This is a genomic window from Micromonospora sp. KLBMP9576 (genome assembly GCF_050941805.1).
Taxonomy (GTDB): Bacteria; Actinomycetota; Actinomycetes; order Mycobacteriales; family Micromonosporaceae; genus Micromonospora.
Genome location: NZ_CP194567.1, coordinates 1,148,099 through 2,070,844, shown reverse-complemented (window position 1 = coordinate 2,070,844; position 922,746 = coordinate 1,148,099). Strand labels below are relative to the sequence as shown.

The 922,746-nt window shown below is 73.5% G+C and carries 761 protein-coding genes, 12 tRNA genes, 16 pseudogenes and 1 riboswitch (2 of these 790 only partly in view); of the genes and pseudogenes, 311 read left to right on the top strand and 478 right to left on the bottom strand.

Annotated features, from left to right (window positions below; all coding sequences use genetic code 11):
* The 4 genes in view from ACQ452_RS09320 to ACQ452_RS09305 are tightly spaced (at most 32 nt apart) and all read left to right on the top strand, a layout consistent with a single transcriptional unit that may run on beyond the window.
* Positions 1 to 864: the 3' portion of a type 2 lanthipeptide synthetase LanM family protein gene (locus ACQ452_RS09320; protein ID WP_433392270.1), read on the top strand. 2,151 nt of this gene lie to the left of the window's left edge; 864 of the gene's 3,015 nt are visible here — the last part of the coding sequence; the start codon falls outside the window, past its left edge; the stop codon is at positions 862 to 864.
* Between the two features lie 32 nt (positions 865 to 896).
* A complete protein-coding gene (locus ACQ452_RS09315) occupies positions 897 to 3,080 on the top strand; it encodes a peptidase domain-containing ABC transporter (RefSeq protein ID WP_433394063.1) in 2,184 nt (727 codons plus the stop codon).
* On the top strand, positions 3,077 to 3,667 hold the full coding sequence (locus tag ACQ452_RS09310; protein WP_433392267.1) for a flavoprotein: 591 nt from the start codon (positions 3,077 to 3,079) through the stop codon (positions 3,665 to 3,667). The genes ACQ452_RS09315 and ACQ452_RS09310 overlap by 4 nt, the downstream gene beginning before the upstream one ends.
* Positions 3,660 to 4,298 carry a DUF3105 domain-containing protein gene (locus ACQ452_RS09305; RefSeq protein ID WP_433392264.1) on the top strand — a complete coding sequence of 213 codons (639 nt, stop codon included), beginning with the start codon at positions 3,660 to 3,662 and terminating at the stop codon, positions 4,296 to 4,298. Before ACQ452_RS09310 ends, ACQ452_RS09305 begins: the two co-directional genes overlap by 8 nt.
* Before the next feature lie 28 nt (positions 4,299 to 4,326).
* Here the strand turns inward: ACQ452_RS09305 and ACQ452_RS09300 are convergent, their stop codons facing one another.
* The 4 genes from ACQ452_RS09300 to ACQ452_RS09285 all read right to left on the bottom strand — a co-directional run bounded on the left by ACQ452_RS09300 (position 4,327) and on the right by ACQ452_RS09285 (position 8,317).
* Positions 4,327 to 5,955 (bottom strand): acyl-CoA dehydrogenase family protein, encoded by a 1,629-nt coding sequence (locus ACQ452_RS09300; RefSeq protein ID WP_433392262.1) that lies wholly within the window; start codon positions 5,953 to 5,955, stop codon positions 4,327 to 4,329.
* A gap of 260 nt (positions 5,956 to 6,215) precedes the next feature.
* Positions 6,216 to 6,656 (bottom strand): hypothetical protein, encoded by a 441-nt coding sequence (locus ACQ452_RS09295; RefSeq protein WP_433392259.1) that lies wholly within the window; start codon positions 6,654 to 6,656, stop codon positions 6,216 to 6,218.
* Positions 6,657 to 6,992: 336 nt separating this feature from the next.
* Positions 6,993 to 7,793 (bottom strand): anti-sigma factor family protein, encoded by an 801-nt coding sequence (locus ACQ452_RS09290; RefSeq protein ID WP_433392256.1) that lies wholly within the window; start codon positions 7,791 to 7,793, stop codon positions 6,993 to 6,995.
* Entirely contained in the window at positions 7,790 to 8,317 is a 528-nt protein-coding gene (locus tag ACQ452_RS09285; protein WP_433392253.1) for an RNA polymerase sigma factor, read from the bottom strand. The genes ACQ452_RS09290 and ACQ452_RS09285 overlap by 4 nt, the downstream gene beginning before the upstream one ends.
* A gap of 270 nt (positions 8,318 to 8,587) precedes the next feature.
* Between ACQ452_RS09285 and ACQ452_RS09280 the strand changes: the two genes are divergently transcribed.
* From ACQ452_RS09280 to ACQ452_RS09270, 3 genes are read left to right on the top strand one after another with little or no spacing between them, the layout of a single operon-like run.
* Positions 8,588 to 9,391, top strand: a complete 804-nt coding sequence (locus tag ACQ452_RS09280) for an ABC transporter ATP-binding protein (RefSeq protein WP_433392251.1) — start codon at positions 8,588 to 8,590, stop codon at positions 9,389 to 9,391.
* Positions 9,388 to 10,755 (top strand): hypothetical protein, encoded by a 1,368-nt coding sequence (locus ACQ452_RS09275; RefSeq protein WP_433392249.1) that lies wholly within the window; start codon positions 9,388 to 9,390, stop codon positions 10,753 to 10,755. Before ACQ452_RS09280 ends, ACQ452_RS09275 begins: the two co-directional genes overlap by 4 nt.
* A complete protein-coding gene (locus ACQ452_RS09270; RefSeq protein WP_433392246.1) occupies positions 10,752 to 11,357 on the top strand; it encodes a hypothetical protein in 606 nt (201 codons plus the stop codon). The genes ACQ452_RS09275 and ACQ452_RS09270 overlap by 4 nt, the downstream gene beginning before the upstream one ends.
* Positions 11,358 to 11,378: 21 nt before the next feature.
* Here the strand turns inward: ACQ452_RS09270 and ACQ452_RS09265 are convergent, their stop codons facing one another.
* On the bottom strand, positions 11,379 to 11,951 hold the full coding sequence (locus tag ACQ452_RS09265; protein ID WP_433392244.1) for a TetR/AcrR family transcriptional regulator: 573 nt from the start codon (positions 11,949 to 11,951) through the stop codon (positions 11,379 to 11,381).
* A 106-nt stretch (positions 11,952 to 12,057) separates the two neighbouring features.
* Between ACQ452_RS09265 and ACQ452_RS09260 the strand changes: the two genes are divergently transcribed.
* Entirely contained in the window at positions 12,058 to 13,605 is a 1,548-nt protein-coding gene (locus ACQ452_RS09260) for an MFS transporter (protein ID WP_433392242.1), read from the top strand.
* Positions 13,606 to 13,742: 137 nt separating this feature from the next.
* Here ACQ452_RS09260 and ACQ452_RS09255 read toward each other — a convergent pair whose 3' ends face one another.
* The 6 genes from ACQ452_RS09255 to ACQ452_RS09230 all read right to left on the bottom strand — a co-directional run bounded on the left by ACQ452_RS09255 (position 13,743) and on the right by ACQ452_RS09230 (position 21,392).
* A complete protein-coding gene (locus tag ACQ452_RS09255; protein WP_433392239.1) occupies positions 13,743 to 15,620 on the bottom strand; it encodes an ABC transporter ATP-binding protein in 1,878 nt (625 codons plus the stop codon).
* Entirely contained in the window at positions 15,617 to 17,329 is a 1,713-nt protein-coding gene (locus ACQ452_RS09250) for an ABC transporter transmembrane domain-containing protein (protein ID WP_433392236.1), read from the bottom strand. Before ACQ452_RS09250 ends, ACQ452_RS09255 begins: the two co-directional genes overlap by 4 nt.
* A 118-nt stretch (positions 17,330 to 17,447) precedes the next feature.
* Positions 17,448 to 18,281, bottom strand: coding sequence for an ABC transporter ATP-binding protein (locus ACQ452_RS09245; RefSeq protein ID WP_433392233.1), 834 nt, complete (start codon positions 18,279 to 18,281; stop codon positions 17,448 to 17,450).
* Positions 18,278 to 19,312, bottom strand: a complete 1,035-nt coding sequence (locus ACQ452_RS09240) for a FecCD family ABC transporter permease (RefSeq protein WP_433392230.1) — start codon at positions 19,310 to 19,312, stop codon at positions 18,278 to 18,280. Before ACQ452_RS09240 ends, ACQ452_RS09245 begins: the two co-directional genes overlap by 4 nt.
* A complete protein-coding gene (locus ACQ452_RS09235; RefSeq protein ID WP_433392227.1) occupies positions 19,309 to 20,352 on the bottom strand; it encodes a FecCD family ABC transporter permease in 1,044 nt (347 codons plus the stop codon). Before ACQ452_RS09235 ends, ACQ452_RS09240 begins: the two co-directional genes overlap by 4 nt.
* Entirely contained in the window at positions 20,349 to 21,392 is a 1,044-nt protein-coding gene (locus tag ACQ452_RS09230) for an iron-siderophore ABC transporter substrate-binding protein (protein WP_433392225.1), read from the bottom strand. The genes ACQ452_RS09235 and ACQ452_RS09230 overlap by 4 nt, the downstream gene beginning before the upstream one ends.
* Before the next feature lie 203 nt (positions 21,393 to 21,595).
* On the opposite strand from ACQ452_RS09230, the gene ACQ452_RS09225 reads away from it, so the two are divergent.
* Positions 21,596 to 22,393 (top strand): siderophore-interacting protein, encoded by a 798-nt coding sequence (locus ACQ452_RS09225; RefSeq protein WP_433392222.1) that lies wholly within the window; start codon positions 21,596 to 21,598, stop codon positions 22,391 to 22,393.
* A 9-nt stretch (positions 22,394 to 22,402) separates the two neighbouring features.
* Here ACQ452_RS09225 and ACQ452_RS09220 read toward each other — a convergent pair whose 3' ends face one another.
* The 4 genes from ACQ452_RS09220 to ACQ452_RS09205 are packed head-to-tail and all read right to left on the bottom strand — an operon-like array spanning position 22,403 to position 26,358.
* Complete coding sequence (locus ACQ452_RS09220; RefSeq protein WP_433392220.1) at positions 22,403 to 23,713, bottom strand: aspartate aminotransferase family protein; 1,311 nt, start codon at positions 23,711 to 23,713, stop codon at positions 22,403 to 22,405.
* On the bottom strand, positions 23,714 to 24,739 hold the full coding sequence (locus tag ACQ452_RS09215; RefSeq protein ID WP_433392219.1) for a hypothetical protein: 1,026 nt from the start codon (positions 24,737 to 24,739) through the stop codon (positions 23,714 to 23,716).
* The gene (locus tag ACQ452_RS09210; RefSeq protein ID WP_433392217.1) at positions 24,736 to 25,050 is read right to left on the bottom strand and encodes an acyl carrier protein; all 315 of its coding nucleotides are present in this window, start codon (positions 25,048 to 25,050) and stop codon (positions 24,736 to 24,738) included. The genes ACQ452_RS09215 and ACQ452_RS09210 overlap by 4 nt, the downstream gene beginning before the upstream one ends.
* A 27-nt stretch (positions 25,051 to 25,077) precedes the next feature.
* On the bottom strand, positions 25,078 to 26,358 hold the full coding sequence (locus ACQ452_RS09205) for a glutamate-5-semialdehyde dehydrogenase (RefSeq protein WP_433392215.1): 1,281 nt from the start codon (positions 26,356 to 26,358) through the stop codon (positions 25,078 to 25,080).
* Positions 26,359 to 26,551: 193 nt separating this feature from the next.
* On the opposite strand from ACQ452_RS09205, the gene ACQ452_RS09200 reads away from it, so the two are divergent.
* From ACQ452_RS09200 to ACQ452_RS09125, 16 genes are read left to right on the top strand one after another with little or no spacing between them, the layout of a single operon-like run.
* Entirely contained in the window at positions 26,552 to 27,514 is a 963-nt protein-coding gene (locus tag ACQ452_RS09200) for a BtrH N-terminal domain-containing protein (protein WP_433392213.1), read from the top strand.
* 2 nt (positions 27,515 to 27,516) lie between these two features.
* Entirely contained in the window at positions 27,517 to 29,055 is a 1,539-nt protein-coding gene (locus tag ACQ452_RS09195) for an amino acid adenylation domain-containing protein (protein ID WP_433392211.1), read from the top strand.
* Positions 29,052 to 29,327, top strand: coding sequence for an acyl carrier protein (locus ACQ452_RS09190; protein WP_433392209.1), 276 nt, complete (start codon positions 29,052 to 29,054; stop codon positions 29,325 to 29,327). Before ACQ452_RS09195 ends, ACQ452_RS09190 begins: the two co-directional genes overlap by 4 nt.
* The gene (locus tag ACQ452_RS09185) at positions 29,324 to 30,814 is read left to right on the top strand and encodes a class I adenylate-forming enzyme family protein (protein ID WP_433392207.1); all 1,491 of its coding nucleotides are present in this window, start codon (positions 29,324 to 29,326) and stop codon (positions 30,812 to 30,814) included. Before ACQ452_RS09190 ends, ACQ452_RS09185 begins: the two co-directional genes overlap by 4 nt.
* On the top strand, positions 30,811 to 32,070 hold the full coding sequence (locus tag ACQ452_RS09180) for a type III PLP-dependent enzyme (RefSeq protein WP_433392204.1): 1,260 nt from the start codon (positions 30,811 to 30,813) through the stop codon (positions 32,068 to 32,070). The genes ACQ452_RS09185 and ACQ452_RS09180 overlap by 4 nt, the downstream gene beginning before the upstream one ends.
* 39 nt (positions 32,071 to 32,109) lie before the next feature.
* Positions 32,110 to 32,382, top strand: a complete 273-nt coding sequence (locus ACQ452_RS09175) for an acyl carrier protein (RefSeq protein WP_433392201.1) — start codon at positions 32,110 to 32,112, stop codon at positions 32,380 to 32,382.
* Complete coding sequence (locus ACQ452_RS09170; protein ID WP_433392199.1) at positions 32,379 to 33,563, top strand: acyl-CoA dehydrogenase family protein; 1,185 nt, start codon at positions 32,379 to 32,381, stop codon at positions 33,561 to 33,563. The genes ACQ452_RS09175 and ACQ452_RS09170 overlap by 4 nt, the downstream gene beginning before the upstream one ends.
* Positions 33,553 to 34,236, top strand: a complete 684-nt coding sequence (locus ACQ452_RS09165; protein WP_433392196.1) for a 4'-phosphopantetheinyl transferase family protein — start codon at positions 33,553 to 33,555, stop codon at positions 34,234 to 34,236. Before ACQ452_RS09170 ends, ACQ452_RS09165 begins: the two co-directional genes overlap by 11 nt.
* Positions 34,233 to 35,570 (top strand): TrpB-like pyridoxal phosphate-dependent enzyme, encoded by a 1,338-nt coding sequence (locus tag ACQ452_RS09160; RefSeq protein ID WP_433392195.1) that lies wholly within the window; start codon positions 34,233 to 34,235, stop codon positions 35,568 to 35,570. The genes ACQ452_RS09165 and ACQ452_RS09160 overlap by 4 nt, the downstream gene beginning before the upstream one ends.
* Before the next feature lie 34 nt (positions 35,571 to 35,604).
* Entirely contained in the window at positions 35,605 to 36,168 is a 564-nt protein-coding gene (locus ACQ452_RS09155; protein ID WP_433392193.1) for a flavin reductase family protein, read from the top strand.
* Positions 36,169 to 36,171: 3 nt separating this feature from the next.
* Positions 36,172 to 37,041, top strand: coding sequence for an enoyl-CoA hydratase-related protein (locus ACQ452_RS09150; protein WP_433392190.1), 870 nt, complete (start codon positions 36,172 to 36,174; stop codon positions 37,039 to 37,041).
* A 41-nt stretch (positions 37,042 to 37,082) separates the two neighbouring features.
* Positions 37,083 to 38,153 carry a DMT family transporter gene (locus ACQ452_RS09145; RefSeq protein WP_433392187.1) on the top strand — a complete coding sequence of 357 codons (1,071 nt, stop codon included), beginning with the start codon at positions 37,083 to 37,085 and terminating at the stop codon, positions 38,151 to 38,153.
* The gene (locus tag ACQ452_RS09140) at positions 38,150 to 38,917 is read left to right on the top strand and encodes a ParB N-terminal domain-containing protein (RefSeq protein ID WP_433392185.1); all 768 of its coding nucleotides are present in this window, start codon (positions 38,150 to 38,152) and stop codon (positions 38,915 to 38,917) included. Before ACQ452_RS09145 ends, ACQ452_RS09140 begins: the two co-directional genes overlap by 4 nt.
* Before the next feature lie 52 nt (positions 38,918 to 38,969).
* Positions 38,970 to 39,971 carry a LuxR C-terminal-related transcriptional regulator gene (locus ACQ452_RS09135; protein WP_433392182.1) on the top strand — a complete coding sequence of 334 codons (1,002 nt, stop codon included), beginning with the start codon at positions 38,970 to 38,972 and terminating at the stop codon, positions 39,969 to 39,971.
* Between the two features lie 24 nt (positions 39,972 to 39,995).
* Positions 39,996 to 41,048 carry a saccharopine dehydrogenase gene (locus ACQ452_RS09130; RefSeq protein ID WP_433392180.1) on the top strand — a complete coding sequence of 351 codons (1,053 nt, stop codon included), beginning with the start codon at positions 39,996 to 39,998 and terminating at the stop codon, positions 41,046 to 41,048.
* Positions 41,041 to 42,210 (top strand): saccharopine dehydrogenase family protein, encoded by a 1,170-nt coding sequence (locus tag ACQ452_RS09125; RefSeq protein WP_433392178.1) that lies wholly within the window; start codon positions 41,041 to 41,043, stop codon positions 42,208 to 42,210. Before ACQ452_RS09130 ends, ACQ452_RS09125 begins: the two co-directional genes overlap by 8 nt.
* Here the strand turns inward: ACQ452_RS09125 and ACQ452_RS09120 are convergent.
* Entirely contained in the window at positions 42,207 to 42,755 is a 549-nt protein-coding gene (locus ACQ452_RS09120) for a hypothetical protein (protein ID WP_433392175.1), read from the bottom strand. The two genes, ACQ452_RS09125 and ACQ452_RS09120, sit on opposite strands and share 4 nt — an antisense overlap.
* 268 nt (positions 42,756 to 43,023) lie before the next feature.
* Here ACQ452_RS09120 and ACQ452_RS09115 point away from each other — a divergent pair, with 268 nt between their 5' ends.
* The 13 genes from ACQ452_RS09115 to ACQ452_RS09055 all read left to right on the top strand — a co-directional run bounded on the left by ACQ452_RS09115 (position 43,024) and on the right by ACQ452_RS09055 (position 59,621).
* Positions 43,024 to 44,904 (top strand): Xaa-Pro dipeptidyl-peptidase, encoded by a 1,881-nt coding sequence (locus ACQ452_RS09115; RefSeq protein ID WP_433392172.1) that lies wholly within the window; start codon positions 43,024 to 43,026, stop codon positions 44,902 to 44,904.
* A 373-nt stretch (positions 44,905 to 45,277) separates the two neighbouring features.
* Positions 45,278 to 46,408, top strand: a complete 1,131-nt coding sequence (locus ACQ452_RS09110; protein WP_433392169.1) for a zinc-dependent alcohol dehydrogenase — start codon at positions 45,278 to 45,280, stop codon at positions 46,406 to 46,408.
* 58 nt (positions 46,409 to 46,466) lie between these two features.
* Positions 46,467 to 47,846: an ABC transporter substrate-binding protein gene (locus ACQ452_RS09105; protein ID WP_433392166.1), complete on the top strand. Its 1,380-nt coding sequence runs from the start codon at positions 46,467 to 46,469 to the stop codon at positions 47,844 to 47,846.
* A 14-nt stretch (positions 47,847 to 47,860) separates the two neighbouring features.
* Positions 47,861 to 48,829 carry a carbohydrate ABC transporter permease gene (locus tag ACQ452_RS09100; protein ID WP_433392163.1) on the top strand — a complete coding sequence of 323 codons (969 nt, stop codon included), beginning with the start codon at positions 47,861 to 47,863 and terminating at the stop codon, positions 48,827 to 48,829.
* Positions 48,823 to 49,695, top strand: coding sequence for a carbohydrate ABC transporter permease (locus ACQ452_RS09095; protein WP_433392160.1), 873 nt, complete (start codon positions 48,823 to 48,825; stop codon positions 49,693 to 49,695). The genes ACQ452_RS09100 and ACQ452_RS09095 overlap by 7 nt, the downstream gene beginning before the upstream one ends.
* Positions 49,696 to 49,728: 33 nt before the next feature.
* Entirely contained in the window at positions 49,729 to 50,892 is a 1,164-nt protein-coding gene (locus ACQ452_RS09090) for a mandelate racemase/muconate lactonizing enzyme family protein (protein WP_433392157.1), read from the top strand.
* Between the two features lie 10 nt (positions 50,893 to 50,902).
* Positions 50,903 to 51,595: a GntR family transcriptional regulator gene (locus ACQ452_RS09085; RefSeq protein WP_433392155.1), complete on the top strand. Its 693-nt coding sequence runs from the start codon at positions 50,903 to 50,905 to the stop codon at positions 51,593 to 51,595.
* Positions 51,592 to 53,043 (top strand): NAD-dependent succinate-semialdehyde dehydrogenase, encoded by a 1,452-nt coding sequence (locus ACQ452_RS09080; RefSeq protein ID WP_433392152.1) that lies wholly within the window; start codon positions 51,592 to 51,594, stop codon positions 53,041 to 53,043. Before ACQ452_RS09085 ends, ACQ452_RS09080 begins: the two co-directional genes overlap by 4 nt.
* Positions 53,036 to 54,070 carry a DUF2804 domain-containing protein gene (locus ACQ452_RS09075; protein ID WP_433392149.1) on the top strand — a complete coding sequence of 345 codons (1,035 nt, stop codon included), beginning with the start codon at positions 53,036 to 53,038 and terminating at the stop codon, positions 54,068 to 54,070. The genes ACQ452_RS09080 and ACQ452_RS09075 overlap by 8 nt, the downstream gene beginning before the upstream one ends.
* A gap of 52 nt (positions 54,071 to 54,122) precedes the next feature.
* Positions 54,123 to 55,778, top strand: coding sequence for a glycerol-3-phosphate dehydrogenase/oxidase (locus ACQ452_RS09070; protein WP_433392146.1), 1,656 nt, complete (start codon positions 54,123 to 54,125; stop codon positions 55,776 to 55,778).
* Positions 55,775 to 57,253, top strand: a complete 1,479-nt coding sequence (glpK, locus tag ACQ452_RS09065; RefSeq protein ID WP_433392142.1) for a glycerol kinase GlpK — start codon at positions 55,775 to 55,777, stop codon at positions 57,251 to 57,253. The genes ACQ452_RS09070 and glpK overlap by 4 nt, the downstream gene beginning before the upstream one ends.
* Positions 57,250 to 58,461, top strand: coding sequence for a CaiB/BaiF CoA transferase family protein (locus ACQ452_RS09060; protein ID WP_433392139.1), 1,212 nt, complete (start codon positions 57,250 to 57,252; stop codon positions 58,459 to 58,461). The genes glpK and ACQ452_RS09060 overlap by 4 nt, the downstream gene beginning before the upstream one ends.
* On the top strand, positions 58,458 to 59,621 hold the full coding sequence (locus ACQ452_RS09055) for an acyl-CoA dehydrogenase family protein (RefSeq protein ID WP_433392136.1): 1,164 nt from the start codon (positions 58,458 to 58,460) through the stop codon (positions 59,619 to 59,621). Before ACQ452_RS09060 ends, ACQ452_RS09055 begins: the two co-directional genes overlap by 4 nt.
* Before the next feature lie 301 nt (positions 59,622 to 59,922).
* Here the strand turns inward: ACQ452_RS09055 and ACQ452_RS09050 are convergent, their stop codons facing one another.
* The gene (locus ACQ452_RS09050; protein ID WP_433392133.1) at positions 59,923 to 60,840 is read right to left on the bottom strand and encodes an SDR family NAD(P)-dependent oxidoreductase; all 918 of its coding nucleotides are present in this window, start codon (positions 60,838 to 60,840) and stop codon (positions 59,923 to 59,925) included.
* A gap of 245 nt (positions 60,841 to 61,085) precedes the next feature.
* Here ACQ452_RS09050 and ACQ452_RS09045 point away from each other — a divergent pair, with 245 nt between their 5' ends.
* On the top strand, positions 61,086 to 61,667 hold the full coding sequence (locus ACQ452_RS09045; protein WP_433392130.1) for a TetR/AcrR family transcriptional regulator: 582 nt from the start codon (positions 61,086 to 61,088) through the stop codon (positions 61,665 to 61,667).
* 64 nt (positions 61,668 to 61,731) lie between these two features.
* On the opposite strand, the gene ACQ452_RS09040 is transcribed toward ACQ452_RS09045, so the two are convergent.
* Together ACQ452_RS09040 and ACQ452_RS09035 are read right to left on the bottom strand one after the other, a co-directional pair.
* Positions 61,732 to 61,935: a ferredoxin gene (locus ACQ452_RS09040; protein WP_433392127.1), complete on the bottom strand. Its 204-nt coding sequence runs from the start codon at positions 61,933 to 61,935 to the stop codon at positions 61,732 to 61,734.
* A gap of 11 nt (positions 61,936 to 61,946) precedes the next feature.
* Positions 61,947 to 63,176, bottom strand: a complete 1,230-nt coding sequence (locus ACQ452_RS09035; RefSeq protein ID WP_433392124.1) for a cytochrome P450 — start codon at positions 63,174 to 63,176, stop codon at positions 61,947 to 61,949.
* 212 nt (positions 63,177 to 63,388) lie between these two features.
* Here ACQ452_RS09035 and ACQ452_RS09030 point away from each other — a divergent pair, with 212 nt between their 5' ends.
* Entirely contained in the window at positions 63,389 to 64,024 is a 636-nt protein-coding gene (locus tag ACQ452_RS09030; protein ID WP_433392122.1) for a hypothetical protein, read from the top strand.
* A 62-nt stretch (positions 64,025 to 64,086) separates the two neighbouring features.
* On the opposite strand, the gene ACQ452_RS09025 is transcribed toward ACQ452_RS09030, so the two are convergent.
* Complete coding sequence (locus ACQ452_RS09025; RefSeq protein WP_433392119.1) at positions 64,087 to 64,752, bottom strand: DUF6928 family protein; 666 nt, start codon at positions 64,750 to 64,752, stop codon at positions 64,087 to 64,089.
* 125 nt (positions 64,753 to 64,877) lie between these two features.
* Positions 64,878 to 65,576, bottom strand: a complete 699-nt coding sequence (locus ACQ452_RS09020) for an HAD family hydrolase (protein ID WP_433392117.1) — start codon at positions 65,574 to 65,576, stop codon at positions 64,878 to 64,880.
* Positions 65,577 to 66,426: 850 nt separating this feature from the next.
* Between ACQ452_RS09020 and ACQ452_RS09015 the strand changes: the two genes are divergently transcribed.
* A complete protein-coding gene (locus tag ACQ452_RS09015) occupies positions 66,427 to 67,272 on the top strand; it encodes a DUF1963 domain-containing protein (RefSeq protein ID WP_433392114.1) in 846 nt (281 codons plus the stop codon).
* 374 nt (positions 67,273 to 67,646) lie between these two features.
* On the opposite strand, the gene ACQ452_RS09010 is transcribed toward ACQ452_RS09015, so the two are convergent.
* Both ACQ452_RS09010 and ACQ452_RS09005 read right to left on the bottom strand, forming a co-directional pair.
* Positions 67,647 to 67,718: transfer RNA gene (locus tag ACQ452_RS09010), tRNA-Val, on the bottom strand.
* Between the two features lie 85 nt (positions 67,719 to 67,803).
* Positions 67,804 to 68,349, bottom strand: coding sequence for a TIGR02611 family protein (locus ACQ452_RS09005; protein ID WP_433392111.1), 546 nt, complete (start codon positions 68,347 to 68,349; stop codon positions 67,804 to 67,806).
* Positions 68,350 to 68,653: 304 nt separating this feature from the next.
* Between ACQ452_RS09005 and ACQ452_RS09000 the strand changes: the two genes are divergently transcribed.
* Positions 68,654 to 69,085, top strand: coding sequence for an SsgA family sporulation/cell division regulator (locus ACQ452_RS09000; RefSeq protein WP_053653619.1), 432 nt, complete (start codon positions 68,654 to 68,656; stop codon positions 69,083 to 69,085).
* Between the two features lie 103 nt (positions 69,086 to 69,188).
* Here ACQ452_RS09000 and ACQ452_RS08995 read toward each other — a convergent pair whose 3' ends face one another.
* Entirely contained in the window at positions 69,189 to 69,965 is a 777-nt protein-coding gene (locus ACQ452_RS08995; RefSeq protein WP_433392108.1) for a glucose 1-dehydrogenase, read from the bottom strand.
* Positions 69,966 to 70,256: 291 nt separating this feature from the next.
* On the opposite strand from ACQ452_RS08995, the gene ACQ452_RS08990 reads away from it, so the two are divergent.
* The 4 genes from ACQ452_RS08990 to ACQ452_RS08975 are packed head-to-tail and all read left to right on the top strand — an operon-like array spanning position 70,257 to position 72,502.
* Positions 70,257 to 71,159, top strand: coding sequence for a helix-turn-helix transcriptional regulator (locus tag ACQ452_RS08990; RefSeq protein WP_433392105.1), 903 nt, complete (start codon positions 70,257 to 70,259; stop codon positions 71,157 to 71,159).
* Between the two features lie 7 nt (positions 71,160 to 71,166).
* Complete coding sequence (locus tag ACQ452_RS08985; RefSeq protein WP_433392102.1) at positions 71,167 to 71,622, top strand: RrF2 family transcriptional regulator; 456 nt, start codon at positions 71,167 to 71,169, stop codon at positions 71,620 to 71,622.
* Complete coding sequence (locus ACQ452_RS08980) at positions 71,622 to 72,332, top strand: GNAT family N-acetyltransferase (RefSeq protein ID WP_433392099.1); 711 nt, start codon at positions 71,622 to 71,624, stop codon at positions 72,330 to 72,332. Before ACQ452_RS08985 ends, ACQ452_RS08980 begins: the two co-directional genes overlap by 1 nt.
* Positions 72,323 to 72,502, top strand: a complete 180-nt coding sequence (locus ACQ452_RS08975) for a DUF4236 domain-containing protein (protein WP_088978182.1) — start codon at positions 72,323 to 72,325, stop codon at positions 72,500 to 72,502. Before ACQ452_RS08980 ends, ACQ452_RS08975 begins: the two co-directional genes overlap by 10 nt.
* 111 nt (positions 72,503 to 72,613) lie before the next feature.
* On the opposite strand, the gene ACQ452_RS08970 is transcribed toward ACQ452_RS08975, so the two are convergent.
* Together ACQ452_RS08970 and ACQ452_RS08965 are read right to left on the bottom strand one after the other, a co-directional pair.
* The gene (locus tag ACQ452_RS08970) at positions 72,614 to 73,495 is read right to left on the bottom strand and encodes a hypothetical protein (protein WP_433392096.1); all 882 of its coding nucleotides are present in this window, start codon (positions 73,493 to 73,495) and stop codon (positions 72,614 to 72,616) included.
* Positions 73,496 to 73,580: 85 nt separating this feature from the next.
* Positions 73,581 to 74,102, bottom strand: a complete 522-nt coding sequence (locus tag ACQ452_RS08965; RefSeq protein ID WP_433392093.1) for a VOC family protein — start codon at positions 74,100 to 74,102, stop codon at positions 73,581 to 73,583.
* 50 nt (positions 74,103 to 74,152) lie between these two features.
* On the opposite strand from ACQ452_RS08965, the gene ACQ452_RS08960 reads away from it, so the two are divergent.
* Both ACQ452_RS08960 and ACQ452_RS08955 read left to right on the top strand, forming a co-directional pair.
* Positions 74,153 to 74,614: a MarR family winged helix-turn-helix transcriptional regulator gene (locus ACQ452_RS08960; RefSeq protein WP_433392089.1), complete on the top strand. Its 462-nt coding sequence runs from the start codon at positions 74,153 to 74,155 to the stop codon at positions 74,612 to 74,614.
* Positions 74,615 to 74,671: 57 nt separating this feature from the next.
* A complete protein-coding gene (locus ACQ452_RS08955) occupies positions 74,672 to 76,285 on the top strand; it encodes a tetratricopeptide repeat protein (RefSeq protein WP_433392086.1) in 1,614 nt (537 codons plus the stop codon).
* Between the two features lie 33 nt (positions 76,286 to 76,318).
* Here the strand turns inward: ACQ452_RS08955 and ACQ452_RS08950 are convergent, their stop codons facing one another.
* Positions 76,319 to 77,782: a sensor histidine kinase gene (locus ACQ452_RS08950; RefSeq protein ID WP_433392083.1), complete on the bottom strand. Its 1,464-nt coding sequence runs from the start codon at positions 77,780 to 77,782 to the stop codon at positions 76,319 to 76,321.
* Positions 77,779 to 78,435 carry a response regulator transcription factor gene (locus tag ACQ452_RS08945; protein WP_433392081.1) on the bottom strand — a complete coding sequence of 219 codons (657 nt, stop codon included), beginning with the start codon at positions 78,433 to 78,435 and terminating at the stop codon, positions 77,779 to 77,781. The genes ACQ452_RS08950 and ACQ452_RS08945 overlap by 4 nt, the downstream gene beginning before the upstream one ends.
* A gap of 95 nt (positions 78,436 to 78,530) precedes the next feature.
* Here ACQ452_RS08945 and ACQ452_RS08940 point away from each other — a divergent pair, with 95 nt between their 5' ends.
* Together ACQ452_RS08940 and ACQ452_RS08935 are read left to right on the top strand one after the other, a co-directional pair.
* Complete coding sequence (locus tag ACQ452_RS08940) at positions 78,531 to 79,685, top strand: LolA family protein (RefSeq protein ID WP_433392078.1); 1,155 nt, start codon at positions 78,531 to 78,533, stop codon at positions 79,683 to 79,685.
* Positions 79,686 to 79,944: 259 nt separating this feature from the next.
* Entirely contained in the window at positions 79,945 to 82,170 is a 2,226-nt protein-coding gene (locus ACQ452_RS08935; RefSeq protein ID WP_433394061.1) for a HelD family protein, read from the top strand.
* 97 nt (positions 82,171 to 82,267) lie between these two features.
* Here ACQ452_RS08935 and ACQ452_RS08930 read toward each other — a convergent pair whose 3' ends face one another.
* Complete coding sequence (locus tag ACQ452_RS08930; RefSeq protein WP_433392075.1) at positions 82,268 to 82,675, bottom strand: hypothetical protein; 408 nt, start codon at positions 82,673 to 82,675, stop codon at positions 82,268 to 82,270.
* 292 nt (positions 82,676 to 82,967) lie between these two features.
* On the opposite strand from ACQ452_RS08930, the gene ACQ452_RS08925 reads away from it, so the two are divergent.
* Positions 82,968 to 83,372, top strand: a complete 405-nt coding sequence (locus tag ACQ452_RS08925; protein ID WP_433392072.1) for a hypothetical protein — start codon at positions 82,968 to 82,970, stop codon at positions 83,370 to 83,372.
* A gap of 64 nt (positions 83,373 to 83,436) precedes the next feature.
* Here ACQ452_RS08925 and ACQ452_RS08920 read toward each other — a convergent pair whose 3' ends face one another.
* The 3 genes from ACQ452_RS08920 to ACQ452_RS08910 form a co-directional block, all read right to left on the bottom strand.
* The gene (locus tag ACQ452_RS08920; protein WP_433392069.1) at positions 83,437 to 84,411 is read right to left on the bottom strand and encodes a sporulation protein; all 975 of its coding nucleotides are present in this window, start codon (positions 84,409 to 84,411) and stop codon (positions 83,437 to 83,439) included.
* A gap of 205 nt (positions 84,412 to 84,616) precedes the next feature.
* Entirely contained in the window at positions 84,617 to 85,606 is a 990-nt protein-coding gene (locus tag ACQ452_RS08915; RefSeq protein WP_433392066.1) for a hypothetical protein, read from the bottom strand.
* Positions 85,607 to 85,813: 207 nt separating this feature from the next.
* Positions 85,814 to 86,413 carry a TetR/AcrR family transcriptional regulator gene (locus ACQ452_RS08910; RefSeq protein ID WP_433392064.1) on the bottom strand — a complete coding sequence of 200 codons (600 nt, stop codon included), beginning with the start codon at positions 86,411 to 86,413 and terminating at the stop codon, positions 85,814 to 85,816.
* A gap of 98 nt (positions 86,414 to 86,511) precedes the next feature.
* Here ACQ452_RS08910 and ACQ452_RS08905 point away from each other — a divergent pair, with 98 nt between their 5' ends.
* Positions 86,512 to 87,678, top strand: a complete 1,167-nt coding sequence (locus tag ACQ452_RS08905; RefSeq protein ID WP_433392061.1) for an FAD-dependent oxidoreductase — start codon at positions 86,512 to 86,514, stop codon at positions 87,676 to 87,678.
* A 230-nt stretch (positions 87,679 to 87,908) separates the two neighbouring features.
* Here ACQ452_RS08905 and ACQ452_RS08900 read toward each other — a convergent pair whose 3' ends face one another.
* Both ACQ452_RS08900 and ACQ452_RS08895 read right to left on the bottom strand, forming a co-directional pair.
* Complete coding sequence (locus ACQ452_RS08900) at positions 87,909 to 88,130, bottom strand: DUF397 domain-containing protein (RefSeq protein WP_433392058.1); 222 nt, start codon at positions 88,128 to 88,130, stop codon at positions 87,909 to 87,911.
* Entirely contained in the window at positions 88,127 to 88,990 is an 864-nt protein-coding gene (locus ACQ452_RS08895) for a helix-turn-helix domain-containing protein (RefSeq protein WP_433392055.1), read from the bottom strand. Before ACQ452_RS08895 ends, ACQ452_RS08900 begins: the two co-directional genes overlap by 4 nt.
* Positions 88,991 to 89,426: 436 nt before the next feature.
* On the opposite strand from ACQ452_RS08895, the gene ACQ452_RS08890 reads away from it, so the two are divergent.
* Positions 89,427 to 89,681 (top strand): DivIVA domain-containing protein, encoded by a 255-nt coding sequence (locus tag ACQ452_RS08890; protein ID WP_433392052.1) that lies wholly within the window; start codon positions 89,427 to 89,429, stop codon positions 89,679 to 89,681.
* 39 nt (positions 89,682 to 89,720) lie between these two features.
* Here the strand turns inward: ACQ452_RS08890 and ACQ452_RS08885 are convergent, their stop codons facing one another.
* Positions 89,721 to 90,518: a DeoR/GlpR family DNA-binding transcription regulator gene (locus ACQ452_RS08885; protein WP_433392049.1), complete on the bottom strand. Its 798-nt coding sequence runs from the start codon at positions 90,516 to 90,518 to the stop codon at positions 89,721 to 89,723.
* A 22-nt stretch (positions 90,519 to 90,540) separates the two neighbouring features.
* Complete coding sequence (locus ACQ452_RS08880; protein WP_433392046.1) at positions 90,541 to 92,556, bottom strand: beta-galactosidase; 2,016 nt, start codon at positions 92,554 to 92,556, stop codon at positions 90,541 to 90,543.
* Between the two features lie 273 nt (positions 92,557 to 92,829).
* On the opposite strand from ACQ452_RS08880, the gene ACQ452_RS08875 reads away from it, so the two are divergent.
* Genes ACQ452_RS08875 through ACQ452_RS08860 form a run of 4 tightly spaced genes read left to right on the top strand, consistent with a single transcriptional unit; the run spans position 92,830 to position 98,241 of the window.
* The gene (locus ACQ452_RS08875) at positions 92,830 to 94,155 is read left to right on the top strand and encodes an ABC transporter substrate-binding protein (protein ID WP_433392043.1); all 1,326 of its coding nucleotides are present in this window, start codon (positions 92,830 to 92,832) and stop codon (positions 94,153 to 94,155) included.
* A gap of 20 nt (positions 94,156 to 94,175) precedes the next feature.
* The gene (locus ACQ452_RS08870) at positions 94,176 to 95,123 is read left to right on the top strand and encodes a carbohydrate ABC transporter permease (RefSeq protein WP_433392040.1); all 948 of its coding nucleotides are present in this window, start codon (positions 94,176 to 94,178) and stop codon (positions 95,121 to 95,123) included.
* Positions 95,120 to 96,031: a carbohydrate ABC transporter permease gene (locus tag ACQ452_RS08865; RefSeq protein ID WP_433392037.1), complete on the top strand. Its 912-nt coding sequence runs from the start codon at positions 95,120 to 95,122 to the stop codon at positions 96,029 to 96,031. The genes ACQ452_RS08870 and ACQ452_RS08865 overlap by 4 nt, the downstream gene beginning before the upstream one ends.
* Entirely contained in the window at positions 96,028 to 98,241 is a 2,214-nt protein-coding gene (locus tag ACQ452_RS08860; RefSeq protein WP_433392034.1) for an alpha-galactosidase, read from the top strand. The genes ACQ452_RS08865 and ACQ452_RS08860 overlap by 4 nt, the downstream gene beginning before the upstream one ends.
* Before the next feature lie 73 nt (positions 98,242 to 98,314).
* On the opposite strand, the gene ACQ452_RS08855 is transcribed toward ACQ452_RS08860, so the two are convergent.
* Positions 98,315 to 100,102: a trypsin-like serine protease gene (locus ACQ452_RS08855; protein WP_433392032.1), complete on the bottom strand. Its 1,788-nt coding sequence runs from the start codon at positions 100,100 to 100,102 to the stop codon at positions 98,315 to 98,317.
* Positions 100,103 to 100,524: 422 nt separating this feature from the next.
* Positions 100,525 to 101,898 carry a cellulase family glycosylhydrolase gene (locus ACQ452_RS08850; protein WP_433392030.1) on the bottom strand — a complete coding sequence of 458 codons (1,374 nt, stop codon included), beginning with the start codon at positions 101,896 to 101,898 and terminating at the stop codon, positions 100,525 to 100,527.
* Positions 101,899 to 102,129: 231 nt separating this feature from the next.
* On the opposite strand from ACQ452_RS08850, the gene ACQ452_RS08845 reads away from it, so the two are divergent.
* Together ACQ452_RS08845 and ACQ452_RS08840 are read left to right on the top strand one after the other, a co-directional pair.
* Positions 102,130 to 103,092 carry a TIGR03557 family F420-dependent LLM class oxidoreductase gene (locus tag ACQ452_RS08845; protein ID WP_433392027.1) on the top strand — a complete coding sequence of 321 codons (963 nt, stop codon included), beginning with the start codon at positions 102,130 to 102,132 and terminating at the stop codon, positions 103,090 to 103,092.
* Between the two features lie 68 nt (positions 103,093 to 103,160).
* The gene (locus ACQ452_RS08840) at positions 103,161 to 104,039 is read left to right on the top strand and encodes an alpha/beta fold hydrolase (RefSeq protein WP_433392026.1); all 879 of its coding nucleotides are present in this window, start codon (positions 103,161 to 103,163) and stop codon (positions 104,037 to 104,039) included.
* Positions 104,040 to 104,838: 799 nt separating this feature from the next.
* On the opposite strand, the gene ACQ452_RS08835 is transcribed toward ACQ452_RS08840, so the two are convergent.
* From ACQ452_RS08835 to ACQ452_RS08810, 6 genes are all read right to left on the bottom strand, one after another.
* Positions 104,839 to 105,744, bottom strand: coding sequence for an endonuclease/exonuclease/phosphatase family protein (locus ACQ452_RS08835; protein WP_433392023.1), 906 nt, complete (start codon positions 105,742 to 105,744; stop codon positions 104,839 to 104,841).
* Positions 105,745 to 105,764: 20 nt separating this feature from the next.
* On the bottom strand, positions 105,765 to 107,255 hold the full coding sequence (locus ACQ452_RS08830) for a phosphatase PAP2 family protein (RefSeq protein WP_433392020.1): 1,491 nt from the start codon (positions 107,253 to 107,255) through the stop codon (positions 105,765 to 105,767).
* A 77-nt stretch (positions 107,256 to 107,332) separates the two neighbouring features.
* Positions 107,333 to 108,334 carry a YihY/virulence factor BrkB family protein gene (locus tag ACQ452_RS08825; protein ID WP_433392018.1) on the bottom strand — a complete coding sequence of 334 codons (1,002 nt, stop codon included), beginning with the start codon at positions 108,332 to 108,334 and terminating at the stop codon, positions 107,333 to 107,335.
* A complete protein-coding gene (locus tag ACQ452_RS08820; protein ID WP_433392015.1) occupies positions 108,327 to 109,391 on the bottom strand; it encodes a diacylglycerol/lipid kinase family protein in 1,065 nt (354 codons plus the stop codon). The genes ACQ452_RS08825 and ACQ452_RS08820 overlap by 8 nt, the downstream gene beginning before the upstream one ends.
* A gap of 140 nt (positions 109,392 to 109,531) precedes the next feature.
* Positions 109,532 to 110,110, bottom strand: coding sequence for a Clp protease N-terminal domain-containing protein (locus ACQ452_RS08815; protein WP_433392013.1), 579 nt, complete (start codon positions 110,108 to 110,110; stop codon positions 109,532 to 109,534).
* Positions 110,110 to 110,346 carry an HTH domain-containing protein gene (locus tag ACQ452_RS08810; RefSeq protein WP_089001290.1) on the bottom strand — a complete coding sequence of 79 codons (237 nt, stop codon included), beginning with the start codon at positions 110,344 to 110,346 and terminating at the stop codon, positions 110,110 to 110,112. The genes ACQ452_RS08815 and ACQ452_RS08810 overlap by 1 nt, the downstream gene beginning before the upstream one ends.
* An 82-nt stretch (positions 110,347 to 110,428) precedes the next feature.
* Here ACQ452_RS08810 and ACQ452_RS08805 point away from each other — a divergent pair, with 82 nt between their 5' ends.
* Positions 110,429 to 111,229, top strand: a complete 801-nt coding sequence (locus ACQ452_RS08805) for a PP2C family protein-serine/threonine phosphatase (RefSeq protein WP_433392009.1) — start codon at positions 110,429 to 110,431, stop codon at positions 111,227 to 111,229.
* 107 nt (positions 111,230 to 111,336) lie between these two features.
* Here the strand turns inward: ACQ452_RS08805 and ACQ452_RS08800 are convergent, their stop codons facing one another.
* Positions 111,337 to 111,927, bottom strand: coding sequence for a hypothetical protein (locus ACQ452_RS08800; RefSeq protein WP_433392006.1), 591 nt, complete (start codon positions 111,925 to 111,927; stop codon positions 111,337 to 111,339).
* 582 nt (positions 111,928 to 112,509) lie between these two features.
* Between ACQ452_RS08800 and ACQ452_RS08795 the strand changes: the two genes are divergently transcribed.
* From ACQ452_RS08795 to ACQ452_RS08785, 3 genes are all read left to right on the top strand, one after another.
* Positions 112,510 to 113,361 (top strand): universal stress protein, encoded by an 852-nt coding sequence (locus tag ACQ452_RS08795; protein WP_433392003.1) that lies wholly within the window; start codon positions 112,510 to 112,512, stop codon positions 113,359 to 113,361.
* A 97-nt stretch (positions 113,362 to 113,458) separates the two neighbouring features.
* Positions 113,459 to 115,861: a phosphoketolase family protein gene (locus tag ACQ452_RS08790; RefSeq protein ID WP_433392000.1), complete on the top strand. Its 2,403-nt coding sequence runs from the start codon at positions 113,459 to 113,461 to the stop codon at positions 115,859 to 115,861.
* 85 nt (positions 115,862 to 115,946) lie between these two features.
* Complete coding sequence (locus tag ACQ452_RS08785; RefSeq protein ID WP_433391997.1) at positions 115,947 to 116,819, top strand: universal stress protein; 873 nt, start codon at positions 115,947 to 115,949, stop codon at positions 116,817 to 116,819.
* A gap of 46 nt (positions 116,820 to 116,865) precedes the next feature.
* Here ACQ452_RS08785 and ACQ452_RS08780 read toward each other — a convergent pair whose 3' ends face one another.
* A complete protein-coding gene (locus ACQ452_RS08780) occupies positions 116,866 to 119,208 on the bottom strand; it encodes a heavy metal translocating P-type ATPase (RefSeq protein ID WP_433391995.1) in 2,343 nt (780 codons plus the stop codon).
* 190 nt (positions 119,209 to 119,398) lie between these two features.
* Between ACQ452_RS08780 and ACQ452_RS08775 the strand changes: the two genes are divergently transcribed.
* Both ACQ452_RS08775 and ACQ452_RS08770 read left to right on the top strand, forming a co-directional pair.
* The gene (locus tag ACQ452_RS08775) at positions 119,399 to 120,409 is read left to right on the top strand and encodes an Acg family FMN-binding oxidoreductase (RefSeq protein ID WP_433391992.1); all 1,011 of its coding nucleotides are present in this window, start codon (positions 119,399 to 119,401) and stop codon (positions 120,407 to 120,409) included.
* 98 nt (positions 120,410 to 120,507) lie between these two features.
* Positions 120,508 to 122,184 carry a GAF domain-containing protein gene (locus ACQ452_RS08770; RefSeq protein ID WP_433394059.1) on the top strand — a complete coding sequence of 559 codons (1,677 nt, stop codon included), beginning with the start codon at positions 120,508 to 120,510 and terminating at the stop codon, positions 122,182 to 122,184.
* Positions 122,185 to 122,225: 41 nt separating this feature from the next.
* On the opposite strand, the gene ACQ452_RS08765 is transcribed toward ACQ452_RS08770, so the two are convergent.
* Positions 122,226 to 122,864: a response regulator gene (locus ACQ452_RS08765; protein ID WP_433391989.1), complete on the bottom strand. Its 639-nt coding sequence runs from the start codon at positions 122,862 to 122,864 to the stop codon at positions 122,226 to 122,228.
* Between the two features lie 199 nt (positions 122,865 to 123,063).
* Between ACQ452_RS08765 and ACQ452_RS08760 the strand changes: the two genes are divergently transcribed.
* Positions 123,064 to 124,041, top strand: coding sequence for an Acg family FMN-binding oxidoreductase (locus ACQ452_RS08760; RefSeq protein ID WP_433391986.1), 978 nt, complete (start codon positions 123,064 to 123,066; stop codon positions 124,039 to 124,041).
* A 667-nt stretch (positions 124,042 to 124,708) separates the two neighbouring features.
* Here the strand turns inward: ACQ452_RS08760 and ACQ452_RS08755 are convergent.
* The 6 genes from ACQ452_RS08755 to ACQ452_RS08730 form a co-directional block, all read right to left on the bottom strand.
* Positions 124,709 to 125,005: a hypothetical protein gene (locus tag ACQ452_RS08755; RefSeq protein WP_433391984.1), complete on the bottom strand. Its 297-nt coding sequence runs from the start codon at positions 125,003 to 125,005 to the stop codon at positions 124,709 to 124,711.
* Positions 125,002 to 131,934, bottom strand: coding sequence for a polymorphic toxin-type HINT domain-containing protein (locus ACQ452_RS08750; RefSeq protein WP_433391982.1), 6,933 nt, complete (start codon positions 131,932 to 131,934; stop codon positions 125,002 to 125,004). The genes ACQ452_RS08755 and ACQ452_RS08750 overlap by 4 nt, the downstream gene beginning before the upstream one ends.
* A gap of 61 nt (positions 131,935 to 131,995) precedes the next feature.
* Positions 131,996 to 135,718 carry a LamG domain-containing protein gene (locus tag ACQ452_RS08745; RefSeq protein WP_433391979.1) on the bottom strand — a complete coding sequence of 1,241 codons (3,723 nt, stop codon included), beginning with the start codon at positions 135,716 to 135,718 and terminating at the stop codon, positions 131,996 to 131,998.
* 207 nt (positions 135,719 to 135,925) lie between these two features.
* Positions 135,926 to 136,936 (bottom strand): NAD-dependent epimerase/dehydratase family protein, encoded by a 1,011-nt coding sequence (locus ACQ452_RS08740; RefSeq protein ID WP_433391976.1) that lies wholly within the window; start codon positions 136,934 to 136,936, stop codon positions 135,926 to 135,928.
* Positions 136,937 to 137,156: 220 nt separating this feature from the next.
* Positions 137,157 to 137,231: transfer RNA gene (locus ACQ452_RS08735), tRNA-Val, on the bottom strand.
* Positions 137,232 to 137,281: 50 nt separating this feature from the next.
* A tRNA-Gly gene (locus tag ACQ452_RS08730) sits at positions 137,282 to 137,354 on the bottom strand.
* Between ACQ452_RS08730 and ACQ452_RS08725 the strand changes: the two genes are divergently transcribed.
* Positions 137,328 to 137,825 (top strand): DUF6458 family protein, encoded by a 498-nt coding sequence (locus ACQ452_RS08725; protein WP_433394058.1) that lies wholly within the window; start codon positions 137,328 to 137,330, stop codon positions 137,823 to 137,825. The two genes, ACQ452_RS08730 and ACQ452_RS08725, sit on opposite strands and share 27 nt — an antisense overlap.
* Before the next feature lie 190 nt (positions 137,826 to 138,015).
* Here the strand turns inward: ACQ452_RS08725 and ACQ452_RS08720 are convergent.
* The 3 genes from ACQ452_RS08720 to ACQ452_RS08710 all read right to left on the bottom strand — a co-directional run bounded on the left by ACQ452_RS08720 (position 138,016) and on the right by ACQ452_RS08710 (position 138,281).
* Positions 138,016 to 138,090, bottom strand: a tRNA-Val gene (locus ACQ452_RS08720).
* Positions 138,091 to 138,103: 13 nt separating this feature from the next.
* Positions 138,104 to 138,174: transfer RNA gene (locus ACQ452_RS08715), tRNA-Cys, on the bottom strand.
* A gap of 34 nt (positions 138,175 to 138,208) precedes the next feature.
* Positions 138,209 to 138,281: transfer RNA gene (locus tag ACQ452_RS08710), tRNA-Gly, on the bottom strand.
* A gap of 567 nt (positions 138,282 to 138,848) precedes the next feature.
* On the opposite strand from ACQ452_RS08710, the gene ACQ452_RS08705 reads away from it, so the two are divergent.
* Both ACQ452_RS08705 and ACQ452_RS08700 read left to right on the top strand, forming a co-directional pair.
* On the top strand, positions 138,849 to 139,451 hold the full coding sequence (locus tag ACQ452_RS08705) for a TetR/AcrR family transcriptional regulator (protein ID WP_433391973.1): 603 nt from the start codon (positions 138,849 to 138,851) through the stop codon (positions 139,449 to 139,451).
* Positions 139,452 to 139,543: 92 nt separating this feature from the next.
* On the top strand, positions 139,544 to 140,119 hold the full coding sequence (locus ACQ452_RS08700) for a TIGR03086 family metal-binding protein (RefSeq protein ID WP_433391970.1): 576 nt from the start codon (positions 139,544 to 139,546) through the stop codon (positions 140,117 to 140,119).
* A 64-nt stretch (positions 140,120 to 140,183) separates the two neighbouring features.
* Here the strand turns inward: ACQ452_RS08700 and ACQ452_RS08695 are convergent, their stop codons facing one another.
* On the bottom strand, positions 140,184 to 141,362 hold the full coding sequence (locus ACQ452_RS08695) for an alkane 1-monooxygenase (protein WP_433391969.1): 1,179 nt from the start codon (positions 141,360 to 141,362) through the stop codon (positions 140,184 to 140,186).
* Positions 141,363 to 141,594: 232 nt separating this feature from the next.
* On the opposite strand from ACQ452_RS08695, the gene ACQ452_RS08690 reads away from it, so the two are divergent.
* The 5 genes from ACQ452_RS08690 (at position 141,595) to ACQ452_RS08670 (ending at position 148,799) form a co-directional block, all read left to right on the top strand.
* Positions 141,595 to 144,522, top strand: a complete 2,928-nt coding sequence (locus tag ACQ452_RS08690; RefSeq protein ID WP_433391966.1) for a M36 family metallopeptidase — start codon at positions 141,595 to 141,597, stop codon at positions 144,520 to 144,522.
* A gap of 164 nt (positions 144,523 to 144,686) precedes the next feature.
* Entirely contained in the window at positions 144,687 to 145,355 is a 669-nt protein-coding gene (locus tag ACQ452_RS08685; protein WP_433391963.1) for a class I SAM-dependent methyltransferase, read from the top strand.
* Positions 145,356 to 145,364: 9 nt separating this feature from the next.
* The gene (locus ACQ452_RS08680; RefSeq protein WP_433391961.1) at positions 145,365 to 146,528 is read left to right on the top strand and encodes a cytochrome P450; all 1,164 of its coding nucleotides are present in this window, start codon (positions 145,365 to 145,367) and stop codon (positions 146,526 to 146,528) included.
* 589 nt (positions 146,529 to 147,117) lie between these two features.
* Positions 147,118 to 148,050, top strand: a complete 933-nt coding sequence (locus tag ACQ452_RS08675; RefSeq protein ID WP_433391959.1) for an ABC transporter ATP-binding protein — start codon at positions 147,118 to 147,120, stop codon at positions 148,048 to 148,050.
* The gene (locus ACQ452_RS08670; RefSeq protein ID WP_433391957.1) at positions 148,047 to 148,799 is read left to right on the top strand and encodes an ABC transporter permease subunit; all 753 of its coding nucleotides are present in this window, start codon (positions 148,047 to 148,049) and stop codon (positions 148,797 to 148,799) included. The genes ACQ452_RS08675 and ACQ452_RS08670 overlap by 4 nt, the downstream gene beginning before the upstream one ends.
* Positions 148,800 to 148,834: 35 nt before the next feature.
* Here the strand turns inward: ACQ452_RS08670 and ACQ452_RS08665 are convergent, their stop codons facing one another.
* From ACQ452_RS08665 to ACQ452_RS08650, 4 genes are all read right to left on the bottom strand, one after another.
* Entirely contained in the window at positions 148,835 to 149,512 is a 678-nt protein-coding gene (locus tag ACQ452_RS08665; RefSeq protein ID WP_433391954.1) for a response regulator, read from the bottom strand.
* A complete protein-coding gene (locus ACQ452_RS08660; protein ID WP_433391952.1) occupies positions 149,509 to 151,119 on the bottom strand; it encodes a sensor histidine kinase in 1,611 nt (536 codons plus the stop codon). Before ACQ452_RS08660 ends, ACQ452_RS08665 begins: the two co-directional genes overlap by 4 nt.
* 54 nt (positions 151,120 to 151,173) lie before the next feature.
* On the bottom strand, positions 151,174 to 151,878 hold the full coding sequence (gene bioD / locus ACQ452_RS08655; RefSeq protein WP_433394057.1) for a dethiobiotin synthase: 705 nt from the start codon (positions 151,876 to 151,878) through the stop codon (positions 151,174 to 151,176).
* 199 nt (positions 151,879 to 152,077) lie between these two features.
* A complete protein-coding gene (locus ACQ452_RS08650) occupies positions 152,078 to 153,214 on the bottom strand; it encodes an 8-amino-7-oxononanoate synthase (protein ID WP_433394055.1) in 1,137 nt (378 codons plus the stop codon).
* Positions 153,215 to 153,369: 155 nt separating this feature from the next.
* On the opposite strand from ACQ452_RS08650, the gene bioB reads away from it, so the two are divergent.
* The 3 genes from bioB to ACQ452_RS08635 are packed head-to-tail and all read left to right on the top strand — an operon-like array spanning position 153,370 to position 155,107.
* Complete coding sequence (bioB, locus tag ACQ452_RS08645) at positions 153,370 to 154,365, top strand: biotin synthase BioB (protein WP_433391949.1); 996 nt, start codon at positions 153,370 to 153,372, stop codon at positions 154,363 to 154,365.
* 8 nt (positions 154,366 to 154,373) lie between these two features.
* Positions 154,374 to 154,595, top strand: a complete 222-nt coding sequence (locus ACQ452_RS08640; RefSeq protein WP_433391946.1) for a hypothetical protein — start codon at positions 154,374 to 154,376, stop codon at positions 154,593 to 154,595.
* Positions 154,596 to 154,600: 5 nt separating this feature from the next.
* The gene (locus ACQ452_RS08635; protein WP_433391944.1) at positions 154,601 to 155,107 is read left to right on the top strand and encodes a GNAT family N-acetyltransferase; all 507 of its coding nucleotides are present in this window, start codon (positions 154,601 to 154,603) and stop codon (positions 155,105 to 155,107) included.
* Between the two features lie 63 nt (positions 155,108 to 155,170).
* Here the strand turns inward: ACQ452_RS08635 and ptsP are convergent, their stop codons facing one another.
* The 10 genes from ptsP to ACQ452_RS08585 form a co-directional block, all read right to left on the bottom strand.
* Complete coding sequence (gene ptsP, locus ACQ452_RS08630; RefSeq protein ID WP_433391942.1) at positions 155,171 to 156,802, bottom strand: phosphoenolpyruvate--protein phosphotransferase; 1,632 nt, start codon at positions 156,800 to 156,802, stop codon at positions 155,171 to 155,173.
* Positions 156,795 to 157,070, bottom strand: coding sequence for an HPr family phosphocarrier protein (locus ACQ452_RS08625; RefSeq protein WP_433391940.1), 276 nt, complete (start codon positions 157,068 to 157,070; stop codon positions 156,795 to 156,797). The genes ptsP and ACQ452_RS08625 overlap by 8 nt, the downstream gene beginning before the upstream one ends.
* Positions 157,071 to 157,078: 8 nt before the next feature.
* Positions 157,079 to 158,119 carry a zinc-dependent dehydrogenase gene (locus tag ACQ452_RS08620; RefSeq protein ID WP_433391937.1) on the bottom strand — a complete coding sequence of 347 codons (1,041 nt, stop codon included), beginning with the start codon at positions 158,117 to 158,119 and terminating at the stop codon, positions 157,079 to 157,081.
* Positions 158,116 to 158,550, bottom strand: a complete 435-nt coding sequence (locus tag ACQ452_RS08615; protein ID WP_433391935.1) for a PTS sugar transporter subunit IIA — start codon at positions 158,548 to 158,550, stop codon at positions 158,116 to 158,118. The genes ACQ452_RS08620 and ACQ452_RS08615 overlap by 4 nt, the downstream gene beginning before the upstream one ends.
* Positions 158,543 to 158,851 carry a PTS lactose transporter subunit IIB gene (locus ACQ452_RS08610; RefSeq protein WP_433391932.1) on the bottom strand — a complete coding sequence of 103 codons (309 nt, stop codon included), beginning with the start codon at positions 158,849 to 158,851 and terminating at the stop codon, positions 158,543 to 158,545. Before ACQ452_RS08610 ends, ACQ452_RS08615 begins: the two co-directional genes overlap by 8 nt.
* Positions 158,852 to 158,856: 5 nt before the next feature.
* Positions 158,857 to 159,987, bottom strand: coding sequence for a mannitol-specific PTS transporter subunit IIC (mtlA, locus tag ACQ452_RS08605; RefSeq protein ID WP_433391929.1), 1,131 nt, complete (start codon positions 159,985 to 159,987; stop codon positions 158,857 to 158,859).
* A 14-nt stretch (positions 159,988 to 160,001) separates the two neighbouring features.
* On the bottom strand, positions 160,002 to 160,952 hold the full coding sequence (gene pfkB, locus ACQ452_RS08600) for a 1-phosphofructokinase (RefSeq protein WP_433394053.1): 951 nt from the start codon (positions 160,950 to 160,952) through the stop codon (positions 160,002 to 160,004).
* A gap of 14 nt (positions 160,953 to 160,966) precedes the next feature.
* On the bottom strand, positions 160,967 to 161,728 hold the full coding sequence (locus tag ACQ452_RS08595; RefSeq protein WP_433391926.1) for a DeoR/GlpR family DNA-binding transcription regulator: 762 nt from the start codon (positions 161,726 to 161,728) through the stop codon (positions 160,967 to 160,969).
* Between the two features lie 209 nt (positions 161,729 to 161,937).
* Positions 161,938 to 162,483 (bottom strand): DUF488 domain-containing protein, encoded by a 546-nt coding sequence (locus ACQ452_RS08590; RefSeq protein WP_433391924.1) that lies wholly within the window; start codon positions 162,481 to 162,483, stop codon positions 161,938 to 161,940.
* Between the two features lie 194 nt (positions 162,484 to 162,677).
* Positions 162,678 to 165,296, bottom strand: a complete 2,619-nt coding sequence (locus ACQ452_RS08585; protein ID WP_433391922.1) for a glycoside hydrolase family 9 protein — start codon at positions 165,294 to 165,296, stop codon at positions 162,678 to 162,680.
* Between the two features lie 329 nt (positions 165,297 to 165,625).
* Between ACQ452_RS08585 and ACQ452_RS08580 the strand changes: the two genes are divergently transcribed.
* Entirely contained in the window at positions 165,626 to 167,194 is a 1,569-nt protein-coding gene (locus ACQ452_RS08580) for an aldehyde dehydrogenase family protein (RefSeq protein ID WP_433391921.1), read from the top strand.
* A gap of 210 nt (positions 167,195 to 167,404) precedes the next feature.
* Positions 167,405 to 168,184, top strand: coding sequence for a M23 family metallopeptidase (locus ACQ452_RS08575; protein ID WP_433391919.1), 780 nt, complete (start codon positions 167,405 to 167,407; stop codon positions 168,182 to 168,184).
* A 63-nt stretch (positions 168,185 to 168,247) separates the two neighbouring features.
* On the opposite strand, the gene ACQ452_RS08570 is transcribed toward ACQ452_RS08575, so the two are convergent.
* Positions 168,248 to 169,312, bottom strand: a complete 1,065-nt coding sequence (locus tag ACQ452_RS08570; RefSeq protein ID WP_433391917.1) for a GNAT family N-acetyltransferase — start codon at positions 169,310 to 169,312, stop codon at positions 168,248 to 168,250.
* Between the two features lie 117 nt (positions 169,313 to 169,429).
* Complete coding sequence (locus ACQ452_RS08565) at positions 169,430 to 170,128, bottom strand: amino acid-binding protein (protein WP_433391915.1); 699 nt, start codon at positions 170,126 to 170,128, stop codon at positions 169,430 to 169,432.
* Between the two features lie 152 nt (positions 170,129 to 170,280).
* Here ACQ452_RS08565 and ACQ452_RS08560 point away from each other — a divergent pair, with 152 nt between their 5' ends.
* Both ACQ452_RS08560 and ACQ452_RS08555 read left to right on the top strand, forming a co-directional pair.
* Positions 170,281 to 171,363 carry a phosphotransferase family protein gene (locus tag ACQ452_RS08560; RefSeq protein WP_433391913.1) on the top strand — a complete coding sequence of 361 codons (1,083 nt, stop codon included), beginning with the start codon at positions 170,281 to 170,283 and terminating at the stop codon, positions 171,361 to 171,363.
* Positions 171,363 to 172,577, top strand: a complete 1,215-nt coding sequence (locus ACQ452_RS08555) for an acyl-CoA dehydrogenase family protein (protein WP_433391911.1) — start codon at positions 171,363 to 171,365, stop codon at positions 172,575 to 172,577. Before ACQ452_RS08560 ends, ACQ452_RS08555 begins: the two co-directional genes overlap by 1 nt.
* 455 nt (positions 172,578 to 173,032) lie before the next feature.
* Here the strand turns inward: ACQ452_RS08555 and ACQ452_RS08550 are convergent, their stop codons facing one another.
* The 5 genes from ACQ452_RS08550 to ACQ452_RS08530 all read right to left on the bottom strand — a co-directional run bounded on the left by ACQ452_RS08550 (position 173,033) and on the right by ACQ452_RS08530 (position 178,911).
* On the bottom strand, positions 173,033 to 174,079 hold the full coding sequence (locus tag ACQ452_RS08550) for a LacI family DNA-binding transcriptional regulator (RefSeq protein WP_433391909.1): 1,047 nt from the start codon (positions 174,077 to 174,079) through the stop codon (positions 173,033 to 173,035).
* Positions 174,080 to 174,165: 86 nt separating this feature from the next.
* Positions 174,166 to 175,599 (bottom strand): GH1 family beta-glucosidase, encoded by a 1,434-nt coding sequence (locus tag ACQ452_RS08545; RefSeq protein ID WP_433391906.1) that lies wholly within the window; start codon positions 175,597 to 175,599, stop codon positions 174,166 to 174,168.
* Positions 175,596 to 176,396, bottom strand: a complete 801-nt coding sequence (locus tag ACQ452_RS08540; RefSeq protein ID WP_433394051.1) for a carbohydrate ABC transporter permease — start codon at positions 176,394 to 176,396, stop codon at positions 175,596 to 175,598. Before ACQ452_RS08540 ends, ACQ452_RS08545 begins: the two co-directional genes overlap by 4 nt.
* Before the next feature lie 101 nt (positions 176,397 to 176,497).
* The gene (locus ACQ452_RS08535; protein WP_433391904.1) at positions 176,498 to 177,481 is read right to left on the bottom strand and encodes a carbohydrate ABC transporter permease; all 984 of its coding nucleotides are present in this window, start codon (positions 177,479 to 177,481) and stop codon (positions 176,498 to 176,500) included.
* A 122-nt stretch (positions 177,482 to 177,603) separates the two neighbouring features.
* Positions 177,604 to 178,911, bottom strand: a complete 1,308-nt coding sequence (locus ACQ452_RS08530; protein ID WP_433391901.1) for an extracellular solute-binding protein — start codon at positions 178,909 to 178,911, stop codon at positions 177,604 to 177,606.
* 430 nt (positions 178,912 to 179,341) lie between these two features.
* Here ACQ452_RS08530 and ACQ452_RS08525 point away from each other — a divergent pair, with 430 nt between their 5' ends.
* The 7 genes from ACQ452_RS08525 (at position 179,342) to ACQ452_RS08495 (ending at position 188,539) form a co-directional block, all read left to right on the top strand.
* Positions 179,342 to 180,088, top strand: a complete 747-nt coding sequence (locus tag ACQ452_RS08525) for a pyrimidine reductase family protein (RefSeq protein ID WP_433391898.1) — start codon at positions 179,342 to 179,344, stop codon at positions 180,086 to 180,088.
* 218 nt (positions 180,089 to 180,306) lie between these two features.
* A complete protein-coding gene (locus tag ACQ452_RS08520) occupies positions 180,307 to 182,061 on the top strand; it encodes an ATP-binding protein (RefSeq protein WP_433391896.1) in 1,755 nt (584 codons plus the stop codon).
* Between the two features lie 10 nt (positions 182,062 to 182,071).
* The gene (locus tag ACQ452_RS08515) at positions 182,072 to 183,220 is read left to right on the top strand and encodes an exonuclease SbcCD subunit D (RefSeq protein WP_433391894.1); all 1,149 of its coding nucleotides are present in this window, start codon (positions 182,072 to 182,074) and stop codon (positions 183,218 to 183,220) included.
* Complete coding sequence (locus ACQ452_RS08510; RefSeq protein WP_433391891.1) at positions 183,220 to 185,694, top strand: AAA family ATPase; 2,475 nt, start codon at positions 183,220 to 183,222, stop codon at positions 185,692 to 185,694. The genes ACQ452_RS08515 and ACQ452_RS08510 overlap by 1 nt, the downstream gene beginning before the upstream one ends.
* A 50-nt stretch (positions 185,695 to 185,744) precedes the next feature.
* Positions 185,745 to 186,704 (top strand): hypothetical protein, encoded by a 960-nt coding sequence (locus ACQ452_RS08505; RefSeq protein WP_433391889.1) that lies wholly within the window; start codon positions 185,745 to 185,747, stop codon positions 186,702 to 186,704.
* Complete coding sequence (locus ACQ452_RS08500; protein WP_433391887.1) at positions 186,704 to 187,561, top strand: spermidine synthase; 858 nt, start codon at positions 186,704 to 186,706, stop codon at positions 187,559 to 187,561. Before ACQ452_RS08505 ends, ACQ452_RS08500 begins: the two co-directional genes overlap by 1 nt.
* Before the next feature lie 57 nt (positions 187,562 to 187,618).
* The gene (locus ACQ452_RS08495) at positions 187,619 to 188,539 is read left to right on the top strand and encodes a DNA-3-methyladenine glycosylase family protein (protein WP_433391885.1); all 921 of its coding nucleotides are present in this window, start codon (positions 187,619 to 187,621) and stop codon (positions 188,537 to 188,539) included.
* A gap of 43 nt (positions 188,540 to 188,582) precedes the next feature.
* On the opposite strand, the gene ACQ452_RS08490 is transcribed toward ACQ452_RS08495, so the two are convergent.
* The gene (locus ACQ452_RS08490) at positions 188,583 to 189,086 is read right to left on the bottom strand and encodes a DUF1990 family protein (protein ID WP_433391882.1); all 504 of its coding nucleotides are present in this window, start codon (positions 189,084 to 189,086) and stop codon (positions 188,583 to 188,585) included.
* 75 nt (positions 189,087 to 189,161) lie between these two features.
* On the opposite strand from ACQ452_RS08490, the gene ACQ452_RS08485 reads away from it, so the two are divergent.
* A complete protein-coding gene (locus tag ACQ452_RS08485) occupies positions 189,162 to 189,653 on the top strand; it encodes a GNAT family N-acetyltransferase (protein WP_433391879.1) in 492 nt (163 codons plus the stop codon).
* On the opposite strand, the gene ACQ452_RS08480 is transcribed toward ACQ452_RS08485, so the two are convergent.
* Positions 189,628 to 190,050, bottom strand: coding sequence for an SRPBCC family protein (locus ACQ452_RS08480; protein ID WP_433391876.1), 423 nt, complete (start codon positions 190,048 to 190,050; stop codon positions 189,628 to 189,630). The two genes, ACQ452_RS08485 and ACQ452_RS08480, sit on opposite strands and share 26 nt — an antisense overlap.
* Positions 190,051 to 190,191: 141 nt before the next feature.
* The gene (locus ACQ452_RS08475) at positions 190,192 to 190,404 is read right to left on the bottom strand and encodes a hypothetical protein (RefSeq protein ID WP_433391874.1); all 213 of its coding nucleotides are present in this window, start codon (positions 190,402 to 190,404) and stop codon (positions 190,192 to 190,194) included.
* A 136-nt stretch (positions 190,405 to 190,540) separates the two neighbouring features.
* On the opposite strand from ACQ452_RS08475, the gene ACQ452_RS08470 reads away from it, so the two are divergent.
* Positions 190,541 to 191,653: an ATP-dependent DNA ligase gene (locus ACQ452_RS08470; protein ID WP_433391871.1), complete on the top strand. Its 1,113-nt coding sequence runs from the start codon at positions 190,541 to 190,543 to the stop codon at positions 191,651 to 191,653.
* 33 nt (positions 191,654 to 191,686) lie between these two features.
* Positions 191,687 to 193,270: an alpha/beta hydrolase gene (locus ACQ452_RS08465; protein WP_433391869.1), complete on the top strand. Its 1,584-nt coding sequence runs from the start codon at positions 191,687 to 191,689 to the stop codon at positions 193,268 to 193,270.
* On the opposite strand, the gene ACQ452_RS08460 is transcribed toward ACQ452_RS08465, so the two are convergent.
* Positions 193,197 to 193,709, bottom strand: a complete 513-nt coding sequence (locus ACQ452_RS08460) for a potassium channel family protein (RefSeq protein WP_433391866.1) — start codon at positions 193,707 to 193,709, stop codon at positions 193,197 to 193,199. The genes ACQ452_RS08465 and ACQ452_RS08460 overlap by 74 nt on opposite strands.
* A gap of 73 nt (positions 193,710 to 193,782) precedes the next feature.
* Here ACQ452_RS08460 and ACQ452_RS08455 point away from each other — a divergent pair, with 73 nt between their 5' ends.
* A complete protein-coding gene (locus ACQ452_RS08455; RefSeq protein WP_433391865.1) occupies positions 193,783 to 194,235 on the top strand; it encodes an N-acetyltransferase family protein in 453 nt (150 codons plus the stop codon).
* 37 nt (positions 194,236 to 194,272) lie between these two features.
* Here ACQ452_RS08455 and ACQ452_RS08450 read toward each other — a convergent pair whose 3' ends face one another.
* From ACQ452_RS08450 to ACQ452_RS08435, 4 genes are all read right to left on the bottom strand, one after another.
* Positions 194,273 to 194,938 carry an ABC transporter ATP-binding protein gene (locus tag ACQ452_RS08450; RefSeq protein WP_433394049.1) on the bottom strand — a complete coding sequence of 222 codons (666 nt, stop codon included), beginning with the start codon at positions 194,936 to 194,938 and terminating at the stop codon, positions 194,273 to 194,275.
* A 101-nt stretch (positions 194,939 to 195,039) separates the two neighbouring features.
* On the bottom strand, positions 195,040 to 196,038 hold the full coding sequence (locus tag ACQ452_RS08445; RefSeq protein WP_433391862.1) for an ABC transporter ATP-binding protein: 999 nt from the start codon (positions 196,036 to 196,038) through the stop codon (positions 195,040 to 195,042).
* 1 nt (position 196,039) lies between these two features.
* Positions 196,040 to 198,787 carry an FtsX-like permease family protein gene (locus tag ACQ452_RS08440; protein ID WP_433391859.1) on the bottom strand — a complete coding sequence of 916 codons (2,748 nt, stop codon included), beginning with the start codon at positions 198,785 to 198,787 and terminating at the stop codon, positions 196,040 to 196,042.
* A gap of 4 nt (positions 198,788 to 198,791) precedes the next feature.
* Positions 198,792 to 201,980, bottom strand: coding sequence for an FtsX-like permease family protein (locus ACQ452_RS08435; RefSeq protein WP_433391856.1), 3,189 nt, complete (start codon positions 201,978 to 201,980; stop codon positions 198,792 to 198,794).
* Between the two features lie 148 nt (positions 201,981 to 202,128).
* Between ACQ452_RS08435 and ACQ452_RS08430 the strand changes: the two genes are divergently transcribed.
* Positions 202,129 to 202,422, top strand: coding sequence for a hypothetical protein (locus ACQ452_RS08430; protein ID WP_433391854.1), 294 nt, complete (start codon positions 202,129 to 202,131; stop codon positions 202,420 to 202,422).
* A gap of 32 nt (positions 202,423 to 202,454) precedes the next feature.
* Here ACQ452_RS08430 and ligD read toward each other — a convergent pair whose 3' ends face one another.
* A complete protein-coding gene (gene ligD, locus ACQ452_RS08425; protein WP_433391851.1) occupies positions 202,455 to 203,480 on the bottom strand; it encodes a non-homologous end-joining DNA ligase in 1,026 nt (341 codons plus the stop codon).
* Positions 203,481 to 203,527: 47 nt separating this feature from the next.
* On the opposite strand from ligD, the gene msrB reads away from it, so the two are divergent.
* The gene (msrB, locus tag ACQ452_RS08420; protein WP_433391849.1) at positions 203,528 to 203,941 is read left to right on the top strand and encodes a peptide-methionine (R)-S-oxide reductase MsrB; all 414 of its coding nucleotides are present in this window, start codon (positions 203,528 to 203,530) and stop codon (positions 203,939 to 203,941) included.
* Between the two features lie 15 nt (positions 203,942 to 203,956).
* Here msrB and ACQ452_RS08415 read toward each other — a convergent pair whose 3' ends face one another.
* The 3 genes from ACQ452_RS08415 to ACQ452_RS08405 form a co-directional block, all read right to left on the bottom strand.
* The gene (locus ACQ452_RS08415) at positions 203,957 to 204,523 is read right to left on the bottom strand and encodes a DUF305 domain-containing protein (protein ID WP_433391847.1); all 567 of its coding nucleotides are present in this window, start codon (positions 204,521 to 204,523) and stop codon (positions 203,957 to 203,959) included.
* 67 nt (positions 204,524 to 204,590) lie between these two features.
* Positions 204,591 to 205,334: a lytic polysaccharide monooxygenase gene (locus ACQ452_RS08410; protein WP_433391845.1), complete on the bottom strand. Its 744-nt coding sequence runs from the start codon at positions 205,332 to 205,334 to the stop codon at positions 204,591 to 204,593.
* A 116-nt stretch (positions 205,335 to 205,450) separates the two neighbouring features.
* On the bottom strand, positions 205,451 to 205,726 hold the full coding sequence (locus ACQ452_RS08405; RefSeq protein ID WP_433391844.1) for an isoamylase early set domain-containing protein: 276 nt from the start codon (positions 205,724 to 205,726) through the stop codon (positions 205,451 to 205,453).
* 160 nt (positions 205,727 to 205,886) lie between these two features.
* On the opposite strand from ACQ452_RS08405, the gene ACQ452_RS08400 reads away from it, so the two are divergent.
* The 3 genes from ACQ452_RS08400 (at position 205,887) to ACQ452_RS08390 (ending at position 207,909) form a co-directional block, all read left to right on the top strand.
* On the top strand, positions 205,887 to 206,147 hold the full coding sequence (locus ACQ452_RS08400) for a Prokaryotic metallothionein (RefSeq protein WP_433391842.1): 261 nt from the start codon (positions 205,887 to 205,889) through the stop codon (positions 206,145 to 206,147).
* 104 nt (positions 206,148 to 206,251) lie between these two features.
* Positions 206,252 to 206,710, top strand: coding sequence for a GNAT family N-acetyltransferase (locus tag ACQ452_RS08395; protein ID WP_433391839.1), 459 nt, complete (start codon positions 206,252 to 206,254; stop codon positions 206,708 to 206,710).
* Positions 206,711 to 206,820: 110 nt separating this feature from the next.
* Positions 206,821 to 207,909, top strand: coding sequence for a lytic polysaccharide monooxygenase auxiliary activity family 9 protein (locus ACQ452_RS08390; protein WP_433391837.1), 1,089 nt, complete (start codon positions 206,821 to 206,823; stop codon positions 207,907 to 207,909).
* A 100-nt stretch (positions 207,910 to 208,009) separates the two neighbouring features.
* Here the strand turns inward: ACQ452_RS08390 and hemQ are convergent, their stop codons facing one another.
* From hemQ to hemE, 3 genes are read right to left on the bottom strand one after another with little or no spacing between them, the layout of a single operon-like run.
* The gene (hemQ, locus tag ACQ452_RS08385; RefSeq protein ID WP_433391836.1) at positions 208,010 to 208,711 is read right to left on the bottom strand and encodes a hydrogen peroxide-dependent heme synthase; all 702 of its coding nucleotides are present in this window, start codon (positions 208,709 to 208,711) and stop codon (positions 208,010 to 208,012) included.
* A complete protein-coding gene (gene hemG / locus ACQ452_RS08380; RefSeq protein ID WP_433391833.1) occupies positions 208,708 to 210,117 on the bottom strand; it encodes a protoporphyrinogen oxidase in 1,410 nt (469 codons plus the stop codon). The genes hemQ and hemG overlap by 4 nt, the downstream gene beginning before the upstream one ends.
* Positions 210,118 to 210,122: 5 nt before the next feature.
* Positions 210,123 to 211,220 (bottom strand): uroporphyrinogen decarboxylase, encoded by a 1,098-nt coding sequence (gene hemE / locus ACQ452_RS08375; protein WP_433391830.1) that lies wholly within the window; start codon positions 211,218 to 211,220, stop codon positions 210,123 to 210,125.
* 311 nt (positions 211,221 to 211,531) lie between these two features.
* Between hemE and ACQ452_RS08370 the strand changes: the two genes are divergently transcribed.
* Positions 211,532 to 212,104 (top strand): DUF3000 domain-containing protein, encoded by a 573-nt coding sequence (locus ACQ452_RS08370; RefSeq protein ID WP_433391828.1) that lies wholly within the window; start codon positions 211,532 to 211,534, stop codon positions 212,102 to 212,104.
* A 16-nt stretch (positions 212,105 to 212,120) separates the two neighbouring features.
* Here ACQ452_RS08370 and ACQ452_RS08365 read toward each other — a convergent pair whose 3' ends face one another.
* Positions 212,121 to 212,999, bottom strand: coding sequence for a hypothetical protein (locus ACQ452_RS08365; protein WP_433391826.1), 879 nt, complete (start codon positions 212,997 to 212,999; stop codon positions 212,121 to 212,123).
* Positions 213,000 to 213,074: 75 nt separating this feature from the next.
* Positions 213,075 to 214,280, bottom strand: a complete 1,206-nt coding sequence (locus ACQ452_RS08360) for a trypsin-like peptidase domain-containing protein (protein WP_433391824.1) — start codon at positions 214,278 to 214,280, stop codon at positions 213,075 to 213,077.
* Between the two features lie 202 nt (positions 214,281 to 214,482).
* Here ACQ452_RS08360 and ACQ452_RS08355 point away from each other — a divergent pair, with 202 nt between their 5' ends.
* The 4 genes from ACQ452_RS08355 (at position 214,483) to ACQ452_RS08340 (ending at position 220,376) form a co-directional block, all read left to right on the top strand.
* The gene (locus tag ACQ452_RS08355) at positions 214,483 to 215,814 is read left to right on the top strand and encodes a ribonuclease D (protein ID WP_433391822.1); all 1,332 of its coding nucleotides are present in this window, start codon (positions 214,483 to 214,485) and stop codon (positions 215,812 to 215,814) included.
* Between the two features lie 184 nt (positions 215,815 to 215,998).
* Positions 215,999 to 217,195: a thiolase family protein gene (locus ACQ452_RS08350; protein ID WP_433391819.1), complete on the top strand. Its 1,197-nt coding sequence runs from the start codon at positions 215,999 to 216,001 to the stop codon at positions 217,193 to 217,195.
* Positions 217,192 to 219,261 carry a 3-hydroxyacyl-CoA dehydrogenase NAD-binding domain-containing protein gene (locus ACQ452_RS08345; protein ID WP_433391816.1) on the top strand — a complete coding sequence of 690 codons (2,070 nt, stop codon included), beginning with the start codon at positions 217,192 to 217,194 and terminating at the stop codon, positions 219,259 to 219,261. Before ACQ452_RS08350 ends, ACQ452_RS08345 begins: the two co-directional genes overlap by 4 nt.
* A 158-nt stretch (positions 219,262 to 219,419) precedes the next feature.
* Complete coding sequence (locus tag ACQ452_RS08340) at positions 219,420 to 220,376, top strand: hypothetical protein (protein WP_433391814.1); 957 nt, start codon at positions 219,420 to 219,422, stop codon at positions 220,374 to 220,376.
* 104 nt (positions 220,377 to 220,480) lie between these two features.
* Here the strand turns inward: ACQ452_RS08340 and ACQ452_RS08335 are convergent, their stop codons facing one another.
* On the bottom strand, positions 220,481 to 221,725 hold the full coding sequence (locus ACQ452_RS08335; protein WP_433391811.1) for a sensor histidine kinase: 1,245 nt from the start codon (positions 221,723 to 221,725) through the stop codon (positions 220,481 to 220,483).
* A complete protein-coding gene (locus ACQ452_RS08330; RefSeq protein ID WP_433391809.1) occupies positions 221,722 to 222,390 on the bottom strand; it encodes a response regulator transcription factor in 669 nt (222 codons plus the stop codon). Before ACQ452_RS08330 ends, ACQ452_RS08335 begins: the two co-directional genes overlap by 4 nt.
* Before the next feature lie 152 nt (positions 222,391 to 222,542).
* Between ACQ452_RS08330 and ACQ452_RS08325 the strand changes: the two genes are divergently transcribed.
* Positions 222,543 to 223,805, top strand: a complete 1,263-nt coding sequence (locus ACQ452_RS08325) for a peptidase C39 family protein (protein WP_433391806.1) — start codon at positions 222,543 to 222,545, stop codon at positions 223,803 to 223,805.
* 102 nt (positions 223,806 to 223,907) lie between these two features.
* Here ACQ452_RS08325 and ACQ452_RS08320 read toward each other — a convergent pair whose 3' ends face one another.
* Both ACQ452_RS08320 and ACQ452_RS08315 read right to left on the bottom strand, forming a co-directional pair.
* A complete protein-coding gene (locus ACQ452_RS08320) occupies positions 223,908 to 225,194 on the bottom strand; it encodes a PQQ-binding-like beta-propeller repeat protein (protein ID WP_433391803.1) in 1,287 nt (428 codons plus the stop codon).
* Positions 225,195 to 225,207: 13 nt separating this feature from the next.
* Complete coding sequence (locus ACQ452_RS08315) at positions 225,208 to 225,525, bottom strand: hypothetical protein (protein WP_433391800.1); 318 nt, start codon at positions 225,523 to 225,525, stop codon at positions 225,208 to 225,210.
* A gap of 706 nt (positions 225,526 to 226,231) precedes the next feature.
* Between ACQ452_RS08315 and ACQ452_RS08310 the strand changes: the two genes are divergently transcribed.
* On the top strand, positions 226,232 to 228,085 hold the full coding sequence (locus tag ACQ452_RS08310) for a hypothetical protein (protein ID WP_433391797.1): 1,854 nt from the start codon (positions 226,232 to 226,234) through the stop codon (positions 228,083 to 228,085).
* A 4-nt stretch (positions 228,086 to 228,089) separates the two neighbouring features.
* Here ACQ452_RS08310 and ACQ452_RS08305 read toward each other — a convergent pair whose 3' ends face one another.
* Both ACQ452_RS08305 and ACQ452_RS08300 read right to left on the bottom strand, forming a co-directional pair.
* The gene (locus tag ACQ452_RS08305) at positions 228,090 to 229,880 is read right to left on the bottom strand and encodes a hypothetical protein (protein ID WP_433391794.1); all 1,791 of its coding nucleotides are present in this window, start codon (positions 229,878 to 229,880) and stop codon (positions 228,090 to 228,092) included.
* Positions 229,880 to 231,697 carry a hypothetical protein gene (locus ACQ452_RS08300; RefSeq protein ID WP_433394047.1) on the bottom strand — a complete coding sequence of 606 codons (1,818 nt, stop codon included), beginning with the start codon at positions 231,695 to 231,697 and terminating at the stop codon, positions 229,880 to 229,882. The genes ACQ452_RS08305 and ACQ452_RS08300 overlap by 1 nt, the downstream gene beginning before the upstream one ends.
* A gap of 261 nt (positions 231,698 to 231,958) precedes the next feature.
* Between ACQ452_RS08300 and ACQ452_RS08295 the strand changes: the two genes are divergently transcribed.
* Positions 231,959 to 233,152, top strand: a complete 1,194-nt coding sequence (locus tag ACQ452_RS08295) for a hypothetical protein (protein ID WP_433391791.1) — start codon at positions 231,959 to 231,961, stop codon at positions 233,150 to 233,152.
* A 470-nt stretch (positions 233,153 to 233,622) separates the two neighbouring features.
* Here ACQ452_RS08295 and dxs read toward each other — a convergent pair whose 3' ends face one another.
* From dxs to ACQ452_RS08275, 4 genes are all read right to left on the bottom strand, one after another.
* Positions 233,623 to 235,566 carry a 1-deoxy-D-xylulose-5-phosphate synthase gene (gene dxs / locus ACQ452_RS08290; protein WP_433391790.1) on the bottom strand — a complete coding sequence of 648 codons (1,944 nt, stop codon included), beginning with the start codon at positions 235,564 to 235,566 and terminating at the stop codon, positions 233,623 to 233,625.
* A gap of 161 nt (positions 235,567 to 235,727) precedes the next feature.
* The gene (locus ACQ452_RS08285) at positions 235,728 to 236,897 is read right to left on the bottom strand and encodes an anhydro-N-acetylmuramic acid kinase (protein WP_433391788.1); all 1,170 of its coding nucleotides are present in this window, start codon (positions 236,895 to 236,897) and stop codon (positions 235,728 to 235,730) included.
* Between the two features lie 21 nt (positions 236,898 to 236,918).
* Entirely contained in the window at positions 236,919 to 238,160 is a 1,242-nt protein-coding gene (locus ACQ452_RS08280; RefSeq protein WP_433391785.1) for a class I SAM-dependent RNA methyltransferase, read from the bottom strand.
* Positions 238,157 to 240,220: an APC family permease gene (locus tag ACQ452_RS08275; protein ID WP_433391783.1), complete on the bottom strand. Its 2,064-nt coding sequence runs from the start codon at positions 240,218 to 240,220 to the stop codon at positions 238,157 to 238,159. The genes ACQ452_RS08280 and ACQ452_RS08275 overlap by 4 nt, the downstream gene beginning before the upstream one ends.
* A 162-nt stretch (positions 240,221 to 240,382) precedes the next feature.
* On the opposite strand from ACQ452_RS08275, the gene ACQ452_RS08270 reads away from it, so the two are divergent.
* Both ACQ452_RS08270 and ACQ452_RS08265 read left to right on the top strand, forming a co-directional pair.
* Positions 240,383 to 241,048: a potassium channel family protein gene (locus tag ACQ452_RS08270; RefSeq protein WP_433391780.1), complete on the top strand. Its 666-nt coding sequence runs from the start codon at positions 240,383 to 240,385 to the stop codon at positions 241,046 to 241,048.
* Complete coding sequence (locus tag ACQ452_RS08265; protein WP_433391777.1) at positions 241,045 to 241,740, top strand: potassium channel family protein; 696 nt, start codon at positions 241,045 to 241,047, stop codon at positions 241,738 to 241,740. The genes ACQ452_RS08270 and ACQ452_RS08265 overlap by 4 nt, the downstream gene beginning before the upstream one ends.
* A gap of 16 nt (positions 241,741 to 241,756) precedes the next feature.
* Here ACQ452_RS08265 and ACQ452_RS08260 read toward each other — a convergent pair whose 3' ends face one another.
* The 4 genes from ACQ452_RS08260 to dut form a co-directional block, all read right to left on the bottom strand.
* Positions 241,757 to 242,440, bottom strand: a complete 684-nt coding sequence (locus tag ACQ452_RS08260; RefSeq protein WP_433391774.1) for a DUF3159 domain-containing protein — start codon at positions 242,438 to 242,440, stop codon at positions 241,757 to 241,759.
* Between the two features lie 31 nt (positions 242,441 to 242,471).
* A complete protein-coding gene (locus tag ACQ452_RS08255; protein ID WP_433391771.1) occupies positions 242,472 to 242,852 on the bottom strand; it encodes an OB-fold nucleic acid binding domain-containing protein in 381 nt (126 codons plus the stop codon).
* A 124-nt stretch (positions 242,853 to 242,976) separates the two neighbouring features.
* Complete coding sequence (locus ACQ452_RS08250; RefSeq protein WP_433391768.1) at positions 242,977 to 243,627, bottom strand: DUF3710 domain-containing protein; 651 nt, start codon at positions 243,625 to 243,627, stop codon at positions 242,977 to 242,979.
* A 66-nt stretch (positions 243,628 to 243,693) separates the two neighbouring features.
* Complete coding sequence (gene dut, locus ACQ452_RS08245; protein ID WP_433391765.1) at positions 243,694 to 244,209, bottom strand: dUTP diphosphatase; 516 nt, start codon at positions 244,207 to 244,209, stop codon at positions 243,694 to 243,696.
* 91 nt (positions 244,210 to 244,300) lie between these two features.
* Between dut and ACQ452_RS08240 the strand changes: the two genes are divergently transcribed.
* A complete protein-coding gene (locus ACQ452_RS08240) occupies positions 244,301 to 244,801 on the top strand; it encodes a DUF3093 domain-containing protein (protein ID WP_433394046.1) in 501 nt (166 codons plus the stop codon).
* A 45-nt stretch (positions 244,802 to 244,846) separates the two neighbouring features.
* Here the strand turns inward: ACQ452_RS08240 and ACQ452_RS08235 are convergent, their stop codons facing one another.
* Together ACQ452_RS08235 and ACQ452_RS08230 are read right to left on the bottom strand one after the other, a co-directional pair.
* The gene (locus ACQ452_RS08235) at positions 244,847 to 245,719 is read right to left on the bottom strand and encodes a hypothetical protein (protein WP_433391763.1); all 873 of its coding nucleotides are present in this window, start codon (positions 245,717 to 245,719) and stop codon (positions 244,847 to 244,849) included.
* A 138-nt stretch (positions 245,720 to 245,857) separates the two neighbouring features.
* Positions 245,858 to 246,154, bottom strand: coding sequence for a DUF4193 domain-containing protein (locus ACQ452_RS08230; RefSeq protein WP_013284790.1), 297 nt, complete (start codon positions 246,152 to 246,154; stop codon positions 245,858 to 245,860).
* Between the two features lie 433 nt (positions 246,155 to 246,587).
* Here ACQ452_RS08230 and ACQ452_RS08225 point away from each other — a divergent pair, with 433 nt between their 5' ends.
* The gene (locus ACQ452_RS08225) at positions 246,588 to 247,100 is read left to right on the top strand and encodes a LytR C-terminal domain-containing protein (RefSeq protein WP_433394045.1); all 513 of its coding nucleotides are present in this window, start codon (positions 246,588 to 246,590) and stop codon (positions 247,098 to 247,100) included.
* Positions 247,101 to 247,327: 227 nt separating this feature from the next.
* On the opposite strand, the gene ACQ452_RS08220 is transcribed toward ACQ452_RS08225, so the two are convergent.
* A complete protein-coding gene (locus ACQ452_RS08220; RefSeq protein WP_433391759.1) occupies positions 247,328 to 248,143 on the bottom strand; it encodes an inositol monophosphatase family protein in 816 nt (271 codons plus the stop codon).
* Between the two features lie 287 nt (positions 248,144 to 248,430).
* On the opposite strand from ACQ452_RS08220, the gene ACQ452_RS08215 reads away from it, so the two are divergent.
* Positions 248,431 to 250,008 (top strand): RNA polymerase sigma factor, encoded by a 1,578-nt coding sequence (locus ACQ452_RS08215; protein ID WP_433391756.1) that lies wholly within the window; start codon positions 248,431 to 248,433, stop codon positions 250,006 to 250,008.
* Between the two features lie 244 nt (positions 250,009 to 250,252).
* A complete protein-coding gene (locus ACQ452_RS08210; protein ID WP_433391753.1) occupies positions 250,253 to 250,486 on the top strand; it encodes a DUF7455 domain-containing protein in 234 nt (77 codons plus the stop codon).
* Between the two features lie 100 nt (positions 250,487 to 250,586).
* Here the strand turns inward: ACQ452_RS08210 and ACQ452_RS08205 are convergent, their stop codons facing one another.
* From ACQ452_RS08205 to ACQ452_RS08195, 3 genes are all read right to left on the bottom strand, one after another.
* On the bottom strand, positions 250,587 to 252,317 hold the full coding sequence (locus ACQ452_RS08205) for a DEAD/DEAH box helicase (RefSeq protein ID WP_433391751.1): 1,731 nt from the start codon (positions 252,315 to 252,317) through the stop codon (positions 250,587 to 250,589).
* A gap of 167 nt (positions 252,318 to 252,484) precedes the next feature.
* Complete coding sequence (locus ACQ452_RS08200; RefSeq protein WP_433391748.1) at positions 252,485 to 253,135, bottom strand: trimeric intracellular cation channel family protein; 651 nt, start codon at positions 253,133 to 253,135, stop codon at positions 252,485 to 252,487.
* Positions 253,136 to 253,175: 40 nt separating this feature from the next.
* Positions 253,176 to 253,394 carry a DUF3039 domain-containing protein gene (locus ACQ452_RS08195; RefSeq protein WP_433391746.1) on the bottom strand — a complete coding sequence of 73 codons (219 nt, stop codon included), beginning with the start codon at positions 253,392 to 253,394 and terminating at the stop codon, positions 253,176 to 253,178.
* An 88-nt stretch (positions 253,395 to 253,482) separates the two neighbouring features.
* Here ACQ452_RS08195 and ACQ452_RS08190 point away from each other — a divergent pair, with 88 nt between their 5' ends.
* Positions 253,483 to 254,430: a pseudouridine-5'-phosphate glycosidase gene (locus ACQ452_RS08190; protein WP_433391744.1), complete on the top strand. Its 948-nt coding sequence runs from the start codon at positions 253,483 to 253,485 to the stop codon at positions 254,428 to 254,430.
* The gene (locus tag ACQ452_RS08185; RefSeq protein ID WP_433391742.1) at positions 254,427 to 255,323 is read left to right on the top strand and encodes a carbohydrate kinase family protein; all 897 of its coding nucleotides are present in this window, start codon (positions 254,427 to 254,429) and stop codon (positions 255,321 to 255,323) included. The genes ACQ452_RS08190 and ACQ452_RS08185 overlap by 4 nt, the downstream gene beginning before the upstream one ends.
* A 26-nt stretch (positions 255,324 to 255,349) precedes the next feature.
* Here the strand turns inward: ACQ452_RS08185 and ACQ452_RS08180 are convergent, their stop codons facing one another.
* Complete coding sequence (locus tag ACQ452_RS08180; RefSeq protein ID WP_433391739.1) at positions 255,350 to 255,706, bottom strand: DUF3099 domain-containing protein; 357 nt, start codon at positions 255,704 to 255,706, stop codon at positions 255,350 to 255,352.
* A 107-nt stretch (positions 255,707 to 255,813) separates the two neighbouring features.
* Between ACQ452_RS08180 and ACQ452_RS08175 the strand changes: the two genes are divergently transcribed.
* Together ACQ452_RS08175 and ACQ452_RS08170 are read left to right on the top strand one after the other, a co-directional pair.
* Positions 255,814 to 256,101, top strand: a complete 288-nt coding sequence (locus tag ACQ452_RS08175; RefSeq protein WP_433391737.1) for a hypothetical protein — start codon at positions 255,814 to 255,816, stop codon at positions 256,099 to 256,101.
* A 13-nt stretch (positions 256,102 to 256,114) separates the two neighbouring features.
* The gene (locus ACQ452_RS08170; protein ID WP_433391734.1) at positions 256,115 to 256,426 is read left to right on the top strand and encodes a hypothetical protein; all 312 of its coding nucleotides are present in this window, start codon (positions 256,115 to 256,117) and stop codon (positions 256,424 to 256,426) included.
* Between the two features lie 50 nt (positions 256,427 to 256,476).
* Here the strand turns inward: ACQ452_RS08170 and ACQ452_RS08165 are convergent, their stop codons facing one another.
* Entirely contained in the window at positions 256,477 to 257,058 is a 582-nt protein-coding gene (locus ACQ452_RS08165) for an HhH-GPD-type base excision DNA repair protein (protein ID WP_433391732.1), read from the bottom strand.
* A 201-nt stretch (positions 257,059 to 257,259) separates the two neighbouring features.
* On the opposite strand from ACQ452_RS08165, the gene ACQ452_RS08160 reads away from it, so the two are divergent.
* Positions 257,260 to 258,744, top strand: a complete 1,485-nt coding sequence (locus tag ACQ452_RS08160) for a DUF7059 domain-containing protein (RefSeq protein WP_433391730.1) — start codon at positions 257,260 to 257,262, stop codon at positions 258,742 to 258,744.
* Positions 258,744 to 259,166, top strand: a complete 423-nt coding sequence (gene dtd / locus ACQ452_RS08155; RefSeq protein WP_433391729.1) for a D-aminoacyl-tRNA deacylase — start codon at positions 258,744 to 258,746, stop codon at positions 259,164 to 259,166. The genes ACQ452_RS08160 and dtd overlap by 1 nt, the downstream gene beginning before the upstream one ends.
* Before the next feature lie 33 nt (positions 259,167 to 259,199).
* On the opposite strand, the gene ACQ452_RS08150 is transcribed toward dtd, so the two are convergent.
* On the bottom strand, positions 259,200 to 259,988 hold the full coding sequence (locus ACQ452_RS08150; protein WP_433394043.1) for a sporulation protein: 789 nt from the start codon (positions 259,986 to 259,988) through the stop codon (positions 259,200 to 259,202).
* A 243-nt stretch (positions 259,989 to 260,231) separates the two neighbouring features.
* Here ACQ452_RS08150 and sigB point away from each other — a divergent pair, with 243 nt between their 5' ends.
* The 4 genes from sigB (at position 260,232) to ACQ452_RS08130 (ending at position 262,751) form a co-directional block, all read left to right on the top strand.
* Positions 260,232 to 261,248: an RNA polymerase sigma factor SigB gene (sigB, locus tag ACQ452_RS08145; RefSeq protein WP_433391726.1), complete on the top strand. Its 1,017-nt coding sequence runs from the start codon at positions 260,232 to 260,234 to the stop codon at positions 261,246 to 261,248.
* A gap of 113 nt (positions 261,249 to 261,361) precedes the next feature.
* Entirely contained in the window at positions 261,362 to 261,844 is a 483-nt protein-coding gene (locus tag ACQ452_RS08140) for an ArsR/SmtB family transcription factor (RefSeq protein ID WP_433394041.1), read from the top strand.
* Positions 261,841 to 262,347 carry an SRPBCC family protein gene (locus tag ACQ452_RS08135; RefSeq protein WP_433391723.1) on the top strand — a complete coding sequence of 169 codons (507 nt, stop codon included), beginning with the start codon at positions 261,841 to 261,843 and terminating at the stop codon, positions 262,345 to 262,347. The genes ACQ452_RS08140 and ACQ452_RS08135 overlap by 4 nt, the downstream gene beginning before the upstream one ends.
* Positions 262,344 to 262,751 (top strand): VOC family protein, encoded by a 408-nt coding sequence (locus tag ACQ452_RS08130; protein ID WP_433391720.1) that lies wholly within the window; start codon positions 262,344 to 262,346, stop codon positions 262,749 to 262,751. Before ACQ452_RS08135 ends, ACQ452_RS08130 begins: the two co-directional genes overlap by 4 nt.
* Positions 262,752 to 262,815: 64 nt before the next feature.
* On the opposite strand, the gene ACQ452_RS08125 is transcribed toward ACQ452_RS08130, so the two are convergent.
* From ACQ452_RS08125 to ACQ452_RS08115, 3 genes are read right to left on the bottom strand one after another with little or no spacing between them, the layout of a single operon-like run.
* Positions 262,816 to 265,371, bottom strand: a complete 2,556-nt coding sequence (locus ACQ452_RS08125) for a GNAT family N-acetyltransferase (protein ID WP_433391717.1) — start codon at positions 265,369 to 265,371, stop codon at positions 262,816 to 262,818.
* 22 nt (positions 265,372 to 265,393) lie between these two features.
* On the bottom strand, positions 265,394 to 266,575 hold the full coding sequence (locus tag ACQ452_RS08120) for an acetoin utilization protein AcuC (protein ID WP_433391714.1): 1,182 nt from the start codon (positions 266,573 to 266,575) through the stop codon (positions 265,394 to 265,396).
* A gap of 47 nt (positions 266,576 to 266,622) precedes the next feature.
* Positions 266,623 to 267,480: a sulfurtransferase gene (locus ACQ452_RS08115; RefSeq protein WP_433391711.1), complete on the bottom strand. Its 858-nt coding sequence runs from the start codon at positions 267,478 to 267,480 to the stop codon at positions 266,623 to 266,625.
* A gap of 128 nt (positions 267,481 to 267,608) precedes the next feature.
* Between ACQ452_RS08115 and ACQ452_RS08110 the strand changes: the two genes are divergently transcribed.
* Complete coding sequence (locus tag ACQ452_RS08110; protein ID WP_433394039.1) at positions 267,609 to 268,265, top strand: metal-dependent transcriptional regulator; 657 nt, start codon at positions 267,609 to 267,611, stop codon at positions 268,263 to 268,265.
* Between the two features lie 160 nt (positions 268,266 to 268,425).
* Here the strand turns inward: ACQ452_RS08110 and ACQ452_RS08105 are convergent, their stop codons facing one another.
* Complete coding sequence (locus ACQ452_RS08105) at positions 268,426 to 268,668, bottom strand: DUF5522 domain-containing protein (RefSeq protein ID WP_433391709.1); 243 nt, start codon at positions 268,666 to 268,668, stop codon at positions 268,426 to 268,428.
* A gap of 217 nt (positions 268,669 to 268,885) precedes the next feature.
* Here ACQ452_RS08105 and ACQ452_RS08100 point away from each other — a divergent pair, with 217 nt between their 5' ends.
* Together ACQ452_RS08100 and ACQ452_RS08095 are read left to right on the top strand one after the other, a co-directional pair.
* On the top strand, positions 268,886 to 269,317 hold the full coding sequence (locus ACQ452_RS08100; RefSeq protein ID WP_433391706.1) for a hypothetical protein: 432 nt from the start codon (positions 268,886 to 268,888) through the stop codon (positions 269,315 to 269,317).
* Positions 269,318 to 269,736: 419 nt separating this feature from the next.
* Positions 269,737 to 270,054, top strand: coding sequence for a TraR/DksA family transcriptional regulator (locus ACQ452_RS08095; protein WP_433391703.1), 318 nt, complete (start codon positions 269,737 to 269,739; stop codon positions 270,052 to 270,054).
* Positions 270,055 to 270,100: 46 nt separating this feature from the next.
* Here ACQ452_RS08095 and ACQ452_RS08090 read toward each other — a convergent pair whose 3' ends face one another.
* The 4 genes from ACQ452_RS08090 to ACQ452_RS08075 form a co-directional block, all read right to left on the bottom strand.
* Complete coding sequence (locus ACQ452_RS08090) at positions 270,101 to 271,036, bottom strand: DUF2332 domain-containing protein (RefSeq protein ID WP_433391700.1); 936 nt, start codon at positions 271,034 to 271,036, stop codon at positions 270,101 to 270,103.
* A 456-nt stretch (positions 271,037 to 271,492) separates the two neighbouring features.
* On the bottom strand, positions 271,493 to 273,064 hold the full coding sequence (locus tag ACQ452_RS08085) for an FG-GAP repeat domain-containing protein (RefSeq protein ID WP_433391697.1): 1,572 nt from the start codon (positions 273,062 to 273,064) through the stop codon (positions 271,493 to 271,495).
* Between the two features lie 45 nt (positions 273,065 to 273,109).
* Positions 273,110 to 273,370 carry a hypothetical protein gene (locus ACQ452_RS08080; protein WP_433391695.1) on the bottom strand — a complete coding sequence of 87 codons (261 nt, stop codon included), beginning with the start codon at positions 273,368 to 273,370 and terminating at the stop codon, positions 273,110 to 273,112.
* Positions 273,367 to 273,534, bottom strand: coding sequence for a hypothetical protein (locus tag ACQ452_RS08075; RefSeq protein ID WP_433391692.1), 168 nt, complete (start codon positions 273,532 to 273,534; stop codon positions 273,367 to 273,369). Before ACQ452_RS08075 ends, ACQ452_RS08080 begins: the two co-directional genes overlap by 4 nt.
* A 220-nt stretch (positions 273,535 to 273,754) precedes the next feature.
* Here ACQ452_RS08075 and ACQ452_RS08070 point away from each other — a divergent pair, with 220 nt between their 5' ends.
* Positions 273,755 to 274,717, top strand: coding sequence for a helix-turn-helix domain-containing protein (locus ACQ452_RS08070; RefSeq protein WP_433391690.1), 963 nt, complete (start codon positions 273,755 to 273,757; stop codon positions 274,715 to 274,717).
* Positions 274,718 to 275,586: 869 nt separating this feature from the next.
* Here the strand turns inward: ACQ452_RS08070 and ACQ452_RS08065 are convergent.
* Entirely contained in the window at positions 275,587 to 278,469 is a 2,883-nt protein-coding gene (locus ACQ452_RS08065) for a vitamin B12-dependent ribonucleotide reductase (RefSeq protein ID WP_433391689.1), read from the bottom strand.
* Between the two features lie 67 nt (positions 278,470 to 278,536).
* On the bottom strand, positions 278,537 to 279,037 hold the full coding sequence (nrdR, locus tag ACQ452_RS08060) for a transcriptional regulator NrdR (protein ID WP_350685385.1): 501 nt from the start codon (positions 279,035 to 279,037) through the stop codon (positions 278,537 to 278,539).
* A 555-nt stretch (positions 279,038 to 279,592) separates the two neighbouring features.
* Between nrdR and lexA the strand changes: the two genes are divergently transcribed.
* A complete protein-coding gene (lexA, locus tag ACQ452_RS08055; protein ID WP_433391685.1) occupies positions 279,593 to 280,375 on the top strand; it encodes a transcriptional repressor LexA in 783 nt (260 codons plus the stop codon).
* A 127-nt stretch (positions 280,376 to 280,502) separates the two neighbouring features.
* Here lexA and ACQ452_RS08050 read toward each other — a convergent pair whose 3' ends face one another.
* Both ACQ452_RS08050 and hflX read right to left on the bottom strand, forming a co-directional pair.
* Positions 280,503 to 282,281 (bottom strand): hypothetical protein, encoded by a 1,779-nt coding sequence (locus ACQ452_RS08050; protein WP_433391683.1) that lies wholly within the window; start codon positions 282,279 to 282,281, stop codon positions 280,503 to 280,505.
* A gap of 51 nt (positions 282,282 to 282,332) precedes the next feature.
* Positions 282,333 to 283,790, bottom strand: coding sequence for a GTPase HflX (hflX, locus tag ACQ452_RS08045; protein WP_433391680.1), 1,458 nt, complete (start codon positions 283,788 to 283,790; stop codon positions 282,333 to 282,335).
* Positions 283,791 to 283,965: 175 nt separating this feature from the next.
* Between hflX and ACQ452_RS08040 the strand changes: the two genes are divergently transcribed.
* Positions 283,966 to 285,432, top strand: a complete 1,467-nt coding sequence (locus tag ACQ452_RS08040; protein ID WP_433391677.1) for an NAD-dependent malic enzyme — start codon at positions 283,966 to 283,968, stop codon at positions 285,430 to 285,432.
* Between the two features lie 89 nt (positions 285,433 to 285,521).
* Here the strand turns inward: ACQ452_RS08040 and dapF are convergent, their stop codons facing one another.
* The 3 genes from dapF to ACQ452_RS08025 are packed head-to-tail and all read right to left on the bottom strand — an operon-like array spanning position 285,522 to position 288,014.
* Positions 285,522 to 286,364: a diaminopimelate epimerase gene (gene dapF, locus ACQ452_RS08035; RefSeq protein WP_433391675.1), complete on the bottom strand. Its 843-nt coding sequence runs from the start codon at positions 286,362 to 286,364 to the stop codon at positions 285,522 to 285,524.
* Positions 286,365 to 286,371: 7 nt separating this feature from the next.
* Positions 286,372 to 287,412, bottom strand: coding sequence for a tRNA (adenosine(37)-N6)-dimethylallyltransferase MiaA (gene miaA, locus ACQ452_RS08030; protein ID WP_433394037.1), 1,041 nt, complete (start codon positions 287,410 to 287,412; stop codon positions 286,372 to 286,374).
* Positions 287,295 to 288,014, bottom strand: coding sequence for a class III extradiol dioxygenase subunit B-like domain-containing protein (locus ACQ452_RS08025; protein WP_433391673.1), 720 nt, complete (start codon positions 288,012 to 288,014; stop codon positions 287,295 to 287,297). The genes miaA and ACQ452_RS08025 overlap by 118 nt, the downstream gene beginning before the upstream one ends.
* A 288-nt stretch (positions 288,015 to 288,302) precedes the next feature.
* On the opposite strand from ACQ452_RS08025, the gene ACQ452_RS08020 reads away from it, so the two are divergent.
* On the top strand, positions 288,303 to 289,511 hold the full coding sequence (locus ACQ452_RS08020; RefSeq protein WP_433391670.1) for a DUF349 domain-containing protein: 1,209 nt from the start codon (positions 288,303 to 288,305) through the stop codon (positions 289,509 to 289,511).
* Between the two features lie 57 nt (positions 289,512 to 289,568).
* On the opposite strand, the gene miaB is transcribed toward ACQ452_RS08020, so the two are convergent.
* Positions 289,569 to 291,095: a tRNA (N6-isopentenyl adenosine(37)-C2)-methylthiotransferase MiaB gene (gene miaB, locus ACQ452_RS08015; protein ID WP_433391668.1), complete on the bottom strand. Its 1,527-nt coding sequence runs from the start codon at positions 291,093 to 291,095 to the stop codon at positions 289,569 to 289,571.
* A 51-nt stretch (positions 291,096 to 291,146) separates the two neighbouring features.
* Here miaB and ACQ452_RS08010 point away from each other — a divergent pair, with 51 nt between their 5' ends.
* Entirely contained in the window at positions 291,147 to 291,377 is a 231-nt protein-coding gene (locus ACQ452_RS08010) for a DUF2277 family protein (protein ID WP_433391666.1), read from the top strand.
* Between the two features lie 18 nt (positions 291,378 to 291,395).
* Here ACQ452_RS08010 and ACQ452_RS08005 read toward each other — a convergent pair whose 3' ends face one another.
* Together ACQ452_RS08005 and selD are read right to left on the bottom strand one after the other, a co-directional pair.
* Entirely contained in the window at positions 291,396 to 291,875 is a 480-nt protein-coding gene (locus tag ACQ452_RS08005) for a hypothetical protein (RefSeq protein ID WP_433391663.1), read from the bottom strand.
* A 287-nt stretch (positions 291,876 to 292,162) separates the two neighbouring features.
* Entirely contained in the window at positions 292,163 to 293,152 is a 990-nt protein-coding gene (gene selD, locus ACQ452_RS08000) for a selenide, water dikinase SelD (protein ID WP_433391660.1), read from the bottom strand.
* A 189-nt stretch (positions 293,153 to 293,341) separates the two neighbouring features.
* Between selD and ACQ452_RS07995 the strand changes: the two genes are divergently transcribed.
* From ACQ452_RS07995 to ACQ452_RS07980, 4 genes are read left to right on the top strand one after another with little or no spacing between them, the layout of a single operon-like run.
* On the top strand, positions 293,342 to 294,097 hold the full coding sequence (locus tag ACQ452_RS07995; RefSeq protein WP_433391658.1) for an amino acid ABC transporter ATP-binding protein: 756 nt from the start codon (positions 293,342 to 293,344) through the stop codon (positions 294,095 to 294,097).
* Between the two features lie 58 nt (positions 294,098 to 294,155).
* Positions 294,156 to 295,034: a glutamate ABC transporter substrate-binding protein gene (locus ACQ452_RS07990; protein ID WP_433391656.1), complete on the top strand. Its 879-nt coding sequence runs from the start codon at positions 294,156 to 294,158 to the stop codon at positions 295,032 to 295,034.
* 39 nt (positions 295,035 to 295,073) lie between these two features.
* A complete protein-coding gene (locus tag ACQ452_RS07985) occupies positions 295,074 to 295,781 on the top strand; it encodes an amino acid ABC transporter permease (RefSeq protein ID WP_433391654.1) in 708 nt (235 codons plus the stop codon).
* Entirely contained in the window at positions 295,778 to 296,743 is a 966-nt protein-coding gene (locus tag ACQ452_RS07980; RefSeq protein ID WP_433391652.1) for an amino acid ABC transporter permease, read from the top strand. The genes ACQ452_RS07985 and ACQ452_RS07980 overlap by 4 nt, the downstream gene beginning before the upstream one ends.
* A 152-nt stretch (positions 296,744 to 296,895) precedes the next feature.
* Here the strand turns inward: ACQ452_RS07980 and rny are convergent, their stop codons facing one another.
* From rny to ACQ452_RS07930, 10 genes are all read right to left on the bottom strand, one after another.
* Positions 296,896 to 298,662 carry a ribonuclease Y gene (rny, locus tag ACQ452_RS07975; protein ID WP_433391649.1) on the bottom strand — a complete coding sequence of 589 codons (1,767 nt, stop codon included), beginning with the start codon at positions 298,660 to 298,662 and terminating at the stop codon, positions 296,896 to 296,898.
* Between the two features lie 778 nt (positions 298,663 to 299,440).
* The gene (locus ACQ452_RS07970) at positions 299,441 to 300,154 is read right to left on the bottom strand and encodes a 3-keto-5-aminohexanoate cleavage protein (RefSeq protein WP_433391646.1); all 714 of its coding nucleotides are present in this window, start codon (positions 300,152 to 300,154) and stop codon (positions 299,441 to 299,443) included.
* Between the two features lie 69 nt (positions 300,155 to 300,223).
* Positions 300,224 to 300,919, bottom strand: coding sequence for a regulatory protein RecX (locus tag ACQ452_RS07965; protein ID WP_433391643.1), 696 nt, complete (start codon positions 300,917 to 300,919; stop codon positions 300,224 to 300,226).
* Positions 300,920 to 300,933: 14 nt separating this feature from the next.
* Positions 300,934 to 301,980 (bottom strand): recombinase RecA, encoded by a 1,047-nt coding sequence (gene recA, locus ACQ452_RS07960; protein WP_433391640.1) that lies wholly within the window; start codon positions 301,978 to 301,980, stop codon positions 300,934 to 300,936.
* Between the two features lie 184 nt (positions 301,981 to 302,164).
* Positions 302,165 to 302,365, bottom strand: coding sequence for a DUF3046 domain-containing protein (locus ACQ452_RS07955; protein ID WP_433391637.1), 201 nt, complete (start codon positions 302,363 to 302,365; stop codon positions 302,165 to 302,167).
* A 4-nt stretch (positions 302,366 to 302,369) separates the two neighbouring features.
* Positions 302,370 to 303,680, bottom strand: a complete 1,311-nt coding sequence (locus tag ACQ452_RS07950; RefSeq protein ID WP_433391634.1) for an MFS transporter — start codon at positions 303,678 to 303,680, stop codon at positions 302,370 to 302,372.
* Between the two features lie 78 nt (positions 303,681 to 303,758).
* Positions 303,759 to 304,901, bottom strand: a complete 1,143-nt coding sequence (locus ACQ452_RS07945; RefSeq protein ID WP_433391631.1) for an acyl-CoA dehydrogenase family protein — start codon at positions 304,899 to 304,901, stop codon at positions 303,759 to 303,761.
* 20 nt (positions 304,902 to 304,921) lie between these two features.
* On the bottom strand, positions 304,922 to 305,440 hold the full coding sequence (locus ACQ452_RS07940; RefSeq protein WP_433391629.1) for a hypothetical protein: 519 nt from the start codon (positions 305,438 to 305,440) through the stop codon (positions 304,922 to 304,924).
* Positions 305,441 to 305,796: 356 nt separating this feature from the next.
* Complete coding sequence (locus tag ACQ452_RS07935) at positions 305,797 to 306,504, bottom strand: UdgX family uracil-DNA binding protein (protein WP_433391627.1); 708 nt, start codon at positions 306,502 to 306,504, stop codon at positions 305,797 to 305,799.
* Positions 306,505 to 306,548: 44 nt separating this feature from the next.
* The gene (locus tag ACQ452_RS07930) at positions 306,549 to 307,889 is read right to left on the bottom strand and encodes an aminotransferase class I/II-fold pyridoxal phosphate-dependent enzyme (RefSeq protein WP_433391625.1); all 1,341 of its coding nucleotides are present in this window, start codon (positions 307,887 to 307,889) and stop codon (positions 306,549 to 306,551) included.
* Positions 307,890 to 307,923: 34 nt separating this feature from the next.
* Here ACQ452_RS07930 and ACQ452_RS07925 point away from each other — a divergent pair, with 34 nt between their 5' ends.
* From ACQ452_RS07925 to ACQ452_RS07915, 3 genes are all read left to right on the top strand, one after another.
* Positions 307,924 to 309,168, top strand: coding sequence for a bifunctional pyridoxamine 5'-phosphate oxidase family protein/GNAT family N-acetyltransferase (locus tag ACQ452_RS07925; RefSeq protein ID WP_433391623.1), 1,245 nt, complete (start codon positions 307,924 to 307,926; stop codon positions 309,166 to 309,168).
* Complete coding sequence (leuE, locus tag ACQ452_RS07920; RefSeq protein ID WP_433391621.1) at positions 309,165 to 309,833, top strand: leucine efflux protein LeuE; 669 nt, start codon at positions 309,165 to 309,167, stop codon at positions 309,831 to 309,833. Before ACQ452_RS07925 ends, leuE begins: the two co-directional genes overlap by 4 nt.
* A gap of 94 nt (positions 309,834 to 309,927) precedes the next feature.
* Positions 309,928 to 310,764 carry an IS5 family transposase gene (locus ACQ452_RS07915; RefSeq protein ID WP_433389286.1) on the top strand — a complete coding sequence of 279 codons (837 nt, stop codon included), beginning with the start codon at positions 309,928 to 309,930 and terminating at the stop codon, positions 310,762 to 310,764.
* A 20-nt stretch (positions 310,765 to 310,784) separates the two neighbouring features.
* Here the strand turns inward: ACQ452_RS07915 and ACQ452_RS07910 are convergent, their stop codons facing one another.
* The 10 genes from ACQ452_RS07910 to ACQ452_RS07865 all read right to left on the bottom strand — a co-directional run bounded on the left by ACQ452_RS07910 (position 310,785) and on the right by ACQ452_RS07865 (position 321,216).
* Positions 310,785 to 311,711: a sporulation protein gene (locus ACQ452_RS07910; protein ID WP_433391618.1), complete on the bottom strand. Its 927-nt coding sequence runs from the start codon at positions 311,709 to 311,711 to the stop codon at positions 310,785 to 310,787.
* A gap of 215 nt (positions 311,712 to 311,926) precedes the next feature.
* A complete protein-coding gene (locus ACQ452_RS07905) occupies positions 311,927 to 312,991 on the bottom strand; it encodes a hemolysin family protein (protein ID WP_433391615.1) in 1,065 nt (354 codons plus the stop codon).
* Positions 312,988 to 314,337 carry a hemolysin family protein gene (locus ACQ452_RS07900; protein WP_433391612.1) on the bottom strand — a complete coding sequence of 450 codons (1,350 nt, stop codon included), beginning with the start codon at positions 314,335 to 314,337 and terminating at the stop codon, positions 312,988 to 312,990. The genes ACQ452_RS07905 and ACQ452_RS07900 overlap by 4 nt, the downstream gene beginning before the upstream one ends.
* A gap of 248 nt (positions 314,338 to 314,585) precedes the next feature.
* Entirely contained in the window at positions 314,586 to 314,918 is a 333-nt protein-coding gene (mnhG, locus tag ACQ452_RS07895; RefSeq protein WP_433391609.1) for a monovalent cation/H(+) antiporter subunit G, read from the bottom strand.
* Positions 314,918 to 315,187 (bottom strand): monovalent cation/H+ antiporter complex subunit F, encoded by a 270-nt coding sequence (locus ACQ452_RS07890; protein WP_433391606.1) that lies wholly within the window; start codon positions 315,185 to 315,187, stop codon positions 314,918 to 314,920. Before ACQ452_RS07890 ends, mnhG begins: the two co-directional genes overlap by 1 nt.
* A complete protein-coding gene (locus ACQ452_RS07885; protein WP_433391604.1) occupies positions 315,184 to 315,765 on the bottom strand; it encodes a Na+/H+ antiporter subunit E in 582 nt (193 codons plus the stop codon). Before ACQ452_RS07885 ends, ACQ452_RS07890 begins: the two co-directional genes overlap by 4 nt.
* Positions 315,762 to 317,267 carry a Na+/H+ antiporter subunit D gene (locus ACQ452_RS07880; protein ID WP_433391601.1) on the bottom strand — a complete coding sequence of 502 codons (1,506 nt, stop codon included), beginning with the start codon at positions 317,265 to 317,267 and terminating at the stop codon, positions 315,762 to 315,764. The genes ACQ452_RS07885 and ACQ452_RS07880 overlap by 4 nt, the downstream gene beginning before the upstream one ends.
* A 25-nt stretch (positions 317,268 to 317,292) precedes the next feature.
* The gene (locus ACQ452_RS07875) at positions 317,293 to 317,772 is read right to left on the bottom strand and encodes a Na(+)/H(+) antiporter subunit C (RefSeq protein ID WP_433391599.1); all 480 of its coding nucleotides are present in this window, start codon (positions 317,770 to 317,772) and stop codon (positions 317,293 to 317,295) included.
* Positions 317,769 to 320,603 (bottom strand): Na+/H+ antiporter subunit A, encoded by a 2,835-nt coding sequence (locus tag ACQ452_RS07870; protein ID WP_433391597.1) that lies wholly within the window; start codon positions 320,601 to 320,603, stop codon positions 317,769 to 317,771. Before ACQ452_RS07870 ends, ACQ452_RS07875 begins: the two co-directional genes overlap by 4 nt.
* 220 nt (positions 320,604 to 320,823) lie before the next feature.
* Positions 320,824 to 321,216, bottom strand: coding sequence for a hypothetical protein (locus ACQ452_RS07865; RefSeq protein ID WP_433391594.1), 393 nt, complete (start codon positions 321,214 to 321,216; stop codon positions 320,824 to 320,826).
* Between the two features lie 197 nt (positions 321,217 to 321,413).
* On the opposite strand from ACQ452_RS07865, the gene ACQ452_RS07860 reads away from it, so the two are divergent.
* Positions 321,414 to 325,991 carry an ATP-dependent helicase gene (locus ACQ452_RS07860; RefSeq protein ID WP_433394035.1) on the top strand — a complete coding sequence of 1,526 codons (4,578 nt, stop codon included), beginning with the start codon at positions 321,414 to 321,416 and terminating at the stop codon, positions 325,989 to 325,991.
* Between the two features lie 52 nt (positions 325,992 to 326,043).
* Here ACQ452_RS07860 and ACQ452_RS07855 read toward each other — a convergent pair whose 3' ends face one another.
* Together ACQ452_RS07855 and ACQ452_RS07850 are read right to left on the bottom strand one after the other, a co-directional pair.
* Positions 326,044 to 326,631, bottom strand: coding sequence for a hypothetical protein (locus ACQ452_RS07855; protein WP_433391592.1), 588 nt, complete (start codon positions 326,629 to 326,631; stop codon positions 326,044 to 326,046).
* Between the two features lie 167 nt (positions 326,632 to 326,798).
* Entirely contained in the window at positions 326,799 to 327,995 is a 1,197-nt protein-coding gene (locus tag ACQ452_RS07850; protein ID WP_433391589.1) for a hypothetical protein, read from the bottom strand.
* Between the two features lie 109 nt (positions 327,996 to 328,104).
* On the opposite strand from ACQ452_RS07850, the gene ACQ452_RS07845 reads away from it, so the two are divergent.
* A complete protein-coding gene (locus ACQ452_RS07845; RefSeq protein ID WP_433391587.1) occupies positions 328,105 to 328,977 on the top strand; it encodes a zinc finger domain-containing protein in 873 nt (290 codons plus the stop codon).
* Positions 328,978 to 329,263: 286 nt separating this feature from the next.
* Positions 329,264 to 332,908, top strand: coding sequence for a hypothetical protein (locus tag ACQ452_RS07840; protein WP_433391585.1), 3,645 nt, complete (start codon positions 329,264 to 329,266; stop codon positions 332,906 to 332,908).
* A 24-nt stretch (positions 332,909 to 332,932) separates the two neighbouring features.
* On the opposite strand, the gene pspM is transcribed toward ACQ452_RS07840, so the two are convergent.
* The 7 genes from pspM to ACQ452_RS07805 all read right to left on the bottom strand — a co-directional run bounded on the left by pspM (position 332,933) and on the right by ACQ452_RS07805 (position 339,302).
* Positions 332,933 to 333,712, bottom strand: coding sequence for a phage shock envelope stress response protein PspM (gene pspM / locus ACQ452_RS07835; RefSeq protein WP_433391582.1), 780 nt, complete (start codon positions 333,710 to 333,712; stop codon positions 332,933 to 332,935).
* A 23-nt stretch (positions 333,713 to 333,735) separates the two neighbouring features.
* Entirely contained in the window at positions 333,736 to 334,602 is an 867-nt protein-coding gene (locus ACQ452_RS07830; RefSeq protein ID WP_433391579.1) for a PspA/IM30 family protein, read from the bottom strand.
* A gap of 207 nt (positions 334,603 to 334,809) precedes the next feature.
* Positions 334,810 to 335,241 (bottom strand): helix-turn-helix domain-containing protein, encoded by a 432-nt coding sequence (locus ACQ452_RS07825; protein ID WP_433391576.1) that lies wholly within the window; start codon positions 335,239 to 335,241, stop codon positions 334,810 to 334,812.
* A 142-nt stretch (positions 335,242 to 335,383) separates the two neighbouring features.
* Complete coding sequence (locus tag ACQ452_RS07820) at positions 335,384 to 335,929, bottom strand: CinA family protein (RefSeq protein ID WP_433394033.1); 546 nt, start codon at positions 335,927 to 335,929, stop codon at positions 335,384 to 335,386.
* Positions 335,930 to 336,081: 152 nt separating this feature from the next.
* Positions 336,082 to 336,675 carry a CDP-diacylglycerol--glycerol-3-phosphate 3-phosphatidyltransferase gene (gene pgsA, locus ACQ452_RS07815; RefSeq protein ID WP_433391574.1) on the bottom strand — a complete coding sequence of 198 codons (594 nt, stop codon included), beginning with the start codon at positions 336,673 to 336,675 and terminating at the stop codon, positions 336,082 to 336,084.
* A gap of 77 nt (positions 336,676 to 336,752) precedes the next feature.
* Positions 336,753 to 338,309 (bottom strand): 30S ribosomal protein S12 methylthiotransferase RimO, encoded by a 1,557-nt coding sequence (gene rimO / locus ACQ452_RS07810; protein ID WP_433391571.1) that lies wholly within the window; start codon positions 338,307 to 338,309, stop codon positions 336,753 to 336,755.
* Positions 338,310 to 338,378: 69 nt separating this feature from the next.
* The gene (locus ACQ452_RS07805; protein WP_433391568.1) at positions 338,379 to 339,302 is read right to left on the bottom strand and encodes an ornithine cyclodeaminase family protein; all 924 of its coding nucleotides are present in this window, start codon (positions 339,300 to 339,302) and stop codon (positions 338,379 to 338,381) included.
* Positions 339,303 to 339,382: 80 nt separating this feature from the next.
* A riboswitch (guanidine-III (ykkC-III) riboswitch) is annotated at positions 339,383 to 339,446 on the top strand.
* Positions 339,447 to 339,502: 56 nt separating this feature from the next.
* Here ACQ452_RS07805 and ACQ452_RS07800 point away from each other — a divergent pair.
* A complete protein-coding gene (locus ACQ452_RS07800; RefSeq protein WP_433391565.1) occupies positions 339,503 to 339,817 on the top strand; it encodes a DMT family transporter in 315 nt (104 codons plus the stop codon).
* 87 nt (positions 339,818 to 339,904) lie between these two features.
* Positions 339,905 to 340,153, top strand: a complete 249-nt coding sequence (locus ACQ452_RS07795; protein WP_433391563.1) for a hypothetical protein — start codon at positions 339,905 to 339,907, stop codon at positions 340,151 to 340,153.
* Positions 340,154 to 340,310: 157 nt separating this feature from the next.
* Here the strand turns inward: ACQ452_RS07795 and ACQ452_RS07790 are convergent, their stop codons facing one another.
* Positions 340,311 to 342,758 carry a DNA translocase FtsK 4TM domain-containing protein gene (locus ACQ452_RS07790; RefSeq protein WP_433391562.1) on the bottom strand — a complete coding sequence of 816 codons (2,448 nt, stop codon included), beginning with the start codon at positions 342,756 to 342,758 and terminating at the stop codon, positions 340,311 to 340,313.
* Positions 342,759 to 342,872: 114 nt separating this feature from the next.
* On the opposite strand from ACQ452_RS07790, the gene ACQ452_RS07785 reads away from it, so the two are divergent.
* The 3 genes from ACQ452_RS07785 (at position 342,873) to ACQ452_RS07775 (ending at position 346,145) form a co-directional block, all read left to right on the top strand.
* On the top strand, positions 342,873 to 343,352 hold the full coding sequence (locus ACQ452_RS07785; RefSeq protein WP_433391560.1) for a YbjN domain-containing protein: 480 nt from the start codon (positions 342,873 to 342,875) through the stop codon (positions 343,350 to 343,352).
* Positions 343,349 to 344,998: a YbjN domain-containing protein gene (locus ACQ452_RS07780; protein ID WP_433391558.1), complete on the top strand. Its 1,650-nt coding sequence runs from the start codon at positions 343,349 to 343,351 to the stop codon at positions 344,996 to 344,998. Before ACQ452_RS07785 ends, ACQ452_RS07780 begins: the two co-directional genes overlap by 4 nt.
* A gap of 82 nt (positions 344,999 to 345,080) precedes the next feature.
* On the top strand, positions 345,081 to 346,145 hold the full coding sequence (locus ACQ452_RS07775; RefSeq protein WP_433391556.1) for a hypothetical protein: 1,065 nt from the start codon (positions 345,081 to 345,083) through the stop codon (positions 346,143 to 346,145).
* A gap of 146 nt (positions 346,146 to 346,291) precedes the next feature.
* Here ACQ452_RS07775 and ACQ452_RS07770 read toward each other — a convergent pair whose 3' ends face one another.
* The 5 genes from ACQ452_RS07770 to ACQ452_RS07750 form a co-directional block, all read right to left on the bottom strand.
* Complete coding sequence (locus tag ACQ452_RS07770; protein ID WP_433391553.1) at positions 346,292 to 347,980, bottom strand: ribonuclease J; 1,689 nt, start codon at positions 347,978 to 347,980, stop codon at positions 346,292 to 346,294.
* 52 nt (positions 347,981 to 348,032) lie between these two features.
* A complete protein-coding gene (gene dapA, locus ACQ452_RS07765; protein WP_433391551.1) occupies positions 348,033 to 348,959 on the bottom strand; it encodes a 4-hydroxy-tetrahydrodipicolinate synthase in 927 nt (308 codons plus the stop codon).
* Positions 348,960 to 349,012: 53 nt separating this feature from the next.
* Positions 349,013 to 349,750, bottom strand: a complete 738-nt coding sequence (thyX, locus tag ACQ452_RS07760) for an FAD-dependent thymidylate synthase (protein ID WP_433394031.1) — start codon at positions 349,748 to 349,750, stop codon at positions 349,013 to 349,015.
* 182 nt (positions 349,751 to 349,932) lie between these two features.
* Complete coding sequence (locus ACQ452_RS07755; RefSeq protein ID WP_433391548.1) at positions 349,933 to 350,571, bottom strand: DUF2752 domain-containing protein; 639 nt, start codon at positions 350,569 to 350,571, stop codon at positions 349,933 to 349,935.
* Positions 350,568 to 351,797 (bottom strand): winged helix-turn-helix domain-containing protein, encoded by a 1,230-nt coding sequence (locus ACQ452_RS07750; protein ID WP_433391545.1) that lies wholly within the window; start codon positions 351,795 to 351,797, stop codon positions 350,568 to 350,570. The genes ACQ452_RS07755 and ACQ452_RS07750 overlap by 4 nt, the downstream gene beginning before the upstream one ends.
* Before the next feature lie 77 nt (positions 351,798 to 351,874).
* Between ACQ452_RS07750 and ACQ452_RS07745 the strand changes: the two genes are divergently transcribed.
* Complete coding sequence (locus tag ACQ452_RS07745; RefSeq protein ID WP_433391542.1) at positions 351,875 to 352,426, top strand: N-acetyltransferase family protein; 552 nt, start codon at positions 351,875 to 351,877, stop codon at positions 352,424 to 352,426.
* Here ACQ452_RS07745 and ACQ452_RS07740 read toward each other — a convergent pair.
* Positions 352,348 to 353,655, bottom strand: a complete 1,308-nt coding sequence (locus ACQ452_RS07740) for a glycosyltransferase family 87 protein (protein WP_433394029.1) — start codon at positions 353,653 to 353,655, stop codon at positions 352,348 to 352,350. The genes ACQ452_RS07745 and ACQ452_RS07740 overlap by 79 nt on opposite strands.
* A 35-nt stretch (positions 353,656 to 353,690) precedes the next feature.
* Here ACQ452_RS07740 and ACQ452_RS07735 point away from each other — a divergent pair, with 35 nt between their 5' ends.
* Positions 353,691 to 354,338, top strand: a complete 648-nt coding sequence (locus ACQ452_RS07735) for an N-acetyltransferase family protein (protein ID WP_433391539.1) — start codon at positions 353,691 to 353,693, stop codon at positions 354,336 to 354,338.
* Between the two features lie 214 nt (positions 354,339 to 354,552).
* Positions 354,553 to 354,933 carry a VOC family protein gene (locus ACQ452_RS07730; protein ID WP_433391536.1) on the top strand — a complete coding sequence of 127 codons (381 nt, stop codon included), beginning with the start codon at positions 354,553 to 354,555 and terminating at the stop codon, positions 354,931 to 354,933.
* Positions 354,934 to 354,949: 16 nt separating this feature from the next.
* On the opposite strand, the gene ACQ452_RS07725 is transcribed toward ACQ452_RS07730, so the two are convergent.
* The 7 genes from ACQ452_RS07725 to truB all read right to left on the bottom strand — a co-directional run bounded on the left by ACQ452_RS07725 (position 354,950) and on the right by truB (position 362,815).
* Complete coding sequence (locus tag ACQ452_RS07725) at positions 354,950 to 355,432, bottom strand: GNAT family N-acetyltransferase (RefSeq protein WP_433391533.1); 483 nt, start codon at positions 355,430 to 355,432, stop codon at positions 354,950 to 354,952.
* 47 nt (positions 355,433 to 355,479) lie between these two features.
* Entirely contained in the window at positions 355,480 to 356,253 is a 774-nt protein-coding gene (dapB, locus tag ACQ452_RS07720) for a 4-hydroxy-tetrahydrodipicolinate reductase (RefSeq protein WP_433391531.1), read from the bottom strand.
* A 114-nt stretch (positions 356,254 to 356,367) separates the two neighbouring features.
* Positions 356,368 to 357,792: a M16 family metallopeptidase gene (locus ACQ452_RS07715; RefSeq protein ID WP_433391528.1), complete on the bottom strand. Its 1,425-nt coding sequence runs from the start codon at positions 357,790 to 357,792 to the stop codon at positions 356,368 to 356,370.
* Between the two features lie 49 nt (positions 357,793 to 357,841).
* A complete protein-coding gene (locus ACQ452_RS07710) occupies positions 357,842 to 360,241 on the bottom strand; it encodes a polyribonucleotide nucleotidyltransferase (protein ID WP_433391525.1) in 2,400 nt (799 codons plus the stop codon).
* Between the two features lie 225 nt (positions 360,242 to 360,466).
* Positions 360,467 to 360,736: a 30S ribosomal protein S15 gene (gene rpsO, locus ACQ452_RS07705; protein WP_091246098.1), complete on the bottom strand. Its 270-nt coding sequence runs from the start codon at positions 360,734 to 360,736 to the stop codon at positions 360,467 to 360,469.
* Between the two features lie 204 nt (positions 360,737 to 360,940).
* Positions 360,941 to 361,870 carry a bifunctional riboflavin kinase/FAD synthetase gene (locus ACQ452_RS07700; protein ID WP_433391523.1) on the bottom strand — a complete coding sequence of 310 codons (930 nt, stop codon included), beginning with the start codon at positions 361,868 to 361,870 and terminating at the stop codon, positions 360,941 to 360,943.
* A 60-nt stretch (positions 361,871 to 361,930) separates the two neighbouring features.
* Positions 361,931 to 362,815 carry a tRNA pseudouridine(55) synthase TruB gene (gene truB / locus ACQ452_RS07695; protein WP_433391520.1) on the bottom strand — a complete coding sequence of 295 codons (885 nt, stop codon included), beginning with the start codon at positions 362,813 to 362,815 and terminating at the stop codon, positions 361,931 to 361,933.
* Positions 362,816 to 362,990: 175 nt separating this feature from the next.
* Between truB and ACQ452_RS07690 the strand changes: the two genes are divergently transcribed.
* On the top strand, positions 362,991 to 363,371 hold the full coding sequence (locus tag ACQ452_RS07690; RefSeq protein ID WP_433391518.1) for a hypothetical protein: 381 nt from the start codon (positions 362,991 to 362,993) through the stop codon (positions 363,369 to 363,371).
* 10 nt (positions 363,372 to 363,381) lie between these two features.
* The gene (locus ACQ452_RS07685; RefSeq protein ID WP_433391516.1) at positions 363,382 to 364,410 is read left to right on the top strand and encodes a hypothetical protein; all 1,029 of its coding nucleotides are present in this window, start codon (positions 363,382 to 363,384) and stop codon (positions 364,408 to 364,410) included.
* A gap of 3 nt (positions 364,411 to 364,413) precedes the next feature.
* Here ACQ452_RS07685 and ACQ452_RS07680 read toward each other — a convergent pair whose 3' ends face one another.
* The 11 genes from ACQ452_RS07680 to rimP form a co-directional block, all read right to left on the bottom strand.
* Positions 364,414 to 365,739 (bottom strand): MATE family efflux transporter, encoded by a 1,326-nt coding sequence (locus ACQ452_RS07680; protein ID WP_433391514.1) that lies wholly within the window; start codon positions 365,737 to 365,739, stop codon positions 364,414 to 364,416.
* A gap of 50 nt (positions 365,740 to 365,789) precedes the next feature.
* Positions 365,790 to 366,725 carry a DMT family transporter gene (locus ACQ452_RS07675; protein ID WP_433391513.1) on the bottom strand — a complete coding sequence of 312 codons (936 nt, stop codon included), beginning with the start codon at positions 366,723 to 366,725 and terminating at the stop codon, positions 365,790 to 365,792.
* 1,528 nt (positions 366,726 to 368,253) lie between these two features.
* A complete protein-coding gene (locus ACQ452_RS07670) occupies positions 368,254 to 368,463 on the bottom strand; it encodes a DUF6186 family protein (protein WP_433394027.1) in 210 nt (69 codons plus the stop codon).
* Positions 368,463 to 368,870, bottom strand: coding sequence for a hypothetical protein (locus tag ACQ452_RS07665; RefSeq protein WP_433391510.1), 408 nt, complete (start codon positions 368,868 to 368,870; stop codon positions 368,463 to 368,465). The genes ACQ452_RS07670 and ACQ452_RS07665 overlap by 1 nt, the downstream gene beginning before the upstream one ends.
* Before the next feature lie 86 nt (positions 368,871 to 368,956).
* The gene (locus ACQ452_RS07660; protein WP_433391509.1) at positions 368,957 to 370,036 is read right to left on the bottom strand and encodes a DHH family phosphoesterase; all 1,080 of its coding nucleotides are present in this window, start codon (positions 370,034 to 370,036) and stop codon (positions 368,957 to 368,959) included.
* Positions 370,033 to 370,524 carry a 30S ribosome-binding factor RbfA gene (gene rbfA, locus ACQ452_RS07655; protein ID WP_433391507.1) on the bottom strand — a complete coding sequence of 164 codons (492 nt, stop codon included), beginning with the start codon at positions 370,522 to 370,524 and terminating at the stop codon, positions 370,033 to 370,035. Before rbfA ends, ACQ452_RS07660 begins: the two co-directional genes overlap by 4 nt.
* A 150-nt stretch (positions 370,525 to 370,674) precedes the next feature.
* Positions 370,675 to 370,968 (bottom strand): DUF503 domain-containing protein, encoded by a 294-nt coding sequence (locus tag ACQ452_RS07650; RefSeq protein ID WP_433391504.1) that lies wholly within the window; start codon positions 370,966 to 370,968, stop codon positions 370,675 to 370,677.
* An 87-nt stretch (positions 370,969 to 371,055) separates the two neighbouring features.
* Entirely contained in the window at positions 371,056 to 374,085 is a 3,030-nt protein-coding gene (gene infB, locus ACQ452_RS07645; RefSeq protein WP_433391501.1) for a translation initiation factor IF-2, read from the bottom strand.
* Positions 374,086 to 374,178: 93 nt separating this feature from the next.
* A complete protein-coding gene (locus tag ACQ452_RS07640; protein WP_433391499.1) occupies positions 374,179 to 374,511 on the bottom strand; it encodes a YlxR family protein in 333 nt (110 codons plus the stop codon).
* A gap of 16 nt (positions 374,512 to 374,527) precedes the next feature.
* Positions 374,528 to 375,571 carry a transcription termination factor NusA gene (gene nusA / locus ACQ452_RS07635; RefSeq protein WP_433391496.1) on the bottom strand — a complete coding sequence of 348 codons (1,044 nt, stop codon included), beginning with the start codon at positions 375,569 to 375,571 and terminating at the stop codon, positions 374,528 to 374,530.
* Complete coding sequence (gene rimP, locus ACQ452_RS07630) at positions 375,568 to 376,266, bottom strand: ribosome maturation factor RimP (RefSeq protein WP_433391493.1); 699 nt, start codon at positions 376,264 to 376,266, stop codon at positions 375,568 to 375,570. The genes nusA and rimP overlap by 4 nt, the downstream gene beginning before the upstream one ends.
* A gap of 228 nt (positions 376,267 to 376,494) precedes the next feature.
* Here rimP and ACQ452_RS07625 point away from each other — a divergent pair, with 228 nt between their 5' ends.
* From ACQ452_RS07625 to ACQ452_RS07600, 6 genes are read left to right on the top strand one after another with little or no spacing between them, the layout of a single operon-like run.
* A complete protein-coding gene (locus ACQ452_RS07625; protein ID WP_433394025.1) occupies positions 376,495 to 376,944 on the top strand; it encodes a hypothetical protein in 450 nt (149 codons plus the stop codon).
* Entirely contained in the window at positions 376,941 to 377,387 is a 447-nt protein-coding gene (locus ACQ452_RS07620) for a ferritin-like domain-containing protein (protein ID WP_433391490.1), read from the top strand. The genes ACQ452_RS07625 and ACQ452_RS07620 overlap by 4 nt, the downstream gene beginning before the upstream one ends.
* 55 nt (positions 377,388 to 377,442) lie before the next feature.
* A complete protein-coding gene (locus tag ACQ452_RS07615; protein WP_433391487.1) occupies positions 377,443 to 378,030 on the top strand; it encodes a PadR family transcriptional regulator in 588 nt (195 codons plus the stop codon).
* The gene (locus tag ACQ452_RS07610; protein WP_433391484.1) at positions 378,027 to 378,770 is read left to right on the top strand and encodes an ABC transporter ATP-binding protein; all 744 of its coding nucleotides are present in this window, start codon (positions 378,027 to 378,029) and stop codon (positions 378,768 to 378,770) included. Before ACQ452_RS07615 ends, ACQ452_RS07610 begins: the two co-directional genes overlap by 4 nt.
* The gene (locus ACQ452_RS07605) at positions 378,767 to 381,490 is read left to right on the top strand and encodes an FtsX-like permease family protein (protein ID WP_433391481.1); all 2,724 of its coding nucleotides are present in this window, start codon (positions 378,767 to 378,769) and stop codon (positions 381,488 to 381,490) included. Before ACQ452_RS07610 ends, ACQ452_RS07605 begins: the two co-directional genes overlap by 4 nt.
* Positions 381,491 to 381,518: 28 nt before the next feature.
* A complete protein-coding gene (locus ACQ452_RS07600; protein ID WP_433391479.1) occupies positions 381,519 to 382,022 on the top strand; it encodes a nitroreductase/quinone reductase family protein in 504 nt (167 codons plus the stop codon).
* Positions 382,023 to 382,086: 64 nt separating this feature from the next.
* On the opposite strand, the gene ACQ452_RS07595 is transcribed toward ACQ452_RS07600, so the two are convergent.
* Together ACQ452_RS07595 and map are read right to left on the bottom strand one after the other, a co-directional pair.
* Positions 382,087 to 382,803, bottom strand: a complete 717-nt coding sequence (locus ACQ452_RS07595) for a VIT1/CCC1 transporter family protein (RefSeq protein ID WP_433391476.1) — start codon at positions 382,801 to 382,803, stop codon at positions 382,087 to 382,089.
* On the bottom strand, positions 382,800 to 383,657 hold the full coding sequence (map, locus tag ACQ452_RS07590; RefSeq protein ID WP_433391473.1) for a type I methionyl aminopeptidase: 858 nt from the start codon (positions 383,655 to 383,657) through the stop codon (positions 382,800 to 382,802). Before map ends, ACQ452_RS07595 begins: the two co-directional genes overlap by 4 nt.
* 94 nt (positions 383,658 to 383,751) lie before the next feature.
* Between map and ACQ452_RS07585 the strand changes: the two genes are divergently transcribed.
* On the top strand, positions 383,752 to 384,069 hold the full coding sequence (locus ACQ452_RS07585) for an STAS domain-containing protein (RefSeq protein ID WP_433391470.1): 318 nt from the start codon (positions 383,752 to 383,754) through the stop codon (positions 384,067 to 384,069).
* Between the two features lie 142 nt (positions 384,070 to 384,211).
* Here the strand turns inward: ACQ452_RS07585 and ACQ452_RS07580 are convergent, their stop codons facing one another.
* The 8 genes from ACQ452_RS07580 to pcaF (ACQ452_RS07545) form a co-directional block, all read right to left on the bottom strand.
* Positions 384,212 to 387,901, bottom strand: coding sequence for a SpoIIE family protein phosphatase (locus ACQ452_RS07580; protein WP_433391467.1), 3,690 nt, complete (start codon positions 387,899 to 387,901; stop codon positions 384,212 to 384,214).
* A gap of 310 nt (positions 387,902 to 388,211) precedes the next feature.
* Positions 388,212 to 388,979, bottom strand: a complete 768-nt coding sequence (locus ACQ452_RS07575; protein WP_433391464.1) for a 3-oxoacyl-ACP reductase — start codon at positions 388,977 to 388,979, stop codon at positions 388,212 to 388,214.
* A 4-nt stretch (positions 388,980 to 388,983) separates the two neighbouring features.
* Positions 388,984 to 390,339 (bottom strand): aldehyde dehydrogenase family protein, encoded by a 1,356-nt coding sequence (locus ACQ452_RS07570; protein WP_433391461.1) that lies wholly within the window; start codon positions 390,337 to 390,339, stop codon positions 388,984 to 388,986.
* A 99-nt stretch (positions 390,340 to 390,438) separates the two neighbouring features.
* Positions 390,439 to 391,803, bottom strand: a complete 1,365-nt coding sequence (locus ACQ452_RS07565) for a glutamine synthetase family protein (RefSeq protein ID WP_433391458.1) — start codon at positions 391,801 to 391,803, stop codon at positions 390,439 to 390,441.
* Between the two features lie 398 nt (positions 391,804 to 392,201).
* Positions 392,202 to 392,702, bottom strand: coding sequence for a DUF456 domain-containing protein (locus ACQ452_RS07560; RefSeq protein ID WP_433391455.1), 501 nt, complete (start codon positions 392,700 to 392,702; stop codon positions 392,202 to 392,204).
* Entirely contained in the window at positions 392,699 to 394,864 is a 2,166-nt protein-coding gene (locus ACQ452_RS07555) for a putative bifunctional diguanylate cyclase/phosphodiesterase (protein ID WP_433391452.1), read from the bottom strand. Before ACQ452_RS07555 ends, ACQ452_RS07560 begins: the two co-directional genes overlap by 4 nt.
* Positions 394,865 to 394,868: 4 nt before the next feature.
* Positions 394,869 to 395,681, bottom strand: a complete 813-nt coding sequence (locus ACQ452_RS07550; protein WP_433391449.1) for an SAM-dependent methyltransferase — start codon at positions 395,679 to 395,681, stop codon at positions 394,869 to 394,871.
* Between the two features lie 277 nt (positions 395,682 to 395,958).
* The gene (pcaF, locus tag ACQ452_RS07545) at positions 395,959 to 397,161 is read right to left on the bottom strand and encodes a 3-oxoadipyl-CoA thiolase (protein ID WP_433391446.1); all 1,203 of its coding nucleotides are present in this window, start codon (positions 397,159 to 397,161) and stop codon (positions 395,959 to 395,961) included.
* A gap of 104 nt (positions 397,162 to 397,265) precedes the next feature.
* On the opposite strand from pcaF (ACQ452_RS07545), the gene ACQ452_RS07540 reads away from it, so the two are divergent.
* The 5 genes from ACQ452_RS07540 (at position 397,266) to ACQ452_RS07520 (ending at position 401,589) form a co-directional block, all read left to right on the top strand.
* Positions 397,266 to 398,231, top strand: coding sequence for a glutathione S-transferase family protein (locus tag ACQ452_RS07540; RefSeq protein ID WP_433391426.1), 966 nt, complete (start codon positions 397,266 to 397,268; stop codon positions 398,229 to 398,231).
* On the top strand, positions 398,224 to 398,865 hold the full coding sequence (locus ACQ452_RS07535) for a DUF998 domain-containing protein (protein WP_433391423.1): 642 nt from the start codon (positions 398,224 to 398,226) through the stop codon (positions 398,863 to 398,865). Before ACQ452_RS07540 ends, ACQ452_RS07535 begins: the two co-directional genes overlap by 8 nt.
* Before the next feature lie 260 nt (positions 398,866 to 399,125).
* Positions 399,126 to 400,436 carry a dicarboxylate/amino acid:cation symporter gene (locus tag ACQ452_RS07530; protein WP_433394023.1) on the top strand — a complete coding sequence of 437 codons (1,311 nt, stop codon included), beginning with the start codon at positions 399,126 to 399,128 and terminating at the stop codon, positions 400,434 to 400,436.
* An 83-nt stretch (positions 400,437 to 400,519) separates the two neighbouring features.
* On the top strand, positions 400,520 to 401,428 hold the full coding sequence (locus tag ACQ452_RS07525; RefSeq protein WP_433391444.1) for an oxidoreductase: 909 nt from the start codon (positions 400,520 to 400,522) through the stop codon (positions 401,426 to 401,428).
* Complete coding sequence (locus ACQ452_RS07520; protein WP_433391441.1) at positions 401,404 to 401,589, top strand: hypothetical protein; 186 nt, start codon at positions 401,404 to 401,406, stop codon at positions 401,587 to 401,589. Before ACQ452_RS07525 ends, ACQ452_RS07520 begins: the two co-directional genes overlap by 25 nt.
* A 57-nt stretch (positions 401,590 to 401,646) precedes the next feature.
* On the opposite strand, the gene ACQ452_RS07515 is transcribed toward ACQ452_RS07520, so the two are convergent.
* The 11 genes and pseudogenes from ACQ452_RS07515 to pcaF (ACQ452_RS07465) form a co-directional block, all read right to left on the bottom strand.
* The gene (locus ACQ452_RS07515) at positions 401,647 to 402,633 is read right to left on the bottom strand and encodes an ATP-binding cassette domain-containing protein (protein ID WP_433391438.1); all 987 of its coding nucleotides are present in this window, start codon (positions 402,631 to 402,633) and stop codon (positions 401,647 to 401,649) included.
* On the bottom strand, positions 402,558 to 405,335 hold the full coding sequence (locus ACQ452_RS07510; protein ID WP_433391435.1) for an ABC transporter ATP-binding protein: 2,778 nt from the start codon (positions 405,333 to 405,335) through the stop codon (positions 402,558 to 402,560). The genes ACQ452_RS07515 and ACQ452_RS07510 overlap by 76 nt, the downstream gene beginning before the upstream one ends.
* A 99-nt stretch (positions 405,336 to 405,434) precedes the next feature.
* Entirely contained in the window at positions 405,435 to 406,274 is an 840-nt protein-coding gene (locus tag ACQ452_RS07505; protein ID WP_433391418.1) for a GNAT family N-acetyltransferase, read from the bottom strand.
* Positions 406,275 to 406,387: 113 nt separating this feature from the next.
* Positions 406,388 to 407,563: a flavodoxin-dependent (E)-4-hydroxy-3-methylbut-2-enyl-diphosphate synthase gene (gene ispG / locus ACQ452_RS07500; RefSeq protein WP_433391415.1), complete on the bottom strand. Its 1,176-nt coding sequence runs from the start codon at positions 407,561 to 407,563 to the stop codon at positions 406,388 to 406,390.
* A gap of 9 nt (positions 407,564 to 407,572) precedes the next feature.
* A complete protein-coding gene (locus ACQ452_RS07495) occupies positions 407,573 to 408,823 on the bottom strand; it encodes a M50 family metallopeptidase (protein WP_433391412.1) in 1,251 nt (416 codons plus the stop codon).
* Positions 408,823 to 410,034 (bottom strand): 1-deoxy-D-xylulose-5-phosphate reductoisomerase, encoded by a 1,212-nt coding sequence (gene dxr / locus ACQ452_RS07490; RefSeq protein WP_433391432.1) that lies wholly within the window; start codon positions 410,032 to 410,034, stop codon positions 408,823 to 408,825. The genes ACQ452_RS07495 and dxr (ACQ452_RS07490) overlap by 1 nt, the downstream gene beginning before the upstream one ends.
* A gap of 42 nt (positions 410,035 to 410,076) precedes the next feature.
* Positions 410,077 to 410,775: a Uma2 family endonuclease gene (locus ACQ452_RS07485; RefSeq protein WP_433391429.1), complete on the bottom strand. Its 699-nt coding sequence runs from the start codon at positions 410,773 to 410,775 to the stop codon at positions 410,077 to 410,079.
* A gap of 168 nt (positions 410,776 to 410,943) precedes the next feature.
* Positions 410,944 to 412,088: pseudogene (locus ACQ452_RS07480) on the bottom strand (IS701 family transposase).
* Between the two features lie 287 nt (positions 412,089 to 412,375).
* Positions 412,376 to 412,573 (bottom strand): annotated as a pseudogene (locus tag ACQ452_RS07475) (hypothetical protein); the annotation flags it as partial.
* Between the two features lie 4 nt (positions 412,574 to 412,577).
* Positions 412,578 to 413,324 (bottom strand): annotated as a pseudogene (locus tag ACQ452_RS07470) (SAM-dependent methyltransferase).
* Positions 413,325 to 413,594: 270 nt separating this feature from the next.
* Positions 413,595 to 414,793 (bottom strand): annotated as a pseudogene (gene pcaF, locus ACQ452_RS07465) (3-oxoadipyl-CoA thiolase).
* 104 nt (positions 414,794 to 414,897) lie between these two features.
* On the opposite strand from pcaF (ACQ452_RS07465), the gene ACQ452_RS07460 reads away from it, so the two are divergent.
* The 4 genes from ACQ452_RS07460 to ACQ452_RS07445 all read left to right on the top strand — a co-directional run bounded on the left by ACQ452_RS07460 (position 414,898) and on the right by ACQ452_RS07445 (position 419,219).
* Positions 414,898 to 415,863 carry a glutathione S-transferase family protein gene (locus ACQ452_RS07460; protein ID WP_433391426.1) on the top strand — a complete coding sequence of 322 codons (966 nt, stop codon included), beginning with the start codon at positions 414,898 to 414,900 and terminating at the stop codon, positions 415,861 to 415,863.
* Positions 415,856 to 416,497 carry a DUF998 domain-containing protein gene (locus tag ACQ452_RS07455; protein ID WP_433391423.1) on the top strand — a complete coding sequence of 214 codons (642 nt, stop codon included), beginning with the start codon at positions 415,856 to 415,858 and terminating at the stop codon, positions 416,495 to 416,497. The genes ACQ452_RS07460 and ACQ452_RS07455 overlap by 8 nt, the downstream gene beginning before the upstream one ends.
* Positions 416,498 to 416,757: 260 nt before the next feature.
* Positions 416,758 to 418,068, top strand: coding sequence for a dicarboxylate/amino acid:cation symporter (locus ACQ452_RS07450; protein WP_433394023.1), 1,311 nt, complete (start codon positions 416,758 to 416,760; stop codon positions 418,066 to 418,068).
* 83 nt (positions 418,069 to 418,151) lie between these two features.
* Positions 418,152 to 419,219 carry an NADH:flavin oxidoreductase/NADH oxidase gene (locus tag ACQ452_RS07445; protein ID WP_433391421.1) on the top strand — a complete coding sequence of 356 codons (1,068 nt, stop codon included), beginning with the start codon at positions 418,152 to 418,154 and terminating at the stop codon, positions 419,217 to 419,219.
* A gap of 57 nt (positions 419,220 to 419,276) precedes the next feature.
* On the opposite strand, the pseudogene ACQ452_RS07440 reads toward ACQ452_RS07445, so the two are convergent.
* From ACQ452_RS07440 to ACQ452_RS07410, 7 genes and pseudogenes are all read right to left on the bottom strand, one after another.
* A pseudogene (locus ACQ452_RS07440) lies at positions 419,277 to 422,965 on the bottom strand (ATP-binding cassette domain-containing protein).
* A gap of 99 nt (positions 422,966 to 423,064) precedes the next feature.
* Positions 423,065 to 423,904 (bottom strand): GNAT family N-acetyltransferase, encoded by an 840-nt coding sequence (locus tag ACQ452_RS07435; protein ID WP_433391418.1) that lies wholly within the window; start codon positions 423,902 to 423,904, stop codon positions 423,065 to 423,067.
* 113 nt (positions 423,905 to 424,017) lie between these two features.
* Positions 424,018 to 425,193, bottom strand: coding sequence for a flavodoxin-dependent (E)-4-hydroxy-3-methylbut-2-enyl-diphosphate synthase (gene ispG / locus ACQ452_RS07430; RefSeq protein ID WP_433391415.1), 1,176 nt, complete (start codon positions 425,191 to 425,193; stop codon positions 424,018 to 424,020).
* Between the two features lie 9 nt (positions 425,194 to 425,202).
* On the bottom strand, positions 425,203 to 426,453 hold the full coding sequence (locus tag ACQ452_RS07425; RefSeq protein ID WP_433391412.1) for a M50 family metallopeptidase: 1,251 nt from the start codon (positions 426,451 to 426,453) through the stop codon (positions 425,203 to 425,205).
* Positions 426,453 to 427,666: pseudogene (gene dxr, locus ACQ452_RS07420) on the bottom strand (1-deoxy-D-xylulose-5-phosphate reductoisomerase). Before dxr (ACQ452_RS07420) ends, ACQ452_RS07425 begins: the two are co-directional and overlap by 1 nt.
* Positions 427,667 to 427,827: 161 nt before the next feature.
* Positions 427,828 to 428,406: a Uma2 family endonuclease gene (locus ACQ452_RS07415; protein ID WP_433391409.1), complete on the bottom strand. Its 579-nt coding sequence runs from the start codon at positions 428,404 to 428,406 to the stop codon at positions 427,828 to 427,830.
* Positions 428,407 to 428,574: 168 nt separating this feature from the next.
* Positions 428,575 to 429,738: an IS701 family transposase gene (locus ACQ452_RS07410; RefSeq protein ID WP_433394022.1), complete on the bottom strand. Its 1,164-nt coding sequence runs from the start codon at positions 429,736 to 429,738 to the stop codon at positions 428,575 to 428,577.
* A gap of 430 nt (positions 429,739 to 430,168) precedes the next feature.
* Between ACQ452_RS07410 and ACQ452_RS07405 the strand changes: the two are divergent.
* Positions 430,169 to 430,297, top strand: a pseudogene (locus ACQ452_RS07405) (IS701 family transposase); the annotation flags it as partial.
* A gap of 544 nt (positions 430,298 to 430,841) precedes the next feature.
* Here the strand turns inward: ACQ452_RS07405 and ACQ452_RS07400 are convergent.
* The 4 genes from ACQ452_RS07400 to ACQ452_RS07385 form a co-directional block, all read right to left on the bottom strand.
* Positions 430,842 to 431,465 (bottom strand): hypothetical protein, encoded by a 624-nt coding sequence (locus tag ACQ452_RS07400; RefSeq protein ID WP_433391406.1) that lies wholly within the window; start codon positions 431,463 to 431,465, stop codon positions 430,842 to 430,844.
* Positions 431,466 to 431,499: 34 nt separating this feature from the next.
* Positions 431,500 to 432,705: an urease accessory protein UreH domain-containing protein gene (locus ACQ452_RS07395; RefSeq protein ID WP_433391404.1), complete on the bottom strand. Its 1,206-nt coding sequence runs from the start codon at positions 432,703 to 432,705 to the stop codon at positions 431,500 to 431,502.
* 195 nt (positions 432,706 to 432,900) lie between these two features.
* A complete protein-coding gene (locus ACQ452_RS07390) occupies positions 432,901 to 433,869 on the bottom strand; it encodes an FG-GAP repeat domain-containing protein (RefSeq protein WP_433391401.1) in 969 nt (322 codons plus the stop codon).
* Complete coding sequence (locus ACQ452_RS07385; RefSeq protein WP_433391398.1) at positions 433,784 to 434,689, bottom strand: metallophosphoesterase; 906 nt, start codon at positions 434,687 to 434,689, stop codon at positions 433,784 to 433,786. Before ACQ452_RS07385 ends, ACQ452_RS07390 begins: the two co-directional genes overlap by 86 nt.
* Positions 434,690 to 435,342: 653 nt before the next feature.
* On the opposite strand from ACQ452_RS07385, the pseudogene ACQ452_RS07380 reads away from it, so the two are divergent.
* A pseudogene (locus ACQ452_RS07380) lies at positions 435,343 to 435,868 on the top strand (IS701 family transposase); the annotation flags it as partial.
* Between the two features lie 355 nt (positions 435,869 to 436,223).
* Here the strand turns inward: ACQ452_RS07380 and ACQ452_RS07375 are convergent.
* The 3 genes from ACQ452_RS07375 to ACQ452_RS07365 all read right to left on the bottom strand — a co-directional run bounded on the left by ACQ452_RS07375 (position 436,224) and on the right by ACQ452_RS07365 (position 444,655).
* On the bottom strand, positions 436,224 to 436,688 hold the full coding sequence (locus ACQ452_RS07375; RefSeq protein ID WP_433391397.1) for an SUKH-3 domain-containing protein: 465 nt from the start codon (positions 436,686 to 436,688) through the stop codon (positions 436,224 to 436,226).
* The gene (locus tag ACQ452_RS07370) at positions 436,685 to 443,077 is read right to left on the bottom strand and encodes a polymorphic toxin-type HINT domain-containing protein (protein ID WP_433391394.1); all 6,393 of its coding nucleotides are present in this window, start codon (positions 443,075 to 443,077) and stop codon (positions 436,685 to 436,687) included. The genes ACQ452_RS07375 and ACQ452_RS07370 overlap by 4 nt, the downstream gene beginning before the upstream one ends.
* A gap of 651 nt (positions 443,078 to 443,728) precedes the next feature.
* Complete coding sequence (locus ACQ452_RS07365; RefSeq protein ID WP_433391391.1) at positions 443,729 to 444,655, bottom strand: endonuclease/exonuclease/phosphatase family protein; 927 nt, start codon at positions 444,653 to 444,655, stop codon at positions 443,729 to 443,731.
* 172 nt (positions 444,656 to 444,827) lie between these two features.
* Between ACQ452_RS07365 and ACQ452_RS07360 the strand changes: the two genes are divergently transcribed.
* Positions 444,828 to 446,144 carry a family 43 glycosylhydrolase gene (locus tag ACQ452_RS07360; protein WP_433391389.1) on the top strand — a complete coding sequence of 439 codons (1,317 nt, stop codon included), beginning with the start codon at positions 444,828 to 444,830 and terminating at the stop codon, positions 446,142 to 446,144.
* Between the two features lie 144 nt (positions 446,145 to 446,288).
* Positions 446,289 to 446,708 carry a hypothetical protein gene (locus ACQ452_RS07355; protein ID WP_433391387.1) on the top strand — a complete coding sequence of 140 codons (420 nt, stop codon included), beginning with the start codon at positions 446,289 to 446,291 and terminating at the stop codon, positions 446,706 to 446,708.
* Positions 446,709 to 446,831: 123 nt separating this feature from the next.
* Here ACQ452_RS07355 and ACQ452_RS07350 read toward each other — a convergent pair whose 3' ends face one another.
* Positions 446,832 to 447,389 carry a GNAT family N-acetyltransferase gene (locus ACQ452_RS07350; RefSeq protein ID WP_433391384.1) on the bottom strand — a complete coding sequence of 186 codons (558 nt, stop codon included), beginning with the start codon at positions 447,387 to 447,389 and terminating at the stop codon, positions 446,832 to 446,834.
* A gap of 168 nt (positions 447,390 to 447,557) precedes the next feature.
* Between ACQ452_RS07350 and ACQ452_RS07345 the strand changes: the two genes are divergently transcribed.
* The 3 genes from ACQ452_RS07345 (at position 447,558) to ACQ452_RS07335 (ending at position 449,912) form a co-directional block, all read left to right on the top strand.
* Positions 447,558 to 447,761 carry a helix-hairpin-helix domain-containing protein gene (locus ACQ452_RS07345; protein ID WP_433394021.1) on the top strand — a complete coding sequence of 68 codons (204 nt, stop codon included), beginning with the start codon at positions 447,558 to 447,560 and terminating at the stop codon, positions 447,759 to 447,761.
* Between the two features lie 179 nt (positions 447,762 to 447,940).
* A complete protein-coding gene (locus ACQ452_RS07340) occupies positions 447,941 to 448,915 on the top strand; it encodes a peptidoglycan DD-metalloendopeptidase family protein (RefSeq protein WP_433391381.1) in 975 nt (324 codons plus the stop codon).
* Positions 448,916 to 449,066: 151 nt separating this feature from the next.
* Entirely contained in the window at positions 449,067 to 449,912 is an 846-nt protein-coding gene (locus ACQ452_RS07335) for a YhjD/YihY/BrkB family envelope integrity protein (RefSeq protein ID WP_433391379.1), read from the top strand.
* Between the two features lie 53 nt (positions 449,913 to 449,965).
* Here ACQ452_RS07335 and ACQ452_RS07330 read toward each other — a convergent pair whose 3' ends face one another.
* Complete coding sequence (locus ACQ452_RS07330) at positions 449,966 to 452,149, bottom strand: MMPL family transporter (RefSeq protein ID WP_433391376.1); 2,184 nt, start codon at positions 452,147 to 452,149, stop codon at positions 449,966 to 449,968.
* Positions 452,150 to 452,252: 103 nt separating this feature from the next.
* On the opposite strand from ACQ452_RS07330, the gene ACQ452_RS07325 reads away from it, so the two are divergent.
* Positions 452,253 to 452,978, top strand: a complete 726-nt coding sequence (locus ACQ452_RS07325; protein ID WP_433391374.1) for a TetR/AcrR family transcriptional regulator — start codon at positions 452,253 to 452,255, stop codon at positions 452,976 to 452,978.
* Positions 452,979 to 452,999: 21 nt separating this feature from the next.
* On the opposite strand, the gene ACQ452_RS07320 is transcribed toward ACQ452_RS07325, so the two are convergent.
* On the bottom strand, positions 453,000 to 453,653 hold the full coding sequence (locus ACQ452_RS07320) for a hypothetical protein (protein ID WP_433391372.1): 654 nt from the start codon (positions 453,651 to 453,653) through the stop codon (positions 453,000 to 453,002).
* A gap of 179 nt (positions 453,654 to 453,832) precedes the next feature.
* On the opposite strand from ACQ452_RS07320, the gene ACQ452_RS07315 reads away from it, so the two are divergent.
* Entirely contained in the window at positions 453,833 to 455,428 is a 1,596-nt protein-coding gene (locus tag ACQ452_RS07315; protein WP_433391370.1) for a phytoene desaturase family protein, read from the top strand.
* A gap of 34 nt (positions 455,429 to 455,462) precedes the next feature.
* On the opposite strand, the gene ACQ452_RS07310 is transcribed toward ACQ452_RS07315, so the two are convergent.
* Positions 455,463 to 457,052, bottom strand: coding sequence for a Rieske 2Fe-2S domain-containing protein (locus ACQ452_RS07310; protein ID WP_433391368.1), 1,590 nt, complete (start codon positions 457,050 to 457,052; stop codon positions 455,463 to 455,465).
* Positions 457,053 to 457,255: 203 nt separating this feature from the next.
* On the opposite strand from ACQ452_RS07310, the gene ACQ452_RS07305 reads away from it, so the two are divergent.
* Positions 457,256 to 457,477: a DUF2631 domain-containing protein gene (locus tag ACQ452_RS07305; protein ID WP_433391366.1), complete on the top strand. Its 222-nt coding sequence runs from the start codon at positions 457,256 to 457,258 to the stop codon at positions 457,475 to 457,477.
* A gap of 99 nt (positions 457,478 to 457,576) precedes the next feature.
* On the opposite strand, the gene ACQ452_RS07300 is transcribed toward ACQ452_RS07305, so the two are convergent.
* The 8 genes from ACQ452_RS07300 to ACQ452_RS07265 all read right to left on the bottom strand — a co-directional run bounded on the left by ACQ452_RS07300 (position 457,577) and on the right by ACQ452_RS07265 (position 466,707).
* The gene (locus ACQ452_RS07300) at positions 457,577 to 459,094 is read right to left on the bottom strand and encodes a DivIVA domain-containing protein (RefSeq protein WP_433391363.1); all 1,518 of its coding nucleotides are present in this window, start codon (positions 459,092 to 459,094) and stop codon (positions 457,577 to 457,579) included.
* A gap of 31 nt (positions 459,095 to 459,125) precedes the next feature.
* Positions 459,126 to 460,277, bottom strand: a complete 1,152-nt coding sequence (rlmN, locus tag ACQ452_RS07295; RefSeq protein WP_433391361.1) for a 23S rRNA (adenine(2503)-C(2))-methyltransferase RlmN — start codon at positions 460,275 to 460,277, stop codon at positions 459,126 to 459,128.
* Between the two features lie 104 nt (positions 460,278 to 460,381).
* Complete coding sequence (locus tag ACQ452_RS07290) at positions 460,382 to 461,569, bottom strand: phosphatidate cytidylyltransferase (RefSeq protein ID WP_433391358.1); 1,188 nt, start codon at positions 461,567 to 461,569, stop codon at positions 460,382 to 460,384.
* A 296-nt stretch (positions 461,570 to 461,865) separates the two neighbouring features.
* Positions 461,866 to 462,423 (bottom strand): ribosome recycling factor, encoded by a 558-nt coding sequence (gene frr, locus ACQ452_RS07285; protein ID WP_433391355.1) that lies wholly within the window; start codon positions 462,421 to 462,423, stop codon positions 461,866 to 461,868.
* Positions 462,424 to 462,501: 78 nt separating this feature from the next.
* Complete coding sequence (pyrH, locus tag ACQ452_RS07280) at positions 462,502 to 463,269, bottom strand: UMP kinase (RefSeq protein ID WP_433391352.1); 768 nt, start codon at positions 463,267 to 463,269, stop codon at positions 462,502 to 462,504.
* Between the two features lie 161 nt (positions 463,270 to 463,430).
* Positions 463,431 to 464,264: a translation elongation factor Ts gene (gene tsf, locus ACQ452_RS07275; RefSeq protein ID WP_433391349.1), complete on the bottom strand. Its 834-nt coding sequence runs from the start codon at positions 464,262 to 464,264 to the stop codon at positions 463,431 to 463,433.
* A 135-nt stretch (positions 464,265 to 464,399) separates the two neighbouring features.
* A complete protein-coding gene (gene rpsB, locus ACQ452_RS07270) occupies positions 464,400 to 465,365 on the bottom strand; it encodes a 30S ribosomal protein S2 (protein WP_433391346.1) in 966 nt (321 codons plus the stop codon).
* A 346-nt stretch (positions 465,366 to 465,711) separates the two neighbouring features.
* Positions 465,712 to 466,707 (bottom strand): hypothetical protein, encoded by a 996-nt coding sequence (locus ACQ452_RS07265; RefSeq protein ID WP_433394020.1) that lies wholly within the window; start codon positions 466,705 to 466,707, stop codon positions 465,712 to 465,714.
* 458 nt (positions 466,708 to 467,165) lie between these two features.
* Here ACQ452_RS07265 and ACQ452_RS07260 point away from each other — a divergent pair, with 458 nt between their 5' ends.
* The 5 genes from ACQ452_RS07260 to ACQ452_RS07240 all read left to right on the top strand — a co-directional run bounded on the left by ACQ452_RS07260 (position 467,166) and on the right by ACQ452_RS07240 (position 472,752).
* Positions 467,166 to 467,525 (top strand): YraN family protein, encoded by a 360-nt coding sequence (locus tag ACQ452_RS07260; protein ID WP_433391343.1) that lies wholly within the window; start codon positions 467,166 to 467,168, stop codon positions 467,523 to 467,525.
* 12 nt (positions 467,526 to 467,537) lie between these two features.
* Positions 467,538 to 469,058, top strand: coding sequence for a YifB family Mg chelatase-like AAA ATPase (locus tag ACQ452_RS07255; RefSeq protein WP_433391340.1), 1,521 nt, complete (start codon positions 467,538 to 467,540; stop codon positions 469,056 to 469,058).
* Positions 469,055 to 470,263, top strand: coding sequence for a DNA-processing protein DprA (locus ACQ452_RS07250; RefSeq protein ID WP_433391338.1), 1,209 nt, complete (start codon positions 469,055 to 469,057; stop codon positions 470,261 to 470,263). The genes ACQ452_RS07255 and ACQ452_RS07250 overlap by 4 nt, the downstream gene beginning before the upstream one ends.
* A 176-nt stretch (positions 470,264 to 470,439) precedes the next feature.
* Positions 470,440 to 471,483 (top strand): tyrosine recombinase XerC, encoded by a 1,044-nt coding sequence (locus tag ACQ452_RS07245; protein WP_433391336.1) that lies wholly within the window; start codon positions 470,440 to 470,442, stop codon positions 471,481 to 471,483.
* An 87-nt stretch (positions 471,484 to 471,570) separates the two neighbouring features.
* Positions 471,571 to 472,752, top strand: a complete 1,182-nt coding sequence (locus tag ACQ452_RS07240; protein WP_433391334.1) for an aminotransferase class V-fold PLP-dependent enzyme — start codon at positions 471,571 to 471,573, stop codon at positions 472,750 to 472,752.
* Here ACQ452_RS07240 and ACQ452_RS07235 read toward each other — a convergent pair.
* The 13 genes and pseudogenes from ACQ452_RS07235 to proS all read right to left on the bottom strand — a co-directional run bounded on the left by ACQ452_RS07235 (position 472,640) and on the right by proS (position 482,029).
* Positions 472,640 to 473,335 (bottom strand): peptidoglycan DD-metalloendopeptidase family protein, encoded by a 696-nt coding sequence (locus ACQ452_RS07235; protein ID WP_433391331.1) that lies wholly within the window; start codon positions 473,333 to 473,335, stop codon positions 472,640 to 472,642. The genes ACQ452_RS07240 and ACQ452_RS07235 overlap by 113 nt on opposite strands.
* Positions 473,336 to 473,598: 263 nt before the next feature.
* Complete coding sequence (locus ACQ452_RS07230; RefSeq protein WP_091620948.1) at positions 473,599 to 473,922, bottom strand: DUF2469 domain-containing protein; 324 nt, start codon at positions 473,920 to 473,922, stop codon at positions 473,599 to 473,601.
* Positions 473,919 to 474,731 carry a ribonuclease HII gene (locus ACQ452_RS07225; RefSeq protein WP_433391328.1) on the bottom strand — a complete coding sequence of 271 codons (813 nt, stop codon included), beginning with the start codon at positions 474,729 to 474,731 and terminating at the stop codon, positions 473,919 to 473,921. Before ACQ452_RS07225 ends, ACQ452_RS07230 begins: the two co-directional genes overlap by 4 nt.
* A complete protein-coding gene (locus tag ACQ452_RS07220; RefSeq protein WP_433391326.1) occupies positions 474,725 to 475,270 on the bottom strand; it encodes an NUDIX hydrolase in 546 nt (181 codons plus the stop codon). Before ACQ452_RS07220 ends, ACQ452_RS07225 begins: the two co-directional genes overlap by 7 nt.
* 42 nt (positions 475,271 to 475,312) lie before the next feature.
* Positions 475,313 to 475,933, bottom strand: coding sequence for a signal peptidase I (gene lepB, locus ACQ452_RS07215; protein WP_433391324.1), 621 nt, complete (start codon positions 475,931 to 475,933; stop codon positions 475,313 to 475,315).
* A gap of 9 nt (positions 475,934 to 475,942) precedes the next feature.
* A pseudogene (lepB, locus tag ACQ452_RS07210) lies at positions 475,943 to 476,817 on the bottom strand (signal peptidase I).
* 184 nt (positions 476,818 to 477,001) lie between these two features.
* Entirely contained in the window at positions 477,002 to 477,358 is a 357-nt protein-coding gene (gene rplS / locus ACQ452_RS07205; protein WP_433391321.1) for a 50S ribosomal protein L19, read from the bottom strand.
* A 142-nt stretch (positions 477,359 to 477,500) separates the two neighbouring features.
* Entirely contained in the window at positions 477,501 to 478,274 is a 774-nt protein-coding gene (trmD, locus tag ACQ452_RS07200) for a tRNA (guanosine(37)-N1)-methyltransferase TrmD (protein ID WP_433391319.1), read from the bottom strand.
* A gap of 20 nt (positions 478,275 to 478,294) precedes the next feature.
* Positions 478,295 to 478,876 carry a ribosome maturation factor RimM gene (gene rimM, locus ACQ452_RS07195; RefSeq protein WP_433391316.1) on the bottom strand — a complete coding sequence of 194 codons (582 nt, stop codon included), beginning with the start codon at positions 478,874 to 478,876 and terminating at the stop codon, positions 478,295 to 478,297.
* Complete coding sequence (locus ACQ452_RS07190; RefSeq protein ID WP_433394018.1) at positions 478,876 to 479,136, bottom strand: RNA-binding protein; 261 nt, start codon at positions 479,134 to 479,136, stop codon at positions 478,876 to 478,878. The genes rimM and ACQ452_RS07190 overlap by 1 nt, the downstream gene beginning before the upstream one ends.
* Complete coding sequence (gene rpsP / locus ACQ452_RS07185; protein WP_433391313.1) at positions 479,111 to 479,623, bottom strand: 30S ribosomal protein S16; 513 nt, start codon at positions 479,621 to 479,623, stop codon at positions 479,111 to 479,113. Before rpsP ends, ACQ452_RS07190 begins: the two co-directional genes overlap by 26 nt.
* A 251-nt stretch (positions 479,624 to 479,874) precedes the next feature.
* A complete protein-coding gene (locus ACQ452_RS07180) occupies positions 479,875 to 480,522 on the bottom strand; it encodes a DUF402 domain-containing protein (RefSeq protein WP_433391310.1) in 648 nt (215 codons plus the stop codon).
* Between the two features lie 100 nt (positions 480,523 to 480,622).
* Positions 480,623 to 482,029, bottom strand: a complete 1,407-nt coding sequence (gene proS, locus ACQ452_RS07175; protein WP_433391307.1) for a proline--tRNA ligase — start codon at positions 482,027 to 482,029, stop codon at positions 480,623 to 480,625.
* A 105-nt stretch (positions 482,030 to 482,134) separates the two neighbouring features.
* Here proS and ACQ452_RS07170 point away from each other — a divergent pair, with 105 nt between their 5' ends.
* The gene (locus ACQ452_RS07170; RefSeq protein ID WP_433391305.1) at positions 482,135 to 482,740 is read left to right on the top strand and encodes a TetR family transcriptional regulator; all 606 of its coding nucleotides are present in this window, start codon (positions 482,135 to 482,137) and stop codon (positions 482,738 to 482,740) included.
* Positions 482,741 to 482,800: 60 nt separating this feature from the next.
* Here ACQ452_RS07170 and ACQ452_RS07165 read toward each other — a convergent pair whose 3' ends face one another.
* The 7 genes from ACQ452_RS07165 to ftsY form a co-directional block, all read right to left on the bottom strand.
* Positions 482,801 to 483,880 carry an amidohydrolase family protein gene (locus tag ACQ452_RS07165; protein ID WP_433391302.1) on the bottom strand — a complete coding sequence of 360 codons (1,080 nt, stop codon included), beginning with the start codon at positions 483,878 to 483,880 and terminating at the stop codon, positions 482,801 to 482,803.
* Between the two features lie 175 nt (positions 483,881 to 484,055).
* The gene (gene ffh / locus ACQ452_RS07160) at positions 484,056 to 485,615 is read right to left on the bottom strand and encodes a signal recognition particle protein (protein ID WP_433391298.1); all 1,560 of its coding nucleotides are present in this window, start codon (positions 485,613 to 485,615) and stop codon (positions 484,056 to 484,058) included.
* Positions 485,616 to 485,786: 171 nt separating this feature from the next.
* Complete coding sequence (locus tag ACQ452_RS07155; protein WP_433391295.1) at positions 485,787 to 488,123, bottom strand: [protein-PII] uridylyltransferase; 2,337 nt, start codon at positions 488,121 to 488,123, stop codon at positions 485,787 to 485,789.
* Positions 488,124 to 488,136: 13 nt separating this feature from the next.
* A complete protein-coding gene (locus ACQ452_RS07150; RefSeq protein WP_358035936.1) occupies positions 488,137 to 488,475 on the bottom strand; it encodes a P-II family nitrogen regulator in 339 nt (112 codons plus the stop codon).
* A gap of 25 nt (positions 488,476 to 488,500) precedes the next feature.
* Positions 488,501 to 489,916: an ammonium transporter gene (locus ACQ452_RS07145; protein WP_433391292.1), complete on the bottom strand. Its 1,416-nt coding sequence runs from the start codon at positions 489,914 to 489,916 to the stop codon at positions 488,501 to 488,503.
* A gap of 186 nt (positions 489,917 to 490,102) precedes the next feature.
* The gene (locus ACQ452_RS07140; protein ID WP_433391290.1) at positions 490,103 to 490,966 is read right to left on the bottom strand and encodes a phosphotransferase; all 864 of its coding nucleotides are present in this window, start codon (positions 490,964 to 490,966) and stop codon (positions 490,103 to 490,105) included.
* Between the two features lie 7 nt (positions 490,967 to 490,973).
* Positions 490,974 to 492,164, bottom strand: coding sequence for a signal recognition particle-docking protein FtsY (gene ftsY, locus ACQ452_RS07135; protein WP_433391287.1), 1,191 nt, complete (start codon positions 492,162 to 492,164; stop codon positions 490,974 to 490,976).
* A 149-nt stretch (positions 492,165 to 492,313) separates the two neighbouring features.
* Here ftsY and ACQ452_RS07130 point away from each other — a divergent pair, with 149 nt between their 5' ends.
* From ACQ452_RS07130 to ACQ452_RS07110, 5 genes are all read left to right on the top strand, one after another.
* Positions 492,314 to 494,026, top strand: coding sequence for an alkaline phosphatase D family protein (locus ACQ452_RS07130; RefSeq protein ID WP_433391284.1), 1,713 nt, complete (start codon positions 492,314 to 492,316; stop codon positions 494,024 to 494,026).
* A gap of 424 nt (positions 494,027 to 494,450) precedes the next feature.
* A complete protein-coding gene (locus ACQ452_RS07125) occupies positions 494,451 to 494,633 on the top strand; it encodes a hypothetical protein (protein WP_433391282.1) in 183 nt (60 codons plus the stop codon).
* A complete protein-coding gene (locus tag ACQ452_RS07120; protein ID WP_433391279.1) occupies positions 494,633 to 495,826 on the top strand; it encodes an N-acetylmuramoyl-L-alanine amidase in 1,194 nt (397 codons plus the stop codon). The genes ACQ452_RS07125 and ACQ452_RS07120 overlap by 1 nt, the downstream gene beginning before the upstream one ends.
* Positions 495,827 to 496,048: 222 nt before the next feature.
* Positions 496,049 to 496,570, top strand: a complete 522-nt coding sequence (locus ACQ452_RS07115; protein WP_433391276.1) for a DinB family protein — start codon at positions 496,049 to 496,051, stop codon at positions 496,568 to 496,570.
* A 122-nt stretch (positions 496,571 to 496,692) separates the two neighbouring features.
* The gene (locus ACQ452_RS07110) at positions 496,693 to 496,923 is read left to right on the top strand and encodes a DUF2188 domain-containing protein (protein ID WP_433391273.1); all 231 of its coding nucleotides are present in this window, start codon (positions 496,693 to 496,695) and stop codon (positions 496,921 to 496,923) included.
* A 77-nt stretch (positions 496,924 to 497,000) separates the two neighbouring features.
* On the opposite strand, the gene ACQ452_RS07105 is transcribed toward ACQ452_RS07110, so the two are convergent.
* The 3 genes from ACQ452_RS07105 to ACQ452_RS07095 all read right to left on the bottom strand — a co-directional run bounded on the left by ACQ452_RS07105 (position 497,001) and on the right by ACQ452_RS07095 (position 501,787).
* Positions 497,001 to 497,627, bottom strand: coding sequence for an HAD family hydrolase (locus ACQ452_RS07105; protein WP_433391270.1), 627 nt, complete (start codon positions 497,625 to 497,627; stop codon positions 497,001 to 497,003).
* Positions 497,627 to 501,241 (bottom strand): chromosome segregation protein SMC, encoded by a 3,615-nt coding sequence (gene smc, locus ACQ452_RS07100; protein WP_433391267.1) that lies wholly within the window; start codon positions 501,239 to 501,241, stop codon positions 497,627 to 497,629. The genes ACQ452_RS07105 and smc overlap by 1 nt, the downstream gene beginning before the upstream one ends.
* 351 nt (positions 501,242 to 501,592) lie before the next feature.
* A complete protein-coding gene (locus ACQ452_RS07095; RefSeq protein WP_091096806.1) occupies positions 501,593 to 501,787 on the bottom strand; it encodes a hypothetical protein in 195 nt (64 codons plus the stop codon).
* Between the two features lie 373 nt (positions 501,788 to 502,160).
* On the opposite strand from ACQ452_RS07095, the gene ACQ452_RS07090 reads away from it, so the two are divergent.
* On the top strand, positions 502,161 to 503,276 hold the full coding sequence (locus tag ACQ452_RS07090) for a CAP domain-containing protein (protein ID WP_433391263.1): 1,116 nt from the start codon (positions 502,161 to 502,163) through the stop codon (positions 503,274 to 503,276).
* A 104-nt stretch (positions 503,277 to 503,380) separates the two neighbouring features.
* The gene (locus tag ACQ452_RS07085) at positions 503,381 to 504,223 is read left to right on the top strand and encodes an endo alpha-1,4 polygalactosaminidase (protein WP_433391260.1); all 843 of its coding nucleotides are present in this window, start codon (positions 503,381 to 503,383) and stop codon (positions 504,221 to 504,223) included.
* Positions 504,224 to 504,285: 62 nt separating this feature from the next.
* Here ACQ452_RS07085 and mutM read toward each other — a convergent pair whose 3' ends face one another.
* The 11 genes from mutM to ACQ452_RS07030 all read right to left on the bottom strand — a co-directional run bounded on the left by mutM (position 504,286) and on the right by ACQ452_RS07030 (position 514,560).
* Positions 504,286 to 505,143 (bottom strand): bifunctional DNA-formamidopyrimidine glycosylase/DNA-(apurinic or apyrimidinic site) lyase, encoded by an 858-nt coding sequence (gene mutM / locus ACQ452_RS07080; RefSeq protein ID WP_433391257.1) that lies wholly within the window; start codon positions 505,141 to 505,143, stop codon positions 504,286 to 504,288.
* Positions 505,136 to 505,924, bottom strand: a complete 789-nt coding sequence (gene rnc / locus ACQ452_RS07075) for a ribonuclease III (RefSeq protein WP_433391254.1) — start codon at positions 505,922 to 505,924, stop codon at positions 505,136 to 505,138. The genes mutM and rnc overlap by 8 nt, the downstream gene beginning before the upstream one ends.
* Positions 505,921 to 506,916 carry a phosphate acyltransferase PlsX gene (locus ACQ452_RS07070; protein WP_433391251.1) on the bottom strand — a complete coding sequence of 332 codons (996 nt, stop codon included), beginning with the start codon at positions 506,914 to 506,916 and terminating at the stop codon, positions 505,921 to 505,923. The genes rnc and ACQ452_RS07070 overlap by 4 nt, the downstream gene beginning before the upstream one ends.
* 114 nt (positions 506,917 to 507,030) lie before the next feature.
* Positions 507,031 to 507,204: a 50S ribosomal protein L32 gene (rpmF, locus tag ACQ452_RS07065; RefSeq protein ID WP_018786309.1), complete on the bottom strand. Its 174-nt coding sequence runs from the start codon at positions 507,202 to 507,204 to the stop codon at positions 507,031 to 507,033.
* A 5-nt stretch (positions 507,205 to 507,209) separates the two neighbouring features.
* The gene (locus ACQ452_RS07060; protein WP_433391248.1) at positions 507,210 to 507,773 is read right to left on the bottom strand and encodes a YceD family protein; all 564 of its coding nucleotides are present in this window, start codon (positions 507,771 to 507,773) and stop codon (positions 507,210 to 507,212) included.
* Positions 507,774 to 507,882: 109 nt separating this feature from the next.
* A complete protein-coding gene (locus ACQ452_RS07055; RefSeq protein ID WP_433391245.1) occupies positions 507,883 to 508,380 on the bottom strand; it encodes a hypothetical protein in 498 nt (165 codons plus the stop codon).
* A 187-nt stretch (positions 508,381 to 508,567) separates the two neighbouring features.
* A complete protein-coding gene (gene coaD / locus ACQ452_RS07050) occupies positions 508,568 to 509,056 on the bottom strand; it encodes a pantetheine-phosphate adenylyltransferase (RefSeq protein ID WP_433391242.1) in 489 nt (162 codons plus the stop codon).
* Entirely contained in the window at positions 509,053 to 509,616 is a 564-nt protein-coding gene (gene rsmD, locus ACQ452_RS07045) for a 16S rRNA (guanine(966)-N(2))-methyltransferase RsmD (RefSeq protein ID WP_433391239.1), read from the bottom strand. Before rsmD ends, coaD begins: the two co-directional genes overlap by 4 nt.
* A gap of 51 nt (positions 509,617 to 509,667) precedes the next feature.
* Entirely contained in the window at positions 509,668 to 510,600 is a 933-nt protein-coding gene (locus tag ACQ452_RS07040) for a serine hydrolase domain-containing protein (protein ID WP_433391236.1), read from the bottom strand.
* Between the two features lie 115 nt (positions 510,601 to 510,715).
* Positions 510,716 to 512,917 carry an ATP-dependent DNA helicase RecG gene (gene recG / locus ACQ452_RS07035; protein WP_433391234.1) on the bottom strand — a complete coding sequence of 734 codons (2,202 nt, stop codon included), beginning with the start codon at positions 512,915 to 512,917 and terminating at the stop codon, positions 510,716 to 510,718.
* Positions 512,914 to 514,560, bottom strand: a complete 1,647-nt coding sequence (locus tag ACQ452_RS07030) for a DAK2 domain-containing protein (RefSeq protein WP_433391231.1) — start codon at positions 514,558 to 514,560, stop codon at positions 512,914 to 512,916. Before ACQ452_RS07030 ends, recG begins: the two co-directional genes overlap by 4 nt.
* 264 nt (positions 514,561 to 514,824) lie before the next feature.
* Between ACQ452_RS07030 and rpmB the strand changes: the two genes are divergently transcribed.
* Positions 514,825 to 515,016, top strand: a complete 192-nt coding sequence (rpmB, locus tag ACQ452_RS07025) for a 50S ribosomal protein L28 (protein WP_007456456.1) — start codon at positions 514,825 to 514,827, stop codon at positions 515,014 to 515,016.
* A 116-nt stretch (positions 515,017 to 515,132) separates the two neighbouring features.
* Here the strand turns inward: rpmB and ACQ452_RS07020 are convergent, their stop codons facing one another.
* Together ACQ452_RS07020 and ACQ452_RS07015 are read right to left on the bottom strand one after the other, a co-directional pair.
* Positions 515,133 to 515,600, bottom strand: a complete 468-nt coding sequence (locus tag ACQ452_RS07020; protein ID WP_433391228.1) for a GNAT family N-acetyltransferase — start codon at positions 515,598 to 515,600, stop codon at positions 515,133 to 515,135.
* Positions 515,601 to 515,629: 29 nt separating this feature from the next.
* Entirely contained in the window at positions 515,630 to 516,568 is a 939-nt protein-coding gene (locus ACQ452_RS07015; RefSeq protein ID WP_433391225.1) for a thiamine-phosphate kinase, read from the bottom strand.
* Between the two features lie 123 nt (positions 516,569 to 516,691).
* Between ACQ452_RS07015 and ACQ452_RS07010 the strand changes: the two genes are divergently transcribed.
* The 5 genes from ACQ452_RS07010 (at position 516,692) to ACQ452_RS06990 (ending at position 520,409) form a co-directional block, all read left to right on the top strand.
* Entirely contained in the window at positions 516,692 to 516,925 is a 234-nt protein-coding gene (locus tag ACQ452_RS07010; protein ID WP_089001579.1) for an Lrp/AsnC ligand binding domain-containing protein, read from the top strand.
* Positions 516,926 to 517,567, top strand: a complete 642-nt coding sequence (locus ACQ452_RS07005; RefSeq protein ID WP_433391222.1) for a DUF3515 family protein — start codon at positions 516,926 to 516,928, stop codon at positions 517,565 to 517,567.
* 528 nt (positions 517,568 to 518,095) lie between these two features.
* On the top strand, positions 518,096 to 519,022 hold the full coding sequence (locus ACQ452_RS07000; protein WP_433391219.1) for an ATP-binding cassette domain-containing protein: 927 nt from the start codon (positions 518,096 to 518,098) through the stop codon (positions 519,020 to 519,022).
* A 35-nt stretch (positions 519,023 to 519,057) separates the two neighbouring features.
* A complete protein-coding gene (locus tag ACQ452_RS06995) occupies positions 519,058 to 519,855 on the top strand; it encodes an ABC transporter permease (protein ID WP_433391217.1) in 798 nt (265 codons plus the stop codon).
* Positions 519,852 to 520,409, top strand: coding sequence for a TetR/AcrR family transcriptional regulator (locus ACQ452_RS06990; RefSeq protein WP_433391214.1), 558 nt, complete (start codon positions 519,852 to 519,854; stop codon positions 520,407 to 520,409). The genes ACQ452_RS06995 and ACQ452_RS06990 overlap by 4 nt, the downstream gene beginning before the upstream one ends.
* A gap of 95 nt (positions 520,410 to 520,504) precedes the next feature.
* Here the strand turns inward: ACQ452_RS06990 and ACQ452_RS06985 are convergent, their stop codons facing one another.
* Entirely contained in the window at positions 520,505 to 521,611 is a 1,107-nt protein-coding gene (locus ACQ452_RS06985) for a D-alanine--D-alanine ligase family protein (RefSeq protein WP_433391212.1), read from the bottom strand.
* Positions 521,612 to 521,863: 252 nt separating this feature from the next.
* Between ACQ452_RS06985 and ACQ452_RS06980 the strand changes: the two genes are divergently transcribed.
* Positions 521,864 to 523,144, top strand: coding sequence for an ATP-binding protein (locus ACQ452_RS06980; protein WP_433391209.1), 1,281 nt, complete (start codon positions 521,864 to 521,866; stop codon positions 523,142 to 523,144).
* A gap of 58 nt (positions 523,145 to 523,202) precedes the next feature.
* Here ACQ452_RS06980 and ACQ452_RS06975 read toward each other — a convergent pair whose 3' ends face one another.
* A complete protein-coding gene (locus ACQ452_RS06975) occupies positions 523,203 to 523,421 on the bottom strand; it encodes a hypothetical protein (protein WP_433391206.1) in 219 nt (72 codons plus the stop codon).
* A gap of 278 nt (positions 523,422 to 523,699) precedes the next feature.
* Between ACQ452_RS06975 and ACQ452_RS06970 the strand changes: the two genes are divergently transcribed.
* Both ACQ452_RS06970 and ACQ452_RS06965 read left to right on the top strand, forming a co-directional pair.
* A complete protein-coding gene (locus ACQ452_RS06970) occupies positions 523,700 to 524,545 on the top strand; it encodes a helix-turn-helix domain-containing protein (protein ID WP_433391203.1) in 846 nt (281 codons plus the stop codon).
* Positions 524,546 to 524,549: 4 nt separating this feature from the next.
* Positions 524,550 to 524,750 carry a DUF397 domain-containing protein gene (locus tag ACQ452_RS06965; RefSeq protein ID WP_433391200.1) on the top strand — a complete coding sequence of 67 codons (201 nt, stop codon included), beginning with the start codon at positions 524,550 to 524,552 and terminating at the stop codon, positions 524,748 to 524,750.
* A 103-nt stretch (positions 524,751 to 524,853) separates the two neighbouring features.
* Here the strand turns inward: ACQ452_RS06965 and ACQ452_RS06960 are convergent, their stop codons facing one another.
* The 5 genes from ACQ452_RS06960 to ACQ452_RS06940 all read right to left on the bottom strand — a co-directional run bounded on the left by ACQ452_RS06960 (position 524,854) and on the right by ACQ452_RS06940 (position 529,691).
* The gene (locus ACQ452_RS06960; RefSeq protein WP_433391197.1) at positions 524,854 to 525,906 is read right to left on the bottom strand and encodes an ROK family protein; all 1,053 of its coding nucleotides are present in this window, start codon (positions 525,904 to 525,906) and stop codon (positions 524,854 to 524,856) included.
* A 94-nt stretch (positions 525,907 to 526,000) separates the two neighbouring features.
* On the bottom strand, positions 526,001 to 526,792 hold the full coding sequence (locus tag ACQ452_RS06955) for a putative protein N(5)-glutamine methyltransferase (protein WP_433391195.1): 792 nt from the start codon (positions 526,790 to 526,792) through the stop codon (positions 526,001 to 526,003).
* A gap of 45 nt (positions 526,793 to 526,837) precedes the next feature.
* The gene (locus tag ACQ452_RS06950; protein WP_433391192.1) at positions 526,838 to 527,956 is read right to left on the bottom strand and encodes a cystathionine gamma-lyase; all 1,119 of its coding nucleotides are present in this window, start codon (positions 527,954 to 527,956) and stop codon (positions 526,838 to 526,840) included.
* A 5-nt stretch (positions 527,957 to 527,961) separates the two neighbouring features.
* The gene (locus ACQ452_RS06945) at positions 527,962 to 528,960 is read right to left on the bottom strand and encodes an NAD(P)H-dependent glycerol-3-phosphate dehydrogenase (protein WP_433391190.1); all 999 of its coding nucleotides are present in this window, start codon (positions 528,958 to 528,960) and stop codon (positions 527,962 to 527,964) included.
* Positions 528,957 to 529,691, bottom strand: a complete 735-nt coding sequence (locus ACQ452_RS06940) for a lysophospholipid acyltransferase family protein (protein ID WP_433391187.1) — start codon at positions 529,689 to 529,691, stop codon at positions 528,957 to 528,959. Before ACQ452_RS06940 ends, ACQ452_RS06945 begins: the two co-directional genes overlap by 4 nt.
* A 127-nt stretch (positions 529,692 to 529,818) precedes the next feature.
* Between ACQ452_RS06940 and cofC the strand changes: the two are divergent.
* The 3 genes and pseudogenes from cofC to ACQ452_RS06925 all read left to right on the top strand — a co-directional run.
* Positions 529,819 to 530,460: pseudogene (cofC, locus tag ACQ452_RS06935) on the top strand (2-phospho-L-lactate guanylyltransferase); the annotation flags it as partial.
* Positions 530,461 to 530,725: 265 nt separating this feature from the next.
* The gene (locus ACQ452_RS06930; RefSeq protein WP_433391184.1) at positions 530,726 to 533,065 is read left to right on the top strand and encodes an RNA degradosome polyphosphate kinase; all 2,340 of its coding nucleotides are present in this window, start codon (positions 530,726 to 530,728) and stop codon (positions 533,063 to 533,065) included.
* Between the two features lie 23 nt (positions 533,066 to 533,088).
* Positions 533,089 to 534,054 (top strand): NUDIX hydrolase, encoded by a 966-nt coding sequence (locus ACQ452_RS06925; RefSeq protein ID WP_433391181.1) that lies wholly within the window; start codon positions 533,089 to 533,091, stop codon positions 534,052 to 534,054.
* Positions 534,055 to 534,103: 49 nt separating this feature from the next.
* Here the strand turns inward: ACQ452_RS06925 and ACQ452_RS06920 are convergent, their stop codons facing one another.
* The 4 genes from ACQ452_RS06920 to leuC form a co-directional block, all read right to left on the bottom strand.
* Positions 534,104 to 536,068 carry an endonuclease/exonuclease/phosphatase family protein gene (locus ACQ452_RS06920; RefSeq protein WP_433391178.1) on the bottom strand — a complete coding sequence of 655 codons (1,965 nt, stop codon included), beginning with the start codon at positions 536,066 to 536,068 and terminating at the stop codon, positions 534,104 to 534,106.
* Between the two features lie 201 nt (positions 536,069 to 536,269).
* Positions 536,270 to 537,007, bottom strand: a complete 738-nt coding sequence (locus ACQ452_RS06915; protein ID WP_433394017.1) for an HU family DNA-binding protein — start codon at positions 537,005 to 537,007, stop codon at positions 536,270 to 536,272.
* 172 nt (positions 537,008 to 537,179) lie between these two features.
* Positions 537,180 to 537,767 (bottom strand): 3-isopropylmalate dehydratase small subunit, encoded by a 588-nt coding sequence (gene leuD, locus ACQ452_RS06910; protein ID WP_433391175.1) that lies wholly within the window; start codon positions 537,765 to 537,767, stop codon positions 537,180 to 537,182.
* A 12-nt stretch (positions 537,768 to 537,779) separates the two neighbouring features.
* The gene (gene leuC / locus ACQ452_RS06905; protein ID WP_433391172.1) at positions 537,780 to 539,228 is read right to left on the bottom strand and encodes a 3-isopropylmalate dehydratase large subunit; all 1,449 of its coding nucleotides are present in this window, start codon (positions 539,226 to 539,228) and stop codon (positions 537,780 to 537,782) included.
* A gap of 49 nt (positions 539,229 to 539,277) precedes the next feature.
* Between leuC and ACQ452_RS06900 the strand changes: the two genes are divergently transcribed.
* A complete protein-coding gene (locus tag ACQ452_RS06900; RefSeq protein ID WP_433391169.1) occupies positions 539,278 to 539,964 on the top strand; it encodes an IclR family transcriptional regulator in 687 nt (228 codons plus the stop codon).
* Between the two features lie 176 nt (positions 539,965 to 540,140).
* On the opposite strand, the gene ACQ452_RS06895 is transcribed toward ACQ452_RS06900, so the two are convergent.
* The 4 genes from ACQ452_RS06895 to ACQ452_RS06880 form a co-directional block, all read right to left on the bottom strand.
* Positions 540,141 to 540,213, bottom strand: a tRNA-Glu gene (locus ACQ452_RS06895).
* 269 nt (positions 540,214 to 540,482) lie between these two features.
* Positions 540,483 to 540,555, bottom strand: a tRNA-Glu gene (locus tag ACQ452_RS06890).
* Positions 540,556 to 540,694: 139 nt separating this feature from the next.
* A tRNA-Gln gene (locus ACQ452_RS06885) sits at positions 540,695 to 540,766 on the bottom strand.
* A 107-nt stretch (positions 540,767 to 540,873) separates the two neighbouring features.
* On the bottom strand, positions 540,874 to 541,677 hold the full coding sequence (locus tag ACQ452_RS06880) for a fumarylacetoacetate hydrolase family protein (RefSeq protein WP_433391167.1): 804 nt from the start codon (positions 541,675 to 541,677) through the stop codon (positions 540,874 to 540,876).
* A 206-nt stretch (positions 541,678 to 541,883) separates the two neighbouring features.
* Here ACQ452_RS06880 and ACQ452_RS06875 point away from each other — a divergent pair, with 206 nt between their 5' ends.
* Both ACQ452_RS06875 and ACQ452_RS06870 read left to right on the top strand, forming a co-directional pair.
* A complete protein-coding gene (locus ACQ452_RS06875) occupies positions 541,884 to 543,161 on the top strand; it encodes a hypothetical protein (protein ID WP_433391165.1) in 1,278 nt (425 codons plus the stop codon).
* Positions 543,162 to 543,195: 34 nt separating this feature from the next.
* Positions 543,196 to 544,098, top strand: a complete 903-nt coding sequence (locus tag ACQ452_RS06870; protein ID WP_433391162.1) for a 3-methyladenine DNA glycosylase — start codon at positions 543,196 to 543,198, stop codon at positions 544,096 to 544,098.
* 49 nt (positions 544,099 to 544,147) lie between these two features.
* On the opposite strand, the gene arfB is transcribed toward ACQ452_RS06870, so the two are convergent.
* The 7 genes from arfB to ACQ452_RS06835 form a co-directional block, all read right to left on the bottom strand.
* Entirely contained in the window at positions 544,148 to 544,573 is a 426-nt protein-coding gene (gene arfB, locus ACQ452_RS06865; protein WP_433391159.1) for an alternative ribosome rescue aminoacyl-tRNA hydrolase ArfB, read from the bottom strand.
* A gap of 9 nt (positions 544,574 to 544,582) precedes the next feature.
* A complete protein-coding gene (locus ACQ452_RS06860; protein WP_433391156.1) occupies positions 544,583 to 544,885 on the bottom strand; it encodes a hypothetical protein in 303 nt (100 codons plus the stop codon).
* Between the two features lie 109 nt (positions 544,886 to 544,994).
* On the bottom strand, positions 544,995 to 545,855 hold the full coding sequence (locus tag ACQ452_RS06855; protein WP_433391153.1) for a S1C family serine protease: 861 nt from the start codon (positions 545,853 to 545,855) through the stop codon (positions 544,995 to 544,997).
* A gap of 44 nt (positions 545,856 to 545,899) precedes the next feature.
* Positions 545,900 to 546,859 (bottom strand): VWA domain-containing protein, encoded by a 960-nt coding sequence (locus ACQ452_RS06850; RefSeq protein ID WP_433391150.1) that lies wholly within the window; start codon positions 546,857 to 546,859, stop codon positions 545,900 to 545,902.
* On the bottom strand, positions 546,856 to 547,830 hold the full coding sequence (locus ACQ452_RS06845; protein ID WP_433394015.1) for a DUF58 domain-containing protein: 975 nt from the start codon (positions 547,828 to 547,830) through the stop codon (positions 546,856 to 546,858). Before ACQ452_RS06845 ends, ACQ452_RS06850 begins: the two co-directional genes overlap by 4 nt.
* A gap of 26 nt (positions 547,831 to 547,856) precedes the next feature.
* Positions 547,857 to 548,906, bottom strand: a complete 1,050-nt coding sequence (locus ACQ452_RS06840; RefSeq protein WP_433391147.1) for an AAA family ATPase — start codon at positions 548,904 to 548,906, stop codon at positions 547,857 to 547,859.
* A gap of 179 nt (positions 548,907 to 549,085) precedes the next feature.
* Positions 549,086 to 549,610 carry a hypothetical protein gene (locus ACQ452_RS06835; protein ID WP_433391144.1) on the bottom strand — a complete coding sequence of 175 codons (525 nt, stop codon included), beginning with the start codon at positions 549,608 to 549,610 and terminating at the stop codon, positions 549,086 to 549,088.
* Positions 549,611 to 549,983: 373 nt separating this feature from the next.
* Here ACQ452_RS06835 and ACQ452_RS06830 point away from each other — a divergent pair, with 373 nt between their 5' ends.
* On the top strand, positions 549,984 to 550,979 hold the full coding sequence (locus ACQ452_RS06830) for an endonuclease/exonuclease/phosphatase family protein (protein ID WP_433391141.1): 996 nt from the start codon (positions 549,984 to 549,986) through the stop codon (positions 550,977 to 550,979).
* A gap of 25 nt (positions 550,980 to 551,004) precedes the next feature.
* On the opposite strand, the gene cimA is transcribed toward ACQ452_RS06830, so the two are convergent.
* Complete coding sequence (cimA, locus tag ACQ452_RS06825; RefSeq protein ID WP_433391138.1) at positions 551,005 to 552,585, bottom strand: citramalate synthase; 1,581 nt, start codon at positions 552,583 to 552,585, stop codon at positions 551,005 to 551,007.
* A gap of 338 nt (positions 552,586 to 552,923) precedes the next feature.
* On the opposite strand from cimA, the gene ACQ452_RS06820 reads away from it, so the two are divergent.
* The 4 genes from ACQ452_RS06820 (at position 552,924) to ACQ452_RS06805 (ending at position 555,412) form a co-directional block, all read left to right on the top strand.
* On the top strand, positions 552,924 to 553,484 hold the full coding sequence (locus ACQ452_RS06820; RefSeq protein WP_433391135.1) for a peroxiredoxin: 561 nt from the start codon (positions 552,924 to 552,926) through the stop codon (positions 553,482 to 553,484).
* 2 nt (positions 553,485 to 553,486) lie between these two features.
* Positions 553,487 to 554,017 (top strand): carboxymuconolactone decarboxylase family protein, encoded by a 531-nt coding sequence (locus ACQ452_RS06815; RefSeq protein ID WP_433391132.1) that lies wholly within the window; start codon positions 553,487 to 553,489, stop codon positions 554,015 to 554,017.
* Positions 554,018 to 554,163: 146 nt separating this feature from the next.
* The gene (locus ACQ452_RS06810; protein ID WP_433391129.1) at positions 554,164 to 554,622 is read left to right on the top strand and encodes a PRC-barrel domain-containing protein; all 459 of its coding nucleotides are present in this window, start codon (positions 554,164 to 554,166) and stop codon (positions 554,620 to 554,622) included.
* Between the two features lie 94 nt (positions 554,623 to 554,716).
* Positions 554,717 to 555,412, top strand: a complete 696-nt coding sequence (locus ACQ452_RS06805; protein WP_433394013.1) for a tyrosine-protein phosphatase — start codon at positions 554,717 to 554,719, stop codon at positions 555,410 to 555,412.
* 79 nt (positions 555,413 to 555,491) lie between these two features.
* On the opposite strand, the gene ACQ452_RS06800 is transcribed toward ACQ452_RS06805, so the two are convergent.
* Positions 555,492 to 556,589 (bottom strand): branched-chain amino acid aminotransferase, encoded by a 1,098-nt coding sequence (locus ACQ452_RS06800; protein ID WP_433394012.1) that lies wholly within the window; start codon positions 556,587 to 556,589, stop codon positions 555,492 to 555,494.
* A 270-nt stretch (positions 556,590 to 556,859) separates the two neighbouring features.
* Positions 556,860 to 557,891: a 3-isopropylmalate dehydrogenase gene (locus ACQ452_RS06795; RefSeq protein ID WP_433391127.1), complete on the bottom strand. Its 1,032-nt coding sequence runs from the start codon at positions 557,889 to 557,891 to the stop codon at positions 556,860 to 556,862.
* A gap of 223 nt (positions 557,892 to 558,114) precedes the next feature.
* Here ACQ452_RS06795 and ACQ452_RS06790 point away from each other — a divergent pair, with 223 nt between their 5' ends.
* Positions 558,115 to 558,960 (top strand): FAD:protein FMN transferase, encoded by an 846-nt coding sequence (locus ACQ452_RS06790; protein WP_433391125.1) that lies wholly within the window; start codon positions 558,115 to 558,117, stop codon positions 558,958 to 558,960.
* Between the two features lie 347 nt (positions 558,961 to 559,307).
* Complete coding sequence (locus ACQ452_RS06785) at positions 559,308 to 559,664, top strand: hypothetical protein (protein ID WP_433391122.1); 357 nt, start codon at positions 559,308 to 559,310, stop codon at positions 559,662 to 559,664.
* A gap of 64 nt (positions 559,665 to 559,728) precedes the next feature.
* Here the strand turns inward: ACQ452_RS06785 and serA are convergent, their stop codons facing one another.
* The 5 genes from serA to ACQ452_RS06760 form a co-directional block, all read right to left on the bottom strand.
* Positions 559,729 to 561,327: a phosphoglycerate dehydrogenase gene (serA, locus tag ACQ452_RS06780; protein ID WP_433391119.1), complete on the bottom strand. Its 1,599-nt coding sequence runs from the start codon at positions 561,325 to 561,327 to the stop codon at positions 559,729 to 559,731.
* Positions 561,328 to 561,569: 242 nt separating this feature from the next.
* Positions 561,570 to 562,583, bottom strand: a complete 1,014-nt coding sequence (gene ilvC / locus ACQ452_RS06775) for a ketol-acid reductoisomerase (RefSeq protein WP_433391116.1) — start codon at positions 562,581 to 562,583, stop codon at positions 561,570 to 561,572.
* Between the two features lie 130 nt (positions 562,584 to 562,713).
* Positions 562,714 to 563,229 (bottom strand): acetolactate synthase small subunit, encoded by a 516-nt coding sequence (ilvN, locus tag ACQ452_RS06770; protein ID WP_433391113.1) that lies wholly within the window; start codon positions 563,227 to 563,229, stop codon positions 562,714 to 562,716.
* Positions 563,229 to 565,100, bottom strand: a complete 1,872-nt coding sequence (locus tag ACQ452_RS06765) for an acetolactate synthase large subunit (RefSeq protein ID WP_433391110.1) — start codon at positions 565,098 to 565,100, stop codon at positions 563,229 to 563,231. Before ACQ452_RS06765 ends, ilvN begins: the two co-directional genes overlap by 1 nt.
* A 250-nt stretch (positions 565,101 to 565,350) precedes the next feature.
* Positions 565,351 to 567,678, bottom strand: a complete 2,328-nt coding sequence (locus tag ACQ452_RS06760; RefSeq protein ID WP_433394011.1) for a putative bifunctional diguanylate cyclase/phosphodiesterase — start codon at positions 567,676 to 567,678, stop codon at positions 565,351 to 565,353.
* Positions 567,679 to 567,806: 128 nt separating this feature from the next.
* Between ACQ452_RS06760 and ilvD the strand changes: the two genes are divergently transcribed.
* The 5 genes from ilvD to ACQ452_RS06735 all read left to right on the top strand — a co-directional run bounded on the left by ilvD (position 567,807) and on the right by ACQ452_RS06735 (position 571,592).
* Positions 567,807 to 569,654 carry a dihydroxy-acid dehydratase gene (ilvD, locus tag ACQ452_RS06755; protein WP_433391107.1) on the top strand — a complete coding sequence of 616 codons (1,848 nt, stop codon included), beginning with the start codon at positions 567,807 to 567,809 and terminating at the stop codon, positions 569,652 to 569,654.
* A 345-nt stretch (positions 569,655 to 569,999) separates the two neighbouring features.
* Positions 570,000 to 570,263, top strand: a complete 264-nt coding sequence (locus tag ACQ452_RS06750; protein WP_433391105.1) for a hypothetical protein — start codon at positions 570,000 to 570,002, stop codon at positions 570,261 to 570,263.
* Positions 570,264 to 570,275: 12 nt separating this feature from the next.
* A complete protein-coding gene (locus ACQ452_RS06745) occupies positions 570,276 to 570,536 on the top strand; it encodes a hypothetical protein (protein ID WP_433391102.1) in 261 nt (86 codons plus the stop codon).
* Complete coding sequence (locus ACQ452_RS06740; protein WP_433391099.1) at positions 570,533 to 571,180, top strand: hypothetical protein; 648 nt, start codon at positions 570,533 to 570,535, stop codon at positions 571,178 to 571,180. Before ACQ452_RS06745 ends, ACQ452_RS06740 begins: the two co-directional genes overlap by 4 nt.
* Positions 571,167 to 571,592, top strand: a complete 426-nt coding sequence (locus ACQ452_RS06735) for a hypothetical protein (protein WP_433391097.1) — start codon at positions 571,167 to 571,169, stop codon at positions 571,590 to 571,592. Before ACQ452_RS06740 ends, ACQ452_RS06735 begins: the two co-directional genes overlap by 14 nt.
* A 121-nt stretch (positions 571,593 to 571,713) precedes the next feature.
* Here the strand turns inward: ACQ452_RS06735 and ACQ452_RS06730 are convergent, their stop codons facing one another.
* The 4 genes from ACQ452_RS06730 to ACQ452_RS06715 are packed head-to-tail and all read right to left on the bottom strand — an operon-like array spanning position 571,714 to position 581,733.
* On the bottom strand, positions 571,714 to 573,840 hold the full coding sequence (locus ACQ452_RS06730) for a DEAD/DEAH box helicase (protein WP_433391096.1): 2,127 nt from the start codon (positions 573,838 to 573,840) through the stop codon (positions 571,714 to 571,716).
* Positions 573,837 to 575,138 (bottom strand): BREX system ATP-binding protein BrxD, encoded by a 1,302-nt coding sequence (brxD, locus tag ACQ452_RS06725; RefSeq protein WP_433391093.1) that lies wholly within the window; start codon positions 575,136 to 575,138, stop codon positions 573,837 to 573,839. Before brxD ends, ACQ452_RS06730 begins: the two co-directional genes overlap by 4 nt.
* Entirely contained in the window at positions 575,135 to 577,876 is a 2,742-nt protein-coding gene (pglZ, locus tag ACQ452_RS06720) for a BREX-2 system phosphatase PglZ (RefSeq protein ID WP_433391091.1), read from the bottom strand. Before pglZ ends, brxD begins: the two co-directional genes overlap by 4 nt.
* Positions 577,873 to 581,733 carry a phage resistance protein gene (locus ACQ452_RS06715; RefSeq protein WP_433391088.1) on the bottom strand — a complete coding sequence of 1,287 codons (3,861 nt, stop codon included), beginning with the start codon at positions 581,731 to 581,733 and terminating at the stop codon, positions 577,873 to 577,875. The genes pglZ and ACQ452_RS06715 overlap by 4 nt, the downstream gene beginning before the upstream one ends.
* Before the next feature lie 305 nt (positions 581,734 to 582,038).
* Between ACQ452_RS06715 and ACQ452_RS06710 the strand changes: the two genes are divergently transcribed.
* Complete coding sequence (locus ACQ452_RS06710; RefSeq protein ID WP_433391085.1) at positions 582,039 to 582,821, top strand: hypothetical protein; 783 nt, start codon at positions 582,039 to 582,041, stop codon at positions 582,819 to 582,821.
* The gene (locus tag ACQ452_RS06705; RefSeq protein ID WP_433391082.1) at positions 582,818 to 584,122 is read left to right on the top strand and encodes a 7-cyano-7-deazaguanine synthase; all 1,305 of its coding nucleotides are present in this window, start codon (positions 582,818 to 582,820) and stop codon (positions 584,120 to 584,122) included. Before ACQ452_RS06710 ends, ACQ452_RS06705 begins: the two co-directional genes overlap by 4 nt.
* 22 nt (positions 584,123 to 584,144) lie before the next feature.
* Here the strand turns inward: ACQ452_RS06705 and ACQ452_RS06700 are convergent, their stop codons facing one another.
* From ACQ452_RS06700 to ACQ452_RS06680, 5 genes are all read right to left on the bottom strand, one after another.
* A complete protein-coding gene (locus ACQ452_RS06700) occupies positions 584,145 to 584,342 on the bottom strand; it encodes a hypothetical protein (RefSeq protein WP_433391079.1) in 198 nt (65 codons plus the stop codon).
* 127 nt (positions 584,343 to 584,469) lie between these two features.
* The gene (locus ACQ452_RS06695) at positions 584,470 to 584,697 is read right to left on the bottom strand and encodes a hypothetical protein (protein WP_433391076.1); all 228 of its coding nucleotides are present in this window, start codon (positions 584,695 to 584,697) and stop codon (positions 584,470 to 584,472) included.
* A gap of 178 nt (positions 584,698 to 584,875) precedes the next feature.
* The gene (locus ACQ452_RS06690; RefSeq protein WP_433391073.1) at positions 584,876 to 585,790 is read right to left on the bottom strand and encodes a DNA-processing protein DprA; all 915 of its coding nucleotides are present in this window, start codon (positions 585,788 to 585,790) and stop codon (positions 584,876 to 584,878) included.
* Between the two features lie 124 nt (positions 585,791 to 585,914).
* Complete coding sequence (locus ACQ452_RS06685; RefSeq protein ID WP_433391071.1) at positions 585,915 to 587,936, bottom strand: hypothetical protein; 2,022 nt, start codon at positions 587,934 to 587,936, stop codon at positions 585,915 to 585,917.
* Positions 587,933 to 588,190 carry a hypothetical protein gene (locus tag ACQ452_RS06680; RefSeq protein ID WP_433391068.1) on the bottom strand — a complete coding sequence of 86 codons (258 nt, stop codon included), beginning with the start codon at positions 588,188 to 588,190 and terminating at the stop codon, positions 587,933 to 587,935. Before ACQ452_RS06680 ends, ACQ452_RS06685 begins: the two co-directional genes overlap by 4 nt.
* Positions 588,191 to 588,442: 252 nt before the next feature.
* On the opposite strand from ACQ452_RS06680, the gene ACQ452_RS06675 reads away from it, so the two are divergent.
* The 4 genes from ACQ452_RS06675 (at position 588,443) to ACQ452_RS06660 (ending at position 592,067) form a co-directional block, all read left to right on the top strand.
* On the top strand, positions 588,443 to 589,327 hold the full coding sequence (locus tag ACQ452_RS06675) for a helix-turn-helix domain-containing protein (protein WP_433391065.1): 885 nt from the start codon (positions 588,443 to 588,445) through the stop codon (positions 589,325 to 589,327).
* Positions 589,320 to 589,508: a DUF397 domain-containing protein gene (locus ACQ452_RS06670; protein WP_433391062.1), complete on the top strand. Its 189-nt coding sequence runs from the start codon at positions 589,320 to 589,322 to the stop codon at positions 589,506 to 589,508. Before ACQ452_RS06675 ends, ACQ452_RS06670 begins: the two co-directional genes overlap by 8 nt.
* A gap of 662 nt (positions 589,509 to 590,170) precedes the next feature.
* The gene (locus ACQ452_RS06665; protein ID WP_433391059.1) at positions 590,171 to 591,502 is read left to right on the top strand and encodes an AAA family ATPase; all 1,332 of its coding nucleotides are present in this window, start codon (positions 590,171 to 590,173) and stop codon (positions 591,500 to 591,502) included.
* A 70-nt stretch (positions 591,503 to 591,572) separates the two neighbouring features.
* Entirely contained in the window at positions 591,573 to 592,067 is a 495-nt protein-coding gene (locus tag ACQ452_RS06660) for an RloB family protein (protein ID WP_433391056.1), read from the top strand.
* 3 nt (positions 592,068 to 592,070) lie between these two features.
* On the opposite strand, the gene ACQ452_RS06655 is transcribed toward ACQ452_RS06660, so the two are convergent.
* The 7 genes and pseudogenes from ACQ452_RS06655 to ACQ452_RS06625 all read right to left on the bottom strand — a co-directional run bounded on the left by ACQ452_RS06655 (position 592,071) and on the right by ACQ452_RS06625 (position 605,547).
* The gene (locus ACQ452_RS06655; protein WP_433391053.1) at positions 592,071 to 593,582 is read right to left on the bottom strand and encodes an HNH endonuclease; all 1,512 of its coding nucleotides are present in this window, start codon (positions 593,580 to 593,582) and stop codon (positions 592,071 to 592,073) included.
* 26 nt (positions 593,583 to 593,608) lie between these two features.
* Positions 593,609 to 594,874 carry a PIN-like domain-containing protein gene (locus ACQ452_RS06650; RefSeq protein ID WP_433391050.1) on the bottom strand — a complete coding sequence of 422 codons (1,266 nt, stop codon included), beginning with the start codon at positions 594,872 to 594,874 and terminating at the stop codon, positions 593,609 to 593,611.
* Positions 594,875 to 594,887: 13 nt separating this feature from the next.
* A complete protein-coding gene (gene pglX / locus ACQ452_RS06645; RefSeq protein ID WP_433391047.1) occupies positions 594,888 to 598,403 on the bottom strand; it encodes a BREX-2 system adenine-specific DNA-methyltransferase PglX in 3,516 nt (1,171 codons plus the stop codon).
* Positions 598,400 to 602,530: a BREX system serine/threonine kinase PglW gene (gene pglW, locus ACQ452_RS06640; protein WP_433391044.1), complete on the bottom strand. Its 4,131-nt coding sequence runs from the start codon at positions 602,528 to 602,530 to the stop codon at positions 598,400 to 598,402. The genes pglX and pglW overlap by 4 nt, the downstream gene beginning before the upstream one ends.
* A 201-nt stretch (positions 602,531 to 602,731) precedes the next feature.
* Positions 602,732 to 603,034 (bottom strand): DNA/RNA helicase domain-containing protein, encoded by a 303-nt coding sequence (locus ACQ452_RS06635; RefSeq protein WP_433391042.1) that lies wholly within the window; start codon positions 603,032 to 603,034, stop codon positions 602,732 to 602,734.
* Positions 603,031 to 604,025 (bottom strand): annotated as a pseudogene (locus tag ACQ452_RS06630) (DNA/RNA helicase domain-containing protein). Before ACQ452_RS06630 ends, ACQ452_RS06635 begins: the two are co-directional and overlap by 4 nt.
* A 985-nt stretch (positions 604,026 to 605,010) precedes the next feature.
* Positions 605,011 to 605,547: a hypothetical protein gene (locus tag ACQ452_RS06625; protein ID WP_433391040.1), complete on the bottom strand. Its 537-nt coding sequence runs from the start codon at positions 605,545 to 605,547 to the stop codon at positions 605,011 to 605,013.
* Between the two features lie 586 nt (positions 605,548 to 606,133).
* On the opposite strand from ACQ452_RS06625, the gene ACQ452_RS06620 reads away from it, so the two are divergent.
* A complete protein-coding gene (locus tag ACQ452_RS06620) occupies positions 606,134 to 607,159 on the top strand; it encodes a LacI family DNA-binding transcriptional regulator (protein WP_433391038.1) in 1,026 nt (341 codons plus the stop codon).
* Between the two features lie 136 nt (positions 607,160 to 607,295).
* On the opposite strand, the gene ACQ452_RS06615 is transcribed toward ACQ452_RS06620, so the two are convergent.
* The gene (locus ACQ452_RS06615) at positions 607,296 to 609,584 is read right to left on the bottom strand and encodes an EAL domain-containing protein (RefSeq protein WP_433391035.1); all 2,289 of its coding nucleotides are present in this window, start codon (positions 609,582 to 609,584) and stop codon (positions 607,296 to 607,298) included.
* Positions 609,585 to 609,833: 249 nt separating this feature from the next.
* On the opposite strand from ACQ452_RS06615, the gene ACQ452_RS06610 reads away from it, so the two are divergent.
* The gene (locus ACQ452_RS06610; protein WP_433391032.1) at positions 609,834 to 610,211 is read left to right on the top strand and encodes a PH domain-containing protein; all 378 of its coding nucleotides are present in this window, start codon (positions 609,834 to 609,836) and stop codon (positions 610,209 to 610,211) included.
* 22 nt (positions 610,212 to 610,233) lie between these two features.
* Here ACQ452_RS06610 and ACQ452_RS06605 read toward each other — a convergent pair whose 3' ends face one another.
* Positions 610,234 to 611,160: a 2-hydroxyacid dehydrogenase gene (locus ACQ452_RS06605; protein WP_433391029.1), complete on the bottom strand. Its 927-nt coding sequence runs from the start codon at positions 611,158 to 611,160 to the stop codon at positions 610,234 to 610,236.
* A 196-nt stretch (positions 611,161 to 611,356) separates the two neighbouring features.
* Here ACQ452_RS06605 and ACQ452_RS06600 point away from each other — a divergent pair, with 196 nt between their 5' ends.
* From ACQ452_RS06600 to ACQ452_RS06590, 3 genes are all read left to right on the top strand, one after another.
* A complete protein-coding gene (locus ACQ452_RS06600) occupies positions 611,357 to 613,171 on the top strand; it encodes a SpoIIE family protein phosphatase (protein WP_433391027.1) in 1,815 nt (604 codons plus the stop codon).
* 63 nt (positions 613,172 to 613,234) lie between these two features.
* Positions 613,235 to 614,410 carry a PQQ-dependent sugar dehydrogenase gene (locus ACQ452_RS06595; RefSeq protein WP_433391024.1) on the top strand — a complete coding sequence of 392 codons (1,176 nt, stop codon included), beginning with the start codon at positions 613,235 to 613,237 and terminating at the stop codon, positions 614,408 to 614,410.
* A gap of 57 nt (positions 614,411 to 614,467) precedes the next feature.
* Positions 614,468 to 616,060: a metallophosphoesterase gene (locus ACQ452_RS06590; RefSeq protein ID WP_433391021.1), complete on the top strand. Its 1,593-nt coding sequence runs from the start codon at positions 614,468 to 614,470 to the stop codon at positions 616,058 to 616,060.
* Positions 616,061 to 616,727: 667 nt separating this feature from the next.
* Here ACQ452_RS06590 and ACQ452_RS06585 read toward each other — a convergent pair.
* The 6 genes from ACQ452_RS06585 to ligA all read right to left on the bottom strand — a co-directional run bounded on the left by ACQ452_RS06585 (position 616,728) and on the right by ligA (position 627,681).
* Positions 616,728 to 619,085, bottom strand: coding sequence for a transketolase-like TK C-terminal-containing protein (locus ACQ452_RS06585; protein ID WP_433391018.1), 2,358 nt, complete (start codon positions 619,083 to 619,085; stop codon positions 616,728 to 616,730).
* 178 nt (positions 619,086 to 619,263) lie between these two features.
* A complete protein-coding gene (gene gatB / locus ACQ452_RS06580) occupies positions 619,264 to 620,757 on the bottom strand; it encodes an Asp-tRNA(Asn)/Glu-tRNA(Gln) amidotransferase subunit GatB (protein WP_433391015.1) in 1,494 nt (497 codons plus the stop codon).
* An 11-nt stretch (positions 620,758 to 620,768) separates the two neighbouring features.
* Positions 620,769 to 622,244 carry an Asp-tRNA(Asn)/Glu-tRNA(Gln) amidotransferase subunit GatA gene (gatA, locus tag ACQ452_RS06575; RefSeq protein WP_433391012.1) on the bottom strand — a complete coding sequence of 492 codons (1,476 nt, stop codon included), beginning with the start codon at positions 622,242 to 622,244 and terminating at the stop codon, positions 620,769 to 620,771.
* Positions 622,245 to 622,311: 67 nt separating this feature from the next.
* Complete coding sequence (gatC, locus tag ACQ452_RS06570) at positions 622,312 to 622,617, bottom strand: Asp-tRNA(Asn)/Glu-tRNA(Gln) amidotransferase subunit GatC (protein WP_091621275.1); 306 nt, start codon at positions 622,615 to 622,617, stop codon at positions 622,312 to 622,314.
* Between the two features lie 183 nt (positions 622,618 to 622,800).
* Positions 622,801 to 625,368 (bottom strand): putative bifunctional diguanylate cyclase/phosphodiesterase, encoded by a 2,568-nt coding sequence (locus ACQ452_RS06565; protein WP_433391009.1) that lies wholly within the window; start codon positions 625,366 to 625,368, stop codon positions 622,801 to 622,803.
* A gap of 177 nt (positions 625,369 to 625,545) precedes the next feature.
* Complete coding sequence (gene ligA / locus ACQ452_RS06560; RefSeq protein WP_433391007.1) at positions 625,546 to 627,681, bottom strand: NAD-dependent DNA ligase LigA; 2,136 nt, start codon at positions 627,679 to 627,681, stop codon at positions 625,546 to 625,548.
* Positions 627,682 to 627,878: 197 nt separating this feature from the next.
* Here ligA and ACQ452_RS06555 point away from each other — a divergent pair, with 197 nt between their 5' ends.
* Positions 627,879 to 628,409: a type II toxin-antitoxin system PemK/MazF family toxin gene (locus ACQ452_RS06555; RefSeq protein ID WP_433391004.1), complete on the top strand. Its 531-nt coding sequence runs from the start codon at positions 627,879 to 627,881 to the stop codon at positions 628,407 to 628,409.
* Between the two features lie 103 nt (positions 628,410 to 628,512).
* On the opposite strand, the gene ACQ452_RS06550 is transcribed toward ACQ452_RS06555, so the two are convergent.
* The 4 genes from ACQ452_RS06550 to mnmA form a co-directional block, all read right to left on the bottom strand.
* Entirely contained in the window at positions 628,513 to 629,523 is a 1,011-nt protein-coding gene (locus ACQ452_RS06550; protein ID WP_433391001.1) for an ADP-ribosylglycohydrolase family protein, read from the bottom strand.
* 141 nt (positions 629,524 to 629,664) lie between these two features.
* Positions 629,665 to 630,024: a VOC family protein gene (locus ACQ452_RS06545; protein ID WP_433390999.1), complete on the bottom strand. Its 360-nt coding sequence runs from the start codon at positions 630,022 to 630,024 to the stop codon at positions 629,665 to 629,667.
* Between the two features lie 36 nt (positions 630,025 to 630,060).
* Positions 630,061 to 631,065, bottom strand: coding sequence for a methionine synthase (locus ACQ452_RS06540; RefSeq protein ID WP_433390997.1), 1,005 nt, complete (start codon positions 631,063 to 631,065; stop codon positions 630,061 to 630,063).
* Positions 631,066 to 631,137: 72 nt separating this feature from the next.
* Positions 631,138 to 632,211, bottom strand: coding sequence for a tRNA 2-thiouridine(34) synthase MnmA (gene mnmA / locus ACQ452_RS06535; protein WP_433390994.1), 1,074 nt, complete (start codon positions 632,209 to 632,211; stop codon positions 631,138 to 631,140).
* Positions 632,212 to 632,520: 309 nt separating this feature from the next.
* Here mnmA and ACQ452_RS06530 point away from each other — a divergent pair, with 309 nt between their 5' ends.
* Positions 632,521 to 632,835 carry a polymorphic toxin type 44 domain-containing protein gene (locus ACQ452_RS06530; protein ID WP_433390991.1) on the top strand — a complete coding sequence of 105 codons (315 nt, stop codon included), beginning with the start codon at positions 632,521 to 632,523 and terminating at the stop codon, positions 632,833 to 632,835.
* A gap of 88 nt (positions 632,836 to 632,923) precedes the next feature.
* On the opposite strand, the gene ACQ452_RS06525 is transcribed toward ACQ452_RS06530, so the two are convergent.
* The 3 genes from ACQ452_RS06525 to ACQ452_RS06515 form a co-directional block, all read right to left on the bottom strand.
* Positions 632,924 to 634,099, bottom strand: a complete 1,176-nt coding sequence (locus tag ACQ452_RS06525; RefSeq protein WP_433390989.1) for a cysteine desulfurase family protein — start codon at positions 634,097 to 634,099, stop codon at positions 632,924 to 632,926.
* Between the two features lie 110 nt (positions 634,100 to 634,209).
* Positions 634,210 to 634,875, bottom strand: a complete 666-nt coding sequence (locus ACQ452_RS06520) for a class F sortase (RefSeq protein WP_433390986.1) — start codon at positions 634,873 to 634,875, stop codon at positions 634,210 to 634,212.
* Positions 634,872 to 635,702 (bottom strand): DUF4397 domain-containing protein, encoded by an 831-nt coding sequence (locus ACQ452_RS06515; protein WP_433390983.1) that lies wholly within the window; start codon positions 635,700 to 635,702, stop codon positions 634,872 to 634,874. The genes ACQ452_RS06520 and ACQ452_RS06515 overlap by 4 nt, the downstream gene beginning before the upstream one ends.
* A gap of 231 nt (positions 635,703 to 635,933) precedes the next feature.
* On the opposite strand from ACQ452_RS06515, the gene ACQ452_RS06510 reads away from it, so the two are divergent.
* Positions 635,934 to 636,536 (top strand): RNA polymerase sigma factor, encoded by a 603-nt coding sequence (locus ACQ452_RS06510; RefSeq protein WP_433390981.1) that lies wholly within the window; start codon positions 635,934 to 635,936, stop codon positions 636,534 to 636,536.
* Positions 636,490 to 637,389, top strand: coding sequence for an anti-sigma factor (locus tag ACQ452_RS06505; RefSeq protein ID WP_433390979.1), 900 nt, complete (start codon positions 636,490 to 636,492; stop codon positions 637,387 to 637,389). Before ACQ452_RS06510 ends, ACQ452_RS06505 begins: the two co-directional genes overlap by 47 nt.
* 62 nt (positions 637,390 to 637,451) lie before the next feature.
* Here ACQ452_RS06505 and ACQ452_RS06500 read toward each other — a convergent pair whose 3' ends face one another.
* From ACQ452_RS06500 to ACQ452_RS06480, 5 genes are all read right to left on the bottom strand, one after another.
* The gene (locus tag ACQ452_RS06500; protein WP_433390976.1) at positions 637,452 to 640,154 is read right to left on the bottom strand and encodes an HAD-IC family P-type ATPase; all 2,703 of its coding nucleotides are present in this window, start codon (positions 640,152 to 640,154) and stop codon (positions 637,452 to 637,454) included.
* A gap of 170 nt (positions 640,155 to 640,324) precedes the next feature.
* A complete protein-coding gene (locus ACQ452_RS06495; RefSeq protein ID WP_433390973.1) occupies positions 640,325 to 641,284 on the bottom strand; it encodes an electron transfer flavoprotein subunit alpha/FixB family protein in 960 nt (319 codons plus the stop codon).
* Positions 641,285 to 641,295: 11 nt separating this feature from the next.
* The gene (locus tag ACQ452_RS06490; protein WP_433390970.1) at positions 641,296 to 642,075 is read right to left on the bottom strand and encodes an electron transfer flavoprotein subunit beta/FixA family protein; all 780 of its coding nucleotides are present in this window, start codon (positions 642,073 to 642,075) and stop codon (positions 641,296 to 641,298) included.
* 187 nt (positions 642,076 to 642,262) lie between these two features.
* Positions 642,263 to 642,676, bottom strand: coding sequence for a hypothetical protein (locus ACQ452_RS06485; protein WP_433390967.1), 414 nt, complete (start codon positions 642,674 to 642,676; stop codon positions 642,263 to 642,265).
* Positions 642,673 to 643,470 carry a GNAT family N-acetyltransferase gene (locus tag ACQ452_RS06480; protein WP_433390964.1) on the bottom strand — a complete coding sequence of 266 codons (798 nt, stop codon included), beginning with the start codon at positions 643,468 to 643,470 and terminating at the stop codon, positions 642,673 to 642,675. Before ACQ452_RS06480 ends, ACQ452_RS06485 begins: the two co-directional genes overlap by 4 nt.
* 145 nt (positions 643,471 to 643,615) lie before the next feature.
* On the opposite strand from ACQ452_RS06480, the gene ACQ452_RS06475 reads away from it, so the two are divergent.
* Positions 643,616 to 644,050, top strand: a complete 435-nt coding sequence (locus tag ACQ452_RS06475; protein ID WP_433390961.1) for a PLD nuclease N-terminal domain-containing protein — start codon at positions 643,616 to 643,618, stop codon at positions 644,048 to 644,050.
* Positions 644,051 to 644,092: 42 nt separating this feature from the next.
* Here the strand turns inward: ACQ452_RS06475 and ACQ452_RS06470 are convergent, their stop codons facing one another.
* Together ACQ452_RS06470 and ACQ452_RS06465 are read right to left on the bottom strand one after the other, a co-directional pair.
* Positions 644,093 to 645,715: an acetolactate synthase gene (locus ACQ452_RS06470; RefSeq protein WP_433390958.1), complete on the bottom strand. Its 1,623-nt coding sequence runs from the start codon at positions 645,713 to 645,715 to the stop codon at positions 644,093 to 644,095.
* A gap of 93 nt (positions 645,716 to 645,808) precedes the next feature.
* Positions 645,809 to 646,582, bottom strand: coding sequence for an enoyl-CoA hydratase-related protein (locus ACQ452_RS06465; RefSeq protein WP_433390956.1), 774 nt, complete (start codon positions 646,580 to 646,582; stop codon positions 645,809 to 645,811).
* A 98-nt stretch (positions 646,583 to 646,680) separates the two neighbouring features.
* Between ACQ452_RS06465 and ACQ452_RS06460 the strand changes: the two genes are divergently transcribed.
* From ACQ452_RS06460 to ACQ452_RS06445, 4 genes are all read left to right on the top strand, one after another.
* Positions 646,681 to 647,157 carry a DUF6232 family protein gene (locus ACQ452_RS06460; RefSeq protein ID WP_433390953.1) on the top strand — a complete coding sequence of 159 codons (477 nt, stop codon included), beginning with the start codon at positions 646,681 to 646,683 and terminating at the stop codon, positions 647,155 to 647,157.
* Positions 647,158 to 647,570: 413 nt separating this feature from the next.
* On the top strand, positions 647,571 to 648,050 hold the full coding sequence (locus ACQ452_RS06455) for a DUF6232 family protein (protein WP_433390951.1): 480 nt from the start codon (positions 647,571 to 647,573) through the stop codon (positions 648,048 to 648,050).
* 118 nt (positions 648,051 to 648,168) lie between these two features.
* Entirely contained in the window at positions 648,169 to 649,110 is a 942-nt protein-coding gene (locus ACQ452_RS06450) for an alpha/beta hydrolase family protein (RefSeq protein WP_433390948.1), read from the top strand.
* Positions 649,111 to 649,186: 76 nt separating this feature from the next.
* Positions 649,187 to 649,915: a hypothetical protein gene (locus tag ACQ452_RS06445; RefSeq protein WP_433390945.1), complete on the top strand. Its 729-nt coding sequence runs from the start codon at positions 649,187 to 649,189 to the stop codon at positions 649,913 to 649,915.
* 7 nt (positions 649,916 to 649,922) lie between these two features.
* Here ACQ452_RS06445 and ACQ452_RS06440 read toward each other — a convergent pair whose 3' ends face one another.
* Both ACQ452_RS06440 and ACQ452_RS06435 read right to left on the bottom strand, forming a co-directional pair.
* Positions 649,923 to 650,819, bottom strand: coding sequence for a ribokinase (locus ACQ452_RS06440; protein WP_433390942.1), 897 nt, complete (start codon positions 650,817 to 650,819; stop codon positions 649,923 to 649,925).
* A 14-nt stretch (positions 650,820 to 650,833) separates the two neighbouring features.
* Positions 650,834 to 651,739: an ABC transporter ATP-binding protein gene (locus ACQ452_RS06435; RefSeq protein WP_433390940.1), complete on the bottom strand. Its 906-nt coding sequence runs from the start codon at positions 651,737 to 651,739 to the stop codon at positions 650,834 to 650,836.
* A 20-nt stretch (positions 651,740 to 651,759) separates the two neighbouring features.
* Between ACQ452_RS06435 and ACQ452_RS06430 the strand changes: the two genes are divergently transcribed.
* Together ACQ452_RS06430 and ACQ452_RS06425 are read left to right on the top strand one after the other, a co-directional pair.
* Complete coding sequence (locus ACQ452_RS06430; protein ID WP_433390937.1) at positions 651,760 to 652,770, top strand: ABC transporter ATP-binding protein; 1,011 nt, start codon at positions 651,760 to 651,762, stop codon at positions 652,768 to 652,770.
* Positions 652,767 to 653,786, top strand: coding sequence for an ABC transporter permease subunit (locus ACQ452_RS06425; RefSeq protein ID WP_433390935.1), 1,020 nt, complete (start codon positions 652,767 to 652,769; stop codon positions 653,784 to 653,786). The genes ACQ452_RS06430 and ACQ452_RS06425 overlap by 4 nt, the downstream gene beginning before the upstream one ends.
* 26 nt (positions 653,787 to 653,812) lie before the next feature.
* Here ACQ452_RS06425 and ACQ452_RS06420 read toward each other — a convergent pair whose 3' ends face one another.
* Complete coding sequence (locus ACQ452_RS06420) at positions 653,813 to 654,988, bottom strand: ROK family transcriptional regulator (RefSeq protein WP_433390932.1); 1,176 nt, start codon at positions 654,986 to 654,988, stop codon at positions 653,813 to 653,815.
* 167 nt (positions 654,989 to 655,155) lie between these two features.
* Between ACQ452_RS06420 and ACQ452_RS06415 the strand changes: the two genes are divergently transcribed.
* Positions 655,156 to 656,607, top strand: coding sequence for a glycoside hydrolase family 3 N-terminal domain-containing protein (locus ACQ452_RS06415; protein WP_433390929.1), 1,452 nt, complete (start codon positions 655,156 to 655,158; stop codon positions 656,605 to 656,607).
* Positions 656,608 to 656,685: 78 nt separating this feature from the next.
* Positions 656,686 to 657,888, top strand: a complete 1,203-nt coding sequence (locus ACQ452_RS06410; protein WP_433390926.1) for a PP2C family protein-serine/threonine phosphatase — start codon at positions 656,686 to 656,688, stop codon at positions 657,886 to 657,888.
* A 6-nt stretch (positions 657,889 to 657,894) separates the two neighbouring features.
* Here the strand turns inward: ACQ452_RS06410 and ACQ452_RS06405 are convergent, their stop codons facing one another.
* Entirely contained in the window at positions 657,895 to 658,251 is a 357-nt protein-coding gene (locus tag ACQ452_RS06405; protein ID WP_433390923.1) for an STAS domain-containing protein, read from the bottom strand.
* Between the two features lie 371 nt (positions 658,252 to 658,622).
* Complete coding sequence (locus tag ACQ452_RS06400) at positions 658,623 to 659,285, bottom strand: GNAT family N-acetyltransferase (RefSeq protein ID WP_433390920.1); 663 nt, start codon at positions 659,283 to 659,285, stop codon at positions 658,623 to 658,625.
* A 277-nt stretch (positions 659,286 to 659,562) separates the two neighbouring features.
* On the opposite strand from ACQ452_RS06400, the gene ACQ452_RS06395 reads away from it, so the two are divergent.
* Positions 659,563 to 659,751: a DNA repair protein gene (locus tag ACQ452_RS06395; protein ID WP_433390917.1), complete on the top strand. Its 189-nt coding sequence runs from the start codon at positions 659,563 to 659,565 to the stop codon at positions 659,749 to 659,751.
* A gap of 115 nt (positions 659,752 to 659,866) precedes the next feature.
* A complete protein-coding gene (locus ACQ452_RS06390) occupies positions 659,867 to 660,385 on the top strand; it encodes a hypothetical protein (protein WP_433390914.1) in 519 nt (172 codons plus the stop codon).
* Positions 660,386 to 660,390: 5 nt separating this feature from the next.
* Here ACQ452_RS06390 and ACQ452_RS06385 read toward each other — a convergent pair whose 3' ends face one another.
* From ACQ452_RS06385 to ACQ452_RS06350, 8 genes are all read right to left on the bottom strand, one after another.
* Positions 660,391 to 661,113: a Clp protease N-terminal domain-containing protein gene (locus ACQ452_RS06385; protein WP_433390911.1), complete on the bottom strand. Its 723-nt coding sequence runs from the start codon at positions 661,111 to 661,113 to the stop codon at positions 660,391 to 660,393.
* A 123-nt stretch (positions 661,114 to 661,236) separates the two neighbouring features.
* The gene (locus ACQ452_RS06380; RefSeq protein WP_433390908.1) at positions 661,237 to 661,842 is read right to left on the bottom strand and encodes a response regulator transcription factor; all 606 of its coding nucleotides are present in this window, start codon (positions 661,840 to 661,842) and stop codon (positions 661,237 to 661,239) included.
* The gene (locus ACQ452_RS06375; protein WP_433394009.1) at positions 661,839 to 662,987 is read right to left on the bottom strand and encodes a sensor histidine kinase; all 1,149 of its coding nucleotides are present in this window, start codon (positions 662,985 to 662,987) and stop codon (positions 661,839 to 661,841) included. The genes ACQ452_RS06380 and ACQ452_RS06375 overlap by 4 nt, the downstream gene beginning before the upstream one ends.
* A 38-nt stretch (positions 662,988 to 663,025) precedes the next feature.
* Positions 663,026 to 663,856: an ABC transporter permease gene (locus ACQ452_RS06370; RefSeq protein ID WP_433390905.1), complete on the bottom strand. Its 831-nt coding sequence runs from the start codon at positions 663,854 to 663,856 to the stop codon at positions 663,026 to 663,028.
* Positions 663,853 to 664,785: an ABC transporter ATP-binding protein gene (locus ACQ452_RS06365; protein WP_433390902.1), complete on the bottom strand. Its 933-nt coding sequence runs from the start codon at positions 664,783 to 664,785 to the stop codon at positions 663,853 to 663,855. The genes ACQ452_RS06370 and ACQ452_RS06365 overlap by 4 nt, the downstream gene beginning before the upstream one ends.
* A 203-nt stretch (positions 664,786 to 664,988) precedes the next feature.
* The gene (locus tag ACQ452_RS06360) at positions 664,989 to 666,311 is read right to left on the bottom strand and encodes a cytochrome P450 (protein ID WP_433390899.1); all 1,323 of its coding nucleotides are present in this window, start codon (positions 666,309 to 666,311) and stop codon (positions 664,989 to 664,991) included.
* Positions 666,308 to 667,804 (bottom strand): amidase, encoded by a 1,497-nt coding sequence (locus tag ACQ452_RS06355; RefSeq protein ID WP_433390896.1) that lies wholly within the window; start codon positions 667,802 to 667,804, stop codon positions 666,308 to 666,310. Before ACQ452_RS06355 ends, ACQ452_RS06360 begins: the two co-directional genes overlap by 4 nt.
* 1 nt (position 667,805) lies before the next feature.
* A complete protein-coding gene (locus ACQ452_RS06350; RefSeq protein WP_433390893.1) occupies positions 667,806 to 668,636 on the bottom strand; it encodes a hypothetical protein in 831 nt (276 codons plus the stop codon).
* Between the two features lie 284 nt (positions 668,637 to 668,920).
* Here ACQ452_RS06350 and ACQ452_RS06345 point away from each other — a divergent pair, with 284 nt between their 5' ends.
* From ACQ452_RS06345 to ACQ452_RS06320, 6 genes are all read left to right on the top strand, one after another.
* Positions 668,921 to 669,868 (top strand): ABC transporter ATP-binding protein, encoded by a 948-nt coding sequence (locus ACQ452_RS06345; protein ID WP_433390890.1) that lies wholly within the window; start codon positions 668,921 to 668,923, stop codon positions 669,866 to 669,868.
* Positions 669,865 to 670,602, top strand: coding sequence for an ABC transporter permease (locus ACQ452_RS06340; protein WP_433390887.1), 738 nt, complete (start codon positions 669,865 to 669,867; stop codon positions 670,600 to 670,602). The genes ACQ452_RS06345 and ACQ452_RS06340 overlap by 4 nt, the downstream gene beginning before the upstream one ends.
* Positions 670,603 to 670,672: 70 nt before the next feature.
* A complete protein-coding gene (locus tag ACQ452_RS06335) occupies positions 670,673 to 671,494 on the top strand; it encodes a hypothetical protein (RefSeq protein WP_433390884.1) in 822 nt (273 codons plus the stop codon).
* A 4-nt stretch (positions 671,495 to 671,498) separates the two neighbouring features.
* Entirely contained in the window at positions 671,499 to 673,295 is a 1,797-nt protein-coding gene (locus ACQ452_RS06330; RefSeq protein WP_433390881.1) for a non-ribosomal peptide synthetase, read from the top strand.
* Positions 673,292 to 676,267, top strand: a complete 2,976-nt coding sequence (locus ACQ452_RS06325) for a condensation domain-containing protein (RefSeq protein WP_433390878.1) — start codon at positions 673,292 to 673,294, stop codon at positions 676,265 to 676,267. The genes ACQ452_RS06330 and ACQ452_RS06325 overlap by 4 nt, the downstream gene beginning before the upstream one ends.
* Before the next feature lie 50 nt (positions 676,268 to 676,317).
* A complete protein-coding gene (locus ACQ452_RS06320) occupies positions 676,318 to 677,313 on the top strand; it encodes a TauD/TfdA family dioxygenase (protein ID WP_433390875.1) in 996 nt (331 codons plus the stop codon).
* Between the two features lie 113 nt (positions 677,314 to 677,426).
* Here the strand turns inward: ACQ452_RS06320 and ACQ452_RS06315 are convergent, their stop codons facing one another.
* From ACQ452_RS06315 to ACQ452_RS06280, 8 genes and pseudogenes are all read right to left on the bottom strand, one after another.
* Positions 677,427 to 678,623 carry an alpha-hydroxy acid oxidase gene (locus tag ACQ452_RS06315; protein ID WP_433390872.1) on the bottom strand — a complete coding sequence of 399 codons (1,197 nt, stop codon included), beginning with the start codon at positions 678,621 to 678,623 and terminating at the stop codon, positions 677,427 to 677,429.
* Positions 678,624 to 678,655: 32 nt separating this feature from the next.
* Positions 678,656 to 687,934: a type I polyketide synthase gene (locus ACQ452_RS06310; protein WP_433390869.1), complete on the bottom strand. Its 9,279-nt coding sequence runs from the start codon at positions 687,932 to 687,934 to the stop codon at positions 678,656 to 678,658.
* Positions 687,935 to 687,960: 26 nt separating this feature from the next.
* Positions 687,961 to 698,784: pseudogene (locus tag ACQ452_RS06305) on the bottom strand (type I polyketide synthase); the annotation flags it as partial.
* A 31-nt stretch (positions 698,785 to 698,815) separates the two neighbouring features.
* Positions 698,816 to 709,180: pseudogene (locus ACQ452_RS06300) on the bottom strand (SDR family NAD(P)-dependent oxidoreductase); the annotation flags it as partial.
* 19 nt (positions 709,181 to 709,199) lie between these two features.
* Positions 709,200 to 719,237: an SDR family NAD(P)-dependent oxidoreductase gene (locus ACQ452_RS06295; RefSeq protein ID WP_433390866.1), complete on the bottom strand. Its 10,038-nt coding sequence runs from the start codon at positions 719,235 to 719,237 to the stop codon at positions 709,200 to 709,202.
* 150 nt (positions 719,238 to 719,387) lie between these two features.
* Positions 719,388 to 720,956: a fatty acid--CoA ligase gene (locus ACQ452_RS06290; protein ID WP_433390863.1), complete on the bottom strand. Its 1,569-nt coding sequence runs from the start codon at positions 720,954 to 720,956 to the stop codon at positions 719,388 to 719,390.
* A gap of 35 nt (positions 720,957 to 720,991) precedes the next feature.
* Positions 720,992 to 721,561 carry an FcoT family thioesterase gene (locus ACQ452_RS06285; protein ID WP_433390860.1) on the bottom strand — a complete coding sequence of 190 codons (570 nt, stop codon included), beginning with the start codon at positions 721,559 to 721,561 and terminating at the stop codon, positions 720,992 to 720,994.
* Positions 721,562 to 721,616: 55 nt separating this feature from the next.
* Positions 721,617 to 722,645, bottom strand: a complete 1,029-nt coding sequence (locus ACQ452_RS06280) for an AfsR/SARP family transcriptional regulator (protein WP_433390858.1) — start codon at positions 722,643 to 722,645, stop codon at positions 721,617 to 721,619.
* 303 nt (positions 722,646 to 722,948) lie between these two features.
* Between ACQ452_RS06280 and ACQ452_RS06275 the strand changes: the two genes are divergently transcribed.
* The 3 genes from ACQ452_RS06275 to ACQ452_RS06265 all read left to right on the top strand — a co-directional run bounded on the left by ACQ452_RS06275 (position 722,949) and on the right by ACQ452_RS06265 (position 727,503).
* The gene (locus ACQ452_RS06275) at positions 722,949 to 725,255 is read left to right on the top strand and encodes a TOMM precursor leader peptide-binding protein (protein ID WP_433390856.1); all 2,307 of its coding nucleotides are present in this window, start codon (positions 722,949 to 722,951) and stop codon (positions 725,253 to 725,255) included.
* A gap of 47 nt (positions 725,256 to 725,302) precedes the next feature.
* Positions 725,303 to 726,769, top strand: a complete 1,467-nt coding sequence (locus tag ACQ452_RS06270; protein ID WP_433390853.1) for a SagB family peptide dehydrogenase — start codon at positions 725,303 to 725,305, stop codon at positions 726,767 to 726,769.
* A gap of 137 nt (positions 726,770 to 726,906) precedes the next feature.
* A complete protein-coding gene (locus ACQ452_RS06265) occupies positions 726,907 to 727,503 on the top strand; it encodes a response regulator transcription factor (protein ID WP_433394008.1) in 597 nt (198 codons plus the stop codon).
* Here ACQ452_RS06265 and ACQ452_RS06260 read toward each other — a convergent pair.
* From ACQ452_RS06260 to ACQ452_RS06170, 19 genes are all read right to left on the bottom strand, one after another.
* Positions 727,399 to 728,628, bottom strand: a complete 1,230-nt coding sequence (locus tag ACQ452_RS06260) for a histidine kinase (protein ID WP_433390852.1) — start codon at positions 728,626 to 728,628, stop codon at positions 727,399 to 727,401. The two genes, ACQ452_RS06265 and ACQ452_RS06260, sit on opposite strands and share 105 nt — an antisense overlap.
* A 520-nt stretch (positions 728,629 to 729,148) precedes the next feature.
* Positions 729,149 to 729,928, bottom strand: a complete 780-nt coding sequence (locus tag ACQ452_RS06255; RefSeq protein ID WP_433390849.1) for an ABC transporter ATP-binding protein — start codon at positions 729,926 to 729,928, stop codon at positions 729,149 to 729,151.
* Entirely contained in the window at positions 729,925 to 731,025 is a 1,101-nt protein-coding gene (locus tag ACQ452_RS06250) for a FecCD family ABC transporter permease (protein ID WP_433390848.1), read from the bottom strand. Before ACQ452_RS06250 ends, ACQ452_RS06255 begins: the two co-directional genes overlap by 4 nt.
* Positions 731,026 to 731,030: 5 nt before the next feature.
* Positions 731,031 to 732,059, bottom strand: coding sequence for an ABC transporter substrate-binding protein (locus tag ACQ452_RS06245; RefSeq protein WP_433390845.1), 1,029 nt, complete (start codon positions 732,057 to 732,059; stop codon positions 731,031 to 731,033).
* The gene (locus ACQ452_RS06240; protein WP_433390842.1) at positions 732,056 to 733,537 is read right to left on the bottom strand and encodes an MFS transporter; all 1,482 of its coding nucleotides are present in this window, start codon (positions 733,535 to 733,537) and stop codon (positions 732,056 to 732,058) included. Before ACQ452_RS06240 ends, ACQ452_RS06245 begins: the two co-directional genes overlap by 4 nt.
* Positions 733,534 to 737,361 (bottom strand): amino acid adenylation domain-containing protein, encoded by a 3,828-nt coding sequence (locus tag ACQ452_RS06235; RefSeq protein ID WP_433390840.1) that lies wholly within the window; start codon positions 737,359 to 737,361, stop codon positions 733,534 to 733,536. Before ACQ452_RS06235 ends, ACQ452_RS06240 begins: the two co-directional genes overlap by 4 nt.
* Positions 737,354 to 737,590: a phosphopantetheine-binding protein gene (locus ACQ452_RS06230; RefSeq protein ID WP_433390837.1), complete on the bottom strand. Its 237-nt coding sequence runs from the start codon at positions 737,588 to 737,590 to the stop codon at positions 737,354 to 737,356. The genes ACQ452_RS06235 and ACQ452_RS06230 overlap by 8 nt, the downstream gene beginning before the upstream one ends.
* A gap of 93 nt (positions 737,591 to 737,683) precedes the next feature.
* On the bottom strand, positions 737,684 to 738,559 hold the full coding sequence (scoE, locus tag ACQ452_RS06225; protein WP_433390834.1) for a (3R)-3-[(carboxymethyl)amino]fatty acid oxygenase/decarboxylase: 876 nt from the start codon (positions 738,557 to 738,559) through the stop codon (positions 737,684 to 737,686).
* A 105-nt stretch (positions 738,560 to 738,664) separates the two neighbouring features.
* On the bottom strand, positions 738,665 to 739,510 hold the full coding sequence (locus ACQ452_RS06220; RefSeq protein ID WP_433390831.1) for an alpha/beta fold hydrolase: 846 nt from the start codon (positions 739,508 to 739,510) through the stop codon (positions 738,665 to 738,667).
* A 49-nt stretch (positions 739,511 to 739,559) separates the two neighbouring features.
* The gene (locus ACQ452_RS06215) at positions 739,560 to 741,884 is read right to left on the bottom strand and encodes a heavy metal translocating P-type ATPase (protein WP_433390828.1); all 2,325 of its coding nucleotides are present in this window, start codon (positions 741,882 to 741,884) and stop codon (positions 739,560 to 739,562) included.
* Entirely contained in the window at positions 741,871 to 742,890 is a 1,020-nt protein-coding gene (locus tag ACQ452_RS06210) for a hypothetical protein (protein ID WP_433390825.1), read from the bottom strand. The genes ACQ452_RS06215 and ACQ452_RS06210 overlap by 14 nt, the downstream gene beginning before the upstream one ends.
* A gap of 70 nt (positions 742,891 to 742,960) precedes the next feature.
* Positions 742,961 to 743,977, bottom strand: a complete 1,017-nt coding sequence (locus tag ACQ452_RS06205) for a 3-oxoacyl-ACP synthase III family protein (RefSeq protein WP_433390822.1) — start codon at positions 743,975 to 743,977, stop codon at positions 742,961 to 742,963.
* A gap of 678 nt (positions 743,978 to 744,655) precedes the next feature.
* Positions 744,656 to 745,240, bottom strand: coding sequence for an isopentenyl-diphosphate Delta-isomerase (gene idi, locus ACQ452_RS06200; RefSeq protein ID WP_433390820.1), 585 nt, complete (start codon positions 745,238 to 745,240; stop codon positions 744,656 to 744,658).
* A gap of 21 nt (positions 745,241 to 745,261) precedes the next feature.
* Positions 745,262 to 746,227: a UbiA family prenyltransferase gene (locus ACQ452_RS06195; protein WP_433390818.1), complete on the bottom strand. Its 966-nt coding sequence runs from the start codon at positions 746,225 to 746,227 to the stop codon at positions 745,262 to 745,264.
* 46 nt (positions 746,228 to 746,273) lie between these two features.
* On the bottom strand, positions 746,274 to 747,080 hold the full coding sequence (locus ACQ452_RS06190) for a TauD/TfdA dioxygenase family protein (RefSeq protein ID WP_433390815.1): 807 nt from the start codon (positions 747,078 to 747,080) through the stop codon (positions 746,274 to 746,276).
* On the bottom strand, positions 747,077 to 748,063 hold the full coding sequence (locus tag ACQ452_RS06185; protein WP_433390812.1) for an L-tyrosine/L-tryptophan isonitrile synthase family protein: 987 nt from the start codon (positions 748,061 to 748,063) through the stop codon (positions 747,077 to 747,079). The genes ACQ452_RS06190 and ACQ452_RS06185 overlap by 4 nt, the downstream gene beginning before the upstream one ends.
* The gene (locus ACQ452_RS06180) at positions 748,060 to 750,816 is read right to left on the bottom strand and encodes a helix-turn-helix transcriptional regulator (RefSeq protein ID WP_433390809.1); all 2,757 of its coding nucleotides are present in this window, start codon (positions 750,814 to 750,816) and stop codon (positions 748,060 to 748,062) included. The genes ACQ452_RS06185 and ACQ452_RS06180 overlap by 4 nt, the downstream gene beginning before the upstream one ends.
* Positions 750,817 to 750,861: 45 nt before the next feature.
* Positions 750,862 to 751,653 (bottom strand): thioesterase II family protein, encoded by a 792-nt coding sequence (locus ACQ452_RS06175; protein ID WP_433390807.1) that lies wholly within the window; start codon positions 751,651 to 751,653, stop codon positions 750,862 to 750,864.
* A 55-nt stretch (positions 751,654 to 751,708) separates the two neighbouring features.
* Positions 751,709 to 751,882, bottom strand: coding sequence for a hypothetical protein (locus ACQ452_RS06170; RefSeq protein ID WP_433390804.1), 174 nt, complete (start codon positions 751,880 to 751,882; stop codon positions 751,709 to 751,711).
* Positions 751,883 to 752,458: 576 nt separating this feature from the next.
* On the opposite strand from ACQ452_RS06170, the gene ACQ452_RS06165 reads away from it, so the two are divergent.
* The 3 genes from ACQ452_RS06165 (at position 752,459) to ACQ452_RS06155 (ending at position 767,653) form a co-directional block, all read left to right on the top strand.
* Complete coding sequence (locus tag ACQ452_RS06165) at positions 752,459 to 753,238, top strand: AfsR/SARP family transcriptional regulator (RefSeq protein WP_433390801.1); 780 nt, start codon at positions 752,459 to 752,461, stop codon at positions 753,236 to 753,238.
* 145 nt (positions 753,239 to 753,383) lie between these two features.
* Entirely contained in the window at positions 753,384 to 754,595 is a 1,212-nt protein-coding gene (locus ACQ452_RS06160) for a cytochrome P450 family protein (protein ID WP_433390798.1), read from the top strand.
* A gap of 59 nt (positions 754,596 to 754,654) precedes the next feature.
* The gene (locus ACQ452_RS06155) at positions 754,655 to 767,653 is read left to right on the top strand and encodes an SDR family NAD(P)-dependent oxidoreductase (protein WP_433390795.1); all 12,999 of its coding nucleotides are present in this window, start codon (positions 754,655 to 754,657) and stop codon (positions 767,651 to 767,653) included.
* A gap of 119 nt (positions 767,654 to 767,772) precedes the next feature.
* Here ACQ452_RS06155 and ACQ452_RS06150 read toward each other — a convergent pair whose 3' ends face one another.
* A complete protein-coding gene (locus ACQ452_RS06150) occupies positions 767,773 to 769,005 on the bottom strand; it encodes a cytochrome P450 family protein (RefSeq protein WP_433390792.1) in 1,233 nt (410 codons plus the stop codon).
* A 239-nt stretch (positions 769,006 to 769,244) separates the two neighbouring features.
* On the opposite strand from ACQ452_RS06150, the gene ACQ452_RS06145 reads away from it, so the two are divergent.
* From ACQ452_RS06145 to ACQ452_RS06135, 3 genes are read left to right on the top strand one after another with little or no spacing between them, the layout of a single operon-like run.
* Complete coding sequence (locus ACQ452_RS06145; protein WP_433390789.1) at positions 769,245 to 770,108, top strand: 3-hydroxybutyryl-CoA dehydrogenase; 864 nt, start codon at positions 769,245 to 769,247, stop codon at positions 770,106 to 770,108.
* Positions 770,105 to 770,275, top strand: coding sequence for a hypothetical protein (locus ACQ452_RS06140; RefSeq protein ID WP_433390787.1), 171 nt, complete (start codon positions 770,105 to 770,107; stop codon positions 770,273 to 770,275). The genes ACQ452_RS06145 and ACQ452_RS06140 overlap by 4 nt, the downstream gene beginning before the upstream one ends.
* Positions 770,276 to 770,278: 3 nt before the next feature.
* Positions 770,279 to 770,764, top strand: a complete 486-nt coding sequence (locus ACQ452_RS06135) for a pyridoxamine 5'-phosphate oxidase family protein (RefSeq protein WP_433390784.1) — start codon at positions 770,279 to 770,281, stop codon at positions 770,762 to 770,764.
* A 28-nt stretch (positions 770,765 to 770,792) separates the two neighbouring features.
* Here the strand turns inward: ACQ452_RS06135 and ACQ452_RS06130 are convergent, their stop codons facing one another.
* The 7 genes from ACQ452_RS06130 to ACQ452_RS06100 all read right to left on the bottom strand — a co-directional run bounded on the left by ACQ452_RS06130 (position 770,793) and on the right by ACQ452_RS06100 (position 779,913).
* Positions 770,793 to 771,431: a hypothetical protein gene (locus ACQ452_RS06130; protein ID WP_433390781.1), complete on the bottom strand. Its 639-nt coding sequence runs from the start codon at positions 771,429 to 771,431 to the stop codon at positions 770,793 to 770,795.
* Positions 771,428 to 773,152 carry an acyl-CoA dehydrogenase family protein gene (locus ACQ452_RS06125; protein WP_433390779.1) on the bottom strand — a complete coding sequence of 575 codons (1,725 nt, stop codon included), beginning with the start codon at positions 773,150 to 773,152 and terminating at the stop codon, positions 771,428 to 771,430. The genes ACQ452_RS06130 and ACQ452_RS06125 overlap by 4 nt, the downstream gene beginning before the upstream one ends.
* Positions 773,153 to 773,239: 87 nt before the next feature.
* Complete coding sequence (locus tag ACQ452_RS06120) at positions 773,240 to 774,289, bottom strand: methyltransferase (RefSeq protein WP_433390776.1); 1,050 nt, start codon at positions 774,287 to 774,289, stop codon at positions 773,240 to 773,242.
* The gene (locus ACQ452_RS06115) at positions 774,286 to 775,029 is read right to left on the bottom strand and encodes an N-acetyltransferase (protein WP_433390773.1); all 744 of its coding nucleotides are present in this window, start codon (positions 775,027 to 775,029) and stop codon (positions 774,286 to 774,288) included. Before ACQ452_RS06115 ends, ACQ452_RS06120 begins: the two co-directional genes overlap by 4 nt.
* A gap of 18 nt (positions 775,030 to 775,047) precedes the next feature.
* Positions 775,048 to 775,806 (bottom strand): leucyl/phenylalanyl-tRNA--protein transferase, encoded by a 759-nt coding sequence (locus tag ACQ452_RS06110; RefSeq protein ID WP_433394006.1) that lies wholly within the window; start codon positions 775,804 to 775,806, stop codon positions 775,048 to 775,050.
* On the bottom strand, positions 775,806 to 778,820 hold the full coding sequence (locus ACQ452_RS06105; RefSeq protein ID WP_433390771.1) for an amino acid adenylation domain-containing protein: 3,015 nt from the start codon (positions 778,818 to 778,820) through the stop codon (positions 775,806 to 775,808). The genes ACQ452_RS06110 and ACQ452_RS06105 overlap by 1 nt, the downstream gene beginning before the upstream one ends.
* 232 nt (positions 778,821 to 779,052) lie before the next feature.
* Positions 779,053 to 779,913: a helix-turn-helix transcriptional regulator gene (locus ACQ452_RS06100; RefSeq protein ID WP_433390768.1), complete on the bottom strand. Its 861-nt coding sequence runs from the start codon at positions 779,911 to 779,913 to the stop codon at positions 779,053 to 779,055.
* Between the two features lie 165 nt (positions 779,914 to 780,078).
* Between ACQ452_RS06100 and ACQ452_RS06095 the strand changes: the two genes are divergently transcribed.
* Positions 780,079 to 781,017: an isopenicillin N synthase family dioxygenase gene (locus ACQ452_RS06095; RefSeq protein WP_433390765.1), complete on the top strand. Its 939-nt coding sequence runs from the start codon at positions 780,079 to 780,081 to the stop codon at positions 781,015 to 781,017.
* Positions 781,018 to 781,068: 51 nt separating this feature from the next.
* Here ACQ452_RS06095 and ispH read toward each other — a convergent pair whose 3' ends face one another.
* Both ispH and ACQ452_RS06085 read right to left on the bottom strand, forming a co-directional pair.
* Positions 781,069 to 782,013, bottom strand: coding sequence for a 4-hydroxy-3-methylbut-2-enyl diphosphate reductase (gene ispH, locus ACQ452_RS06090; RefSeq protein ID WP_433390762.1), 945 nt, complete (start codon positions 782,011 to 782,013; stop codon positions 781,069 to 781,071).
* A gap of 107 nt (positions 782,014 to 782,120) precedes the next feature.
* Positions 782,121 to 782,705, bottom strand: a complete 585-nt coding sequence (locus ACQ452_RS06085) for a TetR/AcrR family transcriptional regulator (protein WP_433390759.1) — start codon at positions 782,703 to 782,705, stop codon at positions 782,121 to 782,123.
* A gap of 93 nt (positions 782,706 to 782,798) precedes the next feature.
* Between ACQ452_RS06085 and ACQ452_RS06080 the strand changes: the two genes are divergently transcribed.
* Entirely contained in the window at positions 782,799 to 784,190 is a 1,392-nt protein-coding gene (locus ACQ452_RS06080; protein ID WP_433390757.1) for an MFS transporter, read from the top strand.
* A 211-nt stretch (positions 784,191 to 784,401) separates the two neighbouring features.
* On the opposite strand, the gene ACQ452_RS06075 is transcribed toward ACQ452_RS06080, so the two are convergent.
* The 6 genes from ACQ452_RS06075 to ACQ452_RS06050 are packed head-to-tail and all read right to left on the bottom strand — an operon-like array spanning position 784,402 to position 792,478.
* Complete coding sequence (locus tag ACQ452_RS06075) at positions 784,402 to 786,573, bottom strand: alpha-N-acetylglucosaminidase TIM-barrel domain-containing protein (RefSeq protein ID WP_433390754.1); 2,172 nt, start codon at positions 786,571 to 786,573, stop codon at positions 784,402 to 784,404.
* Between the two features lie 3 nt (positions 786,574 to 786,576).
* Complete coding sequence (locus tag ACQ452_RS06070) at positions 786,577 to 787,911, bottom strand: Gfo/Idh/MocA family protein (protein WP_433390751.1); 1,335 nt, start codon at positions 787,909 to 787,911, stop codon at positions 786,577 to 786,579.
* Positions 787,912 to 787,931: 20 nt separating this feature from the next.
* Positions 787,932 to 788,792 carry a carbohydrate ABC transporter permease gene (locus tag ACQ452_RS06065; RefSeq protein ID WP_433390749.1) on the bottom strand — a complete coding sequence of 287 codons (861 nt, stop codon included), beginning with the start codon at positions 788,790 to 788,792 and terminating at the stop codon, positions 787,932 to 787,934.
* Positions 788,789 to 789,745 carry a carbohydrate ABC transporter permease gene (locus ACQ452_RS06060; protein WP_433390746.1) on the bottom strand — a complete coding sequence of 319 codons (957 nt, stop codon included), beginning with the start codon at positions 789,743 to 789,745 and terminating at the stop codon, positions 788,789 to 788,791. Before ACQ452_RS06060 ends, ACQ452_RS06065 begins: the two co-directional genes overlap by 4 nt.
* Positions 789,742 to 791,115 carry an ABC transporter substrate-binding protein gene (locus tag ACQ452_RS06055; RefSeq protein WP_433390743.1) on the bottom strand — a complete coding sequence of 458 codons (1,374 nt, stop codon included), beginning with the start codon at positions 791,113 to 791,115 and terminating at the stop codon, positions 789,742 to 789,744. The genes ACQ452_RS06060 and ACQ452_RS06055 overlap by 4 nt, the downstream gene beginning before the upstream one ends.
* Before the next feature lie 34 nt (positions 791,116 to 791,149).
* Complete coding sequence (locus ACQ452_RS06050) at positions 791,150 to 792,478, bottom strand: alkaline phosphatase family protein (protein ID WP_433390740.1); 1,329 nt, start codon at positions 792,476 to 792,478, stop codon at positions 791,150 to 791,152.
* Between the two features lie 97 nt (positions 792,479 to 792,575).
* On the opposite strand from ACQ452_RS06050, the gene ACQ452_RS06045 reads away from it, so the two are divergent.
* Positions 792,576 to 793,619: an Lrp/AsnC family transcriptional regulator gene (locus tag ACQ452_RS06045; protein WP_433390738.1), complete on the top strand. Its 1,044-nt coding sequence runs from the start codon at positions 792,576 to 792,578 to the stop codon at positions 793,617 to 793,619.
* Between the two features lie 147 nt (positions 793,620 to 793,766).
* On the opposite strand, the gene ACQ452_RS06040 is transcribed toward ACQ452_RS06045, so the two are convergent.
* Positions 793,767 to 796,430, bottom strand: a complete 2,664-nt coding sequence (locus ACQ452_RS06040) for a DUF4132 domain-containing protein (RefSeq protein ID WP_433390735.1) — start codon at positions 796,428 to 796,430, stop codon at positions 793,767 to 793,769.
* Positions 796,430 to 796,738, bottom strand: a complete 309-nt coding sequence (locus ACQ452_RS06035) for a hypothetical protein (RefSeq protein WP_433390732.1) — start codon at positions 796,736 to 796,738, stop codon at positions 796,430 to 796,432. Before ACQ452_RS06035 ends, ACQ452_RS06040 begins: the two co-directional genes overlap by 1 nt.
* Before the next feature lie 109 nt (positions 796,739 to 796,847).
* On the opposite strand from ACQ452_RS06035, the gene ACQ452_RS06030 reads away from it, so the two are divergent.
* The 7 genes and pseudogenes from ACQ452_RS06030 to ACQ452_RS06000 all read left to right on the top strand — a co-directional run.
* On the top strand, positions 796,848 to 797,318 hold the full coding sequence (locus tag ACQ452_RS06030) for a TspO/MBR family protein (protein ID WP_433390729.1): 471 nt from the start codon (positions 796,848 to 796,850) through the stop codon (positions 797,316 to 797,318).
* A 390-nt stretch (positions 797,319 to 797,708) separates the two neighbouring features.
* Positions 797,709 to 798,134 (top strand): hypothetical protein, encoded by a 426-nt coding sequence (locus ACQ452_RS06025; RefSeq protein ID WP_433390726.1) that lies wholly within the window; start codon positions 797,709 to 797,711, stop codon positions 798,132 to 798,134.
* Entirely contained in the window at positions 798,131 to 798,505 is a 375-nt protein-coding gene (locus ACQ452_RS06020) for a winged helix-turn-helix domain-containing protein (RefSeq protein WP_433390723.1), read from the top strand. Before ACQ452_RS06025 ends, ACQ452_RS06020 begins: the two co-directional genes overlap by 4 nt.
* Before the next feature lie 134 nt (positions 798,506 to 798,639).
* Positions 798,640 to 799,143, top strand: a complete 504-nt coding sequence (locus ACQ452_RS06015) for a hypothetical protein (RefSeq protein ID WP_433390720.1) — start codon at positions 798,640 to 798,642, stop codon at positions 799,141 to 799,143.
* Positions 799,144 to 799,235: 92 nt separating this feature from the next.
* The gene (locus ACQ452_RS06010) at positions 799,236 to 799,733 is read left to right on the top strand and encodes an NUDIX domain-containing protein (protein WP_433390717.1); all 498 of its coding nucleotides are present in this window, start codon (positions 799,236 to 799,238) and stop codon (positions 799,731 to 799,733) included.
* Between the two features lie 370 nt (positions 799,734 to 800,103).
* Complete coding sequence (locus ACQ452_RS06005; protein ID WP_433390714.1) at positions 800,104 to 800,679, top strand: dihydrofolate reductase family protein; 576 nt, start codon at positions 800,104 to 800,106, stop codon at positions 800,677 to 800,679.
* Between the two features lie 166 nt (positions 800,680 to 800,845).
* Positions 800,846 to 800,950: pseudogene (locus ACQ452_RS06000) on the top strand (IS5 family transposase); the annotation flags it as partial.
* A gap of 340 nt (positions 800,951 to 801,290) precedes the next feature.
* On the opposite strand, the gene ACQ452_RS05995 reads toward ACQ452_RS06000, so the two are convergent.
* Both ACQ452_RS05995 and ACQ452_RS05990 read right to left on the bottom strand, forming a co-directional pair.
* Positions 801,291 to 802,489, bottom strand: a protein-coding gene (locus ACQ452_RS05995; RefSeq protein WP_433394005.1) for an IS3 family transposase whose coding sequence is annotated in 2 segments (ribosomal slippage) — positions 801,291 to 802,237 and positions 802,237 to 802,489 — 1,200 coding nt in all. Because the reading frame shifts where the segments join, the coding sequence is not laid out codon by codon here.
* Between the two features lie 125 nt (positions 802,490 to 802,614).
* Entirely contained in the window at positions 802,615 to 802,776 is a 162-nt protein-coding gene (locus ACQ452_RS05990) for a SitI3 family protein (RefSeq protein WP_433390711.1), read from the bottom strand.
* A 92-nt stretch (positions 802,777 to 802,868) separates the two neighbouring features.
* On the opposite strand from ACQ452_RS05990, the gene ACQ452_RS05985 reads away from it, so the two are divergent.
* Positions 802,869 to 804,155 carry an IS256 family transposase gene (locus tag ACQ452_RS05985; RefSeq protein WP_433390708.1) on the top strand — a complete coding sequence of 429 codons (1,287 nt, stop codon included), beginning with the start codon at positions 802,869 to 802,871 and terminating at the stop codon, positions 804,153 to 804,155.
* A 36-nt stretch (positions 804,156 to 804,191) separates the two neighbouring features.
* Here the strand turns inward: ACQ452_RS05985 and ACQ452_RS05980 are convergent.
* Positions 804,192 to 804,617 (bottom strand): annotated as a pseudogene (locus tag ACQ452_RS05980) (YdcF family protein); the annotation flags it as partial.
* A gap of 679 nt (positions 804,618 to 805,296) precedes the next feature.
* Here ACQ452_RS05980 and ACQ452_RS05975 point away from each other — a divergent pair.
* Positions 805,297 to 806,187, top strand: a complete 891-nt coding sequence (locus ACQ452_RS05975) for a hypothetical protein (protein WP_433390705.1) — start codon at positions 805,297 to 805,299, stop codon at positions 806,185 to 806,187.
* Here the strand turns inward: ACQ452_RS05975 and ACQ452_RS05970 are convergent.
* The 7 genes from ACQ452_RS05970 to amcA form a co-directional block, all read right to left on the bottom strand.
* Entirely contained in the window at positions 806,177 to 806,515 is a 339-nt protein-coding gene (locus tag ACQ452_RS05970; protein ID WP_433390702.1) for a DUF4326 domain-containing protein, read from the bottom strand. The genes ACQ452_RS05975 and ACQ452_RS05970 overlap by 11 nt on opposite strands.
* Entirely contained in the window at positions 806,512 to 806,964 is a 453-nt protein-coding gene (locus tag ACQ452_RS05965; protein ID WP_433390699.1) for a SitI3 family protein, read from the bottom strand. Before ACQ452_RS05965 ends, ACQ452_RS05970 begins: the two co-directional genes overlap by 4 nt.
* A 10-nt stretch (positions 806,965 to 806,974) precedes the next feature.
* Positions 806,975 to 807,373, bottom strand: a complete 399-nt coding sequence (locus ACQ452_RS05960; RefSeq protein ID WP_433390696.1) for a hypothetical protein — start codon at positions 807,371 to 807,373, stop codon at positions 806,975 to 806,977.
* Between the two features lie 158 nt (positions 807,374 to 807,531).
* A complete protein-coding gene (locus ACQ452_RS05955) occupies positions 807,532 to 808,059 on the bottom strand; it encodes a DUF6244 family protein (RefSeq protein WP_433394003.1) in 528 nt (175 codons plus the stop codon).
* 68 nt (positions 808,060 to 808,127) lie between these two features.
* The gene (locus ACQ452_RS05950) at positions 808,128 to 808,382 is read right to left on the bottom strand and encodes a CYTH domain-containing protein (RefSeq protein WP_433390693.1); all 255 of its coding nucleotides are present in this window, start codon (positions 808,380 to 808,382) and stop codon (positions 808,128 to 808,130) included.
* A 104-nt stretch (positions 808,383 to 808,486) separates the two neighbouring features.
* The gene (locus tag ACQ452_RS05945; protein WP_433390690.1) at positions 808,487 to 808,804 is read right to left on the bottom strand and encodes a hypothetical protein; all 318 of its coding nucleotides are present in this window, start codon (positions 808,802 to 808,804) and stop codon (positions 808,487 to 808,489) included.
* Positions 808,801 to 808,959, bottom strand: a complete 159-nt coding sequence (amcA, locus tag ACQ452_RS05940) for a multiple cyclophane-containing RiPP AmcA (protein WP_433390687.1) — start codon at positions 808,957 to 808,959, stop codon at positions 808,801 to 808,803. The genes ACQ452_RS05945 and amcA overlap by 4 nt, the downstream gene beginning before the upstream one ends.
* A 419-nt stretch (positions 808,960 to 809,378) precedes the next feature.
* On the opposite strand from amcA, the gene ACQ452_RS05935 reads away from it, so the two are divergent.
* A complete protein-coding gene (locus tag ACQ452_RS05935; protein ID WP_433390684.1) occupies positions 809,379 to 810,716 on the top strand; it encodes a hypothetical protein in 1,338 nt (445 codons plus the stop codon).
* Positions 810,713 to 811,288 (top strand): flavoprotein, encoded by a 576-nt coding sequence (locus ACQ452_RS05930; protein WP_433390681.1) that lies wholly within the window; start codon positions 810,713 to 810,715, stop codon positions 811,286 to 811,288. The genes ACQ452_RS05935 and ACQ452_RS05930 overlap by 4 nt, the downstream gene beginning before the upstream one ends.
* 23 nt (positions 811,289 to 811,311) lie before the next feature.
* Here the strand turns inward: ACQ452_RS05930 and ACQ452_RS05925 are convergent, their stop codons facing one another.
* The 3 genes from ACQ452_RS05925 to ACQ452_RS05915 all read right to left on the bottom strand — a co-directional run bounded on the left by ACQ452_RS05925 (position 811,312) and on the right by ACQ452_RS05915 (position 812,180).
* Positions 811,312 to 811,452, bottom strand: coding sequence for a hypothetical protein (locus ACQ452_RS05925; RefSeq protein ID WP_433390678.1), 141 nt, complete (start codon positions 811,450 to 811,452; stop codon positions 811,312 to 811,314).
* 66 nt (positions 811,453 to 811,518) lie between these two features.
* Positions 811,519 to 811,746, bottom strand: coding sequence for a hypothetical protein (locus ACQ452_RS05920; RefSeq protein WP_433390675.1), 228 nt, complete (start codon positions 811,744 to 811,746; stop codon positions 811,519 to 811,521).
* Between the two features lie 358 nt (positions 811,747 to 812,104).
* Positions 812,105 to 812,180, bottom strand: a tRNA-Lys gene (locus ACQ452_RS05915).
* 186 nt (positions 812,181 to 812,366) lie between these two features.
* Here ACQ452_RS05915 and ACQ452_RS05910 point away from each other — a divergent pair.
* Positions 812,367 to 813,659 carry an Ig-like domain-containing protein gene (locus tag ACQ452_RS05910; RefSeq protein ID WP_433390672.1) on the top strand — a complete coding sequence of 431 codons (1,293 nt, stop codon included), beginning with the start codon at positions 812,367 to 812,369 and terminating at the stop codon, positions 813,657 to 813,659.
* Positions 813,660 to 813,898: 239 nt separating this feature from the next.
* On the top strand, positions 813,899 to 815,194 hold the full coding sequence (locus tag ACQ452_RS05905; protein WP_433390669.1) for an Ig-like domain-containing protein: 1,296 nt from the start codon (positions 813,899 to 813,901) through the stop codon (positions 815,192 to 815,194).
* A 50-nt stretch (positions 815,195 to 815,244) separates the two neighbouring features.
* Here ACQ452_RS05905 and ACQ452_RS05900 read toward each other — a convergent pair.
* Both ACQ452_RS05900 and orn read right to left on the bottom strand, forming a co-directional pair.
* Positions 815,245 to 815,317 (bottom strand) — tRNA-His (locus ACQ452_RS05900).
* A 97-nt stretch (positions 815,318 to 815,414) separates the two neighbouring features.
* The gene (gene orn / locus ACQ452_RS05895) at positions 815,415 to 815,972 is read right to left on the bottom strand and encodes an oligoribonuclease (RefSeq protein WP_433394002.1); all 558 of its coding nucleotides are present in this window, start codon (positions 815,970 to 815,972) and stop codon (positions 815,415 to 815,417) included.
* A gap of 108 nt (positions 815,973 to 816,080) precedes the next feature.
* Between orn and ACQ452_RS05890 the strand changes: the two genes are divergently transcribed.
* Complete coding sequence (locus ACQ452_RS05890; RefSeq protein ID WP_433390666.1) at positions 816,081 to 817,364, top strand: glycosyltransferase 87 family protein; 1,284 nt, start codon at positions 816,081 to 816,083, stop codon at positions 817,362 to 817,364.
* Between the two features lie 471 nt (positions 817,365 to 817,835).
* Here the strand turns inward: ACQ452_RS05890 and ACQ452_RS05885 are convergent, their stop codons facing one another.
* From ACQ452_RS05885 to ACQ452_RS05870, 4 genes are all read right to left on the bottom strand, one after another.
* Positions 817,836 to 818,957, bottom strand: coding sequence for a hypothetical protein (locus tag ACQ452_RS05885; protein WP_433390663.1), 1,122 nt, complete (start codon positions 818,955 to 818,957; stop codon positions 817,836 to 817,838).
* A gap of 161 nt (positions 818,958 to 819,118) precedes the next feature.
* Positions 819,119 to 819,835 carry a YcnI family copper-binding membrane protein gene (locus ACQ452_RS05880; RefSeq protein ID WP_433390660.1) on the bottom strand — a complete coding sequence of 239 codons (717 nt, stop codon included), beginning with the start codon at positions 819,833 to 819,835 and terminating at the stop codon, positions 819,119 to 819,121.
* 16 nt (positions 819,836 to 819,851) lie between these two features.
* Positions 819,852 to 821,516 (bottom strand): copper resistance CopC/CopD family protein, encoded by a 1,665-nt coding sequence (locus tag ACQ452_RS05875; protein WP_433394000.1) that lies wholly within the window; start codon positions 821,514 to 821,516, stop codon positions 819,852 to 819,854.
* Positions 821,517 to 821,654: 138 nt separating this feature from the next.
* Positions 821,655 to 822,299, bottom strand: a complete 645-nt coding sequence (locus tag ACQ452_RS05870; protein ID WP_433390657.1) for a zf-HC2 domain-containing protein — start codon at positions 822,297 to 822,299, stop codon at positions 821,655 to 821,657.
* A 107-nt stretch (positions 822,300 to 822,406) separates the two neighbouring features.
* On the opposite strand from ACQ452_RS05870, the gene ACQ452_RS05865 reads away from it, so the two are divergent.
* From ACQ452_RS05865 to ACQ452_RS05850, 4 genes are read left to right on the top strand one after another with little or no spacing between them, the layout of a single operon-like run.
* Positions 822,407 to 823,000, top strand: coding sequence for a sigma-70 family RNA polymerase sigma factor (locus tag ACQ452_RS05865; RefSeq protein ID WP_433390654.1), 594 nt, complete (start codon positions 822,407 to 822,409; stop codon positions 822,998 to 823,000).
* Between the two features lie 31 nt (positions 823,001 to 823,031).
* Positions 823,032 to 823,556: a MauE/DoxX family redox-associated membrane protein gene (locus ACQ452_RS05860; RefSeq protein ID WP_433390651.1), complete on the top strand. Its 525-nt coding sequence runs from the start codon at positions 823,032 to 823,034 to the stop codon at positions 823,554 to 823,556.
* A complete protein-coding gene (locus ACQ452_RS05855; protein ID WP_433390648.1) occupies positions 823,549 to 824,265 on the top strand; it encodes a DsbA family protein in 717 nt (238 codons plus the stop codon). Before ACQ452_RS05860 ends, ACQ452_RS05855 begins: the two co-directional genes overlap by 8 nt.
* Positions 824,262 to 825,365 (top strand): hypothetical protein, encoded by a 1,104-nt coding sequence (locus ACQ452_RS05850; RefSeq protein WP_433390645.1) that lies wholly within the window; start codon positions 824,262 to 824,264, stop codon positions 825,363 to 825,365. The genes ACQ452_RS05855 and ACQ452_RS05850 overlap by 4 nt, the downstream gene beginning before the upstream one ends.
* Positions 825,366 to 825,374: 9 nt before the next feature.
* Here the strand turns inward: ACQ452_RS05850 and ACQ452_RS05845 are convergent, their stop codons facing one another.
* From ACQ452_RS05845 to ACQ452_RS05830, 4 genes are read right to left on the bottom strand one after another with little or no spacing between them, the layout of a single operon-like run.
* Positions 825,375 to 826,136: an energy-coupling factor ABC transporter ATP-binding protein gene (locus tag ACQ452_RS05845; protein ID WP_433390642.1), complete on the bottom strand. Its 762-nt coding sequence runs from the start codon at positions 826,134 to 826,136 to the stop codon at positions 825,375 to 825,377.
* Complete coding sequence (cbiQ, locus tag ACQ452_RS05840) at positions 826,133 to 826,903, bottom strand: cobalt ECF transporter T component CbiQ (protein WP_433390639.1); 771 nt, start codon at positions 826,901 to 826,903, stop codon at positions 826,133 to 826,135. Before cbiQ ends, ACQ452_RS05845 begins: the two co-directional genes overlap by 4 nt.
* A 6-nt stretch (positions 826,904 to 826,909) precedes the next feature.
* A complete protein-coding gene (locus ACQ452_RS05835) occupies positions 826,910 to 827,302 on the bottom strand; it encodes a PDGLE domain-containing protein (protein WP_433390636.1) in 393 nt (130 codons plus the stop codon).
* Positions 827,299 to 828,015, bottom strand: a complete 717-nt coding sequence (locus tag ACQ452_RS05830; RefSeq protein ID WP_433390633.1) for an energy-coupling factor ABC transporter permease — start codon at positions 828,013 to 828,015, stop codon at positions 827,299 to 827,301. Before ACQ452_RS05830 ends, ACQ452_RS05835 begins: the two co-directional genes overlap by 4 nt.
* Before the next feature lie 134 nt (positions 828,016 to 828,149).
* Between ACQ452_RS05830 and bcp the strand changes: the two genes are divergently transcribed.
* The 3 genes from bcp (at position 828,150) to ACQ452_RS05815 (ending at position 829,413) form a co-directional block, all read left to right on the top strand.
* Complete coding sequence (bcp, locus tag ACQ452_RS05825) at positions 828,150 to 828,626, top strand: thioredoxin-dependent thiol peroxidase (protein WP_433390630.1); 477 nt, start codon at positions 828,150 to 828,152, stop codon at positions 828,624 to 828,626.
* 91 nt (positions 828,627 to 828,717) lie between these two features.
* Positions 828,718 to 828,800, top strand: a tRNA-Leu gene (locus ACQ452_RS05820).
* Positions 828,801 to 828,867: 67 nt separating this feature from the next.
* A complete protein-coding gene (locus ACQ452_RS05815) occupies positions 828,868 to 829,413 on the top strand; it encodes an N-acetyltransferase family protein (protein WP_433390627.1) in 546 nt (181 codons plus the stop codon).
* A gap of 50 nt (positions 829,414 to 829,463) precedes the next feature.
* On the opposite strand, the gene ACQ452_RS05810 is transcribed toward ACQ452_RS05815, so the two are convergent.
* The 5 genes from ACQ452_RS05810 to ACQ452_RS05790 form a co-directional block, all read right to left on the bottom strand.
* The gene (locus tag ACQ452_RS05810; protein WP_433390624.1) at positions 829,464 to 830,291 is read right to left on the bottom strand and encodes an MOSC domain-containing protein; all 828 of its coding nucleotides are present in this window, start codon (positions 830,289 to 830,291) and stop codon (positions 829,464 to 829,466) included.
* Positions 830,292 to 830,410: 119 nt separating this feature from the next.
* The gene (locus ACQ452_RS05805; RefSeq protein ID WP_433390621.1) at positions 830,411 to 831,244 is read right to left on the bottom strand and encodes an O-methyltransferase; all 834 of its coding nucleotides are present in this window, start codon (positions 831,242 to 831,244) and stop codon (positions 830,411 to 830,413) included.
* Positions 831,245 to 831,381: 137 nt separating this feature from the next.
* On the bottom strand, positions 831,382 to 831,630 hold the full coding sequence (locus ACQ452_RS05800; RefSeq protein ID WP_433390618.1) for a hypothetical protein: 249 nt from the start codon (positions 831,628 to 831,630) through the stop codon (positions 831,382 to 831,384).
* Positions 831,631 to 835,569, bottom strand: coding sequence for a hypothetical protein (locus ACQ452_RS05795; RefSeq protein WP_433390616.1), 3,939 nt, complete (start codon positions 835,567 to 835,569; stop codon positions 831,631 to 831,633).
* Positions 835,570 to 835,777: 208 nt separating this feature from the next.
* On the bottom strand, positions 835,778 to 836,311 hold the full coding sequence (locus ACQ452_RS05790) for a hypothetical protein (protein ID WP_433390613.1): 534 nt from the start codon (positions 836,309 to 836,311) through the stop codon (positions 835,778 to 835,780).
* 381 nt (positions 836,312 to 836,692) lie between these two features.
* Here ACQ452_RS05790 and ACQ452_RS05785 point away from each other — a divergent pair, with 381 nt between their 5' ends.
* Entirely contained in the window at positions 836,693 to 837,745 is a 1,053-nt protein-coding gene (locus tag ACQ452_RS05785; protein WP_433390611.1) for an LCP family protein, read from the top strand.
* Positions 837,746 to 837,781: 36 nt separating this feature from the next.
* Here the strand turns inward: ACQ452_RS05785 and ACQ452_RS05780 are convergent, their stop codons facing one another.
* From ACQ452_RS05780 to ACQ452_RS05755, 6 genes are all read right to left on the bottom strand, one after another.
* Positions 837,782 to 839,245 (bottom strand): sugar transferase, encoded by a 1,464-nt coding sequence (locus tag ACQ452_RS05780; RefSeq protein ID WP_433393999.1) that lies wholly within the window; start codon positions 839,243 to 839,245, stop codon positions 837,782 to 837,784.
* Between the two features lie 175 nt (positions 839,246 to 839,420).
* The gene (locus ACQ452_RS05775; RefSeq protein ID WP_433390608.1) at positions 839,421 to 840,539 is read right to left on the bottom strand and encodes an endo-1,4-beta-xylanase; all 1,119 of its coding nucleotides are present in this window, start codon (positions 840,537 to 840,539) and stop codon (positions 839,421 to 839,423) included.
* A gap of 131 nt (positions 840,540 to 840,670) precedes the next feature.
* Entirely contained in the window at positions 840,671 to 841,849 is a 1,179-nt protein-coding gene (locus ACQ452_RS05770; RefSeq protein WP_433390606.1) for a polysaccharide pyruvyl transferase family protein, read from the bottom strand.
* A complete protein-coding gene (locus tag ACQ452_RS05765; RefSeq protein ID WP_433390603.1) occupies positions 841,839 to 843,137 on the bottom strand; it encodes a lipopolysaccharide biosynthesis protein in 1,299 nt (432 codons plus the stop codon). The genes ACQ452_RS05770 and ACQ452_RS05765 overlap by 11 nt, the downstream gene beginning before the upstream one ends.
* Positions 843,138 to 843,234: 97 nt before the next feature.
* Positions 843,235 to 844,038 (bottom strand): glycosyltransferase family 2 protein, encoded by an 804-nt coding sequence (locus tag ACQ452_RS05760; RefSeq protein ID WP_433390601.1) that lies wholly within the window; start codon positions 844,036 to 844,038, stop codon positions 843,235 to 843,237.
* A gap of 77 nt (positions 844,039 to 844,115) precedes the next feature.
* Positions 844,116 to 845,534, bottom strand: a complete 1,419-nt coding sequence (locus tag ACQ452_RS05755) for a hypothetical protein (protein ID WP_433390599.1) — start codon at positions 845,532 to 845,534, stop codon at positions 844,116 to 844,118.
* A 309-nt stretch (positions 845,535 to 845,843) separates the two neighbouring features.
* Here ACQ452_RS05755 and ACQ452_RS05750 point away from each other — a divergent pair, with 309 nt between their 5' ends.
* Complete coding sequence (locus ACQ452_RS05750) at positions 845,844 to 846,662, top strand: glycosyltransferase family 2 protein (RefSeq protein ID WP_433390596.1); 819 nt, start codon at positions 845,844 to 845,846, stop codon at positions 846,660 to 846,662.
* Between the two features lie 48 nt (positions 846,663 to 846,710).
* Here the strand turns inward: ACQ452_RS05750 and ACQ452_RS05745 are convergent, their stop codons facing one another.
* Positions 846,711 to 848,687, bottom strand: coding sequence for a trypsin-like peptidase domain-containing protein (locus ACQ452_RS05745; protein ID WP_433390593.1), 1,977 nt, complete (start codon positions 848,685 to 848,687; stop codon positions 846,711 to 846,713).
* Positions 848,688 to 848,896: 209 nt separating this feature from the next.
* Between ACQ452_RS05745 and ACQ452_RS05740 the strand changes: the two genes are divergently transcribed.
* The 6 genes from ACQ452_RS05740 to hutH all read left to right on the top strand — a co-directional run bounded on the left by ACQ452_RS05740 (position 848,897) and on the right by hutH (position 856,898).
* Positions 848,897 to 849,745, top strand: a complete 849-nt coding sequence (locus tag ACQ452_RS05740) for a MurR/RpiR family transcriptional regulator (RefSeq protein WP_433390591.1) — start codon at positions 848,897 to 848,899, stop codon at positions 849,743 to 849,745.
* Between the two features lie 16 nt (positions 849,746 to 849,761).
* Positions 849,762 to 851,450: a urocanate hydratase gene (gene hutU, locus ACQ452_RS05735; protein WP_433390588.1), complete on the top strand. Its 1,689-nt coding sequence runs from the start codon at positions 849,762 to 849,764 to the stop codon at positions 851,448 to 851,450.
* The gene (locus tag ACQ452_RS05730) at positions 851,447 to 852,646 is read left to right on the top strand and encodes an allantoate amidohydrolase (RefSeq protein ID WP_433390585.1); all 1,200 of its coding nucleotides are present in this window, start codon (positions 851,447 to 851,449) and stop codon (positions 852,644 to 852,646) included. Before hutU ends, ACQ452_RS05730 begins: the two co-directional genes overlap by 4 nt.
* 106 nt (positions 852,647 to 852,752) lie before the next feature.
* Positions 852,753 to 854,111, top strand: coding sequence for a formimidoylglutamate deiminase (locus ACQ452_RS05725; RefSeq protein ID WP_433390582.1), 1,359 nt, complete (start codon positions 852,753 to 852,755; stop codon positions 854,109 to 854,111).
* Positions 854,112 to 854,163: 52 nt separating this feature from the next.
* On the top strand, positions 854,164 to 855,366 hold the full coding sequence (hutI, locus tag ACQ452_RS05720) for an imidazolonepropionase (protein ID WP_433390580.1): 1,203 nt from the start codon (positions 854,164 to 854,166) through the stop codon (positions 855,364 to 855,366).
* Positions 855,363 to 856,898, top strand: a complete 1,536-nt coding sequence (gene hutH / locus ACQ452_RS05715; RefSeq protein ID WP_433390578.1) for a histidine ammonia-lyase — start codon at positions 855,363 to 855,365, stop codon at positions 856,896 to 856,898. The genes hutI and hutH overlap by 4 nt, the downstream gene beginning before the upstream one ends.
* A 78-nt stretch (positions 856,899 to 856,976) precedes the next feature.
* Here the strand turns inward: hutH and ACQ452_RS05710 are convergent, their stop codons facing one another.
* The 11 genes from ACQ452_RS05710 to ACQ452_RS05660 all read right to left on the bottom strand — a co-directional run bounded on the left by ACQ452_RS05710 (position 856,977) and on the right by ACQ452_RS05660 (position 865,587).
* Positions 856,977 to 857,900 (bottom strand): AEC family transporter, encoded by a 924-nt coding sequence (locus ACQ452_RS05710; RefSeq protein WP_433390575.1) that lies wholly within the window; start codon positions 857,898 to 857,900, stop codon positions 856,977 to 856,979.
* Between the two features lie 11 nt (positions 857,901 to 857,911).
* Positions 857,912 to 858,529, bottom strand: coding sequence for an RdgB/HAM1 family non-canonical purine NTP pyrophosphatase (gene rdgB / locus ACQ452_RS05705; protein WP_433390573.1), 618 nt, complete (start codon positions 858,527 to 858,529; stop codon positions 857,912 to 857,914).
* Positions 858,526 to 859,254, bottom strand: a complete 729-nt coding sequence (gene rph / locus ACQ452_RS05700) for a ribonuclease PH (RefSeq protein WP_433390572.1) — start codon at positions 859,252 to 859,254, stop codon at positions 858,526 to 858,528. Before rph ends, rdgB begins: the two co-directional genes overlap by 4 nt.
* 77 nt (positions 859,255 to 859,331) lie before the next feature.
* The gene (locus ACQ452_RS05695) at positions 859,332 to 860,057 is read right to left on the bottom strand and encodes a hypothetical protein (RefSeq protein ID WP_433390570.1); all 726 of its coding nucleotides are present in this window, start codon (positions 860,055 to 860,057) and stop codon (positions 859,332 to 859,334) included.
* A 66-nt stretch (positions 860,058 to 860,123) separates the two neighbouring features.
* A complete protein-coding gene (locus ACQ452_RS05690; RefSeq protein ID WP_433390567.1) occupies positions 860,124 to 860,870 on the bottom strand; it encodes an MBL fold metallo-hydrolase in 747 nt (248 codons plus the stop codon).
* Between the two features lie 288 nt (positions 860,871 to 861,158).
* Positions 861,159 to 862,124: a PLP-dependent cysteine synthase family protein gene (locus ACQ452_RS05685; protein WP_433390565.1), complete on the bottom strand. Its 966-nt coding sequence runs from the start codon at positions 862,122 to 862,124 to the stop codon at positions 861,159 to 861,161.
* Between the two features lie 14 nt (positions 862,125 to 862,138).
* Positions 862,139 to 862,492 (bottom strand): MoaD/ThiS family protein, encoded by a 354-nt coding sequence (locus tag ACQ452_RS05680; protein WP_433390563.1) that lies wholly within the window; start codon positions 862,490 to 862,492, stop codon positions 862,139 to 862,141.
* Positions 862,493 to 862,564: 72 nt separating this feature from the next.
* The gene (locus tag ACQ452_RS05675) at positions 862,565 to 863,053 is read right to left on the bottom strand and encodes a Mov34/MPN/PAD-1 family protein (RefSeq protein ID WP_433390560.1); all 489 of its coding nucleotides are present in this window, start codon (positions 863,051 to 863,053) and stop codon (positions 862,565 to 862,567) included.
* 53 nt (positions 863,054 to 863,106) lie between these two features.
* Positions 863,107 to 863,601, bottom strand: a complete 495-nt coding sequence (locus ACQ452_RS05670) for a DUF2017 domain-containing protein (RefSeq protein ID WP_433393997.1) — start codon at positions 863,599 to 863,601, stop codon at positions 863,107 to 863,109.
* Positions 863,602 to 863,603: 2 nt separating this feature from the next.
* Positions 863,604 to 863,894: an ATP-dependent Clp protease adapter ClpS gene (gene clpS, locus ACQ452_RS05665; RefSeq protein ID WP_433390559.1), complete on the bottom strand. Its 291-nt coding sequence runs from the start codon at positions 863,892 to 863,894 to the stop codon at positions 863,604 to 863,606.
* A gap of 148 nt (positions 863,895 to 864,042) precedes the next feature.
* On the bottom strand, positions 864,043 to 865,587 hold the full coding sequence (locus ACQ452_RS05660) for a hypothetical protein (RefSeq protein WP_433390556.1): 1,545 nt from the start codon (positions 865,585 to 865,587) through the stop codon (positions 864,043 to 864,045).
* Between the two features lie 199 nt (positions 865,588 to 865,786).
* On the opposite strand from ACQ452_RS05660, the gene ACQ452_RS05655 reads away from it, so the two are divergent.
* Genes ACQ452_RS05655 through ACQ452_RS05645 form a run of 3 tightly spaced genes read left to right on the top strand, consistent with a single transcriptional unit; the run spans position 865,787 to position 870,360 of the window.
* Entirely contained in the window at positions 865,787 to 868,462 is a 2,676-nt protein-coding gene (locus ACQ452_RS05655) for a LuxR C-terminal-related transcriptional regulator (RefSeq protein ID WP_433390554.1), read from the top strand.
* A 16-nt stretch (positions 868,463 to 868,478) separates the two neighbouring features.
* Positions 868,479 to 869,765 carry a nicotinate phosphoribosyltransferase gene (locus tag ACQ452_RS05650; protein ID WP_433390551.1) on the top strand — a complete coding sequence of 429 codons (1,287 nt, stop codon included), beginning with the start codon at positions 868,479 to 868,481 and terminating at the stop codon, positions 869,763 to 869,765.
* Between the two features lie 13 nt (positions 869,766 to 869,778).
* Complete coding sequence (locus tag ACQ452_RS05645; protein ID WP_433390549.1) at positions 869,779 to 870,360, top strand: isochorismatase family protein; 582 nt, start codon at positions 869,779 to 869,781, stop codon at positions 870,358 to 870,360.
* Positions 870,361 to 871,146: 786 nt separating this feature from the next.
* Here the strand turns inward: ACQ452_RS05645 and ctaD are convergent.
* Both ctaD and ACQ452_RS05635 read right to left on the bottom strand, forming a co-directional pair.
* Positions 871,147 to 872,907 (bottom strand): aa3-type cytochrome oxidase subunit I, encoded by a 1,761-nt coding sequence (ctaD, locus tag ACQ452_RS05640; RefSeq protein ID WP_433390546.1) that lies wholly within the window; start codon positions 872,905 to 872,907, stop codon positions 871,147 to 871,149.
* A 161-nt stretch (positions 872,908 to 873,068) separates the two neighbouring features.
* Positions 873,069 to 874,178, bottom strand: a complete 1,110-nt coding sequence (locus tag ACQ452_RS05635; RefSeq protein WP_433390544.1) for an FAD-dependent monooxygenase — start codon at positions 874,176 to 874,178, stop codon at positions 873,069 to 873,071.
* A gap of 299 nt (positions 874,179 to 874,477) precedes the next feature.
* On the opposite strand from ACQ452_RS05635, the gene ACQ452_RS05630 reads away from it, so the two are divergent.
* Entirely contained in the window at positions 874,478 to 875,614 is a 1,137-nt protein-coding gene (locus ACQ452_RS05630; RefSeq protein ID WP_433390542.1) for a GH12 family glycosyl hydrolase domain-containing protein, read from the top strand.
* A 219-nt stretch (positions 875,615 to 875,833) separates the two neighbouring features.
* Here the strand turns inward: ACQ452_RS05630 and ACQ452_RS05625 are convergent, their stop codons facing one another.
* Positions 875,834 to 876,433 carry a TetR/AcrR family transcriptional regulator gene (locus ACQ452_RS05625; protein WP_433390540.1) on the bottom strand — a complete coding sequence of 200 codons (600 nt, stop codon included), beginning with the start codon at positions 876,431 to 876,433 and terminating at the stop codon, positions 875,834 to 875,836.
* 130 nt (positions 876,434 to 876,563) lie between these two features.
* On the opposite strand from ACQ452_RS05625, the gene ACQ452_RS05620 reads away from it, so the two are divergent.
* Complete coding sequence (locus ACQ452_RS05620) at positions 876,564 to 878,006, top strand: amidase (protein ID WP_433390538.1); 1,443 nt, start codon at positions 876,564 to 876,566, stop codon at positions 878,004 to 878,006.
* Positions 878,007 to 878,224: 218 nt separating this feature from the next.
* Here the strand turns inward: ACQ452_RS05620 and ACQ452_RS05615 are convergent, their stop codons facing one another.
* The 3 genes from ACQ452_RS05615 to ACQ452_RS05605 form a co-directional block, all read right to left on the bottom strand.
* Positions 878,225 to 879,190 (bottom strand): N-acetylmuramoyl-L-alanine amidase, encoded by a 966-nt coding sequence (locus ACQ452_RS05615; protein ID WP_433390535.1) that lies wholly within the window; start codon positions 879,188 to 879,190, stop codon positions 878,225 to 878,227.
* A complete protein-coding gene (locus tag ACQ452_RS05610; RefSeq protein ID WP_433390534.1) occupies positions 879,190 to 879,354 on the bottom strand; it encodes a hypothetical protein in 165 nt (54 codons plus the stop codon). Before ACQ452_RS05610 ends, ACQ452_RS05615 begins: the two co-directional genes overlap by 1 nt.
* A 184-nt stretch (positions 879,355 to 879,538) precedes the next feature.
* Positions 879,539 to 880,324, bottom strand: a complete 786-nt coding sequence (locus ACQ452_RS05605; RefSeq protein ID WP_433390531.1) for an aldo/keto reductase — start codon at positions 880,322 to 880,324, stop codon at positions 879,539 to 879,541.
* Positions 880,325 to 880,416: 92 nt separating this feature from the next.
* Between ACQ452_RS05605 and ACQ452_RS05600 the strand changes: the two genes are divergently transcribed.
* Positions 880,417 to 881,478 carry a DNA polymerase ligase N-terminal domain-containing protein gene (locus tag ACQ452_RS05600; RefSeq protein WP_433390529.1) on the top strand — a complete coding sequence of 354 codons (1,062 nt, stop codon included), beginning with the start codon at positions 880,417 to 880,419 and terminating at the stop codon, positions 881,476 to 881,478.
* Between the two features lie 16 nt (positions 881,479 to 881,494).
* On the top strand, positions 881,495 to 882,697 hold the full coding sequence (locus ACQ452_RS05595; protein WP_433390526.1) for a threonine synthase: 1,203 nt from the start codon (positions 881,495 to 881,497) through the stop codon (positions 882,695 to 882,697).
* A 13-nt stretch (positions 882,698 to 882,710) separates the two neighbouring features.
* Here ACQ452_RS05595 and ACQ452_RS05590 read toward each other — a convergent pair whose 3' ends face one another.
* The 3 genes from ACQ452_RS05590 to ACQ452_RS05580 form a co-directional block, all read right to left on the bottom strand.
* Positions 882,711 to 884,507, bottom strand: a complete 1,797-nt coding sequence (locus ACQ452_RS05590) for a glycoside hydrolase family 15 protein (RefSeq protein ID WP_433390523.1) — start codon at positions 884,505 to 884,507, stop codon at positions 882,711 to 882,713.
* Between the two features lie 55 nt (positions 884,508 to 884,562).
* Positions 884,563 to 884,955: a cupin domain-containing protein gene (locus ACQ452_RS05585; RefSeq protein ID WP_433390521.1), complete on the bottom strand. Its 393-nt coding sequence runs from the start codon at positions 884,953 to 884,955 to the stop codon at positions 884,563 to 884,565.
* Between the two features lie 253 nt (positions 884,956 to 885,208).
* On the bottom strand, positions 885,209 to 885,658 hold the full coding sequence (locus ACQ452_RS05580) for a septum formation initiator (RefSeq protein ID WP_433390519.1): 450 nt from the start codon (positions 885,656 to 885,658) through the stop codon (positions 885,209 to 885,211).
* Positions 885,659 to 885,760: 102 nt separating this feature from the next.
* Here ACQ452_RS05580 and ACQ452_RS05575 point away from each other — a divergent pair, with 102 nt between their 5' ends.
* The gene (locus ACQ452_RS05575; protein WP_433390516.1) at positions 885,761 to 886,453 is read left to right on the top strand and encodes a response regulator transcription factor; all 693 of its coding nucleotides are present in this window, start codon (positions 885,761 to 885,763) and stop codon (positions 886,451 to 886,453) included.
* On the top strand, positions 886,450 to 887,724 hold the full coding sequence (locus tag ACQ452_RS05570) for an ATP-binding protein (protein WP_433390514.1): 1,275 nt from the start codon (positions 886,450 to 886,452) through the stop codon (positions 887,722 to 887,724). Before ACQ452_RS05575 ends, ACQ452_RS05570 begins: the two co-directional genes overlap by 4 nt.
* 40 nt (positions 887,725 to 887,764) lie before the next feature.
* Here ACQ452_RS05570 and ACQ452_RS05565 read toward each other — a convergent pair whose 3' ends face one another.
* Positions 887,765 to 888,385, bottom strand: a complete 621-nt coding sequence (locus ACQ452_RS05565; protein WP_433390511.1) for an MBL fold metallo-hydrolase — start codon at positions 888,383 to 888,385, stop codon at positions 887,765 to 887,767.
* Between the two features lie 226 nt (positions 888,386 to 888,611).
* On the opposite strand from ACQ452_RS05565, the gene ACQ452_RS05560 reads away from it, so the two are divergent.
* Positions 888,612 to 889,142: a PepSY domain-containing protein gene (locus tag ACQ452_RS05560; protein ID WP_433390508.1), complete on the top strand. Its 531-nt coding sequence runs from the start codon at positions 888,612 to 888,614 to the stop codon at positions 889,140 to 889,142.
* A 118-nt stretch (positions 889,143 to 889,260) separates the two neighbouring features.
* On the opposite strand, the gene ACQ452_RS05555 is transcribed toward ACQ452_RS05560, so the two are convergent.
* Complete coding sequence (locus ACQ452_RS05555; RefSeq protein ID WP_433390506.1) at positions 889,261 to 889,542, bottom strand: adhesin; 282 nt, start codon at positions 889,540 to 889,542, stop codon at positions 889,261 to 889,263.
* 182 nt (positions 889,543 to 889,724) lie between these two features.
* Entirely contained in the window at positions 889,725 to 890,789 is a 1,065-nt protein-coding gene (locus ACQ452_RS05550) for an NAD(P)-binding domain-containing protein (RefSeq protein WP_433390505.1), read from the bottom strand.
* Positions 890,790 to 890,933: 144 nt separating this feature from the next.
* Here ACQ452_RS05550 and dacB point away from each other — a divergent pair, with 144 nt between their 5' ends.
* The gene (dacB, locus tag ACQ452_RS05545; RefSeq protein WP_433390503.1) at positions 890,934 to 892,517 is read left to right on the top strand and encodes a D-alanyl-D-alanine carboxypeptidase/D-alanyl-D-alanine endopeptidase; all 1,584 of its coding nucleotides are present in this window, start codon (positions 890,934 to 890,936) and stop codon (positions 892,515 to 892,517) included.
* 38 nt (positions 892,518 to 892,555) lie between these two features.
* On the opposite strand, the gene ACQ452_RS05540 is transcribed toward dacB, so the two are convergent.
* The 3 genes from ACQ452_RS05540 to ACQ452_RS05530 all read right to left on the bottom strand — a co-directional run bounded on the left by ACQ452_RS05540 (position 892,556) and on the right by ACQ452_RS05530 (position 894,182).
* Complete coding sequence (locus ACQ452_RS05540) at positions 892,556 to 892,870, bottom strand: hypothetical protein (RefSeq protein ID WP_433390501.1); 315 nt, start codon at positions 892,868 to 892,870, stop codon at positions 892,556 to 892,558.
* Positions 892,871 to 893,028: 158 nt separating this feature from the next.
* Entirely contained in the window at positions 893,029 to 893,466 is a 438-nt protein-coding gene (locus tag ACQ452_RS05535; protein ID WP_433390500.1) for a nitroreductase family deazaflavin-dependent oxidoreductase, read from the bottom strand.
* 122 nt (positions 893,467 to 893,588) lie between these two features.
* Entirely contained in the window at positions 893,589 to 894,182 is a 594-nt protein-coding gene (locus tag ACQ452_RS05530; RefSeq protein ID WP_433390497.1) for a pentapeptide repeat-containing protein, read from the bottom strand.
* 67 nt (positions 894,183 to 894,249) lie between these two features.
* On the opposite strand from ACQ452_RS05530, the gene ACQ452_RS05525 reads away from it, so the two are divergent.
* Complete coding sequence (locus ACQ452_RS05525; RefSeq protein ID WP_433390495.1) at positions 894,250 to 895,482, top strand: serine hydrolase domain-containing protein; 1,233 nt, start codon at positions 894,250 to 894,252, stop codon at positions 895,480 to 895,482.
* Between the two features lie 2 nt (positions 895,483 to 895,484).
* On the opposite strand, the gene ACQ452_RS05520 is transcribed toward ACQ452_RS05525, so the two are convergent.
* Positions 895,485 to 896,369 (bottom strand): hypothetical protein, encoded by an 885-nt coding sequence (locus ACQ452_RS05520; protein ID WP_433390493.1) that lies wholly within the window; start codon positions 896,367 to 896,369, stop codon positions 895,485 to 895,487.
* Positions 896,370 to 896,539: 170 nt separating this feature from the next.
* Between ACQ452_RS05520 and ACQ452_RS05515 the strand changes: the two genes are divergently transcribed.
* Positions 896,540 to 897,181: an NAD(P)-dependent oxidoreductase gene (locus tag ACQ452_RS05515; RefSeq protein ID WP_433390491.1), complete on the top strand. Its 642-nt coding sequence runs from the start codon at positions 896,540 to 896,542 to the stop codon at positions 897,179 to 897,181.
* A 76-nt stretch (positions 897,182 to 897,257) separates the two neighbouring features.
* Here ACQ452_RS05515 and ACQ452_RS05510 read toward each other — a convergent pair whose 3' ends face one another.
* Positions 897,258 to 897,722: a PPOX class F420-dependent oxidoreductase gene (locus tag ACQ452_RS05510; RefSeq protein ID WP_433390488.1), complete on the bottom strand. Its 465-nt coding sequence runs from the start codon at positions 897,720 to 897,722 to the stop codon at positions 897,258 to 897,260.
* A gap of 56 nt (positions 897,723 to 897,778) precedes the next feature.
* Positions 897,779 to 898,420 carry a DUF6642 family protein gene (locus ACQ452_RS05505; protein ID WP_433390485.1) on the bottom strand — a complete coding sequence of 214 codons (642 nt, stop codon included), beginning with the start codon at positions 898,418 to 898,420 and terminating at the stop codon, positions 897,779 to 897,781.
* Positions 898,421 to 898,724: 304 nt separating this feature from the next.
* Here ACQ452_RS05505 and ACQ452_RS05500 point away from each other — a divergent pair, with 304 nt between their 5' ends.
* Complete coding sequence (locus tag ACQ452_RS05500) at positions 898,725 to 899,513, top strand: D-Ala-D-Ala carboxypeptidase family metallohydrolase (RefSeq protein ID WP_433390482.1); 789 nt, start codon at positions 898,725 to 898,727, stop codon at positions 899,511 to 899,513.
* 102 nt (positions 899,514 to 899,615) lie between these two features.
* Here the strand turns inward: ACQ452_RS05500 and ACQ452_RS05495 are convergent, their stop codons facing one another.
* Complete coding sequence (locus ACQ452_RS05495) at positions 899,616 to 900,356, bottom strand: response regulator (protein WP_433393995.1); 741 nt, start codon at positions 900,354 to 900,356, stop codon at positions 899,616 to 899,618.
* A complete protein-coding gene (locus ACQ452_RS05490; protein WP_433390480.1) occupies positions 900,335 to 901,588 on the bottom strand; it encodes a sensor histidine kinase in 1,254 nt (417 codons plus the stop codon). Before ACQ452_RS05490 ends, ACQ452_RS05495 begins: the two co-directional genes overlap by 22 nt.
* A gap of 132 nt (positions 901,589 to 901,720) precedes the next feature.
* Between ACQ452_RS05490 and ACQ452_RS05485 the strand changes: the two genes are divergently transcribed.
* From ACQ452_RS05485 to ACQ452_RS05465, 5 genes are all read left to right on the top strand, one after another.
* Positions 901,721 to 902,617 (top strand): ABC transporter ATP-binding protein, encoded by an 897-nt coding sequence (locus ACQ452_RS05485; RefSeq protein ID WP_433390477.1) that lies wholly within the window; start codon positions 901,721 to 901,723, stop codon positions 902,615 to 902,617.
* Complete coding sequence (locus tag ACQ452_RS05480) at positions 902,614 to 903,402, top strand: ABC transporter permease (protein WP_433390474.1); 789 nt, start codon at positions 902,614 to 902,616, stop codon at positions 903,400 to 903,402. The genes ACQ452_RS05485 and ACQ452_RS05480 overlap by 4 nt, the downstream gene beginning before the upstream one ends.
* 2 nt (positions 903,403 to 903,404) lie before the next feature.
* Positions 903,405 to 904,142: a YqeB family protein gene (locus ACQ452_RS05475; RefSeq protein ID WP_433390472.1), complete on the top strand. Its 738-nt coding sequence runs from the start codon at positions 903,405 to 903,407 to the stop codon at positions 904,140 to 904,142.
* Positions 904,143 to 904,180: 38 nt separating this feature from the next.
* Entirely contained in the window at positions 904,181 to 904,723 is a 543-nt protein-coding gene (locus ACQ452_RS05470) for an SOUL family heme-binding protein (RefSeq protein WP_433390471.1), read from the top strand.
* Between the two features lie 99 nt (positions 904,724 to 904,822).
* Positions 904,823 to 906,250, top strand: a complete 1,428-nt coding sequence (locus ACQ452_RS05465; protein WP_433390469.1) for an amino acid permease — start codon at positions 904,823 to 904,825, stop codon at positions 906,248 to 906,250.
* Positions 906,251 to 906,315: 65 nt separating this feature from the next.
* Here the strand turns inward: ACQ452_RS05465 and ACQ452_RS05460 are convergent, their stop codons facing one another.
* From ACQ452_RS05460 to ACQ452_RS05445, 4 genes are all read right to left on the bottom strand, one after another.
* Positions 906,316 to 907,785: a serine hydrolase domain-containing protein gene (locus ACQ452_RS05460; protein ID WP_433390467.1), complete on the bottom strand. Its 1,470-nt coding sequence runs from the start codon at positions 907,783 to 907,785 to the stop codon at positions 906,316 to 906,318.
* 61 nt (positions 907,786 to 907,846) lie between these two features.
* A complete protein-coding gene (locus ACQ452_RS05455) occupies positions 907,847 to 908,374 on the bottom strand; it encodes an ArsR/SmtB family transcription factor (RefSeq protein WP_433390465.1) in 528 nt (175 codons plus the stop codon).
* 112 nt (positions 908,375 to 908,486) lie between these two features.
* A complete protein-coding gene (locus ACQ452_RS05450; RefSeq protein WP_433390463.1) occupies positions 908,487 to 909,461 on the bottom strand; it encodes an MBL fold metallo-hydrolase in 975 nt (324 codons plus the stop codon).
* A gap of 155 nt (positions 909,462 to 909,616) precedes the next feature.
* The gene (locus ACQ452_RS05445; RefSeq protein ID WP_433390462.1) at positions 909,617 to 910,609 is read right to left on the bottom strand and encodes a serine hydrolase; all 993 of its coding nucleotides are present in this window, start codon (positions 910,607 to 910,609) and stop codon (positions 909,617 to 909,619) included.
* A 397-nt stretch (positions 910,610 to 911,006) separates the two neighbouring features.
* Here ACQ452_RS05445 and ACQ452_RS05440 point away from each other — a divergent pair.
* The 4 genes and pseudogenes from ACQ452_RS05440 to ACQ452_RS05425 all read left to right on the top strand — a co-directional run.
* Positions 911,007 to 911,819 (top strand): annotated as a pseudogene (locus ACQ452_RS05440) (LysR family transcriptional regulator); the annotation flags it as partial.
* A 249-nt stretch (positions 911,820 to 912,068) separates the two neighbouring features.
* Positions 912,069 to 912,920: an aldo/keto reductase gene (locus ACQ452_RS05435; protein ID WP_433393993.1), complete on the top strand. Its 852-nt coding sequence runs from the start codon at positions 912,069 to 912,071 to the stop codon at positions 912,918 to 912,920.
* A 317-nt stretch (positions 912,921 to 913,237) separates the two neighbouring features.
* Positions 913,238 to 914,248 (top strand): ATP-binding cassette domain-containing protein, encoded by a 1,011-nt coding sequence (locus tag ACQ452_RS05430; RefSeq protein WP_433390461.1) that lies wholly within the window; start codon positions 913,238 to 913,240, stop codon positions 914,246 to 914,248.
* Positions 914,245 to 915,102, top strand: coding sequence for an ABC transporter permease (locus ACQ452_RS05425; RefSeq protein WP_433390459.1), 858 nt, complete (start codon positions 914,245 to 914,247; stop codon positions 915,100 to 915,102). The genes ACQ452_RS05430 and ACQ452_RS05425 overlap by 4 nt, the downstream gene beginning before the upstream one ends.
* A gap of 59 nt (positions 915,103 to 915,161) precedes the next feature.
* Here the strand turns inward: ACQ452_RS05425 and ACQ452_RS05420 are convergent, their stop codons facing one another.
* The 9 genes from ACQ452_RS05420 to ACQ452_RS05380 form a co-directional block, all read right to left on the bottom strand.
* Positions 915,162 to 915,563, bottom strand: a complete 402-nt coding sequence (locus ACQ452_RS05420; protein WP_433390456.1) for a hypothetical protein — start codon at positions 915,561 to 915,563, stop codon at positions 915,162 to 915,164.
* Complete coding sequence (locus ACQ452_RS05415) at positions 915,560 to 915,820, bottom strand: hypothetical protein (RefSeq protein ID WP_433390455.1); 261 nt, start codon at positions 915,818 to 915,820, stop codon at positions 915,560 to 915,562. The genes ACQ452_RS05420 and ACQ452_RS05415 overlap by 4 nt, the downstream gene beginning before the upstream one ends.
* Positions 915,821 to 915,836: 16 nt before the next feature.
* Positions 915,837 to 916,541, bottom strand: a complete 705-nt coding sequence (locus ACQ452_RS05410) for a hypothetical protein (RefSeq protein WP_433390453.1) — start codon at positions 916,539 to 916,541, stop codon at positions 915,837 to 915,839.
* Between the two features lie 514 nt (positions 916,542 to 917,055).
* Positions 917,056 to 917,961, bottom strand: a complete 906-nt coding sequence (locus ACQ452_RS05405) for a hypothetical protein (protein ID WP_433390451.1) — start codon at positions 917,959 to 917,961, stop codon at positions 917,056 to 917,058.
* A gap of 175 nt (positions 917,962 to 918,136) precedes the next feature.
* The gene (locus ACQ452_RS05400) at positions 918,137 to 919,381 is read right to left on the bottom strand and encodes a M23 family metallopeptidase (protein ID WP_433390448.1); all 1,245 of its coding nucleotides are present in this window, start codon (positions 919,379 to 919,381) and stop codon (positions 918,137 to 918,139) included.
* 166 nt (positions 919,382 to 919,547) lie between these two features.
* The gene (locus ACQ452_RS05395) at positions 919,548 to 920,873 is read right to left on the bottom strand and encodes an AAA family ATPase (RefSeq protein ID WP_433390446.1); all 1,326 of its coding nucleotides are present in this window, start codon (positions 920,871 to 920,873) and stop codon (positions 919,548 to 919,550) included.
* A gap of 33 nt (positions 920,874 to 920,906) precedes the next feature.
* Positions 920,907 to 921,158, bottom strand: coding sequence for a hypothetical protein (locus ACQ452_RS05390; protein WP_433390443.1), 252 nt, complete (start codon positions 921,156 to 921,158; stop codon positions 920,907 to 920,909).
* A gap of 664 nt (positions 921,159 to 921,822) precedes the next feature.
* Positions 921,823 to 922,737 (bottom strand): IS3 family transposase, encoded by a 915-nt coding sequence (locus tag ACQ452_RS05385; RefSeq protein ID WP_433390440.1) that lies wholly within the window; start codon positions 922,735 to 922,737, stop codon positions 921,823 to 921,825.
* On the bottom strand, positions 922,734 to 922,746 hold the 3' portion of the coding sequence (locus tag ACQ452_RS05380) for a transposase (protein ID WP_433390437.1). 281 nt of this gene lie beyond the right edge of the window; 13 of the gene's 294 nt are visible here — the last part of the coding sequence; the start codon falls outside the window, past its right edge — the gene reads right to left on this strand; its stop codon occupies positions 922,734 to 922,736. Before ACQ452_RS05380 ends, ACQ452_RS05385 begins: the two co-directional genes overlap by 4 nt.

Below are 922,746 nucleotides of genomic sequence, written 5' to 3'. Positions count from 1 at the left end.
CCCACGGGCGCCGTCGGCGCGTTCAACGGCTGGGGCGGCCTGTGCTACGCGTACGGTCACCTGGCCGCCCTGTGGGGCGACGACCCGGTCGCGCGCGCCGGCCTGGAGCTGGCGCTCGACCGGCTGGCGGCCCTCGCCGACGACGCCGGCGACACGGACGTGGTCGACGGGCTGGCCGGCGCGGTGCTCGCCGTGCTGTCGTGCGGCGCGCGGCCGCAGCGCGCCACCGAACTGGCCGTCCGCCTCGGCGACCGCCTCCTCGCGGCGGGTCCCGCGCCCGCGCTGGGCGGGCTCTCCCACGGCGCCGCCGGAATGGCGGTGGCGCTGTTCGAGCTGTGGCGCGTCACCGGCGAGGACCGCTACGCCGAGGCGGGCCGGGCCGCGCTGGAGTTCGACCGTTCCCTGTTCGACCCGACCTCGGGCAACTGGGCGGACCTGCGCCGGCCCGGCCTGCTCAGCAACGCCTGGTGCCACGGCGCGCCGGGCATCGGACTGTCCCGGGTACGGATCCGGCAGGCGCTGGCCCGCCGCCCGCTGCCGGGCCTCGACGGGCTCGAAGCCGAGATCGGCGTGGCGCTGCGCACGACGTACGCGCACGGGTTCGGGCGCAACCACTCCCTGTGCCACGGCGACCTCGGCAACCTGGAGCTGCCGCTGCTGCTCGACGCCGACCCGGCGGCGCTCGGCGCGGTCCTCGACGGCGTGCTGCGCGACGTGGCCGCCTCCGGGTGGCGCTGCGCCAACCCGGCGGGGCTCGACTCGCCGGAGCTGATGACCGGGCTGGCCGGGATCGGCTACCAGCTCATGCGGCTGGCCCGGCCGCGGCGCGTGCCGTCGCTGCTGACCCTGGCGGGCACCCCGTGAGGCGGCGCGGCCGGGTGCCCGTCGTGCTCCAGATGACCGACGCCGACTGCGGCGCCGCCTGCCTGGCGATGGTCCTGCGTCACGCGGGCGTACGCGCCTCGCTGGCCGGGTGCCGCGAACACCTCGGCGTGGGCCGCGACGGGGTCAGCGCGCTGGCGCTGCTGGACGCGGCGCGCGAGCTGGGCCTGCGCGCCAGCGCCTACCGGGCGGGTCCGTCGGACCTGGCGGCGCTGCCGATGCCGCTGATCGCGCACTGGGAGGGTTCGCACTTCGTCGTGGTGGAGGGCCGCACCCGGCACGGGTTCTCGATGGTGGACCCCGCCCTGGGTCGCCGGACGGTCCCGTTCGCCGAGGCGGCCGAGTTCCTCACCGGCACCGTGCTGGTGTTCACCGGCCGTACGCCGGCAGCCGACCCGGCGGGACCGGCCCGCACGCCGTGGCTGCGCCGCGGCTACCGGCTGGCCCGTGCGTTCCTGCCCGCGCTGGGGACCGTCCTGTCCGTCTCCGTGATCCTGCAACTGCTCGGGCTCGCCCTGCCGCTGGCCATGTCGACAGCCCTCGACGCGATCCTGCCGGCGCGCGAGAGCGGGCTGCTGCCGTACCTCGGCCTGGCCGTGCTGGCGCTGGCCCTGACCCAGTTCGGCCTGGCGCACCTGCGCTCCATGCTGCTGGTGAACCTCCAGTCGCGGGTCGACCGCGAGCTGATGACCCGGCTGTTCGCGCACCTGATGAGCCTGCCGTTCCGCTTCTTCCAGCAGCGCTCCAGCGGTGACCTGATGCAGCGGCTGGCGAGCAGCGTGCTGCTGCGGGAGATCGTGACAACCCAGGTGCTGACCGCCGTGATCGACGGCGCGCTGGTGATCGGGTACTTCGCGGTGCTGCTCGCCGCCGACACCGGGTTCGCCACGGTGGCGCTGGGGGTCGGCCTGGTGCAGGTGTGCGCGGTCGCGGCGGTCAACCGCCGCCTGCTGCGCCTGAACCACCGCCAGCTCACCGTGCAGGCGGAGGCGGAGAGCGTGCTCATCGAGGCGCTGTCGGGCATCGCCACCATCAAGTCGATGGGCGCCGAGAAGCACGTCTACGACCACTGGCTGAGCCGCTACTCGGCGGCGCTGGCGGTGGACCGGGCGCGCGGCCGGCTCTCGTCGGTCGTCGACAACGTCGCGGCGACCGTACGCCTCGCCGGCCCGCTGACCCTGCTGTGGCTGGGCATGTACCGGATCTTCGCCGACGGCATGAGCCTCGGTGACGCGATGGGCCTGCAGATGCTGGCGCTGGCCGCGATCGCCCCGCTGGGCTCGCTGGTCGCCAGCGCCCAGGTGCTCCAGTCGGCCGCCGCGACCGTGCAGCGGCTGCGTGACGTGTTCGCCGCCCGCCCCGAGATCGAGGACGAGTCGCGGCTGCTGGCGCCGACGCTGCGCGGGAGGGTCGAGGTGCGGGGGCTCAGCTTCCGCTACGACGGCACGGGCCCGTACGTGCTGCGCGACGTCTCGTTCACCGTCGAGCCGGGCCGGACGGTGGCCGTCGTGGGCGCCTCCGGCAGCGGCAAGAGCACCCTGGCAATGCTGCTGACCGGGCTCTACCGGCCCACCGGCGGCCAGATCCACTTCGACGGGGTGCCGCTGGAGCGCATCGGACCGGACGCCCTGCGCCGCCAGTTCGGCGTGGTGTTCCAGGAGAGCTACCTGTTCCGGGACTCGATCCGGCGCAACATCGCCCTCGCCCGCCCCGACCTGCCCCTGGCGGACGTGCGGCGGGTCGCCCGGCTGGCCGCCATCGACGCCGACGTGGAGGCCATGCCGTTGCGCTACGACACCCGGGTCGCCGAGCGCGGCCAGGCGCTCTCGGGCGGGCAGCGGCAACGCCTGTCCATCGCGCGGGCGCTCGCCGGCGAGCCGGTCATCCTGCTGCTCGACGAGGCGACCAGTCACCTCGACGTCGCCACGGAACGCCGGGTGAGCCAGGCCGTCTCGGCGCTGCGCTGCACCCAGATCGTCATCGCGCACCGGCTGAGCACGGTGCGCGACGCGGACGAGATCCTCGTGCTCGACGGCGGCACGGTCGCCGAGCGCGGCAGCCACGACGAGCTGCTGGCGCGCGGCGGCAGGTACGCGGACATGGTCCACGCCCAGCTCGACACCCAGGCCGACGCGTCGCCGGGCACGCCGGCGAGCCACGAGCCGGCCGTCGCCACAGGAGAAGGTGGACACCGATGAGTGTCACGTTGCCGTTCGAGCGGGTCCTCGTCGCCGCGTGCGGATCCAGCGGCGCCATGTCGCTGCCGCAGTCGCTGCTGGCGATGAGGCACGCGCTCGGCCTGGAGGTGCGGGTGGTGATGACCGAGGCCGCCGCGACGTTCGTGACCCCCACGGCCCTCGCGGCGATCACCGGCCACCCGGTGACCGTCGAGGAGCCCCCGGGCCGGCCCGGTGTCCCCCACCTGGACCTGACCGCGTGGGCGCAGCTGGTACTCGTGCTGCCCGCCACCGCCAACACCCTGGCCAAGGCCGCGGCGGGCATGGCCGACAACCTGGTGACCGCGTGCGTGCTGGCCTCCGCCGTGCCCGTGGTGTTCGTACCCGCGATGAACGTGCGGATGTGGGAGAAGCCCGCCGTGCGGCGCAACGTCGCGCAGTTGCGCGCGGACGGGCACGGCGTCGTGCCGCCCTCCCGGGTCATCGCGCTCAGCTCCGGCACGGCCACGGGGATCGGGGTGCCCGGCATCGAGACGGTGCTGGAGTGGACGGTGGGCCACCTGTCGTCGCTGGCGTCCGACGCGGGCGGGGCGGTGCGCGGTGACTGACCCGATCGGGCGCGAGGCACGGGCCACCCGGTGGGTGGCGGGGCTGCTGGCGCTGCTGGGCGTCGGCCTGCTCGGCTGGGTGGTGGTGCCGATCGCGCGGCAGCGGCTCGCGCCGCCCGCGCCGATCGCGTCGTTCGGGGTGGCGCGGGAGCAGGCCGGTTGCGACCCGGAGCTGACCGACCCGGTGGCGGGCAAGGGGGTGCACGTCGGGCGGGGCACGCGCGTCGCCTACCTGACGGTGCCGCCGTCGTCCGGGCCGCACTACGAGCTGCCCGCGCCGATGCGCCGGTTCTACCTCGACGTCGACCGGCCACCGGTGGAGGTGCTGGTGCACAACCTGGAACACGGCTACACGGTGCTCTGGTACTCGGCCGACCTGCCGGCGTCCCAGGTGGAGGCCCTGCGCGGGCTGGCCGCGCGGCTCGGTGCCGACGAGCGGACCGCCAGGTTCGTCGCCGCGCCGTGGGACGCCTCCCATGGCCGGTTCCCGCCGGGGCGCCGCGTCGGCATCAGCCGCTGGGGCGCCACCGCCGGCTACCGCCTGCTGTGCGAGTCGGTCAGCGGCGCGGTCGTCGAGAGCTTCCTCGCCGCCCACCCGCCGCACGACTCGCCCGAGCCGGAGGGCGCGTGACGCCACCGCCCGGGGGCACTCGGCCCGCTCAGCCCACCTTCGGTACGGCGCGGGCGACGATCGCGGCCAGGTCGACGCCCCGGGGCAGCGTCCCGTACGCCTGGCCGTGGTCGCCGCCGAGCCGGGAGGCGCAGAAGGCGTCGGCGACTGCGGGATGGCCGTGGCGCACCAGCAGGGAGCCCTGGAGGACCAGGGCGAGCCGTTCGACGACGCGGCGGGCCCGCAGTTCGCGGTCGTCGGGGTCGGCCAGTTCGGCGCGCGCCCGGCGTACGGCGGCGTCGAGCCGGGCGTCGGCCCCGGCGGCGGCCGCGACCTCGGCCTCGAACGCCGCCATGACCTCGGGTTCCCTGGTGAGGGCGCGCAGCACGTCCAGCGCGGCGACGTTGCCGGAGCCCTCCCAGATCGAGTTCAGCGGTGACTCGCGGAACAGCCTCGGCATGCCGGACTCCTCGACGTAGCCGTTGCCGCCGAGGCATTCGAGGGCCTCGGCGGCGTGGCCCGGCCAGCGCTTGCAGACCCAGTACTTGCCGACGGCGAGGGCGAGGCGCTTGAACGCGGTTTCGCCGGCGTCGCCGCGCGCCGACCGGTCGGTCGCCCCGGCGAGGCGCATCATCAGGACGGTGGCGGCCTCCGACTCGACGGCGAGGTCGGCGAGCACGTTGCGCATGAGGGGCGCCTCGACGAGGTACCGGCCGAAGGCCCGCCGGTGGGTGGCGTGGTGGGCGGCGGTGGTGACGCCCTGGCGCATCCCGGCCGCCGCGCCGATGACGCAGTCGAGACGGGTCAGGTTGACCATGTCGAGGATGGTGCGCACGCCGCGGCCCTCGTCCCCGACCCGCCAGGCGACCGCGTGCTCGTACTCGATCTCGGCCGAGGCGTTGGACCGGTTGCCGAGCTTCTCCTTGAGTCGCATCAGCCGCATCGGGTTGCGCGTGCCGTCCGGCAGGACGCGCGGCACGAGGAAGCAGGTGAGCCCGCCCGGCGCCTGGGCGAGGGTCAGGAACAGATCGCACATCGGCGCCGAGGTGAACCACTTGTGCCCGTGCAGGCGGTAGGTGCCGTCCGGGTCGGGGCGGGCGGTGGTGGTGTTGGCGCGCACGTCCGAACCGCCCTGCTTCTCCGTCATCGACATGCCGGCCAGCAGGCCCCGCTTGGCCAGCGGCGGGCGCAGCCCGAAGTCGTACGCGGTGGCGGTGAGCAGCGGTTCGTAGCGCGCCGCCAACTCCGGGGCGTGCCGCAGGGCCGGGACGGCGGCGTAGGTCATCGAGATGGGGCAGCCGTGCCCGGCGTCGGGGCGCCAGGTGTGGAACTTGGCGGCGCGGGCCACGTGCGCGCCCGGCCGGTCGTCCGCCCACGGCGCGGCGTGCAGGCCGTGCGTGACCGCCACCCGCATCAGCTCGTGCCACGACGGGTGGAACTCGACCTCGTCGATGCGGTGCCCGTGCCGGTCGTGGGTGCGCAGCAGCGGCGGGTGCTCGTTGGCCAGTCGCCCGTGCTCGATCGCCGCCTCGCCGCCGGCGAGGCGGCCCAGCTCGTGCAGCTCGGCGGCGGCCCAGCCGGCGCCCTCCCGGTCGAGCCCGTCGAGCAGGGCCGGGTCGTCGGCCGTGTCGTGACCGACCAGCGGCGGAACCTGGTTGAGGACCTCGTGCGTCGTCACGGCGGACTCCCAGCGCGGTGGAGGAACGTGATCAGGTGGGATTGCACCACCGCTCGATCGATGGGGGCAAGAGCGCCCGCGCCGGGGTACGCGTCGTGATCAGGACCCCATGGACGTCTGCTCGCCGCGTCGACGTCCATGGGGTCCTGATCACCGTCGGGCTGGTGGCCCTGCGCCGTCCGGCGACACCCGGTCAGGCGGGGGCCGACCCGCGCGTCGTCACCCCGTGCGCGCCCGGGGTCCGATCGGGGTGGGCGTGGTCAGCAGCCCTGCCGCCGGCTGTAGATCTGGTGGCGCTGGCCACCCCAACCGATGTGGCCGAACGCCTCGACGCAGTAGTTCGCGGTGCCGGTGACGCCGACCGGGCCGGCCTGGTAGCTGAAGTCACCCGAGTCGGTGTCCGCGCTGCCCGAACGGGTGCAGTGCGCGCCCTCGCCCGACCGCTCGGCGCAGCGGTAGATCTGCACCAGGGTGGGCGCGGACTTTCCGTAGGCCGCGCCGCGATGGTAGAAGCAGGCGCTGTTGGTGCCCCCGCTGCTGCTGTTGTAGTAGATCACCAGCTCGCCGAGGCCCGACGACTGCACCTGGCTGTAGATGATCGTGCCCGAGCAGGAGCCGGCCGCCTGGGCGGCGGGTGCGCCGACCGTCATGACCGTCGCGGCGGTCGCCAGTGCCATCAACGTCGAGAACACTCTCTTCATGGTTACCCGATCTCCATCCACATTCGACTGTCGTGCCTTGTGGATCATGCTCCCACGATGCGCGTCCCATCACGCGACGTGGTGCCACCAGAGCCGTCCGACGGCGAGTTTCTCCAGCTCACGGACGGTGCCGGCAACCTGCCGCGCCGGGGCGCCCGGGCGTCGCGGGCCTGACGCGGGTCGATGACCGGCCGGCGCGGGGCGGCGCGGCCGACCGCCCGGAGAGAGTGATCAGCACCCTTCCTGAGCACGGCTCGCGAACACCGCGCCGCCCGCGTCGCTCACGGGCCAGTCTGGCGGCGAGCATGTCCCGGTGTCGACCGGATTACGGGCGGCTCACCGCCAGCCGTCGATCCGGCGGTACCGGTCGCGCACCACGGCGAGAGCGACCACGCAGACGGCGGTCACCGCCAGCCAGCCGGGCGTGCCCGCGGGAGTCAGCAGCACCGGCAGGCGCGCCACGACGAGCGCCGGCAGCAGCACCGCCAGCAGCCATCCGGTGCCGAGCACCAGGGCGGCGCGGGTGACGCCGATGCGCGCGCCGAGCAGCAGCGTCAGGGCGGTGAAGCCGAGACACGGCAACAGCCACCGCGCCGGTGACTGACCGGCCAGCCCGCCCACGACGAGCAGCACGGGAACCAGGCCGAGCAGGACGACGAGGGTGCGCCGCAACAGCAACGGCAGCCCCGCCCTCGGGGTCGTCGCGACGATCTCCCAGGCGGGGTCGCTGCGGCGGTTCCAGGCGCCGGCGATCGTCACCAGGGGCGCGACCGGTGCCACCAGCAGCACCAGCGAGGGCGCCTGCGGGAACTGGTACTGCATGAGGAACGCGGTGAGCAGGGCGGCGCTCGCCGTACCGAGCCAGGGCAGCCAGGCCCACCTGACCCAGCGTCGCGCCGACGCCAACCAGGGCCGGTGCCGGGCTGGCCGCCCGTGCCGGGCCACGTCGCCGGCGACGGCCGTGTGGACCTCGGCGAGCAGTTGCCTGGCGGGCTCGGTGATCAGGTCACGGAGCCGGGCCCGGCACGCCGGGCAGTCGTCCAGGTGTGACTCCACCGCCCACAGCGCCGGATCGTCGAGTGCGGCGTCGGGGTCGGCGTAGCGCGACAGCAGTGCCGTCGACGGATGCGTGGTCATGACAGCGCCTCCCGCAGGACGAGGCGGGCCCGGCGGGCCCGTGTCTTCACCGTGCCCTCGGGCACCCCGAGCAGGATCGAGGTCTCCCGCACGGAGAACCCGTCGAGGACCATCGCCTGGAGCACGGCGCGCAGCTCGGGTGCCAGGTCCCGCAGCGCGGTGCTCATCTCGTCGCCGAGGACGCCGTCGAGCGCCTCGTCCTCCGCCGCACGCGCGTGCGCGGGCGGCGGAGCGACGGGGACCGCCTGCTGCCGGGCCCGGCGACGAAACCCGTCGATGAGCCGTCGCCCGGCGATGCTCCACAACCAGCCGGCGCCGCTGCCGTCCCCGGCCACACCGGCGAACGAACCGGCGGCCCGCCACACCGCCAGGTAGGTGTCCTGCATCACCTCGGCGACGAGGTCCGGGTCGGCGCAGCGGCGCCGCAGGCGGGCGGCCAGCCACGGCGAGGTACGCCGGTACAGCTCGTCGAAGGCCGCCCGGTCCCCGCGCGCCACCCGGCGCAACAGTTGCTCGTCAGTCATGGCTGGGTCCACGTGGGGAAGGACGACGCGTCACCCGCATCCGGTTCTCCTCCCCCGCTCGCATCCGCCGTGGCGTCGGTCACCCCACGTCCGCGCGGCGCCGACGGCCGAGCATACGGGGCCGTCACGGCGCGGCCGGCGACCCGCTCGCGGCCCGGTCGCCGTCCCGGCCGAGAACCGAACCGCGCGGCGCGTCGTCTAGCGGGATGTCAGCGGTACCGCGTCCGGTGCGGCCGCGACCGACAGTAGGGAGAGGCTTGTGGTGCCACGATGACGCGCACGGTGGACGCCGCCGAGGTGGCGGCGACGACGTACGCCTGGCAGGTCGCGGCCGACGGGCTGTGCGTGCGGGCCGGACGCCGGATGGCGGTCCAGGAGCTCAGCCTCACACTCGGCGTCGGCGTGCACGGGCTGCTGGGGCCGAACGGGGCGGGCAAGACGACGCTGATCCGGGCGCTCGCCACTGTCGTGCCGCCCGCCACGGGGGAGCTGCGGCTGCTCGGCCGCTCGGCCGCCGGCCCGGGCGGGCTGCGTGAGGTGCGCCGCGCGCTCGGGTACCTGCCGCAGCACTTCGGCTACTACCCGCGCTTCACGGTGCGGGAGTTCGTGGAGTACATGGCCTGGCTGAAGGAGATGCCACGCCGGGAGGTTCCCGGTGCGGTGCAGCACGCCATCGACCGGGTCGGCCTGGCCGACCGGGCCGACGCCCGGCTCAAGACGCTCTCCGGCGGGATGCTGCGCCGGGCGGGCATCGCCCAGGCCATCGTCAACTCACCGGAGCTGCTGCTGCTCGACGAGCCGACGGTGGGCCTCGACCCGGAGCAGCGCGTCGCCTTCCGCGAGCTGCTGCGCGACCTCGGCGCGGACGCCTGCGTACTGGTCTCCACGCACCTCGTGGAGGACGTGGTGGCGGCCTGCGGCGCGGTCGTGCTGATCGACGACGGGCGGCTGGCCTGGCAGGGCACCCCGCAGCAGCTCATCGCCGAGGGCGGCGGTGACGAGGCCGGGGACAGTCCCGCCGAGCGGGGCTACACGGCGCTGCTGCGCCGGCGTCGCGGGGAGGCGGTCCGATGACCCGGATCCTGCGCATCGAGCTGCTGCGCTCGGCCGCACCGGGGGTCGGGCTGCTGCTGCTGGCCGTCGAGGCGGCGTACCTGGTGATGGCGAACACGTACTCGGGCCGCTGGACGGCCCTGGCCAGCGAGCACCGGCTCGGACTGGTGCTGCTGGTGCCGCTGGCGCTGGCCGGCGGCGCCTGGTACGGCCGGCGGGAACGCCGCTGGCGGATGGACGAGCTGCTCTCCACCACGCCCCGGCCCGGCGCGCAACGCAGACTCGTCGCGGCGTGCGCGCTGGGCGTCACGGCGCTGGCCGCGTACCTGCTGGCCTTCGCGGTGGGCGCGGTCCGGGTCGCCCCGTCCGCCACGCACCTGCCGCCCGGGCTGCCGCAGACGGTCGCGGTCGGCGCGGTGGCCCTGGTCGCCGCCGCCTGGCTGGGTCTGGCCCTCGGGCGGGCGCTGCCCCATCCCGTGGTCGCGCCCGCTGCCGCCGTCGTCGCCGCCGGGGCCATCGTCGCGACGCGCATGTTCGTCACCGGCGGCGTCGACGACCGGCTCCCCGGCGCCGCCCTGCTCGATCCGATCCTGGACGGCACCGACGACTTCTCCGTCATTCTCGGTCGCGTCCACGCCGGCCAGGCGTTGTGGCTGGTCGGCCTGACCCTGACCGCCGCCGGCCTGCTGGTCGTCGGGCGACCGCGCCAGGTCGCGTTCGCGGTGGTCCCGGCCCTGGTGGCGGGCGCCCTCGCCGTGCCGCTGCTGCCGGCGGGAGGATCCAGGGCCGCCTACACCCTCGACCACGGCGCCGCCGCCCTGGTCTGCGCCGACGGCGAGCCCCGCGTCTGCGTCACCCGGGTGCACGCCGCGACGCTGCCTGAGGTCGTCGGCCCGGCCCGGGCGAGCCTCGCGGCGCTGGCGAAGCTGCCCGACGCCCCCACCAGTGCGATCGAGCGCATCCACCGGATCGGGCCGGCGAGCGAGGAGCCGCCGGCGACACCACAACCCGCCGACACGCTGTTCTTCCCGCTCTTCCTCGACCCGTCCGGCGGGCTCTACGCCACCGGCGACGAACTGCTCACCGAGCTGCTGCACGGCGCCGGCACCTCGTTCTGCCCGTTCACCGGCGACGCCGACCCTGACGGATGGCTGCGCGACGGCGTCGCCCGCACGGTGGCCGGCGCCTGGCTGCGCGGCCAGCCGCCCGCCCGCTGGACCGAGTCGGGCATGGAGAAACGCGACGAACTGGAACAGCGGCTCTACCAGAACCTGACCGCGCTGCCGCAGGACGAGCAGGTCCGGCGCGTGGCCGCGCTGCGCCGCGCCGCGCTGGAGTGCCGGGGCGACCTGTATCCGGTCCTCGCCGGGGAGGCCCGGGCATGAGGTGGGCCTACCTGTACGCCCGTTCCCGGCGGCTGCCGGCGGCGGTCGCCATCGCCGTCGCCGTGCCCGTGACCACGTGGGCGCTGTGGCTCGCCTTCGGCTCGGACCGGATCATTCCGGACCGGCTCACCGCGCTCACCGCCCTGCTGATGGGCGTCGCGCTCACCCCGGCCCTCGCCGCGCCCGACGAGGGGCTGGAGACGACCGGCTCGGTCCGGTGGCCGCTGCGCCGCGCCGGCCACCTCCTGCTCGCCGCCGCGCTGGTCGTCGTGGTGCCGCTGGCCGCCTGGCCGACCGGGGCACGGTTCGCGCCCCTGTGGCTGGTCGCGCGCGACGGCGTCGGCCTGCTCGGACTCTGTGCCCTCGCCGCCGTGCTGTTCGGCGCCGCACGGGCCTGGATCCCGCCCCTGGTGTGGACGCTGGCGGCGGTGACGGTCGCCGAACCGAGCACCGAGCCGGCCCGGCAGGCGCTCGGCTGGATGATGCGACAGCCCAACGACGCGACGAGCACGGCGGTGGCGGTGGCCCTCGCCGTGGCCGGGCTCGCCGCGTACGCGGTCTTCGGTTGCCCCCGACGCGCGAGCCCGGAGCAGCAGGGCTGAGCCGCCCCCGGGCCCCTGCGGTCAGAGATCCAGCAGGGGCCCCTCGTGGCGGCTGAGGGCCAGTAGCAGCCGACGGGCGTGGCCGAGTTCCTCGGGGTGGCTGCCGCCCTCGTACAGGCCGGCGATGGCCGCGCCGTCCGCCGCCCGGGTGATGAGCAGGACCCGTTGGGGGTGCAGCCCGTCGGCGTCGAACGCCTCCTTCCAGCGCTGTTTGTCCCGTTGCAGCACCCGCGCGACCCCGGGCACCGCGGAGAGGGTGGCGGCCAGCACGGCCTGTTCGGGGACCCGGGCCTCGTCGAGCAGGTCGTCGAAGGTGGCGTTGACGTAGCCGCGCACCAGGCGGCCGGGGGCGTGGTCGCGGGGGTCGACCGCCGCGTACACCGAGGCGGCGAACTGTTCGGCCAGGTCCTCGGCCACCGCGAGCAGCAACTCGTCGCGGGAGCGGAAGTGGTGCAGCAGCCCACCCTTGGACACCCCGGCCTGCCGGGCTATCGCGTCCACGCTGGCGCCGGAGCCGTGTGTGCCGACCACCTTCGCGGCGGCGTCCAGCACGACCCGGCGGGTCCTCGCCGTGTCCCGTTCCCGACCTCGCACCCGTGCCTCCCGGCTTGTCCCCCGGCGGCATCCGCCCGCCGCCACTCGATCCTACGGCCGACCAAATGGTTTGCAGAGCCGACCATACAGTCGGTAACGTGGCGGCATGACGTCCGCGACACCCGCCCCGCCGGCCGGCCCCACGCCGACGCCCCCTCGGCCCGTCCGGGCCGGCGGCCGCCAGTGGGCCGCGTTGACGGCACTCACCCTGGCGGTGACCCTGCTGGCCGTCGACGGCACCGTGCTGGCGTTGGCCATGCCGGCGCTCACCGCCGACCTGGGGGCCACCGCGACCCAGGTGCTGTGGATCGGGGACGCCTACTCCTTCGCCCTGGCCGGCCTGCTGATCAGCATGGGCACCCTGGCCGATCGCATCGGCCGCAAGCGGCTGCTGCTGATCGGCGTCACCGGTTTCGGCGCCGCCTCGCTGCTGGCCGCGTTCGCGCCGACCGCCGGCTGGCTGATCGTCGCGCGGATCCTGCTGGGCGTGGCCGGGGCGACGCTGATGCCCTCGACCCTGTCGATCGTGCGCAACGTCTTCACCGACCCCGCCCAGCGCACCCGCGCCATCGCGGTGTGGTCGGCCGGCGCCTCCGGGGGCGCGGCACTGGGCCCGCTGGTCGGCGGGGCACTGCTCGAGCACTACTGGTGGGGATCGGTCTTCGTGATCAACCTGCCGATCATGCTGCTGGTGCTGGTCACCGTCGCGCTGCTGGTGCCCGAGTCGCGCAACCCCACGCCCGGGCGCTTCGACCTGCTCAGCGCCGTGCTGTCGGTGGCCGCGATCGTGCCCCTGGTGTGGGCGGTGAAGCACACCGCCAAGTCCGGTGTCGACCTGGTCGGCCTGCTCGCCGCCGCCCTGGCGGTGGGTGCCGCGGTGGTGTTCGTACGCCGCCAGCGCAACCTGCGCACGCCCCTGGTGGACATCACGCTCTTCGCCCGGCCGGCGTTCACCGGCACCGTCCTGGCCTCGCTGATCGCCATCTTCGCCTTCAGCGGGCTGCTGTTCTTCTTCTCCCAGTACCTGCAACTGGTCCGCGGCCACTCGCCCCTGCAGGCGGGGCTGCGGGAACTGCCCGCCACGCTGGCCTCCATCGCGGTGGTGCTCGTCGCCGTCCGGATCATCACCCGGCTCGGCGTGGGGCACGCCCTTGCCGCCGCGCTGCTGGTGGCCGCGGCGGGGCTCAGCGTGCTGGCGGTGGCCGAGGGCGCCCCCGGCTACACCGGCATGGCCGTGGGCCTGATCCTGACCGGGCTCGGGATCGGGATCGCGTTCACCGCGTCCACCGACGCGATCCTGAGCGCGGTGCCCCGCGAACGGGCCGGGGCCGCCTCGGCGATCTCCGAGATGTCCTACGAGCTGGGCGTCGCGCTGGGCATCGCCCTGCTGGGCACCCTGCACACCGTGCTCTACCGCGCCGGCCTGCCCGACCTGACCGGCCTGAGCGGCGCCAGCCGGCAGGCGGTCACCGATTCGCTGGCCGCCGGCACCCACGCCCTGGCCGGCAGCGACGGGCACGGCGCCCAGATCCTGGCCGCCGCCCGCGACGCCTTCGCCCACGGCATGCAGGTCACCTCGGCCATCGCCGCCGTCCTGCTGGTGGCGGCCGCGCTGGTCGCCTGGCGGATCATCCCCTCCGACCGGCGCCGGTGACGCGGTCGAAGGCCGGCGAGGGAGGCACCTCACAGCCCGCGCCGCGACGGCCCTGGCGCCCGGCCCCGGCGGATCAACCAGGTCTGCGCGGTCGCCTTCGTCGCCCTCGGCCTGCGCCTGGCGACCGCGTCGACGGCCTAGCTGTCCTGGCCCGCCGGCACGCCGCGCCGCCGGGGAGCGGGAAACTCCGCACCGCCCGGGCGGGCCACGGCCTCGGGCGCACTCCAGGACCGCCACAGCCGGCTGTAGCCGCCCCCCGCCGCCAGCAGCTCGTCGTGCGTGCCGTGCTCGACGACGCGCCCGTGTTCCAGGACGACGACGCGGTCGGCGGTGGCCGCCTGGCTGAGACGGTGGGCGACGACAAGCGTGGTGCGGCCCTCGGTGGCCGCCACGGCGGCGCGGTCGAGGTCGCGCGCGCCCGCGCTGCCGGCCTCGGCGGTGGCCTCGTCGAGGACCGCGACGGCGGGGTCGGCGAGGACGAGGCGGGCCAGGGCGAGCTGCTGGGCCTGGGCGGCGGTGAGGCGTCGACCGCCCTCCCCCACCCGCGTGTCGAGGCCGTCGGGCAGGGTGCGCAGCCAGCCGGTGACGCCGACGAGATCGCAGGCGGCCGTCAGCTCGGCGTCGGTCGCGTCCGGGTCGGCGAGACGCAGGTCGTCGCCGAGGGTCCCGGCGAAGACGTGCACCTCCTGGCTGACCAGCGCGATCTCGCGGCGCACGCGGTGCTCGCCCAGTTCGGCCAGGGCAGTGCCGCGCAGCCGCGCCGTGCCGTGTGTGGGGGCGACGATCCCGGCGGCGATGCCGGCCAGGGTGCTCTTGCCCGCCCCGCTGGCCCCGACGAGAGCGACGCGTTCGCCGGGGGCGAGCCGCAGGGCGACGTCCTTGAGCACCACGGGTCCGTCGTCGTAGCGGTGCTGGTCGACGACGACCTCCAGCGCTGCCGGTGCGGCCTCCGCCGGCGCCGGTTGCGCGCGGACGGGCGCGCGGCGGTCGGGGGCGGCGGTGTCGGGTAGGGAGGTGACGCCGACGAGGCGGGCGAGGCTCGCGCCGGCCTGCAGTACGGAGTCCGACTGCAGCAGCAGCAGCCCGATCGGGTTGAAGAGGCGATGGAAGTAGAGGGCGGCGGTGGTGGCCGCGCCGACGGTGGCCAGGTCGTCGCGGACCAGCAGGAACCCGGCGAGCAGCACGGCGGCGAGCCCCACGAACTCGGCCCGGTTGACCCGCAGCCCGAAGCGCGTGTGCAGCCCGAAGATCTCCAGCGACAGGTCACGGGCGGCGGCCGAGCGGTCGGCGATCCGGGCGACGTGGGCGTCTTCCATCCGGTAGGCGCGTACGGTCGCCGCGCCGTGCAGCGCCCCGGCCATGGCCTGGGAGCGCTCGCCGGTCGCCACCCGCTCGCGCGCGTAGTACGGCACCGACCGCTTCAGGTACCAGTAGAGCCCCAGCGCGTACGCGGGGGCGGCGGCCAGCCCGGCGAGGCCGAGGCGCCAGTCGAGGGCGAAGAGCCCCAACGCGGTCAGCACGATGGACAGCAGCGCGCCGAGGAAGGCCGGCCCGCTGGTGGCGATCACGTTCGTCACCACGGCCACGTCGTCGCCGGCGCGGGCCACCAGGTCCCCGGTGCCGGCGCGTTCGAGCGTGGCCGACGGCAGGTGCAGGGCGCGGTCGAGGACCCGTTCACGCAGCCGCGCCAGCACGGTCTCGCCGAGCCGGGCGGCGAGCGCGGCGCCGGCGGCGGTGAGCAGCCCCGCGAGCAGCGCGGCGCCGGCGATCACCCCCGCCCAGGCGACGATCCGTGGCGTGCCGGCGGCGGCGATGACGTCGTCGACGAGGCGGCCGAGGACCCAGGGGGCGACGAGCCCGGCCGCGGCGGCGGCGACCAGCAACGTCCCGGCGGCGGCGCTGAGCCCGGGCAGCCGGGCGAACTCGGCGCGCAGGGCGGCCCAGGTCTGCCGGGGGGTGGCCGTGGGCAGCAGTTGCCGGGCCGGTACGCCGGCCGTGTTCGGTTCGTCGGTCACCGCAGGACCTCTTCCCGGTAGCGGGCGTCGCTCGCGAGCAACTGTTCGTGCTGGCCCTCGGCGACGACCCGCCCGCCGTCGATGACGGCCACCCGGTGCGTGATGCGCAGCAGAGCGGGGCTGTTCGTGACCAGCAGCGTGCCGCGGGCCGCCACGGCGCGGGCCCCGGCCAGCCCTTCGGCGAGCTGCACCTCGGTCACCGCGTCGACGGCCGTGGTGGGGTTGTGCAGCACCAGCACCGGCGGGTCGGCGGCGAGCGCCCTGGCCAGCCCGATGCGTTGCCGCTGCCCGCCGGACAGGTTCGCGCCCCGCTCGGTGAGCTGGCGGTCGATGCCGTGCGGGTGCGCGGCGAGCACGTCCTCGGCCGCCGCGGCGCGCACCGCCGCCCGCAGGAGCGTCTCGTCGACGTCGGCGCCGGCGGCGAGGTTCTCGCGCAGCGTCCCCTCGAAGAGCGCCACGTCGTGCTGCTCGACCAGCAGGGTGCCGCGTACCGCGTCGATGTGCAGCTCTTCGGCGGGCACGCCGTCGACATAGAGCGTGCCCCGGTAGTCCTCCCGGGGTATCCGGCCGGAGAGCAGCGCGACCAGCGCCTCGGCCTCCCCCGGGTCGTAGGCGAGCACGCCCAGCACCTCGCCGGCGCCGACGCGCAGGCTGACGTCGTCGAGCCCGGCGTAGCCGACGGTGTCGAGAGCGAGCCGTGTCGGTGCCGGGGCGGGTGCCCCGGCGGTGCCCGGCCGGGTCAGCGGCGCGGCGCCGACCACCCGGGCGACCCGCCCCGCGGAGGCGCGGGCCATGGCGAACAACTGCACGCAGAACCCGAGCGTCTGCACGGGCTCCGCGATGAACTGGGCCAGCCCGACGACGGCGACCAGTTCCCCGATGGTGAGCCGGCCCTGCAGCGCGAGCCAGCCGGCGACGCCGGCCACCGCCGCCAGGAAGAGGCCGTTCACGGTGGTGGTGAGCCCCAGGTGCAGGCCCTTGGTGGTGGCGGCGCGCAGGGTCACGTCGAGGGCGTGGCGGCTGGCGGCGGCGTACCGGCGGGCGGCGTGGTCCTGCGCGCCGATGCCCCGCAGCACGCGCAGGCCGGTGACGAGGTCCACGGCGAGCGAGGTGGTGGCCGCGAGGGCCTCCTGCTGGGAGGCGCTGCGCCGGGTGAGCAGGGGCGCCATCCGCTGCAGGGCGACGACCACCAGGGGCACCCCGACGAGCACCCCGAGGCCGAGCGGGACGTCGACGACGAGGAGCGCGACGGCGGCGACCACGACGGCGGTGAGCGCGGCGGCGGCGAGCCCCGCGACCCGCACGACGAGCGCGGACAGCTCGGCGTCGGAGGCGGTGACGGAGAGCAGCTCGCCGTCGCGCATCCCGGAGCGGCGTCCGCGCGGGTCGAGGGCGCTGCCGGCGATCTCCACCCGCAGGGCGTACGCCTCCTGCTCCAGGGCGGCGTAGGACAGGCGGGCGCCGGAGCGGTAGGCGAAGGCGAGGACGGTGAAGAGGGCCGCGAGACCGGCGAGCGAGAACAGCAGCGCGCGCAGGTCTCCGGTGGCGACCGCGCGGTCGATGACCACGCCGATCGCCACCGGCACGAGGGCCTCGGTCGCCTGGTGGGTGCAGAGCAGCGCGACGCCCGCCACCAGACGGGCGCGGTGGCGGCGCAGGGCGCGACGCAGCACCGCCGCGCCGCTGGTCCCGTCGCCCGGCACCGTCATCGGAGCTCTGCGGGAACGAAGGATGATGTGTGCACGAGCCGCGCCCTCCCAGCGATCAGGGGACAGGTTAGCCTGCCCTAATTCCGCGCGGCGCCGGGGCCCGTACGGGCCGGTCGCGTCAGGCGCCGGCGGCGACGCCGGGTTTCGCGCCGGTCCCGACGTGGTGGCGGCCGATCGGCAGCATCAGCGGCTTCTGCGACGTCGGGTCGACGATGACCTGGCTCTCGAGGCCGAAGACGGCGCGTACGCACTCCTGCGTCAGCACCTGCGCCGGCTCGCCCGCGGCGTGCACCCGGCCGCCGGCGAGCGCCACGAGGTGGTCCGCGTAGCGGGCGGCGAGGTTGAGGTCGTGCAGCACCATGACGATCGTCGTGCCACGCGTCAGGTTGAGGTCGGTGAGCAGGTCCAGGACCTCGACCTGGTGGCTGACGTCGAGGAACGTCGTCGGTTCGTCGAGCAGCAACAGGTCCGTCTGCTGGGCCAGGGCCATCGCGATCCACACCCGCTGCCGCTGGCCGCCGGAGAGCTCGTCGACCGGGCGGTCGGCGAGCTCCGCGGTCTGCGTCGCGTCCAGGGCGGCCGCCACGGCGGCGTCGTCCTGCCTGCTCCACCGGGAGAACACGCGCTGGTGCGGGTTGCGGCCGCGACCGACGAGGTCGGCCACGGTGATCCCCTCGGGCGCCGTGGGCGCCTGGGGAAGCAGGCCGAGGGTACGGGCCAGTTGCCTGGCCGGCAGCCGGTGCACCTGCTTGCCGTCGAGCAGGACGTGGCCGGCGCGGGGCGCCAACAGCCGCGACATCGATCGCAGCAGCGTCGACTTGCCGCACGCGTTCGCGCCCACGATCGCCGTGATCTTCCCCGGGGGCACGACCAGGTCGAGCGAGGAGACGACGACGCGGTCGGCGTAGCCGAGCGTGAGGCTCTCGACCGCGAGCGTGTGGGTGGTGGTCACAGCGAGCCTCCCGCGCGGTTGGTACGGATGAGCAGGTAGATCAGGTAGGGCGCGCCGAGCACCCCGGTGACGACGCCCACGGGGTAGCGCGTGTCGAAGGCGTACTGGCCGATGAAGTCGGCGACGAGGACCAGCAGGGCGCCCACCAGCGCGGAGGGCAGCAGCAGCGATCCGGCCGGGCCGACGATCCGGGCGGCGATCGGCCCGGAGAGGAAGGCCACGAAGGCGATCGGCCCGGTCGCCGCGGTGGCGAAGGCGATCAGGCCCACCGCCGCGACGATGACCAGGATCCGGGTGCGTTCCAGGCGGACCCCGAGCGCCGCCGCGGTGTCGTCGCCGAGCTGCATCATGGAGAGGTTGCGGGCCTGGCCCAGCAGCACCGGCGTCAGGACGGCCACGGCGAGGGCCACCGGCACGGTCTCCCGCCAGGTGGCGCCGTTGAGGCTGCCGGTCAGCCAGCGCATGGCCTCCTGCAGGTCCCACTCGGCGGCCCGGGTCAGCACGTACGCGGTCACGCTGTCGAGCATGGCGGCCATTCCGATGCCGATCAGGACGAGGCGGGTGCCGGCGACCCCGTCCTTGAACGACAGGAGGTAGATGACCAGCGCCACCACCAGCGCGGCGACGATCGCGAAGGCGGAGACCCCCGCCTCGCCGAGGTGCAGCGTCACGATCGCGAAGGCCGCCGCGGCGCTCGCGCCGGAGCTGATGCCGATGACGTCGGGGCTGGCGAGCGGGTTGCGCAGCATCGTCTGGAAGGTGACGCCGCCGATCCCGAAGCAGGCCCCGGCCAGGACCGCGAGGGCCGCGCGCGGCAGGCGGAGCGTGCCCACCGTGAACGAGGCACCGGGGACGTCCTCGCCGGCGATCACCGCCAGGACGTCGGCCGGCGGGTAGAAGGTGCGTCCCGCCATCAGCGAGACGGCGAACGCGCCGACCACGAGGACGGCGAGCCCGACCAGCACGACGAGTCGCCGCCGCGTACGGCGGATCCGGCCGCGCGTGACGGCCTCGAGGGTCGTGGCACTCACAGCTCGCGCACCTTCTGCCGGCGGACGATGTAGATGAAGAACGGGGCGCCGATCAGCGCCGTGACGATGCCCACGTCGATCTCCGCCGGGCGGGCCACCACCCGGCCGACGACGTCCGCGGCGGTCAGCAACGACGCGCCGAGCAGCGCGGAGAACGGCAGCAGCCAGCGATGGTCCAGCCCGACGAGCAGGCGGCAGACGTGCGGGACGACCAGGCCGACGAACCCGATGGGTCCGGCGACGGCCGTCGCGGCGCCGCAGAGCAGCACGGAGCCGGACGCCGCGAGGCCGCGTACCACGGCGACCCGCTCGCCGAGCCCGGCCGCGAGTTCGTCGCCGAGCGCGAGCGAGTTCAGGGCGCGCGCCGACAGCAGGCAGATCGCGAATCCCACGGCGAGGAACGGCAGGGCCTGCCGGATGCCGTCGTAGCTGGCGCCGCCGACCCCGCCGACCTGCCACGAACGGAAGTTGCCGGCCACGTCGTTGCGGGGCAGCACGAAGGCGCTGATCAGCGACGCGAGGGCGGCGGACGTGGCGGCGCCGGCGAGCGCGAGCTTGAGGGGTGTGGCGCCGCCGCGCCCGAGGGAGCCGACGGCGTACACGAAGACGGCAGCGACCGCGGCGCCGAGGATCGCGACCCAGAGGTAGCTGGCCGCCGTGGAGAGGCCGAACACCACGATGCCGGTGACCACGGCGAGCGACGCGCCCATGTTCACACCCAGGATGCCGGGGTCGGCCAGCGGGTTGCGGGTCACCCCCTGCATCACCGCGCCGGCCAGGCCGAGCGCCGCGCCGACGGTCACGGCGAGCAGGGTCCGCGGGATCCGTTTCGTGACGGCGGCCTGTTCCATGGTCTCGTCCGCGCCCTGGAACGCGGCGAGGATGTCGGACCAGCCGACGTTGCGGGACCCCAGCGCGACCGACGCCACCATGAACGCCAGCAGCACGGCGACGGCGACGAGGAACCACAGCAGGCGTACCCGTGCCGGACGTCGCCGTGCGGCGACGTCCGGCACGGCGGGCGGGTCGAGCCGGGTCATGACACCTGGTCGGCGGCCTTGGCGAGCATCGCGACGTAGTCGTCCAGCACGAACGGGATGGCCAGCGGCGTGGGGTTGGCCGCGGTGCCCAGCGGCGTGGTGCCGGAGAGCATGACCACCGAGCCACGCTTGATCGCGGGGATCTTCGACAGCAGCGGGTCGGCCTGCGCGGCGGCGAGCAGCTTGTCGTCGCCGTACGCGACGATGATGTCCACGTCGTCGAAGACCTGGATCTGCTCGGCGCTCTGGGTCAGGGTGAACTTGTCGGTGCCGGCGGAGAGCGTGGCGATGCCGGCCGGGACCTTCATGCCGAGGTCGGTGAAGAACTGGGCCCGGGTGTCGTGCGTCGTGTAGAAGCCGATCTTGCTGAGGTCGGTCGGGTCGATGTGCGTCATGAACATCGTCGACTTCCCCGCGAGCTGCGGGTGCTTCGCGGCGGCGTCGGCCATCTGCTTCTCGAAGTCGGCGATCAGCGCGTCGCCCTCCTTCGCCAGGCCGAGGGCCTGGCTCTCCAGCTTGATGGTGTCGCGCCACGCGGTGGCCCAGGGCGCCTTGGGGTACGCGACGACCGGGGCGATCTTGCTGAGGGTGTCGTAGTCCTGCTGGGTCAGCCCGGAGTAGGCGGCGAGGATGACGTCGGGCTTGGTGTCCGCGACCGCCTCGAAGTTGATCCCGTCGTTCTCGTCGAACAGCACCGGCGCGGTGCCGCCCAGCGCCTTGAGCTTCTCGGTGACCCACGGCAGGACGCCGTCGTTGTCGTCGTCGCCGAAGTTGGCCTTCGCCATCCCCACGGGCACGATGCCGAGGGCCAGCGGAACCTCGTGGTTCGCCCAGGCCACGGTCGCCACCCGCTGCGGCTTCTCCTTGATCGTCGTGGTGCCGAGCGCATGCGTGATCGTGACGGGGAACGCTGCCGTGCTGTCGCCGGCGGCGGCGTCCTCGGCCTTCGACGACCCGCCACAGGCGGTGAGTGCCAGTGTGGCGGCCAGGGCGACGGCCCCGGCCAGGAAGCGATGTGAGCGCATGGGGCTGAACTCCATTGGTAAGGGGAGCCTAACCTAACACCCGCACCGGGCCCTCTCGATCGCGGGTACGCCCCGGCAGCCCGCCCACCAGCCAACCTCCGACCAACGCCCGCCACCGGATCGCTCAGCACCGCGGCTCGGAACCCGACTAAGGCAGGATAGGCTAGCCTAACTACGGCCGGCGCGGGCCGACCCACCGTCCACGAAGGAGCGAGACCATGACCGTCGGGACCATTCCGGTAGAGGCCGGGACGATCAGGCGGCCGATGCTCGCCGAGGTCGTCGCCAACCGGCCGCTCACGCCGCACCTGCGCCGCATCACCCTCACCGGCGCGGAGATCGACCGCTTCGGCTACGACGGGCCGGACCACCTGGCACGGATCTTCCTCGCCCCCGCCCCCGACGCCGGGCTGCACCTGCCGGACTCCGCCCAGTGGTGGCCCGCCCTACAGGCCATGCCGGAGGAGCAGCGGCCGGTGGTCCGCAACTACACCGTCCGGCGGCTGGACACCGAGCGGCGCGAGCTGGACATCGACTTCGTGCTCCACGGCGACGGCGGGCCGGGCTCCGCCTGGGCGCGCAACGCCGCCCCCGGCCACCGGATCGGCCTGCTCAGCGACGGCGCCGCCTACGCACCGCCCGCCGACACCGACTGGCAGCTACTGGTCGGCGACGAGACCGCAATGCCGGCGATCACCGCGGCCGTCGAGGCGATGCCGCCGTGGACCCGGGCGATCGCGCTGCTCGAGGTCGGGTCCGCGCAACACCGGATCGAGGTGGACACGCCCGCCGGGGTCACGCTGACCTGGCTGCACCGCGACGACGCACCGGCGGGCGGCAGTGCCACGATGATCCGCACGCTACGCGAGCTGGCCCTGCCGCCCGGCACGCCGTACGCCTTCGTCGCGGGCGAATCCACGATGGTCACCACCGTCCGCCGGCACCTGTGCACCGAACGCGGCTTCCCCAGGGAGCGCGTCTACTTCGGCGGCTACTGGAAGGCCACCGCGCACTGACCGGCGGAGTCAGGAGTGGGCGAGCAGCCGGCCCCCGACCTGCCCGGACGACTGCTCGACGGCCTCACGCAGGCCCCGCTCGAACAGCTCGACGAGGAGGTCGACCTCGCCATCGGTGATCACCAGCGGCGGCGTGAGGAGAACCAGGCTGCCGCAGAGCGACACCAGCAGGCCGTGCCGGAGGCAGGCCTGCTTGACCGCCGTCATGACCGCCGCGTCGAACGGCTCACCCGCGTCGTCGGCGAGGGTCACGGCGACCATCAGGCCCGGCCCGTGCACGGCGCGGACCGCCGGCAGCCGCCGGCCCAGCTCGCGCAGCGCGGCGGTCAGCTGGGCGCCGCGCTCGACCACGTTGCGCAGGACCGCGCCCTCGGCGAACTCGTCGAGGACGGCGTCGGCCGCCGCGAGCGCCAACGGATGCCCGTCGCTGGTCGAGCCGTGCGGGAAGACGACACCGGCGGCCAGCGCCGAGGACAGCACCGCGCCGGTGACGGCGATCGCCGCCAGCGGGGCGTACCCGGCCGTGATGCCCTTGCTCAGCAGCATCATGTCGGGGTCCACGCCGAGCCGCTCGGCGGCAGTGAGGCTGCCGGTGCGGCCGAAGCCGGTGGACACCTCGTCGAAGATGAGGTGGATACCGTGCCTGTCGCACAACTCCCGGGCGGCCCGCAGGTAGTCCGCGCACAGCTCGACGACGCCGGTGCCGAGCACCGGCTCCAGCAGGATCGCCGTGACCCGCTGCGGCCCGAGCGAGGCCACGGCGTCACGCAGCGCGTCCGCGTCGCCCGGAGGCACGTGCCGCACCCCCGTGGCGAGCGGCTCCTGCAACCGGTGCAGCGGCGCCTCCCCGGTCAGGCCGCTGGCGAGCCCGCCCACCCCGTGGTAGCCGTCCCACAGGGCGATCACCCCGGTCCGCTCCGGGTGACCCTCGTGCCGGCGGATGAACCGGGACAGCATCACCGCACCCTCGACGGCCTGGGCCCCGGTGGTGCAGAAACGCACGTGCGCCAGGTCGCCGGGCAGAGCCGCGACGAGCCGGCGCGCGTACGCCAGGGCCAGGGCCGTCGGCTGTTCGTGCCGGATGAGCTGGGCGACCGGCAGGGCGTCGAGCTGGCGATGGATCGCCGCCCGGACGCGGGCGTTGTCGTACCCGAGGGCCGCGTTCCACAGGGCGGACCGGGCGTCCAGGTACCGCCGTCCGGTGACGTCGCGGACGAAGCAGCCCTCGCCGGACTCCAGGGCCCGGTGGCGGTGCTCCTCGTCGGTGGCGCCGCTGAGGGCGCCGAACCACAGTGCCGGTCGGTGCTGGTCGGTGGTCATCTACGCAGCCCTCTTCTCGCGGGGTTCGGACCCGGCGAGCACGTCACCGAAGCGGTGCCAGCCGGATGCGGTCAGGACGGTCGTCAGGTCGTGCTCGGCCTGGCGCAGCGGAGCGAAGGTGGCCGCCACCAGGGACGGCCGGGGCCGCCCCCGGGCGGCGGAGTCGGCGGCGAACCGCAGCGCCATCGGCAGCCCCTCCCACGCGTCGCGGGCCGCGACGACCGCCCCGTGCTGCCGTGGGTCGAGCGCGACGTGCTCCAGCAGGTGGGCGCAGCGGTAGGTGTGGTGCTGCGCGGCGGCCCACAGGTCCTCCACGAACCGGGCCCGGCGGCCGGCGGCGTCGAGGCCGGCGAAGAAGTCGGCGAGCAGGTCCAGCACGGTGAGCGGGTCCGTGTGCCAACCGCCGGGGTCGACCTCAGGGGCGGGTGCGGCCGGGTCGGCGGCCAGCCACAGCGCCCGGCCGGGCGGTGGCGCGGTCGGCACGCCGAGGGCGTGCGCGGTCCGCAGGTGGTGTTCCGGGCCGAGCGTGGGCGGCGGCGTCATCGCCGCGAGCAGGGTGCGGGTGTCCACCCAGCCGGTGAACGGCTCCTGGCGGCCGGCCGGCAGCAGGGCCGCGAAGTCGTCGACGACCCGCCACCGGCCCCCCGCGTGCCCGGTGACCAGCAGGAAGTGCGGGGCACTGTCCTCGGCGGTCGCCGGCGACCACGGCAGCGCGCCGGTGTGCACGACCACGATCGCCTGCCCGGCGCGGGCCAGCTCGTCGGCCAGCCCGTCGACTGTCGCGCCCGGCGCGTGGCGCCAGGTCAGCCGGCTGCCGTCGCCCAGGTCGGCGAGGTCGTGGCGGTGGTGGGAGAAGGCGAGCAGGTCTCCGGGCAGGACGCGCACGGCCAGCCGCACGGACCGGGCGATCCGGCCCGCCGGATCCGCGTACGTCCGGCGCAGGTAGCGGGCGACGGCGGCGGAGTAGCAGCTCAGCCCCGCCGGCGCGGCGGTCGCCGACGGGGTGAGCAGCGCGTTCCGGCTCACGCCGGGCCGCCCGGCGTCAGCGCGCGCTCCGCCCGGGGCGGGCAGGCCGAGGCGACGAGCGCCGCGAGGTCGGCGACGGTGTGCACCTGCCGGCCGGTGAACAGGTCGTCCGGCAGCGTCACGTCCAGTTCGTCCTCGAGACGGATCAGCATGCCGAGCAGGCCGAGCGAGGTCACGCGGAGCAGCGGGCCGTCCAGGGGCTCGTCGTCGGCGACCCGCTCGGCGGCGATGGCGAGGCGGGATTCGCGCACGACCATGCGCTTGACGGCGGCACGCACGTTCTCGGGGACGGGATCGACATCGTGGGACACGGGATTTCCTTCCTGCCGGTCGGGGGGTCAGGGGGTCCGGAAACGGACGGCGCCGTTGCCCTCGACCCGCCAGCTAGAGGTGGTCAGGTCGCTGAGGGTGACCGGGCCACGTACGTGCAGCCGGCCGGTGCTGATGGCGATCTCGGTGCCGATACCGAGGCTCGGGCCGTCGTGCAGCCGCACGGAGCCGTTCACCACGACCGCCGCCGCGTCGACCCGGCGGCAGTACTCGTCGGCGACGCGCGGTGAGCCCGTGACGATCCCCTCCGTGTGGCCGGTGCCGTAACGGGCGACGTGTTCCACGGCGGCGTCGAGTCCCGCGACGGCCCGCACCGCGAGGGTCGGGCCGAGGAACTCCCGCCCGTCGTCGGCCTCGGTCAGCGGCTCCACCGTCAGTGCCTCGGTGAGTTCGGGCGGTACGCGCCCGGCGATCGCGTCGTCCACCCGCAGGGTCAGGGCACGCACGTCCGGCGCGTCGGCGTGCTTGGCGAGGGTCCGCAGGAACCGGTCGGCGACGGCGTCGTGCAGCAGGGCCATCTCCAGGGCCGTGCAACCCTCCGGTTCGGGCAGTTTGCCGTCGAGCACCAGCCGCACGGCCAGGTCGGGATCGGCGTCGGCGTGCACGTACTGGTGGTTGACGCCGCCACCGCCGACGATCATCGGGATCCGGGAGGTGGCCCGGCACCAGTCGACGAGGCTCGGGCCACCGCGCGGCAGGAGCACGTCGACGGCGTCGTCGCGGCGCAGCAGCTCCCGCAGGCCGGCCCGGTCGACGCCGGCCAGCACCTGGGCCAGCGCGCCGGGCAGGCCCGCCTCGGTCAGCGCCCGGGTGAGCAGTTCCCCGAGGACGGCGTTGGTCTCGGCGATCTCGGTGCCGCCCCGCAGCAGCACCGCGTTGCCGGCACAGATGGGCAGCACCGCCCCGTCGAGCGTCACCGTCGGCCGGGCCTCGTAGATCATCAGCAGCACGCCGAGGGGACGCCGGACCCGGCGGGCCAGGGCGCCGCCGATGCCCTCGTACTCCCGGCCGGCCGGCAGGCCCCGGTCGAGTTCGTCGGCGACGGCGGTGGTCAGCGCGGTGACCCGGGGGCGCTGCGCGGCGGTGAAGTGGATCCGCCGCAGCAGGGGCTCGGGAAGGCCCCGTCGCCGGCCGGCGGCGACGTCGCGGGCGTTGGCCTCCTCGATCCGGTCCCAGTTGCCCTCGACGACCTCGCCGAGCGTGCCGACGAAACGCCGGTAGGCGGGATCACCCACGGGCGGGGCCTGGTCGGTGGCGGCGCGGGCCGCGCGGAGTACGTCATCGAGCATGGTCGGTCCAATCGCGTCAGCTCGGCACCCTCCCCCGAACGGTGGAGGGACCCTCCCACCGAATGACACGTCGTGACCCGCTGACAACCGGTTGTCCACTTGCTGCCTCAAACATGGTTGGCAGCAACAGAGCAATGGGTTGTCGGCCGATCGACGCGGCGTCCAGGGTCGAGTCGGAAGGAGTGATGCTCCCGTGACCGATCTGCTGCGAACCGACGTCGCCGTACCGTGCGGACGCTTCCTGTCCCAGGTGGACGGTGCCCGCCTGGACTGCGTCTCCGACGCCCTGGCGGTGCTGCTCGCCGCGCGGGGCGTGCCGGACGTGCGGGACCCGTTCGCCCGGGACTGGCGCTTCGACCTGCGGGCCGGGCCGGCGCCGGCCCGGGTCGCCCTCCCCGCGCCCGACCAGGACGACCTGCTGGCCCGGCGGACCGGGTGGCGGCCCCGCTGGAGCGCCACCGAGCCGGGCACGGCGGCGGACTCCTGGCGGGCCGCGCTGCGCGAGGGCGCCCCGGTCGCGGTGGTCGGCGACGCCTACCACCTGCCCTGGCTGCCCTACCACGGCCACGAGCACATGGAACACGGCTTCGTGGTGGACGGGCTGGACGCGGACGGCACCGTCCACGTCGTCGACCCGTACGAGAACGCGACCGAATGGGGTCGCGCCGTGCCGACGGCCACCCGCGTCGGCCTGGACACGCTGGCCCCGGCGCTACCCGGCGGGCGGTGGGCGGTGCTGGTGGCCGCCACGACCGCCCCCGAGGCGCCGGACCCCCGCGCCCAGGTCGCCGCGAACGTGGCGGCCGTGCGGGCCGCGGCGGACAGCGGGGCGTACGAGCGGTTCGTGGCCGCGCACGCCCCCGCCGGCCGGGACGAGCTGGAGAACCTGACCCTGCAGACGTGGCTGCTGGCCCGGGACCGTGGCCTGCACGCACGCTGGCTCGCCGACCTTCCCGCCGAGGCGGTGGACCCCGGGTTCGTCGCGCGCTTCGCCGACGTCGAGCGCGGCTGGCGGCGGGCCACGGAGACCGCCTACCTCGCGTTGCGCCGGGTCCGCGGCGGCCGGCGCGCACCCGGCGCCGCGCTCGACGCGCTGCGCACCGTCACCGCCGCCGAGGTCGATCTCGCCCGCACGCCGGGCAGCGAACAGGAGTGACCATGATGCTGATCAATGACGCCGTGGCGGCCGCGGCCCGCGCCCACCCCGACGTGCCGGCCCTGGTCGACGAAGCCGGAGCCGCCCTCACCTACCGGGACCTGGACCGGGCGGTCGCGGGGCTGACCGCGATGCTCCGCGAGCACACGAACCTGGGCGGCCGGGTGGCGGTGACGACGAGGAAGACCCCGGCCACCATCGTGGCGATGCTGGCCGTGCTGAGCGCCGGCCGTTGTCACGTGCCGGTCGATCCGGGGGCACCGCGTGAGCGGCGGGACTTCATCCTCGAACAGGCCGCCTGCGAGCTGCTCCTCGCCGACTGCCGCACCGACGACGTCGCGGGCGTCACCCTGCCGGTGCACGACCTGCCGAGCGCGGTACGCCGGGCGCTGTCGACCCACACCCCGGCCGGCGAGCCGGTGCGGGTGTGCCCCGACGACGAGGCGTACGTGCTCTACACCTCCGGGTCCACGGGCACGCCGAAGGGTGTGGTGATCACCCACCGCAACGCCTCGGCGTTCGTCCGCTGGGCGTCGGTCGCCTTCCCGCTGGGTCCCGGCGACCAGGTGGCGGTGCACGCCCCGCTGCACTTCGACCTGCCCGTCTACGACGTCTACGTCGGGCTCGCCGCCGGCGCGACGCTGCATCCGGTGCCGGAACGCACCGCCCTGTTCCCGCAGGCCCTGTACCGGTTCCTCCACGAGCGCGCGATCACCCACCTGTACGCGGTGCCCTCCGCGCTGACCGCGCTGCTGCACCGCTCGGCCCTGCGCGCCGAGGGGCTGCCGGCGCTGCGCCAGCTCCTGTACGCCGGCGAGGAGTTCCGGGCCGAGCCGCTGGCCGCCCTCATGCGCGCCGTGCCGCAGGCCAGAGTCAGCAACCTGTACGGCCCGATCGAGACCAACGTGGTCACCCGCTGGACGCTGACGGGGCCACCGCCGGACGGCACCCGCGTGCCGCTGGGACACCCGATCGACGGCGTCGTCCTGGCGTTACTGCACGACGGCGAGGCCCGTGAGCGCGGCGCGGCCGAGGGCGAGATCGTCGTCGCGGGTGACTGCGTCACCCCCGGCTACCTGGCCCGGCCGGACCTCACCGAACGCACCAAGATCGAGCTGACCACGGAGACCGGCCGGCGCCGCTTCTACCGCACCGGCGACTTCGCCCGCCGCGACGAGGACGGGGTCCTGCACCTGCTCGGCCGCCGCGACGGCCTGGTGAAGACCCGCGGTTACCGCGTCGAGATCGGCGAGATCGAGGCGGCCATCGCCGCCCAGCCGGGGGTCGCCGAGGTGGCGGTCGTCGCCGAGCCCGACCCGGAGCTGACCAACCGGCTGCACGCGCTTGTCGTACCGGCCCGGGAGGCGCCCGACGACGACCTCGCCGGTCAGGTCGTGGCGGAATGCCGGCGGCGGCTGCCGCACTACATGGTGCCGGGGACGGTCCACCTGGTGCCGACCCTGCCGTACACCAGCACCGGCAAGGTCGCCCGCGCCCGACTGCTCGACCTGGTCGGCACGGCGGCGGGAGGCCGGCGGTGAGCGCCACCGGGGACCGCGTCGTGGCGGCGGTCGCGGACGTGCTCGGCGTGCCGGCCGCCGAGGTGCGGACGGCGGCGACCCTGTTCGACCTGCCGGGCTTCGACTCGATCGCCGTGGTGGGCGTGCTCGAACGGCTGGAGTCCGACCTCGGCGTCGAGGTGCCGCCCGAGCGGATCGTGCCGGAGGCGTTCGCCACCGTCGACGACGTGGCCCGGCTGGTCGACGACGCGACCGCCCTCGTGCCTGGCCGACCGATGGGAGACCCCCGATGAACCCCACCCTGCTGCACGACCTGCTCGACGACCGGGCCGCCCGCACGCCGGAGGCCGCCGCCCTGCACCGGCACGACCGGGCCTGGTCGTACCGGGACGTCGCCGAGCGCTCGTCCGCCGCGGCGGGCTGGCTGCACGACCTCGGCGTACGCCGGGGCGACCGGGTGGTGCTGCTGGCGCGCAACGACGCCGAAGTGGCTCCGCTGATCTTCGGCATCTCCCGGCTCGGGGCGGTCTTCGTGCTGCTCAGCGACCAGCTCCGCCCCTTCCACCTGGAGCACATCCTGGCCGACTGCGCGCCCCGCGTGGTGCTCGGTTCCGCCGCCGCCCTGCAGCGGGCCCGGCCCCTGGTCCAGGCCACCCTGCGCCGGTTCGACGAGGTGCCGTCGACGGGGGCGGCCCCCGGCACAGCCGCGCCGTGCCTCTCCGTCGACCCGGTGTGCCTGATCTACACCTCCGGCAGCACCGCCCTGCCCAAGGCGGTGGTCTCCACGCACCGCCAGGTGCTGTTCGCCGTCGACGCGATCGGGCAGCGGCTCGGCTACCGGTCGGACGACGTCGTCTTCTGCTGCCTGCCGCTCTCCTTCGACTACGGCCTCTACCAGCTCTTCCTCGCCACCGCGGCGGGCGCCCGGCTGGCCCTCGGCGACGACGACGACGCGGGACCGGCACTGCTGCGCCGGCTGGCCGCCACCGGGGCCACCGTCGTGCCGCTGGTGCCCAGCCTCGCGGCGGTGCTGTGCCGGCTGCTGGACCGGGCCGGGCACGCCCCGCCCGCCCTGCGGATGGTGACCAACACCGGTGCGGAGCTGACGACGTCGACCGCCGCCCGGCTGCGGGCCCACCTGCCGGCGCTGGACGTGGTGGCGATGTTCGGGCTGACCGAGTGCAAACGGATCTCGATCGCCGAACCGAACCTCGACCTGCGCAGGCCCGGCTCGGTGGGCCGGCCGCTGCCCGACACCGAGGCGTACGTGGTCGACGACGAGGGCCGGCCCGTGCCGCCCGGGACAATCGGCGAGCTGGTGGTGCGCGGCGCGCACGTGATGGCGGGCTACTGGAACCGGCCGGAGCTGACCGCGCAGCGGTTCCGCCGCGACGCGCTCGGGCAGCCGGTCCTGCACACCGGCGACCGGTGCCGGGCCGACGCCGACGGCTACCTCTACTTCGTCGGCCGCGACGACGACGTCTACAAGCAGCGGGGCTTCCGGGTCAGCACCACCGAGATCGAGGCCGCCGCGATGGACGTGCCCGGTGTCGAGTTCGCGGCCGCCCTGCCACCGGACGACCGACACGGCGCCCGTCTCGCGGTGCGCGGCGACATCACGGCGGACCGGCTCGTGAAGGAACTGCTGGACCGGATCGAGGAGCAGAAGATCCCCGCCGAGTGCCGGGTGCTGGAGACGCTCCCGCTCGGCGTCAACGGCAAGATCGACCGCCGGGCGCTGGCCGCCGGGTGGGACGACACGGACGGAGCCGCCCGATGAACCTCGACAAGCTGGCCGAACGGTACGGCACGCCCACGTACGTGTACGACCTGGCGGCGGTCCGCGCCGCGTACGCCGACCTGCGCGCGGCCCTGCCGGAGCCGACCCTGCTCTACTACTCGCTCAAGGCCAACCCGCATCCCACCCTGGTCGCCGAGCTGGCCGCCCTCGGCTGCCGGGCCGAGGTCTCGTCCACCGGCGAGGTCGACGCGGCACTGGCCGCCGGCGTCGACCCGGCCGCCGTCCTGCTCACCGGGCCGGGCAAGACCACGGCCACCGTCTCGCACGCGCTGCGCCGGGGCGTCCGCCGGTTCTCCGTGGACTCCCCCACCGACCTGGCGCGGGTGGGCGCGGCGGCGGCCGGGCACGGGACACGCGCCGAGTGCCTGCTGCGCGTCAACGCCGACGAGCCGGTGGCCGGCATGGGGTTGGCGATGACGGGCACGGCCTCCCAGTTCGGCGCCGACGCCTCCTGGGTGCTGCGCCGCCCCGGGGACTTCCGGGGCACCGCCGAGGCCCCGGTCACCGGGCTGCACCTCTACATGGGCAGCAACCTCACCGACGAGGCGACGCTGCTGCGCCAGTTCGAGGTGGCGGTGGCGATCGCCGTACGGCTCCGGGACGTCCTGGGCGACCTCACCGAGATCGACCTCGGCGGCGGCTTCGGCACCCCGTACGCCCGCGCGGGTGTGAGGCCCACCCTTCCCGGCCTCGCCGGCCCCCTGGCCCGGCTGCTCGACGACCGGCTGCCCGACTGGCGGCGGGGCGGGCCACGGATCTCCTTCGAGTCGGGCCGCTACCTGGTCGGCGACTGCGGCACCCTGCTCTGCCGGGTCGTGGACGTCAAGAGTTCCAAGGGGCAGCTCTTCACCGTCCTCGACACCGGCGTACACCATCTCGGCGGGATGGCGGGCCTGCGCCGGTTGCCGCCCATCCTGCCCTCCGTACGCCCGGCCGGGGGGCACGACGACGCGCCGGCCGAGATCGTCACGACCGGTCTGGTGGGTCCCCTGTGCACCCCGCTGGACACCTTCAGCCGCACCGCCGAGCTGCCGGCGCCCCGACCCGGGGCCCTGCTCACCGTCCCCAACGTCGGCGCGTACGGGCTGACCGCCAGCCTGTTGGCGTTCCTCGGCCACCCGGCCCCCGCCGAGGTGGTCGTCGACGGCGACACCCCGGTCAGCGCCTCCCGGTTGTGCCTGGACCGGGTCGACCTCCCCGTCGACCAGCCCGCCACCGTGCCGTCCGGCCGGTAGCGGCGCCCCCTCCATCCCCTCGCCGAAAGGAAACCCACCATGCCCTCAACCGCTCTCGACCCGACCTTCGAGGCCGTCCTGCGTCGGCACCTCAGGCACCTCGACGCCGGCAGCCCGATCCCGCCGGACGTCGCGCTCAAGGACCTCGGCCTGGATTCGATGCAGGCGGTGGAGCTGGTCTTCGATCTGGAGGACGAGCTGGACGTGGCGCTGCCGGACGAGGCCATGACGGCGGAGACGTTCGCCACGGCCGGCCGGCTGTGGCAGGCGGTCGACGCGGCCCGGACGCAGGTGACGGCGGCCGGGTCGTGACCGCCACCCTGCCCCGGCCGGCCGCCGACGAGGGCCTACGTGACCGGGTGGCGGCGGTCCTGCCGGTGATCCGGGACGAGGCCGCGACGATCGACGACCGGGCGGTGTTTCCCGCCGCCGGCCTGGCCGCCCTGCGGCGCAGCGGGCTGATGGGCCTGCTGGTGCCCACCAGCCACGGCGGGCTCGGCGGCGACCTGAGCGACCTGGTCGACGTCGCGGTGGCGCTGGCCGGGGAGTGCATGTCCACCGCGATGATCTGGGCGATGCACGGCCAGCAGGTCGCCGCGCTGGTCGCCCACGGCAGCGAGCGGCTGCGCGCGGAGCTGTTGCCGCGCATCGCCCGCGGCGAGGTCTACGTGGCGTCGGTGACCAGCGAGAAGGGCAAGGGTGGGCACCTGCTCACCGCGCAGGCCGCGCTGCGCCGCCACGACGGCGTGCTGCACCTGGAGCGCGACGCCCCGATCGTCACCGGCGGCGAGCACGCCGACGGCTTCCTCATCACCATGCGGGACGCCCCGGACGCCCCGCCCGACGCGGTCTCCGCCGTGTACGCCGACCGCGCGCAGTTGGAGCTGAGCGCCAGCGGCTCGTGGAACCCGCTGGGCATGCGCGGCACCCACAGCGGGGCCCTGCGGATCAGTGGCCGGGTCGGCGGGCACCAGCTGGTCGGCGCGCCCGGGCAGTTCCGGGCGGTGGCGGTGCGGACGTTCGCCCCGGCCGGGCACGTGGCCTGGGCGGCGTGCTGGCTCGGCGCCGCCCGGGGCGCGCTGCGCGACGTCCTCGCCCTGCTGCGCTCACCGGCCGGGCGCCGCCAGTTCGACCTGGGCTCCGAGCTGCTGCGGGCCCGCCTGGCCCGGGTGCGGATGGAGCTGGACAGCATGGCGGCGCTGCTCGCCCAGTGCCTGCGGGACCTGGCCGGCGACACCGACCCGGAGGCGGTGCCGGTGCAACTGCGCCTCAACGCGCTGAAGGTCTTCACCGCGGAGCGCAGCTTCGCCGCCGTCGACCTGCTCGTCGAGCTGGTCGGGCTGCGGCACGGTTACCTGCGCGACGCGCCGCTCGCCCTGGAGCGACGCTTCCGCGACCTCCGCTCGGCCAGCCTGAACTATGCCAACGATCGGCTACTGTTCGCCAACGGCACCCTGGCCCTGCTCGACCGGGGGGTCAGCCTTGCCTGGTGACACGCGCGGGGCCGGGCTGCCGATGATCACCGTGCCGACCGGCGGGGGTCGGCCCGACGTGCTGGTCTGCGTGCGCCGGGCGGAGCCGCCGGACGCCGGCGTAGCGGCCGTGCTCAGCGCCGCCGAGCGGCGCCGGCACCGGTCGATGGCGCCCGCGCGGGCCGCCGAGTTCGCCCGCGGACGCACGCTGGTGCGGTGCCTCGTCGGCGCCGCGCTGGGCCTGCCCCCGCAGCGGGTCCCGCTGCGCCGCCGGCCCGGCGGCGCGCTGGCTCTGGCCGGTACGCCGGGCGGGGTGTCCCTGTCGCACAGCCGGCGGCACACGGCGGCGGCGTACTGGCCGGCGGGGCGGGTCGGCGTGGACGTGGAGGAGCCGCCCCGCCGGCTCGACCCGGCGCTGGTGCGCCGCTGCTGCGGGGAGCGGTCGGCGCTCGTCGAACGGCAGCCCGCCCCGCGCCGGGCCGCCCTGTTCGCCCGGGTGTGGACGGTGCAGGAGGCCTGCGTCAAGGCCACGGGCGTCGGCCTCGCCGGGGCGCCGTGGCGCATCCCGGTGGATCCCGCCGCCGCCAGCGGCCGGTGGGAGGACCTGCGCTGGTACGCGCTCGACAACGTGACACCCGTTGGCCTGGCCGTCGCCGTGCAGGCGCCGGCCCCCAGCCCGGAGGAGGGCCCATGAGCATCCCGACCGCCTGGTACAACATCCTCGCCGACCTGGACTTCACGCTGCCGCCCGACGTTCCGGCGGAGGGTGCCGCCGGTTCGGGCCTCAACCCGCAGGTGCCGTTGAGCCTGGCCCGGCAGGAGCACTCCACCCGGCCCTGGTTGCCGATCCCGCAGGAGGTCCGCGACCGGTACGCGCAGTGGCGGCCGACGCCGCTGCGCCGGGCCACCGCCCTGGAGCGGGCCCTGGGCACCGGTGCCCGGATCTACTTCAAGTACGAGGGCGGCAACCTCACCGGCAGCCACAAGCTGAACACCGCCATCGCCCAGGCGTACTACTACCGGGCGGCCGGTGCGACCCGGCTGGCCGTCGCCACGGGGGCCGGGCAGTGGGGCACCGCCGTGGCCGCCGCCTGCCAGATGTTCGGCCTGGACTGCCACATCTTCATGGTGCGGTCCAGCCTGGAGGGCAAGCCGCACCGGCGCACGCTGATGGAGCTGCTGGGCGCGAGCGTGAGCGCCAGCCCCAGCGACCTCACCGAGACGGGTCGCCGCTACCTGGCCGAGGGCGAGCGTGGCGGCACCCTGTCCATCGCGCTCGCCGAGGCGGTGGAGGAGACCCGGGACCCGGGTACGCGCTTCTGCGCCGGCAGCGGCGAGACGTACTCGCTGCTGCACCAGACCGTCATCGGCCTGGAGGCCGAGGAGCAGCTGGCCGGCCTCGGCGAGCGGCCCGACGTGGTGATCGCCGGGTTGGGCGCCGGGAGCAACTTCGGTGGGATCGCGTTTCCGTTCCTGCGGGGCCGGCTGACCGGCGACGACCGGGTCCGCTGCCTGTCGGTGGAGCCGGCGGCCTGCCCGAAGCTGACCCGCGGCCGGTACGCGTACGACTACACCGACAGCTCGGAGCAGACGCCCCTGCAGAAGATGTACACCCTCGGCTACCGGTTCGCCCCGCCGGCGATGCACGCGGGCGGCCTGCGCTACCACGCCACGGCGAAGATCATCAGCGCGCTCTACGACCGTGGCCTGATCGAGGCGGAGGCGTACCAGCAGCGGGAGATCTTCTCCTCGGCGGCCCTCTTCGCACGCTGCGAGGGCATCGTGCCGGCACCGGAGAGCGCCCACGCGGTGCACGGCGCGGTGGTGGAGGCCGCCCGCGCCGACGCGCGGGGCGACCGCCCGACGATCCTCTTCTCGCTCAGCGGCCACGGCATGTTCGACATGGCGGCCTACCGGTCCTGGCTGGACGGTGGCATGGACGACGAGGTGGTCCCCGACGAGGCGATCGCCCGGTCGCTGGCCCAGCTACCCCGGCAACCGCGATGGGACACCGTTCCCGTCGCGTGACACCGCCCCGAGAATCCACGGAAGGAGAACCCCCATGGTGCAGCTCCAGGCCGTCGAGGGACGGCCCGACCAGCCGCCGCCGGCACGGAACGCGCCCGAACTCGGCACGCCCCCCGGGGCCGAGGAGTTCCGGCAGTTCATGAGCAACTGGCCGACCGGCGTCAGCGTCGTCACCAGCCGGCACGGGCGGACCCCGGTCGGCTGCACGGTCAACGCGATGATGTCCGTGTCGCTGTCGCCCCCGCTGCTGGTCATCTCGCTGGGCCGCGACAGCGGCACGCTCGCGGCGATCCGGAGCACCGGCGCGTTCGCGCTCAACGTCCTCTGCACCGACCAGCGGGAACTGTGCCGGCGCTTCGCCCGTGGCGCGCAGTCCGAACGGTTCCGGGGCGTGCCCGTGCAGTACCACCGGGGCCTGCCGGTCCTCTCCGACGCCCTCGCGGCGACGCTGTGCACGGTCCGCGAGACGGCCGACTGCGGCGACCACGTCCTGGTCGTCGGGATGCCGGGGTGGCAGCGGTCGCGGCCCGACATCGGCCCGCCGCTGGTCTTCCACCGGCACCACCTGCTCGGCCTGGCCGACCCGGGCGAGGGCTGAGCGGTGGGGTCGCCGCCGGTCACCGCCGTCGACGCGTTCCGGCTCGACGTGGACACCGGGTCGGGGGTGGCCGTCGTCGAGATGACCGGCACCGGCACCGGCAACGCGATGGGCGCCACGGTGTGGCGCCGGCTGCCCGAACTGGTCGCCGAACTGGAGGACGACGAGCGGATCAGGGCCGTGGTGCTGCGGGGTGCCGGCGACCGTTTCACGGTCGGGCTGGACCTGCGCTGGTACCTGACCCACTACCGGCGGCTGGTGCGGCACGGCACGGGTCACCCGGAGGTCCGGGAACGGCTGCTCGCCGAGGCCGCCGCGATGCAGCGGGCCCTCGACGCGGTCGCCGCCAGCCGGCTGCCGTTCCTGGCCGCCGTGCACGGCGGGTGCGTCGGGGCTGGCCTGGACCTCGCCGCCGCCTGCGACATCCGGTTCGCCAGCGCCGACGCGTTCTTCTCCCTGCGCGAGGTCACGATCGGGGTGGTCGCCGACCTGGGCTCGCTGCAACGGCTGCCCCGGCTGATCGGTGCGGGGCCGACCCGGGAGATGGCGCTGACCGGCCGCGACGTGCCCGCCGGGGAGGCCGCCGGGCTCGGCCTCGTCAGCCGGGTCCTGGACACCCCGCGGGAGTTGTTCGCGCACGCGCGCGCCGTGGCCGAGGGCATCGCGCGGCACCCGGTCCGGGTGGTCGCCGGGATCAAGGACGTCCTGGCGCAGACCCAGGATCTGCCGCTGGCGGCGGGACTGCGCTACACCGCCGTGTGGAACGCCGCGTTCCTGCCCGCCCCCGACCTGCCGGATCTGCTGGCCGACGCGCTACGCGCACCGGTGGCGGGCGATCAGGCCCGCCCGGCCGGCCGTCGACCAGGTGCGTGAGTCCGGGACATGGATTAGCGTTGCCCACGGAGGGAAGTCGCATGACCACTCATCGTCCGGGCCCGGTTCTCGGTGGTTACGGCGCCGGAACGGCGGCCGGGCTGATCTGGGGCCTCGCCTTCCTCATCCCGGTGCTGCTGCACGGGTGGGGAGCGGTGACGGTGACGGCTGGGCGCTACCTCGCGTACGGCGCGCTCTCCCTGGTCCTGTTCGCCCTCGGCGGCGCCGCCCTGCGGCGCATCGCCCGGGTGCACTGGCGCCCCGCCGTGCTGTTCGCCGTCACCGGCAACGTCGGCTACTACCTGCTGCTCGTGCTCGGCATCGAGCTCGCGGGCGCGCCGGTCACCAACATCGTCATCGGCTGCATCCCGGTGAGCATGGCGGTGGTCGGCAACCTGCTGCGTCCCAGCTACCCGTGGCGCCGGCTGGCCCTGCCGATCGTCCTGGTGACGGTGGGCATGCTGGTGGTCAACGTCCTGGAGTTGACCGGCTCCGCCCCGACGCACACCGGCTCGCTCACCACCAAGGCCCTCGGGCTGCTGGCCGCCCTCGCGGCGGTGGTCCTCTGGACCTGGTACGGGCTGGCCAACGCGACCTTCCTGGCGGAGCATCCCGAGCTGCCGCTCGCCGGCTGGTCGACGGTGGTCGGGCTGGCGACGGGCGCGGTCACCCTGGCGGCGCTGCCCCTCGCGGCGGCGACGCACCAGCTCGACGGGCCGGCCGGCTCCGGCAGCCTGCCGGCCCTGGTCGTCGCGTCGCTCGTGCTGGGGATCCTGGTCTCGTGGGGCGCCACCGCCCTGTGGAACGTCGCCTCCGCCCGGTTGACCCCGACCGCCGCCGGGATGCTGATCAATTTCGAGACCCTCGCCGGGTTCGCCTACATATACGCCGCGCTCGCCGACTGGCCGCCGGTCGGCCAGTTGCTCGGCTTCGCTCTCATCCTCGCCGGTGTCGTCCTCATCGTCCGGCTGCCCACCGCCACCCCCACCGCGCCGCCCTCCGGCGACCAGCCGCACCCTCCCCTCACGCTGGCCGCCCCGCCCGCCGCCGTACCGCCGCCCGGATCGGAGCGATCCGATCGTGCGGTGACCGGAAAGGACTCCCGCCCATGACCGCCGCGACCGTCGCCGATCCGGTCCTGCGCCGCCTCCTGCCCGTCCCCCTCTCCGACCTCGTCCTCCACGAGGACGTCGAACCCGCCCGGCTGCGAGACGTCGTCGCCGGTCTGCGCTCCGCCGGCGTGCAGCGCAACCCGATCCTCGTCACCCCGTTCGGGGGCCGTTGGCTGGTCATCGACGGCGCCCACCGCACCAGCGCGCTGCGCCACCTCGGCGCGACCCACGCCCTGGTCCAGTCGTTCGCCCCCCGCGAATACCAGCTCGACGCCTGGCACCACCTGCTCGACGGGACGCTCAGCGGCGTGCTGCGCGGCGGGACCACCTCGCGCTGCCCGGCCTGCGGCGGGGGTGCCGGCACCTGCCTCGCGACCGTGCTCACGGGCGGGGCGGTGCGCCACCTGTGGTGCCCCACCACCGAGGTCACCGCGGCGGCCCGGCTGATGGCGGGCCTGGTGCGCCGGTACGCGCACGGCGCGGGCCTGCGCCGGGTGCCGGCCCGGGATCCGGGCGGCGGGGTGGGGAAGGTCCGCGTCGCGTGGCGCCCGTGGAGCGTCGACCGGCTCCGGCAGGTGGTCAGCGCCGGCTCCGTGCTGCCGACCGGGGTGACCCGCTTCATCGTGCCGGGCCGGGTGCTCAACGTGGGCCTGCCGCTGTCGCTGCTCACCGCCCCCGGGCCGGACGGCGCCGAGGGCATCGGCGCCCACCTCACGCGTCGGCGCTACCGCTACTACGCCGAACCGGTCTTCCTCGCCGAGTAGGAACGCTCGGCGTCCCGCCCCTCCACCGCCAGCTTGAAACGGGGAGCCGTCAATGTGGGACCTCCTGGGTCTCGATCATCGAGATGAATCGATCTATCGCCACCACGTCGTCCACCCCGACTCGACCCTGTCGCAGACCGCCACCGCCACCGGACTGCCACCGGACTTCATCACCGCGAGCCTCGACCGGCTCCTGTCCTGCGGGCTCCTGCGCCGCGAGGCGTCGGGGCAGATCGCGGCAACCCCCACCGGGCCGACGATCGTGGGCGAACGGCTCCGGGGGGAGCTGGACGCCCAGCACGCCCGCCGGCGCAGCCAGCTCGCCCTGTTCCAGAGTGAGATGACGCGCATGGTCAACGACCACCTGCTGAGCACGGCGTACGCCCCGGTGCCGCAGGTGGACCGGCTGCCCAGCGCCGACGCCGCCGACCTGCGGATCACCGAGCTGGTCTGCAACGCCCGCGCCGAGGTCCACCAGGTCGACACGGAGACCGACCCGATCCGGGCCGGTGGCGGCTCCGCCGCGCACGCGGCGCTCAAGGCCCACCAGCGCGGCGTCGAGGTGCGCGCCATCTATCCCCCCGCCGACCTCGCCCGGCCCGAGCTGCGGCGCACCGCCGCCAGCCAACTGCGCGCCGGCATCCAGGTCCGCACCACGGTCACCACCGGGACCCAGTTCTTCCTGGTCGACCGGTCGGTCGCCATCCTCAGCGGGCGTCGGGCCGGCACACCGACCCAGGCCGTCCTGGTCCGGGAGGGGCTGCTGGTGGAGATGTTGTCCCTGCTCTTCGACCTGTGGTGGCGCGAGTCGGGCGACGCGACGAGCTCGTACACCGGTGACCAGCACGGGCCGGCCGGCGAGGGCGAGATCAGCGAGGACGAGCGCATGGTGCTGCAACTGCTCGGCGAGGGACTGAAGGACGAGACCCTCGCCAAGAAGCTCGGCATCTCCGTACGCACCGTCCGGCGCAAGATATCCGACCTGCAACGCCGGCTACCCGCGGAGAGCCGGTTCCAGGCCGGTGTCCTGGCCAACCGGCGCGGCTGGCTGTGACCGAGCGGGACAGAGGAGGACGCGATGCACGGCAGACCGCACATCTGGCTCCGGCAGGAGGCCCGGCCGGACGAGCGTCGAGCACCGCTCGTACCGGACGACGCGCGGCGACTCGTCGCCACCGGTGCGACGGTGACCGTCGAGGACTCCCCCACCAGGGTGTTCCCGCTCGCCGACTACGTGGCCGCCGGTTGCCGGCCCGCCGAACCCGGCGCCTGGGTGGACGCCGCGCGCGACACCTGGGTCCTGGGCCTCAAGGAGCTGCCGGCACGGCCGGAGGCGCTGGTGCACCGGCACGTCCTCTTCGGCCACGCGTACAAGGGGCAGCGCGGCGCGGGGGTGCTGCTGCGCCGCTTCCGCGCGGGCGGCGGTGAGCTCTACGACCTGGAGCAGCTCACCGACGACACCGGTCGCCGGCTGGCGGCCTTCGGCTACTGGGCCGGCTACGTCGGGGCCGCGCTCGGGGTGCTGCGCCGCGCCGGCGAACTCGACTCCCCCCTGGGCCACACCGACGAGACCGAACTGCTCCGGCGGCTGCGCCGGTGCGACCCGCCCGGGCGGGCGCTGGTCGTCGGTGCCGACGGCCGGGCGGGTCGCGGGGCGCTCGCGGCGCTCGAGGCGGCCGGGGCCGCCGTCACCCGCTGGGACGTCGCCGAGACCCGCGACCTGGACCGGCCCGCCCTGCGCCGCCACCACCTGCTGGTCAACACGGTGCTCAGCACCGTGCCCGGTCCACAGTTGCTGACCACCGTCGACCTCGACCGACCGGACCGGCTGCTGGACACCGTCGTCGACGTCAGCTGCGACGTCGACTCCCCCTGCAACGTGTTGCCGATCTACGACCGCTGCACGACCTGGTCGCAGCCGGCGCGCCGGCTGCACGCGGGGCCCCCGCCACTCGACCTGATCGCCATCGACAACCTCCCCTCGCTGGTGCCCGCCGAGGCGAGCCGTTCCTTCTCGGCCGACCTGCTCCCGCTCCTGGTCGAGCTCCGGCCCGACCACCCGGCCTGGCGGCGCTGCCGGCAGGCCTTCCACGACGCCCTCGCCCGCACGAAGGAGACGACCCGTGCCTGACCCGATCCCCGCCAGCGGCACCGTGCACTGGCTCGGCGCCGGCCTCTCCACCGGCAGTGGTCTGGCCCTGCTCGCCGACCGCGCCGAGCGGGTGCTGTCGTGGGCCCGTACCCCCGAGCGGGCCACCGCCCGGCTGGCGCGGCTCGGCCTCGCCGACCGCGTACCGGTGCGGCCGCTCACCCCGGACGCCCTCGACGCGGCGGTCGGGCCGGGGGACGTCGTGGTGTCCATGCTGCCGGCCGGCAGACACCCGGAGCTCGTGCGGCTCTGCCGTCGTCGCGACGCCCACTTCGCCTGCTCCAGCTACGTCTCCCCGGAGATCGAGGCGGCGGCGGCCGGCGCCCGCACGGTGGTGCTGACGGAGGCGGGCCTGGATCCGGGCATCGACCACCTGCTGGCCCACGTCCTGGTGGCGCAGGGCCGCGAAGCCGTCAGCGGGCCGGCGGTCGCCCACTTCACCTCGTACTGCGGCGGCCTGCCCGCCGTGCCCAACAGCTTCCGGTACCGCTTCAGTTGGGCACCCGCCGGTGTGCTCACCGCACTGCTCAGCCCCGCCCGCCACCTCACCGACGGGCTCGTCCGGACCGCGCCCCGACCGTGGGAGGAGACCCGGGCGCAGCGGCTCGGCGCGGAGACCTTCGAGGTGTACCCGAACCGCGACAGCCTGCCCTTCCTCGACCAGTACCACTTCCCCCCGCAGTGGCGCACCGAGACCTTCGTCCGCGGCACGGCGCGGCTGCCCGGCTGGCACGACGCCTGGCAGCCGGTGTTCGCGGAGCTGCTCGGCGGCGACCGGGACCGGATCGGGGCCCTCGCCCAGGACCTGGCCGACCGCCACCCGATGACCGACGACGACCGGGACCGGGTCGTGCTGTCGGTGGAGCTGAGCCTGACCGGCCGCGACGGTCGCACCTGGCACGGTGGGCGCCTGCTCGACCTGGTCGGCACCGAACGCGAGAGCGCCATGGCCCGGTGCGTGTCGCTGCCGTTGGCGATCGGCGTGACCGACATCCTGGACGGACGCCTCGAGCCCGGCCTGCGTCGCGCGGCCGAGAACGCCCACGACGCGCGACGCTGGCTGCGGGCCCTGGAGGGGTACGGCGTCCGCTGCGTGCCGACAGACCGCCAGCCGGCCGGGTGCTCGGGCCCCGCTCAGGACTAGCCGGCGGGTGCCTCGGGCGGTGGCAGCGGCAGCTCGACGGCGGCCACCGCCCCGCCCGGCACCGCTGAGTGCGCCGGCGGCAGCCTCTCCGCCCGCGGCACGCGACTGTGCAGCCGGCCCCGGCCGGTCGGGTCCGGCCGCCCGCTCACCTCGCAGGTCACCATCCGGATCGGTGCGGGCGGCGCGGTCATCCGGCCGGCACCCCAGCGCAACCAGAGCGCGGCCCGCCCCGCGTCGGCTTCGGCGAGCAACTTCTCCCAGGTGCGGCGGCGCGTACCGTGATCGACCTCGACGACGACCGGCGGGCCGTCGGGGCGGGCGCAGGCCACGTCGAGCACCGACTGCTGCGCGGACATCGGTGGCGGCAGCGGCAGCACGCTGGGTGCCCGCCGGTAGACCCGCCAGCCCCGCTCCCGGGCCCAGTCGACGACCTCGCCGATCAGTCGGGCGGTCACCTGGTCGGTGGTCAGGTCGGTGAAGGTGACCGCGTCGAGCCTGCCGGCCAGCGACGCCGCCAGCAGCTCCCCGTCCGCGTCGACCGCCACCGCCGCAGGGTAACCGCGTGACCGGCCGTTCCCGCCGCCGGGGCGGCCCGGCAGTAGACGCCGCCGGGGCGGCCCGGCACGCGGCACCGCCGGGGCGGCCCGGCAGGCGGCGGGAACGGCCGGTCGCGCACCGGCGGACCCGCGAGCCGTGCGTGCCGAGGCGCGCACCGCATCGACGGGGATCCCGGTCGGCCCTAGCATCACGGTGAACAGACCTCGGCTTTCCCGGCCGACTCCGGTCACCCGCCCCACCCGAAGGAGAGGCCCCGTGCGTCGACCCCCCTGTCTGGCACTGCTCGGCGTCGGCGTGTCCGGCGCGCTCGTCCTGGCGGCGGCCCCGGCGCCGGCCACGGCCACGCCCGCCACCACGGCGCCGGGCATCGTGGTCAGTGACGGCATGACCCAACCGGTGTTCTCGCTCGCCGACGCGATCGTCGAGCGGGTGTACGTGCAGACCACGGTGGACACCGACCACGACGGCCGCCCCGACCGGGTGGCCATCGACATCTCCCGGCCCCGGGAGACCGCGACCGAGGGCTTCAAGGTGCCCGTCATCTTCGAGCACAGCCCGTACCGCAAGGGCACCTGGGGCGACGTGCCGTACCCGAGCGTGCTCGTCGACGACCTGCCGCAGAACGGCGCCGCCGGCCGTGCCGGGCTGCGGGCGTACGACGAGGGGGCCCGGCGCGCGGTCGCGAAGGCCAACCTGCCCGGCGCGCTGGACGACTACTACGTGCCGCGCGGGTACGCGGTGGTGCTCGGCCAGAGCGTCGGCACAGGCGACTCGGACGGCTGCCCGACCAGTGGCGACCGGGCCGAGACGCTCGGCACGAAGGCGGTGGTCGACTGGCTGAACGGGCGGGCGAGGGGATACGACGCCGACGGTGCCACGGTCACCGCCGGGTGGAGCACCGGGGCGGTCGGCATGACGGGTGCCTCCTACAACGGCACGCTGCCCAACCAGGTGGCCACCACCGGGGTCGCGGGGCTCAAGACCATCGTGCCGGTCGCCGCGATCAGCAGCTGGTACGACTACTACCGGGCCAACGGTCTGGTCGTCGCGCCCGGGCGGTACCAGGGCGAGGACGCGGACGTCCTGGCCCGGTTCACCGCCGGCCAGGCGCGGTCCGAGGGGCCGTGCGCCGACGAGTTCGCGAAGCTCACCGAGGAGCAGGACCGGGTCACGGGCGACTACTCGGCGTTCTGGCGGGACCGCGACCACCTCGACGCCCGCAACGTACGGGCGAGCGTCTTCGTGGTGCACGGCCTGAACGACTGGAACGTGAAGACCGAGCACTTCGCCGGCTGGTGGGACGAGCTCGCCGAGCATCGCGTCCCGCGCAAGATCTGGCTGCACCAGGGCGGGCACGGCGGCCCGGGCAACACCGCCTCGGTGACCCTGCCGGACGGGCGGAGCTGGACCTACAAGCAGACCGAGAACCGCTGGTTCGACTTCTGGCTGTGGAACGTCCGTAACGGGATCATGGACGAGCCGACCGCCGTGCTGCAGCGCGAGAACCGGGCCTACACCACGTACGCCGACTGGCCCGATGCCGGCGCCCGGGAAACCGCGCTGAGGCTGGCCGCGACGGACCCGACCGCCCCGGGCACGCTGAGCGCCGGCAGGCCGCCGAAGGGCAAGGTCGTGCAGGGCTTCGTCGACGAGGGTCGCCGTATCCACCCGGACGCCCTGGTGGCCGACCCGGACGCCGCCAACCCGAACCGACTCGTCTACCGCTCGCCCGCGCTCACCCGGGACGTGCGCGTCTCCGGGCGCCCGGAGATGCGGCTGCGGATGGCGATCGACAACAGGCCGGGCGCGAACCTCACCGCGTACCTGGTGGACTACGGCCCGGTCGGCTCGGCCGCCGCGCCGACAGTGGTGACCCGGGGCTGGATGGACCCGCAGAACCGTAGGGACCTGTCGCGGGGCGGGGCCGTGAGACAGGGCAAGCTGTACGACTACCGGTGGACCCTTCAGCCGAAGGACTACGTCTTCGCGGCGGGCCACCGGATCGGCGTGGTCGTCTTCTCCAGCGACCAGGACTACACCCTGCTGCCGCTCGGCGGCACCGAGCTGCGGGTCGCGCCGAAGGAGAGCGAGCTGCGCCTGCCGGTGGTCGGAGGGCGGGCCGCTCTCGGCTTCTGAACCGCCCCGCGCCGCCTGTCGAGCCTGCCGTACCGTCCCGCCGGTACGGCAGGCTCGATGTCGTCGTAGCCGATCCCGTTCGTCGGCGGGCGGGCGGCGAGGCCCCGCGCCGCCCGCACACCTGGGGCCCGCGCACCCCCGCGCCGGCACCGGCGCGGCAAGGGCCGGCACGATAGCGCTACGCACAGTCACGATTGCAGTTCTGTCACGCCGCCCGTCGCGCCTCGGCCGCGCCACGCGTAACCGCGCTGAACAGCCTCGATACCTGCAAACTGGGCTGGATCCAGCTCTGGACAGGACATTGCCAACGCGTTACGGTCCCCTACATTCTATGGAATCCAGAAAGTGGAGCAGCAGTGCTAGGGAGGCGAGGGTGACGGCAATCTCGCGCGCGGCGGTCGTCACCGGGCCCGGCGGCCCGGTCGAGATCCGCGAGTACCCGGTGCCCGACCCCGGGCCCGGCGAGGCGGTGATCCGGGTCGAGCTGTGCGGCATCTGCGGCACCGACGCGCACGTCTTCCACGGACGCCTGCCGACCATCACCTTTCCGGCGCTGCTCGGTCATGAGATCGTCGGCACCGTCACCGCGCTCGGCGACGGCCTGGACACCGACTCCGCCGACCGGCCCGTCGCCGTCGGCGACCGGATCGGGGTCTTCCCGGCGGCGAACTGCGGCACCTGCCACGCCTGCGTGGTGCTGCGCCGGCCCGGCCAGTGCCGGCGACGCCCGCCGTCCTACGGTTTCAAGTCACCGGTGGACTCTGGGTCCCCGCTGACCGGCGGGTTCGCCGACCACCTGCACCTGGTCAACCCGGGCACGGTCTTCTACCGCACCGACCTGCCCCCTGAGGTCGCGGTGCTGGCGGAGCCGATGTCGGTCGCCCTGCACGGCATCCGCCGCGCCGGCGTCGGGCTCGGAGCCACCGTGGTGGTCCAGGGCGTCGGGGCGATCGGCCTCATGGTGGTGGCCGCCGCGCGGGCGGCGGGCGCCGCCCGCGTGATCGCCGTGGACGGCAGCACCGGCCGGCTCGCGCTCGCCACCGAACTCGGGGCGGACACCGCCGTGGACATCACCACGCTGCCCGCCGGGGCGGCACGGCACGCGGCGGTGCGCGACACGCTCGGGGGCAGCGGCGCCACGGCCGTGTTCGGTTGCAGCGGTTCGCCGCAGGGCTTCGCCGAGGCGATCGGGTACGTCGCCGACGGCGGCACCCTCGCGGAGCTGGGCAACTTCACCGACCGCGGCGCCATCGACCTCAACCCCTACACGGACCTGCTCCGACGCGACCTCACCATCACCGGCGTGTACGGCGCCGGGCCCGACATGCGGGCGCACTACCTGCGCGCACTGGAGATCCTCGAACGGGGCGGGCAGCCCTTCACCCGGGTGGTCTCACACCGTGTCCCGCTGCGGGACACGGAACAGGCACTGCGCGCACTCAGTACGGGCTACCAGCTCGACGGGACGGACGTCATAAAGATAGCGATCGATCCATCCCGATAGTCGTTGCTCGCAGCACCGTCCATCCCCCCACCGAACACACCCATGAAAGGGGTTACCTGTGCGTAGCCTCCCCCCGTTCCCGCGCGGCGCGACCCGCCGTGCGGTCCTGGCCGGCGGCCTCGCTGCCGTCCTCGCCGCCTCGCTGACGGCCTGTGGCTCGTCCGACGACGGGGTCACCGGCGGCGGCGTCGGGACCGCCGAGCAGCCCGTCTCGATCCGGATGATCGCCAACGACGCTTTCGCGCGTCAGTGGCAGGACCAGATGGTGCCGGAGTTCAACAAGAAGTTCCCGCACATCAAGGTCACCATCGACGGGGTGCCCTACGGCGACCTGCTCGCCAAGGAGATGCTGGAGCTGACCGCCCCGGACCCGACGTACGACATCGTGGTCGCCGACGACCCGTGGATCCCCCAGCTGGCCAAGACCGGCGGCCTGGCGGACCTCAAGGGCGACCTCGGCAAGTTCACGCAGTCCGACTACGACTGGGACGACTTCAACGCCGGCCCGCTGGCCGCCGGTGAGTGGGACGGCAAGCAGTACGGCGTGCCGCTGCGCTCCAACGTGCTGCTGATGTTCTACAACAAGACCCTCTACTCCAAGGCGGGCCTGGCGGAGCCCACACCGGCGCTGACCTGGCAGCAGTACCTGGAGCAGGCCCCGAAGCTCGTCCAGGACACCAACGGCGACGGCAAGCCCGACGCCTGGGCGGTGGGCACCTACTTCACCAAGGACCCGCTGACCCCGACCATCTGGCAGACCATCCTCAACAGCAACGGTGGCCAGCTGCTCGACGAGAACAACAAGCCGGCGTTCAACACCCCGGAGGGCGTCGCCGCCCTGCAGACCCACATCGACCTGCTGAAGTTCGCCCCGCCCGGCGCCGCCACCTACCAGTTCAACGAGCCGCTGGAGGCGTTCCGCCAGGGCAAGACGGCCACCATGTTCATGTGGGGCAGCGTCTACAAGGGCACGGTCGTCGACCCGAAGACCACGACCCTCAAGCCGGAGCAGGTCGGCATCCAGGTCATGCCCGTCGGTTCGAGCAGCGCCGGCGCGCACCGGGGCATGTGGACCGGGGCCGTGGCGAAGAAGAGCAAGCAGGCCGAGGCGGCCTGGACCCTGTTGCAGTGGCTCTCCTCCAAGGAGGGCGAGAAGTGGCACGCCAACAACCTCGGTGTCTTCCCGGCCCGTAAGTCGACGCTCGCCTCCACCCCGGAGCAGGCGTGGCTGGCCCCGGTCTTCAAGGCCATCGCCGACGGCTACCAGGCCATCGACGCCGGCAAGATGTGGCGGCCGAAGCTGCCCGAGTCCGACGCCATCCAGCAGATCCTGGCGACCCAGCACAGCCTGGCCCTATCCGGTCAGGTGACCCCGGCCGAGGCGTTGAAGAACGCTGAGGACGAGGTCAACAAGTTGCTGAAGTCCAAGGGCTACTGAGCGCGGAGCAACAGTTGTCTACCAAGACCCAGAAGGAGGCGGTGGGGAGCGCGGGAGCGCCCCCCACCGCCCCGGCGGACATGTCCCCCCGGCGTCGGCCGATCGGTGACCGCCTGAAGGACCTCGGCGGACGGTGGCTGTTCCTCGCCCCGGCGCTGGTCATCCTCGTGGCGGTGCTGGCCTACCCGCTCTTCTACACGATCCAGATCAGCTTCTCGGAGCTGGACCTGTCCACGTTCACCCCGGGCCGCAACGTCGGCTGGCTGAACTACCGGACGGTCCTGGAGGACCCCGGCTTCCTCAACTCGCTCAAGGTCACCGGCATCTACCTGGCGCTGGCGCTGCCGTTGCAGATGGTGCTGGGCTTCGGCATCGCGTTCCTGCTCAACGTCGAGTGGCGGGGACGCGGCGTCCTGCGCGCGCTGTTCCTCATCCCGATGGTGGTCGCGCCGGTGGTCGCCGGCGGCGTGTGGAAGATGCTACTCGACCCGATGTGGGGCTTCGTCAACTACGTGCTCGGGCTGGTCGGCGTCGGGCCGATCAACTGGCTGGCCGACCCCACCCTGGCGATGGTGAGCCTGGTGCTCATCGACACCTGGCGGTGGACGCCCTTCGTGGTCCTCATCGCCTCCGCCGGCATCATGTCCCTGCCCGGTGACGTCTTCGAGGCGGCGCGGGTCGACGGCGCGGGCTGGTGGGCGACGCTGCGCAAGGTCACCCTGCCGCTGCTCGCCCCGGTCATCCTCGCCGCGTTCATCGTGCGCTGGCTCGGCGCGGTGAAGATGTTCGACATCGCGCTGGCCGCCACCCGGGGCGGTCCCGGCCAGGCGACCGACGTGGTGAACCTCTACATCTACGAGAAGGCGTTCCGTGGCCTGGAGTTCGGTACGGCGTCCTCGATGGCGACGCTGGTCCTCGCCATCACCATGCTGTTGACCTTCCTCTTCCTGCGGCTCAACCGTTATCTGGAGAACCGATGGTGACCACGACGGTGCCCGCGACGGCCCCCCGCCGCCCGGCCCGGCGTTCCCGGGCCGGACGCCACCTGCGCATCGCCGGCTCGATCGCCGCGACGCTGCTGTTCCTCTTCCCGGTGCTGTGGATGATCAGCACCTCGCTGAAGCTGCCCCGGGACATCTTCACCAGCCCACCGCGCTGGTTGAGCACCGTGACGCTGGAGAACTACACCAGCTACTTCGCGCAGGCCGACATCGGCCCGCGGATGCTCAACACGGTCATCGTGGCGACCGGCGCGGGCCTGCTGTCGCTCGTCGCCGGGGCGATGGCCGGGTACGCGCTGGCCCGGCTGCCGATCCGCGGCGCCGGCCTGATCGGCGCGTTGATCCTGGCCTCGCGGGGGGTGCCGCCGATCGCCCTGGCCGTGCCGATGTTCCTGGTGGCCCGCCGGTTCAACCTCACCGACCTGCACATCACGCTGATCCTGGCGTACTGCACGTTCCTGATCCCGTACGTGATGTGGCTGATGCGCTCCTTCTTCATGGCCCTGCCCAGGGAGCTGGAGGAGTCGGCCATGCTCGACGGCGCGTCCCGGCTCGGCGCGTTCTTCCGGATCATCGTTCCGTGCAGCCTGCCCGGTCTGATCTCGACGCTGATCTTCAGCGTCATCCTGGCCTGGGAGGAGCTGCTGTTCGCGCTGGTGCTGACCAACCGGGAGGCGGCGACCATCCCGGTCGCCATCGCCGGCATGGCGGCGGACACGGAGCAGGGCGCGATGTGGGGACCGCTCACCGCGATCGGCACGCTCACCGTCATCCCGGTGGTCGTGTTCGCGCTGTTCGTGCAGAAGTGGCTGATCAAGGGCCTGGCGGAGGGCGCGACCAAGGGCTGACGCCCACGGTCGCAGAGGAAGGTGTCGGAGAGCATGAGGATTCGGGACGTGCGCGCCTCGCTGATCGAGATCCCGTACCCGAGGCCGTTCGTGCCGTCCTGGGCACCCGAGGGCGCGCACCGGTCGATGGCGGCGGTGGTGGTCGAGGTGGAGACCGACGCCGGTGTGGTCGGGGTGTCCGGCGGCGACATGGGCCACGGGTCCGGACCGCTGCTGCTGACGACCATCCGGGACGTCATCCGGCCGCTGCTGGTCGGGCAGGACCTGTTCGCCACCGAACACATCGCCAACCGGCTGCGGTACGTGGCGCAGTACTTCTTCCCGCGCCCGTGGGTGGTCGGCGTCGCCGTGTGGGACGCGGTCGGCAAGGCCTGTGGCCGCCCGCTGTACCAGCTCTGGGGCGGCTGCACGAACGAGGTCCGCGCGTACGCCAGTTTCGGCGAGGTGCGCGACCCCGCCCAGCGGGTCGACGACGCGCTGGCGGCGGTGGCCGCCGGATTCCGCGGCATCAAGCTGCGGGTCCACTCGGCCACGGTGGCGGAGGACGTCCGCCAGGTCGCGGCGGTCCGTGCCGCGGTCGGCCCGGACGTCACGTTGATGGTGGACGCCAACCAGGGCGCGGCCCGGTGGCGGTACTCCCCCGACGGCAGCCGGCTGATCTGGTCTCCACAGCGGGCACTGACCACCGCCCGGGAGCTGGCGGACCTGGGCGTGGCCTGGCTGGAGGAGCCGCTGCCCCGGCACGACTACCGGGCACAGCGGACGCTGACCGCCGCCTCGCCGGTGCCGATCGCCGGGGGCGAACACAACCGGGGCATCGCGGAACTGACCCGGATGCTGGAGGATGACTGCTTCGACATCTATCAGCCCGACGCCAACGAGAGCGAGGAGATCTACGCCTTGCGGCAGTTCGGCGCGATGGTCGCCGCGCGGCACCGGCGGATCATCCCGCACGCGTGGGCCACCGGGCTGGGCGTCGCGGGCAACCTCCAGCTCTGCGCCTCGCTGGATGCCTGCGAGTGGCTGGAGTTCCCGTACGACCCGCCGGTCATCGTCCCGGAGGTTTTCCAGGTGATGCTGGCCGAGCCCCTGCTGCCGGACCCGGCCACCGGTACGGTGCGGCTGCCGGCGGGCCCCGGCCTCGGTGTCACCCTGGATCGGGCGGCGATCGACGAGCTGACCGTGCAGAGAGTGTGAGGGGCGACCGGTGATCACCGATACCTTCCAGATGAAGTCGGACATCGCGATCAGCCACATCAAGCGGATGATCATGTCGGGCGAGGCGCCGCCGGGCAGCCGGATCATCGCCCGGGTGGTGGCCGAGGCGCTGCGTATCAGCGAGACACCGGTCCGCGAGGCGATCAAGTCGCTGGTCGCCGACGAGTGGTTGGTGCTGCGCCCGCACGTGGGCGCGGTGGTGGCGAGCGTCGGGATCGACAACATCCAGGAGTTCTACGGGATCCGGGCCAGCCTCGGCGCGCTCGCCGTCGAGCTGGCCGGCCCGCACTACACGGGGCAGCGGATCGCCGAGATCGACGCGGTGCTGCGGGAGTGCCCGCCGGTGATCGCCGAACGCGACGTGGACGGTTTCTCCGTCCTGAACCGACGGTTCCACGCGTTGCTGTCGGACACCCCGCACACCATGGTGATCCACCGGATGCTCAGCTCGCTCTGGTCGCGTACGGAGAGCGCCAAGCGCGGTTTCCGGTTCGCCGCCTGGCGGCTGCCCGAGTCGCACGCCGAGCACGTGGCGATCCGGGACGCGGTGGTGGCCCACGACTTCGACCTCGCCGCGCGGCTCGTGCGAGAACACGAGCACGCGGCGTTGGAAGCCCTGCTTCAGGGACTGCGACACCAGGACGACCAGCGGCCGAAGGCCGTCGACAGGAGAATCCAGTGAGTGAGACAGGACGCGCGTACATCGACGGCATCTGGTGCCCGTCGGCGGACGGCGCGCTGTTCGAGGTGCTAGACCCGGCCACCGGCGCGGTGTTCGGCACCGTCGCCGACGCCGGCCCGGCCGAGGCGCGGGCGGCGGTCGACGCGGCCGCGCGGGCGCTGCCGGGCTGGCGGGGGCTGCCCGCGCCGCAGCGCGCCGAGAAGCTGCGGCTGGTCGCCGAGACGCTGACCCGGCGGGCCGACGAGATCGCCGAGACGATGACCCGGGAGCAGGGCAAGCCACTGGCCGAGGCCCGTGCGGAGGTGCTCGCCGGCGCGGAGCAGATGCGCTGGGCCGCCGAGGAGACCCGCCGGCTGTACGGCGAGACGGTGCCCGCGAGCACCGCCGGTTCGCGGATCTGGCTGCTGCCCGAGCCGGTGGGGGTGGTCGCCGCGATCACGCCGTGGAACTTCCCGCTCTCCATGGTCACCCGCAAGATCGGTCCGGCGCTGGCGGCGGGCTGCACGGTCGTGCTCAAGCCCTCCGAGCTGACCCCGTTCAGCGCGCTGGCGGTCGCCGAGGCGTGCGCCGAGGCCGGGCTGCCCGCCGGTGTGGTCAACATCGTGCCGACCACCCGGCCCGCCGAGGTGACCGCCGTCTTCATGGCCGCGCCGCAGGTGCGCAAGGTCTCCTTCACCGGTTCCACCCGGGTCGGCAAGCTGCTCATCGCGGCCAGCGCCGACGACGTCAAGCGGATGTCCGTGGAGCTGGGCGGGCACGCCCCGGTGCTGGTCTTCCCGGACGCCGACCTGGCGAAGGCGGCGGCGGGGGTGGCCCGGGCGAAGTTCTACAACGCCGGGCAGGCCTGCACCTCACCGAACCGGATCTACGCGCACGCCTCCGTGGCCGAGGAGTTCACCGAGCTGCTGGCGGCCCGCACCGCGGAGCTGCCGGTCGGCAACGGCCTCGCCGACGGCACCCGGGTCGGGCCGCTGATCACCGGCGCGTCCGTCGACAAGGTCGCCGCCCACGTGGCCGACGCACTGGACCGGGGTGCGAAGGTACGCACCGGCGGTGACCGGCCGGCCGGCCGTGGCTACGCCGAGGGCAGCTTCCACAGCCCGACGGTGCTCGCCGGGGTGACCGACGAGATGGTGATCAGCCGCGACGAGACCTTCGGACCGGTCGCGCCGGTGCTCACCTTCGAGTCCGACGAGGAGGTGCTGACGCGGGCCAACGCCACCTCGTACGGGCTGGCCGCGTACCTGTGGAGTCGCGATCTGGGCCGGGTGATCCGCACGGCCGAGGGCCTGGAGTTCGGGATGGTCTCGGTCAACGGCGGCACGTTCGCCCCGCCGCAGGGCCCGTTCGGCGGGATCAAGGGCAGCGGGTACGGCCGCGAGGGCGGCCACCACGGCGTGGAGCACTACCTCGACTACAAGTACCTGGCGGTGGAACTCGATGGCTGACCGGCCGAACGACGCTGAGCTGACGGGTGTCGAGCTGACCCACGAACGCGAGATCACCAGCCGGGTCGACCTCTGCCTGCCCGACGGTCGGCTCAACCCGGACGCGGTGGGCTGGACCCGGCAGCCGCTGCACCGGGCCAACCTGCGCGGTTGGGGGCGCAACAAGCGGTTCGAGTACTGGTGTGTGACGACCCCGACGCACCTGGTCGCGGTGAACGTCTCGCACGCCGACTACCGGGCCACCTACGCGGCGTTCTTCCTGGACTTCGCTACGGACCGGACGGTGCAGATCGCCGAGCGTTCGCTGCTGCCGCTCGGCACCCCGATGCCGGCGACCTCCGGGGAGAGCGGGGTCCGGGCCCGTGGGCGTTCCATCGCGCTGGGGTTCGACGAGACTCCGCAGGGCACCCGGCTGCGGGCCCGCTCGGCCCGGCTCTCGGTCGACCTGCTGGTGGACCGGCCGGCGGGGCACGAGTCGCTCGGCGTGGTGGTGCCGTGGAACGACCGGCTGTTCCAGTACACCCGCAAGGACAACTGCCTGCGGGCCCAGGGGCGGGTGGTGGCCGACGGTCAGGCGTACGAGTTCGACCCGGACACCGCGTACGCCACGCTGGACCACGGTCGGGGCCGTTGGCCGTACTCGATCGTCTGGAACTGGGGGGCGGCCAGCGGCCGGTGCGGGGGCCGGGAGATCGGCCTGCAGTTCGGTGGCAGGTGGACGGTCGGCACCGGGATGACCGAGAACGCGATCCGGGTGGACGGGCGGCTGCACAAGATCGGCGAGGAGTTGCGCTGGTACTACGACGCGCACGACTGGCTGGCCCCGTGGCGGGTCGTCGGCTCCCGGGTCGACCTGACCTTCACCCCGTTCCACGACCGGGCGGCGTACAGCAGTTGGTTGGTGGTGGAGAGCGACGAGCACCAGGTCTTCGGGCGCTACTCCGGGCACGTGGTGACCGACGAGGGCGAGCGGGTGCCGGTGGACGGCCTGCTCGGCTGGGCCGAGGAGGTGCGGCGCCGATGGTGACCCCGCGCTTCGCCGGTCGACAGATTCTATATAATGCGGAAAGGACTGCCACGTGGACAGCGGAATGATCGACGCCACCCGACGGGCCGCCACGCTGACGGCGCTGGACGGCGAGACCTTCGACCTGCTCGTCGTCGGCGGCGGGATCACCGGCACCGGCGCGGCCCTGGACGCCGCGTCCCGGGGCCTGCGGGTCGCCCTCATCGAGGCCGGTGACCTCGGCGGCGGCACCTCCAGCCGGTCCAGCCGGCTGCTGCACGGCGGCGTGCGCTACCTGGAACAGCTCGAGTTCGGGCTGGTCCGCGAGGCCCTGCGGGAGCGGGCCCTGCTCGGCGGCCGGCTCGCCCCGCACCTGGTCCGCCGGCTGCCCTTCATCTACCCGCTGCGCCACCGGGTCTGGGAGCGCGCCTACGTCGGCGCCGGCCTCAGCCTCTACGACGGCATGGGCCAACTGCCCAGCGGCAAGGCCGACCGGGTCTTCCGCCTGCACCGCCACCTCACCCGCCGGGGCCTGGCCCGCGCCATGCCCGCGCTGCGCGCCGAGATGACCGTCGGCGCGCTCGAGTACGACGACGGCCAGGTCGACGACGCGCGCCTGACCCTCGCCGTGGCCCGCACCGCCGCCCGGGAGGGCGCGGTCATCGCCACCCGGGTCCGGGCCGTCGGCTACGCCGCCGGCCCCGGCGCGGCCGAGGTCACCGTCCGCGACGAGCTGACCGGCGCCGAGAGCACCGTGCGGGCCCGCCAGGTGCTCGCCGCCTCCGGCGTCTGGACCGACGAGGTGCAGCGCCTCGTCGGCCGCGAGGTGCTGCGGGTACGCGCCTCCAAGGGCGTGCACCTGGTGGTGCCGAAGGCGGCGCTGCGGGTGGACCGGGCCCTGATCACACGCACCGAACGCAGCGTGCTCTTCGTCATCCCCGTCGGCGCGACGGTGCTGGTCGGCACCACCGACACCCCGTACACGGGCGACCCGGGCGACGTGGCCGCCGACGGTGACGACATCGCGTTCCTGCTGCACCAGGTGAACCCCTGGCTGCGCCGGCCGCTGGAACGGGCCGACGTGGTCGGCGTCTACGCCGGGCTGCGTCCGCTGGTCGACCGGGCCGGCACCGCCGACACCGCCAAGCTGAGCCGGGAACACGTCGTCGCGAAGATCGACGACCAGTGCCTGGCCATCGCGGGCGGCAAGCTCACCACCTATCGGGTGATGGCCCGCGACGCGGTCGACGCCGTGGTGCAACGCCTCGGCGGCGGCTACCCGCCCTCCTGCACCGACCGGCTGCCGCTGGTCGGCGCCGACGGTTTCCAGGCCACCTGGAACCGCCGCAGCACCCTGGCCCGCGAACACGGGCTGCCCACCGGCATCGTCGAAGGGCTGCTGCTGCGCCACGGCGCGGCGGTGACCGAACTGCTCGCCGGAGCCGACCCCGCCGACCTGCGGCCCGTCGCCCACGCCGGTGGTCTGCTGCGCGCCGAGGTCGGTCACGCCGTCCGGCACGAGGGCGCCCTCGCCGTCGAGGACGTGCTGCTGCGCCGCAGCCACGCCGGCCTGGAGACCATCGACGGCGCCGCCGGGGCCGCCGAGGAGATCGCCGCCCTGATGGCCGCGCCACTGCGCCGCGACCACACCTGGGTCGAGCGGGAGGCGGCCCGGTACCGGGCGCTGACCGGCTCCAACCGGGCCGGCCTGGTCGGGGCTGCCGGATGACCGTGCTCGCCATCGACGCCGGCACGACCGGCGTCACCGCGATCCTCATCGACGCCGATGGTCAGGTCGCGGCCCGGGGATACCGGGAGTTCCCGCAGCTCTTCCCCCGCTCGGGCTGGGTCGAGCACGATCCGGAGCGGATCTGGGACGCGGTCCTGGCGGCGTGCGCCGAGGCGCTCGCCGCCGGGCCCCGGCCCACCTGCGTCGGCATCACCAACCAGCGCGAGACAGTGGTGCTGTGGGACCGGCGGACCCTCGCCGCCCCCCGGCCGGCGATCGTCTGGCAGGACCGCCGCTCGGCGGACCTCTGCGAACGGTTGCGCTCCGCCGGGCACGAGGCGGAGATCACCGCCCGGACGGGGCTGCGCCTGGACCCGTACTTCTCCGCGACCAAGATGGCCTGGTTGGCCGCCGAGGAGCCGCAGACCTGGGCCGGGGTACGCGCCGGGCGGACCGCGATCGGCACCGTCGACAGCTACCTCGCCGCCCGGCTCACCGGCGGGCGGGTCCACGTCACCGACCCCTCCAACGCCTCCCGCACCCTGCTCTACGACCTGGCCACCGGGGACTGGGCGGACGACCTGTGCGCGCTGTTCGACGTGCCACGGGCCGCGCTGCCGGAGATCGTCGCGACCAACGCGGTGATCGGCCGGACCGACCCGGACGCCTTCCTCGGCCTCGACCTGCCGGTCGCCGCGCTCGTCGGCGACCAGCAGTCCGCCCTGTTCGGGCAGACCTGCTTCACCCCCGGCAGCTCCAAGTGCACCTACGGCACCGGGTCGTTCGTCCTGGCCAACGCCGGTACGACGGCGCCGCCGCCGGAGGCGGGACTGATCACCACGGTCGGCTGGCGGCTCGACGGGCAGCCCACCACGTACGCCCTCGAAGGGTCGATCTTCGTCACCGGCGCCGCCGTGCAGTGGCTGCGCGACGGGCTCGGCGTCATCCCCGCCGCCGCCGAGATCGAGCCGCTGGCCGCCAGCGTGCCCGACTCCGGCGGCGTCCTCTTCGTGCCGGCGCTGACCGGGCTGGGCGCGCCCGACTGGGACCCGTACGCCCGGGGGGCGGTCTTCGGCCTCACCCGGGGCAGCACCCGCGCGCACCTGGCCCGGGCCACCCTGGACGCGATCGCGTTCCAGGTCCGCGACGTCACCGACGCGATGACCCGCTGCACCGGCCGGCCGCTGACCAGCCTCACCGTCGACGGTGGCGCCGCCGTCAACGACCTGCTCTGCCAGCTCCAGGCCGACCAGCTCGACCGGCCGGTGCGCCGGCCCACCATCACCGACACCACCGCCCTCGGCGCGGCCTACCTGGCCGGCCTCGCCACCGGCGTCTGGGCCGACCTCGACGAGATCACCGACCGGTGGCACCTGGACCGGGAGTTCACCCCGACCGGCGTCGACGGCGATCGCGACGTCACCCACCGTCGCTGGCGGCGGGCGGTCACGGCCGTCAAGGAGTGGGCGGCGTGAGCGGGGCGCTGGACGGCATCCTGATCGCCGACTTCAGCCGGGTCCTCGCCGGGCCGTACGCCACCATGCTCCTGGCCGACCTCGGCGCGGACGTGGTCAAGGTGGAACGGCCCGGCCGGGGCGACGACACCCGGTCCTGGGGGCCGCCGTACGACGCGGACGGGACGGCGACCTACTACCTGGCGGTCAACCGCAACAAGCGCTCCGTGGCGCTCGACCTGAGCGACCCCGACGACCTGGCCGCCGCCCGGGAACTGGCCCGCCGCGCGGACGTCGTGGTGCAGAACTTCCGGCCCGGCACGATGGAGCGCTACGGCCTCGGCCACGCCGACGTCGCCGCCGTCAACCCGGACGTCGTCTACTGCTCGATCACCGGGTTCGGTGCCGGGGCGGGTGCCGACCGGCCCGGATACGACCTGCTCGTGCAGGCCATGGGCGGGCTGATGAGCGTCACCGGTGCGCGCCCCGGCGAGCCGGTCAAGACCGGCGTCGCGATGGTCGACGTGGTCACGGGGCTGCACGCCACCATCGGCATCCTGGCCGCGTTGCGCCACCGCGACGCCACGGGCAACGGGCAGCACATCGAGGTCAACCTGCTCTCGTCGCTGCTCTCCGCGCTGGTCAACCAGGCGTCCGGGTACGTCGCGGCGGGGGTGGTGCCGGGCATCCTGGGCAACGCCCACCCGAGCGTGGTGCCGTACCAGCTCCTGCCCACTGTCGACCGGCCGCTGGCGGTGGCGGTCGGCACCGACGGGCAGTTCACCGCGCTGTGCCGGGTGCTCGGCATCCCGGGCACCGCCGAGGACCCCCGCTACACCAGCAACGCCGGCCGGGTCCGCGACAAGGAGTCGCTGATCGCGACCCTGAGCGAACGGAGCGCGCGGCGCGGCGCCGACGAACTGGCCACCGCGCTGCGCGCCGTCGGCGTGCCGTGCGGGCCGATCAACGACCTGGCCGGGGCGTTCGACCTCGCCACCGACCTGGGGCTGGCCCCGGTCGTGGAGGTCGAGCGGCCGGACCGGGGGTGGCCCGACCGACAGGTGGCCAACCCGATCGGGCTGGCCGACACCCCGCCCGCCTACCATCGACCGGCGCCCCGGTTGGGCGAGCACACCGAGCAGGTGCTGGCCTGGCTCGGCAACCCGCAGGAGCCGGTCGCCCCGGCGTCGCGGCCCACCACCCCCACCGACTCCGAGGAGCACCGATGACCGATCCGCTGGAGCTCGCCGCGTTCGACACCCTGCTCACCGACGAGGAGCGCGACGTGCGGGACACCGTGCGCCGCTTCGCCGCCGAGCGGATCCGCCCGCACATCGCCCAGTGGTACGCCGACGGCGACCTGCCGGTCCGCGAACTGGCCCGGGAGTGCGGCCGGCTGGGCCTGCTCGGGATGCACCTCGACGGCTACGGGTGTGCCGGCGTCGGCACGGTCGCCTACGGCATGGCCTGCTTCGAGCTGGAGTCGGCCGACTCCGGCATCCGCAGCCTCGTGTCGGTGCAGGGCTCCCTGGCGATGTACGCCATCCGCGCCTTCGGCAGCGAGGAGCAGCGCCAGCAGTGGCTGCCCCGGATGGCCGCCGGTGAGGCGATCGGCTGCTTCGGGCTGACCGAGCCGGACGCCGGTTCCGACCCGGCGGCGATGCGCACCACCGCCCGCCGCGACGGCGGCGACTGGATCCTCGACGGCGAGAAGATGTGGATCACCAACGCCGGGGTGGCCGACGTGGCGGTGGTCTGGGCCCGCACCGACGAGGGCATCCGTGGCTTCGTGGTACCGATGGACACCCCCGGGGTCAGCACCCTGCCGGTGGGACACAAGCTCTCGCTGCGCGCCTCGGTGACCTCCGCGCTGGTGTTGCAGGGCGTACGCCTGCCGGCCACCGCGCAACTGCCCGAGGCCACCGGCCTGCGCGCGCCGCTGAAGTGCCTCGGCGAGGCCCGCCTCGGCATCGCCTTCGGTGCGCTCGGCGCCGGCTACGACTGCCTGCGCACGGCGCTGGAGTACAGCGGCAGCCGGGAGGCGTTCGGCCGGCCGATCGCCGGGTTCCAGCTCACCCAGGACAAGCTGGCCGAGATGACCCGGGGGCTGGTCAACGGCCTGCTGCTCGCGGTGCACGTCGGGCGCCTGCGCGACACCGGTCAGGCCACGGCGGTCCAGGTCAGCCTGGCCAAGCTGAACAGCTGCGAGACCGCCATCGAGATCGCCCGTACCGCCCGGACCATCCTCGGCGCCAACGGGGTGACCCTGGAGTACCCGGTGCTGCGGCACGCCAACAACCTGGAGGCGGTGCTCACCTACGAGGGCACCAGCGAGGTGCACAAGCTGGTGGTCGGTCAGGCACTGACCGGCATCGGCGCGTTCCGCTGACGTCGGCACCCGCACCCCGGGCGCGGGTGCCCGCCACCGTCCGGAGGTTCGTACGGGGGGCGGGGCGGTGCCGCGCGGAGGTCGGCGTTGGCCCCGCCGATGGTGATCAGGACCCCACGGACCCTGCAACGACGGGTTGACGTCCATGGCGTCCTGATCACCGGGGCGGTCGTCACGCTCGGGGCCCACCGGGCCGCAGCACGGTGACCTGGCTGCCCCACGCCTCGCTGACCTGCCCTGCTGCGGTCCCGGCCCGTCCGGTCGCCGGGAGGGCAGGGCCGGCGCACCGGTCCGGCCGTACTCAGGCGGTGCTGCCGCCGTCGGCCAGCAGGGTGCTGCCCGTCATGAAGCTCGCCAGGTCGGAGGCGGCGAACAGCGCCACGCGGGCGATGTCGTCCGCGGTGCCGATCCGGCCGATCGGGCTGTTGAACATCAGCGGCGTCGGTGGCAGCTCACCCGCCGGCAGCTCGACGGTGGCAGCCGCCAGCATGTTTCCTTCCGTCGGCACGTAGCTCGGCGCGACACCGAGCACGCGGATGCCCAGTGGGGCGAGTTCGATCGCCAGCTCGCGGGTGACACCGCGAACGGCGTGCTTCGAACCGACGTACGCGGCAAGACCCGGCGCGCTCGCCCGGAACCCGGCCGTCGACACGATGTTCACGATGACGCCGCCGGTGGCGGCCATGCGCCGGGCGGCCTCGCGGGCGCCCACGAACACGCCGCGCGCGTTGACGTCGAACACCCGGTCCCAGTCCTCGTCGGTCATCTCCAGCAGCGGGATGCTCGGGAAGATGCCGGCGTTGTTGACCCAGATCTCCAGGCCACCGAGTTCGGCGACCGCGCGGTCCGCGGCCGCGACGACGGTCGCCGTGTCCGTGACGTCCATGGCAACGCCGAGGGCCCGCACACCGTGGCGCTGCGAGATGTCCTCGGCGGCGGCGACGGCGAGGCTTTCGTCGATGTCACCGATCACCAGCTCGGCTCCCGCCTCGGCGAGGCGCAGGGCGATCGCCTTGCCGAGGCCGCGGCCTCCCCCGGTCACGACCGCACGGCGGCCCGCCAGGGAGACGATCTCGGACAGGGACCTGGTCGATACATCTGCGGTGGACACGATGGTCTCCCCCTTTGTCTGTCGCCTGCGGTCGTGCGCACCGGGCGAGCCGGCAAGGGTGCGGCAGACGCAGGTGAGGTGGCGCGGCGGGTCGGTCGATCGCGGCACGGCCCGGCTTCGGGTGTGCCGTGACCCGAACGCTATGCCGGAACAGCGGGATTGGCAACAATCTGTCGCCATTAACCGGTCTCGGGGTTTCGCGTGGCTGCGTACCCCGGCTGACCGCCGGTGTCCGCCCCGGCCGCCGTGTGCACCACGGGCCCCCGTGCGCACCACCGGCCCCCGTGCGCACCACCGGCCCCCGTGCGCACCACGGGCCGCCGTGACGCGGCGTCCCGCTAGAGTCGGGGCTGATGACCGAGTCGACGCGGCGGACCCGCGGTGTGCAGCGAGGACCCCGCAGCGCCCAGGTGGTGCAGAGCGTGCGCGCCGCCGTGCTGGCGGAACTGGCGCGGGTCGGGTTCGTCAGCCTCACCATCGAAGGCGTGGCCAGGGCCGCACAGGTCAACCGGACCACGATCTATCGACGCTGGCCGTCGAAGACGGCGCTGCTCGAGGCGGTGGTGGAACCGCTTCTCGAACGCTACGACATCGACCCCGACACCGGTTCGGTGCACGCCGACCTGACCGCCGTGATGAGGACGATCAGGGACAACTACGCCCTACCGGAAGGGCGGGCGCTGATCGCGGCGATCACGTCGGGCACCGGGGAGCTGCGGGAGCTGACGGAGGCCGCCACCGCGCGTACGCTCGCGCCGTTCGGCCGCGCGTTGGACCGTGCCGTGTCCCGGGGCGAACTGGGCGCCGGAGACGACGTACGGATCATCGCGTACCTCGCGTTCCAGGGTGTCGTCATGTGGGAGCAGGCCCATGACGGCCCACCATCCGACGAGGATCTCGACCGGATCCTGCGTACCCTGCTGCGGCCCTCCTGACGTGATCAGCCCGGGCGCGTCGCGCCCCTTGGGCGCACAGCGCGCGGAAGCCTCCGTCGCTCCTTCACCGCTCCACCAGGCGGATCGCGGCGGCGGGACACACCTCCGCCGCCTCACGCACCTGGTCGTGGTGCTCCGGCCCCGGCGTCTGGTCGAGCACGATCGCGACGCCGTCGTCGTCGCGCTGGTCGAAGACCTCCGGGGCGACCATCGCGCACTGCCCGGCCGCCACGCACTTCGGCTCGTCGAACTCCACCCGCATCGTCATCGTCGACTCCTTCACCAGATGACCGGTAGTGACCGGAGACCGTACGCGACGCCCTCCATCGCGAACTCGACCTGCTCGAACGGCACCGCCAGGGCCAGGGTGGGGATCCGCCGGTAGAGGGTCCCGTAGACCACCTGCAGTTCCACCCGGGCCAGCGACTGGCCCAGGCACTGGTGGGCGCCGTAACCGAAGGCGTGATGCTGGCGGGCCGGCCGGCGCAGGTCGAGCTTCTCCGGCTCGGGGAACTCCTCGGCGTCGTAGTTCGCACCGCCCAGTTCGAAGATGACGCCGTCACCGGCCTGGACGACCCTGCCGCGAAGCTCGACGTCCTCGTTGGCGATGCGCCGGATCCCGCTGTGCACGATCGTGAGGTAGCGCAGCAGTTCCTCGGCCGCGTTGGCGACGAACCCCGGGTCGTCGCTCTTCTCGCGCAGCAGCGCGAGCTGGTCGGGGTTCCGCAGCAGGGCGAGGGTACCCAGCGAGATCATGCTGGCGCTGGTCTCGTGCCCGGCGATCAGGATGGCGCTGGCCATGGTGACGGCCTCCGGCGCGGTCATCTCGCCCGCCCGCACCTTGGCGGCCAGCTCGGAGATCACGTCGTCGCCGGGGTCGGCCATCCGCCGCGCGAAGAGATCACCGAGGTAGCCGGTCAGCGCCCCGGCCGCCGCCTCGGCCTGCTCAGGCGTCGACTCGTGGCTGATCAGCGTGTGGCTGGTGGTCTGGAACAGCAGGCGATCCTCGTACGGGGCGCCGAGGATCTCGGTGATGACCATGGTGGGGACCGGCAGGCCGATCGCCTGCACCAGGTCGGCCGGCCGCGGGCCGGCGAGCATGTCGTCGATCAGGCCGTCCAGGACCTTCTGGATGCGCGGACGCAGCGCCTCGACCCGCTTGACCATGAACGGCGCGTTGACGGTGCGCCGCAGCCGGGTGTGCTCCGGCGGGTCCGTGTTGGTGATCAGTGCGGGGTGGTGCGGCGCCGAGGCGGCGCGGCTGCGGGTCATGTGCGGATAGCCGGGACGCTTCTCGTCGATGCTCAGCCGCGGATCGTTGAGCAGCGCCCGCTGGTCGGCGTGCCGGGTCACGAACCACGGCGTGCTGCCGTCCCAGATCCGCACCTTGCCCACCGGGTCCTCGCGGGTCATCTCGCGCACCCTCGCCGCGGGAGCGAAGGGACACGCCGGTTCGCGGGTCATCGGGTAGGACGGAAACTCGTCGCTGCTCGGCGGAGTCTCGGACATGAATCTCCTCAAGGGGATCAGCGGTGCACGCGTCGGCGCAAGACTGAGAAATCCGCCCCCGTTGGTCACCACCCTGCCGCAGTACGTGACGCCGATCAATCCTTTCGCCTGCTCGACGTGGCGACCACGCGCACGACGATCAACCTTCCGCAGGTTCCCGCGATGCGCGGTGCGGGACAGCGGGGCGGGCGACCTCGTGGAAGGCTCCTGGTGTGACCGCCGATTCGCGGAAGGCCGCGCGCATCACCGTGACCGTGTTCGTCGCGATGCTCGTCGGCGCCTGCGGCACAGGCCAGCGGGACACGGCGGCCCCGTCTCCGCAGGCGGCGACGGCCGAGCCCGCACCAGACACGACGACTCCGGCTCAGCCGGGCCTCGCCGACGCGCGCATCGCCGTCCCGGATTCCTACCTCGGCGCGGGAGAACGGATCCACGACGTCGACCCGGACGCCGCCCGCATCACCAGCACGCGGGGCGTGGCGGGGATCTGCCTCGACCGGCCCGGTCGGGTCACCATCAACGAGATCCGACCCGAGATGTCCACGGGCAGCATGCGGGTCGAGGCGTTCGCCCTCATACCGCCGGGCCCGTCGGGCGACGACAGCCAGCTACCCCCGCTGTCCCGCGAGCCGGTCGCCCTCGAGGGCGCCACCGCGTGCGCGCAGGGGCCGGACACGCACGCGCTGCGACTGCGGGTACGCAAGCTCGGCCCCCGGACGGCCGTCGCTGAGCGGCTTGTCCTGCACTACACCTCCGGCGGGCGCCCCTACGAGTTCCCGCTGCGCTGGAGCGTCGCCCTGTGCGCGCCATACGACGTCACCACCAGGCAATGTGAGCCCGTCGGCTGACCGGCGCCGCACCGCGCGAGCGCCACACGTCGACGCGGCACCGTGAGCCGCCGTGATGACCGCTACCGGCGGGCGGCCCGCTCCCCACCCGGCGGCTCGGTCAGGCGAAAGCCGTGCAGGTGAACAGCCTCGGCGTCGATGTCCTCGGGGGAAGGCAGGCCCTCGATGACGAAGCCGAAGAAGGCACGCAACGCCTCCTCGCCCAGGTCGAGGGGATGAAACGGCAGCGGATACGGGTCCTGGTTGTGCCAGCCGGGTACGGGCTCGACGGGACGCTCACCGGCCCAGTACGGCAGTTCGAAGTCGTACGGCTTGCCGATGTTCTCCCGGATGCCGCCGTCGGGCGACAGGCTCAGCGATCTGATCAGCACGCCGTCCTCCCACACCGCGAAGCCGAGCCAGTCCACGACCGAGTGCATCCCGTGCATGATGATTCGTCTGCCCGCTCCGGCTCGGCGCAGGTGCGCCGGCAGCTCAGACGGGCGGTCAAACATGAGCCGTCGGTCGCAGCACAGCTCTGCCCCGGCCAGCGCGGTGACGTAGGTGAGACCATCCGGCGGGTAGGTGCCGTCGAGCAACGTGTTCTCGCCGGCTGGTTCGACCACGTAGCCGGGATGGATCCGACGTGCCAACGCCTCGGCCCCGGCTCGCTCCGACCGCGTCGCGTCCCGCAGCGCCGGGCGGATGTCGCCGTCGGTGAACGCCAGTAGGGCCGTCTTCGCGCCCACGTCACTCCTTCCAGTCCAGCGGCGGCTACCTCCCGGCGCGCCCGCTTCTCCGCGACGATGGCCATCCACTCACAGGTCCCCGGCCCGCTGGTTGACCTTGTGCCTCTCCTTGTCCGCCGGAGTGGTCAGCGGTGCTGGCCGGCGCCCGGCCGAGCCCGCAGCGCATGAGGTAGGAGCATGGCGGGCAGGTCGCCCAGGGTAGCGAAGGCCGGCCCGCACCAGCCGGGGTCGGTGTCGTTGTGCTCCGTGCTCCGGAAGACGGTCATACCGACCGCTGCCGCCCCGGCCAGCTCACCGTCTGCACCGTCGCCAACAAAGACGCACTCCGCCGGCCCAACGCCCAGGCGCTCAGCGGCAAGGCGATAGATCGCCGGGTCTGGCTTGGATAGCCCGACATCGCAGGAGAAAACTGTGACGTCGAACCGGTGGGCGAGCGGGTTCTGCGGCCATGCCTCGGCAGTGTCCGAGGTGGCGTTGCTGATGAGGGCCAACAGATGCCCGTCTTCGCGTATCGCGTCGAGCACGTCCAGGGTGTCGGCCGAGACACTGTGCAGCACCCGACGCACAAAGGCCCGCCGATGCTCACCGGCCCGTCTCACCTGGTCGTTGGTTGGTGTGCCGCCGAGGCGTCCGGCGAGGATGCGGATGGTCTCCTCCACGTCCCACCGGACCAGCCGGTCCCGCCAGCTGGCGTGGTATGCGGCGACCAGGGCGTCCGGAGCCACCCCGACCATGACCGCCATCTCGCCGACTACCCGGTCACGCTCCTCGTCGGCCCCCTGAATCAGGGTATGGAAGAGGTCGAAGATCACCGGCCGAGGCATTTGAGCATCCTACTGAGATCCGACATCACCGCTGTCACCATGCATGCCATCCGGTCTGCCGTCGACCCACCTCCTGGAAAGCGGGCCGCCGCCCGGTCCGCCCCGTCAAGCGCGGCCTTAACGCACGTACGGACGCTGGCGGAACAGCCTGAGTCGGCTCTCCCGCCGGCTGAGCGTTTTGACCTGCCCCTAAGCGGCTGTGGAGCTGGCTCCTGGACGACCGGCATGCCTTAGCGCGGCCATCGCCCCCGAGCTTGGAACTTGCCGTGAACCGCGTGGCCGAGCCATTGGCGGTCATGGCGGTAGCGGGCCTGATCAACGTCAGCCGAGGCGATAGCCAGACTCCGCTTGCCGCCCGTCGTTTCCATCCCGTACGGCAGCAGCACGACCATCTCACCGCCGTCAACGCTCTCGGCCTTCCCCTCGATCCACCCGGGAAAGTCGTTGCAGTGCGAAGAAGTACCCCGACGAGCTACGCGATCGCGATCTGCGCGACCGGCCGCTTACGCACCGGCGCCAGGGCCAGCAGGAACTGAGAGTGGGCGATGCTGGTATCGAACCAGCGACCTCTTCGGTGTGAAACAGGACGCCGTACCGACTCTGACCTGCGGGAAGATGGAGCCGCAGGCAGGGGGCTCACGCTGGGCCGCTGACCGCCGGCCGATCGTGAGCTGCCGCCCAGTACCTGGATCGGCACCAGCGCTGGCTCCCGCAGCGGCATCGATCGATCGGGGAGCACGCCCCTTGTCGGGCGTGCTTCAGGCCTCTGTCGCGCCCTGTGGACGACATGGCAGTGATCCGCAGCCACCCTCACCCTGGTCTGTCGGGGCTCATCTCTACACTGCCGCGCATGAGTTCCACGTACTCGCAAGAGTTCATCGATCCGTTCCGCGCCAAGGCGGCCGAGCAGAGCATTCCGCCCGCCGATGTAGAACGATGGATTAGCGACCTCCGCCCGTTTGCGACGCTCCTCCCCTACGGAGACGGGCCGGTGGCGGGCAGGTGGGGTGGCAACCCGTGGCTTCCGGCCGACGTTCCCCACCCACCGTTCACTCTTGTCGCCTCGATCGATTGCGCGGCCCTGCCTGCCGAGGCGACAGACCTGCCCCTGCCCTCCGACGGTCAGCTGCTGTTGTTCTCCGACGACGACGGCGACGGGTGTTGCGATTTCGGCGGCACGGTGCTGTATGTCCCCGCCGGAGCAGCCGTCGCCGAGCGGCCCTGGAGAGATGAAGACGAAGACGAGAACGAAGACGATGAAGACGGAGACGGCCCGTGGCCCGTGGAGAGTCTGCGTCTGACGATCGTCCCCTATCGCCCTTTCCACCCTGCCGACGACAGCAACACCCCCGAGCATCCGCGCGGCAAGGACCTGGCCAGGGCGTGGGAAGAATCGCAGGAATACCCGCTCGGCGAAAGAGGGGTGCAGTTGGGCGGCTGTCCCATCGAGCTCAGCAACGGTCCCATTGACGCAGCCTTACGGGCCGCCGATCCGACGGCTTCGATCTGCGGCGCACGGCCGCCGGTCCCCGGCACGGAACCACTGAAGGACGAGGACTTGGTTCTGCTGGCCTCGGCGGATGGCACCGACATGGTCAACGGCGGGGAGCAAGACCTCATCAGCTGGGTGATCCCGCGCCAGGATCTGGCCGAACTGCGCTTCGACCGGGTCTACGTCCACCTGGACGGAGCGTGATCCGATGCGGCAGGCGGCCCACGTCACGCTGACGCTCGCCGAAATCTGAACGACGACTGAGACGAACGGACCGCCTTCGGCCTGCTGCCCACCCGCGCCACCCAGTGCCCTGACCACAAACGTTTTCCGGGTTGGTTACGCCGCTTTCGTTGGCGGGTCGCCCCAGCGGTGTTGTCGTGCGCTGCGGGCGCGAACGCGTTCGCGGCGTTGAGCGGCCGAAAGTTCCTGGGCAGGCTTGCCAGCCTGCTCCTCGACCCAACCGCTCAAGAGTTGCCTGGCCCTGAACCGGCCTGCTCCCAATGTAAGCAGCACATACGGCAAAGCCCGTTACCGATGACTCCGGCAACGGGCTTCTTACCTGCACAGACTGAGAGTGGGCGATGCTGGTATCGAACCAGCGACCTCTTCGGTGTGAACGAAGCGCTCTCCCACTGAGCTAATCGCCCTCAGCGCCGTTGACTCTACCCGATCGAGGAGCCGGACCGGAAATCCGGGGTCCGACCGCCGCCGGGGCAGGCGGTCGGACCCGGGTCAGTGCGTCGCGAGGTAGTGCAGCGCCTCGGCGACCACGTCGATGCCGAAGCTGTACTTCAGCGACAGCCAGACCACCGAGCCGACGAAGACCAGGCCGACGGAGCCGAGCAGGCAGCGCACGAGCAGTGAACGGTCCTTCACCCACTGCGTCCAGTTGTGCACGTGCCGCCGGGTGAAGCCGAGCAGCCGTCGGGCCCAGTGGAACTCGACGGCCCAGATGCCGAGGCCCGCGATCACCAGCAGCCAGCCGGGACCGGGCAGCGGGATGAGGGCGATGCCGAGGGTGACGACGAGTGCGCCGGCGATGGAGATGAAGATCCTCAGGGTCACCCGCCCGGTGGGGTTGGCCCGGATCAGGTCGAGGGTCGTGCTCAGCCGCTGCCGCCAGCGCGGTCGTTGCCGCCGCTCGGCCAGCGCCGTGCCGCCGGCGCCACCCCCGTCGGACGCCGGCCGGCCGGGCCGGTCGTGCTGCTCCGTGGGCACCCCGTACCCCCGCCTTTCGGCTGCCCTGGACGCGACTTTCGGCGAGCCCGGAGCTGCCATCGGATCCAATGAGGATCGTTTCGTGGCCATATTCCTCCCCCAGTGTGACTCGCGCCCGTCACTGGAACGGACGACTGGACGTTACCGGAGTAAGTCGACGACTGAACCACCCGACGCCGGGCGGGATCACGCACTGGGCAGAACCGGAAATCTTACATGAATTTTCACATTTCATGCGCCTTTCCGACCCCCTTCCCACCACTGGGTGAAGTCAGCGTATGGCGGAGCGTAGCCACGAGTAGCACCTGAGTATGGGAAAAGCGGGACACGCGCGTTCCGCAGCGGTGCCGGGGGGAGATCGTCCATGAGTGTCATCCGACCGACGACCGTAGAGGTCGAGACGTCGCTAAGGCTCGTCGCACCTGACGCCACCGCCTTGCCGGTGCGTGCCAGTCTGCGTTACGACCCTGCTGATCCGTACGCCGTCCATGTCCTGTTTCACGCCGAATCCGCCGGCGGCGAGGCGGTCAGCTGGTCGTTCGCCCGGGAACTGCTGGTCACCGGCCTCGACGAGCCGGCCGGCATCGGCGACGTGCGGGTCTGGCCCTGGGCCACCCCGCGCGGCGACTTCGTCGCGCTGGCGCTGTCGTCGCCCGACGGCAACGCCCTGTTCGAGGTGCCGCGCAGCGTCCTGGTGCGCTTCCTTCGACGGACCTACGTCGTCGTCCCGCGTGGCCGCGAGGCCGAGCACCTGGACGTCGACACCGCGGTGACCCGGCTGCTCGCCGGCCGCTGAACCACCGCCGACACCGGCCGTCCGGGGCCGCGCGGATCTGCCGAGTCCGCGCGGTTCCGGCCCACCGGGAGGTACGCGCACCGCCTCCCGCCCCACGCCGGGCTCAGCCGTGCGTGGTGATGCCGCCGTCGACCGGGATCACCGCACCGGTGAGGTACGCCCCCGCGCGCGACGACAGGTAGATCGCGGTACCGGCCATGTCCTCCGGCCGGCCGATGCGCCCCAGCGGCACCTGCTCCTCGATGGCGGCCCGGGACGCGGGATCGTCCAGCGCGAACGCCATCATCTTGCTCTCGAAGGGCCCCGGCGCGATCGCGTTGACGGTGATCCGCTCGTCGGCGAGCTGGTGGGCCAGGCTTCGGGTGAGCATGTGCACGGCGGCCTTCGTGGCCGAGTACGCGTACACCTCCATCGTCGGCACCCGGAGACCGTCGATCGAGCCGATGTTGATCACGCGGGCCGGGTCGTCGGCGCTGGCGGCCGCGCGCAGCGCGGGCAGCAGCGCGGTGGTGAGCCGGAAGACGGCCTTGACGTTGACCGCCCAGAGCTTGTCGAACGCGCCCTCCGGGTACGACTCGAGCGGGGCGCCCCAGGTCGCGCCCGCGTTGTTGACCAGCACGTCGAGGCGGTCGACGCGCTGGCGGACGGCGGCAGCCAGGCTCTCGGCGCCGGCGTCGTCGCCGAGGTCGGCGGGGATGGCCTCGCAGCGCCCCTCGGCGGAGAGTTCCTTGGCCACGGCCTCGCAGACGTCCGCCTTGCGGGACGAGATGATCACGTGCGCGCCGGCCCGGACGAAGCCCTGGGCGATCATCAGGCCGATCCCCCGCGAACCGCCGGTGACCAGGACCGTCTTGCCTTCGACCGAGAACAGATCCGTCATGCCCCATCCCATCGTGTCGGTCGGGGCCGCCGGTGCGGGGCGGGGCGACCCGACCGGCGCGGACCCCGGCTCCGGCCGTGCCACGACCGGACGGCGCTACCGTTCGGTAACGTAGCCCGCCCCGCCGACCCCGGACAACCCCCCGCCGACCCCGGACAACCCGCGCCGGCCGGGCACCGGCGAAGCGCCGGGAGCGCCGGCGGCCGGTCCGGCGTGCGGCGGGCGCTGGCCCGTAGGACCGGCCGCAGCTCGGGATGCGTTGATCGTCGCGTCGGGCTACCGTCGCAGGCGATGGTCTCTTCCGGTCAGCTCTCCCCCGCTCCGTCCGGCCACCCGGCGACCGCCCCCGCCGAGATCGAGACGGTCGCCCTCGGTGACCTCGCCTCCGACCCGCGCTGGCGGCGTCCGGTGCTGCTGGAACAGGACCTGCTCGTGCTGACCACGGGCGGACACGGCACCGCGGAGCTGGACTTCCGGGCGCTCTCCTGCCGGCCCGGCACGCTGCTGCGGGTACGCGCCGGTCAGGTGCTGCGCTGCTCCGGCGCGCACCTCGACGCGACTGTGGTGCGCTGGGACCCGGCGGCGCTGCGCGGGCTCGACGTCGACCCCGACGCCGTCCCGGCCTGGCTCCAGCTCGCCGGCGAGGACGAGGACGCGGTGATCAACGAGGTGAGTCAGCTGGCGGTGGACTGCCAGCGGCATCGGGGGGTGGCCGCCGCGCGGGGCCTGCTGCGCCACCAGCTCGCCGTGCTGCTGCTGCGGCTGTCGCTGCTGCCCCGGCGTGCCCACCCGGCGACCCGGGCCGAGACCGTCACCTTCCATCGGCTCTGCCGCGAGGTCGAACGCGGCTACCAGCACACCCGCCGGGTCGAGGACTACGCCGCCCGGCTGGACTGCTCGGTGCGTACGCTCACCCGCGCCTGCCTGGCGGTGACCGGCCGCAGCGCCAAGCAGGTGGTCGACGAGCGGGTGGCCCTGCAGGCGAGCCGGTTGCTGGCCGCCACGGACGAGCCGATCTCCCGTATCGGCCGGCGGTTGGGTTTCTCCGAGCCGACGAACTTCGGCCGGTTCTTCACCCGCGAGGCCGGGGTCAGTCCGGGCGCGTTCCGCGCGGCCCGCGAGCGGCCGGCACCCGGGCCGGTGGTGCGGCCCCGCTCGCCCGCCGACGTGAGCAGCCACCCGTGCGGGGCATGATGACGGGGTGCAGATCTCCGCGCGCGGCGACTACGCGGTAAGGGCGGCCCTGAGCCTCGCCACCGCGTACCCCCGGCTGATGTCCACCCAGGCCATCGCCGCGGAGCAGGACATGCCGCGCAAGTTCCTGGAGGCGGTCCTGGCCGACCTGCGGCGGGCCGGCGTCGTCCGGGCGCAGCGCGGCGCCGAGGGCGGCTACACGCTGGCGCGGCCGCCGCGCGAGGTGACCGTCGGCGCGGTGCTGCGCGCCGTGGACGGCCCACTGGCCGGGGTACGCGGGCTGCGCCCGGAGGAGACCAGCTACGAGGGCGCGGCGGAGAACCTGCCCCGCCTCTGGGTCGCCGTGCGGGCCGCCGTGCGACGGGTCGTCGACGAGGTGAGCCTCGCGGAGATAATCAGTGGTCGGCTGCCCGCCCACGTCCGTAGGTTGACGGCCCTGCCCGACGCCTGGGAGCCGCGCTGATGCCCACCCCCGTCCTGCACACCGAACGCCTGCTGCTTCGGCCCTACCGGCCGGACGACGCCGAGGACTCGATAGCCCTGCTCACCGACCCCGACGTGGGCCGGTTCATGGGTGACGGCCCGCTGAGCGCCGAGGAGGCCAGCGCCGTCTTCGGGCGGGTGTTCACGAAGGTCTACGCGAACGACCTCTTCGACGTCTGGGCGGTCCACCGCGACGGCCGGTACGTCGGGCACGCCGAGATCAAGCGGACGGAGCAGGTCGACGGCCACGAGATCATCTACGCGCTGGCGAAGCCGGCCTGGGGCGAGGGCCTCGGCACCGAGCTGGCCGGGGCCCTGGTCCGCTACGGCTTCGACACCCTCGGCCTGCCCCGCGTGTACGCGACGGTCGCCGACGCCAACCACGCCTCGCTGGCGCTGCTGGGCAGGCTCGGCTTCGTCCACGAACGCGACATCGCCGAGGACGACGGCAGCGTCTCCCGCGTGCTCGTCGTCGACCGCGCCCCGCCTGACACCGCCAGCCGGGTCGGCGGCGACGGGACCGACCGCCGAGGCACGACGGTGGTCGGCGGGCCCGCCGGACGCGCCGGGCCTCACCCCGTCGGACCGTCCACGTCGGACGGGACGGGGTTTCGCGATTCGGCGATCCGGGCATGTTCCGTCTCGACAGGGCAGGGTAGGGAATCGAAGGGAGCAAGACGATGGGTCTGATGTTCCGCAAGCGCAAGAAGTACGGCCCGATCATCCTGAACTTCACCGAGAACGGCTTTTCGTCCTGGAGCATCAAGATCGGTCGTTGGTCCTGGAACTCCCGGGCCAAGGCGCACCGGGTCGACCTGCCGGGCCCGCTGTCCTGGAAGCAGGACAAGACCCGGGCGTGAGGTCCCGAGGTCGAGCGGGGTGCCGGTGATTCACCGGCACCCCGCTCGGCGTTCGGGCCCCTGCGGCCGCCCGGCCCGGCACCCGCGCCCGCAGGCCCCGGCCCGCCCGGGTCAGGCGCCCGGCCCGGCGTCCCGGACGGTGATGAGCACGTCGCCGCCGAGCCGGCCGTCGCGCGGGTCGCGGGTGACCTCCCCGGCATCGAGCAGCCCGGTCAGCACCCGCAGGGCGTCGGCCGACCGGTAGGCGGTCTCCGTGAGGGCGTGCCGGCGCAGCTCGGTGACCGTGCGCGGGCCGCCGCGCGCCAGCTCGGCCAGCAGCTCGTGGCGCAGTGGGCCCGGCTCCGGGTCCGGCACACCGTCGAGCAGCCGCCCGGTGTGGTCCCGGTAGCGCACGCCGTCGAGCGCCCAGAGCGCCTCCTTGTAGGCCGCCAGGTTCTTGTCCGATCCGGTCCCGTACGCGAACAGCCGTCCGGGGGCGCCGTCGGCGGGCACCGACTCCACCTCGGTCGTCAGCGGGAACCCGGCGTCGGCGAGGGCGGCGCGCGCGGGGGTGCCGGGGGCGGTGGCGAGCAGCACGTCCGCCGGCCGGCCGACCGCCGCGGCGGTCAGCACCGCCGGGTCGAGGGTGTCGTCGGCCACGACGCAGAGCAGGGGCGCGCCGGCCGCACCGGCCGCCTTCACCGCCACCGCCAGCCGGGCCGGGCCGCCCGGCACGAGGTGCACGGCGACGCCCGCCGGCAGGCCGGCCTCCGCGGCGCCGAGCCGGGCCGGCAGTTCCTCGGTGCCGGCGGCGAGCACCAGCACGGTGAGTTGGTGACCCCGCAGCCGGTCGCGGTGCCCGGCGACCACCCGCAGGGCGGCCTCCGCGGCCCCGGCGTCACCTCCGGCGTACGCCAGGGCGAGGGTGGCCCGGCGGGCGCGGTGCAGGGCCCCCGGCAGCCAGGTCTCCAGGTGTCGGACGAGCAGCTCGCGCAGGACGGCGTCGGTCGGCATGCTGCCGTTCTACCGCACGCCCACCCCGGCCGGGTCCGCAGGGACCCGCGCGACCCGGTCGGGGCGCGCGGGCAGCCTCGCGGGGTCAGACCGGGACGGAGATGCCCACGCCGCCGCGGGTCTGGCCGCCGTAGCGCCGCCGCTCGGCGTCCAGGTCGAGCCGGCCGATCCGCTTGCGCGCGGCCAGGGCCGCGTCGTCGATCCGGTCGGCGGGCACCAGCCAGACGATCTCGAACTCCAGCCCGTCGGGGTCCCGGCCGTAGAGGCTCTTGGTGGTGCCGTGGTCGGACGCACCGACCAGGGCGTCGGCGGCGGCGAGCCGCTGGGCGGTGGCCGCCAGCTCGTCGAGGGTGTCGAGCTCCCAGGCCAGGTGGTAGAGCCCGACGGTGCCGCGGCCGGCGGTGGAGGGGCCGGCGCCCGCGCCGACCTCGAACAGGCCGAGGTCGTGGTCGTTGGTGGAGTCGGGCGCCTGGAGGAAGGCGGCACCCCGGAAGCCGTCGGGGGTCATCGGGATCGGCCGGAAGCCCAGCACGTCGCGGTAGAAGGCGACGCTGCGGGCCAGCTCGCTGACGTAGAGCACGGCGTGGTTGAGGCGGTGGATTCCCATGCCCCCGACGCTAGCGCGATTTCGTTGAACGTTCAACTAAGTGACGTATGATGGGCGCCATGACCCCCTGGCTGGAGCCCGACGAGCAGCGCACCTGGCGCGCCTACCTGACCGCCTCCCGGGCGCTGATGGAGACGCTGGACCGGGAGCTGCAACGCGACGCCGGGATGCCGCACGCCTACTACGAGATCCTGGTCCGGCTCTCCGAGGCCCCCCGGCGGCGGCTGCGGATGAGCGAGCTCGCCGAGGCGAGCGGCTCCTCGCGCAGCCGGCTCTCGCACGCCGTCGCCCGGTTGGAGGCGGCCGGCTGGGTGCGCCGCGAGGAGTGCCCCACCGACCGGCGCGGGCAGATCGCGGTCCTCACCGACGAGGGGTTCGCCACCCTCGCCGCCGCCGCGCCCGGCCACGTCGAGGGGGTACGCCGGCACCTGTTCGACGCCCTGAGCCCGGCCCAGGCCGACCAGTTGCGCCGGATCAGCGAGACAATCGCCGAACACCTGACCGGTTCCTGACCAATCCACCCCGGTTCGGGTCTTGTACTTACCGTCGTCGGGTGAGCACGATGGGGCGTGCCCTCCGGCTTCGGTGAACTGACTGACCAGGCGCACCACCTGGTCTCCGCCGGCGACCTCGCCGGTGCCCAGCGGCTGCTCGCCGACGCGCTGACCGACGCCGACTCCAGTCCGGCGAACGCCACGCCCGAGCTGGCCGAGGCGGCCAGCCTCCAGGCCCGCGTGCTCGTCGCCCTCGGCGAACCGCACTCCGCCCGGGGCTGGGCCGCGTTCGCGTACGCGGCCACGACCCGGCTGCACGGGCGCTCCGACCAGCGCACGGTGGCCGCCGCGGCCACCCTCGCGGCGGTGCTGCACCGGGTCGGTAGCTGGTCGCGCGCCGGCCGGCTCTACCAGGAAGTGATCATCGAGCTGACCGCCCTGGACGGTCCCGAGTCGCTACGGGTGCTCGCCGCCCACGCCGACCTGGCCACCGTGGAATACGCGCGCGGCCAGTGCCAGGTGGCCCGCGACCGGTTGCAGGACGCCTGGGAGCTGCACCGCGAGGTCTACGGCGACGGGCACCCCAGCGGCATCAAGATGCTGGCCCGGCTCGGGGCGATGCAACGCGACTGCGGGCAGTTCGCCGAGGCGCACGACAACCTGGCGCTGGCCCGGGAGCTGTGCCGGCAACACCTGCCGGCGGACGACCAACTGGCCGCGCAGGTGGCCGCCCTGGCCCGCGCGGCGGCCAACCCGGACCACGCCTGCACCGACACGGCACCCGTCGACCGGGACGGCCCGTTCGTGCCGGCCGCGCGCACCCCGCCCCTCGGCGACGGGCCGCCGACGGCGTACCACCCCTCGCAGCCCGGCTACCGCCCGAGCGGGCCCGACCCGTACGCCGGGCCACCGCCGGGCCCGTACGCCGAGCCGGCAGCGGACCCGTACGCCGGGGCACCGCCGCACGCGGTGCCGACCCCCCGGCAGCCGGCGGAGGACCCGCCGCCCGGCTGGTGGCCCCCCGACGCCGGGGACCAGCCGGCCGGCGACGCCGTGCCCCCGGCGGTGGTCCCCCTGGCCGGCGGCGCCGCCGGGGAGGCCGACGGGGTGCACCGGGTTCGCCCGCACGACGCGCCCGAGGAGCCCTACCAGCCGTCGCGGCTGCTGCCGGTGCCGGTGCACCGCGCGCCGCCGCGGCGCAACGACCGGCTGCTGCCGTTCGTCGTCGGCGGCGTCGCGGTCGTGCTGCTGGGCACGGCGGCGGTCATCGCCGGGGTGGCCGGGGTGGACGGCGACTCCGCGCCGCCCCCGGCCGCGAGCGGCACGGGCACGCCGACCGCCACGGTCCCGGCGGCGGGGCCGGCCGGCACGGGCACGCCGTCCGCCGCCGGCCCGACGGCCGCCGCCGCGGCCTCGCCCGGCAGCCCGCCGGGCGCGGTGACGCTGCGCGACAGCCTCGACAGCGTGGCGCTGCGCTGGGCATACCCGACCGGCGGGGAGGGCCCGGTGGTCATCTCGGGCGGCCGGGTCGGTCAGGCCCAGACGGCCTTCGCCAACCTGCCCGCCGGCACCAGCACCTTCGTCGTCTACGGCCTGAACCGCAGCACCGACTACTGCTTCACGGTCGCGGTCGTGTGGTCCACCGACACGATCGCCCGGGCCCAGCAGGTCTGCACCCGCCGCAACTGACGCCGCGGCGGGCGCGGGTTCCCGGCCGGGCCCTCACCCGTCGGGGACGTCGCGGGTCGGCAGGGCCGGCAGCAGCAGCCGCACCCGCAGCCCCGGCCCGCCGGGTCGGGCGTCGGCCAGGTCGACGTCGCCGCCGGCCCGGCGCACCAGCTCGCGCACGATGGCCAGGCCGAGGCCGGCGCCACCGTCGTCGCGGGCCCGGGCGTCGTCCAGCCGGGTGAACCGACCGAAGACCCGCCGCCGGTCCGCGGCCGGGATCCCCGGCCCGTCGTCCGTCACCGTCACCAGGTGGTACGCCGCCGGGCCGGCGGCACCGCCGTCCCGTCCGGCGGCCGGCGCGGCACCGGTGGTCCCGCCGTCGCCCGGGGGCCGGTCGGTGGGCGGACCGGCGGCGAGCACCACCTCGGCGTGCGCGTGCCGGACCGCGTTGTCGACCAGGTTCGTCAGGATCCGGCGCAGCTCGTCGGGGTCACCCTCGGTCCACAGCGGCGCCGCCGGCGCGTCGACGCGCACCGGCGGCGACGGGTACCGGGCGGCCACCGCCGCCAGCAGGGCCCCCAGCTCGACCGGGCCCGTGGCCCGCGGCGGCGGCCCCTCGTCGAGGCGGGCCAACAGCAGCAGGTCGTCGACGAGCCGGCCGAGCCGCTCCGTGTCGGCGAGCAGGTTCGCCGAGACCTCCGTCCAGTCCGTCCGGTCGGCCAGCCGCCGGGACACCTCCAGCTCGGTACGGATGTTCGTCAGCGGGCTGCGCAGCTCGTGCGCGGCGTCGGCGAGGAAGGCCCGCTGCCGGTCCCGGGCGGACTCCAGCCGGTCCAACATTCCGTTGAGGGTGACCGCCAGCCGGTGGATCTCGTCCCGTGACGCCGGTACGGGCAGCCGCCCGCCCCCGTCCCGCCCGGTGATCTCCTCCGCGCCCCGGCGCAGCGCCTCGACCGGGCGCAGGGTCGCGCCGACCACCCGCCAGGCCACGGCGGCGAGCACCGCCACCAGCGGCGGGAAACTCACCAACAGGATGGTCCGCATGACATGCGCGCTGTGCCGCACGTCCGCCAGCGACCGGGCCACCAGGACCGTGCGCGGCTCGGCGGCGGTCCCCGCCGGTACGGCCACCAGCCGCACCGGGCCGGCCAGGCCGACCCGCTCCCCCGGCACCGTCAGCCGCTGCCGCACGCCGGCGTCGATCCGTTCCGGCGACACCATCGGCACCAACCGGTCGGCGTCGATCGAGGCGGCCCGCACCCGCCCGGCGGCGTCGATCACCTGCACCCGGACCTGTCCGCCGGCCACCGGCAGCGGGTCGGGCAGCACCTCCTCGGCGGCGAGCAGCGCGACCGCGTCGGCGGTGCGGAACGCCTCGGTGTCGACGGCCCGTTGCAGCGCCCAGCCCAGCACGCCGAGCAGGACGAGGCCCCCGACGGCCAGTCCCACCGAGACGCCGAGCACCCCGACCGCGACCAGCCGGGCACGCAACCCGAGGGTGACCCGTGTTCCCGTCACGGGGCGAGCCGGTAGCCGGCGCCACGGACCGTCTCCAGGCGCTCCCGGCCGACCTTGCGGCGCAGGTATCCCACATAGACCTCGACCGCGTTGGGTGCGGTCTCGACGCTGGCGTCCCAGACATGGTCCAGCAGCTCGGTCTTGGAGACCACCTCGCCGGGACGCCGCATCAGGTAGTCCAGCAACGCGAACTCGCGGCTGGTCAGCGCGACCTCGGCGTCGGCCCGGGTCACCCGCCGCCGCGCCGGGTCGAGCCGCAGGTCGCCGACCGCGAGCACCGTGGGGCGCTCGGGGGCGCCGCGGCGCAGCAGGGCCCGCAACCGGGCCAGCAGCACGACGTACGAGAAGGGCTTCGTCAGGTAGTCGTCGGCCCCGCAGTCCAGCCCGTCGGCCTGGTCGTACTCGCCGTCCTTGGCCGAGAGCATGAGCACCGGCAGCCAGTGCTCCTCGGCGCGCAGCCGGCGGACCAGCTCGTAGCCGGAGAGCCCGGGCAGCATCACGTCGAGGATCATCGCGTCGTAGCCGCCGTGCCGGGCCGCGTCCAGCCCGCGCGGGCCCGTCGCCGCCACGTCCACGGCGACGCCCTCGGCCTGCAAACCCCGTTGCAGGGCGGACGCCAGCCGCGCCTCGTCCTCCACCACCAGCAGTCGCACAGCCCAAGGGTGCCACCCGTCGGCCCGGGCCCGTGGCGCCGTACTCAGCACGCTCACAGCGTCGACCGGGCAGGATGTCCGGCAGGAGGTGTCACATGTCCGTTTTGAAGAGCCGGCCCGTCCTGCGCTGGCTGGTCCCGGTGACCGCCGTCGCCACCGTCATCGGCGGGGGAGCCGCACTCGGCACGTTCGCCGCGCAGGCTGAGCCGAGCCTGCCGCCCCGTACCGCCGCCCAACTCCTCGTCGACCTGCAGACCTCCCGGCTGGAAGGGCTCTCCGGCACGGTCGTGCAGCGCGCCGACCTGGGCCTGCCGCCGCTGGCCGGCCTCGTCGCCGGCGACGGCCTGACCGGCCTGCTGACCGGCACGCACACGCTGCGGGTCTGGCACTCCGGGCCCGACCGGCAGCGCGTCGCCCTGATGGACACGCGCGGTCAGAGCGACATCATCCGCAACGGGCGCGACGTGTGGGTCTGGAACAGCCGCGGCAACACCGCCACGCACCGCACCCTGCCCGAGCACGCGGCCACGCAGCGGGCGGCCGAGCTGCCGGCCACCCCGGGCGAGGCGGCCGACCGGGCGCTGGCGGCGATCGACCCGAGCACCGAGGTGAGCGTCGGCCGGTCCGCCACGGTCGCCGGCCGCGACGCGTACGAGCTGGTGCTCGCCCCGCGCGACGCCGCCTCCCTCGTGCACCAGGTACGCATCGCCATCGACGCGCGCGAGCACGTGCCGCTGCGCTTCGAGGTCTTCGCCGAGGGCAGCGACAAGCCGGCCTTCGAGTTGGCCTTCACCCAGGTCTCGTACGCCCGGCCCGACGCCGACCAGTTCAGCTTCAACCCGCCGCCCGGCGTGAGGGTGACCGAGGAGACCGCCGGGAAGCACTCCACCGCCGCGCCCGGCGAGCGGCCCGCGAAGGGCAGGCAACACGCCGACGGCAAGCGGCCCGGGGACGGCGAGCGGCCGGACGTGCGTACCGTCGGCGAGAGCTGGGCCACGGTGGTGGTCGCGCGGATCGACGGCGCCGGGGCGCCCGAGCGGGCCGCCAAGGAGGCGACCGGCGACCGGGCCGCGAAGGGCGCGACCGGCGACCCGGCGGCGCTGCTCGGCGCGCTGCCGGCGGTGAGCGGCGACTGGGGCAGCGGCCGGCTGCTGACCGGGAAACTGTTCAGCGCGCTACTGACCGACGACGGCCGGCTGATCGTCGGCGCGGTGACGCCGGAGCGGCTCTACGAGGTGGCCAGGGGCTGAGAAACGCCGCAGAGCGGGGCCCACCACCCGGTGGGCCCCGCTCTGCGCGTGCGGTGGCCTGCGGCGGGGCCGGGCGCGCTTGGTGGGGACGGCCGGCGCACGGTATCTTTCTCAGTTCAGGCAACAAAAAAGAACGGCTGTCGAAGCCGCTCTGAGTAGAGAAGCTAGCAAATTGGGAGACGGCTTGTCAAGGCACTTCGCCGATTCCGCCGAATCGCAGTCCGATGACGAGGTCGGCCGCGAACAGGAATACGTCTCGATGCTCTACCGCCGGCTGGACGACCTGCGTGCGCAGGCGGGGCACCGGCTGACCGACGAACTGCGCGCGACCGGCGGCACCCTGCAGGCCCGTTCTCAGCGCGAGAGCGCGGTACGGATGTACGCCGACCAGGTCGAGCAGTTCTCCGCCGTGGAGAGCGGCCTCTGCTTCGGCCGGCTCGACACCGACGACGACGGCGACGCGCCCCGCTACGTCGGCCGGATCGGGATCTTCGACACCGACGGCGACTACGAGCCGCTGCTGATGGACTGGCGCGCCCCGGCGGCCCGCCCCTTCTACCTCGCCACCGCCGCCAACCCCCAGGGGGTGCGGCGCCGCCGGCACCTGCGCACCCGGGCACGCAAGGTGGTCGCCCTCAACGACGAGGTGCTGGACCTGAGCACCGCCTCCCCCACCGCCCACGAGGAGCTGACCGGCGAGGCGTCGCTGCTCGCCGCGCTCACCGCCGGGCGCACCGGGCGGATGCGCGACATCGTCGAGACCATCCAGGCCGAGCAGGACCGGATCATCCGCGCCGACCTGCCGGGCGTGCTGGTGGTGCAGGGCGGCCCCGGCACCGGCAAGACGGCGGTGGCGCTGCACCGCGCGGCGTACCTGCTCTACACCCACCGGGAGCAGCTCTCCACCCGCGGCGTACTCATGGTCGGCCCGAACGCCACCTTCCTGCGCTACATCTCCCAGGTGCTGCCGGCGCTGGCCGAGACGGGCGTGCTGCTGCGCACCCAGGGCGACCTCTTCCCGGGGGTCAGTGCCCGCCGCGGCGAGCCCGCCGGCACCGCCGCGCTGAAGGGTCGCGCCGTGATGGTCGAGGTGCTGGCCGCCGCCGTGCGGAACCGGCAGTGGGTGCCCGACGAGCCGCTGCGGATCGAGCTGCCGCAGCAGGAGACGCTGCGGCTCGACCCGGAGACCGTCCGCGCCGCCCGGGAACGGGCCCGCCGGTCCGACCGGCCGCACAACCTGGCCCGGGCACTCTTCGACGTCGAGATCGTCCACGCCCTCGCGGCCCAGGTCGCCGAGCGCATCGGCGCGGACCCGCTGGGCGGCGAGAACCTCCTCGACGAGGCCGACGTGGCGGAGATCCGCCGCGAGCTGCGCGAGGAGCCCGAGGTGCGGGCCGTACTGGACCAGCTCTGGCCGATCCTCACCCCCCAGCGGCTGCTCGCCGACCTGTACGCCGACACCGACCGGCTCGCCGTCGCCGCCGACATGCTCACCGACGCCGAGCGGGCCCTCCTGCACCGCGAGCCGGGCGGTTGGACGCCGGCCGACGTGCCGCTGCTCGACGAGGCGGCCGAGCTGCTCGGCGAGGACGAACGGGCCGCCGCCGCCCGCCGGGAACGCATCCGCGACCTGCAACGGGAGTACGCCGAGGGCGTGCTGGAGATCGCCCGGGGCTCCCGCTCCATCGACGTGGAGGACGAGGCCGAGGGCGGTGAGATCCTCGGCGTCACCGACCTGATCGACGCCGACCGGCTGCTGGAACGGCAGGAGGAGGCCGACCGGCTGACCACCGCCCAGCGGGCCGCCGCCGACCGTGGCTGGGCGTTCGGGCACGTGATCGTCGACGAGGCGCAGGAGCTTTCGCCGATGGCCTGGCGGCTGCTGATGCGCCGCTGCCCGAGCCGGTCGATGACGATCGTCGGCGACGTGGCCCAGACCGGGGCGCTGGCCGGCACGCCGAGCTGGGCGGACGCGCTGGAGCCGTACGTGGCGCGGCGGTGGCGGCTGGAGGAGCTGACCGTCAGCTACCGCACCCCGGCCGAGATCATGGCGGTCGCCGCCGAGGTGCTCGCCGAGATCGACCCGGCGCTGCGCCCACCCCGCTCCGTACGCTCCAGCGGGGTGCCGCCGTGGGACCGCGCGGTGGCAGTGCGGCGGCTGGCGGCGGAACTCGTGGAAGCCACCACCCGGGAGGCCGCCGGCCTGGCCGACGGCCGGCTCGGCGTGATCGTGCCCGCCGGCCGGGTCGACGAGCTGGGCGCCGCGCTCACCGCGGCCCTGCCCGAGGCCGCCGTCGGCGAGGACCCGGAACTGGAGAGCCGGGTGGTGGTGCTCACCGTGGGGCAGGCCAAGGGCCTCGAGTTCGACTCGGTGCTGCTGGTCGACCCCGACCGCATCGTGGCGGAGTCACCGCGCGGTCGCAGCGACCTCTACGTCGCCCTCACCCGCGCCACCCAGCGCCTGGGCATCCTCCGCCCCACCTGACCACCGCCCGGCGGGCCGGCCACGGATCCCGGGCGGTTCCCGTTCTCTCGTAACGGGAACCGCCCAGGATTCCGAGCGGCAGCCGCCAGGCGCGCGTTCACTCGTCGGTGAAGTTGCCGACCTGGCTGGCGGCGCTCGACTGGTCGCTGGTGGAGGCCCCGGCGGGGGTGCTCAGGCCGCCGGTGGTGGCGTCGCCGGTGGTCGTCGGGGCCACCGTCCCCCGGTGCTGCTCCGGCTGCCGCGCCAACCGGCGCACGCTGGCCGGCCCGGCGGTGCCGCCGGTCGTGGTGACCGCGCCCTGCCCCCGGGTGGGACCGCCGTCACGCAGCACCTCCGGGTCGATGGGCACGTGGGCCGGGTCGTCGGGATCCTCGTCCTGGATGATCCGCTGCACGTCGGTACGGGGCAGCGTGACCTCGTCCAGGACGCCCTCGCCGTACACACCGCCGGCGATCCGGTCCTCGGCCCGCCGGGCGGCGTCCTGTGGCATGTCGTCCTCGCGCACGTCATCACCTCACACAGAGAGTCGGTACCGATGCGTGCCCCACGACCCGGGCGACAAACCCCGCCGGGCGGGCCGACCGGGGGCGGCGTACCCCGCACGGGCCACCGCACCGGCGATGCCGGGCCCGGCCGCGACGCACCGGTATTTCCGGCCGGCGGTGGGGTTACTGCCCCCGGCGGCTCGGGTAGACGGCGGGTGCCCCCGCCGAGCACGCGAAACCGTGCCGTGGCCGACACGCGGTAGCGGGGCGAGGGAACGCAGGTACGACTCATCGCATCCTGAGGAGGACAAGATGAGCACGCAGGCTGCTTCCACCAGGCCGATGAACCGGCCCACGCAGGACGCGCCCAACCGGGCCGTGAACGACCGCACCATGCAGGACCGGGGCATGCAGGAAACGCCCACCCGGGCCATGCCGATGGTGCAGGACCGGCACCGGGAGGCCGTGCAGGCGCCCGGCACGGAAACCAAGCCGGCGCTGCGTACGACCGAATTCTGGGTCTTCATCGCGGCCGTGATCGGCGTGCTGGCCGCCTCGCAGCTCGTCGGACGGAACTCGGCCGGGGTGGACATCTTCCGGGCCGACAACGCCTGGTTCATGATCACGCTGCTGACCCTCGGTTACCTGGGCAGCCGCGGTCTGGCCAAGGCCGGCAGCGCATGGCGCAGCGGCGAGGAGCGCAACGCCCGACACTGACCGGGCGTAGGAACGAGGGTGGCCTCCGGGACTGTCGTCCCGGAGGCCACCGTCGTGTGTGGTCCTACTCCTCGAAGCCGCCGAAGTCGTCGCCGCCGTCGCCCTCGAAGGCGTCCCCGATCATGTCACCGACGATCATGCCGCCGACGGCTCCCATCGCGGCACCCGCGACGACACCGCCCATGCCGACGCCCCGACCGCCGTGGCCGTGCCCGCCGTAGCCGTGGCCCTGGCCGCCGAAGCCGCGGGCGCCGCGCAGGCTGCCGTAGCGGGACGTCGTCTCCCGCAGCCAGCCGTCGACCACCTGGACCCAGTCCGTGGTGTCGGCGTCGGCGTGCGCGACCCGGTAGTGGCCGAAGGCGTCGTGCCCGGGGGTGAGGAACCCGCCGCGCTTGTCGCACTCCAGGATGACCTCGGCCCCGTGCGGGCCGGTGACGAAGGTCAGCTCGACCTCGTTGATGGTGCCCGCGTACTGCGGCGAGGCGAAGAACTCGATCTCCTGGTAGAACGGCAGCGACTGCTGGGTGCCGCGGATGTGGCCGCGCTCCAGGTCGGCGTGCTTGAACCGGAAACCGAGGCGCTGGAACGCCTCCAGGATCCGCTCGTGCACCGGCAGCGGGTGCACGTTGACCTGGTCCAGGTCACCCTTGTCGACCGCCCGGGCGATGGCCAGCTCGGTGCGCAGGCCCATCGTCATGCCGCGCAGCCGCTGACCGTAGACGTCGGTGATCGGGGTCTCCCACGGCATCGGGAGCTGGAACGGGATCGCGAGCTGCTGCTTCGCGGCGAGCTGGAGCGGGCCGCTGACCGGCAGCCGGTGGAACTCCATGACGCCCGCGTACTCCGCGTCGTGGCCCTCGATCTCGACCCGCGTGACCAGGCCGACGACGACCCGCTCGATGTTGGCCGGCGCGTCGCCGCCGAGCAGGTTCACCTGCCCCTCGAGGGTCAGGCCGGGCCGGGTGTTCGGGTTGGTCAGGACGGTGTCGACGCTCGGCCCGCCCACTCCGAACGCGCTCAACATCTTCTTGAAGACCATCGGAACTCCCGTGCAAAGACACCGCGCTCCACCCTGGAGCCGGTCACTGACGATCCGGACCCTATCCGGAGGGACTGTGAAGTGCCTGTGAGGGCACGCAACAGGTCCCCAGGTGGACGGCTTCCGTCGGGGGGTCAGCGTGGAACGCCCCGGCCCGCCAGACGGCGGGCCGGGGCGGCGGTGCGGGTCACGTGCTGGGCGAAGCTCAGTAGTGGATGCGGGCGCGGATCGCGCGGTGGGTGGAGTAGCGCTGCTTGCCGGCCTCGTTGTAGGAGATGGTGTGTTCGGCGCTCATGGGGGCCTTGCCGGCGGGCCGCTTGGCGAACAGGTAGTCGATACGACTCTCGCCGCCGCCGTGGGTCCAGTGGTGCTTCAGGGTGCAGTTCAAGGTGGTGCCGGGCTCGCCCGCGCACCTCTCGACTGCGGCGTCGGCGTACCCGTGGACATTGCGCATCTTCTTGTGCCAACCGCGGAAGCCCTCGCCGTCGCGGTCCCGCTGGTTGAAGTCACCGCCGGCGATGTAGAGCTTCGCGCCGGTGAATGCCTTCATCTTGCTGGCGGTCAGGTCCGCGTTCTGCTGCGGGCACGAGGTCGGGCTGGTGCCCCTGCCGTGCCACGGCCAGTGGATGGAGGCGACCGCGACGTCCTTTCCAGTGACCTTGTCGCGCAGGCGCTGGGCGACGTTTATGGAACGGGACAGCTCTGCCGGGGCGCCACAGGAGCCTGGCCTGCGGGACTGCCAGACCGACTTGGCGCCCTTCAGCTCGAACCGGCCCACCCGGTAGATGATCACGTTGGTCTGGTAGGCCTTCTCCTGCCCGCAATCGTTGTCAGGCACGTGCTTGACGGGACTGGGCACAGCCACCACCGCTTTGAACCCGCCGGCGAGCTGCTTGTTCATGTGGTCCAGCAGGCGGGGCAGCTCACCCCGCGGGTTGATCTGCTGCACCAGGAAGAGATCCGGGCTGTAGGGCTGGCTCTTCATGTACTTGATGAGGTTCCGCCAGTCGCCGGCGCACCTTTCGCCGGGGGACAGCAGATTCTCCACGTTGTTGACGTAGACCTGGATGAACTTCGGGTTCTTGTTGACCGCCGCCGCCGAGGCGGGCGCGGGGTTGACGACGGCACCGGTGACGACGGTCAGCAACGCGACCGCTGCCGCCGACCACCGTCGACGGGCAGTGAAGATTCGCAAGGCGCTCCTTTCGCACGTGCTCCCGATCGGTGGCACGCGCTTTCGACGATCATTCCCGGAGTAAGGACCGAGCCCCAGCAGGGCCGCACACACGAGCACCCGCAATCGGGTCACGCTAAATGCGCGAGTCAAAGCCCATCAGGGGTGTTGATCGTGGCCAATTAGACGAGTGCCACTGTATCGATCCCGTCAAGCGCGGGAGCGGGCTCAGGGGGCGGCAATGGTGGTAGCGCCGCCGGTCAGCGCGGCCACCGCCCGCTGGATCCGGCGTTGCGCCGCCGAACCGGCGCCGCCCGTGAGGGCTATGTGGTGCAGCACGCCGACCACCGCCAGGGCCAGCGCCTCCGTGTCGGTGCCGGCGGGCACGCGGCCGAGTTGCCGCTCGGCGGCCAGGTAGCCGGCGACGGCGTGCTCCACCGCCTGCAGGCCGGCTGTCCCGCCGCCGAGCACCGTCTCGACCTTCGCCACCAGGTCGGGCCGGAAGGCCATCAGCCGGGTGAACGCCAGCAGCGTCTCCATCGGCATTGCCAGGACGCACTGGTTCAGGGTTGCGGCGACAGTGCCACGACCGGCGCGCTCAGGAAGGCCGGCCACCTCGGCGGAGACGTGGAAGGCGCGGTCGATCCAGTACCCGACCAGGAAGTCGTCGAAGTTGGCGAAGTGCGCGTAGAGCAGCCCGGTGGCGACGCCGGCCTCGCGCGTCACGGCCCTGCCGGTGAGCCGGCTCGGCCCGTCTCGCACGATCAGCCGCTCGACGGCGGCGAAGAGCTGCTGCCGGATCTCGGGGATGGCTACTCCGCGCGGCATGCCAGCAGTCTAGCGGGGGCGCCGCACCTCGTTGCGCCAGAATGAACAGCCGCTCATACTGGTTTGAGCGAACGCTCATTCTGACTCGGGAGTGCTGGATGAAACGTGCAGTGATCGTGGGAGCGGGCATAGCCGGGCTGGCCACCGCGCTGCGACTCGGACGCGACGGCTGGCACACGATCGTGGTGGAACGCGCCCCCGCCCGACGCAGCAGCGGCTACATGGTCAACCTGATCGGCCCGGGCTACGACGCCGCCGAGCGCCTCGGCCTGCGCACCGCGCTGTCCGCGTACGACCTGGGTCTGTTCACCACCGTGCTCGTCCGCGCCGACGGACGGCCCAAGTTCACCGTGCCGTCCAGCCTCGCCGAGGCCGCCCTCGGCAACCGGGCCCTGTCGGTGTTCCGGGGCGAGCTGGAGTCGACGCTGTACGAGGCGGTGCGCGAGCACAGCGACATCCGCTTCGGCACCACCGTCACCTCCCTGGAGCAGGACACCGAGGAGGTACGGGTGACCCTGAGCGACGGCGACACGGAGCACGCCGACCTGGTCGTCGGTGCCGACGGGGTGCACTCCGCCACCCGGACGGCCACGTTCGGTCCCGGCTTCCAGGTCGACCTGCCGTACGTCGTGGGCGCCTTTCCGCTGGCCCACCCCGTGGCGGGCGTGCCGGAGTCGTCCGCCACCACGTTCATCGGCCCGGGACGCACCGCGGCTCTCGTCAACCTGGGCCCGCGCCGGTCGTCGGCGTTCTTCACGTACCGGAGCGCGGACCCGGCCGCCGACCTGCGGCGCGGGGCGGTGGACGCGCTCGACGCGACGTTCGGGGATCTCGGCGGGGGCGTCCCCGACGCGATCCGCCACCTCGGCGAGGATCCGGCCGGCGCCTACTTCGACGCGGTCAGCCAGGTGGTGATGCCGCGCTGGAGCAGCGGCCGGGTCGTGCTGCTCGGAGACGCGGCCTGGTGCGTCACCCTCTTCGCCGGGCACGGGGCGACCCTCGCGCTCGCCGGAGCGGACCAGCTCGGCGCCGCCCTGCGACGGCACGACGACGTGCAGGTGGCACTGACCGAGTGGGAGGCAGCGCTGCGCCCGGAGGCCACCAGGCGGCAGGCCCTCGCCCGCCGCGGCATGCTCCAGTACGCGCCGCCGAGTCAGTTCCACGTGTGGATGAGCGACCTGACCATCCGGGCGATGACCCTCCCGGGCGTGCGTGGTCTCGTCCAGCGCGGCATCCGGCGCGCGAACCGTGAGGCCGGTGGGTGACCGGACGAATGGCAGCGGCGTCGCGAGTTCCGCCGCCGTCATCGATCGAGACGTCCCGCCATCGGAGAACCCAGCCGGCCGCCGAGACCCACCGAACGGGAGATCCTGGCGCGAAACGGTCCCTCCAGGGGCACTTTCGCGCCAAGATCTCCCGTCATCCCGGGCAGCGGAACGGGTTCCCGCAGGATGGGCGAGCGTCGGGCGGGACCGGCGGCGTGCGGGGGCGGTGGTCAGCCGGCGGTGAAGTCGAACTCGCCGTCCTTGACGCCGCCGAGGAAGGCGGTCCACTCGTCCGACGTGTAGATGATCGTGGCGGCGTCGCGCGCCTTGCTGTGCCGCACGGCCACCCGGCCGGAGCCGTCGAGCACCGGCCCCGCCTCGACACAGCTCCCACCGTTGCTGTCGCTCCTGGTGCTGATGTGCCAAGCGACAGGGGGCAGGTTCTCGCTCATGACAGCTCCTTCGCGATGGTCTCGATCATCGTCGCCGACTCGCGGTCGCCGAGCGCGGCCCTCCACAGCCGATCATAGGCAAGCACGAATCTTTCGGCCTTCGGCGACTCCAGATAGAGCCGGCCGCCGAGTGACTCGACATATGCCACGGCAGGATACGGATCTGGCAGGCAGAAGATCCAGAACGTGCCGTCAAGTCCCTGATGGAGAGCGACCGAGGCGGGTAACACCCTGATGTGCACGCCGGACAGCCGTCGCATCTCCCCGAGGTGCTCAAGCTGACGCCGCAGGATTTCAGCCCCGCCGACCTGCCGACGCAAGACCGCCTCGTCGAGCACCACGGAGATCTTGATGGGCCGGTTCTTCTTCAGGACCTCCTGCCGAGACATGCGAAGTTCCACCCAGCGACCGATGGTCGCCTCCGGGACATCTGGCTCTGCCGCATTGCGGATCACAGCTTCGGCATATTCACGTGTCTGGAGCAGGCCCGGAACAAGAGTGAGGTGAAAACAGCAGACCTTCTCGGCGCGGCCCTCCAGCCAGGGATATTCGATGAAGGAGGCGTCGACGACGTCGCCGTAGTCCTCGTCCCAGCGGTCGGTGCGCCAGACCTCCTCGGCCAGCGCCAGCAGTCGAGCCCGCTCGGCCGCGTGGTGAAAGCCGTACAGGTCGAGCAGCGCGGTGACGTCGCCCTTACGGATCGGCCAGTCGGCCCGCTCGTAGCGGCCCAGCGCCGACATGTCGCGTTGCAGGTGCTCCGAGACCAGCTTCAGCGTCATTCCACGCTGCTCCCGCAGCGCCCGCAACTGCTGGCCGAGCCACTGCGCCCGCAGCGTCCGGACGAACGGCTTGTGCGGCATGATCCACCTCTCGAAAAAGTCGACGGGGCCCGCGAAGGAACCATTGCTCCAGTTCGAGCCCACTGGAAATGTGGCCTTCGGGTGAGGGTGATCACCGGCCCCCGGGAACGCCCGGTGCAAGCGCGACAACCGCGGCTGTGCCAACAGCCGAGAAGGTGACGAGAGACGACCTCGCGTGTGGCAGACGCCTATCGGCTCTCGTCGGGTCTCAACGGGAGCGCCGGGACATCACGATTCCGGCGCTCCGACCGACTTGACGAATACCTATCACGGAAAGGCGCGACCCCGCGACCCTGACCGGCCCGACGAACAGCATCACCACCGGCAGCCCGGTGGCCGTACCCGCCGAGTGAGGCTGCGGTCGCCGGGCGGGGCGGCCCTGCCCGGAAATCCCCCTCCGGCGGGGCCGCCCCTTCCACCAAGCAGGAGGCGACCGATGATCCGAGGCACCGTCTACGGCAGCCCACCACCGCCCCGGCTGCACCCACGGCACGTCCGCGACCGGCAGTTCGCCGCCGCCGGTTTCGGCCGCCGGGGCCTGGACCCCAAGGAGGTACGGCACTTCCTGCACCGGGTCGCGCTCGAACTGGCCGCCCTCAACCAGGACGTGAACCGGCTCAGCGAGGAGAACGCCCGGGTCAAGCGGGTGCTGCGCGACTACCGGAGCGCCCAGGCCCGGCGTACGCCATGAGCGTGCCGACCCGCGACGGCGCCGCGCCGCCCGGCGGGATCAGGCGTTGCCGCGCGGGTCCGCGCCGACCCCGACGACGATCAGCTCGCCCACCTGGGCGGCGAGCTGGTCGCGCGCCGGCTGGGGCAGCCCGGTGTCGGTGACCAGCACGTCGGCCTCGGACAGCGGGGCGATCGTGGCCGTCCCGATCGTCTCCCACTTGGTGTGGTCGGCGAGCACCACCAGGCGTCGGGCCGCGTCGACCAGGCACCGGTTCGTCCCGGCCTCCAGCAGGTTCGGCGTGGTGAAGCCGGTGCGTGGGCTCATGCCGTGCACGCCGAGGAAGAGCACGTCGACGTTGAGGGAGCTGATCGTCGCCTCGGCCACCGGCCCGGTGAGGGCGTCCGACGGGGTACGGGTGCCGCCGGTCAGCACGACCGTCTGGTCGGCGCGCGAATTCTGGTGCAGGGCGTCGGCGGCCGGGATCGAGTTGGTCACCACGGTCAGCCCGCGTACGTCGGCCAGCAGGGTGGCCAGCGCGGCGGTAGTGGTGCCGGCGGAGAGCGCGACGGCCATGCCGGGCTCGACCAGGGCGGCGGCCCGCTCGGCGATGGCCCGCTTCTCGGCCCGCTGCCGCAGCGACTTCGCGGCGAAGCCGGGCTCGTCACCGGGATCGGCCCCGGCCAGGGTCGCCCCACCGTGGACCCTGTCGACGAGCCCCCGCTCGGCGAGCACCTCCAGGTCGCGGCGGATCGTCATGTCCGACACGCCGAACCGGCTCACCAACTGGCTGACCCGTACGCCGCCACGCTGCCGGATCATCTCCAGGATCGCGGCCTGCCGCTGTCGGGCCAGCATCCGGGCGACCTCCTTCGGGGCCTCACCGTCGGGGTGTGGGAGCCGCGCCGGCGGCCGGAGCCTCGCGGACCACGGCCACCTCACCGGCCGGCACCACCAGGTCGCCGGCGCAGGGCGCGCCGGTCAGCAACTCGACGCCGGTGGCCTCGAGGCGGGTGGCGGCGTCGGTGTGGTTGACGACGAAGAGCCAGCTACGCCCGCCCGCGCGCCGCCGGACCACCTCCACCTCGGCAGGGACCCGTGCCGCCGGGCGCACTCCCGCCTCGGCGACCAGCCGGGCCACCAGCCGGTCGGTCGCCGCCGCGTCCAGCCGGGTGCCGACGTACCAGGCCGCGCCCGCGCCGACCGGGTGCCGGGTCAGCGCCGGCACGCCCGGCAGCGGACCGTCGGCGTACGCGGCCAGCACCTGCGCGCCCTCGGGGTGCAGGTGCTCCGTCCACACGTCGGCGACGCCGCCGTCGTCGAGGGTCACCCGCTCCCCCGCCCGCAGCGGGCAGAACTCCTCGACGCGCACACCCAGCAGTTCCCGAAACGCCCCCGGGTAGCCGCCGAGGCGGATGTGGTCGTGCTCGTCGACGATGCCGCTGAAGTAGGTGACCAGCGCCGTCCCACCCGCCCCGACGTACGCGCGCAGCGCCGCGGCGTGCGCGTCGCGTACCAGGTAGAGGGTGGGCACCAGCACCAGCCGGTAGTGGGACAGGTCGGTTGCGGGGTGCACGACGTCGGCGGTGATCCCGGCGCGCCACAGCGCGTCGTGCAGCGCGCCCAGGCGGTCGGCGTAGGTGACGTCGACGGTGGGGTGTGAGTCCAGCTCGACGCCCCACCACGCCTCGTAGTCGAACAGGATCGCCACCTCCGCGTCGACCCGGCTGCCGCACACCTCGGCCAGGGCGTCGAGGTCCGCGCCGAGCCGGCACACCTCGCGGAACACCCTGCTCTCGGCGCCGGCGTGCGGGACGAGCGCGGAGTGGAACTTCTCCGCCCCGGCGCGGGAGGCCCGCCACTGGAAGAACAGCACCCCGTCGGCGCCGCGCGCCACGTGCGCCAGGCTGTTGCGGCGCAGTTGCCCGGGGGTCTTGGCGACGTTGCGCGGCTGCCAGTTGACGGCGCTGGTGGAGTGTTCCATCAGCAGCCACGGGTCGCCGCCGGCCACGCCCCGGGTGTGGTCGGCCGCCAACGCCAGCCCGACGTGGGCGCGCGGGTCGGCGGCGGTGAGGTAGTGGTCGTTGGCGACGACGTCCACGTCCGGCGCCCAGGAGTGGTAGTCGAGGTGTCGGGCGGTGCCGATCATGAAGTTCGTGGTGACCGGTTGCCGGACCAGGCGGGCCAGCACCCGACGCTCGGCGCGCAGTTGCGCGCGCTGCTCGTCGGAGGAGAAGCGCAGGAAGTCCAACTGCTGGGTGGGGTTGGCGAAGGTCGGCGCCGTACGCGGCGGGTTGATCTCGGCCCAGTCGCCGTAGCGCTGGCTCCAGAAGGCGGTGCCCCAGGCGTCGTTGAGCGCGTCCAGGTCGCCGTAGCGCCCGCGCAGCCAGCGGCGGAACGCCTGCGCGCTGACGTCGCAGTAGCAGTGCACGTTGTGGCAGCCCAGCTCGTTGGAGACGTGCCACATGACCACCGCGGGGTGCGCGGCGTAGCGGGTGGCGAGGGCCTCGACCAGGGCCAGCGACCGTTCGCGGAACACCGGGGAGCTGGGGCAGTACGCCTGCCGGCCGCCGGGCCACAGGATCGCGCCGTCGGCGCGGCGGGGCAGCGTCTCCGGGTGCCGGTGGGCCAGCCACGGTGGCGGGCTGGCGGTCGCCGTCGCCAGGTCGACGGAGATCCCGCCGCCGTGCAGCACGTCGATCGCCCGGTCCAGCCAGCCGAACTCGTACGCGCCGGGGGCGGGCTCCAGCAGCGCCCAGGAGAAGATGCCCACCGACACCAGGTTGACCCCGGCCCGACGCATCAGCTCGACGTCCTCGGGCCAGGTCGACTCGGGCCACTGCTCCGGGTTGTAGTCGGCGCCGAACCACATCCGCTCGCCCTGCCATCGCCGCATGGATGCAGAGCGTGCCCGGCCGCGACTGCCGAGTCAACACTTTCCGACATCGAGCACCGTCATCGTCGATGATCCCGCGTCCGCCGCGCCACCACCGGATTGTCGGGCGGCCGGCACCCCTTGACAGCGCCCGGGGGACGAGTAGCTTGAGGCGCCAATGGCAATTCGTGTTCGCCAATGTGGATTCATGACGGATCCGATCGGCTGATCACGGTTGTCCGGCACCGGTCACCGACGGCCCTCGGGCACACCTCTTCATCCGCAGGAGGCACCATGTCCCGTCCCCGCACCCGCGCCGAATACCTCGCCCGGCTCGTACCCCCCTCCGTGGCCGGCATCGGCCGTCGGTCGCTGCTGGCCGGCGCCGCCGGCACCACCGCGCTGCTCGGCACGGGCCTGCTCGCCGGCTGCGGCTCCGACTCCGGCGGTGCCGACGCCACGACGGTGTCGCTGGGCTCCAACCAGTCCGACCCGAAGCCCAAGGAGGTGGTCGCGAAGGTCGTGGACGGGTTCCAGGCCTCCTCCGGCATCCAGGTCGCCGTCAACACGGTCGACCACAACACGTTCCAGGAGAACATCAACAACTACCTGCAGGGCAGGCCGGACGACGTGTTCATGTGGTTCGCCGGTTACCGGATGCGGTTCTTCGCCGCCCGGGGCCTCGCCGGCGACCTCAGCGACGTGTGGGGCCGGCTCTCCGGGATGTCCGACGCGTTCCGCAAGGCCTCGACCGGGGACGACGGCAAGCAGTACTTCGTGCCGTCGTCGTACTACCCGTGGGCCGTCTTCTACCGCAGGTCCGTCTGGCAGCGGAACGGCTACCAGGTGCCGAGGACCCTCGACGACCTCACCGCCCTCGCCGGGCAGATGAAGAAGGACGGCCTCACCCCGATCGCCTTCGCCGACAAGGACGGCTGGCCGGCGATGGGCACCTTCGACATCCTCAACCTGCGGATCAACGGCTACCAGTTCCACATCGACCTGATGGCCGGCAAGGAGCCCTGGACGTCCGAGAAGGTGAAGAAGGTCTTCGACACCTGGCGCGGCCTGCTGCCCCTGCACCAGCCCGACAGCCTCGGCCGGACCTGGCAGGAGGCCGCCCAGTCGTTGCAGCAGAAGAAGAGCGGGATGTACCTGCTCGGCCTCTTCGTCGGCCAGCAGTTCGACGGCGCCGACCTGGCCGACCTCGACTTCTTCACCTTCCCCGAGATCGACCCGGCCATCGGGGCCACGGCGCTGGACGCGCCCATCGACGGCTACATGCTGGCCCGCAAGCCGAAGCAGGAGGCCAACGCCAGGAAGCTGCTGGAGTACGTCGGCTCGAAGGCCGCGGCCGACATCACCGTCAAGAACGACCCGAGCACCCTGGTCGCCAACACCGAGGCCGACACCGGCGCCTACAGCGCCCTGCAACGCAAGGCCGCCGAGCTGGTCGGCTCGGCCACCGAGATCGCCCAGTTCCTGGACCGCGACACCCGCCCCGACTTCGCCTCCACGGTGATCATCCCGGCGCTCCAGCAGTTCATCAAGGACCCGAAGGACATCGACGGGCTGACGTCCAGCATCGAGAACCAGAAAAAGTCGATCTTCACCGACTGACGGTGAGAGGTGAGGGCACCGTGTCCGACCTGCCCCTGATCGAAGCGGACCGCGCCGTGCCGCCGTCAACCCCCACGGATGGCCGCCGTCGGCGCGTACGGCTGCTGACCCGCACCGACCGCGTGGTCATCGCGCTCATGGTGACCGTACCGCTGCTGCTCGTCGTCGGCCTGGTCTGGCTGCCGGCGGGGGCCACCGTGCTGCTCTCCGGCACCGACTGGGACGGCATCGGCCCGGTCGGCGACATCGAGTGGGTCGGCGGGCGCAACTACGCCGACGTCGTCGGAAACTACCCGCCGTTCGTGCCGGCCGTGCAGAACAACCTGCTCTGGCTGGCGGCGCTGTTCGTCGTGGCCACCCCCTTCGGCATGTTCCTGGCCGTCCTGCTCGACAAGGAGCTGCGCGGCACCCGGTTCTACCAGACGGCGCTCTACCTGCCGGTGGTGCTCTCCCTGGCGCTGATCGGCTTCGTCTGGCAACTGCTCTACTCCCGCGACCAGGGGCTGCTCAACGCCGTTCTCGGCACCGACGTGGACTGGTACGGCGACCCGGGCGTCAACATCTGGGCCGTGCTGGTGGCCGCCGGCTGGCGGCACGTCGGCTACATCATGCTGCTCTACCTGGCCGGGCTGAAGGGCGTCGACCCGTCGCTGCGGGAGGCCGCCGCCGTGGACGGCGCGTCGGAGGGCCGGACGTTCTTCCAGGTGGTCTTCCCCGTCCTGCGGCCCATCAACATCATCGTGCTGGTGGTGACGGTGATCGAGTCGCTGCGCGCGTTCGACCTGGTCTGGGTCATCAACAAGGGCCGCAACGGCCTGGAGCTGCTCTCGGCGCTCGTCACCCAGAACGTGGTGGGCGAGGCCAGCCGGATCGGCTTCGGCTCCGCGCTGGCCACGATCATGCTGGTCGTCTCGCTGGTCTTCATCACCGTCTACCTGGTGACCGTGCTGCGGGAGGAACGCCGATGAGCACCGCGACCGTGACCCCGGAACCCGGGACCACCCCCGAGGGCGGGCGTCGCCCGCCGCTGCGCCCGGCCCGGGTGGTGCTGCACGTGTTCCTCGCGGCGGTGGCGATCGGTTGGCTCTTCCCGATCCTCTGGGCCGTGCTGACCTCGTTGCGCTCCTACGAGTACACGGCCGTCAACGGCTACGTCTCGCTCGGCGGCTGGACCCTCGACAACTACGTGACCGCCTGGCGGACCGGCGACTTCGGCAGGCACTTCCTCAACTCCGTCTACATCACCGTGCCGGCGGTGCTGCTGACGCTCCTCCTCGCCTCCTGCGTGGCGTTCGTCATCGCCCGGTTCACCTGGAAGACCAACATCGTCCTGCTCGGCCTCTTCACCGCGGCGAACCTGCTGCCCCAGCAGGCCCTGCTGATCCCGCTGTTCCGGCTCTTCACGCAGGTGCCGCTACCGGCGTTCCTGAGCGACTCGGAGCTGCTCTACGACAGCTACTGGGGGCTGATCCTGGTCAACGTCGCCTTCCAGTGCGGCTTCTGCGTCTTCGTGCTCAGCAACTACATGAAGGCGCTGCCGCGCGACCTCTACGAGGCGGCGATGGTCGACGGGGCCAGCGTCTGGCGGCAGTACTGGCAGGTGACCATGCCGCTGTGCCGGCCGGCCCTGGCCGCCCTGGCCACCCTGGAGGTCACCTGGATCTACAACGAGTTCTTCTGGGCCACCGTGCTCATGCGCACCGGCGACAAGTTCCCCGTGACCAGCTCGCTGAACAACCTGCGCGGCGAGTTCTTCACCGACAACAACCTCGTCTCGGCCGGCTCGGTGCTGGTCGCCATCCCGACCCTGGTGATCTTCTTCCTGTTGCAGAGGCAGTTCGTCCGGGGCCTGACCCTGGGGGCTTCCAAAGGATGACCATCGTCCACCTGCGCCGCGCCCGCACCAGCCTGCTGCTCGACGCGCGCGGCCCGGGGCTGCCCCGCGTCGCGCACTGGGGCGCCGACCTCGGCCCGGTCCCCGACGACGACCTGCCCGCCCTGCTCGACGCCACAGTCGCCCCGGTCGTACCGAGCAGCTTCGACGAGCCGACGGTGCTGTCGCTGCTGCCGGAGGCATCCGCCGGCTGGGGCGGCCGGCCGGGGCTGGCCGGGCACCGCGACCGCCGGGACTTCTCCACCGCCTTCCGGCTCGACGCCGTCGAGGTCGCCGACGACACCGGGCCCGCCCCGGGTCGCGTGGCCGGCGGCGGGGAGTCGGCGCGCGTACCGGTGCGGGCGCGGGACCGCGACGCGGCCGGCGCGGCGCGGGTGAGCGTGCGGGCCTCGGACGCCGCCGCCGGGCTGTCACTGACCGTCGAGATCACGCTCGACCCGACCGGGCTGGTGCTGCTGCGGCACCGGCTGCGCAACAGCGGCGACCGCCCGTACGAGCTGCGGGAGCTGACGCCGGTCCTGCCGGTGCCGGCGGTCGCCACCGAGCTGCTCGACCTGACCGGCCGGTGGTGCCGGGAACGGTCCCCGCAACGGCACCCGTGGCCGATGGGCGCCTGGGTACGCGAGGGCCGGCACGGCCGCACCGGGCACGACGCGACCCTGCTGCTGGTCGCCGGCACGGCCGGGTTCGGCTTCGGCCACGGCGAGGTGTGGGCGATACACACCGCGTGGAGCGGCGACCACGTGACCTTCGCCGAGCGGCGGCCGACGGGCGAGTCGGTCCTCGGCGGCGGTGAACTGCTCGCCCCCGGCGAGGTGGTGCTCGCCCCCGGCGAGGAGTACGCCACCCCCCTGCTCCACGCGGTCTTCTCCGCCGCCGGGCTCGACGGGCTCAGCGACGTTCTGCACACCCACCTGCGCGCCCGTCCGCAGCACCCGGCAACGCCCCGCCCGGTCACCCTCAACGTGTGGGAGGCGGTCTACTTCGACCACGACCTGGAGCGGCTGCGGGCGCTGGCCGACCACGCCGCCGAGGTCGGGGTGGAACGGTTCGTGCTCGACGACGGCTGGTTCCGGGGCCGCCGGCACGACCGCGCCGGCCTCGGCGACTGGTACGTCGACGAGACCGTCTGGCCGGACGGCCTGACCCCGCTCGTCGAACACGTACGCGGTCGCGGGATGCGGTTCGGGCTCTGGGTCGAACCGGAGATGGTCAACCCCGACTCCGAGGTGTTCCGGGCCCACCCCGGGTGGGTGCTGTCGGTGCCCGGCCGGCTGCCGCCGCAGTGGCGTCACCAGCAGGTCCTCGACCTGGCCCACCCGCCGGTGTACGAGTACCTGCTGGGTCGGCTCGACGCGCTGCTCGTCGCGCATCCCGGCATCGACTACCTCAAGTGGGACCACAACCGGGACCTGACCGAGGCGGGCCACCACGGCCGCCCCGGCGTGCACGGGCAGACCCTCGCGGTCTACCGGCTCCTCGACGAGCTGCGCCGCCGCCACCCGGGCGTGGAGATCGAGAGCTGCGCGTCCGGCGGCGCGCGGGTGGACCTGGAGATCCTGCGGCGCACCGACCGGGTCTGGGCCAGCGACTGCAACGACGCCCTGGAACGGCTGGCCATCCAACGCTGGACGGGGCTGCTGCTCCCGCCCGAGCTGGTCGGCACCCACATCGGGCCCGAACGGTCGCACACCACAGGTCGCGTGCACGACCTCGGCTTCCGGGCGGCGACCGCGCTCTTCGGTCACCACGGCATCGAGTGGGACATCGGCGCGATCGGCTTCGTGCAGCGCCGCGAGCTGGCCGCCTGGGTCGCGCTGCACAAGCGGCTGCGCCCGCTGCTGCACACCGGCCGGGTGGTCCGGGCCGACCACCCCGACCCGGCCGTCTGGGTGCACGGCGTCGTCGCCCACGACGGTTCCCGCGCCGTGTACGCCGTGGCGCGGCTGGCCACCTCGGTGACCCAGACGCCCGGCCCGGTCCGGCTGCCCGGCCTCGATTCCCGCCGGCGGTACGCGGTGCGCCCCGTCGCGGGCGTGCCGGAGCCCGCGACCCTCGGGTGGAGCGAACCGGGCTGGCTGGCCGGCGGCGGGGTGACCCTCGGCGGTGCGGTGCTGGCGACCGTCGGGCTCCAGATGCCCGCGTTGCATCCCGAGCAGACCCTGCTGCTGGAGGTGACCGCCGCCGGCTGAGCGGCGGCCCCGTCACCCGAACGGCTGGTGTCCCCTGCGCCCTGGGCGCAGGGGACACCTCAGGCGGACGGGGTCACTGGCCGTGCAACCGCATGCTCGGCCACCAGCCGTAGGTGCCCGACTGCACGGTCCACGACTGGAAGGGTTCGTTGAACCCGCCGTCGGCCTTCGCCGTGAACGTGTGCAACCCGATGTCGTCGTCGGCGTACTGGTAGAGGATGGCGAGGTCGTCGCGCCTGTCGCCGTTGTAGTCGCCCGCGACCAGCTTCGTCCTGGCGAACTGGCCGAAGATGGTCGACGTCCAGGAGGCCAGCGGGGCGTTGAAGTTTCCGTCCGCCCTGGCCGTCCAGGTGAACAGCCGCAGGCCGTTGTCGTTGAGCAGCACGGCGACGTCGTCGCGGCCGTCCCCGTTGAAGTCGCCGTCCACGACCTTCATCGAGGTGAGCGAGAGGAACGGCTTGGCGGTCTGGGTCGACCAGGAGGTGTAGCCGGTGCCGAACGTGCCGTCGGCCTTGCCCGGCCACGTGATCAGGGCCATGGCCTCGCTGTTGGCGTACCTGTAGAAGAGGCTGGCGTCGTCCCGACCGTCGCCGTTGACGTCACCGGCGAAGACCGAACTGTTGGTCCAACTGCCGAAGTCGGGTGCCTTCCAGACCTCGACCGGCTCCTCGAAGCCGCCGTCCGGCCGCGCGAGCCAGTTGAACCATGCCTCGTCGCCGTTGCCGTACCCGTAGAAGGCCGTCAGGTCCGCCCGGCCGTCGCCGTTGAAGTCGCCGGAGGCCATCTTCATGTTTTCCAGGTTGCCGAAGTCGTTGTCCGTCCACGACCTGATCGGCGCGCTGTGCTTGCCGTCCGGGCGGGTGATGAACGTGTCGAGGACGAAGTTGCCGCCGGCGCGCTTCGACATCACCGCGACGTCCTTGACGCCGTCTCCGTCGAAGTCGTCGTTGAGCACCTTCACCTGTTCCTTGTAGGCGGCGTTGCCGCCCGCCCACTCACCGAGCGGGTGGGTGAACCCACCGGTGGAGGTCGCGGGAAAGGTCTGCGGCGCGCCGTCGCCGGTGGCGTAGACGTAGAGGAAGTTGATGTCCTCGTACCGGTCGAGCGCCGGGCCCTGCGGGATGTTCGCGGTCAGCCAGGTGCCCAGGTCGTCGACGCGGGTCTCCACCGCGTCGCGGCGCGTCTCGGTCTCCGCCAGGCATCCGCCCTGCCACGAGGTGTGGTGCAGGGCCACGAGCTGCGGCTTGCCGGCGACCAACCGGACGGTCGGCCCGCCCAGGTCGCCCCGGCAGATGGCGGCCTGCCCGCTGCCCAGGATCCCCAGCGTGCCGGCGTTCACGGCCTGCACGGCGAAGGTGCCGGTGTGCAACTGGTCCGGCACCCACGTGGTGGCGGTGCGACCGAAGCCGGCGACCGTGAGCTGCTCGCCCACGCTGGCGGCGGCGCCCAGCGGCACCGGGGCCACCTCCACCCGCGCGGCGAGCCGGACGAGCACCACGTCGCGGTTCGGGTGGGGAACGATCCGGAAGACGGGAACGACCGCGCCGGTCGACGTGGTGAGGTCGGGTCGCCCGACCGTCACGGTGGCCGGCTGCGCGGGCTTCCCGGCGACGACCGGCTGCCCGTCGACGCTGAAGCAACTCTTGGCGGTCAGCACCCACCAGGGGTCGACCAGCGCGCCGCTACAGGCACGCGAGCCGGGTCCCACCTCGATCTTGGCGGCGAAGGCGAAGGCGCCGTCGCTGACGGCGACACCTCCGGAGACGGCCTGGGCCGGCGGAACGCCGAGGATCCCGACCAGCAGAGTGGTGGCGAGCAGGCCGACAGCTCGGGCTGCTCGCCGACGGTACGACGATGGCACGGACGATCCCTTCTGGATCTGCTGGCAGGGGCCATCCGTGCGGCGTCGGAGCGCGATTACGGCGCAGCGTGTCGCGCGCCCTCGTGACCGGACACGGTCGATCGAGCGCGGCAACTACCTCGGTGTCCCCCGTGGACTCGCGACCACCAGGAGCGCGGCCGCAGCCTCACGGTAGGCATTCGCGCCGCCGCCCGCCGCCCGGTTCGCGGTGACCCATGCCACATCGTCGATGTCTTGCGCCCGCTCGCCGCCCCGCCCACACGACCGCCGAGCCGTAGCTCCCGCCGGACGGTGGTGACAGTTTCCGACCAGTCCGCGACCTGGTGGGTCCGTGATCAGTTGATCTCTCACCGGTGCGACGAGCCCGCACAGCCCGGCTTTCCGTCACCTGATCACGCAGCCAGACCGCCGGCACGGGGATCTCAGCTCGCCGTGCAGGTCACCGTGGGCACGGGGTTTGTGCCGTTCCAACTCGCGATGAAACCGAAGGTGGTGCTGGCCCCGGCGCCGAGCCGGCCGTTCCAGTCGGCGTTGCCCGCCGTGACGGTCGACCCGTTGCTGCTCAGCACCGTGCTCCAGGACTGACTGACGCTCTGGCCGCCCGCGAACGTCCACCTCGTCGTCCAGCCGGTGATCGCCGCCGGGCCGGCCGTCACCTTCACCTCACCCTGGAAACCGCCCTGCCACTGGTTGGCCACCGTGTACGTCGCCGTGCAGCCTCCCGGCGGAGGCGTCGTGGGTGGGGGCGTCGTGGGTGGTGGGGTCGTCGGCGGGGGCGTCGTGGGCGGCGGGGTGGTCGGCGGCGGGGTGCTGCGGAAGACCGTCGCCTCCCGCGCGGTCGCCTTGATGCCGTTCGCACCGTTGAAGAGGCGCTGACCCCAGGTGGTCAGGGCCGCCGGGTTGAAGTTGGTGACCAGGTCCAGATATTCGACGCCGCCGCCGTTGCCGCTCCACGACCAGCCCAGGTAACCGATCCCGTTGGCCTGGCTGTAGGAGAGGATGGCGTCCTCGTCGGGGTTGCCGTCGGAGTGGTCGAAGCCGAACTCACCCACCACGATCGGCAGCTTGGCGGCGCGGAACCGGCCGAGGTAGTCGCTGATCTCGGCGGCGGTGTCGAAGACGCCGTACATGTGGATGGAGAAGACGGTGTTCTGCTGCGGGTCGGCCGCGAACACCGAGGCGGCGTTGTCGCGCATGGTGAACGTCCAGTCCTGACCCCAGTTCGGGGCGTCGACCATGATGGTGTGCGTCAGGCCGCCCGTGCGCAGCCGCTTGATCGCGTTGGCGGTGTCGGTCGCCCAGGTGCCGTAACCCTGGTTGCCGTACGGCTCGTTGCCGATGTTGACGATGACGTATCTCTCCTGGCCGGCGAGGGCGCCGGCGACGCTGAGCCAGTAGTCGACCGCCTGGTCCAGCGTGGCCGCCCCGCTCTGCTCGCCGTAGCCGGTGGTGTCGTGCACCTCCAGCACGCAGATCAACCGGTTGGCCTTGCACAGCGAGATGACGTTGGCGACGTCGGCGGTGTCGTTCTTGGCCCACCGCTGGCCGCTGGCCAGCACCACCCGCACCGTGTTCGCCCCGAGCGCCTTGATGTTGGCGAAGGAACTGGTCTGCTGCGGGTACCAGGTGTGCGCGTGGTTGACGCCACGCATGACGAACTCGCTGCCGTTGGCGTCGTACAGCTTGCCGTCGGCGACGGTGAAGCCGGTCGCGGCCCGCGCGGGCTGGCCGAACGCCAGCACGGCGACCAGCAGCGCGAGCAGGGCCGCACCGGCGGCGGAGAGTCTCTTCTTCATGGCCTTCCTCAAGGGAGGACCCCCGCTGCCCAGGTGGGGGTGGGTCGTCACAGAGATGGCGGTCGCAGCCCGACGACCGCCGCCCGGCTCCCGGCGGCGCAGGGATCAGCGTAGGCCCGTCGGGCCGGTCACGCAATGAACCGGTTAAGCAACCGCGGGGGCGAGGGTTGACCCGACCCGTCCGGGGTATCCGGAGGCGATCCGCCCGGATCGGAAACAAGGAGACATCCCATGGTCAGCGTCGGGTACACCCTGATGTGCGAGCAGGCCGGTCCCAAGCACCTGGTCGACTACGCGGTACGGGCGGAGGCGGCCGGCTTCGACCAGCTCGTCATCTCCGACCACTACTACCCCTGGCTGGAGTCCCAGGGCCACTCCCCGTACGCCTGGTCGGTGCTCGGCGCGGTCGCGCACGCCACCAGCCGCGCGGAGCTGATGTCCTTCGTCACCTGCCCGATCCGCCGCTACCACCCGGCGGTCGTCGCCCAGAAGGCCAGCACGATCGGGGTGCTCTCGGACGGCCGGTTCACCCTGGGCCTGGGCGCGGGCGAAAACCTCAACGAGCACGTCGTCGGCGGCTGGCCGCACGTGCAGCAGCGCCACGAGATGTTCGAGGAGGCGCTGCAGATCATCCGGCCGCTGCTCAACGGGGAGACGCTGACCTTCTCCGGCAACCACTACGACGTCCCCGACGCCTACGTGTGGGACCGCCCGGCCCGGCCCGTGCCGATGGCCGTGGCCGCCTCCGGCCGCCAGTCGGTCACCCTCGCCGCCGAGTACGGCAACGGCCTCGTCGCCACCGAGCCCGACCCGCACATCATCGACATGTACGACGAGGCCGGCGGCGCCGGTCAACCCCGCTACGGCCAGGTGGCCATCTGCTACGGGCCGGACGAGGCCGAATGCCGCAAGATCGTGCACGACCAGTTCCGCTGGTTCGGCATGGGCTGGAAGGTCAACGCGGACCTGCCCGGCCCGGACTCGTTCGCCGCCGCCACCCAGTTCGTCCGGGAGGAGGACGTGGCCGAGGGAATCTCCTGCGGACCCGACGTCGACCAGCACGTCGAGGCGTTCCGCAAGTTCGTCGACGCCGGCTTCACCCACGTGGCGATCGTCCAGGTGGGCGGCGAGACGCAGCCGATGTTCCTGGACTGGGCGCAGGAGCAGCTCCTGCCGAGGCTGCGCGAGCTGTGAGGGCCGAGCCATCGCCCGGTGTCGGAGCCGGGCCATCGCCCGGTGACGGAGCCGAGGCCGCGCGAGCGGTGGGGGCCGGGGCGGCCCGAACCCGGACGACCCCGGCCCGGCGGCCCCGGGTCACCCCGCCCGGGCGGTTCGGCCCCGCCGAGCTGCGCCTCGCGCTGGCCGCCCCCCGGCCGGTCGCCGGCCTGACCAGCGAATGGCGGCTGGTCGACGGGCTGCGGACGCACACCCGCCGCGCCGGCGACCCCGGCACCGCCGCCATCCCCGTCGTGCTGGTGCACGGGCTGGCGGTGTCGCACCGCTACCTGACCCCGCTCGCCCTGACGCTGGCCGACACCCACCCGGTGTACGCGCCCGACCTGCCCGGCTTCGGGCTGACCGAGCGCCCCACCCACGCGTACGACGTGCCCCGGCACGCCGCGCACCTGGCCGCCTGGCTGGCCGCGTACCGGATGCCGCCCGTGTGCCTGCTCGGGCACTCCTTCGGCGCGGAGGTCGTCGCGGCGCTCGCCGCCCGGCATCCCGATGCGGTCCGGGCCGTGGTGCTCGCCGGCCCGACCAGCGACCCGGCCGCCCGGTCCCGACGCGGCCAGTTCGGACGCTGGCTCGTCGACACCCTTCGGGAAGCCCCGCTGCAGGCACCGATCCTGCTGCGGGACGTCGTGGACGCCCGCCCCTGGCGGGTGCACGCGACGCTGTCCCACTCGGTACGCAACGACATCGAGGCGGACCTGGTCGGCATCGCCGCGCCCACCCTCGTGGTCACCGGCTCCAGGGACCCCGTCGTGCCACCGGCCTGGCGTACACAGGTGAGCCGGCTGGTGCCGCACTCCCGTACGGTCACCGTCCCGGGTGCCGCCCACAACGTCGTCACCACCGCACCGGCGCAGGTCGCCGACGCGGTACGCGCTCTCCTCACCCCGCAGCCGACGAACAGGTGATCACATGCGCTTCGGTAACACGGAGATCCGGCCCGCCGGCGGCGGCCTCGGTTGCCTCCTGATGATCCTCTTCTCGATCGTCGCCTCGGTCGTCCTGACCGTCCTACTCAACCTGTTCCTCTGACGGCCAGCCAGGCACCCGGCGCCGGTCGGTCTGCCCTGGGCAGGCACCGGTCTGCCCTGGGCAGGCGCTGGGCCGAGTGCTGGGCCGAAGCGCCGGACCGAAGCGCTGGGGGCTGAGCGCGACCGGGCGGTGAGGATGGCCGGGGCGGTGAGGCGCGGCCGGGGCGCTGGGCGAGACCGGACGGTGAGCGTGGCCGGACGGTGAGCGTGGCCGGGTGCTGGGCTGGGCTTCGAGATCTTGGAGAAATTCGGCTCCGATAGGGGCACTTTCGCGCCAAGATTTCCCCCAGCGGCAGCGCGCCGCGCCGACGGCACCGCGCCCGCGGCACCGCGCCCGCGCCAACGGCACCGCGCCCGCGCCCGCGCCAACGGCAGCACGCCGCGGCCGACAGCAGCGCGGAGGGCGTCAGTCGCGGGCGCGTCAGTCGCGGCGACGCGGACTGCCACTGCCCACGCCCAGCCGAATGGTGATCAGGACTCCATGGACCTTAAAGCGGCCAGATAACGTCCATGGGGTCCTGATCACGATGCGTACCTTGCCGCAGGCACTCTGCGGGTGGGGTGGCTCGGGGGCAGGCGGGTGGGCAGAAGACAGCTCCCGGGTCGGCTGACGGGGCGGTCAGTGGCGCAGCGTGGCGAGCCCCGCCGGCGGTGGCTGCCCGCGGCAGGAGCGGATTCAGGCGGGGCCGGAGGGCGGGGCCGGGTCGAGGTCCAGGTCGACGACGACCGGGTAGTGGTCGGAGGCGTACTCGCTCTCGCCGCCCCGCCGCACCCGGCAGTCGCGTACCCGGTTGGCCAGCGCCGCCGTGCCGAACAGGTAGTCCAGCCGCATCCCCGAGAACTCAGCCCCGCCGCCGTGTCGAGTGGGCGCGGTCAGCCCGTCGTCGGCCGGCCCGGCCGCCGCGCCACCGCTCAGCCGATAGCGCACCGCACCATCACTCGGGTCAGCGACCAGCACACCAGCGCCCCCCGGGCCGCCGATCGGGTGGTTGGCCGCCGCGTACAGGTCGACCAGGCCGGCGGCGAGCAGCCGGGCCACCGCGCGGGTCTCCACCGTCCGCCCGTCGCGGCGCAGGTGCCGGCGACGGTACGCGGGCGGCAGCCGGGCGATGCGGTCGGTGTGTTCGGCGACCGGGTCGAGAGTGTTGAGGTCCCCGGCGAGCAGCCCCAACTCCCCCGGGGCGCGGCGTAGCGCGGCGGCGGCCCAGCCGGCCTCGATGCGCCGCCGCAGCCCCGAGTACGGGTCGAGGTGCACGCTCAGCACGGTCAGCGGGCCGGCGGTGGTGGCCACGGTGACGCGCTGCGCGGCGTGGTGGAACGGCCGGCGTACCCGGGTCGCGGCCAGCGCCCGCAGCGGCGGCCGGAGCAGCACCGCCACGGGCTGGCCGAAGCAGGACCGGGCCAGGTGGGGACGCATCCCCACCCGGCCCGCGAAGTCCGCCAGCACGGCACCGGAGTCGAAGTCCCGCAGCTCCTGCAGAGCCAGCACGTCCGGCCGTTCGGCGACGACGACCCGGGCCAGCAGGTCCCGGCGGTCGGCGCCGCCGGAGTCCCGGCCGCCGGTCCGGATGTTCCAGGTCATCACCCGCAGCATCGGCGGCGTCAGTCCGCCCGGCCGGCCCTGACCAGCTCGTCGTCGAGGGTGTGCACGTCCTCGGATTCGATGCTCGGCTGGTTGCCCTGGCGCACGTCCTCGTTGGGGCGGACCACCCAGTAGAGCAGCCCGATCCAGAGGGTGGTGAGGATGATCGCGCCCATGAAGTCGGTGGGGTGGTGCATCCCCCGGTACATCCGGCTGATCGCCACACCGGCCGGCATGACGACCGCCAGCGCCACGAAGATCCACCGCCACCACCGGTCGGTACGCGGGAAGACGATGACCGCGATCGCCACCCAGACGCAGAGCGTGGCGGCGATGTGGCCGGACGGGAAGGACGAGGTCGGCATCGGCCCGTCGAGGTTGCCGACGGGCGGTCGGGGCCGGTCGACGGCGGCGGCGGAGGCCAGGAAGAGGGTCAGTTCGCCGAACATGGTCAGGGCCACGAACAGCACCGGCCGCCAGCGCCGCCACACGGCGAGCACGAGCGGGCAGAAGACCAGCGAGATCAGCAGGATGGCGTGGGTGTCGCCGACCTTGCTCCAGAGGTGGCTGAAGTCGTCGCGGCCGGGGGTGCGGTGCTCGGCGAACCAGCGCGGCACGTCCGTGTCCAGGGTCGCGAAGAAGGTGCCGCCGGCGTGGTAGCTGACGAACATGCCGAAGCCGTAGAGCGCGCCGAGGATCAGCACCCAGCCGACGATCAGCTCGAACACGGCGGCCCGGGGGTGCGGCAGCAGGTGCGCCTCGTCGGGGGCGGGTGCCACGTCGTGCGCGGCCTCCGGCTCCAGCCCGTCGGTCAGCGCCGGGACCGGACGGCCACGTTCCAGCCGCCACAGCCGGAAGGCGTACGCGGTGACGCCGAGCCAGGCGGCGCCGAGCAGCCAGGCCCCCAGCACGTCCGAGACGAAGTGCACGCCCAACGCGATGCGGGTCAGGCCGATGAGGAACACGACGACGGCGACCAGGGCGATCGCCGGCTTGCGCCAGCGCCGCGACATGGCCGGCAGGAAGACCAGCAGCAGCGCCCCGTACGCGACCATCGAGCCGAGCGCGTGGCCGCTGGGGAAGCTGTCCCCCGCGTACGTGCCGATGGGCACCTCCACCTCGGGGCGCAGCCGGTCGACAAGCGTCTTGAGCGCCGGGTCGAGCACGAGCGCGCCGACGCCGGTGACGATCAGGAAGACCGCGAGCCGGCCCTGCTTGCGGATCAGCAGGCCGACCACGGCGACCGACACCAGCCAGACGATGACCGCCCGCCCGCCGAGGTCGGTGAGCGCGTTGAGCACCGTCACCAGCGGCCCGTGCGGGGCGACCAGGTCGTTGAGCCAGGCGGCCACCCCGTGGTCGACGTCGTAGAGCGGGGACCAGCGGGTCCTCACCAGGACGAGGAGCACCCCGAAACCGACCCCGGCACCGAGCACGATCGCCAGGCCGGCGAGCGTACGTTCGGTGAAATGACCCAGGGGTCGTCGCAACGCTTCTTTGACCGCGCCCACGGCAGCCTCCCTCTCGCTTCTGGCGAGCCGGGTACCCGATCGGCGCTCCGCGTACACCGGGGGTGTCCGATGTGGGGTCAGAGCGAGGTCATCTCGCCGGTGTCGTGGGACTCCTCGCGGGTGGCCTCGGGCTCCCACAGGTCGGGCTTGGCGGGCTCGCGTGCCCCGATGCGCAGCGCCTCGAGCTGGGCGGCGAAGGACAGCCCGCCGAAGAGCGCCATGCCGGTCAGGTTGGCCCAGAGCAGCAGCGCCATCATCCCGGTCAGCGCACCGTAGGTCTGGCCGAACCCGCCACTGAACCGCACGTACGCGGCGAGCAGCAGGCTGGCCAGCCACCACAGCGCGGTGGCGATGCCGGCGCCGAAGAAGAGCCAGGACAGGCCGGGCTGTTTGCGGCGAGGCGCGTGCCGGAAGATCACCGCGACGGCGAGGACGGTCAGGCCGAGGCTCAGCGGCCAGCGCACCACGTCCCAGACGCCGTCGGCGAGCTCGCCCCAGGCGTAGTGGCGCTGCACCGAGTCGCCCATGGGGCCACCGCCGACGAGGATCAGGAACCCGGTGAGCGCCGGCACGCCGGCGGCAAGGGCGAGGACGGTGGCGCGGACGTACTTCCACAGCGCGGGCCGGTCCCGCTCCACGCCGTAGATCCGGTTGGCGCCGCGCTCGATCTGGGCCATGGTGCTGGTCAACGCCACCAGGCCGGTGACCAGGCCGAGGCCGAGCGCCAGTTCCCCGGCGCGTTCGGTGCGGTCGCCCTCACCGAGCAGCTCCGCCACCATCGGTTCGCTCGCCCCGGGGGTGAGCGCGAGCACCGTGTCGGCGACGACCTTGCCGCCCTCCTGCACGCCGAGTTCGCTGATCAGGCCGGTCAGCGCGATCAGGAACGGCACCACGGCGAGGCAGAGTTGGAACGCGAAGGCGCGGGCGTGGCTGAACCCGTCGCCGTAGCGGAACCTGATGAACGCGTCCCGCAGCAGGTGCCAGCCGCCCTGGCGGCGCAGGGTGTGCCAGGCGTCGTCGGCGTTGAGTTCCTCGTCCGACATCAGCCGGGTCTCCGGCACGATGCGGGTGCTACTCACGACGCGCCTCCTCGACGAGCCGCTCACCACGCTCGGCGGCTGCCCGCGCGTCCTCGGCCAGGTCGGGACCCTGCTCCGGCTGTGGTACGCAGAGCCACAGCGCCCGCCGCCGGATCTCGGCCTTCAGGGTGCGGCCCGGCTCGATGAGGTCGCCGTCGAGTTCCCGGGGCTGGGCCCGGTTGCTGGCGATCTCCACGCGTCGGGCCCGGAAGACCTCCATCCGGGGCACGCTGTCCTGCTTGCGCACGACCGCCCAGCCGAGCGCGAGCCAGTGCCGCAGCGTACGCGGGGTGAGCACCGCGACGTCGAGGTAGCCGTCGTCCGGCTCGGCCTCGGTGAGCAGGCGTACCCCACCCTGGAGGCGGCCCACGTTGGCCACGAGGACCGAGCGGGCCCGGCGGCGGATCGGCTGCTGGTCGTCGATGCGGATGGAGACCCGCATCGGTCGGTCCCGCAGGTGCCGGGCGGCCCCCACGACGTACGCCGGCCAGCCGATCCGCTTCTTGGTGGTCTCCGAGGTGTCGGCGAGCATCTGGGCGTCGAAGCCCATGCCGGCCATCACCGTGAAGTAGTGGTCCTCGACCGCGCCGACGTCGAGCAGTCGGCGACCCCGTTCGACGGCGACCTCCAGCCCGGCGGCCAGGTCGCCCGAGAGGCCCAGGTTGGCCGCGAGCAGGTTGCCGGTGCCCTGGGGCAGCACGGCGAGCGCCACCTCGGTGCCGACCAGGCCGCTGACGCAGGCCATCACGGTGCCGTCGCCGCCGCAGGCGAAGACGACCTCCACGCCGGCCTCGACCGCCTCCTGCGTCTGGCCGCGCCCCGGGTCCTCGACGGTGGTCTCGAACCACAGCGGCTCGGGCCAGCCGGCCGCGCCGAGGGCGGCGTGGACCGTCTGGCGCAGCTCGTCGAGGTCGGCCACCTTCGAGGGGTTGACCACCACGGCGGAGCGCAGCCCACCGTGCGTCGTGCGTCGCTTGCCCTGTCGAGGATCCACGGCGTCAGTGTGGCGCAGATCCGCCCCGTCAGCGACCCGGCACCGAGCTGACGTGACAAGCATTCAATCCAGGTTTGGATCCCACCCCGCCCAGCCCTTCCGCGCCCGCCTCCGCCCGCCCCCTGTTGATCATGAAGGCGATGTCGGCGACTGCCGCCGACTTCATGGTCAACGCGACGGGGCGGGCGGAGGAGGTGGCGGGGTCAGGCGGGGGTACGCAGGGCGGTTTCCACGCGGCGGCGCAGGTCACCCAGGTCGGCGCCGGCCTCGGTCAGCACCCTCGCGCCCAGGCCGTGGCCCTCGCGGAGCACGCCGAGCAGGAGGTGCTCGGTGCCGATGTGACGGTGACGAAGCCGCATCGCCTCCCGCAGCGCCAGCTCCAGCACCTTCTTCGCGCGGGGCGAGAAGGGGCCGCCCGCGTACCGTCGGCGACCCCAGCGGCGCCGCTGTGCGGGGGCGGCCTCGCGCAGCGCGTCCGGGCCGAAGGACTCCTCGATCCGGGTCACGATGGCGGCCAGGTCGATGCCGATCTCGCGCAGGGCGGCGGCGTCGGCGTCGGCGAGGCCGGTGGCTCCCCGGTCGGTGTGCCGGCGGATGCCGGCCCGTAGGTCGTCGGCGCGCAGGCCGGCCTCGGCGAGCACCCGCGCGGCCAGGCTGTCGCCGTCGGCGAGCAGGGCCAGCAGCAGGTGTTCCGTGCCGACCGGCCGTTGCCCCTCGGCCCTGGCCTCGTCCCGGGCGTCCCGCACGACCGTGCGGGCCCGGCTGGTGAACCGTTCGAACATCACGCCTCCCAGGAAGATCCGACCGCCGGACGCCCGGCGTGCTTCTTGTGGACCGCCTGCCGGCTGACCTCGAGCTCGTCGGCGATCTCCTGCCAGGACCAGCCCTGTCGACGGGCGTTGTCCACCTGGACCACCTCGAGCCGTTCGAGCAACCGGCGCAGCGCGCGCACGGCGCGCAGCCCGACCCGGGGGTCGGTGCTGCCGGCTGCCGCCGCGAGTTCCGTCGCCTGACTCATGTCGTCAACTTACGTTGACATGGGCGCGCTGTCAACCCGCATTGACATCCGCGGCGGCCCCGCCCGGTGCTACCGTCCGTCGATGCCGCACCTGCCCGATCGCCGCGCCGAGGCCACCGTGCCCGTCGAGCCACGCGGCCTCCCCCTCCCCGAGATCGCGCTGGAGGTCGCCAGCGGCACCGAGACCGGCCACCGCTACCCGGCCAACTTCGACGTGCTGCACGTCGACCCGACCCTGCCGTTCGTGGCGGTGGCCGACGGGATGGGCGCCGGCGAGGGCAGCCGCCGGGCCGGTACGACCGCGATGGGCGCCCTGGTCACCCAGGTCCGGGCCGCCTGGCCGGAGGTCGGCCCCCGACAGTTGCGCACCGCGGTGGCCACCCTCCAGGCGCGCGTACGCGCCGCCGGCGCCGAACTGGCGGAGCTGACCGGCTGCACCCTGACCGCGCTGGTCGTGGAGCCCGACGGCGGCCAGGGCTGGCTGGTCCAACTCGGCGACTCCCGCGCGTACCGGCTGCGCGACGGCCTGCTGGAGCTGATGACCGTCGACCACACCGCTGCCTGGCTGGGCCTGCTGAACGGCTGGTACCCGGCCGACTCCCCCGCCGCCACCCGCGCCCGGTACCAGCTCACCCGCTACGCCGGTCACCCGGGCGAACCGGAGGCCGACCTGCTCGCCGTGTCGCTACGCCCCGGCGACGTCTGGCTGCTCTGCACCGACGGGATCAGCGACCAGGTCGACTACCACCTGATGCGGGAACTCCTGGCGGCGCCGCGCCCCCATGAGGCGGTGCGGGACCTGCTCGACGGCAGCCTGGAAGCCGGCGGCGACGACAACGCCAGCGCCGTGGTCGTCCGGGTCCACGCCGCCGCGCCCCGCTGACCGGGCGCTGTCGAACACACGGACTGAAGGGTCCGCCGACACAGACGCCGCTGGCCGGCACCCCACCCGGGGTGCCGGCCAGCGGCGTTTGGCTCGACTGCTCGTGGTCAGCTGTTCCAGTGCTCGGCGACGAGGTCGGCGGCGAGCTGCTCCCACTGCGCGTAGTGATCCGGATACGCCGACACCTGCACCGTCTGCGCGGCCTCCGTCAGCGGCATGTCCCGCCACCCGTCAACCTGCTTCAGACCCTTCAGAAACGCCGTCGTCGCGTACTGCGCGTCAGTGATCTGCTCCACCGTGCCCCAACCCGACGACGGGCGCTGCTGGAACAGACCCTGCGAATCATGGTCGTTGCGGTCACCCAGGTGACCCAGGTTCTCCAACTTCGACTCCTGCAACGCCGTCGCGATCGACACCACCGCGGCCCGCTCATCCATACCGGCCCTCTTCGTCGCCGCGATGATCGACTTGGTGTTCGCGACCTGCTCGTCCGACAGGTCGATACGCGACTGCTCACCCTGCACACCATGCGGGACCAGCTTGCCCATGTCCGGCTTGTCGGCCCGCACCGCCACGGCCACCGCCCTGGTGTCCACACCCGCCGTGGCGGCGGTGTCGCTCATCGGACCGGCGGCCACACCACCGGCGAACGCCAGACCAGCCAGACCATGCACGCCGTTACGAATGATCGTGTTCATGAGATGTGCTCCATTCGGGGGTCGGCACCACACACACCCGAGGGGGATCGGGATCAACCGTGCGGATGCAAGCACCGTCAGGCGCTCAAATGAACCAAGGGGGGAATCTCTCCGACGCCTCGCCGAAGGAAGAATCAGCGACCAAACACCGCCGAACCCCGGAGGGGGGATCCGCACGTCAGCCGGACCATGTGTAACGACCCGCCACCCACCGTCATTCCCCGGGGGCCGGACCCGCCAGCCCACCGGCGCGGCTCCTGCGGTCGTACCCATGGTGTAACGACCCCCGGCCCGCCACGATTCCGCCCCCACGATGCCCCCGGTCACACCCCGAACCCCGACAGCCGCCACCGGTCGACGTCAGGTCACCCAGACCGGACCGAACAAACCTCGCAACCGGAGCATTTAGCGTGGGACGGACTATCGTCACCGAACCGCGAAAGACCCCAGGTCGGGTCATTCACCCCAGAATCGTGAAGCAGGACGCGGACGGCCCGAACGCCGGCGATCCCACCCCGCCGCCGTACGGGCGGTACTAGCCTCGACAGCAGGGCCCGCGCGACGCCTGCGGAGGTGATTCGGATGGCCGCAGCCAGCGGCGCGGCGGTGCTGGTCGGGCTCGCCACGGAACGCAACCTGCCGGTGGTCAGGCTGGCCGCGCGGGAGGCCGCCACGCATGGGCGTCCGCTGCTTCTGCTGCACGCGTTCAACTGGACGGCTGCGCTGCGGGCCCCGTCGATCGCGGGTCCGCGCGTGGAGGCGGAGGAGCTGATCGCCCGCGCCACCGAGGTAGCCGGTGAGGTCGAGCCGGCGTTGCCGGTCAGCGGCGAGATCGTCGAGGGCGCTCCCGTGGACACCCTGATCCGCCGGTCGGAGTCGGCGTTCCTGCTCGCCGTCGGCGACGGCGGCATGGCGAGCTGCGACGACTGCGCGCCGGCCGACGCGCCGGCGGTGCAGCTCGCCGCCCGGGCCGGTTGCCCCGTGCTGGTGGCCCGCCGGGAGCCGCCGCCGCAGGGTCCGGTGCTGGTGGGCGTGGACGGTTCCGACAGCTCGCGGGCCGCCCTGCGGTGGGCGTTCGAGTGCGCGGCCCGGCGGGAGGCGCGGCTGCTCGCGGTCCGCGTCGTGGACTCACCGGACGGTGACGACGACCCGGGTGCACTCGTCGAGATGGTGGCGCAGTCGTCGCGCCGGTTCCCGTCGGTCGCCACGGAGTGCCACACCATCCGCGGCGATCCCGGCACGGTCCTGGTGGAGCAGTCCCGTTCGGCGCAGCTGGCGCTGGTCGCCGCCCGGGGCGACGAGCCGTGGCGCGGCATGCTCGGCGCGGTGAGCCAGGCGCTGCTCTACCACTGCCCCGCGCCGCTGATCGTGGTGCGCGGGCTGGCCGGGTCGCCCGGGCACGACGCCCGTCCCGACCGGGACCAACGGCCCTGATCGACACCGGCGGCGACCGGGGAGACTGAGACCGGCCCGGACGTGATCCTCGCCCCGAGGATGCAGGATCGCCCTACCCGCGAGAGGCTCACGCAGTATGGACACTGCTCTCGACCTGCACGGCCCCCTGACCGACGACGAGCTGCGCCGCCTCGACGCGTACTGGCGGGCGGCGAACTATCTGACCGTCGGGCAGATCTACCTGCTGGACAATCCGCTGCTGCGCGAGCCGCTGACCGCCGAGCACGTCAAGCCGCGCCTGCTGGGGCACTGGGGCACGAGTCCCGGCCTGAACCTGCTCTACGCCCACCTCAACCGGGCCATCGTCGCCCGTGACCTGTCGGCCATGTTCATCACCGGCCCCGGGCACGGCGGTCCGGCGATCGTCGCCAACACCTGGCTGGAGGGCACCTGGAGCGAGGTGTACCACCACATCGACCGCGACGAGGCCGGCATGGCCCGGCTGTTCCGCCAGTTCTCCTTCCCCGGCGGCATCCCCAGCCATGTGGCGGCGGAGGTGCCGGGTTCGATCCACGAGGGCGGCGAGCTGGGGTACGCGCTCAGCCACGCCTACGGCGCGGCGTTCGACAACCCCGACCTGCTGGTGGCCTGCGTCATCGGTGACGGCGAGGCGGAGACGGGCCCGCTGGCCGGAAGCTGGCTCTCCAACGTCTTCCTCAACCCGGCGCGCGACGGCGCGGTGCTGCCCATCCTGCACCTCAACGGCTACAAGATCGCCAACCCGACGGTGCTGGACCGGATCAGCGAGGACGACCTGCTGGCCATGATGCGCGGCTTCGGCTACGAGCCGTACGTGGTCGCCGGCGACGATCCGGCCACGGTGCACCAGGCGCTCGCCGGCACGCTCGACCGGGCGCTGGACGAGATCGCCGCCATCCAGCGGCGGGCCCGCTCGGGCGGCCCCGTCGAGCGCCCCCGCTGGCCGATGATCGTCCTGCGTACGCCGAAGGGTTGGACCGGGCCGCGCGACGTCGACGGCAAGCGGGTGGAGGGCACCTACCGCGCGCACCAGGTGCCGCTGTCCGAGGTGCGTAAGAACCCGGAGCACCTGGCCGAGCTGGAGCGCTGGCTGCGCAGCTACCGCCCGGAGGAGCTCTTCGACGCCTCCGGCGCGCCGGTGGCGGAGCTGACCGCGCTGCCGCCGAAGGGCACCCGGCGGATGAGCGCCAACCCGGTCACCAACGGCGGGCTGGTGCTGCGTGACCTGGCCCTGCCTGACTTCCGCGACTACGCCGTCGACGTGCAGCAGCCCGGCGCGACCGTCGCGGGCGCGACCGGCGCCCTCGGCCCGTGGGTACGCGACGTGATCGCCGCCAATCCGCAGACGTTCCGCCTCTTCGGCCCGGACGAGGTCGCCTCGAACCGGCTCGGCGCGGCGTTCGAGGTCACCGACCGGGCCTGGATGGCCGCTACCGTTCCCGGCGACGAGCACCTCTCCCCCGACGGTCGGGTGATGGAGGTCCTCTCCGAGCACCTCTGCCAGGGCTGGCTGGAGGGCTACCTGCTGACCGGCCGGCACGGCATCTTCACCAGCTACGAGGCGTTCATCCACATCGTCGACTCGATGGTCAACCAGCACGCCAAGTGGCTGAAGGTGACCCGGGACATCCCGTGGCGGGCGCCGGTGCCGTCGCTGAACTACCTGCTCTCCAGCCACGTGTGGCGGCAGGACCACAACGGCTTCTCCCACCAGGATCCGGGCTTCATCGACCACGTGATGAACAAGAAGGCCGAGGTGGTGCGGATCTACCTGCCGCCGGACGCCAACACCCTGCTCTCCACGATGGACCACTGCCTGCGCAGCCGCGACTACATCAACGTGGTGGTGGCCGGCAAGCAGCCCGCCCCGAACTGGCTGTCGATGGACGAGGCGGTCCAACACTGCCGCCGTGGCCTCGGCATCTGGGACTGGGCCAGCACGGACGCCGGCAGCGAGCCGGACGTGGTGCTCGCCTGCGCCGGTGACGTGCCGACGCTGGAGACGCTGGCCGCCGCGGACCTGCTGCACCGGCACCTGCCGGAGCTGAAGGTGCGGGTCGTCAACGTGGTCGACCTGATGCGCCTGCAACCGCCGACTGAGCATCCGCACGGCCTGTCGGACAAGGAGTTCGACACGATCTTCACGCGGGACCGGCCGGTCATCTTCGCGTACCACGGCTATCCGTGGCTGATCCACCGGCTCACCTACCGCCGGACCAACCACCAGAACCTGCACGTACGCGGCTACAAGGAGGAGGGCACCACCACCACGCCGTTCGACATGGTGATGCTCAACGACCTGGACCGCTTCCACCTGGTCATCGACGTGATCGACCGGGTGCCGGGGCTCGCCGACCGGGCCGCGCACCTGCGCCAGGACATGGTCGACGCCCGCCAGTCCTGCCGGGACCACACCCGCCGCCACGGCGAGGACGACCCCCGGGTCGCGGAGTGGCGCTGGGTCCGCGAAACGGACCCGGAACTGCGGGGTGACCAGTGAGCCCGCGCGCCCCGCAGCCGCGAAACGAAAGGCCGGCACCCGTGAGTGCCCACGATCCCACAACCCCCGACGAGAGGTGGACCCGATGAGCGGCAACGAGATCCTGGTCGGCTACGACGGCTCCGCCGACGCCGCCGCCGCGCTCGAGTGGGCGCTGGAGGAGGCCACCCGCCGTGGCCGGCCGGTGCGGGTGGCGTACGTCTTCGAGTGGTTGACCGTGACGGGTTGGATCGGCCCCGGTATCGCCCCGGGCATCTGGCCGGACGAGACGGCCCGCCGGCAGGTCGAGGAACTGGTGGGCAAGGCGGCGGCGGACGCGGCCGCCGCGTACCCGCAGCTGACCGTCACCGGTGAGGTGTTCGACGGGCCGCCCGCGCTGGTGTTGCAGGAGCGCTCGGCGCAGGCCGACCTGCTGGTGCTGGGCACCCGGGGGCACGGCGGCTTCGGCGGCCTGCTCGTCGGCTCCACCGCGGTCACGGTGACGGCCCACGCGCACTGCCCGGTCGTGGTCGTGCGCGGCGAGGCCGCCGCCGGCGGGCGCACCGGTCACGTGACGGTCGGCGTGGACGGCTCCGAGTGTTCGCTGCTGGCGCTGGGTTTCGCGTTCGAGCAGGCCGCGGCCCGGCGGGTGCCGCTGCACGTGGTACGCGCCTGGCACGCGCCCACCGGCCAGCGCCCGCCCTCGGGCCCCGACGCGCGGGAGGCGACGGCCGCCGACCGGGCGGAGCTGGACGAGCCGCTGGCCCGCTGGGGCGCGACGTTCCCCGACGTGCCGGTCACCGTGGAGATGGCACAGGGCAACCCGGCGTCCCTGCTTGTCGACGCCAGCCGCAACGCGGCCCTGGTGGTGGTCGGCACCCGGGGCCGGGGCGGCTTGGCGGGGATGCTGCTCGGCTCGGTCAGCCAGCAGCTCATCCAGCACGCGCACTGCCCGGTGGCGGTCGTCCGCGAACGGTGAGGGCGTCAGGAAGGGCCCGTGCGATCGCACGGGCCCTTCCTGACACCTATCGGCCGCCGGTCGGGTCCGCTGGGCTGAGCGAGAAGTAGTCCTCCTCCTCCTGGGCGAGGTGCAGCCGCAGCACCGCCGCCAGGCCGTAGAGGGCGGCGAGCAGGTCGGTGAGCTGGTCTCGGCGCAGCGGGCCGCCGCCGGCCTGCGCCAGGTGCGCGCCGATGCGGTCCACCAGCCGCCGGATCTCCACGTGGGCGCGGCTCATGGTGGAGGTCGCCTCGGCGCTGCCCAGCGGATCGGCCAGCGCCGGGTAGAGCTGCCGTTCCTCGGCCTCCTCGTGCGGCAACACCTCCCCGGTCAGCCGGCGGTGCGTCTCGCGCAGCGCCGGCAGGCACCGCGGCGCGTCCGGCCGGGTGGCGACCAGGTCGGCGGTGTCGCGCAGGGCGGCGAGCACGTCGCGGATCCGGCCGTGTTCGTCGGCGTACCGGCCGAGCAGCTCCCGGGTACGCGGCGGCACCGCACGCCGGCGCAGCCCACCCCCGAGGGCACGCAGCGCGTTGAGGATCACCAGCACGTCGATGCCCTCCTGGAGGAACGCCCCGGCGACCGGGGGCAACCGGCCGACGGCGGCCGCCAGCATCGCCAGCACCGCGAGGCCCATCCCGACGGTGGCGCTCTGCACCGCGATCCGGCGGGCGTACCGGGCGATCTCCACGGCGTCGGCGAGGCGGTCCAGCCGGTCGACGGTGAGCACCGCGTCGGCGACGTCGGCGGAGGCGGTCGCCCCGGTGGCCCCCATGGCCACGCCGACGTGCGCCTCGGCGAGGGCGGGGGCGTCGTTCACCCCGTCGCCGACCATGACGGTGACCGCCCGGTGGGCCTCCGCACGTACGCGGGCCGCCTTCTCCCCCGGCGAGCACCGGGCCACCACGTCGTCCACGCCCACCGCCCGGGCCACCTGGGTGGCGACGTCGGGTCGGTCCCCGGTGACCATCACGATGCGTCGCAGCCCCGCTTCGCGCAGCCGGCGTACGGTGCGGCGGGCGTCGGGGCGCACCGGGTCCTCCAGCAGGATCGCGCCGAACGGGCCCCGCTCGCCGCTGACCCAGACCACCGACTGGCTCGCCAGCTCGGCCCGCGACCGGGTGCGCGCCGCCCAGTCGGGCAGGTCGCCGTCGAGCTGACCGACCCGCACCTGTCGCCCGTCGACGCTCCCGCGTACGCCCCGGCCCGGCTCCTCGGTCACCCCCGCCGGCTCGGACAGCGCGAGGCCCCGCCCGCGCGCCTGCGCCACCAGCGCGCGGCCCAGCACGTGCGACGAGAGCTGCTCGACCGACGCGGCGAGGCGCAGCACCTCGTCGCGGTCGCCGTCGGGGGCGGCCACGACCTCGGCGGCCCGGGGGCGGCCGGCGGTCAGCGTGCCGGTCTTGTCGACCAGCAGGGTGCGGGCCCGGCCCAGCAGTTCCAGCGAACCACCGTCGCGGACCAGCACCCCGCGCCGGGCCGTGCGGGACAGACCGGACACGATCGCGATCGGGGTGGCCAGCAGCAGCGGGCACGGGGTGGCGACCACCAGCACGGCCACCGCCCGCACGAACTCGCCGGACAGCAACCAGCCCAACCCCGCCAGGACCAGCGTGAACGGCACGAACGCGGCGGCGTACCGATCGGCGAGGCGGACCATCGGCGCCTGGCGGGCGGTCGCCTCCTCGGCGAGCCGCACGATCCCCGCGTACGTGCTGCCCGCCGCGTCGCGGGTCGCACGCATCGGAAAGCCGGCTCCGGCGTTGACCACGCCGCTGGCGACCTGCTCGCCGGCCGCGCGCCGCACCAGCCGGGACTCGCCGGTCACCACCGACTCGTCGAGCGTGACCGGTTCGTCGACCTGCCCGTCGACCGGCACCACGTCGCCGGGGCCGATCAGCAGCCGGTCCCCCGCCGCCACCCGGTCCGACGGCACCACCTCGATGGTGCCGTCGGCCGCGCGCCGCCGGGTGGTGCGGGGGGCGCGGGCGAGCAGCTCACGCAGGTCGCGGGTCGCCCGCCCCTGGGCGTACGCCTCCAGCGCCCGCCCGGTGGCCAGCATCACGGCGATCACCGCCCCGGCCAGGTACTCCCGCACGACCAGCGCGCCGAGCAGGGCCAGCACGGCGATGACGTCCACCCCGAACTGCCGGCGCCACAGCTGCCGCAGCACCGACCAGGCGGCGGGTGCCAGGGCGGCCACCGTCGCGGAGGCCCACACCAGATCGGCGGCGTCCCGGCGGCCGGTGAGTCGCAGCGCCGCCCCGGTGAGCACCAGCACCGTCACCCCGGCCAGCGGCGCCCACCGCAGCCGACGCGAGGGTTCCCGCCGTACCGGCTGCTCCGGCACGCACTCCTGCGGCGGCGTTCCCACCTACGGATCGTCCCAGCGCCCACCCTGGCGCGCAGGGCGTCCGGGCGAACCGGCGGGGGCGAGGTGCCCGGCCGCGCCGGGACCTGCGTACCGTGCGTCGGCACGGGGAATGGCGCAGGATGGAGCGGCATCCCCGCCCGGGGCACCACCGGGCTGGGGCACGATGGGGAGAAACGGAAAGGTCGTGACGATGAGCCACGAGACGCCGGCGACGCAGCGTCCGCTGAGCACCGCACTCGCGGAGGCCGCCGCGACGGCCGGGTACGCCCCGTCGGTGCACAACAGCCAGCCGTGGCGGTGGCGGGTGCTGCCCGACGCGTTGGAGCTGCGGGTGGTCCGCGATCCCCGGCTGGCGGCGACGGACCCGGAGGGCCGGCTCGTGGCGTACAGCTGCGGGGCTGCGCTGCACCACGCGCGGGTGGCGCTGACGGCGGAGGGCTGGACGGCCGTGGTGGAGCGGATGCCCGATCCGGGCGACGCCGACCTGCTGGCCCGGCTGACCGGGCTGACCCACACGGGGGGCGACCCGGATGCCATGCGCCTGGTGCAGTGCATGCAGGTGCGCCACACCGACCGTCGTCCGGTCAGCGAGGAGCCGGTGCCGACCGCCGCCCTCGGGGAGATCGCCTCGGCCGTCGCGGCCGAGGGCTGTCAGCTCCAGTTCCTCGACCGCGACAACCTGCTGGAGTTGGCGGCCGTCGCCAGCCACGCCGCGTCCGTCGAGGCGGAGGATCCGCAGCTACGCGAGGAGTTGGAGTACTGGACCAGCCGGGCCGACACCGGCACCGGCCTGCCGCCGGAGGTGCTGCCCGCGCAGGCCCCGCAGACCACCGTGCCGGCCCGCGACTTCGGCCGTCCCGGCACCCTGCCGGTGGGTCCCGGCCACGACCGGGCCGCCGTCTACGGGCTGCTCTACGGCGACGAGGACGAGCCGGACAGCTGGCTGCGCGCCGGCGAGGCCCTCTCGGCGGCCTGGCTGACCGCGACCCGGCTCGGGGTCTCCGTGGTGCCGCTGAGCGGGGTGGTGGAGGTGGCGGGCACCCGGCAGAAGCTGCGGGGGCTGCTGGCCGGCCTCGGCTACCCGTACCTGGTGATCCGGTTGGGGCTCGCGGACCCGGCGCACGCCGGCCCGCCGCACACCCCGCGCCTCGCCGCCGCGCAGGTGGTGGACACCTCGGCGGTACGCTCCGCCGACGCTTAGGGGCAGCTCGGCTCCCGGCCACCGGGGGATACCATCGCCCGGTGGCCGCCAGCACCTCGTCTCCCCGTCCCGAAGCACACGTGTCTCCTTCGCTGGGGTTGAGTCCGCTCTCCCGGGTGCGGCTCGACGAGTTGCTCAAGGAGATGCTGGACCGGGTCGGCGAGGTCGTGGCGAGCCGGGAGCGGCTGCGTGCCCTGCTCGACGCGGTGGTCGGCATCGGCAGCGACCTGGATCTGCGCAGCACCCTGCAACGGATCGTGGAGGCGGCCTGCGAGTTGGTCGGTGCCCGCTACGGCGCTCTCGGCGTGCTCGGCAACGACCGCCTGCTGCACGACTTCATCACCCACGGCATCGACCCTGAGCTGCACGCCCGCATCGGTGATCTGCCCCACGGCCGGGGCGTGCTCGGCCTGCTCATCGACGACCCGCGACCGCTGCGGATGCCCGACATCACCCAGCACCCCAGGTCCTACGGTTTCCCGGCGCACCACCCACCGATGCACAGCTTCCTCGGCGTGCCCGTGCGCATCCGCGACCAGGTGTTCGGCAACCTCTACCTGGCCGAGAAGCAGGGTGGCGCGGAGTTCACCGAGGACGACGAGGAGATCGTCGTCGCGCTCGCCGCGGCGGCCGGCGTGGCGATCGAGAACGCCCGCCTCTACGCGCTGGCCCACCGCCGGGAGCTCTGGCTCGCGGCCACCGCCGAGATCACCGGTGTGCTGCTGGGCGAGGTGCGCCGCACCGACGCCCTGGCCCTGGTGGCGCGGCGGGCCCGGGAGGTCGCCGAGGCGGAGGTCGCGCTGGTGCTGCTCTACGACCCCGACGCCGACACGTTCACCGTCGAGGTGGTCGACGGGGCCGACGAGCAGGCCGCGGCCCTCGTCGGCACGGCGCTGCCGGCTGCCGAGACGAGCTTCGCGACCGCCGTCGCCGAGGGCCGCCACGACCAGGTGGCGGACCTCGCGCACGCCGCGCCCTGGCCGGCGCTGCTGCGGACCGGCCCGGCGGTGGTCGCGCCGCTGAGCACCGCCGACACCCTGCACGGGGCGCTGGTGATCGCGCACCGGCCCGACCGGGTGCCCGTCGCCAGCGACGACGACACGGCCCTGCTAAGCAGCTTCGCCGGGCAGGCGGCGTTGGCCATGGAGCGGGCCCGGGGGCAGGAGGAGCGGGAGTTGCTGGTGGTCCTGGAGGACCGCGAGCGCATCGCCCGGGACCTGCACGACGTGGTCATCCAGCGGCTCTTCGCCACCGGTCTGCAGTTGCAGAGTGCCGCCCCGATGACGACGAAGCCGGAGGTCGCCCGCCGGATCAACGCGGCGGTCGACGACCTGGACGCCACGATCAAGGACATCCGCCGCACCATCTTCGAACTACGCACCCCGATGAGCGCGGCGCTGCGCACCGAGATCCGCGAGGCGATCGAGGTGGCCGCCGAGGCGCTCGGCCACCGGCCCCGTCTGGAGCTGACGGGCCCCGTCGACAGCGCCGTGCCCGACGCGGTCCGCCCCGACCTCACCGCCGTGCTGCGCGAGGCGCTCTCCAACGCCGTACGGCACGCGCGCGCCGGTCGGGTGGCGGTGGCGGTGCGGGTCGACGGAGGCCGGGTGAGCGTGACCGTCACCGACGACGGGGTGGGCTGCGACCCGGCCGCCGCCAAGGGCGGCCTGGTCAACCTGCGCGAGCGCGCCGAGCGCCACGGCGGGGAGTTCGAGGTACGCCGGGTCGACCCGCGCGGCACCGAGCTGCGCTGGTCCGTCCCGTTGCGCGACTGACCCGCCGCCCCGGAGCCGGTCGTCCGGTGTGCCGGTGACGGTCAGTGGGGCTTGCCGAGCAGCCGGGTGGCCAGGACGGCGGCCTGGGTGCGGCGTTCCAGGCCCAGCTTCGCCAGCACGCTGGAAACGTAGTTCTTCACCGTCTTCTCCGCCAGGAACATCTTTCCGGCGATCTCCCGGTTGGTGAGGCCCTCGGCCACGTACTCCAGGATCCGCCGCTCCTGGTCGGTGAGCGACTTCAGCTCGCGCGGCTGCTCGACGCCGCTGCGGATGCGCTCCAGCACCCGGGTGGTGATCGCCGGGTCGAGCAGCGACTGCCCGGCCGCCACCCGGCGGACCGCGTCGACCAGGTCGGTGCCGCGGATCTGCTTGAGCACGTAGCCGGCCGCACCCGCCATGATCGCCGCGAAGAGCGCCTCGTCGTCCTCGTAAGAGGTGAGGATCAGCCCCTTGATCGAGGAGTCCACGGCCCGGATGTCGCGGCACACGTCGATGCCGTTGCCGTCGGGCAGCCGCGCGTCGAGGATCGCCACGTCCGGGCGCAGGGCCGGGATGATCCGGGCCGCCTCCTGGGCGAGGCCGGACTCGCCGACCACCTCGATGTCACCGCTGCTCTGCAGCAGGTCGGCCAGGCCACGACGGACGACCTCGTGGTCGTCGAGCAGAAACACGCGGATCATCCCCCATTTGTACCCCCCGCCCGCCGGTTTCCGCACGGGTCGAAGGTCCCGAACGGGCCACATCCGCGCGGCCGGAGCGCCCTGGCGGGCCACGGGCCCGGCGGGACGGGCCGTCCGGCCCTGCCCGGGCCGCGCCGCGGTGACGCACCGTGGATACGTGCCACCGCCACGCACGACCGCCACGGAGGGGAGAACGACGATGGAAACCGGCTTCACCGTCGCGCAGCTACGGGCCGCAGCCACCGACGCCGTACGCGCGCCGTCGTTGCACAACACCCAGCCGTGGCGCTTCCGACTGCACGACGGCGGCATCGAGGTGCTGGTCGACCCCAACCGGCGGCTGCCAGCCACCGACCCGAACGGCTGGGGCGTCCGGATCGCCTGCGGGGCGGCGTTGTTCAACCTGCGGCTCGCCCTGGCCGTGGCGGGCACCCCGCCGACGGTCCGGCTGCGCCCCTACCCGGACCAGCCTGACGTGGTGGCCCGGCTGGTCCCGGACGTGCCGCGCCGCCCCACCCCCGCCGAGCAGGCGCTGCACGCGGCCATCCCCCGCCGGTTCAGCAACCGGGCGCCGTTCTGGCCCGATCCGGTGCCCGCCAACGCCCGCTGGCGTCTCGCCGAGGCGGCCCGCGCCGAGCAGTGCTGGCTGGAACTGCTGGTCGGCGTGAGCGCGGTGAACGCGTTCGCCGAGATCGCCCACAGCGCCCACCGGGTGCTGGAGCGCAGCCCGGAATACCGGGCCGAGCGCCAGGAGTGGGTGCGGCGCACACCCGCCCCGGACGGGGTCCCGGCCGCCTCCGGCGGCCCCCGGGGCGAGCCGCAGGACCTGTTGCCGTCGCGGGGCTTCGGCGGCCTCGACCGGGCCCCCGGGCGGGACTTCGAGCCGGAGCCGCTGGTCGCCGTGCTCGGCTCGCCCGGCGGCACGGCCGTCGACCAGGTCGTCGCCGGGCAGGCGTTGCAGCGGGTGCTGCTGACCGCGACGGAGGCGGGGCTCGGGGTGTCGATGCTGTCCCAACCGATCGAGGTGCCTTCGGCGCGGGAACAGTTGCGGCTCGCCCTGGGCCGGTACGGCACGCCGCAGATGGTCATGCGCATCGGGTACGGGCAACCGGGCTGGCCGACCCCGCGCCGCGAGGTGGACAAGGTGCTCGAGTTGCCCGTCACTCAACCCGGATGAGGAGATGTAACGGAACCACAAGAGACACCCGACTTTTTAGCAGCAATATGACACAAGATGCGCGGCAGAAGCAGCCAGCTCGGCGGAAAGTAGATTAAGCGATTTGAAATTGGCCTCGCCAGCCTAAGGGCCTTCGCCTCCGCCGACAGCTCAGGCCGCTTATTAGTCCTGTCTGGTCATTCAGTGTCGCCGTCATCACGGCACCCTCCTCACCAGGCACACCGCCCGCAGGTCAGGCCGGAATCACCTTCAGATCCCACAGACCCGCCCCTCAGTACCCGTTCCAGCACCAGCTTCCAATGGTGGAGTGTCCAGAATCATTGGCGGAGCACCGTCGTTCCTGGAATTCCGTAGTACCTGCGCCTGCCCAACGATCGGCGTCCCCCTGCGGCACCCCAGCCTCAGCTACTTAGGGGACGCCGAGCGGCACGTATACGTCCCCAAACAGCTCCACCCTCAATGGCGCGACCTGCTCCCGCGCCTCAGAAAGTGCCGACACGTTGCAGGGGTGCGGCCGAAAGGCCACACCCCTGCAACGTGTCGGTGCAAATTCCAGCCCATCACCGTCGAAGACGTCGAGGACGGATCAGCTGCCGGTCATGCCGTAACACAACCCAAATCAACCTCCGTGGACATTATCCAAACAGGCGCACACTCTCGCAATGTTCTAGACATCAGACGAACCTTCAGAGCTGAAATGCCGGTAACCTCTTTCGCCAATCCTATCCGCCGCCTCTTCACCCAACTCAGCTTCGAGCGCATCGAAGATCACCGCACGCACTCTTGCCAACCTGGCCTTGACGTCTCGGTCCAGGAAGTATTGAAGAAGAAGATCTGACCCCGCGCCATCGAAGGCGATTCGCGATAATATCTGGTCGAAAGTGGTTACAAATTCATTGACATCCTCGGCCATGCCGATCATATCGGCAAGGCCGATACGCCATTCAGGACTGTTCTCCGTCACCGCACCACCCGCACGTTAGACACTGGGAGGTCGCCGTCCGCAACCCACTCAACAATACCCATCGTCGGGTTTTTTCGACTGTATACGCGGCTGGCCGGAGCATCAAACTCGAGCACCTTGCGGCCACGTCCGGGACGGATCCCGAGAGTTGACTCGGCATCTCGCGGGCTCATGGGACGCCCCCTGGCAGGAACCAGGAACACCTTGTTCTGATCACTCGCCTTGATCACGCCAGAATCCACGATTGCAGCGGCACCCTTAGAATTCGTGTAGTGGCGCATCCGAATCATCTGCTCGGCTGCGGAACCCCCTACATCTGTCGGGCAGTTGTGTACGAGTACCGACATGTCGCCAGCGAGCACGTAGTACGTGTGGATGTCGGCCACGGTCAGGTCGTGCATGACCTTGGTGCCGGTGTACGAGCGGGAGGCCCGCAGGGTCACCGTCGAGCCGTCGAGCGACCTCAGCCGCTCCCCCACCCGCAGATCCTCAGCGTCGACCCACTCACGGCGGCCCTCGCTCCAGAACGGGTGGTGCCGGGTGGTCTCGATGTTGGCCTGTTCACCATCCGCGAGGGCGACCCGCAGGTCGGTCAGATCCGTGTCCTCGTGACGGTGGGTCCGGGTGACCTCCCGGTCCTCGGTCCGGCCGGTCTCCGGGTCGGTGGCGACGACCTCGTCGCCTTCCTTCAGCTCCCCGATCTGTTTCAGGCCGCCGCCGGCCATCACCACCCTGGTGGTCGGTGAGAAGCTGTGCCGGTTGCCGGGGACCGTGCAGGCCTTGAGGACGTCGTCGGCCCACTTGGACTCCTCGCGCCACTTCATCACGGCCTTGCCCGTCTTACCGAGGAGCTTGACCATGTCTCCGCCCTTGCGGAGGAACTGGAGCGCCTTTCCGACCGGCAGCATGCTGGACAGCGACCAGGCGCATGCCTTCAGGTCGCCGTCGATGCACTTCATGATGTCGTCGATGCCGAAGAACTGAATCAGCAGCTCGCCGCCGGCCTTGAGGATGATGTCGATGGCGCGCTGCTTCTTCACCTCCTTGGCGCGCTTGATCTCCTCGTCGGTAGGGCCGCCGTTCTTGCCGCCACCCTTACCGCCGCCCTTGCCGCCGTTGTTGCCGCCACCGGCCTCGTGCGCGGCGCGGGCGGCGGCCCAGTCGTCGTCGCCGCACTTGCCGTTGCAGCCGTCGTTCGGGCCGGCCACCTCGACGTAGTCGCCGTACATGTCCTCGTAGTCCGCGCCACCACGACAGGCGTCGTCGGAGCAGGACTTGAGGCCGGTCGGGTCGGCGAAGGTGATCGGGCTGTTGTTGCCGTAGGCGTAGGCGTTCCACTGCTGCGGGTCGGTCAGGTCCTGGATCGGGTCGACCGAGATGAACCGGCCCAGCCCGGCGTCGTACTGCCTGGCCCCGATGTTGGTCAGGCCCGTCGGGTCCTTGTCGCCGCCGACGAAGCCCTTGCTGTTGGTCCACTGCGGTTGGCTGCCGCGCGGATCGCCGTACGGGGTCTGCCGGCGGACGCTGACCGCCTGGGTGCCGGCGTTGATCGCGGTCTGCTGGGTGCCCTGGTGGTCGGTGTAGAGCCAGGTCAGGCCGGTCGGGGTCCGGTTGCCGACGGTCTTGCCGGCGAAGCTGTAGTAGCGGGTGCCGGTGACGATCGAGGTGTTCTCACGCCGGATCTCCTGGCCCGGCAGGTAGAGGGTGGTGCCGGTCGCGTCGCGGCGGATCAGCCGCACCCCGTCGGCGTCGTAGATGTTGGTCTCGACGGTCTGGCCGCCCACGTGCACCGAGGCGAGCTTGCCCTCGGAGTTCCAGTTGAGCGTCTGGGAGTTCGTCCCGGTGTCGCAACTGTTCGCGGCCGTGCCGACGGGGCGGCAGGTCATGTTGCCGGTGGCGTCGTAGGCGTACCTCGTGGTGACCGCCGACTGGCCCGGCGCCTGGGTGACGACCTGCGTGACGGCGTGCGGGCGTACGACGTCCTTGCCGCTGGCGGGCGTCGTGTAGGTGCGGGTGGTGTCGCCGGCGGCGGTGTGCACCTTCTCGGTGCTGCGGTTGCCGACGGCGTCGGCGGTCCACTCGTGCCAGTAGGGCGCCGGACCGCCCAGGTTGGGCAGGCTCGGGTCGGCCGCGCACTGGGTCCCCGAGTTCGGGGTCCACGCGTTGGTCATCCGCTGGAGCTCGTCGTAACGGAAGCACTGGGTGTCCGCCGCGCCGACCTGCGGGGTGTCCGCGAGCGACAGGATGTTGCCGGCCGCGTCCCGCGTGAAGCGGGTGTCCACCACCGTGCCGGTGGCCGTCTCCGGCTTGACCTTGACCTGGTCGACCCGGCGGGTGGTCAGGTCGTAGTAGGTGCTGTCCTCCACGTACACCCCGCCGTCGACCTTGCGGGTCGTCAGCGTCGGCTCACCGTACTGGGTGTAGGTCTGGCCGATGACGTAGCGGCCGACGTTGATCAGGTTGGTGGCCAGTTCCTTCGGCAGGCCGGTGACGGCGTCGTACTTCGTCTCGACGTTCTCGGTGGTCAGGCCCCCACCGGCCGGGTAGGTGATGGCGGCCGGGCTGCCGTCGTACGGCGAGTATCCGTAGGCGTAGATCCACGTGCCCGCCAGGCCGGTGCCCTCGTTGGCGGGGATGACGTAGTTCGCGCCGGTCGGCTGGTAGCGGGTGTTGAAGCCCCGCGCCTGCCACTTGTAGGCGTTGGCGGAACCCGCCGACTCGTACCGGATGCTCTGGGTGAGCTGGCCGCGGACCGTCTGGCCGCTGTGGAGCGTGTCGTACCTCCACTCGGCGAGCTTGTTCGCCGCCGCGATGCTGCCCTGGTAGAGGCCGGTGCGTCGCCCCAGTGAGTCGTACTCGTTGACGAGCACCCGACCGTTGTCGTCGGTGGTCGTCGCCATCTGGTCGTACGCGGTGTAGGTGGTGGTGGTCGTGCCCTTGTCCGGGTCCTTCGCGGTGATCTGCCGGCCCTTGACGTCGTAGGTGTTGACCCACTCGTTGCCGCCGGTGTCCTTGACCAGCGCCAGCTGGCCCTTGCGGTTGTAGGTGTAGGTGGTGACGTGGTCCGGCTTGACCCCGGTCGCGTCGACCCGCTGGCGCAGCTCGACCGTGCGGCCCTCGAGGTCGGACTTCGTCGTGGTGACGGTGCCGCCCGGCGGCGGGGTCACCGTGGTGGTGTCACCCAGGTAGCGGGTGGTGCTGCGCCACTTCTCGACGAGGTTGGTGACCCCGTCGGTGCCGTAGAAGATCTCGTCGGTGGGCCGGGAGGCGTTGTCGTGGACGGTCTTCGCCAGCGCCGGCACGGACCACTCCGGCTCCCACCAGAGCGCGCCCGAGGGCGTGCCCGGCTCGGCGTGCGCCTGGTAGGTCGTCACGGCCCGGCCGGTCGCGTCGTACAGGGTGTCGGTGACCACCCGGTCGCCGCCCACACCGGCGGTCTGCGTCTGCCGAGGCCGCAGGAAGGCGTCCTTGATCTCGTACGCCGTCAGGTAGCCGCCCCCGGCGTGCAGGGTCCGGCTCCGCGTGTACGGGTACGCGTTCTTGTCCGGCGCGTACGAGTAGGAGTACTCGACCGACGGGCTGTTCGGGTTGTCCGCCTTCGACCAGCCGATCTTCCAGCCCCGGGCGAGCCGACCCATCGGGTCGTACTCCATGTCGGTGACCCGGCCGTTGTAGTCGGTGCTCCGGATCGGCTGACCCCAGTACGGGCGGGTCTCGATCGTGGTGGTCCAGTCGGTGGTGCTGCCGTTCGGGTCGGGCGTCTTCGTGACGATCTTGGTGACGGGCCCGCCCGTGGCCGGGGTGTACTCCGTCGTCACCGTCCGGCCGCGGGTGTCCGTGGCGGTCTTCGGCCGCCCGTACGCGTCGAAGGTGGCCTGGCTGACGGTGTGCCAGACGGTGCCGGCGGCGGCCGACCAGTCCTTCAACCGGTCGACGCGGGTGACCACGCCCGCCGTGGGCTGCGCGTCGACGCTGGTGGCACCGTCGTAGAACTTCCGCTCGTCGGCCAGGATGTCGTCCTGGCTGGCGGGCGCGGTCGCGCAGGGCACCGCCTTGACGGTGGTCTGCCTGACCGTCTGCGTGATGTTCGCGCCGGTGTTGCGGTTGTAGAGGTAGGTGGTGCACTTCTCGTCGCCGGTCTTGGCGATGTCGCCGTCGAACTGCGTGGAGTCGGTCGTGCCGTAGGTGTCGTTGAAGCTCGACACCGTCCGCGACGTGCGCCAGCCCGACGCGCCGTCGACGCCGAGCGCCACGGCGCTGTAGGCGATCCGGGTGTCGGTCCAGCGGGCGGTGACCTCGTCGCCGTTGATGGTGCGGGTCGCCAGCGCCGGCGACCGCCACGGCACGTTGACGTTCTTGCTGACCGGCTTCGTGTCGACGCCGTTGTAGACGACCTGTTCGCGCACCATGCCGGCGAACTGGTCCTCGTCGTACACCGTCTCGGTGCCCAGCGAGGCCGCCACGGTGACGGTACGGGTGCCGCCGGACTTGTTCAGCCGGTCGCCGTGCATCCCCCGCAGGAAGGTGGTGCGGGTCAGGGTCTGTGCCGGGGCGTCGCCCTTGCGGACCTCGACCTGGGCGAAGCCGCGGAACTGGTTCCACGTCTTGCGCTTGGGCGGCACCAGACCGTTGTCGTCGGCGTAGTGCCAGGCCGGGTTGCCGAGGAACGTGTAGTGCGTGTTCTGCACCGGCTGGCCGTGGTCCGTGCCGTCGACCACGACCTTGAGGTCGGACTCGGACACCCTGTTGACCACGTACTTGTGCCAGTACTCGGTGAGCTGCCTGTCCGAGTCGTACGGGTCCGGGCCGACCACGGGATAGCAGAGCCGGGTGTTGGTCTCCGGCGCCGCCGGCAGGCTGCTCGAGGTGCAGTCGGGCAGCCTGTAGGTGACCTGGATCTTGCCGCCGGTCTCGGTGAGGATGTTGCCGATCCGCATCCGGTTGTTGCTGGTGTTGTTCTTGGTGAGCACCCGGTTGGGCATCGACACCGGCTCGAAGACCACCGGCGGCATCGTCTCGGTGCCACCGACGAGGCCCCGGTACTGCACCGAGCTGAGCCACATGCCCGCGTGGTCGCTGCCGTCACCGACCGCCGGGTAGGTGTGGCCGAGCGTCCACGAGTCGACGGGCTGCCAGGCCGCGGTGGCCTTGGTGGTGTCCCAGACCCGGGTGGTGACCGACGCCAACCGCTTGGTGCTCCAGAACGTCGGGCCGTAGTTCTCCTTGCAGTCCGCCGCCGCCGCCGTGCACTCCTGGTCCCACGGCACGTCCTTCCAGTGCGCCGCGTCCTTGACGTGGCAGTCGCTGGCGCACCGGTTGGTGGCTTCCAGGACGACCTGGGCCAGCGGGGTAACCGACCGGCTGCCGGCGCGGTCCCAGGTGCCGTAGTCGATGCGCGTGAGCACGCCGCCCCGGTCGTACTCCGCCTTGTTGGTCGACGTGGCGAGCTTGCCGTAGTGGTTGGTCTCCTTCTCGTACCAGTACGACAGGGTGTTGCCGCGCGGGTCGACGACGTAGTCGAGGTTCCAGCGCCAGGTCTGCTTGCAGAACGACGACGCGAACGACGAGGCGTTGCACGGCTCGTTGGCGTGGTTGCCGGCGACGGGGACGCTCCACGCCGAGTTCGTCGCGCTGCCCTGCCCCGGCAGGTCGTCGAGGCCGAAGAAGTACTGCACGCCGTCGGACGTGGTGACCTTCCAGTGCTCACCGTTGTCGTCACCGTTGGTGGCGCCGGTCAGCTTCTCGATCTTCGAGCCGTCCTCGTTGCGGGTGTGCCACCCCTTGCCGGTCTCGAAGATCAGTTCACCGCCGCGCCCGTTGAGCGACAGGGTGGCATTGTCGGATCGCCAGCACTGGTCGCCGGTGCGGTTGGTGCTGTTGTTGCCGTTCTTCATGTCGTCGGCGCACGGCACGTAGCTGCGCTCGATGTAGCCCGACCAGAGGTCGAAGCCCTCGCCGGCCCACGACGGCTGGCTGTTCGACGCCTCCGACTGGCCGTCGACCTTGTCGGAGGTGTAGGACAGGCCGAGGGTCGGCGCCGGGCCACCGATCGCCGGCGGCATCCGCATCGGGTACGACCAGGAGAACCCGCCCGTCGACGTGCCCGCCGACCAGGTCGCGCTCGCCGACATCGGGGAGGCGGAGAAGTCGCCCTCCGCCCCGACGGCGCCGGCCGCCAGCGCCACCAGCGTGGCGGTGGACCCGGCGGCCGCCGGGACCGGCACCTCGGCGCTGACCCAGTCGCCGTCGTTGTGGGACCTCAGCGGCGTGGCCGCGCACCCGGCCCTGCCGGGGGTACGCAGCCCGCACTCCGGCACCTGCCAGAGCGTCAGCCGCGACGACCAGTTGCCGCCGAAGGCGTGCCTGAAGCCGCGGTAGTCCACCGAGACGGTGGCGGCCCCCGGCTCCACCTCGTCGACGCCGGGCGCGGCGCCCGCCCCGGTCGCCGGCGCGTCGGCGGCGACACGCAGCAGCAGGCCGTCGCGCCAGCGCGCCGGCACGACCGCCCGGTCCAGCACCTCCACCGACACCGCCGACGCGCGCTCGCCCGCCGCGCCGGAGGCCCGGCTCACCGACACCGGCAGCGCGCCGGCGCGCACCGCCGCCGCGCCGGCCCGCCGCTCGCCGGCCCCCGCGGCGGGCAGGGTGACGGACGCCCTGCCCGGCTCCGGCCACACCGGGGCGGCGAGCTTCGCGCTCTCCGCCTGCTTCACGGCGTTCGCCCGCCCCTGGGCCGTGGCGCCGTGCTTGTCGAGCTTCTCGCGCTGGCCGGTGAGTCTCGTGGGGTCGGGCGCCGCCTGGGCCGGCACCGCCAGGCCCGAGATCACGAGGGTGCCGGTGAGCGCCGCCGCGACGGCGGCACGGAACCGGTTTGGCCGCTTGACGGGCTTTCGCGGTGGTTCGAGGGGGGTTTTCGGGACGCGCTTCACTGTGCCTCCACAGGCTCAGTCAAAGGGATGCGGATCTGAGGACTCGTAGCTGCGACAGGCGTTACTCGTCGGCGGGCGGCTCGACGACATCGGGCGACTGGGAGTCGGACAGGGTCTTGACGGCGACGCCGCTCATCGCGCCCTGGTAGAGGCCCACATCGTCGATGTCGCCCAGCCAGTGGTCGACCCACTTCACGGGCTCGCCCGGCGGGCTGTAGCGGCCGGCGCCGACGACGAGCGGACCGGTCGCGTCGAACACGCCGGTGAAGCTGCCGCCGCCGTAGGGCTTGACGGCCTCGAGTTGGCCGTTGACGTAGAGCCGGACCTCGTGGCGCGCGGTGTCGTAGACCCCGACGAGATGCGTCCACCGCAGCCGGTCGTCCTCCGTGATGGTGCTCGACGTCATCGCGGCGTCGATTGTCCGCGACTGGACGTTGTCGTCGTCGATCCCGTAGAGAGTGAAGCTCCACCGGTACGCGGTGGCACCGTCGACCGAGAAGCCCCGCTGGCCGAGGTAGAAGGCCGACTGTTGGGTGCCGATCTGGCTGACCGCGGTGCGGTTGCCCTCCGCCAGCACGTCGGGGCGCACCCAGGCGGAGACGGTGAAGGACTGTTCGGTACGCAGCACCCGCCCGTCCTGCCAGGCGGGGTTCTGCGGGTCGGCGACGTTGTCCTGCGACCGGCCGAACTCCGACGTCACCTCCGCGGGATCCTCCACGCCCTGCCTGTCGAGGGCCAGGAACTGCCCCCGGGCGTCGTCGCCGACGTTGACGCCCTGGGTGAGAGCCAGCCGGCGGCCGAACTGGCCGGCCTCGGGGGCGCCGCACAGCGACGGATCGACCGACTCCACATAGCAGGGTTGCGCGCCGGAGAAGGTCCAGTCGCCGACCTTGATCGCGGTGAGCATGCCCGGCTCGTCGTAGCCGCCCGAGTTCGGGCTCCCGGCGAGCTGACCGGTGAAGTCGTGGTCGACGACGATCCGGTTGTAGACCTGGAAGTCGGCCAGGTTGCCCTTGAACCAGTTGCTCGCCGCGCCGGAACTCCAGCCGCGTCCCACGGCGAACCGGCCGTTCGCGCTCCACGCCGCGGCGGTCCGGTCGACCTCGCCGGCGAGGGCGCCGTTGACGTAGAGCCGCACCTTGCCGGCGGTCTTGTCGTAGACGCCCGCCAGGTGCGTCCACCGGCCCACCTCCGCCGAGGTCAACGGCGTGCTGGCGAAGGCGGCCCGCGTGACGCCGGCCTGTGCGTCGGTGTCCTTCATGAGGAACGACCAGCGGGGTGTGGCCGGTGAGCCCTCCAGCCGCGTGCCGAGCTGGAACCCGACTGTGTTCACGCCCTCCTGCGAGGCCACGGCCATGTCCGTCGTCGTCGGCAGCGAGTGCAGCCGCACCCAGCCGGCGACGCTGAACGAACCGGTGGTGTCGACGACCTTCGTCGTGGTCGTCAACGCCGAGGAGGTGCCGTTGAACGACGCCGTCTCCCCCCGGACCAACCGGAGGTCACCGGTCCACGAGACGCTGCCCCCGGTGAAGGAGTTGTCGCCGGCCAGCGCCGGCTGGCTGTCCACCATCGGTCCCGGGTCGACACCCGGGTAGTTCTCCAGCCCCCACCGGGCGACGGCGGGCGTCGGCCGGGCGGCGATGAACTCGTACGAGCCGTAGCCGATGTTGCCGGCGCCGTCGACGGCGGAGACGGAGACCGTGTTCTGGCCGTACGCCGGCACCACGAGCGACACGCTGGCCTGCTTGCCGGTGACCATGGCGCCCGCCGCGTCGGTCCAGGTCCCGCTCGTCGCCGCGACCTCCCTGGTGGGCGGGCTGACCCAGCCGTAGCGGAACTTCGTCACCGTCGTGTCGGTGGAGCGGACGGCGAAGGTCGCCAGCGTGCCCGGCACGGGCGTAGCGGAGGTGAGCGTCGCGGTCACCGGGGGGACCCTGGTGTCGGCGACGAACCTGCACCAGTCGGACCAGACGCTGGTCCGGCTGTAGGGGGCGGGATCCGTGGCCTTGGCGCGGAACGCGTACGTGACCGCCTCGGAGACGGTCACCGCCGCGGTCCTGGAACGACCGCCGGCCGGCACGGACGCCCCCGCCGGTGGCGTACGACGGGCCGTGGAGGCGTCGATGACCCCGTTGGCGGGCACCTGCACCCACTCGTACGCGGTGGCCAGCGCCTGGGTGGTGTCGGCGTCGGGGAAGATCGCCGAGAACGTCGGATTCAGGGTGCCGATGACCAGTGTGGTGTTGACCGGGCAGGCCACCCCGGCCGCCTGGAGGCTGTGCGGCTTGCCGGGGATGTTGTCGAAGTCGACGACCAGCTTGGCGTTGTTCGGAAAGAACTTCTTGTAGCGGTCGGTGGTCGACTCGCCCGAGCCGCTGGTGGCGCTGCACGCGCAGAACGCGAACGTGATGTTCGTGGCGTTGCTGGTCGCGTGCGACTGGATGACGCTGGTGACCGCCGAGCCGGTGAAGTTGACCGTCATGTCCGGCTGCGGGGAGTCCGAGCAGCCCGATCCCTCGTTGGCGTGCGAGTTGGCCGACGACTTGAGGCTGTTCAGCTTCGGCGACCAGCCCGTACGGGGCGTGGAGGCGATGCCCCCCGAGTGGTACATGTACGTCGGCGTGTTGTCGCAGGACCAGGAGTGGTCGAGCTTCATCTGCACGTACGCCGACTCGATGTGCTTGCCCCGCATCGCGGTGAGCGGGAAGTCGAAGTACGACCGGTAGAGCTTGCCGGAGTCCGGATCCCTGCCGACCCGGGCGACGCTCGTGTCGGTGTTGTTGGAGTTGTTGTTGGTCGCGTACGCCCACCGGGACTTGCCGGTCGACCACGCCGGGTCGATGTAGACGGGGAAGGCCGCGTCGGCGGCGAGCAGCCTCGCGTCCGGCCGCAGCACCAGGTCGCCACCGGCCACCTCGACGCCCACCGGGGCGGTCTTCGCCGCGTCGCCCGGCGCCGCCGACGACGACCGCGACGGCAGGCCGCCGCCGGCTGCGGACGAGCCACCCACCGGCGCGCGGTCCGCCGCGGCCGACGGGGTGTCGCCCGAGTCCCACATGACGGCGGGTTCCGCCGAGGCGAGCACCTCGTCTCCCGCGAAGGCCGACAGGCGTCCGCCCGCGTCCCGCACCACCCGGGCGTCGCCACCGAGGTCGAACCGCAGCTCACGCAGCTTCGGTTCCGCCGCCGCCCGCGCCGACTTCACCACGAACACGTGCGTGAAGCCCGACCGTGTGGCCCGCAACACCAGGTCGACGCCCGGCAGCACCTCCGCGTACGTCGCCGCGTCCCCCGACACCGTGGGCTTCCGCAACCCGCCCGGCCACGACAACGACAACGACTTCCCGCGCCGGGTCAGCGTCACCGCCGCACCCGCACCACCATCGGAGAAGCGCACGTCCGCCACCGAGGCCACCGGGCGCCAACCGTCCGCACCGCGCCGCAACGACAGATCCACGTCCGACCACGACCCGTCGGTCCGCCGCACCCGCTGCGGCACCACCGCCGACTCCACGGTGAACCCGCCCGACGGGTTCGCGAACACCTGCGACAGCTCCGTCCGGGCCGACGCCACCTCCACCCGCTGACCCGACCGCTTCGCCACCGCCGCCGCCGACCCGGCGTCCGGCGCCACCGAGGCACCCGCACCCGGATCCGCGGGGACGGCCCGGCCCGCCGCCGGCAAGCCCAGGACGGCCGCCGCCAGCGAGGCGGACACCGCCGCCGCCAGCAGCCGGGCACCTCTCGACCTGCGCGCAGGCGGAAGCCAGCGTCCAGTAGTCATCGCAATTCCCCCGTGAAGATGAGAACCAGTCGGGCGAACTGTAGGGGTGCCCTCAGCGCTTGTCTATATTGACCACGATGCGTGACCCGGAAAGGGACACCGCAGCCCACTTGGCGTCCGGGAGCCACCCACGGTGAAGGCCGCCCGGGCGCTACGCCCGCGGTCGCCCGCCGGCACGGCCGCCGCGGTGCTGGCTCCACCCGCCGGTCAGGGGCGTGCGGCTCGCGTCGAGGCCAGCAGCGCCGCTTCCCGCTCCGGGTCCAGCCCGACCGGTGCGCGCTGTGGGCGTCCGGCCCGCGGCGGGACCGTGCCGACGTGCCGCAGCCACGCCCAGGTGTCCACGACGGTCCCGGTCACCGGGCGGCACGTCAGCCCCGCCGCGTACGCCCGCTCGACGCCGCGCTCCTGCAACCAGCGGTACTCGTGCCCGGCCGGGATCCAGATCGGCAGGTCGTTCCACGGCACCACCCCGGCGGCCAGGATCGGCTCCGGGTCGGTCCAGCGCAGTCGGGCGTCGGCGCCGGTGGCCACGACGCAGGCGTCGAGCAGTTCCCCCATCGTCGTGTGTCCGGGGCGGCTCACCACGTTGAACGTCCCGCCGGACCGCGCCGCGCCCCGGTCCAGCATCCAGCCCGCCAGGTCCCGCACGTCGACGTACTGCACCGGCAGCTCCGCCGGGCCGGGCGCCAGCACGTCCCCGCCCCGGGCGATCCGGGTGAGCCACCACGGCAGCCGGCCGATGTCCTCTCCCGGGCCGAGGATCAGCCCGGCGCGGGCGATCAGCGCCCGCTCGCCGAACGCCTCCCGCACCGCCCGCTCGCCGCCCGCCTTGTTGGACGCGTAGTCACCGTCGTCGGCGCCCGGATCGGCGGCCACCACCGGGGCGTCCTCGCCCACGCCGTTGGCGGGGGTCGGCGCGTAGACCGAGCCGCTGGAGACGTAGACGTACCTGTCGACCCGGTCCACCAGCGCGCGGGCGGCATCCCGCGCCGCCCGGGGCGCGCCGTCCCAGGTGTCGACCACCAGGTCCCACTCGCCGTCCGCGAGCGCCGACAGGCCCTCGGGCGCGGTCCGGTCGCCCCGCAACCGGCGTACGCCCTCCGGCGTCGCGCCGTGCAGCCCCCGGTTGAAGACGGTCACCGTCCACCCGCGACGGACCCCCTCGGTGACCGTCGCGCCGCCCACGAAACCCGTTCCGCCCAGCACCAGTAGTCTCATGGGCTCCACTGTGCCGGTTGCCGGCGCTGCTCCGGCCCCGCGTTCACGGTCAGCGGATCTGCCCACGGCAGAAGGCGACGCCTCGCTGCGATTTCCTGTTGCCGGCCGACCGGTCCGGCGGGCTGTTCCCGCCGTGGGCGGCCCGCCGGCGCAGGGACCGGCCGGTGAGCCGCACCGACCATGTCGGCCGGGCCTGGCGTGCTGAATGTTGCGGATAAGCTGGTGGGCGATACTGGGTTTGAACCAGTGACCTCTTCCGTGTCAGGGAAGCGCGCTCCCACTGCGCCAATCGCCCGGGGATGATCGCCCGATCCGGCAGGGCCGGATCATGAGGGGCGGATCGCGAGCGGACGACGGGATTCGAACCCGCGACCCTCACCTTGGCAAGGTGATGCGCTACCAGCTGCGCTACGTCCGCGTGTCGCCGGTGTTCGTCGGCGACGAGGGAAACTCTACCCGACGGCAAGATCGCCTGGCGCGGCACCCCGCCGCCGCCGTCGGCATCGATCGCGTCGGCCAGGTCGAGGGTGGCGCGCGCCCCGGGTGCCGGCACGCGACCGGGCCCGACCAGGCGATGGTTGCACTGGTCAACCACGGGGTACTGACCTCCATCGACAGCACACCACATCCCCTGACCAAGGAGGCTGTCGTGGGTATCGGCACCAGCATCTTCCTGATCGCGCTCGGCGCGATCCTCACCTTCGCGCTCGACGCGAATCTCGGCGGCATCGACCTCGACGTCGTCGGCTGGATCCTGATGGCGGCCGGTGTGCTCGGCCTCATCATGACCACGCTCATCTGGGGGCGCCGCCGCCAGGTGGTCAGCACGGCCGCGCCGGTCGAGTACCAGCGGGTCGAGGAGCGGCGGGACGTCGCCCCTCCGCTCTGACGCCCGACCACACGGCCCAGGCGCCTGCCCGTTCCGGTGGATCACCGCTGCGGCGGCGATCGGCTCGACCCGAGCGGAACGATCGCCGACGCGGGTCGAGCCCGCCCACGGACGTCATCGTGGGCGGGCTCGATCCGCGTCGGGCGCATACGACGAAGGCCCGTCACCGGATGGTGACGGGCCTTCGTGTTGGTGGGCGATACTGGGTTTGAACCAGTGACCTCTTCCGTGTCAAGGAAGCGCGCTCCCACTGCGCCAATCGCCCGCGTTTGTTACCGAGGTGGGGACGGGATTTGAACCCGCGTACACGGCTTTGCAGGCCGTTGCCTCGCCTCTCGGCCACCCCACCGAGGTTGCCCCCGTCATGCGTGGCGGCAGCTCCGAGCGGACGACGGGATTCGAACCCGCGACCCTCACCTTGGCAAGGTGATGCGCTACCAGCTGCGCTACGTCCGCTTGTCTTCGGCGTTAACCGGTGACGGATGAGAACTTTAGCCGAGCTGGCGAGCGGTTGCCAAATCGGGGTGACCACCGGGCGCGCCAGGCGTGCCCGGTCCCGGTGAACGACGTCGGCCCCTGGCCTCGTCAACCACCGTCGACGCCGACGCCGCCCCTGGTCGGGGCGGTACGGGGCCCTTTGCGGTCCCGGCGGGCACAGGCCCCGGCGGGACCGGATCCCGCTCGCGCCCCGGTGGCCGGGAGCACCGGCCGGGCGGTGGCGGCAGGCGACGAAGCGGGCGGCCGGGCGACGGGTGATCGGGAGCCGGGCGACGGGGTGTCGGCGATCCCGCCCGGTAGGCTTCCTAGGAGGATGGGCTGGAAGGGTTCCTGTAGCCCCCACGCCGGTCGCCGCCGGGCTCGCGGAGTGCCGGCGCTCGCGGCTGCGGCAACCTCCCGCCCGCGCGGGCCACGCGGACGACGGGAAGACGCGCCGGGCGACTGTCCGGCTTCCGACTCGCGCCGGGCCCGACGGACCGTGATCCGTAACTGCCCGTGTTCGGCCGGATGGGCTACGGTAACGGCGTGACGAGACGTGCGGCCGAAATCCGCCTGGATGCCCTGCTGCGCACGGCCTGTGACGTGATCGTGGAGCGCGGCCTGGCCAACACCCGGACGGCCGACGTGGCGCAGGCCGCCGGGGTCAGTCAGGCCCTGGTGTTCTACCACTTCGCCACCAAGGATCGGCTGCTCGCGCAGGCGTTCGCGTACGCGGTGGAGCAGGACCTGGCCCGGCTGGACGCGGTGATGCGCTCCACCGCCCCGCCCCTGACCAAGCTCCGCCGGATCGTGCGGCTCTACACGCCGGCGGGCCGCGCGGCGTCCTGGCCCATGTGGATCGACGGCTGGTCGGAGTCGCTGCGTACCCCGGAGTTGGAGAAGGTGTCCCGCCGCCTGGACCTGCGCTGGCGGGAGGACCTGGCGACGGTGATCTCGGACGGCGTGCGCGACGGCACCTTCGAGTGTGCCGACGCGGCCGGCGCGGCGTGGCGGATCAGCGCCGTGGTGGACGGGCTGGGGGTGCAGCTCGCGGTCCACGAGCGGGTGATCTCCCGCCGGCAGTTCACCGAGTGGGTCCGCGTGCTCACCGCCCGGGAACTCGGGTTGGACCCGGCGCAGCTCGACTGATTCGGCCTACCCCCGGGTACGGCCGGCGGCCGGCCGCCCACGAAGCCGGCAAAACGGCTCGGGTCGCCGGGGCAGCCGGAACAATCGTCGGCATGGACCCGCTGGAGACCTACCGCCGCAGCCTCACCGAGTTCACCGACCGGGTGGACCAGGTCGGCCCCGACCAGTGGTCGGACCCGACCCCGTGCCCCGACTGGAACGTCCGCGCGCTCGTCAACCACGTCGTGGGCGAGGACTGGTGGAGCGTGGCGCTGCTGGCGGGACGGACGATCGACGAGGTCGGCGACCGCTACGACGGCGACCTGCTCGGCGCGGACCCGGCCGCCGCGGCCCGGGAGGCGGCGGCGCAGGCGGAGCTGGCCTTCGCCCACCCCGGGGCGCTGGAGCGCACCGTCGCGCTCTCCGCCGGCCCGACACCCGCCGACGAGTACCTGCACCAGTTGCTCGCGGAGCACCTGATCCACGGCTGGGACCTGGCCGTGGCGATCGGCGTGGACCCCCGGCTGGACCCGGCCGTGGTCGCCGAGTGCGCCCGGTGGTTCGACGGGCACATCGGCGACTACCAGCGGGACCGGCTGGTCAGTCCGCAGGTCGACGTCGAGGCGCGGGCGGACGGGCAGGACCGGCTCGTCGCCGCCTTCGGCCGCGACCCCGACTGGGCGCCGTGACGTGGCCCGCCGGGTGGCGGCCGTGACGCCGCCCCCAGGCGGTCGGGGCGCCCCGGTGTCGTCGTCAGTCGGCCGCGGGGGCCTGGGGCCAGCGTCGCCGCAGCCGGCGCCGGGCCGGCGGGTGGACGTTGGCCAGGGCGAGGTCCCCGCCGTAGTGGGCGAGCACGCGGTGGTCCATCAACCGGCGCCACACCGGCGGCACCAGCGCGGCGATCACCATCGTGGCGTAGCCGGCGGGTAGCTGCGGGGAGGACTCGAAGGTGCGCAGCGTCTGGTAGCGGCGCAGCGGGTTGGCGTGGTGGTCGCTGTGCCGCTGGAGCTGGAAGAGGAAGATGTTGGTGACGCTGCGGTCGCTGTTCCAGCTGTGCCGGGGGTCGACCTTCTCGTAGCGCCCCGCGGGGGTGCGCTGCCGGGCCAGCCCGTAGTGCTCCAGGTAGTTGACCACCTCCAGCAGGGAGAAGCCGACCACCGCCTGGAGGGCCAGGAACGGCAGCACGCCCGGGCCGAAGGCCACGGTGAGCGCCGCGTAGAGCGCGAGGGTCATCGCGTACGCGTTGAGGATCTCGTTGCGCCAGGTCCACGGGCTGCGCCCCCGGACGCGGAACCGACCGCTCTCCAGCCGCCACGCCGAACGCAGGCTGCCGGAGACGGTACGCGGCCAGAACGCCCAGAAGCTCTCCCCCAGCCGGGAACTGGCCGGGTCCTCCGGCGTGGCGACGCGGGTGTGGTGACCCCGGTTGTGCTCGACGTAGAAGTGCCCGTACGCGGCCGGGGCGAGGGCGACCTTGGACAGCCAGCGTTCGACGGTCTCCCGCTTGTGGCCGAGCTCGTGGGCGGTGTTGATGGCGATGCCGTTCACCACCCCGATCGAGACGATCAGGCCGGCCGCGGCGGGCACGGTCAGGTCGTCGCGGGCCCAGACCGCGCAGCAGAGCACCAGGGCCGCGTACTGGGTGGGTAGGTAGAGGTAGGTCAGCCAGCGGTAGTAGCCGTCGGCGGCCAGCCGCGGCACCGCCTCGTCTGGCGGGTTGCTCCGGTCCTCGCCGAAGAGCACGTCGACCACGGGGATCAGCACGAACACGGCGGCCGGGGTGAGCCACCAGGCCCACGCGTCGCCGGTGGCCTGCCAGGCGGCCCAGCCGGTGAACGGCAGCGTCGGGACGAGCAGCGCCAACGGCCACCACGGCCGCCGGGTGTCCCGCCACCCGGCGGCGGTGCCAGTCGCTGCGGAGTCCACGGCCATGATCGACCTCCGATCTGTCGCGATCCCCCTCCCCACTGTGACATCGGTCAATATCCTCTACAAGGGGCCGCTTTTGTCGAACCCGTCGCGGCGTCGGGCACGCGCCGCGGAGCGCCGCCGGCGGGCACGTCCCCCCGCCCGCCGGGATGGCCTAATATCCACGAATGCGCATGCATGACCGCAGGCGCGGGCCGGCGGAGAGCCGGCCACCCCGCTCCCACGAGGAGGTCCCGTGGCACAACCGGAGTGGACACCACGGATGAGCCGGCGCCGTCGCCGGCTCATCCCCGTCCTGGCGGCCTCCGCGGTCGCGGTCGCGCTGCTGCCCACCGGCCCCACCGCCGCCGCCGGAACCGGTGGCGCCGCCGAGCGGCGCTCCGGCCCGTTCGCCGAGGGGCAGCACCAGCAGGCCGACGTCGACAACCGCCCCGGCACCGCAGCTCCCGACGCGCGGCAGCGCGGCCTGGCGCGCAAGGCCGACCCGGACGCCCGCTGGAACCGGTTGGGCACCCCGCACGCGCTCGGCCCCGGCAGCACGCCCCTCGCCACCGGCCTGCCCGCCGAGCCGGAGGCGGCCGCCCGCGCGTACCTCACCGGCCACCACGACCTCTTCGGCCTGGACGCCACGGCGGTCGACGCCATGGACCGGGTCCTGGTCCGCCCGATCGGCGCCGGCGCGGTCGTCACCCTCCGGCAGCGCTTCGGCGACCTGCCGGCCGGGCACGACGGGCTGGTCACCGTCGCGGTCGCCGGCGGCAAGGTCCTCGCCGTCAGCTCCTCGCTGTCCCGGCAGACCGCGGCGCCCGCGCCGGCCACCCTCACCGACGAGCAGGCGTACGCGGCGGCGCGCGCCGACGCCGGCCTGTCCGCCGACGCGGTACGCAGCCACAGCGTGCGCGCCGTGGCCGTGCCCACCCCGCTCGACGGGCCCCGGGCCGCCTACGAGGTGACCCTGATCGGCGCCGACGACGAGCACCCGGCGGCGTTCACCACCTACGTCGACGGGATCACCGGGCAGGTGCTGGTCCGCGAGGACCTCGTCGACTTCGACTCCGACAACCCGAGCTGGGCGGTCTTCCCGGCCACCCCGCCACGCGACCTCGCCCCCGGGCGGGACCCGCGGGTGCGCTGGTGCGGCGACCCGGGGCCCGGCTGCCGGGCCGCGTTCCGCGACCCGGCCACCGGCCAGCCCTGGGACGTCGACGCGGCCACCGGCACGCCGACCCACACCGCCCGGGGCAACTCCGCCAACACCGTGCTCTCCTGGGGCGGCGGCACACCGGCCGTGCCGGGCACGCCCAGCCCGCAGCGCCGCTACGAATATCCGTTCACCGACCAGTGGCACCAGTCCCGCTGCAACCCGGAGGTGTTCACCTCGGCGCAGCGCAACGACGGCGACGCCGCGATCAGCAATCTCTTCGCCATGCACAACCGGATGCACGACTGGGCCTGGCACCTGGGCTTCACCGAGGCGACCTGGAACCTCCAGGCGGTCAACCTGACCCCGCAGGGCCTGGGCGGCGACGCCGAGCAGGGCCGCGCCCAGCAGGGCGCGCTCAGCGGCAACCGGAACAACGCCAACCAGGGCACGCCGCGCGACGGACTGCCGCCGACCACCAACATGTACCTGTGGCAGCCGCAGGCCGGCGGGCCGTACCCGCCGTGCGTCGACGGCGACTACGACATGACGGTGATCGGGCACGAATACACCCACGCCATCACCAACCGCATGATCGCCGGCCCGGACAGCGGCATCGGCGGGCACCAGGGCGGTTCGATGGGCGAGTCGTGGAGCGACCTGCTCGCCGCCGAGTACCTCTTCCAGCACGGGCTGCGCGCCCCCGGCGAGACGCCCTTCGTCACCGGTGGCTACGTCACCGGAAACCTGGTCAGCGGCATCCGCAACCACGACCTCAGCCGCAGCCCGCTGAACTACTCCGACGTGGGCTACAACACCGGCGGGCCCGCCGTGCACGCCGACGGCGAGATCTGGGGCGCCACCAACTTCCGGGTCCGCGCCGCGTTCGTGCAGCGCTACGGGGCCGGCACCCCGAAGCGGCAGCTCGACTGCGCGCAGGGCAGGGTCGCGGTGGAGCAGTGCCCGGGCAACCGGCGCTGGTCGCAGCTCGTCTTCGACTCGTTCCTGCTGCAGGCCGCCAGCCAGGTGAGCATGCTCGACATGCGGGACAACATGCTCACCGCCGACCTGCTGCGCTTCGGCGGCGCCAACCAGGACCTGATCTGGGCCGAGTTCGCCCGCTCCGGAATGGGCCGCGACGCCGCCACCAACGGCGCCGGCGACACCGACCCGACGCCGAGCTTCGCCGCCCCCGACGCCGACAACGCGGTGCTCACCCTCCGCCCGAAGGGCGACAGCGCCGACGCGCCCATCCGGGTGTACGTCGGGGCGTACGAGGCGCGGGCGGTGCCGGTCGCCGACACGGACCCGACGACCGCGCTGCCGGACCGCATCGAGCTGGTGCCCGGCCGGTACCAGTTGCTCGCCGTCGCGCCCGGCTTCGGCCACCAGCGCCTCGACGTGGTCGCCGGGGCCGGCAAGAAGCGGCACGTCGACCTGCGGATGAGCCGCAACCTGGCGTCCACGGCGTCCGGCGCGACGATCACCGGTGACGGGGTCAACCTGGACCGCATCGGCGACGACACCGAGGCCACCAACTGGGCCTCCCTGGACGGGGTGGCCGGTCGGCAGGTCACCGTGGCGCTGCCCGGGGACGCGCCGCAGATCGTGAAGCGGGTGAACGTCAGCGCCATGCTGCGCCCGGCGATCACCGGCGACGCCGACCCGGGCAGCCAGAACGCGCTCAGCGCGCTGCGCTCGTTCGCGGTGTCGGCGTGCAACGCGAAGAAGGCCGACTGCGCGGACCCGGCGAACTGGCGGCGGATCCACACCAGCGCGGCGGACGCGTTCCCGGGCGGGGCGTACCGGGCGTACGTGCCGGACATCAACCTGCGCGGGTTCCGGGTGCCGACCACGCTGGCCACCCACCTGCGGCTGGAGGTGCTGGCGAGCCAGTGCACCGGCGGCCCGGCCTACGCCGGCGAGCAGGACGACGACCCGGCGACCACCACCGACTGCGCGACGGCCAGCCCGGCGCGTACCCAGGTGCGCATCGCCGAGTTCCAGGCGTTCTCGAAGTGATCGCCCGTCGGGGCCGGCCGGCATGCCGGCCGGCCCCGACGGTTTCGCCGCCGCCGGCATGACCGGTCGCGGGCCCCGGCATGACCGGTCGCCGCGCCCCGCCGGTCGCCGCCGCCGGGGTGGCGCCGGGCGCCCGGTGCGGGCGGCGGGAGACAATCGCTGGCGTGTCCGAGCTTTCCGCCGCCTTCGTCCGGCTGCACGCCAGCCTCGCCCCGGTCGCCTTCGTCCCCGAGGTGCGGTTGCACCAGGCCGACGACGCCGTCGGGCTCTGGGAGCTGACCGAGGGCGAGTTCCGCAGCGCGCAGCCGCCGCCGTTCTGGGCCTTCGCCTGGGCCGGCGGGCAGGCGTTGGCCCGCTATGTCACCGACCACCCGGAGCTGGTCGCCGGCCGCCGGGTGCTCGACCTGGCCGCCGGCTCCGGCCTGGTCGCCATCGCCGCCGCGCGGGCCGGCGCCGCCGCCGTGCGCGCCGTGGAGATCGACGAGCTGGCCGTCGCGGCCGTCGCGGTCAACGCCGAGGCCAATGGGGTACGCGTCGACGCGGAGTTCGGCGACATCCTCGACGGTGACGCCGCCGGAGCCGAGGTGGTGCTCGCCGGAGACGTCTTCTACAGCGAGGCGATGGCCAACCGGGTGTTGCGTTTCCTGCTCCGGGCCACCCGCGCCGGGGCCCTCGTGCTGGTCGGCGACCCCGACCGGGCCTTCCTGCCCCACGACCGCTTCGACGAGCTGGCCGCCTACGACGTGCCGGTGCCCGAGACGCTGGAGAGCGTACGGGTGAAGCGCACCACGGTGTGGCGGTTGCGCGCCGGCCGGCCGAGGGCGGGCCGCTAGCGTGTCGGCGTGCTGTTCCGCAGCTGGGCGCAGACCGCCGACGCGTACTGGCCGGACGTGGCCCGGGTGCCCGACCAGGCGGGTGTCGCGCACCTGCTCGTGACCCGGCACGCCCTGGTCCGCCAGGTGCTCACCGACCCGGTGACCTACCGGCCGGACAACGCGCTGGACGCCGTGACCCCGATGCCGGTGTCCGCGCTGCGGGTGCTGGCCGGGCACCGGTTCCGGCTGCCGCCGACCCTGGCCAACAACGGTGGCGCCAGCCATCCGGCGATCCGGGCGATCGTCGCCGACGCCCTGCACCCGGCGCGGGTCGCCGCGCAGCGGCCCTGGCTGACGCGGCTGGTGCGGGAGCGCGTCGGCGGGATCGGCGCCGCCCTGGCCGCCGGCGGTCCGGTGGACCTGCACGCCGAACTCGCCGCCGACCTGCCGCTGCTGGTGCTGGCCCGGCTGGTCGAGCTGCCGGACGCGCCGGTGCGCGCGGTGAAGGAGTTCGCCCGCGCGGCGCTGGAGCTGTTCTGGGCACCGCTGGACGCCGAACGGCAACGGGCCCTCGCCGCCGAGGTGGGTCGCTTCCACGGGACGCTGCGGGAGTTCGCGGCGGCCGGGGGCGGCTTGGCCGCTTCGCTGCGGGCCGCCGGGCACCCGCCCGACGTGGTGGTCGGCGCCCTGTTCTTCCTGCTGGTGGCCGGCCAGGAGACCACCGCACAGTTCCTCACCCTGCTGCTGCACCGGCTGACCGGCGAACCGACCGTGCTGGCCGGCCTGCGCGACGGCACCGTCGCGGTCGCCGACGTGGTCGAGGAGGGGCTGCGGCTGGAGCCGCCGATCGTCACCTGGCGGCGGGTGGCGGCGGTGGACACCACGCTGGGCGCGACGGCGGTGCCGGCGGGCACCGGCATCGTGCTCTGGCTGGCCCGCGCGGGCCGGGATCCGTCCGTCGTGGACGCCCCGGACGGGTTCCGGCCCGGCCAGCGCGGCTCCCGCCGGCACCTGGCCTTCGGCGCGGGCGCGCACCGTTGCCTCGGCGACCAGCTCGCCCGCATGGAGGCCGCGGTGGTGGTCGCGGAGACCGCCCCGTTGCTGCACGGGGTCACCGTGGTACGCGAGCCGTGGTGCCCGGACAACCTGACCTTCCGGATGCCCGACGCCTTCGTCGTCCGCAGGCGCTGATCCGGCACACCCGCCGCGGTGCGCGCGCCTCGGCAACCCGCCATGGCGTGTTGTCGCCGTGGTGCGCGCGCCCGTGGTGCACGCCCGTGGTGCGCGCGCCTCGGGCGGACGCCACCGCCGACCACCGGGAACACCACCCACCACCGGGCCACCCACCCCGCTGGGTGAAGCCGCAGCTGTCGATAGCGCGACGATCCACCGGCTCAGCACGGTACGGCGCGAATCGGGGCAGTCCGCAAAGCCGGCGCCCCACCGCCAGCACACGCCTCCCGGTTGTCAGGTCCACCCGCGCGGACGGGATTGGACGCGGCCCAGGGGAAGACCGAGGCAGGCCAAGAACACCGGCCCAACCAGCGGTGATCAGGACGCCAGGTACCTGAAAACCGCCCGGTAACGTCCATGGCGTCCTGATCACCGACATTGTTGCCTGCGACCAGGCGGCGGCGGGGCACTCGGAGCGGAGCGGGTCGCCCGGCGGAAGAAGTCGCCCGGCGGAAGGGGTGGCGGTGCAGGGACCCGACGAAAGTCAGTGGACGGTGGTGCCGTTCGGGCGCGGTCGGGGCGGGGGTGCCGGACCTAGCGTCAGCGCATGATCACATTACGTGGGTTGACCAAGCGGTTCGGGGACACGACCGCCGTCGACGCCCTGACCGTCGACATCGGGCCCGGCCGGGTCACCGGATTCCTCGGCCCGAACGGCGCGGGCAAGTCCACCACCATGCGGATGGTCCTCGGGCTGGACCGGCCCACCGCCGGGCAGGCGCTCGTGAACGGGCGGGCGTACCGGGAGCTGCGGCACCCGCTGCGCGAGGTCGGGGCGCTGCTCGACGCCCGAGCCGTCCACCCCGCCCGGTCGGGCCGGGCACACCTGCTGGCGATGGCCCGCAGCAACGGGATACCCGACCGCCGGGTGGACGAGGCGCTCGCCATGGTGGGGCTGGACGCCCGCGCGGCGGCCAAGCCGGGTCGCACCCTCTCGCTCGGCATGGGCCAGCGGCTCGGCATCGCCGGCGCGCTGCTCGGCGACCCGCCGGTGCTGATGTTCGACGAACCGGTCAACGGGCTCGACCCGGACGGGGTGCGCTGGGTCCGGCAGCTGATGCGGTCCCTGGCCACCGAGGGCCGGACGGTCTTCGTCTCCAGCCACCTGATGACCGAGATGCAGCTCACCGCCGACCGGCTCGTGGTGATCGGCCGGGGGCGGCTGCTCGCCGACGCCCCGGTCGACGAGGTGATCGCCGGCAGCGCGGTGGCCGTGCGGGTACGCAGCCCACAGCCGGCCGGCCTCGCCGCGCTCACCGGGCGGCTCACCGCCGCCGGGGCCGCCGTCGAACCGGCCGGCCCGGACGAGCTGACCGTCACCGGGGCCACCGTCGAGCGGATCGGCGACGTGGCGTACGAGCTGGGGGTGCGGTTGCACGAGCTGAGCCCGCACGGTGCGTCCCTGGAACAGGCCTTCATGGAACTGACCGCCGACAGCGTCGAGTACGCCGGCACCCCGGCCCGGAACGAGGCACGATGAACACGATCTCCGCCGAGTGGACCAAGGTGTGGTCCGTGCGGTCCACCTGGTGGTCGCTGCTGGCCGGGGTGCTGCTGATGGCCGCGACCGCCGGTCAGCTCGCCATCTACGCCGCCAACGCGAACACCAACGACGACCCGGCCGACGACCCCGGGATCGTCACCGTCGGCAGCGTCGTGATCGGCTCGGTCGAGCTGACCCAGTACGCCGTGCTGGCGCTGGGCCTACTCGTGATCACCAGCGAGTTCACCAGCGGCACGATCCGAACCACCCTGCAGTGCACGCCGTCGCGTGGCCGCGTACTGCTGGCCAAGGCCGCCGTGACGGGGACGGTGACGTTCGCGCTCGGGCTGCTCCTCGGCGTGGTCGGCTCGGTGGTGGCCGGGCCGGTGCTCGGCCGCTGGGGCACCGCGCCGGCGGGCGGCACCGTCGGCGACGTCCTCGCGGTGGCGACCTACCTGGCGCTGGTCGGGGTGCTGGCCCTCGGGCTCGGCGCGGCCCTGCGCAGCGCGGTGCTCACCCTGACCGTGCTCGTCGCCACCCTGATGATCGTTCCGCTGTCGTTGCAGGAGCCGGACATCGCCGTGCTGAACCGGATCGCCGACGCCTTCCCGGGGGTCGCCGGCGGGCACTTCCTGGCCGGGGACACCGACCCCTATCCGGCGCCGGTCGGGTTGCTGCTGCTCGCCGGGTGGGCCGGCGCGGCGCTGCTGCTGGGCCGCGCGGTGTTGCGCCGCCGGGACGCGTGAGACGCCCGAACGGGTGAGGCGCGGGGCGGGGCGGGTCAGCCGGTCGGCTCGACCAGCCCCGCCTCGTACGCGAGGATCGCCGCCTGCACCCGGTTGCGCACCTCCAGCCGGGTGAAGACGCTCGTCAGGTAGCTCTTCACGGTCCCCTCGACCAGATGCAGCCGGCGGGCGATCTCGGCGTTCGACAGCCCGGCCCCCACCAGCGCGAGCACCTCCCGCTCCCGCTCGGTCAGCCCGGCCAGCCGGTCCCGGGCCGCCGGCCGGCGGGCCATCCGGTCACCGCCCAGCTCGATCACCCGGCGGGCCACCCGCGGCGACAGGTACGCGCCACCCTCGGCCACGGCGTGCACCCCGGCGATCAGCTCGCGCGGGTCGCCGGCCTTGAGCAGGAACCCGCTGGCCCCGTGCCCGAGCGCCCGGACGACGTGGTCGTCCTCGCCGAACGTGGTCAGCATGACCGTCGCCGTCCCCGGCACGAGCCGGCGGATCTCGGCGGCGGCGGCGAGCCCGTCCAGCCTCGGCATCCGGATGTCCAGCAGCGCCACCCGGGGCCGGTGTGCCCGGACGAGTTCCACCGCGGCCCGGCCGTCACCGGCCTCGGCCACCACCTCGATGTGCGCATCGGTGGCCAGGATGGCCCGGACGCCGGCCCGGATCATCGCCTCGTCGTCGGCGAGGACGACCCGCACCGGGCCGGCCGTTTCGGTGTTCATCCGTCGATCCGTTCCTTGCTGGCCAGTCGGCCCTCGACGAAGCAGAGCCGCCACGTCGGCTGGGCCAGGGGGAAGTTGCCGTCGGTGTAGTGCTCGCAGCCGGGGCGTGCCGTCCCGGCCGGCGGGTCGAGCTGCCGCCGGGGCAGCCCGGTCAGCTCGGCACGGGCCGCGCCGACGGGCATCCGCGCGAAGGCCCCGTCATGCAGGACCGTCCCGGCGGTGGCGACCGGGTAGTAGACCAGCGCGAGGACCAGTGCGAACCCCGCCGGGGCGCCGAGCGCCGTCAACAGGCTGCGCCGGACCCGCCGGCGGGCGTCGCGCAGCCGCCGCTCGGCCTCGCCCGGCCCCTCCCCCGGCCGGTCACCGGCCGCCGGCCACCGGTCCGGTGCCAGCAGGAGGTCGCTCTCGGGCGGCGGGAGGGCATCGGCTTCCGGCCGGCCGGCCACCGGCAGCCGGGCGCGGACGGCGAAGCCGCCGCCGTCCCGGTGACCGGCCGCCAGGGCGCCACCGGCGAGTCGTACCCGCTCGGTGAGGGCGAGCAGGCCGGACCCGGTGGACGGTGGGCCGGGCAGCGGGCCGGCCGGCGGTGGCGTGTTGACGACGGCCACCTCGACCTGGTCGCCGTCCCGGGCCAGCACGACGGTGACCGCCGCGCCGGGGGCGTACCGGGCGGCGTTGGTCAGCGCCTCCCGGACCACCCGGTGCGCGGCGTGCGCGGCCAGCGGTGGCAGCTGTGCCAGGGCGTCCACGCCGTCCAGGCGCACCGCCACGCCCGCTTCCCGGGCCCCGTCGACCAGCTCGGCGACGCTCTCGTCGGCCGGCCGGGTGCTCGCCGCGCCGGCCGGCTCCCGGAGCACCCCGATGATCCCGTGCAGCCGCTCGGTGGCGGCGGCGACGCTGGCCCGCAGCTCGCCGGCGGCGGCCCGGTGCCGGGGGGCGAGGTCGCCGGCGACCTCCAGGGCGGCGGCGCGCAGGGCGATCAGGCTCAGGTCGTGCCCGAGCGAGTCGTGCATCTCCTGGGCGATGCGGGCCCGCTCCCGCAGCCGGATCCGCTCGGCGGCGCCCCGCCGCTCCCGGTCCCGCGCCTCGGCGTGCCGGCGGCCGGCGTCGGCCAGCACGGCCTGCTGGCGCCGGTACCGCCCGACGAGCCACGGGAACACCCCGGCGAAGAGCAGCACCGAGGCGAGCAGGAACCAGGTGGCCGCGCCGGTGCCGAACAGACCCAGGTTCAGTACGGTGCCACCGGCCGCGAGCACGCCGAAGGCGACGGCGGCCGGGACGGCGGTGGGGCTGCGGCGGCCGGTCAGGTAGCTGAACACCGGGATCGCGAAGAGGAAGTTGCCGTCGAGCAGCGACCCGAGCACCGCCACGACCAGGGCGGCCACCGGCCATCTCCGGCTGACCGCCACCGCCACGGCGAGCAGCAGCAGTGCGCCGACCGTCCGGGCGGTGGCGTGCCCCGAGTACGGCGGGGTGACGCCGGCGTACCCGATCGGCGCGGCGGTGGTCACCCACAGGAGCAGGTCCGCGGTCCACCGCCGGACGGCCGGCCGGGACCAGGACCACCGACCGCCGTCGCCGCCGAGAACGGACCACCAGCTTTCCACGGCGGCCAGGCTACCCACGCCCGACCTGCGGCGGCACCGACGAAGGTCAGGTGCTCAGCCGATCTCCTCGGCCCACGCGCGCCAGTCGTCCAGCACCCCGTGCAACACGGGGGTGAGCCAGCCCGGCGCGGACCGGCGGAACACCCCCGGGTCCATCGCCCCGGTACCGGCCGGCAGGGCACCCAGCAGGTTCGGCACCAGGTCGGGCAGGTTCGCCCAGTGCACCAGCTCCGGCGTGACCGGCCAGGCCCCGATCACCACGCCGGCCGGAACCGCCCGCCGGTCCAGCGCCTCCAGCGTCAGCGCGGTGTGGTTCAGGGTGCCCAGGCCGGCCCGGGCCACCACCACCGCCGGGCAGCCCAGCTCCACCGCCAGGTCGGCCACCGTCCACGACCGCCCCGAGGGCAGAAGCCCCATCGGTACGAGCAGGCCGCCCGCGCCCTCGACGAGCACCAGGTCGTGCTTCTCGGCCTCCTCGCGGACCGCCTCGACGACGGCGTGCAGCGCCAACGGCTCCAGTTCGGCGATCCGGGCCGCGGCCAGCGGGGCGAGCGGATCGGGAAAACTGGCCAGGGTCCGGCCGGTCAGCGGGGCGGCGAGCCGCTTCACCGCGTCGACGTCGCCGGGCGCGCCGCCGTCCGTACCCGTCTGGGCGGGTTTGACCACGGCGACCCGCAGACCGTCCGCCTGCGCGGCGGCGGCGACGGCCGCGGTGACCACCGTCTTGCCGACGTCGGTGTCGGTGCCGGTCACCAGCACCGGCCCGCGCCACGGCCCGCTCACGGTGCCCACCCGGCTCGCGACTGCGGGGCTCGCAAACCCGGCTCACTCCTCACGCTCACGGTGCCAACCTCGGCTCGCGACTGCGGGGCTCGCAAACCCGGCTCACTCCTCACGCTCACGGTGCCAACCTCGGCTCGCGACTGCGGGGCTCGCAAACCCGGCTCACTCCTCACGCTCACGGTGCGCACTCCACGATGGTCTCCAGGGCCCGCTCGAAGTCCGCCCGGGGGACGCCGGCGCCGATGGTGAGCCGCAGCCGGGAGCGGCTGTCCGGGGTGGACGGGGGCCGGAAGCAGCCGACCGCCACCCCCCGGTCACGGCAGTCGGCCGCCCAGGTGGTGGCCGCCTCGGGGCCGGGGGCGGTGACCGAGACGACCGCGCCGTCGGGCACGGAGACCGCCAGCCCTGCGGCGCCCAGCCGGCGCGCGGCCAGGGCGGCCCGGTCGGCCAGTTCCGCACGCAGGTGCCCGCCCGCGCGGGCCAGCCCGACGGCGGCGAGGACCCCGGCGGCGACGGCCGGGGGCAGCGCGGTGTCGAAGATGAAGGTCCGGCCCGTCTCGATGACGTGCCGGACGAGCTGCGCCGGACCGGCGAGCACCCCGCCCGCGCCGCCGAGGGCCTTGGAGAGAGTGGCGGTGACGACCACGTCGGGCTGGCCGGCGAGGCCGGCGGCGGCGACCCCGCCGGCGCCGGACGGGCCCGTCACCCCGAGCGCGTGCGCGTCGTCGACCAGCAGCAGCGCGCCGTGCTCCCGGGCGACGGCGTGCAGCCGGGCCAGCGGGGCGAGGTCGCCGTCGACGGAGAAGACCGACTCGGTGACGACCACCGCCGGTCGGCCCGGCGCGGCGGCCAGCGCGGCGGCGACCGCCGCGACGTCGGCGTGCGGGGTCACGACGGTCTCCGCGCCGGAGATCCGGCACCCGTCGATCAGCGACGCGTGGTTGTGGGCGTCGGAGACGAGCAGCGTACGGGGCCGCACCAGCGCCCGGACCGCCGCGAGGTTGGCCAGGTAGCCGGAGGAGAAGACGAGTGCCCGGTCGGTGCCGAGCCAGTCGGCGAGGGCGTCCTCGAGCGCGTGGTGGGCGTCGGTGGAGCCGCGTACCAGCCGCGACCCGGTGGCCCCCAGCCCGTACGCCGACAGGGCCCGCGCCGCAGCGGCGGTGACCTCGGGGTGGGTGGCCAGGCCGAGATAGTCGTTGCCGGCCAGGTCGACCACGGCGTCGCCGGCTGCCCGGGGTCGCAGCCGGCGGGTCAGCCCCGCCTTCGCGCGCAGGTCGGCGCGGCGGTCGAGCGCCGCCAGCCAGTCCGCCACCGTCACCCCCACGCCGCCTGCGCCGACAGTCGTCGGCCGCTTTCCGCCGGGGGAAATTACCATCCGCCGGCGACCGCCCGGCGTGTCCACCCCGCCCGGCGGCCCCGACACGCGGACCGTTTCTCCCGGCCGGGGGGCCTTGTAGGGTACGAGCCATGCCAGAGATCCTCGACCAGGCCCGAACCCAGGTGCTGGAGAACGGCGTCGGTCTCGACGAGGCCGGTGTCCTCGCCGTGCTGCGCCTGCCCGACGAGCACCTGCCCGCCGCCCTCCAGCTCGCCCACGAGGTGCGGATGCGCTGGTGCGGCCCGGAGGTGGAGGTCGAGGGCATCGTCTCGCTGAAGACGGGCGGCTGCCCGGAGGACTGCCACTTCTGCTCGCAGTCCGGCCTGTTCACCTCCCCGGTGCGCGCGGTCTGGCTGGACATCCCCTCCCTGGTCGAGGCGGCGCGGCAGACGGCGGCGACGGGGGCGACGGAGTTCTGCATCGTGGCCGCCGTACGCGGCCCCGACGCCCGGCTGATGAAGCAGCTACGCGAGGGCGTCGCCGCGATCAAGGCCGAGGTCGACATCCAGGTGGCCGCGTCGCTGGGCATGCTCAGCCAGGAGCAGGTCGACGAGCTGGTCGACATGGGTGTGCACCGCTACAACCACAACCTGGAGACCTGCCGCTCCCACTTCCCCAACGTGGTCACCACGCACTCCTGGGAGGAGCGCTGGGAGACCCTGCGGATGGTCCGCGAGTCCGGCATGGAGGTCTGCTGCGGCGGCATCCTCGGCCTGGGCGAGACGGTGGAGCAGCGGGCCGAGTTCGCCGCGCAGCTCGCCGAGCTGGACCCGCACGAGGTTCCGCTCAACTTCCTCAACCCGCGCCCCGGCACCCCGCTGGGCGACCAGCCGGTCGTGGAGGGCAGGGACGCGCTGCGCGCCATCGCCGCCTTCCGGCTGGCCATGCCGCGCACCATCCTGCGGTACGCGGGCGGCCGGGAACTCACCCTCGGCGACCTCGGCACCCGCGAGGGCCTGCTCGGCGGCATCAACGCGGTCATCGTCGGCAACTACCTGACCACGTTGGGTCGACCGGCGACGGCCGATCTCGAACTGCTCGATGACCTGAAGATGCCCGTCAAGGCGCTCTCCGCGACGCTGTGAGCAGACCGGTGACGACGGGTGACGCGGCGACGGCGGCCGGCGGGACGTCGGCCGCCTGGTGCGACCGCTGCGGCGAGGCCGTGGCCGCCGGCCCGCACGACGGGTGCGCGGCGGCCCGGGTGCTGGAGCCGCCGCGCTTCTGCACGCACTGCCGCCGCCGGATGAAGGTGCAGGTGCTGCCGGTCGGCTGGGCGGCGGTCTGCGTCGAGCACGGCGAGATCCGGGGCTGACGGCGATGCTGCGCGGGCGGGCGGTGACCCTGCGGCCGGCGACGACCGGGGACGTGGCGGCGCTCGCCGCCATCCGGGCCGCTCCGGAGGTCCGCCGCTGGTGGCGCGGCGGCGACGACCTCGACTCGGCCGTGCGGGCCGACCTGGCCGACGACACCCTGTCGGTGTACGCGATCGAGCACGACGGCCGGGTCGTCGGCGCGATCCAGTGGTACGCCGAGGACGACCCGGACTACCGGCACGCCAGCATGGACGTCTTCCTCGACCCGGCGGTACGCGGTGCCGGGCTGGCCGGGGACGCCATCCGCACCCTGGCCCGGCACCTGATCGACGAGCACGGCCACCACCGGTTCACCATCGACCCGGCGGCGGCGAACACGGCGGCCGTGCGCGCGTACGCGAAGGTCGGTTTCCGCCCCGTCGGGGTGCTGCGTCACTACGAGCGCGGCGAGGACGGCCGGTGGCACGACGGGCTGCTGATGGACCTGCTCGCCGACGAACTGGCCGACTGACAGTCGTCGCCGCGCACCGGCGCGCTGCCCGCCCGCGGGGGGCGCGCCGGTGCTCCGGGTGCGTCAGCGGCGTACCGCCGCCCGGGCGGCCTGCGGGGTGTCGGCGGCCAGGGCCGCCGCCGCGAACCGCCGGCACTCGTCGAGGGTGTGCGCGGCCAGGGACTCACGCACCGCCGGGATGCTGCGCGGCGCCATCGACAGGCTGCTGACGCCGAGCCCCGCCAGAACCAGTGCGAAGTCCGGATCCGCGGCGGACTCTCCGCACACGCCGACCGGCTTGCCCGCCGCGACGCCGGCCGCCGCGCAGGAGGCGAGCAGGCCGATCAGCGCGGGCTGCCACGGGTCGAGCAGTTCGGCGAGGTCACCGCACATCCGGTCGGCGGCGAACGTGTACTGGCTGAGGTCGTTGGTGCCGATGCTGAGGAAGTCGACCTCCCGCAGCACAGTCCCGGCGCGCAGCGCCGCCGCCGGCACCTCGATCATCACCCCGGTGGTCGGCAGGCCGTGCTCGCGGCAGGAGGCGGCGAACGCGGACGCCTCCGCCGCCGTGGCGACCATCGGCGTCATCACCCATACCTCGGCGTCCGTGGCCGCGGCGGCCGTCGCGATGGCGCCCAGCTGGGTGGTGAGCACGGAGGGTGTCTGCCGGGCGACACGCAGGCCACGGATGCCGAGTGCCGGGTTGGGCTCGACGGCCAGGCGCAGGAACGGCAGCGGCTTGTCGGCGCCGGCGTCGAGGGTACGCACGACGACCTTGCGGCCGGGCAGCGCAGCGAAGACCTCCTGGTACGCGCGCACCTGTTCCTCGTGCGTCGGCGCTTCGGTGCGGTCCAGGTAGAGCAGTTCCGTGCGGAACAGTCCGACGCCCTCGACCTCGCCGGTGAGGTCGAGGGCGGAGCCGATGTTGGCCAGCAGCGCGACGCGGTGGCCGTCCGCCGTCCGCCCGGGGCCGTGGGAGCGGGCCCGGCGTTCGGCCTCGGCGAGCCGGGCGGCGTTGACCTCGGTCGCCGTCTCGGCGGAGACGTCGACCGTCACGACGCCGGCCGATCCGTCGAGGCTGGCCAGCGTGCCGTCGGCCACGTCCAGGATGCCGGCGCAGCGGACCACGGCCGGTATGCCGAGGGTCCGGGCCAGGATGGCGGTGTGGCTGGTGGGCCCGCCCTCGGCCGTGACCAGGCCCAGCACCAGGGCCGGGTCGAGCCCGGCGGTGTCGGCGGGCGCCAGGTCGCGGGCGGCGAGCAGGAACGGGTGACCCGGGTCCGGTACGCCGGGCATCGGCAACCCCAGGCACGCCGCGACGAGCCGGTCCCGCAGGTCGTCGAGGTCGCTGACCCGTTCGGCGAGGTACCCACCGGCGGCCTCGAAGGCGGCCCGGTGCACGGCGAGCGCGTCGGCGACCGCGTGCGGCGCGTCCGTGCCCCCGTCGATGCCGTCGTCGGCCGCGTCGACGAGCGTCTCGTCCTGCGCCATCAGGACCTGCGCCCGCAGCACCTCGGCGGCGGTGGTGTCGCGGGCGGCGTCGGCGCGTCGGGTCAGGTCGGCCGCGACGGTAGCGACCGCGGCCCGCAGCACCGCCTTCTCGGCCGCGGGATCCACACCTGCCGGTGCGGGCGGCAGGGCGGGCGGCGGGGCCAGCCGGTACACCGGCCCCGCCGCACCGCCGGGGCTGGCCCCGATCCCCCGTAGTTCACGCATCCGGGGCGTCCAGGTCGCGGGCGAGGAGGTCCGCCAGGGTGTCGACGGCGGCCTGCGCGCCGTCGCCGTCGGCCTCCAGGGTGACCTCGGTGCCCTTCTTGGCGCCGAGCGACAGCACGGCGAGCATGCTGCGGGCCGGCAGGGGTTTCCGGTCGCCGGTGCGGATGGTGACCTGCACCGGCTGCTTCGCGGCTTCGGCGACGAACAGCGCCGCCGGGCGGGCGTGCAGCCCGCTGGCGGAGCCGACGACGACTGTCCTGGTGGGCACGGATCCTCCTACGGTTCGATCGTCACCTTGATCGCTTCACCGCGGGCCACGATGCCGAAGGCGTCGATGGCGCGGTCGAGCGGCAGGCGGTGGGTGATGAGGTCGGCGACCGGCACGAGGCCGTCGGCGATGAGCCGCAGCGCCTCCTTGTTGTGCTCGGGGCTGGAGCCGTTGGCGCCGACGATGGTCAGCTCGCGGTAGTGCACGAGGTTGGAGTCCAGGGAGATCAGCGGCTTGTCCTTCGGCAGGCCGCCGAAGAAGCTGATCCGGCCCTGTCGGGCGGTCATCCGCACCGCCTGCTCCTGCGCGGCGCCGGCGGCCGTGGCGGTGATGACGACGTCGGCGCCGCGACCGTCGGTGAGCTTGAGCACCGCGTCGACGACGTCGGTGTCGGCGCCGCAGATCGCGGCGTCCGGCTGGACCAGGCCGGCGGCCAGGTCGAGCCGTTCGCGGTTGAGGTCGACGAGGAACACCCGGGCCGCGCCGCGGGCGCGGGCCAGGCGGACGTGCAGGCAGCCGATCGGCCCGGAGCCGATCACGACCACGTCGTCACCGGCCCCGACCTGGGCGAGGGACTGGCCGTTGAGGACGCAGGCGAGGGGTTCGGCGACGGACGCCTCGGCGTAGCTGAGCCCGTCGGGGATGCGGTTGAGCCCGTCGACGGCGAGGACGTTGCGCGGTACGACCATGTACTCGGCGAACCCGCCGTCGAAGTGGTATCCCATGGACACCTGGTGGGGGCACACCGTCATCCGGCCGTGCCGGCACTCGGCGCACTCGCCGCACGGGATGGCGGCGATGACCTGGACCCGGTCGCCCGGCTGCCAGCCGGTGACCTCGCCGCCGACCTCGACGATCTCGCCGGCGATCTCGTGACCCATGACGCGCGGCGGCGCGATGTGGTGGTGGCCGAAGCGGGAGATCTTCACGTCGGTGCCGCAGGTGGAGCAGGCGCGGACGCGGATCTTCACGTCGGTGGGGCCCGGCGTGGGTTCGGGGGCGTCCTCGATGCGGACGTCACCGGGTGCGTGGAAACGGACAACCTTCACGATGGTTCCTCTTCAAGGATGGTGATCACTTCATCGACATTCGTCGAGTTCCGGAGTCGCTGCGCCTGCGCCGGGTCCATCAGTACCGCGGCGAGCCGGGCGAGGATGTCCACGTGGCCGTCGCCGACCGCGGCGATGGCGACGCAGACCCGCACGTCGAAGCCGTCCCAGTCGACGCCGTCGGGGAAGCGCAGCACCGCGAGGGCGTCGCGGCGGACCGACTCCTTGCCGTGCAGCGTGCCGTGCGGGATGGCGACGCCCTCCCCGATGTACGTGGAGACGCTCTCCTCGCGGGCGAGCATCGCGTCCACGTACGCGGGGGCGACCGCGCCGACCTCGACGAGCACCGCGCCGCAGCGGCGGATCGCCTCGTCGCGCGAGCCGGCCCGCTCGTGCAGCCGGATCGCGTCGCGGGCCAGCAGGTCAGCCACTCAGCTCACCGCCGCGCTGCACCGCGTTGACGACCCGGGTGACGGCCGGGTCGCCGATGAACACCTGGATCGGCACGATCACCGTGTCGGGCGCGCTGACCCGGGCGCGGGCGGCGAGCCCCTGGTGGCAGACGACCACGTCGGCGTCCGCCGGGATCGAGTTGACCGGCGTGTGCTCGACGGTGACCGCGTTCTTCGCCAGCTGCCGGCGCAGTTGGCTGGCCAGCATGACGCTGCTGCCCATGCCGGCGTCGCAGGCGACGACGACCTTCTTGATCTCGGAACCGTTGATTGTGGGCATGATGCTCAGGCCTCCAGCTTCGCCGACTTGTTGTCGGCCTCGTCCGGGTCGACGATCGTCTCCTCGTCGGGGCCGACGGGGTCCTCGGCGGGCTCGCCGCGGCCGAAGCCGAGCAGGGCCGAGGCCACGGCGAAGCTGACGGCGGCGGCGATCAGGATGCCGAGGAGCACCCCGAAGTAGCCGCCCCTGGGGGTGACCGCCAGGTAGGCGAAGATGCTGCCCGGCGACGGGGTGGCGACCAGGCCCGCCCCCGTGATCATGAAGGTGCCGATGCCGGCGGCGCCGCCGGCGATCATGGCGAGGATCAGCTTCGGCTTCATCAGCACGTACGGGAAGTAGATCTCGTGGATGCCGCCGAGGAACTGCACGATGATCGCGGCCGGGGTGCTGGGGCGCAGCGCGCGGGGGCCGAAGAACATGAAGGCGAGCAGCAGCCCGAGGCCGGGGCCGGGGTTCGACTCGATCATGAACAGGATCGACTTGCCCGTGTCGGCCGCCTCGGCGATGCCCAGCGGGCCGAACACGCCGTGGTTGATGGCGTTGTTGAGGAAGAGCACCTTGGCGGGTTCGACGAGCACCGAGGTCAGCGGCAGCAGGTCGGCGTCGACGAGCCAGTCGACGCCCGAGCCGGCCTGCTTGGTGAGCCACTCGACCACCGGGCCGATGCCGAAGACGCCGCCGATGGCCATCGCGGCGCCGATGATGCCGGCGCTGAAGTTGTCGACAAGCATCTCGAAGCCGGGACGGATCCGGTTCTCGACCAGGCCGTCGAAGAGCTTGAGGAGGTAGGCGGCGAGCGGACCGATGATCATCGCGCCGAGGATCATCGGCACGTCGGCGCCGACCACGAGACCCATGGTCGCCACCGCGCCGACGACGGCGCCGCGCTGGCCGTGTACCAGCCGCCCGCCGGTGTAGCCGACGAGCACCGGAAGCAGGATCTTGATGATCGGGTCGACGAGCTCGGCGAGGGTCGCGTTGGGGATCCAGCCGGTCGGGATGAACAGCGCCGTGATCAGGCCCCAGGCGATGAACGCGCCGATGTTGGGCATGACCATCGCGGCCAGGTAGCCGCCGAGGCGCTGCACCGAGGCTCGGAAGCCCTGGCCTTGCACCTGGGGTGTGTAGGAGGTCACGGGGGGTATCTCCTTTAGCAGGGTCCGGACGGCGGCAGGGGAAGCCGCCCCTCCGGTCGGGGGTGGATGGTGACGTCGTGGCGGAACAGGTCCGCGGGGCCGGGCATCCGGCTGCCGGGCAGGCTCACCGCGGCGGCCCCCCAGGCCAGGCCCTCGGCCAGGGCGGCGGCACCGCGCGCGCCCGCGGCGAGGAAACCGGCGAGCAGCGCGTCGCCGGCGCCGACGGTGCTGCGGGGCCTCTCGACCGGGCAGCTGCCGGTGACGACCCCGTCGGCGTCGACGAGGACGGCGCCGTCGGGGCCGAGGCTGGCCACCACGGTGCCGGCCCCCCATTCCCGCAGCCGCTGGGCGGCGGCGACCACGTCGCCGAGGTCGGCCAGGGGGGCGCCGACCACCTCGGCCAGCTCCTCACGGTTGGGCTTGAGCAGGGTCGCCCCGGCCAGGGCGGCCTCGCGCAGGGCGGGGCCGCTGGTGTCGACGGCGACCCGGACGCCGGCGGCCCGTAGCTGGCGGCAGAGCCGGGCGTACGTGTCGGCGGGCAGGCCGGGGGGAACGCTGCCACACAGCACGACCCAGTCGGCCTTCCCGGCGCGGTCGAGCACCCCGTCGGTGATCTCGTCGAGCTCGGCCCCGCACATCACCGGGCCGGGCTCGTTGACCTTGGTGACCGTGCCGTCGGGCTCGGCGAGGGTGATGTTGGAACGGGTCCGTCCGGAGATCGGCACCGCGAGGACCTTCACCCCCTCCGCCTCGAGCAGGCGGATGAGCTGGTTGCCCTCGTCGCCGCCGGAGGGCAGCACCGCCACCGACGGCACCCCGTTGGCCAGCAGGGCCCGGGACACGTTGACGCCCTTGCCACCCGGGTCGAGGTGCGCCGTGGCGGCCCGGATGACCTCGCCGCGGGTGAGGGAGTCGACCTCGACCGCCCGGTCGAGGCTGGGGTTGAGGGTGACGGTGACGATCATGCTCGGCCCGGCCCTCATGCCCGCACCACACGCAGGTCCGCGGCCTCCAGCTCGCCGACCAGCTCGAGGTCGGCACGGTTGTCGGTGATGAGCAGGTCCAGGTCCGCCAGCTCGGCGAAGCGGGCCAGGTAGTCGTTGCCGATCTTGGTGTGGTCGGCGACCACCACCGTGCGGCGGGCCGCCCTGACCATGGCCCGCTTCACCGCCGCCTCGGCCGGGTCCGGGGTGGTCAGGCCGCGCTCGACCGAGATGCCGTTGGTCCCGACGAACGCGACGTCGACGTAGAGCTCCGCCAGCAGACGCAGGGACCAGTCGTCGACCGTCGCGAGGGTCTTGCCGCGCACCCGGCCGCCCAGCAGCAGGACGTTGAGATTGGCGTACGTGCCGAGGGTGGTGGCGATGACCGGTGAGTTGACCACTACGGTCAGCTCCCGGTCGACCGGGAGCAACTGTGCCAGCCGGGCGGTGGTGGTGCCGGCGTCGAGGATGATGGCGCCCTGCTCGGGCACCTCGTTGAGGGCGAGCTTGGCGATGCGCTCCTTCTCCTCGATGAGCACCGCGTCGCGTGCCGCCAGCGCGGGCTCGAAGCCGAGCCGCTCGACCGGGATCGCGCCGCCGTGCACCCGACGCAGCACCCCGGCCCGCTCCAGCTGGGTGAGGTCGCGCCGGATGGTCTCCGACGTGACGTTGAGCCCGTCGGCCAGGCCCGTCACCTCGACCCGGCCCACCTCGCGTGCGATGCGGAGGATCTCCTGCTGACGCTCTTCGGCGTACACGATGTTGTTTCACCGCCGTTTCTTTTTGCTTGTGCTTTGTTTACGCCCGATTGAGTGACAAGTCAAGAGTCGGCGGCGCCTGCGTACCGACCGGGCGCCCCACTGTGGAGACACCACCGGCGAGGCGGTCGCCGGGCTGAAGGGCTGAGCCACCCCCGACGCCGATCCGCACCGACGGGACGTGCGTCCCGCCCCACGCCGCCCGCGCGTCACCCCTCGCCGGAGAGGGCTCGACCGTCCCAGACGAGGTCCCCGTCGGGCAGGCGGCGGGCACCCTCGGCCGGCGGGTGTGCGGCGAGCCGGCCGTCGGGCATCAGGTGCCGCACCGGCGCGCCGCGTCCCAGCACGGCCACGTCGGCGATCAACCGCCGGTGGCAGCGCCACCAGACGCTCTCGCTGCACATCACCGCCGTGCTGCGGACCGCCGCGTCGGCCAGCACCGCGTCCAGCGCCGCCCGGAAGTCGGCGGTACGGGTGTACGCCGCGTACGCCCGGAAGGCGGCCACGGTCCACCAGCCGTCCGGCTCGGCGCCGCCGGCCGGGAGGTGCCGCCGGCCGCCGAGGCGCTGCTCCCAGCGGTAGTCCACGCCGGCCGCCGGCAGCCAGCGGGCCAGTTCCTCCCGGCGTACGTCGGGGTTGGTCCGACTCGCCGGGAAGCGCCGCACGTCCACGACGAGCGCGACCCCGGCACCGGTCAGCAGCTCGCCCAGCCGCTCCCGGTCCGCCGCCCCGTGCCCCACCGTCAGCAGTGTCACGCCGGGGGGAATGCCCCGAATCGCGGGCGGCTACCGCCGGCGCGAGGCGGAGGACGCCCAGGGTCTCCGCGCGGGGCGGCGGGAGGCGGGCCGGCGGCGAGAGTGGGACCGGTGCACCCCGACCCCCCGGCCGACGAGGACAGTTGCCGTCCTCGGGGAACGGCAACTGTCCGGGGTCTCAGGCGGATTGCGCGTCAGGAGACGGTGCAGGGGGTGCCGTTGAGGGTGAAGGCGGTGGGTAACGGGTTCGTACCGGTGTGGGTGCCGTTGAAGCCGAAGCTCGTCGACGCCCCCGCCGCGAGCCTGCCGTTGTAGGAGACGTTGGTCGCGGTGACCGCGGTGCCGGTCTGGGTCCACGTCGCCGACCAGCCCTGGCCGACCCGCTGACCGGCGGCGGGGAAGCCGAAGGCCAGCGTCCAGCCGTCGATGGTGGTCGCGGCGGTGTTGGTGACGGTGACGTTCGCGGTGAAGCCGGTGTCCCAACCGCTGGTCGTCCAGGCCACCGCGCAGCCGCCGGACGCGGGCGGGTCGGCGGTGGTGACCGCGACCGGCGCGGACGCCGCCGAGGCGTTGCCGGCCGCGTCCACCGCCACCACGTGGAACTGGTACGCGGTGGCGGCGGTCAGCCCGGTCACCGCCAGCGTGGTGCCGGTGGGCGAGCCGACCAGCACGTCGGTCGCGCCTGCCTCGCGGTAGACCCGGTACCCGGTGACGCCGACGTCGTCGGTCGACGCGGGCCAGGTCAGGGTCAGCCCGGTGGCCGTGACCGCCGAGGCGACGGGGGTGCCGGGGGCGGTCGGCGCGGTGGTGTCCGGGGTGGCCGGCGCGGGCTCGTCACCCCAGATCCGGGTGGCGCCGGAGTGGAGCGTGACCTTCCGGTTCGGCCCCGCCACCGGCTGGTACGACGGGTCGTTCGTCGGGTCCCAGGTGCCGCCCTCCGGCACACCGATCTTGAACTGCACCTCCATCCGGTGCTGCGACTGCCCGGCGGGCGCGATGGTGTGCCCGGTGCAGTCCACCTCGACGTACCAGATGTCGCCGCTGTGCTGGCGGGCCGTGGACGGCGACGGGCAGCCCTGGGTGTAGCCGGGGGTGACCGTGACCGGGCCGGGGCCGTCGGGGCGGAAGTAGTAGCGGAACCTGCCGTCGGTCAGGGCGCGGGCCGGAAACGCCGACCTGTTGTAGACGATGGCCTTGAGGCCGGTGGCGCGCGGCTCGGCCTGCATCACGGTGGTCTCCACGGTCAGCTCGTCGATGTCGGGCGTCTCGGCGCGGGGGAAGCCGGCGAGCGGGGTGCCGCCGTACTCCTGGGTGAGCCGGGCCAGCGCGGAGCTGAAGCCGGCGTTGTAGTCGGTGGCGACCTCGTTCATCACGTAGTCCGACCGGTTGTCGGTGTACGCGTCGTTCGCCGCCGACGGGCCGCCGACCAACGCGCCGTAGAGGGTGTGCCGGGTCTCGACGGGCACCGTCTGGCTGTCCCACCAGGAGCCGTGCGCCGTGCGGTGGTGCGGGTTGCGCGGCGGGTTGGCCCCGAAGCCGATGACGTAGCTGGAGGCGCGCGGGTTGTCGCCGAGCGCGTAGTTGATCTGCCGGACCGCGAAGTCGTGGTAGCGGGCCTTGCGGGCGGCGTCGGTGGTCCTGTCGCTGTAGACCAGGGCGGCGAAGGAGGTGTTCGCGGCGTAGCGCAGGGCCCCCCACGAGTCGAGCACGGCCATCCCGCCCGGCGAGTACGGCACCCGCTGCCCGTTGACGCCGACGGTCCAGTAGTCGAGCCAGCGGTTGGCGTCATCGACGTACTTCTGCCTGCCGGTCAGGTTGGCCAGCAGCACGTACGCGCCGAACTGCTTGTTGTCCCAGGCGATGGTCCACTTGTAGGACCGCGTGGTGGACTGGTTCTCGGTACCGAGCTTGTCGTACTCGCTCTCGGCCTTGGCGAGGTAGGCGGCCTCGCCGGTGGCCCGGTACAGCCAGATCGCCGACCAGACCAGCTCGTCCTGCCAGCCGCTCCAGGAGCGGTAGAAGCTGGTCGCGTCCGTGATGCACTCGTGGTAGCTCCGGCGCACCGTGTCGGCGAAGGTGTGCAGCTGCTTCGCGTGCCCGAGCAGCCGGTCGGCGTAGGCGGCGTCGGTGGGCCGGAAGACCATCGACGACGCGGCCATCGCCGCCGCCGTCTCACCGGCCAGGTCCGCGCCGCCGCAACTGGCGTCGATCCGGTACGCGGGCCGCGCCATCGGCAGCACCTCGGCCGGGCCCCACCACTTGTGGTCGTCGTCGCCCTTGCCGACCTGGCCGTAGAGGACGTCGGGGGCCGGGTGCGCCCGGATGAAGTAGTCGTTGACGAAGCGCAGGTTGTCGAGCAGGTGCGGCAACTGCCCGGAGGCCGTGTAGCCGCCGCGGTACTCCACCGCGCCCCACGCCAGCATGGTGGTGCTGAACGCCATCGGGAAGCCGAACTTGACGTGGTCGCCGGCGTCGTACCAGCCGCCGGTGAGGTCCAGCCCGACGTCGGCGCCGTCGGTGCGCGCGGAGTCGCCGCGCCAGGAGACCCGGTTCCAGTCCGGCAGCTCCCCGGACTGCTGCGCCTCGTAGAAGTAGAGCGACTTCTGCAACGCCTCGGCGTAGTTGAAGGCCGGCGCGGCGGACGCGCCGGGCGGGGGTCCGGCGGACGCGGACCCCGACGACGGCGCGGCGACGGCGAGGGGCAGCCCGGCCAGCAGGGCGACGCCGGCGGCCAGCAGCCGCCGCGGCCGGGGCTGGCCGGCTAGCGGGGATCTGCCGGGGCGGCCGCGGAACGGCCAGGTCAGGTGGCGCATGGCGGGCTCCTGTCGGGGGCGCCGCCGGTGGCCGCAGCGACGCGGGACGGCGTCGGGCGGCACGGCCACCGGCGACTGCGTGGGGTGGCGGCGTGACCAGGGACAGCGCCGTGGAAGCGCTCCCATGTATCGCCAATGTAATGTGACGGCCGTCGATTGGGAAGCACCACGACGTCCACCCCCGACGTGGACCAACCCACGGGCTGGCCCGGTCGCGTCCTGCTCTACGGACGTACGGTTGCCGCCGCGACACGCGACGCGGGACAGTACGCCACACCAGCGGCGCCATCGACGTTGCCGCTCCCCCGGTCGACCCCGAGGAGATCACGATGGCGCTACGACTCGCTGACGGCACCGCCTGGTCCGACACCCTGACCCGGGCGGTCGCCGCCGCCCCGGAGGCGTTCGGCCCGCCGACCGACGGCATCGTCACCCTGCACAACCTGGCCATGGGCGACTGGCGCGCGCTCGGGACACCCGTCCCCGTGCGCACCCCGGTCGACAACACCGTCCTGGTCAACCTGCCCCGACTCGACGCGGACGGCGCCCGCGCGGCCGTCGCGCACGCCGCCGCCGCGCACCGGGAGTGGGCCGACACGCCGCTGGCGCAGCGCAAGGCGCGGGTCACCGACGCCCTGGACGCGCTCACCGCGCACCGCGACCTGCTGGCCATGCTGCTGGTCTGGGAGATCGGCAAGCCGTGGCGGCTGGCCTGCGCCGACGTCGACCGGGCACTGGACGGCGTCCGGTGGTACGCGGGCGAGATCGACCGGATGCTCGCCGACGGCCGCGAGCCGCTGGCCGGCCCGGTCAGCAACATCGCGTCGTGGAACTACCCGATGAGTGTGCTCGTGCACGCCGAGCTGGTGCAGCTCCTCGCCGGCAACGCGGTGATCGCCAAGACGCCGTCGCAGGGCGGGGCGGTCTGCCTGACCGTCGCGCACGCGTTGATGCACCGCGCCGGGCTGCCCGCCACCCTGCTCTCCGGCAGCGGTGAGGAACTCTCCGAGGTGCTGGTCCGCGCCCCGGAGATCGGCGCGGTGGCCTTCGTCGGCGGTCGCTCCAACGGCGGCAAGGTCGCCGCCGCGCTACTCGACAGCGACAAGCGGCACTTCATCGAGCAGGAGGGGCTCAACGCCTGGGGCGTCTGGAACTTCTCCCAGTGGGACCTGCTCGCCGGGCACCTGAAGAAGGGCTTCGAGTACGGCAAGCAGCGCTGCACCGCGTACCCCCGGTTCGTGGTGCAGCGCGACCTCGTCGACGAGTTCCTCGACGTGTACCTGCCGGTGGTGCGCTCCGTCCGGTTCGGGCATCCGCTTGCCGTCGGCGACGACTGGACCGCCGGCGACCCGCTGCCGGAGCTGGACTTCGGCCCGCTGATCAGCGCCGCCAAGGCCGACGAGCTGCGCCGCAAGGTCGACGAGGCGGTACGCGGCGGCGCGGTGCCGCTGCACCGGGGCAAGCTGCACGGCGCACCGTTCCTCGACGGGCAGGACACGTCCGCGTACGTGGCGCCGTCGGTGCTGCTGGCCCCGCCCGGCCGGTCCCGGCTGATGCACGCCGAGCCGTTCGGCCCCGTCGACACCATCGTCGTGGTGGACACCACCGACGAACTGCTGGCCGCCATGAACGCCTCCAACGGCGCGCTGGTCGCCTCGCTCGCCTGCGACGACGAGGAGTTGGCCGGCAAGCTCGCGGTCGACCTCCAGGCGTTCAAGGTGGGCATCAACAAGCCGCGCTCCCGGGGCGACCGGGACGAGCCGTTCGGCGGCCGGGGTGCTTCCTGGAAGGGCGCCTTCGTCGGCGGCGACCTGCTGGTGCGGGCGGTCACCCAGGGCGGCGACGGCCGCCTCTACGGCAACTTCCCCGACTGGACGGCGCTGCCGCCGAACGTCTAGCCGCCCGCGCGCCCGCCCCGGATTCCGTTGGCAGGGAACCCGGGGCGGCCCGCCACGCCTGCGGGCGTCTTGACAGCACACGGATCGATTCCCATAAGATCCACATCACTGAGCTCGAACATCGTCGCTCACGCCCGTTCCTTGCGGAGCGTCGGGCGTTCGTGACGCGACATGATCGAGGAGCGCATGCGGCAGACCGAAGGATCAGCGGTGGACGTCGGGCACTCGCCGCACCGCGTCAAGCGTCGCCACCTGCTCGGGATGATCACTGCCGCGCTCGCCGGCGGCATGATCCCGGAGGCCTGGCTCGCGGAAGCCGCGTACGGCGCCACCCCCCGGTGGAACCGCCCGTTCGACAAGTGGGTCCCGATCACGTCGTCGTTCGGGTCGCGGACCGACCCGATCACCGGCGAGACCAGGTATCACGCCGGCACCGACTACAGCTACTCCGGGATCCTCGGCTATCCCGTCCGGTCGATCGCGGCCGGCACGGTAAGCGTCGGTTACAACGCGAGTGGTTATGGCAACTATGCGGTCGTCACCCATGCCGACGGCTGGCAGAGCCTCTACGGACACCTGCGGGACACTCCCGTGGTCCGCACGGGCGCGCAGGTCGCCGCCGGGCAGCAGATCGGCGTCGTCGGCACGACCGGCCGCTCGACCGGGCCGCACCTGCACCTTGAGGTATTCCGTCCCAACGGCGCACTGGTCGACCCGGAGTCGATCCTCGCGGGCGCACCCTACGCCGGGGCACCCGGATCTCCCCCCGAAGTTCTCACCAAGGACGGCTTGATGTATCTCATCTGGAGCACCGCCGGCACCGGTTTCCTGGTCACCCCCAACCGCGTGATCGGGTTCCGGACGATCGCCCACTACAACCTGTTCAAACGGATCATCAACTCCAACCAGGCCGCCGCCCAGCCGGACACCTTCAACCTGGCGGAGATCGACATCATCAACGCGTACCTGAACGGGACCGTGCCGGCCTGACCCTCGGCGGCGGCCCGCGTCGGGGGTGGACGGGCGCCGGCCGCCCGTCCGGAAGGGACCCTCCTACCACGGGGGCGTGCACAAGGGGGCCTTCCGCTCACCGCGGCTGCCGACGGCGAGCGGGAGGGTCAGGGTCACCAGCGTGCCGTCGCGTTCGGCCGGGGTGGCCCGGCCGAGTCGGCGTACGGTGCGCAGCATCGGGGCGTTGCCCGCGTGCACGTGCAGCGTCAGGGCCGCGTAACCGGCCCGCTCGGCGTGCCCGACCAGCCGGCGCAGCAGGGCTGAGCCGAGGCCCCGCCGCTGCCAGTCGTCGCGGACCAGCAGCGCCACCTCGGCCTCGTCGCCCTCGGCGAGCAGGTTCGCCATCGCCACCACCGAATCCGGGTCGCCGGCCGTGGCGAGCAGGGTCACGCCCCGGGCCGGCTCCAGCAGCCGGCGCAGCCGGGCCGGCGGGGGCATCGCCGCCCCGCCCAGGTAACGGTGGTGCCGGCTGCGCGCCGAGCAGCCCTCGTGCAACTCGACCACGCCGGGCAGGTCGTCGGCGGTCGCCGGGCGTACGGCTGCCTCGGCCCCGTCGGGCAGCACCAGGGCGACCTGCTCGGCGGCCCGGCGCGCGACGGCGGCCGACAACTCGACCAGGGCCTGGGCCCGGGCGTACTCGGCGGGGATGAAGCCCGGCACCGCGCGGCGCAGCGCGAACGAGCCGCCGGCCGGGTCGTCCAGCAGCATGGTGGTGTCGGTGAGCCCACCGCCGGCGCCGGCCGGGGCGGGCCGCCAGGTGACGTCGTCCGCGCCGAGCAGCGCGCGCAGCGCCTCCCCCGTCGAGTCGGGCTCCCGCACCAGGCGGGTGGCCAGGCCGAGCGCCCGGGTGGGCTGGTCGGCGAGCCCGCGCGCCTCGCTGCGCGCGACCCAGCAGTCCCGGCCCCGGCCGCGTTCCACGGCGGCGACGAGGCCGACCTCGTCGAGGGTGTCCGGCGCGTCGACCAGGAAGTCGTCGACGGCACCCCGTTCGGTGGTGTGCACCTGCACGGTGAGGATGTTGACCCCTCGCAAGGCCAGGCTCGCCGCCAGCACCGACAGGTAGCCCGGCCGGTCGTCCACGGTCGCCCGGATCCGCCACAGCGTCATGATTCGCTCCCTTCCTCCTCCGGATGAGGCTCGCCGGTGGGTGTTGCGGGCCGGTTGCCCCCGGGTGACGGCTCCGGTCGGGCCGCGAGACCTGCGTCACCACGGCGCCGGGTCGACTCAGGGGTTCGCGGCCACCGGCGCTGGCCCGACCAGGTCGAGGCGGTCACCGAGGATCACCGCGGCGGCCCGCACGAGCTGCGCCAGCCGGTCCACCTCCGTGGCGTGGAACGCCGCCGCGGTCGGCGTACCGGCGCATTCGCGTGCCACCACCAGCACCAGGCCGGCGCGGCCGAACGGCGCGACCGCGACGTGCGCGCCGCCGGGCGTGCTGATCGCCCGGGCACGCAGCGGGGTCACCTCCGGCAACGGCGGCGGTACGGGCGTACGCCAGCTCGCGTGCCCGACGGCCGCCGCGGTGCCGCTGCGGGCGGCCCAGTCCACCGGCACCACCGCGGCGACCGCCCAGTCGGCGGCGAGCAGCCCCGGTGCGGCGTCGACCAGGGTGGCGACGCCGTCGGCCGGGTTGGCCGCGACCTGGGCGAGCAGTTCGGCGTCCTGTCCGGAGGTGGTGGGTGCGCCGATGGCCCGCCACACCCCGTCCACCCGCACCCCGGGGATCGCCGCCAGCCCGGCGAGCAGCCGCTCGACGCGCGCCGCGCCCGGCCAGACCACCGTGAAGTCGTCCACCGCCCGCCCACCCAACCGTTCGAGGACGACGACCTGGACGATGTCCGCGCCGGAGACGCCCATGGTGCGCGCCACCTGGCCGAGTGTCCCCGGACGGTCGGGCAGGGTGATCCGAACTCGCAGCAACATGGCTGAACCCTCCGCTCAGCGGGGCCGGCTCCGCTGGCCGACAGGCTGGATCCCAGCCTGTCCGGTGGCCGTTTCGTCCCTGTTGCGGTGACGGGTCCCGGAAGTCAAATCCCGACCTTGACAACCCGGCGGAGCTGCCATCAACTATTCGGATGACCGAGCCGGCCGTTGACGCGTACGGGTCGGGCGACGCCCCCGCCGCCTCCCCCCGTGGGCTGGATCTCGACCGGCTCGCCGCCCACCTCACCCGACACCGGCCCGAGCTGGCCGACGGCCCGCTGCGGGCCCGGCTGATCGCCGGCGGCAAGTCCAACCTGACCTACCTGCTGACCGCCGGCGAGCGGGAGGTGGTGTTGCGCCGGCCGCCGCTCGGACACGTGCTGGCCACCGCCCACGACATGGCCCGGGAATACCGGGTGATCTCCGCGCTGGCGCCGACCGACGTGCCGGTACCCGGTGCGCTGCTGCTCTGCGAGGACGCCGAGGTGATCGGCGCGCCCTTCTACCTGATGGAACGGGTCCACGGCGAGGTGTTGCGCAGCCGCGCCCAGACCGATCCACTCACCGCAGAGCAGCGCCGCGAGCTGGCGCTGGCGATGATGGACACCCTCGCGGCGCTGCACGCGGTCGAGCCCGCGTCGGTCGGGCTGGCCGACTTCGGGCGGCCGGCGGGCTACCTCGCGCGGCAGGTCCGCCGCTGGGCCGGCCAGCTCGACCGGTCCCGCAGCCGGCCGCTGCCCGGCATCGAGGAGCTGCGCGACCTGCTGGCCGGCACCGCGCCGGAGGGCGCGAACGCCGGCCGGATCGTGCACGGCGACTACCGGCTCGACAATCTCCTCACCACCGTCGACCCGGTGGCGGTGCGGGCCGTGCTCGACTGGGAGATGGCCACCCTCGGCGACCCGCTGGCCGACCTCGGGCTGCTGCTGACCTACTGGGACGTGCTCGGCGACAGCGACTCCGCCGCCGGCAATCCGGTTGCCGACGGGCTCGGCCCGCGCGCCGGCTTCCCCACCGGCCGGGAACTCATCGAGCGCTACGCCGGGCGCGGCGACGTGGACGTGGGGCCGCTGCACTGGCACGTCGCGCTCGGTTGCTTCAAACTCGCGGTGATCTGCGAGGGCATCCACTACCGGCACACGCTCGGGCAGACGCTCGGCGAGGGCTTCGACCGGATCGGCGACATGGTGGCACCGCTGGTCGCACACGGGCTGACCGCCGCCAGGGAGCGTTGATGGACTTCGCCTACGACACCCGCACCGAGCAGCTGCGGGCCGAGCTGACCGCGTTCCTGGACGAGCACGTGTACCCGGCCGAGCAGGTGGCCGCCGCGCAGGTGGCCGCCGCCGGCGACCCGTGGGCCCGTCCCCCGGTGATGGCCGAGCTGAAGGCCGAGGCGCGCAGGCGGGGCCTGTGGAACGTCTTCCTGCCGGATCCGCGGCACGGCGCCGGCCTGACCAACCTCCAGTACGCCCCGCTGGCCGAGCTGACCGGGCGCAGCCCGCACCTGGCCCCGGAGGCGCTCAACTGTGCCGCGCCAGACACGGGCAACATGGAGCTGCTGGCCGAATTCGGCTCGCCGCAGCAGCAGGAGCGCTGGCTACGGCCCCTGCTGGAGGGCGAGATCCGCTCGGCGTTCTGCATGACCGAGCCGGACGTGGCGTCCTCGGACGCGACCAACATCGCCACCCGGATCACCCGCGACGGCGACCACTACGTGCTCAACGGGCGCAAGTGGTGGTCGTCGGGGGCGATGGACCCGCGCTGCGAGATCTTCGTCGTGATGGGCAAGACCGACCCGGAGGCCGACCGGCACCGGCAGCAGAGCATGGTCCTGGTCCCCCGGGAGACCCCCGGCGTCGCCGTACGCCGGGGCATGACGGTCTTCGGCTACAGCGACGCCGCCCACGGCGGCCACGCCGAGATCGACTTCACCGACGTGCGCGTACCGGTGGAGAACCTGGTCGGGGCGGAGGGCTCGGGTTTCGCGATCGCCCAGGCCCGGCTCGGCCCCGGCCGGATCCACCACTGCATGCGGCTGGTCGGGATGGCGGAACGGGCCCTGGAACTGCTCTGCCGGCGGGCGCTCGAACGGGTCGCGTTCGGTCGGCCGCTCGCCGAGCAGGGCGTGGTGCGCGAGTGGATCGCCGAGTCGCGGGTACGCATCGAACAGGCCCGACTGCTGGTCCTCAAGACCGCCTGGCTGATGGACACGGTCGGCAACAAGGGCGCACACACCGAGATCCAGGCCATCAAGATCGCCACTCCCGCCATGGCGGAGTGGGTGATCGACAAGGCCATCCAGGGGTACGGCGGGGCCGGCGTCAGCCAGGACACCCCGCTGGCCGCTCTCTGGGCCCAGTCCCGCACGCTGCGGCTGGCCGACGGCCCGGACGAGGTCCACCGCTCCTCGCTGGCCAAGCGCGAACTACGCCGCTGGTCGGCCTGACCGGGCTGCGCCCGACCCGCGCCGCCCGTCCCCGGACGCCAGGCCCGACGGAGACCGCCGCCCGGCAGCCGGCCGGCCTCACACCCGCGGCTCACCGGCCGCACCCTGGACGACGTGGGCGGGCATGTTGCCGTGTCGGCCCTTTGGAGCTGATGTCGCAAACGACTCAGCTCCGAAAGAACGTCGACAAGGCACCACCCCCGGAGCGGAAGAGCGCCGGCTGATGTCACAAACGACTCAGCTCCAAAGGAACGTCGACAAGACACCACCCCCGGAGCGGAAGAGCGCCAGAAGGCCGATGGTCGCCGACGGGGACCGGGCGGAAGGGCCCGTGGCAGGAGGCCTGGTTTGCCGGGGGCCGGATCGACCTGTCTACGTCGGTGGTCGCCCCTGGGGCGGCGGACCGGCGGGGTGGCAGAGCCGGCGGGCGGCGGGGTGGCGGGGTCGGCGCCGGGTCAGGAGGAGGCGCGCTCGATGAGTTGGGTGTCGAGCAGGATGTGGGGGGACGGGAGGTCGTCGCCGCGGATGCGGGAGAGCAGCAGGCGGGCCATCTGCCGGCCCATCTCCTCCACCGGCTGGAAGACCGTGCTCAGCGGCGGCTCGGACTGCCGGGCGATCGGCGCGTCGTCGAAGCCGACCACCGCGACGTCCTCCGGCACCCGGCGGCCCGCCTCGCGCAGCGCGCGTAGCGCCCCGAACGCCATCAGGTCGGAGGCGACGAAGACGGCGTCCAGGTCGGGGCAGACCTCCAGCAGCCGGCGCATCCCGGCGGCCCCGCTGCCCTCGCTGAAGTCCCCGTACGCGATCAGGTCCGGGTTGACTCCGCCACCGGCGGCCTTGACGGCCTGCCGGTAGCCGGTCAGCCGGCCCAGGCCGGCACCCATGTCCTGGGGGCCGGCGATGGTCGCGATGCGCCGCCGCCCCCGGCCGGCCAGGTGTTCCACCGCCCGCCGGGCGCCGCCGACGTTGTCCACGTCGACGTAGTAGGCCGGCTGCGCGCCCGGTTGCAGCATCCGGGCCGGTCGCCCGCCCAGCACGGTGGGCAGGCCACGCTCCTCGAGCAGGGTGGGCAGCGGGTCGGCGTCGTGCAGCGACAGCAGCAGCACCCCGTCGACGTGCTGGTTGGTCAGGTGGTACTCCACCCGTTCCCGCTCGATCGGCGACTGGACCATGGCGAGCCAGAGCTGCAACGAGGTCTCCAGCAGCCCCGAGCTGACGCCCCGGACGATGCCGGCGAAGAACGGCTCGGTGAAGACCCGGTCGCCGGACTCCGAGACCACCAGTGCGATGGAGTCGGTGCGCTGGGTGACCAGGGCGCGGGCGGCCCGGTTCGGCACGTACCCCAGCTCGGCGATGGCCTGCTGCACCGCGGCGCGCGCCTCGGGACTCACCTGCGGCGAGCCGTTGACCACCCGGGAGACCGTCCCGCGACCGACGCCGGCGCGGGCGGCGACGGCGTCGAGGGTCGGGCGCCCGAGCGACCGGGTGCGCTGCGTTGTCATTGTCTGCTCCTCCGACGGCGGGCCGGCCCCGGCGCCGCCCCCGCCGGGGGTGACGCCGGGGCCGCCCGTTGATGGCTGGCCCTGGCCTATTGTGCGGCCAGACCGTTGCGTCGGATCACCTCGGCGTACCACCTGGCGCTGGACTTGGGGATACGCGCCTGACTGTCGTAGTCGACGTGGATCATCCCGAACCGCTTGGTGTAGCCCCAGGCCCACTCGAAATTATCCATCAGCGACCAGGCGAAGTATCCGCGCAGGGGCACCCCGGCCTCGATCGCCTCGTGCGCGGCGCGCAGGTGGGCGTCGAAGTATGCCAGCCGGTCGGCGTCGTCGACCCGCCCGTCGATGACCTCGTCGACGAAGGCCGAGCCGTTCTCGGTGACGTAGAGCGGCAGGTCCGTGTACTCCTCGTGGACCCGGCGCAGCGTCTCCGCCAGGCCGGGGGCGTCGATCTCCCAGTTCATGTCGGTGACCGGGACGCCCCGGGTGACGAACCGGACGTCCTCGCTGCCGGGCCAGCACGACGGTGCCCGCCAGTAGGGCTCCGGCGCGGCGCCGGGCACCGGGGCGGCCACGACGTGGCGGCTGTAGTAGTTGACGCCGACCACGTCCAGCGGGGTGGAGATGGTCGCCAGGTCGCCGTCGCGTACGTGGTCGAAGTCGGTGACCCCGGCCAGGTCGGCCATCAGGTCCGCCGGGTAGGACCCGCGCAGCAGCGGGTCCAGGAAGAACCGGTTGGCCAGCGCGTCGATGCGCCGCGCGGCGTCGACGTCGGCGGGGGCCTCGCTGGCCGGGGTGACCGGGTAGAGGTTTACCGTCACCCCGACCTCGGCGGTCGGCCGGGCCGCGCGCAGCGCCTGCACCGCGCGGCCGTGGCCGAGCATCAGGTGGTGCCCGGCCCGCACGGCGTCCGCGCCGTCGGAGCGGCCCGGCGCGTGCGCGCCGGAACCGTAGCCGAGGAACGCCGAGCACCACGGCTCGTTGAGCGTCGTCCAGTAGCGCACCCGGTCGCCGAGCGCGTCGGCGACCAGGGCGGTGTAGTCGGCGAAGCGCGCGGCCGTGTCCCGGGCCGGCCAGCCGCCGGCGTCCTCCAGCGGCTGCGGCAGGTCCCAGTGGTAGAGGGTCAGCCACGGCTCGATGCCGTGCGCCAGCAGCTCGTCGACGAGCCGGCGGTAGAAGTCGAGTCCCTCGGCGTTGGCCGGGCCGGTGCCGCCGGGCTGCACCCGGGGCCAGGAGACCGAGAAACGGTACGACCTGAGCCCCAGCTCGGCCATGAGCGCGACGTCGGCCTCGATGCGGTGGTAGTGGTCGCAGGCCACGTCGCCGGTGTGCCCGGCGACGACCCGGCCGGGGGTGTGGCTGAAGGTGTCCCAGATGGACGGGGTGCGGCCGCCCTCGGCCGCCGCGCCCTCGATCTGGTACGCGGCGGTCGCCGCGCCCCAGAGGAAGCCGGGCGGGAAGGTCAGCGGCGGGCGGTCGGCGACGACGCCGACGGCGGGCGGGCTGGTGGGGTTGCTCACGACTTGACGGCGCCTTCCATGATCCCGCCGATGATCTGGCGGCCGAAGATGGTGAACACGATCAGCAACGGTAGGGTCGCCAGCGCGGTGCCGGCGAAGAGCGCGGTGTAGTCCGTCTGGTACAGGCCGGACGATAGGATCTTGAGAGAGTACTGCACCGTCGGGGTGTCCGGAGTGAGCACGACGAACGGCCAGAGGAACTCGTTCCAGGTCTGCATGAAGGTCAGCAGCCCGAGCACCGCCGCCGCCGGGCGCAACCCGGGCAGCACCACGTTCCAGTAGATCCGCCAGGTCGAGCAGCCGTCGAGGCGGGCGGCCTCGATCAGCTCGTCGCTGATCGCGGACATCGCGTACTGGCGCATCATGAACACCCCGAAGCCCTGCACCAGGAACGGCACGATGACCGCCTGCAGGGTGCCGGTCCACTCCAGCTCGACCATCATCAGATAGAGCGGGATGATGCCGAGCTGGGTCGGCACCATCATGGTCAGGATGATCACCAGGAGCAGGCCGTTGCGGCCCCGGAACCTCAGCTTGGCGAACGCGAAGCCGGCAAGCGTGGAGAAGAAGATCACCGAGATGGTGACGACGCTGGAGACCACGGCCGAGTTGGCGAGCCCGTAGAGGAACGCGGCGTCCTCGTTGGCGAGCATCCGGCCGACGTTGTCGAAGAGCATCCCGCCCGGGACGGGTGGCATCTCGTAGACGGCGCTGTTGTCGCGCGAGGCGATGATGAACGACCAGATGATCGGGAAGACCGAGAGTATGCAGCCGACGATCAACGCGAAGTAGGTCATCGGGCTGGCCTGCCAGAGCGCGGCTCCGGGCAGCCGGCGGGGCCGACGCGCCGGGGTCGGGGGCGGCGGGGTCACGGACCGGGGCAGGGCCTGGGTGGTGGTCACTTCTGCTCCCCCTTCACCGAGCGCCGCACGAGCGCGAAGTTGGCCAGCGCGAAGACGATGATCATCAGGAAGAGCAGCCAGGACATCGCCGCGCCGTAGCCGTACTCCGCGTTGCCGGTGAAGGTCTGCTCGTAGATGTACATGGCCAGGGTCTGGAACTCGTGCTCCGCGCCGCCGCGGATCATCCCGTGGCCGTACATCAGGGGCTCGGTGAAGATCTGGAAGCCACCGATGGTGGAGATGATGACCGTGAACACGATGGTCGGCCGGATCAGCGGCACGGTGATCTGCCAGAACTGCCGCCACGCGGAGGCGCCGTCCAGCGAGGCCGACTCGTACAGGTCCTTGGGGATGGCCTGCATGGCGCCGAGGTAGATCAGCGCGTTGTAGCCGGTCCAACGCCAGTCGACCATGAAGGCGATCGCGAACCAGGAGGCGTAGCGGTTGTCCCGCCAGGCCACCGGGTCGAGGCCGACGGTGCCGAGCAGCCAGTTCACCAGGCCGTAGCGGTCGGCGAAGATCAGCGCGAAGATGATGCCGACCGCCGCGACCGAGGTGATGTTCGGTACGAGGATGCCCATGCGCAGCAGGGTGCGACCGCGCATCTGACGGTTCATCAGGTTGGCGAGCAGGAGCGCCACGATGATCTGCGGCACCGTGCTGAGCAGGAAGATGCCGACGGTGTTGTAGGCGGCGTTCCAGAACTGGGCGTCCCCCAGCAGGGTGCGGTAGTTCTCCAGGCCCGCGAACTCCCGGGTGCCGCTGAGCAGTTCGTAGTCGAAGAGCGAGACGTAGACGGTGTAGAGCAGCGGGAAGAGGCCGAACACCCCGAAGAGGACGAAGAAGGGCGCGATGTACAGGTACGGCGAGTACCTGATGTCCCAACGGCCGAGCCGGTAGGAGGGACGGCGGGGCGCTGGTCGGGGGCGGACTGGCGTGGCGGCCCGCCCTGGCGGTGCCGCGCCGACAGTGGAACTCATGACAGGTCCTTCCGGGGAGAGGGGCGCAGGCCTCGCGGCGGCGCCCACCCCCGCACCGGGACGTGGGCGCCGCCGCCGGCGCACGGCACCTCGTGCCGTGTGCCGGACAGGTGACCGGCGGTTCAGCCGACCGCCTTCTTGGCCTCGCCCATCGCCTTTGCCCACGCGGCGTCCGACTTGAGCTTGCCGCGCTCGGCGGCCTGCATCTGCGGCTCGACGATGGTCTCCCAGACCTGCTGGTGCTTCGCGCCGAGGAAGACCGGCTTCATGTTCTTGACGCTGTCACCGAAGATCTGGCCGATCGGGGCGCCGCTGAAGTACTCGCTCGTCTTGCCCTTGAACGCCGGGTCCTCGATGCCGGGGATGCTGGAGGGCATGGCGCCCGCCTCGCTGAACGCCGCCAGGTGGCCCTCCTTGCCGGTCAGGTACTTGGCCAGCAGGTAGGCCTCCTTCGGGTGCTTGGTCTGGGCCGGGACGGCGAGGTAGGAGCCGCCCCAGTTGCCGCCGCCCCCCGGGATCTTGGCGATGTCCCACTTGCCGGAGTTTCCCGGGCCCGAGCGCTGCGCGATGATTCCCTCGGTCATCCACGCCGGGCAGGGGATGGTGGCGAAGGCGTTGTTCTTGAACGCGGCGTCCCAGTCGGCGCTCCAGCGCTGGGCCTTCGCGGTCAGCCCCTCGGCGGCCATCTGCAGGCCCGTGTCCCACGCCTTGCGGACGACGGGGTTGGTGTCGCCGATGAACTTGTTCTCCTTGTCGAAGAAGAAGGTCTCGGAGTTCTGCATGACGTACGGCTGCATCAGGCTGGTGGCGCTGTCCAGCCACGCCGCCTTGACCTTGCCGCTGGCCTTGAACTGGCGCCCGAGCGCGATGTAGTCGTCCCAGGTGCCCATGCGCTGGGAGACGGCCTCCCGGTCGCTCGGCAGACCTGCCTGCTGGAGCAGGTCCTTGCGGTAGCACATGGCCAGACCGCCGACGTCGGTGCCGAGACCGATCAGCTTCTTGCCGTCGGGCGTCATCGCGTTGTTCCACTTCCACTCGGGGAAGTTGGCCTTCAGCTCGCTGGCGCCCAGGTCGAGCAGGTTGGCGAACTTGTCGTGGTTCTGCACGTACTGCAGCACCACGCCCTCCTCCAGGCCGACGACGTCACCGGCGCCGCTGCCCGCCGCGAGCCACTGCACCAGCTTGGGCTGGAAGTCGCGCAGCTCACCCATCTTCTGGTGTTCGACCTTGATATTCGGGTTGGCCGCCTCGAAGTCCTTGATGGCCTTCTCGTAGCCGAAGTTCGAGAAGGTCTGCAGGACCAGCTTGACCTGCCCGCCCTCGCCCGCCTCGTCGTCGTTGTTCTTGCTGCACGCCGCGCTGCCGAGGGCGACGCCCACGGCCAGCGCGGCGGCTGCGACAGTGCGGAGCCGGCGCCTGATGACGCTCATCCCTGACCCCTCTCAGGTGGGTAACTCGTGTGGTGGTTCGGTGTGCCGCAGGACGCGCGGTGCTGCGAACGCTCCCTGCGGTGGTCGTCGTCCGGTAGCCGCCGGGGACGGCCGGCAGGCGCTCCCGACGGCCATCGGGAGCGCTCCCATGAGATTGCTGGCACGCCACAAAGGTGTCAATGGGTCGATGGGAGCGTTCCCAGATTGTTACCCGCGCCCCCCGTCCCCCGGCCGGCATCCCGGCGGGGCGGCCCGCGGCCCCAGGATCGGACACGCACCGGCGCCCACCCTCCCGCCGGGCCTAGGCTGGGGGCATGATCTGCCGAGCGTGCCGGGCGAGACGGCATGACGACTGCCCGGGACGCACCTGGTGCGACTGCCAGCACCGCGCTCCCCGGCCGACGCCCCCGGTCACCGGCCCGGCCGGCGAATGAGCGCCGGGATCCCGATCGACCGGATCTGGCCCGCGCCCCCCTCGTCGCCCCTCGACGACGCCGCGCTGACCGCGCTCTACGGCCGGCCGGACCGGCCGGGCCTGCGCATGAACTTCGTGACGAGCCTCGACGGCGCGGTGAGCGTGGACGGCTACTCGGCCGGGCTCTCGGGCCAGCCGGACAAGCGGGTCTTCGGCCTGCTCCGGATGCTCTGCGACGCGCTGGTGGTGGCCGCCGGCACGCTGCGGCACGAGGGCTACGGTGCGGTGCGGCTGGACGCGCGCCGGCGGGCCTGGCGGCGCGAGCACGGCCTGCCCGAGTTCCCGACGCTGGTGGTCGTCTCCGGCTCGCTCGACCTCGACCCGGCACAGGCCGCCTTCGCGGACGCGCCGGTACGCCCCGTGGTGCTCACCCGCGCCGACGCCCCCGCCCCGGCCGGGCTGGCCGAGGTCGCCGAGGTGGTGCGCTGCGGCACCGGCCGGGTGGACCTCACCGCCGGGCTGGCGGAACTACGCCGGCGCGGCCTCGCGCACCTGCTCTGCGAGGGAGGCCCGCAGCTCTTCGGCACGCTCGCCGCGGCCGACCTGGTCGACGAGCTCTGCCTCACCGTGGCCCCGCTGCTGGCCGGCGCGGGGCCGGGCCGGATCGTCGCGGGTGAGCCCAGCCCGCCCCGGCGGCTCCCCCTGCGGCACGTGCTCGCCGCCGGGGACGGAACGCTGCTGCTGCGCTACGCGCGCGACTGACGGCGGCGGGAGCGCCGCCACGCCGGGCCGGCGCACATCCGGCGACGGCCCGCCCGGCAGCCGCGCCCCCGCGATGTCGCACGCTGCGTACCGCCGGCGTGACGCCGCGCCACGGTCGGCGTGGCGTCCGACGCGTCACGTGGCAACCTGTCGTACTCCTCGGGCAGGATGCAGGGCGTGTGCCCCGACCGCGACGACCAGCCGAGCGGAGTTGCCAGATGACTGACGACGGTTCAGACGGCCCGGGCGAGGTGGTCGGCCGGGTGCTGGGCACCGCCGACGCCACCCCCCTGCAGTTCTGGACCGCGGTCTCCCCCGGCAGCTACCTGCAGCTCGACGACGTCGTGGTGACCCGCCGCGAGCTGCCCGACCGTGAGCCGGTGACGATCGCCGGGGTGGTCACCCACGTGCGCGCCCGGCACGAGGGCGCCCAGTTCGACTCCGACGTCTTCGCCATCGCAGACGGCACACTGCCCGCCCAGGTGCAGGAGGCCGCCGAGATCACCACGACCCGGGTCGACCCGGAGCTCTACGTGCCACCGTCGCCGGGTGCGGTGGTGCACCGCGCCGAGGGCGACGCCCGCGCCCGGGCGCTGCACTTCGACCGGATGGAACGGCGCATCCCGATGGGCATGGGCCGTGACGGGGTCCCGGTCTACCTCAACGCCGACTTCCTCGACGGCAGCCGGGGCGCGCACGTGTCGATCTCCGGCATCTCCGGGGTCGCCACGAAGACGAGCTTCGCCACCTTCCTGCTCTACTCGGTCTTCCGCTCCGGCGTGCTGGGCGGCGACGCGGTCAACGCCAAGGCGCTCATCTTCAACGTCAAGGGCGAGGACCTGCTCTTCCTCGACCACCCCAACACCCGGCTGGACGACCCCACCCGCGCCGCGTACGCCAAGCTCGGCCTCGTCGCCGGCGCGTTCCCCGACGTGCGCGTCTACGCCCCGCCGAGGGTCGGCGACTCCTCCGGCACCCCCGACGTGAGCAGCCGACTCACCGGGGTGGACAGCTTCTACTGGACGCTCAGCGAGTTCTGCGCCGACCGCCTGCTGCCCTACGTGTTCGCCGACGCCGACGACGAGCGCCAGCAGTACACGATGGTGGTCCACTCGGTCGCGGCGCACCTGGCCCGCTACGCCCAGCCCGCCGACGGCGGGGTGAGCATCGACGGCGTGCGGCTCGGCTCGTACGCCGACCTGGTCGACCACGTCGTCGACCAGCTCAACGACGACGAGACCCGCTCCGACTGGGCCGGCAGCGCGGTCGGGCTCGGCACGGTCAACGCGTTCGCCCGCCGGCTGATCGGCAGCAAGAAGGACCTGTCCCGGCTGATCCGGGGCGACCTGGCCACCCGCCGCCCGCACTCGATCAACACCGCCGAGAGCGCCCAGGTCACCGTGGTCGACCTGCACAACCTGCCGGACCGGGCGCAGCGGTTCGTGGTCGGCGTGACGCTCAAGAGCGAGTTCGAGCGCAAGGAGAAGTCCGGCACCGCCAAGCCGCTGCTCTTCGTGGTGCTCGACGAGCTCAACAAGTACGCCCCCCGCGAGGGCTCCTCCCCCATCAAGGAGGTGCTGCTCGACATCGCCGAGCGGGGCCGCTCGCTCGGGGTGATCCTGGTCGGCGCCCAGCAGACCGCGAGCGAGGTGGAGCGGCGGATCGTCACCAACTCGGCGATCCGGGTGGTCGGCCGGCTCGACCCGGCCGAGGCGTCCCGGCCCGAATACGGCTTCCTGCCGCCCGCGCAACGCCAGCGCGCGCTGCTGGCCAAGCCGGGCACGATGTTCGTCAACCAGCCCGACATCCCGGTGCCGCTCTGCCTGGAGTTCCCGTTCCCGGCCTGGGCCACCCGGGTCTCCGAGGCGGGCCGTGCCCCGTCCGAGACGCTCCGGTCGATCACCGGTTCCGCCGACCCGTTCGCGGTGGTCGGCTCCGGTGGCGGCAGCTCCGACGACGACATCCCGTTCTGAGGTCGGCACCGTGAAGATCCTGCACACCTCCGACTGGCACGTCGGCAAGATCCTCAAGGGACAGTCGCGGGCCGAGGAGCACACCCGGGTGCTGGCCGGCGTGATCGACATCGCCCGCGCCGAGGCGCCCGACCTGGTCATCGTCGCCGGCGACCTCTACGACACGGCCGCCCCGACGCCCGAGGCCACCCGGCTCGTCACCCGGGCCCTGACCGCGCTGCGCCGCACGGGCGCCGACGTGGTGGCCATCGGCGGCAACCACGACAACGGCCAGGCCCTCGACGCGCTGCGGCCCTGGGCCGAGGCCGCCGGCATCACCCTGCGCGGCGGGGTCCGGGACAGCCCGGACGAGCACGTCATCGACGGCACCACCGCCGGCGGTGAGCGCTGGCGGCTGGCCGCGCTGCCGTTCCTCTCCCAGCGCTACGCCGTCCGGGCGGTGGAGATGTACGACCTGACCGCCGCCGAGACCACCCAGACGTACGCCGACCACCTGGCCCGGGTGCTGGGCCGGCTGACCGAGAGCTTCACCGAGGCGGGCCGGGTGCACCTGGTCACCGCCCACCTGACGGTGGTCGGGGCGAGCACCGGCGGCGGGGAGCGCGACGCACACACCGTGCTGGGCTACGCGGTGCCGTCGACCGTCTTCCCGGGCACGGCGCACTACGTGGCGCTGGGTCACCTGCACCGCGCGCAGCGGGTCCAGGGCCCCTGCCCGATCCGCTACAGCGGCAGCCCGCTGGCGGTCGACTTCGGCGAGGAGGAGAACGTGCCGTCGGTGACCGTCGTGGAGGTCACGGCGAGCACGGCGGCGCAGGTCCGCGAGGTGCCGGTGACCGCCGCCACCGCGCTGCGCACGGTCCGGGGCACCCTGGCGCAGCTCGCCGAGGCGCAGGTGCCCGACGCCTGGCTGCGGGTCTTCGTGCGGGAGCAGCCGCGCGCCGGGCTGCGCGAGGAGGTGCAGGAGCTGCTGCCCCGGGCGCTGGAGATCCGCATCGATCCGGAGCTGGTGCCCACCCCGGGCAGCGGCGCACGGGTGGCGCAGCGGGCGGGCCGCTCGCCCCGGCAGCTCTTCGGCGACTATCTGGACAGCCGCGGGCAGAGCGACGACGGGGTGCGGGAGCTCTTCGACGAGCTCTTCGAGGAGGTCGAGCACTGATGCGCCCGATGCGGCTGGACATGGCCGGTTTCACCGTCTTCCGGGACGAGACGACAATCGACTTCACCGATGCCGACTTCTTCGCGCTGGTGGGGCCGACCGGCTCCGGCAAGTCGACGGTGCTGGACGCCCTCTGCTTCGTCCTCTACGGCACGGTGCCGCGCTGGGGCGGGGCGCGCGGCCTGGCCAACGCCCTGGCCCCGTCGACCACCGAGGCGCGGGTCCGGCTGGTCTTCGAGTCCGCCGGCGACCGCTACGTGGCGACCCGGGTGGTCCGCCGGGACGGCCGGGGCAACGTCAAGACGGCAAACGCCGGGTTGCAGCTGATGCCGGCCGGTTTCGACGTGACCAAGCTGGACACCGGGCTCAGCCCGGACGACCTCGGCGAGGTGCTGGCCGGCACCCCCGCCGAGATGGAGCAGGCGGTGCTGGCGGCGGTCGGGCTGCCGTACGAGCAGTTCACGAGCTGCGTGGTGCTGCCGCAGGGGCAGTTCGCCGACTTCCTGCACGCCAAGCCGGCCACCCGGCAGCAGATCCTGGTCAACCTGCTCGGCCTCGGGGTCTACGAGGACGTGCAGAAGAGGGCGACCGCGCGGGCGGTGCGGGCCGAGGCGAAGCTGGAGGCGGTCGACCGGGCGCTCGCCGGGCTCGCCGACGTCGACGCCGACGCCCTGGCGGTGGCGGCCGGGCAGGTCGACCGGATGCGGGAGCTGGCCGGAGTGGTGACGCTCGCCGTACCGGAGCTGGCGGCGGCCCGGGAGGCGGCGCGGGAGGCCGGCGCGGCCCTGGCCGCCCTCGACGCCGACCTGGCGGTGCTGGCCGCCGTGCGCGCGCCGGACCAGGTGGCGCAGGTGGCCCACGCGGTGGCGTCGGCGCGGGCCGGCGCGGACGAGGCGGCGACGGCGGTGTCGCTGGCCGAGGAGCGGGAGGAGAAGCTGCGCGGGGAGCTGGCGGCTGCCGGCGACGAGAGCGCCCTGCGGCTGCTGCTGCGGGCGTACGCAGACCGGGAGAAGCTGGCCGGCGAGGCGGAGGCGGTCCGTGCGGCGGTGACCGGGGCGCAGGCCGAGCACGCCGCGGCGGTGGCGGCACTGGCCGAGGCGCGGGCGGCGGCCGGGCGGGCGGAGGCGCAACTCGAGGCGGCCTTCCGCGCCCACGAGGAGGCGAAGGCGACCGACCAGGCGGTGGCGCTGCGGGCGCTGCTGCACGACGGGGCGCTCTGCCCGGTCTGCGAGCAGCCGGTGCCGGCCGTGCCGGCGGTGCCGGCCGATTCGGCGGTGGCCGCCGCCACGGCGGCGGGGCGGGCGGCGCGGGCGGCCAGCAAGGCCGCCGAGTCCCTGGTGCGCGAGCGGGACGACGCGGCCCGGGAGCTGGAGCGGGTGCTGCTGCGCGCGCGGGCCCGGCAGGACCAGGTGCAGGCCCGGCTGGCCGAGCTGGACGGCCAGCTGGCCGACGCGGGCGAGCCGGCGGTGCTGCGCCGGGAGCTGGACGAGCACGCGCGGCTGCGCCGGGCGCTGGAGGAGTCGGCGGCGGCGGTGCGCTCCGGCCGGGATGCCGCCCGGCGGGCCCGGGCGGCGGTGGACGCCGCCGAGGAGCGGCTGCGGGCGACGTGGCGCGCGTTCGACGCGACCCGCGACGGGCTGGCCCGGTTCGGGCCGCCCACGGCGGACCGGGAGGACCTGGGCGCCGCCTGGGCCGCCCTGACGGGGTGGGCCGACGAGGAGGCGCGGCGCCGCCGCGCGGCGCGGGCCGGGCGGGCCGCGGCGGTGGCGGAGGCCGAGGCGGTGGCCGCCGGCGTCGGCGAACGCATCGCGGCCGTCCTCGCCGCCGCCGGGCTGCCGGCCAGCGACGATCCGCTGCGCGTCGCCGACCGCGCCCTGGAGCGGGCCGAGGCCGACCTGCGCGAGTTGGAGCGGCGTCGCGAGCAGGCCGGCGGGCTGCGCGAGCAACGCTCCTCCTACGAGCGTGAGGCGCAGGTCGCCCGGGCGCTGGCGGGGCACCTGCGGGCCAACAACTTCGAGCGGTGGCTGCTGGCCGAGGCGTTGGACCTGTTGGTCGACGGCGCCTCGGGCATCCTGCGTGAGCTGTCGGCCGGGCAGTACGACCTGATGCACGACAAGGGCGAGTTCTTCGTGGTGGACCACCACGACGCCGGGCTGCGCCGGGGGGTGCGCACCCTCTCCGGTGGCGAGACCTTCCAGGCGTCGCTGGCGTTGGCGCTGGCGTTGTCGGAGCAGCTCGCCGGGATGTCCACCACGGCGGCGAGCCTGGAGTCGATCGTGCTGGACGAGGGCTTCGGCACGCTCGACGTGGCCACCCTCGACACGGTGGCCGCCACGCTGGAGAACCTGGCCGCCCGCGGCGACCGGATGGTCGGGGTGGTCACCCACGTGCCGGCCCTGGCCGAACGCATCCCCGTCCGCTTCGAGGTCAGCAAGGACGCCCGGTCGGCCCGCGTCGAGCGGACCGGCCGGTGAACGGGGCCCCGCCGGGGCGCCCCGGCGTGCGCGACGGAAGGTTCGCTGCGGTGACCGATCCACGGTTCTTCGTCGACGCGTGGGACCCGGCGTACGGGGCCTCGTTCGAGGCGTCCGCCGGTGGCCCCGCCGCACCCAGCAGCGCCCAGGTGGACGCGGACGCCGAGCTGCCGGCCGTGGACTGGCGGGCCATCGGGCCGCGTCCGGGCGTGCGCGCCCCCGACGTGGTGCTCCTCGTCGACGGGGTACGCCGGATCGACGCGAGCGTCTGGACGGCGGAGGAGGACGGGGTGTCCTTTCCGGGCCTGGCCGCGTCGTACGCCGCCGGGGTGGTCCGGTGCGACCTGGAGCGCGGCGCGGCGCAACTGGTCGGCGCGCGCGTCGGTCGGGGGTTGTTCACGGCCAGCCCGTCGGCGGCGGACGTGGTGGCCGGCAGCGTCCGTTACCCGGTGCACCGGGTCAGCGGCACCGGCGAGCTGAACAAGCTCCCCGCCGCCGTGCAGGGGCCGCTGACCGCGCTGGAGGTGGAGGTCTCGGGGGCGGCCCGCACCGACGGTGACCTGCTGGTGGTCGACGGGCCGCTGCGCAGCCGGCGGCAGCTTCCGCGCACGCTCGGCTACATCAAGACGCAGCACAGCCAATACCTGGACGCCCGGCTGACCGCCGTGGTCACCGGGTTGGCGGCCGGCGAGCGGTCCCCGGTGTTCAAGCTCGGCACGGCCTGGGGCGGTTGGTCGTGGTACCTGCGGCTGCCGGTGGCGCTCGGCGCGCCGTGGGCGGGCATCGTCCGGCTGGAGTGCTCCGCCGAGCTGAGCGTCGACGAGGCGGTGGGCCTGGCCGACCTGTCGCTGGTCACGCTGCCCCGGTTCGCCTCCACCCCCTACAAGGACCCGCGGGCGCCGCAGAACCTGATCCCGATCGCCGGCCTGGAGCGCCGGCTGCGCTCGCTGCTGGGCGACGCGCGGCTGCTGCACCGGGTGCTCACCGCCGCCGCCCGGGCCCGGCGCTGATGGGCCGCAAACGGGCGGTCGACACCGTGGCCGCGCGGGTGGACACCGGCCAGGCCGAGCTGGTGCCCGATGCGGACCGGCCGGGGTCGTGGACGCTGCTGCTCGACGGCGCCCCGCAGTCGCACGTGGATCTGGCCGATCCCACGCACCTGGAGTTCGAGTACGTCCGCCGCCTCGCCGCCGCGATCGACCTGGTGGCCCCGCCCGGCGTGCCGCTGCGGGTGCTGCACCTCGGCGGCGGCGCGCTGACCCTGCCCCGCTACGTGTCGGCCACCCGGCCCGGCTCCACGCAGCGGGTGGTCGAGGTCGACGGCGCGCTGGTGGAACTGGTCCGCAGCGCCCTGCCGTGGCCGCCGGACCCCCGGCTCAAGGTGCGGGTGGCGGACGCCCGCGCGGTGCTCGCCACCAGCCGCGACGCCAGCTACGACGTGGTGGTCGCGGACGTCTTCGCCGGCGCCCGCACCCCGGCGCACCTCACCTCGGCGGAGTTCGCCGCCGAGGTGGCCCGGGTGCTGCGGCCCGCCGGTTCCTATCTGGCGAACGTCGCCGACGGCCCCCCGCTGCGCCACGCCCGTGGGCAGGTCGCCACGGTCCGGTCGGTGCTGCCCCGGGCCTGCCTGGTCGGCGACGCGGCGGTGCTGCGGGGGCGACGCTACGGCAACCTGGTGCTGGTGGCCGGCCGGGTCGAGCCGCCGGTGGCAGAGCTGACCCGGCGTGCCGCCGGGGACTGGTTCCCCGGCCGGGTGCTGGCCGGCGCGGACCTCGACCGGTTCGCGGGCGGCGCCGGTGTGGTGCGCGACGTCGACGCCACCGACTCGACCCCGCCGCCGCCCGGGATCTTCTCCGTGCGCCGCTGAGCCGCGCCGGTCGACGGTGTCGCCGGTCACGGCGGCGGGGCGTGACAGCATGTGCGGGTGACCGGGACCGAACCCACCGCGCGTCGGGAGCTGCGCCCGCCCGCCGGGTACCGGCTGGCCGCGTCGGTCCGGGCACTGACCTTCAGCCCGTACGACCCGTGCGCCCGGGTCGCGGCCGGCACCTTCTGGTGGGCCGCCCGCACCCCGGACGGGCCGGCCACCCTCGCCCTGCGTCCGGTCGGCGGCACCCTGCTCGCCGAGGGTTACGGCCCGGGCGGTGACCGGGTCGTGGAGCGGGCGGACGCGATCGCCGGGTTGCGTGACGACGTCGCCGGGTTCGCGGCGCTGGCCGACGCCCACCCGGTGGTGGCGCGGCTCGCGGTCCAGCATCGGGGGCTGCGGATGCCGGCCACGGGTCAGGTCTTCCCCCGCCTGCTGCGGGCGGTCTTCGAGCAGAAGGTGACCGGCACGGAGGCGTACCGGGCGTACGCGGCGACGGTGCGGCACTTCGGCGAGGCGGCACCGGGGCCGGTGCAGCCGCTGCTGCTGCCGCCGGAGCCGGCGGCGGTGGCGGCCACCCCGTACTGGGTGTTCCACCCGTTCGGCGTGGAGCAGCGGAGGGCCGAGACGCTGCGCCGGGCGGCGGCCGTCGCCGACCGGTTGGAGCGCTGTGTCGACTCCGCCGAGGCGACCCGCCGGCTCACCGCCATCGCCGGCGTCGGGGTGTGGACCGCCGCCGAGGTGGTGCGCGTCGCGTACGGGGACCCGGACGCGGTAAGCGTCGGCGACTTCCACGTGCCGAACACGGTGGCGTGGGCCCTGGCGGGCGAGCCGCGCGGCGACGACGAGCGGATGTTGGCCCTGCTGGAGCCGTTCCGGGGGCACCGGGGGCGGGTCTGCGTGCTGCTGGCGGCCGGTGGCGTGCAGGCGCCGAAGTACGGCCCGCGCATGCCGATCCGCTCCTTCGCCCGGTTCTGACCGGCCGCCCGGCCCGTCGGGTGCCGTCGCGCGCCGGCCGGGATCAGGTGCGGGCGCAGAGGCGGCGCAGGGTGCGCCCGAGCCACCAGGCGTACGCGCGCTGGAAGGCACGGCCGGCCGGTCCCGCCACGCGCATGACCCAGCGGTCGGGCCGGCTGAACGCGACCACCTCGAAGAAGACGTGACCGGTGGCGTCGCGGCTGACCACGAACGCCTCCTCGCCGCGCGCCGGGTGCCCGGGCAGCGTGCCGTACCCGAAGCCGGCCCGCCGCCCGTCGTCGACGGCCCAGACCACCTGGCAGGGCGCGGGCAGCCGCAGCGGGCCGACGCCCAGCCGGGAGACCACCCGCACCCCCGGGGCGGCCCGGTCGGCGTCGGCGTCCATCCGGATGCCGGCCGCGCGGTGCAGTCGCCAGCCGAGCACCGCCGACCCGGCCGCCGCGAAGCAGCCGTCGGGCAACCGGACCCGGTGCCGCACGTGCCGCCAGCCGGGCGGCAGCTCGCCGCGCTCGGTGGCCCCGACGTGCGGGTAGGTCAGTGTGGGCACGGGGGACCCCTTCGCCGGTTCGACGGGACACCGCCAGCGTACGGGCGGCCGGGCGGCCTGTGGTTGGCTGTGTGGGTGATCATCGAGCCACGCATCGCCCCCGCCGACGTCGCGGACGCGGGCGAGATCCTCACCGTGCAGCGCGCCGCGTACCTCGTCGAGGCGCAGCGCTACGCCGACCCGTTCCTGCCACCGCTGACCGAGACCCTGGACGAGGTGCGGGCCGAGCTTTCCGGGCCGGCGACGGTGCTCGCCGCCCGCGCCGGCGGGCGGCTGGTGGGTTCGGTGCGGGCCCGCGTCGACGGCGACACCGCGCGCATCGGCCGGCTCGCCGTCGCCCCCGACCAGCAGGGCCGTGGCGTCGGCGGATCGCTGCTGCGCGCGGTGGAGGCGCTCTTCGTCGCACGGGTACGCCGTTTCGCGCTCTTCACCGGTGCGGAGAGCGAGCAGAACCTGCGGTGGTACGACCGGCACGGTTACCGGGTCGTCGGGCACCGGACGGGCCACGACGGCATCCGGCTCGCCCGGCTGGAGAAGCTGGTCAGCCCCGCTCGCAGCGACGCCTGAGCCCGTCGGCCTCCATCCGCAGGTAGCGGCGCAGCAGGTCGCCGTAGAGCCAGCCGACGGGCCCGGCCAGCGGCCCGGACTGGGTGAGCGCCAACTCGAACCGGCTGTGCCCGTCGGGCAGCGGCAGCACCCGGTGCTCGCCGACGGTGCGGACCCCGGCGCTGCGCGACTCCCAGGTGAACGACAGTCCCCGCGTCAGCTCCGTGACCCGCCACACCGCCGGGCGCAGCCTCGGCTGCTCCAGCAGGGCGGTGGCCCCCACCGCGAGCGGGCCCGGCTCCCGCCGGGCCGCCCGGCGCACGGAGGGCGTCCACTGCGGCCACCCTTCGACGTCGACGAGCACCGCCCAGACCTGTTCGGCCCCGGCGGCCACCTGCGTACCGGCCTCGAACCGCATCGCGTCTCCTCCCGCGGCGGCGCCCCCGTGGCACCGCCACCCCGTTGGGACGACGCTGCCGCATCGACCGGGGTCGCGGCATCCCCCGGCCGGTCCGGCATTGGCCGCCCGCCGGTGCCGCCGCGGGGGCCGCTGCCGGGGTCAGGCGGCTTCCCGCAGGTCGGCCAGCCCGAGGGGGGTACGCCGGCGCAGCAGTTCCTCCAGTTCCGCCACCGAGGCGACCTCGCCGAGCACGTCCTTGCCGCCGCCGAAGCGGCGGGGGTAGCGGCGCACCAGCCGGTACCGGTGGCGGCCCCGGATCAGCTCGACGCTCACCCGCCACCGACCGCAGCACCCGCAGACCCACTCCGACACTCCGCGAAACTAGCTCTGACCTGCGCTTTCCTGATCCGCCCGAGGTGGCACGAGGCGCGCGCGGCCGGACACGCCGCCCGTTCGCCAACCGTGATCCGCCCCACTACTGTCGGTGCCGTCTGGTTGACTGGGCGCCGTGAAGCTGCCGATCAGTCCGCCGGTCGAGCCGATGCTGGCCAAGAGCGTCCCGCAGGTCCCCACCGCGCCGGGCATGACCTACGAGCCGAAGTGGGACGGCTTCCGGTGCATCGTGTTCCGCGACGGCGACGAGGTGGAGCTCGCCAGCCGCGGCGGCAAGTCGATGACCCGTTACTTCCCGGAGGTGGTCGAGCAGGCCCGCCGGCAGCTTCCCGCGCGGTGCGCGGTCGACGGCGAGCTGATCGTGATCCGGCGCGACGGCCCGGGCGGGCAGCCCCGGCTCGACTTCGAGTTGCTGGCGCAGCGCATCCATCCGGCCGCGTCCCGGGTGACGCTGCTGGCCGAGACCACGCCGGCCGACTTCGTCGCCTTCGACCTGCTCGCCCTCGACGACGACAGCCTGCTCGACGAGCCCTATCCCCGGCGACGTGCCCGGTTGGAGTCGGCGCTGGCCGGGGTCCGGGCGCCGGTGCACGTCACGCAGGTCACCACCGACGTCGACACCGCCCGCCGCTGGTTCGACGTCTTCGAGGGCGCGGGCCTGGACGGCCTGATCGCCAAGCCTGCCGACCTGCCCTACGAGCCGGGCAAGCGGCTCATGTTCAAGGTCAAGCACGCCCGCACGGCCGACGTGGTGGTGGCCGGCTTCCGGTGGCACAAGTCCGGCCCGGTGGTCGGCTCGCTCCTGCTCGGTCTCTACGACGACGACGGCGTCCTGCACCACGTCGGGGTGAGCGCGTCGTTCACCATGGCCCGCCGCGCGGAGCTGCTGCAGGAGCTGGAGCCCTACCGCGAGGTCGGCGCGGAGCACCCGTGGGTGCACGGCGACCACGAGCGCGGCCAGCGCCTGCCCGGCGGGGTGAGCCGCTGGACGGGCAGCCGCAACCTCGAGTGGGAGCCGCTGCGCCCCGAGCTGGTGGTCGAGGTCGGCTACGACGCGATGGAGGGCGAGCGGTTCCGGCACACGGCCCGCTTCGTCCGCTGGCGGCCCGACCGCGATCCTCGTTCCTGCCGCTACGACCAGCTCGACCGGCCCGTACGGTTCGACGTGGACCAGGTGCTGCGCGGCGACCCGACGGTGACCGTGGGGTCGCCCACCGGCCCGGCGTAGCCTGGCCGTCGACTCGATCACGGAGGCCCGCTCGTGACCCGCACGCCCGACCGGATCCGCCGGTTCCGGCTCGCCCTCGCCGGGCTGGCCGCCGCCGCGCTGATCGCCGCCGGTTGCACCCTGCCGGCGGTCGCCCCCAGGACGGACACCGGCGAGGCCGCCGCCACCGGCACGGCGCCCACCTGGCGGGCCTGCCCGGAGGTGGCCGACGAGCTGGTCGGGCGCGGGGCGCCCAACGTCCGCTACGAGTGCGCCCGGATCAAGGTGCCGCGTAACTGGGGCACGGGCGGCGGGGCCACCACCGGCCCGGGTGCCAACGAGACCTTCGAGATCGCGCTGCTGCGGGCCCGATCGACCAAGCAGCGCGACCGGATCGGCTCGCTGGTCGTCAACCCGGGCGGCCCGGGCGGCTCCGGCGTGGACACGGCCGTCTACCTCTCCTTCGGCCCGGCGTTCGGCGGCCTGCCCACCTCCGTCACCGACCGGTTCGACATCGTCGGTTTCGACCCGCGCGGGGTGTCGCGGTCCAGCCCGGTCAAGTGCATCCCCGACGCCGACCTGGACGCCAGCTTCGGCTACGACCCCGACCCGCGCAGCCAGGAGTCCTTCGACGGGTTCGTCGCGCTGAGTCAGCGCATCGGGCGCGGCTGCGGTGACCGCTACGGTGACCAGTTGCCGCTCTACGGCACCGAGCAGGCCGCCCGCGACATGGACGCGGTCCGTGCCGCCGTCGGTGACGACAAGCTGACCTACCTGGGCTACTCCTACGGCACCCTGCTCGGCGCCACCTACGCCCAGCTCTACCCGCGGCGGGTGCGGGCGTTGGTGCTCGACGGCGCGGTCGATCCGTGGCAGGACCCGATCGCCGGTTCGGAGGGCCAGGCCAAGGGCTTCGAGCTGGCCTTCGGCAACTTCTCCGCCTGGTGCGCGGCGAACGCCGGGCAGCGCTGCCCGATCGCCCCGGACGCGCGGGCCGCGGTCACCTCGGCGGTCGACAAGGCCCGGGTGTCCCCGGTACGCGGCGACGACGGCCGGGAGGCCACCGCGGGCTGGGTCTTCTACGCGATCGTCTCGTCGCTCTACACCGAGTCGGGGTGGCAGGAGCTGGCCGGGGCCATCGACAAGCTGGCGGGCGGCGACCCGCGGGAGATCTTCCGTCTCGCCGACGCGTACGCCGACCGGGAGCCCGACGGGCACTACTCGAACATGTTCGACGCCAACCTGACGGTCAACTGCACCGACCAGGACGAGAAGCCGAGCGTGGCGCGCATCCGCCAGCTCCAGTCGCAGTGGCGGGTGAAGTACCCGCTGTTCGGGCCGCCCCTGGCCGTCGGTCTGCTCTCCTGCACCGAGTGGCCGGGTGGGCGCGACCCGTATCCGACGGGCCGGGCCGACGGCGCGCCGCCGATCCTGGTGGTGGGCACCACGGGCGACCCGGCGACGCCGTACGAGCAGACCGGGAAGCTGGCTTCGATGCTGGGCGTGGGCCGGGTGCTCACCTGGGAGGGCGAGGGGCACACCGCGTACCCGCAGACGTCCTGCGTCACCGAGGCCGTCGACGCCTATCTGCTCGACCTGACCGTACCCAGAGCGGGGCTGCGCTGCCCGGCTCGCTGACCGCTCGCCGCGCCGGCAGGTCGGGCAGGTCGATGCCCTGCCGGGCGGCGAGTTCCTCCAGCAGTGCCAGCATCCGGCGCACGTCGGCCTTGAGCTGTTCCTGCTCCTCGTGTTCGAAGGCGTCGTCGTCGACGATGAGCTGGCTGGCGAAGTGCGCGGTGATCAACGGGATGACCAGCAGCACCATGGTCGAGATGAGTAGCGCGGCCAGGGTGCGGCCCTGCCAGCTCACGGGGGAGATGTCGCCGTAGCCGACGGTGGACGCGGTCACCACCGCCCACCAGACGGCGTCGGCCGCGCTGCGGTTCTCCACCTGGCCGTAGATGACGCCGGCCACCACGATCATCAGCAGGTACGAGATGATCAGCGTCCGGGGCGAGTTGGCGAACCAGACCAAACCCCGATAGATCGACCTGAAGGGCCGTAACAGTACGTCCATGGACGGTCATGGTGCCCGGTGCGCGCCAATGCCGCCCGCCGCGGGCCCGCCGCGTCGTGCCACCCTGTGCGGTATGCGTGACGTGATCTTCCGAGAGGCCGTCCGGGCCGATCTGCCGGCCGTGCTCGCCCTGCTCGCCGACGACCCGATCGGCAGGACCCGCGACCACACTCGGGTCGACGCCGTGTACGAGAGGGCGTTCGCGGACATCGACGCCGACCCGCGCAACCAGCTGATCGTGGCCGACCTCGGCGGCGAGCTGCTCGCCTGCATGCAGCTCACCTACATTCCCGGCCTCAGCCGGCACGGCGCCGAGCGTCAGCTCATCGAGTCGGTCCGGGTCCGCTCCGACCTGCGCGGGCGGGGGCTCGGCCGGCAGCTCATCACCTGGGCGGTCGACCAGGCGCGGCGGCGCGGCTGCGCCCTGGTCCAGCTCACCACACACAAGACCCGCCAGGATGCCCACCGCTTCTACCTGGGCCTGGGCTTCCAGTCCACGCACGAGGGCATGAAGCTGCCCCTCTGACGCCCCCAGGTCAGCGCCGCCGGCGCCCGGGCCACGGTCACGGCACGAGGCGACCGTCGCGGAGGGTGAGGACGCGGTCGGCGAGGTCGATGAGCGCCGGATCGTGGGTGGCGACCAGGGCGGTCATGCCGCGGGCGTGCACGACGGCCCGCAGCAGGTCCATGATGGAGCGCCCGGTCTCGGAGTCGAGCTGGCCGGTGGGCTCGTCGGCGATCAGCAGCTTCGGCTCGTTGGCGAGGGCCCGCGCCACCGCCACCCGCTGCTGCTGGCCGCCCGAGAGCTCGTACGGCCGCTGGCCCGCGTGCCCGCCGAGGCCGACCAGTTCCAGCAGCACCGCCACCCGCTGCTCCCGTTCGGCCGCCCCGACCCGGGCCAGTCGCAGCGGCACGCCGACGTTCTCCGCGGCGGAGAGGATCGGCACCAGCCCGAAGGTCTGGAACACGAAACCGATGGTGCTGCGGCGCAGCTCCAGCAGTTGCCGCTCGTTGGCGCCGGTCACCTCGTGCCCGGCCACCACCACCCGGCCCGAGTCGGGCCGGTCCAGGCCGCCGACCAGGTTCAGCAGGGTCGTCTTGCCCGCACCGGAGCGCCCGCGCACCGCGACCAGCTCGCCCCGCCCCGCCGAGAACGACACGTCCCGCACGGCGTGCACGGCGTGCTCGCCGCGGCCGAAGGTGCGGTCGAGCCCCGTCACCCGCACCACCTCGTCGGCGACCGTGGCGAGCGCCGCCGGAGCACCGCCACCCGGGCGGCCCACCGCGCCGTCGCCGGTTGCGGCCCCCGCCGTCGACACGTCCCGCCCCGTCACGCCGTCGCCTCCCGCTCGTCCTGGCTCCGGTCGCCCGGCCGGACCTGCACGTGGTCCGGTTCCAGGTCCAGCCGCACCCGGTCGCGCAGCGAGAGCGCGTCCACGAACGGCGCCGGTAGCTGCATCCGGCCGCTACGGTCCAGCACGGCGTACTCCTCGCTGACGAGTTCGGTGCCGCCGTCCGCGCCGACGCGCGCGGTCCGGCGTACCTCGGAGGCGGTCCGGCCGTCGCGGATCGCGACGGTCCGGCGGACCTGGGTGGCCACGGCCTGGTCGTGGGTGACCACCACGATGGTGACGCCGAGTTCGGCGTTGATGGTGCGCAACGCCCCGAAGACCTCGGCGCCGGTCGCCTCGTCCAGCTCGCCCGTCGGTTCGTCGGCGAAGAGCACCTCGGGGTCGTTCGCCACCGCAACGGCGACCGCGCAGCGCTGCTGCTCGCCGCCGCTGAGCTGCGTGGGCCGCCGGTCGGCGCAGTGCCCCACCCCGACCAGGTCGAGCAGTTCCCGGGCCCGTTCGCGGTGGGCCCGCCGGCCGCCCCGCCGCCCCGCGAGGCGCATCGGCAGCTCGACGTTCTCCAACGCGCTCAGGTACGACAGCAGGTTGCGGCCGGTCTGCTGCCAGACGAACCCGACCATCGCGCGCCGGTAGCTCAGCCGCCGCCGCGCGGAGAGGTTCAGCAGGTCGTACTCGCCCACCCGGGCGATGCCGGCGGTCGGCGTGTCCAGCCCCGAGAGGATGTTCAGCAGCGTCGACTTGCCGGAGCCGGAGGCGCCGACGATCGCCACCAGCTCACCCCGGTCGATGACCAGGTCGAGCCCCTGCAACGCGACGACCTCCACCCCCTCGGTCTTGAAGATCCGCACCAGCCCGTCGCAGACGAGGTGCCCCCGCAGCCGGTCCCGGCCGCCGGCCCGCTCCGCCGCCCGCTCGGCGGCCCGCTGTTGCAGGGCGGCCAGATCCGGCGCGGCTGTGGATTGCGCGGTAGCGGTCATGTCAGCTCTCCTCTCCGAGCCGGAGCACCTCGCCGAGGCGCATCCGGCGGTTGTTCAGTGTCTCGACGGCGATCGCGAAGCCGAGGGCGAGCGCCCCGAGCGCGACGACCCCGACCGCCAGACCGGGCTCGAACGCCACCCGGACCTCGACGCCGCCGGTGAAGGCGGACAGGTCGAGCACCGGGGTCAGCAGCAGTGGCAGCGCCGTACCGACCAGCGCACCGGTCACCACCGAGACGCCCACCAGCGGGGCCAGTTCCACCAGCAGCAGCCCCCGCCACTGGCGGCGGGACAGGCCGAGGGTGCGCAACCGGGACAGCACCTGGCCGCGCTCCCGGGCGCCGGCGAGCACCGTGAAGGCGATCGCGAGCAGGCCGAGCGCCGTCCCGCCGGCCGCGCCGGCGACGAAGCCGAAAGCGAGCACCCCGTTGGCGCCGCCCTCGCTGACCAGCCGGCGGGTGTCCGCGTGGGTCAGCACCTGCACGCCGCGCGCGCTCTCCCGACCGGTGACCGACCCCTCGGTCCGGTAGCGGGACGCTCCCGCTTCGCCGGCCCCGCGCAGCGCCTCGACGTCCAGGTCCTTTCCCACGACGAGGAAACCGGTCGGCACCGCGGCCTGCTGCCCCTGCGGCAACGACTGCCAGGGCAGCAGGACGAACCGGCGGCTGCGCGGGTCGAGCAGCGGGAAGCTCTCCGCCCGCCCGGCGACCCGGAACTCGTACCGCTGTCCCTGGGCGCTGACGAAGGCCGAGCCGTCCAGGCCGGCGGCGGCCAGCTCGGCGGCGACCGTCGGGGAGACCACCGCGGACAGCGGGCCGCCTCCTCCGGCGGGGGCGCGCAGCGCCGCGGGCACCGGCACGTCGATGCCGGCCTGCCGGGCCATCCGGGCCAGGGCGGGGCCGTCGACCATGAGCACGGTCACCTCGTCGAGCCGGGTGTCGGTGCCGGCGACGTCCTTCGCCAGGCGCTGCCCCGCCTGGTGCAGCACCGGGCTCGCGGCGCGCACCCCCGGCAGCCGCTCCAGTTCGGCACCCGTGTCCGAGGCGATCCGCTCCCCCAGGATCAGGGCGTCGGCGGGGACCACCCGGCTGGCGGCCCGGTCCCGGCTCGCCTCGATCCCGACGTTCGTCACCGCGCAGAACGCCGCCGTCGCGACGGCCAGCACCACCACCACAAGCGGCATGGCGACGACCGACCGGCCGGCCCGGGCGGTGCCCAGAAAGCCGACGCTGCCCCGGCTCCGGGCCGTGAGCCGGCCGAGCAGCCGCAGCGGCCACGGGTACAGCCGCATCGCCGCCACCGCCGCGGCGACGGCCAGCAGCACCGGCACCGATACCAGCAGTGGATCGATCTCGCCGGGGGTGAGGCCGCGGCGGCGCAGCAGCACGACCGCGAGACCCGCGAGGACCAGCAGCCCCGCCTCCACCGTGAGGCGGCGTGCTGACGGGCGCGAGCGGACCAGGTCGCGCCGCCCGGTGCCGCCGGTGGACGCGACGAGGGTGGCCACCGGCAGCGCCGCCGCCACCAGGGCGGTCGCGACGACGACGAACCAGACGGTCTGCCCGGGCGCCCCCGGGGCGAGGTTGCCGGCCAGCCAGCCGAGCGCGGCGGCCGGCGGCACCACCAGCAGCGTCTCTGCCAGGCTGCGGCCGGCGCCGGCGCGGCCCGCCCCGCCCCGGGCACGCAGCAGGATGAACTCCGCTCGGCGCCGACGGGCCAGCAGCCCGGCGGCCAGCAGCACGAGCCCCGCCAGCGAGGCCAGTACGCCCGCGGCGATCACGGCGAGCACCGTCCGGGCGCCGTCCACCTCGGCGGCGAACGCCCGCAGCGGGATGTCCACCGCCTGCACGACGTTGCGACCGCCCGCCTGCCGGGTGAGCTGCTGGAGCCCGGCGATCACCTGGTCCACTTCGCGGGCGTCGATGCCGTCGGCGCCCAACCGGTAGCGCCAGCTGAAGGTCAGCGGCCGGCCGGCGACGGCCTGGCGGTTCAGCGCGGCGGCGTCGACGACCCCGACGGCGACGAAGGGTTGGCCGTCGCCCACCGGCTCGATGACCCGCAGCAGTTGCGGCAGGCCGTCCCAGAACCCGTCGGCCGCGTCGCGGGGCTGGAAGAGCCCGACCACGGTGAACTGGGCGGGGGGCGGGGAGTCGGGCGTGAGCGGCCACGGCGGGGAGAGGGTCAGCCGGCTGCCGAGCCGCAGGTTGAGCTTGCCGGCGACGTCCGCCGCGAGCGCCACCTGCACCGGGTCGTCCTTCGGCGCGTCGGCCGGCCAGCGCCCCTCGACCAGGGTGCCGGCCTGCTCGACGCCGGTCGCGGCGCGCAGTCCCAGCTCGACCAGGAGGTTCTTCGCCGTCAGGTCGGGGCCGCCGACCCGGCTGGCGCTGGTCTCCGCGGCGAACCAGCGCTGTTCGACCATCCGGCGGACGACCGGCGGCATCCCGGCCTCCAGCGTCATCAGGTCGTTGTGGTGCGCGGCCAGCACGGAGGTGTGGTTGTTCGTCGCGTCGACCTGACCCGACGAGTACGTGACGTCCCGCTGCTGCGGCGCCACGGCGTCGAGGTCGGCCCGCAGGCCCTGCTGGACGCGGTCGTTGACGATCCTGGGCACCCCGCTGGTCAGCAGCGCGGCCACCAGCATCAGCGCCGCGAGAAGCAGGAACTGCCCGCCGTACGCCCGCACCCGGCGGGCGACCGCCCCGATGCTCAGCACGCCCGGTCTCCGCTCCTGGTCGTCGCCACGCTCCACCCGGTCACCGGTCTCCCCCGATCCGCAACTGCGCCCCCACGACCCGTTGCCGGATGCCGAGGGCGATGAACGCGCTGAAGGCGAGTGCCGCCAGCAGCAGGCCGAACGCGGTCAGCCCGATGGGCAGCCAGGGCAGCACGAAGGCGGCCTCCGGCACCGGCCGGCCGGCGGACGGCGTGAGCACGACCAGCGGGGCCATGGTCGCGCCGACCACGGCGCCCAGCAGCAGCCCGACGCCGACGCCGATGCCGGCCAGGAAGGTCTGCTCGGCCAGCAGCGCCCGGGCCAACAGCCGGGGGGTCGCACCGAGCGTGTGCAGCACGGCGAACTCCCCCAGCCGGTGCCGGGCGGTCGCCCAGACGTCGACGATCAGGCCGACGAGGGCCAGCAGCACCGAGCCGAGCGCGGCGGCGAGCAGCCCGGTGCGGGTCCCCTGCCAGTACGGGTCGTCGGCGGCCCGCCCGGCCATCTCCCGCCGGTCGAGCAGCGTGACGCCGGTCAGCGCCGCGGCGGCACGGGCCGCCTCGGTGTGACCGCCCTCGTCGGTGCTCAGCCACCACTCCGCGACCGGTCGGACGGCACCCCCGTCCCGGATCAACCAGTCCACGGCCGCCGGCAGGTCCAGCAGCACGCCCGCGCCGACCGTGGCGGGCACCGCGTCCAGCTCGCCGACCAGCGTGACGGGCACCGTCGCCCCGGAGAGCGCCAGGTCGACCGTCTCACCGATCCGCAGGCTCAGCGCGTCGCGTACCGCCGGGGTCATCAGGGCGGGCACCGGCCGTTTCTCGCCGGCCGGTACCACGGCGAAGCGGCTCGCCGGATGGTACGCGTACCGCCCGCCCGCCTGGAAGTCGACCTTCCGCTCGGCGGTCAGGCCGGTGGCCGTGGCGGCCGCGGGGGTCGGTCCGCCGTCGCCGGTCACGACCGCCCAGTTGCCGCCCAGCGCCACCGGCCGGGCCACGCCGTCGGCGCCGACCTGCCGCAGGTCCGACACCTCCAGGCGGTACACCTGCCCGCGCGCGTCCCCGGCGTCGAGCTCGAACCCGGACAGCCGCGCGCCGTCCATGCCGTCGGGAAGGGCGACGGTGAACCGTGCCGGCCGCCCGTCGCTGCCGCCGCTGCCCGCCGCCAGCCGCAGGGCCAGCCCGTCCGCCCGTGTCAGCATCAGCCAGAGACCGACCTGGTGCGGCGCGGAGGCCTCCCACACCGGCGTGCGCACGGTGCCGGTGAGCGAGCGGGTCCCGGCGGGCAGCTCGGTGCCCGCCGGTGCGCCGCGCGTGCGGGTCAGCCGGTCCAGCAGCGCCGGTGCCGGCTCGTCGGTCAGCCGCTCGTTGAGCCGCGCCACGTCCGTCGCGCCGGCGGCGTCGAGGCTCAGCACGGTGATCGGCAGCTCGGCGCGGCCGACGCGGGTCTCGTCCCGCCAGGCCGGCAGCGCCGCGACGACGCCGGGCAGCGCGCCGAGTTGCCCGGCCCGGCCGTCGGGCGCCAGGCCGGTGCGCTCGACGACCCGCAGGTCGGCGCCGACGGCGTGGTCGGCCTGGTCGGCCTGCGACCGCTCCCCCGTGGTCACCAGCGACCAGGCCAGGGTGCTGCCGCCGACGGCGAGGGCGAGCAGCAGCACCGGGCCGGCGTGCGGTCGCCGCCCCGCCTGCCACATGCCGAACATGGTCGCGGTCCACGGTCTGCGGTCGACGAACCGCTCGGCGAACCGGGTGGCGGGGGGCAGCAGCCGCAGCGCGACGACCGCGCCGGCCAGCACCCCAAGCGTCGGCGCGGCGACGAGCAGCGGGTCGACCCCGAGCTGGCCGGCCACCCCGGTGACCGGCGACGAGTACTGGCGCAGCTGGACCCAGGCCAGCACCGCGAAGCCGACCAGCACCAGGTCGAGGCTGACGCGTTGGACGCTCGCGGCGCGGGTCGGGCGGGACCGGGCCGCCAGGTCCGCGACGTACGTGCCGGCTACACGCAGCGTCGGGGCGACCATCGCGACCAGGCAGCCGGCGGCCGTGGCGGCGGCGACCGCCCAGATCAGCGCGGGGCTGCCCGCGGCGAGCGTCAGCGGGGCCGTGCCGCCGACGCCCACGTGCCGCAGCGCCGCGCCGGCGGCCAGCGGCCCCAGCACGGCGGCGGGCAGGACGACCAGGGCCGCCTCCCGGGCCGCCAGGCCGGCCAGTTGTCGTCGTGCCGCTCCCCGGGCCCGCAGCAGGGCGCTCTGGCCGCGCCGGTCCTCGTGCAGCAGGGCGGCGACCAGCACGAGCGCGTACCCGCCCAGCACCATGATCAGCAGCAGTGGGGTGGCCAGCGAGGAGCGGCCCACCAGGTCGGCCCGGGTGACGCGGTCGAGGAGCCGGTCGATCGCCGTGACGGTCTGACCCGAGGAACCGAGCCCGGCCGCCTCGGGCACCTCGACGAGGGTGGCGGTGAGCGCCCGCCGCATGTCGGGCAGCCGGCCCGCGCCGGCCGCCGCCGCGAAGTCCGGCACGACCACCCAGGACGCCGACACCGAGCCCGGGTAGGTGGCCGCGAAGTCCGCCGGGTCCAGCACGAAGGGCCCGTACGAGGTCCCGGTGTCGGCGACACCGCCGGCTCCGGGCGCCAACCGCCAGTACGGGTCGGTCGGGTCGCGCGGTCGCCAGGTTCCGGCGAGCACCACCGTGCCGCGGGTGTCGGACTGGCGGTCCAGCATCGGCACCTGGTCGCCGACGGCCAGCCCGAGCGCGCCGGCGACCTTCTCGGGCAGGGTGACCCGCAGTGGCGAGGTGCCCGGGGTGGGCCAGGCCCCGCCGGTCAGCTCGGCGTGGCGGGGCAGGTCGGCGAGGGTCGCCAGGTTGGCGAAGACCGGGTCGTCGTCGGCGCGGACCACGGGACCGAGGTCACCGGTCAGCTCGCGGCCCGCGCCGTAGCGGGCCACGTCGACGCGCACCGACGCACCGTCGAGGCCGGCGGCGAAGCCGTCGCGGATCGCCTGGTCCCGGGTGGCGAACTCGGTCGCGTCCCGGCCGGCCGTGCCGCTCACCAGGACGCTGCGTTCCTCGAAGGACGCCCCGGCGAGCAGGGCCCGCTGTCCCGCCTCGACGGCCCGACGGTTGTAGTCGGAGAGCCCGCTGACCAACGCGACCGCCACCAGGGCCGCGACCAACGCGGCGAGCAGCAGCCCACGCGCCTCGCCCGCCCGTCTCCACACCAGCTTCATCCGATGTCCTCCCCGGCCCCCGGTGGGGCGACGACCAGGGAGAGCGGCCACGGGCGGCAAAAGGTTCGCGCCCGTTACTTGATCGTTATCTACCGATGTCGGGTCGGCGCCGGCGGACCGGACGGCACGGATGTGCTTCGATCACCGCATGGAAATCGCCCTCACCGTCCTGTTGGTGGCTGCCGTCGCGCTGCTCAGCGCCCAACTGCCAGGCCGGGGCGAGCAGGCCCGCACCGCGTACCGGCTCGCCGAGATCGAACGTCGGGTCCAGTTGGTGATGGACCACCTGGGCGTGGTGGACGCGGCCCCGGTGCCGCCGGGGGTGCGGGAGCACCTGGCCCGGGGCGACAAGATCAAGGCGATCGCCGCGTACCGGAAGGCGACCGGCGCGGACCTGCGCTCGGCCAAGGAGGCCGTGGAGGCGTACACCGAACCCCGCTGACGCCAACCCGGGCACGGCGGCGGGTGGGGCGGTCAGCGAGGGCGGTCGCGGTCCTTGGAGGGCTGCACGCGCTTCGGCTCGCCGGGCATCTTCGGATGGTCCGGCGGGTAGGGCATGTCGCCCTGGCCCGCGGCGGCGTCCCGGTCGGCCCACTCCAGCAGCGGGGTGATGTCCCACGCGGTGTCGTCGATGGCGGCGTGCGGGTCGCCGCGCTCGGCCAGCCGGGCCGGCACGGTACGCAGGTCGAAGTCGTCGGGGTCGACGTCGGGCAGCTCGGCCCAGGTGACCGGCGTGGACACGGTGGCCCGGGCGTTGGCCCGCAGCGAGTACGCGCAGGCGATGGTGCGGTCACGGGCCATCTGGTTGTAGTCGACGAAGACGCGCTCGCCCCGCTGCTCCTTCCACCAGGCGGTGGTCACCAGCTCCGGGCGGCGCCGCTCCAGCTCGCGGGCCAGGGCGATGGTGGCCCGGCGCACCTCGGTGAACGTCCAGCGCGGCGCGATCCGCAAATAGACGTGCACGCCACGGCCGCCGGAGGTCTTCGGCCAGCCGGTGACGCCCAGCTCGTCGAGGAGCCCGCGCAACTCCCGGGCGGCGGAGGCCGCGTCGGCGAAGTCGGTGCCGGGCTGCGGGTCGAGGTCGACGCGCAGCTCGTCGGGGCGGTCGACGTCGGCGGCGCGCACCGGCCACGGGTGGAACACGACGGTGCCCATCTGGGCGGCCCACGCCACGTGGGCCAGGTCGGCCGGGCAGAGCTCGGCCGCGCTGCGACCGCTCGGGAAGCTGATGGTGGCCGTCTGCACCCACGGCGGCACGCCCCGCGCGGGCACCCGCTTCTGGAAGAACGCCTCGCCCTCGATGCCCTCGGGGAAGCGCTGCAACGTGGTGGGGCGCCCGCGCAGGGCGCGCATGATGCCGTCACCCACCGCGAGGTAGTAGTGGAAGACGTCGGACTTGGTGAAGCCGCGCCGCGGGAAGATCACCCGGTCGGGGCTGCTCAGCCGGACGTCGCGCCCGGTCACCTCGATCTGCTCGGCCGCGGCCCTCGTGCCACCCATGGCGCGACCATATGCCACACCCCCGACGTCCGACGTACCGTTAGGGGGTGAGTCCTGACCAGAACGACCTGCCCCGTACCGAGGAAGAGTGGCGCGTCCGGCTCAGCCCGGAGGAGTTCCGGGTGCTGCGGGAGGCCGGCACCGAGCGCCCGTGGACCGGAGAGTACGTCGACACGAAGACACCGGGGACCTACCGTTGCCGGGGTTGCGGCGCGGAGCTCTACCCGAGCGACACGAAGTTCGACTCGCACTGCGGCTGGCCCAGCTTCGACGACGCCGTCCCGGGCGCGGTGAAGGAGATCGAGGACCGCAGCCTCGGCATGGCCCGCACCGAGATCCGCTGCGCCCGCTGCGACAGCCATCTCGGGCACGTCTTCCGGGGCGAGGGCTTCACCCCGAAGGACACCCGGCACTGCGTCAACTCCGTCTCGGTGCGGCTGGAGCCGCGCGCCGAGGCCTGAGCCGGCCGGGCGGCGTCACCGCCGGGCCGGCGCGAGCCCGGCCATCAGCGAGACCTGGGCCGTACGCGACCGCTCGACGCGTGCGGCGAGTTCGCGTACGCGCGGGTCGGTGCCGACCGCCAGGTGTGCCCGGGCCAGGTCGGCCGCCGCGCCCTGGTGGGCGCCGAGCACGTCGATCAGGACCCGGTCGACCTCGCCGGCGGGGGCGGCGCGCAGCCGCGCCAGGTCCTCGGCGGCGGTGCCGTGGGTGTGCCGGTGGGCGGCCCCGGCGGCCGGCCCGGCCTCCCGCAGCCAGCCGCGCATGGTGGCGAGCTCGTCGGTCTCGGTGGCCTCGATGGCGCCGACCAGGGTGCGCAGTTCCCGGCCGGCGACCCGGGGCCGACCGAGCCGGGCCAGTTCCAGGGTCTGCTCGGTGTGCGCCGCCAGGGTGGTCAGGAAGACCACGTCCAGGCCGCTCAGGGCGGTCCCGGTGGCCGTCGCCGGTGTCGGCGCGGGGGCGGGCTGCGCCGGGGCGGCTGCCGGCGCGCAGCCGGGGGCCAGCAGCAGTGCGGCGAGCAGGGCGAGCGTGGGCAGCCGTCGCATGGGGCACTCCGATCCGATCCGCCGCGGGAGAGGGGACGGGTGCGGCCACCCCGCCGCACCCGTCCGGTCAGACCTGGCTCCAGAGCGCCGGCACGTTCGGCGGCTCCCAGCCGGGGATCGCGGTGTGCGCCTGCCGGCAGCGGTACGTCTGCCCGCCGTAGGTGACCTGGTCACCCGCCCCGTAGGCCCGACCCGCCGTCCAGCTGCCACCCGGCGCGGGCGGGGTCGTCGGGGCGGCAGTGGGGGTCGGGGTGGGCGACGGGGTCGGCGTCGGCCGGGGGGTGGGCGACGGGCCCCCGCCCCCACCGACCTGCAGGTCGACGCAGGAGTAGAACGCGTTGGCCGTGTCCGCGATGTTCCACACCGCCAGGACCTTCTGCCGTCCGGGGTGGGCCGCCAGGTCCAGGGTGTGCGAGACGGTGGCCCCGGGTTGCTGCCCGCCGCCGCTGAAGACCGCGACGCGGGTGCCGCCGATGAAGTACTCCCAGTTGCTGGTGGCGTGCCGGGCGGTGTTGGTCCAGGTGAGGGTGACGGAGCTGCCGACCGAGGTGGCGGGCCAACCCCGGCCGTCGTCGTTCAGGACGGCGAACTGGGCGATGCCCGCGTGGCAGCTCCGCAGCCCCTTCGGTCCCTCGACGCTCTGCGGCTCGTATTTGATCTGCCCGCAGTCCGGGACCCGGCCCTGGGCGCAGAGCGCCTGGCGGCTCGGCGGCCCGGACACGTAGCCGTGGGCCTGTGCGGGGGCCGCGACCGTCAGTGTGGAGACGATGGCACCGGTGGCCACGAGCGGGATGGCGATCCTTCGACGCATGGCGGCAGCTCCTTCGGGACTTTGGCCTGAGGTGCCACCAAAAATATATTAAACCTTCTTAACAGTAAAGACTCCTATCAATAAATCATCCACCGGCCCTCACCCGCGGTGACCGCTCAGAGCAGCAGCAGGCTGCCCCGCTCGTCGACCCGGTCGGCGCAGTCGTCGTCGAGCCACACGCCGCCGCTCGCCAGGTAGCGGAAGCGGTGCTCGCCCGGCCCTAGCCGCACGGTCACCGTACGGGTGCCGTCACGGCGCGGGACCAGCTCGTGCCGCCCCGGCTCCCAGCCGTTGAAGCAGCCGACGACGCTGACCGTGCCGGGCGGGGCGTCCCGGGGCAGGCTGAAGGTGACCCGGGTCTGGTTGCCGAAGAGGCGGTTGCGCTTGATCATGGGAGTCCTCCGGGGTCGCACGCGAATCACCAGGTACAACGCCCGACACGCCGGGAGCGACACGCCGCCGCACCCCGCCGGCTGCGCCGATTCGTCCGCTCGACGCGACCCCGTGCCGCAGGCTTGGGCGAAACGTGTCCTGCTCCCGGGAGGTCCTGTCGTGGCGACGTGCGAGGTCTGCGGTAACGACTACTGGATGGCGTTCGAGGTGCGCACCGTCAGCGGCGACGTGCACACCTTCGACTCCTTCGAGTGCGCCGCGCACAGGTTGGCGCCGATCTGCGAGCACTGCCAGGTCAAGGTCCTCGGGCACGGGGTGGAGGTGTCCGGCCGGTTCTTCTGCTGCGGGCACTGCGCCCGCGCGCAGGCGGGCAGCCAGGGCGCCGAGATCCGCGACGCCGTCGGCGCCCGCCCCGCCTGACGGCCGGGCGAGCGGCCGGGGTCACCGCCCGGCTGCGGCGACGCCGAACGGCCGGGGACCCACCGGTGGCCGGCGGGCCGGCGGGCGCGCCTACCATCGCGGGGGTGCCGCAGACTCCCGTGCCGAGGACCGCCTCGTTCGCCGAACTCGACGCCCGCACCTTCCACGACCTGCTCCGGCTCCGGATCGACGTGTTCGTGGTCGAGCAGGCGTGCCCCTACCCGGAACTCGACGGGCGCGACGTCGAGCCCGACACCCGGCACCTGTGGCTCGACGGCGGCGACGCGCCGCTGGCGTACCTGCGGATCCTCGCCGACCCCGGCGGCGTGGCGCGCATCGGGCGGGTGGTGGTGGCGGCGCGGGCGCGGGGCGGCGGACATGCCGGCCGGCTGCTCACCGCCGCGCTGGAACTGGTCGGCGACCGCGTCTGCGTACTGGAGGCCCAGTCCCACCTCGTCGGCCTCTACGCCCGGCACGGCTTCGCCGTCAGCGGCCCGGAATACGTCGAGGACGGCATCGACCACACCCCGATGCGCCGCGACGGCATTGACCGGAGACGATAGCTGTGACAGCCTCCGGGTAGAGCCGTCGCGTGAGCCACGCAACGCGCGCGGGAGGGGCAACTCCCGGGCCGTCCGGGCGTCGTCGTCCGACCTCTCCCCCCGGGGGCTCCATGTCCACTCATCTTCGCTCATCCCGCCTGGTGTGGCTGCTCGCCGTCGCGGCGACCGCCGTGCTGCTGCTGGCCACGGCCCTGGCCAACCCGGCCTCCGCGCACGGCTCCGTGGTGGACCCGGCGTCACGCAACTACGGCTGCTGGCAACGCTGGGGCAGCGACTTCCAGAATCCCCGGATGGCCACCGAGGACCCGATGTGCTGGCAGGCCTGGCAGGCCAACCCGAACGCCATGTGGAACTGGAACGGTCTGTTCCGCGAGGGCGTCGCCGGCAACCACCAGGCGGCCATCCCGAACGGGCAGCTCTGCTCCGGCGGCCGCACCGAGGGCGGTCGCTACAACGCCCTCGACACGGCCGGCGCCTGGAAGACCTCGCCGGTCTCCAGCAACTTCCGGGTCCGCCTGTACGACCAGGCCAGTCACGGCGCCGACTACATCCGGGTGTACGCGACGAAGCAGGGCTACGACGCGCTCACCGAGCCGCTGGGCTGGGACGACCTGGAACTGGTCGGCCAGATCGGCAACACCCCGGCGTCCGGGTGGAACCCGGAGCCCACCGGCGTCTCCATCGAGATCCCGGCGAACGCGCCGGGCCGCACCGGGCGGCACGTCGTCTACACCATCTGGCAGGCCAGCCACACGGACCAGTCGTACTACCTGTGCAGCGACGTCGACTTCTCCGGCGGGCCGACCAGCCCGCCACCGACGACGCCGCCACCCACCACGCCGCCGCCGACGACTCCCCCGCCCACCACGCCGCCGCCCACGACTCCCCCGCCGGGCGGGGCCTGCACGGCGACGTACCGGGTGACCGGGCAGTGGAACGGCGGGTTCCAGGGCGAGGTGCAGGTGAGCGCCGGTGGCGCGGCGATCAGGGGCTGGTCCGTGACCTGGACCTACGCCGACGGCCAGCAGATCACCTCGGCGTGGAACGCGACGGTAACCACCAGCGGCACACGGGTCACCGCGGGCAACGCCGCCTACAACGGCGCACTCGGCGCCGGGGCGAGCACCACGTTCGGCTTCGTCGGCTCGTCCACCGGCGGCAACACCACGCCGGTGCCCACCTGCACCGCGGTCGCCTGACCCACTCCGGACCCCGGCCGGGGTCGCGTCCCACTCCCTCCGGAACGCGGCCCCGGCCGGCCGGGGCACCCGTCGGGCCCGACCGGGACCGGGCAGCGGATCAGACCAGGCAGTTGACGATGTCGGCGACCGAGCGGCGGCGGCCGGTGTAGAACGGGATCTCCTCCCGGACGTGCCGGCGGGCCCCGGAGCCCCGCAGGTCGCGCATCAGGTCGACGATGCGGTGCAACTCGTCGGCCTCGAACGCGAGCATCCACTCGTAGTCGCCGAGCGCGAACGAGGCGACCGTGTTGGCCCGCACGTCCGGGTAGCCGCGGGCCATCTTCCCGTGCTCCGTGAGCAGCTCACGCCGCTCGGCGTCCGGCAGCAGGTACCACTCGTAGGAGCGGACGAACGGGTAGACGCACAGGTAGGGGCGCGCCTCCTCGCCGGCGAGGAACGCCGGGATGTGGCTCTTGTTGAACTCCGCCGGCCGGTGCAGCGCCATCTGCGACCAGACCGGCGTGAGCGCGCGGCCCAGCGTGGTCCGGCGAAACCGCAGGTACGCGTCCTGGAGGTCGTCGCTGGAGGCGGAGTGCCACCAGATCATCAGGTCGGCGTCGGCCCGCAGGCCCGAGACGTCGTACGTGCCGCGCACGACCACGTCCTTGCCGGCCAGTTCGGCGAAGAGGGCCTCGACCTCGCCGGTGATGTTCTCGCGCAGCGCGGGGAGCGGGCTGGTGGCCCGGTACACCGACCACATCGTGTAGCGGATGCTGTCGTTGAGTTCCCGCAGCCGGGCCGCGTTGGTCTGCTCGGTCATGTCCCCGGTCCTCCCAGTGCTGTGATGATCTCCTCGGCCGCCGTCTCGCCGGAGCGGACGCAGACTCCGATGCCGACCCCGTCGTACCCGGCGCCGGCCAGGGCCAGCGTCGGGTGGCTCGCCCGCAGGACCGACCGCGCGGCGGCCACCCGGTCGGCGTGCCCCGGGGTGTACTGCGGCAGCGACCCGCCCCAGCGCTGCACGTGGCCGGCCACCGGTGCGGGCAGCGGCACGCCGAGCACGGCCGACACCTCCCGGTGCACGGTGGCGGCCAGGTCCTCGTCGGTGCGCTGCACCTGCCGTTCCTCGCCGTAGCGGCCCACCGAGGCGCGCAGCAGCGCCAGCCCGTCGGTCCGGCGCAGGTGGCCCCACTTCGTGGTGAAGAAGGTCGCCGCCTTGATCAGCAGGCCCTCGGTGCTGGGCACCAGGAAGCCGGACAGCTCCGGCAGTTCCGGCTCGGGCAGCGCCAGGGTGACCAGCGCGACGCTCGCGTAGTCCAGGCCGCCGACGCCCTCGGCCACCTGCGGGGCCGGGCCGCCCAGCAGCCGCGCCGCCGGCCGGGCCGGCACGGCCAGCACCACGGCGTCCACGTCCACGGACTCCGGGTCGCGGGTGGGACCGACCGTGAGCCGCCAGCCCGCCCCGGTCGGCGTCAGCTCGCGTACCGCCGCGTCCCGCCGGATCGTCGCCCCGCTGGCCGTCGCAGCGGCCTCGACCAGGGTGCTGAGCCCGCCGGCCAGCGTGCCGAAGACCGGCACCCCCGGCGCGCGGGGGGCCGCGGCCTGCGCGGCGCGCACCGCACCCACCAGGGTGTGCTCCACCCGGGCCGCCGCGGCCAGCGCGGGCATGGTGGTCGTCAGGGAAAGGTCGTCGGCCCGGCCGGCGTAGACGCCACCGAGCATCGGGTCGACCAGCCGGTCGACCACCTCGTCGCCGAAGCGGGCCCGCACCAGCGCGCCGACGGAGACGTCGGCCCCCGCGCCGAGCAGCGGCCGGCCGCCGTCGACGTCGGCGTCCGGCGTCGGGCGCGCGACCGTGGCCACCCGCTGAAGATCCCCGGGTACGCCGACCAGCGTGCCGCCCGGGATCGGGCGCAGCCCACCGTCGACGACGAGCGCGGCCTGCCCGACGGTGGGGTGCACGATCCGCTCGCCCAGGCCGAGCCGGCGGACCAGGGCCACGGCGGCGGACTCGCCCCCGGCCGGGTCGCGCATCAGGAACGACTCGGCGCCGAACTCCACCGCCGAGCCGGCCAGTTCGCCGGTGCGCAGCTTGCCGCCGAGCGTGCCGGACTGCTCGTACACGGTGATCTCGGTGTCGGCCGGTGCGTGCTCGCGCAACCGGACCGCGGCGGCCAGCCCGGCGATCCCGCCGCCGACCACCGCCACGCGCCACGGCCTGCCCACGGCGTTCAGCCCCGCTCGGCCGGCTCGGCGGACAGCTCGTGCACCAGGGCGACCACCCGGGTCAGCACCTCCGGGTCGGTCTCCGGCAGCACCCCGTGCCCGAGGTTGAACACGTGCCCGGGAGCGGCCCGGCCCTGCTCCAGGATCCGCCGCACCTCGCCCTCGACCACCGGCCACGGCGCGAACAGCACACACGGGTCGAGGTTGCCCTGCACCGCCCGGTCCGGCCCGATCCGCCGGGTCGCCACGTCCAGCGGCGTACGCCAGTCGACGCCGACCACGTCGGCGCCGGCCTCGCCCATCGCGCCGAGCAGTTCGCCGGTGCCCACCCCGAAGTGGATGCGGGGCACCCCCGCGTCGGCCAGCCCGGCCAGCACGCCCGCCGAGTGCGGCAGCACGAAGCGGCGGTAGTCGGCCTCCGACAGCGTGCCGGCCCACGAGTCGAAGAGCTGCACCGCGGAGACCCCGGCGGCCACCTGGACCCGCAGGAACGCAAGCGTCACCTCGGCCAGCCGGGCGCAGAGCGCGTGCCACAGCTCCGGCTGGCCGTACATGAGGGCCTTGGTCTTGGCGTGGGTACGCGACGGGCCGCCCTCGACCAGGTAGCTGGCCAGGGTGAACGGCGCACCGGCGAAGCCGATCAGCGGGGTGTCGCCCAGTTCGGCGACGAGCAGCCGCACCGCCTCGTCCACGTAGGAGACGTCGTCGACGGTGATCGGCCGGATCCGCTCCACGTCACCGAGGGTGCGTACGGGCTCGGCGACCACCGGGCCGGTGCCCGGCACGATGTCCAGGTCCACCCCGGCGGCGGCGACCGGCACCACGATGTCGCTGAACAGGATGGCGGCGTCCACCCCGTGCCGGCGTACCGGCTGGAGGGTGATCTCGGTGACCAGGTCGGGACGGCGGCAGGATTCCAGCATCGCCACGTTGGCCCTGATCGCGCGGTATTCCGGCAGCGATCGGCCGGCCTGGCGCATGAACCAGACGGGGGTGTGGGGGCCGGGCTGACGCCGGCAGGCCCTGACGAAGGGCGAGTCGGCCGGGCCGCCGGGGCGGGGGTCTTCGTCTCGGGCGTCGGCGCCCGTCGTGGTGGTGGTCATCGCGGCCATCGTGCCACGCGGGACGTGCCCGGCAACGGGCAGCGCCGCCTTTTGTGACCCCCGTCGACCGGCGGGAAAGGCCACGCGCCCGTGACCCCGCCGGCCCGGCGGGCACGGTCGCCCGCCGTGACCCCCGCCGGCCCGGGCGGCGGGACGGCCACGGCGTGGGCGGGGGACGGCCACGGCGTGGGCGGGGGACGGCCACGGCGTGGGCGGGGGACGGCCACGGCGTGGGCGGGGGACGGCCACGGCGTGGGCGGTGTCGGCGCGCCTGGCGGGCGGGCGGCCGACCGCCGGCATAGGCTGCCGGCATGGCCGTCCCGATCGCGCTCCCGGAGACCTTCGCCCGCGCGGTCGCCGGGCTACGGTCCGCGACGCCGCGGCCGGAGATCGTGCTCGAGGAGGTCGGCGCCCCGCAGCGACTCGCCCCCCACGCCTTCGCGCTCTCCGCCGCCGTCCTGCGCGACGGCGACGAGGTGGCCTCGGGGCGGCTGATCCTGCTGCACGACCCGGCCGGTCACGAGGCGTGGCGGGGCACCCTGCGGCTGGTCACCTACGTGACCGCGGAGCTGGAGGTCGACCTGGCCGCCGACCCGCTGCTGCCGGGGGTCGGCTGGACGTGGCTGACCGACGCGCTGGAGGCGCAGGACGCGGGCCACCGGGCGATCGGCGGCACGATCACCCAGACCATGTCGACCCGCTTCGGCGAGCTGGCCGGGCCGCCCGCGGCCGGCGACGTCGAGATCCGTGCCTCCTGGACGCCGGTCGACGACGACCTCGGCCCGCACCTGCTGGCCTGGTGCGCGCTGCTGGCCTCCACGGCCGGGCTGCCCCCGCCCGGGGTGACCGCGCTGCCGGAGCGTCGCCCCGCCGGCGCGGCCTGACCCCGCGACGGTCACCTCACAGATATCGCTCGGCCTCGTTGCAGACCTTGTCCATGCCCTGGATGGCCTTGTCGTAGGCCGCCTTGTTGCCGTTCGCCGCCGCGGCGAGCGCGGTGGTGAGCTTGTCGAGACAGTTGGCGATGACCTTCTTCTGCCGGGCCTGCTCGTCCCGGTCGTTACGGGTGCCGGTGAGATCCTGCTCGGTGTCGCCGAGCTTGTCCCGGACCGTCTGGAGATCGGCCTTGAGCTTCTCGATCTCCTTGCCGTTCGCCGCGATGGTGCCGTCGCGCTGGCTGACCTCGCTGGCCATCTTCTTCTCGGTGCGGCCCAGCTCGTTGTTGGTCGTCACGAACAGGCCGGTCATCACCCCGCCCAGCACGAAGAGCAGCCCGGCGACGAGGGCCAGGATCAGCACCTTGTGACTCTTGCCGGCACCACCCGCCGGGGGGCCGAAGGGCGGGGCGGAACCGGGCGGGGCAGACATCGGTTGCCCGTACGCCGGCTGCCCGTACGCCGGCCCCGAGGCCGGCGGCACGGACATCGGCTGCCCGAAGGCCGACCCGCCGGGGGTCTGCCCGGCGTGGGGCGCGGCGCCCGACGACGCGGCACCGGGGCCGTAGCCGGGCGACCCGCCGGGGCCGTAGCCGGACGCCGCCGGCGGGGCGGACTGCGGATACCCGGCCGGCGGGGCGGACTGCGGGTATCCGGGGGACGGGGCCGGGTTGTACTGCTGCGGCGCCGGGGAGTACTGCTGGCCGGCGTCGTGCTGCTCCGGCGAGTACTGGCGGGGGCTGCCGTAGGTGGTGCCGTGCCCGACACCGCCCGACGGCGGCTGACCGGGCGCGGCCGGGGGGTAGGGCGGATAGCCCTCCGGCCCGGTCGGTGGCTGAGACATCTCGTTGCTTCCTTCACGTGTGCTGGTCCGGACGGCAGGGGCCGCCGGGCCGGGGGTGTGGGGGCGCTGACCGGGTCAGCAGATCTTGAAACCGTCGCAGGCGACCTTGATCGGCACGGCGAGACCGATCCCCTCGGCGTCCCGGGCCTTGGCGGTCGCGATGCCGACGACCTGCTTGCTGCCGTTGATCACCGGGCCGCCCGAGTTGCCGGGGTTGATCGGGGCGTCGAACTGGATGATCGGGCCCTCCCCGCGGCCGGCCTCACGGAAGGCGCTCACCACACCGGTGGTGACACTGTCCTCCAGGCCGAGCGGGGCGCCGACGACCACGATCTGCTGACCGGACTTCACCGCGGCGGGCGCGGCGACCAGGCCGGTGAACTTGCCGTTGGCCCGCAGGTGCGCGACGTCGTTCGCCTGGTCGACCCGCACGATGGTCGCGGGGAAGCGCTGGTCGGTGCGCTCCAGGAAGACCTCCCGCTCGCCGGCCGTCCAGAGCGCGTCCACCACGTGGAAGTTGGTGAACAGGTTCGTGCCACCGCCGGCGGCCGGCTTGCCGATCGCGAACGCGGTGCCGGTGGAGTTGCCGGCCCGCACCCGGAACACGCTGGGCAGCACGGCGCTGGCGACGGCCTCCGGGTTGAACGCGGCGCCGGCCTGCTTCTCCAGCGCCCCCGCCCGGGACTCCAGGCCCTCGAGCCGGGCGCCGTCGGCCGCCTGTGCCGCCTGCAACCGGCCGTCGGTGTCGCCGAGCCGGTCCGACAGCCGGTTGAGCTGGAACGCCTGCACGCCCGTCACCACGGCCAGCAGGCCGGCGAGCACGAGCGCGGTGACGGTGAGGCCCCGCCCCCGCGCCGTCGGCGTGGGGGCCACGGGGTATGGCTGCCCCGGCCCGGGGACCTGGGGCTGGTGTGCGGGTGGCCGAGCGGCCCCGTCCGGCGACGCCGACCCGGACGCGGGGGGCCAACCGGGCCCCGGGGTCGCACCGGGCGGCGTCGACGTGGCCGGAGCGGCGGACGGGACGCCACCGTGCCCCCAACCGGGGGCGGGCGGAGCGGCCGGCGGGGCCGGGGCGGCGGCACCCCACTGGCCGGGCTGTGCCGGCGGCGACCAGGCGACGCGGCCGGACGGGGGCTGCCCCGGGGTGCCCGGCGGCGCGTACCCGGTGGCGGCCGGCTCGATCCGGGGCGGCAGGGGCCCGGGACGTGCTCTTCCCGGTGGGAAGCCGCCGTCGCCCGGTACCGCCGGGCCCGTGTCCGCCGACCCGTAGCCAGCAGTCATGATCGCCTTGCCTCCCCGTAGCCGCCCCGCTGCGTCGCGGGACCGATGATGCCGTACCCGCGCAACGGCTCTGGACCGTACCTGCGCCAACGGGCTTTGTCTTCCCCTATGTCCGCTGCCCGCGCGGCCCATCGGTCGTCCGGGCCGACACACACCGGACCGGCTTCACCCACCGCGTCGCGTCGCGCACTAGGGTTGTCAGGTGACCGACGAACCACCCCTGCGCCGTCGGCCCGCCGAAAGCCGTACGGGAAACGATGCGCACCGCCCGTCGTCGGCCCGTCCGGCGCCGGAGGCCGCGGGAGCCGAACCGACCGCGGACGGGCCCGTTCCGCTGACCGCCCCGCGCGAGGGCACACCCCAGCCAGCGGCCACACCCGCCGAGTTGGCCGAGGTCGTGGCCCGCTTCGCCGCGGGCACCGGCCCCGTCGCCCTGGACGCCGAGCGCGCCTCGGGCTACCGCTACAGCCAGCGCGCCTATCTCGTGCAGTTGCGCCGGGCCGGTTCCGGCACGGCCCTGATCGACCCGTTGCCGCTGCCCGACCTGAGCACCCTCGACGCGGTGCTCAGCGAGGCCGAGTGGGTGCTGCACGCGGCCAGCCAGGACCTGCCCTGCCTGGCCGAGGTGGGGCTGCGTCCGCGCCGGCTGTTCGACACCGAACTGGCCGCCCGGTTGGCCGGATTCGAGCGGGTCGGCCTGGCCGCGCTGACCGAGCAGCTACTCGGGTTCAGCCTCGAGAAGCACCACTCGGCGGCCGACTGGTCGAGCCGGCCGCTGCCGGAGTCGTGGCTGACCTACGCGGCGCTCGACGTGGAGATGCTCGTCGACCTGCGCGACGCGCTCGACGAGGAGTTGACCCGGCAGGGCAAGTCCGCGTGGGCGGCGGAGGAGTTCGCCGCGCTGGTACGCACCGGCGCCCGCCCGCCGCGCGTACGCGCCGAGCCGTGGCGCCGCACGTCGGGCATCCACCGGGTACGCGGGGCGCGGGCGCAGGCCCGCGTCCGGTCCCTCTGGTACGCCCGCGACGAGATCGCGGCGCGACGCGACGCCGCACCGGGGCGGGTGCTGCCGGACTCGGCCATCGTCGCGGCGGCGGAGCTGGACCCGAGGGACGAGAAGACCCTACTCACCCTGCCCGGCTTCGGTGGTCGGTCGGTACGGCGGCTGGCCCGCACCTGGTTGGCCGCGCTGGACGACGCGCGGCAGCTGTCCGACGAGGCGCTGCCGGCCGCTCCGACGGTCGAGGGCCCCCCGCCACCGCACCGCTGGGCCGAGCGCGACCCGGTGGCGGCGGCCCGGCTGGCCCGGTGCCGGGAGGTGGTGGTCCGGATCGCCGGCGCGCACCACCTGCCGCCGGAGAACCTGATCGCCCCCGACTCGATCCGCCGGCTGGCCTGGGTGCCACCGGAGGAGGTCACGGAGGCGGCGGTCGCGCAGGCCCTCCGGGGCCTCAACGCCCGCGAGTGGCAGATCGCCCTCCTGCTCCCCGCCCTAACCCAGGCCCTCCCCGACCCCCCACCCTCCGCCCCCTGACCGCCACGCCGTTGATCATGAAGTTGTTGTCACGACACGCCGCGCCGGATGACAACAACTTCATGATCGACGCGCCAGGGGGGTGTGGGGCGGGTGTGGGGTGGGACACAGGGGGGTGGGTTTCAAGGGTGGTTACTGGCGAGTAGCATCCGGAGAACATGCCCGTGCCGGCAAGGAGGCTCAAGTGCCCCGTGAAGTTCGGGATGTCGTCTTCGTCGACGGCGTCCGTACCCCGTTCGGCAAGGCGGGTGGCATGTACGCCAACACCCGCGCCGACGACCTGGTGATCCGCTGCATCCGCGAGCTGCTGCGTCGTAACCCCCAGCTGCCGCCGGAGCGGGTCGAGGAGGTCGCGATCGCCGCCACCACCCAGATCGGCGACCAGGGCCTGACCATCGGCCGGACCGCCGCCCTGCTGGCGGGCCTGCCCAAGACCGTTCCCGGCTTCGCGATCGACCGGATGTGCGCCGGCGCCATGACCGCGGTGACCACCGTCGCCAGCGGCATCGCCATCGGCGCCTACGACATCGCCATCGCCGGCGGCGTCGAGCACATGGGCCGCCACCCGATGGGCGAGGGCGTCGACCCGAACCCGCGGATCGTGGCCGAGAAACTGGTCGACCCGTCCGCGCTGGTCATGGGCGCGACCGCGGAGAACCTGCACGACCGGGTCCCGCACGTCAGCAAGCAGCGCACCGACGCGTTCGCGCTGGCCTCGCAGCAGAAGACCGCCAAGGCGTACGCCAACGGCAAGCTCCAGGACGACCTGGTGTCGGTGGCGATCCGCGACGAGGAGAACGGCTGGGGCCTGGCCACGGTCGACGAGGCCCCCCGGGACACCTCCCTGGAGAAGCTCGCCACCCTGAAGACCCCGTTCCGCCCGCACGGCAAGGTGACCGCGGGCAACGCGGCCGGCCTGAACGACGGCGCCACGGCGAGCCTGCTCGCCGACGAGGCCACGGCCCGCGAGCTGGGTCTGCCGGTCGCGATGCGGCTGGTGTCGTTCGGCTTCGTCGGCGTGGAGCCCGAGGTGATGGGCGTCGGCCCGATCCCGTCGACCGAGAAGGCGCTGCGCATCGCGGGCCTGACCATCGACGACATCGGCCTGTTCGAGCTGAACGAGGCGTTCGCCGTGCAGGTACTCGCCTTCCTCGACCACTTCGGCATCGCCGACAACGACCCGCGGGTCAACCCGTGGGGCGGCGCCATCGCCATCGGCCACCCGTTGGCCTCCTCGGGCGTGCGGCTGATGACCCAGTTGGCCCGGCAGTTCGCCGAGCACCCCGAGGTCCGCTACGGCGTCACCGCCATGTGCATCGGCATCGGCATGGGCGGCACCGTGATCTGGGAGAACCCGCACTGGGAGGGTGGCAACAAATGAGCGCGCTCGCCGCACCTGACGAGGTCGTCACCAGGGCGCTGCTGCGCCAGGTGAACGTGCCGGGGCTGGACCGCCCGGCCGCCCTGATCACCCTCGACAACGGCTTCGACCACACCAAGCCGAACAGCTTCGGCCCGGGCGGCCTGACCAGCCTGGACGAGGCGATCACCACCGCCCTGGCGGCCCAGCCGGCGTTCATCGCGGTCACCGGCAAGCCGTACATCTTCTGCGTGGGCGCGGACCTCACCAGCCTTCCGCAGCTCGCCGACCGCGAGCAGGCGCTGGAGATCGGCCGGCTCGGCCACCGGGTCTTCGCCCGGCTCAAGGACAGCGCCGTGCCCACCTTCGCCTTCGTCAACGGCGCGGCGATGGGTGGCGGCCTGGAGCTGGCGTTGCACTGCCACTACCGGACGCTCTCCGGTGGCGCCGGGGCGCTGGCCCTGCCCGAGGTCTCCCTCGGACTGGTCCCCGGCTGGGGCGGCACGCAGCTGCTGCCGAACCTGATCGGCATCCCGGCGGCGACCCAGGTGATCCTGCAGAACCCGCTGATGCAGAACCGGATGCTCAAGCCGAAGCAGGCCGCCGAGATGGGCATCGCGGACGTCCTGCTGGAGCCCGCCGACTTCCTGGAGCGGTCCCTGGAGTGGGCCGCCGCCGTCGTGCGGGGCGAGGTCAGCGTGACCCGGCCCGAGGTCGACAAGGACATGTGGGCGGGTGTGCTCTACTTCGCCCGGCAGACCCTCGACGCGCGGCTGCACGGCGCGGTCCCGGCCGCGTACCGGGCGCTGGACCTGCTGGAGACGGCGAAGGACGCCGACTTCGCCACCGGCACCGCCGCCGAGGACGAGGCCCTCGCGGACCTGGTCTTCTCCGAGGAGCTGCGCAGCGGCCTCTACTCGTTCGACCTGGTGCAGCGGCGGGCCAAGCGGCCGGCCGGCGCCCCGGACAAGGGCCTGGCCCGGCCCGTGACCAAGGTGGGCATCGTCGGCGCCGGCCTGATGGCCAGCCAGCTCGCCCTGCTCTTCGCCCGCCGCCTCCAGGTGCCGGTCGTCCTGACCGACCTGGACCAGGCCCGCGTCGACAAGGGCGTGGCCTACGTGCACACCCAGATCGAGAAGGCCGTCAGCAAGGGCCGGATGGACAAGGGCACCGCCGCCAAGCTGTACGGCCTGGTCAGCGGCTCGGTCGACAAGGGCGTCTTCGCCGACGCCGACTTCGTCATCGAGGCCGTCTTCGAGGACCTGTCGGTGAAGAAGCAGGTCTGGGCCGAGCTGGAGAAGATCGTCAAGCCGGAGGCGGTGCTGGCCACCAACACCTCCAGCCTGTCGATCACGGCGATGGCCGAGGAACTGGCGCACCCCGAGCGGGTGGTCGGCTTCCACTTCTTCAACCCGGTCGCGGTGCTGCCGCTGCTGGAGATCGTCCGGGGCGGGCGGACGGACGACGCGACGCTGGCCACCGCCTTCGCCGTCGGCAAGCAGCTCAAGAAGTCCTCCGTGCTCGTCTCCGACGCCCCGGCGTTCGTGGTCAACCGGCTGCTCACCCGCTTCCTCGGCACCGTCTTCGCGGCCGTCGACGCGGGCACCCCGCTGGACGTGGCGAACGCCGCGCTGGACCCGCTGGGCCTGCCGATGCGCCCGCTGGCCCTGCTCCAACTCGTCGGGCCGGCCGTCGCGTACCACGTGGGCGGCACCCTGCACGCGGCGTTCCCGGACCGTTTCGGCGTCAGCGAGAACCTCAAGCGGATCGCCGACTCCGGTCAGCCGATCGTCGTCGACGACCAGATCAACGACGAGGTGGCCAAGCTGCTCGTGGTCGGCGACGAGCCGCTCACCGCCGAGCAGGTACGCCAGAACGCGCTCGACGCGCTGGCGCAGGAGATCCGGCTGATGCTCGACGAGGGCGTCGTCGCCGAGGCGCAGGACATCGACCTGTGCATGATCCTCGGCGCGGGCTGGCCGTTCCACCTGGGCGGCGTCACGCCGTACCTGGACCGGACCGGCACCTCCGAGCGGGTCACCGGCCGGCGGTTCCTGCCGCACGGGGTGGCGAGCCTGCCCGCCTGATCCGCACCGCCCCGCGATCGCGGTGGTCGCCGCGTCCGATCTGGACGCCGGCGGCCACCGCGATCGTCGTTGCGGCCGATGTGGTCGGGTGTCGCGGGGGCGGTACCGTGCGGTGGCTGGCTACGATCACCCGTTCGCCCCCTCGCCTGGAGCTGATCATGTCCTCACCGCCGGTCGATCCCTGGTCCGGGCAGCCGGAGCACGAGCCGCACGACGACTTCCACCCGCCACCACCGGAGGGCTATCCGCTCCCGCCCGCCGCCGGCTGGGCGGCCCCGTCGGCCGGGCAGCCGCCGTACCCGGGCGCCGGCTGGCCCGGCGGGCCACAGCCCACTCCCCCGCCGGCCCCGCCGTATCCCACCCAGCCGTACGGCGGATATCCCGTGACGCCGCAGGCCGGGTTCCCCACCAGCCCGTACGCCGGCTACCCGCCGCCGGTCGTCGAACGACGCCCGGCGGGACCACACCGGCTGGTCCTGACCCTGGGTCTCGTCGGGCTGCTGGTCCTCTGCCTCGGTGGGGGTGGCGTCGGCTACCTCGCCTACGACGGCAGGCAGCGCACCGACCCCACGCCCAGCCCGACGGCGGCGGCGGGCGTCACGTCGGGCCCCGCGCCGCCGTCCGTGGCCGCCCCGTCCCCGGGGCCCACCGCCGCCCCGCAGATCCGGGTCGTCGCCCCGAAGGCCCTCGGGGGCCGCGCGAAGAGCACCGAGCCCGCGCTGCTGAAGGCCGCCGGGGACATGGTCGACCAGCTTCGGTCCTCGGCGGTCGGCGCGACCGCCGTCGCCGGCGCCTTCTACGGCAGCGCCGACGAACGCGACATGGTCATGGTGGTCGCGGCCTCCGCCTTCGTGCTCAACCCCGAACGGGAGCTCGACGACGCGGTCAAGGGCATGTCGAAGGACCTCGCCGTCAGGAAGATGACAGTCATCGCCCCCGGACCGCAGGGCGGCCTGGCCAAGTGCGGCGACGGCGAGTCCAACGGCGTGCCGCTGGGCGTCTGCGCGTGGGCCGACCACGGCAGCGTCGGGATCATCGTGATGTTCTTCTCCTCCTCGGCCGCCGCCGCGGCCGAGTTCGTCGGCCTCCGCGGTGAGATCGAGCAGAAGTCCTGACCCGGACGGCACCACGGGCCCGGCCACGCGGGTGGCCGGGCCCGTGCACGTCAGCCAGGGATACCCCGGTGCGGGAGCCCTACTTCACGACCCGTGGTGACCGGTCAGCGCCGGGCGGCCGGCTGCGCGCCGACCGCCGGGGCGGCCTCCACCGCCGGCAGGGTCACCGTGACCTCCAGCCCACCGCCGGGCTGGGCGACCACCTTCACGGTGCCGCCGTGCGCGTCGCAGACCGCCCGGACGATGGAGAGCCCGAGACCGGAGCCGCGTGCGCCGGTACGCTCCCGGCCGCCGCGCCGGAACGGCTCGAACAGGCCCGGCACGTCGGCCTGGTCCACCTCGAAGCCGGTGTTGCCCACCACCAGCCAGGACCGGCACCCGTCCGACCCGGTACGCACCCACAGCCGGCCGTGCAGGTGGTTGTAGCGGATCGCGTTCTCGATCAGGTTGCCGGCCAGCCGGTCGAGCAGCCCGGGGTCGCCGACCACCGGCGCGGGCTCCAGCGACGTCTGCACGTGCAGCTTGATCCGTTCCACCTCCCGCCGTACCGCCGACAGGGCGTTGGCGGTGCCGGCGGCGAGGTCGCACTCGGTGCGGCGGCCGAGCCGGCGGCCCGCCTGGGCCTCGCTGCGGGCGAGCACCAGCAGGGCGTCGACCAGCCCGTTGGCCCGCTCCGAGGCGTCCCGGACGATGGTGGCCATCCGGCGGTACTCGGCGGCGTCCGCCTCGTCGTCGCTCAGCGTCACGTCGATCTCGGTACGCATCACCGCGAGGGGCGTCCGCAGCTCGTGCGAGGCGTTGGCCACGAACCGCTTCTGCGCCTCGAACGCGGCGGCGATCCGGTCCAGCATCTCGTCGAAGGTCGCCGCCAGCTCCGCCACCTCGTCGTCGGCGCCCGAGTAGCCGATCCGCTGGTCCAGCGTGGTCTCGCCGAGCCGGCGGGCGGTCGCGGTGACCTGGTGCAGCGGGCGCAGCGCCCGACCCGCGACCGCGTACGCGCCAGCCACGCCGACCACGCTGATCGCCAGCAACGCCACCAGGCCCTTGGCCAGCAGCTCCCCGCTGGCGGCGTCGACCAGTTGGCGCTGCCACTGCCCCGCGTCCAGCGACCGGCCGTCGGCCAGCACCACAGTGGTGCCGGGCAGCAGCTCGTCGGTCGGCCGCAGCGCGTCGTTCACCAGCAGCCAGGCCAGCAGGACCAGGATCGCGCCCGCGCCGACCAGCAACACCCCGTTGAGCAGGGTCAGCCGCAGCCGCAGCGTCGGCCGCAGCCGGACCCGCCGGCTCCCGGCGTCGCCCTTCGCCCCCGACCGCGGGGCTCGCAGACCCGGCTCACTCCTCGCGCTCATGCCGGCGGCTCCGCCGTGCGGTATCCCGCGCCGACCACCGTCTCGATCAGCGGCGGGTCGCCGATCTTCTTGCGCAGCGTCATCACGGTGACCCGGACGATCGTGGTGAACGGGTCGGTGTTGGCGTCCCAGACCCGCTCCAGCAGCTCCTCGCTGGAGACCACCGCGCCGCGCGCCTTGAGCAGCTCGGCGAGCACGCCGAACTCCTTGTTGGTCAGGTCGACCGGCGCTCCGCCCCGGGTCGCCACCCGGCGGGCCGGGTCGAGGACCAGGTCGGCGAGTTCGAGCACCGGCGGCGCGGCCGGGGTGGCCCGGCGGCCGAGCGCCTGCACCCGGGCGACCAGTTCGTCGAAGGCGAACGGCTTCGGCAGGTAGTCGTCGGCGCCGAGCTGCAACCCCTCCACCCGGTCCGCGACGGTGCCGCTGGCGGTCAGCATCAGCACCCGGGTCAGGGTGCCGGAGGCGGCCAGCTCGGCGCAGATCTGGTCACCGTGCACGCCGGGCAGGTCCCGGTCCAGCACCACCACGTCGTACCGGGTGACGAACGCCATCTCGTGGCCGTTGTCGCCGTCGTAGGCGACGTCCACCGCCATGCCCCGCTTGCGCAACCCTCGCGCGATCGCGTCGGCGAGGTTGCGCTCGTCCTCGACCACCAGTACCCGCATCCCGGCCTCCTCGCGCCCCTGAGCACCCACAACCTAGTGCCGGCGGCCAAACCGGGCCGCACCCGCCGTCCCGGGCCGCGCCCGTTGCAGAAAAGCTTCGTCGTACGCGATGCTTTCGGCGGCAACCTTCGCGCGATCGGACGGGGAGAAGCATGACGGACGCGGGACCCACGACCCGGCCCGACGTCGCCTACCGGGGCTTCCGCCTCCCCGCCGACGCCGGGCTGGGCGACCTGTCCGGGCTGCGCGCGGGCGGGCGGGGCCTCGAACTGGCCGACCCGACGGACCGGCTCGACCACACCGACGCCGACGGCCAGACCCGCCGGTACGCCGCCGGCTGCTGGACGTCCCCGCCGGTGCCGGCCGGCTTCGCCGTACGCGACGTGGTGCCCTCGTGGACCGGCGACACCCCCGACGGCTGCTGGTTGCGGGTGGAGCTGCGGGGCTGCCACGACGGCTCCCCGACCACCCGGTGGTACGTCCTCGCCGACTGGGCGGCCGACGACCACGCGTTGCGCCGGACGTCCGTGCCCGGGCAGCGCGACGCCGACGCCCGGGTGGACACGGACACCCTCGTGGTGCTGGACGCGCCGGTCACCGGCTGGCAGGCGCGGGTGACCCTGCTGCGGCCGGAGGGCTCCGACGCGACCCCGGTGCTGCGCGCGGTCGGGGCGGTGGCCGCCGGTCCGCGCCCCGCGGCGGCGACCGCAGCGGCCGGGCCGGATTCCGCCGCGACGACGCCGGCCGGCGGGACCGCCACGACCACCCCGGCCGGCGGGACCGCCACGACGACCCCGGCCGGCTGGGGCACCGTCCTGGACGTGCCGCGCTACTCGCAGCGGCTGCACGCGGGCGTCCACCCCCAGTGGGGCGGCGGCGGGGACTCCTGGTGCAGCCCCACCTGCACCTCCATGGTGCTGGCCTTCTGGGACGCCGCCCCGGCCCCGGACCGGTACGCGTGGGTGGCCCCGCCCGGCCCCCGCCCGGTGGTGGTGCACGCCGCGCGCAACTGCTACGACCACGCCTACGCCGGGGCCGGGAACTGGCCGTTCAACACGGCGTACGCCGGGCTGCACGGCGTCGACGCCTTCGTCACCCGGCTCCGCTCGCTGGCCGAGGCGGAGGCGTTCGTGGCCGCCGGCATCCCGCTGATCGTCTCCGCCGCGTTCCGTCGCGGCGAGGTCCCCGGCCTGGACTACGACACCGCCGGACACCTGATGGTGCTGGTCGGCTTCACCGACGCCGGCGCACCGGTGCTCAACGACCCGTACGCCCCGGACGACGACGCGGTGCGCCGGACGGTCGACCGGGACCGGTTCGAGACCGCCTGGCAGGGCGGCAGCGGCGGGGTGACGTACGTCCTGCGGCCACCCGGCGTGCCGCTGCCCCCGGCGCCGGAGCAGCCCAACTGGTGACCCCGGCGGCCGTGCCGGGCACCTGTCGCGGCGTGCGACGGCCGACAGGCCGGGCGCCGCACGCGGGCGTCCCCGCTCACTGAGTCGCCGTGGCGCGCCGGCTCAGCCGCCGTACCGCCAGACGCCGAACCCACCGGTACGCAGCCGGCACAGCACCCTGGCCCCGCTGCCCCGGCAGTCCGAGGTGGCATGCGGGAGCACGTCGCGCGCCCGGGCCCGCCCGGCGACCACGTCCAGTTCGGCGACCACCACCCCGCGGCCGTCGCCGGCCCCTCGCAGGGCGAGGAGCCGGTCGTCGTCCTGCCAGGGCATCAACTGCCAGACGCCCAGGTCGGCGACCTGCCGACCGGTCGCCCCGTCGAGTACGCCGAACCGGTCACCGGACCCGAACGCCAGCAGCCGGCCGCCCCGGGCGGACAGCACGCCCGCCCATCCCCGGACGGTCCACCGGACTACGCCGGTGGCCGGATCGAGTGCGACGATTCCGCCCGTCGCCCAGCCGACACAGAGCAGATTGCCGCATTCGCCGACATTGTCCACCGGCGGCAGGCGCACCTCCCACCGCTGCCGCAGCCCGTCCAGCCCGTGAGCGGCCAGCGCGCCCACCTCCGGCCGGTTGACCAGCAGCAGGTCGCGGACCACCACCGCGTGCCCGAGCCCGCGCAGCTCGCCCAGAGGCAGATCCGCCGTGTGCAGCAGCGCGCCGGAGCGGGGATCGCGCGCCTCGATGCGCCCCTGCGCGGTGGCCAGCACGATCCGCTCGATCAGCCCGGCACGGACGCTGTACGACGCGCCCTCGCGCCTGGTCGGCACCGACCAGCGGGCCCGCCCGGACGGCGGATCCACCGCGCGCAGGCTGCCGCCCTCCTCCCCGCCGCTCTGCATCAGCAGGATCCCGGTCGCGTCCCACCACGGATGGCCGGGCTGCCGCCAGCGTTCCTGGCCCGTCCCGGCGTCGAGGGCGATCGTCCGCTCGCCTTCCTGCTGCCCGGTGACCGAGAACAGCACCACCCCCGGCCCGGCCTGGACCTGCCAGAGCCGGCCCGCCGCCGGTATCCGGGTACGCCACACGGGGGCGGGCGTCGGGTCGTCGGCGGGCCTGCGCGCCGGTAGCGCGTACGAGGTCAGCTCGACGGTCCCCTCGGGCTCCCTCTCGATCTGCTCGACGACGTAGAGCCGATCGCCGTCGAGGAACGCCTCCGCCTCGGGGCCGGCCGGCACCACGATCCGGGTCCGGTCCGGCACCGGTGCCGCCGCCGCCATTGTGGACACGAGCAACGCGAGCGCCAGCGCGACCCGCAGCGGTCGGTCCACGGTGCGGGGCGGGCGGGTCGGCGCGACGGCGCGACCCGGCTCGTCGCGCAGCTCGCCGAGGTCGATCAGCGCCATGGCGTGCCTCCGATCACCGGTCGTCCGGCAGGTCCCAGACGCCGAGCGCGCCATCCTCGCGGCGGCAGAGGACGAACGAGCCCTGGGCGGCGCAGCTGCCCACCACGCCGGGCAGCGCCGCGAGCACCCGCAGGCCGTCCCCGCCTGCGCCGATCCGGGCGACCAGGACCCGCCCGTCGCGCTGCCGACGGGTCACGGTCGTCACGTCGTTCCAGAGCATCCCGCCGCCACCGCGCTGCCAACGGCCCAGATTGCGCACCGGACGGCCGGTCACCGCGTCGAGCAGCACGTGCTCCGGTGGGATGCCGGAGCCCTCCCGGACGGCGAGCATCCGGTTGCAGGTGCCCCTCGGCCCGACAGCGCACCGCGCCGTCGGCGGCGGAGAGCCCGACGACCTGGCTCGGCGTCCGCGCCCCCGCCATGACCACGAGCGCCACCAGCTCGCCGATGCGTCGCGCCTCGAAGGCCCGCCCCGGGCCGGGCAGCGGCACCCGCCAGAGCGGCCGGCCCGTGGGTAGCCGGTAGGCGGCCAGGCCCGGCGCCGGGCCCGCGCCGGGCACCGGCCCGACCTCCGGGTCGTCGGCCACCAGGAGCACGTCACCGACGGGCAGGACCTGCGCATCCGTGGCGGCCGGAACCGTGGCGCCCGGTGACCGCGCGGGCCACGGCGCGGCGGCGGCGGGCGCCAGCAGGCAGAGCAGGGCCACCAGCGGCGCAGCCCACCGACGGACGAACCGGCCCGGTCGGGGTACGGTCGGCGCCGGCAGGTCCCGGCGCTCACCGAGGTCGATGACCGTCACGCGCCGTCCTCCCGTCACGCCGTGGCCGCCCGCCCGGCCGGATCACGCGCCGGCGGCGTCGCCACCGCGAACCCGCCGCGCCGTCGCCGGCCGCCCACCGGCCGATCTGGCCGACCACCCACCGACAACCTGCTCGACCACTTGCCGACAGACCATGCCGGCCGCCCACCGGCGCGTCGGCCGCTGGCCGAACCGGCCCGACGGAGCGACGTCGCAGCGCCTGTACGATGGCCCGTCGTGGCTGTGCCGGTGGTAGACCCCTCGCTGAACTCCGTCTCCGAGCCCGTCGCGGCCCAACCGACAGGGCGGCCCCGGCGTCGGCCGTCGCGCGCCGACGTGCTGGCCATCGGAGCCTATGTCCTGCTCGGCGTCTTCGTGTGCCTGAACTACTGGGTGGACGTGCAGAACCGGGTGTCGTCGCACCTGCCGACCGACCACAGCTGGTTCGAATGGCTCTTCTCGCACGGCGCGTACTCGGTGCGGCACCTGGAGAACCCGCTGTTCACCGAGCGGCAGAACGCCCCGGACGGGGTGAACATGATGGCGAACACCTCGCTGCTCGGGGTGACGCTGCCGCTGGCGCCGCTGACCATGCTCCTCGGCCCGCAGGTCATGTACGCGCTCTACCTGGGCGGCGCGCTGGCCGCGACCGCCGGCACCTCGTACTGGATGCTGTCGCGGCACCTGGTGCGCTCCCGCGCGGCGGCCTTCGTCGGCGGCGCGTTCCTCGGCTTCGCGCCCGGCATCGTGCACCACGCCAACGGCCAACCCAACTTCGTCTCGAACTTCCTGCTGCCGCTGATCGTGGTGCGGGTGCTCCGGCTCGGCGAGCCGGGCCGGTGGCGGCGCAACGGGATCGTGCTCGGCCTGCTGGTGGCGTACCAGATCTTCGTCAACGAGGAGATGCTGCTGCTCACCGCGCTGGCCTGCCTGGTCGTCGTGCTCGCGTACGCGGTCATGCGGCCGGCGCGCACGCGGGCGGTGGCGGGCACCTTCGCCGCCGCGCTCGGCGTGGGCGGCGGGTTGGCGCTGCTGCTGACGGCGTACCCCATCTGGTTCCAGTTCAACGGCCCGCAGGCCTACCGGGGGTTGCAGGGCGGGGTGTTCCACAACTGGGGCGAGGACCTGGCCGCCTTCGTGACCTTCGCCCGCGACACCGTGGCCGGCGACGAGGCGGTGGAGAAGACCATCGGGCTGACCGAGCAGAACACCTGGTTCGGCTGGCCGCTGGTGCTGCTGTCGCTGGTGGCGCTGGTGCTGCTGGTCCGCCGCTCGTTCACCGCCCGGATCCTCGCCGTGCTGGTGGTGGTCTTCACGGTGGCCTCGATCGGCCCGAAGGTGCGCCTCAACGGGGTGGAGACGCAGACCGACGGCCCGTGGGCGTACATCTCCGACGACCTGCCGCTCGTCGAGATGATGATGCCGACCCGGATGGCCCTGGTCGTGGCGGCGGCGCTCGGCGTGCTGCTCGCCCTGGCCTGGGACACGGTCGCCGGCCGGGGCCGCCCGCCGGTCCCGGCCCCCCGGTCCGGCGACGACGACACCGGTGCCGCCGCGCCGCGCCGCCGCTGGCTGCGGCCGGTCGGGTACGCGGCGATCGCGCTCGCGGTGCTGCCGCTGTTCCCGCGCCCGCTGCCCGCGCAGCCCGTGGAGCCGCCGCCGCACTTCATCACCGCGGGCGGCTGGCGCCCGTACGTGCCGGCGGGCCGGACCCTGGTGCCGGTGCCGATCCCGAGCAACGTGCACGGCCTGCCCACGCTGCGCTGGAGCGCGCTGACGCAGCACGCGTTCCCCGTCCCCGGCGGCTACTTCATCGGCCCGAACGAGCTGGGCGAGGGCGTCTTCGGCGCGCCGAACCGGCCCACCAGCACGCTCGTCTACACCACGATGGACAAGGACGCCGTGCCCGCGCTCACCGAGGAGCACCGCCGCCAGGCGGTCGAGGACCTGCGCTTCTGGCGGGCGTCAGTGGTGGTGCTCGGCGCGCATCCGCGCGAGGCGGCCCTGCGCGAGCTGATGACGGCGCTGATCGGCCCGCCGCAGCGCGTCGACGACGTGTGGCTCTGGGACGTCCGGCCGCTCGTCGGCTGAGCCGTCACCCCACCAGCGGGCGGACGTCCCAGACGTGGGCGCCGGCCACCTCCCGGCCGGGGCCGAGCAGCGCCTCGACCGTCCGGCGCACCGGGTCGCCGTGGTGCAGTCCGCCCTGCACCACCACGGCGGCCCGCCAGTGGCGCAGGTCCTCGACCGCCTGGCGGCGGTGCGCGTCGGTGACCACCGGCGCCTCGCCGGTCTCGGCCACCCGGCGCAGCAGGGCGGCGGTGGGGCGGTCCGGCGCCCCCCACCGGGCGGTCGGATCGTCGGCGGCGCGGGGGCCGATGAAGTAGCCACCGGGCGCGGGAAAGGCCAGCCCGGTGCGGGCCGACCAGAGCATCGCCGGGCTGAGTCCGGCGCCGGTCACCGGCGGCACCGGCACCAGGGTCCGCCCCGGCGGGAGATCCGCCCGCCAGCCGCCCTCCGCCACGAACGGCGGCACCGGCCAGGCCGGCACGGTCCGGATCGGGGTGGGGGTCAGCGGCAGCAGCGCGGCGGCCACCGCCCCGCCCCAGAGCAGCCGCACCGGCGTGCCGGCCGACCCGGCTCCGGTCGCCGGGTCGGGGCGGAGCCGGTCCAGGGACAACGCCAGCAGGACGCCCAGCACCGGTACGCAGACCAGCGGGAAGCGCGCCGGCACCGCGTGGTCGAGCAGCGGCAGTTCGGCGATCAGCCGGTACGGGCCGGGGATGCCGGTGGCCGTGCCGCCCAGGCGGATCTGCCCGCCGAGCGAGAGCAGCGCGAAGAACAGGCCGCAGACGGCCAGCGCGCGCACCAGCGGCCGGCGCCACAGCCAGATCGCGATCACCACGGCGAGCACCAGCAGCCCGGGCCCGAAGAAGGAGTTCTCCTCCGTGGGGTTCGGCGCCAGCAGGCCGGGCAGGTGGTCGTCGCCGAGCACGGTCTGCCGGGCCGAGGCGGTGAACGACGCGGCGTCCAGCTGGTAGCCGTACGCGTGGAAGGGCATCCCCCGGTAGTGGCCCGGCCCGAAGAACTGGAACCACAGCGGGTACGCCAGCAGCGGCAGGGCGACCGCCACCCCGATCCCCAGGCGGCCCAGCAGCGCGGGCGCCAGCCGGCGGGCCGCCGACCGGTCCGCCGCCGCGTACGCCAGGGCGAACGTCCCGGCCGCGAGGACCAGGAAGACGAGCACCTCCTCGCCGAGGAAGACCTGGTACGCCACCAGCAGCCCGAGCAGCGCCCCGGTCCGCCGCACCCGGCGCGGGTCCGGGTGGAACACCAGCGCCAGGATCACCGGCACCAGGAACTGCGCCGCCATGTGCAGGTGCGCCCCGGCCTGCGCGACCATGCCGGGGGCGAAGCCGCAGCACAGCCCGCCGACGGCCGCCGCCGCCCGGGAGTCGACCAGTCGGCGACGCAGCAGCACGTACCAGGCGGTCGCGGTGCCGGCGAGGCAGCAGACCACGGCCACCAGGAAGGCGACCTGCGAGCCGAAGAGCAGGGTGACAGGCGTCAACGGCACGCCCAGGCCCAGCACCGAGGTGTTGGCCATCAGGTTCACCCCGTCCGGGGCGTTGAGCTGCGAGCTGTGCAGCGGGTTCTCCAGGCCCGTCACCGCCCGGGCCGCGTGGGCGAGCATCCACTCGAAGAGGACCTGGTCGCCCGCCTGGTGGAACAGCCGTCCCGGGCGACCCCACTGGCCGAGGGTCAGCAGCATCGCCAGGGCGAGGTAGCCGGCGACGACCAGCGCGTCCGGGGCGCGTACCGGCAGAGCACGAAACCGCCGGCGGGGCGCCGCGTCGACGGTGTCGGGCACCGCCGGGGCGGCCATCAGCTCGGCTGGTCGGTCAGCGCCCGGACGTCCCAGACCCAGACGTCCAGGTCCCGGCGGCCGGGGCCGACCAGTTGCTCGACGGTGCGCCGTAGCTGCTCGGCGTGGTGTTGACCGACCGGCAGCACCAGGATGGCCGCCCGCCAGTGCCGCAGCTCGTCCAGGGAGCGGCGGCGCTGCCGGTCGTCGAGCTTCGGGATGCGCCCGGTCGAGGCGACCTCCTCCAGCAGTTGCCCGACGCCGCTGGGCCGGCCGCCGAAGCGGCCGGGATCGCCGGTGTTGCCGTTGCGCGGCGCGAGGAAGTAGCCGCCGGGGATCTTGAAGTCGAGGTTGGTGGTGGCGGCCCAGCGCATCCCGTGGGTGTGGCCCATGTTCGGCACCGGGATCGGCACCAGGGTCTGCTCCGGGCCGACGTAGCCGCGCCACCGGTCGGCGGTGATGAACTCCGGCACCGGTGGGCGGGAGGTCACCTTCAGCGGCATCGGCGCGATCGGCAGCAGCGCGAGCACGAGCCCGGCCGCGGTGAGCGTACGCAGCGTCCGCGGCTCGACGGGCAGCGTCCGGGAACGCTCGACGGCGAGCGCCAGCAGGACGCCGATCACCACGGTGGTGATCAGGCCGAACCGGGTGGGCACCACCGCGTCGAGCAGCGGCAGCCGGACCAGCCACTCCCAGGGACCGGTGATCAGCTCGCGGTGCCACCAGGACACCCGCTCGCCGAGGGAGAGCACGGCGAAGAACAGCCCGGTCGCGGCGAGCGCCCGCACGAGCAGCTCCCGCCGCAGCCAGGCGACGATGCCGACGGCGATCAGGGAGAGGCTCCAGCCGAAGAAGGCGTTCTCCTCCGAGTAGTTCGGGGCGAGGTTGACGTTCGCGCCCTCGTCGCCGCCGATCGTCGGTGAGCCGGGCGCGAAGAAGGCCGCGATGTCGTTGCCGTAGTCGCGGACCGCGTCGCTGAGGCCGTGGTAGGCCATCGGCCCGGCGAACTGGATGTAGAGCGGGTACGCCAGCAGCGCCCCGGCGAGCACGGCACAGATCGCGAGGGCCTTGGCCAGTGGCCGCCAGGCCGCCGACCAGAGCCCGGGCCGCTGGGCCAGCACGGCGAGCAGGAACACCCCGCAGGCGAGCGCGGTGAAGAGCAGGATCTCCTCGTTGATGAACGCCTGCGCGGTGACCATCAGGGCGAGCAGCACGCCGTCGCGCCACGGCCGCCGGGACCGGGTGATGGCCAGCACCCGCCAGACGATGAACGGCAGGAGGAACTGCGAGATGATGTTGGGGTGCCAGTTGGCGTGCGACAGCATCGCCGGCGAGAACCCGCAGAACCAGCCGCCGACGGCCGCCGCCAGCGGGCTGCGCACGACGTGCCGGGAGAGCACGAAGTACCACGCCGAGGCGGTGCCCGCGAGGGCCAGCGTGACCAGCACCACGAAGGTCACGGCCGGGCCGAAGAGCAGCGTCACCGGCACCATCGGGATGCCCAGCGCGAGGATGGCCGTGTTGGCCATCAGGTTGACCCCGTCGGGGTAGTTCAGCTGCTCGGTGAAGAACGGGAACTCGCCGTGCAGCACCACGCGTACCGAGTGGGCGAGGAAGAACTGCACCTGGGCCGGGTCGCTGCTGTAGAGCGACGCGACCCGACCGGCCGGGTCCACCCAGATCTGGCTGGTCACCCACACCGCGGCCAGCAGGAACAGGCCGAAGACCGTGAGGTCCTGCCGCCGCCGGCCCCACCGTCGGGGCCGCGCCGCGAGGTCCGCCCCGGTGGGGGCGACCCCGTCCGGCGTACGGTCGCCGCCGCCGGCGGGCCGCGCCACGGGTTCGGACGCGGGGGCCGCGGGGGCGTCGGATTCCGACCAGGATTCGGCGCGGGTCTCGGCAGGCGTCACAGTCGGCGGAGTCTACCCGAGCGGACATTCACCCTGAAACCGCGGCAACGTCCTTTGTGGTCGGTGTCGTCCCTGGCCCGTGACCTGCGCACGGGCGCCGGGCGAGGTGGCGCGTCCCGGCGATCCGACGTCTCGTACTATGGCGCTTTCCGTGCACGACGGCTCAGGCGATCCGGGAGGGGCGTACAGGTGGCTCCAGTCCGCCGGCGCGGCAGCACCGCCACCGCACTGCTGGCCCTGCTGCTCACCGCGACCGCCTGCGGCCCGGTGGCCGACCGGCAGCCGGCCGAGCTGCGGGTCGGTTACGACAGCTTGGACGGCGACCTGACGGTGTGGCCGCCGCGCGGCCCCCTGGCGGGCGACGACGCCGTGCGCTCGGCCGTGACGGCGACGGTACGCGACTGGCGGTCACCGGCCGATGACCGGGCGCACCTGCCCACGTCCGGGATCCTCTGGTCCGGTGAGGTCGACGGCGCGCCGCTCGCCCTGGTCGCCGCGGACGTGCCCGGCGAGAGCGCCTCCTGGCTGCTCCAGGTCACCGCCGAGGGCGGCCGGTACGCGGTCACCCGCGCCGTCGAATACACCGACCCCGGCTATCTCGTCTACTCCGACGTGCTGCCCGTGCACAGCGCCGACGGGCGGCGCTACCTCACGTCCGACCGGGTGCAGCGGCTGCTCGGGCCGGACGGCCGCGCCCTGCGCGACACCGACGGCCTGACCGAGCCGGTGGACGTCCCCGCCTGCCGGGCCGTGCCGGTGACCGCCACCCTCAAGGCCACCGAGGCGCTGCCCCGGGGCCGGGCCGCCGACCGGCTGCTGGACCTCGGCACCGGCACCACCGACCCGCGCTACCCCCTGGTACGCGACGAGAGCGGCTCCGGCAGGCGGGCCCTCGCCGGCCTGGACACCTGCGCGCTCGGCGGCGAGGAGGGCCCGTTCGGCAGCGTCCCGCGGCGGATCGGCGACCGGGACGCGCCGCGCTCGGTGCCGTCCTCCTGGCCGATGACCAAGCTGACCGTACGCACCCTGGGCGAGGTCGCCCTCGGCGGTGGCGAGCCGGCGGAGCTGACGCAGCTGAGCTGGGAGACGGCCGACGGCACGATGACCGCCGTCGTCTACCGCCCCGCCGACGGGGGCTCGCCGGTGGTCTCCCCCGCCGACCGGTCCAACCCGTTGCAGACGTACGAGCTGCCGGTGCCGGGGCAGCCGCTGGCCGTGCTGAGCTGGCGGCCGACGGCCGACAGCTCACTGTCGACGCCGCCGGACACGCCCCGGCTGGTGGACCGGCCGGGGCTCGTCGTGGTGCCGATGCCGACCCGCTCGCAGACGTTCAGCCTGGCCGAGGCGGAGAAGACGCACTACCGCACGATCGGCGCCCGCTGACCCTGCTCCGCCCCGCCCCTGTTCCGCCCCTGTTCCGCCCCTGTTCCGCCCCGCCCCGGCCCGGCCCGACGCGGCGGTCTTGCATTTCCTGCCCGCGCACAGGTGGCCAGAAGCACGGAACAGGGGCCGGGACCGCAAGATCGACGCGCCGATCCGACGCGGTGGAGCCGACGGGTGAAGCCGACGCGGGTCGAGCACGGGTGGGATGACCTCGCTCCACCCGCTTTGCTCTGCAGCCATGGGGGCACCAGACACGCTGCGTAAGCGGTGCGCCCGTGGCTGCAGAGCAAAGCGGGCGCGGAGGTTTGGGGAAGGGTCACGGCTGCCGGCACGAAACCCCTGCTCAGGAAGCTCCAGCAGCGAAGGTCGCGCTACCCGGTCCGACGCAGGAGGGACCCGGTCACGCAGGGTGAACAACGCCGTGGCGGGTGGCCCGGGTCCCGGGCCACCCGCCGACGGCGGTCAGATTCTCAGTTCTGGGCGGTGGCGTCGTCGACGGTGATAACCGGCTCGACGTCCAGCCGGGAGATCCAACCGGTGACGTCGCGGGCCACGTCCTGCGCGGTCAGGCCGAGATCGGCGAGGATCTGCGCGCGGGTGCCGTGCGGGTGCCAGTCGGCCGGCACCCCCAGGTCCTTCAACGGCACCTGGACGTCGGCGTCGCGCATCGCCTGGGCGAGGGCGTCGCCGACGCCACCGACCCGGACGCCGTCCTCGACGCTGACCACGAGCCGGTGCCCGGCGGCCAGCTCGACCAGCTCGGCCGGGACCGGACGCACCCAGCGCGGGTCGACCACCGTGACCCCGTAGCCCTGCTCGGCCAGCCGGGTGCCGACCTCCATCCCGAGGTGGCCGAAGGAGCCGACCGCGACCAGCAGCACGTCCTTGCGCACCGCCTCGGCCAGCACGTCGACGGTCCCGACCCGGCGCACGGCCGGCAGGTCGGCGGCGACGGTGCCGGTCGGGAAGCGGACGATGGTGGGACCGTCGTCGACGGCCACCGCCTCGCGCAGCTCCTCGCGCAGCGTGGCGGCGTCGCGGGGCGCGGCGATCCGCAGGCCCGGCACGACCCCGAAGATCGACATGTCCCACATGCCGTAGTGGCTGGGCCCGTCGGGGCCGGTGATCCCGGCCCGGTCCAGCACGAAGGTCACCGGCAGGCGGTGCATCGCCACGTCCAGCAGGACCTGGTCGAACGCCCGGTTGAGGAACGTCGCGTAGACCGCCACGACGGGGTGCAGCCCGCCGAGGGCCAGGCCGGCGGCCGAGGTGGCCGCGTGCTGCTCGGCGATGCCCACGTCGTAGACCCGGTCCGGGTGCTTGCGGGCCAGCTTGGCGATGCCGGTCGGCTCGGCCATCGCGGCGGTGATGCCCACCACGTCGGGCCGCTCGTCGGCGATCGCGACCAGCTCGTCGGCGAAGACGTGGGTCCACTTCACCGACGGGGCGGCGACCAGCTTGCCGGTCTCGATGTCGAAGGCGCTGCCCGGGCCGTGCAGGCAGTCGGCCTCGTCCTCCTCCGCCGGGCGGTAGCCGTAACCCTTGCGGGTCACGGCGTGCACGATCACCGGGCCGCCGAAGTTCTTCGCCGCCCGCAGCGCCGACTCGACCGCGGTCACGTCGTGCCCGTCGACCGGGCCGACGTACTTGATGCCGAGATCCTCGAACATCGCCTGCGGGGCGACCGCGTCCTTGATGCCCCGCTTGACCGCGTGCAGCACCTCGTACATCGGCTTGCCGACCAGCGGCGTCGAGCCGAGCGCCTCCTTGACGGTGTCGAGCACCCGCTCGTAGCCGGGGTTGAGCCGCAGCGAGGAGAGGTGGTCGGCCAGGCCGCCGATCGTCGGCGCGTACGACCGGCCGTTGTCGTTGACCACGATCACCAGCGGGTTGCCGGCGGTGGCGATGTTGTTCAGTGCCTCCCAGCACATGCCGCCGGTCAGCGCGCCGTCGCCGACCACCGCCACCACGCTGCGCTGCTCGCCGCGCAACGCGTACGCCTTGGCCAGGCCGTCGGCGTAGGACAGGGCGGTGGAGGCGTGCGAGTTCTCGACCAGGTCGTGCTCGCTCTCGGCCTGGCTCGGGTAACCGGAGAGGCCACCGCGCTGGCGCAGCCGGTCGAAGCCGGCCTGCCGGCCGGTGAGGATCTTGTGCACGTACGCCTGGTGGCCGGTGTCGAACAGCAGCCGGTCGCGCGGGGAGTCGAAGACCCGGTGCATGGCCAGCGTCAGCTCGACCACGCCCAGGTTCGGACCGACGTGCCCGCCGGTGCGCGAGACCTTGGCGATCAGGAAGTCACGGATCTCGGCGGCGAGGACGGCCAACTCCTCGACGGACATCCGCTTGACGTCCTGCGGACCCCGGACGGTGGCCAACAGCCCGGGGTGGTGGACCGTGCCCTCTTCAACGCTCATGGCACAAGAGTCTATCGGCCGCGCCGCGTCGCGCAGCCTGGCCCGGACGCCCACCCGTCGGTCGCGCGGGCTGAGCGCCTGGTCAGGGCGCGGATCAGCGGTCGACCGGCACCGGCGGATCGGGGCGACCGGCACGGGCCGACCGGGCCGACCGGCGGGCGTCAGGCCGCGACCCGCAGCCGCCGGGGCGCCGCGACGGCCGAAACACCCCGGTACGCCGGCCCGGCCGGCGTCCAGGAGCCCAGCACGGCGGCCCGGGCCGCACCGGTCACCGAGGGCAGCGCGCCGGGCAGCCCGTGCCAGGAGAGCCAGCCCAGCAGCGCGAACGCGTACGCCTCCTTGGCCTGCGCGGGGATGCCCAGCTCGTCGGTGGTGCGCAGCCGCCAGCTTCCCGCGCCGAGGGCGGCCAGCCGGGCGGTGAGGGTGCGGTTGCGCACCCCGCCGCCGGCCGCGACCACCTCCGCCACCCCGTGCCGGTCGCACTCGGCGGCCACCACCCGGGCGGTCAGCTCGGTCAGGGTGGCGAGCACGTCGTCGGCGGCCACCGGCTCGCCGAGGGCGGCCAGCCGCGCGTCCAGGTAGCCGGCGTGGAACAGCTCCTTGCCGGTCGACTTGGGTGGCGGCGCCGCGTAGTACGGCTCGGTGAGCAGCGCGGCGAGCAGGCCGGGGTGCACCCGACCGGCCGCCGCGCGGGCCCCGTCGAGGTCGAACGGCCGGCCCAGCAGGCGGTGGGCCGCCGCGTCGAGCAGCGCGTTGGCCGGCCCGACGTCGTACCCGAGCACCGGTGCGCCCGGCGCGAGCACCGTGAGGTTGGCGATGCCGCCCAGGTTGAGCGCGGCGCGCGGGGCCGCGCCGTGGGCCGGGTCGAGCAGCAGCGCGTCGAACGCCGGGACCAGGGGCGCGCCCTGCCCGCCGGCGGCGACGTCCGCCGACCGCAGGTCGCTCAGCACGGGTACGCCCACCCGGGCGGCCACCCGGGCCACCGCCCCCAGTTGCAGGGTCCCCCGGGCGTGCCCGTCGGCGACCCAGTGGAAGACCGTCTGCCCGGGCGAGACCACCGCGTCGACCCCGCCACCGGCCAGCTCGACGCCGCGCGCCGCCGCCTCGGCGAACACCTCACCGAGCCGGTTGTCCAGGCGGCAGACCGCCTCGACCGTGGTGGCCCGCGGCGGCAGCAGCGCCGCGATCTCGGCGCGCAGCTCGTCGCCGTGGCCGAGCCCGAGGTGGCCCAGCGGGCGCAGCACGAGGGTGTCCCCGTCGAGGGTGAACTCGGCGGCCGCCACGTCCACCCCGTCGCAGGAGGTCCCCGACATCAGCCCGACGATCTTCATCACGTCAGGCTAGCGGGCGGCTCAGTCGGGCGGCAGGAGCAGACCGACCAGCTCGACGTGCTGGGTCATCGGAAACAGGTCGAAGCCGCGCAGCGCGTCCAGCCGCCAGCCCAGCTGCGCGAAGGTGCGCACGTCGCGGGCGAAGGCGGCCGGGTCGCAGGCCACGTACGCCACCGCACGGGGACCGGCGGTCACCACGTCGCGCACCACCCGGGCTCCGGCGCCCGAGCGCGGCGGGTCCAGCACCACCACGTCGACCGGTCCGGTGATCCGGCGGCGGGCCAGCGCGGCCTCGACCCGGGCCGACACGATCTCGACGTGGGGCAGGTCGCGCAGGTTCTCACGGGCGGCGGCGACGCCCGAGGCGGCCGACTCCACCAGGGTGACCCGGCCCGCGTCGCCGACCCGGCCGGCCAGCGCGGCGGCGAAGAGTCCCGCCCCGCCGTAGAGGTCCCAGGCCCGTTCCCCGGGACGCGGGTCGGCCAGCTCCAGCACCGCGTGGATGAGGGTGTCGGCGGCGGCCGGGTGGACCTGCCAGAACGACGACGCCGGCAACGTCCACCGCCGGCCGGCCGCCACCTCCCGGACCCGCTCCGGGCCGCTCACCGTGCGGGGTGTCCCGTCGGCGACGGCGGTCACTGTCACGTCCCCGCCGGTGGAGGCGACCGTCTCGACCGCGTCCGCGTCGGGCCACCGCGTCCCGGTGGGGGTCAGCACGGGCAGTTCCTGGATCGCCGGGTGGGCGATCAGGCAGCGGTCGATCGGGACGACCTCGTGCGAGCGGTGCTTGAGCAGCCCGGCCCGGCCCGCCGCGTCGACGGCGTAGCGGACCCGGGACCGCCAGCCGAGCGGGCCACCCGGCAGCGCCTCGACCCGGACGCCGAGCGTGTCCAGCTCGGCGTCGGTGAGCCCGCCGAGGCGGGTGAGCTGTTCGCGCACCACGGCCGCCTTCCAGTCGAGCTGGGCGGCCGGGGCGACGTGCTGCAGGTCGCAGCCGCCGCAGCGACCCGGCTTCGCGTACGGGCAGGGCTGCTCGACCCGCTCCGGCGCGGCCTCGAGCACGCTCACCGCGTCGGCCCGGACGAAACCCTTGTGCACCTCGGTCACCTCGGCGACGACCCGTTCGCCGGGCAGCGCGTGCCGGACGAAGACCACCTGGCCGTCCACCCGCGCGACGCAGTGCCCGCCCGGGGCGACCGCCCCGACGGTCAGCTCCACCCGCTCGGCCTCCGCCAGCCCCCGGTCGTCGTCGTACGCGTTCACCGCTCACCTCCGTTACTCGGGCCGCTCTCGGCGGGCGGCGCGGACATCACCGGTGGGAGGCTCGGCGGCGGGGCGCCGCGCGGGCCGCGGGCCGGCCCCCGGGTCAGGGTGGCGTCGAGCCGGTCCAGGTCCTTGCCGGCTGTCGAGGCGAGCTGCCACGGCACGCTCGTCACCATCACTCCCGGCTCGAAGAGCAGCCGGCCCTTGAGGCGCAGCGCGCTCTGGTTGTGCAGCAGGTTCTCCCACCAGCGTCCCACCACGTACTCGGGGATGAAGACCGTGACCACGTCGCGCGGCGACTCCCGGCGGACGCCGGCCACGAAGTCCAGGATCGGGCGGGTGATCTCCCGGTACGGCGAGTCGACGACGGTCAGCGCGACGGGCAGGTCCCGTCGCTCCCACTCCGCCTGCAACTCCCGGGTGTCCTTCTCGTCGACGTTGACGGTGACCGCGGTCAGCGTGTCGGGCCGGGTGGCGCGGGCGTACGCGATGGCCCGCAGCGTCGGCTTGTGCAGCTTGCTGACCAGCACGACGGCGTGGTTGCGGGCGGGCAGCACGGCACGCCCCTCGTCCGGCGGGGTGAGTTCCTCCGCGACCCGGTCGTAGTGCCGGCGGATGGCCAGCATCAGCACGTAGATCATCGCCATCGCGGCGATGGCGATCCACGCGCCGAGCAGGAACTTGGTGACGAGCACGATGACCAGCACCGTGCCGGTCATCGCCATGCCGAAGGTGTTGATCGCGCGGGAACGGATCATCCGCCGGCGGGCCTGCGGGTCCCGGGTGGTGCGCAGGTGCCGGTTCCAGTGCCGGATCATGCCGGCCTGGGAGAGCGTGAACGACACGAACACGCCGACGATGTAGAGCTGGATGAGCCGGGTCACCTCGGCCTGGAACCCGACGATCAGCACGATCGCCGCGACGGCCAGGAAGACGATGCCGTTGGAGAACGCCAGCCGGTCGCCGCGGGTGTGCAGTTGCCGGGGCAGGTAGCGGTCCTGGGCGAGGATCGAGCCGAGCACCGGGAAGCCGTTGAACGCCGTGTTCGCGGCCAGGAACAGGATCAGCGCGGTGATCCCACCCACCACGTAGAGCAGCACCGAGCCGGAGCCGAAGATCGTCTCTCCGAGCTGGGTGGTGACGGTCTTCTGCACGTACCCCTCGGGGCCGGAGATGATCTGCAGGGCCGGGTCCTCGACGAACTGCAGGCCGGTGAGCCGCGACAGCCAGATGATGCCGACCAGCATGGCCACCGAGATGGTGCCGAGCAGCAGCAGCGTGGTGGCCGCGTTACGGCTCTTCGGGGCCTTGAACGCCGGCACCCCGTTGGAGATGGCCTCCACGCCCGTCAGGGCGGCGCAGCCCGAGGAGAAGGTACGCAGCAGCAGGAACACCAGGGCGAAACCGGTCACGCTGTGCTCGGCCTGGATCTCCAGGCCGGCGCTGGGGGCGCGCAGGTCGTCGCCGAGCACGAAGACCCGCACCAACCCGGTGAGCAGCATCCCGACCATCACGATGATGAAGCCGTAGGTGGGGATCGCGAAGGCGGTGCCCGATTCGCGCAGGCCGCGCAGGTTCACTGCCGTGAGCAGCACCACCGCGACGACCGCGATCAGCACCTTGTGGGTGGCCACGAACGGCACCACCGAGCCCAGGTTGGCCACCCCGGAGGAAACGGAGACGGCGACCGTCAGCACGTAGTCGACCAGGAGCGCGCTGGCCACCGCGACCCCCGCCCGGGGGCCCAGGTTGACCGTGGCCACCTCGTAGTCCCCGCCGCCGGAGGGGTAGGCGTGCACGTTCTGGCGGTAGCTCGCCACGACGGTGAGCATCACCACGATCACGGCCAGGGCGATCCACGGCGAGAAGAGGAACGCCGAAGCGCCCGCGATGGAGAGGGTCAGCAGGATCTCGTCGGGCGCGTACGCGACGCTGGAGAGCGCGTCGGACGCGAACACGGGCAGCGCGATGCGCTTGGGCAGCAACGTGTGCTTGAGCCGGTCGGACCGGAACGGTCGACCGAGCAGCAGCCGCTTCATCAGCGAGGTGGGTCTGGCCACGACCGCCAAGCGTACGACCATCCGGCCCCGCGCCGTGGGGTGGGCGATCCCGGCGGGGTGCGGCGACGGAGTACCGTCAGTCCGCGCTCGGGCCGGGAACGTGGCAGGCTCCGCAGGGGACGCGCTCACCGGCGGGCGTCGGGCACGTTGAGGAGGGACGCGGTGCATGTCGTGATCATGGGCTGTGGGCGCGTCGGATCGACGCTCGCCTACAGCCTGGAATCCCGGGGGCACTCGGTCGCGGTCATCGACCAGGACGCGGACGCCTTCCGCCGGCTCGGTCCCGAGTTCGCCGGGACCACCGTCACCGGCGCCGGCTTCGACCGCGAGGTGCTCTGCCAGGCCGGCATCGAGCGGGCGGACGCCTTCGCGGCCGTCTCCAGCGGCGACAACTCCAACATCATCTCCGCCCGGCTCGCCCGGGAGACGTTCGGCGTGTCCCGGGTGGCGGCACGGATCTACGACCAGCGCCGGGCGCAGGTCTACGAGCGGCTGGGCATCCCCACCGTGGCCACCGTCCGGTGGACCGCCGACCGGATGCTGCGGCACCTGGTGCCCGAGGGAAACGTGGAGATCTTCCGGGACCCGACGAGCACGGTGTCGATCGTCGAGGTGCCGGTGCACAAGGACTGGGTCGGCCGGTCGGTGCGCACCCTGGAGCAGGCGACCGGGGCCCGGCTGGCGTACCTGATCCGCTTCGGCATCGGCACGCTGCCGACGCCGTCCAGCGTCGTCCAGGAGGGCGACCAGCTCTTCATGCTGGTGACCGACGACATCGCGACGACGGTCACGTCGGTGGCGGCCGCGCCGCCGGAAGGAGGGCTGTGATCGTGCGTATCGCCATCGCCGGCGCGGGCAACGTGGGTCGCTCGATCGCCCAGGAGCTGATCGACAACGGCCACCAGGTGATGCTCATCGAGCGCCAGCCCCGGATGCTGCGGCCCGAGCGCGTGCCGGCCGCCGACTGGGTGCTGGCCGACGCGTGCGAGCTGGCCAGCCTGGAGGAGGCCGATCTCGCCGGCTGTGACGTGGTGGTCGCGGCCACCGGCGACGACAAGGCCAACCTGGTCGTCTCGCTGCTGGCCAAGACCGAGTTCGCGGTGCCCCGGGTGGTGGCCCGGGTCAACCGGGCCGAGAACGAGTGGCTCTTCACCGAGCAGTGGGGCGTCGACGTCGCGGTGAGCAAGCCACGGGTGATGGCGGCCCTGGTCGAGGAGGCGGTCACCGTCGGCGACCTGGTCCGGCTGATGACCTTCCGGCAGGGCGAGGCGAACCTGGTGGAGATCACCCTCCCGCCGACCGCACCGCACGTGGGGGAGCCGCTGCGCGCGATCCCGCTGCCCCGCGACTCCGCGCTGGTGGCGATCCTGCGCGGCAAGCGGGTGCTGGTGCCGACCCCGGACGACCCGGTCGAGGCCGGCGACGAACTGATCTTCGTGTGCACGGCGGAGGTCGAGGACGCCGTCCGCGCGGTGGTGCTCGGCGAGGACAGCGTGGAGCGCACCCGCGGGCAGCGCTGAGCCCGGCCGGGGCGGCTCAGCCGCCGGGCAGCGCCTCGGGCTCCGGCTCCCTGGTCGCCCGCCGGACCGTCCACACCGTGATCAGCAGCAGCAGCACGTACGGCGGGTAGCCCAGCGCCAGCCGCGCCACGCCGAGCGCCGTGTCCTGGTGGGCGAGATAGAGCCCGGCCTGCACGCCCACCTTGGCCAGCCACACCACGCCCCAGAGCACCGTGAGCCAGGTGAAGGTCCGCACCAGGCGGGGGTCGTGACGCCACTCCGCGCGGCCCTTGGCCACCAGCACGGACCAGATCCACCCCACGAGGGGCTGCCGGACCGCCGCCGACACCAGCAGGGCCAGGCCGTAGCCGATGCCGTAGAGGATGCCGGGGAGGTAGAAGTCACGCTCGTCGCCGGTGCGCCAGGCGATCGCGGCGCCGACACCGATGCCGAACAGCCCGTTGACGGCGTGGCGGACCGGGCGGCGCTGCGCCAGCCGCAGGCCGGCGATCACGAGCCCCACCGCCACCGAGGCGATCACGGCGGGCCGCAGCTCGCCCAGGATGTTGGCCAGCACGAAGACGACCACCGGGATGCTGGACTCGACCAGCCCCCGCCAGCCGCCGAGCTGGTCGGCCATCTGCTCGGCGAGGCTGGGCAGCGGTTCCTCGTCCTGTGGACCGCTCGCCGGCTGCGCCGCCCGGTCTTGTCCCGTGGTCATCGCTCGCCTTCCGTCCGTCGCGGCCACCGGGTCACTTCGGCGGTTCCAGCTCATAGTGCGGGTTGTAGATCACCTTGCGGTCGTCGCGCACGGCCACCCGGCCGCGCGCGGTCAGGTGCCGGCCCGGCTCGATGCCGGCGATGTGCCGCCGCCCCAGCCAGACCAGGGTGATCACGTCGCTGCCGTCGTAGAGGTCCGCCTCCAGGGTGGGCAGGTTGGTCCGCGGGGTGTAGACCACCGTGCGGAGCCGACCGGCCACCGAGACCACCTGCCCCCGCGTGCACTGCCCGGCCGGGACACCGCCGTGCTCAGCGCTCTCCCGGCGCAGCTCCTGCGCCTCGATCTCCGCCTCGCTCGCGGTGAGTCGTCGCAGCATGCGCCGCAACGGGCCCCGGCCCTCGTCGGTCGACATGACCTCCGCGTCACCTCTCCACGCTGGCCGACACGACGCCGGCACCGGGCCGGCCCCGACGACGCCGGAACCGTTCCGTCAGCGTACGCCGACGGGCCCGGTCCCGGCGCGTCGTGCCGGGCGCTCAGGCCTCGCGGACCGCGGGCGCGGGGTCGCCCTCGCCCGCCTGGTCGGCATCCCGGGGCAGCCGCAGCGGCAGCGGCTCGCGCACCGGCTTGGCCTCCTGGCCCCGGTCGACCACCAGGCCGTCGAGGCACTCGGCGAGGGGGCCGGCGGCGGCCGGATCGGTGGCCGCCGCGCCCTGGTAGACGCCGCGGACCATCCAGCGCGGGCCGTCGATGCCGATGAACCGCAGGTCGGTCAGCCCGTCGGGGGTACGCACCCGGGCGTGCAGCTCGGTGCCGTACTCGCCCTGGGCCTCCTGGGCCGCCGCGCCGTCGTTGAACAGCGACTGGCGGATCTCCTCGCGCACCTCGTCCCAGATGCCCTCGGACCGGGGCGCGGCGAATACGCCGAGCTGGAGCGCGTTCGGGCCGTGCACGAGCACGACCTGCTGGATCACGCCCTCCGGGTCGGCCTGCACCCGCACCTCGACGTCGCGCACCGCCGGGATGTGCAGGCTGCCCAGGTCGAGCCGCTGCACCCCCGCGGGCGCCTCGGAGACGTCGTACGGGCCGCGGGTCGGGGTGGGCTCCTCGTGGGAGTCCGGAGCCTCGGTGGCCCGCTCGTCACTGGCGTGCCGTCCGGCACCGTCCCGCTTACGGGAGAAGATCACTGCGCCAACCCTCCGCTGTTCGTGCTCACCCTGCCACCTCTTCCGTCCGTCCGCCTGCCGGCGCTCTCACCGCCGCGTGTCCGGTGCCTCCGGGATCGTGCCCTGCCCGGTGCCCGCCGGCGACGGCGTCAGCCGGGCGTGGCCGCCCGTCGAGCCGTGCCCGCCGCTCCCGCGCCGGGACTCCGGCAGCTCGACCGCCGGCCGGAAGTCCGCCCGCGCCACCCGCTGCACGACGAGCTGCGCGATCCGGTCGCCGCGGGAGATCTTCGCCGGTGTCTCCCGATCATGGTTGATCAGGTTGACGAGGATCTCACCCCGGTAGCCGGCGTCGACCGTACCGGGCGCGTTGAGCACCGTCACGCCGAGTCTGGCCGCGAGCCCCGAACGGGGGTGGACGAGGCCCACGTACCCCTCGGGCAACGCGATCGCCACGCCGGTCGGGACCAGCGCCCGGCCGCCGGGTGGCAGCTCGACGTCCGTCGCCGCCACCAGGTCTGCCCCGGCATCGCCGGGATGGGCGTACGCCGGCAGCGGCAGCTCGGGGTCGAGCTGCCGTACGGGCACGGTCACCACGTCGGTCACGGTTACCCTCCTCCGTCCGTTTTCCTGGGCTGACCCTGCCATCCTGCCGGTTCCGCCGACCGTCGTGCGCCGTACCCTGGCAGGAGTGAGCCTGTCGCCATCCTCGCCATCCCCGGCGTCGCCCGCCGCGGCGCCCCCGCAGCACCTCGAGCGGCTCGGCCTGCCCTGGTGGCTGTGGCTGAGCTCGCTGGGCGTGGCGGGGCTGCTCGCCGTGGAGGTCTGGATGGGCGCGCCCGGCATCCGGGCCTGGCTGCCGTTCGTGGTGCTGCTGCCGGGGACCGTCGCCGGCCTGGCCTGGCTCGGCCGGATCCGGATCGCGGTACGCGACGGCGAGTTGCGGGTGGACGACGCCCGGCTGCCGGTCCGGTTCGTCGCCGACGTCGTCCCGCTGGACGTCGCCGGCCGGCGTGAGGTGCTCGGGGTCGGCGCCGACCCGCTGGCGTTCGTGGTGCAGCGGCCGTGGATCCCCGGCGCCGTCCAGGTGCTCCTCGACGACCCGGCCGATCCCACCCCGTTCTGGGTGGTCAGCACCCGCCACCCGGTCGAGCTGGCCGAGGCGCTGCTCGCCGCCCGCGACGCCGCCCGTCCCTGAGCCGCCCGGCGCTGCCGGCCGACGCCCCGTCCCGCTCCCGGCGGCTCAGCGGGGGCCGGGTAGCGCCGGCGGGGCGCCCGGTAGGGCCTCGGCCCGGCGGCGCAGGTCGCCGCGGAGCTGGTCCGCCATCGTCCGGGTGGCCCTGCGGTTGAGGTAGCTGGCGACCGCCGCCCCGGTGAGGAAGGGGCCGAGGGTGGTCAGGTTGCGGCCGAAGCGCTTGAGCAGCGTGTCGCGCAGTTCCTTGCGCGCGGCCGTGCCCAGCACGGCGCTCACCCCGACGCCGGGCACCATCGGATTGATCCCGCGCTGGCCGGCCCAGGACTGCACCAACGCGACCGCCCGGGGGCTGCCGCCGGCCGGCAGCGTGACGCCGTAGACCTCGTGCAGCTCGCCGATCAGCTTCAGCTCGACGGCCACCACGGCAACCGTCTCGGCGGCCAGCAGCACCGGCGCGGAGAGCAGGGTCGGCGCGACCGTCCACTCGACGGCCGCCACTCCCCCGCCCGCGGCACCGATCCCGGCCGTCGTGCGCGCGGCGTTGCGCACCAGCCGCTCGGCCAACGCCTCGCCGTCGAGGCCGTCGAAGTGCCGACGCAGGGTCGCCAGGTCGCGTACGGGCACGTGCGGGGCGACCTCGGTGACCGTGTCGACCATCCAGCGCACGGCGCTCTTCGGCTTGAACAGGTCGGTCAGCCCGCGCGCCCGCGCCTGCCCGACGAGCCGGCCGAGCAGTTGCCGGCGGCGGGCCGGCGCGATGTCGTCGGCGGTCAGCGCCGCCACTGTGGTGCCCAGCTCGTCGTCCGCACCGGGCGCGGGCCGGGGCGCGACGGGCCCGGACCGGGGGTCCGTCTCGCCGACGCCGTCGGCCCGGACCGGTTCGGCGCCGCGCGTGCCGCCGGACTCGTTCCGCTCGCTCATCGCCCGCCCCTCCGATGGACCGCCATCGACATGACGGTCACCCGTCAACGAGTCAAGCAGGTCCCCCGCAATCCCGCACGGCGGCTCGGGCAGCGGCGGCCCCGACGAGGGAGCCGCCGCTGGTGGGGACGCACGGTGTCAGACGCACTCGCGGCAAATGAGGTCGCCGTTACGCTCGACCGCCAACTGGCTCCGGTGATGCACCAGAAAACAGCGGGCGCAGCGGAACTCGTCCTGCTGCATGGGCAGCACCTTGACGGTGAGTTCCTCGTCGGCCAGGTCAGCGCCGGGCAGCTCGAAGCTCTCGGCCACCTCGGCCTCGTCGACGTCCACGGCGCCCGATTGTGAGTCGACGCGGCGGGCCTTGAGCTCTTCCAGGCTGTCCTCGCCGAGGTCGACCTCGTCGCGACGCGGGGCGTCGTAGTCGGTGGCCATCGGTTTCACTCTCCCATATCGATGTTGTCGCTTCCGGTTGTAACGCCGGACGACGCTGTTTCGGTTCCGCTGGCCGGCCACCACTTGTGTCGGTCACCCGACCCGAAGACAGCACGGACGGAGACGTCCCGAGGAACAGCCGGCGAGCGCGGAACGATACCCCCCCGTCGGGCGAGGCATGTATACCGCCCTTGTGGCTGAGATGTACGCCCCCGCACGCGAAGTTGTTCCCGGTGTGACTCAGGCGACACGAAGATAGGGGTAGTACTACCTCGTTCCCGGATGGCGCGCCGGCATGTCCGGCTGTTTCCACGCGACGGCCGGACAACCGTTAACCTCAGCGGCGTACTCGACGGCCGGCGGGGCGGCCCGACCACCGCCGGCCGCCGCCACCCACCACTGTCCGGGGAGCACCCTGATGAGCTTTGCGCGAGTGCGAGCACTCGTTGTCGTCGGCCTGCTGGCGGTGCTGGCCCTCGTCTTCGTGGTCGTCGCGCTGGTCCGCGACACCCAGAGCAGCGCCGGCCTCGCCGGCGGTTGTCCCGAGGGCTGGCCGCTGGCCGACGTGGCCCTGCGGGAACAGAAGGACGTCAAGATCAACGTATTGAACGGCACGGACCGGATCGGCCTGGCCCGCAGCATCGGCGACGACTTCACCAACCGGAAGTTCCAGGTGAAGAAGATCGGCGAGGAGAAGAAGCAGATCGACGACGTCGCGTTGCTGCGCTACGGGCCGAAGGGCGTCGGCTCGGCGCACCTGCTGCGGGCGTACTTCCTCGACAACGCCGAGTACGAGTACGACGCCACGCGCACCGACGACGTCGTCGACGTGGTGCTCGGCAGCAGCTTCCAGCAGCTCGCCACCACCACCGAGGTCAACCAGTCCCTGGGTGACCTCGGCCCACCGGTCCTGCCGACGGGCGCCTGCCCGATGCCCCAGGACTGACGACCGCGCCGCGCCCCCGGGTCCGCCCGGGGGCGCGACCGTACCCGTCCCGGGCGGTCGCGCGCCGGCCCGGGACCCGGGGACGCGGTCCCGCCGGCCGGGGACGCGGGCCCACCGGCCGGGGACGCGGGCCCACCGGCCGGGGACGCGGGCCCACCGGCCGGGGACGCGGGCCCACCGGCCGGGAGGCGCTGGTCCCCCGCGCAGCGGGGCGCGGCACCGCCGGGTCAGGGGCCGCCCGAGGCGTCCAGGTCGGCGAGGCGCTCGTGCAGCGGCCCGAACAGCGCCGCCGGTGCGGCGATCACCAGGTCCGGGCCGGCCGGCAGCCCACCCAGCCCGGCGACCCGCAGCCCGGCCTCGGTGGCCACCAGGGCGCCGGCGGCCTGGTCCCAGGCGGCGAGCCCCTTCTCGTAGTAGGCGTCCACCCGCCCCTCCGCCGCCAGGCAGAGGTCCAGCGCGGCGGCGCCGAAGCGGCGGATGTCCCGGATGTGCGGAATCAGCGCGGCGAGCACCCGGGCCTGGTGCGCCCGGCGCCCCGCGTCGTAGCCGAAGCCCGTGGCGACCAGCGCCTGACCCAGGTCGGTCTCCGTGGAGCAGCGCAGCCGCTCTCCGTCGCGCCAGGCACCGCCACCGAGGGTGGCCGTCCACTCCTCGCCGGTGCTGACGTTGCGCACGACCCCGGCGACCACCTCGCCGTCGACCTCGGCGGCGAGCGACACCGCGCAGTGCGGGATCCCGTAGAGGTAGTTGACGGTGCCGTCGATCGGGTCCACGATCCAGCGGACGCCGCCGGGGGCGACCGGGCCGCCCTCCCCCGCGCCGTACTCCTCGCCGAGCACGGCGTCGCCCGGACGCAGCCGGCGCAGCGCGTCGACCACCTGCCGCTCGACCGCCCGGTCGGCGGCGGTGACCACGTCGGTGGCCGTGGTCTTGGTGGCGGCCACCGACACGCCCTCGGCCCGCATCCGGTACGCGGTCGCGGCCGCCTCCCGGGCCACGTCGACCGCGATTTCCAGCAGTTCCGACGGCGCCGTGCGATCCATGGTTCGTCCCCTTCCCGCACGGCCGGGGTGTTCCGGGTCACGCGCGGTACCATCCTTACAAAGTCCACATCTGCGCCGAATCGGCGGTCCCTTCCGCCGCACCGCCGTGCGGAGGCGGATGATCGCCGCGGACGGCGTTACAATTCACCCCTGCCCACGCTGCGACGGACCGCCACGACCGGACGGACCGGGACACGGGGGTGCCTCAACCACATCGCCCGGCAAGGTGCCCCACTCTTCGTCGGACTACCCGGCCGTGCTCGCTCTTCGCCTCCGGAAGGTCATTCGTGACAGAACCCCGCCAGACCGGCGCCGACGTTCGCTCGCTCACCGACACTCTGATCGCCCACGCGCAGAGCGCTGGTGGCCAGCTCACGTCGGCCCAGCTCGCGCGCACCGTCGAGTCCGCCGAGGTGACTCCGGCCCAGGCCAAGAAGATCCTGCGGGCGCTCTCCGAGGCGGGAGTGACCGTGGTGGTGGACGGCTCGGCGAGCACCCGCCGCCGCGTCGCCGCCGCCCGATCGGCCACTCCCGCGTCCCGGGCCACCACCGCCAAGACCACCAAGAAGGCCGTCGCGCCGGCGCCGAAGCAGGCGCCCTCGGCGGACGACTCCCCGGCGCCCGCCCCCCGCAAGGCCGCCGCCCGTAAGACCGCCGAGGCGGCCGTCGCACCCGCGAAGGCCACCAAGGCGACCCGGGCCACCAAGGCGACCGTCGCGGCCGGCGCCGCGCCGGCCAAGGGCGCGGGGAAGGCCAAGGGCGAGGGCGACCTCGACCCGGAGGCGCTCGCCGCCGAGATCGAGGACGTGGTCGTCGAGGAGCCGGTCGAGCTGACCCGGGCCGCCGAGACCGACGCCGCCGCCTCGGCCAGCGACAACGACTTCGAGTGGGACGACGAGGAGTCGGAGGCGCTCAAGCAGGCGCGCCGCGACGCGGAGCTGACCGCCTCCGCCGACTCCGTGCGGGCCTACCTCAAGCAGATCGGCAAGGTCCCGCTGCTCAACGCGGAGCAGGAGGTGGAGCTGGCCAAGCGGATCGAGGCCGGGCTCTACGCCGCGGAGCGGCTGCGGGGGTCCGAGGAGGGCGAGGAGAAGCTCACCCGCGACATGCAGCGGGACCTGGGCTGGATCTCGCGCGACGGCGAGCGCGCCAAGAACCACCTGCTGGAGGCCAACCTCCGGCTGGTCGTCTCGCTGGCCAAGCGCTACACGGGTCGCGGCATGGCGTTCCTCGACCTGATCCAGGAGGGCAACCTCGGCCTGATCCGCGCCGTCGAGAAGTTCGACTACACCAAGGGCTACAAGTTCTCCACGTACGCCACCTGGTGGATCCGCCAGGCCATCACCCGCGCCATGGCCGACCAGGCCCGCACCATCCGCATCCCGGTGCACATGGTCGAGGTCATCAACAAGCTCGGCCGCATCCAGCGCGAGCTGCTCCAGGACCTGGGCCGCGAGCCCACGCCGGAGGAGCTCGCCAAGGAGATGGACATCACACCCGAGAAGGTGCTGGAGATCCAGCAGTACGCCCGGGAGCCCATCTCGCTGGACCAGACCATCGGCGACGAGGGTGACAGCCAGCTCGGCGACTTCATCGAGGACTCCGAGGCCGTGGTCGCGGTCGACGCCGTGTCGTTCTCGCTCCTGCAGGACCAGCTTCAGCAGGTGCTGCAGACGTTGTCCGAGCGTGAGGCGGGCGTGGTACGGCTGCGCTTCGGGCTGACCGACGGTCAGCCGCGCACGCTGGACGAGATCGGCCAGGTCTACGGGGTGACCCGGGAGCGCATTCGGCAGATCGAGTCCAAGACGATGTCCAAGCTGCGCCACCCGTCACGTTCGCAGGTGCTGCGGGATTACCTGGACTGATCGCGATCGTCAACCGAACGTGTCGTTTTGACCACCTGGCGTCCAACGTCGCTAGGTGATCGTCCGGTTGCGCGATTGTGATCGTTGGCGTGGCACCCTTGGTGCACGGCACACTGTCCCTGCCATGTGTGACCTCGGTCCCGCGCGGGCACACAGGGAAGGCAGCGCCCGGACGGGGTGTTGCACGATAGGTGAGCAACGACCGAAGAGAGTGTTCATCGGTGACGACCAGAGGAGGAAGGCGATGACCCCGACCCTCACGCCGCCGCCCGAGACGGTGGCTCCCCCAGCCGCCGATGAACGGTGCGACCGCTGCAATGCTGCCGGCAAGCTCCGGATCACTCTGGCGGGTGGGAGTGAGCTGGTGTTCTGTGGGCACCACGCGAACAAGTACGCGGAGGATCTCGTGAAGATCACCGTGCGGTTCGCGACGGACCCGGAGTTCAGCTGGCGTGGCGCCGATCAGATGGCGAACTGAGAAGAGATCCGCAGAGCCACGACATAACCGGCCGGAGGCCCCCCGAGGGGGCCTCCGGCCGGTTTCGTGTGTCCGCCGGGACGGGGCGGGCGCCGCGACGTCAGAGGGTCTGGACCGTGGCGATGCGCTCCTCGAGCTGCTCGATGGTCGCCTGGGCGCTCGGCGGGCCGCCGCAGAGGCGGCGCAGCTCCGCGTGGATCTTTCCGTGCGGCTGCCCCGTGCGGTGGTGCCGGGCAGCCACGAGGGCGTTCAGCTGGCGACGTAGGGCGACCCGACGCTGGGCGGCACTCATCGGTGCCGGCGGCGCGGCGGGGGCCTCAGCGGCCGTCTCAGCCGGGCTGACGGCCCGACGACGCTGGGCCGCGAGCTGCGCCTGCTGCCGCTTGGTCAGCAGCAGGGAGACCTGGTCGGCGGTGAGCAGCCCCGGCAGGCCCAGATATTCCTCCTCCTCGGGGGTGCCGGCCTGGGCGGCGGTGCCGAACGAGGCGCCGTCGAAGATCACCTGGTCCAGTTCGGCCGTCGCGGAGAGCGCGGCGAACCGCTTCTCCAGCTCGCCGCTGGCCTGGTCGTCGCGCTGGGCGCGCTCCAGCAGGTCGTCGTCGAACCCCTCGCGGTCCTTGGGTTTGCCGAGCACGTGGTCCCGCTCGGCCTCCATCTCGCTGGCCAGCCCGAGCAGGTGCGGCACGCTGGGCAGGAAGACCGAGGCGGTCTCGCCGGGGCGGCGGGCGCGGACGAACCGGCCGATGGCCTGCGCGAAGTAGAGCGGGGTGCTGGCGCTGGTCGCGTACACGCCGACGGCCAGCCGGGGGATGTCGACGCCCTCGGAGACCATCCGGACCGCCACCATCCAGCGCTGCGCGGACGCCGCGAACGTCGCGATCCGCGCCGAGGCGCCCACGTCGTCGGAGAGCACCACCGTGGCGCGCTCGCCGGTCACCTGCTCGATGAGTTTCGCGTACGAGCGGGCGGTCTGCTGGTCGCTGGCGATGATCAGCCCGCCGGCGTCGGGCATCCCCGCGTTGCGCAGCACGGTCAGCCGCGCGTCGGCGGCACGCAGCACCTGCGGCATCCAGTCGCCCGCCGGGTCCAGCGCGGTACGCCACGCCTGCGCGACGAGGTCCTGGGTCATGGGCTCACCGAGCCGCGCCGCCAACTCCTCCCCCGCGTTGGTGCGCCACCGGGTCTCCCCCGAGTACGCCAGGAAGAGCACCGGCCGCACGACGCTGTCGCGCAGCGCCTCGGCGTAGCCGTAGACCGAGTCGGCGCGCGAGCGCAGCAGCCCGTCGCCGCCCCGCTCGTACTCGACGAACGGGATCGGGTTGTCGTCGGAGCGGAACGGGGTCCCGGTGAGCATCAGCCGGCGCTCGGCGCCCTCGAAGGCCGCCTTCACCCCGTCGCCCCAGGTGCGGCTGTCCCCCGCGTGGTGGATCTCGTCGAGGACGACCAGGGTGCGCCGCGTGAGGGTGCGCCGCTTGTGCACGTGGGGCGCCATGCCCACCTGCGCGTACGTCACGACCGCCCCGTGGAAGTCGGCGGAGGAGTGCAGGTCGGCGTTGCGGAACGCGGCGTCGAGCTGGATGCCGACCCGGGCCGCCGCCTCCGCCCACTGGGTCTTCAGGTGCTCGGTCGGCGCCACCACGGTGACCGCCTCGACGGTGCCGTCGGCGAGCAGCTCGGCGGCGATCCGCAGGGCGAAGGTGGTCTTTCCGGCGCCCGGGGTGGCGACCGCGGTGAAGTCGGGGTCCCGCCGACGCAGGTACTCCACGAGTGCCTTGCGCTGCCACGCGCGCAGTGCCGGAAACGTCTCGATCGCCGGCAACCGGGCCGCCACGGGAAGCTCCTCTCCGACCGCCTGTTGGCGGACCCCGGGCGAGGGCCACGGGTGCCGCCGCCCATGAAAACGCCTCCGCGCAGATGGTGCCGCGAAGGCCGGCTCAGCATAACCAGCGCGGGCCGCCCGACCCAGCCGACGCCACGCTGGTCACATCCGCCGCCGGATCAGGGGCGGGCGCCGGGGGCGCCCGTGGGCGGGGAGCGCAGGGCGGGCACCGGCGCCGACCAGCGCCGCCGCAGCGCCACCAGGCGGAGCAGGAAGACCGCCACGGCCGCCACCGTCAGCCAGCCGGCCTCGGCGTGCCCGAGGGCGTCCAGCAGCGCCACGAGGATCGAGCCGGTGAGCGCGGCCACGGCGTATATCTCCCGCCGCAGCACCACCGGGATCTCGGCGGTGAGCAGGTCGCGGCCGAGGCCGCCACCGATCGCGGTGAGCATGCCGATCACGCAGGCTCCCACCGCCGGCACCTGGGCGTCGAGCGCCTTGACCGTGCCCGTGACGGTGAACAGCCCCAGCCCGGCCGCGTCCAGCACCAGGACGCTGGTGCGTAGCCGGGCGAACTGGGGGTGCAGCCAGAAGACGGCGGCGGCCGTGACGGCGGCCGTCGCCGCGTACCGCCAGTCGCCGAAGGCCAACGGCGGCGCCTCACCGATCGCCAGGTCCCGGAAGATCCCGCCGCCCAGCGCGGCCACGAAGCCGACGAAGACGACCCCGAAGAGGTCGAGCCGTTTCGCCACCGCCGCGGAGGCCCCGGAGGCGGCGAAGACCGCCACCCCCGTGAGGTCGGCGAAGAGCAGTGGGGTGGAGGTGGTCACCGGCGAAGGTTACGCGCGCGGCCGGGCGGGCCGCCCCCGCTCAGTCGCCCCAGGAGTCGTAGATCTCCTTGCACTTGGGGCAGACCGGCGAGCCGGGCTTGGCGGCCTTGGTGACCGGGAACTTCTCCCCGCACAGGGCGATGACGAAGGTGCCCATGACGGCACTCTCCGCGATCTTCTCCTTGCGCACGTAGTGGAACATCTCAGGACCGGTGTCGGCGTCCTTCAGCTCCGGACGCTCGAGAACCTCTGTGCTCACTTCTGCACCTCCGACCCTCAAGTCTGGCAGGTCGCCCCCGGTCCGGTCCACTTCAGGTCCCCGCAACCCGGAGCCGTACGGTGGTGACGTGACCAACTTTCACATCCGTCCCGACTTTCACGTCCGTCACGGCAGCGAGGTGGCCGACGCCCTGCGCGACGGCCGTCCCGTCGTCGCCCTGGAGAGCACCATCGTCTCGCACGGCCTGCCCCGGCCGGACAACCTGCGGGTGGCCCGCGAGATCGAGCAGGCCGTCCGCGACGCGGGCGCGGTACCGGCCACCATCGGCATGGTCGGCGGCCAGCTCGTGGTGGGCCTCGACGACGCGGAGCTGACCCGGCTCGCCACCGTCGACGGGGTCGCCAAGCTCTCCGTACGCGATCTCGCCCTCGCCGCCGCGACCGGCGCGGACGGCGCCACGACCGTGGCCGCGACCAGCGCGGTGGCCGCCGCCGCCGGCATCGGGGTGTTCGCCACCGGCGGCCTCGGCGGGGTGCACCGGGAGGCCGCGCAGACCTTCGACGAATCCGCCGACCTGGTCACCCTGGCCCGGACGCCGATCGCCGTGGTCTGCGCCGGGGTCAAGTCGATCCTGGACGTGGGCGCGACCCTGGAGCGGCTGGAGACCCTCGGCGTCGGGGTGGTCGGCTTCCGGACCCGCCGCTTCCCCGGCTTCTTCATCACCGACGGCGGCTTCGACCTGGACTGGTCGCTGGACTCGGCCGAGCAGGTCGCTGACGTGCTGGCGGCCCGGGAGCAGCACGACGTGCACCACGGCGGCCTGATCGTGGCCAACCCGCTGCCCACCGACGAGCAGCTCGACCCGGCGCTGCACGACCGCACCCTCGCCGACGGGCTGGCGCTGTTGCAGCGCGACGGGGTGACCGGCAAGGCCGTGACGCCCTACCTGCTCGCGCACTTCCACTCGGCGACCGAGGGGGCGAGCCTCGCGGTGAACGTCCGGATCATCCTGCGCAACGCCGACCTCGCCGCCCGGATCGCCGTCGCCGCGGCCGCCCGCCGCGCCGGGGCATGAGCGCAGGCCGCGTCCTCGTCGTCGGTGACCTGATCACCGACGTGGTGGCGGTGCTGGCCGGGCCGGTGGCCACCGGGTCGGACACCGCGGCGACGATCCGGTTCAGCGGCGGCGGCCAGGCCGCCAACACCGCGTCCTGGCTGGCCGCGCAGGGGGTACCGGTCACGCTGGTGGGCGCCGTCGGCGACGACGCCGCCGGGCGGGACCGGGTGGCCGAGCTGGCGCGCGCGGGGATCGACTGCGCGACGACCGTGTGCCCCGACCGCGCCACCGGCACCGTCATCGTGCTGGCCACGGCCGGTGAGCGGACGATGATCACGGAGCGGGGCGCCAACCTGCGGCTGGCCCCGGGGCACGTCGACGCGGCGCTGGCCGCGACGCCGGACGCGCGGCACCTGCACCTGTCCGGGTACACCCTGCTGGATGCCGAGAGCCGGCCGGCGGGGCTGCGGGCGCTGGCCGCCGCCCGCGAGCGCGGGCTCACCACCAGCGTCGACGCGGCCTCCGCCGCCCCCCTGCGGCGCGTCGGCGCGGCGGCCTTCCTGTCCTGGGTACGCGGGGTCGACCTGCTCCTGGTCAACGCCGACGAGGCGACGGTGCTGGCCGGCGGGCTGGACCCGGCGGCGCAGGGGCGGGTGCTGTCGGCGTCGGCCCGGCGGATCGTCGTCAAGCAGGGCGCGGCCGGGGCGGTCTGGGTGGACCGGGACGACTCGACAGCCGTCGCGCCGGCCCGCCGGGTCGCGGTGGTCGACGTCACGGGGGCCGGGGACGCGTTCGCGGCCGGGCTACTGGCCGCCTGGCTCGACGGCGCGGAGCCGGCGGTGGCGCTGCGCCGGGCCGGCGACCTCGGCGCACTGGCCGTCTCCCAGGTGGGGGCGCGCCCGGCCGCCTGAGCCCCGCCCGCCACCCGGGCGGGGGCTCAGGGCTCGACGTCGATGATCTTGTGGGGGCGCTCCTCGGCGGCGAGGCTCATCGGCGGGGTGTCGTCCCGGCGCCGCGGCTGGAACCGGTTGGCCAGCCGGTGCTGCTCCTTGGGCGGCCGGTCGTTGGCCAGCAGGACCGCCAGCCACGGGATGAGCACCATGCCGAGGGCCACCACCGGCAGCCAGACCCAGAGCAGTGGAGCCTGCACGCCGACCAGGACGGCACCGACGATCACGCAGGCCACCCGGACACCCATCATCAGCACGTAGCGCTTCTGACGGCTGGTGAGCTGGTCGTCCTGGCTGCGCGAGGCGTCGGTGATCAGGATCGGCTGGTACGCCTGACGCTTCACCACGGACCTCCTCGAGGGGGTTACGCCCCATCCTGTCACCCGCGGCGCGTGATCAGCGAAAATCGCGGTACCCCGTCGACGTGTTACGTCGGTGGTACGCTCGCGCCGTGGGCAGCAGGTACGGCTTCACCGACGAGGCGTTGGCCAACCTGAGGGTCTACGACGTCACGCCGGGGGAAGTCTGGGAGGCGTTGCACAGCACCCGCCGGGTGATCCGGCACCTCGGTGACGACGTCATGGTGGTCTACGCCACCGCCCGCCGGGGCCGCCGGCTGGCCGTGCTGCTCGCCGAGGCCGACGGTGCCGACAACGACTGGGACATTCTCTCCGCCCGCCAACTGAGCGACGTCGAGGCCAAGCGCTACGACGAGGCCGTGCGGAGACCTCGCCGATGAGGAGGCGGTGACGATGAACCGTGACGACGCGACCAGGCAGTTCCACAGCGGCGGTGACCGGCTCGCGGAGCTGATCGACGCGAACCCGCCGGCGGACCTGCCCGCCCCCGACACCGACTCCCCCATGGTCAGCCGCTCCGTGCGCCTGCCCCTGGAGACGTACGAGCGGGTCCGGGCCGTGGCCGACGCGCGCGGCATCGGGGTCACCACGCTGATGCGGCAGTGGATCGAGGCCGGCCTGGCCGACCTGGACGACTCGGCCACTGTCTCCCTCGCCGACGTGCGGCGGGCGCTGGCCGCCCTCTCCCGGCCGACCGCCGCCTGACCGGCCGCCCACCCGCCTCCCCGGTCGCGGCCGAGGGTGCCGCCGGCAGGTCAGCCCCCGGCGGTCCCCGCCTTCGCCGCCGCCTTCAACTGCTGCTTGTACTCGCGCACCCGCCGCAGCGAGTCCGCGTCGGTGACGTCGGCCACCGACCGGTACGCGTCCGGGTCGCCGTAACCGCCGGCCGCCTCCCGCCAGCCCGCCGGTGTCACCCCGCACCGCTTGCCGAGCAGCGCGAGGAAGATCTGCGCCTTCTGCGCGCCGAAGCCGGGCAGCTCCCCGACGCGGCGCAGCAACTCGCGGCCGTCCGCGGCGTCGGACCAGAGCCGGGCGGCGTCGCCGTCGTACCGGTCGACGAGGACCCGGCACACCTCCTGCACCCGGGCCGCCATCGCCTTCGGGAACCGGTGCAGCGCCGGCGACTGGGCGAAGAGGGCGACCAGCGCCTGCGGGTCGTGGTCGGCCAGCTCCCGGGCGTCCAGGTCGCGCCCGAGGCGCTGCGCCAGCACGTACGGCGAGGAGAATGCCTTCTCCATCGGCACCTGCTGGTCCAGCACCATGCCGAGAAGCAGCGCCAGCGGATCCCGGTGGAGAAGTGCGTTCGCCTCGGGATCGATCGGCAACGACAACGTCATGCCTGCATCCTGCCCTGACAGCGGGACGATCAGCCCCAGGACATACCCGGGACCTGCGCGCCCGCCGGGCGCCATGGCGACGGCCACCACGAGCGCCGCGCGGTGCCCGGGCATCCCCCCGCGCGGGCGGGTCGGCCGGTGACCCCCGCAGGTTCGCCGGGTGCCCGTGTGCCGGCCCCGGGCACCAGGCAGGATGGCGGCGTGGACGGACACGACATGCTGCTCTCCCCCGCCGGTGTCGAGGCGCTGCGGACCGCGCTGACCCGGGCCGGCTTCACCTCGAACGGCATCGCCAACCGGCTCGGCCCGCAGGCCACCGGCGGGGTGGCCCGCAACGACTTCCGGGCCGCGCTGCGCGCCACCGAGGACCGCGACCCGCTCGGCACCCTGATCCGGGTGTTCATCTGCGAGCAGACGGAGCCGGAGGCCGCGGTGGCCGCCGCGCTGGCGCCGCTGTCGCTGGCGGAGGCGCTCGCGGGGGGCCTGGTCGAGCGGTACGGCGACGGGCTGCGGATGGGCGTGGACCTGGAGCCGTACGGCGACGACTGGTGGGTGCTCGCCGACGTGCCCGCCAGCGCCCGGCCCGGCCACCCGCTGCACGCCGAGCACGTCCTCGGCATCGGCGGGGCGACGCAGACGCTGATCGGCGCGACCGTGCGCCGGCCCGTCGAGACCGCGCTGGACCTGGGCACCGGCTCCGGCGTGCAGGCGCTGCACCTGGGCACCCACGCGCGGCGGGTCACCGCCACCGACCTCTCGGCGCGGGCGCTGCGCTTCGCCGCCACCACCGCCGCGCTCAACGGCCAGGACTGGGAGCTGCTCCGCGGCGACCTGGTCGCCCCCGTCGCCGGGCGGCGCTTCGACCTGGTGGTCAGCAACCCGCCGTTCGTGGTCGGGCCGGGCACCACCACGCACGTCTACCGCGACTCGGGGCGCGTCGGCGACGCGATCGGCGCGGAACTGGCCGCCGCCGCGCCCGGCCTGCTCACCGAGGGCGGCACCATGCAGTACCTCGCCAACTGGGTGCATGTCGCCGGGGAGGACTGGGCCGAACGGGTGACCGGCTGGTTCGCCGGCACGGGGCTGGACGCCTGGGTCATCCAGCGCGAGGTGGCCGACCCGATGGCGTACGTCAACCTGTGGCTCACCGACGTCGGCGAGGCGGCCGACCCGCGGCGGATGGCCGACTGGCTGGACTGGTTCGACGCGCACAAGGTGGAGGCGGTCGGCTTCGGCATCGTCTCGCTGCGCCGCAGCGGCCACGACGACCCGGTCGTCCGGGTGGAGGATCTGCGCCAGCGGGTGCAGCCGCCCCTCGGTGACCAGGTCGACGCGTGGTTCGAGCGCCACGACTGGCTCCGGGGCCGCGACACCGACGGGCTGCTCGCCGCCCGTTACCGGGCCGCCGACGGGCTCCAACTGCGGCAGGAGGCCACCATGGGCGACGAGGGCTGGGCGGTGGACCGGCAGGTGCTGGCCATGCCGGACGGCCTGCGGTGGACCGAGGAGATCGACCCGCTCGTGCTCGCCCTGGTCGGCGGGGCCGACGGGCGGCTGGCCCTGCGCGACCAGCTCGCCCTGCTCGCCGCCGCCCACGACGTCACCCCCGGGGAGTTGGCCGAGGCCGCCGGGCCGATCGTCGCGCACCTCGTCGAGCGCGGCTTCATCGCACCGGTCACCGGCTGATGCGGGCCGTGGTGCAGACCGTCGGCCGGGCCGCCGTGACGGTCGACGGCGAGGTGGTCGGCGCGATCGACGACGGGCTGCTGGTGCTGCTCGGGGTCACCCACACCGACACCGCCGAGACCGCCCGCACGATGGCCCGCAAGGTGCACGAGCTGCGGATCCTCGACGAGGAGCGGTCCGCGGCGGACGCCGGCGCACCGATCCTGGTGGTCAGCCAGTTCACCCTCTACGGTGACGCCCGCAGGGGCCGCCGTCCGAGTTGGACGGCGGCCGCCCCGGCGGAGGTCGCGGAGCCCCTGGTGACGGCGGTCGTGGCGGAGCTGCGCGCCCGGGGCGCGAAGGTCGAGACCGGTCGCTTCCGCGCCCACATGCTGGTCGAGAGCGTCAACGTCGGCCCGCGCACGCTGCTGCTCGACCTCTGACGCGGGCCGGGCCGCCGCGCCCCGGCGCGCGGATCAGCCGAACAGGCCGCGCCGCTGCAACGACTGCCGGATCCAGGCGTCGAGCTGCGCGGCGAAGTCGGTGCGCTCGGCGGTGGCGTGGTCGACGGTGAAGCGGCCGAAGGCGTCCCGGCCCTCGGTGAACAGGCCGCCGCGCTTGTCGAGTTCCAACACCACCTGGATCTGCTGCGGGTCGGTGACGAGGGTGAGTTCCAGCTGGTTGACCGCCCCGGCGTACTGCGGGGCCGGGTAGAACTCGATCTCCTGGTAGAAGGGCAGGCTCTGCCGTACGCCGTAGATGTGGCCCCGCTCCACGTCGGCGCGGGCGAACCGGAAGCCCAACCGCAGGAACGCCTCCAGGATCTTCTGCTGCGACGGCAGCGGGTGCACCGCCACCGCGTCCAGGTCGCCCTTGTCCACCGAGCGGGCCACCTCCAGCTCCGTACGCAGGCCCATCGTCATCCCGTGCAGGTGCTGCCCGTACAGCTCGGTGAGCGGCGTCTCCCACGGCACCGCGAAGCGGAACGGGATGTCGTGGCGCCGTCCCGCCTCCAACCGGAACGCGCCCGTCGCGGCCTGCCGGTGGAACTCCTGCGTGGTCTCGTAGTCGTTGTCACCGCTCTCCACCTCGACCCGGGTGACCAGGCCCAGCGCCACATAGGACACGTCGACGGGGTGGTCGCCGCCGACGACGTGGACGACGCCCTCCAGTTGGCCGCCGGGGCGGCAGTGCGGGTTCGCCAGCACCGTCTCCACCGACGGACCGCCCACGCCCATCGCCTGCATGAACCGTTTGAAGACCACGAGACCCCCCACCACCTGTTCCGATACGCCGGCGCGTGCCGGCCGACCGCTGGCACGGTAACCGCCGGCGGCAAGCAACACCCGGTGACGAGCCGGCCACGCCGAACGGGCGTCCGGCGGAATTCGTGTCGGGTCCCCGATCGCCTCACTCCCGTTTCACGCCCCGCCCGCCAAGCTGTGTGTCACACCGGCACCACTGGGCCGGAGCGAACGGCACAGACGTGGACACGGGGAGAAACCGAGATGGCCCTGCAGATGATGGAGCACCGGACGCGCCCGGCCGGCACGACCGAGGCCGCGAACGCCACCGACAACCTGACCGACCTCGACGCCACCGACGAGCGCGGCGTCTCCACGGACCTGGTCCGGGCATACCTGAACGGGATCGGGCGCACGAAGCTGCTGACCGCCGCCCAGGAGGTCGACCTGTCCAAGCGGATCGAGGCCGGGCTGTTCGCCGAGGAGAAGCTGGCGACCTGCACCCCGGTCTCCGCGCAGCTGCGGGCCGACCTGAAGCTGATCGCCGTGCAGGGTCGCGCGGCGAAGAACCACCTGCTGGAGGCGAACCTGCGCCTCGTGGTGAGCATCGCCAAGCGCTACACGGGTCGCGGCATGGCGTTCCTCGACCTGATCCAGGAGGGCAACCTCGGCCTGATCCGCGCCGTCGAGAAGTTCGACTACACCAAGGGCTACAAGTTCTCCACGTACGCCACCTGGTGGATCCGCCAGGCCATCACCCGCGCCATGGCCGACCAGGCCCGCACCATCCGCATCCCGGTGCACATGGTCGAGCAGGTCAACCGCATGGTCCGGGCCCGCCGCGAGCTCTCCGTCTCGCTGGGCCGCGAGCCCACAGTCGTCGAGGTCGCCGGCGCCATGGGCATCCCGGAGTTCCAGGTCATCGAGCTGATCTCGTACGACCGGGAGCCGGTGAGCCTCGACCAGGCCGTCGGTGAGGACGGCGAGAGCGCCCTCGGCGACTTCGTCGCCGCCGTCGACCCGAGCGCCGAGCCGGGCGACGCCGCCGCGCAGGGCGAGTTGCGCAACGAGGTGAGCATCGTGCTCTCCACCCTGTCGCAGCGGGAGCAGGCCGTGATCCGGCTCCGGTTCGGTCTCGACGACGGCCGGCAGCGCACCCTCGACGAGGTCGGCCGGGAGTTCGGCCTGTCCCGGGAGCGGATCCGGCAGATCGAGAAGGTGACCCTGCTCAAGCTGCGCGACCCGGAGCGGGCCCAGCGCCTGGAGGCGTACGCCTGCTGACGTCCCTGGACACGTGAGGCCCCGGCGGTTCGCCGGGGCCTCACGTCCGTCCGGCACGCCGAGGGAGGGGTGCTTGCCCCGACAGCGCCGACGCGATATAAAACCATCTGGTTATTGAACCGGGAGGTTATCGAATCGTGGACGGTGAAGCGCTGGACGCGACCTTCGCGGCCCTGGCCGACCCCACCCGGCGGGCCATCCTCGCCCGCCTGGCGGACGGCGAGGCCACGGTGACCGAGCTGGCGGTGCCCTTCGCGATGAGCCAGCCGGCCATCTCCAAGCACCTGAAGGTCCTGGAGCGCGCCGGGCTGGTCAGCCGGGGCCGCGACGGCCAACGACGGCCGTGCCACCTGCAGGCCGGCCCGCTGCGGGAGGCCACCGCCTGGCTGGCCGACTACCGGGACTACTGGGCGGAGAGCTACCAGCGCCTCGATGCCCTGCTCGGTGACCTCCAGGACACCGGCCGGGACGCCGAAGGTCCCGACGCCAGCGCGCGGGGTGCCGCCCGGGCCGGCGGGCGGGGGGCTGCCCGGGACAGCGGGCGCGGCACCGCCCGGGTCGCCGGGCACGTCGCCGCCCCGGACGCCGGACGGTGACCCGCGACGACGACCCGCTGGTGGTCTACGCGCCCGGTCACCGCGAGATCGTGCTGAGCCGGCTGTTCGACGCGCCCACCCACCTCGTCTTCGCCGCCTTCACCCGCCCGGACCTGCTCGTGCGCTGGTACGGCGCGCGCGGCTGGCGGCTCATCGAGTGCGAGGTGGACCTGCGGGTGGGCGGGCGGTGGCGCTTCGTCTCGCAGGGCCCGGGCGGGGAGCTGATGGGCCAGGGCGGGACGTACCGGCAGATCGATCCGCCCCGGCGGCTGGTCTTCACCGAGCTCTTCGACGACCAGTCCTATCCGGGCGAAACCCTGATCAACCACGAGTTCACCGAACTCGTCGGGCGTACCACGGTGACCAGCACGCTGCGCTACGCCACCAGTCAGGGGCGCGACACGGTGTTGCGCTACCCGATGGCCCGGGGCGTCGGCGAGAGCTTCACCCGCCTCGCCGCACTGCTGGGCCAGCCATCGACGACAGGAGGAGAAAGACCATGAACTGGACCCTGGAAGTGGTGATCGTGCCGGTCTCGGACCTGGACCGGGCCAAGGAGTTCTATGCCGGCCAGCTCGGCTTCACCGTCGACCACGACCTGGTGGTCAGCGACGACGCGCGCCTCGTGCAGCTCACCCCGCCCGGTTCGGGTTGCTCGATCGTGATCGGCAGGGGGATGGTGCCGCACATGCCGCCCGGCTCGCTCAAGGGCCTCCAGTTGGTCGTGCCCGACCTGCGCCGGGCGCACAGGGAGCTGGTCGAGCGCGGCGTCGAGGTCAGCGAGATCCAGGTGATTGGCGAGAATCCGCACCCCGTGCCGGATCCGCTGGACAACGTCGGTTTCGTCTACTTCACCGACCCCGACGGCAACGCCTGGTCCGTGCAGCAGATCTCCGCCCGGGCCTGACCACCCCGCCCGGGCGTCGGGAAGGGCCCCCTTCCGCTGCGGCACACGGCAGCAGGCGCCTTCCTCACAACCGGCGGGGGCCGGTGTCGGGGCGGGGCACGGCGGAGCCGACCCGGACGGTGGCGTGCAGCACCGAGATGCCGTCGGGGCGGGCGAGCACCGGGTTGAGGGTCAGCGCGCGGACCCGTGGCTGCTCGTCGGCGAGGCGGCCGACCCGCAGCAGCAGGTCGGCCAGGGCGGCGCGGTCCACCGGCGTCGCCCCCCGGTGCCCGCGCAGCAGCGGTGCCGCCCGGGGCTCGTCGACGAGTTCGGCGGCGTCCAGGTCGGTCAGCGGCACCGCCCGCCAGGCCCGGTCGCCGAGCAGGTCGGTGGCGACGCCGCCGAGCCCGAAGCCGACCACCGGGCCGAACGCCGGGTCCTCCACCAGCTCGACCACGCACGCCACGCCCGGCGGCACCATCGGCTGCACCAGGACCTCCGCGCCGAAGAGCGCCGACATCTCCGCGTACGCGCGGCGCAAGGTGACGTCGTCGGGCAGGTCGAGCCGCACCGCGCCGAGATCGAGCCGGTGCCGCAGGCGGGGGGCGGCGGCCTTGAGAGCCACCGGGAAACCCAGCCGGGCCGCCGCCTCGGCCGCCTCCCCGGCGGAGCGCGCCGGCACCGACTCGACCACGTCGATGCCGTACGCGGCGAGCAGGCCCGCCGGATCCAGCGCCTCGGGGCGCAGGGCGGTGTGCGCCGCCACCCGGTCGATGCGGGGCAGCTCCGGCGGCACCCCGGCGGGCCGGCGCAGCCAGTCGGCGTACGCGGCGACGCGGGCGAGGGCGCGGACGGCCTCCTCCACGCTCGGATAGGCGGGCACCCCGGCGGGCGCCCGGCCGACGAGGAGCGTCGCCACGGCCGGTTTCCCGGCGGCGAACGCGCTGGGCAGCGCGGCGGCGAAGTCGGCCTCGGTGTCGGTGAGCTGGCCGGGCAGCGGCGGGGCGAACATCACCACCAGCGCGTCCACCTCGTCGTCGGCGCCCGTCTCGGCGAGCGCGGCGGCGAACTCGGCCGCGCCGGCGCGGGGGCCGACGTCACGCGGATAACCACGCGCGACGGTGAGCCCCTGCGCGGCGCAGGCGGTCGCCGCCAGCCCCGTCAGGGCCGAGGAGTTGCCGACCACACCGACGCGCGGGCCGGCGGGCAGCGGCTGGTGGGCCAGCAGCACCCCGACGTCGAGCAGCTCGGCGACGGTGTCCACCCGGATCACCCCGGAGTGGGCGAACAACGCGCCCACCGCCACCTCGTCGGGCCCGGCGGAGTCGCCGACGCCGGGCGGGCGGGCCGGCGAGGCGAGCGCCACGACCGGCTTCTCCCGCCCGATGCGGCGGGCCAGCCGGGCGAACTTGCGCGGGTTGCCGAAGGTCTCCAGATACAACATGATCACGTCGGTGCCGGGGTCGTCCTGCCAGTATTGGAGCAGGTCGTTGCCGGAGACGTCCGCCCGGTTGCCGGCCGAGACGAAGCTGGACAGGCCCAGCCCGCGCCGGTCCGCCTCGGCCAGCAGCGCCACCCCGAACGCGCCGGACTGGCTGAAGATGCCCACCCGGCCAGGCACCGGCAGCCGGGGGGCGAGGGTGGCGTTGAGGCGTACCGCCGGGTCGGTGTTGGCCACCCCCAGGCAGTTCGGGCCGACCACGCGCATGCCCGCCGCGTGCGCCGCGCGGACCAGCGCACGCTGCGCGGCGGCGCCGTCCCCGCCGGCCTCGGCAAAACCGGCGGAGATGACCACCAGGCCGTGCGCGCCGGCGGCGGCCGCGTCGGCGACCACCTCCGTCGCCGCCTCCGGCGGCACCGCCACCACGGCCAGGTCGACCGGCACGCCCGCCTCGGCCGCCGAGGGGTACGCGGGCAGCCCGCCGACCGTCGCCGCGCCCGGGTGCACCGGGACCACCACGCCCCGGTAGCCGCCGTCGCGCAGATGCCCGAGGACCGCCGCGCCGACGCCCTGCCCGGTGGCGCTGGCGCCGTAGACGGCGACGCCACGCGGGGCGAGCAGCCGGGCCACGGAGCGGGCCTCGGTGCGGTGCTCCCGGCCGCGCTGCACCTCGAGCGTCGCGTCGGTCGGGGCGATCGGGAAGGTCAGGTGCACCACGCCGTCGGCGAACTGCCGCTGCACCTGGTAGCCGAAGTCGGAGAAGACCCGCAGCATCGCGCCGTTGGCCGGCAGCACCTCGGCCACGAAGTTGGCGATGTCGTTGCGCCCCGCCGCGTCGGCCAGGTGTTCCAGCAGCACCGAGCCGATGCCCCGCCCCTGGTAGGCGTCCTCGACCACCAACGCCACCTCGGCCTCGGGGGCCTGCGGGCCGAGCCGCTCGTAACGGCCGACGGCGACGATCCGGTCGCCGACCAGCACCACGAACGCCTCCCGGTCGCGGTGGTCGACGTTGACGAAACGCCGCAGGTCACGATCGGGAATGCGCGGGTACGGCGAGAAGTACCGCAGGTAGCGGGTGCGCTCCGAGAAGCGCGAGTGCATCGCCACGATGCCCGGCCCGTCCGACGGGCGGATCGGCCGCAGCTGCACTGTGGTGCCGTCGCTGAGCAGCACGTCCACCGGCTGGTCCACCGTGATCACCGTTCGGCCCTCCCCGGCCGGCTCAGTCGCGCGGATCGTGCGGATCGAGCCCGAACAGCGGGAAGCTCGTCTTGCGGGCCGCCGCGATCGCCCGGTCCACCGCGTTCGGCTCGCCCGTCGGCTGCCACGGCTCGTACGACGGGTCGATGTCGTCGGTCATCCGCAGCGGCACCGGCTGCCCCGGGCCGCGCGCGGCGGCCAGCTCCCGCCAGGCGGGCGGGGTCGGCGTCGCCGGGGCGACCGGTTCCCCGGCGGCCACGGCGAGCAGGTGCGTCCAGGCCCGCGGCACCACCTCGACCAGCGCGTACCCGCCGCCACCGGTGGCCACCCAGCGGCCCTCGCAGAGCTCGTCGGCGAGCGCCCGCAGGGCCAGGTAGGTGGCGCGCTGCCCGTCGACCGAGAGGTTGAAATCGGCGAGCGGGTCGAGCCGGTGCCCGTCGGCGCCGCACTGGGTCACCAGCACCTGCGGGGAGAACGCGCGCAGCACCGACGGCACCACCGCGTGGAAGGCGCGCTGCCAGCCGACGTCGTCGACCCCGGGCGGCAGCGGCAGGTTGACGGCGCTGCCCTGCGCCTGCGGGCCGCCGGTCTCGTCGGGGAAGCCGGTGCCCGGGAAGAGCGCCAGGGGCGTCTCGTGCACGCTGACCGTCAGCACCCGCGGGTCGTTCCAGAAGACCTGCTGCACCCCGTCGCCGTGGTGCACGTCCACGTCCACGTAGGCGATCCGCTCCGCGCCCAGGTCGAGCAGGCGGGCGATGGCCACGGCCGGGTCGTTGTAGACGCAGAACCCGGCGGCGCGCGCCGGCATCGCGTGGTGCAGCCCGCCGGCCACGTTGACGGCCCGCCGCGCCTCGCCCCGCCAGACCGCCTCGGCCGCCGCCACCGTCGCACCGGCGATCAGGGCGCTGGACTCGTGCATCCCGTCGAAGACCGGATTGTCCGAGGTGCCCAGCCCGAAGCCGGCGAAGAGCGGATCGCGGGGGGCGGCCCGCACCGCAGCGAGGTAGCGCGGATCGTGCACCCGGGCCAGCAGCGCGTCGTCGGCGGGCTCCGGCTTCACCAACCGCACCCCGGGACGCGCCAGGACGCCCAGCTCGCGGGCGAGCGCCATCGTCAACTCCACCCGTACCGGGTCGAGGGGATGATCCCCCATGTCGTAGGCGAGCAGCGACTCGTCCCACACCACCACCGTGTCGTCGGACATGTCCTCATCGTCGCACGAGGACCTGACCGTCCCGAGGTACGCGCCGCTCAGCCGCCCGGGGTCGCGCCCGTGGCCACCGGGCGGGACGGGTCGGCGACCCAGTTGCTCCACGACCCGACGTAGAGCGCGGCGTCCGCCCGGCCCGCCAGGTGCAGCGCCAACACGGCCTGCGCGGCGGTCACCCCGGACCCGCAGTACGCCCCGACCGGCCGGTCGTCGCCCACCCCGGCGGCGGCGAAGCGCCGACGCAGGACCTCGGCGGCCGGGAACCGGCCGTCGGCGACGTACCCGCCGGCCGGCAGGTTCGCCGCGCCGGGGACGTGCCCGGCGACCGGGTCGACCGGCTCGGTCTCGCCCCGGTAGCGCGGGGCGGCGCGCACGTCGAGCAGAACGCCCTCGCCGGACGCGGCCAGCCGGGCGGCCTGCGCCGCGTCGAGCACCGGCAGCGCGCCGGGGCGCACCTCGACGTCGCCCCCCGCCGGGGTCGGCACCGCCGTGTCGACGGGCAACCCGGCGGCCCGCCACGCCGGGAATCCGCCGTGCAGCAGCCGTACGCGGCGGTGGCCCGCCCAGCGCAGGGTCCACCAGGCGCGGGCGGCGGCCATGCCGTCGCCGCCGTCGTACACCACCACGGGGTGGCCGGCGCGCACGCCGGCGGCCCGCAGCGCGACCTGGAGCGCGGCGGGGTCGGGCAGCGGGTGGCGGCCGGCCGGACCCGGCGGCCCGCAGAGCGCCGTGTCCAGGTCGACGAAGACCGCGCCGGGCAGGTGACCGGCGGCATAGTCGTCGCGGCCGGGCGGGCCGGCGAGCCGCCAGCGGACGTCGAGCAGCGCGGGTGGGTCGGCGTGGCCGAGTTCGACCGCGAGCCGGTCGGCCTCCACCAGAAGATCCTCAGTTGCGGACACGGCGCCCAGTCAACACCATCCCCGGCACGGACCTGGCGGTTCGCCGGGGGTCGTTCGGCGAACCGCCAGGTAGCATCGTGGGTCGGAGGTCCGCTGACGTGAAGCATGATCTGGTCGACACGACCGAGATGTACCTCAAGACCATCCTCGAGCTGGAGGAGGAGGGGGTCCCGCCCCTGCGCGCCCGCATCGCCGAGCGGCTGGGGCAGAGCGGACCGACCGTCAGCCAGACGGTCGCCCGGATGGAACGCGACGGCCTGCTGACCGTCGAGGGCGACCGGCACCTCACGCTCACCGCGCACGGCCGCAGCAACGCGGTCTCCGTGATGCGCAAGCACCGGCTCGCCGAGCTGCTGCTGGTAAACGTGATCGGGATGCCCTACGAGGAGGCCCACGAGGAGGCCTGCCGGTGGGAGCACGTGATGAGCGACGCCGTCGAGAAGCGGGTCTACGACCTGCTCAACCGGCCGACCCGCTCCCCCTACGGCAACCCGATCCCCGGGCTGGAGGAACTCGGCAGGCCGGAGCAGCCGACCGCCGCCGCGGCCGAGGGTGAGCGCAACCTGGCGTTCCCCGGCCTGTCCGGGTCGGTCGTGGTCCGGCGCATCTGCGAGAGCGTGCAGACCGACGCTGACGTGCTGCGGCAACTGCACGCCGCCGGCGTCGACCCGGGGGCCACGGTGACGGTGGCGCAGGAGCGCGACGGGGTGTCGATCGACCGCTCGGGCGACCGCATCCGGCTGCCCCGCGAGATCGCCTCCCGCGTCTTCGTAGCCGCCCACTGACCCACTCCCCCGCCCGCCCTCGCCTCGTCAGGACGATGCTGTCGGGACCGCCGTCGACCGTGCCGCCGACGCGGTGATCTCGCCCCGCTGATCATGAAGTTATTGCCGACGGAAAGCGCTCTCCAGGGCAATAACTTCATGATCAGCAAAAGAAGGGGGGTCAGCGGTCCGTGTATGGGCAGTGGCGGCAGCCTCTCGTGCAGCAGGTGCCGCGGTGGGCCAGGAAGGCCGCGGTGAGCACGAAGAGGCCGGTGCCCGGGTCGGCGTAGCCGGCCTCACCGGCGGCCAGGGCCGCGGCGTGCGCCGCGAGGATCCGCTGCCGGTCGGGGTGCTCCGGCGGCAGCCGGGAGGGGTGCGGCTCGGTCAGCGGCCGGTCCGCCAGCGGTCGTCGCTCTCCGGTCACCGGCGCAGTCTAGGCCGACCCGGTCGGCCGGCCCGATGACCGGGGGCGGCGATCCGGGCGGAGGGCCACAGGCTCGCCCGACGCACCATCGCCCGACGCGCGGGGCTTCGGGGGGCAATCCGTCGGACGCCGACGGGACGCAGCAGGCGCCAGGCCCATCGGACGGGCCGTCCGAGTCCGCGAGGTCTACCAGGACTGCGTCCGCAAAGACCCGACGGTGCTCGCCCACGCTCAGCGGATGGGCGCGCTCGGCAGCCAGTCCCGGACAGTCCCGTCGCTGCCGATGTGTCTGGTCATCGTCGACCGGCGCATCGCGCTGACGCCCATCGACCCGGCTGAGCCCCGGCTGGGCGCGCTGGAGCTGCGTAATCCCGGGCTCGTTGCCGGGCTGATGGCGCTCTTCGACCAGGTCTGGCACCACGGCCGGCCCTTCGGCGACGCCCAGGCCCCCTCGGACGAGGGGCTCGCACCTCAGGACCGGGCCCTGCTGCGCCTGTTCAGCGACGGGCACACCGACGCCTCGGCGGCCCGGCAGTTGGGCGTGTCCGCGCGCAGCGTCCAGCGGCTGATGAACGCCCTGACCGACCGGCTCCAGGCGAACAGCAGGTTCCAGGCCGGGGTCGAGGCGGTACGCCGCGGCTGGATCTGACGCGGGGGCATAGGTCACCGCCGCCTTCGCGCCACGATCGGACTCGCAGGAGCCCGGGGCCCGCCCGGCGGCTCGGCACCACCGGCCGGGCCGCCACCGCACGCAAGCACGTTGGCTTTCCGATCCGCCCGGCCTATGGTGGCTGCATGTGGTCGACCGGTCAGCAGAAGAGCACCGCCGTCGTGATGACGGCGGCGCCCGCCGCTGCCTGTCGGTGTGCCCTGCGGGTGACCGTGGCGACCCGGGTGGTGCGATCCGCGGTCGCGCCGTCGCACGTCGGCTCGGTCGTCTCCGGCCAGCCGATCCCCGCGGGACGTGGCCCTCCAGTGGACCGGTTGCAACTTCTGCGAACCGCCACCAGGGCGAAGCCACATCCGGCTTCGGCCCTTTTTCTTTTTCTTCTCCGAGGGAGCCACGCCATGACCACGCCCACCCGGTCCGCCGAGCAGAAGTGGCTCGACGACCTGCGTACGACACTGACCAACGACTTCGAGGCGCAGAGCGTACGGCTGACGCAGTTGACGGCCGACACCGGCGACCCGGGCGAGGCGCACACCCGCAGCGCCCTGATCGCCGCCACCCGGCAGAGCATCGAGCAGATCAGCGGCGCCCTGCGGCGCCTGGCCGACGGCCGCTACGGCGCCTGCGAGAAGTGCGCCGCCCCGATCCCCCGGGAGCGTCTGGAGGTGCTGCCGCACGCCCGCTTCTGCGTGCCCTGCCAGCAGAAGCAGCACTGACCCAGGGCGGCTGCCGCGCCGTACGCCGGCGCGGCAGCCCACCGGGTCACCCGAACCAGGTCATCGCCTGGCCGTGCGGCCGGGCCCAGGCCAGGGGTCGCCCGTCCAGCGCGAGCACGTTGTGCAGCGCCTCGTCCGGCGGCTGCGGCAGCGCGTCGTGCGGCAGCACGTCCAGGGACTCGTTGGAGATCCAGTGGCCAGGCAGGCGGCGTACCACGTCGGCGAACGCCACCCGGCGCGGCACCGGCACCTGGTAGAGCACGGAGGTGTGGAACACGACAAGCGTCGCGCCCGCCGGTGCCCGCGCGGCCAGCGCGGGCAGGTCGTCCACCAGGTCGCCGCGCACGAGCAGCGGCGGGTCGGACGCCGCGACGGTGCCGGCGGCCCGCAGCCGGGCGCGGCGGTGCGCGTGCTCCGGCCAGATGAGGGCGTCGAGCCAGGCGACGTCCGCCGGTTCGGTCACGCGCAGCGGGTTCAGGTCCAGGCCGGCGCGCCACACCACCTCCGGTAGCCGGTCCGGCGGCGTCAGGCCGGTGGCCGCGCAGTCGAGGACCGGTTCGCCGGCACCGATCGCGTGGTCGCCGTAGCGGTAGGCGTACCGGTCGGGATAGAGGCAGAGCCCGGCGGACGCGCCGACCTCGAGCAGGGCCAACGGCTGTGGCAACGCGGCGAGCACCGGCAGCAGTACGGCACAGCGCCCGGGCTCGTTCGTCTGGGTCGCTCGGGTGCGCAGTCCCGCCTCGACCGCCGGCCAGTTCGCCATCGTGAAGTCGCGGAACGCCGCCGGGTCGTCGACCGACCCACCGAGCAGCCGTACGACGCCGAACAGCAGGTTCGGCTGCCGCCTGGCCGGCGGGAGCGCAGCGAGCAGGGCGAGCAACTCTTCGTCGCGGGAGACGGCGAGGGACAGCCGCTCGTACGTCGGGGAAACGCCGCGCGCCTCCCGGATGCCGAACTCGACGTAGCTCTCGGCGGTCGTCATAAACCGATGATCGTCGACGACGTCTCACGTTGTCTCTAAGGTTTCTGCACGCTGAGATCTGGTCAGGCGCTGACAGGGGACCAACGGCACCGGGGCCGGCGAACTCGACACGCAGTTCCCCGCGCCATTTCCCGTGCGGTCACGGGCCTCGCAGCCGCCGTGACCATCTCATCGATCAACACAAGCGCGGCAGCCTGCCCGCCCTGCGGTCGACCACAACAGACAGACAGTGCGACCACGCAACCCACCCACCCACTGAACAGCATCGGCATCCGCACCTATATGGCAGGCTCAACTACGCCGCCGATCATGCCGGTGAGCTGCCGAAACTACACGCCGTACGGCTGCGGCTGGAGTACTAGCGCTGCGGTCGACGGACGCCGAACCGGGCCGCCGCTCTCGCGACGGCCCGGTTCCTTCTGGCCTCTCAGCCACCCACTGGCGCTCGACCCGGCGTCACAGCCAGGACCCGAGCAGCAGCCGGTCGCCCACCGGACCGAGGTTGAACCCGCCCGACCGGTAGAAGTCCACCGGCGCAATGGTGCCGCTCTGGAAGACCTTGTAGCTGAACGTCCCATCTGTGTTCTGGTAGGCCATGACGGTGTCGTCCTTGCCGTCACCGTGAACGTCCCCGGCGGCCATCCGGCCGCCCACGTTGTCCAGGTCGGTGGAGTAATGGGTAGCCGTGCTCAGGCTGCCGAACGCCGCGCCGGTGGAGTACCAGCGGTACAGGATCGTCGTGGTGCCGCTGTCGTAGGCAAGGATCGGCTCGGCCTTACCGTCGCCGTTGAAGTCACCCACCACCAGCCGGTCCCCGACCGGGCCCAGGTTGAACGGACCCGAGGTGAACCACGTCACCGGAGCCATGGTGCCGCTTGGGAAAACCTTGTAGGCGAAGGTGCCATCGGTGTTCTGGTAGGCCATGACGGTGTCGTCCTTGCCGTCACCGGTGACATCCCCGGCGGCCATCCGGCCGCCCACGTTGTCCAGGTCGGTGGAGTAATGGGTAGCCGTGCTCAGGCTGCCGAACGCCGCGCCGGTGGAGTACCAGCGGTACAGGATCGTCGTGGTGCCGCTGTCGTAGGCAAGGATCGGCTCGGCCTTACCGTCGCCGTTGAAGTCACCCACCACCAGCCGGTCCCCGACCGGACCCAGGTTGAACGGACCCGAGGTGAACCACGTCACCGGAGCGGCCGTCCCGTTCAGGAGGACCTTGAAACTGAACGTGCCATCCGCGTTCTGGTGGGCCATCACCGTGTCGTCCCGGCCATCGCCGTTGACGTCACCGGACGCCACCCGAGCGCCCACGTTGTCCAGGTCGTTCGAGTAGTGCGTCGCGGTAGAGAGACCGCTGAACGAGATGCCGTTCGACCCCCACCGGTACATCACCGTCGTCGTTCCATCGTCATAGCCGAGAATCGGGCTGGCCTTGGCGGCGGAGCTGCCCCCGGCCCACCAGCTCGTCAACTTCTCCGCTCCCGCCCAGCTGAAGCTGAAGTGGATATGGTCAGTGTGCGGACTCGCGCCGCTGTAGGGCTGCCAGCCGGAGGACGCCTCGTACGCGTTCCAGATCCTGTTATTCCAGATTATGTACATCATGCCCAGACGCCGGGCCATCGCATGCTTGTTGCCATGCCGATCAGTCGCGAGCAGCCAGTTGAGCAGATCGTCAGCATCCGCTCGCTGTGCGCTGTCGTAGTAGTTGAAGTGGTAGTCGAGAGCCCGGCCCTCCTTGTGTTCGCTCCTGTCTCCCACGCCGCAGTCTCGACCGATGCCCCAGGTGTGTGATCCGTAGGTGGCATTCAGCAGGTCCTTGAAGCCGGCCACACCGCTCTTGGGCGTGGGGTCGCATGTGGACTGACCGTCGTATGAGGCATATTCATCGATGGCCGAGCTGAAGGAGGGGGTGGGGGGCGCGGCGAGGGCACCGGTGGGCGCGATGGCCACGGTGGCCGCAACGACGGCGCCCAGAGAGGCAACGACGGCGCGTCCGACGATGCTACGCACGCTCTTCATCAACATCAGCATGCCCTTTCGGGGGATTATTCGACCCTCCAGCTTGGAAAGTCGCTTTCAGATGACACGCCACAGGCGGAGTCGTGGATCATCGGCAATCCCCTGCTCCATGAGCCTGCGGAGAACCAAATACGCGATCGAATGTTCCTGAGCGGCAACGAATGCAATGGCGCTGACTCCGTGCGGCCCGGCCCGAATTCGGATGTGGTTCACCCGACTGTCCTTCTCGGCGAGCTGCCGAACCTTCCTTTGCCATTCGGCCTCCTCGTAGACACGGCTACCGTCAAGTGACGCGATGCGGACCAGGACGGCGATCACGACTGGCCCGGATCTGATAGCTCCAACGCGACCCAGCCGAAGCCCTCCCCCAGCATGCTCGTGCCGGCCTCACCACCGAGGGCAGCCGCCAGCACGGTGGCAGCCGCAAACAGTAGAGCGGCGGGCCGCCATAGGGAATTCGAAAGGTTCCAGAGCTCGGACATGCCACTCCTCATTCGATCGCGCAGAAAGTCGGACCCGATCCGGCCCCAATTCGGTAAGGTTCACCGCCTTGAGACAAGGGTGCCGGAGCCGCTGGCAACTGTCACCAAGTTGGCGGCGGCTGAACCTCGCCTGGCGGGAAGTAGCAACGGCGCCACCAAGGGGTCACAACAATGTCGCTCTCCCGCTTAGGATCACCGAAACAAGACAGCGGGGGGATCCATGCTGGAAGCGCTGGGGTTGTCGCAGGTGAATGAACTGGTCTATCGGGTGATGCTCGCGAACCCGACGTTGGACGCAAGTCAACTAGCCGCCCACCTGGGGTTCGACCGGTCGCAGGTGCACGAGGCGCTGGACGTCCTGTCGGACATGGCGCTCGTCCGTCTCGACGGTCCTGACGGAGCGGTGCGAGCGGTCCGCCCGCAGACCGGCCTGGGCGCGCTGCTAGCGAGGGTGGAGGCTGACATCGCGGCCCGTCAGCATCAGATCGAGGCCGTCCGGGCGACGATCGCCAACCTCGCCAGCACCCACGAGCAGCACGAGGTTGCGGTGCGTATCGAAGGCATTGAGGCCGTGCGTGACCGGCTCGCCGAGCTCGCGAGCATCGCCACCGTGGAGTGTCTGTCCTTCACGCCGGGCGGGGCGCAGCCGGCGGACACCCGGCAGGCGGAGGCGCCCCTCAACGCCGCAGCGCTTGAGCGGTCGGTGCGGATCCGGAACGTCTACCAGGACAGCTTCCGCAAGGACCCGGCGACGCTGGCGCATGCCCGCCAGATGGCGGCGCTGGGCAGCGAATCACGGACCGTGCCGACGGTTCCGATGCGTATGGTCATCGTCGACCGGACCACGGCGTTAACGCCGATCGACCCGGCGGAGCCTCACCTCGGCGCCCTGGAGATCCGCAGCTCGGGCATCGTCACCGGCCTTTTGGCCCTCTTCGAGCAGGTTTGGCAGCAGGGTGCCCCGCTGGGTGACCCTCCCGCCAGACCGTCGGGCGCACCCACCGCTCAGGAAAAGGCCCTGCTGCTGCTGTTCGCCGACGGGCACACGGACGAGTCCGCCGCTCGACAGCTCGGTCTCTCCCCCCGGAGTATCCAAAGGCTCATGAACGTCCTGACCGAGCGGCTCCAGGCCAGCAGCCGCTTTCAGGCTGGCGTTGAGGCGGCCCGGCGCGGCTGGATCTGACCTGCGGTACGCGACCCTGGGTTCCCACAGGGCCTGCCGCGAACGGACTGTCCGAGCGCGGGTGGTGGCGGCGGGCGTCTCCACCACCCGCGGGAGTGGAGCCGGTCGCTTCAGGCTGCGCCTGCTCCGGCGAGTCATCGTCGTCACCGAACGCGAGCCCGACACAGACGACGATGACCAGCCCTCACCCCCGTGGCTGACAGCCCGGTCAGACACTGGGCCTCTTGACCAGCGACGGCCGCTCGTCGGGTGGTTCGGTCTCGGTGCGACGATCGCCGTTGCAGTTCAAGGGCAGTCACCGGGAAGGTCCCCGGGGCGATAAGCCTCCTTCATGTTACCCCTTTCCTGTCGTGCAAGGAGGCATTCCCTTCCGAGCGGTTGACGCTGTCCGGGCAAGCTCTCCGCACCGTCAACCCGCCCGGGTCGGTCTTCCGGTTCAGCTACGGCGAACGACCCCGCTTCCCCGCCGCACCCTGGCACGGCCTCCTGCGCCCAGACGGTCGTGTCATACCCTCGAGCGACGCTCTCCTGGACCTCGTTCGCGCATCCGATCCGACCATGCCCTGCGCCTGCTGCTCGAGAAGGTCATCGAATATGACCCTTCCGACCACCCGCAGGCAACCCGCGACGAGCTCATGGCATATCTCGGCGAGATGAAGCGTCTAGTCGTTACGGACGGGCGCTGCGCGTCTACAACAGCCATCTGTCCCGGGTCGAGGTGGTCACCTATAAACAGGTGGCGGATCGCCGAAAGCAGGTGCCTCCCATCCGAATTCGGATGGGAGGCACCTGCTATGGAGCTTTACCAGGGCGATGTCACACGGATTCCTCAGAGGTTGGAGACAGCAGCCATACCAACCTTCTCGGTCTCAGCTGCAGCCGCTGGTGGAGCCGCAGCCCTCGCAGACGTAGCAGCTACCGGCCGGGCGCATCTTCGTACCGCAGGTGAAGCAGAGCGGCGCGTCGGCGGCCTTGCCGATCACGGCCTCCAGCAGTTCGGTGCTGGAACCCACGGCCGGTGCCGGCTTGGCGGCGGCCACGTCGGCCATCTCCTGCACCGGCTGCGCAACCGGGCCGATCTTCGGCTCCTCCGGCCTCGTCTCGACCGGGGCGGAGGCGGCCATCGCGGTGAGGTCCGTACCGCTCGCCTCCGCCTCCGCCTCGGCCCGGAGCTGGGCGGCCCGCTCGCTGGCGGTGAAGATGCCCAGTTCCGCGCGGCGCTCGTACGGCAGGAAGTCCAGCGCCAGGCGACGGAAGATGTAGTCCATCACCGAGGCGGCCATCCGCACGTCCGGGTCGTCGGTCATGCCGGCCGGCTCGAAGCGCATGTTGGTGAACTTGCTGACGTACGTCTCCAGCGGGACGCCGTACTGGAGACCGATGGAGATCGCGACCGAGAAGGCGTCCATCACCCCGGCGAGGGTGGAGCCCTGCTTGGACATCTTGAGGAAGACCTCGCCGAGGCCGTCGTCCGGGTAGGACGACGCGGTGAGGTAGCCCTCGGCGCCGCCGACGGAGAAGCTGACCGTCTCGGACGGGCGCTTCTTCGGCAGCCGCTTGCGCACCGGGCGGTACTCGACGACCTTCTCGACGACCTTCTCCACCTCGGCCGCGGCCGGCGTGCTGGCGACGGTCTTGTTGGACTTGGCCACCGAGAGCGGCTGGCCGACCTTGCAGTTGTCCCGGTAGATCGCCAGCGCCTTCAGGCCGAGCTTCCAGCCCTCGAAGTAGATCTTCTCGACGTCCTCGACGGTGGCCGCCTCCGGCATGTTGACCGTCTTGGAGATGGCCCCCGAGACGAACGGCTGGATCGCCGCCATCATCCGCACGTGGCCCATCGGGGCGATGGTGCGCTCGCCCATGGCGCAGTCGAAGACCGGGTAGTGCTCCGGCTTGAGGCCCGGGGCGTCCACCACGTGGCCGTGGTCGGCGATGTGCTCGATGATCGCCTCGACCTGCTCCTCGGGGTAGCCGAGGCTGCGCAGCGCGCGCGGCACGGTCTGGTTGACGATCTGCATCGAGCCGCCGCCGACCAGCTTCTTGAACTTGACGAGCGCCAGGTCCGGCTCCACGCCGGTCGTGTCGCAGTCCATCATGAAGCCGATGGTGCCGGTCGGCGCGAGGACGCTGGCCTGCGAGTTGCGCCAGCCGAACTTGTCGCCGATCTTGTTGCCCTGGGTCCACTGCTTCGTCGCCTCGCGGACGATCGCGGTGGCCACCGTGCTGGTCGGCTTGATCTCGTCGTTGGCGGCGGCGTGCTTGCGCATGACCCGCTTGTGCGGCTCCGCGTTGCGGGCGTAGCCGTCGTACGGGCCGACGACCCCGGCCAGCTCGGCCGATCGGCGGTAGGCCGTGCCGGTCATCAGCGAGGTGATCGCCGCGGCGACCGAGCGGCCCTGCTCCGAGTCGTAGGGCAGGCCGGAGGCCATCAGCAGCGCGCCGAGGTTGGCATAGCCGATGCCGAGCTGCCGGTATGCCCGGCTGGTCTCGCCGATCTTCTCGGTGGGGAAGTCGGCGAAGCAGATCGAGATGTCCATCGCGGTGATGACGAACTCGACCGACCTGACGAACTTCTCCACGTCGAAGCCGCCGTCGGCGCGGAGGAACTTCATCAGGTTCAGCGAGGCCAGGTTGCACGAGGAGTTGTCCAGGTGCAGGTATTCCGAGCACGGGTTCGACGCGGTGATCCGCCCGGTCTCCGGGCAGGTGTGCCAGTCGTTGATGGTGTCGTCGTACTGCAGGCCGGGGTCGGCGCACTCCCAGGCGGCCTGGGAGATCGTGCGGAACAGCTTCGCGGCGTCGATGGTCTCGATCACCGCGCCGTCGAGCCGGCCGCGCAGGTCGAAGCCGCCGCCGTTCTGCACCGCCGTCATGAACTCGTCGGAGACCCGCACCGAGTTGTTGGCGTTCTGGTACTGCACGCTGACGATGTCGTTGCCGCCGAGGTCCATGTCGAAGCCGGCGTCGCGCAGCGCGCGGATCTTGTCCTCCTCGCGCGCCTTGGTGGTCACGAACTCCTCGATGTTCGGGTGGTCGACGTCGAGGATGACCATCTTGGCCGCCCGCCGGGTGGCCCCACCGGACTTGATGGTCCCGGCGCTCGCGTCGGCGCCGCGCATGAAGCTGACGGGGCCGGAGGCGGTGCCGCCGGAGGAGAGCAGCTCACGCGACGAGCGGATCCGCGACAGGTTCACGCCGGAGCCGGAGCCGCCCTTGAAGATCAGCCCCTCCTCCTTGTACCAGTCGAGGATGGAGTCCATCGAGTCGTCGACGGCGAGGATGAAGCACGCCGAGACCTGCTGCGGCGACGGCGTGCCGACGTTGAACCAGACCGGCGAGTTGAAGCTGAACACCTGGTTCAGCAGCATCCAGGTCAGCTCGTGAGCAAAGACCTCGGCGTCGGCCGGGCTGGCGAAGTAGCCGTACTCCTCACCGGCGGTGCGGTAGGTGGTGACCACCCGGTCGATCAGCTGCCGCAGCGACCACTCCCGCTCCGGGGTGCCCACGGCGCCCCGGAAGTACTTGGTGGTCACGATGTTCGCCGCGTTGACGCTCCAGGTCTGCGGGTACTCGACGCCGCGCTGCTCGAAGTTGATCGAGCCGTCCCGCCAGTTCGTCATCACGACGTCGCGGCGCTCCCACGCGACCTCGTCGTAGGGGTGCACCCCCTCGGTCGTCCACACCCGCTCGATCTTCAGCCCCGCGCCGGCCTTGTTCCGCGACCTGCTCGTTGTCACACCGTCCCCCGACATCTCATCCGCCCCCTCGCCCGCGCGGCGAGCCGCCGCGCGATCCGACTGTCATCAACTGCGAAAACGCTCAACTGGTACGGCCGGCGGCCTCGACCGCGTCGGCCCCGGCGCCCTCCCGGGCGCGCGCGGCGGCCCGCAACGTCTCGATCTCCCGCTCGAAGTCGGCGAGCGAGTCGAACGACCGGTAGACGCTGGCGAACCGCATGTAGGCGACCTCGTCCAGGTCCTGCAGCGGTCCCAGGATGGCCAACCCCACCTCGTGGCTGGGAATCTCGGCGGCCCCCTTGGCCCGGACGGTCTCCTCGACCTTCTGCGCGAGCAGCGCGATCGAGTCGTCGTCCACGGGCCGGCCCTGGCACGCCTTGCGCACCCCGCCGATGATCTTCGTACGGCTGAACGGCTCGGTTACCCCGCTGCGCTTGACGACCGCGAGGACGGCCTCCTCGACAGTGGTGAACCGTTTGCCGCACTCGGGGCAGGACCGCCGCCGGCGGATCAACTGACCGTCGTCGGCCTCCCGCGAGTCGACCACCCGGGAGTCGGCGTGCCGGCAGTACGGACACCGCATAGCACCCGACCTCCTTCATCGATCGCGGGTCCGCCGGGCCGCTCTCCGGGCACGGGTCGGCGCGCCGAAGCCATCTGTCGATGGTCCTCGCCGGGTCGACGCTGCGGGAGTGCGGTCGGTAGTCAAACCCAACCTGTAGGCGACTTGCGCCTCATGACTACTACATCTAGGGGTTGACCGTAGGCCGCTGCGGATCGGAGGTCAAGTTGGCGGCGTGTCCGGCGCGTCACGGAATTTCCGCGCCGATCCCACCGCAGGACCAACCGCCCGACGCCCTCGCGGGTTACCGGGTCGCGCTCGGCCAAAACCGTTCGGACGGCCCGGGCAAGTCGAACACCAGTTCGATCCGACGTACCATTTAGCAGAACGCGAGCCCGGACGGGCCCGTTTTCGCCCCGACACGCCGAGCCAGGTCGTACAGATGTTTGAAAAGGACCGATCTCACCTATACGGTCTTGAACAACCGGGACGGAATCTTCCGTCCGCCGGTCACCTCGCACCACCGCACGCACCACGAGCCGCCAAGGCACCCAGCGCCGACCAGGGAGGACGGACGTGACCGAGGATCGGGCCAGCCGGCCGAAGAGCCCGCAGCAGATCACCGAGGCGGGCCCGCCGGCCACCCGACGCCGGGGCGCCGCGCGCAGCCGGACCGGGCAGCCCACCGTGCGCCCGGTCACCCCGGTGGTCAGCACCTTCCCCGACCCCGCGACGGTGGATCTCACCGCCCGGCAGCGGCGGATCCTGGAGTTCATCCGCGCCTGGGTGGAGCGGCACGGCTATCCGCCGAGCGTGCGCGAGATCGGCGAGGCCGTCGGTCTGGTGTCGCCGTCCAGCGTCGCCTACCAGCTCAAGGAGCTGGAGAAGAAGGGCTTTCTGCGCCGCGACCCCAACCGGCCGCGCGCCGTCGACGTCCGGGCGCCCGCCGACGTCGACGACGAACTGGCCCGCTCGCAGCGGCCCACCCCCGCCTACGTGCCGATGCTGGGCAGGATCGCGGCCGGCGGTCCGATCCTGGCCGAGCAGTCCGTGGAGGACATCTTCCCCCTCCCCCGCGAGCTGGTGGGCGAGGGCGAGGTCTTCATGCTCCAGGTCAAGGGCGACTCGATGCTCGACGCGGCCATCTGCGACGGCGACTGGGTCGTGGTGCGGCAGCAGCCGACCGCCGAGGCCGGTGACATCGTCGCCGCCATGCTCGACGGCGAGGCGACGGTGAAGACCTACCGCCGCCGCGACGGGCACGTCTGGCTCATGCCGCAGAACCCGGCATTCGACCCGATCCCCGGCGACGACGCCACAATCATGGGCCGCGTCGTCGCGGTGCTACGCCGCATCTGATCCACCACGACGCCGGGTGGCCGCCGCTGGCGGCCGTCCGGCCCGTCGCGCATCGGACGGGCGTCCGGCCGGTCGCGCATCCGACCGGCGTGGAGCGCCGGCCCGGCGCGACGCCGGCAGGCGGGGATCAGTAGCGGTCGCCCCGGTAGCCCCGACCGCCACCGGGCACGTGGCCGCGGCCACGGCCGTCCTCGGGACCGTGGCCGGGGCCGTCGTCGCGCCGCCGGACCGGCCGCTGACCCCGAGGGTCCGGTTCGCCGCCCCGCCGCGGCGGCTCCGCCCGGCCACCGCCGTAGACGTCGCCGCCCGGCTGCCCCTCACCGCCGTAGAAGCCGCCGCCGGGGCGACCGCCACCCTGACGTCCACCGCCACCGCCCTGGCGGCCACCGCCACCGCCACCCTGACGCCCGCCCCCGCCCTGGCGACCACCGCCAGCGGGCGGCCGGGCACCGGCGGGCGGCGGAGCGCCGACGGGGGGCGGGCCACCAGCGGGCGGACGGGCGCCACCGTAGACACCGCCACCGCCACCGCCACCGCCACCGCCGGGCGGGCGGGCACCGCCGTAGACACCGCCGCCGGCCGGGCGGGCGGCACCCGGGGAGCCCGCGCCGGGCGGCGCGGGGGCGCCCCGTCCACCGCCCTGGCCGCCGTACACCCCGGCGGCGGGCGCACCGCCGTAGACAGCGCCCCGGCCCCGGTCGCCCGGCGGCGCGACGGCGTTGCCCGCCGGCCCACGCCGGTCGTCGGCGAGCACGTCGTCGCCATCGGCATCGCCCTTGCCGCGGGAGGGTGCGGGCCGGCGGCGGGACCGCATGATGCCGAAGACGCCTGCCGCCACCATCAGCGCGCCCACCACCCCCACGGCCACGATCAGGTACGTGATGTCGCTCAGGGTGAGGTTGTCGATCCAGGACTGCTCGGCCTTCTTCGGCGCGTCGTCCGCACCGGCCACCGGCTTCGCGCCCTCCGTGGAGGGCGTGTAGGCGAGGATGTCGATGGGGGTGTCCTGCTCGAGCTGGCCCCCGTCGGAGACGGTGAGGAAGGTCTTGCCGTCGGGGGTGTAGGCGATCGCCTCCCCGAACGGGTCGGCGAGCGCCGTCACCCGGGGCTTCCCGCCGGTCAGGGCCCCCACGACGTCGCCGCCGGTCACGTCGTACTCGAAGGCGTCGGCGTAGGTGCGCAGCACCACCCGGGAGCCGTCCGGGGACCGCGCCGCACCGGTGATCGCCACCCGGCCAGGGGCGCCGAGGAGATTCTCCGTGTCGGTCTTCGGCAGGCTGATCTCGCCGACCTTCTTCATCGGCACGGCCGGGGTGTCCCCGCTCCTGAGCTTCTCGCCGGGCGTGAAGATCTGGGCCTTGCCGGACATCACCTTGGTGATGATCAGAGGGGTGCCGTCGTCACCGATCAGCAGCGCCTCGGCGTCGTGCGGCTTGCCCTCGGGGTAGGAGAGCCGGTGCAGCACGGGTCGCTTGGCCCCGCCGACCGGCATGCTCCACAACGCCACCCGCTCGCGACGCTGGCGGCTGGTGACGTTGTCGCCGGTGTCGGCGATCCAGAGCGTCGCCCCGTCCGGGGAGAGCGCCAGATCCTCCGTGTCGAACGGCCCCTGCCCCGAATAGCGCACCGGCTCCTTCGCGATGCCGCACTTGGCGTCGAGGAAGAAGACCCGCTTGCGGTTCTCCGTCTCGGTGCCGTCGTTGATCACGACGTAGCCGCTCCTCGTGGCGACCAGGCCCGACAGCTCCCGCAGTCGTTCGTCGGCGACCGTGCACCGCTTCTTGCCCGGGGCGGCCGCGAGCGGGGACGAGGCCGAGGCGGGCGCCGCCAGGGCGACTCCGATAGACGCCACGGTCGCCCCCAGCAAGCCGAGGGCGACCGTGACCGAAGAAACAGGGCGGCGCATTGAATCAGTGTCGCATGCCGGACGTTTCCGCCGAGTGACGCAGGGAGGCCGTCATCGCGTGCCCGCGACCGACTGGCCCTCGTCCGATCGGAACGGCGCCAACTCGGCGGCGAGCGCCTCGCCGACCCGGACGTGCACCAGGGTGCCCTCCGGCAGGTGGGAGGTGCTCAGCACCTCGCCCTGGCGGTGCACCCGGGCCACCAGGTCGCCCCGGTCGTACGGCAGCACCGCGCGGATCTCCACCGCCGGGCGGGGCAACCGCTCCTCGACCGACTCGCGCAGCCCGTCGAGCCCGCGACCCGTGTGCGCGGAGACGAAGACCGCCTCCGGCCAGAGCCGCTTGAGCCGCAGCAGGGTCTCCTCGTCGGCGGCGTCGGTCTTGTTGACCACCAGCAGCTCGGGCAGCCGGTCCGCGCCCACCTCGGCGAGCACCTCGTGCACCGCCCGGACCTGCTCCTCCGGATCCGGGTGGGTGCCGTCGACGACGTGCACCACCAGGTCGGCCTCGGCCACCTCCTCCAGCGTCGAGCGGAACGCCTCGACGATCTGGTGCGGCAGGTGCCGGACGAACCCGACCGTGTCCGAGAGGGTGTAGAGCCGCCCGTCGGCCGTGGTGGCCTTGCGGGTGGTCGGGTCGAGGGTGGCGAATAGCGCGTTCTCGACCAGCACGCCCGCACCGGTCATCCGGTTGAGCAGGCTCGACTTGCCGGCGTTCGTGTAGCCGGCGATGGCCACCGCTGGCACGGCGTTGCGGGAGCGTCGGGCGCGCTTGGTCTGGCGTACCGTCCGCATGGCCTTGATCTCCCGGCGCAACCGCGAGATGCGGTGGCGGATCCGGCGCCGGTCGGTCTCCAGCTTGGTCTCACCGGGACCGCGCAGACCCACGCCGCCGCCGGCGCCGCCGCCGCGACCGCTACCACCGGTCTGCCGCGACAGGCTCTCGCCCCAACCGCGCAGGCGCGGCAGCAGGTATTCGAGCTGGGCCAGCTCGACCTGCGCCTTGCCCTCCTTGCTCTTGGCGTGCTGGGCGAAGATGTCGAGGATCAGCGCGGTGCGGTCGACCACCTTGACCTTGGTGCGCTGCTCCAGGTTGCGTAGCTGCGACGGCGACAGCTCGCCGTCGCAGATCACCGTGTCGGCGCCGCTGGAGAGCACCACCGCGCCGAGGTCGTCGACCTTGCCCCGGCCGATGTAGGTGGCCGGGTCGGGGCGGCTGCGCCGCTGGATCAGCCCGTCGAGCACCTGCGAGCCGGCGGTCTCCGCCAGCGCGGCCAGCTCGGTGAGCGAGTTCTCGGCGTCGTCCTGCGTGCCCTCGGTCCAGACGCCGACGAGGACGACGCGCTCCAGGCGCAGTTGGCGGTATTCGACCTCGGTGACGTCCGTGAGCTCGGTGGAGAGGCCGGGGACCCGCCGCAGCGCCTGCCGCTCCGACAACTCGAGCCCACCGGTGCCGGTGGCGTCGTCGAGCTCGTCGTCCTCGTAGGGAAGTAGGGTCTCCTGGTTGTGCAAGCCGGTCTCCTGTCCGTTCTGTCACGTACCGAGCAATCCTGACATGTGCCAACGCGGAACGCACCCGCTATATGCCCACGGGAACACGCCACAAAAGTGGGGGCGGATGCCGCCGGTGCAGGCAGGGGCGAGTAGAAATGCGGGGCGAGCCGTTCAGCGTCGACGGAGGGACCCCGTGGCCATCACCCGCCTGCCCAGTGCCGGATTCTCGATCACGATACGGATCGCCGTACCGGCGGACGCGTCGTCGATCGGCCGGTTGACCACCTCCGTGGGGGAGGCCGGGGCGATCGTCACCGCGCTCGACGTGGTGGACTCCGACCCCACGCACGTGCTCGTCGACCTGACCTGCGACACCGCCGACGCCAGCCACGCCGACCAGGTGGTTGACGCGCTGACCGCGCTGGACGGCGTGGACGTGCGCAAGGTCTCCGACCGCACCTTCCTGCTGCACCTCGGCGGGAAGATCGAGGTCAGTTCGAAGGTGGCGCTGCGCAACCGGGACGAGCTGTCGCGGGCGTACACCCCCGGGGTGGCACGGGTCTGCATGGCGATCGCGGAGAACCCGGCCGACGCCCGCCGGCTGACCATCAAGCGCAACACCGTGGCCGTGGTCAGCGACGGCTCCGCCGTGCTGGGTCTGGGCAACCTCGGGCCGGCGGCGTCGCTGCCGGTGATGGAGGGCAAGGCGGCGCTGTTCAAGCGCTTCGGCGGCGTGGACGCCTGGCCCGTGGTGCTCGACACCCAGGACACCGACGAGATCGTGCAGATCGTCAAGGCGATCGCCCCGGCGTACGGCGGGATCAACCTGGAGGACATCGCGGCGCCGCGCTGCTTCGAGATCGAGGCGCGGCTGCGCGAGGCGCTGGACATCCCGGTCTTCCACGACGACCAGCACGGCACCGCGATCTGTGTGCTGGCCGCCCTGACCAACGCGCTGCGCGTCGTCGGCAAGCAGCTCAGGGACGTGCGGATCGTCGTCTCCGGCGCGGGCGCGGCCGGCACCGCGATCATGAAGCTGCTGCTGCGCCAGGGCGTCGGCGACATCGTCGCGTACGACCGCGAGGGCGCCCTGCACCGCGGGATGACCGGGCTCAACCCGGCCTGGCAGTGGCTGGCCGAGCACACCAACAAGGACAACTACTCCGGCGACCTGCCCGGGGCGCTGCGCGGCGCGGACGTCTTCATCGGCGTGAGCGCGCCGAACCTGCTCTCCGGCGACGACGTCGCCGCGATGGCCAAGGACTCGATCGTCTTCGCGCTGGCCAACCCCGACCCGGAGGTCGACCCGCGGGAGGCGCGCAAGCACGCCGCCGTGGTCGCCACCGGCCGCTCCGACCAGCCCAACCAGATCAACAACGTGCTCGCCTTCCCGGGCGTGTTCCGGGGCATGCTGGACGCCCACGCCGAGGAGTTCACCGAGGAGATGGCGCTCGCGGCGGCCCGGGCCATCGCGGACGTGGTCGGCGAGGACAAGATCAACCCGACGGTCATCGTGCCCAGCGTCTTCGACTCCCGGGTCGCCCCGGCCGTCGCCGCGGCGGTCCGCGCCGCCGCCCAGAACCCGGCCCCCGCCCCGGCGGCCGACCCGGGCCCGGCCGACCTCCCGGAGATCGCCGCGGAGGCCAGCGCCCACCCCTGACCCGAAGCGCGGGTCGATCATGAAGTTATTGCCAGGGAGAGCGATTTCCGGGGGCGATAACTTCATGATCAACCCAGCGGCGGGTGGGGTCAGGTGAGGGTGGCGGGGTCCAGGGTGCCCGTCGCGACGAGCACCGCCGGGCCGGCCAGCCAGCAGGAATCCTCGGTCAACGTGACCGACAGGCGCCCGCCGGGCACGTCCACCGCCAGCACGCCGGTGTCCCGGCCCGCGTCGCGCAGCGCCACCGCCGCCACCGCGCAGGCGCCCGTGCCGCAGGACAGCGTCTCGGCGGAGCCGCGCTCGTAGACCCGCATCAGCACGTGCCCGTCGGTGCCGTCGACCGGTTCGCCCGGGGCGGTGAACTCCACGTTCACTCCCGCCGGGAAGAGCGCCGGGTCGACGTCGGGGGCCCGGGTCAGGTCCAGCGCGGTCAGCGCCAACCCCGCCGGCAGCGCACAGACCAGGTGCGGATTGCCCACGTCCACCGCCGTGCCCGGCAGGGTCAGCGCGCCGAGGGTGGCGGTGCCCGCGTCGTACAGCCGGGGGCGGCGCATCTCGACGGCGATGTCGTCGGCCGTGACCAGCGCGCGCACGACGCCGGCCCGGGTGGCCACCGGCAACGCCCCGTCCGCCGGCTCGGCCAGCCCGGATGCCACCAGGTAGCGGACGAAGACCCGGGCGCCGTTGCCGCACATCTCCGCGAACGAACCGTCGGCGTTCCAGTAGTCCATGAACCACTCGGCCTCGCCGGCCAGGCCGGCGCCCTCCGGGTGTCCCGCCGCCCGGACCACCCGCAGCACGCCGTCGCCGCCGAGCCCGCGTCGCCGGTCGCAGAGAGCCGCGACCAGCCCGGGTGTCAGGTCGAGCCGGCCGTCCGGATCGGGGAGGATGACGAAGTCGTTGCCGGTGCCGTGACCCTTGATGAACTGCACGCCCCCATCATCGCGCAGCCTCGGCGAGCCGGCGCAGGGCGGCCTGGATCAGCTCCGGCGTCGCCGAGTCCAGCCAGTGGATCCGCGGATCGCGACGGAACCAGGACCGCTGCCGGCGGACGAAACGCCGGGTGGCGCGGACGGTCTCGTCGTGCGCCTCGGCCTCCGTCAGCTCGCCGGCGAGGAAACGCAGCACCTGCTGGTAGCCGAGCGCACGGCTGGCCGTACGACCCTCGGGCAGGCCGCGCCCCACGAGGTCCCGCGTCTCGGCCACCAGGCCGGCGGCCCACATCCGGTCCACCCGCAGGGCGATCCGCTCGTCGAGCAGCGCGGTGTCCAGGTCCACGCCGAGCTGCACGCTGGGGTAGTACGGGGTCGGCTCCGGCAGCGAGGCGGTGAACGGCGCCCCCGTCAGCTCGATGACCTCCAGGGCGCGCACGATCCGCCGGCCGTTGCCGGGCAGGATCCCCGCAGCCGCGGCCGGGTCGGCGTCACGCAGCCGGGCGTACAGGGGTGCGGGGCCGGCCTCGGCCAGTTCCCGTTCCAGCCGCCCGCGCACCACCGCGTCCGTGCCGGGGAACTCGAAACGCTCCAGCACCGCCCGCACGTAGAGCCCCGAGCCGCCGACCAGCAGCGGCACGCGGCCCCGGGCCAGAACGTCGTCGACCGCCGCGCGGGCCAACCGCTGATATTGCGCGACGCTCGCCGGCTCGGTGACGTCCCAGATGTCCAGCAGGTGGTGCGGCACCCCCTCGCGCTCGGCGGGGGTCAGCTTCGCGGTGCCGACGTCCAGCCCCCGGTAGAGCTGCATCGAGTCGGCGTTCACCACCTCGCCGTCGAGGATGTGCGCGAGGGCGATGCTCAGCGCCGACTTGCCGGCCGCCGTCGGCCCGAGAACGGCCACCACCGTCCCGGCCGGCGGGCGGCCCGTCACGCCGGCGTCCAGGACGAGACGAAGTAGGCGACGCCGTAGGGCGCCGAGTGGTGGCGCAGCTCGCCGCGCCAGTCGCCGCCCGCCGCGCGCACCGCGCCGGCCAGCACCTGCCAGGGCGCCCGGCCGGCCGCCTTGAGCTGCGCCGACAGGACCGGGTCCAGGTCGAGCAGGGCCCCGGTGTCCGCGTCGGCCAGGGCCCGGGCGACCCCCTCGTCGTACGCCTCGGCGCGCGGGTCGTCGTAGCCGGGCGAGGCGGGCCCCCGGCAGGCCGACCCGTCCCCCGTCACCAGCAGCGCGACGCGCGGCTCGGTCGCCGCCGCGAACTCCGCCCCCAGTTCGGCGCAGTGCGCCGGGGCCGCGTCGGCCGCGACGGACCGGGCCAGCCGGGGCAGCGCGGTGCGGGAGCGTTGCAGCAGCCACGCGCCGACGGTGAGGCTCAGCGGCAGCCGGTCGCCCCCGGCGCAGTTCACCTTCCACAACCGCACGTGCCGGTCGAGGCCGTACGGCCGCAGCGAGCCGTGCTCGGCCGCGTTGAACCGGACGGTCTCCGGCCCGCCGCCGACCAGGAAGATCACCTCGGGTCCGGCGGCGATCAGCCCCGCCACGGCGGCGTCACAGGCGGCGCGCAGCTCATCCAGCTCCGGCGCGGCGGCACCGGCCAGCTCGGGGACGATGAGCGGCGGGTGGGGGCAGACGGCGGCGGCGACCAGGGGCACCAGGCAACGGTATCGGCACCACCGTGCCCGGTGCCGCGCACCCGCTCCCGCCGCCCGCTCAGCCCGGCGACCGGGCCCCGACGACCCGGTTCGTCCGGCGTGCGCCGGATTCCGACACTCGCCCCGGCGAGGCTGTCCGCAGCCGGTAGGACACCGTATGGTCACGGTCGGCGATAGGCGCTCGACGGCAACGGGGGCGCACCTGTGACAATGCCTGGGGAAACTTTGCTGCGCCGTGGCGGCGATCGTGGGGCTCGCTCCCCGACGCCGGGGAACGAGGATGGGCACATGAGCGACTGGACTGCCTTCGGACGGGTGGACGCGGACGGCACCGTGTACGTCAAGACGGCCGACGGTGAGCGGGTGGTCGGATCCTGGCAGGCGGGGGCACCCGAGGAGGGCCTGGCCCACTTCGCCCGCCGCTTCGACGACCTCGTGACCGAGGTCAACCTGACGGAGGCCCGGCTCAACTCGGGCGCCGCCGACGCCGGCCACTCGTTGACCACGATCCGGCGGATCCGTGCCTCGCTGGCCGAGGCGCACGTCGTCGGCGACATCGACGCGCTGGCCGCGCGGCTCGACCGGCTGGCCACGGTCGCCGAGGTGAAGGCCGGCGAGGCCAAGGCCGCCCGGGACGCCGCCCGTGCCGAGGCGCTGGCGCGTAAGCAGGTCCTGGTGGAGGAGGCGGAGAAGCTGGCCGCCGAGTCGACCGGCTGGAAGACCGCCGGGGACCGGCTCAAGGAGATCCTCGACGAGTGGAAGAGCATCCGCGGGGTCGACAAGAAGACCGACGGTGAGCTGTGGAAGCGGTTCGCCGCTGCGCGGGACGGTTTCACCCGCCGCCGCGGCGCCCACTTCGCCTCCCTCGACTCGCAGCGCAAGCAGGCGCAGACGGTCAAGGAAGAGCTGGTCGCCGAGGCCGAGAAGCTCAAGGACTCCACCGACTGGGCGGCGACCGCCAACCAGCTCAAGGAGCTGATGAACCAGTGGAAGGCCGCCCCGCGGGCCTCCAAGGAGGCCGAGCAGAAGCTCTGGGAACGCTTCCGCGGCGCGCAGGACGACTTCTTCACCCGCCGCAGCGAGGTCTTCTCCGCCCGCGACAACGAGCAGCGCGGCAACCTGGAGCGCAAGCAGGCGCTGCTGGCCGAGGCCGAGGCGCTGGACATCGACGGCGACCCGAAGGGCGCGCAGGCCAAGCTGCGGGAGATCCAGGCGCAGTGGCACGAGGCCGGGCGGGTGCCCCGCGAGGCGGCGGCCGGGCTGGACCGCCGGCTGCGCACGATCGACGAGAAGGTCCGCGAGGTGATGGACTCCGCGTGGCGGCGGACCACCAAGGACGACAACCCCCTGCTCGCCCAGATGCGTACGCAGGTCGCCGAGGCCGAGGAGCGGTTGGCCCGGGCCCAGGCGGCCGGGGACGCGCGCCGGGTCAAGGAGGCCGAGCAGGCGCTGGCCTCGAAGCGGCAGTTCCTCCAGCTCGCCGAGCAGGCCGGCTGACCGAACGGACGCCCCGACGGCCGGTGCCCGCGCGTGCGGGCACCGGCCGTCGGCGTGTCAGTGCGCGGCGCAGCCGGTCGTCGGCGCGGGCGGCGCGGCCGGTGCCCCGATCGTGGGCAGGCCGAGCAGCACCCCCGGCGTACGCGGGACACGCCCCGCCTCGGCCGCGTCGCCGGCCCGGGTGCGCCGGTGCGACAGGGGCTCCCCGTCGGCGTTGAGGTGGTGCGGGGCCGCGTACGTGATGGCGGTGTGCACGATGTCGCCGGGGCGGATGTGCCCGGCCGGTGGGCCGGCGTCGCCGGGCCGGCCGCCCGCGCCGGTGGCGAAGTGGACCAGGCGGCCGTCGCGGGCGCGGCCGGACATCCGGCCGGTGCGCTCGTCCTTGCGCCCCTCGCCGACGGCGACCAGCACCTCGACGGTCTCCCCCACGAGCTTGCGGTTCTCCGCCCAGCTCGTCTCCTCCACGCAGGCGATCAGCCGCTCGTAGCGCTCCTGCACGACCTGCTTCGGGAGCTGACCGTCCATCGTGGCGGCGGGCGTGCCGGGCCGCTTCGAGTATTGGAAGGTGAACGCGGAGGAGAAGCGGGCCTCGCGGGCCACGTCGAGGGTGCGTTCGAAGTCGGCCTCGGTCTCGCCGGGGAAGCCGACGATGATGTCGGTGGTGATCGCCGCGTCCGGCATGGCCGCCCGGACCTTGTCGATGATGCCCAGGTAGCGCTCGGCACGGTAGGAGCGGCGCATGGCCCGCAGCACGTCGTCGGAGCCGGACTGCAGCGGCATGTGCAGCGAGTGGCAGACATTGGGAGTCTCGGCCATCGCGGCGATCACGTCGTCGGTGAAGTCCTTCGGGTGCGGGCTGGTGAACCGGACCCGCTCCAGCCCCTCGATGTCGCCGCACGCGCGCAGCAGCTTGCCGAAGGCGAGCCGGTCACCGAACTCGACGCCGTAGGAGTTGACGTTCTGCCCGAGCAGGGTCACCTCCAGCACACCCTCGTCGACGAGCGCGCGCACCTCGGAGAGGATGTCGCCGGGGCGGCGGTCCTTCTCCTTGCCCCGCAGAGAGGGCACGATGCAGAACGTGCAGGTGTTGTTGCAGCCGACGGAGATCGACACCCAGCCGGCGTACGTGGACTCGCGCCGGGTGGGCAGCGTCGAGGGGAAGACGTCGAGGGATTCGAGGATCTCCACCTCGGCCGCCGCGTTGTGCCGGGCCCGCTCCAGCAGCACCGGCAGCGACCCGATGTTGTGCGTGCCGAACACCACGTCGACCCAGGGCGCCCGGCGGACGATGTCGCCCCGGTCCTTCTGGGCCAGGCAGCCGCCCACGGCGATCTGCATCCCCGGGTGCCTGGCCTTGACGGGGCGCAGGTGACCGAGGTTGCCGTAGAGCCGGTTGTCGGCGTTTTCCCGGACCGCGCAGGTGTTGAACACCATCACGTCCGGGTTGTCGTCGGCTTCGGCGGCGCGCACGTAGCCCGCCCGCTCCAGCAGGCCGGAGATGCGCTCGGAGTCGTGCACGTTCATCTGGCAGCCGTAGGTGCGCACCTGATAGGTGCGTGGGCCGCTCGCCGCTGCGGTAGTCATGACCCGGACAGCGTATCCGCCGCCACCGACGGACCCGAACGAGGAGGAGCCATGTGCCGGAGCATCAAGACCCTGCGTGAGCCGTACGTCGCCGAGGTGACCACGGCCGACGTCGACGCCGCGGCGTTGCAGTACGTCCGCAAGATCTCGGGTTTCCGCAAGCCGGCGGCCCACAACGCCGCGGCCTTCGACGCGGCGGTCGCCACGGTCGCCGCCGCCACCGCCACCCTGCTGGAGCAGCTGGAGGTACGCGGCGGCCACGCCGCCCGGCCGGCGGACTGACCTCCGGCGGGCCGGGGGTCAGGCCGCGGCCAGTGCCGGGAGCACCGAGTCGGGGGCCCAGCGTGAGCGGTGGCACTGCGACCAGCCACGGCAACGTGGATCGGCCTCGGTGCAGAGGCGCTGGTTGGCCAGCAGTTCGCCGTCGTCGGTCTCCCGGACGTCGAAGTGCACCGGCCGGATGGTGCCGTCGGGCGCGGCGAGCAGGTGCCGCCCGGCGTCGAGGGTGTCGTCGCGCAACAGGCAGTCGCGCCGCAGCAGCCGCGCCAGGGCGGCGATGCTGGCATGCTCCGGGAGCCGCTCGGGCACCCCGTAACAGTCGACGATCGTGGCGAACTCCCCCGGCGCCTGCCAGACGTCGCAGATCACCGCGTACGTCGGCAGCCGGGCGGGGTCCGCCGCCGCCAGGGGCATCACCACCCGGCCGAGCGCCTCGGCCAGTGCCGGGTAGACCTCCACCGGCCGCGCCCGATCGATTCTCCAGTTCCACAGCTCGGTCATGCCGCCTCCTCGCTGTGCTCGTCCCACCGGCCTCCGGATCGGGCCTTAATGACGATGGTGGGGGGCATATGACCTCAGCCGGGGGCAAGTTACCGGTCTGTGACCATTCCGGGCAAAATTTCCCGAGCACCGCTGCTCGGTGTAGCGGAAAGATGACAGTTTATCGGCTACGGTGGCCCGCCCCGGGCGCCACACGCCGGCCCGTGGCCCCCGCCGGGTGCCGCTGTGGCGGCTGTGACCAGGTGGGGCCGCCGGGGCGGCCCGGGCGGTGACCCGGGCCGCCGCCCTCAGCGCACGATCACCCGGTGCGCGCCGGGTGGCAGCAGCTCGCCGATCACTGTGGCGCCCGGCAGCTCACCGGCGACCAGCAGGCCGCCCGAGGTCTGCGCGTCGGCCAGCAGCAGCCGCTCGTCCTCGCCGGTCGCGCCGAAGTCGGTCCACGGGGTCACCCACTCCAGGTTGCGCCGGCTACCGCCGCTGACGTGCCCGTCGCGCACCGCCGCGCGCGCACCGGCCAGGTAGGGCACCCGGGCCGCGTCGATAGCCACCGTCAACCCGCTCGCCCGGGCCAGCTTGGACGCGTGCCCGAGCAGACCGAAGCCGGTCACGTCGGTGCCGCAGCGGACCCCGGCGGCCACCGCGGCCCGCGCCGCGTCCCGGTTGAGGGTGGTCATCGCGGCGACCGCCTCGGGGAAGCTCTCGCCCGTGTTCTTGTGCCGGGTGTTGAGCACCCCGACACCGAGCGGCTTGGTCAACGACAGCGGCAGGCCGGCCCGGCCCGCGTCCAGGGTGATCAGCTCCTGCGGCCGGACCACCCCCGTGACGGCCAGCCCGTACTTGGGGCCCTCGTCGTCCACGCTGTGCCCGCCGGCGAGATGACAGCCGGCCTCGCGCGCCACGTCCTGCCCGCCACGCAGCACCTCCCGGGCCAGCTCGAGCGGCAGCACGTCGCGCGGCCAGCAGAGCAGGTTGAGCGCGACGAGGGGGGTGCCGCCCATCGCGTACACGTCGGAGAGGGCGTTGGTCGCCGCGATGCGCCCCCAGTCGTAGGCATCGTCGACGACCGGGGTGAAGAAGTCCGCGGTGGCCACCAGGCCGGTGCGCTCGTCGAGCCGGACCACGGCGGCGTCGTCGCCGTGGTCGAGCCCGACGAGCAGCTCGGCGGTGCCGGTGGCCGGGCCCAACCCGGCGACCATGGTCTCCAGCTCCCCCGGGGGGATCTTGCACGCGCAGCCGCCCCCGCGGGCGTACCGGGTCAGCCGTACCGGTTCGGTCATCGCCACATGATCTCGGAGTGGCCGCACCGCCGCCACCGAGCCGGGCCGGATCGCGGTCAAAATCGGACTCTTGACCACGATCGGAACTGGTGTTATCGCTCCGTGACCAACTGAGTTGCGTACCGCCACATCCCCCCGCCTACAGTTGCCCAACCGGGGGTCAACCGACCCCGCGCGACGACAGGGACGGTGAACGACGTGACGACGGGCGAACCGCTCATCGTGCTGGACTCGGTCAACAAGTGGTTCGGGCCGCTGCACGTGCTGGACGACGTCTCACTGTCGGTCGGGCGCGGCGAGGTGGTCGTGGTGATCGGCCCGTCGGGCTCCGGCAAGTCGACGCTGTGCCGCGCCATCAACCGCCTGGAACCGATCAGCTCCGGCACGATCACCTTCGACGGGCAGCCGCTGCCGGCCGAGGGCAAGGCGCTGGCGAAGCTGCGCAGCGAGGTCGGCATGGTCTTCCAGTCGTTCAACCTCTTCGCGCACAAGACGATCCTCGAGAACGTCACCCTCGGGCCGGTCAAGGTCCGCAAGGAGAAGCCGGCGGCGGCGCGCGAGCGCGGCCTGGCCCTGCTGGACCGGGTGGGCATCGCCAACCAGGCCGACAAGTTCCCGGCCCAGCTCTCCGGCGGCCAGCAGCAGCGCGTCGCGATCGCCCGGGCGCTGGCCATGCAGCCCAAGGCGATGCTCTTCGACGAGCCGACCAGCGCGCTCGACCCGGAGATGGTCGGCGAGGTGCTGGACGTGATGACGTCGCTGGCCCGCGAGGGCATGACCATGGTCGTGGTCACCCACGAGATGGGCTTCGCCCGGCACGCGGCGAACCGCGTCATCTTCATGGCCGACGGGCAGTTGGTCGAGGACGCGCCGCCGGCCGAGTTCTTCGCCAACCCGCGCAGCGAGCGGGCCAGAGACTTCCTCTCCAAGATCCTCACGCACTAGGCGTCCGTACCTGGAGCGCGCCGTCCCCCGGCGGTTCCGTCGAAGCAAGGAGATGAACATGCGTATCACGCGCGTAGCGGCACTCGCCGCGGCCGCCACCCTGGCGCTCGGCATGACCGCCTGCGGTGGCGACGACGCCGACGAGGACACCGGCGCCGGCAGCAAGACCTTCGCCGCCGGCAGCACGATGGAGCGCCTCAACAAGGCCCAGGCCATCAAGATCGGCACGAAGTTCGACCAGCCCGGCTTCGGCCAGAAGGGCCTGTCCGGCAAGCCGGAGGGCTTCGACGTCGAGGTCGCGAAGATCATCGTCAAGGAGCTCGGCATCCCCGAGGACAAGATCGAGTGGGTCGAGGCCCCCTCGAAGGTCCGCGAGGACGTGATCGTGAACGGCACCGTCGACCTGGTCGCCGCCACCTACACGATCAACGACAAGCGCAAGGAGCGCATCGCGTTCGCCGGGCCGTACTACGAGGCCGGCCAGAACATCATGGTGAAGAAGGACGACACCACCATCACCGGGCCGGACTCCTTCAAGGACGGCACCAAGAAGGTCTGCTCGGTCACCGGCTCCACCCCGGCCGAGGAGATCAAGAAGTACGTCAAGGACGTCGCCACCCAGGTGGTGCTCTTCGACACCTACGACAAGTGCCGCGACGCCGTCAAGGGCGGCCAGGTCGACGCCCTGACCACGGACAACGTGATCCTGCTCGGCTACATCGCCAAGGATGAGGCGTCGTTCAAGCTGGCCGGCGAGAACTTCACCAAGGAGCCGTACGGCCTCGGGGTGAAGAAGGAGGACACCGACTTCCGCAACTTCGTCAACGACACGCTGGAGAAGGCGTTCGCCGACGGCAGCTGGAAGAAGGCCTGGGACGGCACCGCCGGCAAGTTCGGCGCCGAGCTGGGCGCCGCGCCGACCGTCAACCGTTACTGAGCTGATTCCTGATCTGGAGGGTGGGAGGAAGACCGTCCCGTGAGTGTGCTCATCGACAAGTTCGACGTCTTCGCGGGTGGTTTCTGGCTCACCCTCCAGATCTGCGTACTCGCCGCGGTCGGCGCCCTGATCCTGGGCGCCGTCCTGGCGGTGCTGCGGATCTCCCCGGTGCCGCCGCTGCGGGCGGTCGGCACCGGCTACGTCAACGTCTTCCGCAACATGCCGCTGACCGTGGTGATGTTCTTCGCCGCGTTCGGCCTGCCGGCGCTCGGCTCCAACGCCGACTTCCTGCGCGTCCCCGGCCTCGACGCGGTGTTCAGCCGGCTCGACACGGATCTGCCATACTTCCGCCTCGCGCTGATCGCGCTGGTGCTCTACACGGCGGCGTTCGTCTGCGAGGCGCTGCGCTCCGGCGTGAACGCCGTGCCCGCCGGCCAGGCCGAGGCCGCCCGGTCGCTGGGCCTGACCTTCGGCCAGAACCTGCGCCACGTGGTGCTGCCGCAGTCCTGGAAGGCCTCCGTGGTGCCGCTCGGCTCGGTCATCATCGCGATGATCAAGAACTCGGCCCTGGTCGGCTTCTTCGGCGTCGTCGGCGACCTTTCGCAGACCGCCGACCAGCTCACCTCCGCCGAGGGCTACGCCTTCATTCCGGTCGCCATCGGCATCTCGATCGGATACCTCATCATGACCGTTCCCCTCGGCGCCTTCCTCGACCGCGTCGAGAAGCGACAGGCGGTGGCCCGGTGAGCCAGCAGAGCGTCCTCTACGACGTACCCGGTCCCCGGCAGCGCCGGCTCACCCTGATCGGCAGCCTCGTCGCCACCGTCGCGCTGCTCGCCGGCGCGTACTTCCTGATCTACCAGCCGCTGGACGACAAGGGCCAGTTCTCGATGGAGCTCTGGGGGCCGCTGATCGACCCCTCCAACGAGAACTTCTCGCTGGTGTGGGACCGGCTCGCCGTCGGCTTCAAGAACACCCTGATGGCCGCCGCCCTGGCGATCGTCAGCTCGCTGCTGGTCGGCACCCTGCTCGCGGTGCTGCGGATCCAGCTCAAGAGCCTGACCCGCCGCCGGTTCACCGGGCTCGCCGCGCCGCTGGCGTACCTGCTGCGCGGGCTGAGCCTGTTCCTGTCGGCGCTCACCCGGGTCTGCGTCGAGGTGTTCCGGGGCCTGCCCGTGGTCCTCACGATCTTCTTCGTGGCCCGCGGCTTCCCGGAGTTCGGCATCTCGTTCGACACCCTCTGGTATCTGGTCATCGGCCTGACCATCTACAACTCGGTGGTGATCGCCGAGATCCTCCGCTCCGGCATGGAGGGCCTGCCCGGCGGGCAGGCCGAGGCGGCGTCCGCGATCGGGCTGTCCCCGATGCAGACCACCCGGATGATCCTGCTGCCGCAGGCATTCCGGATCATGCTGCCGGCGCTGATCAGCCAGCTCGTCGTCGTGCTCAAGGACACCTCGCTGGGCTTCATCATCAGCTACGAGGAGACCCTGAACATCGGCAAGCAGATCATCGGCGTACTGGACAACCCGATCCAGGTCTACGTCGTGATCGCGGTGCTGTTCATCCTGGTCAACTACTCGCTGTCGAAGCTGGCCCAGTACATCCAGCGGCGGCTCTCCCGCGGTCGTAAGACCGCCGGCACCCCCGCCCAGAACCCGCCCCCGGCGGCGCTCACCGCGCAGGCGGAGGGCACCGGCGGCGCCTGATCCCCGCTGACGAAGGGCCGGCCCGATCATCGGGCCGGCCCTTCGCGTAACACCGATGACGCCCTCGGCTCCTGGTGAGGTTCTCGCCAGGCAGCGGTGCTCACCGGCCGGGCCGCCCGTCAGCGAAAAACCCCAGGCGCCGGCCGGGTCCCTCAGCGGGCGATCTCGGTGACGCGGGACTCGCGGACCACGGTCACCCGGATCTGGCCCGGGTAGGTCAGCTCCTCCTCGATCTGCTTGGCCACGTCCCGGGCCAGCACGGCGGCGCCGATGTCGTCCACGTCGTCCGGCTTGACCATCACCCGGATCTCCCGGCCGGCCTGCATGGCGAAGACCTTCTCCACGCCGAGCTTGCCCGCCGCGATCTCCTCGATGCGCTCCAGCCGCTTGACGTACGCCTCCAGGCTCTCCCGCCGGGCCCCGGGCCGCCCGCCCGAGCAGGCGTCGGACGCCTGGGTGAGGACGGCCTCGATGGTCTGCGGCGGCACCTCGTTGTGGTGCGCCTCGATGGCGTGCACCACGTCCTCGTGCTCGCCGTACCGGCGGGCCACGTCGGCGCCGATGATGGCGTGGCTGCCCTCCACCTCGTGGGTGAGCGCCTTGCCGATGTCGTGCAGGAACGCCGAGCGCTTGATGATCGGCACGTCCAGCCGCAGCTCGGCGGCCATGATCCCGGCGATGTGCGCGGTCTCCACCAGGTGCTTGAGCACGTTCTGCCCGTACGACGTCCGGTAGCGCAGCCGACCCAGCAGGGTGACCAGCTCCGGGTGGATCTCGGTGATGCCGACCTCGACCAGGGCGTCCTCGGCCGCCCGCTGGCAGAGCTCCGCCACCTCGTGGCGGGCCGAGTCGTAAACCTCCTCGATGCGGTGCGGGTGGATCCGCCCGTCCAGGATCAGCTTCTCCAGCGTCAGCCGGCCCACCTCGCGGCGGACCGGGTCGAAGCAGGAGAGCAGCACCGCCTCGGGGGTGTCGTCGATGATCAGGTTGACGCCGGTGACCGATTCGAAGGCGCGGATGTTGCGGCCCTCCCGGCCGATGATCCGCCCCTTCATCTCGTCCCCGGGCAGGTGCAGGACGCTGACCACGCTCTCGGCGGTCTGCTCGCTGGCGACGCGCTGGATGGCGTCGACGACGATGTGCCGGGCCCGCTGCTCGGCGGTGCCGCGGGCCTCGGACTCGATGTCCCGCACCAGCAGCGCGGCCTCCCGCTTGGCCTGCGTCTCGATCGCGTCGACCAGCTCCGTCCGGGCCGCGTCGGCGGTGAGCCCGGCGACCCGCTCCAGTTCGCGGCGCTGCCGCTCCTCCGCCTCGGCCAGCTCGGCCTCGCGTCGGGCGAGCGCGGCCTCGCGGGCCGACAGGGCCGCGCCGGCGGCGGTGAGCTGCCGCTCCCGTTCGGCGAGCCGCTCCACCTCCTCGGTGTGCAGCCGCTCGCGCTCGTCCATCCGGGCCGCCCGCCGCTCCACCTCGGCGGCCTGCTCCCGCGTGGTGGCGGCGAGCACCGCGACCTCCCGCTCACCGCTGCGCCGGGCGGTGGCCCGCAGCTGATCCGCGTCGGCCTCGGCCTGCTTGTGGGCCCGTTCCAGGACGGTGTCGGCCTCCGCCCGGGCGTCGTCGAGCACCCGGCGGGCCTCGGCGCGGGCCGCCTTCGCCTCGGCCTTCGCGGCGGCGGCCTCGGCGCGGGCGGCCGAGGCGGCGGACTTTGCCACGTCGATAGTGCTGTTGGCCTCGTCGGCGGCGGTGCGCAGGGCCGCCAGGGACTGCTCCTGGCGGTCCTTCTCGGCGATGAAGGCGGGATCCTCGGGTGCGGGCGCCGCGCCGAAGCGGCGCAGCGCCCGCACGCCGAGCAGCACGGCCCCGAGCACGACCACGGTCAGGACCAGCACCACGGCCAGGATCAGCACGTCGAAGCCGCTCATACCGGCGCCCCGTGCCGGCCGACGACCACCGGGTGCGGCCCAGGGGTCGGCCCGCTCATGTCGGCACCCCGGTGCAACTGCGCCACCTCGCCATGGCCGCCTCCCCTGAACGTCGGGACCGCAGCGACCGTGCCGATGGGCACGCACCCTGCGGCTGTGGACGCCCGACCGGAGCGACTGGCCGTGGGGTAGCTTCCGCCGGCGGTGCCCACGCGGGAGCATCGCCGACGGCGGGGTGCAGTTGTCGCGACAGCCCCGGACCGGCCAGTCCGCGGCTGTCGCCAGTGGCCGATCAGATCGGCCAAAGTGATGCTGTTCTGTTACGCGATCTATGTTGTGCGCTTAGCCTGCGCTTGGTCGGGCAATGTGAGCCTGTATGGCGAGGCTAGGTCTCGCGGGGCACTCCGGTCAAGAACGGATGATCAAACCCCCCGAACGGAGAGAAGTCACCGCGTCACCCAGCGCCACGGCGCGGCCGGACACCAGTGGACAAAACGGCGGCGGACCGGACCGTGCCGCGCATCGGCCCTGCTCAACCGGGCCCACCCGCGTGGGCAGCCCGACACCGCCGCCCTACCACCTGTGACGCACATATCCGCCCAGCACCCCGCCGGCACCCACCTGGCCACACCCTCCCCCGTGATCGCCTGTCGCCCAGCCGGTGTCTCGGGGCACCCCGGACCGGGCCCTCGTCAACCGATCATCCAAGGACGGCCCTGCCAGCGCACGACGACCCTGCCAGCGCACGACGGCCGCCGTCGTCGGGGTGGCGGACGGGTCAGCGGGCGCCGGCCGCGACGGCGGCCGTCACCAGCGCGGCGTTGCCGGGCGCGGTCGAGCCGTCCGGCAACCGGAGCGTGTCCTCCAGCCCGATGCGACCGTCCAGGCCCCGGCGTACCGCCTCGGTCAGCAACGACCAGGTCGCCGGGCCCTCGGCGTGCAACAGCACCGGCACGCCGCCGGCCGCCGCATACGGCAGCGCCGAGAGCATCCCGGCGGCATCGGCCAACGCCACCGCCCGGTCCTGCGCCATGCACTCGATCAGGAGCCGCCCGGCCGGCACCCGCCACCGCGAGTACGCCTCGACGGCGTCGACCGTCCAGAGCCCCGCCTCGACCATGACGCCCCGCTCGTGCAGGGCCGCCGCCACCTCCTCCGCGCCCGACTCGTGCGCGTTGACCGAGGCGGAGTCGGGCAGCACCGTCCAGGACCGGACGGCCGCCACCCGCGCGGCCGGCTCCGGCTCGATCCAGGCCCCGGTGCTCACCCCGACCGGCAGCCCGGGCAGGGCCGCCCGGATCGCGTCCAGCGCGGCGGCGATCACCTCCGGGTGCAGCGACTCCCGGCCGGCCGCGTCCCGGGGGTGCACGTGCACCGCGCCGGCACCGAGCCGCACGCAGCGGACCGCGTCGGCCGCCAGCTCGGCCGGGGTGAGCGGCACGGCCGGGTGCTCGTCACGACCACGGGACCCGTTGAGGCACGCGTTCAACATCGGCGTCTCCCTCCGCCCAGCCGGCGGGAGCGTGGCCGAGCACCCGCACGGATGCGCGTCCCACCCTGCTCACCCGGTGGCACGGCCGTCCCGGTCGGGCTCCCCCTCGGCCTCGGCGAGCGCGTCGGCGTCGATCTGCTCCGCGAACTCGGCCGCCTCGGCGCTCTGCGCGGCCAGCGCGTCCTTCACCGCCCGGATCGCCACGCCCGGCGGGTAGCCCTTGCGGGCCAGCATGCCCACCAGCCGCCGGAAGACCGCGTCCGGCTCGCCCCGGGCGGTGCGCAGCTTCCGCTCGACCAGGGTGCGGGCGGTCTCGGACTCGGTCTCCTCGTCCAGCTCGCCGAGCGCCTCGCTCGCCACCTCGCCGTCCACCCCGCGCTGGCGAAGCTCGTTGGCGAGCGCCCGACGGGCCAGGCCCCGGCCGGAGTGACGGCTGGCCACCCAGGCCCGGGCGAAAGCGGCGTCGTCGATGATGCCGACCTCGTCGTAGCGGTCGAGCACCTGCGCCGAGACCTCCTCGGAGATGCCCCGCCTGGCCAGCGCCCCGGCCAGCTCGGCCCGGGTGCGGGGCCGCACGGAGAGCTGGCGCAGGCAGATCTCCCGCGCGACCTCCGCCTCGTCGCGCGGTGGGCCCGAGGGCGCCTCGGGGTCGGTGTCGCCCGCCCGGCCGCGCCGGGCGCGAGGGGGACGGGGCGTGCTGTCGTCACCTGCGCGGGCGGGGCTGGCATCCCAGCCCCGCCCGGTGCGGGCGCGTCGTCCTGCCATGGGTCAGGGACCGGTCAGAAGTCGACCGGCGGCAGCTCCGGGCCACCGGCGGCATCGCCCGCGCCGACCCCGACGCCGAGCTTCTCCAGGATCTTCTTCTCGACCTCGGCGGCGACGTCCGGGTTTTCCCGCAGGAACTCGCGGGCCTTCTCCTTGCCCTGGCCGAGCTGGTCGCCGTCGTAGGTGTACCAGGCGCCGGACTTGCGGATGATCGCCTGCTCGACGCCGACGTCGATCAGGGAGCCCTCGCGGGAGATGCCCTTGCCGTACATGATGTCGAACTCGGCCTGCTTGAACGGCGCGGCGACCTTGTTCTTCACGACCTTGACCCGGGTGCGGTTACCGACCACGTCGGTGCCGTCCTTGAGGCTCTCGATGCGGCGCACGTCGAGCCGGACCGAGGCGTAGAACTTCAGGGCCCGGCCGCCCGTGGTGGTCTCGGGGCTGCCGAACATCACGCCGATCTTCTCGCGGAGCTGGTTGATGAAGATCGCCGTGGTGCCGGTGTTGTTGAGCACACCGGTGATCTTCCGCAGCGCCTGGCTCATCAGCCGGGCCTGGAGGCCGACGTGGCTGTCGCCCATCTCGCCCTCGATCTCGGCGCGCGGCACCAGGGCCGCCACCGAGTCGATCACGATGATGTCGATCGCGCCGGAGCGGACCAGCATGTCCACGATCTCCAGCGCCTGCTCGCCGGTGTCCGGCTGGGAGACCAGCAGGGCGTCGGTGTCGACGCCGAGAGCCTTGGCGTAGTCCGGGTCGAGGGCGTGCTCGGCGTCGATGAAGGCGGCGATGCCGCCGGCCCGCTGGGCGTTGGCCACCGCGTGCAGGGCCACAGTCGTCTTACCGCTGGACTCCGGACCGTAGACCTCGACGACCCGGCCCCGGGGCAGACCGCCCACGCCGAGCGCCACGTCGAGCGCGATCGAGCCCGTGGGGATCACCGAGGTCTGGACGACCGGCCGCTCCCCCAGTCGCATCACCGAGCCCTTGCCGAACTGCTTGTCGATCTGAGCGAGAGCAAGGTCGAGTGCCTTCTCCCGATCGGGCCCTGCGGCCATGTTTGCCACCCCTGCCTTCGCCGGCGTCTTTCCTGAGCTTCGCGTCACGCGGACACGCTAGGCGCTGGGTCCGACAGAAAACCAGCCGACCGGCCGTGAGCTGTGGACGAGCACCCCGCTGTGGACAATAGCCGAACAGGTGTACGAGTCGGCAAGCGACACGCGGAAGCGACGAAACGGCTGCTCAGCGTAGTCGCGCGGGCACCCGGTCGGGATACGCGGCGCAGACCGCCCGCCACACCACGTGGGCCTGCTCACCCGATGCCAGGGCCTGCTCGATGGTGCGCCCGTCGAGCTGCGAGAGCACCTGGTCGCGGGCGATGCTGGCCGCGTAGCCGGGGCCGAACGCCTCTGCCAGCCTCGTCCAGAAGTCGGTCAGCCGCACGTGATCACTCCTCCTCGTCCGGTGCCCCCACCGGCACCGGCCGCAACGCTAGCGTCACCAGGGGCACCACCGCGACCGCCGCGAACATGGCCAGCACCGGATAACCGGCCGCCTCCACGACAAACCCGCTGACCGTTCCGCCGACGGCTCCGGCCAGCCCCATGGTCAGGTCGCAGAGCCCCTGCACGCTCGGGCGGATCCCCGCCGGCACCGACTCCGACAGCAGCGTCGAGCCCGCGACCATGGTCCCCGACCAGCCCAGGCCGAGCAGGAACAACCCGGTCGAGAGCCGGGCCGTGTGGTGCCCGGCCGTGCCGGCGACCGCGCACGCCGCGAGCAGCAGCCCGACGCCGCCGAGGATCACCGCCCGGCGGCCGATCCGGTCGGTGAGCCAACCCGCCACGGGGGCCAGGGCGTACATGCCGGCGATGTGCAGGCTCAGCACGAGACCGACCACCCGCAGCAGGTCGGCGTCGGAGTGCCACTCGTGCAGGCGTACCGGGGTCATCACCATCACGGCGACCATGACCAGGTGGCCGACCGCCACCGCGACGATGCCGAGCCGGGCGGGGGGCCGCGCGCGTACCGCCGACCAGGCGGCCCGCATGCCCGCACCGCGCCGGGTGGTCGGCGCCGACGCGACGCCGGCGGGGGTCGCCGGGCTGCCGGCCGCCGCCAGCCGGCGCGCGGTGAGCAACGGGTCCGGCCGCAGCAGCCCCAGGATCGTCCCGGCGGCCAGCACGAACGCGACGGCGCTGAACGCGAACGGACCGGCCAACGTGGGCAGCCCCCAGCCGCTGGTGACGCCGTCGGCGAGTGAGGCGAAGTTCGGCGCGGCCACGGCGCCGATGGTGGTGGCCCAGACGATCAGCGAGAGCTGGCGACCCCGACGCGCCGGGGTCGCCAGGTCCACCGCGGCGTAACGGGCCTGGAGGTTGGCCGCGCTGCCGCCGCCGAACAGGAGCATGCCGAGGCAGAGCAGCGGAACCCAGCGGGTGACCGCGGCGAGGACCACCAGGGTGCCGCCGGCCGCGCCGGTCAGGTACGCCACGACCAGGCCGGGTCGCCGGCCGTGCGTGGTCATGATCCGGGTGACCGGCACGGCGAGCAGCGCCCCGCCCACCACGGCGGCGCTGCTGACCAGGCCCGCGACGGCGGTCCCGGCGATGTCGGCGGCGAGCAGCGCCCCGACGGCGACGCCGATGGTCACCCCGATCCCGCCGATGATCTGCGTGCCGAAGAGCAGCCGCAGGGTACGCCGCTGGATGGGCACGACGTCGGGCGCGGCGAGCGGCGCGGCGAGGTCGGTGGCCATGGCGGCTCCTTCGAGGTAAGGGGCGAGGTGCCGTCTCATCCTTGCGCACCCGCCCCGCCACCCGGCGGTCGGCTGACGCTACAGTCCGAGGCCCCGACCGATGATCTCCTTCATGATCTCGGTGGTGCCGCCGTAGATCGTCTGCACCCGCCCGTCCAGCCAGGCCTTCGCCACCGGGTACTCCAGCATGTAGCCGTAGCCGCCGTGCAGTTGCACGCAGCGGTCAGCCACCCGGTTCTGCAGTTCCGTGGTCCACCACTTCGCCTTGGCCGCGTCGGTGACCGAGAGCCGGCCGGCGTCGTGCTCCGCGACGCAGTGGTTGACGAAGGTGCGGGCGATGGTGACCTCGGTGTCCAGCTCGGCCAGCAGGAAACGGTTGTGCTGGAACGTGCCGACCGGCCGCCCGAAGGCCTGCCGGGACCGGGCGTAGTCCAGGGTGACGGCGAGCAGTCGCTCCGCGGCGGCCACCGCGGTGACCGCGATGCTGAGCCGCTCCCGGGGCAGGTTCGCCATCAGGTGGTAGAAGCCCTGGTTCTCGGCGCCGATCAGGTTCTCCGCCGGCACCCGGCAGTCGTCGAAGAACAGCTCGGCGGTGTCGTTGGCCCTGAGCCCCACCTTGGCCAGCCGCCGACCCCGGGTGAAGCCGGGCGTGCCGCGCTCCACCGCGAGCAGGCTCAGCCCGTGCGCGCCCCGATCCGGCGCGGTACGCGCGACCACCACCACCAGGTCGGCCAGTTCCCCGTTGGTGATGAAGGTCTTCTGGCCGTCGAGCACCCAGCTGTCGCCGTCGCGCACCGCGCCCGTGCGGATCCCGGCCAGGTCGGAGCCGGCGCCGGGCTCGCTCATCGCGATGGCGGTGACCAGGTCGCCGCTGCAGAATCCGGGCAGCCAGCGCGTGCGCTGCTCGGGGGTGCCCAACCCGGTCAGGTATGGGGCCACCACGTCGTTGTGCAGGCCGAAACCGAGCCCGGTGCAGCCGGCGGCGACGATCTCCTCGTCCAGCACGGCGTTGAACCGGAAGTCGCGCTGCCCGCCGCCGCCGTACTCCGCGTCGACGTCCGTGCCCAGCAGGCCGGCGGCCCCGGCACGGCGCCACACCTCGCGGTCGACGATCCCGTCGGCCTCCCAGCGCTCGTGGTGGGGCACCGCCTCCCGGGCGAGGAACTCGCGGCACAGCTCGCGGAACTCCTCGTGGTCGCGCTCGTATAGATGCTGCTGCATGGCGGCAAGTGTGGCACCCCTCACCCGCCCTGCCCAGGGCCGCCGAGCGAGCGCTCCAGCCGGCGCACCCTGGCCAGGGTCAGGGCGGCGACGCCGAGCACGACGGCGAGAACGGTGCCGAGCAGACCGGCGGTCAACGGCCGGTCGAGCGCCACCGCGAGCGCGACCAGCCCGCCGAAGAGCGCGCCGCCGCCCGCCAGGCCGAGCACCGCCCCTCGCCGGACCGCGGGCAGGTGGTCCACCGTGGCCGCCCGGTCCTGCTCGTCGGCGGGGAACCGGCCCCGACGCAGCGCCCGGCGGGCCGCCTCCCACGCCGGATCGCGGTCGGCCCGCACGACCCAGCCGAGGACCAACGGGAACAGCCCCCAGGGCACGCCACCCACCCCCGCGCCGAGCAGGGCCTCCGCCGGGGAACGACCGGAGCCGTCGAGCAACCGCGCCACGAACCAGGCGGCGGTGGCGAGCGCGGCGGCCAGCACGTACGGGCCGGGCGCGCCCAGGCGGATCAGTGGCGGACGGCGGGTGTGGCGGGGGGACATGACCGCAGCGGTACCCGGTGACCCCGGTGGACACTCCTCCGCGTTCCCCCGACCGCGCATCGACGCCTGCCGACGTGGCCGAGCGGCCAGCCGCTGGGCGTGGGACGCGGGACGCGAGGCGCGGGCTTCAGCGGGCGAAGATGCCGACCGGGGTGGCCGGGCGCTTCCTTTGGAGCTGATGTCGCAAACGCATCACGCCCCACCGGACGCGCTGATGTCGTAAACGACTCAGCTCGAAAGGATCGGCGCGGCAACCCCTGCCCGGACCAGCGGTTCTCGGCGCCACCGCCGTCGAGCTGGGCCCGGACCTCGCATCGCCTGCGGCCCACGCCACCCAACGCCTGGTCGGGGCCCCGCTACCGGCCGTCGAGGGCGCGGGCGGCCACCGTGAGGTCGGCGACCAGCCCCTCGTACGCCTTGTCCTGGTCGTCCGCGCGCAGCACGGCGGACGGGTGGATGGTGGCCAGCAGCCGGGCCGGCGGGGCGTCCGCGAGGGCGCCCGTGGAATCCACCGGCACCCGCCGGAAGTCCTCCGGGTGCTGGGCCGAATCCGGCCAGGGCAGCAGCTCGCCGCGCTGGCGGGTGACCCGGAACGCCGGGCCGAGCAGGGCCTTGGCGGCGGTGGCGCCGAGCACCACCACGATCTCCGGGCGCAGCCGGGCGAACTCGGCCACCAGCCAGGGCCGGCAGGCGGTGATGTGCACCCGGTCCGGGGTCTGGTGGATGCGCCGCTTGCCACGCTGCTCGAAGCGGAAGTGCTTCACCGCGTTGGTGAGGTAGATGTGGCCGGGGTCGAGCCGCGCGTCGTCGACCGCCCGGCGCAGCAGCCGGCCGGCCGGGCCGACGAACGGCAGGCCCTTCTGGTCCTCCATGTCGCCGGGCTGCTCGCCGACGAAGACCACCCGCGCACCGGCGTCGCCGCGGCCGAAGACCGTCTGCGACGCGTCCCGGTAGAGCTCGCAGCCCCGGCAGCCGGCGGCGGCGGCACGCAGGTCGTCGAGGGTGTCGGCCCGCGACGGGATGAACTTCTGCGCGCCCGGCGCGGTCTCGGTCTGCTCGGCCATGACGACTGTTCTGCCCGGTGCGGGAGGGGACACGCACTCCGCCCTCACGCCGTGAAGCCGGCCGGCGGGGCGGGGCGGACGGCGCGGGCCACCGCCCCGGCCAGGTCCGGGATCTCCGTCTCGTCCAGCGAGCTGACGGTGATCCGGATCGCGGGCGGGCCGACGATCCGGTGCAGCGCGCCGGGCGCGACCGCCCAGCCGGCGTCGCGCAGCGCGGTCAGCACGCTGGTCTCGTCGTCGACCGGCAGCCAGACGTTGATGCCGCTGCGGCCGTGGGCGACCAGGCCGTGCCCGGCGAGCGCGTCGATCAGCGCCACGCGCCGCCGCTCGTAGCTGGTGGCGGCCCGGTCCACCAGCGCGGTCACGGCCGGATCGCGCCAGAGGGCCAGGACCAGTCGTTGCAGGACGGTGGAGACCCAGCCGGCGCCGACCCGGGCCCGGCCGACGACCCGGGCCACGGTGGTCTCGTCGCCGACCAGCACGGCCAGCCGCAGGTCCGGGCCGAACGGCTTGCTCACCGAGCGGACGAAGGCCCACGCCGGGGTCGCCCCGGCGAGCGGGTGCAGCGGTACGCGGGCCAGCTCGGCGGCGTGGTCGTCCTCGATCAGCAGCAGGTCGGACCGGCCGGCGAGCAGGGCGCGCAGCTCCCGGGCCCGGTCGGCGGAGATCGTCGCGCCGGTGGGATTCTGGGCGCGGCTGGTCACGATCAGCGCCCGCGCGCCGGCGGCGAGGGCGGCGGCGACCCCGGCGGCGAGCGGGCCGTCGTCGTCGACGGGCACGCCGATCGGGCGCAGCCCGAGCGCGGCGACCAGGTCGAGCAGGTTGGCCCAGCCCGGGTCCTCGACCGCGACCGCGTCCCCGGGGCGCAGGTGCGCGCCCAGCAGCCGCTCGATGCCGTCCAGCGTGCCACTGGTTACGGTCAGCTCCGCCGCCGGCACCCCGTCGGCGAGCAGCCGCTCGCGGGCCGCCTCGGCCAGTTCGGGCAGCACCCCGGCCGTGGGGTAGCCGACCGACGGCCCCGCGGCCGCGGCGAGGCCGGCCAGGTGTTCCCCGAGCGGGGGCAGCAGCCGCACGTCCGGCTCGCCCGCGGAGAGGTCGCGCAGGCCGGGGGCGGCCGGCGGGCGCATCGCGGAGCGGCGGGCCGCCACCGGCGGGCGGGGCCGGACCCGGGTGCCGTGCCGCCCGGCGGTGGCCACCAGGCCCCGCTGGCGCAGCTCCTGATAGGCCCGGGCAGCGGTGGCCGGGCTCACCGCGAGTCGGGCGGCGAGCTCCCGGACCGGCGGCAGCGCGTCGCCGGGGACGAGGGCGGCGCAGCGGATGCCCGATTCGATGCTGGCTGAAATCTCGGCGGCCGTCGTACCGACGACCTGATAGCGTGCTGACACAAATCACAGATTGTACTAGAACAAAGGTCGAGCCATGTACGCACCCACCGACCGCACCACCGCCAGCCGCTCCCGGGAACGGATGAGCTACGACGAGGCCGCCGCGCACGCCGTCCTCGACGAGGCGTACGACTGCGCGCTCGGGTTCACCGTCGACGGCGCGCCCCGGGTCCTGCCCACCCTGCACGTCCGCGTCGGCGGCACCCTCTACCTGCACGGCTCCACCGGCAGCCGGCCGATGCTCGCCGCCCGGGGCGACGGGCTGCCGGTCTGCGTCGCCGTCACCCTGCTCGACGGCCTCGTCTACGCCCGCTCGCAGTTCCACCACAGCGCCAACTACCGCTCGGTGGTAGCGCACGGCACCGCGCGACTGGTCACCGACGACGGGGAGAAGGCCCGGGTGCTGACCGCCCTGGTGGAGAAGGTCGCGACGGGGCGCAACGCCGACAGCCGCCCCCCGTCGCGCCGGGAACTGGCCGAGACGGCGGTGCTGGCCCTGCCGCTGCGCGAGGTGTCGGTACGCACCCGCACCGGCGGCGTACGCGAGGAGGAGACCGATCTCGCCCTGCCGCACTGGGCCGGGGTGGTGCCGTTGCGGCTGACCGCCGGGCTGCCCGAACCCGACGCCGGGGTGAGCGTGCCGGTGCCGGCGTACCTGCGGCCGGAGACGTCGCCGTGGCTCGACCCGGCGGTGCTGCGCGGCGAGCACGTGCTGCTGGAGCCGCTCGACCTCGCGCACGCCGGCGAGTTGCACGCCGCGACCGCCGACCCGGAGGTCTGGCGGCACCTGGGCGGCCCGCAGCCGGCCGACCCCGCCGGCACCGCCGCCGGGATCGCCACCGCGCTGGCCGCGCACCGGCGGGGCGAGCGCGTGCCCTGGGTGCAGCGCTGCGCGGTGACCGGCGCGGTGGTCGGCACCACCTCCTTCTACGAGGTGGACCCGGAACGCCGGGCGGTGGCGATCGGCTACACCTGGCTGGGCCGGCCCTGGTGGCGCACCGGGATCAACACGGAGGCGAAGCTGCTGCTGCTCACCCGCGCCTTCGAGGAGCTGGACGCGGTGCGGGTCGTCTGGCACACCGACATCCGCAACGAGCGCTCCCAGCGGGCGATCGAGCGCCTCGGCGCGTCCCGCGAGGGGGTGCTGCGCCGGCACCGGCAGCGTCCGGACGGCTCCTGGCGGGACACCGTGCAGTATTCGATGACCGCCGACGAGTGGCCCAACGCACAGGCCACGCTCCGGGAAAGGCTTCGCCGGGCGGCGCCCGTGGCCCCATGATGGCGGGCGTGCTGGGCATCACCGACCTCTGGACGTACGTGTTGGGCACCGCGGCGATCGTTCTGCTGCCCGGGCCCAACTCCCTCTTCGTGCTCTCCACCGCCGCGCAGCGGGGCGTGGCGGCCGGCTACCGGGCGGCCGGCGGGGTCTTCGTCGGCGACTGGGTGCTGATGGTCCTCTCCGCCGCCGGCGTGGCGTCGCTGGTCCAGGCGTACCCGCCGCTCTTCCTGGTGATCAAGTACGCCGGTGCCGCGTACCTCGGCTATGTGGGGTTGACGATGCTGCGCGGCGCCTGGCGGCGCTGGCGGACCCGCAACGACCCGGCCACCCCGCGGCTCATCGACGCCGCCCAGCCGGCGGCGATGCGCAGCCCGTTCCGCAAGGCGCTGGTGATCAGCCTGCTCAACCCGAAGGCGATCCTCTTCTTCGTCTCGTTCTTCATCCAGTTCGTGGACCCGGGCTACGCCTGGCCGGCGCTGTCGTTCCTGCTGCTCGGGCTGATCGCCCAGGTCACCAGCGCGCTCTACCTGACCGCGCTGATCTTCACGGGCACGTTCCTGGCGGCCCAGTTCCGTCGCCGGCACCGCCTGGCCGTTGGCGCCACCACCGGCGTCGCCGCGCTCTTCCTCGGCTTCAGCCTGAAACTGGCCACCGCCACCGCCTGACCCCGCACCCTCAGAGCGCGTTTGGTTTGTGGGTCGGCCGGGCGTGTCGCACAGTGGGTCCGGTCGATGGACGTAGCTCGGTCGGTAGACAGGCATGGATCGAGTGCGGCGGTACCCGTCTGACCTGACCGACGCCGAGTGGGAGATCATCGAGCCGATGCTGCCGTCCCCGCAGTGGATGGGCAGACCAGAAAAACATCCCCGCCGGGCCATCATCGACGCCATCTTGTACGTGGTGCGCACCGGCTGCGCGTGGCGGTACCTGCCGGTCGACTTCCCGCCGTGGCAGACCGTGTACGCGCACTTCAACCGGCTGAACAACCGGGGTGTGACCGAGCGGATCCTGACCGAACTACGCGAGCAGATCCGGGTGGCTCACGGCCGCAAGCCCGAACCGACGGCCGGGATCATCGACTCCCAGAGCGTGAAAGGCGCCGACACTGTGCCCCGCGACTCCCGCGGCTACGACGCCGGGAAGAAGATCAACGGCCGGAAGCGGTTCATCGTCACCGACACCCTCGGCTTGCTGGTCACTGTCTGGGTCCTGGCCGCGTCCTGGCAGGACCGCGACGGCGCCAAAGGCGCCCTGCTCGCCACCTACGCAGCGACCCCGATCCGGCACGTATTCGCCGACTCCGGCTTCGCCGGCCGCCTCGTCGACTGGGCCCGCGACCTGCTACGCACCACCGTCGAGATCGTCCGCAAACCCGCCGACCAGAAAGGGTTCGTCGTGCACCCCCGCCGCTGGGTCGTGGAGCGGACCCTGGCCTGGATCACCGCCCACCGCCGCCTAGCCCGCGACTACGAAACCCACCGCGCAACGTCCGAGGCCATGATCCGATGGGCCGCCCTCGGCGGCATGCTCCGCCGCCTCACCCGAGGCGAAGCCGCCACCCGCCAACAACGCCGTACCTTCAACACGCCCGACTGACAGCAATGTGAAACGCGCTCTCAGGTGCCGTCACCGCCGCCGGAGCCGCCCACGCCGGCTCCGCCGGCGGTGCCGCCCAGCCCGAAGCCGGGGTGGATCGGCTCGTCCGGCGGGCGGCTGACGTGCGCCGACTCGGAGATGGTCGCGGACCAGTCGGCGTGTGCCGCGGCGGCGGCGTGGCGGTTGATCGCGGCGCGCAGCCAGGCGTCCACCGTCGCCACCCAGTCCCGCCGCTCGGCGCCGGTGTGCCAGACCCGGAACCGGCTGATGCTCTGGTGGGTGATCCCGGCCAGGGCCAGCCGCCGGTCCATCCAGAGGATCACCTCGAGGCTCGCCGGGTCCGCGATGAAGATCAGCTCCAGCTCGGTGATCGGCCCGGCGTAGAGCGGCGCCACCCAGAAACCCCACCGTTGGTGCAGCGGCAGGGTCTGCGCCACCCCCGGCAGGCGCCCGTCGACCAGGCTGGCCTGGCGCAGGCTGAAACCGAGCGTGTCGAGGGCCACCAGGACGTGCGCCTGGGTGGGCAGCGGATGCACGAAGACCGGCACCATCGCGCCCTGCTCGAGTCGGGGCTCGACCGTCACCTCCGTACGCAGACCCGTGCGGAGGCTGAGCAGGGGCACCCCGCCGGAGACGGTCACCGGCGTCTCCCACGGCAGGGGGAACTCGAACGGGATCGACCGGCCCCGACCGGCCCGCAACACGAAACCCTCGGCCACCGTCGCCTGGTGGAACTGCACCAGGCGACGGGGCGCCTCCGGGTCGTCGGGCTCGGCCGTGCTGACCAGCCCGAGCCGCACGCGCAGGACGGGCACGTCGGTGCCGCCCGCGACGACGACGACCCGCCCCGGCAACCGCAACCCCGGGCGGGTGCTCGGATTGGCCAGGACCGTGCGCACCGACAGGCCGGTCCAGCCGGACTCGGGTGACACCCCCGTCAACCGCACCGCGCTCCCCCGTCCGCCACGGACCGGGAACTGCGTCCCCGCCCGCGGGGCCCCGCGCGACGACCCCGGACCCGCCTCGGCGCGACCACGGCGGTCGGCACGGCCCCCGACGCGACCACGGGGCCGTTGACACGGCCCCGTGGTCAATCGTCGCGGACCCCCGGGGGTGGCCGCCGGCGTTTCGGCGAAGAACGGCCACCTCCGGCGGTGTCATCTCACCGCAGGCGCCGCCCGCGCGGCACCGGGTCGGTCTCGTCGTCGAACTCGCCGATGACCTCCTCCAGCAGGTCCTCCAGCGCGACGAACCCCACCGGGCGGGTCGGCCCGCCGCCGTTGCGCACCAGCGCGAGCTGGGACTGCCGGGCCCGCATCGCCGCCACCGCCTCGGTCACCGAGGCCGCCGCGGGCAGGGTGAAGGCGTTGGTCATCAGGTCGCCGGCCGTGAGCATCCGCCCCGTGGTGGTGGCCCGCACCGCCTCCCGCACGTGGACCAGGCCGCAGACGTCGCCGTTGGCGTCCAGCACGGCCAGCCGCGACCGGCCGCTGTCGCGGCTGACCTGCTCGATCCGGTCGGCGCCCTCGTCGCGGCGCACCGTCACCATCTGGTCGAACGGCTCCATCACCTGCGCCACTGTGGTGCCCTGCAACTCCAGCATGCTGGTCAGCATCTGGTGCTGCTCCGCGCCGAGCAGGCCGTGCTCGCGGGACTGCTCCAGCAGCATCCGCAGCTCGTCCGGGCCGTGCACCTGGGCGAGCTGGTCCTGCGGGTTGACCTTGACCAGCCGTAGTATCGCGTTGGCCAGGGCGTTCATCACCGACAGCACCGGCCGGGCGACCCGCGCGAAGGCGCGGAACGGCAGGGCCAGCAGCACCGCCGAGCGCTCCGGGTGGGTGATGGCCCAGGACTTCGGCGCCATCTCGCCGACCACCAGGTGCAGGAAGGTCACGACGCTGAGCGCGAAGATCAGCGCGATCACGTGGCTCGCGGCGTCCGGCAGCCCGACCGCGTGCAGCAGCGGGCTCAGCAGGTGCTCGATCGCCGGTTCGGCGAGCGCGCCGAGACCCAGCGTGCAGAGGGTGATGCCGAGCTGGGCGCCGGCGAGCATCAGCGACAGCTCGCGTACGCCGTCGAGCGCGGCCTTGGCGGCCCGTCCGCCACCGGCGGCGGCGTGCTCAAGCCGGTAACGCTTGCTGGCCACCAGGGCGAACTCGGCGGCCACGAAGAAGGCGTTCAACGCCAGCAGGATCACCGACGTGAAGAGCGCGACACCGGGGCTCATGCGGACACCTCCCCCGGCTCGGCGATCCGCAGCCGCACGGAATCGGCCACGTGCCGGTCGACGGCCAGCACCTCGACCAGGGCCCGCGGCCCGACCGCGCCACCCTCGCCGTCGGCCGGCAGGATGATCTCCAGCCGGTCGCCGACCTCGGGCACCCGCCCCAGCTCACGCATGACCAGGCCGGAGAGCGTGTCGTACTCCGGGGCCTCGGGCAGCGCGATGCCGGTGCTGTCGGCGACCTCGTCGATGCGCCAGCGCGCCGGCACCACCCACGAGCCGTCCGCCTGCCGGGCCGGGGCCCGCTCCGGCGGATCGTCCTCGTCCCGGATCGGGCCGACGAGTTCCTCGGCGATGTCCTCCAGCGTGATCACGCCGGCGAAGCCGCCGTACTCGTCGACCACGCAGGCGAGCTGCCGGTGCCCGGAACGCAGCCGGTCCAGCACCGTCGGCAGCGGCAGCGTCTCCGGCACCAGCAGCGGGGGGCCGGCGACGGCGCTGACCGGGGTGCTCGCGCGCTGCTCCGGGGGTACGCCGAGCACGTCGGCGATGCCGATGACGCCGACCAGGTCGTCGACGCCCTCGGTGCCGCGCACCGGGAAGCGGGACTTGCCCGTGTCCAGCAGCTCGACCACCCGGCTGACCGGCTCGTGCGCCCGTACGGTGTGCACGTCGACGCGGGGCACCATGGCCTCACCCGCGGTCAGCCCGCGGAAGTCGAGCCCCCGGTCGAGCAGCGTGGACATCTCGGCGGTCAGGTGCCCCTCCTGGCGGGACTCGGCGATGATCTGTTCCAGGTCCTGCGGGGTGGCGCCGCTGGGCAGCTCCTCGATCGGCTCGATGCCGATCCGGCGCAGCAGCCGGACCGCTGCGCGGTCGAAGAGCTTGATCAGCGGCCCGGCGATCCTGAGGTAGATCAGGGTGGAGCGGCTCAGTGCCCGCGCGAGCTGCTCGGGCCGGGCGATGGCGAGGTTCTTCGGAGCGAGCTCGCCGAGCACCATCTGCACCACGGTGGCGAGGGTCAGGGCGAGCACGACCGAGAGCGGCAGGCTGATCGCCGTGGAGACGCCGACCACCCCGAAGAGGTCGGCCAGTCCCGCGCCGAGGAACGGTTCGGCGACGTAGCCGACCAGCAGGGCGGTGACGGTGATGCCGAGCTGGGCGCCGGACAACATGAACGACAGCCGCCCGGTCACCTCCAGCGCGCGGACGGCCGCCGGGTCGCCGTCGTCGGCGAGCTGCTTGAGCCGCCCCCGGTCCACGGCCACGTAGCCGAACTCCTGGGCCACGAAGTAACCCGTGGCGACGGTGAGGACGATGATGAGTAGTAGGCCAACGACGATCAACACGGGTCGCTCAGGGCTCCCGGGGACGTCGGGGTCGGGATATGCCGGGCAGGACCCGGCTGGCTACTGCTGCCCTCCTGGGCAGAAGAGTCGGTCATGTGGGCCATTTTATCGGGACCGGCTGGATGTCTGCTGAGGGTACGCCACCTCCGTGCGGGGCCCGCGATCCGCGCGATCCGGTGCCGCGCCCCGTGCGCTCCGGTGCGCGCCGCCCGAGGTGCCCGCGCCGGCCGCCCGCACCGCCACGGCGGTCAGCGGTCGGCGAGTTCGTCGGCGTCGAGCAGGGTCGGGTCGACCCGGCCGGTGCGGTAGGCGGCCCGGCCGATCATCTGTGCCGCCACCGGGGCGGTGGCCAGTTGGAAGACCCCGATCAGCGCCACCATGCCCAGGTCGGCCGGGGTGCGCAGCCGCAGCGCCAGGCCGAGCAGCAGGAGCAGCACCCCGAGCACCTGCGGCTTGGTCGCGGCGTGCATCCGGTCCAGCGTGCCGGGCAGGCGCAGCACCCCGATCCCGGCGGCGAGGCTCAACAGGGCGCCGGCCACCAGAGCGCCGCCGCCCAGCCAGTCGGCCACCGTGCCCCACATCACGCCTCCTCGTCCGTGCGCACGGCGAAGCGGACCATCGACACCGTGCCGACGAAACCGAGCATGGAGAGCGCCACCAGCACCGGCAGGGTGGTGGCGTGGTGGTTCACGGCGGCCTCGGCGCCGACCGCGCCCACCATGGTGGCGAGCAGCATGTCGGCGGCGACCACCCGGTCGATCAGCGACGGCCCCCGGTAGAGCCGGATCAGGGCCAGCAGCGCGGTCACCGAGAACAGGGTGACGAGGGCGACGGCGAGGAACGTGGTCACGGGTCGGGTTCCCTCTCGACGGGGTCGGTGCTCACCTGGCGGACCTCCGCGCCGGAGCCGACCGCCCGGACGATGCGCCGCTCGACGGCGAGGATGCGCCGCCGGCTGCCGGTCAGGTCCTGCGGGCCGTGGGTGTCGAACACGTGCACGTAGAGCACGCCGGCGTCGCGGTCCACCTCGATGATCAGCGTGCCCGGCACCAGCGAGATGGCCTCGGCGGTCAGCGCCAGGTTCAGGTCGGTGCGCACCCGCAGCCGCACCGCGATGATGGCGCCGCGCGGCCGGTAGCCGAACCGCACGGCGACGCGGGCCACGTGCACGCTGGCGCTGACCAGTTCGCCGACGAAGCGCACCGCGAAGGCCAGCAGCGGCCCGGCGCGGAGCCGGCCGCCGAAGTTGACCGGCGGCAGCGGGAAGAACAGCAGCACGGCGCCGGCCACCAGCATCCCGCCCGCGAGGTTGCCCCAGGAGAAGTCGCCCCAGAACAGGCTCCAGACCAGCACCAGCCAACCGAACGCGATCAGCCGGTCCCGCCGCCGGCCCCGCCAGCGCGCCGACGCTTCCGAGCGTGGGGTCACGGGGCGCCGCCCGGCAGCACGGAACGGATGTACGGGGTGCGCTCGCGCAGGTCGGCCGCCGCGTCGGCGGTGACGTCGAACAGCGGTCCGGCGACGACGGTCAGCGCCAGACCCAGCCCGACGAGCGCGACCGTCGCGCCGACCATCAGCGCGGGCAGGCGCACGACCGGCTCGGTGGTGGCCAGCCGTGGCGCCCGCCAGAAGGCGATGTTCCACACCCGCGAGGCCACGTAGAGGGTGAGCAGGCTCGTCACCGTGCCCGCCGCGACCAGCACGCCGGGCAGCGGCTCGCCGGCCGCGACGCCGGCCTGCAACAGGCCGAGCTTGCCGAGAAAACCGGAGAAGGGCGGAATGCCGGCGAGGTTCATGGCCGGGACGAAGAAGAGGATGCCGAGCAGCGGGGCCACCCGGGCCAGCCCGCCGAGGCGGCGCAGGTCGGTGCTGCCGGCCCGCTCCTCGACCAGCCCGGCGACCAGGAACAGCGTGGTCTGGATGGTGATGTGGTGCACCACGTAGAAGATCGCGCCGGAGAGCCCGGCCACGGTACTCAACCCCACCCCGAAGATCATGTAGCCGATGTGGCTGACCAGGGTGAACGAGAAGAGCCGCTTCATGTCCGACTGGGCCACCGCGCCGAGGATGCCGACCACCATGGTCAGCCCGGCCACCACCATCAGCAGCCCGGAGAGCTGGCCGTCGGGGAAGAGCAGCGTCTCGGTGCGGATGATCGCGTACACGCCGACCTTGGTGAGCAGGCCGGCGAAGACCGCCGTGACGGGGGCCGGCGCCGTCGGGTAGCTGTCCGGCAGCCACGCCGAGAGCGGGAAGACCGCCGCCTTGACCCCGAAGGCGAGCAGCAGCATGAGCTGCAGGGTCATCCGTACGCCGTCGGGCAGCGCGTCCAGCCGGTGCGCCAGCTGGGCCATGTTCAGGGTGCCGGTGGCCGCGTACACCAGACCCACCGAGGCAAGGAAGATCATCGAGGAGAGGATGCTGACCACCACGTACGTCGAGCCGGTGCGGATCCGGGTCTCGGTGCCGCCGAGGGTGATCAACACGAAGCTCGCGGCCAGCAGGATCTCGAAGCCGACGAAGAGGTTGAACAGGTCGCCGGCGAGGAACGCGTTCGTCACGCCGGCGGTCAGCACCAGGTAGGTGGGGTGGTAGATGGTCACCGGGACGGTCTCGCCGAAGTCCCCCTGCCCCTGGCCGACGGAGTAGAGCAGCACGCACAGCGTCACCGCCGAGGAGACCACCAGCATCAGCGCGGCGAGCTGGTCGGCGACCAGCACGATGCCGACCGGGGCCGGCCAACCGCCGACCTGCACCACCACCGGCCCGTGCCGGTACGCCTGCACCAGCAGCACCACCGCCACCGCCACGGTGACGGCCAGGCAGCCGACGCTGACGACCCGTTGCAGCCCGGGCCACCGGGCCAACAGCAGGGTCAGCGCCGCACCGAGCAGCGGCAGCACCACGGGCAGGGGCACGAGCCGGTTCATCGGTCGCCCCGTCGCGCGTACCCGGTCATGTGGGACCTTCCCCGCCGCCCAGCCGGCGCGGCGGCTCGGGATCGACCTGCTCGGGGTCGCCGTCCGGCCCCTCGCCGCCACGGTCGACGGCGGCCAGGCCGTTGCGCTCGGCCGCCTGCCTGATCTGCCGGTCCTCGATGTCGTCGGGGACCTCGTCGTCGCCCGTGAGGTACCAGCTCCGGTAGCTGACGGCCAGCAGGAACGCGGTCAGCCCGAAGGTGATCACGATGGCGGTGAGGATCATGGCCTGCGGCAGCGCGTCGCTCAGCCTGCCGCCGGGCGCCGCGCCGACCACCGGGGCGGCCCCCGCACGCCCGCCCACCAGGATCAGCAGGTTGACCCCGTTGCCGAGCATGATGACGCCGAGCAGGATCCGGCTCAGGCTGCGTTCCAGCAGCAGGGTGACCCCGCAGCCGACCAGCACCCCGACGGCGACGACCAGCACCAGGGTGGGTCCCGCGACGCCGGCGCTCACCTGGACTCCCCGCCCCGGTCGACCCGCAGCCCGCCGCCGGACTCACCGGCCGCCTCGATGTGCCGGTCCACCTCGGCGCCGAGGCTGCGCAGGATGTCCAGCACCAGCCCGACCACGACCAGGTAGACGCCGACGTCGAAGAAGAGGGACGTGATCAGGTGGAATTCGCCGATCAGCGGCAGCCACAGGTCGAGCTGGGCGCTCTCGAGCACCGACCCGCCCGCGAGCAGGGCCACTGCCCCGGTGCCGATCGAGACGAGGAGACCGGCGCCGAGGACCGTGCCGGCGGCGACCGGGGCGGCTTCGGCCAACTCGTAACGGCCGCCGGCCAGGTAGCGCACGGCCAGGGCCAGGCCCGCCACCAGGCCGCCGGCGAAGCCGCCGCCCGGCGCGTTGTGCCCGGAGAAGAGCAGGAACAGGGAGAAGACCACCACCGTGTGGAAGAGCAGCCGGGTCACCACCTCCAGCACGATCGAACGCTGCCGCTTGTGCAGGGTCGCCCCGCCCCGCAACCAGACCCGGTGTCCCGGCCGCTGCACCCGGTTCGGCGGCTGCGGGCGGCGCGGGCGGGGCCCGGTCCGGGACTGCTCGAAGACCAGGCTGGCCACGCCCGTCGCGGCCACCACCAGCACCGACAGCTCACCCATCGTGTCCCAGGCCCGGATGTCGACCAGGGTCACGTTGACCACGTTGCGCCCGTAGCCGTGGTTGACGGCGAGGTCCGGGAACGCGTCGGAGATGGTCGGTGCCCGCCGGGCGGCGGCGGCCGTCAGGGCCAGCCCGGCGACCACCACGCCGGCGGCCAGCCCGATCGTCCGGCGCACCCAGCGCCGGCCCCTCGGGCGGGCCGAGAACCGCTCCGGCAGCCGGCGCAGCACGAGCACGAACACCGCGATGGTGGCGGTCTCGACGAGGAACTGGGTCAACGCCAGGTCGGGCGCGCCGTAGGCCACGAAGAGCATCGCGGTGCCGTAGCCCGTCACGCCGACCAGCAGCATCGCCGTCAGCCGGCGGCGGGCACCCACCGCGAGCACCGCCGCGACGGCGACCACCGCCACCACCACGACCTGCAGCGGGTTGTCCCAGAGGGCGACCCGGTCCGGCCAGGGTCGGGTGGCCAGCATCGCCCCGCCGGGCACCACGGTGAGCACGAGCAGGATGATGCCGAGGTACTGCGGCAGCGAACCGCGCTGGGTGGCGCCGGTGACCTCGATGGACAGCCGGTCGAAGCGGCGGGTGACCCACTCGTAGCCCTCGTTGCCGCCGACGGGCACGCGCAGCCGGCGCAGCGCCGGGGCGAGCGGGCCGCGCAGCGCGTGCAGCACCACGCCGGCGGCCACGGCGAGCGCGGAGAGGCCGAGCGCGGGGGTCAGGCCGTGCCACAGCGCCAGGTGTTCGTCGACGGCGCCGAACAGTTCGGCGTACGGCCGGAGCAGCCCGTCGAGGAGCCCCGCGGCCGGGCCGGCGGCCAGCCCGACGGCGGCCAGCAGGGCCGGCGGGGCGAACATCGCCGCGGGGATCCGCCCGACACCGGTCGGTGGCACGCCCGGTCGGGTGGCGAAGGCGCCCCAGACGAACCGGACGCTGTAGGCGACGGTGAGCGCGGTGCCGGCCACCAGCACGGCGACGACGGCTGGGCGGTCGGTGAAGGCGGCCAGCACGGCCTCCTTGGCGACGAAGCCGACGAGTGGCGGCAGCCCCGCCATCGAGGCGGCGGCGAGCACCGTCACGGCGACGAGCAGCGGGGCCCGGCGCCCCAACCCGGACAGTTCCCGCAGGTCGCGGGTGCCGGCACCGTGGTCGATGATGCCGATGACGAGGAAGAGCGGCGCCTTGAACAGGGCGTGCGCCAGCAGCATCGCCGCCCCGGCCAGCGCGGTGTCCGGGGTGCCCGCCCCGACCGCCACCGTGAGCAGCCCCAACTGGCTGACCGTGCCGTACGCCAGCAGCAGCTTCAGGTCGGTCTGGCGCAGCGCCGCCCAGCCCCCGGCCAGCATGGTGGCCAGGCCGGCGACCACGACCACCGGCCGCCACGGGCCGACGCCGGCCAGCACCGGACCGAGCAGCCCGATCAGGTAGACGCCGGCCTTCACCATCGCGGCGGCGTGCAGGTACGCGCTCACCGGTGTGGGTGCCGCCATCGCCACCGGCAGCCAGGAGCTGAACGGCAGCACCGCCGACTTGGACAGCGCCCCGGCGAGGATCAGCACGACCACCGTGGCGAGGTACGCCCCACCGGGCAGCGGGCCGTCGACGATCTCCGACCAGCGGTAGCTGCCCGCGTGCTCGCCGAGCATGATGAACCCGACCAGCATGGCCAGCCCGCCGAGCGTGGTGACGGTCAGCGCCTGCGCCGCCGCCCACCGGCTGGAGCGCCGCTCGGTGCTGTGCCCGATCAGCAGGTACGAGAAGATCGTGGTGAGTTCCCAGCACACGTAGAGCAGCAGCAGGTCGTCGGCGAGGACCAGGCCGAGCATCGCCCCCGCGAAGGCCACCAGCACGGCCGCGAACCGGGCCATGCCGAGGGACTCCGGGCCGAAGTAGCGGGCGCTGTAGACCAGCACCAGCGCGCCGACGCCGCCGACGAGCAGGGTCATCAGCCAGGACAGGGTGGTCAGTCGCAGCGCCAGGTCGAGGCCCAGCTGGGGGATCCACGGGTACGTCTCGACCACCGCGCCGCCGTCGCGTACGGCGCCGGTGTGCGCCAGCGCCCACCCGAACGCCGCCGCCGGCGCCAGCGCCAGCGGGTAGCAGGCGCGCGGACCCCACCACCGGACGAGCAGCGGCGCGACGAGGGCCGCCGCGAGGTGGATGATCAGCAGTACGAGCACCCGCGCTCCCGGTCGAGGTGGCTGTGCCGCGCGCCGAAGGTAGGACGGCGCACCTAGCTGCGATCACACGCCAGTTCGTCGCCCGCCGGGCCATTTTGCGCGAATTAACCCCGGATGCCGGTTGATCGGCCGGCCGTCCGGTTCCGCCGGGCCGGCCACCCGTTCGACCGCTGCCGCGCGGGTGCGGGATGAGATCGAGCCGGGTCGGCGCGCCGGACCGTCAGCCGACGGTGACGTCCGTGCCGGGCGCCGGGGCGGGGGCGGGCTCCCGGGCCGGGCGCTCGCGGCGCGGCTCGACCAGCAGGTCGGGGCGGCCGAGCTGGAGCACCACCCGGTTGACCATCCGCTGGGCGGCAGCGAGGGTCCGCACGGGCAGGAGCCGGCCCCGCTCCCGGGGCAGCACGAAGTAGTGGACCGCGGCGCGCACCTGCCCCCGGTCGGCCGCGCTGGCCTGCGCGGTGGAGGCGACCAGCTCCCGCAGCGCGGCGGCGAGCCGCTCCGCCAGCTCGAGTTCCGGCCCGGCCAGGCCGGTGCGGACGGCGGCGAGGCGACTGTCGACCTTGCGGATGAGCACATCGGTGCCGGGCTCGAAGTTCCGCTGCTCGACAGTCAATCCGATCCCCTCCGCTCCCCCGGGCGACGCCCCGAGTGAAGTTACTTTATGTTGTGGTCTACAAGCAAGCAGTTAAGTAAGACTTAACGGAATAAGGCCCCTCAAACAGCACGCATGACTCGCTGCGGGACAGTCCGCTCCCGGCTGCGGCCCGGATGTCACCGCCCCGGGGCAGGATGGAGGGCGTGACGGTTGCGATGGCGGGTTTCGGCGCGGCCACCCGGGAATGGTTCAGCGCCGCCTTCGCCGCGCCCACCCCCGCCCAGGTCGGCGCCTGGGGTTCCGTCTCCGCCGGGCGCAACGCGCTGGTGGTGGCGCCCACCGGCTCGGGCAAGACGCTGGCCGCGTTCCTCTGGTCGCTCGACCGGCTGGCCCGCGAGCCGGTCCCGACGGACGCCCGGCGCCGGTGCCGGGTGCTCTACGTCAGCCCGCTGAAAGCGCTCGCGGTCGACGTCGAGCGCAACCTGCGCACCCCCCTCACGGGCATCCGGCAGGCCGCCACCCGGCTCGGCGTCGCCCCGCCGGAGATCACCGTGGGGATGCGCACCGGCGACACCCCCGCCGACGAGCGACGGGCCTTCGCCCGCACCCCGCCGGACATCCTCATCACCACACCCGAGTCGCTGTTCCTGCTGCTCACCTCCGCCGCCCGGGACTCCCTGCGTGGCGTCGAGACGGTCATCGTCGACGAGGTGCACGCGGTCGCCGGCACCAAGCGCGGCGCCCACCTCGCGCTCTCCCTGGAACGCCTCGACGAGCTGCTGCCCGCCCCGGCACAGCGGATCGGCCTGTCCGCCACCGTCCGGCCGCTCGACGGGTGCGCCCGTTTCCTCGGCGGCGCCCGACCCGTGGACGTGGTCGCGCCCCCCACCACCAAGGTGATCGAGGTCAGCGTCCAGGTCCCGGTGCAGGACATGACCCGCCTCGACGAGCACGAGCCGCCGCCGGACGACCTCGGCGGTCCCGGCGCGCGGCGGGCATCCATCTGGCCCGCCGTCGAGGAACGCGTCTTCTCCCTGGTCAGGTCGCATCGCTCGACCATCGTCTTCACCAACTCGCGGCGCTCGGCCGAGCGCCTCTGCGCCCGGCTCAACGAGCTGGCCGCCGAGGAGCGCGGCGACGTCCCGGCGGCCGGCGACGGGGCACCGCCGCGCGGGGCCGCCCCCACGGGCGGCGACCGGGCCGGGGCGCGGCAGCCCGCCGAACTGATGGCGCAGGCCGGCACCGCCACCGGCGCCGCCACGGTTGTCGCCCGCGCCCACCACGGCAGCGTCTCCCGGGAGGAACGCAAGCAGATCGAGGAGGCGCTCAAGTCCGGCCGGCTGCCCGCCGTGGTGGCCACCTCCAGCCTGGAGCTGGGCATCGACATGGGCGCCGTCGACCTGGTGGTGCAGATCGAGGCGCCGCCCAGCGTGGCCGCCGGGCTGCAACGGGTGGGTCGGGCCGGGCACCAGGTCGGCGCGGTCTCCCGTGGGGTGGTCTTCCCCAAGCACCGCGGCGACCTGCTCTCGTGCGCGGTGGTGGCCGAGCGGATGGCCGACGGGGCCATCGAGGAGCTGCACCACCCGCGCAACCCGCTCGACGTGCTGGCCCAGCAGATCGTCGCCATGGTGGCGCTGGAGCCGTGGCGGGTCGGCGACCTGGCCGTGCTGGTCCGCCGGGCGGCGCCCTTCGCCGAGCTGCCCGACTCGGCGCTGCACGCCGTGCTCGACATGCTCTCCGGCCGCTACCCGTCCACCGCGTTCGCCGAGCTGCGGCCCCGGCTGGTCTGGGACCGCGCCACCGACACGCTCACCGGCCGCCCCGGCGCGCAGCGGCTCGCCGTGACCAGCGGGGGCACGATCCCCGACCGGGGCCTCTTCGGCGTCTTCCTGGCCGGGGCCGAACGGGCCGCCCGGGTCGGCGAGCTGGACGAGGAGATGGTCTACGAGTCGCGGGTCGGCGACGTCTTCCTGCTCGGCTCGTCGTCGTGGCGGATCGAGGAGATCACCCCCGACCGGGTGCTGGTCTCGCCGGCCCCGGGGCAGGCGGCGAAGATGCCGTTCTGGAAGGGCGACCAGCTCGGCCGCCCCGTCGAGCTGGGCCGGGCCATCGGCGCCCGGGTGCGGGCCCTGCTGCGGCAGGACGACGCGACGGCGGTCGCCGCGCTGCGGGCCGGCGGGCTGGACGACTGGGCGGCGGGCAACCTGATGGCCTACCTGCGCGAGCAGCGCGCCGCCACCCGGTCCCTGCCGGACGACCGCACGGTCGTGGTCGAACGGTTCCGCGACGAGCTGGGCGACTGGCGGCTGGCCGTGCACAGCGTGCTCGGCGCCCGGGTCAACGGGCCGTGGGCGCTGGCCATCGGCCGCCGGCTCGCCGAGCGCTACGGGGTGGACGCCCAGGTGATGCCGGCCGACGACGGCATCGTCATCCGCCTGCCGGACACGGCGGACGAGCCGCCCGGCGCCGACGTGGTGGTCTTCGAGCCCGACGAGATCGCCCAGCTCGTGGAGGAGTCCGTCGGCACCTCCGCGCTCTTCGCGGCCCGCTTCCGCGAGTGCGCCGCCCGGTCGCTGCTGCTGCCCCGGCGCGACCCGCGCCGCCGCCAGCCGCTGTGGCAGCAGCGGCAACGCGCCGCCCAGCTGCTCGACGTCGCCCGCGAGTACGCCGACTTCCCGGTCACCCTGGAGGCCGCCCGGGAGTGCCTCCAGGACGTCTTCGACCAGCCCGCGCTGGCCGAGCTGATGCGCGACCTGGCGACCCGCAAGGTGCGCCTGGTCGAGGTCGAGACCGCCCAGCCGTCGCCGTTCGCCCGGTCGCTGCTCTTCGGCTATGTCGGAGCCTTCCTCTACGAGGGCGACGCCCCGCTGGCCGAGCGCCGGGCCGCCGCGTTGGCACTGGACTCGACCCTGCTCGGCGAGCTGCTCGGCCGGGTCGACCTGCGGGAGCTGCTCGACCCCGCGGTGCTGGCCGAGACCGGGCGGCAGTTGCGCTGGCTGACCGAGCAGCGCCGCCCGCGCGACGCGGAGGACGTGGTCGAACTGCTCCGCGTCCTCGGCGACCTCTCCGCGGCGGAGCTGGCCGAACGGGGCGCCGCCCCGGGGTGGCTGACCGAGCTGGCGGCGGCCCGCCGGGTGCTGCGGGTGCGGGTGGCCGGCGAGGAACGCTGGGTGGGCGTCGAGGACGCGGCCCGGCTGCGCGACGCCCTCGGCGTGGCCCTGCCCGTCGGGGTGGCCGAGGCGTACCTCGCCCCGGTGGCCGATCCGCTGGGCGACCTGGTCGCCCGCTACGCGCGTACGCACCCGCCGTTCACCGCCGCCACCTGCGCGGCCCGCTTCGGGCTGGGCGTCTTCGTGGTCGAGCAGGCGCTGCGCCGCCTCGCCGCCACCGGGCGGGTGGTCGCCGGGGAGTTCACCCCCGACACCGTCGGCAGCCAGTGGTGCGACGCGGAGGTGCTGCGGCTGCTGCGCCGCCGGTCCCTTGCCGCGCTGCGCCGGGAGATCGAACCGGTGTCGCCCCGCGCGCTGGCCGCGTTCCTGCCCCGGTGGCAGCAGGTGGGCTCGACCGCGCGGGGGGTGGAGGCGCTGGCCGCCGCCGTGGAGCAGTTGCAGGGCGCGGCGGTGCCGGCGTCGGCGCTGGAACGGCTGGTGCTGCCCGGCCGGGTCGCCGACTACTCCCCCGCCCAGCTCGACGAGCTCTGTGCCAGCGGCGAGGTGCTCTGGGCCGGCTCCGGGGCGATCTCCGGCGGCGACGGTTGGGTCACCCTCGCGTACGCCGACGTCGCGCCGCTGCTGCTGCCCCCGGCCGGCGAGGCGCTCACCCGCACCCCGCTGCACGACGCGGTCCTCGACGCGCTCGGCGACGGGCAGGCGCTGTTCTTCCGCTCCCTGTCCGACCGGGTCGGCTCGACCGACGACGCCGCGCTGACCGCCGTCGTCTGGGACCTGGTGTGGGCCGGTCACCTCACCAACGACACCCTCGCGCCGTTGCGGGCGGCGCTCGGCGGCGGCGGGGCGCACCGGTCCCGGCCCGCCGCGCCGCGTACCCGTTACCGGCGCCCCGGGCGGGTGGCCCTGCCGGCGCGCGGCGGCCCGCCGACCGTCGCCGGCCGCTGGTCCCGCCTGCCGGAACGCGACACCGACCCGACCCGCCGCGCCGCCGCGCTGGCCGACGTGCTGCTGGAGCGGCACGGCGTGGTGACCCGGGGCGCGGTCATGGCCGAGCAGGTGACGGGCGGCTTCGCCGCCGTCTACCCGGTGCTCTCCGCCATGGAGGAGCGCGGCGCGGCCCGGCGGGGCTACTTCGTCGAGGGGCTGGGCGCGGCACAGTTCGCGGTGCCGGGCGCGGTGGACCGGATCCGGGCGCTGGCGGAGCCCACCGACGGCGGTCGGGGGCGCGGCGGGCCCACCCTGCTGCTCGCCGCGACGGACCCGGCCAACCCGTACGGTGCGGCCCTGCCCTGGCCGGAGCGGGTGGTCGACTCGGGCGACGGTGCCGCCCCGGCGACCGGGCACCGGGCGGGCCGCAAGGCCGGCGCCGTGGTGGCGATGGTCGCCGGCCAGCTGGTGCTCTACGTCGAGCGTGGCGGGCGCACCATCCTCTCCTTCACGGACGACGCTGACATGCTGGCGGCGGCCGGGAAGGCGCTCGCCGACGCGGTGCACTCCGGGGCGCTGGGCGCGATGTCGGTGGAGCGGGCCGACGGCGAGGCGGTGCGCTCCTCGCCGCTGCGCGACGCCCTCACCGCCGCCGGTTTCCGCGCCACCCCGCGCGGCCTGCGCCTGCGCGGCTGACCCCCGCGCCGCAGCGCCCGCCGGGGCGTGCCGGGTGGGGGCCGTCCGGCGGTCAGCGCAGGCTCGTGAGGACCTTCTCGTACCGGGCGCGGTCGGCGGCGGGGGTCTTCGCCTCCAGGTAGTTGAGCACCACCGTGCCCCGCCGGAACGACTGGCCGCCCCACGTCTCGGCGATGTCGCCGGCGCTGGTCTCGTCGGGGAAGACGTAGACGGTGACGGCGTCGGTGGCGACCAGCTCGGAGCAGCCCAGGCCGAGCCCGTCCGGCCCGCAGTCCGTCGACCGGTCCCGGACGTTGGGCACCTTCAGGCCGGCGGCCTTGAACGCGTCCACGACCTGCCGTGCCCCGGGCGTACCGGTCGGCCGGGCCGGCAGCTTGACGGGCGGCGGGCTGGCGGGACGGCGCTGCGTCGGCCCGCCGGCGCTCGGCACCGCCGGACCCGCCCCGGTCGGCGTGGCGGCGGGCGGGGCGACCGGCGTCTCCGGCGCACCCGCCGGGTCGGACGACGGCACGTCGGCCGGGGTCGACGCCGGGGCGGCGGGGGGTGCGGCGCGCCGGTCCGGCGCGTCGTCGCCGCAGGCGGCGGTGAGGGCGGCGGCGATCACGAGCACGGCGACGGCGGGCAGACTGCGGTTGGTCACCCCTGGCAGTCTGCCCAACCGGATCCCGTCCCGGCAGTGGCCGGTCGGTCAGTGCCGTTGTCCCATTTCCGCCAAACCGCCCCGGTCGGCCGGCCGGGTGGACGCGACGCCCGACCGGCCGGGTGCCGGGGCACCCGGCCGGGGCCGTGGGGGTGTCCGGTCGGGGATCAGCAGGGCGGCACCGTGCCGCCGTAGACCGCCGAGACGTACGCGTGGCTGACGTACTGGCTGCTGGCGAGGCGGTTCCACCGGTTGGTGGTCCGGTACGGGCCGACGACGGTCTGCCCGACGACGTAGCACTGGATCGGCACGTTGGCGTACCGGGCCGCCAGGCCGCGCGTCGCGTAGCCCGTGCCCGCGCCGGTGCGGATGTTGAGCGGACCGTCGCCGACGACGCCGCGCGGGCCGCTGCCGGTCCACAGGTACGCCACGTCCACCCAGGCGTTGGTGGTCAGTTGCAACCCGTCGTAGAAGGTGCCGTCGGCGAGGTCGACGCCGGCCGGGTTCAACACGACCCGGCCGAACTGGTCCCGCCCGCCGTTGTAGCCGTTCTGGTAGGCCGCCTGCGCCTGCGGCCGACCCCGCGGGAGGTCCTTCCAGTTCTCCCGGACGGCGCTGAGGTTCCAGTAGTCGTCCCGGGTGTTCCACGGGCCGACGTCCCAGACGGGGGCGTACTCGCAGCGGCTGCCGGTGGTGGTGCAGACCCGCAGGGTGTAGTCGCCGGTGCCGCGCGGGGCCAGGCCGCGCCGCGACGGCAGGGCGACGAAGTGGTCCCGGGCCACGATGGTGTGCCCGTTGGCGGTGACCTCGCCGACCAGCCCGATGCGGGTCGCGTACACCCGGTAGGTGAGGCCGGGCGTGGCGGCCGTGACGGTGGCGACGGTGTCGGCGGTGAGCCGCACGGCGCGTACCTCGGCGGTGGCGCCGGACCTGCTCGCGGTGAGCACCACCCGGGCCTGCACGCGGGTGACCGGCCGGTCGAAGACCGCCCCGTCGGTGGCGTCCCGCCACTCGGTCCAGCCCGCCGCCCGCCAGCCCCGCACCTGGGTCTCCGCCGTGGTGCCGGCGACCGCGCGGGCGTCGACGACGGCGCGGACCCGGGTGGCGGGCCGGGCCAGGGTGCGCGGCGCCGCGAGGAAGGTCCCCTCGGCGACCGTGCCCCGGGCGGAACCGGGTCGGGGATCGGCCAGGCGGAGCCCGACGCGGGTGTGCCGGACGTTGACGTCGTCGGCGTCGACGCGGGAGAGGTCGGTGGTCCACCGCTCGCCGGCGGCGGCGTGCGCGGGACCCGGGACGGGCAGGAGGGCGAGGCAGAGGACGACGGTCAGGGCGGCGGTACGGGTACGACGTTGGGGCAGAATCATGGCATTCTCCTCAGAACCCCCTGATCGTCCCCTTGTCGGTAGATCGATAGGAACCTCGATACAAATAGCGACACATGCGAATTCGGCTCGGACGGGGCAGAATGGTCGGGTGCCCGAAGGCGACACCGTCTGGAACACCGCCCGCGTGCTGCACCGCGCCCTGGCCGGCGCCCGCCTCACCGGCAGTGACCTTCGGGTGCCGCAACTCGCCGCGACCGACCTGACCGGCTGGGTCGTGCGGGAGTCGGCCAGCCGGGGCAAGCACCTGCTGCTCCGCCTCGCGGCTCCCCCGCACGCCGCCGCCCCGCCGCCCGCCACGTCCCCGCCGCCGGACGCCGCCGGGGCCGCCGACACCGACGACGACGGCGGGACGCGTTGGACGCTGCACTCGCACCTGCGGATGGACGGCGCCTGGCGGGCGTACGCGCCGGGGGAACGCTGGGCGGCCCGGCCCGCGCACCTGATCCGGGTCGTGCTGCACAGCGCGGGGGCGGTCGCCGTCGGATACCACCTGCACGAGCTGGCGCTGGTGCCGACCGCCGAGGAGGGCTCCCTCGTCGGGCACCTCGGCCCCGACCCGCTCGGCACGGACTGGGACCAGGCCGAGGCGGTGCGCCGGCTGGCCGAGCATCCCGACGCCACCATCGGCGAGGCCCTGCTGGACCAGCGCAACCTGGCCGGCGTCGGCAACCTCTACAAGTGCGAGGTGCTCTTCCTGCGCGGCGTCTCGCCGTGGACGCCGGTGCGGGCCGTGCCGGACCTCCCCGGCACCGTGGCCCTGGCGCGCAGGCTGCTCGCCGCGAACCGGGGCCGCTGGACGCAGAGCACCACCGGGTCGCTGCGCCGTGGGCAGACCAGCTACGTCTACGGCCGCCAAGCCCAGCCGTGCCGCCGGTGCGGCACCGCCATCCGCAGGGAGGAGCTGGGCGACCGGGTCACCTACTGGTGTCCGCGCTGCCAACCGGAGCGCCCCGCCGGCTGACCGGGCCGACACCGGGGCCAGTCCCGGCCGGGCCAGCGCGCGGTCGGCGGGCGGCCTGGCCGCCCGCCGGATCGGCCGCCCGGGCGATCGACGTGGCGGCGTGTCGGGCGGGACACCCCGGCGGCAGGGCGGCGAGTCGCCCGCCCGCCACAGATAGGGACGATTGGGTACTTCCTAACCACCCGGTCGAGGTCGCATGCTGCGGTTGACTCCTCACGCACCGTCAGCGACGCGCGGTAGTCCCGGCACGCCACCCGGGCACCGCGCCCGGATACCGGGGAGAGCCATGGACCTGTTCCGCAGAATCCGGATCCCCTGGGGGCCACGCGGGACGCTGCACGCCGCGCACGGCACCACCGAGGCGCCCCCCACTACGTCCGTCCCGGCGGCCCGGCGCGCGGCGCAGCCGGTCGTCGCGGCGGGCAGCCTCGACCCGGCCGCCGTCCCGCGCCAATTCGGTCCGGTGCCGAACCACGCGCGCAGCCCGCTGCCGGTCGAGGACGACGGCGCCGTGCTGCCCGGCACCGGCATCCGCAAGTTCGTCGACGCGCTGCCCCGGCCCGGCCCGTCCGGCCGCACCGAGCTGGGCGGCCACCTGCCGGTCGCGGTGCCGGACACCATCAGCTACCCGGGCTGCGACTACTACGAGATCGGCCTGGAGCAGTACGCGCAGCGGCTGCACCGGGACCTGCCGGCGACCCGGCTGCGCGGCTACCGGCAGCTCAACCTCGGCACGGACGCCCACGGGCACAACACGGTCCTGCCGGCGGGACGTCCCTGGCACCTCGGCCCGCTCGTCCTGGCCCGACGGGGCCGGCCGGTCCGGATCAAGTTCGTCAACCAGCTCCCCACCGGTCGCCGGGGTGAGCTCTTCCTGCCGGTCGACCCGACCGTCGACGGCGCCGGGAGCGGTCCGCTCGACGGGCCGGCACCCTACCCGCAGAACCGGGCCGTGCTGCGGCTGGCGGGCGCGCACACCGGCTGGATCAGCGCCGGCAACCCCTGGCAGTGGGTAACCCCGGCCGGCGAGATCACCCCGTACCCGACGGGGCCGGGCCTGGCCCACGTGCCGGACATGCCGCCGCCGGGCGCGGGCGCCACGACTCTCTACTACCCCAACGAGCAGAGCGGCCGGTTGTGCTGGTTCCACGACAACACGGTCGGCCTGGCCCGGCTCACCGTCTACTCCGGGCAGCTCGCGCTCTACCTGCTCGCCGACGCGGCCGAGGAGCGGCTCGTCGCCGACGGGGTGCTGCCCGCCGACCAGCTACCCCTGGTGATCGAGGACAAGACCTTCGTGCCGGATGACACCCAGCTCGCCGGGGAGGACCCGACGTGGGACCGGGACCGCTGGGGGTCCCGGGGCAGCCTGTGGCACCCCCACGTCTACCAGCCCCGGCAGAACCCGTACCGCGCCGACGGGATGAACCCGACCGGCCGGTGGGACTACGGCCCGTGGTCGCGTACGGCCGACGACACCGGGCCGCCGGCGCACGGCACGACGTCCGACCGGGCGGGGCCGGTGCCGAACCCCCACCACGATCCCGTCGCCGCGCCCGACGAACCGCCGCTCGCGCCCGGCGTCGGGCATCCCTCGGCGGTGCCCGACGCGTTCGGCGACACCATGCTGGTCAACGGGATCGCCTACCCGTACCTGGAGGTCGAGCCCCGGACGTACCGGTTCCGGATCCTCAACGCCTGCCTGGACCGCGCCCTGAACCTGCAGCTCTACCGGGCCGGCTCGGACGGCCCGATGTGGGGACCGGACGGTGGGCTGGCCGACGCCGACGCCGGCGAGGTGCCGATGGTGCCGGCGGTACGCGCGCCGGGCCGGCCGGCCGGCTGGCCGACGGACGGGCGCGACGGCGGGGTCCCCGACCCGCGCGCCGCCGGCCCGCACATCATCCAGCTCGGCAACGAGTGTGGCCTGCTCCCCGCGCCGGCGGTGGTGCCGAGCCAGCCGGTGAGCTACCGGTACGACCGCCGCGACCCGAGCGTGCTCAACGTCGACGCGCACGCGCTGCTGCTCGCTCCCGGGGAGGCGGCCGACGTGCTGGTCGACTTCTCGACCGTCCCGCCCGGCGGCACCCTGATCCTCTACAACGACTGCCCGGCCCCGCTGCCCGGCTTCGACCCGCGCGCCGACCACCACACCGGCGGCCCGGACCGCCGCGCCGAGGGCGGTGCGCCGCCCACCCGCCCCGGGTACGGGCCGAACACCCGCACCCTGCTCCAGTTCCGGGTCGCCGGCACCCCGGCGCCCCCGTACGACCTGGCCCGGCTGCGCGAGCGCCTGCCCGGCGCGTACGCGGCCAGCCAGCGCCCGCCGATCGTGCCGCAGCCGGCGTACGACGCGGCGTTCGGCACCCGGACCCCGCGCGACCCGATGGTCCCGGCGCACGCCGACACGGTCAGTTTCGTGCCGGCCGGCGCGGCCGGCCCGGTGTCCCTGCCGCTCGAGGTGAAGGCGGTGCGGCAGGTCTTCGAGCCGGAGCACGGCCGGCTCGTCGGTCGACTCGGCGTCGGGCATCCGCAACCCGGGCCGTTCTCCCCCACCGTCCTGCCGCTCGGGCCGACCGACCCGGCCACCGAGGTGCTGCGCGTCAGCGACCCCGCCGGCCCGGTCGGCGGGCCCGGTGACGGCACCCAGCTCTGGCGGATCCGGGGCGACAGCCGGCAGACCCAACCGGTGCGGTTCTCCGGCTGCGACGTGCAACTGGTGAACCGGGTCGGCTGGGACGGCGCCATCCGGGCACCGCAGCCGGCGGAGCGGGGCTGGCGCCAGGTCGTCCGGGTCAACCCGCGCGAGGACGTGATCGTCGCGCTGCGACCGCTCGCGCCGCCGCTGCCGTTCAAGATCGGCGACAGCGTGCGGTTGCTCGATCCGGCCCGGCCGGTTGGCGTCCGGACCGGTTCCACCCCGGTCAGCCCGGTGGACGGGCGGCCCGCGGTGGTGGTGAACCAGCTCGTCAACCTGGGGTGGGAGCACCACTGGCACAGCCAGCTCGGCGGCCACCGGGACCAGGGCATGGTCAGGCCGCTGGTGCTGCGGGTGTCGCCCCGGGCACCGACGGGGCTGACCGCGACCCCGGTGCCCGGCTCGGCGACCGCGCTGCCGGCGATCGCGCTGGCCTGGACGGGCAACGGCAGCCACCCACCGGCCACCAGCCACCTGTTGCAGCGGGCCACCGACGCCGCGTTCTCGCAGGAGCTGACGGCGATCACAGTGGCGGCCACGGCGATCCGCTACACCGATGCCACCGTCACCCCCGGCGTGACCTACCACTACCGGATCCGGGCGGAGAACGCGGTGAGCTGCTCCACGTGGTCCAACGGGGCACCGGCGTCGGTGCGGCTCACCGCGCCGACGGGACTGACCGCGGCGATCCCGCCGGCCGCGCCGCTACGGATCGCGCTGCACTGGGCCAACCGTTCCTTCGCCACCGGGATCGACGTGCAGCGGGCCACCAACGCGACGTTCAGCAGCGGGCCGGGCACCACCGCGATCGGCGTCGACGACAACCACCTGGACGCGGCGGTCGCCCCGGACACCACGTACTACTACCGGGTGCGCACGACCTATCTCGGTGCGGCGTCGGCGTGGTCGACGGTGGCCCGGGCGATCACCCCGGCGGCACCGGAGCCACCCACGCAGGTGACCGCCATCGCGACGGCCGCCGGGCCGGACACGGCGACGGTGAACCTCGGCTGGGCGGCGGGTGCCCCGGCCGCGCCGGGCACCGGGTTCATCGTGCAGCGGGCGCTGGATCCGGCGTTCAGCCGCCAGCTGGCGACCTTCACCGTCACCGGTCGGGGCTTCACCAACACCGGCCTGGCGCGCGGCGTCACCTACCACTACCGGCTGCGGTCGTTCAACGTCGTCGGCAGCTCCCCGTTCACCGGCCCGGCACCGGTGACGACGCCACCGTGACCGTCGGCGCGTACGCGCCGACGGTCAGGGCGCGCGCAGCGGTGCGCCGACGCCGCGCAGCTCGGTCAGCGCCGAGGCGACGCCGTGCAGCAGGTCGGTGGCCTCGGTGAGCCGGGAGGCGGCCGGGTGCGCGGCGTCGGGGTGGGCGTCCCCGGCGACGTAGCCGGCGGCGGCCACGACGAGTCGCTCGTACGCGGCGACACCCAGCTCCAACTGCTCGGTCAGGGCCCGGTGCGCCTCGGCGAGCGCCGGGCGGGACTCGGCCGGGGCGAGCCGCAGCGCGCGCTCGACGCTGGCCACCCGGCCGGCCAGGTCCCGCAGCGACCGGTCGGCCTCGGCGGCCTCGAGCAGGGCCGGCTCGGCGAGCCCCGTCAGCCGGCCGGTCATCCCCGCGAGGGTGAGGGCGGCCCGGTCCAGCCGCGCCCACGGCTCGGCGGCGCTGGTGCCGCGCAGCGTCACCCGGGAACGCACCCGGCGGGCCTCGGCCAGCAGGCCGGGGCCGACGGGGAGCCGCTCCACGGCGGCGACCAGCCGGGCGCGGGAGCGTGCGGCGGTCTCGGCGGGATCGAGGGCCGGCGGTGCCGGCCGGGCGGCCAGCGCCCGCAGGTCGACCCAGCGCCACGCGGCGAGCGCCAGCGCGCCGCCCGCCCCGGCGGCCCAGGCCGCGTCGGGCAGACCCAGCCCGGCGTACGGGGTCAGCACGGCGGCGGCGCCGCCGAGGCCACCGGCCGTGACGCTCCACCGACGCGCGGACCGCCGCAACCGGCTCAGCCGCCGGAAGTACCGCGTGCGCTCGTCTGCCACCCCTGCCTCCTCGACTCGTCCGCTCAGCCGGCGGCGGTGGTGTCGCCGCGTTCGCGGCCCATGCTGGCCCGCAGCTCGTCCAGCCGGGCGGCGGCGGCCGGGTCGGCGGCCGGCGCGGCGGGGCGGGTCTGCCCGGCGGCCGGTTGTCCCTGCTTGTCGCCCAGCTGCTCGCCCGCCATGCTCGACCGGATCTGCTCCAGCCGCGAGGAGCCGGCGGAGTCGAGGCTCGACTTCTGGATCTCCAGCATGCGGCCCTCGACGGAGTTGCCGGCCAGCTCGGCGCGGCCCATCGCCGTGGCGTACCGCTGCTCGATGCGGTCGCGCACCTCGTCGAGCGCCGGCGTGTTGGCGGGGGCGGTCAGCGCCGACATCGACTCCAGGGAACGGGCCACGCTCTCCTGCATCTTGGCCTGCTCGAGCTGGCTGAGCAGCTTGGTGCGCTCGGCGAGCTTCTGCTGGAGGATCATCGAGTTGTTCTCGACCGCCCGGCGGGCCTGGGCGGCGGCGGCGAGCGCCTGGTCGTGCAGGGTCTTGAGGTCCTCCGTGGCCTGCTCGGCCGAGACGAGCTGGGTGGCCAGCATCTGCGCGGACTGCTCGTAGCGGCCGGCCTCGGCCTCGTCGCCGCGGGCGCGGGCCTGGTCGGAGAGCACCAGCGCCTGGCGGGCGTTCGCCTGCAACCGCTCGACCTCGGTCATCTGGCGGGACAGCTTCATCTCCAGCTGCCGCTGGTTGCCGATCACGGCGGCGGCCTGCTGGACCAGCGCCTGGTGCTGACGCTGGGCCTCCTCGATGGCCTGCTGGATCTGCACCTTCGGATCGGCGTGCTCGTCGATCCTGGCGCCGAAGAGCGCCATCAGGTACTTCCACCCCTTGACGAACGGGTTCGCCATCTCTGCGTTGCCCCCTTGAGTAGCGTCGCTCCGCCTGGACCGCGCCGGGTTCTCCGGCCGACGCGCTTCGGCGCGGCATTGGCTTCATCGTCCCAGCCGCACGCCACCGGGGCGTCCGGACCGGCGAGCAAAGCGGCCGCCGACGCCGTCCGCGATCAAGCGTACGCGGCGTGGTCGAGGCCGGCCACGGGGCGCGTCAGGGGTGGATCAGGCGGCGCAGACCACGTCGCGCTCGCTGCCGCGGACCCGGGAGCTGCGCAGGGTGGCCTTGAGCGGGGAGTCCTGACGGACCTGGACGGCGACCGTGCCGTCCGCGCTGACCTGGTGGACGCCGCGACCCGTGCTCCTGCGTACGGCGACGGGGGTCGGCTCGTCCTGCACCCGCACCAGCACGCCCGGCATCTGCTCGGCGAGGGCGACGGTGTCGCTGACCTCGCGCAGCAGCTCGGACAGGCGCGCGCCGAGGGCGTCGCAGATCGCCGCCAGCAGCTCGCTGGACGGCTCCTTCTGGCCGCGTTCGATCTCGGAGAGGTAGCCCAGGCTGACGTTGGCGGCGGAGGAGACCTCGCGCAGGGTGCGATGCTGCCCCTGCCGGCGCGCCCGCAGTGCGTCACCGATCACACGGCGTAGCAGGACCATTCGCACCTCCCCCTGAGGGACACTCACCCGCGCGGCCGTCCGGCACCCCCGTGCCGGCTCGTCCGCCGGAGCCTTCCCGCAACCGTACCCGTTGCCGGCTCCCACGACATCCCACCCCGCCCCTGCGAATCTGCGGGAACGCTCACCGTGGGCGTGCGGCGGCCCGCCCGTCGCCCCCGGTCGCGTCGGTCGAGTGGATCCGTTCGGTGAGCAGCCGCAGGGCCTCGATGACGGCGGCGGAGCGGATGTGGTCCCGGCCGCCGTCCAGGTCGAGCTGCCGCACGTCGGTGCCGTCGGGCCCGGCCACCGCCACGTAGACCAACCCGACCGGCTTACCGTCCTGCGGTTCCGGGCCGGCGACCCCCGTCGTGGCGAGGCCCCAGTCGGCTCCGCAGCGGCGCCGCCCGCCCTGCGCGAGGGCCACCGCCACGTCCGGGTCGACCGGCCCCCGTTCGGCCAGCAGGTCCTCGGGCACGCCGGCCAGCAGCGACTTCAGCTCGGTGGCGTAGACCACCAGGCCACCCAGGAAGATGCCGCTCACCCCGGCGATCTCCACGATCGAGGCGGCCAGCAGGCCGCCCGTGAGCGACTCGACGGTGGCCAGGGTCTCGTGGCGCTCCGAAAGGCTGTGCACCACCCCGGCCGCCGGGTTGCCCACCGGTCGCGCTCCGTCAGCGTCGCTGCCCATGTCCATGTCCGGGATCCTTTCCCCGCTCCGCCCGCCGTACTCATCCTCGCCGACCGACCGACCGACCGGATCGGACGCGGATCGGACGCCGACCGGCGGGGGCCCGGCCGGGGTGCCCCGCGCCGGCCGCCGCGCGGCGTCGCGGGCACGCCTCAGGTGGCCCGGCGGCGCAGCCGGAGGGCCTGGGCGACGTAGTCGAAGCCGGTGAGCACCGTGACGCCGACCGCCACGGCCATGATCCACGGACCGACGGCGGCGAGCGCGGCCGGCATCGGCCACAGGTACCAGGTGATGGCCAGGATCTGCACCGTAGTCTTGATCTTGCCGCCGCGGCTGGCCGCGATCACGCCGTGCCGCATCACCCAGAAACGCAGCGCGGTGATGCCCAGCTCGCGCACGAGGATCACGGCGGTCACCCACCAGGGCAGCCGGTCGTACCAGGAGAGCAGCAGCAGGGCCGCCCCGGTGAGGGCCTTGTCGGCGATCGGATCGGCGACCTTGCCCACCGAGGTGACCAGGGCGAACCGCCGGGCGATCCACCCGTCCACCAGGTCCGTCGCGGAGGCGACGGCGAAGACCAGGCAGGCCACCATCTGCCAGCCGGCGTGGGTCATCGCCGAGAAGACCACGGACACCGCGAAGACCGGCACCAGGGCCAGCCGCAGCGCGGTGAGCGCGTTCGCCGCGTTCAGCACGGGCACCCGGGCCACCACCGGCGCGGGCGTCGAGTCCGTCGCCCCGGTCACCGTCGCGCCCAGCCGTGGCCCGGACGGCGTACCTGGCACAGCGCCACGCGCCTCCCCCGCTTCCTCCGGGCCCGCCGTCACCGTGTTGCGCCGGGCGCAGCCGAGATCATCTCATCCGGGACCGCGACGAGGTCCACCCCTTCCGTGCCGGTGACCGTCGCCCGGACCAGGTCGCCCGGGCGCAGCGCCGCCAGGTCCACCCCGCCGCCCGACGGGGCGACGAGGGTGGTCGAACCGTCGACCTCGGGTGCCTGGTGGGCCGCCCGCCCCTCGACCACGCCGTCGTCGACCGAGTCGACGAGCACCTCCACCGTGGCGCCCAGCCGTTCCTCGGCGCGCTGCGAACAGAGTTCGTCGGCGAGCGCGCTCAGCCGGTCGTAGCGGCGCTTCACCGTGGCGGCGGAAACCTTGCCGGGCAGCCCGGCGGCCTCGGTGCCGTCCTCGTCGCTGTAGTCGAACACCCCGACCGCGTCGAGGCGCGCCTCGGTCAGGAAACGCACCAGCTCCTGGTAGTCGGCGCGGGTCTCGCCCGGGAAGCCGACGATGAAGTTGCTCCGCGCGCCCGCGTCCGGGGCCAGCGCGCGGGCGCCCGCCAGCAGCTCCAGGAACCGCTCGGTGGAACCGAAACGACGCATCCGGCGCAGCACCGGCTCGCTCGAGTGCTGGAACGACAGGTCGAAGTAGGGGGCCACGCCGGGCGTGGTGGCGATCGCCTCGACCAGACCCGGCCGGGTCTCGGCCGGCTGGAGGTAGCTCGCCCGCACCCGCACGATGCCGTCGATCGCGGCGAGCTGGGGCAGCAGCTTCTCCAGCGCCCGGGGGTCGCCCAGGTCCTTGCCGTAGGAGGTCGAATTCTCGCTGACCAGCACCAACTCGCGTACGCCGGTCCTGGCCAGCCACTCCGCCTCGGCGAGCAGCTCGTCGGGCGTACGGGAGACGAAGGCCCCACGGAAGGCGGGGATGGCGCAGAACGCGCAGCGCCGGTCGCAGCCGCTGGCGAGCTTGAGCGACGCGACCGGGCCGGTGTCGAGCCGGCGGCGCAGCACCTGGCGCAGGTGCGCCGGGGTGTGCTCGTCGGTCTCGGGCACGCCCCGCACCGGGGTGCCGTGGCCGGGCAGCGACACCGCGCTCGCTTGCCGGGCGACCGGGGTCAGCGGCAGCAGTTCGCGCCGGTCGCGGGGGGTGTGGGCGTCGAACCGTTCGCCGGCGGCGACCGCGTCCAGCCGGGCGGCGATGTCCGGGTAGTCGTCGAAGCTCAGCACCGCCTGCGCCTCGGGGAGGCTCTCGGCCAGCTCACGGCCGTACCGCTCGGCCATGCAGCCGGCCGCGACCACCTTCGCACCCGTGCCGGCGGCGGCCAGCAGGGTCTGAATGGAGTCCTGCTTCGCCTTCTCCACGAAGCCGCACGTGTTGACGACCACCACGTCGGCGCCCTCGCCGTCGGTGCTGACCTGCCAGCCCCCGGCGTGCAGCCGGGCGGCCAACTCCTCCGAGTCGACCTCGTTACGGGCACAGCCCAGGGTCAGCAGGGCGACGCGGCGACCGTCGGGGGCGGAGGACGACGACTCCAGGTCGCGGCGCGGCGCCGGACGGGCCGAACTGGAGTTGTCGGAGTGGGAGGTGGCAGACACCATCCGAGGGTACCGGGCCGGTGGGCGTCGGCCGTCAACGGCGGGCCGCCACGCGCCCCGCGCCGCCACGGCTCAGCGTACCGCCGCGCCGACGCCGACCAGCCGGTCGAGCAGGAAGACCTCCGTGCCGGCCAGGCCGGTGACGCAGAACACCGAGACCTGCGCCGCGCCCCTCCGGCCGGGAACCGCGCCGGCCAGCACCGCGCCCAGGTCACGCAACCGTCCCGCGTACGCGGGCAGCGTCGCCAGCATCGGCGGGTCGTACGCGGCCGCCTGCGCGGGCGAGTCGGTGACCAGCAGGTCCGCGGCGTCCAGCAGGTCGGTGCCGAACTCGTGCCGGTCGAGCTGCTTGAAGCCCACCGTGTTGACGTGGGTGCCGGGGGCCAGGTCGGCGGCGTCGAGCACCGGGGTCACGGCGGTGGTGGCGAGCACCACGACGTCGCGGTCCCGCACGGCGTCCCGCGCCGAGGACACCGCCCGCGCCGGCACGCCCAGCTCGGCGCGGACCCGGGCGGCGAACGCCTCCCGCCGGGCGGCGGAGCGGCTGTGCACGGTGACCTCGCGTAACGGGCGGACGGCGGCGGCGGCCCAGACCTGCGTCCACGCCTGCCCACCCGAGCCGATCACGCCCAGGGTGGCGGCGTCCGGCCGGGCCAGGGCGTCCACGGCCACCCCGCCGAGCCCGCCGGTACGCCGTGAGCCCAGCTCCGCCCCCACCGCCAGCGCCCGGACCGCGCCGGTGCGCCCGTCGTGCAGCACCACCACCTGCTCGCTCTCCGGGTGCCCGAACGTGTCGTACGAGCGGAAGCCGTACCACTCGCCCGTGAGGTGGCCGGCGGTGAGCACCATCCGCCCCCCGCCCAGCGGCGCGGCGGCCCGGGGTGGGGCCACCAGCCGGCCGGCGTGCGCGGCGAGCAGGGCGTCGCGCATCGCGGCCACGGTGGTGGGGCCGTCCAGCGCGGCGGCGACCTCGGCGTCGGAGAAGAGCAGCGGCATGATTCGATAGTGCAAGCTCAAGTGAGGTTCACGTCAACCGGAGGTGGCCCGGTTCACGCCGGACGGTGCTAACGTCGGTCGCGACGGCCCGCGGGTCGTCCCGGACGAGTGCGGGCGTACCCGGTCAGGCCAAGACGCCCCGTGACATGCCGACTCGTCCCGGCCCCGGCGGACCGGGCACACCGCAGAGGTGATCTCTCATGGCCTGGATCGTGCTGGTGATCTCCGGACTCCTCGAGACCGCGTGGGCGGTCGCCCTCGACCGCAGCGCCGGCTTCACCCGGCTCGTCCCGTCGCTGGTCTTCGTGGTGACCCTCGTGCTCAGTATGGCCGGCCTGGCGTACGCGCTGCGCGAGATCCCGGTCGGCACCGGCTACGTCGTCTGGGTCGGCATCGGGGCGGTCGGCACCGCCCTGGTCGGCATGCTCGCGCTGAACGAGCCGGCCAGCCTGCCCCGGATCGCCGCCCTGCTGCTGGTGGTCGCCGGCGTCGTCGGGCTGAAGGTCTTCCACTGATCGGCGCCGCCGGGCCAGGCTTGCCGGGCGGACGCAGTGGGTAGAGCTGTGCCTGGCACCGAGAGGCTCTCACCCACGGAGGCAGACATGGTCAACCCGAACCCGACCGCCCGCCGCAACAACACCAACGCCGCCCGGATCTGCACGATCGTGGCCTTCGTCTTCGCGGTCCTCGCGCTCCTGCTGAATCCGCTCATCTTCGGCATCATCGGACTGGTGCTGGGCATCGTCGGCGCCGTGCTGGGTGACAAGCCCCTCGGCTGGTACGCCGCCGCCGCCAACGTGGCGGCCATCGTCATCAGCCTGCTGATCGTCAGCGCGATCGTCAACAACTGACCTCCGCTGCTCGCGGAGAACGGGCCCGCCGGCGTGCCGGCGGGCCCGTCGCGTGCGCGCCCCGCGTCACCGCCACCCGACAGCCCAGCCGCACCGCCGACGGGCGGCCCAGCCCGCACCGCCACCCGACGGCCCAGCCGCACCGCCGACGTGCGGCCTAGCCCGCACCGCCGTGCAGGCCGGCCAGGACCTCCGCCAGCTCGTCCGGCTTGACCAGCACGTCGCGCGCCTTGGAACCCTCCGACGGGCCGACCACTCCCCGGGTCTCCATGAGGTCCATCAGCCGTCCCGCCTTGGCGAAGCCGACCCGCAGCTTGCGTTGCAGCATCGAGGTCGAGCCGAACTGCGAGGTGACCACCAGCTCAACCGCCTGCACCAGCAGGTCCAGGTCGTCGCCGATGTCCTCGTCGATCTTCTTCCGGGCGCTCTCCGGCGCGGCCAGCACGTCCGGGCGGAACTCCGGCTCCCGCTGGTCCTTGCAGAACTTCACCACGTCGGCGATCTCGCGCTCGGTCACCCAGGCGCCCTGGATCCGGACCGGCTTCGAGGCGCCCATCGGCAGGAACAGGCCGTCGCCGCGGCCCAGCAGCTTCTCCGCGCCCGGCTGGTCGAGGATGACCCGGGAGTCGGCCAGCGAGGACGTGGCGAACGCCAGCCGGGACGGCACGTTCGCCTTGATCAGGCCGGTGACCACGTCGACCGAGGGGCGCTGGGTGGCCAGCACCAGGTGGATGCCGGCCGCCCGGGCGAGCTGGGTGATCCGGACGACCGAGTCCTCCACGTCGCGCGGGGCGACCATCATCAGGTCGGCCAGCTCGTCCACGATCACCAGCAGGTACGGGTACGGGCGCATCTCCCGCTCGCTGCCCGGCGGCGCCTTGATCTCGCCGTTGCGCACCTTGCGGTTGAAGTCGTCGATGTGCCGGACCCCGTTCGCGGCGAGGTCGTCGTAGCGCATGTCCATCTCGCGCACGACCCACTCCAGCGAGTCGGCCGCCTTCTTGGCGTTGGTCACGATGGGGGTGACCAGATGCGGGATGCCCTCGTAGCCGGTCATCTCGACCCGCTTCGGGTCGATCAGCAACAGCCGCACCTCGTCCGGCGTGGCCCGGGTCAGGATGGACACCAGCAGCGAGTTGAGGCATGAGGACTTGCCCGCGCCCGTCGCGCCGGCGATCAGGATGTGCGGCATCTTGGCGAGGTTCGCCACCACGAAGCCGCCCTCGATGTCCTTGCCGAGCGCCACCACCATCGGGTGGTGGTCGCCGGTGGCGGCCCGCGACCGCAGCACGTCGCCGAGCGCGACGTTCTCCGGGTCGGTGTTGGGGATCTCCACCCCGACCGCGCTCTTGCCCGGGATGGGGCTGAGGATGCGCACGTCGGGCGACTTCACCGCGTACGCGATGTTGCGGGAGAGCTGGGTGATCCGCTCGACCTTGACGCCCGGGCCCAACTCCACCTCGTAGCGGGTGACGGTCGGCCCCCGGGTGAAGCCGGTGACGGCGGCGTCCACGCCGAACTGGTCGAAGACGCCGGTGAGCGCGACGATCACCTCGTCGTTGGCCTTGCTCCGTGACTTCGGGGCGGCGCCGCCGCCGAGGATGTTCGCCGGCGGCAGCGTGTAGTCGCCGGCCAGCCCGGTCAGCGCGAGCTGCTCGGCACGGGTCGGGGCCGGCGAGTGCTCCGGTGGTTCCGCCGGCCGGCGGCTGGCCGGGACCCGGCCGGGCGGCTTGCGGGGCAGCACCAGGGTCTCCTGGAGGTCCACCCCGTCGAGGTCGTCGTCGAACTCGGCCGGGTCGAGCGGCGGCGGGGCCGCCCGCTTCGCGGAGCGCCGGCGGGGCGCCGGCTGCACCACCACCTCGTCCGCCTCCTCGACCTCCGGCGGGGCGATGCGGGTGCCGAACAGCAGGCCGAGCCGCTCCGGGACCTTGTTGATCGGGGTGGCGGTGACCACCAGCAGGCCGAACACCAGCAGCAGGATCAGCAGCGGCACCGCCACCCAGGCGGTGACCGCCCGTTCCATCAGGCTGCCGATGCCGGCGCCGACCAGGCCGCCGGCGAAGTCGCGTTCGCCCGCGGTCGCCGGGGCCTGCCCGATGTGCAGCATCGCGGCGGTGGCGACCAGCATGGCCGACCAGCCGACCAGCCCCCGGCCCCGGTGCTCCGGATCGACCGGCTCGCGCATCAGCCGCCAGGCCCCGATCATCAGCAGCACCGGCACCACCACGGAGATCGCCCCGAGGAAGAGCCGGACGGTGTCGGCCAGCCGCGCACCGACCGGGCCGGCGCCGGAGAACCAGAGGGCCACCGCGCTGAGCAGGGCGAGACCGAAGACGAGTAGGCCCGCGCCGTCGCGGCGCTGCTCCGGGTCGAGCCCCCGGGCCGAGCCGGCCTGCCGGAACGTCCAGCCGACGCCGTGCGCCATCCCCATCCACAGCGCGCGGGCCGCCTGCCCGACGATCAACCTCGGGCCCTGGCGGGCCGCCGGTCGCCGCCGGGGCGCCGCCCGGGTGGTCTTCTTCGCCGGCTGACGGGCACGACTGTTAGTGGTGCCACGCGGCGACGCGCCGCGCCGCCGGCTCGCCTGAGAGGTACGGCCCGCCATAGCATCAACCTAATGGCGGGACCCGGCAGATCGCCGCCTTTCCGGGTCGTGTCCGCGTGTCGCAGCGCGGGCCCCGCCGCGTCGCGTGATATCTGCCTCAGAAGGGATGCCCCCATGGCGTCGCCCGGATTCGAGGACGGTCGGGACGGCCCGCCGACGGGACACCCGGGGGCGCTGGAACCGCTGACCGGCGAGCTGGTCGCCGCCGTGCTGCGCAGCCGGGGCTACCGCGTCGAGGCCGACGCCGACGGCGACCTGGTCGGCCGCTGGGACGACAGCCTCATCTGGTTCCTACGTCCCGGCGCCGCCGGGGAGTTGCTCCAGGTCCGCACCCTGACCGCGCCGACGTTCCCGATCGAGTACGTGCCGGCGCTGCACGCCTTCTGCAACGCGTGGAACCACGACCGGCTCTGGCCGAAGGCGTTCGTGCACGTCGAGGACGACGGGCAGGCCCGGATCTGCGGCGAGGTGATCACCGACCTGGAACGCGGCGTCACCGCACACCAACTCGACCAGCTGCTGGACTGCGGCATCGCCACCGGCTGCCAGCTCGCCACCGAGGTGGGCCGGCTGCCCGGCGCGGTGGTGGCGTGACGGGCACCGGCGGAGACGTGGCCGGTCGCGGGCTCGACCCGTTCGGGCTGCCCGGCTGGTGGGGCGGGCTGCGGCGCGGTGGCCGCCAGCCCGACCCCGCGCTGGCCGCGGCGCTCGCCGACGCCCGCGACACCCCCGACGACGACGCCCGCAGCACCGAACTGGAACGCATCGCCGCGCACGCCGACGCCACCGGCGACGACCCGACGGCGGTCGCGGCCCGGTTCGCGCTGATCGAGGCGTACCTGTCGCACGGGCAGCGGTGGCGGCTGGTCGAGCCCGTACGCCGCTGCCTCGCCGCCGCGCAACGCCGCCCCGACCTGCCGGCGACCGCACAGGTGGAGCCGCTGCGGCGCTACCAGCGCTACGCGGTGGAGGCCCTGCTCGGCTCACCCCGCGTCGGGCTGGACCAGGCCCGCGCCATGCTGGACGATCTCGCCGCGTGCGTCCCCGGCGACCCGGCAGCGATCGCCGAGCTGCGCTGCCGCGTCGCCGACCACCTCGGCGACGAGCCCGCCGCCCGCAGGTGGTACGACCGCTGGTCGGCGGCCGGCCCGGGGCCGGTGGGCGGCTGTCCGGACTGCGCGTCGGCCCGGCGGGCGGAACTGCTCGGCGGCTGGGGCGAGCACTCCGCCGCGCTGGCCGCCCTCGGGGACACCCCGGACCACCCGGCCGGCTGCACGGAGCAACCCGAGCGGACGCTCGCCGCCGGGCTGCTGTCCTGGCTGCGGCTCGGCGAGCCGCAGCGGGCGGCCGAGGCACACGTGCGGGCCTACCGGCGGCACCGGCGGGAACACGCCGCGTTCCCGCTGCTCGCCGCGCACCTGCGGTTCTGCGCGCTGGCCGGGCACCCCGGCCGGGGCCTCGACGTCCTCGCCGAGCAACTGCCCCGGCTGGACCGCCCGCACGACGACCTCTGCGCGATGGAGTTCGCCGCCGCCGGGGCGCTGGTCTGCGCCCTCGCCGTCGAGGCGGGGCTCGGCGGGCGGACCCTGCACCGCCCGGCGTACGGGGTGCGGCCCGCCGCCGAGCTGGACGTGGCCACGCTCGGCGCGACCCTGCTCGGGGTGGCCACCGCGCTCGCCGGCAGCTTCGACGCCCGCAACGGCACCGGCCACCAGTCGGGCCGGATCGCGTCCTGGCTGGCCGAACGGCCGACCGCCGCGCCGGTGCCCCTGCCGCCCGACGAGGTCGACGCCGACGCCGACGATCCGCCCGACGAGGACCCGCCGGCGGACGGGGAACCGCGCCCGCTGACCCTCGGGATGATCACGACCGCCCTGGACCGGCGCGGAGACCCGTACGACGTGGACGCCCGGGGCGCCGTGACGGGGCGGTGGGGCGAGGTGCTCATCCAGTTCCGGCGCACCGGCGAGCGTGGCGAGGTCCTCCAGGCCCGCTCCGCGGCGGGCCGCCGGCTGCCCGTCGGGCGGCGGGTCGAGGCGTACGCCTTCTGCAACGCCTGGAACCACGACCGGCTGCTGCCGAAGGCCTACGTGCACGAGCAGGGCGACGAGCTGGTGCTGGCCGGTGACGTCACCACCGACCTGGCCCACGGGGTGGCGCCCGCCCAACTCGCCGTCCTGCTCGACGCGGCCGTGTCGACCGCCGTCGCGTACGCCGAGGCGGTCGCCGCGCTGCCCTGACCGAATACCGACAGTGCGGCAACCCGGTGTCCCGCTCAGGTGTGGTCTTCACATCACCCACACCCGATCCCGGGAGTTCACGATGAGATACCCGTTCCGCCTCGGCATTCTGGCCACCACCACCCTGCTGGCGCTGCCCGGCAGCACCCCGCCTGCGGTGGCGTACGCCGCCGCACCGGCACCGACCGCCCAGTCGACCATCTCCGCCCGGGCCGATCCGGTTTTCCTCACCGGCGACCCGTGGCGCCCGTCGGCGCCCCTGGAGGTCGCCGTCAGCAACGGCGGGAACTCCGCGGCGAAGGGCTTCTTCATCCTTCGCCTGCCGCCCTGGCTGACGCTGACGGGTGGCGACTGCCGCCCAGAGGCCGCCGAGAGCTGGATCTGCGGCGGTGCGGAACTGCCGGCCGGGGGCCGGCGGACCTACAGGATGACGCTGACCTCGACGGTCCCCGAAGCGGTCTTCGACATCCAGCAGTGGGGCTCCGTCGCAGGCCGGGACGCCTCCGGTGGCACGGATCAGCCCACTGACTTCCGCGTCAGCTGGCCGAACCGAACGGCACTGCGACTGCGGGCCACCGCCAGCCCCGTCACCGACGGGTCGATGGGGGTCACGGCCCGGGTGCGCAACAGCGGCACCTTCGCCATCAGCCGTTACGCGCTGAACGTCATCACCCCGAAGGGAGTGCGGGTGATCTGGCCGTTGTGCTCGGACAGCGGTCGGATGGCCGGCGCGGGCTGCGAGATCCTGCGGTCCGGCGTACTGAAGGCCGGTGCCACGGACACCGTGCAGATCCGCCTCGCGGTCAGCGCGGAGGCAGAGAGCTTCCGGCTGTATCTCGGGCCCACCAACCGGTACACCAACAAGGACACCTCGGTCACCTTGAAGGTGCCGGGCGGTGCCGGGGGCGGCGACCCGACCACCTCGCCGTCGGCGCAGCCGAGCGCCACGTCGACCCCGAGCACCACGTCGACCCCGAGCACCACGTCGACCCCGAGCGCCACCTCAGCTCCGACGAGGCCCGCCGGGGACGGGGACGATCTGCCCCGCACCGGTCCGGCTGTCACCACGTACGTCCTGTTCGGTGTGGCGCTGCTGGCCTTCGGGGCCAGCCTGCTCCTGCTGCTGCGCCGCCGCTTCCGCAGCTGAGTCGGCCGGCGGGTTCCGGTTGGTCGCCGACGTGCACGGGGACGTCGGCGACCCGCCCGGTCGCGGTGCCGGGTCGGTGTTGCCCCCGCACAGGAACGACGACGCCCGCCGGCACCTGGGTGCCGGCGGGCGTCGTCGCGTTCGGGTCAGACCTCGACGACCGTCGGGACGATCATGGGCCGACGACGGTACTTGTCGTTCACCCACCGTCCCACGGTGCGCCGGACGATCTGCTGAAGCTGGTGCGGGTCGGTGATGCCGTCGGAGGCGGCCCGGGTCAACGCCTCGGTAACGAGCGGAATCACCGGACTGAACGCCTCCGGGTCCTCCGAGAAGCCCTTCGCCGACAGCGTCGGGCCGGCCACCACCTTGCCGGTCACCGAGTCGACCACCACGGTGGTGGCGATGAACCCGCCGTCGCCGAGGATCCGGCGCTCGGTGAGCAGCGACTCGCTGACGTCGCCGACGGCGAGACCGTCGACGTAGACGTAGCGGCTCTTGACGTGCCCGACCACGCTGGCCCGGCCCTCGACGAGGTCGACGACGTCGCCGTCCTCGCAGAGCACCACCCGGTCGGGGGCGACGCCGGACTCGATGCCGAGGCGGGCGTGCGCGCGCAGGTGCCGCCACTCGCCGTGCACCGGCATCAGGTTGCTGGGACGCACCACGTTGAGCAGGTAGAGCAGCTCGCCGGCGGGGGCGTGACCGGAGACGTGCACCTTGGCCACGTCCTTGTGCACCACCACGGCGCCGGCACGGGCCAGCCGGTTGATCACCCGGTAGACCGAGGTCTCGTTGCCGGGCACCAGCGACGAGGCGAGCACCACCGTGTCGCCGGGGGCGATGGTGATGTGCCGGTGGTCGCCGCTGGCCATCCGGCCCAGGGCGCTCATCGGCTCACCCTGCGACCCGGTGGACATCAGCAGGATCTGCTCGGGCGGCATGGTCGTCGCCTCGTCCAGGCTGACCACCAGCCCGGCCGGAATGTTGAGCAGCCCCAGGTCGCGGGCGATGCCCATGTTGCGCACCATGGAGCGGCCGATCAGGGCGACCTTGCGGCCGTGTTCGGCGGCGGAGTCGAAGACCTGCTGCACCCGGTGCACGTGCGAGGCGAACGACGCGACGATGATCCGCCCCTTCGCCTTCGCGAAGATCGAGTCGAGCACCGGCCCGATGTCCCGCTCGGGCGTCACGAAGCCGGGGATCTCCGCGTTGGTGGAGTCCGACAGCAGCAGGTCCACGCCCTCGGCGCCGAGCCGGGCGAACCCGGCCAGGTCGGTGATCCGGCCGTCGAGCGGGAGCTGGTCCATCTTGAAGTCGCCGGTGTGCAGCACCAGGCCGGCCGGGGTGCGGATGGCCACGGCGAGCGCGTCGGGGATCGAGTGGTTGACCGCGAAGAACTCGCACTCGAACGGGCCGAGCCGCTCCCGGCCGCCCTCCCGCACCGTCAGCGTGTACGGCTGGATGCGCCGCTCGGCGAGCTTCGCCTCGACCAGGGCAAGGGTGAACTGGGAGCCGACCAGCGGGATGTCGGGCTTGTGTGCGAGCAGGTACGGCACCGCGCCGATGTGGTCCTCGTGGCCGTGGGTGAGCACGATCGCCTGCACGTCGGCCAGCCGGTCCAGGATCGGGGCGAAGTCCGGCAGGATCAGGTCCACCCCGGGTTGCTCCACGTCGGGGAAGAGCACCCCGCAGTCGACAACCAGCAACTTGCCGTCGTACTCGAAGACGGTCATGTTGCGGCCGATGGCGCCGAGTCCGCCGAGCGGGATGATCCGCAGCCCGCCTTCCGGCAGGGGCGGTGGCTGTTCCGTCTCGTTGTGCGCCTCGGTCACGCGTCCACCTCATTCTGCGACGCCGTCACTCGGCGTCCATCGTGTCGTTCGGTCATTTGGGCAGTTCCACGCCCGCCGCCGCGCTGTCCGCGCGGAGCTGGGCGATCTCGTCGTCGGTCGCGTCGACCAGCGGCGCACGCACCGGGCCGGCTGGCTGCCCCACGGCGGCCAGGCCCGCCTTCACCAGGATCACGCCCTGGGTACGGAAGATGCCCGTGAACAGCGGCATCAGCCGCCGGTGCAGGTTCAGCGCGGTCGCGGTGTCCCCCGCGTCGTACGCCTCGATCATCTGCTTGGTGAGGGCGCCGGTGAAGTGGGTCGAGGTGCCGACCACGCCGACGCCGCCCACGGCCAGCGAGGGCAGGGTGAGCGAGTCATCGCCGCTGTAGAAGGCGAGGTTGGTGCGGGCGGTGACCCAACTGGTGGCGGTCAGGTCGCCCTTGGCGTCCTTCACCGCGACGATGCGGCCGTGTTCGGCCAGCCGCACCATCGTCTCGGTGTCGATCGCCACACCCGCCCGGTGCGGGATGTCGTAGAGCATCACCGGCAGGCCGGTGGCGTCCGCGACCGCGGTGAAGTGTCGCAGCAGGCCGTTCTGCGGCGGCTTGCTGTAGTAGGGGGTGACCACGAGCAGGCCGTGCGCGCCGGCCTTCTCGGCGGCGGCGGACAGCTCCAGGGTGTGCCGGGTGTCGCTGGTGCCGACCCCGGCCACGACCTTGGCGCGGTCCCCGACGGCCTCCACCACGGCCCGGATCAGCTGTGCCTTCTCCGCGTCGGTGGTGGTCGGCGACTCGCCGGTGGTGCCGTTGACCACCAGGGCGTCGTTGCCCTGCTCGTCGACCAGGTGGCTGGCGAGCCGGGCGGCGCCGTCGAGGTCGAGCGAGCCCTCGGCGGTGAACGGGGTCACCATGGCCGTGAGCACTCGCCCGAAGGGACGGGACACCGCCCGGGCGGGCGGGGCAGGGTGGTCGTGCGTCATGCCACCAACCTAGCGGACGACCACTGACGCCCCGCCGGGGAAGGCCTCAGGACTCACTCCCCGTGCGGGCTGGCGGCGACCTCGGTGCCGTCGGGCAGGGTCGAGATGACGAAATCGGCGAAGACGTTCGGGGCCACGCCCTGGAGCTGGCGCAGGCACTGCACCGCCAGCTCGCGGATCTCCACGTCGGCGTGCTCGGTGGCGCGCATGGCGATGAAGTGCCGCCAGGCCCGGTAGTTGCCGGTGACCAGGATGCGGGTCTCGGTGGCGTTGGGCAGCACCGCGCGGGCCGCCTGGCGGGCCTGCTTGCGCCGCAGTGTGGCGTTCTCCACATCGGCGAAGCGCCGCTCCAACCCCTCCAGCAGCTCGTTGTAGGCGCGCACGCTGGCCTCGGCCGCCGCCACGAACTTCTTGTGCAGCTCCGGGTCGTCGGCGATCACCGAGGGCTCGACCATGGCGGCGTCGCGCTCCGGCACGTACCGCTGGGAGAGCTGGGAGTACGAGAAGTGCCGGTGCCGGATCAGCTCGTGGGTGAAGGAGCGCGACACCCCGCTGAAGTAGAAGCTGACCGAGCCGTGCTCCAGCACGCTCAGGTGGCCGACCTCCAGGATGTGCGCGAGGTAGCCGGCGTTGGTGGCGGTCGCCGGGTTCGGCTTCTTCCAGCTCTGGTAGCAGGCCCGCCCGGCGAACTCCGCGAGCGCCTGGCCGCCCTCGGCGTCCGTCGACCACGGCACCTCGTCGGGCGCCTCGAAGTGGGTCCACGCGACGAGCTTGACCTGGGGCTGCACCATTTCCGGCATTCCTGGGACTGTAGTGGCGGCGACCCGCGACGCCCAAGTCAGGCTCGCCGGGTGCAATGTCGATCACCCGGAGCGCCGCCCGAGCACGCGGGACGCGCCGCCAGCCGCCCGGCCGCCGCCGAAGCTGGCCGCCGCCACACCACCTGCCCCCTCAGCAGAGCGTCGCCGCCCGGTCAGACGTAGAGGGAGGTGAACGGGGCCCAGGGGAGGTTGCGCAGCACGGAGAAGGCCAGCCACGCAGCCAGGAAGACGCCGATCGCGCGGGAGCTGATCCGCAGCTCCGGCAGGCGCCAGCCGAAGGCCTGCCGGCCCGCCCAGGCCACGAAGAGATAGGCCAGGAAGGGCAGCACGAAGACGAAGAGGAAGTGGTGCCGGGCCGCGGCCGGCAGGTCGGCGTGCAGCACGTACCAGAGCGCGCGGGTGCCGCCGCAGCCCGGGCAGTCCAGCCCCGTGGTCAGCTTGAGCAGACAGGTCGGCGCGGCGTCCGGCGCAGAGCGGGTCGGATCGCTGAGCAGCGCGTAGCCGATCCCGGCCCCGACACAGCCCAGCGCCGCCAGCGGCACCGCCCAGCGCGGGGAACGCTCGTAGAGGCCGACGACGAAGCGGGTCAGCCGATCCGGTTCGGCCACCGGATAGGGCGGCGGCGGGTAGGGCGGCACCTGACCCGCCGGCCAGCCCTCGCCCGCCGGGCCCGGGTGGGCCGCCGGTCCCGCATCGGTCGCCGCCGGCCACTGCTGGGGCGGTGCCTCGACCCCGCCGGCCTGCGGATGCGGCTGGGGGGCCGGTCCGTCAACGCTCGTCACGCCGCTCACCGTACACCGGCCAGGCCCACCAACGCGGCGGCCAGCGGGACGGCCAGGTCGCCACCGGCGGGCGGGGCCACCGCGTCCAGGCCCAGCCAGCCGGCGAGGCGGTGCAGCTCGGCGGCGAGCGCCAGCGCGGTCTCACCCCGGTCGATGTCCGGCTCGGCCCAGGCGGCCGGTATCAGCAGTACGCCGGCCTTCCGGTCGGCCTTCAGGTCAACCCGGGCGGTGAACCGCTCCCCCTGCAGGAAGGGCAGCACGTAGTAGCCGTGCACCCGCTGCGGGGCCGGCACGTAGATCTCGATGCGGTAGCTGAAGTCGAAGAGCCGCTCCGCGCGCGCCCGCTCCCAGACCACCGGGTCGAACGGGCTGACCAGGGTGTTGGCGCGGACCCGACGAGGCAGCCTCGCCCCCGCGTGCAGCCAGGCCGGCTGCCGCCAGCCCTGCACCGCGACCGGCAGCAGCTCCCCCGCCTCCACCAGCTCGGCGATGGCCTGCCGGGCGCCGGGCAGCGGCAGCCGGAAGTAGTCGCGCAGCTCCGGCTCGGCGGCCACTCCGAGCGACCGGGCGGCGATGCCCACCAGCGAGCGGTATGCCTGCGCGTCGCTCGGCGTGGGCGCGTCCAGCACCGCGGCCGGCAGCACCCGCTCGGGCAGGTCGTAGCGGCGGACGAACGACGTGGTGCGATCGGCGGCGGCCACCTCTCCCGCCCAGAACAGGAACTCCAGCGCCTGCTTCACCGCCGACCAGTTCCATCCCCAGTTGCCGGTCTCCCGGGGCGCGTCGTGCTCGATCTGAGCGGCCGTGAGCGGCCCCCGGGCGGCCACCTCGTCGCGTACCCAGGCGACCAGGCCGGGCTGCTCCTGGGCGATGCGCCGCATGCCGCCCCAGGCCTGCGACCGGGCCCGGGCCATCCGCCAGCGCAGCGTCGGGTGCAGCCCGACGGGCACCAGCGACGCCTCGTGGCCCCAGTATTCGAACAGCTCCCGGGGGCGGCGGTAGGCGGCGGCGTCGAGCAGCGAGGTCGGGTAGGGCCCGAGCCGGCTGTAGAGCGGCAGGTAGTGCGCCCGTTGCAGCACGTTCACGGAATCCATCTGGAACAGCCCGACCCGGTCGAGCACCCGGCGCAGGTGCCGGCGGGTGGGCGTGCCGGCGGGTGCGGGGTCGGCGAAGCCCTGCGCGGCGAGCGCCACGCGACGCGCCTGGGCGAGTGAGAGCGATTCCGGTGCGGCCATCGTCGGCACCCTAATCCAGCGGTACGACACCGGTGCGGACACTGGACCGATCGCCCGTGGGGGCATAGAACGGACGCATGCTCACGATCCGCCGCGAGGAGCCCGACGACGCCGAGGCGCTCGCCCGGGTGCACATCCACGGCTGGCAGGCCGGCTACGCCGGGATCATGCCCGAGGAGGTGCTACGCCGGCTCAACGTCGCGGCGTGGGCGCAGCGCCGCCGGGACCTGGGCACCGCCGACCCGGAGCACCCGTTCACCACCCTGCTCGCCGAGGCCGACGGGACGCCGGTCGGGTTCACCACGTTCGGTCCGTACCGCAACAACCAGGACCGCGACGACCTCGACCCCGCCCACGGGGAGGTGGTGGCGCTGTACGTCGAGCCGGCGCGCTGGGGCGACGGCACCGCCCGGGCGTTGCTGGCCGCGGCCCGCGCCGGACTCGTCGCGCGGGGCTGCTCCGACCACCGGATCTGGGTGCTGGAGGAGAATCACCGGGCCCGCCGGTTCTACGAACGGGCCGGGCTGTCACCCGACGGCGAGCGCTCGACCTATCCGGTGCCGCTGGCCGGGGGACGACCGCCGGTCGGGCTCGTCGAGCTGCGGTACGCCGGTCGGCTGGACGCCTGATCCGGCCGACCCGGCGACGGCTGGACCGGCCCGCGCCGCCGGTCGGCGGCTGGACCTGCCGGCGTCGCCAGACGCCGGACAGGCAGGAACGCCAGCAGCGCCAGGCTGATCCAGACGTAGGTGTTGCTGCCGAGGAAGCCGTCGAGCCCGGTGAAGTCCTTCTCCCAGGCCCAGACGATCCGGCTGATCAGGAAGCCGTACCCGACGATCGCGGCGCCCAGCAGGACGCGGCGCCGTCGGCTGGCCGCCGGCGCGGCCATGGCATTGTCCACCAGCAGGATCAGCCCGGGCAGCAACCAGACCAGGTGGTGCACCCAGGTGACGGGGCTGACCAGGCACATCACCGCGCCCGTCAGCGCCAGGCCGGTCGCCTCGTCGCCGGCCGCGACGGCGGCGCGGGAGCGCCACGCCCACAGCACCAGGGTGGCGAGCACCAGCGCCAGCCAGGCCAGGGTGCTCGGATGTTCCGGGTTCAGCCGGGCCACCACGCCGCGCAGCGACTGGTTGGAGACGAACGCCAGCTCACCCACCCGGCCGGTGTTCCACAACGCCTCCGTCCAGAACTCCCGCGAGGCGTCGGGAAAGAGCGCGGCGGCCAGCAGTGTCGCGGCGGCCGCGGCGACCATCGAGGTGATCGCGGCCCGCCAGCGGCGGGTGACCAGCAGGTAGACGATGAAGATGCCCGGGGTCAGCTTGATCGCGGTGGCCAGGCCGATGCCCACGCCGGCCCACCGGTTGCCGCCCGGCAGCAGTCGGAGCAGGTCGACCGCGACCAGGAAGAGCAGCAGCATGTTGACCTGGCCGAAGTTGATCGTCTCGCGCATCGGCTCGTACGCGGCGGCCAGGCAGAGCGCCGCCGCGAGGGCGAACCAGCGGGTCCAGCCGGCCCGGCGGGACACGGGGTCGATCAACCACCAGAACAGCACGGCGGTGACCACCACGCTGGCGGCCACGCTGACCACGATCGCCGCCGACCACGGCAGGTACGCCATCGGAAGCATGACCAGGGCGGCGAAGGGCGGGTACGTGAAGCCGTACTGGGTGCCGGGCTTGAGGAAGTCGTAGATCTCCCCGCCGTCGTGCACCCACCAGGTCAGCGCGCCGTAGTAGACCTTGAGGTCGAAGAAGCCGTGCCGCACGGCCGCGACGGACAGGAAGGCGGCCACCGCGACGGCGAGCGCGACGATGCCGACGACCTGTCGGATCGTCCGTCGGGGACCCTGCGCCACCATCGCCTCCATCGCCCTGCGTAGGCTTCCGTCCCATGGCTCTCGGGTACGTCCGCCCGGCGCGTCCCGAAGACGCCGGCGAGATCGCACGCATCCAACTCGCGACCTGGCGGGTCGCCTATCGCCGGATTCTGCCCCGGCATGTGCTCGACAACCTGGACGAGGCGTGGCTCGCCCGGCGGTGGAGCGCGGCCGTGCAGGAGCCGCCCTCCCGCGCCCACCGGGTGCTGGTCGCCGTCGAGCAGGCCGAGCAATCCTATCTGGTGGGGTTTGCCGCCTCCGGTCCGGCCGACGCCGAGGCGCTCGCCCCGGACGAGCCGGCGCAGGCCCTCGGGCCGGGCGTCGCCGCGGTGACGGACCTGCTGGTGGAGCCGCGCTGGGGTCGGCGGGGCCACGGCAGCCGGCTGCTCGCCGCGACCGTCGACCTGTGGCGCTCCGACGGCTTCACCCGGGCGCTGGCCTGGGCCTTCGACGACGACGAGGCGACCCGGAAGTTCCTCACCAGCACCGGTTGGGAGCTCGACGGCGCGGCCCGCGCGCTGGACGTGGAGGACATGCTCGTACCGCAGGTGCGCCTGCACGTGGCGGTGCCCACGGAGGCGGAGGCGGACGCGACGCCCGCCGAGGCGACCCTGCCGGACCTGCCCCCCGGCGAACCGGCACCGACGACACCCGGAGACTGACGGCCCCCGCCGCAAGCCCCGGGGCCCGCACACGCCCAGCGCCCGCACGTTCCACGGGCCGGCGCACCGGCCCGCGCGTCCCGCGGTCCGCACGGTCCGGGACGCACCGCGCTCGCGGGCGCGGCGTCCGGCGGTTCGCCGGGGAGTGTCGGGGGCGTCGCCTACGGTGACCCCATGGTCGCGACGAGGCGACCGCGACCGGAGGGAAGCCAGCATGTTCGCGGACACGAGGGCGTTGAGCAGTTTCTCGGTGGACGACACCGGCCGGGCGGAGCGGTTCTACACCGACACGCTGGGCCTGCGGGTGTCTCGGGACGACGCCATGGGCGGCCTGCTGACCCTGCATCTCGCCGGGGGCGGGGACGTCATGGTCTACCCGAAGCAGGACCACACCCCGGCGGCCTACACGGTGCTCAACTTCCCCGTCGACGACGTCGACCGGGCCGTCGACGCGCTGACCGCGCGCGGGGTGAGCTTCGCGCACTACCCGGGGATGCCCCAGGACGAGAAGGGCGTCATGCGCGGCAACGGGCCGACGATCGCGTGGTTCACCGACCCGGCCGGCAACATCATGGCGGTGCTGGAAGAGGGCTGACCCCCCGGCGGGCGGGTCAGGGGCGCGTGGGCCCGGTCAGCTCGGCGACCAGTTCGTCGTCCTCCACCGCCCCGGTGGGCACGAAGCCGAGGCTCGTGTAGAGCCGGGCGGCCCCGGCGTTGTCGGGGTGGTAGGAGAGCCGGACGGGGTGGCCGGCGCCCTGATCGGCCAGCCAGCCGGCCAGGGTGCGCACGGCCGCCCGGCCGACGCCCCGGCCCTGCTCGGGGGCGTCGATCACCATGCCGCCGATCCAGCGGGACCCGTCGTCGTCGGTGCCCCACATGACGTGCCCGACCACGGTCCCGTCCGCGTACACCGCGAGCGAGGTCCACACGTCGGAGCGCATGCTCAGCAGCAGGTAGCGCGCCGCCAGCGCCGCCACCCACGCGCGCTGGTCGTCGCGCGGGGCCACGTCGGCCACCGCCCGCCAGTTGTCGTCACCGACCGGGCGCAGGGTGACGCGACGCCCCGCCCGGTCGGCGAGTGCGAAATCGATCATCGGGGGATGATAGAGGCCGCCCGGTGTCCCGGCGACGGGTTTACCCTTCAGCCGAGCAGGGCGTCCAGGCCGACGGTAAGCCCGGGCCGGTCGCGCACCGCGCGCACGGCCAGCAGCACACCCGGCATGAACGAGACCCGGTCGTACGAGTCGTGCCGGATCGTCAGCGTCTCCCCCACGGTGCCGAAGAGCACCTCCTGGTGGGCGACGAGGCCGGTGGCGCGCACGGCGTGCACGCGTACCCCGTCGACGTCGGCGCCCCGGGCGCCCGGCACCTCGTCGGAGGTGGCATCCGGCACCGGGCCGAGCCCGGCCTCGGCGCGGGCCGCCGCGATCAGCCGGGCGGTGTGCGTGGCGGTGCCGCTGGGGGCGTCCAGCTTGCGCGGGTGGTGCTGCTCGACGATCTCGACCGACTCGAAGTGTCGGGCGGCGCGGGCCGCGAACTGCATCATCAGCACCGCGCCGATGCCGAAGTTGGGGGCGATGACCACGCCCACCCCGGGCTTGCGCGCCAGCCAGCCACGCACCCGCTCCAGCCGCTGCTCGGTGAAGCCGGTGGTGCCGACGACCGCGTTGATGCCCTGGTCGACACACCACTGCAGATGGTCCATGACGACGTCGGGGGTGGTGAAGTCCACGACCACCTCGGCCCCGGCGTCGGACGCGGCGAACAGGCCGTCGCCCTCGTCCACCATGGCCACCAGTTCCAGGTCGGCGGCGGCGTCCACGGCCCGGCACACCTCGACGCCCATCCGGCCCCGGGCGCCCAGCACGCCCACCCGGATCGGCTCGTCCGCGCTCTTCTCCTGCTCGTCAGTCACAGGGCACAACCTATCCCAATCGGGACACCCGCCACCGGGCGGACCGACGCCGCACGGCCACCAGCGCCGCCCTGCCGGGTCGGCGGGAGCGCGGTTGCGCGGTTGCGCGACGGGTCAGCGGGCGGAGAAGTCGTGCTCGCCGAACGGGCCGACCACGGCCAGCGACATCGGCCGGCTCAGCAGCTCGGCGGCCAGGGTGTTCACGTCGGCCACGGTGACCGCGTCGACCCGGGCGAGCAGCTCGTCGACCGGCATCAGGTCGCCGTAGAGCAGCTCCCCCTTCGCCAGTCGGCTCATCCGCGAGCCGGTGTCCTCCAGGCCCAGCACGAACGAGCCCTTGCTCATCCCCTTGCCCCGGGCCACCTCGGCCTCGGACAGGCCGTCGGCGGCCACCCGGGCGAACTCGGCCCGGGTCAGCTCCAGCACCTCGTCGACCTTGCCCGGGGCGCAGCCGGCGTAGACGGCGAAGAGGCCGCTGTCGGCGTACTGGCTGGCGTAGGAGTAGACCGAGTAGGCGAGGCCACGCCGCTCGCGGATCTCCTGGAACAGCCGGCTGGACATGCCGCCGCCGAGGATGTTGTTGAGCACGCCGAGGGCGAAGCGCCGCTCGTCGAGCCGGTCGATGCCCGGGCAGCCGAGCAGGACGTGCGCCTGCTCGGTCTCCTTCGGCTCCACCAGCGTGGTGGCGGCCTTCGTGCGTACGGCGGGGGTCCGCGGCCGGTACGGCGCGGGTGTCGCCGGGTCGGTGTCCAGCGGGGTGCCGCGCAGCGCCTGCCGGACCAGCTTGACCACGGTGGCGTGGTCCAGGTTGCCGGCGGCGGCGACGACGATCTGCGGCGCGGTGTAGCGGCGGCGGTAGAAGCCCTGGATCTGCCGCCGGGTCATCGGGGTGACGGTCTCCTCGGTGCCGGAGATCAGCCGGCCCAGCGGGTGGTCGCCGTAGACGGCCCGGGCGAAGAGGTCGTGCACCTCGTCACCGGGCTCGTCGTCGTGCATGGCGATCTCCTCGAGGATCACGCCCCGCTCGGTCTCCACGTCGGCCGGTTCCAGCACCGAGTCGGCGACCAGGTCGCACATCACGTCGATGGCAAGCGGCAGGTCCTCGTCCAGCACCCGGGCGTAGTAGCAGGTGTATTCCTTGGTGGTGAAGGCGTTGGTCTCGCCGCCCACCGCCTCGATCTCGGCGGAGATGTCCAGCGCGCTGCGCTTGTTGGTGCCCTTGAAGAGCAGGTGCTCCAGGAAGTGCGCCGCGCCGGCCTGCGGGCCGGTCTCGTCTCGGGAGCCGACCGCCACCCAGACGCCGAACGAGACGCTGCGCATCGCCGGGATCGCCTCGGTGAGCACGCGCAGACCGCTGGGCAGCACGGTACGTCGTACCGTGCCGCCCAGCGGGTCGTCGCTGATGGTGCGGGTCACCGCCCGCGAGGCACCACCGGAGCGGGACGCCCCGGTGCCCCGGGGGGATGCCCCGGCGTGCCCCGGAGAGGACGCCACCCCCCGTCGATCCGGCGGAAACGGCGCGGAGGCGGCCCGACTCACGTGTTGCTCCCAGATCGACGAGGGGTGGGTGTGGCGATGGTGCGGTGGGTCAGCTGTGCCGGGTGCGGCGGCGCGGACGCTCCTCGCCACCCTCACCGCCACCCTGGCCACCCTCGGTGCCGCCCTGGCCGCGCTCGCCGCCACCCGGGCCACGACCGCCCCGGTCGCCGCCGCGCTCGCGGTCACCACGGTCGCGCGGGCCCCGGTCGCCCCGGTCGCGGCCGGCCGGCCGCTCGCCCTCGGCGGCCTCGCCGGCGGCCGGTGCCTCGGCACCCTCCGGGCGGACCTTGTCCAGGTAGATCTTGCCGCGGGCGTCGATGTCCGCGATCTCGACCTCGACCCGGTCGCCGACGTTGAGGAAGTCCTCGACCTTGTCGACCCGCTTGCCGTCGCCCACCTTGGAGATGTGCAGCAGGCCGTCGCGGCCCGGCAGCAGCGAGATGAACGCGCCGAACGCGGCGGTCTTGACCACCGTGCCGAGGAACCGCTCCCCGGCCTTCGGCAGGGTCGGGTTCGCGATGCCGTTGATCCGGTCCACCGCCGCCTGGGCGGACGGGCCGTTGGTGGCGCCGACGTAGATGGTGCCGTCGTCCTCGATGGAGATCTCGGCGCCGGTCTCGTCCTGGATGGCGTTGATGGTCTGCCCCTTCGGGCCGATCACCATGCCGATCTTGTCGACCGGGATCTTGACGGTGGTGACCCGCGGCGCGTACTCCGACATCTCGGCCGGGGCCTCGATCGCCGCCTGCATCACGGCGAGGATGGTCTGCCGTGCCTCGTTCGCCTGCTGCAGCGCGGCGGCCAGCACGTCCGACGGGATGCCGTTGAGCTTGGTGTCGAGCTGGAGCGCGGTGACGAACTCCGGCGTGCCAGCGACCTTGAAGTCCATGTCACCGAACGCGTCCTCGGCACCGAGGATGTCGGTCAGCGTCACGTACTGGGTCTTGCCGTCCACCTCGTCGGAGATGAGCCCCATCGCGATGCCGGCGACCGGCGCCTTCAGCGGCACACCGGCGCTGAGCAGGCCCAGCGTCGAGGCGCAGACCGAGCCCATCGAGGTGGAACCGTTGGAGCCGAGCGCCTCGGAGACCTGCCGGATGGCGTACGGGAACTCCTCGCGCGACGGCAGCACCGGGATCAGCGCCCGCTCGGCGAGCGCGCCGTGGCCGATCTCGCGCCGCTTCGGCGAACCGACCCGGCCGGTCTCACCGGTCGAGTACGGCGGGAAGTTGTAGTTGTGCATGTAGCGCTTGCGGTTCTCGGGGGACAGCGTGTCCACCATCTGCTCCATGCGGAGCATGTTCAGCGTGGTGACGCCCAGGATCTGGGTCTCGCCCCGCTCGAACAGCGCCGAACCGTGCACCCGGGGCAGCACGCCGACCTCGGCGGTAAGCGCCCGGATGTCACGCGGGCCGCGCCCGTCCATGCGGACCTGCTCGCGCAGCACACGGTTGCGCATCTCGGACTTGGTCAGCGACCGGAAGGCGGCGCTGAGCTCCTTCTCGCGGCCCTCGAAGCGACCGCCGAGCGTCTCGGCGACCCGGGTCTTGACCCGGTCCAGGGCCTCCTCGCGGTCCGCCTTGCCGGCGATGGTGATCGCCTCGGCCACGTCGCCGCGGGCCAGCTCGGCCACCGCGTCGTACACGTCGTCGGAGTATTCGAGGAACACCGGGAACTCGGTGACCGGCTTGGCGGCGACCTCGGCCAGCTCGCTCTGCGCGCGGCACAGCTCGCGGATGGCGGGCTTGGCGGCCTCCAGGCCGCTGGCCACGACCTCCTCGGTCGGCGCGGTGGCGCCGCCCGCGATCAGGGCGACAGCGTTCGGCGTGGCCTCGGCCTCGACCATCATGATCGCGACGTCGCCGTCGGCGAGCGTGCGGCCGGCCACGACCATGTCGAAGGTGGCGCGAGCCAGCTCCTCCAGGGTCGGGAAGGCGACCCACTGGCCGTCGATGTGCGCGACCCGGGTCGCGCCGATCGGGCCGGAGAACGGCAGGCCGGAGAGCTTGGTCGACATCGAGGCGGCGTTGATGGCCACGACGTCGTAGGGGTGCTGCGGGTCGAGCGCGAGGATGGTCTCGACGACCTGGACCTCGTTGCGCAGGCCCTTGACGAACGACGGGCGCAACGGCCGGTCGATCAGCCGGCAGGTGAGGATCGCGTCCTCGCTGGGGCGGCCCTCGCGGCGGAAGAACGAGCCGGGAATGCGGCCCGCGGCGTACATCCGCTCCTCGACGTCGACGGTCAGCGGGAAGAAGTCGAACTGCTCCTTCGGGTGCTTGCCGGCGGTCGTGGCGGAGAGGACGACGGTCTCGCCGAGCTGCGCGACGACCGAGCCGGCGGCCTGACGGGCCAGCCGGCCGGTGGAGAAGGTGATCTCACGGGTGCCGAAGGACCCGTTGTCGATCACGGCGGTGCGGGATTCGGTGCCGAGGTTGGTCTCGGTCATGGTGCTGTCGTGCTCCTTCGCATCGGGGGCCCACGACGCGGGGAACTGCTCAGACGGCCGGTCTTCGATCGAAGCGCCCGGGTGGCCGGCGAGTGCCGGAGTGTCCGGGGGCCACTACCGGAGACCGGTACGCTGACCGGCTCCCGTTACGGGTGGTCGCGCGGCCCGGTTTTCGGGTGGTGGCGAAGCGGGGGAGCGGCCCGGTCGGGCCACTCCCCCGTCACGTCACCGGCGCAGGCCGAGCCGCTCGATGAGCGACCGGTAGCGGCTGATGTCCTTCTTCTGCACGTAGTTGAGCAGCCGACGGCGGCGGCCGACCAGCAGCAGCAGCCCACGGCGGCTGTGGTGGTCGTGCTTGTGCACCTTCAGGTGCTCGGTGAGCTCGGCGATCCGCTTGGTGAGGACCGCGACCTGCACCTCCGGCGAACCGGTGTCACCCTCGGCGGTCGCGTACTCCGTGCGGATCTTTGCCTTGGCTTCCTGGTCGAGCGCCATGTTCTCCCTGTTTCGTGGGTTCTCGTGAATGTCGTCCGTCGGATCGGTCAGTGGACCGGATACGGACCGGTACCTCGCACCCGCGGCGTCGTGCAGGCACGCGAGGCCCCACGTCGGTCAGCCGACGTCCCCGCCAGCCTACCAGCCCACCCGGATGACGGCCGGTCAAGGGCCGCGAGGCCGCCGGTCAGGGCCGCGAGGCCGTCAGCCGAGGGCCCGCCGGGTCCGCTCGACGTCCTGCCCCATCTGGGCGATCAGCGGCTCGACCGCGTCGTAGCGGATCTGCCCGCGCAGGTGCGCCACGAAGTCCAGCGCCAGCCGTTCGCCGTAGAGGTCGCCGGTGAAGTCGAGCACGTACGCCTCGACGCGCCGCTCCCGGCCGGAGAAGGTCGGGTTGGTGCCGACCGACACGGCCGCCGACAGGTGCTCGGGGTGGCCCCGGCGCACCAGCCGGGCGGCGTAGACCCCGTCGGCGGGCACCGCCGCGTACCGGTGGCAGAGCAGGTTGGCGGTGGGGAAGCCCAACTCGCGTCCGCGCTGGTCGCCGCGGACCACCACGCCCTCGACGCGGTGCGGGCGGCCGAGCGCGGCAGCCGCCGCCGTCACGTCCCCCGCGTCGACGCAGGAGCGGATGTAGGTGGAGGAGAAGACCGTGCCCGCCTCCGCGACCAGTGGGGCGCCCTGCACGGCGAAACCGAAGGTGCCTCCGAGCCGCTCCAGCAGCGCCACGTCACCGGCGGCCTTGTGGCCGAAGCGGAAGTTGTCCCCCACCACGACCAGCGCGGCGTGCAGCTGCTCGACCAGGATGTCGTGCACGAACGCCTCGGCGGGCAGCCGGGAGAACTCCGGGGTGAACGGCACCACGCAGAGCACGTCCACGCCGAGCGCCTCGATCAGCTCGGCCTTGCGGGCGGTCTCGGTGAGCACGGCCGGGTGCGTGCCGGGGCGTACCACCTCCGCCGGGTGCGGGTCGAAGGTGACCACCACCGACTTCACGCCCAGCTCGCGGGCCCGGGACACGGCGTGCCCGATGGTCGCCTGGTGCCCCTTGTGCACGCCGTCGAAGACGCCGATGGTGACGACCGACCGCCCCCAGCCGCCGGGCGCCGCGTCGTACCCCCGCCACCGCTGCATGCCGCTGCTCCCCTGTTCTCCGCGGCGGCCCGCACGGCCGCCGGATTCTCGTTGCCCGCGTCAGGCGGGGGCGAGCACGATCTCCGCGCGGGCCCGCCCGTCCCGCTCGCTGACGATAGCGATGACCTCGCCGGCGGGGCCGAAGACCGCGTAGGGGCCGGCGATACCGACCGGGTCGAGCGGCCCGCCGTGGGCGAGCACCTTCGCCTCGTCGGCGCCGGCGTCGCGGCGCGGGAAGCACCTGTCGGCCGCCGCGGCCAGGGGCAGGTTGACCACCTCGGGGGCCCGCTGCGCCAGCTCGTCGAGGGTGGCGGCCTCCGCGAGGGAGAAGCCGCCGACGGCGGTACGCCGCAGCGCACTCAGGTGCCCGCCCACCCCGAGCGCCAGGCCCGCGTCCCGCGCGATGGCCCGGATGTACGTCCCGGAGGAGCAGGTCACGTCGATGTCCACGTCCACCACGTCCGGGGAGTTCCGGCGTACCGCCAGCAGCTCCAGCCGGGAGACGGTGACCCGGCGGGCGGGCAGCTCGACGGTCTCCCCCTCGCGCACCCGCTTGTAGGCCCGCTGTCCATTGATCTTGATGGCGCTGACCGCGCTCGGCACCTGGTCGATCTCGCCCCTCTGGGCCGCCAGCGCCACCCGGACCGCCTCGTCGGTGACGTGTCCGGCCGGCGTGGTGGCGATCACGTCGCCCTCGGCGTCGTCGGTGACGGTGGCCTGGCCCAGCCGGACGGTGGCGGTGTAGCTCTTGTGCGCACCGATCACGTACGTGAGCAGCCGGGTGGCCCGGCCGACCCCGATCACCAGCACGCCGGTCGCCATCGGGTCGAGGGTGCCGCCGTGCCCGACCCGGCGCGTGCGCGCGAACCGGCGGATCCGCGCCACCACGTCGTGCGACGTCATGCCGCCGGGCTTGTCGACCACGATCAGACCGTCTGTGCTCACGACACCCAAGCCTGCCAGATCGCGCCGGGCGCCCCACCGCCGCCGTGCGCGGATCGGATCGTCGAGGCCCGCCGATCGGGCAGAGTTGCCGGCCCCGGAGCCGAACGGGACCGCGCCGGCGCGGACCGGATGCGAAGATCATGCGCCCCTGCCGCGTCCCCACCCCTGGATGGCCATGAGCACCACCCCTGACCGCCCCGACCAGGCGATCCGGCCGCCGCGTGAGCCGAAGGAAACGCTGGTCGGAGCGGGCCCCGGGCCCACCGCGCCGCCGCCCGCCCACGACCACCGCGCCCGCGTCGACCTGCCCGAGTGGATGCGCAACCCCACGCCGCCGCGACGGACCCCGGGCCGCCTCGCCTCGGAACTCCTCGATCGGCTGCCGGTGCTGGGCACCGCCCGGCGGTCGCTGTGGCGGTGGCGCGACCGCACCCCGGACGCCCAGTCGCGCCCCGTGGTCGCGGTGGTCGTGTTCCTCGCCACCACGGCGTTGACGATCGCCCTGGTCGGCTGGTTCTTCTACTGGCTGTACCTGTCCCTGAACGACATGGCCTGACGGGGGCACGATGTGCAGCGATCCGCCCGCCGGCCCCGCCGAGTTCGCAGGCCAGGCGCCGCCCGCCGATGGAGCCGAGGGCCCGCGTGAGGTCCGGTTCGCCCAGGTGGAGCCGACGCACCTGCCCGACTGGATGCAGTCGCCGGTGGTGGAGCGCCGCCCGACCGGGCTGGACCGGCCGCGGTTCTTCTGGGCCCGGCACAACGGCCCGCTGACAGTCGGCCTCGGGTTCGCGCTGGCCCTGCTGATGGTGGCGGGGGGCGCGTGGTGGGTCGACCGGGTCGCCGACGGATACCGTGCGGCGACGACCGCACCGACGGCGAGTGCGGCACCCGAGCCGAGCAGCGCGGTCGGCATGCCACGGGATCTCTTCGCCGGCACCCCGGCCGCCGCCTTCGCCGTCGGCGCGGAGGCGATCGTCCTGCCGGCGGCCACCGCCGAGGGCCCGTTCAGCAAGGCCCAGGTGGGTGCCGCGCTCAACTCGGTCCGCAGGGCGCTGAACGAGAGTCGCCTGGAGACCGGGATGCTGGTCGGTGACACCGCGCCGTTCCTCGGCCTGCTGGCGCCGGACTCCCGCGCCCAGATGCGTCCGCACTTCGACAACTCCCGGTTCCTGCACGTCGCCACGAGGATCGGAACCCATACGAACTGGGCGTACGACACCCGCGCGCGGGGGCGGATCAGCTACCGGGCGACGAAGGTGAACGGGGTGCGCCTGCTGGAGGTGACCACCGAGTTCGTCTGGGTGTACTCGTTCGACGTGGTGCGCCGGGCACCGGCCGGCGCCGGCCTGGTCGCGGTCCGCGACCAGCTGCTCTGGCAGGTGCCGCACCCCGCCGACGTGCCGGCCTCCGCGCGGGGACTCTGGCTGGCCTCCGCGAAGGCCGTCACCTGGAACGCCGACTGCGCCCTGCTGCGCGACGGCTGGCTGGACGTGACCCCGTGGCTGCCGGACGTGCACGGCGACCGCGCGCCGGCTGGCGACCCCGGCGCCTACTTCGACCCGGCCGCCCCCATGCCGACGCGCATGAGGTGCTGAGGCTCAGCGCACCGCGCCCACCACGGCCCAGTGCCCGGAGCGCAGCCGCAGCAGCAGGCCGACCAGGCGGAGCACCACGAAGAGCGTGAGCCCCGCCCAGATCCCGCCGAGCCCGAGTTCGAGCCCGTACGCCAGCCAGATCGCCGGCAGGAAGCCGCCAAGCGCGGCCACGATCGTGAGGTTGCGCAGGTAGCGCACGTCACCGGCGCCGATCAGCACCCCGTCGAGGGCGAACACGACGCCGGCCAGCGGCAGCATCCCCACGAACCACGGCCAGGCGAGCATGGCCTGCTCACGTACCTGCGGATCGGCACTGAACCAGCCGGGGACCACGCCGGCGCCGGCGGCGATGAGCACGGCGAACGCCACGCCACAGGCGCCACCGAGCAGCCCGATGCGGCGCGCGAGGGCCCGGGCGGTGGCATCGTCGCCGGCCCCGAGCGCCGCGCCGACCAGGGACTGGGCGGCGATGGCGAGCGCGTCGAGCACCAGGGCGGTGAAGAACCACAGTTGCAGGGCGATCTGGTGGGCGCCGACGGCGGTGGTCCCGAAACGCGCGGCGACGGCGGTGGCGGAGAGGAAGCTGGCCTGGAACGCGACGCCCCGGATCAGCAGGTCCCGGCTGAGCGCCAACTGCTGCCGGATCAGCCTCGGCCGGGGCCGCAGCGAGACCCGCTCGGCGACCAGCGCCCCGGCGAAGAGCGCACCGCCGAGGCTCTGGGCGACCACGTTGGCCACCGCGGAGCCGACCAGCCCCAGCCCCGCCGGATAGACCAGCACGGGGCAGAGCACGGCGGAGAGCAGGTTGGGGCCGAGCACGAACAGCAGCGGGCGGCGCATGTCCTGCACGCCGCGCAGCCAGCCGTTGCCGGCGGCGGCGAGCAGCAGCCCGGGGGCGCCGAGCGCCGCGACCCGCAGCCACTGCGCGGCGGCGTCGGCCACCTCGCCGGGGCCCCCGACGAGGGTACGCGCCAGCGCACCGCCGCCGATCTGCATGCCGAGCGCCACCAGCACCCCGACCCCGAGGGCGAGCCAGGATGCCTGGACGCCCTCGGCGACGGCGGCGGCCCGGTCGCCGGCCCCGAACCGGCGGGCCGACCGCCCCGTGGTGCCGTACGCGACCACGGTGCCGAGCCACGCGATGAGCGTCAGCACCGTCCCGCCGACGGCCAGTGCGGCCAGCGGCACCCGGCCGAGGTGGCCCACCACCGCCGTGTCCACGAGGACGTAGATGGGCTCGGCGGCCAGCACCACCAACGCCGGCAGCGCCAGCGCGGCGATCCGGCGGGGGGTGACGGCCGGCGGACCGGCGGCGACGGAGTGACTCATCGCCGCCGATCCTGGCACGGCCAGGTAAGGAGCGCAATGTGCGCCATCACTTACTTCTGGCCGGCCTGCCGGGGGGCCAGGTGCACGACGCCGACGGCGCCGAGCAGGAGCACTCCCCCGACGAGCACCGGCACGGGCAGTGACTCGCCGAGGAGCCAACCCGCGAGCAGCACCGCGGTGAGCGGCTCGACCAGGGTGGAGAGCGCGGCGGCACTGCCGCTGGTGGTGCGCAGTCCCGCATAGAACAGGGCGTACGCCACGGCCGTGGTGACCACCCCGAGGTGCACCAGCAGGGCGACGGGCGCGAGCCGGGCCGGTACACCTATCCCCTCGGCCAGCGCGATCGGGGCCAGCGCCAACGCGCCCACCACGGCGGAGACGGTGGTGAGCGTCATCGACGCGACGCGCTGCGCGGCGTGCCGGCTCAGCACGGTGCTGGCGGCGTAGCCGACACCGGAGCCGAACGCCGCCAGCAGGCCGAGCAGCGGGCGCGGGGCCGTCGCGCCCGGCTGCCCGACCGACACCGTGATGAGCACGAGGCCGACAAGCCCGGCCACCAGAGCGCCCAGCATGGTCCTGCCGGGCAGCCGCCGCGCGCGCACCGACTCCCACCCGAAGATGAGCACGGGGGCGAGCCCGAGGCTGACCACGGTGGCCACCCCGACACCCCCCGCCGCGACGGCGACGAAGTACAGCGCCTGGTAGCCCCCGAGACCGACCCCGATCAGGACGAGGGCCACCGGCTCCGCCCGCAGCGCCACGAGCACCGGGCCCAGCCGGTGCGCCACCAGGGCCACCAGCACCACCGCGCCGATGGCGAGGCGGTAGAAACCGACGCCCGTCGGGGTGAGGGTCGTAGCTTCGCGGACGAGGTGCACGGCGACACCGGTGGTGCCCCACAGCACGCCGGCGGCGGTGACGTACAGCAGACCCCGGCGCGCCCCACCGGCGGACGCGGGACGCGGACGGGGGCTGCCAGGCGACATGGACGAGAAAGACAGCGACGATCGGGACACGGGTGCGCTCCAGGGCAGGATCGAGCCATTGACAGGGTCGACGTCTGTCGGAGCGCACGCACGAACACGCAGTGGGCGTTGCCACCCGAATCCCGCCCCGGGGGCCGCCGTTCAGGAAGGCCCGCCGTGGGAAGACCGGCCACCGTCCAACGGAACGGGACGCGGCCGGTGGTGTGGCGCTCCGCTCAGGAGCGCGGCGGGGGCAGCACGCCCCGGAACAACCTCATAACCGACCCTAACCCGCCACGCCGCCCACCGTCCCGCCGGTTTCCCGCCCCCCTGTCGCGCCGGTTTCTCTCTCCCCGTCGCGCTGGTGTGTCGCGCCCACCCGCGCCGCCGGCGTTGCGCCCACCGCAATGCTGGTCTCCCGCCTATCGTGCCCACACCACTGCCCGACGGCGGCTGCGCGCCATCCCCGACCCACCGGATCCGGTGCTGACGCGCGGGCTCCCCGGTGATCAGGACGCCATGGACGTTAACCGACCGTTTTAAGGTCCATGGCGTCCTGATCACCGCTGATAGGCCGGCGCCGTTGCACTGCGTCGACCAAGGCAGAGTCGACCACTAGGCAGACGGGTACGCCGCTCAGTCTTGGCCTCGGCCCGCAAGCGGCAAGCGGCAGACGGCAGACGGCAGACGGGATATCTAGCAAGCGACGCGCCCTGGCGTGCCTCGGCACCGGATGACCGCGCGGGCAGGGCGTTCTTCGCGGGCAGGCACGTCCACGCCGGAAGCCCTCGTCACGGGCGTGCGTCCTGTGGCCGACAGGCGGGCGTCGGCGGAGGCCGCCACGTCCGTGACGGGCACGAACATCCGCCGTGGACAGCCGCACAGCCGCGCGAGGGCAATCTCGCCCGTGGCGGGCACAAGCGCCACCACCAACAGGCAGACCGCCACGCGGGGGCCAGCCACGCGGGGGCCAGCCACGCGGGGGGCTAACGGGCAGCCACGCGCAGGGGGCCCATCCCGTGGCGGGCACGAGCGTCTGTCGCGGACAGGCAACCGCCGGGACCGCTAGGGACGAGCAGGAAAGCAAGGGCGGGCGGGTGGAGGCGGGTTGGGCTCAGAGCCGGGTGGGCGGTGACGCCGTCGGCGTCACCGCCGGTCGGCCTCGGTCACTGACGGGTGTCCATGGAGGTCTGCAGCGCGCGGCGCAGCTGCTCGCGGGCCTCGTCGGTGGTCTGCGGCTTTGGCTTGCTCGGCATGGTGGTCCCCTTCCAGGGCGCGGGTCGCCGACGGCGGCGGCCCTCACGGGCGGTCGTGCTGAGCGCCCGGCAGCGGTCCGGGGTCACCGGAGCGGCTGGTGGGCAGCGTGAGCCCGGGTCGATCGACCCTGCCTGGAGGTGCCGCGGGGTGTGGTGGCACCTCCACGACCAGCGCCGCCACACGACGCCGGCCAGTTCCCAAGCTATCGTTCAGTTCCACATACTGCCCGATGTTCCCGCGATCTGGACTCGCGTTTCGGCTCGCGCGAGGCGGCGGGGCTGAGGACGGGCGGTCACCGGGCCAGGAAGTGCCAGCCCAGCCACCACCAGAAGCCGAACACGCCGATCCGGCCCACCGGCACCGGGCCCACCTCGTAGCGCATCACATAGGCACAGACCTCGCCGAGCGTCGGGATCCGCGACCCCTCACGGCGGGCCGCCCACTCGACGGCGGCGAAGAGCACCAGGGAGACCAGGAAGCCGCCGATGGCCAGGATCCGCATCATCGCCGCACCAGCCCCCAGAACGCCGACAACCAGCCCAGCCAGACCACCGAGCGGACCAGATGGTCCTCCAGCAACGGATCGGCCAGCCGGGAGAACGTGGGGAACTCGTCCCCCGCCGCGAGCACGAAGGTGGTCCCCTCGAAGACCCCGAAGACCACCACCGGCAGCGCCCACCAGGCCGCGGGGGCGCCCAACCGGCGCGGCGCCGGCCGCCGGGGCACCCTGTTGCTCAGGCCCAGCCAGATCAGCACCCCGCCGGTGCCGAGGGTCCAGAGATTGGCCTCGGTCGAGAAGGACGCGAACCGGCCGCCGACCAGCGAGAGGCAGACGAGCACCGGCATGGTGACGGCGGGACGGTCCCAGGCGCGGGGCGCCTCGACGGTGAGGTCGTGGGGCTGCTCCATTTCGCGATTCTCCCCGTACTCGTCGCAACCGGGAAGACGGACACTCCCCGGGGTCACCCCGATCTTCGCGGACGAGGCCCTGCGGGTCAGTGGCGACCGGCGCCGGTCAGCGCGCCGTCGAGCTGCCCGCGGATCCGGTCGACGACATCGTCGACAGTCCCCGAACCGGTGAAGCCGGCGGCGAAGCGGTGCCCGCCGCCGCCCAGCGCGACCGCCACCAGGCTGACGTCCACCGCGCCCTTGCTGCGCATCGACACCGCCCAGTCGCCGGCCGTCGTCTGCTTGACCACGCAGCTCACGTCGGCCTCGGCGGTGCACCGGACCGAGTCGATCAGCGCCTCCAGCACGTACGGCCGCTGGTCGTGGCGGGCCAGGTCGTCCTGCGTCGCGTACGTCCACACCAGCCCGTGCCCGGCGGCTGCGGCGGGCTCCAGGCGGGCCCGGCCGAGCACCTCGCCGAAGAGCCGGACGGCGCCGTACGGCCGGGTGTCGAAGATCCGCCGGGAGATGTCACCGGGGCGGATGCCGGTCTCCAGCAGGCGGGCCGCCATCCGGTGCACCGCCGGGGTGGTCGCCTCGAACCGGAACGAGCCGGTGTCGGTGCTCAGCGCGACGTAGAGGCACTCCGCGATCGCGGCGTCCAGCGTGACGCCGAGCCGGGCCAGCAACTCCTCGGCGACCACCGAGGTGGCCGCCGCGTGCGGGTCCACGAGGTTGACCCGACCGAAGCGGGTGTTCGACGCATGATGGTCGAGCACCAGCGCCGCGCCGGCGGTCTCCAGCCGGTCGACCAGCTCACCGAGCCGCGACTCGCTGGCCGCGTCGAAGCAGATGACCAGGTCGGGGTCGCGGTCCGCCTCGGTGGCCGGCACCAGCAACTCCAGCCCGGGCAGCGCCCGGAACGGCTCCGGCACCTCCGGCGGGCCGGGGAACGTCGCCTGCATCCGCCGTACGCCCAGCTGCCGCAGCCCGAGCGCGAAGCCGAGCATGCTGCCCAGCGCGTCCCCGTCCGGGTTGACGTGGCAGATCAGCAGCACCCGCCCGCCCGGCGGCAGGGCCCGCACGACCGCGACGGCGGCGGTCCAGTCCGCCTCGCTCGGGCCGGAGTCGGCCGGCGGCGCCTCGGCGAGCGCACCACCGGCCGGGCCGCCGGAGGGCCGTGTCACCGCGTGTCCCCGCCCCGGGGCGGAGTCTCGTCGTCGTCGCGCGCCTCGGCGTCGCCGTCCTCTTCGCCGTCCTCGTCGAGCCGGTACGGCTGGGCCTCGCCCGCGTAGTCGGCCCGGGCGGCGATCCGCTGCACCTCGGCGTCGGCGGTGCGGGCCTGCACGAGCAGGTCGTCGATGTGCTTGACCTGGTCCTGCACGTCGTCCAGGACGAAGGTCAGCGTCGGCGAGTGCCGCAGCCCCAGCGCCTTGCCGACCGTGCTGCGCAACATGCCCTTCGCGCTCTCCAGCGCTGCCGCCGTGCCCGCCTGGGCCGCCGCGTCGCCGAGCACCGTGTAGAAGACGGTCGCGTCGCGCAGGTCGCCGGTGATCCGGGCGTCGGTGATAGTGATCATGCCAAGCCGGGGATCCTTGATCTGGCTACGCACCACCGACGCGACCAGTTCACGCACCCGCTCCGCGTGCCTGCGTACCTTGGCCGGATCCGACATTTCGCCACCTCCACGGTGTCCCGCTGCCGGCCGCCCACCGGCGGCGCGGAGCGCCGCGGAGCCGACCGACCCAACAACTCGAAACACTACCCGCGCGCCCGCCCGCGTCGCGCGGGGCCGGCACGGCTGCCGGCGGCCCCGCTGGCGGGGTCAGTCCTCGGCGCCGTGCAGCCGCCGACGCACCGAGAGCAGCTCGGTCTCCGGCCGACCGGCCACCAGGCGCTCGCACGAGTCCAGCACTTCACGGACGTGCGACGCCTCGGCGGCCACCACGGCCACGGCAATCTCGGCCCGACCGTGCAGATCGAGCGCCCCCACCTCGGCGGCCGAGACCTCGAAGCGACGCAGCGCCGCCACGATCGGCCGTACGTATGATCTCTTGGCCTTGAGCGACCGGGAGTCGCCCGGCAGCAGCAGGTCGAAGACCGCGGTTCCGGTAAACATCGCCCCGGACGATACCCGCAGGACCCCCCACATGATCAAGGGGTTTACGCCCTTCGGCGTAAACCCCTCGATCAGTGGATCAGCGGATCAGGCGCGAACCTTCTCCCGCATCTCGAAGGTCTCGATGACGTCGCCGACCTGGACGTTGTTGTAACCACCCAGGGTCAGACCACACTCGAAGCCCTCGCGCACCTCCGTGGCGTCGTCCTTGAACCGCTTGAGCGAGCTGATGGTGAGGTTGTCCGCCACCACAGACCCGTCCCGCAGCACGCGCGCCTTGGCGTTGCGCCGGATGACACCCGACCGGACGATGCAGCCGGAGATGTTGCCGATCTTGGACGAGCGGAAGACGTCGCGGATCTCCGCGCTGCCCAGCTCGACCTCCTCGAACTCCGGCTTGAGCAGGCCCTTGAGCGCCGCCTCGATCTCCTCGATGGCCTGGTAGATCACCGTGTAGTACCGGATCTCCACGCCCTCGCGGTCGGCGATCTCGCGGACCTTGTTGGCGGCCCGCACGTTGAAGCCGATGATCGTGACCGGCTCGGAGGACGCACTCGCGAGCATGACATCGCTCTCGGTGATCGCGCCCACGCCCCGGTGGATGATCCTGAGCTGGACCTCCTCCGGGATGTCGAGGTTGAACAGCGCGTCCTCGAGCGCCTCCACGGAACCGGAGACGTCGCCCTTGAGCACCAGGTTGAGCGAGGTCTTCTCGCCCTCCTTGAGCTGCTCCATGAGCGTCTCGAGGGTGGCCCGGCCGCGCGAGTTGGCGAACGAGGCCGCCCGCCGCCGTGCCTGCCGCTGCTCGGCGATCTGACGCACCGTGCGGTCGTCCTCGGCCGCCAGGAACGTGTCGCCGGCACCGGGCACCGCGGTCAGACCGAGCACCAGGACCGGACGGGCCGGACCGGCCTCGGCGACCTGGTTGCCGTTCTCGTCGAGCATCGCCCGGACCCGGCCGTGCGCCCCACCGGCGACGATGGAGTCGCCCGCCCGCAGGGTGCCCTTCTGCACCAGCACCGTCGCCACCGCACCGCGGCCCTTGTCCAGGTGGGCCTCGATGGCCACACCCTGCGCCGGCCCGTCGATCGGAGCGGTCAGCTCCAGCGACGCGTCGGCGGTCAGCAGGACGGCCTCGAGCAGCTCGTCGATGCCGATGCCCGGCTTGGCCGCCACGTTGACGAACATGGTGTCGCCGCCGTACTCCTCGGCGACCAGGCCGTACTCGGTCAGCTGCTGGCGGACCTTGTCCGGGTTGGCCTCCGGCTTGTCGACCTTGTTGACCGCCACCACGATCGGCACGTCGGCCGCCTTGGCGTGGTTCAACGCCTCGATCGTCTGCGGCATGACGCCGTCGTCGGCCGCGACGACCAGCACCACGATGTCCGTGACCTGGGCGCCACGGGCACGCATGGCGGTGAACGCCTCGTGGCCCGGGGTGTCGATGAAGGTCACCGCGCGGTCCACGCCGTCGTGCGGCACGTGGACCTGGTAGGCACCGATGTGCTGGGTGATGCCACCCGCCTCACCGGCCACGACGTTCGCCTTACGGATCGCGTCGAGCAGCTTGGTCTTACCGTGGTCGACGTGACCCATGACGGTCACCACCGGCGCACGACTGACCAGGCGGTCCTGGGCGACCTCGGCGTCGAGGTCGATGTTGAACTGCGCGAGCAGCTCGCGGTCCTCGTCCTCCGGGCTGACGATCTGCACCTCGAAGCCGAGGTGCTCACCCAGCAGCAGCAGGGTCTCGTCGGAGCACGACTGGGTCGCCGTGACCATCTCGCCCAGGTTGAACATCTCCTGGACCAGCGAACCCGGGTTGGCGTTGATCCGGTCGGCGAAGTCCGACAGCGAGGCGCCACGGGAGAGCCGCACGACCTGACCCTGACCCCGGGGGGCACCCGAACTCATGGTCGGAGCCGACAGGTTGTCGAACTCCTGTCTGCGCTGCTTCTTGGACTTGCGACCGCGCGTCGGCCGACCACCCGGACGCCCGAAGGCACCCGCGGCGCCGCCGCCACGGCCACGACCGCCGCCACCGGGACGACCGCCGCCACCAGCCGGCGCGCCCGGACGGAAACCGCCACCGGGTGCACCGCCACCGCCGCCGGGACCGCCACGGTAACCGCCGCCACCGGCACCGGCACCACCGCCGGGACCGCCACGGTAACCGCCGCCACCGGCACCGGCACCACCGCCGGGACCGCCACGGAAGCCACCGCCGCCACCACCGGGACGACCCGCGCCGCCACCACCGGGGCGACCCGCGCCACCGGGGCCGGGGCGACCGGTAGCGGGACGCTGGCTCGGCATGGAGGCCGGGCTCGGACGGGGCGGCATGGAAGCCGGGCTGGGCCGCGGCGGCATGCCGGACGGGTTGGGCCGGGGACCGCCCGCACCGGCGGCCGGAGGCCGCTGCTGCTGCTGGCTGCCCTGGATGCCGAACGGGTTGTTACCGGCGCCGCGCGCCGGCGGACGTCCGCCCGGACGGGCACCCGGGCCCGGAGCCGGCGTGCCGGGACGACCGGCTGCCGGGGAACCCGGACGGGGCGGCATGGCACCCGGACCCGGTCGGGGACCGGGACGGTTACCGCCGTCCGCCGGGGGCTCCCGGCGGACGTTGTCACGCTGCTGCTGGCGAGCGGCCTGGGCGGCCTTGACCGCCGCCTCCTGCTCGGCCTTCAGCGCGGCGGCACGTGCCTCAGCGGCCGCCACCTCGATGTCGTGCGCACTCGCCGGCTGCGCGACCGGGGCCGCGGGCTGCGGCGGACCGGGCAGCGGACCCTTGGGCTTCGCTGGGCCGGGCGTCGGCGCGGTCGGCCGCCGAGGCGGCATCGGCCGGGCCGAGACCCGGGGGCCACCGGGGGCCGGGGAGGGCGTCGTGGTCGGGGTCGGGGTCGAGGTCGGCGCCGGGGCAGCCGTCGGCGGAGCCGCCGGCGACGGAGATCCGGCGGACGCGACGAACGCGGTACGCAGTCGTCGGGCGACGGGCGCCTCGACGGTGCTGGACGCGGACTTCACGAACTCGCCCATCTCCTTGAGCTTGGCGAGAACGGTCTTGCTTTCGACCCCGAGCTCTTTTGCAAGCTCGTGTACGCGGGCCTTACCTGCCACTGCACTCCTCACTCCGAGGTCGTGCGGGCAGCACCCGCAGCGACCTCACTCCTGCACTTGAAGCCTGGTCATTTCAGGGACTTCATCGTGTGCTCATGTCGGTCGTCCTACCCTGCTAGCGACCCTCGCCCGGTCGGGCTGACCGGACGTAGTGGTTGGCGCATCGACGTGCTCCGCAAGCTCACCGTGGTCAGGGACCCCGGTGATGCGCAGCGCCCGCCCGAAAGCGCGTCGCCGCACCGCTTGCGCGAAGCAGGCCGGATCCGGGTGCATGTTCGCTCCCCGACCCGGCAGCCTGCGGGCCGGATCGGGCCGGAGGCTGTGACCAGCCTCGTCACCGATCGCGACGATCCGCAGCAATTCGCTGGCCGGCGCACGCCGACGGCAACCCACACAGGTGCGCTCCGGCAGCGCGTGTCGTACCACTGGAGAAAGTCTACCCCTAGGCGCCCGAGATCGCGCCGCCCGGCTCCGGGACGTGATCAGCCCCGCCCCGGCCGGCGGCCCCAGCCTGCTCGGCGTCGGACCGGATGTCGATCCGCCAACCGGTCAGTCGCGCGGCGAGGCGGGCGTTCTGCCCCTCCCGCCCGATGGCGAGGGAGAGCTGGAAGTCCGGGACGGTGACCCGCGCGGTGCGGCTGGCCAGGTCGACCACCTCGACGCGCAGGGCCTTGGCCGGCGACAGGGCGTTGCCGACGAAGGTCGCCGGGTCGTCCGACCAGTCGATGATGTCGATCTTCTCGCCGTGCAGCTCGCTCATGACCGCGCGGACCCGCTGCCCCATCGGCCCGATGCAGGCGCCCTTGGGGTTGACGCCCTGGGTGGTGGAGCGGACCGCGATCTTCGTGCGGTGACCTGCCTCACGTGCGATCGCGCCGATCTCGACCGTGCCGTCGGCGATCTCCGGCACCTCGAGCGCGAAGAGCTTCTTGACCAGGGCGGGGTGGGACCGCGAGAGGGTGATCTGCGGCCCGCGCATCCCCTTGGCGACGTGCACCACCACGCAACGGATCCGCTCGCCGTGCGCGTAGCGCTCGCCCGGCACCTGCTCCGACTGGGGCAGGACGCCCTCGAGCTTGCCGAGGTCGACGCTGACGATGCCCTTCTCGCTGCGCGCCTCGTGCGCCTGCACCACCCCGGTGACCAGGTCACCGTCGCGGCCCACGTACTCGCCGAAGTGCACCTCGTCGGTGGCCTCCCGCAGCCGCTGGAGGATCACCTGCTTGGCGGTCATCGCGGCGATCCGGCCGAAGTCGTGCGGGGTGTCGTCCCACTCCCGCACCACGGTGCCGTCGTCGTCCAGTTCCTGCGCGTAGACCAGGGCCCCGCCGGTCTTACGGTCGATCTCCACCCGGGAGTGCGACTCCGCACCCTCGGTGTGCCGGTAGGCGGTCAGCAACGCGGTCTCGATCGCCGCGAGGATCGTGTCGAACGGGATCTCCCGCTCGCGCTCGAGTGCGCGCAGCGCCGCGAGGTCGATGTTCACCTCTCCTCGTCCTCCACATCATCTTCGTCGTCGAAGTCGTCGGTGTCGTCCATGTCGTCCGTGTCGTCGAGTTCGTCCGTCTCCTCGATCTCGTCGAGGCGGTGGAACTCGATCTGCACCCGGCCGGGGCCGAGCTCGGCGTACGTCCACGCGGTGCGGCCGGTGTCGGCCTCCAGCACCACGCGCTCGTCGTCGGCCTCGACCACCCGGCCGGTGACCTGCCGGTCGCCGGCGGGCTGCCCGGTGGGGGCGCCCGCGCCGCGGGCGGTCACCTTGACGAGCCGCCCGACGTTGCGTCGCCAGTGTCGGGGCAGGGTGAGCGGCCGGTCCACACCGGGGGAGCTGATCTCCAGCTGGTACTCCCCGGCGACGAGGTCGCCCCCGGCCTCCTCGGCCGCGTCGAGAGCCGCGGAGACGGCCCGGGAGACCTCGGCGACGGCATCCAGCCGGATCCCGCCGTCGGCGTCCACGATCACCCGCACCACGTGTCGCCGGCCGGCCCGGGAGACGGAGAGGTCCTCCAGGTCGTAGCCGGCGGCGGTGACCACCGGCTCGATCACCGCACGCAGCCGGGCCCGCCGGGCGGCGAGGTCGCCGCGCGGGCCGACGGCCCGCTCCCCGCCCCGTGGGGCGTCGGCGCGCCGGGGCCTCCCCGCCGGACCCGTCGGCCTCGTGGCACGGCCACGCTGCGTCATCTCCGCACCCTCCTGCTGATCGACGGCACCGGTCGGCCGCCATGTCGGGACGCCACCGGAGCTGACGCCCCGGTGGTTGCGCAGAGCGTAACGCGCCTGCCGGGCGCCGGACCGGGCGGCGCACCGACGCCGGTGCCCCCCGCACACCCGGTGATGGTGTTGACTTGTCCGGTGGCGACGGGCAGACCCAGACAACAGGGCGAGACAACCGGGCATTCCCGGCGAAAGCTGCTGCGCGCCGGGGCGCTCCTCGCGCTCGGCGGGGTGGCGGCCCCCCTGACCGGCTGCGGCCTGCTCGACCGCGACACCGGCCCCGCCCCCGGGCCGGACCCGCTCACGCCGCTGCTCGACGAGTCGCTCCGGCTCGCCGCCGGGCACCGGGACGCCGCTGCCGCGCACCCCGCGCTCGCCGGCCTGCTCACCCCGATCGCCGAGGCGCACCAGGCCCACGCGGCCGAGCTGGCCCGGGTCCTCGGCGTGCCGCTGCCGTCGGCGTCCGCCGCGGCCACCCCCGCCGCCGCCGGCGACCCGAAGGCGACGCGGGCCGCGCTGCGCGAGGGCGAACGCGCCGGCCGGGAGGCCGCGACCAGGGCCTGCGCGGCGGCGCCGGCCGAACGGGCCGCCCTGCTCGCCTCGATCGCCGCCGCCCGGGCCACGCACCTGGAGGTGCTGCGGTGACCACGCCGACACCATCCGGGCCGACCAGGGCGCTCGGCGCGGCGCTGGCCGCCGAATACGCCGCGATCTGGGCGTACGGGCCCATCGGGGTACGCCTCGACGGCGCGGCCCGGACCGCCGCGAGGGAGGCGGAGGCCGCCCACCGGCGCCGCCGCGACGCCCTGATCATGCAGCTGAGCGCCGGCGGCGGAAGCGTCCCGCCGGACCGGGCCGGCTACACGCTGCCGTTCCCGGTCACCGACCGGGCGAGCGCGTTGCGCCTGGCCGTCGAGGTGGAGGAGCGCACGGCCGCGTTCTGGCGGGCGGCGGTGCCCGCCACCACCGGCGCCGACCGGGACGTCGCCCTGGCCGCCCTGGTGGAGTACGCCCTGCGGGCCACCCGGTGGCGCCGGACGGCCGGGATCACCCCCCTGACGGTGCCGTTCCCGGGCCGGCCCACCTGACCCGCCGCGCCGCCCCGGTTGCGGGTCACATACCAGGTATGCATACTCCGTTTCCATGTCCATCCGTCACGGGCTGCTCGCCCTGCTCGAGCGCGGCCAGATGTACGGCTACCAGCTGCGCGCCGCGTTCGAGCAGTCGACCGGCTCGACCTGGCCGCTGAACATCGGGCAGGTCTACACCACCCTGTCCCGGCTGGAACGGGACGGGCTGGTCCGGTCACTGCCCGAGAGCGAGGCCGGGCAGCGGCCGTACGAGATCACCGACGCCGGGCGGGCGGACCTGGCCCTCTGGTTCGCCACCCCGATCAGCCGCACCGACCGCCCCCGCGACGAGTTGGCGATCAAGCTGGCCCTCGCGCTGACCACCCCCGGGGTCGACGTGCGGTCGGTCGTGCAGACCCAGCGCAGCGCGACCATGCGGACGTTGCAGGAGTTGACCCGGCTGAAGTACGCCAGCGACCGCCCGGAGGACCTGCCGTGGCGGCTGGTGCTGGACGCCATGGTCTTCCAGGCCGAGGCCGAGGTGCGCTGGCTGGACCACTGTGAGGCCAGCCTCGTGCGCTACCGGCCGGCCGCGCCCGGTCACGCCCCGGCGCCCCCCGCCGAGGCGGTGCACCGGGCCGACGAGGAGGTACGCCGGTGAACACAGGCGACGACCCGGCCACGCCCGTGCTCGACGTCCGCGACGTGCACCGCACCCACGGCACCGGACCGGCGGCGGTGCACGCGCTGCGCGGGGTGAGCCTCACTGTGCGCTGCGGGGAACTCGTCGCCGTCATGGGGGCGTCCGGCTCGGGAAAGTCGACACTGCTCGCCCTGGCCGGCGGGCTGGACGGCCCGACCGCCGGCGAGGTGTACGTGCAGGGCGAGCCGCTCGCCGGCCTCAACCGCCGCCGGCTGGCCCGGCTACGGCGCCGCCGGATCGGCTACGTCTTCCAGGACCTCAACCTGCTCGGCAGCCTCAGCGCCGTGGAGAACGTCGCCCTGCCCCTCGAACTCGACGGGACGGGCGTGCGACGGGCCCGGCGGCTGGCCCTGGCCGCGCTGGCCGAGGTGGGCCTGCCCGAGCTGGGCGACCGGTTCCCCGACCAGCTCTCGGGCGGCCAGCAGCAGCGGGTGGCGATCGCCCGCGCGCTCGTCGGCGATCGCCGGCTGGTGCTGGCCGACGAGCCGACCGGCGCGCTGGACTCGCAGACCGGCGAGGCGGTGCTGCACCTGCTGCGGTGCCGGGTCGACGCCGGCGCCGCCGCCGTGCTGGTCACCCACGAGGCGCGGCACGCCGCCTGGGCCGACCGGGTGGTCTTCCTGCGCGACGGGGTGCTGGTCGACTCGACGGCCCCGCTCGGCAGCGTGGAGCAGCTGCTGAGCGGCAGCGGTCGGTGAGCGCCGGCGGGGCCGGCCGGCTCGCGCGCACCACCGGCTCCTGGCGGGCCGCACTGCGGATCGCCCGGCGGGAGGCCCGGCGGGCGCGCGGGCGTACGGCGCTGGTGCTCACGATGATCACCATTCCGGTGCTGGCGCTGACCTTCACCGCCGTGAGCTGGCGGATGTCCGAGCTGACTCCCGGCGAGCAGATGGACCGCCAGCTCGGCAGTGCCGACGCGGAACTGCTCTGGGTGTCGCCGCACCCCATCACCCAGAGCGCCTGGGGCGACGGCTGGCACACCGGCGGCCAAGAGTCGCACGGCAGCGTGGGTGCCACCGCCGAGCAGGTGAGCGCCCTGCTGCCGGCGGGCAGCCGGGTGGTGCCGCTGTGCCGGTGGGCGCCGTTCGACGCCCGGGTCGGCGCGCGGATCGAGGACACCACCAGGGCACGCGCCGTGGACCTCGCCGACCCGCTCGGCCGCGGGATGGCCCGGCTCCACTCCGGACGCGCGCCGGCCGGCCCGGCCGAGATCGCGGTCAGCCCCGCGGCGCTGCGCCGCCTCGACGTCCGTCCCGGTGGGACCGTCACCTCCGCCGACGGCACCCGCTCCTGGCGGGTGGTCGGGGTCGCCGAGTACCCCGACGACCTGGGCGCGGTGGTGACCCTGCACCCGACGGCGGTGGGGACCGAACAGGACAGGAGCTGGTTGGTCGACCTGCCCGGCGGCATCGACGAGGAACTGTTCCGGCGGCTCAACGCGCAGGGCGTCCTCGTCCGGGCCCGCACCCCCGCCCCGTCGTCGGGCACCGTCGGGGCCCCGACCGACGGGGTCTCCTCGATGGACGTGGAGGGGATGAGCATCTCGGTGCTCGTCGGCGGGCTGGGGCTGCTGGAGGTGGTGCTGCTCGTCGGGCCGGCCTTCGCGGTCGGCGTACGGCGCCGCCGCCGGGACCTCGCGCTGGTGGCGGTGGCCGGCGGGGACGACGCCCACCTGCGTCGCATCGTGCTGGCCGACGGTGTGGTGCTGGGCGCCCTCGGGGCCGCCGTCGGGGTCGCGCTCGGCGTCGCCGCCGCGTTCGCCGGTCGCCCGCTGGTGGAGCAGCACGTCTACGGCGCGCGTTTCGGCGCGTACCGCTGCTGGCCCGAGGCCCTCGCCGCGATCGCGGCCGTCGCGGTGCTGGCCGGGGTGCTGGCCGCGTTGGCGCCGGCCTGGACGGCCGCCCGGCAGGACGTGGTGGCGGGGTTGGCCGGCCGGCGCACCGCGCCCGCGCACCGGCGGCGCTGGTTGACGGCGGGGCTGGCGCTGACCGTGGGTGGGGCGGCGGTGGCCGCGTTCGGGGCGGCCCGGACGGCACCGGCGGTGGTCCTCGCCGGCATCGTCCTCGGCGAGTTGGGGCTGGTCTTCGCCACCCCGACGCTGGTCGGCCTGCTCGCCCGCCTCGGGCGGTCGCTGCCGCTGGCCCCCCGCATCGCGCTGCGCGACGCCAGCCGCAACCGGTCGTCGACCGCGCCGGCGATCTCGGCCGTGATGGCGGCGGTCGCCGGCAGCGTCGCCATCGGCGTGTACCTGGCCAGCGACGAGGCCCGGACGGCCGAGTCGTACCGGCCCGCCCTGCCGGTCGGCAGCGTGCTGGTGACCGGCCCCGGCCCGGCCGGACCGCCGGCGCTGCCCCGTCTCGCCGAGGCGGCCCGCGCCCACCTGGGCGCCGGGCCGGCGGTGCCCCTCGCCGCCGCCGGTTGCCGCCCGGACCCGGAACTGTGCGTGGTCTCCGCCGTGCTACCGGCCGAGCGCGCGTGCCCGTGGACGCCGGACCACCGGCTCAGCCCGGCACAGCAGCGACGGGCCCGCGCCGACGCCCGCTGTAACACGGGCCCGCAGGGCCCCTTCGGCGGCTACTTCGAGGTGACGGTGGACGACGGCCGGGCGCTGCCGGTGCTCACCGGCGCCGCGCCCGTCGACGTCGCCGCCGCCACCGCCGTGCTGCGGGCCGGCGGCGTCGTGGTGACCGATCCGCGCTACGTGGTCGACGGGCGGGCCGAGCTGCGGGTGACCCGCACCGGGCCGGACCGGCCCACCGTCGCGGTCACCAGCACCGTCGCCGCGTACCCGCTGCCCACCGGGCTGGACCAGGACCGGCTGCTGCTCTCCCGGCCGGCGGCCGAACGGCTCGGACTGACCGTGCGCCCGCTCGGCTGGGCGTTCACCACCGACGGCGTTTCCGCCGGGGACCGGCAGGACCGCTCCGCTGAGGACCGGCAGGACCGGTTCGTCGCCGCCGTGCGCCCGCTCGGCGCCCAGGTGGAGTTCGAGCGGGGTGACCGTAACGCCCCGCAGCGGCCCCTGCTGCTCCTGCTGGCCGCCGCGGCCGGGGTGATCACCGTGGGCGCCGCCGGCGCCGCCACCGGCCTGGCCGCGGCCGAGGGACGGGCCGACCTGTCCACCCTCGCGGCGGTCGGCGCCGGCCCGGGGCTGCGCCGCCTGTTGTCGCTCTGCCAGTCGGGGGTGATCGCGGTGCTGGGCTCGGCGCTCGGCATCGTCGCCGGCCTGGGCTCCGCGTCGATCATCCTGAACGCCCTCAACCGCCGCTACGCCGGCCTGTGGCCGGTCGTGGAGCCGTACCCGTTCCTCGTCCCGTGGGCCACGCTCGGCGTCCTGGTGGTGGTGCCGCTGGTCGCGATGCTCGGCGCGGGACTGTTCACCCGGTCCCGGCTGCCGGTCGAGCGACGTCTCGACTGACGGGCCGGCAGCGGGCACACTGGTTGCCGTGCCCGTACTCGGAACCCTCACCCGGCGTGTCGGTCACCACCGCTGGTTCGGCGCCGCCGTCCGCCTGCTCGTGCCCGCCGACCGCGTGGTCGGGCGACTGACCGGGGGGCGGGTGGTCGCGCTCGGGCTCATTCCGTCGCTGGTCATCACCACCACCGGCCGCCGCTCCGGCAAGCCGCGCAGCAACCCGCTGCTCTACGTGCCCGACGGCGACGCCTACGTGGTGGTGGGCTCCAACTTCGGCCAGTCCCACCAGCCCGGCTGGGCCATGAACCTGCGCGCCGACCCGGCCGCCGAGGTGGCCGTCAAGGGCCGCCGCGTGCCGGTGCGCGCGCAGGTCGCCACCGGCGCCGAACGGGACCGGCTCTGGACGCTGCTGGTCACCGAGTGGCCCGCCTACCGGACGTACGCGCAGCGCGCCGGCGGCCGGGAGATCCTCGTCTTCCGGCTGGTGCCGGGCGGCCCCGGCGTGTCGGCCGCCCGCGACCAGGGCGACGCGTAGCCGCCGGGGCGGGCGCGGGCACCCGCACCGCCCGAACCACGCCACCGCCGACCCGGCGGAGCACTCAGCCGATTCCGCCCTGCACGCCGACGAGGGTGCCGATGAGGTAGGTCGCGCCGGCCGCCGCCGCGCCGAGCAGGAGCTGGCGCAGACCGCCGGACCACCAGGGCCGGGCGGTGAACCGGGCGACGACCACACCGGCCACGAAAAGCCCGAGCCCGCCGACCGCGAGCGCCAGCCACAGGCTCGTCGCACCGAACAGGTAGGTCAGCAGCGGCACCAGCGCCCCGACCGAGAAGCACAGGAACGACGAGATCGCCGCCGCCCAGGGGCTGGGATGCGCGTACGGGTCGACGCCGAGTTCCTCCTGCACGTGCACCCGCAGCGCCTCCTCCGGGTTGCGCCGCACCGCCTGGGCGACCTCCGTGGCGAGTTCACGCGACAGCCCGCGCGCCACCCAGGCGTCGGCCAGCTCGCGCGCCTCGGCCTCGGGGTGCCGCTCCAACTCGCGGCGTTCCTTGGCGACCTCGGCCGCGACCTGTTCGTTTGCCGACCGGACGCTGGTGTATTCCCCCAGCCCCATCGAGATGGCGCCCGCGACCAGGCCGGCCACGCCGGTCAGCACGACGTTGCGGGGCGACACCCCGCCGCCGGCCACCCCGGCGATCAGGGCGATGTTGGTGACCAGCCCGTCCATCGCCCCGAACACGGCCGGGCGCAGCCAGCCGCCGGAGACGTCCGCGTGGTGCGCCTCCCGCAGCGCCGCCGGGGTGTCCGTCACGGCAGGGTGAGGATCTCGTGACCGTCCTCGGTCACCACGATGGTGTGCTCGAACTGGGCCGTCCACCGGCGGTCCTTCGTCACCACGGTCCAGCCGTCGTCCCACATGTCGTACTCGTAGGTGCCGAGGGTGATCATCGGCTCGATGGTGAAGGTCATCCCCGGCTCCATCACGTCCGTGGGGCGGGGGCTGTCGTAGTGCGGCACGTAGAGCCCGCTGTGGAATGCCTCGCCGATGCCGTGGCCGGTGAAGTCACGCACGACGCCGTAGCCGAACCGCTTCGCGTACGACTCGATGACCCGGCCGATCACGTTGATCTGGCGGCCCGGGGCGACCGCGCGGATGCCGCGCATCGTCGCCTCGTGGGTGCGCTCGACCAGCAGCCGCGCCTCCTCGCCGACCTCGCCGACGCAGAAGGTGGCGTCCGTGTCGCCGTGCACCCCGTCGAGGTACGCGGTCACGTCGACGTTGACGATGTCGCCGTCGGCGAGCACGGTGGAGTCGGGGATGCCGTGGCAGATCACCTCGTTGAGGCTGGTGCAGCACGACTTCGGGAAGCCCCGGTAGCCCAGCGTGGACGGGTAGGCGCCGTGGTCGCAGAGGAACTCGTGCACGACCCGGTCGATCTCGTCGGTGGTCACGCCGGGCTTGCAGTGCTCGCCGGCGAGCTGGGTGGCCTGCGCCGCGAGTCGACCGGCGACCCGCATCTTCTCGATGGTCTCCGGCGTCTGCACGTGCGAACCGCGCCACTCCTGCGGACGCTTCTTGCCCACGTACTCCGGGCGGACGATGTGGGCGGGCACTGGCCGCAACGGGGAGAGGGTGCCGGGGGTCAGCGGCGCACGGACGGTCATGACGCGAGTTTATCGCCGCGCCCGTCGTGACCCCCGCCACCGCCCGCCCCCGGCGGTTGTTGCCGTGCCTGGCCCGCTGTGCCATTGTGGCTGCGTGGATCAAGGGGATGGCTCGTCTTCCGTCTTCTCCGCAAGCGCGGAGATCGACGATGGCCACCTTCGTGTCCTGGTCACCGGCGAGGTCGACATGGCCACCGCCGATGTCATGTTCCAGACCGCGCTGCGCGAGCCGGCCGAACGCGTGACACTCGACCTGCGGGCGGTCACCTTCTTCGATTCCGCGGCGATCCACGCCGTCGTCCGGCTGGCCCAGCAGTTCCCCGACGCGCTCACCGTGCTGCCGTCGCGGCAGGTGCACCGGGTGCTGGACATCTCCGGCCTGGCCGGCCAGGTCTGGCTCCGCCCCGCCTGAGCCCCGCGCCGCCTGAGCCCCGCGCCGCCGGACCGCACCCGCCCGCACCCGGCTGGCGCCGCCGGCCACCCGGGCGTCGCCGCCGGACCCACCGCCCGCACCCCGTGGCGCCGCCGGACCGCGCCGGCCGTCGGAACCGTGCTCAGTCCGCCAGCCGCCGGCGCAGCGTCACCGCGGTCCCGGTGTCGGTACGGGTCACCGACAACTCGCCCAGGGCCTCGATGAGGGACAGCCCCCGCCCCCGGAAGCCCGATCCGGTGGACTCCCGCCACCGGCCGGCGTCACGCACCGTGGCGACCACCGTGCGGTCGACGATGGTCACCTCGACGCTGATCGTCGGCTCGACCGGGTCGACCGGGTGCTCGATGGCGTTGGCGGCGGCCTCGGAGACGGCGACGGTCAGGTCGAACAGGTCCGTCTCGGTGACCCGGTGCGCCACGAGGAAGTCCTCCAGCCGCTTGCGCAGCATGCTGAGGCGGGCGGGATCGGCCGGCAGCCGCAACGCGAACCGGTGGGGCTCCGCCGCCTCCAGGGCGAGCACCGCGACGTCGTCGCGCAGGGGCCGCCCGGCGACCCGTTCCACGACGGCGTCGATCAGGTCGGTGACGTGCTCGCCGGGCGCTGCCGCGTCCTTGCGAAGCCGGGTCAGCGCGGCGTCGATGTCGAGCTGCCGGTCCTCGATCAGCCCGTCGGTGTAGAGCAGCAGCCGGTTCCCGGGGGCCAGCTCCTCCTCGACCGTGCGGTAGACCGTGCCGGGGATCGCCCCGACCGGCGGCCCCAGCGCCCGGTCGTGCAGGAACTCGACGTCGTCCCCCCGGATCAGCAGCGGTGACGGGTGACCGGCGCTGGCGTAGCGCAACCGGCCGGTGCGGGGGCTGAACCAGAGGCAGAACACGGTCGCGAAGGAGCGGCCCTCGGTCGTGTCGACGAGCCGGTTGAGCCGGGTCAGCGACGCACCGGGGTCGAAGCCCTCCAGCACGTACGCCCGCAGCGCGTTGCGGAGCTGGCCCATCGCCGCCGCCGCCCGAACGCCCTTGCCGACCACGTCGCCGATCGCCAGCACGAGCTCGTCGTCGCGCAGGGCGATCACGTCGTACCAGTCCCCGCCGACCTCCACGTCCGCGCTGCCCGGCAGGTAGCGGCTGGCGACCACGGCGCCCGGCAGTTGCGGCAGCGACCGGGGCAGCAGGCTGTGCTGGAGGGTGGTGGCGATACGGTGTTCGGCCTCGTAGAGCTGTGCGTTCTCCAGCCGCACCCCGACCAGCCGGGCGAGCTGGGTGAGCGCGGCCTCGTCGGTGCGGGTCCCGTCGCCGTCCGGGCGCCAGACCCGCAGCTCACCGAGCCGTTCGCCGGCGGTGCCGGTCAGCGGCAGCACGAAGGAGGGCTCGACCGAGGCCAGCACGCCACCGTCGGCCTCGAAGCGCATCCCGGTGGCCGAGACCACCACCCGGGCCGCCTCGGCGAGGCTCAGGGCGTGGCGCGCGGCCACCTGGAGCACCTCGGCGGTGGAGCGGGCGGTGTTGACCGCGACCGCCGCGTCGGCCAGCGCCCGCAGCCCACGGATGATCTGGCCACGGAGCTGGCCCAGCTCGACGTTGGCCCGCACCCGGGCGGTCAGCTCCTGGCCGGAGAAGGGCTTGGTGAGGTAGTCGTCGGCCCCGACCGCCAGCCCCGCGACCTCCTCGGCGGAGCCGGCGCGGGCGGAGAGCAGCACGATCGGCACGTGCCGGGTACGCGGATCCGCCCGCAACGCGGCGACCAGGCCGAACCCGTCCAGCCCGGGCATCATCACGTCGGTCAGCACCAGGTCGAACGCGCCGTCGATGGCGCGCCGCAGCGCCTCCACGCCGTCGGCCACCGCGACCACCTCCCAGGAGGGAGCCAGCAGCCGGGTGACGTGCTCGCGCAGGTCGGCGTTGTCGTCGGCGACCAGGATCCGGCCGGCGGCGCCGCTGCGCCGGGCCGACTCGACACCCTCGGCCGGGCCGGGGGCGGCCGTCCAGAGCGCCGTCTCCGCGACGTAGAGGTCGGCCTGGGCCAGCTCGGCCGGCACCGGGGGGCCGGCGTCGACGACCCGGTCGGCCGGCAGGTGCCCGGTGCCGAACGGAACGGTCACCGTGAACGTGCTGCCCGCGCCCACGCGACTACGCACGGCCACCTCGCCGCCGTGCATCTCGACCAGCTCGCGGACCAGCGCCAGGCCGATCCCGGTGCCCTCGTGGCTACGCGAGCGGACGCCGGGCACCCGGTGGAAGCGCTCGAAGACCTGCGGCAGTTCCTCGGGCACGATGCCGACGCCGGTGTCGGCGACCTCCAGCCGGGCGACCCCGTCGACGGCGCGGATCCGCACCCGGATCTCGCCGTCGAAGGTGAACTTCACCGCGTTCGAGACCAGGTTGAGAACGACCTTCTCCCACATGTCCCGGTCCACGAAGACCGGTGCCGGCAGCGGCGGGCAGTCCACCACCAGGCGCAGCCCGGCCCGATCGATGGCGGAGCGGAACGTGCTGGCCAGGCGGGAGGTGTAGTCGGCGAGGTCGGTGGACTGGTAGCGGGCGGCCAGCCGCCCGGACTCCAGCCGGGAGAAGTCGAGCACCGTGTTGACCAGCTTGAGCAACCGCAGCGCGTTGCGGTGCATGCTGGTGAGCCGCTCGGTGTACGCCTCGGGCAGTGCCGGATCGGCCAGCAGGTCCTCCAGCGGGCCGAGCACCAGCGTCAGCGGGGTGCGGAACTCGTGGCTGACGTTGGCGAAGAAGTTGGTCTTGGCCCGGTCGAGGGCGGCCAGTTCGGCGGCGCGGGCGCGTTCCCGCTCGTACGCCCGCTGCCGGTCGACGGCCCGGGAGATCTGCGCGGCGACCAGGTCGAAGAGGTCGCGGTACTCGTCGGTGAGCGGCTGCCGGCGGGCGACGCCGACCGCCAGCGTGCCGACCGTCTCGGTTCCGGCGGTGACCGGCAGCACCAGCGCCTGCCCGGTCGCCTCGGCCGGCGCCTCGACGAGCAGTTCCGTCACCGCCACGGTGGCGGTACCGGCGGCGGCCGTGCCGACGCTGGTGGTGGCGACCAGCTCGGCGAGCGGTGCCGGTGCCGGCGTGACGACCGTGCCGGGGTCGACACCGGCGCACCCGGCCAGCACCAGGTTGCCCGCCTCGTCGAGCAGGTGCACCAGCGCGAACGGCACGTCCGAGCGGTGTCTGTCGAGCACCGCCGCGGCGGCCCGGCCGAGTTCGGCCCTGCCGTCCACCTCGACCAGCTCGCTGCCCAGCTCCGCCAGCAGCCGCAGCCGGCGTTCCCCGACCACCCGGCCGGTGGTCTCGTTGACGATGCAGAAGATCCCGTCGACGGTGCCGTCGGCGCCCAGGATCGGGTCGTAGGAGACGTCGAAGTAGGTGTCCTCCAGGAAGCCGTGCCGGTCGAGCAGGAAGGGATGGTCCGCCGCGCGGTACGACCGGCCGTCGCGCCGGACGCCCGCCAGCAGCGGCCCGAGCACGCTCCAGGTCTCCGCCCAGTGCTCGCGGGCCGGCCGGCCCAGCACGTCCGGGTGCTTGCCGCCGATGGTGGGACGGTAGGCGTCGTTGTAGAAGGCGAGCTCGTCCTCGCCCCAGAACATGACGATCTGGGCGCTGGAGGCGAGCATCATGCCGATGGCCGAGCAGAGCGCCGCCGGCCAGCGGTCGGGGGTGCCGAGCGGGTGGGTGGACCAGTCGACCCGGCGCATCAGCTCGCCCATCTCACCGCCGCCGGCGAAGGCGGCGGCCAGCAGCGGGGGGAACCGCGCGTTCGGGATCCCCTCGGACGGGCAGCCCCCGTCCGCGCCCCCCTGGGCCGAGCTCATAGTTCCTCCCGCTCCGGCCATCACCGCCTCGGCCCGGTGGTCCGCCCGGCCGTGCCCCGCTTGGTACCCCGACGGACGAGGAACGTAACGCATAGCACCGGTCAGGCGCTGCTTACGCCCGCCCATCCGGGCGCCGGGCGTGCGGCAGCGGCGTGCCGTGCTCGTCCGCGCGCGCGACGACAGCTCGCCCGACACCGGGCCAGCGCGCGTTTCGGGCCCCGGTGTCGGCTGCCACACCGCCCCGACCAGGAACTACCGGCCGACCACTGTGACGTTCGACACCGTCGCCGCACGGCCCGTCAGGGCCGGCTCACAGCGGGGTGACGTACGCGCCGGTGATGCCGCCGTCCACGACGAACTGCGCGGCGGTCATGAAGGACGAGTCGTCGCTGGCCAGGAACGCCACCGCGGCGGCGATCTCCTCCGGCCTGCCGAAGCGCCCCATCGGCACGTGCACCAGCCGGCGGGCGGCCCGCTCCGGGTCGGCGGCGAAGAGTTCGAGCAGCAGCGGCGTGGCGACCGGGCCGGGGCAGAGCGCGTTGACCCGGATGCCGTCGCGGGCGAACTGCACGCCCAGCTCCCGGGTCATCGCCAGCACCCCGCCCTTGCTCGCCGTGTACGCGATCTGCGAGGTCGCCGCCCCCATCAGCGCCACGAACGACGCCGTGTTGATGATCGAGCCCCGGCCCTGCCGGCGCATGTGCGGGATGACGTACTTGCAGCAGAGGTAGACGCTCGTGGTGTTGACCCGCAGCACGCGTTCCCAGGCGTCCAGCCCGGTGGTCAGGATCGAGTCGTCCTCCGGCGGGGAGATGCCCGCGTTGTTGAACGCGACGTCGACGCGCCCGTGCCGCTCGGCCACCCCGTCGAAGAGGTCCCGCACGGCCGCCTCGTCGGCCACGTCCGTGGCGACGAACTCGCCGCCGACCTCCTCGGCGGCCCGCCCACCCGCCTGCGGGTCGACATCCACGCAGACCACCCGGGCGCCCTCGGCGGCGAAGCGCCGCACGGTGGCCAGGCCGATCCCGCTGCCCGCCCCGGTGACCACGGCCACCCGGCCCTCAAGACGACCACTCACCTGCTCACTCCTCCGTCGCGATGAAGACGTTCTTGACGTCGGTGAAGGCGTGCAGGGCGTCCGGGCCCAGCTCGCGGCCCAGCCCGGAGCGCTTCATCCCGCCGAACGGCGTCCAGTAGCGCACCGAGGAGTGCGAGTTGACGCTGAGGTTGCCCGCCTCCACGGCCCGCGCCATCCGCAGCGCCCGGCCCACGTCCCGCGTCCAGATCGAGCCGGACAGCCCGTACTCGGTGTCGTTGGCGAGCCGGACCGCGTCGGCCTCGTCGTCGAACGGGAGCACCGAGACGACCGGGCCGAAGATCTCCTCGCGCCAGTGCCGGTCCGCCACCGAGTCGGCGAGCAGCACCGTCGGGGCGTGCCAGAAGCCGGGGCCGTCGGGGCGGGAGCCGGCGAAGGCGACGTTCGCCCCGTCGACGTACCGCGCCACCCGGTCCCGCTGGGCGGCGGAGATCAGCGGACCCATCTCGGCGCCCTCCCGGGCCGGGTCCTCCACCCGCAGCGCCCGCACCGCCGGTTCGAGCAGCTCCAGGAACCGGTCGTACACCGGCCGCTGCACCAGGATCCGGGACCGGGCGCAGCAGTCCTGCCCGGCGTTGTCGAAGACGGCGTACGGCGCGGTGGCCGCCGCCCGTTCCAGGTCGGCGTCGGCGAAGACGAGGTTGGCGCTCTTGCCGCCCAGCTCCAGGGTCAGCCGCTTCACCTGCGCGGCGCAGCCGGCCATGATCCGGGTGCCGACCTCGGTGGAACCGGTGAAGCAGATCTTGCGGACGGCGGGGTGGGTGACGAACCGCTCCCCCACCACCGACCCGGCCCCCGGCAGCACGGTGAACACGTCGTCGGGCACGCCCGCCTCACGCGCCAACTCGGCCAGGCGCAGCGCGGTCAGCGGGGTCAGCTCGGCGGGCTTGAGCAGCACGGTGTTGCCGGCTGCGAGCGCCGGCGCGAAGCCCCAGGCGGCGATCGGCATCGGGAAGTTCCACGGCACGATCACCCCGACCACGCCGAGCGGCTCGTGGAACGTCACGTCCAGCCCGCCCGGCACCGGGATCTGCCGCCCGGTGAGTCGCTCCGGCGCGCCCGCGTAGTAGTCGAGGACGTCGCGGACGTTGCCCGCCTCCCACCGCGCGTTGCCGATCGGGTGCCCGCTGTTGCGCACCTCCAGGCGCGCCAGCTCCTCCAGGTGCGCATCGACGACCGCCGCGAAGCGCCGCAACACCCGGGCCCGCTCGCCGGGGGCCACCGCCCGCCACCGCCGGAAGGCCGCATCCGCCCGCCCGACCGCCGCGTCGACCTGCGCGAGCGACGACGCCGGCACGAAGCCCACGACCTCTCCCGTCGCCGGGTTCAGCACCTCGCTCACGCACCCCACCCCTCTCGACGGGTGATCGCGGGGCCGGCACCGCGACGGAAGCCGCCCACGCCCCCGGCCGCGGGCCCGGGGTGCCCGGTCGCCGGGCGGTCAGAGACGCTCGAAGCCACGGAAGAGCTCCCAGTCCGTGACGGCCGCGTCGTAGGCCGAAAGCTCGACCCGCGCCTGGTTGGCGTAGTGGGCGGCCACCTCCTCGCCGAACGCCCCGGCGGCCACCGGCGAGCCCTCCCAGAGGACCAGGGCGTCACGCAGCGTGGCGGGCACCCGGTCGGCGCCCGGATCGTCGTACGCGTTCCCGGTGCACTCCTCGCCCAACTCCAGCTCCTGCTCGATGCCGTGCACCGCGCCGGCCACCAGGGCCGCGATGGCCAGGTACGGATTCACGTCCGCCCCCGGCACCCGGTTCTCCACCCGCATGCCCTGCCCGTGCCCGACGAGCCGCAGCGCGCAGGTGCGGTTGTCGGTGCCCCAGCGCAGCGCGGTGGGCGCGAACGACCCCGGCTGGTAACGCTTGTACGAGTTGATGTTCGGGGCGAAGAGCAGGCTGAACTCGCGCATGGTGGCCAGCAGCCCGGCCAGCACCCGCTGCCCCGTCACCGACAGGTGCGCCGGCCCGTCGCCGAGCATCGCCGAGCGGCCCTCGGCGTCGCGCAGCGAGAAGTGGATGTGGCAGGAGTTGCCCTCCCGCGCGTTCGGCTTGGCCATGAAGGTGATCGACATGCCCTCCTGGGCGGCGATCTCCTTCGCCCCGTTCTTGTAGATCACGTGGTGGTCGGCGCAGGCCACCGCCTCGTCGTAGCGGAAGGCGATCTCGTGCTGGCCGAGGTTGCACTCCCCCTTCGCGCTCTCCGGGGTGAGCCCCGCCCCGGCCATCTCCCGCCGGATGCGGCGCAGCAGGGGCTCCACCCGGGCGGTGCCGAGCAACGAGTAGTCCACGTTGTACTGGTTGGCCGGGGTGAGGTCGCGGTAGCCGCGTCGCCAGGCGTCCTCGTACGAGTCGCGGAACAGCACGAACTCCAGCTCCGTGCCCGCGTACGCGGTCAGCCCGTGCGCGGCCAGCCGGTCGAGCTGCCGGCGCAGGATCTGCCGGGGCGAGGCGAGAACCGGAGCGGCCCCGTCCGGCCAGGCCAGGTCGGCCAGGAGCAGCGCGCTGCCCGGCTGCCAGGGCACCCGGCGCAGCGTGTCCAGGTCCGGCACCATGGCGATGTCGCCGTACCCGCGTTCCCAGCTCGACATCGCGTACCCGTCGACGGTGTTCATGTCGACGTCGACCGCCAGCAGGTAGTCGCACCCCTCGCTGCCGTGCGCGACCACCTGGTCGAGGAAGAAGGGGGCGTGGAACCGCTTGCCCTGCAACCGGCCCTGCATGTCGACCAGGGCCAGCACCACGGTGTCGATCTCGCCCTCGGCCACGGCGACCCGAAGCTGTTCCAACGTGAGCGGAGCTTTCCTCATCGGCGGGCCTCCATCACCAAGGTCTACTGGTTGGACCTGAGCACCGTCAATGCCCCACGCGGGGTCGCGCCAACCGTCGGGGCCCCGCCGCACCTGTGGCGCCCGCCCCGGCGCCGGCCCGGGTCCGCTAATTGCGTTGCCGCCCCGGTAGGTCCGACGCATGCTTGAGCCCGTGGCCAGGCCCGATCGCGACGGGTCACCGCCGGGCGCTCGGACCGCCCGGCACACCGCGGCGGCGCGGGGCACGTCACCTCTCTCTCACCGCACGGCGCTGCGCCGTGTCCGACGCCCGCCCCGCGTCGCCGCACCCCCCCTCGACCCCGCCGGCGGCTCCACCACCCGACCGGCGCCCGCACCGACGGCGACGACGACGACGGCGGCGACGACAACGGCGGCGGTCAGGCGAGCAGCAGGCCCGCCGCCCAGAGCGCCGCCACGAGCAGGCCGGCGAGGAACTCGACGAGCATGGACAGGCCGGCCGCCGCCACCGCCTGCCTGGTCGCCGGCCAGGCCAGCCGGGAGTCGCCCAGCCGCAGCCGCTCCGCCGCCCAGACCCCGCCGACGAAGCCCAGCACCAGCCCGACCACCGGGATCACGAAGAAGCCGACAAGCCCCAGCAGGCCGCCGGCGAGCAGCGACGAGGTGGGCACGCCGGTGCGTTTCAGGTTGCGCCCCGGCCAGGCGTACTTGACGACGGTGCCACCGACGGCGACGACGGTGGCGGCGGCCAGCACCGCCCAGCGGCCGGGCCCGGCGCCGCCGAGGAGCGCCCAGAGCAGCACCCCGCCCCAGCACAGCGGCAGCGCCGGCAGACCGGGCACCACCACGCCCGCGAGCCCGGCGAGGATCGCCAACCCGGCGAGCACGGCGACCGCCGCCTCGCTGTCCGTCAGGCTCATGCCGTCGCCCCCCGCTCGTCGCCGCGCAGCCGGGCGGTGATCTCGGCCGCCGGGGCGGGCGGGCCGAAGAAGAGGCCCTGCCCGGTGTCGCAGCGCAGCGCGCGCAGCCGCTCGGCCTGCACCGCGGTCTCCACCGCCTCGGCGGTCACCCACAGCTCCAGCGCGTGCGCCAGCCGGACCAGCGCGTCCACGATCCGCTCGTCCCGGTGGTCGGTCGTCGCCTCGCCGCGGATGCCCTCGACGAACGGCCCGGCCAGCTTCAGGCAGTGCACCGGCAGCCGCCGCAGGTACGCCAGGTTTGAGTAGCCGGTGCCGAAGTCGTCGACAGCCAGCCGTACGCCCAGCGCGGCCAGCCGGTGCAGCGACCGCAACGGCTCCCCGGCGGTGCCCATCACCGCGCTCTCGGTCAGCTCCAGTTGCAGCAGCTCCGCCGGCAGCCCGGAGCGGGCCAGGGCGTCCGCGACGGTGGCCACGATGCCCGGGTCGTCGGCCTGCCGGGCGGCCAGGTTGACGCTCACCACGAGGCGGGCCTGCGGGAACTCGCGCCGCCACGCCTCCGCGTCCCGGCAGGCCTGCCGCAGCACCCACTCGCCGAGCCGGACGATCAGACCGGTCTCCTCGGCCAGGCCGATGAACCGGTCCGGCCCGATCAGCCCCAGCTCCGGGTGCTGCCACCGCACCAGCGCCTCCACGGCCAGCATCGAGCCCTCCAGCAGGGACACGATCGGTTGGTAGCGCACCACGAACTCGCCCCGGTCCAGGGCCGCCGGCAGGCTGGCGGCCAGAGCGGAGCGGGCGAGGTCCCGGGCACCGCGTTCCGGGTCGTAGACCGCCCACCGGCCCCGGCCCTCCGCCTTCGCCCAGTAGAGCGTGGAGTCGGCGGCCTTCATCAGCTCCGACGCGCTGGTGGCGCCGACCGGGCAGTCGACGACGCCCACGCTCGCCGTCACCGCGAGCTGGTGCTCGCCGATGTGGATCGGGGCGCGGACCGACGCGAGGGCCACCTCGGCGACCTCCACCGCCTCGTCGAGCCCGGCGCCGTCGTCGACCAGGATGACGAACTCGTCCCCGCCCATCCGGGCGACGAGGTGGCCCCGGCCCGCGACGCACTCGGCCAGCCGCCGGGCGATCACCACGAGCAGCCGGTCGCCGAGATCGTGGCCGAGGCTGTCGTTGATCGCCTTGAAGCCGTCCAGGTCGAGGAAGCAGATCCCGACCCGGTGGGCGGCGTCGGGGGCGTCGAAGACGCGGCCCAGCGTCTCGAAGAACAGGGTCCGGTTGGGCAGGCCGGTCAGCGGGTCGTGCAGCGCCTGGAAGCGCAGCCGCTGCTGGAGCTCGTACCGCTCGGTGATGTCCTCGATCATCGCGGCGGTGAACCGGGGCCGGCCGTCGTCGTGGCGGATCAGGGAGACGGACAGGTTGGTCCAGACCACGCTGCCGTCCTTGCGGTAGTAGCGCTTCTCGACCCGGGCGCTCTCGTGTTTGCCCTCGATCAGCTCCTGGTAGAGCTCCCACATGCCGGCCGCGTCGTCGGGGTGGAACAGCGAGGCCACGTTGGCCCGCCGCAGCTCCTCGATGGAGTAGCCGAGCATGTCCGCGAACGCCTGGTTGACGTCGATGATCTGACCGTCGACGCCGGCGATGCCGATCCCCGTGGCCGCGCCCACGAAGACCGCCCGGAAGCGGGCCTCGCTGTCGCGCAGTGCCTGTTCCACCTCGTCGCGGGCCTGCCAGGCCGACCGGGCGATCCGCTCCTGCTGCGCGAAGGTCCGCTCGCGCAGGGCCCGCGCGAAACCGGCCGCGAGTGCGCCCTGCAACGCCGCGACCCGCTCCGCCGTCCCGGGCCGGTGGGCCGGACCCGGCAGTACGTGCGCGGGAAGCCGCTCGCCGAGGGCGCGCACCGACCAGTCGAGCATCCGGGGCTCGGTCAGGTGCTCCCCGACCAGCGCCCGCCCGACCTCCTCGCCCGGCAGGGGCGAGAACGGCTCGGCGAGCAGGGCCCGGGCCAGCCGGACGGTGTGCAGGTGCAGCAGCCGCTCGGTCTCGGCCGCGCTCAGCGGCACGAAACCGAGCCGGCGCACCGCCCGGGCCCACTCGGCCGCGTACCGCTGGGCGCCCGACCGGTTGAGGTCGTCGCCGCCGCGTTCCGGGACGGCGGCCATCGGATCAGGCGGTGGGCTCGTCGTGCCGGGCGACGCCGCCGAAGGCGCCGAACCGCTCCGGGTGCTCGTCCACGTCCGAGGGCGAGTCGGGACGCCACAACGGCATGTGCACCACCCCCGGCTCCAGGATCGTCCAGTCGCCGAAGAAGCTGGTCACCTCAGCCCGGGAGCGCAGCGTGATCTCGGTGTCGGTGCGCTTCGACAGGCGCTGCGCGTCGAGCATCTCCTGCGGCTGGTCCTCGAACGTGGAGTGGGAGATGACCAGGTGGCTGCCCGGGGCCGCGGCGGCCCGGAGCGTGGCGAGGACGTCACCGGGGCGGTCGGCGTCCCCGACGAAGTGCACCACCCCGGCGAGCAGGATGCCCAGCGGCCGGCCGAAGTCGAGCAGCCCGAGGCCGGCGGCCTCGGCGAGGATCCGCTCCGGCTCGCGCAGGTCGGCGTGGATCACCCCGGTCAGTTCGTCGCGGGCGAGCAACTCCCGGCTGTGCGCCACCGCCACCGGGTCGATGTCGACGTAGACCACCCGGGCCTTCGGGTTGGCCGCCTGGGCGACCTCGTGCACGTTGCCGACGGTGGGGATGCCGGAGCCGATGTCGAGGAACTGGTCGATGCCGGCGTCGAGCAGCGCCCGCACGGCGCGACGCAGGAACTCCCGGCCGGCCCGCATGGTCGCCGGCAGGTGGGGGGTCATGGCGGCGATCTGCTCGGCGAGCTGCCGGTCGATCTCGAAGTTGTGCGCCCCGCCGAGGAAGTAGTCGTACACGCGGGCCGCGCTCGGCCGGGAGAGGTCGATCTCGGCGGGAAGTCCGTCCGGCATCTGCACTGCTGCACCCCAAGTCGTCGCCGCGGTGCGGGAGGGAACCGGTGTCGGGGCGCGTGCGGGCACGCGGAGGCACACCGGCCGACCCGCGGATCGTGTGGTGCTCACCACTCTAGGCCGCGTGGTCCCGGCTCCGGGAGGTCCCGCGACCCCACTTCGCCGGCAACCCGGCGCCCGTGCCGACCCAGGCACTGTGCGTGACCGCCGCCTGGCGACGGGACCGGGGCGCCTATCCTCGGCGCCCGGTCGGGGCGCCGGGGTGCGTCCGCTTCGGTCAGGCGGCTTCGAGCAGCAGCGAGATGCCCTGCCCGACGCCGACGCACATCGTGGCCAGTGCCCGTCGCCCGCCCCGGCGGCGCAGCTCCAGCGCGGCCGTCAACGCCAGCCGGGCGCCGCTGGCGCCGAGCGGGTGCCCGAGCGCGATCGCCCCGCCGTTCGGGTTGACGTGCTCGGCGTCGGCCGGCAGGCCCAGCTCGCGCAGCACCGCGACGGACTGCGCGGCGAACGCCTCGTTCAGCTCGATCACGTCGAGCGCGGCGAGGCCGAGGCCGAGGCGGTCGAGCAGCTTGCGGGTGGCCGGCACCGGCCCGACCCCCATCACCCGCGGTGGCACGCCGGCCGAGGCGGCCCCGGCGACCCGGGCCAGCGGGGTGAGGCCGTAGCGGGCCACGGCCGCCTCGGAGGCGACCAGCAGCGCCACCGCGCCGTCGTTGACGCCCGAGGAGTTGCCGGCGGTCACCGTGCCGCCCGCACGGAACGGGGTGGGCAGCGCGGCGAGCTTCTCCAGCGAGGTCTCCCGGGGGTGCTCGTCGACCTCGACGAGCTTCGTCTCCCGCCGGCCCGCCGGCACGGTCACGCCCACGATCTCCTCGGCGAACCGGCCGTCGGCCTGCGCCCGCGCGGCCCGCCGCTGCGATCGGTACGCGAACTCGTCCTGCTCGGCGCGGCCGACGCCGTACTCGGCGGCGACGTTCTCCGCCGTCTCCGGCATGGAGTCGATGCCCCACTGCTTCTTCATCGCCGGGTTGACCAGTCGCCAGCCGATGGTGGTGTCGTGGACCTCGGCGGTGCGGGCGAACGGGGTGGTCGCCTTCGGCAGCACGAACGGTGCGCGGCTCATGCTCTCCACCCCGCCGGCCACCACGAGGTCGGCCTCGCCGGCCACGATGGAGCGGGCGGCGATGGCGAGGGCGTCCAGGCCGGAGCCGCAGAGCCGGTTGACCGTGCTGCCGGGCACCTGCTCGGGCAGCCCGCCGAGCAGTGCCGCCATCCGGGCCACGTTGCGGTTGTCCTCGCCGGCCTGGTTGGCGCAGCCCAGGACGACATCGTCCACCCGGGCCCAGTCCACGGACGGGTGTCGGGCGGCCAGTTCCCGGATCACGTGCGCGGCCAGGTCGTCGGGGCGGACGCCGGCGAGGGCGCCGGCGTACCGGCCGATCGGGGTGCGGACACCGGCCACCAGGTATGCCACGGTCATCGGTGCGGTCCTTCGGGGTGGGAAGGGGCGGGAGGCGGACGCCCCCGGACCCGGCGACGCCCGCCGCCAGAGTATCCGCGGAGCGCGGCGGATAGGTTGGTGGCATGGCCCGGGCCCAGTTCAGCGCAGAGACCAGTGGTGGCGGCGAGTTCGTCCGCCAGCCCAACCGGTTCACCGGCCGGGTCACGCCGGACTCCGACTCGCCGCCCGGCGGCGGGCCGGACGCGCAGGACCGGTGGCCGCTGGAGCCGGGCCGCTACCGGCTGATCTGGTGCCGGGCCTGCCCGTGGGCACACCGGGCCCGGATCGTGCGCGACCTGCTCGGCCTGCAGGACGTGATCTCCCTCGGCACGGTCGACCCGGTCCGCGACGAGCGGGGCTGGCGGTTCAGCCTCGACCCGGACGGCTTCGACCCGGTGCTCGGCGTCGGTTTCCTCTCCGAGGCCTACCTCGCCACCGATCCCGACTACACCGGGCGGGTCACCGTGCCGGCGCTCGTCGACACGCGCACCGGCCGGGTGGTCACGAACGACTATCCGCAGCTCACCCTGGATCTGTCCACCCAGTGGCGCAGCCTGCACGGGCCCGGGGCGCCCGACCTCTACCCCGAGGCGCTGCGGCCGGAGCTGGACGCCCTGATGGCGGAGATCCACCGGGACGTCAACAACGGGGTCTACCGGTGCGGCTTCGCCACCTCCCAGGCCGCGTACGACGAGGCGTTCACGGCGCTGTTCGCCCGCCTCGACGCGCTGTCGCAGCGGCTGGCGGGCCGGCGCTACCTGATGGGCGACGCGATCACCGAGGCCGACGTGCGGCTCTTCACCACCCTGGTCCGCTTCGACGTGGCCTATCACGGGCACTTCAAGTGCAACCGGCACAAGCTCACCGAGTTGCCAGTGCTCTGGGCGTACGCGCGGGACCTGTTCCAGACCCCGGGCTTCGGCGAGACGGTCGACTTCGACCACATCAAGCGGCACTACTACGGCACGCACGCGGCGATCAACCCGACGGGGATCGTCCCGCTGGGCCCCGACACCTCCGGCTGGACCACGCCGCACGGGCGTGCCTGAGCCGCACCGGCCCGACCCGGGCAGTGCCGGTCGGGCCGCCGCCGCGCGCCGGGCCGCCGCGTGGGCCTGCCTCGCCTGCCTCGTCGCGGGCGCGGTCGCGGTGACCGTCGCCGTGGTGGCCGGTCCCGGTCCGGGTCCGACCGGGTACGTCAGTGAGGCGGGCGTCACCGACAGCCCGTACGCCCCGGCGTACCGCGGCGGGGTCCTCGCCCTGGCGGCCGGGGTGCTGCTGCTCGCCGGGGCGCTGCCCCCGGCGCTGCGGGCCGCGACCGCGCTGCTCGCGGCCGGGAGCGTCTTCGCGCTGGTCTCGGGGGTGGTGACGTGCAGCGCGGGCTGCCCGCTGCCGCCGTTCGAGCGGGCCACCACGGCGGACCTGGTGCACGGCGGGGCGAGCATCCTCGCGGTGGCCGCGGTGGTGTTCGCGATGCTGGCCACCGCGCTCGCCCGGGCGGCCCGGCCGGCGCTGCGCCGGCTGGCCTGGGTGGCCCTCGCGGTGGCCCTGCCGCTGGCGGGCGCGACCGCCGTGGCCCTGGTCACCGTCGGGCGGGGCAGCCTGCTCGCGGTCCTGGAGCGGTTGCTGCTGCTGGTCGCGCTCCTCTGGGGCGCGGCCACCGCCACCGCCCTGCGCCGGTAGGCGGGGGCACCTTTCGGCCCCCTCGTGCCGGGAGGGTTTATTCCGGCGCCCCGGGTAAGGAGCGTCACGGCGGCGGGTCCTTCCGCCGCATCGACGCTCGCGGCTAACCTCGGCGGGCGATGACCAACGTCTGGCACCTGACCGTACGCCTGTATGTCGACCTCCGACTGCAGGCCAGCGGCGTCTGTCCGGCGCAGCCGCTCTCCTGACGCTGCCCCGTTCCGACCTCCAGACCCTGGGACCCCCTGATGGCTTCCGCCCTGCGCAAGATCCCCTTCTCCGTGCAGATCCTGCTCGGTCTCGTCCTCGGCGTGGCGCTCGGCTTCCTCGCCCGCGCCAACGACCTGAGCTGGCTCACCAGCACCCTCGACACCGTCGGCGGCCTCTTCGTCCAACTGCTCAAGCTGGCCGTGCCGCCGCTGGTCTTCACCGCCATCGTGGTCAGCGTGGTCAGCCTGCGGGGTGTGACCAACGCCGCCCGGCTGGCCGTGAAGACCCTGCTCTGGTTCGGCGCCACCGCGCTGATCGCGGTGGGTGTCGGCATCGGGCTCGGCCTGCTGACCAACCCGGGCCGCGGCGTCGACCTCGACACCGCCGGCGCCACGGCACCCACGAAGACCGGCTCGTGGACCGACTTCCTCGCCGGCATCGTGCCGACCAACCCGGTCGGCGCGTTCGTCGACGGCAACGTGCTCCAGATCGTCTTCCTGGCCCTCGTCGTCGGCGCGGCGGCGCTGCTGGTCGGGGAGGCCGCCGAGCCGTTCGTGGCGATCAACCGCGCGCTGCTGGCGATCGTGCAGAAGGCGCTGTGGTGGGTCATCCGGCTCGCCCCCATCGGCACCCTCGGCCTGATCGGTCACGCCGTCGCCTCGTACGGCTGGGACCTGCTGGCCCCGCTCGCGACGTTCACCACCGCCGTCTACGTCGGCTGCGCGATCGTGCTGTTCGGGGTCTACCCGCTGCTGCTGGTGACCGCCGGCCGGCTCAACCCGCTGCGCTTCTTCGCGGGCGCCTGGCCGGCGATCGAGCTGGCCTTCGTCTCCCGTTCCTCGGTGGGCACGATGCCGGTGACCCAGCGCTCGGTCGAGCGCCTCGGCGTCCCCCGCGAGTACGCCTCGTTCGCGGTGCCGTTCGGCGCCACCACGAAGATGGACGGCTGCGCCGCGGTCTACCCGGCGCTGGCGGCGATCTTCGTGGCCCAGGTCTTCGGGGTGGACCTGGGGGTCACCGACTACCTGCTGATCGCCTTCGTCTCGGTGGTCGGTTCGGCCGCCACCGCCGGCCTGACCGGCGCGATCGTGATGCTCACCCTGACGCTGAGCACGCTGGGCCTGCCGCTGGCCGGCGCCGGCCTGCTGCTGGCGATCGACCCGATCATCGACATGATCCGCACCGCCACGAACGTCGCCGGTCAGGCGCTGGTGCCGACGATCGTCGCCGCCCGCGAGGGCACCCTGGACCGGGCCGCGTACGACTCGGCCGGCCGGCGCTCGCTGCTCGACCCGGCGGACGCCGACGCCGACGCCGGCCCACCGCGCCGGTCCGAGGACCTCAGCCCCGTACCGGCCTGACCCGTGCGCGGCGGGACCCGGTTGCGGGTCCCGCCGCGATCCGCCGAACCGGAAGATTCCCCGTCGCTGAATAGGATGACCGCATGAGTGCCCTGTTCACCCCGCTGACCCTGCGCAGGGTGACCCTGCCCAACCGGATCGCGCTGGCGCCGATGTGCCAGTACACCGCCGGCCCGGACGGCCTGCCCACCGACTGGCACCTGGTGCACCTGGGCGCCCGCGCGGTCGGCGGCACCGGCCTGGTGCTGACCGAGGCCACCGCCGTGCTGCCCGAGGGGCGGATCAGCCCGCAGGACACCGGGCTGTGGTCCGCCGCGCACGTGGACGCCTGGCGGCCGGTGACCGCGTTCGTCGCCGCGCACGGCGCGGTGCCGGCCGTGCAGCTCGCGCACGCCGGGTTCAAGGCGTCGACGTACCGGCCGTGGGCGCCCCGACGGGGCGGGGTGCCCGACGCGGAGGGCGGCTGGACACCGGTCGGCCCGGGGTCCGCCCCGTTCGTGCCCGACTACCGGGTGCCGGCCGCGCTGGACGAGGCGGGCATCGCCGGCGTCGTCGAGGCGTTCGCGGTTGCGGCCGGCCGGGCGGTCGACGCGGGATTCGCGGCGGTGGAGATCCACGCCGCGCACGGCTACCTGCTGCACGAGTTCCTCTCCCCGCTGACGAACCACCGCGACGACGGCTGGGGCGGCGACCGGGCCGGCCGGATGCGGCTCACCCTGGCGGTGGCGCGGGCGGTCCGGGCGACCGTCGGCGAGGACGTGCCCGTGCTGGCCCGGATCTCCGCCACCGACTGGGAGCCGGCGGGCTGGACGGTCGAGGACAGCGTGGTGCTCGCGGCCGCGAGCTGGCCGCCGCCGGGGTGGACCTGGTCGACTGCTCCTCGGGCGGGGCGTCCGCCACCGCGAAGATCCCCGTCGGCCCGGGCTACCAGGTGCCGCTGGCCGCCCGGGTGCGCCGGGAGGCGGGGGTGCCCAGCGGCGCGGTCGGGCTGATCGTCGAACCGGAGCAGGCCGAGGCGATCGTCGCGGCCGGCGACGCCGACCTGGTCCTGCTCGGGCGCGAGCTGCTGCGGGACCCGTACTGGCCGCACCGGGCCGCCGCCAAGCTCGGCGCCGTCCCCACCTGGCCGGCCCAGTACGCCCGCGCCACCTGACCCACCCGCCGTGGTCGGTGGCCGCCGACCCGTCGCCCCGGGGGGCGAGGGTGTGGGTCAGCCGGCCAGGTGGGACCAGTCGGGTTCCAGGTCGACCCAGGGCCCCTGGGCGGCGACCGTGCCCGACAGCAGGACCACGACGTGGTCGGCCCGGACCAGGGCCGCCCGCTTCGAGGTGGAGCCCACCACGGTCACCCCGTGCTCGCGCAGGGCCTGCCACAACGCCAGCTCGGTGGTCACGTCGAGCGCCGAGGAGACGTCGTCGGCCACCAGCAGCTCGGTACGCGGGGCGAGCGCCCGGGCCAGCGCGAGGCGCTGCAACTGCCCGCCCGAGAGCCGGGTGCCCTTGTGTCCGATCAGGAGCCCGAGGCCGCCCCCGGCCGCCGCCAGGTCGTGGTCGAGCTGGGCCGTGGACACCGCCGAGGCGGCGTCCACCTGGTGGCCGAGGGTGATGTTCTCCGCCACCGTGCCGGAGAGCACCCGGGGTAGCTGGCCGACGTAGCCCACCTGGTGCGGGCGCAGGAACAGCTCCGGCTCGGTGACGGGGTCGCCGTTCCAGGTGAGCCGGCCGGTGTGCGGCGCGATGCCGGCCAGCGCCCGCAGCAGCGACGACTTGCCCGCGCCGACCGGGCCGACGACCAGCACGAGCTGCCCCCGGGTCACCGTCAGGTCGACGTCACGCACGGCCACGGTGCCGTCGGTGTGCCGGACGCCGAAGCCGGTCAGCTCCAGCCGGCGCAGCGGGTGCCGGGGCGGTACGACGGGCGCCGGGGCGACTCCCGCGCCGAGGTCCACCTCCGGCACCCCCGCCGAATACGCCGCCACCCCGGTCATCGCCACCGTCCGCGCCGTCCACACCCGCGCCGACGGGATCTGCGAGATCAGCGACGCCGTCGTCCAGGAGAACCAGCGGGCGGCGGACAGGGTCGCGACCGCGACCAGGGTGGCGCCCGCCGAGAGCTGCCCGGTCAGGAACAGCGCCCACGCGCCGATCGGCAACAGGCCACTGACCAGCGACGGCGTCGAGCGGGACCAGACCTGCACGGCGATCTCCCGGCGTTGCCGGTCGCTGCGGACCACGTCGAGGTCGGCCAGGTGGCGTAGCACCGGGCGGGTGGCCCCGGCGAGTTTGACCGTACGGGCGGCCGACAGCGCGGAGACCAGCGCGGTGGCGAACGCGGCCGGGCCGCGACGGTGGCCCGCGCGGACCGTTCCAGTTTGGGGCCGAACAGCGTCGCCGCCAGCCCGGAGACCACCATCGTGCCCGCGAAGAAGAACCCCGGTACCAGGCTGCCGGTGACGACTGTCATCGCGACCAGCAGCAGCACCGAGATCGCCTGGTCCATCAGGTTGTCGGCGAGCTGCACCACCCGCTCGGTGTCGCCGCCCTGGGCCACCACCTCGGCCGGCGTGTGCCGGCTGACGCGACGCGGCCCGGTCTGGCCGTGCACCAGGCGCAGGCTGATCCGCAGCATCTGCCGGACCCACCACTGTGGGAACCGCAGGTTGGTGAAGTACGGCAGCGGCAGGGTCACCAGCAGGCCGGCGATGATCCCCAGCGCCGGTTTCCACGGGCTGCCGGCGCCGTCGACCAGGTCGGCCCAGAGCCAGGGCAGCACCGGTCCCTCCAGCCAGATCAGCACGAGCACCAGGAACAGCAGCAGCGAGGTCAGCCCGTAGCGCGCGTCGTTGACGCACAGCCGCAGGATCTCCCGCAGGCCGCGCAGTCCGCGCGGCCCGTCCCCGGTCGTCGGTTCCGGTTCCCGGGTCTCTGCGGGCCGAGCAGCGCCGGCCCGGCCGTCGACCGTCCGCCCGCCGCCGGCCCGGTCGCCGCCGGCCCGGTCGCCGCCGGTCTGGTCGCCGCCCGCCCGGTCGCCGCCGGTCTGGTCGCCGCCGGTCTGGTCGCCGGCCGTCCGCCGCCGGCCCGGTTCGTCCGGCGGGCCGGGCGGCGACGGGACCGGCGGGTCGGCCTCCCCCGGCCCGGTGGGCCACCGGTCGGACGGCCCGGTCAGCAGCTCCACCCCGCCGGAGCGGCCGGCCGACGCCGCACCGCCCGCCGGCGCCGCGAGGGCGTACGCGGCGGCGTGGCTGGTGGCGAGCAGCTCGGCGAAGCGGTGCGAGGAGCGCAGCGGCCCGGCCTCCAGCACCGCGCCGTCGGCCATCACCACCACCTCGTCGCAGCGGTGCACGGAGGAGAGGCGGTGCGCGATGACGATGCCGATCCGGTCGCGCAGCAGCCGCTCCGTGGCCCGCTGCACCCGCGCCTCGGTGACCGGGTCGAGGCGGGCGGTGGCCTCGTCGAGGATCACCACGTGCGGTTGCCGGACCAGGATCCGGGCGAAGGCGACGAGCTGCTCCTGGCCGGCCGAGAGCACGTGCCCGCCCTCGCCGAGGCGGGTGTCCAGGCCGTGGGGCAGCTCGGTGATCCAACCGTCCAGCCCCAGCTCGCTCAGCGCCCGAACGGCGGCGTCGAGCAGGTCCGGGTCGAACAGCGCGACGTTCTCGGCGAGGGTGCCGGCGAGGATCTCGGTGCGCTGGGGCACCACGGCGATCCACCGGCGCAGCGCCTCGACGTCGAGGTCGCACAGGTCGTCGCCGGCCAGGAAGACCGTCCCGGGCGGCACGTCGACGGCCCGGGTCAGCACCTTGGCCAGCGTCGACTTGCCGGAGCCGGTGCGGCCGACGAGGGCGTACGAGCGGCCCCGCACGAAGGTGAGGTCGACGTCGCGCAGCGCGGGTCCGCGCCCGTCGTCGGCGCCCGCGTAGCGGAAGGTGAGGCCCCGCAGGGCCAGGTCCCCGTCGGTCGGCGCGGCCCCGCCCACGGGCTCCTGCGGGGAGTCCGCCAGCAACTGCACCCGGCCCCACGCGCCGAGGGCGTACTGGAGTTCGGGGACCATCCGGCTGATGTGCTCGACGGTCATCCCGAAGCCGATGGCGAGCAGCCAGACCGCGGTGAGCCGGGCACCGTCGACCCGGCCGGTGGTCAGCGCCCACGCGCCGCCGAGCACCACGGCCGCGATCCCCACCCGGATGGTGCTCGCGGCCACCGTGATGACCTCGGCGGACATCCGCCACACCCGGCGACCCCGGGTCAGCACCTCGGCGGCCCGGCGGGCGTAGAGGCGCAGCACGTACGGGCGGGCCAGGCTGGTGCGGACGTCGTCCTGGCCGTGGATGGATTCCTCCATCACCGCCGCGAGGTCGGACCAGGCCTCCTCCTCGGCCATCCGGGCCGGCCCGATCCGGGCGGCCGGCCCGCGCAGGCCGATCACCAGCAGCACGGTGAGCAGCAGCATCCCGACGCCCGCCGGCCACCACACCGCGAGGGCGACGACCGTCGACAGCACGCCGGCGGCCAACCCCTGCGCGATCCGTACGCCCTGCCCCCGCACCGCGGCGGCGACCTGGTAGACGTCGCCGTCGATGCGGTCGAGCAGCTCGCCGACCGGCGTGGTCTCCAGGCTCGGCAGGTCCTGGCCGAGCGCGACCCGACACAGCCGACGGCGCACGTCGGCGGACCAGTCGGCGGTCAGCCCCGCCATCAGCAGGCTCACCACGAGTTCGGTGATGACGGCGGCGACCAGCGCCACGACGAGCAGTGCGAAGAACCCGACGGCGCGGTGCACCAGCACCGGGCCGGCCAGCGCGGCGGCGGCGGCCTGACCGACCCCGCCGAGCACGACCAGGCAGGTCACGACCGCCATTCGGCGGGGCGAGGTCGCCCACAGGTCCCGGAGCAGACGCATGAGGAGTCCCTTCGCGAAGACCTGGGCGGAGCATCCAGCCTGCGCGGTCCGGCGGGCCGACTCAACGTATTTATCGGACGCGTCGGACAGCCGCAGGGATCAGAACAGCACGGTGGCGAGGGTGCCGACGGGACGGAAGCCGCAGCGCTCGTAGACCCGGCGGGCCGGCAGGTTGAAGTCGTTGACGTAGAGGCTGACCGTCGGGGCGACCCGCAGCAGGGCGTCGCGCACCACCGCCGCCATCGCCGCCGACGCCAGGCCACGGCCCCGCCAGTCGGGGGCCACCCAGACGCCCTGCACCTGGGCGGTCCGGCGGGTCACCACCGCCAGTTCGGCCTTGAACACCACCCGACCGTCGACGAACCGGGCGTACGCGCGGCCGGCCCGGACCAGGTCGGTGACGCGGCGTCGGTAGCCGCGCCCGCCGTCGTCGGCGAGCGGCGAGACGCCCACCTCCTCCGCGTACATCGCCACCGCCGCCGGGAAGAGCCGGTCGATCTCGTGGGCGCGCACCAACCGCACGTCCGGGTCCGCCCGCAGCGCCGGCAGCGCGTCGGTGGCCAGCAGCGGCTGGTTGGGGCGTACGTCGCGGGCCGGTCCCCAGACGTCGCAGAGCCGGTCCCAGAGGCCGAGCACCGCGTCGGCGCGGCCCACGATCGACGAGCAGAGGCGTTCCTCGCCGGCGAGGAGGTCGGCGTAGGCGGCGACGGCCGGCCCGGTGGCCAGCACGGGGGTGAGGTTGCCGCCCAGCCAGCAGATCGACTCCAGGTTGCGGCGGCCGCCGTAGCCCAGCACCCGGCCCTCGGACCGCCACCAGGCCAGGCCCCGCGCGGTGATCCGCTCGGCGACCTGCGCCCCCGCGAACGGGTCGAGGTCGAGCAGCCGCTCGACCGCGCGGCGCTCCGACTCCCCGAGTTGCCGTACCGGCACCGTCAGCACGGCTACCAGCCTGCCAGATCCGCCCCCCGTCGCGCGGGTCGAGTGGCGAGTCAGGACGCGACCGGCCCCGAGGCCGGGTGGCGCTCGGGGCCGGTCGACGACGGCGCGACGGATCAGTGCACGGTGACGGTGGCGCCGCCCGGCACCAGGCCGCGCAGTTCCTCGGGCAGCTCGGCGCCCATCTCGTCGGCGATGCGCAACGCCTCCTCGATCAGCGTCTCCACGATCTGCGCCTCGGGCACTGTCTTGACGACCTTGCCCTTGACGAAGATCTGGCCCTTGCCGTTGCCGGAGGCCACCCCGAGGTCGGCCTCGCGGGCCTCGCCGGGGCCGTTCACGACACAGCCCATGACGGCGACCCGCAGCGGCACCGGCAGCCCCTCCAGGCCGGCGGTGACCTCCTCGGCGAGCTTGTAGACGTCGACCTGGGCCCGTCCGCAGGACGGGCAGGAGACGATCTCCAGGCCCCGCTCGCGCAGGCCGAGCGACTCCAGGATCTGGTTGCCGACCTTGATCTCCTCGACCGGCGGGGCCGACAGGGAGACCCGGATCGTGTCGCCGATCCCCTCGGCCAGCAGCGCGCCGAAGGCGACCGCCGACTTGATGGTGCCCTGGAAGGCCGGGCCGGCCTCCGTGACGCCCAGGTGCAGCGGGTAGTCGCACTTCTCGGCGAGCTGGCGGTAGGCCCGGATCATCACCACCGGGTCGTTGTGCTTGACCGAGATCTTGATGTCGCGGAAGCCGTGCTCCTCGAACAGCGAGCACTCCCACAGCGCCGACTCGACCAGCGCCTCGGCGGTGGCCTTGCCGTACTTGGCGAGCAGCCGCTTGTCGAGTGAGCCGGCGTTGACGCCGATCCGGATCGGCACGCCCGCGTCGCCGGCCGCCCTGGCGATCTCCTTGACCTTGTCGTCGAACTGGCGGATGTTGCCGGGGTTGACCCGCACGGCCGCGCAGCCGGCGTCGATCGCGGCGAAGACGTACTTCGGCTGGAAGTGGATGTCGGCGATGACCGGGAGCTGCGACTTCCTGGCGATGGCCGGCAGCGCCTCCACGTCGTCCTGGCTGGGCACGGCGACCCGGACGATCTGACAGCCGGACGCGGTCAGCTCGGCGATCTGCTGGAGGGTGGCGTTGACGTCGGAGGTGAGGGTGGTGGTCATCGACTGCACCGACACCGGCGCGCCCCCACCGACCGGCACCGAGCCGACCATGATCTGGCGGCTGATCCGGCGCGGGGCGAGCGGCGGGGGCGGCACGGCGGGGATACCGAGACTGACAGCTGTCACTTCAGGCACTCACCTTGAGAAGAGCGTGATGGGGTTGACGACGTCCGCGGTGATGGTCAGCAGCGTGAACACGCCACCGACGAGGATCACCGCGTACGTGAGGGGCATGAGCTTGAGGTAGTCCACGCGCCCGGGGTCGGCGCGGCCGATGCGGGCGTACAGCCAGGAGCGGGCGCGCTCGAACCAGGCGATGGCGATGTGCCCGCCGTCCAGGGGCAGCAGCGGCAGCAGGTTGAACACGCCGATGAAGAAGTTCAGCGAGACGAAGAGCATGAAGAAGAGCAGCCAGGCGTTGTTCTCCACCGCCTCGCCGCCGAGCCGGCTGGCGCCGACCACGCTGATCGGGGTGTCGATGTCCCGCTCTTCACCGGTGATCGCCGCCCAGAGGGCCGGGACCTTCTCCGGGATGCGCTTCATCGCCTCGTAGGTGTTGACCGCCATGTCGCCGGTGAAGTCGGCGGTCGCGCCGAACGCGCCGACCGGCCCGTACGTGACCCGGGTCGGGGTGCTGGGCACGAGGCCGACGCCGAGCGCGGCGACCGCGGCGACCTGACCCTTCGGGTCGTCCAGCGGGGGCCGCTGGGTCTGCGCGAGCACGGTGCTGGTCGTGGCCGGCTGGCCGTCGCGCTCGTACGCGATCTGCGCCGTCTCGCCCGGCTTGAGGCCGCGCAGGGTGGTGAGGAGCTGGCCGTAGTCGTTGATCGGCGTGCCGTTGATCGCGGTGATCCGGTCGCCGTCGCGAAGCTGCGCCTGGGCGGCGGGGCTGGCGGGGTCGGCGGCGGTGCACTCGCGCAGGGTGTTCTCCGGCACCACGCACTTCGACAGCGTGATGACCGCCGGCTCCTTGCGGATCTCGGCCTCGGTGCTCGGGAACTCCGGGTTGGGCAGGCCGGCGCTGACCGCGATGATCCAGAGGGCGACCACGGCGAGGGCGAAGTGGGTGATGGAACCGGCGGACATCACGATCGTCCGCTTCCACACCGGGTACCGCCACATCGCGCGCGGCTCGTCGGCCGGGTCGACGTCGTCGTCCTGGGCGGTCATCCCGACGATCTTGCAGAAGCCGCCGAGCGGGATGCCCTTGACGCCGTACTCCGTCTCGCCCCGCTTGACGGACCAGAGGGTGGGACCGAATCCGACGAAGTATTTGGTGACCTTCATGCCGAACGCCTTGGCGGTGAGCATGTGGCCCGCCTCGTGCAGGCTCACCGAGATGAGGATCGCGAGGGCGAAGAGCACCACCCCGAGCAGGTACGCCATCAACTTCCTTCCACCGACGCCTCGATGATCTCCTGCGCATGCGCGCGCGCCCACGACTCCGCCGCGAGTACGTCCTCGACCGTACCCGGTTCGTCGAAGTCGGGGGCGTCCTCCAACACCCGCTGGAGGGTGTCGACGATGCCGAGGAACGGCAACCGGCCGGCCACGAACGCGGCCACGCACTCCTCGTTCGCCGCGTTGTAGATCGCCGGCCGGCAGCGCCCGGCCTCCCCGGCGGCCTTGGCCAGCGCCACGGCCGGGAACGCCTCGTCGTCCAGCGGCGCGAACTCCCAGGTGTGGGCCGCCGTCCAGTCGACGGCGGCAGCGGCGCCGGGCACCCGGTCGGGCCAGCCGAGGCCCAGCGCGATCGGCAGCCGCATGTCGGGCGGGCTGGCCTGGGCGAGCGTCGAGCCGTCGGTGAACTCGACCATCGAGTGGATCACCGACTGCGGGTGCACCATCACGGCGATGTCGGCGTACGGCACCTCGAACAGCTCGTGCGCCTCGATCACCTCCAGCGCCTTGTTGACCATCGTGGCGGAGTTGATCGTGACGACCGGCCCCATGTTCCAGGTGGGGTGGGCGAGCGCCTGCTCGGGTGTAACCTGCGTCAGTTCGTCGCGCCGCCTGCCCCGGAACGGGCCGCCGCTGGCGGTGACGACCAGCCGCCGCACCTCGCCGCGGGTGCCGCCGCGCAGGCACTGCGCCAACGCCGAGTGCTCCGAGTCGACAGGCACGATCTGCTCCGGCCGCGTCACGGCGGCCCTGACGAGCGAGCCGCCGGCCACGAGGGACTCCTTGTTGGCCAGCGCGAGCGTACGCCCGGCGCGCAGCGCGGCCAGGGTCGGCGCGAGCCCGAGCGAGCCGACGACGGCGTTGAGCACCACGTCGCAGGGCCACTGCGCCAGCTCGGTCATGGCGTCCGGACCCGCGAAGATCTTCGGAAGCTTGAAGTCGCCGGTGGCCCAGCCGCGCCGGCTCGCCTCGGCGTAGAAGGCGAGCTGGAGATCCTGCGCGGCGGACGCCTTGGCCACGCCGACCGCGTCGACGCGCAGTTCGAGGGCCTGGGCGGCGAGCAACTCGACGTTGCCGCCCCCCGCGCCGAGCGCGACCACCCGGAAGCGTTCGGGGTTGCGCCGCACGATGTCGATGGCCTGGGTGCCGACCGAACCGGTGGAGCCGAGCAGGACCAGTTCCCGGGGCGAAGTCACGGGGTCATTCTGCCCCGACGTCCTGAACGCCCGCCGGGAGCCTCAGCCCTCGGCGTCGGCCTGCTCCTCCTCGCCCTCCTCGGGCGCCTCCCCACCCTCCTCCGGTGCCTCTTCGCCGAGCAGGTCGGCCGGGTCGATGGAAAACTCGAACGGCTGCCGCATCACGAACCGGGTGCCGGCGGCAGCGGCGGCAACGGGCCGGTACTCCCCCTCGGCAAGCTCGAACAACGCGATGGTGGGTACCCGGTTACGCAGGTCGACGCGGAGGAAGAACGGCACGCCGACGGCGGCGTACTCCCGGGGCCGGTCGATGATGTCCTTGCGCCGGTTGCCCGGCGAGACGATCTCACCGAGCAGCACGGCGTGCCTGATGTCCATCGTCGTCCGTCCCCCACCCGGAACGTCGAGGATGACGATGTCCGGAATGAAGAGGTCGTCGCCCGAGACGACGTTGGCCTCGAGGTAGAGCCACAGTTTGGCGCGGCGGGCCGCCTGCTTGAGCAGGTACGCGAGATCCAACTCCGCGTCCTGGTGGTCGTATCCGGCGTGTGGGGTCACGATCACGCTTCCGCTCAGGACCTCAACCTTGGGGCCGTTGGTTTCCGGCAACAGGTCGAGGGCGAGCTGGGCGTTCCACGGCTCGTCGCGCCATCCGAGCACGTCGAACGACGGCCCGGTGGGCTGCGGCGCGGGCTCGGGTCGCTGCGGCGCCGGCTCGGGCGCGAAAGCTGCCTGGGCCATCCGGGCTCACCCCCTCAGCGGACATTCTGCTCAGCTCAGCCTAGTACTCCAGCCGTACCTGGTGGAGTCGGAGTCTTCGCTGGTAGTGAGCTGTTCTGGCGCGGTATTGGTGTCGGCGTCGCCATCGTGACCATCGATGGATGTGGTCGAAGGGTCGGATGGTGGTGATCAGGTGTGCCAGCAGACGGCGGACCTCGCCGAGGGTGAGGGGAATGAGGCCGTCGTGGTCGGATGCGGCGCCCCCTTTTTGGCCTGGGCGGCGGTGACGGCGAGGTAGGCGTGGGCGCACAGAACGAGAGTTATGTGCCGGTACCAGGCGTCGTACCGCCGCACCTGGTAGTGGTCCAGGCCGACTTCGGTTTTGGCGGTCTGGAAGCACTCCTCGACCGCCCACCGGGTCCCGGCGATGCGGATCAGGTCCTCGTCGAGCGTCTCGGCGGGGCCGAAGCACAGGTAGTAGGCCAGGTCCGTGGGGTCGGTGATGCTGCGGCGGATCAGCAGCCAGTGGCCGTAGTCGTCGTCAACGCCGGGCAGGGAGGCCACGGCCCAGTCGTAGAGCCGTGGCCCTTTGGCGCCGTCGCCGCAGCTGCGGCGCTTCCACGCCAGCCTTGGCGCGGCGGCGGCGAGAACGTCCGGGCGGGAGTTTCCCACCATGGTCGGGACCCGCTGGTTGCGGGGAACGGCCAGGACGTAGCCGATTCGCTGCTGCTTGCTGCAACCACGTCCGGAACTTCGAGTCCTGCCCGTAGGCCTCGTCCGCGGTTACCCATCTCGCTGGCAGGCCGGCGACGATGGCGCGTTCGACCATCCGCAGCCCCAGCGCAGGCTTCGTGGCGAACTCGACGTTCGCGGCGATGCCGGCCTCAGCGCGGCGGGCGGGGTCGTCGCACCAGCCGCGGGGTAGATACAACTCACGGTCGATCAGCGTGCGCCCGGCCGGGCTGGCGTAGGCGAGGAACACCCCGAGCTGGCAATTCTCCGTCCGCCCGGCCGTGCCCGAGTACTGGCGCTGCACCCCCGGCCGACTTGATCCCCTTCTTCAGGAACCCGGTCTCGTCGACGATCAGCACCCCGTCGTCGTGGCCGAGGTGCTCGGTCACGTAGACGAACAGGTCGTCACGAACAGCGTCCGGGTCCCACGCGGACCTGTTGAGCAGCCGTTGCATCCGGTCCGGCGTGGTGTCGCCGGCGGCCTCTGCCAAGGTCCAGCCGTTCTTACTGGCCAGCGGCGACAGCAACCCGACCAGATAGGTCAGCGCCTGCCGGCGCGGCTCCGCCCAAATATAAAAAAAAAAATAATTATAATATAAAATAAAAAAAAAAGGAAAAAAAAAAAAAAAAAATATAATTAATAAAAAAAAAAAAGCCCGAACCGGTGCGCGAACCGCGCCAGCAGATCGTCCAACCCTGCCCGCCAGCCCACGATCTCATCGATCAACACAAGCACGGGAGCCTGCCCGCCCTCCGACGGACCACAACAGACAGACGGTGCGACCACGCCACCCATACGCCGAATAGCATCGACATCCGCAGCTGCACGGCCGGCATGACTCAGACGCCGATCATGCCTATGAGCTGCTGAAACTTCAGATCAGGCAAGTGCGGCTGGAGTAGAGAACGGCTCGGCGAGCAGGGCCCGGGCCAGCCGGACGGTGTGCAGGTGCAGCAGCCGCTCGGTCTCGGCCGCGCTCAGCGGCACGAAACCGAGCCGGCGCACCGCCCGGGCCCACTCGGCCGCGTACCGCTGGGCGCCCGACCGGTTGAGGTCGTCGCCGCCGCGTTCCGGGACGGCGGCCATCGGATCAGGCGGTGGGCTCGTCGTGCCGGGCGACGCCGCCGAAGGCGCCGAACCGCTCCGGGTGCTCGTCCACGTCCGAGGGCGAGTCGGGACGCCACAACGGCATGTGCACCACCCCCGGCTCCAGGATCGTCCAGTCGCCGAAGAAGCTGGTCACCTCAGCCGGGAGCGCAGCGTGATCTCGGTGTCGGTGCGCTTCGACAGGCGCTGCGCGTCGAGCATCTCCTGCGGCTGGTCCTCGAACGTGGAGTGGGAGATGACCAGGTGGCTGCCCGGGGCCGCGGCGGCCCGGAGCGTGGCGAGGACGTCACCGGGCCGAGGCCGGCGGCCTCGGCGAGGATCCGCTCCGGCTCGCGCAGGTCGGCGTGGATCACCCCGGTCAGTTCGTCGCGGGCGAGCAACTACCCGGCTGTGCGCCACCGCCACCGGTCGATGTCGACGTAGACCACCCGGGCCTTCGGGTTGGCCGCCTGGGCGACCTCGTGCACGTTGCCGACGGTGGGGATGCCGGAGCCCGATGTCGAGGAACTGGTCGATGCCGGCGTCGAGCAGCGCCCCGCACGGCGCGACGCAGGAACTCCCGGCCGGCCCGCATGGTCGCCGGCAGGTGGGGGGTCATGGCGGCGATCTGCTCGGCGAGCTGCCGGTCGATCTCGAAGTTGTGCGCCCCGCCGAGGAAGTAGTCGTAACACGCGGGCCGCGCTCGCCGGGAGAGGTCGATCTCGGCGGGAAGTCCGTCCGGCATCTGCACTGCTGCACCCCAAGTCGTCGCCGCGGTGCGGGAGGGAACCGGTGTCGGGGCGCGTGCGGGCACGCGGAGGCACACCGGCCGACCCGCGGATCGTGTGGTGCTCACCACTCTAGGCCGCGTGGTCCCGGCTCCGGGAGGTCCCGCGACCCCACTTCGCCGGCAACCCGGCGCCCGTGCCGACCCAGGCACTGTGCGTGACCGCCGCCTGGCGACGGGACCGGGCGCCTATCCTCGGCGCCCGGTCGGGGCGCCGGGGTGCGTCCGCTTCGGTCAGGCGGCTTCGAGCAGCAGCGAGATGCCCTGCCCGACGCCGACGCACATCGTGGCCAGTGCCCGTCGCCCGCCCCGGCGGCGCAGCTCCAGCGCGGCCGTCAACGCCAGCCGGGCGCCGCTGGCGCCGAGCGGGTGCCCGAGCGCGATCGCCCCGCCGTTCGGGTTGACGTGCTCGGCGTCGGCCGGCAGGCCCAGCTCGCGCAGCACCGCGACGGACTGCGCGGCGAACGCCTCGTTCAGCTCGATCACGTCGAGCGCGGCGAGGCCGAGGCCGAGGCGGTCGAGCAGCTTGCGGGTGGCCGGCACCGGCCCGACCCCCATCACCCGCGGTGGCACGCCGGCCGAGGCGGCCCCGGCGACCCGGGCCAGCGGGGTGAGGCCGTAGCGGGCCACGGCCGCCTCGGAGGCGACCAGCAGCGCCACCGCGCCGTCGTTGACGCCCGAGGAGTTGCCGGCGGTCACCGTGCCGCCCGCACGGAACGGGGTGGGCAGCGCGGCGAGCTTCTCCAGCGAGGTCTCCCGGGGGTTCGTCGACCTCGACGAGCTTCGTCTCCCGCCGGCCCGCCGGCACGGTCACGCCCACGATCTCCTCGGCGAACCGGCCGTCGGCCTGCGCCCGCGCGGCCCGCCGCTGCGATCGGTACGCGAACTCGTCCTGCTCGCGCGGCCGACGCCGTACTCGGCGGCGACGTTCTCCGCCGTCTCCGGCATGGAGTCGATGCCCCACTGCTTCTTCATCGCCGGGTTGACCAGTCGCCAGCCGATGGTGGTGTCGTGGACCTCGGCGGTGCGGGCGAACGGGGTGGTCGCCTTCGGCAGCACGAACGGTGCGCGGCTCATGCTCTCCACCCCGCCGGCCACCACGAGGTCGGCCTCGCCGGCCACGATGGAGCGGGCGGCGATGGCGAGGGCGTCCAGGCCGGAGCCGCAGAGCCGTTGACCGTGCTGCCGGGCACCTGCTCGGGCAGCCCGCCGAGCAGTGCCGCCATCCGGGCCACGTTGCGGTTGTCCTCGCCGGCCTGGTTGGCGCAGCCCAGGACGACATCGTCCACCCGGGCCCAGTCCACGGACGGGTGTCGGGCGGCCAGTTCCCGGATCACGTGCGCGGCCAGGTCGTCGGGGCGGACGCCGGCGAGGGCGCCGGCGTACCGGCCGATCGGGGTGCGGACACCGGCCACCAGGTATGCCACGGTCATCGGTGCGGTCCTTCGGGGTGGGAAGGGGCGGGAGGCGGACGCCCCCGGACCCGGCGACGCCCGCCGCCAGAGTATCCGCGGAGCGCGGCGGATAGGTTGGTGGCATGGCCCGGGCCCAGTTCAGCGCAGAGACCAGTGGTGGCGGCGAGTTCGTCCGCCAGCCCAACCGGTTCACCGGCCGGGTCACGCCGGACTCCGACTCGCCGCCCGGCGGCGGGCCGGACGCGCAGGACCGGTGGCCGCTGGAGCCGGGCCGCTACCGGCTGATCTGGTGCCGGGCCTGCCCGTGGGCACACCGGGCCCGGATCGTGCGCGACCTGCTCGGCCTGCAGGACGTGATCTCCCTCGGCACGGTCGACCCGGTCCGCGACGAGCGGGGCTGGCGGTTCAGCCTCGACCCGGACGGCTTCGACCCGGTGCTCGGCGTCGGTTTCCTCTCCGAGGCCTACCTCGCCACCGATCCCGACTACACCGGGCGGGTCACCGTGCCGGCGCTCGTCGACACGCGCACCGGCCGGGTGGTCACGAACGACTATCCGCAGCTCACCCTGGATCTGTCCACCCAGTGGCGCAGCCTGCACGGGCCCGGGGCGCCCGACCTCTACCCCGAGGCGCTGCGGCCGGAGCTGGACGCCCTGATGGCGGAGATCCACCGGGACGTCAACAACGGGGTCTACCGGTGCGGCTTCGCCACCTCCCAGGCCGCGTACGACGAGGCGTTCACGGCGCTGTTCGCCCGCCTCGACGCGCTGTCGCAGCGGCTGGCGGGCCGGCGCTACCTGATGGGCGACGCGATCACCGAGGCCGACGTGCGGCTCTTCACCACCCTGGTCCGCTTCGACGTGGCCTATCACGGGCACTTCAAGTGCAACCGGCACAAGCTCACCGAGTTGCCAGTGCTCTGGGCGTACGCGCGGGACCTGTTCCAGACCCCGGGCTTCGGCGAGACGGTCGACTTCGACCACATCAAGCGGCACTACTACGGCACGCACGCGGCGATCAACCCGACGGGGATCGTCCCGCTGGGCCCCGACACCTCCGGCTGGACCACGCCGCACGGGCGTGCCTGAGCCGCACCGGCCCGACCCGGGCAGTGCCGGTCGGGCCGCCGCCGCGCGCCGGGCCGCCGCGTGGGCCTGCCTCGCCTGCCTCGTCGCGGGCGCGGTCGCGGTGACCGTCGCCGTGGTGGCCGGTCCCGGTCCGGGTCCGACCGGGTACGTCAGTGAGGCGGGCGTCACCGACAGCCCGTACGCCCCGGCGTACCGCGGCGGGGTCCTCGCCCTGGCGGCCGGGGTGCTGCTGCTCGCCGGGGCGCTGCCCCCGGCGCTGCGGGCCGCGACCGCGCTGCTCGCGGCCGGGAGCGTCTTCGCGCTGGTCTCGGGGGTGGTGACGTGCAGCGCGGGCTGCCCGCTGCCGCCGTTCGAGCGGGCCACCACGGCGGACCTGGTGCACGGCGGGGCGAGCATCCTCGCGGTGGCCGCGGTGGTGTTCGCGATGCTGGCCACCGCGCTCGCCCGGGCGGCCCGGCCGGCGCTGCGCCGGCTGGCCTGGGTGGCCCTCGCGGTGGCCCTGCCGCTGGCGGGCGCGACCGCCGTGGCCCTGGTCACCGTCGGGCGGGGCAGCCTGCTCGCGGTCCTGGAGCGGTTGCTGCTGCTGGTCGCGCTCCTCTGGGGCGCGGCCACCGCCACCGCCCTGCGCCGGTAGGCGGGGGCACCTTTCGGCCCCCTCGTGCCGGGAGGGTTTATTCCGGCGCCCCGGGTAAGGAGCGTCACGGCGGCGGGTCCTTCCGCCGCATCGACGCTCGCGGCTAACCTCGGCGGGCGATGACCAACGTCTGGCACCTGACCGTACGCCTGTATGTCGACCTCCGACTGCAGGCCAGCGGCGTCTGTCCGGCGCAGCCGCTCTCCTGACGCTGCCCCGTTCCGACCTCCAGACCCTGGGACCCCCTGATGGCTTCCGCCCTGCGCAAGATCCCCTTCTCCGTGCAGATCCTGCTCGGTCTCGTCCTCGGCGTGGCGCTCGGCTTCCTCGCCCGCGCCAACGACCTGAGCTGGCTCACCAGCACCCTCGACACCGTCGGCGGCCTCTTCGTCCAACTGCTCAAGCTGGCCGTGCCGCCGCTGGTCTTCACCGCCATCGTGGTCAGCGTGGTCAGCCTGCGGGGTGTGACCAACGCCGCCCGGCTGGCCGTGAAGACCCTGCTCTGGTTCGGCGCCACCGCGCTGATCGCGGTGGGTGTCGGCATCGGGCTCGGCCTGCTGACCAACCCGGGCCGCGGCGTCGACCTCGACACCGCCGGCGCCACGGCACCCACGAAGACCGGCTCGTGGACCGACTTCCTCGCCGGCATCGTGCCGACCAACCCGGTCGGCGCGTTCGTCGACGGCAACGTGCTCCAGATCGTCTTCCTGGCCCTCGTCGTCGGCGCGGCGGCGCTGCTGGTCGGGGAGGCCGCCGAGCCGTTCGTGGCGATCAACCGCGCGCTGCTGGCGATCGTGCAGAAGGCGCTGTGGTGGGTCATCCGGCTCGCCCCCATCGGCACCCTCGGCCTGATCGGTCACGCCGTCGCCTCGTACGGCTGGGACCTGCTGGCCCCGCTCGCGACGTTCACCACCGCCGTCTACGTCGGCTGCGCGATCGTGCTGTTCGGGGTCTACCCGCTGCTGCTGGTGACCGCCGGCCGGCTCAACCCGCTGCGCTTCTTCGCGGGCGCCTGGCCGGCGATCGAGCTGGCCTTCGTCTCCCGTTCCTCGGTGGGCACGATGCCGGTGACCCAGCGCTCGGTCGAGCGCCTCGGCGTCCCCCGCGAGTACGCCTCGTTCGCGGTGCCGTTCGGCGCCACCACGAAGATGGACGGCTGCGCCGCGGTCTACCCGGCGCTGGCGGCGATCTTCGTGGCCCAGGTCTTCGGGGTGGACCTGGGGGTCACCGACTACCTGCTGATCGCCTTCGTCTCGGTGGTCGGTTCGGCCGCCACCGCCGGCCTGACCGGCGCGATCGTGATGCTCACCCTGACGCTGAGCACGCTGGGCCTGCCGCTGGCCGGCGCCGGCCTGCTGCTGGCGATCGACCCGATCATCGACATGATCCGCACCGCCACGAACGTCGCCGGTCAGGCGCTGGTGCCGACGATCGTCGCCGCCCGCGAGGGCACCCTGGACCGGGCCGCGTACGACTCGGCCGGCCGGCGCTCGCTGCTCGACCCGGCGGACGCCGACGCCGACGCCGGCCCACCGCGCCGGTCCGAGGACCTCAGCCCCGTACCGGCCTGACCCGTGCGCGGCGGGACCCGGTTGCGGGTCCCGCCGCGATCCGCCGAACCGGAAGATTCCCCGTCGCTGAATAGGATGACCGCATGAGTGCCCTGTTCACCCCGCTGACCCTGCGCAGGGTGACCCTGCCCAACCGGATCGCGCTGGCGCCGATGTGCCAGTACACCGCCGGCCCGGACGGCCTGCCCACCGACTGGCACCTGGTGCACCTGGGCGCCCGCGCGGTCGGCGGCACCGGCCTGGTGCTGACCGAGGCCACCGCCGTGCTGCCCGAGGGGCGGATCAGCCCGCAGGACACCGGGCTGTGGTCCGCCGCGCACGTGGACGCCTGGCGGCCGGTGACCGCGTTCGTCGCCGCGCACGGCGCGGTGCCGGCCGTGCAGCTCGCGCACGCCGGGTTCAAGGCGTCGACGTACCGGCCGTGGGCGCCCCGACGGGGCGGGGTGCCCGACGCGGAGGGCGGCTGGACACCGGTCGGCCCGGGGTCCGCCCCGTTCGTGCCCGACTACCGGGTGCCGGCCGCGCTGGACGAGGCGGGCATCGCCGGCGTCGTCGAGGCGTTCGCGGTTGCGGCCGGCCGGGCGGTCGACGCGGGATTCGCGGCGGTGGAGATCCACGCCGCGCACGGCTACCTGCTGCACGAGTTCCTCTCCCCGCTGACGAACCACCGCGACGACGGCTGGGGCGGCGACCGGGCCGGCCGGATGCGGCTCACCCTGGCGGTGGCGCGGGCGGTCCGGGCGACCGTCGGCGAGGACGTGCCCGTGCTGGCCCGGATCTCCGCCACCGACTGGGAGCCGGCGGGCTGGACGGTCGAGGACAGCGTGGTGCTCGCCGGCGAGCTGGCCGCCGCCGGGGTGGACCTGGTCGACTGCTCCTCGGGCGGGGCGTCCGCCACCGCGAAGATCCCCGTCGGCCCGGGCTACCAGGTGCCGCTGGCCGCCCGGGTGCGCCGGGAGGCGGGGGTGCCCAGCGGCGCGGTCGGGCTGATCGTCGAACCGGAGCAGGCCGAGGCGATCGTCGCGGCCGGCGACGCCGACCTGGTCCTGCTCGGGCGCGAGCTGCTGCGGGACCCGTACTGGCCGCACCGGGCCGCCGCCAAGCTCGGCGCCGTCCCCACCTGGCCGGCCCAGTACGCCCGCGCCACCTGACCCACCCGCCGTGGTCGGTGGCCGCCGACCCGTCGCCCCGGGGGGCGAGGGTGTGGGTCAGCCGGCCAGGTGGGACCAGTCGGGTTCCAGGTCGACCCAGGGCCCCTGGGCGGCGACCGTGCCCGACAGCAGGACCACGACGTGGTCGGCCCGGACCAGGGCCGCCCGCTTCGAGGTGGAGCCCACCACGGTCACCCCGTGCTCGCGCAGGGCCTGCCACAACGCCAGCTCGGTGGTCACGTCGAGCGCCGAGGAGACGTCGTCGGCCACCAGCAGCTCGGTACGCGGGGCGAGCGCCCGGGCCAGCGCGAGGCGCTGCAACTGCCCGCCCGAGAGCCGGGTGCCCTTGTGTCCGATCAGGAGCCCGAGGCCGCCCCCGGCCGCCGCCAGGTCGTGGTCGAGCTGGGCCGTGGACACCGCCGAGGCGGCGTCCACCTGGTGGCCGAGGGTGATGTTCTCCGCCACCGTGCCGGAGAGCACCCGGGGTAGCTGGCCGACGTAGCCCACCTGGTGCGGGCGCAGGAACAGCTCCGGCTCGGTGACGGGGTCGCCGTTCCAGGTGAGCCGGCCGGTGTGCGGCGCGATGCCGGCCAGCGCCCGCAGCAGCGACGACTTGCCCGCGCCGACCGGGCCGACGACCAGCACGAGCTGCCCCCGGGTCACCGTCAGGTCGACGTCACGCACGGCCACGGTGCCGTCGGTGTGCCGGACGCCGAAGCCGGTCAGCTCCAGCCGGCGCAGCGGGTGCCGGGGCGGTACGACGGGCGCCGGGGCGACTCCCGCGCCGAGGTCCACCTCCGGCACCCCCGCCGAATACGCCGCCACCCCGGTCATCGCCACCGTCCGCGCCGTCCACACCCGCGCCGACGGGATCTGCGAGATCAGCGACGCCGTCGTCCAGGAGAACCAGCGGGCGGCGGACAGGGTCGCGACCGCGACCAGGGTGGCGCCCGCCGAGAGCTGCCCGGTCAGGAACAGCGCCCACGCGCCGATCGGCAACAGGCCACTGACCAGCGACGGCGTCGAGCGGGACCAGACCTGCACGGCGATCTCCCGGCGTTGCCGGTCGCTGCGGACCACGTCGAGGTCGGCCAGGTGGCGTAGCACCGGGCGGGTGGCCCCGGCGAGTTTGACCGTACGGGCGGCCGACAGCGCGGAGACCAGCGCGGTGGCGAACGCGGCCCGGGCCGCGACGGTGGCCCGCGCGGACCGTTCCAGTTTGGGGCCGAACAGCGTCGCCGCCAGCCCGGAGACCACCATCGTGCCCGCGAAGAAGAACCCCGGTACCAGGCTGCCGGTGACGACTGTCATCGCGACCAGCAGCAGCACCGAGATCGCCTGGTCCATCAGGTTGTCGGCGAGCTGCACCACCCGCTCGGTGTCGCCGCCCTGGGCCACCACCTCGGCCGGCGTGTGCCGGCTGACGCGACGCGGCCCGGTCTGGCCGTGCACCAGGCGCAGGCTGATCCGCAGCATCTGCCGGACCCACCACTGTGGGAACCGCAGGTTGGTGAAGTACGGCAGCGGCAGGGTCACCAGCAGGCCGGCGATGATCCCCAGCGCCGGTTTCCACGGGCTGCCGGCGCCGTCGACCAGGTCGGCCCAGAGCCAGGGCAGCACCGGTCCCTCCAGCCAGATCAGCACGAGCACCAGGAACACAGCAGCGAGGTCAGCCCGTAGCGCGCGTCGTTGACGCACAGCCGCAGGATCTCCCGCAGGCCGCGCAGTCCGCGCGGCCCGTCCCCGGTCGTCGGTTCCGGTTCCCGGGTCTCTGCGGGCCGAGCAGCGCCGGCCCGGCCGTCGACCGTCCGCCCGCCGCCGGCCCGGTCGCCGCCGGCCCGGTCGCCGCCGGTCTGGTCGCCGCCCGCCCGGTCGCCGCCGGTCTGGTCGCCGCCGGTCTGGTCGCCGGCCGTCCGCCGCCGGCCCGGTTCGTCCGGCGGGCCGGGCGGCGACGGGACCGGCGGGTCGGCCTCCCCCGGCCCGGTGGGCCACCGGTCGGACGGCCCGGTCAGCAGCTCCACCCCGCCGGAGCGGCCGGCCGACGCCGCACCGCCCGCCGGCGCCGCGAGGGCGTACGCGGCGGCGTGGCTGGTGGCGAGCAGCTCGGCGAAGCGGTGCGAGGAGCGCAGCGGCCCGGCCTCCAGCACCGCGCCGTCGGCCATCACCACCACCTCGTCGCAGCGGTGCACGGAGGAGAGGCGGTGCGCGATGACGATGCCGATCCGGTCGCGCAGCAGCCGCTCCGTGGCCCGCTGCACCCGCGCCTCGGTGACCGGGTCGAGGCGGGCGGTGGCCTCGTCGAGGATCACCACGTGCGGTTGCCGGACCAGGATCCGGGCGAAGGCGACGAGCTGCTCCTGGCCGGCCGAGAGCACGTGCCCGCCCTCGCCGAGGCGGGTGTCCAGGCCGTGGGGCAGCTCGGTGATCCAACCGTCCAGCCCCAGCTCGCTCAGCGCCCGAACGGCGGCGTCGAGCAGGTCCGGGTCGAACAGCGCGACGTTCTCGGCGAGGGTGCCGGCGAGGATCTCGGTGCGCTGGGGCACCACGGCGATCCACCGGCGCAGCGCCTCGACGTCGAGGTCGCACAGGTCGTCGCCGGCCAGGAAGACCGTCCCGGGCGGCACGTCGACGGCCCGGGTCAGCACCTTGGCCAGCGTCGACTTGCCGGAGCCGGTGCGGCCGACGAGGGCGTACGAGCGGCCCCGCACGAAGGTGAGGTCGACGTCGCGCAGCGCGGGTCCGCGCCCGTCGTCGGCGCCCGCGTAGCGGAAGGTGAGGCCCCGCAGGGCCAGGTCCCCGTCGGTCGGCGCGGCCCCGCCCACGGGCTCCTGCGGGGAGTCCGCCAGCAACTGCACCCGGCCCCACGCGCCGAGGGCGTACTGGAGTTCGGGGACCATCCGGCTGATGTGCTCGACGGTCATCCCGAAGCCGATGGCGAGCAGCCAGACCGCGGTGAGCCGGGCACCGTCGACCCGGCCGGTGGTCAGCGCCCACGCGCCGCCGAGCACCACGGCCGCGATCCCCACCCGGATGGTGCTCGCGGCCACCGTGATGACCTCGGCGGACATCCGCCACACCCGGCGACCCCGGGTCAGCACCTCGGCGGCCCGGCGGGCGTAGAGGCGCAGCACGTACGGGCGGGCCAGGCTGGTGCGGACGTCGTCCTGGCCGTGGATGGATTCCTCCATCACCGCCGCGAGGTCGGACCAGGCCTCCTCCTCGGCCATCCGGGCCGGCCCGATCCGGGCGGCCGGCCCGCGCAGGCCGATCACCAGCAGCACGGTGAGCAGCAGCATCCCGACGCCCGCCGGCCACCACACCGCGAGGGCGACGACCGTCGACAGCACGCCGGCGGCCAACCCCTGCGCGATCCGTACGCCCTGCCCCCGCACCGCGGCGGCGACCTGGTAGACGTCGCCGTCGATGCGGTCGAGCAGCTCGCCGACCGGCGTGGTCTCCAGGCTCGGCAGGTCCTGGCCGAGCGCGACCCGACACAGCCGACGGCGCACGTCGGCGGACCAGTCGGCGGTCAGCCCCGCCATCAGCAGGCTCACCACGAGTTCGGTGATGACGGCGGCGACCAGCGCCACGACGAGCAGTGCGAAGAACCCGACGGCGCGGTGCACCAGCACCGGGCCGGCCAGCGCGGCGGCGGCGGCCTGACCGACCCCGCCGAGCACGACCAGGCAGGTCACGACCGCCATTCGGCGGGGCGAGGTCGCCCACAGGTCCCGGAGCAGACGCATGAGGAGTCCCTTCGCGAAGACCTGGGCGGAGCATCCAGCCTGCGCGGTCCGGCGGGCCGACTCAACGTATTTATCGGACGCGTCGGACAGCCGCAGGGATCAGAACAGCACGGTGGCGAGGGTGCCGACGGGACGGAAGCCGCAGCGCTCGTAGACCCGGCGGGCCGGCAGGTTGAAGTCGTTGACGTAGAGGCTGACCGTCGGGGCGACCCGCAGCAGGGCGTCGCGCACCACCGCCGCCATCGCCGCCGACGCCAGGCCACGGCCCCGCCAGTCGGGGGCCACCCAGACGCCCTGCACCTGGGCGGTCCGGCGGGTCACCACCGCCAGTTCGGCCTTGAACACCACCCGACCGTCGACGAACCGGGCGTACGCGCGGCCGGCCCGGACCAGGTCGGTGACGCGGCGTCGGTAGCCGCGCCCGCCGTCGTCGGCGAGCGGCGAGACGCCCACCTCCTCCGCGTACATCGCCACCGCCGCCGGGAAGAGCCGGTCGATCTCGTGGGCGCGCACCAACCGCACGTCCGGGTCCGCCCGCAGCGCCGGCAGCGCGTCGGTGGCCAGCAGCGGCTGGTTGGGGCGTACGTCGCGGGCCGGTCCCCAGACGTCGCAGAGCCGGTCCCAGAGGCCGAGCACCGCGTCGGCGCGGCCCACGATCGACGAGCAGAGGCGTTCCTCGCCGGCGAGGAGGTCGGCGTAGGCGGCGACGGCCGGCCCGGTGGCCAGCACGGGGGTGAGGTTGCCGCCCAGCCAGCAGATCGACTCCAGGTTGCGGCGGCCGCCGTAGCCCAGCACCCGGCCCTCGGACCGCCACCAGGCCAGGCCCCGCGCGGTGATCCGCTCGGCGACCTGCGCCCCCGCGAACGGGTCGAGGTCGAGCAGCCGCTCGACCGCGCGGCGCTCCGACTCCCCGAGTTGCCGTACCGGCACCGTCAGCACGGCTACCAGCCTGCCAGATCCGCCCCCCGTCGCGCGGGTCGAGTGGCGAGTCAGGACGCGACCGGCCCCGAGGCCGGGTGGCGCTCGGGGCCGGTCGACGACGGCGCGACGGATCAGTGCACGGTGACGGTGGCGCCGCCCGGCACCAGGCCGCGCAGTTCCTCGGGCAGCTCGGCGCCCATCTCGTCGGCGATGCGCAACGCCTCCTCGATCAGCGTCTCCACGATCTGCGCCTCGGGCACTGTCTTGACGACCTTGCCCTTGACGAAGATCTGGCCCTTGCCGTTGCCGGAGGCCACCCCGAGGTCGGCCTCGCGGGCCTCGCCGGGGCCGTTCACGACACAGCCCATGACGGCGACCCGCAGCGGCACCGGCAGCCCCTCCAGGCCGGCGGTGACCTCCTCGGCGAGCTTGTAGACGTCGACCTGGGCCCGTCCGCAGGACGGGCAGGAGACGATCTCCAGGCCCCGCTCGCGCAGGCCGAGCGACTCCAGGATCTGGTTGCCGACCTTGATCTCCTCGACCGGCGGGGCCGACAGGGAGACCCGGATCGTGTCGCCGATCCCCTCGGCCAGCAGCGCGCCGAAGGCGACCGCCGACTTGATGGTGCCCTGGAAGGCCGGGCCGGCCTCCGTGACGCCCAGGTGCAGCGGGTAGTCGCACTTCTCGGCGAGCTGGCGGTAGGCCCGGATCATCACCACCGGGTCGTTGTGCTTGACCGAGATCTTGATGTCGCGGAAGCCGTGCTCCTCGAACAGCGAGCACTCCCACAGCGCCGACTCGACCAGCGCCTCGGCGGTGGCCTTGCCGTACTTGGCGAGCAGCCGCTTGTCGAGTGAGCCGGCGTTGACGCCGATCCGGATCGGCACGCCCGCGTCGCCGGCCGCCCTGGCGATCTCCTTGACCTTGTCGTCGAACTGGCGGATGTTGCCGGGGTTGACCCGCACGGCCGCGCAGCCGGCGTCGATCGCGGCGAAGACGTACTTCGGCTGGAAGTGGATGTCGGCGATGACCGGGAGCTGCGACTTCCTGGCGATGGCCGGCAGCGCCTCCACGTCGTCCTGGCTGGGCACGGCGACCCGGACGATCTGACAGCCGGACGCGGTCAGCTCGGCGATCTGCTGGAGGGTGGCGTTGACGTCGGAGGTGAGGGTGGTGGTCATCGACTGCACCGACACCGGCGCGCCCCCACCGACCGGCACCGAGCCGACCATGATCTGGCGGCTGATCCGGCGCGGGGCGAGCGGCGGGGGCGGCACGGCGGGGATACCGAGACTGACAGCTGTCACTTCAGGCACTCACCTTGAGAAGAGCGTGATGGGGTTGACGACGTCCGCGGTGATGGTCAGCAGCGTGAACACGCCACCGACGAGGATCACCGCGTACGTGAGGGGCATGAGCTTGAGGTAGTCCACGCGCCCGGGGTCGGCGCGGCCGATGCGGGCGTACAGCCAGGAGCGGGCGCGCTCGAACCAGGCGATGGCGATGTGCCCGCCGTCCAGGGGCAGCAGCGGCAGCAGGTTGAACACGCCGATGAAGAAGTTCAGCGAGACGAAGAGCATGAAGAAGAGCAGCCAGGCGTTGTTCTCCACCGCCTCGCCGCCGAGCCGGCTGGCGCCGACCACGCTGATCGGGGTGTCGATGTCCCGCTCTTCACCGGTGATCGCCGCCCAGAGGGCCGGGACCTTCTCCGGGATGCGCTTCATCGCCTCGTAGGTGTTGACCGCCATGTCGCCGGTGAAGTCGGCGGTCGCGCCGAACGCGCCGACCGGCCCGTACGTGACCCGGGTCGGGGTGCTGGGCACGAGGCCGACGCCGAGCGCGGCGACCGCGGCGACCTGACCCTTCGGGTCGTCCAGCGGGGGCCGCTGGGTCTGCGCGAGCACGGTGCTGGTCGTGGCCGGCTGGCCGTCGCGCTCGTACGCGATCTGCGCCGTCTCGCCCGGCTTGAGGCCGCGCAGGGTGGTGAGGAGCTGGCCGTAGTCGTTGATCGGCGTGCCGTTGATCGCGGTGATCCGGTCGCCGTCGCGAAGCTGCGCCTGGGCGGCGGGGCTGGCGGGGTCGGCGGCGGTGCACTCGCGCAGGGTGTTCTCCGGCACCACGCACTTCGACAGCGTGATGACCGCCGGCTCCTTGCGGATCTCGGCCTCGGTGCTCGGGAACTCCGGGTTGGGCAGGCCGGCGCTGACCGCGATGATCCAGAGGGCGACCACGGCGAGGGCGAAGTGGGTGATGGAACCGGCGGACATCACGATCGTCCGCTTCCACACCGGGTACCGCCACATCGCGCGCGGCTCGTCGGCCGGGTCGACGTCGTCGTCCTGGGCGGTCATCCCGACGATCTTGCAGAAGCCGCCGAGCGGGATGCCCTTGACGCCGTACTCCGTCTCGCCCCGCTTGACGGACCAGAGGGTGGGACCGAATCCGACGAAGTATTTGGTGACCTTCATGCCGAACGCCTTGGCGGTGAGCATGTGGCCCGCCTCGTGCAGGCTCACCGAGATGAGGATCGCGAGGGCGAAGAGCACCACCCCGAGCAGGTACGCCATCAACTTCCTTCCACCGACGCCTCGATGATCTCCTGCGCATGCGCGCGCGCCCACGACTCCGCCGCGAGTACGTCCTCGACCGTACCCGGTTCGTCGAAGTCGGGGGCGTCCTCCAACACCCGCTGGAGGGTGTCGACGATGCCGAGGAACGGCAACCGGCCGGCCACGAACGCGGCCACGCACTCCTCGTTCGCCGCGTTGTAGATCGCCGGCCGGCAGCGCCCGGCCTCCCCGGCGGCCTTGGCCAGCGCCACGGCCGGGAACGCCTCGTCGTCCAGCGGCGCGAACTCCCAGGTGTGGGCCGCCGTCCAGTCGACGGCGGCAGCGGCGCCGGGCACCCGGTCGGGCCAGCCGAGGCCCAGCGCGATCGGCAGCCGCATGTCGGGCGGGCTGGCCTGGGCGAGCGTCGAGCCGTCGGTGAACTCGACCATCGAGTGGATCACCGACTGCGGGTGCACCATCACGGCGATGTCGGCGTACGGCACCTCGAACAGCTCGTGCGCCTCGATCACCTCCAGCGCCTTGTTGACCATCGTGGCGGAGTTGATCGTGACGACCGGCCCCATGTTCCAGGTGGGGTGGGCGAGCGCCTGCTCGGGTGTAACCTGCGTCAGTTCGTCGCGCCGCCTGCCCCGGAACGGGCCGCCGCTGGCGGTGACGACCAGCCGCCGCACCTCGCCGCGGGTGCCGCCGCGCAGGCACTGCGCCAACGCCGAGTGCTCCGAGTCGACAGGCACGATCTGCTCCGGCCGCGTCACGGCGGCCCTGACGAGCGAGCCGCCGGCCACGAGGGACTCCTTGTTGGCCAGCGCGAGCGTACGCCCGGCGCGCAGCGCGGCCAGGGTCGGCGCGAGCCCGAGCGAGCCGACGACGGCGTTGAGCACCACGTCGCAGGGCCACTGCGCCAGCTCGGTCATGGCGTCCGGACCCCCGCGAAGATCTTCGGAAGCTTGAAGTCGCCGGTGGCCCAGCCGCGCCGGCTCGCCTCGGCGTAGAAGGCGAGCTGGAGATCCTGCGCGGCGGACGCCTTGGCCACGCCGACCGCGTCGACGCGCAGTTCGAGGGCCTGGGCGGCGAGCAACTCGACGTTGCCGCCCCCCGCGCCGAGCGCGACCACCCGGAAGCGTTCGGGGTTGCGCCGCACGATGTCGATGGCCTGGGTGCCGACCGAACCGGTGGAGCCGAGCAGGACCAGTTCCCGGGGCGAAGTCACGGGGTCATTCTGCCCCGACGTCCTGAACGCCCGCCGGGAGCCTCAGCCCTCGGCGTCGGCCTGCTCCTCCTCGCCCTCCTCGGGCGCCTCCCCACCCTCCTCCGGTGCCTCTTCGCCGAGCAGGTCGGCCGGGTCGATGGAAAACTCGAACGGCTGCCGCATCACGAACCGGGTGCCGGCGGCAGCGGCGGCAACGGGCCGGTACTCCCCCTCGCAAGCTCGAACAACGCGATGGTGGGTACCCGGTTACGCAGGTCGACGCGGAGGAAGAACGGCACGCCGACGGCGGCGTACTCCCGGGGCCGGTCGATGATGTCCTTGCGCCGGTTGCCCGGCGAGACGATCTCACCGAGCAGCACGGCGTGCCTGATGTCCATCGTCGTCCGTCCCCCACCCGGAACGTCGAGGATGACGATGTCCGGAATGAAGAGGTCGTCGCCCGAGACGACGTTGGCCTCGAGGTAGAGCCACAGTTTGGCGCGGCGGGCCGCCTGCTTGAGCAGGTACGCGAGATCCAACTCCGCGTCCTGGTGGTCGTATCCGGCGTGTGGGGTCACGATCACGCTTCCGCTCAGGACCTCAACCTTGGGGCCGTTGGTTTCCGGCAACAGGTCGAGGGCGAGCTGGGCGTTCCACGGCTCGTCGCGCCATCCGAGCACGTCGAACGACGGCCCGGTGGGCTGCGGCGCGGGCTCGGGTCGCTGCGGCGCCGGCTCGGGCGCGAAAGCTGCCTGGGCCATCCGGGCTCACCCCCTCAGCGGACATTCTGCTCAGCTCAGCCTAGTACTCCAGCCGTACCTGGTGGAGTCGGAGTCTTCGCTGGTAGTGAGCTGTTCTGGCGCGGTATTGGTGTCGGCGTCGCCATCGTGACCATCGATGGATGTGGTCGAAGGGTCGGATGGTGGTGATCAGGTGTGCCAGCAGACGGCGGACCTCGCCGAGGGTGAGGGGAATGAGGCCGTCGTGGTCGGATGCGGCGCCCCCTTTTTGGCCTGGGCGGCGGTGACGGCGAGGTAGGCGTGGGCGCACAGAACGAGAGTTATGTGCCGGTACCAGGCGTCGTACCGCCGCACCTGGTAGTGGTCCAGGCCGACTTCGGTTTTGGCGGTCTGGAAGCACTCCTCGACCGCCCACCGGGTCCCGGCGATGCGGATCAGGTCCTCGTCGAGCGTCTCGGCGGGGCCGAAGCACAGGTAGTAGGCCAGGTCCGTGGGGTCGGTGATGCTGCGGCGGATCAGCAGCCAGTGGCCGTAGTCGTCGTCAACGCCGGGCAGGGAGGCCACGGCCCAGTCGTAGAGCCGTGGCCCTTTGGCGCCGTCGCCGCAGCTGCGGCGCTTCCACGCCAGCCTTGGCGCGGCGGCGGCGAGAACGTCCGGGCGGGAGTTTCCCACCATGGTCGGGACCCGCTGGTTGCGGGGAACGGCCAGGACGTAGCCGATTCGCTGCTGCTGCAACCACGTCCGGAACTTCGAGTCCTGCCCGTAGGCCTCGTCCGCGGTTACCCATCTCGCTGGCAGGCCGGCGACGATGGCGCGTTCGACCATCCGCAGCCCCAGCGCAGGCTTCGTGGCGAACTCGACGTTCGCGGCGATGCCGGCCTCAGCGCGGCGGGCGGGGTCGTCGCACCAGCCGCGGGGTAGATACAACTCACGGTCGATCAGCGTGCGCCCGGCCGGGCTGGCGTAGGCGAGGAACACCCCGAGCTGGCAATTCTCCGTCCGCCCGGCCGTGCCCGAGTACTGGCGCTGCACCCCGGCCGACTTGATCCCCTTCTTCAGGAACCCGGTCTCGTCGACGATCAGCACCCCGTCGTCGTGGCCGAGGTGCTCGGTCACGTAGACGAACAGGTCGTCACGAACAGCGTCCGGGTCCCACGCGGACCTGTTGAGCAGCCGTTGCATCCGGTCCGGCGTGGTGTCGCCGGCGGCCTCTGCCAAGGTCCAGCCGTTCTTACTGGCCAGCGGCGACAGCAACCCGACCAGATAGGTCAGCGCCTGCCGGCGCGGCTCCGCCCGCCCGAACCGGTGCGCGAACCGCGCCAGCAGATCGTCCAACCCTGCCCGCCAGCCCACGATCTCATCGATCAACACAAGCACGGGAGCCTGCCCGCCCTCCGACGGACCACAACAGACAGACGGTGCGACCACGCCACCCATACGCCGAATAGCATCGACATCCGCAGCTGCACGGCCGGCATGACTCAGACGCCGATCATGCCTATGAGCTGCTGAAACTTCAGATCAGGCAAGTGCGGCTGGAGTACTAGTACTCCAACGTCACTTGGCTTCGGCGTTGGGCGTGGCGCGGGCATGAAGACGGCCACCACGTTGATCATCGATGGTTGTGAGGACAACCGAGGATTGCGCGATGGCCGTGGGCCACAGCTTAAAACCCCGCTAGGTGACGGGTCATCCTCGACGAGGCGGTCACGCGTGTCGCTGACCGGTTCGTGCGGGCGAAGCCCCGTCGGACGGCCGGGCAGTTCATGGAAGGGCTGCTGATGAGTGGCAGCACCGCAGCTGCGGACCCGGGGCGAAAGGACCCCGCGACTACCTGTGGGCGTGGATCACTATCGCCACCAGCCCCGTCGAGTATCGGTGGCTGCTGATCCGCCGCAATCGCACCACTGGCGCCACCATCCAGTCCACCAACGCAGGTGCGCTCGCCTGTGTCAAGCCCTGGGTTTGGTGGAGAGTTGGTTATCTGGGTTTTCAGGGGTGTCGTGACCGGGTGGGTCATCGCGTGCTGCTCCCGGAAGGAGTCGACGAACTCGACCTTCACCGCGACGGACGGTCCAACTCCGCCGCGAAGAAAGACGCCTCGGACTTCAAAATCTGGTTCGCCCGCCGCAGCTCACGATTCTCCGTTCCAGCGCGGCGATACGTTCCGCGTCGCTGCTGGTCGTGCCCGGCCGCTGCCCGGCGTCGGTCTCGGCTTGCTACACCCACGTCCGCAACGCCTCCGGATGAACGCCGAGCTGCCCGGCGATTCGTCGGATCGCGCCGGTCGCGGACGCCGAGTCCCGGCGCGCCTCGACCGCCAACTGGGTCGCACGCTCACGCAGCTCATCGGGTACTTCTTCGGTGCGAGCATCGCTGGTGTTCTTCCCAGGTTTCGATGTCTCCATCAAACCCGGTGCGGGACACGGCTCGTTCGTTCCGGTGCTACGAGTTCGTCACGAGCAGGCGGACAGTAGGGCCTGCTCGGCGGCTCTCAGCTCGGGTAGGGCGATGACGCCGGAGAGTTCGGCCTGGTCGCCGCTGGCCCCTTCGACGAGGACGATGGCCTGCTCCACCGACAGCTGGTAGGCGAGGATCACCTTTTTGAGCTTCGGGTCGTCGGCGCGTTCGGCACTGGTGGCGACGTCAACGTGTGCTGCGCCGAAGATGATCAGCAGATCGTTGGTGGCCTTGGCGATGTCGCCGGCCGGGAGGTTCTTCTGGGCAAGGGTGGCCGCCACTGGGGCGAGGGCATCGAGGGTCGTCCTGCGGGCGGCCTTCACCGCGGCGCACACGCTCTCGTTGTCGCCCCGCGTGGGGTAGACGCCCGGCGTGGGGTAGACGCCCGGCGTGGGGTAGACGCCCGGCGTGGGGTAGACGCCCGGCGTGTTGGTGCCGCCCGGCGTGTTGGTGCCGCCCGGCGTGTTGGTGCCGCCCGGCGTGTTGGTGCCGCCCGGCGTGTTGGTGGCCGGGGCGGAGTGGACGGTCGGGCCCCGGGACACTTCGCGTGCCGTGGCGCACCCGGCAGTTCCAGCCAGTACCAGAGCCGCCAGGGCGGTGGCGAGCGAACGTCCTGTCATGGATCCCACGATGCTCATCGTCCTTTCAGCGGGTTCAGAAAGCGAATGTGGCTCGGGCCGCCAGCCCGAATCCCAGCGCGATGATGACAGAGCCGGTGACTTCGGCCGGCACGGTGAGGCGACCGAGCCAGTTCCAGCGGTCACGGATGCGCAGTAGCAGCAGCCCGGCAGCGGTCAACGTCGCGGCCATGCCGAGACCGTAGAGGAAGATCAGGATGATGCCGAGCCAGAGCCGGCCCAGCGCCGCCGCGCCGAGCAGCACCACGAGGGCGGTGGGGCTGGGCACCAGGCCCCCGGCGATACCAAGGAGGGTGAGGCTCTTCGTGTCGTGCTGGTGGTGATGGTGATGGTGATGGCCGTGATGGTCGTGGCGATGGGCGCGCCGATGGCGCAAAGCATTGATTAGCATCCCTATGCCAACCACGGCGACCAGGGCGCCGCTGGCCATGCCTAGCCATTTGAGCACAGACTCCGCCGCCAGACCGGCCAGCGCGGTGGTGGCGATGCCCAGGATCAGCACACCGGAGGTGTGCGTGAGCGTGACTGTCCCGCCGACGATGACCGCGTCACGGCGCCTGCCCTGGCGACCGGCAAGGTAGAGGGCCATCACGGTCTTGCCGTGCCCGGGGAGGGCCGCGTGGGCGGCGCCGAGCAGCATGGCCATGAGAACGGCGAGCACGAGGACGAGAGGGTTCGGATCACCGAGGGCGCGGGCGAGCCAGTCCTCGCCACGCTGCAACCAACCGCGGTCGGGCGCGGAGCTGGGAGCAGACCGGGACGCATCAGTGCCGGACTGCACGGACACCTCGGCCGAACGCTCGTACCCCGGCATGTTGGCTGGCAGGGCAACGCCCTTGCCCACCAGTACCACCTGGTTGGCGCCAACGCGATCGGGCAGGTAGTTGTTCACGGCCGAGACTGTTGCTGACGTGCTCAGCTCGGCCGGAGCAGAAAGTTGGCAGGTGAGCCGACTGGTCTCGACACCCGGTGCTCCCAGCCGCTCCAACCGTTGTGACTGAACGGTCCATCGCAGGGCGTGGCCGTCGACTCGGGTGTCCAGATGCGAGGCGAAAGCGGTGCAGTCAGGGGTGATCTGCTTGGTCGGTACTTCCCCGATGTCGAGTACGGCAGAGACGTCGACGCGATCCTTGTGCAGCGTCAGCTCAACAATCTGGTCGACCGAGAACGGCGTCAAGGGGTGAGCGGCGAGCGCCGCGCCGAGCAGGACCGTGGTGATCACAACGCACTCTCTCTCGCGGTGGCAAGAACAGTCGGGCCCTGTGGAGGTACGGCATACCCAGCCGTACCTCCACAACGTCACCTGTAGCGACATGCCGTCATCTGAACGTTTTCACGTGGAGACGCCGCACCTTGCCCGGCACGATCGCCCTGCCGCACTCGCCGGTGTTGCCGGATTCCGGAGACGGCGCCACTCTTACTGGGACACCTCACCGAAGCGCAGCATGCCTAGTGGGACTGTCGAATCGAGGAGATTGATCCAGCTGGTTTGGCCTGCGCTGGAATACATCCACTGGGTACCGTCGACGGCGAATACGTCGGTGCGGCCGTCGCCGTTGAAGTCGCCGAAGCGCAGGTGCTCGAGTCCGACGGTGGAGGCGGCGAGGCCGATCCAGTTTGTTTGGCCTGCGTCGGAGTATCTCCATGTGGTGCCGTTGGCGTTGAACACGTCGGTGCGGCCGTCGCCGTTGAAGTCGCCGAAGCGCAGGTGCTCGAGTCCGACGGTCGAGTCGGAGAGCTTGATCCAGTTTGTTTGGCCTGCGTCGGAGTATCTCCACTGGGTGCCGTTGGCGTTGAACACGTCGGTGCGGCCGTCGCCGTTGAAGTCGCCGAAGCGCAGGTGCTCGAGTCCGACGGTCGAGTCGGAGAGCTTGATCCAGTTTGTTTGGCCTGCGTCGGAGTATCTCCATGTGGTGCCGTTGGCGTTGAACACGTCGGTGCGGCCGTCGCCGTTGAAGTCGCCGAAGCGCAGGTGCTCGAGTCCGACGGTCGAGTCGGAGAGCTTGATCCAGCCTGTTTGGCCTGCGTCGGAGTATCTCCACTGGGTGCCGTCGGCGTTGAACACGTCGGTGCGGCCGTCGCCGTTGAAGTCGCCGAAGCGCAGGTGCTCGAGTCCGACTGTGGAGGCGGCCAGGTCGACCCAGCTGGATTGAGCCGCGCTGGAATACGCCCACTTGCTGCCGTTGGCGGTGAATATGTCGGTACGGTGATCATTGTTGAAATCGAGCTGGCGACCAGTGATGAACTCGCCCTGATGCGAACGGACAGGATTGATGTTACTGATAGTGAACTGATCTCTCTCATCCGTCATATTGCGGTTGAGAAATGGTGAGTAGGTCTTGACGTCCAGGCTGCCGGCGGCCGCGTTGTAGGTGAGGACCCGCATGTAGCTGTTGGGTTTCGCGCTCGGTGCCGTTCTGGTAGTCGGCCTGGATCTGGTGGACCGTGTTGCCGTGGATACCCTGCTGGCTGATCTTACCCGAGTTGCGGTAATGGCCCGAGAACGTGAACCGGAAGTTGGCGTGCTTGCTCACCAGGTTGTTCCACAGCCGGTTGCCGTTGCTGTCCCTCGTGTTGCCGTTCTGGTAGGCGTGTGTGACCAGAATGGCGTTGTGCCGGGGGTGCGCCGAAACCACCTGGTTCGCCCAGTTGATCTCGGCATCGCTTGGCGCGTACTTCAGTGCCAGCACCAGCCAGTCCACGCCGCCCGCCCTGAACGTGTGGTAGGCGTTGTCATTCTTGGCGGTCGGGTAAGTGTCGCCAAATGACGGCAGGGCCGTAAAGGTGCTTCGCGGATAGTGGGTGTTGTATTGCACTGTGGTGCGGGTCGTCGAAGCGGTACCCGCGTCGAGGTCGTGGTTGCCTACACCGATGATGTAAGGAACGTCATCGGTGGGCAGGCCCATCGCGCTCTTGCTGTTTCTCCACTGGAACAACTCGTTGGACTTGTTGACGACGTCGCCGACATGCATCACGTACTTGATGTTCCGCGCGCTCTGCTGGTTGTCCACCCACTGCATCTGCGCGCGGAACAGCTCGGGCCATGTCTCGGCAGACATCTGGGTGTCAGGTAACACCACCAACGTGAAGTTCTCCGCGGCCTGCGCCTGCGCCTGCGCCTGCGGTACCTGGGTGTATGGCGCGACTGCCACGAGAGTGGCCGAAACGACCATCGCGAGAACGCGAGTGCTCTTGCTGATCCTCATCCTGCACTTCCATCCAGAGTCGGTCGAGCTGAGCTGCGGCAGTCCACGCACCCTGATCCGCGGCTGCGTGACTGGGTGGCGCCCGAGGGTGAGGCACAGCTCGCATTCCAATGCCGCTATCGTCGGATAGTTTCAAGGTCGAGGAACCCAGGTGCAAGATAATTACATAGGAAGATATCGATTCGTTATAACCCTGGTTCAGTCGCAGACGTACATGGCGGCGCGGACGCACCCGGTCGGCTACATCAGCAGCCGGTTCCACCTCAACCCGTGGGTCGGCGACCGGGAGGTGGACGTGGGCGCCCGGCAAGCCGAGACCGGCCTACCGGAGAGAGGCGGCCGCACTGGACGCCCTGGCGGGACGCTGCGGCGGATTCGAGGGCAACGCGCAGACCCTGCGGGTGCCCACCCGCCTAGTACTCCAACGTCACTTGGCTTCGGCGTTGCGCGTGGCGCGGGCATGAAGACGGCCACCACGTTGATCATCGATGATTGTGAGGACAACCGAGGATTGCGCGATGGCCGTGGGCCACAGCTTAAAACCCCGCTAGGTGGCGGGTCATCCTCGACGAGGCGGTCACGCGTGTCGCTGACCGGTTCGTGCGGGCGAAGCCCCGTCGGACGGCCGGGCAGTTCATGGAAGGGCTGCTGATGAGTGGCAGCACCGCAGCTGCGGACCCGGGGCGAAAGGACCCCGCGACTACCTGTGGGCGTGGATCACTATCGCCACCAGCCCCGTCGAGTATCGGTGGCTGCTGATCCGCCGCAATCGCACCACTGGCGAGCTGGTGTTCTGCCTGTGCTGGTCACCCCGCCCAGTGCCGCTGCACACCCTCGTGACCGTCGCCGGCTCCCGATGGAGCATCGAAGAGCTGTTCCAGACCGGCAAAGGCCAGATCGGCCTGGACCACTACCAGGTCCGCGGCTGGAACCGGCTGGCACCGATTCATCACCCTGGCCATGCTCGCCCTGGCCGTCCTGACCATCCTCGCCGCGCAGCAGCCCGACACCGACCCGGAGATCATCACGTTGACCGCCGCCGAGATCCGCCGACTCCTCAACGCCTTCGTCCTCGCCGTGACGCTCCCACCAGAACACACCCTGCACTGGTCGATCTGGCGACGAACATCCCAAGCCCGAGCCCGCCGATCCCACTACCAGCGCAGACAGGCCAAGTGACGTTGGAGCACTAACCAACAGCAGGTCGCCGATCGCATGGGCGTCACCACAGGAGCTGCCCCCGACCGAAGCCGGGGGCCGGGTGCACGTGCTACAGGCCCACGCCCCCGCGACACGGAGCAAACTCCGGCACCAAGAGCTGCTGGTCAATCGGATTCGCCTCGGATCACCATGCCCTGACTGGCCACGAAACACTCCGACGCCTATCCGGGCGACGGCACGACCGGCCTGTTCGCCCGCACGCCCGACGGCGGCTTCTGGCTCTACCCCGGCGACGGGCCTGAACAGTCACCTGTTCAGGCCCGTCGCCGGTTTCGCACCGGTTCGAAGGACCGACGCCAGTCGTAGATGCGTGTTACGCCATTGGCAGCCGGACGGGGCTCACCTGATGAAAGATCCTCCAGATGGCCGCCTTGCCATCCTCGCCATAGAGCGCCAGGAAGTCGTCGTATCCGCCGAAGACCTGGCCGGACGGGGCAACCATCAACACAACATGGTTTGACGCGGCCAGTCCCACCGGCGCGAGCCGTTGACCAACGCGGCGCTCGTAATCATGCACCCTGGAAGGGTTGGCTGCGCCGGTGGCGCGGACCGCGTCGAGCACACATTCATGGGATCCGCCCACGGCGACGTGTCGTGGATATTCGAAGGTCATTCCATCGAACTGGTTGACAAAATCAACTGCCGCAGCTGATGGCGCGTGCCCCCGGGCAGTCCACACCGATATGACCGGTTCGAGATCCACCTGCCGATCAGGGCTCCAGCCCAACCCGGTCAGAAGCCCGACGAGCGACGCGTCGCTGGCCTTACCCCCAGTCATCCCGGCGTCCTCTCGGTCGCACCGCCACCAACCAGGATCAGGCGACACCAGCCACAGGATGGGAACGGAGTGAGGTCGTCCATTCTGACGGTCCCGAACTCGATCTCGTCAAGACGGGCACCCACGTCATTCATCACGTTGTTGCACGCGTGGAATTCAGCACAGGTCCCGGGATCCCATTCCTCGACATGGTGCCCGCTTGCTTGCATGTCCTGCGCCTGCCGTAGGCCAGGCGACAATCCCGGGTTGACTCTCGCTGGGACTGCGCCGCTCTCGCCCGTTCTGACCTCACCCGTGTAGCCATCCCGCGCAGCCGCGACAGCGGTGTTGTTGGTATTGCTGCCTCCGGCGGCCTGCCTTGCGATACCGCACAGGTCGTCGTTGTTGTTGTGGACCAGGACCGGCGCGTTGCCGGCGAGCACATAGTACGCGTGGATGTCGTCGACGGTGAGGTCATACGTGACGTGTTCGTCGTGGTACTTCCGGACCGCTCCGACCTGCACGTATGTGCCGGACGAGGTCCGCAGCAGCTCGCCCGGCTTCAGGTCGCCCGCGTCGACCCAGCTCTCCCGGGTGACGGACCAGAACTTGTGGTGGTCGGTCGTGGTGAGCGTGTCGCCGTCGACCGTGACGTCGACGTACTCCTTGTCGCTGTCGGTGCGGATCGTGTGGGTGACCTGGCGGGCTTCGGTGCGGCCCGAGCCCGGGTCGGTCGCGAGCACGGTGTCACCCGGCTCGACCTCTTCGATCGCCTTGCGTGTGCCGTCGGCGAGCAGGACCCCGGTGCCGGCGACGAAGCTGTTCTTGCACTTGCCACCGCCGCCGGTGGGCTTGGCGTCGGCGTCGGCCTTGGGCTTGGTCTTGGCCTTCGCCTTTGCCGCAAGTGCCTTGGCGCGCGCCGCCGCAGCCGCAGCCGCCTTCCTGGCCGCCGCCTCCGCTGCCGCCTTCACCGCGGCGGCCTTCTGGGCCGCTTCCCTGGCCGCCGCCGCTGCCGCCGCCTTCGCCGCCTCGGCGGCCCGTTCGGCGTTGCGGAGGATGGCCCGGGCCCAGTCGAGTTCCTTGAGGAACGTGACGACGGCCTTGCCGGCCCGGAAGATCGATTCGGCGATCTTCTTCGCCTTGAAGATCTTGCCCCAGGGCAGCGCACCGATGATCATCGAGACGCAGGCGCCCAGGTCGCCCTTGAGGCAGTTGATGATGTCGTTGATCCCGAGGAACTCCATCAGGATCTGGCCGCCGGCCTCCAGGACCACGTCCAGCACCGTCTTGCTCTGGATCTGCTGGGCCCTGGCGACGTCCTCCGGGTTCGACTGCGGGGCACCCGTCGCCGCCGCCGGCTCCGGGGTCGCCCCCGTCGGGTCGGTGTACGACGTCGGGTTGTTGTCGGCGTACGTGTACGGCGAGGTCGCCGCGCCGCCCATCGGCATCGGGTCGGTGGTGGTGAACCGACCGGTGCCCGGGTTGTAGTTGCGGGCCCGCAGATAGTAGTTGCCGCTGCCGGTGGTCGAGTCCTGGTACGCCCCGCCGTACTGCAACGGGTTCTCCGGCGCGCCGGCCTGGCCCTCCGCTCCGCCGCCGCCCAGGGTGGGCCCGGCGCGCGGGTTGCCGAACGGGTCGTAGTCGTAGCCGACCGACGGCGCCCCGGTCGGGGTGAGCATGTTCGCCACGCCGCCGAGCCAGTCGTGGGTGTACGAGTGTGCCCCGGTCGCCGGGTCCAGCAGCGCCAGCGGCTCGTCGTCCGGCCCGTACGTGAAGCCGCGCTTCTCGGCCGTCTGCCCGTTGGCGTCGGTCACGGTGTCGACGGCGATCTGCGGCAGGGTGCCGGAGACGTCCCAGGACCAGCGCTGGGTGGCCTGTTCCGCCTTGCCCGGGTCGGTGGTGGCGGTCAGCCGCAGCCCGTCGGCGCCGTAGGCGAAGACCGCCTCCCGGCCGGCGACCTTCGCCCTGGCGAGGGTGCTGTCGAGGTGGTACTCGAAGCGGTCCGTGCCCGCCCGGGTCTGGTTGCCGTTGACGTCGTAGTCGTAGACCTTGGTGGTGATGTGCAGCGGCTCGAGGAGGATCTCCTTGGTGAGCTGGTTGGCGGGGTCGTAGTGGTAGGTGGTGGTGTCGTTGCCGGCGCTGCCCGTGCGCTTCTGGCTGAGCCGGTTGCCCATCAGGTCGTAGCGGTAGTCGATCCGCCCGGTGGGCCTGCTCTTCTCGTCACAGGAGGTGGCGGCGTAGCAGGCCGAGGTGAGCCGGTCGGCCTTGTCGTAGGCGTACGCCACCGACTCGGAGGTGCCGCCCCGGGTGGTGACCACCCGGCTGGGGTTGCCGACCTCGTCGAGGTCGAGCTGGAACTTCGAGACCGGGTCCTGCGGCACCGCGATCGGGGCGACCGGGGCCGACGGATCCGACGCGTCCCCCGCCCCGTCGGCGTCGTGGGCGGCGACCGTGAAGGTGTACGCCGTGCCGGCGTCCAGCCCGTGCACCACCGCGCTCGTCGCGTTCGCGCCGACGGTGGTCTTCTTGCCGCCCGGTGAGGCGGTCACCGTGTAACCGGCGATGTCGTTGTCCCTGGGCGCCTTCCAGGCGACCACGGCCAGGCCGGCGCCCGGCTGGGCGGTCACGTTTGTCGGCGCGTCGGGGCGGTCACCGAAGGCGAGCAGCCCGCCGTCCGGCAGCTTGACCTGCGCCGCCTCGGATGCCCGTTCCGTGCCGATGCCGGTCAGCCGGCCGGCGTCGTCGTACGCGCGCCGCTCGATCAGCCCGGTCGCGGCCGGCAGCCGGGTGACCTCCCGCCGGCCCGCCACGTCGTAGTCGAATCCCCAGGTCGCCGGGGTGGCGCCGACGGATCCGCCCGCGGCGGTAAGCGTCTTCATCTGGCTGTCCGCGTCGTACGTCGCGGAGACCTTCGTGCCGTCCGGGTACTCGCGCAGCGTGATGTTGCCGCGTGCGTCGTACTCGTAGCGGAACTTCTCCTCCAGGCTCGCCTCGACGCGGGTGACGGACTGGATCTGGTCCTCGTCGTCGTAGGTGACCGTCCGGTGGCCGGTCGGGTCGACGTACGCGGTGGTCCGGTCCTTGGCGTCGTAGCGCCAGGAGTAGCGCGGCCCCCCGCTGCCGAGGGTGCGGGTGTCGCGGCGGTTGACGATGTCGTAGCTGTCGACGATGGTGCGCTTGGCCCGCTCGGTGGGGGAGATCAGCTCCAGGGCCCCGCGGGTCAGCGTCGAGACGCGGTTGCCCTCGACGTCGTAGCCGTACTCGGTGATGCGACCCAGCGGGTCGGTCTCCTTGGTCAACCGGCCGCCGTCGTCGTACGACATCCAGGTGCGGTAGCCGTTCGGGTCGCGTACGGAGGCGACCAGGCCGTCGTCGAAGTAGTCGTAGACGGTCGTGTGGCGGGTCGGGTCGAGCAGGTCGCGCGGGGCGTCCGGGGTGCGCACGGTGCGCGGCAGGTTGTCGTCGCGGTAGGTGTAGTGCGTGGTGCGGTTCTTGGCGTCGGTGACCGAGGTCAGCCGGTTGTTCGCGTCGTAGGAGTAGGTCGTGGTGTGGTCGAGCGGGTCGACGATCCGCGACGGGTTGCCGGCCGGGTCGTACTCGTGGTGGGTGGTGAAGCGCTCCTTGTCGGCACCCGGGAGGTTGCCCCGGGGCTCGGTGGCGCTGGCCAGCATGCCGTCGTCGTCGTAGACGAAGCTGCTGATGCCGCCGGTCGCCCGCTTCGTCTTGACCTTGTTGCCCGCCTCGTCGTACTCGTACTCGACGACGCCCTGCTCAGGGTCCTTGATGCGGGTCTGCTGGCCGTTGTCGTCGTACCCCATCTCGGTGCGGCGTTGCAGGTTGTCCTCGGCGGCGGTGACGTTGCCGACGTTGTCCCGCTGGAACGTCGACTGCTTGTTGTGCTCGTCCGTCTTGGACGTCGTCCGGTCCAGTTCGTCGACGCCGATGTCGCGCTTGACGGTGATGCCGCCCGGATAGGGGCGCTCCATGCGCAGCGGGTTGTCGTTCGCGTCGTAGAAGTAGGTGGTGGTGAAGTCGGCCGGGTTCGCGCCGGAGAGGTTGCCGCGCGGCGAGGTGACCTTGTGCAGCAGGCCCTTGGCGTTGTAGGCGTAGGTCGTTGTCGGGTCGGGCTGGTCGTCAAGCTCCATCCGGGCCGAGGCGCGCCGGCCCGCGTCGGTGTAGGTGTAGGACATCGTCCGGCGCGGATCCTCGACGGCTTTGAGCAGGCCGTTGTCGAAGTACCGGTATTCGGTGCGGGCACCCAGCGGCGTCGTCTGGGCGGCCGTCCGGCCGAGGTCGTCGTAGCTGGTCCGCCACGGGTGGAGCTTGCCCGGCTCGCGGACGGCGACGGTGCGGTCCTGGGCGTCGAACTCGTAGCGGGTGGTGTAGTCGCCACGGTCGGCGTTCGGCACCGTGCCGCGCGGGTCGGTCATGGCGACCTGCCGGCCGACCTTGTCGTACGTCAACTCGACCCGGCGACCCAGCGGCGAGGTGACCGCCCTCGGCAGGCCGCTGTTCGGGTCACCGGCCGGCAGGTACTCGTACCGGGTGACCTTCTTGCGCTGGTCGGTCTGGGTGACCAGCAGCCCGCGCTCGTCGTAGGCGTAGGTGATGGTGTTCTTCTTCGCGTCGGTGCTCTTGACCAGCTCGTCGAACTCGTTGTATTCGTCCTCCCACACCTTGCCGTTGCCGTCGGTGTGCCGGGTCGGGTTGTTGCGGGCGTCGTAGGTGGTCTTCTCGTCGAAGTTCAGCGACTGCGGCGCCCGACGGCGCGTCCGGTTGCCCCGGTCGTCGAACTCCGACTCGTGCTGGCTGTGCTTGCCGTTGACGACCAGGCCCCGGTTGAGCGCGCCGTCATAGCGGTGGTGCTCCGAGTCGCCGTTGCCGCGCTGGGTGTAGACCAGCACGTTGCCCCGGTAGCCGTCGTAAACCCGCACCCCGTCGGCGTCGGTCGTCAGCGACTCCTGCCGGTCGGCGCTCCACTCGAACGTGGTCGCCTTGCCCAGCGCGTCGAGCTGCCGCACCACCCGGCCGTCCGCGTCGTACTCGGTGCGGACCTCGACGACCCCGTCCGGGTTGGTGACGTTCGCGAGCAGGCCGTTGGGGCCGTACCCGTACTTCCAGAGCTTGCCGCGCGCGTCCAGGTGCCCGGTGAGCACCGTGCCGGTGTAGAAGAACCTCACCTTGCGCTGGTCGGGCAGGCCGATCTCCCGGATCAGGCCAGCCTCGACGGCCACCTTCGCCGCCCGCCCCGAGGCGTCCGTGACGGTGATGCCGGTTTCGGTGTACGCCAACCGCACGCCCATCCCGCGCGGGTTGGTGACCGAGATCAGCCGTCCCCGGGCGTCGAAGGTGTGCGCGATGTTGCGCGGGGTGGTCAGCTCCCAGCCGTCCCCCGCCCTGCGCAGGTTCGACCGCACGCCGGGCGGGCGGCGGTAGCTCTCCCCGTCCAGCCGGTAGGTCGCCTCGGCGCCGTCCTCGGCCCGGACGATCGCGCCGCCGTCGGTCGCGGTCACCGTCATGCCGTACGACCAGGCCCAGCCGGGGCCGAACGGCCCGACGCCGTTGGCCGACGAGTAGGTGCGCGAGGAGGCGAACGGCACCCCGAACGACGCCATCGACAGGTCCTGCTCGGACTGGACGAACGCCCCGATCGCGGTGTTGACGCCGTTGGCCCGGATCGCCTGGCCGGCGCTGGTCAGTGCGAGCGCGTTGCCGCAGCCGCAGCCGGCCGCCTGACCGCGCGGGATCGCGGGCGGCTCGATGGTGGTCCGGGGCTGCGCCTCGGCCGGCGCGGAGACGATCTCGCGGCTGTCGTCCAGGATCGCCGTGACGGTGACCTCGTAGGTCCGGCCGGCGTCCAGCACCCAGCCCTGGTCCTTGCCGAACGAGCGGCAGTAGTCGCGCTGGCCGGAGCAGGCCGACCGGGCGATCTCGTCGCGGGTGAGGGTGGTCGAGGCCTGCTCGGTCTGCGTCTGCTTGTCGTAGGCGGTGACCCGCCAGGTCGACCACGCGGGCGCGTCGGCGTCGACGTTGAAGTAGAGGCTCAGCGAGGTGTCCCCGAGCAGGAAGCCGGGGCGCAGCAGCACGTCGGTGAAGACGCGGTCCTCGGGGGCGACCCGGGCATCGGTACGCCGGGCCCAGTCGGCCCGGGCCAGCGCCCGGGGCGTGCCGTCGGCGCGCACCTGCGGGGGGACCACGGGCGGTCGCTTGTCGGGCGGGAAGGCCGTGTCGGGGCGTACGCCCTTCGGCATCGGTCTGTCGACGGGCCCCTGCCCGGCCGAGGGGGGCGCCGGGGCCTGCGCCACCGCCGCCCGGCTGCTCTTGGCTGGCGGCGCCAGCGTGACGATCAGGATCAGCGTGCAGGCGCTCGCCAACCAACGTGTTCGGCTCAGCGCGGTACGACTGGACAAGGTCGATTCCTCCCCCGTGGGCGGAGATGCCTGTGGATCCCAGTTGATCCGTAGACGAGCATAGGCGCTGATCTATTGACTGAATTAGTCGCCTTCTTTACAGAAGTTCACTTCGGGAATCGCGAGCGAGACTCCGCGGATTGTCGATGCCGACAATTTCTCGATCATTACGGCTTCGCGGGCGCGGCCGACGCGGGAGGCCACCGGACCCGAAGCCACCCGCCTCGGGAGCGGCCCCCAGCAGCCAGGATCCCGCCGCCCGCTGCCGCGCCGCCGGGGGTGGGCACCGACGACGCCCGCGCGGGTGGGCGCTCCGCTGGTCAGCGCAATTCGCATCCGTACGCCGAATGCGTCGGGACGCACGCCCCCGCCCGCGCCTGACCGAGTTCGACAGAAATCGCACCGCAGCAACCGGTGATCAGGACGACATGGACGTTATCCGGCCGCTTTAAGGTGCATGGCGTCCTGATCACCACTGATTGGCCGGACGCCGGCACCAACGCCTGATGTCACAAACGACTCAGTTCGAAAGCGGTCGCACGGGCCCACCACTCCCGCACCGCCATCGCACCACGGCACACGGACCACAGGCGCGAGGCCGCACGACGAGGCACCCGCCGGGGTCACGTGCGGCCCCGGCGGGGCCGTCGGTCAGTCGACGGAGACCGTCACCGTGCCGGTCACCACGCGATGATCCGAGCAGGCGCCGATGGTGCAGGTGGTCGGGATGGCCAGCGAGTCGGCGGTGTAGCCACCGGCGAGCCGGTTCTCCCGTACGAAGATCAGGTCGATCTTGCTGCCGAGGCCGCACGGCCCGCCGGTGTTGCCGGCCGACACGGTGGTCTCGCCGTAGCCGACGCAGCGGGAGTCCAGATCGTCCAGTTCCCGGTAGAAGCCGGTGTTGCCGGCGTTGTTGGCCACGTCGAGACTCGGCGCGTACCAGTTGTCCAGCCGGCCGTAGTGGGGCTGGGCGTTGAAGTCCCCGGCGGTGAGCACGGTGTCACCGTTCGCCGCGAAGGTCTCCAGCCGGCTGCGCACCGAGTTCAACTGCTGCACGTTGATCGCCGTGCCGTTGACGACCGTGTTCGACGGCGTGATGTGCGTGGCGCAGAACCGCAGCCGCGGCTTGGCGGACAGCGGGGCGCAGAGCAGGGTCCGCCGCTCGGCGCTGCCGTCCGACGGCAGCGTGTAGCGGTTCGCCGCGCCCAGTGGTGCCTTACTGAAGATGGCGTTGCCGAACGCCTGCCCGTTGCAGACCGTGTCCCGCGACGACTCGAAGCGGGCGAAGTTGGTGGAGTCCTGCGGCCAGCCGGAGGCCCTCAGGTCGGCGACGATCGCCTGGTACTGCTGGTAGCAGAGCTCGTTGAGGGCGACGAAGTCAGCGCCGCGGCTGCGGATCGAGCCGGTCAGGGCCGGAATGAGGCCGTCGGTGGCCGAGGCCCGGTGCATGGTCCAGCCCGCGACGTTCCAGACCCAGAGGTCGTACGTCGCCGTGGTGGCCGCCGAGGCCGGGGCCGCCGAGGTGAGGGCGAGGACGAACGCGCCGAGGACGGCGACACCGAGCCTGACCAACCGCATGCGTCTCCCCGATCAATCTGATCTCCGCCGATTCAGCGGAGATGATGACACGGGCAGCGCGGTCGGACGGTCCCCGAAACAGGGCACCCGTCACCCCGACAACGAGGTGCACCACCGGCGACCCCCACGCAAGAAACTTTCATCGCATCGACGATTGTGCTTGACTCCAGTCATGCGAAGAGGTCTCGTCTGGCTGGCGGTCGCACTCGCCTTCAGTTCACTGCTCGTCCACCCGGGCGCGGCCACGGCCGCCACCGTCGCACCGTCGCTGGTCATCGCCAGCGACTTCCCCGACCCCGACGTCGTCAAGTTCGGCGGGACCTACTACGCGTACTCCACCAACAACGGCCACGGCAACGTCCCGGTCGCCACGGCCAGCTCGCTGACGGGGGCGTGGACCAGGCGGGCCGACGCGATGCCGACCCTCGGCGCCTGGGCCAACGGCGGCCTGACCTGGGCACCGGACGTGTCCCAGCGGGCCGACGGGCGATACCTGCTCTACTACACCGCCCGCAGCCGCGCCACCGGCCGGCAGTGCCTCGGCGCGGCGCTGGCCGCCTCGCCGCTCGGGCCGTTCGCCAGCGTCGGCACCGGACCGCTGATCTGCAACGCCGGCGAGGGCGGCGACATCGACGCGGCGAGCTTCACCGACAGCACCGGGCTGCGTTACCTGCTCTACAAGGACGACGGCAACGCCATCGGCCAGCCGACGAGCCTCTGGCTGCAACGGGTCGCGGCCGACGGCGTGACGCTCCAGGGCACCCGGGTCGAGCTGCTGCGCAGCGGTCGCGCCGAGGAGGGCGGCATCATCGAGGCGCCGGTGCTGACCAAGGTCGGCGCGCAGTACGTGCTCTTCTACTCGCTCGGGGGCTACGGCGGCGACGGCTACCAGACCAGCTACGCCACGTCGACGTCGCTGACCGGCCCGTACACCAAGGCGTACCGCTCGTTGCTTACCACCGCGTCGATGGACTCGACGGTACGCGGGCCGGGCGGCGCGGACGTGGTGCGCGAGGCGGGCGGCGACCACATCGTCTTCCACGGTTGGATCAACAACTACTCCGCCCGGGGGATGTACGTGGCGGCGCTCGGCTGGACCGGCGGGTACCCCGTGGTGCGGGGCAGTCGCGTGCGCTACGAGGCCGAACGCGGCGGGCTCAACCACTGCGCGGTGCGCGCCGCCCCGAACACGTCACAGGGCCAGGTCGTGGCGTACATGGACTATGCGGACAGTTGGGTCGACGTCACCGTCTTCGCGCCCCGGGCCGGCGGCTACCGCGCCCACGTCGCCTACGCGGCGGGCTACGGCGACGCCCAGCACACACTGACCGTCAACGGGACAAACCCGAAGATCGTCAGCTACCCCAACACCGGCTGGGACGTCTGGCGGCAGGTCGGCGTCGACGTCACGCTCAACGCGGGCTACAACACGCTGCGGTTCACCCACCTGAGCCGCTGGGCGGAAGTCGACTTCATCGAGGTGGCGTAACCCGGCGGGCTGGGCTGCTCAGGCGCGGGGGTCGAACCGACCCGCCCGGGTGGCCCGCACGAAGCCCGTCCAGGCCGCCGCGTCGAAGCTCAGCGCCGCCCCGGCCGGCCCTTGCTGTCCGAGGTCGACGGCTTCGGATATGACGTGGGGTTGTCGCCATCCGAGATCCGGGAACGGCTCCGCGCCGGGGTGGTCTACCGGGTCGGGATGGAACTACCCGGGTTGGGTCCGGTCGCCGTGACGTACGACGGCACCCCGCGTGCCCCTGTGCCGGCCATCGAGCACCCGGTTCTGCTGGTACTGGAGGCCAACGAGTTCGGCATCCCCCGCGAGGTGTGGTCAGCAGCCGACAGCACGGCCGCCGGCCAGCGTCAACAGCGAGTCATGCGGCTCATGGAGGCGCTGTGCGACATGCTCGACCCTGCGTACGCGGTCCTCGGGGCCTGGCGCAACGGCGTCTTCTATTCCGGCTGGTTCCTCGGGCCGGCACGGGACCAGGCGGGGTTCCGAGCCGGGTGGCACGCCTCGTCGCGTCTCGTGGGAGAGGCGTTGGCGACACGCTGAGCTGCCGTGCCTGCCCTTCGGGGCAGGCACGGCACACACCAGCCTCGGGGATGGCCCGCCGCCATCCGCGGCGGTTCCGCTCCGCGGGGCCGGTCCGGGCAGGACGTCGCGCCCGGCGGTTCCTCACCCGGGTGCGACCAGCCCGTCGGTCAACACGAAGGTCTCCAGGGACTCGCCGCCGTACCAGTCCGTGCGACGGCCCACGTGGGTCATGCCGAGCCGGCGGGCCACCGCCATCGACGCCTCGTTGCCGGGCGCCACCACCGCGTAGACCTCCCGGGTGCCGGTGGCCAGCTCCCGCGCCGCCACGGCCCGGGCCGCCTCGGTGGCGTACCCGTGGCCCCAGGATTCGGGGTGCAGGTGCCAGCCCACCTCGATGTCGTCGGTCGGCACGCTCTCGTCCCGCCCGGGCAGCGGTTTGAGCAGCACGGTGCCGGCCACGACGCCGGTGTCGCGGACCTCGATCGCCCAGGTCCCGTACCGGTCGCCGTGCCCCGCGTGCCGTTCCCGCCAGCTCGCGAGCCGCTCGGCGGCCTGCGCGGGGTCGGTCATCGGCAGGCCGGGCGCGTTAAGCCAGCGGGCGATCTCCGGCCGGGAGTAGATGTCGAAGATCCGGGCCAGGTCGGCCGGCTCGGCGGTCCAGTCCCGCAGGACCAGGCGTTCCGTGGCGAGGATTCCCATGGCCGCCGATCCTAGTGCTCCACTGTCACGCGACCATCGCGTCGGGCTGTGGCGGGCACGAGGACCGCCATCGCGGGCCTGACACGACTGATGCCGCCTGGGAGGCGTGTCCGGCCGATCGCGGCGTGCCACCGGGGAACAGCGCAGCCAGGGGCCGGACGCGGCATGATGAAGGGCGTGGATTCCTCCCTCGACACGCTACCGAAGATCGGTGCACCAGCGACGCGGGCCCTGAACAACGCCGGTTACCCGAGCCTGCGTGATCTCGCAGGGGTGCCGCGGGCCGAGTTGGCCAAGCTGCACGGCATGGGACCGAAAGCGCTCGAAACCATCCAGAGCGCGCTCGCTCAACGCAACCTGAGCCTGGGCTAGCGACTCACGGTCCAGCCAGGACACCAGCCACGTCACCGGCGCGGGGACGCGCCGGCGGGGACCGGGAGCCGCAGGGCGCACCATGTTGATCTATGTATACTTCTTACGATCATCGATCCTTGTTGGTTGAATACCTTCAACCGCCCGCCCTCGTACCCCTGCCCCCCGGAGGCTCCTTCGTGAAACTCGCCACCGCCACGCGCACCGCCGTCGCCGGCCTGGCCGCGACGGCCATGGTGCTGCTCGGCCCGGCCGGATCCGCGTCCGCGGCGACCACCACCGTGGACAACGCGACCGCCGGACGCTTCACCGCCAGCACGAACTGGGGCACGTCGGCCTGGGCCGGTCAGAAGTACGGCGCCGACTACCGCTTCGCGACGCCCTACACCGGGGGCAGCGACGCCGCCTGGTTCACCGCGTCGATCCCGGCGGCCGGCGCGCACCTCGTCGAGGTGTGGTACCCGGCCGACGCCGGATACAACAGCGCCACCCCGTTCATCGTCGCGACCAGCAGCGGCAACCAGACCGTGGTCGTGGACCAGCGCGCCAACGGGGGCCGCTGGGTCAGCCTCGGCACCTTCACGCTCGCCGCCGGCGACCGTCCCGTCGTCGGCGTCAGCCGGTGGTCCACCGCCACGGGTTACGTCGTCGCGGACGCCGTCCGGGTGACCTCCACGACCGCCGGCAACCCCACCTCCGCCCTGCCGCTGGCGAAGAGCGTGCTGCCGCGCAGCGAGTACGACGACCCGCACCACGACTACCCCGCCATCGACCTGCCGGTCAACACCGGCACCAGGGCGTACGCCGTGCGCGCCGGCACCGTGACCATCATCAACGACAGCTCCTGCGGCCAGGGCGTCAACCTCACCGGCACCGACGGGGCGGTCTACACCTACTGCCACTTCTCGGCGTGGTCGGTCAGCAACGGCGCGACGGTCGCCGCCGGGCAGCAGGTCGGCCTCACCGGCAACACCGGCAACTCCACCGGCCCGCACCTGCACTTCGGCGTCCGCACCGGCAGCACCCGGCGGTGCCCGCAGAACCTCCTGCTCGCGCTCTACGACGGGGTGACCCCGCCGGCGGCGACGAGCCTGCCCACCTCCGGCTGCTCCTACGCCACCTTCGGCACTGCCCGGGTCGCCCCGCTGGGCTGAGCACCGTCACTCCCCGCGCGCCGGGGCCACCGGACGATCCCGCCCGGTGGCCCCGGCGTTCGTCTCCGGCCGGGTTGCGCCGCCGGGCCGCGTACCGGGGCGGGTTGCGATCTCGTGAGTGACGAGGGCCCGTACGGGGAAAGGAACGCCGATGGGCAGCGGATGGCAGCGGGCGAAGCGGATCACCAGCGCGGCGTTCCGTCCGCTGCGGGGCCGGGACCTGTCCCTGCACGCCGCCGCCATCACCTTCTACGGAGCGGTCGCCGTGGTGCCGGTGGCCCTGCTGGCGATCTGGCTGACGTCGCTGCTGGCCGGGGCCGACCGGGTACGCCGGCTCACCTCGTACGCCGTGGAGACGCTGCCGGACGCGATCGACGCCCCCCGGGCGGTGCAGGCGCTGGTCGAGGCCGGGGTGGGGCTGACCCCGCTGCTGGCGTTGGCGTCGCTGCTGCCGGCGTCGCTCTACGGCGAGGGGCTGCGCCGCGCCTTCGTCTCGGTCGCCGCGCCGCGCAGCGAGGAGTCGCTGGTGGGCTGGCGGGGCCGCCTGCTGCTGCTGCCCCTGCTGGCGCCGGCCCCGGCCCTGCTGCTGTCGATCCTGCTGGCGCTGCCGACGACCACCGGGCTGGTCCGGCAGGGCGGGTGGTCCGGTGTGCTGGGGGTGGTGCTGTCGTTCCTGGCGGTCTGGCTGGTGCTCACCCCGGTGCTGCTCTGGGTGTTCCGGGTGGTCGGCCCGGCGTCGCCCGACTGGCTCTCCGCGCTGGGCGTCGGGTCGTTCACCGCGGCCAACCTCTCCGGATTCCTGCACGGCTTCGTGCTCTTCGCCTCGCTCCCGATCGACCTGGGCGTGCCGTTCGGGGGCTTCGACGAGATCGGCGCGGGGGTGGCCGTGCTGCTCTGGCTCTACCTCTTCCACGTGATCGTGCTGGCCGGCTACTCCGCCACCCTCGCCCTCTCCCGCTGGCGCGTCCGCCGCGCCGCCGCCGGCGTCGACGCCTGAGGTGGGCGGGCCGCCGGGCGCTGCCCCCGACCCGCCGACCACGCGGCGGAGCGCTACCGCCGCGCGGTGTGGGCGGGGGTCGGGGCGGGGGCGCGGTCCGGTTCCGTCGTCTCGTGCAGGCCGAAGCGGCGGTGGACGCGGGCGAGCGGGCCGGGCGCCCACCAGTTCCAGCGGCCCAACAGCCGCATCGTGGCCGGCACCAGCAGCGCCCGGACCAGCGTCGCGTCCACCACGATCGCCACGATCATGCCGATCCCGATGAGCTTGATGTACGCCATCTCGCCGGTGGCGAAGCCGGCCACCACGATGATCAGCAACAGCGCGGCGGCGGTGATGATCCGCCCGGTGTGCTGGAGCGCGGTGGCCACCGAGGCGGTGTTGTCGCCCGTGCGTTCCCACTCCTCGCGCACCCGGGAGAGCAGGAACACCTCGTAGTCGGTCGCCAACCCGAAGAGCACGGCGAGCATGAGGATCGGGTTGCTCGGTTCGATGAACCCCGTCGGGGTGAAGCCGATCAGGTCGGCGAAGTGCCCGTCCTGGAAGATCCAGACCACCACGCCGAACGACGCACCGATCGACACCAGGTTCATCAGCACCGCCTTGACCGGCAGCACCACCGAGCCGAAGGCGAGGAACAGCAGGACCAGGATCGCGGCGGCCATCAGCAGGGCCATCCAGGGCAGCCGGTCGGCGAGGCCGTCGATCAGGTCGAGGTCGACGCCGGGCCGGCCGCCGACGAGCACCTCGGCACCGGCCGGCGCGGGCAGGTCGCGCAGCGCCCGGACCACGTCGTGCGCGGCGTCGCCGGTCGGCTCGCCCGGGTAGGTCACCGTCAGCAGCGTCGACGCGCCCCGGTTGGCCGCCACCTGCACCCCGGTCACACCGGGCGCGGCGGCCACCCGGTCGGTGAAGGGCCGCACCTGCTCCGGGGAGGCCCCGGAGACCAGCACGTCGATCGGCGCGATCGTGCCGCCGGAGAACTCCGTGGCGATCCGCTCGGAGACCACCCGGGGTTCGGCGCTCGCCGGCAGCACCCGGTCGTCGAACCCGCCGAACTCCATCCGCAGGGTCGGCGCGGCCAGCAGCAGGAGCAGCGCGGTCACCCCGACCAGGTAGCGCACGGGGCGGCGCATCACGCTGTGCGCGATCCGGGCCCAGACGCCACCCGTCGCACCCGCCGCCGGCCGCCCCCGGCGCGCGCCACGCCGCCACGGCAGCGGTACGCGCAGCGCGTCGATCCGGGGGCCGAGCACCGCGAGCAGGGCCGGCAGCACGGTCAACGACGCCAGCATGGCGACCAGCACGGCGGCCATCCCGCCGAGCCCCATGGAGCGCAGGAACGCCTGGGGGAAGATCAGCAGGCTGGCCATGGCGGTCGCGATGGTGAGCCCGGAGACGAGCACCGTCCGCCCGGCAGTGGCCATGGTGCGACGGATCGCGGCGGGGGTGTCGTGGCCGGCGGCCAACTCCTCGCGGAACCGGCTCACCACGAACAGGGCGTAGTCGACCGCCATGCCCAGGCCGATCAGGGTGATCACGTTGATCGCGAAGACGGACACGTCGGTGACCATGTTGAGCAGCCGGACCGCGACGAACGCGCCGAGGATGGCCAGCCCGCCGATCAGCAGGGGCATGGACGCCGCCACCAGCCCACCGAAGATCAGCACGAGCAGCACCAGCAGCACCGGCAGGGAGAGCAGTTCCGCGCGGGTGATGTCCTCGGTGGTCTGCACGTTCGACTCGTGCAGGGCCGCCGTCGCGCCGCCGACCTCGGTCCGTACGCCGGGTGCCGCTAGGGCGGGCCGCAGTCGCTCGTACGCGGCGGCCTTGTCGTCCTTGTCGGCGGCCCGCAACTGCACGAGCGCATAGGTGGCCCGGCGGTCGGTGGAGAGCAGCGCGGGGGCCGGGGTGTCGTACCAGGTGGTGACGGTGGTGATCTCGGGTCGTGCGCGCAGCCCGGCGACCGTGGCGGCGACCGGGTCGCGGAAGGCCGGCTGGTCGACTGTCGACGCGTCGCTTGACCAGAGCACCACCAGGTCCGCGCCCTGCGGCCCCAGCTCCCGGGTGATCCGCTCGGCGGCCCGGCTGGACTCGCTTGCCGGGTCGTCGAACCCGCCGCCGGTGAGCTGGCCGAAGACTCCCACCCCCCAGGTGGAGCCGACCGCGACCAGTGCCAGGGCGGCGGCCAGCACCACCCAGCGCGACCGCACCACCAGGCGTCCCCACCAGGCGAACATTCGACTCCCCCTCCGCCGACCGCTAACCTGTGACCATCACTCACTTGAGTGAACGCCGTTAACTATCGCAACGGCGGTCGATTCGGTCAAGGGAGTCAGCCGGATGGACGCACCGAGCCGACGGGAACGCCTACGCTCGGCGACGGTTGCCGAGATCAAGGACGGGGCGCGGCGGCTGCTGGTGACGGGCGGGGTGGAAGCCATCTCCCTGCGCGCCATCGCCCGCGAGATGGGCATGACCGCGCCGGCCATCTACCGCTACTTCCCCAGCCTGGAGGCGCTGGTCGCGGCGCTCGCCGGCGACCTCTACGACGAGCTGCGGCTGCGGGTGGCGGTGGCCCGGGACGACGCCGGGGCCGAGCCGGTCGACCAGTTGCTGGCCATGTCCCGGGCGTTTCGCACCTGGTCGGTGACGCACCCCGCCGAGTTCGGGCTGATCTTCGGCGCCCCGGGCCCCGGACGCCACACCCTGGCCGGTGACCGCGGCGGCCCGGAGCATCCCGGGGCCCGCTTCGGTGCGGTCTTCATCCAGCCGATCCTCGCCCGCTGGCAGCGCTCCCCCTTCGCCACCCCGCCCCCCGAGTTGCTCCGGCGGCGCCTGGGCGGGCGGCTGGAGCCGCTACGGCTCAGCCACGGCGACGTGCCGGTCGAGGTCGCGTACGCCTTCCTCTCCGGCTGGACCCGGCTCTACGGCCTCGTCGCCATGGAGGTCTTCCACCAGTTCGCCTGGGCGGTCACCGACGCCGAGGCGCTGTTCGAGCTGGAGCTGGAGATGCTCACCGCCCAACTGCTGGCCGACCCGCCGACGGGCGGTGACACGCCCTGCTGAGGGAGACGCCGGCCCGACCGGCTACCGCCCCCGCGCCCGGGTCCGCTCCCGGTGCCCGGCGCGGTCGGGCCGGCCGATGTGGCTGCCCTCGCGCCAGGACTCACCGAGCCAGAGGCGCGGCGCGTGGTGGCGGACCGCCCCCACCGCCACGGGCACGTCGGCGGGTTCGACACGCAGCCGGTGACGCAGGCGGGGCAGCCCGGGACGGAACGGCTCCCCCTCGCGCACCAGCGTCCACAGCACCGGGTCGTCGCGGTCGACGGGACCCGTCGGGTACAGCTCCAGGGAGTGGAAACGGGCCTTGTGCCCGTGGCTCGAGAAGAGACCGACTCCGGCGAGGGTGCGCCACGGGATGACGTTGCGCCGATCTCCCGTGTCGAACCACACGCCGGCGTGGTCGATGAGGATCCTCGTCCGCCGTTGCCGCCAGAACACCACGAGGAGCAGGCCGCCCGGCACACCGAGGGCCGCCAGGACGCCCGCCCCGACGAGCCCCGCGACGGCTGAGCGTGGCTGGTGGCTGCCGCCGATGACCGCGACGGCCGCGACGAGTCCGCCGACCCCGGCCAGGACGAGGAGCAGGGCGAGGGCCAGCCCGATCCGGGCGCGACGTCGCCCGGTGGGTATCACCGTGGCGTTCGGGGCGGGGGCGGGCGCGGTGACGGGTGCTGCCATGACGGGCAAGCCTAACGGGGCCGAACTGCCCTTCCGTCCGCCCCTTCCGGACGATCCGCACTGCGGCACGCTCACCCTCGGGGCCACCGGGTTCGCCGGTGCGAGGGCCGCCGGACGAGAGGCCGGCAGGCCGCGTACGGGCTGACCGGCGACGCCTACGGGCAGTAGGCTCCCCCGGCATGGGTGACGAGCTGCCGTCCCGCGCCGACGTGGTGATCGTCGGGGCCGGGCACAACGGTCTGGTGTCCGCGATCCTGCTCGCCCGCGCCGGGCTCGACGTGCTCGTGCTGGAGGCGGCGGACGTGATCGGCGGGGCCACCCGCACCGAGGCGCCGTTTCCAAAGGTGCCGGGGCTGCGCCACTCCACCGGTTCCTACCTGCTCGGGCTGATGCCGCCGGAGCTGCTCGCCACGCTGGACGTGCGCCTCCCCGTGCTGCGCCGCGACCCGCACTACTTCCTGCCCACCCCCGGTGGCCCCGGCTCACCGCACCTGCTCTTCGGCAGCGACCCGGCGGCCACCCGCGCGCAGCTCGCCGAGTTCTTCTCCCCGGCCGACGTGGCCGCCGACGAGGCCCTCCAGGCCGAGCTGGCCGCGCTGCGCGCCGACCTCGCCCCCGCCTGGCTGGCCGAGCCGCTGCCCGTCGAGGAGACCGCCGAACGGCACGTCCGCCCCGGCCTGCGGCAGGTCTTCGTCGACCTCGTGCGCGGCTCCGTCGCCGACCACCTGGCCCGCTTCGACTTCCGCTCCGAGCTGCTGACGAGCATGTACGCGGTCACCGACGGCCTGTCCGGGCTGAATGCCGGCCCCGACGACCCCGGCACCGGGCACAACTTCCTCGTGCACAACATGTGCCGGCTGCCCGGCTCCGACGGCACCTGGATGATCGCCCGGGGCGGAATGGGCACCGTGTCGGGCACCTTCGCCGACGCCGCCCGCGCCGCCGGCGCGACGATCCGCACCGGCACGCCGGTCGACGCCATCACCCTGGACGGCGGAGCGGCCAGCGGGGTGGTCCTCGCCGACGGGCGGGAGGTCGCCGCGCGGGTGGTGCTCGGCGCCTGCGACCCGTACCGGCTGATGAAGCTGCTGCCCGACGGCGCGCTACCGGCGCCGCTGGCCGACCGGATGGCGGCCGTCCGCCGCCCCGGCACCACGCTCAAGCTCAACCTGGCGCTCACCGGCCTGCCCCGCTTCTCCTGCCTGCCCCCCGACGCGCCGAGCCCGTTCGGCTCGACGATCCACCTGCTGCCCGGTTCGGACTCGCTGACCGGCGGGGGCGGCGGGTCGCCGATGGCGGCGCTGCGGGCCATGTGGGCGGACGTGCGGGCCGGGCGGCTGCCCGACGAGCCGACCATCGAGTGGTACCTGCACACCACAGTCGATCCGTCGCTGTCCGACGGCAGGGGGCACCACTCGTCGGCGCTCTTCGTGCAGTCGGTGCCGTACGAGCCGGCCGGCACCACCTGGGACGAGTCGCTGCCCGGCTACGTCGAACGGCTCGTCGCCATCTGCGAACGCTACGCCCCCGGCACCGCCGACCTGATCGCCGACGCGGTGCCGCTGCCGCCGCCCGGCATCGAAGCGCACTTCGGCATCACCGGCGGGCACATCCACCACGTCGACAACACCGTCTCGTTCACCGACCGGATGCCGTACGCCACAGGTGTCGACGGCGTCTACGCGGGCAGCGCCGGCTGCCACCCGGCCGGCAGCGTCATCGGCGCCGCCGGCCACAACGCCGCCCGCCGCATCCTCGCCGATTTGACCCCCTGACGGCCGCCCACGGCGGGGCCAGGGGGCGCGCGGGTCAGATCGTGGACTCGCCGGCGGGCGCGGGGGCCTCGGCGTCGACCCGGTGCGCGCGGACCTTGTGCCCCACGCTGGTCAGGCAGCGACCGCTGGGCAGGTCGAACCGCCAACCGTGCAACTGGCAGGTGAGCTGGTCGCCGTCGACGATGCCGAACCGCGTCAGGTCCGCCTTCAGGTGCGGGCAGCGCCGCTGCACCACCCAGTCGCCGAGGGTGACGTCCTCGGCGTCGGTGGAGCGCTCGTGCTCGTCGTACCAGCCCTCGGCGTACTGGAGCCGCTCCGTGGAGAGGCACTTGAAGAAGGCGTAGACGAACTCGTTGTACTGCCCGATGCGGGCCGCCGAGAAGCGGCAGGAGAGGAAGAGGGAGTTGACCCAGTCCACCTCGCCGATGAAGAGCAGATGCTCGATCAGCGCCCGTTCCGTACGGAACCGGTAGCGGACCTTCTCGTCCGCGTACGGCCGGACCTGCTTGCCCGGGAAGTCCACCACGATGGATTCGATGGTCTCGCCGCCCGAGCTGTCGGTGCCCACCAGGTCGAAGCGGACCGGGCCGCCGACCCCCTTGGCCAGGTAGATCGACTCGTCCAGCAGGGGCTCGATCCGGCGCTGAAGCTCCTTGAGCACGTCCACCTCGGGGTGCCGCCAGGACGCCTTCTCCGCCTCGATGACGCCGCGCTTGCGCTCGCGCATCTCCTCCAGGTGGGCGACCTTGTTGGCGAAGAACTCCTCGACCGGCACGGGGTGGCTGGTCTCGGCGCCGGTGGCGGTGACCTCACTGACGCTGCCGGGCAGCAGCACGATGCCGTTGGTGCCGCCGACCTTCGCGTACTCGCTGAGGAAGACCGACTGGTCGGGGAAGATGTTGCCCTCGTCGCCGTGGATGTCGTTGAACTGCCACAGCTCGTCGTCGAGGAAGCAGGGCGGGCCGGCGATCGGGAAGACGTGGTCGGCCTTCAGGTCGTCGATGTAGCGCCAGGTGCGGTCGAACTGCCGCTCCCGCTTCTGCTTGCCGAACGCGGTCTTCGCCGCCTGCGGCAGCTCGTAGACCATCGGGTACCAGATCGCGCCGGAGAACTGGAGCATGTGCGCGTGCACGTGACCCAGCTCGGTGAAGATGCTCAGGTCGGTGGGGCGGGCGTCGTTCTGGTTGAGCAGCCGGACGCCGTCGTACTCCACCCACAGCGAGGAGTCGCCGATCGGGCCGTCGGTCGGGCTGGTCAGCGCCTGGATCATGACCTTCAGGCCGCCGTCCAGCTCCACGACCTGCTCGTTCGGCGCCTTCAGGAACTTGGTGAAGCCCAGCTCCCGCAGCTCGTCCTCCATCTCGGAGGTGGGGAACGCGGGCAGCAGCACGGTGGCCGACTTCGACACGAAACGCTTCAGGTGCGCCGCGTCGAAGTGGTCCCGGTGCAGGTGCGAGACGTAGAGGTAGTCGACGTCGCCGAGCGTCTCCCAGTCGAGCAGGGAGTTGTCCGGGAACGGAAACCACGAGGCGAAATAGGCCGGGTTGACCCACGGGTCGCACAGGATGCTGCCCGCTGCCGTGTCGATCCGCATGCTGGCGTGCCCCGTACCGGTCACTCGCACCGCAGTCCCCCTCACAAACGACAAACAAGGTGTACGCCGGAAACGCTACCGGAGGGAGTCTGGTCGCCTACCCGCGACGCCGGTAGTGCCGTTACGCCCGGGCGAAGCCGGGACCTTGGTCCCCATCCGTCGGACCCAGCGCCGGGCCCGGTCCGGGGCGTGCCAGACTAGCCGGAGATCCGATCGCGAGGGAAGGACCGACAGTGGCAGGAAGCGAGCCGGTAACGTCGCCAGACCAGCACAAGCCGGGGCACCGCAAGTCCGGGCGGATCGGCGCGGTGGTCTCCGCGCTGGCCCTGCTGGCGATGATCTGCGGCAACCACGAGGGCAGGGTCGAGGACTTCTGGCTGGTCGGCCTGGCCGTGCTGCTGCTGGCCATCGTCATCGGCGACACTCTGCTGCGGCGCAACGGCCTGCGTTCCTGACCGCGCCCGCACCAGCCGGGTCGCAGCGGCCCGCGCGCCGGAGGTGACACGCACGAGGGCCCGCCCCCGACCGGGGAGCGGGCCCTCGCCGTACGCGGATCAGTGGCCGAACAGGATGTCCTGCACGTCCTTGAGCGCGGCGTCGACCTCGGCCTCGAAGTAGCCGCCGGGCACCAGCCCGAAGCGCAGCGTGTCCAGCTCCTTCGGGTTCACCGGCATCGGGTTGCGGCCCTGCATGCCGCCGAGCAGGCTGCCGAAGAACCGGTCGACCTGGTCCGGGTCGTACCCGCTGCCGAACCGGCGTACCTGGAAGCTGCGACGGATCTGGTCCACGCGGTAGAGGTCGCTGCCGGGCGGACCGGCCATCGGCGGGCCCACCATCGCGGGCGGGCCGCCCATCGGCGGGCCGGCGACCGGCGGGCCTCCCATGGGCGGGCCGGCGACCGGCGGGCCGGTCATCGGCGGCCCGGCGACCGGTGGGCCGCCGAAGCCCTGCGGCGCTGGCGGCCCGGCAGGGCCTCGGCCGCGCAGGTCGCGTAGCTCCCGCTCGGACATCTGGATCTCGGCGGTCATGTCGGCGCGAGCGCGCCGGCCGGCCTCGAACCCGTCGAACCGCGGCTCGTCGCCGCCGGGGCCGTCGCCGTAGCCACCCGGACGGGCACCGGGGCCCTCGCCGTAACCACCCGGGCGAGAGGGGCCGTCGTCGTAACCGCCGGGACGGGCACCGGGGCCCTCGCCGTAACCACCCGGACGACCGGGACCGTCGTCGTAGCCGCCCGGACGAGCACCGGGGGCGTCACGGTAACCACCGCCGGGGCCGTCGCCGTAACCGCCCGGCCGACCGGGACCGTCACCGTAACCACCGGGGCCGTCGCCGAAGTTGCCCGGACGAGCACCGGGGGCGTCGCCGTAGGCGCTGGGGCCGGCGGGCAGGCCGCGCGGCGGCGGGGCGCTGGGGCCGGCGGGCAGGCCGCGCGGCGGGGCGCCGTGGCCCATCGGGCTGACCGGTCCCCCGGGACCCGGGCCGCGAGGCGGCTCGTAGCCGCCCCGGGAAGCATCGTAACCACCGGCGAAGGCACCGGTGGGCTCGTCGTAGCGGCCGTAGCGGTCGTCGGGCGGGCCGGCCTGCGCCGGCATCGCCCGGGGCGGCAGCGGCTGCGGGACCGGCGAGACGCCCCGGTCGTCGCGCATCGGCGGCCCCATCGGGTCGGGCCGCCCCATGCGATCCGGCGGACCCATCCGATCCGGCGGACCCATGCGGTCGGGGGGACCCATCCGATCCGGGGGACCCATGCGGTCGGGCGGGCCCATCCGGTCCAGCGGGCCTGGGCGGTCGACGTTCCGCAGGTCGCCGCCCCGGCCGACGCCGCCGCTGCGCTCCTCAAGCTCGGCCAGTTGCCGCTCGACCCGGTCGAGGTGCAGGTCGACCTGCCACTCGTCGTAACCGTTGAAGCGGACCCGGAAGACGACGTCGTGGACCTCCTGGGAGGCGACGGCGGCGCCTACCGGCTGGCCGTCGAGCGTCGCCTCGACGCGATCCAGGAAGGCGTCGACCTCGTCGACCTTGTATCCCCGGCGGAGCGCCTTGCGCCGGAAACGCTGACCCTGACTCGCCACTATGTCTCCTGGTCTCGTTCGCTACACGCGGTCACGCCTTCTCCCCGGGCCGGTCGGTGTCCATGTCGGTGTCCCCGGCCGCGGCGAGCTGCCCACACGCTCCGTCGATCTCGCGGCCCCGGGTGTCCCGCACCGTCGTCGACACCCCGGCCTCGCGCAACCGCCGGACGAACTCCCGCTCGACCGGCTTCGGGCTGGCGTCCCAACGGCTGCCCGGAGTCGGATTCAGCGGAATGAGGTTCACGTGGGTCAGCTTTCCGGCCAACAGCCGCCCGAGCAGGTCGGCCCTCCACGGCTGGTCGTTCACGTCCCTGATCATCGCGTACTCGATCGACACGCGACGCCCCGTACGGGCCGCATAGTCCCACGCGGCGTCCAGCACCTCCGAAACCTTCCAGCGCTGGTTGACCGGCACGAGTTCGTCGCGAAGCTCATCATCGGGGGCGTGCAGCGACAACGCAAGGGTCACCGACAGGTCTTCGCTGGCCAGCCGGCGCATCGCCGGGACCAGCCCCACCGTGGAGACCGTGATGTGGCGCTGCGACAGCCCCAGGCCCTCGGGCGCCGGGGTGACCAGCCGGCGGATCGCCGCGACCACCCGGGAGTAGTTGGCCAACGGCTCACCCATGCCCATGAAGACCACGTGGGACAGCCTCGGCGGCGAACCCGCCACCGCGCCGGAGGCGGCCACCCCGGCCAGGTACACCGCCTGGTCGACGATCTCCGCGGTGGAGAGGTTACGGGTGAGCCCGGCCTGGCCGGTGGCGCAGAACGGGCAGGCCATGCCGCAGCCGGCCTGGCTGGAGATGCAGACGGTGACGCGGTCCGGATAGCCCATCAGCACGCTCTCCACCAGCGAGCCATCGTGCAGCCGCCAGAGCGCCTTGCGGGTGGCGCCGTCGTCGCAGGCCAGCTCCCGCACGGGGGTGAGCAGTCGGGGCAGGAGCCGCTCGGCGAGCTTCTCGCGGGTGGCCGCCGGCAGGTCGGTCATCTGACCCGGGTCGCGCACCAGGCGACCGAAGTAGTGGGTGGAGACCTGCTTGGCGCGGAACGCCGGCTCACCCAGCTCGGTGACCAGGGCCTGGCGACCGGCGAGGTCGAGATCGGCGAGGTGGCGGGGAGGCATCGCGGGCCGGCGCCCGGGGGCGTCGGGGTCTGCGGGAATCAGGGGCAGGCTCGTCATGGCGTGTCCAGTCTGTCACGCCGAACGGTCGACACACCCGGCCGGAGGTGCCGAATCGCCCCCCGCCACCGGGGCGGGACCGCCCACGCCCGGTGATTCACGACTCACTCCAGCACCGGCACGAAGACCGCCAGGAGCAGGTAGGCGGTCGGCAGCGCGAAGAGGATCGAATCCAACCGGTCCATCAGGCCGCCGTGCCCGGGAAGCAGGTTGCTCATGTCCTTGACGCCGAGATCCCGCTTGATCATGGATTCGGCGAGGTCGCCGAGGACGGCGGCGCAGGAGATCGCCAGCCCGAAGAGCGCGCCCCACCACGGGGCCACGTCGAGCAGCAGCCAGAGCAGCAGGGCGCTGCCCAGCGCGGCGGCGGTGACCGAGCCGGCGAAGCCCTCCCAGGACTTCTTCGGGCTCACCGAGGGGGCCATCGGGTGCTTGCCGAAGTGGACGCCGGCCGCGTACCCGCCGGTGTCGGAGAGGACCACCGCCGCGAGGGTCACCAGCACCCGCCACCGGCCGTCTCCCGGCGCCGCCGCCAGCAACGCGGCGAACCCGGCGAGGAACGGCACGTACACGGCGATGAGGGTGGCGGCGGTCAGGTCCCGCCGGAAGCCGCTTGGCCCGTCGCCGAGCCGCCAGAGCATCGTGCCCAGCACCGTGACCAGCAGGCCGAGGCTGAGCGCGTCGGGACCGGAGAACCAGGCCAACCCGATCGTGAGCGCCCCGCCGGCGATCAGCGGCACCAGCGGCGGATGGGCGCCGCTGCGGCGTACCGCCCGGGCCATCTCCCAGCTACCGATGGCGACCGCCCCGGCCACCACCACCATGAAGGCGGGCGGGTAGAGGAACAGCGGGACCAGGATCAGGGCGCCGAGGGCCAGGCCGACGGCGATGGCCGCCGGCAGGTTGCGCCCGGCCCGGCTCGGGACGGACGGCTCGGTCGGGGGCCGGTCGATGCCGGCGCGGCGCCGGCCACGCCGCCGGCCCGCCGCCCGCGGAGGCTCCGGCGCGACGTCGCGGACCGCCTCGAACTGGCTGGTCGGGTGTTCGGAGTCGTCGGGGTGCTCGCGGTGACCGCTCATCGCCAGCGGGTCCTCGTCCGCCGGCACGTCAGCGGACCCGCCGCCGCGCGACGGCGAGCCGACGTAGGCGTCGGGGAGGACTGCGGATCGCCGATGCCACTGACCGGGCTCGATCTCCGGCTCCGGCCAGGGCAGGGCGGGCGCCGGTGCGGGGGCGTCGGGGCGGTCCCAGCCGCGAGGCTCGGCGCTGCCGTGGGGATCAAGGTGGGACATCACGCACCGAGCGGGAACGGCACGAGATCCACCAGTTGACGTACGAACACACCATTCCCCTACCCGCGCGACTGTTCCGTCCGGTTGACCCGCCCGACGGCCGGCCGATCCCCTTCGTGCCCCGCAGGGTGGCCGGGAATCCTGCCGAGCCTACTGCACCCACCGGTTCCGTACGTCCGACCGGCCCCGCGCCCGCCCCCGCACGACTGTGGCACCGGGCCGCGTCGCCCGGGAAGCGGGCGGTGCGTCGCCGGTGCCACGATGCCGTCGTACGCCGGTGGAGCCCGGCGTGCGGCTCACACCTCGAGCAGCTCGTTTTCCTTGTGCTTGACCAGGTCGTCGATGGAGGCGACGAAGCGCTGGGTGAGGTCGTCGAGTTCCTTCTCGGCGCGGCGGCCGTCGTCCTCGCCGACCTCGCCGTCCTTGACGAGCCGGTCCAGCTCCTCCTTGCCCTTGCGGCGCAGGTTGCGGATGGCCACCTTGGCCTCCTCGCCCTTGTGCCGGGCAACCTTGATCATTTCCCGGCGCCGCTCCTCGGTCATCTGCGGGAGCAGGATGCGGAGCTGGTTGCCCTCGTTGTTCGGGTTCGCGCCGAGATCGGAGTCGCGGATCGCCTTCTCCATGGCGTTGATCTGCGAGTTGTCGTACGGCTTGATGATCACCATGCGCGGCTCGGGAACCCCGATGGACGCCATCTGCGGCAGCGGGGTGGGGCTACCGTAGTAGTCGATGATGATCTTGGAGAACATGGCGGCGTTGGCGCGACCGGTGCGGATCGCGCCGAACTCCTCCTTGGCGTGCTCGATGGCACGCTCCATCTTTTCCTCGGCCTCGAGGAGGGTGTCGTCGATCACCGGTCTCCTCGCCTCCTTCTGTGCTCGTCGTGGGCTGGTGGTGTGGCCAGGGACCGCTGAAGTCGGCGTCGCGCCCGCTCAGGCGGTGATCAGGGTGCCGATCGTCTCGCCACCCACGGCCTGGATGATGGTGTCGTCGCCCTGCGCGCCGAAGACCAGCATCGGCAGGCCGTTCTCCATGCACAGGCTGAACGCCGCGGCGTCGGCGACCCGCAGGTTACGCCGCAGCACCTCGGAGAAGGTGATCGAGTCGAACTTGCTGGCGGACGGGTCGACCCGCGGGTCCGCGCTGTAGACGCCGTCCACGCCGTTCTTGCTCATCAGCACCACGTCGGCGCGGATCTCGAGGGCGCGCTGGGCGGCCACCGTGTCGGTGGAGAAGTACGGCATCCCGGCGCCCGCGCCGAAGATCACGACGCGGCCCTTCTCCAGGTGCCGGATGGCGCGCAGCGGAATGTACGGCTCCGCGACCTGGGCCATCGTGATCGCGCTCTGCACGCGCGTCTCGATGCCCTCCTTCTCCAGGAAGTCCTGCAACGCGAGGCAGTTCATCACCGTGCCGAGCATGCCCATGTAGTCGGCCCGCGCCCGGTCCATGCCGCGCTTCTGCAGCTCGGCGCCCCGGAAGAAGTTGCCGCCGCCGACGACCACCGAGACCTGCACGCCGCGACGGACCACGGTGGCGATCTGCCGGGCGATGGCCTGCACGACGTCCGGGTCCACGCCGATCGCGCCGCCGCCGAACACCTCACCGGAGAGCTTCAGCACCACCCGGCGGGCCCGACCGGGAGGTGGTGCCGTCGGATCGTCCGCTGCCAGACTCCGGTCACTCACAACCTGCGTCATCCGCCCCGCCCTTCCCCATGCGCACGTCGAGTACGCCCCGTACCGCGAAACTGCCGTAGCCGACCCTATGTGACGAGGAGGCCGCGGTGCCTGTCACGTACACCGGCGGCCTCCTCGTCGACGTTTCTCCTGCCCGGGCGCGCGGGACGCCCGGTGGCGGCTCAGGCCTGGCCGACCTCGAACCGCACGAAGCGGGTGACCTCGATGCCGGCCTCGGCCAGCAGCTGCTTCACCGTCTTCTTGGTGTCGGCGACCGACGGCTGCTCGACCAGGACGTAGTCCTTGAAGAACGCGTTCACCCGACCGTCGATGATCTTCGGCAGGGCCGCCTCGGGCTTGTTCTCCTCGCGGGCGGTCTGCTCGGCGATGCGCCGCTCGGACTCGATGACCTCCGCCGGAACCTCGTCCCGGCTGAGGTACTTCGGCCGCATCGCGGCGATCTGCATGGCGACGCCCCGGGCGTCCGACTGGGACGCCTCGTCGTCGGCGGCCTTGGCCGTGTACTGCACGAGCACGCCGACCGCCGGGGGCAGGTCCTGGCTCTTGCGGTGCAGGTAGACGGAGGTGGTGCCCTCGAGCTTGGCGAACCGGTTGAGGACGAGCTTCTCACCGATCTTGGCGGACTGCTCCTGCACCAGGTCGGCGACGACCTTGCCGTCCAGCTCGGTGGCGAGCAGTTCCTCGGCGGTGCCGGCCCCGCTGCGCTCGCCGTGCTCGACCAGCCGCTGGGCCAGCTCGATGAAGGCATCCGTCTTGGCGACGAAGTCGGTCTCGCAGTTGAGTTCGAGCAGCGCCTTGCCGGAGTGGGCGACCAGACCGTTGGCGGCCGTGCGGCCCGCCCGCTTGCCGACGTCCTTGGCGCCCTTGACGCGCAGGATCTCGACGGCCTTGTCGAAGTCGGCCTCGGCCTCGGTCAGCGCCTTCTTGCAGTCCATCATGCCGGCGCCGGTGAGGTCGCGGAGCTTCTTGACGTCCGCGGCGGTGAAGTTGGACATGGCTCTCTCTTCGGTGTTGAGACTGCGGGTGGGTTGGTCCTGATGCCGGTTACCCGGATGCGGGCGCGACGTGCCCGGCGGATCCGCCGCTCCCCGCCGCCCGAGAACACGGGCGGCGGGGAGGCGACGGTACGGTCACTCCGCGGCGGCGGTCGCCGGCTGGGCCTGCGCGGTCGGCTGGGCCTGCTCGGTCGGCTGGGCCTGCTCGGTCGGCTGGGCCTGCTCGGTCGGCTGAGCCGGCTCGGCCTGCTCGGCCGCCGGAGCCTGCTCGGCCTGCGGGGCCGGCTGGGCCTGCGGGGTCTGCCCGTCGGCCCGCTTCGGGTCCTCGAGCAGCTCGCGCTCCCACTCGGTCAGCGGCTCACCGGAGGCCACACCCGGCTCCGGCTTCTCGTCGGTGCCCCGACGACGGCCGGAACGGGCGATGAGGCCGTCGGCGACGGCGGCGGCCACGACCCGGGTCAGCAGCTCGGCCGAGCGGATCGCGTCGTCGTTGCCCGGGATCGGGAAGTCGACCTCGTCCGGGTCGCAGTTGGTGTCGAGCACCGCGATCACCGGGATGCCCAGCTTGCGGGCCTCGTCGACGGCGATGTGCTCCTTCTTGGTGTCGACCACCCAGATCGCGGCCGGAAGCTTCTGCATGTCCCGCAGACCGCCGAGGGTGCGGGTCAGCTTGATCTTCTCGCGGGAGAGCTGCAGGGTCTCCTTCTTGGTGTACCCGGCGGTGGTGCCACTCAGGTCACCCAGGGCCTCCAGCTCCTTCATCCGCTGGAGCCGCTTGTAGACCGTCTGGAAGTTGGTCAGCATGCCGCCGAGCCAGCGGTGGTTGACGTACGGCTGACCGACCCGGGTCGCCTGCTCGGCAATGGCCTCCTGGGCCTGCTTCTTCGTGCCGACGAAGAGGATGCTGCCACCCTCGGCGACGGTCCCGCGCACGAACTCGAAGGCCTTCTCGATGTAGTCGAGGGTCTGGCGCAGGTCGATGATGTAGATGCCGTTGCGCTCCGTCATGATGAATCGCTTCATCTTCGGGTTCCAGCGCCGGGTCTGGTGCCCGAAGTGGACACCGCTTTCCAGCAGCTGACGCATGGTCACGACGGCCATGGGGGTACTCCTCAAGATCCCTGGTTGTCACGCCTGGCCGGTGGCCGGGCGTCCTGGCGCCTGGTCGCCGACCCATGGTGGGCCCGATCGGGATCGGGACCAGGGAGGTCGTCGCCCCACGACGATTCGTGGAGAGGGCGCGCGAGGTCGACCGCGCGAGGCGGTCGCCAGTCGACCAGTGTACGCGCTCTCCCCGCCCTCGACGCCTCGGGTGCAGGCAAGGGCCATAACGCCCATTTCGGCACGCCACGCCCGGCTCGGCGCTCAGGCCCCGGGGCCGGCCCCGGCGGACGGTCGGGGCCGGCCCCGGCGGACGGGCTTCCGGCCGGCCCCGGCCGACCGGACCTCAGCGCACCGCGAGGGCGGCGGCGACGAAGAGCACCAGGCCGACGGTCAGGTACGCCGTCGGCGGACGCAGCCAGCCCCGGCTCCCCTCCGCCAGCGACAACCCGCCGGTGCGCAGCCCGTACAGGCCGATCGCGAAGATCGGCAGGCCGCAGACCAGGAAGATCCCCACCACCACGTCGGCGGTCGACGCCGGGTCACCTGTCACGCCACCGAACAGCACCCGCAGCGCGGGGACCTCGAAGACCAGGACCAGCAGCGTGAAGAGCGCCGCCAGGGCCGGCCGCCGGGTCCGGTAGACGCCGTCGCCCGGCGGCGGCCCGGGGTGCGGGGCGACCACCGGGGGGTACGCGGCCAACTCCCCCGCCGGCAGGTCGGCACGGGGTGCGATCGGCGGCATCGGCCCGGTCGGCATCTCCAGCGGACCCGGGGGATCGACCGGCCGGGCGGCGTCGGCGACCGGGGACTCCACCGGGCCCGTCGGCTCCGCCGCCCTGGTCGGCGCGACGATCGGGTACCCGCCCAGCGGGGCCGGCCGCGTCGGCTCGACCCCCCGCTCGACGGGGCCCGCACCGGCCAGGGCGTCGACACCCGACGTGGACACCGCGTCCCGGGGGTCCCTCGACTCCCGCGCCGCCCGCCGGCCCGGACGGTCGGCGGGCAGTTCCCCGGAGGCGTCCGGATCCACCTCGGCCCGGCGCGACCGGCTCGTCCGGTATCCCTCGCTCTCCGGCCGGCCGTCCCCGAGCGGCGGCACCGCCCCGAAGCGCCCCGACTCGCCCTCGCCGAACCTCGCCGGCTCCGACCCGGTCGCCGCGAACCGACCCGAGTCCTCCGGGCTGGTCAGCGCGAATCGACCCGACTCCTCCGGCCCGGTCGCCGCGAACCGACCCGACTCCTCCGGCCCGGTCAGCGCGAACCGACCGGAGTCCTCCGGGCCGCCGTAGCGGCCCCGGTCGGCATCGACGGCCCCGAAGCGCCCGGAGTCGGGCTCCACGGCCCCGAAGCGCCCCGAGTCGGGTTCCGTCGACGCGCCGAACCGTCCCGCGTCGACGCGCCGGGCGCCCGTGGAGTCGCCGTAGCGGCCGTCGTCCGCGGCCCGGCGCGGCTCGGGGGCGCTCAGGTCGTCATCGCGGTACCGGGTCTCGGCCGGGCTGCGCCAGTCCGCTTCCCCGTAGCCACGTTCGCGGTCACCATCCCGATCGCGGTCGCGGTCGGCGGGATACCAGCGCGACTCCTGATCTTCGACAAAGTCTCGTCGTCCGTCCACGTCCGGCACCGTATGCGAACGGCCGCACGGGCGCCATTCGCCCCCCGGGCGGCCCCGAACACCGGGTCACCGCCGCGTAGCACACCGACACCATGATCGTCCGTTCGTCCACAGCCCGGCCGTCGTCCACAGCTCGCCCGGCACGGGGCGGCGGCGCCCCGCACCCGGGCGGCACCGTGCCGGACATGACGAAGCGGAACCAGGCGGTCGGCGCGTACGGCGAGCGATGTGCCGTCCGGCACCTCATCGAGGCGGGGCTGCGCCCCGTCGCCCGGAACTGGCGCTGCCGGGCCGGGGAGATCGACATCATCGCCTGGGACGGGCCGGTGCTCGCCATCTGCGAGGTGAAGACCCGCCGCACGGGCGAGTACGGCAGCCCGGCCGAGGCGGTCGTACCGGCCAAGGCCCGCCGGCTGCGCGGCCTGGCCGCCCGGTGGCTGGCCGAGACCGGCACCGTCGCCGACGAGGTGCGCTTCGACGTGCTCTCGGTACGGCTGCCCGACGCCGGCCCGGCCCGGGTCGAGCACCTCAAGAACGCCTTCTGAGCGGGGATCGCGATGAGCTACGCCAAGGTGCTCTGCGTCGGCCTGGTCGGGGTGACCGGGCACCTCGTGGAGGTGGAGGCCGACCTGGCCCGGGGGCTGCCGGCGGTCGCGATCTCGGGGCTGCCCGACACCGCCCTGCACGAGGCCCGCGACCGGGTACGCGCCGCCATCGTCAACTCCGGCCAGCGGTGGCCGAACCGACGGATCACCCTCAACCTGCTGCCCGCCACCCTGCCGAAGTTCGGCTCCGCCTTCGACCTGGCGATCGCGGCGGCGGTGCTCGGCGGCTCCGGCGAGTTGCCGCTGCTGCCGCTGGAGAAGGTGGTGGTCCTCGGGGAGCTAGGCCTCGACGGGGCGGTCCGGCCGGTGCGCGGGGTGCTGCCGATGGTCGCGGCGGCGGCGCGGGCCGGAATCGACCGGGTGATCGTTCCCGTCGACAACGCCGTGGAGGCGGCGGTCATCCCCGGGCTACGGGTCCGCGCCGTGGACACGTTGCACCGGCTGGTCGCCTTCGTCCGCGACGGCGCCCCGTTGATCGATCCGCCCGCCGCCGCGCCGCCGGTCGCCCCGCGCGGGCCGGATCTCGCCGACGTGGCGGGGCAGGAGCTGGGCCGGCGGGCGCTGGAGATCGCGGCGGCCGGTGGGCACCACGTGGCGCTGCTCGGGCCGCCGGGAGCGGGCAAGACCATGCTCGCCGAGCGGCTGCCGTCGATCCTGCCGGAGCTGGACGACGAGGCCGCGTTGGAGGTCACCGCCCTGCACTCGATCGCCGGGTTACTCGCACCGGGTGCCCGCCTCGTACGCCGTCCGCCGTTCCAGGCGCCGCACCACACCGCCACCGTGCCGTCCCTGGTCGGCGGCGGTTCGGGGCTGGCCCGACCGGGTGCGATCTCCCTGGCACACCGGGGAGTGCTCTTCCTCGACGAGGCGCCGGAGTTCAGCAAGGCGGCGTTGGAGTCGCTGCGCCAGCCGCTGGAACACGGCCGGGTCCAGCTCGCCCGCAGCCGGGGCGGCGCCGAGTACCCGGCCCGGACGCAACTGGTGCTCGCCGCCAACCCGTGTCCCTGCGCCAAGCCCGCCGGCGATTCCCACTGCGAGTGCACCCCGCTGGCCCGCCGCCGCTACCTCGGTCGGCTCTCCGGGCCGCTGCTGGACCGCATCGACGTACAGGTGCGGTTGATGCCGGTGCGCGCGGCGGACCTGATGGAGACGGCGGAGCCGGGCGAGTCGTCGGTGGCGGTCGCCGCCCGGGTGTCGGCGGCCCGACGGGCGGCCGAGGCCCGCTGGGCGGGCACGGGACACCGGCTCAACGCCGAGATCCCCGGTCCGCACCTGCGCCGCCCGCCGTGGCGGCTGCCCGGCCGGGACACCGCCGAGCTGCGCGGACGGCTGGACTCCGGCGCGCTCTCCGCGCGCGGCTTCGACCGCATCATCCGAATGGCCTGGACCATCGCCGACCTCGACGGGCGGCACCGCCCGCACCGCGAGGACGTCCTGGAGGCCATCCAACTCAGGACGGGAGAGGGGACATGAGCACCAGGCAGGAGCGGCTGCTCGCGCGGGTGGCGTTGACCTGGCTCGCCGAACCGGGCACCTGGTCGGTATACCGGCTGGTGCGGCGGCTCGGCCCGATCGCCGCGCTGGAGCTGCTGCTCGACGGTGGGGCACCGGAGGAGAAGCTCCGGGCCACCGTGGCGGCGCGGCGCGCCGGCGGCGACGCCCGTGCCGTGGCGTCCGACGCGCTGGCCCGGGCCGACCGGCTCGGCGCCCGGATCGTCTGCCCCGAGGACGAGGAGTGGCCGCACCAGCTCGCCGACCTGCACCGGCTCAGGCTGCCCGAGGCCAGCCGGCGGGTGGACACGGAGACCGCCCCACCCCTGTGCTTCTGGGTACGCGGGCAGGCACGTCTGGACGAGGCGTTGGACCGCTCGGTGGCGGTGGTCGGCGCCCGGGCCGCGACCCCGTACGGCCTGCATGTCGCCACCGAACTCGGCTACGGCCTGGCCGACCGGAACTGGACGGTGGTCTCCGGCGGGGCGTTCGGCATCGACGCGGCGGCGCACCGGGGCGCACTCAGCGGCGGCGGCCTGACGGTGGGGGTGCTCGCCTGCGGGGTGGACCGCCCCTATCCGATGGGCAACGCCGCGCTCTTCGACCGGATCGCCGAGACCGGGTTGCTGCTCAGCGAGTGGCCACCGGGGGCGGACCCGCTGCGCCCGCGGTTCCTCATCCGCAACCGGGTGATCGCCGCCGGCACCGCCGGCACGGTGCTGGTGGAGGCGTCCGCCCGCAGCGGAGCGACCCAGACGATGAACCGGGCGATCGCCATCGGCCGACGGGCGATGGTGGTGCCGGGGCCGGTCACCTCGGCGATGTCGGTCGGCGCCCACGAGGTGCTGCGCGAGCAGCCGGACGCCCGGCTCGTCACCGGCGTCGCCCACGTCCTGGAGGAGGTGGGTCGGATCGGCGCCGACCTCGCGCCGGCGGCGCGTGGCCCGGAGCGGCCGGCCGACCTGCTCGACGACGAGGCGACGCTGGTCCTGGAGGCGTTTCCCCGCCGGGGCGTGATCGGGGTGGAGCCCCTGGCGAGTCGGGCGGGGGTCGACGTCCGCACGGCGCTGCGCAAGCTGTCCATGCTGGAGCAGCTGACCCTGGTGCTCCGCCGCGACGGCGGGTACGCGCTGGCTCCGCCGCCGAAGCCGGGCAGCCCGGCCGCACGGGGACGACCTGACGGGTGAGCCGGTCCACGGCCTGCGGTCCGTGGGTCATGCGCCGCTTTCGAGCTGAGCCGTCCACAACATCAGGTGGGAACCGCCACCGCCCGCACCAGGGCGGACCCCGACCAGGTCGCCGTCTGCCCGTAGGCTGGCACCGTCCCTGACACTGGATCACCGCCCGCAGCGACGAGGTGTGCATGAGCGGGTACGGCCACGGCACCCGAGCCACCCACGAGGCGCTGCCCGCCGCGATGCGCCAGGCCGTCGATGACTTCGCCGGGCACCTGGCCGACGTGCGTAACCGGTCCACCCACACCGTCCGGGCGTACGTCGCCGACGTGGTCTCGCTGCTGGAACACGCCACGCGGATGGGCTGCACCGTCCCGGCGGAGCTGGACCTGACCGTGCTGCGTAGCTGGCTGGCGAAGCAGCGGACGACCGGGGCGGCCCGCACGTCGTTGGCCCGCCGGGCCGCGTCGGCGCGCACGTTCAGCGTCTGGGCCCACCGCACGGGCCTGCTGCCCAGCGACGTGGCCGCCCCGCTCGCCAGCCCCCGGGGGCACCGCGAGCTGCCCACAGTGCTCCGCGCTGACCAGGCGGCCGCGCTCGTCGAGGCGCCCGGCCGGAGCGCGACGCCGGCCGACGGCCAGAGCGGGACGGCCGACGGCCAGAGCGCGACGACGGCCGACGGCCGGACGGGCAACGCCGTGGCCGGTACGCCGGATCCGGCCACGGAGGCGGTGCTGCTGCGCGACCGGGTGCTGCTGGAGCTGTTGTACGGCACCGGCGTACGGATCAGCGAGGCGTGCGGCCTGGACGTCGGCGACGTCGACCACGCTCGTCGGGTGGTCCGGGTGCTCGGCAAGGGCGGGCGGGAACGCGCGGTGCCCTACGGCGTGCCGGCGCAGCGGGCGCTGGACGCCTGGCTGAGCCGGGGCCGGCCGGCCCTGACCGGTCCCGGCTCCGGTGCCGCGCTGCTGCTCGGGGCGCGCGGCGGCCGGCTCAACCCGACCACCGCCCGGCGGATCGTCGGCGGGTACGCCGAAGCCGCCGGCCTGCCCCGGACCAGCCCGCACGGCCTGCGCCACTCCGCCGCCACCCATCTGCTGGAGGGCGGTGCGGACCTGCGGGCGGTGCAGGAGTTGCTGGGGCACTCGTCGCTGGCGAGCACCCAGATCTACACCCACGTGTCCGTGGAGCGCCTCCGCGCCGCCTACCGGCAGGCCCATCCCCGTGCCTGAACGCTGCCGCTGGCCGCGCCGAGCACGGCCGTTGCGGCCCGCCGGCACAGCGGCGGTGGGGGATCGACCGATGGCTACGATCGTCAGGTGAGCATTCCGCAGCCGCCCGAGCCGTTCGCGGCAGCCCGCCTGCTCTTCTCGCTGGACCCGTCGGTCAGCCACCTCAACCACGGTTCGTTCGGCGCGGTGCCGATCGCCGTGCAGCGAACCCAGCAGCGGCTGCGCGACGAGATGGAGGCCAACCCGCTGCGCTTCTTCACGCAGGGCCTCGTCGAGCGGATCACCCACGCCCGCCGGCACCTGGCGGGCTTCCTGGGCGCCGACCCGGCGGGCACCGCACTGGTCCCGAACGCCACGACCGGCGTGGCGGTGGTGCTCCAGTCGCTCGACCTGCACTCCGGCGACGAGGTGCTCACCACCGACCACGGCTACGGCGCGGTCGGCTTCTCCGTCGCCCGGCAGTGCCGGCGTACGGGGGCGGTCGCCCGCGCGTTGCCGATTCCGCTTACCGCCTCGCACGAGGAGATCGTCGAGATCGTCCGCGCCGGGTTGCGCCCGGGGCGGACCCGCCTGCTCGTCGTGGACCAGCTCACCTCGGCCACCGCCCGGCTCTTCCCCGTCGCCGCGATCGTCGGCGTCGCCCGGGAGCACGGGATACCGGTCCTCGTCGACGCCGCACACGCCCCCGGGATGCTGCCGACGCCGGTGGACGACATCGGCGCCGACTTCTGGGTGGGCAACCTGCACAAGTGGGCGTACGCGCCGCGCGGCACCGCCGCGCTGGTGGTCGCCCCGCCGTGGCGGGAGCGGATCGAACCGCTGGTCGTCTCCTGGGAGCAGGAGTCGGGGTTCCCGGGCCGGGTCGAGTGGGCCGCGACGCAGGACTACACGGGTTGGCTGGCCGCGCCGGCGGGCCTGTTCACGCTGCGGGCCCTCGGCGTGGACCGGGTACGCGCGCACAACGCCGCGCTGGCGGCGTACGGCCAGCGGGTCCTGGGGGACGCCCTCGGGGTGGCCCCCGCCGACCTGCCGGACCCGGGTGGGCCCGGGGTGGCCATGCGGATCGTCCCCCTGCCGACGGGCCTGGCCGGCACGCTCGACACGGCGCGGGCGCTGCGGGAACGGATCGCCGGGCGGCTCGCCACCGAGGTCGCCGTCATGACCTGGAACGGGCGGGGCTGGCTGCGGCTCTGCGCCCAGGTCTACAACACCCCCGACGAGTACGAGCGGCTCGCGGTGCGGCTCCCCCCGCTGCTCGCCCAGCGCTGAGGGCGGGTTCGGCGCCGTCGAGCGGCAGCAGCCGCACCGGGCCGAGGCCGAGCAGCGCCAGCGGATCCAGGTAGTCGGCACCGCGCCGCAGCCCCCAGTGCAGGCAGGCGGGTGCGGGGCAGCCCGGGTGACCCGCCAGCAGGGTGCCCAGCGCTGCCCCGGCGGCCAGCGACGCCCCCGGGCGGACCGCCGGCGACACCGGCTCGTGAGTGGTGCGCAGCCCGTCGGCGTGCCCGACGGTGACGACGGGACGACCGGCGACCAGGCCGGCGAAGAGCACCGTGCCGGCACCGGCGGCCCGCACGGTCGCGCCCGGCGCGGCGGCCAGGTCGACGCCCCGGTGCCCGGGCAGCCATGGCCGGGGCGGCGGGTCGAACCGGCGCACCGGGCGCGGCACGCCGTCGAGTGGCCACCGGAAGCGCGCGTCCCCGGCCGGCGCGGTCCGCGGGAGCACGGCCTGAGACGGTGCCGCCGCGAGGAAGGGCCCGACCGTCGCCGAGACCGGGCGGGCGGCGGGCGCGGTGGGTCCGAGTAGGAGCAGCGCGGCGCAGAGCGCGAGGGCGGTACGGGCGGCAGGTCGCATGGGCGCAGCCTGCTCGCCGCCCACCCGCCATCGCCACCCCCGGCACCCTCGCCTGTGGACGACGGCCGTCCTGTGGACGGGCACCCGTGAGGCCGGACGATCTGCTAGGCGGACGTCGCTGGCGGCCGTCCCGGGAGCACGATGACGGGGGACCGACACGCCTGGCACGGGGAGCACGACGAGGCGGGGCCGGCGCTGCCCCGGCGGCGCGCGGAGGTGCGACTACGGATGCGGAAGGCGGCGCGGGTCGGGAAGCGGCGGGGTCAGCCGCCGAAGCCGGAGTCGGCGGGCAGCGAGATGTCGGGCTTCTCCAGCTCCTCGACGTTGACGTCCTTGAAGGTCATCACCCGGACGTTCTTGACGAACCGCGCCGGACGGTACATGTCCCACACCCAGGCGTCGTGCATCTCGACCTCGAAGTAGACCTCGCCGTCGGAGTTACGCACGTGCATGTCGACCTGGTTGGCCAGGTAGAAGCGACGTTCGGTCTCCACCACGTAGGAGAACTGGCGGACGATGTCGCGGTACTCCCGGTAGAGCTGCAGCTCCATCTCGGTCTCGTACTTCTCGAGGTCTTCCGCGCTCATCGCACTCCGCCTTCCATGACCACATCTTCCCCCACCGACGCCGGAGGCCAAGGCTGCTCGCCCAACGCCACGCCGACGGTACCCCCTGGCGGGCTGGAGTGCTCCATCGGCTCGTCCCGCCTCGCGTCCGCCGGCCGCCGGGCCCGGGGCGGGGCGCCGTCCCGGCCGGACACGGTGGCCACGTTGACGTACGAGAACCGGTGCTCCCGGCACGGCCCCCGGTCCCGCAGCGCCGCGGTGTGTTCCGCGGTGATGTAACCCTTGTGCACGGCGAACCCGTAGCCGGGGTACGTCCCGTCCAGCTCGACCATGATCCGGTCCCGGGTGACCTTGGCGAGCACGCTCGCCGCCGCGACGCAGGCGGCCACCCGGTCGCCCTTCCACACCGCCAGCCCCGGCACGTCGAGGCCGTCCACCCCGAAACCGTCGGTCAACACGTAGTCGGGGCGGGTCGTCAGCGAGGCCAGCGCGCGGCGCATCGCGGCCAGGTTGCACACGTGCAGGCCCCGCTCGTCGACCTCCTGCGCCGGGATGACCACCACGGCGTACGCCAGCGCGCGGGCCACGACGTCGTCGTGGATCCGCTCCCGGCTGGCGGGGGTGAGCAGCTTGGAGTCGGCCAGCCCGTCGATCTCGCCACGGCGCCCCTCGGGCAGGATCGCGGCGGCGGCGACCAGCGGCCCCGCGCAGGCGCCGCGACCCGCCTCGTCGGCCCCGGCGACGTGTCGGAACCCGCGCCGCTGCAACGCGCGCTCCAGCGCGTAGAGCCCGCCCTCGCGGCGCACCACCGTGCGCGGCGGCGTCAGCATGGTGCGCTCCCGTCGGCCGTCGGCGCCGTCGGGGCGGCCGACCGCGTCGGCGCCGTCGGGGCGGTTGGGGCCGTCGGGGCGGCCGGGGCCGTCGCCCGGGCCAGCACCGCCGGCAGATCGGGTGGGTAGTACAGCTCGCCGCTGGCGGCGAGCTGCTCCGGCGGCCACCAGCGGTGCCCGGCGACGCTGGCCCGCTCGATATCGCTGAAGCCGGCGGTGTCGACCTCGTGACCCGTCACCCGCACCAGGAAGAACTCCTGCTCCTGTCGGTACCACACGCCGTCGAAGGGGAACTCCGTCACGTCGCGGTGCACGGGTGCGCCGAATGCCGGGGCCGGCAGCCGCAGCCCGGTCTCCTCGGCCAGCTCCCGGGCGGCGCACTCGGGGTAGGTCTCCCCCGGGTCCAGACCGCCGCCGGGGGTGAACCACCAGCGGCCGTGCTCGGGGTGGGCGGGATCGGAGCCGTGGAAGAGCAGCACCCGACCCGCCTCGTCAACGAGCAGGACGCGCGCCGCACGCCGGGGGGTGTAGACCGTCACCGCACCAGCCTGCCAGACGCCACCGACAACGCCCGGCGGCCCCTACGGTTCGGGGATGGCCTCGTACCCCTTCGGGACGCTCAGCCAGGTGGCCCGGCCCACGGGCCAGAAGACGGTGAAGGCCCGCCCGACGACCTCGCTCTCGGGGATGGTGGCGAGGGTGATGTCCTGACCGGTCTGCTGCCAGTGCTCCAGCGAGTCGCCGGACGCCTCGCGGTGGTCGCCCATCACCCAGAGCCGGCCCTTGGGGACGGTGATGTCGAACTCCTCGGCGGTCTTGTCCCCGGGGAAGATGTAGGGCTCGTCCAGCGGCTGGCCGTTGATCACCAGCCGGTCCTGCGGGTCGCAGCAGACCACGTGGTCGCCGCCGACGGCGATGACGCGCTTGATGAAGTCCTCGCCGTCGGGGTTGGCGCTCCACTCGATGGGGGCCTTGAAGACGATCACCTCGCCGCGGTGCGGGGAGCGGAAGTCGTAGACCAACTTGTTGACCAGCACCCGGTCGTCGATCTGGAGGGTGTTCTCCATGGACGGGGAGGGGATGAAGAAGGTCTGCAGCACGAAGGCACGCACCAGCACCGCGACCAGGATCGCCACACCCAGGAGGATGGGCAGCTCCTTCCAGAAGGAGCTGCGCGGCTTGTCGGTCTGCTCGTCAATCACGGGGTGAGCCTACGTTGCCCGGCCGGACGCCACCGTCCAGAACGCGCGAGAACGGCGAGGGCGGCCGCGACCGGGACGAACAGCACGAGCCCGCCGGTGGGCGTGGGGCGGACCGGGGGCGGGGCGCCGGTGGAGGCGGCCGGCGGATCGGCGACGCCGTCGAAGGTGGCGGGGACGGACAGGGCGTTCCAGCGCGACGACGGCCAGACCACCGTGAAGGCCCGGCCCACCACGTTCTCGATCGGCACCGGCCCCTGGCAGCGGGCGTCCTGGGAGACCAGCCGGTGGTCGCCCATCACGAAGATCTCCCCGGGCGGGACCACGACCGCCTCGAAGCGCCGGGAGCGGCACTCGCGGGGGTTGGGCGGGATGTCGAGCGGCGAGTCCCGCAGGACGTACGACGACTCGTCGAGCGGCGTGCCGTTGACGAGCACCCGCCCCTCGGCGTCGCAGCACTCCACCCGGTCGCCGGGCAGGCCGATGACCCGCTTGATGAAGTCCTTCTCGCCGGGGCGGCTGACGCCGACCAGGTCGCCGGCGGTCCGGCTGATCCGGCCCGCCAGGCCCGGTGCCGGCTCGTCGTCGACCTGGGGGGCCCACCGCTCGGTGCCCCGGAAGACGACCACCTCGCCCCGCACCGGGTCGCGCATGTCGTAGACGACCTTGTTGACCAGGACCCGGTCGCCGACGAGGAGGGTGTCCTCCATCGAGCCGGAGGGGATGAAGAACGCCTGGAGCAGGAAGGTGCGGATCAGTACCGCGAGGCAGAACGCGACCACCAGCAGCAGCGGCAGTTCCTGCCAGAGCGGCATCTGGCGGCGGGGCCGGCGGGCCCGGCGGCGCCAGGGTTTGACGGCGCCGTCCTCGTCAAGTGTCTGCACCACGCCACTCTCCGGTCAGCAGAAATGACACTACCGCCCGGGAGCCTCGTCGAGGCTCCCCGGGCGGTAGTGGACGTCGTTCCGCCGTGCTGGCGGGACGTCGCCCGGCTGCGCCCGTGTCGACCAGCGTAGTGCGGTCCGGTCGATACGACATACGCGCAGCTCGGGCGGCGTGGCGAGCGCGAGGTCAGCTCGGCAGCTTCTCGCGCTTCTCCTTGATCTTGGCCTTCTTGCCGCGCAGCTCGCGCAGGAAGTAGAGCTTGGCGCGGCGCACGTCACCGCGGACCATGATCTCGATCCGGTCGATGCCCGGGCTGTTGATCGGGTAGGTGCGCTCGACACCGACACCGAAGCTGATCTTGCGGACCGAGAAGGTCTCGCGCAGACCGTCACCCTGGCGGCGGATGACGACGCCCTGGAAGATCTGCACACGGGACCGGTTGCCCTCGACGACGCGGGCGTGCACCTTGACGGTGTCACCGGCCCGGAAGTCGGGGAGGTCGGTCCGCTTCGACTGGGCGTCAAGGGCGTCCAGGATGTTCATCGCTGCGTCCTCGTGAGGCTCACGGCACACCGTCAATCGGCGTGCGGGTGGGTGATTCTGATCCCCGGGTGGCGGTCGGTGACCCGGCCCCGGTCGGGGATCCTCGCAGTCGGCCGCGGCGCGGCCGGTTGCGGCAACCCCTCTACTTTGCCACATCCCCCGGCGGCGGCTGAAATCCGGCCCGCTCCAACGCGGCGACGTCACGCTTGTCGAGCCGGTCCGGATCCAGCGCGGCGAGCATGTCGGGCCGGCGCGACGCGGTGCGGGTCAGCGCCTCGTCCCGCCGCCAGCGGGCGATCCTGCCGTGGTCACCGGAGCGGAGCACCTCCGGCACCTCCAGCCCCCGCCAGGCGGCCGGCTTCGTGTACATGGGGGCCTCCAGCAGCCCGTGGGCGTGCGACTCCTCGGCCAGCGAGCCCGCGTTGCCGAGCACCCCGGGCAGCAGGCGGGTGACCGCCTCCAGGATCACCAGCACGGCCACCTCCCCGCCGAAGAGGACGTAGTCGCCGAGGGAGACCTCGGTCACCGGCATCCGGGTGGCGGCGTGGTCGAGCACCCGCTGGTCGATGCCCTCGTACCGGCCGCAGGCGAAGAGCAGGTGCGCCTCGGCGGCAAGCTCGTGCGCCATCGCCTGGGTGAAGGGGGCGCCGGTCGGGGCCGGCACCACGAGCCGGGGCGGGGTCGCCTCCGCCGGGGCGAGGGCGTCGAGTGCCTCGCCCCACGGCTCCGGCCGCATCACCATGCCGGGCCCGCCGCCGTACGGCGTGTCGTCGACCGTGCGGTGCACGTCGTGCGTCCAGAACCGCAGATCGTGTACGGCCAGCCGCAGCGTGCCGTTCGTCCGCGCCCTGCCGATCAGCGACAGGTCCAGCGGGGCGAGGTACTCCGGGAAGATCGACACGATGTCGACGCGCATGCGGGGGTGCTCCAGCCGTTCTACAGATCGAGCAGGCCGGCCGGCGGGTCGACGACGACACGACCGCCGGCGAGGTCTACCTCGAGGACGATCGCCTTCACGAACGGAATGAGCGCGGTGCGGCCCTCGGGACGGCGCACCACGAGCAGGTCGGAGGCGGGGGCGTGGTCGATGCGCGCCACCTCGCCCAGCCGGTCGCCGTCGGGACCGACCACGGCCAGCCCGACGAGCTGGTGGTCGTGGAACTCCTCCGGGTCCCCGGGCGGGGCGACGTCGGCGCTGTCCACCGCGACCAGCGTGCCGCGCAGCACCTCGGCGACGTTGCGGTCCCCGATGCCCTCGAACACGACAAGCATCCGCTCCTGGTGCCAGCGGGCGGACTCCACGACCAGCTCCGCGGGCACGCGGAAGGGCTCGCCGCCCTCGGGCGCCGTCGCCCCCGGTGCCCGGTCGCCGGGCGGGGCCGGGGGCGTCACCCCCGGCACGGTGCGCAGCACCATGCCGGGGGCGAAGCGCGCCTCGGGTTCGTCGGTGCGTACCTCCACGGTGACCTCACCGCGGATGCCGTGCGGCTTGCCGATCCTGCCGACGATGAGCTGCATCAGTACGAGTCGACGATGTCGACGCGTACACCGCGCCCGCCGATGGAGCCGATCACCTGGCGCAGCGCCTTGGCGGTCCGACCGGACCGCCCGATCACCGTGCCGAGGTCCTCCGGATGCACGCGGACTTCCAGCCGCTTGCCCCGACGGGAGTCGACCAACCGGACGCGTACGTCATCGGGGTGGTCGACGATGCCCTTGACGAGGTGCTCCAACGCCGGACGCAGAGGCATCTCAGGCCTGCTCACCGGCGTCGGCAGCAGCGGCCGGAGACTCGGTCTTCGGCGTCTCCGCCGCAGCCTCGGTCTTCGGCGTCTCCGCCGCAGCCTCGGTCTTCGGCGTCTCGGCCGGAGCCTCAGCCGCCTTGGCCTTCTTGGCCGGCTTGGCGGCCGGCGCCTCGGCCAGCCCGGCCGCGGCCTTCGCCTCGGCCTCGTACGCCGCGGTGCGGTCGACCCGCTCCGCAGCGACCTTCAGCGGCGGCGGGGCCGGCAGGCCCTTGAACTTCTGCCAGTCGCCGGTCAGCTCCAGCAGCCGCTGCACGGCCTCGCTCGGCTGGGCGCCGACGGAGAGCCAGTACTGGACCCGCTCCGACTTGACCTCGATGATCGAGGGGTCTTCCTTCGGCTGGTAGATGCCGACGAACTCGATCGCCCGGCCGTCACGCTTGGTGCGCGAGTCGGCGATGACGATGCGGTACTGCGGGTTGCGGATCTTGCCCATCCGCAGGAGCCGGATCTTTACGGCCACGGTTGTTTCGCTCCTGTTGCGATCTCACCTACCCGTTTACGGGCGGTGCACGGGTGAGTGTCCACCGACGCCGTGGGGTTGGGCCGGAGACTGCTCGGGTGGACTGGCGACGTGCCCGGGTTAGAGGGCGCCGAACACGCACCGGATACCAGCACGCCATTCTGCCAGACCCGGCCCGGATCTCTCACACCGGAGTACCGCGGGTCACCCCGCCGACCGCCAAGGTGACCGAGCACACACCGCAGGACGGTTCAGCGCACCGGGGGCCGGTCCCAGCCGGGCGGCAGCTCGTCGGGGGTGGTCCAGTCCGGCGGCGGGGTGAAGTCGCACCAGGTGCCGTCGAACGGGAACTCCCCCGCCTCGGCCGACGCGATCACCCGCTTGCCCTCGGCCCGCACCGCGTCCGCGTCGGCCACCCAGTAGTGCTCGGGGAAGGCCAGCCGCTCGGCGAACTCCTCCTCGTCCTTCCACTCCCAGTCGCGGTCGGGCCGGACGATCACGTCGAGGTCCTGGTCCACCATGTCGACGCCGGCGAGGCTCCCGTCGTCCCAGCGCACCCCGGGCTCCTCCAGGTTGACGTACCAGGCGCTGAAGCGGTCGTACGCGTCGCGGAACCACCACACCGAGTGGGCCGCCCCGGTGGGTAGGAACGCCAGCAGCGGCGGGCCGTTCCACCGGCCCGGGGCCAGCCGGTACGACGAGGTGATCCACTCGGCGAACGGGACCGCCCGCATGCCCCGCCCGGCCTCGGTGACCTCGCTCGCCGTGGGGGCGTCGCGGGCCACCCAGAGCAGCAGGCCCCGCTCGTCGTCGCTGACCACCCGGGCGGCGCGCGCCCAGCCGATCCGGCCCCGCCGCACGTTGCGGTGCACGACCAGCCGCCCCGGTTCGAATCTCACGCCCCGACCCTACCGGCGCCGGCCCGACCCACCCGCTGCGGCGCGGGCGAGGGCCCCTTCCACCGCCCCGGGCATGGACGAAGGGGCCCCCGCCCCGCGCTCAGTACGCGCGGGCCAGGATGGCGATCAGGTCGGGCTCGTCCTCGTTGTCGGGCACCGAGCCGTCGGCGCGCAGCAGGCAGCGCACCGTGACGCCCTGCCCGTTGGCCTCCGCCTCGCCCTGCGCCCCGACCGCCGACCACGGCACCCGGGCCCAGCCGGTGGCCGACGCCTCGATCGCCTCGGCCAGGGTCGACACCTCGACGGTGTGGGACTCGCGGTGGGCGAGCGCCTGGTCGTGCAGGGTCCGTTGGTCGGCTTCGAGGGCGGCCAGCACGGCGGCGACCACGTCGGCCACGGGCGTCGGGGACTTCGAGCCGTCCGTACGCCGGACCACGACCGCGTTGCCGGCCGCCAGGTCGCGGGGGCCGACCTCGACGCGTACCGGGTAGCCCCGCAGCTCGGCGTCGACGGCCCGGCGGCCGAACGGGGTGTCGGTGCGGTCGTCGAGCGCGACCCGGACCCCGGCGTCGCGCAGGCCGTCGCGCAGCTTGGCCGCCGCCTCACCGACGCCCTCGCCGGCCTTGACCACCATGACGTACGCCTGCACGGGCGCCAGCTTCGGCGGCACCCGCAGGCCGTTGTCGTCGCCGTGGCACATGATGAGGCCGCCGAGCAACCGGGTGGAGGTGCCCCAGGAGGTCGTCCACGCGTGCTCCCGGCCGCCCTCGGCCGAGGAGTAGCTGATGTCGAACGCCTTGGCGAAGTTCTGCCCCAGCTCGTGGCTGGTGCCGAGCTGGAGGGCCTTGCCGTCACCCATCATGCCTTCGCAGGTGAAGGTGGCGGTCGCGCCGGCGAAGCGCTCGCGGGCCGTCTTGAGGCCGACGACCACCGGGATGCCGAGCACGTTGACCATCAGGTCCTCGTACGCCTCGTGCAGGATGCGCCGGGCGTAGGCCTGCGCGTCGGAGCGGGTGGCGTGCGCGGTGTGCCCCTCCTGCCAGAGGAACTCGCTGGTGCGCAGGAAGATCCGGGGGCGCAGCTCCCAGCGGACCACGTTGGCCCACTGGTTGAGCAGCAGCGGCAGGTCGCGGTAGGAGTCGATCCACTTGGCCATGAACTCGCCGATGACGGTCTCGCTGGTGGGGCGCACCACGATCGGCTCGGCGAGCTGTTTGCCGCCGCCGTGGGTGACCACCGCGAGTTCCGGCGAGAAACCCTCGACGTGTTCGGCCTCGCGCTTGAGGTAGCTCTCCGGGATGAAGAGCGGGAAGTACGCGTTCTCCGCGCCCGCCGCCTTGATCCGGGCGTCCATCTCGGCCTGCACCCGTTCCCAGATGGCGTAGCCGGCCGGGCGGATGACCATGGTCCCCCGGACCGGGCCGTTGTCGGCCAGCTTCGCCTTGGCGATCAGGTCCTGGTACCAGCGGGGAAAGTCCTCCGCACGGGGAGTGAGCACGCGTGCCATGACCGCAGATCCTATGCGGCGGCCGGCGGGCCGCCGTCATCGGGCGCGAGATCGCGACGTTGCGCCGTGACAGTCGGTGCGGAGGGTCATTAGGATTCGACCACCATGAGCGAGGCGAGGGACGGCATCCGTTCGCGGGAGGCGATCGTCGAGGCCGCCCGGGCCCTGACCGTCGCGACCGGCTGGGACGGCGTCCGGATGGGTGCCGTCGCGCGCACGGCGGGTGTGAGCCGCCAGACGGTCTACAACGAGTTCGGCAGCAAGGCGGGGCTGGCGGAGGCGCTCGCCCGGCGGGAGATCGACAGGTTCGTCGAGGACGTGCGCACCCTGCTGGCCGCCCATCGCGACGACGTCCGGGCCGCCGCGCACGCCACCATCTCGCACACCCTCAGGGCGGCGGTCGGCGACCCGCTGATCAAGGCCGTCCTGACCAGCAACCGGGGCAGCTCGGACGAGCTGCTGCCCTATCTCACCACCCGCTCGGAGCTGGTGCTGACCGCGGCCACCGACGTGCTGCTGGAGTGGGCCGACGGCGTGCTGCCGGGTGCCGACCGGGCCGCGGTCGCCGCCGCCACGGACTCGGTGGTGCGGCTGATCATCAGCCACATCGTCCTGCCCGGCGCCCCGGTCGAGCAGACCGCCGCCGCCCTCGCCGATCTGGCGGTCTACCTCCTGCTGCACGCGGTCACCCAGGCGTCCGGCGCCGACTGACGACCCCGCCCGGCGGCACCGCGACACCGGCGGAGGCACCGGTCCACCGCCCGGCACGGCTCAGCGGACGACGCGACCGCGCAGCACGATGCGGGCGGGGTCGCGCACGGCGCGCAGGTCGGCGCGCGGGTCCTCGGCATAGACGACGAGGTCCGCCAGGCCGCCCTCGACCAGCCCGGGGAAGCCGAGCCACTCGCGGGCCCGCCAGGAGGCGGCGGCGAGCACGTCCGTGGTCGTCATGCCGGCCTGCTCGTGCAGCAGCAGCATCTCGTCCGCGGCGAGGCCGTGGTCGATGCCGCCGCCCGCGTCCGTCCCCACGTAGATCGGCACCCCGGCCTCGTACGCGGAGCGCACCACCTCGGGGAAGCGGTCGCGCAGGGCGAGCATGTGCTCGGCGTAGCCGGGGAACTTCGCCCGGGCCTGCTCGGCGATCCCGCCGAAGGTCCGAATGTTGATCATCGTGGGGACGAGGGCGGTGCCCCGCCGGGCCATCTCGTCGACCAGGTCCAGGCTGAGGCCGGTGCCGTGCTCCACCGAGTCCACCCCGGCGCGCACCATGATCTCGACGGCCGACTCGGAGAAGGTGTGCACGGCCGCGCGTACCCCGGCGGCGTGCGCGGCCCGGACGGCGGCCGTCATGGTGTCGGCGTCCCAGGCCGGGGCGAGGTCGCCGACGCCCCGGTCGATCCAGTCGCCGACCAGCTTCACCCAGCCGTTGCCGGCGCGCGCCTGCGCGGTGACGGTCGCGGCGACCTCCGCCGCGCCGACCTCGATCCCGATGTCGCGCAGGTAGCGCTTCGGCGGCGCGACGTGCCGACCCGCGCGGGCCAGCCGCGGCAGGTCGGGCTCGTCGTCGAGTTCCGGATACGGGTACGGCGACCCGGCGTCGCGGATCGCGAGGACTCCCGCGTCCCGGTCGGTGCGGGCCAGCGCGCGGGCCTGGTCGAGCGACGTGATCGGGGCGCCGCCCCGGGCGATGCCGAGGTGGCAGTGCGCGTCGATCAGGCCGGGCAGCACGAAGCCGCCGTCGGCGATGGTCTGCGCGCCGGCGACGGGGGTGAAGGTCACCCGGTCGCCGACCAGCCACAGGTCGCGGACCTCGTCGTCGGGCAGCACCACGCCGCGTACGTGCCAGGCCATGCGTCCTCCGTCCGCCCGCGAAGCCGGTTCGCCGTCATTCTCCCCGTTGGACGCCGGCCGGCGCGGATCGGGGCGGGCGGGCAACCGCCGGACGACGTGCCGGTGGGCCGCCGTGCCGGTGGGCGGTCAGGTCGACCACCCGGTACGCGACGTCACCCACCGCCAGCGACCCGCCTCAGCGGGGTCGGCCGTCGCCGCCCTTGCCGAGCTTGTTGAAGTCGATCTTCGGCAGCTTGAAGCCCGGGGGCAGGCCCTGGCCGCCGGCCAGGTCGTTCGGGTCCATCCCCGGGGGGAGCTGCGGCATCCCGCCCGGGAAGCCGCCCGGCAGCTGGGCGCCCGCCCCGGCGCGCGGCCGGTTGCCGCCCTTGGTGCCCTTGCGCTTGTTCTTCGGCGACTTGGTCGCCTTGCGCCGGCCGCCGCCGGGCAGGCCCATCATGCCGCCCATCTGCTTCATCATCTTCTGCGCCTCGACGAAGCGGTTGAGCAGCTGGTTGACGTCCATCACCGTCACGCCGGAGCCGTTGGCGATGCGGGCCCGCCGGGAACCATTGATGATCTTGGGAGTGGTGCGCTCGGCGGGGGTCATCGACCGGATGATCGCGGTGACCCGGTCGAAGTGCTTGTCGTCCAGCTCGGAGAGCTGGTCCTTCATCTGCCCCATGCCCGGCATCATGGCCAGCACGTTGGCGATCGGGCCCATCCGCCGGACCGCGATGAGCTGGTCGAGGAAGTCCTCCAGGGTGAACTGCTCACCGCCCATCAGCTTGGCGGTCATCTTGTCCTTCTGATCGGTGTCGAAGGCCTGCTCGGCCTGCTCGATCAGAGTGAGGACGTCGCCCATGCCGAGGATCCGGCTGGCCATCCGGTCGGGGTGGAAGACGTCGAAGTCCTCCAGCTTCTCGCCGGTGGAGGCGAAGAGGATCGGCTGCCCGGTGACGTGCCGGACCGACAGCGCGGCGCCGCCGCGGGCGTCGCCGTCGAGCTTCGAGAGGACCACGCCGGTGATGCCCACGCCGTCGCGGAACGCCTCGGCGGTGCGTACCGCGTCCTGACCGACCATGGCGTCGATGACGAAGATGACCTCGTCCGGGTCGACCGCGTCGCGGATGTCGGCGGCCTGCCGCATCATCTCGGCGTCGATGCCGAGCCGGCCGGCGGTGTCGACGATGACGATGTCGCGGGCGGCCCGCTTCGCGTGCTCGATCGAGGCGCGCGCCACCTGCACCGGGTCGCCGGTGCCGTTGCCGGGCTCGGGGGCGTACACCTCCACGCCGGCGCGGCCACCGAGCACCTGGAGCTGCCCGACGGCGTTGGGACGCTGGAGGTCGGCGGCGACCAGCAGCGGCTGGTGGCCCTGCGCCTTGAGCCAGCGGGCCAGCTTGCCGGCGAGGGTGGTCTTACCGGAACCCTGCAGGCCGGCGAGCATGATCACCGTGGGCGGCTGCTTGGCGAACTGGAGCCGGCGCCCCTCGCCGCCGAGGATGTTGATCAGTTCCTCGTTGACGATCTTGATGATCTGCTGCGCCGGGTTGAGCGCCTGGGAGACCTCGGCGCCGCGCGCCCGCTCCTTGACGTTGGCGATGAAGCCCTTGACTACCGGCAGCGCGACGTCCGCCTCCAGCAGCGCGAGACGGATCTCGCGCGCGGTGGCGTCGATGTCGGCGTCGGTGAGCCGGCCCTTGCCGCGGAGCTTGGTGAAGATCCCGGACAGGCGGTCACTCAAGGTGTCAAACACGCGAACATCCCGTTTGTCAGTGTTCCGGCGGGCACATCGGCGACCGGGCGAGGTGTCCGGTCACCGCTAGGGTAGCCGGCCCGACCGCACGACCGCTCCGGGCCGGGCACAGCCGGCGGCCGGCGCCGACCACCAGGCGGTGGGACCCGTGCCCGGCCGGGGCACGCCCCCTCACACCGCGGCCAGCACGGCCGACTCCAGGCGGGCCCGGGTGTCCTCGGCCGGCCAGCCGCCGACGAGATAGAAGACGTCCACCACGTCACCGCCGAGGGTGCAGATGCGGGCCGCCCGCACCTGGGCGCCGGCCTCGTCGAGGGCGCGGGTCACCCGGTAGAGCAGGCCGGTAGCGTCCGCCGCACGCAGTTCCAGCAGCACGGCGTCGGTGGCCGCCTCCCGGTGCCACACCACCCTCGGCGCCGCCCCGTCGGCCCGCGCCGCCAGGGTCCGGCCGCTCAGCCGCCGGACGACCGAGACGTCGCCACGCACCGCGCGGCGCAGGTCGGCGCCGAGGGCGACGGGGTCGGGCGCGAGGCCGTAGCGGGGCTGCACCCGGCACTCGACCAGGGCGCGGCCGTCGACCGTGGTGGCGTCGGCGGAGACCACCTCCAGCCGGTGCAGGGCCAGGCAGCCCGCCACCGTCGCGAGCAGGCCGCGCCGGTCCGCCGCGGCCACCGCCACCCGGTCCCCCGCCAGCCGTACGACCGGCAGGGCCCCCGCCAGCAGCGCCGGATCCGGGGCGGGCGGGCCGGGTGGCACTCCCGTGTCCCACGTGGTGCGCACCCGGGCGACCAGCTCGGCGACCAGCCGGCCCTTCCAGGGCGACCAGGCGGCCGGCCCGGTGGCGGCGGCGTCGGCGCGGACCAGGGCGTGCAGCAGGTCCAGCGTGGTCGCCTCGCCGACCCGCTCGGCCACCCCGGCGATGGTCACCGGGTCGGCGAGGTCCCGCCGGGTCGCCACGTCGGGCAGGAGCAGGTGCAGCCGGACCAGCGTGCCGATCAGCGCCACCTCCGGGGCGGGCAGGCCGATCCGGGCGGCCACCGCCTCGGCCAGCGGCGCCCCGACGGTGCTGTGGTCTCCCGGCAGCCCCTTGCCGACGTCGTGCAGCAGGGCGCCGAGCAGCAGCAGGTCGGGGCGGTCCACCTCCCGGGTGTACCGGCTGGCCTCCGACGCGGTCTGCACGAGGTGCCGGTCGAGGGTGAACCGGTGCACCGGGTTGTGCTGCGGGAGGCTGCGCAGCCGGGTCCACTCGGGCAGCCAGCCCTCGATCAGCCCGTACCGGTCGCAGGTCTCCCAGGCCGGCACCAGGCCGGGGCCGGCGCCGAGCAGGGTGACCAGCGCGGCCCGGGCCTCGGCCGGCCACGGCGCCGGCAGCGGCGGGCAGTACGCGGCCAGCCACTCGCAGGTGGCCCGGGCGATCGGCAGCCGGGTGACGGCCGCGGCGGCGGCGACCCGCAGCGACAGGCTCGGCTCGGGTCGCGCCCCGATGGCGGTGCGGGCCAGCACCAGCTCGCCGTCGTGCTCGACGACGTCCCGGGCGACCGGTCGGCGCGGTGCACGCCCGTCGGCGCCCCGGCGACGGCCGGCGCGCAGCCGGTCGGCGGCGCGGAAGGCGTCGTCGAGGGCGTGGCTGACGGTCCGGGCGTCCCCGGCGACGCGGCGCAGCAGCGCGTCGCCGTCACCGTCGCTTGCGGCCTCCCGCCCGCCGACCGACACCGGCCGGGTGGTGTCGGTCGCACCGGGTGGGGGTCGGCGCAGTCCGAGCAGCGCGGCGACGCCGTCGCGTTCCTGGGCGACGAGCCGGTCGACCCGGCGGCCGACCTGCCGGTGCAGCGCGTCGCGGGTGTCCAGCAGCCGCAGGTGGGCGGCGCGGACGGCGGGGCGCAGCGCGTCGGTGATCTGCGCGATGGCGATCGCCCGCAGGATGCCCACGTCACGCAACCCGCCGGCCGCCTCCTTCAGGTCGCCCTCCAGCAGGAACGCCAGTTCGCCGTGGGCCGCCCAACGGGCGGCGGTGATCTCCCGCAGCGCCGGGAGCTGCCGCACGGCGTTACGCCGCCACTGGTCGGTGGCGGTGCCGACGAGCGTCCCCGCGAGGGCGGCGTCCCCGGCGACGAATCGCGCGTCGAGCAGCCCGAGGGCCACCTTCACGTCGTCCCGGGCGACGGCGAGCGCCTCGGCGACGGTGCGCACGGAGTGGTCCAGCCGCAGCCCGGCGTCCCACACCGGATACCAGAGCGAGGCGGCCAGTTCGTCCACGCCGGGCACCCCGGCGTGCAGCAGGACGAGGTCGAGGTCGCCGTGCGGGGCGCACTGCCGGCGGCCCAGCCCGCCGACGGCGAGCAGCGCCACCCCGGGCCGCGGCGGCAACAGCCCGCGCAGCCACCTGTCGTACGCGTCGGCCCGCGCCGCCCGCGCCGCCTCCCCGACGCCGCCGACCTCGCCGACCGGGGGGGCCGGCACCCCGTTCCCGGTGTGTTCCGACGCGCTCTCCCTGGTCGACGAGGTCATGTTCGGCTGCCGGTCAGAGCGCGTCGAGGCCGCGCTCGCCGGTGCGGACCCGGACGACCTCCTCGACGCCGGTCACCCAGACCTTCCCGTCGCCGATCTTGCCGGTCCGGGCGGCGCCGACGACGGCGTCCACGATCTTGTCGACGTCGATCTCGTCGGTGAGCACCTCCACCCGGATCTTGGGCAGGAACTCGACCGTGTACTCGGCACCCCGGTAGACCTCGGTGTGCCCCTTCTGCCGGCCGTAGCCCTGAACCTCGCTGACGGTCAGGCCGGCCACGCCGAGGGCGTGCAGGGCCTCCTTCACCGCGTCCAGTTGGTACGGCTTGATGACCGCGGTCACCAGCTTCATGTCCAACCCCTCCATCCCAGGAACGTTAACCGGCGATCTTCTCGTCGACGGGTGCGGCGGCCTTCTCGTCGGCCACCTCGGCCGGCTCCGTCACCGGCCTGGTGCCGGCCAGCCCGGCCATGGCGAACGCGCCGGCACCGCCGCTGCCGGCGGACGGCGACAGGTCGTAGCCACTCTCGGCGTGCTCGGCGATGTCGATGCCGTCGACCTCGGCCTCGGCCCGGACCCGGAAGCCGATCGTCTTCTCGATGCCGAAGGCGAGCACCCAGGCCACCGCGAAGGACCAGGCGGTGACGATCAGGCCGGCCAGCGCCTGTCGACCGAGCTGGGTCAGCCCGCCACCGTAGAAGAGCCCGTCGGAGGCTCCGATGACGTCGGTGATCGCGCCGTTGACCGAGTTGGTGGCGAACAGGCCGAGCCAGAGCGAGCCGATCCAGCCGCCCACGAAGTGCACGCCGACCACGTCGAGCGAGTCGTCGTAGCCGAGCCGGTACTTGAGGCTGATCGCCAGCGCGCAGACGGCCCCGGCCACGAGACCGAGCAGCACCGCCGCCCAGGGCGCGACGAAGCCGCAGGCCGGCGTGATGGCGACCAAGCCGGCGACGGCACCGGACGAGGCGCCGACCAGCGTCGGCTTCCGATCCTTGATCCACTCGACGACGATCCAGCCGAGCACCGCCGCGGCCGTGGCGAGCTGGGTGTTGATGAACGCCAGGCCGGCGACCGAGTCGACGGTCAGCTCGGAACCGGCGTTGAAGCCGAACCAACCGAACCAGAGCAGCCCGGCGCCGAGCGCGACGAGCGGGATGTTGTGCGGCTTCATGCCCTCCCGGGGCCAGCCGAGCCGCTTGCCCAGCACCAGCGCCAGGGCCAGGGCCGCGGCACCGGCGTTGATGTGCACGGCGGTGCCGCCGGCGAAGTCGAGCGCGTGCAGGTCGCCGCCGATGATGCCGCCGCCCCACACCCAGTGCGCGACCGGGAAGTAGACGAGCGTCGCCCAGCCGAAGGCGAACAGCAGCCACCCGGCGAACTTCGCCCGGTCGGAGACCGCGCCGCTGATCAGCGCGACGGTGATCACCGCGAACATCATCTGGAAGGCCATGAAGACGTAGAGCGGCACGCCGATGCCGCTCGGGTTCTCCGCCGTCGCGCCCCAGAGGTCGGTCTCGGCGAGGAACGTCCTGGTGCCGAGGTAGGCGCCCGGGTCGCCCCAGAGGCCGTTGACATCGCTGCCGAACGCGATGCTGAAACCGTAGAACCACCACAAGACAGAAATGAGCCCGATCGCGGAGAAGCTCATCATCATCATGTTCAATACGCCCTTGGCCCGGTTCAGGCCGCCGTAGAACAGCGCCAATCCGGGCGTCATGAGCAGCACGAGCGCCGTCGACACCAGCAACCACACGGTGTTGCCGGAGTCGATCGTGGGTGCCTCAGGCACGCTGGCCTCCTAAAGGTGAAGTCCCTCCTTCCCGGCTTCCGGGGCAGCGTCGCCCGTACGCCGGATGGGCGGAAGCCTGCTGGCTTCCTGTTTCCCCCAGCGTCACCCGTCGATTTCCGGACGATGACGGGTTGTTTCGGACGTGTGAAGAGAACCTCACCGCCGGGGCACGGCGGCACGGACCGGTCAGCGCAGCGCGTACTCGAGGGCGTTGCGTTCGTAGTCGAGCAGCCGCAGGTCCCGCATCGGCCGGCGCAGGTGCCCCTTGTGCACGATCCGGACGAAGGCCGGCTCACCGGCGGCGGCCATCCGGCGGATGCCCTCCACGTGGTCCACGATCCGCTTGCGGATGGTGCGGATCAGCCGGTGCCGGTCCCGGGGGATCAGCCCGTACGCGTCGGCGAAGAGGCGCAGCCGGCGCGGCCGGTCGGGGTGCTTCCAGCCGAGCGTGATCGAGTCCCGGTCGGCGAAGATCGGCACCCAGGTCCAGGCCGCGTACGCCACGTCGTAGATCCGGGCGCCCGGCGAGGCGAGGTCGAAGTCGATCAGCCCGAGGGTGCCGTCGGGCCGCCAGATGACGTTGTGCGGGGCGGCGTCGTGGTGGCACACGACCTCGGTGTCCGGCGGCGGGGGGCCGAACGAGCGCCACACCGCGCCGGGCGGCGGGACGAAGCCGTACTGGGCGTCGTGGAACATCCGGAGCATGGTGGCGACGGTCACCAGCGCCTCGTCGGTGACCCAGTGCGGGGCCAGCGGGTATTCTCCGCACTCCCCCTCCAGGTACGACAGGACCTCCCGGTTGCGCTCGTCCATGCCCAGCGCGCGGGGAGCGCCGGTGAACCCGACGTACTCCAGGTGGCGCAGGAGGGCGTGCACGGAGGGCGTCCACGGCCCGGCGTTGCGCCGGACCGTGTCGCCGACGCGGACCACGGTGCTGACGTTCCCGCCGTGCAGCGGGATCTCCTGTGAAGTCACGTACGGTCTCCCGAGGCGCGGCGACGGGTGGCTGGGGTCGCGCCACCCGGCGTAGGCGCGATCGTCGGTCGTCACTGCGAGGTTACGCGTCCCGGGCGAGCGGCTCGGTGCCGAGCAGCGCGTCGACGAACTGCGCGGGGTCGAACGGGGCCAGGTCGTCCTTGCCCTCGCCGAGCCCGACCAGCTTCACCGGGATGCCCAGCTTGCGCTGCACGGCGATCACGATGCCGCCCTTGGCGGTGCCGTCGAGCTTGGTGAGCACGACGCCGGTCACGTTCACCACCTCGGTGAAGACCCGGGCCTGCTCCAGCCCGTTCTGGCCGGTGGTGGCGTCGAGGATCAGCAGCGTCTCGTCGATGGGGCCGTGCTTCTCGACCACCCGCTTGACCTTGCCCAGCTCGTCCATCAGGCCGATCTTGTTCTGCAACCGGCCGGCGGTGTCGATCAACACGGTGTCGACGCCCGTGTCGATGCCCCGCCGGACGGCGTCGAAGGCCACGCTGGCCGGGTCGGCCGCCTCCGGGCCGCGGACGGTCTCCGCGCCGACCCGCCCGCCCCAGGTCTCGAGCTGGTCCGCGGCGGCGGCCCGGAAGGTGTCGGCGGCGCCGAGCAGCACGCTGCGGCCGTCGGCGACGAGCACCCGGGCGATCTTGCCGCAGGTGGTGGTCTTGCCCGCGCCGTTGACGCCCACCACCAGCAGCACGGCGGGCACGCCCTCCTTGGGCGCGGTCCGCAGCGACCGGTCGAGGGTGGGGTCGAGCGCGTTGACCAGTTCGGCGGCGAGCAGGGCGTGCAGCTCGCCGGCGGAACGGGTGCCGAGGACCCGGGTCCGCTCGCGCAGCCGGTCGACGATCTCGCGGGTGGCGTCGATGCCGACGTCGGCGGTGATGAGGCTGTCCTCGATCTCCTCCCAGGCGTCCTCGTCGAGGTGGTCGCGGCCGAGCAGGCCGAGCAGGCTCTTGCCGAAGACGTTCTGCGAGCGCGACAGCCGCGAGCGCAGCCGGACCAGCCGCCCGGCGGTCGGCTCGGGGACCTCCACCGCCGGGGCCGGGGCCGGGGCCTGCACCGGCGGTTCCACCAGGACCCCGGTGGACAGTTCCGCCTCCGGCGCCTCCACCGGCGGGCCGGCGAGGTCCTCCTCGGCCCGGGTCTCGACCTCCGTCTCGGGCAGCGGTGGTTCCGGTCGCCGCCGCAGCCGCGGCACGACCAGCCCGATGCCGCCAAGGATCAGCACGCCCAGCAGGGCGAGCGCGATGAGGAGGTATTCGGTCATGCCGGAATCCTGTCAGATGCCGGCGGGACTGTCCCAGCCACCGCTCCCGGCCGGTCCGCGCGGGGCGACAGTACGCTCGGTCACAGCCAGCAGTGGTGCGACCGCCGGCCGGGTAGTAAAGATGAAGTCCGCTCACCTGGAGGTCGACCATGCCCGCGGCACAATTGCTCATCGGCCCGCTGCTGCGCAGGGTCGTCGGCACGCGGGCAACCGTCTGGGTCGAGACCAGCGCGCCCGCCGTGGTGACCGTCCGCACCGCCGACGGCGCCGGCGGCACCGCGCCCACCTTCTCGGCGTACGAGCACCACTACGCCCTCGTCGTGGTGGAGGGGCTCAGCCCGGACAGCGTCACCAGCTACGAGGTGCTCGTCGACGACGAGATCGCCTGGCCGGTGTCGAAGAGCACGTTCCCGCCCAGCGTGATCCGCACCCGGGCGGCCGACGACCTCGACCAGCCCGTCCGGTTGGTCTTCGGCTCCTGCCGGGAGACCACCCAGCACGCGACCACCCGGCGGCTGCCCCCGGACGCGCTCGACGCGTACGCCCGGCGGCTGATGGCCGAGCCGGACGGCGCCGACCTGCCGGACCTGCTGGTGCTGCTCGGCGACCAGGTCTACGCCGACGTGACCTCCCCCACCGTGCGGCGGCTGCTGAAGCGACGCCGGCGGCGCCCCAAGGGCGCGCCGAGCGACCAGGTGGTCAGCTTCGACGAGTACACGAAGCTCTACCTGGAGTCGTGGCGGGACCCGGAGATCCGTTGGCTGTTCTCCACCGTCCCCAGCGTGATGATCTTCGACGACCACGAGGTCATCGACGACTGGAACACCTCCGCCTCCTGGCGGTCCGACATGCGCGAGGAGCCCTGGTGGGCGGAGCGCATCGCCAGCGGCCTCGCCTCGTACTGGGTCTACCAGCACCTGGGCAACCTCTCCCCCGACGAGATCGCCGCCGACCCGGTCTACGCCAAGGTCAGCGCCGCCGAGGACGCCACCGGTGTGCTGCGCGAGTTCGGGCAGCGGGTCGACACCGAGGCCGACCTCGCGCACGACACCGAGCGGTGGCGTGCCGTGCAGTACCAGTGGAGCTACGCGCTGGACCTGGGCCGCACCCGGCTGGTCATGCTGGACAACCGGTGCAGCCGGGTGCTGGAGCCCGGCCAGCGGGCCATGTTGCCCCCGGGCGAGTGGTCGTGGTTCCTCGACCGGGCCCACGGCGTCTACGACCACCTGGTGGTCGGCGCGTCCCTGCCCTGGCTGCTGCCACCGGGCATCCACCACGTGGAGGCGTGGAACGAGAAGCTGGCCGACTCGCGGCGACCGTGGGTGGCCCGGCTGGCCGAAAACCTGCGCCGCGGGCTGGACCTGGAGCACTGGGCGGCGTTCCGCCGCTCCTTCGACGCGCTCGGCGCGCTCTTCGCCCGCCTCGGCAGCGGCACCCCCGGCACCCCCGGCGAGCGGGTCGGGGCCGGCCCGGCGTACGCGCCACCGGCGTCGATCAGCGTGCTCTCCGGCGACGTGCACCACTCGTACGTGGCACGGGCCCGCTTCGACGACCCGGACGTGGTCACCCCCGTGCACCAGCTCACCTGCTCGCCCATCCACAACCAGGTGCCCGCCGGGCTGCGCCCGCTGATGAAGCTGGGCTGGTCGCCCGGGCCCTCCGGGGCCACCCGCGCCCTCGCCCGCACCGCCGGGGTACGCCGCCCGCCGTTGCGGTGGAAGCGGCTGGCCGGGCCGTACTTCGGCAACGCGGTCGCCACGCTGGTGCACGCCGGGCGGGCGGCCGAGGTGACCATCGAGGGCACCACCAGCGACGGCCACCTGCGCGAGGTGATGCGGCAACGCCTCACCCCCGGCGGCTGATCCCGCGCCGAGGGCGGACGCGGGCGTCTCGCCGGTCGGCCCCGCCGCGGCGACGAGGACGACGCCGCCGCGGCGGGCGAACGGTGGGGGTTCCAAGCCATTGACCCGCGACTTTTCCCTTTCCCCACGCTTTGGCGTGCGGGAATCCGCTACCAACCGAACGGTCGATGCCGAAACGAGGCATTCGACCGCGATCATTCATTCATGTTTCACCGGAACGGGGCTTTCACGTCGCCGACCACCTGCGGGCCGGGGGCGTCGCCGTCGTCACCTGAGGGGAAGTTTTCCCAGGTAGAGCCATCGCCAGCGCCCTCGGCTCCCGCACCGGCGCCGGCGCGTCTGCAACCGAACCGGCATACACATTTCATTGACCCCCGCCATGTCCGGCGGGGGTCACATTTGTATTGAAGGGATGGTTTGCATCGTGGCAATCACCAAGACCCACGAGACGGATCGGGTATCGCCCCGCGGCCTGCTACGGACCGTCAGTCGACGTGGCCTGATCGCCGCCGTACCCGCCGTCGTGGTGGGGCAGGCGTTGGTCGCCGGGCCGGCGCTCGCGCAACCCCGCGCCGTCGAGTGCCTCGCCGACCTCGGGGCCGCGTGATGGGGATCCCCTGGCTCGCCGACGTCCTGCGGGCGGCCGGCGTCGCGGTCGTGGAGGAGGGCAACTGGCGTGCCCGTGGCGTCAGCGGCGCGTTCGCCCCGATCGGGGTGCTGTGGCACCACACCGCCGCGACGTCGAGCCCGAGCCGGCCCGCGCCGGCGTTGGGCGTCTGCATCAACGGCCGGTCCGACCTGCCCGGTCCGCTGTGCCACGCGCTCGTGGACTACCACGGGGTGTTCCACCTGATCTCCGCCAACCGCGCCAACCACGCCGGCAACAGCCGGGGCAGCGGACCCATCCCGGCGGGCAGCGGCAACACGATGCTGATCGGGTGGGAGATCGACTACAACGGTGTCAACCAGGCGATGACCCAGGCTCAGTACAACGCGTCCGTCGCGGCCACCGCCGCGGTGCTGCGCACGCTGGGCCGCGACGCCAGCTACGCCAGAGGCCACCGCGAGACCAGCACCACCGGAAAGATCGACCCTTCCTTCATCGACCTCGACGCGATGCGCCGCGACGTCGCCGCCGCCATGGCGGGCGGCCCGGGCGGCGGCTCGGGCGCCGGCCCCATCTTCCACCAGGTCCGCAACCCCAACCGCAGCTGGAGCGGCTTCCAACCCATCAGCGGCTACAACACCACCACCCCCGCCGCCGGCAAGGACATCGCCATCACCGCCATGCCCGACGGCTCCGCCCAGATGCTCATGATCGGCGCCGACAACGGCGTCTACCACAAGATCCGCCACCCCAACGGCACCTGGGACGCCCTCCAGCCCCTCACCGGCGTCGGCACCCCCACCACAGCCGCCGGCAACCGCGTCAGCATCGCCGGCATGCCCGACGGCTCCGCCCAGGTCCTCATCGTCGGCGCGAACAACGGCATCTTCCACCAGGTCCGCAACCCCAACCGCACCTGGAGCGGCTTCCAACCCATCAGCGGCTACAACACCACCACCCCCGCCGCCGGCAAGGACATCGCCATCACCGCCATGCCCGACGGCTCCGCCCAGATGCTCATGATCGGCGCCGACAACGGCGTCTACCACAAGATCCGCCACCCCAACGGCACCTGGGACGCCCTCCAGCCCCTCACCGGCGTCGGCACCCCCACCACAGCCGCCGGCAGCAACGTCAGCATCGCCGGCATGCCCGACGGCTCCGCCCAGGTCCTCATCGTCGGCAGAGGTTGACGAGACGCTCCCGGGCTGAGGGCTGACCGCCCGCGACCCGGAGCGCCACCCGCGTCGGGGTACGGCCACGCACGGCCGTACCCCGGCCCACCCGCACACCGCCCCCGCGCCGCCGGCGCCGGGCCGGTCGGCCGCACGCCGCTTCGGCCGCACGCCGCTTCGGCCGCACGCCGCTCGGAAACCAGTCGTGCCTTCGGGGATCACCGGGCGAGGATGACCGGCATGACCTGGCGAGCACCGGAGATCACCCGGACCCACGAGCCCTACGTCGGCGACGAGCGCACCATGCTGGAGGGCTGGCTGGACTACCACCGGCAGACGCTGTTGCTCAAGTGCGCCGGGCTGACCGACGCGCAGTTGCGGACGCCGAGCGTCGAGCCCTCCGGGCTCACCCTGCTCGGCCTGGTCCGGCACATGGCCGAGGTGGAGGCCTGGTGGTTCCGGGACCGCTTCGCCGGTGAGCGGGTCGACTACCCCTACTTCACGCCGGAGCACCCGGACGCCGACCACGACGTCAGCGCCGCCGACGCCGAGGCCGACTTCGCCACGTACCACCGGGAGGTCGCGCTGGCCCGCGCCGCCACCGTCGGCCGGTCGCTCGACGAGACCTTCACCGAGGCCGGCCCGAAGCGCCGGACGTTCAACCTGCGCTGGGTCTACGTGCACCTGATCGAGGAGTACGCCCGACACAACGGCCACGCCGACCTGATCCGCGAGCGCATCGACGGCCGCACCGGCGAGTAGCCGCCACGTCGCCGTCGACCCCGGGCGCGGCGGGGCGGTTGTTTGGCGCCGGCCGATCCCGGCAAGTAGGTAGCGGAGACGCTCGACACGCGCAAGCAGAGTTCGAGGCAGGAGGGGTTGGCATGACCAAGGGCGACATCGACACCTACCACGAGGACGGCCAGTGGAAGAACCGCGCGGAGGGCAACCAGCAGGCCAGCAGCACCCATGACGCCAAGGACGAGGCGCAGGCCCGGGGCCGCGAGATGGCGGCCGACCGCGGCGTCGAGCACGTGATCAAGAAGCAGGACGGCACGATCGGGGAGAAGAACACCTACCCCCGCAGCCGGGACCCGCGCGACATCCCGGGCTGAGCGCGACACCGCATTGCCACGCACCGCGAGGGGCCGGCCAGGTGGCCGGCCCCTCGCGGTGCGGTACGCCAACCGGGTCAGGCGGCCGTCGCCAACGCCGCCCGCAGGTAACGCAGCTCGCCCGGCCCGGTCCACCGCAGCGCCGACAGACCGGCGGCGCGGGCACCCCGGATCGCCCAGTCCTCGTCGTCGACGAAGAGCACCCGGGCCGGCGGGGTGTCCAGGGCCGCGCACGCCGCCTGGAAGTACTCCTTCGACGGCTTGTTCACCCCGATCTCGGACGAGTTGACCACCGCGTCGAACTCGCCGAGCAGGCCGAGCGCGGCGAGGTCGGCGTCGAGCAGGTCCGTGGCGTTCGTGCCGAGCCCGACCCGGATGCCGCCCGCCCGCGCCTCACGGACGAAGGCGAGCACCTCCGGGTCCACCTCACCTCGGTAGCGCTGCCACTGCTCCACGGCGGCCCGGGCCCGCTCGGGGCTGCCCACCGATTGGGTCAGCGCGTCGGCGACGCTGGTCATCCAGTCGGCGTGGCTCACCCGGCCGGTCAGCACCGGCTGGAGCCGCCCCCACTGCATGGCGATCTCGGTGAGCACACCTTCGGCCAGGCCGTACTCCCGCTCCACCCCGGCCGCCACCGCCGGATCCCACCGGCGCAGCACGCCGTCGAAATCCACCAGGAGCGCCGTCGCCCGTTCCCGACCCACTACTCGTTCTCCTCGCCGCGGCCACGCCGCTCGTCGTCGGTGCCGGCCCGGTTGAGCCGTTGGCTGATCACCTGGGTCACCCCGTTGCGCATCGTCACGCCGTACAGGGCGTCGGCGACCTCCATCGTCCGCTTCTGGTGCGTGATGACGATGAGCTGGCTCTTCTCCCGCAACTGGGCCAGCAGCGTGATCAGCCGGCCCAGGTTCACGTCGTCGAGCGCCGCCTCCACCTCGTCCATGATGTAGAACGGGCTGGGCCGGGCGCGGAAGATGGCCACCAGCATCGCCACCGCGGTCAGCGAACGCTCGCCGCCGGAGAGCAGCGACAGCCGCTTGATCTTCTTGCCCGGCGGGCGGGCCTCCACCTCGACGCCGGTGGCGAGCAGGTCGTCGGGGTCGGTGAGGATGAGCCGTCCCTCGCCGCCGGGGAAGAGCACGGTGAAGACCTGCTGGAACTCCCGCGCGGTGTCGGCGAACGCGCTGGCGAAGACCGCCAGGATCCGGTCGTCGACGTCCCGGACCACGGTGAGCAGGTCGCGGCGGGTGGCCTTGAGGTCCTCGAGCTGCTCCGACAGGAACTTGTAGCGCTCCTCCAGCGCGGCGAACTCCTCCAACGCCAACGGGTTGACCTTGCCGAGCAGGGTCAGCTCCCGTTCCGCCTTCGCGGCCCGCTTCTCCTGCACCGGGCGCTCGTAGCGGACCGGCTCGGGCACCGGCAGGCCGTCGCGTTCCGCCGCCGCGACGTCGGCCTGGGTGGGCGGGACGGGCTGGGTCGGGCCGTACTCGGCGACGAGGGTCTGCACGTCCAGCCCGAAGTCCTCGGCGGCCTTCGCCTCCAACTGCTCGATGCGCAGCCGCTGCTCGGCGCGCGCCACCTCGTCCCGGTGCACCTGGCCGGTCAGCCGTTCCAGTTCCGCGCCGAACCGCTTGGCCGCGCCGCGTACCTCCTGGAGTTCGGCCTCGCGGGCGGCGCGTTCGCGCGCCACGGCGTCGCGGTGCTCCTCGGCCGCCGCGATGGAGGTGACCAACCGGGCCAGGGCCGCCCGGGCGCCGCCCGCCACGGCCCGGGCGATCCCCGCGCCCCGGGTGCGCGCCGCCCGCCGCGCCGCCGCGCGTTCCCGCGCGGCCCGCTCGGCGACGGCCTGCCGGCGCAGCGAGTCCGCGCGGCCGGCGATCGAGGAGACCCGCTCCTCGGCGGTACGCACCGCGAGCCGGACCTCCATCTCGTTCTGCCGCGCCTGCGGCACCATCGCGGCGAGTTGGTCGCGTTCCTCGGTGGAGGGTTCCGCGTCCACCGGGGTCACCTCGGCCAGCCGCAGCCGCTCCGCCAGCTCGGCCAGGGTGAGCAGGTCCCGTTCCCGGGCGGCCTCCGCGCGGGACCGGGACTCGCCGAGCCGGTCGGTCTCCGCCTTCGCGGAGCGGGCCGCGGCCCCCAGCTCGGCCAGCCGCCGGGCGGCGGCGTTGCGGTGGCTCTCCGCCTCCCGCTTGGCGGCGGTGGCGTGCTGCACCGTCTCCTTGGCGGCGCTCACCTCGGCGCGGGCGTCGACAAGTTGCTCGCGCAGTTCCGCGCCGGCCTGCTCGGCGGCGAGCCGGTTCGACCGGGCCTCCTCGACGGCGGCCTGCACCTCGATGAAGCTGGGCGCCCTGGCCGACCCGCCGGCCGCCGCGTACGCGCCGACCACGTCCCCGTCGGGGGTGACGGCGCGCAGCTCCGGGTTGCCGGCGACCACCTCGGCCGCCGCCGCGAGGTCGTCGACCAGCACCACGTCACGCAGCGCCCGGTGCACCGCCGGGCGGAGCTGCGCCGAGCACTCCACCAGGTCGGGCGCCCAGCGGGCGCCGTCGGGCAGCTTCGGCCGCAACGCGTCGACCGGGGCGTCCATGCCCGGCCCGGCGGGGCTGCCCACCAGCAGGCCGGCGCGGCCCGCGTCGGAGATCTTCAGCATCCGCATCGCCTCGACGGCCTCGTCGACGCCGCTGACGGCGACGGCGTCGGCGAGACCACCGAGCGCGGCGGCCAGCGCGGTCTCCTGACCGGGGGCGACGGTGAGCAGCCCGGCCAGGCTGCCGAGCAGGCCGGAAACCTCGTCGGCGCGGGCCAGCAGCGCCCCGGCCCCGTCCTTGCGGCGCAGGCCGAGGGCGAGCGCCTCCTCCCGGGCCTTGCAGGTGGCGGCGTCCTTCTCCGTCGCCCGTTCCGCGTCGGTCAGCGACCGCACGGTGGCCTGCGCCCGTTCCTGCGCGGCGACCGCCTCGGCGTGCCGGGCGTCGAGGTCGGCGTTGTCCCGGTCCGCCTCGGTGGACTGCTCGGCGACCGCGTCGAGATCGGCCTGCGCCTGCTCGGCGCGGGCCAGCGCGTCGGCGTGCGCGGCGGCGAGCCGTTCGATCTCCTCGCCGGCGCTGGTGGTCCGCGCGCGAGCGGAGTTGACCTGCCCGGTCAGCCGGGCCAACCCCTCCCGCCGGTCGGCGATCGCCTTGGCCGCGGCCACCAGCTCGCGTTCGGCGGCGGCGAGCTGGCGTTCCAGGTCCTGGCGGTGCTCGACGGCCTCCGCCAGCCGGATCTGGTCGTCGGTGAGCGCGGCGCGCAGCTCCTCCTCCTGCTCGCGGACGTGCTCGGCCTCGGCCTCCAACTGGTCGGGGTCGCGACCGGGGCGCTCGTCGTCTCCGCTGGCGCTGAGGTGCCGCAGCCGTTCCCGGGCGAGCTGTTCGATGGAGCGGAACCGCTCGGCGAGGGCGGAGAGCTTGTACCAGGTGTCCTGCGCGGCGGCCAGCAGCGGCGCGTCCTCGGCGAGCGCCGCCTCCAGCTCGCCCAGCCGCGCCTGCACCTCGGTGTGCTCGGCCTCGACCTGCACACGCCGCTGGCGCACCGCGGTCTCGTCGGCGATCTCCCGGTCGAGCGTGGCGCGCAGGGTGGCCAGGTCGTCGGCGAGCAGCCGCAGCCGGGCGTCGCGCAGGTTGGCCTGGATGGCGGCGGCGCGGCGGGCCACCTCCGCCTGCCGGCCCAGCGGCTTGAGCTGGCGGCGCAGCTCGGCCGTGAGGTCGGTCAAGCGGTTGAGATTTGTCTGCATCGCGTCGAGCTTCCGCAGCGCCTTCTCCTTGCGCTTGCGGTGCTTGAGGACGCCGGCCGCCTCCTCGATGAACGCCCGCCGGTCCTCCGGCTTGGCGTGCAGCATCCCGTCGAGCCGCCCCTGGCCGACGATGATGTGCATCTCCCGGCCGATGCCGGAGTCCGACAGCAGCTCCTGGATGTCGAGCAGCCGGCAGGTGTCGCCGTTGATCTCGTACTCGCTCTCGCCGGAGCGGAACATCCGGCGGGTGATCGACACCTCGGTGTACTCGATCGGCAGCGCACCGTCGGTGTTGTCGATCGTGAGGGTCACCTCGGCCCGGCCCAGCGGGGCCCGCCCGGCGGTGCCGGCGAAGATGACGTCCTCCATCTTGCCGCCACGCAGGGCCTTGGCGCCCTGCTCGCCGAGCACCCAGGCGATGGCGTCGACGACGTTGGACTTGCCGGAGCCGTTCGGGCCGACCACGCAGGTGATGCCCGGTTCCAGCTTCAGCGTCGTCGCGGAGGCGAAGGACTTGAAGCCCTTCACCGTCAGGCTCTTGAGATGCACCTTCTCGATCCTCGTCCGGTGGCCGCCGTACCGTCGCCGGCTGCGCGGACCTGGGTGAACCCGCAGACTAACCCGCGACCGGCGGCCACCCGGCACGCGACCCGCCCGCCGGCCGCCGGGGCCCACCGGGCGGCGCGGAGTCGATCGACCGGCGCGAACGCGCCCGCCCGACCTTCCCCCGGCCGCAGCGGACCTCGGACCGAAGCCGAAAAGAATTCTTCGGGCCGAATCGCACAAGATCGCGAATTGACGCCACGGAAAAGGACGCGGACAGTACTGCGCGCCGGCACAGAAGTGTCGGCGCGCTCTTTCTGCGTGATGCGATTCAGTTTTTCCGATCCGATCCGGAGATCAGGTCAGCGCGGGCTCGGCCAGACGGAGCAGATCATCCGCCTCCGCCGCAGCCGCCGCGAGCCGATCATTCTCGGCACGCAGCCGCGTGATCTCGAACTCCAGAGCCCGAACCGTGGCACGCAGTCGGGTGACCTCGTCGAGCAGGCGCCGGTCGGGCGCCGCGCCTACGTGGCCGTACAGGGCCTTAGCCATCGTGACTCCTTGATATGCGCTGCCGGAAGGGCCGGCCAACGCGCGCCCATTGTGTCCGCGACTGTCACCCCAGGCGATTCTGGGCATGACCGGGCGCGACTGGCGACACCTACATATTGAGCCGACATCCCCTCCTTCGTCAAGTTGTCGCAGGCCGTAGATCATTTCTACGTCGACCTGTCCACTTGTCGGGGGGCTGCCACAAGGCGCGGACACACTCTGTCCGGACGTCCTGACTCTACGCCCCGAAACCGGGAACCCCGCATCCTCCCGTCCGACTTCCCCTTAACTCTTCCTTAGCCACGTTGCCGCTATTCACACCCGCCACGTAGCGTCACCCCGGCCCACGAGCGAACCCCTTGGAGGCACAGGCGTGTACGGCTGGACCGACCCGAACGACCCGGACGGCACCCCCCGGCGCCCCGAGCAGCCCTCGGACCCGAGGCCGCCGACCTGGCCCTCCCGCCGCCCGGAGCCCCGGTCCGCCTACCTGTTCGGCGACGACCCGGAGCAGCCCGCCGAGGGGTGGCACCGCGACCGGCCGGCCGCGTCGGGCGACCAGTGGCCGACCGACTCCGGCAGGCTGGGCGGCGAGCCCCACCGGGCGGAGCCCCACCGGGCCGCCGACTGGCCCGCCGGCGCGTGGCCGGGCGGCGAACCGACCGCCCCCATCGACGTCACCGCGCTGCGGGCCGCCCCGACCGGGACGCCGCGGGTCACGGACGACAGCCGGCACCGTTCCCGCCGGCGCTTCTCCCCGCCGATCCTTATCGGGGGCGCCGCCGCAGCCGCCACGCTGGTGGTGAGCCTCGGGGTGGGCGCGATCGCGCTGAACGGCGAGGACTCTCGGACCGAGCCGACCTCCGCCGCCCCGGTCGCCGCCGCCCCGGTGCCGCCGGGCGTCGAGCCGGCACCCGGCGACGCGCTGGCCCCGCCCTCCGCGAGCGCCACCCCGAGCGCCACCCCGAGCACCGCCCGACCCACCCCGTCGGCCACGAAGACCACCCGGCCCGCGCCGTCGCGTACCAGCGCGCCCTCGCGGCAGAGCACCCAGCGGAGCACGGCACCGGCTGCCACCGCCACCAAGAACACGGTCGGCAGCGGAGTCAGCAGCCAGGCCCGCGAGGTGGTCAGGCTGGTCAACGCCGAGCGCACCAAGGCGGGCTGCGGCGCGGTCGGCATCGACGACAAGCTGACGACCGCCGCCCAGCGGCACAGCAAGGACCAGGCCGACCACCGGAACATGTCGCACACCGGCAGCGACGGCAGCAACGTCGGAACCCGGCTGGGCCGGGTCGGCTACGCCTGGCGCACCTACGGCGAGAACGTCGCCTGGAACCAGCAGACGCCGGCCGCCGTCATGCAGGCCTGGATGAACAGCCCCGGCCACCGGAAGAACATCCTGAACTGCGCCTTCACCGAGATCGGCGTCGGCGTCGCCAACAGCAACGGGCCGTACTGGACGCAGGTCTTCGCCGCGCCACGCTGAACGCGAGTCGTGACCGGGTCCGCGCTCGTTTGACGGGGTGAGGTACGCCGACGGCGTACCCGCCTCGGGCGGTGTGCGGCCGCCCGCGACCTGCGGAGCTGCCGATGCGGATCCGGCCGCGTACGCGCACCGCCCGGCGGGTTCCGCCCGGGATCCTGCCGGCCTGCGTCGCGCTCGCGCTGCTGAGCGTGGTCGCCGCCTGCCGGGTGGACCTCACCCCGACCGGCGCCCCGATCACCTGGCCGGCGGCGTCGGCCGACCGCTGGCGGTGGCAGTGGCAGCTCAGCGGTGTGCTGGACCCGACCGTCGAGGCCGACGTGTTCCTGCTCGACCCGGTCACCACCACCGCCGCGCAGACCGCCGAGCTGCGCTCCCGGGACCGCCGGCTGGTCTGCCAGGTGCCCGTCGGCTCCGTCCTGCCGACCGACCCGGACGCGGACCGCTTCCCGGCCGTCGTGCGGGGCGCGGCGGCACCCCGGCCGCAGAGCCGCTGGCTCGACGTACGGCAGTGGGACGCGCTGCGTCCGGTGCTGGCCGACCGGTTCCGGCTCTGCCGCGGCAAGGGCTTCGGGGCGGTCGCGCTGGCCGACGCCGACGGGTACGCCAGCCGCTCCGGCTTTCCGCTCACCTTCGACGACCAACTGCGGTTCAACCGCCGGCTGGCCGAGCTGGCCCGTTCGCTGGGCCTCTCCCCCGGCCTGGTCAACGACCTGGAGCAGGTGGCCGCCCTGGCCCCGGACTTCGACTTCGCCGTCAACGAGGAGTGCGTCCGGCTCGACCGGTGCGCCCGACTGCTGCCGTTCGTCGAGGCGGGCAAGCCGGTGTTCCACGTGGAGTACGCCGGCTCGACGACGGACTTCTGCGTCACCACGATGGGCTACGGCTTCTCCTCGATCCGCAAGCAACGCGCGCTCGACGCGTGGCGGATCCCCTGCCCGGCGCCGTGAGCGCCACGTGCCGGCGGCCCCTGCCGTGGGGCCGGACGCGAGGCGACGCAGGCCGCCCGCACTCACCCCCGAGGGGCCGCCCGGGGGCGGGGCTGACAGCGCGGGCAGCTGTACGAGGAGCGGTTCATGAACGCCTCGCGCCGGACGGGCGCACCGCACCGGGCGCAGGGCAACCCCTCCCGGCCGTAGACGTTCAGCGCCCGGTCGAAGTAGCCGCTCTCCCCGTTGACGTTGACGTAGAGGGCGTCGAAGCTGGTGCCCCCGGACCTGATCGCCTCGCCGAGGACGTCCCGGACGTGGCCCAGCAGCCGCAGCGCGGCCGGTGCGGTCAGCGCGTCGGTGGGCCGGGCACCGTGCAGCCGCGCCCGCCACAGCGCCTCGTCGGCGTAGATGTTGCCGACGCCGGAGATCAGTGTCTGGTCCAGCAGCGCCCGCTTGACCTCGGTACGCCGCCGGCGCAGGGCGGCGACGAACGCCGCGTCGGAGAACTGCGGGTCCATCGGGTCCCGGGCGATGTGCGCGATCTCCGCCGGCAGCTCCGCGCCCCCGGCGGAGACCGACAGGCCGCCGAAGGTGCGCTGGTCGACGAAGCGCAGCTCGGGGCCGTCGTCGGTGAACCGGAAGCGGACCCGCAGGTGCGTCTCGTCGGGCGCGTCGGCCGGCTGCACCAGCAGCTGCCCCGACATGCCCAGGTGCCCGATCACGGCGTCGCCGCTGTCCAGCGGCAGCCACAGGTACTTGCCGCGGCGGCGTACGTCCAGCACCGTCCGGTCGGCCAGCACGTCGGCGAAGTGCCCGCCGCCGGGGGTGTGCCGGCGTACCGCGCGGGGGTGGCGCACCTCGACCGAGGAGATCCGCCGGCCGGTGACCCACCGGGCCAGGCCCTGCCGGACCGTCTCGACCTCCGGCAGCTCAGGCACGGCCCAGGCCCACCTCGGCCGCCTCCACGCTCTCGTCCCCGGCGACCGGGACGGTCTCGGCCCGCTCCTGCTCCGCCTGCTCGGTGAGCGTCCGCCAGGCAGCCTCGGCGGCCCGCTGCTCGGCCTCCTTCTTGCTCCGCCCGTCGGCCCCGCCGTAGCGGTTGCCGGCGACCACCACCCAGGCGGTGAACGTCTTGAGGTGATCCGGTCCGGCGCCCTCGATGCGGTACTCGGGCACGCCGAGCCCGAGCGCGGCGGTCAACTCCTGCAGGCTCGTCTTCCAGTCCAGGGCGGCGCCCCGGCCCGCCGACTCCGCCATCAGCGGGTCGAACAGCCGGTGGATGACGATCGCCGCCGTGTCCAGCCCGTACTGGAGGTAGATCGCGCCGAGCAGCGCCTCCAGGGTGTCGGCGAGGATGCTCGCCTTGTCCCGGCCGCCGGTGGTCTCCTCGCCCTTGCCGAGCAGGAGGTACGCGCCGAGCCCGTCCGGGCCGAGGCCCCGGGCCACGTCGGCGAGGGCCCGCATGTTCACCACACTGGCCCGCAGCTTGGCCAGTTGCCCCTCCGGCAGGTCGGGGTGGTTGTGGAACAGCGCGGTGGTGATCACCACGCCGAGCACCGAGTCGCCCAGGAACTCCAACCGTTCGTTGGTGGGCAGTCCGCCGTTCTCGTACGCGTACGAGCGGTGGGTCAGCGCGCGGCCGAGCAGTTCCGGATCCAGGCTGATGCCGAAGGCGGCTTCGAGGTGGCCGACGGACGCCCGCCGCTTGTCGTTACTCATGATGTGGGTACCTCGGTGTCGGTGGTGCGATCGGTGCTTTCTTCGCGGTCGCCCGCCTCGGCGGCGTCGAGCAGCGCGCGGACCTGGTCGACGGCGCGGCGCCGCCAGAGATGGGCGGCCAGCGCGATGCCCGCGGCGACGTCCTCGGCCCGGGCCGCGCCGTGGCAGACGACCACCGTCCCGGCGACCCCGAGCAGGGCCGCCGCGCGGGGGGCGCCGCCGCCGGACGGGGGCCCGCCGGCCATCGCGTACGCGCCCTCGATCGCCTTGAGCAGCACGTTACCGGTGAACCCGTCGGTGACCACCACATCGGCGCGCGCGCCGAGGGAGACGTCGTAGCCCTCGACGAGACCGACGTAGCGACCGCCGCGGGGCAGCGGCTCGACGGCGAGGACGGGATCGGCGAGCCGGCGGGCGCGGTCGCCCTTGCCGGCCTCGGTGCCCACCGACAGCAACCCCACGCGGGGCGCGGTGACGGCGTGCGCCACTGCCGCGTAGGCGGCACCGAGCACGGCGTGGCGGGCCAGGGTGGCCGGGCGCGGCTCCAGTGAGCCGCCGACGTCCAGCAGGATCACCGGGCCGGCGACGGCGGGCAGGGTGGCGACCAGCGCGGGACGACGTACGTCGGACCAGCGGCCCAGCCCGAGCGCCACGGCGGTGACGGTGGCGCCGGTCGACCCGGCGGAGACGAGCGCGTCGGCCACGCCGTCGCGGACGGCGTGCACCGCGGCCCGGACGGTGCTGTCGGCGCGGGCGGCCACCGGGTGTTCGGCCATGCCGACGGCGGCGCGGACCGGCCGGATGGTGACCCGGGCACGCTGTGCCGGGTCGAGGGCGCGGACCAGCTCGTCGGCGGCCTCGGCCGGGCCGACGAGCAACAGGTGCAGATCCGGGTCGGCGCGCACGGCCCGCAGAGCGCCGTCAACCACGACGGCGGGAGCGTCGTCCCCGCCGAGGAGGTCAACGGCGATCCGCGCGGTGCCCGGCTCCACCGGTACGCCGGCCGGAACAGACCGGCTGGCGACGGCGGAGGCCGGGGCACCGGGCGAATGCCAGGGTGCGTGTGCCGCCCGAGAAGGTGTCGGGGGCGTCACTCGGCGACCGGGTCAGACCTCGAGAACCTGGCGGCCGTTGTAGGTGCCGCAGACGGAGCAGGCGGCGTGCGGCAGCTTCGCCGACTTGCACTGGGGGCAGGCCACGGTCGCGACCACGGTCGCCTTCCAGTTCGCCCGGCGGGCGCGGGTGTTACTGCGCGACATCTTGCGCTTGGGGACGGCCACGGTTCCTACTCCTCTTTACGGTTCAGTTGCGACAGGCCCGCCCAACGCGGGTCGATCTGCTCGTGACTGTGGTCGGCCGGCAGATCGTCCCAGTGCACCCCACACTCGGGGCACAGGCCTGGGCAGTCCTCCCGGCAGAGCGGGTTGGTCGGCAGCGCGAGCACCACCGCGTCCCGCAGTACCGGCTCCAGGTCGATCAGATCGCCCTGCATCCGGCCCACCTCGTCCTCGTCGGTCGTGAGGTCCGTGGTGCTGTCCTCGTACGCGTACAGCTCCTGGACCCGCACTGCCAACGAGTCGTCGATCTCCCGCAGGCAGCGACCGCACTCGCCCCGGACGGGACCGGTCACGGTCCCTGAGACGAACACGCCCTCGGACACCGACTCCAACTTCAGGTCGAGGTCGAGGTCCGCGCCTTCCGGCACGTTGATCATCTCTCCGCCGAGGTCCGCCGGTGCCGGCACCACCCGCTTGACCGTACGCAACGCACCAGGCCGGCGCGGCAGCTCCCTCGCGTCGAGGACCAGCGGCGACCTGGGGTTGAGTGTGGAAGGCGTGTGTTTGGGCATAGTCAGACTCCGGCCGGTGAGAGGCCGACAAAAAAGGTTACCTGGACGACCACCGGAGCGTCGAACCGGGGGCGACGTCCTACCCGTCTGCCGGCTGGTGAGGTGCCGATCAGAAGGGTAGCGGGCGTTCCGCCTCTTCCCCACCGAAGGTGCCGATCTCACGGAGCGCGTGCATCTTGTCGCGGCCCCGCTCTATCGAGGCCAGCGCCCGGGTGAGGAACTGCTCGAAGTTGGCCAGCGCCGTGTCGACGTAGTCGTCGACCTCCTCGCGCAGGCGCTGCGCCTCGGCCCGGGCCTCCGCGATGATCCGCGCGCCCTCGTGCTCGGCGGAGACCGTGATCTCGTTCATCGAGACCAGGCGGGCGTGTTCCGCCTCACCCTCGTTGATGATCCGGTCGGCCTCGCGCTTGCCGGCCTCCATGATCTTGTCGCGTTCGTCGAGCAGCGCGGCCGCCCGGCGCAGGTCGGCGGGAAGCTCGGCGCGCAGCTCGTCGAGGGCCGCGATGAACTCCCCCCGGTCGACCATGCAGTTGTTACGCGACATCGGGACGGAGCGGGCCTGCTCCACCATGGCGATCAGGTCGTCGATGCGGTCGAGCGGGTCCACCGGTACCTCACTCCTGTCGTTCGTCGGGCCGACCTACATGATGCGCGCTGCGGCCGGTTTCCCGCTGAACACATCATGTCGCGCCCCGGCCACCCCGCGCCGCTCCCCCCGCCCCGGCGCGCCGGGGCGGCCCCCGACCCGGCGGGTCGGCGGCGAGGCGGCGGGGCCGCGAGCCGGTCGCGGGAGGTCAGTCGCGGGGTGGCGGGGCGAGGCGCGCCCTGAGCTCCGCACCGACCCGGTCGGGCACGTGGGCGGAGATGTCGCCGCCCCACTTGGCCACGTCCTTGATCAGACTGGACGAGAGGAACGAGTAGAGCGGGTTGGTCGGCATGAACAGGGTCTCGACACCGGCCAGGCCGATGTTCATCTGCGCCATCTGCAACTCGTAGTCGAAGTCGCTGACCGCCCGCAGGCCCTTGATCAACACGCTCGCCCGCTGCGCCCGGCAGAAGTCGACAAGCAACCCACGGAACGACTCGACCCGCACGTTGCCGTAGGAGGCGGTCACCTCGCGGAGCATGTCGATGCGCTCCTCGACGGTGAACAGGCCGCTCTTCGACTGGTTGACCAGCACACCCACGATCACCTCGTCGAACAGCCGGCTCGCCCGGCCGACGATGTCGAGGTGCCCGTTGGTGACCGGATCGAACGAGCCGGGACACACCGCACGTCTCATGATCGGCGACCGTACCAAAGAGTGGTCTCCCCGTAACGCCGGCTGCGTTCGCCGGTGATGCCCTGCACCCACTCCACCGGGCCGCCGCGACTCGCCCGCTCCAGGACCACCAGCGCGTCCGGGGCCAGCCAGCCGCCGTCGACCAGCGCGGTGAGCATCGCGGCGATCTCCGCGTCCGGCACCGCATAGGGCGGGTCGGCGAAGACCACGTCGTACGGGCCGCCGTCCGGGCCGCCGGCCAGCACCGTGGCGACCTTGCCGGCGACCAGCCGGGCGGCCGGGGCGGCGTGCAGCGTCGCCACGTTCTCCCGGATCACGCGGGCCGCCCGGGGGTCGGACTCCACCAGCAGCACGTGTGCCGCGCCCCGGGAGAGCGCCTCCAGGCCGATCGCGCCGGACCCGGCGTAGAGGTCCGCGAAGCGGGCACCGGTCAGTTCGACATCCGCCTGCACGGCGCTGAACAGCGCCTCGCGGACCCGGTCCGACGTGGGCCGGGTGCCCGCTCCGGGGGGCGCGGCGATCCGCCGCCCGCCGAGGGTGCCGGCCACGATCCGGGTCACCGTCTCCTCCTGCGCATGGCCCCGACGCTACGCGACGGCCGGCGCGCGCGGTCAGTCGGCGGCGAGCGCCGTGTCGATCAGCGAAAGGTCGAGCCCCTCCTCGTTGCTCAACACCACCAGCCGCCGGTCGGACCCCGGCAGCCAGGCGGCGAAGCCCCGGAAGCCGGCATTCTCGCCGGAGTGGTGGATCGCGTGTTCCCCCGCCAACGGACCCACGAAGCAGCCGTAGCCGTACCCGCCGTCGGCGGTGCCGGTCGAGGCGTGCGGGGTGGTCATCCGGGAGACCGAGGCGGACCTCAGGAGTCGCCCGCGACGCGGCACGTCGAGCCAGGTGAGCAGGTCGTCGGCGGAGCACCACACGTCCCCGGCGCCCACGTTCACGATGTCCAGCTCCCAGGACGGGACCGGCGCACCGGCGCGGTGCCCGACGGCCACGTCGTCCCGGTCGCCCGGGGCGCCGGCGAAGCTGCCGGCCATGCCGAGCGGCGCGAAGATCTCCGCGGCGAGGAATTCGGCGTACGGCCGGTCGGCGGCCCGCTCGACGGCGCGGGCCAGCAGGACGTACCCGGGGCTGCTGTAGTGCCAGCGGGACCCGGGGGTGAACAGCGGCGGGACCCTGCGGAACCGCTCCAGCAGGCCGTCCGGATCGAGCGGGCCGGACAGGTCGATCATCGGATAGTCCGACCAGTGGCCCAGGCCGGAGGTGTGGGTCAACAGGTGGTGCAGGGTGATCGAACGCCACTGCGGCGGACAGCCCGGCACCCAGCGGTCGACCGGATCGGCCACGTCGAGCGCCCCGTGCTCGGCGAGGAGCAGGACGGCCGCCGCGGTCATCTGCTTGCTGATCGACGCGAGCTGGAACCGGGTCGTACGCGAGCACGGTGTCTCGGCGACGTCGCCCGCCGATCCGGTGGCCAGTTCCATGACCAGCTCGTCACCCTGGACCAGCAGGAGCACTCCACGCGCGAGGGGAAGGGTCGACATCAGCCAATGTTAGGGACGTCCCGCCGGCCGGTGGGGGCGGCCCGTCCCCCGGGGGCAGCTCGCCCGGCGGGGCACAGCCCGCCGACGGGTCAGCTCGGGTCAGCGCGCCCCGGGGTCAGCCCTTCTCCAGGTATTCCGCGCGGTCCTCGTCGACCAGGGCGGCCACCGAGGCGGCCAGCGCCGGGTGCCGGGCCAGCTCCGGATCCTGCTCCACCAGGGCGATCGCCTCGGCCCGGGCCTCACGGATCAGGTCGGCGTCGCGCAGCAGCGAGAGCAGCCGAAGGTGCGAGCGATGCCCCGACTGGGTGGCGCCCAGCACGTCGCCCTCGCGACGCTGCTCCAGATCCAGCTCGGCGAGCTTGAACCCGTCGGTGGTGGAGGCCACCGCGTCGAGCCGTTCCCGGGCGGCGGTCCCCTCCAGCGCCTCCGTGACCAGCAGACACAGCCCGGGGGCGGTGCCCCGGCCGACCCGGCCGCGCAGCTGGTGCAACTGGGAGACCCCGAACCGGTCGGCGTCGAGCACCACCATCACCGTCGCGTTCGGCACGTTGACGCCCACCTCGATCACGGTCGTGGCGACCAGCACGTCGAGCTCTCCGGCGGCGAAGGAGCGCATCACCGCGTCCTTCTCGTCGGCCGGCAACCGGCCGTGCAGCACACCGATGCGCAGGCCGTGCAGCGGCCCCTCGGCGAGCAGCGGCGCCACCTCGGTGACCGCCATCGGGGGCCGCCGGCCGTTGTCGTCCTCCGCCGGCGGCTCCTCCTCCGACGCCGGGCCCTCCCCGATGCGCGGGCAGACCACGTACGCCTGGTGGCCGGCGGCCGCCTCCTCGCGGATCCGGCGCCATGCCCGGTCCAGGAAGGCCGGCTTCTCGGCGGCCGGCACCACGTGCGAGGCGATCGGCGAGCGGCCCTGCGGAAGCTGGGACAGGGTGGAGGTCTCCAGGTCGCCGTAGACGGTCATCGCCACCGTGCGTGGGATCGGGGTGGCCGTCATCACCAGCACGTGCGGCGGCTGCGCGGCCTTGGCGCGCAGCGCGTCGCGCTGCTCCACGCCGAAGCGGTGCTGCTCGTCGACGACGACCAGCCCCAGGTCGGCGAAGTCGACACCCTCGTAGAGCAGGGCGTGGGTGCCGAGCACGATGCCGGCGGCGCCGCCGGCGACCTCGGCCAGCGCGCGCCGGCGAGCCGCCGCGCCCAGTGAGCCGGTGACCAGCTCGACCCGGGTGGCGTCGTCGGCCGCGCCCAGCTCGCCGGCCCGGCCGAGCGGCCCGAGCAGGTCGAGGATGCCCCGGTGGTGCTGCGCGGCGAGCACCTCGGTCGGGGCCAGCAGCGCGGCCTGCCCACCCGCGTCGACCACCTGGAGCATCGCGCGCAGCGCGACCACCGTCTTGCCGGAGCCGACCTCGCCCTGCAACAGCCGGTGCATGGGGTGGGCCGTGGCCAGGTCCGCCGCGATCTCCACCCCCACGTCGCGCTGGCCGGGCGTCAGCTCGTAGGGCAACCGGGCGTCGAACGCGTCGAGCAGACCGCCGGGCTTCGCCGGGCGGGGGCGGGCCGGCGAAGCGGCGGCGCGGTGCTTGCGCTGCACCAGGGTGAGCTGCACGGCGAACGCCTCGTCCCACTTGAGCCGGTGCCGGGCCCGGTAGAGCGCCTCCTTGCTCGACGGCCGGTGGATCTCGCGCAGCGCCACGTCGATGCCGCCCAGCTTGCGGCTCGCCCGCATGGTGGCCGGCAGGGGGTCCTCCGGCGCGGCGAAGGTGTCCAGCACCACCCGGACGCAGCGGGCGATGACCCAGGTGGGCACCGCCGCGGCGGCCGGATAGACCGGGATCAGCGCGCCGGCGAACTCCTCGATCTCCTCGTTGGCCGCCGCCTCGCCGTCGCCGCCCTCACCGAGCAGGACGTACTCCGGGCCGTTGAGCTGCCGCCGCCCCCGGAACTCGGTGACCTTGCCGGCGAAGAGCCCCCACCGGCCGGGGCGCAGCTCGCGCTCGCGCCAGGCCTGGTTGCCGAAGAACGTCAGGGTGAGGGTGCCGCCCGACCCGTCGCCGACCGTCACCTCCAGCAGGTTGCCGCGACGCTGGCGCATCGGGCGTACGGCGGTGCGTTGCACCTGGGCCAGCACGGTGACCTGCTCGCCGACGTCGAGCGAACGGATGTCGGTGTGCTCCCCGCGCTCGTCGTAGCGGCGCGGGAAGTGGTAGATCAGGTCGCCGGCGGTGTGCAGGTCGAGATGGCCGGCGAGGGCCTTCGCGGTCTTGTCGCCGACCAGCTTCTTCAGCGGCGTGTCCATCGTGGACGGCTCGGACGTCATTCGACCCCCACCAGGAGCGGATAGTGCGGCTGACCGCCCCGGTACGCGTGCACCTCGACGAACGGCCAGCGCCGCTCGACGTGCTCGCGGACCGCGTCGGTCAGCCCGTCGGGGGCATCCGCCCCCGAGAGCAGTGTCACCAGCTCGCCGCCGCCGCCGAGCATCCGGTCGACGACGGCGGTGCAGGTGTCGGTCAGATCGGACCCGATCAGGTGCACCTCCCCCTCGACCAGCGCCAGCACGTCGCCGGGGCGGCAGGGGCCGGCGACGGTGAGCGCCTCCCGGCGGGCGTGGCAGACCTCGGCGTAGCGGCAGGCGCCGGCCGCCTCGGCCATCGCGATCACGTCGTCGGCGAACCGCCGCCCCGGGTCGCGCACCGCGAGGGCGGCCAGCGCCTGCACCGGCGAGCGGGTCGGCACCACGCTGACCCTGATGCCCAGGGCGTGCGCCTCCCGGGCGGCGGCGTTCGCCACCGCCTGCGTCTCGGGGTCGTTGGGCAGCAGCACCACGCGGGCCGCCCCGGTGCCGCGGATCGCGGCCAGCAGCTCGCCGATCGACGGGTTGCCCGGCACCACCGTCGCGCCCTCGCCGGCGAACAGCTCGGCGATGCCCGCGCCGGTGGCCACCACCACGGCCGCCCGACCGGCCGCCGCCACGGCGGGCGACACCGGCGCGGCCTGGTCGGCGAAGCGGGTCACCGAGATGCGGTACGGCCGGCCGGCCGCCACCCCCGCCTCGATGGCCGCGCCCACGTCGTCGACGTGCACGTGCACGTTCCAGGTGCCCGGGCCGGCGCTGCCGTCGCCGACGATCACCAGCGAGTCGCCCAGCGGCTCCAGCTCGGCGCGCAGCCGGGCCACGGCCTCCGGCCCGGCGTCGAGCAGGAACTGCACCTCGTAGGCGTACTGGGCGGAGCCGGTCTCGCGGACGGCGGTCTCCGGCGGGCGGGGCACGGGCGGCGCGGGCACGGGCGGCGCGGACACGGGCGGCGCGGACACGGGCGGCGCGGGGCTCTCGCCCGTGACGACCTCGACCAGCGCGTCGAGCAGCAGGCACAGGCCCCGGCCGCCGGCGTCCACCACGCCGGCCCGGGCCAACGCCGGGAGCTGCCCGGGGGTGCGCGCCAACGCGTGCGTCGCGCCGAGCGCCGCGGCCCGGGCCACGGTGCGCAGGTCGTCGCTGTCGGCCCGCTCGGCGGCGTGCGCCGCCGCGGCGACGACGCTGAGCAACGTGCCCTCGACCGGGCGGGCGACCGCGGCGTAGGCGGCGGCGGCGCCCTCGCGCAGGGCGGCGGCGAGCTGGCGCCCACGCACGGCCGGCACGGCGGCGACGGCGTCGGCGAAGCCGCGCAGGATCTGCGACAGGATCACCCCCGAGTTGCCCCGCGCGCCCAGCAGCGCGCCCCGGGCCATCAGGCGCAGCACGTGCCCGTGCGCGGTGGCCCCGTCCTCGGGGAGGGTGTCGAGATCCATCGCGAGCGCCTGCTGGGCGGAGGTGAGGGTGAGCACCATGTTGGTGCCGGTGTCGCCGTCGGGCACCGGGTAGACGTTGAGCTCGTCGATCTCACCCTGGTGGCGCTTCAGCACGAGCAGCCCACCCGCGCACCAACGGCGGACCGCGTCGGCGTCGAGGGTGTCCAGCACGGCGAGAAGCCTACTGGCGCGCGCCGACACCCGCCGGGGCCGACCGCGTCCGCGGCGGCGTGTCCGGCACCGGTGGGCACCCGCTATCCTCGTGATCGGCCGCCTCAGCGCGGTGGTCGCCGGCCGCCAGCACGCCGGGCGGGCCCACGTGGGCCCCCTCCGGGGCCGGTTCGCCGGGGCCTCGGCTCATCGGGTAACCTGACCAGGTTGCCCGGGCAGCGCCAGGCGGCGACCTCATGAACGTATCAATCTCAGGAGTATCCCGTGGCTAGCGTGTGCGACGTCTGTGGCAAGGGACCGGGCTTCGGCCACAACGTGTCCCACTCGCACCGGCGGACCAACCGCCGCTGGAACCCGAACATCCAGTCGGTGCGTACCCCGGCCGGTGGCGGCAACACCAAGAAGTTGCAGGTCTGCACCTCCTGCATCAAGGCTGGCAAGGTCACCCGCGCCTGACGCGGTAGGCGCCACCCGCACACTCGTCATTGCCGGCGGGCCGTCACGGCCCGCCGGTTCTGTCGTGTCCGCCCGAAGCGTGCCGGGGCCCGTCCGGGCCCCGGCGGGGGGCCGGGTCAGAGGATGCGGCCGAACGAGATGCACCCCGGGGCGTCGCGGTAGTGGCCGAAGTTCGGAATCCGCTCGTAGCCGGCCGTCGTGTACATGCCGATGGCCTCGGGCTGCTTGTCGCCGCACTCCAGGACCATCCGCTTGCGCCCGTGCTCCCGGGCCGAGCGCTCCACCGCCGCCAGGACGGCGCGGGCCACGCCCCGGCCCCGGGCCGCCGGCGCCGTGTACATGCGCTTCAGCTCGGCGGTGTCGCCCTCGTCGCCGTGGCTGCGCCAACCGCCGCAGCCCACCGGCTCGCCGCCCAGGTGGGCGACGAGGAAGGCACCCACCGGCGGCACGAACTCGCCCGGCTCGACCGGGGTCTCGTCGCCGCTGCCGCCGTAGCGGGCGCCGAGGTCGGCCAGGGCGGCGCGGATCAGCCGCTGCGCCACCGGCGAGTCGAAGGGCTCGACGCGAATCTCGATCTCACTCACGCGGTAAAGGCTACGACCCCGATCGGCCCTTACCGAAAGTGGTCCCAGCCAGCGGGTCCGTCGAAAGGTCGGCCGTCGACCGTGACGCCCGCGCCCTCCGCCACCCGGCCGATCGGCCGCCAGTCGGGCGGCAACGCCACCGCCGACGGGAAGGTCGCGGCCAGCGCGTGGTCGTCGCCACCGGCCAGCAACCAGGAGTACGGGTCGACGCCGAGCGCCTGGGCGGCGTCGGCCATCTGCCGGGGCACCTCGAAGGCGTCCCGGCGGATGTCCACGGCGACCCCGCTGGCCTTCGCCACGTGCCCGACGTCGGCGAGCAGCCCGTCCGACACGTCGATCATGGCGGTGGCGCCGAGCCGGGCGGCGTGCGGGCCCGCCGCGTAGGGCACCTCGGGCCGCCGGCACGCCTCCACCAGCAGCCGGGGCGTGCGGAAACCACGGGAGAGCACCGTCAGCCCGGCCGCCGCGTACCCGATGCGGCCGGCCAGGGCCAGCACGTCACCCGGCCGCGCGCCGCCGCGCGTCACCGGCGGCCGGCCGCCGAGGTCACCGAGGGCGGTGACCGCGATCGTCAGCGTCGGGCTGGCCGACATGTCCCCGCCCACCACGCTCGCCCCGACCTTCGCCGCCTCGGCGGCCAGCCCGTCGGCGAGTTCCTCGGCCCACCCGGTCTCCAGCTCCGGGGGCATGCAGAGCGCCACCAGCAGCGCCGTCGGCTGCGCCCCCATCGCCGCGATGTCGGCGAGGTTCGCCGCCGCCGCCCGGTGGCCGACGTCACGCGCCCCGGACCAGTCCCGCCGGAAGTGCCGTCCCTCCACGAGCACGTCGGTCGAGGCCACCACCCGGGCGTCCGGGGCGGCCACCACCGCCGCGTCGTCCCCGGGACCCAGCAGCACGGTCGATCCGTACGACAACCGGGCGGTAACCCGATCGATCAGGCCGAACTCGCCGACCCCCGCGACACTCATGTCGCCCCTCCGCCGCGCTCGCTCACCGCTTCTCCTTGACCACCGATAGGGATCAGACCTGGTCCGTAAGGTACTTTCTCCCTTCGGGCCGCCCCGCAGGCGGCGACGGACGGAGGTCGAGTCGTGGTCCAGGCGTACATCCTCATCCAGACCGAGGTCGGGCGGGCACGTGACGTGGCCGGTCTCATCTCGGATCTTGCTGGCGTCGTCCGCGTCGACGCCGTCACCGGGCCGTACGACGTGGTCGTGCTCACCGAGGCGAACACCGTCGACGAGCTCGGCAAGCTCATCGTCAGCAAGGTGCAGATGGTGCCGGGCATCACCCGCACCCTCACGTGCTCCGTGGTGCGCCTGTAAGTGGCCGAGAACACCGACTCCCCCGTGACCGGTTCCGCCCAGCCGGACGAGGCGGGCCCCGAACGCCCCGCCCGCGACCGGACGACCCGGGGCGCCGCGCTGGTCGCGACGCTCGTCGCGCTGCCGATCACCGTGCTGGTGGGCGCGTTCGCGTACGCCCAGTTCTCGCCGGACGAGCCGACCGCGCCGACGGCCACACCGAGCGCCACCGCCACCACCGCCGGCCCGCAGTCCACCACCCCGGTCGAGATGGCGGCCCCGGCGCTGGCCGAGCGGCCCGCCACGGTCTGCCGCGCCCTGCTCTCGCAGCTACCGCCGACCGTCGGCGACCTGGCGCAGCGCCCGGTCAGCGCCGGGCCGGAGCAGAACGCCGCGTACGGCGACCCGGCGCTCACCCTGGCCTGCGGCGGCGCGGAGCCGGCCGTCGGCGAGACGGACGAGGTGCTCATCGTCAACGGAGTCTGCTGGCATCCGAAGCAGGCCAGCGACGGCACCGTCTTCAGCACCCTGGACCGGGAGACCGCCGTGACCGTCCGGGTGCCGGGCGCCTACCAGCCGCCGGCCAGGTGGCTTCCCCTGCTCTCCGACACGATCGTGGCCTCGGTGCCCTCCGGCGGCGACGCCCCGAGCGGCTGCCGCTGACCCGCCCCGCCCCGCTCGTGGGGCAGCGCCGGTGTGGGCGGGACGCAGCGACGACACCCGCTCCGGCGAGCAGGGATCCGGCCTCCGCCCGGGCCGAGAACGGATCCGGCCTCGGCCCGGTCACCCGCCCGCGCCGACGCGGCAGAGGCGCCCACCTGCTGACCCAGCGCACCTGCCGCAAGATGTTGGTGCCTCGTCTGTGAGCAATGGTGGGGCAACTCCGTGTTTCTCCCGGTCCGCAGTCACCTCAGGATCCGCCCGGGGCGACGGTGGAGGATCCGCCCGGGAGACGCTTTGGAGCTGATGTCGTAAACGACTCAGCTCCAAAGCGTCCATGACCTCCCACGACCCCACCTCGGCCACCGTCGCCACGCCGGGAGCACGGACGGTCACAGCCGCCATTCCCAACGCCACGATGCGGGGTGTCCGGCGCGTCCCGGGGCCCGGTTTGGTCGCGACGGGCCCGCCTGCCCCCGGTACCCGTGATCCGAGTTGGCGCCCCTACCTACCGGTAGGTAGATTGGCGGCATGACCTGCCCCGCCATCAACGTCGTCGACCTGACAAAGTCCTACGGAGCCCGCACCGCGCTGGACCATCTCTCGCTGGCGGTCGAACGTGGCAGCCGCACGGTGGTGCTCGGCCACAACGGCGCCGGCAAGTCCACGCTGCTGGAGATCATCGCCACGCTCCGCGCCCCGACGTCCGGCACGGTGACCGTCGAGGGACACGACGTGGTCACCCGGGCTCGCGAAGCGCGCCGGCTGATCGGCCTCACCCCGCAGTCCAACGCCGTGGACCCCCTCGCCACTTCGGCCGAGGTGCTCACCTTCCAGGCTGTCGCGCTCGGGCTCGGCCATCGCGCCGCCGCTCGTCGGACGCGCGAGCTCCTCGATCTCTTCGGCCTCGAAGAGCATCGCAGGACGCGAATCTCGAAGCTGTCCGGAGGAACCCGTCGCAAGGTCGACCTCGCCGTGGCTCTGGTGGCGGAGCCACCCGTCGTGATCCTCGACGAGCCGACGACAGGTCTCGATCCGCTCAGCCGCCTCGACTTCTGGCACGAGCTCAAGCGACTGAACCAGGACGGGAGGACCCTCCTGGTCTCCACCCAGGATCTCCATGAGGCGGACGTCCTCGCCACCGACATCGTGGTGCTCCGCGACGGCACGGTCGCCGCGCAGGGTTCCCCCGAGTCGCTGAAGCAACGCGTGGGGGAACGCACGCTGACCCTGGGGCTGGCAGACGCGGACACCGCGCGGAGGTTGCTCTGCTCCTCGCGGGCCCCCTTCCGGGCCGCGCCCGGCGAACCGCACACGGTACGTCTCGCCCTCTCCGACACTCCGGGTGCCCTGAAGGCCGCGCTCGACGACATCGGCCGGGTCGCGGGTGGGGTGAACGAACTCCGCCTGACCGAACCCTCACTCGACGATGTCTTCATGGCGCTCGCCGCTCGCTGACCCGAACCACACCGACTCTCCAGAAGGACATCCTCGTGGCACTCCCCGCCGTCTCGCTCGCCCCCGCGAGTAGCGCCGCCATTCCCGTCACCGTCGCCGCGATCCGCCGCTCCATTCGGCTCGTCCTGCGCACGCCGGCCCTGCTGGTGGCGCCGGTCGCACAGTCGCTGTTCTTCCTGCTCGTCTACTCCGGGCAGCTCGGCACCGTCGGCAGCGACTATCTCGCGGGCGGCAGCTTCATCTCGTTCCTGCTCCCGCTGATCCTGCTCACCGGCGTCGCCACGGGCGCGGGCGCCGCAGGCGCACTCGTCCTCGGGGATGTCACCAGCGGATACCTCGATCGACTCCGCCTGGCGCACGGCACATCCGCCCCGTTCCTCGTCGGCGCCGCGGTCGCGGCTCTCGTCGCCGTAACCATCCAGATGGTCGTCACGATCGCCGGGGCCGCGCTCATCGGCTACCGGCCGCAGAGTTGGTCCGGCACGGCTGCGATGCTCCTGCTGATGTTGGCGCTCGGGTTGGCTGTCGCTCTGCTCAGCATCGCGGTCGCGATCCGCACCGCGTCGGCGGCGAGCACGAATCTCGTCACCCTGGGCGTGTTCGGGCTGTCCTTCTTCACCGGAGTGTTCGCTCCGGTGGACGAGCTCGCCGGCTGGATGCGTGCGGTCGCGACCGTCAATCCGCTCACCTACATCGTCGACGCGGCCCGTGAGGTCGCGAGCGGCGCCACGCTTTCGGCCGCGCCAGCCGTTCTCGCCATCCTCGCTACGCTGGTCGGCACCGGGCTCGCCGCTTGTGCTCTCGCCCTCAACCACGTTCGGAGGAACCGATGAGCCCCACTGCGGACACGCGCGCGCGGATCATGGAGGCCTTCGGCGAGCAACTGGCCGCCACGGGCTATCCAGGAATTTCCCTTCTCGGCGTCGCGCGGACGGCCGGCATCCAGAAGCCGTCCATCTATCACCACTTTCCCGGAGGCAAGGAAGAGCTCTACGCGGCCGTCGCGGTGAGATTCGTCGAGCACCTCCACGGCCGCATAGCCGCGGCGCTCGCGACCGAAGGGCCGACGGAGGAGAAGTTGCGAGCGCTCGCGGTCGTCTCGGCAGAGCACTCCACCCACACCATCTCGTTCGAGCAGCGCATCTACGACGCGCTCGACCATGTCTCGGAGGAGACGAGGACCGACGTGTCGCAGCGGTACGTGCGTGGCGTACTCGATCCCGTCACCGCGCTCTTCGCCCGCTCAGTCGAGGCAGGAGAGCTCTCAGGGGATCCCTGGTTCCTCACGAACGCCTTCCTGCATCTCGCCCGCGCAACCGCCATGACCACGCCGGACGGAGCGGCCCGGGTCGTCACCCTCTTCCTGACCGGCGCCCTGCCTCGCTGAGGGAATGCGCCGCACGCTCATCCTCCCGTCCACCGGTCCGTCGCCGACCCGGTTCCGGCGGCCGGTCCCGCTGGTCGCCGGAACGAGGCGGGACCTCAGTGCAGGCCGGTGCCGCGGTGCAGGGCGGTGCGGATGAGGCGGTTGACCAGCTTCGGGTACTCCAGGCCGGCCGCCGCCCACATCCGGGGAAACATCGACGTCGGGGTGAAGCCCGGCATGGTGTTGATCTCGTTGAGGTAGACGTCCTGTTCCGGCGTGACGAAGAAGTCGACGCGGGCCAGGCCGGCGCAGTCGAGCGCGGTGAAGGCGCGGACGGCGTACTCGCGGACCTGGCGGGTGACGCGCTCCGGCAGGCCGGCGGGGATGTCGTACTCGCAGGCGGTCTCGGAGTCGATGTACTTCGCCTCGAAGTCGTAGAAGTCGTAGTCCCCGACCACCCGGACCTCGGCCAGCACGGACGCCTCGGGCGCACCGCCGGCCTCGCCCTCCAGCACGCCGCACTCGATCTCGCGGCCGACGATCGCCCCCTCGACGAGCACCTTGGGGTCGATCTGCCGGGCGGTGGCGACCGCCGCGTCGAGGGCGGCCCAGTCGTCGACCTTGGTGATGCCGAACGACGAACCGGCCCGCGACGGCTTCACGAAGACCGGCAGGCCGAGCCGTTCCTTGTCGGCGTCGCTGAGCGTCATGCCGTTGCGCAGCACCGCGTACGGGCCGACGGGGATGCCCTCGGCGGCGCAGAGCTTCTTGGTGAATTCCTTGTCCATGGCGGCGGCGGAGGCGAAGACGTTCGCCCCGACGTACGGGATGCCGGCCATCTCCAGCATGCCCTGGATGGTGCCGTCCTCGCCGTAGGCGCCGTGCAGCACCGGGAAGACCACGTCGACGTCGGCGAGCGCCCGGGGGCCCTCGGTCGGGTCGAGCACCATCAGCCCGTTGCCGGTCGGGTCGGCGCGCAGCACGATGTCGGTGCCGGACTCGGCGGTGATCTCCGGCAGCCGGCGCGCGTTGATCGCCAAGTGGCCGGGGTCGCCGCTGGTCAGCACCCACTGACCGGCCCGGGTGATGCCCACCGGCACCACCTCGAACTCGTCGGGGTCCAACGCGCCGAGCACGCTGCCCGCGCTGACGCAGGAGATGCCGTGCTCCGGGCTGCGTCCGCCGAAGACGATCGCCACGCGGGTCCTGCCTGGGGTGGTCACTGCGTCACCTCTTCGTACGCGACTGCGCCGCCGGTCGTGGCGCTCACCCGGTTGACCTTACTGTGCGTGGCGGGCGCGGGCTGCCGATACCCGGGGCACCGCCGGGCCGACGCGCAACCGGTCAACAAAGGATATACGCTGCGTAACGGCGCGTACGGCACCGCACGGCACCGGGCCCGGCCGGCCGGGTCGGGGATCCGGGCGCGATCCGGGGCGGTGACGGCATCGCCCGCCCATTACGCTGCACGTCCTATGAGCGCTGATCCCCTGATCGAATCGCTGACGGCGGCGCTGGACGCCCGCCCCGACGACCTGCCGCTGCGGCTGCACCTCGCCGCGCTGCTGCTGGACGCCGGCCGGGCCGGGGAGGCGATCGCGCAGGTCGGGCAGGCTCTCGCCCGGGATCCGGGCAACGGCCGGGCGCAGGCGCTGATGCAGCGGGCGCTCGGTGGCTCCGTACCCCCGCCGACGCCGCCCCCGGCGGGCCCGCAGCCGCCGGCGCAACGGCCGGCGCCGGCCGGGCCGGGTGGTTCCGCCGCGACCGCCGGCCAGGATCCGCTCGCCGCCTACGAGCAGGAACTCGCGGACGTCGTGCCGCCGAGGTTCGCCCGCGCCGGCGACGAGCCCGAGCCGGTGACCGGCCACGACGACCGGGCGTACGACGTGGAGACCTCCGGCATCCGGCTGGCCGACGTGGGTGGCATGACGGCGGTCAAGGAGCGGCTGGAGCTGGCCTTCCTCGGCCCGTTGCGCAACCCGGAACTGCGCAGGATGTACGGCAAGAGCCTGCGTGGCGGCCTGATGCTCTACGGCCCGCCCGGTTGCGGCAAGACGTTCCTGGCCCGGGCGGTCGCCGGCGAGATGGGCGCGAAGTTCATCTCGCTGTCGATAGTGGACGTGCTGGACATGTGGATGGGCAACTCGGAGCGCAACCTGCACGAGCTGTTCCAGGCGGCCCGCCGCAACGCGCCCTGCGTGCTCTTCCTCGACGAGGTCGACGCGCTGGGGCACAAGCGCTCCCAGGTCGGTTCCAGTTCGATGCGGACGCTGGGCAACCAGCTGCTGGCGGAGCTGGACGGGATGGAGGGCAACAACGAGGGGGTCTTCGTGCTCGCCGCCACGAACACCCCGTGGGACGTCGACCCGGCGCTGCGGCGGCCGGGGCGGCTCGACCGGGTGGTGCTGGTGCTGCCGCCGGACGCCGAGGCGCGGGCGTCCATCCTGGAGTACCACCTGCGGGAGCGGCCCATCGCGGGGATCGACCTGCGGAAGATCGTGGCGGCCACCGAGGACTACTCGGGCGCCGACCTGGCCCACCTCTGCGAGACGGCCGCCGAGTTCGCGATGGCCGACTCGGTGCGCAGCGGTGAGGTGCGGATGATCGAGCACCGGGACCTGGAGCGCGCGGCGAAGGAGGTCCGGCCGTCGACGAGGCCGTGGATGGCCACCGCCCGCAACGTCGCGATGTTCGCCAACGAGGGTGGCGTCTACGACGACCTGGTCGCCTACCTGAAGCGGCGCCGGATGCTGTGACGGCCCGGCGGGGGCGCCGGGCCGCGCCTCCCACCGGGCCGCCCGCCGGGGGTGACGCCTAACCGCGGGCGTGCCGCCGGCCGATGGCTATCACCTTGACCCGCTGCCGGCCGGCCCGCACCATGCCCAGCGCCATGAAGGCGCCCGCGATCCGGTCGGCCGCCTCGCGGCTGCTGGCCCCGACCACCTGACGGCGTCGCTCGGGACAGTTGCGCTCGTCGCGCCCGGCGCTCTCCGCCGCGCGGACGTCGGTGAGCACCACCAGGAAGCGCGTCATCGGTGCCCGCCGGCGCGGTCGGCACAGGCCTGTTCACCAGTACGCACGTCGCATCCCTTCGGGCTGACGGGCCACGGGTGTGGCACGCGGCGATCGGGTACGGGGGAGAAACCCGATCGCCGCGCGCCCCTTCCCCTCCGGTCACTCACCGCCACCGTCGCCACGACAACTGGCAGTGAGGACGCGACAACAGACTGACATGTCCACAGCCATGAATGCAACTCTCATCAACGCTTTCTCATCTACACCTTCTCGCAAAGATGTGCGACGATCGATCCATGGCTCCCAAGACCGCCCGCGCCCGCCGACTCGGCATCGCGCTACGCACCCACCGGGAAGCCGCCGGCCTCACGCTCGAGGCCGCGGCCGACGAGATCAGCAGCACCCGCAGCACCCTGTCCCGGTACGAGAACGCGCAGACGCTGGTCAGCCCCGCCACCGTGCGCGCCCTGCTCACCCTCTACAACGTCCACGCCGACGAGGTCGTCGCCGCCGTGCAGCTCGCCAAGGACGCCCGCAAGCCCGGCTGGTGGGTGTCGTACTCGCACCTGCTGGACCGGCGCACCATCGACTTCATCGCGTTGGAGGCCGAGGCGACCGGCATCGCCAACTTCGAACCGTCGGTGGTGCCGGGGCTGCTGCAGACCGCCGACTACATCAGGGGCGTGATGCGGGGCGGCCCCCACACGCTCCGCGACGACGAGGTCGAGCAGCGGGTCCAGTTCCGGCTCGACCGGCAGGAACGGCTCATCGTCGACCGGCCGCCGATCATGGACGCCATCATCGACGAGGGCGCGCTGCTGCGGCCCGTCGGCGACCCGTCGATGATGGAGGCCCAGCTACGTCACCTGGTCAAGATGGGCGAGCTGCCCAACATCACGGTGCAGGTGATCCCGCTCTCCGCCGGCTACCACCGGGGCACCCGGGGCTCGCTGCACATCCTGGAGTTCGCAGACCCGGAGGACCCGATCATCGCCTCGGTGGAGACGGTGGCCGGGCAGATGGTCCTCGACCGACCGGGTGACCTGCGTACCTGCACCAAGATCATGGAGCATTTGCGGACCGTCGCGCTCAGCCCGGCGGACAGCCGCGACCTGCTCCTCCAAATCCTGAAGGGACGGTAGGACCATGACACCGACGATCAGCGCGGCGCTGGCCACGGCGAGATGGCGCAAGAGCAGCCGCAGCGGCGACGAGGGGGCGTGCGTGGAGATGGCGACGATCCCGGACACGGTCGCCGTCCGCGACTCCAAGGACCCCTCGGGCCCCGCGCTGCTCTTCCCGCCGGCCGCGTGGGCCGCCTTCGTCGGGGCGCCGCCCCGGCACTGACCCCCCTCCGGGGACGCCGACGTGCCCGCTGACCACGCCACGCCGGTGCTCCGCCGGTGACGGTCCCACCGCCGGGAGCCGGTGGGGCCGTCACCCGGCGGGGTCAGCCCGCCACCACCGGGCGGGGCGGCGGACCCGCCCGCAGCGCCTCCAGCGCCGCGATGGCCACCCCCCGGGCACCGGCCATGTCGCGCTCGGGCACCAGGGCGAAGGTGGCCGCCGCGGCCTGCTCCTCCCGCAGCACGGTGTGTTCCCGCACGGTCGCGAGGAACCAGTCCCGGAACTCCGGCGCCGCCTCCACCACCCCGCCGCCGACGAAGTACGCGTGCGGATCGGTGAAGTTCGCCGCGACCGTGAAGAGCCGGCCCAGCGCCATCGCCTGCTGGGTGAACACCTCCCGCGCCAGCGGGTCGCCCCGCTCCCCGTAGCCGCGCACCAGTCTGGCCGCCCGCTGCGGCGACTCGGCGGCCAGCGGATGACCGGGAAACCGCAGCAACCAGTACGGCAGCAGGTTGCGACCGATGGCGGTCAGCGAGGCGACGCTCTCCGCGTCCCCGGCGAAGCCGCAGGCGCACGTGGGCACCGGCTGACCGGGCGCGAGCAGCCCCGCCAGCGGGATGTGCACGTGGCCCAGCTCGCCGGCCATCCCCGCCGCCCCGGCGATGACCCGGCCCGCCTCGACCACGCCGCCGCCCAGCCCCGTGCCGACGATGGCCGACACCGACGAGCGGTGCATCGCCTCGACGCCGAAGTGCGCGTGGTGGGCGTAGAGCGCGGCGGCGTTGCCGTCGTTGTGGTAGATCACCGGCAGCCCGAGCCGCCCCTCCAGCGCGCCGCGCACGTCGAAACCGCGCCAGGCCGGCTGCGAGAAGTTGGTCGATCCCCGGGCGGAGATGACCCCGGTGGCGCTCGCCGGGCCGGGAGTGTCCAGCCCGACCGCGCGCACCGCGTCGCGGTGCACCCCGGTCAGCGCCAGCACCCCGTCGAACGCGCGGGCCAACGCCTCGATCGCCGCCGTCGGGCCGGCCCGCACCTCGCTCGGGTTCTCCGCCAGGGTGTCCACCAGGAACCGGCCGTCCACGGTGAGCACGGTGGCGTTGTTGCTGGTGCCCCCGTTGTCCAGCCCGACGACCACCGGCCCGTGCGTACCGTCCACGACCATCCGCCTCCCGCCGCCACACCCCCTGTGACGAGGCTAGTTCCCCCGCCCCGCCCCCGCCAGGCCGACGACCACCGCGACGGACCCGAGGTCAGCCGGGGCGGCGGGCGGTGACGGCGGTGGCGTCCCGGTCCTCGTCCCGGGTCACCGTCGGGCGCAGGCCCACCGCGGCCAGCACCGCGCACAGCGCGTCCACCTGCGCCTGTCCCGCCTCCACCACCAGGTGCCCGCCCGGGGCGAGCCAGTCCGCCGCGCCCTCGGCGACCCGGCGCAGCACGGCCAGCCCGTCCGGACCGCCGTCGAGGGCCACCGGCGCCTCGTACAGCCGGGCCTCCGGCGGCATCAGGGCCACCGCCGCCGTCGGCACGTACGGGGCGTTGGCCAGCACCAGGTCCAGCCGGCCCCGCCAGGGCGCCGGCAGCGCGTCGTACAGGTCGCCCTGGAAGACCGGGACAGCCAGCGGGTCCAGGTTGCGGCGGGCGCACGCCACGGCGGCCGGGTCCACGTCGGCGGCGGCCAACCAGCGCGGCGCGAGACGGCGGGCCAGCGCCACGGTGGCGGCACCGGAACCGCAGCACAGCTCCACCACGGCCGCCGCCGGCCCGGTCACCGCGACGGCGGCGTCGACCAGCAGGGCGGTACGCGCCCGCGGCACGAACACGCCGGGATCGACGGCGATCCGCTCGCCGCAGAACTCGGCCCAGCCGAGCACGTGTTCCAGCGGCAGCCCGGCGACCCGACGATCGGCCAGGTCGGTGAGCGTCCGGGCCGAGTCGGCGGCGGCGATCAGCAGCTCCGCCTCGTCCTCGGCGTAGACGCAGCCGGCGGCACGCAGCCGGTGCACGAGGGCGGGCCGGTCGGGGTGCGACGGGACGCCGGTCATGGGCGGCCCCGGGGGGCGCGCCTCGACGCTCCCCGCACCCCGGAGTCAGCCGGCGTCACGGCTCGCGTCGAGCGCGGCGGTGACGTCGGCGACCAGGTCGTCGGCGTCCTCCAACCCGCAGGAGAGCCGGACGAAGCCGGGCGCGGTGTCGTCGCCCCACTGGGCCCGCCGGTCGGCGGTGGTGTGCTGGCCGCCGAAGGAGGTGGCCGCGCCGACCAGCCGGGCCGCGTCGAGGAACCGGGCCACCCGGTCGGCGTCGCCGAGGTCGAAGGCGAGCACCCCGGGGATCCGGCGCATCTGGGCCGACGCCACCGGGTACGCCGGGTCGCCCGGCAGCCCCGGCCAGCGCACCCCGGTCACGTCGGCGCGCCCCGCGAGCAGCCCGGCGAGGGCCTCCGCGTTCGCGGTCTGCCGGGCCAGCCGCAGGTCCAGGGTCGCCAACGACCGGTGCGCCAGCCAGGCGTCGAACGCGCCGGGCACCGCCCCGGTGAGGTCGCGCCAGCGGGTGACCGCGTCACACAGCTGCGCCGAACGCGTCGCGACGTAGCCGAGCAGCAGGTCGGAGTGCCCGGTCAGGGCCTTCGTCCCGGAGGCCACCACCACGTCGGCGCCCAGGTCCAGCGGACGCTGCCCAAGCGGCGTGGCGGTGGTGTTGTCGACCGCGACCAGGGCGCCGGCCGCGTGCGCCCGCGCGGCCAGCGCCGCCACGTCGGCGACGTCCAGGCCCGGGTTGGCCGGGGTCTCCAGCAGCACCAGGCGGACGCCGTCGAAGTCGGGGTACGGGCCGGCGGTCGGGGCGAGCACCACCCGTACGCCGAGACCCTGCAACGTGTCGGCGGCGAACGCCCGGACGGAGAAGTAGCCGTCCGACGGGAGCACCACGGTGTCCCCCGGCCGCAGCACCGTCAGCAGCAGCCCGGTGATCGCCGCCTGCCCGCTGGCGAAGACCCGGCAGTCGCCCCCCTCCAGCTCCGCGATCGCCGCCTCCAGCAGCCGCCGGGTGGGATTGTCGGTCCGGCCGTAGCCGTCGGGCGCCGCCGCCGGCCCCGCCCACGGGTCCAGGTGGTACGGCGCGGCGAACACCGGCCCGGGCAGGAACGGCTGGCCGGGAACCGGCTCGGGCAGGCCGGCGCGGACGCAACGGGTGCCGTCGTGGTCGCTCATGTCCCTCACTCCGGTTTGGTGGTGCGGCTCATCAGGGCCTCGACGGCGAGCCGCGGATCGAGGCCCTCGTGGCAGACCAGCTCGACCTGTTCGATGATCGGCATCTCCACCGCGTGCGCCCGGGCCAGATCGCGCAGGGCCAGCGCGCTCTTGACGCCCTCGGCGGTCTGCCGGGTCGCGACGCGGGCCTCCTCCAGGGTCGCGCCCCGGCCCAGGTGCTCGCCGAAGGTGCGGTTGCGCGCCAGCGGCGACGAGCAGGAGGCCACCAGGTCGCCCATGCCCGCCAGGCCGGCGAAGGTGAGCGGGTCGGCGCCCAGGGCCACCCCGAGCCGGGCCGTCTCGGCCAGTCCCCGGGTGACGAGCATGGCCCTGGTGTTGTCGCCGAAACCCATCGCCACCGCGATGCCGTACGCCAGGGCGATCACGTTCTTCACCGCGCCGCCCAGCTCGCAGCCGATCACGTCGTCGTTGGTGTAGGGGCGGAAGTAGGGCGTGGTGATGGAGCGTTGCACCAGCGTGGCCCGGCCCTGGTCGGTGCAGGCGACCACGGTGGCGGCGGGCTGCTCGGCGGCGATCTCGGGGGCCAGGTTGGGGCCGGAGACCACCACCACCCGGTCCGCCGCCACCCCGGTGGTCTCCACGACCACCTCGCTCATCCGCTTGGTGGTGCCCAGCTCGATGCCCTTCATCAGCGACACCAGGGTGGCGTCCGGGTGCAGGTGCGCCGTCCACTCGGCCAGGTTGCCGCGCAGCGTCTGCGACGGCACGGCCAGCACCACCAGTTCGGCGCCGGTGATCGCCTCGGCCGCGTCCCCGGTGGCCGTGACCCGGGACGGCAGCCGCACGTCCGGCAGGTACTCCGGATTACGCCGCTCGGCGCGGATGGTGTCGGCCACCGCCTGCCGGCGGGCCCAGACGGTCACGTCCCGGCCGGCGTCGGCAAGGATCTTGGCGAACGCCGTGCCCCACGAGCCGGCCCCCAGGACCGCGACGTGCCCGCTCACGCCGTCGCCCCCGGCCGCCGCGCCTCGCCAGGGCGGGCCGCCCGTTCCCACAGTGGCGGCGGGGTGCCGCCCCGGATATCGGTGAGCATGTCACGAAGGCGCAGCATGATGGTGTCGGTCATCTCCTCGAGAACGGCCTTCGTCGGAGTCGCCCGGGCCCACCGGCCCAGGTCGACGGGGTGCCCGGCGACCACGGTCACCGGGATGCGGGGGCGTGGGTCCAGTCGCGCCCGGCGCGGGTCGAACATCCGCTCCGGCCCCCACATCGCGACCGGGACGACCGGCGCCCCCGTGGCGAGCGCCAGCCGGGCGGCGCCGGTCTTGCCCTTCATCGGCCACAGGTCCGGCTCACGGGTGATCGTGCCCTCCGGGTAGATGACCACCGCGCCGCCGGAGTCGAGCGCGGCGACGAGGTGGTCCAGCGACCGCACGGCGTCCGCCGTGTTCCGCTCGACGGGGATCTGCCGGCAGCGGTGCAGGATCCAACCCATCACGGGGACGCGGAACACGCTGGCCTTGCCGAGGAACTGCGGCCAGCGGCCGGAGTCGTAGACGAAGTGGGCCGCGACGAGCGGGTCGGCGTGCGAGATGTGGTTCGGCACGATGATCACGCCGCCGGTGCCGCGCAGGTGCTCCATGCCCCGCCAGGTGCGCCGGGTCCAGACCATCAGCACCGGCTTGACGAGCACCACGGCGAACCGTCGCCAGAATCCCAGCCTCCGCCGTGTCACCGCGCCTCCTCGTCCCGCCCGGACCCGCACCGGGCCCGCACCCCGCTGACGCCCCGCAGCGGAATCATGCCTGCTCGAACCGGGTCCGGCCAGAGAGGGTACCGCCGGACGCTGGCAGGATGGCGGGGTGAGTCAGCCGAGGTGGACCGTGGTGGTGCCGGTGAAGCGCCTCGCCGCCGCGAAGAGCCGGCTGCGGGGGGCGCTGCCGGCCGTACCGCACGAGGAAGTGGCGCTGGCCCTGGCCGCCGACACGGTCGCCGCGGTGCGGGCCTGCCCGGCGGTGGCCGGGCTGCTGGTCGTCACCGACGACGCCCGCGTGGCCGAGGCCGCCCGCCGCGCGGGCGCCCGGACGCTGCCCGACGCCCCCGGCGCCGGACTGAACGCCGCCTTCCGGCACGGCGCGTCGGCCGCCGGCGGCGGTTGGCTGGCCGGGCTCACCGCCGACCTGCCCGCGCTGCGCCCGGCCGAGCTGGCGGCGGCGCTGCACGCCGCCCGGGCCACGCCCCCGGGCGTACGCCGGTACGTGCCCGACGCGCCCGGTTCGGGCACCGTGCTGCTGGCCGCGCCGCCCGGCGTGCCCCTGGATCCCCGCTTCGGGGTCGGCTCGGCCGCCGCGCACGCCGCGAGCGGGGCCGTCGCCCTCACCGGGGACTGGCCGAGTCTGCGCCGCGACGTGGACACCGCCGACGACCTGGCCGCGGCGGCCCGGCTCGGGCTGGGGCCACGCACCGCCGCACTCGCCGCCGCGGACCGCGCGACCCGGGCGGCGTGTAGCGTGCGAGGCATGCAGGGGACGGTGGCCACCTACGACGCGACGACCCGCAGCGGGACGCTGCTGCTCGACGACGGCACCGAGCTGGCCTTTCCGGCCCCGGCGTTCGACGCCTCGGGGCTGCGGCTGCTGCGCCTCGGGCAGCGGTTGCGCGTCGAGACCGACGCCGCCGGCGGCGTCGTGCGCGTGACGTTGCCGACGATGGCCTGATCGTCGGGCGAAGTCCGTTCTGCGTCGCCCCGATCCGGGCGATCATTGTCGGGTGAGCACCCCCCGTGAGCACTCCGCCCACCAACCGCAGACCGATCCGGCCGGCGCCCGCTCCCGGGGCGCCGACGGCCGCTTCCGGACCGGCGGATCCGCCGGGCGCCCCGGCACGCAAGCCCTCGACACCGACGCGGCGGCCGGCTCCGCCGTAGCTCCCGGCACGCACGTCCCCGGCACCGACGCGGCGGCCGGCTCCGCCGGTCTGGCGGAGGTGCTCGACGCGACGCCCGGCGCGGCGGCCGACCCCGGGGACGAGCTACCCCCGGCCGAGCCGCTGCCGGCGGACCGCTTCCTCAACCGGGAACTCTCCTGGCTCGACTTCAACGCCCGGGTGCTGGCCCTCGCCGAGGACCCCGGCACGCCGCTGCTGGAGAGGGCAAAGTACCTGGCCATCTTCGCCAGCAATCTCGACGAGTTCTACATGGTGCGGGTCGCCGGGCTGAAACGCCGGCTCCAGGCCGGCCTGCCGGTGCGCGGCGGCGACCGGATGCCACTGCGCACCCAGTTGGAGCTGGTCGCCGGCCGGGCCGCGACCCTGGTCGCCCGGCACTCGGCCTGTTTCACCGACGAGGTGCTGCCGAAGCTGGCGGCCGAGGACATCCGGATCCTGCGCTGGGCCGACCTGGACGACGCCGAGCGGCAGCGGCTGCGCGCGTACTTTCGGCAGCAGATCTTCCCCGTGCTGACCCCGCTGGCGGTGGACCCGGCGCACCCCTTCCCGTACATCTCGGGGCGGTCGCTCAACCTGGCGGTGGCGGTCCGCGACCCGGACGGCGGCTCGGAGTTCTTCGCCCGGGTCAAGATGCCGGACAACGTGCCCCGCTTCGTCCGGGTGCACCGCGACCTGCCGGGCGTGCGGATGCTGCCGGTGGAGGACCTGATCTCGGTGCACCTGGGGCAGCTCTTCTCCGGCATGCGGGTCGTCGAGTGCCACCTGTTCCGGGTCACCCGCAACGCCGAGATGGAGGTAGACGAGGACCGCGACGAGGACCTGCTCCAGGCCCTGGAACGGGAGCTGGCCCGGCGCCGGTTCGGCCCGCCCGTCCGGCTGGAGGTGGCCGCCTCGATCTCCGAGCACGTGCTGGAGCTGCTCGTGCGCGAGCTGGACATGCACGACCAGGAGGTGCTGCGGGTGCCCGGCCTGCTCGACCTGTCGGCGCTCTGGCAGCTCTACGACGAGGCCGACCGGCCGGACCTGAAGGACGCGCCGTTCGTGCCGGCCACCCATCCCCGCATCACCGAGGGCGAGATGCCGCGCAGCGTCTTCGCGACCCTGCGCGACGGCGACATCCTGGTGCACCACCCGTACCACTCGTTCGCCACCAGCGTGCAACGCTTCATCGAGCAGGCCGCGGCCGACCCGGACGTGCTGGCCATCAAGCAGACCCTCTACCGCACCAGCGGGGACTCCCCGATCGTCGACGCGCTCGTCGAGGCGGCGGCCGCCGGCAAGCAGGTGGTGGTGCTGGTCGAGGTCAAGGCGCGCTTCGACGAGGTCGCCAACATCGGCTGGGCGCGGACCCTGGAACGCGCCGGCTGCCACGTCGTCTACGGCCTGGTCGGTCTGAAGACGCACTGCAAGACGGCCCTGGTCGTACGCCAGGAGGGCAACCAGATCCGCCGCTACTGCCACATCGGCACCGGCAACTACCACCCGAAGACCGCCCGGCTCTACGAGGACTTCGGCATGCTCACCGCCGACCCGGAGGTCGGGGCCGACCTGACCGACCTGTTCAACGTGCTCACCGGCTACAGCCGGCAGACCGACTACCGGCGGCTCATGGTGGCGCCGCAGGGCATCCGCAGCGGGCTGATCGAGCGGATCGAACGCGAGATCGCGCACGTGCGGCTGGGCACGCCCGGGCTCGTGCAGATCAAGGTGAACTCGCTGGTCGACGAGAAGATCACGGACGCGCTCTACCGGGCCTCCCGGGCCGGCGTACACGTGGATCTGGTCATCCGGGGCATGTGCACGCTGCGCCCGGGGGTGCCCGGCCTGTCGGAGAACATCCGGGTCCGCTCGATCCTCGGCCGGTTCCTGGAGCACTCCCGGATCTTCCGGTTCGGCAACGACGGCGACGCCGAGTTCTGGATGGGCTCGGCCGACCTGATGCACCGCAACCTGGACCGGCGGGTCGAGGCGCTGGTGCGGGTGAGCGACCCGGTCGCCCGGGCCGAACTGGACCACGTGCTGACCGCCGCGATGAGCCCCGACGTGGACGCGTTCGAGCTGGCGGCGGACGGCACCTGGCGGCGGCGTACCGGCGCGGGCGGCGAGCCGCCGGTCCACCTCCAGGAGTTGCTGCTGCGTCGCGTCGGTGACACGGCGGGCTGACCGGGAGCGCATAGGCTGGCCACATGCTGGATGATCGGGACGCCGCCGGGCCGGGCCGCAGTTGGCCGGCCAGGGTCCCCGACGCGACGCCGCCGATCCGGGCGGCGGGCGGTGTCGTGTGGCGCCCGGCAGCCGGCCCCGGGCCGCAGGCCGGCGCCACCGTACCGCCCGACGGGGTGCGCGTCTGCCTGGTGCACCGGCCCCGCTACGGCGACTGGTCGCTGCCCAAGGGCAAGGTGGAGCCGGGCGAGCATCCGCTGCTCGCCGCCGTACGCGAGGTGGCCGAGGAGGCCGACGCCCGGGCCGTGCCGCAGGTGCGCCTGCCCACCGTGCGCTACCGCAGCGAGGGCCGCCCGAAGGTGGTCGACTACTGGTCGATGCGGGCGGTGGCCACCGGCGGTTTCCAGCCGGCCACCGAGGTCGACGATGTGTGCTGGCTCGGTGTGGACGAGGCGATCCGGCTGGTCAGCTACCCGCACGACGCCGAGGTGCTGGCCGCGTTCGCGGCCCTGCCGAGGGTCACCACGGCGGCGGTGCTGGTCCGGCACGCCCACGCCGGCAGGCGGGCCACCTACCCGGGCCCCGACACCGGCCGACCGCTCGACGCCCGGGGCCGGGCGCAGGCCCACGCGCTCGCCCCGCTGGTGGCCCTGGTCCGCCCGGTACGCCTGCTGTCGGCCTCGGCCCGCCGCTGCGTGCAGACCCTCGACCCGGCGGCGGCGCTGCTCGACCTGCCGATCGAGGTCCACGGCGACCTTGACGAGCCGCGACCGGGCCAGCAGCCCGACGAGTGCGCGCTGGCCACCGCCGCCCTCCTGGCCACGCTGGCGACCGCGGGCGAGCCGGCGGGGGTGTGCAGCCAGGGCAAGGTGATCCCGGACGCCCTGGCCCGGCTCAGCGGGCGGCCAGGCGACTTCACCACCCCGAAGGGCGGCGGCTGGCTGCTCGCCTTCGCCGCCGACCGCCTGCTCGCCGCCGACCGCCTCTGAGCGCCGCCGGGAGCCGCGACGGCCGCTGTCCCCGCCACGGCCGGGCGGGTCAGGTCGGCGGCAGGGTCAGCGTCACCGCGACCGGCAGATGGTCGCTGGCCGTACCAGGCGGGGCCGCCGGGTCGCCGGCCGCCAGGCCGGGGGTGACGAGAATGTGGTCGATCTGCTGGCTCGGGGCGTCCGCCGGGCTCGTCGGCAGGGGCCGGGCGGCGGCCAACGCGTCGACCAGGCCGGCCCGGGTGAACTCGGCGAACGCCGCGTCGCCCGGCTCGGTGTTCAGGTCGCCGGCGACCACCAGGGGCCGGCCGGCCGCGTACCGGAGGGCGAAGTCGGCAACCGCGCGGGCCTGGACCACCGGGGCCTCGCCGGGCGGCGGTTGCAGGTGGGTGGCGACCACCGCGAGGCGGACGCCCGCGCCGAGGTCGACCGTGACCCCGAGGGCCTGCGCCCCGGTGGGCGCGCCGAGCGCCGGCAGCGGCCGGGTACGCGCCGCGTCCAGTGGCCACCGGCTCAGCACCGCGTCGCCCCAGAGGGGGTCGGCGGCCGGCGCGAAGACGTACGGCATGTCCAGCCGCTCCGCCAGCAGGTCGAGTGTGTCGTGGCCGCCGTTGAGCAGCCAGCCCCGGTCCACCTCGCTGAGCGCCACGACGTCGGCCCCGGCGACGGCCCGCGCCAGCGCGTCCGGGTCGAACCGGCCGTGGATCCCGAACCCCATCCGGACGTTGTATGCCGCCACCCGCACCGTGTCCGGCGGCCCCTGACGGTTGCTGGCGGAGAGCGGTTCGTCGCTCACGACCGCGGCCAGCAGCGTCAGCGCGGCGACCGAGGCGGCCGTCCACACCGGCGGCAGCGGCGACCGGCGGGGCCCCGGGGCGGGCGGGGCGGCGAGCGCGACGGCGGCGACCAGCACCGCGACCGCCACCGGCAGCCCGGCGTTGGGGTGGCCGAGGTCGTAGGCGGAGTAGTACGCCACCGCCACGACGGCGAAGACCAGCATCCCGGCGACGGCGGCGTACCCGCGTCGTCGGGCGGCCCGTGCCGTGCCCGGCCCGCCGCCGGCCGCCCCCGGGGCACCGGTCTCGCCGCCGGCCGCCCCCGGGGCACCGGTCTCGCCGGCGTCGCCGTCGGCCGCGCCGGCCGATGCGAGGCACGCGCCGAGACCGGCGGCGGTGAGCAGGACGGCCGGCAGCAGCAGTTCCCCGCGCTCGAGGGCGACGAGGACGGCCCCGCCGAGCAGGGCCACCGGGCCGAGCCACCGCCAGGCGCCCCGGCGCGGCGAGGCCAGCGCGGCGAGCAGGAAGCCGCCGACCGCCACGGCGAGCGGGGCGGGGCCGAACAGCGGCACCGTGGCCATCCCCGCCTCATCGGCGGGGCCCGAGCGCAGCAGGCCGAACTGGTAGGAGGTCGCCGTCCGGGTGACCGCCGGGGAGAGCGCCACCATGCCGGCGAGCAGCAGCGCCGGCCCGGCCAGCAACCAGCTCCGTGCGCCGCCCGGACCGGGCGGCGGGGCGGGTCGCGCGTACCCCGCCAGGAAGAGTCCCCCGACCCCGACGGCGGCCAGCCACGCCGGCCACTGGCCGAAGGACGCCGAGCGGTACGTGTCCAGCGCCGTGTGCAGGGTGGCGCTGAGCGCCAGCCCGAGCGCCAATCCCGGTACGGGGCGGTCGGTGCCGGCGGCGGCACCGGCGAGCCAGACCAGCCCGGCGAGCAGGCCGGCCGTGGCGAGCCAGAGCTGGAGCCGGCCGCCCGGCTGGCCGTTGACGGCGAGGCGCGCGACGACCAGCAGCACCGCGGCGGCGAGGGTGACGGGGCGGGCGCCGACCCGGCGCACCAGTGCGGGCGCGGCCAGGGCGAGCAGGAACCAGCCGAGCGCGAACGCCCCCAGCAGTTCGGCGGGGGTCGAGGCGGCCTGCCCGAAGATGGTGATGACGGCCGGCAGGAAGACGCGCAGGACGTCGGCCAGGAGCACGACGCCCAGGGCGAGGGTGACTGTGGTGAGGTGGCGGTAGCGCACCGGGCTGCCTTTCGCCGACCGGAGGGGGTGCGGCGATTCTCCGGGCGGGACCCGGTCCCGGTCAACGGTCGGGGGCGCCCACCTGTCGGTGGACGCCCCCGCGTACCGCTGGCCTCGGCGCACGACCCTCCGGCCCGGCGCGTAGCCCGCGCACCGCGGCGCCTGCTCTTCCTGACTCGGCGCCTGGTCGCGGCCCCCGCCTCAGCGCTTGGCTGCCGCCTTCTTTGCCGGCGCCTTCTTTGCCGGCGCCTTCTTTGCCGCCGTGCTCTTGCTCGCCGTCGCGGTGGTCTTCTTCGCCGCGGTGGACTTCGTCGCCGCGGCGGACTTCTTCGCCGGCGCGGCCTTGGCGGTCGCGGTCTTCTTCGCCGCGGTGGTCTTGGTCGCCTTCGCCGCGGGGGCCTTCTTGGCCGCCGTGGTCGCCTTCGCGCCGGTCGCCTTGGCCCCGGTCGCCTTCGCGCCGGTCGCCTTCGCGCCGGTCGCCTTCGCGCCGGTCGCCTTGGCCCCCGTCGCCTTGGCCCCCGTCGCCTTGGCCCCCGTCGCCTTGGCCCCCGTCGCCTTGGCCCCCGTCGCCTTGGCCCCGGTCGCCTTCGCGCCGGTCGCCCCGGCGGACGTGGTCTTGGTGGCGGCCGTGGCCTTCTTCGCCGCCGCCGTGGCCTTCGGCACCTTGCCGCTGGCCACCATCTCCTTGAACCCGGCGCCCGGCCGGAAGGTCGGGACGGACGTCTTCTTGACCTTCACCGCCTCGCCGGTCCGCGGGTTGCGCGCTGTTCGGGCGCCCCGGACGCGCTTTTCGAACGCTCCGAATCCGGTGATCGCCACCTTCTCGCCCTTGGTGACCGCCGCCTGGACCTCAGCGAGGACCGCGTCGAGCGCAGCCGTCGCCGTCTTCCGGTCCCCCAGGCGAACGGCGAGCGCCTCGATGAGCTCGGCCTTGTTCACGACTTCCTCCCGATTGTGCAACTGACTCGACGCGAGCCATTCTGCGCGCACGGTATGCCCTGTGCTGCCGAGACACAAACATTCGGCCGAAAAAAGCCCTTGTGTCGTAACGGATTCACCCCCACCGGCCGGGCCGATGGGGGTGGAATCCGCTGTGGGATCGGGCGTACGGCTATGCGACCGAAGGCAGGAACGGCGGCCGGGTGGTCTCGAAGGCCTCGATCTCCGCGTCGTGGCGCAGGGTGAGTCCAATGTCGTCCAAGCCCTCCATCAGCCGCCAGCGGCTGAAGTCGTCAATCGGGAAGGGCCAACTGGCCGCCCCGACGCGCACCTGCCGGGTGGTCAGGTCGACGGTGACCGGGGTGGTCGGGTCGGCCTCCACCAGCTCCCAGATCCGCTCGACGGCTTTCAATTCCAGCTCGGCCGGGAGCAGGCCCTCCTTGAGCGCGTTGCCGCGGAAGATGTCGCCGAAGCCGGGGGCAATGACGGCGCGGAAGCCCCAGTCGCGCAGCGCCCAGACGGCGTGCTCCCGGGAGGAGCCGGTGCCGAACTCCGGACCGGCCACAAGGATCGGCGCACCCGAATGGGCGGGATCGTTGAACACGAATTCCGGGTCCTCGCGCCAGGCACTGAACAAGCCGTCCGCGAAACCGGTCCGGGTCACCCGCTTGAGGTACACGGCGGGGATGATCTGATCGGTGTCCACATTCGACCGCCGCAGCGGCACGGCCGGGCCCGTGTGGGTGGTGAACCGTTCCATCGGGTTGCCCTTCTACAGATCGGCGGGGGCGGCCAGCCGGCCCGCCACGGCGGTGGCGGCGGCGACCGGCGGGGAGACCAGGTGGGTGCGTGCGCCCCGGCCCTGGCGGCCCTCGAAGTTGCGGTTGGAGGTGGAGGCGGAACGCTGCCCCGGCGAGAGCGTGTCCGGGTTCATGCCCAGGCACATGGAGCAGCCGGCGAACCGCCACTCGGCGCCGGCCTCGGTGAAGACCTTGTCCAGCCCCTCCGCCTCGGCCGCCTCGCGAACGGCGGCGGATCCGGGCACGACCAGCATCCGCACCCGGTCGGCGACCCGGTGCCCGCGCAGCACGTCGGCGGCGGCGCGCAGATCCTCCAGCCGGCCGTTGGTGCAGGAGCCGACGAAGACCACGTCGACCGGCAGGTCCCGCAGCCGCGTGCCGGGGCGCAGGTCCATGTACTCCAGCGCACGCCGGGCGGCGGTCTGCTCGGCCTCGGTGCCGAACTGCTCCGGGGAGGGCACCACCGCGCCCAGCGGTGCGCCCTGGCCCGGGTTGGTGCCCCAGGTGACGAACGGGGTGACGGCGGCAGCATCCAGGGTCACCTCCGCGTCGAACGTGGCGTCCTCGTCCGTGGGCAGGGTCCGCCACCAGGCGAGCGCCGCGTCCCAGTCGGCGCCCGTCGGGGCGTTCGGCCGCCCCTTCAGGTACGCGTAGGTCGTCTCGTCGGGCGCGATCATCCCGGCCTTGGCGCCCCACTCGATGGACATGTTGGCGATGGTCATCCGCCCCTCCATGGACAGCGACCGGATCGCCTCGCCGCGGTACTCGACGATGTGCCCACGACCGCCGCCCGTGCCGACCTGGGTGATCAGGGCGAGCACCAGGTCCTTGGCGGTGACCCCGGGGGCGAGCTGCCCCGTCACGTTCACCGCCATCGTCTTCGGTCGGCTCTGCGGCAGCGTCTGGGTGGCCAGCACGTGCTCGACCTCGCTCGTGCCGATGCCGAACGCCAGCGCGCCGAACGCGCCGTGGGTGGCGGTGTGCGAGTCGCCGCAGACGATCGTCATGCCCGGTTGGGTGACCCCGAGCTGCGGGCCGATGACGTGCACGATGCCCTGGTTGGCGTCGCCCAGCGGGTGCAGCCGGACGCCGAACTCGGCGCAGTTGCGGCGCAGCGTCTCGATCTGCGTACGCGACGTGGGGTCGGCGATGGTGAGCAGGTCGCCACGCCGCTGGCGGAACGACGGGTCGGCGTACCCCGTCGGGGTGTTGTGGTCCTCCGTCGCGAGCGTCAGGTCGGCGCGGCGCACCCGACGCCCGGCGAGGCGCAGCCCGTCGAAGGCCTGCGGGCTGGTCACCTCGTGCAGCAGGTGCAGGTCGATGAAGAGCAGATCGGGCTCGCCCTCGGCGGACCGTACGACGTGTGCGTCCCAGACCTTCTCGGCCAGGGTCCTCGGCTCGGCAGTAGTGACTCCCACCATCTGGACATCCTAAATTCTGGGAGGTAAGTTTCGGTTTGTGGGACACAGTATGAGCGGTGTCGGCGTTCTCGACAAAGCGGTGGTCATCCTGGCCGCCTGCGTCGACGGCGCCAGCCTGGCCGAACTCGTTGAACGCACCAAGCTGCCCCGGGCCACCGCGCACCGGCTGGCGCAGGCGCTGGAGATACACCGGATGCTGGTGCGGGACACCCAGGGGCGCTGGCGTCCCGGCCCGCGCCTGGGTGAACTCGCCAACGCCGCGCCGGACGTGCTCCTGACGGCGGCGGAGCCGCTGCTCGCCGCCCTGCGGGACGCCACCGGCGAAAGCGCCCAGCTCTACCTGCGCCGCGCCGACGAGCGCATCTGCGTGGCTGCCACCGAGCGGGCCAGCGGCCTGCGGGACACCGTGCCGGTCGGCTCGGTGCTGCCGATGACGGCGGGCTCCGCGGCGCAGATCCTGCTGGCCTGGGAGCCGCCGGAGGCCGTGATGCCGCTGCTGCCCCGCTCCAAGTTCACCGGCCGCACCCTGGCCGAGGTGCGCCGCCGGGGCTGGGCCCAGAGCGTCGCCGAGCGGGAGCCCGGTGTGGCGAGCATCTCGGCGCCCATCCGCGACCGCACCGGCCGGGTCATCGCCTCGATCAGCATTTCGGGCCCGATCGAGCGGCTGGGACGCCGCCCCGGCGAACGCCACGCGATGGCCGTCGTCCGAGCCGGCCAACGCCTCTCCGGCCTCTAACCCCACCCTCCACCCCCACCTGCGGGGTTGATCATGAAGTTATTGCCCGTCCGCCCGGCGTGTCGTGGCAATAACTTCATGATCACCGGGGCGGGGTGGGGCCGGGGCGGGGTGGGGTGGGGGGTGGGATAGCGGAAGACCCGCCGCGCGGAGCGTGGCGGGTCTTCTGTGAGTTGTAGCCCCGACCGGATTCGAACCGGCGCTACCGCCTTGAGAGGGCGGCGTCCTGGGCCACTAGACGACGGGGCCAAGACTTTTACTGCTTCCACCGCCCTTCCGGGCGGTGCCGCTGTAGTCTAGCGGCGTTCCCTGGGGGAGCGAAAACCGGGGCGGTCGCCGCCGGAGGGCGGGAAGGGCGGAAGCGTGCCCACCCGAGCACCGGGAGACGACCGCAGGGGCGCCGAGGGCGTGTGCGGGCATCCGGTCGGGCGGCGTGCGAGACGGCCCGTCCATGCGAAACGGCCCGTCCATGCGAAACGGCCCGTCCCACCGGAGTGGAACGGGCCGTGCGAATGCTGTAGCCCCGACCGGATTCGAACCGGCGCTACCGCCTTGAGAGGGCGGCGTCCTGGGCCACTAGACGACGGGGCCAGAACTTTCACTGCGGCACCACTCCGTCGAGCGGTGCCGCTGGACTCTATCAGAGACAACCCCGGTCCCCTGACCGGGAACCGGAGCTGATCTCTTCACGAGAACCAGCGCCCGAGGCTCTTTTCGAACCTCGACTGCGCTGGGGTACCAGGACTCGAACCTAGACTAACTGAACCAGAATCAGTTGGGCTGCCAATTACCCCATACCCCATTGGCCCCTTGCGGTGCCGGGAGCAAACTTTACCCTCCCGGTGCCGGCAGGCCAAATCGAGTTCCCCAAACCGCCCCTGAACTGCGGAAACGGGACCCCGACGCGGATCAGACGACCGGCACCACCGGGTTGGTCAACTCCCCGATCCCCTCGATCCGCACGGTGACCGTATCCCCCTCCACGATGGGGCTAACCCCCGCCGGCGTGCCGGTGAGCACCACGTCGCCGGGAAGCAGCGTCATCACGTGTGAGACATACGACACGAGGCCCGGCACGTCGAAGACCATGTCCCGGGTCCGGCCGAGCTGACGGACCTCCATCGCCTCGGGGTCGCGGCCCACCTCGCAGCGGATCTCCAGGTCGCGCACGTCCAGCCCGGTGGTGATCCACGGCCCGATGGGGCAGAACGAGTCGAAGCCCTTCGCCCGGGTCCACTGGTCGTCGGAGCGTTGCAGGTCCCGGGCGGTGATGTCGTTGGCGCAGGTGTAGCCGAAGATGGCCCGTTCGGCGGCGGCCCGGTCGGCGCGGCGGGCGCCCGGTGCGCCGATCACCACCGCCAGCTCGGCCTCGTGCTCGACCTGCTTCGAGAAGATCGGCAGTCGGATCGCGTCCCGGGGCCCGATGACGGAGGTCGACGGCTTGAGGAAGAGCAGCGGCTCCTTCGGCACCTCGCTGCCGTGCTCGGCCGCGTGTTCGGCGTAGTTGCGGCCGACGCAGACGACCTTGCTGGGCAGGATCGGCGAGAGCAGTCGGACGTCGGAGAGCGCCCACCGGGCGCCGTTGAAGGTGATCTTGCCGAACGGGTGGCCCTCGATCTCGGCGACGGTCAGGCCCTGCGGGCCCGCCTCCGACTCGCCCTCGACGACCCCGAACGACATTCCCTTGGCATGAGCAAAACGAGCGATACGCACCAGGCCAATCTAGCCCCGACGGCCCGCCCACCGGCCCAGGCGGGACGCGGACGGCCCCAGCGTGGCCCGCCGAGCACGGCGGGGAGGCGGTGCGGGGGGCCGGGGGCGCACCCTATCCCCCCGCCGGTTCCCGGGGGCGGTGTTCGCGAATTCGTACCCGCCCGGCGTCGGCCCGCCCCTAGCGTCGGCTGCGGAGGTTCGTTCGTATGCCTGCATCGACACGACACCACAGGGCCCTCGCAGTGTTCGTACACTGCCTCGGCATTCTCGCCGCCGTGCCCGCACTGCCCGCGGCGGCCCCACCCGCGGCGGCCGCGCCACCACCGGCGGCCGCGCCGACCCCGCAACCGGCGATGCCGTCGGCGCCGCCGGCGGTGCCCACCCCGACCCGGGCGGCCCCGCCGGTGGCGAAGCCGCCGGTCACGGTCGCGGTGGTGCCGGAGAGCACGCCGGCGCCGCGCTACCGCATCCAGGTCCGCAACAGCGGCCCCACTCCGGTCGACACCACGGTGCGCCAGGAGTTGCCGGCCGGCGCGTCGGCGACCGCCATCACCGCCGGGGGCCGGGCCACCCGGGACGCCGGGCGGTCGGCCATCGAGGTGACCTGGCAGCTCAAGCTGCCCGCCCGCAGCACCACCACCCTGGGCACGGCACTCACCGCCGCCGCACCGGACCGGCCGCTGACCGCCCCGGCCTGCGCCTTCGACCGCGCCGGCAGCCGGCCGTACGACTGCGCGACGGCGACCTGGAACGGGGTCGCGCCGGCCGCCGCGGCCGAGCGGTCCGAGCCGCCGCCGTGGCGCCGGACACCGGTGCTGCTGGCCGCGCTGGCCGCGGTGGTGGTGCTCGCCGTGGGCGGGGCCTGGATCTGGCGGCGGCGACGCCGACCGGTGGCCGCCGCGCTCACCGGCGGGGGGCCGGGAACGGTCTACCCGCGCCCGGCCGCGCCCCGCCCCGAGCAGATCCGCCGCAGGCCGTCCGTCTGGTTGATCGTGCCGGTGGCCGCCGCGGTGCTGGCGGGCACGGTGGGCACGGCCGCCTGGACGGCCACCCGGCAGGCCGCCGCCATCGACACCGACGGCCAGCCGACCGGCGGCGCGTGGGTCGGCCGGGGGGTGAACGGCACCGTCGGGGAGCCGCTGCGCGAGTCGGCGTTCGAGTTCACCGTGTACCGCGTCGCCTGCCGACCGGGCGGGGAGGCCCGGCGGTGCGAGGCCACCGTCGGGGTGCGCAACCTCACCCGGGAGCAGCAGAGCTGGCACGGCCGGCTGCAACGGGCGTACCTGCCCGACGGCAACTTCGTCAGCGCCGACGAGCAGGCGACGCGCGCCGCCAACCAGGGCCGTGACGTCTTCGCCCAGCCGATGGCGGGCGGCGCCCGCACGGTGCTGCCGCTGGTCTTCACGGTCGCCGGGCAGGCCCCGGAGCAGTTGGAGCTGCGCAGCGGGGTGTTCTCCGCCGGGGTCCGGGTGGACGTGCCCTGACCGGGGCCGGGGGCGGCGGTCGTACGCTTGCCCGGTGACCGCCGCCCCCGCCCCGACCGTCGTGCTCGACGCGGCGCGGTGGCAGGCGCGGCGCCGGGCCCACGAGGAGCGGGTCGACGCCTGGCTCACCCCGCACCTGGAACGCCGCCGCCGGGGCGCCCGGCATCCGGTGGAGGACTTCCTCTTCACCTACTACTCGCACCGCCCCGCCCAGCTACGCCGCTGGCACCCGGGGGCGGGGGCGCTGCTGCGGGACGCGGACCCGGCCGCGTTCGGCCGCGAGTACCGCGCCACCGCCGCCGGGGTCACCCTCGACACCGAGGCGGTACGCGCCCGTCGCGCCGAGTCGATCGGGTGGATCCGGGGGCTGCTGGCGGCCACCGCCGGCCGGCCCGCGCACCTCGGCTGCTTCGGGATGCACGAGTGGGCCATGGTCTACCGGCAGACCCAGGAGGAGGTACGCCACAACGCCTGGCCGCTGCGGCTCAGCCCCGAGGCGACCGCGGCGGTGGTGGCGGAGCGGGGCGTGCGGTGCAGCCACTTCGACGCGTACCGGTTCTTCACCGCGCCGGCCCGCCCGCTGAACCTGCTCACCCCGACGCGCGAGACGCAGCACGCCCACGAACAGCCGGGCTGCCTGCACGCCAACATGGACTGTTACAAGTGGGCGTACAAGCTCTCCCCACTGGTGCCGAGCGAGCTGGTCGCCGACGCGTTCGAGCTGGCCCGGGAGATCCGCACGCTGGACATGCGCGCCTCCCCGTACGACCTGGAGGCCCTCGGCTACGCCCCGCTGCGGGTGGAGACCGCCGAGGGACGCCACGAGTACGTGCGGGCGCAGCGGTCGTTCGCGCGGCGCGCCGCGCCCCTGCGGGCGCGGCTGGTCGCCGAGTGCGACCGGCTCCTGGGCACCACCGCACCGAGCCGGGCCGACTGAACCCGGCCGACGGGCGCCCGGCGCGGTTCGGTCGCCGTCGACGCGCGGTTCAGTCGCCGTCGACGCGGCGGTCGCGCTTGCGCTGGGACCGGCGCTTCTTGTCGGCCAGCCGGCGCTCCTTGGCCCCGCGGGACGGGCGGGTGGGCCGGCGCGGCGGGGGCGGCGGGGCGGCGGCCTCGCGCAGCAGGGCCGCCAGCCGTTCCCGGGCGGCCTCCCGGTTGGCCAACTGCGCCCGGTGTTCGCTGGCGGTCACGGTGAGCACGCCGTCGACCAGCCGACCGGCGAGCCGTTGCAGCGCCCGTTCCCGCACCGGCTCGGGCACACCGGGCGAGGCCGCCAGGTCGTAGCTCAACTCGACCCGGGAGTCAGTGGTGTTGACGCCCTGCCCACCGGGCCCCGACGACCGGGAGAAGCGTTCCCGCAGCTCGGCTGCGGGAACGGTCCACCGGTCGGTCACCCGCAGTCCGTCGTCCACTCCCCGAGGCTAACGCCCCACCCTGACGCCCGTGGTGGCGGACGGGCTCGGGGACGGGCCGGGCGGGGCGGGCGCACCGTCGGTGTCGGCGGCGGCGTACGCGACCGCGCCCAGCAGCAGCAGGGCGATCACCCCGACCTTCGTGGTGGCCACCCTGATCAGCAGCCACGCGGTTCGCCGGGCGACGGGCAGGGTCTTGCGGACGGTCTGGTAGTCGGCCCAGCCGCGTCGCGCCCGGGCGTACGCCGACCCCACCCCGGTACCGATCAACAGGCCCACCAGCAGGAGGACCACGAACTCAGGACGCTCCACCCACGCCAGTAATCCAGACCCGGCGTGATATTTCCATCGGGTGATCACTGGCCGCCAAGATCCGACAGTTTTCACGTTCCCGGCCGGCCCGAACGGGCGTACCCGCAGCTCAGCCGCCCTTGCCGATGATCGTGTCGGCGGTCTGCTGCACCTGTTCGATGGGGATGGCGAAGCCGATCCCGATCGAACCGTTGCCGTCGATCGTGGCGATGGCCGTGTTGACCCCGACCACCTCGCCGCGCGCGTTCACCAGCGGGCCGCCGGAGTTGCCCGGATTGATCGAGGCATCGGTCTGCACGGCGTGGTGCCGGTTGTCGCCGAGGCGTACCTGCCGGTCCAGGGCGCTGACGATGCCGGCGGTGACGGTGCCGGGCAGCCCCAGCGGCGAGCCGACCGCCAGCACCGGCTCGCCCACCCGGGTGGAGCCCGGCTTGGCCAGCGGCAGCGCCGTGAGACCGGCCGACGGCGGCACCCGCAGCACCGCGAGGTCGCTGCGCGGCTCCCGGCCGACCACCTCGGCGGCGAACCGCCGGCCGTCGGGCAGTTCCACGGTCACCGAGCCGCCACGCCCCTTGGCCAGGATGTGGTCGTTGGTGACGATGTGCTGCTGGTCGTCGACGGCGAAGCCGGAGCCGGTCGCCGAGGAGCCACCCGCCCCGCCCACGAGCACCGAGACCACCCCCGGCACGGTCTTCCCGGCCGCGGTCACCAGCTCCGCCGGGACCGGGGCCGCCGCGGCCGCCGCCGGGCCGGGGGCGTCCCGGCCGGCCACCACGCCGCCGGCCACCGCGCCGGAGACGGACGACAGGGCCACCACCGCCAGCCCCGCCAGGAGCCGGCCCCGCGGGCGCCACCGGCCCGGGCCATTCTCCGGCCCGGGCCCGTCCCACCGGCCCCGGCCGTCCGGATCCAGCTCGGGCGAGATGAACCAGGGGCCGCGCGGTTCGCCCAGCCCGGTCTGCACTGCCATGCGTACGCTCCTCACGTGTCCTTCTCGACGGTGGCCGGACGGGTTCAGGGCAGCCGGGAGAACCAGCGCATCGAGCCGGCCGCCGCGCCCATGGCGAGCATCAGCCCGAGACCGATGAAGCGGGCCGAGACGTCCTGCCGTTCGGTGCGATAGCCGACCGAGGTGCCGATGTCCTCGTAGACGGCGCGCAGCTCGTCGCTGGTGTTGGCCTCGTGGAACACGCCGCCCGTCTCCTCGGCGACCGCGCGCAGGGTCTGCCCGTCCACGGGCACCTGGATCGGCCGGCCGCCCCGGTCCACGGTGCCGCCCGGGGTGCCGAACGAGATGGTGTGCACGGGCACCTTCATGTCGATCGCCTCGGCCGCCGCCTCCATCGGGTCCATGCCGGACGTGTTCGCGCCGTCGGAGAGCAGGATGATCCGGGCCGGCGGCGGATCCTTGGCCGCCTGGCTGTCGAAGCCCCGCACCGCGCCGAGCGAGGTGCTGATGGCCTCCCCGATCGCCGTGCCCTGCACCCCGGTGGCCCCCTCGACCAGCCGCTCGACCCCCTCGTGCAGCGCCTCCCGGTCGGTGCTCGGCGGCACCAGCACCGCCGCGCTGCCGGCGAACGCGACAAGCCCGACGTTGAACTCGTCGGGCAGCCCATCGACGAAGCGCCGGGCGGACTCCTTGGCGGCGCTGAGCCGGTCCGGTTCCACGTCGCCGGCGAGCATCGAGGTGGAGACGTCGACGGCGACCATCACCGTCGCCCGTTCGCGGGGCACCCGCACCTCCGCCGTGGGCCGGGCGAAGCCGACCACCAGCAGCGCCAGCATGGCCAGGAAGAGCCCGGCCGGCACGTGCCGGCGCCAGGCGGGGCGCTTGGGCGCGACCCGGTCGAGCAGCCGCAGGTTGGTGAAGCGGACGGCGTAGCGGCTGTGCCGCCGCTGCATCAGCAGGTAGCCGGCGGCCAGGGCGAGCACCCCGAGCAGCAGCCAGAGCCGGGCGGGGGACTGCCAGCTCACGCCGTACCTCCCCGGGCCGCCCGGGCCGGTGCCGCCGCCAGCCGACGCTGGGCGTGCACGTGCCGCACGATGTCGGCACCCCAGTCCCGGTCGGTGCGCAGCGGCAGGTGCGTGGCCCCGCTGCGGCGCACCGCCTGGCGTACCTGCTCGCGCTGGACGGCGGCGGCTGCCGCGTAGCGCTCGCGCAGCGCCCGGTCGCCGGTCCAGATCTCGCGCCGCCGCCCGGTCTCCGGGTCGACCAGGGTGACCAGGCCGACGTCGGGCAGCTCCAGTTCGCGGGGGTCGGTCACCTGCACGGCGAGCACCTGGTGCCGCACGGCGAGGCGGCGCAGGGACGGTTCCCAGGAGGTGGGGTGCCGGGGGTCGTCGGGCAGGCCGTCGAGGAAGTCCGAGACCACGACGACGAGGCCGCGGCGCAGCGCCACCCGCTGCACGGCGGCCAACCCGTCGGCCAGGTCGGGGCCCGCCGACGCCGGATCACCGCCGGCGCGCGGGGCGTTCAGCAGGGCGCGCAGCAGCCCGAGCAGGTGGGTACGCCCGCTGCGGGGCGGAAAGCGGCGCAGCCCGGCCGGGCCGAGCACCTGCGCACCGAGGCGGTTGCCCACGCCCCCGGTGAGGAAGCCGACCGCCGCGACGGCGGCGACCGCCAGCTCGCGTTTGTCCAGCTCGGCGGTGCCGTACTCCATGCTGGGGCTCGCGTCGACAAGCAGCCAGGTGGTCAGCTCCCGGTCGGCGTCGACCTCGCGCACGTGCGGCACCCCGGTGCGGGCGGTCACCGCCCAGTCCATCCGGCGGACCTCGTCCTCCCCGGGGCGGTACTCCCGGCTGCCGGACGGTTCGCTGCCCGGGCCGGGCAGCAGGCCACGGTAGCGGCCGTGCAGCAGCCCGTCGAGGCGGCGGGTGACGGTCAGTTCCAGCCGACGCAACCGCCGGTCCCCGGTGAGCTCGGCCAGTCCCGGGTCCGCCGGCACGGTCGGCGCGTCCGCCCCGCCCCACCTCATGCCGCCGCCAGCTCGGTCGCGGGTTCCGGGTGGCCGGTGGCGACGCGGGGCGGCGGCACGGCCTCCACAAGTCGCCGGACCACCGCCTCGGCGGCCACCCCGTCGGCGACCGCGTCGAAGGAGAGCACCAACCGGTGGGCGAGCACGTCGACGGCGAGTTCGCGGACGTCCTCGGGCAGCACGTACTCGCGCCCGCGCAGCAGCGCCTGGGCCCGGGCGGCGGCGACCAGGCCGAGGGTGGCGCGGGGGCTCGCCCCGTACGCGAGCAGCGGGGCGACCTCGGGCAGGCCGAACCGGCCCGGGTCGCGGGTGGCGAGGACGAGCCGGACCACGTACTCGGCGAGGGCGTGGTGCACGAAGACGTGGGCGGCGCGGGCCTGTAGTTCCCGCAGCCGCTGGGGATCGAGCACCCGGCGGGCGGTGGGTCGGTCGGCGCTCATCCGGTAGAGGATGGTGAGTTCGTCGGCGTCGCTGGGGTAGTCGACGACGACCTTCATCAGGAACCGGTCGCGTTGCGCCTCCGGGAGCTGGTAGACGCCCTCGGACTCGATCGGGTTCTGGGTGGCCAGCACCAGGAACGGCTCGGGCACGGGATAGCTGTGCCCGCCGATGGAGACCTGCCGTTCGGCCATCGCCTCCAGAAGGGCGGACTGCACCTTGGCCGGGGCGCGGTTGATCTCGTCGGCGAGCACCAGGTTCGCCATGATCGGGCCCAGTTCGACGTCGAAGTTCTCCCGCGACGCCCGGTAGATCCTGGTGCCGACGATGTCGGAGGGGACGAGGTCGGGGGTGAACTGGATGCGGGAGAAGGTGCCGCCCACCACGGTGGACAGGGTCTGCGCGGCGAGCGTCTTGGCCACCCCGGGCACGCCCTCCAGCAGGCAGTGCCCGTCCGCGACGAGGGCGGTGAGCAGGCGTTCGACGAGTCGATCCTGCCCGACGATCACGCGTTTGACCTCGAAGAGGGTCTGTTCCAGGTCGGCCGCCGTCGCGTCGGGATCGGCCGGGCTGGGCACGCTGGCCAGGGTGTCCGAGATGTCCGTCACGGTGCTTGCTTCCCGTGGCGGTGGCCGGGCAAACGTCGGATTATCAGCGCCGGAGCGCCCCTAACGGCCTCGAACCGGGACGACCCACCCGCCCCGCGCCCGGCTGCCGCAGCCGTACGGAACCCGATGCCGGAAGGGAAGGGCCCCTACGATCAGGGGCCCTTCCCTTCCGCGTGTGGTCAGTTGGCGACGACCAGGTGGAACGGCCGGTCCGCCGGCGTGCCCGACGAGTTGCGGGTCTGGACGAAGACCGCGTTCGGCGTCTGGAGCCGCGGCGCCACCGAGATCTCGCCGCCCGGCGGCACGTTGGACGGGTCGGCGCTGCCGATGGTCGCCACGTACGTCTTCTGCGAGACGTTGTAGTTGAACAGGACCTGGTACTGCCCGGGGCCGTACCGGGTGGCGGAGACCGCCTCGGGCGAGCCGCGCAGCAGGGTGCCGCCGATGACGACGGCGGAGGCGACGGTGCCCGGCGTGGTCGCCAGCGCCGACGGGCCCTGCGCCAGCGCCGCCCTGGCCCTGCGGGCCTCGGCGGGGGTCACGGCCGGCTGGCTGCCGGAGCCGGGCTGGCGGACGGCCGGCTGGGCCGCCTCGACGGGCGCCTGCGCGGCTGGCTGGGCGACGGCGATCCCGCCCCCGGCCAGGGTGAGTGCCAGGGCGGCGAAGCCCACCGCTATCGCCTTACGTCGGAAGATTGTGGTCATGACAGGTCTCCCTTTTGTTGACCGTGCGGATTCGACCGATCCCACCGATCGCGGGACTGGCTGATGTCCATTTCGCGGGCCGGGAAAATGAGTGACGACCGCCCGGACGCCCGTGCTTCCGGCCGCCCGCAGACGCTATCGACTCAACGATTTTCACCGCCCCTGAGCAGGCATTACTACTCAGAGTTTCGACGTCTCAACCCACTGGAACCTAGCACCGGAAAAAGCAGCACGTCAATAGTTGATCACATTCCGTTAACCATCGGACAGCGCGCCGCAGAATTGTGAGAAGCGAGCGCTTCACCATTCACAATTTGCCCCGCGCGCGCGTCCGGGAGCGCGGGGCCCGACGACGGGGCGCTACCCTCCAGCCATGATCGTCGAGACCACGCGACCGGCGACGACCCGCCGGGCGGCACGGTTGCGCGGCGCCCTGCTCTGGGCCGCCGTCGCACCCGGCTGCGCCTGGGCCGCCGTACGGCTGGGCGGCCTCGACCGGGGGCCGCTGGTGCAACTGCTCGCCTTCACCCCGTACGCCGCCGCCGGGAGCCTGCTGCCGCTGCTGCTCGCGCTCGCCCTGCGGCGGCGGGGGCCCGCGGTGGTCGCGGCCCTGGCCTCGGCGGCGCTGGTGGCCGTGGTGGCGCCCCGGGCCCTGCCGTCCGGGCAGCCCCCGGCCGCCGGGCCGACCGTGCGGCTGCTGACCGCCAACCTGCTCGCCGGGGCCGGCGACGCGGGGGCGCTGGTCGACCTGGTCCGACGCCACCGGGTCGACGTGCTCGCCGTGCAGGAGTTCACCCCGGCCGCCGAGGTGGAGCTGCAGCGGCTCGGCCTGGACGGGTTGCTCCCCCACCGGCAGCTCAGCCCGAGCATCGGCACCGTCGGCTCCGGGCTCTACGCGCGGTTCCCGATCAGCGCGGGCGGCGTCCGGCACAATCGCGGCGGCTGGGGCTTCGACCAGGCCCACGGCACGGTGGCGGTCCCCGGCGCGCCGGCGATCCGGGTCGAGTCGGCGCACCCGTCGGCCCCGTACGCCGTGGACCAGGTCGGGCACTGGCGCACCGACCTGGCGGCGCAGCCGCCCGCCACCCCGGGCGGACCGCTGGGGATCCTCGCCGGCGACTTCAACGCCACCCTCGACCACGGCCCGCTGCGCGCCCTGCTCGACACCGGCTACGTCGACGCCGCCGACCAGGTCGGCGCGGGCCTGGTCGGCACCTGGGGCCCGTACGACGGGGACTGGATCCCGCCGGTGACCATCGACCACGTGCTGGTCGACCGGCGCATCGCCGTGCGGTCGGTGGCCGTGCACCGGGTGCCCGGCAGCGACCATCGCGCCGTCCTGGCCGAGCTGCGGCTTCCGGCGGGATGACGCCGGGAGGCGGGGCACGCCGGGCTCAGACCCGGGCGCGGTCGAGGCCGTAGGTGAGCGCGTCGACGAGGGCGTGCCAGGATGCCTCGACGACGTTGGGGTGCACCCCGACCGTCGTCCAGTCGCCGCCGGTGCCGTCGGCGGTCTCCAGCAGCACCCGGGTCACCGCGCCGGTGCCGTGGGTGCCCGCCAGGATCCGCACCTTGTAGTCGGCCAGCTCGAAGTCGCGCTGCTGCGGGTAGTGCCGGGTCAGCGCGGCCCGCAGCGCCTCGTCCAGGGCGTTGACCGGGCCGTTGCCCTCCGCGGTGGCGATGACGCGTTCCCCGCGTACGCGGATCTTGACGGTGGCCTCGGAGACCACCGCGCCGTCCTCCCGGTGCTCGACCAGCACCCGGTAGGACTCCAGGGCGAACGGCCTGGCGGGGGCGGTGTCCAGCTCCGCGCGGACCAGCAGCTCGAACGACGCGTCGGCGGCCTCGAACGACCAGCCGCCGGCCTCCAGTTCCTTCACCCGCCGGGTGACCCGCGACAGCGCCTCCGGATGGCCGGCCAGGTCCAGCCCGAGCTCGCGGCTCTTGAGCTCGACGCTGGCCCGGCCGGCCATCTCGGTGATCAGGATCCGCATGTCGTTGCCCACCACCTGTGGGTCCACGTGGTTGTAGAGCAGCGGATCCACCTTGATCGCGCTCGCGTGCAGTCCCGCCTTGTGGGCGAAGGCCGCGGCCCCGACATAGGCCTGGTGGGTGTCGGGGGCGATGTTGGCGATCTCGGCGATGGCGTGCGACACCCGCACCAGCTGATCCAGGCAGCCCTCCGGCAGGACGGGCAGCCCGAGCTTGAGCTGGAGGTTGGCGATCACGGCGAAGATGTCCGCGTTGCCGGGGCGCTCGCCGTAGCCGTTGGCGGTGCCCTGGAAGTGGCGCACGCCCGCCTCCACGGCGGCCACGGTGTTGGCCACGGCGCAGGACGTGTCGTTCTGGCAGTGGATGCCGAGCAGTTCCGGGCCGACGCCCAACCGCGCCGTCAGCCCCGCGATGGCGGCGCTCACCTGGGAGGGCAGCATCCCACCGTTGGTGTCGCAGAGCACCACCCGTTCGGCGCCGGCGGCGAACGCGGTCTCCACCACGGCGGCGGTGTACGCCGGGTCGGCCCGGTAGCCGTCGAAGAAGTGCTCGCCGTCGACGAAGACCCGGCGCCCCTCGGCCACCAGGTGCGCCACCGTGTCGCGGACCATCGCCAGGTTCTCGGCGCCGGTGGTGCGCAGCGCTCGCTCAACGTGCCGCAGGTCCGCCTTGGCGACCAGGGCGACCGCCGGCGTACGCGCGTCGAGCAGCCCGCGCACCTGCGGGTCCTCGGCGACGGCCAGCCCGGCGCGTCGGGTGGCGCCGAACGCGACGAGCAGCGCGTGGCGCAGGTCCAGTTCGGTGTGTGCCCTACGGAAGAACTCGGTGTCCTTCGGCACGGCGCCCGGCCAGCCGCCCTCGATGAAGCCGACCCCCAGCTCGTCGAGCAGCCGGGCCACCGCGAGCTTGTCGGGCACCGAGTAGCTGAGCCCCTCACGCTGGGCGCCGTCGCGCAGCGTGGTGTCGTACACCTGGAACGTCATCAGGGAGTCCTTTCTCAGCGCAACAAAAAGACCCCCCGCTGATGCGGGAGGTCTGCGCGCTCGGCGGAGGGGAGCCGGCGCGCTAGGTGCGAATGATCGGGTGGTGGTCGGTCACGATCGCCACTGTGCCACCCGGACCCGTTTTTTGGGAGGACCAATCCACATGTCGGGATGGTGACGGAGGGTTGCCATACCGCCTCGCCCGCCGCCACGCGACGCACCGCGCCGCTCGTGATCGACTTCACAAGTCACCCGGCCGCCACCAGGCGGAAACGCGACTGCGGCAGTATCTGGAACAGATCAAGTTAACGGCCTCGTGCCGCTGCCTAGGAGGACCTGTGCTCACTGTCGGTGACCGCTTCCCCGAGTACGAACTCACCGCCTGCGTATCGCTGGACGTCGACAAGGCGTTCGAGTCGATCGACCACAAGTCCCACCAGGGCAAGTGGCGGGTCGTCTTCTTCTGGCCGAAGGACTTCACCTTCGTCTGCCCGACCGAGATCGCGGAGTTCGGCCGGCTGAACGGCGAGTTCGCCGACCGCGACGCCCAGGTCCTCGGCGTGTCGGTGGACAACGAGTTCGTCCACCACGCGTGGCGCAAGAACCACCCCGACCTGCGCGACCTCCCGTTCCCGATGCTCAGCGACATCAAGCGCGAGCTGACCGCCGCCTGCGGCGTGCTCGGCGCGGACGGCGTGGCCCAGCGCGCGACCTTCATCGTCGACCCCGACAACGAGATCCAGTTCGTCATGGTGACCGCCGGTTCGGTCGGCCGCAACGTCTCCGAGGTGCTGCGGGTGCTCGACGCCCTGCAGACCGACGAGCTGTGCCCGTGCAACTGGAACAAGGGCGGCGAGACCCTGGACGCCACCAAGCTCCTCGCCGGCGCCGGGGCCTGACGATGGGTCTGGACGCGATCAAGGCGGCACTGCCCGAGTACGCCAAGGACATCAAGCTCAATCTCGGCTCGACCATCGCCACCAGCACGCTGAAGCCGGATCAGGCGTGGGGCACCGCCCTGGCCTGCGCCGTCGCGGCGCGCAACCCGGTGGTGCTGCGGGAGATCGCCGCCGAGGCGGCCACCCACCTCGGACCGGAAGCGGTCGAGGCGGCCAAGGGCGCCGCCGCGATCATGGCGATGAACAACGTCTACTACCGGGCCAAGCACCTGATCGGCGACGAGCAGTACCAGTCGATCCCGGCCCGGCTGCGGATGCAGATCATCGCCAAGCCGGGTGTGGACAAGGCCGACTTCGAACTCTGGTGCCTGGCCGTCTCGGCGATCACCGGCTGCGGAGTCTGCCTGGAGTCGCACGAGAAGACCCTGCGCGCCGCGGGCTTCAGCCGCGAGCAGGTGCACGAGGGGCTGCGCATCGCCGCCGTCGTGCACGCCGCCGCGGTCGCCCTCGACGCCCAGGCCGCGCTCGCCTGAGCCGGTACGCCCATGGTGGGCCGGGCCGCACGTGCGGCCCGGCCCACCGTCGTTTCCGGTGCCGACCGCCCGGGTAGCTCCTCGGGGTAGCGGGAGACACCCGGACCGGCGAGACGACTGGCGACAGTCGGGGCAGGAGTTGTCAGATGGACAGGCTCGACCCGCACAGCACCCACGGCAGCCCGGACCCGCTGCGCGGTGGCGGCCAGGGCGAGTTCGCCGGCGGCGCCCCGGCCGGCGCCTTCGACCCCTGGCGTTACCGGGACACCGCGAGCGTCGCCGACGCCGACCTGGTCGGCTACAAGGTCGAGGCCACCGACGGCGGCATCGGCAGGATCGACAGCGCCAGCCACGACGTCAACGACAGCTACCTCGTGGTGGACACCGGGCCGTGGATCTTCGGACGGAAGGTCATGATCCCGGCCGGCACCGTCAACCACGTCGACCACGACGAGCGCAAGGTGCACGTCGACCGGAGCAAGGACCAGATCAAGGCCGCCCCGGAGTACGACGAGACCGCCGACACCGACCCCACCTACCGGGACCGGCTCGGCGGCTACTACGGCGAGACCTACTCGGCCATCCCGCCCGGCACCGCCCGCTAGCCGGCACCGGCACGGTCTCCCGCACGGCGCGGGAGGCCGTTACCGTGTCAGCGTGGACTCCATCGAGGTCGGTCGCCGGATCCCCTTCTCCGCGATGTTCAACTTCCGCGACGTGGGCGGCCATGCCGGCCACGACGGTCGCGTGGTGCGCCCGGGGCGGCTCTACCGCTCCGACTCGCTGCACCGCATCGACGACACCGACCGGGAGGCCTTCGCCGCCCTCGGCGTCCGCACGGTCATCGACCTGCGCCGCCCCGCCGAGGTGGAGCGCGACGGCCGCGTCCCCCACTTCGACGGCCTGACCTGGCGCCACATCCACCCGGAGCACGCGGAGTGGGGCGAGCGGCCCTACCGTCCCGGCACCGACCTGGCCCGCTACCTGGCCGACCGGTACGCCGACCTCGCCGAGACCGGCACCGCCGGGCTCGCCGAGGCGATCGGGCTGATCGCCGACCCCGCCAACGCCCCCGTCGTCGTGCACTGCGTCGCCGGCAAGGACCGCACGGGCATCGTCTGCGCGCTCACCCTCGCGGTGCTCGGCGTCGGTGACGACGACATCGTCGCCGACTACGCCCTGAGCACCGAGGCCGGCGAGCGCTACCGCGCCTGGTTCGAGGCCACCGGCCAGCACACCGGCGAGACCCTGCCGGTGCTGACCTGCCCCGCCGAGGCCATGGCGCTCTTCCTCACCGAGCTGCGCCAGGCCCACGGCTCGGTGGAGGGCTACCTGCGCCACGCGGGCGTCGGCGAGCCGCAGCTCGCCGCCCTGCGCGGGCACCTGCTGACCTGACCCGCGCCGCCGGGGGCGGCGCGGCGCGGGCGGACGACGCCACCCGCACACCCCGGCAGGCCGGTGGTGGCGCGGCGGGTCAGAGGATGCGCCGGACCCAGCCGTGCGGATCCGCGGCCACGCCCCGTTGCAGGTCGACGAGCTGCTGGCGCAGGGCCGTGGTGACCCGGCCGGGCTCACCGCCGCCGATCAGGAACTCGCCGTCGGGGGAACGCACCTGCCCGATCGGGGTGACCACCGCCGCCGTGCCGCAGGCGAACACCTCGCGCAGCCGGCCGCTCGCCGCGTCCGCCTGCCAGTCGGCGAAGCTCACCGGCCGCTCCTCGACCCGGTGCCCCGCGGCGGCGGCCAGGGTGAGCACCGACTCGCGGGTGATGCCGGGCAGGATCGTGCCGGTCAGCGGCGGGGTGACCACCGTGTCGTCGTCGTAGACGAAGAAGACGTTCATGCCGCCGAGTTCGTCGACGAAGCGGCGCTCCACCGCGTCCAGGAAGACCACCTGGTCGCAGTCGTGCTCGATCGCCTCGGCCTGGGCCACCAGCGAGGCCGCGTAGTTGCCGCCGCACTTCGCCGCGCCGGTGCCGCCCGGGGCGGCGCGGGTGTAGTCCGGGGAGACCCAGACCGTCACCGGCCGCACCCCGCCGGAGAAGTACGCGCCGACCGGCGAGGCGATCACCACGTAGAGGTATTCGTTGGCCGGCCGCACCCCGAGGAACACCTCGCTGGCGAACATGAACGGCCGCAGGTAGAGGCTGCCGTCCTCGCCCTCCGGGATCCAGTCCCGGTCGATGCGCACGAGCTCACCGAGCGAGTCGACGAACGCCGCGCCGGGCAGCAGCGGCATCGCCATCCGCCGGGCCGAGTCGGCGAACCGCGCGGCGTTGGCCTCGGGGCGGAACATGGTGACCCCGCCGTCGGCCGTCCGGTACGCCTTCAGCCCTTCGAAGATCTCCTGCGCGTAGTGCAGCACGGCGGCGGCCGGGTCCATCGGGATCGGCGCGCGCGCCTCGACGCGGGCGTCGTACCAGCCCTTGCCGTCGGCGTAGCGGACGGTGACCATGTGGTCGGTGAAGACCCGACCGAAGCCCGGGTTGGCCAGCAGTGCGGCCCGGTCCGCGGCGGATACCGGCGCGGGATTCGGACGGATCTCGAAGTCGAGCTTGTCACCACCGCTCATCGCGCTGACCTTCCTGCGGGATGTCGACACGCGGGTCCGCATGCCGAGAATTCTGGTGCGAGAAACTTACCCCGAACGGTCGTTCAGGGGTAGCGCCGGAGGGGTGGGCCGGCAGGCCCGCCGCCGGGCGTCGGGGGCCGGACCCGGGCGGGGCGCGACGCGGGCTGATGCCCGCCGGCCCCCGGCGGGTCGGGGGCCGGCGGGAGGGCCGGTGAGCCGGGGCGAGGGCCGGTGAGCCGGGGCGAGGGCCGGTGAGCCGCGGCGGCGGCCTCAGGCGGTGGCGTACCCGACGAGGCGGTCGCCGACCTCCCCCGTGCGCAGCTGCGCGCCCGGCGCCCGCCCGGCCAGCTCCGCGCCGACGGCGGCGGTGACCCGGCCGGCGGCCTCGGCGTGCCCGAGCTGGTCGAGCAGCAGGGCCGCCGAGAGTACGGCCGCGACCGGGTCGGCCACGCCCCGACCGGCGATGTCCGGTGCCGAGCCGTGTACCGGCTCGAACATCGAGGGAAACGCCCCCTCGGGGTTGATGCTGCCGCTGGCGGCCAGCCCGATCCCGCCGGTGACCGCAGCGGCGATGTCGGTGAGGATGTCGCCGAACAGGTTGTCGGTGACCACCACGTCGTAGCGCTGGGGCTGGGTGACCAGGAACATCGCGGCGGCGTCGACGTGCTGGTATTCCGTGGTCACGTCGGGGTGCTCGGCGGCGACGGTCTCGAACGCGCGCGCCCACAGCGAGCCGGCGTGGGTGAGCACGTTGGTCTTGTGCACGAGGGTGACCTTGCGCCGCTCGCGGCGCGAGGCGCGCGCGAAGGCGTCGCGGATCACCCGCTCCACGCCGTACCGCGTGTTCAGGCTCTCCTCGGTGGCGACCTCGGCCGGGGTGCCCCGGTGCAGCACGCCGCCGGCACCGGCGTAGAGCCCCTCGGTGCCCTCGCGGACCACCACCAGGTCGACCTCGCCGGGCTTGACGCTGGCCAGTGGGCCGCCCACGCCGGGCCAGAGCCGCGAGGGGCGCATGTTGACGTACTGGTCGAAGGCGAAGCGCAGCTTGAGCAGCAGGCCCCGCTCCAGCACGCCCGGCGGGACGCCCGGGTCGCCGACGGCGCCCAGCAGGATCGCGTCGTGCCCGGCCAGCTCGGTCAGCACGGAGTCGGGCAGCACCTCGCCGGTGCGGTGCCAGCGGGCGGCGCCGAGGTCGTACTCGGTGGCGTCCACGCCCGGAAGCACGGCGTCGATGACCTTGCGGGCCTGCGCGACCACCTCGGGTCCGATCCCGTCCCCGGCCACCACCGCGATCCGTGCCACGTCACTGTGCTCCTCGCCTCGCCGTTTGGTCCGACCGTACGCCGCCGTCCCGTTGCCCGGTACGACCCTTCCACGATGCGGGAAAATCGGATGCACAGGATCCTCCCAGGTGGCATCCATGTACGGGTCATCTCCGCTGCCTAGCGTGGTGGCAAGCGGGTCAACGGGGGCCCGTGACGGAAGCCGCGGGAGCCGCGGCCGGCGTCACCGAGGGAGCAGCGTCATGCGTATCGACCAGCAGCCACGCACCCGCTGGGTGGACCAGTCGGCGTTCCACCAGCGCCGGCCGGACCTGCGCCTCGGCCTCCACAGCCACCGGGTGGACCGGCCCGGCGCCCTCGACCGCGACCGCATCTCCGTGCGGCACACCGTGCGGACCGCGACCGCCGAATACACGCTGCTGCTCAACGCCCCCGAGTGGCTGGGCCGGCGTGGCGTCGGCGACGCGTTGCGCGACGCCGTGGCGGAACTTCGGGCCATCGACCTCACCTACGGCCCGACCCGACCCGACAGCCTGGTCTCCCGGCTGCGCCGGGACGAGATCAGCCCCGACTCGTACGCGCCGCTGGCCGACCTCGTGGACCGCTGCGCGGCGATGCGGGCCGCCACGGACGGCTGGTTCGACGCCTGGGCCGTGCCCGGCGGCTTCGACCCCGGCGGGCTGCTCGGCGGATGGGCCGTGGAGCGGGCCGCCGCCCGGTTGCGGGCCGCCGGCGTCCACGACTACGCCGTGCTCACCGGCGCCGACCTGGTCGTCCGCGGCCACGCCGCGCACGGCGGCCCGTGGCGGGTCGCCGTGCACCACCCGACCGATCGGCACCAGACGCCACTGGTGCTGGAGATGACCGCCGGCGCGGTCGGCACCTCGGGAGTCAGCGGTCGGCGCGGCCACGTGGTGGACCCGCACACCGGGGAACCGGCCGAGCACCTGGTGGCCGCGACGGTCGTCGGGCCGGACCTCGCCGTCGCCGACGCCTACGCCACCGCCCTCTACGCCGCCGGCCCGGCCGGGCTGACCTGGTTCCGCGACGGGTCGGACTACCGCGTGCTCTTCGCCCACCGCCGCTGAACCCCGACGCGCCATCGGCCGCCGAGCCCGGGACGCGCGATCGGGCGCTGAGCCGCCCGGACGCGCGATCGGCCCCCACGGTCTCGGCAACGACCGTGAGGGCCGGTCAGCGACGAGTGCGCGTGGCTCGCGCAATCGAGGGGTGCGGGCCGGTCGGCCGGACGTCGGCCTCGCCACCCGAAGACGGGTCCACGCCGCGAACCGGGCCGGTGACCGCACCGGTACGCTATCGAATCGACGCAACTCAACGCAAGGGGCTCCACTGCGGACCGTGGCAACAGGAGCGTGCGGGGATCCGCGGCGGGGCGATTTCGACGCGGTGAGACGCGGATGGCACGCTGTCCGCCGTGAGTTTCGACCTGAGCGTGTGGGCCCTGGCGGACGGGGCGACACCCGAGGACGTGCGGGCGGCGGTGCGGCGGTGCCGGCAGGGGCAGCACCTGGACTGCCACCCCGACCCGCGGGTGGTGGCGTTCTACCGGGCCATCACCCGCAGCTACCCGGACCGCAGGACCGACCCGGGCACCCCGTGGGCGGTGGCGCCGCTGCACGCCGCGCACGACCACGTCGAGCTGAACCTCGACCCGGCCTGCGAGGACCAGGTGCTGCTCGACATCGAACGGCTGGCCGGCGCGTACGACCTGATGCTCTTCGACGCGCAGGACGGCTCGGTCTACCCGCCGCCGGCCCGCCGGCCCGGCTGACCCGCCCCCGCGTACGACGGAGGGCCCGGCGCATCCGCCGGGCCCCCGCTGTCGTGCGCTCAGGTCACTCGTCGCGCAGGTCCGCCGCGCTGGCCGCGACCGCGCCGATCGAGTCCGCCGCCGAGGTGAGCAGGTCCGCGCCGAGCGCCTGGTCGACGGTGAGCGTCATCAGGGTCTCGCCGCCGGCCTCGCGCCGGGCCACCTGCATCGCGGCGATGTTGACACCCGCCTCGCCGAGCAGCGTGCCGACCGTGCCGACGACGCCCGGGCGGTCGGCGTAGCGCAGGAAGACCAGGATGCCCTCCGCGCCGATCTCCACGTCGAAGCCGTCGACCTCGGTCAGCTTGATCACGTCGCGGGCGCCGGCGGTCGTGACGGTGCCGGAGACGCTGACCGTGCGGCCGTCGGGCAGCGCGCCGCGGACGGTGACCAGGTTGGGGTGCTCGAGCGTGTCGGTCTCGGCGACCAACGTGACCTCGACGCCGCGCTCGGCGGCGAGGTGCGGGGCGTTGACGTAGGTGACCTGCTCCTCGACCACGGAGCTGAACAGACCCTTGGTGGCGGCGAGCTTCAGCACCGCCACGTCGTGGTTGACGATCTCGCCGCGCACCTCGACGGTGACGTTGGCGGCGACCCCGCCGGCGACGGCCGTGAAGGCCCGGCCGAGCTTCTCGGCCAGCGGCAGCAACGGCCGCACGTCCTCGGCGACCACGCCGCCGGCCTGCACGTTCACGGCGTCCGGCACGAACTCGCCCTGCAACGCCAGCTTCACGCTCCGGGCGACGGCCAGGCCCGCCTTGTCCTGCGCCTCGCCGGTGGAGGCGCCCAGGTGCGGGGTGGCCACCACGCTGTCGAGGGCGAACAGCGGCGAGGAGGTGCAGGGCTCCTTGGCGTAGACGTCCACGCCGGCGCCGGCGACCCGGCCCTCGGCGATCGCGTCGGCCAGGGCCTGCTCGTCGACCAGCCCGCCCCGGGCGGCGTTGATGATCCGGACGCCGGGCTTGACGACGGCCAGTTCCTTCTCACCGATCAGGCCGACGGTCTCGGGGGTCTTGGGCAGGTGGATCGAGATGAAGTCGCTCTCCCGCAGCAGCTCCTCCAGGCCCACCAGGCGGACGCCGAGCTGGGCGGCGCGGGCCGGCTGGATGTAGGGGTCGTAGGCGATCAGCCGGGTGCCGAAGGCGGCGATCCGCTGGGCGAAGAGCACGCCGATGCGGCCGAGGCCGACGACGCCGACGGTCTTGCCCTGGATCTCGACGCCCGTGTACTTCGACCGCTTCCACTCCCCCGCCTTCAGCGCGGCGCTGGCGCTGGCGGTGTTGCGGGCCACGGCCAGCAGCAGCGCGAGGGCCTGCTCGGCGGCGGAAACGATGTTCGAGGTGGGGGCGTTGACGACCATGACGCCCCGCGCGGTGGCGGCCGGCACCTCGACGTTGTCCAGGCCCACGCCCGCCCGGGCGACGACCTTCAGCCGGGGCGCGGCGGCGATGGCCTCGGCGTCGATCTGGGTGGCGCTGCGCACGATCACGGCGTCGGCCTCGGAGAGCGCCGAGAGCAGGGCCGGACGGTCGGTGCCGTCGACGTGGCGGACGTCGAAGTCGTGGGCGAGCACCTCGATGGCGGCGGGGGCGAGTTCTTCGGCGATCAGTACGACAGGAGTCATTGGTCCTCGTAGTTGTCGTCAGAGCGGTGGACCGGGGCTACGGGACGCCGCGCTGCGCCCCGCGCTGATCCGGGCCATGGCCGTCAGGTGCCGGCTACACACCTACCCCGCGATCGTAGGGGCCCGGCCGGTCGGCATGTTCCGGGTCGCGGGGTGAGTGCCCTCACAACGCGTGACTGTGGAAAGCGGGCGGCCCGGACCGGGCGCCGGACAGGGCGCCCGGTCCGGGCCGGTGGTGTGCGTCAGGCGGTCTCGGTGATCGGGCGGTCGACCCAGCTCATCATCCCGCGCAGCTTGGCGCCGGTCTCCTCGATCGGGTGCGCCGCGCCCTCGGCCTGCCACTTGCTGAAGTTGGGGCGGCCGGCCTCGTCCTCGGCCACCCACTCCCGGGCGAACTCGCCGGACTGGATCTCGCCGAGGATCTTGCGCATCTCCTCCTTGACCCGGGCGTCGATGACGCGCGGACCACGGGAGAGGTCACCGTACTCGGCCGTGTCGGAGATGCTGTAGCGCATCTTCGCGATGCCGCCCTCGTACATGAGGTCGACGATCAGCTTCAGCTCGTGCAGGCACTCGAAGTAGGCCACCTCGGGGGCGTAGCCCGCCTCGGTGAGCACCTCGAAACCGGTCTGCACGAGCGCCGCCGCGCCGCCGCAGAGCACCGCCTGCTCGCCGAAGAGGTCGGTCTCGGTCTCCTCGGTGAAGGTGGTCCGGATGACCCCGGCCCGGGTGCCGCCGATGCCCTTGGCGTAGGAAAGGGCCAGGGCCAGAGCGCCCCCGCTGGCGTCCTGCTCGACGGCGACCAGGCAGGGCACGCCCTTGCCGTCGGCGTACTGGCGGCGGACCAGGTGGCCCGGGCCCTTCGGTGCGACCATCGCCACGTCGACGTCGGCCGGCGGCTTGATCAGGCCGTAGCGGATGTTGAAGCCGTGGCCGAAGAAGAGCGCCTTGCCCGCGGTCAGGTTCGGGGCGATCGACTCGGCGTAGATGCTGCGCTGGGCGGTGTCCGGCGCGAGGACCATGATGACGTCCGCCTCGGCCGACGCCTCGGCCGGCGTGAGCACGCGCAGGCCCTGCTCCTCGGCCTTCGCGCGGCTCTTGGAGCCTGCCGGCAGACCGATCACCACGTCGACGCCGGAGTCGCGCAGCGACAGCGCGTGGGCGTGCCCCTGGCTGCCGTAGCCGATGACCGCGACCTTCCGACCCTGGATCAGGCCCAGGTCGGCGTCGTCGTCGTAGTACACCTCAACGCTCATGGTTTTCCCTTTCGTACGGCGGCCCGGACGGCCCGTCGTGGATCTGTGCGGTGTCGGTTCCCCGGCGGCGCGTGGCGCCGGCCCGGTCGGGCGGTCACGGCCGGCGCGGGCCGGCCCGGTCGGTGGTGGGTCAGGCGACCCGGAGCGCCGGTCCGGCCGCGATGGAACGCGAGCCGCGCCCGATCGCCACCAGCCCGGACTGGACCATCTCCTTGATCCCGAAGGCTTCGAGGTCGCGCAGCAACGCGTCGAGCTTGTCCGGGGTGCCGGTGGCCTCGATGGTCAGCGTGTCGGGTGCCACGTCGACCACCCGGGCCCGGAACAGGCCGACCGTCTCCAGCACCTGGGCGCGGGCCGCGCGGTCCGCGCGCACCTTGACCAGGAGCAGCTCCCGGGCGACCGAGACGTGCGGATCCAGCTCGACGATCTTGAGTACGTTGACCAGCTTGTTGAGCTGCTTGGTGACCTGCTCCAGCGGGGACGAGTCGGCGTTGACCACGATCGTGATCCGGGAGACGTCCGGGTTCTCGGTCTCCCCGACGGCGAGGCTGTCGATGTTGAAGCCGCGCCGGGAGAACAGGCCGGAGACCCGGGCCAGGACACCGGGCTTGTTCTCCACGAGCACGGACAGGGTGTGCATGGTCATTACAGGTCGTCCTCGTCGAAGGCGGGGCGGACGCCCCGGGCGAACATGATCTCGTCGTTGCTGGTGCCGGCGGCGACCATCGGCCACACCATGGCGTCCTTGCCGACGACGAAGTCGATGACCACCGGGGCGTCGTCGATGGCCATCGCGGCCTTGATGGTCCGCTCGACGTCCTCGGCGTTCTCGCAGCGCAGCCCCACGCAGCCCAGCGCCTCCGCGAGCTTCACGAAGTCCGGGATGCGGTGCTTGTGGGTGCCGAGGTCGGTGTTGGAGTAGCGCTCCCCGTAGAAGAGGGTCTGCCACTGCCGGACCATGCCGAGGTTGCCGTTGTTGATCACGGCGATCTTGACCGGGATGCCCTCCAGCGCGCAGGTGGCCAGCTCCTGGTTGGTCATCTGGAAACAGCCGTCGCCGTCCACCGCCCACACCACCGTGTCCGGCTTGCCGACCTTCGCGCCCATCGCCGCCGGCACCGCGTAGCCCATCGTGCCGAGACCGCCGGAGTTCAACCAGGTGTACGGCTTCTCGTAGGAGACGAACTGCGAGGCCCACATCTGGTGCTGGCCGACACCGGCGACGTAGATCGCGTCCGGGCCGACGAGCTCGCCGAGCCGCTTGATCACGTACTGCGGGGAGAGGGTGCCGTCGGACGGCTCGTCGTAGCCCAGCGGGTAGCGCTTGCGCAGGTCGTCGAGCTGCGCCCACCAGTCGGTCAGGTCGGCGCGCCGGCCGGCCGCCTGCTCGCTGGTCACCGCCGCGATCAACTCGTCGATCACGTGCCGGGCGTCGCCGACGATCGGCACGTCCGCGTGCCGGTTCTTGCCGATCTCCGCCGGGTCGATGTCGGCGTGCACCACCGCGGCGTCCGGGGCGAACGAGTCCAGCTTGCCGGTGACCCGATCGTCGAAGCGCGCTCCCAGGGCCACGATCAGGTCGGACTTCTGCAGGCCGTAGACCGCGGAGACCGTGCCGTGCATCCCGGGCATGCCCAGGTGCTGCGGATGCGAGTCGGGAAACGCGCCGAGCGCCATCAGCGTGGTCACCACGGGGATCCCGCTCAGCTCCGCCAGCCGGCGCAGCCCCTCGGTGGCGCCGGCCTTCAGCACCCCGCCGCCGACGTAGAGCACCGGGCGCCGGGCGCCGGCCATCAGCCGGGCCGCCTCGCGGATCTGCTTGCCGTGCGGGTGCAGGGTCGGCCGGTAGCCGGGCAGGTCCAGCACCGGCGGCCAGGTGAAGGTGGTGGACGCCTGGAGGATGTCCTTGGGGATGTCCACCAGGACCGGCCCCGGCCGGCCGGTGGCCGCCAGGTGGAACGCCTCGGCCAGCACCCGGGGGATCTCCTCGGCCTCCTGAACCAGGAAGTTGTGCTTGGTGATCGGCAGGGTGATGCCCTGGATGTCCGCCTCCTGGAAGGCGTCAGTGCCGATCGCGGGCCGCGCGACCTGCCCGGTGATGGCCACGATCGGCACCGAGTCCATGTACGCGTCGGCGATCGGGGTGACCAGGTTGGTCGCGCCGGGACCGGAGGTGGCCATGCAGACCCCCACCCGGCCGGTCGCCTGGGCGTAACCCGTGGCCGCGTGCCCGGCGCCCTGCTCGTGGCGGACCAGGATGTGCCGGACCGTCGAGTCGTAGAGCGGGTCGTACGCCGGCAGGATCGCGCCGCCGGGGATGCCGAAGACGACGTCGACACCGAGTGCCTCGAGGGACCGCACGAGCGAGCCGGCGCCGCTGACCTGGGCCGGGGCGGGTGTGCGTACCCCCGGGACGGCCGGGGTGGTCGCGGCGTGAGCGGCGTCGTTCGCGGGCTCGGCGGTCGTGCGGGCCCGCCGGGCGGAGTGGGCGAGGGTCTCTGGCGTGGGTCTCGTCATGGCGGTTCAAAGCCTTCGGCTGGAGTGGTTCAGGCTGTTTCGAGCGGGTGCGACGCGGGCGGCGGTGCCCGGCGTCGATGGGTCCGACGGCCAACAAAAAAGCCCTCGTGCAGGTTGCACGGGGCCAGCGCACTCTCGACAGGGAGAGTGCGCTCAGATAAGTACTCGCAGCGACCGGTACGACGACATGCGGCCAAGCCTGACGCATCTCACGCGATGAGTCAACTGATCCCACATGTTGGTTAACGGATCATCGAAATTCACCCGTCCGGGGGGCCGGGAAAACCGGTTCCACCTGCCCGGACGGGCGTGTGGCGGGCAGCGTCGGCAGCCGCTGCGGCGGTGCCATCCGCGCGGGCAGTGCGGGTGCCGGGACCCGGCGGGCCCCGGACGACGTGGCCGCCTCCAACATCGCCTCCAGGTGCTCGGCCGGCACGCCCCAGCCGAAGAGCGCGCCCTGGCCGAACCGGCAGCCGGCGGCGACCACGGCCGCCAGTTCGGTCGGCGTGGTCACCCCCTCGGCGATGACCTCCAGGCCGAGCTGGTGGCCGAGCCGCATGACGATGTCGACCATCGGCGCGAACGGCGGGCCGTCCACCGGCCGCACGGGCTCGTGCTCCGCGACCAGCCCGTGGTCGATCTTGAGGATGTCGATCGGCAGGCGACGTAGCTGCCCGAGCGAGGAGTAGCCGGCGCCGAAGTCGTCCAACGCGATCCGCACGCCCGTGCGCCGCAGCGCCGTCAGCCGCCGGATCAGCTCGTCCAGGTCCGTCGCCACGGCGTGCTCGGTGACCTCCAGCACCAGCCGCTGCGGCGGCACCCGGTGGGCGCGCAGCGCCTCGGCCACCTGCACCACGTACTCCGGGGCGTGCAGCTCCCGGGGCGACACGTTGACCGAGACCCAGACGTCGTGGCCGTCGGCCAGCCAACGGGAGAGCTGTTGGCAGGCCTGGTGCAGCACCCAGGCGCCCAGCTTGGCGATCATCCCGCACTCCTCCGCCAGCGGGATGAACTCGTCCGGGCCGACGTTGCCCAGCACCGGATGACGCCAGCGCAGCAACGCCTCCGCCCCGACCGGGCGCACCGACGGCAGCGAGGCCACCGGCTGGAACACCAGGCGCAACTCGTCGCGCTCGATCGCGCCGCGCAGTTCGTGCTCCAGGGTGCTGCGCCGGCGCAGCAGCTTGTCGTACGCGGCGTCGTAGCGCTCGATCCGGTTCTTGCCGCGCTGCTTGGCGTAGCGCAGCGCCAGGTCGGCGTGGCGCAGCAGCAGCTCCACGTCGGGCTCGCCGGCCCAGCCCGCCACCCCGATGCTCACCGACAGGAAGACCGGCCCCTCCGGCTGGTCGTAGGCGCGTCCGAGCACGCCGAGCAGGCGTTCGGCGACCCGGTCCGCCTCGGCCGGCCGGCCGTGCATCAGCACCGCGAACTCGTCGCCGCCGAGCCGGGCCGCCACGTCACCGGGGCGCAGGTTGGCGCGCAGCCGCTCGCCCACCTCGGCCAGCACCGCGTCGCCGACGTCGTGCCCGCGCATGTCGTTGACGTGCTTGAAACCGTCCATGTCGAGACCGAGCAGCACGCAGGGGGCGCCGGCCCCGGCGCAGCGGTGCAGCGCCTGCGACAGCCCCCGCCGGTTGGCCAGCCCGGTCAACTGGTCGGTGTGCGCCAGCTCGCGGAAGTGCGCCTCGCGCTCGGCCAGACGTTGGGCGTAGCCACGCAGGTCGCGCAGCGTGAGGTATTGCCGGGTCACCAGGGCGAAGCCCTCCACGCTGCCGGCGACGATGCCGAGCGCGTCGAAGTGGCCGTCCTGGAGGAGGTGGTACATCGCCGAGGCGGCCATGGCGAACATCGGCACGAACGCGTGGGCGCTGTCACGGCGGATCAGGTCGGGGGCCGCCCGGGCCGGCACGTCCCGCTGCCGGGCGGCCAGCGCGGCGGCGACCAGGCCGCCGGTGAGCGCCACCGCCCCGCTCAGCGCCACGCCCGGCCCGGCCTGGCAGACGCCCGCGGCGACGCCCAGCCCGCCGCAGGTGACGGCGGTGGCCCCGGCGCCGAGCAGGGCGACCCGGTGCCGCGGAGGCGGGGCACGCAGCGCCACGACCAGGGCGACCCCGGCGGTCAGCGCGGCACTTACCGTGGCGAGCAGGATCGGCACGCAGGACATCGGGGTGGCGTCGCCGAGCAGCCGGGTCGGCTCGGAGAAGAGCACCCAGCCGACGAACCAGAACGCCGCCGCCAGCACCAGAGCGTCGAGCGCGAGCCGGGCGGTGGCCGCCTTCGTGGCGGCCACGCCGGGCAGCCGGAGCAACCCGGCGGAGAAGAGCAGCCCACCGACCGCCGTGCCGATCGAGACGACGCCGGCCCAGCCGGTGTGCCGCCGCGGCACGTGCCCCCCGTGCCCGGTGGAGGCCAGCGCCACGGCCAGCCCGAGCAGCAGGGTGACCAGCGCGACCCCCGACGCGGCGGCGACGAGCGCGTAGGCCCGGCGGTGTCGCCCGGCGCGGCGCCGGGCGACGACGGCCGACAGCGTGGTGGCCGCGACGGCCATCAACCCGCACAGCACGGCGGTCGCGACCATGACCGGAGGGAACCGCACCCCCCAACTCTGCCGGATGCGCCCCCCGCGTGGGGGGCGGGGTGTGCATCCTTTGGGACACGGCGCGCACGGCCGCTCGCCGCTCCCGCGCCGGTGTCACACTTGTGGGCATGCCTGAGCTGCGGTCGAAGACCTCCACCCACGGTCGGATGATGGCCGGTGCCCGGGCCCTGTGGCGGGCCACCGGGATGACCGACGACGACTTCGGCAAGCCGATCGTCGCCATCGCCAACAGCTTCACCCAGTTCGTGCCCGGTCACGTGCACCTCAAGGACATGGGCGGCCTGGTCGCCGAGGCGGTGGCGGAGGCCGGCGGGGTGGGCCGCGAGTTCAACACGATCGCCGTGGACGACGGCATCGCCATGGGCCACGGCGGCATGCTCTACTCCCTGCCCAGCCGGGAGCTGATCGCCGACGCGGTGGAGTACATGGTCAACGCGCACTGCGCCGACGCCCTGGTCTGCATCTCCAACTGCGACAAGATCACCCCGGGCATGCTGCTGGCCGCCCTGCGGCTCAACATCCCGACAGTCTTCGTCTCCGGCGGCCCGATGGAGGCCGGCAAGACGGTGGCGATCGAGGGCGTCGTGCACTCGAAGATCGACCTCATCGACGCCATGATCGCCTCATCCAACGAGGCCGTCACCGACGACCAGCTCGGCGAGATCGAGCGCTCGGCCTGCCCGACCTGCGGCTCCTGCTCCGGCATGTTCACCGCCAACTCGATGAACTGCCTCGCCGAGGCGATCGGCCTGGCCCTGCCCGGCAACGGCTCGACGCTGGCCACCCACGCCGCGCGCCGGTCGCTCTTCGTCGAGGCCGGCCGCACCGTCGTGGAGATCGCCAAGCGGTGGTACGACGGTGACGACGCCTCCGTGCTGCCACGCGCCGTCGCCAGCCGGGCCGCGTTCGACAACGCGGTCGCCCTGGACGTGGCGATGGGCGGCTCGACAAACACGATCCTGCACCTGCTCGCCGCCGCCCGCGAGGCCGAGATGGACTTCGACGTCGCCGACATCGACGCCATCTCCCGCCGGGTGCCCTGCCTGGCCAAGGTCGCCCCGAACTCCCCGAAATACCACATGGAGGACGTGCACCGGGCCGGCGGCATCCCGGCCATCCTCGGCGAACTGGACCGGGCCGGCCTGCTCCACCGGGACGTGCACGCGGTGCACTCCCCCAGCCTGGAGCGCTGGCTGGCCGACTGGGACGTCCGGGGCGGATCGGCGACGCCCGAGGCGCTCGAGTTGTTCCACGCCGCCCCCGGCGGGGTGCGCACCACCGAGCCGTTCTCCACCACCAACCGCTGGTCCTCGCTGGACACCGACGCCGCCGACGGCTGCGTGCGGGACCTCGCCCACGCCCACAGCGCGGACGGCGGGCTGGCCATCCTGCACGGCAACCTGGCCCCGCAGGGCTGCGTCGTGAAGACCGCCGGGGTGCCCGAGGAATGCCTGACCTTCCGCGGCCCGGCCAAGGTCTACGAGTCCCAGGACGACGCCGTCGAGGCGATCCTCAACAAACGGATCGTCGCCGGCGACGTGGTGGTGATCCGCTACGAGGGGCCGAAGGGTGGCCCCGGAATGCAGGAGATGCTCTACCCCACCTCCTTCCTCAAGGGCCGGGGGCTGGGCAGATCCTGCGCGCTGATCACCGACGGCCGCTTCTCCGGCGGCACCTCCGGCCTCTCCATCGGCCACGCCTCCCCCGAGGCGGCCTCCGGCGGGCTGATCGCCCTCGTCGAGCCCGGCGACGAGATCGTCATCGACATCCCCGCCCGGTCGATCGAGCTGAACGTGGCCCCCGACGTGCTGGAGGCCCGCCGCATCGCCCAGGAGAAGCGCGACAAGCCGTACACCCCGCTCGACCGGCAACGGCCGGTGTCGGCGGCGCTGCGCGCGTACGCCTCGATGGCGACCTCGGCCAGCGACGGCGCGTACCGCCGCGTACCGGAGTAGCCGCCGAGCCCGGCGGGCCGGTGTGCCCGCCGGCCGCCGGGCTCGAAGTAGCCGGTGTGCCCGCCGGCCGCCGGGGCTCGGCGGCAGATCTTGGCAGGAAACGGCCCTTTCAGTGGCACTTTCCCATCGAGATCGGTGCGGTGGGGGTCGGCATGCGTTCACCGCACGCCGCGTGGGTCGGGGGCTTCGGCGAGGAGGCGTACGCCGTCGTCGTCGTGCCGGTGCATGGTGTTTCGGGGAAGTGCCGTCCGCCCATCGCGGGACTGCGGGCCACGCCCGTCTCCTATAGTGTCCGTCCAACCACGCAGATGTGAACTCCTTTGCGCGATGCCAGGTGGAGGGCGGATGGCCAGCATCGAGGAAGTCAGGGCGGCGCTGACGCAGGCCGCCGAGCAGGGCAACGTGACGATCAACCAGATCCGGGCCGCCGCCGAGAACACCGAACAGATGCTGGCCCGCCTGCGCGCCATCGCCTCAGGAACCGGGCATCCCAGGATCGCCGAAGCCATCGCCCGGGGCGAGCAGAGCAAACAGCGCACGGCCGAAGCCATGACCCTCGTGCGGGGCAGTGCGGAGGCGGCTCATCGCTACATCGGCGCCCTCGGCTGAGCAACCACCACAATGAGTGTCGGCGAGGTCAAGGCGGCTCTCCGCGCCGCCATCGAAGCCGCCCGCCAGGGACGGCGGATGTTGGACCAGGCGGCCACAGAGGCCGACGCGGCCACCGCAACGGCGAACGCCGTCCTGCACGGCAGCCAGCACGAGGAGGTGACCGCCGTCCGTCAGGCGCTCGACTCCGCCAGGGCAGAGGTCCGACCGACTCGCCGCCGCTTTGACGCCACCGTCGAACACGCGAACGACTACCTCACCCGGCTCGGATGACCGGCAGCATCGGCGAGTTGGTCGCACAGCTCCTCGCCGTACGCGGAAAGCTCGATGCCGCCGCTGTCACAGCGCTGCGCGCCCGGACGGATGCGGAACAGGCGCTGGCGCACCTGACCGAGGCCCAGCGGGGCAGCAGTGACGGGCGGTTACGCGCCGCCGTCGCGGACGCTGAGGTGGCCCGCGACAAAGCCGGCCGCTACGCCCGCCTCCTGGCCGAGGCGGCCCGGCACCTCACCGGGTACGTCAACACCATCGCTCCCGGTGCCGCCCCCTCCGGGCCGGCTGGGCACGATGCCTCCCCGTCGGGAGACCGCCTGGTGACCGAGGCCGAAAGGCGTGGGCGCCGCGCCGACGACGCCTGGCGCAAGCAGGTCAGAAGTGCAGACAACACCGAGGACAGCTTGAAGAACGCCGAAACCAACGCCAGAGAGGTGTTCAAGTTCTTCAAACAGCAACAGAGCGGTGCCACGAGCGGCACGACGAGCCAGCACCCTTCGCCGGCTCAGGAACGGCCGCAAGTTGACAACCCGGTGACCGCCGTAGTGATGGCAGCCGGTGCGTTGGCGGTGACCGCGAAGGCAATGTGGAAGCATGGCAGGGCTCGACGAGCGAGGAAGCGGGACGATCATGATCAAGCCTGAGCTGCCGGAGTACATCCGCACGATGGTGCGGGGCGATCACGCCGCCAACGACGCGGTCGAGACGAGGCTTGACGCCGAGGGATGGGACGGTCTCCCACGTTTCCTCGCAGCGGTCTTCTTCCTTGCCGTCGACCGCCGTTTCGGCGAGACCGCTGGGCGCTCCGAGGTCATCACGTTCGTCGGCGATCTCCGGGCCGGGCTCGCCGATGGCGGGCCGGAGATCGACGCCGAGGCTGCCGAGACGCTCATCATGTCGATCATCAACCCGTCAGTCGACTACTCGATCGGTCAGGAGATGATCGGTCGTATCCAGGCGGCCACGGTGCAGAAAGTTCTCACCGAAGAGAACCTGACGGACGACGAGCTGGACGCCCTGCTCGATGAGGCAGTTGCCCTCTCCTCACGAGCCTGAGTCGCCCAGCCTCAGCACCCGACCGGGGCGATGACCAGCGACGACACCGCGGCGACGAGCAGCACGGCACCCGTGCCGAGCCGACCACCGCGCTTATTGCCAAGGTCTCCGTCGTGGCAGGTCAGGCTGTCAGGGCGACGAACCGGACGGGCTCCTTCAACACGATCTCCGCTGCGGGCACGTCGGCCAGGCGTGCCGCGAGGGTCGCGCGCGCCAGCCGCTCCGGCAGCGCGGTGCTGAACTTCAGTCCGGCCAGGGCTCGGGCGTTGACCTCCGGCAGGCAGATCCGCTGCGCCGCGTCAGCCGCCAGCGACCTCCACTCCGCCCGGCTCAGGTCGGCCCGGAGCCGGATCGCATAGTCGTCAAATCGCTGCATCGGGTCGATCACCTCGCCGAGAGTCGCGGTTAGGGTCGCGTTCGCACGTAGGCCGGCCCAGGTCCACCAGCTCAGGTCGCCGTTAGTCGCCCGTACGACCAGGCTTCCGCCCGGATGCACCACGGCCGCGCGTTCGGCGCGTTCGAGCGCCAACCGGTCTATCGCCCTCGTCGTCATTCGGACCGGCGGGTCGCCCCCGAGGAGAACCTCCCGCATGGCCCGGGTGAGCGCGTGACTCGATCCCACCCAGCCCACCGAGGTCCATCTCGCCCGACCGCCGCCGTCGGCAGGCTCCACGAAGCATCGGCGGCGGCGCCAGTCGACGTACGTCACCCGCCAGCTCCGTCCGCCGAGAAGCAGACGGCGGTCACCCTGCACTTCTTCGGTGAGGAGGCTGGGGTCGATCCGACCTAGCTCCTGCCGGCCGTGCAGGACGGTGAACTCGGGCGGGCCGGTGAAGACCGCGGTCATCTCCATGAAGTTCCGCCGGCCGAACCGCCGCTCCGCCTCCGGGCCGATGAACAGCATCCCTCCGTCGCTGTCGAGGTAGCCGTGCTCGACGAGGTGACGCACGATCGGCTCCGCACCCGGGCCGAAGGGCGCGAGCCCGTTCCACGCCTGCGACCAGAGGCGGTCACCGACCCGATGCTCCTGCAGGCAGAGCGCGAGCATCTGCTGAGCGACGATGTGCCGGGGCTCCGGCGGTGCGACGACCGGCTCCACCCAGCGTCGCCCCCACAGCGACAGCAGGGCCGCAGCCCGGGTCAGTTCCTGCCCTGTGCGGCACAGGAAGAGGCAGTTGCGCATGCTGCCCGGGCGCCGGCCGGTGCGGCCGAGCCGTTGCAGGAACGACGCCACCGTGGCGGGCGAGTCGATCTGGATGACCCGGTCCAGGTCGCCCACGTCGATGCCGAGTTCCAGCGTGCTGGTGGAGACGATGACGCAGTCCCTCGCCTCGGCGAACGCCTGCTCGGACCGGCGTCGCTCGTCGGCGGAGAGCGAGGCGTGCGAGAGGAAGGTGGTCAGTCCCCGTTCCCGCAGCAGTTGACCGAGTTCCTCGACGGTCTGTCGGGACTCGCAGAAGACCAGCCGCTTCTCGCCCGCGTGCAGACCACAGATGACCTTCGCCGCGTTGGCGAGCGACCCGACGTAGTCGAGTTCGACCTCCCCGGGCGGCGGATCACCCGTGGGCCGAGGCTCGGCGATGGAGACGATGTCGGGGGCGACGACCCGCCCCGGGCGACTGCCCGAGCCCGATCCCTGCAGCCAGGTCAGCAGTTGGTCCGGGTTGCCGACGGTGGCGGAAAGCCCCACGCGCTGCAGCGGTCGGCCGGTCACCCGGGCCAGCCGCTCCAGCACCGCCAGCAGGTGCCAGCCGCGGTCGTCCCCGGCGAATGCGTGCACCTCGTCCACCACCACCGCCCGCAGGCCGGCAAAGAAGCCCCGGTGGTCGACGTTGGTGCTGACCAACATCGCCTCCAAGGACTCCGGCGTGGTGAGCAGGATGTCGGGGCGCTGCCAGAGCACGGCACGCCGGGCGGCGGTGTGGACGTCGCCGTGCCACAGCGCGGCCGTACGGCCCAGCCAGCCGGCGTACCGCTCAAGTCGGGGGTGCAGGTTGTTGAGCAGGGCCTTGAGCGGGCACAGGTAGAGCAGTGACGTGCCCGTCCAGCCCTCGCGGGTCATCCGGGACAGCAGTGGGAACATGGCTGCCTCGGTCTTCCCGCCGGCGGTGGGGGCAAGCAGCAGGGCGTCTTCCCCCGCGAGCAACGGACCGATTGCCGCCCGTTGCAGCGGTCGCAGGTCCCGCCAGCCGAGCGAGTTGACGACGTGGTGCAGCACCACCGGGTCGAGCAGGGTCGCCTCGTTCACTGCGACAGGTCGATGTCGTCGGCCCAGGCAGCGTTCCGTTCGACCTCCGTCAGCTCGTCGGAGCGCAGCGTCAGCTCGTAGTGCTCCCGGGGGTTCCAGTCCGGGAACTGGTCCACCCGGTCGAAGACGTCCGCGACGAGCTTCTTGAGGTAAATCCTTGGGGCCACCCCGACCTGGCCGCCCAGTCGCCCGGCGACGGCCCGGGCGAGTTCGCCGAGGTAGTCGTCGTCGGCCACGGCCGTCACCCGGTCGCTGCCGTAGATCTCCCGTACCCGCTTCCCGAGCTGGACCAGGGCGGCCTCCGTGAAGCCGGGCAGGCGCAGCTGGGTGGCCCGGGGGTTGTCCCAGCGCGGCTCGGGTCCGAAGTCGGTGGCGAGACGCTGGGCCAGCGGGGCGAGCCGCTGCACGCCCTGTTGGCCGTCGAAGAACGCCGGGGTTCCGGTGATCAACAGGAACAACCCGGGGAACCGGCCGGCGTAGATGTCGTCGACCAGTTGCCGGAGCGCGTTGAGCGCCTTGTCCCGCGCGTCCGAACGCACCCGTTGCAGGGTCTCGACCTCGTCGAGCACCAGGAGCAGGCCGCAGTGGCCACTGTCACGCAGCACCGCCAGCAGACCCTGCAGGAAGCTGAGCGCTCCGAAGTGGTCCAGGTCACCCTTCACCCCGGCGGCTCGGCGTGCGGTGGCGGCCACGTGGGGTTGGCCGCCCAGCCAGGCGGCGAGTCCCCCTGCTGTCACCTGATCGCCGGTCGCGAGGGCGGTCCGGTAGCCGCGCAGGGCCGCCGCGAAGCCAGGTGTGCTCCGGGAGATGTCCGCCAGCCGGCGTTCGAGCAGTTCGCCGACCTCCCGGTCGAGCCCGTCCGCATCGGCTTCGGCTGCGCTCCCCGCGGCGAGTACATCCTCCTCCAGGGCGAAGATCCAGCCGTCCAGTACGGGCCGCAGTGCACTCGCACCGAACTGTTCGGTGGTCAGCTGCTCTACGAGCCGCCGGTAGACGGTCTCCATCCGGTGCAGGGGCGTCTCCAACTCGGAGACCTGCACCTCGGCGACGGCGAACCCCCGACGCTTCGCCTGCTCCCCCAGCCAGCGGGTGAGGAAGGTCTTGCCGGCGCCGTACTCGCCCCGCACCGCCTTGAACACGCTCCCGCCGCCGGCCACCCGAGCGAGATCCTCGTTGAGAGCCGGGGTGAAGCGGTCGAGCCCGACGGCGAGTGCGTCCAGGCCATTGGCTGGCACCGCACCCCGGCGCAGGGCGTCGACGATGTCCCGCCGACGCCGGGCGCTCACCTCAAGCGTCATGACGGCTTCAACCCGAACTGCTCGACCATCAGCGCGACGTCGAGGATGGCGGTCCGCCCGTCCGGGTCCAGGGTCAGCACCGGATAGCCCTCGACCTGCAACAGACGGCGCAGGGCGGTGAAGGTGCCGGAGGCCCGGTGCACAGGAACTCCCGCCCGGGTGGCCAGCGTCTCCAGGGTGCCGCGTCCGTTACCGGCGACCAGGGTGGCGACCATGGCGGCCACCCGGTCGTCGGGCAGGGGGGCGCGGGTGCCCCGGCGGTCCGCGTACACCGGGCTGGCGAGAAGCGCGTCGACGAGCGCCGTGGTGGGATCCGCCTGGGCCGCCGGCTCCGGCGGGGGCGGTGCGGCGGTCACGGCCGGGGTCTGCAGGTCGAACAGGCTCTCGTCCTGGACCCGCTGCCGGGGGACACGGCGCGCCGGTCGCCGCCCCTCCGGCTGGGCAGCTTCGCGGGCGCCCACATCCGGGACCGCCGGACGCAGCGGCTCCCGCCACCACTCCGGGCTGGACACCGGCGCTCCCGCCCAGCCGGGGACGGCGTCCTCGTCGTGCGCGGCGAAGAGCAACAGTGGGATCACGGCCTCGGCCGGGGCCGCGCCCCCGTGGTATCCGGCCTTGCGCGGGCCGTACCTCAGCTCCTCCCGCCACGGCAGAATCGCCGCTCCACTCGAGAGCGCCACCCGGCTGCCCCGGAAGAGCAGCTCGCCGTCGCCCGGCTCACCCGTCGCCGGGCGCCACCTGTTCTCGCTGGAGTCAGATGGCCGGAAAATCGCCTCGGAGCCACGGTCGACGACGTGGCCGTGGTCCGAGACCAGCACCACGACCCGGTCCTGGGCGACCGCCAGCAGGTTCCGCAGCCCGTTCATTGTGTCGGTGCTCCACTCGGTGGTGCCCGGGTCGCTGCGGTCCAGCGCGTCGTCGATGGTGTTGATGACGGCGGCGACCAGCGGAACGGCGGAGTCGCCGATCGCCGTGGCCACCTCCGGGTCGACGGCCAGCCCGGCCGGGGTACGCAGGTCGGACTTGTGCAGCAGGACGCTGCCCGGGAAGCGGTCGCGGAGCGCCCTCGACTCGGCGTTGCGGTCGCCGACGGCGAGTCGCCCGCTGAACAGGCTGCACCGGTTGACCATGGTGATCGTCGGTAGGGCGGCGAGGACGGCGGTCCGCCGACCGCCGCCGGGGGTGAGTTCCGTCCAGGCGCCACCACGGCCGAGGGAGTCGGCGATCTCGATCCCGGCCGCCGCCCCCATCCCGTCGAGGACGAGCAGCAGGATCCGCCGCCCGTTGTCCAGGATCGGGCGGACCACCCGGTCCAGGACGTCCTCCACCCGCAGCAGGGAGCCGGGCTCCCGCTCGGCGGAGGTCATGTCCTGCAACAGCTCCGCGAACTCCCGGTCGTGGCGGGCCCGGCGGGTGTCGACCGCCGCGTGCAGCAGCCGGTACGCCTGTGCCACCTGCTGATCGACGTCACCGGCGAAGACGTCCAACCGGGCGCGGTCGACCCACCCGTCGTCGCGGACCTGGCGGTGCACCGCGTCGAGCATCGTGGCCGGAGCGGCCCGGTCGGGCACGGCCAGCCAGCGCAGGAGCCGGACCGCCATCCGGGCGGTCTCCACCCGGGCGCGTTCCGCCGACCGATGGGCCTCGACGTCGGCCAGCAGGTCCTGCGCCCGCTCAATCAGCTCACCAGCCGGTGTAACGGCTCCGGTGATCGGGACGGCGACCCGTACGGCGGCTCCGAAGGCACGCATCCGCTGGGTGAAGCCGGCCGGCAGCAGCGCGGAAGCGGCCAGCCGGTCGGCGACCTCGACCTCGACGGCTATCTCTTCGGCCCGGCGCAGCATCCGACGGGCGTCGTGGCGGACAGGTTCGTCACCGTCGAGGGCCCGGTAGATCCACGCCTCGGCGGCCTCACCGAAGGCCGTAGCCTGGGTCTCCGTCAGCCGGGTGCCACCGAAGCGCGGCTCCAGCCGGGTCCGGGCGACCACCACCTCCACGTCCGGTGACCGCTGCGTGCTTCGGGGCCAGAGCACCCCGGCGAGCAGGCCGAGGGGGATGGCGTCGACCCCGTGACCGGCACGGACGGCGGCCAACACCGGTACGGCGACCGGGCCGGCCACCTCGGCGAGGAACCCGGCGACCCCCTCGGCCCAGTCGGTCGGCAGGTCCACGAACCGCAACTGCGTCGGTGCGTCGGTGCTCCACTGGAGGAGGCCGGCACCGTCCAGCTCATCCGGGTCCAGGCCGAGGACCGCCCCGGCCAGGTGCCGCAACGCGTGGTCCCGGGTCAGGATCAGGCCGGATGGTGGTGCCCAACCCTCGGCCGGTGCGAGATCGGTGAGTGCGTCCGCCACCCAGCGGCCGGTACGCACCAGGGTGGAGTCAGGCCGGACCTGGCCGCCGAACACCTGGGTGACCAGATCCCACGCGTCGACGCTGCGGCCCTTCTGCATGCTCACGTGGGCCAGCAGGCCGTCGCCCAACTCCAGGTCCGTGAGGTCGGTGAGCAGCACGAGCTTCTCGTCGGCGGCCCGGTCGGCCAGCGCCGCGCGCGCCGCGATCGGCGTCGGGCAGGGGACGACCCGCACCGGGGTGTCGGCGACGGTGAGCACCGGCTCGTCGGTCCACTCGGGACGGGCGTGCAGCACGATGGCGTCGGTGTCGTCCCGCTCGGCGAGCCACGACTCGACCTTGCGACGCACGGCGGCCGGGCGCACGGCGGCCCGGGTGGCGCTCACGACTGCCGCTCCGACTCCTCGACGTGCCATGTGACGGCGATCCGCCGACCGGCGGTGACCTCGGCCCGCAGTTCGCGAACGAGCTGGTTTAGGCCCGACTCGTCGACGACGGTCGCGCGGTGCGCGGAAGGCGGCAGAGCAAGCGGATCGCTGGGATCCCGCGGATTCGGAATGACGACCTTCGGGTCGTCGGGGTGGGTGACGGTGCCGGGGCTCGGGTCCACGGGCGGCGTGACGACGAGCGGTGGCGGATCCACCGGCGGCGTGACGACGAGCGGTGGCGGATCCACCGGCGGCGTGACGACGGGCGGTGGCGGCACGGCCAACAGCGCCGCGGCGGACCCGACCGCGTTCTGCAGCGCCGTGACCAGGTCGGAGCCGTGCTGCTCGTCGTGGGCGGAAGCCGCCAGCTGGTCGATGATGTTCCGGGCGCGGCTGTCGGAATCGACCCGCAGCCTGAGCGCGCCGATCAGGGGCCATTGGGCGTCGGCAAGGGCCCCGCTGAGCCGCTGCGCCTGCTTGAAGACGCTGCTCGCGGCCTGCCCGTCCAAACCGTCGAGGCGCTTCTCCCCCTCGGCGACCACGCCGACGAGCACGACGTCGTCGCGCTCCTGGGCGATCTCGGCGAGAAGCTGGGCGACCCGCCGGACGGTGGCGAGCCGGCCAGACCTCGCATTCAGGTCCACGCCGAGCAGCTCGGCGTGCGCCTCCAGCTTCGTGACGAGATCCCGGGCGGCGCCGTGGTACGCCATGGCGACCTTGCGCATCTCCGTCGCAAGGGTGGCGAGGTTGGCCGGGTTGCGGAACATCGGCAGCACCAGCCCGAAGAAGGGCTGCCCGAACTGCACGGCCGCCTTCCACGTCTCGTCGTCCGGCATGGGCGGGTGCCGCAGCTCGAAGCGGTCCTCGACCCCGTTGGCCGCGACGACCTTGATCTTCCCACCGTGGTCGTACCAGCTGAGCTGCTGCTCGAACGCGAAGACGGCGATGATCAGGTTCTGCAGTTCGCGGTCGAAGCCCCGCCGCTTCGGCACGTCGAGCCACTCCCGGAGCCGGTGCACCGGGAAGTGGTCGCGGTAGCCCTCCTTCGCCGCCTCCTGCAGCAGGTGCCGGCTCCAGAAGCAGGTGCTCATGGTGAGTACGTAGCGGTGGTCGACCACCTCGCCGAGCTGCAACGGGTTGCAGATCCGGCGGAGACTCTTCTGGTCGACGGGCGAGGCGATGGAGATGCCGTGGGTCGGGTCGGCGGCGGCCTGCTCGGCGTACTGGAACACCTTGGCCAGGTCGGCGCGGCTCAGCGGCTTCTCGTCGACCGGCAGGGCCGGCGTCCCGGGGTACGACCAGTCGAGCAGCTCGGCGGTCAGGTTCTTGAACGCGTCGGCGAGCGTGCCGCCCCGGGGGTCGCCGACGCGGAGCCCTTCGGCGAGGGTGTGCAGCACCCCGACGGTGTCGTCGTGCACGTCGGAGGGCTGCGGGTTGGCCGCCCCGTACGCCTGCTTGAGCGCGGTGAGCAGGCCGTCGCGGAGCTGGGTCTGCCGCTGCAGCAGGTAGACGCGGCCCTGCTGCCGGTCGGCCTTGGGCCAGTCGGCGGCCAGGGTGTTGAGCCGCTCCCCCGCGCCGCCCACCCCGAGCAAATAGTTGATCTTCGCGAGCTGGGCGACCCGGCCCATCATGTCGTCGGTCAGATAGAGCGGCAGCCAGAAGACCGTGTTGGAGCCCCGGGGCAGCTCCTCGATCCGGGCGCGGTCGGCGGCGCGCGGGTAGTCCTGAGGGTCGAACGGGTAGTCGACGACGATCCGCCACGACTCGCCGGGGGCGAGCAGCGCGGCGACCGGCATGGCGTCGGGGTCGCGGACGTTGCCGAACTTCACCTGCACGACGTGCCGGCGCCCCCGCCAGTCGCGCGGCTGCTGCAGCTCGCCGTGGCTGCCCTCGCTGCCGGTGAGGCCCAGCTCGGCGCTGATCAGCTCGCGGAGCAGTTGCTGTCGCACGCCGGCCGAGGTCTCGTTGTGCGGCACCAGGTCGAGCAGCTTGTCGAAGTCGACGGTGTGCAGCTTGAGCGACACGACCGGGTCGTGGTCGTCGGTCAGGTGCAGCTCGCCGGCGTCCTGCTCGATCTTGCGCAGCCGGTTGAGCACCATCGTGTTCTCGTAGCCGGGAATCGGCGCGCTGATGGAGCCGAAGTTCAGCGCGTGCAGCTTGGCGGCGGTCAGGTTGTGCAGCGCCGGGACCTCGGGCACCAGGGCACCGAGCAGGATCGTCTTGACCAGCTTGTCGTCCAGCTGGAACTGGGTGTGGGTGGCCGCCTTCGCCTCGTCGATGCCGTTGAGGGCGAGCAGGATCGGGCGCAGCTTGCGCAGGTAGAGGGCGCGGGCGGCGTCGAACTGCTGGCGCAGCTTCGGGCGGTCGGGCAGCTCGCCGTGCAGCACCAGCGGGTCGAAGAGCGCGGCCACGCCGATCAGGTCGTTGACCCGCAGGATGTCCCGCCGCTCGACCAGCAGCTCGGTCATCACCTTCAGGGCGGTCCGCTCGCGTTGCAGCGCCTGGGACAGGGCGACCAGGGTGGCGACCAGGGCGGGCGAGAAGGGGTAGAGCTGGCGGAAGGCGGTGGCGTCGGAGCCGATACCGGCGTCGCCGTACTGCGCACCGAGCAGCAGGGTGTCCCACACCTCGCGGTTGTGCCGCACCGCGGCGAACGCGTTGTCGATGACCGCGCGGGCCGCCTCGTCGTTCGGCTTGAGCAACCGCCCCTCGGTGATCTCGGGCAGGTTGGTGTCGGCCAGGACGATCTCGCCGAGGCGGCCCTGCACGCTGCGCATCACGTGCGCGAGCGCCTCCCGTTCGGTGCCGCCGACCTGCGGGCCGAGGAACTCCTCCAGGTTGCGCTGGCGGGCCACGAAGGAGACCAGCGGCAGCGGCCGGGACGCGTCGGCGGACTCGACCAGCTTGTTGAGCTTGGCGCCCTCCGTGTTGACGAAGGTGTAGTCGGCGATCCGGCCGGAGAGCCAGAGGATCAGCTCGTCGAGGAAGAGCACGATCGCGTCGTACCCGAGGGACTTCGCGTGCCGGGTGACGACGGCGAGGCCGGTGTCGAGGTCAAGGTATTCGGCGCTGTGCACCGCGCCGCTGAAGAACGCCTGGGTCAGTGCGCTGACCAGGGCGTCGCGGTCCTTCGTGCCGGGCGGCTGCGCGGCGGCGTCGGCGTACCGCTGGGGGGTGAAGCCTTCCTTCTGGGCCCGTATCGCGGCCAGGCCGCCGCCGCCGCTCGTACCGGGCGCGGCGCCGCCGCCGCGCAGCGCCGCGAAGAACTTGTCGTCACCCAGGGTCTCGCGCAGGTCAGCCGCGTTCTTCAGCAGCGCGTCCGACCGGTGTACGGCGGGCAGCGGCGCGTCCGGGTGCGCGGCGGTGACGTGGCGCAGGTATCCCTCGAGGACGGCCTGCTCCACGGAGCGCGCGTCGAGCATGTGCAGCGTCAGGGTGAGGAACTTCCGCCCGGGAAGCCAGGGCTCGGCGGCGACCACCGGGCCCTCCAGCCCACGGATCTGCCGGGCGTCGGGATTGTGCGCCAGGATCTCGCGCAGCACAGCCATGAAGTGCGACTTGCCAGAGCCGAACGAGCCGTGCAGGAACATCGCCTGGGACCGGCCGGTGGTGACCGCATGGCCGATCCGTTGCAGCGCGCTCGTGAAGTTGTCCCGGAGCTGGTCGGTGACGACGTAGTGGTCCAGGTCGGCGCCCTCGGCCGCCTTCACCACGAAGTCGCCCTCACCGACCGACGTCGGAATCTCGATCAGGTCGCGCAGCAGCGTCACCGGTGTTTCCTCCAGCATCCCCAGGGTGCCCGACACGCTACCCATCGACCTGAATGCTCGGGTACCGCCCCGGATGGCCAGATTGGAGTCCAACTGACGGGATCACGGTGCCCCGATGACGGACATGTCCGCCGTTCGTCCGAGGAGACGCAGCTCAGCGAATGTCCAATAGAGACATGGCTCCGAGGTCCACCGGACGAGAGTCGGGTTCTCGACACCGATGGCTGTTCGACCAAGGCCAGCGCCGTCAGCGTTCCGGCAATCGCGATGACAACCATAAGAACATGGACGACTACTTTCAGCTCTCATAGACTCCCCCCGATGCCGCCTACCTCGTGGGGAGCAGGGAGATGGGCACATCGACGAAGTTACCGGGGCCGCGCGGTGAACCGTGGGCCTTAACTCGTGGCCAGATGACCCGATGGGCGGGCGTCGTCAGCGCGTCGCGACCTTCGCCGGAGGACGCCCTCCCGGCAGACCTCGATTCGGCGGAACGACTCGCCGAGCGGTATCGACGGGCTCTGGCGGACACCCTCCGCGATGACCCCGACATGTCCGGCCTACGCCCCGCAGCCCTTCGCGTCGGCGGCCAGCTCGTGAGCGTTCTGGCGGACCTGCTCGACGGCGAGTCCGCCCTGTTCACTGATATGGCCGGCTCTACCGCCCAGGAGCGCGAGGACGAGTTCGTCGCGCGTTTCGTCAGCACCGTTGGTGGCGATGGCGGGCTGGTTGGTGACTCCGTCGCACGTCGCGCCGCCCGCAGGACGGCCGAGAAGCTGCTCGACGACTGCCCAGCGGCGGAAGCGGCGCTGCGCACGCGCGAGGGCACTGTGCGCCTTGACGGCGACCTTTTCTGTAGCCTCTACCGGTTCTTCTTCGGTGAGTTCGTGGGTGAGTTCATCAGCACGGTGATTGTCGAGAGCCTCCCCCTGACGGTCCCGCTCACACTTCCCCTCGACCCCACCGGTCTGGTCGCCAGCGCCGTCACCCGGCAGGTCGTCGAGTCGCTTCCGGACCCCTGTGCCGAAGCCACCGGCCGCGATCCTCGGCGCGGCCTGCTCGCCGAGACGGCGGGCGAGCTGGTGAACGACATGGTGGAACACGCACTCGGATTGCGGGAGGCGAGCCCATGACAACCAACCAGTACGCCTACCACTACACCACCAACGGCACTGCGGCCAGACCCCAGCCCGAGGGTCAGTTGCTGACCGAGAAGCTGTTCCGTGCCCGAGACAGCTCCATCGAACGCAACCTCTCTCCCGCTCCACTGCCGCCCGTGTGGGCGGAGGATCTCCTCCGCATCGCCAAGGCCGCCTATCTCGCCGACAAGCTCTCCAGCCGGAAAAGTGCCTCGGACCGCTGGACCCGGGCCATCAGCCTCTCCATCCAGCTCGTCGAGCCGGATCCTTGGCTGCACCACGCCGAGCCGCTGGTGACCTCGCTGTTGGAGACTCTCACCGCGGACCGGTGGGACATCCGCTTCCACCCCGGTGCCGCCAGCCACCGGGGCGTAGCGGGCTGGCTGTTCGACGACGAGACAGCCGATGAGGTGGCGCTCTTCTCCGGAGGGCTCGACTCCACCGCCTATGCGGCGCAGCAGGCTGGGGCGACCGGCGGCCCGCTGCTCCTGATCTCCTACTACGACCCCGCGCTCAAGCGCCGTCAGGAGGAAATTTTCGAAGCCATCCGTCGCCTGGGCGCCCGCCAACTCATGCATCGGCCGGTGCTGCTGCAGTCCCGGGCCAACGGCGAAAGCCTCGAACCAAGCTCACGCTCACGGGGGCTGTTGTTCCTGTCCACCGCCGTCTACGCCGCCGCCGCTCACCGCGCCCGCCGGGTTGCCGTTCCCGAGAACGGGCAGTTGGCGGTCAATCCTCCGCTGACCCGGGCACGCCCGGCTTCCTGCTCCACCCGGTCGGTGCATCCCCGGACCATGCATCTGGTCAATCAGCTCATCGCGAGCGTCGGCGGAGACATCGAGGTGGTGAATCCGCTGCTGTCCGACACCAAGGGCGAGGTGTGCCGCCGGGGCCGAGACGCCGGGTTGCCGCTCGCCACTTTGATGACGACGGTGAGCTGCGGGCATCCGCCGCGGAACTACGGGGCCAGCCGAATGGACCACTGCGGGCACTGCTTTCCCTGCCTGATCCGCCAGTCTGGTCTGCTCGCCGGCCTGGGGCGGGACGACACCCCGTACGAGAGGGATGTCTGGGCTCGCCAACCTGCCGGTAAGGACATCGCCCGAGATCGACGGGCCCTGGCCGCCTGGCTGGCAGCGGATTTCGGGGTTCGCGATCTGACGACGGATCTGCCACTCCCGCCCCAGACAAGTCCGACCGCGCTGCTGCGCACTCTCGAACGCGGGCGGGAGGAACTCCGGAGCCTCTTCGCGCACCGCCACGCCTCCGGCGTTCCCCTGCCAAGGGCTGCGTGACCACCGCCTCGCCATGGTGGGCTCACCGCTCGATGGAGCACACCGACAAATCGAAGATCGGATCCTCAATCGCGTTCAGCAGCGGTCTGGACGCCGCGTGCTCGGGCCTGATGTGCCGGCCGAGCACCACGACCGCCACCGACGAAGCGCCGGCCGTCTTCAGCGCGTGGGCGAGCGACTGTGCACGAGAGCCGGTTGTCCAGGTGTCGTCGATGATCAACGGGCGGACGGCACCGACGTGCGCGGGCAGTTGGACCCGAACCAGTCGGCCTGGAAGCTCCGAACGTCAGGCCCGTAGGCCGCGTTCGGCGTGGCGGCGAGCCAGGGCAGCCGCAGCCGATCGCCGATCAACTCCTGGAGCGCGTATGGGCCGGGCTTGCCCCGCGTGGTGGGGACAGCGACGACATGGGTCGGGGCACCACCGATCCGTCGGAGAAGCAGTCGAGGTGCCCGCGCAGAAACAGAAGCAGCAGCGCCAGCAGGTTCCACTTCGCCTGCGTCGATGCGGGGCTGGACTTGTAGGAGCGCAGGTGGTGGTGATGCTGCCCGGTACGCGGTGAGTATGAGATCGGCACCACCGCATCAGCAAGCTGACCACCGGATTCGGTCAACTGCTCCTGGCACGGATAGCAATAGGCGAACCCGGGCGTACGCACGCCTCGGCAGGTCGGACAGATCCACTCGCTGGCGGGCAGGGGGTTGCGGAGGAAGTTGCGCTGGGTCTCGACGTGTTCCCGGATGCGAAGCCAGGGGTCAGAGGCTGGCGAACTCAGGGAATCCCTCCAACTCGCTCGCGGCCGGCACCCTGGCGAGGATGGCGTCGACTGACCCCATCAGCTCCGCCGTGCCGTGCGCCACATGGACGCCGGGCCGGTCGGCGAACGCCCGCGCCCAGTCGTGCCGCATCACCTGGCTGGTCAGCACCACCGGGCGGCCGTGTTGCAGGGCGAGCCGCGCCTGGATCCGGGCACCGCTGCGCTCTCCGGCCTCGACAACGACGGTTGCGGCGGCATAGCCGCTCATCACCGCGTTGCGCATCGGGAAGCTCTGCTTCGTCGGGGCGGTGTCCGGCCAGAACTGGCTGATCACCAGCCCCACCTCGGCAATGTGTTCCTGCAGTTCCCGGTTGGTGGCCGGGTAGTGGCGACGAATGCCGGTGCCGATGACGGCGACGGTGCGGCCCCCGGCGGCAAGCGCCGCCTGATGGGCGGTGGTGTCGATGCCCTTCGCCAGGCCGCTGACCACCGTCACGTCCCGCGCGGCCAGCGAGGTCGCCACCGAGCGGGCGATCTCGATCCCCCGGTCGCTCGCCTCACGGCTGCCGACCACCGCGATGGCCCGGCGGTCGGGGCGGAGGTCTCCCCGAGCGAACAGCAGCGGCGGCATCTCCCGGATGTCGCGGAGCTGGGCCGGATAGCCGTCGTCGAAGAAGGCCCGCACCGTAATGTCCTCGGCCTGCCACGCTGCCAGCTCGTCGGCAGCGGCCTCGACCAGCGAGTCAACGTAGCGCTCGTCCGGGAAGAGCGTGTCCGCCCGCCCCACGACCCGCCCGAGGACGCCGAGCGCGCTGCCTACCTCCTGGACCTCGTGCGCGGTGTCGGACCAGCTCAGATCGGGCTGCCGCAGCAGCGCTACCAGCGCTGCCCGCTCTGCCGTCGCCCGCTCCATGGCCCCAATCGTAGAGGCCCTGCCCGGCTCACCGTCCCGGTGGCCGCCTGTTGGTGACGGAGCAGCCTGGCGTGTCCCGGTCCTCCCCCACATCAGCCGAACATATGTTCCCCGTGGTGTCACGTCAACCACAGACCCGCAGGTCGGAGCCTTCGGCGAGGAGGCGCGGCCCTCCGCCGTCGTGACGGTGGACGGTGCAGCCCGACCGGGTGAACCGGACGGCGAGCGGTCGGCCAGCGTGCCGGGCGGCCAGCCGCAGCAACGCCGGCACCGGGTCGGCGGGCAGCGCCCGGGGCGTCGACTGCGGCACCGGGATCGGCTCCTCCGGGTCGGCCGGGACGGTCTCGGGGAGGGTGACGTCGAGGCAGTCCAGGCAGTGCGCCACGGCCGCCTCCAGGCTGGGCCGCTCCGGCAGGTCGTCCGGGCACACCGGGGCGGCCGGCGCACGCATCTCGACCGACCAGAGCAGCCCGTGGGCCCGCGACGGGTCGGCCGGGTGATTCCGCAGGTCGACCACGCTCACCACCAGCGCCAGGTCGAGGCCGAGGGCGAGCCGGATCAGCTCGGCCAGCGGCGGCGCGTCGGGGCGTACGGCGGTCACCAGCAGGCGCGCGGCGGGTAGCGCGGGGGCGACGGCGGCCACCAGCTCCCGTACCGGGTCGGCACCCGCCCAGGGCAGGGTGACGTAGCCGTCGCGCGCGTCGGGCGGGATGTCGTGGCCGCCGTCGGCATCGACGAGGTCCTGCGGGCGTACGCCGAAGACGCTCGCCCAGGCACCAAGCCGGTAGCGGCCGGGCAGCCGCACCACCGCACGACCGCCGGCCCCAGTCCCGGCCAACGTCGCGGCCTCCGCGGCACCAACGTGCCAGGTCAGGTGCGCCACCCGAAACCGCAGGTCGGTCAGGGTCACCAGCATCGCCTGATGCAGGCGACGGGTGCCACCGCAGGTGGCGCAGGCCAGCACGGACGGGCGCAGGCCGAGGCCGTGGCAGGCGGGGCAGCCGTCGTCGTCCGGGCGACCGCAGGCCCGGCACCGGCAGGCGCGCAGCCGGTTTTCCGGGCGGCAGTCCGGGCAGGGGCGCCAGGGCAACGGTTCGCCGAGCCAGGGCGGTTCGGGTGGCTCGGCGAGCCGGCGCAGCGGCACCCGGACCCGGCGGAGCACCTGGCCGGTGGGCTGCCCGACCAGGGTCTCGACCGGCTCGCCAGGGCCGAGGCCGGTGTGCCACCAGCGCCCGTCGCGCCACACGGCCTGCGCGCCGGGCAGTTCCGCCGTGAGACTGGTGCAGTCGGCGCGTACCCGCCGCTCGACGTGGTCGGCACCGCCGGCCGGCGGGGCCGGCGGTAGGGGCCGGTCGGGGCGGAGCATCCGCGCGGGGGCGGCCAGGCCGCGCTCGCCGAGCCCAGCCAGCGCGTCGGTGACCTCGGTGCGGGTCAGGGCCGCCGACAGGTCCGCGTGGAGCCTCGGCGAGGCGGCTGGCACGGTCGAGCCGGGCAGCTCGTACCGGACGTCCCAGCACAGGCCACCGTCGTGCCGGCGGGCCTCGACGACCAGGTCGAGCAGGAGCAGATCGGCCAGTGCGCAGAGCTGGGCCAGCCGCGCGGCGGGGTCGATCGGGGGCGGCGCGGTCGACCGCCCCACCAGTACCCGCCACGCGGGCCGGGCGGCCTCCGCGAGGGCTCGGGCCGCCAACTCGTGCCGCTCGTCCGCCGGCAGGTCGGGCCGCCAGCCTGGCGGCAGCCGCACGGTCATCGGGTCGACGGTGGCGGCGACGCCGGTCGCGGCGGCCAGTTCGCGTACCCGGGGGGTCAGGTCGGCCGCCCAGCCGCCCGCCGGGTCGGGTCGGGGGTCGAGGGAGTCGGGCGCGACCTCGTGCGACGCGACCGCGCCGGTGTCCAGGTTGGCGACGGTCAGCACGAGTTGCGCCCGGCGGCGACCGTGCCGGCCGCAGCGCAGGCAGGCCACTGCCACGGTGCCGCCGCCCCGGCACAGCGCGCACTTGCGGTACGGCTCCCGGTGCGGGGCCGCGCCGCCGGGCGGGCCGTCGTCGGCCAGCAGCCGATTGCCGTAGCGGGTGCAGCGACAGGGGCCGAGGCGGAAGGTCGTGCCGTCGCAGTCCGGGCAGGCGACGGTGGGCGCGCCGGTCACCGCGGCGGCCGGGCGGAGCAGCGCCCGTCGTGGTCGGGGCGACGCGCGCAGCGCGCACCACCGCCGTCGGACAGCGGCAGGTCACAGAAGACCTGATGGCGTACGCCCTGCTCGTCCCCGGTGGAGACGGTCGTCTCCCCGGCGTCCACCTCGGGCAGGAAGGTCACCGACCGGGCCAGCGCGGCGGCGAAATGGCGGGCGGTGGGCAGGTCGACGGCGGTGAACGGCAGGTGTGCCACCCAGCGCGGGCTCACCGGCGAACCGCCCGGCGCAACGAACGGAAGAACGCGCACACGACAGCACCACCCCTTTATCGCGACTGACAGAGCGGCAATTAATGAACCGTGGAAATCCCACGGTCATCGCCTTCGTCAGGGCCATCTTGTAAGGTCAGAGGCGTTGTCACAACGAATATCCGCTCACACTGTTCGCTTATTTGTGCGCGACATTCCCGTGTTCCACAACGGGCGTCAGGATGTTGCAAAACTCAACGGAAAGGAGGCCGGGTGGCTGAGGACATGGGATCGACGGTGCCCCGACGCAGGCTCGGCAGGACGCTGCGCGACCTGCGCACCGAGGCGGGGATAACCCTCGACGCCGCCGCCGAGGCGCTGGAGTGCAGCAGGCAGAAGGTGTGGCGGATCGAGAGCGGGCTCGGGTCGGTGCGCGGCGTCGACGTCCGGGCCATGTGCGAGCTGTACGGGGCGACGGCCGAGCTGACCCGCGCCCTCACCGCCGTGGCCGGCGAAACCAGGGCCAAGGGCTGGTGGCACGCCTACGGCGACGCCATCCCCGACTGGTTCGAGCTGTACGTCGGCCTCGAATCCGCCGCGTCACAGTTGCGCTTCTACAAGAACAGTCTGGTGCCCGGCATTCTCCAGACTCGGGACTACGCGCTCGGCATCTACCGCATAGATCAGCCAGACCTGAGCGAGGAGGACCGCGAGCGAGCCGTCGAGCTTCGCCTGCAACGACAGTCGCTACTGACCCGCCGCCTGCCACGAGCACCACAGGTGCAGGTGGTGCTCTGCGAGTCCGTGCTACTCCGGCCGGTCGGCAGCCCGACGACGATGACTGACCAGTTGGGCCATCTGCTGGAGGAAGGCCGCCTGCCGAACGTCTCGGTTCGGGTCCTGCCGCTCGCCGCCGGCCCCCACCACGGGGCAGTCGGTGGCGAGTTCGTCCTTCTCGACTTCCCGCTGGGCAACCGCAGCGTGCCCGATCCATCCGTGGTCTACAGCGAGTCATGGACGGGGTCGCTCTATCTCGACCGACCAGCCGAGTTTGCCGCCTACGAAAAGGTCTGGTCGGGCCTGCTCAGGCTCGCCCTGGATGAGGAACAATCAAGGCAACTGATCATCAAGATCGTCGGGGAGGTCCACCATGGTTGATTTGAGTAACGCCTACTGGCGCAAGAGCACCCGCAGCGGCGGCAACGGCGGCGAGTGCGTCGAGGTGGCCGACAACCTGCCCGGCATCGTCGCCGTGCGCGACAGCAAGGACCCGCACGGCCCGGCGCTCACCTTCTCCCCCACCGCCTGGACCCGCTTCGTAACGTCCACGAGAGCCTGACACCGGCCACACCGAGGGTGCCTCCGTGAGGCCACAGCAGGCACCCTCGGCGGTTCGAGATATCGTCCGGGCTACAGAGACAGAATCACCGCAATGATCACGATCAAAACGAAGCCCCAAACGATCGCAGCAGCGCCGCCGTCCTCAGCCTTCTCGGGCTCGACTGGCACTTGGCGTCGGTTGTGCGAGCGCACCCACGTGCCATCCGCCCGTTGGTGACGGCGCACCCGCACCTGCCCATCCACCCGCGCTGCTGTGTCCCTGCTCTTGCGATGGTGCGGTCGCACCCAACGGCCTCTTCGATAGTGCCCATTGACGTAATGCATCGCGCATATTTATCACCATCAGTAGATCATCTGCGTCCCGGCGAAGATCATTCAACATGAATTCTCAGCGCTCGAATTTCACGCCCTCGCGGGAATAAGATCGTCTTCTCCGCATCCCCTACGTCAGTTGCAGCCGCTTCCTCTGGGCCCACGCTCTCAATCATGGAGCAAGGAACAACGAGGCTCTCCGCTCGCCGGGCTACTGGTAGCGAGCGCGTAGCGTCCGGCAGACCCGCCGGGGTCGCTGCCTGCTGCCGATGGGCTTTGGGTCACCTTCTCGTGGTTTACTCGCAGGGATGCGCCTGTAACCGCCCACCCTCAGGGGGCACAAGACCGATGCTGCTGAGTTTTCGCTTCGCCAACCATCGCTCGTTCCGTGACGAGCAACAGCTCAACCTCATGCCCGTCTACGGTGATGGCATCGAAGCGAGCGAGGCAGCCCCGCAGGCGGTTCCGATCGTCGGTGTGTTCGGGGCGAACGCGTCGGGCAAGTCCAACTCTCTGGGCGCGCTCAAATTCATGCGGGAGATGGTCGTCGGGTCGGACCGGGCGGTCGAGCCAGGTGAAGGGCTGTCCCGGGAAGCATTTCGGCTGGATCCCGAAGCTGTCCCGCAGCCGTCACGCTACGTCGTCGACCTTCTGCTCGGCGGGACACGGCACACCTACGGCTTCGCGATCGACGACGAGCGAGTGCTCGAGGAGTGGCTCTACCACTATCCGGTAGGACGCCGGCGGCGCGTCTTCGAACGCGACGGGGATGAGTTCACCTGGGGCGAGGAGTCCGGTCGACGCAATGACCTGGGGCAGATTGCCGGCATCACCGCGCCGACCGCCCTGTTTCTCAGCACCGTCGCACGCTTCGGCCACAGCCGGCCAAGACCGGATCCGAAGAATCCTCAGCCGCTGCACGACGCCTACCGATGGTTCTACCTGGCCAGCTCACAAGCCGACGGAATATCCGGGCTTTCCGTCCTGCTCGACGGCGGCGGGGGGGATTCCGAGCAGATACGTCACCTCGTGATCGACCTGTTGCAGGCTGCTGACGTAGGCATCGTCGACCTCGTAGTTCGCCCCGATCATAGCGACAGGGCTACCTCCCGACGCCGACTGCCAAACGGTTATACGTTCGTTCGAAGACGGATCGGCCCACACGCAGCGTCAGTACCGCCACGGATCCAGTTCGCCCACCAAGGACCCCACGGCGCGGCACTGCTCGATCTCGATGACCAGTCCACCGGTACCCGCCAGCTCTTGGCCCTCGGCCTGCACGCTGCTGAAGTGCTCAGGACCGGAGCAGCGATGCTGGTTGACGAGATCGATGCCAGCCTGCACCCGATTCTGACCGCCAAGCTGATCAGCCTGTTCCGTAGTCCGAAGGCCAACCCATTGGGCAGTCAACTCATCTTCACTAGCCACGACGCGGCGCTACTCGGCACTCTCGACGCCGAGGAGATCCTGCACCGTGACGAAATTTGGTTCGTGGAGAAGGACGGCGAGGGCACTTCCTGTCTCTATCCGTTCACCGACTTCAAGCCTCGCAAGGAAGGTGAAAACCGCCAGCGCCGTTACCTGAACGGCAACTACGGTGCGGTTCCCGACCTGTCCACCCACCTGTTCGAGCAGGCCCTCGCTACCCGTGGAGGCCCCGATGACGCCGCGGCAGAGTGACCGGCGGTCCGGCCAAGGCCGTGTGACGGATCTCCGGCGACGCCCAGCGAGCCGGGAGCAGCGGACGACGGTGCTGATCGCCACGAACGGCAAATCCACGGAAGTCGCCTACTTCGAAGGGCTCAAGCAGGAACCGTGGGTGCGTCCCCGGGTCGTCGTCGTGGTGGAAGGCGGCTCGCCGGTCGACCTCGTACGGGGTGCCGCCCGCCGCCGACAACGTGACGACTTCGACGAGGCGTGGGCCGTCTGCGACGTGGATGACTACCCGACCCGGCCAGCGACCCGCGAAGCAGACGCCAATGATGTGCAACTGGCCTGGTCCAACCCCTGCTTCGAGGTGTGGCTGCTACTTCACTACGGCAACTGCGCCGGATACGTGGAGAACGCGAAGAAGGCACGCGACCTGCTACGGAAGCACGACCCCAACTGGGACAAGACCGCGCTCAACTTCGCCAGGTTCCGCGACCGGATCGAGGACGCCCTCCGCCGGGCGGATCGGCTCGATCCGCCCCCGGAGGGCAATCCGTCCACCGCCGTGGGGCGGATCATCACGACACTTCGCTGAAGGCTAGTCCGCCCTCCCGCAGAACCGTCGGTGGTACTGAAGGTGAGCCGGCCCGATCGCATGCTTCGGGTGCAGTCGCAGCTTGCCGATCTTCTTGCCATCAGAGGTCCACCGGACGACGAGGTCGCTGTCGATGAAAATGGCGAAGGTGTCGAACTGGACGTGATGGTTCGGGCAGAGACAGAGCACGTTGTCGTCCTGGTCCAGACCCTCGTGTGGTCTGCCCAGCCCTTTGATGTGGGCGGCCTCGCTGTAGAAGCCGTACCGGGTTGTCAGCCGGATCCCACAGACCTGGCAACGGTGCCCGTGGAGTCGCTTGACCCGCTCAGCGACCGCTGTGCTGCGGACGATGCGCTGAGTCAGCACTGTCTTCCGCTTCGGAGGTCCCTGAGCGCCCTCATCGGATCCGGCGACGTTCCCGTCGTCCAGCACCCCGGACGCCGAGTCGTAGCCGGCGAGACCCACGTCTGCGAGGAGCGTCGCACGGTCAGTCTCGGCAGCCAACGCGGCCGACAGCACAGCCACCGCACGGCCCTGAACCTCCGGCTCGCTGAGCAGTGCCGTCACCGCTGGTGTAAAGCCTGCGGAGAGAACGTGCGCATCGCTGGTTTTGAGCCCACGCTCTCCGTGGAGGCTGGCAGGATCGACTTCCCAGCCTTCATCGCTGGTGACGATGTCCCACAACCCGCTGTCCCGCATCCCCCGGAAGGGGTCCGCAGAGCCTGGTCGGTTTCCGGCTGCCGCACCGTACCGCTCAAGAAGTGGCTCAAGTCCGGACTCCAGATCCTCCGTTGAGGCGGGGCCAACCTCGCCGGAAGCAACACGCCCGATGGTCCAGAGCGCCGTCAGGGGCAGACGCCGGGCGGCCTGGTCTTCATCGCTCTCACCACCGACATCGACGAGTCGCTTCAGTGCCTTGAACAAGCGCTTACGGGTCATCCTGCGGGAGGCCCTGCCGACCGGAGTACGTGGTCTGATGCCCGCCTCGGTCAGCAGCGGCGCGATCGTGGCGTACTCAGCGGCACCAACCAGAGTGAGGCTTCGCAGCGGGACGCTCAGCCCGAGCTGACGCAGGATCGGCCCAGCCGGTACGGGCCGATCGAGGGACTCGATGTCCCCGAGCGCCATGATGTGTTCCCAGGTCTGCCCGTCGTCGTCGGTTCCCCAGATCCGCTTCGCCGCAGCCGGGTTGCGCAGCAGGTGCAGGATTCGGGCCCGCGCAAAGAACGTGGTGTCGGCGTAGAAGAGCACATCGTCACCGACCCGCCGGTCACGCAGCGCACGCGCCTTGTAGTTGTTGAGCTGTTTGGTCGGCGTGGATCCCCAGAAGCGAGCCACACCGTCGGGGTAGAGCGCGGCGAGGACCGCCAGGTCGGGACCGAGTTCCGCCTCGATGTCCGCAAGCGGGATGCCCCGCTCGACGGAGTGCGCGTAGTTCTGCGGGCCCCGGATGTTGGGTCCACCCCGCAACTGCAACACCAGTTGCGGCAGCCCACCAGCCCTCTTCACGGACACGTTATCCCCGTTCCGATCGCCCAGCGTCATTCTTCCCGGCCCAGGCTCTCGACCACCGAGCGGGGCACGACGAAACCCTCCGCCTTGCCGGGCCGTAGGTAGTGAGCACGCAGCACAGGCTCCATCCCTTCGGGAAGACTTCCTACCGCGACGAGGTCGCGCATGGCCCCCATGACCGGTCGGGTGAACCCGACGAGGAGGCGCCCTTCGGGATACTCGCCGAGTTCGTAGACGCGCTGCCTTGGTACAAAGCCCTTGGGGTCCCGGGCTGCCTCGCGCAGTACCTTGGCACGCAGCGGGTAGCCGGACTCCTCAAGCCGAGACAGCAGCGTCTCGAACAGCTCCCGCGACCAGGGCACGGGGCCCTCGGGCTCAGGCTCCTCAGCCAATCGCTCCGTGGTGTCCAGCGTGCTCTCGCTGACTTCCACCTCAAACGCCTCGGACGCCGCCTCCAGAAAGTCCTCCGGTACGGCCATGTAAAAACCGACGCCAGCTCGGTCTGCCATCTCGTTGATCAGCTCGACACGTGGCCCTATCGGCTCCCGCGCCGCATCGAGCCGCCACCAGTCCTCCTTGCGATCGCGCGTGACGAAAAGGAGGTCCTTGCCCTCGGCAGACGCGCGCTGGATGAGTTGTTCCCAGACCAGGTAGTCGCCCGTGCCTTCCTCTTGCTGGCCAGGTTTGTCCGCGTCCATGTAGCCCGGAGGAATCCTTCGGGCGTAGCGCTGTCGGCCGGCCGTCACGAGTTCGGTCAGTCGCTCCGGGGTGAAGGGGCGTCCAACGCGCCCCTGGAACAGGGCCGCAAGCCTGCCGAGGATCGAATCGTCTGCGACGTCCCTGAGCGCCGTCCGGAGGTTGAGGCCACTCCCACCTCGTTCAACCCGGTCAATCACCTTCTTGAACGCGGCGTCCAGCAGGTCATGGAGTTCCTTGGCTTCGCTTTCTGACATCGTCCGCGTGCCCCAGGAAGCAAGCTCCCCGAATGCCTTCTTTCTGGCCTCTCGTAGGCCGCTCACCGAGTTGGTAGCGATCACCTCACGGATGACCTGATCTCGATTACGCCAGAACTCCTTCTGGACCTGCGCGGGCATGAACAGAGCCGCCGGCACCGCTTCCATGGCCGCGAAGACCTGTTCCCTGGCACTCTTCGAGTAGCGGTAGAGATCTAGGAGCAGGTTGGTGTCCACCGCGACGATGCCCGACCGCAGCACTCGGTCCAGGTCTGCCCGCTCCACGCTGCGATATCCCTCGAAGCCGTCGAAGATGCCGCCCAGGTCCTTGTGGCTCGACACGTCGCCCTCTCCCCTACTCAAGGTTGCTCGCCTGGTCACTCAGACCGCGCAGTCTGACCAGGGTTGGACGGTCCGCGCCGAACTGCGACAGCTCAGCGTCAACGAGGTCCGTGAAGAACTGTGCGGGTGATCCGGGGAAGCCGGGTCGCTCGTCGGCGTACCACTGGTGCAGCCACGGCTCAAGCTCCGCGATGCCGGCGAGCAGCGGCAGCAGCCGCTCCGCCGGCCAGGCGGCCTGGAGCTTCCGGTCCAGGTAGACGGTCGCCAGCGCCTGTGCCTGGGCGAGGTGGTCCCACCCGGCCCAGCCGAGCAGCTCCGTGCCGTCGCTGTCGCGGCCCGCCTTCGGGTACGAGATGAAACGCTCCTTCGGCACGTCGAGCTTGCCCCGCGCCCGCCAGTACGACGGCTTGGTGAAGTCGGCCGAGGTGTACTTCGGCGGAACGGCGATCTTCACGTCCTCGCCCGCGTCCTCCAGCCGCTGCTGCATCCAGGTCCGCTCCCACTGCGCCCGCTTGCGCAGCCCGGACGGCTTGTAGCGGTGAACGGGGAGATAGGGCACGTGCTCGTCGGCAACCAGCTTCGCCAGCGTCTTCGTCAGGTCGTAGTCGTCCCGGCCGACCCACAGTTCCAGCACCGACCGGAATTCCTCGTCGTGCCGCACCTTGTCGGCAAGCTGCGCCACCGACTGCGGCGTCGGCCGGTCACCCCACAGCTCCGGTGCCTCCAGCCGGTCCAACAGCCAGTCCCGCAACGCCTTGGCCTGCATGACGTCCCAGCCGTCGGTGGCCCAACGCCGCTTGCACTCCGGCCGTTCGATCAGCGCAATGTTGCGATCCGACTCGATGACCTCGATCCGCCGCTGCACCAGCGCCCGATAGTCATCCGGCCAGTGCTCCGGCAGCTCCGTGATAGGCGTCGACCCATGCCGCGCGAACCACTCCGGCTCAGAACCGGTCCGAGCCAACAGGATCTCGAATGCCCGTTCCCCCAGCTTAAGTTCCGGCGGCTCAGAGCAGGTCAGGTCGGCCTCAAGCAGCCCGTAGAGCCGGTAAACCTCCCAGTCCAGTTCCTCCTGCACCGCGATCATTCGCGAGCGGGTCACATCGTGGTCGGCGTGTGCCGCCCGCAGCCGCTCGCGAGTTGGCTCGCCGGACTCCGCGACTGCCTCCGGGGTCAGGCCGGCGAGCCGCTGCGCCAGGGAGTCGAGCATCCGCGCCCGCGCCATCGGATATGCCTCTGGCAACGGAAACTCCTGAAGCTTCGTCCCGGTGAACTCGTAGAAGTTCTCCCAGGCGACCGTGGTCTGCCGTGCCCCGCGTTGATCCACAGTGCTGCCTTTGTTGTGACTGACCTGCTTGAGCCAAAAACAGGCGGTCGAGCTGTTAAGCACCCCAAGCAGCCGCAGGTGATCCTCTTCAGTTGCCCCTTGTGGCAATTTGATCACCGGTGCATGCCTGTTGAAAACCTTCCCACCGCGATCTAATACAAAATGATTATGCGTCGCCACGAATGCGAAGCAGATAGACAACGGCGTCACCAGTCGCTTCAATGCAACTTGATGCCATCCCCACCAGGGACGCCCCTCTTCCCTGTAGGATAATTTCGCGAAGGTCCGGCGGGCCCACATTGCAGTTCGAAGGGGCCAAAGAAGACGAAAGACACCAGGGTAGTCAGTGATTTCGAGAAGCCCATCTTTCCCATAAAGAAAAATGGCATAATCGCCTTCACTTACAACGAAATCACGGACAGACTCGCCCGTGACAAATTGCAGGTAAGTAGATGGCTCTACCCCGGCTCGCTCTAGTTCATCTCGACCGGCCAGCATCGCCGAGTCTGCGTTGGTTTGCCCTGTATAGCCGACGTGTTCAACGACACCCGAGAGCGACCCAGCGCATGATCGAAGTACCAGCATCACGGGGGACGCAACGCCTGCGGACAAACTCCAGGGATGGGATGAAAGTTGACTTCGGGGCAAGTCGGCCACTGCGATCCAGTCAGATCGGCTGCCCGGCTGGTCTATCTGGTCCACTATCGCACGCCAGACGTGCCCGCTGGACGGGTCATCCGGATGACTTGGTTCACCGCGAACACCAAGGACGGTCCGCACCCTTTCCAACCGACGGCGCGGGGATGCACGCCCGATCATGATTACGGTCGGGGTCCCATGGCCCGGAATATAGGCGCCTGAGGTGTCGATGACCTCGCTTAGTTCGATCTGATGAGCAAAGTAATCCTCGATTAATATCTTACCGAACTCGCGCTTCATGAATCCGTTACCGGTGATCTGGCCTACGTGCCCCGCCCTATCGCCGTGCTCGTCGGAGCGCCGGGCGAGGTCGAAGAAACGCTTGGCGAACGGCACCGTCAGCGCGTACTGCCGGTGGCAGACGTCGGGGTAGATGTCGCGGTAGAGCTTGTTCCGGGCCGCGTCGGCGACGGTGATGTACGGCGGGTTGCCGACCACCACCGTGTACTGCCCCTCGCGCAGGTAGTCGGCCAGCACGTCGGCGTCCTCGGTCGCGTACGCGAAGGCGTCCCGGCCCTCCAACTCAGCGATCAGGTCCCCCTGGTGACGTGACTTCCGGCCCCAGTGCAGCAGGGAGTCGCCCGTCGCCACCCGCACCGTCCAGGACGGCGTGCGCTCCAGGGACGTCAGCCCGCACTCCTTCATCGCGGCGATCAGCAGCCGGAAGCGGGCGATCGCCACCGCGAACGGGTTGATGTCCACCCCGGTCACCTGGCCGAGCGCCCGTTCGACAAGCACCCGGATGTCCGTCGCCGGCTCCCGCTCCCGCCACTTGCGCACCAGTCGGCCGAACGCACCGAGCAGGAAGTGCCCCGATCCGCACGTCGGGTCGATGACGGAGGTCTCCGGCAGGCCGAATTCCTTCACCGCCGGCTCGAACGTGCGGTCGAGGATGAACTCCTCGACGAAGTCCGGCGTCTGGAGCAGCGCGTACGTCTTCTTGGCGTGCGCCGACAGGTCCTGGTAGAGGTCGCCGAGGAAGCGGGTGTTCAGATCCTCGACCCGCAGCGACGCCAGGCCCGGCCCGCGCCGGAAGAACTCCGACAGCTTCTCGGCCGCCTCGCCGGAGATGGGGAAACGCCACACCGGGTTGTGCTCGTCGAAAATCTTGCCGGTGGCCTTCAGCGTGGCCAGGTATTCGAACGCCTCGCGCAGCCACTCGCGGTCGTTGTGCCGGGGGTTGTCGATCAGGTACTGCTGGCGGTGCTGCACCGCCCGTTCCGCTGGCGCCGTCGGTTCCGGGCCGCCGATCCAGAGCGGCTCGACCAGCTCGTTGTCCTCGCAGAAGCGGACGAACACGCAACCCAGCACCCAGGCCACCGCCGCCTGGTCGAGGATGCCGTCCAGCCAGGTCTCGAAGGTCCCCGCCGTACGCCTCGCGTCTGTCGCCTGGGCGTGCTCCTTCGTCAGCGACGACTCCAGCTCGGAGTCCCGGGCGACCTGCCCGCGCAGGTCGTCGGTGAGCGCGGTGACCTGGGCCTGCAACGCCTTCAGCGGGATCATCGAGTGGTGTTCCTTTCCAGGGCGGGGGTGTCGCCCCACTGCTCGGGCAGCCACAACGTCTGGCTGGCCGGGGAGGTGAGCGGGAGCTGCTGGCCGTCGAGCAGCGCCGGCTCGGCGCGGCGGACGGGCACCAGCAGCAGGCGGGCGGCGGGGCGGGGGCGGGTGGGGTCGGCCAGCTCCTGGACCAGTCGGAGCTGCTGGTAGCGGGCCAGCGGCGCGGCCTCGGTGATCAGCACCGGCCGGTCGGCCTCGGCGAGCGCCCGCTCGATCGCCGGCATGACCTCGTGCTGGAACAGCTCCACGAGGGACCGGAAGTCGGCGTCCGTCGAGCGGCCGGTGTCGGCCGCGACGATCGCCTCCCAGGGGAAGCCCAGCGACCTCAGCCGCTCCAGCATGATCGCGGTGACGTCGACCTCGGCGAGGTCGAACCTGTCCAGCAGTGCACGGCGGACGCGGCCCGGCCGGCGGATCGAGGTGAGCAGCACCAGGAAGCCGTGCCGGTCGAGGGCGTCGGTGAGCCGTTGGCGGGTGCGCTCGTGGGCGTCGGGCTCCAGGATCGGTCCGATCGTGCTCAACGAGCGGGTGCCGGTGACCGACGAGGCGCGGTCCGGCGGGACATACCGGCCGGTGACTGCCTCCCAGAACAGCGGGATCTCCCGCAACAGCCCGTCCAGCTTCGGCCGGGGCGGCAGCTCCTCGGCGCGGGGGAACCGGGTGCGCACCCTGGCGCGTACCGTCTCGGGGTCGAGGCGCTGACCGACCAGCGCGCCCGCGGCGAGGCGCAGCGCGCGTTCGGCGGACATCCGCTCCGCCGGGTAGAGCTGACCCTGCGCGTTGACGGCAGCCTCGCCGCCACTGCCTGCGGCGGCGACCTGGAGAAGTCGGGCGTCGCTCAGCGGCGGCATGCCCGCCGGCGGGGGCTCCAGCGCGCGCAACTCCTCCACGGCCCGGGCCCGGGTGGGCAGCGGGTCCGCGCCGGCCAGGGCGGCGGCCCGGCGGCCGAGTCGGGCCACGTATCCGAGCAGGTCGACGGCCGTGCGCTCGGTGGCCGGGTCGGCAGGCTCGCGGCCGATGAGGACGGTGTCGCTACCGCGCAACCGTTGCATGGCAAGCCGGGCGTCGCGGCCCCGGGCCAGTTCGGTCTCCACGGCGGCGCGGACCAGGCCGATCGCCTGGGCGGTACGCCTCGGCTCGGCTGTGTAGGAGCCGCGGGCGGCGATCAACGCCTCCGCGATCTCCTCGCTGGAGGCCACCCCGCCGCGCCCGTCCAGCAGCGCGACGATCTCGTCGCGGACCAGCCCGAGGGCGGCGTTCGGCTGCCACTGCCCGGCGATGAGCCGCTTCAACAGCCGGGACACGTCCGACTGGTTCTTGCCGGTCACCCGGGCCACGTCCGACTGGGACGGCCAGCGCAGGTAGCTTCCCCTGTCGTCGGCAGCCTGGCCGAGCAGCGCCTGCATCGTCGAGCGGTGCCACGCGGTCCGGCCGGTGGCCTCGGGCAGCAGCGTGGCGCAGAGCGCCTCGACACCCTGGGCGTACGGCCTGACCGGAGCCTCCGGCTCGGGCTCGGCCTCGATCAGGTCGCGCAGCTCCCGGGTCCGGGCCAGGATCTCCTTGCGGGTGGCGTCGGTGACGCCACGGGCGCGGGTCAGCGCGGACGGTTCGGCGTCCAGCAGCTCACCGACCGTGGTGATGCCGAGCCGCTCCAGGGCGGAACGGGCCCGCGCGGGCAGCTCGGCGGCCTCCAGGGGCGAGGCGCGGTCCAGCGGGGCGACCGCGCCGGTGTCGTCCGTGGACGCCGCCGGCTCGGGAATTTCCCGGAACACCGCCCGCCAGGCGTCGGTCATCTCGTCGAGAGTGTCGAACCGGTCGGCGGTGTCCCGGGCCAGCGCCTTGGCGAAGAAGGCGACGAGGCGGTCGGCGACCGACGCGTCGAAGACGGCCGGGTCGAGGGTGACCTCCTCGGTGACGGTGGCCGGGTTCGCGCCGTCACCCCACCGGGGCAGCGCGCCGGTCGCCATCTCGTAGAGGGTGACGGCGGCGGCGAAGCGCTCGGCGGCGGCGTCGTAGCGCAGCCGCCGGGACTGCCCGAGGAACGGGTCGAGATAGGCGGTGGTGCCGGCGCTGAGCTGGTCCGCCGGCACGGCGGCCAGGGAGAAGTCGAAAATGCACAGGTGTGGCTGCTTGTCCTTCGGCCGGGGACGGGACGCCAGGTTGGCCGGCTTGATGTCCCGGTGCCACACCCCCTGCCCGTCGAGGAAGGCCACGATCTCCAGCAGGTCCCGGCCGTAGCGCTCCAGCAACTCCAGCGCCAGCCGGCCACCGCGCAGCTCCTCGGCGAGGGTGCGTTCGCCGGCGTTCTCCAGCAGCAGGGCGGTGCGGTTACCGACCTTGATCGGGCCCTGCACCAGGGCAGCCACCCGGGAGTCGCGCAGGCTGTCGACGGCACGGGCCTCGGCGGCGAAGCGGTCGGCGTACTGCTCATCCCGGGCCACCTTGAGCACCAGCTCGCGCCGCTCCCCGGATGTCTCCTGGGCGACGGAGAGCGCGATCGCGGTGGCGCCGCTGCCGAGGTTGCCCAGCACGGTGAGGCCGCCGTCGAGCACGTCACCCCGGTGGGCCCGCAGCGGGTCCAGCACCGGCTCCGGCTCCGGCGCGGTCAGCTCCTCCCAGACCAGGTCGATCCAGGTAAGCAGCTCCCCGACCCGCTTCATCCGCTGCCCCGGGTCGCCCCGGGTCGCGTCGTAGACAGCCGACACCAGCGCGTACGGCATGCCGTCGGCGACCGCGTCGAGGTGCAGGCCGCCGTCGGCCACCGCCGCGAGCAACTCCTCGGCCGACGCCGCCGGCTCCGCCCCGGCGAAAATCCGGTACGCCAGCGCGCCCAGGGAGAAGATGTCGAGCTGGTGGCCCGGCAGGTCCTCCAGGGTGGCCGCCTCGGGGGCCTGGTAGCGGCGCACCGAGTCGTCGAAGAAGAGCTCGAGGCTCGCCGGGTCGGTCGGGGAGCCGAACGTGGTCAGCCGGGTGCCGGGCAGCCGGCCGCCGGTCTGCCAGTCGGTCACCACCAGGCTCGGGCGGGCGCTGTCCGGGTCGCAGACAAAGACGGCCCGGGGGTTCAACGAGCGGTGCGACAGCCGCCGGGAGTGGGCGTGGTCGACGATCTCGGCGAGATCCTGCACGAGCTGGAGCCGCTGCGCGAGCTGCAGGCGGCCGTCCCGCTCGGCCAACCACTGGTCGAGGCGTACCCACTCCTCGCGGTGATCGAAGACGACGGCCGGGCCCCAGGGGTGCTCGACCAGGTCCAGGGCGCGGGCGATGCCCGGGTGGTGGATGCCCTGTAGCAGCCGGAACTCCCGCTCCGCGGCGAGCTTGATCTTCGGTACGTCCTCCTCGGCGGCCCGGCTGGTCAGATAGAACCGGACCCGGCGCAGCAGCGCGACCCCGACGGTGTGGTCGGCGAGAAAGTCCTGCCAGCCGATGCCCTCGGCGAACGGCCGCTGGTGCAGCACGAGCTGGTTGACCCGCCGGTCGGCCACGGAAGGGCGGATCCGCGCGCCGCGCACCAGCTCGATGATCTGCCGGCCGCGCACCGCGTCGACGTGGTGGCGGGCGTCGACCGGCTGGGCGAGCAGCAGCTCCTTCAGGCTGGGCAGCTTCGAGTTGTTTCCGTCGAGTCCGTAGACGTGCTGGCGGCCGATCTCGTCCAGCTCGGAGCGGAAGTTGCTCGCGTGCAGGAAGACCGCCGCATGGACGTACGGGACCTTCGCACCGGGCGGGGCGTACTGCTGGATCACGCTGCGCAGCCGCTTCGCCTTGCGGTTGGCCAGGATCAGTGGGCTGTCGACGACCTGGCTGCGACCGTTGGGCTTGTGCCGCCGCCACTGCTGACCGTCGCCGGAGACCCGACCCTGCCAGTGTTTGAGCTCCAGCACGTAGAGGCCGCTGCGGGTGAGCACGACGGCGTCGACCTCGTTGATCGAGCCGTCGGTGCCGACGAACTCCACGTTGGCCCAGGCGTGGTAGGGCTCCGCGTCCGGCAGGTAGGCGGCCAGCTCGCGCAGACCCTCCTGCTCGTGCACGTACGCACTCGGATTGATCTGCTCCCAGCGGGGTGAGCCCTCACGCATGCCGCACCGTGCACCCCTGCGCAATCATTAGCGCCACTCCCGTTATAGCCGACCGCCCTACAGTCCGGTGGACGGTACCGTCCGCTCCCATTTCTGCCCATAGTCCGGAGGTCATGACAAGCGGCCCGGATGACGAGAACCGGCATTGGCCGTTCCGATTCGGCACCTCACCTGCCGATTCAGGCCGTCCACGTGATTCGATCAGTGATTCGGTCGGGAATCCGACAGTCTCTCCCGGATGACAGGTTCCGCGGTGGATGGCCGATCCACCATGGACGTTCCTGAGGCCGTCGGCCCAGCCGGCTCCCGGCTGACCCGCTCGTCGCCCACCCGCTGCACACCCGGCGCCACCACCGACCCACGACGACGTGGGGCAGGAATCAGCCGGGACAGGGACGCCTGCGTCTCCGGATCGACCGAGTAGAGAAGAGTGCCGTGCAGCCCCCGCGTGAGCAGCACCTTGTACGCGTTGCGGACCAACCTGTCGGCGTTCTTCGCCTTCACTCGGCCGTCCCGGGAGACCAGCTTGGGATCCCGGAGTCTCCCGGTCGGGTGACGAACCGATTACCGCGCACCACCAGGTCCGGGCCCAGAATCACTCCCGACCAGTGGTACTCGAAGCCCTGCGCGGTGTAGACGCAGCCGATCTGGTGGAAGCCGCCAGGATCCGTCGCCCAGTAGGAACTCGACGGAATGCCGTTCGGCGGATGTTCCTCGAAGGCGTTCCACGGGCGCGCCCAGCCGTCGATGCGAACGTCGAGTGCCAGCCGCCCACCCCGAGACTGCAGCGTCCAAGGCCAACAGAAGCCGCAGTGATCCTGGCTGTCTCACCCCGGTCGTGACGCACCCGAAGGATCGACTCCATCTCCTCGGGAGAACTGGCCAGGCCCAACCGGAAATTCTCGTCCCCGGTCCACCGATAGGGAACCGCGTCCTCCAGACCCAGCAGACAGCGCACCCACCGCTCGTAGCGTGGGCTCCCACCGCACCGGAACTGGGCGCCCAGAGTGACCAGGTCCACCTCCAGATCCAGGCGCTCTGCCGCTTCCCTGATCGCGGCGACGCTGCCCACCTCGTCCGATCGCACGATCTGATGGTCGTCGAGGAGGAAGACCGGCACCTTCGCCGCGTCGATCAGCTCCTGCACCTGCGGCCGGGGAGCCACCCGCCTGCCGAGCGTCGTGTGCTCCCGGATGCGGTGTGACTCGTCGCAGAGCAGCACGTCGAGGCCGTTCTTCCGGGTGTCGGTGAAGTTCATGAAGTACTTGAAAAACCGATCACTCCGTCGCGACGGGTGCAGTGGCCGTTGGCGGGCGTAGAGCTGCAGGGTTCGGGTGAATGCCTTGGAACCGGTGGCGTGGCTGACCTGTCGGCCCTCCCGCAGCAGATCGGCGAAGAGCTCGAGCGCAATGGCGCTCTTGCCGGTGCCAGGTCCGCCGGACACCACCACGACCCGCTTACGCCGACCCGCGTCGGCCCACCGGATCGCCCGCATTACCAGCTCATACGCCTCACGCTGTTCGTTCAGCAGCACGAAGTGCCCCCGGTTGCCCACCTCGTCCGCCCCCGTGGCCAGCAGACGCGTACTCTGCCGCACCGGGCTGGTCAACAGCCGTTGTGCGGCACGCCCGTCCCGGGTCCTGACGAACCTCGCGGCCAGGTAATCGGGAATACGTCCGGCACGATCCGGCGTGTAGAGCATGTTGCGATAGGTCCGGGGCAACGGCCGGTCGGGGAGACTGTCGACAGTGGCGTCGTGCAGGTACGCCATGCCGTGTACCGACTCTGGCCACTCCCGCAGCCGCTCGAGGTGGTCCACGAGGTAGGAGCAGTAGGCATCGACCTGCACCGACGGGTGTAGGAGTGGCTTCGACGTCCACGGCGCTCGCAGCAGGTAGCCCGCGTCGTCGTACCGCTCCGCGGCACTCCACTGCTTCAGCTCAAGCACCAGATACGTCGGGCGCAGGGTGACCGGTTCGGCACCCGCCAGGATGACATCGATCCGGTGACTGCTGCGGGGAAGCTGGTACTCCACCAGCGCGTCGAGATCGCCGAACCCCAGGTCGCAGAGATGGCGGGCGAGGGCAGGCAGGCTCCTGCGCCACGACTCCCGCTCGGGATCCTGCACCGAGTAGCCGGCGGCGACCAGATGTGCGGAAACTTCATCGACCAGTCGCCCCGCCCCGGCCAACTCCAAGATCCGGCCGGGCGTGGTTTGGTACGCCGGCACCGGCAGGCCCCAAGACACGAGAATCTCGTGCGGTGGGGGCATATCCCTGGGGAAGCCCGTCGGTCCGCTTAACCGAAGGTCACTTTAGCGACACGGTGAGGCCCCTGCTACCCGGCCTCACCGTCAAGCCGGGCATCCGGCGCGTGCTCAACCCGCATCAGGCCGCACAGGTGCTCGGATTCAAATCGCGGAGGGGCACCCACAAGGTCATCACGCGCGGCAGAACCGGGAGGCCGCTTGCGAGTGGCGTCTAGTGAGCAAGCAGGGCGATGACAAGCGACGACACCGCGGCGACGAGCAGCACCACACCGGCACCGAGGCCGACCACCGCGCTCACCGCGACGGCGCGGGCCCGCGCCACCGGGACGGCCGCCAACGCCACCACCGTCACCAGGGCGGCGACCACGTGGATCAGCGGGTACTCCAGTAGCACCGCGACCGGAAACAGGTGCACACCCACCACGAGGGCGACCCAGACCGGGATCAGGTCCCGCCGATGCCGCAGGGCGAGCAGCCCCGCGCCGAGCGCCGCGACGCCGAACTCGATGCCCACGACGATGCCGAAGGCGCGGCTGGTGTCGGCGTCGAACGCCGTCGGCTCGGCCCAGCGCCGCCAGGTGAGGATGCCCCCGGCGACCGCGGTGAGCAGCGAGAGCACCGATCCGATGCCGAGGACCGGCCGCCACCTGCGGGGCGGCGCGTCCTGAGCCCAGCCGAACCAGCTGGAGGCGAAGAAGCCGAAGACCACAGCAGTGGCCGACGCGTCACGGATGTGCTCAGCGATCATGGTGCCCCCCCGGGGTGGTGCGGCTGCGGGTGACGTCGTCCGCACGTCGGAACGGCTGCCGGATCGGGTAGATCATCGCCCACGGATCGGGTCACCCACCGTCGGGGGCGCGCGGCGGAGATCCAGCCGGGTGACCGCGGCCGTACCGGACATCGACGGTCGAATGAGGTCGCGCCGTCGGCACGACGACGGAGATCTTGGCACGGGATGGCCCCTACGGGGCGCCCGCCAAGGTCTCCGCCCCAGCACCGGCCCGGGCCGCCGGCCGACTGAACCGGATAAGTGACGCCACCGTACGGTCGGCTTCGGCAGTGTCGACGGGCGGTCCGCGCCGGCGATCCGGCGGCGACGACCGGCGCCGTGGGAGCGCAATCACGAGTGGTGGAACGGTTTCGCAGGTCCGCTCCGACGGCACGGTCGAAGGGTATCCGGGTCGCGCCTGAGATCCTTAACCGGAAAAGCTCACGTCCCGGTCAGCGACCTGGCGGTCGGGCCGGGCCGCGGCCCGCCGTGCAGTAGCGTGGTGCGCCGCCGGTCGCCCGACCCCGGCGACCCCGCCCCGGCGGGGAGAGTGGAGGAAACGCCGGTGAAGCGGCCCACGATCGCCGATGTCGCCCGCCGCGCCGGCGTCTCCAAGGGGGCGGTGTCGTACGCGCTCAACGGCCAACCCGGCGTCTCCGCCGCCACCCGGCAGCGGATCCTCGCCATCGCCGCCGAGATCGGCTTCAACCCCAGCCGCGCCGCCCGCTCCCTCTCCGGGGCCACCGCCGACGCGGTCGGCCTCGCCCTGTGCCGCCCGGCCCGCACGCTCGGCATCGAGCCGTTCTTCATGGAACTGATCAGCGGCGTCGAGGCCGAACTCTCCGCCCGCTCGTACGCGCTCACCCTCCAGGTGGTGGCCGACCAGGAGGCGGAGGTGGCCGTCTACCGGCGGTGGTGGGGCGAGCGCCGGGTCGACGGGGTCCTCGTGTGCGACCTGCGCGCCGACGACCAGCGGGTGCCGGCCCTGGAGGCACTGGGTCTGCCCGCGGTCGTGATCGGCGGGCCGGCCGGCACCGGCGGGCTCGCCAGCGTCTGGTCCGACGACGCGGCGGCACTTGTGGAGACCGTCGAGTACCTGGCCGCCCTCGGCCACCGCCGGATCGCCCGCGTCGGCGGGCTGCCCGCCCTGCTGCACACCGAGATCCGCACCGAGGCGTTCGCCCGGGCCTGCCGGCGGCTCGGCCTGGCCGACGCGGTCACCGTCGCCTCGGACTACACCGGCGACGAGGGGGCACGCGCCACCCGCCGGCTGCTCAGCGCGGCGGGCGACGCGCGCCCCACGGCGGTGATCTACGACAACGACGTGATGGCGATAGCGGGGCTGTCGGTGGCGCAGGAGATGGGCCTCGCCGTGCCGACCGACCTGTCCATCGTGGCCTGGGACGACTCGCCGCTCTGCCAACTGGTGCACCCGCCGCTGACCGCGCTCGGCCGGGACATCCCGGCGTACGGGGCGCACGCCGCCCGGCAACTGCTCGCCGTGATCGGCGGCGCGCCGGCCGGCCGGATCCAGGACGAGACGGCCCACCTGACTCCCCGGGGCAGCACGGCCCCGCCGCGCGCCGGCTGAACCGCTGCCCCCGTACGCGCCCGTGCGGCCCCGGGACGGCCCGGCCGGCGCGTCAGGCCGGGCCGCCGCGGGGTCGGCGACGTTCGGCCCTGACGCGGTGTCAGGGTCAACCGGGCGGGGCGACGCCCGCCCCCGGTCAACGCGAGGTCGACGGGAACTCCTCGAAGTACGCCTCGACCCGCTCGGCGGTGGCCGGCCGGGCCAGCGCGAAGCCCTGCCCGTACCGGCAGCCGGCCCGGCGTGCGCCCTCCACCAGGCCGACCGACTCCAGTTCCTCGGCCACGATGTCCAGCCCCAGCCGGTCCCCCACATTCACCACCACGTCGATCAGCGGGCGCTGCGCAGGGGCCGGGTCCAGAAGCTGCGGGCTGACCTTGAGCAGGTCGATCGGCAGCCGGCGGAGCTGGGCCAGCGAGGCGTGCTCGGCCCGGAAGTCGTCCAGCGCCGTGCGCACGCCCAGCGAGCGCAGCCCCGCCAGCCGGGCCACCACCATCGGCAGTTCGCCGCTCACCCGGGGTTCCGCCACCTCGACCACCAGGCGATCCGGCGACAGCCCGTACGCGCCCAGCACCGCCGCCGTCCGGGTCACGAAGTCCGGCGCGGCCAGCTCCCGTACGGTCACGTTCACCGCCATCCAGAGCTGCCGGCTCCCCGCCGACCAGGCGGCGAGCTGCCGGCAGGCCCGGTCCAGCACCCAGCAGCCGAACTCCCCCACGAGGTCGAGGTCCTCGGCCACCGGCAGGAACTCGCTGGGAAGCACCGTGCCGAGCGTCGGGCTGCGCCATCGCAGCAGCGCCTCCGTGCCGACCGGCTGCCCGTCGGCCAGGTCGAGCACCGGCTGGTAGACCAGGTCCAGTTCCCCCCGGGCGACCGCCCCGGGCAGCTCCCGTTCCAGGTCGAGCCGGCGGACGAGCTGCTCCTCCAGGTAGGCGTCGTACCACTCGACCCGGTCCCGGCCGAGCTGCACGGCGCGGCGCCGGGCCAGGTCCGCCTGGCGTAGCACGTCCTCGGGGCCGCCGCCGATCTCGGCCAGGCCGACGCCGACCCGCAGCCGCAGCACCCCGCCCGGCACCCGGTACGGCTCGGTGAGCGTCGCGAGCAGCCGGCCGCCCAGCGCGTACGCCAGCACCGGACCGACCTCGGTGACCACGCCGAAACCGGCGACGGTGGCGTCGGCGAGCAGGTCCCGGGGGCCGACGACGGCGCGGGCCCGGCGGACCGCCTCGGCCAGCACGTCCTCGGGGAGCCGGTGCCCGTCGGCGGCGCCGCCGGGGTCGTGCAGGTCGACGACGAGCAGCGCGCCGGCGGGGGCCGGGGCGTCCCGGCGGGCCGCGAGGACCCGCAGCAGCGCCGGCCGGTCCACCGGCGGCCCGCACCGGTCCGGGGCCGCCGAGCGGTGCCGGGCCGCCGGGGCGTCGGGGCGCGACGTCGACGCGTCGGGGTGTGTCGGCGCGTCGGGATGCGCCGGGGCGTCGGGGTGCGCCGGCGGGGCGTCCGGGCGGGCCGGGGCCGCCGGGGGCAGCAGTTCGCGCAGCACCAGCGGCGGGGCCAGCGCCAGCCCCAGCAGGACCGCCACGACGTCCGGCTGCTCGCCCCCGCGCAGGAGCCAGCCGCCGGCCGCCACGGCCGCGACGGCCGGGACCACCGCCCGGGGCCACGCCAGGACCGGCAGGACGGGCGGCTCCGACCGGGCCGCCCGCCGCGCCCCCGCCGCCGTCAACAGCACCCCGCCCACCAGCGGCGGTACGGCCAGCAGCGTCGCCCGGTCCGGCGCCGCGCCGGCCGGCAGCACGGCCAGCAGCACCAGCCCCGACAGGGTGAGCGTCGCCCCGACCCGGCAGCGGGCCGCCCCGCCACGCCGGTGCGGCCCCGTCAGCACGGTGAGCACGGCCAAGGCGAGCCCGCCCAGGGCCACGGCCACCGCCAGCCGCACCGGCGGGTCGAGGCGGTCGCGCGGCAGCAGCAGCCAGCCGGCGAGGACCAGCACCAGGCCGGCGGCCATCGCGTCGAGGGCCCCGCGCAGCCGCACCCGGACGGCCGGACGGGACCTCGGCGCCAGCGGGGGCAGACCCGCGACGAAGAGCGCGGCGACGACGGCCGACCCCGCCGCGACGACTGCGAAACGCTGGCCCGGACCGGCCAGCGGAAGCACGGCGGCCGTCAGCCCCGCCGTCGCCACCGCGGCGTCGAGCAGCGCGGCCCGGCGCGGCGACACCGCAGCCCGCCGGGCCTGCGGGGACCGGGTCGGGTCCCACTCGCCGGCGCCGGCCGGCGGCGGGGCGGCGGTGAGCCGGGAGAGCCGGGTGCCCGCCAGGGCGCAGGCGGCGGCGCCGGCCAGCGCCACCACGGCCAGGGTCGGCACGCGGCCCGCCGCGCCGGTGAGCAGGAGCAGCGCGACGACGATGAGCACGAGGGTGTCCGACACGGCGGAACGCGGCCGGGACGCGCGTTGCGGATAGGCGAGGGGCACGGGCGGTCGCCTTCGTGAGGGGGCACGGGCGGTGCGACGGTGCGGGGCGCCGGACCGGGGTGAGTCCGCCCCCCATCCCCCGCCAACGAGCGGGCCCGACGACGGTGACGGCGAGCCGACAGTGACCCCGGTCACCATCAGCGCCGACCACGACCCCGGCCGCCCGACGCGTACGGGGACCGGCCAGGGTGGGATCATCGGGGGGTGAGCAGCCCCGACACCGTCCATTTCCGGCACCACCAGGCGATCCTGGCCGCCGCGATCGTCGCTTTCTTCGGCGCCCTGCCAGTGGCCGGCGCCCGGTGGTACCTGCTGCCGGTGCTGCTCGTCCCCCTCGCCGTCATGCTCTGGGCGTGGCGGGCCGGCACCGACGTGGACGCCCACGAGCTGCGCGTGCGGGCGCTGCTCGGACAGCGCCGCATCGGCTGGGACCGGGTCGTCGAGCTGGCCCCCGACCCGCGCGGGCGGGCGGTCGCCCGCCTCGACGACGGCGAGCAGGTCGCGCTGCCCGCCGTACGCGGCACCGACCTGCCCCGGCTGGTCTCGGTCACCGGGCAGACGCCGCCCGGCGCGGCCGACTGAGCGGCACCGGGGACGGCACCGCTCAGTAGCCGTCCACCACCCGGTTGATCACCGGCTGGCCGGCAGCGAACCGCCGGACCTGCTCGGCCACCAGCCGGTACGCGCGCGGCAGCAGACCACGCACCGACCCGGCGACGTGCGGCGTCAGCAGGACGTTCGGCATCGCCCACAGCTCATGGTCGGCCGGCAACGGCTCCGGATCGGTGACGTCCAACGCGGCCGAGATGCGCCCGGTACGCAGCTCCGCGACCAGCGCCTCCGTCCGGGCCACCGGCCCCCGGGCGGCGTTGACAAGCAACGCGCCGTCGCGCATCGCGGCGAGGAACGTCGCGTCGACCAGTCCCCGGGTGCGCTCGGTCAGCGGCACCAGCAGCACCACCACGTCGGCCTCGGGCAGCAGCCCCGGCAGCTCCTCGACGCCGTGCACGCCCTGCTCCGGGCGGGCGGTGCGGGCCACCAGGGTGAAGCTCACCTCGAACGGCGCGAGCCGGTCGCGTACCGCCGTGCCGATGGCGCCCGCCCCGACGATCAGCACCCGCTTGCCGGTCAGCTCGTCGGTGGGGGCCACCTCGGCGTACGCCCAGTCGCGCCGGGCCTGCGCGCGGGCGAGGGCGGGGAAGGCCCGCAACTGGGACAGGACCGCCGTGACCACCCACTCGGCGGTGGCCCGGTCGTGCACGCCCCTGGCGTCGCAGAGCGTCACCCCCGCCGGGACCCGGCCGGCCCACGCGTCCGCCCCGGCGGAGAGCAGCTGCACCACCGCCAGGTCGGGCAGCTCACGCAGCAGCGCGGTGGCGTCGCCGCCCGCCAGGAAGGGGGGCACCCAGAACCGGACGTCGGCCGTGTCGCCGGGGAGCCGGGTGACGTCCTCGACCACCTCGACGGTGACGCCCGGGGGCAGCTCCCCGAGGAGCGCACGACCGGCCGGGTGCGGGATCCATACCTTCACGCCCGCCGACGATAGGCCCTGCGCCGGGCCGCCACCCGGGCGGGGCGGCGGCCGGCACCCGAACGGGTGGACGCCCACCGACGGGGGTGCCGTGATCAGGGCGACGCCCCGGCGACCGAGCCGAAGCGGGCCGGGACAGGGTATAAGAGAGAACCGGAGTGCCGGTCGGCCTCCTTCCGGCACAGACAGGTGGTCAATGACCGACGGCTCCCGCGAGCACGCCCCGGAGCGGGCCGGCCCGAACCACGCCCTGCACGACCCCGATCGGCTGCGCTCCCTCGCCGAAACCCAGCTGACGGCCGTCCCCGACGAGGCGTTCGACCGGTTCGCCCGGCTGGTAGCCGACCTGCTCGACGTGCCGGTCGCCCTGGTCTCGCTGGTCGACGCCGAACGCCAGTTCTTCCCCGGCGAGGTGGGCCTGGCGCAGCCGTGGGCCGCCCGGCGGCAGACCCCGCTGAGCCATTCGTTCTGCCAGCACGTCGTCGATCTCGGCACCCCGATGGTGTTGACGGACGCGCGGCTGCGCCCTGCCGTCCAGCGCAACCTCGCCGTGCCCGACCTGGGCGTGGTCGCGTACGCCGGGATGCCGCTGACCGACCTGGAGGGCCGCGTCCTCGGGTCGCTCTGCGCCATCGACAACAAGCCCCGCGACTGGAGTGCGGAGCAGCTGCGGACCCTCGCCGACCTGGCCGCCGCCTGCTCCTCCGAGCTGCGGTTGCGCATCGCCCTGCAAGGCGCCGAGCAGGCGCGGCGGCGAGCCGAGGAGGCCAACGGCCGGCTGGAACTGCTCGCCGGGTTGGCGGGGATCCTGGCCGGGACGCTCGACGTGACCACGGCGCTGCGCCATCTGGGCGACACGATGGTGCCGCTGCTGGCCGACTGGTCCCTGATCACCCTGGTCGGGCCCGACGGGGCGCCCCGCGACGTGACCGCCGCGCACCGCGACCCGACCCGGGCCCCGGATGTCGCCCGCTTCGCCGAGCTGATGCGCACGGGGCTGAACGCCGACTCGATCACCCGGACGGTGCTGCGCACCGGGCGGCCCGTGCTGCGCAGCGACGCCACCCTCGCCGACGTGCGGCGGGGCACGATCGGTACGGATCTGCCGGAGATCGCCGCCCGCCTGGGCTTCTCGTCGCACCTCAGCGTGCCGATCACCGACGGCGGGCGGGTGCTCGGCTGCATCACCCTGGTCAACGGCCCCCGGCGGCACCGGTTCGACGACAGCGACCTGCTCGTCGCCGTGGACGTCGGCCGCCGGGCCGGGCAGGCGATCGGCAACAGCCGGATGTACGGCGAACAGCGGCACGTGGCGCACGTGCTGCAGGACAGCATGCTGCCGGACCTGCCGGTGACCGACGACCTGGAGTTGGCGGCCCGCTACCAGCCGGCGGCGGACCGGGTCGAGGTCGGCGGCGACTGGTACGACGCCTTCCACCAGCCCGGCGGCGACCTGATCGCCGCCATCGGCGACGTTGCCGGGCACGACATCGAGGCCGCCGCCACCATGGGGCAGTTGCGCAACCTCGTCCGGGGAAACGCGTACGGGCGGCCCGACGCGGTCGACGAGTTGATGATCCGCCTCGACGAGACGATCCGCGGGCTGCGCATCCCGGCCGCGGCCACGGCGACCCTGGTGCGGCTGAGCGCCGACGACGCCGGCGGGCAGCGGGTGAGCTGGTGCAACGCGGGGCACCCCCCGCCGCTCGTGGTCCGTGCCGGCGGGGCGGTGCAGGTGCTCGCCGGCATGCCGGAGCCGCTGCTCGGGCTCAACCGGGCGGTGCGCCGCAGCAGCCGGCACACCCACCTGGCCACCGGCGACACCCTGCTGCTCTACACCGACGGCCTCATCGAACGGCGGGACCGGTCCATCGACGAGGGGATGGCCGAGCTGGTCGCCCGGCTCGACGGCACCCACCGGCTGCCGCTGGACGAGTTCTGCGACCTGCTGCTCACCACCGCGCACCATCGGGAGGACGACGTCGCGCTGCTCGCCGTGCGGGCGACCTGAGCCCGGGCACGGCTCGGGCGGTCGTCGGCTCCGTCCCGCCGCCCCGGGGGCTACCCTGGGTCGGTGAGCGCCCGTCCCCCGTACTCTCGCGCCCGCCGTCTGCGGACGGCCCTGGCGGCCTCGTGCGCGGCGCTGCTGCTGGCGACCGCCGGTTGCAGCCTCGGTGAGCCGGAGCCCGACCCGGCCGGCGAGCCACCCACCTTTCCGACCCCGTCGGCGACGGCGAGCCCCGGCGGCGCCGGCCAGGAGGTCGTGACCACGGTGCTGGCGAAGGGCCTGCGGGTGCCGTGGGCGATCGCCTTCCTGCCCGACGGCGCGGCGCTGGTCACCGAGCGCGACAGCGGGCGCATCCTGCGGGTCGGCCCCGAGTCGGGGCCCGACGGGCTGAAGATCACCCCGGTGCAGACCATCGGGGACGTGGCGGCCTCCGGCGAGGGCGGGCTGATGGGCATCGCCGTCTCGCCCGACTACCAACGGGACAAGACGGTCTTCGTCTACTACACCACCGAGCGGGACAACCGGATCGTCCGGCTGGAGCTGGGCGGCACGCCCACCCCGATCCTGACCGGCATTCCCAAGGCCGGCATCCACAACGGCGGCGGTCTCGCCTTCGGCCCCGACGGCCTGCTCTACGCGAGCACCGGCGACGCCGGCGACCGGCCGCAGGCGCAGGACGCCAAGCGCCTGGGCGGCAAGATCCTGCGGATCACCAGGGACGGCAGGCCGGCGCCCGGCAACCCGTTGCCGAACTCCCCCGTGTGGTCCGTGGGACACCGCAACGTTCAGGGCATCGCCTGGGACGCCGGCAAGCGGATGTACGCGGTGGAGTTCGGCCAGAACACCTGGGACGAGATCAACCAGATCACCAAGGGACGCAACTACGGGTGGCCGACGGTCGAGGGGCGCGACGACGACAAGCGCTTCGTCAACCCGATCGCCCAGTGGCCGACCTCGGACGCCTCTTGTTCCGGCCTCACGGCCACCGAGCGGCTGCTCGTCACCGCGTGCCTGCGCGGGGAGCGGCTCTGGCTGGTGGAGCTGACCGACACCGGCACGACGCTCGGGCAGCCGCGCGAGCTGCTGGCCGGGCAGTTCGGGCGGCTGCGGGCCGTGGCCGCCGCGCCCGACGGCTCGATCTGGGTGAGCACCTCCAACCATGACGGTCGGGGTGACCCGGCGCCCGAGGACGACCGTCTGCTGCGGCTGGTCTTCGCCGGCGGCGGGGCCGGCCGGAGCTGACGTACCGGCTCGCCCGGGTTTCCCAAGATCCGTCAGTGGGCAGGTCAGAATCTCATCATGGATGGCCAGGAGAACGAGCAGCACGCGAACCGGGACGAGGACGCCCCGGCGACGGATCCCGCCCCGGCGAGGGATCCCGCCCCGCGCCCGGCGCCCGGGCGGCGTGCCGCCGGATGGAACCGCCGGCGTGCGCTGCGCGCGACGGGGGTGACCCTGGCCGTCCTCGTCGTCGCCCTGGCCGGCGTCATGATCGGTGTGTTCGCCGGCGGCCGGGTGAGCACCGACATCGGCCCCTTCCAGGCGGACCTCACGGTCATGCCGGCGGCGGGCGGCGGCACCACGGTCGACATCCCGCCGCTGGGTGCGCTGCTGCTCGACAGCCACGACGGGCCGACCCACCTGACGGTGGAGCTGGGCGCGCTGGACCAGAGCCGCACCGAGGCGCTGCTCGACGATCCGGCCAGCATCAACCGGGCGAGCCAGTCGGCCGTCGACGACGTCCGCGAGGGCGTGCTGCGGCTCGGCCTGCGGACGCTCGCCTCGGCGGTGCTGGTCACGCTGGTGCTGGCCCTGCTGGTCTTCCGCGACACCCGCCGCGCGGCCTGGGCCGGCGGGCTGGCGTTGGTGATCACCGCCGGCAGCCTCGGTACCGCCGCCGCGACGATCCGGCCGGAGGCGATCGAGGAACCACGTTACGAGGGGCTGCTGGTCAACGCCCCGGCGATCGTCGGTGACGCCCGGCGGATCGCGAACGACTACACGCGGTACGCCGAGCAGCTCCAGCGCCTCGTCGGTAACGTCAGCCAGCTCTACACCACGGTGTCGTCGCTGCCGGTCTACGAGCCCGCGCCCGGCACGACGCGGGTGCTGCACGTCTCCGACATGCACCTCAACCCGACCGGCTGGCAGCTCATCCGCACCGTCGTCGAGCAGTTCAACATCGACGTGGTGATCGACACCGGGGACATCACCGACTGGGGCTCCGAACCGGAGGCCTCCTACGTGGCGTCGATCGGCCTGCTCAAGAAGCCGTACGTCTACATCCGGGGCAACCACGACTCGGGGCGGACCGCAGCGGCCGTCGCCCGCCAGCCGAACGCCATCGTGCTGAGCAACACCACCACCACGGTCGCGGGGCTGACCATCGCCGGCATCGGCGACCCGCGCTTCACGCCCGACAAGAACACCTCGCCGGCCGGCAGCGGCCTCACCCGGCAGACCGCGGATGAGCTCATCGGCGTCGGCGACCAGCTCGCGGCCACGGTCCGCAGCTCGCCGCGCCCCGTGGACCTCGCCCTGGTGCACGACCCGGCCTCCGCCGGCCCGCTGTCGGGCACCTGCCCGCTGGTGCTGGCCGGGCACACCCACGACCGCCAGGTCTCGAAGCTGCCGGAGGTGCCCGGTCAGCGGCCAACCCAGCTCATGGTGCAGGGGTCCACGGGCGGCGCCGGCCTACGCGGCCTGGAGGGTGAGAAGCCCACCTCGCTCTCGATGAGCGTGCTCTACTTCGACACGGACAAGCTGCTGCAGGCGTACGACGACATCACCGTCGGCGGCACCGGCCAGTCCCAGGTAAACCTGGAGCGCCACGTCGTGGAGGACCCGCAGGCCGGCGTGCCCGCCCCGGTCACCCCCACCCCGACCCGCTGACCCTTCACCCGCCCGCCGACCCGCTGACCGCCGGCCCGCTGATCGCCGGCCCGCTGACCGCCGGCCCGCCCGCCGACCCGTGGCCCGGCCGGCCGCCGGCCTGCCGAACCTGGCACCCGGTCGCCGGGCCCGATCGGTCCTGACGCCTGATCGCCGCGCCCTCGTCGGCGTTGGTGCCGGCGCCACCGCCTCCGCACCCCCAGCCGGGAATGGTCACTCCCTGTATCGTCCGGCGCCCTCTGCCGCCACCTGCTCAACACGCTTTGCTCTGCATCCACGGGCGCACCAGCTACTAAACGTAGCGATGCCCCGACGCCGGCCGATGGGCTCGCGCGGCAAAATTCCTGCTCAGCGCACTGGTGCGTCCGTGGATGCAGAGCAAAGGCCGCCTGGGGTCGCCCCGCGATCCACGCAGGGACGTCACTTTCTGTCACAGCATGCGACCAACACCTAGATTACAAAGCGTGACGGCCAGCGGGTCGGCGGACGGTTGCGCGGCGCCTCCGCTGACGGCTGGTCGGCCGGCCCGGCGTCGCGCCGGCGCCGCACGACCCGACGCACGACCGCGCGGAGCGGCCCGACGCCGCACGACCCGACGCACGACCGCGCGGAGCGGCCCGACGCCGCACCACGCTGGGCGGCGCGGCAGGGCGTGGGGTCCTGCCGGTCAGCGCAGGGACAGGGCCGCCAGGGCGGCGTTGACGATGCTGCCGGGGAGCAGGTCGTGCAGTTCGTAGAGGTCGCGGACGGTGCCGGACTGGCCGAACTCGTCCACGCCCAGCGGGACCGCCGGGGCGACGAGCGCCGAACCGAGCCACGCCATGGCGTGCGAGGCCGCGTCGTGCACGGTCACCACCGGCACCCGGTCGGCGAATGCCGAACGTAGCGCGCCCGGGACGCTGGGCACCGTGGCCGTGCGTACGCCCTGGCGCAGGGTGCGCTGCCAGGCCCGGTAGATCCGGTCCAGCGAGGTGACGTCGACGACGTGCGCGGCGATGCCCTCCTCGGCCAGCTCCGCCGCCGCCGCGAGCACCTCGGGCAGCACCGCGCCGGAGACGGCGAGCTGCACCACCGGGGCGTCGACCAGGTGCGGGTACGCCTCGTGGGCGTCCACCAGTCGGTACGCCCCCGCGACCGCCTGCCGGCGCAGCACCGCGTCGCCGAGCCGGGCCCGGGCCGCCTCGAAGGGCGCCTGGTCGATCGGGCGGGTGCTGAGCCGGAAGTAGTACGCCCCGTCCTCGGCGGGGGCGGCCGTCGCCGACGGGGCGGCCCCACCCGCGATCTGACCCAGCGCGTCGCAGAGCAGCCAGTCCAGGGTGGTCGCGTACGCGGGTTCGAGGAACGTCACCCCGGGCAGCTCCAGCCCCACCGAGGCGGTGATCGTCGACTGGTGGGCGCCGCCCTCCGGGGCGAGGGTGATGCCCGACGGGGTGCCGGCGACCACGAACCGGGAGCCGGAGTAGGTGCCGTACAGGAAGGCGTCCAGGCCGCGCAGCACGAACGGGTCGTAGACCGTGCCGACCGGCAGCAGCGGCTGCGCCGACAGGTCCCACGACAGGCCGAGCTGGCCGAGCAGCAGGAACAGGTTCATTTCCGAGATGCCCAGCTCGATGTGCTGGCCGGCGGGGCTCTCCGTCCACCGCAGCATCCGGTCCTCGGTCCAGGCACGCTGCTCGGTCGGCGCGAAGACACCTGTCTTGTTGAGGAAACCGGCCAGGTTGGTGGAGGTCGCCACGTCCGGTGCGGTGGTCACCAGGTAGCGGCCCACCTCGGGGTTGCGGGCCAGTTCGACCAGCACCCGGCCGAAGACCTCCTGCGTCGAGATCGGCTTGTTGGCGCGTACCCGCGTGCCCTCCGGAACTGTGACACCCAGCGCGCGCTCACGGGGCGCACGGGACAGCGACTCCCGGCGCTCGCCGGCCCGGATGCCGGCCGGGGACGCCGGGTCCAGGCGGTCCCACTCGGTCTCCCGCGTCAGGCCCTGCGCGGCGCGCAGCGCGTCGACCTGCTCGGAGCTGAGCAGCGCGGAATGGTTACGCGGGTTGCCGGCGATCGGCAGCCCCCACCCCTTCACCGTGTACGCGAAGATCACGCTCGGCCGGTCGGTGACGGCGTCGCACTGGGCGTACGCGTCGAGCATCGCCGCCATGTCGTGCCCGCCCAGGTCGGTCACGAGCGGCCCCAGCTCGTCGTCGTCGACGTCGGCGATGAGCGCCTCGATGCCCGCCGGAGCGCCGTCGAGGAACTGCCCGCGCAGCGCCGCACCGGTGAGTCCGAACAGCGACTGGTACTGCTCGTTGGGCATCGCGTCGATCCAGTCGCGCAGCGCCTCGCCGCCCGGCCGCGCGTACGCCTCGGCGAGCTTGCGGCCGTACTTGACCTCGACCACGTGCCAGCCGGCGGCCTCGAACTGGCCCCGCCACTGGTTGATCCGCACCCCGGGCACCACCCGGTCCAGCGACTGCCGGTTGAAGTCCACCAGCCACATCACGTTGCCCAGGCCGGTGGTGGCCGGGTCGGCGACGGCCTCCCAGATGTTCCCCTCGTCCAACTCGGCGTCACCGATCAACGCGACGAACCGGGAGTGGGGACGGGCGCCGAAGTGCGCGTCGACGTAGCGGCGGGTCGCGGCGGCGAAGAGCGGCGCCGCCGCGCCGAGCCCGACCGAACCGGTGGAGAAGTCCACCTCGTCCGGGTCCTTGGTACGCGACGGGTACGACTGCAGCCCGCCCCGGGCCCGCAGCCTCGTCAGGTAGGAGCGGTCGAGGTTGCCCAGCAGGTACTGGATGGCGTGGAAGACCGGCGACGCGTGCGGCTTGACGGCCACCCGGTCCTCCGCGTCGAGGTGCGCGAACCACAGCGCCGTCATGGCGGTGACCAGCGAGGCGCTGGACGCCTGGTGCCCACCCACCTTCACCCCGTCGCCGGTGTCCCGCTCGTGGTTGGCCGAGTCCACGATCCGGGTCGCGAGCCAGAGCACCCGCTGCTGGATCTCTTCGAGCACGTCGAGGTCGGTACGGTTCACGGTCGACTCCAGGGGTCCGGCACGTCACCGTTGGCGGCCGGTCGGGGGCGGGCGGGTCGCGAGGGGTGGACCCGGCGGGTGCGCAGCCGCCGCGCGCGACGGGCGCACGCGGCGGCTCGATGGTGCGGAGGGGACCTCCCCGTGCGGAGGGCGTCAGGAAGGTCCCCGTCCCTGCCGGTCAGGCGCCGAGACGCGCCAGGATCAGCTCGCGGACCGTCTTGGCGTCGGCCTGGCCGCGGGTGGTCTTCATGACCGCACCGACCAGCGCGCCGGCCGCCGCGACCTTGCCGCTGCGGATCTTGTCGGCGATGTCCGGGTTGGCGGCGATCGCCTCGTCGACGGCGGCGGTGAGCGCACCCGTGTCGGAGACGACCTCCAGGCCCCGGTTGGTCATGATCTGCGCCGGCGACCCCTCGCCGGCCACCACGCCCTCCAGGACGGTGCGGGCCAGCTTGTCGTTGAGCTTGCCGGCGTCGACCAGGCCCTGCAGCTCGGCGACCTGCGACGGGGTGGCCCCGACGTCGGCCAGCTCCACGCCCGTCTCGTTGGCCCGGCGGGACAGCTCACCCAGCCACCACTTGCGGGCGGCGGCGGGGGTGGCGCCGGCGGCGATCGTCGCCTCGATCAGCTCGACCGCACCCGCGTTGAGCACGGACTGCATGTCCGCGTCGGACAGGCCCCACTGCTCCTGCAGCCGGCGGCGGTGCAGTCGCGGCAGCTCCGGCAGCGCCGCCTTCAGCTCGGCCACCCAGGCGGTGTCCGGCGCCAACGGCACCAGGTCGGGCTCGGGGAAGTACCGGTAGTCGGTCGCCGTCTCCTTGGACCGCCCCGGCGTGGTGTCCCCGGTGTCCTCGTGGAAGTGCCGGGTCTCCTGGATGATCCGGCCACCCGCGTCGAGCACGGACGCCTGCCGGATGATCTCGGACCGGACGGCCCGCTCGACCGACCGCAGCGAGTTGACGTTCTTGGTCTCCGTGCGGGTGCCCCACTCCTCGCCCGGCAGGTTGAGGGAGGTGTTCACGTCACAACGCAGCGACCCCTCCTCCATCCGCACGTCGGAGACGCCCAGCGAACGGAGCACGTCGCGCAGCTCCGTGACGTACGCGCGGGCCACCTCGGGGGCCAGCGCGCCGATGCCCGGCACCGGCCTGGTGACGATCTCCACCAGCGGGATGCCGGCACGGTTGTAGTCGACAAGCGACTCGGTGGCGCCCTGGATGCGCCCGGTGGCGCCGCCGACGTGCAGCGTCTTGCCGGTGTCCTCCTCCAGGTGCACCCGCTCGATGCCAATCCGCACCAGCTCGCCGTTCACCTCGACGTCCAGGTAGCCGTCGAAGCACAGCGGCTCGTCGTACTGGCTGATCTGGAAGTCCTTCGGCATGTCCGGGTAGAAGTAGTTCTTCCGCGCGAACCGGCACCACTGCGCGATCGAGCAGTTCAGCGCCAGGCCGATCCGGATGGTCGCCTCGATGGCGGCCTTGTTGGCGACCGGCAGCGAACCGGGCAGACCCAGGCAGACCGGGCAGACCCGGGTGTTCGGCTCGCCACCGAAGTCGGTCGGGCAGCCGCAGAACATCTTGGTGTTCGTGCCCAGCTCGACGTGGGTCTCCAGGCCGATCACCGGTTCGTAGCGCGCGACGACCTCGTCGTACGCGGGCAGTGTCGTCGTCATGGGTTCCTGCCTCACAGTGCCGGTGGGGTGAAGGTGCCGACGGTGCTCTCCAGCGCGGCGGCGACCCGGTACATCCGGTCGTCGGCCATCGTCGGGGCCATGATCTGGAGGCCGACCGGCAGCCCGTCGGAGAGCCCGCACGGCACCGAGATGCCCGGCCCGCCGTACAGGTTCGTCGGGATGGTGAACAGGTCGGCCAGGTACATCTGGTAGGGGTCCGAGGTACGCGCGCCGATCGGGAACGCCACGAACGGGGTGGTCGGCGAGATCAGCGCGTCGACCCGCTCGAACGCGGCGGTGAAGTCCCGGGTGATCAGGGTGCGCACCTTCTGCGCCTGCCCGTAGTAGGCGTCGTAGTAGCCCGACGAGAGGGCGTACGTGCCGAGCATGATCCGGCGCTTGACCTCGGGGCCGAAGCCGGCCTCCCGGGTCAGCGACATGACCTCCTCCAGCGACCGGTTGCCGTCGTCGCCGACCCGCAGGCCGAAGCGGACGCCGTCGAAGCGGGCCAGGTTGGAGGAGGCCTCGCTCGGGGCGATCAGGTAGTACGCCGGCAGCGCGTACCCGAAGTGGGGGCAGGACACCTCCACGATCTCGGCGCCCAGCTTGGCCAGCGCGTCGACCGACTCGCGGAAGGCCGCCATCACGCCGGGCTCGGCACCCTCGCCGACGAACTCGCTGACGATGCCGAGCTTCACGCCGGTCAAATCGCCTGTCGCGCCGAGCCGGGCGGCGGCCACCACGTCCGGCACGGGCTGCGGGATCGACGTGGAGTCGCGCGGGTCGTGCCCGCCGATGACCTCGTGCAGCAGCGCCGCGTCCAGCACGTTGCGGGCGCAGGGGCCGGGCGTGTCCAGGGAGGAGGAGAACGCCACCAGACCGTAGCGGGAGGTGCCGCCGTAGGTGGGCTTCGCCCCGACGGTGCCGGTGACCGCGCCGGGCTGGCGGATCGAGCCGCCGGTGTCGGAACCGATCGCCAGCGGCGCCTCGTACGCGGCCAGCGCCGCGGCACTGCCGCCACCCGAGCCGCCCGGGATGCGGTTCAGGTCCCACGGGTTGTGCGTCGGCCCGTACGCGGAGTATTCCGTGGAGGAGCCCATCGCGAACTCGTCCATGTTGGTCTTGCCGAGCATCACCGTGCCGGCGGCGCGCAGCCGCTGCACGATCGTCGAGTCGTACGGCGGGCGCCAGCCCTCGAGGATCTTCGACCCGACGGTGGTCGGCACGCCCCTGGTGGTCAGCACGTCCTTCACGGCGACCGGCACGCCGGCCAGCGGGCCCAGCGCCTCGCCGGCGGCGCGGCGGGCATCGACGTCGGCGGCGGCGGCCAGCGCCCCCTCGCTGTCGACGTGCAGGAACGCGTGCACCCGCTCGTCGACGGCGGCGATCCGGTCGAGGTGCGCCCGGGTGACCTCGACGGCGGAGGTCTCACCGCTGGCGACGAGCCCCGCGATCTCCGTCGCGGTCAGTCTGGTCAGGTCACTCATGCCGTCGCCTCGCTTCGCTCACCGGCGCCCTGAGCGCCACGCACACCGGGCCTGATGGTCCGCCCGCTCATGACGCCACGTCCTCGTCCAGGATCCGCGGTACGCGGAACCGCTGCGCCTCGGCGTCGGGCGCGCCCGACAGCGCCTCCTGCGGGGTCAGCCCGGGCACCACGACGTCGTCGCGCAGGACGTTGGTCAGCGGCACCGAGTGCGACGTCGGCGGAATGTCCGCCGCGGCGACCTCGCCGACCTGCGCGACCGCCTGGAGGATCACGTCGAGCTGGCCGGCGAAGGTGTCCAGCTCCTCCTCCGTGACGGCGAGCCGCGACAGTCGCGCCAGGTGCGCGACCTCCTCGCGGGAGATGGCGGCCATCGGTGCCCCCTTCGTGACGGTGCTGCGGGTCGGACCGGGTGTCGGCCGCGCGGCCGAGATGCGTGACGCGCGGTGACCGGAGCGAGTCTATTGTTCCGCCCCGGCCGCGCGTCCCCGACTCCCCCTCCCCCGGCGCGGCGGCGGGACGGCGCGGCGGCGGGGCCGTACCGCTGCCGTGGTGGCTCAGCGCGCGTGCCGGCGGGGGATCTCCGCGTCGGGGCTGGGCGTCGGGCGGACCGGCCGGTAGCGGGCCAGCCAGCCGAGGAGTTCCTCGGCGGGCATGGGCCGGGCGTAGAACCAGCCCTGCGCCGCGTCGCAGCCCGCCGCGTGCAGCATGCGCCAGGTGCGCTCGTCCTCGACGCCCTCGGCGACCACCCGCAGCCCGAGCGCCTTCGCCAGCTCGATCGTCGACTTCACGATCGCCGCGTCGTCGGCGTCCTCGGCCATCCCGAGCACGAAGGAGCGATCCACCTTCACCTCGGACAGCGGCAGCCGCCGCAGGTGTTGCAGGGAGGAGTAGCCGGTGCCGAAGTCGTCGAGGGAGATGCCGACGCCGATGCGGTGCAGCCGGGTGATGGTGGCCAGCACCCGGCGCGGGTCGGCCATCAGCGCACCCTCGGTGATCTCCAGTTGCAGCCGCTGCGGTGGCACGCCGTGGCGGGCGAGCCGGTCGGCGATCTGGTCGGCGATCTCGCCGGTGTGCAGGTCCCGCACGCTGACGTTGAGCGCCGCCGGCAGCTCCATGCCGACGGCCGACCACCTGGCGAGCTGCTCCACCACGTCGTCCACCACCCGCCGGGTGAGCAGCCGCATCACGGCACTCTGTTCGGCGACCCGGATCAGTTCCTCCGGGTCCACCATCCCCCGGCGGGGATGCCGCCAGCGCAGCAGCGCCTCCACGCCGACCACCTCGCCGGTCGCGATGGCGACCTGCGGCTGGTAGTACATGGTGATCTCGCCCGCGCCGGCGACCGGGTCGGTGTCCGGGCCACCCCCGGCGGAGCCCCGGCGCGTCGGGTCGCCGTCGGCAACGCCCCCGTCGGCGCGATCCGTCGCACGGCCGCCGTGATCGGCCGCGCCGTCGGCGGGCTGCCCCGGCCGCCGGGCGACGGCACCGCCGCGACCACCGGGACGCCCGCCGCCGGCGCGCCGCCGGGGAACCTCGCCGTGGTCGCCGCCGGCCCCCGGCGCGGCCACCGCCCGGCGGCGGATCGGGTCGGCGGCGGTGGCGATCCGGTTGATCAGCTCGTCGGTGTGCGGCGGCTCGGGTCGCTGCCGGCGGCGGCGCAGCCGCCAGCGGCCGGCCCCGGCGGCGAGGACCACCCCGTCGGCGGGAAGTTCGGCCCCGTCGCCGCCCCGGGCGCCACCGCCCGTAGCGACCAGCGCCCCGTCGCCCGGGACGTCGGCACCGGCCAGGCCCGCCCCGGGGGGCGGGTCGTCGGCCGGGCGGCCCGCCTCCAGCACCCGGCGCAGGTCGGCGAGGAGGGCGAGCCGCTCGGCGGAGTTGTGGTCGGACTCCGCCGCGTAGACCGCGACCGTGTCGTTGCGGTGTTTGGCGTCGTACATCGCCACGTCGGCGTGGCGCATCAGGGTCGCGAAGTCCTCGCCGTGCTCGGGGTAGAGCGCGACGCCGATCGAGCCCCCCACGTCGAGCGGCAGCCCGTCCAGCGACACCGGCTCGGCCAGCGCGCGGACCACCCGGCCGGCGATCTCCCGGGCCTCGTCGACGTCGGCCAGGCCGGTCACCACGATGCCGAACTCGTCGCCGCCCAGCCGGGCGACCATGCCCTCGCCGCCCACGCCCGTCAGCCGGGCGCTCACCTCGACCAGCAGCCGGTCGCCCACCGCGTGCCCGAGCGCGTCGTTGACGTTCTTGAACCGGTCGAGGTCGATCAGGAGCAACGCCAGCCGGGCACCGGGCTCGCCGCGGGCCGCCCGTTCGGCGTGCAGGTGCACCTGCTCGCCGACCTCGGCCAGCAGCGCCTTGCGGTTGGGCAGGCCGGTGAGCGGATCCAGGGACGCGAGCTGCTGCTGCTCGACGCTGAGCCGGGCCATCCGGTAGACGGCGAACAGCGGCACCAGCACCAGCGGGATCAACGCCGCGCTGACCCGGGCCGCCGCGACCAGCACCGGGGCGAGCAGCAGCAACGAGCCGGTGGAGAGCAGCTCGAAGCCCAGCCCCTGCCGCAGGCCGGGCCACCACCGCTCGCCGAAACGCAACCGGACGGCCGCGCTGACCAGCGCGTAGTTGACGGCGAACCAGGCCGCCGTCGCGCCGGCCACCGCCAGCACGTCCGTCGCGCGCAGCCGGGCGCCGTCGTAGACGCTGCCCGGCCCCAGCCAGGTGACCACGTACGCGGCGCCCAGCGCGGCGGCGTACTGGGCGGCGTTGAAGGCGGTCCGCCAGGGGGCGTAGCCCATCCGCCAGCCGGAGACGACGACGGCCGCCGCCTGCACCAGGACCGCCGGACCGAAGCCCCAGCCGAGCAGGATGGCGAAGGTGAAGCAGGTGGACGGGAAGACCGCCGAGGTCTGCCGGTGGCCGGGCGGGACGAACGGGCGCGCGTCGCAGCCGACCGCCAGGGCCGCCATCACCCAGAACGCCACCGGCAGTCGCGGCAGCTCGGCCGGCAGGTCGAGCAGCGGGCGTACGCAGAGCAGCGCGGCCAGCCCGACCACCGACCAGACGAAGGCGAAGAACCGGCGTGCCCGGCCGGGCGGGACGGAGTTTCGCGAGTCTGCGGCCTCCATCACACCTCCCGAGGGCTAGGTCCACGAGGCGTGACCCGGTCGCACGCCGCGCCACCAATCAAACGCCCTCCGTGTCGCTATGCCCGGCACGACAGTCGCGAATCGGCAGTAGTCGTAATTAAGTTGGTATCTCGCCCCGCCCGGCCGGCGCAGCGGACGGGTGCGCCGGCCGGGCGGTCACTGCTCGGTGCGGGCGGCGGCCCGGGCCGCGTCCGGGCCCGCGTCGAGCAGCACCTGGAAGCCCGCCTCGTCCAGGATCGGCAGCTTGAGGCCCGCCGCCTTGTCTGCCTTCGAACCCGGATTCTCGCCCACCACGACGAAGGAGGTCTTCTTCGAGACCGACCCGCTCACCTTGCCGCCCCGGCTCTGGATCGCCTCGGACGCCTCGTCGCGGCTGAACCCGGCCAGCGTGCCCGTCACCACGACGGTGAGCCCCTCCAGCGGGCGGGGGCCCTCGTCGCCCGCCTCCTCCGCCATCCGTACGCCGGCCTCGCGCCACTTGCGGACCACCTCGCGGTGCCAGTCGACGGCGAACCACTCCCGGATGCTCGCCGCGATCGTCGGGCCGACCCCGTCGACCGAGGAGAGCTCCTCCTCGCTGGCCCGGTCGATCGCCTCGACGGAGCGGAAGTGCCGGGCGAGCGCCTGCGCGGCGGTGGGCCCGACGTGCCGGATGGAGAGGCCGGCCAGCACCCGCCACAGGTCGCGTTCCCTGGCCACGGCCAGGTTGTCCAGCAGCTTGACGGCGTTGCTGCCGAGCGTGCCGTCCTTGTTGACGAAGAACGGCGACCGGGCGAGCTGCTTGTCGTCCAACGAGAACAGGTCGCCCTCGTCGGTGATGATCTCGGCGTCGAGCAGTGCCGCCGCGCCCTTGTGGCCGAGCGCCTCAATGTCGAACACCTTGCGCCCGGCGAGGTGGAAGACCCGCTCGCGCAACTGCCCGGGGCAGGTGCGGGAGTTGGGGCAGCGGATGTCGACGTCCGCCTCCTTCGCCGGCGCGAGCGGTGTGCCGCAGGCCGGGCAGGTGGTGGGCATGACGAACGGACGGGCGTCGGCGGGACGCAGGTCGACCACCGGGCCGAGCACCTCGGGGATCACGTCGCCGGCCTTGCGCAGCACCACCGTGTCGCCGATCAGGACGCCCTTGCGTTCGACCTCCCGCGCGTTGTGCAGGGTGGCGTACGCGACCGTGGAGCCGGCCACCTTGACCGGCTGGAGCACCGCCCGCGGGGTGACCCGCCCGGTGCGCCCGACCTCGACGTCGATGTCGAGCAGCTTGGTGGTGACCTCCTCCGGCGGGTATTTGAAGGCGATCGCCCAGCGCGGCGCCCGGCTGGTCGAGCCGAGCCGGCCCTGGATGGAGACCGGGTCGACCTTGACCACCACGCCGTCGATCTCGTGCTCGACGTCGTGGCGGTGCGCGGCGTAGTGGGCGATGTATTCCGCCACACCGGCCAGGTCGGGCACGACCCGCCAGCGGTCGCTGGTCGGCAACCCCCACGCCCTCAGCGCGGCGTAGGACTCGGACTGCGCCGCCGGCCGGAAGCCACGGCGGGCGCCGACGCCGTGCACCACCAGCCGCAGCGGGCGGGAGGCGGTGATCCGCGGGTCCTTCTGGCGCAGGCTGCCGGCGGCGGCGTTGCGCGGGTTGGCGAACGGCGCCCTGCCCTGCTCCACCAGGCCGGCGTTGAGGTCGGCGAAGGCGGCCACCGGGAAGTAGATCTCGCCACGGACCTCGACGAACTCCGGCACGTCGCCGAACTCGGCCGACGCGGTGAGCTGGCCCGGCACGTCGCGGATGCTGCGCACGTTGGCCGTGACGTCCTCGCCCGTGCGACCGTCGCCGCGGGTCGCCGCCCGGACCAGCCGCCCCCGCTCGTAGGTGAGGTTGATGGCGAGCCCGTCGACCTTCAGCTCGCAGAGGTAGGGCACCGGCCCGCCCGCGTCGCGCTCGACGCGCTCGGCCCACGCCGCCAGCTCCTCGTCGGCGAAGGCGTTGTCGAGGGAGAGCATCCGCTCGGCGTGCGCGACCGGGGTGAAGTCGGTGGAGAAGGTGCCGCCGACCCGCTGGGTCGGCGACTGCGGGGTCCGCAGCGCCGGGAACCGCTCCTCCAGCGCCGCCAGCTCCCGCAATTGCCGGTCGAAGTCGGCGTCGGGGATGGTCGGCGCGTCCAGCACGTAGTAGCGGTACTGGTGTTCCGTCAGCTCCTGGCTGAGCGTGGCGTGCCGCTCCCGGGCGTCGGGGGTCGGCTCGGCGCCGGCCGCCGCCTCCTGTGCCGGCGTGACCTGCTGAGAAAGGGCTTCCTCGGACACCGTGCAACCTCCCGTTGTTCCGCTACCCCGGCACCGTATCGGGCCGGTGGGACAATCCGCCGGCCGCCCGCCGTGCCCGAGCGGCGACCCGGCCGCCACCGTGCGAGGATCGCCGGGCGGCGGGACCGTGCGGGCAGGCCCGCCGGGCGGCGCACCCGCGGCGTCCGCGCCGCGGCACCGACGAGGCGGGGGTACACATGCCGGACTGGCTGCTCTGGGCGGCGGCGATCGTGCTGGCCGTGGCGGCCGGCTGGGCGTGGCACGACCGGCGCGGCAGCGACCGGCGCGCCGCCGACCGGCCGCCGCGGCGTCCGGGTGCCCGGCCGGGCCGGCGGACGCCACCGGGCGGGCCCGGCCGGTCCGCCACGCCGCCCCGACCGCGCACCGCCGAAGGGTCCCCCGCCAGGACGCCACGGCCCGGCGAGATCTGGTGGGCCGACGTCCCGTACGCCGAGGGCACCGGCTCGAAGGTGCGGCCCTGCCTGGTGCTACGCGCCGACGACGGGGGCGCCGACGTCCTGAAGATCACCAGCCAGGACAAGAGCGCCCGGGACGACCACGTGCGCATCCCGACCCGGGAGTGGGACCCCGACGCCGACCACGACAGCTTCGTCGACCTGGCCGAGCCGGCACACGTCCCGCTGGCCGGCTTCGCCCGCCACGCCGGCGCGTGCGACGCCGCCCTGTGGCAGCGCATCCGCCGCCTGCCCCACCTGCCCGGCGCCTGACCCGCCGCCCCCGGCCCGACCGACCCGCCGCGCCCGACCCGCCGCGCCACCGCGCCCGGCGCCGCCGACCCGCCCCGCCGACCGGCCCTGCCGACCGCCGGGTTCAGGCGGGTCGGTCCCAGGCGTGGGCGAGGGTGCTGAGCTGGTCGGCGTACTCGATGCGGGTCGCCCACCCGGCGGGCCACGCCGCCATGCCGCTCGCGGCGCCCACGAAAGCGCCGGCGAGCGCGGCGATCGAGTCGGAGTCGCCGGCGGTGGTGGCGCCCCGGGCCAGCGCGGCCACCGGGTCGTCGGCGTGCCGGATCGCGCAGAACAGGGCGGTCGCCAGCGCCTCCTCGGCGACCCACCCCTCGCCGGTGTGCCGGCACGGGTCGCCGCCGTCGTCCGGGCCGGCGAGCGCGGCGTCGAGGCGGCCGAGGACCGCGAGGCACTCGTCCCAGCCCCGGGCGATGAAGTCCGCCGGCGTGTCCACGCCGGGGCGCTGCCAGAGGTCGCCGAGCCAGTCGGCGCGGTAGACCCGCCGCTGGTCGCGGGCCCGGTCGGCGAGCAGCCGGGGCAGTTGCGCCAGCGCCGCGCCGTCGCGCAGCAGCCGCACCGCGTACGCGGTCAGCTCGCTGGCCGCCAGACCCGTCGGGTGACCGTGGGTCAGCCCCGCCTGGAGCTGGGCCAGCCCGGCGAGGGTGTCCAGATCGATCTCGAGCAGGCCGACCGGCGTGACCCGCATGTTGGCCCCGCAGCCCTTCGAGCCGGCGACCGACGCCTCCTGCCAGCGCACCCCGCGCCCGAGTTCACCGCAGGCGCGCAGGCAGGTCATGCCCGGTGCCCGGTTGTTCTCCGGGCTGTTCGCCCAGGCGAGGAAGCGGCCCCGCAGCAGCGGCTCGACGGCCTCCGGGGTCAGCGCCGGCGCGTCGTGCAGCGCCCAGCCGACGGCCAGCGCCATCTGCGTGTCGTCGGTCACCAACGCCGGATCCCCGGCCAGGTCGCGCGGGCCGGTGGGCCCGTAGCGGCGGACGATCTCGGCGACGGTCAGGAACTCGGTCGGCTTGCCCAGCGCGTCGCCGTAGGCGAGGCCGAAGAGGGAGCCGGCGGCCCGCCGGAACGAGGTGTCGATCATTCCCGCGATCATGCCGCCCGCACGCAACCCGCACCACCCGGCGGCTGACGCCCCCCCGCGTGAGCGGCAGGAACGCGCACGTACCGGCGGCGGTGCCCCCCGCCGGCCGGGCCCGTCGCCGTCCCGGCTACCGGTCGGGCGTCAGTCCGTGAAGACCAGGCAGAACGGGTGACCGGCCGGGTCGGCGTAGACCCGGAAGTCGTCGCCCTCGCCGGGCAGCCGCCGGGCACCGAGCTCCAGCACCCGCTGCTCGGCCGCGTCCACGTCCGCCACCTGCACGTCGAGGTGGAACTGCTGGGGGCGCTCCGGGGCGGGCCAGGTCGGCGGGCGCAGGTCGGGAGCCTTCTGGAAGGCCAGCCGGTGCCCGGAGCCGGCGAGCACCACCCAGTCGTCGTCGCTGGCGTCGGCGTCGACGGGCAGGCCCAGCAGCTCCGAGTAGAAGGCGGCCAGGGCCCGGGGGTCGGGACAGTCGATGACCACACTGCGTAGTTGTCCGATCATGCCGGCCATCTTGCCCCGCCGCCACGACGGGAAACCTCAGTCCTCGGCGAGCCGCCGTCCCGCGTCCCGGCAGGCGGCGAGCACCGCGCGCGCGTACGACCCGGTGGCGTTGGCGAGGCCGCAGGCCGGGGTCACCACGACCTGCTCGGCGAGCTGGCGGCGGGGAAACCCGAGGCGGTCCCAGAGCTGGCGTACCCGGTCGGCGACCTCGGCCGAGCTCGGCGCGCGACCGGCGGCCGACGGCCCGGTGGGCGCGGCGCCGGCCAGCAGCCCCAGGCCGGCGTCGATCGCCTCGCCCAGCGGGTCCAGGTCGGTGACCAGGTCGAGGTCGAGGGCCACCCCGACGACACCTGTCGAACGGACCAGCTCCAACGGCACGTCCGGCGCGCAGCAGTGCAGCACGGTCGGCACCCCGGCGGCCTCGACGACGCTGCGCAGCAGCGCCGCGGCGACGCCCTGCTCCATGGCCCGGTACGCGCCGAACCCGCTCTCGGTGGGCACCCGCCCGGCGAGCACCGTCGACAGCGACGGCTCGTCGAGCTGGAGCAGCACGCTGGCGCGCGGCAGGCGGCGGGCGACCGCCGCGACGTGGGTGCGCAGTCCCTCGGCGAGCGACCCGGTGAGGTCACGGACCGCGCCGGGGTCGCGCAGCATCCGGCCGCCGATCGGCAGCTCCAGGGACGCGGCCAGGGTCAACGGCCCACCGGCCTGGATCTTGACCGGGCCCGCGTACTCCTCGGCCTGCTCGGCGAGCTGGTCGAGATCGCGTTCCATCAGGTCGCGGGCGCGGCGCAGGTCCCGCCCCGGCCGGGACGCGATCCGCCAGCGGGCCGCGTAGAGCTCCACCGGCAGCTCGAGCAGCAGGCCGGCGGTCCGGCCGATCAGATCGGCGCCGGGGCCCCGGGCCGGCAGCTCCGGCAGGTGGGGCAGCGCGGGCAGCTCACCGAGAACGATCCGCTGCGCCTCGTCGATGTCGGTGCCGGGAAGCGAACCGATGCCGGTCGCCGCGCCGGCTGGCCAGGGCCACGCCTGCTCTGTCACGGCCGAAGACTATCCGGTACGCGGCCCGCCAGCTCCCGACGCCGCCCCCTCGTCGCGGGCGGCCCGGCGCGGTCAGCCGGTGATGGTGGCGGAGCCGAGCACGACGTCGCCGGCCGGGTCCGGCCGGTACGCCACGATCGCCTGGCCGGCGGCGACCCCGCGCACGGGGCGGCGCAGCTCGGCGCGCAGGCCGTCGGCGCCCAGCTCGACCGTCGCCGGCACCACGTCACCGTGCGCCCGCAACTGCACCTCGCACTCGATCGGCGCGGCCGGGCGCGACCCACCCGTCCACACCGGGCGCTCGGCGCGCACCCGGGACACCTCCAGCGCCTCGGCCGGGCCGACCGTCACGGTGTTGGTCTTCGGCGTGATGGAGAGCACGTAGCGGGGCCGGCCGTCCGGCGCCGAGCGGTCCAGGTGCAGACCGCGCCGCTGCCCGACCGTGTACGCGTACGCGCCGGTGTGGCTGCCCACCACGGCGCCCGTGGCGGCGTCCACCACGGCGCCGGGGGCCTCGCCCAGCCGTGCCGTGAGGAAGCCGCGGGTGTCGCCGTCGGCGATGAAGCAGATGTCGTGCGAGTCGGGCTTGTCGGCCACCGCCAGGCCCAGCCGGGCGGCCTCCTCGCGGACCTGCGCCTTGGTGGAGCCGCCGAGCGGGAAGACGGACCGGTCGAGCTGTTCGCGGGTGAGCACGGCCAGCACGTACGACTGGTCCTTGGGCAGGTCGACGCTGCGGCGCAGCAGACCGTCCGCGCCGAGCCGGGCGTGGTGGCCGGTGACCACGGCGTCGAAGCCCAGGGCCACGGCCCGGTCCAGCACCGCGGCGAACTTGATCTTCTCGTTGCAGCGCAGGCACGGGTTCGGCGTGCGGCCGGCCGCGTACTCGGCGACGAAGTCGTCCACCACGTCGGCGTGGAAACGCTCGGCCATGTCCCACACGTAGAACGGAATGCCGAGCACGTCGGCGGCCCGGCGGGCGTCCCGGGAGTCCTCCAGCGTGCAGCAGCCGCGCGCACCCGTCCGGTACGTCTGCGGGTTGCGGGCCAGCGCCAGGTGCACGCCTGTCACGTCGTGCCCCGCCGCCACGGCGCGCGCCGCCGCGACCGCCGAGTCGACCCCGCCGGACATCGCCGCCAACACCCTCACCGGCTGTCTCCCTTCACCACACCGAGCCTATCCCCGGCCCCGGCCCCGCCCTCGGCCCCGCCCCCGGCCCGGCCCCGGCCCACCCGGCACGGCACGGCACGAATTGTGCAGATCCACCACGGGATGAAGGTGCGAGATATCCGACTATCGCTAAAGCGGCGGCGAGATCACGATACGGGCCACGCGGCGCCGGGGCTTCGGTCAGCTCGCAATAGCCGGTGGGACGCATCTATTCGAACTGGTCATCACGGTGTTACCAGCCCGGGCAAGGGCTACGACACGGCGGACGGCCTCGCCTACCGGCACCGGGTGACCGGCACCTCCTACGAGATCTACTACGACATCTGGTCCAACATCCACTACGGATACGTCGGACGGGCAGCCGGCTTCTCCGAGTTCCAACTGCAAGCCGGGGCATGGCCTGTTGGCACCACCGACCCCGGTGACGAGCGTTCCATCTGGTGGGGTTCCCGGCTCTGGTCCAGTCACGGACTGGGCCTGAGCCGGGCCCACCTGAATGCGATCGTCCGCGCCAATCTGGCGGAGTACCGCGGCGACGGCAAGGCGATCACGTACACGGCGCGGTACGTGCCGAACAGCTGGATCGCCAGCTTCCCAGGGTGAGCTGAGGCACACGTCAGGGCACCCCGCCGGGCGGGGTGCCCTGACACCGTTTCCGGCTACCGTCACCCGTCATCGGCGGGGGCGGCGGTCAGCGGGGGGTACGCAGCGCGGCGGCGCGGCGGGCGCGCTCGACGGCACCCGGCAGGGCGGCGATGAGGGCGTCGACGTCGGCGGGGGTGCTCGTGTGGCCGAGGGTGAAGCGCAGCGAGGAGCGGGCCCGGTCGTCGTCGGCGCCCATGGCGAGCAGCACGTGTGAGGGCTGGGCCACCCCGGCGGAGCAGGCGGAGCCGGTCGAGCAGGCGATGCCCTGGGCGTCCAGCAGGAGCAGCAGGGCGTCGCCCTCGCAGCCGGGGAAGGAGAAGTGCGCGTTGCCCGGCAGCCGGTCGGTCGGGTCGCCGTTGTAGACGACCTCGGGCACCGCCTGCCGGACCCGCTCGACGAGGTCGTCGCGGAGCGCGGCGACGCGGGCCGCGTATTCCTGCTGGCCCTTGACCGCGGCCTCCACGGCGACCGCGAAGGCGACGACGCCGGCGGTGTCGAGGGTGCCGGAGCGCACGTCGCGTTCCTGGCCGCCGCCGTGCAGCAGCGGGGTGGCCGGCACGTCGCGGGCGAGCAGCAGGGCACCCACCCCCGTCGGGCCGCCGAGCTTGTGCCCGGTGACGGTCAGCGCGGCGACCCCACCCACGGAGAAGTCGACAGGCACCTGCCCGACCGCCTGGATCGCATCGGTGTGGAACGGCACCCCGTGCTCGGCGGCGACCGCGGCCAGCTCGGCGACGGGCTGCACCGTGCCAACCTCGTTGTTGGCCCACATCGCGGTCACCACCGCGACCCGGTCGCCGTGTGCGGCCAGTTCGGCGCGCAGTTCGTCGGGGCTGAGCCGGCCGGCCGCGTCGACGCGCAGCCAGCCGACGCCGGCGCCCTCGTGCTCGGCCAGCCAGTCCACCACGTCGAGCACCGCGTGGTGCTCGACGGCGCTGGAGACGACCCGGTCCCGTCGGGGGTCGACGGAGCGGCGGGCCCAGAAGATGCCCTTCACCGCGAGGTTGTCGCTCTCGGTCCCGCCGCCGGTGAAGACGACCTCGGAGGGCCGGGCGCCCAGCGCGGCGGCCACCCGTTCCCGCGACTCCTCCACCCACCGCCGGGCACGGCGGCCCGGCGCGTGCAGTGAAGACGCGTTGCCGACCTCGCGGGCGGTGGCGACGTACGCCTCCAGTGCCTCGTCGAGCATCGGAGTGGTCGCCGCGTGATCCAGGTAAGCCATCACCGTTCAGCCTACGGCCGGTTCGTCGCGGGCCGGATGCCGGAGGGCCCCGCGCGCCGCCCGCCCGGGGCCGCGGGTTCCGCGGTCCCGGGCGGGCCGGCTCCGTCCGCTCAGGCGGGCACCGCCGTGACCACGATGTTGTCGCGGTACTTGCGGGCCTTCGCGTCGAACGGTCCGCCGCAGGTGATCAGGGTGAGCCGCGGCTTGCCGTCCCGGGCGAAGTACCGGTCCAGCGGGATCCTGGTCTTGTCGTACTCCTCCCGGGCGACGACCCGGTACCGCCGGGCCTTGCCGTCGCTGCCGGTCGCGGTGAGGGTGTCGCCCCGGTCCAGCTCGCGCAGCCGGTAGAAGGCGCCCTCGCCCTGCTTGGCGCTGTCCACGTGGCCCGCGACGACCACCGAGCCGGCGTCCGTCTCCAGGCCCGGCCCGTACCGGTACCAGCCGATCTGGTCGACGCTGGGCGGCACCTCGAACTCGTTGGTCCGCCTGTTGATGCCGACCGCGTTCACCGTGGCGGTGACGTCGATCGTCGGGATCTCCAGCCGTACCGGCGGGACGGTCTTCGTACCGGCCGGCAGGTCCCCCGCGGTGACCGGGACCGAGGCGGCGTCGCCGGTGGTGACCGACGGGGCCGGTGTGGCGCTGGCCAGGGCCGTCGCCTCGTCGGCGCCGACGTCCTCGGCCGGCTGGGAGCCGCATGCCACAAGCGTGGCGACGGTGAGCGCGGCAACGCCGGCGGCCATGGCCACCAGCGCGCCGCGGTTGCGCACCGTCACTTGCGGCCGGTCCGCGCGGAGGCCATCCGCACCCCGCCGCCGAGCAGCAGCAGGACGCCGGCGCCGGTGAGCGCGTACCACCAGGTGGCCACGCCGGTGCCGGCCTGGCCGCCGTCACCGCTCGGCACGCCACCCGGGGCCGAGTGCAGGCCGGTGATGGTCTGCGCCACGACGCCGAGGTTCTTCGCCTCGGCCGAGCCGATGGCGTAGACGATCGTCGCGGTGCCCTCCTTCAGGTTGAGGTCCGCCGGCCCGATGGCCACGGTGTCGGTGCCGGCGAGCACCACGTCCGCCTTCACGGCGCCCGCGTCGACGTCGCCCTTGGCCTCGTTCGGGTTGGTCAGGTCCTCGAAGACCGGGGTCCCGCCGGCGCGCACGTCCACCGCGGGGGCAGCCGCGGTGTGCCGGACGATCAGCCGGGCCTTGCCGGCGTCGACCTTGCTGGTGTCGTTGACGAACGGCGTGATCTTCGGCTTGCCGGCCGCGTCGAGGTGGGCGGCGATGCTGATGTTCGCCCCGCCCGGCACCGCGGCGTTGTCGGCCTTGAGGATCGCCTGGCCGATCGGCTCGCCGGGCTTGGTGAGCGCGATGTCGTACTCACCCTCCTCCAGGTTCAGCGGACCGGCCACGTCTCCGGGCTTGAAGTTGTCGAGCGTCTTCTCGCCGTTGACGTACACGTCGACCGGGGTGTCCGGGATGCCGTGCACGACGGAGACCTTGGACGAGGCGGCGTACGCCGGGGTGGCGGTGAGGGCGCCGACGCCGGCGAACGTCAGCGCGGCGACCGCGCCGCCCGCCGCGACCCGACGGAAGTACGAGAGCTGCATGTCTGCCTCCTGGCATTTTGCGGTGGTTCGTCAGGCCTGGTGTGCAAAACGAGTTACGCCCGGTCCACCGCCGCCGGATGCGGCCGGCGGTGATTTCTTTTCCCCGGCCGGATCCGCATCCGCGCACCGCCTGTGGAGCGAAGAGACTGCCGAGACCAGACCGACCGGAAAGGTGGGGTGATGGCCGTGGGAGTTACAGTCGGGCATGCCCCCTGGAAGGCGAGCCGCCCTGTGACAGCGGCACGGCAGAAGCCGGACCCACCCGACGACGACCTCGCCGCCCGCTTCCGCGCCGGCGACGAGCTCGCGTTGCGGCAGGCCTACGACCGGTACGGCCGGGCGGTGCTGCACCTGGCCACCAGCACCCTGGCCAACCGCAGCGACGCGGAGGACGCGACCCAGACCACCTTCGTCGCCGCCTGGCTGGCGCGGGAGACCTTCGACCCGGCCAGGGGCTCGCTGGTCGGCTGGCTGCTCGGCATCGCCCGACGCAAGGTGATCGACCGGCTGCGGGCCTCCGCCCGGGAGACCCGGGTCGTCGAGACCGTGCGGCAGCTCCCGGAGCCGGCGCGCACCGGCCCCGACCCGGACACGGTCGTCGACCGGTTGGTGGTCGCGGACGAGCTGGCCCGGCTGCCCGACGAACAGCGGCGCATGCTGGAGTTGGCGTTCTTCGACGACCTGACCCACCAGCAGATAGCGACGGCGACCGGGGTGCCGCTCGGCACGGTCAAGAGCCACATCCGGCGCGGCATGGCGAGCTTGAAACGCAGATGGGAGGTGGACGGTGCCACACCTGGACCACGACCGGCTGGTCTTCCTGGCGCTCGGTGAGACCGAGGCGGAGGCCGGGGAGAGCACCCACCTCGACGCCTGCGCGCACTGCCGGGCCGAGTGGGACACCCTCCAGCACGTCGCCGGCCTCGGCGCCGGCACCCAGGGGCTGCACGACCTGCCCGACCCGCCGGAGCGCGTCTGGCAGGGCATCCTCGCCGAGATCCGGACGGCGCAGACCCTCCCGGCGCTGCCGGGGCCGCGCGACGAGCGGCCCCCCGCCGGACGCCACGCCGACGCACGCGACGGCGGGCACCAGACTGCCGAGCGGGACGACCCCGCACGCGACGACGGCGGGCGCCACGCCGACCGCCGCCGCGCTGGCAGGCGCCACCTCGGCGGGCGGGACGACGACGCCGGGGGCACCGGCGGGGTGGTCCTCGCACCGCGGCGGCGCGGGCGCTGGTCGCGCTGGGCGGCGACCGCCACCAGCGCGGCGGCGGCCGCCCTGGTCGGCGTCGTGGGCACCCTCGCGGTGCTCGACGCGACCGAGCCGGGGCCGGACCCGGCCCCGCCACAGCGGGCCGTCCTGGCCAGCGCGCCGCTGAAGGCGTACGGCGCGACGCCACCGGACGCCAAGGGCGAGGCCCGGGTCTTCGACGACAAGCGGCTGCACCTGCACGCGGCGAATCTCCCGGACGTCCCTGGGTACTACGAGGTCTGGCTCATCAACCCGTCGAGCATGAAGATGTTCTCGATCGGTGTGCTCGGCGACCCGACGGACGAGTTCCTGCCGTTGCCGCCGAACGTCGACCTCGGGACGTACTCGGTCGTCGACATCTCCGCCGAGGCGTACGACAACAACACCGCCCATTCCGGCAAGAGCCTGCTGAGGGGCACCCTGACGGGCTGATCGGCGGGCCGGCTCAGCTCCCCGGCCCGCCGGTCAGCTCCCCGGCCGCTTCGTCCGCCCGCTCAGCCGAGCCGGCGGCCGAAGCGGCCGAACCGCTTGTCGAGCGCGACGATGGCGGAGACCACGACGGCGATGCCGAGAATCCGCAGCCACGACTGCCCCCCGATGGGCGCCGTGCGGAACAGGTCGTTCATCACCGGCACGTAGGTCAGGGCGAGCTGGCCGAGGGCCTGCACCAGCACCCCGCCGATCAGCCACCGGTTGCTGAACAGGCCCAGCCGCCACGGTGAGCGGGTCAGGGAGCGGCAGCTGAACAGGTAGAACGCCATCACCGTGACGAAGAGGTTCACCGCCGCTGTCCGCGCCTGGGCCAGTTCGGCCCCGCCGGAGAGTTCCCACTCGAACAGCCACCAGGCGCCCACCACCAGCAGCGCGGAGACCAGCAGGACCCGGACCACCAGCGCGACGGTCAGCAGGGGCTGACCGGGGTCGCGGGGCGGCCGGTCCATGATGCCGGGCTCCCTCGGCTCGAAGGCCAGCGTCAGGCCGAGGAACACGGCGGTGGTCATGTTGATCCAGAGAATCTGGCTGGGCAGGATCGGCAGCGCCGAGCCGAGCACGATCGCGACGAGGATGACCAGCCCCTCCGCCGCGTTGGTGGGCAGCGTCCAGGTGATGAACTTGGTCAGGTTGGCGAAGACGCCGCGCCCCTCCGCGACGGCCTTCTCGATGGTGGCGAAGTCGTCGTCGGTGAGTACGACGTCGGCGGCCTCCTTCGCCACCTCGGTGCCGCTGCGGCCCATGGCCACCCCGATGTTGGCCTGGCGCAGCGCCGGGGCGTCGTTGACCCCGTCACCGGTCATCGCCACCACCTGGCCGTCGGCCTGCAACGCCTCCACCAGCCGCAGCTTCTGCTCGGGCGAGACCCGGGCGAACACCGACGCCCGCCGTACCGCCGCGGGCAGTTCCCCGGCCGGCAGCACCGCGAGGTCGGTGCCGGTCAGCACGTCGCCCGGACCGGGTTCGGCGCGCAGCAGCCCGAGGCGACGCGCGATGGCGCTGGCGGTGGCCAGGTGGTCGCCGGTGATCATCTTGACCTCGATCCCCGCCTTGTGGCAGGACCGGACGGCCGCCGCGGCGGCGGCCCGGGGCGGGTCGAGCATCGCGTGCAGCCCGGTGAAGACCAGGTCGCCGGCCAGCTCGTCCTCCGCGAGCGCGTCCGTCGGGCCGACCGGACGCATCGCCGTCGCGAGGACCCGCAGCCCCTCGGCGGCCAGCTCGTGGGCCGCGGCCAGCACGGCCGGCGCGTCGAGCGGCCCCGTCGAGCCGTCGGGGCGCAGCGCCGAGCCGGACCACTCGACCACCCGCTCCACCGCCCCCTTGACCAGCACCACCCGGCCGCCGGGCGAGTCGTGCAGGGTCGCCATGAACTGCCGCTCGGAGGTGAACGGGATGGCGGCCACCCGGGGTAGCTCCGCGGCGACGTCCGACGCGGGCAGTCCCGCCTTGGCGCCCGCCACCAGCATCGCCCCCTCGGTGGGGTCGCCCAGGACGACCCAGCGGCCGTCCTGCTCGTCCAGCCGGGCGTCGTTGCACGCCACGCCGGCCAGCAACGACCAGCGCAGCGCGCCCTCGCCGGTCGGGGCCGCGCCACCCCCGGCGGCCCGGATCTCGCCGGTCGGGGCGTAACCGGCACCGCTGACCTCGTAGCGGCCCTGCGGCGTCCAGAGCACCTGGACCGTCATCTGGTTCTCGGTGAGGGTGCCGGTCTTGTCGGTGCAGATCACCGTGGTGCTGCCAAGCGTCTCCACCGCCGGCAGCCGCCGGATCACCGCCCGACGGCGGGCCATCCGGGACACGCCGATCGCCAGGGTGATCGTCACGGCGGCGGGCAGCCCCTCCGGGATCGCGCCCACGGCCAGCGCCACGGCGGCGGTGAACGTCTCACCGGCGTTCTGCCCCCGCGCCACGCCGATGGCGAAGGTGACCGCCGCGAGCAGCAGGATCGCCACGGTCAGCAGCCGGCTGAAGCGGGCGAGCTTCACCGTCAGCGGCGTGTCGAGCACCTGCGCGCCGCCGACCAGGCGGTGGATCCGGCCCAGTTCCGTCTCCGCGCCGGTGGCCACGGCCACCCCGACCGCCGTGCCGCCGGTGAGCAGGGTCCCGGAGTAGAGCAGGTTGCGGCGGTCGGCCACCGGCGTGTCGACCGGCACGACAAGCTCGTCCTTGCGTACGGGCAGCGACTCCCCGGTCAGCGCCGACTCGTCGGCCCGCAGCTCGGCGGCGCTGACCAGCCGCAGGTCGGCGGGGACCTTCTCGCCCGCCTCCACCAGCACCACGTCCCCGGGGACCACGACGTCCGACGACACCTGGCGCTGCCGGCCGGCCCGCAGCACCCGTGCCTGCGTACGCACCATCGCGCGCAGCGCGTCGAGGGCCGCCTCGGCCCGGGACTCCTGGAGGAAGCCGACGACGGCGTTGACGAGCACCACCCCGAAGATCACCGCCGAGTCGACGTACTCGGCGAGCAGCAGGGTGACCACGCCGGCGGCGACCAGCACGTAGATCAGCGGGTTGTGGAACTGCCGCAGCAGGCGGCGCAGGCTTCCGCTCCCGGCCGCGCTGGGCAGCACGTTGGGCCCGTGGCGGGCCAGCCGGGCGGTCGCCTCCTCGTCGGTCAGCCCGTGCTCGGTGTCGGTGCCGAGCACCAGCACGACCTCGTGCACGGCGAGCGCGTGGTGATCGCCCTCAGTCTTCTCCGGCATCGGACACTCCTCGTTCCGTACGGGACGGCCGCGCACGACTGCCCGGGGGAGCTTCCTCATCGTCGCAGCCCGGTCCGGGTCCGCGGGCCGTTCCGGCGCGCGACCGGAAATCGGTGAGGGGCCGGTTGCCACGTCGCGGCAGCCGGCCCCTCACCTGAACAGACGTCAGCTCACTTGCGCTTGCGGATCTCGTCCGCCGCCTGCGGAACGATCTTGAACAGGTCGCCGACCACGCCGAAGTCGGCCAGCTCGAAGATCGGCGCCTCGCCGTCCTTGTTGACCGCGACGATGGTCTTCGAGGTCTGCATGCCGGCCCGGTGCTGGATGGCACCGGAGATGCCGAGCGCCACGTAGAGCTGCGGGGAGACAGTCTTGCCGGTCTGGCCCACCTGGAACTGGTGCGGGTAGTAGCCGGAGTCGACGGCCGCGCGGGACGCGCCGACGGCGCCGCCGAGCAGGTCGGCGAGCTCCTCGACCAGCTTGAAGTTGTCGGCGTTGCCGACGCCACGACCGCCGGAGACGACGATACCGGCCTCGGTGAGCTCCGGGCGGGAGCCCTTCTGCTCGGCGACCCGCTCGACGACCCTGGCCAGCTTGTCGGTGTCGGTGACCGCGACGGTGAGCTGCTCGACGGCCGGGCTGGCCGCCGCCGGGGCCGGGTTGACCGAGTTGGGCCGGACGGTGACCAGCGGCAGGCCGCGGGTGACCTTGGACTTGACGATCGCGGAGCCGGCGAAGGCCACCTGGGTGGCGGTGCCGTCGGCGGCCAGGCCGACCACGTCGGTCAGGATGCCGTTGTCCAGCTTGACGGCCAGCCGGGCGGCGATCTCCTTGCCCTCCTGGGACGAGGCCAGCAGCACGGCGGCCGGCTGCACCCGCTTGACCAGTTCTGCCACGACTGTGGCCTTGGGCGCCACCAGATAGCCGTCGATCTCCTCGCTCTCGGCCGCGTAGATCTTCTCCGCGCCGTACTCGCCCAGCTTGCCGCTCAGCGCCTCGGCGGCGCCGGGGCCACCGAGCACGACCGCGCTCGGGGTGCCCAGCTCGCGGGCGAGGGTGAGCATCTCCAGGGTGACCTTCTTGACGCCGAATTCCCGGGTGGCTTCGACGACGACGAGAACCTCAGACATGTCCAGACCTCTCACACGAACTTCTCGGTGGCGAGGAACTCGACCAGCTTGACGCCGCCGTCTCCCTCGTCGGTGATCTTCGCGCCGCCGGAGCGCGGCGGCCGCTTGGTGTGCTCCAGCACGGCGCTGGTCGCGCCCTCGAAGCCCACCTCGGCCGGGGCGACGCCGAGGTCACCCAGGGAGAGCGTCTGCACCGGCTTCTTCTTCGCGGCCATGATGCCCTTGAAGGACGGGTAGCGCGGCTCGTTGATGGTGTCCCAGACGGAGACCACGGCGGGGGTGGTGGCGGTGACCACCTCGTAGCCCTCCTCGGTCTGCCGCTCGACGGTCAGGGTCGCACCGTCGACGGTGAGCTTGCGGGCACCGGTCAGCGCCGCGACGCCCAGCCGCTCGGCGATCATGTGCGGCAGCACCTGCACCCGGCCGTCGGTCGACTCGCTGCCGCAGAGCACCAGGTCGGCGCCCAGCTGACCGAGCGCGGCGGCGAGCACCTTCGAGGTGGCCACGGCGCAGGAACCGTGCAGGGCGTCGTCCACCACGTGCACGGCCTTGTCCGGGCCCATGGAGAGCGCCTTACGGATCGACTCGGCCGCCCGGTCCGGACCCATGGTCAGGACGGTCACCTCGCCGCCGTGCGCCTCCTTGATCTTCAACGCCTCCTCGATGGCGTACTCGTCCATCTCGTTGATGACGTTGTTCGCCGAACCGCGGTCGACGGTGTTGTCGTCAGTGCGCAGGTTGCGGTCCGCGCCCGAATCGGGCACCTGCTTGACGAGTACGACGATGTTCATCGCGCTTCGACGACCCTCCTGTTGGTGTTGCGATCACTCGCCCGGTCTGGGCGCAGCCTGCCGCGTGCCGTGACGTCCGGTCAACCGGGGGCTGGCGTACGGTTGCCCACGGACGCAATGTTACCTGTGGGTAGCATTCGCCTCGGGCGGCCTCCCGGGTGACACAGGTCACCGCCGCCCGGTCGGCTCACGCCGGCTGATCCAACGCGCCCCTGATCCGCTCGATGACCGCCGCCTCGGCGGGGGCCACGCCCCGGTGCGCGCCGGCCGCCCGCTGCGCCGCGGAGAGCACCACCCGGCGGTAGTCCGCCACGTCCCGCGGCGACTTCTCGCGCAGGATCCGCACCGCCCGGCCCAGCGCAGGCAGCACCACCGCCTCGATCCCCCGCTCCGGGTCCCGGGGCAGCTTCGGCAGTGGGCCACTGGTCAGGGCCGCCTTCACCACCCCGCTGCTGTCGGCCACCACGCCGGAGGCGGCGAAGCTCTCCCGGAACAGGGCGATCACCCCCGGATCCGCGTTCGCCACCAGGAACACCGCCCCGAAAGCACCCGTCTTCAGGGTCAGCCGCTCCTCGGCCGTCAACCGCTGCTCCATGATCATGAAGTGTAGACGTAAGGAGTGGTGGTGGTGACCGGGACGAGACCGAGCCGCTCCAGGATCGGCCGGCTCTCGTCGGAGGCGTCCACCTCGAGCAACGTCCGGTCGCGCTGGGCCGCCAGCCGGGCCCGGTAGGTCACCAGCGCCCGGTAGATGCCCCGGCGGCGCCACGGCGCGAGCGTCGAGCCGCCCCACAGCGTGGCGAAGCCCGTCCCCGGCACGTAGCGCACCCAGCCGGCGCTCACCACCTCGCCGCCCGCCTCGGCCAGCACCACTGTGACGGAGTGCGGGTCGGCGGCGATCTCCCGCTCCAGGCCGGCGGCCAGGTGACTGCGGTCGGTGCCCCAGACCGCCGTCTCCATCGCCGCGATCCGGTCCAGGTCCGCCCGGCTGGTGACCTCGCGCAGGCGTACGCCCGCACCGACGACCGGCAGCGCGGCGGCGAGCGGCGCGACCGGCCCGATCACGACGGTCTCCAGATCCTGCGCCACGAAGCCCGCCGCACGCAGCCGGTCCGGCAGGTCCGCCGGCTCGTCGTGGCTGTGCAGCTTCCACTCCACCGACCCGCCGCGCGCCCGGAAGAACTCCACCTGCCGGGCGATCAGCTCGTCCAGGGCCGCTCCGGTCAGCCCGCCCAGGTCGCGGTAGGTGATGAAGCCGCCGGCGTCGAAGCCGAGGATGCGGATCAGCGGGCCGTCGCGTTCCACCGTCACCCCGACCGGCAACGGGTCGGGCACCGACGCCCTCAGCTGGTCGTCGTAGATGTTCCGCAACGTCATCACATCAAGATCCGTCATCGCTTCAGGCTACGACCGCACGGGAGCGGAAAACAGGCGCGCGGGGCGGCGATGTCGTGGGCGGATCCGCCGGCCGCGCGCCGTCGACACCCGCCGGACGGTACGCGGGCTGGGCCCGCGCCAGGCGGTGCGCCATCATTGACCCATGGCCCGGCTCTACGTCCTCCTCTTCGTCGCGCAGATCGCCCTCGCCGCCTGCGCGCTGATCAGCTGCCTCTCCGCCGAGGAGGGCGAGATCAAAGCCCTGCCCCGGATCGCCTGGGTGCTGATCATCCTGTTCTTCCCGTTGGTCGGCTCCCTCGCCTGGTTCGTCGTGGGACGCGAGCGCGGCCCCGAGCGGCCCGGAGGCGGGGCGCCGAAGGGCCGGATCGTGCCGACCCGGCAACGGCCCCGCCCGGTCGCCCCCGACGACGACCCCGATTTCCTCCGCTCGCTCGGCGAGCGTTCCCACCGGCAGGACCAGGAGCTGTTCCGCCGCTGGGAGGAGGACCTGCGCCGCCGCGAGGACGAGATGCGCCGCCGCGACGGCGAGCCGCCGCGCGAGGAGGACCGCCCGGAGGGGTCCACCCCCGGCTCCTGAGTCCGGCGCCGCCGGGCTCCCGGCGACGACGGCGGATGCGACTCAGGCCAGGTTCGACGAGCGGGGGTACGCGTCGGCCGGGTCGGTGAGCACGTTGACCAGGTACGGCACCCCGGCGTCGAACGCCCGCCGCAGCGCCGGCCCGAGGTCGGCGGACTTCGCCACCGTCTCGCCGGCCCCGCCCAGGGCACCCACCACCTGGTCGTAACGCAGCTCCGGCTGGAGGTCGGCGGCGACGTCGTAGCCGTACATGGCCCGCATCGGGTGCTTCTCCAGGCCCCAGATGCCGTTGTTGCCGACCACGATCACCACCGGCAGCTTCTGCCGGGCGAGGGACTCCACGTCCATCAGCGAGAAGCCGGCCGCGCCGTCACCCATCAGGACGCAGACCTGCCGGTCGGGGTGGCTGACCCGGGCGCCCATCGCGTAGCCCATGCCGGTGCCGAGGCAGCCGTACGGGCCGGGGTCGAGCCAGGTGCCGGGCTGCGCGGGCTCCAGGTAGCGGCCCGCGTACGAGACGAAGTCGCCCCCGTCGCCGATGGTGATGGCGTCGCGGGCCAGGACCCTGCGCAGCTCGCCGTAGACGCGGGCGGGCCGGATCGGGTCCGTCTCGGCGGACATCTCCTCGGCGTCGCGGGCCTTCGCGGCGTCCTCGGCGGTACGCAGCTCGGCGATCCAGTCGTCGTGGTCGGCCCGGTCGCCCGGGTGGTCGGCCAGCGCGGTGAGGATCAGCCGGAGGTCACCGGCGGGGGCGGCGGCCGGCTGGACGTGCCCGGCCCGCTGGCTGGGCGCGTCGACGACGTGCACCACCTGGGCGTCGCCGAAGTCACCGAAGCTGAGCCGGAAGTCGAGCGGGGTGCCGATGACCACGACGACGTCGGCGCCCTTCAGCGCCACCCGGCGGGCCTTGCCGAAGGCGAGCGGGTGCTCCGGCGGCAGCGCGCCCCGGCCCATCCCGTTGGTGAAGACCGGCACCCGCAACGCCTCGGCGGCGGCCCGCAGGGCGTCGACCGCGTCGCCGGCGTACACGTCGGAGCCGGCGATGATCACCGGACGGGACGCGGCGGCGATCAGGCCGGCGGCCCTCGCCACCTCGTCGGGGTCGGGCTCGATCGGCGCGATGCCGGGCAGCGGGGGCAGCTCGGCGTCGGCGACCGAGAAGACCGCCTCCAGCGGAAGGTCCAGGAAGACCGGGCCCCGGTGCGGGGTGAGCGCGGCGGTCAGCGCCGCGGTCACCGCGCGCGGGATGTCGTCGGGACTGAACACCGTCTCGGCGTGCTTGGTGACCGGGGCGACCAGCGGCAGGTGGTCCATCTCCTGGAGGCTGCCGGAGCCCCAGCGGAACTGTGGGGCCCGACCGCCGAGCACCAGCACCGGTGAGGCGTTGAAGTGCGCACTGGTCAGCCCCGAGATGCCGTTGGTGACGCCGGGGCCGGCGGTGAGCACGGCGAGGCCGGGGCGGCGCTGGAGCTTCGCCACCGCCTCGGCCGCGAAGACCGCCGACTGCTCGTGCCGCACGTCGTAGAGGGGGAAACCGGCCTTGTGCGCGGCGTCGTACAGCGGAAAGACGTGCCCGCCGGAGAGGGTGAACATCTCCCGCACCCCGAACGCACGCAGCGCCGCGAGCGCGAGCTCCCCGCCGTGACCTTCGATCCGCTCCGTCATCGCCGCTTCCCCTTCGTCGCCGTCCACGTGGCCGGAGCCACACGCTACTCACCGGTAGGCGTCATGTGAACAGTTGTCGTCCCGACGCCCGGGTCAGCGGCCGGTGAAGTCCGGCTTGCGCTTCGCCACGAACGCCGCCATGCCCTCGCGCCGGTCGTCGGTGGCGAACAGCGCCGCGAAGAGCTGGCTCTCCCAGGCCAGACCGGAGTTCAGGTCCATGTCCAGGCCGCCGTCGACGGCGAGCTTCGCGGCACGCAGGGCCTGCGCCGGGCCGGTGAGGTACGGACGGACCAGCTCGACGGCGGTGTCGTAGACCTCGGCTGCCGGGGCGACCCGGTCGGCCAGGCCGATCCGCAGGGCCTCCTGGGCGTCGACCATCCGGCCGGACATGACCAGGTCCTTGGCGCGGGCCGGGCCGACCAGCCGGGCCAGCCGCTGGGTGCCGCCCGCGCCGGGGATGATGCCGAGCTTGATCTCCGGCTGCCCGAGCTTGGCGTCCTCGGCCACCACCCGCCAGTCGCACGCCAGCGCCAGCTCGCAGCCGCCGCCGAGGGCGTAGCCGGTGATCGCGGCGACGACCGGCTTGGGGATCCGGGCGATCGCGCCGAGGGCGCTGGACAGGTCGGCCGCCCGGTCCGCCATGTCCACGTAGGACATGTCGGCCATCTCCTTGATGTCCGCGCCGGCCGCGAAGACCTTCTCACCGCCGTACACGATGACGGCGCGGACGCCCGGGTCGGCGGTGGCCGCCGCGGCGGCGGCGCGCAACTCCTCCTGGACCTGGGTGTTCAGGGCGTTCATCGGCGGCCGCTCCAGCCGGATGGTGCCGATGCCGTCCCTGGTCTCCAACCGCACGAACTCGCCCACGCTGGCCTCACTTCCTCGTCGAAGTCGCGTACCAACCTTACGACCCGGATCGTTGGGGTAAGTAGTGTGGTCTCAGGCCCGCCACCGGGAGTACCGCCATGATCACGTACTACGACGACAGGTCCGTGCAGGTCACCTCGACCGCAGTCCGGGTGGACGGCCAGATCTTCCGGCTGGCCGACATCGACATGGTCTGGCACCAACGGGGCAGCCGGTCCTGGCGGGTGCTGGCCGGGCGCGGCGCGATCGGCGCGGCGCTCGCCGGCCCCCTGGTCGCCGCCGTCCTCGGCATCGCGCTCGCGATCTGGCTGGACCGCTCCCTCACCATCACCATCGCCGTCGTCGGCGCCTCGGTGCTCGTCGGGCTCGCGGTCGGCCCGGTCGCCGACTTCCTCTTCGAGCACCTCGACCGCTCCTACACCCGTGGCAGCCGGCAGTTGGAGATCTGGGCCCGCTGGCGCGGTCAGCCGGTGCGGCTGCTGTGCACCCACGACGCGCTGCGCTTCGGCCAGATCTACCGGGCGGTGCAGCGGGCCGTCGAGGCGGGCCAGCCGGTGCCGTCCCGCCGCCGCTGACCGCCGCCCCCGTCCCCCGCGCGGCGAGCGCCATGCCCGCCGCCCCGCCGTGAGCGCCACGCCCGCCGCGAACGCCATGCCCGCCGCGAGCCGCCCCATCCCCCGGGCAGCCCTCCGGCCGCTTCCACAGACGGGGCGCTCCCCAGAGCAGCGGCGGCAGACGATGGCGGGCGGCAGACGGCGGCGGCGGCGGTGACATCCACCTCGCATCCTTTGGAGCTGACGTCGTAAACGACTCACTCGACGTTGGCGAACGCGAACCCACCCGGCCACTGATGGCCACAGCCGAGGGCCGAGGGCCTGTGATGTCGTAGACGATTCAGCTCCAAAGGGCGCGACCAGTCACCCATCGCCGGCGCAGAGACCGGACTCGGCCCCGCCCGGCGATCGCCCGCCAGCGGTTAGGCTTAGTGATGACCCTCTATTACCGGGACGACGCGGTGCAGGTGACGTCGGAGTCGATCCGGGCGGGCGGGCACGCCGTGGCCATCGCCGACGTGGCGTACGTGTGGCACGCGCAGGGGCCGAAGACGCTGGCGGTACGGGGGCGGGTGCTGGGCCGTGGCGTCCTGGTCCTGCTTCTCTCGCTGCCCCCGCTGGTCGCGGTCCTCTGCGTGCTCTCGCTGGCGTGGTCGGCGCAGGACCGGGGCGAGTGGCAGCTCGCGCTGCTCATCCTCGCCGCGTGCGCGGTCGGCGCGCTGGCCCTGACCCCCTTCCTGGAGATCCCGCTCGGCTGGCTCGACCGCTCCTACGAGCGGGGCAGCAAGGTGCACGAGCTGTGGGTGCAGCACCACGGGCGGGAGGTGATGCTGCTGCGCACGCCCGACGCCCTGCGGTTCGGGCAGATCTACCGGGCCGTGCAGCGCGCCGTCGAGCAGCACGGCGAGCGATGACAGCCGTCGCGATCCGACGACCATAACTTCCCCGTCATGGCGAAACCGGGACGTGGACAGCACCGGGCACCTCTGCTGTCCTGACTGGACGCCCGTCCGCCGGTCCTTGGAGGCTGTCATGTTGTGGAAGGCCACCGTCGCGCTCGCGGCGGCGCTCACCCTGGTGCTGCCCGCGCCCGCGCACGGCGCCGCGCCCGCACCGGCATCCGCCCCGGCCGCCCCGGCCGCCACGCTCGCCGACCCGTCCGCACCCGGCGCGCACGCTGCCGGGTACGTCGACACGACGGTCAGTGCCTCCGGCCGCTCCTTCTCCGCCCGGATCTACTACCCGGCCACCACCGCCGGCAGCGGGCACCCGGTGGCCGGCGGCCGGTTCCCGGTCATCGGCTTCGGCCACGGCTTCCTCCAGGGCGTGTCGAGGTACTACTCGACGATGTCCCACCTGGCGACCTGGGGCTTCATCGTGGTGGCCCCCACCTCGCAGGGCGGCCTCCTGCCCAACCACGGCGCTTTCGCCGACGACCTCAACGCCGCCCTGACGTGGGCCGTCGCCCAGGACACCGCGACCGGCTCCCGGTTCGCCGGGCACGTCAGGGTCGACCGGCTCGGCCTGTCCGGGCACTCGATGGGCGGCGGGGCCAGCATCCTGGCCGCGGCCCGCAACCCGAAGGTGGTCACGGTGGCTAACCTGGCGGCGGCGGAGACCAACCCGTCCGCCAAGTCCGCCGCCGCCACGCTGACCGTGCCGGTCCGGCTGATCGCCGGCGACCGGGACACCACCGCCGGGGTGAACGGCAACCAGCGCCCCATCTACGAGGCGAAGCCGCCGACCAAGCAGCTGCGGATCATCAAGGGCGGCTTCCACTGTGGATTCATGGACAGCGGCGCGGCCTTCTGCGACTTCGGGTCCATCAGCCGGGCCACCCAGCTCGCGCTGAGCCGCCGGCTGCTCACGGAGTGGTTCATGCGCTACCTGACCGGCGACACGTCGTACGACGACGCGGTGTGGGGTGCGCCGGCGCAGAACGACCCGCAGGTCAGCTTCGAGGGCGTGCGCTGACCGGTCCCGGGAGGGGGTGACGCGCACCGCTGCCCGTGCCCGGGTGCCGCTGGCCGGCCCGAGGCACACTGGTGAGATGGCGATCCCCCTCCCGCGGCCCGGCGCCGTCGTCGGCCTCACCCGCTCCGCACTGGACCAGGCGTTCGGCTCGGCCGCGTCGTTCGCCGCCGCGCCGGCCCGCGCGTTCGCGGTACTCGACGGGGTGGAGGCACTGCTGCACCGGATCAACGCGGTGGTGGACCGGATCGAGGGCACCCTCGACCGCACCGACCGGGTGCTCGACGACGCCGAGGGCGCCGTCCGCGAGATCGCCGTGATCAGCGCCGCCGCCACCACCGCCATCGAGACCGCCACCGAGGTCGCCGCCGCGGCCACCGTCGTGGTCGGTCAGGCGGAGCAGGTCTCCGCCGCCGCGGCCGTCGTGGTCGCCGAGGCGCAACGGGTGGCCGGTCGGGCCGCCGGCACGGTGGTCGCGGCCGAGACGGCCGCCGGCACCGCCGCCGAACTGCTGGCCGCGTACGAGCCGACGCTGCGGCGGGGCGCGCCGATGGCGGCCCGGTTCGTCGAGCACCTCAGCCACGAGGAGGTGACCGCGGCGATCCGGCTCATCGACGAGCTGCCCAGGCTCAAGCAGCACCTCACCGCCGACGTCCTGCCGATCCTCGCCACCCTGGACCGGGTCGGCCCCGACCTGCACGACCTGCTCGACGTCACCCGTGACCTGAAGCTCGCCGTCGCCGGCATCCCCGGGCTGGGCATGCTCCGCCGCCGCGGCGAGAAGCTCACCGACGACGCCGAGGCGTGAGCGACGATCAGGCCGGTACGTAGAGTTCGTCGATCTCGGCCCGGCTGGGCAGCGCCACCGAGGCACCGAGCCGGCGGGCACAGGCCGCCCCGGCCGCCACCGCCCAGCGCACCGCGTCGACCACGTCCCGGCCCTCGCCCCAGGCGACGGCGAGGGCGGCGGTGAAGGCGTCCCCGGCGGCCGTCGAGTCCACCGCGTCGACCTTGACCGCCGGCACGTGCACGGCGGTGCCGTCCCGGTCGCCGTACCAGGCGCCCTCCGCGCCGAGGGTGAGCACCGCCCGGGGGGCCAGGTCGAGCAGGGCCGACGGCTCGCCCCGGCCGCGCCCGGTGAGCGCCTGTGCCTCGGTCTCGTTGACCACCAGCAGGTCCGTCGCCGCCAGCAGCTCCGGCGGCGCCGGCACGGCCGGGGCGGCGTTGAGCACCACCCGGGTGCCGGCCGCCCGGGCGGCGAGGGCCGCCCCGGTCACCGTGGCGACCGGGATCTCCAGCTGCGCGAGCAGCACGTCCGCCCCGCGTACGGCGGCCAGCTCCGGCTCGGTCAGGCCGGTCATCGAGGCGTTGGCGCCCGGGCTGACCAGGATGGCGTTCTCGCCCTCGGCGTTGACCATCACCAGCGCCACCCCCGACATGCCGTACGTCGTGCGGAGCTGGCCGGTGTCGACGCCGGCGGCGGTGATCCGCGCCCGCAGGGTGACGCCGAACGAGTCGGAGCCGATCGCCCCGAGGAAGGCGCAGGAGGCACCGGCCCTGGCCGCGGCGACGGCCTGGTTGGCGCCCTTGCCGCCGGGCACCATGACGAAGTCGGTGCCGAGCAGGGTCTCCCCCGGCCGGGGCAGGGCGGCGGCGGTGCCCACCAGATCCATGTTGGCGCTGCCCACCACGACGACCCGGGTCTGCCGCATCCTGGACCTCCCCGTCAGGCGGCGCGGGCGGTGAACCGGTCGCCGGAGCGCTGGACCACCAGCGGCAACCCGAAGGTCTTGGAGAGGTTGTCCCCGGTCAGCGTGTCGTCGAGGAGCCCCTGCGCCACCACCGCGCCCTCACGCAGCAGTATCGCGTGGGTGAAGCCGGGCGGGATCTCCTCCACGTGGTGGGTCACCAGCACCAGCGCCGGGGCGTCCGGGTCGTACGCCAGCTCGGCCAGCCGGGCGACCAGGTCCTCGCGCCCGCCCAGGTCGAGCCCGGCGGCCGGCTCGTCGAGCAGCAGCAGCTCCGGGTCCGTCATCAGCGCGCGGGCGATCTGCACCCGCTTGCGCTCCCCCTCGGAGAGGGTGCCGTAGGTGCGCTCGGCGAGGCCGCCGATGCCGAGCTGGTTCAGCAGGGCCCGGGCCCGGGCCTCGTCGCTGCTGTCGTAGCTCTCCCGCCAGCGTCCCAGCACCGACCAGGCGGCCGTGACGACGACGTCGCTGACCCGCTCCTCGGCGGGCACCCGTTCGGCGAGGGCGGCGGTGGAGAGCCCGATGCGGGTACGCAGCTCGTTGACGTCGGTGCGGCCGATCCGCTCGCCGAGCACGTGGGCCGCGCCGGTGGTCGGGTGCAGCCGCCCGGCGGCGAGGTTGAGCAGGGTCGTCTTGCCGGCGCCGTTGGGCCCGAGCACCACCCAGCGCTCGTCCAGCTCGACCCGCCAGTCCACGTCGTGCAGCAGTGCCGTGCCCGCCCGGCGCACGCCGACGCCGTCGAGGCTGACCACCAGATCCTCGTCCCCAGTCACCCGACCATCCAACCACGCAGCGCCGGGGCTCCCCCCACGGGCGGCGCCCCGGCCATAGGGTGAGGCACCGTGTCGTTGGTCACCACAAGCTGAGGACGGTCCATGCCGCATCGGAGCACGCGGGCCCGCCGGTGAGCGCGGTCATCGAGATCGAGGGTCTGCGCAAGACCTTCCGCAGTGTGCGGCAGGGCCGCCGGGTGGCGGTCGACGGTTTCGACCTGCTGGTGGAGGCCGGCCAGATCCACGGGTTCCTCGGTCCCAACGGCTCGGGCAAGACCACCACGCTGCGCGCCCTGCTCGGGCTGGTCCGGGCCGACGCGGGCCGGATGGCGGTGCTCGGTCACCCGTCGCCGGACGGGCTGCCCCGGGTGGCCGGGCGGGTGGGGGCGATCGTGGAGAGCCCGCAGTTCTTCGGCAACTTCACCGGCCACCGCACCCTGCGCCTGCTCGCCCGGGCCGGTGGCGTACCGGCCGCCCGGGTCGACGAGGTGCTGGAGCGGGTGGGCCTGCGGGACCGGGGCGACGAGCGGGTCAAGGGCTATTCGCTGGGCATGAAGCAGCGGCTGGCGGTGGCCTCCGCCCTGCTCAAGGACCCGGAGCTGCTGATCCTGGACGAGCCGGCGAACGGGCTGGACCCGGCCGGCATCCGGGAGATGCGGGACCTGATGCGCTCGCTGGCGCAGGCCGGCGTGACGGTGCTGGTCTCCAGCCACATCCTGGCCGAGATCCAGCTGATCTGCGACCACGTGACGATCATCGCGCGGGGCCGGCGGGTGGCGGCCGGGCGCGTCGACGAGGTGCTGGCCGGCTTCGACCGGCGCGAGCTGCTGGTGCGGGTGGACGATCCGCAGCGGGCCGGGGAGCTGCTGACGGCGGCCGGGCTGGCGGTGACCGGGCACGACGGGCACCTGGTGGTGGGCGACGTGGACGACGCCACCGAGGTCAGCCGCACGCTGGGCGAGGCGGGCCTCTGGGTGCGCGAGCTGACCCCGTTGCGGCCCGACCTGGAGAGCGTGTTCCTCGAGCTGACCGGCGCGGCGGCGCACCCGACGCTGCCCCGGCAGGTGGACGACTCGGTGCTGCCCGACGGCGGGCCCCGGGAAACGGTGATCGACCTCGACGTGCGGGGAGTGGACGCGTGAACCTGGTCCGTGCCGAGCTGGAGCGCCTCGGCGCCCGGCGCTTCGTGCAGCTCATGCTCGTCCTGCTGGTGCTCGCGTTCGGCGTCACGGCGGCGACCACCCTGGCGGGGTCCCACCGGCCCACCGACCAGGAGATCTCCGCCGCCGAGTTGCAGGCCGCCGCGGCCCGCAGCGAGCTGCACCGCGTCCACCAGCTCTGCCTGGACCAGCGGCGCGGCGTCGTACTGCCGGACGACGTGCGGGAGTACGTGCCCAACGACTGCGACGAGGCCGACCCGGCCCTGATGGGGTGGGTGCCCGTGGCGGCCGACTTCCTCGTCGGGGTGTTCGTCTTCGCCGAGGAGGCCGAGGCGCTGCTCTACTTCCTCGTCGCCTTCCTGGCGCTCTTCGGGTTCCTGGTCGGCGCCTCGTACATCGGCGCCGACCTGAACTCCGGCGGTGTGGTGAACCTGCTGCTCTGGCGCCCTCGGCGGATGACCGTGCTCGGGACCAAGCTGGGCACGCTGCTCGGCGGGACGGCGCTGCTGTCGGTGCTCGCCTCGGCGGCGTACCTCGGGACGTTCTGGCTGATCGCCCAGGTCGCCGGGCGGCCGGGGCCGCTCGACGGGGAGTTCTGGGGTCTGCTGGGCGCGGCCTGGGGCCGCGGCCTGCTGCTGGTGCTGCTGCTCACCACGGTCGGCTTCGCCGTCGCCACGCTGGGGCGGCACACCTCGGCGGCCCTGGGCGCGGTGGCCGGGTACCTGGTGGTGTGGGAGCTGGGCGCCCGGTTGGTGCTGGAGATGCTGGACGTCGTGAAGCCGGAGCGGCTGATGCTCTCCAGCTACGCGGCGGCCCTGTTGAACGGTCGGGCCGGGTTCTGGGACACCCGGTCGTGCCCGTCCGGTGGCTCGGGCTTCTGCGCTGGCGACGGGGCCTGGACGCTGACCTGGCAACCGTCGCTGCTCCTGCTGCTCGGGTTGACCGGCGCGCTGACCGCCGTCGCCTTCGCGACGTTCCGCCGCCGTGACCTGATGTGACCCGCTCCGACGCCCGCCGGCCCCGCTCAGCCGACGGTCGAGCCGAAGACCTCGTCGCGGACGGCGTCCAGCGCGGTGCGCAGCGCGCCCTGCAGGATCGGCTCCTCCGTCAGCCCCGTCGGCACCACCCGGGGGCGGACCAGCGTGATCGCCGCGACCTCGTGCTGCACCCGTTCCGCCAGTGCCGCCCCGCCGGCCTGGCCGACCTCGCCGGCGAGCACCACCAGCGGCGGGTCCAGCACCACGCAGGTGCTCGCCACGCCCAGCGCCAGCCGGCGGGCCACCTCGTCGAGCATCGGGCCGCCGGCCGTGCCGTCGGCCACCGCCGCCCGCACCGCGACGGCGCCGGTGTCGTCGGGGTAGCCGTGCGCGCGGGCCAGGTCGCGGACCGCGTCCGCGCCGATCAGCTGCTGGAACGCCGGCTTCGCCCGACGCGACACGTCGCGCGGGATGGGGGCGCCGGGCACCGGCAGGTAGCCGATCTCGCCGGCCGCGCCGCTGCTGCCGTGGTGCAGCCGACCGCCCAGCACGATCGCCAGGCCGACGCCGGCGCCCACCCAGACCAGCACGAAGTCCCTCAGGCCGCGGGCCGCGCCCGACTGCGCCTCGGCGATGGCCGCCAGGTTGACGTCGTTCTCGAAGACCACCGGGGTGTGCAGGTCGTCCCGGAGCGCGGCGAGCAGGCCGGTGTGCCAGCGGGGCAGGTTGAAGGCGAAGGTGATGTCGCCCGTGCCCGGGTCGACGAGACCGGGGGTGCCCAGCACGATCCGCCGTACGCTCGACAGGTGGGCTCCGGCGCTGCTGGCGGCCTGGACCACCGCGTTGTGCACGACGCCGACGGGGTCGTCGGTGTCCTGGGTCGACTGCTCGACGCGGCCGATCACCGAGCCGGTGATGTCCGCGCAGGCGGCGACCACCCGGTCGGCGCCGACGTCCACCCCGACCACGTGGGCGCTGCCGGGCCGCACGGCGTAGAGCTGGGCGTTGGGCCCCCGGCCGCCGGCCTGCTCGCCGACGCGGGTGACCAGCCCCCGTTCCTCCAGCCGCTCGACGAGCTGGGAGGCGGTGACCTTGGACAGCCCGGTCAACTCGCCCAACCGGGCCCGGGTCAGCGGTCCCCGCTCCAGCAGCAGCTCCAACGCCGCGCGGTCGTTGAGCGCCCGCAACAGGCGGGGGGTGCCGGGCAGCCGGGTCGCACTCATGCCACGTCCTCTAGTTTTGATAAAGCTTGCTTACTGTGAACTGACCTGCCAGCGGGTGACCGACAGCGTATCGGCCGCCAGGAGGCGGGACGCTCGGCCGACCCGGTACGTCACCGACCCCCGCCGGTACGCCTCGCGTGCCGGCGGGAACGAGAGGGGAAGATCACGTGGGGCTCGATCCAGGACTGCGCCGGCTCGCGCTCGGCACGCTGCTCGCCGCGTACCCGGGGCCGGTGCCGCCGGACTGGGCGGTCGAGCTGGTGGCCGAAGGGCTCGCGGGACACACCCTGTTCGGCACCAACGTGCACGATCCGGGGCAGGTGGCGGCGAGCACCGCCGCCCTGCGGGCGGGCCGCCCGGACGTGCTGATCGCCATCGACGAGGAGGGCGGGGACGTCACCCGGCTGGCGCACGCGACCGGCAGCCCGTACCCGGGCAACGCGGCGCTCGGCGCGATCGACGAGGTGGACCTGACCCGCCGGGTCTACGAGGCGATCGGCGTGGAACTGGCCGGCCTCGGCGTCACCGTCAACCTCGCGCCGACCGTGGACGTGAACACCGCCGACGACAACCCGGTGATCGGCACCCGCTCGTTCGGCGCCGACCCGGACCGGGTCGCCGCGCACTCCGCCGCGGCCGTGACGGGGCTCCAGTCGGCCGGCGTCGCCGCCTGCGCGAAGCACTTCCCGGGGCACGGCGCGACGGTCGCCGACTCCCACCACGAGCTGCCCACCGTGGACGTGTCGCCCGACGTGCTGCGCCGGCGTGACCTGCCGCCGTTCGCCGCGGTCGTGGCGGCGGGCGCGCGGGCCGTGATGACCGCGCACATCCGGGTGCCGGCGTTGACCGGCGACGGCCCCGCCACGTTCAGCCGGGCCGTCCTCGTCGACCTGCTACGCGGCGAGTACGGGTTCGCCGGCGCGGTCGTCACCGACGCCCTGGAGATGAAGGGCGCCGCGGTGGCGGCCGGCGGGGTCGGCCCGGCCGCCGTCCGGGCCCTCGCCGCCGGCGCCGACCTGTTGTGCATCGGCGCCGAGGTCGACGCCGAACTGGTCGAGCGGGTGGTCGCGGAGATCGTCGGGGCGCTCGCCGACGGCCGCCTGGACCGGGCGCGGGTGGAGCAGGCGGCCGGCCGGGCCGCCGCGCTCGCCGCCTGGACCCGGGACGCCGGCACGGCGTCGGCCGTTCCCGACGGGCTCGGGTACGCCGCCGCCCGGCGCGCCGTCCGGGTGGAGGGGGAACTGGCCGGCCTGCACCGCCCGCTGGTCGTGCAGTTGCACGCCGCGTCGACGATCGCCGAGGGGCGGGTGCCGTGGGGCCTCGGCCCGCACCTGGGCGGCGCCGACGAGCTGCGGGTGGTCGCCACCGAGACCGGGCCGGCCGCCCTGCGCCAGCTCGCCGGGGACCGGCCGATCGTCCTGGTCGGTCGCCATCTGCACCGGTTGCCGGGCGGTGCCGACCTGGTGACCGCCCTGGCCGCCGAGCATCCGGTGACAGTGGTCGAGATGGGCTGGCCATCCCGGTGGCGGCCGGCCGGCGCGCGGGCGTTCGTCACCACGTACGGCGCGAGCCACGCCTGCGGCCGGGCCGCCGCGGAGGTGCTCGGCCTGCGCGGCTGACGCCGGCGTGGCGGATGCGCCCGGGTCGGGGGCCCTCCGGCCGGCTTCGACCGGGCCGCCGGCGGGTATGCGGTCGGCATGACCGCCACCGACCCCTGGCACCGGGCGCTGGCCGACCTGGTGTCCAGGTCCCACCGGCTGCCACCGGACGAGCTGCCGGCCGCGGTCGGCGCCGTGCTCCGGCCGTTGGGCGTGGCCGCGACCGTCTACCTGGTCGACGCTGAGCAGCGTGACCTGCGCCCGCTGCCCGACGCGGGCCGCCCGACGCCGCGGGTGCTGCCGATCGACACCAGTCTGGCCGGCCGCGCCTTCACCGAGGTGCGGGTGCGCCCGGGGCAGGGGCCACCGCCCCGGCTGTGGGTGCCGATCGTCAACGGCACCGACCGGCTGGGGCTGCTGGAGGTGTTCCCGCCGCCCGGCACGGACCTCGCCGACGAGGCGTTGCGCGACGGCTGCCGGCTGGTCTCCGGGCTGCTCGGCCACCTCGTCACCAGCAAGAGCGGCTACGGCGACGTCCTGCACCGGGCCCGCCGCAGCCGCCCGATGGGGGTCTCCGCCGAGCTGCTCTGGCAGCTCCTGCCGCCGCTGACCTTCGCGACTCCGCAGGCCGCGATCAGCGCCCTGCTCGAACCCTGCTACGAGGTCGGCGGGGACGCCTTCGACTACGCCGTGGACGGCGGGATCGTGGCGCTGGCGATCCTCGACGGGGTGGGCCACGGCCTGCCGGCGGTGTTGACCACCTCGGTGGCGCTGGCCGCGTTGCGGGCCGCCCGGCGTGCCGGCGCGGACCTGGCCGGCCTCGTGCGGGCGGTCGACACCGCGATCGCCGGCCAGTGGCGCGACGCGCGTTTCGCCACCGCGGTGCTCGCCGAGTTCGACACCGCGAGCGGGCTGCTGCGCTACGTCAACGCGGGGCATCCGCCCCCGGTGCTGCTGCGGCGGGGGCGGGCCGTGCGGGTGCTGACCGGTGGGCGGCGGCTGCCGCTGGGCCTGTCCGACGCCGGGGTGGAGGTGGCCCAGGTCCGGCTGGAGCCCGGTGACCGGCTGCTGCTGCACACCGACGGGATCACGGAGGCGCGTGATCCGGCGGGCGTGATGTTCGGGCTGCCACGCCTGGTCGATCTCGCCGAGCGGCACATCGGTTCCGGGCTGCCGGCCGGGGAGACGCTGCGCCGGCTCAGTCACGCGGTCACGGAGCACCAGGGTGGGACACACCAGGACGACGCGACCCTGATGCTCGTCGAGTGGTCCGCCGACGCGGCGGCGAACACCGAGCCCTGAGCGTCCTCAGTCCAGCCCGCGCCAGCCGTGGGCGGTGGGCCGGACGGCGTCGTCGTCGGGGAGCCCGAGCAGCGCGCCGACGGCGGTGATCCGCAGGACCCGCGCCACCACCGGCTGCGGGTCGGTCACCCGCAAGGTCATGTCCCGCCCGCGGGCCTCGGTGGCACCGCGCACGAGCACGCGTATGCCGCTGGAGTCGAGGAAGCGCACGTCGGCGAGGTCGACGACGACCTCGCGGACGCCGGGCCGGCCCAGCGCGTCGGTGATCGTCGCCTCGAGCGCGTCGGCGGTCGCGAGGTCGACCTCACCCGTCGGGCGCAGGACCAGTTGCCCCGGCTTCGTGCCCTGTGTGCGCCGGTCCATCGCCCGCCTCCACCGTCGAGATGTGCGCCGGCACCGGCGCGACTCGACCATACCGCCAGCTTCCTGCGGGTCCCGCCGGGTGCCTGCCCGGCGGGCGGTCGGCCTGAGTCGCACGCTGCGTCACCGACGCCAACGGAGCCATCCTCCGAATAGCCGCAGGTCACGTCCGCTATTCGACACAGGAATCCCACCTCTGACGTCTTGCCGTCGCGTCTGCTGATACGTAGCGTAGTCGATGCTGGCCGACCCGCCGGGATCCTGGGGGGAGACCGCGGACCGTGGATCCGGCCCGGGAGCCACGGTCCGCGCCCCGCCTCGCGGGGCGCGGCGAAGCGCCCTGCCGCTGTGGCTGTTCCGCGCCGGCGGGCAGGTCAGGGCGGGTAGACCCCGAACGAGCGCCAACCCCGGTCGGGGAAACCCGCGGCGGCGGCGACCCGGGCGGAGGCGGCGTTGGCGGTGTCGTGCAGGTACGTCGGGACGGCCCCCTCGTCGAGCACCCGGCGTGCCGCCTGGGCGACCAGCCGGCGGGCCAGCCCGCGCCCGCGGGCCGCCGGCGCGGTCCCGACGGCCAGCTCGTGGCCGTACGCGTCGTGTCGCTTGGTCCCGACCCCGGCCAGGTAGCGCCCCCGGTCGTCGCGCGCCACCAGCACCGGGCGGTCGAACAGGCGCAGCCAGGACGGCAGCCCGGCGGCGGTCGGGGCCACCCACTCCCCCGCGTCCGGCAGCGGTGCCGGTGCCGTGCTCCACCGGAACACGTCGTCGTGCACCGCCCAGTGGGGTTGCCCGACCGTGGCGGGCAGCGCCGGGAGCAGGGGGGCACCCGGCCGGCGGGCCAGCTCGCGGACCGCCGCGACCCGGTCGGGGGCCACGGAGAGCACGGTGCTCGCGTCGGAGGTCACCGCGACGGCCGGCCGGAGGCGGCCGTCCCAGGCCGGTCGGGCCCGCCGGTGCGAGCCGACCACGTGCAGCCCGGGCCCGGCCGGCCACTGGCCGAGCCAGCTCGCGAGGTGCAGGTGCAGCCGCCGGTCGAGCATCGACGCTCACCTTCCCCACGGCTGTCGGTGGTCACGCGGCGGGCCGGTCCGCCACGCCGACGATCACCGTACGCGGCCACGGCGGCGGCGCGCGAAGGAACCCGTCGGCGGGGCGGCCCGGCGCGAGGGTTGAAGGGCGGGGCGGGCGGGTAGACGCATCGGAACAGGTCACTGGCCGCGGCTTAGCGGCGCGCGGCGGATCACGGGAACCAACCGCACCGATCCATCGTCATATCGATTTTCATACATCGACAACTTTGTTTGGGACGGTATGGTCATGCCAAATCAGTCGAACGACCGGTACCGCCAGGACCCCGAGCGGCTCTGGCCGGCCATCGAGCCCGGCGGGCGGTTTCCGGCGTCGGCGTACCGGGGTCGCCGTGGCGGGGTCGGGACGCCGCCGTGGAGCGGGGTGGACCAGCAGCCCGCCGGCGCCACCTCGCGGGGCGGCCTGAACACCCGCTGACCGCCCCGCGCGCCGCCGCGACACACCCGGTGCGGTCCACCGGCGGCTTTCGCACACCTGTCGGGTAATTTCTCTTGGTCCGGCATCCCGGCCTACGACAGGAGAAGCTCCGCGCATGGGCAAGAAGACGATCCACGTCTCCGACTTCAGCGGCACGGTCATCCAGCCCGACGACGAGGTGGTCCGCGTCGTCGTCCTGGAGCACCCCGACCTGGTCGCGGGGCCCGTACGGTTGGAGGTGACGCCGAGCGAGGTGGAGAGTATCGACGACGCCGCGCTGGACGTCGCGGTGGTCGAGATTTACGACCGGCACGGCGACGGCGAGCCACGCCGGGTGGTGTTGACGGCGAGCGAGTTCGACGCCATGGCGACCGACGTGCCGATGGCGCAGCTGCTGCGGACGGCCGAGCGGGTCCGCCCGCCGAAGGCCCGCAAGGGCGCGGAGCGGGTCGACTACGCCACGATCGAGCACGCCGGCCGACCGCACCGGGGCCGGGTCACCGAGGATGAGGCCCTGCTGGTGCGCGAGCGGCTCGACGAGGTCAACAAGCGACTCGCCGACGCCGGGATCCGCCAGGTCGACCCGACGGACCCCGAGCACGCCGCCCGCTACGGCTTCCCCACCGCCCCCTGACCCGGTCAGCCGCGTAGCTGCACGGCCCGCAGGGCCGCCGCCACCCACTCCTCGGCCGCCGCCTTGGTGACGCCGAGGCCGCTGAGGACGCCGGCGCCGTTCTCGTGCTCCAGGAGCGCGAGCAGGAGGTGCTCGGTGCCGACGTAGTTGTGCCCCAGCCGCAGGGCCTCCCGGAAGGTCAGCTCCAGCGCCTTCTTGCCCTGCGCGTCGTACGGGATCAGGTCGGGCACCTCGGCGGCCGGGGGTGGCAGCGCCGCCGTCGCGGCCTCGCGTACCCGCTCGAGCGGCACCCCCTGGGCGACGATCGCCTTCGCGGCGAGGGCCTCCGGCTCGCTGAGCAGCCCCAGCACCAGGTGTTCGGGGCGGATCTCGGCATGGCCCGTGGCCCGGGCCTCGTTCTGGGAGGCCATCACCACGTTGCGGGCCCGGGGGGTGTAGCGGGCGAAGCCCTGCTGCGGGTCGGGCGCCTCGTCGGCCTTCGACACGAAGCGCTTCTGGGCCGCCTGCTTGCTGACGCCCATGCTGCGGCCGATCTCGGTCCAGGACGCACCGGAGCGGCGGGCCTGGTCGACGAAGTGGCCGATGAGGTGGTCGGCGACGTCGCCGAGGTGGTCGGCGGCGATGACCGCGTCGGTGAGTTGGTCGAGCGCGTCGGGGCGCGCCTTCTTGATCGCCAGGATCAGGTCGTCGAGGCGTACGGGATTGCTCATCTGCACTGGATCCGTCATGCGTCAACGATAGGTTGACGATCCCTCACCGTCAACCAAAAGTTGACGATCAGGGTCGGTGTCGGACCGCGACGGCCCCGCCCCGGCCCGGCGAACCTGGACCGCGCCCGCCGGGCGGCGCCCTCAGAGCCAGCCGTTGTCCCGGGCGGTGCGGAACGCCTCCGCCCGGTTGGCCACCCGGAGCTTGCTGACCGAGGCGGAGAGGTGGTTGCGCACCGTGCCGGCGGAGAGATGGGTCCGCCGGGCCACCTCCGCGACCGGCGTGTCGTACTCGGCCAGCCGGAGCACGTCCAGCTCACGCGGCGTGAGCGGGCACTCCGGCGCGGTCAGCGCGTCCGCGGCCAGCGCCGGGTCGACGTACCGGCCACCGGCGTGCACCCGGCGGATCACGTCGGCGAGCGTCCCACCCGGCGCGCCCTTGGGCAGGAAGCCCTTGGCCCCGGCGGCCAGCGCGCGTTGCAGGTGCGGCGGCCGGCCGTGCCCCGTCAGGATCACCACCTTGCAGGCGGGCAGGACGCGAGCCAGCTCCGCGGTGACCTCCAACCCGTCCAGGCCCGGCATCTGGAGGTCCACCACGGCGACGTGCGGCCGGTGGGCGAGCGCGGCGGACACGGCGGCCCGCCCGTCGGGCGCCTCGGTCACCACCTCCAGGTCGGACTCCAGGCCGAGCAGGGCGGCCAGCGCCGCGCGGATCAGGTCCTCGTCGTCGGCGAGCAGCACCCTGATCACGGGCGGGTCCGCACCGTCACGTCGAGGCGGAACACCCCGTCGTCGATCCGGTGGCGCAGCGTCCCCCCGGCCTCGGCAAGCCGCTCGGCCAGGCCACGCAGGCCGAAGCTGTGCCGGTCCGGCGACGCGCCCTCGGCACCGTCGTTCGTCATGCTCATCCGCACCTCGTCCTCGTCCTGGCTGATCTCGATCGTGCACCAGGCGGCCCGGCTGTGCCGCAGCACGTTTGTGCTCGCCTCACGCAGCACCGCGACGAACTGCCGGGCGATCTCCGACGGTACGTCGTCCGGGGGCAACGCGACCGCGCAGCGGATGCCGGAGGAACGCAACACCTGCTCCACCGCGGCGATCTGGTCCCCCAGGTCCACCGCACGGTAGCCGTGCACCACCTCGCGCAGCTCGACCAGCGCCGACGCGGCCAGCCGCTGCACCTCGGCCGCCTCCGAGCTGGCCCGCCCGGCGTCGGTCGCCGCCAGCCGGGACGCCAGCTCGGCCTTGAGCGCGATGACCGACAGGCTGTGCCCGAGCAGGTCGTGCACGTCGCGGGCGAAGCGCAGCCGCTCCTCGGTGGCGGCGAGCCGGCCCTGGGCCGCCCGCCCCCGCTGCGCCGCCACGAGCAGCCCCCACAGCCAGAGCTGCAGGGCGTTCCACGCCGCGACGGAGAGCCCGACCACGACCACGATGACCACCTGGCCGCGGACCGGGGCACCCGTGGCGGCAGCCACCCCGCCGGCCGCCGCCACGGTCAGCACCACGGCCGGGAGGGCAATCTCCCAGCGCGGCAGCATCGGCACCGAGCCGATCACCGACGCCCCCAGGAAACCCCAGGTCGACCACTGTGGAGCGCCCACCGGGCCGACGAGGGGGACGGAGAGCACGGCGGCGACCGCGAACGCGACCAGCAGCCGGCGCCGCGTCGACCCGGCCAGCCACGGGGTGATCGCCGCGTACAGGGCGCCGCACTGGGCGACGACGAAGACGACGATCCCGACGGCGCCGGCCACCACCCACCGTGGATCCGGCTCCGCCCACAGCCCCGCCCCGGCCAGCAGGAGCGTGGCCAGGACACCGCTGCCCACGGTGCTGAGCGTCACGACGCGCGCGCGGCGCAGGCCGAGATCCCTCTCGACCTGCGCCCGCTGCATACTCACGAACTCGATGCTATGCGGAGCGATGACGTCGATCATCCGTGCCGGGGCTCCCACCGGAAGTAACGGCGCGCCAGCAGCAGCGACACCACCAGCCAGCCGAGCAGCACGGCGAGGGAGGGCAGCGCCTCCACGAAGGTCCCGCCGAAGCTCAGCGCCCGCCCGCCGTCAGTGCTGCCGAGCCAGCCGACCCGCAGCATCTCGGTGAACGGACCCGTGGGCAGGAACCACAGCACCCGCTCCAGCGACTCCGGCAGCGCACCGAGCGGCAGCAGCGCCCCCGGGGTGGCCAGGAAGATCACCATGGACGGCAGGGTGGTCAGCATGGCCGCCTCGGAGGTGCGGGTGACGGCGGAGAGCACTGCGGAGAACGCCGCCATGACCGCGGCCCCCAGCAGCAGCGCGACGAGCATGACCAGCGGGTTCGCCGGCGTCGGCAGGCCGAGCCCCCACATCCCGTAGAGGGTGAGCACGATGGCCTGGACGAGGAAGGTCAGCACGGTGCTGCTGGCGGTGCCCAGCAGGATGGTGCGGTCCGAGGGAAGACCGGCCCGCAACCGCTTGAGCACCAGTTCCTGCCGACGCGAGGCGTACACGGTGGTCAGGTGGTGGTGCACCACGAAGACCACGAGCAGGGAGGTGACGCTGACGACCCGACGGACGCCGGGCACGGCGTCCCCGCCGTAACCGCTGGTCAGCAGGATGCCGATCAGCAGCGGTGTGACCACCGACAACGCGGTGGCCGTCCAGTTGCGACGCAGCGCCAGCAACTCCATCCGCAGCAGCGCGAGCATCTGCCAGAGCGGGCGGGCGGCCCGGTCGGTGGTAGTGGTGGTGGGGGTCTGGGTGGTCGTGGTCTCGCTCATCGGGCAACTTCCCGTTCCGGTCGCTGGTCGGTCAGGTCATGGTCGGCGGCGATGCCCAGGAAGACGTCCTCCAGGGTGGCCGGCCGTGCCGACAGGGCGGCCAGCCGGATGTCGGCCGCGTTGGCCCAGTCGAGCAGCCGGGTCAGGTCGGCCTGGAGCTGGCGGGACTCGTAGGTGACCCGGTCGCCCTGCACCGAGCGGGTCGCGTGCGGCAACTCGGGGGGCAGGCCCGTCGACGGCAGCCGGAAGGTGATCCGGGCCGGCAGGGTACGGACGACGTCCTCCGGGGCTCCGGTGGCGACGACGTGCCCGCCCCGCATGATCGCCACCCGGTCCGCGAGGACCTCCGCCTCCTCCAGGTAGTGCGTGGTGAGCAGGACTGTGGTCCCACCCTTCTGCAACTCGCGTACGACGTCCCAGGTGCGGCGCCGGGACGCCGGGTCCATGCCGGTGGTCGGCTCGTCGAGGAAGAGCACCTCCGGCCGGCCGAGCACCGCCAGGGCCAGCTCCAACCGCCGGCCCTCGCCGCCGGAGAGCTGCTCGACGGCCACGTCCATCCGGTCGACGAGGTCGACCAGCTCCAGCACCTCGGCGACGGTGTGCGGCCGGACGGTCAGGGACCGCCAGATCTCCACGGTCTCCCGGACGGTCAGCGAGCCGGTGAACCCGCCGTGCTGGAGCATCACCCCGGTCCGGGGACGAAGCGCCGTCCGGTCCCGCACCGGGTCGAGCCCGAGCACCCGGACCAGGCCGGAGGAGGCGGGCTGCAGGCCCTCCAGGACCTCGATGGTGGTGGTCTTGCCGGCCCCGTTGGTGCCCAGCAGCGCGAACAGCTCGCCCCGCTGGATCCGCAGCGACACCCCCCGGACCGCTTCGAACTCCCCGTAACTGCGGCGCAGCCCGTCCACTTCGATCACGACGTCATCCATGTCCTTCAGGCTGCCGTTGACCGCCGACAGATCCAACCCCCGGCGCGTCACGTCTCGACCGTGTCGTACGCATGCCCCACCCGTGTGGGTCTCCCGGGTGCTTCGCCCGTCCCGACGTGTCGCCGGCGACACGCCGCCGCCCGCCCCGACGTGAGGTCGGGGCGGGCGGGTGCGGTCGGGACCCTGGGCCGGTGCGGCGTCCGCTACCGGACGCCCGCCGGCACGCGTGCCGTCAGCCGGGCGTTCACCGGGCCGTCCGGGCGGAGCGTCAGCAGGGGTGTGAGCGTCATGTCGTGGCCGACCGTGTCCACCCGGAAACGCGCCAGCAGCGCCTTCAGCACCACCGTCGCCTCCTGCAACGCGAACTGCATGCCGACGCAGGCGCGCGCCCCGCCGCCGAAGGGGAGGTACGCGTAGCGCGGCCGCTCGTGCGTGCCGACGAACCGGGACGGGTCGAAGCGGTGGGCGTCCGGCCAGAAGGCCGGGTGCCGGTGGGTGACCCACGGGGAGATGAGCACCTGGGTGCCGGCGCGCACGGGATAGCCGGCGATCTCGGTGTCCACCAGGGTCACCCGCTCGGTGGTGTGCGCCGGCGGATACAGCCGCATGCCCTCCATGACGCTGGCCCGCACGAGCGCGTCGGCCTCCGGCCCGGCGGCGGCGATCCGGTCCTGGATGTCCGGGCGCCTGCCCAGCTCGTGCAACGTGAAGGTCAGCGCGCCCGCGGTCGTCTCGTGGCCGGCGAGCAGGAACCCGAGCACCTCGTCGCGGATCTCCTGGTCGGACAGCCCCGCCCCGGTGTCCTCGTCGCGTGCCCCGCGCAACCGCGTGAGCAGGTTCTCCGCCGCCGGGTCGGCGTCGTGCGCGCATCCGTCGAGCACCGCGTCGGCGATCGCGAACAGCCGCCGGCGGACGTCCCGCAGGGTCCGGTTGCGCGGCGTGGGCAGGGACAACGGTAACCGGAACAGTTGCAGGCGGCGCGCGGTCGAGGTCTCCCCGAGCAGGCCGACCAGCTCCTGCAACTCCCCCACCACGGCGTCGATGTCGTCGCCGAAGAGCGCCCTGCCGACGACCCGCAGCGTGTAGCGCTGCATGAGGTCGTGCAGGTCCACGACGTCCCCGTGCCCGGTGGTGGCGGCGACGGTCCGCTCCGCCTCCGCCGCCATGAGGGCGCCGTATCCCGCGACCCGCCGGGCGGTGAACAACTGCTGCACGATCCGGCGGTGCCTGCGCCACGTCTCGCCGGTCAGCGTCAGCAGGCCGTCGCCGATGCTCTCGCGGATCACCGTGAACCCGACGGTGTCGCGGCCGAAGACGGCACTGTCGAGCAGGGCCCGCGCCACGTCGTCGGGGTGGTAGGCGGCCACGGCCGTGAAGCCGATGCCACCCCAACCCGGGCCGAAGCGGTAGGCCACGCAGTCGCCGTACGCCGCGAAGGACTCCTCCAGCGCACCCAGCATGTCGCGCTCGAACGCGGGCACGACGCCGAGCAGCGGGTGGCCCGGCGGCCCCGGGATGGCGCTCATCGGGCGACCCGGGGGTCGGCCCCGACGATCGGCGCCACGTCCACCGGGAGTTCCGGCAGCACCCCGGCGAGCGCGGCGACCTTCGACCAGATCACGCTCACCTGGTCCAGGTCGCCCTGCCCCATCGGGACGCCCAGTTCGTCGAAGGTCTGCGCCAGTCGGGCCCGCTGCACGGGGTCGACGTTGTCGACGGGCGCCGCCGGGGTGGCGACGGCCGCGAGGTCGGCCGCCGGTGCGCAGTCCAGCTTCGGCTCGCGGTCGTGCCAGCCCGTCCGCCGCTGGTACACGTCGGCGATGGCCGCCAGCTCGAAGTCGCGGCCCGGGGCCGCGGCCAGTTGCAGCGACAGCGGCAACCCCTCGCCGTCGGCCCCCATCGGCAACGCCAGCGCGGGGAAACCGACCGCGCTCCAGACGCTGGGCAGGAAGGAGATCGTCTGAAGGTTGGCCTGGTCGTCGTAGCGCGGAGCCACGGACGGCCAGGTGGGCGTGGCGATCACGTCGACCTCCCGCAACCGGGCCCGCAGGATGTCGGCACCCCACCCCCGCACCCGCTGGGCCCGCAGGTAGGTCTCCGCCGACAGCACACCGCCGAGCGCGACGTTCCACCGGAACGGCCGGCCGTAGTCGGCCCAGCGCGCCCGGAACCGCGCCCCGTGCACCTCGAACGCCTCCACCAGCATCGTCACGAGTTGCGCGGCGAAGAGCGGGATCGCCTCGTCGAACGGCACGTCGACGACCTCCGCCCCGGCGGCCCGCAGCTCGTCGAGCGCGGCGTCGAAGGCGGCGGCGGTCTCGTCGGCCAGCGCGGCGGCGTACCGCACGAGGTCGCCCGGGACACCGACGCGTACGCCCGCGAGATCGGCCAGCGGGGGCCGGGACAGCTCGGCGGGCCGGTCCGCCATCACGGCGAGCAGCCGCGCGCACTCCCTGGCCGTACGCGCCAGCGGTCCCACCGTCTCCACCGACCGCGCGAGCGGATGGACGCCCGCCGCGGGCAGCAGACCCTGCGTCGGCTTCAGCCCGGTCACCCCGCACAACGCGGCCGGGATCCGGATGCTGCCGTTGCTGTCGGTGCCGATGCCCGCGTCGAAGAACCCGGCGGGGATGCCGTTGGCGCTGCCGCAGCTCGATCCGCCGGTCCACCGGTGGGGGTCCCACGGGTTGCGGGGCACCGGGAAGGTCGCGTCCGGGTCCGGCCGGGACAGGGCGTGCTCGGCCATCGTGGTCTTGCCCACGACCAGCGCGCCCGCCGCGCGCAGCCGCGCCACCACCGGCGCGTCCCGGTCGGACCACCAGCTCGCGTCGTGCACCACGCTCTGGCACGTGCTCGGCGCCCCGGCCACGGCGACGAGGTCCTTGACGCCGATCAGCGTGCCCCGCAGGGGGCCCTCGGGGCGGGCGTCGGTGACGGGGAACCGGTGCAGGAACGAGCCGAGCACCGGGTCGAGCCGGTCCGCCCGGTCGGCGGCCTCGGCGAGACGGTCGGCGGGCATGTCAGCTCACCACCGAGAACTTCTGCCAGCCGGTCGCGACGACCTCCGGCGCGGAGAGTGTCGCCGACGGCCGGTCCGGGTCGAACCCGCCGGTGTGCAGGTGGACGACGAGGGTGCCGTCGGCACGCAGCCCCATCAGGTCGGGCCGGCCGTCGAGGTCGATGTCGGTCACCGTGACGATCTCGAACTCCTGCCAGCCGCGACCGATCGTGAACCACCGGCCCTCGCCGCGCCACCACGGTCCGGCGCCGGAGTCGTCGTACGCGAACTCGTACACGTCGAGGTCGCCGTTGGCACGACGGACCAGCAGGTCGGGTCGCCCCGTGCCGGTGACGTCGGCCATGGCGAACGGGAAGTCGTCGACGTCGACGGTCACCAGGCGGTGCGCGGAGCGGTCGTAGGTCTCGTTCGCCCGGACCTCCCGCCGGTTGAAGAACGCGTCGACGTTGCCCGCGTTCTCCTCACGGCCGAACATGTCGTCGCAACCGTCGAGGTCCACGTCGGCGATGCCGAGGGTCTCCCACTTCTTGTCGTCGCGGGCGCCCGAGATGCGCACGGGGTCGCCGAGGGTGTCGAGGCCGTTCAGGCCGCCCCGGTTCGGATACAGGAAGATACCCACGTTCTCGTTCATCGGTTTCATGCTCAGCCCGATGACATCGGCGTAACCATTGCCGTTGATGTCGATGGTGCGTACCAGGTAGTGGTCGCGCACGGGATCGAATCCGGTGCCGATCAATTCGGGGCTGCCGAACGTCTCGGTGCCTCGGAAACTGCCACTGTGGGGAAAGACGAACAACTCGCCCGTGGTGTCGTCCCGGACCATGATGTCCATCTTCCCGTCACCGTTGAACGAATGACAGTGACCGTTCCCCTTCATACGTGCCACAACACACCTCCCCGCACGGGCCGCCGAATGCGCAGCCCAGGACCACGACAGGTCTGACGATGGCGGGTGCGGCCGTCGCGGGGTAACCCCTACGGGCACCCCTCATCCCCCCGGAAAAAGGCGCCTCGTACGCCGGTCATCGCGGCGGCGGCCCCGGACTTCCTGGATCCCGGGCGAGTCACGCTGCTAAATACTATTCGCGTACCCGCACCGATCTAAATGGGGATTCGATGACCAACGCAATCGGGAACACCGTGGCCAGGCCCACGATCGGTGCGGTCGGCCCGCAGGCGATCGACGTGTCGGGACTGCACAAGAGCTACGGCGACGTGCGGGCCGTGAACGGCGTCGACCTGCGCATCGCCGCGGGCGAGGTGGTCGCGTTGCTCGGGCCCAACGGCGCGGGCAAGTCCACGCTCGTCGACCTGATCCTCGGGCTCACCCGCCCCGACCGCGGCGAGATCCGCGTCTTCGGGCACACCCCCCGGGAGGCCGTCACCCGGGGCCTCATCGGCGCGATGCTCCAGGACGGCGCGCTGCTCGACGACGTGTCGATCCGCGAGCTGCTCACGATGGCGGCGTCGCTGCACGCCGCACCGCTCCCCGTCGACGAGGTGCTGCGCCGCGCCGGCCTCACCGACATCGCCGACCGTCGCGGCCGGCTCTCCGGCGGTCAGCGGCAGCGGCTGCGCCTGGCGATGACCCTCGTGTCAGACCCCAGGCTGCTGGTGCTCGACGAGCCGACGGTGGCGATGGACGTCGAGTCCCGGCACGTCTTCTGGGCCTCGATGCGGGAGTTCACCGCCGCCGGACGCACGGTCGTGTTCGCCTCCCACTACCTGGAGGAGGCCGAGGAGTTCGCCGACCGGGTGGTGCTCGTCCGTGCCGGCGTGGTCATCGCCGACGGCACGGTCGCCGAGATCCGCTCCGTGGTGGCCGGCCGGTCGTTGTCCGCCGCCGTCCCGGGCGCGACGGTCGACGAGCTGCGCCTGCTGCCCGGGGTGGTGACCGCCGAGTCCCGCGGCCAGCGTTTCGAGCTCGTCTGCTCCGACTCCGACGCCACCGCCCGGGAGTTGTTCGCCCGCCATCCGCGGGCCCACGACGTGGAGATCGGCGCCCTCGGCCTGGAACAGGCGTTCCTGGCTCTCACCGCGACGGAAGGCGAGACCGCCCGATGAGCACCGGTTTCCTCACGCTCGAAGTGAAGCGGGTGATCCGGGCCCGCAAGTTCTGGATCGTCGCGTTCCTGTTCCCGACGCTGCTCTACCTCATGCAGGCCAACCTGTTCCAGGGCGAGATCGTCGAGCGCACCGGCATCAACTTCAGCGAGCACCTGCTGGGCGGCCTCGCGGCTTTCGGGGCGCTCTTCGTCGCGCTGAACGTCGGCACGAGGGTGGCGATCGAACGGTCGACCGGGTGGCAGCGCCAGCTACGTATCACCCCGCTGTCGCCGACCTCGTACCTGAGCGCGAAGCTGGCCGCCGCGATGGTCGTGGCGCTGCCGGCGATCGCGGCGGTCGCGCTGACCGGCGCGCTGCTGGAGGGCGTCCGGCTGCCGCTGGGCGGCTGGCTCCAGCTCGTGCTCGGAGTCTGGCTCGGCACGCTGCCGTTCGCGCTGTTGGGCGTCTTCATCGGCCAGGTCGCCACGGCCGAGAGCGTGCAGGTCCTCACCTCCGTCTCGCACATGCTGCTCGGGGTGCTCGGCGGCGCGCTGTTCCCGTCGGTCGCGTTCCCCGGGTGGCTGCAGAAGGTGTCCGCGGTCATGCCGAGCCACTGGCTGGCCGAGATCGGCCACAGCCCGTTCGAGGACGACTCCCGCCTCGCGCTCGCGGCCCTGGTGCTCGCCGGCTGGACGGTCGTGCTCGGCGGCGCCGTGACGCTGCGGTACCTGCGCGACAGCGCCCGCGTCTGAACGCCCACGACCGGGGCGGACGGCCCCCGCACGACCGAACGTACGCATCGCTACGACGAGGGATCCCACCGTGAAGAAGAACTCCTGGCAGATACTGCGCAAGGGCGGGGCGGGCGGCCTCACCCTCACCGTCGACTTCACCAGCACCGGCCGCACCCAGGCGTGCTTCCGCGACCTGGTCCCCCTGCTGAGCGCGCCCGGCGACGTCTGGGAGACCGTGGCGCCCGCCGCCGGCGCGGAGGACACCATGACCGGCGTCGACTACGTCGAGCGGTGGGCGAAGGGCGTACGCCGGCGGGAGCGCACCGTCGACACCGTGATCGGCTACTGCGTGGGCGCGGTCTTCGCCGCCCCCCTCGCGTCCCGGCTGGCCGAGGCGCAGGACGAGGCGCCCCGGCTGGTCCTGCTGGACCCGGAGCTGCCGAACATCCTCGGGCTGTACCGCGACTTCCACGCCGCCGCGGACGCGCTGCGCAGCATCCTCTCCCCGGAGGAGATCGCCGCGTTCCACGCCGACGGCCAGGCGGTGCGGGACAGGCACGGGCTCGACGACCTCAGCCTCATCGGGCCCGCCCTCGCCGGGATCTTCCGCGACGCGATCGACGTGGCGGGCCGCCGGCTCGGGCTGGACGACGACGTCCGGGGCGAGCTGGCCGGCAGCTTCGCGTCCTTCGTCGGATACCTGCGCGCGGCGACGGAGATCGACCCCACCCCGCTGTGGGAGACGGCGACGGCGATCACCTCCGCGCACTCCACCCAGCGGGATCAGGTCTTCGGGCGCACCATCGCGCTCGACGTCGACCACGACCAGATGCTGCGCCACCCCGACGTCGCGGCGGCGGTCTCCGGCCTGATGACCGGCGCGGACGCCGGCCTGCGGATCGCGGGGTAGGGCGGTGGCGCCGAGCCGGGCGGGCCGCGGGCCCGCGCTCTTTCCCGACCTGTTCGCGGAGCAGGTGCGGCGCACCCCGGAGGCCGACGCCGTCGTGTGGGGCGAGCACCGGATGACGTACGCCGAGCTGAACGCCGAGACCAACCGGCTCGCGCACCGGCTGGTGTCGCTCGGCGCGGGCCCGGAGCGGCTCGTCGCGATCGGGATGCGCTCCGCGCGCCTGGTGGTGGCCGCGCTCGCCACCCTCAAGGCGGGGGCGGCCTACCTGCCACTGGACCTCGGCTACCCGCCGCAGCGGCTCGAGCACATGCTCACCGACGCGCGGCCCATGCTGCTGCTGAGCACCGCCGACGACCGGCACGCGGTGCCGGCGTCCGAGGCGCCCCGGCTCCTGCTCGACGAGCCGGACGCGTACGCCGGGCAGCCCGACACCGACGTCACCGACGCCGACCGGCTCGCCCCGCTGCGCCCCGCCAACGCCGCCTACGTCATCTACACCTCCGGCTCCACCGGCAGCCCGAAGGGCGTGGTGATCGAGCACCGGCAGCTCGGCACGTACCTGCGCCACGTCGTGGCGGCGTACCCGGGCGTGCGGGGCCGGGCGCTGCTGCACTCCTCGTTCTCGTTCGACCTGACGGTCACCGCGTTCTACGCGCCCCTGATGACGGGCGGCTGCGTGCACGTCGGCGCCCTTGAGGAGATGGGCACGCCGGCCGCGGGACCGCACGGGCAGCAGCGGCCGACCTTTGTCAAGGTGACGCCCTCGCACATCCCGCTGCTCACCGCGCTGCCCGCCGAGGCGTCCCCGACCGGGGAGCTGATGGCCGGCGGCGAGCTGCTGCTCGGCGAGACCGTCGACGCCTGGCGCCGCCGGCACCCCGGCGCGCGGATGATCAACGAGTACGGGCCGACGGAGACGACCGTGGGGTGCAGCACGGTGGTCATCGAACCGGACCAGCCGGTGCCGCCGGGGCCGTTGCCCATCGGCCAGCCCATGCCCGGCGTGCGTTTCCACGTGCTCGACGAGGAGCTGCGGCCCGTCGCCCCCGGCGACATCGGCGAGCTGCACATCGCCGGGACGCAACTGGCCCGGGGCTACCTGGGCCGGCCGGGGCTGACCGCCGAGCGTTTCCTGCCCGACCCGTACGGCCCGCCCGGCTCGCGCATGTACCGCTCCGGCGACCGGGTCCGGCCCACCGCCGACGGCGAGTACGAGTTCTGCGGGCGGGCCGACAACCAGGCCAAGATCCGCGGCTACCGCATCGAGCTGGGCGAGATCGAGGCGGCGCTGCTGCGCCGCCCGGAGGTGCGGCACGCGGCGGTGGTGATCCGCACGGACACGCCGGAGGTCAAGCAGCTCGTCGCGTACGTGGTGCCCGCCGCGGGCGCGGGCGTCGACGCGCGGCAGCTACGCAAGGACCTCGCCCAGACCCTGCCCGACTACATGGTGCCGGCCGCCGTGGTGAGCCTCGCGGCGCTGCCGCTGACCGTCAACGGCAAGCTCGACGCGGCGGCCCTGCCGCCGCCGGAGGCCGCGGCGAGCGTGGGCGGGCGGGCCCCCGCCGACGAGTTGCAGGCGCTGCTGTGCGAACTCTTCGCCACCTACACCGCGGTGGCCACCATCGGCGTCGACGACGACTTCTTCGTCCGGGGCGGCACCAGTCTCGGCGCCGCCCAGCTCGTCAACGAGGCACGCCGGCGGGGGCTCACGCTGTCCCTGCGCGACGTGCTGGAGAACCGGACCGTGGCGCGACTCGCCGAGGTGTGCGCCGACACCGACCGAGGGGACGACTGGGCATGAGCATCGCGGCCAGCAGGAAGCAAGCAGCCATGTGGCTGCTCGAGCGGCTGGTGCCGGGCACCGGGGTCAACAACGTGGCGGTCGCCTTCGAGGTGACCGGCCGGATCGACCGCGCGTCGTTCGCGGCGGCGCTGCGGGCGGTGCTCGCCCGCCACGAGGTGCTGCGCACCGTGTTCCGCGCCGACGACGCGAACCTGACCCGGGAGGTACGCGACGCCGTCGACGTGCCCGTGCTGGAGGTCGCGACCGGGGACGCCGGGCGGGACGCCGACCTGACCGCGTTCGCCGCCGAGCCGTTCGCGATCGACGGCAGCCCTCTGGTGCGGGCCGGCGTCCGCGCCGGAGCCGACGGGGACGTGTGCTGCGTCGTCGTGCACCACCTGATCTTCGACGCCATGTCGACCACGATCCTGCTCCGCGAGCTGCTCGTCGCCTACGAGACGGTCGCGGCGGGGGGCCGGCCGGACGAATCCCCGGTGGCCGTGCTCGCGGAGCGCGCGCCGGACGAGCGCAGCCTCGCATACTGGCGCCGGAACCTCGACGGGCTGCGGCCAGCCGAGGCGGGGCTGTGGTGTGCCCGGCCGCCCGTGGGGGCCTCGTCCCTGCGCGCCCGGACCGTCCACCACGAACTCTCCGCGCCGGCCCGCGCCGTGGTGCGCCGCTTCCAGCGCGAGCTGCGCGCCTCCGAGGCGGTCGTGCTGCTCGCGGCGTACTCGGTGCTGCTCGCCCAGCACGGCGCGGGCTCCGACGTGGTCATCGGCACCCCGGTGAACGTCCGCGACCAGCGCGGCATGAACGCGATCGGCTACCACGCGAACCTGGTGCCGCTGCGGGTGCGCCTCGACCCGGCGGCCGACTTCCGCGCCGTCGTCAAGCAGACCCGCAGCACCTTCCTGGAGGCGATCAGCCACGCCGACGTGCCGCTGGAGCACGTCTCCCCCGCCGTGCTCGGCGACGCGCCGTCGTCCTGGCGCAGCTCGTTCTTCCGGCACCTGTTCAACTACGTGCCAGGCGGCGTTGACGCCTCGCTCACGCTGACCGGGATGCCCCTGCGCCACGTGCTGGTGGAGAACGGCTACAGCCGCTTCGACCTGGAGTTCTTCGTCATGCCGGGCGAGGACTCGACCACCGTGCGCGCGGCGTTCTGCGTCGACGCCTTCGACGCGGCCGACGTGGTGCTGCTGCTGGAACGCTACGACGCCCTGCTCGTGCAGCTCGGTGCGGACCTGCAGCGGCCGGTCGCGGAGCTGTCCCGCCGGGGCGCGAGCGACCTCGCCCTGCCGGCGTCGGCGCCATCCACGGCCGCGACGAGGTCCCTCCTCGACGCCGTGCACGCGACGGTCGCGACGAACCCGGATCTCGTCGCGGTGCGGGACGGCACGGACGCCGTCACGTACGGCCAGTTGTGGTCGGCGGCGCTCGCCACCCGGGACCTGGTCGCGGCCTCGGGCGGCAGCACGGTCGCCGTGCTGGCGCCGCGCGGCGCCCAGCTTGCCGCGGCGTGGCTCGGGGCGTGGCTGGCGGGCGCGCGTTGCGTCCTGCTCGACCCGGCCCAGCCGATCCCCGACCTCGCCGCGCGGCTGGCCGACTCGGCCGCCGCGCCGGTGCTGGCCGCCGAGGGCCTCCCCGTGCCCGGCGCGGTGCGCATCCCCGCCGGCGGCGACGGCTCCCGCGCCGACGCGCCGTCCGGCCCCGACCTCGACGCCGTGGCCTACCTGGCATACCAGCTCGACACGCCCGCGCCGCTCGCGGTGACAGTCACCCACCGGGCCCTGGCCGGCGCCGTCGCGCGCCTCGCCGAGCGGGTCGGCACCGGGCCGGTCGTCACCTCGTGGCTGAGCAGTTCCGCCACGGACGCGGCGCTGACGGAGCTGCTGGTCGCGCTGAGCACCGGCGGTCGGGTCGTCGTCGCCCCCGACCGGGCCCGCGCCGACGGCCACGCGCTCGCCGAGCTGGTGCGCCGGCACGGGGTGGACGTGGTGCAGGCGCCACCGGCGGTGTGGCGCGACGTGGTCGAGCAGGCGGGCGCCGGGCTCGCGGGCCGCGCCGCCCTGGTGGCCCACGAACCACTGCCCGGCCCGCTGGCGGCGCAGCTACGCGCCACCGGCTGCGCCCTGCACCACGGATACACCACGCCCGGCGTCGCCGGGTACGCCGCGTTCGGCGACGCGCGGGACGGGGCGGGGGTCCGCCCGGCGGCCCCCGTGTTCGTCACCGAGCCCGGCACCGGGCACGAGCTGGGCATCGGCGTACGCGGCGAGCTGTGCGTCGCGGGCGACACCCTGGCCGCCGGCTACCACGGCCGGCCGGAGCTGACCGCCGCCCGGTTCGGCGAGCACCCGACGCACGGGCGGTTCCACCGCACCAGGGACCTCGCGCGGCTGCTGCCGGACGGCCGGGTCGACGTCGTCGGCCCGCTGTCGGCCCAGGTGCGGGTCGCCGGCCAGCGGATCCACCTGGCCGACGTCGAGTCCGTCCTCGCCGCCCACCCGGACGTGGAGGCGGTCGCCGCCGTCGAGGGGCGCGACGCCACGGTCGTCGCGTTCGTCGAGTCCCGCAAGCCCGACGTGGCGGAGCGGCTGCGCGAGCACTCCCGCGCGGCCCTGCCGTTCGCGCCCGAACTGGTGGTGCTGGACCGGTTGCCGGTCACCGTGGCCGGCACCGTGGACCGCGCGGCCCTCGTCCCGCTCGCCGCGACGCGGGCGCCCGCCGACGTCGAACCGCCGGACGAGACGACCGTCGCCCTCGTCGGGATCTGGACCGGGATGCTCGACCGGCCGGGCCTGCACGCGGACTCGAACTTCTTCGTCAGCGGTGGCCACTCGCTGTTGGGCGCCCAGCTCGTGCAGCGGGTGCGAACCGATCTGGGACTGCCCGTCCAACTCGCCGACCTGTTCGCCAACCCGACGCCGCGGCAGCTCGCGGAGCACCTGCGGGACGCGTTCTGGGACGACGACGAGGACGACGACTGACCGTTCGCTCAACCCCCACACCGTTTCGAACCTCAGCATAGGAGGCAGGCGTGACCGTCGACGTCCAGCCCGCCCGCGGTACCGACCGCATGATCACACTGACCGCAGAGGAGAACGTCGAGGTCGACACGATCGCCCGTTACCTGGCGGGCCGGCCGCCGGGCCTGGTCGACGCCGCCACCTGGCTCGCCACGGCCCGCGAACTGTCCAGCAACCTGCCCGTACGGCTGCGCCAGATGGTGCGGCGCTTCGCCTGGGATCCCGGGCCCGACGCCGTGCTGCTGGTGCGCAACCTGCCCGTGGCCGCCGACGAACTGCCCGCCACGCCCACCGTCGCCGGCTCCGCGCAGCGGGAGTCCACCGTGCCCGCCGCCGCGCAGGTGCTGCTCGGGCTGCAACTCGGGGAACTCATCGCCTTCCGCGAGGAGAAGAGCGGCGCGCTGGTGCAGGACGTCGTGCCGGTGCCGGGCATGGAGAAGTTCCAGGGCAACGCGGGCTCGGTGGCGCTCTCCATGCACGTGGAGAACGCCTTCCACGTCTACCGCCCGGACTACGTCGGCCTGCACTGCCTGCGCAACGACCACGACAACGTGGCCGGGTTGCGCGTGACGTCGATCCGCAACGCGCTGCCCCTGCTCACCGAGCAGGCCCGCGAGGTGCTGCACGAGCCGCGGTTCGTCACGGAGCCGCCGGCGTCGTTCGGCGACCTGCGCGGCGCGCCGGAACCGCACGGCATCCTCAGCGGCAGCTTCGAGGACCCGGACGTGCGGGTCGACTTCGAGAGCTCGTTCCCCCTCGACCCCGAGGCCACCCAGGCCCTGTCGATGCTCGGCGACGCGCTGCGTGCCGTACGCAGGACGATCATCCTGCAACCCGGTGACCTCGCGTTCGTCGACAACCGGCTGGCCCTGCACGGCCGGACCGAGTTCACCCCCCGCTACGACGGCCGCGACCGGTGGCTTCAGCGGATCTTCGTGCACCGCGACTTCCGCCGATCCCGGGCCCTGCGCCCGGCCGACGGGAATGTCCTGACCAGCGGAAACTGAGCGGACGGCACCGGCTTCGACAGTGGTGCCGGCCAGGTCCAGGCGAGGGCGGGGCGGCGTCAGCCGTCCCGCCCTCGCGCCGCGTCAACAGACCAGGTTGCCGGCCGTCCGCGTCAGCGGAACCTGACGTGGGAGCGGTCGAGCTGGTCCAGGGAGGTGACCCCGAGCAGCTTCATGGTGACCTCGATCTCCCTGCTCAGGATCTCCATGGCCGTGACGACGCCACGACGGCCACCGGCCATCAGCCCGTACTGGTAGGCCCGGCCCACCACGGCGGCGGTGGCGCCCAGCGCGATCGCGGCGACGATGTCCGCCCCGGAGGTGATCCCGGTGTCGACGAGCACCTCGACGCGCTCGCCGACCTCGTCGACCACGTGCGGCAGCAGCTCGACCGGCACGGGGGCCCGGTCGAGCTTGCGCCCGCCGTGCGTGGACAGCCACACTCCGTCGACGCCGACGTCCGCGACCCGCTTGGCGTCGGCGACGCTCTGCACGCCCTTGGCGACGAGCTTGCCCGACCACGCACCGCGCAGCCACTCGACGTCCTCGATGCTCAGGCGCGGGTTGAACACCCGTTTGATCATGTCGGACGCGGACCCGCCGGTCGCGGCGAGCACCTGGGGCGACGGCGTGCCGGCCCTGATCTGCCGCAACCACCAGCCCGGGTGCAGGCACGCCTCGGCGAACGTGCCGAGGCTCATCGACGGCGGGATCGTCAGCCCGTTGCGGATGTCGCGCCGGCGCGGCACCGAGATGGGCGTGTCCAGGGTGAGCAGCACCGTGTCGAAGCCCGCCTCCGCCGCCTGCGCGAGCAGTTCCTTGACCAGCGCGCGGTCCTCGGCGAAGTAGAGCTGGAACCAGTGCCGGCCCTGCGGCGCGGCGGCGGCGACGTCCGCCATCGATGTCGTGGCCAGCGTCGACAGCGAGTACGGGATGCCGAACTGCTGCGCGACCGAGGCGACCGCCGGCTCGCCCTCGGCGTGCATCACCCGGGCGAACCCGACCGGCGCGAGGGCGAACGGCAGCCTGGACCGCTTGCCGAGCACCGTGCGGCTGGTGTCCACCACGGACACGTCCCGCAGCACCGAGGGTTGGAACTCCAGGTTCGCGAAGGTCTCCCGGGCCCGGGTGAGGCTGCGCTCGCTGTCCGCGGCCCCGTCGGTGTAGTCGAACACCATGCGGGGCACCTGGTTGCGGGCGAGGAGCCGGAGGTCGTCGATGCCCGCGGCGCGCAACAGCCTGCGCTCCGTCGGATTCCAGGCGATCTTCGGCGGTCTGAGCAGGGACTTCATCCGGGCCGGCTTGGCCATGGGGGGCGTTTCCTTCCTGACGGGGAGCGCGCCTATGCCGCTGTCGGGGCGGGGATGTCGTTCTCCAGGCGGACGAGAGCCCGCTGGACGAGCAACTCCTCGACGACCTCGGCGGGCGTGGGGTGGTCGTAGACGAGGGCGGCGGTCAGCTCCAGCCCGGTGAGGGCTTCGAGCCTGCGCCGCAGTTCGACGGCGGTGAGGGAGGAGAACCCGATGTCGAGGAACTCCACGTGCTCCTCGACGTCGGCGGCCGACGGCAGGCCGAGCGTGAACGCGGCCTGGGTCCGCACCACGTGGGACAGCACCTCCCGCGTCCCGGCCTCGTCGGCCCCGTCGAGCAGCGTGCGCAGCGCGGCGGGGGTGTCGACGTGCGGCACGTCGTCGGCGGGCGGCGTGACGTGCCGCATCGCCTCGGGCAGGTCCCGCAGCAGCGGGCTGGACCGGAACCGGGTGTACCCGGGGACGAACGAGGGCCAGTCGACGGCGGCCACGACGCGGCCGGCCCCGCCCGCGCCGACGGCGGCGGCGAGCTGCTCGACGGTGAACTCCGGGCCCACGGCGAGCGACACCACCGCGTCGCGCTGGTGGGCGATCCCCTCGAACACGGCGGCGACCTCGGTGTCTCCCCCGGTCCCGAACACCTCGTCGACGGTGTGGACGAGCACGAGCCGGTCCGCCTCGACGGCGAGCGCGGTCGCCACCGCGTCCCGGGCGTCGCTGGTGACCACCACGGTGTCCGCGATGTCCGCGGTGACCGTCGCGCCCGCGGCCGCCAGCAGCGCGGCGATCCGGTCCGCCGCCGGACCGCCCCGCACGGCCACCGTGCCGGTCACCTCCCACGGCTCGCCGGCCGGCGCGGCGGCCGGCAGGAGCCGGCGCGCGAACACGCCCGCCGGGCGCAGCGCCACCTGGTCCTCGTCCGCGCCCCTACTGAGCAGGGCACACAGCGCCGCGAGGGCACGCTCGTCCAGCGTCGGCGGCAGGTCGACGACCCCACCCCAGGCACGCGGTGTCGCCACGGCGGCGGCCCGGCCGAAGCCCCACGCCGCCGCGCCGGCCACGTCGGTGACCCGCTCGGCGGGCGTGACCGCGACGGCGCCGCGCGTCAGGCACCACACCGGCGTGTCGAGGCGGGCCTCCTCGAGCGCCGCGAGCAGGGCCGCCGGGGCGGGTCCGGTCGGCGTCGTCAGCACCCCCGCCGCGATGCGGTCCGGCACGAGGTCGAGCAGGGCGTCCGCCGTGCCGTCGCGGTACACGCGCACGTCGGCGCCGCACCGGGTCAGGGCCTCGCCGATCCGGTCGGTGCCCTCGGGCACCAGCCAGACGCCCTGGAGCGCGGCCACCGGCAGCTCCGCCACCGGGCACCACCGCACCTGGTGGCCGGGCACCGGCCCGCGCCGCCACGTCGACAGGGCCGCCACGACCTCCTTCAGGGAGGCGGTGTCGTCCAGGCCCAGCAGCGCGCCCAGGTCGTCGCGCTCGACGGCGGCCCACAGGTCGTCGCCGGGGGCGGCGGCGGTGGGCGCGTCCGGCCACAGGCGGGTGCGCTGGAAGGCGTACGACGGCAGGTCGACCCGGCGGGCGCCGGCGAAGAAGGCCGCCCAGTCCACGGCGACGCCACGGCTGTGCAGGCGGGCCAGCGCCTCGGCCGCCCCGGCCGGACCGTCCCGGTCGGCGCGCTGCGCGGGAACGAACTCCGCCCCCGCCACACACTCGCGGCCCAGCGCGGTGAGCACCGCGTCCGGACCGAGTTCCAGGAACGTGCGTACGCCGCGCGCGGCCAACGCGCCGACGGCGTCGGCGAACCGCACCGTCGCCCGCACCTGGTCCACCCAGTACCCGGGCGTCAGCTCCGCGAGGTCCCCGGTGACGGTGGAGAGCACCGGGATCCTGGGCGGGTGGTGGACGACGGACTCGGCGACCGCCCGGAACTCCTGGAGCATCGGGTCCATCAGGGGCGAGTGGAACGCGTGGGAAACGGTGAGCCGTCTGGTCCGGTGGCCCCGGCTGGCCAGCTCCCCGGCGACCGCCAGGGTGGCGGCCTCCTCGCCGGACAGCACCACGGAGGCGGGGCCGTTGACGGCGGCGAGGGCCACCCGGGCCGACAGCAGCGGCGTCACCTCGTCCGCGCCGGCCCGCACCGCCACCATCACGCCGCCCTCGGGCAGCGCCTGCATCAACCGGCCCCGGGCGACGACCAGTCGCGCGGCGTCGGCCAGCGAGAAGACCCCCGCCACGTACGCGGCCGTCAGCTCGCCGACCGAGTGACCGGCGAGGAAGTCCGGCGTCACGCCCCAGGACCCGAACAGCGCGCTCAGCGCCACCTCGACGGCGAACAGGGCGGGCTGCGTGTAACCGGTCCGGTGCACCTCGTCGGTGTCGAGGACCTCACGCAGCGGCCGGTCCAGGTGCCGGTCCAGCTCGACGCACACCTCGTCGAAGGCGCGCGCGAACGTGGGGAACGCCATCAGGTCCCGGCCCATGCCGATCCGCTGCGCGCCCTGGCCGGTGAAGAGCACGGCCGTCGCCCCGGCGGTGTCCGCGACGCCCGCCACCACCGTGGCGACGTCCTCGCCGCGCGACAACGCGGCCAGGCCGGCCCGCAACCCGTCCAGGTCCGCGCCCACCACCGCCGCCCGGTGCCGCAGGGCCGTACGGGTCGTGGCGAGCGAGAGGCCCACGTCCGCCACGGACACGTCGGCGGTGAGGTGGGCCGCGAGCCGGGCCGCCTGGTCACGCAGCGCGGCCTGGTCCCGGCCGGACACCACGAGCGGCACCACCGGCACCGGGAACGTCGAGCCGGGCACCACGGCGTCCGGCGCCTGCTCGATGATCGCGTGCGCGTTGGTGCCGGAGATGCCGAACGAGGAGACCCCGGCGCGGCGGGGCCGCCCCGTCTCCGGCCACGGCACCGCCTCGGTCAGCAGTCGCACGTCGCCGTCCGCCCAGTCCACGTGCGGCGACGGCGCGTCGACGTGCAGTGTCGCCGGCAGCACGCCGTGCCGCATCGCCTCCACCATCTTGATCACCCCGGCGACACCGGCGGCGGCCTGCGTGTGCCCGATGTTCGACTTGATCGAGCCGACCCAGAGCGGCTGCCCGCCCCGGTCCCGGCCGTACGTGCCGATCAGCGACCGGGCCTCGATCGGGTCGCCGAGGGTCGTGCCGGTGCCGTGCGCCTCGACGGCGTCCACCTCCGCCGGCCCGAGCCCCGCCTCGGCGAGCGCCTGCCGGATGAGGCGCTGTTGCGACGGGCCGTTCGGCGCGGTCATGCCGTTGCTCGCGCCGTCCTGGTTGACCGCGGTGCCCCGCACGACGGCGAGCACCGGGTGATCGTTACGGCGCGCGTCGGACAGCCTTTCGAGCACCAGCACACCGACGCCCTCACCCCAGCCGGTTCCGTCGGCCCCGGCGGCGAACGACTTGCACCGGCCGTCCGGCGCGAGCGCGCGCTGGCGGCTGAAGTCGATGAAGGCGTTGGGGGTGGCGAGCACGGTCACGCCACCGGCCAGGGCGAGCGTGCACTCGCCCCGGCGCAGCGACTGGGCGGCCAGGTGCAGGGTTACCAGCGACGACGAGCACGCCGTGTCGACGGTGACCGCCGGGCCCTCCAGCCCCAACGCGTACGACACCCGCCCCGAGACCACGCCACCGGCGATGCCGGTGCCGATGAAGCCGTCGAGTTCGGCGGCCAGGTGCTGAAGGTGCGCCGTGTAGTCGTGGTACATGAGGCCGGCGAAGACGCCGGTGCGGCTGCCACGCAGGGTGGTGGGATCGATGCCGGCCCGCTCGACGGCCTCCCAGGAGGTCTCCAGGAACAGCCGCTGCTGCGGGTCCATGGCCAGTGCCTCGCGGCGGGAGATGCCGAAGAACTCGGCGTCGAACCAGGCCGCGTCGTAGAGGAACGCGCCCTGCCCGCAGTAGGTGCGCCCGGGCTTGTCCGGGTCGGGGTCGACCAGGTTGTCGAGGTCCCAGCCACGGTCCGTCGGGAAGCCCGCCACCGCGTCGACGCCCGCCGCCACCAGGTCCCACAGCTTGTCGGGGGACGTGGCGCCGCCGGGGAAGCGGCAGCCCATGCCGACGATGACGATCGGGTCGTCGGTGCCGTCGGACGAGGCCACCACCACGTCGGCGGCCGGCCCGGCGGCGAAGAGTTCCGCGTCCAGGTGCTCGGCGAGCACCGTGGGGTTCGGGTAGTCGAAGACCAGCGTGACGGGCAGCCGCAGGCCGACCACCGCGTTGAGGCGGTTGCGGAACTCCACGGCGGTGAGCGAGTCGAAGCCCAGCTCCTTGAAGGCCGTCGTCGCGCCGACCGCGTCGGCGCCGCCGTGCCCGAGCACGACCGCGACCTGCGTACGGACGATTTCCACCAGCTCCCTGCGGCGCTCCGCCGGGCCCCGGCCGGCGAGGGACGTGACCAGATCGGAGGCGACCGCGTCGGCGGCGGAGACGTGGCGGCGCACGGGGGTGCGGACCAGGCCGCGCAGCACCGGGGGCAGCATGCCCCCGGTGGCCTGCTCGCGCAGCGCCGCGAGGTCCAGGTGGATCGGCACCAGGGCGGCCTCCGGCGCGCTGAGCGCCTCGTCGAAGAGCGCCAGGCCGTCCTCGGTGGACAGCGGCCGTACGCCGGAGCGCCGCATCCGGGCGAGGTCGGCGTCGTCGAGCGCGCCGGTGAGGCCGGTGCGCTGCGCCCACATGCCCCAGGCCAGCGACACGGCGGGCAGGCCGCGTGCCCGCCGGTGGGCGGCGAACGCGTCGACGAAGGCGTTCGCCGCCGCGTAGTTGCCCTGCCCGGGGCCGCCGAGGACGCCCGCCGCCGAGGAGAACACGACGAAGGTGCTCACGTCGCCGACCAGCTCGTGCAGGTTGACGAGCGCGTCGACCTTGGGGCGCAGCGCGGTGGCGACCCGCTGCGGCGTGAGCGACGCGATCGTCGCGTCGTCCAGGGCCCCCGCCACGTGCACGACCGCCGCGGGTGGGTGCTCGGCGACGAGCGCGGCCAGCGCCTCCCGGTCGGCGACGTCGCAGGCGGCCACCGTCACGTGGACACCGCCGGCGCTGAGCTCGTCGTGCAGCGTCGCCAGGTCGCCGGTCCTGCCGCGCCGGCCGGCGAGCACGAGCCGACGGACGCCGTGCCGCGCGACGAGGTGCCGGGCGACGAGGCCGCCGAGCGTGCCCGACGCCCCGGTGACGAGGACCGTGCCGGTCAGTGGCGGTGCCGTGCCCGGCTGCCCGGTCACCCGGGCGAGACGGGGCGCGAGCACGTCGCCGGCGCGCAGGGCGAGTTGCGGCTCACCGGTACGCAGCGCGGGCACGAGGTTCGCCGCCCACTGATCCCCCGCCACGTCGACGAGGACGAACCGGTCGGGATTCTCGGACTGCGCCGAGCGCAGCAGGCCCCACACGGCGGCGAGCGCGGGTTCGGTCGCGTCCGTGGCCCCCTCGGTCAGGACGACCAGGCGGGCGGCGCCGAAGCGCTGCTCGGCGAGCCACTCCTGGGCGGCGGCGAGGGCGCGCTCCACCGCCCGGTAGGTGGCCCCGACCAGGTCGTCGCCGTCGGGGGTGACCGGCAGGACCACGTAGTCGGGTACCTCGGTGATCGCGGCGAGGCTGTCGTACGCGACGGCTCCGGGCAGTTCGCCACCGACGACCGCGACCGTGGCGGCGCCGTCGCCCACGGGCACCGGCACCCAGTCGAGCCGGTGCATCGCCGGGTGGCGCGGGTTGGTCAGTTCGGCGAGCGCCCCCGCGGGCAACCGGCGGACGGCCAACGTGCCGATCGTGGCGACGGGCCCGCCGGTGTGGTCGGCCACGCGCACCGTGACGGCGTTCGGTCCCGTGGGCCGGATCGCGACCCGGAGCCGGGCGGCCCCAGTGGCGTGCAGCGTCACGCCGTGCCAGGCGAACGGCAGCCACGGCCCGCCCCCGCCGTCGTCCTCGGTGAACACGCCCAGGCCGAGCGGGTGCAGCGCCGCGTCCAGCACGGCCGGGTGCAGGCCGAACCCCGCCACGTCGGCCGCGTCGGGTGCGACGACCTCGGCGAACAGCTCGTCGCCGCGTCGCCACACCGCGCCCAGGCCACCGAACGCGGGCCCGTAGGTGACGTCGAGCGCCGCGAACCGGTCGTACAGCTCGCCGGTGTCCACCGCCTCGGCGCCCGGAGGCGGCCAGCTCTCGACGGCGGCGCGGTCGGCGGCGCCCGGCGCGGCGACGCCGAGGGTGCCGGACGCGTGCGACGTCCAGGCGCCGTCGCCGTCGGGCCGCGAGTGGATGGTCACCCGCCGGGCGCCGGCGGCGTCCGGCTCGCCGACGCGGAGCTGGACCTGGACGGCGCCCCGCTCCGGTACGACGAGGGGCGCCTCGAGCGTCAGCTCCTCGACCGTGCCGGCGCCGACCTCGTCGCCGGCGCGCACCGCCAACTCGACGAAGGCCGTGCCGGGCAGGAAGATCCGGCCGGCCACGCGATGGTCGGCGAGCCACGGGTGCGCGGAGGTCGACAGCCGCCCCGTCAGCAGCACCCCGTCGGCGCCCGCGAGCGACACGGTCGCACCGAGCAGCGGATGCCCCGTGGAACCGAGGCCCAGCCCGGTGGCGTCGACGGGGGCGCCCACCTCCCTGGGCCAGTACGACTGCCGCTGGAACGCGTACGTCGGCAGGGCGATCGGGCGGGCGGGGGCCGCGACCAGGGTGGCCCAGTCGACCCGTACGCCCCGGGTGTGCGCCTGGCCCAGCGCCAGCAGGAACCGTCGGGTCCCGCCGTCGTCGCGGCGCAGCGTGCCGACGACCGAGCCACCCCCGGTCTCGTCGAGCAGGTCCTGCACGGCGGGCACGAGCACCGGGTGTGAGCTGACCTCGACGAAGGAGGTGACGCCGTCGGCGATCACGCCGCGTACGGTCTGCTCGAACTCGACGGTCTGCCGCAGGTTGCGGTACCAGTACTCGGCGACCAGCTCCGTGGTGTCGATCAACTCGCCGGTGACCGTGGAGTAGAACGGGATGTCGCTGGCCCGGGGCCGGACGGGGGCCAGCACCCGCAGCAGCTCGTCGCGCATGGACTCCACGTGGGCGGAGTGCGAGGCGTAGTCGACGTCGATCCGCTTCGCGCGTACGCCGTCGCGCTCGCACTCGGCGAGCAGCGCGTCGAGCGCCTCGGGCACGCCGGAGACGACGACCGTGGACGGGCCGTTGACGGCGGCGACCCACAGGCCGGGTCGCAGCCGCCCGGCCACCTTCGCCGCCGTCTCGGGCAGGGAGACCATGCCGCCCCGGCCGGCCAGCCGGGCGGCGATCGCCTGGCTGCGCAGGGTCACGACGAGGGCGGCGTCCTCGAGCGAGAGCGCGCCGGCCACGCAGGCCGCGGCGATCTCGCCCTGCGAGTGGCCGACCACCGCGCCGGGCTGCACGCCGTGCGCACGCCAGAGCCCCGCCAGCGACACCATCATGGCGAACAGCGCGGGCTGTACGACGTCGACGCGCTCCAGTGCGGCGGCACCCGGTACGCCGCGCAGCACGTCGAGCAGCGACCAGTCGGTGTGCCTGTCGACGGCGGCGGCACACTGCGCCATGCGCTCGGCGAAGACCGGCGAGGTGTCGAGCAGTTCGGCGGCCATGCCGAGCCACTGCGAACCCTGGCCGGGGAAGAGGAAGGCGGTGCGGTCCCCGGCGTCGGCGGTGCCGGTGACGAGGTTGCCGGCGGCCCCGCCGTCCGCCAGCGCGTCGAGGGCGGCGGTCAGCTCGGCCCGGTCCCCGACGAGGACGCCACGGCGGTCGAAGCGGGCCCGGGTCGTGCCGAGCGCGTGCGCCACGGCGTGCGCCGCGACGTCGTCGCCCAGGTGCGCGCGCAGCCGGACCGCCTGCTCGCGCAGCGCCGCCTCGGTCTTCGCCGACAGCACCCACGCGGTGGGGCCCTCGACGGCGGCGCCGGTCTCGTCGGGACCGACCGCCGGCGCCTCCTCGATCACCAGGTGGGCATTGGTGCCGGAGATGCCGAACGACGAGATGCCCGCGCGTCGCGGCGTCTCGCCCCGCGGCCACGGCACCGGCTCGTCGAGGAGCCGGACCGCACCCTCGGTCCAGTCCACGTGGTGCGACGGCTCGTCGACGTGCAGCGTGCGGGGCAGCATCTCGTGCCGCATCGCCATGATCATCTTGATGACGCCCGCGACGCCCGCGGCGGCCTGGGTGTGCCCCAGGTTCGACTTCACCGACCCCAGCCACAGCGGCCGGTCGCGGTCCTGCCCGTACGTCGCGAGCAGCGCCTGCGCCTCCACGGGGTCGCCCAGCGTGGTGCCCGTACCGTGCGCCTCGACCGCGTCCACCTCGGCGTGGGACAGCCCGGCGTCGGCCAGCGCGGCGCGGATGACCCGCTGCTGCGACGGCCCGTTCGGCGCCGTGAGGCCGTTCGACGCACCGTCGGAGTTGACCGCCGAGCCGCGCACCACGGCCAGCACCTGGTGCCCGTTACGGCGCGCGTCGGAGAGCTTCTCCAGCACGAGTACGCCGACGCCCTCGCCGAACGCCGTGCCGTCCGCCGCGGAGGCGAACGCCTTCACCCGCCCGTCCGCCGCGAGCCCCTTCTGGCTGGAGAACTCCACGAACGTGCCGGGCGTGGAGATGACGCACACACCGCCCGCCAGGGCCAGGTCGCAGTCGCCGCTGCGCAGCGCGTGCGCGGCCACGTGCATCGCCACCAGCGACGACGAGCAGGCGGTGTCGACGGTGACCGCCGGGCCTTCCAGCCCCAGCGCGTACGACACCCGCCCGGAGACCACGCTGCCCGCGACACCGGTCATCGTGTAGCCGACGAGCGCGTCCGGGTTGCGCTGCATGGCCGTCAGGTACTCCGCGCTGTTCGCGCCGACGAACACGCCGGTCCGGCTGCCCCGCAGTCCGTGCGGGTCGACGCCGGCGTGCTCGAACGCCTCCCACGCCGCCTCCAGCATCATCCGCTGCTGGGGGTCCATCGCCAGGGCCTCCCGCGGGCTGATGCCGAAGAAGGCCGCGTCGAAGTCGGTGGCCTCGGGGATGAAACCGCCCCGCCGCACGTAGCTGGTGCCGGTGCCGCTGTCCGGGTCGAACAGGTCGTCGAGGTCCCAGCCCCGGTCGGTGGGGAAGTCGGTGGTGCCGTCCCCGCCGGCCGCCACCAACTCCCACAGCTCGTCGGCGGAGCGGACGCCGCCGGGGAAGCGGCAGCCGATGCCGACGATGGCGATCGGCTCCCGCTCCGTGGCCGTACGCAGCTTGCGCCGCGTCTCGTGCAGGTCCGCCGTCACGCGCCGGAGGTACTCGACAAGCTGCTCTTCGTTCGCCATCAGTAGCCCTCCTCAGCGCGTACGGTTCAGGCAGCGCCGAGCTCCTCGTCGATGAACCGCAACAGCTCGTCGGCCGAGGCGGTCTTCAGTGCCAGGCCCACGTCCGGTGCGTCGGGTTCGGCGTCCACGTCGGACCTGCCACGCCAATTCGACATCACGGCGTGCAACCGCTCGGTAATCCGCGCCTTGACCGGGTCCGCCAGGTCGCCCGCGCCAGCCTCGGCGAAGGAGCGTTCCAGCCGGTCCAGCTCGGCCAGCAGCGCCGCGGCCGGATCCACCTCGGCCGGGGCCAGCCCGGCCAGCAGGTGGTCGGTGAGCGCCGCGGCGGTCGGATGGTCGAAGACCATCGTGGCGGAGAGCTTCAGGCCGGTGGCCGCCTTCAGCCGGTTGCGGAACTCGACAGCGGTCAGCGAGTCGAAGCCCAGCTCGGTGAAGGGCCGGTCGGGGTCCACGGCACTCGCGGTGGCGTGCCCGAGCACGGCGGCGGCCTGCGCCCTGACGAACTCCAGCGCGGTGTGCCGCCGCTGCGGGCCGCTGCGGCCCGCCAGGTCGTCGCGCAGGGCGCCGGCCGACCGCGCCGCCTGCTCCACCGCCCGCCGGGACGGTCCCCGCACCAGGCCACGCAGCAGCGCGGGCAGCATGCCGACCCGGCCCAGCTCGCGCAGGGCCGCCGGGTCGACCGGCATCGGCACCAGCAGCGGCTCGTCGACCAGTTCCGCCGCGTCGTAGAGCGCCATGCCCTGCGGCACCGACAGCTCCCGCAGCCCGACGCGGGCCATCCGGGCCCGGTCCTTGGCGTCGAGGTGCGCGGTCATCCCGCTCGCCTCGCCCCACAGGCCCCAGGCGAGCGAGCGGGCCGGCAGCCCGGCCGCACGGCGGCGCGCGACGAGCGCGTCCAGGAACGTGTTGGCCGCCGCGTAGTTGCCCTGCCCGGGGCCGCCCATCGTGCCGGCCGCCGCGGAGAACACCACGAACTCGGCCAGCTCGGCGTCCAGGGTCAGCTCGTGCAGGTTGACCGCGGCGTCGACCTTTGGCCGCAGGACCGCGTCGACCTGCTCCGGGGTCAGCGCGGAGACCAGGGCGTCGTCGAGGACGCCCGCCGTGTGCACCACGGCGGTCAGCGGGTGCCCGGCGGGCACCCGGGCCAGGACCCCGGCCAGCGCGGCGCGGTCCGCCGCGTCGCACGCCACGACCGTTACCTGCGCGCCGGACGAGGTCAGCTCCGCCACCAGCTCGGCGGCCCCGGGGGCGTCCGGGCCACGGCGGCTGGTCAGCAGCAGGTGCCGCACCCCGTGCCGGGTCACCAGGTGCCGCGCCAGCAGCCCGCCGAGCGTGCCGGTGCCGCCCGTGACGAGCACCGTGCCGTCGGGGTCGCGACGGGGCGGCGCGGTGAGCACCAGCTTGCCGACGTGCCGTGCCTTGGCCATCTGCCGGAACGCCGCCGGGGCGCGGCGCATGTCGTACGGCCGCACCGGCAGTGGCGTGAACTCGCCCGCGTCGAGCAGTGCGACCACGTGGCGCAGGATCGCGCCGACCCGGTCCGGGTCGATGGCGAGCAGGTCGAACGCCTGGTAGGTGACGCCCGGATGGTCGGCGGCCACCCGCTCCGGGTCCCGCACGTCGGTCTTGCCCATCTCGATGAACCGGCCGCCCGCGCCCAGCAGGCGCAGCGAGGCGTCGACGAACTCCTTCGCCAACGAGTCGATCACCACGTCGATGCCGGCCGCGCCGAAGCGCTCCTCGAACTCCAGCGTGCGCGAGTTGCCGATGTGCGTCTGCGGCAGCCCCATCGCGCGCAGCGCGTCCCACTTGCCGGTGCTGGCGGTGCCGTACACCTCGGCGCCGAGGTGCCGGGCGAGCCGGACGGCGGCCATGCCGACGCCGCCGGACGCGGCGTGCACCAGCACCCGCTCCCCCGGCTTCACCCCGGCCAGGTCGACCAGCGCGTGGTAGGCGGTGCAGAACGCGATAGGCGTCGACGCCGCCACGGCGAACGACCAGCCCGCCGGGATCGGCACGACCATCCGCGCGTCGGTGGTCACCTCGGTGCCGAAGGCGCCGTGGAACAGGCCCATGACCCGGTCGCCGACCGCGACGCCGGTCACGTCCGGCCCGGTCTGCACGACCACGCCGGCGCCCTCGCCGCCCATCACGCCCCCACCGGGATACATGTCCAGGGCGATCAGCACGTCACGGAAGTTCAGGCCCGCGGCGCGCATCGCGATGCGTACCTGGCCCGGCCCCAGCGGGAGCCGCTCGTCCTCGTCCGGCAGCAGCGCCAGGTTGTCCAGCGTGCCCCGCTCGGTGACGTCCAGCCGCCAGCGCCCGGTCGCCGGCGTCACCAGCGCGGGGCCGCCGGCCGCGCGGGCCAGCCGCGGGACCAGCACGACGCCGTCGCGGATGGCGAGCTGCGGCTCGTCGGCCGCGACGGCCGCCGCGAGCGCCCGGTGCGGTGCGCGGTCGTCGACGTCGAGGAGCAGGAACCGGTCGGGGTTCTCGGTCTGCGCCGAGCGCAGCAGCCCCCACACCGGCGAGCTGGCCAGGTCGGTGGCCGCCTCGTGCACGCCCACCGCGCCCCGGGTGACGACGACCAGCCGGGCGTCGGCGAACCGCTCCTCGGCCAGCCACTCCCGCAGCACCGCCAGGGTGTCGTGGACGACCCGGTGGGCCGCGCGGGCCGGGTCGTCGGCCGGGTCGGCCGCGCAGGGCAGGACGACCAGGGCGGGCACCGACGCACCGTCGGCGACGCCGGCCCGCAACGCCGCCAGATCCGGGTAGCTGTCGCTGCCGAGCCCGGCGTCGCGCGGCAGGGTGCATCCGCCGAGAGCCGCCCAGCGGGCGGCCGGCGGGGACGCCGCCGTGTCGGCCGCGACCCACTCCAGGCGGAACAGGGCGTCGTGCTGCGGGCTCGGCCGCGCGGGTGCGGTGGCCTCCCGCAGCACCAGCGACTCGACCTCGGCGACCACGGTGTTGGTGTGGTCGGCGACGGTCACCGCGACGGTGTGCCGCCCGCGCGGGCGCAGCCGGACACGCAGCTCCGTCGCGCCGACGGCGTGCACGGCCACCCCGCTCCACTCGAACGGCAGCAGCGCCCCGCCGCCGCCGGTGACGAGCGCGAGCGGGTGCAGCGCGGCGTCGAGCAGGGCCGGGTGCACGCCGTACCCGGCCGCCGTCCGGGTGGCCGCCGGCGGCAGGGCGACCTCGGCGAGGATCTCCTCACCCCGCCGCCACACCCGGCGTACGCCCTGGAACGTCGGGCCGTACGCGAGGCCGGCCGAGGCGAGGGTGGCGTACAGCTCGTCGGAGGCGACGGGCTCGGCCTGCGGCGGCCAGGTGGTGTCGAAGTCGCCGGCCGGTTCCCCGGGGGCCAGCAGGCCGACGCCGTGGCGCACCCAGGGTGCGGCGTCGGTGGCGACCCCGTCCGGCCGGGAGTGGATCGTCAGCGGCCGCTGCCCGGTCCCGTCGGGCGTGCCGACGTGCATCTGCACCTGCACCCCGCCCTGCTCGGGCAGGACCAGGGGGGCGGTGAGGGTCAGCTCCTCGACCCGGCCGCAGTCCACCTCGTCGCCCGCGCGCACCGCGAGGTCCACGAGCGCGGTGCCGGGCACGACGACCTGCCCGCCGACCCGGTGCTCGGCCAGCCACGGGTGCGCCGACACCGACAGCCGGCCGGTGAACAGCAGGCCCTCGGTGTCGGCCAGCGCGACGGCCGCGCCGAGCAGCGGGTGCTCGGTGGCGGCCAGGCCCAGGCCGGCGGCGTCGGCCGTGGCCGTACCCGCGACGGGCCAGAAGCGCTCGTGCTGGAAGGGGTAGCCGGGCAGCCGCACCCGGCGCGCGCCCTCGATCCCCCACGTCGGTTCGACGCCGTGCACGTGCGCCTCGCCCAGCGAGAGCAGGAAACGGGTCAGGCCGCCCTCGTCGCGGCGCAGCGAACCCACCACGGTGGCGGGAGCCTCGGCGTCGTCGATGACGTCCTGCACACCGATCGTGAGCACGGGGTGCGGGCTGACCTCGACGATCGTGGTGACGCCCGCGTCGAGCAACGCACGGATCGCGGGTTCGAACCACACCGTCTGCCGCAGGTTGCGGTACCAGTACTCGGCGTCCAGCGCCTCGCCGTCCAGCCAGCGGTCGTCCACGGTCGAGTAGAGGGGCACCTCCGGCCGGCGGGGTTCCAGTCCCGCCAGGACGTCGCGCAGCTCGTCGTGCAGCTCCGCCACGTACGCCGAGTGCGACGCGTAGTCCACGTCGATCCGCTTGGCCCGCACGCCGTCGCGGACGCAGTCGTCGAGCAGGTCGTCGAGGGCGGCCAGCTCGCCGGCCACCACCGTCGAGCGCGGCCCGTTGACTGTCGCGACGGTCACCCGGCCGTCGAAACGCTCCAGGCGCTCCCGCACGTCGGCCACCGGGAGGGGCACCGACACCATGCCGCCCTTGCCCGACAGGCGCAGCAGCGCCCTGCTGCGCAGGGCGACGACCCGCGCGGCGTCCGCCACGGACAGCGCACCGGCGACGCAGGCGGCGGCGATCTCGCCCTGCGAGTGCCCCACCACGGCAGCGGGCTCGACGCCGTGGGAGCGCCACAGCGCCGCGAGCGACACCATGACGGCGAAGAGGACGGGCTGGACGACGTCCACCCGGTCCAGGTCCCCGCCCTGGCGCAGGACGGCCTCCAGCGACCAGTCGACGTGCGGCGCCAACGCGGCCTCGCACTCGGCCATCCGCGCGGCGAACACCGGGGAGTCGTCGAGCAGTTCCACGGCCATCCCGATCCACTGCGAGCCCTGCCCGGGGAAGGAGAAGGCGACCTTGCCCGGCCGACCCGCGACCCCGGTGGCCACCGTCGGCGCGGGCTCGCCCGCGGCGAGCGCGGCCAGCCCGGCGCGCAGCTCGTCGACGTCGCCGACCACGACCGCGCGGCGTGGGTGGGTGGCCCGCCGGGACAGGGAGTACGCGAGGTCGTGCAGCGGCACGTCGGCCAGCAGCGGCGCCACGTCCGCCGCCTGCCGGCGCAGCGCGGCGTCGGACCGGGCGGAGAGCGCCAGCGCGACCGGTCCGGCTGCGCGGGGCCGCTCGACGTCGGCGGTCCCGGGTGCCTCCTCGAGGATGATGTGCGCGTTCGTCCCGCTGAACCCGAACGACGACACACCCGCGCGGCGGGGGCGCTCACCCCGCCGCCACGGCTGGGGCTCGGCCAGCAGGCGGACGCCGCCCGACCAGTCGACGTGCCCCGTCGGCTCGGCCACGTGCAGCGTCCTGGGCAGCTCCGCGTGCCGCAGCGCGAGCACCATCTTGATCACCCCGGCGACGCCCGCCGCGGCCTGGGTGTGCCCGATGTTCGACTTCACGGAGCCCAGCCAGAGCGGGCGGTCCCCGGGGCGGTCGCGCCCGTAGGTGGCGAACAACGCGTCGACCTCGATCGGGTCGCCCAGCGTCGTGCCGGTGCCGTGCGCCTCCACGACGTCCAGGTCCGCCGGGGAGAGCCCCGCGTCGGCGAGCGCCTGCCGGATCACCCGTTGCTGCGACGGCCCGTTGGGTGCGGTCAGCCCGTTGGACGCGCCGTCGGAGTTGACCGCGGCCCCGCGTACGACGGCGAGGACCTCGTGGCCCGCGGCGAGCGCGTCGGACAGCCGCTCCAGCACGACCACGCCGATGCCCTCGCCCCAGTTGGTGCCGTCCGCGCCCGCGGCGAACGCCTTGCAGCGGCCGTCCGGCGCGAGACCGCGCATCCGGCTAAACTCCACGAACGCCCCGGGGGTCGACATCGCGGTGACGCCGCCCGCGACCGCCATCGCGCACTCCCCCGAGCGCAGCGCCTGCACGGCCAGGTGCATCGCCACCAGCGACGACGAGCAGGCCGTGTCCACGGTCACGGCCGGGCCCTCCAGGCCCAGCACGTACGACAGGCGGCCGGACATGATGCTCGCGGCGTTGCCGGTGGCCATGAAGCCCTCCGTGCTCGCCCCGACGGCACCGGTCAGCCGGATGTAGTCGTTGTTGTTGCTGCCGACGTACACGCCGGTCGCGCTGCCCCGCAGGGTGCTCGGGTCGATGCCCGCGTCCTCGAACGCCGCCCACGACGCCTCCAGCACGAGCCGCTGCTGCGGGTCCATGGCCTCCGCCTCGCGGGGGCTGATGCCGAAGAAGGCCGCGTCGAAGCCGGGCAGGTCGGCGAGGAAGCCGCCCTCACGCACGTAACTGGTCCCGCTGTGCTCGGGGTCGGGATGGAACAGACCGTCGAGGTCCCAGTCGCGGTCGGTGGGGAACGGGCCGATGCCGTCGCGGCCGTCGCGCAGCATCGCCCACAGTTCCTCCGGCGATCCGACGCCGCCGGGGAAGCGGCAGCTCATCCCGACGATCGCGACGGGCTCGTCGGCGGGTCTCCTGGCGGTCCCGACCTCGGTGGTGCCGCTGGCCAGCAGGTGCTCGGCCAGCGCGACAGGCGTCGGGTAGTCGAAGGCGACGGCCGCGGACAGCCGCATACCGGTGGCGTCGATCATCCGGTTGCGGAACTCGACGGCGGTGACCGAGTCGAAGCCGAGTTCCTTGAACGCGCGGGTCGCCTCGACCGCCTCGGCCCCCGCGTAGCCGAGGGTGTGCGCCACCTGGGTGCGGACCAGGTCGACGACGTGCGTGAGGCGGTCCGCCTCGGGCACGCCGGCGAGCAGCCCCGCGAGGTCGGCCGAGCCGGTGGGGCCCGTCTCGACGACCGCCTCGGGGATGGCGTCGAACAGTCCGCTCGGCCGCAGCGCGGTGAACGAGGTCACGAACGCCGCCCAGTCGACGTCCGCGATCACGACCGTGGTGTCGCGGGCCGCCAGCGCGGTCCGCATGGCCGCGGCGGCCCGGTCGGGCGACATCGGCACCAGGCCGCGCCGGCGCAGGGCGACGGACATCTCGTCGTCGACCAGCGCGCTGCCGGCCCACGGGCCCCAGGCGAGGGCCGTGGCGGCCTGCCCCCGGCTGCGGCGGGCCTCGGCGAGGGCGCACAGGTAGGCGTTGCCGGCGGCGTAGGCGGCCTGACCGCCGCTGCCCCACACACCGGCCACGGAGGAGAACAGGACGAACTCGTCGAGGTCCCGGTCGGCGAAGACGGCGTCGAGGTTGGCGGCACCGGCGACCTTGGCGGAGACGACGTCGGCGAACTCGTCGAGGCCCATCTCCGCGAGGCCGGTGAGCTGGGCCAGCCCGGCCACGTGCACCACCGCGCGGATGTCGGGGTAGCGGGCGACCACGGCTTCGAGGGCCGCGCGGTCGGCGACGTCACACGCGGCGACCACGGCCTCCACGCCCAGCGCACGGATCTCGTCGAGCAGGCCGGCGGGCGCGGTGCCGCGCCGGCTGAGCAGCACCAGGCGCTCGGCGCCGTGCCGCGCGTACGTCCTGGCGACCTCGGCGCCGAGGCTGCCGGTGCCGCCGGTGACCAGTACGGTGCCCGTCGCGCCGCCCCAGCGGGGGGCCCCGACGACGGGGGCGCGGTGCAGCCGGCGGACGAAGACGCCGTCGGGGCGCAGCGCCACCTGGTCCTCCCCGCCGCCCGCGAGGACGCCCGCCAGGGCGGCGGCGGTGCGCTCGTCGAGCTGGGCGGGCAGGTCGACCAGGCCGCCCCAGGAGTCGGGCAGTTCCAGTGCGGCGACCCGGCCGAGGCCCCACACCTGCGCCTGCGCCGCGCCGGTGACCGGGTCGGACGGGGAGGTGGTGACGGCGCCCCGGGTGAGGCACCACAGCGGGACACCGGTGCCCGCGAGGGACCGGACCAGGTCGAGGGTGGCGGCGGCGCCGGCGGGAACCCCCGGCCGGCCGGGCAGGGGTGCCTCGTCGAGCGCGAGGAGGCTGACGATCCCGCTCAGTTCCCCGTCGAGGTGCGCCGCCACGCCGTCGTGACCGGCGGTGACGACGGTGGCGCCGTGCGTCGCGAGGGCGTCGGCGACGGCGCGGCCGGGATCGCCGGCCACGGGCGCCTCCGGCACCACCAGCAGCCACGTGCCCACCAGCGGGGCGGGTTCCCCGGCGGGGTGGCGGTCCCACCGCACCCGGTAGCGCCAGCCGTCCACGACGGACCGGTCGTGGCGGCCCCGGCGCCACGCCGACAGTGCCGGCAGCACCGAGGCCAGGGGCGCCTGCGGGTCCACGTCGAGCGTGGTGACCACCGTGTCGAGGTCACCGCTGTCCACCGCCGCCCACAGGTCGTCGTCCCCGTCGGCGGCGGCGCCGGCCGGCGCGGCGCTGTCCAGCCAGAACCGCTCGTGTTGGAAGGCGTAGGTCGGCAGTTCGACCCGGGAGCGCCCGGACCGGCGGTAGAACGCCACCGCGTCCACGGTCACCCCCCGGGTCTCCAGCCGCGCCAGCGCCTGCACCAGGGCCCGCGGCTCGTCCCGGTCCCGGCGCAGCGCCGACGTGGCCAGCACGTCGCCGTCGAGGCAGTCCGCCGCCATCGTCGACAACACCGCGTCCGGGCCCAGTTCGAGCATCGTCGCGGCGCCGGTGGCGGCGACGGTCCGGACCGCGTCCGCGAAGCGCACGGTCGCGCGGACCTGCCCCACCCAGTACTCCGGGCTCGTCCACAGCTCGTCCGCCGCCTCGCCCGTGACCGTCGACACCGCCGGGATGGTGGGCGGTGCGTAGGACACCGTCTCGGCCACCGTCCGGAACTCCGCGAGCATCGGCTCCATCAGCGGCGAGTGGAACGCGTGCGAGACGCGCAGGCGCCGGGTCCGCCGGTCGGCGAACCGCGCCGCCACCGCCGCCACGGACTCCTGCGTGCCGGAGACCACCACCGAGGTCGGGCCGTTGACGGCGGCGATGCCCACGTCGGGGCCGAGCAGGGCCGACACCTCGTCCTCGGTCGCCTCGACCGCGAGCATCGCCCCGCCGGCCGGCAACGCCTGCATCAGTCGGCCGCGCGCCGCGACCAGCCGCGCGGCGTCGGCGAGCGGGAACACGCCCGCGACGTACGCGGCGGCCAGCTCGCCGATCGAGTGGCCCGCGACGACCGAGGGCGTGACACCCCACGACCGGACGAGCCGGAACAGTGCCACCTCGAGGGCGAACAGGGCGGGCTGGGCGTAACCGGTCTGGTGCAGCTCGTCGCCGTCCAGGACGGAGCGCAGCGGCCGGTCCAGGTGCGGGTCGAGCGCGGCGCACACCTCGTCGAACGCCGCCGCGAACTCCGGGAACGCGGCGTACAGCCCCGAGCCCATGCCGGGCCGCTGCGCGCCCTGCCCGGAGAAGAGCATCGCCGGCCGGTCACCGGCCGGGCGTCCGCGTACCAGGTTGACCGCCTGCTCGCCCCGCGCCAGGGCGGCCAGGCCAGCGGCCAGTTCCTCGGCGCAGGTGCCGACCACCGCGGCCCGGTGCGGGAAGCGCTGCCGGGTGGTGGCGAGGGCGTAGCCCAGCTCCGCCGGCCGCACCCGAGATACCACAGTGGACAGCCGTCGTGCCTGGTCGCGCAGCCCACCGGGGTCACGGGCGGTGACCAGCAACGACGTCACCGGCGCCGACGCCAGCTCGGGCTCGGGCTCCGCCGGCGCCTGCTCGATGATCACGTGGGCGTTCGTGCCGCTGAACCCGAACGACGAGACGGCGGCCCGGCGCGGTCGTCCGGTCGCCGGCCACGGCGCGGCCGACGACAGCAGCCGCACGTCCCCGGCCGACCAGTCCACCTGGTCCGTGGGACGCTCGGCGTGCAGCGTCGCGGGCAGGACGCCGTGCCGGATCGCCTGGACCATCTTGATGATGCCCGCCACCCCGGCCGCGGCCTGGGTGTGGCCGATGTTCGACTTCACCGAGCCGAGCCAGAGCGGCGTCTCCCGGTCCTGGCCGTACGTCGCGAGCAGCGCCTGCGCCTCGATCGGGTCGCCCAGCGTCGTGCCGGTGCCGTGCCCCTCGACGACGTCGACGTGGCTCGTCGGCAGGCCCGCGTCGACCAGCGCGGCCTCGATGACGCGCTGCTGCGACGGGCCGTTCGGGGCGGTCAGGCCGTTCGACGCGCCGTCGGAGTTGACGGCGGAGCCCCGCACGACGGCGAGGACGCGGTGACCGTTGCGCACCGCGTCCGACAGCTTCTCCACCAGCAGCACGCCGACGCCCTCGGCGAACCCGGTGCCGTCGGCGTCGGCGGAGTACGAGCGGCACCGCCCGTCCGGTGAGAGGCCACGCTGGCGGGAGAACTCGACGAAGGTCAGCGGTGTCGCCATGACGGAGACCCCGCCCGCGAGCGCGAGCGTGCAGTCGCCGCGACGCAGGGCCTGGATCGCCAGGTGCAGCGCCACCAGCGACGACGAGCACGCGGTGTCCACGGTGACGGCGGGTCCTTCCAGCCCCAGCGTGTACGCGACCCGGCCGGACACCACGCTGCCGGAGCTGTTGCTGCCCGCGTAGTCGTGGTACATGAGGCCGGTGAAGACCCCGGTCGGGCTGCCCGCGAGGGTGGCGGGGTCGATGCCGGCGTGCTCCAGCGTCTCCCACGCGACCTCCAGCAGCAGCCGCTGCTGCGGGTCCGTGCGGACCGCCTCGCGGGGGCTGATGCCGAAGAACGTGGGGTCGAACTCCGCCGCGTCGTACAGGAAACCGCCGCGCGCCGTGTAGGAGGTGTCCTCGCGGGCCGAGTCGGGGTCGTGCAGGGCGTCGAGGTCCCAGCCCCGGTCGGTCGGGAACGCGCCGGTGGCGTCGGTGCCGGACGACACCAGCCGCCACAGCTCCTCGGGACTCGTCGCGCCCCCCGGGTAGCGGCAGGCCATCCCGACGATAGCGACCGGCTCGTGCGCGGACGACTCCACCTCGTGCAGGCGTTGCCGGGTCTTCTGCAGGTCGACCGTGACCCGCTTCAGGTAGTCCCGGAGCTTGTCCTCGTTGGCCACTACCGTCGCCCTCCTCGCAGTGTCACGAGATCCCCAGCTCGCTGTCGATCAGAGCGAAGACCTCGTCGTCGGTTGCGGACTCGATGTCGTTGCTGGTCGTCGCCGGGTCCGCACCGAGCTTCGACAGGACGTCGCGCAGCCGCAGTGACAGCCGCGAACGGGACTGCTCGTCGACGTCCACGAGGCACGCCTCGAGGCGGTCGAGTTCCGTGAAGGCGGCCAGGACGGCGTTGGCGCCGCCCGTCTCGCCGGACAACTCGGCGGCGAGGTGCGCGGCCAGGGCCTGGGACGTCGGGTGGTCGAACACCAGCGTCGCGGGCAGCTTCAGCCCCGTGGCCGCGTTGACCCGGTTGCGCAGCTCGACCGCGGTGAGCGAGTCGAAGCCGAGCTCGTTGAACGGCCGGTCGGCCGGGACCTCGCCGGCGTCCCGGTAGGCCAGCACGTCCGCCACCTGCCCGCGTACCAGCTCCAGCAGGACGGTCCGGGCCTCGTCGGCATCGCGGCCCGCGAGTTGCTGCCGCAGCGCGTCGACCGCGCCCGCGTCGACGTCGGCGGCCCGCCGGGCGGGCAGCCGGACCAGGCCGCGCAGCAGCGGTGGCAGCGCGCCGGCCACCCCCCGCTCCCGCAGGGCCCGGTGGTTGAGCTTGATGGGGGCGAGCATCCCCCCGGTGTGCAGTGCCGCGTCGAACAGCGCCAGCGCCTCCGTGGCGGACAGCGCGTCGATGCCGGAACGCGACATGCGTCGCAGGTCGGCCTCGCTGAGCTGGTCGGTCATGCCCGCCTCCCACCGGCCCCAGGCCAGCGACACGGCCGGCAACCCGCGGGCCCGCCGGTGCTGGGCGAGCCCGTCGAGGTAGGCGTTGCCGGCGGCGTAGTTGCCCTGTCCGGGCCCGCCGAGGACGCCGGCGGCCGAGGAGAACAGGACGAACGCCGTCAGGTCCGAGGTCAGCTCGTGCAGGAGCCACGCGGCGTCGACCTTGGGCCGCAGCACGGCGTCGAGCTGCCCGGGGGTGAGCGAGGTGAGCACGCCGTCGTCGACGACGCCCGCCGCGTGCACGACGCCGCGTACGGGATGCGCGGCGAGCAGCGCGGCGAGCGCGTCCCGGTCGGCGACGTCGCACGCGGCGACGGTGACCTCGGCGCCCAGGGCGACGAGTTCGTCGCGCAGGTCGGCGGCGCCCGGGGCGGCGGGCCCGCCTCGGCTGGCGAGCAGCAGCTCCCGGACCCCGTGGCGGGTGACCAGGTGCCGTGCCACGAGCCGACCGAGGGCGCCGGTGGCGCCGGTGACGAGGACGGTCCCCTCGAACGTGGCCGGACGCCCGCCGGCCTCGCCGGTGACGACCGTGGCCCGCGTCAGGCGGGGGACCAGGATGTCGGCGCCCCGGACGGCGAGCTGCGGCTCGTCGGAGCCGAGCGCGGCCGAGAGCGCCTCGCTGGTGGGGTCCTCCGCGTCGATGAGGACGAACCTGTCGCCGTGTTCGGACTGCGCGGAGCGCACGAGGCCCCAGACGGCCGCCCCGGCGAGGTCGGTGACGTCCGCCGCAGCGCTGGTGGCCACGGCGCCGTGGGTCAGCACGGCGAGCCGGGAGCCGGCGAACCGCGCGTCGGCCAGCCACTGTTGCGCGACGCCGAGGACCTGGTGGGTGGCGGTGCGGGTCCGCACGTCCTGCGCCGCGTCGGCGGGCGGGGCGCAGGACAGCACCACCACGTCGGGTACGGCGGCGCCGGCCTCGACGGCGGCGGCCAGGGCCGCCAGGTCCCGGTGCGCGGTCGCGGCGAGGGCCCCGGCGCGGTCGCCCAGCACCGCGACGGTGCGCCGCCGCGGCGCCTCGGTCAGCGGCGTCCAGTCCAGGCGCAGCAGCGAGTCGTGCCGGTCGCGGCGCAGCGCGGCGAGCTGGTCCGGGGTCACCGGGCGTACCGCCAACGCCTCGACGGAGGCCACCGGGGCGCCCGTGGCGTCGGCCAGCGTGAGGGCCACCGAGCCGTCGCCCGGCACGATCCGCACCCGCAGCCGGGTGGCACCCGTCGAGTGGAGGGCGACGCCCCGCCACGAGAACGGGAGCACGGCGTCGGCGCCACCGCTCGACGCCACCGCGTGCAGGGCGGCGTCGAGCAGCGCGGGGTGCAGGCCGAAGCGGCCCGCGTCCTCGTGCGCCTGCTCGGGCAGGGTGATCTCCGCGAACATCTCGTCGCCCCGCCGCCAGGCCGCGCTCAGGCCCTGGAAGACCGGGCCGTACCGCAGGCCGCGCGCGTACAGCTCGTCGTAGGTGGCCGACACGTCGACCGGCTCGGCGTCCGGCGGCCACGCCCGCAGGTCGGCGCCGGGTGTCGCGGCCCGGGTGAGCCGGCCCGCCGCGTGGGTCGTCCACGCGTCGTCGTCCTCGGCGCGGGAGTGCACGCCGACGTCCCGGCCGCCGTCGCGGGCCGGTTCGCCCACCGTGACCCGCACCTGCACGCCGCCGCGCTCCGGCAGGACCAGCGGCGCTTCCAGCGTCAACTCCTCGACCCGCGCGCAGCCGACCTCCCGCCCGGCGTACGCGGCCAGCTCCGCGAGGGCCGCGCCGGGCAGCAGCACCACGTCGGCGACCGCGTGATCGGCCAGCCACGGGTGCGTCGTCAGCGCCAGCCGGCCCGTGAACACCGCACCGCCGTCCGGCAGCTCGACGGCCGCCGCGAGCAGCGGGTGGTGCGCCCTGGCCTGGCCGAGGCCGCTCGCGTCACCGGTCGCGGCGCCCGGCCGGGGCCAGAAGGACCGGTGCTGGAACGCGGTGGCCGGCAGCTCCACCGGCCGGCCCGGCACGAGGCGGGGCCAGTCGATCGGCGTGCCGCGCACGGCGAGCCGGGCGAGGGCGGTGGCCACCGTGGCGGGTTCCGGGTGGCCCTTGCGGCACACCGGAATCCACTCGCCGCCGGTCAGCTCCGCGCCGAGCGCGGTGAGCACCGCGTCCGGGCCGAGTTCCACGAACGTCGTGACCCCCGATCCGGCCAGCGCGGCGACGGCCTCGGCGAACCGGACGGGCTCGCGCACCTGCCGGACCCAGTGCTCGGCGGTGAGGTCGGTGGCCGGCCCCGGCACCGTCGAGACCAGCGCGATGGCCGGCTCGTGACAGGTCACCTGCTCGACGACCGCGCGGTAGTCGTCGAGCATGGGGTCCATCAGCGGTGAGTGGAACGCGTGCGACACGGTCAGCCGCCGCACCTTGTGGCCGCGCCGGGACAGTTCCTCGGCCACGGCGACGGTGGCGGCCTCCTCGCCGGAGAGCACCACGGAGTCCGGCCCGTTGACGGCGGCGAGCGCGACGCCGGGCGGCAGCAGCGCGGCGACCTCGGCCTCGGCGGCACGGACCGCGATCATCGCGCCGCCCGCCGGCAACGCCTGCATCAGCCTGCCCCGCGCGACGACCACCCGCACCGCGTCGGCGAGCGACCAGACCCCCGCGACGTGGGCGGCGACCAGTTCCCCGATCGAGTGCCCGGCCACCACGTCGGGACGGACGCCCCACGACTCGAACAGCCGGAACAGCGCCACCTCGACCGCGAACAGCGCGGGCTGCGTGACTGCGGTCTGGTGGAGTTCCTCGCTGTCCAGCAGCTCACGCAGCGGCCGGTCCAGGTGCGGATCGAGTTCCCGGCAGACCTCGTCGAACGCCGCCGCGTACGCCGGGAACTCCCGGTACAGCGCCGCGCCCATGCCCAGGTGCTGCGCCCCCTGGCCGGTGAAGAGCATCGCGAGCCGCCCGCCGTCGGCGGTGCCGGTCACGACCTCGTCGCCGAGCAGGACCGCCCGGTGCGCGAACCCGGCCCGACCGGTGGCGAGCGTGAACGCGACGTCCACCGCGCGCAGCGACGGGTGCGTGGCCACGTGCGCCCGGAGCCGGGCGATCTGGTCCCGCAGGGCGTCCTCGCCGTGCGCGGAGACCAACCACGGGGTGAACGGCGGCTCGGACTCGTCGACCACCACGGCGGGGTCGACCTGTTCGAGCACGACGTGCGCGTTGGTGCCGCTGATGCCGAACGACGACACCGCGGCCCGCACCGGCCGGCCGGCGGCGACGAGCGGTGCGGGCGACGACGCCAGGCGCACCGCGCCGGCCGCCCAGTCGACGTGCGGCGAGGGCTCGTCGACGTGCAGCGTCTGCGGCAGCAGCCCGTGGCGCATCGCCAGCACCAGCTTCATCACGCCGGCCACCCCGGCGGCGGCCTGGGTGTGCCCCAGGTTCGACTTGACCGATCCCAGGAGCACCGGCTCGGCGCGCTCCTGCCCGTAGGTGGCGAGGACCGCCTGCGCCTCGATGGGATCGCCCAGGGTGGTGCCGGTGCCGTGCGCCTCGACCACGTCCACGTCTGCCGGGGAGAGGCCGGCGTCGGCCAGGGCCGCCCGGATGACCCGCTGCTGCGACGGCCCGTTGGGGGCGGTGAGGCCGTTGGAGGCGCCGTCGGAGTTGACGGCGGAGCCGCGCACGACGGCGAGCACCGGATGGCCGTTGCGTCGCGCGTCCGACAGCCGCTCCACCACCAGCACGCCGACGCCCTCGGAGAGCGAGGTGCCGTCGGCGCCGCCGGCGAACGACTTGCACCGGCCGTCGGGGGCCAGGTTGCGTTGCCGCGAGAACTCCAGGAAGGTGCCGGGCAGGGCCATCACCGACACGCCCCCGGCCAGCGCCAACTCGCACTCCCCGTTGCGCAGCGCGGACACCGCGAGGTGCAGGGCCACCAGGGACGACGAGCACGCGGTGTCGACGGTCATCGCCGGGCCTTCCAGACCCAGCGTGTAGGAGACCCGGCCGGACAGCACGCCACCGGAGTTGCCGGTGGACACGAACCCGTCGACCGATTCGGCGGAGCCGCTGAGCACGACGCCGTAGTCGTTGTACATGACGCCCGCGTACACGCCGGTCCGGCTGCCGCGCAGCGTGCTCGGGTCGATGCCGCCGCGTTCCAGTGCCTCCCACGACGACTCCAGCAGCAGCCGCTGCTGCGGGTCCATGGCCAGCGCCTCGCGGGGGGAGATGCCGAAGAAGCCGGGATCGAAGTCGGCCGCGTCGTGGAGGAAGCCGCCCTGGTCGACGTAGCTCGTGCCGGGGTTGTCCGGGTCGGGGTCGAACAGCGCGTCGAGGTCCCAGCCGCGGTCGGTGGGGAACCCGCCGATGGCGTCGCCGCCGGCGGCCAGCAGGTTCCACAGGTCCTCCGGCGTACGCACCCCGCCGGGGAACCGGCACGCCATGCCGACGATCGCGACGGGCTCGTGGTCGCGGCGCGGCGCGGCGACGGCCGCCGAGGCGGTGCGCTCGCCGGCCAGCTGCGCCACCAGGTACCCGGCCAGCGACTCGGGGGTCGGATAGTCGAACACCAGCGTCGCGGGCAGCCGCAGCCCCGTCGCCGCACCGAGCTGGTTGCGCAGGTCGAGCGCGGTGAGCGAGTCGAAGCCCAGGTCCTTGAAGGGGCGGCCGGCCGGGAGCCGGTCCGCCCGGGCGTAGCCGAGCACGGCGGCGACCCGCGCCACCACGACCTCCAGCACGACCTCCGCGCGGCGCTCGGCGGGCACCTCGGCGAGCTGCCGCGCCAGGGAGGAACCGGCCACGGTACGCCGGGCGGGAACCCGGACGAGGCCGCGCAGCAGCTCCGGCGGCTCCCCGTCGGCCCGGGCGAGGGCGGTCAGGTCCATCGGCACCGGCGCCAGCAGGGCGTCCTGCGACCTGATCGCGGCGTCGAAGAGCGCGAGAGCATCCTTCGTGGACAGCTCGCCCATGCCGGTGCGCGCCATCCGGCTGAGCTGCGCGGCGTCCACCTCGGCGGTCATCTCGCTGCGCTGTTCCCACAGCCCCCACGCGAGCGAGTGGGCGGGCAGGCCCGCCCCGCGGCGGCGTGCCGCCAGCGCGTCGAGCACGGCGTTGGCCGCCGCGTACGCCCCCTGGCCGGGGCTGCCGAAGATGCCGGCGGCCGACGAGAACAGCACGAAGGCCCCGAGGTCCCCGGCCAGCTCGTGCAGGTGCCAGGCCGCGTCCACCTTGGGCCGCAGCACCGCCGCCAGCCGCTCGGGCGTGAGCGAGGCGATGGTCCCGTCGTCCATGACACCCGCCGTGTGCACGACGCCGGTGACCGGGTGCGCGGCGAGGAGCGCGGCGACCGACTCCCGGTCCGCCACGTCGCAGGACGCCACGGTCACGGTGGCGCCCAGCTCGACCAGGTCGTCGCGCAGTTCGGCCGCGCCGTCGGCGGCCAGGCCGCGCCGGCTGGTCAGCACGAGGTGCCGTACGCCGTGCGCGGTGACCAGGTGACGCGCGACGAGCGCGCCCAGCGTGCCGGTGCCACCGGTGACGAGCACCGTGTCGTCCGGGCCGAGGGCCGGCGGCCCGGCGACGTCCCGGTCGGCGACCCGGGCCAGGCGCGGCGCGCTCACCACCCCGTCGCGGATCGTCAGCACCGACTCGCCGGTCGCCAGCGCCCCGGCCACCAGCGCGGGCGCGGTGTGATCCGCCTCCAACAGGACGATCCGGTCCGGGTTCTCCGCCTGCGCGGAGCGGACCAGGCCGTGGACCGCCGCGCCGGCGAGGTCGTCGGGCCGGGTGACGACGACCAGTCTGGTGTCGGCCACCCGCGGCTCGGCGAGCCACGCCTGGATCGTGCGCAGCGCGTACGCCGTGCCCTCCGGCAGCCCCCGCACGCCGGTGTCGGCGGAGAAGCACGGCAGGAACACGGTGTCGGCGTCCACGTCGGCCAGCTCCACCGGGGGCGCGTCGAAGACCCCGGTGTCCCCCAGGCTCTGCCAGACGCCCCGGTCGCTCCGCCCGACGGCCAACGGCGTCTGCTCCACCCGGAACAACGACTCGACGAAGCCCGTGCGTCCCCGCAGCGCCTGTGGGGCCACCGGGCGGACGGTGAGCCCGTCGACCGTCGCGACGGGCGCGCCGGTGTGGTCCGCGACGAGCAGGGCGGCGGTGTCCGCCCCCGTCCGGGTGAACCGGACGCGCAGGCTCGTGGCGCCCGCCCCGTGCAGCGTCACGCCGCCCCAGGAGAACGGCAGCCGTGCCGTGCCGTCGGCGACGTCCGCCGCGAGGGCGTGCAGGGCGGCGTCGAGCAGCGCCGGGTGCAGGCCGAAGCCGTCGGCGTCGGCGCCCTGCGGCAGCGCCACCTCGGCGAACGTCTCGTCGCCCCGCCGCCACGCCGCGCGCAGGCCCTGGAACATCGGCCCGTACCGCAGCCCGAGGTCGGTGAGCCGGGTGTACAGGTCGCCGAGGTCGACCGGCTGCGCGTCGCTGGGCGGCCACTCGGTGAGCTGCTGTGCCGCCGTGGCGGTGGCGGTGGCGAGGACGCCGGTGGCGTGCCGGGTCCAGATGCCCGCCGCCGCCTCGGCGTCGGTCTGCCCGTAGACGCCCAGGGCGCGGCGGCCGTGCTCGTCCGGCGCCTCCACGGTGAGCCGCAGGGCCACGCCGCCGTGCGGCGGCACGACGAGCGGGGTGGTGATGGTGAGTTCCTCGACGCTCGGGCAGCCGACCTCGTCGCCGGCGCGGACGGCGAGTTCCACGAGCGCCGTGCCGGGCAGCAGGACGGTGTCCAGCACGGCGTGGTCGGCCAGCCACGGGTGCGTCTCGACGCCGACGCGGCCGGTGAGTACGACCAGGTCGCGCTCCGGGACCGTGAGCGCGGCGCCGAGCAGCGGGTGGCCGACGGCGTCGACGCCGAGACCACCCGGATCCCCGACGGACGCGGAGGTCAGCTGCCAGTACCGCTGCCGCTGGAACGGATACGTGGGCAGCGGCGCCGGTGCGCCACGCAGGTGCCGGGACCAGTCGACGGCGACCCCCCGGGCGTGGGCCTCGGCCAGGGACAGCAGGAAGCGCGGCAGGCCGCCCTCGTCGCGGCGCAGCGACCCGACGAGCGCGGCCGGGGTGTCGGCGCGGTCCAGGATCTCGCGTACGCCCATGCCGAGCACGGGGTGGGGGCTGATCTCCACGAAGACGTCGTGCCCGTCGGCGATCAGCCGGTCGATCGCCTCCTCGAACCGGACGGTGCCGCGCAGGTTCGCATACCAGTACCGCGCGTCGAGCGTGCCGGCGTCGACGACGCCGGGGGTGAGCGTGGAGTACAGCGGCACGTCGGCGGCGCGCGGCGCGACGTCGGCGAGGACGTCCAGCAACTCGTCCCGGATGGACTCGACCTGCGCGGAGTGCGAGGCGTAGTCGACCGGGATGATCCGCATCCGTACGCCGTCGGCCTCGCAGGCCGCGAGCAGTTCCTGCAACGCGTCGGGATCACCGGACACGACGGTCGTGGCGGGTCCGTTGACGGCGGCGACCTCGATCCGGTCGGCCCACGCGACGAGGCGCGCCGCCACGTCGGCGCGGGAGGCCGCCACGGAGGCCATCCCGCCCCGGCCGGCGAGCCCGGCCGCGATGGCCCTGCTGCGCAGCGCGACGACCCGGGCCGCGTCGTCGAGGCAGAGCGCGCCGGCGACCGCCGCGGCGGCGATCTCGCCCTGCGAGTGCCCGACCACGGCGGCGGGCTCGACGCCGTACGAGCGCCACAGCGCGGCGAGCGACACCATCACGGCGAACAGCACGGGTTGCACGACGTCCACCCGGTCGAGCGAGGGCGCGCCGGGCACGCCCCGCACGACGTCGAGCAGCGACCAGTCGGTGAACCGGTCGACGGCCCGCGCGCACTCGTCCATGCGGGCGGCGAACACCGGCGCGGTGTCCATCAGCTCGACCGCCATGCCCGCCCACTGGGAGCCCTGCCCGGGGAACATGAACACGACCTTCGGCCGGGCCAGGGCGGCGCCCGCGGCGACGGCGGCCGTGGGCTCGGACGCCGCCACGGCGCTCAGGCCGTCCCGCAGCGCGGCGTCGTCCGCACCGACCACGACCGCCCGGTGCTCGAAGCGGGTGCGGGACGCCAGGGTGACGGCGACGTCGGCCGGGACGGGTCGGTGGGAGTCGAGGTGGGCCACCAGCCGGGCCGCCTGGTCGCGGAGGGCGTCGGGTGTGCGGCCGGACAGCAGCCAGGCGAGCGGGCCGTCCGCCGCCGGCCCGGGCGCGTCGGCCGGCTCCACGCCGTCCGCGGCGGGCGCCTCCTCCAGGATGACGTGCGCGTTGGTGCCGCTCACGCCGAACGACGAGATGCCGGCACGGTACGGCTCGCCGCGACGGGGCCACGTGACGGCCTCGGTCAGCAGCGCGACGGCACCCTGCGTCCAGTCGACCTGGTCGCTCGGCTCGTCGACGTGCAGCGTGCGCGGCAGCAGCCCGTGCCGCATGGCGAAGACCATCTTGATGACGCCGCCGACGCCGGCGGCGGCCTGGGTGTGGCCGATGTTGGACTTGATCGAGCCGAGCCACAGCGGCCGGTCCCGGTCCTGACCGTAGGTGGCCAGGATCGCCTGCGCCTCGATCGGGTCGCCGAGAGTCGTGCCGGTGCCGTGCGCCTCCACCACGTCGACCTGGCCCGCCGCCAGCCGCGCGTTGGCCAGCGCGGCCCGGATGACCCGTTCCTGGGAGGGCCCGTTGGGGGCGGTGAGGCCGTTGGAGGCGCCGTCGGAGTTGACGGCGGAGCCCCGCACGACGGCGAGCACCCGGTGGCCGTTACGCCGCGCGTCCGACAGCCGCTCCACCACCAGCACCCCGACGCCCTCGGCGAAGCCGGTGCCGTCGGCGGCGGCGGCGAAGGACTTGCAGCGGCCGTCCGGGGCGAGCCCTCGCTGCCGCGAGAACTCCACGTAGGTCTCCGGGGTGGCCATCACGGTGACGCCGCCGACCAGGGCGAGCGAGCACTCGCCGGCCCGCAGCGCCTGGGCCGCGAGGTGCAACGCCACGAGCGACGACGAGCACGCCGTGTCGACGGTGACGGCGGGGCCCTCCAGCCCGAGCGTGTACGCCACCCGCCCGGAGGCGATCGCGCCGGTGGAGTTGTTGCCCGGGTAGTCGTGGTACATCATCCCCGCGAACACACCGGTGTCACTGCCCCGCAACGCCACCGGATCCACACCCGCGTCCTCGAACGCCTCCCACGACGTCTCCAACAACAACCGCTGCTGCGGATCCATCGACAACGCCTCACGCGGACTGATCCCGAAAAACTCCGCATCAAAATCCGCAGCCCCGTACAGAAACCCACCCTCACGCGTATACGACTTCCCCACCACACCCGGCACAGGATCAAACAACGACCCCACATCCCAACCCCGATCAGTGGGAAAACCACCCACCGCATCCCGCCCCGCCGCCACCAACTCCCACAACTCCTCCGGCGACCGCACACCCCCCGGAAAACGACACGCCATCCCCACGATCGCCACCGGCTCGCGCAGGGTCGAGTTCAGCTTGCGGTTCTGCTCGCGCAGTCGCTCGTTCTCCTTCAGCGACGTCCGCAGTGCGGTGACGAGCTTCTCCTCCGAGTTGGCCATGTGGTCAGCGCCCCGCTTCCGTCGTCGCCTCGCCGAGGTCGGCGAGCGCCATGCTGATCAGTGCGTCGGCGTCCATGTCGTCGATGGACCCCACCGGCTCCTCGGCCTGCTCGTCGGTGTCCGTCCGGACCCCGCCGAGTTCGAGGAGGCTGTCCATCAGTCCCGCGTCCCGCAACCGGCCGATGGGGATGGCGAGCAGGATGCGGCGGATCTCGTCCTCGGGCAGCCCGCCGTCGACCCCGGTGTCCGGGACGAGCCGCTCGTGCAGCAGGTCGGCGACCGCGTCGGCGTTCGGCCGGTCGAAGGTGAGCGTGGCGGGCAGCCGCAGGCCGGTCGCGGCGTTGAGCTGGTTACGCAGCTCCAGCGCCGCCAGCGAGTCGAAGCCCAGGTCGCTGAAGGCGCGCTCGGGTGGCACCGCGTCGACGGAGTCGTGGGCGAGCACGTCGGCCGCGGTGGTGCGGACCAGGTCCAGCAACACGTCCCGCCGGTCCTGGGCGGGCATTCCCGCGAGCCGGGTCGCCAGCTCGGCGGCGGTGTCGGGCCGGGCCGGGATGGCGCGGCCGGGCCGGCCGGCGGAGGGCGCGCGGACCAGGTCGCGCAGCAGCGGCGCCGCGTCCTCGTACCGCGCGGTGAGTTCGAGCCCGGCCGGCACGTACACCGGCTCCGGCAGGCCGGTGGCGAGGTCGAACAGCCGCAGGGCCTCGTCGACGCCCAGCGCGCGCACCCCTGCCCGGGCCAACCGCTGCCGGTCCGCGACACCCAGCTCGCCGGCCATGCCCCCCTCCCACAACCCCCAGGCCAGCGACTGACCCGCCAGGCCCGCCGCCCGCCGGGACACCACCAACGCGTCCAGGTACGCGTTCGCGGCGGAGTACGCCGCCTGCCCCGCGTTCCCGAACACCCCGGCCGCCGACGAGAACACCACGAACGCCGACAGCTCCGACGCCGCCGTCGCCTCGTGCAGATGCCACGCCCCGTCCACCTTCGGCGCCAGCACCCGGCTCACCCGTTCCGCCGACAGCGAGCCCACCAGGGCGTCGTCCACCACCCCCGCCACGTGCACCACGGCGGAGAGGTCGCGGCCGGCCACCAGCGCGGCCACCGCGTCCCGGTCCGCCACGTCGCACGCCGCCCAGCGCACCGACGCGCCCAACGCCGACAACCGCGCCGACAACTCCTCGGCGCCCGCCGCCGCCAGCCCACGACGGGACACCAACAACAGGTCACGCACCCCCCGCTCCGCCACCAGGTGCCGGGCCAGCACCGCACCCAGCGCGCCCGACGCGCCCGTCAGCAGCACCGTCCCCGGCCCGAAGTCCACGGGCACCGGGTCGGCGGCGGGCACCCGGGCCAACCGGCCCACGTGCGGCACGCCGTCGCGGACCACGACCTGCGGCTCGCCGGGCACCATGGCGACGCGCACGTCGCCGTCGACGAGCACGATCCGGTCGGGGTTCTCCGCCTGCGCCGAGCGGACCAGGCCCCACACCGCGGCGGACGCCAGGTCGACGTCCTCGCCGGGCAGCGCCACCGCGCCCTCGGTGGCGACGACGAGCGTGCCGCTACCGGTGTCGAGCCACTCCTGCACCGTCGCGAGGGTCTCGTGCACGGCCGCGTGCACGTCGCGGCCGGTGGGCACCCGGTGCACGACGGTGTCCGCGCCGGGCGCCGTGCCCGCCGGGACCGGCTTCCACAGCAGTTGGTAGAGCGAGTCGTGGTGCGGGCGGGCGGCCGACGCGAGCTGGTCGGGGCTGACGGCCCGGGTGGCCAGGGAGTCGACGGTCAGCACGGGCCGGCCGGCCAGGTCGACCGCGGTCAGCGCGATCCGGTCCGTGCCCTGCGGGGTCAGCCGCACGCGGAGCGCGGACGGCGCGCCGGCGTGCAGCCGGACCCCGGACCACGCGTACGGCAGCCGCATCGTGCCGTCGGTGGGGATCGCCGCGTGCAGTGCGGCGTCGAGCAGGGCGGGGTGCACCCCGAAGCCGTCGGCGTCGGCGGTGTCGGGCAGGGCGACCTCGGCGAACACCTCGTCGCCCCGGCGGTACGCGGCCCGCACGCCCTGGAAGGTCGGCCCGTAGCCGTAGCCGTCCCGCGCCAGTGCCCGGTAGTCGACGTCCAGTGGCGTCGCGCCCGTCGGCGGCCACTGCACCGGCGCCACGACGGCCTCGTCGGGCGCGACGGTGAGGACGCCCTCGGCGTGCAGGACCCACTCGGTGTCGGTTCGGGCGCGTACGCGCACCGTGCGGCCCGCCTCGGACTCGCCGCCGACGAGCACCTGGACGGCCACGCCGCCGGTCGGCGGCAGCACGAGCGGGGCGTGCAGCGTCAGCTCGTCGAGCACGTCGCAGCCGAGGGCACCGCCCGCGCTCAGCGCCAGGTCGACGAGCGCGGCACCGGGCACCACCACGGTACCGAGGATGTCGTGGTCGGCGAGCCAGGCGTACGAGTCGAGCGAGAGGCGGCCGGTGAACACCAGGCCGTCGGAGTCCGGCAGCGCGACGACCGCCCCCAGCAGCGGGTGGTCGGCGGCGCCCTGACCGAGCCCGGTGGGGTCGCCCGAGGTGGCGGCGCCCTCGAGCCAGTACCGCCGGCGCTGGAACGGGTAGGTGGGCACCGCGATCGGGGTGCCACCGCCGAAGAACGCCGCCCAGTCGACGGCGACGCCGCGCGTGTGCAGGCGTCCGAGCGCCTCGACGGCCGTCCGTGCCTCGTCGCGGTCGCGGCGGGACGCGGGCACGGCCCCGTCGGCGACCGCGCCGCTCAGCACCGCGTCCGGTCCCACCTCGAGGAAGGTGGTGACGCCGCCGTCGCGCAGGGTCTCGACGGCGTCGGCGAACCGCACGGCCTCGCGGACCTGCCGCACCCAGTACTCGGCGGTGGTGGGGTCGGCGTCCGTGCCGGCCGCCGTCGCCACGATCGGGATCACCGGCTGCGCGTAGGTGACGCTCTCCGCCACGGCACGGAACTCGGCGAGCATCGGCTCCATGAGTGGCGAATGGAACGCGTGCGAGACGGTGAGGGGTTTGCTCCGCCGGCCCGCCAGCCGGGACAGCACGGCGGCCACCGCGTCCTCGGCGCCGGAGACGACGACCGCGTGGGGGCCGTTGACCGCGGCGATGCCGACCGCGCCGGCCAGCAGCGGGGCGACCTCCCCCTCGCTGGCCTCGACCGCGACCATGGCGCCGCCGGGCGGCAGTGCCTGCATCAGCCGGCCCCGGGCGGCGACCAGCTTCGCGGCGTCGGCGAGCGACCAGACCCCCGCGACGTGCGCGGCGGCCAGTTCACCGATCGAGTGCCCGGCAACGTGGTCCGGGCGGACCCCCCACGATGCGAAGAGGCGGTACAGGGCGACCTCGAACGCGAACAGCGCGGGCTGGGTCCAGCCGGTCCGGTGCAGGTCCTCGGTGTCGAGGACCTGCCGTAGCGGCCGGTCCAGGTGGCGGTCGAGTTCCGCACAGACCTCGTCGAACGCCGCCGCGAAGGTCGGGAACGCCCGCAGCCGCTCCCCCATGCCCCGCCGCTGCGCGCCCTGCCCGGAGAACAACATCGCCAGCCTGCCCCCGGTGGCGGCGGCGCCGGCCACAGCCGGCAGGGCGGCGAGCAGTTCGTCGGTGTCGGTGGCGACGAGCACGGCGCCGCGGTCGAGGCGCGGGCGGATGGCCAGCGCGTACGCGAGGTCCGCGAGGCGCGTGTCGGGACGCCGCGACACGAAGGACGACAGTTGGGCGGCGACGGCGTGCAGCGCCTCGTCGGTCCGCGCCGACAGCACCACGGGCGTCACCGGGAGGTCGGGGGTGGGCGTGGGCGCCGGGGCGTCCGCCTCCTCGATGATGACGTGCGCGTTGGTGCCGCTGATGCCGAACGACGACACGCCCGCGCGGCGTGGGCGTCCGTCGCGCCGCCACGGCACGGGCTCGGTGAGCAGCTCGACCGCGCCGGTGCCCCAGTCGACCTTCGGCGTCGGCTCGTCGACGTGCAGCGTGCGCGGCAGCACGTCGTGCCGCATGGCCAGCACCATCTTCATGACGCCCGCCACGCCGGCGGCGGCCTGGGTGTGGCCGATGTTGGACTTGATCGAGCCGAGCCACAGCGGCCGGTCCCGGTCCTGACCGTAGGTGGCCAGGATCGCCTGCGCCTCGATCGGGTCGCCGAGGGTCGTGCCGGTGCCGTGCGCCTCCACCACGTCGGTGTCCGACGGGGAGAGGCCGGCGTCGGCCAGGGCCGCCCGGATGACCCGCTGCTGCGACGGCCCGTTGGGGGCGGTGAGGCCGTTGGAGGCGCCGTCGGAGTTGACGGCGGAGCCCCGCACGACGGCGAGCACCCGGTGGCCGTTACGCCGCGCGTCCGACAGCCGCTCCACCACCAGCACCCCGACGCCCTCGGCGAAGCCGACGCCGTCGGCGGCGCCCGCGAAGGACTTGCAGCGGCCGTCGGCCGACAGGCCGAGCTGTCGGCTGAACCCCACGTACGTCTCCGGTGTCGCCATCACGGTGACGCCGCCGACCAGGGCGAGCGAGCACTCGCCGGCCCGCAGCGCCTGGGCCGCGAGGTGCAACGCCACGAGCGACGACGAGCACGCCGTGTCGACGGTCATGGTCGGGCCCTCGAGCCCGAAGGCGTACGCGACCCGGCCGGACGCCACCGCGCCGGTGCTCGCGTTGCCCGGGTAGTCGTGGTACATCATCCCCGCGAACACACCGGTGTCACTGCCCCGCAACGCCACCGGATCCACACCCGCGTCCTCGAACGCCTCCCACGACGTCTCCAACAACAACCGCTGCTGCGGATCCATCGACAACGCCTCACGCGGACTGATCCCGAAAAACTCCGCATCAAAATCCGCAGCCCCGTACAGAAACCCACCCTCACGCGTATACGACTTCCCCACCACACCCGGCACAGGATCAAACAACGACCCCACATCCCAACCCCGGTCAGTGGGAAAACCACCCACCGCATCCCGCCCCGCCGCCACCAACTCCCACAACTCCTCCGGCGACCGCACACCCCCCGGAAAACGACACGCCATCCCCACGATCGCCACCGGCTCGTCGTTGCGGGCCCTCGTGACGGCCCGGGGCGCGGCGCTCGTGCCGCGTACCGTCTCGGCCAGGTGGTCGGCGACCGCCTGGGTGCTCGGGTGGTCGAACGTCAGCGTGGCGGGCAGCCGCAGGCCGGTCGCGGCGTTGAGCTGGTTGCGCAGCTCCAGCGCCGCCAGCGAGTCGAAGCCCAGCTCGGTGAAGGCGCGGCCGGGGTCGACGGCGTCGCCGTCGGGGTGCCCGAGCAGCAGGGCGACCCGCGTGCGGACGAGGTCGAGCAGGACGTCCGCGGCGGCCTGCTCGGACAGCCCGGCCAGGCGCACACCGAGCGGGCTGCCGGTGGCCGCCGCCCGGCGGGTCCGGGGCCGGACCAGGGCACGGTAGAGCGGCCCGTCGACCATCGTGAGGTCGAGCCCGACCGGCACGTACACCGGGGCCGGGAGGGCGGTGGCGAGGTCGAACAGCCGCAGGGCCTCGTCGACCGTCAGCGCACGCACCCCCGCCCGGGCCAGCCGCTGCCGGTCCGCGGCAGCCAGCTCACCCGCCATCCCCCCGTCCCACAGGCCCCAGGCCAACGACTGCCCCGGCAGCCCGGCCGCGCGGCGACGCACCGCCAACGCGTCCAGGAACGCGTTCGCGGCGGAGTACGCCGCCTGGCCCGCGTTGCCGAACACGCCAGCCGCCGACGAGAACACCACGAACGCCGACAGCCCCATCCCGGCGGTCGACTCGTGCAGATGCCATGCCGCGTCCACCTTCGGCGCCAACACCCGGTCCAGCCGCTGGGCCGTCAACGACGTCAGCAGACCGTCGTCCACCACGCCGGCGACATGCACCACCGCCGACAGTGCCCGGCCGGCGACCAGCGCCGTCACCGCGGCCCGGTCGGCCACGTCGCACGCCGCCCACCGCACCGAGGCGCCCGCCGCCGTCAGCTCCGCCGTCAACTGCGCGGCTCCCGGCGCCGCCGCGCCCCGGCGCGACACCAGCAGCAGCTCGCGCACCCCGTGGGCCGCCACCAGGTGACGCACCACCACCGCGCCCAACGCGCCGGAGGCACCCGACACCAGTACCGTCCCGGCGCCGAAGTCCGCCGGGACCGGGTCGGCGGTGGCCGCCCGGGTCAGGCGGGCGGCGTACGGAACACCGTCGCGCACCACGAGCTGGGGCTCGTCGTCGGCGAGCACGACGTCGCCGTCGACCAGGACGACGCGGTCGGGGTACTCGGCCTGGACGGAGCGGACGAACCCCCACACGGCGGCGCCCGCGAGGTCGGTGACGTCCTCGCCGGGCAGGGCCACCGCGCCCCGCGTACGCACGACGAGCCGCGGCCCGGCGGGCTCCGCGAGCCGGGATCCGAGCTCGTCGAGGACGCGGTGCAGGGCCGCGCGGACGCCGGCGGGGGTGTCCGCCGTGCCGGGGTCGCCCGGGAACGTGGTCGTGTCGAGCAGCGTCACCTCCCCGGGCGGCCCGCCGGCGACCGGCACGGGGGCCCAGGTCAGCTCGTACAGCGAGTCGTCCTGGGCCGGGCGGGCGTCGAGCGCACCCACTTCCCGGGTCTCCAGCCTGCCCACGGTCACCACGGGTACGCCCGCGCCGTCGGTCGCGGTGACCGCCCAGCCGGAGCCGTTCGGCACGATCCGGACCCGCACGGCGGTGGCGTGCGTGGCGTGCAGCACCACCTGCTGCCACGAGAACGGGAGCAGGGTGCCGCCCGTGCCGGCGGACCCGGCCAGCAGCGGGGCGTGCAGCGCGGCATCCAGCAGGGCGGGGTGCAGCGCGAACCGCTCGTCCGTCTCGGGGAGGGTGACCTCGGCGTAGAGGCCGTCGCCGCGTTCCCACACGGCCGTGACACCCCGGAAGGCCCGCCCGTACTCGTAGCCCCGGTCGGCGAGCCGGTCGTAGGCGTCGGTCAGGTCGACCGGTCGGGCGCCGGCGGGGGGCCACTCGGCCACGGTCTCCGGCGCGGTGACCGGGCCGGCGGCGACCATGCCGGTGGCGTGGGTCGTCCAGGTCCCGGTGCCTTCGCCGCGCGAGTGGATCTCGACGGCCCGGCGACCCTCCCCGTCCGGTTCGCCGACGCGCAGCCGTAGCTGCACCGCGCCGTCCTCGGGCAGGACCAGCGGGGCGAGGGTGGTCAGCTCCTCCAGCACCGGGCAGCCGAGGGCGTCCGCGGCGTGCAGCGCGAGTTCGACGAGCGCCGCGCCGGGCACGAGCACGGCGCCCGCGACGACGTGGTCCGCGAGCCACGGCTGGGTGCCGGTCGACAACCGCCCGGTGTGGACGACCCCGTCGAGGTCGGGCAGCGCGACGGCCGCGCCGAGCAGGGGGTGCTCGGAGTCGGCGAGCCCGAGTCGGCCCGCCGCCCCCGTCGCGCTCGCGTTCTCCACCCAGTACCGCTGGTGTTGGAAGGGGTAGGTGGGCAGGTCGGTGGTGTGGGCGCCGCTGAAGAAGGTGGGCCAGTCGACGGAGATGCCGGCGGTGTGCAGGGCGGCGACGGCGGTGGTGAGGGTGCGGGTCTCGGGCTGCCCCCGGCGCATGGTGGCGATGCCGCGGGTCGCGCCGGTGGCCATGGCGAGGACGGTGTCCGGGCCGACCTCCAGGAAGGTGCCGACCTGGTGGTCGGTGGCGAGGGCCTGGACGGCGCGGTGGAAACGGACGGTGTCGCGGAGCTGGGTGACCCAGTGCTCGGCGCTCGGGTCGAGGGGGCGGCCGGTGACGGCGGAGATCAGGGGGATGGTGGGTCTCTGGTGCGTGAGGGACGCGGCGACCGCCCGGTAGTCGTCGAGGATCGGGTCCATCAGGTGGGAGTGGAAGGCGTGCGAGACGGTGAGACGCCTGGTCTTGTGGCCCAGCGCGGCGAGCCGTGCGGCCACGCCGAGGGTGGCGGCCTCGTCGCCGGAGAGGACGAGGCTGGTGGGGGTGTTGACGGCGGCGACGGCGACCCCGTCGTCGAGGTGCGGGGCGACCTGTTCCTCGGTGGCCTCGACGGCGACCATCGCGCCGCCGGTGGGCAGGGACTGCATCAGCCGGGCGCGGGCGGCGACGAGCCGCACGGCGTCGGTGAGGTTCCAGACGCCGGCGAGGTGGGCGGCGGTCAGTTCGCCGACGGAGTGCCCGGCGAGGTGGTCGGGGTGGATGCCGAAGGATCCGAGGAGCCGGTGCAGGGCGACCTCGAAGGCGAACAGGGCCGGTTGGGTGTAGCCGGTCCGGTGCACCTCGTCGGTGTCGATGACCTTGCGTAGCGGCTGGTCGAGGTGCTCGTCGAAGGCGGCGCACACCTCGTCGAAGGCGGCGGCGAAGACCGGGTACGCGGCGGCCAGCTCGGCGCCCATCCCCACCCGCTGCGCGCCCTGCCCGGTGAACAGGAAGGCGAGCCGCCCGCCGGGGCCTGCCAGGGTCGGCTGCACGCCGGCCTCCAGCGCGCGTACCAGTTCCTCGGTGTCGCGGCCCACCACGGCGGCGCGGTGCGCGAACGCGGTGCGCCCGACGGCCAGCGTGAAGCCGACGGCCAGCGGGAACGCGACGTCCCCGGGGTCGCGGCCCGCCACCGCCGCGGCCAGGCGCGCGGCCTGGGCCCGCACCGCCTCCGGCGTCCGTCCGGAGAGGACCCACGGGATCACCGGCGGGGTGGGCGCGGGCACCGGCTCGGGGGACTGCGCCGGCTCGGGCTCCTCGATCACCACGTGGGCGTTGGTGCCGCTGATGCCGAACGACGACACGGCGGCCCGACGCGGGCGGTCGCCGGCAGGCCACGGCACCGGCTCGGTGAGCAGCGACACCGCCCCCGCCGACCAGTCCACCTTCGGGGACGGCTCGTCGACGTGCAGGGTGCGCGGCAGCAGCCCGTGCCGCAGCGCACCCACCATCTTGATCACGCCGGCCACCCCGGCCGCCGCCTGGGTGTGCCCGATGTTCGACTTGATGGAGCCGAGCCAGAGCGGCCGGTCGCGTTCCTGGCCGTAGGTGGCGAGGATGGCCTGCGCCTCGATGGGGTCGCCGAGGGTCGTGCCGGTGCCGTGCGCCTCGACCACGTCGACCTGGCTCGCCGACAGGCGCGCGTTGGCCAGCGCGGCCCGGATCACCCGCTGCTGCGACGGCCCGTTCGGGGCGGTCAGGCCGTTGGAGGCCCCGTCGGAGTTGACGGCCGTGCCCCGGACCACCGCCAGCACCCGGTGGCCGTTGCGCCGCGCGTCCGACAGCAGCTCCAGCACCAGCATGCCCACGCCCTCGGACCAGCCGGTGCCGTCGGCGGCGGCGGCGAAGGACTTGCAGCGGCCGTCCGGCGACAGCCCTCGCTGCCGGGAGAACTCGACGAACGTCTCCGGGGTCGCCATCACCGTCACGCCGCCGGCCAGCGCCAGCGTGCACTCGCCGCCGCGCAGCGCCTGCCCGGCCAGGTGCAGGGCCACCAGCGACGACGAGCACGCCGTGTCGACGGTGACCGCCGGCCCCTCCAGCCCGAACGTGTACGCCACCCGGCCCGAGGCGATGGAGCCGGTGGAGCTGTTGCCCGCGTAGTCGTGGTACATCATCCCGGCGAACACGCCGGTGGCGCTGCCCCGCAGCCCCACCGGGTCGATGCCCGCGCTCTCCAGCGCCTCCCACGAGGTCTCCAGCAGCAGCCGCTGCTGCGGGTCCGTCGTCAACGCCTCGCGCGGGCTGATCCCGAAGAACTCGGCGTCGAAGTCCGCGGCGTCGGGCAGGAAGCCACCCTCGCGCGTGTACGACCGGCCGGGCGTGCCGGGGGTCGGGTCGTACAGCTCCCCCACGTTCCAGCCCCGGTCGGTGGGGAAGCCGCCGATCCCGTCGCGCCCGGCGGCGGCCAGGGCCCACAGCTCCTCCGGCGTACGCACGCCGCCCGGATAGCGGCACGCCATGCCGACGATCGCGATGGGCTCGTGTGCGGCCTCCTCCGCGTCCCGCAGCCTGCGCCGCGTCTCGCGCAGCTCCGCTGTCGTCCGCCTGAGGTAGTCGAGCAGCTTTTCCTCGTTGTCGGGCATCGACGTCACTCCAAGCGCGGACCGGTGGGGGGATCGGGTTCGGGGCGGGATGTTCGGGGTGCCGTGTCGGCGGCGGGAGCGCGGACGGGTGCGGGTGCGCCTGTCCCCGGCGCGCACGACCGGCGCGCCGGGGCCGCGGGTTCGTCGCGGTCAGCTCACCCGGCGCTCGTGCCCCTGCCAGAACCGCTCCCGCAGCTCGCGACGCAGGATCTTGCCGCTGGGGTTGCGGGGCACCCGGTCGATGAACTCGTAGTGCAGCGGCTGCTTGAAGGCCGCCAGCCTGCCGCGCAGGTGCAGCGCCAGGTCGCTCTCGGTGAGCTGCTGGCCCTCCACCGGCACCACGAACGCGTGCACGGCCTCGCCCCAGCGCTCGTCCGGCACGCCCACGACAGCCGACTCGGCGACCAGCGGGTGACGGCCGATGACGTGCTCGACCTCCGCCGGGTAGACGTTCTCCCCCGCCACGATGATCATGTCCTTGATCCGGTCGCGGATGAACAGGTAGCCGTCCTCGTCCAGCACGCCGGCGTCGCCGGTGACGATCCAGCCGTCGACCAGCGTCCTCGCCGTGGCCTCCGGCAGGTTCCAGTACTCCACCATCGCCGCCGGGGTACGCAGCCACACCTCGCCGACCTCGCCGGCCGGCAGCGGGTTCCCCTGGCTGTCGGCGACCTTGACCTCGAAGCCCGGGTAGGGGCGTCCCGCCGCCTGCATCTTGCCGCCGTCCGGCGTGTGGTCGGCCGGGGGCAGACAGATGGCGGTGTTGCCGGTCTCGGTCAGCCCGTAGATCTGGGCGAACTCGCAGCCGAAGCCCTCGACGCAGCGGGCGAGCAGCCCGGCCGAGATCGGCGCGCCGCCATAGACCACCTTGCGCAGCGAGGTGAAGTCCTCGCGGGAGACCCCGGGCTCCGCCAGCAGCAGCCGCAGCATGGCGGGCACCAGGCAGGCGGTGGTGACCCGCAACGTCCTGATCAGCTCGGCCGCGCCCGCCGTGGTGAACTCGCGCATCACGACGTTCGTGACGCCCGAGGCGAAGCCCTGCGTCGCCCACCAGAGACCGCCGATGTGGAAACCGGCCATACCGACGAGGCTGACGTCGCCCGCACGCCAGTCGATCCAGTCCAGCTCGGCCGAGGCGAGCGCCGCGCGTACCGCGAAGAAGCTGCGGTGGGCGAGGACGACGCCCTTGGGCAATCCCGTCGTGCCGCTGGTGTACATCTGCACCAGCGGCGTGTCCGGCGTGACCCGGGCCAGCACGTTCGCGTCCGGCTGCGCCGACGCCCAGGCGGTGAAGCCCGCGCCGGCCGCGCCCGGCTCGTCGAGCCCCACCACCCGCTTCAGCGTCGGCAGCTCCGGCGCCAGCTTCTCGGCGGTGGCGGCCGAGTCGGCGTCGACGAACAGCAGCGCGGCGCCGGAGTCGCGCAGGATGTGCTCGACCTCGCCGGCGGCCAGCCGCCAGTTGATCGGGACCAGCACCGTGCCGGTCTTCGCGGCGCCGAAGAGCAGCTCGTAGTAGTGCTCGGACTCCTTGCCCAGGTAGGCGATGCGGTCGCCGGGGCGCAGGCCCGCCGCCTGAAGGCCACGCGCGACCTGGTTGCTGACGCGGTGCAGGGTGGCGTAGTCGACGCGCCGGCCCTCGCAGACCACGGCGACGACGTCCGGCTGCTGGACGGCGTGCCTGCGCACGACGTCGACGAGGGTGCGCAACTGAACGGTCACCGGTCCTCCTCAGGATGCGTACGGGTGGGGGCGGCTCATGCCGCGTCGGCCTGGGTGCGCGTGGGCGGGTTGACCAGCGCCATCCGCACCTCGCCCTCGGCGACACCGCCCTGGGTGTCCCAGAAGCGCCACGGCATGTCGATGATCTGGACCGGCCGGCTGCGGTTGCGCTCGCTGAACTCGGCGAAGGACACCTCGCCGTGGAACGACGACGAGTCGATCGGCCGCCGGAACCTGCTGCTGAAGTTGGCGATCAGCATGTCCGGGAGCTGCTTGGCCCAGTAGTCGTCCATCGTCCACGCGGCCAGCGCGGGCACCGACTGCTCCTGGACGCACTTCGCGATCAGGTAGTACATGAGCTGGTTGAAGCAGATGTTCACCTCGACCGAGTTGAGGTGACCCGTGTCGTCGATGTAGCAGGGGTAGGGAATGGCGAAGTCGCCTTCGGCGCTCGCCAGCCCGTTGGCGACCGTGACGGTCGCGGACTTGAGGTACTGCGTCTTCGGCCTCGCGTACGGGCGCAGCACGTCCGAAAGCAGTACCGGGTCGTTGGCGAAAGTCGCACGCCCGATCGACACGCTGTTCATCACCGGCGATGTGGTCATTGCTATTCCTCCTATGCGCACGAGTGCGAAATTGAAGGTAATCGCGTCCGGTCCATCAACCGGTAACAGCGGAAGAACTCAGCCGACGCCCCTGACGGAGCCCACCGACGAGCCGGTCGAGCAGCCGGTCGGAGGTGAGCGACAGGTCGGTGAGCAGCGCATCGGGCGACAGCAGCGCCAGGTGCAGCGCCTGGATGCGCTCCGAGGGCTCGATGCCCAGCTCGCCCAGCATCCGTCGGCGGAACCGCAGGTAGACCTCCAGCGCGGCCGGCGTGCGGCCGGATCGGTGCAGCGCGAGCATCAGCATCGTGTGCGCCGATTCGTGCAGGGGGTGCTCCACGACCAGCGACGCGAGTTCGGAGGTCGCCTCCCGGTGCCGCCCCAGGCACAGGTCGGCGTCGATCCTGGTGGTGAGCGCGTAGAACCGGCGTTCCTCCAGCCGCGCCGCCTGGGCGCGTAGCTGCGGACCCCACTGGCCCCGGTGCACCACGTTGCCGCGCCACAGCGCCAGCGACCGGCGCAGGTCCGCGCCGGCCTGCTCGTAGTCGCCCGCGCGCATCGCGGCGGTCCCCGCCGTGACCAGCGCGTCGAACTCGACGATGTCGAGCTGCCGCGGGTCCACCCGCAGCGTGTAGCCGCCCGAGCAGGTGAGCAGGACGTCGCGCGCGATGTCCTCGACGGACCCGCCGAGCACGCCGTGCAGGAGCTTGCGCACCTTGAACATGTACGTCTGCAGGGTCGCGTGGGCGGTGCGGGGCGCCCCCGAGCTCCACAGCTCCCGCACGAGCACCGACGCGCCGACCGGCTGGTTCGCGTTGAACAGCAACGCGGACAGCACCAGCCGCAGCTTCGGCGCGCTCGGTGCGATGTCGACCCCGTCGTGCCGGATGACCAGCGGGCCGAGCAGCTCGAAGCGCAACCCCGCGAGCGGGTTCCCGGCCGGGGGCCGCACCGGGGCGGGCGGTGGCGGCTCGGGCCGTCGGGCCGCCGTCGTGGGGTCGGCCGCCGACTCCAGCAACGCGGCGAGGAGCGTCAGTTTCTCCTCGTGCGACATCGATCCCAGTTCCGCAAACTTCGTAATCATTTCGCCGACCTCGCTATCAGTCGGATCCACCGCACTTTCCACCGCTGGCAAGGGGCGCCGGCGCACTGGTTCCGTGACGGAGCGACGATTCCGACGAGGGGGAGTCAGGACAGGATTCCACGCTATTCCAAGCCAGGGTCGAGCCGATAGTGACCGCGTCATGGACCAGGGTGACCGAACGAGAGACCAGCATGTGACGGCGGCACTTGCCGGGCGGATGCGGTGCCGCAAGGCTGTTCGGACAACACGCTGGAGTGTCGCTGGAGTCTCACTGGAGCGGCACCTGTCGAGCAGGGAGCAGCCATGTCGGACACAGACGCACCGCTGCGCGTCGGGTTCAAGCGGCACCTCCGGGCCCACGTGGTGCCCGGTGACGCGGTCTACCTGCTGTCCGAGCGCGGGGCCACCTCGATCAGTGGGGCACAGGTCGAGGCCCTGGCGCCGCTGCTCGACGGCACCCGCGACCTCGCCGGGCTCGTCCGCGACAGTCCCGCCGGGATGGCGCCGGCCGAGATCGGCGCCGTCGTCCGGCGGCTCGTCGACGCCGACCTGGTGACGCTGCGGCCCGCCGGGCCGGCCGGCGCCGACGAGCCCGCGTTCGCGTACTGGGAGTCGGCCGGCCTGGATCCCGCCGCCGCCACCCGGGCCAGCGCCGCCGCCCGGGTCGACCTCGTCCACGTCGGCGGCCGGCCGGCGGGTGCCGCGGCGTCGGCGGCGGCTGACGCGCTGCGCGCGGCCGGCCTGACCGTCTCGCCGGCCGCCGGGAACTTTTCCGCCCCGGCCGCCGACTTAACGGTTGTGCTCTGTGACGACTACCTGGACGAGGAGTTGGCCTCCGTCGACGCCGCGCAGCGCGCCGCCCGGCGACCGTGGCTGCTCGCGAAGCCCGGTGGCGCACAGGTCTGGGTGGGGCCGGTCTTCGACCCGGCGGCCGGGGCGGGGTGCTGGCACTGCCTGGCCCACCGGTTGCGGGGCCACCGTCAGGCCGAGACGCGGCTGCGGGCCGTCGTCGGCTCCGCCGCCGAGCTCGCCACTCCCCCCGTCTCGCTGCCCCCGCTCGGCGCCGCGGCCCTGCACCTGGTGGCCCTGGAGGCCGCCAAGTGGACGGCGGGACTGCGGCACGACGGGCAGCGGGCCGTGTGGACGCTGGACAGCGTCACCCTGCGCGGCGCCCATCACGAGGTACGCGCCCGACCGCAGTGCCCGCGGTGCGGCGACCCCGGCATCGAGCGCGAGCGGGCGTTCCGCCCGGTGCCGCTGCGCAGCCGGCCCACGTTGTCGCGTTCCGGCGGCGGCCACCGCGCCCTGGCCCCGGAGCAGGTGCTGCACGACTATGGGCACCTGGTGAGCCCGGTCAGCGGCGTGGTCAAGGAGATCACCCGCGACGGGCGGGGCCCGGCCTTCTTCAACTCGTTCCGCTCGGGCCCCAACCTCGCGACGACGACGCGCAGCAACGCCGACCAGATGCGGTTCGCGCTGCGGGCCGAGAACGGCGGCAAGGGCGTCACCGCCGTGCACGCCGAGGTCAGCGCGCTCTGCGAGGCCATCGAGCGGCACAGCGCCTACTTCCACGGCGACGAGGCCCGGGTCAGTGGCAGCTACACCGAGCTGGCCGACACCGCCGTGCACCCCGACGACTGCCTGCTCTTCGACAAGCGACAGTACGCCGACCGCGCCCGCTGGAACGCCACCTGCTCACCGTTCCAGTACGTGTGCGCGCCGTTCGACGAAGCGGCCGTGACGAGCTGGACCCCGGTGTGGTCGCTCACCGGCCAGCGGCACCGCCTGTTGCCCACCTCGATGCTCTACTTCAACGTGCCGCAGCAGCACGGCGGCCTGACGCTGTGTGCGGACTCCAACGGCAACGCCGCCGGCGGCAGCCTGGAGGACGCGCTGTTGCAGGGCCTGCTGGAGCTGGTGGAGCGCGACGCGGTGGCCCTCTGGTGGTACAACCGCACCCGGGCCCCCGCGGTCGACCTCGACAGCTTCGGCGACCGCTGGATCGACGAGCTGCGCGAGGTCTACGCGGGCCTGCACCGCGAGGTCTGGGTGCTGGACGTGTCGTCGGACGTCGGGATCCCCACCATGGCCGCGCTGTCGCGGCGCACCGACAAGCGGTGTGAGGACATCATGTTCGGCTTCGGCGCACACCCGGATCCCCGGGTGGCGCTGATCCGCGCGCTCACCGAGATGAACCAGTTGATGCCGGCGGTGGCGGAGGTCGGCGACGACGGTGGGTACGGCTGGTCCGATCCCGACGCCGTGCGGTGGTGGCGCACCGCCACCTGGGCCGGCGACGCCTACCTGCGCCCCGACCCGGCGGTGCCGGCACGCCGGCTCGCCGACTACCGGCACGCCCCGACGGGCGACCTGTTGCAGGACGTCCGCGCGGTGCAGCACCGGCTGGAGGCGCTGGGGCTCGACGTGCTCGTGCTCGACCAGACCCGTCCGGATGTCGGGCTTCCCGTGGTGAAGGCCATCGTGCCGGGGATGCGCGGTTTCTGGGCGAGGTTCGCGCCGGGCCGGTTGTTCGACGTCCCGGTGCGCCTCGGCAGGCTCGACCGTCCCACGGAGTACGAGAACATCAACCCGATACCACTTTTCGTGTAGAACGGGGCGCCCGTGGCCGTCGCCGCCGCGCCCATCGAGGAGCCAGGTTGCCATCCGACGTCGAGCGGTCCCGCCCCGGAGCGGGCCTGCCACTGTGGTCCTTCCGGGACGACGTGACCATCGAGACGGCTGGGGACGGCAGTCTGACCATCCTCACCCGCTGGGGCGACGTCCCCCTGGGCCGGCCCGCGCCTCCGGTCGAGGAGGTCCTGCACCGCATGACCTACGGGCCGGTCGCGCTCGGCAACGTCGCCGGGCTGGACCGACGCCTGCTCCGGTCGGTCTTCGACCGGCTGCCCGGCCGGATAGTCCGCTCGCTGGGCTCGGCGGACTCCCCGGTGCCGCTGCTGTCGGTCCAGCCGGTCTCCCCCCTGGGGGTGCTCGCCCTGCCCGAGGTGACCGAGGAGCACCCGATCCGGTTGTCCCGGTTCGCCTTCGCCGCGCAGCGCGACGGCGAGCTGGTGCTCGAGTCCCCGCTGTCGCACCACCGGGTGGTGCTGCACCGGCCGCAGGCGTCGCTGGTGCTCGGCGCGCTGCCCCGGGCCACCACCAGCGTCGAGGTGGGGCGCCGGGCCGGCCTGGCGCTCCCGGTGGTGTCCGACGTCATCGCCTACCTGGTGGGCGCGGGCATGGTCGTCGCCGGCGCGGGCGGCACGTCGGACTTCCACGAGGACTCCGACCGCACGCTGCTGCTGTGGTCGCCGTACGACCTGCTGTTCCACTCGCGCAGCCGGCTCGGCCCGCACGACGGCCCCGCCGGCGCGACGTTCCGCCACGTCGCGACCCTGCCGCCGCCGGCGGCGACCAAGCCGGCGCCCGCCGGGCCACGGATCCCGATGTATCGCCCGGCCGTGCCGAACGCGCGCGGGATGACCCTCATCGAGGCCGTCGACCGGCGCCGGTCGACCCGCGCCTTCGCCGAGGCGGGACCGTCGACCCGGGAGCTCGGGGAGCTGTTGTTCCACGCCGCGCGGGTCCGGAAGCAGTCGGTGGCCACGGCCCCCGCCGACGTGCGGTACGCGGTGACGCGGCGCCCGTATCCCAGTGCGGGTTCGCTGTACGAGCTGGAGCTGTATCTGACCGTGGACCGCTGCCCGGACCTGCGGCGCGGGATCTACCACTATCACCCGGTGGAGCACGCGCTGACGCTCGTCAACGCCGACCCCGCCACCGTCGACGAGCTGCTCGACAACGCGCGGGTGGCCGGCGGGGGGCGGCCACCGCCCGTGCTGATCACGGTGACCGCCCGGGCGGACCGGCTGTCCTGGGTCTACGACAGCATCTCCTACGCCACCACCCTCAAGCACGTCGGCATGCTCGAGCAGACCCTCTACCTCGTCGCCACGATGCTCGGGCTCGCCACCTCCGCTCTCACCCTGGGCGACGCGGGAATTCCCGCCTCGGCATTCGGGCTCGACTGGCCGGCGGAGGTCAGCGTCGGCGAATTCGCCATCGGGCTGCCCGAGAACGAGGCCACCGATAACGACGAGTACCCGGGCGTACACGGAATGTAAATGAATTGACATGCCGCCGGGAAAGGGCGTCGGCGCACCCCCTACGGATCGGAAAAAGTGCGGCCTCGATGCGTGCGGTCGCGTGATAGAACGGGGTTAATTGCGCCGGCCCGACAGGGGATGCCAAGTTGATCAAGGTGTTGTTGGCCGAGGACATGCACATGGTCCGAGACGCGCTGGTCGCGTTGCTCAACCTGGAACCGGACATCGACGTCGTCGCCGCGGTTGCCTCGGGCACGGAGATCCTGCCCATGGCGCAACGGTTCCGACCCGACGTCGCCGTGATCGACATCGACCTGCCGGGCAAGGACGGCCTCTCCGCCATCGCCGACATCCAGGCCCACCTGCCGGAGATCCGCACCCTGGTCCTGACCGCGCTCGGCCGGCCGGGCACCCTGCGCCGGGCGCTGTCTGCGAAGGCGACCGGCTTCCTGCTCAAGGACGCACCGACCGAGCAGTTGGTCGAGGCCATCCGCAGTGTCGCCGCCGGCCGGCGGGTCGTCGACAGCCAGCTCGCGATGTCCGCCTGGGACAGCGCCGACTGCCCGCTCACGGCACGCGAGACCGAGGTGCTCCGCCTGACGGCGGAGGGGTTCCAGGCCGTCGACATCGCGGCGCGGATGTTCCTGTCAGTCGGTACCGTCCGCAACTACCTGACGACCATCGTCAACAAGCTCGCCGCCCGCAACCGGGTCGACGCCATCCGGGTCGCCCGGGAGGCCGGTTGGTTGTGACCGCGACGCCTGGCGACGGTCCAGGCGCAGCGGCACCTTGGCGCACAGACGGAACAGGTCCGGCTGCCGCTCGACCATCAACGAGCCGCCGATCTCCTGGGCGCGCACGGACAGGTTGCGCAACCCGTTGCGGCCACTGCCGGGATCCCGGGGCGGCCCGATGGCCAGGTCGTCGTTGAGGATCTCGATCGAGGCGTCGTCGTGCGTCTGCCGGATGGTGATGTCGCAGCGCTTGGCCTTGCTGTGCCGCAGGATGTTCGTCACCCCCTCCCGCAGCACCGTGGCCAGCACCGTGCTGACCTGGACCGGCAGGTCGAGGTGGTCGCTGTCCAGCCGCACCTGGATCTCCGCGGCGGAGAGCACGGACACCGCGGAGCGGCACTCCTCCTCCAGCGACAACTCGCGGTAGCCACTGGCGACGGTCCGCGCGTCGGCGAGGGCGACCCGGGATATCTCCAGGACCTCCAGCAGATGGTCGCTCGCCTCCTGCGGGGACTTCTCCATCAGCCGGTGCACGAGCTCGATCTTCAGCGAGATCGCGGACAGGCTGTAGCCGAGCAGGTCGTGCAGGTCGCGGGCGAACCGCAGCCGCTCCCGCAGCACCGCCATCCGCGCGATCTCCGCGCGGCTCTCCTGCACCTCGACGACGAGCGCGGTCAGCCGGGACAGCCCGTACACCACGAGCCCCGTCGTGACGGTGGAGATCGAGGTGTAGAGCATGTCGATCGGCGCCTGCGTGAAGAACCACTGGGCGACGGCCATCGAGACGACGATGATGGAGAAGGTCAACCACGCCGTGACGGCCCGCAACACCAGCAGCACGCTGCCGGCCAGGAAGCCCGGCATGCCCACCCACGCCTGACCGAAGATCAGGATGGGCAGGTAGACGAGCGCCGCCTGGGTGAGCAGGACGCCGTATCCCAGCGGGGTGCGCAGCCGCCCGTTGTCCCGGCCGTACCAGCGCAGTTGCAACGCCATCAGGGCGGCGATGCACGTGAACGACAGGGCGATGGCGTACGGGCCCACCGGCAGGAACATGACGTGCAGGAAGCCGATCAGGCTGATGCTGGTGAAGACGGCGGTGACGACGCCCATCGCGAGCCGGGGCGCCGGTAGCGGGGCCACCCCTTCCGAGAATGGGCGCTCCAGTGCGACGCGGAGGTTCACGGCAGCAGCGCTCTCGGCTCCGCTAGCGCAACCGGGGCAGGCTCAGCGGCGGGCTCGCCGCGTGCCCGGCCCCGTCGATCCCCCGCCGGCCGGGATGCCCGGCCACGGGCGTCGATGCAACAACCACGACACACTCCCCCAGCGATCCTCGACGGCGGGGAATGTCCTCGTCGGCCCGTGACATCCGATGACGTCGACGGCGCCCGTCCGGGCACCGAATCCCATCGAAATGTTCAGCGACACAGGAGCAATTGCCCGGATTTCGGACCGCGAATTGTGACGCGCCCCGCCGGACTGCACGTTCCCCCTTGAGGTTCGACCTTTCCACATAAAAATGACGGTCGTCAAGCGCCGACCCCTACCGCAGCAGCGCGAAAGGGTCCTAATCGATGCTAGGCCGCAATTGCCACCGTCACGTCATATCCGCTCGTAGCTACATTTGATCGGGCACCGTCGGACCACGGGGAGGACGCCGGACTCAGCCCACCGTCGCCAGCGGCCGGGCGCCGTACGTGACGCGGACGATGCCGTCGTGGTGACGTTCCGTCTCGGCGGTGACCCCGAAGACCCCGGAGAGCACCTGTGGCGTGAGCGCGTCCAGCACCGGGCCCTCCGCCACCACCCGGCCGCGGTCCAGCACGACGAGGCGGTCGCAGCTACGCACCGCGAGGTCCAGGTCGTGCAGCACCGCCAGCGTGGTGACGCCCAGCGTGTGCACCAGTTCCAGCAGCTCGAACCGCGCCCGGATGTCCAGGTGGTTGGTCGGCTCGTCGAGCACCAGCAGCCGCGGCTGTTGGGCGAGCGCCCGGGCGAGCAGCACCCGCTGCCGCTCGCCGCCGGAGAGCGAGCCGAAGATCCGATCCGCCTGCGCGAGCATCCCGGTGCGCCGCAACGCGTCGACCACGAGATCGTGGTCCTCGGCGCTCTCCCGGTCGAACACCCCCTTGTGCGGGATGCGCCCCAGCGCGGCGACCTCCTGCACGGTCAGCCCCGGCGGGGTGGGGCTGTTCTGCAACACCGCGGCGGTACGCCGCGCCGCCGCCCGCGCCGACAAGGACCAGACGTCCTCGTCGCCGAGCAGCACCCGCCCCCCGCTCGGGCGGACCGAGCGGTAGATCGTCCGCAGGAGCGTGGACTTGCCGCTGCCGTTGGGGCCGATCAGGCCGACGACCTCGCCGGGCGCGACGTCCATGTCGACGTCGCGCAGGATCGGCGTGGCGCCGATGGAGACGCACACCCGCTGCACCTGAAGCTTCATGAGTGGGACAGGCTCCTATCCCGGCGCATCAGCCAGATGAAGAACGGCGCGCCGAAGAGGGCGGTCAGGATGTTGAGGGGCAGTTCGTTCGGCGGGTCGACGGTCCGGCACAGCAGATCGACGACCACCAGGTAGACGGCGCCGACGAGCGCCGCCAGGGGCAGGACGCGGCGGTGGTCCACGCCGAACGCGAGGCGTACCAGGTGCGGCACCATCAGCCCGACGAAGCCGATGCCGCCGGCGACGGCGATGAGCACGCCCGCGAGCAGCGACGTCAACACGATCGACACGATCCGCAGGCGCTTGACGTCGATGCCGAGGGCGGTCGCCGACTCGTCGCCGGTGACGAGCGCGTTGAACTGCCGGGCGTACAGGGTCAGCAGCACGGTCACCGCCAGGACGACCACGCCCGCGATCTGCAACTGCTCCCAACGGGCCCCCGCGACGCTGCCGAGCAGCCAGAACATGATCTGACGCATGTTGTTGGGGGTCGTCTGAAGTTGCAGCAGGCTCGTGATCGAGGTGAACACGTAGCTGATCGCGACCCCCGCGAGCACGAGCCGGACCGGATTGAGCCGACCGCGCTGCTGGCCGAGGCTGAACACCAGCGCCACCGCCAGCATCGAGCCGAGGAACGCCGCGCCGGACACGCCCAGCCCGCCGAGCGTGCCCGCGCCCAGCGCCATCACGGTGACGGCGCCGACCGAGCCGCCCGCCGACACGCCGAGGATGAAGGGGTCGGCGAGCGGGTTGGCCACGAGCGCCTGCAACACGACGCCCGCGACCGCCAGCCCGGCGCCGCACAGCGCGGCCAGCAGCACCCGGGGGATCCGGAAGGTCCAGACGATCTGGTCGTGCGCCGGGTCCACCGCGGGGGTCGCCCCCGTCAGGTGCGCCCAGACGATCCGACCGGTGTCACCGACGGAGACCGACACCGACCCGACGGCGGCCGCGACGAGGATCGCGACGACCAGCAGCACGCCGAGCACGAGCAGGCACAGCGGCAGCGGCACCCCGTGCAGCGGGGCCGGCCGGGTGGCGGCGCGCTTCGACACGGCCGGCACCCGGCCGTTCGCGGTACGCGAGAGGATGGCCATGGCGGTCAGAACGCCTCGGGGTGCACGGCCCGCGCGATCTTCTCGACCGCCAGGTGGTTGCTGGGGCCGAGATAGATCGAGTCGGAGAGCACGACGTAGCGGTTGTTCTTCGCCGCGTCCCACTGCGGGAACTGGGCGAGCAGCTTGCGCGCGTCGGCGTCCGGATCCTTCGACATGTAGTTCACGACGAGCAGGGCGTCCACGTCGGCGCTGGCCACCTGTTCCCGGGAGAGGTTGGCGAACATCTGGTCGGTCGCGCCCGCGAAGGCGTTGACCGCACCCGCCTTGGCCAGGATGTCGTTCCAGATCCCGTTGCCGCCGACCGAGCTGAACTCGCCGCCCATCGCCATGCCGGGGGTGATCACCATGACCTTCTGCTTCGGCAGGTTCGCGGTCTTCGCCCCGAAGCCGGCGATGTGCGCCTTCGAGTCGGCGATGATCCTCTCGGCACGCTCGGGCACCCCGAAGATGGCGCCGAGGTCACGCAGGAGCGCGTAGCTGTCCTCGATGGACGGCGTGCCGGTCACGGTGCCGACCGCACCGCACGAGCTCTTCGGCGCGTACGTGTCGGCCCCGACAGCGGCGAGGTCGTCGCGGGTGGCGAAGCCCGCCTCCGCGCGGAAGCCCCCGTCGTACGCGGAGATGACGAGGTCCGGCGTGAGCCCGATCATGGCCTCGCGCGGGATGTCCGACATGTCGTTGAGCGCGATGTTCCCCGTCGGCAGCCGCTTGATCGCGTCGACCCGGCCGGCCACCTCCGAGGCGCCGTACGACTGGGCGTTGGCGACGATCCGGTCGGCGACGCCGAGTTCCAGCAGCGCGGAGACCTCCGCGACGGAACCGCCGTTCATCACCACCACCCGGCTCGGCGTCCGCGAGTAGCGGTACTCCTTGCCACAGTTGGTGATCGTCACGGGGTAGCCGGCCGCCGCCGGCCCGTCCGCCAGTCCGGCCTCGCTCCTGGCCGCCGTGCAGGCGGTCGACAGCAGCAGCGCGGCGACCGCCGCCGCGAGGGGGAATCGCTTGAGTTTCATCCGGTCCTCCGCATGGTTGACGTGGCGACGGGCGTCGGCTCCGCCGCCGGTTCCGGTTGCGCTGCCGCGGCCGCCGGCCCCGGCAGGTGGTGCAGGCGGGCACTGACCAGGGCGGCGCAGGTCGCCGACGCCGCGAGCAGGAGCGCGGTGGCCGCGAAGGCCGCCGCGTGGTCGGCGAAGGGCACGCCGGGGTCACCGGGCGTCGCGCCGAGCACGGTGCGGTACCAGACCCCCGCTACCGCGACCCCGAGCGCGAGGCCGAACTGGGTGACAGTGGTCGCCATGCCCGACGCCGCGCCCGCCTCGGCGGGCCTGACCCGGCCGAGGATCCCGGCGACCAGGGGCGAGACGACCAGGCCCTGGCCGAAGCCGGCCAGCGTGACCACCGCGACGAGCAGGGGCGCCTGGGTGGACTCCGGCGCCTGGACGACCGCCGCGCTCGCCGCCAGGACGGCGGCGAGCAGGCCGCAGCCCCAGACCGGGGTCGGCGCCGACACGAGGCGCGCGACCCGCCGGTTGGCCGCCGAGCCGAGCGAGAACCCGATCCCCAGCGGCACGAACATCAGCGCCGCGGTCAGCGGCGTGAACCGCAACCCGGTCTGCAGGTAGTAGGTGAACACGAGGAACAGCCCCGCGTTGGTGGCGAACAGCGCCAGCACGGTCAGCAGGGACAGCCGCATCCCGGGGGCGGTGACGACCCGCGGTGGGAACAGCGGGTCGCCGCCGGCGAGGTGCAGGCGCCGCTGCTGGCCCACGAGCACGACGGACACGGCGAACGCGACCGGCACCCCCAGCCACAGCCACGCCGGGCCACCCGGCCCGAAGACCAGGGGCACGAGCAGGGCGGGCGCCGCCACGATGGTGAGCGCCGCGCCCGCCAGGTCGAGCCGGTGCGGCGACCTCGGCACGCTGCGCGGCAGGATCCCGCCCAACGCCAGGATCGCGATCCCGACGGGCACGTTCACCAGCAGCGCCGGCCGCCAGCCGAGACCGGCGATGTCCGCCTCGACGATGAGGCCACCGCCCGCGATGCCGCTGATCACGCCGAGCCCGATCACGACGCCGTAGACGCTGATTGCCCTGGCCAGCCGGTCCGGGTCCGGCACGGCGGCCCGGATGATCGCCAGCACCTGGGGGGCCATGAACGCCGCCGCCGCACCCTGCAGGAACCGGGCCACGATGAGCAGGTCGGCGTCCGGTGCGATGCCGCACAGCAGCGAGGTGACCGTGAAGCCGGCGACTCCCCACAGGAACACCGTGCGGTGCCCGACGCGGTCGCCGAGCCGCGCGCCGGTGACCATCAGGGCCCCGAACGCGATCACGTACGCCGCGCCGACGAACTGGATCTGGTCGAAGCCCGCGCCCAGGTCGCGCTGGATGGACGGGCTGGCCACGTTGACGACGAATCCGTCCACCTGGGTCATGAAGGTCGCGGCCAGGACCGCGCCGAGTCCGAGCCGTTCACGTCGTTCGCTCATGCTGCCCTCCGTAGGTCGCCGACGGGTGGGATCACGGCGCCGACCCGCGCCAGGGGACCGGCGGCGAGCATGCCGTCGTGGGTGCAGTCCAGCCGGTGTGCGTGGATCCGCCCGTCGACGTGCGGCTCCCAGCTCTGCGGGCCGGGCCAGTCCGGCGTCTTGCCCTCGGTCGCCTCGACGACCAGCACGTCGCCGGTGAGGCGCCGGGGCGTCCAGCCGGCGGCGAGCCGCGAGTTGCGCGCGAAGGCGTCGTATGCGAGGCGGCGCTGCGCCTCGTCGAGGCCGCCGAGCACGGCCTGGCCGAGCACGGCGGCGGCCGCGTCGTGCTCGGCGGGCGGCGGCAGGTCCCGCCAGGCGGCCGGGACCGGAAACGAGTCGAGCAGCGCGAGCAGCGCCACCGACTCGCCGGCCGCCGTGAGCTGGACGGCCGCCTCGTGCGCCACCAGGCCGCCGAAGGAGGCGCCGAGCAGGTGGTAGGGCCCGACGGGTTGGACCTCGCGGATGCGGCGCACGTGCTCGGCGGCCAGCTCGGCGACGTCCGCCCACTGCCCGTCGACCGACTGGAGCCCGTACACCGGGCGGTCGGGCAGCGTCGCCAGCAGCGCGGCGAACGACCACGCCAGTCCGGTGGCCGGCGCGACGCAGAACAGCGGCGGCCCGCTCCCCCGCGTACGCAACGGGAGCAGCACCTCCGTCGAGCCGCCACCGGTGTCCGTGGCGAGCGCCGGCGCGAGCCTCGCGACGGTCGGCGCCTCGAACACCGTCCGGATGCTGATCTCCACGCCGAACTCGGCGCGTACCCGGCCCATCAGCCGGGCGACGAGCAGGGAGTGCCCGCCGAGGGAGAAGAAGTCGTCGTCGATGCCGACCTCCGGCAGGCCGAGCAGGTCGGCGAAGAGACCGCACAGGACGGCCTCGCGGTGGTCGCGCGGCGCGCGGCCGCCGACCGTCGCGGCCAGGTCCGGCGCGGGCAGCGCCGCGCGGTCGAGCTTGCCGTTCGTGGTACGCGGGATCGCCGCCAGCGCGACGAACGCGGGCGGCACCATGTAGTCGGGCAGCCGCTCCGCCACGAACTGCCGCAGCGCGGCGGGCTGCGGCGCGGCCTCGCCGGCCGGCACGACGTAGCCGACGAGCCGCACCTGACCCGGGGTGTCCTCGCGCGGCACCACCGCCGCCTGGGCGACCTCGGGGTGCGCGAGCAGGACCGCCTCGATCTCCCCCGGCTCGATGCGGAACCCCCGGATCTTGACCTGGTCGTCCGCGCGGCCGAGGAACTCCAGGGTGCCGTCGCGCCGCCAGCGGGCCAGGTCGCCGGTGCGGTACATCCGGCCCCCCGGCGGCCCGAACGGGTCCTCGACGAACCGCTGCGCGGTCTGCTCGGGACGGTCGTGGTAGCCGCGGGCGACGGGCGCCCCGGCGAGGTACAGCTCGCCCACCGTGCCGGGCGGCACGAGCCGACGCGCCGCGTCCAACACGTACGCCCTGGTGTTGGCGAGCGGCCGACCCACGATCGGCTCGGCGCTGTCGGAGAGCCGGCACCACAGGGTGTCGACGGTGCACTCGGTGGGGCCGTACAGGTTGTAGACGCTCATGCCGGCGTCGCGCAGGGCCGTCCAGAGCGCGGGGCCGGTCGCCTCGCCGCCGAGCGCGAGCACGGCGGGCCGGTGCCGGCCGGCGTCGAGGAACCCGTTCGCCACCAACTCCTCGGCGTACGTCGGGGTGATGTCCATGAAGTCGATGCGGTGCCGGTCGACGTAGTCGAGCATCGCGGCCGGGTCGCGGCGCCGGTCGTCGTCGACGAAGTGCAGCTCGTGGCCGTCGAGCAGCCACAGCAGGCCCTCCCACGACGTGTCGAACGACAGCGACGCGGACAGCACGGCCCGGCGGACCCGGCCGCCGGACGCGGGCCGGATCATCGTGTCGCGGTGGTGCAGGAAGAGGTTCACCAGGCCGCGGTGCTCGATCACGACGCCCTTCGGCACACCCGTGGAACCGGACGTGTAGATGAGGCAGGCCGCGTGCCCGGGCGCGAGCCCGGTGTCCGGCACGGGCGTGTCGCCCGCCGCGGCCAGCTCGGCGGCGGTCGCGGGGGCGTCCACGAGCAGGACGGGGATCTGCGCCTGCCGGTGGCCGGCCCACAGCGCCTCGGTGGCGAGCACCACGACGGGTGCGCTGTCGGCCAGCATCGCCGCGACCCGCCGGGCGGGCAGGTCCGGGTCGACGGGCACGTACGCGGCGCCGGCCCGGAGCACGGCCAGCAGCGCCACGATCGCCTCCGACGTGCGGGGCAGCAGGAGCCCGACGTACCGGTCGGGACCCGCCCCCCGGGCGACGAGCAGGGCGGCGAGGCGCTCGACGCGGCGGTCGAGTTCGGCGAAGGTCAGCGTGGCGTCGCCGGCCACCAGCGCCGTACGCTCCGGCGTCGCGGCGGCCTGCGCCGCGAACAGCGCGGGCACGGTGCGCGCGGGCAGGGGTTTCGCGGTGTCGTTCCACCGCGCCAGCAGCAGCCCGCGCTCCCCGTCGAGCAGCAGGTCGACGTCCGCGACCGGTGCGTCGGGGGTGTGCGTGGCGCGGCGCAGGAAGGCGAGGAACCGGGTCAGGTGCCCGGTGAGCTCCTCGTCGTCGTAGCAGTTGGGGTTGGCGTCGAGGACGACGCGCAGGCCGCTGCCGTCCGCCCGGTCGTACACGTGGACGACCAGGTCCTCGACGAGCCCGGCGCTGACGTTGTGCACGACGCCCCGGTGGCCCGCGAAGCGCAGGCCGTAGTCGAACGGCATGATGTTGACCGACGGGCCGAACAGCTTGCGTTCGCTGGCGACCATCCTCAGGTCGCGGCGTAGCTGCTCGTAGCGGTAGCGCAGGTGCGGACGCGCGGCCCGCAGCTCGGCGGCGACCTGCTCCGCGAGCCCCGCCAGTGTGGCGGTGGGCTCGACGCGGACCCACAGCGGCACGACGTTCGTCACCATGCACGGCACCCGCAGCGACACCGACCCGAGCCGCGACATGACCGGCAGCGCGAGCGTGAGCTCGTCCGCGCCGGTCATCCGGTGCAGGTACGCCGCGAAGGCCGCGACGAGGGTCTCGCTCCACGTCGTCCCGGTGGCCCCGGCGACCGCCTTCAACGCGTCGATGTCGACGCCGTCCAGGTCGGCGGTGGCGCGCAGCACCGTACGACCCAGCTTGCCGCTGCGGTGGGCGAGCACCACCGGCGCCGCCCGGCCCGCCGCCCGGGACGTCCAGTGTTCGCGGGCGGCGGCGTACCTGTCCGAGTCGGCGTACGCCGTGTCCTCGTCGACGACGGGGGCCAGCGATCCGAACGTACGCGGCGGCGGTTCCCGCCCCTCGACGAGCGCGGTGTAGATCTCGGCCACCCGGCGGGCGACCAGGGACAGCCCGTACCCGTCCAGGGCGATGTGGTGCACACGCTGGTACCACAGGAGGTGTTCCGGGCCGAGGCGCAGGAAGGCCTGCTGGAACAGCCGGTCCTTGCGCAGGTCGACGGGGGTGTCGAGGTCCGCCCGCAGCCAGGCCGTCGCGGCGGCGAGCGGGTCCGCCTCGGCGCTGGTGTCGACCAGGTGCACCGGCCACGACGCGTCGTCGCGGGGGCGCTGCCAGGGGCGCCCCTCGGCGTCCTCCTCGAACACGACGTGCAGCGCCTCGGCCTCCCCGACCGCCCCGCGCACCGCCGCCTCCAGCAGCGGCACGTCGACCGGGCCGCGGATCTCCACGTACTCCGCGGTGTTGAAGGCGGGGCTGTCGGGGTCGAACTGCTGGCCGGTCCAGATGCCCTCCTGGGCGGCGCCCAGCGGCAGCGGCTCAGCCATCCCGGCCCACCAGCAGCTTCACCCAGTGCTCGACCGTCGGCCGCTCGGCCAGGTCGACGAAGCTGACCTCGGCGCCGGCCTCGCGCCACCGCTCCATGAGCGTCATCAGCCGCACCGAGTCGAGGCCGCAGTCGAAGAGGTCCTCCGTGTCGAAGTTCTCGTCCGGGCGACGGTGGAGCAACTCGGCGACGTCCGCCCTGATCGTCGCCGCCGTCAACTGGTCTGCCACGTCAAACCCTCCGATCTCGTACGAGGTGGACACCGGTGGGATCCGGCGGTCGACGCCGCCGGACCCCACCGCAGATCGAACGTCCGCGCGGGACTAGGCCGCCGGGTCCACGTCGTCGTAGACGGTGACCCGGTACGACACAGCCGGTTCCGGCGTCGCGGTGTGCAGCGCCCGGTGGATCAGGCTGCGGTTGTCCCAGAGGAGCATGTCGCCCTTCTCGAACGTCTGGAGGTGGATGTTCTCGTGCTCGTAGGTGCGGTCGAGCTGGCCGGTGGCCGTGAGCAGTTCCGCCAGCAGCTCCGACCGGTCGTTGCCGTCGGCGTCCTGCAGGGACAGGGTGAAACCCTCGCTGACGTAGAGCACGGTCTCGTCGGTGTGCGGGTGCGCGAACGCGAGCGGGCTCGTCACCGGCGGGGTCTTCGCGTTGACCTCGTCGATGATCTCCGAGATCGGCCGGTAGACGTCCGTCGGCCGGATCTTGAAGTACCGCAGCACGCTGTGCGTCGCCGTGGTCTCCTTGACGGCCAGCTTCAGCTCCTCGGAGAGCTTCTCGTAGGCCGTCGCCATGTTGATGAAGTACGTGCCACGGTTCTGCGACGGCACGACCTGCGGGTAGATCATGGTGATGTCGAACGGGCGCGGCATGAACTGGTAGTCCGAGTGCCAGAACTTGCCGGTCTTCGGCACCCCGATCTGGCGGCCGTCCTCCTCCTTGACGTTGGAGGAGACGAACACCTCCTTCACCTCGGGGTGGTGGTAGACCGGCTCGTAGTACTCCACGACCCGGCCCAGCCGCTCGCCGAGCGCCAGGAACTGCCGCGGCGACAGGTCCTGGTTCTTCAACACGGCGATCTTGTTGGTGTAGATGCTCTTCTTCAGCTCGACGACGTCCTGCGGCGAAGCGGTTTCCGCGTCGAAACCCTCCACGATCACGCCGAACTTCCGGCCAGCCTGCGGGCTGATTTTCATTCGCACTCCTCTGAGCGGTGGTCCCGGTTTCCGAATAACTCGGTAGTCGCGTCCGGTCGATAAACGGTTCCCGCCCCGACATGCACGGGGCGCCGAATTGCCAGCTCAATTACCGTGCTTTGGGTTCACATTTTCGCGGGCTCCTCTGCGATTCTCGGCCTGCCTCTCCCGCAGCACCTGGGCGTGGCAGGCGTGGATGACGGCGGCAACGCCGTGCGGGTCGTCGCGCACGACGAAGTGACCGCTGCCGGGGATGACGAAGTGCTGCGCCCTCGGGAGCACCCGCCGGGCCCGAAGCGCGTCGCGCAGCGGGACCACGCGGTCCTGGCCGGCCCACACGAGGTTCACCGGCGTCGCGTCGTCGGCGTCCGCGCGGAACGAATACAGTCCCGCGTACCGGGTCAGGGCGGACAGGTCGCTCGTGATCATCGAAGTCACGTCGGCGGCCGCCACCTCCGCCCGCAGGGCGACGGGTCGCGCCGACACGCTGCCCATGACGAGCCTGCGGACGAGTCCCCTGCCGAGCAGCCGGCCACGCGTCCCCGCCCCCACCGCGGCGGTCAGCCGCAGGATCGCGCGGGTCCGCACCACGCACATCGCGGCGTGGCAGGCCGCCCGGAACCCGATGCTGCACAGGGCCGTCACCGCCGCGACGGGCACGCGGCGGGCCAGTTCGAGCGCGATCACCCCGCCGAGCGAGTGCCCGACCACGTGCGGCCTGCGCAGGCCCAGCGCGACGATCCGCTGGGCCACGTACTCGGCGAGCCTCGGCACGACGTCGCGGTCGACCGCTAGCCCCGGCACGCTGCCGTGCCCGGGCAGGTCGATCGCGATGATCCGGGCGGACCCGGGGATGCGTTCCACGACGGCGTCCCAGCTCGTCCGGCCGAGACCGGCCGCGTGCAGCAGCAGCAGCTGGGGGTCCTCCGCGAGCCGGCTCGGCTCGGCCATGGTGCGACTCCGATCTTCCGTACGGACGGGTGCGCGGCACGAGGACGCGTCAGGAGGCGCTGACCATCGCCCTGCGCGACGTACCGGTCGTGTCGGCCCGATCCGGCAGTTCGTTGCCCGCGAGCGCCCTGAACCGCCGCAGCCGCAGACTGTTCGACACCACGAACACGGAACTGCCCGCCATGATCAGGCCGGCCAGCATCGGGTTGAGCAGCCCGCTCGCCGCGAGCGGGATGGCCGCGACGTTGTACGCGAAGGCCCAGAACAGGTTGCCCTTGATCGTGGCGAGGGTGCGGCGCGACAACCGGATGGCGTCCGCGACCACCCGCAGGTCGCCGCGGACCACGGTCAGGTCGCCCGACTCGATCGCCACGTCGCTGCCGGTGCCCATCGCGATGCCCAGGTCGGCCTGCGCGAGCGCGGCGGCGTCGTTGACGCCGTCACCGACCATCGCGACGACCTTGCCGTCGGCCTGGAGCCGCTTGACCAGGTCGACCTTCCCGGCGGGGAGCACCTCGGCGACCACGTCGTCGATCCCCACCTCCGCCGCGATCGCCGCCGCCACCGCGGCGTTGTCGCCGGTCAGCAGGATCGGGTGCAGCCCCAGCCGCCTGAACTGCGCGACCGCCGCCCGGCTGCTGGGCTTCACGCGGTCGGACACCACGAGGATCCCCCGCACCGCGCCGTCCCATCCGACCACGACCGAGGTGCGGCCCGCCGCGTCGGCCGTCGCCCTGGCGGCGGTCAGCTCCGAGGGCAGTTCGGTCGCCCACGAGGCGAGCAACGCCGCCCGACCGACGACCACCTCGTGCCCGTCGACCACGCCCCGCACGCCGACCCCGGCCTCGCTGGCGAAGTCCGTGATCGCGGGCAGTTGGCCGCACCGCTCCCGCGCCCCCGCCACCACGGCGCGGGCGATGGGGTGCTCCGACCCGCTCTCCAGGGCGCCCGCGAGCCGCAGCAGTTGGGCGTCGGTCACCCCCGCCACGGGCACGACCTCCACGACGGACATCTCGCCGGTGGTCACCGTGCCGGTCTTGTCGAGCACGACCGTGTCGACCGTCCTGGTGGACTCCAGCACGTGGGGGCCCTTGATGAGGATGCCGAGCTGCGCGCCCCGCCCGGTGCCGACCAGCAGCGCGGTCGGTGTCGCGAGGCCCAGCGCGCACGGGCAGGCGATGATCAGCACGGCCACCGCCGCCGTGAACGCCGCCGCGGCCGGCTGGCCCGAGCCGAGCCAGTAGCCCAGCGTGGCGAGCGACAGCGCGATCACCCCCGGCACGAAGACCGCCGACACCTGGTCCGCGAGCCGCTGGACGTCGGCCTTGCCGGTCTGCGCCTCCTCGACGAGCCGGGCCATCTGCGCGAGCTGCGTCTCGCCGCCCACCCGGGTGGCGCGCACGACGAGCCGCCCGCCGGCGTTCACCGTGGCACCCACGACGTCGTCGCCGGGCCCCACCTCGACGGGGACGGACTCGCCGGTCAGCATGCTCGCGTCGACGGCGGAGGAACCCTCCTCCACGACACCGTCGGTCGCCACCTTCTCGCCCGGGCGCACGAGGAACCGGTCGCCGACGGCGAGCGCCGAGATCGGCACCAGCACCTCGGTGCCGCCGCGCAGCACCGTCACGTCCTTGGCGCCCAGTGACAGCAGCGCACGCAGCGCGGCACCGGAGCGGCGCTTCGCGCGCGCCTCGAAGTATCGCCCGCAGAGAATGAACAGGGTCACGCCCGCGGCGACCTCCAGGTACATGTTGCCCTCGCCGGGCGTGCGCTCCAGCGTGATGCGGAACGGGTGCCGCATGCCGGGCACCCCGGCGGTACCGAGGAACAGCGTGTACAGCGACCACGCGAACGCGGCGAGCGTGCCCACCGAGACCAGCGTGTCCATCGACGCGGCGGCGTGCCGGAGGTTGGCGAAGGCGGCCCGGTGGAACGGCCACGCCCCCCACACCACGACCGGCGCGCTCAGCGTCAGGCAGGCCCACTGCCAGTATTCGAACTGGAGCTGGGAGAACATCGACATCGCGATGACCGGCACCGCCAGCACGGCGACGACCCAGAGGCGGTGCCGGGCCGCGCGCAGCTCACGGTCGTGCTCGGCCTGCTGGGCGTCCGCCGGGTCCGGGGCGTCCGCCGCCAGCGTGGCGGGCGGCTGCACCGGCCGGGCCGTGAAGCCGATCTCCTCGACGGCGGCGATCACGTCCGCCTGCGAGATCTGCGCGGTGGCCAGCACCTTCGCCTTCTCGGTGGCGTAGTTGACCGTCGCCTGCACCCCGTCGATCCCGTTGAGGCGCTTCTCGATGCGCGCCGCGCAGGCCGCGCACGTCATGCCCCCGATCACCAGTTCCAGTTGGTGCTCAGCCGTGGCCATGGGTGCCCTCCTCCGTGCTGCCGCCGGTGCTGCCATCGGTGCTGCCGGCGGGGACGGCGGCGCCGCCGTTCCTCGCGGCCTGTTCGTTGCGGGCCTTGGCCGCCGCGAAGGCCTCCTCGCTCAGGCCGTGCGGCGGCGGGTTCGGACCGTTCACGCGCAGGGTGAACGCCGCCGTGCGCACGACGCCCCCGTGCTGGAAGTCCAGGAACAGCCGGTAGTCGCCGTAGGTGGGCGCGGTGGCGTGGAAGACGATGTCCGGACCGGGCGCGGTCTGCCCGTCACCCGGCGTGCCGTCGGGGTGCACGTGCAGGTACGCCATGTCGCCGTCGCGCAGCGCGACCAGGTGCCCGAAGGCGCCCAGGTAGGGCTCCAGGTCGTCGACCGGCTTGCCGCCCCTGGCGACGCTGAGGGTCAGCTTGCCGTCCCGGCCGGGCTTGAGTTCCCCACCGAGGGTCACCGTGTAGCCGTCGACCGAGGCGGTCGTCGAGGGCGCGGGCAGCGCCTGCGGCCGGTAGTCACCCGACACCGACACGTCCGCCCCGAGCGTCTCGCCGTGGATGCCCCACAGGGGCATGTAGTCGGCGAAGACCCGGTACTCACCCGCCGCCGCGAAGGTCAACGGCACCCGCCACACGCCGTCGGAGCCGAGGTTCGGGTGCACGTGCTGGAAGTTCGTCAGGTCGCGCCGCGCCACGATGAGGTGCATCAGCTTCTCGTGCTGCGGCTTGTACTTCACCAGCGGCGTGCCGTCGTGCTGCAGGATCTGGAAGGCGAAGCTCTGCTTCGTACCCGCCGGGACGTTGTCGGTGATCACCTTCAGGGTCATGCTCTCGTGGGAGACGGCCAGGCCGCCGGGGCCTTCCTCCTCCTCGGCGGCGGCCGGCTTCGCGGCCGGTACGGGTGCGGCGGTCGGTGGGGGCCCGACCACGCGGCCGACGGTGTAGGCGCTCCCGAGCACCAGCACCAGGGCGAGCGCGAACGCGCCGAGCTTCGTCAAGGTCTTCATGAGTAACCGTCCTGTGTCGACAGGGTTGACGTGGGGGTGGACAGGGGTCGGGGGGCCGCGCCGGGCGGGCTCACCGGTCGCCGCCGGGGCCGCGCGTGCGGCCCCACCGCAGCAGGCATCCGCCGAAGGACATCCCCCCGCCGAACGCCAGCAGGAGGACCAGGTCGCCGTCGCGGAGCAGTCCGGCCCGGTTGGCGAGGTCGAGGGTGAGCGGCACGGACGCGCTGCCGACGTTCGCGTACTCCTCCACCGTCCGGTGCGTGCGCGCGGCGGTCAGCCCGCACGCGCGTACCAGCTCGTCGAGGAGCAGGCCGTTGGGCTGGTGCGGTACGACGTGCGTGACGTCCGCCGCGCCGACGCCCGCCCCGGCCAGCAGCTTGTCCACGAACGGCGGAAGCTCCTGCAGGACGAGCCCGGTCACGCCCCGGCCGTCCATCCGGAAGAAGTGGCCGCCGTCCGCCACGGTCGTCGCCGACGCCGGCGTCCGGCTGCCGCCCGCCACCACCCGGATCAGGTCGCCGGCGTCGCCCCGGCTGGCCAGCTCGTGGCCGACGACGCCACGGTCCGGTGACGTCGCCCCCACGACGGCCGCGCCCGCGCCGTCACCGAACAGCACGGCGGTGCGCCGGTCGTCGAAGTCCAGGATGCGCGAGTAGACGTCGGCGCCGACCACCAGCGCGTGCGCGCCCGGCCGCTGTGCCACCAGCGACTGCGCCAGCACCAGGGCGTGCACGAATCCCGCGCAGACCGCGTTGACGTCGAAGCACGCCGCCCCGTACGCGCCGAGACGGTCCTGCACCAGGCAGGCCGTCGGCGGCTGCGGGTGGTCCGGGGTCGACGTCGACACGATGAGGTAGTCGAGGCGGTCGGCCCCGAGGCCCGCGTCCCGCAGCGCACGGGTCGCGGCCCGCGCCGCGAGGTCCGACGTGGCATCCTCCGCCGCGGCGAATCGGCGCGAACGAATTGCGGTCCTGCGGGCGATCCATTCCGGGCTCGCACCCGGTACGCGCCGCGCGATTTCCTCGTTCGGCAATGCTCGCGCTGGCACCCAGGAACCGGTGCCCAGAATTCCGACGGATGAGGACACGGCAGACTCCAGAGGAGAGGCATTTCGTGTCTGCAAATTAGCCGAGTCGAACCATCGACCGCAATCACGTGAACCACTAATCGGGCGCCACCCGCCGCACAAATTACCGAGCGATGGCGGAAACAATTTCGCGGCGGTGGAAGACGCAATTTCGGAGCAACCGGGGGCGGGGCGCGCGGTGACCGGCGAGTGGTCACGGGCCGCCCGGCGGCGGACCGGGACGAGTCGTACCCCGCCCAGTGGACGTCCGTCGCGGGCCGGGGCGCGACGTGCTCGCCGACCCGGCGGCGGCCGGGCGGCACGGCGGGAGGGCACCGCGGCGGCGGCCGGGCGGCACGGCAGGGAGGCACCGCGGCGGCGGCCGGGCGGCACGGCAGGGAGGCACCGCGGCGGCGGCCGGGCGGCACGGCAGGGAGGCACCGCGGCGGCGGCCGAGCGGCGGCGACACGGCAGGGAGCCACCGCGGCGTCGCCCGCGGGCGCGGGCGGACACGGTGGCTCAGGTGCGGGAGACGTCGGCGTGCGGCACGCCGGGGACGCGGCCGTGGCGGGACCCGGTCCGCACCGCGCCGCTGGTGGCCGCGCCGCGCCGGCGACGCGGGGAGGCCGGGTCAGCGCTGCTTCACCTGGACGGCGTCGCGCGCCCACCTCGACGGTGGGCGCGCGACGCCGTCCGCGTTCAGCCGGTGGCCGCCAGCGCCCCGCCCGGCAGGAGGCACTCGTCAGCCGTGGGCCAACGCGTGGGATCGTCGCCGAGGGTGACGAGTTCGGCGACCTGGAGGCGGCACCACGGCGAGACGGCGATGTCGCCCGTGCCCACCGCGTACACGAAGTCCGCCCACGCGACCCACTCGAAGTCGCCGATGGCGGCCGGGTCCGGGGTCGGGCGTTCGTCGGTCACCACCCGGAACACCGGCGACACGGCGTTCTCCGCCACGCCGTTGTCCATCACCGCGCGGTACCGGAAGGCGGGCAGGACCAGGTCCGGCGCGGGCGCCGCCAGGCCGAGTTCGGCCCGCACCGTGCGGGTCACCGCTGCGGCGACGGGCTCACCGGGCGCGGGGTGCCCGTAGCACGAGTTCGTCCAGATTCCCGGCCAGGTGCGCGTCCGGTCGCTGCGCATGGTGAGCAGCAGCTTCGCGTCGGCGGTGAAGACGTAACAGGAGAACGCCAGGTGCAACGGCGTACGGAGGTGGTGCACCGTCGCGCCCTCGGTGGCGCCCACGCACCGGCCCTGTTCGTCGAGCAGCACGACCTGCGCCATGGTGTCCCTCCCCAACGGGATTCAGCTCGCCTGGGCGAAGGCGGCGGCGATCACGGTTCCCCACCCGGTGCTCGCCACCTGTAGCGGCACCAGCTTCGCCCGGGGCCGCAGGAACGCCAGCGCCTCGGTGAGAGGCTTGCCGCGCACGCCGCGCCAGGTTCCCGAGACGTGCGCCAGCGCGAACGCGATGGCGGCGATCATCGGGACCGCGCCCCAGGTGAACCCGCCGATGGCGAGCACCGAGACGCACACGGTGGAGCCGCCGACGGCGATCAGGCAGCTCGCGACCGCCATCGCGCGGGGCAACCCCAGGGCGCGCACACAGGTGCGGATGTTGAAGGCCGCGTCCTCCGGCCAGTCCTCCGCGGTGTTGACCATGACGATGCCGACCTGGTTCAGGCCGAAACCGATGATCACGGCCAGCAGGGGCCACGACAGCTCACCGGGCACGGACCGCACGACGACGAGCATCGGCAGCCAGATCAGCACCGCGGCGAGGCCGGGGATCTGCCCCACGCCGGAGTTCTTCAGGTACACCGGTCCGATCGAGTACTGGGCGCCGATCCAGAGGGTGAACGCGACCAGGGGCAGGATGTCCCAGTGCCCGGTGCGGAACGTGAAGTAGGTGGCGAGGGCGAGCACGCCGGCGCCGGTCGCACCGATCTGCCACCGCACGTTGCGCAGCCCCAGCCCGTACACCGCCTGGGACAGCCACGTCTTGTACACGGCGTCGACGTCGCGGTCGGCGTACGCGTTTGTCATGTCGATGAAGTGCATGATGGAGAGCGCCATCACGATCACCAGCGCGAAGTGGACCGACGCCAGTGCGCCCACGTCGTCGACCGACAACAGCGACGGGATCGCGTAGATGGCCAGCATGACGGGGAGGAACTCGACCCGGCGGATACGGATCGAGTGGTAGATCGGGCGCCGCGCGGTTGGCGCGGCCGGGGTGGGCGCGCCCGCGCGCGCCTCGTCGACGGTCATGGTGTCTTCCTTCGGGGTTGAGGACCGTGCGCGCCTCCGACCACGGTCAGAGGATCTGGATGCGCTGGAGGTGCCGGGAGGAGTTGCCGCGGAAGGCGTTGCGGCCGTGCAGCAGCGCCTGGTTGTCGACGACGACGATGTCGCCGTCGACCCACTCGTGGTGGTAGCAGACGTCCGGGTCGTGCAGCCGGTCGCGCAGGTCGGCCATGAACGGCTCGGCCTCCTCGGCCGACCTGCCGCCGACGGAGACCCACACCGGGTTGCGGTAGCGCTCCGGGTCGAGCGGCTCGCCGTACCGCATGATCGTTTCGCCGGTCTCGGAATGCGTGGTGAGCAGTGGCGACACCGTCTCGCCGCCGTAGTAACCGAGCTTCTCCGTGCGGTAGCTGACCTCCGTCGCCGCCCACTCGCGCACCAGCTCCGGCGAGGCGCGCCGGATCACGTCGGTGCTGTCGGAGAACACCGTCTCGCCGCCGCCACCGGGCACCGGCGCCTCCACGCACTGGAAGAGGAAGTACCGCGGCGCGGCCCGGGCGAACGCGCCGTCCCAGTGGAACGGCACGTCGGTGCGGCTGAACAGGTAGTTCTTCGGTTCCTCCTGCACCACCAGGTCCAGGATCGCGCCGAAGTCCCAGGTCAGCACCTCGCCCCACGTCTCGCAGTAGGTGAGCAGGTCCGCCTTGTCCAGCAGCGGGAATCCGCGCAGGACGACCACCTTGGACTCGATGGTCCAGCGCTCCAGCGTCGCGGGCGCGATGCCGCGCAGGTCGGCCCCGTCGTGCCGCGCCGTCACCAGCGTGCCGAACGGCGCCAGCGGCGTGTGGTCGACGCGCAACTCGTCTGTCGTGGTCATGACGCGATCTCCTCCTGCCGGAAGTGGGGGTTGACGTAGTGGCTCGGCCGGCCGTTGCGCCAGACCAGCGAGGCCTGGTAGCTCTCGGCCTGGCTGCGCTTGACCAGCGTGAGGGTGTCGCCGTCGTCGAGCACGACGCCGTGCCACGGCGTCAGCCAGCTGTCCCTGGTGCGGATGAGGTGCAGGCCGATCTTCTCGGCGTGCCGGGCCTGCGGGTGGATGGACAGCCGCAGCGAGTCCGGGAACCTCGTGCCCACCAGGTCGCCCCAGGCCCTGCTGCGCCGGATCATCTGGTACGCGAACTCCTTGCAGTGCTCGCGCAGCTTCGTCCGGCTCATGCCGGGGTGCAGCGGGGCCTGGTCCTCGAGCATGAAGCGGTGCATGCCGTTGAACAGCGACCGGGCGCCCACGTCGGTCAGCACCTCGGCGCGGATGGCCTCCAGGGGCGTGGCGTACCCGTCCAGGAGCAGCCCGCGCATCTCGTCGTAGGGCATCGCCCCGAACGCGTCGTCCAGCGAGTACAGCGACACCGAGGACGCGCCGGTCTGGTCGATGATGCGCTGCAGCTCCGTGCGGTACGCGGTCACGTCCTCGTCGGGGATACCGAGCAGGTCGGAGAAGACGTGGCCGTCGGAGCAGATGAGGATGCGCGCGCCCGTCGGGTGGTAGTGGCTGACCTGCTCGCAGAAGGACTGCAGGAACTCGACGGAGATCCGCTCACCGAGGTCGGGCAGCGAACCGACCACCTTCTCCGGGTTGCGGGACTTGGCGGGGAACGCCGGCAGCACGAAGTGCAGCGGTTCGCCGCTGCGTACGTAGTGGCCCACCCGCTCCTCGTGCGTGGCGAAGCAGTCGTCGCACGGCCGCCCCCCGCACGGGTCGTCGGCGTGCTCGAGACGGCGGAAGCGGAAGACCAGTTCGAGTATCTGCCGGGCGAGCGTGCGCTCCCGACTACCGACCTGTTCGTCCTCGGCAACGGTCATGTCGTGTCCGTTCGCATCGTGGTTTCCATGGCGCCGGAGGGCGGACCGACCGGGGCGACACGGTGGCGCCGCGCGCCGCGCGCGCCCTTCGGTGTGTCGATGTGCACCAGCTCCGTACGCGTGCTGATCTTCAATTTCCGGTAGGCCCGCGTCAGGTGCTGCTCGACCGTGCTGACGGTGATGAAGAGCCGGTCGCCGATCTCCCGGTTGGTGTGTCCCCGGGCGGCCAGGTTGACCACGCGACGCTCGGCGTCGGTCAGGGTGGCGAGCCCGTCCGCGGCCCCGGCCACCTGGGGGTCGAGGGTGTCGTGGGACGGTGTGAGCCTGCGCCGCAGCAGCTCGGCGTGGCAGCCCTCGGCGAGTTGCAGGGCGTGCGCGCCCATCATCTTGGCGCGCCCGAACTCGCCGAGCGCGTGCCCGGTCTGGCTCAGGTCGGCGAAGACGTGTGCGAGCTCGTGCCGGTCGCCACTGGCGTGCAGCAGGTCCATCGCCTCGCGCAGCATCACCTGACGTTGCTTGGGCGCGTACGCCGCCGCCAGCGCGCGCAGGCCCATGCCCCTGGCGCGGGGAGCGTCCCCGCCCGGCAGCGCCAGGTGCTCGGTGACCAGCTTCCGCGCCCGCTCCGGCCGGTCCATCCGCACGTACAGCCGGGCCAGGTCGACCCGCCACGGCAACGCGGAGGGATCGTCTGCGCCCCACCCCACGGCGAGCTGGCCGGTGGTCTGGAAGTCCGCGAGCGCGGCGTGCCGCCGGTCGGCGGCGTCGTAGTAGACGCCCCGGGCCCGCAGGTACTGCGGCCAGAACAGGCTCTGGCGCATCGCGGCCGGGGTGGGCTGCCGCAGGACCGCCTCGGCCCGGGCGAGCTGCCCGGTCATCGTGCAGGCGAGGGCGAGGTGCGCGAGCGGTGAGCCGACCGCCACACCCCAGGCGGCCGGCGACATGGTGTCCAGCGCGGCACGTGCGTGTCGTTCCGCGGCGACCAGGTCGCCGCGGCACAGGGCGACGGCCGCGCGCACGTCGGCCAGGACGGCCCGCCAGCTCGTGATCTGGTACGACTCGGCCTCCTCGGCCAGCTTCTCGCACCAGTCGTCGGCGTGGTCGAGGCGGTCGGCGTGGATCAGCACCCGCAGCGACTGCCACACCGCCACCAGCAGGGAGTCCCCCGCGCGGGCGCGTTGCAGCACCTCCTCCGCGCGGTCCACCGCGCCGGCCTGGCCGGTGTCGCCGGGCGCGGTGTGATCGGCGCCGGCCAGCGGGCGGCAGTGCCGCAGCCACTCCCGGGTGGCCAGGTGTTCGGCGCCGAGGTCCGGGTCCGGGTGCGCCGCCAGGTCACCCACCCTGCCGAGCATCTCCAGTGCGTGGGCGTGCCTGCCCTGCCAGGCGAGCGACCGGGCGAGCAGTAGCGTGTCGGTGTCGTCGAGGAGGCCGGCGCGGCCCGCCTCCAGCAGCGGCGACAGGTGGCGTGCGACGGCCTCGGGGTCGCCGCGCCAGTGCGCCCGCACGAGGGCGGCCCGCACCGCGGCGCGCTCCCCGTCGTCGTCGCTGGAGCGCAACGCCAGCTCGAGGCAGTCCACCGCGTGCGGTACCGCGCCGCGGCTGACGGCCTCCTCGGCCGCCGCGAGCAGCACCGGCGCGGCCCAGGGCTCGGCCGGGTCGCCGATCCCCACGAGCTGGGCGGTGACCTCGGCGAGGGACGCGCCCTGCTCGTGCAGCAGTCGCGCGGCCCGCGACCGCAGCGCCGAACGCGTCCGCGGCGGGCAGTCGTCGAGCACCGCGGCCCGCACCGCCGGGTGGTGGTAGGAGTGCCCCCGGGTCAGGCCCGCGTCGGTGATCGCGCCGAGCACCTGCCGGGTGGTCCCCGCGCCCAGCTCGACCATCCCGGCGACGAGCTCGGCGGACGCGGACGGGCCGACGACCGCGAGGACGCGGGCCACCTCCAGCAGCCGGGGGTCGCTGCGGTGCAGGCAGGCGAGCGCGGCCTGGACGAACGACTCGCCCACAGTCGGTCCGAGGTCGTCGCCGGGCGCGGCGAGCGAGTCGTCGACAAGCGCGTGCACGAGCATCGGGTTGCCGCCGCTGACGGCGTGCGCCGGCGCGGCGAGCCGCCGGGCGACCTCCGGCCGGATCCGTTCGGCGAGCAGGCGGCCGACGCCGTCGGGCGACAGCGGTCGCAGCCGCAGGTGGCGGCAGTGGGGTTGCCGCGTGAGTTCCGCCCGGAAGGCGGCGCTCTCGGGCCGCGCCCCGACGCACCCGCTGAGCACGAGCAGCACCCGCGCGAAGCGGATCCGCCGTTGCAGGTACAGCAGCGCCCGCAACGACAGGGAGTCCGCGAACTGGACGTCGTCGACGACTACCACCAGGGTCCGCTCGGCGGCGACGTCCAAAAGGACCTGACAGACGTCCTCGAGCAGTTGTGCCTCGTCCTGCCGTCGGGCGGGGGTGTCCGGACCGCCCGACGGGCCGTCGTCGCGGCGCAGCAGCGGCAGGTAGTCGGCCGCCACGGCCTGGGCCCGCAGGCTGTGGAACAGCTGCCCGAGGGCCGCCATCCGGATGCCGCTCTCCGCGACCGAACAGGCGGCGGTCAGCACGAGCGCGCCGTCGCCGGCGGCCACCTCGGCGGCGGCGTTCACCAGCCTGGTCTTGCCGCTGGCGACGCCGCCGTCGACCAGGGCCACCCGGCCCTGGCCCGTGGCCGCCGTCGCGTACGTCTCGGCGAGGTCGGCCAGCAGGTGTTCTCTCTCGATCAGTGCCATGTGGGTCACCTCCGCACACTCCTGAGGCTCGGGTCGACCGGTGACTCACCCCGGTCGTTCGGCATGGGCGTACGTGGCGCCGCCGCGCGAGGCCGGGCTCAGCGACCTGGTGTGCGCCCTGATGCTGCGCAGCACCGCGGACATGTTGTCGTTGAGATAGAAGTGGCCGCCGGGGTGGACGACGACCTCGAATCCCGCATCGGTGTGTTCCTGCCACGCCCGGGCCTCGTCGACAGTCACCCGGGGGTCGCTGTCGCCGATGTGGGCGACGATGGGGCAGTCCAGTCGTGGCCCGGGCCGGTACTCGTAGGTCTCGGCCGCGATGTAGTCGCTGCGGATGGCGGGAAGCACCATCCGCAGCACGTCCTCGTCCGCGAGCAGCGCGCTGTCGGTGCCGGCCAGGGCGCGTACCTCGGCGATCAGGCCGGCGTCGTCGCGCAGGTGGGTCCGCTCCACCTTGTGCAGGTGCGGCGCCCGCCGGCCGGAGACGAACAACGCGGTCGGGCCGACGCCCGCCCGCCGCAGCCGCAGCGCGACCTCGAATCCGATGGTCGCGCCGAGGCTGTGGCCGAACACGGTCAACGGCCGGTCGACCAGCGGTAGCAGCGCCGCCACCAGCCCGTCCGCGATCTCGTGGGCCGAGGTGAGGCCCGGTTCCCGCAACCGGTCCTGGCGACCGGGGTACTGGACGGCGAGCACGTCGACCTCGGGGGCCAGTTCCCTGGCCACCCGGCCGAAGTAGCTCGCCGAGCCACCGGCGTGTGGCAGGCACAGCAGCCTGCTCGCCGCCGCGTCCGCCGGCTGGAACCGGCGTACCCACAGGTCGGTGTCTGTCATCTCGTTCACCCCAGGAATCCGCTCGCGCTCGTCGGTGGCGGGTCGTGCGGCGCCGTCAGCGGCCCGCGTCCGCCCGGGCCTCGCTCCAGCTGATCGTGGTCGGCCGGACCGCGGCCAGGTCGCTGGTCGTCCAGCTGTCCACGACGTCGATTCGGACGTCGCCCTCCGCCGGCGTGTCGACGCCGTCGAAGAAGAAGGCATTGACAATCTCGGTCGCATTGATCGGCATGATGATCCCTTTCAGCGGTCTGGCCCGGTGGTGCGGATCGCCACCTAAACCTGCTGGACCGGGCCCTTTTCAACAAGGTCTGCACTCATCGTCTCCGGCAAGGTTCATCACGGGATGACCGTGAATCGCTCACACCCCGCCGGGCCGGCATCTCCGCCGGCTCTTGTCAATCAGCGCATCGACCATTTCCGGCGTCAGCTGCCTTTCGGAAGCGCGGCTTATCGCCACCGCGGCGCGCCGGAACCGTTGCCCGGCAGGGGCGCCGCGCGCCTCGGCGGCCGGCGGCGTGACCTCGGGAATTGCTCCCCGCCCGCAGCGGGAGCAACCAGGGAGAACCCGGGGGCGCGGTTCCCAGATCGGCAGTGTGTCGTTCACCTGACCGGGATGAGGGCCTCATGCCCCAGCCCGGGCCGACAATGGCTGACCAGGGGCTCCGCGCTTGCAGCCAAATGGCGTAGCAGGTGTACCCGCAGATCCTGCGGGGTGTCCTAGGGGTGCCTCGCCAATGACCGTCGGTGGGAAGCTCGGCGCAGCTGGAAACGCGCTTCTGGCGCCTCTTCCCACCGGAGTGAACCTATGAAGTTCTCTGTACTCGGCAGCACCGAGGTCGCCGAACGCGGCGTCCAGCTCGAGCTTGGCGGGGTCAGGCAGCGGGCGATCCTCGGCTACCTCCTGCTGAACGCCAACAAGGTCGTGGCGACCAGCCAGATCCTGCACGCGATGTGGGACGGCAACCCACCCCCCACCGCCCGCAAGATGGTCCAGAACGCGGTGTCGGGCATCCGCCGGATGCTCGTCGCCAACACCGACCCGGTCACCGTGCCCGTCCTGCGCACCCACCCGCCGGGCTACCAACTGCGCGTGGACACCGAGACCGTGGACCTGTTCCGGTTCCGCAGGCTGGTCCGCGAGGGACGCAACGCCAACGCCGCGGGCAGCCCTGCCCGGGGCGCCGAACTACTGCACGAGGGGCTGTCGCTGTGGCGCGGACGCGCCCTCGCCGACCTCGTCGAAACCGGCGTCTGCTGGTCGGAACTGGTCGCCATCGAGGACGAGCGGCTGTCCGCGCTGGAAGACCGCCTGGAGGCCGAGCTGGCCTGCGGCCGGCACCGCGAGATCACCCCCGAACTGGAGGTGCTCACCGCGACCGAACCGATGCGGGAACGCCTCTGCCACCAGTTCATGCTCGCGCTCTACCGGTCCGGACGTCAGGTCGACGCGCTGCGCGTCTACCGGCGCACCCGCGAGGCGCTCGTCGACGGGCTCGGCCTCGAACCCGGTCGGGGTCTGCAGGAACTGCAACAGCGGATCCTCGAGCACGACGTGAAGATCCAGATGCCGGCACTGGTGGGCTGACCTGCCCGCACCCGGCCGCCGTCGATCCCGCGATTACCCGGGCGTGGACCGCGTACGGGCAACATGTGCTCCCGTGGCGGTCCACGACGCCCAGGCATCGACGGCCGGCGGCAACCCTTTCCCAGCGATTCCTAGCGAGGACGACATGGCGGACAAGTGCCCGGTGCACGGGCATGAGATGTTGCTGGACGACGACTACTACGCGAGCCCGTACGCGCCCTACGCGCTCTACGCCTCGCTGCACCGCGAGGGCCCCGTACACCGGACCTGTCTCGACGACAACAGCCCGGTGTGGCTGGTCACCGGCTACGACGAGGTCCACGCCGGGCTGCGCGACAGGCGCCTCGCCCGGCCGCGCGAGTTCGCGAACGACGACTTCACCACGAAGCGCTTCCCCGAGGGCGAGGCGACGGGCACGATCGTCACCACGGACCCGCCGGAGCACACGCGGCTCAAGCGCATGGTCAACTTCACCTTCCTGCCCCGCAACGTCGAGACCTTCCGCCCACGGGTGCACGAGCTGGTGAACACCCGCCTCGACGAGATCGAGGCGGCCGGGGGCGGCGACCTGGTGGAGGACTACGCCGCCGCGTTGCCGATCACCATCATCTGCGACGTGCTCGGCATCCCCGACAACTACCGCAAGGAACTCAAGCACTGGGCGGACCTGGCGTTCGGCGGCGACGACGCGACGAACGCGGTGACCCGCGAGCAGCTCTCGAAGTTCGTCAACGAGGTCCGGATGCAGAAGGCGCAGGAGCCCGGCACGGACCTCATGTCGTACTGGATCCACGCCAAGAACGCCGACGGCGAGCCGGAACTCAGCGTGTTCGAGGTGATGAGCCTCGCGCTGCTCACGCTGCTGGGCGGGTACGACACGACCGCCGGAATGATCAGCCGTGGCGCCCTGGCGCTGCTCGACAACCCGGAGACGCTGGCGCGGCTGCGCGAGGACCCGGACCTCTTCGACGTGGCCGTCGAGGAGATGCTGCGGATGTACGGCTCCGTGCACCACGGCTTCCGCCGCTTCGCCACGGAGGCCATGGAGATCGGCGGCACCCGGATCGGCAAGGGCGACACCGTGTACCTGCACCTGACCGCGGCGGGCAACGACCCGAAGCGCTTCGCCGACCCGCACGTGCTCGACATCGACCGCGCCGACAAGGCACACCTGGCCTTCGGCGGCGGCGCGCACTTCTGCTCGGGCTCCGAGCTGGCGCGGATCGAGACGACGGTGGCGCTGCGCACGCTGTTCACCCGGTTCCCCGACATCAAACTGGCCGCGCCCCGGGACTCGCTGAAGCTGCGGCACTCACCGCTGATGCCGGCGCTGATGCATCTCCCGGTCACGGTCTGACGGCACCGCCACCCCACGGCCCGCAACACATTCCCTGTCCGACAAGAGGTTGCTGAACCATGCCGCGTACCGACCTGCTCCGGCCCCTGCCCGAACTACTCCGGACCAACGCCGCCAGGTCCGGCGCGCGGGTCGCGTACGCCGACGCGCGGCGCAGCGTGACCCACGACGAGCTGGCGACGCGGACGGCGCGACTCGCCGGGCACCTCGCGGATCTCGGCGTCTGGCCGGCCGACCGCGTCGCCGTCCTCCTGGACGGCGTCGCGGCGGTCGAGAGCATCCTCGCCGTCGTCCGCGCCGGCGGGATCGCCGTACCGCTGGACCCGGCTCTCGACGACGCCGAGCTGGCCCGGCTGGTCGAGGACGCGGGCGCCGACGCCGTCGTCACCGACGCGGCGAACGCGCGCCGCGTGTCGGCGTCGGTCCTCGTCGTCGACGGGGTGCCGGCCGGCGGGGCGCACTCCTTCGAGGAGCTGGCGACGACCGACCCGTCCGCGCCGGCACGCGACGACCTCACCCTCGACGACCTGGCGTTCCTCACCTACACGTCGGGGGCCACCGGGCCGCGCAAGGGTGTGCTCTCCACCCAGCGCAACGCGCTGTGGCCCGCGGCCTCGGCGTACGTGGTCGGCCTCGGTCTCGCCGACGACGACCGCGTGTTGTGGCCCCTGCCGGTGCACGCCTGGTTCACCCACCTGATCGCCGCGACGGCGGCGGGCGCGTCGGTGCGGCTCACGACGGACCTGTCCACGGACGGGCTGCGGCGGGCCCTCGCCGCCCAGGAGAGCACGGTGCTGGTGGGGACCGGTCCGACGCACCGCGCCCTGCTGGACCCGCCGGCCCCCGCCGCGCCCGGCGTGCGGGTCGGTCTGGTGCTGGGCTCGGTGGACGCGACCCTGCGCCGCTCGTTCGAGGCGGCGTTCTCCGCCCCGCTGCTGACCGCCTACGCGACCATCGAGACGTCCGGTCCGATCGCGGTGAGCTGGCCGAACGGCGACCCCGAACGGCGCTGCCTGCCCCTGCCGGGGCTCAGCGTGCGCATCGTCGACCCGCTGTCGGGTGCCGACCTGGCGGCCGGCCAGGAGGGGGAGATCTGGGTCAGCGGCGCGAACGTGATGGCGGGCGGCTACCACAACCTGCCCACCGAGACGGCCGAGGTCCTGCGCGGGGGCTGGTACCGCACGGGCGACCTGGCCCGCCGCGACGACTCCGGGTACCTCACGCTCACCGGGCGCCTCGCCGACGTCGTCGACGTGCTCGGCGAGCGGGTGCGGCTGGAGCGGGTCGACGCCGTCCTGCGGGACGTGCCCTCGGTGGTGGACGCCGCGGTCGCCGCCGGAGCGGACGGGCCGGTCGCGTTCGTCGTCGGCCCCGACGTGGACGCCGACCGCCTGCTGGCGGCGTGCCGCGCGGAGCTGCCCGCCGCGGCGGTGCCCGTCGAGACCTACCTGGTACGCGAGATCCCCCGCACCGCCATGGGTTCGCCCGTGCGCCACCGGCTGCCCGGGCTGCCCGCCCGCCTGCTCTGCGTGGCAGGTCCACGGCCCGACCTGCTGCACGCGCCGCACTGGGAACCGGTGCCCGAGGCGACCGAGGCCGGGTGGCAGTGGTCGGTCGTGGGACCGCCCGCGCTCACCGCCGGCCTCGACGGAGACGGGGTCGCCGTCGAGGCGAGCACCGACCCCGACGGGCTGGCCGACCTGTTGCAGGCGTGGCTCGACGACGATCGGCCGGCGCGTCTGGTCGTGCTCACCAGCGGCGCGGTCGGCGTACGCGACGACGACGGGATCGACCTTCGGCAGGCTGCCGCCTGGGGGCTGGCGCGGGCGTCGCAGCTCCGCCGGCCCGGCCGACTCGTGCTGCTCGACGCCGACGCGGTGACCGCGCGCCTGCTGCGCACGGCCGTGGCGTGCGGCGAGGACGTGCTGGCCGTCCGCGCGGGCGAGGTGCTCCGGCCGCACCAGGCGGCCGTCGGCGTGCCGGCCAGCGGCGGCCCGCAGCGGGGCGTCGTCGTCCTCGCCGCGTCGGCGCACGACGCCGTGCTCGCCCGTCACCTGGTGACGGCCCACGACGTGGACGAGTTGCTCCTGCTCGGGCCGGGCGAGGTGACCGCCGCGGGGTTGGCGGAGCTGACGGCGCACGACGCCGAGGTGTCGGCGCACCCGGGCCTGCCCTTCGAGCCCGCGGCGCTGGCCGCCGTGCTGGCCGGTCGACCGGTCACCGCCGTCGTGGCCGTGGACCTCGCCGCGCCGCAGGCGCGGGCGCTGCACGAGGCGACGCTCGGGCACGACCTGTCCGCGTTCGTCCTGCTCTCCGACGGGGCCGACGCCGCCGCCACCGCCGCAGCCGATGCGCTGGCGCGGCAGCGTCGCGCGCGCGGCCTGCCCGGCGTGTCCGTGACGTGGGCGGCCCCGGGCTTCACCGAGCTGCCCGTGGCCCGGCGGCCGGCGGCGTTCGACGCGGCGCTGGCAGCGGGCGAGGCATGCGTGCGCGCGGGGCGTCCCGCGCAGACCGGGAAGGCCGACGCCGGGACCGTCCGGGCAGACCTCACCGCGCGGCTGCTGGCGGCACCGGCGGCCGAGCACCCCCGGATCGTCCGGGGCCTCGTGGGGGCGGCTATCGACGCGGTCCTGCGCGGCCAGGCGCCCACCACGCTCGCCGGCGAGACGCCGTTCCGCCAGCTCGGCTTCGACTCCCTGACGGCCGTGCAGCTACGCGGGCACCTGGGCGCGGCGACCGGCCTCGACCTGCCCGCGTCGCTGGTCTTCGACCACCCCACGCCGGACATGCTCACCGCCCACCTGCTGCGGGAACTCGGCCTGGGCGCGGCCGAGGCCGGCACCGCCACGGTCGAGGTCCGCGACGACGAGCCCGTCGCGATCGTCGGCATGGCCTGCCGCTATCCCGGTGGCGTCGCCTCGGCCGACGACCTGTGGCGGTTGGTGGCGAACGGCGTGGACGCGATCGGCGAGTTCCCGACGGACCGCGGCTGGGACCTCGCGGCCCTGTCCGCCGGTGACGGGCCGGGCACGTGCAGCGCGAGCGCCGGTGGCTTCCTGTACGACGCGGGGCGGTTCGACGCGGAGTTCTTCGGCATCAGCCCGCGGGAGGCGCTGGCCATGGACCCGCAGCAGCGACTGCTGCTGGAAAGCTCGTGGGAGGCGCTGGAGCACGCGGGCATCGACCCGACCGCGCTGCGGGGCAGCGACACCGCCGTGTTCACGGGCGTGCCCGTGCAGGACTACGGCCGGGCCGGACACACCGACGAGGACGGGGTCGACGGCTTCCTCATCACCGGCATCGCGAGCAGCGTGGCCTCCGGCCGGGTGGCGTACGCCCTCGGGCTGGAGGGCCCGGCGATGACCGTCGACACGGCGTGCTCGTCGTCGCTGGTCGCCCTGCACCTCGCCGTACGGGCCGTGCGCTCCGGCGAGTGCGCGATGGCCCTGGCCGGCGGCGTGACCGTGATGTCGGGCCCCGAGACGTTCACCGAGTTCTCCCGGCAGGGCGGGCTGTCCCCGGACGGCCGGTGCCGGGCGTTCTCCGACGACGCCGACGGGACGGGCTGGTCGGAGGGCGTGGGCGTGCTGGTCGTGGAACGGCTCTCCGACGCCCGCCGCCTCGGCCACCGCGTCCTGGCAGTCATCCGAGGCTCCGCCGTCAACCAGGACGGCGCCTCCAACGGACTCACCGCCCCCAACGGACCAGCACAACAACGCGTCATCCGCGCCGCACTCACCAACGCCGGACTCTCCAGCCACGACATCGACGCCGTCGAAGCACACGGCACCGGCACCACCCTCGGCGACCCCATCGAAGCCCAAGCCATCCTCGCCACCTACGGCCAGAACCGCGACCGCCCCCTCTGGCTCGGCTCCCTCAAATCCAACATCGGCCACACCCAGGCAGCCGCCGGCGTCGGCGGAATCATCAAAATGATCCAAGCCATGCGACACGGACTCCTGCCCCGCACGCTGCACGTCGCGGAGCCGACCCGGAAGGTGAACTGGTCGGCGGGCGACGTGTCGCTGCTGACCGAGCCGGTGACGTGGCCCGTCGGCGAGCGCCCGCGGCGCGCCGCCGTCTCCTCGTTCGGGATGAGCGGGACGAACGCTCACGTGATCATCGAGGAGGCGCCCCCCGCCGCCACCCCGACAACCCCGGCGACACCCCCACCGGTCATCACCTGGCTGCTCTCCGCCCGCACCGCACCCGCCCTGCACGACCAGGCACACCGCCTGCACCAACACCTCACCGCACACCCCCACCTGCACCCCAACGACATCAGCCACACCCTCGCCACCGGCCGCACCGCCTTCCCCCACCGCGCCGCCATCACCGCCACCAACCCCGACGACCTCCTCCACCACCTCGCCACCCTCGCCACCCTCGCCACCGGGCAGGCCGACCCCCACCTCGTCACCGGCACCGCCCGGCCCGGCCGCCTCGCCTTCCTCTACACCGGACAGGGCGCCCAACGCCCCGGCATGGGCACCCAACTCGCCGCCACCCACCCGGCATTCGCCACCGCCCTCGACGAGGTGTGCACCGCCCTCGACGCGCACCTCGGCCAGTCGCTGCGCGCCATCATGGACACCGACCAGATCCACCAGACCCGGTACACCCAGCCCGCCCTGTTCGCCTACGAAGTCGCCCTCCACCGGCTCCTGGAATCCTGGGGCGTCACCCCCGACCACCTCGCCGGACACTCCATCGGCGAACTCACCGCCGCGCACCTCGCCGGCATCCTCACCCTCGCCGACGCCGCCGCCCTCGTCGCCGCCCGCGCCGCACTCATGCAGTCCCTGCCCGCCGGCGGCGCCATGGTCGCCGTCCAGGCCACCGAGGACGACGTCACACGTCACCTCGACGACCACGTCGCCATCGCCGCCATCAACAGCCCCACCGACCTCGTCATCTCCGGCGACGAAGCCGCCACCCTCGCCCTGGCCGAGAAGCTCGCGCGCGCCGGGCACCGCACGAAGCGCCTCACCGTCTCGCACGCCTTCCACTCGCACCTGATGGACCCGATCCTCGACGAGTTCCACGCCGTCGCCCGGACCATCACCCACCACCCGCCCCACACCCCCGTCATCTCCACCCGCACCGGCGAACCCCTGGCCCCCACCCCCGAGTACTGGGTCGACCAGCTACGCCACACCGTCCGCTTCCACGACGCCATCACCGCCCTCAACCACGACGGGGTCACCACCTACCTCGAGATCGGCCCCGACAGCGTCCTCACCAACGCCGTCGCCGACGCCGACGGCATCGCCATCGCCACCGGGCACCGCAGGCAATCCGAGATCCAGAGCCTCGCCACCGCCCTCGCCACCCTGCACACCACCGGCACCCCCGTCGACACCGCCGCCCTCGCCGCCGACGGCGCCACCGTCGACCTGCCCACCTACGCCTTCCAACACCAGCGCTACTGGCTGCGTCCGGCGGGCAACGGCGACGTGGGGACCGCCGGCCTGATCTCGGCCGGGCACCCGCTGCTCGGCGCGGTGCTCGGCGTCACCGACACCGACCGGCTCGTCCTCACCGGCCGGCTGTCCCTGGCGGACCAGCCGTGGCTCGCCGACCACGCCGTCCTCGACACCGTCCTGCTTCCCGGTACGGCGTTCCTGGAGCTGGCCGTCCGGGCCGCCGAGCACACCGGCGCCACCCTCGTCGAGGAGATCACCCTCCAGGCCCCGCTGACCCTGGTAGGGCAGCAGCGGGTGAACCTCCAGGTGTGGATCGGCCGGCCCGACGAGCAGGACCGCCGCGAGTTCGGCGTGTACTCCCAGCCGGCCGACCACGCCCCCGGCGAGCAGTGGACGTGCCACGCGTCCGGCGTGCTGACCGGCGAACCGGCACCGGCGCCGTCGCCTGTCGCGCACGAGTGGCCACCGCCCGGTGCGCAACCCGTGGACGTCGGGGACTTCTACGACTGGCTGCTGACGCGCGGCTTCTGCTACGGCCCCGCGTTCCAGGGCGTCCAGGAGGTGTGGCGCAGTGGCGACGAGTTGTTCGCCCGCGTCACCCTGCGCACCGAGGAGGAGCCGGCCGCCGCGCGTTACGGCGTACACCCGGCGCTGCTCGACGCCGCCCTGCATCCGATGGTGCTGCACCTCGACGGCGGGCAGAACCCCACGGGCCAGGCGTGGCTGCCGTTCTCGTGGCGTCGCGTGCGGCTGCACCGGCGCGGCGCGTCGGCGCTACGGGTCCGCCTCACGCCGGCCGGCGAGCACACGCTCCGGTTGAGCACCGCCGACGACGACGGCAACCCGGTCCTGACGGCGGACGCGGTCGCGGTGCGCCCGGTCGCGACGAACGGACTGGCCGGTGCGGGCAACACCACCGCCGCCGCGCTGTACGCCACCGAGTGGCTGCCGGTGCCCGCGCCGACGGTCGCCGGCACGCCGGAGGTCGCGATCTTCCGGGTGCCCACGGGCGACAGCGCCGACGCCGTCCGGCAGTCCCTGCACCAGACGCTCGCGGCGTTGCAGGAGGCCCTCACCGGCGCCGCGAAGCTGGCCGTGCTCACCCGCAGCGGGGACCTCGCGGGTGCGGCGGCGTGGGGCCTCGTCCGTAGCGCGCAGACGGAGCATCCGGACCGCTTCGTGCTCGTCGACACCGACGGCACCGAGGAGTCCGAGCGCGCCGTCGCCACCGCCGTCGCCACCGGGGAGCCGCAGCTCGCCGTCCGCGAGGGGGCGCTGGTGACGCCCCGGCTCACCCGCCACACGCCCGCGACCTCGGACGGCAGGATGTTCGACCCGGCGGGCGCCGTGCTGATCACCGGCGGCACCGGCACGCTCGGCGCCGCCCTCGCCCGCCACCTGGTGACCCGCCATGGCGCGCGGTACCTGGTCCTCGCCTCGCGGCGGGGCCGGGCCGCGCCGGGCGCCGCCGCGCTGGCCGGGGAGCTGACGGCCCTGGGCGCCCAGGTCGACGTCGTCGCGTGCGACGCTGCCGACCGCGAGGCGCTGGCGGCCCTGCTCGCCGGCCTGTCCCGACCGCTGGCGGGGGTCGTCCACACGGCGGGGGTGCTCGACGACGGTGTCCTGGAGTCGCTCACACCCGACCGCCTCGACACCGTCCTGCGCCCCAAGGTCGACGCGGCGCTCAACCTCCACGAGCTGGTCGGAGACGTGGAGCTGTTCGTCCTGTTCTCGTCCGTGGCGAGCGTCGTCGGCACCGCGGGGCAGGCGAACTACGCGGCGGCGAACGCGTTCCTCGACGGCCTCGCCGCGCGCCGACGCGCCGACGGCCGGGCGGCGACCGCCCTGTCGTGGGGCCTGTGGGCGCAGGACAGCGCCATGACGAGCCACCTCGGCGAGACCGATCTCGCCCGGATCACGCGGGGCGGTCTGCTCCCCCACGGCGTCGAGGAGGGGCTCGCGCTGTTCGACGCCGCGTGCCGCTCGGCCGAAGCGCACCTCGTGCCCGTCGCCGTCGACGTGGCCGCGGTGCGTGCCGCGGTCAACCCCGCCCCGCCCCTGCACGGCCTGGCCAAGGTGCCGCGCAAGCGGCCGTCCGCGAGACCCACCGGGTCCGCGTTGACCCGGGAGCTGGCGGGCCGCGGCAAGGAGGAGCGCCGACGTCACCTCCTCGAGATCGTGCGTACGCACATCGCGACCGTGCTCGCCCATCCGGACGCGAACGCGGTCGCCGTGGCCAGCCCGTTCCGCGATCTCGGCTTCGACTCGCTGACCGCCGTCGAACTGCGCAACCGGCTCAACACCGCGACGGGTCTGCGCCTGCCCGCGACACTGACCTTCGACTACCCGACGCCGGAGGAGCTGGTCGAGCACCTGCTGGGCGAGCTGGGCGACCGCGCGGAGGAGTCGGTACCCGTCCCGGTCGCCGCCCGCGCCACCGACGAGCCGATCGTCATCGTCGGGATGGCCTGCCGCTATCCCGGCGGCGTACGGTCGCCGGAGGAACTCTGGGGCATGCTGGTCACCGGTCGCGACGGCATCACCGGCTTCCCGACGGACCGCGGTTGGCGCCTGGACACCCTGTTCGACCCCGATCCCGACACCCCGGGCACGAGCTACGTGGACGAGGGCGGTTTCCTGCTCGACGCGGCGCAGTTCGACGCGGAGTTCTTCGGCATCAGCCCGCGTGAGGCGCTGGCCATGGACCCACAGCAGCGGGTCTTCCTGGAGACCTGTTGGGAGGCGCTGGAGAGCGCCGGGCTCCCACCGGACTCGCTACGCGGCTCGGCCACCGGCGTCTTCACCGGCCTGATGACGCACGGCTACGCCATCCGGTCGACCGCCGCGCCCGACAGCGTCGAGGGATTCTGGGGCACCGGCACCGCGAGCAGCGTGGCCTCCGGCCGGGTGGCGTACGCCCTCGGGCTGGAGGGCCCGGCGATGACCGTCGACACGGCGTGCTCGTCGTCGCTGGTCGCCCTGCACCTCGCCGCGCAGGCGCTGCGCTCGGGTGAGTGCTCGCTCGCGCTGGCCGGCGGCGTGACCGTCATGACCTCGCCCGGGCTCTACGTCGAGTTCTCCAAGCAGCGCGGTCTCGCCCGCGACGGCCGGTGCAAGGCGTTCTCCGACGACGCCGACGGCACGAGCTGGTCGGAGGGCGTGGGCGTGCTGGTCGTGGAACGGCTCTCCGACGCCCACCGCCTCGGCCACCGCGTCCTGGCAGTCATCCGAGGCTCCGCCGTCAACCAGGACGGCGCCTCCAACGGACTCACCGCCCCCAACGGACCAGCACAACAACGCGTCATCCGCGCCGCACTCACCAACGCCGGACTCTCCAGCCACGACATCGACGCCGTCGAAGCACACGGCACCGGCACCACCCTCGGCGACCCCATCGAAGCCCAAGCCATCCTCGCCACCTACGGCCAGAACCGCGACCGCCCCCTCTGGCTCGGCTCCCTCAAATCCAACATCGGCCACACCCAGGCAGCCGCCGGCGTCGGCGGAATCATCAAAATGATCCAAGCCATGCGACACGGACTCCTGCCCCGCACGCTGCACGTCGGCGAACCCTCGACGAAGATCGACTGGGCGGCGGGTTCGGTCGCGCTGCTGACCGAGCCGGCCGAGTGGCGGGCCAACGGTCATCCGCGCCGCGCGGGCGTGTCGTCGTTCGGCGTCAGCGGGACGAACGCTCACGTGATCATCGAGGAAGCGCCCCCCGCCGCCACCCCGACAACCCCGGCGACACCCCCACCGGTCATCACCTGGCTGCTCTCCGCCCGCACCGCACCCGCCCTGCACGACCAGGCACACCGCCTGCACCAACACCTCACCGCACACCCCCACCTGCACCCCAACGACATCAGCCACACCCTCGCCACCGGCCGCACCGCCTTCCCCCACCGCGCCGCCATCACCGCCACCAACCCCGACGACCTCCTCCACCACCTCGCCACCCTCGCCACCGGGCAGGCCGACCCCGACACCGCCACCGGGCAGGCCGACCCCCACCTCGTCACCGGCACCGCCCGACCCGGCCGCCTCGCCTTCCTCTACACCGGACAGGGCGCCCAACGCCCCGGCATGGGCAAGGAACTCGCCGCCACCCACCCGGCATTCGCCAGCGCCCTCGACGCGGCGTACGCCGCGTTGGACCCGCACCTCGACCGGCCGCTTCGCGAGGTCGTCGACAGCGAGGAACTGCACCAGACCGGCTACACCCAGCCCGCCCTCTTCGCGTTCGAAGTCGCCCTCCACCGGCTCCTCGAATCGTGGGGCGTCACCCCCGACCACCTCGCCGGACACTCCATCGGCGAACTCACCGCCGCCCACCTCGCCGGCGTCCTCACCCTCGCCGACGCCGCCACCCTCATCACCGCCCGCGCCAGACTCATGCAGCAACTGCCGCCCGGCGGCGCCATGATCGCCGTCCAGGCAACCGAGGACGACGTCACCGCCCACCTGGGCGACCGGGTCACCATCGCCGCCATCAACAGCCCCACCAGCCTCGTCCTCGCCGGGGACCACAGCGCCACCCACGCCGCCGCCGCCCGCCTGGCCGAGCGGGGTCACAAGACCAGGCCGCTCACCGTCAGCCACGCCTTCCACTCCCCCCTCATGGACCCGATCCTCGACGAGTTCCACCAGATCGCCATGACGATCACCCATCACCCGCCCGCAATTCCCCTCGTCTCCACCCTCACCGGTCAGCCGCTGCGGCCCACCCCCGACTACTGGGCACGCCAGCTCCGCCACACCGTCCGGTTCCACGACGCCATCACCACCCTGAGCGACTGCGGCGTCACCACCTACCTGGAGATCGGACCGGACAGCACCCTCACGAACACCCTCGCCGCCGCCGGCCTGACCGCCATCCCCACGCAGCGTTCCGACCGCCCGGAACCCCACGCCCTCATCACGGCCCTCGCCACCCTGCACGCCACCGGCACCTCCGTCGACACCGCCGCCTTCCGCACCGGCTCCACCACCGTCGACCTGCCCACCTACGCCTTCCAACACCAGCGCTTCTGGCTGGTCGACAGGGACGCCCCGGCCAGCGCGGCCGGCCTCGGCCTCGGCCCGGCGGACCACCCCCTGCTCGGCGCGGTGCTCGGGCTGGCCGGCTCGGAACGCACGGTGCTCACCGGGCGGTTGTCCGTCCAGGACCAGCCCTGGCTCGCCGACCACACCGTCCTCGACACCGTCCTGCTGCCCGGGGCCGCGATCGTCGAGCTCGCGCGCCGGGCCGCCGAGCACGTCGACCTCGACCTCGTCGAGGAGCTGACCCTGCACGCGCCGCTGGTGCTCGCGCCAACGGGCGCCGTACGGGTGCAGGTGGAGGTCCACGAACCCGACGAGGCCGGAAGCCGCCCGGTGCGGGTCCACTCCCGCCCCGAGGACGCGCCGGACAGCGTGGCGTGGACACACCACGCGAGCGGGCTGCTCGCCACCGCCACGGACGAACCCGTCGACGCGGACTGGGGCAGCCAGTGGCCTCCCGCCGACGCCACGGCGGTGCCGGTGGAGGACCTCTACGACCGGATCGCCGAGCTCGGGATCGACTACGGGCCGGCGTACCGGGGGCTCGCGGCGGCCTGGCGACGCGGCGACGAACTCTTCGCGGAGATCGTGCTGCCCGCCGCCGCCCCCGGGGGCCGGTTCGGGCTGCATCCCGTGCTGCTGGACGCCGCCCTCCACACGCTGTTCCTGGCGCCCGGGGCCGACGGCCCGCTGCGGGTGCCGTACGCCTGGCACGGCGTCCGGGTGGTGGCGGCCGAGGCGAGCGCGCTGCGGGTACGGATCACGCCGACCGACGCCGACGCGTACGCCCTGGCCCTCGCCGACGCCACGGGCCAGCCGGTCGCGTCGGTCGCCTCGCTGGTCGCGCGACCGGTCACGGCCGCGCAACTGCACGCCGCCACCGGCAGCGACTCGCTCTACCGGCTGGACTGGTCCCCGGTCCCCACGCCGCTGGAGCCCGCCGACGGTCGGGCGGTTTTCGAGGTCGGGACCGGCGCGGACGCCGCGGAGGTACGGGGCGCCGTGCACGGCGCGCTCGCCGCGGTGCAGCGGTGCCTGGCCGGCGACAGCGCCCCCCTGGTCTTCGTGTCCCGGGGAGCGACCGACGGCACGAACCCGGCCGGTGCGGCCGTGTGGGGTCTGGTCCGTTCCGCGCAGACCGAACACCCGGACCGGTTCGTGCTCGTCGACACCGACGATCCGGCGTACGTCGGCGCGGCCGTAGCGACCGGCGAGCCGCAGGTGGCCGTCCGCGACGGTGTGCTGACGGTGCCGAGGCTCGTCAAGGCCGCGGCCACCACCGACGGCCGCCTGTTCGACCCGGCCGGCACGGTGCTGATCACGGGCGGCACGGGCACGCTGGGTGCCGCGTTGGCCCGTCACCTGGTCGTGGCGCACGGCGCGCGGCACCTCGTACTGGCGTCCCGCAGCGGTCCGGCCGCGCCCGGGGCCGCGGAGCTGGCCGCGCGGCTCGGGTCGCTGGGCGCCACGGTGGACGTGGTCGCCTGCGACGCCGCCGACCGCGACGCGCTCTCGGCGCTGCTGACCTCGCTGCCCGAGCTGGTCGGCGTCGTGCACGCGGCGGGCGTCCTGGACGACGGGACTGTCGAGTCGCTCACCCCGCAACGCGTCGACCCGGTGCTGCGCGCGAAGGTCGACGCGGCGCTGAACCTGCACGAGCTGGCCCCCGACGTGGAACTGTTCGTGCTCTTCTCATCGGCGACCGGGGTGCTGGGCACCGCCGGGCAGGCGAACTACGCGGCGGCGAACGCCTTCCTGGACGCGCTGGCCGCGCGTCGCCGGGCGGCGGGCCTGGCGGCCACCTCGCTCGCCTGGGGGTTGTGGGCGTCGAGCGGCGCGATGACGGGTCACCTGAGCGAGGCCGACCTCGCCCGCATCGGCCGTGGTGGCGTGCTGGCGCACACCGTGCAGGAGGGGCTCGCCCTGTTCGACGCGGCCTGCCGTACGGACGAGGCCGTCCTGGTGCCGATCCGGCTCGACACGGCCGCCCTGCGCGCGAACCCGACGGTCCCGCCGCCGCTTCGCTCCTTCGCCCGCCCGCGTCGGGCCGCCGCGGGCGCGGGTACGGGGATGGCGCTGTCGCAGCGGCTCGCCGGCCTGCCCGAGGCGGAGCAGCGGGAGTTGCTGCTCAGCGTGGTGCGCACGAACGTGGCGGCGGTGCTGGCGCACGACTCGGTGGAGACCATCCCGGCGGAGCAGGCCTTCAAGCACCTGGGCTTCGACTCGCTGACGGCGGTGGAGCTGCGCAACCGCCTCAACCAGGCGACGGGCCTGCGGTTGCCGGCGACGCTGACGTTCGACCATCCCACGCCCACCGCCCTCGTGGCGCACCTGATCGAGGAACTCGGCGGCAACCAGGCGAAACTGAGGCTGCGGACCCTCATCGACGGCATCGCCAGGCTGGAGGCGACGCTGGAGTTGATCGACACGACGGATGCCGCGGAGACGGAGATCGCCCCGGCCCTGCAACGCCTCGTGACGAAGTGGCGCGACAGGTCCGCCCCGCCGCCGGCCGGGAAGGATCTCGACGCGGTCACCGCCGACGACCTGTTCGACATCCTCGACAACGAGCTGGACACCGTCTGACCGCCGGATGAGGCGCGGACGTGGCAGCTCCCGGCGGTCGGTCGACCACCGGGAGCTGCCGCGCCTGACCCCGTCCGCGTCGCCGACCCGCCACGTCGCGGGTCGGCCGCGGTCACCGCCTACCGGTGGCCCAGCAGCACCGGCAGTGCCGCCACGTCGTTGGCGATGAACGAGTGCAGCGGCCGGATGTCCTCCGGCGCCACGGCCAGCGTCAGGTGCGGGAAGCGCGCGAAGAGCGCCGGCACCGCCACCACCGCCTCCAGTCGGGCCAGGCGGGCGCCGGGGCAGAAGTGCGGGCCCGCCCCGAAGGCGAGGTGGTCCTTGTTCTCCCGCTCGATGTCGAAGGTCTCCGGGTCGTCGTGCACGCCCGGGTCGCGGCCGTGGGCCAGGTAGTTGATGAGGATGGCGTCGCCGGACCGGATGACGACGCCCTCGCCGAGGTCGATGTCCTCCTTCGCCCAGCGCATCGGCAGCGACCCCACCGGGCAGTGCACGCGCAGCGACTCCTCGATCGCCTCCGGCCAGCGGGCCGGCTCCGCCAGCAGGGTCGCCAGTTGCTCCGGGTTGGCCAGCAGCTCCCGGACGGTGTGGTCGATGAGCGACACGGTCGTCTGGCTGCCGCCGCCGATGAGCAGCAGCAGCATGTCGACCAGTTCCTGCTCGGCGAGCGGCTCCTCGCCCTCCACCCGGGCCGCCATCAGGAAGCTCGTGAGGTCGTCGGACGGCTCGCGGCGCTTGAGGTCGATCAGCGTACGCATGGCGACGTTCATGTCGACGTAGACCGCGGCCGACTCCTCCTCCGGCACGTTGTCGGTGTTCAGCACCACCCGCAGGATGCGCAGCACCTCGGGCCGCAGGTCGTCCGGCACCCCGAACAGGTCGCAGATCATCCGCGTCGGCAACTGCTGGGAGTAGGTGGTGTGCAGGTCGACCGGCTCGTCCGACGGGCGCGTGGCCAGGTCGTCGAGCAGCCGTCGGGCGATGAGCTCCAGGTGTGGGCGCATCTTGTCGATCCGCTTCGGGGTCAGCGCCGGCGCCACGAGCTGCCGCAGACGCTGGTGCTCGCGGCCCTCCGCCGTGGACATGGACTCCACGTCCACCCACGGCGACAGCCACTTGACGACGCCGGGGCTGTAGCTGGGCACGTTCTTCCTGACGTTGCGGGAGATGCCGGGATGGGTGAGCAGGCGCCGGACCACGTCGCCGCGCGTGATCGACCACGCCGACATGCCTTCCGGCAGCTCGACAGCCACCGCGGGTCCCGCCGCGCGGAACTCGTCCATCTGCGCGTACAGGCACCCGCCGCCACGACTGTCGATGTGGGCGGTGGGGGCAGCGCTGAAGTCGATCATTGTGCACCTCCTACGATTATGAGGGATCGTAAGAAAGGTAACTTTCGATTGGAAACTGCCGGGTAACGGCCAGCTCGCATTCGCCATGAAATCGACTGGACAAAGGCGCAGATCATTGCGATGTGCCAGCGGACCAGCCTATCGTCTTTCCCACGACGCTTGCCACAGGGGCGCGCCCGCCCCGCTTCGTCGAATTCCGCGACAGAAAACCTCGTAAACGCGTATGCGGAGGCAGAAACATGGACAGGATTCGCCGGATCGGCGTCGTCGGGTGCGGGGTCATGGGCTCCGGGGTCGCCGAGACGTGCGCGAGGGCCGGGCTCGAGGTGCTCGTCGCGGTGTCGCGGCCGGCCTCCCTCGCGCCGGGCCGGGCGCGGCTCACCGCGTCGCTGGACCGCGCGGTGGGCAGGGGCAAGCTGAGCGAGGCGGACCGGGACGCGACACTGGCCCGGGTGTCCTTCACGGCCGACCTGACCGACTTCGCCGACCGGCAGCTGGTGATCGAGGCCGCCTCGGAGCAGGAGTCGATCAAGCTCGACGTGTTCGCCACGCTCGACAAGGTCGTCGAGGACGAGGACGCGATCCTCGGCTCCAACACGTCCTCGCTGCCGATCGTGAAGCTCGGCGGCGTCACCGCCAGGCCCGAGCAGGTGGTGGGCATCCACTTCTTCAACCCCGCGCCGGTGCTCCCGCTCGTGGAGGTCGTCGGCTCGGTGCGTACCTCCGCGCGGACCGTCGAGACGGCCGACGCGTTCGTCACCGACGTGCTCGGCAAGCAGGTCGTCCGCGCCAAGGACCGCGCGGGCTTCGTGGTGAACGCGCTGCTGATCCCGTACCTGCTCTCCGCCGTGCGGATGGTGGAGTCCGGAATGGCGACGGTGACCGACATCGACAAGGCCATGACGCTCGGCTGCGCGCACCCCATGGGCCCGCTGCGCCTCGTCGACCTGATCGGGCTCGACATCGTGGCCGCCATCAGCGAGTCGCTGTACCGGGAGTTCCGGGAGCCGCACTACTCGCCGCCGCCGCTGCTCGCCCGCATGGTGGCCGGCGGCATGCTCGGCAAGAAGTGCGGCCGGGGCTTCTACGAGTACGGGCGATGAACACGTACGAGCGGCTCGTCCGGCTGCTGGAGTCGCACGGCGCGCGGTTCCGCCTCATCCCGCACGAGCCGCAGGACGTCACCTCCCCGGCCAGCCGGCTGCGCGGCCACGCGCCGTCCCAGGCGACCACGTACGTCGCCCACACGTCGCAGGCGGAGGTGGGCTGAACCGTGGACCTCGTCGGCCGCCTGCACCGCGTCCTCGCCGACGCGAAGTACCTCTCCCTGTCCACCGTGTCCCCCGATCGTCGACCGTGGACCTCGGTGCTGCAGTACGCGTGGCTGCCCGACCCGCTGCGCCTGCTGTTCGGCTCCGCCACGCAGTCGCGGCACAGCAGGCACGTGGCGGCCCGACCCACGGTGAGCGGGGCCCTCTTCGTCACCGCAGGCGGGCTCACCGACGTCGACGGCGCCCAGTTCACCGGCACCTGCCGGGAGCTGACCGCCGACGAGGTGCACGCGCACCACGCGACGTTCTACGACGCCCTGCTGCCGGACGAGGCGAGCCGGGCGGAGTACACCCTGCCCGCGTCGGCCCTGCTGGCGCCGGCGGAGCACCGCATCTACCAGGTCTCGGTGGACCGCGTGTGGCTCGTCGACACCAGCACCTGGATCGAGGACCGGATCGACCGCCGGATCGAGGTGGACCTGCCCTGAGCGGGGCGGGCCCACCCCGGTCCCGGGGTCATCCGGCCACCGTCGCCCAGAACACCGCCTCGTAGGTGTGCACCATCCGCGCCGCGCGCAGGGCCTGCACCGGGTCGTCGCCCGCCGCGAGGCCCGTCGACACCACCCCGGCCGCCTGCTCCAGCACCTCCTCCGGCGTCTCGGCGAAGTAGCGGAAGTGCGCGACCGCCTCGTCGGCGAACCCGTACCGCACCTGGAGCGCGTCGGCCACCCGGGCGTAGAAGCCGCCCGACTCCTCGACGTTGACCAGCAACGCCAGCGGAATCGCCGAGCGCGGCCCGAAGACGGCGGTCCGGACGACGAAGGCGGGGTACGCCTGGGCCAGCGCTCGCGGCTCGTACGCCCGCAGTTCCTTCTCCCCCAGCCCCACCGCGGCCGCGAAGGCCGGCAGCAGGCCCAGCGCCTCCTCCTCGGCGGCCGCCATCGCCAGGAACAGCGGCTCGGGGAAGCGGGCCGCCAGGAACGCGAAACTGCTCCGGTCGCTGGACACCAGGTGATGCAGCTCGCCGGCGAGTGCGGCCAACCGGTCGGTCGGCACCTCACCGCGCTCCAGCTGCTCCAGGAAGCGGTTGGGCGCCATCTCCAGCGATCGCCGGCCCTGTGCCACCAGCTCTGCCACGTGCTCGTCCACGGTCACCTCCGAATCGTGCGGTGCAGGTTCGGCCCGGTCGCCGGCCCCGGTGCGGGCTCGGCGATCCACGGCCCCTCGATGGACGCGTCGAGCACGCCCTCCTCCAACCAGGTGAAGCTGCCGTCCAGCACGCCCCGGGCGAGCGCGACGTCGTCGGCGTCGGTGTTGTCCCACAGCCGGCGGCGCAGCTCGGCCACGCGCTGGCGCGACTGGCGGCAGAACGCGTCGGCCAGCTCGACAGCCGTGCCGCCGAGCGCGCGGGCGTAGACGCAGGAGGCGGTCATCGCGTACAGCTCGGCGGCGACGTCCACGACCCGGCCCAGGAACAGCTGCCGCTGCGCCACCGCCTCGCCCCACCGCCGCCGACCGTCGCCGAGGTGCCCGGCCAGCTCGGCGCTCGTCGCGTCGGCGAACGACAGGTGCCCGGCCAGCACACCGAAGCCGGGCGGCGGTGTGCCCGGCGTGGGCCGGTCGGCCGGATCCGGCTCGTCGGCCAGCGCGTCGGTGGCGACGAACACCCGCAGCGCCTCGCTGGAGCCGTCGAAGATCCGGCCGATACGCAGGTCCCGGAAGAGCTGCTCGACGGGGACGCCGCGCTCACCACGGGCCGCGGCCGACTCCGCCGTCTCGTATCCGCGACCGCCCCGGATCTGCATGAGCTCGTCGGCGATGCGCCACGCCTGCTCCGAGGCGAACAGCTTCGCCAGCTCGGCCTCCGTGTGCGTGTCCAGCAGGCCGGTGTCGGCGTGCCGGCCGGACACCTCGACCATGGCCTCCAGGGCGAAGGCGGTCGCCGCGATGTAGGCGATCTTGCCCGCCACCGCCTCGTGCTCACCGATCGGCCGGTCCCACTGCACGCGTACGCCCGACCACTCGCGCGCGATCTTCAGGCTCCACTTGGCGGCGGCGGCGCAAACGGCGGGCATCGACAGCCGGCCGGTGTCCTGGGCTGCGAGCGCCACCTGGAGCCCCTGCCCCTCCGGGCCGATCCGCCGGCTCGCGGGCACCCGGACGTCGTGCAGCCGGACGACCCCGTTCTCCAGGCCGCGCAGGCCCAGGAAGGAGCTGCGGTGCTCGACCGTGACCCCCGGCGCGTCGGCCTCGACCACGAACGCGGACATGCCGCCCGGGCCGCTCTCCGACGGCGGCACCAGGGCCATCACCACGATCAGGTGGGCGATGGTGCCGTTGGTCGTCCACAGCTTCACCCCGTCGAGGCGGTAGCCGCCGTCGTCCGTGGGGGTGGCGGTGGTCCGCATCCGGAAGGGGTCGTTGCCGATGTCCGGCTCGGTGAGGGCGAAGGCGGAGATCTCGCGTACGCACCTCGGCAGCAGCTCGCGCCGCTGCGCGTCGGTGCCGAACAGCCGCAGCGGCTGGATGAGGCCGATCGCCTGGTGTGCGGCGAGCAGCTCCCCGAGCGAGGAGTGCGCGCTGCTGACGATCATCAGCGCGCGGTGGTAGCAGACCCCCGGCAGGCCGAGCCCGCCGTACTCCCGGGGGAGCTTGATGGCGAACGCGCCGAGGTCGCGCAGGCCGTCGACCACCTCGTCGGGGATCCGGTCCTCGCGCTCGATGAGCCGGCCGTCCACCTTGTCGGTGCAGAACGCGCGCAGCCGCGCGAGGAACGCCTCGGCGTCGGCTCCGGCTCCGGCCTCGGGCAGCGGGTCGAGCAGGTCGACCCGCAGCCTGCCGCGCAGGAGTTCGCCGCCGAAACTCGGTCTGGACATGGTTGCCTCCCGGATGCGGTGGATCGGGGGACACGGTCGTGCCGCGTCCGCCCCGCCAGGGCGGACGCGGCACGACCGCGAGGCGGGTCAGCTCGCCGGCACGGCCCTGATCAGGGACAGCGGGCCGGCGGCGCCGTGCCCGCACCACTCGACGGTGAAGCCGGTCCGGGTGAGCAGGGCCCGGAACTCGCTCTCGGTCCGCTCCCGTCCGCCGGCGGTCACCAACATGTTGATGTCGGTGTAGAACATCACCGGGTTGTCGGTGTTCGCGGTGTCCGGCAGCACCGATCCGACGATCAGCAGGGTCGCGTCGGCGGGCATGTGCGCGCGCACCGTGCTCAGCAGCTTGCGGGCGTTCTCGTCGTTCCAGTCCTGGAAGACGCTCTTGATCACGTACAGGTCGCCGCCGCCCGGCACGGACGAGAAGAAGTCACCCGCGACGATCTCGCAGCGGTCGGCCACCCCGGCGGTGGCGAGCACGCCGGCGGCCTCGGCGACGCCCGCGGCGCTGTCGAAGCACACCCCGGTCAGATGTCCGTGGGTGCCGAGGATCGCGGCGAGCAGCGTCCCGTCGCCGCCGCCGACGTCCACGACGGTACGCACGCCCGAGAAGTCGTACCCGTCGGCGACGAGCTGGGCCGAGGCCCGCGACTCCTGCCCCATCGCCACGTTGAACAGCGCCGACAGCTCGGGGTGCTCGGCGAGGTGCACGTAGGCGTTCCTGCCGTGCACGTGGTCGAAGGCGCACTCACCGGTCTCGACGGAGTGCCGCACCTGCTGCCAGGACGAGAACAGCGTGGGGTTGGTGAAGAACCGGGTGAACGCCCACAGCGAGTCGGGCGAGTCCGTGCGTAGCTGCTCCCCCACCTCGGTCAGCCGGAACTCGCCCGGCGTGGGCTCGGCCAGCACGCCGACGGCCACGAGGGTCCGCAGCAGCCGGTGCAGCGACGGCGCGTGCGTGCCCGTCGCCTCGGCGAGCCGCGCGCTGGTGGTGCGGCCGTCGTGGATGTGGTCGGCGAGCTTCAGCTCGGCGGCGAGCGCGACCGACTGTGAGGCCATGTAGCCGCCGATGATCTCGATCAGCGCGGCACGGTTGCGGATCTTCGGGGCCGAGGTGGCCGGGACGGTGCTGGTCATCTGTCATGCCTTTCCACGAGGGGGTGTCGCACCCACACGTTGGGTTCGACGTAGACGGCGTGGTCGTGGTCGACGTTCACCTCGACCGGGATCAGGGCGCCCGGCACGACGACCGGTCCGCTGGTGTCGAAGGGCAGCCCGGTCCAGGCGCGCCACTGCGCGAGGCTCCCGGAGATAGTCATGGAGGCCGGGCAGACGTCGAGGACCTGACCGCCCGCCCGGACGTGGACGCGCAGCCACGGGTCGGTCGGCAGCCCGTCGTCGCGGGTCCGGGCGGCGTACCCGGTCATCGGCTCGTGCGGCTCGGCGTGCTTGCCGCTGGGCCGGACCGGCCCGACGACGTCGCGGTAGCCGTGCCGGCGGGCGTTGTCCTTGACCGCCGCCAGGACGCGCCCCGACATGTTCTTGGACTGCATGCCCGGCAACACGGCTATCTCCAGCGCGCACAGCGCGGTGAGCTCGCGGCCGGCGGCGGTGTCGAGCATGCTCAACCCCAGCACCGCGTCCCAACCGGTGTCGGGCAGGCTCGCCGTGTCGCCGTCCCACGCGAAGGGCACGCTGGCCGCGCGGGCGATCACCGTGTCGTCGGCGTCGACGACGACGAGCTGGTGCTCCGGGTACCGATCGAGGGCCCAGCCGATCACCATCGGCTCGGGCGGGATGTAGTCCGGCCAGGACGCCTCCATGTGGAGCATCCCGTCGAGCAGGTCCGGTCGCTCCGCGAGCGTCGACACGCGCATGGGGGTCACCTCCGTCGGTCAGGCGGCCAGGCTGCGCGCGGGCAGCGGGTCCGCGGGCATGGCGCAGTCGTCGTCGGCGTGCTTGCGCAGCAGCGCCAGGTACTCCGAGCGGGGCACCGGCACCGCGCCGATGAGCTTCGCGTGGTCGCCGTCGTGCTGGACGTCGACCGCGACGCCGCCGCTGTCCGCGACGCGCCGCACCAGGCACGCCACCGCGACCTTCGCCGCGCCGCTGCGCAGGGCGAACTGGGAGTCGGCGCTGAACATGCCGCCGACGCGGATGCCGAACGTGCCGCCGACCAGTTCGTCGCCCTCCCACACCTCGACGCTGTGCGCGTGCCCCGCCGCGTGCAGCACGCGCAGGGTCGACACGAGCGGGTCGGTCAGCCACCGTGGCTCGCGGCCCACCCGGCAGTGCTGGACCACCCGGTCGAAGCACGCGTCGAGGGTCGTCGTCCACTCGACCTTGTTGCGGAGCTGCCGGCGCAGGCTGCGCTGGATACGGGCCCGGTCGACGTGGATCACCGGACGCGGGTCGGGTGAGCACCAGGCCACGGCGTACGGGTCGACGCTGCCGGCGAGCACCGCGATCCGCCCGGCGGCGACGTCCGCCTCGTAGGTGAACTCGCTGACGATCTTCCGTTCCTCGGTGTCGGCCGGGAACGGGAACAGCCCGTGCCGGTAGGCGTCGAGCAGCGTCGCCGCGCAGAGGTCGTCGCCGAACGCGACGGGGCCCTCGGTGGGTGCGGCGATGAGGTCGAGCGCGTCCCAGCCCATCACGCGGCCCGCAGGAAGCCGGTGCGGGTCAGATAGCCGAGGTAGCGGTCGAGCATCGCCGCGTCCACCGCCGGGATCTCGATGCCGCTGCCGCGCAGGGCGTGGTGCACGTTGGTGCGGGAGAAGGCCGGAAACGTCGTCTCCAGGTACATCTCCGCGACGCTCATCTCGCCCGTCGCGCAGCGGTCGATGAACAGCGGCGCGAAGGGCGTCATCGGATGGTCGGGCTGTTCGACCGCGACCCGCACCATCTCGTCGAGCCACTGCGCCCAGGGCACCTCGCGGATGTCGTGCCCGTGTGCCCGCAGCCGCTGCACCAGCAGCGAGATGTTGACCTTCCCGGGGTTGGTGAGGTGGTAGACCTCGCCGGCCGGGAGGGTGGTCCGGGCGATGTGTGCGACGGCGGCGGCGAACACGTCGACAGGCGTGTAGTCCAGCGGCAGTTCCGCCACGGGGGCGGTGCCCGTGTCCACCACGAACTTCTTCATCGCGCACATCTCGGTGGCGGTGTTCCACGCGCCGGCGACCCCGTCGCCGGAGATGTCGGCGGCGCGGTAGATCGCCACCGGCAGCCCCCGCTGCGCCGCGGTGTGCAGCAGCGCCTCGGCGACCCACTTGCTCTCCACGTACCCGACGGAGAGATGGTCGGCGTACGCCAGCGGGGTGTCCTCGTCGACATGCCGGACGCCGGCGGTGCCGAAGCCCGCGACGACCGCCATGGTCGACGTGTAGTGCACCGGGACGTTGCGGTGCCGGGCGGCCATCCGGATGATCTCGCGGGTGCCGTCGACGTTGGCCGGGCGCATGTGCGCGTACGGGTAGATGAAGTTGACGGCCCCGCCGGGGTGGTGGATGACGTCGACCGTGCGCGCCAGCGCGTCGAAGGTCGCCTCGGGCAGGCCGAGCCCGGGCGCCGCGAGGTCGCCGGGGACGGCGACGATCCGGCCGGCCGCCGCGTACCCGGCGAGGTCCGCGCCGAAGTAGTGCCGCGCGTTGGCCTGGACGCGGGCCATGCCCTGCGCCGGGGAGTCGGCGCGCACGAGGCAGTGCACCACGGCATCCGTGGTGTCCAGCAGCTCCCGCAGCAGGTAGACACCGAGGAAGCCGGTGGCGCCGGTGAGGAACACGTGGCGGGGCTCCGGCCAGCACGGCTCGTCGGGCACCTCGCGCCGGATCGGCACGTCCAGCTCCGTCTCGGCGGCGAAGTCCACCCGCCTGCGGGTGTCGTCGCCGGCGAGCGTGCCGGCCCGGGCCGCGCGCACCGCCCGCGCCAGCCCACGCGGGGTGGCGTCCTCCAGCAGCAGCCGGATGAGCGGACGCACCTGGGTGATCAGCACGCCGAAGGAGCCGCGGATCTTCGCGAGCAGCTCGGCGGCGAGGATCGAGTTGCCGCCCTGCGCGAAGAAGTTGTCGTCCGGCAGCACCCGGGGCACGCCGAGCACCTGCCCCCACAGCCGGGTCACGCCCCGTTCCACCAGGTCGACGGGGGCGTCGTCCGCGACAGCCGGCGCGAGGGTCGCGGCCCGGGGGGCGGGCAGCGCGGCCAGGTCGACCTTGCCGTTGACCTTCAGCGGCAGTTCGTCGAGGGCGACGAACGCCGTCGGCACCATGTAGTCGGGCAGGTGCCGGCCGGCGAACTCGCGCAGCTCCGCCGCGCCCGGGGGCCGCGCGCCGGTGTGGTACGCGGCCAGTCGCCGCTGGCCGTCGTGCACGTACGTGGTGACGGCGACCGTGTCGACGTGCTCGTGCGTGGCCAGCGTCGCCTCGATCTCGCCCGGTTCCACCCGGAAGCCGCGGATCTTGACCTGCCGGTCGGCGCGCCCGATCACCTCCAGGTGGCCCTCCGCCGTCCAGGAGCCCAGGTCACCGGTCCGGTACATCCGGGCGCCGGGCGCGGACGCGAACGGGTCCACGCGGAAGCGGCCCGCCTCGTCCTCGGTGACGTAGCCGCGCGCCACGCCGAGACCACCGATGTGGATCTCACCGCGCTCGCCGGGGGCGACCGGTCGCCCGCGCTCGTCGAGGACGTACACGGCGGCGCCGGGCAGCGGCCGGCCGACGGGGGCGGTGCCGCGGGCCGGCAGCACGTCGGGCGTCAGCTCCATCAGGCAGGTGGTGATCGTGGTCTCCGTGAGCCCGTAGGCGTTGACCAACCGGACCCCGGGCATCAGCTCCAGCGCCGTGCGGCAGTCCGCCGCGTTGACCGCCTCGCCGCCCACGATGACCAGGCGGACTGGCAGTTCGCGGGCCGCCGTGCCGGCCTCGGCGAGGAAACGGCGCCAGTACGCGGGCGTCAGGTCCATCACGGTGACGCCGTGGTGGCGCAGCCGCTCCGGCAACTCGCTGGGCGCCCACGCCAGCTCCGGCAGCACGAGCGTCGCGCCGCCGAGCAGCGCGACAGCGATCTGCTCGATGGAGGTGTCGAAGGAGAGCGCGCCGAACTGCAACACCCGGTCGTCGGGGACGACGCCGTAGCGGCCGGCCAGTTCCCCGCACAGGTGGCTCAGGGAGCCGTGCTCGACCACCACGCCCTTCGGCGTGCCCGTGGAGCCCGACGTGTAGATCACGTAGGCGGCGTCCCCGCCGCTCACCGCCACGGCCGGTGCGGTCGCGCCGCCGGCCGCCCCGGTCACGGTGAGCGCCGTGACGGGCAGGTGGGCGAAGCGCGCCAGGTCGCGCTCGTGGGTGACGACGCTCGCGCAGCCGGTCTCCTTCACGAACGTCTCGACCCGGCCGTCCGGCAGGCCGGGGTCGACGGGCAGGTAGGCGGCGCCCGCCTTCCAGACGGCGAGCAGCCCGACGACGGCGTCGATCGAGCGTTCCAGGTGGACCATGACCACGCGGTCCGGGCCGGCGCCCTCGTCGACGAGGCGGTGGGCCAGGCCGTTGGCCCGGCGTTCCAGGTCCGCGTAGCTGACTCGCGCGTCGCCCTGCACGAGGGCGATCCGGTCGGGCTGCTCTGCCGCGCGGACGGCGATAAGTTCGTGGACACGCGGTTGCGTACTTACATTCATCTTTTCCCTCGGGTGTGAGCACGGTCGTACCCGTGGATTACCTGCCGCTGACCCAACGATTCGTAAGGGGAACACTACTGCCTGAACACGGTTCCCCGGACTACCAGAACGAGCAACGATTAACATTGACGCTACTCATCAGGGTAGTCATTCGGGCAGTTTCGATTACCCGTCGAATCAAGCACGAGTGGGCGACGCCAGACGCGATGTCGCGACGGCGCCGCGGCGGCCCCTACGCCGCGGCGGAGACCGGCACGTGGCGCACGAGTTCCGCCCGCGAGGAGATGCCCAGCCGGCGGAAGAGGCCCCGCAGGTGGTAGTTGACGGTGTGCGGCGACAGCCGCACCCGGGTCGCGATCTGCCGGTTGGTCATGCCCTCGGCGACCAGTCGCGCGATGGCCCGCTCGACGCCGCTGAACGACTCCCACGCGCCGCCGTCGGGACGGCGTTCCCGGGCGACGGCCGTGGAGCGCAGCCCTATCCTTCGCCGCAGGTCGGCGGGGGCCACGGGCTCCGCCGGCGGGTCGGCGGCGCGGGGTGCGGCGGTGCCGGCCGGTCGCCGGCGGAGGCGGTCGCGGTCGCCACGCAGCGCCTGCCGCACGGCCGGCGGCAGGGCGTCGAGCACCGCCCACCACACCAGCCGGTGCCGGAAGGCGAGGTCGTCGCCCGCCCAGTGCAGCAGGCCGGCATCGAGCAGCGCGTCCAGGTCCGGCAGCATCTGGGCGGTGTTCCGCCCGGTCATCGCCGCCAGCTCCGCGAGCTGGCAGGACTGGCCGAGCACGGCGGCGACCCGCAGCAGCTGCCACGAGCCGGTCGGCGCGCCGCGCAGCGTGGTCCGCACGAGCTGCCGCACCCGCTGCGGCGTACGCGCCCGCCCGGGCCCGGCGACGACGCCCTCGACGCGGACCCCGTCGAGCAGCGCGGCCAACAGCGGCGGGCTGCCCTCGGCGGCGTCGGCGAGCACCCGCACGGCCGGATCCACAGCGCCTCCCAGCGCGTCGGCGACGAGCCGACCCACGGCTTCACCGGGAAGCGCGCCCGCCTCGGCGAGCGTCCCGACCAGCTGCGACAACCGCTCGTCCTCGTATCGCACGAGGCAATGGTGCCGGTAAATGTCTTGCATCTTCAACATGGCCTTACCGGCAGATGCGGCGATCATTACCCGCGCGTGGGTCCGACGGCTTGACGGAAACTTCCCGACCAATTACCGGAGATTGGTTCGATTAATGCAACGACGCCGAGAGAGAGGCGGGTAGCTGTGGAACCCGTGGTAAACCGGGATTTCGTACCGACAATCGATCTGGGCGGCCGATCCACCCCCGCGGGGCGCGCGGCCGTCGCGGCCGCGATCGGCAAGGCCTGCGAGGGCTCGGGGTTCTTCACGGTCGTGGGACACGGCGTGTCCCGGGACCTGGTGGACCGCATGCTGACCATCACCAGGGCCTTCTTCGTCCGGCCCGAGGAGGAGAAGGACAGGAGCGCGAACCGCGGCTCCGGAGTATCGGGGCTGCGCCGCCCGGGCGGGCCGTACGAGGCGTTCGCGGCGCACGTGACGGGCGACCTCAGCGACGAGGAACGCGCCCGGCTCGGCACGCACCCGGCCACCTGGAAGGCGGCGAACATCTGGCCGGACGAGGACTTCAGGGCGGTCTGGTACGAGTACGTCGCCGCCATGACCGAGCTGTCGGCCGACATCATGCGGCTGTTCGCCCTCGCGCTCGACCTGCCCGAGGGCTTCTTCGAGGGCAAGTTCGACGCACACGTGTCGCTGATCCTGGCCAACTACTACTACCCGGCCCCCGAGGGCCACGTGCTGCGGCGCGAGATGCACACGGACTGGGGCAGCCTGACCGTGCTCTACGTGGAGGACGACCTGGGCGGGCTCCAGGTGCGCCGCGACGACGACTGGCTGGACGTGCCCGCCGTGCCCGGCAGCTTCGTGGTGAACATCGGCGACCTGATGGCGTTCTGGACCGGTGGCCGCTGGGCGTCGACAGTGCACCGGGTGGCCAACCCCGAGGGGATTGACGCGCCCTCGCGGGTCTCCATTCCGTTCTTCTACCTGCCCAACCACGACGCCACCATCGAACCCATGCGTCCGCTGGCGCGGGCGGGCGCCGGAACCGGGCTCCACCGGGTGACCGTGGGCGAGTGGTTCTCACACAAGATGCAGTCGACGTACCAGGCCTCCGCGTGACCCCGACGCCCCCGCCGCCCGTGTCACGGCGGCGGGTGGCGGCGGGGCGGGTCACAGGGAGCGCACAGCGCCCGGCATGGTGAACTCGATGGTCTCGCGGGCCACCACACGTTCCACGACGGTCACCGGCCCGTGGGCCCGCAACGCGTCGAGGACCCCCGAGACCAGGTGCGGTGGGGCGGACGCGCCGGCGGTGACGCCGACCGTGGCGACACCTGTCAGCCACTCCGGCCGGATTCCCGCCGCGTCCTCGATGAGGTGGGCCGGCCGCCCCGCGCGGCGGGCCAGCTCGACCAGCCGTTGCGTGTTCGCCGAGTTCGTCGAGCCGACCACGAGCACCAGGTCGGACTCCCCGGCGACGGCACGCAACGCCGCCTGCCGGTTGGTCGAGGCATAGCAGATGTCGGCCGAGGACGGCCCACGCAGCGCGGGGAACCTTTCCCGCAGCACGTCGAGCACCTCGGCGGTCTCGTCCACGGCGAGCGTGGTCTGGGTCAGGTACGACACCCGGTCCGGGTCGGCGACCTCTACCGTGCGCGCGTCCTCGATCGACTGCACGAGGAGCGTCCGGTCCGGGGCCTCGCCCAGGGTGCCCTCGGTCTCCTCGTGTCCCGCGTGCCCCACGAGGAGCACGGTGTCCCCACGGTCGGCGTACCGGCGCGCCTCCGTGTGCACCTTCGCGACCAGCGGGCAGGTCGCGTCGAAGACCTCCAGGCCGAGCCGGGCGGCCTCGGCGCGCACGGTTGGCGAAACCCCGTGCGCCGAGAACACCACTGTCGCGCCCGCGGGCACCTCGTCGAGTTCCTCGACGAACACGGCGCCCCGCGACTCCAGGTCGGCGACGACGTGCGCGTTGTGGACGATCTGTTTCCGGACGTACACCGGGCTGCCCCGGCTGGCGATGGCCCGCTCCACGATCTCGATCGCGCGTTCGACACCGGCGCAGAACGCGCGCGGTGCCGCGAGCAGTACCGTTACGGACTCGGCTACGGACATCGTGCACTCCTTCCACGCATCTCCGCAGTATCGAGCCCCGTCCTCGCAATCCGGTGGGGTCCGGGTGGGGCCGCGGCGACGACGCCCGCCGCCGGCCCGGGTGCCAGCTAACCGTCGACGCGGTAGGCGGCGAGAACCGTCTCGCAGATGAGGCGGGGGGCGTCGGCCTGGCCCAGTTGCCCGCTCGCCACGTCGACGGCGGCGCCCTTCATGAGGTGGTGCAGGACGCTGGTCAGCCAGCTCGCCGGGAGGTCGGCCCGGAACGCCCCCTCGGCCTGACCGCGGCGGATCAGCTGGTCGACGCGGCGTGCGGGCCCGGCGTGCAGCTCGTGCACCCGCCCGGGCGGCAGGGACGCCCGCGCCGCCTCCAGCAGGGCGCTCGACTGGGCGAGCAGCAGCCAGCTCGACCGGATCAGCACGCGCAGCGCGTCGCGCGGATCGCCGGTCAGGTCGAGGCCCGCCAGCAGTTCCTCCCCCTCGGCCAGCACCCGGGTCAGCGCGGCCTCGACCAGCACGTCGCGTGAGGGGAAGTGCCCGTAGAGGGTCACCCGGCCCACCCCCGCCGCCCGGGCGATCTCGCTCACGCTCGCGTCGGGGTCGCGGCCCAGGGACGTCACCGCCGCCGCCAGGATCCTCTCCACGTTGTGCTGGGCGTCGGCCCGGCGGGCCGGCTTGACCGATGGGCGAGTCATGGAACTTCCCCTAACTCGAACAGTGGTGCATGAGTTAACGTGTCCGCGTAACTTGAACACTACCGTTCAACTTAGCGGAGGAGCCTGGCAATCATGGCCGAACCTGTGACCGCAACCGAAACCCCGGTGCCCGAGGGCCCACACCCACAGCGCTGGCGGATCCTGGGCCTCGTCGGCATCGCCCAGCTCATGCTCATCCTGGACGTCACCGTCGTCGCCATCGCACTGCCGCACATGGGCTCGGACCTGGGCATGGGCCGGGAGGCCCTGACCTGGGTGGTGAGTGGCTACACCCTCGCCTTCGGTGGCCTGCTGCTGCTCGGTGGCCGCGCCGCGGACCTGTTCGGCGCCCGCCGCCTCGTCCTCGCGGGGCTCCTGCTGTTCAGCGTCGCGTCCCTCACGGCGGGGCTGGCGACCAGCGGCCCCATGCTCCTCGGCGGTCGCGTCGGCCAGGGCGTCGCGGCGGCGATCCTCTCCCCCGCCGCCCTCTCCCTCGTCGTCACCATCTTCGACGGCGACGAGCGCAACAAGGCGCTCGGGATCTGGTCGGCGCTCGGTGGCGGCGGCGCCGCCCTCGGCGTCCTCCTCGGCGGCCTGCTCACCGCCGGGCCGGGCTGGCCCTGGGTGTTCTTCGTCAACGTGCCGGTCGGGATCATCCTGCTGCTGGCGCTGCGGATGCAGCTCCCGCCCCGGGTGGCCAACGGCGCGACGGCCCGCCTCGACGTGCCCGGCGCGGTGCTGGTGACGGCGGCGACCGCGGCCCTGATCTACGCGCTGATCCGGGCCGGTGACCTCGGCTGGGGCAGCCCGACCATCCTGGTGCTGTTGGCCGTCGCCGTCCTCCTCTACGCCGCGTTCGTCGTCCGCCAGCGCCTCGCCACGAGCCCGCTGATGGACGTGCGGCTCCTGCTCCGCCGACCGGTGGCGACCGGGGCGCTGCTGATCCTCGTCGCGACCGCGCTGATGATCACCGTCTTCTTCCTGGGCACGTTCTACCTCCAGAACTACCAGGGCTACGGCGCCCTGCGCACCGGGCTGCTCTTCCTGCCCGTCGCGATCGCGACCATGCTCGGCGCGAACGCCGGTGGCCGCATCATCGGCCGCCTCGGGGCACGCACCCTCGGCGTCCTCGGGCTGCTCGTCGCGGCGGCGGGCATGGCGGTCCCCGCTCTCGTCGACGGGACCGTGCCCCTCGTGATCGGGGTGAGCGTCGCCGCCGCCGGCACGGGCGTCCTCTTCGTGGTGGCGTCCGCCACCGCGCTCGGCCAGGTCGCGCCGCACGAGGCCGGCCTCGCCTCCGGCATCGTCAGCACCTTCCACGAGTTCGGCGCCTCGCTGGGCGCCGCCCTCGTGTCGAGCATGGCCGCGGCCAGCATCGCGGGCACCAGCGCCGCCGGCTTCTCCCGCGGCTTCACCACCGGCGCCGTCATCGCCGTCGTCGCCGCGGTCCTGGCCTTCTTCCTCACCCCTCGGCCGGCCCACTGACCCCGGTCCGGTGGTCGGCGGGGGCCCGCCCGCCGACCACCGGATCGGACAACCACGACCCGGGGGCCGTACGCGTCCGACCGGCGGCGCGGCGCGGCCGGTGCCCGCCGACGCGGGGCGCGAGCGCTGCGGGCGCCCGGGGCAGCGGCAGCACGTGCCGCCAGCCCCGGACGTCCACGGCCCACACCCCACGGCCCACACCCCACGGCCGTCAGCCGGGCCCGGCCACCGCCGGCGGATCCGCGAGCCGGTCGAGGATCCGGGCCGCCACGTCGAGGGTGTCCCCCTCGGGCGCGGCGGGACAACCCCCGATCGCCGCCCGCCACGACTCCTCGTGCGCGACGACGCCGGCCCGGAGAACGTCGACGTCCGGCTCGTCACCCGCCGCCGCGGCCCGCGCCAGCCAGGTCGCCCACAGCTCCCACCGGGGCAGGTAGTAGTCCCGCACGAGCCCGGCCCAGTGCCGCCCGGAGTAGTCGTGCAGCCCGCTGGTCTGGTGCCCCCAGACGGAGACGAGGCTGCGGGCGTCGCGCTCCATGACGTCGGCCTCGGCGGGCGAGGCGCCCCACGCGCGGGCGTCGTCGATCCACCGGCCGACGCGCGACTCGGCGCGCGTGCCCGCGAGTTCGTCGAGGTCGAGCAGGTCCGTCCGGAACCGGGCGAAGTGCGCCAGGACCCCGGCGGCGTCCCGCTCGGCGAAGGCCGCCAGCATGCCGCGGATGTGGATCCGGGTGCCCTGCGCCAGCACGTGGCCGACCAGGTCGACGATGTCCCGCGCCACCTGGTCGACGACCCCCGCCTGCGGCGCGCGGCGCAGCAGCAGCCGCGCGGCCGTGGCGATCCCCGGCAGGGCGCCGAGCACCAGCGGGTCGTTCTCGGCGTCGATGTTCGCCGACTGCCGCTGCGGCGGCTCGTCGCGCGCGACGAACTCGCCGGCCAGGCGCTGGGCGGCGAACGGCGCCTCGGCCGACCACGGCCGGGCGATGACCGGAGACGGGATGGACCGGGTACGGCCCGGCCCGTACAGCGTCTCGGCCAGGATCCGCCAGGCCTCGGCGAAGTCGTCGTGCCCGGACGCGTAGCGCTGCCGCGCGAACGCGCGCAGCCAGTCGGCCAGCCGCGGAGCGTCCCAGGTCAGGTCGGTGGCCAGCTCGTAGAAGACGGTGTTGTTCTCGATCGCCTCCGGCGCGAGCCCGATGCCGGCGAGCCGGGCCGGCCGCGTACGCCGCAGTTCGTCGACGTCGCGGCGCAGCCCGCCCAGATCACCGAAGAGCGCGAACCGACCGCCGAAGTTGTGGATGGCGCACCACACCCAACGCCGCCCGAACATGCCGTCGCGGCGCCACATCGGTGCGTGCTCGCCCCACAGGTCGAGCAGGAGCAGCCGCTCGTCGGGAACCTCGGAGAGGATCGCGCGCACCCGCTCCGGCCGCCAGAAGTCGCGCTGGTAGTGGAACGGCCAGCCCTGCAGAACCCAGGTCGCCTCCGGGTCGCCGGCCGCCATCGCCCGGTAGACCGCCCGACCCACCGACGCCAGGTAGCCGGGCTCGCCGGACGGCGGCACCGACTCGATGAACGGGTCGACGGCGTAGTGGTGGTCGGTGCCGAACAGCTCCCGCTGGATGCTCAGGAACCCGGCGGTCAGCGCCGCGAACCGCTCGCCGTCAGGGTTCAGGATCGGGGTGCGCCAGCCCTGCCACTCGATCTCACCGGCCGACGAATCGGCCAGCTCCGCAGGCACGTGGCCGGCGAACATCGGCAGGACCGGCGTCATGCCGAGCGCCCGTTGCCGCTCCAGGATCCGGCGTGCCAGCTCGACGTGGCGGTCGGTCCAGCTCGCCGGCAGCGGTCCGCCGAACGAGTTGGTGTTGCCCATCCACGTCCACGGGAAGTGCGCCGCGCTGCCGATCCACTCGCCGATCCGGGCCGCGTCGAGCCCGGCCCGCCGGAACGTCTCCGCCAGCACCGCCTCGTGGCCGACCTGCATGAGCGGGTGGGTGACGCCGTGCAGCGCCATCCAGTCGATCTCCTGCTGCCAGCGGTCCCAGTCCCAGAACGCCGCCGAGTAGCCGTAGGTGACGGCGTTGAGGTAGTAGCGGACCTGGAACGGGCTGGTCAGCCGGGTCGGGGGTGCGTCCGGCCAACGTTCCGGCCGCGGTCGCAGCCGGGGCTGCTCCCAGGTCACCTGCCGGCCGGCGTACGCCTTCAGGTACTGCCCGAAGGCGGACGCCGCGGCGACGGGATCCGAACCGCGCAGCGTCAGGACGCCGTCGCGGCACTCGTATCCGGCGACGGCGGCGTCATCGCCGGCCGGAACCCGCTCCACCCGTACGTCGTCGGCCGTTGCCGCGACGCGCGCCACGAGGGCGAGGACCTCGTCCACCTGTCACAGCTCCTCGACGGTGTGGTTCAGCCGCGACCGCTCGGCCGCGAAGGCGACGAAGTGGCTCTCCACGCTCTCCTCCAACGAACTCGGCGCCGCCTCGACGTCCTCGCCGGACAGCCAGCGCCGCACCCGCCCGGTGAAGTCGAGCATCAGCCCGGCGTCCCCGCCACCGTGCCCGGAGAACGCCTCGATGACCTCGTCGACCACTCCCTGGCTGCCGGTGCCGACCTGGAACGTCTCGTCGGCCGGACGCCCCTCCACGTTGGGCGGCGTGTCGACGAAGGTCGCCAGGCTGATCCGCCCGGAACGCATGTCCGCCGTGATCTGCCCGTGGCTGCCCATCAGCGTGAGCGTCCGGGTGTTCCACGCGGTGAACGCCGAGACCACCAGCGAGGCCGTGACGCCGTTGCCGAAGCGCAGCGCCGCTGTCTGGTGGTCGACGACGTCGTTGTCCATCCGGTAGACGCACCGGCCGTAGTCGGTCAGCCGCAGGGCCCGCCGGCGGCCGGCCACGCTCGTGTCGTTGGTGACGACCGTGACGGGCGGCCCGTCGACGTCGGCGAGCTGGTCGACGTAGAGGCGTTCGGCGTTGTACGGGCAGGTGGCGGCGACGGCGCAGCCGTCGACGCAGCGCTCGGTGGACCCCTTCGGCGCGTGTTCGAGGCGGAAGTGGCGGCGCTCGCCGAACGAGGCGACGGTCGTGCACGGCGCCCCGACCAGCCACCGGAGGATGTCGAGGTCGTGGCACGCCTTCGCCAGCAGCATCGGGTTCGACTGGTCGGCGCGGTGCCAGTTGCCCCGGACGTAGCTGTGCGCGAAGTGCCAGTACGCGATGTTCTCGATGTGCGAGATGCCCTGCAGGTCACCGATGCGGCCCTCGTCGAGCAGCCGGCGCAGGGTCTGGAAGAACGGGGTGTAGCGCAGCACGTGGGCCACGGTGACAGTGCCGGCGCTGACGCGGGCGGCGGCGGTCAGCCGGTCCAGGTCCTCGGCGGTCGGCGCGATGGGCTTCTCGAGCAGGACGTGGTGGCCCAGTTCGAGGGCGCGCAGGGTGGGGTCGACGTGGTCGCGGTCCGGCGTCGCGACGATGACCGCGTCCCACGGCCCCCGGGTCGACAGCGCCTGCCGCCAGCCCGTGAACCGCCGGCCCGCCGGGATGGCGTGGGCATCACCCACGCCGTCGCGGCGCTCCGCGTCGGGCTCGGCGACCGCGACGACCCGGGCCGCCTCGGGGTGCTCCAGGCACCACCGCGCGTACGCGTGCGCGCCGCGCCCGCCCGCGCCGAGCACGAGCAGTCGCACCGGATCCGATCCCGGTGACACGGGGTCTGTCACGTCGATCATCCTTTCGGTGTTCACTTGTCCGCCCCGGAGGTGAGGCCGGAGACGATGTAGCGCTGGGCGAGGAAGAAGATGACGATGACCGGCACGGTCACCGCGATGGAGCCGGCCAGCAGCACTGTCACCGGCACCTGGAAGTCGGTGAGCTGGGCGAGGCCGAGCGGGGCCGTCCAGCGGGACCGGTCCTGCACCAGGAAGAGCAGCGCGTAGAAGTACTCGTTCCAGGCGATCATGAAGACGTAGATGGCGGTCGCCACGACCCCCGGCAGCGCGATCGGCAGCACGACCTTGCGCAGCATCATCGGCAGCGAGCAGCCGTCGAGCAGCGCGGCCTCCTCGACGCTCTCCGGCAGGGCGAGGAAGTAGTTGCGCATCATGTAGAGCGCGACGGGAACGGTCGCGGCGACGTAGACGACGAGCAGCCCGACGAGCGACCTGGAGAGCCCGAACCGGCTCAGGATGACGAACTTCGGCACCGCGAGCACGATGCCCGGGAACAGGTACACGGCGAGGATGATCGCGCTCGTGAAGCCGCGGCCCCGGTAGCGCAGGCGGGCCACGGCGTACGCCCCGAAGATGCAGGCGACGATCGACACCGCGACGGTGGCGAGGGCGACCAGCAGGGAGTTGAGCACGAACCGGCCGAGCCCGAAGCCACCCGCCGACTCGTCCCTCATCGCCGTCACGTAGCTGGACAGGTCGATCTCGCCGAGCCCGGGGACGATGTCGAGAGGCTCCAGCAGCACCGCGGAGTACGGGCGCACCGAGAGCAGCACCCCGTAGAGCACGGGCCCCACGGCGCAGACCAGCGCGACGGTGACGAGCGTCCACCGCAGGACGTTGACCGGGCGCGATGGCCGCATCGCCGCACTCACAGCGACTCCTTCCGTCGGGAGACCAGGACGTAGCCGGCCAGCAGCACGCAGAGGATCAGCGACATGAGCAGCCCGTAGGCCGCGGCGCTGCCGATGTCGGAGCGGGTGACCAGTTCGGTGTAGACCTTGATCGCCATGACCTGGGTGCCGCCGGCGCCCTCGGTCAGCAGGTAGACGTCGTTGAAGTTCTGGAACGACCAGATGAACCGGATGAGCAGCAGCAGCAGGATCACCCCCCGTAGCTGGGGAAGGATGACGTAGCGCAGGTTCTGCCACCGGGAGGCCCCGTCCAGCGCGGCGGCCTCCTCGATCCCGCCCGGCACGTTCTGCAAGCGCGCCGTGACGAAGAGGAAGGCGAGGGGGAACGACTTCCAGATCTCGAAGCAGACGACGACGAGCAGCGACACCGGTACCGGCAGGCCCGCCACGTCGGTCGAGGTGGTGCTGAGGAAGCCGACGGGGCTCTGCCAGCCGAGGTACTCCTGACCGAACGCGTTGATGATGCCGTACTGCGGGTTGAGCATCGTGCGCCAGATCATCGCCGCCGCGATGACCGGCAGCACGTACGGGATCAGCAGCAGCGCGCGGACCAGCCCCTGGCCGCGGAAGGGGCGGCGCAGGGCGAGGGCGAGGGCCATCCCGACGCCGATGGACCCGAGCGTGGTCAGGGTGGCGTACGCGACGGTCGTGCGCAGCGCCCCCCAGAAGGCGTCCGACCGCCAGGCGTCGGCGATGTTGTCGAAGGTCCACTCGACGGTGGACGGCGACAACCGGGGGATGTCGATGAGCCTCGTGTCGGAGAACGCGAAGACGACGACCAGCAGGAACGGGAGCAGGACGACCAGGGCGAGCAGCAGCAGCGTCGGGCCGGTGAGCAGTTGGCCGTTGAGGTTCTCCCGCTGGGAGCGGCTGAGCCGCCCCCAGCGGGAGGACCGCGCTGTCGGCGTGCTCACAGCTCGGCCTGGACCTTCTTGACCTGCTCCGCCATTCCCTTCGTGACCTGTGCGGGCGATTCCCCGGCGTACAGACGCTCGAGGAACTGCGCGAGCACGCCCTGCGCGGTGACCGCGCCCGCCAGCGGGGAGTCCTTCGTGCCCATGCCCCACAGGCTCACCGAGCTCATGCCCTCGCGGATCTGGGTGACCATCTGCGGGCCGTACAGGTCCGCGACGGACTGCTTGGCCTCCGGTCCGATGCCGAGCTTGCCCCACGCGTCGAGGTAGGCGTTCGGGTCGGCCTTGGTCCCGTTGCGCAGCGGGATCCGGCCCTCGGTCGCCGAGGCGAGCGTGTCCGAGTAGCCGTCCTCCAGCATGAACTTGACGAACTCCTTCGCACCGGCCGTGTTGGCTCCCTCGGGGATGCCGTAGCCGAGGGTGGCGCCGTACTGCGCCGGGTGGTTGCGGTCGAGCACCGTGATGAACCCCGAGTTCTTGGCGAGGAACGCCGGGTCGGCCCTGCACTGGGTGCAGGTCGGCGGGTTCGCCGTGTCCAGGCCGGCCAGCTCGTCGAGGATGTGGGTCGAGAAGAGCAGCATCGAGGACTTGCCGGCGAGGTACGCCGCCCGCGCGCTGGTCACGTCGAAGTCGCCCTGGGCACTGGAGTCACGCAGGACCTTGAACAGCTCGGCGGCCCGGGTGCACTCGGGCGAGTCGATGGTGACCGCGCCCTCCCGCACGAGCTGGCAACCCGCGCTCTGGAACATCGAGTAGATGCCCTCGGTGCCCGAAGCGGTGCCGGACTGGGTGCCCAGGGCGATGCCGGTCACGCCGGTCGCCTTCATCGTGGTGGCGGCCGTCGCCACCTCCGCCAGGTTGGTGGGCACCTTGACGTTGGCGGCCTGCAGCAGGTCCTTGCGGTACACCAGGAGGTGCACCCAGCCGTCGCTCGGCACGGCGCCGACCTTGCCGTCGAGGCTGAACGCCTTCAGGGCGTTCGCGTTGAAGGTGGCGGCGTCGAGTTCCTCGACGACCTCCTCGGCGGCCTTGGTGTTCAGCAGCCCCTGGGATCGCCAGGCGGCCGTGGTGGTGGAACTGTGCAGCATCACGTCGGGCACGTCACCGGAGGCGGCACCGGTCGCCAGCGACTGCTGCTGGTCGGTCTCGCTGAGCGGCACGACCTTGACCTTGATGCCGGTCTTCTCGGTGAACCGGGCCGCCACCTTTTCCTGTGCCGCGACCCGCTGCGGGGTCGTCTGCGGCGTCCAGAAGGTGATCTCCTTGGCCTTCTCGGCGTCGGACTCGGACCCGCCGCACGCGACGAGTGTGCTGAGCGCGGTCGCGGCGGCGATCGCCGCCGCCAACCGGCGCTTCGTCAGGTGGCCCATGTGCTGTCTCTCCTCGAATACGTTGTGACGACGGTCAGGAGCGCTTGACGGCCCCGCGCATGACGTGTCCCTGCGAGTTCGCCGGCGGCTGCACGCCGAGCAGGGCACTGACGGTGGCGGCCACGTCGACCAGGCCGACGTTGCGCAGTGGGACGCCGCGGCGGATCCCGGCGCCGGAGAGCACCATCGGGACCCGTGCCTCCGGCAGCGCGCCGTGCGAGGCGCGCGGGGCGCCGTCGGCGAGCGTGGACAGGTGGTACGGCTCGACCGGCTCGACGACGAGGTCACCGAGCTTGTCGCTGGCGCCGAGCCGGCGCAGCTCCCGCTCGTCGCGGACGGCGGCGATCCCCGGGACGTCCCTGATGATCCTGGCGATGCGGCGGGCGTTCTCCGGGGTGTCCGCCCGGCCCCGCAGGGTGATGTCGGCGGTACGCGGCGACGCGACGACGACGATCTCGCTCGTCGGGGCCGGCACGCCGCCGGAGGAGGAGATCACCTGGACCTCGAAGCCCGTCCCGGAGAGCCGGTCGAGCACCTCGGGCAGCAGCGGAACCGTCCACTCCCGGGCGCCGTGGTCGGCGGTGACGACGAAGGCCGTCCGGTCCAGGACACCGGCCTCGCGGGCGGCGTCGCGGACCCGCCCGATCTGGGCGTCCACCCGGGTCAGGGCGGCCGGCAGCGCCGGGTCGGAGAAGCCGCCGTCGTGCAGCACGCCGTCGACGTCGTCGCAGTAGACGGTGATCAGGTCCGGGATCGCCACCGGGTCGACCATCGTGCCGCCGGAGTTGACGGCCTCGCCGCGCAGCAGCGCGATCGCCTGGTCGGCGCGGGTCTCGCAGGTTCCGCCCGGCTGGGTGTAGAGCGCGGCGGGGTCACCGTACGTGGCGCCGTAGTTCTGCACGGCGTACCACTGGAGGTAGGCCGAGGTGCGGTCCTGCCGCTTCAGCGACTGGGCGATCGTCTCGACGCCGGGCTCGATGTACCGCTCCTGGGAGACGCCGCGATCGGATTCGTGGTTGTAGTAGTAGCCGGTGTTGCGGTGCACGGCCGGGTACGCGCCGGTCGCCGTCGTCGTCCGCGACGAGTTGGAGTACGACGAGTACGACCCGTCGGCCACGCCGAAGCTGCCGTCCGCGATGAGCGCCCGGAGGTTCGGCAGCTCGGCGAGGTCGGCGTAGCGCCCCTGGAGGAACCGCGGGTCGAACCCGTCGAAGTCGAACATGATCACGTGCTGTGCCGGTCGCGTCGCGCCGGCGGGCGCCGACGCCGCCGGGGTCGCCGGCAGGGCCGCCGCGGCGAGCAGCACCACCGTGCCCGCCACGGCGGTCCTGACCGCGCTCGAACGCTTCATCGCGTGCGCCATCCGCTGCCTCCTGAGATGCCTTCAGACCCGTGGCGAGAGTCTGCCGGAGACACGATGGATATTGTCAAGATCTCATTGGGAGATGCAAGATATCCGCATGCAGACCCTCTCCGGTGACGCGAACCGTCGTTCCCTCGACGAACTCGACAGGCAGATAGTCGGTGCGCTGCTCGCCCACCCCCGGGCCACCCACGCGCAGATCGGCGAGGCGGTGTTCACCTCGGAGGCGACCGTCTCCCGGCGGGTCCCGCGGCTGCTGCGCGGCGGCGCGGTACGGATCATCGGGGTCATGGACGGCGAGGCGACCCGCCGGGCACGGTCGTTGTTCGTCCGGCTCCGCTGCCGCCCGGACGCCGCCAGCCGCTCCGCCGAGCACCTGGCCCGGTGGCAGGAGTGCGGGTCGGTCAAGCTACTCACGGGCACCGTCGACTGCGTCGCGGAGGTTTCCTACAGCTCCAACGAGCACCTGCTGGAGCTCATGTTCGAACAGCTACCCGGGCTGGACGGCGTGCTCGCCATCTGGAGCAACCAGGTGATCCGCAGGTTCTCCACGCCACACAACTGGAACCCGGGACTGCTGCCGGCGGAGATCGTCGACGGACTGCGCTCGCAGCGCGCGGACCAGTGGGACGAACAGACACCCGTCGAAGCGCCCACCCGGCTCAGCCGGCTCGACGAGCTGATCATCGCCGCCCTCGCCACGGACGGCCGGCAGAGCTGGCAGCAGCTCGCCGAGCGCTGCGGCGCCAGCCCCGCCACCGTGCGGCGACGGGCCGAGGCGATGATGGCGGCGGGCTTCCTGCGCATGCGCACGGTGGTCGAGCCCGCGGTCGTCGGGCTCGCGGTGAACGCCTTCATCACCCTCAGCGTCAATCCCGCGCAGCTCGGGCAGGCCGGCGAACTGCTCGCCGCGCACCCCGCCGTACTCATGATCGCCGCGACGACCGGGGACCGGAACCTGTGCGGCGAGATCGCGCTGGAGAGCGACGCCGCGCTCTACGAGTTCCTGTCCCGCACCACGGGCCAACTGCCCGGGCTCCAGCACGCGGACGTGGCCGTCGCCCTGCGGTCCGTCAAGCGGGCCGGGATGGTCCTCCCGGCCCAGCACCGCCCCCCGCCGCCCCGCCCGGACGGGTGGTGATCCCACCGCCCCGGCCCCTCCCGGGCGCCGGCGCCCCCGACGGCCCATCGCGACGGCGCCGGCCGGGCACGCCCGGCACCGGGCGGCACCTGCCGGAGACCCCCTCCCCGCCGTGCGGCCTGTCGAGATCCGGGTGCGCCGGCGCCGTCAGAGCTGACGCAGGATGATCGGATCCTTGATCTTCTTGTCGGCCGCCAGCAGCAGCGCCTTGCTGATGATCTCCGCGAGCCGGCTGTCGCCTTCGAAGGGCAGGAACATCTCCGGCTCCCTGGCCTTCGCCGACTCCGGGATGACGCACAGGTAACGGTCCTCCGGGGCGATCAGGATGTTGCCCGAGCCGCAGTGGATGCGATATGTGTGCAGGTCGCCGCGCACCTCGAGGAACCTGTCCGTGAGGGTGCAGCGGCCGGCGATCGCCAGCCGGGGGATCAGCTCGGCCAGCACCTCCCGACGGGTCCGGCCGGGCGGTGTGAGGTCGCCGAAGCTGTGCTGCGACCAGTAGTCGCGATAGCGGCCCGCCGGACCGCCGTCGTACCAGTTCGGGTCGTTGCCCACCCCCGCCGTGGCCACGAACAGGTCGACGTCGCGCATCACCTCGCTGAGCACGACCGGCGGAACCTCCGCCAGCTGCACCGGCGTGCGTTCCCCCCGGACGAACGACAGCTGGTCGGTCCCCATCGTGTCGAACACCAGGTCGTCGCCGCGATCCTCGATCCCGGCGACGTTCAGCTCGGCGCGCAGCCCCCAGTCCGGCAGCGCCAGCCACGGCACCTGGTGGCTGGCGCCGTCGTTACGGTGCTGCACGTACGACCAGCCGCGCCGGGACAGCAGCGCGTTGAGCCGGTGCTGGCGCACGATGTGCGCGGCGAACCGGTTGGAGTATGTGCCGGTGGCCCGCTCCGCGTCGGTCAGCAGGTACTGCTCCCGGTGTGCCTGCGGGAACGGCTGGGTGATCGCGTGCCGGGCCAGGAAGTCCCGCCAGGGCAGGACCGAGGTCGGGTCGGCGACCGGGTGCCACAGCCGGACGGTGGCGTCACCAGCGGGCTCGACCACCGAGCCGTCCACCGTCCGCAGGGCATCACCGCCCCAGCAGCAGGCGACGCCGTCGACGGTCCAGACGAGCCGCCGGGCCAGGGTCCGGGCCAGCGGGTGATCCAGGAACCGCTCGCGCCACTGCTCGGCGGACCACGCGCGGTCGCGCCGCAGCAGCCCCTCCAGGCGGTCGCGGGTGGCGATCAGCGTGGCCCCGACGTCCACGGCGGTCGCCTTCAACTCCTTCAGTTCCTCGCCGTGCTCCCTGCGCACCTGCGCCGGCGGGGCCTTGACCACCTTGCCGTCCGCGTTGCGCCACACCACGGCGGCGTCGACGCCACGCACCTCGATGGCGTACGAGCAGTCACCCAGCTTGTCCGCGATCGGCAACCCGAAGCCGGGCAGGGCCATCTCCTCGACGTCCTCACGGCCGACGCCGAACGCCTCGGCGCGGTTGGTGAGGCCCTTCTCGACGATGCGCAGCGTGCTCTTGTAGGTCAGCCGCGACGCCAGCCGCGCCAACTGCGCGAGGGCGGCGGGATGGTCTGCGTCGACGAGCACCGCGACCGCGGCGTTCGCCAGCTTCGGGCTCGCCGGACCGTGCCCGGGAACCTTGCGGGCGGCCCGTTCCGCGATCTGGCCGAGGCTGCGCAGGGTCCCCTCCGACGGCGGGCACATCGCCCGCATCCAGAGCAGGCCCCACAGCAGCGCGACGTTGTGCCGGTCGGCGAGGCGCGGTGGATAGTCCGCGTAGTGGCCGTCGCAACACGTGGTCATGCGCAGCGGCAGGCTGCGTGCCAGACCCACCAGTGGGAGCCAGTCGTCGAGCCGGGCGGTGAACTCCTCGCCGCCGACCGCGTCGAGCAGCAGCCGGGCGCTCCGCTGCCAGGCGGCCGTCGGCCTTGCCCGGTCCTTGCCGAGCAGGCAGTGGACGAGCAGCGCGTGCCACGCGGACCGGCGCTCCCGTGGCATCGCCTCGATGTCCGCGACGGCGCGGTCGGCCCACTGCTCGCCGACGTTGACGACGGGCCACATCGAGACGTCCTCGTCGCTCATGTCGGAAAGGGGGCGCTCGATCCGCGTCCGGCGCCAGGTCGCCAGCGCCGCCGGGTGCGAGCGCCCGGCGAGGTGCTCCGCCCGGATCGAATCCCAGGTGAAGGCCCTGAGCGACGGGCTCCATCGACCGAATCCCAGCCAGGCCTGACCGCCCAGCCGGTCCAGCCAGGCGGCGCCGTCCAGCCCACCGGGCGAGCGCAACGAGCGGATCAGTGCCGTTTGCAACTCGCTGTCCTGCTCCGGCACCGTCAACGAGTCGAACGCCACCTGCCGCACCGACACCGGCTGCGCGGCCAGGAGCTGCTCCGTGCGGGCCCACGACTCGCGGCAGGCGACATCCCACGGGGTTTCGTCCGCCCGCAGGAGACGGGGCCGCCACGGTGGAAGTCCGATCACCGTCAGCACCGCGGCGACGCGTCGATCGTGATCAGCCTCGGGGCCGTCCAGCGCCGCCACGACGGCGGCGAGGGACTCGGCCTTCCGCGTGGCCTCCGGCAGCAGTTCGATCTGTGGGGGCGCGAGATCGTACGGTCCGGCCGGGTCGTTGAGCGCGGCGAGCAGCACCCGGCTCGTGTCGGCCGGTGCCCAGCCGCACACCAGGGCCACCCGGTCGACGAACTCCCGCTGACCACCTGGAGAAAGGGTGTGGTCGCCGCGCTCGCACCGCTGCTTGACGCGGGCGACCACCTCGCGCAACGCCGACTCCGGGTCGTACGCGCCCATCAGCCACCCACCAGCGGTACGAGCTTGAGGAAGATGACCCGGGACCCCGCGTACAGCCGGACCTGCTCGTCGAGGGCCGTCACCTGGCGGTCGTCGACCAGCACCACGAAACCGTTGCGGCCGAACGCGTCGAGGGTCACCCGGGTCCGCTCCCCCGGATCCACCCGCGCGCCGGACTCGGCGACCTCCAGGAACACCCGCCGGCGGATCAGCTCGTCGAGGCGTACCGTCTCCTCGCCGATCTCCATGGTCCATTCGGGCCCGCTCGGTGCCCCGGTCGCCTCATCGGCGATTGTGATCAGCGGCATGGCGCAGAGGCTAACCGAGCACACCGACAGGACGTGTCCTCGCGGTCGGCCGTCGCGCGGGGCGTGACCCGGCGCGGTTCATCCGCCGCAGGCCGGGTAGCTGGACACCATGCGACTACCAACCCTGGTCAAGACCGCGGCGGCGGTCACGGTCACGGCCGCCGCCGGGACGGCGGTGAACGACACCTCCAATCGCTGGTACCAGCGGCTGCGCAAGCCGGGCTGGCAGCCACCGCCAGTGGCGTTCCCGCTGGCGTGGACGCCGCTCTACGCGCTGATCGCGGTGGCCGGCGCCCGCGTGCTGGACCGCACCAGCGAAGCCGACCGTGCCCGGTTCGCCCGCGCCTACGCCCTCAACCTGGCCCTCAACTTCGGGTGGAGCGCGCTGTTCTTCAAGGCCCGCAGGCCGACCGCCGCGCTGGCCGAGATCGCCGCGCTCAACGCCTCCAACCTCGTGCTGCTCCGCCGCGCCTCACGCGCCGACCCGGTCGCGGGTGCCGCCCTGGCCCCGTACGTCGCGTGGACGCTCTTCGCCACCGCCCTCAACGGCGCGATCGTCCGTCTCAACAGCAACAGGTGAGCTTTGGACAATCCTCAGCGGAGGGTCGGCGCCGGCTCTCCGCTGAGAGGGCTCCTGGCTCCCGCGCCGCTCGGCGGCCGGCTACGCGAGCGTCACGGCGGCGCTCCTCGAGCCGGCACGCTTGCAGGGCGCACGCCTCACCCGCATGACGGCCGCCATCGCCGCCGCCGGGGCGGACAGCCGGCTCGGGCAGGAGACGGCACCGACGCACCCGACGCGACGGGACTCGCCCACGACGACGAAGAGCGACGGTCCGGCCGACCGGACCAGCCAGGTCACCGTGCTGGGCCCCGGTGACATGGGATCGGTGATCACACGTCGACTTGCCCGTCAGGAAAGTAAGCGCTACTTTCCCAAGAGGAAAGTTACGCATCCGATCGGAGGCGACCGATGAACCCACGTCAAGCGGAACAGGCACTGGCACAGGTGGCCGAGCGCCGCCGGCAGAGCATCGAGGCCGGCACCGCCGCCTGGTCTCCACGCGCGCTGTGGAGCATCTGCCTCGGCGTCATCACCCTGGGTCTGCTCACCGACGCCGACATGATCTGGCTGTGGGCCCTCCTGGCGGTCCTCGTCCTGGGAACGGCGTGGAACCGCGGCGTCCAGCTCAGGCCGACCCACTCGTCCAGGCGCTGGCAGGTGGCGCTGGCGGCGACGTTCGTCCTGGCCCTCGCCGCCGACATCGCCGTGCAGTTCATGGTCCGCGCCCTGGGGTGGCCGCTGCCCAACACCATCGGCGCCATCGGCGCCGCCGTCACCATCGCCCTGCTCAGCCGGCCGGTGCAGGCGCGCCTCGTCGCCAGCTTGCACCCGTGAACCACCCCCGCCCGGCCACGCCCACCGTCCACGGCGCACCGCCGCCCGGCGTCGGCCTGGACGAGTTCCTGCACACCCCCGCCCGGTTGAACATCTGCGCCCTGCTCGCCCCGGCCGAGTGGGTGCTGTTCTCCTTCCTGCGGGACAGCATCGGCACCAGCGACTCCGCGCTGTCCAAACAACTCACGACGCTCGAACAAGCCGGCTTCGTGGAGATCCGCAAGGACCACAACGTCCGGCGCCAGACCTCCGTCCGCCTCACGGACGACGGACGCGCGAGGTTCGAGGCCTACCTGTCCAGCCTCGAGGGCCTCGTCGCCCGGGCGCGCGGCACCGCCGACGGCGCACAGGTCCGGGGCGGGCAGGGCTGAACAGAAGGTCAGATACCGGTGGAGTTGCTCGATGGCCGGCAGCCCGGGCCGGTAGGCGATGGAGTTGGTCGGGTCGAGCGAACACGGCCAGAACGAGAGGTTGAGCATGAACCCGAAGAAATACGCGACGCCGTGTGGCCACCGGAGCGGCACCCCACGTGCGGGGCCTGCGGCTGACCACCGTGTCGGCAAAGGCCGTACGGGAACTTAGGTCCGCCGAAGCGGCCGCCGCCGGATGCGAGCAGCACTGGTCGAACGTGCTGGCCACCGAGACCAGAGACCCGAGGCTCCTCCCACGGCCGGGCCGGGTGCCGCTCCCGTCCCAGGTACGCCTGTGCGTCTACCGGGTGCCGACGCAGCAGCAGGGCACACCCCAGCCCGCCGGGACCTTCGAGTACGGCCTCCTCCTGCCACCGCAGCAACGCGCGGCCATCGAACGGACGCTGGCACTGTCACCCCCGGCCAAGCAGTGCTCAGCGGCCGCCGACCGGTTCGCCGTGTTACTGGACGCCACCGCGATGGGCGATGTGATCAACGTCGAACTCGACCACTGCCGGCGGGTCCTGGCCACACGGTTGCACGGCCCGTCGATCCTGGCCCAGGCCGACACCGCGCTCATCAAGCTGCTCAGCTCCTAGCCGCCAGCCGTCCCGGCCGACGCGATGCCCGGCGCGGCCGGCCTCCCTTCGGTAGCGACTACGCACTGAGGCGAGCCCGTAGGGTCGGTCGCGTGGCCGAGACGCAGACCGAACCGGACCCCTCCTACATCGCCAGCGTGACGCGGGTCCGCGCGGCGGCCGGCGTGATCCTCCGCGACCAAGCCGGCCGGGTGCTCGTGGTCCACCCGACCTACAAGGACGTGTGGGAAGTTCCCGGCGGAACGGTGGAGGCGGGCGAGTCGCCGGCGGACGCCTGCACACGCGAGATCCGGGAGGAACTGGGCATTTCGGTGCCGGCGGGAGCGCTGCTGTGCGTCGACTGGGTGCCGGCGAACCCGCCGTGGGACGGCGGGCTCATGTTCGTGTTCGACGGCGGGGTGCTGACAACCGACCAGATCGCGGCGATGCGACTGTGCCCGGACGAACTTGACGGCTTCGAGTTCGTCGAGCCGGAGCGCCTGGGCGAGGTGTTGATCCCACGGTTGGCGCGGCGGGTCACCGCGGCGTTCGCCGCGATCGGGCGCGGCGGCGTCTACCTCGAGGACGGGGCCGCGCTCCCGACCAGATAGCCGGCCGGACGGGCCGTGGACGATACCTCCGCCGACAGGGGCACTCGCCCGGTCTCGCGGCTCTGTCGCAGCTCGGCGGCGAAACTCATCGGGTCCTTGCTCTGTCGAGCCGCAGCGGTTTCCTCCTCCCCGGCAGAATGCCAAGTCAGGAGGTGTCCGGCCGCAGGAGGTGACTTCACGGACGCCGTCGGCGCGCGCCGGCCCAGCCGACGATCCCGTGGAACTTTCTCCCGCGATGGCGTCGGATCCGGGCCGAGTCGTTCGTAGAACGGGTGAGAGGCGGAGACGCCTACCCGAACCGTGATGCTGGATCAGCTCACGGACGAGGAGTGACATCCATGAGGTCCTACGTGCACCCGGAGGTAGCGGCATGGCGAAGCTGATCTACGTGACCAATGTGTCGCTTGACGGCTATATCGAGGACGAGAGCGGAGCCTTCGACTGGTTGCCGCGCGACGACGAGGTATTCGCGTTCACCACCAACCTCCTGCGGTCGGTGGGTACGTTCCTGTACGGGCGACGCCTGTACGAGATGATGGCTGTCTGGGAGACCGACGCTGCCCTAGCCGCGCAGTCCGGCCTCACGGCTGACTTCGCGAGCGCCTGGCAAGCGGCGGACAAGATCGTCTACTCCACGACTCTCACCGAGGTGTCAACGGCCGCCACCAGCCTGGAGCGCCGGTTCGACCCCGCCGCCGTACGCCAACTGAAGGCCACAGCCGGCAGGGACATCACCATTGGAGGCGCCAACCTGGCGGCACAAGCCATGCGGGCTGGGTTGGTTGACGAGTGCCAGCTATTCGTCTGGCCCGTGGCCGTCGGAGGCGGCAAGCCGGGGCTGCCTACCGGCGTGCGCACCGACTTCGCTCTCCTCGACGAACGCCGATTCCCAACCGGCGTCGTTCACCTCCGTTACCGCCTACTCGGCCACCAGGGCGTGCTCTAGAAGTGGTGGTGGCCGGTGAAGTTCACGGTGTGGCGGTGATCGATAGCTGATGAGGTCTCCGGTAGACGGTTCAGCGACCAGGCTCGAACTTCATACCGGAGACCTCGTGGCACCCTGGCGGTGACGAGGCGGCACGACCTCACCGACGCCCAGCGGCAGCGGCTCGGAGCCACCCGGCAGCGTGCACGACGAACTCACCGATCACACTCTCGGACGATCTCGCGGCGGCCTGGCCACCAAGACGCATCCGGCCTGCTGCTCAGCTCAGAGAGCGCCGCGACCGCACCGGCTGCCGGGGCAGACGTGCCGAGTTGCGCTGCCAGCACCAACAACAGACGATCGCCGCGATCGGACGTGGCGGTGTTTACCTTGAGGATGGAGTCGCGACCTCGAACAGTTGGTGGACCGGGTGGAGCCACGGCCGCAGCCGGTACCAGGAGATGTCGCGCCCCTGCATGCGAACCCGCCGCTGTCTCCTCACGCCAGGGGCATCATCGCCGACGACCGGCTCCGAACCACTCACCGACCAACAGCTCGTCCCCGCCGTGCACGTCCCACCAACTCGGCCCTGGTCCGCCCCGGCGTTTCCGGACAGCTACGTAACAGCTAATTTATGCTGCGAACTGCGTGTTCAGGTACTCGGCGTGGACTTGGTTTGGAATCCGGTACCCGATTCCTGAGTGGCGTCTACGGGAATTGTAGCGGAGTTCGATGTAGCGGGCAATGTCGCGGCGGGCATGTTCGCGGGTGGGGTACTGGGTGCGATGCACCCGCTCGTTTTTCAACGCGGCGAAGAAGGATTCGGCCATGGCGTTGTCGTAGCAGATTCCCGTGCGGCCGACGGAGTGTCGAATACCGAACTTGTTGAGCGTTTTGGCGAAGGTGCGCGATGTGTAGTTGCTGCCGCGGTCGGTGTGGAAGATCGCATCAACGGCAAGGGACTGGTTCCGTGCGGCCATCGCGATCGCCGCCTCAATTAATGGTGTTTTGTAGTTGTCGTCCATTGTCCATCCGATGACGGCCTTCGTGTGACAGTCGATGACCGTGGCCAGATAGAGCCAGCCCTGCCAGGTGGAAATGTAGGTGATGTCACCGACCATTTTTTGGCCAGGCGCGTCGGCGGTGAAGTCTCTGTTTACGAGGTCCGGAATCGGATCCGCTTGGCTGTCGGATTCCGTCAGGCAGTGTCGCCATGGGCGCGGCTGGCAGGGCTGCAAGCCCAGCTCTCGCATGATGGAACGCACCAGCTCCGGGCCGCCGGCGATCCCCTGGGCTGCCAGGTCTGCATGGACGCGACGGTAGCCGTAGGTGCCGTCGGACTCCTCGAAGGACATGGTGACGGACCGTTTCAAACTTCCACGCCGGCGAACGGTCGCCGATTCGGGCCGGCCGCGCCATTCGTAGAACCCTGAGCGGGAAACATGGAGCCAGAGACACATCAGGACGATGGATGGCGCCTCCGGTAGACGTACAGTTTTGGCTGTCGCGTACTCGGCGTCGATGAACTCGAACGTGTCGCTCACCGATGATCCTTGGCGAAGTACGCGGCTGCTTTTCTCAGAAATTCGTTCTCCATGCGCAACTCGCGCGTCTCGCGTTCCAACTGTCGAAGCCGGGCGCGTTCGTTGATGGTCAACTCGGGTTCATCGCTGACGTGGTCGCGCCGATATCGCGCTACCCAGCTCCCCAAGGTCCCTTCCTGTACCCCAATTTCCTTGGCGACTTGAGTGATCGGACGTGACGTCTCAATCACCAACTTTACGGCTTCTTCCCGAAACTCGGGAGAATAGCTCTTCTTCGGACGTGGCAACGAATCCCCCTTCATCCAGCCCAAATTTTACTCGGGGCCCGTGTCCGGAAGGTTCGGGGCTCCTCACCCGCGCCTTTGCAGCGTGCCCGCGAAGCGGGTCAGCAGCAGCCAGTCGGCGTCGAGGATCAGCGCGGCGTCCTCGGCCGTTCGCCAAGCACCCTGGCTACAGACACCAGCATCTCCCGGGTCGCCCGGTCGGAGGATTCGTCCTTCCTCAGCCGGAAGCCGATGTTGACGTACCGCTCCGGTTCCCACTCCCACACCGAGCCGTCACCATCCCAAGTCATCGAGAGCTGGCTCAGGCGGGCCGGGACTGTGGATCTAACGGTGTTTCCGGCCTGACCCGCCAGGCGTTGTGCCTGGTGAGGAGGGTGCCGTGATGATCGCGACACAGAACGACCAGACCGGACGTAAGAAGCGGCCCGAGCCGTCAGCGGAGGCGAAAGCCGCGGCAGAGCTGGTCCGGGCCGCGAAGGAACAAGGGCTGTCGTTGACCGGCCCGGATGGGCTGCTCAGGCAGTTGACCAAGACGGTCTTGGAAACCGCGTTGAACGAGGAGATGACCGAGCACCTGGGCTATGCCAAACACGAACCCGACGGCGCCGGCGCCGGCAACATTCGTAACGGCAGCCGTTCGAAGACGGTGCTGACTGACGCGTCGGGGCCGGTGCAGATCGACGTTCCCCGGGACCGGGCCGGCACCCTCGAGCCCCAGATCGTCAAGAAGCGGCAGCGTCGCTTGTCCGGGGTCGACGAGGTCGTGTTGTCGCTGTATGCCAAAGGCCTCACGACCGGGGAGATCAGCGCGCACTTCGCCGAGATCTACGGGGCGTCGGTGTCGAAGGAGACGATCTCCCGGATCACCGACAAGGTGATCGAGGAGATGACCGACTGGTCGCACCGCCCGTTGGACGAGATCTACGCGGCCGTCTTCATCGACGCGATCGTGGTCAAGGTCCGCGATGGGCAGGTCGCGAACCGGCCGTTCTACGCCGCGATCGGGGTCACCCTCGACGGGGACAAGGACATCCTCGGGCTGTGGGCCGGCACCGGTGGTGAGGGCGCGAAGTTCTGGATGAGTGTGCTGACCGACCTGCGTAACCGGGGCGTGAAGGACGTGTTCTTCCTCGTCTGCGACGGGTTGAAAGGCCTTCCGGAGGTGGTGACGAACGTATGGCCCCGCACGATCGTGCAGACGTGCATCATCCATCTGATCCGTAACACGTTCCGGCTCACCTCACGTCGGTACTGGGACGAGTTGAAGCACGACATCAAACCGATCTACACCGCCGTCAACGCTCAGGCGGCCAGGGCGGCGTTCGATGACCTGGCCGAGAAGTGGGGCGGCCGGTATCCGGCGGTGATCCGCCTGTGGGACAACGCCTGGGCCGAGTTCATCCCGTTCCTCGACTACGACGTGGAGATCCGCAAAGTCATCTGCTCCACGAACGCGATCGAGTCGTTGAACGCCCGCTACCGGCGGGCGGTCAAGGCCCGCGGCCACTTCCCCAACGAGCTGGCCGCGTTGAAGTGTCTGTACCTGGTGACCCGGTCCCTGGACCCCACCGGAGCAGGCAGAACCCGATGGACGATGCGCTGGAAACCCGCGTTGAACGCCTTCGCCATCACCTTCAGCGACCGCTTCCCAGCCGCTGAAACCTACTAACCAAGATCGCCGGAAACACCGTTAGCGAGACAGCCCCCGGCGCTGCTGGTATGGCCGCGACATGATCAGCACCGACCGCACGGGAATCTGTCGTTCGGCCAGGAGCGCGCGGGAGTACTCGAGGTTCTCGGCGGTGTTCGTGGCACGCGGCTCCACGAGAACCACTTCCGGGGGCACACCCTGCTCAACGGCGTACTCGCGGTAGTGCACCGCCTCTCCACGCGGGAACCGTTCGACAGTGGTCGGGGCGTTCGCACCGGTAAAAACGACCCATGGGAATAGGCCCGCTTGAAACAGCCGCGTTGCGATTACCGCAACGCCGAGGTCATGGCTGCCCAGCCCGATACCCACGTCGCACGGGCGCAGCTTGTGGTGCATGTCGTGGTATCGCCACAGCGTCTCCACGTCAGCCCGGACCCCGTCAGGGAGCACGTGAGTCGGTACCGCGGCCTGACGATCCATCAGCGCCCACCGGGTAGGGCAAACGCTGCAGCTTGTTTCACGCCCCGTTCCCTCATGGCGTCAGCGTAGGGCAGGCCGGGCCGACCCAGATCAGCTACAGCTCCTCTGTCCAGCGGGGGACATTCAGGCAGGGCCGACACCATCAGCGCCATCGGCAGCCGCTCCCTCCGTCGGTGCCCGCTCGCGTACCTGAACCCACAACGCCATCTCGCCAGCCTCGCGGACGGCCGCACCGAGCACGGAGCGAGCCCGCGATCTGCGGCAGATCCGAATGCCCTGATCAAGCCTGGTCTGCCTCCGGATGTGCGTTCATGGCACGGGCTGAAGCTGAACGAGGATCATCCAGTTGTCACCATCGGCGAGGTGCGTCGCCCGGACCCGGTAGTCGCCGAGGACAGAAGGCTTGTTACGGCCAAATCAGACCGCCAATAGTTGATCTCCACCGAGAGGATCGCACTGCGACGCCGATCTCCAGAAATGCCTGACACGCGTCTTCCCGGCTCGGCGATGAGGTGCCCCCACACCGAAAGTTAGTCACCTAAAGTGACATGTCCGAGGGTGAGCCTCCACATCGGCGTCCGGCACGAGACTGACCCGTCGCCCTTCCACCTGGCGTCCGGTTCGTCAAAGTGCAAGACTATCTATGTAACTAAATGTATCTGCGCAGCTGCATTTAGCGATGTGGGTGGTTCCGTTGGAACAGCTTCCGTTGTGGGGACCGAGCACCGACGAAGATCCGAGACCGAAGCCAGTCCTCGCACGACCAGCGACGCTCCGCCTCCTGATCACAGTGAAGGCGGCACCCAACCCCTCCGCGCGGTACGGAGAGACGGTCTGCGTCGGGGCACTAGGCTTGGACCCGCCCTGGACGGGGTGGATTCGCCTCTACCCGATTCACTACCGAAATCTCGATGACGACGGCAAGTTCCACAAGTACGACATCATTCACGTCGAGGCACTGCCAGCCAGTCAGGACCAGCGGCGCGAAAGCTGGAAGCCGATCGTGGACACCATCACCACCGAGCGGCACATCGCCAGTCGGCAGTCGCGTCGGAACCTCCTCGATCCACTGGTCGAAGACTCCATGTGCCGGCTCAACAAACAGACCCGCGAAGACCCGAGCGCGCGGTCGATCGGGCTGGTTCGCGTTACCGACATCTCGGCTCTCCAGGTCAAGCGACATCCCGGCTGGTCGGCGGAGGATCGTAAGAAGATCGCTCGCTACTTCAACCAGCTCGACCTACTGGAACCAGCCGAGCGCAGCCCGCTTCAAGCACCACGATTCACCGGCGCCTACCGTTACCGGTGCGCAGACCGTCATTGCCGCGGTCACCAGCAGACACTCTGGGACTGGGAGTTCGTTGCCCTACAACGTCGTCTGAGCAAGCTCACCAACGCGGAGGCTGCGGAGCAGTTGAGAAACAGGTTCCTCACCCGGCTTTGCGCCGCTGACCGCGACGTCGCCTTCTACGTAGGCAACCAAGCGGCACGACCGCAGTCCTTCAGCATCGGCGGTGTCTACGCACCGAGACGGCCCACCGCTCGATACCGCTTGCACGTCAACCGATGATGTCGGCCAGCACGTCGGCATGGCACGCATCCTCGGCACGGCACCAGCACGCCAACTGCTTCCCCGTCAGTTCCCGCCGCGCCCGGCCAACAAGGGCCGGCTGCCCCACAAGCCACTGCCGATAGAGGCGTAGCGCCTCCGCCCGATCATGCTTTCGCAAGCTGAACGGGTTGGCCCAGGGAGAACGCCGCAACCCGAACCCCTGCCGCCCCACATACACGGCACCGGGCGGCACCACCGGGTGATAGAGGTCCCCCTGCACGCGAACCCGCCGACGTCCCCCCACGCCAGCAGCGTAATCGCCGACGGCCGACTCCAAACCACTCACCGGCCGACAAGATCTTCCCCGCCGTGAACGCCCCACCAACTCGGCGCGTGCTTGCGCAGCGTTCCCGAGAAGCGGGTCAGCAGCAGCCAGTCGGCGTCGAGGATCAGCGCGGCGTCCTCCGACCGCTCGCCCAGCACCCGGGCCACAGACGCCAGCATCTCCCGCGTCGCCCGGTCGGAGGATTCGCCCTTACCCAGCCGGAAGCCGATGTTGACGTACCGCTCCGGTTCCCACTCCCACACCGAGCCGTCACCATCCTCGGCCTCGAAGTAGCCGTGGGAACCGGCGTAGATGCTCACCGTGTAACCACACCGATCGCTGAGGTCCGCACTCAACACCCGGGGCCTGCCATCTGCCGCCGACTCCTCGGCACCGTCCGGGGCGACGACGCTGGCCAGCACATCGAGAGGAATGTCGCCGGCCAGCGTCAAGCGGTACTCGGTCGCCATCAATAGCCCTTCAGTCTCGTCGCAGGATCTGGATTATCGCCCCGCTGCGTGTCACCGCCACCAGTTCCTTCAGCCCCGGAATCGGCCAGTCGTCGAACTGCTTGTGCAACGCCGCGAGATCGCCGCGCCAGTCGTGGAGGTTGACCACCACGCGTTGGGTCTGCTCACTGGCAATCTTGTCGGCAACCCCGCTCCACACGCCTCGCACGCTCTTGCCCGGTGTTGGGGAGTAGCAATCGAAGACGTGTCCCTCTATCAAGTAGTCGGGATCCTTGCCTGGTTTGCCGGAATCACCGGTACCGAGCCGAGCGTCAGCTACCTCCTGCCTGGTCGGGTTCTGGTGGAGTAGGTATCCCTCGGCAGCGACGGTATCGGCACATTCGTTCTCCAGTTCCAGGGAGCGCCGCACGCGTTCGTCCTCCTTCGGAGGAATCCGGGTACGTCGGCCGGTAGGCGAACCGCCGTGCTCTCCGGTGGGCTTGCGTGTCCACGGCGTCGTCACTCCCGTGCCGTCGGACGGTGTGGGAACCGAGGCAGGGCTGGTCGGCACGGCACCGCCAGCCCCGATCAGTTTCCCGACGACCCCAGCTGTCGCGCCTCGGCGATCGCCGCGTCAATGACCTGGCGGGTGGTAGCGGTGCGCTGGACCAGCATGACAAGCACCTGTTTGATGCTCTCCAGAGCCTGGAGCAGCGGCCCTGGCTGCCCACCCTGCAAAACCACCACGACATGCTGCTGCGCCTCACCGACGTGCGTGATCGTGGCGGCCGTCTGGTCGCGGATGCCGTCGACAGCACTCTGCACCGGAGTCAGCCCGGTGATTGTCTCCTCCGGACTGGCCTGCTCCGGGACACCAGCGGTCGCCTTCGTAGCATCACCGATAGCCCCGGCGAGACCGCCCAGTCCGCCCCGGATGGTGGTGATGACCCCGCGAATCCGCGCCACACCAGCAGCGACCGCAGCGAACCCGGCACCCGCAGCCCGCAACGCGATCTCCTGCGCCTGCTGGTCAGCAGCGGCAGCCAGACTCTGCGCGCGTTCGACCCCGGTGGCCAGCGTACGCAGCTCCGTAGTGATCTTCTCGACGTGCGACACGCTGCCGGATTCCTCCACCTAGCGACGAGAGCTCTCAGGAGGTTGAACCTACCGGCACGGCACCGACGTCACCAGACGTCGCGGAGCAGTAAGCGATCAGTGGTCGCGGCCGAGAAGGATGTTCGGGTTGCCCTTGCCGATCTGCTGCCCGAGCTCGATGCCGAGGGCGACGATGAACGCGTCCAGGCGTTCCGTCGCGTGCGTACGTCCGCGGCGTCGCCCTTGAACTCGAACTCGACGAAATCGCCAGCGTCCACGACATGGTCGAGGACGATCTCGACGTCCGGCAAGGTCCACGCCTGGCGGGTCTTGTCGACCGTCACGCATGGAACACCTCCGTGGCGGACAGGGGTTGGACGTGGGCGTGCGTCGCCGCCCCTGCGACAAAGGCAGAAGAAGAGAGCGGTGAAGGAGTGAGAGATCCCGGTCAGCGCGGCGTCGTGGATCCAGCCCCGCCGCGGTGTCGGGCGGGCCAGCCGAGGAACCGGTCGAACAGGTCAGTGACGTTGCCGGCCGCGCTCGGGTTGAGCCGATGCAGGTCCTCGATGGCCTCATAGAGAAGGCCGGCCAGGTAGACGAAGAGACCCACCGTGTTGTCGCGGTACTCGGCGACCAGTGCGAGCCGCGCCCGCCCGCAGGGCCAGGGCTGCCCGCAGCGGCGGCACAACCAGAGCGGACGCAGCGGCAGATGCTCTGCTGGTACGGGCCGCTCCTGCGCGGCAGCACCGGTTCCGCTCGTGTTCATCGGCGGTGCTTCCGCGCCTGTTGCTCGAACAAGACCCGCCAGACGTGTGTCAATAGCGGTAGGTCGGCCGAGTCCGGTTCCGCCGACGCCGGAACTGCTGCGCAATCTGTCGTCAGCTCGCCGGTCACGGCGTACCGCGACACGTACACCGTCATGGCCGATCCCCGGCCGGCGCTTGTGCGCGGTGGGCTTGCCGGCGTCCCGGCAAGCCCACCGCCGTCGGCCGGCGGCTGGGAGCAGACCGCCGGTCACCCGCCCACGCAGCCCTGCTGGCGGTACGCGAACAGGGAGTCACCCGTGCGGTCGACGGAGTACCCGGCGCGAGCACTTGCCGGTGCGTCGGGTCGCGGTCCGACCTGTCACCGATTGGCACGTCCATCTGGATCTCCCTGCCATGAGGTTGCCGCTGGCCCACCGGCGCACCGCTGGGGATCGGCGCGTCGGCACATCCAGGCTGGCTCGGGCGGTGGACGGACGGAATGTCTCGCTGGTGCACCCGCAGTGCACCTGCAGTCACCCCATGTGCGGCTACCATCACCTCCACCGATGACTGTCCGTTCCGGAAGGACGTGCGATGGCTCCGGTGACGACCTGGACCGGCCAGGACGCGAACGCGCTCCGGAATGCGTTGCGGATGAGCGTGACCGCCTTCGCCGAGTACCTCGGCGCGGCCCGGCGGACCGTGGCCAAGTGGAGCAGCCAGGGCGACAAGGTGCGCCCCCGCGCGGACATGCAAGCTGCTCTGGACACCGTGCTGTCCCGAGCCACACCTGAGGTACGGGAACGCTTCGAGGCGCTGCGTGCGGTTGGCACCAGCGGTGCAGCTGTGGGTGCCGCGCGGCCGGATGGCGCCGCGCATGCGGATACTGGCGATGACGGAGACGGCGACTCGGGCTCGGATGGTGACGTGCGACGCAGAGATCTCCTACAAGGGGCGGCAATCAGCGTCGCCGCCGCACCCAACGTTGTGCCGCTGCTCGACGCGCTCTGCTCGCCCGCGCACCAGGAGGGTGCGACGCTGTCTTTTCCGCAGTTCACCCGAGCCGTCGGCACCGCCAAGATCGACTATCAGGCCTGCCGGTACGAGCGCGTACTCGACCGGCTTGTGACGTTGCTGCCGTCCCTCGAACCGGTGAAGTCCGGCGCGGATGGCGATCAGCGGCCACGGGTCGAGGTTCTGGCCGCCGACCTGTACCACGTCGTCGGCAGCGTCCTGCTAAAGGTGGGCGATTACGGGATGGCCCTGGTAGCAGCCGAGAGAAGCACCAGAGCCGCTGCCAGGAGCCAGGACCCGGTGGCGATCGCCGCGAGCGCCCGGATCATGGCCCATGCGCTCATGGGCAACGGCCACGACGCCCAGGCGGTGACCCTCGCTGGGAATGCTGCCGACTCGCTCGACCGGGACACCCGCCTCGCGTCAACCGATGCGGTGGCCGTCTACGGCGCCCTCGTTCTTCGAGGGGCCATCGCCGCCGCCCGCCGGGACGACCGGGACACCGCACACGCGATGCTCGATGAGGCAACCCGCGCTGCAACCCGCCTCGGCTACGACGGCAACGACCGGCGGACCGGTTTCGGCGCCACCAATGTCCTGCTGCACCGGATCAACATCGCGCTGACCCTCGGCGACGCCGGAACAGCCATCGCGATTGCCCGCAAGGTGCCTCTTGAAAAGGTCACGCTGGTCGAGCGCAAGGCGTCCCTGTTCGTTGACGTGGCACGCGCCTACACGCAGTGGGGCCGCTACGAGCACGGCCTCGGCGCGCTGCGCACCGCGTACGAGGTAGCACCGGAAGAGATCCGCTGCCGACCAACGGTCCAGCGCATCGCTAGCGAACTCGCCATGCTCGCCAACGGCTCCACCCGCACTGCCGCTGTCGGCTTCGCCCACGACGCCGGGATCCGGTTGTGACCGCGGGTCACCTCCAAGTCGTCGTCTGCGGCGCCGGGCCCGCCACCGACGTACTCCAACTGGCCCAGGTCGCGGGCACACGTGGCTGGACGGTGGCCGTCACCGCGACCCCCAGCGCCCTGGACTTCCTCGATCCGACCGCGATCGAGGCAGCAACAGGCAGTCCCATCCGGTCCAGCTACCAGCCATCACCCGGCGCTCGCCGGTCGCTTCCTCCCGCCGACGCGCTGGTCGTCGCGCCCGCCACCTACAACTCGATCAGCAAGATCGCCCTCGGCCTGGCCGACAACTACGCCATGACCTCCGTCGCCGAACTCATCGGACGGCAGGTACCGACCGTCATCGTCCCCTTCGTCAACGCCGCCCTCGCCGCACGAGCCCCCTTTCAACGCGCGGTGGCGGCCCTACGCGACGAGCGGATACGCGTCCTGCTGGGCTCCGAGGACGGATGGGATCCGCACCAGCCCGGCGGGGGCAACGAGCGGCAGAAAGTCTTTCCCTGGGCGGTGGCGTTCGAGGCAGCAACCCGCCTTGCCAAGGAAGCTCGATCGGCCGTTGCCGGCCACCCCTGACCTCGATCGAGTCAGCCATCGTGTCACGCCGCACCCATCCAGCTGCCCACGAAGAGATGAACCGGATCGTTGTCATTGACAGCGGCGGCAGCGGCAATTTCACCCTCGCCCGGCAGGTCGCTGCGCTCCTCGGCCACCCGCTGCCCCGCCTCGCCGCCGTTCACTGCGACGACTCCGAGACCAGGGTGTGCCCCATCGACGTCCAAAGCGAGCGCGATGAGCGCGAGCGCCTACGGGACTTCCTTTTCGGTCGAGTAGACCTCCGGCATTTGGTGCCCGACGCCCTTGTACCACTGGTGCCGCTGGGCGGCGTACTCCGCGTCAAAGGCAATGAGCCAACCGTCAGGACCTCGAGAGTGGGCGCCGCATGAGCAGCGCCAGTGGTAGACCGTCCGAGTGTTGTTGCCGGTGCGGTCAGACGCGACGCCACCGAGCGCCCGCAGAATCTTCTCGATCATGGCTGGCCTCCCATTGCCGTGCCAGCAGGAGTCTAGGTCCCACGGGCTCGGACCAGTCCCATGCGCTAAACGAAGAGCCGACTACGGAAGCCACAGAACCGACACAACGCGTTCAAGCAAGATCGGCCCGCCCCCAACGCTAGGCCACTCGGAAACCAAACCGACAGCCGCGACCCCGTCCACCCGGCCACCCCACACCTGGCCGCCATCGAACGGCGTCCCCGAACACCCCGCCGCGTCTAACCGGCGTCGACCGGGTCCAACGGCTTTCGAGCGACCACCGAGCGACCACCCACCACCGATGTACACGAAAAAGGCCCCGACCCGGTGTGAACCACCAGGTCAGGGCCTTGATCGTTGGTGCGCCGCCAGGGACTCGAACCCCGAACCCGCGGATTAAGAGTCCGCTGCTCTGCCAGTTGAGCTAGCGGCGCTCGTTGGCAACGGGAAGAAGATTAGCACGCACCCCGAGGGGGGTTCCAATCCGATCCCCCGGTCCCCCCTTCGGCCGAGCTTAAGGGGCATCCGGGGGCAAAACCCTCGGGCGGGCGTGGACGGGGGGCCGGGAACGGGCCGGCATGCGGCACGATGTGCGCAGGTACGCGAGAGCTGGGGTGGGGATGGGCATGTTCGCGCGAGCCGGGGCGATGGTTTCCGCCCTCGGCCTGGTGGCGTCGCTGGCACTGACGGGTTGCGCGGCGGAGCAGAAGGAGGCGGAGTTCGTCGGCGGAACGACGTCGGCGGGTCCGGCCGCACCGGGCGAGAAGGGGGCGTCGGGCGGGCCGGGGGCATCGGCCGAGCCGGAGGCCCCGACAACGCCGAGCGGCCCGCCGCTGGCGGTGAGCCCTGCCGACGGGGCGAAGGGCAGGCCGGTCAGCGCCGAGATCAGCGCCGAGTTGCCCGGCGGAGGGAAGGTGGCGAGCGTCACGCTGAGCGCCGCCGGCGGCGGTCAGGTCGAGGGGCGCCTGCGCGCTGACGGTTCGTCCTGGGTGCCGTCGAAGCCGCTGAAGTACGCCACCCGTTACACGGCGACGGTCACCGCCACCGGCGCCGACGGGGCGACCAGCCAGGGCACGAGCACCTTCACCACGATGGCCAAGCCCAGGTCGGTGATCAGCTCCGGCCTCTACCTCTTCGACGACAAGACCTACGGCGTGGCGATGCCGGTGGTCACCGAGTTCCATCCGGGGATCCCGAAGAAGGACCGGGCGGCGGTGCAGCGGCGCATGTTCGTGCAGACCGATCCGCCGCAGCCGGGCGCCTGGCACTGGGTGTCGAACGGCACCCAGGCCTATTACCGCGCGCCGGAGTACTGGAAGCCGGGCACCACGCTCACCGTCCGGATCGCGCTGGCGGGCATCCCGCTGAGCAACGGCCGGCACGGAAACGTCGACCGTTCGGCGACTGCCAAGATCGGCCGGGCCTTCGAGATGAAGGTGGACAACGCCACCAAGCAGATGACGGTGCACGAGGACGGTCAGGTGGTGCGCACCCTGCCGGTGAGCCTGGGCAAGAAGAAGACCCCCTCCTCCAGCGGCACGATGGTGGTGATGGAGAAGAAGGAGTCCACGGTCTTCGACACGCGCGACGACCCGGACCCGGCGAACCGCTACGTGACGGACATCGACTTCGCCCAGCGGATCACCTGGGGCGGCGAATACATCCACGCCGCGCCCTGGTCGGTGGCGCAGCAGGGCCGGGTCAACGTCTCGCACGGCTGCGTCAACGTCTCCATGGCGAACGCGAAGTGGTTGTTCGGGAAGACCAAGGTGGGCGACCCGATCACCATCAAGGGCACCGAGCGCAAGCTGGTGCCGGGCAACGGCTGGACGGCGTGGAACCTGAGCTGGTCCGAGTTCGTGAAGGGCAGCGCCGTGCCGGTGCCCGAGGGCGGTGCGCAGCCCGCCTTCTGAGGCGGTCCCGTAGGCGTTGCGAAGGCCGGCCCGCACCCGCGGGCCGGCCTTCCGTCTCCGGGGCGCGACCGGAGCGGGGACACCAGTGAGGGACGCGAGCCGCGCTCGGAAAGTCGCGGATCGTATCAACATCCGGACACCCCGCGTGGCGTGTTTCGGTTCACCTTGCGGAACGGGGGCCCGTGCCGGCGCGTCAGTGAGGGACGATGGGCACCGGGGACCACGACTGTGAGGGAATCATGCGAGCTGTCCAGGACCAGCTGATCCGGCGCGGAGGCGACCGGCGGGGCAGGCGTCGCCGGGGGTTCGCGGCGGCGGTGCTAGCCGTGACGCTCGCGCTCACCGCCGGATGCACCGACGGTGGCGGGGGAAAGCCCTCGGGTGGGCAGGACGGCGGTGACCAGCCGCCCGCACCGAAGGCGGCGGCCACCATCGTCGAGCCCAAGGCCGACGCCAAGGAGGTGCCGGCGTCCACCGCCATCACCTTCACCGCCAGCGAGGCCGAGCAGACGACCGTCGAGCTGAAGGATTCCGCCGGTGCCGCCGTCGAGGGCGGGCTCACCGCCGACGGGAAGAGCTGGCTGCCCGCCGGCGCGCTGAAGTACGGCGAGACCTACACCACGACGGTGACCGCGACCGGCGACGACGACCGGCCGGCCACGGCGAGCAGCACCTTCACCACCATGGCGAAGCCCGGCCAGCAGGTCCGGATCAGCAGCTTCCTCGGCGACGACCAGGTCGTCGGGGTGGGCATGCCGCTGATCGTGAAGTTCAGCCGGGCCATTCCCGAGGACTACCGCGACGATGTGCAGGGCCGGATGACCGTCACCACCTCGCCGGTGCAGGAGGGCGTCTGGCACTGGGTCAGCCCGACCGAGGTCCGCTACCGCCCGAAGGAGTTCTGGCGGGCCGGCAGCACGGTCTCGTACCGGATCCAGGCGGGCGGCCTGCCCCTGGGCGACGGCTGGTACGGCCGGGCGGACCTGAGCGTCGGCATCAAGGTCGGCCCGGCGGTGGTCATGACTGTGGACAACCGGACCAAGCGGATGACCGTCACCAGGGACGGCTCCGTGATCAAGACCATTCCGGTCAGCCTCGGCAAGAAGAGCACCCCGTCCTCCAGCGGCACGATGGTCGTCATCGAGAAGCTGCGTAAGACGGTCTTCGACACCTTCGAGGAGTTGGGCCCCGAGGAGGGCTACCGCACGAAGATCGACTACGCCCAGCGGCTGACCTGGGGCGGCGAGTTCATCCACGCCGCGCCCTGGTCCGAGGGGCAGCAGGGCCAGGTGAACGTCTCGCACGGCTGCGTGAACGTCTCGATGGCCAACGGCGCCTGGCTGTTCACCAACACCCGCGTCGGCGACCCGATCACCGTCAAGGGCACGGAGCGGAAGCTCCAGAACGGCAACGGCTGGACCGACTGGAACATGAGCTGGGAGCAGTACGTCAAGGGCAGCGCCCTGCCGTACGAGCCGCCGGCCGAGGCCGACCCGGAGCAGACCGGCGAGCCCACGGTCACCCCGACCAACTGAGCCCGCAACGCCGAAGGCCCCCTCCGTGAGGAGGGGGCCTTCGGTAACCGGGTGACTGATGGGAATTGAACCCACGACAACCGGGACCACAACCCGGTGCTCTGCCAACTGAGCTACAGCCACCATGCCTTCCGCGCCCGGTCGATCGCCCCGGGCGGGGTGCGGACCAATAATAGCCTCATCCCCGCCCGCCGCGTCCAGCGGGTTACGCCGGGCGCGACTACAGCTCCGCGGCGATCGCCTTGGCGGTCTCCACGTCGGGCCCGGGCAGCGGCACGAAGAGGGTGCGCCGGTAGTACTCCAGCTCCCGGATGCTCTCCCGGATGTCGGCCAGGGCCCGGTGGGCGAGCCCCTTCTGGGGCTGACCGAAGTACACCCGGGGATACCAGCGGCGGCACAGCTCCTTGATCGACGAGACGTCGATCATCCGGTAGTGCAGGTGCGCGTCGAGGCGGGGCATGTCCCGGGCGATGAAGCCCCGGTCGGTGGCGATCGAGTTACCGCAGAGCGGTGCGGTGCGCGGATCCTTCACGTGGCTGGTCACGTAGTCCAGGACCATCTCCTCGGCCTCGGCGAGAGTCACCGTCGAGCGCCGCACCTCCTCGGTCAGCCCCGACTTGGCGTGCATCGTCGCCACGATCTCCGGCATCGCCGCCAGCGCCGACTCGTCGGCGTGGATGACCACGTCGACGCCGTCGCCGAGCACGTTGAGGTCGGGATCCGTGACGAGCGCGGCAACCTCGATGAGTTTGTCCCCGCCGAGGTCCAACCCGGTCATCTCACAGTCGATCCAGACAAGAAGATCAGCCACCGGGACAGCCTACGCGCAGCCCACCCGACCGCGCGCCCGCGCACCGTGCTGCGAGGTGACCGCTAGGGTTTCCCCGTGCCAGCCGAATCCGCCGCACCGCCGGCCGTGACCGAGGACGGTCACAGCGGTCGTACGGTCCGTCGACTCGTCGCCATGCTGGCGCTGCTCGCCGTGCTGCCGGCGCTCTACCTGCCCGGCCTGGTGCACGACTTCTTCGATTTGAAGATCTACATGCGGGCGATGGACTGGTGGGCCGCCGGCAACCCGCTCTACGACTATGTGCAGCCCGATCGGGTGCAGGGCGAGCTCTACTTCACCTACCCGCCGTTCAGCGCACTGCTGCTGCGCCCGTTCGCGCTGCTGCCGCTGGGCGCCACCGTCACGATCTTCACGGTCCTGACGGGCCTGGCGGTGGTGGTGACCACCCGTTGGCTGCTCGCGCCGGTGATCGCCCGGCACGGCCTGCCCCGCGTGTTCACCCTCACCGTGGCGGTCCTGCTGGTGCTGGCCGTCGAGAGTACCCGCGAGACGATCACCTTCGGTCAGATCAACATGCTGCTCGTCGTGCTGATCCTGGCGGACCTGCTCTTCGCCGTATCCAGGGCGAGCCGGTGGGCCGGCGTGGGCATCGGGCTGGCGACGGCGCTCAAGCTCTTCCCGGGCATCTTCATCGTCTACCTGCTGGTGACGCGCCGGTGGCGGGCGGCGGCGGTGGCGAGCGTGACGGCCGCCGCCGCGACCCTGCTCGCCGCGGCGGTCGCGCCGCGCGACTCGTGGCGGTTCTGGACGCACGAGCTGTGGGCGACCGACCGGGTCGGGCGCACCGACTACACCGGCAACCAGTCGCTGTTCGGCCTGCTCAGCCGCATCACCGCGCCGGAGAAGCCCGACCAACTGCTCTGGTTGCTGCTGGTCGCGGCCATCGCCGGGTACGGGCTGTGGCGTGCCGCGCGGGCGGCCCGGGCCGGGGACCTGCTCGCCGGCGTCACCCTCACCGGGCTGGTCGGCGCGCTGGTCAGTCCCATCACCTGGACCCATCACATCTACTGGTTCATCCCGGCGGTGGTGGTGCTCGCGGACGCGGCGTTGAGCACCGACGCCGCGACCGGCGCGGGCGCCCGCCGGCGGCGCACGCTGGTGGCGCTCGCCGTCGGCACGTCCGCCCTGGTCGTGTACGGGGTGGTGACCTTCAACGACTGGGGGATCGCCCCGGTGCGGACGGACTCGGCGGGTGAGTTCCTGGTCCGCAACACGTACGTGCTGCTGAGCCTGCTGCTGCTGGTGGTCCTCCCCGTGCGACCGGGAAGCGGCAAGTCACCCCAAAGAGACAGTCTTCCCGATCAACCCCTTCACCGCTAATCTGGTCGCAACTACCTCAGACACCTCCTGGGTAGCACCGATCCCCCGGTGAGGGCGGCCCTCCGCGTCGGCAGCGCGGAGGGCCGTTCGCCGTACGCGCCCCACCGTGAGTCGTGGGCCGGCCGGATCTGGTGGCGGCGGCTACGCGGCGTGGAGCCGGTCGCGGCCACCCTCGACGGCGTGCCGCTGCCGCAGTGGGACGGAACTTGCCGGCGGACGGACCGGCGGTGGGTCTCGGCCGCTCAGCCCCGATCGTCAAGGTGCCGCCGCGCGGACCGACCGGCCGCGAAGGCCCGGCGGGACAGCCAGAAACCGCCGACGACCATCACCACGATCGCAATGAGCAACAACCAACGCATCTCGATCTCCCTTTCAGGCTACCGCGGTGACGTCCGGCCTCCCTCCACAGTGCCCGGCGCCCACCCGCCCCAAACGGCCCGGCCCCGGGCCGGCGGCGATCGACCGGGCGGTTCAGCGCCGCTCGCCGGGACGCCCCCGGGCGTCGGGCGCCGCGGGGCGGAGCCGGCCCGGCGCGGGGACCGGACCTGCGGCCTCCGCGCCGGCCGCCGGGGTTCCCGCCGCGCCGACCGGGGTTCCCGCCGCGCCGACCGGCGAGCGGGGCGGGACCTCCGTGGGAGCCGGCACGGCCGGCTGGGCAGGGGTGACGGGCGGCCAGGCCAGGGTGAGGTTCACCTCGGGCGGCCACGGCGCCGGGTCGCCCGCTGCGAGGTCGGCGAGCGTCGCGGGGCGGTGGGCGGTGGTGGGCGCCCCGATCGCCGGACGGACTGCCGGGGCGGCGGCGCCGACCGAGGCGAGCTGCCGCTCGGGGGCGCGGCAGCGGTCGGGCTGCGCGCCGAGGCCGCTGAGCGAGGTCACTCCGAGGCGGCCGGCGAGCACCGGCACCTGGTCCGGCTCGACGACGAAGACCACCTCGCGGGGGCGCACCGGGCGCAGCAGGAGCAGGGCCACCGCCACCGCCAGCACCCCGCCGGCCAGCGCGGCGGCGGTCGCCGCGGCGGTCCAGCCGGCGCGCAGTCCCGCCCGCAGTTCCAGGCCGAGGTCGGCCCGCCCGTCGGTACGCATCACCACCAGGCTCAGCCGCCGGTCGGCCAGCTCGGCCGGGGACCATTCCAGGGCGCCGATCCCGTCGCGTACCCAGAAGGGTTGCCCGATCGGCGTGGTGGGCGGCGGGGCGCCGGTGGACGGCGCGGCACCGGCGGGTTCCAGCCGGACCGGCAGCGGCCCCCGGGCCAGCGCCACCCGGCGCACCTCGGCGTGCGGGACCGGGCCGAGCCAGCGGCTCACCTCGTCGGCGGGGGCCAGCCCGACGAAGGCCGGGCCGTCGGGCGTCCGGGCCTCCAGCCGCAGCCGGGCCTGCCCGGTGCGGGCGAACGGCGCCTCCGCCCGCAGCAGCTCGTCGACGTCCCGGACGACCACCGCGCTGCCGGGCGTCCGGACGGTCTCGAACCGCGCGTTGAAGGTGCCACCCGGGTCCGCCTGCCGGGCCAGCAGCGCGAGCGCGCCACCGGCGAGCAGCGCCGTGATCCCGACCGTCAGCAGCACCACAGCGGCGAGCATCCGCACGATCCGCATTCGCTTCGTCCCCCTCGGTAGCCAAATACCCGGCCGACCTTACCGACGGAGGGCGACGAATCAGTGGATATCCGGCGGCATGGGCCGGAAAGCAGCCGGCCCGCCGGATGCACCGACGGGCCGGCTCGCGGCGCGGGGCCGGGGCCGCCGCACCGCGCCTGTCACTCCCGCGACGTCGGCGCGCGCCGGGTGCGGGAGTACGCGAGCCCGCCGAGCAGCAGGCCGCCCAGTCCGGCGACCAGGCCGGCGACCGCGAGCCCGGTGGCCACCCCGTCCGTCTCCGCGTCGTCATCGTCGTCGTCGGCCTGCGGCGCGGCCGGGGCGGCCGACGACCCCGTGAGGGTGAGCACCGGCGCCGGGCTCTCCGGTTCCGCGCCGCCGGGGGTCGGCTCCTCGATCCACCGCTGCACGTTGCCATCGGAGTAGGTCTGCAACGTCTTGAAGACCATCGTGTCGACCTGCGGCAGCGGCCCCATCGAGACCGGGAACTCCTGGAACTGGCCGGGCCTGACCCCCGCGTTCCCGGTGGCCGTCCAGGTGATCTTGGCGACGGCCTCGCTGAGCTGGCTGCCGTGCACCTCGACCGGCGGATCCACCCTGCGCTTCTCCAGCGCCACCGTCCAGCCGGGCACCGGCATGGTCGACACGGACCCGACGGGCGCGTTCTCCGGCAGCACCACCTCGACCTTCGTGGTGGAGGCCGTGTCGCTCTCGTTCGGCACCCGGAAGGCGAACCGGCCGTAGCCGCCCTGGGTCGCCTCCTGCGGGTCGACCGTGACATGGGCGGAGGCGGGTGCCGCGAAGCCGAGGACGGCGGTGGCGACGACACCGAGCGTCAGGGCGGCGGCGACGCTTGCGATACGCCGGTGACGGATCATGGTACGAGCCTTCCTGTTACCTGATCGGCACGGTGGCGGTCACCGTGGCCTGGTCGATGTCCGAGGTGCGGACGGTGATGCGGAGCTGCCACTCCCCCGCCGCCGGGAAGTTGATCTCGCCGGTGGCGTGGTTGTCGGTCAGCGGCAGCAGCGGAACCTGGATCGGCTCGATCCCCGCCGACGGCAGGGCGGCGGTGGCCCGCCACTCCACCACCGGCTGGGGCCGGTTGTCCCTCGTGTACGCGTAGAAGTGCACCGTGTTGTTGCCCCGCTCGGCCGGGTCCAGCTCGACCTGCAACGAGTAGTTCGGACTGGACAACGTCGTGGAGAAGTAGCCCTCCGAAGCGCCGGCCACGTCCGCGCCGGCGGTGCGGGCCGGGGGCGTCTGCACCAGTACGGCGGACAGTCCGAGGACCACCGCCGTGACCGCCAGCTCCGCCCAGACCGCCCGCCGCATCGACGTCGGCCGCCCGGCCGCGGTGCGCCGGCGCACCAACTGCCGGGAGTACGCGGCCACCGCGATCACCAGCGCGAAGAGCCCGATCTTGCCCAGCACCAGCCGCCCGTAGGTCGTGTCGACCAGCCCGCTCGGGGTGGCCACCTCGATCAGCGCCTGGACGGTGCCGGCCAGCAGCAGCGCCGAGACGGCAAGCGCCGCCCAGCGGGACCAGATCGGCAGGATCGCGCCCAACTCCCGCTCGTCGGCCCGCGGCAGCAGGAACGCGGCGAGCATCACCAGCCCACCCAGCCAGACCGCCATGCTGCCCAGGTGGACGGCGTCGACGACGACGGAGACCGCCGGGGCGGGCGACGCCGCCGGGTGCCCGGCCAGCGGCCAGGTCACCAGCGTCGCCGTCCCGAGCACGCCCAGGATGACCAGGTCGCTGCGCTCGACGGGCCCCTTCGTCAGGGGCCGCAGCAGGAACGCCGCCGCGGCCAACAGGCCGAGCCGGACCAGGTGCGCGGCACCGAAGGCGCTGCCCAGCACGTCACTCAGCCCCTCGCCGGTCACGTCGGACACGCCACCGCCGGCGGTGTAGGGCACCTGGAGCAGGACGTTCGCCACGGTGGAGGCCGCCAGCAGCCCGAGCCCCACCCAGACCAGCCGGGCCGGGCCCCGCCGGGACAGCCGCCGGGGCCAGAACGCGGCGAGCACCAGCGCCGGGCCGACGAGCAGCAGCAGGCCGACGTAACCGGCGTACTTGGCGACCTTGACCGCGTTGCCGACGACGGGATCGGCCCGGCTGTCGTCGCCGCTGTCCACGGGCGGCGTCGAGGGGGCGCCGACGGAGTAGGTGAACGCGCCCGAGACGGGGTGGCTGTCGGCGGAGATCACCCGGTAGCTGACCAGGTACGTGCCGCGCGCCCCGGCCGGGTCGACGGGGAGGGTGACCACGGTGTTCTCGAAGGTCGGCTCGCCCCGGTCCGCGCGGGAGCCGTCCGGCGCGATCACGCGGACCTTGTCCGGCACCTTGCGTACGGGTTCGCTGAACGTCAGCACGACCTCCGCCGGCGCGTCCGGCACCACGGCCGAGGCGATCGGGCTGCTGCTCACCAGCACCGCGTGGGCGCTGGCCGGGCCGGCGGGGGCGATCAGCAGGGCGACGACGGTGACCAGCAGACCGGCGGTGGCGATCAGCCGGGCCAGCCGGCGACGGTTGGCGACACTCATGCCGGCAATGTTCTCCAATGCGGGCCCTCCGGCGCGACTCCAGTCGTGCCCGGAACCCCCGGGGGCGCAACTCCCGCCGTGCCCGGCACCGCGCGGACCCGCCGGCCCGACGCGACAGGCGCTCCGCCCGGCCGCGCCGGCACGACGTCAGCCATGCCGGGCCAGGAGCCCGGTCGACGGCCGCCGCTCCGGCTCGTCGCTGACCCGCCCCAGCGCCCACAGCAGCCCCGCCTGCACCACGGCGGCCAGGTGGCCGACCTCATGCACCAGGGCCGTCGTCGAGTTGGCGATGTCCACCGCGCTGGTGCCGGCCAGGCAGACCGCCAGCACCAACGCCACCGGCACGAACGCCCGGGCCCGTTCCGGGCGCCACGCGGCCAGCGCGAAGCCGACGGCCAGCGCCACGTCGAAGGAGGCCATCTCGCGGCTGGTGTGCGGCTCACCGGTCACGCCCAGCCCCGCGAACAGCACCGGCAGGGCGATCGCCAGCTGGGCGACGGCCGCCACCGCGACCGCCACCCGCAGCACCTGGCGGCGGGCCGTCCGGGCCGCCGCCCGCGCCCGCCCGGTCGCGAGCTGATCGGCGGCGACCGCCGCCAACACCGAGGCGGTCAGATCCGGCACCGCCACCGCCCGCACCCGGACCATCCGGGTCACCCGCTCGGCCCGGGCCAGCCAGGCACGGCAGCCGGGACAGCTCTGCGCGTGGGCGTCCAGCGCCGCCGGCGCCGCCAGCGGGTCCTCGCCGTCCAGCCGCGCCGACAGCGCCGCGCGTACGTCGTCGCATGTCATGTGGGGGTAGTCGCGCCCCACCCCCGAATAGTTCCCGGGGTGGCGCAGGCCATGGAAGGGCCGAAGGACCCTGCCCGCCCCGGCCGCGCCGCGTAACCTCGACTGTCGTGATCCCCGCCCCGCGCGACACGTCCGCCGCCGCCAGCCCGAGCGGCGACGCGGGCGGCGCTGCCCGGGAGTCGGCGACCGAGTGGGCGCTGGCCGCCCGCGACGGCGACCCCGTCGCCCAGGCCGCCTTCGTCCGGCTCACGCAGGCCGAGGTGTGGCGCTTCACCGCCGCGCTGGTCGACCCGGGCAGCGCCGACGACCTGACCCAGGAGACCTACCTGCGGGCGTTCCGGGCGCTGCCGTCGTTCGAGGGCCGTTCCAGCGCGCGCACCTGGCTGCTGGGCATCGCCCGCCGGGCCTGCGCCGACCACCTGCGCACGGTGGTCCGTCGTCGCCGGCTTGGCGAGCGGCTCGCCGCGAACGCCTGGACCGAACGGCCCCACCCGGACCCCGCGGCCCAGCTCGGCGCCGCCGACCTGGTCCGCCGGCTGCCCGCCGAGCGGCGCACCGCGTTCGTGCTCACCCAACTACTCGGGCTGTCGTACGCCGAGGCCGCCGCCGTGGAGGGGGTGCCGGTGGGCACCATCCGCTCCCGGGTGGCCCGGGCCCGCAACGACCTCGTCGAGTCCGTCGGCGACGCCCTCGCCCGATGACCGGGAACTTCCGGCGGGCACGGGACGACCAATGATCGTGACCGCACCGCACACCCGGGCCGCCCGATGGCCCGCCGCCCGCCCCTGGCTCGGCCTCGCCGCCCGGCTGGGCCTGGCCGCCGTGTGGCTGGTCGCCGGCGGCAGCAAGGTCGGTGACCTGGCCGCCTCCGGCCGCGCCGTCAACGCCTACCAGGTCATGCCGTACGACCTCGCGATGGCGATCGGCGCGGCGCTGCCCTTCGTCGAGCTGGCGCTGGGCCTGCTGCTGCTCCTCGGGCTGGCCACCCGGCTCTCCGCCGGGGTCTCCGCGGCGCTGCTGGTGGTCTTCGTCGTCGGCATCGTCTCCGCCTGGAGCCGGGGCCTCGCCATCGACTGCGGCTGCTTCGGCGACGGCGGGCAGCTCGCCGAGGGACAGACCCCGAGCTACCTCCCGGAGATCCTCCGGGACCTGGGATTCCTGGCCCTGGCCGGTTTCCTGCTGAGCTGGCCCCGCACCCCCGTCTCCGTGGACGGTTGGCTGGCGGGGAACGCACCCGTGGAGGACGAGGATGAGTAGTCGCAAGGGGCAGCGGGACGCCGCCCGGGTGGTCCGCGAGCAGTTGGCCCGGGAGCGCCGGCGCAAGCGCACGCTCTGGGTCTCCGTGGCCGCCGTGGCCGTCCTGGTGGTGGCCGGCCTCATCGGCTGGAGCGTGTACTCCGGCCAGCGCTCCGACGACTACACCGCGCCGGCCGGCTCGAACGAGGCCGGCACCGGCATCGTCGCCGGCTCGGGCCCGGTGAGCGTGGACGTCTACGAGGACTTCCTCTGCCCGGCCTGCAAGCAGTTCGAGCAGACCAGCGGCCCGACCCTCGACCAGCTCATCAGCGAGGGCAAGATCCGGGTCGTGTCCCACCCGGTGGCGTACCTGAACCGCTTCTCCAGCACGCAGTACTCGACCCGTTCCTCGGCCTCCTCCGGCTGCGCGGCGGAGGCCGGCCGGTACCGCGAGTACGCGAAGGCGCTGTTCGACCGGCAGCCGCCGGAGGGCGGCGCGGGGCTCAGCGACGGGGAACTGGTCGACATCGCGGTGGGCGCCGGCATCGACCGGGACGACTTCGCCTCCTGCGTGCGGGAGGGCACCTTCAAGCCGTGGACCGAGCACGTGACCGAGGAGGCCAGCAAGGCCAACGTCACCGGCACCCCGACGATCCTGGTCGACGGCCAGCCGCTCGCCGACCGCAGCCCGGAGGGGATCAAGGCGGCGGTGGAGGCGGCCGGCAGGTGATCCGCGACCTGATGACCCGCGCCGGGCTGGTGCTCGCCGCCGCCCTCAGCGCGACGGTGGCGTTCGCCGCGCCGGCCGCCGCGCACGGCGCGGACGCACCCGACGGCACCGACTACCGCACCGAGGTGAGCACGCTCACCCCGGGCCTTCCGGGCGTGCGCGTACGGGCGATCGAGGCGGGCGCGCGGCTGGAGCTGACCAACACCGGTGACCGGTCCGTCGAGATCCTCGGCTACTCCGGCGAGCCCTACCTGCGCGTCGGCCCCGACGGCGTCTACGAGAACACCCGTTCCCCCGCGACGTACCTGAACCGGACCATCGCCGGGGACACCCGGCTGCCGGCCGAGGCGGACCCGGCGGCGGCACCGGACTGGCGGCGGATCGACGACTCCACCACGGCCCGCTGGCACGACCAGCGGGTGCTCTGGCGGGAGTCGGCGCCGCCACCGCAGGTACGCGCCGCCCCCGACCGCGAGCACCGGGTGCGGGACTGGACGGTGCCGCTGCGCGCCGACGGCACCGCGGGCGAGATCCGCGGCACCCTCGACTGGGTGCCGCCACCGGACGCGTACGTCTGGTGGGTGGCCGTCACGCTCGGGCTCCTCGCGGTGGGGGCCCTCGGGCTGCTGCCGGCCGGGTCCCGGCCGGGCGCGCGGGCGCTGGCCGGGCTCGGCGGGCTGCTGATGGTCGGCGGGGTGGCCGCGGTGGTGTTCACCGTGGGCCGGGAGCTGGACGCCGGCGCGCAGGGCGTGGGCGGGGTGCTCGCCGGCCTGCTGGGCGGGCAGGTCTGGGGGTTGCTGACGGGGCTCGGCGCCATCGCCGCCGGGGTCTACGCGCTGGCCCGCCGGCCGGCCGCCGACTTCGCGGTGGCGCTGGCCGGGGCCTGCCTGGCGCTCTTCGCCGGGGTGGCCAACGCCGCCGTGTTCGCCCGCGCCGTCGCCCCCGTGCCCTGGCCGGCGACACCGGCCCGGATCCTCGTCGCCCTGGTCCTCGTCGCCGGGGCCGGCGCCACCGCGGCCGGCGCCCTGCGCCTGCACGCCACCTCCCGCCCCCCTCGGCCCGCCCCGAGCCCGACCCCCGAGGCTCCCGCCCTACCCTGACCGCCGCCGTCAGGCCGGGGTGGGGGTGAAGCCCCACGGCAGTTCGAGGCGGTGGCGGGCGAGCAGGTCGGCGTCCGCCAGGAGATCGACGGTGGGGGCGTCGGCGACGACGCGGCCGGCGTCCAGGATGACCGAACGGTCGCAGAGTTCCAGGGCGTACGGCAGGTCGTGGGTGACCATCAGCAGCGTCACCGGCAGGGCGCGCAGGATGCCGGCCAGCTCGCGGCGGGCCGCCGGGTCGAGGTTGGACGAGGGCTCGTCGAGGACCAGGATCTCCGGGTGCATGGCCAGCACGGTCGCCACCGCCACCCGGCGCCGCTGCCCGAAGGAGAGGTGGTGCGGCGCGCGGTCGCGGTGCTCGCCCATGCCGACCGCCGCGAGGGCCTCGTCCACCCGGGCGGACAGCTCCGTCCCGCGCAGGCCCAGGTTGGCCGGCCCGAACGCCACGTCCTCGGCGACCGTGGGCAGGAAGAGCTGGTCGTCGGGGTCCTGGAAGACGATGCCCACCCGGCGGCGCACCTCGGCGAGCGTGGCCCGGTCCTGGCTGACGGTCAGCCCGCCGACGCTCACGCTCCCCTGGGTCGGGGTGAGGATGCCGTTGAGGTGCAGCACCAGCGTGGTCTTCCCGGCGCCGTTCGGGCCGAGCAACGCCACCCGTTCGCCGCGCGGCACGCTCAGGTCCACGCCGTGCAGGGCCACGTGCCCGTCCGGGTACGCGTACCGGACGCCACGCACGTCCAGGGAGAGGGTGTTCCGCACGAGGCCGATCATGTCAGCACGACGGCCGTGGCGGCGACGGTGGCCGCGAGGACCGGCACGGTGGCCGCGACCAGCCACTGCCCCGCCGTCGCCGCGCCCGCGCCCTGCCACACCGCCGGCATCCGGCCGGTGTAGCCGCGCGACAGCATCGCCAGGTAGACCCGTTCGCCGCGCTCGAACGCGCGCAGGAAGAGCGCGCCGACGCCGGCCGCGAAGCCGCGCAACTGCCACAGGAAGCGCGGGTCGTCGCCCCGGGACACCCGCGCCACCCGCATCCGGCGGGCCTCGCCGACCAGCACGTCCAGGTAGCGCAGCATGAACGTGGCGATCTGGGTGAGGATCTGCGGGCAGCGCAGCCGGTCCAGGCCGACGATCAGGTCCCGGGTCGTGGTCGTCGCGGCGAGCAGCAGCGAGGCGAGCACGCCCAGCGTGCCCTTGGCCACGATGTTCCACGCTCCGAGGAGCCCGTCGGACGACAGGCTCAGGCCCAGCACGTCGACGCGCTCGCCAGCGCCGAGGAACGGCAGCGCGACGGCGAACAGCACGAACGGCAGCTCGATCAGCGACCGGCCGAGCAGCCAGCCGGGCCCCACCCGGGCCAGCGCCGCCACCGCCGCGACCAGCAGGGCGTACGCGCCGAAGGCCCAGAACGCCTCGCGCGGGGTGGCCACCACGGCGAGGGTGAAGACCACCATCGCCGCGATCTTGGCCTCGGGCGGGAGCCGGTGCACCGGCGACGGGGTGTCCCGGTACAGCACGTGCGCGTGCCCGGCCCCCATCCGTGGCTACTCCCGACCAGACGTGGTGGCGGCGGTGCGCTCCGGGTCGGGCGTGTCCCCGTCCCGGGGTGCGCGGCGGCGGACCAGCCAGAAGGCCCCGCCGGCCACGGCGAAGGTGAGCAGCACGCCGAGCACGCCGGCCAGGCCGGTGGCGAGGAACTCGTTGTCGATCCCCGCCACCCCGTAGTCGGCCAGGGGCCCGCCGACCTCGTGGTCCCGCTCCCGCTGCGCGGGGCAGCTGCCGCCGGTGATGGTGTCGTCGGCGTCGAAGGTGCAGCCCTCGCGCAGCGAGGAGTCCAGCCCGTCGGGGTGCGACGACGCGAAGTTGCTCACCACGCCGGCGAGGAGCAGGGCCACCAGCAGCCCGCCGAGAACGAATCCCCAGGAACGCTTCCTCACCGGGCACCTCCGACGGCCGCGACGGCGGGCGTGGGCGCCGCGTGCAGCCCGCGCAGCGCGTAGACGAGATCGGGACGTACCTTGGCGACGGTGACCACGGTGGTCGCGGTGATCAGGCCCTCGCCGATGCCGATCAGCAGGTGCGCGCCGGCCATGGTGCCGGCCAGGCCGCCGAGGTTGCCGCCGAGGTCGGTGGTGCCGCCGAGCCGGTACTGCAGCACGAAGCCCATGGCCGCGACCAGCACGCTGACCAGCGCGGCGGCGAAGGCCGTCACGCCGAGTCCCGCGGGTGTGCGCGGCAACACCCGCAGCAGCAGTGCGATCAGCAGGTACGCGGCGGCGGTGCCGAGCACCGCCATGTTGGTGATGTTGAGCCCGAGCATGGCCACGCCGCCGTCGCCGAAGACCAATGCCTGCACGATCAGCACCACGGACACGCAGAGCGCGCCCACCCACGGGCCGACCAGCATGGCGGCGAGCGCCCCGCCGAGCAGGTGGCCGCTGACGCCGGCGGTGAAGATCGGGAAGTTGAGCATCTGCACGGCGAAGATGAAGGCCGCGACGAGCCCGGCCATCGGGGCCAGCCGGTCGTCCAGGTCGTGCCTGCCGCGCAGGACGCAGATCGTCATCGCGACCAGCGCCACGGCCGCGAACACCGCCGCCACGGGGCCGTCGATGATCCCGTTCGAGATGTGTAACGCCAGGGTTTCCACGCGACCTCCCACGCGTCGGCGGGCCTGTCCGGTCCGTCGACGTCACTCTATTTCCCGGGAATGGCTGTTGCCAAGAGTTGGCAACAGTTCGGCGCCCGACCCGGGCCGTCGGAGGCCGGCGGTAAGGTCGGGTCATGACCGCGCCCGACCGCCTCTCCCCCGGTGACCCCGCACCGGAGTTCAGCCTCCCCACCGACACCGGCGAGACCCTATCGCTGGCCGACCTGCGTGGCCGCAAGGTCCTGCTGTACGCCTACCCGGCGGCCATGACACCCGGCTGCACCAAGCAGGCCTGCGACTTCCGCGACTCGCTCGCCTCGCTCCAGGCCGCCGGCTACGAGGTAGTCGGGATCTCGCCCGACAAGCCGGAGAAGCTGGCGAAGTTCCGCGAGCGCGACGCCATCACCTTCCCGCTGGTCGCCGACACCGACAGGTCGGTGCTGACCGCGTACGGCGCCTACGGCGAGAAGCAGTCGTACGGCCGCACGGTGACCGGCGTGATCCGCTCGACCTTCGTGATCGATTCCGACGGCAAGATCGAGCGCGCGCTCTACAACGTCAAGGCCACCGGCCACGTCGCCAAGCTGCGCCGGGACCTCGGGCTGGACTGAGCCCGTCGGGCGTCGGTGCGCTGCCGGCGGCCGGGCGCCGGCACCGGGCCCCACCACCGATGCGGCCCGACGCTCTAGACTCAGCGGGTCGGCGGGAGTGGCGTAACGGCAGCCGCGGTAGGTTTAGGTCCTATTGTCCGAAAGGACGTGGGGGTTCGAGTCCCCCCTCCCGCACCGAGCACCCTGTCGCGCCCGTCACGATCGCGGGCCGGCGCGCGGCCCCCGGGGTGAGGATGGCCGGGTGAGCCTGCGCTTCGTCCTCGACCCCGAGCTGACCGCCGAGTTGCGGGAGCGGATCGTCGCCCTCTGGGTCGACGTCACCAACGCCGGTGGCGCGGTCGGCTTCGTGCCGCCGGTCACCGCCGCCGACGTCCGCCCCACCGCCGACCCGGCCTTCGCCGGCATCGCCGACGGCCCGGACCGCCTCCTCGTCGGGTACGCGGGCGACCGGCCCGTCGCCGCGCTGGTCTTCTGCGACAACCGGTTCGCCCTGACGGCACACTGGTGCGTGCTCAAGCGGGTGATGGTCCACCCCGACGCCCAGGGCCACGGATACGGCGCGGCGCTGATGCGCGAGGCCGAGCGCCTCGGCCGCACGATGGGCCGGGAGGCACTGCACGTGACCGTCCGCGACGGGCTGGGCCTGGACCGGTTCTACCGTCGCCTCGGCTACCGGGAGATCGGCCGGTTGCCCGGCGCGCTGCGGGTCGCCCCCGGCGACGACCGCGACGAGATCCTCATGTGGCTGGACCTCACCGGGCCGCCGCCCACCGCGGATCACGAGTAGGCGGTCGCCGATACGCCGGCTGTCCAGGTATCCCGTGGCCCGGCCGCCCCTCACCAGTCGCCGGAATCGGGCCCGAACGGATCGCCCACGGTGATCCTGCCCGTCTCCTCGGGCACCAGGTGCAGTCCGAACAGGAGCTTCTGCCTGACGTTGCGGTAGCGGCCCAGGGTGCGCAGCGGTTCCTTCGCGCGTACCCCCGTCTCCTGGTCGGTGGTCGTGACCACGCAGCGGTCGCACGGCCCGGCGGCGCGGAAGCGGACGCCGCCGATGCGCAGCGGGCGGCCGACCCAGCCGTCCTCGGCCCACGACGGCGCGCCCTCCACCACCACGTTCGGGCGGAACCGCGCCATCGGCACGGGCGCCTCGCCGGCCTCGGCGAGCCACCCGTTGAGCGCGTCGAGGCTGGCGACGCTGGCCAGCAGCAGCGGATAGGCGTCGGCGAAGCTGACCCGGTCGCCGGTGTCGTGCTCCCGGTCGCCCGCCGCGATGTGCCGGGCCGGCCGCGCGAGCCAGACCAGCCGGGCGGCGCGGCCGAGGAAGCCGCTGACCCAGGCGTCGGCCGCCGGCCCAGCCGGCAGTGCGGGCACCGGCAGCTTCCGGCTGCGGAACGTCCGCACCTCGATCGGCTCGCCGCCGGTCGGCTCCGGCACCGCCAGGTCCGCGTGGCCCTCGGCGCGCAGCAGCAGGACGCCGCCGTGGGGCGTGGCGCGCAGGGCGACCAGGCGCGTGTTCTCCCGCTGCGTGACGCCGACCCCGTTCGCGTCGACGATCATCCAGCGCCGGTCACCCGCCAGGCCCCACGGCTCGACGTCCGCCACGTCGTGGTCGAGCCGGCGACAGCCCTTGACGGGGTATGAGTGGATCGCGCTCAGTCGCATGCCGTCACCCTGCCACGACCGGCGACCGGCGACACTGCCCGCAGTCGGGTCGGCGCACCCGGAGGCCCGCACGAGGCCGCTTTCGACCTCGTCTGGCCCACCCGGCTCCGCGGCCCACCTCACCAGGCCACGCCGATGCCGTCGCCCGGATACCAGTGGCCCGCCGGGGTCTCCCGGTAGGCGAGGAACCGGCGGCCGGTGCGCTCGGCGTGCTCGGCGAGGACGTTGGTGGCGGTGACGTTGTCGGTGAGCAGGAGCGCGCCCGGCGCGAGCCGGCCCTCGACGGCCTCGAACTCCCGCTTCTCATGCACCCGGCTGTGGTCGCTGTCATGCAGGAAGAGGTCGACCGGCCGGTCCAGCGCGGCGATGGAGGCGATGGAGTCGCCGATGACCAGGTCGACCACGTCGGACCAGGGCGCGGTACGGGCGAGGTAGCCCGCCTCGGGGTTGATGTCCAGCGAGGTCACCCGGCCGGGATGCCCCTCGGCGGCGTTGCGCAGCAGCGCGGCGGCGAGCACGCAGGTGCCGAGTCCCTTGTCGACTCCGGTCTCCACGACGTGCGTCGGCCTCGTGGCCCGCACGATGGCGTACCAGCCGATGCGGCGCGCGTAGCGGACCTGCCGGTCGGCGAGGCCCCGGCGGGCGGCTGCGGCGGTGGCTGACTCGATGTGCCCGCGCAGCACGCCGTCCGACTCGATCTCGGCGAAGTACGCCCGGACCTGCTTCACGGGCACGTCGCAGACCACGCTGACGAACCAGGCGAGGTGGTGCCGGCTCAGCTTGGTCAGCTCGTACGTGTAGTTGTGGTGCTCGCGGGAGGTGACCAGCCAGCGGGCCGAGGCGCGCAACACCTTCGCGTCGTAACGGGCGACGCGGGCCAGTCGCTTGGGGAAGGCCGCGACGGGTGCGAGGCGGGTGCGGGCGATGGCACGTCGGAGCTTCGATGCGTCCACGGAAGGGTTCTACCAGCCGAAGGCGAGCCGGCGTAGTGGAAGCGCACCCGCGCACAAGTTGGTTGGCAGGTGACGCGCCGAGCGGGAGCACCTCGACCAGAGGTGCTCCCGCCCTTCGACGCAGCCTGCAGCAGTAGTCACCTCAGCGGAGTGCGGATCTCCGACCGAAGTTCAGCCAGGCCGTCGTCGCCACCCTTCGCCTCCGCCCATGCGATGAGCTTCGACACGTCCGGCAGGGGCAGCCCGAACTCATGTCGTGCCGCACGTCCTGCCTCGATGTAACGGCCCTCGCCGTGATCTCTGATGGCACGGGCCACGTCGCCGATGTCACCGCCCTCGTCCACGATTCTGCGGAGGAATGGACGCCACTCGTCCCACACGATCACTTACGGTCTCCCGAAGGTAATACGCACCGGCTTCTTCTCCTGCACCTCTCGGTCAACGTACAGGAGCTTGGTGAAGCCGTGCTCGCGCGCCATCTTTCCGGTCCAGGTCTCCCAAGCCGCCTCCGTGGGCGTCTTGCCCTGCGCGAGCGCCGCAGCAAAGGTGGCCTTGTTGGCGTCCACGAGGTTACCTTCGATCGTCGTCACACGACTTCCCAGGATCGACATCATTCGGATCCAGAGCTCTCTTCCCCGGACCGGCGAACTGGCATCGACCCCGATCACCGACCAGAGGCCACCCTTTTCGTCGATATATGCGGAAAACCAGCTCCCGCTCTCCGGGTGCTCCCATTCGTATGTCGTACTCGTTACGTCTTTTTCCGTGCCACAGCCTGGCGCGGGTGACGCTGCGGCGACAAGGACCTGCGGTGAGGCCTGGACGGAGGCGGCCGGGACGGGGGCAGCGGAGGCACCGACCGGGGCCAGAAGCGCGGCACCTGCGATGCCGGCAGCAGTCCTCAGCCATAGACAAGAGGTGACCTCCACCATCTTCAACCGGATGGCGTTGACCGCCTTCAGCTCCGCCTGTGCCTTCTTGGCGTTCTGGTTGGCGATGTAGAGAGCCCGCGCACTCTGGAAGCCAGCGCTGACCAGCTTCGCGGCGCCGAGGAATACCAGGGTCTCGAGCGCTGTCTGGCCCAGTTTGAGCAGGGTTTGCGCGAGAGTCTGGTCTCCGTTGATCAGCTTGTAGACGTTGAGGCCGATGTCGCCGATAGTGAGCAGAGTGCCGGCGACTGCTCCGCAGACCACGGTGGCGACGCAGAGCACGATGGCGAGGGCACCGACCGGAACGAGGGTGGCGACGAGCCCCTTGACCAACTCGACGAAGAAGACCAGCGGCTGCATCCCCTTGAACTCGGGATCCAAGGTGGAGTGGATGCAGTTCTGGTAGGGCTGGCTGCCCTGGGGATAGATGTCGCAGAGGGCGGCGTTGGTGTAGGCCCGATTGGCCAACTCCGCCGGGTCGGGCACGACGTTGGCGACGCAGTTTCGGTACCACTCGTGCTGCGTGCCGCCCAGTATCCTCTCGAGTTCCACGATGGGATCGGCGGCATACTCCGTGTGGCATTTCGCGATCTCGAGGCCCTGGGCGTGGGAGTACGTGTCGTACGCCTGATTGGCGGCGGCGACGGCGGCGTTGGCGTCCTCCCCGGCGGCCACAGCCGAGTCGTACGCACGCTTGGCAGCGGCGTTGGCCTCGACGGCAGCCTTGATCGCCTTCTGGTGCGAGGCAACCGCCCAGGCGGCAGACCGGATCGCGCTACGGGCCGAGGCGTTGGCCCGCGTGGAGGCGTCCTTGGCGGTCGCGACTGCGGCTGCGGCCTTCTGCACCGACTGAGCGGCCTGGTTCGCGTAGCCCTTCGCCTTGTCGGCGTATCCCGCCGCCTTGCCCGCCGAGGCCAGCGCATCCCTGGCGTGTTGCTCGGCCAGGGCGGCGTCGTTACGCGCCCGTGCCGCGACGGCCTGCGCTTCGAGCGAGTTCTGCACGGCCGTTTCGGCGACCTCGTTGATCCTCTCGAGGAGGCTGCCGACGACCGTGAGGTGAATGGCGTTGTCGTAGTCCCGCTCGGCGGCGATGTACCGGCCGCTCTCAAGGAATTCCCGTAGGCCGGGCGCGGGCCCGTCCAGCGCGACCTGGGCCGCGGCCTTGAGTTCCGGTCCGCTGGCCGGATCGGCGAGGACCTGATTGACCCGCACACGCTCGCCGATGGCGGCAGCCGTGTACTGGCCGGTGTCCAGGAAGTCGCGCAGAGCCTGGAGGGTGTCGGCGTCCAGCGCCGCCTGCGCCTTCTGCTGGAGCACGACGTCACCAGCGGTACGGGCAGAGGCGAGGATCTGGTTGACCTTCAGCCGGTCCTGCGTGTAGCGCCCGGGGTAGTTCTGAGTCCGCAGGAACTGCGCGACCGCCGCGTCGCCGCCGGCCAGCGCAGCCAGCGCCGCGTCCCGCAGGGCGGTGTTCTCGGTGATCGCCAGGTCCATGACCGCCTGGCGGTTGTCCCGGGCCTCGGTGGCGACAAGCCCGGTCCGGACGAACGCGACCGCCTGCTCAGCGCTGCCCGCAAGGGCTGCCAGGGCGGCCTGCTGCGTCCAGGCGCCCCGGGACGACGCGAGGTTCAGCGCAACCTGACGGCTGGCGGAGACGACCCTGGCCGGCGCGGTCGCAGGGTTCTGGACCTCGGCGATCAGGCTCCTGGTCTCCGCGTCCCGCTTTGCCGCCTGCTCGACGTCCCAGTCACCCACGCGTTGCTGGGATTCGTACTCGGCATTCGCCGCCTGTGCGGCCTCCAGCCCCTGGTCCCGGGAAACCGCAAGCCGCTCCACGTCGGCCTCGCGGGCCGCCTCGTAGACGGTCGCCGCCTGCAAACCGGCGTTCACCGCCTCCGTGGCCGCCTGCGTCGCCGCATTGGCGTACTCCGTGGCGCGCTTCGCCGCCTCTACCGCCTCGCCGGCATGGTCGGCCGCGAAGATCGCGGCCTGCGCCGCAGCCCTGGCGTTCACCGCCGCGCGCTTCGCGGCGTCGCGGGCCGCGTAGGCGGCATTGATTGCCACCTGGAGGTACTTCTCCGCAGCGGCCGCCGCCCTGGTGGCCCGGTCCGCGTTGGCCCGCGCCTGGTTGGCTGCGGCCACTGCCTCCCGGGCGTCCGCGCCGGCGCTGGTGGCGTGCCTGGCGGCATCGTCGTTCGCCGCGGCGGCCGCCTTCGCGTGGGCGGCCGCCGACTTCGCCGCCGCCACGGCGTCCCTGCCCGCCTCGATCGCCTTGCCGGCCGCGTCGGCCTTCTTGGCGAACTCCTCCGCGTCCCGAGCCGCCGCGTTGGCCTGCTCCGCCTTCACCCGGGCGTCCGCCGCCTTGGTCCTGTCCGTCGCCGCATCGGCAGCGGCCTTGTACGCCTTGGTCGCCGCCTGACCCGCCTTCGAGGCCGCCGACGCCGCCCGTGCGGCGGCGGTAGAGGCGGCTCGTGCCGCACGGCTCGCGGCGGCGGCCGCCTGTACGGCGACCTTCGCGGCCTGCGCCGCCTTCTGAGCCGCGACTGCGGCTCGCCTGGCCTGTGCGGCAGCCTCCTTCATGTTCGCTCTCGCGGCCTCGGTGGCCCGCGCCGCGTCCGCTGCGGCCCGCCGGGCAGCGTCGGACGCGGCCTTCGCACGGTCCGCCTCCTGCGTGGCATGCTTCGTCTCCCGGGCGGCCACCTCGCCTGCGGCCTGCGCCTGGGCCAGCAGGCCGGCAAGGGTGGCGACCTCCTCGTCCTGAGCCGCCGCCACCGACCAGCCGTACTCCAGGAAGGTCTCCAGCGCCTCCGGCGTCCCCGCATCGAGCGCCTTCTGCCCGGCCGCGCGGACCTGCGGCCCACCCGTGGCCATCGCCTGGTTGATCCGCAGCCGCTGATCGGTCTGCCACTGCAACTGCCAGCCGGAGTCGAGGAACGCCCGCATCACCGTCGGGTTCTCGGAGTCGAGCGCCAACTGGGCCGCCTCGCGGACCTGGCCTCCCCCGACAGCCATCACCTGGTTCACCGACAGTCGGGTGTCGATGTCGGAAGGCCCTTGCCAGCCGTGCGAAAGGAACGCCGAGACAGCCTCCAGGTCGCCGGCGTCGGCGGCGTCCAGGGCCTGTTGGGCGGCGGCCCTCACGGACGGCCCGCCCTCGCTGACCACGCCCGCCACCGCATCGAGTTCGTCGAATCGCTGGGCCTTCTGCAGACCACCGTTGAGGAACTCACTCACCTGCGCGTCGGTACCGAGCAGCGCGATCTCGGCGACCGCCCGGACCTGCATTCCCCCCGACTTCCAGGCTTTGACGACCAGTGTGCGGTCCGGGGGGACCACCGGGTCTTCGGCTCGGGCGGGCGTGGCTCGCAGGAAGCTGGCGAGCAGTGCCAGCACCACGAGCGCTGCGATGAGAACTCGGCGTCGGACCGCGCTCGGAAGAGGCGGTTTGGAAAGGAAAACACCAGGTGACGTACTCACTGTCACTCCGATCCCCGTTGAGTGATGCCTAGGACTGGCCCGTGCCGCAGGTGGACGGGTTTAGGAGCACCTCAACGGCCCGGACCGTCAAGGTGCTCGTGTTGAAGGGAGACGCGCCTGGCTGAGGTCAGCCGGTCACCGTGAGCCGGAGAAGCATGGTGGGGGAAGCGGTCGGGTCGGCACCCATACCCACCTGCGTGCTGCCGTCCGGGTCCACGTCGACGGTGATCTCCTCGCCCTCGTCGCTCTCGAGCTCTGCGGTCACCTCGTGGCCCGTGCCCGTGCGCTGGCCGTCACCGCGGATCTCGTACACACCGGGAACCTCGAGCTCGAGCCACCCCGACGAGGAGGTGACCTTGAAACAGACCCGCCCGACGCCGTCGGCGCCGATCTGCTCGTCGGTGGTCCGAACCTTCAACAGGCCGATGTCGCCGACCGGCGGCGTGGCGCAGTCGACCAGAAGGATGTGGCCGTCGCCACGGTTCAACTTGACGTTCTGCGTGGCGAGGATCTCGGCGGCGTTCGGGTAGCTGAAGTCCTCGACGATCGATCCACCGTTGGTCTCGGTCGGTGCGTCGGTGGGATCCGCTGCGAGGGCGCCTCCCACCCCGACCACACCGCCCCCGAGGACCACGACTGCTGTTGCGGCGCCGATCAGCACGCCCCTCGACCGGATGGACAGATTCATGCATACGCTCCTATCTAGAAGTGGAATGCCCGAAACCATCCAGTCGCCCGAATAGCCACACCCGGCAGCCATAACGGCCGGTGCCCCCGTCGGCCAACGAGACAATCGCGAAGCGCCGTAACCGTAGAATCACCCGGCAGCAGGCCGCAGCCCCAGCAGGCAATAAGGACATTTTTTCAGCGCCGAGCGCGCCATGCTCGCCTCCGTCGGCACGCCTTCGCGCCGGTCACACACGAACTCGCCGCCGTTCCCGCCGAAAACCCGCGTGACGAGGTGGGCAGTCCCACAGACGGGGGCCGCCACCAGCCGGATGAGGGTACGCAAACTCCCTTACGGATAAGTAGCATCGCCGCCATGGCAGTTCCACAACAGTCCGTCGAGCCGGACCCGGTCGCCGACCAGACGGGACAGCAGCCGGGGGAGCACACGAAGCCCCGCCGCCGATGGCGACGGATCGTCCTGGTGAGCCTGCTGGTGGTCGCGCTGCTCGGGGCGGGCGGCGTGGTGGCCGGCGGCCTCTATCTGCGGTCCGTGGAGTCTGACATCGAGCGGGTCGACGCCTTCACCGACGTGCCGGAGGACTCCCGCCCTCAGGTGGCGACCAAGGGCGCGATGAACATCCTGATCCTGGGCAGCGACACCCGCGACCCGGAGAGCGCCTCGGGCTCACGCACGGACACGATCATCCTGGCCCACCTGCCGAAGGACCGGTCGAGCGCCCAGCTCATCTCGATCCCCCGGGACACCTGGGTCCCCGTGCCCCGGTCCAAGGGTGGCGACCAGGGTGGCCGGGACGCGAAGATCAACGCGGCGTACGCCTGGGGTGGCGTGCCGCTGATGGTGCAGACGGTGGAGAAGTTCACCGGGGTCCGGGTCGACCACGTGGCGATGGTCGACTTCGCCGGGTTCAAGGAGATCATCGACGCGTTGGGCGGTATCCAGGTCACGTCGGAGAAGGCCTTCACCTCCATCCACCCGCCGTTCCGAGCCTTCGCCGAGGGCCCGCAGAAGATGGACGGGGAGGCCGCGCTCGACTACGCCCGGCAACGTAAGCAGTTCGCCGACGGCGATTTCGCCCGGATCCGCCACCAGCAGCAGGTGATCAAGGCAATCCTGGACAAGGTCTCGTCAGGCGGCATCCTGACCAACCCGGGTAAGCTCAACAGCCTTCTCCAGGCCACCTCGGGCTCCGTCTCGGTCGACAAGAAGCTGTCCCTGTTGGACATGGCGACCGAAATGCGTGGGCTGCGCAGCGGCAACCTCTTCTTCCTGACCAGCCCCACGAAGGGCACCGGGCGGGTCGGCACCGAGAGCGTGGTCTTCGCCGACGCCGGCCGGGTCAGGTCGTTCTACGACTCGGTGCGCCGCGACGCCGTCAGCGAGATCGTCAGCGGGGGCAAGAAGTAGCCGCGGCACCGGACTGCCTGCCCGGTGCCGCGCGGATCAGTAGGCGCCGCGTCGTGCGAGCACCACGCTGGCCGTCTTCCAGAGGATGCCGAGGTCGTACACGAGCGACCAGTTGTCGACGTAGTGCAGGTCGAGCCGGACCGCGTCCTCCCAGGTCAGATCAGAGCGGCCGGAGATCTGCCAGAGCCCGGTGATGCCGGGCCGGACGAGCAACCGACGCCGGACGTCGCCGCGGTAGTCGTCGTCCTCGGTGGGTAGTGGCCGCGGGCCGACCAGCGACATCTGCCCCGTCAGCACGTTGACCAGTTGAGGTAGCTCGTCCAACGACAGCCCGCGCAGGTGCCGGCCGATCGGCGTGACACGGGGATCGTCCTTGATCTTGAAGAGCAGGCCGTCGCTCTCGTTCCGGTCGCGCAACGCCTCCAGGCGCTGCTCCGCGTCGGTGTACATGGTGCGGAACTTCCAGACCTTGAAGGCCCGCCCCTCATGGCCGATCCGCGTCTGCCGGAACAGCACCGGCCCACGGTCTGTCAACTTGATGGCCAGTGCGATCCCGGCCAACAGCGGGCTCAGCAGCAGCAGCCCGACCAACGCCGTGGTCCGGTCGAGCATGCTCTTGACCACCAGCGAGAGGCCGGAAATGGTCGGCTCCTCGACGTTGAGCAGGGGCAGGCCCTCGATCGGGCGGACGTGGATGCGCGGGCCGGTGACGTCGGTGACCTGCGGCACCACGACGAGGTCGAGACCGGTCCCCTCCAACTGCCAGGCCAGCTTGCGCAACTCGTACGACTCGAGGCTCGCCGGGCCGCAGACGGCGATGGTGTCCGCGCCGAGTTGGTGGACCAGCGGCACCAGGTCCCAGCCGACGTAGACCGGCACCGGCGCGGTCACCCGCTCCCCCGGCCGCGGATGATGCGGCAGGTGGATGGCGATCGGGCGCAGCCCGGCACCCGGGTTACGGGTCACCACCTCGTGCACGGCCAGCGCGTCGGAGAGCCGCCCGACCAGCAACACCCGCTGTGACGCCCGCTGGCTGACCCGGCGGATCCGCCGCAGCACGACCCTCGCCCCCGCGCGGGACACCAGGGCGTAGAACAGCAGGCAGAGGATGATCGCGGCCACCGTCGCCCGGGACAGGTCCTTCTTGAAGCCGAGCGCGAGGAACGAAACGGTGGCGGCCATCGCGACGTTGGCCCGGACCACCCGCTTGAGTTCCTCGGTGCCGCGCCCGAGTGCCCGCCGGTCGTACGCGCCGGCGGCGGCGAGAACGGTCATCCACATCAGTGGCACGCCGACGTTGGCCACCAGGGCGAACGCGCTCATCGTGCCGCCGAGCACCCGCTGGTCCCAGAAGCCGGCGTCAGCCTCGTCCAGCAGGGTCACCACGGTCCGGCTCGCCGCCAGGGCCGCGACGAAGTCGATCAGGACGAGGCAGGCCACGTACCGCCGGCGCCACCTGGCCCGCGGCGCCACCGATCGGGCGAACGCCGACCGCGGCATCCCGTTGGAGGGGGGTGTGATCACCCCGAGATCGGGATCGAACCTCGGTGCCTGCTGCGGCGCGACAGTCGAGAGGAACTGAGTCTGCCCGGACACGACCTTCCTTTCTCACCCATCTAGTCGTCGTCTTCGGAGGGCGGACAGCGAACCGCGAAGGGTCCGTCGGCGTCGCGGCTCAGTCGGGACCAGGCACGACCCCGCCTCGCGATGCCTGCCGGCGCAACTCGTCCATCAGGGCGTTGTGCGCCGGCTTGGGAGCCAGGCCGCTGTCGAAGAGGCAGGCCGCCCCGTAGCCACGGTGGTAGCCCGGGATCCAGCTACGCGCGTCCGTGAACCCCCAGACGGTGAACGACACGCAGGCGGGCACCGCGAGGCAGGCCCGGAGCACCCGCCGGTAGAGCACGGCCTGCTGTTCCAGCTTCTGCGGGCTGGCCGGCAGCGCGACCCGCACGTCCAGTTCGGTGATGGCCACCGAGACCCCCAACTGCGCGAACCGGCGCAGGTTGCCGACCAGGTCGCGGGGCGACTGGTCCCACCTGAGGTGGCTCTGGAAGCCGACGCCGTCGACCGGCACGCCTGCGCGGCGCAGGTCGCGGACAAGCCTCAGCAGCGCGTCCGCCTTACGGGTCCGGCCCTCGACGCCGTAGTCGTTGATGAACAGACGTGCGGCCGGGTCGGCCGCGTGCGCCCAACGAAAGGCATCGGCGACGTACCCGGGGCCCAGCTTGCGCAGCCAGATCGTGTCGCGCAGTCTTCCGTCCTCGTCCAGCACCTCGTTGACCACGTCCCAGGCCCAGACACGGCCCCGGTACCGGGAGACCACCGTCGTCACGTGTTCCTGGAGGACCGCGCGCACCCGCTCCGCCGGCCAGTCGGGGGAGACCCACTTGGGCACGTCACTGTGCCACACCAGGGTGTGACCGTAGACCGCCTGACCGTGTTGCTGGGCGAACTCGACGAGTTGGTCCGCGCCGGCCCACGCGTGCACACCGGGCAACGGTTCCAGGCTCCGCCACTTCATCGCGTTCTCGGCCGTCATCGCGTTGAACTCGGTGCCGAGGAGGGCGCGGTAGGCGGGGTCCAGACTCAGCCCTCGGCCGTCCGCCGCCGTACCGATCCGCACCCCCGGCGGCATCAGGTCACGCAACGTCTGCCGCTCTGGCGTGCCGCCCGCGGACGGTGCTGGTGCCGGGCCGGCACCGTCGGCCACCGGCAGCGTCTCGGTGCTCCGCCCGACCAGCGCCAAGCCGACCGCGACCAACGCCGTAGCGACCAACGCGACCGACACCAGCACCCCCGGCAGGCCGAGCCGGCGTGCCTCGGCAACGGCTGCGGGGACCTGCGGAGCCGGCCCGTGGTCGGCGACCGCAGCGGTCGGTCCGGGCGGCGGCGCAGGGTCACCGCCCGAGGTGGACAGGCCGGCGATCACCGTACGGGCTGGGCTGGCTCGTCGCGGACGGCCCAGGGCGCCCGGGTGAAGTTCCACCGGGCCCGCTCGGCGAACTCCTCACGCGGCAAGCGTGGCACCGCGTCGGCGGTCAGCAGGGCGGTGAGTACCCGGGTCACCTCCTCCGGGTCCTCGGGTACCCGGCCGAGCCGCGACAGCTCCGGCTGGCCGATCTCGGCGAGGAAGTCGTCGCACTTCTTCTGGTACGGCACCAGCGTGAACGCGACACCCGCCAGGTACGCGAACACCGCACCGTGCAGGCGCATGTGCAGGCCGATGTCGCAACGCTTCATCTCCTCCCAGCAGGCCCGAACGCCATCCCGGGCGGTCACCACGCGCACGTCGCAGAGCCCGTCCAGAGCAACCCGGAGGCGGTCGCTGATCCGTTCGTCGCCGTGCACCGGATGGGTGTTGAACACGAAGACGGTGACGTCGACGGGCTCCGCGAGAACCAGGCGGCGTACGCCCTCGATCAGGGCGTCTTCCCGTCGCCGGACCTGCGGGGCCTCGGCCTCGTAGTCGACGCCGAGCAGGGTCACCCCGAGCCGGGCCCGACCGCTCGGGGAGGGTCGGGGTCGACGCTCGGGTATCGGTTCGCCGAGCGCCTCGGGCAGCAGCCCAGCGAGATCCCCCGCTGCTACGAGCACCCCGGGGTAGCCGACACGTTGGAGGATCTCGGCGGAGGCGAGGTCGCGTACCCCGATGAAGTCGACCCGGCGGAGCACCTCGACGAGCCGCCGCTCGGCCGCCGGGGAGAGGAAGGGACCGATGGAGACACCGACGGCGGCCATGGGGTGCCCGGAGGTGCGGGAGAAGAGCGAGAAGAGCTTCTTCTCGCTCAACGGACCCATGTCCCGGAAGACCGAGCCACCTCCGAAGACGAGCATCGAGGAGCGACCCAGCAACGCCGCCTTGTTCAGCACCCAGCCGACCCGGTCGGGCAGGCTGCGCGAGCGGTACCAGCGCGCGTTCATCCCGGTGCTCTCCACGGGCAGGTCGACGACCGGTGGCGAGGCGAAGACGGGTTCCCGAGACCCCCAGTAGGTGCGGGTCGCCCAGTCCATGACGACGCAGAACGCGTTGTCCCCGACGTTCTCCATGCCGTAGTAGCCGACGACAAGCGGACGGCGGGCGGCGGAACTCGGTTCAGGACGCACGCGGTGTCTCCCTCCTCAGGCGCCGACGCAGATCGTGCCACGACGGCAGGGGCGCGTCTCCGACAACCCGTCTGCGTACCGCGATCCAGAAGAGCGCACACAGGATGCTCTCGGCGACCACGGTAGCCGCAGCCGTACCCATGACGCCCCACAGCGGGGTGGCCACCGCCAGGGCGACGAGGAACACCGCGGCGCCCACGCCCTGGTAGGCCACCTTGCGGCGGAGCAGGCCGCCGCTCGTGAGCAGCGAGGCGACGGCCGCGCCCCCGAACCGGAACGGGATGGCCAGGGCCAACAGGGCCATCACCGTCGCGGACTCGCGGTATTCCGGGCCGAGCAGCAGCGGGAGCACCGGCTGGCCGACCAGCGCGACCAGCGCCGCGAGGATCGCACCGAGCGTGAGCATGCCGAGGCCACCCCAGCGGTAGGCGATCAGGACCGCATCGCGGTCCGTGCCCGACCAGCGGTGCAACCTGGCCAGGAAATACTGCTGGTAGACGACTCGCGGGACAAGGTAGACGGCGGTCAGCACGGACATCGGGACGGCCAGAACGGCAGCCTCCGCGGGGCCGAGAAACTCGGCGGCGACCACGGTGCCCAGGTAGATGCCGAGGAGATAGAACAGGTTGCCGAGCACGAACGGGCTTGCCGCTCCCGTCACCCGCCCCACACCGACGCCGGAGGGCAGGCTCTCAGCCACGGCGTCGCGACGCTTCCCGGCTGCTGTCCCGGTGCGGAGGAAGGGCCGCATCACCGGCACGCAGGCGACGACGGTGAGGACCGCGATGACGGCGTAGCCGGCGGCGGCGGCCAGGACGGAGAGTCCGAACGCCCATACGGCGAGCACCACGAGCACCCGGGCCAGGTGCGGCGCCACCTGGAGCACGGAGAGACCCCGGTAGTCGCCCCGCAACTGCTGGACCGATCCGACCAGTGCCAGCCCGGCCTGCGCGACGACCACGGCCGCCAGGAACGCCCGCACCCCGGCGGCCATCGGGTCGGACCACTCGGCGAGGCTCCAGGCGAGGATCCCGGCGACGGTCAGGGCGCTGCCAGCCGCCACCAGCCGCAGCGACGGGCCGACCCACCGGCGCGCCCGCTCACCCTCCCGTCCGAACCGCTGCAACCACAGTTCCGGCACCCCGAACACTGCCAGCGGCGCGGTCAGGGACACCACCGCCAGGGCGGCGGTGAACGTGCCGAAGGCCTCCTGGGGAAGGCTGCGGGCGAGCAGGATCTGCGTCCCGAAAGCGGCCAGGGTGACACCGACCTGACTCAGCCCCAGCATGCCGAGGTGGACCAGGACGGTGCCGACGCGGCCCCGGGCGGCTGTCCGCCGGGTCGGGCCGCCGCTCAGGCTGCCGTTACCGGGGTCCCTGTCGAGGTCAGCGGCCGAGGGTGACAAGCCACTTGCCCGTCTCGCTGAGCGCCCGCAGAGCCTTGATGCCCGTCGCCACCCCGGGCAGTCGCGACGGCCGGTACATGTCGATCAGCCGGAACCAGAAGACCAGGCCGCCGAGCCGGCCCCGGGTGACGTTCCCACCGTGCCGATGGAACAGCACGATCGGGTGGGCCAGATGGCCCGGGTGGGTGCCGGCGCGCAGGGCACGCAGCATCAACTCGACGTCCTCGAACAGGCGGAAGCTCTCGTCGTAGCCGCCGATGCGGTCCAGCAGCGCACGGTCGATGGTGGTGCCGGAGTGCTTGAAGGGCAGGCGGGGACGGGTCAGCACCCCCAGCAGCATGTTCCGCGCCGACGCGTATTCGGGTAGTCGGATCACGCGGGCCGTCCCCCGGCGTACCTCCCGGTAGTCGGCGTACACCCAGGACCTGCCGGTGGCCAGCAGTTCGTGCAGTCGGGCGAGTGCGTCGGCCGTGAGTTCGTCGTCGGAGTCCAGGACGGTGACGTATCTGCCCATGGCGCAGCGCAGGCCCCGGTTGCGTGCCTCGGCGATGCCGGTGGGTGGCTGACTGACCACCCGCACCCGGGGGTCCGCCAACAGTTGCGCCGCCGCGATCACCTCGGTGACGGGTTTCCTCGACCCGTCGTCGACGATCACCAGCTCGAAGTCCTCGAAGGTGTTCGCCAGAACGCTGCGCACCGCGTTGACCAGCAGGACCGGGCGGTCGCGTACCACGATGCAGACCGTGAACGTGGGCCGGGCGACCGGCGTCGTCGGGGCATCCACGTCGATGCTTCCGGCCGGGTCGGGAGCCCGGCCGCCCTGTGACGGCAGCCTGTCCAGCGACCCGGGCGGTGACGGGTTCACGGTGTCGACCCGCTTTCGGCGGGCAGCTCCTCACCCGGGACCTCCCGGTCGACGGCGAGCACCACCATCTGGCCGAAGAAGAAGAGCCAGAGGAAGTACGGGTAGGCCAGAGGCTTCTGGGTGAGGCCGAATATGACGAGAACCACGAAGAGCAGCGCCAGGGCGAGCCGACCCGATCGGCTGGTCCGACTCCGCACGAACCGGTGGAGCCCGACGAGGACGGCGGCGGTCACGACGATGCCGACGATGCCCCAGACGACAAGCACCCGGAGCAGGTCGTTGTGCATGTCCCAGGGCTCGTAGCCGAACCCGAGGAGCCAGACGTCAGCCGAGGAACGGCCGAGGATCTCCGCCAGGTCGTTCCAGATGGCGCCCCGGCCGTGCATGAAGGTGTCGGACCGCACGTCCAGCGACCCCACCTCGGTGAGGGTGACCTCGGCCCGCCTCCAGATGGCACCGCCCCAGAGCGTCCCGACGATCGCGCCGGCGACGACCAGGACCGCACCGCCCACCAGGGTCGCCCGGCGGTTCACCCCACCGGTGCGGCGGGCTTTCACCATCCCGAAGAGACGCCGCGCCTCGAACGCCAGCACGATCACGCCCAGGCACAGGATCGTGAACCGGTGCAGGGAGACCACACCGGTCGCGACGAAGAGACCGATCAGCGCGTACCGGACGCTGGCGGGCACCCTCAACCGCTCACCGAGGACGTAGACCAGGAACACCGAGAACATCAGGAGCCGGCCGAGGGACATCGGGTGGTAATAGCCGCCGGAGGCCCGTCCGATCTTCTCCCAGTTGGCCAGCTCGAAGTAGAACGAGTACGGGAACACCCCCGCCACCTGAAGCCAGGCCAGCACGCAGTGCACGACCGCCCCGGCCACGATCACCCCGGCCACGAGGGCGAGCCGGCGCACCGGAAACCAGTCGCGGCGCATCAGCATCAGCGCGATCAGTGCGATCGGCGCGAATCCGACCACCAACCGCATCGCCTCCGCCGGTATGGCACGCATCGGATCCTGCGGCGACCCGTAGATGGAGTAACGGCGGACGTCGAACAGCTCCAGCAGGTCCTCGCGGGCGGGAACGGCGAGGTAGCTGACGGCGGAGAGCACGAGCAGCAACGTCAGCCCGCCCGCCATGACGAGGACGGGTCGGGGCGGCATCCGCCGGGCGCCGAGTGCCGCGACACCCAGCGCGGCGACCATGCACGCCGCACCGAGCGCGGTGAGCAGCACCCCCAGGTCGAATCCACCGCCGGCGTCCTGCTCGCCGATGTCGAGCAGCGGTTTCACCGCGACCAGCACCAGCGCTGCGGTGGCCAGGTGGCGCGCGACCTGCTCGGTCCGGTTTGTCGGCACCCGTTGCTCGCCCCGGAAGGGCGGTCGGTGCTCCGGAGTGGTCAAGGTTTCCATCGCGGGTGCGTATCTCCCATCAGTGTCCGCCGCGGCAGCAGCCGACAACGTGGGCAGGTCGGCCAGCCGGCCCCCACTGCCAGTCCCCCGCGCCGACACACATGTCGGCACTCGTGCCCTGCGGCGGACGGCGGGTATAGGCGATGTTCCCTGGTCTGCCCCCGCCCCAGAAACACGAGGACGATACCAGCGGCACAGGCCGGTGAGCTGTCCGGTTTCCGCACGGCGGTAATCGACCGTACCGGTGGTTGCGGCGGAGCCGTCCCGTCCGGCAAGCTGTACCGCCGTGACTGCCCCGGCGAGCTACCGATGATCAGCGTGGTGATGGCCGCGCACAACGAGGCCAGGGTCATCGGCGGCTGCCTCGACGCCCTGCTCGCCGACGCCGTGCCCGGCGAGCTGGACATTGTGGTGGTTGCCAACGGCTGCACCGACGACACCGCCCGGGTCGCCGCCGCCCGGCCGGGTGTGCGGGTCATCGAGGTGACGCAGGCCGGCAAGTCCAACGCCCTGAACCTGGGCGACTCGGCGGCCCGGGGTTTCCCCCGGGTCTACCTGGACGCGGACGTGGTGCTGAGCCCCGGGGCACTGCGCGAGATGGCCGCCGCGCTCACCGCCGGGGGTGGGCCGCTGGCAGTGATGCCCCGACGCCACATGGTGACGCAGGGTCGATCGCTGGCGGTGCGGGCCTACTACGCGGTCAACACCCGACTGCCGATCTTCGCGAGCGCGCTCTTCGGTCGCGGCGCGATGGGTGTCTCCGCCGCCGGGCGGAGACGGTTCGACCGCTTCCCGGAGCAGATCGCCGACGACCTCTTCCTGGACTCGCAGTTCTCCCCGGACGAGAAGCGGGAGGTGTCCGGGGCGACGTCGCACGTGCAGGCTCCACGCCGTACCCGGGATCTGGTCCGGACCCTGGCCCGGGTGCGGGCGGGCAACGCCATGCTGCGTACCAGCCACGCCGGGATCCGCGCCTCGGCACCGTCCTCCTGGCTGCGGGACGTGGTGCTGCCCAGGCCGTGGCTCGCGCCGGCGGCGGTGCCCTACGTGGTCATCACCGTCGCCGCCGCGCTGATGGCACGCCGTCATCCGCGGGACGCCTGGGGACGCGACGACTCCACCCGCTGACCGTCGACGGCAGCCCGGGCGGCGGTCAGCGCCGCGTCCCGCGAAGGGTCAGTGGCTGGGCCGACGCCGCCGCAGCAGCATCACCACGGCGATGACGAACCCGACGACGAGAGCGGCCAACAGACCGGCCAGCAGCGCCATCGGCAGCCTGGAGGACTCGGTCGACGTTCCCTCCAGCCGGGCCCGGTCCACGGCGTTCTGCCGGTACGCCTGAGCGAGCACGTTGGTGGGCGAGGACGTCGCCAGGGTGTCGAACTGGCTGATCGCCTCCGCGTTGCGGCCGGCGAAGAAGGCGTCGAGGCCCCTGCGGTACACCTGGTCCGGTTCGGCCAGACCACTCTGGACACCGGCCTCGCTGAGCAGCCCGGTCACCACCGTCACCGGCACCACGGCACGGTTGGCCCCGCCGTTGGCGGCCCGGTCGTTGTCCAGAACGCCCACGACCCGGCCGCTGGTGTCGACAGCGATGCCCCCGTGTGAGTAGATGCCGACGTCCCCGTTGACCCGTGCGACGGTGACCGCGCCCTGGCTGGCCGAACCGGAGACCTGCACCGATTTGGCGTTCAGGCTGTAGGTGGCGGCCCGGAAGTCGACGTCAGTGGTGCCGTACCCGATCACCAGCAGCGATGTGCCGGCACCCGGAGCGGCCTCCTTGTTCAGCTCGATCGTGGGGAGGTTGGCCTGGGCGAGCTTCACCAGCGCCAGGTTGCCGTTGTCGGCAGGCAGGACACGCACCACCTCGACCGGTACGGCCGGGCTGGCGGTGAGGTCCCCCCGCGCCACGTTGAACTGGCCGAACAGTTGGCTGGTGGGCGCCGAACCGGGCTCGTCGCCGGTGAAGCTCGTGGTGGCCATCTTCGTCCGGACGTACTGGTCGAGGGCCGGTGCGTCGAGCTTCTTCTGCTCGATGAGAATCCTGCCCAGGGTGTAGAGGGCCCGCTCCCGTGCCGCCTGGGCCTCCGGTCGTACGCACTGGCCGTTGGTGAGCGCGTGGCCGTCCGCGTTGACCACGAACCCGCTACACCGCCGCTTGAAGGTGATCGGGGTGGCGCTCAGCGGGACATTGGACTTCGTCTCCCGCAGGATGCCGGTGAAGGCGGCCTCCACGAAGACCATGGCGGGTGTGGCGATCGCCAACGCCCGCTCCTGCGGGCTGTAGGGGGCCGCCTGTGCCCACGGCTTGAGGCCTGGGTCGACCGCCGCGCCGCCGGGGATCGTCGAGGTGTCCGCGGTCGGCGTCGCCCTGGGCTGTTCCGGCTCGTCCGGGGTGAGCGCCCAGACGGCGGCGCCCGCACCCAGCGCGACCACGAGGACGAGGGCGGCGAGCCCGGCCCAGAGGCCGCTACTGCTCCGGGACGGCGCTGAGGGCTTGATCCGAGGTGCCGACGCGGAGAACGGGTCGTACGGCGCAGCGGCCCCGGTCTGCTGACCGTAGGTCGCCTGGGTGGTCTGCGCGGCGGGCGACTGGGGCGCGTCCACGGCCGGCGCCGTTGCCGGCTCGCCCCAGGACGGCGCGGGCGCGGCGGAGACCGGCTGCGGGGCCGGGGCATCGGGCTGGGCCGGCACCGGCCCCGCCTGCACGGCCCAGGGGGCGTGTGGCGGCCCGGACGTCGGTTGTGGCACGCCCGAAACCGGATGCGGTGGCCCGGAGGCGGGCTGCGCGGACACCGGGTGCGGGGGGGCCGACGTCGGCGCCGGGGCGCCCGGCGCCGCCGACACCGGGTGGTATTCCACGCCCAGCGCCCGCAGGAGTCGCTCCGCGCCGGGTCCGGCCTCGGCCGGGTAGGCGACCCAGGGGGAGGGCGCCGAGAAGTCGGCGTACGTGTAGGCCTGGCCGTCGGGCGCCTGGGCCAGCGCGTTCGCGATGCCGGAGTAGGCGTCCCGCCAGCGCGGGTCGTTCGCCACGACCGCGTCGAGCACGGCCACGGTCACCAGCCGGCCCTGCGCGTCGATGGCCGCCCACGCCTTCCCCACCTGGCAGGTGCCCAGGAGGTGGGTGAACCTGTACGGGCCATCCGGCTGCATGCCAACTCCTCTGCTCAACCGCCGTGCGGATCCTACAGAGCCCACGCTCGCGGGACCCTCGGCCTCTCGTCGGACCGGGACCCCCACCGAGCCGCCTCGGTGACGACGCGGACACCGACCGCGACCGCCAGCTAGTCCATCGTGGAGCTGACGCCGAGCCGCCGCCTGGGGTGTTGTCATGTGAAACTTTCCATGCATAAGGTCAATGCATGAATGAGGGAGTTGCTGTCGGTCCCGGCGAGCAGGTGCTGGACCTGTTCCAGGGGGTCCGGCTCACCCCCACCCAGCGCCGCATCGCGCACTGCCTGGTGCGGCACGCGCCCACCGCGGCGTACCTCTCCGCGGCCGAGGTCGCCGAGTTGGCCGGGGTCAGCCAGCCGTCCGTCACCCGGTTCGCGGTCGCGCTCGGGCACGACGGCTACCCCGCGCTGCGCCGCCGGCTGCGCGAGCTGACCGCCGGCGCCCCCGTCGGCGCCGCCGCCGGCAACGAGCTCCAGCAGGCGGTACGCGCCGAGATCGGCAACCTCGACCATCTCGCCGCCCAGCTCGGCGACCGGGACCGGATCGCCGAGACCGGCCGGCTGCTGGCCGCCAGTCGCCCCCTGCCGGTCCTCGGCCTGCGCGCCGCCGCCCCGCTGGCCGCCTACTTCGCGTACTTCGCGGCGAAGGTGCACCCGGACGTGCGGGTGCTCGACGACGGCGGCAGCCTGCTCACCGACCGCCTCGAACAGGCCGCCGAGGCGGGGGCGGGCGCCCTGCTCGCCTTCGTGCTCCCCCGCTATCCCCGGGAGACCCTGGACGCGCTGCGGGAGGCGCGGGCCGCCGGCCTCACCGTGGTGGCCATCACCGACTCGCCGGTGAGCCCGGCCGGCGAGCACGCCGACGTGCTGCTGCCCGCCGCGGTCGGCGCCCGGCTCGTCTTCGACCTGCACACCGCCCCGATGACCCTGGCCATGGTGCTGCTCCAGGCCATCTGCGACGCCGCCCCGACCGACACCCAGCGCCGGCTGGAGGCCTTCGAGGCCTCCGCCGCCCGCCGCCAGTTGTTCCTCGGATGACCGGAGGAGAGCCGAGATGACCCAGCCCGTCCGCGCCGCGCGCGGCACCGCCCGTACCGCCCGTGGGTGGCCCCAGGAGGCCGCGCTGCGGATGCTGATGAACAACCTCGACCCGGAGGTCGCCGAGCGCCCCGACGACCTGGTGGTCTACGGCGGCACCGGGAAGGCCGCGCGGGACTGGCCGTCGTACCACGCGCTGGTGCGCACCCTGACCGACCTGCGCGACGACGAGACCATGCTGGTGCAGTCGGGCCGGCCGGTGGGCGTCATGCGCACCCACGAGTGGGCGCCCCGGGTGCTGCTGGCCAACTCCAACCTGGTCGGCGACTGGTCCACCTGGCCGGAGTTCCGCCGTCTCGAACAGCTCGGCCTCACCATGTACGGGCAGATGACCGCCGGCTCGTGGATCTACATCGGCACCCAGGGCATCCTCCAGGGCACCTACGAGACCTTCGCCGCGGTCGCCGCGAAGCTCGCCGGGGCCCGGGGCGGCGGCGGGCAGCCGAGCGACGCCACCCTGGCGGGCACGCTGACGCTCACCGCCGGCTGCGGCGGGATGGGCGGGGCGCAACCGCTCGCGGTCACCATGAACGGCGGCGTCTGCCTGATCGTGGACGTCGACCGCGGCCGGCTGGACCGGCGGGTTCGCGACCGCTACCTCGACGAGGTCGCCGACTCCCTGGACGACGCCGTCGAGCGGGCGCTGGCCGCGAAGCGGGACCGTCGGGCGCTGAGCGTCGGCGTGGTGGGCAACGCGGCGACGGTCTTCCCGGAGCTGCTGCGTCGGGGCGTCGACATCGACATCGTCACCGACCAGACCAGCGCGCACGACCCGCTGTCGTACCTGCCGGAGGGGGTGGAGCCGGCCGACGCCGGGGACTACGCGCGGGCGAAGCCGGTCGAGTTCACCGACCGGGCGCGCGCGTCGATGGCGAAGCACGTCGAGGCGATGGTCGGGTTCCTCGACGCCGGGGCGGAGGTCTTCGACTACGGCAACTCGATCCGGGGCGAGGCGCAGCTCGGCGGGTACGGGCGGGCCTTCGACTTCCCCGGCTTCGTGCCCGCGTACATCCGGCCGTTGTTCTGCGAGGGCCGGGGGCCGTTCCGGTGGGCGGCGCTCTCCGGCGACCCGGCCGACATCGCCGCCACCGACCGGGCGATCCTGGAGCTGTTCCCGGAGAACGAGTCCCTGGCGCGGTGGATCCGGCTCGCCGGTGAGCGGGTCGCCTTCCAGGGCCTGCCCGCGCGGATCTGCTGGCTCGGCTACGGCGAACGCGACCGGGCGGGGGTGCGGTTCAACGAGATGGTCGCCTCCGGCGAACTCTCCGCGCCCGTGGTGATCGGCCGCGACCACCTGGACTGCGGCAGCGTGGCCAGCCCCTACCGGGAGACCGAGGCGATGGCCGACGGCTCCGACGCCGTGGCCGACTGGCCGCTGCTCAACGCGCTGGTCAACACGGCCAGCGGGGCGTCCTGGGTGTCCATCCACCACGGCGGCGGGGTCGGCATCGGCCGGTCCCTGCACGCCGGGCAGGTCTGCGTGGCCGACGGCACCGCGCTGGCCGGGCAGAAGATCGAGCGGGTGCTCACCAACGACCCGGCGATGGGCGTCATCCGGCACGTCGACGCCGGCTACGACGCCGCCCGCGAGGTCGCGGCGGCCACCGGCGTGCGGGTGCCGATGGCTGAGGGAGGTGCCGCGTGAGCGACCTCGCCGGCCGGTTCCGGGAGCTGTGGGACGAGATCGCGCCGGTCGGGCGGGACGCGGGCAGCGGCGGCTACCTGCGGTATGCGCTGACCGGGCCGGAGCTGCGGCTGCGGGAGTGGTTCCGCGCGCAGGCCGACCGCCGGGGCATGCCGGTCACCGACGACGGCAACGGCAACCTGTTCGCCCGGTGGGGCGACCCGGGGGCCGGCGACGCGGTGCTGACGGGCAGCCACTTCGACTCGGTGCCGCACGGCGGGGCGTACGACGGGCCGCTCGGCATCGTCAGCGCGTTCCTCGCCGTCGACGAGCTGCGGGCGGCGGGCGTCGCGCCGGCCCGTCCCGTGGTGGTCGGGGCGTTCGTCGAGGAGGAGGGCGCGCGGTTCGGCGTACCGTGCCTGGGCTCGCGGCTGCTCACCGGGGAGATCGCGGTGGACCGCGCGGCCGGGCTGCGCGACGCCGGCGGGGTGAGCTTCGCCGAGGCGCTGGGTGCCCGGCCGGCGGGCGCCCGGCCCGAGCTGCTCGACGGCTTCGCCGCCTTCGTCGAGCTGCACGTCGAGCAGGGCCGCGCGATGGTGGACGCCGGCGCGCCGGTCGGGGTGGCCAGCGCGATCTGGCCGCACGGCCGCTGGCGCTTCGAGTTCACCGGCGAGGGCAACCACGCCGGTACGACCCGGATGGCCGACCGCCGCGACCCCATGCTGACGTACGCCTTCACGGTGCTGGCGGCCAACAAGGAGGCGCGGCTGCGCGGCGCCCACGCCACGGTCGGCCGGGTGGCGGTGGAGCCGAACGCCACCAACGCGATCCCGTCGAAGGTGACGGGTTGGCTGGACGCCCGGGCGGCCGAGCCGGAGACGCTGGCGGGGCTGGTCGACGCGGTGCGCGCGAAGGCCGCCGAGCGGGCCCGCCGCGACGGCACGGAGGTGGCGCTGGCGGAGGAGTCGGCCACCCCGCTGGTCGCCTTCGACGGTGGCCTGGCGGGCCGGCTCGCGACGCTGCTCGACGCGCCGGTGCTGCCCACCGGTGCCGGGCACGACGCCGGGGTGCTCGCCGCGCACCTGCCCACGGCGATGCTCTTCGTGCGCAACCCGACGGGGGTGTCGCACTCGCCGGCGGAGTCGGCCGCCGACGCCGACTGCGCGGCCGGGGTGACCGCCCTGGCCCGGGTGTTGGAGGAGCTGACATGCCGCTGACCGCGATCGGGCGTCGTGCTCGCCGCCGCCGGCGGGGCCGGGGTCGCTGTTGCGGCCCTTCGGAGCTGATGTCGCAGACGATTCAGCTCGACAGGGGGCGCGGGAGATGACCGGGACCCGCTGGCTCGCCGAGTACGCCTGGCTGCCCGACCACACCGAGCCGACCGCCGACGTGCTGATCGACACCGCCGACGGCCGGATCACCGCCGTCACGCCGCTGGCCGCCGGGAGCGATCCGCCCGCCGGCGTCGAGGTGCTCGGCGAGGCGGTCCGGCTGCCCGGGCTGACCCTGCCCGGGCTCGCCAACGCGCACTCGCACGCGTTCCACCGGGCGTTGCGCGGGCGCACCCACGGCGGGCGCGGCGACTTCTGGACCTGGCGCGACCGGATGTACGCGGTGGCGCAGCGGCTCGACCCGGACTCGTACCTGGCCCTGGCCCGGGCGGTCTACGCCGAGATGGCGCTGGCCGGGATCACCTGCGTCGGCGAGTTCCACTACCTGCACCACAACCCGGACGGCACCCCGTACGCCGACCCGAACGCGATGGGCGCCGCGCTGGTCGAGGCCGCCGCGCACGCCGGGATCCGGATCACCCTGCTGGACACCTGCTACCTCACCGCCACCGTCGACGGGCAGCCGCTCGCCGGGCCGCAGCGGCGCTTCGGCGACGGCGACGCGCTGCGCTGGGCGGAACGGGTCGACGCGTTCCGGCCCGCCGACGAGCACGCCCGGGTGGGCGCGGCGATCCACTCGGTGCGCGCGGTGCCGGCCGGGCAGCTCGCCGCGGTGGCCGGGTGGGCGGACCGGCGGGACGCGCCGCTGCACGTGCACCTCTCCGAGCAGCCGGCCGAGAACGACGCCTGCCGCGCCCTGCACGGCCGCACCCCGGCCCGGCTGCTCGCCGACCACGGGGTGCTCGGCCCGGCCACCACGGCCGTGCACGCCACCCACCTGACCGGCGCCGACCTCGCCCTGCTCGCCGACGCCGGCAGCGGCGTCTGCCTCTGCCCCACCACCGAGCGGGACCTGGCCGACGGGATCGGCCCGGCCCGGCGGATGGCCGACGTCGGCCTGCCGCTCAGCCTGGGCAGCGACAGCCACGCCGTGATCGACCTGTTCGAGGAGGCCCGCGCGATGGAACTGGACGAGCGGCTGCGTACCCGCCGCCGGGGCCACTTCAGCCCCGTCGAGCTGCGCGACGCGGCCACCACGGGCGGCCACGCCGCGCTGGGCTGGCGCGACGCCGGGCGGATCGCCGTGGGAGCCCGCGCCGACCTGGTGACCGTACGGCTGGACGGCCCGCGCACGGCCGGCGTACCGGCGGTGGGGGTGTGGTTCGCGGCGGGCGCCGCGGACGTCACGCACGTCGTGGTGGACGGCCGGACGGTGGTGCGCGACGGCCGGCACCTGAGCGTCGACGTGCCGGCCGAGCTGGCGTCGGCCATCGCCGAGGTGACGTCGTGAGCGCGAGGAACCGCTCCGGCGAGCCCCGCGGCCGGGAGCGAGAGGTGGCACCGTGAGCAGTCTGCTGATCGACGACATCGGCGAGCTGGTGACCAACGACCTCGGCGGCGAGGGCGGGTCGCTGGGCATCCGACGCGACGCCGCCCTCCTGGTCGAGGACGGCCGGGTGGCCTGGGTCGGGCCGGCCCGGGACGCGCCGGCCGCCGACCGGCGCATCGACGCCGGGGGCGCGGCAGTGCTTCCCGGCTTCGTGGACAGCCACGCCCACCTGGTCTTCGCCGGGGACCGGGCCGCCGAGTTCGGCGCCCGGATGGCCGGGCAGCCCTACACCGGCGGCGGCATCCGGACCACCGTCGGCGCGACCCGGGCCGCCACCGACGACGAGCTGCGGGCCACCGTGCGCCGGCTGCGCGGCGAGGCGCTGCGGCAGGGCACCACCACCATGGAGATCAAGAGTGGGTACGGCCTCACCGTCGTCGACGAGGCCCGCTCGCTGGCGATCGCCGCCGAGTTCAGCGACGAGACCACCTTCCTCGGCGCCCACGTGGTCCCCGCCGAGTACGCCGACCGCCCCGACGACTACGTGGGGCTGGTCTGCGGGCCGATGCTGGCCGCCGCCGCTCCGCACGCCCGCTGGATCGACGTCTTCTGCGAGCGGGGCGCGTTCGACGTCGACCACGCCCGCGCGATCCTCGCCTGTGGGCAGGCCGTGGGGCTGGGCGCGCGGGTGCACGCCAACCAGCTCGGCCCGGGGCCGGGCGTCCAGCTCGGTGTCGAGTTGGGCGCGGCGAGCGTCGACCACTGCACCTACCTGAGCGACGCCGACATCGACGCGCTGGCGTCGGCCCGATTTGACTGCATGTGCGCCGATAGCAGGCACACCACCACCGTCGCCACCCTGCTGCCCGGTGCCGAGTTCTCCACCCGCTCGCCCTACCCGGACGCCCGCCGGCTGCTCGACGCCGGCGTCACAGTGGCGCTGGCGACGGACTGCAACCCCGGATCGTCGTACACGTCGTCGATGCCGTTCTGCGTCGCGCTGGCCGTACGCGAGATGCGGATGACCCCGGCGGAGGCGGTCTGGGCCGCGACCGCCGGCGGCGCGCGGGCGCTGCGCCGCGACGACATCGGGCAACTCGGCGTGGGGGCGCGGGCCGACCTGATGATCCTCGACGCCCCCTCCCACCTGCACCTGGCCTACCGGCCGGGTGTCCCACTGATCCGCCAGGTCCTGCGCAACGGAGTGCTTCGATGACCGTCACCATCCTGCCCACCGGAATCTCCCCCGCCGACGTGCTCGCCGTGGCGCGCGGCACCGCCAAGGTCGTCCTCGACCCGGCCACCGTGGACGCGATGGCCACCAGCCGGTCCATCGTGGACGGCATCGAGGCCGCCGGCCGACCGGTCTACGGCGTCTCCACCGGGTTCGGGGCGCTGGCGAACACCTTCGTCGCGCCCGAGCGGCGGGCCGAACTCCAGCACGCGCTGATCCGTTCGCACGCCGCCGGGTTGGGCGCGTCGATGCCCCGCGAGGTGGTCCGGGCGATGATGCTGCTGCGGGTCCGCTCGCTGGCGCTCGGCCGCTCCGGGGTCCGGCCGCTGATCGCCGAGGCGCTGGTCGACCTACTCAACCACGACGTGACGCCGTGGGTACCCGAGCACGGCTCACTGGGCGCCTCCGGCGACCTGGCGCCGCTGGCGCACTGCGCGCTGGCGCTGCTCGGCGAGGGCTGGGTGCTCGGCCCGGCCGGCGAGCGGGTGCCGGCCGGCGACGCGCTGCGGGCAGCCGGCCTGGCGCCGATCGAGCTGGCCGCCAAGGAGGGGCTGGCACTGATCAACGGCACCGACGGCATGCTCGGCATGCTGCTGCTGGCCAGCCACGACGCCGCGCACCTGTTCACCATGGCCGACGTCACCGCCGCCCTCGCCATCGAGGCGATGCTCGGCTCGGAGCGGCCGTTCCTGCCGGAGCTGCACGCCATCCGCCCGCACCCGGGCCAGTCCGCGTCGGCGGCCAACATCCACCGGCTGTTGCAGGACTCGCGGGTGATGGACTCGCACCGCGACGACCTCGCGCACGCCGTGCAGGACGCGTACTCGATGCGGTGCGCCCCGCAGGTGGTCGGGGCGGCCCGAGACACGCTCGACTTCGTCCGCACGGTGGCCGGCCGGGAACTGGTCTCGGTGGTGGACAACCCGGTGGTGCTGCCCGACGGCCGCGTCGAGTCGACCGGGAACTTCCACGGCGCGCCCCTCGGCTTCGCCGCGGACTTCCTGGCCATCGCCGCCGCCGAGGTGGGTTCGATCGCCGAGCGCCGGGTGGACCGGCTGCTCGACGTGACCCGCTCCCGGGAGCTGCCCGCGTTCCTGTCGCCGGACCCCGGGGTCAACTCCGGGCTGATGATCGCCCAGTACACGGCGGCGGGGATCGTCGCGGAGAACCGGCGGCTCGCCGCGCCCGCCTCGGTGGACTCCCTGCCCACCAGCGGCATGCAGGAGGACCACGTCTCCATGGGCTGGGCGGCGGCCAGGAAGCTGCGCACCGTGCTGGACAACCTGACCAGCCTGCTCGCCGTCGAGCTGCTCGCCGCCGTACGCGGGCTGCAGCTACGCGCCCCGCTCGAACCCTCGCCGGCCGGGCGGGCGGCCGTCGCGGCGCTCGGCGCAATCGTCGGGGAGCCGGGACCGGACGTCTTCCTGGCCCCGCTGATGGAGGCCGCCCGGGGCGTGCTGGCCGGGCCCGAGCTGCGCGCCGCCATCGAGCGCGAGATCGGGCCGCTCGGCTGAACCGGGGGTGGGACGAGATTGACGCCGCGACCGGGAACGGACCGGCCCACCGCGTCCCGGCGTCACCCGCCCCCGGTCTCAGCCCGCCAGCACCACGACGCCGACCAGCACGGGCACCGCGACCACCGTCGACAGGAGGATCGAGTCGCGGGCCAGGACCACGGAACGGCCATAGCGCGTCGCGTAGACGAACACGTTCTGCGCCGTCGGCAGGGCGGCGGTGACCGTGCAGGCCAGCACCAGAGCCGGCGGCAACCCCAGCGCGAAGCGGGCCACCAGGTAGGCGACGGTGGGCTGGACCACGGTCTTGAGCGCGACCGCGAGCCCGACGTCGCGCGCGGTGCCGCCGGAGCCGGGCCGCGCCGCGCCGTGCAGCGACAGGCCGTAGGCGATCAGGGTGGCGGGGACCGCCATCGCCGCCACGAGGGCGATGGGTCGCAGGACCGGCTCCGGCGGCAGCCAGCCGGTCAGGCTGGCCACCAGGCCCAGCACGCAGGCGATGGTGACCGGGTTGGCGAACGGCTGGACCAGCACCATACCGATCGACGGTCGGTGACGCGCCGTGCTCACCTCGAGGAAGGCGAACGCGACGGGCGTCATGACTACCAGTTGGAACATCAGCACCGGCGCCACGAACGCGGCGTCCCCGAGGACGTAGACCGCGACCGGGATGCCGATGTTCGCCGCGTTGACGTACGACGAGGCCAGGGCCCCGATCGTGGCCTCGGCGACGGAGCGGCGCCAGCAGAGCCGGGCGACGGTCACGAACACCGACGCCACGGCGATGCTGCTCAGCACCGTGACGGCGAGGGCGGACGAGATGACCGCGGGCACGTCGGCCCGCGCCACCGTCTGGAACAACAGCGCCGGCGTCGCCACGAAGAACGCGACCCGGGAGAGGACGGTGGCCGCGTCCGGTCCCAGCACCGCGGCGCGGCCGAGCGCGTAGCCGACGGCGATGACGGCGGTGATGACGGCGAAGCCCGTCAGCGCCCCGGTCATCGGGGCCCCCGTCAGCTCACGGGCGGCAACACCTTGGCCACCAGCTTGGCCAGCTCCCGCAGCGCCTTGCCCCGGTGGCTGACCGCGTCCTTCTCCGCCGGCGTCAGCTCGGCGCTGGTGCGGTCCTGCCCGTCGCCGAGGAAGATCGGGTCGTAGCCGAACCCGCCGTCGCCCCGCGGCGCCCGCAGCAGGCGACCGGTCTGCCGGCCGTCGACCAGGTGTTCCTTGCCGCCCGGCAGCACCAGGGCCACCGTGCAGACGAACGACGCGCCCCGGTGCTCGTCGGGGAGGTCCGCGATCTGGTCGAGCACCAGCTGGAGGTTGGCCTGGTCGTTGCCGTGGCGTCCGGCCCAGCGGGCGCTGAACACCCCCGGCATGCCGTTGAGGGCATCGACGGCGAGCCCGGAGTCGTCGGCGATCGTCAGCAGGCCGGTGCGCCGGCAGCCCTCCCGCGCCTTGATCAACGCGTTCTCGCCGAAGGTCAGGCCGCTCTCGGGCAGCTCCGGGTATTCCTCGACGTCGTCCAGCCCGATCAGGGCGACGCGGTGCGCGCCGAGCGCACCGTCGAGGATCCGCTGGAGCTCGACGAGCTTCTTGCGGTTACGGGTGGCGAGCAGCAGCCTGTTCATGAGGTGAGTGCCTTCCGCTGCGCTTCGGCCAGGTCCAGGCAGCCGGCGACCGCCAGGTCGAGCAGGGCGTCGAGCTGCCCACGGGCGAACACACCGGCCTCCCCGGTGCCCTGCACCTCGACGAACTCCCCGACGCCGGTGCAGACGACGTTCATGTCGACCTCCGCGGCCACGTCCTCGGTGTAGTCGAGGTCCAGACGGGGCTCGCCGCCGATGATCCCCACGCTGATCGCGGCCACCGAACGGTGCATCACCTTCTCCGGCTTGCCGACCAGCGACTTGCGCCCCGCCAGCCAGTTCACCGCGTCGTGCAGCGCCACGTAGGCGCCGGTGATCGCGGCGGTGCGGGTGCCGCCGTCGGCCTGCAGCACGTCGCAGTCGAGCACGATCGAGTTCTCGCCCAGGGCCTTCAGGTCGATGGACGCCCGCAGGCTGCGCCCGATCAGGCGGGAGATCTCGTGGGTACGTCCACCCACGCGGCCCTTGACGCTCTCCCGGTCGGAGCGGGTGTTGGTGGCCCGCGGCAGCATCGCGTACTCGGCGGTGACCCAGCCGAGCCCGGAGCCCTTGCGCCAGCGGGGCACCCCCTCGGTCACGCTGGCGGTGCAGAGCACCCGGGTGCCGCCGAACTCCACGAGCACCGAGCCCTCCGGATGGGTGCTCCAGCCCCGGGTCAACGTCACAGGTCGGAGTTCGTCGGGTCGCCGCCCGTCAGGTCGCGCCATGCCTGCACCCTATGCGGTGCGGTGACCGCGCCGTTGCCGGGTGCCCCGGCCCCCGCCGCGACGCGTCCGGTGCCGGATCAGTCGCACTCCCGGACGCGGACGTTGAGCACGAGCGGGCGGTCCCAGCCGCTCGGCACCTGCTCCAGGCCCGTCGTCGTCACGGTCGCCCGGCAACCGTCCGTCCGCCACGTCCAGTCGCAGGTGGGGCCGCCGTAGCGGAAGCCCTCGGCCACGCAACGCGTCACGTCCTCGGTCTTCGCGTCCCGCGCGCCGGCCGCGACGAGCCAGGCGTGCACCCGTTCGCCGAGGTCCACCGGGCACCGCCCCTGCGGGCAGGTGAACCGGTAGACCTGCAACGACGCGTCCGCGCCCTCGACGAGCCCGTCGGAGGTGAAGCTGCGCGGCCGCCCCCAGTCCGCGAGGATCGCCCGCCGCTCGGCCATCTCCTGCCGGGGCTCCCACCAGCCCAGATATCCCGCGATGCCGCCACCGGCGCAGAGCCCCATCGCCAGCAGCCCGGCGAGCACCGCGAAGAACACCCGCAGGCCGGTGGAGCGGCGCGGCGCCGTCGGGGCGGACCCCGTCGGCGGGAGCGTGGCCGGCGGCGGGTACCCGAAGGGCTGGCCGGCCGGCGGGTACGGCCCGGCGGGCATCGGCGGCTGGTGCGCCGGATGCCCCGGCCAGGATCCGGCGGGGCCGGCCGCACCGGGCGGGAACGGGGCGCCGGGCGGGCCGGGCGGTCCCACGGGAGGAGGCGGCGGGTGGGGCTGCCAGCCAGCCGGCCCGGAGGGGGAGTCGCTCACCAGCGAGAGCCTAGGGGGACGACGCGGTTTTCGAGGCCCCGCGCGGTCGACGCAGCGACCGGACGGTCAGATCTCGTAGCTGGCGCCCGGCCGGACCACCTCGATCGGCCCGGCGTACGCGGTGCCGGCCGACTCCACGGTGTGCGCCTCGCTGCCCCAGGCGGCCACCAGGTGGGTGAGCAGCAGTCGGCCCGTCCCCGCCTTCGTCGCCGCCTCGCCGGCCTCCCGGCCGGTCAGGTGCAGGTCCGGCGGGTTGTCCACGCCGTCGAGGTAGCTCGCCTCGCAGAGGAACGTGTCGGCGTCCTGAGCCAGCCGGAGCAACGCGTCGCAGGGCGCGGTGTCCGAGGAGTAGCAGAGCACCCGGCCGTCGTGCTCCAGCCGGACGCCGTACGTCTCGACGGGGTGGTTCACCCGGTCGACGGTGACCGTGAACGGACCGATCGGGAAGGTGCCGGGTTCGAGGGCGATGAACTGGTAGACGTCCTCGACGGTGCTGTTCTCCTGCCCGTACGCGGCGGCCAGCCGGTCGGGGGCGCCGGCCGGAGCGTAGACCGGCAGCGGCGGGTAGGGGCCGTCCGGCGCGTAGCGGCGCACCACCACGTACGACGCGGCGTCGAGAATGTGATCGCAGTGCAGGTGGGTCAGCATGATCGCGTCCGGGGCGTGCAGCCCCGCGTAGCGCTGGAGGTTGGACAGCGACCCGGAGCCGAAGTCGACCAGCAGCGCGAAGTCGTCCGCCTCGACGAGGTAGGCCGAGCAGGGAGACTCGGGGCCGGGAAAGCTGCCCGCACAACCCAGGACGGTCAGTCGCATCGAGTCATCTCGCTGTCGCGCTGCGTGGCTTCCGCGCCCATGGTCATTCTCTGAATGATCTCGACCGACGCGTGCGCCACGCTCGGCAGCCTACGCGCGCCCGCGCGGCGAACAGAGGTCTCCAAAGCAAGTTGTCATCAACGCGACACCCGTGCGGCCCCCGGCGCGCCGACCGTCCGGACCGGATGACGGCGGACGGCGCACCCGGTGGCGCTGCGTGAGCGCCCCGGCCCGTGCCGCCGCCGGCCGGGCCGGCCGACGGGTGTCGGTCGGCCCGGCCGGGCGACGTCAGGCCCAGAGCTGGCCGTCGAGGGCCTCCTCCGCGTCGGCGAGGGTGCCGCCGTACGCCCCGGTGGAGAGGTACTTCCAGCCGCCGTCGGCAACCACGAAGGCCACGTCGGCCCGCCGGCCGGCGCGGACGGCCTCGTGCGCCACCGCGAGGGCGGCGTGCAGGATCGCACCCGTGGAGAAGCCGGCGAAGATGCCCTCCACCTCCACGAGCTGCCGGGTGCGCAGCACCGCGTCGCGGGTGCCGACGGAGAAGCGCCGGGACAGCACCGTCGCGTCGTAGAGCTCCGGGACGTACCCCTCGTCGATGTTGCGCAGCCCGTAGACCAGCTCGCCGTAGCGCGGTTCGGCCGCGACGACCTGGATGCCGTCGACCTTCTCGCGCAGGTAGCGACCGGTGCCCATCAGCGTCCCGGTGGTGCCGAGGCCCGCCACGAAGTGCGTGATCGTGGGCAGGTCGTGCAGCAGCTCCGGGCCGGTGGTCTCGTAGTGCGCCCGGGCGTTGGCCTCGTTGCCGTACTGGTAGAGCAGGACCCAGTCGGGGTGCTCGGCCGAGATCTGCTTGGCGGCGGCCACCGCCTGGTTGGAGCCGCCCGCCGCCGCCGAGAAGATGATCTCCGCGCCGTACATCCGGAGCAGCTGCACCCGCTCGGTCGAGACGTTCTCCGGCATCACGCACACCAGCCGGTAGCCGCGCAGCTTGGCGACCATGGCCAGCGAGATGCCGGTGTTGCCGCTGGTCGGTTCGAGGATGGTGTCGCCCGGCCGCAGCCGGCCCGACTCCTCGGCCGCCCGGACCATGAACAGGGCCGCCCGGTCCTTGATGCTGCCGGTCGGGTTCCGGTCCTCCAGCTTCGCCCAGAGCCGCACCGGTGGTGCCCCGTCGGGCACCGTCGGGGAGAGCCGGGGCAGCCCGACCAGGGGGGTACCACCGCAGGCGTCGAGGAGACTGTCGTACCGCGCCATGGTGACCGCCGCCGTCAGCGGGCGGCGGCGGCCGACCGGACGGCGGTCGCCGCGCCGTGCTGGGCGAGCGCGGCGACCGCCGCGAAGCCGAACGCGCCGCCGGCGACGGCCGGCAGGATGGTCACGCTGTCGCCGTCGCCGAGCTTGGCGTCCAGCGCGCCGAGGAAGCGGACGTCCTCGTCGTTGACGTAGACGTTGACGAAGCGGTGCAGCGCACCGGCGTCGGTGACCAGCCGGGAGCGCAGGCCGGCGTGCCGAGAATCCAGGTCGGCGAGCAGCTCGGCGAGCGTGTCGCCGGAGCCCTCGACGATCTTCGCGCCGCCGGTGTGGCTACGCAGGATGGTGGGGATGCGAACCTCGATGGCCATGATGTCGTGCTCCTTGCTGATGGTCGGGCGAGCGGAGGGTGACGGGACGTGCACGGGTGTGGCGGCGCTGGATCAGCGGCCGGAACACTCGTAGTCGACCTCCGCCGGGCTCTGCCCGAACATGTAGGACTGCACGGCGTGCGGGTCCACCCCCGCGTCCCGGATCCGGACCGGCTCCTCGGTCACCACGCCGTCGACGATGCGGAAGGAGCGGATCTCCTCCGTGTCGGCATCGCGGGTGGAGACCAGCAGGTAGTGCGCGCCCGGCTCACCGGCGAAGGAGACGTCCGTGCGGGACGGGTATGCCTCCGTGGCGGTGTGCGAGTGGTAGATGACGACGGGTTCCTCGTCCCGGTCGTCCATCTCGCGCCACACCCGGAGCTGCTCCATCGAGTCGAACTCGTAGAACGTCATGGAGCGGGCGGCGTTGTCCATCGGGATGTGCCGGGTGGGGGTGTCGCTGCCGGCGGGGCCGGCGACCACGCCGCACGCCTCGTCGGGGTGGTCCCGACGAGCGTGGGCGACGATCGCCTCGACGATCGACCGGTCGATGCTCAGCACGCTGGCCAGCCTAACGCGTACCGGGCGCGTCGTTCGGGTGGTGCCGGTCACGCCTAGTCGATCAAGGCGTTGAGCAGGGACTCCTGGAGATAGCCGAGGTAGGCGTAGACCGACAGTTGGAACACCCGGCTGGAACCCGGGTCCTCGGCGACGGCGTCGTCGAGCTCCTCGCCGAGATCGGTGCCGTCCTTGATCTCCAGCCGGACGCCCATCGCCAGCCGGGCGTCGTTGAGCGCCCGCAACCACGCCTCGGCCGCCTCCGCGTCGAGCCGCACCTCGCCGCCGGAGGAGTCGGGCAGCGCGGCGAGGATCGCGCCCGCCTGATCGATCTTGGCGGTCTTGAGGTCGCCCTCGGTGTAGCGGCGGAACTCGGCGGTGCCCGACGGGTCCTCCGGATAGACCTCGGGGAAGAGCCGGCCCACCACCGGGTCGGTGTGGTCGAAGCCGTCGGTGAGCAACCCGACCACCTCGGAGGCCACCTTGCGCAGCACCCGCACCTCGTCGACGGCGAAGGTGGCGACGTAACGGTCGCCCTGACGACGGAACATGCTCACGACCGGTCCACCGTCGCCCACAGCCCGTACGCGTGCAACTGCGACGCGTCGTGCTCCATCCGCTCCCGCGCGCCGATGGAGACCACGGCGCGGCCCTTGTGGTGCACGTCCAGCATGAGCTGTTCCGCCTTCTCGCGGCTGTAGCCGAAGAGCTTCTGAAAGACCCAGGTCACGTACGTCATGAGGTTGACGGGGTCGTCCCACACGATCGTCACCCACGGTCGGTCGGACGCCGGCACCTCGTCGGTGTCCGGCGTCTCGACAGGTGCAACCTGCGGAGCGGCCATGCCCCCCATCGTGCCACCGGAGTCGGCGAACCGAGGAACCGGAACGCCGGCCTGGCGCGGATCGCCGCGTCCGCCCTGGTCAGGAGCGTCGGCGACGCCGAGCGGCGACCTCGGCGAGTGGTCGACGCCACGAACCGGCGAAGCGCCGTCAGGCGAGCAGCATGCCGTGGTCCACGGCATCGGAAAGCACCCCGTCCAGAGAGAGGCGGACCATCTCGAAGCGCCGGGAGACCTCCCGGGAGACCTCCAGCTCGACCTCGCGCAGCGCGCGCTGGGCCCAGATCCGGGCGGCGTTGACGTCGTGGTTGCCGGGGCTGCGCCAGTGCTGCCAACAGCCGCCCGACAGGGCCACGGCCACCGGCGGGAGCACCTCGGCGCGCGCCGGGGCCGGGTAGCTGGTCAGGGCGTCGGTCGCACCGGCCCCGGTCAGCCACGCCACGCCCCCGGTGCTGGTGACCAGCATGACCCGGTCCGGCTCGTGCTCGCCGTGGCGGGCCGCCGTCATGGCCCAGTGCAGCGGGGTGCGCAGGCGGCCGTGGACGCCCGCGGGCAGCGGCGTGCCGAAGACCCGACCGGCGCCCTCCTCGACCAGCTCACGCACCCCCTCGTCGCACCGGGCGGTGGCCAGCAGCGACAGCGCCTCCATCTCGCGGTCGAGGAGCTGCGGCAGGCCGGCGCAGCCGACGCCGAGGACGATCTCCTGCACCACCCGGAGGTGGATGTTCGCCACTTCCAGGGCGAGGTCGTGACGCACGCGCCGGGAGCAGGACCGGGCCAGCCGGTCGAGCTGCTCCGACCAGTCGCCCGGCTCGGCCACCACCGACACCCGTCCCCGCGACCCGGGCGGCTCCGGTGGTGCGACACTCGCCCGCCGCAACCCCTCGTCGGCGGCCCAGCCGACCAGGGCCCGGCACAGGTCCGACCCGTCGTCGGCGGCGTCGAGCGGGAGCCAGGGGGCGTCCGCGAGCTCGGGGACGGCGGTGAGCAGCGCCGCCCGGTGCGCCTCGACGGCGACCTCGACCGGGTCCACCGGCACGGCGGACGAGCCGACGGAGGCCCCCGTGCCCTCCGTCGTCATCGCGCCGTTCGGCACGTGGTCCCAGCCGCCCGCGCCCGGGGTGACCGCGAAGAGGACCTTGACGCCGGTGCGGGCCAGCTCGGCGAGCAGGTCCAGCTCGACCGCGGTGAAGGCCTGGTCGGCGGCGATCACGAAGAGCGCCGCGCCGGCGCGGGCCGCCGCGTCGCGCAGCAGCCGGGCACCGGCCTCCCCGAGGACGCCGGTGTCCGGCGTGTCGACGAGGCTGAAACGCTTCAGCAGCGGCCTGGGCAGGCTCAGCTCGACCCGGCGCGGCGGGCGCGCGAGGGCAGGCCCGGCGGCGAGCCGGTCGGCGCCGTACGAGTGGGGCTGGCGGTAGCCGGGCACGTAGGCGGCCCGCGTGGGCACCGCGGCGTCGCGTACCACCAGCCAAGCGCCGGCCGGCACGGCGAGCATGGGGGGATCGAGGCGCAGCAGGCGGGCGAGCACCTCGGCGCGCCCCGCACCGGCCGGGCCGACGCCGATCACGGCCAGCGGCTCCTCCGGACCTGGCTCGGTCTCCCCCGCCTCGGCGGGCAGCCGGCCCTGGCTCGGTGGCTGCGCGTCTGCGGTCGCCCGGTCGGACGCCACGACGGCGGGGAGCGGACCGTACGTCATGTAGGGCGGCCTCCCCTGGCAGGCGGCCGGCGGTGGCCGGCGCATGGAATCGTCCGGGTAGCGCCCCGGATGCCGGAAGAGTACGGGCGGCCGGGGCCCTCTTGTAACATTTCAAATACTCAGGGGTAATGACGAGACTACTCAACTTCGTTGCGTGACCGAACGCGCGCGGAGGGCTCCCGATCGATATGCTGCCCCGATGAGTCGGTGGAGCTTCGTCGGCCGGACGGATGAGCTCAACCGTCTACTGTCGGCCGTGACCGGCATGGCGGGGCGGGGCGTCTTCTTCAGCGGCACCGCGGGCATCGGCAAGAGCCGGCTGCTGCGGGAGGGGGTGGCGGCCCTTCCCCGCGACAAGTACGCCGTCTGGTCGATCGCGGCCAGCGCCACCACCGCCGCGCTGCCCTTCGGCGGGCTGATCCAGGTGCTGCCGACCGAGCAACCCCAGGGCCTCTCCCCCGCCGGGATCCTGCGCTGGGCGGTGCAGGTGCTGCAACAGCAGGCGGCCGGCCGTCAGATCGTGCTCGCCGTCGACGACGCGCACCTGCTCGACCCGCCGTCGGCGGCACTGGTGCACATGGTCGCCCGGGACGACAACGCCACGGTCATCGGCACGTTGTGCGACGGCGAGCAGCTTCCGCTGCCGATCCGGGCCCTGTGGACCGACGGCCTGGTCGAGCACGTCGAGCTCAGGCCACTGGCCACGGCCGCCACCACCCGACTGCTCCAGGAGATCGTGCAGGGGCCGGTCGAGCCCTCCTCCGCCGAACGCCTCGGCCGGCTCTCCGCGGGCAATCCGCTGCTGCTGCGCGAGTTGGTGCTCGCGGTGGACCGTGGCGAGTCGAACCGCCCGTACGGGCTCTGGCAGTGGAGCGGCCAGTTGGAGCTGGCGCCCAACCTGACCGAACTGATCGACGTCCGGATCGGGCGGCTCACCCGGGGCGTACGCCTGGTGGTGGAGCTGGTGGCGTTCGGCGAGCCGCTCGGTCTGCACGTGCTCAACCGCGCCGCCGACCAGCCCGACGTCGAGATCGCCGAGGAGCGCGGGCTGATCGTCGTGGAACGCGACGACCGCCGGGCCAACGTCCGGCTGGCCCACCCGCTCTACGGCGAGGTGCTGCGCCGCCGTTGCCCGGTCAGCCGGACGCGCCGGTTGCAGGCCCGCCTCGCCGAGGTGCTGGAGCAGGTCGGCACCCGGCGACGCGACGACCTGCTCCGGGTCTCCGTCTGGCGCCTCGACTCGGGCACCGCGCAGGACCCGGCGCTGCTGCTCGGCGCGGCCCGGCAGGCATTCGCCCGGTACGACGTGCCGCTGGCGACCCGGCTGGCCCGCGCGGCGCTCGACGCGGGCGGGGGCTTCGACGCGGCGGAGCTGCTGGCCACCATCCTGATGTTCGCCGACCGCCCCGAGGAGGCCATCACGGTGCTCGACGCGTTCGGCGCCGACGTCGAGGGCGACCGGCGGCTGAGCCGCTGGTTGACGGTGCGGGGCATGGTCAGTTACTGGGGCCTGAGCCAGGAGTCCACGGTGGAGGAGATCGCGGACCGCAGGTCGGCCCTGACGGACTCCAGCGACCTGGCCAGGGTGCTGGCCTTCGAGGCCATCATGCGGCTGCACCGACTGGACACCGACATCGCGCTGCGGCTCGGGCAGCAGGTGCTGGACCGGCCGGCCGCGAACGTCGCCGCCCGGGAGCTGGCCCGCAGCACGATCGCCCACCTGCAGGCGGCCCAGGGGCAGTTGCACCGCAGCGCCACCGCGATCGACCAGGTGCAGGCCGAGGTGGGTCGGTGGCGGGCGGACATGCCATACCTCCAACTGGCCCTGGAACTGGCCCGGGGCACCCGGCTGGCGCTCGCCGGCGACCTGCCCGGCATCGACGCGATCGTTGCCGACGAGTTCGCCGACCTGGCCGTGGCCGGGGACTTCCGGCTCGGCACCGGATACCTGAGCATCCTCCGGGCGTACGCGGCCCGGCTGCGCGGCCAGAGTCACACCGCGATGCAGACCAGCCTCACCGCCTGCGCGGTGCTCGCCACGAGCCGGGCCTACGGAGGGCTGGCCCAGGCCGAGCGCGCCCAGGCGGCGGCCCTGCGCGGCGACGCCGGGCAGGCGGTGGAGGCGATGGCGGAGGCCGACCGCCGCCACACACCGGGCATGGCGGTGCTGTATCCGTGGCTGGAACAGGCGCGGGGCGCGGTGCTCGCCGCCAGTGGCGACGTCCCCGGCGCCGTCAAGCACCTGGGCGCGCTGGCCGACCGGCTGCGCGCCGATGGCCTCGCCGGTCACGAGGTGCACGTGTTGCACGACCTGGTCCGGCTGGGTCGGGCCACCGCGTCGGTCGGGCCGACCTGCTCCGACGGCGGCCGGCGGACCGTCGCGCAGCGGCTCACCGAGCTCTCCGAACGGGTCGACGGGGTGCTGGCGCCGCTACTCGCCCGGTACGCCCGGGCCGCTGCGGGCGGGCGCGCCGACGGGTTGCTGGCGGTCGCCGACGGCTTCGCCGCACTGGACCTGGTCGTCTACGCGGCCGAGGCGACAGCCACCGCCCGGGAACTCCTGCACCGGGAGCGCTCCCCGGCGGCAGCCACCGCCTGTGAACGCCTCGCCGCCCTGCTGGGCCGCTGCGACCTGGTCCACACCCCGGCGTTGCGGGCCGTGACGCCGACGTTGACCGAACGCGAGTGGCAGGTGGCCCGGCTCGCTGCCGACGGGGTGGCCAGCCGGGTCATCGCCGAGCGGCTCTATCTCTCCGTCCGCACCGTGGAGAACCATCTGCAACGGATCTACGGCAAGCTCGGGGTCGCCGGCCGCGCCGAACTGAAGACCGCCCTGCCGGCGATCCCGGGCCACAACGGCGACGGGACCGGGTGAACTCTAGGCTGGGGTGGTGAGCACCCTTCGCCCCGCGCTGCTGACCGACCACTACGAGCTGACCATGGTCAGTGCCGCCCTGCGCGACGGCACCGCCGACCGCCCCTGCGTCTTCGAGGTGTTCAGCCGCCGACTGCCCACCGGTCGCCGCTACGGCGTGGTCGCCGGCACCGGCCGCCTGATCGAGCTGATCCGCGACTTCCGCTTCGACGCAGACGAGGTCGACTTCCTGCGGCGTACCGGGGTGGTCGACGAGCCGGCCGCCGCGTGGCTGCGCGACTACCGCTTCACGGGCGACATCGAGGGCTACGCGGAGGGCGAGCTCTTCTTCCCCAACTCACCGGTCCTGACCGTCTCCGGTGGTTTCGCCGAGTGTGTGGTGCTGGAGACGCTGGTGCTGTCGGTACTCAACCACGACAGCGCCGTCGCGGCCGCCGCCGCGCGCATGGTGACCGCGGCACGGGGCCGGGCCCTGATCGAGATGGGCTCCCGGCGCGCGCACGAGGAGGCGGCGGTGGCCGCGGCGCGGGCCGCGTACCTGGCCGGGTTCCGGTTCACCTCCAACCTCGCCGCGGGGCTGCGCTACGGCATCCCGACCGCCGGCACGGCCGCGCACGCGTTCACCCTGCTGCACACCGACGAGCGGGCCGCGTTCGCCTCGCAGGTCGCCACGCTGGGCAAGGACACCACGCTGCTGGTCGACACGTACGACATCAGCCAGGGCATCCGCAACGCGATCGCGGTGGCCGGCCCCGACCTGCGGGCGGTGCGCATCGACTCGGGCGACCTGGCGGTGATCGCCCAGCAGTCCCGCGAGCTGCTCGACTCGCTGGGCGCCACCGAAACCAAGATCATCGTGTCGGGCGACCTCGACGAGTACGCCATCGCCTCGCTCGCCGCCGAACCGGTCGACATGTACGGCGCGGGCACCGCCGTGGTCACCGGCTCCGGCGCCCCCACCGCGGGGCTGGTCTACAAGCTCGTCGAGGTCGAGGGCCGCCCGGTGGTCAAGCGTTCCGAGCACAAGGCCACCATCGGTGGCCGCAAGGTGGCCGTACGCCGGCACAAGCCGACCGGCACCGCCACCGAGGAGATCGTCGTACCGCAGGGCGTGCCCGACCCGCGACCCCACGACCGGCTGCTGCAGCACTCGTTCGTGGCCGGCGGCGAACCGGTGGACCGGCCCACGCTGGACGAGTCGCGGGAGCACCTGCGACAGTGCCTGATCTCCATCCCCTGGGAGGGTCTGAAGCTCTCCGCCGGCGACCCGGCCGTCCCGGTCACGGTCGTCCCGGCCGACTGAGAAGGAGCACCTGGTGAGCAACGCGCTGATCGTCGTGGACGTGCAGAACGACTTCTGTGAGGGCGGCTCGCTGGCCGTCGGCGGTGGGGCCGGCGTGGCGGCCGGCATCACCCGCCTGCTGGCCGCCGAACCCGACCGCTGGGGCCACGTGGTCGCCACGAAGGACTACCACGTCGACCCGGGCGCCCACTTCGGCGACCCGCCGGACTTCGTGGACTCCTGGCCGCGGCACTGCGTGGTCGGCACCGCGGGCTCGGAGTTCCACCCCGACCTCGCCACCGACCGGATCGAGGCGATCTTCCACAAGGGCGAGCACGCGGCCGCGTACTCCGGCTTCGAGGGGCACGCCGAGGACGGCGAGGGCCTCGCCGACTGGCTGCGCCGGCACGGCGTGGACCGGGTCGACGTGGTCGGCATCGCCACCGACCACTGTGTGCGGGCGACCGCCCTGGACGCCGCCCGGGAGGGCTTCGCCACCACCGTCCTGCTGGACCTGACCGCCGGGGTCGCCCCCGACACCACCGACGTGGCGCTGCGCGCCTTCGAGGGCGCCGGCGTCACCATGCGGGGAAAGCCGGTACTCGCCACCCCCTGAGCCGCCACCCCCTCCGCCGAACGCCCCGCGCCCAGCCGTGCCGCGCCCAGCGCCCAGCCGTGCCGCGCCCAGCCGCCCAGCGCCCAGCCGTGCCGCGCCCCGCGCCCCGCGGTGCCGCGCCCAGCCGTGCCGCGCCCCGCGCCCCGCGGTGCCGCGCCCAGCCGTGCCGCGCCCCGCGCCCCGCGGTGCCGCGCCCAGCCGTGCCGCGCCCCGCGCCCCGCGGTGCCGCGCCCAGCCGTGCCGCGCCCCGCGCCCCGCGGTGCCGCGTCCAGCCGTGCCGCGTCCAGCCGTGCGGCGCGCCGCGCGCCGGTCAGATCTTGGAACGGAACGGCCCCTCCAGGGGCACGTTGCTACCAAGATCGCGGAACACGTCCACCTGTCGAGACCGACGGGCGCTGGCTGGGCCAGTCGCCGGGGCGCCAGCGTGGGACACACGATCGGGTGATGCTCAGCCGGTGTCCATGCACGAGGTGGTCCGGTTTTCCGTCAACCGATCGTCGGTCCCACCCCGAGGCCGTGTGCTACGCCAGCAGAGGCGGCGCGACGCCCACGCGGGAAACGGCGGCAGCGAGCCGCCTTGCAACGCGGAGACACCGAACACCGGCGCGGAGGCAGCACAACACCGGCGCGGAGGCAGCACAACACTGACGCGAAGGCAGCACAACACTGACGCGAAGGCAGCACAACCCCTCACGCGAAGGCGGCACAACCCCCAGGCAGGGTCAGTACGACGGCGACGGGCGCCACCCCAGGTGGGGTGGCGCCCGTCGTTGCGTGTGCGACGCGTCAGCGCCGGTCGGCGTCGCTGGCGACGTCCTCCTGGTAGCTGGCACCGCCGTCGGACTCGCTGGTCAGCGGCTTGGCGCCACCCTCCGGCGGGCCGGCCAGGCTCTGGCCACCGGCCGCCAGTTCCGGGAACTTGAGGTCGAACGCCGGCCGCTCGGAGCGGATCCGCGGCATCCGGTCGAAGTTCCGCAGCGGGGGCGGGGAGCTGGTCGCCCACTCCAGCGAGTTGCCGTGGCCCCACGGGTCGTCGACCTCGACGACGGGGCCGGACTTGTACGACTTCCAGCAGTTCCAGATGAACGGCAGGGTCGAGATGCCGGTGATGAACGCGCCGATCGTGGAGATCATGTTGAGCGTGGTGAAGCCGTCGAGCGGCTGGTAGTCGGCGTACCGGCGCGGCATGCCCTCGTTGCCCAGCCAGTGCTGCACCAGGAACGTGGTGTGGAAACCGATCATGGTCAGCCAGAAGTGCACCTTGCCGAGGCGCTCGTCGAGCATCCGGCCGAACATCTTCGGGAACCAGAAGTAGATGCCGGCGAAGACCGCGAACACGATGGTGCCGAAGAGCACGTAGTGGAAGTGGGCCACCACGAAGTACGAGTCGTGCAGGTGGAAGTCGAGCGGCGGGCTGGCCAGCAGCACGCCGGTCAGGCCACCGAAGAGGAAGGTGACCAGGAAGCCGAGCGCGAAGAGCATCGGCGTCTCGAAGCTGACCTGGCCGCGCCACATGGTGCCGATCCAGTTGAAGAACTTCATCCCGGTCGGTACGGCGATCAGGTAGCTCAGGAAGCTGAAGAACGGCAGCAGCACCTGGCCGGTCGCGAACATGTGGTGCGCCCAGACGCTCATCGACAGGCCGGCGATGGCGATGGTCGCGGCGACCAGCCCCTTGTAGCCGAAGATCGGCTTGCGGGAGAAGACCGGGATGACCTCGGAGATGATGCCGAAGAACGGCAGCGCGATGATGTAGACCTCGGGGTGACCGAAGAACCAGAAGAGGTGCTGGTAGAGCATCGGCCCGCCGGTCGCCGGGTCGTAGACGTGGGCGCCGAGGATGCGGTCCGCGGCCAGCGCCAGCAGCGCGGCGGCCAGCAGCGGGAAGACCAGGATCACCAGGAGGCTGGTGACCAGCATGTTCCAGGTGAAGATCGGCATCCGGAACATCGTCATGCCCGGCGCGCGCAGGGTCAGGATCGTGGTGATCAGGTTGACCGCGCCCAGGATCGAGCCCAGGCCGGAGATGACCAGGCCGATCACCCAGAGGTTGGCGCCGATGCCCGGGGAGTGCTCGACGCTGCTGAGCGGCGCGTAGGCGGTCCAGCCGAAGTCGGCGGCGCCACCCGGGGTGAGGAAGCCGACCATCGTCATCGTGCCGCCGAGCAGGAACAGCCAATAGGCGAAGCTGTTCAGCCGGGGGAAGGACACGTCGGGCGCGCCGATCTGCAGCGGCACGATGTAGTTCGCGAAGGCGAACACGACCGGCGTCGCGAAGAACAGCAGCATGATCGTGCCGTGCATGGTGAAGAGCTGGTTGTACTGCTCGGGCGACAGGAACTGCAGCCCGGGCCGGGCCAACTCGGCCCGCATGATCAGGGCCATCAGGCCACCGATCATGAAGAACACGAACGCGGTGACCATGTACATGATCCCGATTTGCTTCGCGTCCGTGGTTCGCAGCAGCCGCGCGATGGCCGACCCCTTGACCGGCTCTCGGACCGGCCAGGGCCGGGTCACGACCGGCTTGGGTGCGACGGTGGTCACGAGTGGCCTCCGGTTCTGGGTTGTCCCGCTCGGCACACGCTGGTTATCGGCGGGCCGTCATCCTGAAGGAGGATAGTCCCCGCGAGGTGGCCTTGCTGCGTGGGGTGGTCGGGTAGCCTGCCCCGCCCCGCCCCGCCGCGCGGGATGCTCGGGGGCCGGCGTCACAGCGGGCCGAGCAGCAGCCGGTAGTGCTCGCCGAAGATCCGGCCGCCGCGCCCGCGCAGCAACGGGTCGCGCAGCGCCGGCGACACGTCCCGGGTCCGGTTGCGGTCGCGGGTCCGGTCCCGCACCCATCGGGTACGCGGGCGACGGCGACTCTCGTACGCCGCGAGTGCCGCCTCGACGTCGCCGCCGCCGGCCTGGAGTGACTCGGCGAGGACGACGGCGTCCTCCAGCGCCATCGCCGCGCCCTGGGAGAGCGTCGGCGCGGTGGCGTGCGCCGCGTCCCCGACGAGCAGCACCCGCCCCCGGGACCAGCCGCCCAGTTCCACCTCCTCGGTGATGCCGACGTGCACCTCGTCGAGCGCCTCCAGCACGGCGGGCACGGGTCCGCCGTAGTCGCCGAAGAGTTCACGCAGTCGGGCCACCGGGTCGGCCGGCGCGACGGTGCCGGCCTCGTCGGCGTAGCAGTACAGCCGCCCGGCGCCGATCGGCACGACCAGGAAGCCGGCGCGCTGGCCGAGCAGGGCGGTCCAGTCGTCGACGCGGGGGCCGTCACGCACCACGGCGCGGTAGACGACCTGGCCGGCGGGACGGGCCGGGCCGCCGAGCGCGGCGAGGGCGCGGATCGAGGAGCGTGGCCCGTCGGCGCCGACCACCAGGTCGTACTCGGTGGTGGTGCCGTCGGTGAAGGTGACCCCGACGGCGCCCGGCAGCAGTTCGACGGTGCGTACCTCGGCGCAGTGCCGGACGGCGCCACCCGCGCCGGTGAGCAGGACCCGGTGCAGTTCGGCGCGGGGCAGGGCGCGGCACTCGCCGACGCCGGCCCAGAGCGCGTCGAGGTCCACCTCGCACAGTGGCGCCCCGGCGGCGTCGAGGAACCGCTGCCGGTGGATGACGTGCCCGAGCGGGCGTACGGGATCGTGCAGGTCGAGGCGGCACAGCGCCCGGGCCGCGTTGCCGGGCAGGTAGAGGCCGGTCTCGGCGGTCCCGCCCGGGGGCAGCCTCTCGGTGACGTCGGGCCGGAAGCCCGCGATCCGCAGCGCCCGGGCCACGGCCAGGCCGGCGATGCCCGCGCCGACGACGAGGATGCGCAGGGGAGAGCCACCCATGGTGGTGTACGCCTCCGGGAGGGGTTCGGCACGCGTTGGAGGCAAGACACTACTCGGCGCAATCAGCGCACACCAGGGCCAGGGGCCTCGGACGAAACAATCCCGGCGGGGCGCGTCGGCGACCGGGCGGGCCGCCTGCTCGTCGTGCAGCGCGCGTGACAAACCTCACTTAGTTCGCCATTACCCCAGGCCCGTTGCGCCGTGGTTTCAAAGGTGTGAATGTGTCAACGGGCATGGGAGCGCTCCCGCGCCCGTCCGGCCGACTCCGTCCGGCGTCCCCGCCGAACCAGAGGAGCAACATGAAACGTCCACTCCGGGCCCTGGCGGCAGCCGCGCTGCTCGCCACCGGCTCGATCGTCGCCGTCGCCCTCGGCGGCACGGCCAGCGCCGACACCCAGATCTGCGAGCAGTACGGCTCCACCACCATCCAGGGCCGCTACGTGGTGCAGAACAACCGCTGGGGCACCACCGCCCAGCAGTGCATCAACGTCACCGACAGCGGCTTCGAGATCACCACCCAGAACGGCAGCAACCCCACCAACGGCGCGCCCACGGCGTACCCGTCGGTCTTCCTCGGCTGCCACTACACCAACTGCTCCCCCGGCACCAACCTGCCGATCCAGGTCAGCCAGATCAGCAGCGCCACCAGCAACATCGCCTACCGCTACGTCAGCAACGCGATCTACAACGCCTCGTACGACATCTGGCTCGACCCGTCGCCCAAGCGCGACGGGGTCAACCAGATGGAGATCATGATCTGGCTCAACCGGCAGGGCCCGATCCAGCCCATCGGCTCACCCGTCGGCACCGCCACCATCGACGGGCGGAGCTGGGAGGTCTGGCGGGGCAACAACGGCGGCAACAACGTCATCTCGTACCTGGCCCCGTCGGCGATCAGCAGCGTGAATCTCAACCTGAAGGCGTTCATCGACGACACCCGCAACCGGGGCGCGATCACCAACTCCTGGTATCTGACCAGCATCCAGGCCGGCTTCGAGCCGTGGCAGGGCGGCGCCGGGCTCGCGGTGACGTCGTTCTCCGCCGCGGTCAACGGCGGCGGCAACCCGACCACTCCCCCGCCGACCACTCCCCCGCCGACCACGCCGCCGCCGGGCGGCTCGGGGTGCGCCGTGAAGTACACGCCGAACTCCTGGAACAACGGGTTCACCGCCGACGTGCAGGTCACCAACACCGGGACGAGCACGGTCAACGGCTGGACGCTCGCCTACAACCTGCCGGCCGGGCAGCAGGTGACCAGCGCGTGGAACGCCACGGTGAACCAGAGCGGCACGGCGGTGACCGCCCGGAACATCGCCTGGAACGGCTCGCTCGCCCCGGGCGGCACCGCCAGCTTCGGCTACCAGGGCACGCTGAGCGGGGCGTACGCGTCCCCGACCAGCTTCACCCTCAACGGGGTCACCTGCTCGCGGGGCTGACCCGCGCAGCATCAGTCAGAAAGGCCGGCGGACACCCCGGATGACCCGCCGGGCAGCCAGCTCACCAGGATGGCGGCGATGGTCGTGCTTGCGCCGGACGGCGGGAACACGACCATCGCCCGCCCCGTCCCGTACCGGTCGGGCGAGCCGCCCACGCCCGGCTGCCCGAAGCCGCCAACGCCCGCCCGGCGCCGCCGGCGGCAGGAGCCGGGCGCCCGGTCAACGTCCTGCCTGCCGGTCGAGGATCCCCTCGACGAACGTCATCACGCGCTCTCCCACCTGGCCGATGCTGCCGTTCTGCTGGCTGACCTGCGCCCCTTCGAGGATGAACGTGATCTCGGCGGTGCTCTGCTCGGGGTCGGGCAGCCCGACCTCGGTGCACATGCCGAGAAGCCGGCGGGCCTGGAGGGCCTTGTGCTGCTCGATCACCTGGCGGGCGGGATGGTCGCGATCCGGCAGCTCGGCGAGCGAGTTGACGAACGGGCAGCCCCGGTACGAGATCCCCGGCAGCCCCTCGACGATGAAGCGGGCCAGGGCCAGGATCTGCTCCCGGGGTTGGCCGGGATGGTCGGACACGGCGCGGTCGAAGGCCGCCTGGTAGTCGGCCGCCAGAATGCGCAGCCACTCGGCGACCAGCTCGTCCTTGGTGGCGAAGTGCCGGTAGATCGCCATCTTGGTGGTCTCGGCCCTCTCGGCGATGGCCTGGACGCCCACGCGCTGGATGCCCTCGCTCTGGAAGAGCGCCTCGGCCGCGTCGAGGATGCGCTCACGGGGTGGCAGCTTGGCCACCCTGCTCGGCCTTCTGGTGATCGCCGTCATGACCACTCCCGCAGTTCCGGTCCGTTGCGCGCATGCCGCAGCACGGGTACGGTACCAAGCCGTACCGCTTGATACCGACCGGTATCTCACGACACTGGTCGGTATCAGGCACGTTCGGTGGGGAGTGATCGTGGAACTGAGTGAGTACGTGCGCCTCGACGCCGTGGCACTGGCGGGACTCGTGGCCGGCGGCGAACTGCTGCCGGCGGAGCTGGAAACGGCCGCCCGGGACGCTGTCCGGGCGGTGAATCCACGGATCAACGCAGTCGTGGAGACCTGGCCGGACGACGACGCCTCCGCTTCCGGCGGCGCACTGGCCGGCGTCCCGTTCCTGATCAAGGACATCGGCGTCACCATGGCCGGCAAGCGGATGGAGGCGGGCAGTCGGCTGGCGGCCGGGCTGGTCCCCGACGCCGACTCCTTCCTGATGGCGCGGCTACGTCGCGCCGGCCTGGTCACCTTCGGGCGCACCGCCACACCCGAGCTGGCCTACAGCATCACGACCGAACCGCTGCTGTACGGACCGACTCGCAACCCGTGGCACGTCGGGCACAGCGCGGGTGGGTCCAGTGGCGGCTCGGGCGCAGCCGTGGCGGCCGGAGTGGTCCCGATCGCCCACGCCACGGACGCCGCCGGGTCGCTGCGCATCCCCGCCTCGTGCAACGGGCTCTTCGGCCTGAAGACGACCCGCGGACGGGTCTCCATGGGCCCCGGCTCCGACGAACAGTTCAGCGGCCTCGCCGTCCAGGGCTGCCTCAGCCGCACGGTGCGGGACAGCGCGGCCCTACTGGACCAGATCCGCGGCCCCGAACCGGGCGACCCCTACTTCGCCCCGCAACCGTCGCGCGCCTACGCCGAAGAGGTCACCCGCGAGCCCGGGCCGTTGCGCATCGGCGTGCTCGCCCATGCCTGGGGCGGACGCCGCACCACCGCGCCCGTGCTCGACGCGCTGGCCACCACCGTACGGCTGCTCGAATCCCTCGGCCACCGGGTGGACGACGCGGAGCCCGACCTCGGGCTCGACTGGGCGGAGTTCGTCCGCGCCAACGCCCAGGTGTGGTCGGCGAACCTGGCCGCCACCGTCCACGACATCGCCGGCTTCAGCGGCCGGCCCGTCGATGCCACCACCCTCGAACCGGTGACCCTCGCCGGCTACCACTACGGCCAGCAGGTCAGCTCGGCCCAGTTCGTCACCGCCCTGGCGATGCGCAACCGCGTCTCGCGCAGCCTGGCGGCGTTCTTCGACTCTCACGACGTGCTGCTCACCCCGACCCTGCCGGAGCTTCCGCTGCCTCTCGGCACCTTCGCCGACGGCGCCGACGCGCTCGACGGCCTCGGCTGGATCGAGCGCGTCCTCGACCGCTCCCCCTTCACGGTGCCGTTCAACGTGGCCGGCACGCCGGCCATGTCCGTGCCGGCCGGCGCCGACCCCGGGACCGGCCTGCCGGTCGGCATGCAGTTCGCCGCCGGATACGGACGCGAAGACCTCCTCTTCCGCCTCGCCGGTCAACTCGAACAGGCGGCACCGTGGTCGGACCGGACCCCCGAGGTCTGGGCGGGCGACGCCGGGTGACCGCCCGTGCCGGCCGCCTGTCGCCGCATCGACATCCGACGAAGGCCCGACGCACCGCCGGAATGGAACTCGTCACCCCGGTCATCCGCCCGGTCGAACATGCCGGGACAGAGCGTGCGTCGGCGGGAATGAACAGGTGGCCGTGAAGGGGCGACGGCCCGGCGGAGCCCCCGCGACACGCGGGGGCTCCGCCGGATGTCAGATCCGCGCCGCGCCGGTCAGACCCGGGTGAGCCGGACGGCGTCGGCGACGACCAGACCGGCGGCGGAACTCCACCGGCTGACCGCGACCCGGTTGGCGTCCCCGGCCGGCAGGGTGAAGGTGCCGAGGCTGCGCCACTGCCCGCCGGTCGCCCGCTGGTCGACGATGACCGTGCGGTTTCCGGTCGTGGTGGAGACGATGTACGGCGTGGCGGAGTTGTAGCCGCTGACGGCCGGCCACCAGGCGTCGACCCGGTAGTTGGCCGTCGCCGGGACGTTGAACTTGTACCAGGCGGCGTCGCTGGCGGCGGTGGGCTCGGCGAAGCGGTAGTCGGCTCCGTAGCGCTGTGCCGAGTACGTCGAGGTGCCCCAGTTGGTGCTGGCGGTGAACCGGCCGGCGGTGGAGTTGTCCACGATCGAACTCCAGGTCGGCGTGCCACCGCCCATCTTCGCGGCGACGTCCGCGCGCATCGTGTTCAGGTCGATGAAGGACGGGTCGATCTTGCCGCTGGTGCTGGTCTCGCGGTGCCCCCGGGCATAGCTGGAGTCCCGGCCGAGGCGCTTGAGCACGGCGGCGGTGGCGGCGATCGACGCGTTGTACTGCGCCGCCGTCATCTCCTGGTTGACCCCGTTGTAGTCGATCTCCCAACCGATCATCAGGGTGTTGCCGTCGCCGGCGGGGATCGGCCCGCTGCCCCGGCTGACGCCCGCGTGGTTGCAGCGCCCGGCGGAGATGACGTGGAAGACGCCGTGGTAGTCGACGAGCGCCTGGCAGAGCGGGCCGGGCAGGTCGGAGCGGCCGTTGATGCAGATGTTCAGCGCCGGGTGGGGGTTGCTGGCGCTGGAGGTGGCGGCGGTGTGGTGCCACAGCACGCCGATCGGGTCGAACGAGCCGGCACGCATCCGGTTGAGCCAGTCGCCCTCCACGACGACCTGCACGCCCGCGCCCCGCAACACGTCCACCAGCCAGGGAATGGTGGCCATCAGGACTCCCCGAGCAGGTCGGCGAGGCACTCGGCCTTCGGCTCGGCGACCGGCGCGGCGGCGGCCGCGCCGGGCTTGGCGGCGACGGCCACCGCGGTGGCCACCAGGGCCGACATGCCCAGCACCCCGCGTCGGGGCAGGCGGGCGGGTCGTGACGCGTTCATGGCGCTCCTTCAGACAAGGGCGGAGGGGTTCCGACTCATCGACGAACTGTGACGCGCACCGTATATCGTCACGAGCGTCTATGTCGATACCCTTCATGCCCCCTGTTCGGGCTGAAGGAATTTGGCAACGGCGGCCGTCCCGGATGCGCGGGACGGCCGCCGGCCGGTGGTCCGGAGGGGTCGGTCAGGGGCTGCCGAGGGCGTCGATGTCGCGCAGTTCCTCGGCGGTGAGCGAGAAGCCGAAGATGTCGGCGTTGGCGCGGATGCGCTCCGGGGTCACCGACTTCGGGATGACCACGATCCCGTGGTCGACGTGCCAGCGCAGCACCACCTGGGCCGGGGAGACGTCGTGCGCGGCGGCGATGCGGGCCAGCACCGGATCGGCGAGGTCGGTGCTCTTGAACGGGCTGTAGCCCTCCAGCACCACGCCCCGGTCCCGGTGCTCCTCGTGCGAGCGCCGGTCGTACAGGGAGGGGCTCCACCGGATCTGGTTGACCGCCGGGCGCTCCCCGGTCGCCTGGATCAGCTCGTCGATCTGCGCGGTGGCGTAGTTGCTCACCCCCACCGCGCGGGCCAGCCCCGCGTCCCGGGCGGCGAGCATCTCGCGCCAGACCGGAACGCTCTGCGCCGGGTCCGCCGGCGGCCAGTGCACCAGCCACAGATCGACCCGGTCGACGCCGAGCGCGGCCAGGCTCTCCTCGATGGTCGCCCGTTCCCGCCCGACCCGCTCGGGTGGGAGCTTGGTGGTCACGAAGACGTCCTCGCGGCGCAGCCCGCTGTCCCGCAGCGCCCGACCGCACTCCTCCTCGTTGCCGTACATGGTGGCGGTGTCGACGTGCCGGTAGCCGGCGTCGAGCGCGGTGAGCACGGCGTCGTACCCGGCCCGGCCCGTGGCCTGCCAGGTGCCGAAGCCGAGCAGCGGCATCCGGTCCCCGCCGGGGAGTACGACTGTGGGCTGTTCGTGGTCCATGCCACCGATCTACCCACACCGGGCTGCGACATGCGCCGGGCCGGACCAGCCGGCGTCCGGCGGGCCGGCGCGGTTTGCCGGACAATGCGGGGGTGGCTGATCCGCTGGAGGAGTACCGGCGCAAACGCGACGCCGCGCGCACCCCGGAGCCCGTGCCGAAGCGGCCATCCGGGCGGCGCCGGCCCACCGACGGCACGGCCCGGTTCGTCATCCAGCAGCACCACGCCCGCAGCCTGCACTGGGACCTGCGGCTGGAGCACGAGGGCGTGCTGGCCTCCTGGGCGGTGCCGCGCGGGCTGCCCCGCGACACCGGCCACAACCACCTCGCCGTGCACACCGAGGACCACCCGATGGAATACCTCGACTTCCACGGCGAGATCCCGGCCGGCGAGTACGGCGGCGGGCGGATGACGGTCCACGACCGGGGCACCTACCGCTGCGAGAAGTGGCGCGACGACGAGGTGGTCGTGGTGCTCGACGGCGCACGCACCTCGGGGCGGTACGTCCTCTTCGCCACCGGCGGCAGGGGCGGGCGGGACTGGATGGTCCGCCGCACCGATCCGCCGCCCGAGGGCTGGACGGGCATGCCGGAGCTGGTCCGCCCCATGCACCCCACCCCGGCCGCGAAGCTGCCGCGCGACGAGGCCCAGTGGGGCTACGAGCTGCGCTGGGACGGGGTGCGCGCGGTCGCGTACGTCTCCGGTGGGCGGCTGCGGCTGCTCGCCGAGGACGACGAGGACATCTCCGGGGCGTACCCCCGGCTGCGGGAGATGGCCGAGGAGCTGGCACCCACGGAGGCGGTGCTGGACGGCGTCCTGGTCCGCATCGACGGCGCCGGCCGGGTGCGGCCGGCGCGCGGCGGGCGACGCAGCCCCGACGTCCAGTACCTGATCTTCGACCTGCTCTGGATGGAGGGCGTGACCAGCACGGACCTGCCCTACGCGCAGCGCCGGGAACTACTCGACGGCCTGGCGCTCGCCGGCGGGCACTGGCAGACTCCGCCCTGGTTCCCGGGCGCCGGCCGGGAGGCGCTGCGCACCGGGCGGGAGCAGGGGCTGCCCGGGGTGGTGGCCAAGCGGCTGGACTCGGTCTACGAGCCGGGCCGCAGCAGCCGCCGCTGGCTGAGCATCGACGCGGGCCGAGACCCGAGCTGAGACGGCGAGGAGCAACGTGTACCTGACTCACCTTGAGTGCCCGCGCTGCGGGCGGGAGCACGACGCCGCCCGACTGGCCAACCTCTGCGACTGCGGCTCCCCACTGCTGGCCCGCTACGACCTGGCGGCGGTGGCGAAGGTGCTCACCCCGGAACGGTTCCCGCTGCGCCCCGCCGACCTGTGGCGCTACCGCGAGTTGCTGCCGGTGGCCGACCCCCGGCACGAGACCACGCTGGGCGAGGGCTGGACGCCGCTGCTGCGCGCCCCGACCTACGGCGCGCAGATCGGCATCGCGGACCTGATGGTCAAGGACGAGGGGCTGACCCCGACCGGCTCGTTCAAGGCCCGCGGCGCGGCGGTGGGCGTCAGCCGGGCCCGCGAGCTGGGCGTGCAGCGCATCGCCATGCCCACCAACGGCAACGCGGGCGCGGCCTGGGCCACCTACGCGGCGCGGGCCGGGCTCGGCGCGACAATCGTCATGCCGCTGGACGCCCCGGCCATCTGCCGGCGGGAGTGCGTGGCCGCCGGGGCCGACCTGCGCCTGGTCGACGGCCTGATCAGCGACGCCGGCCGGCACGTCACGGAGCTGGTCGCCGGCTCCGGCGGCGCGATCTTCGACGCCGGCACGCTGCGCGAGCCGTACCGGCTCGAGGGCAAGAAGACGATGGGGTACGAGATCGTCGAGCAGCTCGGCTGGCAGGCGCCCGACGTGATCGTCTATCCCACCGGCGGCGGCGTCGGCCTGATCGGCATCCAGAAGGCGCTGCACGAGCTGCGCGAGCTGGGCTGGATCGGGGACAAGCTGCCGCGCCTGGTCGCGGTGCAGTCGACGGGCTGCGCGCCGATCGTCCGCGCCTTCGCCGCCGGTGAGCCGCGGGCGCTGCCCTGGGTCGGCGCGCACACCGTGGCGTACGGCATCACGGTGCCGGCCCCGCTCGGCGACGAGCTGATCCTCGACGCGCTGCGCGCCAGCGCCGGCACCGCCGTCGCCGTCGAGGACGCGGAGATCCTGGCCGACCTGCGCGACTTCGCCGCCCGCGAGGGGCTGCTGCTCTGCCCGGAGGGGGCCGCCTGCCTGACCGCCGCCCGGCACCTGCGCGCCGGCGGCTGGATCCGCGCCGGCGAACGCGTGGTGGTGCTCAACACCGGGGCCGGGCTGAAGTACCCGGAGACTGTCGACGTCGCCGACGTGCCGGTCCTCGCCCCGTTGCCGGGCTAGGGGAAGCCGCCGCTCAGTCGGTGGTGGGGTCGGTCAGCCGCCAGGCGGCGCTGACCAGGCCGATGTGCGACAACGCCTGCGGGGTGTTGCCGAGCTGGGCGCCCGTGCGCGGGTCGATCTGCTCGCTGAACAGGCCGACGTCGTTGGCGTGCCCGAGCAGCCGCGCGAAGAGCGTCTCGGCCCGGTCCCGCTCCCCGGCCATCGCCAGGCACTCCACCAGCCAGAACGAGCAGGGCAGGAAGCCCGCCGGGTCGGTGCCCCAGCGGCGGACGAGGCCGTCCCCGGCCCCCAGCTCGCGTTCGACCGCCTCGATGGTGGCGCGCATCCGCGGATCGGTCGCCGGCAGGAAACCCACAAGCGGCAGCAGCAGCACGGAGGCGTCCAGGTCCGGCGAGCCGAACGCCCCGGCGTACGCGCCCGTGCGCTCGTTCCAGCCCTCGCGCAGCACGGCGGCCCGGATCTCGTCGCGGATCGCCGCCCAGCGCCGGGGGTCGGCCCGGTCGCCGAGCCGGGGCGCGAGCGACACCGCCCGGTCCAGCGCGACCCAGCAGAGCACCTTCGACGTGAGGTAGTGCCGGTCGGCGTCCCGGGTCTCCCAGATCCCCCGGTCGGGCAGGTGCCAGGTGACGGCCACCTGCTCGGCCAGGCCGAGCACCATCTCGCGCAGTTCGGTGTCGAACGCGTCCCCCAGGTACTCGCGGAGCTGCCAGACCGCCGAGATCACCTCGCCCGGCACGTCGAGCTGGCGCTGCCGCCAGGCGTCGTTGCCGACCCGCACGGGGCGGCTGCCGGCATAGCCGCTGAGGTGGCGGCACTCGTACTCGGAGACGTCGCGCTCACCCTGGAGGCCGAAGAGCACCGGCACGGGCTCGGGGCCGATCCGGCCGATCGAGCGGGCCGCCCAGGCGAAGAGGCGGGACGCCTCGGACGGGCAGGCCGCCACCCAGAGGGCGCGCAGGGTCATCGCGAAGTCGCGCAGCCACGCGTAGCGGTAGTCGTAGTTGCGGTCGCCACCGATGCGTTCCGGCAGCGACGTGGTCAGGGCCGCGGCGACCGCGCCGCTGCGGGCGTACGTGAGACCGGTCAGCACGGTCGCGCTGTGCCGCACCTGCTCCGGGTGGCGGCCGTCGTAGTGGTGCGACTCCCGGTACGCCTGCCAGGCCCGCACCGTGTCGGCGAGCGCGGCCACCGGGTCCAGCCGCACCGGTCCCGCCGCGTACGCCTGCCCGTACGCCAGGTCGAAGCCGAGCACCTGCCCGGCGGTGACCTCGAAGTCCTGCCGGACCCGGTCCGAGTCGACGTGCGCCCCGATCCCGCCGGTACGCAGCACCAGCACCACCGGGCCGGCGGCGGCCAGCACCCCACCGTCGGGCTGTTCGTGCAGGTACGGGCTGAGCAGGCCGTACTCCGGGCGGGGGCGGAAGTCGTACGACATCCGCACCCGCCCGGTCAGTCCCTCGACGACCCGCAGCAGCACCGCCGGGGAGTTCATCCCCAGCTGGTGCCCGCGGGCGCCGATCTCGGCGGCGAGCGCGTCGGTGACCGCGACGCTCCCCTGCGGCGTGTGGTGCACGGTGCGCAGCACCAGCGTGTCGGCCACGTACGCCCGCTGCACCCGGTGCCCGGGGCGGCCGGCGGCGACGGGCGCCAGCCGCCAGTGGCCGGCCTCCGGATCGAGGAGGCGGCCGAAGACCGACGGGGAGTCGAACCGGTCCGGGCACCACCAGTCGACGGAGCCGTCCCGGCCGACCAGGGCGCCCGATCGGCAGTCGGAGAGGAACCCGTAGTCGGAGATCGCCGGCTGGTCCACCCGCTGCGGGTACCCCGTTGCGGCCGGGTCAGGCGGCGCCGTCACCGCGGCGCGGTCAGGAGGTGGGCGGCTCGTCGTCGCCGGCGGCCTCCGCGGCGTCGGCCTCCTCCTTGGTGCGGTGCACCGCCTGGTCGGCGTGCTCCGGCGGGCCGTAGACGGTGTAGAGCACCAGCGGGTTGGGGCCGGTGTTGACGAAGTTGTGCTTCGTGCCGGAGGGCACCACCACCAGGTCGCCCTGCGCCACCTCGCGCTTCTCCCCCGCCACCCGCGCCTCGCCGGTGCCGCTGACGAAGGTCAGGATCTGGTCGATGCCCTCGTGGACCTCCTCCCCGATCTCACCACCCGGCGGAATCGTCATGATCACCAGCTGGGTGTGCTCGCCCGTCCACAGCACCCGCCGGAAGTCCGGGCTCTTCTCGGCAACGGTCGCGATAGTGAAATGCTCCATGCCGACGGTCATACCCGCTGTGGACCCACACCACGCAGGGACTCGCAGATGGTGGAATTCGCCACGTGTCGAGGGTTTGGGCCCGCGCCGAACGGGGATCGAGTGGGCAGCCGGCGCACGGTGGTCGGTCGAGCCAGGTCCCCGCTGACGTACGGCCGTACGGCTGCGGCGGTGGGAGACGGCCAGAGCGCGGCGACGTTCCGATCCACCGGATCCGGACGGCGCCGCGCGCTCGTGCCCGCGTCCCGACCGCTCAGTCGTCGTCGGCCGTCACCGGCTCCGAGCCCACGCAGCGAAGCTTCAGCTCGAACTCCCCGGCCGGCCCGGCGAAGGCGACCTCGACGTCGTCGTCCGGCCCCCGCTCCACGTCCGACACCCGGTAGCCCGGGGCCGGCGTCCAGGAGACCAGCCGCACCCCGCCGGGTTCGCACTCGGCCACCGCGCTGCCCCCCGTCGTGGCGAAGGCCCGACGCACGCCCGTCGGGACCGGGCCGGTGGCCCCCGGCAAGGGCGGCCCCCCGGTCCCCGGGGCGGCCGGCGCGGGCGAGGCGAGGGCGCGCTCGACCTCTTCCCGGGTGAGCACCCCGCCCGGCGTGCCGGCGATGCTCTCCCCCACCCACTGGATCGCGGCCACGCCGATCAGGGTGGCGACGGTGGCGGTCGCCAGCCAACCGGCGACGGCGAGGAACGAACGGTGGCGCATTCCCCGAGTGTCCCCGATCGAAGGTTGGGCCGAGCCCGCCACGGGGCTAAGGGAGGGTTAAGGCCCGGGTGGGCCGGTCCCGGGCCGGCTAGCCTGCCACCTGTGGCCCGCCTGCTGCTCATCGAGGACGACCTGACGATCCGTACGCCGCTGCTGCGGGCGCTGCGCGACCGGGGGCACGCCGTCGGTGCCGCCTCGACGGCCATGACCGGCCTGCGCGACGCGCTCGACGACCGGCCCGACCTGGTGGTGCTGGACCTGGGGCTGCCCGACCTGGACGGTCGGGAGCTGCTGCGGATGCTCCGGGCGGTCAGCGCCGTGCCGGTCATCGTCGCCACCGCCCGCGACGACGAGACCGAGATCGTCCGGGCGCTCGACGCCGGGGCCGACGACTATGTGGTGAAGCCGTTCACGGCCGCGCAGCTCGACGCGCGGATCCGGGCGGTGCTCCGGCGCGGAACGGGTGGCACCCCGGACGACCCGGCACTCGTGGTGGCCGGTCTGCGGGTCGACCCCCGCTCCCGGCAGGTCACCCTGGACGGCGAGCCCGTCGAGCTGACCCCGCGCGAGTTCGACCTGCTGCACCACCTCGCGGCCCGCCCCGGTCAGGTCGTCACCAAGCGGGAGCTGCTCGCCGAGGTGTGGCGGGTCCCGTACGGCGGCGCCGACAAGACCGTCGACGTGCACCTGTCCTGGCTGCGGCGCAAGCTCGGCGAGAGCGCCCAGGCGCCCCGCTACCTGCACACGGTGCGGGGCGTCGGGGTCCGGCTCGAGGCGCCCGGGAGCGTCGGGTGAGGGCGCGGCTGGCGCTGCTGGTCGCCGCGGTCAGCGTGCTCACCCTGGTCGCCTTCCTGGTCCCGCTGGCGCTGCTCGTGCGTACCGTCGCGGCGGACCGGGCCACCGTGCGCGCCACGGCCGACGCGCAGAGCCTCGTCACCGTCGTCGGCACCGCCGACCCCGCGACGATCCGGCTGACCGTCGAGCAGCTGGCCGCGGAGTCCCAGCGGCCGGTCTCGGTGTTCCTGCCCGACGGCACGGTGCTCGGCGCCCCGGCCCCGCGTACGGCCGCGGTGGCGCTGGCCGCGCGGGGGCAGAGCCTCACCGCCGAGTCCGGGCGAGGCCGGGAGGTGGTGATCGCGGTGCAGGGCCGGCCGGACGGCACCGGCGTGATCCGCACGGTGGTCCCGCCCGCCGAGCTGACCGCCGGGGTGACCCGGTCCTGGCTGGTCCTGGCCCTGCTGGGCGTGTTGCTGGTGCTGATCGGGCTGGCCGTCGCCGACCGGTTGGCCCGCACCCTGGTCCGGCCGATCGGTGAACTCTCCGCGGTGTCGCACCGGTTGGCGAAGGCGGAACTGGACGCGCGGGTCACCCCCGCCGGGCCGGCGGAGCTGCGTGAGGTGGCGGGCGCCCTCAACCATCTGGCCGGGCGCATCCAGGTGCTGCTGGTGCAGGAACGGGAGGAGGTCGCCGACCTGTCGCACCGTCTGCGCACCCCGCTGACCGCGCTGCGGTTGGAGGCCGAGTCGCTGCGGGACCCGCACGACGCGGCGCGGGTGGGCACGGCCGTGGACGGGCTGGAGCGGGCGGTGACCGGCCTGATCCGACAGGCCCGCTGGCGGGTGCCGACGGCCGGCACGGCCAGCGCCGACGCGGCGGCGGTGGTGGCCGAGCGGGTGGCGTTCTGGTCGGTGCTGGCCGAGGACACCGGTCGGGCCGTGACGCTCGACCTGGCGGCGGGGCCGCTGCCGGTGGGTGTGCCCGCCGACGAGTTGGCGGCGGCGGTGGACGCCCTGCTCGGCAACGTCTTCGCGCACACCCCGGACGGCACGGCGTTCGCCGTCCGGCTGGCGGCGCAGGCGGGCGGGGCGGCGCTGACCGTGGCGGACGAGGGGCCGGGGCTGCCGCCGGGCACGATCGACCGCGGCACCAGCACCGCCGGCTCGACCGGCCTGGGCCTGGACATCGCCCGCCGCGCCGTCCATGCCTCGGGCGGCCGGCTCGAACTGCGTACCGCCCCGTCCGGCGGCGCCGAGGTGCGCCTCGAACTCGCCCCACCAGCTCCCTGACCGGCAGCGGGCGGGCCGGCGGCTGTGCCGGCCGGGACGTCTACAGCGTGACGCTCTCGCCGGGGCGCAGCCGCCGGATGTCGGCGCCCGCCCGCGTGGCCTCCATGGCCAGGACATCGTCCAGCACCTTCAGGCCCCACTCGTTGAGCAACCCGTCGTGGATGGCGTACGCACGGCGTGGTGCCATCCGGCGCAGGTAGCCGATCATGTCGGGCACCGTCAGCCACGGCGCCTGGCCGGGTAGCAGCAGCGTCGGCGCGTCGACCACGGTCAACGCGTCGCCCGGGTGGAGGACCTCCGCGTCGATCAGGAACCCGACGTTGTCGACGGGCGGCACATCCGGGTGGCTGAGGTGGTGTTTCTCGCCGACCACCGTCACCTCGAAGCCCGCCGCGGAGAAGCTCTCGCCGTCGCGGACCACATGCACCCGCCCGCCGAAGTCGGCCAGGTGCCGGGCGACCCCGGCACAGGTGTGGACGACCGACTCGGCGCCACGCAGGCGCCCGGGATCGAAGTGGTCGAAGTGTTCGTGCGTGACGAGGATCGCCTCGGCCCCCGTCAGCACGTCCGGCTCGGGGGTCATGACGCCCGGGTCGATGACGATCGCCCGGCCGTCCTTCTCCAGCCGTACGCAGGCGTGACCGAACTTGGTGATCTTCATGGCCGCCACGGTGCCACCCGGTGCCGCCTCGCGGCACCCCGCGTTCACCAAGAGCCGAAAGTCCACGGTGGATCGTGCCCCGGCGGGCCGGTGGCTGTGGTGCTCTGGCCGCGGCGGGTGGATCCGCGTGCCGGAGGCCTTAACCCGGGCTTAGCGTCGAGGCAGCGCGGCGCTATCGGGGCACGGGCGATCCTCGGTGTCAGGAAACGAGGAAAGGTGTACCGAGATGAAGCGCAACTCCCTGCTCCTGGCGTCGGTCAGCGGCGTGGCCGTGCTCGCGGCGACCGGCCTGGCCCTCGGTGTCGCGGCCGCCGACGGCAGCCCGCCCCAGGCCACCACCCTGGCCGCCGCCACCACGGCCCCGAGCGCCCCCGCCACGCCGGGCGGCACCGCACCCGGCACCCCGGCGGGCAGCGGCACGCCGACCACCGGCGCCACCACCGGCGCGCCCGGCACCCCGTCGGGTAGCGGCGCGCCGGCCACCGGCGGCGACGCCGTGACCGAGCAGCGCGCCCGCGAGATCGCGCTGGCCAAGGCCGGCGGCGGGGACGTCGTCGAGGTCGAGCGCGAGGACGAGGACGGTCGGGCGGTGTGGAGCGTCGAGATCGTGGCCGGGCAGACCGAGCACGAGGTCGACGTCGACCGGGGCGACGGCAGCGTGGTCAAGGCCGAGCAGGAGCCGGTCGACGACGACGATGACGACGACGACGACCGGAACGACGACGATGATGACGACGACGACGGCGACGACGACTGATTCCGTCCCCGTGCCGCCACCCGGCCCCCGTGGGCGGCGGCGCCGCCACCCGGTGCCCCGCCGTTGCGGCGGGGCACCGGGTGGTCGGGGCGACGGCGGTCAGCCGGCGCCCCGGCCGTCACGGCTTCTCGGTGAACCCGAACTGCACGACGCCCTCGTCGTCGACGCTCGCGTCCACCGACGCGTCACCGAGCAGCTCGGCGGCGTCGGGGTCCAGGAAGATGCGGGCGCCCTGGTTGTCGACCACCTGGTCGCCGTCGAGCGGCTCGGCGACCAGTTCGACGGCGAGCGCGCCCGCGTCGGTGTCAGCGGCGATGCGCACTCCGCCGTCCTCGGCGACGTCCTGCTGGTTGGCGAGGTCTCGGATGACCAGCACGGCGTTGTCGGTCATGGTGAGCATGGCGGAACTCCTCGTGGGTTCTCGGATTCGCGGTGCGGGACCGGACACCGGCCCGCGGACGAGCGCGCCCGGGAGGCGACGCGATGGGCGGCACGCACGTCGCCGCCGCGCTCAGGGGCAGCTCAGGGCCCCTGCACGACCTACGTTGCCCCCTGCCCGGGGATCCGTCAAATAGGGCGACGTCAGTGGGTCGCGGTGCTCGGGGCGAGTCGGGCCCGGATGTCGCGTACCGCCGCGCGACCCGCCCGGTTGGCGCCGATCGTGCTCGCCGACGGGCCGTACCCGATCAGGTGAACCCGCTCGTCGGCCACGACCCGGGTGCCGTCCATCGTGATACCGCCGCCCGGGGCGCGCAGCCGCAGCGGCGCGAGGTGCTCCAGCGCCGGCCGGAAACCGGTGCACCAGAGGATCGCGTCCGCCGCCACGAACCGCCCGTCGTCCCAGGCCACCCCGTCGGGCGTGATCCGGTCGAACACGGGTAGCCGGTCCAGCACGCCGCGCTCGCGCAGTTCCGGCGTGAGCGGCAATCCCGTCACGCCGACCACGCTCGCCGGCGGCCGGCCCGCGCGTACCGCCGCGTCGACGAGGGCCACCGCCGCGCGCCCCCGCTCGGGGGTGAACTCCTCGTCCCGGAAGTCGGGCGGCCGCCGGGTCACCCAGGTGGTACCGGCCGCGACGGCCGAGACCTCCGCGAGCAGTTGGACGGCCGACGTCCCGCCGCCCACCACCACGACCCGCCGGCCGGCGAACCGCGCCGGTCCCCGGTAGTCCGCCGTGTGCCACTGCCGGCCCCGGAAGGTGGCCCGACCTGGGTAGTGCGGCCAGAACGGCCGGGTCCAGGTGCCGGTGGCGTTGATCAGGGCGCGGGTGGCCCAGGAACCCTGGTCGGTCTGCACGGTCAACCGGCCGTCGGGCCGGTCGCGCACCTCCCGGACCCGCACGGGACGCCGCACCGGCAGGTCGAACATCCGCTCGTACGCGGCGAAGTAGGCGCTGACCACCTCGGCGGCCGGCCGGTCGGGCCCCGCCTCCGGGAAGGGCAGGCCGGGCAGGGCGTGGAAGCCGTGCACCCGGTCGAGCCGCAGCGTGGGCCAGCGGTGCCGCCACGCCCCGCCCGGCCCGACTCCCCCGTCGAGGACCACGAAGTCGTCGCCGGGGGTGAACCCGACGCGACCCAGGTGGTGACCGGCGGCGAGGCCGGCCTGTCCGGCACCGATCACCAGCACGTCGACGGAGCGCTCAGCCATGTCGGGTGCAACACCGGCGGGCCGGCCGGACTGCCCGCCGGGGAGCGTCTCGTCGCTCACAGCCGCCCGGCCGGAGTGGCCGGACGGAGATTTCTTTCCATCGACGCTCTTTTCTGGCAGATATCTGCATGGCAGCATCAGCGCATGCACCGTCGCCTCTTTCCCCGGACGCTCGCCCTGCTGGCGCTTGTCGCCGCCGCGGCCACCGCGGGCGCGCCCACCGCCACCGCCGAATCGCCGACCCCCGCGGCGACCCGGCTGAACGCCACCATCGACGCGCTCCTCGCCGACAGCCGGCTGGCCGGGGGGCAGGCCTCGGTGGTGGTCAGGGACGCGACCACCGGGGAGGCCGTCTACCACCGCAACGGCGACCGCCGCCTGATGCCCGCCTCCAACACCAAGCTGCTGACCTCGGCGGCGGCGCTGGAACTGCTCGGGCCGGGCCACCGCTTCAGCACCGAGGTACGCGCCAGCGGCAACCGCCGCGCGGGCCTGCTCTCGGGCAGCCTGCACCTGCGTGGCGGCGGCGACCCGACCATGCTGGCGGCCGACTACGACGCGCTGGCCGCGCGGGTCGCCGCCGCGGGCATCCGGGTGGTCACCGGCAACCTGGTGGCCGACGACACCCGCTACGACAACACCCGCCTCGGCCCGGACTGGACCTGGGACGACGAGCCCTACTACTACGCCGCGCAGGTCTCCGCCCTGACCGTCGCGCCGGACTCCGACTACGACGCGGGCACCGTCATCGTCCACGCCGCCCCCGGCGCGTCGGCCGGCGCGCGGCCGGTCGTCACCACCACCCCCGCCACCGGCTACCTGAAGATCGACAATCGCGCCGAGACGGTCGCCGGCGGGGAGACGTCCATCTCCTTCGAGCGCGTCCACGGCGGCAACACGATCGTGGTCACCGGGCAGATCGCCCGCGGCGCCGCCGCCACGAGCGACTGGGTCAGCGTCTGGGAGCCCACCGGCTACGCCGCCGACGTGTTCCGCTCCGCGCTGCGCCGGCACGGCGTACGGGTGCTCGGCCGCACGGTGCTCGGCCAGGCCACTCCCGAGGCCGCGGCCGAGGTGGCGCGGCACCGCTCGATGCCCCTCGCCGAACTGATGGTGCCCTTCCTCAAGCTGTCCAACAACGGGCACGCCGAGGTGCTCACCAAGGAGATCGGGCGGGTGCTCTCCGGCGCCGGGACCTGGCCGGCCGGGCTGGCCGCGATCAGCGAGTACGTCGCCGACGCCGGGATGGACACCGGCACGCTGCGCCAGCGCGACGGCTCCGGGCTCTCCCGGCGCAACCTGATCCCGGCCGACGAGTTCGTGGACCTGCTCGTCGCCGTGCGCGCCGAGCCATGGTTCGACACCTGGTACGCGGCCCTGCCGATCGCGGGTGCGGCGGACCGGTTCGTCGGCGGGACGCTGCGCAGCCGGATGGTGGGCACCCCGGCCGCGGGCAACGTGCACGCCAAGACCGGCAGCCTGACGGGGGTCTCCGGCCTCTCCGGCTACGTCACCGACGCCGATGGCCGGGTGCTGGCGTTCTCGATCCTGCTCAACAACTATCTGGCCTCGTCGGTGAAGACGATCGAGGACCAGATCGCGATCGCGCTGGCCGCGTACAGCGAGAAGAGCGCGACCGGCGCGCGGGTCGCGCCCCCGGCGGCGCCCGACGCCCCCCGGGTCCCGGAGGGGCTGGAGTGCGCCTGGGTGAAGCCGAACGCCTGTTGACGGGTCGGCGGGGCCCGGTGCGAGGGCCCCGCCGGCACTCAGGCGCCGGGACGGTACAGGGGCACGGCGGCCGGGTCGCCGCGCTCGATCAGCGCGGCGATCTCGGCCGGACGCAGGCCGCGTTGCGCCAGCACCCGGGTGCCCCAGCGGTGCAGCCGGCACGGGTGCGGGCTGGCGTCGTTGCGGCAGACCGCACCGCCGGACCAGGCCCTCGGCGCGTGCACCACGATCGCCCGCACGGCGAACTGGGCGTCCTCGACGGTGACGTACGGCGGCAGCGGGATCTCCCGGAGCACCTCCCCGGGGCCCCGGGGGGCGGCCGGGCGGACGGTGCGGGCGGCGGTGCTGCTCATCGGTCAAGCCTCCACAAGGGATGGTCGGACGCGGACAAGCAGAAAGTTACGACAGCCGGGACGCGGCACGACGGACAAACTGTCCCGACGGGCCGAGTCGCCGCTCAGCCGGGCCGCCGCCGATCGCCCGGAACGGTGATCGACGGCGAGCCCCTCGCTCAGACGCGGTCGAGCACCACGACGGGGATGTCGCGGTCGGTCTTCGCCTGGTACTCGTCGTACGCCGGCCAGACGGCGGCCATCGTGGACCACATGCGTGGCTTCTCCTGCGGCGTCGCGGTACGCGCCCGCGCGGTGAACCGCTCGGCGCCCACCTGCACCTCGACAAGCGGCTCGTCGAGCAGGTTGAGATACCAGGCCGGATGCTTCGGGTCACCGCCCTGCGAGGCGACGACCAGGTACGCGTCACCGTCGCGGCCGTAGATGAGCGCGGTGCGCCGCAGCTTCCCGCTGCGCCGGCCCCGGGTCGTCAGCAACAGGGTGTGGACCCCGGGCTGCCACTCGTGCCCCTCGGCGCCGTCGGTCTCGACGTACCGCCGGATGTGGTCCGCCACCCAGCCCTGCGGGCTGTCCAGCACCTGCTCGCTCGACGTCATCGGCCCTCCCGTTCGCTCGCACATCCGGTCATTCCGCCCACGCTACTCCCGGGCGCCGCAGGGCGCCGCGCGAACGACGCCGCCCGGGGTCCGTCGTGCCGACAGGTAGGTGTGGGGGCCGCTCAGCGGATCTCGAAGCCGAGCGCGTGCGCGATCGCCATGGCCTGGGCGGCGTCGACGATCGCCCCGGCCCGCTCCACGGCCGTCGGGTCGAGCGCGCTCAGGTCGCTGCCGCGCAGGTCGGCCCCGGAGAGCCGGGAGCGCAGCAGTTGCGCGCCCGAGAGGTCGACGCCGGTGACCGTGGCCCCGGTCAGGTTGGCCCCGGTCAGGTCCGCCTCGCGCATCCGCACGTCGGTGAGGCGGACCCCACGCAGGTCGGCGCCGGGCAGCGCGACGAACGACCAGTCGCCGCCGGAGACCGTCAGCGGCCGCAGGTCGCACCGGGTGAAGGTGCTGCCGACGAGCTTGCAGCCGGTGAACTCCGCCTGGAAGAGATTGCACCGCTGGAAGGTGCAGCGGGTGAAGGCCGAGTCGGTGTGCCGGGAGGCGTTGAACCGCACGTTGCCGAAGGTGCAGCCGTCGAAGACCGCGCCGCGGCTGACCGCCTCGGACAGGTCGACGTCGAAGAACTCGCAGCGCACGAAATGGCGATCGACCAGTTCCTCGCCGTACCAGTCCTCGTCGCGGAACGTCTCGTCCTCGGTCAGTTCGGGCATTCCCCCAGGTTACCGGCGGCGGCACCGGCCCTTCCGATGGGGCGTACCGGCTAGTAGTTTCGGCGACGTGAGCGTGGCACGCAGCATCGACCCGGACCAGATCGGCTTCGACCCGACGCGCCTGGCGCGCATCGACGAGCACTTCGGCAGGTACGTCGACGACGGCCGGCTCGCCGGCTGGCAGGTGCTGGTCACCCGCCGCGGGGAGATCGCCCACTCGTCGACCTACGGGCTGCGCGACGCCGAGGCGGGTGCGCCCGTCGAGGCGGACACACTCTGGCGCATCTACTCGATGACCAAGCCGGTCACCTCCGTCGCCGCCATGATGCTGTGGGAGGAGGGCCGCCTGGAGCTGACCGACGAGATCAGCCGGTGGCTGCCCGAGTTCGCCGACCTGCGCGTCTACGCCAGGGGCTCGGCCGTCAAGCCGCTCACGGTGCCGGCGGTCGAACCGATCCGGGTCTGGCACCTGCTCACCCACACCGCCGGCCTGACGTACGGCTTCATGCAGACCTCGGTGGTCGACGGCATCTACCGGGCCGCCGGCTACGACCTGTACCCGCCGGCTGACGTCGACCTGGCGACGGCCTGCCAGGCCTTCGGCGAGCTGCCCCTGCTGTTCCAGCCCGGCACCGCGTGGGGCTACTCCGTCGCCACCGACGTGCTCGGCCGGCTGGTCGAGGTGGTCTCCGGGCAGAGCCTCGACACCTTCCTCGCCGAACGGATCTTCCGCCCCCTGGGCATGACCGACACGCACTGGTGGGCCAAGGGCGACGCCGCCGACCGGCTCGCCGCCCTCTACGCGCCGGACCCACGCACCGGCCGCGCGGTGCGCTACGACAGGCTGGGCGCCCTCGCCTACGACAAGCCCGTGCTGCTCTCCGGCGGCGCCGGCCTGATCTCCAGCGCGGCCGACTACCACCGCTTCACCCAGCTGCTGCTGCGCGGCGGCGAGCTGGACGGGGTACGCCTGCTGGGGCCGCGCACGGTGCGCTTCATGACCCGCAACCACCTGCCCGGCGGGCGGGACCTGGGCGCGCTCTCCACGGGCGGCTTCGCCGAGACCACCCTCGACGGGATCGGCTTCGGCCTCGGCTTCGCCGTGGTCGACGACCCCGTGCCGAGCCGGGTGCCGAGCAGCGTGGGCGAATATTACTGGGGCGGTGTGGCGAGCACGACGTTCTGGGTCGACCCGGCGGAGGAGGTCACGGCCCTGTTCTTCACCCAGCTCATGCCGTCGAGCACCCACCCGATCCGGCCGCGGCTACGCCAGCTCGTCTATTCGGCCCTGCTCGACTGAGGTCAGCGCCGCCGGCACTCCTCGCCGTCGGGCAGCGTCGCACACTGGGTGTGCGCCCCGGCGGTGCCGGTGACCCGGAAGGGGCGCCCCGCGTCGTCGACCGTGACGGTGCCGGTGCGTCCCTGCGCCGCCCAGTCCACCTCGACCTTCCAGTCGCAGTCGCAGTCGTTCGTCCGGCCGACGACGAGGAACGTCTCGGCGTCGGACAGGGACACCCGGTAGGGAAAGCGGATCTCCTTGCGCTCGTGCTCGGGGAAGTGCTTCTCGTACTCTTCGAAGATGCCGGCCGTGAGCAGCGGGGGGTCGTCGTCCAGATTCGCCTCCACCCACCGGTAGGCGTACGGCCCGCCCCCGGCCGCAACGGCGAACACGCCCCGCAGCGCGGGACGCCGCGTCACCACCCGCACCCGCAGGTCGGTGAGGGTGACCTGCGCCTCGTCGACCCCCTGGACGGTGAGGTAGACGCTCTGCCGGGCCGCCGGCACCCCGGCGGCCCTCCCGGCCCACTGCCACCAGTCGCCGCTCCAGCCGGGCCGGGCCGGGACGTCCGCCGACCGCGCCGCATCGATCACCCAGCCGTCCGTCGAGGAGTGCTCGACGCGGACCGCGACCGTGAACGGCAACGCGTCCGGGCCCGGTGACGGGGGCGGAGGCGGGGGCCTGCCGGGCAGGAGGCCCCAGGCGAGCAGCCAGGCGGTCAGCACCGTCGTGACGACGGCCGCGAGGACCCCGGCGAACCAGCGGCCGGCGGGCGGGCCGGCCGGCGAGAGCCGGCGCAGCAGCGCCCGCAGCCGATCCGACCGACGCGGCCCGGGCCCCTGAGCGGGTGCCGACACCGCACCGCTGCGCCCGCCCGTCTCGGTGGACACGTCGGGTGCCTCTGTCATCGCCCACCCCCGACGTCAGCGGTCACGGTCCGCTACCAGTGCACCCCGGCAGCGTGCGCGGGCGCAAGGGGCAGTCCGGGCAGGCCGGGATCCCCGGTCCGCCAGCGGACGGCAGCGCCGGTCCATAGCCTGAAGACGGGCTACGTTCGCCAGGCCGGGCGGGAGGCGGGATGAGCAACATCGTCGTGTTCGGCGCGGGCGGCACCGCGGGGTCGCGGATCGCCGCCGAGGCGGCCGGCCGGGGGCACCGGGTCACCGCGGCGGTACGCCGCCCGGAGGCCACCACATACCTGCCACCGACGGTCACTGTCGTCACGGGGGACGCCACCAGCGAGCGGAGCGTACGCGAACTGGCGCCCGACACGGACGCCATGGTGCTGGCGATCGGCGGCGGCGAGCGCGGGCTGTGGCTCGACGCCGCCCGTAAACTGGTCGGCGTGCTGCGGGGAATGCCGGCCGCGCCCCGGGTCGTCCACGTGGGCGGCGGGTCGACCCTGCTCACCCCGAAGGGCACCCGCTACCTCGACGAGCCGGACTTCCCCGACGAATACCGCGACGCGGCCCTGGGGCAGGCCGACGCCCTCGACTTCTACCGCTCCTCGGCCGACGGGGTGCGTTGGACGTACGTCTCCCCGCCGCCGCTGGAGTTCCACCCGGGCGAGCGCACCGGGCGCTACCGCACCGGCGGCGACCGGCCGGTGACCGACCACGAGGGCCGCTCGGTGCTCAGCTACGAGGACCTGGCCGTGGCCATCGTCGACGAGATCGAGGAGCCGCGTCACGAGGACGCCCGCTTCAGCGTCGCGTACTGACCGGGCGGGACGCCCGCCAGCCGACGGTCGCGGCGTTCGGTCGACGGCCCGGGTGTTCGGTCGACGGCCCGGGCGTTCAGTCGGCGAGGTGGGCCGGGAACCCGCCGGTGGCGATCGGGCCCCAGGCGTCGATGGTGACCCGGATCAGCGACTTGCCCTGGCGGAGCATCGCCGCCCGGTATTCGTCCCAGTCCGGGTGCTCGCCGGAGATGCGGCGGAAGTAGTCCACGAGCGGTTCCAGCGCCGCCGGCAGGTCCAGCACCTCGGCGGTGCCGTCGAGCTGCACCCACGGGCCGTTCCAGTCGTCGGAGAGCACGCACGCCGACACCCGGGGGTCGCGGCGGATGTTGGCGACCTTGGCCCGCCCGGGATAGGTGGAGATCACCAACCGCCCCTCGCCGTCCACCCCGGCGGAGACCGGCGACGACTGCGGCCGGCCGTCGGCGCGGGTGGTCATCAGCACCACCCGGTGCCGCGGCCGGAGGAACTCGGTCAGTTCGGCCCGGTCGACCCGGGTGTTCGTCGCGATGCTGCGTGCCATCGTTCGTTCCTACCAGGGCGGCCGGCCCGGGGCGAGCGCAACGGGTCGCGGCGGCGTCATCGGGGGCGCGGGGCGGCGCGACGGGGGGCGGGCTGGGCGGGCACCCGGGGGCGGGCCGGGGGCCGCCAGGCGCGACCGTTGGCGTAGATGACCCGGAAGCCCAGGTACGAGGCGAGCGGCGCCCAGTGCGCGGAGCCCATCCGCAGCTCGGCGGCGTTGTGCCGCTGGCCGTTGGCCAGCACGTCGAGCAGGACGGTCTCGAAGGCGGCCGACTCGACCCAGTCGACCTCGCGGGTGTATCCGCAGATCAGTGCCGCCCCGGTGGCGTCGAGGAAGTCCCGCAGCGCCGCGTCGGAGGCCCGCAGCACCGAGCAACTGCCGAAGTAGAGCCGCCGGCCCTCGCAGCGCCCGGCCATCAGCTCGGCGACGTCGGCGAGGGCCACCGACTCCCAGTCGGTCAGGCAGAGCCGGCTCGGCTCACCGTGCATCGCGAAGAAGCCGACCCGGTGGTCGGCGTACTGCTTGAGCAGCCAGCGGTCGAGGAAATAGAACAGCTCGTCGCGGGTGGCCGCGTCCTTGTGGATGAAGCGGATCTTCCCGAGTCGTTCGAGCAGTTCGAGGGTGGGCAGGACGGAGCCACGCTCGTTGAGGTCCCGGTGCCACTGGCCCTCGATGCAGAAGACGCCACCACGTGCCACGCCGCCCCTCCCCAGGTCCCGCCCGGGCTGACGTTACCGGTTCAGCCACCCGCGGAGACATCACCCTCGGTGCGCGTGGGTGCGGACTTGCGTGCCTTTCGGGTCGCCTGCCGCTGATTGCCGAGGATTGGGCGTTTCGCAATTCGACGTGATTCTCAGACAGGTCCCAGGCGGAGCGGATCATGAGGACAATTCTCATTAATTGCCGCGAACGCCGCGCCGGCCTGCCAGGGTGGAAATCGCGGGACGGTCAGGCCGAAGTCCCGGATCGCGGCCCAATCACACTCCTATCGGGAGGACTTCTGTGCGCGTCAACACCCTGAAACGAGCGGCCGTCGCATTCGCCCTGGCGTTGCCGGCAGCCGCTGTCGCCACGGTGGTCGCCGCGCCGGCGGCCCACGCCGACGGTTGCTACACGTGGCAGCGCAACCTCTACCAGGGGCGCTCCGGCGACGATGTCCGCCAACTGCAGATCCGGGTGGCCGGCTGGGCCGGCAACCGGGACATCGTCGAGAACGACGGTCGTTACGGGCCGAAGACCGCCGCCGCGGTCAAGCGGTTCCAGGCCGCGTACGGGCTGCGCGCCGACGGCGTCGCCGGACCGCAGACGTACGCCAGGCTCTACGCGCTGCAGGACAACGACTGCACGCCCCGGCACTTCAGCTTCACCGAGATGGACGACGGCTGCGGTCGCGGGGGCTGGAACGGCGGTCCGCTCTCCCCCGCCCAGACCAGGCAGAACGCGCTGCGCACGATGTGGAAGCTGGAGGCGTTGCGGCGCGGCCTCGGCGACGAGCCGCTCCGGGTGAGCAGCGGCTTCCGCAGCCGCGCCTGCAACGACCAGGTCGGCGGGGCATCGAGCAGCCAGCACCTCTACGGCAACGCGGCCGACGTGGTCTCGGACACCAGCTCGCTGTGTCAGGTCGCCCGCGACGCCCGCGCCCGGGGCTTCAGCGGGATCTACGGGCCGGGCTACCCGGACCACGACGACCACGTGCACGTCGACTCACGGCGGGAGAACAACCGCGACGGCATCCCGAACACCACCAGTTGGTCCGCGCCGGACTGCGCGATCGGCGCCGGCAACGACTGATCCACGGTCGACGGCCACGCCGGGTTCCGCCGGCGACACCGGCCCGGGGCGTGGGTGAGCGGGCCCGCGCCCCGGGCCGGCGTCCGTCGCGGTGGCTCCCGCTCAGACGAGGCGGGCGTCGTGGACCAGCAGGGCGACCTGGACCCGGTTGTTCAGGTCGAGCTTCACCAGCAGCCGCGACACGTACGCCTTCACGGTCGCGACGCTCATGAACAGCTCGGCGGCGATCTCCGCGTTCGTGCGGCCCCGCCCGAGCGCGACCGCGACCTCGCGTTCCCGGTCGCTGAGCCCGGCGAGCTGCCGCAGCGCCCGCTGCCGGCGCGGGTCGGGGCCGCCGGCCGCGCCCGGGGCGGTCACGTGGTCGATCAGCCGGCGGGTCACCACCGGGGAGAGCGTCGCCTCCCCCGCCGCCACCCGGTGCACCGCCCGCACGATCTCGGCCGGCGGGGTGTCCTTGAGCAGGAAGCCGCCCGCCCCGGCGCGCAGCGCCCGGAGCACCTGCTCGTCGGCGTCGAAGGTGGTCAGCACCAGGACCTCCGGCGGGTCGGGCGACGCGCGCAGCGCCTCGGTGGCGGCGAGCCCGTCGAGGCGGGGCATCCGGATGTCCATCAGCACCACGTCCGGCGCGCAGGCGGCCACGGCGGCCGGCACCTCGCTGCCGTCGGCGGCCTCCCCGACCACCAGCAGGTCGGGCACCCCGCCGAGGATCATCGACAGGCCGGCCCGGACCAGCGCGTCGTCGTCCACGATCAGCACCCGCACCGGCCGGTCGGGGCCGAACCCCGGGCGGCCCGGCTCCGGCACCCCGGTTCTCGGCCCGGTCATGCCGGCCACGGCAGCCAGGCGGCCAGCCGGAAGTCGCCCGAGTCGTCCCGCCCGTGCTCCAACCGCCCGCCGGCCAGGCTGACCCGTTCCGCGATGCCGACCAGGCCCGTGCCGGCGCCCGGGATCCCGGCACCCGCGTCGGCGCCGACCGGCCACCGGTTGCGGACCTCCACGGTCAACCCGTCGCCGGGGGCGCCGGCCAGGTCGAGGGTGACGGCGGCGCCGGCGGCGTGCTTACGGGCGTTGGTCAGGCCCTCCTGCACGATCCGGTAGACGCTGCGCCCCACCGCCACGGGCACCCGCTCGGCCGCCACGACCGCCTCGTGTACGCCGACCCGGACCCCGGCCACCCGGGACTCCTCGACGAGCGCGGGCAGGTCACCGAGGGTGGGCTGCGGGCGTTCCGGGTCCGCCTCGGCGGTGGTCTCCGCGCGGAGCACCCCGATGACCTCGCGCAGGTCCTGCAACGCGGCGTGGGCGCTGCCCCGGATCACCCCGGCCGCCTTCGCCACCTCCTGCGGCGGGGCGTCCGGGCGGAACTCCAGCGCGCCGGCGTGCAGGCTGAGCAGCGAGATCCGGTGCGCCAGCACGTCGTGCATCTCCCGGGCGATGCGGGTGCGCTCCAGGTGCCGGGCCTGCGTGACCCGCAACTGCTGCTCGGCCTCGGCCCGCTCGGCGCGGTCCCGCAGCGACACGATCAACTGCCGCCGGGCCCGCACGAACATCCCCCACGCCAGCACGGAGAGGGCGATGACCACTCCCCAGGCGGTCGTCCCCCAGTACGACAGGTGGGGGTCCGGGCGCAGATGGTTGAAGGCGAAGTTGGCGACCAGGCCGGCGGCGGTCACGCCCAGCGCGACGGCCGTGCGCCGGTGCACCACGACGGTGAAGTAGATGATCATCAGCGGGATCGCCCCCGCCATCGAGAACGCGGTCAGCGGCAGGGTCGCCACCGCCAGTCCCAGCGGCCACCGGCGCCGCACCCAGAGCAGCCCGCAGCAGACGAGCCCGAGCAGCGCGTCGGCCGGCACCATCCAGCGCTGTGACAGCGGGTCGGCGAACTCCGGGTCGGCCGAGGCCGCGTCGTTGGTGGCGACCAGGACCCAGCCGAGGGAGAGCAGGAAGCAGAGGGTGTCCACCACCCAGTCGCGGGTGGTGCGGCGCGGATGCCGTCCCGCCCGGGCCGTCGCGTCGACGCGCAGCGCCCCCGGCAGCAGCCAGGGATGGTCGGGGGCGGCGGCGCTGGTCACGCCGCCATGCTAGGCAGCCGACCGGCGCACCGGCCAGCTACCAAAGTCGAGATCCGGCCTCGACTTCGGTAGCCGCCGTCCGAGACCGTCGGCCGCTGCGCCCGACCGGCCGGCGCGGGCACGCTGACCGGCATGATCGACGTGGCACACCTCACCAAACGGTACGGGCGGCACACCGCCGTCGATGACGTGTCGTTCCGCTGCGAGCCGGGCACCGTCACCGGGTTCCTGGGGCCGAACGGCGCCGGCAAGTCCACCACCATGCGGATGATCTGCGGCCTCACCCCGCCCAGCGGGGGCGGCGCCACCCTCGACGGCCGGCCCTACCGGGACCTGCCCAACCCGGGTCGCGAGATCGGGGTGCTGCTGGACGCCTCGGCGCAGCACGCCGGGCGCACCGGGCGGGAGGCGCTGGCCGTCGCCGCCGCGACCATGGGCGTGGACGGCCGGCGGGTCGCCACCACGCTCGACCTCGTCGGGCTGAACGCGGTCGCGGCGAAGCGCCGCGTCCGGGCGTACTCGTTGGGGATGCGGCAGCGGCTCGGCCTGGCGTTGGCGCTGCTGGGCGACCCCCGGGTCCTGATCCTCGACGAGCCGGCCAACGGCCTGGACCCGGAGGGGATCTTCTGGATGCGCGGCCTGCTGCGCGACTTCGCCGACCGGGGCGGCACCGTGCTGCTCTCCTCCCACCTGCTGCGGGAGGTGGAGGCGGTCGCGGACCGGCTGGTGGTCATCGGGGGCGGCCGGATCGTGGCCCAGGGCGACAAGGACGAGTTGCTGGCCGGCGGCGGGACGCTGGTGCGGGCCCGGGACGCGGCGGCGCTGCGCGGCGCGCTCGACCGGGCCGGGCTGGCGGTCTCCGAGGGCACCGACGGGCTGCTGGTGCGCGCCGACGCGGAGGCGGTCGGGCAGGCCGCCGCCGACGGCGGCGTCGCCCTCACCGAACTGCGGGCCGCCGGCAGCGGCGGCCTCGAACAGCTCTTCCTCACCCTGACCGCCGGCGCGTCGACCCGGGAGGCCGTCCGATGAGCACCACCACCACCGCACCCAGCGCCACCGCCCACCGCCGTCCCGATCCGCCCCGGCCGTCGCTGGTCCGGCTGACCGGGGTCGAGCTGCGCAAGCTCGTCGACACCCGGGCCGGGTTGTGGCTGCTCATCACCATCGGGCTGCTCGCCGCCGCCATCGTGGTGGTCCAGTTGGTCTGGGCGCCCGACGCCGAGCAGGACTTCGCCAACTTCTTCCTCCCGACGCTGCTGCCGGTCGGTGTGCTGCTACCGGTGCTGGGCATCCTGTCGGTCACCGGGGAGTGGTCCCAGCGCACCGCGCTGACCACGTTCGCCCTGGTGCCCCGGCGGGGCCGGGTGATCGCCGCGAAGCTGGCCGCGACGGTGCTGGCGGCCCTGGCGTCGGTGCTGGTCGGCCTTGCCGTGGCCGCCGTCGGCACGCTGGTGGCGGGTGCCACCGGCGGCGCGGGCACCTGGCGGTTCGAGGGGACCCTGCTGCTGCACGCGGCCCTGTTCCAGGTGATCAACGTGCTGATGGGCGTCGGCTTCGGCCTGCTGCTGCTCAACACCCCGCTGGCCATCGTCGGCTACCTGGTGCTGCCGATCATCTGGTCGGTCCTCGGCGGGATGATCCGGTCGCTGTCAGGTCCGGCGGGCTGGTTGGACACCGCCCGCACCATGGAACCCCTGTTGACCCCCGACGTCACCGCCGGGCAGTGGGCGCGGCTCGGGGTGTCGCTGCTGGTCTGGCTGGTCGCGCCGCTGGTCGCCGGGCTGATCCGTACGCTGCGCCGCGAGGTGTCGTGACGATGGACGGCTACGGCACTCCCACCCGCGTCGACGGCGGAACGGCGGAACTGGCGCTGCTCTGGGGCGGCTTCCCGGTGCTCGGCGCCGGCGCCGGCTGGCTGCTCGCCGCGGGCGCGAGGTGGATCACCGAGCTGCCCTGGGTGCCCTTCAAGGGGTTGTTCGAGCTGGTCGACGGGCTGCCCGACGCACAGGCCGGCATCGGCGGGGTGGCCCTCGGCGCGCTCGGCGGCCTGGCTGTCGCCGTCCTCGGCACCGCCGAGCGGCTCACCGTCACCGTCGACACCGGGCGGGCCCGGTTGCGGCGCGGCGGCGGCACGCGGGAGGTCGGGCGGCGGCAGGTGCGCGCGGTGTTCCTCGACGGCAAGCACCTGGTGCTGCTCGGTCACGAGGACGAGGAGCTGGCGCGGGAGAAGTCGGACCTCTCCGCCGCGCGGTTGGCCACCGCCTTCCGCGCGCACGGCTGGCCGTGGACGGACGCCGACCCGCACCGGGACGCGTACCGGCGGTGGGTGCCGGGCCTGCCCGGGCTGCCGGCCGGCGCGGACGCGCTGCTGCGGGCCCGGCAGCGGGCGCTCGACAAGGGCAGGGACGGCGAGGTCCGGGAGCTGCGCGACGAGCTGGCCCGCACCGGGTTGGTGGTCCGCGACGACCGCGAACGGCAGTACTGGCGGCTGACCCGGGCCGCCCCCGAGCCGCGGGACGCGACTTCCGCTGAGCCGGAGGGCGACGGCCGGTAGCGTTGCCGGGGACGGGGCCTTGGCACGGGGAGCGCGCGATGACCGAGCAGCAGCCGTACCGGGTGGTGGGGCGGCACCCCGGCTTCGAGCTGCGTCGCTACCCGGCGCACCTGGTGGCCGAGGTGCGGGCGGAGGGCGCCTTCGAGCAGGCCGCCCTGGACGCCTTCCGGCCGCTGGGCGCGTACGTCGGCGGGGCCAACCGGTCCCGGCAGACGATCGCGTGGGGGACGGGTCCGGAGACGATCGCGATGACGATCCCGTTCGTGCAGGAGGAGGGCGACCGGCCGGACCACTGGCTGGCGTGGCTCGTCATGCCCGTGGGTTTCACGCCGGACACGCTGCCCGTGCCCGCGGATCCCCGGGTGCACATCCGGGTGGTCCCGGAGCAGCTCGCCGCCGCGGTGCGCTTCGCGGGGCGCTGGACGGCCGGGGCGTTCGACCGGCGGGCGATCGCGCTGGGCCGCGCGGTCACCGCCGCCGGGCTGCGCCCCACCGGCGCGGTCCGGTACGCCCGCTTCGATCCGCCGCGCAAGCTGTGGTTCCTGCGCCGCAACGAGGTCGTGCTGCCGATCGCCGAGTGAGGCCGGGGTCCCGACCCCCGCACGGAGATTGACCCTGATCGTTCCCGGGTACCGGTGCTGGCGGGACGGGCGCGTCGGGCGGCCCGGGAAGGGGAGACGATGACCTCCACGGGAGGGGCCGCGGGCGGCGGCACCGGCATCTTCCGCCGCAAGCCGGTCGAGGAGATCGCCGACGAGACCGGGGACGGCCTGGCCCGTTCCCTGGGGCTCTGGCAGCTCACCGCCATCGGGGTGGGCGGCATCATCGGGGCGGGCGTATTCGCCCTGGCCGGCGCCGTGGCGAGCGAGACCGCCGGCCCGGCCGTGCTGATCTCGTTCCTGATCGCGGGGCTGGCCAGCGCGGCGGCGGCCCTGTCGTACGCCGAGTTCGCCGGCATGATCCCGAAGGCCGGCTCGGCCTACACCTACGGCTACGTGGTGCTCGGCGAGGCGGTGGGCTGGTTCATCGGCTGGGACCTGCTGCTGGAGTACACGGCGATCGTGGCCGTGGTGGCGATCGGCATCTCCGGCTACTTCTCGTTCCTCGTGGGTGAGCTGGGGCTGGACCTGCCGGCCTGGATGCTCGGGGCCCCGGGCACCGGCGAGGGCCGGGTGGTCGACCTGTTCGCGGTGGTCCTCTGCCTGCTCATCGCGTTCCTGCTGAACCTGGGCATCAGGTCGGCCGCCCGCTTCGAGACGATCGTCGTCGGGCTGAAGGTCGCCGTGGTGCTGCTGGTCGTCGTGGTCGGCTTCTTCCACATCCGCACCGAGAACTACTCGCCGTTCTTCCCCTACGGGCTGGGCGGGGCGTTCACGGGCGCGGCCACTGTCTTCTTCGCCGTGTTCGGCTACGACGCGATGAGCACCGCCGCCGAGGAGTCGAAGGACGCCCGCCGGCACATGCCCAAGGCGATCATCTACTCGCTGGCCATCTCGATGGTGCTCTACGTGCTGGCCACCCTGGTGCTGACCGGTATGCAGAACTACCGGGACATCGACCCGGAGAGCGGCTTCTCGTCCGCGTTCGCCTCCGTCGGGCTCTCCGGCCTGGCCAGCGTGATCGCCGTCGGCGCGATCATCGGCATCCTGACCGTGATGTTCACCTTCATGCTCGGCGTCACCCGGGTGTGGTTCTCGATGAGCCGCGACGGGCTGCTGCCGAAGTGGTTCGCCAAGCTGCACCCCGTCCGCCGGGTGCCCAGCCGGGTCACCTGGATCGTCGGCGTGGCCTCGGCCCTGATCGCCGGTTTCCTGCCGATCCGGGAGGCCGCCGAGCTGACCAACATCGGCATCCTGCTGGCGTTCGTGGTGGTCTGCGTCGCGGTGATCGTGCTGCGCTACCGCCGCCCCGAGGCGCCGCGTACCTTCCGGCTGCCGGGCATGCCGGTGGTGCCGGCCCTGGGCGCCGCCTTCTCGCTCTGGCTGATCACCTACCTGGCCCCGGCGACGTGGCTGCGCTTCGCCGCCTGGTTCGCGCTCGGCGCGATCGTCTACGCGCTCTACGGCTACCGCCGCTCGGCGCTCGCCCGCCGCGACCGGGAGGGCTGACCCCGCTCGCCCCCGCGCCGGGTGCGGCGTCGAGCGGCGCGCGGGGCCGCACCCTGGCCGGCGCGTCAACCGCCGGCGATGACGACGACGGCCAGGGCCGCGAGGAGCGCCGAGAACACCGTCGAGGTCAGCCGCCGCCACGGCGGCGCCCCGGCCAGCGACGGCAGGCCACCCCAGCGGTACGCGGCCAGGACGATCCCGGCCGCCGAGAGCCCGGCACCGACGGGCCAGAGCCAGCCGGGGACCACGGACCAGTTCCCCAGCGGATACGCCAGGCCGAGGTAGAGCACCGCCCAGGCGACGGCGGGCGCCAGGGTCAGCCGGTCGGGGGCCCGACGGGTGGCCCGGAGCAGGCTCAGCCCGCCGAGGAAGGTGAGCAGCACCGCGAGCCCGGCGCTGATCCAGACGGGCAGTGGCGCGACGCCGCCGTCGGCGTGCCCGCCGGGTGCCCCGAACAGCCGCAGCCCGATCGACTCGACGTTCCTGTCGGTGTTGCCCAGCACCACCACGCCCCGGCCGGTGGCCCGCTCGAAGCCCAGGTAGCTGCGGAAGCCGCCCGTCCCGCCGTTGTGCCAGACGATCTCGCGGTCGCCGTAGCGGGTGGTGACCCAGCCGTAGCCGATCCGGCTGTCGTCGTCCCTGGTGAAGCGTGCCGTGGCGGCGTCGGCGCCGGGCGCGGTGCCGGCGAGCGTCGCGCCGAGCAGCCGGGCCAGGTCCTCGGCGGTGGACCAGGGGCCGATGCCGGCCGGCGCGTAGCCGGCGCCGGCCCAGGCGTCGACCGCCCGACCGCCGGCGGTCGCGCCCTCGGCGTGCCCGGCCGGCAGGCCGTCGCCGCCGGTCACCACCACGGTCGCCGCCATGCCGAGCGGTCGCAGCAGCTCACGCTCCAACAGCTGCGGGTACGACGTGCCGGCCCGGGTGGCGAGCGCCTGCCCGAGCAGCGCCACCCCGAAGTTGGAGTAGTGCACCTGCCCGCGCCCGTCGCCGGGTTCCTCGTCGCCGGCGGCGTCGACCAGCCAGCGGACGTCCTGCCCGGCGTACGGGTTGCCGCCGGTCAGGTTCGCCCACCAGGTGCCGACCAGGTCCCCGGCCGAGGTGGCGAGGCGGGGCAGGCCGGAGCGGTGGCTGGCCAGCTCGGCGAGGGTGACCTCGCGGGCGGGCCCGGTCAGCTCGGGCAGCAGGGCGCCGACCGGCTCGTCGGGGCGTACCGCCCCGCTCGCCGTCTGCTGGGCGAGGAGCATCCCCGTCAGCACCTTGGTGATCGAGCCGATCTCGAAGGGGGTGTCCGGTCGCACGGGCCGGCCGGCCGGGTCGCGGTCGCCCAGGCCGGCGGTGCGGACCTGACCGTTGTCCAGCACGGCGACGGCGAGACCGCGGAGGCCCTCCGGGTCGGGCGTCGCCGCGCGGACGTCGGCGGCCAACGCGGCGTCGCCGGTGCTCTGCGCGGTCAGCCGGGGGGCACGCGGCATGACCCCGACGGCCGCGATCGCGGCCACGAGGCCGATGACCAGGGTGAGGGCGGTCGGCTTGCGCATGATGTCTTCCTTCCGTCGCGGGCTCCGGTCGGGCGCTGCCCGCCGAGGGGCGCGGTCGAGGTCAGCGGCGGGCGGCGGTGAGGATGGCCAGCAGCGGCACGACCCGTTCGGCCGGGACGGCGTAGTGGCCCCGGCCGGCGCTGCGCAGCCAGCCGGCGGCGGTGAGCTGGCGCAGGTGGTGGTGTAGCTGGCCGGTGGTGCCCAGGCCCTCGATCTCGGCCAGCTCGCCGGTGCCGTGCCGGCCGCCGAGGATCTCCCGCAGCAGGCTCAGCCGCACCGGGTGTGCGAGGGCGGTCAGCGCGGTGGCCAGTTCCGTCCAGTCGCCGGCGAGCACGTCGTCGACGGTGCGGCCGTACTGCCAGTCGTAGTGCTGGTCGTCCAGGTGGACGGTGCCGGTGTAGAGCACCGCGCCGCTGCCGTCGGACGGGATCCGTTGCTTCAGCCCGGACAGGGCCCAGAAGACGTCGTCGGCCGCCGGCACCGTCTCGGCCGGCACCGCCCCGGCCGCTGGCGGCGCCGCCGCGAAGCGCTCGACCAGCGCGGCGACCTGGGTCTCCAGCGCACTCAGCCGTTCCTCGATCTCTGTCATGCGTCGATACTACGAACTTACGTAGTTACGTGCAAGCCCGGGGTGGCCGTCCGGGACCGGCGGGCGGAGCCGGCGGGTCGCGGGCGGTCCCCACGGCCCGCCGGTCGCCAGCTCAGAAGTGGTACGCGGTGTGGTACTCCGGCACGATCACCCGGCTGCGCGGCGAGACCCGACGCACCGCCGCGAGGAGCGTGTCGAGCCGCTCGCGGTCCCCCGGGGCGACGGTCACCGGGTTACGCAGCTCGGTCTCGAAGTTGTCGAAGTGCACGGGCACCACGACCGCCGGCCGGTCCAGCGCGTCGAGCAGCCGCTCGGCGTAGTCGGCGGTGGAGGTGCTGCTCGGCAGCGCCACCATGGCCACGTCGGGGGCCAGCCCCGTCAGGTTCCGCTCGGCGAAGTCGCTGGCGCCCATGAAGAACACCGACGGGCCGCCGGCCACCCGCACCTGGTAGGCGAGGGTGTCGCCCTCGGGCAGGTCGGCAATGGTCTCCGGCTTCGCCGGCCTGCTGACCCGGACGCCGGGGAAGGCCATCGAGTACGACGCGTTGCGGCTGTGCAGCGAGCCGACCACCTCCACGGTGTACGCGCCGAAGTCCAGCACCTCCCCGCCCCGCACCGGGCTGAGCTTCCCCGCCGGCAACCCGTACGCCAGCCCGAGGTGGTACGCGGTGAGGGTGCCGACGGCCCGGGCGCCGGTGCGTCCGACGACGTACGGCACGTCCATGTAGTGGTCCCAGTGGGTGTGCGTGACGAGCACCGTCTCGGCCCGGTCCACCAGGGAGTCCACGACGTCGGTGCGGACCTCCAGTTTCGTGGCCTGGTCGAAGGCGCCCCGGAACAGCCCGGTGTCGATCCGGCTCAGGAAGGGGTCGACCAGGACGGTCCGGTTGCCGATGTCGATGCGCCAGGCCGACGTACCCCACCAGCGGAAGCTGACCGGGCCGCTGCGGCGGCTCGTCGAGGCGGCGGCCGGCGCGGCGGCGTGTGCCGGCCCGGTCCGGGCGGCGGCGGCGAGCCCGCCGGCGGAGAGCAGGGCGGTACTGGCGGCGGCGTCGCGCAGGAAGCGGCGGCGGTCGAGGTTGGGCATGCGGAGATCTCCCCGTCGTGGTGCTGATCGGTCGGTGTCGAGCCAATCAGCAGGACCCGGGCGCGGTCCAAGATCCGCAGCCGACACGGCCCATATCCGCGCGCATATCGGGCCAGCTCGGCGGCATCGGCCGCGACGCGGCGCGGCGCGCAAACTCAGCCGGCGCGCAGGGCCTCGACGGCGGTCCGGGCGGCCCGCCCCATGGCCAGGTCCACGTCGAGGCGGCGGGTGGCGAGCTGCGCGGCGCGCACGAAGACCGCGACCGCGTACCGGTGACCGTCGGGATACTCGGCGACGCCGGCCTCCAGGTGCAGGCCCGGCAGCGAACCGGTCTTGCCGGACACCCGCACCTCCGGCGGGAAGCCGGACGCCAGCCGCGTCCAGAAGAGCTGACGGCCCATCCAGCCCCGGACCATCGCGCACGCCTCGGGCGGGCCGGCCTCGTCCCGCCAGATCAGGCCGAGCAGCCGGGTGATCTCCCGGGCCGTGCTCGACGTGGTGTGCGCGGGGTCGAACATCCGCATCGCGCGGACCCGCTCGGGCGGCAGGGTGGGGAAGATCCGCGCGAAGTCCGCCTCCGTACGCGCGCCGACGTCGGCGAGCATCGTCTCGACCAGCTGCCGGGGCCCGCCGACGATCCGGGTACGCGCCAACCCCAGCTCGGTGGCGAGCATCGGCAGCACGTCCGCCCCGACCCGGCGCAGCAGCAGGTCGGCGGCGGTGTTGTCGCTGACCGACATGGCGAAGTAGGCCAGGTCCCGCAGCGACACCTCCGCGTCGTCGGCGCAGCCGGCGATCCCCCACCCGCCGAGGCGGTCGTCGGCGGTGACGAGGACCCGTTCGCGGGCGTCGAGCTGACCGGCGACGACCTGCCGGGCGAACTCCAGCACCAGCAGCACCTTGAAGATCGAGGCGATCACCACCTGCTCGTCCGCCCCGACGGCCACCTCCCGCTCCGGGCCGCCGAGGCGTTCCGTGCCGCCGGGCCGCCCCGGGCCGCCGGGGCGTTCCACTCCGACGCCGCGCCTCGTCCCACCTGGGCCGCGTTGCCCTGACCTCCCGCCGTGGGCCGCGTCGAGGTCGATGACGTGCAGGCAGCCGGCCACCCCGGCCCTTTCGAAGATCTCCGCGATACGCGCTGTCGCCACCCCGCGCACGCTACCGCCGGCCCCGGCGCACAGTGCGACAGCGCACGCCTCCCGACACCGCACATGGCCCTGCGCCATCCACCGCCGGTTAACGCGCACCACGCCCCTCGCCGCTACGGCATCGGCGAGGGGTGAGCCGCGCGGGGTGAGGGCGAGGCGGTGGGCGGCGAAGGGCGAGTGGTGGCGGCGAGGGGCGAGGGATGGGCGGTGGGCGACGAAGGGCCAGGGATGGGCGCGGGCAGCGAGGGGCTGGTGGTTGGCGGCGAGATGAATCTTGGTGTGAAACCACACGCGAACAGCTCACGCGCGAACAGCACGACCAACGGACGCGCGACCAGCGTGACCAGTGCACGCGCGAACCGCGCAGCATGACGTAACGCCCGCGTAGGGTTCGGCCGTGGACCTGCTCCGGCACCTGCGGCACTTCGTGGTGGTCGCCCACGAGCTGCACTTCGGGCGGGCCGCCGAGCTGCTCGGCATGGCCCAACCGCCGCTGAGCCAGTCGGTGCAGCGGCTGGAGCGGGAGTTGGCCGTGGAGCTGTTCGACCGTTCCCGGCGGCAGGTGCGGCTGACCACCGCCGGCCAGCTGCTGCTCGGCGAGGCCGAGGAACTGCTGGCCGGGGAGGGCCGGCTACGCAACCTGATGCGGCAGGTCCGCGACGGGGTGTCGGGGGTGCTCCGGGCGGGCGTACCGCCGGAGACGCCCGCGGTGACCCTGCGCGAGCTGCTCGACCGGCTCAGCGACCGCGCGCCCGGGCTCGACGTGGACCTGCACGAGCTGACCAGCGGCGAGCAGGAACGGATGCTGGGCGAGGGGCGGCTCGACGTCGGCCTGCTGCACCACCCCGTCACCGACGACGGGCTGCGCCTCGGCGCCGCCGTCGACGTACCGCTGGGGGTGCTGTTGCCGCGCGCCTCGGCGCTGGCCCTCGGTCGGGAGGTCGAGCTGGCGGCGCTCGCCGGCCTCGACCTGGTCACCGCGCCCCGGGCCACCGCGCCCGGCTGGCACGACCATCTGCTGGGGGTCTGCCGCCGGCACGGTTTCACGCCGGGGCGGGTCCGGCCGGCGCGCAACCCGGAGTTCCTGTTCGGGTTGGTGCTGGCCGGCGGCGGGGTGGCGGTCGAGCCGGCGGCGACGGCCCGCCGCGAACCCCGGATCGCCTGGCGGCCCATCGCCGGGGCCCCGCTCGTCCGGCGCACCTCGGCGGCCTGGCCGCGCCGGGGGGCGCACCCGGCCGCGCCGATGTTCGGGCAGCTCGCGGCGGAGGTGCTGGCGGACGGGGCGGCACCGCCGGCACCGCCGCCCGTGCCGGCGCCGCGCCCCTGGCCGGTGCTCTTCGGCGAGCCGGCCCGAGTCCGGGATCACCGGTTGGAAGGCCCCCCGCAAGGGGTACGCCACCAATCGGCGCCGGGGCCCGCGCGCCCCGGCGCACCGACCCGCACCCGCGAAGGAGCCTCGATGGCACGCACGATTCCCGACATCACCCTGAACGACGGCAACACCATCCCGCAGCTCGGCTTCGGGGTGTTCCAGATCGAGCCGAAGGACACCGTGGCGGCGGTGCGCAAGGCGTTGGAGGTCGGCTACCGGCACGTCGACACCGCCCAGATGTACGGCAACGAGGCCGAGGTCGGCCAGGCGATCCGGGAGGCCGGACTGGACCGCGACGAGGTGTTCGTGACCAGCAAGCTGAACAACGCCTTCCACCGGCCCGACGACGCCCGCGCGGCGTTCGAGTCGACGCTGTCGGCCCTGCGGACGGACCACCTCGACCTGTTCCTGATCCACTGGCCGCTGCCGACCCGCTACGACGGGGACTTCGTCTCGACCTGGCAGGTGCTGGAGGAGTTCCGGCGCGACGGTCGGGCCCGCTCGATCGGGGTGTCGAACTTCCAGGTGCCGCACCTGGAGCGGCTGGCCGCCGAGACGGACGTGGTGCCGGCGGTCAACCAGGTCGAGGCGCACCCGTACTTCGGCAACGAGCAGGTGCGCGCGTACGGCGCGGCACACGACATCCGCACCGAGGCGTGGTCGCCGATCGCGCAGGGCAGGGTGCTCACCGACCCGGTGATCGTGGACATCGCCGAGCAGGTCGGCCGGACCCCGGCCCAGGTGGTGCTGCGCTGGCACGTGCAGCGTGGCGACATCGTCTTCCCGAAGTCGACCACCCCGCAGCGGATCGAGGAGAACTTCCGGATCTTCGACTTCACGCTGGACGACGCGACGATGGAGCGGATCACCGGGCTGGACCGGGGGCCGGCCGGCAGGCAGGGTTCCGACCCGGACACCTTCGACTACATCCCGGCCTGACGGACCCCGACGGGCCGCCCGGCCGGCGTGCGGGACGCCGTCGCGGCGGCTGGGCCGGTTCGGGGACGAGGACCACCTCAGCCTCTCCGGATCGTTGAATCAGGCGATCGACCACGCGCATGACGAGGGGGCCGACCGGACTGGTCGGCTTCTTTGTCGTACGCGTGCGGTTTCATCGACGGGCACACGGTCGACCACTGACGGTTCACACCGCACCGGGCGGCCCACGACACGCGACGGCGGCGATGCCGGGACCCACGCGACAGCCACACCGCCCCGGCCCGCGCCCGCCGCACGCATGAGAGAGCTAGGGACACATGACACGAAATACCGGCCTGGCCATCGAGGCCGAGGGGCTGACCCGGTCGTTCGGGGCCACCCGGGCGCTCGCCGGCATCGACCTGCGGGTCCCCGCCGGCACCGTCTACGGGCTGCTCGGCCCGAACGGCGCCGGCAAGACCACGGCGGTACGGGTGCTGGCGACCCTGCTGCGTCCCGACGGCGGGCGGGCGCGGGTCTTCGGGCACGACGTCGTCGCCGAGGCCGACGCCGTGCGCGCCCGGATGAGCCTGACGGGCCAGTACGCCTCGGTGGACGAGGACCTGACCGGGCGGGAGAATCTCGTGCTCCTCGCCCGTCTGCTCGGGCACCGCAAGCCGGCCGCGAGGGACCGGGCCGAGAGCATGCTCGCCGCGTTCGGCCTGACCGAGGCGGGCGACCGGCAGGTCAAGAAATACTCGGGCGGCATGCGGCGGCGCATCGACATCGCGGCGAGCATCCTCAACACCCCCGACCTGCTCTTCCTCGACGAACCGACGACGGGGCTCGACCCGCGCAGCCGCAACCAGGTGTGGGAGATCGTGCGGGCCGTCGTGGCGCACGGCACGACCGTGCTGCTGACCACGCAATACCTCGACGAGGCGGACCAGCTCGCCGGCCGCATCGCGGTGGTGGACCACGGCCGGGTGATCGCGGAGGGCACCCCGGGCGAGTTGAAGTCCTCGGTCGGCTCCGGCACCGTGCACGTGCGGCTGCGCGACCCGGATCGCAGGCCCGAGGCCGAGAAGCTGCTCGGGGCGGCGCTCGGCGTGTCGGTGCAGCTCGAAGCCGATCCGGTCGCGCTGACCGCGCGGGTCGGCGGGGCGGGCAGCGACCTCGACGCCAGCGCGCAGGCCGCCCGGGCGCTCGGGGACCTGGCCGGCGCCGGCATCGTCGTCGACGACTTCTCCCTGGGTCAGCCGAGCCTCGACGAGGTCTTCCTGGCCCTGACCGATCACCCCGCCGTCGCCGCCGACGAGCGCGACGAGCAGCTGGAGGCAGCCCGATGAGCGACGCCACCACCACCACGACCGGGCGGGCCCCGACCGTCTACGTACCGTCGGCGCAGGCTCTCTCCACCGTCCTCGCGCCCGGCTCGCGACCGGCGGGGCCGAACGCCCTGGCGGCGTCGCTCACGTTCGGCTGGCGCGCGCTGCTGAAGATCAAGCACGTGCCGGAGCAGTTGTTCGACGTGACGGCGTTCCCGATCATCATGGTGCTGATGTTCACGTACCTGTTCGGCGGCGCCCTCGCCGACAGCCCGCGCGACTACCTCCAGTTCTTCCTGCCCGGCATCATGGTGACGAGCGTCGTGATGATCACGATGTACACCGGGGTCGGGCTGAACACCGACATCGAGAAGGGTGTCTTCGACCGGTTCCGGACGCTGCCGGTCTGGCGGCCGGCCCCGCTGGTCGGCATGATCTTCGGCGACGTGCTGCGCTACGTGCTGGCGGCCGTGGTGATCCTCGGCGTCGGGCTGGCGCTGGGCTTCCGGCCCGACGGCGGCCCGCTCGGCGTGCTGGCCGGGATCGGCCTGCTGGTGGTCTTCTCGTTCGCGTTCTCCTGGGTCTGGACGTTCTTCGGTCTCGTCCTGCGCAGCGAGAAGTCCGTGATGGGGGTGAGCATGATGGTGCTCTTCCCGCTGACCTTCCTGAGCAACGTGTTCGTCGAGCCCACCACGATGCCCGGCTGGCTCCAGGCGTTCGTCAAGGTCAACCCGATCACGCAGCTCGTGGCGTCGGTGCGCGCCGTGATGTCGGGCACGGCCGACCCTTCGGCCACGATGTGGACGCTGCTGTGGAGCGCCGGCTTCGTGCTGGTCTTCGGCACGCTGACCATGTACCGCTACAACCGTCGCTGACCGACCGGTCAGCGCGAGCCGGGTGACCGGTCGGTCAGCGCGAATCGGTGACCGGCGGGTCAGCGCGAGTCGGTGACCACGTGGGAGCAGGCGGTGCAGGCGGCGCGGCCCTGCTCGGCGTACCACCGGCAGCTCCGCCGGATCGCGCAGCGCGGGAGGTCGTCCTCCACGGGGCCGGCGACCTCCCGGAAGGACGCCGCCACCCGCTCGCCGAGGCCGCAGTGCGCGCCGGTCCAGAAGCCGCACTTCGCGGTGACGCACGGGCCGGCGAGCCGGTACCGGGACTCGACCGGGGTGTCCGCGCCGGCCTGGGCGAGGGCGACCTCGGCCGGGAGCGCCGGCGTGACGTAGGCGACCCGCCCCGCCGGAGTGATCATGCCGAGGAACACCGTGGCGTTGGCCGCGGGGGTGCTCGGACACATCAGCTCCGGCGGGTCCGGCCGCTGGGCGGCATCGGTCACCGCTTGAGCCAGAAGCCGATGTCGTTGATCTTCTGGCCGAGTTCCTCGGCGAACGGGCCGTCGATGACCCACAGGCCGTACCACTCGGGGCGGAGCTTGATGTTGGCGTGCCCGACGGAAAGCGGGTTGGTCAGTCTGCTGCCGGCGACGGAGAGGGCGTTCAGGCCCGCCTTCTGGATCTCGCCCGCGATCAGGCTCTGCTGTTCAGTGGTCAGGTCGACGCCGTCGACGACGAACCGGAACTCGCTGCGTGCCATGTCCTACCTCCGATGGTCAGTACGTCTCGGTCCGCAGCCCGCGCCGCAGACTTGCCCTGGTGAATGCCGCCCAGCCGGATCGGCTGGCCGGGTCGGTCGCGTGGCCGGCCCGGTTCACCCGCTCCCGCCAGTCGGTCTCGTCGGCGGTACGCAGCCCCCACAGCTCGCGGCAGGCGGTGACCGCGAACGCGACCTGCTCGGCGGAGCCGCTCCAGCCGGCCGGGCCGTCGGTCACCCGTAGCGCCCCGCCCGCCGCCACGCGGACCGACGGGAAGTGGTGGTGCAGGCTGGCGAGGGTCGCCAGGTGGGCGGCGTCCGGCCGCCCGGCGGTGAAGGCGTCCCGCGTCTCGTCGTCGCGGGTGACCCTGATGGCGTGCAGCGTGAACGCGTCGCCGCCGGCGTCAGCCCGGCCGTCGACCCGCACGGGGGCGCTCCAGCCCGGGGGTGAGTTCGCCGACCAGAAGGCCAGCCAGGCGTCGAGGCGTTCGTGAAAGTCGGCCTGGAAGCGGGCCGCCCCGCCGGCGAGCCGGGCGGTGGCGATCCGGTCCCGGGCGACGAGGCTGCGGGCCGGGGACGCTCCCCCGGCGGGTGGCACGGTGGATGGTGCGGCACGTGCGGTGGTACCTGGTGTGACGGTCGCCCCGGCGACGGTGACCGCCGAGGCCGCGGCGGCGCCGAGCAGGATCCGACGCCGGGACAGTGAGCTGCGGGAATCGTTCATGGTCCGCCTTTCCTGGACGGCCTGTGCCACGAAACGCTATCGACCTACGTAGATCAGCAGGGGCGCCGCTCTATCGGTAGCCCGACATGAATGCCGGTGATCGACGGCGGCGGAATTCCGGCCGGTGTGCTGTGTCGGCGGCCGAGGGGCGCGGCGGCAGCAGGTGATCGACCACCACCACCGCCGACGCTATGGAGCTGAATCGTCTGTGACATCAGCGATCGCCGACGGCCCGCGGGCCACGATGGCAGCGAGCGGCCGGTGGCCTACGCCATCAGCGGTTCCAGGTGGCGCCCGAGCCGCGGTGGCACCGGGATGCCGGATGCCGGTGAGTCGTCCATGACATCAGCTCGAAAGCGTCCCGGGCGCTACTCCTCCCCCGGCCGCCCCCGCCCCCGGCCGCCCCCGGCCCCGGCCGCCCCGGACGGCCCGGACGCCCCGACGCCCCGACGCCCCGGACGGCCGGTTGTCCTGCCCGGTTGGGGCAGGGCAACCGGCCCGCCGGTCTCGGCGACTACGCCGTCGCGCAGATGGCGTACGCGGTGTTGCTCCAGTTGCCGGTGAACGAGTCCTCCTCGTACGCGCCCGAGGTGATTGCGGTCGGCGCGGCGGCGGGGCCGCCGTTGGGGCGGAAGTCGTCGACGACGGCCTCGCCGGTGACGCCGTTCAGCTCGTAGCCGCCACCGGTCAGCACCTTCCCGAGCGGGCAGGCAGCGACGACGCCGTGGAAGTCGTTCGAGTCGCTGGGGCTCACCGCGGCGATGCGGGTCAGCCCCGGGAGGGGGTTGGCGCAGATCGCGTACGCCGTCGCGGACCACGTTCCGGCGAAGGCCTCGGCCTCGTACGCGCCCACGAGGACGGAGGTCGGTGCGGCGGCCGGGCCACCGTTGGGGCGGAAGTCGTCGACCACGCCCTCGCCGGTGGCGCCGTTGAGCTCGTAGCCCGTGCCGGTGAGCACCTTGCCCGCCGGGCAGGTGGCGGTGACACTGCGGAAGTCCGCCGAGGTGCTGGCGCTGACGGCCGAGACCCGCACCAGGCCCGCGATCGGGTTGGCGCAGATCGCGTACGCGGTGAGGGTCCAGTTGCCCGCGAACGCCTCCGCCTCGTACGCGCCGACGGTGACGGAGGTCGGCGCGGCGGCCGGGCCACCGTTGGGGCGCAGGTCGTCGACGACCGCCTCCCCGGTGACGCCGTTGAGCTCGTAGCCCGTGCCGGTGAGCACCTTGCCCGCCGGGCAGGTGGCGGTGACGCTGCGGAAGTCGTTCGAGTTGCTGGCGCTCGTCACGGCGATCCGGACGAGACCGGGGACGGCAGCCGACGCGGGGGCGGCGGGAACGAGCACCGTGGCCGCGACGGCGACGCCGAGGATGAGGGTGAACGCGTGAGGCCGACGGCTGCGGGCTGTTGCCTGAGCTGACATGTGACTCTCCTGTCTGGCCGCCCCGGCGGTGGCCTCCGGCAGGTGTCGGAGGCCACCGGCGGGGCGCTGCGATTGACGCGCTCACGCTATGTAGTTATGCGACCAGGCATTATCTCCAACCCGACTACGACAAGTAATCGACTGGCGGGCGATGGTGGCCGGGCGGGCGGCAGCGTCAGACGGTATAGAGGATCTTCACGCCGTTGAGGCTCGTCGCCGACACGGCCGTGCCGCGTACGCCGGAGTTGAGGTTGCGCCAGCCGGTGCTGCTGCCGGCCTCGTGGACCATGCCCCCGGCCACCGTGTAGACGATCTTCACACCGTCGAGACTGATCGCCGCCAACGCGCTGGCACTGATCCCGGAGATGCCGGTGTTCAGGTTGCGCCACCCGCTGTTGCTCGCCGCCTCGTGCACCGAGCCCCCGGCGACCGTGTAGACGATCTTCACACCATTGAGGTTGATCGCCGCCAACGCGCCGGCGCTCACCCCGGAGATACCGGTGTTCAGGTTGCGCCACCCGTTGTTGCTCGCCGCCTCGTGCACCATGCCGCCGACGACCGTGTAGACGTACTTGACGCCGTCGACGTTGAGCACGGCGAGCGCGTTGTTGCTGACCCCCGAGATGCCGGTCGCCAGGTTGCGCCAACCGAAGTCGCTGGACGCCTCGTACACCCGCCCGTCGTTGACCGTGTAGAGCAGCTTGTTCGCGCCCATCACCATCGACGCCGTGGCCGAGCCGGTGATGCCGTTCACCGGCAGCATCTGCCAGCCGCTGTGGCTGCCGGACTCGTACACCTGGCGGTTGGGGTTGCTCTGCCCGCAGTTCTGGCTGGTCAGGTTCCGGGCCGGCGAGGTGGGGCCGGCGACGTACAGCGGCCCGGTGTGCGGGCTGCCGTCGGAGGTGATGCCGGAGGGCACCCCGTTGAAGTACGACTCGGTCTTGACGCCGTCGCGCGTCTGCTCGTAGTGCAGGTGCGGGCCGGTCGAGTTGCCGGTGCTGCCCACCCGGCCGAGCTGCTGGCCGATCGACACCCCCTGCCCGGCGCGGACCATCGGCGTCTCGATCATGTGCAGGTAGAACGTCTTCCAACCGCCGCCGTGGTCGATCACCACGTACCAGCCGCCGCTGTTGCCCCAGCCGGCGAACGTGACGGTGCCGTCGTAGGAGGCGAGGATCGACCGGCCGCTGCTGCCGCCGGGGAAGGTCATGTCGATGTCGTAGTCCTCGTGCCCGTAGTAGGTGGCCAGCCGCCAGGTCTCGCCGCAGGGCAGCGGCATCTGGAAGTGCGGCCGGGGGCCGGCGGCCTGGGCGGGCGCGGGCACCACGGTGACGGCGGCCAGCACGGTGAGCAGCACGGCGCCGACACCGGCGAGCGCCAGGCGGACCGAGGTCAGGAAGCGGGCGGACAGACCCGTCATAGGGGTTCCCTCCGGAAGCCAGGATTCGATGTCGATCGATGCTAGGTCGGCCATCGACATCCGGCGAGGGGCCGGCGGGCGCGGGATGACTTCTAGGGGTCGGCGGGCGGCCCCGGCTCTAGGGGGCGGGGACGGTCCCCGGCTCCAGGGGTTGGCAGACGGCCGGTCAGCGGGTCGCCGTCGTGCCGGCGAGTAGCGCGAGGATCGTCTGGTGCGCCTCCCAGCCGTCCGGGAACTTCACCGGCACGTCGAGGTGCACGGTCTCCGTCGACGGGTGCGCGTCCAGCAGCTCGCCGATCCCGGCGCGCGCCACCACGATGCACGCGTGCCGGTGCCGCGACGTCAGCACGCAGAGCCGCCCCGACTCCAGGTGGAACGCGGTCGCGTCCCGCCGCCCCGACAGCGGGTGCAGCACGATCGTCACGTCGTACTCCCGGCCCTGGAGCCGGTTGGCGGTGTCGACGGTGATCCCGGCGCCCGCCGGGCCGAGGTGCGCGCGGATCGCCGCGACCTGGTCGCGGTGTGCCGCCCCCACGGCGATCCGGTCGGCGGTGACCGGGGTGCCCTGCGGCGCGTGCTCGCTGACGGCGACCGCCTCCCGCGCCAACACCCGCAACGCCAGCGCCGCGCAGGCCGCGGCGGCCTCGGCATCGGTACGCGGGGTCTGCCGCGCCGGCAGCTCGTAGAGTGCCCACCCGCCGGCCGCCGCCAGCTCCACCGCCCGGTCCAGTGCGTCGCCCGCCCCCGGCCCGCCGAGGCGCAACGCCCGGTCGGCGGGGCCGGTGCCGGCCCGGAACCCGGTGAACGGGTAGAACGCCGCCGCCACCACCGGCGCCGCCGAGGCGGGCAGCCGCCACGACACCGGCAGCCGGTGCACCGGCAACTGCGGGTTGTGCCGCAGCAACACCGCCACCGCCGACTGCATCGGGTCCCAGGACAGGCCCGTCCAGCGCCCCGTCTCCACAGTGGAGAACGGGTCGAGCTGACCGGGATCGCCGACGAACAGCGCCCGCTCGAACCGCCCGGCCACGCGCAGCAGGGCGTCGGAGCGCATCTGGTACGCCTCGTCGACGATCGCCCACGGCCAGGAGCCCTCGGCGACCATGGCCCACTTCGCGGCCGTACCGACGATGACGGCCGGACCGCCCAGGTCGGCGATCTTCGCGGCGACCTTCACGGTCTCGTGGTCCTTCACCCGCTCCGACGGCCGGTAGTCGGTGGCGGAGAGCCGCCCGATACGCAGCTCGGGTGCCTTGCGCGCCAGCCGGTCGATGAGGTCGTCGACCTGCTCGTTGGTCTGCGCGATGATGATCAGTGGCTCGCCGGCGGCGGCCAGCTCGACGGCGGCGCGCACCACCAGGGTCGACTTGCCGGCCCCCGGCGGCGAGTCGACCACCACGCCGCGATGGTCGCCGGAACGCAGGTCGGCCAGCACCGCGGTGATGACCCGCTCGGCCTCGACCGCCGGCGGCACCTCCAGCCCGGAGCGCATCGACCTCACCTCCCCCACCAGGTCAACGGGACACTACGCCTGGCCCACCGCCCCCGGGTGACGCCGGGCCCCGGTCAGGCCGCGCAGGAACGCCAGCCCCTCGACGGCGAGGGTGTCGGGGCCGGCGGCGAGGGGCCGCCACACGGACATCGGCACGGCCAGGGCCTCGGCGGTGAACGACTCGATATTCACCTGGCCGGCGCAGCCGATGCCCGCCAGGGCGTCGCACATCCCCGGCCAGTCGAGGTGGTCCCCGCCGGGCGCCCCGCGGTCGTTGCCGCACACCTGCACGCTCCTCGATGTCGAGGTGGAACGTGTCCAGCGCGAGCCCCGGGCCGGCAACCCCGTCCACCACCTCCAGCGCCTGCTCGACGGTGTTGAGCAGGCTCGTCTCGAACCCGTCGACTGTAGAGGGCAGCTGAACGCGGATCGCCTAGGGAATGAATTCGCTGCCGGCCGTTGCGACGACGCCTGGCGGAAACGGCGCATCATGCGGAACAAGCGAGAGCAGTACTGCTCGGGCAGCGGCTGCCGATAAGGCATCGCAGAACTGGGCGGCCGGCTGTCTGGAATCCGACATGTGTTGTCGAACGAGGCGGACCAAATGGATCAGACCAGCGCCAAGAGGCGCCTACTCACGAGAGTGAGGGCTGCCAAGGAAAGGTCCCGCTGGCTATCGTGTCCGCTCCGCCATCCCTCGCGACGCATAGGACTAACGTGGGCATCCTCAAAGAGATGCAGCGGGCGCACGCACGACAGGTACGCGCCCAGAAGCAGGCTCAGACCGCCGCGTACCGGCACCATCAGCAGCTGCGCCGAGAGGCCGACCGGGCCATGAAGTCTGCCCAGCGGGCATCGGCCATCGACGAGCGCGAGCGCAAGCGGCTCTACCTCGAAGCACGTGTAGCCGAGGTGGCGGCCGACAACTCGGATCTGCTTGAAGTGACCCCTATCGGCCGGACACCTCGATGTCTGTCAGGGACTCTCGGTGGATCTTCTCGTAGGTGTCGGGGCTGACGTTACCCAGACGGCTGTGCCGGCGGCGAGGGTTGTAGAAGCCTTCGATGTAGGAGAACACCTCCATTTCCAGTTCGTGTCGGCTGGGCCAGGCTCGGGTGTAGACCAGTTCGGTCTTCAGGGTGGCGAAGAAGGTCTCGGCCATGGCGTTGTCGTAGCAGTCGGCGACCGAGCCCATCGAGGCCAGGACGCCGCAGGAACGCAGGGTCCGGCCGAACTCGAACGACGTGTACTGGGTCCCGCGATCCGAGTGATGAATGAGCTGATCGCGGGCGGGTCGGCGGTGTTGGATGGCCATGCCGACGGCGTCGAGGATCAGCTCGGTGCGCAGGTGATCGGCCATCGCCCAGCCCACTACGCGGCGGGAGTAGGCGTCGACCACGACCGCGAGGTAGAGGAAGCCTCCCCAGGTGCGCAGGTAGGAGATGTCGGCGACCCACAGCCGGTTCGGTGCGGTGGCGGTGAATTGTCGCTGGACCAGGTCCGGCGCGGTCGCCGTGGACGCGGCCTTGCGGCGGGGCTTGCCGCGTCGCCGGCGGTGGGCGCCTTCGATCCTGGCCAGCCGCATCAGTCGGGCCACCGCCTTGCGGTTCCACCGGTGGCCGCGCTCGTGCAGCTCCGCGGTGAGCCGTCGGGCTCCATAGACGCCGCGGTGCTCTGACCATGCCTGCTGGGTGATCTCAACGCGCTGCTGGTCGTGGCGTTCCCGCTCGACAGCGCGCTGACGCCCCTGCCGAAGCCAGTCGTAGAAGGCGCTGTGGCCGACGCCGAGGAGTCGGCAGAGCAGACGGACCGGGTAGCTGGCCTTCTCCGCGTCGATGAACCGGTACACCTCAGTCCGGTTCACCGCTCCGTC

Coding starts and splice junctions, on each gene's coding strand:
- ACQ452_RS09315 (WP_433394063.1), top strand. CDS start 897: ATGACCGACGCCGACTGCGGCGCCGCCTGCCTGGCGATGGTCCTGCGT.
- ACQ452_RS09310 (WP_433392267.1), top strand. CDS start 3,077: ATGAGTGTCACGTTGCCGTTCGAGCGGGTCCTCGTCGCCGCGTGCGGA.
- ACQ452_RS09295 (WP_433392259.1), bottom strand. CDS start 6,656: ATGAAGAGAGTGTTCTCGACGTTGATGGCACTGGCGACCGCCGCGACG.
- ACQ452_RS09290 (WP_433392256.1), bottom strand. CDS start 7,793: ATGACCACGCATCCGTCGACGGCACTGCTGTCGCGCTACGCCGACCCC.
- ACQ452_RS09285 (WP_433392253.1), bottom strand. CDS start 8,317: ATGACTGACGAGCAACTGTTGCGCCGGGTGGCGCGCGGGGACCGGGCG.
- ACQ452_RS09280 (WP_433392251.1), top strand. CDS start 8,588: ATGACGCGCACGGTGGACGCCGCCGAGGTGGCGGCGACGACGTACGCC.
- ACQ452_RS09275 (WP_433392249.1), top strand. CDS start 9,388: ATGACCCGGATCCTGCGCATCGAGCTGCTGCGCTCGGCCGCACCGGGG.
- ACQ452_RS09270 (WP_433392246.1), top strand. CDS start 10,752: ATGAGGTGGGCCTACCTGTACGCCCGTTCCCGGCGGCTGCCGGCGGCG.
- ACQ452_RS09260 (WP_433392242.1), top strand. CDS start 12,058: ATGACGTCCGCGACACCCGCCCCGCCGGCCGGCCCCACGCCGACGCCC.
- ACQ452_RS09250 (WP_433392236.1), bottom strand. CDS start 17,329: ATGACGGTGCCGGGCGACGGGACCAGCGGCGCGGCGGTGCTGCGTCGC.
- ACQ452_RS09235 (WP_433392227.1), bottom strand. CDS start 20,352: ATGACCCGGCTCGACCCGCCCGCCGTGCCGGACGTCGCCGCACGGCGA.
- ACQ452_RS09230 (WP_433392225.1), bottom strand. CDS start 21,392: ATGGAGTTCAGCCCCATGCGCTCACATCGCTTCCTGGCCGGGGCCGTC.
- ACQ452_RS09225 (WP_433392222.1), top strand. CDS start 21,596: ATGACCGTCGGGACCATTCCGGTAGAGGCCGGGACGATCAGGCGGCCG.
- ACQ452_RS09220 (WP_433392220.1), bottom strand. CDS start 23,713: ATGACCACCGACCAGCACCGACCGGCACTGTGGTTCGGCGCCCTCAGC.
- ACQ452_RS09205 (WP_433392215.1), bottom strand. CDS start 26,358: ATGCTCGATGACGTACTCCGCGCGGCCCGCGCCGCCACCGACCAGGCC.
- ACQ452_RS09195 (WP_433392211.1), top strand. CDS start 27,517: ATGATGCTGATCAATGACGCCGTGGCGGCCGCGGCCCGCGCCCACCCC.
- ACQ452_RS09185 (WP_433392207.1), top strand. CDS start 29,324: ATGAACCCCACCCTGCTGCACGACCTGCTCGACGACCGGGCCGCCCGC.
- ACQ452_RS09180 (WP_433392204.1), top strand. CDS start 30,811: ATGAACCTCGACAAGCTGGCCGAACGGTACGGCACGCCCACGTACGTG.
- ACQ452_RS09175 (WP_433392201.1), top strand. CDS start 32,110: ATGCCCTCAACCGCTCTCGACCCGACCTTCGAGGCCGTCCTGCGTCGG.
- ACQ452_RS09160 (WP_433392195.1), top strand. CDS start 34,233: ATGAGCATCCCGACCGCCTGGTACAACATCCTCGCCGACCTGGACTTC.
- ACQ452_RS09155 (WP_433392193.1), top strand. CDS start 35,605: ATGGTGCAGCTCCAGGCCGTCGAGGGACGGCCCGACCAGCCGCCGCCG.
- ACQ452_RS09145 (WP_433392187.1), top strand. CDS start 37,083: ATGACCACTCATCGTCCGGGCCCGGTTCTCGGTGGTTACGGCGCCGGA.
- ACQ452_RS09140 (WP_433392185.1), top strand. CDS start 38,150: ATGACCGCCGCGACCGTCGCCGATCCGGTCCTGCGCCGCCTCCTGCCC.
- ACQ452_RS09135 (WP_433392182.1), top strand. CDS start 38,970: ATGTGGGACCTCCTGGGTCTCGATCATCGAGATGAATCGATCTATCGC.
- ACQ452_RS09130 (WP_433392180.1), top strand. CDS start 39,996: ATGCACGGCAGACCGCACATCTGGCTCCGGCAGGAGGCCCGGCCGGAC.
- ACQ452_RS09095 (WP_433392160.1), top strand. CDS start 48,823: ATGGTGACCACGACGGTGCCCGCGACGGCCCCCCGCCGCCCGGCCCGG.
- ACQ452_RS09090 (WP_433392157.1), top strand. CDS start 49,729: ATGAGGATTCGGGACGTGCGCGCCTCGCTGATCGAGATCCCGTACCCG.
- ACQ452_RS09075 (WP_433392149.1), top strand. CDS start 53,036: ATGGCTGACCGGCCGAACGACGCTGAGCTGACGGGTGTCGAGCTGACC.
- glpK (WP_433392142.1), top strand. CDS start 55,775: ATGACCGTGCTCGCCATCGACGCCGGCACGACCGGCGTCACCGCGATC.
- ACQ452_RS09055 (WP_433392136.1), top strand. CDS start 58,458: ATGACCGATCCGCTGGAGCTCGCCGCGTTCGACACCCTGCTCACCGAC.
- ACQ452_RS09045 (WP_433392130.1), top strand. CDS start 61,086: ATGACCGAGTCGACGCGGCGGACCCGCGGTGTGCAGCGAGGACCCCGC.
- ACQ452_RS09040 (WP_433392127.1), bottom strand. CDS start 61,935: ATGACGATGCGGGTGGAGTTCGACGAGCCGAAGTGCGTGGCGGCCGGG.
- ACQ452_RS09035 (WP_433392124.1), bottom strand. CDS start 63,176: ATGTCCGAGACTCCGCCGAGCAGCGACGAGTTTCCGTCCTACCCGATG.
- ACQ452_RS09020 (WP_433392117.1), bottom strand. CDS start 65,576: ATGCCTCGGCCGGTGATCTTCGACCTCTTCCATACCCTGATTCAGGGG.
- ACQ452_RS09015 (WP_433392114.1), top strand. CDS start 66,427: ATGAGTTCCACGTACTCGCAAGAGTTCATCGATCCGTTCCGCGCCAAG.
- ACQ452_RS09005 (WP_433392111.1), bottom strand. CDS start 68,349: ATGGCAGCTCCGGGCTCGCCGAAAGTCGCGTCCAGGGCAGCCGAAAGG.
- ACQ452_RS09000 (WP_053653619.1), top strand. CDS start 68,654: ATGAGTGTCATCCGACCGACGACCGTAGAGGTCGAGACGTCGCTAAGG.
- ACQ452_RS08995 (WP_433392108.1), bottom strand. CDS start 69,965: ATGACGGATCTGTTCTCGGTCGAAGGCAAGACGGTCCTGGTCACCGGC.
- ACQ452_RS08990 (WP_433392105.1), top strand. CDS start 70,257: ATGGTCTCTTCCGGTCAGCTCTCCCCCGCTCCGTCCGGCCACCCGGCG.
- ACQ452_RS08980 (WP_433392099.1), top strand. CDS start 71,622: ATGCCCACCCCCGTCCTGCACACCGAACGCCTGCTGCTTCGGCCCTAC.
- ACQ452_RS08975 (WP_088978182.1), top strand. CDS start 72,323: ATGGGTCTGATGTTCCGCAAGCGCAAGAAGTACGGCCCGATCATCCTG.
- ACQ452_RS08970 (WP_433392096.1), bottom strand. CDS start 73,495: ATGCCGACCGACGCCGTCCTGCGCGAGCTGCTCGTCCGACACCTGGAG.
- ACQ452_RS08965 (WP_433392093.1), bottom strand. CDS start 74,102: ATGGGAATCCACCGCCTCAACCACGCCGTGCTCTACGTCAGCGAGCTG.
- ACQ452_RS08960 (WP_433392089.1), top strand. CDS start 74,153: ATGGGCGCCATGACCCCCTGGCTGGAGCCCGACGAGCAGCGCACCTGG.
- ACQ452_RS08940 (WP_433392078.1), top strand. CDS start 78,531: ATGTCCGTTTTGAAGAGCCGGCCCGTCCTGCGCTGGCTGGTCCCGGTG.
- ACQ452_RS08935 (WP_433394061.1), top strand. CDS start 79,945: ATGCTCTACCGCCGGCTGGACGACCTGCGTGCGCAGGCGGGGCACCGG.
- ACQ452_RS08925 (WP_433392072.1), top strand. CDS start 82,968: ATGAGCACGCAGGCTGCTTCCACCAGGCCGATGAACCGGCCCACGCAG.
- ACQ452_RS08920 (WP_433392069.1), bottom strand. CDS start 84,411: ATGGTCTTCAAGAAGATGTTGAGCGCGTTCGGAGTGGGCGGGCCGAGC.
- ACQ452_RS08910 (WP_433392064.1), bottom strand. CDS start 86,413: ATGCCGCGCGGAGTAGCCATCCCCGAGATCCGGCAGCAGCTCTTCGCC.
- ACQ452_RS08905 (WP_433392061.1), top strand. CDS start 86,512: ATGAAACGTGCAGTGATCGTGGGAGCGGGCATAGCCGGGCTGGCCACC.
- ACQ452_RS08900 (WP_433392058.1), bottom strand. CDS start 88,130: ATGAGCGAGAACCTGCCCCCTGTCGCTTGGCACATCAGCACCAGGAGC.
- ACQ452_RS08895 (WP_433392055.1), bottom strand. CDS start 88,990: ATGCCGCACAAGCCGTTCGTCCGGACGCTGCGGGCGCAGTGGCTCGGC.
- ACQ452_RS08890 (WP_433392052.1), top strand. CDS start 89,427: ATGATCCGAGGCACCGTCTACGGCAGCCCACCACCGCCCCGGCTGCAC.
- ACQ452_RS08885 (WP_433392049.1), bottom strand. CDS start 90,518: ATGCTGGCCCGACAGCGGCAGGCCGCGATCCTGGAGATGATCCGGCAG.
- ACQ452_RS08880 (WP_433392046.1), bottom strand. CDS start 92,556: ATGCGGCGATGGCAGGGCGAGCGGATGTGGTTCGGCGCCGACTACAAC.
- ACQ452_RS08875 (WP_433392043.1), top strand. CDS start 92,830: ATGTCCCGTCCCCGCACCCGCGCCGAATACCTCGCCCGGCTCGTACCC.
- ACQ452_RS08865 (WP_433392037.1), top strand. CDS start 95,120: ATGAGCACCGCGACCGTGACCCCGGAACCCGGGACCACCCCCGAGGGC.
- ACQ452_RS08860 (WP_433392034.1), top strand. CDS start 96,028: ATGACCATCGTCCACCTGCGCCGCGCCCGCACCAGCCTGCTGCTCGAC.
- ACQ452_RS08850 (WP_433392030.1), bottom strand. CDS start 101,898: ATGAAGAAGAGACTCTCCGCCGCCGGTGCGGCCCTGCTCGCGCTGCTG.
- ACQ452_RS08845 (WP_433392027.1), top strand. CDS start 102,130: ATGGTCAGCGTCGGGTACACCCTGATGTGCGAGCAGGCCGGTCCCAAG.
- ACQ452_RS08835 (WP_433392023.1), bottom strand. CDS start 105,744: ATGACCTGGAACATCCGGACCGGCGGCCGGGACTCCGGCGGCGCCGAC.
- ACQ452_RS08820 (WP_433392015.1), bottom strand. CDS start 109,391: ATGCTTGTCACGTCAGCTCGGTGCCGGGTCGCTGACGGGGCGGATCTG.
- ACQ452_RS08815 (WP_433392013.1), bottom strand. CDS start 110,110: ATGTTCGAACGGTTCACCAGCCGGGCCCGCACGGTCGTGCGGGACGCC.
- ACQ452_RS08810 (WP_089001290.1), bottom strand. CDS start 110,346: ATGAGTCAGGCGACGGAACTCGCGGCGGCAGCCGGCAGCACCGACCCC.
- ACQ452_RS08805 (WP_433392009.1), top strand. CDS start 110,429: ATGCCGCACCTGCCCGATCGCCGCGCCGAGGCCACCGTGCCCGTCGAG.
- ACQ452_RS08800 (WP_433392006.1), bottom strand. CDS start 111,927: ATGAACACGATCATTCGTAACGGCGTGCATGGTCTGGCTGGTCTGGCG.
- ACQ452_RS08795 (WP_433392003.1), top strand. CDS start 112,510: ATGGCCGCAGCCAGCGGCGCGGCGGTGCTGGTCGGGCTCGCCACGGAA.
- ACQ452_RS08790 (WP_433392000.1), top strand. CDS start 113,459: ATGGACACTGCTCTCGACCTGCACGGCCCCCTGACCGACGACGAGCTG.
- ACQ452_RS08785 (WP_433391997.1), top strand. CDS start 115,947: ATGAGCGGCAACGAGATCCTGGTCGGCTACGACGGCTCCGCCGACGCC.
- ACQ452_RS08775 (WP_433391992.1), top strand. CDS start 119,399: ATGAGCCACGAGACGCCGGCGACGCAGCGTCCGCTGAGCACCGCACTC.
- ACQ452_RS08765 (WP_433391989.1), bottom strand. CDS start 122,864: ATGATCCGCGTGTTTCTGCTCGACGACCACGAGGTCGTCCGTCGTGGC.
- ACQ452_RS08760 (WP_433391986.1), top strand. CDS start 123,064: ATGGAAACCGGCTTCACCGTCGCGCAGCTACGGGCCGCAGCCACCGAC.
- ACQ452_RS08745 (WP_433391979.1), bottom strand. CDS start 135,718: ATGACTACTGGACGCTGGCTTCCGCCTGCGCGCAGGTCGAGAGGTGCC.
- ACQ452_RS08740 (WP_433391976.1), bottom strand. CDS start 136,936: ATGAGACTACTGGTGCTGGGCGGAACGGGTTTCGTGGGCGGCGCGACG.
- ACQ452_RS08725 (WP_433394058.1), top strand. CDS start 137,328: ATGCGCTACCAGCTGCGCTACGTCCGCGTGTCGCCGGTGTTCGTCGGC.
- ACQ452_RS08700 (WP_433391970.1), top strand. CDS start 139,544: ATGGACCCGCTGGAGACCTACCGCCGCAGCCTCACCGAGTTCACCGAC.
- ACQ452_RS08695 (WP_433391969.1), bottom strand. CDS start 141,362: ATGGCCGTGGACTCCGCAGCGACTGGCACCGCCGCCGGGTGGCGGGAC.
- ACQ452_RS08675 (WP_433391959.1), top strand. CDS start 147,118: ATGATCACATTACGTGGGTTGACCAAGCGGTTCGGGGACACGACCGCC.
- ACQ452_RS08670 (WP_433391957.1), top strand. CDS start 148,047: ATGAACACGATCTCCGCCGAGTGGACCAAGGTGTGGTCCGTGCGGTCC.
- ACQ452_RS08665 (WP_433391954.1), bottom strand. CDS start 149,512: ATGAACACCGAAACGGCCGGCCCGGTGCGGGTCGTCCTCGCCGACGAC.
- bioB (WP_433391949.1), top strand. CDS start 153,370: ATGCCAGAGATCCTCGACCAGGCCCGAACCCAGGTGCTGGAGAACGGC.
- ACQ452_RS08635 (WP_433391944.1), top strand. CDS start 154,601: ATGCTGCGCGGGCGGGCGGTGACCCTGCGGCCGGCGACGACCGGGGAC.
- ptsP (WP_433391942.1), bottom strand. CDS start 156,802: ATGCGTGAACTACGGGGGATCGGGGCCAGCCCCGGCGGTGCGGCGGGG.
- ACQ452_RS08610 (WP_433391932.1), bottom strand. CDS start 158,851: ATGCCCACAATCAACGGTTCCGAGATCAAGAAGGTCGTCGTCGCCTGC.
- pfkB (WP_433394053.1), bottom strand. CDS start 160,952: ATGATCGTCACCGTCACCCTCAACCCCAGCCTCGACCGGGCGGTCGAG.
- ACQ452_RS08585 (WP_433391922.1), bottom strand. CDS start 165,296: ATGCGCCACCTGACCTGGCCGTTCCGCGGCCGCCCCGGCAGATCCCCG.
- ACQ452_RS08580 (WP_433391921.1), top strand. CDS start 165,626: ATGGCGCTACGACTCGCTGACGGCACCGCCTGGTCCGACACCCTGACC.
- ACQ452_RS08570 (WP_433391917.1), bottom strand. CDS start 169,312: ATGACGCTGTGGCGGATCCGGGCGACCGTGGACGACCGGCCGGGCTAC.
- ACQ452_RS08565 (WP_433391915.1), bottom strand. CDS start 170,128: ATGTTGCTGCGAGTTCGGATCACCCTGCCCGACCGTCCGGGGACACTC.
- ACQ452_RS08560 (WP_433391913.1), top strand. CDS start 170,281: ATGACCGAGCCGGCCGTTGACGCGTACGGGTCGGGCGACGCCCCCGCC.
- ACQ452_RS08555 (WP_433391911.1), top strand. CDS start 171,363: ATGGACTTCGCCTACGACACCCGCACCGAGCAGCTGCGGGCCGAGCTG.
- ACQ452_RS08550 (WP_433391909.1), bottom strand. CDS start 174,079: ATGACAACGCAGCGCACCCGGTCGCTCGGGCGCCCGACCCTCGACGCC.
- ACQ452_RS08540 (WP_433394051.1), bottom strand. CDS start 176,396: ATGACCTACTTCGCGTTGATCGTCGGCTGCATACTCTCGGTCTTCCCG.
- ACQ452_RS08535 (WP_433391904.1), bottom strand. CDS start 177,481: ATGAGTTCCACTGTCGGCGCGGCACCGCCAGGGCGGGCCGCCACGCCA.
- ACQ452_RS08530 (WP_433391901.1), bottom strand. CDS start 178,911: ATGAGCGTCATCAGGCGCCGGCTCCGCACTGTCGCAGCCGCCGCGCTG.
- ACQ452_RS08525 (WP_433391898.1), top strand. CDS start 179,342: ATGAGCGCCGGGATCCCGATCGACCGGATCTGGCCCGCGCCCCCCTCG.
- ACQ452_RS08520 (WP_433391896.1), top strand. CDS start 180,307: ATGACTGACGACGGTTCAGACGGCCCGGGCGAGGTGGTCGGCCGGGTG.
- ACQ452_RS08510 (WP_433391891.1), top strand. CDS start 183,220: ATGCGCCCGATGCGGCTGGACATGGCCGGTTTCACCGTCTTCCGGGAC.
- ACQ452_RS08500 (WP_433391887.1), top strand. CDS start 186,704: ATGGGCCGCAAACGGGCGGTCGACACCGTGGCCGCGCGGGTGGACACC.
- ACQ452_RS08480 (WP_433391876.1), bottom strand. CDS start 190,050: ATGCGGTTCGAGGCCGGTACGCAGGTGGCCGCCGGGGCCGAACAGGTC.
- ACQ452_RS08460 (WP_433391866.1), bottom strand. CDS start 193,709: ATGGACGTACTGTTACGGCCCTTCAGGTCGATCTATCGGGGTTTGGTC.
- ACQ452_RS08455 (WP_433391865.1), top strand. CDS start 193,783: ATGCGTGACGTGATCTTCCGAGAGGCCGTCCGGGCCGATCTGCCGGCC.
- ACQ452_RS08445 (WP_433391862.1), bottom strand. CDS start 196,038: ATGACCGCTACCGCGCAATCCACAGCCGCGCCGGATCTGGCCGCCCTG.
- ACQ452_RS08435 (WP_433391856.1), bottom strand. CDS start 201,980: ATGAAGCTGGTGTGGAGACGGGCGGGCGAGGCGCGTGGGCTGCTGCTC.
- ACQ452_RS08430 (WP_433391854.1), top strand. CDS start 202,129: ATGGAAATCGCCCTCACCGTCCTGTTGGTGGCTGCCGTCGCGCTGCTC.
- ligD (WP_433391851.1), bottom strand. CDS start 203,480: ATGGGTGGCACGAGGGCCGCGGCCGAGCAGATCGAGGTGACCGGGCGC.
- ACQ452_RS08415 (WP_433391847.1), bottom strand. CDS start 204,523: ATGCGACGGCTGCCCACGCTCGCCCTGCTCGCCGCACTGCTGCTGGCC.
- ACQ452_RS08410 (WP_433391845.1), bottom strand. CDS start 205,334: ATGCGTCGAAGGATCGCCATCCCGCTCGTGGCCACCGGTGCCATCGTC.
- ACQ452_RS08405 (WP_433391844.1), bottom strand. CDS start 205,726: ATGATCAAGCGCAACCGCCTCTTCGGCAACCAGACCCGGGTCACCTTC.
- ACQ452_RS08390 (WP_433391837.1), top strand. CDS start 206,821: ATGTCCACTCATCTTCGCTCATCCCGCCTGGTGTGGCTGCTCGCCGTC.
- hemQ (WP_433391836.1), bottom strand. CDS start 208,711: ATGACCGAGCAGACCAACGCGGCCCGGCTGCGGGAACTCAACGACAGC.
- hemE (WP_433391830.1), bottom strand. CDS start 211,220: ATGACCACCACCACGACGGGCGCCGACGCCCGAGACGAAGACCCCCGC.
- ACQ452_RS08370 (WP_433391828.1), top strand. CDS start 211,532: ATGGCCGTCCCGATCGCGCTCCCGGAGACCTTCGCCCGCGCGGTCGCC.
- ACQ452_RS08365 (WP_433391826.1), bottom strand. CDS start 212,999: ATGTCTCAGCCACCGACCGGGCCGGAGGGCTATCCGCCCTACCCCCCG.
- ACQ452_RS08360 (WP_433391824.1), bottom strand. CDS start 214,280: ATGACTGCTGGCTACGGGTCGGCGGACACGGGCCCGGCGGTACCGGGC.
- ACQ452_RS08345 (WP_433391816.1), top strand. CDS start 217,192: ATGAGCGCGCTCGCCGCACCTGACGAGGTCGTCACCAGGGCGCTGCTG.
- ACQ452_RS08340 (WP_433391814.1), top strand. CDS start 219,420: ATGTCCTCACCGCCGGTCGATCCCTGGTCCGGGCAGCCGGAGCACGAG.
- ACQ452_RS08335 (WP_433391811.1), bottom strand. CDS start 221,725: ATGAGCGCGAGGAGTGAGCCGGGTCTGCGAGCCCCGCGGTCGGGGGCG.
- ACQ452_RS08330 (WP_433391809.1), bottom strand. CDS start 222,390: ATGCGGGTACTGGTGGTCGAGGACGAGCGCAACCTCGCCGACGCGATC.
- ACQ452_RS08325 (WP_433391806.1), top strand. CDS start 222,543: ATGACGGACGCGGGACCCACGACCCGGCCCGACGTCGCCTACCGGGGC.
- ACQ452_RS08320 (WP_433391803.1), bottom strand. CDS start 225,194: ATGGCGCTGATCGACCTCGGCGAGCTGCGCGACGAGCCGGGTCGCGCC.
- ACQ452_RS08315 (WP_433391800.1), bottom strand. CDS start 225,525: ATGCTCGCCGTCCGGGAGGGCTCCGGCATCCCACCGGAGCACGTGCTG.
- ACQ452_RS08305 (WP_433391794.1), bottom strand. CDS start 229,880: ATGGCCGCCCCGGCGGTGCCCGACACCGTCGACGCGGCGCCCCGCCGG.
- dxs (WP_433391790.1), bottom strand. CDS start 235,566: ATGAGCGTTGAAGAGGGCACGGTCCACCACCCCGGGCTGTTGGCCACC.
- ACQ452_RS08285 (WP_433391788.1), bottom strand. CDS start 236,897: ATGAAGATCGTCGGGCTGATGTCGGGGACCTCCTGCGACGGGGTGGAC.
- ACQ452_RS08260 (WP_433391774.1), bottom strand. CDS start 242,440: ATGACCACGGGACAAGACCGGGCGGCGCAGCCGGCGAGCGGTCCACAG.
- ACQ452_RS08255 (WP_433391771.1), bottom strand. CDS start 242,852: ATGTCGACCGACGAGGGCCGGGGCCCGTTGCGGCGCATGCTGCGACGA.
- ACQ452_RS08235 (WP_433391763.1), bottom strand. CDS start 245,719: ATGAGCGAGCGGAACGAGTCCGGCGGCACGCGCGGCGCCGAACCGGTC.
- ACQ452_RS08230 (WP_013284790.1), bottom strand. CDS start 246,154: ATGGCCACCGACTACGACGCCCCGCGTCGCGACGAGGTCGACCTCGGC.
- ACQ452_RS08220 (WP_433391759.1), bottom strand. CDS start 248,143: ATGGATCGCACGGCGCCGTCGGAACTGCTGGAAATCGCGGTCGACGTG.
- ACQ452_RS08210 (WP_433391753.1), top strand. CDS start 250,253: ATGACCCCGACCCTCACGCCGCCGCCCGAGACGGTGGCTCCCCCAGCC.
- ACQ452_RS08185 (WP_433391742.1), top strand. CDS start 254,427: ATGAGCGCAGGCCGCGTCCTCGTCGTCGGTGACCTGATCACCGACGTG.
- ACQ452_RS08170 (WP_433391734.1), top strand. CDS start 256,115: ATGAACCGTGACGACGCGACCAGGCAGTTCCACAGCGGCGGTGACCGG.
- ACQ452_RS08165 (WP_433391732.1), bottom strand. CDS start 257,058: ATGACGTTGTCGTTGCCGATCGATCCCGAGGCGAACGCACTTCTCCAC.
- dtd (WP_433391729.1), top strand. CDS start 258,744: ATGCGGGCCGTGGTGCAGACCGTCGGCCGGGCCGCCGTGACGGTCGAC.
- sigB (WP_433391726.1), top strand. CDS start 260,232: ATGGCCCTGCAGATGATGGAGCACCGGACGCGCCCGGCCGGCACGACC.
- ACQ452_RS08130 (WP_433391720.1), top strand. CDS start 262,344: ATGAACTGGACCCTGGAAGTGGTGATCGTGCCGGTCTCGGACCTGGAC.
- ACQ452_RS08120 (WP_433391714.1), bottom strand. CDS start 266,575: ATGTCCGACGACACGGTGGTGGTGTGGGACGAGTCGCTGCTCGCCTAC.
- ACQ452_RS08110 (WP_433394039.1), top strand. CDS start 267,609: ATGTACCTCAAGACCATCCTCGAGCTGGAGGAGGAGGGGGTCCCGCCC.
- ACQ452_RS08095 (WP_433391703.1), top strand. CDS start 269,737: ATGACCACGCCCACCCGGTCCGCCGAGCAGAAGTGGCTCGACGACCTG.
- ACQ452_RS08090 (WP_433391700.1), bottom strand. CDS start 271,036: ATGACGACCGCCGAGAGCTACGTCGAGTTCGGCATCCGGGAGGCGCGC.
- ACQ452_RS08085 (WP_433391697.1), bottom strand. CDS start 273,064: ATGCTGATGTTGATGAAGAGCGTGCGTAGCATCGTCGGACGCGCCGTC.
- ACQ452_RS08075 (WP_433391692.1), bottom strand. CDS start 273,534: ATGTCCGAGCTCTGGAACCTTTCGAATTCCCTATGGCGGCCCGCCGCT.
- ACQ452_RS08070 (WP_433391690.1), top strand. CDS start 273,755: ATGCTGGAAGCGCTGGGGTTGTCGCAGGTGAATGAACTGGTCTATCGG.
- ACQ452_RS08065 (WP_433391689.1), bottom strand. CDS start 278,469: ATGTCGGGGGACGGTGTGACAACGAGCAGGTCGCGGAACAAGGCCGGC.
- nrdR (WP_350685385.1), bottom strand. CDS start 279,037: ATGCGGTGTCCGTACTGCCGGCACGCCGACTCCCGGGTGGTCGACTCG.
- ACQ452_RS08050 (WP_433391683.1), bottom strand. CDS start 282,281: ATGCGCCGCCCTGTTTCTTCGGTCACGGTCGCCCTCGGCTTGCTGGGG.
- ACQ452_RS08020 (WP_433391670.1), top strand. CDS start 288,303: ATGAGCGACTGGACTGCCTTCGGACGGGTGGACGCGGACGGCACCGTG.
- miaB (WP_433391668.1), bottom strand. CDS start 291,095: ATGACTACCGCAGCGGCGAGCGGCCCACGCACCTATCAGGTGCGCACC.
- ACQ452_RS08010 (WP_433391666.1), top strand. CDS start 291,147: ATGTGCCGGAGCATCAAGACCCTGCGTGAGCCGTACGTCGCCGAGGTG.
- ACQ452_RS08005 (WP_433391663.1), bottom strand. CDS start 291,875: ATGACCGAGCTGTGGAACTGGAGAATCGATCGGGCGCGGCCGGTGGAG.
- selD (WP_433391660.1), bottom strand. CDS start 293,152: ATGACCGAACCGGTACGGCTGACCCGGTACGCCCGCGGGGGCGGCTGC.
- ACQ452_RS07990 (WP_433391656.1), top strand. CDS start 294,156: ATGCGTATCACGCGCGTAGCGGCACTCGCCGCGGCCGCCACCCTGGCG.
- rny (WP_433391649.1), bottom strand. CDS start 298,662: ATGAGCGGCTTCGACGTGCTGATCCTGGCCGTGGTGCTGGTCCTGACC.
- ACQ452_RS07970 (WP_433391646.1), bottom strand. CDS start 300,154: ATGTTGAACGCGTGCCTCAACGGGTCCCGTGGTCGTGACGAGCACCCG.
- ACQ452_RS07965 (WP_433391643.1), bottom strand. CDS start 300,919: ATGGCAGGACGACGCGCCCGCACCGGGCGGGGCTGGGATGCCAGCCCC.
- recA (WP_433391640.1), bottom strand. CDS start 301,980: ATGGCCGCAGGGCCCGATCGGGAGAAGGCACTCGACCTTGCTCTCGCT.
- ACQ452_RS07950 (WP_433391634.1), bottom strand. CDS start 303,680: ATGGCCACCGACCTCGCCGCGCCGCTCGCCGCGCCCGACGTCGTGCCC.
- ACQ452_RS07945 (WP_433391631.1), bottom strand. CDS start 304,901: ATGCAGCAGCATCTATACGAGCGCGACCACGAGGAGTTCCGCGAGCTG.
- ACQ452_RS07940 (WP_433391629.1), bottom strand. CDS start 305,440: ATGTCCCCCCGCCACACCCGCCGTCCGCCACTGATCCGCCTGGGCGCG.
- ACQ452_RS07935 (WP_433391627.1), bottom strand. CDS start 306,504: ATGGCCGAGCAGACCGAGACCGCGCCGGGCGCGCAGAAGTTCATCCCG.
- ACQ452_RS07925 (WP_433391623.1), top strand. CDS start 307,924: ATGTACGCACCCACCGACCGCACCACCGCCAGCCGCTCCCGGGAACGG.
- leuE (WP_433391621.1), top strand. CDS start 309,165: ATGATGGCGGGCGTGCTGGGCATCACCGACCTCTGGACGTACGTGTTG.
- ACQ452_RS07915 (WP_433389286.1), top strand. CDS start 309,928: ATGGATCGAGTGCGGCGGTACCCGTCTGACCTGACCGACGCCGAGTGG.
- ACQ452_RS07905 (WP_433391615.1), bottom strand. CDS start 312,991: ATGAGCCCCGGTGTCGCGCTCTTCACGTCGGTGATCCTGCTGGCGTTG.
- mnhG (WP_433391609.1), bottom strand. CDS start 314,918: ATGTGGGGCACGGTGGCCGACTGGCTGGGCGGCGGCGCTCTGGTGGCC.
- ACQ452_RS07880 (WP_433391601.1), bottom strand. CDS start 317,267: ATGAACCGGCTCGTGCCCCTGCCCGTGGTGCTGCCGCTGCTCGGTGCG.
- ACQ452_RS07860 (WP_433394035.1), top strand. CDS start 321,414: ATGGCGGGTTTCGGCGCGGCCACCCGGGAATGGTTCAGCGCCGCCTTC.
- ACQ452_RS07850 (WP_433391589.1), bottom strand. CDS start 327,995: ATGATTCTGCCCCAACGTCGTACCCGTACCGCCGCCCTGACCGTCGTC.
- ACQ452_RS07840 (WP_433391585.1), top strand. CDS start 329,264: ATGGACCTGTTCCGCAGAATCCGGATCCCCTGGGGGCCACGCGGGACG.
- ACQ452_RS07830 (WP_433391579.1), bottom strand. CDS start 334,602: ATGGCGAACCCGTTCGTCAAGGGGTGGAAGTACCTGATGGCGCTCTTC.
- ACQ452_RS07825 (WP_433391576.1), bottom strand. CDS start 335,241: ATGGTCCTGCTACGCCGTGTGATCGGTGACGCACTGCGGGCGCGCCGG.
- ACQ452_RS07820 (WP_433394033.1), bottom strand. CDS start 335,929: ATGGGCAGCGACGCTGACGGAGCGCGACCGGTGGGCAACCCGGCGGCC.
- rimO (WP_433391571.1), bottom strand. CDS start 338,309: ATGGTGTCTGCCACCTCCCACTCCGACAACTCCAGTTCGGCCCGTCCG.
- ACQ452_RS07805 (WP_433391568.1), bottom strand. CDS start 339,302: ATGCCGCTGCTCTTCTCCGACGCCGAGGTCGCCGCCGCGCTGGACGGC.
- ACQ452_RS07800 (WP_433391565.1), top strand. CDS start 339,503: ATGGCCTGGATCGTGCTGGTGATCTCCGGACTCCTCGAGACCGCGTGG.
- ACQ452_RS07795 (WP_433391563.1), top strand. CDS start 339,905: ATGGTCAACCCGAACCCGACCGCCCGCCGCAACAACACCAACGCCGCC.
- ACQ452_RS07790 (WP_433391562.1), bottom strand. CDS start 342,758: ATGGCGGGCCGTACCTCTCAGGCGAGCCGGCGGCGCGGCGCGTCGCCG.
- ACQ452_RS07785 (WP_433391560.1), top strand. CDS start 342,873: ATGGCGTCGCCCGGATTCGAGGACGGTCGGGACGGCCCGCCGACGGGA.
- ACQ452_RS07775 (WP_433391556.1), top strand. CDS start 345,081: ATGAGATACCCGTTCCGCCTCGGCATTCTGGCCACCACCACCCTGCTG.
- dapA (WP_433391551.1), bottom strand. CDS start 348,959: ATGACGCACGACCACCCTGCCCCGCCCGCCCGGGCGGTGTCCCGTCCC.
- thyX (WP_433394031.1), bottom strand. CDS start 349,750: ATGGTGCAGCCCCAGGTCAAGCTCGTCGCGTGGACCCACTTCGAGGCG.
- ACQ452_RS07750 (WP_433391545.1), bottom strand. CDS start 351,797: ATGGCCGCACCGGAATCGCTCTCACTCGCCCAGGCGCGTCGCGTGGCG.
- ACQ452_RS07745 (WP_433391542.1), top strand. CDS start 351,875: ATGCTCACGATCCGCCGCGAGGAGCCCGACGACGCCGAGGCGCTCGCC.
- ACQ452_RS07735 (WP_433391539.1), top strand. CDS start 353,691: ATGGCTCTCGGGTACGTCCGCCCGGCGCGTCCCGAAGACGCCGGCGAG.
- ACQ452_RS07730 (WP_433391536.1), top strand. CDS start 354,553: ATGTTCGCGGACACGAGGGCGTTGAGCAGTTTCTCGGTGGACGACACC.
- ACQ452_RS07725 (WP_433391533.1), bottom strand. CDS start 355,432: ATGATCGATTTCGCACTCGCCGACCGGGCGGGGCGTCGCGTCACCCTG.
- ACQ452_RS07710 (WP_433391525.1), bottom strand. CDS start 360,241: ATGACCGAGACCAACCTCGGCACCGAATCCCGCACCGCCGTGATCGAC.
- rpsO (WP_091246098.1), bottom strand. CDS start 360,736: ATGGCGCTCGACCAGGAAGCCAAGGCAAAGATCCGCACGGAGTACGCG.
- ACQ452_RS07700 (WP_433391523.1), bottom strand. CDS start 361,870: ATGCAGCGGTGGCGGGGGTACGACGCGGCGCCCGGCGGCTGGGGGCGG.
- ACQ452_RS07690 (WP_433391518.1), top strand. CDS start 362,991: ATGAGCACCACCCCTGACCGCCCCGACCAGGCGATCCGGCCGCCGCGT.
- ACQ452_RS07685 (WP_433391516.1), top strand. CDS start 363,382: ATGTGCAGCGATCCGCCCGCCGGCCCCGCCGAGTTCGCAGGCCAGGCG.
- ACQ452_RS07680 (WP_433391514.1), bottom strand. CDS start 365,739: ATGAGTCACTCCGTCGCCGCCGGTCCGCCGGCCGTCACCCCCCGCCGG.
- ACQ452_RS07675 (WP_433391513.1), bottom strand. CDS start 366,725: ATGTCGCCTGGCAGCCCCCGTCCGCGTCCCGCGTCCGCCGGTGGGGCG.
- ACQ452_RS07670 (WP_433394027.1), bottom strand. CDS start 368,463: ATGCGGATCCTGGCCATCGGCGGCTTCCTGGTCTCCCTGGTGCTCTTC.
- ACQ452_RS07665 (WP_433391510.1), bottom strand. CDS start 368,870: ATGGAGCAGCCCCACGACCTCACCGTCGAGGCGCCCCGCGCCTGGGAC.
- rbfA (WP_433391507.1), bottom strand. CDS start 370,524: ATGTCGGATCCGGCCAAGGTACGCAGGCACGCGGAGCGGGTGCGTGAA.
- ACQ452_RS07650 (WP_433391504.1), bottom strand. CDS start 370,968: ATGTTTACCGGAACCGCGGTCTTCGACCTGCTGCTGCCGGGCGACTCC.
- rimP (WP_433391493.1), bottom strand. CDS start 376,266: ATGACGCAGCGTGGCCGTGCCACGAGGCCGACGGGTCCGGCGGGGAGG.
- ACQ452_RS07615 (WP_433391487.1), top strand. CDS start 377,443: ATGTCCATCCGTCACGGGCTGCTCGCCCTGCTCGAGCGCGGCCAGATG.
- map (WP_433391473.1), bottom strand. CDS start 383,657: ATGACCGTCCGTGCGCCGCTGACCCCCGGCACCCTCTCCCCGTTGCGG.
- ACQ452_RS07580 (WP_433391467.1), bottom strand. CDS start 387,901: ATGAGCTCGGCCCAGGGGGGCGCGGACGGGGGCTGCCCGTCCGAGGGG.
- ACQ452_RS07565 (WP_433391458.1), bottom strand. CDS start 391,803: ATGAGGAAAGCTCCGCTCACGTTGGAACAGCTTCGGGTCGCCGTGGCC.
- ACQ452_RS07560 (WP_433391455.1), bottom strand. CDS start 392,702: ATGAGCCTGACGGACAGCGAGGCGGCGGTCGCCGTGCTCGCCGGGTTG.
- ACQ452_RS07555 (WP_433391452.1), bottom strand. CDS start 394,864: ATGGCCGCCGTCCCGGAACGCGGCGGCGACGACCTCAACCGGTCGGGC.
- ACQ452_RS07550 (WP_433391449.1), bottom strand. CDS start 395,681: ATGCCGGACGGACTTCCCGCCGAGATCGACCTCTCCCGGCCGAGCGCG.
- pcaF (WP_433391446.1), bottom strand. CDS start 397,161: ATGACCGTGGCATACCTGGTGGCCGGTGTCCGCACCCCGATCGGCCGG.
- ACQ452_RS07540 (WP_433391426.1), top strand. CDS start 397,266: ATGGCCCGGGCCCAGTTCAGCGCAGAGACCAGTGGTGGCGGCGAGTTC.
- ACQ452_RS07525 (WP_433391444.1), top strand. CDS start 400,520: ATGAGTGCCCTGTTCACCCCGCTGACCCTGCGCAGGGTGACCCTGCCC.
- ACQ452_RS07510 (WP_433391435.1), bottom strand. CDS start 405,335: ATGCGTCTGCTCCGGGACCTGTGGGCGACCTCGCCCCGCCGAATGGCG.
- ACQ452_RS07495 (WP_433391412.1), bottom strand. CDS start 408,823: ATGGCGTACCTGCTCGGGGTGGTGCTCTTCGCCCTCGCGATCCTCATC.
- ACQ452_RS07485 (WP_433391429.1), bottom strand. CDS start 410,775: ATGGCCCAGGCAGCTTTCGCGCCCGAGCCGGCGCCGCAGCGACCCGAG.
- ACQ452_RS07460 (WP_433391426.1), top strand. CDS start 414,898: ATGGCCCGGGCCCAGTTCAGCGCAGAGACCAGTGGTGGCGGCGAGTTC.
- ACQ452_RS07445 (WP_433391421.1), top strand. CDS start 418,152: ATGAGTGCCCTGTTCACCCCGCTGACCCTGCGCAGGGTGACCCTGCCC.
- ACQ452_RS07425 (WP_433391412.1), bottom strand. CDS start 426,453: ATGGCGTACCTGCTCGGGGTGGTGCTCTTCGCCCTCGCGATCCTCATC.
- ACQ452_RS07415 (WP_433391409.1), bottom strand. CDS start 428,406: ATGGCCCAGGCAGCTTTCGCGCCCGAGCCGGCGCCGCAGCGACCCGAG.
- ACQ452_RS07400 (WP_433391406.1), bottom strand. CDS start 431,465: ATGACAGGACGTTCGCTCGCCACCGCCCTGGCGGCTCTGGTACTGGCT.
- ACQ452_RS07390 (WP_433391401.1), bottom strand. CDS start 433,869: ATGCGGGTCCTCACCTACAACGCGGCCGCCGGCAGCCTGGACGTCAAG.
- ACQ452_RS07385 (WP_433391398.1), bottom strand. CDS start 434,689: ATGAGGATCAGCAAGAGCACTCGCGTTCTCGCGATGGTCGTTTCGGCC.
- ACQ452_RS07375 (WP_433391397.1), bottom strand. CDS start 436,688: ATGACTGGGGGTAAGGCCAGCGACGCGTCGCTCGTCGGGCTTCTGACC.
- ACQ452_RS07365 (WP_433391391.1), bottom strand. CDS start 444,655: ATGCGGTTGGTCAGGCTCGGTGTCGCCGTCCTCGGCGCGTTCGTCCTC.
- ACQ452_RS07360 (WP_433391389.1), top strand. CDS start 444,828: ATGCGAAGAGGTCTCGTCTGGCTGGCGGTCGCACTCGCCTTCAGTTCA.
- ACQ452_RS07350 (WP_433391384.1), bottom strand. CDS start 447,389: ATGGGAATCCTCGCCACGGAACGCCTGGTCCTGCGGGACTGGACCGCC.
- ACQ452_RS07345 (WP_433394021.1), top strand. CDS start 447,558: ATGAAGGGCGTGGATTCCTCCCTCGACACGCTACCGAAGATCGGTGCA.
- ACQ452_RS07335 (WP_433391379.1), top strand. CDS start 449,067: ATGGGCAGCGGATGGCAGCGGGCGAAGCGGATCACCAGCGCGGCGTTC.
- ACQ452_RS07330 (WP_433391376.1), bottom strand. CDS start 452,149: ATGTTCGCCTGGTGGGGACGCCTGGTGGTGCGGTCGCGCTGGGTGGTG.
- ACQ452_RS07325 (WP_433391374.1), top strand. CDS start 452,253: ATGGACGCACCGAGCCGACGGGAACGCCTACGCTCGGCGACGGTTGCC.
- ACQ452_RS07320 (WP_433391372.1), bottom strand. CDS start 453,653: ATGGCAGCACCCGTCACCGCGCCCGCCCCCGCCCCGAACGCCACGGTG.
- ACQ452_RS07315 (WP_433391370.1), top strand. CDS start 453,833: ATGGGTGACGAGCTGCCGTCCCGCGCCGACGTGGTGATCGTCGGGGCC.
- rlmN (WP_433391361.1), bottom strand. CDS start 460,277: ATGACGAGCCTGCCCCTGATTCCCGCAGACCCCGACGCCCCCGGGCGC.
- ACQ452_RS07290 (WP_433391358.1), bottom strand. CDS start 461,569: ATGTCCCACCTTGATCCCCACGGCAGCGCCGAGCCTCGCGGCTGGGAC.
- pyrH (WP_433391352.1), bottom strand. CDS start 463,269: ATGACGCAGGTTGTGAGTGACCGGAGTCTGGCAGCGGACGATCCGACG.
- tsf (WP_433391349.1), bottom strand. CDS start 464,264: ATGTCCAACTTCACCGCCGCGGACGTCAAGAAGCTCCGCGACCTCACC.
- rpsB (WP_433391346.1), bottom strand. CDS start 465,365: ATGGCCGTCGTGACCATGCGTCAGCTGCTGGAAAGCGGTGTCCACTTC.
- ACQ452_RS07260 (WP_433391343.1), top strand. CDS start 467,166: ATGACGAAGCGGAACCAGGCGGTCGGCGCGTACGGCGAGCGATGTGCC.
- ACQ452_RS07255 (WP_433391340.1), top strand. CDS start 467,538: ATGAGCTACGCCAAGGTGCTCTGCGTCGGCCTGGTCGGGGTGACCGGG.
- ACQ452_RS07250 (WP_433391338.1), top strand. CDS start 469,055: ATGAGCACCAGGCAGGAGCGGCTGCTCGCGCGGGTGGCGTTGACCTGG.
- ACQ452_RS07245 (WP_433391336.1), top strand. CDS start 470,440: ATGAGCGGGTACGGCCACGGCACCCGAGCCACCCACGAGGCGCTGCCC.
- ACQ452_RS07235 (WP_433391331.1), bottom strand. CDS start 473,335: ATGCGACCTGCCGCCCGTACCGCCCTCGCGCTCTGCGCCGCGCTGCTC.
- ACQ452_RS07230 (WP_091620948.1), bottom strand. CDS start 473,922: ATGAGCGCGGAAGACCTCGAGAAGTACGAGACCGAGATGGAGCTGCAG.
- ACQ452_RS07225 (WP_433391328.1), bottom strand. CDS start 474,731: ATGCTGACGCCGCCGCGCACGGTGGTGCGCCGCGAGGGCGGGCTCTAC.
- rplS (WP_433391321.1), bottom strand. CDS start 477,358: ATGAACATCCTGGACGCCCTTGACGCCCAGTCGAAGCGGACCGACCTC.
- trmD (WP_433391319.1), bottom strand. CDS start 478,274: ATGCGCGTCGACATCGTGTCGATCTTCCCGGAGTACCTCGCCCCGCTG.
- rimM (WP_433391316.1), bottom strand. CDS start 478,876: ATGCAGCTCATCGTCGGCAGGATCGGCAAGCCGCACGGCATCCGCGGT.
- proS (WP_433391307.1), bottom strand. CDS start 482,029: ATGGCACGCGTGCTCACTCCCCGTGCGGAGGACTTTCCCCGCTGGTAC.
- ACQ452_RS07170 (WP_433391305.1), top strand. CDS start 482,135: ATGAGCGAGGCGAGGGACGGCATCCGTTCGCGGGAGGCGATCGTCGAG.
- ACQ452_RS07165 (WP_433391302.1), bottom strand. CDS start 483,880: ATGGCCTGGCACGTACGCGGCGTGGTGCTGCCCGACGACGAGGTCCGC.
- ACQ452_RS07155 (WP_433391295.1), bottom strand. CDS start 488,123: ATGACCTCGTCGACCAGGGAGAGCGCGTCGGAACACACCGGGAACGGG.
- ACQ452_RS07150 (WP_358035936.1), bottom strand. CDS start 488,475: ATGAAGCTGGTGACCGCGGTCATCAAGCCGTACCAACTGGACGCGGTG.
- ftsY (WP_433391287.1), bottom strand. CDS start 492,164: ATGACCGAATACCTCCTCATCGCGCTCGCCCTGCTGGGCGTGCTGATC.
- ACQ452_RS07130 (WP_433391284.1), top strand. CDS start 492,314: ATGCCCGCGGCACAATTGCTCATCGGCCCGCTGCTGCGCAGGGTCGTC.
- ACQ452_RS07120 (WP_433391279.1), top strand. CDS start 494,633: ATGGGGATCCCCTGGCTCGCCGACGTCCTGCGGGCGGCCGGCGTCGCG.
- ACQ452_RS07115 (WP_433391276.1), top strand. CDS start 496,049: ATGACCTGGCGAGCACCGGAGATCACCCGGACCCACGAGCCCTACGTC.
- ACQ452_RS07110 (WP_433391273.1), top strand. CDS start 496,693: ATGACCAAGGGCGACATCGACACCTACCACGAGGACGGCCAGTGGAAG.
- ACQ452_RS07095 (WP_091096806.1), bottom strand. CDS start 501,787: ATGGCTAAGGCCCTGTACGGCCACGTAGGCGCGGCGCCCGACCGGCGC.
- ACQ452_RS07085 (WP_433391260.1), top strand. CDS start 503,381: ATGCGGATCCGGCCGCGTACGCGCACCGCCCGGCGGGTTCCGCCCGGG.
- rnc (WP_433391254.1), bottom strand. CDS start 505,924: ATGAGTAACGACAAGCGGCGGGCGTCCGTCGGCCACCTCGAAGCCGCC.
- ACQ452_RS07060 (WP_433391248.1), bottom strand. CDS start 507,773: ATGCCCAAACACACGCCTTCCACACTCAACCCCAGGTCGCCGCTGGTC.
- coaD (WP_433391242.1), bottom strand. CDS start 509,056: ATGAGACGTGCGGTGTGTCCCGGCTCGTTCGATCCGGTCACCAACGGG.
- ACQ452_RS07040 (WP_433391236.1), bottom strand. CDS start 510,600: ATGTCGACCCTTCCCCTCGCGCGTGGAGTGCTCCTGCTGGTCCAGGGT.
- recG (WP_433391234.1), bottom strand. CDS start 512,917: ATGACGTCCGAGCCGTCCACGATGGACACGCCGCTGAAGAAGCTGGTC.
- ACQ452_RS07015 (WP_433391225.1), bottom strand. CDS start 516,568: ATGAGTGTCGCGGGGGTCGGCGAGTTCGGCCTGATCGATCGGGTTACC.
- ACQ452_RS07000 (WP_433391219.1), top strand. CDS start 518,096: ATGACCTGCCCCGCCATCAACGTCGTCGACCTGACAAAGTCCTACGGA.
- ACQ452_RS06990 (WP_433391214.1), top strand. CDS start 519,852: ATGAGCCCCACTGCGGACACGCGCGCGCGGATCATGGAGGCCTTCGGC.
- ACQ452_RS06980 (WP_433391209.1), top strand. CDS start 521,864: ATGAGCGCTGATCCCCTGATCGAATCGCTGACGGCGGCGCTGGACGCC.
- ACQ452_RS06975 (WP_433391206.1), bottom strand. CDS start 523,421: ATGACGCGCTTCCTGGTGGTGCTCACCGACGTCCGCGCGGCGGAGAGC.
- ACQ452_RS06970 (WP_433391203.1), top strand. CDS start 523,700: ATGGCTCCCAAGACCGCCCGCGCCCGCCGACTCGGCATCGCGCTACGC.
- ACQ452_RS06965 (WP_433391200.1), top strand. CDS start 524,550: ATGACACCGACGATCAGCGCGGCGCTGGCCACGGCGAGATGGCGCAAG.
- ACQ452_RS06955 (WP_433391195.1), bottom strand. CDS start 526,792: ATGACCGGCGTCCCGTCGCACCCCGACCGGCCCGCCCTCGTGCACCGG.
- ACQ452_RS06950 (WP_433391192.1), bottom strand. CDS start 527,956: ATGAGCGACCACGACGGCACCCGTTGCGTCCGCGCCGGCCTGCCCGAG.
- ACQ452_RS06925 (WP_433391181.1), top strand. CDS start 533,089: ATGCTGGATGATCGGGACGCCGCCGGGCCGGGCCGCAGTTGGCCGGCC.
- leuD (WP_433391175.1), bottom strand. CDS start 537,767: ATGGAACGGTTCACCACCCACACGGGCCCGGCCGTGCCGCTGCGGCGG.
- leuC (WP_433391172.1), bottom strand. CDS start 539,228: ATGGTGGGAGTCACTACTGCCGAGCCGAGGACCCTGGCCGAGAAGGTC.
- ACQ452_RS06900 (WP_433391169.1), top strand. CDS start 539,278: ATGAGCGGTGTCGGCGTTCTCGACAAAGCGGTGGTCATCCTGGCCGCC.
- ACQ452_RS06875 (WP_433391165.1), top strand. CDS start 541,884: ATGCCTGCATCGACACGACACCACAGGGCCCTCGCAGTGTTCGTACAC.
- ACQ452_RS06855 (WP_433391153.1), bottom strand. CDS start 545,855: ATGGCAGTGCAGACCGGGCTGGGCGAACCGCGCGGCCCCTGGTTCATC.
- ACQ452_RS06835 (WP_433391144.1), bottom strand. CDS start 549,610: ATGACCACAATCTTCCGACGTAAGGCGATAGCGGTGGGCTTCGCCGCC.
- ACQ452_RS06830 (WP_433391141.1), top strand. CDS start 549,984: ATGATCGTCGAGACCACGCGACCGGCGACGACCCGCCGGGCGGCACGG.
- cimA (WP_433391138.1), bottom strand. CDS start 552,585: ATGACGTTCCAGGTGTACGACACCACGCTGCGCGACGGCGCCCAGCGT.
- ACQ452_RS06815 (WP_433391132.1), top strand. CDS start 553,487: ATGGGTCTGGACGCGATCAAGGCGGCACTGCCCGAGTACGCCAAGGAC.
- ACQ452_RS06810 (WP_433391129.1), top strand. CDS start 554,164: ATGGACAGGCTCGACCCGCACAGCACCCACGGCAGCCCGGACCCGCTG.
- ACQ452_RS06805 (WP_433394013.1), top strand. CDS start 554,717: ATGTTCAACTTCCGCGACGTGGGCGGCCATGCCGGCCACGACGGTCGC.
- ACQ452_RS06800 (WP_433394012.1), bottom strand. CDS start 556,589: ATGAGCGGTGGTGACAAGCTCGACTTCGAGATCCGTCCGAATCCCGCG.
- ACQ452_RS06790 (WP_433391125.1), top strand. CDS start 558,115: ATGCGTATCGACCAGCAGCCACGCACCCGCTGGGTGGACCAGTCGGCG.
- serA (WP_433391119.1), bottom strand. CDS start 561,327: ATGACTCCTGTCGTACTGATCGCCGAAGAACTCGCCCCCGCCGCCATC.
- ilvC (WP_433391116.1), bottom strand. CDS start 562,583: ATGAGCGTTGAGGTGTACTACGACGACGACGCCGACCTGGGCCTGATC.
- ilvN (WP_433391113.1), bottom strand. CDS start 563,229: ATGACCATGCACACCCTGTCCGTGCTCGTGGAGAACAAGCCCGGTGTC.
- ACQ452_RS06765 (WP_433391110.1), bottom strand. CDS start 565,100: ATGACGAGACCCACGCCAGAGACCCTCGCCCACTCCGCCCGGCGGGCC.
- ACQ452_RS06760 (WP_433394011.1), bottom strand. CDS start 567,678: ATGGTCGCGACCGCCGTGCTGTGCGGGTTGATGGCCGTCGCGGCCACC.
- ilvD (WP_433391107.1), top strand. CDS start 567,807: ATGCCTGAGCTGCGGTCGAAGACCTCCACCCACGGTCGGATGATGGCC.
- ACQ452_RS06750 (WP_433391105.1), top strand. CDS start 570,000: ATGGCCAGCATCGAGGAAGTCAGGGCGGCGCTGACGCAGGCCGCCGAG.
- ACQ452_RS06745 (WP_433391102.1), top strand. CDS start 570,276: ATGAGTGTCGGCGAGGTCAAGGCGGCTCTCCGCGCCGCCATCGAAGCC.
- ACQ452_RS06740 (WP_433391099.1), top strand. CDS start 570,533: ATGACCGGCAGCATCGGCGAGTTGGTCGCACAGCTCCTCGCCGTACGC.
- ACQ452_RS06735 (WP_433391097.1), top strand. CDS start 571,167: ATGATCAAGCCTGAGCTGCCGGAGTACATCCGCACGATGGTGCGGGGC.
- brxD (WP_433391093.1), bottom strand. CDS start 575,138: ATGACGCTTGAGGTGAGCGCCCGGCGTCGGCGGGACATCGTCGACGCC.
- ACQ452_RS06715 (WP_433391088.1), bottom strand. CDS start 581,733: ATGGGTAGCGTGTCGGGCACCCTGGGGATGCTGGAGGAAACACCGGTG.
- ACQ452_RS06710 (WP_433391085.1), top strand. CDS start 582,039: ATGGGCACATCGACGAAGTTACCGGGGCCGCGCGGTGAACCGTGGGCC.
- ACQ452_RS06705 (WP_433391082.1), top strand. CDS start 582,818: ATGACAACCAACCAGTACGCCTACCACTACACCACCAACGGCACTGCG.
- ACQ452_RS06690 (WP_433391073.1), bottom strand. CDS start 585,790: ATGGAGCGGGCGACGGCAGAGCGGGCAGCGCTGGTAGCGCTGCTGCGG.
- ACQ452_RS06670 (WP_433391062.1), top strand. CDS start 589,320: ATGGTTGATTTGAGTAACGCCTACTGGCGCAAGAGCACCCGCAGCGGC.
- ACQ452_RS06665 (WP_433391059.1), top strand. CDS start 590,171: ATGCTGCTGAGTTTTCGCTTCGCCAACCATCGCTCGTTCCGTGACGAG.
- pglX (WP_433391047.1), bottom strand. CDS start 598,403: ATGATCCCGCTGAAGGCGTTGCAGGCCCAGGTCACCGCGCTCACCGAC.
- pglW (WP_433391044.1), bottom strand. CDS start 602,530: ATGCGTGAGGGCTCACCCCGCTGGGAGCAGATCAATCCGAGTGCGTAC.
- ACQ452_RS06625 (WP_433391040.1), bottom strand. CDS start 605,547: ATGATCGCTGAGCACATCCGTGACGCGTCGGCCACTGCTGTGGTCTTC.
- ACQ452_RS06600 (WP_433391027.1), top strand. CDS start 611,357: ATGACCGACGGCTCCCGCGAGCACGCCCCGGAGCGGGCCGGCCCGAAC.
- ACQ452_RS06590 (WP_433391021.1), top strand. CDS start 614,468: ATGGATGGCCAGGAGAACGAGCAGCACGCGAACCGGGACGAGGACGCC.
- gatB (WP_433391015.1), bottom strand. CDS start 620,757: ATGACGACGACACTGCCCGCGTACGACGAGGTCGTCGCGCGCTACGAA.
- gatA (WP_433391012.1), bottom strand. CDS start 622,244: ATGAGTGACCTGACCAGACTGACCGCGACGGAGATCGCGGGGCTCGTC.
- gatC (WP_091621275.1), bottom strand. CDS start 622,617: ATGGCCGCCATCTCCCGCGAGGAGGTCGCGCACCTGGCGCGACTGTCG.
- ACQ452_RS06565 (WP_433391009.1), bottom strand. CDS start 625,368: ATGGAGGCCGCAGACTCGCGAAACTCCGTCCCGCCCGGCCGGGCACGC.
- ACQ452_RS06555 (WP_433391004.1), top strand. CDS start 627,879: ATGCCGGACTGGCTGCTCTGGGCGGCGGCGATCGTGCTGGCCGTGGCG.
- ACQ452_RS06550 (WP_433391001.1), bottom strand. CDS start 629,523: ATGATCGACACCTCGTTCCGGCGGGCCGCCGGCTCCCTCTTCGGCCTC.
- ACQ452_RS06545 (WP_433390999.1), bottom strand. CDS start 630,024: ATGATCGGACAACTACGCAGTGTGGTCATCGACTGTCCCGACCCCCGG.
- ACQ452_RS06525 (WP_433390989.1), bottom strand. CDS start 634,099: ATGGCTTACCTGGATCACGCGGCGACCACTCCGATGCTCGACGAGGCA.
- ACQ452_RS06515 (WP_433390983.1), bottom strand. CDS start 635,702: ATGCAGCTCTCGTACTTCCGTCGGGTCGCGGCGGGCGGCGCGGTCGCC.
- ACQ452_RS06500 (WP_433390976.1), bottom strand. CDS start 640,154: ATGCCGGAGAAGACTGAGGGCGATCACCACGCGCTCGCCGTGCACGAG.
- ACQ452_RS06495 (WP_433390973.1), bottom strand. CDS start 641,284: ATGTCTGAGGTTCTCGTCGTCGTCGAAGCCACCCGGGAATTCGGCGTC.
- ACQ452_RS06490 (WP_433390970.1), bottom strand. CDS start 642,075: ATGAACATCGTCGTACTCGTCAAGCAGGTGCCCGATTCGGGCGCGGAC.
- ACQ452_RS06485 (WP_433390967.1), bottom strand. CDS start 642,676: ATGATCATGGAGCAGCGGTTGACGGCCGAGGAGCGGCTGACCCTGAAG.
- ACQ452_RS06480 (WP_433390964.1), bottom strand. CDS start 643,470: ATGACGGATCTTGATGTGATGACGTTGCGGAACATCTACGACGACCAG.
- ACQ452_RS06475 (WP_433390961.1), top strand. CDS start 643,616: ATGGCCCGGCTCTACGTCCTCCTCTTCGTCGCGCAGATCGCCCTCGCC.
- ACQ452_RS06470 (WP_433390958.1), bottom strand. CDS start 645,715: ATGACGGAGCGGATCGAAGGTCACGGCGGGGAGCTCGCGCTCGCGGCG.
- ACQ452_RS06460 (WP_433390953.1), top strand. CDS start 646,681: ATGATCACGTACTACGACGACAGGTCCGTGCAGGTCACCTCGACCGCA.
- ACQ452_RS06455 (WP_433390951.1), top strand. CDS start 647,571: ATGACCCTCTATTACCGGGACGACGCGGTGCAGGTGACGTCGGAGTCG.
- ACQ452_RS06450 (WP_433390948.1), top strand. CDS start 648,169: ATGTTGTGGAAGGCCACCGTCGCGCTCGCGGCGGCGCTCACCCTGGTG.
- ACQ452_RS06445 (WP_433390945.1), top strand. CDS start 649,187: ATGGCGATCCCCCTCCCGCGGCCCGGCGCCGTCGTCGGCCTCACCCGC.
- ACQ452_RS06440 (WP_433390942.1), bottom strand. CDS start 650,819: ATGCGGCAGACCCGGGTCGTCGTGGTGGGCAGCGCCAACATGGATCTG.
- ACQ452_RS06435 (WP_433390940.1), bottom strand. CDS start 651,739: ATGCGGCATGGACCGTCCTCAGCTTGTGGTGACCAACGACACGGTGCC.
- ACQ452_RS06420 (WP_433390932.1), bottom strand. CDS start 654,988: ATGAGTGCGACCCGGCTGCCCGGCACCCCCCGCCTGTTGCGGGCGCTC.
- ACQ452_RS06410 (WP_433390926.1), top strand. CDS start 656,686: ATGACCGCCACCGACCCCTGGCACCGGGCGCTGGCCGACCTGGTGTCC.
- ACQ452_RS06405 (WP_433390923.1), bottom strand. CDS start 658,251: ATGGACCGGCGCACACAGGGCACGAAGCCGGGGCAACTGGTCCTGCGC.
- ACQ452_RS06400 (WP_433390920.1), bottom strand. CDS start 659,285: ATGCTCGACCGGCGGCTGCACCTGCACCTCGCGAGCTGGCTCGGCCAG.
- ACQ452_RS06395 (WP_433390917.1), top strand. CDS start 659,563: ATGCCAAATCAGTCGAACGACCGGTACCGCCAGGACCCCGAGCGGCTC.
- ACQ452_RS06390 (WP_433390914.1), top strand. CDS start 659,867: ATGGGCAAGAAGACGATCCACGTCTCCGACTTCAGCGGCACGGTCATC.
- ACQ452_RS06385 (WP_433390911.1), bottom strand. CDS start 661,113: ATGACGGATCCAGTGCAGATGAGCAATCCCGTACGCCTCGACGACCTG.
- ACQ452_RS06375 (WP_433394009.1), bottom strand. CDS start 662,987: ATGCAGCGGGCGCAGGTCGAGAGGGATCTCGGCCTGCGCCGCGCGCGC.
- ACQ452_RS06370 (WP_433390905.1), bottom strand. CDS start 663,856: ATGAGCGAGACCACGACCACCCAGACCCCCACCACCACTACCACCGAC.
- ACQ452_RS06365 (WP_433390902.1), bottom strand. CDS start 664,785: ATGGATGACGTCGTGATCGAAGTGGACGGGCTGCGCCGCAGTTACGGG.
- ACQ452_RS06360 (WP_433390899.1), bottom strand. CDS start 666,311: ATGAGCGCCATCCCGGGGCCGCCGGGCCACCCGCTGCTCGGCGTCGTG.
- ACQ452_RS06355 (WP_433390896.1), bottom strand. CDS start 667,804: ATGCCCGCCGACCGTCTCGCCGAGGCCGCCGACCGGGCGGACCGGCTC.
- ACQ452_RS06350 (WP_433390893.1), bottom strand. CDS start 668,636: ATGGACATCATGGTCCGGGACGACACCACGGGCGAGTTGTTCGTCTTT.
- ACQ452_RS06345 (WP_433390890.1), top strand. CDS start 668,921: ATGACCAACGCAATCGGGAACACCGTGGCCAGGCCCACGATCGGTGCG.
- ACQ452_RS06340 (WP_433390887.1), top strand. CDS start 669,865: ATGAGCACCGGTTTCCTCACGCTCGAAGTGAAGCGGGTGATCCGGGCC.
- ACQ452_RS06325 (WP_433390878.1), top strand. CDS start 673,292: ATGAGCATCGCGGCCAGCAGGAAGCAAGCAGCCATGTGGCTGCTCGAG.
- ACQ452_RS06315 (WP_433390872.1), bottom strand. CDS start 678,623: ATGGCCAAGCCGGCCCGGATGAAGTCCCTGCTCAGACCGCCGAAGATC.
- ACQ452_RS06310 (WP_433390869.1), bottom strand. CDS start 687,934: ATGGCGAACGAAGAGCAGCTTGTCGAGTACCTCCGGCGCGTGACGGCG.
- ACQ452_RS06295 (WP_433390866.1), bottom strand. CDS start 719,237: ATGCCCGACAACGAGGAAAAGCTGCTCGACTACCTCAGGCGGACGACA.
- ACQ452_RS06285 (WP_433390860.1), bottom strand. CDS start 721,561: ATGACCACATCGCCGGTGATGAACAGCGTGTCGATCGGGCGTGCGACT.
- ACQ452_RS06280 (WP_433390858.1), bottom strand. CDS start 722,645: ATGATTACGAAGTTTGCGGAACTGGGATCGATGTCGCACGAGGAGAAA.
- ACQ452_RS06275 (WP_433390856.1), top strand. CDS start 722,949: ATGTCGGACACAGACGCACCGCTGCGCGTCGGGTTCAAGCGGCACCTC.
- ACQ452_RS06255 (WP_433390849.1), bottom strand. CDS start 729,928: ATGAAGCTTCAGGTGCAGCGGGTGTGCGTCTCCATCGGCGCCACGCCG.
- ACQ452_RS06250 (WP_433390848.1), bottom strand. CDS start 731,025: ATGGCCATCCTCTCGCGTACCGCGAACGGCCGGGTGCCGGCCGTGTCG.
- ACQ452_RS06245 (WP_433390845.1), bottom strand. CDS start 732,059: ATGAAACTCAAGCGATTCCCCCTCGCGGCGGCGGTCGCCGCGCTGCTG.
- ACQ452_RS06240 (WP_433390842.1), bottom strand. CDS start 733,537: ATGAGCGAACGACGTGAACGGCTCGGACTCGGCGCGGTCCTGGCCGCG.
- ACQ452_RS06235 (WP_433390840.1), bottom strand. CDS start 737,361: ATGGCTGAGCCGCTGCCGCTGGGCGCCGCCCAGGAGGGCATCTGGACC.
- scoE (WP_433390834.1), bottom strand. CDS start 738,559: ATGAAAATCAGCCCGCAGGCTGGCCGGAAGTTCGGCGTGATCGTGGAG.
- ACQ452_RS06220 (WP_433390831.1), bottom strand. CDS start 739,510: ATGGCCGAGCCGAGCCGGCTCGCGGAGGACCCCCAGCTGCTGCTGCTG.
- ACQ452_RS06215 (WP_433390828.1), bottom strand. CDS start 741,884: ATGGCCACGGCTGAGCACCAACTGGAACTGGTGATCGGGGGCATGACG.
- ACQ452_RS06210 (WP_433390825.1), bottom strand. CDS start 742,890: ATGAAGACCTTGACGAAGCTCGGCGCGTTCGCGCTCGCCCTGGTGCTG.
- idi (WP_433390820.1), bottom strand. CDS start 745,240: ATGGCGCAGGTCGTGCTGCTCGACGAACAGGGCCGGTGCGTGGGCGCC.
- ACQ452_RS06195 (WP_433390818.1), bottom strand. CDS start 746,227: ATGACCGTCGACGAGGCGCGCGCGGGCGCGCCCACCCCGGCCGCGCCA.
- ACQ452_RS06190 (WP_433390815.1), bottom strand. CDS start 747,080: ATGACCACGACAGACGAGTTGCGCGTCGACCACACGCCGCTGGCGCCG.
- ACQ452_RS06185 (WP_433390812.1), bottom strand. CDS start 748,063: ATGACCGTTGCCGAGGACGAACAGGTCGGTAGTCGGGAGCGCACGCTC.
- ACQ452_RS06180 (WP_433390809.1), bottom strand. CDS start 750,816: ATGGCACTGATCGAGAGAGAACACCTGCTGGCCGACCTCGCCGAGACG.
- ACQ452_RS06175 (WP_433390807.1), bottom strand. CDS start 751,653: ATGACAGACACCGACCTGTGGGTACGCCGGTTCCAGCCGGCGGACGCG.
- ACQ452_RS06170 (WP_433390804.1), bottom strand. CDS start 751,882: ATGCCGATCAATGCGACCGAGATTGTCAATGCCTTCTTCTTCGACGGC.
- ACQ452_RS06165 (WP_433390801.1), top strand. CDS start 752,459: ATGAAGTTCTCTGTACTCGGCAGCACCGAGGTCGCCGAACGCGGCGTC.
- ACQ452_RS06160 (WP_433390798.1), top strand. CDS start 753,384: ATGGCGGACAAGTGCCCGGTGCACGGGCATGAGATGTTGCTGGACGAC.
- ACQ452_RS06155 (WP_433390795.1), top strand. CDS start 754,655: ATGCCGCGTACCGACCTGCTCCGGCCCCTGCCCGAACTACTCCGGACC.
- ACQ452_RS06150 (WP_433390792.1), bottom strand. CDS start 769,005: ATGATCGACTTCAGCGCTGCCCCCACCGCCCACATCGACAGTCGTGGC.
- ACQ452_RS06145 (WP_433390789.1), top strand. CDS start 769,245: ATGGACAGGATTCGCCGGATCGGCGTCGTCGGGTGCGGGGTCATGGGC.
- ACQ452_RS06140 (WP_433390787.1), top strand. CDS start 770,105: ATGAACACGTACGAGCGGCTCGTCCGGCTGCTGGAGTCGCACGGCGCG.
- ACQ452_RS06125 (WP_433390779.1), bottom strand. CDS start 773,152: ATGTCCAGACCGAGTTTCGGCGGCGAACTCCTGCGCGGCAGGCTGCGG.
- ACQ452_RS06120 (WP_433390776.1), bottom strand. CDS start 774,289: ATGACCAGCACCGTCCCGGCCACCTCGGCCCCGAAGATCCGCAACCGT.
- ACQ452_RS06115 (WP_433390773.1), bottom strand. CDS start 775,029: ATGCGCGTGTCGACGCTCGCGGAGCGACCGGACCTGCTCGACGGGATG.
- ACQ452_RS06110 (WP_433394006.1), bottom strand. CDS start 775,806: ATGGGCTGGGACGCGCTCGACCTCATCGCCGCACCCACCGAGGGCCCC.
- ACQ452_RS06105 (WP_433390771.1), bottom strand. CDS start 778,820: ATGAATGTAAGTACGCAACCGCGTGTCCACGAACTTATCGCCGTCCGC.
- ispH (WP_433390762.1), bottom strand. CDS start 782,013: ATGTCCGTAGCCGAGTCCGTAACGGTACTGCTCGCGGCACCGCGCGCG.
- ACQ452_RS06085 (WP_433390759.1), bottom strand. CDS start 782,705: ATGACTCGCCCATCGGTCAAGCCGGCCCGCCGGGCCGACGCCCAGCAC.
- ACQ452_RS06080 (WP_433390757.1), top strand. CDS start 782,799: ATGGCCGAACCTGTGACCGCAACCGAAACCCCGGTGCCCGAGGGCCCA.
- ACQ452_RS06055 (WP_433390743.1), bottom strand. CDS start 791,115: ATGGGCCACCTGACGAAGCGCCGGTTGGCGGCGGCGATCGCCGCCGCG.
- ACQ452_RS06050 (WP_433390740.1), bottom strand. CDS start 792,478: ATGGCGCACGCGATGAAGCGTTCGAGCGCGGTCAGGACCGCCGTGGCG.
- ACQ452_RS06045 (WP_433390738.1), top strand. CDS start 792,576: ATGCAGACCCTCTCCGGTGACGCGAACCGTCGTTCCCTCGACGAACTC.
- ACQ452_RS06040 (WP_433390735.1), bottom strand. CDS start 796,430: ATGGGCGCGTACGACCCGGAGTCGGCGTTGCGCGAGGTGGTCGCCCGC.
- ACQ452_RS06035 (WP_433390732.1), bottom strand. CDS start 796,738: ATGCCGCTGATCACAATCGCCGATGAGGCGACCGGGGCACCGAGCGGG.
- ACQ452_RS06030 (WP_433390729.1), top strand. CDS start 796,848: ATGCGACTACCAACCCTGGTCAAGACCGCGGCGGCGGTCACGGTCACG.
- ACQ452_RS06025 (WP_433390726.1), top strand. CDS start 797,709: ATGAACCCACGTCAAGCGGAACAGGCACTGGCACAGGTGGCCGAGCGC.
- ACQ452_RS06005 (WP_433390714.1), top strand. CDS start 800,104: ATGGCGAAGCTGATCTACGTGACCAATGTGTCGCTTGACGGCTATATC.
- ACQ452_RS05990 (WP_433390711.1), bottom strand. CDS start 802,776: ATGACTTGGGATGGTGACGGCTCGGTGTGGGAGTGGGAACCGGAGCGG.
- ACQ452_RS05985 (WP_433390708.1), top strand. CDS start 802,869: ATGATCGCGACACAGAACGACCAGACCGGACGTAAGAAGCGGCCCGAG.
- ACQ452_RS05975 (WP_433390705.1), top strand. CDS start 805,297: ATGTGGGTGGTTCCGTTGGAACAGCTTCCGTTGTGGGGACCGAGCACC.
- ACQ452_RS05965 (WP_433390699.1), bottom strand. CDS start 806,964: ATGGCGACCGAGTACCGCTTGACGCTGGCCGGCGACATTCCTCTCGAT.
- ACQ452_RS05945 (WP_433390690.1), bottom strand. CDS start 808,804: ATGAACACGAGCGGAACCGGTGCTGCCGCGCAGGAGCGGCCCGTACCA.
- amcA (WP_433390687.1), bottom strand. CDS start 808,959: ATGACGGTGTACGTGTCGCGGTACGCCGTGACCGGCGAGCTGACGACA.
- ACQ452_RS05935 (WP_433390684.1), top strand. CDS start 809,379: ATGGCTCCGGTGACGACCTGGACCGGCCAGGACGCGAACGCGCTCCGG.
- ACQ452_RS05920 (WP_433390675.1), bottom strand. CDS start 811,746: ATGATCGAGAAGATTCTGCGGGCGCTCGGTGGCGTCGCGTCTGACCGC.
- ACQ452_RS05910 (WP_433390672.1), top strand. CDS start 812,367: ATGGGCATGTTCGCGCGAGCCGGGGCGATGGTTTCCGCCCTCGGCCTG.
- ACQ452_RS05905 (WP_433390669.1), top strand. CDS start 813,899: ATGCGAGCTGTCCAGGACCAGCTGATCCGGCGCGGAGGCGACCGGCGG.
- orn (WP_433394002.1), bottom strand. CDS start 815,972: ATGACCGGGTTGGACCTCGGCGGGGACAAACTCATCGAGGTTGCCGCG.
- ACQ452_RS05885 (WP_433390663.1), bottom strand. CDS start 818,957: ATGCGGATCGTGCGGATGCTCGCCGCTGTGGTGCTGCTGACGGTCGGG.
- ACQ452_RS05880 (WP_433390660.1), bottom strand. CDS start 819,835: ATGATCCGTCACCGGCGTATCGCAAGCGTCGCCGCCGCCCTGACGCTC.
- ACQ452_RS05870 (WP_433390657.1), bottom strand. CDS start 822,299: ATGACATGCGACGACGTACGCGCGGCGCTGTCGGCGCGGCTGGACGGC.
- ACQ452_RS05860 (WP_433390651.1), top strand. CDS start 823,032: ATGATCGTGACCGCACCGCACACCCGGGCCGCCCGATGGCCCGCCGCC.
- ACQ452_RS05855 (WP_433390648.1), top strand. CDS start 823,549: ATGAGTAGTCGCAAGGGGCAGCGGGACGCCGCCCGGGTGGTCCGCGAG.
- ACQ452_RS05845 (WP_433390642.1), bottom strand. CDS start 826,136: ATGATCGGCCTCGTGCGGAACACCCTCTCCCTGGACGTGCGTGGCGTC.
- cbiQ (WP_433390639.1), bottom strand. CDS start 826,903: ATGGGGGCCGGGCACGCGCACGTGCTGTACCGGGACACCCCGTCGCCG.
- bcp (WP_433390630.1), top strand. CDS start 828,150: ATGACCGCGCCCGACCGCCTCTCCCCCGGTGACCCCGCACCGGAGTTC.
- ACQ452_RS05810 (WP_433390624.1), bottom strand. CDS start 830,291: ATGCGACTGAGCGCGATCCACTCATACCCCGTCAAGGGCTGTCGCCGG.
- ACQ452_RS05785 (WP_433390611.1), top strand. CDS start 836,693: ATGGCAGTTCCACAACAGTCCGTCGAGCCGGACCCGGTCGCCGACCAG.
- ACQ452_RS05780 (WP_433393999.1), bottom strand. CDS start 839,245: ATGCCGCGGTCGGCGTTCGCCCGATCGGTGGCGCCGCGGGCCAGGTGG.
- ACQ452_RS05765 (WP_433390603.1), bottom strand. CDS start 843,137: ATGCTGGGGCTGAGTCAGGTCGGTGTCACCCTGGCCGCTTTCGGGACG.
- ACQ452_RS05755 (WP_433390599.1), bottom strand. CDS start 845,534: ATGGAAACCTTGACCACTCCGGAGCACCGACCGCCCTTCCGGGGCGAG.
- ACQ452_RS05750 (WP_433390596.1), top strand. CDS start 845,844: ATGATCAGCGTGGTGATGGCCGCGCACAACGAGGCCAGGGTCATCGGC.
- ACQ452_RS05745 (WP_433390593.1), bottom strand. CDS start 848,687: ATGCAGCCGGATGGCCCGTACAGGTTCACCCACCTCCTGGGCACCTGC.
- ACQ452_RS05740 (WP_433390591.1), top strand. CDS start 848,897: ATGAATGAGGGAGTTGCTGTCGGTCCCGGCGAGCAGGTGCTGGACCTG.
- hutU (WP_433390588.1), top strand. CDS start 849,762: ATGACCCAGCCCGTCCGCGCCGCGCGCGGCACCGCCCGTACCGCCCGT.
- ACQ452_RS05725 (WP_433390582.1), top strand. CDS start 852,753: ATGACCGGGACCCGCTGGCTCGCCGAGTACGCCTGGCTGCCCGACCAC.
- hutH (WP_433390578.1), top strand. CDS start 855,363: ATGACCGTCACCATCCTGCCCACCGGAATCTCCCCCGCCGACGTGCTC.
- ACQ452_RS05710 (WP_433390575.1), bottom strand. CDS start 857,900: ATGACCGGGGCGCTGACGGGCTTCGCCGTCATCACCGCCGTCATCGCC.
- rdgB (WP_433390573.1), bottom strand. CDS start 858,529: ATGAACAGGCTGCTGCTCGCCACCCGTAACCGCAAGAAGCTCGTCGAG.
- rph (WP_433390572.1), bottom strand. CDS start 859,254: ATGGCGCGACCTGACGGGCGGCGACCCGACGAACTCCGACCTGTGACG.
- ACQ452_RS05690 (WP_433390567.1), bottom strand. CDS start 860,870: ATGCGACTGACCGTCCTGGGTTGTGCGGGCAGCTTTCCCGGCCCCGAG.
- ACQ452_RS05685 (WP_433390565.1), bottom strand. CDS start 862,124: ATGGCGCGGTACGACAGTCTCCTCGACGCCTGCGGTGGTACCCCCCTG.
- ACQ452_RS05680 (WP_433390563.1), bottom strand. CDS start 862,492: ATGGCCATCGAGGTTCGCATCCCCACCATCCTGCGTAGCCACACCGGC.
- ACQ452_RS05670 (WP_433393997.1), bottom strand. CDS start 863,601: ATGTTCCGTCGTCAGGGCGACCGTTACGTCGCCACCTTCGCCGTCGAC.
- clpS (WP_433390559.1), bottom strand. CDS start 863,894: ATGGCCGCTCCGCAGGTTGCACCTGTCGAGACGCCGGACACCGACGAG.
- ACQ452_RS05660 (WP_433390556.1), bottom strand. CDS start 865,587: ATGACGTACGGTCCGCTCCCCGCCGTCGTGGCGTCCGACCGGGCGACC.
- ACQ452_RS05655 (WP_433390554.1), top strand. CDS start 865,787: ATGAGTCGGTGGAGCTTCGTCGGCCGGACGGATGAGCTCAACCGTCTA.
- ACQ452_RS05635 (WP_433390544.1), bottom strand. CDS start 874,178: ATGGGTGGCTCTCCCCTGCGCATCCTCGTCGTCGGCGCGGGCATCGCC.
- ACQ452_RS05630 (WP_433390542.1), top strand. CDS start 874,478: ATGAAACGTCCACTCCGGGCCCTGGCGGCAGCCGCGCTGCTCGCCACC.
- ACQ452_RS05625 (WP_433390540.1), bottom strand. CDS start 876,433: ATGACGGCGATCACCAGAAGGCCGAGCAGGGTGGCCAAGCTGCCACCC.
- ACQ452_RS05615 (WP_433390535.1), bottom strand. CDS start 879,190: ATGGCCACCATTCCCTGGCTGGTGGACGTGTTGCGGGGCGCGGGCGTG.
- ACQ452_RS05610 (WP_433390534.1), bottom strand. CDS start 879,354: ATGAACGCGTCACGACCCGCCCGCCTGCCCCGACGCGGGGTGCTGGGC.
- ACQ452_RS05605 (WP_433390531.1), bottom strand. CDS start 880,324: ATGGACCACGAACAGCCCACAGTCGTACTCCCCGGCGGGGACCGGATG.
- ACQ452_RS05585 (WP_433390521.1), bottom strand. CDS start 884,955: ATGGAGCATTTCACTATCGCGACCGTTGCCGAGAAGAGCCCGGACTTC.
- ACQ452_RS05580 (WP_433390519.1), bottom strand. CDS start 885,658: ATGCGCCACCGTTCGTTCCTCGCCGTCGCCGGTTGGCTGGCGACCGCC.
- ACQ452_RS05565 (WP_433390511.1), bottom strand. CDS start 888,385: ATGAAGATCACCAAGTTCGGTCACGCCTGCGTACGGCTGGAGAAGGAC.
- ACQ452_RS05560 (WP_433390508.1), top strand. CDS start 888,612: ATGAAGCGCAACTCCCTGCTCCTGGCGTCGGTCAGCGGCGTGGCCGTG.
- ACQ452_RS05555 (WP_433390506.1), bottom strand. CDS start 889,542: ATGCTCACCATGACCGACAACGCCGTGCTGGTCATCCGAGACCTCGCC.
- ACQ452_RS05550 (WP_433390505.1), bottom strand. CDS start 890,789: ATGGCTGAGCGCTCCGTCGACGTGCTGGTGATCGGTGCCGGACAGGCC.
- dacB (WP_433390503.1), top strand. CDS start 890,934: ATGCACCGTCGCCTCTTTCCCCGGACGCTCGCCCTGCTGGCGCTTGTC.
- ACQ452_RS05540 (WP_433390501.1), bottom strand. CDS start 892,870: ATGAGCAGCACCGCCGCCCGCACCGTCCGCCCGGCCGCCCCCCGGGGC.
- ACQ452_RS05535 (WP_433390500.1), bottom strand. CDS start 893,466: ATGACGTCGAGCGAGCAGGTGCTGGACAGCCCGCAGGGCTGGGTGGCG.
- ACQ452_RS05530 (WP_433390497.1), bottom strand. CDS start 894,182: ATGCCCGAACTGACCGAGGACGAGACGTTCCGCGACGAGGACTGGTAC.
- ACQ452_RS05520 (WP_433390493.1), bottom strand. CDS start 896,369: ATGACAGAGGCACCCGACGTGTCCACCGAGACGGGCGGGCGCAGCGGT.
- ACQ452_RS05515 (WP_433390491.1), top strand. CDS start 896,540: ATGAGCAACATCGTCGTGTTCGGCGCGGGCGGCACCGCGGGGTCGCGG.
- ACQ452_RS05510 (WP_433390488.1), bottom strand. CDS start 897,722: ATGGCACGCAGCATCGCGACGAACACCCGGGTCGACCGGGCCGAACTG.
- ACQ452_RS05485 (WP_433390477.1), top strand. CDS start 901,721: ATGATCGACGTGGCACACCTCACCAAACGGTACGGGCGGCACACCGCC.
- ACQ452_RS05480 (WP_433390474.1), top strand. CDS start 902,614: ATGAGCACCACCACCACCGCACCCAGCGCCACCGCCCACCGCCGTCCC.
- ACQ452_RS05475 (WP_433390472.1), top strand. CDS start 903,405: ATGGACGGCTACGGCACTCCCACCCGCGTCGACGGCGGAACGGCGGAA.
- ACQ452_RS05470 (WP_433390471.1), top strand. CDS start 904,181: ATGACCGAGCAGCAGCCGTACCGGGTGGTGGGGCGGCACCCCGGCTTC.
- ACQ452_RS05465 (WP_433390469.1), top strand. CDS start 904,823: ATGACCTCCACGGGAGGGGCCGCGGGCGGCGGCACCGGCATCTTCCGC.
- ACQ452_RS05460 (WP_433390467.1), bottom strand. CDS start 907,785: ATGCGCAAGCCGACCGCCCTCACCCTGGTCATCGGCCTCGTGGCCGCG.
- ACQ452_RS05455 (WP_433390465.1), bottom strand. CDS start 908,374: ATGACAGAGATCGAGGAACGGCTGAGTGCGCTGGAGACCCAGGTCGCC.
- ACQ452_RS05450 (WP_433390463.1), bottom strand. CDS start 909,461: ATGCCCAACCTCGACCGCCGCCGCTTCCTGCGCGACGCCGCCGCCAGT.
- ACQ452_RS05435 (WP_433393993.1), top strand. CDS start 912,069: ATGGCACGCACGATTCCCGACATCACCCTGAACGACGGCAACACCATC.
- ACQ452_RS05430 (WP_433390461.1), top strand. CDS start 913,238: ATGACACGAAATACCGGCCTGGCCATCGAGGCCGAGGGGCTGACCCGG.
- ACQ452_RS05425 (WP_433390459.1), top strand. CDS start 914,245: ATGAGCGACGCCACCACCACCACGACCGGGCGGGCCCCGACCGTCTAC.
- ACQ452_RS05415 (WP_433390455.1), bottom strand. CDS start 915,820: ATGGCACGCAGCGAGTTCCGGTTCGTCGTCGACGGCGTCGACCTGACC.
- ACQ452_RS05410 (WP_433390453.1), bottom strand. CDS start 916,541: ATGAACGATTCCCGCAGCTCACTGTCCCGGCGTCGGATCCTGCTCGGC.
- ACQ452_RS05405 (WP_433390451.1), bottom strand. CDS start 917,961: ATGTCAGCTCAGGCAACAGCCCGCAGCCGTCGGCCTCACGCGTTCACC.
- ACQ452_RS05400 (WP_433390448.1), bottom strand. CDS start 919,381: ATGACGGGTCTGTCCGCCCGCTTCCTGACCTCGGTCCGCCTGGCGCTC.
- ACQ452_RS05395 (WP_433390446.1), bottom strand. CDS start 920,873: ATGCGCTCCGGGCTGGAGGTGCCGCCGGCGGTCGAGGCCGAGCGGGTC.